The 922,746-nt window shown below is 37.8% G+C and carries 884 protein-coding genes, 13 tRNA genes, 12 rRNA genes, 31 pseudogenes, 6 riboswitches and 4 other annotated features (2 of these 950 cut by a window edge); of the genes and pseudogenes, 259 read left to right on the top strand and 681 right to left on the bottom strand.

From position 1 onward, the window contains the following. Positions 1-2,158, bottom strand: the 5' portion of a protein-coding gene (locus QF028_RS10635) for a glycoside hydrolase family 3 N-terminal domain-containing protein (protein WP_429465230.1). The gene continues 56 nt to the left of window position 1, outside the view; only the first 2,158 of its 2,214 coding nucleotides appear in the window; its start codon is at positions 2,156-2,158; its stop codon lies beyond the left edge, outside the window. Between the two features lie 450 nt (positions 2,159-2,608). On the opposite strand from QF028_RS10635, the gene QF028_RS10630 reads away from it, so the two are divergent. Beyond that, positions 2,609-3,241: an FMN-dependent NADH-azoreductase gene (locus QF028_RS10630; protein WP_429465228.1), complete on the top strand. Its 633-nt coding sequence runs from the start codon at positions 2,609-2,611 to the stop codon at positions 3,239-3,241. Between the two features lie 341 nt (positions 3,242-3,582). Further along, positions 3,583-3,999 carry a Gfo/Idh/MocA family oxidoreductase gene (locus QF028_RS10625; protein WP_429465226.1) on the top strand — a complete coding sequence of 139 codons (417 nt, stop codon included), beginning with the start codon at positions 3,583-3,585 and terminating at the stop codon, positions 3,997-3,999. A gap of 107 nt (positions 4,000-4,106) precedes the next feature. Here the strand turns inward: QF028_RS10625 and QF028_RS10620 are convergent, their stop codons facing one another. Further along, complete coding sequence (locus QF028_RS10620) at positions 4,107-4,418, bottom strand: winged helix-turn-helix transcriptional regulator (protein ID WP_215004298.1); 312 nt, start codon at positions 4,416-4,418, stop codon at positions 4,107-4,109. Positions 4,419-4,682: 264 nt separating this feature from the next. Here QF028_RS10620 and QF028_RS10615 point away from each other — a divergent pair, with 264 nt between their 5' ends. Both QF028_RS10615 and xerS read left to right on the top strand, forming a co-directional pair. Continuing rightward, positions 4,683-4,931, top strand: coding sequence for a hypothetical protein (locus QF028_RS10615; RefSeq protein WP_410886284.1), 249 nt, complete (start codon positions 4,683-4,685; stop codon positions 4,929-4,931). A 557-nt stretch (positions 4,932-5,488) separates the two neighbouring features. Beyond that, complete coding sequence (gene xerS / locus QF028_RS10610; protein ID WP_429465223.1) at positions 5,489-6,577, top strand: tyrosine recombinase XerS; 1,089 nt, start codon at positions 5,489-5,491, stop codon at positions 6,575-6,577. Positions 6,578-6,775: 198 nt separating this feature from the next. On the opposite strand, the gene QF028_RS10605 is transcribed toward xerS, so the two are convergent. The 6 genes from QF028_RS10605 to QF028_RS10580 all read right to left on the bottom strand — a co-directional run bounded on the left by QF028_RS10605 (position 6,776) and on the right by QF028_RS10580 (position 16,558). Then, complete coding sequence (locus tag QF028_RS10605) at positions 6,776-8,665, bottom strand: ABC transporter ATP-binding protein (RefSeq protein WP_429465221.1); 1,890 nt, start codon at positions 8,663-8,665, stop codon at positions 6,776-6,778. Further along, a complete protein-coding gene (locus QF028_RS10600) occupies positions 8,662-10,389 on the bottom strand; it encodes an ABC transporter ATP-binding protein (protein WP_429472273.1) in 1,728 nt (575 codons plus the stop codon). Before QF028_RS10600 ends, QF028_RS10605 begins: the two co-directional genes overlap by 4 nt. A 194-nt stretch (positions 10,390-10,583) precedes the next feature. Further along, on the bottom strand, positions 10,584-11,342 hold the full coding sequence (locus QF028_RS10595) for a hypothetical protein (protein ID WP_429465219.1): 759 nt from the start codon (positions 11,340-11,342) through the stop codon (positions 10,584-10,586). Positions 11,343-11,438: 96 nt separating this feature from the next. After that, the gene (gene parC, locus QF028_RS10590; protein WP_429465216.1) at positions 11,439-13,877 is read right to left on the bottom strand and encodes a DNA topoisomerase IV subunit A; all 2,439 of its coding nucleotides are present in this window, start codon (positions 13,875-13,877) and stop codon (positions 11,439-11,441) included. Then, positions 13,874-15,853 carry a DNA topoisomerase IV subunit B gene (gene parE / locus QF028_RS10585; RefSeq protein WP_429465214.1) on the bottom strand — a complete coding sequence of 660 codons (1,980 nt, stop codon included), beginning with the start codon at positions 15,851-15,853 and terminating at the stop codon, positions 13,874-13,876. The genes parC and parE overlap by 4 nt, the downstream gene beginning before the upstream one ends. Positions 15,854-16,141: 288 nt before the next feature. After that, positions 16,142-16,558 (bottom strand): CoA-binding protein, encoded by a 417-nt coding sequence (locus tag QF028_RS10580; RefSeq protein WP_215004287.1) that lies wholly within the window; start codon positions 16,556-16,558, stop codon positions 16,142-16,144. Between the two features lie 365 nt (positions 16,559-16,923). Between QF028_RS10580 and plsY the strand changes: the two genes are divergently transcribed. The 3 genes from plsY (at position 16,924) to QF028_RS10565 (ending at position 19,645) form a co-directional block, all read left to right on the top strand. Beyond that, positions 16,924-17,523, top strand: a complete 600-nt coding sequence (gene plsY, locus QF028_RS10575) for a glycerol-3-phosphate 1-O-acyltransferase PlsY (RefSeq protein WP_168244062.1) — start codon at positions 16,924-16,926, stop codon at positions 17,521-17,523. Positions 17,524-17,654: 131 nt separating this feature from the next. Next, positions 17,655-18,806: a CapA family protein gene (locus QF028_RS10570; protein ID WP_429465211.1), complete on the top strand. Its 1,152-nt coding sequence runs from the start codon at positions 17,655-17,657 to the stop codon at positions 18,804-18,806. A 47-nt stretch (positions 18,807-18,853) separates the two neighbouring features. Beyond that, on the top strand, positions 18,854-19,645 hold the full coding sequence (locus QF028_RS10565; protein WP_429465209.1) for a CPBP family intramembrane glutamic endopeptidase: 792 nt from the start codon (positions 18,854-18,856) through the stop codon (positions 19,643-19,645). A gap of 48 nt (positions 19,646-19,693) precedes the next feature. Here the strand turns inward: QF028_RS10565 and QF028_RS10560 are convergent, their stop codons facing one another. The 8 genes from QF028_RS10560 to mtnA all read right to left on the bottom strand — a co-directional run bounded on the left by QF028_RS10560 (position 19,694) and on the right by mtnA (position 25,598). After that, positions 19,694-20,011, bottom strand: coding sequence for a hypothetical protein (locus QF028_RS10560; RefSeq protein ID WP_429465207.1), 318 nt, complete (start codon positions 20,009-20,011; stop codon positions 19,694-19,696). 48 nt (positions 20,012-20,059) lie between these two features. Then, the gene (locus tag QF028_RS10555) at positions 20,060-20,491 is read right to left on the bottom strand and encodes an acyl-CoA thioesterase (protein ID WP_215013420.1); all 432 of its coding nucleotides are present in this window, start codon (positions 20,489-20,491) and stop codon (positions 20,060-20,062) included. 27 nt (positions 20,492-20,518) lie between these two features. Then, positions 20,519-22,840 carry an AAA family ATPase gene (locus QF028_RS10550; RefSeq protein ID WP_429465205.1) on the bottom strand — a complete coding sequence of 774 codons (2,322 nt, stop codon included), beginning with the start codon at positions 22,838-22,840 and terminating at the stop codon, positions 20,519-20,521. A gap of 102 nt (positions 22,841-22,942) precedes the next feature. Beyond that, the gene (gene tlp / locus QF028_RS10545; RefSeq protein ID WP_373408494.1) at positions 22,943-23,176 is read right to left on the bottom strand and encodes a small acid-soluble spore protein Tlp; all 234 of its coding nucleotides are present in this window, start codon (positions 23,174-23,176) and stop codon (positions 22,943-22,945) included. 126 nt (positions 23,177-23,302) lie between these two features. Beyond that, positions 23,303-23,446, bottom strand: coding sequence for an acid-soluble spore protein N (locus tag QF028_RS10540; protein WP_098260605.1), 144 nt, complete (start codon positions 23,444-23,446; stop codon positions 23,303-23,305). Between the two features lie 67 nt (positions 23,447-23,513). Beyond that, the gene (locus tag QF028_RS10535; RefSeq protein ID WP_088087694.1) at positions 23,514-23,645 is read right to left on the bottom strand and encodes an FbpB family small basic protein; all 132 of its coding nucleotides are present in this window, start codon (positions 23,643-23,645) and stop codon (positions 23,514-23,516) included. Positions 23,646-23,788: 143 nt separating this feature from the next. Next, the gene (locus tag QF028_RS10530) at positions 23,789-24,325 is read right to left on the bottom strand and encodes a redoxin domain-containing protein (RefSeq protein ID WP_215004269.1); all 537 of its coding nucleotides are present in this window, start codon (positions 24,323-24,325) and stop codon (positions 23,789-23,791) included. A gap of 223 nt (positions 24,326-24,548) precedes the next feature. Beyond that, entirely contained in the window at positions 24,549-25,598 is a 1,050-nt protein-coding gene (gene mtnA, locus QF028_RS10525; protein ID WP_429465202.1) for an S-methyl-5-thioribose-1-phosphate isomerase, read from the bottom strand. A 183-nt stretch (positions 25,599-25,781) separates the two neighbouring features. Between mtnA and QF028_RS10520 the strand changes: the two genes are divergently transcribed. Next, positions 25,782-26,819, top strand: coding sequence for an NAD-dependent epimerase/dehydratase family protein (locus QF028_RS10520; protein WP_429465200.1), 1,038 nt, complete (start codon positions 25,782-25,784; stop codon positions 26,817-26,819). A gap of 104 nt (positions 26,820-26,923) precedes the next feature. Here QF028_RS10520 and abc-f read toward each other — a convergent pair whose 3' ends face one another. Together abc-f and acnA are read right to left on the bottom strand one after the other, a co-directional pair. Next, the gene (abc-f, locus tag QF028_RS10515) at positions 26,924-28,654 is read right to left on the bottom strand and encodes a ribosomal protection-like ABC-F family protein (RefSeq protein WP_429465198.1); all 1,731 of its coding nucleotides are present in this window, start codon (positions 28,652-28,654) and stop codon (positions 26,924-26,926) included. 324 nt (positions 28,655-28,978) lie between these two features. Further along, entirely contained in the window at positions 28,979-31,684 is a 2,706-nt protein-coding gene (gene acnA / locus QF028_RS10510) for an aconitate hydratase AcnA (protein ID WP_429465196.1), read from the bottom strand. 330 nt (positions 31,685-32,014) lie between these two features. Here acnA and sspO point away from each other — a divergent pair, with 330 nt between their 5' ends. Then, on the top strand, positions 32,015-32,167 hold the full coding sequence (gene sspO, locus QF028_RS10505; protein WP_026567316.1) for a small acid-soluble spore protein O: 153 nt from the start codon (positions 32,015-32,017) through the stop codon (positions 32,165-32,167). 36 nt (positions 32,168-32,203) lie between these two features. On the opposite strand, the gene QF028_RS10500 is transcribed toward sspO, so the two are convergent. Next, positions 32,204-32,473, bottom strand: coding sequence for a hypothetical protein (locus QF028_RS10500; protein ID WP_088087700.1), 270 nt, complete (start codon positions 32,471-32,473; stop codon positions 32,204-32,206). Between the two features lie 113 nt (positions 32,474-32,586). Here QF028_RS10500 and QF028_RS10495 point away from each other — a divergent pair, with 113 nt between their 5' ends. Next, entirely contained in the window at positions 32,587-32,724 is a 138-nt protein-coding gene (locus tag QF028_RS10495) for a small acid-soluble spore protein P (protein ID WP_088087701.1), read from the top strand. A gap of 81 nt (positions 32,725-32,805) precedes the next feature. On the opposite strand, the gene selA is transcribed toward QF028_RS10495, so the two are convergent. Then, positions 32,806-34,212 carry an L-seryl-tRNA(Sec) selenium transferase gene (gene selA, locus QF028_RS10490; RefSeq protein ID WP_429472271.1) on the bottom strand — a complete coding sequence of 469 codons (1,407 nt, stop codon included), beginning with the start codon at positions 34,210-34,212 and terminating at the stop codon, positions 32,806-32,808. A 169-nt stretch (positions 34,213-34,381) separates the two neighbouring features. Here selA and QF028_RS10485 point away from each other — a divergent pair, with 169 nt between their 5' ends. Next, positions 34,382-34,780, top strand: a complete 399-nt coding sequence (locus tag QF028_RS10485; RefSeq protein WP_429465193.1) for an Hsp20/alpha crystallin family protein — start codon at positions 34,382-34,384, stop codon at positions 34,778-34,780. A 99-nt stretch (positions 34,781-34,879) separates the two neighbouring features. Here QF028_RS10485 and QF028_RS10480 read toward each other — a convergent pair whose 3' ends face one another. Further along, positions 34,880-35,119, bottom strand: coding sequence for an Rdx family protein (locus QF028_RS10480; RefSeq protein WP_429465191.1), 240 nt, complete (start codon positions 35,117-35,119; stop codon positions 34,880-34,882). A 138-nt stretch (positions 35,120-35,257) separates the two neighbouring features. Here QF028_RS10480 and selD point away from each other — a divergent pair, with 138 nt between their 5' ends. Continuing rightward, entirely contained in the window at positions 35,258-36,313 is a 1,056-nt protein-coding gene (gene selD, locus QF028_RS10475) for a selenide, water dikinase SelD (RefSeq protein WP_429465189.1), read from the top strand. An 84-nt stretch (positions 36,314-36,397) separates the two neighbouring features. On the opposite strand, the gene QF028_RS10470 is transcribed toward selD, so the two are convergent. Further along, positions 36,398-37,342 carry an L-threonine 3-dehydrogenase gene (locus QF028_RS10470; RefSeq protein ID WP_410886247.1) on the bottom strand — a complete coding sequence of 315 codons (945 nt, stop codon included), beginning with the start codon at positions 37,340-37,342 and terminating at the stop codon, positions 36,398-36,400. 82 nt (positions 37,343-37,424) lie between these two features. After that, complete coding sequence (locus tag QF028_RS10465; protein WP_429465187.1) at positions 37,425-38,615, bottom strand: glycine C-acetyltransferase; 1,191 nt, start codon at positions 38,613-38,615, stop codon at positions 37,425-37,427. Between the two features lie 341 nt (positions 38,616-38,956). On the opposite strand from QF028_RS10465, the gene QF028_RS10460 reads away from it, so the two are divergent. After that, entirely contained in the window at positions 38,957-39,244 is a 288-nt protein-coding gene (locus QF028_RS10460) for a hypothetical protein (protein ID WP_215004249.1), read from the top strand. A gap of 147 nt (positions 39,245-39,391) precedes the next feature. On the opposite strand, the gene QF028_RS10455 is transcribed toward QF028_RS10460, so the two are convergent. Continuing rightward, entirely contained in the window at positions 39,392-40,390 is a 999-nt protein-coding gene (locus QF028_RS10455; protein WP_429465185.1) for an NAD(P)H-dependent flavin oxidoreductase, read from the bottom strand. Positions 40,391-40,599: 209 nt separating this feature from the next. Continuing rightward, a riboswitch (purine riboswitch) is annotated at positions 40,600-40,701 on the top strand. A 131-nt stretch (positions 40,702-40,832) separates the two neighbouring features. Between QF028_RS10455 and QF028_RS10450 the strand changes: the two genes are divergently transcribed. Both QF028_RS10450 and QF028_RS10445 read left to right on the top strand, forming a co-directional pair. After that, positions 40,833-41,426, top strand: a complete 594-nt coding sequence (locus QF028_RS10450; protein ID WP_215004245.1) for a xanthine phosphoribosyltransferase — start codon at positions 40,833-40,835, stop codon at positions 41,424-41,426. Continuing rightward, positions 41,426-42,715: a nucleobase:cation symporter-2 family protein gene (locus QF028_RS10445; RefSeq protein ID WP_429465183.1), complete on the top strand. Its 1,290-nt coding sequence runs from the start codon at positions 41,426-41,428 to the stop codon at positions 42,713-42,715. The genes QF028_RS10450 and QF028_RS10445 overlap by 1 nt, the downstream gene beginning before the upstream one ends. A gap of 163 nt (positions 42,716-42,878) precedes the next feature. Here the strand turns inward: QF028_RS10445 and QF028_RS10440 are convergent, their stop codons facing one another. The 3 genes from QF028_RS10440 to QF028_RS10430 form a co-directional block, all read right to left on the bottom strand. After that, a complete protein-coding gene (locus QF028_RS10440; RefSeq protein WP_429465181.1) occupies positions 42,879-43,325 on the bottom strand; it encodes a hypothetical protein in 447 nt (148 codons plus the stop codon). A 359-nt stretch (positions 43,326-43,684) separates the two neighbouring features. Beyond that, on the bottom strand, positions 43,685-44,296 hold the full coding sequence (locus tag QF028_RS10435; protein ID WP_429465179.1) for a hypothetical protein: 612 nt from the start codon (positions 44,294-44,296) through the stop codon (positions 43,685-43,687). Further along, positions 44,280-44,492 carry a DUF5659 domain-containing protein gene (locus QF028_RS10430; RefSeq protein WP_429465177.1) on the bottom strand — a complete coding sequence of 71 codons (213 nt, stop codon included), beginning with the start codon at positions 44,490-44,492 and terminating at the stop codon, positions 44,280-44,282. The genes QF028_RS10435 and QF028_RS10430 overlap by 17 nt, the downstream gene beginning before the upstream one ends. Positions 44,493-44,667: 175 nt before the next feature. Here QF028_RS10430 and QF028_RS10425 point away from each other — a divergent pair, with 175 nt between their 5' ends. Continuing rightward, positions 44,668-44,973 (top strand): hypothetical protein, encoded by a 306-nt coding sequence (locus tag QF028_RS10425; RefSeq protein WP_215004237.1) that lies wholly within the window; start codon positions 44,668-44,670, stop codon positions 44,971-44,973. Between the two features lie 77 nt (positions 44,974-45,050). Next, positions 45,051-45,419, top strand: a pseudogene (locus QF028_RS10420) (solute carrier family 23 protein); the annotation flags it as partial. 347 nt (positions 45,420-45,766) lie between these two features. Here QF028_RS10420 and QF028_RS10415 read toward each other — a convergent pair. Continuing rightward, positions 45,767-45,985, bottom strand: coding sequence for a spore germination protein (locus tag QF028_RS10415; RefSeq protein ID WP_168244083.1), 219 nt, complete (start codon positions 45,983-45,985; stop codon positions 45,767-45,769). A gap of 130 nt (positions 45,986-46,115) precedes the next feature. Beyond that, complete coding sequence (locus QF028_RS10410; protein ID WP_429465174.1) at positions 46,116-46,601, bottom strand: hypothetical protein; 486 nt, start codon at positions 46,599-46,601, stop codon at positions 46,116-46,118. 162 nt (positions 46,602-46,763) lie between these two features. Here QF028_RS10410 and QF028_RS10405 point away from each other — a divergent pair, with 162 nt between their 5' ends. The 7 genes from QF028_RS10405 to QF028_RS10375 all read left to right on the top strand — a co-directional run bounded on the left by QF028_RS10405 (position 46,764) and on the right by QF028_RS10375 (position 54,407). After that, positions 46,764-48,317 (top strand): ABC-F family ATP-binding cassette domain-containing protein, encoded by a 1,554-nt coding sequence (locus QF028_RS10405; RefSeq protein ID WP_429465172.1) that lies wholly within the window; start codon positions 46,764-46,766, stop codon positions 48,315-48,317. Positions 48,318-48,520: 203 nt separating this feature from the next. After that, on the top strand, positions 48,521-49,420 hold the full coding sequence (locus QF028_RS10400; RefSeq protein ID WP_429465170.1) for a putative selenate ABC transporter substrate-binding protein: 900 nt from the start codon (positions 48,521-48,523) through the stop codon (positions 49,418-49,420). Between the two features lie 14 nt (positions 49,421-49,434). Then, positions 49,435-50,187, top strand: coding sequence for a phosphonate ABC transporter ATP-binding protein (locus QF028_RS10395; protein ID WP_429465168.1), 753 nt, complete (start codon positions 49,435-49,437; stop codon positions 50,185-50,187). Between the two features lies 1 nt (position 50,188). Next, complete coding sequence (locus QF028_RS10390; protein ID WP_429465166.1) at positions 50,189-51,826, top strand: PhnE/PtxC family ABC transporter permease; 1,638 nt, start codon at positions 50,189-50,191, stop codon at positions 51,824-51,826. Between the two features lie 315 nt (positions 51,827-52,141). Then, a complete protein-coding gene (locus QF028_RS10385; protein ID WP_429465164.1) occupies positions 52,142-53,314 on the top strand; it encodes an MFS transporter in 1,173 nt (390 codons plus the stop codon). Between the two features lie 71 nt (positions 53,315-53,385). Beyond that, positions 53,386-53,712: a hypothetical protein gene (locus QF028_RS10380; RefSeq protein WP_215004221.1), complete on the top strand. Its 327-nt coding sequence runs from the start codon at positions 53,386-53,388 to the stop codon at positions 53,710-53,712. Positions 53,713-53,843: 131 nt separating this feature from the next. Further along, complete coding sequence (locus QF028_RS10375; protein ID WP_429465162.1) at positions 53,844-54,407, top strand: YitT family protein; 564 nt, start codon at positions 53,844-53,846, stop codon at positions 54,405-54,407. 81 nt (positions 54,408-54,488) lie between these two features. Here the strand turns inward: QF028_RS10375 and QF028_RS10370 are convergent, their stop codons facing one another. After that, the gene (locus QF028_RS10370) at positions 54,489-54,818 is read right to left on the bottom strand and encodes a DnaJ family domain-containing protein (protein WP_429472269.1); all 330 of its coding nucleotides are present in this window, start codon (positions 54,816-54,818) and stop codon (positions 54,489-54,491) included. 278 nt (positions 54,819-55,096) lie between these two features. Between QF028_RS10370 and QF028_RS10365 the strand changes: the two genes are divergently transcribed. The 3 genes from QF028_RS10365 (at position 55,097) to QF028_RS10355 (ending at position 57,702) form a co-directional block, all read left to right on the top strand. After that, positions 55,097-55,723 carry a metal-dependent hydrolase gene (locus QF028_RS10365; protein WP_429465160.1) on the top strand — a complete coding sequence of 209 codons (627 nt, stop codon included), beginning with the start codon at positions 55,097-55,099 and terminating at the stop codon, positions 55,721-55,723. A gap of 230 nt (positions 55,724-55,953) precedes the next feature. Then, positions 55,954-56,841 (top strand): permease, encoded by an 888-nt coding sequence (locus QF028_RS10360; protein WP_429465158.1) that lies wholly within the window; start codon positions 55,954-55,956, stop codon positions 56,839-56,841. A gap of 12 nt (positions 56,842-56,853) precedes the next feature. Continuing rightward, positions 56,854-57,702, top strand: a complete 849-nt coding sequence (locus QF028_RS10355; protein WP_369446724.1) for a TIGR03943 family putative permease subunit — start codon at positions 56,854-56,856, stop codon at positions 57,700-57,702. Between the two features lie 58 nt (positions 57,703-57,760). Here QF028_RS10355 and QF028_RS10350 read toward each other — a convergent pair whose 3' ends face one another. Together QF028_RS10350 and QF028_RS10345 are read right to left on the bottom strand one after the other, a co-directional pair. Beyond that, on the bottom strand, positions 57,761-58,693 hold the full coding sequence (locus QF028_RS10350) for a metal ABC transporter substrate-binding protein (protein WP_429465155.1): 933 nt from the start codon (positions 58,691-58,693) through the stop codon (positions 57,761-57,763). A 306-nt stretch (positions 58,694-58,999) separates the two neighbouring features. Further along, positions 59,000-59,322: pseudogene (locus QF028_RS10345) on the bottom strand (YmaF family protein). A gap of 461 nt (positions 59,323-59,783) precedes the next feature. On the opposite strand from QF028_RS10345, the gene QF028_RS10340 reads away from it, so the two are divergent. After that, entirely contained in the window at positions 59,784-61,136 is a 1,353-nt protein-coding gene (locus QF028_RS10340) for an arsenic transporter (RefSeq protein WP_429465153.1), read from the top strand. 25 nt (positions 61,137-61,161) lie between these two features. Then, positions 61,162-61,833 (top strand): DUF2642 domain-containing protein, encoded by a 672-nt coding sequence (locus QF028_RS10335; RefSeq protein ID WP_429465151.1) that lies wholly within the window; start codon positions 61,162-61,164, stop codon positions 61,831-61,833. A gap of 681 nt (positions 61,834-62,514) precedes the next feature. Here QF028_RS10335 and tuaH read toward each other — a convergent pair. The 13 genes from tuaH to QF028_RS10270 form a co-directional block, all read right to left on the bottom strand. Beyond that, complete coding sequence (tuaH, locus tag QF028_RS10330) at positions 62,515-63,681, bottom strand: teichuronic acid biosynthesis protein TuaH (RefSeq protein ID WP_429465149.1); 1,167 nt, start codon at positions 63,679-63,681, stop codon at positions 62,515-62,517. A gap of 5 nt (positions 63,682-63,686) precedes the next feature. Continuing rightward, positions 63,687-64,445, bottom strand: coding sequence for a teichuronic acid biosynthesis protein TuaG (gene tuaG / locus QF028_RS10325; RefSeq protein WP_429465147.1), 759 nt, complete (start codon positions 64,443-64,445; stop codon positions 63,687-63,689). A 14-nt stretch (positions 64,446-64,459) separates the two neighbouring features. After that, positions 64,460-65,146, bottom strand: a complete 687-nt coding sequence (locus tag QF028_RS10320; RefSeq protein WP_429465145.1) for a hypothetical protein — start codon at positions 65,144-65,146, stop codon at positions 64,460-64,462. Between the two features lie 14 nt (positions 65,147-65,160). Beyond that, positions 65,161-66,603: a teichuronic acid biosynthesis protein TuaE gene (tuaE, locus tag QF028_RS10315; protein WP_429472267.1), complete on the bottom strand. Its 1,443-nt coding sequence runs from the start codon at positions 66,601-66,603 to the stop codon at positions 65,161-65,163. A gap of 32 nt (positions 66,604-66,635) precedes the next feature. After that, the gene (locus QF028_RS10310; protein WP_429465143.1) at positions 66,636-67,568 is read right to left on the bottom strand and encodes an NAD-dependent epimerase/dehydratase family protein; all 933 of its coding nucleotides are present in this window, start codon (positions 67,566-67,568) and stop codon (positions 66,636-66,638) included. Between the two features lie 11 nt (positions 67,569-67,579). Beyond that, positions 67,580-68,914, bottom strand: a complete 1,335-nt coding sequence (gene tuaD / locus QF028_RS10305; RefSeq protein WP_429465141.1) for a UDP-glucose 6-dehydrogenase TuaD — start codon at positions 68,912-68,914, stop codon at positions 67,580-67,582. A 41-nt stretch (positions 68,915-68,955) separates the two neighbouring features. Next, positions 68,956-70,149, bottom strand: coding sequence for a teichuronic acid biosynthesis protein TuaC (gene tuaC / locus QF028_RS10300; protein ID WP_429465139.1), 1,194 nt, complete (start codon positions 70,147-70,149; stop codon positions 68,956-68,958). Beyond that, positions 70,149-71,609 (bottom strand): teichuronic acid biosynthesis protein TuaB, encoded by a 1,461-nt coding sequence (gene tuaB, locus QF028_RS10295; protein ID WP_429465137.1) that lies wholly within the window; start codon positions 71,607-71,609, stop codon positions 70,149-70,151. The genes tuaC and tuaB overlap by 1 nt, the downstream gene beginning before the upstream one ends. Before the next feature lie 16 nt (positions 71,610-71,625). Beyond that, entirely contained in the window at positions 71,626-72,285 is a 660-nt protein-coding gene (locus QF028_RS10290; RefSeq protein ID WP_215001285.1) for a sugar transferase, read from the bottom strand. 295 nt (positions 72,286-72,580) lie between these two features. Then, entirely contained in the window at positions 72,581-73,891 is a 1,311-nt protein-coding gene (locus tag QF028_RS10285; RefSeq protein WP_429465135.1) for a hemolysin family protein, read from the bottom strand. 89 nt (positions 73,892-73,980) lie between these two features. Further along, the gene (locus QF028_RS10280) at positions 73,981-74,394 is read right to left on the bottom strand and encodes a MerR family transcriptional regulator (protein ID WP_429465133.1); all 414 of its coding nucleotides are present in this window, start codon (positions 74,392-74,394) and stop codon (positions 73,981-73,983) included. Between the two features lie 95 nt (positions 74,395-74,489). After that, positions 74,490-75,230 carry a type I methionyl aminopeptidase gene (map, locus tag QF028_RS10275; RefSeq protein ID WP_215013509.1) on the bottom strand — a complete coding sequence of 247 codons (741 nt, stop codon included), beginning with the start codon at positions 75,228-75,230 and terminating at the stop codon, positions 74,490-74,492. Between the two features lie 149 nt (positions 75,231-75,379). Next, positions 75,380-76,180 carry a hypothetical protein gene (locus QF028_RS10270; protein ID WP_429465130.1) on the bottom strand — a complete coding sequence of 267 codons (801 nt, stop codon included), beginning with the start codon at positions 76,178-76,180 and terminating at the stop codon, positions 75,380-75,382. A gap of 172 nt (positions 76,181-76,352) precedes the next feature. Between QF028_RS10270 and QF028_RS10265 the strand changes: the two genes are divergently transcribed. Further along, entirely contained in the window at positions 76,353-77,690 is a 1,338-nt protein-coding gene (locus QF028_RS10265; RefSeq protein WP_429472265.1) for a D-serine ammonia-lyase, read from the top strand. Further along, positions 77,691-78,296 carry a VanZ family protein gene (locus QF028_RS10260; protein ID WP_429465128.1) on the top strand — a complete coding sequence of 202 codons (606 nt, stop codon included), beginning with the start codon at positions 77,691-77,693 and terminating at the stop codon, positions 78,294-78,296. It begins immediately after the preceding gene. A gap of 21 nt (positions 78,297-78,317) precedes the next feature. Here the strand turns inward: QF028_RS10260 and QF028_RS10255 are convergent, their stop codons facing one another. The 3 genes from QF028_RS10255 to QF028_RS10245 all read right to left on the bottom strand — a co-directional run bounded on the left by QF028_RS10255 (position 78,318) and on the right by QF028_RS10245 (position 81,032). Further along, positions 78,318-79,676, bottom strand: coding sequence for an arsenic transporter (locus tag QF028_RS10255; protein ID WP_429465126.1), 1,359 nt, complete (start codon positions 79,674-79,676; stop codon positions 78,318-78,320). Between the two features lie 222 nt (positions 79,677-79,898). Beyond that, positions 79,899-80,093 carry a hypothetical protein gene (locus QF028_RS10250; protein WP_429465124.1) on the bottom strand — a complete coding sequence of 65 codons (195 nt, stop codon included), beginning with the start codon at positions 80,091-80,093 and terminating at the stop codon, positions 79,899-79,901. Between the two features lie 111 nt (positions 80,094-80,204). Further along, positions 80,205-81,032, bottom strand: coding sequence for a hypothetical protein (locus QF028_RS10245; protein ID WP_429465122.1), 828 nt, complete (start codon positions 81,030-81,032; stop codon positions 80,205-80,207). A gap of 309 nt (positions 81,033-81,341) precedes the next feature. Between QF028_RS10245 and QF028_RS10240 the strand changes: the two genes are divergently transcribed. From QF028_RS10240 to QF028_RS10225, 4 genes are all read left to right on the top strand, one after another. Continuing rightward, a complete protein-coding gene (locus tag QF028_RS10240; RefSeq protein ID WP_429465120.1) occupies positions 81,342-82,412 on the top strand; it encodes a CotH kinase family protein in 1,071 nt (356 codons plus the stop codon). 153 nt (positions 82,413-82,565) lie between these two features. After that, on the top strand, positions 82,566-83,105 hold the full coding sequence (locus QF028_RS10235; RefSeq protein ID WP_429465118.1) for a hypothetical protein: 540 nt from the start codon (positions 82,566-82,568) through the stop codon (positions 83,103-83,105). A 71-nt stretch (positions 83,106-83,176) separates the two neighbouring features. Then, a complete protein-coding gene (locus QF028_RS10230) occupies positions 83,177-84,592 on the top strand; it encodes a hypothetical protein (protein ID WP_429465116.1) in 1,416 nt (471 codons plus the stop codon). Positions 84,593-84,779: 187 nt separating this feature from the next. Next, a complete protein-coding gene (locus QF028_RS10225) occupies positions 84,780-85,457 on the top strand; it encodes a DUF2642 domain-containing protein (protein ID WP_429465114.1) in 678 nt (225 codons plus the stop codon). Positions 85,458-85,540: 83 nt separating this feature from the next. Here the strand turns inward: QF028_RS10225 and QF028_RS10220 are convergent, their stop codons facing one another. Then, a complete protein-coding gene (locus QF028_RS10220; protein ID WP_429465112.1) occupies positions 85,541-86,182 on the bottom strand; it encodes a phosphatase PAP2 family protein in 642 nt (213 codons plus the stop codon). 185 nt (positions 86,183-86,367) lie between these two features. Between QF028_RS10220 and QF028_RS10215 the strand changes: the two genes are divergently transcribed. Both QF028_RS10215 and QF028_RS10210 read left to right on the top strand, forming a co-directional pair. Beyond that, on the top strand, positions 86,368-86,760 hold the full coding sequence (locus QF028_RS10215; protein WP_429472263.1) for a thiol-disulfide oxidoreductase DCC family protein: 393 nt from the start codon (positions 86,368-86,370) through the stop codon (positions 86,758-86,760). Positions 86,761-86,882: 122 nt separating this feature from the next. Beyond that, positions 86,883-88,073, top strand: coding sequence for a M14 family zinc carboxypeptidase (locus QF028_RS10210; protein ID WP_429465110.1), 1,191 nt, complete (start codon positions 86,883-86,885; stop codon positions 88,071-88,073). Between the two features lie 45 nt (positions 88,074-88,118). Here QF028_RS10210 and QF028_RS10205 read toward each other — a convergent pair whose 3' ends face one another. Further along, positions 88,119-88,529: a VOC family protein gene (locus QF028_RS10205; protein WP_429465108.1), complete on the bottom strand. Its 411-nt coding sequence runs from the start codon at positions 88,527-88,529 to the stop codon at positions 88,119-88,121. A 75-nt stretch (positions 88,530-88,604) separates the two neighbouring features. Continuing rightward, the gene (locus QF028_RS10200) at positions 88,605-89,177 is read right to left on the bottom strand and encodes a GNAT family N-acetyltransferase (protein WP_429465106.1); all 573 of its coding nucleotides are present in this window, start codon (positions 89,175-89,177) and stop codon (positions 88,605-88,607) included. A gap of 419 nt (positions 89,178-89,596) precedes the next feature. Here QF028_RS10200 and treP point away from each other — a divergent pair, with 419 nt between their 5' ends. The 5 genes from treP to QF028_RS10175 all read left to right on the top strand — a co-directional run bounded on the left by treP (position 89,597) and on the right by QF028_RS10175 (position 95,168). Beyond that, a complete protein-coding gene (treP, locus tag QF028_RS10195) occupies positions 89,597-91,021 on the top strand; it encodes a PTS system trehalose-specific EIIBC component (protein ID WP_410888958.1) in 1,425 nt (474 codons plus the stop codon). Positions 91,022-91,106: 85 nt separating this feature from the next. After that, positions 91,107-92,774: an alpha,alpha-phosphotrehalase gene (gene treC, locus QF028_RS10190; protein WP_429465103.1), complete on the top strand. Its 1,668-nt coding sequence runs from the start codon at positions 91,107-91,109 to the stop codon at positions 92,772-92,774. Between the two features lie 14 nt (positions 92,775-92,788). Further along, positions 92,789-93,502 (top strand): trehalose operon repressor, encoded by a 714-nt coding sequence (treR, locus tag QF028_RS10185; RefSeq protein WP_429465101.1) that lies wholly within the window; start codon positions 92,789-92,791, stop codon positions 93,500-93,502. Positions 93,503-93,642: 140 nt separating this feature from the next. Next, complete coding sequence (locus tag QF028_RS10180) at positions 93,643-94,320, top strand: SOS response-associated peptidase (RefSeq protein WP_429465099.1); 678 nt, start codon at positions 93,643-93,645, stop codon at positions 94,318-94,320. Between the two features lie 230 nt (positions 94,321-94,550). Then, entirely contained in the window at positions 94,551-95,168 is a 618-nt protein-coding gene (locus QF028_RS10175) for an RraA family protein (protein ID WP_429465097.1), read from the top strand. 48 nt (positions 95,169-95,216) lie between these two features. Here the strand turns inward: QF028_RS10175 and QF028_RS10170 are convergent, their stop codons facing one another. Both QF028_RS10170 and QF028_RS10165 read right to left on the bottom strand, forming a co-directional pair. Beyond that, positions 95,217-95,441: a hypothetical protein gene (locus QF028_RS10170; protein WP_429465095.1), complete on the bottom strand. Its 225-nt coding sequence runs from the start codon at positions 95,439-95,441 to the stop codon at positions 95,217-95,219. 129 nt (positions 95,442-95,570) lie between these two features. After that, complete coding sequence (locus tag QF028_RS10165; protein WP_215001327.1) at positions 95,571-96,008, bottom strand: GNAT family N-acetyltransferase; 438 nt, start codon at positions 96,006-96,008, stop codon at positions 95,571-95,573. 176 nt (positions 96,009-96,184) lie between these two features. On the opposite strand from QF028_RS10165, the gene yyaC (QF028_RS10160) reads away from it, so the two are divergent. Next, positions 96,185-96,781, top strand: coding sequence for a spore protease YyaC (gene yyaC / locus QF028_RS10160; RefSeq protein ID WP_429465093.1), 597 nt, complete (start codon positions 96,185-96,187; stop codon positions 96,779-96,781). Between the two features lie 127 nt (positions 96,782-96,908). Here yyaC (QF028_RS10160) and QF028_RS10155 read toward each other — a convergent pair whose 3' ends face one another. Together QF028_RS10155 and QF028_RS10150 are read right to left on the bottom strand one after the other, a co-directional pair. Beyond that, positions 96,909-97,256 (bottom strand): c-type cytochrome, encoded by a 348-nt coding sequence (locus QF028_RS10155; protein ID WP_429465091.1) that lies wholly within the window; start codon positions 97,254-97,256, stop codon positions 96,909-96,911. Positions 97,257-97,519: 263 nt separating this feature from the next. Continuing rightward, on the bottom strand, positions 97,520-97,912 hold the full coding sequence (locus QF028_RS10150; RefSeq protein ID WP_142292176.1) for an SET domain-containing protein: 393 nt from the start codon (positions 97,910-97,912) through the stop codon (positions 97,520-97,522). 247 nt (positions 97,913-98,159) lie between these two features. Here QF028_RS10150 and QF028_RS10145 point away from each other — a divergent pair, with 247 nt between their 5' ends. Beyond that, entirely contained in the window at positions 98,160-98,552 is a 393-nt protein-coding gene (locus tag QF028_RS10145) for a hypothetical protein (protein WP_179195849.1), read from the top strand. Positions 98,553-98,779: 227 nt separating this feature from the next. Here the strand turns inward: QF028_RS10145 and QF028_RS10140 are convergent, their stop codons facing one another. Continuing rightward, positions 98,780-99,109: a hypothetical protein gene (locus QF028_RS10140; protein ID WP_429472261.1), complete on the bottom strand. Its 330-nt coding sequence runs from the start codon at positions 99,107-99,109 to the stop codon at positions 98,780-98,782. Positions 99,110-99,286: 177 nt separating this feature from the next. Between QF028_RS10140 and QF028_RS10135 the strand changes: the two genes are divergently transcribed. Next, positions 99,287-99,715: a VOC family protein gene (locus tag QF028_RS10135; protein ID WP_429465088.1), complete on the top strand. Its 429-nt coding sequence runs from the start codon at positions 99,287-99,289 to the stop codon at positions 99,713-99,715. Between the two features lie 96 nt (positions 99,716-99,811). Here QF028_RS10135 and QF028_RS10130 read toward each other — a convergent pair whose 3' ends face one another. Then, the gene (locus QF028_RS10130; protein ID WP_429465086.1) at positions 99,812-100,327 is read right to left on the bottom strand and encodes a YbaK/EbsC family protein; all 516 of its coding nucleotides are present in this window, start codon (positions 100,325-100,327) and stop codon (positions 99,812-99,814) included. Positions 100,328-100,430: 103 nt separating this feature from the next. Further along, complete coding sequence (locus tag QF028_RS10125) at positions 100,431-100,817, bottom strand: hypothetical protein (RefSeq protein ID WP_429465085.1); 387 nt, start codon at positions 100,815-100,817, stop codon at positions 100,431-100,433. A gap of 182 nt (positions 100,818-100,999) precedes the next feature. On the opposite strand from QF028_RS10125, the gene QF028_RS10120 reads away from it, so the two are divergent. Next, positions 101,000-101,911: a DMT family transporter gene (locus QF028_RS10120; RefSeq protein WP_168244135.1), complete on the top strand. Its 912-nt coding sequence runs from the start codon at positions 101,000-101,002 to the stop codon at positions 101,909-101,911. 75 nt (positions 101,912-101,986) lie between these two features. Here the strand turns inward: QF028_RS10120 and QF028_RS10115 are convergent, their stop codons facing one another. From QF028_RS10115 to pruA, 15 genes are all read right to left on the bottom strand, one after another. Next, positions 101,987-102,706, bottom strand: coding sequence for a YebC/PmpR family DNA-binding transcriptional regulator (locus QF028_RS10115; RefSeq protein ID WP_429465084.1), 720 nt, complete (start codon positions 102,704-102,706; stop codon positions 101,987-101,989). A gap of 266 nt (positions 102,707-102,972) precedes the next feature. After that, entirely contained in the window at positions 102,973-104,238 is a 1,266-nt protein-coding gene (ilvA, locus tag QF028_RS10110) for a threonine ammonia-lyase IlvA (protein WP_429465083.1), read from the bottom strand. 90 nt (positions 104,239-104,328) lie between these two features. Beyond that, positions 104,329-104,575, bottom strand: a binding site (T-box leader). A gap of 123 nt (positions 104,576-104,698) precedes the next feature. Then, entirely contained in the window at positions 104,699-106,297 is a 1,599-nt protein-coding gene (locus tag QF028_RS10105; protein WP_429465082.1) for an amidohydrolase, read from the bottom strand. 150 nt (positions 106,298-106,447) lie between these two features. Further along, positions 106,448-107,128: an amidohydrolase family protein gene (locus QF028_RS10100; RefSeq protein ID WP_429465081.1), complete on the bottom strand. Its 681-nt coding sequence runs from the start codon at positions 107,126-107,128 to the stop codon at positions 106,448-106,450. Next, the gene (locus QF028_RS10095; protein ID WP_429465080.1) at positions 107,125-108,069 is read right to left on the bottom strand and encodes an amidohydrolase; all 945 of its coding nucleotides are present in this window, start codon (positions 108,067-108,069) and stop codon (positions 107,125-107,127) included. The genes QF028_RS10100 and QF028_RS10095 overlap by 4 nt, the downstream gene beginning before the upstream one ends. Before the next feature lie 61 nt (positions 108,070-108,130). Continuing rightward, complete coding sequence (locus tag QF028_RS10090; RefSeq protein ID WP_429465079.1) at positions 108,131-108,685, bottom strand: branched-chain amino acid transport system II carrier protein; 555 nt, start codon at positions 108,683-108,685, stop codon at positions 108,131-108,133. Further along, positions 108,634-108,804: a branched-chain amino acid transport system II carrier protein gene (locus tag QF028_RS10085; protein ID WP_429465078.1), complete on the bottom strand. Its 171-nt coding sequence runs from the start codon at positions 108,802-108,804 to the stop codon at positions 108,634-108,636. Before QF028_RS10085 ends, QF028_RS10090 begins: the two co-directional genes overlap by 52 nt. A gap of 407 nt (positions 108,805-109,211) precedes the next feature. Further along, on the bottom strand, positions 109,212-109,916 hold the full coding sequence (locus QF028_RS10080) for an amino acid ABC transporter permease (protein WP_429465077.1): 705 nt from the start codon (positions 109,914-109,916) through the stop codon (positions 109,212-109,214). A gap of 53 nt (positions 109,917-109,969) precedes the next feature. Next, positions 109,970-110,761, bottom strand: a complete 792-nt coding sequence (locus QF028_RS10075; RefSeq protein WP_429465076.1) for a transporter substrate-binding domain-containing protein — start codon at positions 110,759-110,761, stop codon at positions 109,970-109,972. A gap of 24 nt (positions 110,762-110,785) precedes the next feature. After that, a complete protein-coding gene (locus QF028_RS10070; RefSeq protein WP_429465075.1) occupies positions 110,786-111,511 on the bottom strand; it encodes an amino acid ABC transporter ATP-binding protein in 726 nt (241 codons plus the stop codon). 456 nt (positions 111,512-111,967) lie between these two features. Continuing rightward, a complete protein-coding gene (locus tag QF028_RS10065) occupies positions 111,968-113,338 on the bottom strand; it encodes a sigma-54 interaction domain-containing protein (RefSeq protein WP_429465074.1) in 1,371 nt (456 codons plus the stop codon). Positions 113,339-113,460: 122 nt separating this feature from the next. Continuing rightward, the gene (locus tag QF028_RS10060) at positions 113,461-113,718 is read right to left on the bottom strand and encodes a hypothetical protein (RefSeq protein ID WP_429465073.1); all 258 of its coding nucleotides are present in this window, start codon (positions 113,716-113,718) and stop codon (positions 113,461-113,463) included. Between the two features lie 106 nt (positions 113,719-113,824). Next, on the bottom strand, positions 113,825-115,117 hold the full coding sequence (locus QF028_RS10055; protein WP_429465072.1) for a Glu/Leu/Phe/Val family dehydrogenase: 1,293 nt from the start codon (positions 115,115-115,117) through the stop codon (positions 113,825-113,827). 132 nt (positions 115,118-115,249) lie between these two features. Beyond that, a complete protein-coding gene (locus QF028_RS10050) occupies positions 115,250-116,455 on the bottom strand; it encodes an ornithine--oxo-acid transaminase (protein ID WP_429465071.1) in 1,206 nt (401 codons plus the stop codon). Between the two features lie 78 nt (positions 116,456-116,533). Next, positions 116,534-118,078, bottom strand: coding sequence for an L-glutamate gamma-semialdehyde dehydrogenase (gene pruA, locus QF028_RS10045; RefSeq protein WP_429465070.1), 1,545 nt, complete (start codon positions 118,076-118,078; stop codon positions 116,534-116,536). A 322-nt stretch (positions 118,079-118,400) separates the two neighbouring features. Between pruA and QF028_RS10040 the strand changes: the two genes are divergently transcribed. Beyond that, on the top strand, positions 118,401-118,913 hold the full coding sequence (locus QF028_RS10040; protein ID WP_429465069.1) for a gamma carbonic anhydrase family protein: 513 nt from the start codon (positions 118,401-118,403) through the stop codon (positions 118,911-118,913). A 69-nt stretch (positions 118,914-118,982) separates the two neighbouring features. Here QF028_RS10040 and QF028_RS10035 read toward each other — a convergent pair whose 3' ends face one another. The 7 genes from QF028_RS10035 to nirB (QF028_RS10005) form a co-directional block, all read right to left on the bottom strand. Continuing rightward, positions 118,983-120,311, bottom strand: a complete 1,329-nt coding sequence (locus QF028_RS10035) for an MDR family MFS transporter (protein WP_429465068.1) — start codon at positions 120,309-120,311, stop codon at positions 118,983-118,985. Between the two features lie 186 nt (positions 120,312-120,497). Further along, the gene (locus QF028_RS10030; protein ID WP_429465067.1) at positions 120,498-121,742 is read right to left on the bottom strand and encodes an ATP-binding protein; all 1,245 of its coding nucleotides are present in this window, start codon (positions 121,740-121,742) and stop codon (positions 120,498-120,500) included. A 238-nt stretch (positions 121,743-121,980) separates the two neighbouring features. After that, the gene (gene cobA, locus QF028_RS10025) at positions 121,981-122,757 is read right to left on the bottom strand and encodes a uroporphyrinogen-III C-methyltransferase (RefSeq protein ID WP_429465066.1); all 777 of its coding nucleotides are present in this window, start codon (positions 122,755-122,757) and stop codon (positions 121,981-121,983) included. A gap of 22 nt (positions 122,758-122,779) precedes the next feature. Then, on the bottom strand, positions 122,780-123,103 hold the full coding sequence (gene nirD / locus QF028_RS10020; protein WP_429465065.1) for a nitrite reductase small subunit NirD: 324 nt from the start codon (positions 123,101-123,103) through the stop codon (positions 122,780-122,782). Positions 123,104-123,133: 30 nt separating this feature from the next. Continuing rightward, a complete protein-coding gene (gene nirB / locus QF028_RS10015; protein ID WP_429465064.1) occupies positions 123,134-125,548 on the bottom strand; it encodes a nitrite reductase large subunit NirB in 2,415 nt (804 codons plus the stop codon). A gap of 91 nt (positions 125,549-125,639) precedes the next feature. Further along, complete coding sequence (gene nasC, locus QF028_RS10010) at positions 125,640-127,787, bottom strand: assimilatory nitrate reductase catalytic subunit NasC (RefSeq protein ID WP_429465063.1); 2,148 nt, start codon at positions 127,785-127,787, stop codon at positions 125,640-125,642. Between the two features lie 55 nt (positions 127,788-127,842). Further along, positions 127,843-130,218: a nitrite reductase large subunit NirB gene (gene nirB / locus QF028_RS10005; RefSeq protein ID WP_429465062.1), complete on the bottom strand. Its 2,376-nt coding sequence runs from the start codon at positions 130,216-130,218 to the stop codon at positions 127,843-127,845. 367 nt (positions 130,219-130,585) lie between these two features. Between nirB (QF028_RS10005) and QF028_RS10000 the strand changes: the two genes are divergently transcribed. Further along, entirely contained in the window at positions 130,586-131,791 is a 1,206-nt protein-coding gene (locus tag QF028_RS10000; RefSeq protein WP_429465061.1) for an MFS transporter, read from the top strand. Positions 131,792-131,932: 141 nt separating this feature from the next. On the opposite strand, the gene QF028_RS09995 is transcribed toward QF028_RS10000, so the two are convergent. Next, on the bottom strand, positions 131,933-132,784 hold the full coding sequence (locus QF028_RS09995) for a DUF2935 domain-containing protein (protein WP_410889009.1): 852 nt from the start codon (positions 132,782-132,784) through the stop codon (positions 131,933-131,935). A gap of 380 nt (positions 132,785-133,164) precedes the next feature. On the opposite strand from QF028_RS09995, the pseudogene QF028_RS09990 reads away from it, so the two are divergent. The 3 genes and pseudogenes from QF028_RS09990 to QF028_RS09980 form a co-directional block, all read left to right on the top strand. Further along, a pseudogene (locus QF028_RS09990) lies at positions 133,165-133,642 on the top strand (transposase); the annotation flags it as partial. Between the two features lie 37 nt (positions 133,643-133,679). Then, positions 133,680-133,811, top strand: coding sequence for a transposase (locus QF028_RS09985; RefSeq protein ID WP_429465060.1), 132 nt, complete (start codon positions 133,680-133,682; stop codon positions 133,809-133,811). A 145-nt stretch (positions 133,812-133,956) separates the two neighbouring features. Next, complete coding sequence (locus QF028_RS09980) at positions 133,957-135,069, top strand: IS110 family transposase (RefSeq protein ID WP_429465059.1); 1,113 nt, start codon at positions 133,957-133,959, stop codon at positions 135,067-135,069. A gap of 690 nt (positions 135,070-135,759) precedes the next feature. Here the strand turns inward: QF028_RS09980 and QF028_RS09975 are convergent. The 4 genes from QF028_RS09975 to QF028_RS09960 form a co-directional block, all read right to left on the bottom strand. Next, positions 135,760-135,900 carry a hypothetical protein gene (locus tag QF028_RS09975; RefSeq protein ID WP_410889010.1) on the bottom strand — a complete coding sequence of 47 codons (141 nt, stop codon included), beginning with the start codon at positions 135,898-135,900 and terminating at the stop codon, positions 135,760-135,762. Positions 135,901-136,125: 225 nt separating this feature from the next. Next, positions 136,126-136,242, bottom strand: a 5S ribosomal RNA gene (gene rrf / locus QF028_RS09970). Positions 136,243-136,441: 199 nt separating this feature from the next. Next, a 23S ribosomal RNA gene (locus tag QF028_RS09965) occupies positions 136,442-139,377 on the bottom strand. 204 nt (positions 139,378-139,581) lie between these two features. After that, a 16S ribosomal RNA gene (locus QF028_RS09960) occupies positions 139,582-141,131 on the bottom strand. Together the 16S, 23S and 5S rRNA genes form the textbook arrangement of a ribosomal RNA operon. Positions 141,132-141,581: 450 nt before the next feature. Here QF028_RS09960 and QF028_RS09955 point away from each other — a divergent pair. Continuing rightward, entirely contained in the window at positions 141,582-142,199 is a 618-nt protein-coding gene (locus QF028_RS09955; protein WP_429465058.1) for a YitT family protein, read from the top strand. An 8-nt stretch (positions 142,200-142,207) separates the two neighbouring features. Here QF028_RS09955 and cysC read toward each other — a convergent pair whose 3' ends face one another. From cysC to QF028_RS09930, 5 genes are read right to left on the bottom strand one after another with little or no spacing between them, the layout of a single operon-like run. Continuing rightward, the gene (cysC, locus tag QF028_RS09950; protein ID WP_410889794.1) at positions 142,208-142,807 is read right to left on the bottom strand and encodes an adenylyl-sulfate kinase; all 600 of its coding nucleotides are present in this window, start codon (positions 142,805-142,807) and stop codon (positions 142,208-142,210) included. A 35-nt stretch (positions 142,808-142,842) separates the two neighbouring features. Continuing rightward, positions 142,843-144,012: a sulfate adenylyltransferase gene (gene sat / locus QF028_RS09945; RefSeq protein ID WP_429465057.1), complete on the bottom strand. Its 1,170-nt coding sequence runs from the start codon at positions 144,010-144,012 to the stop codon at positions 142,843-142,845. 43 nt (positions 144,013-144,055) lie between these two features. Then, the gene (locus QF028_RS09940; protein ID WP_429472259.1) at positions 144,056-144,757 is read right to left on the bottom strand and encodes a phosphoadenylyl-sulfate reductase; all 702 of its coding nucleotides are present in this window, start codon (positions 144,755-144,757) and stop codon (positions 144,056-144,058) included. A 28-nt stretch (positions 144,758-144,785) separates the two neighbouring features. Continuing rightward, positions 144,786-145,331 carry a histidine phosphatase family protein gene (locus QF028_RS09935; RefSeq protein ID WP_410889798.1) on the bottom strand — a complete coding sequence of 182 codons (546 nt, stop codon included), beginning with the start codon at positions 145,329-145,331 and terminating at the stop codon, positions 144,786-144,788. Next, positions 145,322-146,083 carry a phosphosulfolactate synthase gene (locus QF028_RS09930; protein ID WP_429465056.1) on the bottom strand — a complete coding sequence of 254 codons (762 nt, stop codon included), beginning with the start codon at positions 146,081-146,083 and terminating at the stop codon, positions 145,322-145,324. The genes QF028_RS09935 and QF028_RS09930 overlap by 10 nt, the downstream gene beginning before the upstream one ends. A gap of 173 nt (positions 146,084-146,256) precedes the next feature. Between QF028_RS09930 and QF028_RS09925 the strand changes: the two genes are divergently transcribed. The 3 genes from QF028_RS09925 to QF028_RS09915 all read left to right on the top strand — a co-directional run bounded on the left by QF028_RS09925 (position 146,257) and on the right by QF028_RS09915 (position 148,743). After that, entirely contained in the window at positions 146,257-147,501 is a 1,245-nt protein-coding gene (locus QF028_RS09925; RefSeq protein ID WP_215005752.1) for an MFS transporter, read from the top strand. 61 nt (positions 147,502-147,562) lie between these two features. Next, complete coding sequence (locus tag QF028_RS09920; protein ID WP_429465055.1) at positions 147,563-147,850, top strand: hypothetical protein; 288 nt, start codon at positions 147,563-147,565, stop codon at positions 147,848-147,850. Between the two features lie 128 nt (positions 147,851-147,978). Then, positions 147,979-148,743, top strand: a complete 765-nt coding sequence (locus QF028_RS09915; RefSeq protein ID WP_429465054.1) for a sulfite exporter TauE/SafE family protein — start codon at positions 147,979-147,981, stop codon at positions 148,741-148,743. Positions 148,744-148,801: 58 nt separating this feature from the next. Here the strand turns inward: QF028_RS09915 and QF028_RS09910 are convergent, their stop codons facing one another. The 5 genes from QF028_RS09910 to QF028_RS09890 form a co-directional block, all read right to left on the bottom strand. After that, complete coding sequence (locus QF028_RS09910; protein ID WP_429465053.1) at positions 148,802-150,268, bottom strand: spore germination protein; 1,467 nt, start codon at positions 150,266-150,268, stop codon at positions 148,802-148,804. A gap of 180 nt (positions 150,269-150,448) precedes the next feature. Next, positions 150,449-150,565 (bottom strand): 5S ribosomal RNA (gene rrf / locus QF028_RS09905). A gap of 199 nt (positions 150,566-150,764) precedes the next feature. Beyond that, positions 150,765-153,699, bottom strand: a 23S ribosomal RNA gene (locus QF028_RS09900). A gap of 354 nt (positions 153,700-154,053) precedes the next feature. Further along, positions 154,054-155,603, bottom strand: a 16S ribosomal RNA gene (locus QF028_RS09895). Positions 155,604-156,099: 496 nt separating this feature from the next. Then, positions 156,100-156,225, bottom strand: coding sequence for a hypothetical protein (locus QF028_RS09890; protein WP_285289276.1), 126 nt, complete (start codon positions 156,223-156,225; stop codon positions 156,100-156,102). 203 nt (positions 156,226-156,428) lie between these two features. On the opposite strand from QF028_RS09890, the gene QF028_RS09885 reads away from it, so the two are divergent. Continuing rightward, the gene (locus tag QF028_RS09885) at positions 156,429-156,941 is read left to right on the top strand and encodes a DUF3231 family protein (RefSeq protein WP_168244167.1); all 513 of its coding nucleotides are present in this window, start codon (positions 156,429-156,431) and stop codon (positions 156,939-156,941) included. 134 nt (positions 156,942-157,075) lie between these two features. Here the strand turns inward: QF028_RS09885 and QF028_RS09880 are convergent, their stop codons facing one another. The 5 genes from QF028_RS09880 to QF028_RS09860 form a co-directional block, all read right to left on the bottom strand. Next, a complete protein-coding gene (locus QF028_RS09880; protein WP_429465052.1) occupies positions 157,076-157,915 on the bottom strand; it encodes a pentapeptide repeat-containing protein in 840 nt (279 codons plus the stop codon). 127 nt (positions 157,916-158,042) lie between these two features. Beyond that, positions 158,043-159,248 (bottom strand): MFS transporter, encoded by a 1,206-nt coding sequence (locus QF028_RS09875; protein ID WP_168244169.1) that lies wholly within the window; start codon positions 159,246-159,248, stop codon positions 158,043-158,045. Between the two features lie 211 nt (positions 159,249-159,459). Then, positions 159,460-160,191, bottom strand: a complete 732-nt coding sequence (locus QF028_RS09870) for a DUF475 domain-containing protein (RefSeq protein WP_429465051.1) — start codon at positions 160,189-160,191, stop codon at positions 159,460-159,462. A 361-nt stretch (positions 160,192-160,552) separates the two neighbouring features. Further along, a complete protein-coding gene (locus QF028_RS09865) occupies positions 160,553-161,041 on the bottom strand; it encodes a GNAT family N-acetyltransferase (protein ID WP_429465050.1) in 489 nt (162 codons plus the stop codon). 188 nt (positions 161,042-161,229) lie between these two features. Further along, entirely contained in the window at positions 161,230-161,691 is a 462-nt protein-coding gene (locus QF028_RS09860) for a GNAT family N-acetyltransferase (protein WP_429465049.1), read from the bottom strand. A 389-nt stretch (positions 161,692-162,080) separates the two neighbouring features. Here QF028_RS09860 and QF028_RS09855 point away from each other — a divergent pair. The 5 genes and pseudogenes from QF028_RS09855 to QF028_RS09835 all read left to right on the top strand — a co-directional run. After that, positions 162,081-162,403: pseudogene (locus QF028_RS09855) on the top strand (transposase); the annotation flags it as partial. Positions 162,404-162,542: 139 nt separating this feature from the next. Continuing rightward, positions 162,543-163,016, top strand: a complete 474-nt coding sequence (locus QF028_RS09850) for a hypothetical protein (protein WP_429465048.1) — start codon at positions 162,543-162,545, stop codon at positions 163,014-163,016. A gap of 344 nt (positions 163,017-163,360) precedes the next feature. After that, the gene (locus tag QF028_RS09845; RefSeq protein WP_429465047.1) at positions 163,361-164,446 is read left to right on the top strand and encodes a BMP family lipoprotein; all 1,086 of its coding nucleotides are present in this window, start codon (positions 163,361-163,363) and stop codon (positions 164,444-164,446) included. Positions 164,447-164,493: 47 nt separating this feature from the next. Beyond that, a complete protein-coding gene (locus QF028_RS09840; RefSeq protein ID WP_429472257.1) occupies positions 164,494-165,591 on the top strand; it encodes a carbohydrate kinase in 1,098 nt (365 codons plus the stop codon). Further along, a complete protein-coding gene (locus tag QF028_RS09835) occupies positions 165,588-166,502 on the top strand; it encodes a pseudouridine-5'-phosphate glycosidase (RefSeq protein ID WP_214711956.1) in 915 nt (304 codons plus the stop codon). The genes QF028_RS09840 and QF028_RS09835 overlap by 4 nt, the downstream gene beginning before the upstream one ends. Positions 166,503-166,798: 296 nt before the next feature. Here the strand turns inward: QF028_RS09835 and QF028_RS09830 are convergent, their stop codons facing one another. Both QF028_RS09830 and QF028_RS09825 read right to left on the bottom strand, forming a co-directional pair. After that, entirely contained in the window at positions 166,799-167,146 is a 348-nt protein-coding gene (locus QF028_RS09830; RefSeq protein WP_429472255.1) for a n-acetylglutamate synthase, read from the bottom strand. 182 nt (positions 167,147-167,328) lie between these two features. Next, positions 167,329-167,622: an antibiotic biosynthesis monooxygenase family protein gene (locus QF028_RS09825; RefSeq protein WP_410889633.1), complete on the bottom strand. Its 294-nt coding sequence runs from the start codon at positions 167,620-167,622 to the stop codon at positions 167,329-167,331. Positions 167,623-167,852: 230 nt separating this feature from the next. On the opposite strand from QF028_RS09825, the gene QF028_RS09820 reads away from it, so the two are divergent. Continuing rightward, complete coding sequence (locus QF028_RS09820) at positions 167,853-168,170, top strand: hypothetical protein (protein WP_429465046.1); 318 nt, start codon at positions 167,853-167,855, stop codon at positions 168,168-168,170. 116 nt (positions 168,171-168,286) lie between these two features. On the opposite strand, the gene QF028_RS09815 is transcribed toward QF028_RS09820, so the two are convergent. The 3 genes from QF028_RS09815 to fabG form a co-directional block, all read right to left on the bottom strand. Continuing rightward, entirely contained in the window at positions 168,287-168,493 is a 207-nt protein-coding gene (locus tag QF028_RS09815) for a hypothetical protein (protein WP_429465045.1), read from the bottom strand. A gap of 328 nt (positions 168,494-168,821) precedes the next feature. Beyond that, complete coding sequence (locus tag QF028_RS09810) at positions 168,822-170,012, bottom strand: acetyl-CoA C-acetyltransferase (RefSeq protein ID WP_215008012.1); 1,191 nt, start codon at positions 170,010-170,012, stop codon at positions 168,822-168,824. Between the two features lie 463 nt (positions 170,013-170,475). Beyond that, positions 170,476-171,210: a 3-oxoacyl-[acyl-carrier-protein] reductase gene (gene fabG / locus QF028_RS09805; RefSeq protein WP_215008014.1), complete on the bottom strand. Its 735-nt coding sequence runs from the start codon at positions 171,208-171,210 to the stop codon at positions 170,476-170,478. Between the two features lie 322 nt (positions 171,211-171,532). Between fabG and QF028_RS09800 the strand changes: the two genes are divergently transcribed. The 3 genes from QF028_RS09800 (at position 171,533) to phaC (ending at position 173,926) form a co-directional block, all read left to right on the top strand. Further along, positions 171,533-171,937 (top strand): polyhydroxyalkanoic acid synthase subunit PhaR, encoded by a 405-nt coding sequence (locus tag QF028_RS09800; protein WP_168244181.1) that lies wholly within the window; start codon positions 171,533-171,535, stop codon positions 171,935-171,937. 88 nt (positions 171,938-172,025) lie between these two features. Continuing rightward, positions 172,026-172,769 carry a 3-oxoacyl-ACP reductase gene (locus QF028_RS09795; protein ID WP_429465044.1) on the top strand — a complete coding sequence of 248 codons (744 nt, stop codon included), beginning with the start codon at positions 172,026-172,028 and terminating at the stop codon, positions 172,767-172,769. An 80-nt stretch (positions 172,770-172,849) separates the two neighbouring features. Beyond that, positions 172,850-173,926 (top strand): class III poly(R)-hydroxyalkanoic acid synthase subunit PhaC, encoded by a 1,077-nt coding sequence (gene phaC / locus QF028_RS09790; RefSeq protein ID WP_429465043.1) that lies wholly within the window; start codon positions 172,850-172,852, stop codon positions 173,924-173,926. Between the two features lie 345 nt (positions 173,927-174,271). Here phaC and QF028_RS09785 read toward each other — a convergent pair whose 3' ends face one another. The 3 genes from QF028_RS09785 to QF028_RS09775 form a co-directional block, all read right to left on the bottom strand. Continuing rightward, entirely contained in the window at positions 174,272-176,077 is a 1,806-nt protein-coding gene (locus QF028_RS09785) for a LysM peptidoglycan-binding domain-containing protein (protein WP_429465042.1), read from the bottom strand. A 300-nt stretch (positions 176,078-176,377) separates the two neighbouring features. Next, entirely contained in the window at positions 176,378-177,037 is a 660-nt protein-coding gene (locus QF028_RS09780) for a DUF429 domain-containing protein (protein WP_429465041.1), read from the bottom strand. A gap of 48 nt (positions 177,038-177,085) precedes the next feature. Beyond that, entirely contained in the window at positions 177,086-178,375 is a 1,290-nt protein-coding gene (locus tag QF028_RS09775; RefSeq protein WP_429465040.1) for an AAA family ATPase, read from the bottom strand. Positions 178,376-178,728: 353 nt separating this feature from the next. On the opposite strand from QF028_RS09775, the gene QF028_RS09770 reads away from it, so the two are divergent. After that, positions 178,729-180,171, top strand: coding sequence for a flavin monoamine oxidase family protein (locus tag QF028_RS09770; protein WP_429465039.1), 1,443 nt, complete (start codon positions 178,729-178,731; stop codon positions 180,169-180,171). A 398-nt stretch (positions 180,172-180,569) separates the two neighbouring features. Here the strand turns inward: QF028_RS09770 and QF028_RS09765 are convergent, their stop codons facing one another. The 5 genes from QF028_RS09765 to QF028_RS09745 all read right to left on the bottom strand — a co-directional run bounded on the left by QF028_RS09765 (position 180,570) and on the right by QF028_RS09745 (position 184,911). Beyond that, entirely contained in the window at positions 180,570-181,046 is a 477-nt protein-coding gene (locus tag QF028_RS09765; RefSeq protein ID WP_429465038.1) for a hypothetical protein, read from the bottom strand. A gap of 434 nt (positions 181,047-181,480) precedes the next feature. After that, a complete protein-coding gene (locus QF028_RS09760; protein WP_429465037.1) occupies positions 181,481-182,719 on the bottom strand; it encodes a glycosyltransferase family 2 protein in 1,239 nt (412 codons plus the stop codon). Between the two features lie 71 nt (positions 182,720-182,790). After that, entirely contained in the window at positions 182,791-182,874 is an 84-nt protein-coding gene (locus QF028_RS09755) for a YjcZ family sporulation protein (protein WP_429472253.1), read from the bottom strand. Positions 182,875-183,102: 228 nt separating this feature from the next. Next, a complete protein-coding gene (locus tag QF028_RS09750) occupies positions 183,103-183,291 on the bottom strand; it encodes an amino acid transporter (RefSeq protein ID WP_429465036.1) in 189 nt (62 codons plus the stop codon). 168 nt (positions 183,292-183,459) lie between these two features. Next, a complete protein-coding gene (locus QF028_RS09745) occupies positions 183,460-184,911 on the bottom strand; it encodes a PLP-dependent aminotransferase family protein (RefSeq protein WP_429465035.1) in 1,452 nt (483 codons plus the stop codon). Between the two features lie 127 nt (positions 184,912-185,038). Here QF028_RS09745 and QF028_RS09740 point away from each other — a divergent pair, with 127 nt between their 5' ends. Further along, positions 185,039-185,665, top strand: a complete 627-nt coding sequence (locus QF028_RS09740) for a LysE/ArgO family amino acid transporter (RefSeq protein WP_429465034.1) — start codon at positions 185,039-185,041, stop codon at positions 185,663-185,665. A 188-nt stretch (positions 185,666-185,853) separates the two neighbouring features. Beyond that, the gene (locus tag QF028_RS09735; RefSeq protein WP_429465033.1) at positions 185,854-186,822 is read left to right on the top strand and encodes an NAD(P)-dependent alcohol dehydrogenase; all 969 of its coding nucleotides are present in this window, start codon (positions 185,854-185,856) and stop codon (positions 186,820-186,822) included. A gap of 178 nt (positions 186,823-187,000) precedes the next feature. On the opposite strand, the gene QF028_RS09730 is transcribed toward QF028_RS09735, so the two are convergent. The 7 genes and pseudogenes from QF028_RS09730 to QF028_RS09700 all read right to left on the bottom strand — a co-directional run bounded on the left by QF028_RS09730 (position 187,001) and on the right by QF028_RS09700 (position 194,469). After that, the gene (locus tag QF028_RS09730; protein WP_429465032.1) at positions 187,001-188,161 is read right to left on the bottom strand and encodes a DUF4317 domain-containing protein; all 1,161 of its coding nucleotides are present in this window, start codon (positions 188,159-188,161) and stop codon (positions 187,001-187,003) included. A 252-nt stretch (positions 188,162-188,413) separates the two neighbouring features. Further along, positions 188,414-188,868: pseudogene (locus tag QF028_RS09725) on the bottom strand (universal stress protein). Positions 188,869-188,918: 50 nt separating this feature from the next. Continuing rightward, positions 188,919-190,346, bottom strand: a complete 1,428-nt coding sequence (locus tag QF028_RS09720) for a DHA2 family efflux MFS transporter permease subunit (protein WP_429472251.1) — start codon at positions 190,344-190,346, stop codon at positions 188,919-188,921. A gap of 306 nt (positions 190,347-190,652) precedes the next feature. Beyond that, positions 190,653-190,970 (bottom strand): annotated as a pseudogene (locus QF028_RS09715) (TetR/AcrR family transcriptional regulator); the annotation flags it as partial. 183 nt (positions 190,971-191,153) lie between these two features. After that, a complete protein-coding gene (locus QF028_RS09710; RefSeq protein ID WP_429465031.1) occupies positions 191,154-191,606 on the bottom strand; it encodes a MarR family winged helix-turn-helix transcriptional regulator in 453 nt (150 codons plus the stop codon). 64 nt (positions 191,607-191,670) lie between these two features. Further along, positions 191,671-192,840 (bottom strand): Ger(x)C family spore germination protein, encoded by a 1,170-nt coding sequence (locus QF028_RS09705; RefSeq protein ID WP_429465029.1) that lies wholly within the window; start codon positions 192,838-192,840, stop codon positions 191,671-191,673. Between the two features lie 27 nt (positions 192,841-192,867). Next, positions 192,868-194,469: a spore germination protein gene (locus QF028_RS09700; protein ID WP_429465028.1), complete on the bottom strand. Its 1,602-nt coding sequence runs from the start codon at positions 194,467-194,469 to the stop codon at positions 192,868-192,870. Positions 194,470-194,608: 139 nt separating this feature from the next. Between QF028_RS09700 and QF028_RS09695 the strand changes: the two genes are divergently transcribed. Then, on the top strand, positions 194,609-195,712 hold the full coding sequence (locus QF028_RS09695) for a GerAB/ArcD/ProY family transporter (protein WP_429465027.1): 1,104 nt from the start codon (positions 194,609-194,611) through the stop codon (positions 195,710-195,712). A gap of 452 nt (positions 195,713-196,164) precedes the next feature. Here QF028_RS09695 and QF028_RS09690 read toward each other — a convergent pair whose 3' ends face one another. Then, positions 196,165-197,157: a LysM peptidoglycan-binding domain-containing protein gene (locus QF028_RS09690; protein WP_429465026.1), complete on the bottom strand. Its 993-nt coding sequence runs from the start codon at positions 197,155-197,157 to the stop codon at positions 196,165-196,167. A 268-nt stretch (positions 197,158-197,425) separates the two neighbouring features. Here QF028_RS09690 and QF028_RS09685 point away from each other — a divergent pair, with 268 nt between their 5' ends. Further along, the gene (locus QF028_RS09685) at positions 197,426-198,469 is read left to right on the top strand and encodes a two-component system sensor histidine kinase NtrB (protein ID WP_429465025.1); all 1,044 of its coding nucleotides are present in this window, start codon (positions 197,426-197,428) and stop codon (positions 198,467-198,469) included. Between the two features lie 85 nt (positions 198,470-198,554). Here the strand turns inward: QF028_RS09685 and QF028_RS09680 are convergent, their stop codons facing one another. Together QF028_RS09680 and QF028_RS09675 are read right to left on the bottom strand one after the other, a co-directional pair. Next, complete coding sequence (locus QF028_RS09680; RefSeq protein WP_429465024.1) at positions 198,555-199,379, bottom strand: GNAT family N-acetyltransferase; 825 nt, start codon at positions 199,377-199,379, stop codon at positions 198,555-198,557. A gap of 168 nt (positions 199,380-199,547) precedes the next feature. Beyond that, positions 199,548-200,012: a Gmad2 immunoglobulin-like domain-containing protein gene (locus QF028_RS09675; protein WP_429465023.1), complete on the bottom strand. Its 465-nt coding sequence runs from the start codon at positions 200,010-200,012 to the stop codon at positions 199,548-199,550. A 363-nt stretch (positions 200,013-200,375) separates the two neighbouring features. On the opposite strand from QF028_RS09675, the gene QF028_RS09670 reads away from it, so the two are divergent. Continuing rightward, complete coding sequence (locus QF028_RS09670) at positions 200,376-200,846, top strand: DinB family protein (RefSeq protein WP_429465022.1); 471 nt, start codon at positions 200,376-200,378, stop codon at positions 200,844-200,846. Positions 200,847-200,953: 107 nt separating this feature from the next. On the opposite strand, the gene QF028_RS09665 is transcribed toward QF028_RS09670, so the two are convergent. Beyond that, positions 200,954-203,071, bottom strand: coding sequence for an ATP-dependent Clp protease ATP-binding subunit (locus tag QF028_RS09665; protein WP_429465021.1), 2,118 nt, complete (start codon positions 203,069-203,071; stop codon positions 200,954-200,956). A 204-nt stretch (positions 203,072-203,275) separates the two neighbouring features. On the opposite strand from QF028_RS09665, the pseudogene QF028_RS09660 reads away from it, so the two are divergent. Together QF028_RS09660 and QF028_RS09655 are read left to right on the top strand one after the other, a co-directional pair. After that, positions 203,276-203,515 (top strand): annotated as a pseudogene (locus QF028_RS09660) (transposase); the annotation flags it as partial. 420 nt (positions 203,516-203,935) lie between these two features. Next, on the top strand, positions 203,936-204,415 hold the full coding sequence (locus tag QF028_RS09655) for a DUF3920 family protein (RefSeq protein WP_429465020.1): 480 nt from the start codon (positions 203,936-203,938) through the stop codon (positions 204,413-204,415). A 121-nt stretch (positions 204,416-204,536) separates the two neighbouring features. Here the strand turns inward: QF028_RS09655 and QF028_RS09650 are convergent, their stop codons facing one another. Next, positions 204,537-205,652, bottom strand: a complete 1,116-nt coding sequence (locus QF028_RS09650; RefSeq protein WP_410889478.1) for a mechanosensitive ion channel family protein — start codon at positions 205,650-205,652, stop codon at positions 204,537-204,539. A gap of 360 nt (positions 205,653-206,012) precedes the next feature. On the opposite strand from QF028_RS09650, the gene QF028_RS09645 reads away from it, so the two are divergent. Continuing rightward, positions 206,013-206,798 carry a hypothetical protein gene (locus QF028_RS09645; protein ID WP_429465019.1) on the top strand — a complete coding sequence of 262 codons (786 nt, stop codon included), beginning with the start codon at positions 206,013-206,015 and terminating at the stop codon, positions 206,796-206,798. Positions 206,799-207,009: 211 nt separating this feature from the next. Here QF028_RS09645 and QF028_RS09640 read toward each other — a convergent pair whose 3' ends face one another. Both QF028_RS09640 and QF028_RS09635 read right to left on the bottom strand, forming a co-directional pair. Further along, positions 207,010-207,336: a YciI family protein gene (locus tag QF028_RS09640; protein WP_429465018.1), complete on the bottom strand. Its 327-nt coding sequence runs from the start codon at positions 207,334-207,336 to the stop codon at positions 207,010-207,012. A gap of 179 nt (positions 207,337-207,515) precedes the next feature. Then, positions 207,516-207,623 (bottom strand): annotated as a pseudogene (locus tag QF028_RS09635) (TetR/AcrR family transcriptional regulator); the annotation flags it as partial. On the opposite strand from QF028_RS09635, the pseudogene QF028_RS09630 reads away from it, so the two are divergent. Next, positions 207,615-209,012 (top strand): annotated as a pseudogene (locus QF028_RS09630) (DHA2 family efflux MFS transporter permease subunit); the annotation flags it as partial. The pseudogenes QF028_RS09635 and QF028_RS09630 sit on opposite strands and share 9 nt — an antisense overlap. Positions 209,013-209,459: 447 nt before the next feature. Here QF028_RS09630 and QF028_RS09625 read toward each other — a convergent pair. Further along, positions 209,460-209,900 carry a cell wall hydrolase gene (locus QF028_RS09625; RefSeq protein ID WP_429465017.1) on the bottom strand — a complete coding sequence of 147 codons (441 nt, stop codon included), beginning with the start codon at positions 209,898-209,900 and terminating at the stop codon, positions 209,460-209,462. Positions 209,901-210,412: 512 nt separating this feature from the next. On the opposite strand from QF028_RS09625, the gene QF028_RS09620 reads away from it, so the two are divergent. Next, a complete protein-coding gene (locus tag QF028_RS09620) occupies positions 210,413-211,594 on the top strand; it encodes a PIG-L family deacetylase (RefSeq protein ID WP_429465016.1) in 1,182 nt (393 codons plus the stop codon). Positions 211,595-211,673: 79 nt separating this feature from the next. Here the strand turns inward: QF028_RS09620 and QF028_RS09615 are convergent. The 8 genes and pseudogenes from QF028_RS09615 to QF028_RS09580 all read right to left on the bottom strand — a co-directional run. Continuing rightward, positions 211,674-211,784: pseudogene (locus QF028_RS09615) on the bottom strand (DNA alkylation repair protein); the annotation flags it as partial. A 756-nt stretch (positions 211,785-212,540) separates the two neighbouring features. Continuing rightward, on the bottom strand, positions 212,541-212,801 hold the full coding sequence (locus tag QF028_RS09610) for a CPCC family cysteine-rich protein (RefSeq protein ID WP_429472249.1): 261 nt from the start codon (positions 212,799-212,801) through the stop codon (positions 212,541-212,543). Positions 212,802-212,852: 51 nt separating this feature from the next. After that, the gene (locus tag QF028_RS09605; protein WP_429465015.1) at positions 212,853-213,044 is read right to left on the bottom strand and encodes a hypothetical protein; all 192 of its coding nucleotides are present in this window, start codon (positions 213,042-213,044) and stop codon (positions 212,853-212,855) included. Positions 213,045-213,245: 201 nt separating this feature from the next. Further along, complete coding sequence (locus QF028_RS09600; RefSeq protein ID WP_429465013.1) at positions 213,246-213,803, bottom strand: pyridoxamine 5'-phosphate oxidase family protein; 558 nt, start codon at positions 213,801-213,803, stop codon at positions 213,246-213,248. A 53-nt stretch (positions 213,804-213,856) separates the two neighbouring features. Then, positions 213,857-214,072: a binding site (T-box leader), on the bottom strand. Positions 214,073-214,335: 263 nt separating this feature from the next. Further along, a complete protein-coding gene (locus QF028_RS09595; RefSeq protein WP_429465012.1) occupies positions 214,336-214,758 on the bottom strand; it encodes a hypothetical protein in 423 nt (140 codons plus the stop codon). Positions 214,759-214,853: 95 nt separating this feature from the next. Next, positions 214,854-215,876: a DUF3231 family protein gene (locus QF028_RS09590; RefSeq protein WP_429465011.1), complete on the bottom strand. Its 1,023-nt coding sequence runs from the start codon at positions 215,874-215,876 to the stop codon at positions 214,854-214,856. Positions 215,877-216,172: 296 nt separating this feature from the next. Next, positions 216,173-216,616, bottom strand: coding sequence for an OsmC family protein (locus QF028_RS09585; protein ID WP_215006481.1), 444 nt, complete (start codon positions 216,614-216,616; stop codon positions 216,173-216,175). Positions 216,617-217,083: 467 nt separating this feature from the next. Beyond that, a complete protein-coding gene (locus QF028_RS09580; RefSeq protein ID WP_256942356.1) occupies positions 217,084-217,215 on the bottom strand; it encodes a hypothetical protein in 132 nt (43 codons plus the stop codon). 525 nt (positions 217,216-217,740) lie between these two features. Here QF028_RS09580 and QF028_RS09575 point away from each other — a divergent pair. Further along, positions 217,741-218,481, top strand: a complete 741-nt coding sequence (locus QF028_RS09575) for a metal-binding protein ZinT (protein WP_429465010.1) — start codon at positions 217,741-217,743, stop codon at positions 218,479-218,481. A 503-nt stretch (positions 218,482-218,984) separates the two neighbouring features. Here the strand turns inward: QF028_RS09575 and QF028_RS09570 are convergent. Continuing rightward, complete coding sequence (locus QF028_RS09570; protein ID WP_429465009.1) at positions 218,985-219,467, bottom strand: UPF0158 family protein; 483 nt, start codon at positions 219,465-219,467, stop codon at positions 218,985-218,987. On the opposite strand from QF028_RS09570, the gene QF028_RS09565 reads away from it, so the two are divergent. Beyond that, positions 219,461-219,631: a hypothetical protein gene (locus QF028_RS09565; RefSeq protein WP_429465008.1), complete on the top strand. Its 171-nt coding sequence runs from the start codon at positions 219,461-219,463 to the stop codon at positions 219,629-219,631. The genes QF028_RS09570 and QF028_RS09565 overlap by 7 nt on opposite strands. A 118-nt stretch (positions 219,632-219,749) precedes the next feature. Here the strand turns inward: QF028_RS09565 and QF028_RS09560 are convergent, their stop codons facing one another. Further along, a complete protein-coding gene (locus tag QF028_RS09560) occupies positions 219,750-219,917 on the bottom strand; it encodes a hypothetical protein (protein ID WP_429465007.1) in 168 nt (55 codons plus the stop codon). A 701-nt stretch (positions 219,918-220,618) separates the two neighbouring features. Between QF028_RS09560 and QF028_RS09555 the strand changes: the two genes are divergently transcribed. Genes QF028_RS09555 through QF028_RS09540 form a run of 4 tightly spaced genes read left to right on the top strand, consistent with a single transcriptional unit; the run spans position 220,619 to position 224,665 of the window. After that, entirely contained in the window at positions 220,619-222,202 is a 1,584-nt protein-coding gene (locus tag QF028_RS09555; protein ID WP_429465006.1) for a spore germination protein, read from the top strand. Beyond that, positions 222,199-223,305 (top strand): GerAB/ArcD/ProY family transporter, encoded by a 1,107-nt coding sequence (locus tag QF028_RS09550; RefSeq protein WP_429465005.1) that lies wholly within the window; start codon positions 222,199-222,201, stop codon positions 223,303-223,305. The genes QF028_RS09555 and QF028_RS09550 overlap by 4 nt, the downstream gene beginning before the upstream one ends. Continuing rightward, positions 223,298-224,500: a Ger(x)C family spore germination protein gene (locus QF028_RS09545; protein WP_429465004.1), complete on the top strand. Its 1,203-nt coding sequence runs from the start codon at positions 223,298-223,300 to the stop codon at positions 224,498-224,500. The genes QF028_RS09550 and QF028_RS09545 overlap by 8 nt, the downstream gene beginning before the upstream one ends. A gap of 15 nt (positions 224,501-224,515) precedes the next feature. Further along, positions 224,516-224,665: a hypothetical protein gene (locus QF028_RS09540; protein ID WP_214713910.1), complete on the top strand. Its 150-nt coding sequence runs from the start codon at positions 224,516-224,518 to the stop codon at positions 224,663-224,665. 286 nt (positions 224,666-224,951) lie between these two features. Here the strand turns inward: QF028_RS09540 and QF028_RS09535 are convergent, their stop codons facing one another. Then, the gene (locus QF028_RS09535) at positions 224,952-225,086 is read right to left on the bottom strand and encodes a hypothetical protein (RefSeq protein WP_282599519.1); all 135 of its coding nucleotides are present in this window, start codon (positions 225,084-225,086) and stop codon (positions 224,952-224,954) included. Positions 225,087-225,126: 40 nt separating this feature from the next. Beyond that, on the bottom strand, positions 225,127-225,315 hold the full coding sequence (locus QF028_RS09530) for a hypothetical protein (RefSeq protein ID WP_429465003.1): 189 nt from the start codon (positions 225,313-225,315) through the stop codon (positions 225,127-225,129). Positions 225,316-225,574: 259 nt separating this feature from the next. Between QF028_RS09530 and QF028_RS09525 the strand changes: the two genes are divergently transcribed. Further along, positions 225,575-225,754, top strand: coding sequence for a small acid-soluble spore protein H (locus QF028_RS09525; protein WP_215004593.1), 180 nt, complete (start codon positions 225,575-225,577; stop codon positions 225,752-225,754). Positions 225,755-225,983: 229 nt separating this feature from the next. Here the strand turns inward: QF028_RS09525 and QF028_RS09520 are convergent, their stop codons facing one another. The 3 genes from QF028_RS09520 to QF028_RS09510 form a co-directional block, all read right to left on the bottom strand. Beyond that, complete coding sequence (locus tag QF028_RS09520; protein WP_215004594.1) at positions 225,984-226,151, bottom strand: serine protease; 168 nt, start codon at positions 226,149-226,151, stop codon at positions 225,984-225,986. Between the two features lie 20 nt (positions 226,152-226,171). Then, positions 226,172-227,956 carry a phosphomethylpyrimidine synthase ThiC gene (thiC, locus tag QF028_RS09515; RefSeq protein ID WP_429465002.1) on the bottom strand — a complete coding sequence of 595 codons (1,785 nt, stop codon included), beginning with the start codon at positions 227,954-227,956 and terminating at the stop codon, positions 226,172-226,174. Positions 227,957-228,097: 141 nt separating this feature from the next. Continuing rightward, a riboswitch (TPP riboswitch) is annotated at positions 228,098-228,212 on the bottom strand. Between the two features lie 57 nt (positions 228,213-228,269). Continuing rightward, positions 228,270-228,569, bottom strand: a complete 300-nt coding sequence (locus QF028_RS09510) for a hypothetical protein (protein WP_429465001.1) — start codon at positions 228,567-228,569, stop codon at positions 228,270-228,272. A 439-nt stretch (positions 228,570-229,008) separates the two neighbouring features. Here QF028_RS09510 and QF028_RS09505 point away from each other — a divergent pair. Further along, positions 229,009-230,363, top strand: a pseudogene (locus tag QF028_RS09505) (IS1182 family transposase). A gap of 245 nt (positions 230,364-230,608) precedes the next feature. Here the strand turns inward: QF028_RS09505 and QF028_RS09500 are convergent. Next, positions 230,609-232,843 carry a SpoIID/LytB domain-containing protein gene (locus QF028_RS09500; protein WP_429465000.1) on the bottom strand — a complete coding sequence of 745 codons (2,235 nt, stop codon included), beginning with the start codon at positions 232,841-232,843 and terminating at the stop codon, positions 230,609-230,611. 368 nt (positions 232,844-233,211) lie between these two features. Between QF028_RS09500 and QF028_RS09495 the strand changes: the two genes are divergently transcribed. Beyond that, a complete protein-coding gene (locus QF028_RS09495; RefSeq protein ID WP_429464999.1) occupies positions 233,212-233,637 on the top strand; it encodes a hypothetical protein in 426 nt (141 codons plus the stop codon). A 230-nt stretch (positions 233,638-233,867) separates the two neighbouring features. Here QF028_RS09495 and QF028_RS09490 read toward each other — a convergent pair whose 3' ends face one another. From QF028_RS09490 to dapA, 7 genes are all read right to left on the bottom strand, one after another. After that, a complete protein-coding gene (locus tag QF028_RS09490; protein ID WP_429464998.1) occupies positions 233,868-234,851 on the bottom strand; it encodes a proline dehydrogenase family protein in 984 nt (327 codons plus the stop codon). Positions 234,852-234,963: 112 nt separating this feature from the next. Then, entirely contained in the window at positions 234,964-235,650 is a 687-nt protein-coding gene (locus QF028_RS09485) for a FadR/GntR family transcriptional regulator (RefSeq protein WP_429472247.1), read from the bottom strand. A 123-nt stretch (positions 235,651-235,773) separates the two neighbouring features. Next, positions 235,774-236,901, bottom strand: a complete 1,128-nt coding sequence (locus QF028_RS09480) for a glycerate kinase (RefSeq protein ID WP_429464997.1) — start codon at positions 236,899-236,901, stop codon at positions 235,774-235,776. A gap of 155 nt (positions 236,902-237,056) precedes the next feature. Continuing rightward, entirely contained in the window at positions 237,057-238,409 is a 1,353-nt protein-coding gene (gene gudD / locus QF028_RS09475; protein WP_429464996.1) for a glucarate dehydratase, read from the bottom strand. Between the two features lie 88 nt (positions 238,410-238,497). Then, on the bottom strand, positions 238,498-239,382 hold the full coding sequence (garR, locus tag QF028_RS09470; protein ID WP_429464995.1) for a 2-hydroxy-3-oxopropionate reductase: 885 nt from the start codon (positions 239,380-239,382) through the stop codon (positions 238,498-238,500). Between the two features lie 75 nt (positions 239,383-239,457). Then, on the bottom strand, positions 239,458-240,783 hold the full coding sequence (locus tag QF028_RS09465) for a gluconate:H+ symporter (protein WP_215003115.1): 1,326 nt from the start codon (positions 240,781-240,783) through the stop codon (positions 239,458-239,460). Between the two features lie 25 nt (positions 240,784-240,808). Beyond that, positions 240,809-241,705, bottom strand: coding sequence for a 4-hydroxy-tetrahydrodipicolinate synthase (gene dapA / locus QF028_RS09460; RefSeq protein ID WP_429464993.1), 897 nt, complete (start codon positions 241,703-241,705; stop codon positions 240,809-240,811). A gap of 212 nt (positions 241,706-241,917) precedes the next feature. On the opposite strand from dapA, the gene QF028_RS09455 reads away from it, so the two are divergent. Both QF028_RS09455 and QF028_RS09450 read left to right on the top strand, forming a co-directional pair. Further along, positions 241,918-242,967 (top strand): CdaR family transcriptional regulator, encoded by a 1,050-nt coding sequence (locus QF028_RS09455; RefSeq protein ID WP_429464992.1) that lies wholly within the window; start codon positions 241,918-241,920, stop codon positions 242,965-242,967. A 339-nt stretch (positions 242,968-243,306) separates the two neighbouring features. Beyond that, positions 243,307-243,762, top strand: a complete 456-nt coding sequence (locus QF028_RS09450) for a S1 domain-containing RNA-binding protein (RefSeq protein ID WP_429464991.1) — start codon at positions 243,307-243,309, stop codon at positions 243,760-243,762. A 149-nt stretch (positions 243,763-243,911) separates the two neighbouring features. Here the strand turns inward: QF028_RS09450 and cysI are convergent, their stop codons facing one another. From cysI to QF028_RS09385, 13 genes are all read right to left on the bottom strand, one after another. Further along, complete coding sequence (gene cysI / locus QF028_RS09445) at positions 243,912-245,630, bottom strand: assimilatory sulfite reductase (NADPH) hemoprotein subunit (RefSeq protein WP_429464990.1); 1,719 nt, start codon at positions 245,628-245,630, stop codon at positions 243,912-243,914. A 27-nt stretch (positions 245,631-245,657) separates the two neighbouring features. Next, positions 245,658-247,475, bottom strand: a complete 1,818-nt coding sequence (locus QF028_RS09440) for an assimilatory sulfite reductase (NADPH) flavoprotein subunit (RefSeq protein WP_429464989.1) — start codon at positions 247,473-247,475, stop codon at positions 245,658-245,660. Between the two features lie 313 nt (positions 247,476-247,788). Then, positions 247,789-248,934 carry a cell division protein FtsZ gene (ftsZ, locus tag QF028_RS09435; protein ID WP_429464988.1) on the bottom strand — a complete coding sequence of 382 codons (1,146 nt, stop codon included), beginning with the start codon at positions 248,932-248,934 and terminating at the stop codon, positions 247,789-247,791. Positions 248,935-249,383: 449 nt separating this feature from the next. Continuing rightward, a complete protein-coding gene (locus tag QF028_RS09430) occupies positions 249,384-249,887 on the bottom strand; it encodes a DinB family protein (protein WP_429464987.1) in 504 nt (167 codons plus the stop codon). A gap of 102 nt (positions 249,888-249,989) precedes the next feature. Then, entirely contained in the window at positions 249,990-250,517 is a 528-nt protein-coding gene (hpt, locus tag QF028_RS09425; RefSeq protein WP_429464986.1) for a hypoxanthine phosphoribosyltransferase, read from the bottom strand. Between the two features lie 270 nt (positions 250,518-250,787). After that, a complete protein-coding gene (gene adhE / locus QF028_RS09420) occupies positions 250,788-253,391 on the bottom strand; it encodes a bifunctional acetaldehyde-CoA/alcohol dehydrogenase (RefSeq protein WP_429464985.1) in 2,604 nt (867 codons plus the stop codon). Between the two features lie 159 nt (positions 253,392-253,550). Beyond that, positions 253,551-253,778 carry a hypothetical protein gene (locus QF028_RS09415; protein WP_215003096.1) on the bottom strand — a complete coding sequence of 76 codons (228 nt, stop codon included), beginning with the start codon at positions 253,776-253,778 and terminating at the stop codon, positions 253,551-253,553. 301 nt (positions 253,779-254,079) lie between these two features. After that, positions 254,080-254,736: a DUF2238 domain-containing protein gene (locus tag QF028_RS09410; RefSeq protein ID WP_429464984.1), complete on the bottom strand. Its 657-nt coding sequence runs from the start codon at positions 254,734-254,736 to the stop codon at positions 254,080-254,082. 412 nt (positions 254,737-255,148) lie between these two features. Continuing rightward, positions 255,149-255,877 carry an amino acid ABC transporter ATP-binding protein gene (locus QF028_RS09405; RefSeq protein WP_410886691.1) on the bottom strand — a complete coding sequence of 243 codons (729 nt, stop codon included), beginning with the start codon at positions 255,875-255,877 and terminating at the stop codon, positions 255,149-255,151. Next, positions 255,874-256,518, bottom strand: a complete 645-nt coding sequence (locus tag QF028_RS09400) for an amino acid ABC transporter permease (RefSeq protein WP_429464983.1) — start codon at positions 256,516-256,518, stop codon at positions 255,874-255,876. The genes QF028_RS09405 and QF028_RS09400 overlap by 4 nt, the downstream gene beginning before the upstream one ends. A gap of 61 nt (positions 256,519-256,579) precedes the next feature. Next, positions 256,580-257,350 (bottom strand): transporter substrate-binding domain-containing protein, encoded by a 771-nt coding sequence (locus QF028_RS09395; RefSeq protein WP_429464982.1) that lies wholly within the window; start codon positions 257,348-257,350, stop codon positions 256,580-256,582. A 385-nt stretch (positions 257,351-257,735) separates the two neighbouring features. Next, positions 257,736-258,926, bottom strand: a complete 1,191-nt coding sequence (locus QF028_RS09390; RefSeq protein ID WP_429464981.1) for a MalY/PatB family protein — start codon at positions 258,924-258,926, stop codon at positions 257,736-257,738. Between the two features lie 203 nt (positions 258,927-259,129). Beyond that, positions 259,130-259,441 (bottom strand): MerR family transcriptional regulator, encoded by a 312-nt coding sequence (locus tag QF028_RS09385; RefSeq protein ID WP_215003087.1) that lies wholly within the window; start codon positions 259,439-259,441, stop codon positions 259,130-259,132. Between the two features lie 465 nt (positions 259,442-259,906). On the opposite strand from QF028_RS09385, the gene QF028_RS09380 reads away from it, so the two are divergent. Both QF028_RS09380 and QF028_RS09375 read left to right on the top strand, forming a co-directional pair. Continuing rightward, positions 259,907-260,881, top strand: a complete 975-nt coding sequence (locus QF028_RS09380; protein ID WP_429464980.1) for a 2-hydroxyacid dehydrogenase — start codon at positions 259,907-259,909, stop codon at positions 260,879-260,881. A gap of 21 nt (positions 260,882-260,902) precedes the next feature. After that, entirely contained in the window at positions 260,903-261,580 is a 678-nt protein-coding gene (locus tag QF028_RS09375) for a YdeI/OmpD-associated family protein (RefSeq protein WP_429464979.1), read from the top strand. 384 nt (positions 261,581-261,964) lie between these two features. Here QF028_RS09375 and QF028_RS09370 read toward each other — a convergent pair whose 3' ends face one another. The 12 genes from QF028_RS09370 to QF028_RS09315 form a co-directional block, all read right to left on the bottom strand. Then, positions 261,965-262,639, bottom strand: coding sequence for a DUF1028 domain-containing protein (locus QF028_RS09370; protein ID WP_429464978.1), 675 nt, complete (start codon positions 262,637-262,639; stop codon positions 261,965-261,967). A gap of 84 nt (positions 262,640-262,723) precedes the next feature. Continuing rightward, a complete protein-coding gene (locus QF028_RS09365; protein ID WP_335712375.1) occupies positions 262,724-263,176 on the bottom strand; it encodes a RidA family protein in 453 nt (150 codons plus the stop codon). Between the two features lie 126 nt (positions 263,177-263,302). Continuing rightward, complete coding sequence (locus tag QF028_RS09360) at positions 263,303-264,001, bottom strand: ABC transporter ATP-binding protein (protein WP_429464977.1); 699 nt, start codon at positions 263,999-264,001, stop codon at positions 263,303-263,305. Continuing rightward, entirely contained in the window at positions 263,994-264,788 is a 795-nt protein-coding gene (locus QF028_RS09355) for an ABC transporter ATP-binding protein (RefSeq protein WP_429464976.1), read from the bottom strand. The genes QF028_RS09360 and QF028_RS09355 overlap by 8 nt, the downstream gene beginning before the upstream one ends. Beyond that, positions 264,778-265,803, bottom strand: coding sequence for a branched-chain amino acid ABC transporter permease (locus QF028_RS09350; protein ID WP_429464975.1), 1,026 nt, complete (start codon positions 265,801-265,803; stop codon positions 264,778-264,780). The genes QF028_RS09355 and QF028_RS09350 overlap by 11 nt, the downstream gene beginning before the upstream one ends. A gap of 14 nt (positions 265,804-265,817) precedes the next feature. Continuing rightward, complete coding sequence (locus tag QF028_RS09345) at positions 265,818-266,684, bottom strand: branched-chain amino acid ABC transporter permease (RefSeq protein ID WP_066255119.1); 867 nt, start codon at positions 266,682-266,684, stop codon at positions 265,818-265,820. 11 nt (positions 266,685-266,695) lie between these two features. Continuing rightward, the gene (locus QF028_RS09340) at positions 266,696-267,865 is read right to left on the bottom strand and encodes an ABC transporter substrate-binding protein (protein ID WP_429464973.1); all 1,170 of its coding nucleotides are present in this window, start codon (positions 267,863-267,865) and stop codon (positions 266,696-266,698) included. Between the two features lie 209 nt (positions 267,866-268,074). Further along, positions 268,075-268,203 (bottom strand): hypothetical protein, encoded by a 129-nt coding sequence (locus QF028_RS09335; RefSeq protein WP_429464972.1) that lies wholly within the window; start codon positions 268,201-268,203, stop codon positions 268,075-268,077. Between the two features lie 375 nt (positions 268,204-268,578). Further along, positions 268,579-269,853 (bottom strand): Zn-dependent hydrolase, encoded by a 1,275-nt coding sequence (locus QF028_RS09330; RefSeq protein ID WP_429464971.1) that lies wholly within the window; start codon positions 269,851-269,853, stop codon positions 268,579-268,581. A gap of 151 nt (positions 269,854-270,004) precedes the next feature. Next, positions 270,005-270,571 (bottom strand): FAD synthetase, encoded by a 567-nt coding sequence (locus QF028_RS09325; protein ID WP_410886717.1) that lies wholly within the window; start codon positions 270,569-270,571, stop codon positions 270,005-270,007. A 21-nt stretch (positions 270,572-270,592) separates the two neighbouring features. Then, on the bottom strand, positions 270,593-272,056 hold the full coding sequence (locus tag QF028_RS09320) for a 4-hydroxyphenylacetate 3-hydroxylase family protein (RefSeq protein WP_429464970.1): 1,464 nt from the start codon (positions 272,054-272,056) through the stop codon (positions 270,593-270,595). Positions 272,057-272,119: 63 nt separating this feature from the next. Further along, positions 272,120-272,626, bottom strand: a complete 507-nt coding sequence (locus QF028_RS09315; RefSeq protein WP_429464969.1) for a flavin reductase family protein — start codon at positions 272,624-272,626, stop codon at positions 272,120-272,122. Between the two features lie 232 nt (positions 272,627-272,858). Here QF028_RS09315 and QF028_RS09310 point away from each other — a divergent pair, with 232 nt between their 5' ends. Then, positions 272,859-274,178, top strand: coding sequence for a hypothetical protein (locus QF028_RS09310; RefSeq protein WP_429464968.1), 1,320 nt, complete (start codon positions 272,859-272,861; stop codon positions 274,176-274,178). 216 nt (positions 274,179-274,394) lie between these two features. Continuing rightward, positions 274,395-275,531, top strand: a complete 1,137-nt coding sequence (locus QF028_RS09305; protein ID WP_429464967.1) for a CAP domain-containing protein — start codon at positions 274,395-274,397, stop codon at positions 275,529-275,531. A gap of 116 nt (positions 275,532-275,647) precedes the next feature. On the opposite strand, the gene QF028_RS09300 is transcribed toward QF028_RS09305, so the two are convergent. The 10 genes from QF028_RS09300 to QF028_RS09255 all read right to left on the bottom strand — a co-directional run bounded on the left by QF028_RS09300 (position 275,648) and on the right by QF028_RS09255 (position 283,604). After that, complete coding sequence (locus QF028_RS09300) at positions 275,648-276,421, bottom strand: NAD-dependent protein deacylase (RefSeq protein ID WP_429464966.1); 774 nt, start codon at positions 276,419-276,421, stop codon at positions 275,648-275,650. Positions 276,422-276,863: 442 nt separating this feature from the next. After that, complete coding sequence (locus QF028_RS09295) at positions 276,864-277,211, bottom strand: 2Fe-2S iron-sulfur cluster-binding protein (protein ID WP_429464965.1); 348 nt, start codon at positions 277,209-277,211, stop codon at positions 276,864-276,866. A 184-nt stretch (positions 277,212-277,395) separates the two neighbouring features. Then, positions 277,396-278,097 carry a GntR family transcriptional regulator gene (locus QF028_RS09290; protein ID WP_429464964.1) on the bottom strand — a complete coding sequence of 234 codons (702 nt, stop codon included), beginning with the start codon at positions 278,095-278,097 and terminating at the stop codon, positions 277,396-277,398. Between the two features lie 43 nt (positions 278,098-278,140). After that, on the bottom strand, positions 278,141-278,671 hold the full coding sequence (locus tag QF028_RS09285) for a chromate transporter (protein WP_429464963.1): 531 nt from the start codon (positions 278,669-278,671) through the stop codon (positions 278,141-278,143). Next, entirely contained in the window at positions 278,668-279,297 is a 630-nt protein-coding gene (locus QF028_RS09280; RefSeq protein ID WP_429464962.1) for a chromate transporter, read from the bottom strand. Before QF028_RS09280 ends, QF028_RS09285 begins: the two co-directional genes overlap by 4 nt. Positions 279,298-279,381: 84 nt before the next feature. Continuing rightward, entirely contained in the window at positions 279,382-279,861 is a 480-nt protein-coding gene (locus QF028_RS09275; RefSeq protein WP_215003049.1) for a GlcG/HbpS family heme-binding protein, read from the bottom strand. A gap of 29 nt (positions 279,862-279,890) precedes the next feature. Then, positions 279,891-281,354: an aldehyde dehydrogenase family protein gene (locus QF028_RS09270; protein ID WP_429464961.1), complete on the bottom strand. Its 1,464-nt coding sequence runs from the start codon at positions 281,352-281,354 to the stop codon at positions 279,891-279,893. Positions 281,355-281,463: 109 nt separating this feature from the next. Continuing rightward, positions 281,464-282,195, bottom strand: coding sequence for a TenA family transcriptional regulator (locus QF028_RS09265; protein WP_088087939.1), 732 nt, complete (start codon positions 282,193-282,195; stop codon positions 281,464-281,466). Between the two features lie 242 nt (positions 282,196-282,437). Then, positions 282,438-283,208 (bottom strand): creatininase family protein, encoded by a 771-nt coding sequence (locus tag QF028_RS09260; protein WP_429464960.1) that lies wholly within the window; start codon positions 283,206-283,208, stop codon positions 282,438-282,440. 66 nt (positions 283,209-283,274) lie between these two features. Continuing rightward, positions 283,275-283,604, bottom strand: a complete 330-nt coding sequence (locus tag QF028_RS09255; RefSeq protein WP_166258927.1) for a 2Fe-2S iron-sulfur cluster-binding protein — start codon at positions 283,602-283,604, stop codon at positions 283,275-283,277. Positions 283,605-283,948: 344 nt separating this feature from the next. Between QF028_RS09255 and QF028_RS09250 the strand changes: the two genes are divergently transcribed. Together QF028_RS09250 and QF028_RS09245 are read left to right on the top strand one after the other, a co-directional pair. Continuing rightward, the gene (locus QF028_RS09250; RefSeq protein WP_215017368.1) at positions 283,949-284,284 is read left to right on the top strand and encodes a hypothetical protein; all 336 of its coding nucleotides are present in this window, start codon (positions 283,949-283,951) and stop codon (positions 284,282-284,284) included. A gap of 404 nt (positions 284,285-284,688) precedes the next feature. Then, positions 284,689-286,074, top strand: coding sequence for a hypothetical protein (locus QF028_RS09245; protein WP_429464959.1), 1,386 nt, complete (start codon positions 284,689-284,691; stop codon positions 286,072-286,074). A 53-nt stretch (positions 286,075-286,127) separates the two neighbouring features. On the opposite strand, the gene QF028_RS09240 is transcribed toward QF028_RS09245, so the two are convergent. Together QF028_RS09240 and QF028_RS09235 are read right to left on the bottom strand one after the other, a co-directional pair. Next, positions 286,128-286,835 carry an NAD(P)-binding domain-containing protein gene (locus QF028_RS09240; protein ID WP_429464958.1) on the bottom strand — a complete coding sequence of 236 codons (708 nt, stop codon included), beginning with the start codon at positions 286,833-286,835 and terminating at the stop codon, positions 286,128-286,130. Positions 286,836-287,026: 191 nt separating this feature from the next. Further along, positions 287,027-288,469 carry a hypothetical protein gene (locus tag QF028_RS09235; protein ID WP_429464957.1) on the bottom strand — a complete coding sequence of 481 codons (1,443 nt, stop codon included), beginning with the start codon at positions 288,467-288,469 and terminating at the stop codon, positions 287,027-287,029. 662 nt (positions 288,470-289,131) lie between these two features. On the opposite strand from QF028_RS09235, the gene QF028_RS09230 reads away from it, so the two are divergent. Further along, positions 289,132-289,938 (top strand): aspartate dehydrogenase, encoded by an 807-nt coding sequence (locus QF028_RS09230; RefSeq protein ID WP_429464956.1) that lies wholly within the window; start codon positions 289,132-289,134, stop codon positions 289,936-289,938. 390 nt (positions 289,939-290,328) lie between these two features. On the opposite strand, the gene QF028_RS09225 is transcribed toward QF028_RS09230, so the two are convergent. The 7 genes from QF028_RS09225 to QF028_RS09195 all read right to left on the bottom strand — a co-directional run bounded on the left by QF028_RS09225 (position 290,329) and on the right by QF028_RS09195 (position 296,998). Next, the gene (locus QF028_RS09225) at positions 290,329-291,006 is read right to left on the bottom strand and encodes a GntR family transcriptional regulator (protein WP_215006853.1); all 678 of its coding nucleotides are present in this window, start codon (positions 291,004-291,006) and stop codon (positions 290,329-290,331) included. A gap of 112 nt (positions 291,007-291,118) precedes the next feature. Then, positions 291,119-291,739, bottom strand: a complete 621-nt coding sequence (gene yyaC / locus QF028_RS09220; RefSeq protein ID WP_429464955.1) for a spore protease YyaC — start codon at positions 291,737-291,739, stop codon at positions 291,119-291,121. A 189-nt stretch (positions 291,740-291,928) separates the two neighbouring features. Beyond that, on the bottom strand, positions 291,929-292,843 hold the full coding sequence (locus QF028_RS09215; RefSeq protein WP_429472245.1) for a ketopantoate reductase family protein: 915 nt from the start codon (positions 292,841-292,843) through the stop codon (positions 291,929-291,931). Positions 292,844-293,029: 186 nt separating this feature from the next. Further along, the gene (locus tag QF028_RS09210) at positions 293,030-294,112 is read right to left on the bottom strand and encodes an inorganic phosphate transporter (RefSeq protein ID WP_410886750.1); all 1,083 of its coding nucleotides are present in this window, start codon (positions 294,110-294,112) and stop codon (positions 293,030-293,032) included. A gap of 263 nt (positions 294,113-294,375) precedes the next feature. Next, positions 294,376-295,260: a flavin-containing monooxygenase gene (locus QF028_RS09205; protein ID WP_429464954.1), complete on the bottom strand. Its 885-nt coding sequence runs from the start codon at positions 295,258-295,260 to the stop codon at positions 294,376-294,378. A gap of 55 nt (positions 295,261-295,315) precedes the next feature. Further along, positions 295,316-296,020: a flavin-containing monooxygenase gene (locus QF028_RS09200; RefSeq protein ID WP_429464953.1), complete on the bottom strand. Its 705-nt coding sequence runs from the start codon at positions 296,018-296,020 to the stop codon at positions 295,316-295,318. Positions 296,021-296,050: 30 nt separating this feature from the next. Continuing rightward, complete coding sequence (locus tag QF028_RS09195; protein ID WP_429464952.1) at positions 296,051-296,998, bottom strand: alpha/beta hydrolase; 948 nt, start codon at positions 296,996-296,998, stop codon at positions 296,051-296,053. Between the two features lie 145 nt (positions 296,999-297,143). Between QF028_RS09195 and QF028_RS09190 the strand changes: the two genes are divergently transcribed. Then, entirely contained in the window at positions 297,144-297,839 is a 696-nt protein-coding gene (locus QF028_RS09190) for a response regulator transcription factor (protein WP_429464951.1), read from the top strand. 91 nt (positions 297,840-297,930) lie between these two features. Here QF028_RS09190 and QF028_RS09185 read toward each other — a convergent pair whose 3' ends face one another. Next, positions 297,931-299,049: an NAD(P)/FAD-dependent oxidoreductase gene (locus QF028_RS09185; RefSeq protein ID WP_429464950.1), complete on the bottom strand. Its 1,119-nt coding sequence runs from the start codon at positions 299,047-299,049 to the stop codon at positions 297,931-297,933. A gap of 390 nt (positions 299,050-299,439) precedes the next feature. Between QF028_RS09185 and QF028_RS09180 the strand changes: the two genes are divergently transcribed. Together QF028_RS09180 and QF028_RS09175 are read left to right on the top strand one after the other, a co-directional pair. Further along, positions 299,440-299,634: an alpha/beta-type small acid-soluble spore protein gene (locus tag QF028_RS09180; protein WP_088087953.1), complete on the top strand. Its 195-nt coding sequence runs from the start codon at positions 299,440-299,442 to the stop codon at positions 299,632-299,634. A gap of 117 nt (positions 299,635-299,751) precedes the next feature. Beyond that, entirely contained in the window at positions 299,752-300,588 is an 837-nt protein-coding gene (locus QF028_RS09175; RefSeq protein ID WP_429464949.1) for an SDR family oxidoreductase, read from the top strand. Here the strand turns inward: QF028_RS09175 and QF028_RS09170 are convergent. Next, on the bottom strand, positions 300,585-301,157 hold the full coding sequence (locus QF028_RS09170) for a DUF2062 domain-containing protein (protein ID WP_429464948.1): 573 nt from the start codon (positions 301,155-301,157) through the stop codon (positions 300,585-300,587). The genes QF028_RS09175 and QF028_RS09170 overlap by 4 nt on opposite strands. Positions 301,158-301,405: 248 nt before the next feature. Beyond that, entirely contained in the window at positions 301,406-302,044 is a 639-nt protein-coding gene (locus tag QF028_RS09165; RefSeq protein ID WP_429464947.1) for a hypothetical protein, read from the bottom strand. 181 nt (positions 302,045-302,225) lie between these two features. Between QF028_RS09165 and QF028_RS09160 the strand changes: the two genes are divergently transcribed. Next, positions 302,226-303,821, top strand: coding sequence for an acetolactate synthase large subunit (locus QF028_RS09160; protein ID WP_429464946.1), 1,596 nt, complete (start codon positions 302,226-302,228; stop codon positions 303,819-303,821). 138 nt (positions 303,822-303,959) lie between these two features. Here QF028_RS09160 and QF028_RS09155 read toward each other — a convergent pair whose 3' ends face one another. The 5 genes from QF028_RS09155 to QF028_RS09135 all read right to left on the bottom strand — a co-directional run bounded on the left by QF028_RS09155 (position 303,960) and on the right by QF028_RS09135 (position 310,525). Continuing rightward, positions 303,960-304,520, bottom strand: a complete 561-nt coding sequence (locus tag QF028_RS09155; RefSeq protein WP_429464945.1) for a hypothetical protein — start codon at positions 304,518-304,520, stop codon at positions 303,960-303,962. A 103-nt stretch (positions 304,521-304,623) separates the two neighbouring features. Next, complete coding sequence (locus tag QF028_RS09150; RefSeq protein ID WP_429464944.1) at positions 304,624-305,682, bottom strand: tartrate dehydrogenase; 1,059 nt, start codon at positions 305,680-305,682, stop codon at positions 304,624-304,626. A gap of 204 nt (positions 305,683-305,886) precedes the next feature. Continuing rightward, a complete protein-coding gene (locus QF028_RS09145; protein WP_429464943.1) occupies positions 305,887-307,827 on the bottom strand; it encodes an FUSC family protein in 1,941 nt (646 codons plus the stop codon). A gap of 173 nt (positions 307,828-308,000) precedes the next feature. Further along, positions 308,001-310,184 (bottom strand): malate synthase G, encoded by a 2,184-nt coding sequence (locus QF028_RS09140; protein WP_429472243.1) that lies wholly within the window; start codon positions 310,182-310,184, stop codon positions 308,001-308,003. A 167-nt stretch (positions 310,185-310,351) separates the two neighbouring features. Further along, complete coding sequence (locus tag QF028_RS09135; RefSeq protein WP_429464942.1) at positions 310,352-310,525, bottom strand: hypothetical protein; 174 nt, start codon at positions 310,523-310,525, stop codon at positions 310,352-310,354. A 212-nt stretch (positions 310,526-310,737) separates the two neighbouring features. Here QF028_RS09135 and QF028_RS09130 point away from each other — a divergent pair, with 212 nt between their 5' ends. After that, positions 310,738-311,247, top strand: coding sequence for a DUF2243 domain-containing protein (locus QF028_RS09130; RefSeq protein ID WP_429464940.1), 510 nt, complete (start codon positions 310,738-310,740; stop codon positions 311,245-311,247). After that, entirely contained in the window at positions 311,234-312,049 is an 816-nt protein-coding gene (locus tag QF028_RS09125; protein ID WP_429464939.1) for a cytochrome c oxidase assembly protein, read from the top strand. Before QF028_RS09130 ends, QF028_RS09125 begins: the two co-directional genes overlap by 14 nt. A 49-nt stretch (positions 312,050-312,098) precedes the next feature. On the opposite strand, the gene QF028_RS09120 is transcribed toward QF028_RS09125, so the two are convergent. Then, positions 312,099-312,821: a DUF2161 domain-containing phosphodiesterase gene (locus tag QF028_RS09120; RefSeq protein ID WP_429464938.1), complete on the bottom strand. Its 723-nt coding sequence runs from the start codon at positions 312,819-312,821 to the stop codon at positions 312,099-312,101. Positions 312,822-313,038: 217 nt separating this feature from the next. Here QF028_RS09120 and QF028_RS09115 point away from each other — a divergent pair, with 217 nt between their 5' ends. Further along, positions 313,039-313,551 carry a CBO0543 family protein gene (locus tag QF028_RS09115; protein ID WP_410886781.1) on the top strand — a complete coding sequence of 171 codons (513 nt, stop codon included), beginning with the start codon at positions 313,039-313,041 and terminating at the stop codon, positions 313,549-313,551. A 69-nt stretch (positions 313,552-313,620) separates the two neighbouring features. Here the strand turns inward: QF028_RS09115 and QF028_RS09110 are convergent, their stop codons facing one another. Beyond that, positions 313,621-314,124 (bottom strand): hypothetical protein, encoded by a 504-nt coding sequence (locus tag QF028_RS09110; RefSeq protein WP_429464937.1) that lies wholly within the window; start codon positions 314,122-314,124, stop codon positions 313,621-313,623. Positions 314,125-314,331: 207 nt separating this feature from the next. On the opposite strand from QF028_RS09110, the gene QF028_RS09105 reads away from it, so the two are divergent. After that, positions 314,332-314,625, top strand: a complete 294-nt coding sequence (locus QF028_RS09105; protein ID WP_429464936.1) for a hypothetical protein — start codon at positions 314,332-314,334, stop codon at positions 314,623-314,625. 124 nt (positions 314,626-314,749) lie between these two features. Here QF028_RS09105 and QF028_RS09100 read toward each other — a convergent pair whose 3' ends face one another. From QF028_RS09100 to QF028_RS09065, 8 genes are all read right to left on the bottom strand, one after another. Beyond that, a complete protein-coding gene (locus tag QF028_RS09100; RefSeq protein ID WP_429464935.1) occupies positions 314,750-315,349 on the bottom strand; it encodes a class I SAM-dependent methyltransferase in 600 nt (199 codons plus the stop codon). A 248-nt stretch (positions 315,350-315,597) separates the two neighbouring features. After that, a complete protein-coding gene (locus tag QF028_RS09095) occupies positions 315,598-316,920 on the bottom strand; it encodes an aspartate aminotransferase family protein (protein ID WP_429464934.1) in 1,323 nt (440 codons plus the stop codon). A gap of 78 nt (positions 316,921-316,998) precedes the next feature. Next, a complete protein-coding gene (locus QF028_RS09090) occupies positions 316,999-317,856 on the bottom strand; it encodes an ABC transporter ATP-binding protein (RefSeq protein WP_215006799.1) in 858 nt (285 codons plus the stop codon). Next, positions 317,857-318,654, bottom strand: a complete 798-nt coding sequence (locus tag QF028_RS09085) for an ABC transporter permease (protein WP_429464933.1) — start codon at positions 318,652-318,654, stop codon at positions 317,857-317,859. A 124-nt stretch (positions 318,655-318,778) separates the two neighbouring features. Continuing rightward, on the bottom strand, positions 318,779-319,771 hold the full coding sequence (locus QF028_RS09080) for an ABC transporter substrate-binding protein (RefSeq protein WP_168244304.1): 993 nt from the start codon (positions 319,769-319,771) through the stop codon (positions 318,779-318,781). 122 nt (positions 319,772-319,893) lie between these two features. Continuing rightward, the gene (locus QF028_RS09075; RefSeq protein ID WP_429464932.1) at positions 319,894-320,208 is read right to left on the bottom strand and encodes a hypothetical protein; all 315 of its coding nucleotides are present in this window, start codon (positions 320,206-320,208) and stop codon (positions 319,894-319,896) included. A gap of 18 nt (positions 320,209-320,226) precedes the next feature. After that, positions 320,227-321,003: an iron-containing alcohol dehydrogenase gene (locus QF028_RS09070; RefSeq protein WP_429464931.1), complete on the bottom strand. Its 777-nt coding sequence runs from the start codon at positions 321,001-321,003 to the stop codon at positions 320,227-320,229. A 307-nt stretch (positions 321,004-321,310) separates the two neighbouring features. Beyond that, entirely contained in the window at positions 321,311-322,717 is a 1,407-nt protein-coding gene (locus QF028_RS09065) for a sigma-54 interaction domain-containing protein (protein ID WP_429464930.1), read from the bottom strand. Between the two features lie 243 nt (positions 322,718-322,960). Between QF028_RS09065 and QF028_RS09060 the strand changes: the two genes are divergently transcribed. Then, positions 322,961-323,653: a diphthine--ammonia ligase gene (locus QF028_RS09060; protein ID WP_410886799.1), complete on the top strand. Its 693-nt coding sequence runs from the start codon at positions 322,961-322,963 to the stop codon at positions 323,651-323,653. Positions 323,654-324,091: 438 nt separating this feature from the next. On the opposite strand, the gene QF028_RS09055 is transcribed toward QF028_RS09060, so the two are convergent. From QF028_RS09055 to purU (QF028_RS09045), 3 genes are all read right to left on the bottom strand, one after another. Next, positions 324,092-324,514: an SRPBCC family protein gene (locus QF028_RS09055; protein WP_429464929.1), complete on the bottom strand. Its 423-nt coding sequence runs from the start codon at positions 324,512-324,514 to the stop codon at positions 324,092-324,094. A 285-nt stretch (positions 324,515-324,799) separates the two neighbouring features. Beyond that, positions 324,800-325,006 carry a CDGSH iron-sulfur domain-containing protein gene (locus QF028_RS09050; RefSeq protein WP_429464928.1) on the bottom strand — a complete coding sequence of 69 codons (207 nt, stop codon included), beginning with the start codon at positions 325,004-325,006 and terminating at the stop codon, positions 324,800-324,802. Positions 325,007-325,164: 158 nt separating this feature from the next. Further along, the gene (purU, locus tag QF028_RS09045) at positions 325,165-326,064 is read right to left on the bottom strand and encodes a formyltetrahydrofolate deformylase (protein ID WP_429464927.1); all 900 of its coding nucleotides are present in this window, start codon (positions 326,062-326,064) and stop codon (positions 325,165-325,167) included. A 162-nt stretch (positions 326,065-326,226) separates the two neighbouring features. On the opposite strand from purU (QF028_RS09045), the gene QF028_RS09040 reads away from it, so the two are divergent. Further along, positions 326,227-326,313 (top strand) — tRNA-OTHER (locus tag QF028_RS09040). A 182-nt stretch (positions 326,314-326,495) separates the two neighbouring features. Here the strand turns inward: QF028_RS09040 and QF028_RS09035 are convergent. The 5 genes from QF028_RS09035 to QF028_RS09015 all read right to left on the bottom strand — a co-directional run bounded on the left by QF028_RS09035 (position 326,496) and on the right by QF028_RS09015 (position 333,046). Further along, entirely contained in the window at positions 326,496-327,416 is a 921-nt protein-coding gene (locus tag QF028_RS09035) for a carbohydrate kinase family protein (protein WP_429464926.1), read from the bottom strand. Between the two features lie 85 nt (positions 327,417-327,501). Beyond that, on the bottom strand, positions 327,502-328,896 hold the full coding sequence (locus QF028_RS09030; RefSeq protein ID WP_429464925.1) for an MATE family efflux transporter: 1,395 nt from the start codon (positions 328,894-328,896) through the stop codon (positions 327,502-327,504). Between the two features lie 149 nt (positions 328,897-329,045). After that, positions 329,046-330,608 carry an acyl-CoA synthetase gene (locus QF028_RS09025; protein WP_429464924.1) on the bottom strand — a complete coding sequence of 521 codons (1,563 nt, stop codon included), beginning with the start codon at positions 330,606-330,608 and terminating at the stop codon, positions 329,046-329,048. 270 nt (positions 330,609-330,878) lie between these two features. Beyond that, a complete protein-coding gene (locus QF028_RS09020; protein WP_215006749.1) occupies positions 330,879-331,829 on the bottom strand; it encodes a ribose-phosphate diphosphokinase in 951 nt (316 codons plus the stop codon). Between the two features lie 143 nt (positions 331,830-331,972). After that, positions 331,973-333,046 (bottom strand): NAD(P)H-dependent flavin oxidoreductase, encoded by a 1,074-nt coding sequence (locus QF028_RS09015; RefSeq protein ID WP_429464923.1) that lies wholly within the window; start codon positions 333,044-333,046, stop codon positions 331,973-331,975. 245 nt (positions 333,047-333,291) lie between these two features. Here QF028_RS09015 and QF028_RS09010 point away from each other — a divergent pair, with 245 nt between their 5' ends. Next, complete coding sequence (locus tag QF028_RS09010; protein ID WP_429464922.1) at positions 333,292-333,525, top strand: ABC transporter; 234 nt, start codon at positions 333,292-333,294, stop codon at positions 333,523-333,525. Between the two features lie 163 nt (positions 333,526-333,688). Here QF028_RS09010 and glnA read toward each other — a convergent pair whose 3' ends face one another. Continuing rightward, entirely contained in the window at positions 333,689-335,053 is a 1,365-nt protein-coding gene (glnA, locus tag QF028_RS09005; RefSeq protein ID WP_429464921.1) for a type I glutamate--ammonia ligase, read from the bottom strand. A gap of 300 nt (positions 335,054-335,353) precedes the next feature. Beyond that, entirely contained in the window at positions 335,354-336,580 is a 1,227-nt protein-coding gene (gene sstT / locus QF028_RS09000) for a serine/threonine transporter SstT (protein ID WP_429472241.1), read from the bottom strand. Between the two features lie 557 nt (positions 336,581-337,137). Between sstT and QF028_RS08995 the strand changes: the two genes are divergently transcribed. Further along, complete coding sequence (locus QF028_RS08995; RefSeq protein ID WP_429464920.1) at positions 337,138-337,380, top strand: glutaredoxin family protein; 243 nt, start codon at positions 337,138-337,140, stop codon at positions 337,378-337,380. 182 nt (positions 337,381-337,562) lie between these two features. On the opposite strand, the gene QF028_RS08990 is transcribed toward QF028_RS08995, so the two are convergent. The 7 genes from QF028_RS08990 to QF028_RS08960 form a co-directional block, all read right to left on the bottom strand. Then, on the bottom strand, positions 337,563-337,784 hold the full coding sequence (locus QF028_RS08990) for an ABC transporter substrate binding protein (protein ID WP_429472239.1): 222 nt from the start codon (positions 337,782-337,784) through the stop codon (positions 337,563-337,565). Between the two features lie 100 nt (positions 337,785-337,884). Then, entirely contained in the window at positions 337,885-338,880 is a 996-nt protein-coding gene (locus QF028_RS08985) for a hypothetical protein (protein WP_429464919.1), read from the bottom strand. A 231-nt stretch (positions 338,881-339,111) separates the two neighbouring features. Then, positions 339,112-339,432 carry a ribonuclease E inhibitor RraB gene (locus QF028_RS08980; RefSeq protein WP_215004486.1) on the bottom strand — a complete coding sequence of 107 codons (321 nt, stop codon included), beginning with the start codon at positions 339,430-339,432 and terminating at the stop codon, positions 339,112-339,114. Between the two features lie 144 nt (positions 339,433-339,576). After that, positions 339,577-340,701 (bottom strand): NADH-dependent flavin oxidoreductase, encoded by a 1,125-nt coding sequence (locus tag QF028_RS08975; RefSeq protein WP_429464918.1) that lies wholly within the window; start codon positions 340,699-340,701, stop codon positions 339,577-339,579. 107 nt (positions 340,702-340,808) lie between these two features. Continuing rightward, on the bottom strand, positions 340,809-341,123 hold the full coding sequence (trxA, locus tag QF028_RS08970) for a thioredoxin (protein WP_429464917.1): 315 nt from the start codon (positions 341,121-341,123) through the stop codon (positions 340,809-340,811). 71 nt (positions 341,124-341,194) lie between these two features. Next, complete coding sequence (locus QF028_RS08965) at positions 341,195-341,587, bottom strand: IDEAL domain-containing protein (RefSeq protein WP_429464916.1); 393 nt, start codon at positions 341,585-341,587, stop codon at positions 341,195-341,197. 118 nt (positions 341,588-341,705) lie between these two features. After that, positions 341,706-342,125, bottom strand: a complete 420-nt coding sequence (locus tag QF028_RS08960) for an RrF2 family transcriptional regulator (protein WP_215004494.1) — start codon at positions 342,123-342,125, stop codon at positions 341,706-341,708. Positions 342,126-342,375: 250 nt separating this feature from the next. Between QF028_RS08960 and QF028_RS08955 the strand changes: the two genes are divergently transcribed. Continuing rightward, a complete protein-coding gene (locus QF028_RS08955) occupies positions 342,376-343,380 on the top strand; it encodes a DUF3231 family protein (protein ID WP_429464914.1) in 1,005 nt (334 codons plus the stop codon). Positions 343,381-343,669: 289 nt separating this feature from the next. Here QF028_RS08955 and gltD read toward each other — a convergent pair whose 3' ends face one another. Then, positions 343,670-345,154 (bottom strand): glutamate synthase small subunit, encoded by a 1,485-nt coding sequence (gltD, locus tag QF028_RS08950; RefSeq protein WP_429464913.1) that lies wholly within the window; start codon positions 345,152-345,154, stop codon positions 343,670-343,672. A gap of 16 nt (positions 345,155-345,170) precedes the next feature. Further along, positions 345,171-349,721 (bottom strand): glutamate synthase large subunit, encoded by a 4,551-nt coding sequence (gene gltB / locus QF028_RS08945; RefSeq protein ID WP_429464912.1) that lies wholly within the window; start codon positions 349,719-349,721, stop codon positions 345,171-345,173. 128 nt (positions 349,722-349,849) lie between these two features. On the opposite strand from gltB, the gene QF028_RS08940 reads away from it, so the two are divergent. Further along, positions 349,850-350,752 carry a LysR family transcriptional regulator gene (locus QF028_RS08940; RefSeq protein WP_429464911.1) on the top strand — a complete coding sequence of 301 codons (903 nt, stop codon included), beginning with the start codon at positions 349,850-349,852 and terminating at the stop codon, positions 350,750-350,752. 338 nt (positions 350,753-351,090) lie between these two features. Here the strand turns inward: QF028_RS08940 and purD are convergent, their stop codons facing one another. The 8 genes from purD to purK all read right to left on the bottom strand — a co-directional run bounded on the left by purD (position 351,091) and on the right by purK (position 359,171). Further along, complete coding sequence (gene purD / locus QF028_RS08935; RefSeq protein WP_429464910.1) at positions 351,091-352,353, bottom strand: phosphoribosylamine--glycine ligase; 1,263 nt, start codon at positions 352,351-352,353, stop codon at positions 351,091-351,093. Between the two features lie 58 nt (positions 352,354-352,411). Continuing rightward, complete coding sequence (gene purN / locus QF028_RS08930; RefSeq protein WP_429464909.1) at positions 352,412-352,990, bottom strand: phosphoribosylglycinamide formyltransferase; 579 nt, start codon at positions 352,988-352,990, stop codon at positions 352,412-352,414. A 2-nt stretch (positions 352,991-352,992) separates the two neighbouring features. After that, positions 352,993-354,027 (bottom strand): phosphoribosylformylglycinamidine cyclo-ligase, encoded by a 1,035-nt coding sequence (purM, locus tag QF028_RS08925; protein ID WP_429464908.1) that lies wholly within the window; start codon positions 354,025-354,027, stop codon positions 352,993-352,995. Between the two features lie 13 nt (positions 354,028-354,040). After that, complete coding sequence (gene purL, locus QF028_RS08920) at positions 354,041-356,329, bottom strand: phosphoribosylformylglycinamidine synthase subunit PurL (protein WP_429464907.1); 2,289 nt, start codon at positions 356,327-356,329, stop codon at positions 354,041-354,043. Beyond that, positions 356,316-356,999: a phosphoribosylformylglycinamidine synthase subunit PurQ gene (gene purQ, locus QF028_RS08915; protein ID WP_215004513.1), complete on the bottom strand. Its 684-nt coding sequence runs from the start codon at positions 356,997-356,999 to the stop codon at positions 356,316-356,318. Before purQ ends, purL begins: the two co-directional genes overlap by 14 nt. Before the next feature lie 12 nt (positions 357,000-357,011). Beyond that, positions 357,012-357,266 carry a phosphoribosylformylglycinamidine synthase subunit PurS gene (purS, locus tag QF028_RS08910; RefSeq protein WP_168244331.1) on the bottom strand — a complete coding sequence of 85 codons (255 nt, stop codon included), beginning with the start codon at positions 357,264-357,266 and terminating at the stop codon, positions 357,012-357,014. After that, entirely contained in the window at positions 357,259-357,978 is a 720-nt protein-coding gene (gene purC, locus QF028_RS08905) for a phosphoribosylaminoimidazolesuccinocarboxamide synthase (protein ID WP_429464906.1), read from the bottom strand. Before purC ends, purS begins: the two co-directional genes overlap by 8 nt. A 65-nt stretch (positions 357,979-358,043) precedes the next feature. After that, positions 358,044-359,171, bottom strand: coding sequence for a 5-(carboxyamino)imidazole ribonucleotide synthase (purK, locus tag QF028_RS08900; protein WP_429464905.1), 1,128 nt, complete (start codon positions 359,169-359,171; stop codon positions 358,044-358,046). 197 nt (positions 359,172-359,368) lie between these two features. Between purK and purF the strand changes: the two genes are divergently transcribed. After that, positions 359,369-360,748 (top strand): amidophosphoribosyltransferase, encoded by a 1,380-nt coding sequence (gene purF, locus QF028_RS08895; RefSeq protein ID WP_429464904.1) that lies wholly within the window; start codon positions 359,369-359,371, stop codon positions 360,746-360,748. A 262-nt stretch (positions 360,749-361,010) separates the two neighbouring features. Here the strand turns inward: purF and QF028_RS08890 are convergent, their stop codons facing one another. Next, entirely contained in the window at positions 361,011-361,148 is a 138-nt protein-coding gene (locus QF028_RS08890) for a hypothetical protein (protein ID WP_215004520.1), read from the bottom strand. 204 nt (positions 361,149-361,352) lie between these two features. Here QF028_RS08890 and QF028_RS08885 point away from each other — a divergent pair. Then, a pseudogene (locus QF028_RS08885) lies at positions 361,353-361,511 on the top strand (AIM24 family protein); the annotation flags it as partial. Between the two features lie 73 nt (positions 361,512-361,584). Here the strand turns inward: QF028_RS08885 and QF028_RS08880 are convergent. Continuing rightward, on the bottom strand, positions 361,585-362,031 hold the full coding sequence (locus tag QF028_RS08880) for a DinB family protein (RefSeq protein ID WP_429464903.1): 447 nt from the start codon (positions 362,029-362,031) through the stop codon (positions 361,585-361,587). A gap of 196 nt (positions 362,032-362,227) precedes the next feature. On the opposite strand from QF028_RS08880, the gene QF028_RS08875 reads away from it, so the two are divergent. Next, the gene (locus tag QF028_RS08875; RefSeq protein WP_429464902.1) at positions 362,228-363,376 is read left to right on the top strand and encodes an SLC13 family permease; all 1,149 of its coding nucleotides are present in this window, start codon (positions 362,228-362,230) and stop codon (positions 363,374-363,376) included. Positions 363,377-363,486: 110 nt separating this feature from the next. Here the strand turns inward: QF028_RS08875 and QF028_RS08870 are convergent, their stop codons facing one another. The 4 genes from QF028_RS08870 to QF028_RS08855 form a co-directional block, all read right to left on the bottom strand. Continuing rightward, positions 363,487-364,125, bottom strand: a complete 639-nt coding sequence (locus QF028_RS08870; protein WP_429464901.1) for a hypothetical protein — start codon at positions 364,123-364,125, stop codon at positions 363,487-363,489. 178 nt (positions 364,126-364,303) lie between these two features. Beyond that, positions 364,304-365,053, bottom strand: a complete 750-nt coding sequence (locus QF028_RS08865) for a hypothetical protein (protein ID WP_429464900.1) — start codon at positions 365,051-365,053, stop codon at positions 364,304-364,306. Positions 365,054-365,550: 497 nt separating this feature from the next. Next, a complete protein-coding gene (locus QF028_RS08860) occupies positions 365,551-366,045 on the bottom strand; it encodes a DinB family protein (RefSeq protein WP_429464899.1) in 495 nt (164 codons plus the stop codon). A gap of 132 nt (positions 366,046-366,177) precedes the next feature. Next, entirely contained in the window at positions 366,178-367,371 is a 1,194-nt protein-coding gene (locus QF028_RS08855) for an FAD-dependent monooxygenase (protein WP_429464898.1), read from the bottom strand. 179 nt (positions 367,372-367,550) lie between these two features. On the opposite strand from QF028_RS08855, the gene QF028_RS08850 reads away from it, so the two are divergent. The 3 genes from QF028_RS08850 (at position 367,551) to QF028_RS08840 (ending at position 370,683) form a co-directional block, all read left to right on the top strand. Beyond that, positions 367,551-368,312 (top strand): IclR family transcriptional regulator, encoded by a 762-nt coding sequence (locus tag QF028_RS08850; RefSeq protein WP_429464897.1) that lies wholly within the window; start codon positions 367,551-367,553, stop codon positions 368,310-368,312. Between the two features lie 216 nt (positions 368,313-368,528). Further along, a complete protein-coding gene (locus QF028_RS08845) occupies positions 368,529-369,479 on the top strand; it encodes a fumarylacetoacetate hydrolase family protein (protein WP_429464896.1) in 951 nt (316 codons plus the stop codon). Positions 369,480-369,558: 79 nt separating this feature from the next. Continuing rightward, on the top strand, positions 369,559-370,683 hold the full coding sequence (locus tag QF028_RS08840; protein ID WP_429464895.1) for a cupin domain-containing protein: 1,125 nt from the start codon (positions 369,559-369,561) through the stop codon (positions 370,681-370,683). A 66-nt stretch (positions 370,684-370,749) separates the two neighbouring features. Here the strand turns inward: QF028_RS08840 and QF028_RS08835 are convergent, their stop codons facing one another. The 24 genes and pseudogenes from QF028_RS08835 to deoD (QF028_RS08720) form a co-directional block, all read right to left on the bottom strand. Further along, positions 370,750-370,917: a hypothetical protein gene (locus tag QF028_RS08835; RefSeq protein ID WP_429464894.1), complete on the bottom strand. Its 168-nt coding sequence runs from the start codon at positions 370,915-370,917 to the stop codon at positions 370,750-370,752. Between the two features lie 148 nt (positions 370,918-371,065). After that, the gene (gene purU, locus QF028_RS08830) at positions 371,066-371,935 is read right to left on the bottom strand and encodes a formyltetrahydrofolate deformylase (RefSeq protein WP_410885685.1); all 870 of its coding nucleotides are present in this window, start codon (positions 371,933-371,935) and stop codon (positions 371,066-371,068) included. Positions 371,936-371,974: 39 nt separating this feature from the next. Continuing rightward, a complete protein-coding gene (gene lpdA, locus QF028_RS08825; protein WP_429464893.1) occupies positions 371,975-373,375 on the bottom strand; it encodes a dihydrolipoyl dehydrogenase in 1,401 nt (466 codons plus the stop codon). Positions 373,376-373,488: 113 nt separating this feature from the next. Beyond that, positions 373,489-373,794: a HesB/IscA family protein gene (locus tag QF028_RS08820; RefSeq protein WP_215004545.1), complete on the bottom strand. Its 306-nt coding sequence runs from the start codon at positions 373,792-373,794 to the stop codon at positions 373,489-373,491. A 36-nt stretch (positions 373,795-373,830) separates the two neighbouring features. Continuing rightward, positions 373,831-374,709 carry a lipoyl synthase gene (gene lipA, locus QF028_RS08815; protein ID WP_215004547.1) on the bottom strand — a complete coding sequence of 293 codons (879 nt, stop codon included), beginning with the start codon at positions 374,707-374,709 and terminating at the stop codon, positions 373,831-373,833. Positions 374,710-374,832: 123 nt separating this feature from the next. Continuing rightward, positions 374,833-376,318: pseudogene (gene gcvPB / locus QF028_RS08810) on the bottom strand (aminomethyl-transferring glycine dehydrogenase subunit GcvPB). Next, positions 376,311-377,663, bottom strand: a complete 1,353-nt coding sequence (gene gcvPA / locus QF028_RS08805; protein ID WP_429464892.1) for an aminomethyl-transferring glycine dehydrogenase subunit GcvPA — start codon at positions 377,661-377,663, stop codon at positions 376,311-376,313. Before gcvPA ends, gcvPB begins: the two are co-directional and overlap by 8 nt. A gap of 1 nt (position 377,664) precedes the next feature. Beyond that, the gene (gene gcvH, locus QF028_RS08800) at positions 377,665-378,060 is read right to left on the bottom strand and encodes a glycine cleavage system protein GcvH (RefSeq protein ID WP_088088213.1); all 396 of its coding nucleotides are present in this window, start codon (positions 378,058-378,060) and stop codon (positions 377,665-377,667) included. Between the two features lie 125 nt (positions 378,061-378,185). Beyond that, entirely contained in the window at positions 378,186-379,298 is a 1,113-nt protein-coding gene (gcvT, locus tag QF028_RS08795) for a glycine cleavage system aminomethyltransferase GcvT (RefSeq protein ID WP_429464891.1), read from the bottom strand. Positions 379,299-379,313: 15 nt separating this feature from the next. Then, positions 379,314-380,195 carry an L-serine ammonia-lyase, iron-sulfur-dependent, subunit alpha gene (sdaAA, locus tag QF028_RS08790; protein WP_429464890.1) on the bottom strand — a complete coding sequence of 294 codons (882 nt, stop codon included), beginning with the start codon at positions 380,193-380,195 and terminating at the stop codon, positions 379,314-379,316. Next, positions 380,195-380,707: a serine dehydratase beta chain gene (locus tag QF028_RS08785; protein WP_429464889.1), complete on the bottom strand. Its 513-nt coding sequence runs from the start codon at positions 380,705-380,707 to the stop codon at positions 380,195-380,197. Before QF028_RS08785 ends, sdaAA begins: the two co-directional genes overlap by 1 nt. A gap of 15 nt (positions 380,708-380,722) precedes the next feature. Further along, entirely contained in the window at positions 380,723-381,973 is a 1,251-nt protein-coding gene (gene glyA, locus QF028_RS08780) for a serine hydroxymethyltransferase (RefSeq protein WP_215004559.1), read from the bottom strand. Between the two features lie 242 nt (positions 381,974-382,215). Further along, positions 382,216-382,318, bottom strand: a riboswitch (glycine riboswitch). A 112-nt stretch (positions 382,319-382,430) separates the two neighbouring features. Continuing rightward, entirely contained in the window at positions 382,431-383,819 is a 1,389-nt protein-coding gene (locus QF028_RS08775; protein ID WP_429464888.1) for an amino acid permease, read from the bottom strand. Positions 383,820-384,172: 353 nt separating this feature from the next. Then, positions 384,173-384,272: riboswitch (glycine riboswitch) on the bottom strand. Positions 384,273-384,420: 148 nt separating this feature from the next. Next, on the bottom strand, positions 384,421-384,753 hold the full coding sequence (locus QF028_RS08770) for a hypothetical protein (RefSeq protein ID WP_429464887.1): 333 nt from the start codon (positions 384,751-384,753) through the stop codon (positions 384,421-384,423). A gap of 448 nt (positions 384,754-385,201) precedes the next feature. Then, on the bottom strand, positions 385,202-385,945 hold the full coding sequence (locus QF028_RS08765) for a response regulator transcription factor (protein ID WP_429464886.1): 744 nt from the start codon (positions 385,943-385,945) through the stop codon (positions 385,202-385,204). Next, a complete protein-coding gene (locus QF028_RS08760) occupies positions 385,942-387,780 on the bottom strand; it encodes a sensor histidine kinase (protein ID WP_429464885.1) in 1,839 nt (612 codons plus the stop codon). The genes QF028_RS08765 and QF028_RS08760 overlap by 4 nt, the downstream gene beginning before the upstream one ends. A gap of 99 nt (positions 387,781-387,879) precedes the next feature. Continuing rightward, positions 387,880-388,905, bottom strand: a complete 1,026-nt coding sequence (locus tag QF028_RS08755) for a TRAP transporter substrate-binding protein (RefSeq protein WP_429464884.1) — start codon at positions 388,903-388,905, stop codon at positions 387,880-387,882. A gap of 54 nt (positions 388,906-388,959) precedes the next feature. Next, the gene (locus tag QF028_RS08750; RefSeq protein WP_168244361.1) at positions 388,960-390,255 is read right to left on the bottom strand and encodes a TRAP transporter large permease; all 1,296 of its coding nucleotides are present in this window, start codon (positions 390,253-390,255) and stop codon (positions 388,960-388,962) included. A 1-nt stretch (position 390,256) separates the two neighbouring features. Then, a complete protein-coding gene (locus QF028_RS08745; RefSeq protein ID WP_168244362.1) occupies positions 390,257-390,754 on the bottom strand; it encodes a TRAP transporter small permease in 498 nt (165 codons plus the stop codon). 515 nt (positions 390,755-391,269) lie between these two features. After that, complete coding sequence (locus QF028_RS08740) at positions 391,270-391,419, bottom strand: hypothetical protein (RefSeq protein ID WP_429464883.1); 150 nt, start codon at positions 391,417-391,419, stop codon at positions 391,270-391,272. 17 nt (positions 391,420-391,436) lie between these two features. Further along, positions 391,437-392,243, bottom strand: coding sequence for an RQC-minor-1 family DNA-binding protein (locus QF028_RS08735; RefSeq protein WP_429464882.1), 807 nt, complete (start codon positions 392,241-392,243; stop codon positions 391,437-391,439). A 176-nt stretch (positions 392,244-392,419) separates the two neighbouring features. Continuing rightward, positions 392,420-392,737, bottom strand: a complete 318-nt coding sequence (locus QF028_RS08730) for a hypothetical protein (protein WP_429472654.1) — start codon at positions 392,735-392,737, stop codon at positions 392,420-392,422. 123 nt (positions 392,738-392,860) lie between these two features. Then, on the bottom strand, positions 392,861-394,261 hold the full coding sequence (locus tag QF028_RS08725; protein ID WP_429464881.1) for an MFS transporter: 1,401 nt from the start codon (positions 394,259-394,261) through the stop codon (positions 392,861-392,863). 93 nt (positions 394,262-394,354) lie between these two features. Next, complete coding sequence (gene deoD, locus QF028_RS08720; RefSeq protein ID WP_214732086.1) at positions 394,355-395,074, bottom strand: purine-nucleoside phosphorylase; 720 nt, start codon at positions 395,072-395,074, stop codon at positions 394,355-394,357. A 547-nt stretch (positions 395,075-395,621) separates the two neighbouring features. Between deoD (QF028_RS08720) and QF028_RS08715 the strand changes: the two are divergent. Then, positions 395,622-395,927, top strand: a pseudogene (locus QF028_RS08715) (transposase); the annotation flags it as partial. 1 nt (position 395,928) lies between these two features. Then, a pseudogene (locus QF028_RS08710) lies at positions 395,929-396,213 on the top strand (transposase); the annotation flags it as partial. A 309-nt stretch (positions 396,214-396,522) separates the two neighbouring features. On the opposite strand, the gene QF028_RS08705 reads toward QF028_RS08710, so the two are convergent. From QF028_RS08705 to QF028_RS08665, 9 genes are all read right to left on the bottom strand, one after another. Beyond that, positions 396,523-397,263, bottom strand: coding sequence for a GntR family transcriptional regulator (locus tag QF028_RS08705; RefSeq protein WP_429464880.1), 741 nt, complete (start codon positions 397,261-397,263; stop codon positions 396,523-396,525). Between the two features lie 440 nt (positions 397,264-397,703). Beyond that, on the bottom strand, positions 397,704-398,153 hold the full coding sequence (locus tag QF028_RS08700; protein ID WP_251033117.1) for a Gp49 family protein: 450 nt from the start codon (positions 398,151-398,153) through the stop codon (positions 397,704-397,706). A 418-nt stretch (positions 398,154-398,571) separates the two neighbouring features. Beyond that, positions 398,572-399,186: a malonate decarboxylase holo-ACP synthase gene (locus QF028_RS08695; RefSeq protein ID WP_429464879.1), complete on the bottom strand. Its 615-nt coding sequence runs from the start codon at positions 399,184-399,186 to the stop codon at positions 398,572-398,574. After that, positions 399,177-400,874 (bottom strand): biotin-independent malonate decarboxylase subunit beta, encoded by a 1,698-nt coding sequence (gene mdcD / locus QF028_RS08690; protein WP_429464878.1) that lies wholly within the window; start codon positions 400,872-400,874, stop codon positions 399,177-399,179. Before mdcD ends, QF028_RS08695 begins: the two co-directional genes overlap by 10 nt. Further along, positions 400,849-401,160, bottom strand: a complete 312-nt coding sequence (locus QF028_RS08685; protein WP_429464877.1) for a malonate decarboxylase subunit delta — start codon at positions 401,158-401,160, stop codon at positions 400,849-400,851. Before QF028_RS08685 ends, mdcD begins: the two co-directional genes overlap by 26 nt. A gap of 213 nt (positions 401,161-401,373) precedes the next feature. Continuing rightward, entirely contained in the window at positions 401,374-402,243 is an 870-nt protein-coding gene (locus tag QF028_RS08680) for a triphosphoribosyl-dephospho-CoA synthase (protein WP_429464876.1), read from the bottom strand. A gap of 17 nt (positions 402,244-402,260) precedes the next feature. Further along, positions 402,261-403,907: a malonate decarboxylase subunit alpha gene (gene mdcA / locus QF028_RS08675; RefSeq protein ID WP_429464875.1), complete on the bottom strand. Its 1,647-nt coding sequence runs from the start codon at positions 403,905-403,907 to the stop codon at positions 402,261-402,263. A gap of 36 nt (positions 403,908-403,943) precedes the next feature. Further along, positions 403,944-404,879 carry an ACP S-malonyltransferase gene (locus QF028_RS08670; protein WP_429464874.1) on the bottom strand — a complete coding sequence of 312 codons (936 nt, stop codon included), beginning with the start codon at positions 404,877-404,879 and terminating at the stop codon, positions 403,944-403,946. A gap of 37 nt (positions 404,880-404,916) precedes the next feature. Continuing rightward, positions 404,917-405,567: a GntR family transcriptional regulator gene (locus QF028_RS08665; protein ID WP_429464873.1), complete on the bottom strand. Its 651-nt coding sequence runs from the start codon at positions 405,565-405,567 to the stop codon at positions 404,917-404,919. A gap of 297 nt (positions 405,568-405,864) precedes the next feature. Between QF028_RS08665 and madL the strand changes: the two genes are divergently transcribed. The 3 genes from madL (at position 405,865) to QF028_RS08650 (ending at position 407,507) form a co-directional block, all read left to right on the top strand. Continuing rightward, the gene (gene madL / locus QF028_RS08660; RefSeq protein WP_429464872.1) at positions 405,865-406,278 is read left to right on the top strand and encodes a malonate transporter subunit MadL; all 414 of its coding nucleotides are present in this window, start codon (positions 405,865-405,867) and stop codon (positions 406,276-406,278) included. Then, positions 406,259-407,023: a malonate transporter subunit MadM gene (madM, locus tag QF028_RS08655; protein ID WP_410885642.1), complete on the top strand. Its 765-nt coding sequence runs from the start codon at positions 406,259-406,261 to the stop codon at positions 407,021-407,023. The genes madL and madM overlap by 20 nt, the downstream gene beginning before the upstream one ends. Before the next feature lie 304 nt (positions 407,024-407,327). Next, positions 407,328-407,507: a small acid-soluble spore protein H gene (locus QF028_RS08650; protein ID WP_215004593.1), complete on the top strand. Its 180-nt coding sequence runs from the start codon at positions 407,328-407,330 to the stop codon at positions 407,505-407,507. A 229-nt stretch (positions 407,508-407,736) separates the two neighbouring features. On the opposite strand, the gene QF028_RS08645 is transcribed toward QF028_RS08650, so the two are convergent. The 9 genes and pseudogenes from QF028_RS08645 to QF028_RS08605 form a co-directional block, all read right to left on the bottom strand. Then, on the bottom strand, positions 407,737-407,904 hold the full coding sequence (locus QF028_RS08645; protein ID WP_215004594.1) for a serine protease: 168 nt from the start codon (positions 407,902-407,904) through the stop codon (positions 407,737-407,739). Positions 407,905-407,924: 20 nt separating this feature from the next. Next, complete coding sequence (thiC, locus tag QF028_RS08640; protein WP_429464871.1) at positions 407,925-409,709, bottom strand: phosphomethylpyrimidine synthase ThiC; 1,785 nt, start codon at positions 409,707-409,709, stop codon at positions 407,925-407,927. 141 nt (positions 409,710-409,850) lie between these two features. Continuing rightward, positions 409,851-409,965, bottom strand: a riboswitch (TPP riboswitch). Between the two features lie 173 nt (positions 409,966-410,138). After that, positions 410,139-411,347, bottom strand: a complete 1,209-nt coding sequence (locus QF028_RS08635; RefSeq protein WP_429464870.1) for a Ger(x)C family spore germination protein — start codon at positions 411,345-411,347, stop codon at positions 410,139-410,141. Further along, positions 411,344-412,435, bottom strand: a complete 1,092-nt coding sequence (locus QF028_RS08630; RefSeq protein ID WP_429464868.1) for a spore germination protein — start codon at positions 412,433-412,435, stop codon at positions 411,344-411,346. Before QF028_RS08630 ends, QF028_RS08635 begins: the two co-directional genes overlap by 4 nt. Positions 412,436-412,460: 25 nt before the next feature. After that, positions 412,461-414,033 (bottom strand): annotated as a pseudogene (locus QF028_RS08625) (spore germination protein). A gap of 346 nt (positions 414,034-414,379) precedes the next feature. Beyond that, on the bottom strand, positions 414,380-415,084 hold the full coding sequence (locus QF028_RS08620) for a polysaccharide deacetylase family protein (protein ID WP_429464867.1): 705 nt from the start codon (positions 415,082-415,084) through the stop codon (positions 414,380-414,382). Between the two features lie 281 nt (positions 415,085-415,365). Further along, positions 415,366-415,725, bottom strand: a complete 360-nt coding sequence (locus QF028_RS08615; protein WP_429464866.1) for a protoglobin domain-containing protein — start codon at positions 415,723-415,725, stop codon at positions 415,366-415,368. Positions 415,726-415,881: 156 nt separating this feature from the next. Continuing rightward, positions 415,882-416,535, bottom strand: a complete 654-nt coding sequence (locus QF028_RS08610; protein ID WP_429464865.1) for a vWA domain-containing protein — start codon at positions 416,533-416,535, stop codon at positions 415,882-415,884. Between the two features lie 77 nt (positions 416,536-416,612). After that, positions 416,613-417,622, bottom strand: a pseudogene (locus QF028_RS08605) (macro domain-containing protein). Positions 417,623-417,739: 117 nt separating this feature from the next. Here QF028_RS08605 and QF028_RS08600 point away from each other — a divergent pair. Both QF028_RS08600 and QF028_RS08595 read left to right on the top strand, forming a co-directional pair. Further along, the gene (locus tag QF028_RS08600; RefSeq protein WP_429464864.1) at positions 417,740-418,165 is read left to right on the top strand and encodes a winged helix-turn-helix transcriptional regulator; all 426 of its coding nucleotides are present in this window, start codon (positions 417,740-417,742) and stop codon (positions 418,163-418,165) included. A 22-nt stretch (positions 418,166-418,187) separates the two neighbouring features. Next, positions 418,188-419,111: a DsbA family protein gene (locus tag QF028_RS08595; RefSeq protein ID WP_429464863.1), complete on the top strand. Its 924-nt coding sequence runs from the start codon at positions 418,188-418,190 to the stop codon at positions 419,109-419,111. 522 nt (positions 419,112-419,633) lie between these two features. Here QF028_RS08595 and QF028_RS08590 read toward each other — a convergent pair. Further along, positions 419,634-421,379, bottom strand: a complete 1,746-nt coding sequence (locus QF028_RS08590) for an AAA family ATPase (protein WP_429464862.1) — start codon at positions 421,377-421,379, stop codon at positions 419,634-419,636. Positions 421,380-421,757: 378 nt separating this feature from the next. Further along, on the bottom strand, positions 421,758-422,051 hold the full coding sequence (locus tag QF028_RS08585) for a hypothetical protein (RefSeq protein WP_168244371.1): 294 nt from the start codon (positions 422,049-422,051) through the stop codon (positions 421,758-421,760). 363 nt (positions 422,052-422,414) lie between these two features. Between QF028_RS08585 and QF028_RS08580 the strand changes: the two genes are divergently transcribed. The 4 genes from QF028_RS08580 to QF028_RS08565 all read left to right on the top strand — a co-directional run bounded on the left by QF028_RS08580 (position 422,415) and on the right by QF028_RS08565 (position 426,145). Further along, entirely contained in the window at positions 422,415-423,287 is an 873-nt protein-coding gene (locus QF028_RS08580) for an SDR family oxidoreductase (protein WP_429464861.1), read from the top strand. Positions 423,288-423,522: 235 nt separating this feature from the next. Continuing rightward, entirely contained in the window at positions 423,523-423,909 is a 387-nt protein-coding gene (locus QF028_RS08575) for a hypothetical protein (protein WP_429464860.1), read from the top strand. A 302-nt stretch (positions 423,910-424,211) separates the two neighbouring features. Beyond that, positions 424,212-425,666, top strand: coding sequence for an amidohydrolase (locus QF028_RS08570; RefSeq protein WP_429472236.1), 1,455 nt, complete (start codon positions 424,212-424,214; stop codon positions 425,664-425,666). 101 nt (positions 425,667-425,767) lie between these two features. Continuing rightward, complete coding sequence (locus QF028_RS08565) at positions 425,768-426,145, top strand: DoxX family protein (RefSeq protein WP_429472234.1); 378 nt, start codon at positions 425,768-425,770, stop codon at positions 426,143-426,145. A 170-nt stretch (positions 426,146-426,315) separates the two neighbouring features. Here the strand turns inward: QF028_RS08565 and QF028_RS08560 are convergent, their stop codons facing one another. From QF028_RS08560 to QF028_RS08550, 3 genes are all read right to left on the bottom strand, one after another. Further along, complete coding sequence (locus QF028_RS08560; protein WP_429464859.1) at positions 426,316-427,698, bottom strand: purine-cytosine permease family protein; 1,383 nt, start codon at positions 427,696-427,698, stop codon at positions 426,316-426,318. 39 nt (positions 427,699-427,737) lie between these two features. Then, positions 427,738-428,730 carry an agmatinase gene (gene speB / locus QF028_RS08555; protein WP_429464858.1) on the bottom strand — a complete coding sequence of 331 codons (993 nt, stop codon included), beginning with the start codon at positions 428,728-428,730 and terminating at the stop codon, positions 427,738-427,740. A gap of 95 nt (positions 428,731-428,825) precedes the next feature. After that, complete coding sequence (locus QF028_RS08550; RefSeq protein ID WP_429464857.1) at positions 428,826-430,193, bottom strand: sigma-54 interaction domain-containing protein; 1,368 nt, start codon at positions 430,191-430,193, stop codon at positions 428,826-428,828. A gap of 385 nt (positions 430,194-430,578) precedes the next feature. Between QF028_RS08550 and QF028_RS08545 the strand changes: the two genes are divergently transcribed. Beyond that, positions 430,579-431,343, top strand: a complete 765-nt coding sequence (locus tag QF028_RS08545; protein WP_429464856.1) for a DUF3891 family protein — start codon at positions 430,579-430,581, stop codon at positions 431,341-431,343. Between the two features lie 58 nt (positions 431,344-431,401). Here the strand turns inward: QF028_RS08545 and QF028_RS08540 are convergent, their stop codons facing one another. Further along, positions 431,402-431,617, bottom strand: a complete 216-nt coding sequence (locus QF028_RS08540; RefSeq protein ID WP_429464855.1) for a DUF1540 domain-containing protein — start codon at positions 431,615-431,617, stop codon at positions 431,402-431,404. Between the two features lie 148 nt (positions 431,618-431,765). Next, complete coding sequence (locus QF028_RS08535; protein ID WP_429464854.1) at positions 431,766-432,233, bottom strand: DUF3291 domain-containing protein; 468 nt, start codon at positions 432,231-432,233, stop codon at positions 431,766-431,768. A gap of 358 nt (positions 432,234-432,591) precedes the next feature. Between QF028_RS08535 and QF028_RS08530 the strand changes: the two genes are divergently transcribed. Next, complete coding sequence (locus tag QF028_RS08530) at positions 432,592-432,780, top strand: YjcZ family sporulation protein (protein ID WP_251033084.1); 189 nt, start codon at positions 432,592-432,594, stop codon at positions 432,778-432,780. 283 nt (positions 432,781-433,063) lie between these two features. On the opposite strand, the gene QF028_RS08525 is transcribed toward QF028_RS08530, so the two are convergent. Both QF028_RS08525 and QF028_RS08520 read right to left on the bottom strand, forming a co-directional pair. Next, a complete protein-coding gene (locus tag QF028_RS08525; protein WP_429464853.1) occupies positions 433,064-433,189 on the bottom strand; it encodes a hypothetical protein in 126 nt (41 codons plus the stop codon). An 18-nt stretch (positions 433,190-433,207) separates the two neighbouring features. Then, positions 433,208-433,453, bottom strand: coding sequence for a hypothetical protein (locus tag QF028_RS08520; RefSeq protein ID WP_429464852.1), 246 nt, complete (start codon positions 433,451-433,453; stop codon positions 433,208-433,210). A 166-nt stretch (positions 433,454-433,619) separates the two neighbouring features. Here QF028_RS08520 and QF028_RS08515 point away from each other — a divergent pair, with 166 nt between their 5' ends. Then, entirely contained in the window at positions 433,620-434,636 is a 1,017-nt protein-coding gene (locus QF028_RS08515; RefSeq protein WP_429464851.1) for a hypothetical protein, read from the top strand. A 331-nt stretch (positions 434,637-434,967) separates the two neighbouring features. Here QF028_RS08515 and QF028_RS08510 read toward each other — a convergent pair whose 3' ends face one another. From QF028_RS08510 to QF028_RS08460, 11 genes and pseudogenes are all read right to left on the bottom strand, one after another. Beyond that, positions 434,968-435,147 (bottom strand): cation transporter, encoded by a 180-nt coding sequence (locus QF028_RS08510; protein WP_429464850.1) that lies wholly within the window; start codon positions 435,145-435,147, stop codon positions 434,968-434,970. Positions 435,148-435,163: 16 nt separating this feature from the next. Then, positions 435,164-435,283 (bottom strand): annotated as a pseudogene (locus QF028_RS08505) (CsoR family transcriptional regulator); the annotation flags it as partial. Positions 435,284-435,533: 250 nt separating this feature from the next. Beyond that, complete coding sequence (gene mnmA, locus QF028_RS08500) at positions 435,534-436,649, bottom strand: tRNA 2-thiouridine(34) synthase MnmA (protein ID WP_429464849.1); 1,116 nt, start codon at positions 436,647-436,649, stop codon at positions 435,534-435,536. Positions 436,650-436,758: 109 nt separating this feature from the next. Beyond that, entirely contained in the window at positions 436,759-437,640 is an 882-nt protein-coding gene (gene hslO / locus QF028_RS08495; protein ID WP_429464848.1) for an Hsp33 family molecular chaperone HslO, read from the bottom strand. Between the two features lie 27 nt (positions 437,641-437,667). Beyond that, positions 437,668-437,886 carry a DUF896 domain-containing protein gene (locus QF028_RS08490; protein ID WP_429464847.1) on the bottom strand — a complete coding sequence of 73 codons (219 nt, stop codon included), beginning with the start codon at positions 437,884-437,886 and terminating at the stop codon, positions 437,668-437,670. A 27-nt stretch (positions 437,887-437,913) separates the two neighbouring features. Continuing rightward, positions 437,914-438,456: a cysteine hydrolase family protein gene (locus QF028_RS08485; protein ID WP_429464846.1), complete on the bottom strand. Its 543-nt coding sequence runs from the start codon at positions 438,454-438,456 to the stop codon at positions 437,914-437,916. 101 nt (positions 438,457-438,557) lie between these two features. Then, the gene (locus QF028_RS08480) at positions 438,558-438,689 is read right to left on the bottom strand and encodes a Spo0E family sporulation regulatory protein-aspartic acid phosphatase (protein ID WP_429472232.1); all 132 of its coding nucleotides are present in this window, start codon (positions 438,687-438,689) and stop codon (positions 438,558-438,560) included. 184 nt (positions 438,690-438,873) lie between these two features. Next, positions 438,874-440,340, bottom strand: coding sequence for a nicotinate phosphoribosyltransferase (locus QF028_RS08475; protein WP_429464845.1), 1,467 nt, complete (start codon positions 440,338-440,340; stop codon positions 438,874-438,876). 60 nt (positions 440,341-440,400) lie between these two features. After that, the gene (locus tag QF028_RS08470) at positions 440,401-440,982 is read right to left on the bottom strand and encodes an HD domain-containing protein (protein WP_429464844.1); all 582 of its coding nucleotides are present in this window, start codon (positions 440,980-440,982) and stop codon (positions 440,401-440,403) included. Between the two features lie 31 nt (positions 440,983-441,013). After that, complete coding sequence (locus tag QF028_RS08465; protein WP_429464843.1) at positions 441,014-441,859, bottom strand: hypothetical protein; 846 nt, start codon at positions 441,857-441,859, stop codon at positions 441,014-441,016. 84 nt (positions 441,860-441,943) lie between these two features. Further along, positions 441,944-442,819, bottom strand: a complete 876-nt coding sequence (locus tag QF028_RS08460) for a hypothetical protein (protein ID WP_429464842.1) — start codon at positions 442,817-442,819, stop codon at positions 441,944-441,946. A 180-nt stretch (positions 442,820-442,999) separates the two neighbouring features. On the opposite strand from QF028_RS08460, the gene QF028_RS08455 reads away from it, so the two are divergent. Further along, the gene (locus QF028_RS08455) at positions 443,000-443,359 is read left to right on the top strand and encodes a winged helix-turn-helix transcriptional regulator (RefSeq protein WP_429464841.1); all 360 of its coding nucleotides are present in this window, start codon (positions 443,000-443,002) and stop codon (positions 443,357-443,359) included. Positions 443,360-443,704: 345 nt separating this feature from the next. On the opposite strand, the gene QF028_RS08450 is transcribed toward QF028_RS08455, so the two are convergent. Continuing rightward, the gene (locus tag QF028_RS08450) at positions 443,705-444,922 is read right to left on the bottom strand and encodes an MFS transporter (protein WP_429464840.1); all 1,218 of its coding nucleotides are present in this window, start codon (positions 444,920-444,922) and stop codon (positions 443,705-443,707) included. A gap of 316 nt (positions 444,923-445,238) precedes the next feature. On the opposite strand from QF028_RS08450, the gene QF028_RS08445 reads away from it, so the two are divergent. After that, positions 445,239-445,355 carry an AsnC family transcriptional regulator gene (locus tag QF028_RS08445; RefSeq protein ID WP_429464839.1) on the top strand — a complete coding sequence of 39 codons (117 nt, stop codon included), beginning with the start codon at positions 445,239-445,241 and terminating at the stop codon, positions 445,353-445,355. An 812-nt stretch (positions 445,356-446,167) separates the two neighbouring features. Here QF028_RS08445 and QF028_RS08440 read toward each other — a convergent pair. Beyond that, on the bottom strand, positions 446,168-446,578 hold the full coding sequence (locus QF028_RS08440; protein WP_429464838.1) for an Lrp/AsnC family transcriptional regulator: 411 nt from the start codon (positions 446,576-446,578) through the stop codon (positions 446,168-446,170). 131 nt (positions 446,579-446,709) lie between these two features. On the opposite strand from QF028_RS08440, the gene QF028_RS08435 reads away from it, so the two are divergent. Both QF028_RS08435 and QF028_RS08430 read left to right on the top strand, forming a co-directional pair. Next, positions 446,710-447,471 carry an MBL fold metallo-hydrolase gene (locus QF028_RS08435; RefSeq protein WP_429464837.1) on the top strand — a complete coding sequence of 254 codons (762 nt, stop codon included), beginning with the start codon at positions 446,710-446,712 and terminating at the stop codon, positions 447,469-447,471. 457 nt (positions 447,472-447,928) lie between these two features. Further along, the gene (locus QF028_RS08430; protein WP_429464835.1) at positions 447,929-449,305 is read left to right on the top strand and encodes an MFS transporter; all 1,377 of its coding nucleotides are present in this window, start codon (positions 447,929-447,931) and stop codon (positions 449,303-449,305) included. On the opposite strand, the pseudogene QF028_RS08425 reads toward QF028_RS08430, so the two are convergent. Further along, positions 449,272-449,778, bottom strand: a pseudogene (locus QF028_RS08425) (transposase); the annotation flags it as partial. The gene QF028_RS08430 and the pseudogene QF028_RS08425 sit on opposite strands and share 34 nt — an antisense overlap. Positions 449,779-450,491: 713 nt before the next feature. On the opposite strand from QF028_RS08425, the gene QF028_RS08420 reads away from it, so the two are divergent. The 3 genes from QF028_RS08420 to QF028_RS08410 all read left to right on the top strand — a co-directional run bounded on the left by QF028_RS08420 (position 450,492) and on the right by QF028_RS08410 (position 454,813). Further along, positions 450,492-451,745, top strand: coding sequence for an ATP-binding protein (locus QF028_RS08420; protein WP_429464834.1), 1,254 nt, complete (start codon positions 450,492-450,494; stop codon positions 451,743-451,745). Between the two features lie 904 nt (positions 451,746-452,649). Beyond that, positions 452,650-453,021: a hypothetical protein gene (locus QF028_RS08415; RefSeq protein ID WP_429464833.1), complete on the top strand. Its 372-nt coding sequence runs from the start codon at positions 452,650-452,652 to the stop codon at positions 453,019-453,021. Between the two features lie 166 nt (positions 453,022-453,187). After that, a complete protein-coding gene (locus QF028_RS08410; protein WP_429464832.1) occupies positions 453,188-454,813 on the top strand; it encodes a PTS sugar transporter in 1,626 nt (541 codons plus the stop codon). Between the two features lie 534 nt (positions 454,814-455,347). Here the strand turns inward: QF028_RS08410 and QF028_RS08405 are convergent. The 11 genes and pseudogenes from QF028_RS08405 to QF028_RS08355 form a co-directional block, all read right to left on the bottom strand. Then, positions 455,348-455,542, bottom strand: coding sequence for a hypothetical protein (locus QF028_RS08405; protein ID WP_142292187.1), 195 nt, complete (start codon positions 455,540-455,542; stop codon positions 455,348-455,350). 415 nt (positions 455,543-455,957) lie between these two features. Beyond that, the gene (locus QF028_RS08400) at positions 455,958-456,506 is read right to left on the bottom strand and encodes a DUF6155 family protein (protein ID WP_429464831.1); all 549 of its coding nucleotides are present in this window, start codon (positions 456,504-456,506) and stop codon (positions 455,958-455,960) included. A gap of 400 nt (positions 456,507-456,906) precedes the next feature. Next, positions 456,907-457,659 (bottom strand): NADPH-dependent oxidoreductase, encoded by a 753-nt coding sequence (locus tag QF028_RS08395; RefSeq protein WP_429464830.1) that lies wholly within the window; start codon positions 457,657-457,659, stop codon positions 456,907-456,909. Positions 457,660-457,764: 105 nt separating this feature from the next. After that, entirely contained in the window at positions 457,765-459,132 is a 1,368-nt protein-coding gene (locus QF028_RS08390; protein WP_215004017.1) for a dipeptidase, read from the bottom strand. 72 nt (positions 459,133-459,204) lie between these two features. Next, on the bottom strand, positions 459,205-461,136 hold the full coding sequence (locus QF028_RS08385; RefSeq protein WP_410885601.1) for a fructose-1,6-bisphosphatase: 1,932 nt from the start codon (positions 461,134-461,136) through the stop codon (positions 459,205-459,207). A gap of 47 nt (positions 461,137-461,183) precedes the next feature. Further along, positions 461,184-461,657: a hypothetical protein gene (locus QF028_RS08380; RefSeq protein WP_429464829.1), complete on the bottom strand. Its 474-nt coding sequence runs from the start codon at positions 461,655-461,657 to the stop codon at positions 461,184-461,186. Between the two features lie 103 nt (positions 461,658-461,760). Continuing rightward, on the bottom strand, positions 461,761-462,582 hold the full coding sequence (gene fdhD, locus QF028_RS08375; RefSeq protein WP_429464828.1) for a formate dehydrogenase accessory sulfurtransferase FdhD: 822 nt from the start codon (positions 462,580-462,582) through the stop codon (positions 461,761-461,763). 33 nt (positions 462,583-462,615) lie between these two features. Then, positions 462,616-464,973, bottom strand: coding sequence for an FdhF/YdeP family oxidoreductase (locus QF028_RS08370; RefSeq protein ID WP_429464827.1), 2,358 nt, complete (start codon positions 464,971-464,973; stop codon positions 462,616-462,618). 163 nt (positions 464,974-465,136) lie between these two features. Then, entirely contained in the window at positions 465,137-465,502 is a 366-nt protein-coding gene (locus QF028_RS08365; RefSeq protein ID WP_429464826.1) for a DUF2294 domain-containing protein, read from the bottom strand. Positions 465,503-465,876: 374 nt separating this feature from the next. Beyond that, positions 465,877-465,990: pseudogene (locus tag QF028_RS08360) on the bottom strand (DNA alkylation repair protein); the annotation flags it as partial. Positions 465,991-466,049: 59 nt separating this feature from the next. Continuing rightward, the gene (locus tag QF028_RS08355) at positions 466,050-467,081 is read right to left on the bottom strand and encodes a S66 family peptidase (RefSeq protein ID WP_429464825.1); all 1,032 of its coding nucleotides are present in this window, start codon (positions 467,079-467,081) and stop codon (positions 466,050-466,052) included. Between the two features lie 403 nt (positions 467,082-467,484). On the opposite strand from QF028_RS08355, the gene lspA reads away from it, so the two are divergent. Then, positions 467,485-467,922 carry a signal peptidase II gene (lspA, locus tag QF028_RS08350; protein ID WP_429464824.1) on the top strand — a complete coding sequence of 146 codons (438 nt, stop codon included), beginning with the start codon at positions 467,485-467,487 and terminating at the stop codon, positions 467,920-467,922. 238 nt (positions 467,923-468,160) lie between these two features. On the opposite strand, the gene QF028_RS08345 is transcribed toward lspA, so the two are convergent. The 8 genes from QF028_RS08345 to QF028_RS08310 form a co-directional block, all read right to left on the bottom strand. Further along, positions 468,161-468,937, bottom strand: a complete 777-nt coding sequence (locus QF028_RS08345) for an arylamine N-acetyltransferase family protein (RefSeq protein WP_429464823.1) — start codon at positions 468,935-468,937, stop codon at positions 468,161-468,163. A 244-nt stretch (positions 468,938-469,181) separates the two neighbouring features. Continuing rightward, a complete protein-coding gene (locus tag QF028_RS08340) occupies positions 469,182-469,418 on the bottom strand; it encodes a hypothetical protein (RefSeq protein ID WP_429464822.1) in 237 nt (78 codons plus the stop codon). Next, on the bottom strand, positions 469,418-469,738 hold the full coding sequence (locus tag QF028_RS08335; RefSeq protein WP_168244485.1) for a YbjQ family protein: 321 nt from the start codon (positions 469,736-469,738) through the stop codon (positions 469,418-469,420). The genes QF028_RS08340 and QF028_RS08335 overlap by 1 nt, the downstream gene beginning before the upstream one ends. Positions 469,739-469,943: 205 nt before the next feature. After that, positions 469,944-471,152 carry an acyl-CoA dehydrogenase family protein gene (locus tag QF028_RS08330; protein ID WP_429472230.1) on the bottom strand — a complete coding sequence of 403 codons (1,209 nt, stop codon included), beginning with the start codon at positions 471,150-471,152 and terminating at the stop codon, positions 469,944-469,946. A 16-nt stretch (positions 471,153-471,168) separates the two neighbouring features. Then, positions 471,169-472,356: a CaiB/BaiF CoA transferase family protein gene (locus QF028_RS08325; RefSeq protein WP_429464821.1), complete on the bottom strand. Its 1,188-nt coding sequence runs from the start codon at positions 472,354-472,356 to the stop codon at positions 471,169-471,171. Positions 472,357-472,600: 244 nt separating this feature from the next. Next, a complete protein-coding gene (locus QF028_RS08320; RefSeq protein ID WP_429464820.1) occupies positions 472,601-472,927 on the bottom strand; it encodes a DUF3870 domain-containing protein in 327 nt (108 codons plus the stop codon). 309 nt (positions 472,928-473,236) lie between these two features. Beyond that, positions 473,237-475,546 carry an RNA polymerase recycling motor HelD gene (gene helD, locus QF028_RS08315; protein ID WP_429464819.1) on the bottom strand — a complete coding sequence of 770 codons (2,310 nt, stop codon included), beginning with the start codon at positions 475,544-475,546 and terminating at the stop codon, positions 473,237-473,239. A gap of 201 nt (positions 475,547-475,747) precedes the next feature. Next, positions 475,748-476,620: an SDR family oxidoreductase gene (locus QF028_RS08310; RefSeq protein ID WP_429464818.1), complete on the bottom strand. Its 873-nt coding sequence runs from the start codon at positions 476,618-476,620 to the stop codon at positions 475,748-475,750. A 232-nt stretch (positions 476,621-476,852) separates the two neighbouring features. Here QF028_RS08310 and QF028_RS08305 point away from each other — a divergent pair, with 232 nt between their 5' ends. Continuing rightward, positions 476,853-477,293 (top strand): Rrf2 family transcriptional regulator, encoded by a 441-nt coding sequence (locus tag QF028_RS08305; RefSeq protein WP_215004040.1) that lies wholly within the window; start codon positions 476,853-476,855, stop codon positions 477,291-477,293. A 143-nt stretch (positions 477,294-477,436) separates the two neighbouring features. Here the strand turns inward: QF028_RS08305 and QF028_RS08300 are convergent, their stop codons facing one another. The 3 genes from QF028_RS08300 to QF028_RS08290 all read right to left on the bottom strand — a co-directional run bounded on the left by QF028_RS08300 (position 477,437) and on the right by QF028_RS08290 (position 481,760). Then, complete coding sequence (locus tag QF028_RS08300) at positions 477,437-479,461, bottom strand: glycoside hydrolase family 3 protein (protein WP_429464817.1); 2,025 nt, start codon at positions 479,459-479,461, stop codon at positions 477,437-477,439. Between the two features lie 677 nt (positions 479,462-480,138). Beyond that, the gene (locus tag QF028_RS08295; RefSeq protein WP_429464816.1) at positions 480,139-481,209 is read right to left on the bottom strand and encodes a pyruvate kinase; all 1,071 of its coding nucleotides are present in this window, start codon (positions 481,207-481,209) and stop codon (positions 480,139-480,141) included. 317 nt (positions 481,210-481,526) lie between these two features. Further along, on the bottom strand, positions 481,527-481,760 hold the full coding sequence (locus QF028_RS08290; RefSeq protein ID WP_429464815.1) for a hypothetical protein: 234 nt from the start codon (positions 481,758-481,760) through the stop codon (positions 481,527-481,529). Positions 481,761-482,000: 240 nt separating this feature from the next. On the opposite strand from QF028_RS08290, the gene QF028_RS08285 reads away from it, so the two are divergent. Next, the gene (locus QF028_RS08285) at positions 482,001-483,830 is read left to right on the top strand and encodes an APC family permease (protein WP_429464814.1); all 1,830 of its coding nucleotides are present in this window, start codon (positions 482,001-482,003) and stop codon (positions 483,828-483,830) included. A 234-nt stretch (positions 483,831-484,064) separates the two neighbouring features. On the opposite strand, the gene QF028_RS08280 is transcribed toward QF028_RS08285, so the two are convergent. Genes QF028_RS08280 through QF028_RS08265 form a run of 4 tightly spaced genes read right to left on the bottom strand, consistent with a single transcriptional unit; the run spans position 484,065 to position 490,667 of the window. Next, complete coding sequence (locus QF028_RS08280; protein WP_429464813.1) at positions 484,065-485,036, bottom strand: sugar ABC transporter substrate-binding protein; 972 nt, start codon at positions 485,034-485,036, stop codon at positions 484,065-484,067. A gap of 39 nt (positions 485,037-485,075) precedes the next feature. Continuing rightward, positions 485,076-487,139 (bottom strand): PAS domain S-box protein, encoded by a 2,064-nt coding sequence (locus QF028_RS08275; RefSeq protein WP_429464812.1) that lies wholly within the window; start codon positions 487,137-487,139, stop codon positions 485,076-485,078. Continuing rightward, entirely contained in the window at positions 487,081-487,926 is an 846-nt protein-coding gene (locus QF028_RS08270) for a CheR family methyltransferase (protein WP_429464811.1), read from the bottom strand. Before QF028_RS08270 ends, QF028_RS08275 begins: the two co-directional genes overlap by 59 nt. Continuing rightward, entirely contained in the window at positions 487,923-490,667 is a 2,745-nt protein-coding gene (locus QF028_RS08265) for a response regulator (RefSeq protein ID WP_429464810.1), read from the bottom strand. Before QF028_RS08265 ends, QF028_RS08270 begins: the two co-directional genes overlap by 4 nt. Positions 490,668-491,319: 652 nt before the next feature. On the opposite strand from QF028_RS08265, the pseudogene QF028_RS08260 reads away from it, so the two are divergent. After that, positions 491,320-491,805, top strand: a pseudogene (locus QF028_RS08260) (thiamine pyrophosphate-dependent enzyme). A gap of 246 nt (positions 491,806-492,051) precedes the next feature. Here the strand turns inward: QF028_RS08260 and menC are convergent. The 8 genes from menC to QF028_RS08220 all read right to left on the bottom strand — a co-directional run bounded on the left by menC (position 492,052) and on the right by QF028_RS08220 (position 498,926). Continuing rightward, entirely contained in the window at positions 492,052-493,161 is a 1,110-nt protein-coding gene (gene menC, locus QF028_RS08255; RefSeq protein WP_429464809.1) for an o-succinylbenzoate synthase, read from the bottom strand. A 20-nt stretch (positions 493,162-493,181) separates the two neighbouring features. After that, on the bottom strand, positions 493,182-494,009 hold the full coding sequence (locus QF028_RS08250) for a GNAT family N-acetyltransferase (protein ID WP_429464808.1): 828 nt from the start codon (positions 494,007-494,009) through the stop codon (positions 493,182-493,184). A 28-nt stretch (positions 494,010-494,037) separates the two neighbouring features. Then, on the bottom strand, positions 494,038-494,760 hold the full coding sequence (locus QF028_RS08245) for an amino acid ABC transporter ATP-binding protein (RefSeq protein WP_429472228.1): 723 nt from the start codon (positions 494,758-494,760) through the stop codon (positions 494,038-494,040). 49 nt (positions 494,761-494,809) lie between these two features. Next, positions 494,810-495,466: an amino acid ABC transporter permease gene (locus QF028_RS08240; RefSeq protein ID WP_429464807.1), complete on the bottom strand. Its 657-nt coding sequence runs from the start codon at positions 495,464-495,466 to the stop codon at positions 494,810-494,812. Between the two features lie 12 nt (positions 495,467-495,478). Continuing rightward, positions 495,479-496,267, bottom strand: a complete 789-nt coding sequence (locus QF028_RS08235; protein ID WP_429464806.1) for a transporter substrate-binding domain-containing protein — start codon at positions 496,265-496,267, stop codon at positions 495,479-495,481. A gap of 12 nt (positions 496,268-496,279) precedes the next feature. Continuing rightward, entirely contained in the window at positions 496,280-497,431 is a 1,152-nt protein-coding gene (locus QF028_RS08230; RefSeq protein WP_429464804.1) for an amidohydrolase, read from the bottom strand. A 23-nt stretch (positions 497,432-497,454) separates the two neighbouring features. Beyond that, positions 497,455-498,306, bottom strand: coding sequence for a MurR/RpiR family transcriptional regulator (locus QF028_RS08225; RefSeq protein ID WP_429464803.1), 852 nt, complete (start codon positions 498,304-498,306; stop codon positions 497,455-497,457). A 434-nt stretch (positions 498,307-498,740) separates the two neighbouring features. Further along, entirely contained in the window at positions 498,741-498,926 is a 186-nt protein-coding gene (locus QF028_RS08220) for a Fur-regulated basic protein FbpA (RefSeq protein ID WP_215004062.1), read from the bottom strand. Positions 498,927-499,217: 291 nt separating this feature from the next. Between QF028_RS08220 and QF028_RS08215 the strand changes: the two genes are divergently transcribed. Further along, a complete protein-coding gene (locus QF028_RS08215) occupies positions 499,218-499,733 on the top strand; it encodes a J domain-containing protein (RefSeq protein WP_429464802.1) in 516 nt (171 codons plus the stop codon). 213 nt (positions 499,734-499,946) lie between these two features. Next, positions 499,947-500,132: a hypothetical protein gene (locus tag QF028_RS08210; RefSeq protein WP_088088290.1), complete on the top strand. Its 186-nt coding sequence runs from the start codon at positions 499,947-499,949 to the stop codon at positions 500,130-500,132. 152 nt (positions 500,133-500,284) lie between these two features. Here the strand turns inward: QF028_RS08210 and QF028_RS08205 are convergent, their stop codons facing one another. The 6 genes from QF028_RS08205 to QF028_RS08180 form a co-directional block, all read right to left on the bottom strand. After that, positions 500,285-501,355: a pyruvate kinase gene (locus tag QF028_RS08205; RefSeq protein WP_429464801.1), complete on the bottom strand. Its 1,071-nt coding sequence runs from the start codon at positions 501,353-501,355 to the stop codon at positions 500,285-500,287. 529 nt (positions 501,356-501,884) lie between these two features. Next, the gene (locus QF028_RS08200) at positions 501,885-502,547 is read right to left on the bottom strand and encodes an amino acid ABC transporter permease (protein ID WP_215004066.1); all 663 of its coding nucleotides are present in this window, start codon (positions 502,545-502,547) and stop codon (positions 501,885-501,887) included. Between the two features lie 12 nt (positions 502,548-502,559). Continuing rightward, positions 502,560-503,198: an amino acid ABC transporter permease gene (locus QF028_RS08195; RefSeq protein ID WP_168244506.1), complete on the bottom strand. Its 639-nt coding sequence runs from the start codon at positions 503,196-503,198 to the stop codon at positions 502,560-502,562. A 90-nt stretch (positions 503,199-503,288) separates the two neighbouring features. Next, entirely contained in the window at positions 503,289-504,095 is an 807-nt protein-coding gene (locus QF028_RS08190; RefSeq protein WP_429464800.1) for a transporter substrate-binding domain-containing protein, read from the bottom strand. Positions 504,096-504,110: 15 nt separating this feature from the next. Further along, a complete protein-coding gene (locus QF028_RS08185; protein ID WP_088088296.1) occupies positions 504,111-504,839 on the bottom strand; it encodes an amino acid ABC transporter ATP-binding protein in 729 nt (242 codons plus the stop codon). A gap of 274 nt (positions 504,840-505,113) precedes the next feature. Further along, complete coding sequence (locus QF028_RS08180) at positions 505,114-506,472, bottom strand: amino acid permease (RefSeq protein ID WP_429464799.1); 1,359 nt, start codon at positions 506,470-506,472, stop codon at positions 505,114-505,116. Positions 506,473-506,784: 312 nt separating this feature from the next. Between QF028_RS08180 and QF028_RS08175 the strand changes: the two genes are divergently transcribed. Then, on the top strand, positions 506,785-507,462 hold the full coding sequence (locus tag QF028_RS08175) for a cell wall hydrolase (protein ID WP_429464798.1): 678 nt from the start codon (positions 506,785-506,787) through the stop codon (positions 507,460-507,462). A gap of 50 nt (positions 507,463-507,512) precedes the next feature. Here QF028_RS08175 and QF028_RS08170 read toward each other — a convergent pair. After that, a pseudogene (locus tag QF028_RS08170) lies at positions 507,513-507,605 on the bottom strand (KPN_02809 family neutral zinc metallopeptidase); the annotation flags it as partial. Positions 507,606-507,813: 208 nt separating this feature from the next. Between QF028_RS08170 and QF028_RS08165 the strand changes: the two are divergent. The 4 genes from QF028_RS08165 to QF028_RS08150 all read left to right on the top strand — a co-directional run bounded on the left by QF028_RS08165 (position 507,814) and on the right by QF028_RS08150 (position 511,992). Then, positions 507,814-508,854 (top strand): LacI family DNA-binding transcriptional regulator, encoded by a 1,041-nt coding sequence (locus tag QF028_RS08165; protein WP_429464797.1) that lies wholly within the window; start codon positions 507,814-507,816, stop codon positions 508,852-508,854. 62 nt (positions 508,855-508,916) lie between these two features. Continuing rightward, positions 508,917-510,077, top strand: coding sequence for a Gfo/Idh/MocA family protein (locus QF028_RS08160; protein ID WP_429464796.1), 1,161 nt, complete (start codon positions 508,917-508,919; stop codon positions 510,075-510,077). 30 nt (positions 510,078-510,107) lie between these two features. Then, a complete protein-coding gene (locus QF028_RS08155) occupies positions 510,108-510,845 on the top strand; it encodes a ThuA domain-containing protein (protein ID WP_429464795.1) in 738 nt (245 codons plus the stop codon). A 49-nt stretch (positions 510,846-510,894) separates the two neighbouring features. After that, a complete protein-coding gene (locus QF028_RS08150) occupies positions 510,895-511,992 on the top strand; it encodes a Gfo/Idh/MocA family protein (protein ID WP_429464794.1) in 1,098 nt (365 codons plus the stop codon). Between the two features lie 233 nt (positions 511,993-512,225). Here QF028_RS08150 and QF028_RS08145 read toward each other — a convergent pair whose 3' ends face one another. The 5 genes from QF028_RS08145 to QF028_RS08125 all read right to left on the bottom strand — a co-directional run bounded on the left by QF028_RS08145 (position 512,226) and on the right by QF028_RS08125 (position 520,351). Further along, positions 512,226-514,025 (bottom strand): alpha/beta fold hydrolase, encoded by a 1,800-nt coding sequence (locus QF028_RS08145; RefSeq protein ID WP_429464793.1) that lies wholly within the window; start codon positions 514,023-514,025, stop codon positions 512,226-512,228. A gap of 331 nt (positions 514,026-514,356) precedes the next feature. After that, positions 514,357-515,934, bottom strand: a complete 1,578-nt coding sequence (locus QF028_RS08140; protein ID WP_429464792.1) for a SagB family peptide dehydrogenase — start codon at positions 515,932-515,934, stop codon at positions 514,357-514,359. 24 nt (positions 515,935-515,958) lie between these two features. Further along, on the bottom strand, positions 515,959-517,905 hold the full coding sequence (locus QF028_RS08135) for a TOMM precursor leader peptide-binding protein (RefSeq protein WP_429464791.1): 1,947 nt from the start codon (positions 517,903-517,905) through the stop codon (positions 515,959-515,961). Then, on the bottom strand, positions 517,902-519,872 hold the full coding sequence (locus QF028_RS08130; protein WP_429464790.1) for a putative thiazole-containing bacteriocin maturation protein: 1,971 nt from the start codon (positions 519,870-519,872) through the stop codon (positions 517,902-517,904). Before QF028_RS08130 ends, QF028_RS08135 begins: the two co-directional genes overlap by 4 nt. Positions 519,873-520,048: 176 nt before the next feature. Beyond that, entirely contained in the window at positions 520,049-520,351 is a 303-nt protein-coding gene (locus QF028_RS08125) for a heterocycloanthracin/sonorensin family bacteriocin (RefSeq protein ID WP_429472226.1), read from the bottom strand. Positions 520,352-520,758: 407 nt separating this feature from the next. Between QF028_RS08125 and QF028_RS08120 the strand changes: the two genes are divergently transcribed. After that, on the top strand, positions 520,759-521,016 hold the full coding sequence (locus QF028_RS08120; protein ID WP_429464789.1) for an HPr family phosphocarrier protein: 258 nt from the start codon (positions 520,759-520,761) through the stop codon (positions 521,014-521,016). Positions 521,017-521,098: 82 nt separating this feature from the next. Here QF028_RS08120 and QF028_RS08115 read toward each other — a convergent pair whose 3' ends face one another. Both QF028_RS08115 and QF028_RS08110 read right to left on the bottom strand, forming a co-directional pair. Beyond that, positions 521,099-521,794, bottom strand: coding sequence for a YoaK family protein (locus QF028_RS08115; protein ID WP_410885523.1), 696 nt, complete (start codon positions 521,792-521,794; stop codon positions 521,099-521,101). A gap of 379 nt (positions 521,795-522,173) precedes the next feature. Further along, positions 522,174-522,479 (bottom strand): hypothetical protein, encoded by a 306-nt coding sequence (locus tag QF028_RS08110; RefSeq protein WP_429464788.1) that lies wholly within the window; start codon positions 522,477-522,479, stop codon positions 522,174-522,176. A gap of 91 nt (positions 522,480-522,570) precedes the next feature. Here QF028_RS08110 and QF028_RS08105 point away from each other — a divergent pair, with 91 nt between their 5' ends. Continuing rightward, positions 522,571-522,843, top strand: a complete 273-nt coding sequence (locus QF028_RS08105; protein ID WP_429464787.1) for a DUF2231 domain-containing protein — start codon at positions 522,571-522,573, stop codon at positions 522,841-522,843. Positions 522,844-523,193: 350 nt separating this feature from the next. Here QF028_RS08105 and QF028_RS08100 read toward each other — a convergent pair whose 3' ends face one another. Both QF028_RS08100 and QF028_RS08095 read right to left on the bottom strand, forming a co-directional pair. After that, positions 523,194-524,183 carry a Gfo/Idh/MocA family protein gene (locus QF028_RS08100; protein ID WP_429464785.1) on the bottom strand — a complete coding sequence of 330 codons (990 nt, stop codon included), beginning with the start codon at positions 524,181-524,183 and terminating at the stop codon, positions 523,194-523,196. Positions 524,184-524,196: 13 nt separating this feature from the next. Further along, positions 524,197-525,360 carry an SEC-C metal-binding domain-containing protein gene (locus QF028_RS08095; RefSeq protein WP_429464784.1) on the bottom strand — a complete coding sequence of 388 codons (1,164 nt, stop codon included), beginning with the start codon at positions 525,358-525,360 and terminating at the stop codon, positions 524,197-524,199. Between the two features lie 255 nt (positions 525,361-525,615). On the opposite strand from QF028_RS08095, the gene QF028_RS08090 reads away from it, so the two are divergent. Together QF028_RS08090 and QF028_RS08085 are read left to right on the top strand one after the other, a co-directional pair. Beyond that, positions 525,616-526,140, top strand: coding sequence for a YsnF/AvaK domain-containing protein (locus QF028_RS08090; RefSeq protein WP_215004094.1), 525 nt, complete (start codon positions 525,616-525,618; stop codon positions 526,138-526,140). A 74-nt stretch (positions 526,141-526,214) separates the two neighbouring features. Continuing rightward, positions 526,215-526,619: a YsnF/AvaK domain-containing protein gene (locus QF028_RS08085; protein WP_429464783.1), complete on the top strand. Its 405-nt coding sequence runs from the start codon at positions 526,215-526,217 to the stop codon at positions 526,617-526,619. A gap of 70 nt (positions 526,620-526,689) precedes the next feature. On the opposite strand, the gene QF028_RS08080 is transcribed toward QF028_RS08085, so the two are convergent. The 6 genes and pseudogenes from QF028_RS08080 to QF028_RS08055 all read right to left on the bottom strand — a co-directional run bounded on the left by QF028_RS08080 (position 526,690) and on the right by QF028_RS08055 (position 533,409). Beyond that, positions 526,690-528,813, bottom strand: a complete 2,124-nt coding sequence (locus QF028_RS08080) for a glycoside hydrolase family 3 protein (RefSeq protein ID WP_429464781.1) — start codon at positions 528,811-528,813, stop codon at positions 526,690-526,692. A gap of 221 nt (positions 528,814-529,034) precedes the next feature. After that, positions 529,035-530,258: an AraC family transcriptional regulator gene (locus QF028_RS08075; RefSeq protein WP_429464780.1), complete on the bottom strand. Its 1,224-nt coding sequence runs from the start codon at positions 530,256-530,258 to the stop codon at positions 529,035-529,037. A gap of 257 nt (positions 530,259-530,515) precedes the next feature. Next, on the bottom strand, positions 530,516-531,178 hold the full coding sequence (gene fsa, locus QF028_RS08070; RefSeq protein WP_410885505.1) for a fructose-6-phosphate aldolase: 663 nt from the start codon (positions 531,176-531,178) through the stop codon (positions 530,516-530,518). Between the two features lie 39 nt (positions 531,179-531,217). After that, positions 531,218-531,343, bottom strand: a pseudogene (locus QF028_RS08065) (phosphogluconate dehydrogenase (NAD(+)-dependent, decarboxylating)); the annotation flags it as partial. 227 nt (positions 531,344-531,570) lie between these two features. Continuing rightward, positions 531,571-532,734 (bottom strand): iron-containing alcohol dehydrogenase, encoded by a 1,164-nt coding sequence (locus QF028_RS08060; protein WP_429464779.1) that lies wholly within the window; start codon positions 532,732-532,734, stop codon positions 531,571-531,573. Positions 532,735-532,839: 105 nt separating this feature from the next. Then, positions 532,840-533,409 (bottom strand): class I SAM-dependent methyltransferase, encoded by a 570-nt coding sequence (locus QF028_RS08055; RefSeq protein ID WP_429464778.1) that lies wholly within the window; start codon positions 533,407-533,409, stop codon positions 532,840-532,842. Between the two features lie 231 nt (positions 533,410-533,640). Between QF028_RS08055 and QF028_RS08050 the strand changes: the two genes are divergently transcribed. From QF028_RS08050 to QF028_RS08035, 4 genes are all read left to right on the top strand, one after another. Then, entirely contained in the window at positions 533,641-533,832 is a 192-nt protein-coding gene (locus QF028_RS08050) for a hypothetical protein (protein WP_429464777.1), read from the top strand. Between the two features lie 127 nt (positions 533,833-533,959). Continuing rightward, positions 533,960-534,241, top strand: a complete 282-nt coding sequence (locus QF028_RS08045; protein ID WP_088088321.1) for a hypothetical protein — start codon at positions 533,960-533,962, stop codon at positions 534,239-534,241. 182 nt (positions 534,242-534,423) lie between these two features. After that, entirely contained in the window at positions 534,424-535,104 is a 681-nt protein-coding gene (locus QF028_RS08040; RefSeq protein ID WP_215004110.1) for a zinc metallopeptidase, read from the top strand. A 397-nt stretch (positions 535,105-535,501) separates the two neighbouring features. Then, complete coding sequence (locus QF028_RS08035; RefSeq protein ID WP_215004112.1) at positions 535,502-536,281, top strand: Cof-type HAD-IIB family hydrolase; 780 nt, start codon at positions 535,502-535,504, stop codon at positions 536,279-536,281. 172 nt (positions 536,282-536,453) lie between these two features. Here QF028_RS08035 and QF028_RS08030 read toward each other — a convergent pair whose 3' ends face one another. The 5 genes from QF028_RS08030 to QF028_RS08010 all read right to left on the bottom strand — a co-directional run bounded on the left by QF028_RS08030 (position 536,454) and on the right by QF028_RS08010 (position 541,368). Then, positions 536,454-537,269, bottom strand: coding sequence for a putative protein N(5)-glutamine methyltransferase (locus QF028_RS08030; protein ID WP_429464776.1), 816 nt, complete (start codon positions 537,267-537,269; stop codon positions 536,454-536,456). Positions 537,270-537,298: 29 nt separating this feature from the next. After that, the gene (locus QF028_RS08025; protein WP_429472224.1) at positions 537,299-537,409 is read right to left on the bottom strand and encodes a DinB family protein; all 111 of its coding nucleotides are present in this window, start codon (positions 537,407-537,409) and stop codon (positions 537,299-537,301) included. 250 nt (positions 537,410-537,659) lie between these two features. After that, on the bottom strand, positions 537,660-538,646 hold the full coding sequence (locus tag QF028_RS08020; protein WP_429464775.1) for an aldo/keto reductase: 987 nt from the start codon (positions 538,644-538,646) through the stop codon (positions 537,660-537,662). A gap of 342 nt (positions 538,647-538,988) precedes the next feature. After that, positions 538,989-539,186: a hypothetical protein gene (locus QF028_RS08015; protein ID WP_429464773.1), complete on the bottom strand. Its 198-nt coding sequence runs from the start codon at positions 539,184-539,186 to the stop codon at positions 538,989-538,991. Positions 539,187-539,703: 517 nt separating this feature from the next. Beyond that, positions 539,704-541,368: a DUF262 domain-containing protein gene (locus tag QF028_RS08010; RefSeq protein WP_429464772.1), complete on the bottom strand. Its 1,665-nt coding sequence runs from the start codon at positions 541,366-541,368 to the stop codon at positions 539,704-539,706. Between the two features lie 177 nt (positions 541,369-541,545). Between QF028_RS08010 and QF028_RS08005 the strand changes: the two genes are divergently transcribed. Together QF028_RS08005 and QF028_RS08000 are read left to right on the top strand one after the other, a co-directional pair. Continuing rightward, positions 541,546-541,848 (top strand): helix-turn-helix domain-containing protein, encoded by a 303-nt coding sequence (locus QF028_RS08005; protein ID WP_429464771.1) that lies wholly within the window; start codon positions 541,546-541,548, stop codon positions 541,846-541,848. A gap of 79 nt (positions 541,849-541,927) precedes the next feature. Next, a complete protein-coding gene (locus tag QF028_RS08000) occupies positions 541,928-542,242 on the top strand; it encodes a type II toxin-antitoxin system PemK/MazF family toxin (protein ID WP_429464770.1) in 315 nt (104 codons plus the stop codon). Between the two features lie 92 nt (positions 542,243-542,334). Here the strand turns inward: QF028_RS08000 and QF028_RS07995 are convergent, their stop codons facing one another. From QF028_RS07995 to QF028_RS07955, 9 genes are all read right to left on the bottom strand, one after another. Then, complete coding sequence (locus QF028_RS07995; protein WP_429464769.1) at positions 542,335-542,937, bottom strand: hypothetical protein; 603 nt, start codon at positions 542,935-542,937, stop codon at positions 542,335-542,337. 592 nt (positions 542,938-543,529) lie between these two features. Then, positions 543,530-544,231 (bottom strand): DNA-methyltransferase, encoded by a 702-nt coding sequence (locus QF028_RS07990; RefSeq protein ID WP_429464768.1) that lies wholly within the window; start codon positions 544,229-544,231, stop codon positions 543,530-543,532. A gap of 240 nt (positions 544,232-544,471) precedes the next feature. After that, positions 544,472-544,693, bottom strand: a complete 222-nt coding sequence (locus QF028_RS07985) for a hypothetical protein (RefSeq protein WP_429464767.1) — start codon at positions 544,691-544,693, stop codon at positions 544,472-544,474. Positions 544,694-545,168: 475 nt separating this feature from the next. After that, positions 545,169-545,441: a hypothetical protein gene (locus QF028_RS07980; RefSeq protein WP_429464766.1), complete on the bottom strand. Its 273-nt coding sequence runs from the start codon at positions 545,439-545,441 to the stop codon at positions 545,169-545,171. Positions 545,442-545,621: 180 nt separating this feature from the next. Next, entirely contained in the window at positions 545,622-546,086 is a 465-nt protein-coding gene (locus QF028_RS07975) for a GNAT family N-acetyltransferase (protein WP_429464765.1), read from the bottom strand. A 349-nt stretch (positions 546,087-546,435) separates the two neighbouring features. Then, complete coding sequence (locus QF028_RS07970; RefSeq protein ID WP_429464764.1) at positions 546,436-547,218, bottom strand: hypothetical protein; 783 nt, start codon at positions 547,216-547,218, stop codon at positions 546,436-546,438. Positions 547,219-547,582: 364 nt separating this feature from the next. Next, the gene (locus QF028_RS07965) at positions 547,583-547,795 is read right to left on the bottom strand and encodes a hypothetical protein (protein ID WP_429464763.1); all 213 of its coding nucleotides are present in this window, start codon (positions 547,793-547,795) and stop codon (positions 547,583-547,585) included. 499 nt (positions 547,796-548,294) lie between these two features. After that, the gene (locus QF028_RS07960; protein ID WP_429464762.1) at positions 548,295-548,753 is read right to left on the bottom strand and encodes a GNAT family N-acetyltransferase; all 459 of its coding nucleotides are present in this window, start codon (positions 548,751-548,753) and stop codon (positions 548,295-548,297) included. 140 nt (positions 548,754-548,893) lie between these two features. Further along, the gene (locus QF028_RS07955) at positions 548,894-549,394 is read right to left on the bottom strand and encodes a HEAT repeat domain-containing protein (protein ID WP_429464761.1); all 501 of its coding nucleotides are present in this window, start codon (positions 549,392-549,394) and stop codon (positions 548,894-548,896) included. 304 nt (positions 549,395-549,698) lie between these two features. Here QF028_RS07955 and QF028_RS07950 point away from each other — a divergent pair, with 304 nt between their 5' ends. Both QF028_RS07950 and QF028_RS07945 read left to right on the top strand, forming a co-directional pair. After that, entirely contained in the window at positions 549,699-550,196 is a 498-nt protein-coding gene (locus QF028_RS07950) for an RNA polymerase sigma factor (RefSeq protein ID WP_429464760.1), read from the top strand. After that, positions 550,189-551,178, top strand: a complete 990-nt coding sequence (locus QF028_RS07945; protein WP_429464759.1) for an anti sigma factor C-terminal domain-containing protein — start codon at positions 550,189-550,191, stop codon at positions 551,176-551,178. The genes QF028_RS07950 and QF028_RS07945 overlap by 8 nt, the downstream gene beginning before the upstream one ends. A gap of 157 nt (positions 551,179-551,335) precedes the next feature. Here the strand turns inward: QF028_RS07945 and QF028_RS07940 are convergent, their stop codons facing one another. The 19 genes and pseudogenes from QF028_RS07940 to QF028_RS07850 form a co-directional block, all read right to left on the bottom strand. Further along, entirely contained in the window at positions 551,336-551,716 is a 381-nt protein-coding gene (locus QF028_RS07940) for a hypothetical protein (RefSeq protein ID WP_429464758.1), read from the bottom strand. A gap of 155 nt (positions 551,717-551,871) precedes the next feature. Then, a complete protein-coding gene (locus QF028_RS07935) occupies positions 551,872-552,372 on the bottom strand; it encodes a HEAT repeat domain-containing protein (RefSeq protein WP_429464757.1) in 501 nt (166 codons plus the stop codon). 149 nt (positions 552,373-552,521) lie between these two features. Then, the gene (locus QF028_RS07930; RefSeq protein ID WP_429464756.1) at positions 552,522-553,484 is read right to left on the bottom strand and encodes a proline dehydrogenase family protein; all 963 of its coding nucleotides are present in this window, start codon (positions 553,482-553,484) and stop codon (positions 552,522-552,524) included. 183 nt (positions 553,485-553,667) lie between these two features. After that, positions 553,668-554,276 (bottom strand): transglutaminase-like domain-containing protein, encoded by a 609-nt coding sequence (locus QF028_RS07925; RefSeq protein ID WP_429464755.1) that lies wholly within the window; start codon positions 554,274-554,276, stop codon positions 553,668-553,670. 165 nt (positions 554,277-554,441) lie between these two features. After that, complete coding sequence (locus QF028_RS07920; protein ID WP_429464754.1) at positions 554,442-555,062, bottom strand: NUDIX hydrolase; 621 nt, start codon at positions 555,060-555,062, stop codon at positions 554,442-554,444. A 147-nt stretch (positions 555,063-555,209) separates the two neighbouring features. Next, entirely contained in the window at positions 555,210-555,680 is a 471-nt protein-coding gene (locus tag QF028_RS07915) for a GNAT family N-acetyltransferase (RefSeq protein ID WP_429464753.1), read from the bottom strand. 364 nt (positions 555,681-556,044) lie between these two features. Beyond that, positions 556,045-556,908 (bottom strand): hypothetical protein, encoded by an 864-nt coding sequence (locus tag QF028_RS07910; RefSeq protein WP_429464752.1) that lies wholly within the window; start codon positions 556,906-556,908, stop codon positions 556,045-556,047. Positions 556,909-557,558: 650 nt separating this feature from the next. Beyond that, positions 557,559-557,957, bottom strand: a complete 399-nt coding sequence (locus tag QF028_RS07905) for a hypothetical protein (RefSeq protein WP_429464751.1) — start codon at positions 557,955-557,957, stop codon at positions 557,559-557,561. Between the two features lie 1,272 nt (positions 557,958-559,229). Continuing rightward, on the bottom strand, positions 559,230-559,616 hold the full coding sequence (locus QF028_RS07900; RefSeq protein ID WP_429464750.1) for a DUF4181 domain-containing protein: 387 nt from the start codon (positions 559,614-559,616) through the stop codon (positions 559,230-559,232). Between the two features lie 464 nt (positions 559,617-560,080). Continuing rightward, complete coding sequence (locus tag QF028_RS07895; protein ID WP_429464749.1) at positions 560,081-560,770, bottom strand: hypothetical protein; 690 nt, start codon at positions 560,768-560,770, stop codon at positions 560,081-560,083. Between the two features lie 204 nt (positions 560,771-560,974). Beyond that, entirely contained in the window at positions 560,975-561,694 is a 720-nt protein-coding gene (locus QF028_RS07890; RefSeq protein WP_429464748.1) for a cytochrome c biogenesis CcdA family protein, read from the bottom strand. A gap of 145 nt (positions 561,695-561,839) precedes the next feature. Beyond that, a complete protein-coding gene (locus tag QF028_RS07885; RefSeq protein WP_429464747.1) occupies positions 561,840-562,193 on the bottom strand; it encodes an Imm32 family immunity protein in 354 nt (117 codons plus the stop codon). A 418-nt stretch (positions 562,194-562,611) separates the two neighbouring features. After that, a complete protein-coding gene (locus tag QF028_RS07880) occupies positions 562,612-562,962 on the bottom strand; it encodes a transposase (RefSeq protein WP_429464746.1) in 351 nt (116 codons plus the stop codon). A gap of 150 nt (positions 562,963-563,112) precedes the next feature. Then, the gene (locus QF028_RS07875) at positions 563,113-563,631 is read right to left on the bottom strand and encodes an ankyrin repeat domain-containing protein (RefSeq protein ID WP_429464745.1); all 519 of its coding nucleotides are present in this window, start codon (positions 563,629-563,631) and stop codon (positions 563,113-563,115) included. Between the two features lie 237 nt (positions 563,632-563,868). Continuing rightward, on the bottom strand, positions 563,869-564,486 hold the full coding sequence (locus QF028_RS07870; RefSeq protein ID WP_429464744.1) for a DedA family protein: 618 nt from the start codon (positions 564,484-564,486) through the stop codon (positions 563,869-563,871). A gap of 165 nt (positions 564,487-564,651) precedes the next feature. Further along, positions 564,652-565,374 carry an AAA family ATPase gene (locus QF028_RS07865; RefSeq protein ID WP_429464743.1) on the bottom strand — a complete coding sequence of 241 codons (723 nt, stop codon included), beginning with the start codon at positions 565,372-565,374 and terminating at the stop codon, positions 564,652-564,654. Between the two features lie 163 nt (positions 565,375-565,537). Next, positions 565,538-565,786, bottom strand: a pseudogene (locus tag QF028_RS07860) (CPCC family cysteine-rich protein). Between the two features lie 60 nt (positions 565,787-565,846). Further along, entirely contained in the window at positions 565,847-566,527 is a 681-nt protein-coding gene (locus QF028_RS07855; protein ID WP_429464742.1) for an HAD family hydrolase, read from the bottom strand. Between the two features lie 509 nt (positions 566,528-567,036). Beyond that, complete coding sequence (locus QF028_RS07850; RefSeq protein ID WP_429464740.1) at positions 567,037-569,235, bottom strand: MMPL family transporter; 2,199 nt, start codon at positions 569,233-569,235, stop codon at positions 567,037-567,039. A gap of 396 nt (positions 569,236-569,631) precedes the next feature. Between QF028_RS07850 and QF028_RS07845 the strand changes: the two genes are divergently transcribed. Continuing rightward, positions 569,632-570,513 carry a processed acidic surface protein gene (locus QF028_RS07845; protein WP_429464739.1) on the top strand — a complete coding sequence of 294 codons (882 nt, stop codon included), beginning with the start codon at positions 569,632-569,634 and terminating at the stop codon, positions 570,511-570,513. Positions 570,514-570,987: 474 nt separating this feature from the next. Here the strand turns inward: QF028_RS07845 and QF028_RS07840 are convergent, their stop codons facing one another. From QF028_RS07840 to QF028_RS07790, 11 genes are all read right to left on the bottom strand, one after another. Further along, entirely contained in the window at positions 570,988-571,542 is a 555-nt protein-coding gene (locus QF028_RS07840) for a DUF2750 domain-containing protein (RefSeq protein WP_429464738.1), read from the bottom strand. A 170-nt stretch (positions 571,543-571,712) separates the two neighbouring features. Continuing rightward, positions 571,713-572,066, bottom strand: a complete 354-nt coding sequence (locus QF028_RS07835) for a DUF6054 family protein (protein WP_429464737.1) — start codon at positions 572,064-572,066, stop codon at positions 571,713-571,715. Positions 572,067-572,256: 190 nt separating this feature from the next. Continuing rightward, the gene (locus QF028_RS07830) at positions 572,257-572,964 is read right to left on the bottom strand and encodes a hypothetical protein (RefSeq protein WP_429464736.1); all 708 of its coding nucleotides are present in this window, start codon (positions 572,962-572,964) and stop codon (positions 572,257-572,259) included. Positions 572,965-573,051: 87 nt separating this feature from the next. Next, positions 573,052-573,465, bottom strand: a complete 414-nt coding sequence (locus tag QF028_RS07825) for a hypothetical protein (RefSeq protein WP_429464735.1) — start codon at positions 573,463-573,465, stop codon at positions 573,052-573,054. A 165-nt stretch (positions 573,466-573,630) separates the two neighbouring features. Next, the gene (locus QF028_RS07820) at positions 573,631-573,891 is read right to left on the bottom strand and encodes a hypothetical protein (RefSeq protein WP_429464734.1); all 261 of its coding nucleotides are present in this window, start codon (positions 573,889-573,891) and stop codon (positions 573,631-573,633) included. 157 nt (positions 573,892-574,048) lie between these two features. Then, positions 574,049-574,555, bottom strand: coding sequence for a hypothetical protein (locus tag QF028_RS07815; protein WP_429464733.1), 507 nt, complete (start codon positions 574,553-574,555; stop codon positions 574,049-574,051). Between the two features lie 171 nt (positions 574,556-574,726). Next, on the bottom strand, positions 574,727-575,218 hold the full coding sequence (locus QF028_RS07810) for a hypothetical protein (RefSeq protein ID WP_429464732.1): 492 nt from the start codon (positions 575,216-575,218) through the stop codon (positions 574,727-574,729). Between the two features lie 338 nt (positions 575,219-575,556). Next, the gene (locus QF028_RS07805) at positions 575,557-575,898 is read right to left on the bottom strand and encodes a YxiJ family protein (protein ID WP_429464731.1); all 342 of its coding nucleotides are present in this window, start codon (positions 575,896-575,898) and stop codon (positions 575,557-575,559) included. 239 nt (positions 575,899-576,137) lie between these two features. After that, entirely contained in the window at positions 576,138-576,410 is a 273-nt protein-coding gene (locus QF028_RS07800; RefSeq protein ID WP_088088155.1) for a hypothetical protein, read from the bottom strand. A 174-nt stretch (positions 576,411-576,584) separates the two neighbouring features. Continuing rightward, a complete protein-coding gene (locus QF028_RS07795; protein WP_429464730.1) occupies positions 576,585-576,917 on the bottom strand; it encodes a hypothetical protein in 333 nt (110 codons plus the stop codon). 142 nt (positions 576,918-577,059) lie between these two features. Beyond that, complete coding sequence (locus tag QF028_RS07790; protein WP_429464729.1) at positions 577,060-577,395, bottom strand: hypothetical protein; 336 nt, start codon at positions 577,393-577,395, stop codon at positions 577,060-577,062. A 168-nt stretch (positions 577,396-577,563) separates the two neighbouring features. Between QF028_RS07790 and QF028_RS07785 the strand changes: the two genes are divergently transcribed. Further along, positions 577,564-577,803 carry a DUF6429 family protein gene (locus tag QF028_RS07785; RefSeq protein WP_429464728.1) on the top strand — a complete coding sequence of 80 codons (240 nt, stop codon included), beginning with the start codon at positions 577,564-577,566 and terminating at the stop codon, positions 577,801-577,803. Positions 577,804-577,902: 99 nt separating this feature from the next. On the opposite strand, the gene QF028_RS07780 is transcribed toward QF028_RS07785, so the two are convergent. From QF028_RS07780 to QF028_RS07770, 3 genes are all read right to left on the bottom strand, one after another. After that, positions 577,903-578,457, bottom strand: coding sequence for a DUF2750 domain-containing protein (locus tag QF028_RS07780; RefSeq protein WP_429464727.1), 555 nt, complete (start codon positions 578,455-578,457; stop codon positions 577,903-577,905). 76 nt (positions 578,458-578,533) lie between these two features. Beyond that, positions 578,534-579,043 (bottom strand): hypothetical protein, encoded by a 510-nt coding sequence (locus QF028_RS07775; RefSeq protein ID WP_429464726.1) that lies wholly within the window; start codon positions 579,041-579,043, stop codon positions 578,534-578,536. A 1,182-nt stretch (positions 579,044-580,225) separates the two neighbouring features. Next, entirely contained in the window at positions 580,226-580,660 is a 435-nt protein-coding gene (locus QF028_RS07770) for a hypothetical protein (protein ID WP_429464725.1), read from the bottom strand. Between the two features lie 257 nt (positions 580,661-580,917). Between QF028_RS07770 and QF028_RS07765 the strand changes: the two genes are divergently transcribed. Next, entirely contained in the window at positions 580,918-581,190 is a 273-nt protein-coding gene (locus tag QF028_RS07765; protein WP_429464724.1) for a hypothetical protein, read from the top strand. Positions 581,191-581,304: 114 nt separating this feature from the next. Here QF028_RS07765 and QF028_RS07760 read toward each other — a convergent pair whose 3' ends face one another. The 3 genes from QF028_RS07760 to QF028_RS07750 form a co-directional block, all read right to left on the bottom strand. Continuing rightward, on the bottom strand, positions 581,305-581,682 hold the full coding sequence (locus QF028_RS07760) for a DUF3888 domain-containing protein (RefSeq protein ID WP_429464723.1): 378 nt from the start codon (positions 581,680-581,682) through the stop codon (positions 581,305-581,307). A gap of 192 nt (positions 581,683-581,874) precedes the next feature. Then, positions 581,875-582,126 (bottom strand): hypothetical protein, encoded by a 252-nt coding sequence (locus QF028_RS07755; protein WP_429464722.1) that lies wholly within the window; start codon positions 582,124-582,126, stop codon positions 581,875-581,877. A 160-nt stretch (positions 582,127-582,286) separates the two neighbouring features. Beyond that, positions 582,287-582,685 carry a hypothetical protein gene (locus QF028_RS07750; protein WP_429464721.1) on the bottom strand — a complete coding sequence of 133 codons (399 nt, stop codon included), beginning with the start codon at positions 582,683-582,685 and terminating at the stop codon, positions 582,287-582,289. Positions 582,686-582,739: 54 nt separating this feature from the next. On the opposite strand from QF028_RS07750, the gene QF028_RS07745 reads away from it, so the two are divergent. Next, positions 582,740-583,822 carry an IS1595 family transposase gene (locus tag QF028_RS07745; protein ID WP_429464720.1) on the top strand — a complete coding sequence of 361 codons (1,083 nt, stop codon included), beginning with the start codon at positions 582,740-582,742 and terminating at the stop codon, positions 583,820-583,822. Positions 583,823-584,038: 216 nt separating this feature from the next. After that, positions 584,039-584,680 carry an SMI1/KNR4 family protein gene (locus tag QF028_RS07740; RefSeq protein WP_429464719.1) on the top strand — a complete coding sequence of 214 codons (642 nt, stop codon included), beginning with the start codon at positions 584,039-584,041 and terminating at the stop codon, positions 584,678-584,680. Positions 584,681-585,374: 694 nt separating this feature from the next. Here the strand turns inward: QF028_RS07740 and QF028_RS07735 are convergent. The 8 genes from QF028_RS07735 to QF028_RS07700 form a co-directional block, all read right to left on the bottom strand. Beyond that, positions 585,375-585,503: a hypothetical protein gene (locus tag QF028_RS07735; RefSeq protein ID WP_429464718.1), complete on the bottom strand. Its 129-nt coding sequence runs from the start codon at positions 585,501-585,503 to the stop codon at positions 585,375-585,377. A 517-nt stretch (positions 585,504-586,020) separates the two neighbouring features. Beyond that, the gene (locus QF028_RS07730) at positions 586,021-586,437 is read right to left on the bottom strand and encodes a DUF4275 family protein (RefSeq protein WP_429464717.1); all 417 of its coding nucleotides are present in this window, start codon (positions 586,435-586,437) and stop codon (positions 586,021-586,023) included. 171 nt (positions 586,438-586,608) lie between these two features. Continuing rightward, entirely contained in the window at positions 586,609-587,214 is a 606-nt protein-coding gene (locus tag QF028_RS07725; protein WP_429464716.1) for a hypothetical protein, read from the bottom strand. Between the two features lie 118 nt (positions 587,215-587,332). Beyond that, positions 587,333-587,638 (bottom strand): hypothetical protein, encoded by a 306-nt coding sequence (locus QF028_RS07720; protein ID WP_429464715.1) that lies wholly within the window; start codon positions 587,636-587,638, stop codon positions 587,333-587,335. Between the two features lie 239 nt (positions 587,639-587,877). Beyond that, positions 587,878-588,858 (bottom strand): DUF4179 domain-containing protein, encoded by a 981-nt coding sequence (locus QF028_RS07715; protein WP_429464714.1) that lies wholly within the window; start codon positions 588,856-588,858, stop codon positions 587,878-587,880. 1 nt (position 588,859) lies between these two features. Beyond that, positions 588,860-589,402, bottom strand: coding sequence for a sigma-70 family RNA polymerase sigma factor (locus QF028_RS07710; protein WP_429464713.1), 543 nt, complete (start codon positions 589,400-589,402; stop codon positions 588,860-588,862). Positions 589,403-589,712: 310 nt separating this feature from the next. Then, positions 589,713-590,249, bottom strand: coding sequence for a DUF3916 domain-containing protein (locus QF028_RS07705; protein WP_429464712.1), 537 nt, complete (start codon positions 590,247-590,249; stop codon positions 589,713-589,715). A 457-nt stretch (positions 590,250-590,706) separates the two neighbouring features. Continuing rightward, positions 590,707-590,955 (bottom strand): hypothetical protein, encoded by a 249-nt coding sequence (locus QF028_RS07700; RefSeq protein WP_429464711.1) that lies wholly within the window; start codon positions 590,953-590,955, stop codon positions 590,707-590,709. A gap of 319 nt (positions 590,956-591,274) precedes the next feature. On the opposite strand from QF028_RS07700, the gene QF028_RS07695 reads away from it, so the two are divergent. Beyond that, complete coding sequence (locus QF028_RS07695; protein WP_429464710.1) at positions 591,275-591,679, top strand: GNAT family N-acetyltransferase; 405 nt, start codon at positions 591,275-591,277, stop codon at positions 591,677-591,679. Between the two features lie 285 nt (positions 591,680-591,964). After that, the gene (locus QF028_RS07690; protein ID WP_429464709.1) at positions 591,965-592,399 is read left to right on the top strand and encodes a hypothetical protein; all 435 of its coding nucleotides are present in this window, start codon (positions 591,965-591,967) and stop codon (positions 592,397-592,399) included. A gap of 151 nt (positions 592,400-592,550) precedes the next feature. Here the strand turns inward: QF028_RS07690 and QF028_RS07685 are convergent, their stop codons facing one another. The 6 genes from QF028_RS07685 to QF028_RS07660 form a co-directional block, all read right to left on the bottom strand. After that, a complete protein-coding gene (locus QF028_RS07685; RefSeq protein WP_429464708.1) occupies positions 592,551-592,796 on the bottom strand; it encodes a hypothetical protein in 246 nt (81 codons plus the stop codon). A gap of 115 nt (positions 592,797-592,911) precedes the next feature. Next, on the bottom strand, positions 592,912-593,106 hold the full coding sequence (locus QF028_RS07680; RefSeq protein WP_429472222.1) for a YolD-like family protein: 195 nt from the start codon (positions 593,104-593,106) through the stop codon (positions 592,912-592,914). A 15-nt stretch (positions 593,107-593,121) separates the two neighbouring features. Then, positions 593,122-593,250: a hypothetical protein gene (locus QF028_RS07675; protein ID WP_429464707.1), complete on the bottom strand. Its 129-nt coding sequence runs from the start codon at positions 593,248-593,250 to the stop codon at positions 593,122-593,124. Positions 593,251-593,462: 212 nt separating this feature from the next. Beyond that, positions 593,463-593,843, bottom strand: a complete 381-nt coding sequence (locus tag QF028_RS07670; RefSeq protein WP_429464706.1) for a hypothetical protein — start codon at positions 593,841-593,843, stop codon at positions 593,463-593,465. Positions 593,844-594,591: 748 nt separating this feature from the next. Then, positions 594,592-595,059 (bottom strand): UPF0158 family protein, encoded by a 468-nt coding sequence (locus tag QF028_RS07665; RefSeq protein WP_429464705.1) that lies wholly within the window; start codon positions 595,057-595,059, stop codon positions 594,592-594,594. An 85-nt stretch (positions 595,060-595,144) separates the two neighbouring features. Then, a complete protein-coding gene (locus tag QF028_RS07660; RefSeq protein ID WP_429464704.1) occupies positions 595,145-595,642 on the bottom strand; it encodes a GrpB family protein in 498 nt (165 codons plus the stop codon). Positions 595,643-595,795: 153 nt separating this feature from the next. Here QF028_RS07660 and QF028_RS07655 point away from each other — a divergent pair, with 153 nt between their 5' ends. Beyond that, the gene (locus tag QF028_RS07655) at positions 595,796-596,635 is read left to right on the top strand and encodes a tyrosine-type recombinase/integrase (RefSeq protein ID WP_429464703.1); all 840 of its coding nucleotides are present in this window, start codon (positions 595,796-595,798) and stop codon (positions 596,633-596,635) included. Positions 596,636-596,728: 93 nt separating this feature from the next. On the opposite strand, the gene QF028_RS07650 is transcribed toward QF028_RS07655, so the two are convergent. The 7 genes and pseudogenes from QF028_RS07650 to QF028_RS07620 all read right to left on the bottom strand — a co-directional run bounded on the left by QF028_RS07650 (position 596,729) and on the right by QF028_RS07620 (position 601,614). Further along, a complete protein-coding gene (locus QF028_RS07650; RefSeq protein ID WP_429464702.1) occupies positions 596,729-597,223 on the bottom strand; it encodes a hypothetical protein in 495 nt (164 codons plus the stop codon). A gap of 348 nt (positions 597,224-597,571) precedes the next feature. Beyond that, on the bottom strand, positions 597,572-597,877 hold the full coding sequence (locus QF028_RS07645) for a hypothetical protein (RefSeq protein ID WP_429464701.1): 306 nt from the start codon (positions 597,875-597,877) through the stop codon (positions 597,572-597,574). Between the two features lie 139 nt (positions 597,878-598,016). After that, complete coding sequence (locus QF028_RS07640) at positions 598,017-598,541, bottom strand: N-acetyltransferase family protein (protein WP_429464700.1); 525 nt, start codon at positions 598,539-598,541, stop codon at positions 598,017-598,019. A gap of 144 nt (positions 598,542-598,685) precedes the next feature. Beyond that, positions 598,686-599,501 (bottom strand): annotated as a pseudogene (locus QF028_RS07635) (lipid II flippase Amj family protein). 211 nt (positions 599,502-599,712) lie between these two features. Continuing rightward, entirely contained in the window at positions 599,713-600,204 is a 492-nt protein-coding gene (locus QF028_RS07630) for a hypothetical protein (protein ID WP_429464699.1), read from the bottom strand. Positions 600,205-600,527: 323 nt separating this feature from the next. After that, positions 600,528-601,277 carry a permease prefix domain 1-containing protein gene (locus QF028_RS07625; protein ID WP_429464698.1) on the bottom strand — a complete coding sequence of 250 codons (750 nt, stop codon included), beginning with the start codon at positions 601,275-601,277 and terminating at the stop codon, positions 600,528-600,530. Then, complete coding sequence (locus QF028_RS07620; protein ID WP_429464697.1) at positions 601,264-601,614, bottom strand: PadR family transcriptional regulator; 351 nt, start codon at positions 601,612-601,614, stop codon at positions 601,264-601,266. Before QF028_RS07620 ends, QF028_RS07625 begins: the two co-directional genes overlap by 14 nt. A 194-nt stretch (positions 601,615-601,808) precedes the next feature. Between QF028_RS07620 and QF028_RS07615 the strand changes: the two genes are divergently transcribed. Both QF028_RS07615 and QF028_RS07610 read left to right on the top strand, forming a co-directional pair. Further along, positions 601,809-602,249 carry a histidine kinase dimerization/phospho-acceptor domain-containing protein gene (locus tag QF028_RS07615; protein ID WP_429464696.1) on the top strand — a complete coding sequence of 147 codons (441 nt, stop codon included), beginning with the start codon at positions 601,809-601,811 and terminating at the stop codon, positions 602,247-602,249. A 12-nt stretch (positions 602,250-602,261) separates the two neighbouring features. After that, the gene (locus tag QF028_RS07610; protein ID WP_429464695.1) at positions 602,262-602,750 is read left to right on the top strand and encodes a sensor histidine kinase; all 489 of its coding nucleotides are present in this window, start codon (positions 602,262-602,264) and stop codon (positions 602,748-602,750) included. Positions 602,751-602,865: 115 nt separating this feature from the next. Here QF028_RS07610 and QF028_RS07605 read toward each other — a convergent pair whose 3' ends face one another. The 3 genes from QF028_RS07605 to QF028_RS07595 all read right to left on the bottom strand — a co-directional run bounded on the left by QF028_RS07605 (position 602,866) and on the right by QF028_RS07595 (position 605,004). After that, the gene (locus QF028_RS07605; RefSeq protein ID WP_429464694.1) at positions 602,866-603,600 is read right to left on the bottom strand and encodes a sulfite exporter TauE/SafE family protein; all 735 of its coding nucleotides are present in this window, start codon (positions 603,598-603,600) and stop codon (positions 602,866-602,868) included. Between the two features lie 100 nt (positions 603,601-603,700). Then, positions 603,701-604,555: a cupredoxin domain-containing protein gene (locus tag QF028_RS07600; RefSeq protein ID WP_429464693.1), complete on the bottom strand. Its 855-nt coding sequence runs from the start codon at positions 604,553-604,555 to the stop codon at positions 603,701-603,703. Then, complete coding sequence (locus tag QF028_RS07595; RefSeq protein ID WP_429464692.1) at positions 604,549-605,004, bottom strand: nitrous oxide reductase accessory protein NosL; 456 nt, start codon at positions 605,002-605,004, stop codon at positions 604,549-604,551. The genes QF028_RS07600 and QF028_RS07595 overlap by 7 nt, the downstream gene beginning before the upstream one ends. A gap of 79 nt (positions 605,005-605,083) precedes the next feature. Between QF028_RS07595 and QF028_RS07590 the strand changes: the two genes are divergently transcribed. Then, positions 605,084-605,410: a hypothetical protein gene (locus QF028_RS07590; RefSeq protein ID WP_429464691.1), complete on the top strand. Its 327-nt coding sequence runs from the start codon at positions 605,084-605,086 to the stop codon at positions 605,408-605,410. Between the two features lie 201 nt (positions 605,411-605,611). Here the strand turns inward: QF028_RS07590 and QF028_RS07585 are convergent, their stop codons facing one another. The 6 genes from QF028_RS07585 to QF028_RS07560 form a co-directional block, all read right to left on the bottom strand. Further along, positions 605,612-606,577: a hypothetical protein gene (locus tag QF028_RS07585; RefSeq protein ID WP_429464690.1), complete on the bottom strand. Its 966-nt coding sequence runs from the start codon at positions 606,575-606,577 to the stop codon at positions 605,612-605,614. Next, entirely contained in the window at positions 606,570-608,381 is a 1,812-nt protein-coding gene (locus QF028_RS07580; protein WP_429464689.1) for a hypothetical protein, read from the bottom strand. Before QF028_RS07580 ends, QF028_RS07585 begins: the two co-directional genes overlap by 8 nt. Positions 608,382-608,400: 19 nt before the next feature. Beyond that, positions 608,401-611,241, bottom strand: a complete 2,841-nt coding sequence (locus tag QF028_RS07575; RefSeq protein WP_429464688.1) for a hypothetical protein — start codon at positions 611,239-611,241, stop codon at positions 608,401-608,403. Then, positions 611,235-612,608 carry a hypothetical protein gene (locus QF028_RS07570; protein ID WP_429464687.1) on the bottom strand — a complete coding sequence of 458 codons (1,374 nt, stop codon included), beginning with the start codon at positions 612,606-612,608 and terminating at the stop codon, positions 611,235-611,237. Before QF028_RS07570 ends, QF028_RS07575 begins: the two co-directional genes overlap by 7 nt. Before the next feature lie 1,745 nt (positions 612,609-614,353). Beyond that, complete coding sequence (locus tag QF028_RS07565) at positions 614,354-615,238, bottom strand: cysteine desulfurase family protein (protein WP_429464686.1); 885 nt, start codon at positions 615,236-615,238, stop codon at positions 614,354-614,356. 36 nt (positions 615,239-615,274) lie between these two features. Next, positions 615,275-616,009, bottom strand: coding sequence for a gamma-glutamyl-gamma-aminobutyrate hydrolase family protein (locus QF028_RS07560; RefSeq protein WP_429464685.1), 735 nt, complete (start codon positions 616,007-616,009; stop codon positions 615,275-615,277). Positions 616,010-616,170: 161 nt separating this feature from the next. Here QF028_RS07560 and QF028_RS07555 point away from each other — a divergent pair, with 161 nt between their 5' ends. The 3 genes from QF028_RS07555 (at position 616,171) to QF028_RS07545 (ending at position 617,778) form a co-directional block, all read left to right on the top strand. Then, positions 616,171-616,308, top strand: a complete 138-nt coding sequence (locus QF028_RS07555) for a hypothetical protein (protein ID WP_168244534.1) — start codon at positions 616,171-616,173, stop codon at positions 616,306-616,308. A gap of 173 nt (positions 616,309-616,481) precedes the next feature. Then, positions 616,482-617,402, top strand: a complete 921-nt coding sequence (locus QF028_RS07550) for a DMT family transporter (protein WP_429464684.1) — start codon at positions 616,482-616,484, stop codon at positions 617,400-617,402. A gap of 139 nt (positions 617,403-617,541) precedes the next feature. Next, entirely contained in the window at positions 617,542-617,778 is a 237-nt protein-coding gene (locus QF028_RS07545) for a hypothetical protein (RefSeq protein ID WP_088088439.1), read from the top strand. A 60-nt stretch (positions 617,779-617,838) separates the two neighbouring features. Here the strand turns inward: QF028_RS07545 and QF028_RS07540 are convergent, their stop codons facing one another. Beyond that, positions 617,839-618,093: a DUF1292 domain-containing protein gene (locus tag QF028_RS07540; RefSeq protein WP_429464683.1), complete on the bottom strand. Its 255-nt coding sequence runs from the start codon at positions 618,091-618,093 to the stop codon at positions 617,839-617,841. Positions 618,094-618,272: 179 nt separating this feature from the next. Here QF028_RS07540 and QF028_RS07535 point away from each other — a divergent pair, with 179 nt between their 5' ends. Further along, a complete protein-coding gene (locus QF028_RS07535) occupies positions 618,273-618,614 on the top strand; it encodes a hypothetical protein (RefSeq protein ID WP_374103881.1) in 342 nt (113 codons plus the stop codon). A 229-nt stretch (positions 618,615-618,843) separates the two neighbouring features. Here QF028_RS07535 and QF028_RS07530 read toward each other — a convergent pair whose 3' ends face one another. Then, positions 618,844-619,347, bottom strand: a complete 504-nt coding sequence (locus tag QF028_RS07530; protein ID WP_429464682.1) for a hypothetical protein — start codon at positions 619,345-619,347, stop codon at positions 618,844-618,846. A gap of 204 nt (positions 619,348-619,551) precedes the next feature. Here QF028_RS07530 and QF028_RS07525 point away from each other — a divergent pair, with 204 nt between their 5' ends. Next, positions 619,552-620,847, top strand: a complete 1,296-nt coding sequence (locus tag QF028_RS07525; protein ID WP_429464681.1) for an MFS transporter — start codon at positions 619,552-619,554, stop codon at positions 620,845-620,847. Positions 620,848-621,035: 188 nt separating this feature from the next. Continuing rightward, complete coding sequence (serC, locus tag QF028_RS07520; protein WP_429464680.1) at positions 621,036-622,133, top strand: 3-phosphoserine/phosphohydroxythreonine transaminase; 1,098 nt, start codon at positions 621,036-621,038, stop codon at positions 622,131-622,133. Positions 622,134-622,252: 119 nt separating this feature from the next. On the opposite strand, the gene QF028_RS07515 is transcribed toward serC, so the two are convergent. The 8 genes from QF028_RS07515 to QF028_RS07480 all read right to left on the bottom strand — a co-directional run bounded on the left by QF028_RS07515 (position 622,253) and on the right by QF028_RS07480 (position 629,868). Next, positions 622,253-623,419 (bottom strand): pyridoxal-phosphate-dependent aminotransferase family protein, encoded by a 1,167-nt coding sequence (locus tag QF028_RS07515; RefSeq protein ID WP_429464679.1) that lies wholly within the window; start codon positions 623,417-623,419, stop codon positions 622,253-622,255. A gap of 298 nt (positions 623,420-623,717) precedes the next feature. After that, entirely contained in the window at positions 623,718-624,719 is a 1,002-nt protein-coding gene (locus QF028_RS07510) for an LLM class flavin-dependent oxidoreductase (protein ID WP_429464678.1), read from the bottom strand. Positions 624,720-624,921: 202 nt separating this feature from the next. Further along, entirely contained in the window at positions 624,922-625,368 is a 447-nt protein-coding gene (locus tag QF028_RS07505) for an SgcJ/EcaC family oxidoreductase (RefSeq protein ID WP_429464677.1), read from the bottom strand. 140 nt (positions 625,369-625,508) lie between these two features. After that, complete coding sequence (locus QF028_RS07500; protein WP_429464676.1) at positions 625,509-626,609, bottom strand: FAD-dependent monooxygenase; 1,101 nt, start codon at positions 626,607-626,609, stop codon at positions 625,509-625,511. Positions 626,610-626,768: 159 nt separating this feature from the next. Continuing rightward, on the bottom strand, positions 626,769-627,941 hold the full coding sequence (locus QF028_RS07495; protein WP_429464675.1) for a DUF3800 domain-containing protein: 1,173 nt from the start codon (positions 627,939-627,941) through the stop codon (positions 626,769-626,771). Positions 627,942-628,042: 101 nt separating this feature from the next. Further along, entirely contained in the window at positions 628,043-628,708 is a 666-nt protein-coding gene (locus QF028_RS07490; protein WP_429464674.1) for a carbonate dehydratase, read from the bottom strand. Between the two features lie 130 nt (positions 628,709-628,838). Then, complete coding sequence (locus tag QF028_RS07485; protein WP_429464673.1) at positions 628,839-629,498, bottom strand: PspA/IM30 family protein; 660 nt, start codon at positions 629,496-629,498, stop codon at positions 628,839-628,841. Between the two features lie 22 nt (positions 629,499-629,520). Continuing rightward, positions 629,521-629,868, bottom strand: coding sequence for a flagellar basal body rod protein (locus QF028_RS07480; RefSeq protein WP_429464672.1), 348 nt, complete (start codon positions 629,866-629,868; stop codon positions 629,521-629,523). A gap of 375 nt (positions 629,869-630,243) precedes the next feature. Between QF028_RS07480 and QF028_RS07475 the strand changes: the two genes are divergently transcribed. After that, on the top strand, positions 630,244-630,834 hold the full coding sequence (locus QF028_RS07475) for a guanylate kinase (RefSeq protein WP_215004154.1): 591 nt from the start codon (positions 630,244-630,246) through the stop codon (positions 630,832-630,834). Positions 630,835-630,886: 52 nt separating this feature from the next. Here the strand turns inward: QF028_RS07475 and QF028_RS07470 are convergent, their stop codons facing one another. The 6 genes from QF028_RS07470 to QF028_RS07445 all read right to left on the bottom strand — a co-directional run bounded on the left by QF028_RS07470 (position 630,887) and on the right by QF028_RS07445 (position 634,390). After that, complete coding sequence (locus tag QF028_RS07470) at positions 630,887-631,333, bottom strand: redoxin domain-containing protein (RefSeq protein WP_410885689.1); 447 nt, start codon at positions 631,331-631,333, stop codon at positions 630,887-630,889. Positions 631,334-631,414: 81 nt separating this feature from the next. Next, positions 631,415-631,561 (bottom strand): hypothetical protein, encoded by a 147-nt coding sequence (locus QF028_RS07465; RefSeq protein ID WP_410885473.1) that lies wholly within the window; start codon positions 631,559-631,561, stop codon positions 631,415-631,417. A 44-nt stretch (positions 631,562-631,605) separates the two neighbouring features. Then, positions 631,606-631,740: a hypothetical protein gene (locus QF028_RS07460; RefSeq protein ID WP_282599543.1), complete on the bottom strand. Its 135-nt coding sequence runs from the start codon at positions 631,738-631,740 to the stop codon at positions 631,606-631,608. Between the two features lie 181 nt (positions 631,741-631,921). Continuing rightward, positions 631,922-633,514 carry a long-chain-fatty-acid--CoA ligase gene (locus QF028_RS07455; protein WP_429464671.1) on the bottom strand — a complete coding sequence of 531 codons (1,593 nt, stop codon included), beginning with the start codon at positions 633,512-633,514 and terminating at the stop codon, positions 631,922-631,924. Positions 633,515-633,804: 290 nt separating this feature from the next. Beyond that, complete coding sequence (locus QF028_RS07450; RefSeq protein ID WP_088088472.1) at positions 633,805-633,990, bottom strand: DUF2187 family protein; 186 nt, start codon at positions 633,988-633,990, stop codon at positions 633,805-633,807. A 118-nt stretch (positions 633,991-634,108) separates the two neighbouring features. Continuing rightward, positions 634,109-634,390, bottom strand: coding sequence for a hypothetical protein (locus tag QF028_RS07445; RefSeq protein ID WP_429464670.1), 282 nt, complete (start codon positions 634,388-634,390; stop codon positions 634,109-634,111). 251 nt (positions 634,391-634,641) lie between these two features. On the opposite strand from QF028_RS07445, the gene QF028_RS07440 reads away from it, so the two are divergent. Together QF028_RS07440 and QF028_RS07435 are read left to right on the top strand one after the other, a co-directional pair. Beyond that, entirely contained in the window at positions 634,642-635,484 is an 843-nt protein-coding gene (locus QF028_RS07440) for an HAD family hydrolase (RefSeq protein ID WP_429464669.1), read from the top strand. A gap of 224 nt (positions 635,485-635,708) precedes the next feature. Beyond that, positions 635,709-636,116, top strand: coding sequence for a hypothetical protein (locus QF028_RS07435; RefSeq protein WP_429464668.1), 408 nt, complete (start codon positions 635,709-635,711; stop codon positions 636,114-636,116). Between the two features lie 247 nt (positions 636,117-636,363). On the opposite strand, the gene QF028_RS07430 is transcribed toward QF028_RS07435, so the two are convergent. The 6 genes and pseudogenes from QF028_RS07430 to QF028_RS07405 all read right to left on the bottom strand — a co-directional run bounded on the left by QF028_RS07430 (position 636,364) and on the right by QF028_RS07405 (position 642,113). Then, the gene (locus tag QF028_RS07430) at positions 636,364-636,564 is read right to left on the bottom strand and encodes a cold-shock protein (RefSeq protein WP_007083691.1); all 201 of its coding nucleotides are present in this window, start codon (positions 636,562-636,564) and stop codon (positions 636,364-636,366) included. A 189-nt stretch (positions 636,565-636,753) separates the two neighbouring features. Further along, positions 636,754-638,133 carry a branched-chain amino acid transport system II carrier protein gene (gene brnQ, locus QF028_RS07425; protein ID WP_429464667.1) on the bottom strand — a complete coding sequence of 460 codons (1,380 nt, stop codon included), beginning with the start codon at positions 638,131-638,133 and terminating at the stop codon, positions 636,754-636,756. A gap of 322 nt (positions 638,134-638,455) precedes the next feature. Next, entirely contained in the window at positions 638,456-639,145 is a 690-nt protein-coding gene (locus QF028_RS07420; RefSeq protein ID WP_429464666.1) for a BsuPI-related putative proteinase inhibitor, read from the bottom strand. Between the two features lie 184 nt (positions 639,146-639,329). Continuing rightward, positions 639,330-640,121, bottom strand: coding sequence for an HAD family hydrolase (locus tag QF028_RS07415; RefSeq protein ID WP_410885460.1), 792 nt, complete (start codon positions 640,119-640,121; stop codon positions 639,330-639,332). A 269-nt stretch (positions 640,122-640,390) separates the two neighbouring features. Then, positions 640,391-640,645, bottom strand: coding sequence for a hypothetical protein (locus QF028_RS07410; RefSeq protein WP_429464665.1), 255 nt, complete (start codon positions 640,643-640,645; stop codon positions 640,391-640,393). 236 nt (positions 640,646-640,881) lie between these two features. Then, positions 640,882-642,113: pseudogene (locus QF028_RS07405) on the bottom strand (DUF438 domain-containing protein). A gap of 285 nt (positions 642,114-642,398) precedes the next feature. On the opposite strand from QF028_RS07405, the gene QF028_RS07400 reads away from it, so the two are divergent. Next, the gene (locus QF028_RS07400; RefSeq protein WP_429464664.1) at positions 642,399-643,376 is read left to right on the top strand and encodes a ring-cleaving dioxygenase; all 978 of its coding nucleotides are present in this window, start codon (positions 642,399-642,401) and stop codon (positions 643,374-643,376) included. An 83-nt stretch (positions 643,377-643,459) separates the two neighbouring features. Here the strand turns inward: QF028_RS07400 and QF028_RS07395 are convergent, their stop codons facing one another. Then, positions 643,460-644,425, bottom strand: coding sequence for a DUF1835 domain-containing protein (locus tag QF028_RS07395; RefSeq protein WP_429464663.1), 966 nt, complete (start codon positions 644,423-644,425; stop codon positions 643,460-643,462). Between the two features lie 458 nt (positions 644,426-644,883). Here QF028_RS07395 and QF028_RS07390 point away from each other — a divergent pair, with 458 nt between their 5' ends. Further along, the gene (locus QF028_RS07390) at positions 644,884-645,192 is read left to right on the top strand and encodes a hypothetical protein (RefSeq protein WP_098933185.1); all 309 of its coding nucleotides are present in this window, start codon (positions 644,884-644,886) and stop codon (positions 645,190-645,192) included. A 110-nt stretch (positions 645,193-645,302) separates the two neighbouring features. Here QF028_RS07390 and rrf (QF028_RS07385) read toward each other — a convergent pair. The 9 genes from rrf (QF028_RS07385) to QF028_RS07345 form a co-directional block, all read right to left on the bottom strand. Continuing rightward, a 5S ribosomal RNA gene (rrf, locus tag QF028_RS07385) occupies positions 645,303-645,419 on the bottom strand. A 75-nt stretch (positions 645,420-645,494) separates the two neighbouring features. Further along, positions 645,495-648,430: ribosomal RNA gene (locus QF028_RS07380) — 23S ribosomal RNA — on the bottom strand. A gap of 195 nt (positions 648,431-648,625) precedes the next feature. Further along, a 16S ribosomal RNA gene (locus QF028_RS07375) occupies positions 648,626-650,175 on the bottom strand. Between the two features lie 528 nt (positions 650,176-650,703). Further along, positions 650,704-651,276, bottom strand: coding sequence for an RIO1 family regulatory kinase/ATPase (locus QF028_RS07370; protein ID WP_429464662.1), 573 nt, complete (start codon positions 651,274-651,276; stop codon positions 650,704-650,706). Positions 651,277-651,338: 62 nt separating this feature from the next. After that, positions 651,339-652,412, bottom strand: coding sequence for a phosphotransferase (locus QF028_RS07365; RefSeq protein WP_429464661.1), 1,074 nt, complete (start codon positions 652,410-652,412; stop codon positions 651,339-651,341). A 31-nt stretch (positions 652,413-652,443) separates the two neighbouring features. After that, positions 652,444-653,622: a carbamoyl-phosphate synthase gene (locus QF028_RS07360; protein ID WP_429464660.1), complete on the bottom strand. Its 1,179-nt coding sequence runs from the start codon at positions 653,620-653,622 to the stop codon at positions 652,444-652,446. Between the two features lie 15 nt (positions 653,623-653,637). Continuing rightward, positions 653,638-654,963 (bottom strand): glycosyltransferase family 4 protein, encoded by a 1,326-nt coding sequence (locus tag QF028_RS07355; RefSeq protein ID WP_429464659.1) that lies wholly within the window; start codon positions 654,961-654,963, stop codon positions 653,638-653,640. Further along, positions 654,960-655,616 carry a PIG-L deacetylase family protein gene (locus QF028_RS07350; RefSeq protein ID WP_429464658.1) on the bottom strand — a complete coding sequence of 219 codons (657 nt, stop codon included), beginning with the start codon at positions 655,614-655,616 and terminating at the stop codon, positions 654,960-654,962. Before QF028_RS07350 ends, QF028_RS07355 begins: the two co-directional genes overlap by 4 nt. 270 nt (positions 655,617-655,886) lie before the next feature. After that, complete coding sequence (locus tag QF028_RS07345; RefSeq protein ID WP_168244660.1) at positions 655,887-656,054, bottom strand: hypothetical protein; 168 nt, start codon at positions 656,052-656,054, stop codon at positions 655,887-655,889. A gap of 41 nt (positions 656,055-656,095) precedes the next feature. Between QF028_RS07345 and sda (QF028_RS07340) the strand changes: the two are divergent. Continuing rightward, a pseudogene (gene sda, locus QF028_RS07340) lies at positions 656,096-656,179 on the top strand (sporulation histidine kinase inhibitor Sda); the annotation flags it as partial. A 55-nt stretch (positions 656,180-656,234) separates the two neighbouring features. On the opposite strand, the gene QF028_RS07335 reads toward sda (QF028_RS07340), so the two are convergent. Beyond that, positions 656,235-657,326 (bottom strand): CotH kinase family protein, encoded by a 1,092-nt coding sequence (locus tag QF028_RS07335; protein ID WP_429464657.1) that lies wholly within the window; start codon positions 657,324-657,326, stop codon positions 656,235-656,237. Between the two features lie 196 nt (positions 657,327-657,522). Between QF028_RS07335 and QF028_RS07330 the strand changes: the two genes are divergently transcribed. Beyond that, complete coding sequence (locus tag QF028_RS07330; RefSeq protein ID WP_429464656.1) at positions 657,523-657,909, top strand: CotG/ExsB N-terminal domain-containing protein; 387 nt, start codon at positions 657,523-657,525, stop codon at positions 657,907-657,909. 65 nt (positions 657,910-657,974) lie between these two features. Here QF028_RS07330 and QF028_RS07325 read toward each other — a convergent pair whose 3' ends face one another. From QF028_RS07325 to QF028_RS07315, 3 genes are all read right to left on the bottom strand, one after another. Further along, positions 657,975-658,697, bottom strand: coding sequence for a DsbA family oxidoreductase (locus tag QF028_RS07325; protein ID WP_429464655.1), 723 nt, complete (start codon positions 658,695-658,697; stop codon positions 657,975-657,977). A 140-nt stretch (positions 658,698-658,837) separates the two neighbouring features. Next, positions 658,838-662,047, bottom strand: a complete 3,210-nt coding sequence (locus tag QF028_RS07320; RefSeq protein WP_429464654.1) for a UvrD-helicase domain-containing protein — start codon at positions 662,045-662,047, stop codon at positions 658,838-658,840. Next, a complete protein-coding gene (locus tag QF028_RS07315; protein ID WP_429464653.1) occupies positions 662,040-665,048 on the bottom strand; it encodes a PD-(D/E)XK nuclease family protein in 3,009 nt (1,002 codons plus the stop codon). Before QF028_RS07315 ends, QF028_RS07320 begins: the two co-directional genes overlap by 8 nt. Before the next feature lie 158 nt (positions 665,049-665,206). Between QF028_RS07315 and QF028_RS07310 the strand changes: the two genes are divergently transcribed. Then, complete coding sequence (locus QF028_RS07310) at positions 665,207-665,932, top strand: hypothetical protein (RefSeq protein ID WP_429464652.1); 726 nt, start codon at positions 665,207-665,209, stop codon at positions 665,930-665,932. Between the two features lie 246 nt (positions 665,933-666,178). Here QF028_RS07310 and dacB read toward each other — a convergent pair whose 3' ends face one another. The 22 genes from dacB to QF028_RS07200 all read right to left on the bottom strand — a co-directional run bounded on the left by dacB (position 666,179) and on the right by QF028_RS07200 (position 686,576). Then, positions 666,179-667,639, bottom strand: coding sequence for a D-alanyl-D-alanine carboxypeptidase/D-alanyl-D-alanine endopeptidase (gene dacB / locus QF028_RS07305; RefSeq protein WP_429464651.1), 1,461 nt, complete (start codon positions 667,637-667,639; stop codon positions 666,179-666,181). Between the two features lie 254 nt (positions 667,640-667,893). Further along, positions 667,894-669,168, bottom strand: coding sequence for a LysM peptidoglycan-binding domain-containing protein (locus QF028_RS07300; RefSeq protein WP_429464650.1), 1,275 nt, complete (start codon positions 669,166-669,168; stop codon positions 667,894-667,896). A gap of 99 nt (positions 669,169-669,267) precedes the next feature. After that, positions 669,268-671,862, bottom strand: coding sequence for a polynucleotide kinase-phosphatase (locus tag QF028_RS07295; RefSeq protein WP_429464649.1), 2,595 nt, complete (start codon positions 671,860-671,862; stop codon positions 669,268-669,270). Continuing rightward, the gene (locus QF028_RS07290; RefSeq protein WP_429464648.1) at positions 671,862-673,205 is read right to left on the bottom strand and encodes a methyltransferase domain-containing protein; all 1,344 of its coding nucleotides are present in this window, start codon (positions 673,203-673,205) and stop codon (positions 671,862-671,864) included. Before QF028_RS07290 ends, QF028_RS07295 begins: the two co-directional genes overlap by 1 nt. Before the next feature lie 118 nt (positions 673,206-673,323). Next, positions 673,324-675,897 carry a DEAD/DEAH box helicase gene (locus QF028_RS07285; protein ID WP_429464647.1) on the bottom strand — a complete coding sequence of 858 codons (2,574 nt, stop codon included), beginning with the start codon at positions 675,895-675,897 and terminating at the stop codon, positions 673,324-673,326. 78 nt (positions 675,898-675,975) lie between these two features. Next, on the bottom strand, positions 675,976-676,167 hold the full coding sequence (locus QF028_RS07280) for a YbxH family protein (protein ID WP_168244672.1): 192 nt from the start codon (positions 676,165-676,167) through the stop codon (positions 675,976-675,978). Positions 676,168-676,280: 113 nt separating this feature from the next. Beyond that, the gene (gene ppdK / locus QF028_RS07275; RefSeq protein WP_429464646.1) at positions 676,281-678,950 is read right to left on the bottom strand and encodes a pyruvate, phosphate dikinase; all 2,670 of its coding nucleotides are present in this window, start codon (positions 678,948-678,950) and stop codon (positions 676,281-676,283) included. Between the two features lie 2 nt (positions 678,951-678,952). Continuing rightward, positions 678,953-679,768, bottom strand: coding sequence for a pyruvate, water dikinase regulatory protein (locus QF028_RS07270; protein WP_214999047.1), 816 nt, complete (start codon positions 679,766-679,768; stop codon positions 678,953-678,955). A 17-nt stretch (positions 679,769-679,785) separates the two neighbouring features. Further along, on the bottom strand, positions 679,786-680,427 hold the full coding sequence (locus QF028_RS07265; protein ID WP_214999222.1) for a helix-turn-helix transcriptional regulator: 642 nt from the start codon (positions 680,425-680,427) through the stop codon (positions 679,786-679,788). 255 nt (positions 680,428-680,682) lie between these two features. Continuing rightward, positions 680,683-680,753: transfer RNA gene (locus QF028_RS07260), tRNA-Trp, on the bottom strand. 5 nt (positions 680,754-680,758) lie between these two features. Then, a tRNA-Tyr gene (locus QF028_RS07255) sits at positions 680,759-680,843 on the bottom strand. Between the two features lie 21 nt (positions 680,844-680,864). Then, positions 680,865-680,957: transfer RNA gene (locus QF028_RS07250), tRNA-Ser, on the bottom strand. A 30-nt stretch (positions 680,958-680,987) separates the two neighbouring features. Continuing rightward, a tRNA-Met gene (locus QF028_RS07245) sits at positions 680,988-681,064 on the bottom strand. Between the two features lie 21 nt (positions 681,065-681,085). Continuing rightward, positions 681,086-681,158, bottom strand: a tRNA-Ala gene (locus QF028_RS07240). Between the two features lie 21 nt (positions 681,159-681,179). Continuing rightward, positions 681,180-681,256: transfer RNA gene (locus QF028_RS07235), tRNA-Pro, on the bottom strand. A gap of 56 nt (positions 681,257-681,312) precedes the next feature. Beyond that, positions 681,313-681,401 (bottom strand) — tRNA-Leu (locus tag QF028_RS07230). Positions 681,402-681,407: 6 nt separating this feature from the next. Then, positions 681,408-681,482: transfer RNA gene (locus tag QF028_RS07225), tRNA-Gly, on the bottom strand. Positions 681,483-681,516: 34 nt separating this feature from the next. Further along, positions 681,517-681,601: transfer RNA gene (locus QF028_RS07220), tRNA-Leu, on the bottom strand. Positions 681,602-681,616: 15 nt separating this feature from the next. Further along, positions 681,617-681,692, bottom strand: a tRNA-Val gene (locus tag QF028_RS07215). 10 nt (positions 681,693-681,702) lie between these two features. Next, a 5S ribosomal RNA gene (rrf, locus tag QF028_RS07210) occupies positions 681,703-681,819 on the bottom strand. A 76-nt stretch (positions 681,820-681,895) separates the two neighbouring features. Beyond that, positions 681,896-684,831: ribosomal RNA gene (locus tag QF028_RS07205) — 23S ribosomal RNA — on the bottom strand. 195 nt (positions 684,832-685,026) lie between these two features. Then, positions 685,027-686,576, bottom strand: a 16S ribosomal RNA gene (locus tag QF028_RS07200). Between the two features lie 511 nt (positions 686,577-687,087). Here QF028_RS07200 and QF028_RS07195 point away from each other — a divergent pair. Then, positions 687,088-687,213, top strand: coding sequence for a hypothetical protein (locus tag QF028_RS07195; RefSeq protein WP_285290741.1), 126 nt, complete (start codon positions 687,088-687,090; stop codon positions 687,211-687,213). A gap of 52 nt (positions 687,214-687,265) precedes the next feature. Here the strand turns inward: QF028_RS07195 and QF028_RS07190 are convergent, their stop codons facing one another. The 6 genes from QF028_RS07190 to QF028_RS07165 all read right to left on the bottom strand — a co-directional run bounded on the left by QF028_RS07190 (position 687,266) and on the right by QF028_RS07165 (position 692,063). Then, positions 687,266-688,036, bottom strand: coding sequence for a class I SAM-dependent methyltransferase (locus tag QF028_RS07190; protein WP_215006240.1), 771 nt, complete (start codon positions 688,034-688,036; stop codon positions 687,266-687,268). A gap of 107 nt (positions 688,037-688,143) precedes the next feature. Then, positions 688,144-688,896 (bottom strand): exodeoxyribonuclease III, encoded by a 753-nt coding sequence (locus tag QF028_RS07185; protein ID WP_429464645.1) that lies wholly within the window; start codon positions 688,894-688,896, stop codon positions 688,144-688,146. Between the two features lie 142 nt (positions 688,897-689,038). Beyond that, positions 689,039-689,839: a divergent polysaccharide deacetylase family protein gene (locus tag QF028_RS07180; RefSeq protein ID WP_429464644.1), complete on the bottom strand. Its 801-nt coding sequence runs from the start codon at positions 689,837-689,839 to the stop codon at positions 689,039-689,041. Positions 689,840-689,934: 95 nt separating this feature from the next. Beyond that, positions 689,935-690,375 (bottom strand): peptidylprolyl isomerase, encoded by a 441-nt coding sequence (locus QF028_RS07175; protein WP_088088526.1) that lies wholly within the window; start codon positions 690,373-690,375, stop codon positions 689,935-689,937. Positions 690,376-690,622: 247 nt separating this feature from the next. Continuing rightward, positions 690,623-691,075: a CBO0543 family protein gene (locus QF028_RS07170; RefSeq protein WP_429464643.1), complete on the bottom strand. Its 453-nt coding sequence runs from the start codon at positions 691,073-691,075 to the stop codon at positions 690,623-690,625. Then, the gene (locus tag QF028_RS07165; RefSeq protein ID WP_429464642.1) at positions 691,002-692,063 is read right to left on the bottom strand and encodes a DUF2515 domain-containing protein; all 1,062 of its coding nucleotides are present in this window, start codon (positions 692,061-692,063) and stop codon (positions 691,002-691,004) included. Before QF028_RS07165 ends, QF028_RS07170 begins: the two co-directional genes overlap by 74 nt. Before the next feature lie 150 nt (positions 692,064-692,213). Here QF028_RS07165 and shc point away from each other — a divergent pair, with 150 nt between their 5' ends. Beyond that, positions 692,214-694,079, top strand: coding sequence for a squalene--hopene cyclase (gene shc, locus QF028_RS07160; RefSeq protein WP_429464641.1), 1,866 nt, complete (start codon positions 692,214-692,216; stop codon positions 694,077-694,079). Between the two features lie 45 nt (positions 694,080-694,124). Here the strand turns inward: shc and QF028_RS07155 are convergent, their stop codons facing one another. The 18 genes from QF028_RS07155 to QF028_RS07070 form a co-directional block, all read right to left on the bottom strand. Continuing rightward, positions 694,125-694,631 carry a mismatch-specific DNA-glycosylase gene (locus QF028_RS07155; protein ID WP_429464640.1) on the bottom strand — a complete coding sequence of 169 codons (507 nt, stop codon included), beginning with the start codon at positions 694,629-694,631 and terminating at the stop codon, positions 694,125-694,127. A 72-nt stretch (positions 694,632-694,703) separates the two neighbouring features. Next, complete coding sequence (locus QF028_RS07150; RefSeq protein WP_429464639.1) at positions 694,704-695,279, bottom strand: YitT family protein; 576 nt, start codon at positions 695,277-695,279, stop codon at positions 694,704-694,706. Positions 695,280-695,402: 123 nt separating this feature from the next. Further along, positions 695,403-696,728, bottom strand: a complete 1,326-nt coding sequence (locus tag QF028_RS07145; RefSeq protein WP_429464638.1) for a Na+/H+ antiporter NhaC family protein — start codon at positions 696,726-696,728, stop codon at positions 695,403-695,405. Between the two features lie 114 nt (positions 696,729-696,842). After that, positions 696,843-697,274 carry a cell wall hydrolase gene (locus QF028_RS07140; protein WP_214732815.1) on the bottom strand — a complete coding sequence of 144 codons (432 nt, stop codon included), beginning with the start codon at positions 697,272-697,274 and terminating at the stop codon, positions 696,843-696,845. 167 nt (positions 697,275-697,441) lie between these two features. Further along, positions 697,442-697,855: a hypothetical protein gene (locus QF028_RS07135; protein WP_429464637.1), complete on the bottom strand. Its 414-nt coding sequence runs from the start codon at positions 697,853-697,855 to the stop codon at positions 697,442-697,444. 27 nt (positions 697,856-697,882) lie between these two features. After that, complete coding sequence (locus QF028_RS07130) at positions 697,883-698,776, bottom strand: peptidylprolyl isomerase (RefSeq protein WP_429464636.1); 894 nt, start codon at positions 698,774-698,776, stop codon at positions 697,883-697,885. Between the two features lie 21 nt (positions 698,777-698,797). Further along, a complete protein-coding gene (locus QF028_RS07125; protein ID WP_429464635.1) occupies positions 698,798-700,240 on the bottom strand; it encodes a S1C family serine protease in 1,443 nt (480 codons plus the stop codon). A gap of 166 nt (positions 700,241-700,406) precedes the next feature. Then, positions 700,407-701,813, bottom strand: coding sequence for an ATP-binding protein (locus QF028_RS07120; protein WP_429472219.1), 1,407 nt, complete (start codon positions 701,811-701,813; stop codon positions 700,407-700,409). Next, positions 701,803-702,504: a winged helix-turn-helix domain-containing protein gene (locus QF028_RS07115; RefSeq protein ID WP_429464634.1), complete on the bottom strand. Its 702-nt coding sequence runs from the start codon at positions 702,502-702,504 to the stop codon at positions 701,803-701,805. The genes QF028_RS07120 and QF028_RS07115 overlap by 11 nt, the downstream gene beginning before the upstream one ends. A 185-nt stretch (positions 702,505-702,689) precedes the next feature. Beyond that, on the bottom strand, positions 702,690-703,664 hold the full coding sequence (locus QF028_RS07110; protein ID WP_429464633.1) for a quinone oxidoreductase family protein: 975 nt from the start codon (positions 703,662-703,664) through the stop codon (positions 702,690-702,692). Positions 703,665-703,676: 12 nt separating this feature from the next. Next, positions 703,677-704,456 (bottom strand): enoyl-CoA hydratase/isomerase family protein, encoded by a 780-nt coding sequence (locus QF028_RS07105; protein ID WP_429464632.1) that lies wholly within the window; start codon positions 704,454-704,456, stop codon positions 703,677-703,679. Positions 704,457-704,474: 18 nt separating this feature from the next. Then, on the bottom strand, positions 704,475-705,236 hold the full coding sequence (locus QF028_RS07100; protein WP_429464631.1) for a 2-phosphosulfolactate phosphatase: 762 nt from the start codon (positions 705,234-705,236) through the stop codon (positions 704,475-704,477). A 17-nt stretch (positions 705,237-705,253) separates the two neighbouring features. After that, complete coding sequence (locus QF028_RS07095) at positions 705,254-706,330, bottom strand: phosphotransferase family protein (protein WP_429464630.1); 1,077 nt, start codon at positions 706,328-706,330, stop codon at positions 705,254-705,256. A 105-nt stretch (positions 706,331-706,435) separates the two neighbouring features. Beyond that, positions 706,436-707,002, bottom strand: a complete 567-nt coding sequence (locus QF028_RS07090) for a TetR/AcrR family transcriptional regulator (protein WP_410889558.1) — start codon at positions 707,000-707,002, stop codon at positions 706,436-706,438. Between the two features lie 131 nt (positions 707,003-707,133). Continuing rightward, a complete protein-coding gene (locus QF028_RS07085) occupies positions 707,134-708,747 on the bottom strand; it encodes a long-chain-fatty-acid--CoA ligase (protein WP_429464629.1) in 1,614 nt (537 codons plus the stop codon). A gap of 72 nt (positions 708,748-708,819) precedes the next feature. Beyond that, positions 708,820-708,951 (bottom strand): hypothetical protein, encoded by a 132-nt coding sequence (locus QF028_RS07080; protein ID WP_429464628.1) that lies wholly within the window; start codon positions 708,949-708,951, stop codon positions 708,820-708,822. Positions 708,952-708,980: 29 nt separating this feature from the next. Further along, positions 708,981-710,189: an acyl-CoA dehydrogenase family protein gene (locus tag QF028_RS07075; RefSeq protein ID WP_429464627.1), complete on the bottom strand. Its 1,209-nt coding sequence runs from the start codon at positions 710,187-710,189 to the stop codon at positions 708,981-708,983. A gap of 231 nt (positions 710,190-710,420) precedes the next feature. Beyond that, positions 710,421-710,618: a hypothetical protein gene (locus QF028_RS07070; protein ID WP_066256390.1), complete on the bottom strand. Its 198-nt coding sequence runs from the start codon at positions 710,616-710,618 to the stop codon at positions 710,421-710,423. A gap of 185 nt (positions 710,619-710,803) precedes the next feature. Between QF028_RS07070 and QF028_RS07065 the strand changes: the two genes are divergently transcribed. After that, entirely contained in the window at positions 710,804-711,685 is an 882-nt protein-coding gene (locus QF028_RS07065) for a VanW family protein (protein ID WP_429464626.1), read from the top strand. Positions 711,686-711,710: 25 nt separating this feature from the next. Here the strand turns inward: QF028_RS07065 and QF028_RS07060 are convergent, their stop codons facing one another. After that, positions 711,711-711,983: a hypothetical protein gene (locus QF028_RS07060; RefSeq protein ID WP_429464625.1), complete on the bottom strand. Its 273-nt coding sequence runs from the start codon at positions 711,981-711,983 to the stop codon at positions 711,711-711,713. A 268-nt stretch (positions 711,984-712,251) separates the two neighbouring features. Between QF028_RS07060 and QF028_RS07055 the strand changes: the two genes are divergently transcribed. Continuing rightward, positions 712,252-712,965 (top strand): class I SAM-dependent methyltransferase, encoded by a 714-nt coding sequence (locus QF028_RS07055; RefSeq protein ID WP_429464624.1) that lies wholly within the window; start codon positions 712,252-712,254, stop codon positions 712,963-712,965. A 132-nt stretch (positions 712,966-713,097) separates the two neighbouring features. After that, positions 713,098-713,349 (top strand): sigma-G-dependent sporulation-specific acid-soluble spore protein CsgA, encoded by a 252-nt coding sequence (locus tag QF028_RS07050; RefSeq protein ID WP_215007513.1) that lies wholly within the window; start codon positions 713,098-713,100, stop codon positions 713,347-713,349. Positions 713,350-713,637: 288 nt separating this feature from the next. On the opposite strand, the gene QF028_RS07045 is transcribed toward QF028_RS07050, so the two are convergent. Then, positions 713,638-714,507, bottom strand: a complete 870-nt coding sequence (locus QF028_RS07045; RefSeq protein WP_374103904.1) for a YitT family protein — start codon at positions 714,505-714,507, stop codon at positions 713,638-713,640. Positions 714,508-714,969: 462 nt separating this feature from the next. Between QF028_RS07045 and QF028_RS07040 the strand changes: the two genes are divergently transcribed. From QF028_RS07040 to QF028_RS07025, 4 genes are all read left to right on the top strand, one after another. Next, positions 714,970-716,223: an erythromycin esterase family protein gene (locus QF028_RS07040; RefSeq protein WP_429464623.1), complete on the top strand. Its 1,254-nt coding sequence runs from the start codon at positions 714,970-714,972 to the stop codon at positions 716,221-716,223. A gap of 128 nt (positions 716,224-716,351) precedes the next feature. Then, positions 716,352-716,555, top strand: coding sequence for a DUF1657 domain-containing protein (locus QF028_RS07035; protein ID WP_088088548.1), 204 nt, complete (start codon positions 716,352-716,354; stop codon positions 716,553-716,555). Positions 716,556-716,629: 74 nt separating this feature from the next. Beyond that, positions 716,630-716,836, top strand: coding sequence for a DUF1657 domain-containing protein (locus QF028_RS07030; protein ID WP_088088549.1), 207 nt, complete (start codon positions 716,630-716,632; stop codon positions 716,834-716,836). 20 nt (positions 716,837-716,856) lie between these two features. Beyond that, entirely contained in the window at positions 716,857-717,717 is an 861-nt protein-coding gene (locus QF028_RS07025) for a DUF421 domain-containing protein (protein WP_215007497.1), read from the top strand. Positions 717,718-717,769: 52 nt separating this feature from the next. On the opposite strand, the gene QF028_RS07020 is transcribed toward QF028_RS07025, so the two are convergent. Next, positions 717,770-718,762: a DMT family transporter gene (locus QF028_RS07020; protein ID WP_429464622.1), complete on the bottom strand. Its 993-nt coding sequence runs from the start codon at positions 718,760-718,762 to the stop codon at positions 717,770-717,772. A 443-nt stretch (positions 718,763-719,205) separates the two neighbouring features. Here QF028_RS07020 and QF028_RS07015 point away from each other — a divergent pair. Together QF028_RS07015 and QF028_RS07010 are read left to right on the top strand one after the other, a co-directional pair. Beyond that, positions 719,206-720,055, top strand: a pseudogene (locus tag QF028_RS07015) (transposase). 386 nt (positions 720,056-720,441) lie between these two features. Continuing rightward, positions 720,442-721,056 carry a PH domain-containing protein gene (locus QF028_RS07010; protein WP_088090510.1) on the top strand — a complete coding sequence of 205 codons (615 nt, stop codon included), beginning with the start codon at positions 720,442-720,444 and terminating at the stop codon, positions 721,054-721,056. Between the two features lie 41 nt (positions 721,057-721,097). Here QF028_RS07010 and QF028_RS07005 read toward each other — a convergent pair whose 3' ends face one another. Further along, on the bottom strand, positions 721,098-721,730 hold the full coding sequence (locus QF028_RS07005) for a nitroreductase family protein (RefSeq protein ID WP_429464621.1): 633 nt from the start codon (positions 721,728-721,730) through the stop codon (positions 721,098-721,100). A gap of 134 nt (positions 721,731-721,864) precedes the next feature. On the opposite strand from QF028_RS07005, the gene QF028_RS07000 reads away from it, so the two are divergent. Continuing rightward, on the top strand, positions 721,865-722,224 hold the full coding sequence (locus tag QF028_RS07000; protein ID WP_251032779.1) for a winged helix-turn-helix transcriptional regulator: 360 nt from the start codon (positions 721,865-721,867) through the stop codon (positions 722,222-722,224). A 65-nt stretch (positions 722,225-722,289) separates the two neighbouring features. Here the strand turns inward: QF028_RS07000 and QF028_RS06995 are convergent, their stop codons facing one another. Beyond that, positions 722,290-723,102 carry a YitT family protein gene (locus tag QF028_RS06995; RefSeq protein ID WP_429464620.1) on the bottom strand — a complete coding sequence of 271 codons (813 nt, stop codon included), beginning with the start codon at positions 723,100-723,102 and terminating at the stop codon, positions 722,290-722,292. 231 nt (positions 723,103-723,333) lie between these two features. Then, positions 723,334-723,524, top strand: a riboswitch (Lysine riboswitch). A 104-nt stretch (positions 723,525-723,628) separates the two neighbouring features. On the opposite strand from QF028_RS06995, the gene QF028_RS06990 reads away from it, so the two are divergent. Then, positions 723,629-725,110: an amino acid permease gene (locus tag QF028_RS06990; RefSeq protein ID WP_410885914.1), complete on the top strand. Its 1,482-nt coding sequence runs from the start codon at positions 723,629-723,631 to the stop codon at positions 725,108-725,110. Between the two features lie 90 nt (positions 725,111-725,200). On the opposite strand, the gene QF028_RS06985 is transcribed toward QF028_RS06990, so the two are convergent. Further along, complete coding sequence (locus QF028_RS06985) at positions 725,201-725,425, bottom strand: helix-turn-helix domain-containing protein (protein WP_088088554.1); 225 nt, start codon at positions 725,423-725,425, stop codon at positions 725,201-725,203. Between the two features lie 124 nt (positions 725,426-725,549). On the opposite strand from QF028_RS06985, the gene QF028_RS06980 reads away from it, so the two are divergent. Further along, on the top strand, positions 725,550-725,723 hold the full coding sequence (locus tag QF028_RS06980) for a hypothetical protein (RefSeq protein ID WP_168244701.1): 174 nt from the start codon (positions 725,550-725,552) through the stop codon (positions 725,721-725,723). A 61-nt stretch (positions 725,724-725,784) separates the two neighbouring features. Here QF028_RS06980 and asnS read toward each other — a convergent pair whose 3' ends face one another. Both asnS and QF028_RS06970 read right to left on the bottom strand, forming a co-directional pair. Beyond that, positions 725,785-727,176: an asparagine--tRNA ligase gene (gene asnS / locus QF028_RS06975; RefSeq protein WP_429464619.1), complete on the bottom strand. Its 1,392-nt coding sequence runs from the start codon at positions 727,174-727,176 to the stop codon at positions 725,785-725,787. Positions 727,177-727,351: 175 nt separating this feature from the next. Then, on the bottom strand, positions 727,352-728,233 hold the full coding sequence (locus tag QF028_RS06970) for an alpha/beta hydrolase (RefSeq protein WP_429464618.1): 882 nt from the start codon (positions 728,231-728,233) through the stop codon (positions 727,352-727,354). A gap of 200 nt (positions 728,234-728,433) precedes the next feature. Here QF028_RS06970 and QF028_RS06965 point away from each other — a divergent pair, with 200 nt between their 5' ends. Further along, positions 728,434-728,664, top strand: coding sequence for a hypothetical protein (locus tag QF028_RS06965; RefSeq protein ID WP_214998417.1), 231 nt, complete (start codon positions 728,434-728,436; stop codon positions 728,662-728,664). A gap of 18 nt (positions 728,665-728,682) precedes the next feature. Here the strand turns inward: QF028_RS06965 and QF028_RS06960 are convergent, their stop codons facing one another. Next, the gene (locus tag QF028_RS06960) at positions 728,683-729,144 is read right to left on the bottom strand and encodes a GNAT family N-acetyltransferase (RefSeq protein ID WP_429464617.1); all 462 of its coding nucleotides are present in this window, start codon (positions 729,142-729,144) and stop codon (positions 728,683-728,685) included. A 180-nt stretch (positions 729,145-729,324) separates the two neighbouring features. On the opposite strand from QF028_RS06960, the gene QF028_RS06955 reads away from it, so the two are divergent. Next, positions 729,325-729,459, top strand: a complete 135-nt coding sequence (locus QF028_RS06955) for a BA3454 family stress response protein (RefSeq protein ID WP_168244706.1) — start codon at positions 729,325-729,327, stop codon at positions 729,457-729,459. 151 nt (positions 729,460-729,610) lie between these two features. On the opposite strand, the gene helD (QF028_RS06950) is transcribed toward QF028_RS06955, so the two are convergent. After that, the gene (helD, locus tag QF028_RS06950) at positions 729,611-731,953 is read right to left on the bottom strand and encodes an RNA polymerase recycling motor HelD (RefSeq protein WP_429464616.1); all 2,343 of its coding nucleotides are present in this window, start codon (positions 731,951-731,953) and stop codon (positions 729,611-729,613) included. 454 nt (positions 731,954-732,407) lie between these two features. Here helD (QF028_RS06950) and QF028_RS06945 point away from each other — a divergent pair, with 454 nt between their 5' ends. Both QF028_RS06945 and QF028_RS06940 read left to right on the top strand, forming a co-directional pair. Further along, the gene (locus QF028_RS06945; protein ID WP_429464615.1) at positions 732,408-732,941 is read left to right on the top strand and encodes a YceI family protein; all 534 of its coding nucleotides are present in this window, start codon (positions 732,408-732,410) and stop codon (positions 732,939-732,941) included. An 89-nt stretch (positions 732,942-733,030) separates the two neighbouring features. Next, positions 733,031-733,300, top strand: coding sequence for an immune inhibitor A domain-containing protein (locus tag QF028_RS06940; protein ID WP_429472217.1), 270 nt, complete (start codon positions 733,031-733,033; stop codon positions 733,298-733,300). A gap of 335 nt (positions 733,301-733,635) precedes the next feature. On the opposite strand, the gene QF028_RS06935 is transcribed toward QF028_RS06940, so the two are convergent. The 4 genes from QF028_RS06935 to QF028_RS06920 form a co-directional block, all read right to left on the bottom strand. Next, positions 733,636-734,124, bottom strand: a complete 489-nt coding sequence (locus QF028_RS06935; protein WP_429464614.1) for a L,D-transpeptidase family protein — start codon at positions 734,122-734,124, stop codon at positions 733,636-733,638. A gap of 99 nt (positions 734,125-734,223) precedes the next feature. Next, entirely contained in the window at positions 734,224-735,726 is a 1,503-nt protein-coding gene (locus QF028_RS06930; RefSeq protein ID WP_429464613.1) for an aminotransferase class V-fold PLP-dependent enzyme, read from the bottom strand. A 262-nt stretch (positions 735,727-735,988) separates the two neighbouring features. Next, positions 735,989-736,336, bottom strand: a complete 348-nt coding sequence (locus tag QF028_RS06925) for a hypothetical protein (RefSeq protein WP_088088565.1) — start codon at positions 736,334-736,336, stop codon at positions 735,989-735,991. A gap of 264 nt (positions 736,337-736,600) precedes the next feature. Further along, the gene (locus QF028_RS06920; RefSeq protein ID WP_410885897.1) at positions 736,601-737,335 is read right to left on the bottom strand and encodes a polysaccharide deacetylase family protein; all 735 of its coding nucleotides are present in this window, start codon (positions 737,333-737,335) and stop codon (positions 736,601-736,603) included. Positions 737,336-737,588: 253 nt separating this feature from the next. Between QF028_RS06920 and QF028_RS06915 the strand changes: the two genes are divergently transcribed. Next, positions 737,589-738,377, top strand: coding sequence for an HAD family hydrolase (locus tag QF028_RS06915; RefSeq protein WP_429464612.1), 789 nt, complete (start codon positions 737,589-737,591; stop codon positions 738,375-738,377). An 81-nt stretch (positions 738,378-738,458) separates the two neighbouring features. On the opposite strand, the gene QF028_RS06910 is transcribed toward QF028_RS06915, so the two are convergent. Next, on the bottom strand, positions 738,459-739,295 hold the full coding sequence (locus QF028_RS06910; RefSeq protein WP_429464611.1) for a DMT family transporter: 837 nt from the start codon (positions 739,293-739,295) through the stop codon (positions 738,459-738,461). A 234-nt stretch (positions 739,296-739,529) separates the two neighbouring features. On the opposite strand from QF028_RS06910, the gene QF028_RS06905 reads away from it, so the two are divergent. Together QF028_RS06905 and QF028_RS06900 are read left to right on the top strand one after the other, a co-directional pair. Next, positions 739,530-740,636 carry a MerR family transcriptional regulator gene (locus QF028_RS06905; RefSeq protein WP_429464610.1) on the top strand — a complete coding sequence of 369 codons (1,107 nt, stop codon included), beginning with the start codon at positions 739,530-739,532 and terminating at the stop codon, positions 740,634-740,636. A 103-nt stretch (positions 740,637-740,739) separates the two neighbouring features. Beyond that, complete coding sequence (locus QF028_RS06900) at positions 740,740-741,261, top strand: MerR family transcriptional regulator (protein ID WP_429464609.1); 522 nt, start codon at positions 740,740-740,742, stop codon at positions 741,259-741,261. Positions 741,262-741,349: 88 nt separating this feature from the next. Here QF028_RS06900 and QF028_RS06895 read toward each other — a convergent pair whose 3' ends face one another. Both QF028_RS06895 and QF028_RS06890 read right to left on the bottom strand, forming a co-directional pair. Then, positions 741,350-742,339, bottom strand: a complete 990-nt coding sequence (locus QF028_RS06895) for an acyltransferase family protein (protein ID WP_429464608.1) — start codon at positions 742,337-742,339, stop codon at positions 741,350-741,352. A 293-nt stretch (positions 742,340-742,632) separates the two neighbouring features. Further along, positions 742,633-743,877: a DHH family phosphoesterase gene (locus QF028_RS06890; RefSeq protein ID WP_429464607.1), complete on the bottom strand. Its 1,245-nt coding sequence runs from the start codon at positions 743,875-743,877 to the stop codon at positions 742,633-742,635. 209 nt (positions 743,878-744,086) lie between these two features. Between QF028_RS06890 and QF028_RS06885 the strand changes: the two genes are divergently transcribed. Beyond that, positions 744,087-745,058: an NAD(P)H-dependent flavin oxidoreductase gene (locus tag QF028_RS06885; RefSeq protein WP_429464606.1), complete on the top strand. Its 972-nt coding sequence runs from the start codon at positions 744,087-744,089 to the stop codon at positions 745,056-745,058. 57 nt (positions 745,059-745,115) lie between these two features. Here QF028_RS06885 and QF028_RS06880 read toward each other — a convergent pair whose 3' ends face one another. Further along, on the bottom strand, positions 745,116-745,601 hold the full coding sequence (locus QF028_RS06880; RefSeq protein ID WP_429464605.1) for a nitroreductase family protein: 486 nt from the start codon (positions 745,599-745,601) through the stop codon (positions 745,116-745,118). Between the two features lie 80 nt (positions 745,602-745,681). Next, on the bottom strand, positions 745,682-745,936 hold the full coding sequence (locus tag QF028_RS06875) for a M50 family metallopeptidase (protein ID WP_429472215.1): 255 nt from the start codon (positions 745,934-745,936) through the stop codon (positions 745,682-745,684). Between the two features lie 193 nt (positions 745,937-746,129). Here QF028_RS06875 and QF028_RS06870 point away from each other — a divergent pair, with 193 nt between their 5' ends. Continuing rightward, positions 746,130-747,254 (top strand): ABC transporter ATP-binding protein, encoded by a 1,125-nt coding sequence (locus tag QF028_RS06870; protein ID WP_214712169.1) that lies wholly within the window; start codon positions 746,130-746,132, stop codon positions 747,252-747,254. Further along, on the top strand, positions 747,254-748,810 hold the full coding sequence (locus QF028_RS06865; RefSeq protein ID WP_429464604.1) for a glycine betaine ABC transporter substrate-binding protein: 1,557 nt from the start codon (positions 747,254-747,256) through the stop codon (positions 748,808-748,810). Before QF028_RS06870 ends, QF028_RS06865 begins: the two co-directional genes overlap by 1 nt. Before the next feature lie 62 nt (positions 748,811-748,872). Here QF028_RS06865 and QF028_RS06860 read toward each other — a convergent pair whose 3' ends face one another. Further along, positions 748,873-749,490: a TrkA C-terminal domain-containing protein gene (locus QF028_RS06860; RefSeq protein ID WP_429464603.1), complete on the bottom strand. Its 618-nt coding sequence runs from the start codon at positions 749,488-749,490 to the stop codon at positions 748,873-748,875. 191 nt (positions 749,491-749,681) lie between these two features. Between QF028_RS06860 and QF028_RS06855 the strand changes: the two genes are divergently transcribed. Both QF028_RS06855 and QF028_RS06850 read left to right on the top strand, forming a co-directional pair. After that, positions 749,682-750,248: a membrane-spanning protein gene (locus tag QF028_RS06855; protein WP_429464602.1), complete on the top strand. Its 567-nt coding sequence runs from the start codon at positions 749,682-749,684 to the stop codon at positions 750,246-750,248. A 13-nt stretch (positions 750,249-750,261) separates the two neighbouring features. Next, positions 750,262-750,846 (top strand): hypothetical protein, encoded by a 585-nt coding sequence (locus QF028_RS06850; protein WP_429464601.1) that lies wholly within the window; start codon positions 750,262-750,264, stop codon positions 750,844-750,846. Between the two features lie 23 nt (positions 750,847-750,869). Here the strand turns inward: QF028_RS06850 and QF028_RS06845 are convergent, their stop codons facing one another. The 13 genes and pseudogenes from QF028_RS06845 to QF028_RS06785 all read right to left on the bottom strand — a co-directional run bounded on the left by QF028_RS06845 (position 750,870) and on the right by QF028_RS06785 (position 766,327). Then, on the bottom strand, positions 750,870-752,231 hold the full coding sequence (locus QF028_RS06845; protein WP_429464600.1) for an aspartate kinase: 1,362 nt from the start codon (positions 752,229-752,231) through the stop codon (positions 750,870-750,872). A gap of 162 nt (positions 752,232-752,393) precedes the next feature. Then, positions 752,394-752,937 (bottom strand): annotated as a pseudogene (locus QF028_RS06840) (NADPH-dependent FMN reductase). A gap of 89 nt (positions 752,938-753,026) precedes the next feature. Next, positions 753,027-753,641 carry an NUDIX hydrolase gene (locus tag QF028_RS06835; protein ID WP_429464599.1) on the bottom strand — a complete coding sequence of 205 codons (615 nt, stop codon included), beginning with the start codon at positions 753,639-753,641 and terminating at the stop codon, positions 753,027-753,029. 112 nt (positions 753,642-753,753) lie between these two features. Continuing rightward, positions 753,754-754,917 (bottom strand): homogentisate 1,2-dioxygenase, encoded by a 1,164-nt coding sequence (locus QF028_RS06830; RefSeq protein WP_429464598.1) that lies wholly within the window; start codon positions 754,915-754,917, stop codon positions 753,754-753,756. 4 nt (positions 754,918-754,921) lie between these two features. Then, positions 754,922-755,851 carry a fumarylacetoacetate hydrolase family protein gene (locus QF028_RS06825; RefSeq protein ID WP_308162470.1) on the bottom strand — a complete coding sequence of 310 codons (930 nt, stop codon included), beginning with the start codon at positions 755,849-755,851 and terminating at the stop codon, positions 754,922-754,924. Between the two features lie 14 nt (positions 755,852-755,865). Beyond that, complete coding sequence (locus tag QF028_RS06820) at positions 755,866-756,477, bottom strand: flavin reductase family protein (RefSeq protein ID WP_429464597.1); 612 nt, start codon at positions 756,475-756,477, stop codon at positions 755,866-755,868. A 106-nt stretch (positions 756,478-756,583) separates the two neighbouring features. Beyond that, positions 756,584-757,699 carry a 4-hydroxyphenylpyruvate dioxygenase gene (gene hppD / locus QF028_RS06815; protein WP_429464596.1) on the bottom strand — a complete coding sequence of 372 codons (1,116 nt, stop codon included), beginning with the start codon at positions 757,697-757,699 and terminating at the stop codon, positions 756,584-756,586. Positions 757,700-757,950: 251 nt separating this feature from the next. Then, positions 757,951-758,745, bottom strand: coding sequence for an ABC transporter ATP-binding protein (locus QF028_RS06810; RefSeq protein ID WP_214998386.1), 795 nt, complete (start codon positions 758,743-758,745; stop codon positions 757,951-757,953). Next, on the bottom strand, positions 758,720-759,751 hold the full coding sequence (locus QF028_RS06805; protein WP_168244739.1) for an ABC transporter permease: 1,032 nt from the start codon (positions 759,749-759,751) through the stop codon (positions 758,720-758,722). Before QF028_RS06805 ends, QF028_RS06810 begins: the two co-directional genes overlap by 26 nt. Before the next feature lie 121 nt (positions 759,752-759,872). Beyond that, entirely contained in the window at positions 759,873-760,871 is a 999-nt protein-coding gene (locus tag QF028_RS06800; protein ID WP_214998384.1) for an ABC transporter substrate-binding protein, read from the bottom strand. Between the two features lie 245 nt (positions 760,872-761,116). After that, complete coding sequence (locus QF028_RS06795) at positions 761,117-761,245, bottom strand: hypothetical protein (RefSeq protein ID WP_429464595.1); 129 nt, start codon at positions 761,243-761,245, stop codon at positions 761,117-761,119. 278 nt (positions 761,246-761,523) lie between these two features. After that, positions 761,524-762,702, bottom strand: coding sequence for a cation:proton antiporter (locus QF028_RS06790; protein WP_429464594.1), 1,179 nt, complete (start codon positions 762,700-762,702; stop codon positions 761,524-761,526). A 217-nt stretch (positions 762,703-762,919) separates the two neighbouring features. Beyond that, the gene (locus QF028_RS06785; RefSeq protein WP_429464593.1) at positions 762,920-766,327 is read right to left on the bottom strand and encodes a hypothetical protein; all 3,408 of its coding nucleotides are present in this window, start codon (positions 766,325-766,327) and stop codon (positions 762,920-762,922) included. A 195-nt stretch (positions 766,328-766,522) separates the two neighbouring features. On the opposite strand from QF028_RS06785, the gene QF028_RS06780 reads away from it, so the two are divergent. Then, positions 766,523-766,999, top strand: coding sequence for a hypothetical protein (locus tag QF028_RS06780; protein ID WP_214998381.1), 477 nt, complete (start codon positions 766,523-766,525; stop codon positions 766,997-766,999). A gap of 350 nt (positions 767,000-767,349) precedes the next feature. Here QF028_RS06780 and QF028_RS06775 read toward each other — a convergent pair whose 3' ends face one another. The 3 genes from QF028_RS06775 to QF028_RS06765 form a co-directional block, all read right to left on the bottom strand. Beyond that, on the bottom strand, positions 767,350-767,862 hold the full coding sequence (locus QF028_RS06775) for an HD domain-containing protein (protein ID WP_429464592.1): 513 nt from the start codon (positions 767,860-767,862) through the stop codon (positions 767,350-767,352). A 131-nt stretch (positions 767,863-767,993) separates the two neighbouring features. Continuing rightward, positions 767,994-768,896 (bottom strand): thermonuclease family protein, encoded by a 903-nt coding sequence (locus tag QF028_RS06770; protein WP_429464591.1) that lies wholly within the window; start codon positions 768,894-768,896, stop codon positions 767,994-767,996. A gap of 85 nt (positions 768,897-768,981) precedes the next feature. After that, positions 768,982-770,931: an LTA synthase family protein gene (locus QF028_RS06765; protein ID WP_429464590.1), complete on the bottom strand. Its 1,950-nt coding sequence runs from the start codon at positions 770,929-770,931 to the stop codon at positions 768,982-768,984. A 516-nt stretch (positions 770,932-771,447) separates the two neighbouring features. Between QF028_RS06765 and QF028_RS06760 the strand changes: the two genes are divergently transcribed. Continuing rightward, positions 771,448-771,627: a hypothetical protein gene (locus QF028_RS06760; protein ID WP_429464589.1), complete on the top strand. Its 180-nt coding sequence runs from the start codon at positions 771,448-771,450 to the stop codon at positions 771,625-771,627. Positions 771,628-771,731: 104 nt separating this feature from the next. Continuing rightward, on the top strand, positions 771,732-771,911 hold the full coding sequence (locus QF028_RS06755; protein WP_214712142.1) for an H-type small acid-soluble spore protein: 180 nt from the start codon (positions 771,732-771,734) through the stop codon (positions 771,909-771,911). A 74-nt stretch (positions 771,912-771,985) separates the two neighbouring features. On the opposite strand, the gene QF028_RS06750 is transcribed toward QF028_RS06755, so the two are convergent. The 4 genes from QF028_RS06750 to QF028_RS06735 all read right to left on the bottom strand — a co-directional run bounded on the left by QF028_RS06750 (position 771,986) and on the right by QF028_RS06735 (position 775,463). Continuing rightward, the gene (locus QF028_RS06750) at positions 771,986-772,147 is read right to left on the bottom strand and encodes a hypothetical protein (RefSeq protein ID WP_429464588.1); all 162 of its coding nucleotides are present in this window, start codon (positions 772,145-772,147) and stop codon (positions 771,986-771,988) included. Positions 772,148-772,221: 74 nt separating this feature from the next. After that, complete coding sequence (locus QF028_RS06745) at positions 772,222-773,370, bottom strand: acyl-CoA dehydrogenase family protein (RefSeq protein ID WP_429464587.1); 1,149 nt, start codon at positions 773,368-773,370, stop codon at positions 772,222-772,224. A 71-nt stretch (positions 773,371-773,441) separates the two neighbouring features. Continuing rightward, positions 773,442-774,095 (bottom strand): potassium channel family protein, encoded by a 654-nt coding sequence (locus QF028_RS06740; RefSeq protein ID WP_088088601.1) that lies wholly within the window; start codon positions 774,093-774,095, stop codon positions 773,442-773,444. A gap of 30 nt (positions 774,096-774,125) precedes the next feature. Continuing rightward, positions 774,126-775,463: a TrkH family potassium uptake protein gene (locus tag QF028_RS06735; RefSeq protein ID WP_429464586.1), complete on the bottom strand. Its 1,338-nt coding sequence runs from the start codon at positions 775,461-775,463 to the stop codon at positions 774,126-774,128. A gap of 362 nt (positions 775,464-775,825) precedes the next feature. On the opposite strand from QF028_RS06735, the gene QF028_RS06730 reads away from it, so the two are divergent. Then, complete coding sequence (locus tag QF028_RS06730) at positions 775,826-777,322, top strand: MFS transporter (protein ID WP_429464585.1); 1,497 nt, start codon at positions 775,826-775,828, stop codon at positions 777,320-777,322. A 224-nt stretch (positions 777,323-777,546) separates the two neighbouring features. Then, entirely contained in the window at positions 777,547-778,848 is a 1,302-nt protein-coding gene (locus tag QF028_RS06725; RefSeq protein WP_429464584.1) for an MFS transporter, read from the top strand. 164 nt (positions 778,849-779,012) lie between these two features. Here QF028_RS06725 and fdhF read toward each other — a convergent pair whose 3' ends face one another. Next, entirely contained in the window at positions 779,013-781,073 is a 2,061-nt protein-coding gene (gene fdhF / locus QF028_RS06720; protein WP_429464583.1) for a formate dehydrogenase subunit alpha, read from the bottom strand. A 146-nt stretch (positions 781,074-781,219) separates the two neighbouring features. Continuing rightward, positions 781,220-783,373 (bottom strand): PAS domain S-box protein, encoded by a 2,154-nt coding sequence (locus tag QF028_RS06715; RefSeq protein WP_429464582.1) that lies wholly within the window; start codon positions 783,371-783,373, stop codon positions 781,220-781,222. A 298-nt stretch (positions 783,374-783,671) separates the two neighbouring features. On the opposite strand from QF028_RS06715, the gene yhfH reads away from it, so the two are divergent. The 3 genes from yhfH (at position 783,672) to QF028_RS06700 (ending at position 784,395) form a co-directional block, all read left to right on the top strand. Further along, positions 783,672-783,806 (top strand): protein YhfH, encoded by a 135-nt coding sequence (gene yhfH, locus QF028_RS06710; protein ID WP_088088609.1) that lies wholly within the window; start codon positions 783,672-783,674, stop codon positions 783,804-783,806. A gap of 149 nt (positions 783,807-783,955) precedes the next feature. Next, the gene (locus QF028_RS06705) at positions 783,956-784,129 is read left to right on the top strand and encodes a hypothetical protein (protein WP_214998369.1); all 174 of its coding nucleotides are present in this window, start codon (positions 783,956-783,958) and stop codon (positions 784,127-784,129) included. A 17-nt stretch (positions 784,130-784,146) separates the two neighbouring features. Further along, positions 784,147-784,395, top strand: a complete 249-nt coding sequence (locus QF028_RS06700; RefSeq protein ID WP_214998368.1) for a transcriptional regulator SplA domain-containing protein — start codon at positions 784,147-784,149, stop codon at positions 784,393-784,395. A 48-nt stretch (positions 784,396-784,443) separates the two neighbouring features. On the opposite strand, the gene QF028_RS06695 is transcribed toward QF028_RS06700, so the two are convergent. Then, positions 784,444-784,662, bottom strand: coding sequence for a cold-inducible protein YdjO-related protein (locus tag QF028_RS06695; RefSeq protein ID WP_251032777.1), 219 nt, complete (start codon positions 784,660-784,662; stop codon positions 784,444-784,446). A gap of 47 nt (positions 784,663-784,709) precedes the next feature. Between QF028_RS06695 and QF028_RS06690 the strand changes: the two genes are divergently transcribed. Then, entirely contained in the window at positions 784,710-784,853 is a 144-nt protein-coding gene (locus QF028_RS06690; RefSeq protein WP_214998367.1) for a hypothetical protein, read from the top strand. Positions 784,854-784,919: 66 nt separating this feature from the next. Here the strand turns inward: QF028_RS06690 and QF028_RS06685 are convergent, their stop codons facing one another. Both QF028_RS06685 and QF028_RS06680 read right to left on the bottom strand, forming a co-directional pair. Beyond that, entirely contained in the window at positions 784,920-785,597 is a 678-nt protein-coding gene (locus QF028_RS06685) for an LrgB family protein (protein WP_214998366.1), read from the bottom strand. After that, positions 785,581-785,973, bottom strand: a complete 393-nt coding sequence (locus QF028_RS06680) for a CidA/LrgA family protein (RefSeq protein WP_429464581.1) — start codon at positions 785,971-785,973, stop codon at positions 785,581-785,583. The genes QF028_RS06685 and QF028_RS06680 overlap by 17 nt, the downstream gene beginning before the upstream one ends. Before the next feature lie 184 nt (positions 785,974-786,157). Here QF028_RS06680 and QF028_RS06675 point away from each other — a divergent pair, with 184 nt between their 5' ends. Beyond that, complete coding sequence (locus tag QF028_RS06675; RefSeq protein ID WP_429464580.1) at positions 786,158-786,760, top strand: SCO family protein; 603 nt, start codon at positions 786,158-786,160, stop codon at positions 786,758-786,760. A gap of 378 nt (positions 786,761-787,138) precedes the next feature. Further along, positions 787,139-788,758, top strand: a complete 1,620-nt coding sequence (locus QF028_RS06670) for an ABC-F family ATP-binding cassette domain-containing protein (protein WP_214998363.1) — start codon at positions 787,139-787,141, stop codon at positions 788,756-788,758. Between the two features lie 45 nt (positions 788,759-788,803). On the opposite strand, the gene QF028_RS06665 is transcribed toward QF028_RS06670, so the two are convergent. Next, the gene (locus tag QF028_RS06665) at positions 788,804-788,935 is read right to left on the bottom strand and encodes a YuzL family protein (protein WP_168244763.1); all 132 of its coding nucleotides are present in this window, start codon (positions 788,933-788,935) and stop codon (positions 788,804-788,806) included. A 102-nt stretch (positions 788,936-789,037) separates the two neighbouring features. Here QF028_RS06665 and QF028_RS06660 point away from each other — a divergent pair, with 102 nt between their 5' ends. The 3 genes from QF028_RS06660 to modB all read left to right on the top strand — a co-directional run bounded on the left by QF028_RS06660 (position 789,038) and on the right by modB (position 790,861). Beyond that, entirely contained in the window at positions 789,038-789,280 is a 243-nt protein-coding gene (locus QF028_RS06660) for a YkuS family protein (protein WP_026563751.1), read from the top strand. A 121-nt stretch (positions 789,281-789,401) separates the two neighbouring features. Then, entirely contained in the window at positions 789,402-790,196 is a 795-nt protein-coding gene (gene modA / locus QF028_RS06655) for a molybdate ABC transporter substrate-binding protein (protein WP_429464579.1), read from the top strand. A gap of 8 nt (positions 790,197-790,204) precedes the next feature. Beyond that, positions 790,205-790,861, top strand: coding sequence for a molybdate ABC transporter permease subunit (gene modB / locus QF028_RS06650; RefSeq protein ID WP_429472213.1), 657 nt, complete (start codon positions 790,205-790,207; stop codon positions 790,859-790,861). 42 nt (positions 790,862-790,903) lie between these two features. On the opposite strand, the gene QF028_RS06645 is transcribed toward modB, so the two are convergent. Continuing rightward, positions 790,904-792,061 (bottom strand): D-alanyl-D-alanine carboxypeptidase family protein, encoded by a 1,158-nt coding sequence (locus QF028_RS06645; RefSeq protein WP_429464578.1) that lies wholly within the window; start codon positions 792,059-792,061, stop codon positions 790,904-790,906. A 145-nt stretch (positions 792,062-792,206) separates the two neighbouring features. After that, positions 792,207-794,735, bottom strand: coding sequence for a bifunctional lysylphosphatidylglycerol flippase/synthetase MprF (mprF, locus tag QF028_RS06640; RefSeq protein ID WP_429464577.1), 2,529 nt, complete (start codon positions 794,733-794,735; stop codon positions 792,207-792,209). Positions 794,736-795,025: 290 nt separating this feature from the next. On the opposite strand from mprF, the gene QF028_RS06635 reads away from it, so the two are divergent. The 5 genes from QF028_RS06635 to yidC all read left to right on the top strand — a co-directional run bounded on the left by QF028_RS06635 (position 795,026) and on the right by yidC (position 800,147). Then, positions 795,026-795,478, top strand: a complete 453-nt coding sequence (locus QF028_RS06635) for a cupredoxin domain-containing protein (RefSeq protein WP_214998357.1) — start codon at positions 795,026-795,028, stop codon at positions 795,476-795,478. Positions 795,479-795,813: 335 nt separating this feature from the next. Further along, positions 795,814-798,039 (top strand): formate C-acetyltransferase, encoded by a 2,226-nt coding sequence (gene pflB / locus QF028_RS06630; RefSeq protein WP_429472211.1) that lies wholly within the window; start codon positions 795,814-795,816, stop codon positions 798,037-798,039. 96 nt (positions 798,040-798,135) lie between these two features. Next, positions 798,136-798,885 carry a pyruvate formate-lyase-activating protein gene (gene pflA, locus QF028_RS06625; protein ID WP_429464576.1) on the top strand — a complete coding sequence of 250 codons (750 nt, stop codon included), beginning with the start codon at positions 798,136-798,138 and terminating at the stop codon, positions 798,883-798,885. Positions 798,886-799,031: 146 nt separating this feature from the next. After that, a complete protein-coding gene (locus tag QF028_RS06620) occupies positions 799,032-799,322 on the top strand; it encodes a hypothetical protein (protein ID WP_088088624.1) in 291 nt (96 codons plus the stop codon). Positions 799,323-799,352: 30 nt separating this feature from the next. Further along, positions 799,353-800,147: a membrane protein insertase YidC gene (gene yidC, locus QF028_RS06615; RefSeq protein ID WP_168244772.1), complete on the top strand. Its 795-nt coding sequence runs from the start codon at positions 799,353-799,355 to the stop codon at positions 800,145-800,147. 381 nt (positions 800,148-800,528) lie between these two features. On the opposite strand, the gene QF028_RS06610 is transcribed toward yidC, so the two are convergent. After that, positions 800,529-800,879, bottom strand: a complete 351-nt coding sequence (locus QF028_RS06610; RefSeq protein ID WP_429464575.1) for a fluoride efflux transporter FluC — start codon at positions 800,877-800,879, stop codon at positions 800,529-800,531. Continuing rightward, complete coding sequence (crcB, locus tag QF028_RS06605; RefSeq protein WP_168244774.1) at positions 800,876-801,268, bottom strand: fluoride efflux transporter CrcB; 393 nt, start codon at positions 801,266-801,268, stop codon at positions 800,876-800,878. Before crcB ends, QF028_RS06610 begins: the two co-directional genes overlap by 4 nt. A 117-nt stretch (positions 801,269-801,385) precedes the next feature. On the opposite strand from crcB, the gene QF028_RS06600 reads away from it, so the two are divergent. Then, positions 801,386-801,979: a YhcN/YlaJ family sporulation lipoprotein gene (locus QF028_RS06600; protein WP_429464574.1), complete on the top strand. Its 594-nt coding sequence runs from the start codon at positions 801,386-801,388 to the stop codon at positions 801,977-801,979. 55 nt (positions 801,980-802,034) lie between these two features. Here QF028_RS06600 and QF028_RS06595 read toward each other — a convergent pair whose 3' ends face one another. Both QF028_RS06595 and QF028_RS06590 read right to left on the bottom strand, forming a co-directional pair. Beyond that, on the bottom strand, positions 802,035-802,622 hold the full coding sequence (locus QF028_RS06595) for a GNAT family N-acetyltransferase (RefSeq protein WP_214998352.1): 588 nt from the start codon (positions 802,620-802,622) through the stop codon (positions 802,035-802,037). A gap of 88 nt (positions 802,623-802,710) precedes the next feature. Then, positions 802,711-802,914, bottom strand: a complete 204-nt coding sequence (locus QF028_RS06590) for a DUF6501 family protein (protein WP_214998351.1) — start codon at positions 802,912-802,914, stop codon at positions 802,711-802,713. Between the two features lie 244 nt (positions 802,915-803,158). Between QF028_RS06590 and sda (QF028_RS06585) the strand changes: the two genes are divergently transcribed. Beyond that, positions 803,159-803,293, top strand: coding sequence for a sporulation histidine kinase inhibitor Sda (gene sda / locus QF028_RS06585; RefSeq protein ID WP_066256632.1), 135 nt, complete (start codon positions 803,159-803,161; stop codon positions 803,291-803,293). A gap of 115 nt (positions 803,294-803,408) precedes the next feature. On the opposite strand, the gene mnmH is transcribed toward sda (QF028_RS06585), so the two are convergent. From mnmH to trpE, 8 genes are all read right to left on the bottom strand, one after another. Next, positions 803,409-804,488: a tRNA 2-selenouridine(34) synthase MnmH gene (mnmH, locus tag QF028_RS06580; RefSeq protein WP_429464573.1), complete on the bottom strand. Its 1,080-nt coding sequence runs from the start codon at positions 804,486-804,488 to the stop codon at positions 803,409-803,411. A 345-nt stretch (positions 804,489-804,833) separates the two neighbouring features. Further along, positions 804,834-805,619, bottom strand: a complete 786-nt coding sequence (trpA, locus tag QF028_RS06575) for a tryptophan synthase subunit alpha (RefSeq protein WP_429464572.1) — start codon at positions 805,617-805,619, stop codon at positions 804,834-804,836. 2 nt (positions 805,620-805,621) lie between these two features. Further along, positions 805,622-806,821 carry a tryptophan synthase subunit beta gene (gene trpB / locus QF028_RS06570; RefSeq protein WP_429464571.1) on the bottom strand — a complete coding sequence of 400 codons (1,200 nt, stop codon included), beginning with the start codon at positions 806,819-806,821 and terminating at the stop codon, positions 805,622-805,624. 5 nt (positions 806,822-806,826) lie between these two features. Continuing rightward, positions 806,827-807,444, bottom strand: a complete 618-nt coding sequence (locus QF028_RS06565) for a phosphoribosylanthranilate isomerase (RefSeq protein ID WP_429464570.1) — start codon at positions 807,442-807,444, stop codon at positions 806,827-806,829. Further along, positions 807,441-808,232 carry an indole-3-glycerol phosphate synthase TrpC gene (gene trpC / locus QF028_RS06560; RefSeq protein ID WP_214712579.1) on the bottom strand — a complete coding sequence of 264 codons (792 nt, stop codon included), beginning with the start codon at positions 808,230-808,232 and terminating at the stop codon, positions 807,441-807,443. Before trpC ends, QF028_RS06565 begins: the two co-directional genes overlap by 4 nt. Continuing rightward, positions 808,233-809,261: an anthranilate phosphoribosyltransferase gene (trpD, locus tag QF028_RS06555; protein ID WP_429464569.1), complete on the bottom strand. Its 1,029-nt coding sequence runs from the start codon at positions 809,259-809,261 to the stop codon at positions 808,233-808,235. Continuing rightward, complete coding sequence (locus QF028_RS06550; RefSeq protein ID WP_429464568.1) at positions 809,233-809,844, bottom strand: anthranilate synthase component II; 612 nt, start codon at positions 809,842-809,844, stop codon at positions 809,233-809,235. Before QF028_RS06550 ends, trpD begins: the two co-directional genes overlap by 29 nt. Then, complete coding sequence (trpE, locus tag QF028_RS06545) at positions 809,841-811,229, bottom strand: anthranilate synthase component I (RefSeq protein ID WP_429464567.1); 1,389 nt, start codon at positions 811,227-811,229, stop codon at positions 809,841-809,843. Before trpE ends, QF028_RS06550 begins: the two co-directional genes overlap by 4 nt. A gap of 61 nt (positions 811,230-811,290) precedes the next feature. Then, positions 811,291-811,539, bottom strand: a binding site (T-box leader). Between the two features lie 179 nt (positions 811,540-811,718). Here trpE and QF028_RS06540 point away from each other — a divergent pair. Further along, positions 811,719-813,005, top strand: a complete 1,287-nt coding sequence (locus QF028_RS06540; protein WP_429464566.1) for an MFS transporter — start codon at positions 811,719-811,721, stop codon at positions 813,003-813,005. Between the two features lie 28 nt (positions 813,006-813,033). Here QF028_RS06540 and QF028_RS06535 read toward each other — a convergent pair whose 3' ends face one another. From QF028_RS06535 to QF028_RS06525, 3 genes are read right to left on the bottom strand one after another with little or no spacing between them, the layout of a single operon-like run. After that, positions 813,034-814,896 (bottom strand): PTS fructose transporter subunit IIABC, encoded by a 1,863-nt coding sequence (locus QF028_RS06535; RefSeq protein WP_429464565.1) that lies wholly within the window; start codon positions 814,894-814,896, stop codon positions 813,034-813,036. Positions 814,897-814,909: 13 nt separating this feature from the next. After that, a complete protein-coding gene (gene pfkB, locus QF028_RS06530) occupies positions 814,910-815,824 on the bottom strand; it encodes a 1-phosphofructokinase (RefSeq protein ID WP_429464564.1) in 915 nt (304 codons plus the stop codon). Further along, positions 815,821-816,573, bottom strand: coding sequence for a DeoR/GlpR family DNA-binding transcription regulator (locus QF028_RS06525; RefSeq protein WP_410885772.1), 753 nt, complete (start codon positions 816,571-816,573; stop codon positions 815,821-815,823). Before QF028_RS06525 ends, pfkB begins: the two co-directional genes overlap by 4 nt. Before the next feature lie 218 nt (positions 816,574-816,791). On the opposite strand from QF028_RS06525, the gene QF028_RS06520 reads away from it, so the two are divergent. The 4 genes from QF028_RS06520 (at position 816,792) to QF028_RS06505 (ending at position 818,730) form a co-directional block, all read left to right on the top strand. Beyond that, a tRNA-Gly gene (locus tag QF028_RS06520) sits at positions 816,792-816,865 on the top strand. An 11-nt stretch (positions 816,866-816,876) separates the two neighbouring features. After that, a tRNA-Ser gene (locus QF028_RS06515) sits at positions 816,877-816,968 on the top strand. Between the two features lie 401 nt (positions 816,969-817,369). Then, positions 817,370-817,738 (top strand): hypothetical protein, encoded by a 369-nt coding sequence (locus tag QF028_RS06510; protein WP_429464563.1) that lies wholly within the window; start codon positions 817,370-817,372, stop codon positions 817,736-817,738. A 551-nt stretch (positions 817,739-818,289) separates the two neighbouring features. Then, positions 818,290-818,730: a cell wall hydrolase gene (locus QF028_RS06505; RefSeq protein ID WP_429464562.1), complete on the top strand. Its 441-nt coding sequence runs from the start codon at positions 818,290-818,292 to the stop codon at positions 818,728-818,730. A gap of 240 nt (positions 818,731-818,970) precedes the next feature. On the opposite strand, the gene QF028_RS06500 is transcribed toward QF028_RS06505, so the two are convergent. Then, on the bottom strand, positions 818,971-820,194 hold the full coding sequence (locus tag QF028_RS06500; protein ID WP_429464561.1) for an IS110 family transposase: 1,224 nt from the start codon (positions 820,192-820,194) through the stop codon (positions 818,971-818,973). 474 nt (positions 820,195-820,668) lie between these two features. Further along, positions 820,669-820,904 (top strand) — a binding site (T-box leader). A 60-nt stretch (positions 820,905-820,964) separates the two neighbouring features. On the opposite strand from QF028_RS06500, the gene QF028_RS06495 reads away from it, so the two are divergent. Together QF028_RS06495 and QF028_RS06490 are read left to right on the top strand one after the other, a co-directional pair. After that, positions 820,965-822,314 carry an amino acid permease gene (locus tag QF028_RS06495; protein WP_429464560.1) on the top strand — a complete coding sequence of 450 codons (1,350 nt, stop codon included), beginning with the start codon at positions 820,965-820,967 and terminating at the stop codon, positions 822,312-822,314. Between the two features lie 713 nt (positions 822,315-823,027). After that, positions 823,028-823,321, top strand: a complete 294-nt coding sequence (locus QF028_RS06490) for a DUF6509 family protein (RefSeq protein WP_429472209.1) — start codon at positions 823,028-823,030, stop codon at positions 823,319-823,321. A 43-nt stretch (positions 823,322-823,364) separates the two neighbouring features. Here QF028_RS06490 and QF028_RS06485 read toward each other — a convergent pair whose 3' ends face one another. From QF028_RS06485 to QF028_RS06470, 4 genes are all read right to left on the bottom strand, one after another. Continuing rightward, the gene (locus tag QF028_RS06485) at positions 823,365-823,568 is read right to left on the bottom strand and encodes a cold-shock protein (RefSeq protein WP_179195903.1); all 204 of its coding nucleotides are present in this window, start codon (positions 823,566-823,568) and stop codon (positions 823,365-823,367) included. Between the two features lie 188 nt (positions 823,569-823,756). Further along, a complete protein-coding gene (gene cspD / locus QF028_RS06480; RefSeq protein ID WP_088088644.1) occupies positions 823,757-823,957 on the bottom strand; it encodes a cold-shock protein CspD in 201 nt (66 codons plus the stop codon). A 323-nt stretch (positions 823,958-824,280) separates the two neighbouring features. Next, positions 824,281-825,246, bottom strand: a complete 966-nt coding sequence (locus tag QF028_RS06475) for a nucleoside hydrolase (RefSeq protein WP_214998338.1) — start codon at positions 825,244-825,246, stop codon at positions 824,281-824,283. 112 nt (positions 825,247-825,358) lie between these two features. Further along, complete coding sequence (locus QF028_RS06470) at positions 825,359-826,189, bottom strand: Ku protein (RefSeq protein WP_214998337.1); 831 nt, start codon at positions 826,187-826,189, stop codon at positions 825,359-825,361. A gap of 130 nt (positions 826,190-826,319) precedes the next feature. Between QF028_RS06470 and QF028_RS06465 the strand changes: the two genes are divergently transcribed. After that, the gene (locus QF028_RS06465; RefSeq protein WP_429464559.1) at positions 826,320-828,161 is read left to right on the top strand and encodes a DNA ligase D; all 1,842 of its coding nucleotides are present in this window, start codon (positions 826,320-826,322) and stop codon (positions 828,159-828,161) included. A 7-nt stretch (positions 828,162-828,168) separates the two neighbouring features. On the opposite strand, the gene dapF is transcribed toward QF028_RS06465, so the two are convergent. From dapF to QF028_RS06450, 3 genes are all read right to left on the bottom strand, one after another. After that, a complete protein-coding gene (gene dapF / locus QF028_RS06460; RefSeq protein ID WP_429464558.1) occupies positions 828,169-829,152 on the bottom strand; it encodes a diaminopimelate epimerase in 984 nt (327 codons plus the stop codon). Positions 829,153-829,231: 79 nt separating this feature from the next. After that, the gene (locus tag QF028_RS06455; protein WP_214998335.1) at positions 829,232-830,008 is read right to left on the bottom strand and encodes a hypothetical protein; all 777 of its coding nucleotides are present in this window, start codon (positions 830,006-830,008) and stop codon (positions 829,232-829,234) included. Between the two features lie 271 nt (positions 830,009-830,279). Beyond that, positions 830,280-830,603, bottom strand: a complete 324-nt coding sequence (locus QF028_RS06450; RefSeq protein WP_088088653.1) for a DUF4870 domain-containing protein — start codon at positions 830,601-830,603, stop codon at positions 830,280-830,282. A gap of 170 nt (positions 830,604-830,773) precedes the next feature. On the opposite strand from QF028_RS06450, the gene QF028_RS06445 reads away from it, so the two are divergent. Both QF028_RS06445 and QF028_RS06440 read left to right on the top strand, forming a co-directional pair. Then, a complete protein-coding gene (locus QF028_RS06445; protein WP_429464557.1) occupies positions 830,774-831,901 on the top strand; it encodes an amidohydrolase in 1,128 nt (375 codons plus the stop codon). 303 nt (positions 831,902-832,204) lie between these two features. After that, a complete protein-coding gene (locus QF028_RS06440) occupies positions 832,205-832,765 on the top strand; it encodes a GNAT family N-acetyltransferase (RefSeq protein WP_429464556.1) in 561 nt (186 codons plus the stop codon). A gap of 60 nt (positions 832,766-832,825) precedes the next feature. Here QF028_RS06440 and QF028_RS06435 read toward each other — a convergent pair whose 3' ends face one another. Further along, positions 832,826-832,984, bottom strand: a complete 159-nt coding sequence (locus tag QF028_RS06435; protein ID WP_179195904.1) for a hypothetical protein — start codon at positions 832,982-832,984, stop codon at positions 832,826-832,828. 89 nt (positions 832,985-833,073) lie between these two features. Beyond that, the gene (locus QF028_RS06430) at positions 833,074-833,844 is read right to left on the bottom strand and encodes an SDR family oxidoreductase (RefSeq protein ID WP_429464555.1); all 771 of its coding nucleotides are present in this window, start codon (positions 833,842-833,844) and stop codon (positions 833,074-833,076) included. Positions 833,845-834,027: 183 nt separating this feature from the next. Between QF028_RS06430 and QF028_RS06425 the strand changes: the two genes are divergently transcribed. Further along, entirely contained in the window at positions 834,028-834,513 is a 486-nt protein-coding gene (locus QF028_RS06425) for an Hsp20/alpha crystallin family protein (protein ID WP_429464554.1), read from the top strand. 43 nt (positions 834,514-834,556) lie between these two features. Here the strand turns inward: QF028_RS06425 and QF028_RS06420 are convergent, their stop codons facing one another. Together QF028_RS06420 and QF028_RS06415 are read right to left on the bottom strand one after the other, a co-directional pair. After that, the gene (locus QF028_RS06420; protein WP_429464553.1) at positions 834,557-835,015 is read right to left on the bottom strand and encodes a FixH family protein; all 459 of its coding nucleotides are present in this window, start codon (positions 835,013-835,015) and stop codon (positions 834,557-834,559) included. 12 nt (positions 835,016-835,027) lie between these two features. Continuing rightward, positions 835,028-835,306, bottom strand: coding sequence for a hypothetical protein (locus QF028_RS06415; RefSeq protein ID WP_429464552.1), 279 nt, complete (start codon positions 835,304-835,306; stop codon positions 835,028-835,030). A gap of 99 nt (positions 835,307-835,405) precedes the next feature. Here QF028_RS06415 and QF028_RS06410 point away from each other — a divergent pair, with 99 nt between their 5' ends. After that, positions 835,406-835,651, top strand: a complete 246-nt coding sequence (locus tag QF028_RS06410) for a DNA alkylation repair protein (RefSeq protein ID WP_168244799.1) — start codon at positions 835,406-835,408, stop codon at positions 835,649-835,651. Between the two features lie 64 nt (positions 835,652-835,715). Here the strand turns inward: QF028_RS06410 and QF028_RS06405 are convergent, their stop codons facing one another. From QF028_RS06405 to deoD (QF028_RS06380), 6 genes are all read right to left on the bottom strand, one after another. Continuing rightward, positions 835,716-836,537 carry a hypothetical protein gene (locus QF028_RS06405; RefSeq protein ID WP_088088660.1) on the bottom strand — a complete coding sequence of 274 codons (822 nt, stop codon included), beginning with the start codon at positions 836,535-836,537 and terminating at the stop codon, positions 835,716-835,718. 86 nt (positions 836,538-836,623) lie between these two features. Further along, entirely contained in the window at positions 836,624-837,538 is a 915-nt protein-coding gene (locus QF028_RS06400; RefSeq protein ID WP_429464551.1) for a CobW family GTP-binding protein, read from the bottom strand. A 75-nt stretch (positions 837,539-837,613) separates the two neighbouring features. Beyond that, positions 837,614-839,125, bottom strand: a complete 1,512-nt coding sequence (locus tag QF028_RS06395; protein ID WP_429464550.1) for a S41 family peptidase — start codon at positions 839,123-839,125, stop codon at positions 837,614-837,616. 228 nt (positions 839,126-839,353) lie between these two features. Then, positions 839,354-839,560 carry a copper chaperone CopZ gene (gene copZ / locus QF028_RS06390; protein ID WP_088088662.1) on the bottom strand — a complete coding sequence of 69 codons (207 nt, stop codon included), beginning with the start codon at positions 839,558-839,560 and terminating at the stop codon, positions 839,354-839,356. 21 nt (positions 839,561-839,581) lie between these two features. Continuing rightward, entirely contained in the window at positions 839,582-841,774 is a 2,193-nt protein-coding gene (locus QF028_RS06385; protein WP_429464549.1) for a heavy metal translocating P-type ATPase, read from the bottom strand. A gap of 217 nt (positions 841,775-841,991) precedes the next feature. Beyond that, on the bottom strand, positions 841,992-842,696 hold the full coding sequence (gene deoD, locus QF028_RS06380; RefSeq protein WP_168244803.1) for a purine-nucleoside phosphorylase: 705 nt from the start codon (positions 842,694-842,696) through the stop codon (positions 841,992-841,994). A 153-nt stretch (positions 842,697-842,849) separates the two neighbouring features. Between deoD (QF028_RS06380) and QF028_RS06375 the strand changes: the two genes are divergently transcribed. After that, positions 842,850-842,978, top strand: a complete 129-nt coding sequence (locus QF028_RS06375; protein WP_088088665.1) for a hypothetical protein — start codon at positions 842,850-842,852, stop codon at positions 842,976-842,978. 208 nt (positions 842,979-843,186) lie between these two features. Here QF028_RS06375 and QF028_RS06370 read toward each other — a convergent pair. The 6 genes and pseudogenes from QF028_RS06370 to QF028_RS06345 all read right to left on the bottom strand — a co-directional run. After that, positions 843,187-843,471: pseudogene (locus tag QF028_RS06370) on the bottom strand (transposase); the annotation flags it as partial. Between the two features lie 4 nt (positions 843,472-843,475). After that, positions 843,476-843,778: pseudogene (locus QF028_RS06365) on the bottom strand (transposase); the annotation flags it as partial. 337 nt (positions 843,779-844,115) lie between these two features. Beyond that, positions 844,116-844,424, bottom strand: coding sequence for a YodL domain-containing protein (locus QF028_RS06360; RefSeq protein WP_429472207.1), 309 nt, complete (start codon positions 844,422-844,424; stop codon positions 844,116-844,118). A 193-nt stretch (positions 844,425-844,617) separates the two neighbouring features. Then, positions 844,618-845,388: a sporulation protein gene (locus tag QF028_RS06355; RefSeq protein ID WP_429464548.1), complete on the bottom strand. Its 771-nt coding sequence runs from the start codon at positions 845,386-845,388 to the stop codon at positions 844,618-844,620. Positions 845,389-845,400: 12 nt separating this feature from the next. Next, complete coding sequence (locus QF028_RS06350) at positions 845,401-846,198, bottom strand: serine/threonine protein kinase (RefSeq protein ID WP_429464547.1); 798 nt, start codon at positions 846,196-846,198, stop codon at positions 845,401-845,403. 396 nt (positions 846,199-846,594) lie between these two features. Beyond that, on the bottom strand, positions 846,595-846,768 hold the full coding sequence (locus tag QF028_RS06345) for a YozD family protein (RefSeq protein ID WP_066256754.1): 174 nt from the start codon (positions 846,766-846,768) through the stop codon (positions 846,595-846,597). A gap of 191 nt (positions 846,769-846,959) precedes the next feature. Here QF028_RS06345 and QF028_RS06340 point away from each other — a divergent pair, with 191 nt between their 5' ends. After that, on the top strand, positions 846,960-847,130 hold the full coding sequence (locus QF028_RS06340) for a hypothetical protein (RefSeq protein ID WP_215010975.1): 171 nt from the start codon (positions 846,960-846,962) through the stop codon (positions 847,128-847,130). Between the two features lie 8 nt (positions 847,131-847,138). Here QF028_RS06340 and QF028_RS06335 read toward each other — a convergent pair whose 3' ends face one another. The 10 genes from QF028_RS06335 to QF028_RS06290 all read right to left on the bottom strand — a co-directional run bounded on the left by QF028_RS06335 (position 847,139) and on the right by QF028_RS06290 (position 856,635). Continuing rightward, the gene (locus QF028_RS06335) at positions 847,139-847,834 is read right to left on the bottom strand and encodes a hypothetical protein (RefSeq protein ID WP_215003217.1); all 696 of its coding nucleotides are present in this window, start codon (positions 847,832-847,834) and stop codon (positions 847,139-847,141) included. Between the two features lie 126 nt (positions 847,835-847,960). Continuing rightward, positions 847,961-848,185, bottom strand: coding sequence for a YozE family protein (locus QF028_RS06330; protein WP_210427180.1), 225 nt, complete (start codon positions 848,183-848,185; stop codon positions 847,961-847,963). A gap of 138 nt (positions 848,186-848,323) precedes the next feature. Further along, complete coding sequence (locus tag QF028_RS06325; protein ID WP_088088672.1) at positions 848,324-848,608, bottom strand: YokU family protein; 285 nt, start codon at positions 848,606-848,608, stop codon at positions 848,324-848,326. A 26-nt stretch (positions 848,609-848,634) separates the two neighbouring features. Further along, positions 848,635-850,059, bottom strand: a complete 1,425-nt coding sequence (gene ablA / locus QF028_RS06320) for a lysine 2,3-aminomutase (RefSeq protein ID WP_429464546.1) — start codon at positions 850,057-850,059, stop codon at positions 848,635-848,637. Between the two features lie 122 nt (positions 850,060-850,181). After that, positions 850,182-851,582, bottom strand: coding sequence for a sigma-54 interaction domain-containing protein (locus QF028_RS06315; protein ID WP_429472204.1), 1,401 nt, complete (start codon positions 851,580-851,582; stop codon positions 850,182-850,184). Positions 851,583-851,648: 66 nt separating this feature from the next. Further along, positions 851,649-852,503 carry a putative beta-lysine N-acetyltransferase gene (gene ablB, locus QF028_RS06310; RefSeq protein ID WP_429464545.1) on the bottom strand — a complete coding sequence of 285 codons (855 nt, stop codon included), beginning with the start codon at positions 852,501-852,503 and terminating at the stop codon, positions 851,649-851,651. Positions 852,504-852,640: 137 nt separating this feature from the next. Continuing rightward, positions 852,641-853,894: a peptidase gene (locus QF028_RS06305; RefSeq protein ID WP_429472202.1), complete on the bottom strand. Its 1,254-nt coding sequence runs from the start codon at positions 853,892-853,894 to the stop codon at positions 852,641-852,643. Positions 853,895-853,939: 45 nt separating this feature from the next. Beyond that, entirely contained in the window at positions 853,940-854,605 is a 666-nt protein-coding gene (locus tag QF028_RS06300) for a 3-oxoacid CoA-transferase subunit B (protein ID WP_429464544.1), read from the bottom strand. Further along, complete coding sequence (locus tag QF028_RS06295) at positions 854,590-855,282, bottom strand: CoA transferase subunit A (protein ID WP_088088678.1); 693 nt, start codon at positions 855,280-855,282, stop codon at positions 854,590-854,592. Before QF028_RS06295 ends, QF028_RS06300 begins: the two co-directional genes overlap by 16 nt. Further along, positions 855,283-856,635: an aspartate aminotransferase family protein gene (locus QF028_RS06290; protein WP_429464543.1), complete on the bottom strand. Its 1,353-nt coding sequence runs from the start codon at positions 856,633-856,635 to the stop codon at positions 855,283-855,285. It abuts the gene before it with no gap. 122 nt (positions 856,636-856,757) lie between these two features. On the opposite strand from QF028_RS06290, the gene QF028_RS06285 reads away from it, so the two are divergent. Continuing rightward, positions 856,758-858,110, top strand: coding sequence for a TrkH family potassium uptake protein (locus tag QF028_RS06285; RefSeq protein WP_429472200.1), 1,353 nt, complete (start codon positions 856,758-856,760; stop codon positions 858,108-858,110). Between the two features lie 166 nt (positions 858,111-858,276). Here the strand turns inward: QF028_RS06285 and QF028_RS06280 are convergent, their stop codons facing one another. Continuing rightward, entirely contained in the window at positions 858,277-859,743 is a 1,467-nt protein-coding gene (locus QF028_RS06280) for an NAD(P)/FAD-dependent oxidoreductase (protein ID WP_429464542.1), read from the bottom strand. Between the two features lie 188 nt (positions 859,744-859,931). Next, positions 859,932-860,084, bottom strand: coding sequence for a YjcZ family sporulation protein (locus tag QF028_RS06275; RefSeq protein ID WP_088088682.1), 153 nt, complete (start codon positions 860,082-860,084; stop codon positions 859,932-859,934). 118 nt (positions 860,085-860,202) lie between these two features. On the opposite strand from QF028_RS06275, the gene QF028_RS06270 reads away from it, so the two are divergent. Continuing rightward, a complete protein-coding gene (locus QF028_RS06270; RefSeq protein ID WP_429464541.1) occupies positions 860,203-860,793 on the top strand; it encodes a DUF502 domain-containing protein in 591 nt (196 codons plus the stop codon). 21 nt (positions 860,794-860,814) lie between these two features. Here QF028_RS06270 and msrB read toward each other — a convergent pair whose 3' ends face one another. From msrB to rsgA, 3 genes are all read right to left on the bottom strand, one after another. Then, on the bottom strand, positions 860,815-861,255 hold the full coding sequence (gene msrB / locus QF028_RS06265; RefSeq protein WP_429464540.1) for a peptide-methionine (R)-S-oxide reductase MsrB: 441 nt from the start codon (positions 861,253-861,255) through the stop codon (positions 860,815-860,817). Continuing rightward, positions 861,245-861,736: a peptide-methionine (S)-S-oxide reductase MsrA gene (gene msrA, locus QF028_RS06260; RefSeq protein WP_374103869.1), complete on the bottom strand. Its 492-nt coding sequence runs from the start codon at positions 861,734-861,736 to the stop codon at positions 861,245-861,247. The genes msrB and msrA overlap by 11 nt, the downstream gene beginning before the upstream one ends. Positions 861,737-861,972: 236 nt before the next feature. After that, positions 861,973-863,040, bottom strand: a complete 1,068-nt coding sequence (gene rsgA / locus QF028_RS06255) for a ribosome small subunit-dependent GTPase A (protein WP_429464539.1) — start codon at positions 863,038-863,040, stop codon at positions 861,973-861,975. Positions 863,041-863,382: 342 nt separating this feature from the next. Here rsgA and QF028_RS06250 point away from each other — a divergent pair, with 342 nt between their 5' ends. Continuing rightward, positions 863,383-864,135, top strand: coding sequence for a DUF4397 domain-containing protein (locus QF028_RS06250; protein WP_429464538.1), 753 nt, complete (start codon positions 863,383-863,385; stop codon positions 864,133-864,135). Between the two features lie 29 nt (positions 864,136-864,164). On the opposite strand, the gene QF028_RS06245 is transcribed toward QF028_RS06250, so the two are convergent. From QF028_RS06245 to QF028_RS06200, 10 genes are all read right to left on the bottom strand, one after another. Next, positions 864,165-864,743 (bottom strand): YpmS family protein, encoded by a 579-nt coding sequence (locus QF028_RS06245; RefSeq protein WP_429464537.1) that lies wholly within the window; start codon positions 864,741-864,743, stop codon positions 864,165-864,167. After that, a complete protein-coding gene (locus QF028_RS06240) occupies positions 864,744-865,568 on the bottom strand; it encodes an SGNH/GDSL hydrolase family protein (RefSeq protein ID WP_429464536.1) in 825 nt (274 codons plus the stop codon). A gap of 111 nt (positions 865,569-865,679) precedes the next feature. Beyond that, the gene (locus tag QF028_RS06235) at positions 865,680-866,258 is read right to left on the bottom strand and encodes an SCO family protein (RefSeq protein WP_429464535.1); all 579 of its coding nucleotides are present in this window, start codon (positions 866,256-866,258) and stop codon (positions 865,680-865,682) included. A gap of 81 nt (positions 866,259-866,339) precedes the next feature. Beyond that, positions 866,340-867,506 carry a Ger(x)C family spore germination protein gene (locus QF028_RS06230; protein WP_429464534.1) on the bottom strand — a complete coding sequence of 389 codons (1,167 nt, stop codon included), beginning with the start codon at positions 867,504-867,506 and terminating at the stop codon, positions 866,340-866,342. Further along, the gene (locus QF028_RS06225) at positions 867,490-868,611 is read right to left on the bottom strand and encodes a GerAB/ArcD/ProY family transporter (RefSeq protein ID WP_429464533.1); all 1,122 of its coding nucleotides are present in this window, start codon (positions 868,609-868,611) and stop codon (positions 867,490-867,492) included. The genes QF028_RS06230 and QF028_RS06225 overlap by 17 nt, the downstream gene beginning before the upstream one ends. An 11-nt stretch (positions 868,612-868,622) precedes the next feature. Continuing rightward, a complete protein-coding gene (locus QF028_RS06220; RefSeq protein ID WP_429464532.1) occupies positions 868,623-870,140 on the bottom strand; it encodes a spore germination protein in 1,518 nt (505 codons plus the stop codon). Positions 870,141-870,270: 130 nt separating this feature from the next. After that, positions 870,271-871,113 (bottom strand): DegV family protein, encoded by an 843-nt coding sequence (locus QF028_RS06215; RefSeq protein ID WP_168244827.1) that lies wholly within the window; start codon positions 871,111-871,113, stop codon positions 870,271-870,273. Between the two features lie 306 nt (positions 871,114-871,419). After that, complete coding sequence (locus QF028_RS06210; RefSeq protein ID WP_215003185.1) at positions 871,420-871,671, bottom strand: DUF2535 family protein; 252 nt, start codon at positions 871,669-871,671, stop codon at positions 871,420-871,422. A gap of 222 nt (positions 871,672-871,893) precedes the next feature. Continuing rightward, entirely contained in the window at positions 871,894-872,637 is a 744-nt protein-coding gene (tatC, locus tag QF028_RS06205) for a twin-arginine translocase subunit TatC (RefSeq protein ID WP_168244829.1), read from the bottom strand. 170 nt (positions 872,638-872,807) lie between these two features. After that, positions 872,808-873,002 (bottom strand): twin-arginine translocase TatA/TatE family subunit, encoded by a 195-nt coding sequence (locus QF028_RS06200; protein ID WP_098931751.1) that lies wholly within the window; start codon positions 873,000-873,002, stop codon positions 872,808-872,810. A gap of 323 nt (positions 873,003-873,325) precedes the next feature. Here QF028_RS06200 and QF028_RS06195 point away from each other — a divergent pair, with 323 nt between their 5' ends. Continuing rightward, positions 873,326-873,565 carry a hypothetical protein gene (locus QF028_RS06195; RefSeq protein ID WP_088088697.1) on the top strand — a complete coding sequence of 80 codons (240 nt, stop codon included), beginning with the start codon at positions 873,326-873,328 and terminating at the stop codon, positions 873,563-873,565. 71 nt (positions 873,566-873,636) lie between these two features. Here the strand turns inward: QF028_RS06195 and QF028_RS06190 are convergent, their stop codons facing one another. The 7 genes from QF028_RS06190 to QF028_RS06160 form a co-directional block, all read right to left on the bottom strand. Beyond that, positions 873,637-874,125: a dihydrofolate reductase gene (locus QF028_RS06190; RefSeq protein ID WP_215003182.1), complete on the bottom strand. Its 489-nt coding sequence runs from the start codon at positions 874,123-874,125 to the stop codon at positions 873,637-873,639. Further along, a complete protein-coding gene (locus QF028_RS06185; RefSeq protein WP_429464531.1) occupies positions 874,122-874,916 on the bottom strand; it encodes a thymidylate synthase in 795 nt (264 codons plus the stop codon). Before QF028_RS06185 ends, QF028_RS06190 begins: the two co-directional genes overlap by 4 nt. Positions 874,917-874,970: 54 nt before the next feature. Then, positions 874,971-875,678 (bottom strand): anthrax toxin lethal factor-related metalloendopeptidase, encoded by a 708-nt coding sequence (locus QF028_RS06180; RefSeq protein ID WP_429464530.1) that lies wholly within the window; start codon positions 875,676-875,678, stop codon positions 874,971-874,973. A 138-nt stretch (positions 875,679-875,816) separates the two neighbouring features. Continuing rightward, positions 875,817-876,395 carry a TerD family protein gene (locus QF028_RS06175; RefSeq protein WP_088088701.1) on the bottom strand — a complete coding sequence of 193 codons (579 nt, stop codon included), beginning with the start codon at positions 876,393-876,395 and terminating at the stop codon, positions 875,817-875,819. A gap of 34 nt (positions 876,396-876,429) precedes the next feature. Beyond that, a complete protein-coding gene (locus QF028_RS06170) occupies positions 876,430-877,041 on the bottom strand; it encodes a TerD family protein (RefSeq protein WP_215010947.1) in 612 nt (203 codons plus the stop codon). Positions 877,042-877,089: 48 nt separating this feature from the next. Next, entirely contained in the window at positions 877,090-878,193 is a 1,104-nt protein-coding gene (locus tag QF028_RS06165) for a toxic anion resistance protein (protein WP_410885959.1), read from the bottom strand. 3 nt (positions 878,194-878,196) lie between these two features. Continuing rightward, positions 878,197-879,834, bottom strand: coding sequence for a YceG family protein (locus QF028_RS06160; protein ID WP_429464529.1), 1,638 nt, complete (start codon positions 879,832-879,834; stop codon positions 878,197-878,199). Positions 879,835-880,049: 215 nt separating this feature from the next. On the opposite strand from QF028_RS06160, the gene QF028_RS06155 reads away from it, so the two are divergent. Continuing rightward, the gene (locus QF028_RS06155; protein ID WP_168244836.1) at positions 880,050-880,289 is read left to right on the top strand and encodes a hypothetical protein; all 240 of its coding nucleotides are present in this window, start codon (positions 880,050-880,052) and stop codon (positions 880,287-880,289) included. A 1-nt stretch (position 880,290) separates the two neighbouring features. Here QF028_RS06155 and QF028_RS06150 read toward each other — a convergent pair whose 3' ends face one another. The 15 genes from QF028_RS06150 to QF028_RS06080 form a co-directional block, all read right to left on the bottom strand. Further along, the gene (locus tag QF028_RS06150; RefSeq protein ID WP_429464528.1) at positions 880,291-881,091 is read right to left on the bottom strand and encodes an HAD family hydrolase; all 801 of its coding nucleotides are present in this window, start codon (positions 881,089-881,091) and stop codon (positions 880,291-880,293) included. Then, a complete protein-coding gene (locus QF028_RS06145) occupies positions 881,088-882,209 on the bottom strand; it encodes a cysteine protease StiP family protein (protein ID WP_429464527.1) in 1,122 nt (373 codons plus the stop codon). Before QF028_RS06145 ends, QF028_RS06150 begins: the two co-directional genes overlap by 4 nt. Beyond that, positions 882,190-883,569 (bottom strand): phosphoribosyltransferase family protein, encoded by a 1,380-nt coding sequence (locus QF028_RS06140; protein ID WP_429464526.1) that lies wholly within the window; start codon positions 883,567-883,569, stop codon positions 882,190-882,192. Before QF028_RS06140 ends, QF028_RS06145 begins: the two co-directional genes overlap by 20 nt. Beyond that, positions 883,520-884,707, bottom strand: a complete 1,188-nt coding sequence (locus tag QF028_RS06135; protein ID WP_429464525.1) for an HpcH/HpaI aldolase/citrate lyase family protein — start codon at positions 884,705-884,707, stop codon at positions 883,520-883,522. Before QF028_RS06135 ends, QF028_RS06140 begins: the two co-directional genes overlap by 50 nt. Positions 884,708-884,783: 76 nt before the next feature. Then, positions 884,784-885,563, bottom strand: a complete 780-nt coding sequence (locus tag QF028_RS06130) for a TerC family protein (protein ID WP_215003164.1) — start codon at positions 885,561-885,563, stop codon at positions 884,784-884,786. A gap of 201 nt (positions 885,564-885,764) precedes the next feature. Then, the gene (locus QF028_RS06125; protein ID WP_088088708.1) at positions 885,765-886,346 is read right to left on the bottom strand and encodes a TerD family protein; all 582 of its coding nucleotides are present in this window, start codon (positions 886,344-886,346) and stop codon (positions 885,765-885,767) included. A 102-nt stretch (positions 886,347-886,448) separates the two neighbouring features. Further along, a complete protein-coding gene (locus QF028_RS06120; RefSeq protein WP_429464524.1) occupies positions 886,449-887,042 on the bottom strand; it encodes a YpjP family protein in 594 nt (197 codons plus the stop codon). A gap of 161 nt (positions 887,043-887,203) precedes the next feature. Continuing rightward, positions 887,204-887,638 carry a BrxA/BrxB family bacilliredoxin gene (locus QF028_RS06115; protein ID WP_168244841.1) on the bottom strand — a complete coding sequence of 145 codons (435 nt, stop codon included), beginning with the start codon at positions 887,636-887,638 and terminating at the stop codon, positions 887,204-887,206. Between the two features lie 63 nt (positions 887,639-887,701). Beyond that, positions 887,702-888,835 (bottom strand): conserved virulence factor C family protein, encoded by a 1,134-nt coding sequence (locus tag QF028_RS06110; RefSeq protein ID WP_410885977.1) that lies wholly within the window; start codon positions 888,833-888,835, stop codon positions 887,702-887,704. Between the two features lie 105 nt (positions 888,836-888,940). After that, complete coding sequence (locus QF028_RS06105; RefSeq protein ID WP_429464523.1) at positions 888,941-890,830, bottom strand: ABC-F family ATP-binding cassette domain-containing protein; 1,890 nt, start codon at positions 890,828-890,830, stop codon at positions 888,941-888,943. Then, entirely contained in the window at positions 890,827-891,474 is a 648-nt protein-coding gene (locus QF028_RS06100; protein WP_429464522.1) for an HD domain-containing protein, read from the bottom strand. Before QF028_RS06100 ends, QF028_RS06105 begins: the two co-directional genes overlap by 4 nt. Before the next feature lie 293 nt (positions 891,475-891,767). After that, positions 891,768-892,148, bottom strand: coding sequence for a DegV family protein (locus QF028_RS06095; RefSeq protein ID WP_429464521.1), 381 nt, complete (start codon positions 892,146-892,148; stop codon positions 891,768-891,770). After that, entirely contained in the window at positions 892,066-892,617 is a 552-nt protein-coding gene (locus tag QF028_RS06090; RefSeq protein WP_429464520.1) for a DegV family protein, read from the bottom strand. The genes QF028_RS06095 and QF028_RS06090 overlap by 83 nt, the downstream gene beginning before the upstream one ends. Positions 892,618-892,751: 134 nt before the next feature. Beyond that, positions 892,752-893,270: a hypothetical protein gene (locus tag QF028_RS06085; protein WP_429464519.1), complete on the bottom strand. Its 519-nt coding sequence runs from the start codon at positions 893,268-893,270 to the stop codon at positions 892,752-892,754. Between the two features lie 96 nt (positions 893,271-893,366). Then, positions 893,367-895,070, bottom strand: a complete 1,704-nt coding sequence (locus QF028_RS06080) for a formate--tetrahydrofolate ligase (RefSeq protein ID WP_429464518.1) — start codon at positions 895,068-895,070, stop codon at positions 893,367-893,369. Between the two features lie 226 nt (positions 895,071-895,296). Between QF028_RS06080 and metA the strand changes: the two genes are divergently transcribed. Both metA and QF028_RS06070 read left to right on the top strand, forming a co-directional pair. Then, positions 895,297-896,205 (top strand): homoserine O-acetyltransferase MetA, encoded by a 909-nt coding sequence (gene metA, locus QF028_RS06075; protein WP_410885987.1) that lies wholly within the window; start codon positions 895,297-895,299, stop codon positions 896,203-896,205. A 126-nt stretch (positions 896,206-896,331) separates the two neighbouring features. Further along, the gene (locus tag QF028_RS06070) at positions 896,332-896,544 is read left to right on the top strand and encodes a DUF3892 domain-containing protein (RefSeq protein ID WP_410885989.1); all 213 of its coding nucleotides are present in this window, start codon (positions 896,332-896,334) and stop codon (positions 896,542-896,544) included. Positions 896,545-896,578: 34 nt separating this feature from the next. On the opposite strand, the gene mntR is transcribed toward QF028_RS06070, so the two are convergent. The 3 genes from mntR to QF028_RS06055 all read right to left on the bottom strand — a co-directional run bounded on the left by mntR (position 896,579) and on the right by QF028_RS06055 (position 900,219). Then, positions 896,579-897,001: a transcriptional regulator MntR gene (gene mntR, locus QF028_RS06065; RefSeq protein ID WP_215003144.1), complete on the bottom strand. Its 423-nt coding sequence runs from the start codon at positions 896,999-897,001 to the stop codon at positions 896,579-896,581. Between the two features lie 94 nt (positions 897,002-897,095). Continuing rightward, positions 897,096-899,264 carry a DNA topoisomerase III gene (locus tag QF028_RS06060; RefSeq protein WP_429464517.1) on the bottom strand — a complete coding sequence of 723 codons (2,169 nt, stop codon included), beginning with the start codon at positions 899,262-899,264 and terminating at the stop codon, positions 897,096-897,098. A gap of 670 nt (positions 899,265-899,934) precedes the next feature. After that, on the bottom strand, positions 899,935-900,219 hold the full coding sequence (locus tag QF028_RS06055) for a hypothetical protein (RefSeq protein ID WP_214997629.1): 285 nt from the start codon (positions 900,217-900,219) through the stop codon (positions 899,935-899,937). A gap of 274 nt (positions 900,220-900,493) precedes the next feature. On the opposite strand from QF028_RS06055, the gene cspD (QF028_RS06050) reads away from it, so the two are divergent. Beyond that, complete coding sequence (gene cspD, locus QF028_RS06050; protein WP_026563856.1) at positions 900,494-900,694, top strand: cold-shock protein CspD; 201 nt, start codon at positions 900,494-900,496, stop codon at positions 900,692-900,694. A 74-nt stretch (positions 900,695-900,768) separates the two neighbouring features. On the opposite strand, the gene QF028_RS06045 is transcribed toward cspD (QF028_RS06050), so the two are convergent. Both QF028_RS06045 and QF028_RS06040 read right to left on the bottom strand, forming a co-directional pair. Then, positions 900,769-900,954: a zinc-finger domain-containing protein gene (locus QF028_RS06045; RefSeq protein ID WP_168244852.1), complete on the bottom strand. Its 186-nt coding sequence runs from the start codon at positions 900,952-900,954 to the stop codon at positions 900,769-900,771. 20 nt (positions 900,955-900,974) lie between these two features. After that, positions 900,975-901,631: a reverse transcriptase-like protein gene (locus QF028_RS06040; RefSeq protein ID WP_429464516.1), complete on the bottom strand. Its 657-nt coding sequence runs from the start codon at positions 901,629-901,631 to the stop codon at positions 900,975-900,977. Between the two features lie 201 nt (positions 901,632-901,832). On the opposite strand from QF028_RS06040, the gene QF028_RS06035 reads away from it, so the two are divergent. Together QF028_RS06035 and QF028_RS06030 are read left to right on the top strand one after the other, a co-directional pair. Next, the gene (locus QF028_RS06035; RefSeq protein WP_088088724.1) at positions 901,833-902,240 is read left to right on the top strand and encodes a reverse transcriptase-like protein; all 408 of its coding nucleotides are present in this window, start codon (positions 901,833-901,835) and stop codon (positions 902,238-902,240) included. Between the two features lie 6 nt (positions 902,241-902,246). Then, the gene (locus QF028_RS06030) at positions 902,247-903,176 is read left to right on the top strand and encodes a DMT family transporter (RefSeq protein WP_215015201.1); all 930 of its coding nucleotides are present in this window, start codon (positions 902,247-902,249) and stop codon (positions 903,174-903,176) included. 35 nt (positions 903,177-903,211) lie between these two features. Here the strand turns inward: QF028_RS06030 and QF028_RS06025 are convergent, their stop codons facing one another. Further along, a complete protein-coding gene (locus tag QF028_RS06025; protein ID WP_214997624.1) occupies positions 903,212-903,493 on the bottom strand; it encodes a DUF6123 family protein in 282 nt (93 codons plus the stop codon). 28 nt (positions 903,494-903,521) lie between these two features. Further along, complete coding sequence (locus QF028_RS06020) at positions 903,522-904,013, bottom strand: divergent PAP2 family protein (protein ID WP_088088726.1); 492 nt, start codon at positions 904,011-904,013, stop codon at positions 903,522-903,524. Positions 904,014-904,097: 84 nt separating this feature from the next. On the opposite strand from QF028_RS06020, the gene sspL reads away from it, so the two are divergent. After that, positions 904,098-904,235, top strand: coding sequence for a small, acid-soluble spore protein L (sspL, locus tag QF028_RS06015; RefSeq protein WP_088088727.1), 138 nt, complete (start codon positions 904,098-904,100; stop codon positions 904,233-904,235). Positions 904,236-904,284: 49 nt separating this feature from the next. On the opposite strand, the gene QF028_RS06010 is transcribed toward sspL, so the two are convergent. From QF028_RS06010 to QF028_RS06000, 3 genes are read right to left on the bottom strand one after another with little or no spacing between them, the layout of a single operon-like run. Continuing rightward, positions 904,285-905,307, bottom strand: a complete 1,023-nt coding sequence (locus QF028_RS06010; RefSeq protein ID WP_429464515.1) for a YheC/YheD family protein — start codon at positions 905,305-905,307, stop codon at positions 904,285-904,287. A gap of 13 nt (positions 905,308-905,320) precedes the next feature. Further along, positions 905,321-906,544, bottom strand: coding sequence for an ATP-grasp domain-containing protein (locus QF028_RS06005; RefSeq protein ID WP_429464514.1), 1,224 nt, complete (start codon positions 906,542-906,544; stop codon positions 905,321-905,323). 24 nt (positions 906,545-906,568) lie between these two features. After that, on the bottom strand, positions 906,569-907,654 hold the full coding sequence (locus QF028_RS06000; RefSeq protein WP_429464513.1) for a YheC/YheD family protein: 1,086 nt from the start codon (positions 907,652-907,654) through the stop codon (positions 906,569-906,571). 176 nt (positions 907,655-907,830) lie between these two features. On the opposite strand from QF028_RS06000, the gene QF028_RS05995 reads away from it, so the two are divergent. Beyond that, on the top strand, positions 907,831-908,997 hold the full coding sequence (locus QF028_RS05995) for a glycosyltransferase family 4 protein (protein WP_429464512.1): 1,167 nt from the start codon (positions 907,831-907,833) through the stop codon (positions 908,995-908,997). Between the two features lie 12 nt (positions 908,998-909,009). Here the strand turns inward: QF028_RS05995 and QF028_RS05990 are convergent, their stop codons facing one another. The 8 genes from QF028_RS05990 to QF028_RS05955 all read right to left on the bottom strand — a co-directional run bounded on the left by QF028_RS05990 (position 909,010) and on the right by QF028_RS05955 (position 920,456). Further along, on the bottom strand, positions 909,010-911,367 hold the full coding sequence (locus QF028_RS05990) for a YheC/YheD family protein (RefSeq protein WP_429464511.1): 2,358 nt from the start codon (positions 911,365-911,367) through the stop codon (positions 909,010-909,012). Between the two features lie 94 nt (positions 911,368-911,461). Next, complete coding sequence (locus QF028_RS05985; protein WP_429464510.1) at positions 911,462-912,046, bottom strand: kinase; 585 nt, start codon at positions 912,044-912,046, stop codon at positions 911,462-911,464. Positions 912,047-912,119: 73 nt separating this feature from the next. Then, complete coding sequence (locus QF028_RS05980; RefSeq protein ID WP_429464509.1) at positions 912,120-912,941, bottom strand: serine/threonine-protein kinase; 822 nt, start codon at positions 912,939-912,941, stop codon at positions 912,120-912,122. Between the two features lie 39 nt (positions 912,942-912,980). Continuing rightward, positions 912,981-913,874 (bottom strand): 5'-3' exonuclease, encoded by an 894-nt coding sequence (locus QF028_RS05975; RefSeq protein ID WP_410886016.1) that lies wholly within the window; start codon positions 913,872-913,874, stop codon positions 912,981-912,983. Between the two features lie 70 nt (positions 913,875-913,944). After that, positions 913,945-914,772 (bottom strand): sulfurtransferase, encoded by an 828-nt coding sequence (locus QF028_RS05970; RefSeq protein ID WP_429464508.1) that lies wholly within the window; start codon positions 914,770-914,772, stop codon positions 913,945-913,947. 30 nt (positions 914,773-914,802) lie between these two features. Beyond that, positions 914,803-918,453: a dynamin family protein gene (locus QF028_RS05965; RefSeq protein ID WP_429464507.1), complete on the bottom strand. Its 3,651-nt coding sequence runs from the start codon at positions 918,451-918,453 to the stop codon at positions 914,803-914,805. Positions 918,454-918,796: 343 nt separating this feature from the next. Next, a complete protein-coding gene (locus QF028_RS05960) occupies positions 918,797-919,366 on the bottom strand; it encodes an isoprenylcysteine carboxyl methyltransferase family protein (protein WP_429464506.1) in 570 nt (189 codons plus the stop codon). A 1-nt stretch (position 919,367) separates the two neighbouring features. Further along, positions 919,368-920,456 carry a type III polyketide synthase gene (locus QF028_RS05955; protein WP_429464505.1) on the bottom strand — a complete coding sequence of 363 codons (1,089 nt, stop codon included), beginning with the start codon at positions 920,454-920,456 and terminating at the stop codon, positions 919,368-919,370. A 732-nt stretch (positions 920,457-921,188) separates the two neighbouring features. Here QF028_RS05955 and QF028_RS05950 point away from each other — a divergent pair. The 3 genes in view from QF028_RS05950 to QF028_RS05940 are tightly spaced (at most 21 nt apart) and all read left to right on the top strand, a layout consistent with a single transcriptional unit that may run on beyond the window. Further along, a complete protein-coding gene (locus QF028_RS05950; protein WP_168244867.1) occupies positions 921,189-921,338 on the top strand; it encodes a cytochrome c oxidase subunit 2A in 150 nt (49 codons plus the stop codon). Between the two features lie 21 nt (positions 921,339-921,359). After that, on the top strand, positions 921,360-921,836 hold the full coding sequence (locus tag QF028_RS05945) for a cytochrome c oxidase subunit II (protein ID WP_088088742.1): 477 nt from the start codon (positions 921,360-921,362) through the stop codon (positions 921,834-921,836). Continuing rightward, a protein-coding gene (locus QF028_RS05940; protein WP_429464504.1) for a b(o/a)3-type cytochrome-c oxidase subunit 1 crosses the window boundary here: on the top strand, positions 921,836-922,746 show its 5' portion. 754 nt of this gene lie beyond the right edge of the window; only the first 911 of its 1,665 coding nucleotides appear in the window; the start codon lies at positions 921,836-921,838; its stop codon lies off the right edge, out of view. Before QF028_RS05945 ends, QF028_RS05940 begins: the two co-directional genes overlap by 1 nt.

The following is a 922,746-nucleotide window of genomic DNA, read 5'->3' as shown; positions in this document are numbered from 1 at the left end:
CAGGTTTTCCTATCGCTTTACCTTGATTGTAGGAAAGACCAAACCCATACTTATATGCGTTACCAGATTTATTCACATAAGCATATGCAGGATCTTCTTCTGGTGCAAAACTAGGAACATCTCCGACTTCGTTGTCAACTGCTGTCATACTAGCAGGAAGCGCGAATGGAAGTTTTCCAATAGGATTAAATTCACCGCGAATAACATCAACGATAGCCTCAGCTTTTGTACCAAAAGTGCCGATTAATGCTGCTGCATTTGGTTCAATTTCATCAAGTACCCATGGATTGGTCATATTTACAGCAGTGATAGTCGGAACCGTTTTTTGAATATCGATAATTCTATCGACATTATTGATTCCTGTTTCAGGGCCTACAGTGATTCTTGGATTATTATCCCAGTTTGACTGAACTGGTTTAACATAAACATAAGCATGTGTAGCCTCTTCAAGATTATTCGTAATTGTAATAGAAGGATCGTGCTTTTTAATCGTCTCGATTAATCCCTTAGTGCTTGCTCCATCGGTTCCACCAGGGAACATCTCGACGTAAAGTTTTACGTCTTTAAGCTTTGCATCTTTTAAAGGCAATAGATTTTTATCATTACGTAAAAGAACAATTGACTTACGATGTGCTTCATCTGCTAGTTGCTGTACTTCTGGATTATCTACCACATCAAGAGCATTTTGTGGATCTACATATGGGTCTTCAAATAGGCCTAAATTCATCATTTCTGTTAGCAATAGAGTAACGGATTTGTTAACTTCATCCTCAGTAAGAATGCCTTGTTCAACGGCTTTGGTTATAAGAGTCGGATCAGATGATCCAGAAATAATATCTGTCCCTGCATTTATTGCTTTCGCCACTTTTTCTACAGCTGTTAAAGCTTCGGCACCCCAAGCATTATTTCCAACAGCACCCGTATCGGAGTTAACATATCCTTTGAAACCAAGTCTGTCACGTAAGAAATCTGTTAAGATTGCTTTGTTTAATGCAAAGCCAACTTCTTCAAATTGCTGATCTTCACTGTACCATGGTAATCCTTGGTCTGCACTATCATTGCTTGGATAGGCGTAATAAGGCATAATAGACGATACATCCGCTGCGATAGCTGACTCGAAAGGAGGAATGTGATACTTAAGCAGACTTCCTTCAGTCGGATATGGATTGAATTTACCTTCCACAAAATGAGGGTCCAAACCATTATCACGTGCTCCGCCACCAGGGAAATGCTTTACGGTTATTGCAACACTGTCTTTACCAAGTTTTTCACCTTGGAATCCTTTGATAACGTTATATATCATCTCAGAAGCAACTTTAGGATCCTCACCGAATGTATCTTCAATTCTTGCCCAAAGTGGGTCTGTAGCGATATCTGCCGTATACCCATAGACTTTGCGAATTCCGGCAGCTCTCCATTCCTTCGCAGCGATTTCAGAGAATTCATTTACAGCTTCCGTGTCACCAGCTGCTGCAAAACCTAATGGTCCCGGCCAAAAAGAATGTTGTCCCTCACTCGCAGCAATATTAGTGTAATCTGTGGAGGCATGGTTCCGTGGGTTCGAAGTAACAACAACCGGGATCCCTAATCTTGATGCCTCACCAAGTTCTTGCAGTTGATTCGTATATTTAGCTATCACATCTACAGTTGGTGTTTGACGGAAGATAACGTAGCGCATGTTTTTGCCGACAATCATCGAATCATCAGCTTTTACATATCTGCCATCTGCTGGATTTGTGATTGGAGTGTGTGTGTTAATCAACATTAATCCTGCTTTTTCGGCAAGTGTCATCTTTGATACTAGATCGGCTACCCGCTTATCAACAGGTAATCTCCAGTCCTCGTATGTATCTAAGCCCTTGTCCCCATCCAAATCTCTAAACTGCTTGCCATCGACTTTAAGGACACCTTTCTTTGCTGCTTCGATTTCCGGTTGCCCAGTAGCAGGGTCAGCTTGTACACGATAAGTCACTGTGTCTGCCCCTGAGTTTCCAGGATTAGTCGCAGTTGGGTCTACATACCCTAAGTCTTCATTTCCATTTGCGTTTACCTGTGGAACCATGACTGGAGCTAACAGCGATAAAGAAAGAGCACTTGTCAAGACTGTTTTTCTTAGTTTTGAAGATTTTTTTCTGATTTTTGAAGATATTGAAGCCATTTTTTTCTTCCCCCTTTTCATTTAAAGTGCTGCAAAAAAACGCATAAGAGAACGCTTTCATATAGTAATTGTACAATTCTTAATATTCTAGCGAACAGGGGAATTTTTCAGGTTTATTTGTGTTTTTTTTATACTTTTATAAAAAATAGGAAAATAATCTATTCTATTTATAAAAATTCGGGAGTTCCATCCTCTCACAGATGAACTCTCCTTGTTATACTACTCAATATTGATAGCTTTTTTATTTTTTTGACCTTTTACGCTCATGCAGATTCTGCTTATATTTAGACAAAGAAACGAGAAATTAACTCAAATTTAAAGTTAGAATCTAAATTCGGAAATTTCTACTATGAGTGTTTTATTGACAAGAATACTAGATTAATATATTATTGATTCGAGATATATGATTTAAAAATAATAAAATTAAGGATAAAAAGGAGAATTATATATATGAATGTTTTAGTAGTTAAAGCAAACAATCGTCCAGCTTCAGAGGCTGTATCAAGTAAAATGTATGAAACTTTTATGGAGAACTTAGAAGGTGTGAATGTCACAACTTTCGATGTTTTCGCTGAAGATATGCCTTATTTTGGCCAAGATTTATTTAACGCTTTCGGCAAAGTTGAATCAGGCGAAGAAATGACAGACATAGAAAAACGTCTTCTTGCTGCAAAACAAAAAGCAATGGACGCTCTTACGGCTGCTGACTTAGTTGTATTTGCATTCCCATTATGGAACTTAACAATCCCAGCACCATTACAAACGTTCATTGATTATGTATATCAAGCTGGTTTCACATTCAAGTACGATGAAAATGGTCAAGCTGTACAATTAATGACACACAAAAAAGCGATTATCCTAAGTGCACGCGGCGGCGTTTACTCAACACCGGAAGCAGCACCAATGGAAATGTCTGCTACTTATATTAAAAACGTGGTTGGCGGCGTATTCGGTATGGAAATCGTAGACGAAGTTATTATTGAAGGTCATGCTGCAATGCCAGCTCAAGCTGAAACGATTATTGCTGAAGGATTAGAGAAAGTAAAAGAAGCTGCAAAGAAGTTATCACCTGTAGCAGTATAATAGTGAAGTAAACAAAAAGAAAGGCGCTTGGATATCCCAGCGCCTTTCTTTTTATTTTCACTCAAAGTGTCGATTAATACTTTGACATGTTTTGAGGAAGGCAGTAACTAGCTTTTCCTTATTCCCATAAAAATGTGTAGATGGGAGCGGAATGGAGATTGCACCCCGATTTCCCAATCGATCTACTACAACAGCCCCTGCAGTACATATCCTTCAATATGCTCCAATCTTGAAAAAGCAAAGCCATCTTACGGACCGTTACTAAACTCCTTTAACAGTTCATCCCGATTCGTAATGGTTTTATCCGTGTAATATTTACATACATATATTTATAGGAGGATGTGGCTGTTGCCACGGTGAAATTTAAAAATGGTGGGTTAGGAACCATTGTTGGAACTACAGCTGCTTATCCAGGTCTGTCAGCCGGCTTGGAGATTATCGGAACAAATGGTACAGCTGTGATTGGGAATGATCAATTAATGAAGCATTATCTACGAAACCCAAATAATGAAACAGAAGCCATTAACTTAGCTGGTATTGAAAATCAAAATGGGGGGGATCGTGATCATGCGTCTGTTGACCCTGCAGCACTTGATGGTGCCTCCCATCGTTTACAATTTATCGATATGATAAATGCCATACAGGAAGATAGAGAACCGCTTGTGAATGGTGAAGAAGGATTAAAACCATTAAAAATTATTTTAGCTATTTATGAATCTGGACGGACAGGTCACCCTGTACAAATAGAAGGTCTCTAACAATCCGGGCACTATACTCAAACAACGATGGTGATTGTATTAAAATACGGTGAAATAGTAACAAGTTCATCGGCTATCCTCTCTGAAAATTAGAGAGGTCTTTTAATTTATAACCATTTATCCGCCCATTCCTCTAAAGCTTTGAGCGATCGTCCGAGTTCTGTTCCTTTTTTGGTTAAAGAATATTCGGTCCGTACCGGTCGGTCAGCAATAACATTTCTTAACACAATTCCATTTTCCTCGAGTTCTTTCATCCTTTCATTTAATACTCTTTTACTTAAGTCAGGAATGAAGGCATGAATTTCACTGAATCTTTTTGGCTCCTTTATTAATGTATGAATAATGAGACCCATCCATTTCTTCCCCATAATATGGTAGCACTCTTCAACTTTATTGCATAATTTATTTTCTGCATCCATCTATTAACACCTCATAATAGTATCTTGGTTATTATTAATAACTATATATTAATAATAACAAAATCAGTTGTTAAAATAAAGTATTTACTGGAACAAAATTACCAAAGAATAAAATCTGTTCTTTTTCGTTCACGAATTTGACACTTATAAATTGACAGCTAAATTTAAAAAAGTTATTACGGTTACATAAAGTTACCTAGTTATTAATTGAATAATCTGATGGAACTAGAAGAGAAGAGAAGAGAAGAGAAGAGAAATATTTTTTTGAAAAAATCTCGAAATGCTATTGCTGGTGGAATCGGCGGTTTTGCGATTACAGCCATAGGGTATGATTCAGCTCGTGAAGTACAAACTGTAGGTACCCTGGAAGGGATTTATGGACTGGCTACGATCGTACCTGGTGCCATCTATCTATTGATTTTCTTAATATTAGTCTTTCTATATCCATTAACGAAGCAACGGATGAAACAGCTTACCATTGATTTAACAGAACAAAGAAAGAATAGAAGATAAGGATTGGTAGATATTAATTTCGTATATGTAAATTTTGAGAGTGGTAGTGGTCCAAAGATTAAATCCATCACCCACGACTATGCTTATTTTAACTATATATCTTCCAAGGCGACACGGTTGTCGTTGAGGGTACAAGTTTCGGTGTTACTTTCAATGGAAGAGAGAGGCGTGCCTGAGTTACCCATGCAGGACGCTTTTGTAATGTATTTGAAATAAGGGATTTCAAGATACAGCGACTTTTCATTTATCTTGACCCAGACTATGAAAATTAGAGATTATTTACTATAGTACCACCGGAACAAACTATCAAGTAGCTCAGTGGGATGTTGATGCAGAGAAACAAGCAGATGCAGAGGAGAGAGCTGGAGATCCATGAGATCGCCAGCTTTTTTTGTAAGGAGGAGGGACATTTATCGTATCGAAAGGTAGGTTCTTATGGCTAGAAAACAATAGAATGAAACAATTGAAGTGCCTGAACATCATTTTACATTATTACGTAAAATATAAATTTGACGTAATTAACTCAAATATGTAAAATATAGAAGAGAGGTGATTTTATGGTAAATCAGGATAAACTAACAAATTATAAAAAATTGCAAACCATACTTAACGAATTACCGTGGTATGTTGATGAATACATAAACCACAAACTCAGAAAACTTTCGACGGCTTCCTTATATAATTACTGTCATGATTATAAAATCTTCTTCAACTGGATGATCAGCGAGCAATTAGTGTCTGGCAATGTCAAAGATATTCCTTTGGAACGTCTGGAGCAAATGACAGTTTTAGAGGTTGAAAGTTTTTTAAACTATCTCCATTATCAATTAAATAACAAAGAACTCACCGTAAATCGGAAATTATCTGCATTAAAATCACTATTTAATTACATGCAAAACATTGCTGAAACACCCGATTTAAAGCCATACATTAATCGAAATGTCATGGCCAAAATTGAATTTAATGAAGTAAAAGACAGCATGGAAACAAAAGCAAATAAAATGGAAGGTAAAATCCTTCTTGGCGATGAATATGAGAAGTTTCGCCTCTTTGTTGCTAATGATTATGGCGAAATCAACAAAGATAACAAAAAAATCTTTAACTTTTATCAATTAAATAAGGAACGTGATACGGCGATTGTGTCATTAATCTTAGGATCCGGTCTTCGCCTTTCGGAGTTAGTTGGAATTGAATTAGACGATATCGATTTTAGCAAGTATTGTGTACGAGTCATTCGAAAAGGTAATAAAGAACAATTTGTCTTCTTTAGTCAGGTTGCAATGGCTGATTTGGAAGAATATCTGTCGATTAGATCTGCTAAGTACCAGGTTGATAAGACCAATAAGGCGTTGTTTATTTCTGCACCCATTGGACCAAAAGGAAAATCACGAAGATTAACGGGAAGATCTATTGAAAAATTAATTGAAAAATATGCCACCGCATTTGGTAAACCATCATTATCCGTACATAAGCTGCGGCATTCCTTTGCGACCAGATACCATGCTGAAATCAATGATGTACCAAAATTAAGACGTCAATTAGGTCATTCATCGATCCAAACCACAATGATTTATACACATATTAAAAATGATGATTTAAAAATTGCTGTTGATAAAATGGATATGCCAAAAGAACAACTGGATTAATAATGACTGTCTTTAAAAAGGCAGTTGATTTTTTTATTTTATCAGTTTACATAATATTATTATGTAACAAAAAATTAAATAATCTCAATTCCAAAGTATACTTAAGAAAATGAGACGGAATAAATTTTTTTTATATTTTTCACTTTGCAAAATTAAAAATGCGTTTAGAAAGCTCATATGCTCTCCAAACGCATTTTTTTATCCTACATTTTTCATCGAATTGCTTCCAGTAAACTGACTATTATACAAATCTGCATAAAAGCCGCCTTTTTCAAGTAATTCGACGTGATTTCCTTTTTCAATCACACTGCCATTATTCATCACAAGGATTAAATCGGCATCACGAATCGTCGACAATCTGTGTGCTATAACAAAGCTTGTGCGTCCTTTCATTAAATGGTTCATCGCCTTTTGAATTTGTACCTCTGTCCGGGTATCTACACTACTTGTTGCTTCATCAAGTATTAGAATCGCAGGATTCGCAAGTATCGCTCTGGCAATGGTTAACAGTTGCTTTTGGCCCTGAGAAATATTGGATGCTTCCTCGTTCAATATCGTATCGTAACCGTCTGGAAGAGTTCGAATAAAATGGTCCGCATTAGCTGCTCGCGCCGCCGCCACCACTTCCTCTTTTGTTGCCCCTTCCCTTCCGTATGCAATATTATCAAAAATCGTACTGTTAAACAGCCAGGTATCCTGTAACACCATACCGAATAAACTCCTTAGGTGTTCCCTTTTTAAATCTCTTGTGTCAATGCCATCAATCAAAATTCGACCGGAATTAATCTCGTAGAAACGCATTAACAAATTAATAAGTGTTGTCTTCCCTGCCCCAGTTGGACCGACGATCGCAACCGTCTGGCCAGATTTCACATAAATTTGCATATCTTCGATTAAGATTTCATTTTCCTCGTAGCCAAAGGTAACATGTTCAAATGTTACTTTACCTTCTGGAGCAGAAATCACTTTCGCATGCACCGCTTCTGGGACCTCTTCGGTTTCATCTAATATTTCAAACACACGTTCGGCACTGGCAATTGTGGATTGAATCACGTTGGCAATCGATGCTGTTTGAGCAATTGGTTGAGAAAATTGCCGCGCATATTGGATAAAGGCCTGAATATCACCAATTTCAATCGCTTTTTTAGTGACTAAGATTCCACCAACGACGGATACAAGGACATAGCCAATATTATTGATAAATGACATCAGCGGCATAATCATTCCAGAAACAAACTGTGCCTTCCAGGCTGATTGGTAGAGTGTTTCATTAATTCCTTCAAATTTGTCAATCGATTTCTGCTCATGGCCAAATACTTTGACTATCTTATGGCCAGTATACATTTCTTCTACATGACCATTTAGCTCGCCTAGTGATTTTTGCTGGCCTTTAAAATACAGTTGTGATTTTTTGGCGATTTTTGCAATCGCTACACCGCTTAGCGGCAGTGTCACAATCACGATCAATGTCATCAAAGGACTGATTGATAGCATCATGATGATTACTCCAATAATTGTAACCACTGAGGTAATCAACTGGGTTAAGCTTTGCTGTAAGGTTGTGCTGATATTATCGACATCATTGACCGCACGGCTTAGAATTTCCCCATGAGTACGTGAATCAAAGTATTTTAACGGCAGCCTGTTAAGCTTTTCTTCCACTTCTTTACGGAGATTATAAACTGTCTTTTGTGCGACACCAGCCATGATATATTGTTGTAAATAGGCAAAAATCGCACTCAATATATAAAGACCTATTAGTAAAATAATAATTTGACCGATATACTCAAAATCTATTTTAGCCCCAGGAACTCCTCTAAGCTTCATCATCAAGCCTTCAAATAATTTTGTGGTTGACTTCCCCATGATTTTAGGGCTGACAATTGCAAAAATCGTACTGATAATAGCAGTAATTAATACGGAAAGTAGCTGTAATTTATAAGGCTTCAAATAACTGATTAATCTGTTTAGCGTTCCTTTAAAATTCTTTGCTTTTTGGACAGGCATGCCCATTCCCATCGGACCAAATCCACCACCAGGCCCAAATTTGCGCGCCCCAGATTCTTGATTTTTGGGTTCCTTGCTCATGCGATTTCCTCCTCTGACAGCTGTGACATCACAATCTCTCGATAAACCGCACTCGACACCATCAAATCTTTATGCGTGCCGATTCCGGTTATCTCTCCATTATCTAGTACAATAATCTGGTCTGCGTCGATAATTGTACTCACTCGTTGTGCTACGATTAATACCGTTGAATTGCCTGTTTCCCCTTTAAGTGCAGCGCGTAGCTTGGCATCTGTTTTAAAGTCCAATGCGGAAAAGCTGTCATCAAATATATAAATCTCGGGCTTCCGAACGAGGGCTCGGGCGATGGATAACCGCTGTTTCTGTCCTCCGGAAACATTTGTTCCCCCTTGGGCGATTACGGCATTAAAGCCTTCTGGCATGTTTGCAATAAATTCTTTTGCCTGAGCAATTTCAGCAGCATGTTCGACTTCTTCTGTCGATGCATTCTCTTTCCCATAACGAATGTTCTCTGCGATTGTCCCAGTAAATAGAACTGATTGCTGGGGGACAAACCCAATCTTTTCCCTAAGCTGTTCTTGGGTCATATCTCTTACATCCATTCCATCGACAAGAACTTTACCACTTTCAACATCATAAAAGCGCGGAATCAAGTTAATCAGTGTCGACTTTCCGGAGCCTGTTCCCCCAATAATAGCTGTTACTTCACCAGGTTTCATAGAAAAAGAAATATTTGAAATTGCAGGCATTTCTGCTCCAGGATAACTGAAGGTTACATCCTGAAATTCTACGTGCCCTTTTGTGCCTTCCCCTGATAACGACGAAGATGGATCCTTTATATCTGCTACCGTCTCCAGCACTTCGTTAATTCGGACAGCAGATACTGATGCCCTTGGTATCATCACAAACATCATGGACAACATGATGAATGAGAACATAATTTGCATGGCATATTGGATAAATGCCATCATATCACCGACCTGCATATGCCCATTGCTAATCCGAAGTCCGCCAAACCAGACGATGGCTACAGTTGAGAGGTTAAGAACAATCATCATAATTGGCATCATTGCAGCCATGATTTTATTTACCTTAATAGCTGTTTGGGTTAAATCCCAGTTGGCTTCATCAAAACGTTTCTTCTCATGCTCGACTCGATTAAATGAGCGAATAACACGAATACCAGTTAAGTTTTCTCGTAAAACACGATTGAGATTATCCAATTTTACCTGCATTGCTTTAAATAGTGGAATTCCTTTTCTGGCGATTATGACGATCGCCAGTACGAGAATTGGCAAAGCGACAGCAAGAACTAACGTAAGCTTGGCATCCTTTGAATAGGCCATAATGATACCGCCAATACACATCATCGGTGCCATCGCCATCATTCGTAACATCATTACCAAGACTTGCTGGATTTGAGTAATATCGTTGGTAGTTCTTGTAATCAATGAAGCAGTTCCAAGTCTATCAAACTCGTGCAGTGAAAAGTTTCCTACGTGGGAGAAAATTTTGCTCCGCAATAGCTTTCCAAACCCTGATGCTGCTTTTGCTGAGTAGAAACTCGCAGCAATGGAACAAATCATCCCTCCTGCCGCGACGAGCAGCATGAAACCACCGATTTTCCATATGTAGTTGGTATCACCAGTCACGACACCCTCGTCAACAATGTCAGCCATTAACGTTGGCAAATAAAGTTCTGACAATGACTGTAAAAGCACTAGGCCTAAAACCAAATAGATGGGTAATTGAAATGGTTTTAGAAATCTGGTTAATTTGATCAACATCTCTCAACTCCGTTTTTAATAATTGATACGAGTAACTTTATCCTATTTTTATGAACTAAATATGAACAAATATATTTATTAAGTTTATAAAAAAATCATTTGGCTTGTTAAGCAAACATTAGTATATTCCCGACTGGAAATTCCGTCAAATTTTTGCAAAAAAAAAACACAGGGAATCCTGTGTTTAGCGATCATTTATTGATTTCTTTATTAACAACCGTGCCGATGAGCTTCCAATGCCCTTTTTCAAACGACCATGTAGATTTAACCGATGCAATAAGGTCCGCATTTGCAATTCCGGTTACCTTCTGCTCCCCAAGTAATCCCACTTTATTGCCCTCTAATTGGATCGGTTGGAGACTGCTAAAAGGGTTTACGGTTAGTTCTGTAGGCTCATTTATGTTTCCATTATAATAAAGACCGAGCTTTTTGTAATACTTTTGACGGTCCTTTAAATCAAACCGATAGGATTTTCCTGTTTTAGCAAGTCTGATTTCAGCTTTATACCCATTTAAAAAATGGCTATCCATTTCAAGCGGCTCAGGCAGGGCTAAATTCGTATGGACAAAATCCTTCATAGAATAAGAGTAGTTATGAACAATTCGCTCATTTTCTCCGGTTAACACACTTGCAAATAAATCCTTCACCCCATCATGGTTTAGGTCCACTAGCAGGAGTGACGCCTTTGCACCACTTTCCAAAGGGAAGGAAAAGGTCTTTCCATTGGAGGCAGCAATTTCAATAAAGATTTTCTCTAAAAATGTATCTTCTTTCTGATAAGGAACACCTTTTAAAAGGATTTCTTCCTCCTTTTCGTCTCCTGTAATATCTTCTTGCTCTTTTGTTATGGTGACCGTTTTTGTAGTTTCTTCAATTGCATAAACCCCAGTAATCGCAGTAAGTGACATGAGAAAAAACGAAGCAATCACCAGAAGCATCTCTTTTTTCATCCATGAACCCTCCCAACTCTGTTGCTAGTTAGTATGTCCAGTTTTGGAAAAAAGATGAAAAAGGGACTCTCTTATTTTTAGAGAGTCCACAAAAATTTATTCATTTGGTTTTTCAGTTGCTGCTACTTTCCAAACAGTGGTTACCTTGCCGTTATCATCCTCATCAAGTATAAACGAGCCATTCGAATAACGGTCACTGAAGTGAATATCTACTGTATGAAGTGTTTCGATATGTCCTTTTTCCGTTTGGAGATAAATAATATCCTGCTCATTAGCAATAACAAATCCGGTGATTCGGTGTGGATTTGATTTAAGCTCTCTTAAAATGACAACCCCGCGTTTGGCTCGAGTTGCTTTTTCAAACTCTTTCATTTTCATCCTCTTCACAGCTCCACGCTGCGTCGCAATAACGATTGTTTCATTACTATCTGGATGAATGATTTTTCCGCCAATGACATAATCGTTTTCCTTTAAATTCATCCCTTTAACTCCGGCAGCACGTGCACCGACAATACTGATTTCTTCTTCATGAAACCATAAGGAGTAACCTAAGTGGGTGATTAAGAATAATTCTTTCGTTCCATCTGTTATATGAACATCAGTAACTTGATCATCATCCTTAAGGTTGATGCCAACAAGCGGTTTAGAATATCGCTGTGCTTTATATTGTTTAAGCTCTGTTTTCTTGACCATGCCATTTTTCGTGACAAAGACAAGGAATAGATTTGCCTCAAAGTCTTTCACCGGAATCGCTTGGATAATCTCTTCATCACGTTCAATTGGAATAATATTCGCGACATGCTGTCCAAGGTCTTTCCAACGGATATCCGGAAGCTCATGAACAGGGCAGAATAAATAATTTCCTTTATTCGTGAAGAGGAGAAGGACATCCTTTGTATTCATTTCTAGCTGAGCTAACAAACGGTCTGAATCTTTCATCGCTAAATCTTGGCCATTGGAAGCTGCATATGAACGTGGGCTCGTCCGTTTTACATACCCTTGTTTTGTGATCGTTACAATCACGTCTTCGCTAGGGACGGTAACTTCAAGATTGATTTTCAATTCTTCGATTTCAGCTTCAATCTTAGAACGACGCGCATCTGCAAAACGTTTCTTCACATCTTTTAATTCTTTTTTTATGACAGAGAAAAGAGTTTTCTCACTTGCTAAAATACTAGTAAGCTCGTCAATTTTCTTCGCTAATTCTTCCGCTTCCTGCCTCAGTGCAGTGATATCGGTGTTTGTTAAGCGATAAAGCTGTAAGGAAACGATTGCTTCAGCTTGCATCTCTGTGAAACCATACTTTGCCATCAAATTATCTTTCGCATCGCGTTTATCCTTGGATGCACGGATGGTGGCAATTACTTCATCAAGGATGGATAAAGCTTTCATTAATCCTTCAACGATATGCTGACGCTCTTTCGCTTTATTAAGGTCATATTGCGACCTTCTTGTAACAACTTCTTTTTGGTGTTCGATATAAGCGTCCAGCATTTCTCTTAGTCCCATTAATTTTGGACGTTTTTTATAGATGGCAACCATATTAAAATTGTAGGTTACTTGAAGATCACTATTTTTGTATAAATAGTTCAAGACACCTTCTGCGTCGGCATCTTTTTTTAAATCAATAACAATTCTTAAGCCAGTTCGGTCCGTTTCATCGCGGATCTCTGAAATTCCTTCTACTTTTCGATCGAGTCGGAATTCATCCATTTTTTTAACAAGATTGGCTTTATTGACTTCATATGGTATTTCGGTAATGACAATTTGCTGCTTACCGCCACGAACCTCTTCTATTTCTGCTTTGCTCCGGACGATAATTTTCCCTTTACCAGTTTCATAGGCTTTTCTAATCCCATCAATCCCTTGAATGATACCGCCTGTAGGGAAATCTGGCCCTTTGATGATGGTCATCAGTTCGTCTACAGATACATCCGGTTGATCCATTCTCTTGATTACCCCGTCAATGATTTCTCCAAGGTGATGCGGGGGAATATCGGTTGCATAACCTGCTGAAATTCCTGTCGATCCATTGACAAGAAGGTTCGGGAACATAGCTGGCAAGACGGTTGGTTCTTTCGATGTATCATCAAAGTTTGGAATAAATTCAACGGTATTTTTTTCGATATCACGCATTAATTCAGCAGCAATCGCTGAAAGCCTTGCTTCAGTATAACGCATAGCTGCCGGCGGATCACCATCAACGCTACCGTTGTTTCCGTGCATTTGAACGAGAACGTTTCTAACCTTCCAGTCCTGACTCATCCGCACCATTGCCTCATAAACAGAGGTATCACCGTGTGGGTGGTAGTTACCGATGACATTACCAACGGTTTTTGCTGATTTTCGAAAGCCTTTATCGTACGTATTTCCTTCCACATGCATCGCATAAAGAATTCTTCGCTGTACAGGCTTTAGGCCGTCACGTGCATCCGGAAGGGCACGTTCTTGAATGATGTACTTACTATATCTGCCAAAACGATCACCAATTACATCTTCTAGAGGCAAGTCACGGAATTTTTCATTTGTACTCATCCTTCAGAATCCTCCTCGGAGACCGTAATATTTTCATTTTCTAAAATAGTGTCATCTTCTTCTAAACCAAATGCTACATTACTTTCTATCCACTTACGGCGCGGCTCAACCTTGTCGCCCATAAGGGTTGTAACGCGGCGTTCTGCTCGTGCAACATCATCGATTTTTACACGAATCAATGTCCGTGTTTCTGGATCCATTGTTGTATCCCATAGCTGGTCGGCATTCATTTCGCCAAGTCCTTTATAACGCTGAATAATATAGCCTCTGCCCACTTTTTTCAGGGCACCCTGGAGCTCATCATCACTCCAAGCATATTCGATAATTTCCTTTTTGCCTGACCCTTTACTCACTTTATAAAGCGGCGGGAGGGCAATAAACACTTTGCCTGCTTCTAGCAGCGGCTTCATATATCGATAAAAGAAGGTAAGTAATAAGACCTGAATATGTGCTCCATCGGTATCAGCATCCGTCATAATGACAATTTTATCATAGTTGATATCTTCTACATTAAAATCCGTACCGACCCCACCGCCAATTGCATGGATGATCGTATTGATTTCTTCATTTTTAAAAATGTCAGAGAGTTTCGCTTTTTCCGTATTGATTACTTTACCTCTAAGTGGAAGTACGGCTTGAAAGCGGCGGTCACGCCCTTGTTTTGCGGAACCTCCCGCGGAATCACCCTCCACCAGGTATAGTTCATTTCTTTGCGGATTACGTGATTGGGCAGGTGTTAGTTTACCAGACAAAACGGCATCCGAACGTTTACGTTTTTTACCGCTCCTAGCATCCTCACGCGCTTTTCTAGCAGCCTCTCGAGCTTGATAGGCTTTAATCGATTTTTTGATAAGAAGGGAGCTAATATCAGGGTTCTCTTCAAGAAAGTAGGAGAGATGTTCAGAAACAACAGCATCGACTGCTGACCTAGCTTCACTAGTTCCTAATTTCCCCTTTGTTTGTCCTTCGAACTGAAGTAGTTCTTCCGGGATTCGAACGGAGATTATTGCCGATAAACCTTCGCGGATATCTGCACCATCAAGGTTTTTGTCTTTATCTTTTAAGAATGAAACCTTGCGGGCATAATCGTTAAATACCCTGGTCATTGCTGTTTTTGCCCCTGCTTCATGGGTACCGCCATCTCTTGTGCGGACATTATTGACAAAGGAGAGGACATTTTCGGAATAGCCATCATTAAATTGAAACGCAAAATCCACTTCTATTCCATGCTGAGATCCTTCTAAGCTGATAACCGGATGAAGGACATCCTTTTCTTCGTTTAAATAAGCAACGAAGGCTTCAATCCCATTCTCATAATGAAAGACTTCATGGAAATCATTACGATCATCGATAATATCGATTTTCAATCCTTTTAGCAAGAAGGCTGACTCTCGTAACCTCTCACATAATGTTTCGAAATTGTAAGTAGTCGTCGAAAAAATGGTCGGATCTGGCTTAAAATGAATCGTTGTTCCTGTTTGATTGGTTTTGCCGATTTTTTCGAGAGTGGTTGCTGGCTTTCCGCCATTTTCAAAGCGCTGTTCATATACGAAACCGTCCCTTTTAATCGTGACAGTTAACCATTCAGATAATGCATTAACTACCGATGCACCAACACCATGCAAACCGCCGCTTGTTTTATATCCGCCTTGGCCGAACTTTCCGCCGGCATGAAGCACTGTTAAAATAACCTCTGGTGTCGGTTTCCCCATTTTGTGCATACCCGTAGGCATGCCGCGCCCTCGGTCATTAACACTAATTGAATTATCTTTGTGTATTTTTACAATGATTTGATCACCAAATCCTCCAAGTGCTTCATCGACCGAATTGTCGACAATCTCATAAACGAGGTGATGAAGACCGCGTGAATCGGTGCTGCCAATGTACATTCCTGGACGCTTTCGAACCGCCTCTAGACCTTCAAGTACCTGTATGGCATCATCATTATAATCAAAAGCTTGCTGATTCCTTGCCACTAAAATACCCCTTTCATTCCCTACAAAAAGAAGTATCCTTCTAATTGCTTCATGAACTAATTGATTAGTCATCTTTTTATTATCTTTTTATATTTTAAAATAGAACCAATGTTTGCCGCTTCTTATTTTATCATAAATCTTGCGGCGTCTATGCTATATTGTAGCGATTTATTTTAATTTGGCAAATACGTAATTTGAAACAACATATTTTTGTAATAATACTATCTAGCGTTTTTTGGGGGATTGAAAGAAAAAAACTGCTAATAATTAGCAGTTTTATGGTAAACATTATGCTTTTGTTAACGCATGTTCGACTTTAATGCAGCGGTTCATAATAACCGTATAGCCCTTGTTTTTTAAAAACTCATACGCCTCATCATTTTCTAGTCCAAGCTGCGCCCAATATACATCGGCATCAATCTCATCAAATTCTTTGGCTACATCGAACAATTGTTCTGACCTGCGAAAAACATTAACAATGTCTACATGTCCTTCAATATCTTTCAGAGATGCAACTGCCTTGACACCAAGAACCTGATCGACAGTAGGATTCACTGGAATAATGTCATAACCCGCTTTTTGCATAGCAGCTGAAACTTGATAGGATGTTCGTTCAGGATTATCACTCAAACCAACAACTGCGATTCTTTTTGCCTTTTTTAAAATTGTCCCAATTTCATTACGACTTGGATTTTCAATGCTCATATGTCTCACTCCCTTTTCTCATTATTTTACCTATATTTTCAAAAAATACATAATAAAAAGTTCTTAACAGAAAAACCCCTGGTAGAAGAGGCTGCATAAAATATTATTTAACTGGTTAAAAGTTTCGGTTTAACTTGTATCGTCGGCCGGTTTTTACATGTTTTATATGATTTTATTTAAATTATATTGTCTCTATACTTTGCTTTCAATGGATTAACAAAGGGTTTGAAAATTCTCCTTTTTTTTGTAATAAAATTGACTCTATTTGTACTTACTTTGGACAGAAAAGGAAAAGCGTGGTGTTTTTTCTATATTACATGGTAAAATAGAAGGACTGGATCTTTTTGTTGAAGGAGAATTTGTTAATGGTTCAAATTATTTTAGTTTTGGTTCTTGCGTATTTACTAGGTTCAATCCCCTCTGGTTTAATTATCGGAAAAGTATTTTATAAAACAGATATTCGCCAGCATGGGAGCGGAAATTTAGGCGGAACAAATACGTTTCGGACACTCGGTGTTAAGGCGGGAATGGCGGTGACACTTGCTGATATATTGAAAGGGACACTTGCAGCATCCCTGCCCTATCTTTTTCATGTCGATGTGAATCCATTACTGGCTGGGGTATTGGCTGTTATCGGTCATACCTATCCGATTTTTGCTGGGTTTCGTGGCGGAAAAGCCGTTGCTACTTCAGGTGGTGTCGTATTGTTCTACGCACCGTATATGTTTATCACAGTCCTCGTTATCTTTTTTATCAGCTTATACCTATCAAAATATGTTTCTTTATCCTCGATGATCGCAGGAATTACAGCTGTTCTTTTTGCCATTGTTACTGGTATTATTCGTGAATGGGACATCCCATTGCTCATCGTAGTATTTCTACTAGCATCGTTTGTGATATACCGGCACCGAGCAAATATTAAAAGAATTATTAATAAAACGGAACCGAAAATTAAATGGTTATAATTAAAGGAACCTATAGCGGTTCCTTTTTAATTTATTAAATAGTTTTAAAATTATACAAGAATATAATATAGTATAACTAACAGTCTAAAAAAGGGATTACATAAAAAACAAGCGCCTTTAAGGAGTAATTTATGAAGCGGAATGCTATTATACCTTCAGTTTTAATTATTGTTGCATGTGTCGGATTAGCGTCTTATCTCTTAATTCAACAAAGTCAACATTCAGAGGAAGACGAAAAAGTTTATCCTTCAAAAGAGCATAAACCTCGTTCTTTACTAATGATCAATCGCGAGATGACAGAAAAAGTAACCCTTGGTGCCATAGGGGATGTACTGATTCACGACAAAATCTATAAAGATGCCTTTAATGGAACTTCCTATCATTTTGAACCTATGTTTGAAAATGTGAAACCTCTATTAGAAAAGCCAGACGTTTTAACGGCTAATCAAGAAAGTATGTTAGGAGGACAAGCACTGGGTCTTTCCGGTTATCCAAGGTTCAATAGCCCATACGAGCTAGCAGATGCACTCGTCCAGACAGGGGTCGATATCTTATCAACAGCGAATAATCACACGTTAGATAAAGGTGAAAAAGGGATTAAGTCGGAAGCCGCTTATTTAGAAAGTATTGGACTGCCACATGTGGGAAGCTTCCTTGATGAAAAGGACCGCCAAAATTTGAGGATACTAAATAAAAATGGGATTAAGCTTGCTTTTCTCTCCTATACCTACGGAACGAACGGAATCCCCGTACCAGACGGAAAAGATTTTCTCGTCAACCTGATTAATCGCGAATCGATGAAAGAAGAAATTCATCGCGCCAAAAAGCAATCAGATGTAGTGGTCATGAGCATTCATTGGGGTAATGAGTACAAGCGAATGCCGACAAAAGAACAAAAAGACCTTGCAAAATTTCTTGCTAATGAAGGAGTCGACATCATCTTTGGCTCTCATCCCCATGTCCTGCAGCCAATGGAATGGATAAAAACAGCAGAAGGCAAACGAACGTTTGTCATTTATTCATTAGGGAATTTTATTTCCGCCCAACATGGCGACTATAAAGATATTGGCGGTTTAACCACCATTGATATTACAAAACATGTATCAGAAAAAGGAACAACCATTGATTTTTCTAACCCGGCTTTTTACCCAACCTATGTCGCAAGTAAAAAGAATCATAATTTCCGTGTGGTTCCATTAGAGAAAGCAGGATCATTTGGTTTTCGAAATGCTAATGCGAAATTTAAAGAAATTCAAACACATATGCAACAATGGCTCCGCTAAAGCGGGGCCTTTTTACTCATAAAAGAAAGGTAGGTGGAACTAAGCGGATGGAAGGTATTAATCGACAAGGTATCTTGTTAAGTCTGTTATTTTTAACCATGACCTATTTTTTTGCAAGAGGTTACTACACTCCTTTTTTTGTTTTTCTGATTACTTTATTATTATTAGTTGCTTTTTTTAAGGAAGAGAAACGCTTATTTGCCTGGATAGTCGTATCATTTTTTTTAGGTAATCTATTGCTAGTGTATATGGATAACTTCATAGAAAGTTTTCGTTTATCACCTTATTCGCTTGTCATGTCTAGTCAATTGTTATTATTAATTCCAATCATTATTATTAGCTATGTTATTAAGAAATTTAAACTAGAAATTAGTCCATTTTTAAAAAAACCTATGCTATCAGGAGAAATTCAACTCCCTTTTAACATCACTTTTTCGTTAAGAAAATTTTTTCTTATCCTTTGCCTTCTTTCAATACTAGCTATTATTGGGATACTTTTGATAAAAAAAGATGAAGTGCAATGGCATCCTTTGCTATTCATTTTATTGTTTTCGATCATCAATGCATTGCTAGAAGAGGTTTTGTGGCGCGGAATACTTCTTTATAAACTGATTACGATCACCAATCAACGATTAGGTTTGATCGTCACCAGCATTGCTTTTGGCTTACATACGACCATGTTTGGATTTTCAATCTTAATATCAATTCTTTATATTTTTCTAGGATTAATATTTGGATTATTTACGTTATCATCTAAAAGTATCATTCCAGCTTTCATTGTTCATACCTTGATCACGATCCTATTAATAGTATCCGGATGGGGTAGGATTCCCGTTTAAATTTGCCGAAATTCCTAATCTAAAAAGAAATCCGCACTTTTAGAGTGGTTACTCTTCAAGTGGACGGATTTCTTTTTGCCATATATGTTCAAACAAACCTTCTTTATGTAAAATTTCTCTTTGTCGCTCACCTATTAAATCAAAATGCGAATAACCATCCTTCCGATGATGGATCCATTCTTTCCTTAACCCATGTTTTTGGCCCCAAACTGCTAATTTTACAAGGTCATTGCAGCCCACCTTAGTGACTGTATTTGAACCTGGAAAGCGATCATCAAGCCAATAATGGGTTAAAAACGCAATTTCTCCGTTGTCAATTTTTCTTTTCCATTCGCTTATTTGCTGTTTTTTAATTCCAAAGGCCAATCAAGACACCTCAATGAATAAATTATTTCGTCGATAAAAGTAACAATTTTAGTCCTTTTTCTTAATTTCCTCATATTTTAAATACCATTCAGGAAATGCCTTTTTGAATGAAGACGGTCTAAAATTATCCTTTTTAACAATAATATGGGTTGTTTTTCCTTCTGCACATATTTCATCATCGCCATTTACAATCGTATATCCATAAACAGTTTTGATGCCATTATTTAATTCTACCCATGTTTTTACAAACCCTTTATCACCATAGCGTAACGGTTTTTTGTAGGTCACTTGAACGTCATAAACAGGAGCAAAATAGCCTGACTCCTCCATGGCAAGATAATTGTATCCAATATCTTCAATTAATCCTGTTCTGCCAAGTTCAAAAAACTTTAGATAATTAGCATGGTAAATAACACCCATCATATCTGTATCAGCATAATAGAGCTGAATTTCTCTAGTCGAAATAAATAAATTTTCCACGGGTCACGACCCTTTCGTGATCATATTTTACATTTTATTGATTGCCTTTATTACATCTGCTACCTCAAGCAGCAGGGACTTTTCAAAAAGATCTTCATCATCTGCAACATCCATTAATCTTGAGGCTTGTGCTTGAATCATTTCATCCACCATGTTTGTTGCAAAACGGCCATTCCCTTTGAAGGATTCTTCATCCATCTTTTGTAGTAACAGCACTTTTGCTTCCCCTGTTAGGTGGTATTGAAAACTATTAGCATAGACCGCCATGATTTCAAGCAGTTCCTCTGGTGAATAATCAGGAAATAAAAAGAACTTTTTAAAGCGGGAGCGAAGACCAGGATTGCTTTCTAGGAGCAAGTCCATTTCATGTGGGTAACCTGCCAAGACAACGACTAGGTTTTCATTATGCTTGGTCATTTCATCAACAAGTGTATCTATGACCTCTTTACCAAAATCACCTGTTGTCGAACTGAAAAGGGAATAGGCCTCGTCAATAAATAAGACACCACCGAGCGCTTCCCTAATTTTTTTCTTTGTTTTCCCTGCCGTTTGACCTACATATCCGGCTACAAAATCTGCCCTGCTTGCTACGATAAGATGCCCACGTTTTAAAATGCCACATTCCTTTAAAAGCTCCGCATAAATCTTAGCTACGGTTGTTTTTCCTGTACCAGGATTTCCGGTGAAAACAGCATGAAGCTGAATAGGTACGGGCGGCAGCCCTTTTTTCATCCGGTACTGCTGCATTTTTACAAACTTGAAAAGGGACCGCATCTCAACCTTTAAGGCGTCTAACCCAATTAGTCGATCCAATTGTTCATAAGGAGACTCTACACTTTCCTCTTTGTCTAAAAGAAAGTCTTCTTTATTCAATAACATATAATCTAAGATGTTATCATCATTTACTTCCTTGTCAGAGCCCTTTTTAAAAATCGCATCTAAGACAATATTGCGGACTGTTCTAGCATTTCCAAAGGAATCATCCACCCGTTCACGATCGAGACGATGATTGATTTCGATTTTTGCATCTTCGCTAAGGAAGTAATCATTATCTGATGCCACATGTTCTGCAATGCTTATTAACTCTTCATTCGAATAATTTGGCAAATGAATGAGATTGGACTGAGGAAAACGACTGCGTAAACCTGGGTTTGCGTCTAAAAAGGAGCGCATTTCCTCGGGATAGCCTGCCATAATGACCGCGAATTTCCCGCCATATTCATTTCCTGTCATAAGCGAAACCAGTGTATCAATCGCCGCTTGACCATAATCGTTGCCTGTTTGCCCCTCACGTTTTAGACTATAGGCCTCATCAATAAATAACACCCCGCCAATAGAGCGCTCGACAACCGTTCGGACGTTTTCTTCTGTTTGGCCGACAAATGAACCGACAAGCTGCGAACGATCCGTCTCAATTACTTCCTCACGAGGCAAGACACCTAATTCGTGATAAATTTTCGCAAGTAACCTGGCAAGTGTTGTTTTTCCTGTACCCGGATTACCGGTTAAGATCATGTTCAAGCTCAATTCGTCCTTTATTTGAAAACCGAGCTCCTTCCGCTGCTTTTGGTACTTTAAAAATCGGTAAAAATCATTGATCCGATTTTTAACAAACTCCATCCCAATCATTTCATTCAGTTGATCCAAGGCATTGATTCGATCAGGAAGACTCTCAGTTTCTTCTTCAATAAATTCCCTTTGCCAACTAGCTTTAATTTCCTCTAAATTAGATAAGTGCAATTTCAAGTCATCATAATAGGTGGAAGTATGGAAAACACCTGTAATCGATTGATCGTACTCCTCAGCTGCCTTTAATAAGTTTCCTGTTTCGTCTATAGCAGAAGACAACAACCCGGAAAGAAGCTGATGTTTTTGGAATAAATCCTTATTTTCTAATGTTGAGGAAAGCTCTCTTTTCGTTTCTAAAACCTGGTGAATCTCATCGGCATCCGTTAAAAAGTTCTGACACACTTCTATGTATTGTTCCGCTGTTTTCTTTTTGGCTGTTCGATTATCTGTTTCTCTCATTGCAGGAAAGGTAAGCTGCGAAAGTAACCCCTCCATCTTTTTCCAATCCGATTGCAGCATATATTCTTTTGCGGCTTGATTATCAGGAAAGAGTTTAAGCGCTCTTTCAAGCCATACCGCTGCCATTTTATCCTTTTTATTTCGACCAATCCGTGACAAAGCAGCAAGTGTTAATAACTTTGATAGGATGACGGGATTGGATTCGTACGTAAGAGCGGAAAGTAATGCACTTTCATTTGAAATGGACCCGTTTTCGTTCAATTCAATTTCCCATTGCTTTAATTTATCATGTATTGTAATTTGATTTACTAGTTGTCTCAAGGTTATCACTTCTTTTTCAAAATTTCCTTTCTATTTTACCATAACAGTCGCTCCATACCTAAACAAAAAGACCTGTCCATAATGAACAGGTCTCCCACTTTTTTAGCTTTCTTGATTATGCGCCTCATCCTTAATTTCTGAACGGAAGGAGTCGATGCTTTCACGTCGGCGTTCATTCTTTGCTTCAATTTCCTGACGTTGTGTCTCACTGTCTGTTAATGCTAAAGATTCTTCAGCTGCTTCGATATTATTTTCCGTATTTTGAATCATGGCTTGAAGCTTTTCAACGTTATCGCTGCGATCATCTGGATTCGGTTTGTTATTATAGGCCATCATAATTCCTCCTATGGTGTAATTGGTACAAATATAGTTTGTTACTGACTCCAAAAATTAAACTAAAAAAATTTTTTAATGACAAAAAAGACCCATAGGCTTTCGCCCATTGAGTCTTATAATCTATACCTATTCACCTTTTGTTTGAATTACTTGGGCATGCTGCCCTGATGTATCATTCATTTTCTTCCCCTTATTCCCATTAAACCCTCGGGGTTGTGTGCCAGTATGGCTAGGTACAAAATGTTTGCTATCTTTTTTCGGATTACCCATGTCATGATCCCTCCTTACTTTCATTTTCTCCATAAGGTTGGAAAACATAATTGGTAATCTTTTTTAGTTATTCTGCTTTACCGAGACGTTTTTCTTCCAAGCGTTGTTCGATTTTTTCAATTGCAGCACGATCTTTTAAAAGTTGTGATTTATTTTCAGATACAAGCTCTGCAAACGAGCGTTTTCTAGGTTTTCTCATCGGTATCACCGTCCTTATTTCATATTGTAACAGTTATTATGCCCGGAAACGGTTGCAATTATTACAACTTTTTGAAAATTATATCGTTTTTTAAATATTTATTATAAAAGAAAAAAACGCTGGAGTAATCCAACGTCTTTTGTTTATTTTAGTTTATTTGTAAAATCTTTCATATCTTCAAGTTTCATTCCACCGACATATTTATTCTGGATCATCCCTTTACTATCAATAAAATACGTAGTTGGAATGGAAAGTACTTGATAATTTTCATTTACTTTATCATCGGCATCAAGAGGGATTGGAAAAGTAATTTTATTTTCATCAACAAATCCTTGGACATCTAATTGTGGATCAATGTTAACCGCTAAAATTACGATATCCTTTTCCATTTGCTTAGAAAATTGCTCCATAGCTGGCATTTCTGCTTTACAAGGCGGACACCATGTTGCCCAAAAGTTAAGCATAACTTTTTTTCCTTTTAAATTGGAGAGTTTCACGGTCTCACCTGTTAATGTTTTAAGTTCAAAATCAGGTGCCTTTGCTCCTATAGCGAGTCCTTCATTACCAGCTGTTGTTTGACTTGTAGTTTCGGGAGTTTCTGTTTTTTTATCCATTGCCTGAACAATCGCTACTGTAAGTAATGTAACTAATATTACAGCAGCAATTACTTTTTTAATCATCCCCGAATCCTCCTTTACTTCATACTCTGCTACTTCGATTTTACACTATAAACTTAGGTGAAACAAAACTTGGATATGCCGAAACTGTGACAATTCACAAAGATTACATGTTTTTATAGATGTTTCCCATTTCAGCTAAAATATTTTTCGTGACTATTTCAACAATTGGATTAAGATCACTCGATAATATTTCCGTAATCATGGGCATCCTGATTGCCGTTTTTTAGGATTGAACAAGTCTAATTAGCTCTTCCTGATAATTTCCTTTTATTATACCCTTTTCGGTTATTATTGCTGTGACTAAGTCATTAGGAGTGACATCAAATGCTGGGTTAAATACTTTTACACCTTCAGGGGCTGTCCTTTTTCCAAATCCTTCAGTTATTTCGGAGGCATCCCTCTCCTCGATTGGGATATAAGCACCTGTCTTAGTTTCTAAATCAATGGTAGAGAGCGGTGCCGCTACGTAAAACGGAATATTATGGGCCTTCGCTAATAATGCCACGCCGTATGTTCCAATCTTGTTGGCGACATCACCATTTGCCGCTACGCGATCACAACCGACGATAACAGCGTCAACCCAGCCTTTTTGCATGACCATTGCTGCCATATTGTCTGTGATTAGGGTGACATCAATGCCAGCTTGCATAAGTTCCCAAGCTGTCAAACGAGCACCTTGTAAAAGCGGCCTTGTTTCATCCGCAAACACCTTTATATCCCAGCCTTTTTCTTTTGCTAAATAAAGCGGAGAAAGGGCTGTTCCATATCTTGCTGTAGCGATGCCGCCCGCATTGCAGTGTGTGAGAACTCCCATCCCATCCTTTAAAAGGTTTAATGCATTCTCCCCGATCGTACGGCAAACTTCTTCATCTTCATTGCGAATAGTATGTGCTTCATTTTCTAGTGCTTCTTTGATTTGATGGATCGGTAATTCTTTTTCTTTTAAGGCTCTGTCATTCATTCGTTTTAGTGCCCAAAATAGGTTAACTGCGGTAGGTCGTGAAGTGGCCAAATAATCGGATTGCTTTTTAAAATGAGCATAAAAATCTTCAAAGGAATTTTCAGGTGCATCTTTTATACCAAGCACTAAACCATATGCTGCCGCGATTCCAATCGCTGGGGCACCACGGACTTTTAATTGTTTTATTGCATCCCAGGCATCTTCAATTTTAGTCGTTTCAAGAAATTCTGTTATATTTGGAATTTTGGTTTGATCAAGTATTTTAAGGACTCCGTTTTCATAAGAAACGGATTGTAAGTATGTGTTTTCCATGGAGAAACATCCCTTCTGCTTAAATAACCTCTATTATGTATTAAATTTCAACTTCTACCTATGTAATTTTAACAATATCCATGACATATGCAATACTTTCATTTTTATAAGATGGAATTCTTAAATATTAACTAAATTGCGCGAAAATTTGTTAAAATAAAAACAAGACTGGAGGGGATTCTTTTGAAGATTCTTGTTTTAGGTGGAAGTCGCTTTTTGGGGAGAACATTTGTGGAAGAGGCTTTGAGGCGAAATCATGAAGTGACGATTTTTAATCGCGGAATTCAAAATCCAGGAATAAAAGACGTTGAAGTCCTTACTGGGAATCGGTTTGGTAATTTGAAAGCGCTTCAAAACCGACACTGGGATGTTGTTTTGGATACAAGCGGATTTATTCCATATACGGTCCAAAATACAACCAATTTATTGAAGGATCGCGTAAAACATTATACATTCATCTCGAGTATATCCGTTTACCAAGACTGGGTTCCAGAAAATTTAGATGAAAGCTACTCTGTTTTAGAAATGTCACTTGAGGAAGCTAATAAACTTTCAATGGATTCAGACGAGCCGGTTTATGAATATTATGGACATTTTAAAGCGTTATGTGAGCAGATTGCTGAAAAAAATTTGCCTGGACGAGTGTTAAACGTTCGTGCGGGTCAGTTAATTGGGCCGAATGATTATACCGACCGTGTTCCCTATTGGATTAACAGAATAGCAAAAGGCGGCAAGGTTATGGTGCCCGGGAGCCCTCATCGACGTGTGCAGGTGATTGACAATAAAGACCTTTCGAATTGGATCCTCGATATGGAAGAGCAGGATTCCACAGGAACCTTTAATGCAACAGGGCCTGATTATTCTCTAACGATGAAAGAGTTTATCGACGCATGTATCAAAGTGACTGATTCAAATGCAGAAGTGGTTTGGGCAGATGAGAAATTCCTTTTGGATCAAAAAGTGGCCCCTTGGACAGAGATGCCTCTCTGGGTACCAGAGAATTATCCATTATCACCTGAGACTAAAGAGCCTTGGAAAGGTGCTTTCTCCATCAACGTGGATAAAGCGATTCAGAGTGGACTTTCTTTTAGAAAGCTTGAGGAAAGTATCGCTGATATTTATGAGTGGGAGAAAACTCGCCATTTGACGGAATATGAGTGGAAATCGGGGATACGAGCGGAAAAAGAGAAAGAACTGCTTACCATATTAGATAAAAAATAATCAACTTTTGGATTCGCAAATATATCCGATTTTTTCACAAATAAACCATCAATTATCGGGGGAAAACAACAAAAGAGAGCAGATATCCCTGCTCTCTTTCGTTGTTAATTGCTTAAATTCCGTTTTTGCTTAAGAAGTTCTTTAAATTCTTGGTCTAATACAAGATATTTAGGATCTTTTTGATCGATTAATGATAATTCTCCCAAAATCACCGCGATCTTGTTTTCAATGATTAATAATGCTTCTTCTTGATTATCCTCATTCTTTATTTTTTTATTAAAATATTCCTCTGGAGTCATTTCTACCCGTTTAATTTGCTGGTTTTCAAATACTAGCAGCCGGTCGCATAATTTATTTAAGAAATAATAATCATGGGAAACCGTTATGATCGTCCCTTTAAACTCTGCTAATGTCTTTTCCAGCTGCTCCCTGCTCGGCAAATCCAAATGATTCGTCGGTTCGTCTAGGATAAGAACATCGTATTCTTTCATTAACATATCGACTAGCTTTACTCTTGTTCGTTCGCCCAAACTCAAAGTCCTAATTGGTTTAGTAATGAACGCGTCTTGTAAGCCCAAATTGGCGAGTAGGGTCCGTGCTTTTAACACATCTTCCCGATTTGTGAAACCTAAAGCCTCCATCACCGATTTATCGTCTGGTAAATCATCAACATCCTGACTTAAATAAGCAACGTTTATCGATTCGCTCTTCCATAGATTCCCATCTGTATACGTCTCTTGATCTAGGATCATCTTAATTAATGTCGTTTTCCCGCAGCCATTTTCCCCTAAGAGTCCCATTCGCTCTCCGTGATTAATGTAGAAGTTAGAGCTATGAAAGAGTGTTCGATCCTCGTACGATTTATTTAGACGTTTGGCCTCGACAATCCGTTTGCCTCTCTTCCCTTGAGTGTCAAACTGGAACCTTACTTGAACTTCATCTAACGGCTTATCAATTTTATTTTTTTCAAGCTCATTTTGCAGACGTTTCATTTTTGATTTCACTTGATTGTCTGTTTTTTTAGCCTTAGCCCGATGATATTCCTTAATACCATTTTGTCTTTTACTGGGTCCTGATCCCTTTTTGGTTGAATCACGATGGGCTTTTTCCGACCATGACTTTAATTGTTCCATTTGTGATTCAACCATTTCTATTTGCCGTTGCTGGGCGCTAAATTGATGGCGCTGATTCTCCGCCCGATGTTGTTTTTCAACACGATAGTCACTATAGTTACCATTGTAAAAGTGGAGTTTGCCATGTTCAATTTCGAAAATACGATGCACTGTTTCATCTAAAAAATGACGGTCATGAGAGATAATTAAGACAGGTCCTTGAAATTTTTCTAGTTCGGTTACCAGCCACTCAATCCCATGAAAATCCAAGTGATTTGTCGGTTCATCCAAAATTAAGAAGTCAGGTTTTGATGCCCAAACCGTTGAGAGTGCCAGTTTTAATTTTTCCCCTCCGCTTAAATGATTTAATCGTTCTTCCTCCCAGTCATAGACCTTTTGAAGACCTAACTCACTAGCATGCTGGAATAATTCTTTCGTTGTGCTTCCTGATAATGACTGATGAAAATCACTTATCTCATAATCAATCGACTGCGATAGATAGCCTATTGTTAACTCGCTTGATTTTTCGATGATCCCTTTATCGGGTGTTATTTTTCCAAAAAGGATATTGGCTAATGTTGTCTTTCCTGTACCATTGTACCCGACAAGGCCAATCCTTTCCCCGTTCTTTATATCAAATTGGATATTTTCGAATACCTTTCTTAAATGAAAACTTTTTTCTAAGCCGATTACTTTAATGACTGTTTTTTGATTTGATTGCATAAAAAAACTCCCTTCAATTGAACCTGAAGAGAGATTATGTCTTAGAAATGATCACAATTTGCCGTTAATATGAATCAACAAATAAACCTTTTTAAGGTTTTATTGGCATATACGATCAGGACATAAAAAAGGACAGACGAATCCTATTCTTCAGGTTCAACATTTTTCGTTATTCGAATCATGTCTGAAAAACAAGATTATAATTTCATCGTACCTTAATCATTCCTTTTCGTTTGTTAGTTTTATTTTATTAGACGATCATAAAATTTGTCAAACATTTCTTCCGAAAAAACACCCTACCAGCTGGCATGGTGTTTTTCAATATTAAGCTTGTAATTTTTCACGTAGAACCATTGGAAGAATTCCGCCGTGACGGTAGTAATCAATTTCAACTTCAGAGTCAAAACGAACAAGAACTTCAAATTCTTTCTTGTTACCAGCTTCATCCGTTGCAGTTACTTTTAGAAGGTCACGTGGTTTTACATTTTCGTCTACTTGAACATCAATGGTTTCTTTACCTGTCAGGCCAAGTGTTTCAGCGCTTTCGCCATCTTTAAATTGAAGTGGAAGCACACCCATTAACACAAGGTTTGAACGGTGAATACGTTCAAAGCTTTCAGCAAGAACTGTTTTAATACCTAAAAGGTTTGTACCTTTAGCAGCCCAGTCACGTGAAGAACCCATTCCGTAATCTTTACCAGCAAGAACGATTAATCCAGTGCCGTTTTCTTTATACTTCATGCAAGCATCGTAAATAGATGTCACTTCGCCAGTTGGCCAGTAAGTAGTTACGCCACCTTCTGTTCCTGGTGCGATTTGGTTACGAATACGAATGTTTGCGAACGTTCCACGCATCATTACTTCGTGGTTACCACGACGGGATCCGTAAGAGTTAAAGTCGCGGATTGCAACGCCTTTTTCTAGCAGATATTTACCAGCTGGAGTATTTTTACCAATTGCTCCTGCAGGTGAAATGTGGTCAGTTGTAACTGAATCACCAAATTTACCAACAACACGTAGTCCTGCTAATGGCTCGACGATACCTGGTTCTGGTGATAAGCCTTCAAAGAACGGCGGATTTGCGATGTAAGTAGAATCCTCATCAAAAGTATATAAAGGCTCATTGCTTGTTTTGATATCATTCCAACGCTCGTTGTCACCGAACACGTTTGCATATTCCCGGCGGAATAGTTCAGGAGTTACTGTACGTTTAACAACATCATTAACTTCAGCAGTTGATGGCCAGATATCCTTGAAGAATACATCATTTCCATCTTTATCTTTACCAATTGCTTCGTTTGCAAAATCAATATTTACAGTACCAGCAAGAGCGTAAGCAACAACTAATGGTGGTGAAGCAAGGTAGTTTGCTTTAACAAGCGGGTGAATACGTCCTTCGAAGTTTCGGTTACCGGAAAGAACAGATGTAACTAAAAGATCGTTTTCAGCGATTGTTTTTTCGATTTCTTCCTTTAATGGGCCGGAGTTACCGATACATGTTGTACATCCGTAACCAACGAGGTTGAAGCCGATTTGCTCTAGGTAAGGAAGTAACCCCGAATCACGAAGATATCCAGTTACAACTTTAGATCCTGGTGCTAAGGAAGTTTTTACGAATTTAGGAACTTCCATTCCTAATTCAACTGCTTTCTTCGCAACAAGTCCAGCACCCACTAGAACGTATGGGTTAGATGTATTGGTACAGCTTGTGATTGAAGCAATTGCGACGGCACCAGTTTTAATAGTAGTTTCGTCACCGTTTAGGAAATTAACAGTTGCAGACTTGTCAAGCTCATCTGCTTGTAAGCCGAAGCCTTGGTTTCCTTGTGGAGCAGAAACAGCTTTCACGAATTCCTCTTTCATTTTAGAAAGTGGAATCAAATCTTGAGGACGCTTTGGACCAGATAGATTTGCTTCAATGACTGAAAGATCGATTTCAACTACATCTGTATAAACTGGCTCGATCGCTGGATCAAAGAACAAACCGTTTGCTTTGCAGTATTGTTCTACTACATTGATATGCTCTTCTTCACGGCCTGTTAAGCGCATGTATGCAAGTGATTCATCATCAATTGGGAAGAATCCGCAAGTAGCACCGTATTCAGGGGCCATGTTTGCAATTGTTGCACGGTCTGCAAGTGGCAGTACTGATACTCCTGGTCCGAAGAACTCAACGAATTTCCCTACAACCCCATGACTGCGAAGAACTTGAGTTACTTTTAAAGCAAGGTCAGTTGCTGTAGCACCATTTGGAAGCTCACCTGTTAATTTAACACCTACTACTTCTGGTACAGGGAAGTATGAAGGCTGACCTAGCATTCCTGCTTCAGCTTCAATACCGCCAACGCCCCATCCAAGAACACCAAGACCATTGATCATTGTTGTATGGGAGTCCGTACCAACCAAAGTATCTGGATAAGCTTCTAATTCACCATCTGTTTCTGCAACGTGGACAACATCAGCCAAGTATTCAAGGTTTACTTGGTGTACGATACCTGTTGCAGGTGGAACGGCGCGATAGTTATTAAATGATTTTTGCGCCCAACTTAAGAATTGGTAGCGCTCAGCATTACGTTCGAATTCATAATCCATGTTAATTTTTAAGGAATCAGCTGCTCCATATGCATCAACCTGTACGGAGTGGTCGATTACAAGATCAACCGTTTTTTCAGGGTTTATTTTGTCAGGATCTCCGCCTAAATCTGCCATTGCTTTTCTTAAAGAAGCAAGGTCAACGACTGCTGGAACACCTGTAAAGTCTTGAAGGATAACACGAGCAGGCTTAAATGGTACGTCCACTTCTTTTAGCTCATTTGTGCCCCATTTTGCTAAGTTTTCAACATGCTCTTTTGAAATTGCACGGCCATCTAATTGGCGTAATACAGATTCAAGTAGTACTTTTACAGAGTAAGGCAAATTAGAAACTTTTCCAATTCCTGCCTCTTCTAGTGCACTTAAACGGTAATAGTTGTAACGTTTACCATTCACTTCAAAGGAAGTGCGTGCGTTAAATACATCATTTTTTACCATGTAAAAAACCCCCTAATTCGTCATTAATAAATCGAAAATTAACGAAAAGTTGAAAAGTTTGAATTTTCCCATCCTGCTTAACTTTTCTCACAATTCTAATCTTAATACAAGCGATTACATAAGTAAATAACAAGAAAGTTATTGCGATTGATAAGTTTCACTTATGTTTTTTATGTATTTTGTTCTGAAAATTCAAAAAACACTATTTGTGCTTATGTGATTTAAGTCATGGGAAAACCACCTTTTTCATTATTTATTATCTCAAAAAACTTTTTCAATGTCATGTTTTTTGCTATGGAGGAAATAGTAAAAGTGTAGGAGGTGATTGGAATGGTGAAACGAAAGTCTAATCATGTAATTCCAGGGATGAATGCAGCCAAGGGGCAAGGTAAAGGTGCAGGTTTTAATGAGGAAATGGCGAGCGAACCAGAATTAACTGCAAAAGAAAGAATGAATAACAAAAAACGAAAGAAAAATCAATAATAGCAAAAAGCAGGCGGGCTCCCCCGCCTGCTTTTCCTATTCTGTCTGGTTTACTTCTGTCACCATGCTTTGCAGATCCTGCTGGAAACGCTCTAGCTGCGATCGTTGATGTTCCGATGCCACTTCTAGTGCATTTTCAATTTGTTGGTAGGCTTCATTGACTTCGTCTTTTAGATGCTTTAGTTGATGACCATAACTTGCACTATCACTTACAATTGTCTCGAATAGTCCTTGTGCATTCTCATACCCCTGCTGTGCTGCTTGAAACGCTTGTTGTTTATCTTTATTGTATGGGAATTTATCCATCTTTCTTCATTCACTCCTTCATTTTGTTTACCGTTAAATTGCACAGAACAACAAAAAATATACGGTATAAAAGGACTTTATCACTGCATCCTAACATATAGGAGGGATGCAATATGAACAAAAACGATGGCAAAGACATGCGAAAAAATGCACCAAAACAATCGGGGCAGCCTGAACCATTAAGCGGTTCCCACAAAGTCAAGAATCGCAACCATACTAGAGCCAAACATAATACACATCACGATATGTAGAAACTTATAAGATAGGCGCAAGTCAAAAAATGCCCAGCACTTTGTTTAAGTGCTGGGGCATCAGTCGATTACTAAGCTTTTCTATACTTTAATTAATGCCCGAAGCAGGTCCTCTTCTTCTTCTGGAGTCACGGTACGTAAATCAATGATAAATTCATCTTTTTGAATCCTTCCAACAATTGCTGGTTTCACTTCGGATCGAAGCTTTCTTCCCAACTGTTCTGCCGTCAATTTACGATGTTTTAAGGACACGACCATGGTTGGAAGCTCAACATCCGGCATCGTCCCCCCACCCACTTGACTTTTTCCTTCTGTAATTTTTGTAACATATTTTCCAGTATTTTGTAATAGATTTGTAACAAACGACTGCGATCGTACGTCTAATTCTTCAGAGGAAACTAATAAATCACGAACGGTTGGAATATTTACTACGCCATTTTCTCCAAGGGCATAATCGATTAACGTCCCCTCAAGCGCAGCCAAAGTCATCTTATCAACCCGGACAACGCGTGCCAACTGGTGTTTTTTTAAGCGACCAATGATTTCTTTTTTTCCAGCAATTATACCGGCCTGTGGACCGCCAAGAAGCTTGTCACCACTGAAGGTTACAACATCTGCCCCTAATTCAATGACCTCTTTTACTACCGGTTCTTCACCAATTCCGTGCTTTCTAAAGTCATATAGAGCACCACTTCCAAGATCTTCATAAAAAATGACACTATCTATTCGTTTGGTAAGCCCAACAAGATCATCGGTATCAACAGATTTGGTAAATCCGATGACCTTAAAGTTGCTCGTATGTACCTTCATGATGATCGAAGTTTCTGAACTGACAGCTTTTTCGTAATCATAAAGATGTGTTTTATTAGTGGTGCCAACTTCTACAAGCTTTGCCCCACTTTCTTCCATTATAGATGAGATTCGAAAAGAGCCACCGATTTCAACAAGCTGTCCCCTTGAAACAATGACTTCTTTGTTAGCAGCTAGAACTCTTAAAACCAGATAGACAGCAGAAGCATTATTATTAACCACCATAGCCGCCTCTGCACCGGTGATATCTTTAATTAATTCTTCAACATGACTATGTCTTGAACCTCTTTCACCTTCCGTTAGCTTATATTCAAGATTTGAATAGTTCCTTGCAGTGTCAATCACATGGTTGATTGCATTTTCACTTAATCTAGCCCTTCCTAGGTTTGTATGTAAAATAGTTCCTGTCGCATTTATGACCTTTTCTAAGGTATAAGAATACTGTTTCTGTATTTTTGTTTCGAGAATAAAAAATAGGTCTTCAATAAAATGGTTGGTCCCTGGCCTGCCACCTGGCCAATTATCGTTTAGGATTGCTTCCCTAATGTTGTCAATGACCACTTTAAGCTGTTTGGTCAGAAGCGTATGATCAAGCTGACTTTGTAGAAGGAGAGTTAAAAACCTCTCATGATTTTGAAGTTCATGGACCGGTGGAATTGAGCGTAGCCATTCTTTCAACATAAAAACTCCTTTATCACATGTTCTTTTTCTCTGACATTTGACTAGTCGCCGCCCGTTTGAATGAGTGGAATTTACAAACGGGCGCTCTAACTTTCCCAATTATATCACATCAGTTTCACGTTTTAAGTCACATTGAATAAAATGAAACGAGCAAGGGGGATTAGATATGTCAAAAAAGAAACAACTTAAAAATCAAACCTTGAATTTTGACTTAGTGGAGAAATGGCTGGAAAACTATTTTCTTGATCCACTTACTACTTATTATGATGAAACACAATTTCCAATCGATCTTTATGAAACAGAAAAGGAATGGATTGTTGAGGCCATTTTAAGGGAATTCGAGGCTTCGGAAATAAAGGTATATATAGAAGGAAATAAATTAATTATTTCTGCATCCAAATACCCCCCTTACATGAATAAACAAAAACGAGTCCGTTCCATTAATTTTCCGTTTCAAGTCATTAATCAGAACGTATTTGCTACATTTACAAATGGAATTCTAGAGGTATTTATTTCTAAAATAGAAAGAGGAGTAGGAAAAAATAGATTCATTACCCTGCCTTAAGAAAACTTGTGGCATCATTTTTTATGCTTAAGTTAACATAATAATTTTATCTGTAAAAAAAACACCCCTCATTTCCAAACGGATTTTGAGGGGTGTCTTTTATTTTTTAGAAATGGTCTCAATCATTTCATCGGTATCAGGGAAAACACCTGTTTCGAGTTTTGAATAGATCTTCTCTCCATTCACGGTCACTTCGAAAGCGCCGCCTGAACTTGGAATCAGTTCTAACTTTTGAATATCTCTAAAAAAATGATTAAATAGCTCTTCCGCGAAACTCGCGGCTTTTGGTGCGTAATTTCATTGCATGCAAAATTCAACAATAACATGATAGTTCTTCATAAAAATACCCTCCAAAAAAGTGTTTCCTACATCAGGATAGTGTTAATATTTTAACCTATTCCTTTTCCTTCAGCAATTTTTTTGTCTATTCGTGCGGTTTTTTTTTGAAAGAGTTATACTATATAAATGGAGGTGGACATGTTGAGTGAACAAGATAAAATTCGCCTAACTTCTTTGTCAACAAAAGCGGGTTGAGGCTGTAAAATTGGTCCTGAGGACCTGGCGCAAGTGTTGCGTCAATTACCGAAACAAGAACCTGTTCCTGAATTATTAGTGGGACTTGATACTTCTGATGATGCTGGAGTTTACCAAATAACCGACTCCATCGCTTTGATACAGACAGTTGACTACTTTACCCCAATCGTCGACGATCCATATATGTTTGGTCAGATCACGGCTGCAAATGCATTAAGCGATGTTTATGCCATGGGGGGTGAACCTAAAACAGTTATGAATATTGTCGGCTTTCCGATTAAAAAGTTGGGTGCCGAAATGCTAGCTGATATTCTTCGAGGTGCGGCAGATAAAGTAAAAGAAGCCGGTGCGATTACCGTTGGCGGCCATTCAATTGATGATCAGGAACCTAAATTTGGACTTTCCGTCACAGGTATAGTCCATCCCGATAAAGTTTGGAAAAATGTCGGCGCCAAGCCTGGTGATGTTCTCGTGTTAACTAAGCCGATTGGTGTGGGTATTATCACAACCGGTATAAAGAGAAGTGTGGTAACACCCGAGCAGGAACGAATAGTGACAGAAACAATGGCAACGCTAAATAAAGTGGCAGCTGAAGTGTTAACCGAATTTCATCCTCACGCTGTAACTGATGTAACTGGATTCGGATTACTTGGACATGGCAGTGAAATGGCACGTGGTAGTAATGTCAGTTTTGAATTCTTACTCTCACAAGTCCCTGTTTTAGAAGGTGCTCTTGAATTAGCGAAAAATGGTGTGGTGCCTGGTGGTTCTAAGTCGAATCATAAATGGATAGCTGATGATGTTGTTTATGAGGATATTCTTCCGGAGGAGCAGCTGGTCCTATGTGATGCGATTACATCTGGGGGTCTGTTTGTTTCACTTAGTGAACAGGAAGCGGCTCAATATGTCGACAAGCTACATTCTAATGGTCTAGCATATGCTGCGATTATTGGTAGAGTTACCGAGAAAAAAGACAAATATATCTATGTAAAAAGATAACAGCGAAGCCTTAGTTGCTTCGCTGTTTCTTTTATGCAAAAAAAAGACCTGAACCATTTTGGTCCAGGATTATTATAATTATTATTATATTTTCTGACGTAGCTTCTCCACCATATCCTTGGTCATTTTATCCAAATCAAACGCGTATTTAAAGCCCCATTCCTCTTTTGCCGCACTAGCATCAATTGAATTTGGCCAACTTTCCGCAATTTTTTGACGATCTGGATCAACATTATAAGAAATTTCAAAACCAGGTACATACTTAGCGATAGAAGCCGCAATTTCTTCAGGATCAAAGCTCATCGCTGTCACGTTGAAAGCATTACGGTGGATTAATTTTGATGAATCTGCCTCCATTAAGTCAACAATTGCATTTAGGGCATCGGGCATATACATCATATCCATATAGGTACCTTTATCAATGTATGAAGTATATTGGCCATTCTTGAGCGCTTCATAATAGATTTCAACGGCATAATCCGTAGTCCCTCCGCCAGGAAGTGCAACATAGGAAATTAACCCTGGAAAACGCAAGCCGCGGGTATCGACACCAAACTTTTGGAAATAGTAATCAGACAATAATTCCCCTGCCACTTTATTGACACCGTACATCGTCGTTGGACGCATTATCGTATCTTGGGGGGTTTTGTCCTTAGGTGTGGATGGACCAAAAGCACCAATCGAACTTGGTGTGAAAAATTGCGCCTTTAGCTCTTTTGCAGTTTCCAATCCATTCATTAGCCCGCCCATATTTAAATTCCAGGCAAACACGGGCTTGGCTTCTGCTGTAGCTGATAAAAGAGCGGCTAAATGCATAACAGTATCAACGTTGTATTTTTTAGCTACTTCCACCATTTGGTTTAAATTCGTTACATCGACGGTCTCAAAAGGACCACTTTGAGCGGCTTCGCTGTCATTCTTTTTAATATCTGTAGCAATGACATTATCCGCACCATAGATGTCTCTTAGCTTTAAAGTTAATTCTGATCCAATCTGCCCTAAAGCACCTGTGATTAAAATACGCTTCATCGTCGTTTCTCCGTCCTCTTCACTCTTACTAAAAATAGTGATTTACTTTATTTTTACGTTACTCAATCAGTTAGGGTGATACCTAAATAACGCCCATTTCCTTGCCGACTTTTTCATAAATAGCAATCGCTTGATCGAGCATTTCTTTTGTATGTGCAGCTGTTGGCATGTTACGCACTCGTCCAGTCCCTTGTGGAACGGTTGGGAACACAATCGCCTTGGCATAAACCCCTTCATCATTCAAACGTTTACTGAATTGTTGAGTAAGTGCTTCGTCCCCGATAATACAAGGAGTGATCGGAGTTTCGCTGTTGCCGATATTAAAACCTAACCCTTTCAAGCCTTTTTTTAGATAATTTCCATTTTCCCAGAGCTTTTTATTCAGTTCCGTGCTCTCCATTAAGATTTCAATTGACTTCTTACTTGCTGCCACATCGGCAGGAGTTAATGAGGTCGAAAATAGGAATGGACGGCTGCGAACTTTTAACCAGTCAATGAGATTTTTCTTACCCGCGACATAACCGCCAACCACGCCAATTGCTTTAGATAATGTACCGATTTGAAAATCAATTTTATCAGAAAGACCAAAATGCTTAACGGTCCCTGCCCCATCTCCAAGCACACCTGATCCATGAGCATCGTCTACATATGTAATCAGATCAAATTCCTCAGCAATCTTGACAATTTCAGGCAGTAAAGCAATATCACCGTCCATCGAGAACACGCCGTCTGTTATCACCATAATTTTATTGTAAAGGCCTGACTCCTTTGCTGCTTTTGCTTTTGCCCGTAAATCTTCCATATCGGAGTGGTTCACACGGATAATTTTTGCTTTGGAAAGCCGGCAACCGTCGATTATCGACGCATGGTTTAATTCATCCGAAAGAATCGCATCATTTTTATCCATTACTGCGGAAATAGCCGCCATGTTACAATTAAATCCAGATTGGTAAGCAATCGCTGCTTCTGTATGTTTGAATTCAGCTAATTTTTCTTCCAGTTCAACATGGAGTTTAAGCGTTCCGTTGATGGTTCGAACGGCCCCTGCGCCAACTCCGTATTGTTCTAGCGCCTCATTAGCGGCTTTTTTCAAACGTTCATCCGTGGCTAAGCCTAAATAGTTGTTGGAAGACAGATTGACTAGCTCTCTGCCGTTAATTGTTATAACTGGTCCATTTGGGCTTTCGAGCGGATCGATGATATTGTACAAACCTTTTCCCTTTAAATTATCAAGATTTTCATTTAAAAATTGCTCCAAAATAGTACTGGACATATTCAATTCCCCCTTTATTCATTTGAACGTGCTTTGTTGTTTACGGAAAAACAATCGTCCGTTTCAGGCGGACATCTATACCTTTGTTAAACACTGGTATTAAAGGATTACTATGCTATACTTTATCATAAATTTTTATGGTTGTGCATATCTAGCGGACAAATAAACAAAAATATTTTTATATTCTTTTAGTGTACCCAATCAAAAATAATGTTATTTCTTAAGATAACAAAACTGCTATCAATGAATTATTTTATAATGGCATGGTTTTAAGTTATAATGGTTTTTTAATCATACTGAGTCAATCTCCAACTCTATGCTACATAGAAAGGATGTCAATCTTGTCATTTTTGTATTCAACCTTATACACACTAGTTATTGGGGCGGTATTTATTTTTCTATTTATTATTGCCTACGATTTTCTTTACGGTGAAAAACCTGAAAAGCAAACGAAGAAAATACATAAATATTTTCAAAAAGAAACCATTAAAAAAATTGATAGACTGGAACATCAGCCTCGAAAATTTACCATGTACCAAGTCACAATGAATAGTGGTATTAAGAAGATTAAGATGAAACCAGGTTATAAAGTAGTCAATATGGTATCAAAGGAGAAAAACAAAAAGTAAGCAAAATTCGGGGATAAGTTCTTTTGCTCCAAAAGAAAAACCGGGCAATGCCCGGTTTTTTTAATCTATTTAATGTTCCTTGTCAAGGACATTTGTTTGCTTCAATGTGAGAGTCTCTTTTCGCAATCGTATGCTTGTATGCTTTTCTTATTTGACGGACACCGAACTCAATTTTCCGACATTTCGATTGATATTTTGTAATGCCTCTTTGTATTCTTTTTCTAAACTACTAATTATTTCAGAAGCCGATTCTATTTTATTTATTGCCCCGACGCCATGTCCTGCTGACCAAATATCCTTCCATGCTTTCGCATTCGTCTCCCTTTGCATATTATCAAAGTTTACCTTGTCTTTTTTAACAAGTTTTTCTGGGTCCAAACCTGCCTTTTTGATACTAGGTACCAGCATATTGCACATGATGCCGGAGAAAGCATCCGTTAAAATGATATCCTCTTGTGTGGCTTCAACCAGCATTTCCCTGTAATCATCATTGGCCATACTTTCTGTCGCAACAATAAAGCGGGTTCCCATATAGGCAAGGTCAGCGCCTGCTGCCTGTGCAGCTAAAATTCCCTTCCCTGTTGAAATGGAACCAGCAAGGACAATGATACCATCCCAGAAATTACGGACCATATCCACGAAGGCAAAGCTGTTGATTTGACCCGCGTGACCACCCGCCCCGCTTGCCACCAAAATAAGTCCATCGACACCAGATTCAGCTGCTTTTTGAGCAAACTTCAAATCACTCACATCAGAGAATACGAGCCCACCATATTCATGCACAATATCGACGACTTGTTTCGGACTTCCTAAGGAGGTAATTACCAATTGCGGCTGATGCTTTTTAATCAATGCAAGTTCTTCCTGCAGGCGGCTGTAAGAGCTATGTACGACCATATTCATCGCCCAAGGTGCAATTTTTCGGCTAGGATCGAGCGCACGAGCCTCTTCTAACTCTTCATTTAATTGCCCCATCCACTGATCAAGAACCTCAATTGGTCTTGCATTTGGAGCAGGGAAAGAACCAATCACGCCATTCAAACAACAGTTTTTCACGAGTTCGGTGCCTGACACCAAAAACATCGGGGCCGAAATAACCGGTAATTTTAATTGGTTCCACCATGATTCAGGAATTGATTTCTTCATTTTGCTCACCCTTTATTTTAGAATTTTCAGAATAAACGATACACTTTCATAGTACCTGAAAATGAATGGTTATTCAATCTTTGTATGAACCTTTTATTTCTGCCTCTTAAACGCTTACCATCCACGAACGATTATTAATTAAATTGATAAAATGTTCGTTCTTTGCTAAAAATGATTGATTTACTTTTCTCCTGTGCTTTATAATGGGAATAAATTCATATGGTTTCACTCATATAATCGCGGGGATATGGCCCGCAAGTTTCTACCGGATTGCCATTAATAATCCGACTATGAGTGAGTAATGGGAAAGTCGCTCTTCTATTTGAGTGCACTAATTCCATATTCTTTCGGACACGTAGCCCAAAGATCATTATCTCACTCAATTTTTTGATGTGAGGTAATGACCTTTGGGCTTTTTATTATTTTATAAGGAGAATCTAACATGAGATTACTAGAGGAGAAAATCAACACCGACGGAAAGGTTCTTTCGGAAAATGTTTTAAAGGTTGATTCATTTTTGAACCACCAAATAGACCCGCAATTAATGCTTGAAATAGGAAAAGAGTTTGCAAGGATTTTTGCAGGTGATGGTATTACAAAGATCGTAACTATTGAATCTTCAGGAATTGCCCCTGCAGTTATGGCTGGTTTATATATGAATGTTCCTGTAATCTTCGCAAGAAAAAGAAAATCTTTGACGCTTGTCGATGATTTATTAACAGCTTCAGTCCATTCATTTACTAAAAATGAAACAAACGAAATTTCCATTTCAAAGAAATATGTAAATGAAAATGATAGAGTCCTAATCATTGATGACTTCCTTGCAAATGGGGAAGCTGCACTTGGTTTAGTAGATATTGTTCAAAAAAGCCGTGCAACAGTTGTTGGAATTGGCATTGTCATCGAGAAGTCCTTTCAACATGGTCCACAAAAATTAAAGGACCTTGGTTTAAGGGTTGAATCCTTAGCACGGATTGCCTCGCTTTCAAATGGAAAAGTGTCATTTATAAATGAGAACGTGGAGGAATTAATCTAATGAAACAACATCCTTTTAAAATAGCCTCATTAGGAATTCAACATGTATTAGCCATGTACGCTGGAGCGGTAATCGTCCCACTTATCGTCGGAGGAGCACTTAAATTTACCGGAGAACAATTAACCTACTTGGTATCGATCGATATCTTAATGTGCGGAATTGCAACCATTTTACAAGTTTGGCAGAATCGCTTTTTCGGAATTGGTTTACCGATTGTACTTGGCTGTACGTTTACTGCAGTTGGACCAATGATTGCCATTGGTGGACAGTATGGTATTTCCGCTATTTATGGATCGATTCTTATCTCAGGACTTATCGTCATTATTATTTCTCAATTCTTTGGAAAATTAATTAAGTTCTTCCCACCTGTTGTGACTGGTTCAGTTGTAACCATAATCGGGATTACACTTATCCCGGTGGCAATGAATAACATCGCTGGAGGTCAAGGCAGCCCTGATTTTGGAAGCCTTTCAAATATCAGTTTAGCTTTCGGAACGTTGCTTTTTATCATCTTGCTATATCGTTTTACGAAAGGTTTTATTCGCTCCATTTCCATTCTATTAGGATTAATTGGTGGTACTCTTGCTGCTTCTATTATGGGGAAAGTCAATTTCTCAGCGGTAGCTGATGCATCATGGTTCCATATGGTGAAGCCATTTTATTTTGGTACACCTACTTTTGAATGGACCCCGATTCTTACTATGACTCTCGTAGCAATTGTGAGCATGGTAGAATCAACAGGTGTATATTTCGCTCTATGTGATATCACTGGAAAAAAATTAAATGAAAAGGATTTATCAAGAGGTTATCGTGCTGAAGGTCTCGCGAGTATAATCGGTGCTTTATTTAATGCTTTTCCATACACAACCTACTCTCAAAATGTGGGACTTGTTCAGCTTTCAGGCGTTAAAAGCAAAAACGTCATTTATACCATGGGCGGGATGCTAGTATTTTTAGGGTTTATTCCTAAAATCGGGGCATTCACGACCGTTATTCCAACACCTGTCCTTGGTGGCGCAATGGTGGCAATGTTCGGAATGGTCATTGCTTACGGAATAAAAATGCTAGGAAATGTAGATTTTGCATCACAAGAAAATCTTCTGATCATTGCATGTTCTGTCGGTATGGGGATGGGCGTCACTGCCGTACCAGATATGTTTTCCCACCTGCCAGAAGGCGTTAAAATCCTTACCAGCAGTGGAATTGTAACAGGAAGTTTAACTGCTATTTTTCTAAACATTGTTTTCAATGTTTCAAAGCCAACTAAACAAATTAAGGCAGTAAATTAGCAAATGGCCTCTTAACATTATAGACACAATAAAATCAAAAGACGATCCTTATTCTCGGTATCGTCTTTTTTTATTATTATTCATCGCCTTAATCAATTCGAAGATATTTGTTAAGTTTCTTTGTGTGTGCTTCCGGAAAAGATCTTATAAAAAATGGCTGATTTTATGGCCAATGTGTAATTACGCTAAAGCTGAATTCAGCCTTAACCATTTGGCCATTTGGTTCTCCACCCTCAAATGTAAGGATATGATTATCAGGTATAGAATTAAAGTTAAACGTCTTATCTGGATGACCTAATTCATCATTAGCTGAACTATCATCATATTCCGCTAATTGACCTCCAATTTGGAAATGATCACCTTCGGACATATCAAATTTAAAACTATTATCTCCCTCAATTTTTTGTGGATTGCCTGGAGAAATATTTACATAATTATCATCTTCTCTCTGCCACAAAAACTTACCTTGCCTAACTACGTAATTTAAATCATCATCATAATTTCCTACATTTGCTCCTAGCGAGCCGTAAACCTCTAATTCATTCCCTGGATCACCATCAACACGTTCGCATATAATTTGGATTACTTTAATCTCAACTGTTTTAAACATTAATGCAACTTATATATTCGTGAATTATGTACAAGGTAAATTATAACGACTATCACAACAAACAAAAAAGTTTATCCTCAATTCGCAAACTCGTTTTGTGAATTGTAATACTGTATATTATTTATATATTAATGTATGTTATTGTATCTTCTTGTTACTCTTACTAGTATGTAAATTATGTAGCAAAGTTTTCTTCGTTAATTGCATATTTTTTTGTTAATTGCATTATTTTCTACGTTAAATGCAATTCTTACATATAGGTGTTTTATTGGGATTTCAACCCACTGATGAGATACTTTTTTCTATAAATTTTTTAATGTTATCGTGCTTTATGTAATAGTAATTATTCCATCTATCAATTAATAAATTGTCATTCCCTTTTTATCAACCAGATTGTCTAGATTTATGTCATGCCTGACAACCTTAATAAATTTAGCAGCCTCAAGGATTCCTGTATATTTGATAAAGGTCTTTTCAGAAGCACCTATATCCTTCGCCATACGTTCTACAGAAGCGTAACAGTGGTCTTTTCCTACTTGCGTATAATTTATCCAGCTCATTATGTAATACAATATCCTGACTCCTGTATGTCCTACCATTTCAATTACCGACATGTTAATAACCCAAGATTCAAGTTGTGTAAACAGTTTCTCGTCATTCAAATCAGGGATTACAATTGGTGAGAGCATGATTGTTAATTTTCCATTCCTAGGCAACCTAACCATTTCATTTGTTATGTAATTTTTTTCATTCAAACCCTTTAGACAAGCCATAAAAGTCCTTTGGTCTGTCAGATTGATATAATTCATAAGTTTTTTGTACGAGATGATTGTAAATGTGAGACTTTTATCATCACCTGATTGAGATTTATAAAATTGGATCAACTTCGCTAATAAGACGAACTCCTTATCTGTTATTTTGTTACTACGCACAATAGATTGTGGTATTTGAATTTTAAATTCGTTGCTCAACTTTATCCCTCCGTTTATTTGATTTGTTTAAGTATTGCTCAACAAAATTTTTCACATAGTCCGTATTCGGAAAATAATAAACAAATTTAGTTGGTATGTTTATGTCGTTTTTAATTTTCTTTAATCCGCAACCATTCATCATTAGAAATCCTGCCATACGTTGACTGAATACAACAAAGTCCTTTTCCCTATTCAATTTTGATCCACCTCCCATCCACCTAATAAATTTGTGTTTTATTGGAAGTCATCACTCCTTTCAAGCATTGTTGAGTTATTATTAATTCCATGTAAAGAAACATGCCATTGTGTTCTATTTAACTTGCCAATCTGATACCTTTAAACTGTAAATATTCTTAGGGGGTATGGTTACTATGGCAAATTTAAAAGATAAATTTACGATTGATGACATGAAGGCATTAGACCAAAGACTTAATCATATTTACTATCAAGTAACCCATTATCAAACTAGATCAAATGCTGGGCTTACTGAACTTCAATTACTTGATACAATTGACCATTTATGCCGAATGTCAGGTATGCTGTGTGATGTGATTGAACAACAGTTAGAAGGGAATATAGAAACAGCAGAACCTCATAGATATATTGATAGAAAATTAGGCACTGTTGAAACTGGTATTAAAAACTTCTTAGAAGTTAAGAAAATTGATTTGGATTAACTACTAGGGGGCTCATAAAGGGCTTCTTTTTTTCATCTCTTTTCAATTTATCTAGCACACTGTCAGACTCGATTATGGGCGGGATGCTAGTATTTTTAGGGTTTATTCCTAAAATCGGGGCATTCACGACCGTTATTCCAACACCTGTCCTTGGTGGCGCAATGGTGGCAATGTTCGGAATGGTCATTGCTTACGGAATAAAAATGCTAGGAAATGTAGATTTTGCATCACAAGAAAATCTTCTGATCATTGCATGTTCTGTCGGTATGGGGATGGGCGTCACTGCCGTACCAGATATGTTTTCCCACCTGCCAGAAGGCGTTAAAATCCTTACCAGCAGTGGAATTGTAACAGGAAGTTTAACTGCTATTTTTCTAAACATTGTTTTCAATGTTTCAAAGCCAACTAAACAAATTAAGGCAGTAAATAATCAAATTTCCTCTTAATGAAAAAGAAATAGTAAAAAGACGATACTGATATGGTAACGTCTTTGTTTTTTCCCGTTCAGGAAATGTGTAATAACACTCTATTTATATGCGGCCGTTGCAGGAGCCGCATATATTTTCCAATTTAAAGAACAGAGAAAACTCAGTTTTCCAATAGGGATAATCGTTTTATTCGCATCAGTTACTGTTGCTGCTAATTATTCCGAACATATGAAAGAAGGCGAAATAGGTTATCCGTATTTACACTGGCCTTTTCAAATTATTATTCCAGTTATGCTAATGGGCATCGCTTACTTACGAAAGGCTAGAAATGGATCTAAATAATTTTCAAAAAAGGCGATGCCATTCTAAAGCATCGCCTTAATCATTTCTAAGAGTTCAGTTATGTTTCTTTTAGTTGTAGAACTTAAACCAGTGTTGGTCGTAATATCAGTCCCTGTATTATCACTCCCAGAACCTGAATTTGTTTTAGTTACCGTTATTGGAGAAATATTATTTGCTCCACCAAAGTTTACGATCCCCCCAGAAATGGTCCCAATAGTAATACAATCTTGATTGGTCGCCAACCAATCACCCCCTTCCACGCTTATATACTATTATATGGACAAGATTATTCGGTTGTTTAAGCATTTTCATTATTTATTTTTTAATGCTTCTTAATTTCAAAAAGAGCCACGTGTGAGGCCCATTAGTTTTTCATAATTTTGTTTTTGGAGATTTGCATGCATCCTTTTCTAACTTGCAAATCCACTTATAATATCCTAATAAGATAAGAAGCAAAAACGGATCAAGTATGGCTGCATGCCAAAGCTTCCACCATCCATAATGAAAGAAACCCCACGGAGGAGGCAGCAAGGTGATACCTTCGTAAATCAAAATGGCAATGACAAAAATGACAATAAAAAAAATTTGCTTAATGACCTTTGATTTATGTGGAAACCAATTTAAAAAAATCATATTTACAGCTGGTACTAGGAAGATATGTGGAAGTATTCCTGCCCAATCGATTTCCCTGTCAAAATACCAGTAACCGTGGTATTTGAATTCAATAAAAACATCGAAGAGGACCTGAAATGAAACTGTAAATGACCAAATATGGACTATTTGGTTAGCACTTAGCATTTTATTCTTTTTAAAAGCAAAATAATTAAATGTAATAATAGCAATTAGTAATCCAATCATATCTTTTTCCTTTTTATATTTAAAATACCCAAATTGTTAGGCATCCTATACTATTTCCAATAAAATCACAGTGTTTTTCTCATCAAAAATCTAGTCGAATCCTTAAAAATCTAGTATGATGTACTAATGTATTAATTCTTGACGAAGCGAGGATTACAAAAAATGAGCTTACTAAATGTAGAAAATTTAAGTCATACATTCGGAGACCGTACTTTATTTAAAGACGTTTCCTTTCGATTATTAGCTGAAGACCATGTGGGACTTGTCGGCGCTAATGGCGTCGGTAAATCAACATTAATGAATATTATTACTGGTCAATTGATTCACGATAGCGGTCGTGTAGAATGGACACCAGGTGTTCATTACGGTTATTTGGATCAGCATACGGTGCTGACAAAAGGAAGAACGATGCGTGACGTTCTTCGCGATGCTTTCCTCCCTCTTTTCGAAAAAGAAAAGGAACTAAATGATGTAATCGCTCAAATGGCAGATGCTTCACCTGAAGAGCTATTGGTTCTTTTAGAAAAAATGGGTGAAATCCAAGATGTCCTAGACGCTGGTGGATTCTATTCATTAGATATAAAAATTGAGGAAGCAGCACGCGGTTTGGGGCTTGATGCAATTGGTTTAGACCGTGACGTCGCAGCACTTAGCGGCGGACAGCGAACAAAGGTTCTTCTTGCCAAGCTTCTTTTGGAACAACCAAAGGTTCTTCTGCTCGATGAGCCGACCAACTATCTGGATGTTGAACATATTCGCTGGTTAACTTCTTACCTTAAAGAATACCCATATGCGTTTATCCTAATCTCTCATGATACAGAATTCATGAATCCAGTATCTAATGTTATTTTTCAATTAGAATTTTCAAAGCTGACTCGCTACACAGCAAGCTATGAGAAATTCTTAGAGTTAGCAGAAATTAATAAGAATCAGCATATTAATGCTTATGAGAAACAAATGGAATTCATTAAAAAACAAGAAGACTTTATTGCTAAAAATAAAGCTCGTTATTCAACTACTGGCCGGGCAAAAAGCCGTCAAAAGCAGTTGGACCGGATTGAACGGATTGACCGTCCAGAAACAGCGCTAAAGCCTACCTTCGGATTCAAAGAGTCTCGCAGCAGCAGCCGTTATGTTTTTGAGGCTAAGGATTTAGAAATCGGCTATTCAGAACCACTATTACCGAAAATGAGTATGACCATAGAACGTGGCGAAAAGGTCGCCATCATCGGTTGTAATGGGGTTGGTAAATCCACCCTACTAAAAACGATGCTTGGTAAAATCGATCCGATCAATGGCAAGGTTGAACGTGGCGACTTCCTCTTCCCTTCTTATTTTGAACAGGAAGTAAAAGCAGGCGGCATTACTCCGATTGACGAGGTTTGGAATGCCTTCCCATCTATGGATCAAAATCAAGTGCGTGCCGCTCTTGCCCGCTGTGGTTTGAAAAATGATCACATCTCTCGACCGATGAATCAGCTAAGCGGTGGAGAACAAGCCAAGGTCCGACTTTGTAAGTTGATGATGAATGAAAGTAACTGGATCCTATTCGACGAGCCGACTAATCACCTTGATATTGATGCAAAGGCAGAACTAAAACGTGCTTTAAAAGAATACAAAGGAACTGTCGTTCTTGTCTGCCACGAACCAGACTTTTATGAAGATTGGGTAACAAAAGTGTGGAATGCAGAAGAATGGTCACAACAGACAGTGTAAAGAAATATTGATTAAATTCCCCTGCTCTAATAGCAGGGGTTTTTCTATATTTTCATAACCTAAATTTCTAAATCTAAATAATCGATGGATTTTCATTGATCAAATAGATAATATGAATTTATTTTTACATATACTTCACTTATAATATATAAGGTTAAGCAATTCTAAGTTATTAAAAATATACTATCGAGGTGTAATTATTAATGAAAAAATGGATTTCTGTCATTATACTTGCTATTCTTGTATTTTCATTAGCAGCTTGTGGGCAAAGTGATGAAAAAACAAATGAAGGTAAGAAAGAAACGACAACGAATGAAGTATTTAAAATTGGGGCGATTCCTGACCAGAATGCAGCCGATTTAGATAAAGGTATGACGGCCGTAGCTAAATACCTAAGTGAAAAGACTGGTATGAAAGTTGAATTTGTACCGTCTGTTGATTATGCTGCACTAGTCACTAGTTTTCAACGCGGTGAAATTCATATGGCTTGGTTTGGCGGATTAACAAGTGTACAAGCTAGGAACCTTGTCCCTGAAGCAGAATCGATAGTACAACGACCACGTGACGCGGAATTCCATTCCGTATTTATCACCCAAACATCAGAAAATATCAAAAAGCTTGAAGATCTAAAAGGAAAGTCATTCACTTTTGGCAGTGAAAGCTCAACATCTGGTCATTTAATGCCACGTTACTATTTATCAGAGGCTGGAATTGATGCCAATACAGACTTTGACGGTAAACCTAATTTCTCCGGTTCCCATGATACAACCTACAAATTAATTGAATCCGGTGCCTTTAAAGCAGGTGCACTAAACGAAGCAGTTTGGGAAGCAGCTGTAAAAGAAGGCAAAGTTGATACGAAAAAAGTTAAAGTATTCTATACAACTCCTGCTTACTATGATTATAACTGGACAATCAATAGCAATGTGGAAGATGTTTTTGGTAAAGGTACTAAGCAAAAAGTAAAAGATGCCCTTCTATCGATTACTAGCGAGCAAAAGGAAATTGCTGACTTATTCCAAACAGATAGCTTCGTTGAAACGAATAATGCTAACTATAAAAAGATTGAACAAGTAGCAAAAGAATTACAGATTATTAAGTAGTAGGTGTTGTAGACATGTCTTCAAAAACAATGATTGAAGCTAAAAATATATCGAAACACTTTATGCGGAAGATAGCCCTATCTTCCCTTTCTTTTTCTATTAAGCAAGGGGAATTGGTAGCGTTAATTGGACCGAGCGGTGCAGGTAAAACAACGTTATTAAATTCAATTGCCGGCCTTGTTCCAATCCAAAGTGGCGAGCTATTGATTGATAGCAAACCGATATCACCCTATAAAAATGGGCATAAATTTGCAAAAAAGGTTGGTGTGATTCGTCAACAATTTGATTTGATTGGCTCAATCGCGGTTATCCATAATGTCCTGGCTGGCCGATTAGCTGACTGGGGCCTTTTCAAATCCCTCTTCTCTTTGCTTGTACCTCAAGAAAAAGAAATCGCCTTAAAAGCACTTGAAAGAGTGGGTCTTACTGATAAGATGTACGAAATTACCTCCACTTTATCTGGAGGCGAACAGCAGCGTGTCGCGATGGCGAGATTAATGGTCCAAAAACCTGAAGTAATTTTGGCTGATGAACCAGTAGCGTCTCTAGATCCTTCAAGAGCCGAGGATGTATTAGCCATGTTAATAAAAATCGTTTCTGAGGAAAAACAAACGTTAATTGCCAGTTTGCATTCCATCGAATATGCTCGTAAATATTTTACAAGAATTATCGCTCTTAAAAATGGTGAAATCCTTTTTGATTTGCCAACTGAAAAAGTGACGGATGATCTGTTAACCAACCTTTATCGACTAAAGGAGCAAGGTTAAGATGTTGAGACGGAAATCAGAATTGGGTAGGTATAATCGCCTAATACTTACATTACTATTGATGGCAGTTTTCGTATGGAGCTTATTTTCGATTCAATGGAATGACGACCTTTTCCATGCAGGCGGAATTCCGACGATACTGCAAATATTTGAAGGCCTAATTCAACCTGATTTATCACCAGAAGTATTGATCAAAGGTCTCGAATCTGCTTGGATTACACTAGCTTATGCTGTTGCTGGAATGTCTCTTGCTGTAGTTTATGCTCTGATTGTAGGGATTCTTGCATCTGGAACATTAACCTCAAGCAGGGTTGCTCGTTTAACATCTAAAGTAATTTTTAGGGGAGTTTTAGGGTTTACTCGTTCGATTCATGAGTTAATATGGGCATGGCTTTTTGTTGCTGCTGTAGGTCTTTCCCCTTATGCGGCTATATTTGCTCTTGCTATTCCATATGGAGGAATTCTTGGCCGTATTTTTGCTGATATGTTAAATGATGTACCGGAGGAGCCCATCACAGCATTAAAATCTACCGGTGCCTCAAGACTTCAAATCCTTATTTATGGCTATCTTCCATTGATTTGGGCAGATATGATCAGCTATACCATGTATCGATTTGAATGTGCAATTCGTTCTTCTGCCATTATGAGTTTTATCGGCCTCGGCGGCTTAGGCTATCAAATTCAATTATCGCTCGCTGATTTGAAATATGATCAAGTATGGGCATATGTTTTTTTCCTGATTGCTCTCGTGTTGTTCGTGGATATATGGAGTAATTATGTTAGAAAAGGATTGACAGAACGAAAACGTCGGAACGGATTCAGTACTGGATGGCGGTCCACCCTATTCACCATGCTATTAATCATCGGTTCTTGGGTATTTATTACCATAGGTGAGAATACTAAGTTATTTGAATTACTGTCGGATAAAAATATCGAATATGCGAAGAAGTTTTTTGGCAGCCTAATAGGTTTAAATGATAGGCATCCTGCTTTCCTAAACGGTGAAAGCTGGTCTGCCGCATTAAAGCTCACTCTTGAAACACTGGAAATGAGTATCATGGCCATTGGATTTTCGACGGTTGCTGCCTTTTTAACTGTTATTCCAGCAGCTAGAAATATAGCAAATGGAAGTTTAACTTCATCAAAGAGATGGTATAATTGGATTCTTTATGGATTCGTACGGATCACTTATATCTTTTCACGTGCCGTTCCTGAGTTGGTTTGGGCAATGTTGATTATTTTTATTTTTAAACCAGGGTTATTGCCAGGAGCAATCGCACTTGCACTCCATAACTTTGGGATACTCGGTAAGCTTTGGGCTGAGGTAATTGAGGATATGGACCCTCGACCAATCCGTAATTTAGCATCTGCAGGTGCCTCCAAAATCCAGATCTTCATCTACGGGATCTTGCCAAGTGTCTTACCTAGATTTCTTACCTATATTTTATATCGTTGGGAAGTCATTATGAGGACAACGATTGTTGTTGGTTTTGTCGGTGCAGGCGGCCTTGGTATGAAGTTTAAGCTCGCGATGAGTTATTTCCAATATACTGAAATCACCCTGTTACTTCTTTGTTATATGATTCTCGTCGTCATTGCTGATTTTGCATCAGAAAGCACGAGAAAGGCAGTTAAATAAGATGCTCGCGCAAAGAACTATTCAATGGTATCCATAATTAAAAGAACACTGTTCCTTCGAAAGGAACAGTGTTCTTTTAGTTTTAATCTATGTTATCCGTTTGATATCCACTGCTAGCTAATGGCTATCAAACTCCTAAGTATCTGATATAATCCATGTTAGCAGACATTATCAAGCATATCTGCATACTATTCCCATCAAAGGAAATAATTGATGAAGATACTTGTTTTCTTGCCACCGTTTCCATTATCCTATCAATAGGAAGAAAGTTAGTACTATCACCGACTTAAATAGTCATCAAGGAGTGAAAATTCTTTGCAATCTAAGTCCGCTTTACCGATTTTATTTATAGTTATGTTTTTGGTGATGGTGGGATTTGGAATTATCATTCCAGTTTTACCTTTCTATGCTGAAGAAATTGGGGCGAATCCAACTGAATTAGGATTATTAATGGCAGTTTATTCGCTCATGCAGCTCATTTTCGCTCCGATATGGGGGAAAGTTTCCGACCGAATTGGGCGGAAACCAGTCATGATGATTGGAATTGCAGGACTTGGTCTCTCTTTTCTAATTCAAGCATTGTCTACGGAGCTTTGGATGTTATTTGCAGCAAGAATTATTGGCGGCATTCTTTCCTCTGCAAATATGCCAACAGCCATGGCATATGTTGCAGATATTACCACGGAAGAAAATCGCGGCAAAGGAATGGGGATTGTTGGTGCAGCAACGGGCTTAGGCTTTGTTTTTGGTCCGGCAATAGGTGGGATATTTTCGAAATTCAGCCTTAATATGCCCTTTTATCTTGCTTGTGGATCTTCGTTCATCACCTTTATTCTTGTTTTTATTTTGCTAAAAGAATCAAAACAGAAAAAAGAATCGGTTAGCAAAGAAAAACCCTCTTTCGGGAAGGCGTTTAGTGGTACTGTTACCGTATTATATTTGGTGCAATTATTAATTTCCTTATCACTTTCTGGTTTGGAAGCAACGTTTGCCTACTTTGCTGCTAAAAAGGCAGATTTGGGCTCCACTCAACTTGGATACATTTTTATGATCATGGGGTTTGCAAGTGCGATCGTCCAAGGTGGTCTGGTCGGTAGATTGACCAAGAAATACGGTGAAAAGGTTGTAATTCAGTGCGGAATCATTGTTTCAGCGCTTGGATTTGGTTTGATTTTATTAGTAAATAGTTTTGCAACTGCAGCCATTTATTTAACTATTTTTGGACTAGGAAATGGCGTAATTCGTCCTAGTGTTTCTTCACTAATTACGAAGACGTCTACGGCAGGTTATGGAAGTTCAACTGGGCTTTTATCATCCTTTGATTCTCTTGGCAGGATTATTGGGCCGCCACTCGGTGGATGGCTGTTTTCGATGGCAATAGGCCTCCCTTATATCTCAGGTGCGATTATTTCAATTGCTGCATTTATCCTATTTCTCCTTTTTCGCCCACAGATCGCTACCGTGAAAATAACAAAGATTCAAAACTAATCAATTGGAATATGTTTTTAGGACATGCATAAAATGGGTTACGAGGATGTAAGTAAAAAGGAGCCTAGTTTATGAAATTAAAAACCTTTATAAGTATTTGTCTCCTATTGGTAACCTTAGGTTTTGCAGCTTATCTTGATTCACCCTACTCATTTATTAATAAAGATTATGCTTATTCAGCCGATCAACCTGTGATGGCACAGCCTGTAGAAGTTAAGCCTTCAAGCGATGTTCCCGTTTTGGAGGAAAAACTAGAGAAAATCGAAAAAGTGGATGGCTATATCGTAGAAACATACCAGGAGTATGAGGTTTATAAAGACAAAGATGGAAATGTACTAAAAAGTGAGCCTACTGGAAAAATTGATACGCTGCAATATTGGGATGATGCTCAACAATAAAGACCGCTAATGTCAGCGGTCTTTATTGTTGAGAAGATTTATCGCTTTTCCAAATCCGTGGATATAGGTTTAGTAAAAGTAAATACTCAAACAAATGGAATAAGGCAAGGTGAGGTATCCTGCAAAAGTTAATGGCTATTTTAATTGGGAGCCTATTAATAGGTATTGGGGTTAATGCATTTTTAATCCCTCATCATTTACTAGATGGCGGGATCATCGGCTTATCACTCATTCTCCATTATTACTTTGATTTTCAAACGGGCTTATGTGTAATATTATTTAGTTTGCCTCTGTGTATATATGCATGGTTCCGAGAACGGGACTACTTTTACAGTAGCTTTCATGGTCTAATGGTTTCCTCATTTTTTATTGATTTACTGGCTCCTTTACAAAAACATTTTCCACTTCCTATTATTATTAGTGCAATATTCGGTGGAACACTAGGCGGACTTGGTGTTGGATTAATGCTTCGCTATCAGACAAGCACAGGAGGTACTGAATTGTTAGCTCATTTCTTAGCGAAATCCTTTTCTTTTAATATCGGAATCATTATCTTGATTGTCGATGGTTTAGTCTTATTATCGGGGTTTAAAGTGCTCGGATCACAAAGTTTCTTCTATTCAATACTAACTATTCTTTCTTTTGGATTCATCACATCATTACTGGTAAAAAATTATAAAAGTGATGCAGATTAGGGTAAGTTCATTTTTCAGAAGTTAAGTTGGTATGTTATTTGAGATTGAAGTTATTTTTTTATCAACTTTGTCATAATCTTTTCATTTCATCTTTCCGTATATTTTTTCCGCGTAACTGCCAAATCGTACATTTGTATTTTTTCTTCTATGTTCCATTACTTTTTCAAACTGCAGCTGTTTGCGCGTTAATTTTTCTTGCAACCTAGCGATTTCTTCGTCATCGGTTGCAACAGAGATTAAATCATTTAAGGTGATCAATTCTTTTCTTAAATCAACTTGATCTGAAATGTACCCAGCATTCTTAAGCATGCGGTAGCTCATTTTTATTTCAGCGCTCATCCCTGGCAGTTCATCACTTAAATCCAATGGTTTTCCCATTCCAGGTAGATTTTCAAACTCCTTATTTTTTATTGCTTCTTTATTTTATCTTCTGCCATTCTTGAAAATAGGTCCATGACAAGTCCCCCTTTTTATTTTTATTTTACCCTATGTAAATGTTATACGGAATGACAAAACAAACTACAACATGATTCGATTTTTATCTGATTTATAAAAAAACTCTAATCAAAATATATTTTGCTTAAAACAAATTTAACTTCCCTCTAAACAGAACAAATGTTTTATAGTATATTAAATATGTTGTGGTGTTTTGTAAAATACCATAAATAACATATAGAGGTGAAATAAAAGTGAACGGAACGGCACATGCAGCAATAGGTGCAGCAACAGGTTTTATAGTTGCGAACACTTTCCATACCTCCCCTTCAACCACACTCTTTCTAATCGGATTAGGTGGTATTTCAGGCTTAATCCCCGATCTCGACATAGACGGGAAGCTTCGGGGTAAAATCACCTTATCTCATAAGGTGATTCGGATAGTGGCACTGTTAATTGGAATACTGATGGTCTTTTATAGTTTTTATGAAGGAACTACTAGAGAGAAGTGGATTGGTTTAGGGATCGGAATAGGGTTGATGATTGCAGCCTCATTGATCAAGCAAAAGCACATGTTAACGATCACAGGAATCGGTGTAATTGCAGGCGGATTCTCCTTAACAGAAATTTGGTTAATACTGCTTGGGATTTATATTTTAATCGCGTCTCTAGTTTCACACCGAAGCTATACCCATTCCATATTAGGGGTTGTTTTCTTCGGGATTATTGCTTCCAAATTAGAAAGATCCCTAGGAATTGACGGAGTTTTCTACACCTGCCTTGCTGGATACATAAGTCATTTGATTGCAGATTTTAAAATCTTACCCTTCAATAAACGAGGGATTAAGCTTTTTTTACCTGTTTCATCGAAAGAAATTTAATAAAGTAGCAATAAATTTTTTTTCGTACATCAGGTTATTTAGTAATGATTATATTTTGAAGTAAGTACCCTTGCCTTTCATGGTGTCAGCCAGATATTTATGGTTGACCTTTTTTAGTACTTAAATAACGCATGGGTAATAAATATAACTTATTCCAGATTTTTCGTTGGACTAATAAATAGGATGAGAGTATAGTAGTTTCCATGAGTCTTGACTATAGGAGGACTACGATGTTTGGTATATCCTTACCGCAATCTTTTTTACAGATGAATACCATTTTTATTTCGATCTTAATTGAAGCCCTGCCATTCGTAACTTTAGGCGTACTTATTTCAGGGATCATTCAAATATTTGTTACCGAAGAAATGATTGCAAAAATCATGCCAAAAAATAAAGTATTAGCTGTAATCTTTGCAAGTTTCTTAGGTATTTTATTTCCTTCTTGTGAATGTGGGATTGTTCCAATCGTCAGTAGGCTAGTCTCAAAAGGAGTGCCAATCTCTGCGGGAATCGCCTTTATGCTGACAGCACCGATCATCAATCCTGTTGTCTTGTTTGCAACTTTTATTGCATTCGGCAGTGACTGGAAGATGCCGTTATACCGTGCGTTAGGAGCAATCATTGTAGCTATTGTAGTAGGAATTTTGATCGCTTTTCGATATAAAGGGAGCCCTTTTAAAGAGCATTTCCATATTCACCATTCTGATGGAAAATCGACCCCATTTTTCAAAAAGATCTGGCAGACCTTGGAACATGCAGTTGAAGAATTTTTCTCAATGGGTAAATATTTAATTATCGGGTCACTAATTGCCGCAGCCGTTCAAACATATATTAAGACATCGACTCTTGTTTCAATTGGTCAGGGACAAGCATCATCTTCCATCGTGATGATGACTCTCTCTTTTATTCTTTCTCTTTGCTCCGAAGCAGATGCATTTATCGCTTCATCTTTTAGAACGACATTTTCAACTGGTTCATTATTAGCGTTTCTTGTGTTTGGGCCAATGGTGGATATAAAAAATTTAATGATGATGCTTGCAACGTTTAAAAAGCGGCTAGTTTTTATGATTGTTTCTACCGTTTTCGCTGTTGTATTTGTATACTCTTTGTTGTTTTAAGGAGTGGGAACTATGATAAGAAGCTTAATATTAATTGGTTTTACTTATTTAATCTTTCAAATGCATCTTACAGGGGATATTAATAAATATATCAACATGAAATATTCTTATCTTTCTGCAACTGCTGGTTATGCATTACTTGTATTAACGATTGTCCAAATCTTTATGCTCAGTAAAGGCGAGTCAAAAGATGCTGGCTGTGATCATGATCATTGTGGGCATAATCATTCAAAAGAGAATAAATGGTATAAAAAAGTTTTCATATATCCAATTTTCGCCTTTCCAATTATTTCAGGATTATTTTTTCCAATTGCCACACTTGATTCAAATATTGTAAAAGCAAAAGGATTTCATTTTCCCATTTACGATGAAGGAAAAGGCGATTCCTTTATGCAACAGCAATTTTTACGTCCAGATACGAGTGTGTATTATGGCAAAGATGATTATGATGTGTTAATGAAAAAGGAAAAGAAAAAGTATGTAAATAAAGAAACGATTGTTTTGAATGATAAGAATTATTTAAAAGGTATGGAAACTATTTATAACTTCCCTGGTGATTTTCTTGGAAAAGAAATCGAGTTTAAAGGTTTTGTTTTTAATGATTCAGAAACCATAAATAAGAACCAGATATTTGTGTTCCGCTTTGGTGTGATCCATTGTATTGCAGATTCAGGTGTCTTTGGAATGTTAGTTGAAATGCCTGATGGCAAGAAATTTAAAAACGATGAATGGGTAACTGTAAAAGGAAAAATATCAACAATCTATTATCAGCCCTTTAAAACCAACATTCCCTATTTAAAGGTAGAAGATTGGTCGACTACTTCTGCTCCTAAAGAAGAGTATGTTTTTAGGGGATATTAATTTATTAACGAAAAATGACCTATTCCACAGATGAATAGGTCATTTATTATTTATATTTTTAAAATGATAGTTTTAGTGCCTCAAGATTGTTTTTCATAACATCTATAAAGTCTAAACCTTTTTCTTGCTCTTCTTTAGTTAATCCTTCTAATGGATTTAAAACTTCAGTTTTAGCACCTATTTCATTAGCTAACGTCTGAGCCACTTTAGAAGAAGTAAGTCCCTCAAAATAAATAACCTTTACATTTTTCTTCTTCGTTACTTCTGCTAATTCTTTCAATTTTCCTAGGGTTGGTTCTACATCTGGGGATAATCCAGCTATCGGAATTTGAGTTAACCCGTATTGTTTTGCTAAATATCCAAATGCGGCATGTTGTGTTACAAATTCTTTTTTCTTCGCCTGATCAATTGTCTCCTTGTACAAGTGATCTAAATCAGCAAGTTGGGATTTAAAATTCTCTGCATTCTTTTCATACTGATTTTTATTATTTGGATCTAGCTTTTCTATAGCCTTAGCAATAGTGTCGACCTCCTGCTGGGCTAACACGGGAGAAAGCCAGACATGTGGGTCTTTTGAAGCTGCATGATCAGAATGATGTTCCTCCTCTGATTCTAATGCATTCATCAATTTAATCCCCTTTGAAGCTTCTACAACAGTTAAACTGGAATCATTAATACTCTTTAATACTTTTTCAGTCCAGCTTTCAAAGTATCGACTATTGTAGATAAACAGATCTGCATCTTGAATTTTAGCCATATCCTTTGCTGTTGGCTCCCAATCATGTGGTTCTGCACCGTTCGGTATTAATAGTTCAACATTCGCTGAACTGCCAGCCACTTTTTGGGTAAAATAATACATTGGATAAAACGTGGTGACAATTTGTAATTTTTTTGTTCGCTCACTACCTTTTTCTCCTTTTGTCTGAACGGCATTGGAACAGCCGCTTATCACCATAAGAAAAATAATTATAGGGCATATTAGTCTTTTCATGATTTTATTTCCCTCCATAATAGTCTTTAATTAGGAATTATTACGATTTAAAACGAATGATTATTCCATATAATATTAGTTTATTAGATTTAACAAATCGTAATTGTTACGAATTGTATCTTATACCGATTTTTTATTTATGTCAATGACATGTTAAAGTCAAAGATAATAAATATTAATGATCAGCTTTATGTTCCAATGATGAGTATCATTGTTGGAGTGAAGATTGATTAAACACAAAAAAAAGAGACTCACTGTCTCTTTTTTTGTTGTGAATAATTAATTATAAAAAATTTCCAGTGATTTTTATTTATTTCCAGGTGCAGGTTGGTCCACACCTCTTATATGGTGCTTATGCCCATCATTTTCTGAAGTATAAAAATCATAATGATGTACATGCATGCCATTACCTACGGGAATAGCTTGACCGGAATATGCCTTATAATAATGGGTATGGCTTATCCCTCTGTATAATGAATATGGTTTTGATCCTGAGTCTGGATTGGCGGCGAAGTAACATCTAAACACTGATGGACATGACCTGCATCCACAGAAGTATAATCAACCGAACCATGATTATGGTTCGGCACAAACCCCTGAACAAAATCATCTTTACTTACCTTACTCACTTCCTCACCTCAGTTCATTTTTTGGTCTAATTTCGTTGTTTTATAGATTTTGTACACGATAGACAAATAGTTGCTTGGTTCCGATTCAGATCTTGCTGCGAATGATTCTGGAGCAATTAACATCTGATTAAACTGGTCGATATTTACTTGACCAGGAAGTTGAGGCTGATATTTTTGATAAACCTCCTTTGCTGCTTTATTACTAATGATATTTACTTAATAGTAGGAATATGTTTTGGACAGCCAAAAACAAGGTTTTATTTTTTAGACTTCAGCGGAATTATGGAAAAACAGGTACAAACCTAAAGCCTGTCTTAGTTGTTATACATATACATACAGTACAAAAACACAAGAGGGATAGATGGAAGGGGGGGACATGTGCGGATTGCATAAGGAGGAGGTAAGGTCGTCTCATGATTACATCATGAAATACTAGCTTCCGAAAGGAGAAATATTATTCAATGGTTTGGTTAACTATAGTATCTTTTTTGCTTACCCTAGGATTTATTCTTTGGAGACCCAGGGGTATTAATGAAGCGATACCTGCTACGATTGGTGCGATTGTTGTCCTACTAAGCGGTAGTGTTACATTATCTGACCTCGGTATTATTGCGGAAACGATAAGCGGTGCTGCAATTACTATTATAGCAACGATTGTAATGGCCATCGTCTTAGAGAGTTTTGGATTCTTTAACTGGGTAGCAGAAAAGCTTGCAGAAAAAGCAAATGGGTCAGGCATTAGATTATTCTGGTATGTCAATCTCTTATGTTTTCTCATGACACTCTTTTTTAATAACGACGGGAGTATTTTAATCACCACTCCGATTTTAGTCATGTTATTAAACAATATGGGCTTGAAAAACCATCAAAAAATCCCGTATTTACTTTCTGGTGCTTTAATTGCAACAGCATCAAGTGCTCCAATTGGTGTAAGTAATATTGTCAATCTAATCGCTCTAAAAATCGTCCATATGAGTTTGTATTTGCATACGGCGATGATGTTTGTTCCTGCAACGCTTGGTTTACTACTGCTAACATGGCTCTTGTTCCTTCGCTTCAAAAAAGTCTTACCGAAAACTGTCCCTACTAAGGTAACGGGTTTGTCCCTCCCTTCTTACCACCCACTTAAGCCCAGTTCCATGAAACATGGTTCTGAGGAGGAACGTTCAAGGTTTATGCGCAACGTCCTACTATTTGTATTTGCTGTCCGTGTCATCCTCTTTGTCGCTTCGTTTTTGTCCATTCCAGTCTCGCTTATGGCTGTTATTGGTTCACTTGTCCTTTTAGGATGGAGATGGGCTTATTTAAAGATACCGCCAACCGATATGCTGAAAAAAACGCCGTGGTATATAATTGTTTTCGCTTTTAGTATGTATGTGATTATTTACGGCCTCAATAATATCGGTCTAACAGACTGGTTGATCCAATTTATGCGTCCAATGGTTTCTGGGAGCCTTCTCCATGCAAGTGTGTTAATGGGCGTCCTGCTCTCGGTACTTTCAAACATATTTAATAATCACCCTGCTTTAATGGTTGGAACACTCACGTTAACGAATATGAACCTAGATTTATTATCCTTAAAGATTGCCTATCTTGCCAACGTTATTGGCAGTGACATGGGATCATTACTACTTCCAATGGGAACGCTGGCTACGCTAATGTGGATGCATATCGTAAGGAAAGGAAAAGTAATGATCAGTTGGTGGCAATATATCAAAGTCACTATAGTTGTTATCCCGCCAGCGACATTGTTTACCCTAGTTGTTCTTTATTATTGGGTTTCATGGCTTTTTGGTGGAACACTTCAAGGATAATACAATTGAAAAAAGGAGAAATAAAATGAATATAGAACTATTAGATTTAAGAGATAAATATATTGAGGTTGAAATTTCCGGGGGAAGTTTTCACAGGGGAATTCTTATAGATGCCGGGTTAGATATAGTCGTAATATACGATGGCAGGAATAATACATTCCTATATATCCCATTTGTCCACATTCAACAATTGAAAGAAATATTAATTCAGGAAGAAACTTTTTACGATCCTCCTTCAGAAAAACCAATTACTTCCGATTCAATCTCCTATCGTAAAATATTAACTAGTGCGAAAGGTTTGTTCGTTGAGGTTTATGTAACAGGAAATAAATCCATTCATGGCTATTTAACTAGCATTATGAATGATTATTTTGTCTTCCACTCTCCTGCTTACAAAAAAATGTATATTTCAATGAACCATGTAAAATGGCTAATCCCGTATCCACCAAATACAACGCCTTATTCATTAGAAAATCAAAATCTACCTCTAAAACCCGTATATCCTACATTGGCTAGATCTTTTGAAGAGCAGTTAAAAAAATTGGAAAATCAATTAATTATCATTGATGGTGGATACAATGAGGAAAAAATCGGCTTACTCCAAAAGATTCAAAATAACAAAATGATACTGATAACAGCTAAAGGGGAAAAGCTTTTTCGGAACTTGGAGCATATCAAAACCATTCAATTACCGTAATTCCAATGGTAAAACTCTTTAACCAAATTAAAAGAAAGGTGCTTTTCACATGAGCAAAAAAAAACAAAAAGAATAATCCACCCTGTTTTGGCCGACGAGGTTGGATTACTCATTCACTGCTTGAGTTGTATTTTAGACCGTGTCCATCGGCCACGGTCTTCTTTTTGGTTTACCACCTATTAATAGCATATGGTTTTTCGATTATTTTTGTTCAAAGGAGAAAAAATTTTCATTTACCACATTAAACCCACTGTTAAACAAGATTCTCAATACTTTACAAAAGATTAACATGGAATCCATTATCTCTTCGTATTAACAGCATAAAATGTAACTATAGCAATACCTATTCAATAGTTCTTCTTATAAGTACATTTTCTGACTAGGAGGAAGTTGCATGTATAGTTTTCTAAATTTTCTGTTCCTATTATATATCTCGGTTGCCTTTATAAGAATTTTTTATTACTCTTTCTTCAAAACAAAATCGAATAAACATTGATTGCTACACCCAATCATTATCCATCTACTTATCCACAAAGTTATCTAAACATTTCATGTCCTTCCCCTAAAATTACGCACCTGTACCTATGTAGACTCTCTACATTTCCAACTGACTAATAAACACATAAAATAAGGAAACCCTTGTGGGTCTCCCATAATGAAAAAAACTAGGTTTGTTCTAATCTAAACTAATTGGAACATAACCTCAAATACTTCGTTCCAATTTTTTGTTTTAGCAAGTGTCTTACGTCTAAGGATATAGTTTTCGTGATTTTTGATGCTTTCTAAATGTTCACATGCACTGATAAATTGGCTAGAATCATTTGTATCTAAAAGAGAATATACAGACTGCTCAGCATATTTTTGAGTAGATGGCAAATGCATGCCAATTACAGACTTCCCCGCTGCTAGAAATTCAAATAACTTTAATGGAAAGACCGCTTGGTTATACTGAGATGACTTGTAGGGCATAATTCCAATATCAATTAAGTTCATATATTTTGGAACCTCGGAAGGAGCGACACTTCCAGTCCATAAAACATTCTTCTCAGTTAATAAATTTTTAAATTTAGGATGATCATTGGTACCATCTGGACCCACAAAAAGAAAAAGCCACTCACGCTTTTTTTGTGCTACTTCCTGGATCAAATCAAAATCCAGCTTAGGTTTAATTCCCCCGATAAAGCCTAAAACCGTTCCGTCAAAATGATCAGGTAGAATATGATCCATTTGTGTAGGATAGTTTGCAAACCTATCAAATTCCACCCCATTTTCAAAGGTAAACACCTTTTCTTCAGCACCTAACTTTTCTATGATTCTTGTACGTAAATATTCAGAGGTACAAAAAATCACATCTGCCCTTTTAATAATCCGCTCTTCTGCCCTTGATATGATATTTTTTCTAAAATTGGCTAGGATAGAGTTTTTCCCATTGATAGGAGAGGTCCATAAATCACTGCAATCATAAACCACTTTATTCCAAGAAAAGAGGTTAGAAAGTGTTGGGAATCCAGGAAAGGTATACCATAGATTAACAGTATACCTTTCCTTAGCTTTTTTTAAATATGTTAGTAATGGCTGCAATTTAATTTTATGAAATGCATCGATATAGCGGCCAAACCGAAACACTTTTTGTGGAAACAAATCTTGGATGGTCCATTGATCTATTCCATTTGACAATCTTTTATTGTGCTTTTCTTTTTGGTTTGGTGTTGGACATAACCAGATTACTTCCTTTGTTTCAGGATGATTTTGCAAATATTCTGCAAGCCGATGTCTACGATACCGAAGTTGATCTTGATCCCACTCACCTGTTGCCACAATGATATGTATGCTCTTCATTTGTCCCATCCCTTCTAGATCCTTTTAACAACCGCATGTAAGGCATAATGAGAGAAACACCAAAATGCTTTTATAAGGTTTAGCTTTTCTACCTTGCGATACACAAACCAATTCATTTTTGCAGCTTTCCACTTGTTTCTCGAAATGGAAGGATTTCCTATCCGGTACTCGGCCAAATTTTCATTTAACCCGTATGCATTTATGCCCTTTTTTAAAATGGCCAGCCAGGTGGCTAAATCCTGTCGTGTTCGTATATTAGGCATTTGTATTTGACCGACAATGCTTCGATCGATCATTACTGTCAAACATCCTATTATAGTATTCTTTAACATATCATTGTACGAAACCTGCTTGGGAGCTTCTATCCGTTTGTTTAATTGTACTCCTTCATTTGATACAATTTCGTAGCCAGTAAACGTAAAAGCATAATCGTTTGTTTGCATAAAATTAAGCTGTTTTTCCAATTTTTCTGGTTTCCAGCAATCATCACTATCAAGAAATGCCACAAATCTGCCCTTTGCATGCTGCAAAGCAATGTTTCTTGCAACAGCAGCCCCACCATTCTGATTTAAATAAATAACATGTATTCTTTCATCTATTTTTTCATAGAATTTTAATTTATTTGGTGTATCGTCAGTAGAACAATCATCTACAATAACCATTTCCCAGTTTTGATAGGTTTGCTTTCTTACAGAAGTGATTGTATGTTCGATAAACAAACTGGCATTGTATGAAGGTGTTATAATTGAGATCAGTGGCTGCGGTGGACTCATAAAAATACCTCCTATTAAAATGACTGTTCCCGGAAAATGACGGGGAAAACGATCCATAAAAAGCTTAATGTTACGCCCAATAAAATCCCTAATACTGCTCTTTCCTTTGAGTTGAAGGCTCTATTTTCAGTATTTATTGCATTAATATCAGCAGGTTTTAATAATGCAGCAGGTTTTATGTCATATTGAGCCGTCTTAAGTTCATATAAGAAACGGTGCTGGTCTACTTTTGCCTCAGGTCCTACTTTTTCATTCGTTATTCCATCAATAGATTCTTGAATGATTTTCTGTTTTTCTTGGAACATATCTTGATCGATGGCCATAAAGGCACTTGTAATCTCGTTAAGAACCTGGGCTGTGCTTTCCTCTGATTCATCTGAATACGAAAGATTAATCATGTTATTCGTTCCTGCCGTCACATGTAAATTCGTACTAATTTCCTCAAACTTTTCTTCCCATAGAGATTTCAGATGTTCTTCATAAAAAGGGGCGGTTGTTAATAAACTGATGACACGTTTAGGATCATTTAACTCTGGATTATTATAGTTTCCTAAGGTTAACGATGCTTCTAATGTATAATTTGATTTCTCATGTCCTACGGGAAGAAGCCATCCGATTACGCCCAGCAAAATCGTAGTTGCTAATAATATTAGGAAGTATTTGTTCATTCTTTCTTTTAAACTTTGAATCATATGTCCCATGTAAACCTTGCTCCTTAGTAGGAATTTTCTTCATGATGTTGATTTTTCTTGTCCTTAAGCACAGAAACCGTAGAAATCACTAAACCTAGAAATACCCAATGAAAAAATAGATTACTAACTGAGCTCGGACTGATACTTGAAACAGCGAATCCAATAAGCCCCATCATACATGCTTCAAGTAACTCCTTTTGGTTCCTGTTGCTTCCAACTTTATAAAATTTGTAGAGTCTTATGAAAAGATAGGCATACATAGTTATATAACCTAGCAAAATAAAAATCCCAAAGTTACCCATTATTTCAGCAAGCCAATTATGCACCTCTACAACATGATTTGTTGCATAGATTGACTCGTTTTTTAAATAGAATGGGATATTGCCAGCCCCAACCCCAAATCCGAAGGTATCTAATGAGAAGTGAAGGGTATTCCTCAGTAAATTTAATCTCGCTACATTAGATGAAAGCATTTCATTACTAGTACTAAAAGTCGAAGCGCTAAACAAGTCGTCTAACTTGGCGAAAAATACGATCGCACCCAATAGAAACACTGCTGAACCAATAATAGCTGCTATTCTCTTTAGATATCTCGGAAGAAGGATAAACATATAAACGATTAAGCCAATCATGACTCCAAGCAAGCTAGCCCGTGAATCCGTCAAATAAATGAGATATACACAAATAATTGCAAAAAGTAAGCTGGTTGTTTTCAAAAATACATGTTTACTATTTTTTGTAAAAGATAGATAAAAAAAGAATGATATTGTAAGAAATGTGGCAAAATCATTTTGATTAAAGAAAACAGATGTTGGATATGACAGCTTATACTCTGGGGCACCATACAATGTCGACGTAGGCAGCTGGATATGTGCTAAATGATTGATTAATCCAATCACCATTAAAATGACTGTCATAAACATCCAAATTCCATAAAACAGGTACAAGTTGATCATTTTCCTGAATGTAAAGACGGCCAAAAAGATAAACGATATTCCCATACCCAAAAGAATTAACGACTTAATTCCCTCTATAACCGATTTTGCCCAAAGCAGTGAAACCGCGCCATAAGCCATCCAAAACAGTAGAAAAAGCAGAACACCTTTTACATTTACTTGATTCCAAATTTGAGGAAGATTCCTTTCTTTCATAACATGAACCAAAAAGAGAGTAACTGCTGCAATCAGTACCAACCGATACAAAAATAAACTAAAAAATCCAACATGAATGTTTAAAACAGATTGATTCAAAAATGTTGTCATGACTAGTAAGTACATAACGCTAGGAAATTGCGGTTTACTAATAACGTTGATTTTTATTAAAAAAGTTAAGACGAGAATCGCCCATAACCCAAGAAAAATCATCATTTCAATCTGCATTTCAACAAGTGAATAGGTGATGGCAAATCCTACTAAGAGAAAAGCTGACACACCTGTTGCTTGTTTAACTAGAGGATTACTTTGCATCAAACTTCCTTCTCCTTTTTCAAACTAACCATTTAAGATAGCAATTGTTTATCCTTTGAGAACTGGAGTGTCTCCTGTAACCCTTCGTATAGGTTGATAGACGGCTCCCAATTTAGTAATGTTTTTGTTTCTTCATTGGAAAGAATACTATGCCGAATATCGCCTGGGCGGTCTTGTTTATAGATTGGTTGCAGATTCGAACCAGCAGTTTTTTTCATCGTTTCAAACAGTTTATTGATGGAAATGCGTGATCCAGATGCCACATGAACACAAATATTTTCCTTTGCATTAAGTGCTTTTACATTTGCAGCTGCCACATCTTTAACAAAAATAAAATCTCTTGTTTGCTCTCCATCCCCATATATAACGGGTGTTCTATTTTCGGTTAGTTGATTTGAAAAAATAGCTACAACTCCCCCTTCACCCTTTGCGTCTTGTCTTGGTCCGTATACATTGCTGTATCGCAAAATACTATATGGCAGTTGATACAGTTTACAAGCCAATTTTAAATACTTTTCAACAGATAACTTTGTAAGTCCATATGGTGATTCCGGCTGTGTTGGGTGAGAAATGGTGACAGGCAATGCAACAGGATTTCCATACACAGCCGCGGATGAAGCAAAAACAACTCTCTTCACCTTTGCTTTAATCGCAGCATTAATAATATGAAGAGATCCCCTAATGTTTACTTTTTCATCAAATAGAATGTCCCTGACAGACTCTGCCACACTTACTTGGGCTGCTTGATGGATAATATAATCTGGACAAAGGGAAACAATTAATTCAATTACACTTGGATCGGTAATGTCGTAATTAATGACTTCAATAGGTAAGTGCTCGATGTTTTCTCGTCGACCAGTTGAAAAATTATCAATAACCGAAACTTTGAAATCCTTTCGAAGCAATTCCTCTACTATATGGGAGCCAATAAACCCTGCGCCTCCTGTGACAATCACTTTACTCATCAAAAACCCTCCTATATTACCTTTGATATGACTGATTCCGATTGAATGGCTGGTCTCCCAATCGAAAGGTACGTAAATCCAAGACCTTTCATCATCTCTAAATCAAAAAGATTCCGGCCATCAACAATCAGAGGCTGCTTCATTAATTGTTTGACTAATGGTAAATCCAATTTTTTTACGTCCATCCAGTCTGTTAAGATCATACATGCATCTGAATCATTGATAGTTTCATATATATCCTCTGAATAGGTGCACTGATAACCGATCTGTTTTTTTGCTTCTACAATCGCGATCGGATCATATGCCTTAACGATTGCCCCCTGCTCTGTTAAGTAAGGAATAATATCCAGTGCCGGAGAAGACCGAATATCATCGGTATCTGGTTTAAATGCTAATCCTAAAACACTAATGGTTTTCCCTTTTAAAGAACCTAATGCACGTAACAATTTTTTCACCAGCTGTACCCTTTGCCCTTCGTTTGTATCAATTACAGCCTTGATTAATTTGAAATCGTACCCACAATCCTCGGCAATGTGCAGAAGGGCAGCCGTATCTTTTGGAAAGCAGGATCCACCAAATCCAACACCGGCTTGTAAAAATTTATTGCCAATCCGGCTATCTAAACCAATGCCTTGGGACACTTTTGTAACGTCAGCACCAACGCGTTCACAAATGTTGGCTATATCATTGATAAATGAAATCTTTGTCGCCAAAAATGCATTGGCAGCATATTTAATGATTTCAGCTGTTTCTAATGAGGCTTTCACTATATTTGCTGTAAAGGGCTGATGAATTTCCGCAATAATTTGATAAGCTTTTTCGCTTGTGGCTCCAATTACTGCGCGCTCCATATTCATCGTATCCTTAATAGCAGTACCTTCTCTTAAAAATTCAGGATTGGAGACAACGTCAAAAGGATGTTTTCCTTTGCCATATTTTCTAATCACAGATTCTATTAATTTTCCAGTGCCAACGGGCACGGTACTTTTTGTGACAATTACTTTGTAACCATTTAAATTTTCACCAATCGATTTAGCGACTTGTTTTATATAGGTTAAGTCAGCTTTACCTGATGATGTCATTGGGGTCCCAACCGCAATTAATATAACCTCAGCATCCTGTATCTCCTGACTAATATTAGCGCTAAATTTTAGTGTTCCTTTCCGAACATTTTTGTGGACCAACTCTTTTAATCCAGGCTCATAAATTGGCATGATCCCCTGTTTGAGATCATTTATTTTCAATTCATCAATATCACAACAAGTAACTTGGTTTCCTGAATCAGCAAAACATGTACCAGAAACGAGACCAACATATCCAGTTCCTATAACAGCTATTTTTTTCATCCTTATCAATCCTTCCAGTTCTTAATTACTTGCAGAAAAGACTATATAGTTGAATAAATGGATTCTATCGTCCGCTTATAGACAGCTTTAAGCAAAACCGCATTGTGATCAACATGATAGTTTTTTTTGATATTTTCATATAGTTCATGCTGAACCTGCGGGGTAAAAAGATTTCTATTTAAAATACCGTTTATTCGATTTACTAAGCTTGATACCGATTTACTTTCGATTAATAGCGAACGATGTTCACCAAATAATTCCGGAACACTTCCCACTTCAGTACAAATCACAGGCATCTTCAGGGCTAATGCTTCAATGACAACGGTTGGCATCCCTTCTGTATAAGATGGGAGAGCAAACACATCACTAGCAAACAAATAATCACTTACTCTTTCATTTTCAACTTGCCCTGTTAAGAACAGTCTTCTATTAAAATCGGAATGCTGCCTTAATTTATCTTTAGCTGGTCCATCTCCAACAAATACAATAGCTACATCATTAGGAAGCCATTGAAGTGAATAAGCCAGTTCAAAAACTCCTTTTTCTTGTGTTAACCTTCCGATAAAAGCTACAATCTTCTTTTCCTTAGGGAGTTGAAGGCGTCTTCTAATTTCCATTTTAGTTTCATCTGCAGGTTGAAATCGTGATAAATCAACACCTATGGGGAGTACCATGCTATCTCTGCCTGCTAGCTCCTTTGCTCTAATCCTTAGGCTCTCACCCACTGCCAATACCAGATTTGCAGCCTGTACAGTATGTTCAAATGCTTTTTTTGCACCTGCACTAAAATTTGGATAAATATTTACATCACTGCCATGTAACGTTAAAATCCACGGCAGCTTTTTTTGTTCGGCAACAATTCTCGCTGCCCCTCCAGACGGCATCGCAAAATGTGCGTGAATTAAATCTGGCTCTATGTCATAATCAGACATTGTTTTTAAGATGGTGGCAGCGATACGTTTATCCGGCTGGGCCCATCTAAGTTGGCCCGGAAGTGCTAAATATGGCGGACGGTAGACCGTCACTCCTTTTCGCACATACTTAACTGGAATCTCGTTATTAACACGGTATTGTTTTTTTACATATTTGATCAAAGTTGGATGACGCGGCACAGGACAAATCACTGTAACCTCTACACCTAACCGGATTAATGCTTGAACTTGAGTTTCATGAAAAACACCAAGACCAGGTTTCTTGTCACTAGGATATACACTTGTAATCCATAAAATCTTCATTATGTTTGCCCTCTTATTTGTTTTTTTATGATTCTTAAGAAAAAAGGGGGATACATCTTATACAGTAGAAAAATATAGACAACCCCACTTATGCCTACTGAAAAAATAAGTGGCCAAATGCTGGTCTGAGAAAAATAATAAATAGAAACCACTTTCAGACAAAAAGCGATTATAGTTATGAGCAAAGATAATAGAAATGGTATCGAAATAGTTTTCAGATATTGCCGAAAACGGAGTTGAATCAACCAGTTTAATAACCATCTTCCTATTAAGAAGTTCACCAGGCTTACTCCTGCATAGGTCCAGGCTACAACTTCCAATTTATTCGACATGACAGCTAGCCATAAAGAAGCACCATACAGAATGAGAACCCCAGCATCCCAATAAAAAGCTATATTTGCTTTCCCTTTTGCTAAAATAACTGATCCATTTGGATTCATTAAAACCCTAAGAATGCCTACGACTGCCATGATTTGCACAACTGGAACGGCGTCCAGCCATTTCTCTCCAAAAATAGTTAAAATAAACACATTAGACACCGCTGTGAGACCCATCAAGATGGGAAAGGAAACTAGACTCAATAGCTTGGTCATATGTAAGAATCCATCTGTTAATAAAACTGGATTTTGGTGACTTTTCGAAAAAACCGGAAAAGCAACTCTGGTAATAATCGGATTAATCTTTAAGACCGGAATCGTTACAATTTGATAGGCAAGATTATATATACCAAGTGCCTCTGCACCCATAAATCGTCCGATTAATATGACATCAAGGTTGGAGCCAATTCGATTGACTAACCGTGAGGCTAATTGGTATGCCCCAAACGACATGTATTCCTTGCATTCCGACAAATCAAATATTAATGAGGGCCGCCATTTCTTTTGATAACACATAAAATAAAGAATGCCTTTTAATGAATTCAGCACGACTTGTGAAATAACAAAGGCATAAATCGGACTAATGGTAAGTATAAGAATCACCAATGTTAAAAAGGAAAATAACGTAGTCCCTACTTCAATCTCCCCCAGTAAATTAAAACGTAAATCTTTTTGCAACAGATACTGGCATTGCTGCCCAACCGGAGAGATTAAAAACATCACGGCCAAAATTCGTATAAGTTCGACTAATTCACTTCGCTGAAAGTACAAAGCAATCAGAGGGCTAAAGAGGAATAAGATCAGAAACAACCCGATTCCTACTATTACATTTAGCCAAAACAGAGTTGACAAGACACGAGCCGTAACCTCTTCTTTTTGAATGACAGCTGAACCAAAACCAAGATCAAGCAATATCTGAGCAAACACTACAATCGTGGTAATCATTCCTACCAGCCCGAATTCGGATAGGCTCATTAATTTTCCAAGTAATGCAAACTGGATGACTTGGATGGCTGTAATTATAAGTGTAGAAATCCCAGTCCACTTTACTCCTTTATGTAGTTGGCTTCTTATGACTGTCATTTGCTTCCCGCCTTTATTAACGAGCTCCCTCTCCGGTGAAAATTACCTTGAACGTCTTCAAAATAATTTTAACTTCAAGCGAAAATGTTAAATTTTGTATGTATTCCAGGTCGAATTTAAGTTTTTCTTTTGGTGAAATATCATATCCTCCACTAACCTGAGCAAGACCTGTGAGTCCTGGTTTAACAAGCAGCCGATTTTCGAATCCCTTTATCTCTTTATTAAATTTCGCTGTAAAGAATGGTCTTTCGGGTCTCGGACCTACAATTGACATGTCTCCTTTTAAAACAGAGGCTAATTGTGGAAGCTCATCAATACGAGTCCTTCGGATAAATGCTCCCACTTTTGTAATACGAGGGTCATTTACCACTGCCCACTTGGCCCCCTCTTTTTCAGCATCATTCCTCATGGATCGTAACTTTACCATCTTGAAACGTTTTCCATTCTTCCCAATCCTCTCCTGAACATAAAATGGTGAACCTGGTGTTTCAAGGACGATGAGGGCAGCAAATATAACAACGATTGGCAGAGCGATAAGAAACCCAGTGGCTGCAAGAAAAATATCATACCCTCTTTTTAAATAGAGGTAATGTTCCACATTCTTTGATAATGTGAGATTAGAGGCTGGGACCGTCAAATAATCTTGGTAGATATTGTAGCTTTTTTCAGTACTCAAATGTACCACCCCATAAAATTTATTAATAAAGTGTTTTGCTAATCCATACGTAAAGTATAGGTACAAAACTTGAAGTTGCTGTTGAGTACTGGTGAAGAGTTTGTAAAATATTTAGAATATTTATTAAGTTTCTAAATACTTTGTAAAGATTTTTACAAGATATAGGCAGATATACCGATAAAATGAAAAAAACTGACACAATAAGGATTTGGACTTTTCCTTTTTGTGTCAGTTTCTTAGATTCTTATAGGGTTACAAAAAAAACTCCCTCTTATCTAGACAAGAGGGAGTTAGTTTAAGCTATCGATTCTTGCTTGGCAATTTTTAAAATTTCTAATGATTTAATATGGTAACCATCGATTTCAAGCACTTTAAATTCATAATCATCATATCTAACTTTATCGCCTTCGACGACATCCATTTTTTCTGATAAGATCCATCCACCGATTGTATCCATATCTGAATCGTCAAGGTCTAAACCGAATAAATCATTAATTTCATCAATTAGGACTTTACCCTCAACGATGGTTTTATTTTCACTAATTTTATTAATTTCAGGTACTTCATCCGCATCAAACTCATCACGGATTTCGCCAACAATTTCTTCTAAAATATCTTCGACAGTGACTAAACCTGCTGTACCGCCATATTCATCCATTAAAATGGCCATATGAACACGGTCTTTTTGCATTTTCAGGAGCAAATCATGGATTGGGATCGATTCAATAACCTGGATAACTGGGCGAATATACTCTTGAATCGATGTTTCAACATTCTTGCCTCTAATATATTCGGTAAAAACCTCTTTCATATTTACCATACCAACGATGTTATCCTTCTCACCATCGATGACCGGATACCTTGTATAATTTTCTTCTATCACGATTTGAAGACATTCATTTAAAGATTGTGAGATATCAAAAGCAATAATTTCAGTGCGCGGTACCATAATTTCATTGGCGTTTCGATCATCAAATTCGAAAATATTGTTCACATATTTATATTCAGATTGATTAATCTCCCCGCTCTTATAGCTTTCGGAAATGATTAATTGAAGTTCTTCCTCTGAGTGTGCTACTTCATGTTCTGATGCAGGTTTCAGTCCAAAAATTCCGACGATGAAACGAGCAGAACCATTTAGTGCTTTAATAAATGGATACATTATTTTATAAAAGAGAATCATCGGTCTTGCAAAAATCAAAGTGACCTCTTCCGCTTTTTGTATGGCAAAGGTCTTTGGTGCAAGCTCCCCAACAACTACGTGAATAAAAGTTACTGATGCAAACGCTAGGATAAATGAAGTAATACCTGATATAGATTCTGGCATGTTAAAGTAACTTAACAGCGGATGAAGGATAAGTTCCACCGTTGGTTCTCCTAACCACCCAAGTCCTAAAGCTGTAACGGTAATTCCTAATTGACATGCAGATAAATATTCATCAAGATTAGTAACAATCGTTTTTGCCGCGATCGCGTTCTTGTTCCCTTCGCTAACGAGCTGATCAATACGTGTACCGCGGATTTTAACAATAGCAAATTCATAAGCTACAAAAAATGCTGTAAAAGCAATTAAAATTGCTATTATTAGTAGATTACTAATTATCAATGGTCTCCTTACTTAAAAGATAAGTAAGGAATACACCTCCTGTTTTTTTACGAGTTTATTTATTTTCTATCAAAATAATAAATTAATACTTAGCTAAACAATAATAATAATGTTTGAGCCAATGTAACGCCTTCTGATGATAATTTATTAACAAGTGATTCTTTTTGCTGGTTGTTTAATTTTTGAAGAATAGGTTCCATAACATTTATTTCTTCTTTCAGATGCTGCATAATACTAGCAATCTGTTCCACATGTTTTTCTACTTTTTGTTTATCAATTGTATTGTCTGACTTAATCAATTCAATGGAAGACTTTATTTCCTCAAGGGGCATATTCAAATTTTTATAATGTTCAACCATATTTAAAATTTGAAGACACTCCTCACCGTACAATCGATAATTAGAATCCGTCCGAATAGGGTTAAGTAAGCCTATTTGGGTGTAATAATCAATTGTCCGTTTGGAAATATTCTTTAATTTTGCTATTTCACCAATTCGATACAACTCCCCAAATTACTCACCCCTTCCCAGTTAAATGTTAAATTAAATATACCATAGATCAAACCGTACAGTCAACGTTCTGGTTTGATCTATGGTTATCAGCGTGTTAATATGACTGGTCCGTTTTTAGTTACGATAAGTGTATGTTCGTACTGAGCGACAAAGCTTTTTTCTGTAACAAAGGTCCAGCCGTCCTCTAGTTGAAACACTTCTTCATCATGGGTTGAAATAAATGGTTCAAATGCAATAACCATTCCTTCTCTAAGCAATCCATTATCAGAAGTTTCATTATAATTATAAATATATTCAGGTTTTTCATGGATTGTTCGTCCAATACCGTGTCCTGTAAGATTTTTAATCACGGTTAATCCATGATTTCTAGCTGTTTGGAAAACGACTTTCCCCATCCCGTTTATTTTGGAACCTGGTTTTGCTTTTTTAAGACCAGCTTCAAATGCCTCTTTTGCAACAGCGCAAATTTTCGATAAGATTTCCTCACCTTTTCCGACGACAATCGAGACGCCTGTGTCAGCAAAATAACCGTTCTTGGAACCAGAAACATCTATATTAACAAGATCTCCTTCTTGAATCACTCGATCACTCGGAATTCCATGAGCCACTTCTTCGTTGACACTAATACACGTAAACCCGGGAAAATCGTACTCCCCCTTTGGAGCAGAAATGGCGCCCTCTTTCTCAAATAACTGACCAGCTATATCGTCGAGCTCTTTAGTAGTTACCCCAGGTACCGCTCGTTGCACTAATTCATCGCGAATCCCGGCAACGATTCTGCCAATTTCTTTCAATCCATTAAAATCCTCTTCCGTCTTTGCAATCATGCTTTTTCCCACCTATTTTATTTTATCTTAATAAACGTTCACCTATTAGATTGTACATTTATCCTCAGATAAAATCCAAGCATAATAATTTCATGAAGATTAAAACAACAAAAAAGAGAGTTACCCAATGTAACACTGTTTTTTATCCATCATAATAATTTTACTTTTTTAATAAAATTTATTTCATTTTGAAATTTTTCAAAAATTTCTTTGTAGGTGGAATTAATTAAAAGTGGAAAGAGGTTTTCTAGTGCTTCTTGGTAATCTTGACCTAACGCTTCCCGGAGAAAAACATATTCATGAAAGAGCAGTGCCTTTTCAAAATCAATACCTAATTCATATAAGCCTTTATACAAGTCCTTCTTAGGTATACGTAAGATCTTCTTAAATATTTTAATATTTTTTTGAATGAATTTCTCTTCTATATACCGTGTTACATAGTCTGTATACACCATCTGACCAATAGTATTTGTTTCATTTTTTGAGAAGTTGAATCCAATCACACGATCTTCCTTATTTTCACGAATAATAAAAGTTTTACTACCTCGTAAATGTGTAATAAAATTTTTGACGCTTTTATCAAAAATTTTATCAAATTGAATAATTTTTTGCAGTTTAACGGCAAAATCAGTATGTTCTTCACCCACAACAAATAACCGGTCAACAATCGGTAAAAGCTTTAAGACTCCTTCGGAAAGTTGACTTGATGCATCATAAATAATGATATCGTACTCGTTTTTCATCAACTTCACTTTTCGTTTTTGTTCGATTAAAGTTAATTTCGAAAATTCGTGTATGAGCTCATTTGAGGTCTCTTCTTTTTCTAAAGTCCCGTAAGAAATGAATGCTGCAGCTATATTTGTATTTAATTTAATCCAATTATAAATGGATAAAGACAATTCAGTTACACCTGATTTTGCTTTTGGAGAGTAAAAGCCAACTAAATACATGTCCCTCACATGCCTTTTATTTAAATCATATGCAAGAAGAAAACAAGTGTTAAAGACAAGCGACTACTTTACAATTTATAACGTAGCAAAAATATTCTTGTGATAAAATATATATATTCTAAAAATACGCTTGATTATATTCCCAAAAGGCAGAGGTATCCCAATGAAGAACATGAATGACAAAGAAATCCAAACATGGCTCGATAGCAAAAAACTCCCATTATTAGAAAAACTCAAATCATTAGATGAAGTATTTTGGGTGAATCCTAACTTTGAAAATTCTCAGCAAGGGATTGAAAATTCTCCGCTGACTGTAGAGGAGATTAAAGATGCGGAAGAAAGATTGAATCGTTTTGCTCCCTATCTCGCTAAGGTTTTCCCGGAAACAAAAGCAGCCAATGGGATCATTGAATCTCCATTAGTGAGCATACCATCTATGCACAAAAAATTAGCCCAGGATTTCGGACAGCCTATCTTAGGTGATTTATTACTAAAGTGTGATAGTCACCTGCCAATCTCAGGGTCAATTAAAGCACGAGGCGGTATTTATGAAATACTCAAACATGCAGAAGAATTGGCTCTTTCACATCAATTGCTTACCCTCCAAGATGATTATTCGATTCTAGCAAGTGAAAAATTCCGATCCTTCTTTTCCCTTTATTCTATTGCCGTCGGTTCTACTGGAAATTTAGGGCTAAGTATTGGTATCATAAGTGCTAAATTAGGGTTTAAGGTAACAGTTCATATGTCCGCTGACGCAAAACAATGGAAAAAGGACTTGCTTCGCAGCAAAAATGTGCAGGTAATTGAATATGAAGCCGATTACAGCAAAGCTGTCGAGCAAGGACGAATCCAAGCAAAAGCAGATCCTAGTTGTTATTTCGTGGATGATGAAAATTCCAGTGATTTATTCCTAGGATACGCCGTGGCCGCCTCCCGGTTGAAAAAGCAGTTGGAACAGTTAGAAATCACAGTTGATGAAAACCATCCTTTATTCGTTTACCTCCCATGTGGGGTTGGCGGTGGTCCAGGAGGCGTAGCTTTTGGTTTGAAGCAATTGTTCAAAGATAACGTCCACTGTTTCTTTGCTGAACCCACCCATTCTCCTTGTATGTTACTCGGATTAATGACGGGATTACATGATCAAATTTCTGTTCAGGATATCGGAATTGACAATGTCACCGATGCAGATGGACTTGCTGTCGGTAGACCCTCGGGATTTGTCGGCAAAATTATTGAACCCTTCTTAAGTGGAAGTTATACAATATGCGACGAACAATTATACAAATTGCTCAAGGATCTTGTCGATACTGAAGAAATTCATTTAGAGCCTTCTGCACTCGCAGGAATGATTGGACCGGTTTCCTTATGTAGAGAGGGAATTGATTACTTACGGAACCATCATTTATTGGATAAAATGAGCAATGCTGCACATATCGTTTGGGCAACTGGCGGAAGCATGGTTCCTGTAGAAATGATGGCAGAATATTATCAAAAAGGATCAAAATAATTGAGAAAAACATTATTTATTTCAATGATGATTTCTTTTCTTATATTTATTCTTTTTTCACCTGTTTTTATTCGACTAGTTTCATATTTACACCCAATCGTTTTAATAGTGGTCCTGTTCTGTATTGTTTGGTTGGTCTTATGGTTGGTTTTATTTATCCGGAAAGAAACGATCAATCTTCCCTACCCACTCTTTTTGGGAGGGTTAACTCTCTACACGGTTGCACTTGTGATTTTGTTATTTTTCCGCCCAAACGAGCAAAGCCATCACTCAATGAATCTTGTCCCCTTTTCCACCATTGCATTTTATTTGTCAGGAAAAGTGAACTGGTTAATTTCCTTTTATAATCTAGCTGCTAATATTGGTTTGTTTCTTCCCTATGGCCTTTTCCTTAGGTATAAACAGTTTTCTCAATGGAAGGCATTATTTATTGCTTCATTGATGATTGCATGCATTGAGGTTTTGCAATTTATTTCCCATCGCGGGAGCTTGGACATAGACGATTTGATTTTAAATTTACTTGGAATTTATTTAGGCTGCGTTCTCTTTCCTTTGGTTCAACAAGTGGTGAATATCCCGAATACTAAAGGACCCATCGATAGATGAGTCCTTTTTTATCATTTATTATCAAGCGGCAAATACGAGTAATAGCCATAAATACAAGCTAATTAGCGTGAAAATTAGGGTTATAGGTATGACAACAATGGTCACTTTTATATATTCCATCCAAGTTATTTTAATCTTATTAGTCTTTAAAATATGCATCCAAAGTAGTGTTGCAAGAGTTCCGATTGGGAGGATCAGAGACCCAATATCACTGCCAATGATGTTTGATAAGTAAACGGTTTTCGTTAATAGGGGTTCTAGTCCCATATCCGTCAAGGCTAAGGTTGAAATCATTAAGGCTGGATGGTTGTTAAAGATATTTGAAAGAAATGCTGTTATGACACCCATGGTTAAACTAGCATGAATCAGACTATCATTAACGATTGGTTTTAGATAGCTTATAAGAAGATTCGATAATCCAATATTGTGTAAACCATAGATGATGACATACATACAAAAGGCGAATATTAAAATATGCCACGGAATTTTACCGATCACATCTTTTGGATTTACCTTTAGGTGAATCCATCTCCATAAAAGCAAGATAACCGAACCAGACACAGCTACCAACGAGACTGAGATGCCAATAAAGGATGCGACGAAAAGGCTAATCCGTACAAGGAATACAAAGATGAGCATATTGATCATGAGTTGCTTTTGTTGATTGAATAAAGTTTCCGAGTCTTGTTGTAATGGATGATATGGACGGTTTTTATGCAGTGGAATGGAGTAGGAATGGAAGCGGATTTCTTTCGGAATATCTTTCTTAAAAACTAGGAATAATAGATAGGATAAAAATAGTAATCCCAGAACCCCAGGAACAAACATCATTTCCGTTTGGAGATACAAATCCATTCCTATTATTTTCAAGGCTATTAGATTAACGATGTTACTAACACCTATTGGAGCACTTGAAGCAGTCGCAATTAACGCACCACTTAAGAGAAACGGTATCTTTTGCCTGTTTTTTAACTTTAGATTATTTAAAATTAAGATCAGGATTGGTGTAGTAATTAAGATACTTCCATCGTTATTAAAAAATAGTGTCATTAAAAAGCAGAGTATTAAAGTATTCCAATATAATCGAATACCCGAACCCTTCGATATTTTCAACATTAACGCAGCTGTCCAGCTAAAGAAACCGAAACTTTCAAGTACGATGGCCATAACAATTGTGGCGATGATGGTAATTGCAGCCCCCGTGACTTTTGAACTTATATCTAATAAATCCCCAGTCGAAACGCTTCCACTTACAAAAACAATAATGGCGCCTATTGCCGCTGGGATTGCTTCATTCATATTTTTGGGACGGATAAAGATCAGGACCATTGTTAGAATAAAAGCAAAGATGGTAATGATTACCGTCGATTGATGATACATATAAATAAATTACTCCCTTCACAAAAATTTCGTTCATTATTTTCCGTTTATTTCCTTCTTATCCTTTGCTTTATAGTACGTCCCAATGTGAAGGCTTGTTCTAAACGAATGTCTCGTCTTTTCATAAATCAGCAGGTAACTAGAAGTATTTTCAAAAATTCTACTAGATTTTTACCTATATTTTTATATATAGACGAATGACACACATGCATTTTAATAGGTTTATGTAACAAGAAATGAACAAAAAAACCGATACTTTTGAAAGTATCGGTTGCTACTGTTAGTGTTTTTTGCCTTTTTTACCTTTTGGGCCCTTTTTACCGTGGCTGCCGCTACTACCGCTGCTTCCCTTGCTGCCACTGCTTCCGCTACCAGAGCTTCCGCTGCCTGAGCTTCCACTGCTACCGTGACTCCCACTGCTTCCGCTACCTGTACTACCGTGACTGCCTGAGCTACCTGAGCTGCCTGAGCTACCTGAGCTGCCTGAGCTGCCTGAGCTGCCTGAGCTGCTTGAGCTGCCTGAGCTGCCTAAGCTGCCTGAGCTGCCTGAGCTTCCACTGCCTTTGCTGCCACTGCTGCCGTGACTGCCACTGCTTCCGCTACCTGAGCTACCGTGACTGCCTGAGCTACCTGAGCTACCTGAGCTACCACTTCCGCTGCTACCCTTCTTACCTTTTGGACCTTTTTTACCTTTAGGACCTTTTGGTTTTTTGCCACTACCGTGACTACCGCTGCTTCCACTACCAGAGCTTCCACTGCCTGAGCTGCCTGAGCTGCCTGAGCTGCCTGAGCTGCCTGAACTACCTGAGCTGCCTGAGCTACCTGAACTACCTGAGCTGCCTGAGCTACCTGAACTACCTGAGCTACCTGAGCTGCCTGTGCTTCCGCTACCTGTGCTTCCGCATCCGCTACTACCACTGCCTGAGCTACCACTGCCTGAACTTCCGCTTCCACTTTTGCCAGAGCTTCCACTGCCTTTGCTGCCAGAGCTACCTGAGCTGCCTGAGCTGCCTGAGCTACCTGAGCTACCTGAGCTACCTGAGCTGCCAGAGCTACCGCTGCTTCCGCTTCCACTGCTACCTTTAGGACCTTTATGTCCTTTAGGGCCTTTATGTCCTTTAGGGCCTTTTGGTTTTTTACCGCTACCAGAGCTACCGCTGCTACCGCTGCCAGAGCTACCGCTGCCACTTTTGCCAGAGCTACCGCTGCCGCTTTTGCCAGAGCTACCGCTGCCACTTTTGCCAGAGCTACTGCTGCCACTTTTGCCAGAGCTACCGCTTCCGCTTTTGCCAGAGCTACCGCTTCCGCTTTTGCCAGAGCTTCCACTGCTGCTTTTGCTGCTACCGCTTTTACCACTGCCAGTAGATCCTGAACTGTCTGAACTTGACTTATTGTTACCTCCTTTTTTACCAACAGGATTATTATCTAGAAACCCAACTACACCATTTTCTTTAGCTTGTGAAAGTAATTGTTCAATATCAAGCTTTAGTACCATTATTCCACCACTTTCTTAACAAATTTTTCTTTTCTATTTCAATTTATGATGATTTTATCCATTTGACATAGACAATCATATATTTTTAAACCATATTTTTTAGTGTTTCTATACACAACCACCCAAGAGAATGCATATATCTAAAAAAAATGTTATTTAGGAGAATTCAAGTGTTAAAATATGAAATTTTAATTAATCCGAAGTGGTTGAAAAAATTGGATAAAGACATTTGGAATGATGAATTAGTCCCTGCAGTATTAAAGATAGGAGAAGATCGTTTTAATGTAAAAATTTCCTATCGTGGAAATGTAATAAGGGATAAGAAAAAAAAATCTTATCGAATTGTCTTTCAAAATCCGTACAAGGTCAACGGGGCACATGAAATTCATCTTAATGCGGAATTTTCAGATGTATCATTAAGTAGAAACAAATTATCGCTGGATTTTTTTGATCGAATCGGAGTCATATCTCCCCACTCCCGGCATGTTCTGCTGAATATCAATGGATACAGTAAGGGCATCTATTTAGAGATTGAATCTTTTGATCAATATCTTCTTGAAAAAAGAAAATTGCCGGATGGTCCGATTATTTATGCAACCAATAATCGAGCCAATTTCTCCTTATTAACTAAGAAAAAAGAAATAAAAAAACGATTAGACCAGGGATATACATTAAAATATGGTGATAAAGAAGATATCCTTGATTTAAAAAACTTTATTGCGATGATTAATGCCCTAAACAATCAAGATTTTGAAAAAAAAATCCCACATGTATTGGATGTCGAGAAATATTTCAGATGGGTCGCTGGAGCTGTTTGTGTCCAAAATTATGACGGGTTTATCCATAATTATGCATTATATAAAAATGGTAAAACCGGACTATATGAAATTACTCCTTGGGATTATGATGGGACATGGGGTAGAAACCTCCATGGCAGAAAACTTGTTTATGATTATGTACCATTAACAGGATTTAACACACTTTCAGCAAGACTTTTCCACTTTAAACACTTTAGAAAACAATATAAAGAAATAATTTCAAGTATTTTGGAAAACGACTTCACTCTGGATGTCCAAAAACCAATTATTAATGAATTATTTAATTATTTAAAACCACATATGAGTCTAGATCCCTTTATTAGTTCAAACCCAGCAACATTAGAACAAGAAAAAAAGGTTTATTTTAATTTTATTAAAAAAAGAAGCTCTTACCTTAAAGAAGAATTAGCTTTATTCGTATAGATAAGAGGTATATGAATCTAATCATATACCTTTTTTTTGCCTATTTTTACCGTAAACGGGAAAAAAAGGCTCCTTTATTAGTACAACATCATCCCGTGATACATATAGATGCAGTGTAAATGTTTATTTAATTTAAAGGAGGATAATTCTTTTATGGAGAGAGAAATGATGGAACAATTTATAGGGAAAACAATTAGGGTTGACCGCGGAGGTCCAGAATCAAGAAATGGTAAATTACTGGCAGTATTTGAAGACTTCTTTGCCATCTTAACTGAACACGATGGAGTCGTATATTATAAGACAAATCATGTCAGAAGTATCACAGAAAGTGCTAAAGATGATATGAAGTTTGGTTTGAAGGTCCCAAATAAACTTGATTTTAAAAAGGCCGAAAACTTTGTAAAGCTTTTAGGAAAAATAAGATTTCAATGGGTGAAAATTAATCGTGGCGGTCCTGAATCATTTGAAGGCGTACTAAGCGATGTAAACAAACATTTTGCTTCATTGATTGTTAAAGAAGAAGTTGTCCGTGTCTCGATGAAACACATTCGAAACATAAGCTACGGACTAAAAGTTGAGAAATCAAAAAAAGATCATTCCAATGAATCTAAAGGGAATGACAAAGAACGTAAGAACGACGATAAAAAAGACAGCAGTAGTAAGGGCAGCAGTAGTAAGGACAATGATAAATAAGATCACGAATAAAAATTTTGTCGCTTCTCCACTAGAGGAGCGACTCATTATCTCTTTAAGGAGGATTAAACATGGGGATAGATAAATTTTCAGCTGCATTGGATTTATTAAAAGGCTTTAGTGTAAATCTTTATGTAGGTGAAGACGTATTTAAAGGAAAACTAATTGGTGTTGAGGCAGACCATGTAGTGCTCGAAACCGAAAATAAATACATTTTTTATTATAACATTGATAAAATTCAAGCAATCACAAAAAATACAAGAGAGTTTCAACCTGAGAAAACAACGGCAAAATTTCTAAAAACACAGAGTTTAACAGATTTACTCCTTTCCTTTCAACATACTTGGGTAACGATATTGACTATCAACAAACAAAGATTTACTGGTGTTTTAAGCGAAATTGATACAGACTTTGTTACTTTAATTAACGGTGATGAACGGATCATAATAAAATTAACACATGTGTCCAACATCCTCAAAGGTATTATTAAAGAAGAGGCTGTGAAGACGTCTTCATCAAATAAAAACGAAAATAATAATAAAGATTCTGATAATAAAAAAGAATCAAAGGATCGTTCATCTTCCTCCGGTGATAAGAAGGACTCAAAGAATCATTCATCTTCCTCCGGTGATAAGAAGGACTCAAAGAATCATTCATCCTCTTCCGGTGATAAAAAGGACTCAAAGAATCATTCATCCTCTTCCGGTGATAAAAAGGATTCAAAGAAACACTCTTCTTCTTCCGGTGATAAAAAGGACTCAAAGAATCATTCTTCCTCTTCCGGTGATAAAAAGGATTCAAAGAATCACTCTTCTTCTTCCGGTGATAAAGAGGAATCGAAACAAAAAAATTCGAATAGTAAAGAAAAATCCGCTATGAAAAAAGAAGAGACCGTTAAAGAAGAAGTGGTTGAACCTAATAATACAATTGTTTGGTCACAACCAATAAAAATTGAAGCAACAATGATTAAAACCAGGGATGAGCTCGTTTCAAATAACTGTAAGATTAAGAAATCTCAAACAGACGAAAAGGAATCGTCCAAAAATTCCACTGAAATGAAAAAGTCAAATGATATGAGCACTAAAGATAAAAAGTGTGAAGAAGCTAAGTCGACCAAATCAATATCTAGCGAACAATCGAAGGAAATGAAACAAGTAAAAGAAGTAGTTTCTATACAAAAAACAGACAATCAGCCTGCTCCACCGTATAAATTACTACAGAATGAAACAAAATCAACAAAAACAAAAGAAGAAGCAGAGAAAGTAGTTAAATCAACAACTACACAAAACCAAGCAACTAAGAAAACAGAAGATTATAAACCAAATGATATGAACAATAATAGCAACAATCAGAATGTATGGAAACAAAAGGAGAAAGAGCGAAGAGTTCTTCGTTTTTCCGGTGAACCAGTTAATACTGACAGCAAAATACCATTCCCGTTTTCCGGATGGCCAAACAGAAACAATCGAACATCAAGATTGAATTAATGAAATCTCAGCGTAATAGTGAAAATATATATAAGACCATTCCTTCATATTACCCCTGTTAAAATCCCCAAAAACCATACAAATAGGAGTTGGGCAGTTCTAATCATGTATACATGTTATAAGTAGTTAGTGATATCAGCCCTCCTCTATTTGTAAAATGGGATTACCTAGGAAAGGATGTGAAAAAATGAAGTTGAAAGATAATATTGGAAAATATATCAGACTTGAGATTTCGGGAAAGAAATTCATTGGTGGATTACTGATTGATGTAGGAAGCGATTTATTGGTCGTTTTTAATGGATATGACTACCTGTACATCCCTGTTATTCATTGCCAAAATTGGCGGTATTTAAAACAAGATGAAATTAAAGAATTGGATGAAATTACCCTTAATGACGAACCCACACCTATTTATAATAATAACGAAGAAATTTCACTAAGAAAAACTCTGACAGCTGCTAAAGGTATTTTTACAGAAATATATGTAACAAGCAATCAAGCACTACATGGTTATATCATAAGTATTATGAATAATTATTTTGTTTTCTACTCGCCAATATACAAAACCATGTTTATATCTCTTAACCATTTAAAATGGCTAATTCCATACACAAATAATCAACGTCCATACGGTCTAAGCAACGCAAATCTGCCAGTAAATCCGAGCAATATCACCTTTGCCAGATCGTTTGAGGTTCAAATTGAAAAACTAACTGGAGAATTGATCGTCTTTAATATCGGAGAGAATGAAAATGTTATCGGAAAGGTAAAAGGGATTAAGGATAATTTTGTGGAATTAATCGGTGCAAAAGAAGATCCAGTCTTTATTAATCTTCAACATATTAAAACAATCCATTTGACTTAACTGGTTTATTTTTTCTATAGCTTATTTGTAAACAAGCTTTTAAAACAAAAAACAGAGTGTCTAGAGACACTCTTTTTATTAAACTATTTTTCTTTTACATAAGCAGTTTCCGTTTTTCGAGTAAATGACAATAATTCAAACGCAATTCCGTATAGGAAAGTAACAAGGAACATCGAACCAATCATATCAAATATGACATGCTGTTTAACAAATAGGGTTGAAATGATAATCAAAGTCCCGACAACATGGATACAAACATTGTTAATTAGATGTTTGTTTTTAATATGAAGTGAAGCAAGCATGATAACAAATGTGGTAAGTACATGGATACTCGGAAAACAATTAAACGGACGATCATTTGCATAAATCCACAAAACAAGATGATTAAAGATATTATTACCTTCAATAGTTGGTCTTGGGACGGTGGTTTGAAAAAAGAAATAAATAACAAAACAAATCAGTTCTGCTACAACAATTAAAATTAACGTTTTAAGGTATACTTTTGTGTCCTTAAAACAAAAGTAGATTAAATAACAAAAAATATAAGCATACCAAAGGATATATGGAATGATAAAGACCGACAAAAACGGGATTGCTTGGTCAATTGACGTACTAATATCGATTGCTCTATGTGAACGGGAATTTAATAATTCATAAATTTTGGCTAGAAGAGGAATTACAAGCAAAAATAGTAAATAGGGAGCTTTTTTTATTAAACTTTTCAATCATATTCCTCCCTTAATATATAAAAACCTAATTTTCTAGTTTACTATACAGAAATAGTCGAACACACTCCATGGTACCACAAATACTGTAAAAATAAACGAAATTTCCATACTTCTCTCAAATTTTTTTTAAATTATGCTAAACTAAATTACAACACAAACTTAGTTGTGAAGGTGGTGGAATGGTGGATCGGATTATCTTGTTTGATGGGGTTTGCAATCTGTGTAACAACAGTGTGAAATTTATAATAAAAAGGGACACCTTGGGCTATTTTAAATTTGCCTCACTTCAAGGAGAGACTGGCCAAAGATTATTAAAAAAGCATAGCTTAAACTATGACCTAAATAGTTTCGTCCTAATTGAAAAGGAAAAGGTCTATATAAAATCAAGTGCTGCTCTTCGTGTTTGCAGTCAATTAGGCGGGGCTTGGCGCATATTTTCGATCTTCCGCTTCCTCCCTCCACTTTTCAGGGATTTCCTTTACGACATAGTTGCAAAGAATCGTTATAAATGGTTTGGAAAAGAAGAAAGTTGTATCCTCCCTTTGCCAAAATGGAAGCAGAGATTTTTGGACTAAGGGTGAATTGTTTAATACATCGGTAACTGGTAAATGGTGGCAGACACTCTAATTCTAACTAATATTTTATTCCCTATAGCATAGATATTATTAATACTATTTTTTACTGTAGGAGGGTATTTATGGAGGTTGTCGTTAGAAAAGGAGATTCATTATGGCATTACAGCCAGATGTTTCATATAAATTTGCAGCTAATAATTGATTCAAACAGAAATGTCGATCATAATAATCTTTCTGAAGGCCAACGTGTACGATTACCAGGCTTTTCTGCCCAGGATTATCAGATTCGCCCTGGCGATACCTTATGGAGTATTGGTCAACGGAGATCGCTTCCCCTAGAGGCTATTACTTTGGTTAATCCTAACCTGGATGAAAAAAATCTAAATGTAGGTCAATCCATTAAGGTTCCAACTAGGATCACTTGGAGATTAGTGGATAGTGGCCAAAGTTATGATTACATCAAATTGATGAATGATATCAAGAGATTATTAGAGGTTTATCCGTTTATGCAGATACCTGTGATTGGTAAAACAGTTCTTGGGAAAAAAATTCCAGAGATCGTCATCGGAACTGGTGAAAAAAGAGTTCATTATAATGGATCATTTCATGCCAATGAATGGATAACCACATCAATCATCATGACCTTTTTAAATGATTATTTATTAGCTCTGACAAATCATAATCTGATCCGTGGGCTACCCATGTTTCCACTTTACCAACAAAGCATTTTATCTATTGTCCCAATGGTAAATCCAGATGGAGTAGACCTCGTTCTACATGGCCCCCCAGAAATCGAAAATTGGAATAAAAGAGTGGTTGATTTCAATAAGGGCAGTACAGATTTTACGGACTGGAAAGCTAATATTCGAGGGGTTGACCTAAATGACCAATTCCCGGCTAGATGGGAATTAGAAAAGGCAAGGAATCAGACTGAGCCTGGACCAAGAGATTTTGTCGGTGAAAAACCTTTATCAGAGCCTGAAGCAATGGCAATGGCGAAACTAATAAAAAAACGAAATTTTGTAAGAGTTCTAGCCTTTCATACACAAGGTGAGGTCATCTACTGGGGGTTTGAAAATCTTGAACCTCCTGAATCAGAGGACATTGTAAAAGAATTTAGCCGAGTAAGTGGTTACGAGCCCATCAAAACGATCGAGAGCTATGCCGGTTGCAAGGATTGGTTTATTCAAGATTGGAAACGACCAGGATTTACGATTGAACTCGGGCGAGGAATAAATCCACTTCCATTGTCACAATTTGATGAGATCTATCAAAAATCACTGGGAATTTTCTTGGCGGGACTTTATATGTAAAAAAGGAGGCCGAAAAACTCCTGCCTCCTTTTCCTCTGAATAAAATTAGGCTTTTGTATAATTAAGATCCCAAATCACACCAAAGGCATCTTTTACCTTCGCATATTTTGCTCCCCAAAAAGTATCTTGCAGCTCCATATAAACCGTTCCTTTTTGACTAAGAGTATCATATATCCCACGGATTTCATCTTCGCTTTCGAATTCCAGTGTTAATGAAATATTACTCCCTACTACGACAGAATTCCCCTGAATGGCGTCTGAGGCCATTAGGAAAAGATCATCCTTTTTAAATTGAGCATGGATTACACGATCATGCGCCTCTGGCGGTGTCGGATAGTCTGCCTCTCCATAGGTTTGAAGATTTGATATTTCACCGCCGAATACTTCACGGTAGTACTCTAATGCCTCTTTTGCATTTCCATCGAACATTAAGTATGGTGTCGCTTGACCCTTCATTTATAACACTCCCTTTTGATTAACATCAATATTATTTACTACACTTACCGCAACAAGACCTGCTTTTCCTAAAAATTAATTTTTATTTCCTCCGACTTCTGATCCCTGATAAGATGCCTTATGAAACTTCTCAATTAACTTAAACAGTTCCTCACCCTTTTCAGGCAAGTTGGTGTCAGGCACCATGTTCAAAAACATAGCTCGGTAAGATTCGGGCACCCATTTGTAATCATGTATGTAATCAGTTAAGGTAAAACCGCACTTTTTCCAAAAACGATTCCTTGAAAGTGTCTCAGGCGTTTCTTCGGATTCTACTTCAATCAACAGACTTTTCATATTTCCTTTGGTCATTGACCATTCTTGAATATACTTCATCATTTTCATGCCTATCCCACGATGCTGCCATTTGTGGTGGACAGCCAAATAATCAATTAGCAGGGCCTGCGTTCCTTCCAACTTCCCGGTCAATGCCATCGCCACTATTTGACCTTCTTCAACTCCTATATGTAGGAAACAAAGCTGTTTCTGAAACATATTCCGAATGATCTTCTCCGGCTTCGCTCCTTTCCCATCGAAAGCTTGATGGTAAATAGGACTTACCTGTTTCCAAAGTTTTTCATCCCATTGATTTATTGTTTGAAATTCCAAGGCAGTTTGCCTCCTACATTTTTCTTTTATTACCAAAATACCCAGTAAGGAAGATTTTTATAAAAAAAAGGACCTTTGAAATAAAATCAAAGGTCCAAATGAGAACTTGGTGGTCTAGGCCAAGTCCTTAATTAGGAGGTCTAAACTCAGAAGAATTTAAACATCTTTATATTACCATTTTCAAAATTTTCTTTCAATCATTATTCCTTTAAAGTGTAAAAGTTTCTGCAATTTTATAAAAATAAAATTTTTCCTTGTTGACATACCTGTATATACAAGTTAGAATGAAATCGTAATCATAACTTGTATATACAAGCAACGATCGTTTATGAAAACGTACACATTGACTGTATATAGAGTGATAAAAAAATAGAGGATAGAAAATGGGGACATGCCCATTCAAACAGGGGGAAAGACAAATGACGAAGTACACAGATCCTTCAAATGATCTATTAAAACACATTGGCGGTAAAGAAAACATTGCAGCCGTTACCCATTGTGTTACAAGAATGCGGTTCGTTTTAAACGATCCAAGCAAAGCGGATATTAAAGAAATCGAGTCCATTAAGCTTGTAAAAGGTACATTTACCCAAGCCGGACAATTCCAAGTCATCATTGGGAATGAAGTATCTAGCTTTTATAATGAATTTGTAAAAATTGCTGGTGTGGATGGAACTTCTAAAGAAGTAGCAAAAGAAGCAGCCAAACAGAATATGAACTGGCTGCAACGAATGATGGCCCACCTAGCCGAAATCTTTACCCCATTAATTCCTGCACTAGTTGTCGGAGGTTTAATCCTCGGCTTTAGAAACATCATTGGTGATATCAAATTACTTGATAATGGAACAAAGTCCATCATCGAGGTTTCACAGTTCTGGGCAGGTGTTCATTCCTTCCTATGGTTGATTGGTGAAGCGGTATTCCACTTCCTTCCAGTCGGAATTACCTGGTCGGTTACGAAAAAAATGGGAGGTTCACAAATCCTAGGTATCGTCCTTGGTATTACACTAGTATCTCCGCAATTGCTTAATGCCTATGCTGTAGCAGGTGCAAAGGATATTCCTGTCTGGGATTTCGGTTTTGCAAAAATCGAAATGATTGGTTACCAAGCACAAGTAATTCCTGCAATTTTAGCTGGATTAGTGCTTGCTTTCTTAGAAACTAGATTACGTAAAATTGTTCCAAATTCCATTTCCATGATTGTCGTTCCATTCTTAGCGTTAATTCCTACTGTTTTAATCGCTCATACTGTTTTAGGCCCTATCGGCTGGAGCATCGGTTCTGGAATTTCTCATGTAGTGTATTCAAGCTTAACCTCTTCATTTGGCTGGGTATTTGCGGCAATCTTCGGGTTCGCATATGCACCACTTGTTATTACTGGGTTGCACCACATGACGAATGCGATTGACTTACAATTAATGAGTGAACTTGGCGGAACAAACCTATGGCCAATGATTGCACTATCTAATATTGCCCAAGGTTCAGCTGTACTTGCGATGATCTTTATCAATCGTAAAAATGAAGAAGAAAAACAAGTATCGATTCCAGCAGCCATCTCTTGTTACCTTGGAGTAACAGAGCCAGCAATGTTCGGGATTAACTTAAAGTATGGCTTCCCATTCCTTGCTGCGATGATTGGTTCCATGATTGCAGGCGTTGTCTCCGTTGGTAGCCACGTTATGGCTAACTCAATCGGTGTCGGTGGTCTACCAGGATTCCTTTCCATCCAAGGTCAGCACATGACGATGTTTGCCATTTCAATGGTTGTAGCCATTGTCGTTCCATTCCTACTAACAATTGTTTTTGCTAAAACACGCATGAATAAATTTTCTTTTAAAAAATAAAAGCTAAATCACATATTTAGGAGGGAGACATGCTCCCTCCTTTTCTCCATTAAATTACTTAATCTAAAATAGGCAGGTGTTTGAAATGTCAAATGAATGGTGGAAAAAAGCAGTCGTCTATCAAATCTATCCAAAAAGCTTTCATGATACGACTGGAAATGGAACTGGAGATATTCAAGGCATTATTGAAAAATTAGACTATCTAAAAGAACTCGGTGTAGAAGTCCTTTGGCTTACTCCCATTTATAAATCTCCTCAAAGAGATAATGGTTATGATATCAGCGATTACTACGCAATTCATGAAGATTATGGAACGATGGATGACTTTGATAGGTTACTAGCAGAAGCACACAAACGCGGCTTAAAAATCATCATGGATATTGTTATTAATCACACATCAACAGAACATGAATGGTTTAAACAAGCACGCACCTCTCGAGATAATCCTTACCGTGACTTCTACATCTGGAAGGACGGCAAGCACGGTGAGACGCCGACAAACTGGGAATCTAAATTTGGTGGTTCGGCATGGGAATATGATGAGACAACCGAACAGTATTACTTACATTTATTCGATGTGACCCAAGCAGATTTAAACTGGGAAAATGAAAAGCTGCGTGCAGCCCTATACGAAATGATGCACTTTTGGTTAAAAAAAGGTGTGGATGGCTTCCGTCTCGATGTTATCAATTTAATTTCCAAAGACCAGAATTTCCCTCAGGATGACAGCGACGGCCGGAAATTTTATACCGATGGACCAAGAATCCATGAATTTTTACATGAAATGAACGAACAAGTTTTTTCAAAATACGATATTATGACGGTCGGTGAAATGTCATCTACATCGATTGATAACTGCATTAAATACACGAACCCAAACCAAGAAGAATTAAACATGACATTTAGCTTCCATCACTTAAAGGTCGACTATCCCAATGGTGATAAATGGACGAAAGCGGACTTTGATTTTCATACCTTAAAACAGATTTTATCTAATTGGCAGGTTGGAATGAATCAAGGCGGCGGCTGGAATGCCCTCTTCTGGTGTAATCATGACCAGCCACGGGTCGTGTCCCGTTTCGGCGATGATCAAAAATATCATAAAGAATCGGCTAAAATGCTGGCCACCACCCTTCATATGATGCAGGGAACCCCTTATATTTATCAGGGCGAAGAATTTGGGATGACCAATCCTAACTTCAACTCCATCGATGAATATCGAGATGTAGAGTCCTTAAATATTTTTAACATCAAGAAAAATGAGGGTATGGACCAACATGAGATTATTGACATTCTAAAACAAAAATCCCGTGACAATTCAAGAACACCAGTCCAATGGAATGCAAATGAAAACGCAGGCTTCACAAGCGGGACTCCTTGGATTCAAACGGCAAGTAATTTCCAGGAAATCAATGCGGAGCAGGCACTTAAAGATTCAGACTCTATCTTTTTCCACTATCAAAAACTTATACAATTACGAAAAAAGTATGATGTGATTACAGATGGAAAATATCTCCCTATTTCTAATGAAGATGATGCTATATTTGCATATGTTAGAACAAGTGGCTCTGAAAAATTACTAGTGATCAACAATTTTTACGATAAAGAGAAAGCATTCGTTCTCCCTACTGATTTACATCTTGATGAGTATGATAGTGAGATGTTACTCTCTAATTATGAGGATTCGACACCAATTGGCCCGGAAATCTCCTTGCGGCCATATGAGTCGGTTGTGTATTACCTGAAAAGATGAACGGAGATGTCATAATGACGAACAAGTACCTAACGATCTACAACATTATTGTCGAGCAAATAAAAAGTGGAGAAATTCCGCCACAGACGCTTCTTCCCTCTGAGAACGAATTAAAAGATCAATTCGATACATCGAGAGAAACGATTAGAAAGGCGTTAAATTTGCTTTCGCAAAATGGCTATATCCAAAAAGTTAGAGGAAAAGGTTCGATCGTGATCGACATCAGCAAATTTGATTTTCCTGTTTCGGGGCTGGTTAGTTTTAAAGAACTGGCAAATAAAATGGGCAGTAAACCAAAAACGATTGTGAACGAGCTCTCGTTAATCAAGCCCGATGGTTTTGTCAGGCAGCAGCTACAACTGGGAAGTAAGGACCTGGTATGGAAGGTAGTTCGTACAAGGGAAATGGGCGGAGAGAAAATCATTTTAGATAAAGATTTTTTATCTAAAAAGCATGTTCCTTCCCTAACAGAAGAAATTTGTGCGGATTCCATTTACCAATATATTGAAAATGAATTAAACCTTACCATTAGTTTTGCCAAAAAAGAAATTGTCGTGGAAGAACCTTCATTCGAGGATCGCTCCCTATTAGACCTTGAAGGCTTTCACAATGTAGTCGTCATAAAAAACTATGTTTATTTAGATGATGCCACCCTCTTTCAATTTACGGAATCAAGGCATCGGCCTGATAAATTTCGGTTTGTAGATTTTGCTCGCAGATCCCATTGATTTCAGTAAGGAGACCTCCAATCCAATTTCGGGGGTCTCCTTTTTTTTCTTCATGTCATATTTAGAGTTTCGTATTAAAAGGATTTTGTCCATGATGTTTGTTACAATAGACGTAACCAAAATCTTGAGGTGAAAATAGTATGTGCGGCCGATTCACGTTAACAGCTACGTTCGAGGAAATCATTGATCGTTTCGATATTATATCTTTTCTTGAAGAAGAAAATTATGCTCCTAGTTATAATATTGCTCCATCTCAGGCCGTACTTGCCGTGATTAATGACGGCAAGTCAAATCGGATGGGATTTTTAAAATGGGGCTTAGTCCCGCCATGGGCAAAGGATGCTTCCATTGGCCATAAGATGATTAATGCCCGAGCAGAAACATTATCGGAAAAGCCAAGCTTCCGAACAGCCTTCAAAAAGAAGCGTTGCCTAGTCATCGCCGATAGTTTTTATGAATGGAAACGACATGAAGATAAAAGTAAAACCCCGATGCGAATTAAACTAAAATCCGATGATCTGTTTGCCATGGCGGGCATTTGGGAGTCTTGGAAATCACCTGAAGGAAAAACGCTCTATACTTGTTCTGTGATAACAACCGAACCCAATGAACTAATGAAAGATATTCATGATCGGATGCCCGTTATTTTGAAGCCAGAAGATGAAAAAACATGGCTGGATCCATCCGTCTCTGATACCAATGATTTAAAAAAACTACTTATCCCCTTTGATGAAAACTTAATGGAGACTTACGAAGTATCTTCCTTAGTAAACTCACCGAGAAATAACAACGTTGAGCTTATTCAAAAGATTTGTTAGTACTTTTTAAAAAAATATGCTTAAATTTTTAAAAATATTTTTTCCATATGGACATGTTTACTACATGCACGTCCAAGGTTCTACATATCATGTATTAACCCATAAAAGTTTTCCTTCTTTAGAAAGTGGTAATCGGCCACTTTCTTTTTTTTGTGGAAAAAAATGGGCAAAGTGTAGCTACCCGAGCTATAATGGCGGTAAGGAGAGTAAAAAATGAGAGGAGATTTCCTATGGACCAACTGGTAAAAAAATTCTATGACCTGCCAACAACTTGTATATCCGATGCGATGGATGGCTTAAATAACCTCCACCCTGCGATTAAACCTCTAAAAGAAGAATATAAGCTTACTGGAAGAGCTTTAACGGTGAAGATTCCTGGCGGTGATAATCTTGCCGTCCTAAAGGCAATCCGTGCGTCAAAACCAGGGGATATTTTAGTTATTGATGCTAAAGGAGATCCATATCGTGCCATTGCTGGTGATTTTGTTGTTGGCATGGCTCAAACACTTGGAGTCGGTGGAATCGTAGTTGATGGTGTCATTCGTGATATTGTTGGAATCAAGGACTTGAACTTCCCCGTCTTCTCGAGGGGTACTACCGTTGCAGCAAGTGGTAAAGCAGGAGTTGGAGAGATTAATATTCCGATTTCATGCGGCGGAATGACAGTACATCCAGGCGATATCATTGTTGGGGACGCGGACGGCGTCGTGGTCATTCCACAAATGGTCGAACAAGCTGTATTGGAAAAGTCCCACGAAAAATTAAAAAACGATCAGATTAGAGAAGAGCGTATAGCTGGTAATCGTGAGGCTATTATGAAACATTTAGATGAACTCATTAATAGGTAAAAAACTAACAAACCCCTTTTCCATACGGAACTGGGGTTAGCTATTATCTTATTCGCTCCCTTTCGTGTCCCACCATTCCCGAACCTCAAAAATGCCGAGGACTTCATTTTTTGCTTTTTCAAAAACCTCTACCGTTTCGTTAGTGGAATAAGAGAAAATATAGTGGGTGGATGATTCGCCCATTAATCGAAAGGAACTGATTTCCCCATCTTTCATTTCAACCATATACACTTTTCCGGTCAAAACATCATTTGCTTCGGCTAAATTTTTCATGAATGATCATCTCCTTACATTACTTTACTCTCAGATTAGCAGATTACATGCTTCATAATATGAAAGAAATTCGAAAAAATAACGAATATTAGTAACACTTTTGGAGAGAACAAACACCTACCTTATTTTTCATATAGAGAAATAATAAAAATAATTCGATTCCCTTTCAAAACCAATTTTTTCATAGAGTCTTTGGGCAGTAATGTTTTCCTTGCCTGTCTCTAGCATAACTCCTTTTGCTCCTGTTTCCTCTGCAAACAAAATCGCCTTATGTATTAATTTTTCCCCAGCACCTTTTCCGCGGAATTGTTCCTTCACATATAAATCATTTAATACCCATGATCGGACCATGCTAACAGAAGAAAAGGATGGATATAACTGAACAAAACCAACGGGATGTTCCCCATCAACAGCCATAAACACAACGGATTCGTTGTTCAGTATTCTTGCTTTTAAAAACTCTCGTGCGCCCTCCAAGTCGGACGTTTGCTCATAAAATACCCGATATAAATCAAACAATACCGTCAACGAATCGAGATCACTAATAGTTGCTTTTTGGATAATCAATTTTTAATTCCTCCTAGTTAAGAATAATTTACTAATCTACGAGATTGAGTGAAATTCACAATATTACAGAAGGATAATCTTAAGTAAATGCAGAATATTAAATCATTATTATTGAACCACGATATTTGGTCGTTTGTTCAACTCTGTAGAATAATTTTGCTTGGGGGTAAATAGACATGAACGCTTCTATAGACGTAAGGCACGCTTTGTCTGAAAGAATTATACCTTTTAATGATAGGCTAGCACCACTATTCATTCGAGACAGATTACATTCTCTCATTCCGGAAGGCACAGAACATATTTACGTAATAGGGATTGGTTCAAATGTCATAAGTGGTGACAGTCTAGGTCCATTTGTGGGTACCTTACTACATAATCTATACCCCAAACACTTATCAGTAATCGGAAACCTTGAATCTCCCTTAGATGCACAAACGCTTATCCCACAGGTTTCTCGGACCCTGCCCCAAAATAGTTTTGTCATTGCCATTGATAGTGTTCTAGGGTCTGAAAGAATCGTTCACACTATTGTTGTTCGTGACGGTTCATTGTTGCCTGGGGCGGGATTAGGAAAAAAACTTCCTCCGATGGGAGATTGCAGCATTATGGGGGTTGTACAGGAAAATGATCCGCGATTGGAATGCTCTCTCCTTTCCACGAATCTGCATCTAATTTTCACTATGGCAACAAATATTGCCAAAGGGATATCACTAGCTGTTAGGCAATATTACAAATATCCTTCGCTCCATCCGATTTTGCATAATTGCTGGTAATGGATGGGGTCGATTTAGGGACACTTCTTATAATACCAGATATTTCAATTAATTGAAACGAACCACTTCAAGAGAGAATGAAAAAATGGCCCGGAGGTTCCTCCGGACTACTATCTTCCTTCATTTACTATTCCTTTTGATCCCATAAATAATTAACAACGGCATCATATTGTTCTTTTGATAATGAACCTGGAGCGGACTTAGGCATCTTCTTTTCTACAAAACTATAAAGATCCTCTTTCTTTTGAAAATCGGCATGAATTTTCGTTGAATCCAGTTTTACTTGACCACCAGTAATGTCACCCGAACTATGGCAGGTAATACAGCTTTTTTGAAAGATGTCATCCCCTGCAACGGTGCTAGCGGTTTCACTTGTTGGTTTACTAGACGGTTCTTTTGATGTGTCATCATCATTACAGGCACTCAATAAACAAATCATTAAAATAAATAATCCCAAACCAAAAATCTTTTTCAACCTGCCACCCCTTTTTTGGTTTCCTCGGGATTGCCTTCATATTGGAAATAGAGGCCTACTGGCAATCTCACAGGTAAAAATAAACATGCCCTATGACATATTATTTCTAAAGTCCTATGATTATTCCTTCATAAATACTATGGTAAAGATACTTAATTTTCTATTTGGATTCCACTGTAAGACTTTTTTAACTGAGTGAGTTTTTTTGTAAAGAAAAAGGATAGATAAAGCAGATAACCTGCCTTTATCTATCCTTTTTTCATTTATTCACTTTCGGATTCATCTTTATTAAACCAAAGTGGATCATTATTATCCTCTTCACCATTATAGTTAATAAGGATTTCTTCCCCTGCTTTGATATCTTTGTACGCGTAAAAATCAAACGTGTGATTCGGGAAGTTAATTTCATATGTAGCATTGGGCTCATATGAATGGTTAAACAACATCCCGTATCCTAAAAGAAGTGCGGTGTGGTTAATCCCATATTCAAATGCATAATCAGCAAGCAGTGTTTTCTCTATATGAACATGCTCCTCATTAGGATAAGGAATAACGGGTGCTTCATGGATCAGCTCACCTTTTGCAATATCACGAGTCGCAAATACCCCTCTATTTAATTCCCCATCACTAAGCTTCGAAGTCTTAATCTCAATCATCTTAATCACCTATTTGTACTTTCCATTAAAGTTTTTAATCATAATATAGCTTGCCATTATCTACAGAAGAAAGCAAATGTTTTTTCTTTCCACACATTTTTCGCTGGTGCCTGACACCAAGACAGATAAAACTACAATCATCAAAAAACTGTCAAAAGATATTCTTCACAGCTTTAGGTGAATAGGTCATTTTTTTGAAGAGGAAAACATAAAATAGGAATATACGTTCGCAACAGGAGGCGGGGACATGGGGAACTTGATTACAGGAGAAATGTTGGTTAAGTATTACGAACTGAATAAACAGAAAAAAGAAATAGAAATGGAAATGAATGAATTAAAGGATGCCTTTCAAAATTACTTTAATAATCTAGTAGGATCTAATCATAAAGGTGAAATTACCATAAGCGGCTATAAGCTTCAACGGCAAATACGAAAAACAGAAAAATATGACGAGGTTGAAACCATTAAAAGATTAGAAGAATTACAGATGAATGAACTTATCCAAGTCGTGAAAAAACCAGATGATGTAAAAATCAAAGCCGCTCTTAACCTAGGCTTATTAAATCCCGATCATTTAGAGGGCTGCATAATTTCGACTAGCTCCCCTGCTATTTCAGTGAAACCAATCACACCAAGATAAGGTATGATAAAGACCCCTCATCTACCCTTTTGATGCAGGGGTCTTTGTTCATAAAATCGTTGTAAATTAATGGAGGAATTTAGGAAGCAATAAAGATGTCGAAGTTACTTTTAAAGTATGGGATGAAATGTGGCATGTTTTTCAAACGTTTGCTATTCCAGAAGGTCAACAGGCGATTGACGAAATTAGGGAATTTGTTCAAAAGCATTTGGAGTATTAGGTTTCCTTTAATTCATTAACTTTTTAAGAATATAACAAGTTCCATCTTCGGCAAAAAATAAAGATTCCCCTTCGTTCACGTTGAAATTAACATTTTTTTTGTCATAAATCAGTTTTGCTATTTTTTCATATTTCTTAACGGCTTCTATTGGTGGGTTCACAATGATATCTTGTTTTCCATGTGTGGTAACAAATCCCTTTGGGTTATATTTCCTTTCGGGCTTTAATTCTGTACTCCAACTTCCAACTAAAAGAACGGAGCATGCGGTATACTTTGTTTTTCTGGTTTGAATAGACCAAAGCTTTCGACAATTACATCGATGTATTTTGAATTTCATCACCCAATACCCTCTTTCAAACTGAAAAATTCAAAATATGATTATTGTAAATTGTATTCCCGCAGTTACAAAATTATTTATAATAGCCTAATTGAAGATAAGTCCTCAAAGAATTTGATATTGTTCCAGTTAATGGTAAAATTACCATTGAAATTTATTACAAAGGGGTTATCGCAAATGTCTGTTGATGTTTATCTTAATTTTAATGGAAACTGTCGTGAGGCAGCAGAGTTTTACGCGGAGGTTTTTGGTACAGAAAAACCTCAAATTATGACTTTCGGGGAAGTACCTCCGAACCCAGAATATCAACTTCCAGAAGAAGCAAAAAACTTGGTTATGCACACACGACTGAACATTGATGGAAGCAACGTCATGTTCTCTGATGTTTTTCCTGGAATGCCTTTTGTAACAGGTACCAACATTAGCCTTGCTATTGTAAATAAGGACTTGGATAAAATTAAATCTTATTTTAACAAACTTCAAGAAGGCGGCACGGTAGTCATGGAGCTTCAAGAAACATTCTGGAGCAAATGCTACGGCTCCCTAAAAGATAAGTTTGGAATTGAATGGCTATTTAATTATGATAATGGCGAAAGCGTAATGTAATTGGGTTTAATAAGGAAGACCGGGCAAATTTGCCCGGTCCTTTTTTGGTTATTTTGAATTTTTTATAAGGGCATCATACGCTTCCTAAGATTACCGTTAAGCCTCGATTTGCTGACTTAATTTTGCTTGCTCTTCGTCTTGTCCCCACCCTTTGCAAACATCAATCCATTCTTTAGCAAATGAATACTGATATAATTCATCTTTCGTTAATTCGATTGCAGAGTTCGTGCTGCCACAAGCGGGGAAAACTGTCTCGAAGCGCTGCATTGATACATCCAAATAGACTTCAAGCTCATTATTCAGCCCAAACGGACAAACACCGCCAATGGCATGACCAGTTTGTTCGAGAACTTCATCTGGTGAGAGCATCCTTGCTTTGAAGCCGAATTGATGACGAAACTTCTTATTATCAATTTTTGCATCACCTGCAGCAACAATTAAAATAGCTTTTTCATCGCTCCCTCTAAAAGATAAAGTTTTCGCAATTCGAGCTGAAGCTACTCCAATGGTCTCGGCAGCCTGTTCCACTGTGGCACTCGAGGTATCAAATTCCATTACATCTCCATCACGATCCCATTGTTTAAAATGGGCCTTCACACTTTCCAATGACATCTTATACATCCTTTCCCTAACGTATTATTAGAATAATATCTTACTTTAAAGGGATAAAGCGAAAAGACGTCTTATACCAGTAAGTTTGGTAATGTTTATATTTTTATTCCCAAATTTTATATAGATTTTCAATATTGTCAAAATCAATTTTTCCTTTTTTCATCTTTGGAGGACAAATCGAGTTATATTTCAGGATTCTTTCATTAATGGCATCTATCAAGTTCATTATTTCAAATTCAGCGGATTCTAGTTCTTTTAATGTTATGGCTTTAGAAATCTCAAGTCTGATTTCCTTTTGTAAAATTACAAATGGCGGGAGATAACCAACATCGCTAGCTGTGTTGAGGAAATTGGAATAGACATCCCCAGAAAATAGAAGGGATGGAATGGGTTTGCCGAATCGTGGGTGCTTTTTGATTTCCTCAGCTAATTGGGAATCACTTACTATTTGATCCATCAAATCTGCATGACCAGCTTTCTTATAGACCATAAGTTCTCTTCTCCTCTCAACTTCTTACATATATTTTCTTTATTCGCTACTTCCCTCCCATAATCCTTCGATTAAAATTGATTTTTCCTTAAGTTTTTTAAACTGTTTCCTAAGAAGTGATATAATCATTGTTATATTTAAAAAATTAAGACATTAGTATTGTTTCATAATGGAGGGATCAAATGAATTCGCAAGTAGCAGTAATGTCCTCCCCAAGGATAAAAGGCATTTTTTTAGTGCTGATTGCGGCGACATTTTGGGGTGTTTCAGGAACTGTCGCTCAATACTTATTTCATCAACAAGGATTTAGTACCAACTGGCTAGTTGTTAACAGGCTGATTTTTTCAGGTTTTGGCTTGTTATTTTTTTCTCATACGGTGGGGAAACAGAATATCTGGGCCATTTGGAGAAATAAACAGGATATCTTCCGCCTAGTAATCTTTGGTGTAATTGGCATGTTTGGCGTACAATATACGTATTTCGCTGCTATCGAACAAGGAAATGCAGCAACGGCAACCGTTTTGCAGTACCTGGCACCAGTGATCATTGTCTGTTATTTAAGTTTTCGTGCAAAGGAATTACCTAAAATACATGAAGTAATTGCGATTGGATTAGCCATCTTCGGAACCTTTCTACTCGTGACGAAGGGTAATATCCATTCACTCTCCATTTCATCCTCTGCCTTTACATGGGGAATTCTATCTGCTTTTGCACTCGCTTTTTATACACTCTATCCTGGAAGTTTGTTGAATAAATGGGGGTCGCTTCTTACTGTTGGTTGGGGAATGATGATCGGTGGGATTGGCTTTAGCTTGATTCATCCTCCATGGAAGTTTCAAGGCCATTGGAGCTTAACGTCCTTTCTAGCTGTAGTTTTTGTAATTATTTTCGGTACATTAATCGCCTTTTTTTGTTTTATGGAAAGCCTGAAATACATTCGTGCTTCTGAAGCAAGTCTTCTCGCTTGTGTTGAGCCATTATCAGCGGCCTTTTTAGCCGTAGCCTGGCTCCAAGTATCATTCGGCCCCGCCGAATGGATTGGGTCCATTTCAATTATTTCTACTATTTTTATTTTATCTGCTGTTAAACGGTAATCACAGCTATAAAAATGGTGCCTGACACCACTAAATAAATAAAAGAAGCAGACCTACAAAGGTCTGCTTTCATATTTACTCACCTAAATCAACGTTATGGTAGACTTGTTGAACGTCTTCTAGGTCTTCTAATACATCAATCAGTTTCTCGAATTTAGCTTGTGCGTCTTCAGGAAGGGCGATTTCATTTTGTGCAAGCATCGTTAGTTCAGCCACAGTAAAATCAGTAATCCCCGCATTTTTGAATGCTTCCTGCACGGCATGGAATTGTTCTGGCTCAGCATAAACAATCACCGACTCATCTTCTTCAATAATGTCTCGTACGTCAACATCTGCTTCCATCAACAATTCAAGTACATCGTCCGCCGTTTTTCCTTCGACGCCGATAACAGCGGTTGCATCAAACATATAAGCAACTGATCCACTTACTCCCATGTTTCCGCCGTTTTTACCAAATGCAGCACGTACATCGGAAGCCGTGCGGTTCACGTTGTTTGTCAGGGCATCAACAATAACCATCGACCCGTTTGGACCGAAGCCTTCATATCGAAGTTCAGAATAGCTTTCCTCAGAACCGCCCTTAGCTTTTTCAATTGCTCGGTCAATAATGTGTTTGGGTACATTGTATGTTTTTGCACGCTCTAAAACAAATTTTAAAGCTTGATTCGATTCAGGATTTGGTTCACCCTGTCTAGCAGCTACATAGATTTCAACCCCAAATTTCGCATAAATACGGCTCGTATTTGCATCCTTTGAAGCTTTCTTTTCTTTAATATTGTTCCACTTACGTCCCATTATGAACACTCTCTTTCCGCTTTTGAATCTACACAAAATTATTAATATGAAACTAGATCTACTTCAAGACATGTTCCATATAATAATTAAGTGTTCATTTCTTATTTGATTGTTTCTATCATTGACAAATAATATTATACAGTAATTGCATCATTTGTTAAGAGTCTATTACTTAAATTCAGTTAAGAAATTGCTTTTAGTATAGATTAAATGACAAAAAGAGGTCGAAACCGATGAGTTTCGACCTTTTTAATAGCATTAGAAAATTAAACCAGCATTTGAAACAGAGTACTATCTTTATTGACTTCGCGATATAAAAAGCCCTTCGCTTTGATTCGTTCAATCAATGGTGTGTAGTCTTCCTTATCCTTTAGTTCAATTCCAACCAAGGCTGGACCTGTTTCTCGATTATTCTTTTTCGTATATTCAAAATGGCTAATATCATCGTTTGGTCCAAGGACATCATCCAAAAACTCACGTAACGCACCCGGGCGTTGCGGGAATTGGACAATAAAATAATGCTGCAGTCCTTCATAAATTTTTGAGCGCTCTTTGATTTCCTGCATCCGACCAATATCATTGTTCCCGCCACTTACGATACAGACAACAGTTTTGCCCTTAATTTCATCTGCATACATATCCAAGGCTGCTACAGAAAGGGCTCCAGTAGGCTCCACAACGATGGCATTTTCATTGTATAACGATAATAATGTTGTGCAAACCTTTCCTTCCGGAACAACAAGAATATCATCAACGATTTCTTTGCAAATGCTAAAGGTCATTGATCCCACCGTCTTCACAGCTGCGCCATCCACGAACGGGTCAATTTCTTTCAATGAGGTAACTTCCCCTTTTAAAAATGATTCCTTCATACCAGGTGCACCTTGTGGCTCGACACCAATTAATTGAGTTTCTGGAGAATAGTGCCTTAAATACGTGCCGACCCCAGACAAAAGCCCTCCTCCGCCAATTGCGGCAAACAGATAGTCAATTTTTTCAGAGCAATCATTGAGCAGTTCAACGGCAACCGTCCCTTGTCCAGCAATCACATCGGGATCATCAAAGGGATGAATAAATGTCCGATTTTCCTCTTGACTGCATTCCCTTGCTTTTTCATAAGCATCGTCAAAGGTATCCCCAACCAAAACAATCTCAACATCATCTTTTCCCCAAAATTTAACTTGTTTTACCTTTTGCTTTGGTGTTGTACTTGGCATAAAGATTTTCCCATGAATATTTAAGAGATGACAAGAATAAGCAACCCCCTGCGCATGGTTTCCTGCACTTGCACAGATAATTCCATTCTTTAACTCATCTTCATTAAGTTTCTTAATTCGATTATATGCCCCGCGGATTTTAAAGGAACGAACGCTTTGTAAATCCTCTCGTTTTAAGTAGACATGGCAGCCGTATCGTTCTGACAACAAGTGATTGTATTGCAGGGGAGTTGGCGAAATAACATCCTTAATAGTATGGCTGGCAATAATAATATCCTCCACATTAAACACTTTCTTATCAACTTGTTGATTCATCTTCCTTTTCCCTCCTAATTTTTTGCATCCATAAAGAAATTTTCATAAGAATAAATACATTTTTTAAACACAAAAAACTCGCCCCCATAGTATAGGGACGAGTTAACTCGCGATACCACCCTACTTCCGCAACAAACAATCACTGCGGCTCTCGATCAACGTACCATTCTAAGTACGTGTTCCATTGTAACGGCGGAATTTCCGGTCTAGCTTACTTAACAGTTTCAGCTACACATCTCCGAGATGATCTTCGAATACGTCCTGACATCGACTTTCAGCAACTGTCGACTCTCTGTAGAACAAGGGCTTAATCTACTCTTCTCATCATTGATTCATCTTCAATTTTTATAAGGGTACCATTGAAAAAATAACTTGTCAATATTTTTTGACTATTTTAATTATTTTGTTAATTATAAAGCGCTTACATTGTTTTTAGGGTTCTTTCGCCTATTTCATTCCCTTAATTTTTATATTTTATTTCGCCACCGATGATCGTCATATCAATCTCAGTTTTGAGTAGTTCTTCAGGATTCTCTATTGTAAATAAATTATTAGAATAAACCGTTAGATCCGCTAGCTTACCTCTTGAAATCGTCCCTTTAAGATTTTCTTCATTGGTAGCGAATGAACCCCCAACTGTAAAAAGCTTAACGGCTTCAAGCATTGAGAGTTTCTCTTTGGCATTCCAGCCTTCATGTAGATCCCCAGGAGTTCTACGGGTAACCGCAGCATGAATTCCAAGCAGAGGGGCTATAGGTTCAACGGGTGCATCGGAACCGCCAGCACACAAAACGCCCGATTCAAGTAACGTTTTCCATGCATATAAATAGGGCTCCCTCTTTTCGCCTACTCTTTCTTTCACCCATGGATAATCACCTACCACGAACCTTGGTTGAATATCAGCAATCCGGCTCATATCTACTAAACGCTGAACTAAATCATTCCGAACCAGGGATGTGTGAATAATCCGATCACGGTAGTCCACTTTTGGAAATTGATCCAGTATATCTAGAACATTTTCTAAAGCCTTGTCTCCAATCGTATGGACAGCTAGTGGCATGGGGTGTTCTCGTACCTCTTTAACCACTTGATAAAGGGTTTCTTGGTCATACATGGCATCTCCAAACTGACTCGGGTTATCGTGATAGGGCTCTGATAGGAGCGCCGTTCTTCTCCCAAATGCTCCATCAGCAAAAATTTTTATCGCTCCTATTTGTAGTTTGTCATTTCCATAGCCTGCATACATTCCTCTTTCTTTCAATAGATTAAGATAGGGGTAATCAATGAGCAGATTACAGCGTAAACCTTGGCCTTCCTGGTTAATTAATTCATCATACATTTTATACGTTGAATCCAGACCGCCTAAATAAGCAGGATCATTGGTATGTACACTTGTTAGTCCCTTCTTTACCGCAAATTGCATCGCTTGCTGTAAGCCATTCTTTAACTCTTGATAGGATCGCTCTGGTATGTTTTTTGTTATCAGCTGGGAAGCCGATTCGAGCAGCATTCCTGTCGGCTTTTTGGTAATCGGATCAAGTACAACTGTTCCTCCTATTGGAATATTAATTTCTGGATGATACTGACTCATTTCAAGTGCCTTGCTATTCACTAAAAATGCATGGTGACAAATCCGTTTTAGATAAACAGGACAGTGTGGTGCAACAACGTCTAACTCATCTATGGTAGGAATTGTTCCTTCTGTAAAGAGATTTTCATCCCAGCCCATTCCGACAAGCCACTTTCCAGGCGCAACGGTATTCGCCTTTTCCCTAATCTTTTCGAGCATTTCGCTTTTCGATTGAACTCCTGTGAGATCCAGGTCTAAAAAGTTGAAGGCTACACCTGAAAGATGCAAGTGGCTATCGATCAAACCCGGCGTAACCATTTTCCCCTGTAAATCAATAATGTTTGACCCATTTCTGCCCCATTGTAGGATCATTTCGTGGTGAGACCCTATATCTACGATTCTACCTTTCTCAACGACAACAGATTCCACTACTGGTTGATTCGGGTCCAAAGTATAGATTGTCCCATTTGTAAAAATTGACTTTGTCATAATATTCTCCCTTTCCTTTATTATATTTCTGTTTTACCATATTGAAAAAAATGTGTAAAACTACTAAGTTCTGGAATTAGAAATGGAGGAAAGCCAGATTCTACCTTCTTTAGAGATAGAATCTGGGAATTACGACCAAATCGAACTCTATTAATATAAAGATGCTGCCTCTTTTTGATAAACGGATTTTCCGCCCATAAATGTCTCCACTACCTGTATTTCGTCAATCTTCTCAGGGCTCACTTCAAAGATATCTTGGTCAAGTATTATAAAATCGGCATGATATCCTGGTGCCAGCTGTCCAACCTTCGGAATACGGGTAATTTCTTGAGCGGCCCTAGTATAAAGAATGATAGCTGTCTCTAAATCTACTTTTTGTTCTTGGCCCGTGTCCGTCCCGTCATAGGCCAAGCGTGTAACAGACGATTTTATACCTACAAATGGATTCACCGGATCGGCCCATGCCGTTGCAGGGGCATCTGATGAAAAGGCAACTTTAATTCCTGCTTCTAACATTGACTGTACAGGATAGGTCTTTTTTGTTCGATCGGCCCCTAGGTTATTATGGTAGCTTTCAATTTCTGCAAATAAGAAGATTGGCTGGGTAACAAAAGCAATTCCGGTTTCCGCTGCACGTTTTAATGCTTGTGGTGTTGGCATAGCCGCATGTTCAATTCTGATCGAAGGGGAATCTGTAAGCCAGCCCTTTTTTCCATAAAATGTGTCAACAATTAAATCAATTGCCTGCTCACCCATGGCATGGACAACCAGCTGAACATTATTTTGCTCTGCTGCCTCTGCTGCCGCCAATAATTCTTCCTCGGTTGTCATTTGGATCCCATATTCTCCCCCTCACCTAAGAAAGGCGGATTTACCCATGCGGTTTGGCCGGATACACTTCCATCTGAGAATAACTTAACCCCGCCAATATGGATTTGGTTTTCAAGGCTAGTTTTTTCGTTTTCCAAGATCGGTTTTTTCTTTAAATCTTCCCAAATATAGTAGAGTACTGTACGTTGCTTTAGTCCTTTTTTGACTGCATCATTATACATTTCCAAATAATCAGTTGGTTCCGTTCTGCCCATAGCATCGGTTATCGCTGTAATTCCATGTGAGAGCAGCACATTACTTAACTCGGCAAGTATTTCAGCGTTCTCTTCGAGTGTTTTCACAGGCATAATCCGAGTGACAAGGTCCTTGGCATTCTCACGTAAAATGCCAGTGGGTTCACCGTCTTCATCTCTGTCAATCTGACCGCCTGGCACTTCAGGTGTATCCCTTGTAATTCCTGCTAATTCCAAAACCTTGCTGTTTACAACCACAATATGTGCACACGTCCGTGTAATAATAACAGGAACGTCTGCAGCAGCTTGGTCTAAATCCCAGCGTGTGGGTGAACGTCTTTCCAGCAACTTTCCTTCATCATATCCCCAGCCTTCAACCCATTTATCCTCCCCTTGAGCACCGCGCAAACTTCTAATCTCTTTAATTAAATCTTCAATGGAATGAATAAGCGGAGGCGTACAAGCTATTTGCTTGGATGCATTAGCAAGGTACAATGGGTGTAGATGAGCATCGATTAAGCCTGGCAGCACACTAAGGCCCTGAAGATCGACACATTCACCTTCAATTTTTTCCAAATCAGCTTGACTGCCCATCCATGCTACCTTACCATCACGAACGATCATCGCGGTTGCATGCGGTTTATCAGAATTAGCTGTAAAAATCTTTCCATTAATATAGGTACACTCAGTCTTTTTATTGTTAGTCATCGATTTCTCTTACTCCCTTTCTGAAACTCTAGCAAGTTGTTTTGATTGTATAATTTTTCAGTTACGCACTTAAATCCATTTCTATTTCATCTTTTCGTGCAGCTGCCCTATGAAGCAATGCTCCTCCAATAAATCCGATGATTGCTGGTAGAAGCCATGCGAACCCCTTGCTGCTTAACGGAATCATTGATACCAAATCATTAGCAAGCTTTATATTTAATCCATTGGCTCCTAACATTTCAAACAAGCTAACTAAAACCGTTAACAAGACGGCCCCTTTGTATGCCCCTGTATTTGGGATATATTTACGGAAGACGCCAAGGAATACTATTACAATCGATACTGGATAGAGCCCCAAGAAGAGTGGAAGCGCGAAGTTAATAATTTTTTCGACCCCAAGCAGGCCTACTGAAACTCCACAAATACAAATGACTAGCACCCAAATACGATAGCTTACTTTATTTTTGGTCAATTGACTGAGAAAATCGGCAATCGACGCTGTAATCCCAATCGCCGTTGTAAGGCAGGCTAAGGCAACAGAAACAGCCAAGAAAATCGTTCCAGTTAGGGCAGGATAATTCCAGTAAGAACAAAACCTGCGAGAGCGGTTGGCCAATCTGTCCCCGAAACAAACCCGATCGATGGCGGAAAAATTAAATTCCCAGCCCCGAAAAATACGGCGAAAAAGGCAAAACCAAAAATGAGACTATCAAGGTAAATCTTGTTGGTTTTCATACGATGCACTCCTTAAATTATTGAAATCGTCTACAGTTGTTGAAATTTAACAGATATGGAACCATTTACAATATTTTGAATTTAAAAATAATTGCAACCTTATTCATAAACCTCGCAATAATTGTGCCAACTTTTTGAATGCCAAAATAAATTTTTGTAAATTTTTATAATCCTTGTAAAAATCTATTTCTAAGATTAAATTAGTGAAAAAGTATTTTAATTATTTGATTCTTTATATTAGTAAACATCTAGGAAGGATGAATAAGTGTAAAATATTTTTAACTTTGTAAAAATATTTTTACCATAAGTTTCACAAAATTAAAAATGCCCTCATAATTGAGGACATTCTTTTAAGAAAGGAATTGGGGATACATTCCAACTTCATCCAATTCTCTAACAATTAAACGCTATTGTTCAATTACACTTGTCGATTTGGAACCTACGGCACGAGTAGCTTTTACCTTTTTCTTAGTGTCTGGGCTGTATTTGGCCTCTAATTTGTGAAAGATATAAGTGAATATCCCAACAAGAATAAGATAATACAAGCCGGTCACCATGTAGGTTTCCAATGGCCGGTAATTGGCTCCAGCAATTGACATGGTTGCACCCCATAAATCTGTCATACCAATATAGGCCACTAATGCTGATTCTTTCAGCAAAAGGATAAATTGGTTTCCAAGTGAGGGTATAGCCCGCTTGAAGGCCTGCGGTAAAATAATTCTTCGCACCGCTAATTTGTACGTCATCCCAAGTGAGCGTGCTGCTTCCATCTGACCATTATCAATCGATTGAATGGCACCGCGGAAGATCTCCGATATATATGCCCCATTGTGAACGGATAAGGCGATGACCCCTGCCCAAAATTGCGGTAACGTTAAGATGGACGAAATTCCAAAATAGAGAATACAGATTTGGACTATCATAGGCGTTCCACGAACGAGGATTAAATAACCTTGCGCAATGAGGTTTAGGAATTTAATATTAGAGAGTGAAAAGAAGGCAAACACAAGGCCGATAATACTTCCTAATATAAGTGAACTAACGGTTACCTTCATTGTTACTAATAATGCATCAAATAATGAACTATAGTTTGATTGAAAAATTTCTAGCATGTCAAATCCCATCCAGTCAACAGATTAATTATTATTTTTTGATTCAACCTGCATTATTTCTCTGTTTCCATAAGATTGTAGCCAAACCACTTTTTACTAATCTTTTCATAAGTTCCATCTGCAATGATTTCGTCCAATGCTTTGTTGATTTTATTAGTTAGTTCTTTTTCTTCTTTGTTCGTTGCGATGGCTTGATTATCTACTTGTAGTAATTCATCTACTGCCTTAATTTTCAAGTCACCTTGAGTAATGCCCACTTTACCAAAAATATCATCACAGATAACTGCATCAACACGCCCTGTCGCTAAGTCCATTAAAGCAGTCATATCCCCTTGAGAATAAGCCATGACTTTTTCCTGATCAGTTAACTCTTTTGCTAGCTTTTCATAGATTGTTGCTGGTGTAACCCCAATTTTCTTACCCTTTAAGTCTGCTTTCGACTTAATTTCAGTATTGTTAGCACTTACAAAAATTCTTGAACCAGATTTGTAGTAGGGATTCGTAAAATCTACAGCTTTCTGACGTTCTTCCGTTACTGTCATACTTCCAAGGATTGCATCAAATTTTTTATCTCTAAGTCCTTGAATAATGGTCTCAAATGGAAAGGTGATTGCTTTTGGTTTCATAGCCATTTTTTTAGCCAAAGCTTCCCCAATTTCAACATCAAAACCTGTTAGTTTCCCATCTTCCTTATAATTAAAAGGCTTAAATAAACCGCTCATGGCATAAACAAATTCTTCTTGTTTCTCAGCAGTGTTTGTTTCCTTCGCTGAGCCACATCCCGCAAGAACGATGGAAATCATTAATATAGCAGACATTAAACTGACAATCGTCTTCTTTTTCATTTTATTGCCCCCTGTTTCTTTTATTTATTTTAAAATGCTATTTAGAAACTGTTTTGTTCGCTCATTTTGCGGATGATCAAAGAAGCTGTTCGGATGCTCTTGCTCCAAAATTTGTCCATCATGCATGAAAGCCACCCGATCTGCAACCTCACGTGCAAAACCCATCTCATGGGTAACGACCACCATCGTCATCCCATCATTTGCTAATTGCTTCATAACTTGCAGCACCTCGCCAACTAACTCAGGATCTAGCGCTGACGTTGGTTCATCAAAGAGCATGATTTTCGGCTTCATCGCAAGTGCTCTCGCAATTGCTACCCTTTGCTTTTGCCCGCCTGACAAGCTATCTGGATAGACATCTGCTTTATCTCTTAATCCTACTTTTTCTAGTAATTCGTAGGCGTGCTGCTTTGCCTCGTCCACTTTTCTCTTTTTCACAAAGATGGGTGCTTCAATAATATTTTCTAGAACTGTTTTATGAGGAAATAAGTTAAAGTGTTGAAAAGCCATGCCAACCTCTTCACGGACTTTATTCAGATTTGTTTTATTAGGAACGATTGGTTCTCCTTCAATCTGAATCTCCCCCTCGTCATATACTTCTAAAAAATTTAAACAGCGGAGTAAAGTGCTTTTTCCCGAGCCACTCGCCCCTATTAAGACAACAACTTCTTTCTCATTAACGGTTAAATCGACACCTTTTAATACGGTTAAGGAGCCAAAGGATTTTACCAAATTTTTCAATTGAATCATTTATTGCTCTCCCCCTTTCTACGAAACTATGGAAATTAGTTATATATGTAAATTCTTATCAACTGTGGTTTTGCAGTTGATTAACTTTTTAAACACCTCCTTATCAACATGAGATCTTTACCTATTTACTATTTATTAATGCAATTCCCGTGCCAATTTTTATAATTTTAAAATTATTTAGTCAATTAGGAATAGCTTATCTATGCTAAAATGCTAAAAATCATTTAGAACTCTCCTAAAATTTTAAAACATAAATTATTTTTAGCTTTAGAATTTTCTGATAATACCTTTTATCATTTTCAACTATCTTTCTTTTTAGTGTAAAAATTTTTACTTATTCGTAAAATATTTTTAGCGACAAGTAACTAGTTTTTCATTTGAATCAAAAAAACAGCCACAGATTTTATACAATCCATGGCCGTCCCATTTTGTTTTTCATTGATATCACATGACTGTTTATCCTAGTTGGTACTTTTCGATTTTATATTTTAATAGTTGTTTCGATAGACCCAATTGTTTGGCCGTTTCTGTTAATTTTCCATTCTTGCTGCTAAGTTCTTTCATTATCAGTTCTTTTTCAAATTGTTCTACCGCTTCTTTTAAGGATTCGACCTTATTATCCATTTGATCACTTGTAGGAGATTCGTGATATTCCCTCATTCTTTTTGGAATATCCTCTATCGTGATATGATTGGTAGAAACATTATTATATGCCGTTTCAACCGCATTTTTTAATTCCCTTATATTCCCCGGCCAAGGATACCGATGGAAACACTCAATAACCTCAGGCTGGCACCCTTCTATATAAATATTCATATTATTGTTATAAAAATCGATATAATATTCGAGCAGCTTCTCAATATCCTCTTTTCGCTCCGCTAAGGTTGGTAAATCAATCTGGACAACTCCCAATCGATAAAAAAGATCCTCTCTTAACCGTTTTTCTGCAACTAAAACATCTGGGTCCTCATTCGTTGCTGAAATCACTCGAATATCGACACTAATATTTTTATCTCCACCTATTCTTCTAACCACCTTTTCTTCAATAGCTTTAAGAAGTTTTACTTGAAGATAAAAATCTAAGGAATTAATCTCATCTAAAAACAATGTGCCGCCTTCAGCTTGTTCGAATAATCCTGTCATAGCGATCGCACCAGTAAAGCTCCCTTTTACCGTGCCAAACAAAGTACTTTCTAATAGGTTTGGCGGAACTGCACCACAGTTTAGTGAAATAAATGGTCCTCCATATCGATCGCTCAAATTATGAATCGACTGTGCAATCATTTCTTTTCCTGTGCCTGTTTTACCGTTGATCAAAACCGTTGAGTTGGTCATAGCAATTTTTTTAATTTTATTTTTAATTGCTTCCATCTTTGGATTGACACTAATGATATTGTCAATGGTGTAGATGGTATTGTTTCTTCGATAAACCTTATGACTTGCAAATTTGTCCAAGGATTGGATGTTTTCTTTTGTATAAAAGTGTTTTGAGAATTCAATTGCCCCAATTATTTTTTCATTATCTTTAATTGGATAGGTAGAATTTATCGTAACAAATAGATTTCCATTTTTCATGATTAGTTCTTGTTTTACATTGCATACCGCTTTTCCATTTTTTAAAACGTTCATAATGGTACTATTTTCATCAGAAAGGTTTTTATAAGAGGAGGTTACATGCTTTCCCATAAATTCTTCAGGTCTAAGTCCGATTTCTTTTAGTACATTTAAATCCGCTAAATCATTAAAGATAATAATCCCTTTTTCATCTACAACTAAAACATTGTCATAATCCGTTAATTGTTGAAAATCCTTCAAATTTATATTCAAAATTCAACCTCCTATCCCAAGGCTTAATCATTAGATAGACAATATTTTACCACTAGGCGGCACTAATGCAAAAACTCTTTCCAAATAAACGGAAAGAGTTTTTTAAAAGTATATCGAATTCCTTAATCAGATCCTGTAATTAACAAATCATCTTGGATGGTTGCTAGGACTGTTTGAGTAGTAACTTCTTGGCCCTTCTTTATAGGTAAAGATGTGATATACCCGCTGATCCCGATCGAAATCTCTTCAATTCTACCGTTCTGGGTTTTAATTAAAAACAGTTTTTCCCACTCATATACATGGTCGTTTTCCTCTGTAAAAACAGTTTCCACGATCCCAGAACATGGACTGAAAATAACTTCTTCCACCACTACTGACAATTATCGTCACTCCTTTTTTAATTTCGTACAGTCATAGAACAGATAGAGATTTTTCCGTCCATCCTTGTAGGGAGATTTCAATCATTTAAAGATTACTCTACTCCTTTTATACCCATCCTCTGAAACGAGAGGCCTCAGCAACCCTCTTTATTCCAACCATATAAGCTGCTAAACGCATGTCAACTTGATGTGTTTTAGAAGTTTGATAGATATTATCAAACGAGCTAACCATTACCTTCTTAAGCTTTTCTTCTACTTCTTCCTCGGTCCAATAATAACCTTGATTATTTTGCACCCATTCAAAATAAGATACAGTTACCCCGCCTGCGCTTGCAAGGATATCAGGAACAAGGATAATACCACGCTCGGTTAGAATCTTTGTTGCTTCGAGTGTTGTCGGACCATTCGCTGCTTCCACAACAATCGCTGCTTTAATATTGGCAGCATTTTTGGCTGTGATTTGGTTCGAGATAGCTGCCGGCACTAGAATATCACACTCTAATTCAAGTAGCTCTTGGTTTGTGATCGTATTTTTAAATAGTTGCGAGAATGTACCGAAGCTATCCCTTCGATCAAGCAAGTAATTAATATCAAGTCCGTTTGGATCGTATATTGCGCCATACACATCGGATACAGCCACAACCTTAGCCCCTGCATCATGCATAAATTTGGCCAAATAACTTCCCGCATTACCAAAGCCTTGAATAACTACACGGGCTCCTTGCAACTGTTTCCCTATTTTCTTAACTGCTTCTTCAATACAGATTGTTACACCACGGGCAGTCGCTGTTTCACGGCCTTGAGAACCTCCAAGGACGATTGGTTTCCCAGTAATAAATCCTGGTGAATCAAATTCCCGTAAACGGCTGTACTCATCCATCATCCATGCCATAATTTGTGAATTAGTATAAACATCTGGTGCTGGAATGTCTTTTGAAGGTCCCACGATTTGGCTGACTGCACGAACATAGCCGCGGCTTAAACCTTCAAGCTCTCTAAAGGACATATTTCGCGGATCACAAATGATACCGCCTTTACCGCCGCCATATGGAAGATTGGTGATTCCACACTTTAAGCTCATCCAAATGGACAACGCTTTTACTTCTTCTTCATCCACTTCAGGATGGAAACGGACGCCGCCTTTAGTTGGGCCGACCGCATCATTATGCTGGGAGCGATAGCCCGTAAATATTTTGACAGAACCATCATCCATTTTTACTGGAATACGGACTGTTAACAATCTGATTGGTTCTTTTAATAATTCATACATTTCGCTATTATAGCCCAATTTTGATAATGCTTGTTGAATAATCGTTTGGGTTGAATTGAATAAATTTAATGATTCTTGTTCTTTTTGTTGTTCCTTTTCCATTTCAGTTACTATCGCTTTAACAGACATGACTGACACCCCGTCGTATAATAGATTATTAGTTTTTTTATTTAGGCTCTGTAATAATTGGCTGTTGATTTCCGCTCCAATCAACATGTGCCAAAATCAACAATGAGCTTTAACATAGCCTTTATTTAAAAATTAATTTAAAACCGTATTGATTTTTTCAAAAGCCCAATCGATTTCTTCTTTCGTAATGGTGAGTGGTGGTGCAAAACGAATAACGGTATCATGTGTTTCTTTGCATAATAAACCTTTTTCTTTTAACTGCTCACAATAAGGTCTTGCCGCTTCAGTAAGTTCAACTCCGATAAATAAACCTCGGCCTCTTATTGTTTTAATTTTTGGATTATCGATAGATTGTAATTGTTCAAAGAAGTATTTACCTAATTCAAGCGAACGTTCGGCTAGTTTTTCTTCTTCAATAACATCCAATGCCGCAAGCGATACTGCGCAAGCAAGTGGATTACCCCCAAACGTTGAACCGTGGGAACCTGGATTGAACACACCTAATACATCAGAATTAGCAACTACACAGGAAATTGGGAACACACCGCCGCCTAGTGCTTTACCTAGGATCAACATGTCAGGGTTTACATCTTCCCAATCGCATGCAAACATTTTTCCAGTACGTGCTAAGCCTACTTGAATTTCATCAGCAATAAATAATACTTTGTTTTCTTTACATAAATCAGATGCCGCTTTCAAAAATCCTTCTGGTGGTAAAATAATTCCTGCTTCACCTTGAATTGGCTCGATTAAAAATGCTGCTGTGTTTGGTGTGATCGCTGCTTTCAATGCTTCGAGGTCACCGTAAGGAATTAAGTTAATTCCAGGCAGCATTGGGCCGAAGCCGCGCTTATATTCCGGGTCAGATGATAGGGAGACAGCACCCATTGTACGGCCGTGGAAATTCCCTACGCAGGCAATAATTTCTGCTTGATTTTCAGCAATTCCTTTTACATCATAACCCCAGCGGCGTGCTGCTTTGAGTGCCGTTTCAACAGCTTCTGCTCCAGTATTCATTGGAAGTGCCATATTTTTATTGGTTAATTTACAAATTTTCTCATACCATGGACCAAGTTGATCATTATGAAAAGCACGAGAAGTAAGCGTTACTTTATCGGCTTGGTCTTTCAACGCTTGGATGATTTTCGGATGGCGATGCCCTTGGTTAACCGCTGAATAGGCGCTTAGCATATCCATGTAACGTTTTCCTTCTGGACTTTCCACCCAAACTCCTTCTGCCTTTGCAATAACGATTGGCAGTGGATGATAGTTATTTGCACCAAATTTATCTGTTTGTTCTATAATTTGATTTGTTTTAGTTGTCTCAGTTATTGTCATTATAGTTCCTCCTTCAAATTTCCTCGACAGGTGGAGTAAATCCCACCTCCACCTATCGAAGCATCTAAGCTGTAGTTTTTATAGCGTTTCAGATGTTGTTTTAGCCTGCATGTGTAGCAATAAATATTCAGGACCGCCTGCTTTGGAATCTGTACCAGACATATTAAATCCGCCAAACGGTTGATAACCAACAATCGCACCCGTACAAGTTCTGTTAAAATAAAGATTCCCCACGTGGAATTCTTCACGTGCTCTTTCAATATGCTCACGATTATTCGAAATCAATGCACCTGTTAAACCGTAGTCGGTGTTATTCGCAATGGTCATCATATGATCAAAGTCACGTGCTTTACTAATACCTAAAACTGGTCCAAAGATTTCTTCCTGCATAAGGCGTGCATTTTCATCTAAATCAGCGAAAATCGTCGGCTGAATGAAATAACCCTTAGAATCATCGCCTTCTCCGCCAGTCATAAGCCGGCCTTCTTGCTTGCCAATTTCAATATAATTCATGATTTTTTTGAAGGATCTGCCATCAATAACAGGTCCCATATAGGAATTTGCATCTTCAGGGTTGCCAAGAGTTAGTGTTCTTGTTAAAGCAACCACCTTCTCAAGTACGACATCATAGACATCCTGATGAATAACTGCACGAGATCCTGCCGAACATTTTTGACCTGAAAATCCGAAAGCAGAATAGACAATACTTGCTGCTGCTAAATCTAAATCCGCATCATTATCTACTACTACGGTATCCTTACCGCCCATTTCAGCAATAACTCGTTTGATCCATTTTTGGCCTGGATGAACCTTGGCAGCACGTTCATTAATGCGGCAGCCAACTTCGCGAGAACCTGTAAAGGATACGAAACGAGTTTTTGGATGATCAACAAGGTAATCTCCAATTTGAGCGCCGCTTCCTGGCACAAAGTTTAAAACGCCTTTTGGAAGTCCAGCTTCCTCCATTAACTCAACGAATTTTGCAGCAACCACTGGTGTAGAGTTGGCTGGCTTTAGAAGAACTGTATTCCCAGAGACGATAGCTGCTATTGTTGTTCCTGCCATAATCGCTAATGGGAAGTTAAAAGGTGAAATGATAATCCCCACACCTAGTGGAATATAATTATATTGATTGTATTCTCCGTCACGGCTTTGTACTGGTGAGCCCTCTTTCAATCTCAGCATTTGACGGCCATAATACTCGATGAAGTCAATCGCTTCAGCTGTATCGGCATCTGCTTCTTTCCATGGCTTTCCGGCTTCTTTGACAAGATAGGCAGAAAATTCGTGTTTCCGGCGGCGCATAATTGCTGCTGCCTTGAACAAAATGTTGGCACGATGTTCAGGCTTCCATTTTTTCCACGTTTCAAATGTGGTTAATGCGGCATGCATAGCCTTTTCTGCTAACTCTTGATCAGCCATGGAAACTCTACCAATGATTTCTCCTGTATTTGCTGGATTAATAGAGATAATTTTTTCTTCTGTTGTAATTGATTCCCCTCCAATTACAACTGGATAATCCTTTCCTAACTGCGATTGAACGTAATCAAGAGCAGCTTGAAAAGCTAGTTTATTTTTTTCATCTGCAAAGTTTGTAAATGGTTCATGTGTATACGATTTCAATTGTTTGTTCCCCCTTGTCGTTTGTTACAGTTAAATATTATGCAAGTTCCGTGCCAACATTAATTTTGCATGAATAAAGGATTTTTTGTTCAATTAGCGCCAAAATATTTTGCGCAAAATATATAATTCATTGAAAAAAGCAAAAAAATTTTGCGTTTTAAAAAATCAATACTTAAATAGGTGCATACAAATTGTTTTAATCGAAGGAGCAAAAAGAGTTCATTGGAAATGAATAAATACATATTAGACATCTTGTCTTTGATTTCATGATATATTTAGATTAATAGAAAGATAATTCAGTTATTTCAAAGGAGAGATTTATATGATGATCCCTTACAAAGGAATTTCCCCATATGTTGATGAATCAGTTTTTGTGGCACCTGGCGCTTATTTAATTGGTGATGTGAGAATTGGAAAGGATTCATCTGTCTGGTTTAATGCGGTATTACGTGGTGATGACGGGCCAATTATCATAGGTGAACGCTGCAGTATTCAAGACAATTCCACGATTCATTTATTCGAAGGATTCCCAGTCGAAATTGCTGATGATGTGACAATTGGCCATAATGTTATTTTGCATGGCTGTAAGGTCGGCAATCGATGTATTATTGGAATGGGTTCAACGCTTTTAGACAATGTAGAAGTTGGCGAGGATTGTATTATAGGAGCCAATACGTTGCTATCTGGAGGCATAAAAATTCCCCCTCGCTCCCTTGTGTTGGGTTCTCCAGGAAGGGTGGTCCGCGAAATTACTCAGAAGGACCTGGACTTGTTACAAATGTCCAGCGAGCACTATGTCCAAAGGGGAAAAGAGTTTAGAGAAATACTTAAATAAACCTTAAGAATAAAAAAGTGGTGCCTGACACCAACAATTGCTGGGTGTCAGGCACCATGAAGTTTAAAACTATTTACTCTCACTTAAAGCAGTTGTTTTAGCAGGAATGACAAAGCTGAGTACAATCGTAATTAAGCTCAAACAAAGGGCATAAAGAAACACGTTTTTCATTCCAATAACGATGCTTGCTGCCTGATTGATGATAAGTCCCATGATGGTAACCCCGATCGATGTCCCAATGTTTTTTAGAAACATTTGCAGCGAAGTAGACATCCCTTTGATATGGGATTCAGCAAATTCTTGGGAAGCGATCGTTCCAACCGCAAATAATAAGCCAAAGGAAACGCCCTGGATAGTTAAGATTAGAAACAGACCAATATAAGATAAATCAGTGATGAATAGGTATAATGCTAAGCCTGAAGCAGTTGTGATCAAGCTTCCGATGATAAATAAGCTTTTATATCCATAGCGTATAATCCACTTCCCTGCCGGGGTACTGCCAAACATCCAGCCCACCGCAATACTGAGAAGAATTAGTCCACTTTTATAAATACTCATATCATTTCCTTCTTGGAGATACAATGGAATAAAGTTGGATGTTCCAAAAAAGGACAAACAGTAAAATAACATGAAAAGGTTAGTCATGAGGATCCCTTTGTTTTTAAACAATGATACTGGCAAGAACGGATGTGCTTCTTTCCTCTCCACCAATATGAAGACAATCAAACCGATAATCCCAAGGATAATGTACCAAATAGAATTTTTTACATTCGTAGATAACAATAATAGCGTAATCGAAATCCCAAATAAGAAGAAACCTTTGTAGTCGATATGGGTCTTTTTAAATTCGATTTTTTCCTTATAAGGAATCATACAAAGAACCGTTGCAATTCCAATGGGAATATTGATAAAGAAGATCCATCTCCATGTTAGTGCTTCGACAAAGAAGGAACCCAATACAGGTCCAACGATGGATGAAATTGCCCATATGCTGCTAAAGACCGCTTGAATTTTCCCGCGGTTTTCTATCGTAAACAAATCACCTACGATGATCATAGAGAGTGGGATCATCCCGCCTGCCCCTATTCCTTGGACACCTCTATAAATAATCAGCGTACTAATGGAATTGGCCATTCCACAGAGAATCGAACCTAGGGTAAATATTGAAACAGCGATAATTAACAGCTTTTTCCGACCATACATATCAGATAATTTCCCGTAAAGCGGGACCGTAACCGTACTTGCCAACATATAGACAACAAATATCCATGCAAACAGCTCCATTCCTCCGAGCTGTTTCACTATAGTTGGACTTGCCGTTTGCATAATATTTGCATCAAGTGCTGATATTAGGGTTGATATTACAAGGCCCCAAAACACATACCTATTCTTTTCCATATATTCCTCCGACACAGTTTAATTAAAATTCCTTATACTTTTGATGAACATAACAAAATAGTTAAAAAAAGAACTTCACTAAGCATTTGTTTAGATTGTAACGAACCCACAATTCCTCTCCTAATCTCTTTCATCTAACTCTATTATGATATTTTATCATTTTTTCAAATAAATAGAATAAGCCATTCATAACGAATGGCTCACTTCCATCTTCAATAATGGCTGAGTAATTGTTGGTAAAATTATTTCAATGGTGGTTCCTTCGTTAATTTTACTGTAAATGTTTAGTGCCCCATTATGGCCTTCGATAATTTTGTAGCAAGTCATTAAGCCGAGTCCGGTTCCTTTTTCCTTCGTAGTATAAAAAGGTTCCCCTAGAGTAGAGATCCGTTCCTCCGGAATCCCAACCCCCTGATCAATGATTTGTACCGATATTTTCCCATCTTCTTTTTTCATAACGTATACATTAATATTGCCGCCTTTAGGCATTGCTTCAATCGCATTCTTAAGTAGGTTTAGAAAAACTTGTTTTAGTTGATTTTCTTCGCAGCTAATCAACGGCAAATCATTGTCAAATTCCACTAAGATTTGAACATTATTTAAAAGAGACTGGTTGTTAATTAAGGTGACAACATCCTTTAATAACATCTTTATATCCCGTGTCATATAAACGGCAGCTGTCGGTTTAGCAAGCACGAGGAACTCCCCGACGATATCATTAATCCGGTCAAGCTCTGTTAATAGAATATCAAAGTATTCCTCTTTCCTAGTGCTGGTCCTTAAGAGTTGGATAAAACCTTTTATAGATGTGAGTGGATTTCGTATTTCATGGGCTATACCTGCCGCCATTTGGCCTAATAATGCCAATTTTTCAGACTTTTGAAGTAGACGTTCTGTTTCTTCCATTTTTACAGTAATATCCTTGCCAATGGACAACACCGCATCTTTTCCCCCAAAAACGATAAACAAGGAAGATACTTCAAAGAAAAATGGTGTTCCATCCAAACGCTTTGCTTTGTATTCGATTGTGTTTACGGGCAGCTTTTCTTTCTTTATTTGATTAAAACGTTCAAGCAAACGACTTTTATAGTCTGGAATAATAAATTCAAAAATGGATTTCCCCATTACATCTTCTAGTTTGGTAGCACCAATCATGTTCATGGCAGCCTTATTTACATATAAAAACCTATGATTACTTGTAATATAGACGGGTGCAGGCAATGAATCTATTAACTTCTTATAGCTCTCCTCACTAGCACGTGCCTTTTTTTCATAATAGCGTGCTTTATCATATTGCCAACCCACTACCCATGAAATCAGAGTAAAAAGAAAAAAGTCTATCGAAAAAAAAGGATGATGATCGTAAATCTTTTGGAAACTGCTATATAAAACCGAAATCAGCACCAGGATAATTTGACCCGATTTATTCATTATTCCGCCCTCTTAATTAGGTATATTTAGTTATGCAATTCTACATAATTATATTTAATCCTTCATAAAAATCAATTAATTATTATTATGGAGAGAAAAAGAAAAAAAGCCATCAAATTTCAATGGCAATATTCTTTAGTTCGACGATTTTTGAATTTTTTTCTGATTGTAAAATCATATTTTATCACAAAAAAAGAGTCTATAATATTTAATTATAAACTCTTACAATCTCATTTTTTTATATAAGTATCTCTTTGTTAACACTTTCCGGAAACCAGGATAGTTTCTCGGATAGTTTGACAACTTCTCCGATGACTATCATGGCTGGATTTGTGATTCGATTTTCATTTACAACTTCAACAATCGTCTCAAGTGTACCGACAACTGTCCGTTGATTTCCTGTTGTCCCTTGTTCAATTACAGCTATAGGTGTTTGAGATTCCTTTCCACATGAAATAAGTTGGCTGCATATAAAAGGAAGATGTTTGACACCCATATAAATGGCAAGAGTATCGACACCATGGGCTAGATGGTCCCAACGAATGTTTTTAGGTTTGCCACTCAAACAGTGACCTGTAATCATAGCAAACGATTGACTCCATTCACGGTGAGTGACAGGAATTCCCGCATAAGCCGGGGCGGCAATACCAGAAGTAATCCCAGGTACAATTTCAAATTCGAGCCCATTTTGAACCAGCACTTCCGCTTCTTCACCGCCTCGGCCAAAAATAAATGGGTCTCCTCCCTTTAATCGAACAACCGTTTTACCAGCCAAGGCCTTATCAACTAATATTTGATGGATGGAATCTTGGGAAATACAATGATTTCCCGGCTCTTTTCCGCAATAGATGAACTCAGCGTCGCTCTTACCGTATTTCAGCAACACCGGATTGACTAACCGATCATAAAGAATAACGTCTGCCTGTTCAAGACATTTCGCTGCTTTAACCGTAATTAAATCAGGATCACCAGGACCAGCTCCAACAATATAGACTTTCCCCTTTGTTTGAATCATAAAAGACCTCCATTTTACTGAACTAATCGATTAAGAGAAATACTTCTTCCCCTTCTATTCTGGTTCTATAGGTTTTCACACAGCCTGCATCCGGCTCTTGCACCTTCCCATTATCCAAACATATTTTCCAATCATGCATGGGACAGAAAACAAATTCACCGCTTACCATTCCTTCGCTCAAAACCCCGCCTTTATGTGGACAGCGATTTTCAACGGCACGCACGCTCCCATTTAATAATTTAAATACAGCCACTTCTTTGTCCCCGACACAAACAGTCTTTCCTAATCGTTCTGGAAGATCCCGTACAGAACCGATTGATATCATTTCTACGCTTTTCTTTGTCATTGGACGATGTCCTCCTTTAAATGTAAGTTCTTACGACATTACTACACTTTCAAACAATTCTTTTCTTACTTTTTCATCCTCTGTTATCGCCTTCCATGGATCCTTAATAACAGATAATGCATCATCCAAACGTTTATTTAATTCTTGACGTTTTCCCTTATCATCAAGAACTGTTCGAACATGGGTCAAACCAACACGTTCAATCCATGCAGAAGTACGTTCTAAATAGTTGGCTGTTTCTCGGTAATATTGAAGGTACGCACCGGTAATTTCCATCGCCTCTTCTGATGTTTTCACGGTGTATAGTAAATCTCCCCCGCGTACATGCGTTCCGCCGTTCCCGCCGACATAAAGTTCCCAGCCCCCGTCAATTCCAATAAACCCAATATCTTTAAACCCCGACTCCGCACAGCTTCTCGGACAAGCAGAAACAGCCATTTTCACCTTATGAGGTGTTTGCAGTCCTTCAAATTTCTTCTCAAGGTCGATTCCCAGACCCATGGAATCTTGGGTTCCAAAACGGCAGAACTGTTCACCGACACATGTTTTCACTGTACGTAGTGATTTTCCGTAGGCAGATCCTGACGGCATATCTAAATCAGTCCATACTTTTGGCAAGTCTTCCTTTTTTACACCGAGTAAGTCAATCCGTTGTCCACCTGTTAGTTTTACTAAAGGTATTTCATATTTATCTACCACGTCAGCAATCCGTCGTAGGTCTTGTGAATTCGTTACACCACCGTACATTCGAGGTACAACAGAATATGTTCCATCCTTTTGTATATTGGCATGCATCCGCTCATTGACAAACCGAGACTCTCTTTCGTCTGTATATTCAATCGGATTGACCATCCCTAAATAGTAATTCAAAGCAGGGCGGCATTTTGAACAACCTTCCTCAGTACTCCACCCAAGAACATTCATCACTTCTTTGATATGGGTCAAACCTTTGGATTTAATCTCTTCCACTATTTCATCTCTCGAAAAATGAGTGCAGCTGCAAATCGCTTCTTTCTGTAAAGTGCCGTCATACGCTGACCCAAGTGTATGTTGTAACACTTCTGCAACAAGCGGCTTACATCCCCCGCAAGACCGAGAAGCACTGGTACAAGCTTTGATTTCATCAACGGATGAACAACCCTGATTCTGTATCGCCTGGATAATCGTTCCTTTGGTTACACCATTACATCCGCAAATAATGTCCTCCTCACTCATGGAAGCTACTAAACTGCCCCCAAAGTCATCATTAAGAGGCTGTAAAAGTGATACCTTCGTGGTAAAGGAAACATCTGCTTGCTGTTGAATCATCGAAAATAGGCGATTTCCATCACTGCTATCCCCAAACAGTACGGCGCCAACAATTTTATTGTCTTGAATCACGATCTTCTTATAAATGCTGTCATTTCCATCAAAGACTTTAATGGCTTCCTTTCCTTCACCTTCCATAAAATCTCCGGCAGAGAATACCTCGACCCCAGAAACCTTCAATTGTGTAGACAAAACGGAGCCATGATAGCCATTGGTCTTCGCTCCGCAAATGTGATGAGCTAATACTTTTCCTTGTTCAAACAATGGTGCTACAAGACCGTATACCGATCCGTTGTGTTCGGCACACTCACCTACAGAGTAAATATTAGGAACACTCGTTTGCAGGAAATCATTCACGACAATACCGCGATTAATAGCAATACCACTTACTTTGGCCAATTCGATATTTGGCTTAATACCAACAGCCATCACGACTAAGTCTGCATCAAGGACCGTTCCATCGCCAAACCTTAAACCTTCTACGCGGTCATCTCCAACAATTTCTTGCGTTTGTTTTTCTAATAAAAACTTCATTCCTTGTTTTTCTAATTCCGACTGTAATAGTTTCCCTGCCTGTGGATCTAATTGTCTTTCCATCAAATAAGGGGCGAGATGGATAACAGAAACATCCATTCCTAGGTTTAAAAGTCCTCTGGCTGCTTCGAGCCCGAGTAATCCGCCCCCAATCACGGCCGCTTTTTTATACTTCCTCGAGGTCTCAAGCATCACTTCGGTATCCTTTATATCACGAAAAGCTGTTACACCTATCTTTTCAGCTCCTGGAATCGGAAGGATAAAGGGGAGTGACCCTGATGCAATGATCAACTCATCATACGGTTCGATTCTTCCTAAGTCGGTTACAACGACTTTCTTCATCGGATCAACTTTGATCACTGTTTCACTTGTAAACAACTGAATGTTGTTTTCTGAGTACCAATCCCAGTCATTAAGCGTAATGTCTTTTACCTCTGTATCACCTTGTAAAACCTTTGAAAGCAGTATTCTATTATAATTCGGATGTGGTTCGCTTCCGAATATGGTAATCTCAAATAACTCATTAGATAGTTTTAAAATCTCTTCAATGGCTTTAACTCCAGCCATTCCATTACCTACAAGAACCAACTTTTTCTTATTCACGTTAGGTTTCCTCCCTTAGAATGTTTCTTAAACTATAGCACAGTACACTCAATAACTAACTCAATGTGTAAGGTCTTCTAACATAGAAATTTTAATTTAAGAAATCCTTAACTGGACTTACCTTTACAACACTGACTTTAAATCCAGGCATTTTACAGACAGGATCCAATTCTTTTGAAACAAGGAGATTAATATTTTGTGAGTCGGCCCAGTGGAAGGGAACGAAAATGGTATCATGGCGAATTGTTTCCGACCATTTGCTTCTAACCACAACACTTCCTCTTCTTGATTCGATTTTCACTAATGATTGATCTTGGATTTGAAATTTTAATGCGGTTGCTGGGTGAATTTCCATAAATGGTTCTACATTCCTTGCCGCTAAGGCTGGACTTTTTCTTGTTTGCACTCCTGTTAAGTAATGTGACATGACTCTTCCTGTTGTTAAATAGAGTGGAAACTCTTCAGATAATTGTTCTTTTGGAACCTCAGGAATATTCGGAACAACCACCATCGCTGCCTTTCCATCTGAATGGGCAAAGGATGTCTCAAACACTCTTTTCGTCCCGCCATGGTCAGGAGCTGGGCAGGGCCATAATATTCCGCCTTCCTTCCTCAGACGTTCGTAGGTCATTCCAAAATAATCAGCATTCCCGCCACGGCTTGCCATTCTTAATTCGGAAAAAATTTCCTCTGCAGATGAAAAGGAAAAATACTTTTCTTTTCCAAGTACACGGGCAATTTCACAAATAATTTGCCAATCATGCTTCACTTCTCCTGGACAAGGATAGCTTGCTTCCCGTAATGTTACCCGTCCTTCTATATTCGTCATTGTTCCTTCATCTTCTAGATAAGAAGAAGCTGGCAATATTAAATCGGCTAATCTTGCTGTTTCTGAAACAAACAGATCCACAGCTACAAAGAATTTTAATTTTTTAATGGCCTCTTTGACAAAGTGTGCATTTGGATTGGAGACAATCGGATTGGAACACATCAGAAACAAGCCTTGAATTTCACCTTCATGGATTTTCTCGATCATTTCATAGGCAGAAACACCTTTATGTGGTAGGTCGTCCTTGTTAATTCCCCAAACACTGGCCACATATTCTCGGTGTTCTTCGTTCTCAATCGACCGATATCCAGGAAGCTGGTCTGCTTTTTGGCCATGCTCTCGCGCCCCTTGGCCATTTCCCTGTCCTGTAATCGCCCCATAACCGCAGCCCGGTTTGCCAATTTTTCCTGTAGAAAGCAAAATATTTAGTAAATTACGGACAGTCATCGAGCCATTTGTGTGCTGTTCTACCCCTCTCGCTGTAAATATCATTCCTGTTTCTTCTTTACCAAACCTTACTGCGGCTTTGCGAATGAGTTCAATTGGAACGCCAGTTATCTCTTCAATTTCTTCTAAATTAAGGGATAATACATACTCTCTAACTTCTTCAAATCCGTTCACACGTTCTTGAATAAAGTCCTTATCAACATAATTTTCTTCAATGATAACTTTCAATATCCCATTAGCTAACACAGCATCTGTTCCCGGTTTAGGTTTTAAATGCAAGTCTGCTATTTTCGTTGTTGCTGTTTCACGAGGGTCGATTGCGATAATATAGGCACCATTTTCTTTTGCTCTTTCAAAATAAGGCATAATCGTTGGCTGACATTCAGCAATATTCGTCCCGGCTAATATAATGCAACGAGCCGATGGAATTTCTGCCAAGCTGTTCGTGAATCCTCGGTCCAACCCAAAGGTTTGACTCGCCGCTGAAGCAGCCGCAGACATACAAAGACGTCCATTATAATCAATGTATTTTGTTTTTAATGCAACCCGGGCAAATTTACCCAATAAGTAAGCTTCTTCATTTGTGATCGACGCGCTCCCATAAACTGCTAAGGCATTCAGTCCAGATTCTGCTTGGATTTTAGTAAAGTTTTCTTTAATTTTATTCAAGGCCGTCTCCCAGGAAACACGAACAAATTCTCCATTTACTTTTAATAATGGATATTTCAAACGATCCTTATGAAAAGCATGTTGATGTGCGTTCATACCCTTTATACATAAACGCCCCTCTGAGGTTGGATTCTCTTTACCGATGGTTATATACTTTTTTCTCGTAACAATCGATTGTTCAATCAATTGCATTTTACATTGCATACTGCAGTATGGACATTGAGACTCGTATTTTTTTTCTGATTTCACTTCTTGTTCCTTTGTACGAAAATACTTTAAAAATGCTTCTGTCAAAATAGCTCACCCTTTTCTCACTTTTTTCATAATAGTTAACTTTAACGAACGTTCCTTACAGGACGGTTGATGACCTAGAACTTTTTACTAAAAGCTTTTTGCGTAAGAAACGATCTTTCTCTAACCGCAGCAATAATTGCTGGCGATGTTCTAAGTCAAACAGAATTTCGCGCACATGCACTAAACCAACTCTTTCGATCCATTGCCATGTACGTTCAAGGAAATTGGCCGTTTCACGGTAATATTGAATAAAGGCACAAATAATTTCGATCACATCATGATTCAATGATTCAAGGCATAATAACTCGCCTGCGCGTACATTACGTCCACTGCTGCCACCGACATAAATTTCCCAGCCAAGGCCAGTTCCAATCACTCCGATATCTTTCGTAGTCGAACCTGCACCATTATGCATACAAGCAGATATGCCCATTTTGACACGGTAGGGTGTGGTGAGAAATTCCAATTTTTTTTCAAGACTGACAGCCAGTTGAATCGATGATTGCTTGTCACATTGGCAAATATGCTCGCCGATACTTGTTTTAATATTTTGAACCATATTTCCATAAGTGGAACTAACATCCATGTTCAAATCAGCCCAAACATCTGCCAGGTCCTCTTTCTTTACCCCCATCAAATGAATTCTTTGTTCACTAGTTACCGCAACATTTGAGATGTTATATTTCTCCGCAACATCGGCAATTGTTCGCAATTGCTCTGCTGTCGTTTTTCCGCCGTACATCTGTGGGACAACGGTGTAAGTACCATCATGTTGAACAATTGCATTCATTTGTTCGGATACAAAAAGTGATTCCTGTCGGCTCTCATACTCAGGATAGATCATTCCTAAATAATAGGCTAAGGCAGGACGACAGGTAGAACACCCTTCCTTATTTTCCCAATCAAGCACATCCATTACTTCTTGTACCGTAGTGCAGCTTTGCAATTGCATCTCATAAACCACTTCATCCTCTGTTAATGATGTGCAAGGGCACATCGATTTTTGTTCAATGACCTCATCAAATTCATCGCTCTGGATATAGGAAAGAAGATCAGATACTAACGGTTTACAGCCGCCGCACGAGCTGGATGCCTTGGTGCACTTTTTTACTTGTTCCACGGTAGTTAAACCATTTTTTAGAACCGCTTCAATAATGGCCCCTTTCGGCACTCCGTTACAATTGCAGATCATTTCACTATGTGCCATAGAAGCGATGGAATCTCCGCCACCACTTGAAGATTGAAACAAAGTAACTTTCTCTACGTCCGCCACATCTTGTTTTTTCGTGATCATATCTAGCAATCTTGTACGATCCCTTGTATCACCAAATAAAACGGCGCCAACTATTTTAGAATCTTCAAAGACAAGCTTTTTATAAGTACCATCTAACTCATCATAAATTTCAATTAATTTAAGACTTTCATCAGAGGCAAACTGACCAACTGAAAACACATCCACACCCGATATTTTTAATTGAGTGGAAAGAATAGTTCCTTCGTATCCTTTAGATTCCAAGCCGCAAATACGTTTGGCTAAAATCTTCCCTTGGTCATAAAGAGGTTTCACCAATCCATAGACAATTCCTCGATGCTCCACACATTCACCAACAGCGTAAATATTCGGTATATTCGTTTCCATATAATCATTAACGAGGATGGCTCGGTTAGTTTCGATTCCGCTTTCCTTTGCTAACTGTATATTGGGTCTTACCCCTACTGCCATTACAACCAAATCAGCTTCTGCTTCGGTACCGTCCTTAAATGACACTCCTTCCACGCGTTTGCTTCCCAAGATCTCCTTTGTTTCTTTTTCAAAAAGAAAATGAAATCCTTGCTTTTCTAACTCTGTTTGCAACAGTTTCGCTGCGGTTTCATCCAGTTGTCTTTCCATTAAATTTAGGCAATTATGCACCACGGTTACTTCCATATCAAGATTGAGTAGACCTTTGGCAGCTTCTAAACCTAAGACTCCACCTCCAATCACTACAGCTTTTTTATAATGCTTCGCTGTTTCAATCATTTTCTGACAATCTTCCATGGTTCGAAATGTGATGACTCCTTCTTTATCAACACCTGGCAGCGGCAGCTGAAATGGAATAGAGCCTGTTGCGATTATTAGTCGGTCATAAGGAACCTCCTGATTTTTATCCGTCTTAACAAGTTGTTCTTCCGTATCAATTTTTATCACCGTTTCTCCAGTAAACAGTTTGATGTTCTGTTGGTTATACCAATCACGATCATTGATTGTAATATCTTTAAACGATGTACCACCCTGCAAGACGGCCGATAATTGGATCCGATTATAGTTAGGGTGTGGTTCGCTTCCGAAAATCGTAATCTCAAAGGAATGAGGTGAATGCTTTAAAATCTCCTCAATGCTCCGCACCCCTGCCATTCCATTACCTATCAGTACGAGTTTTTGCTTATCCATTCTAAAAGCCTCCGTATGTTCGATATTTGGGTAACTGAAACCATAAATATCCCCTATTATTCCATAAAACTCATCAAAAGAAATTCAGTGTGTAACATTTTCTAACACAATAAGTTTCGTGTTAGAGTTCCTTACACGCTATGAGACATCTCCTGTTTCAATACGTTATTGTTTAACAAAGCAAGGGAAACACAAATACCAACAATGTTAAGGAGGGAAAGTGATGAAAAACAATATCGGTTTATTTTCATTCTTGGTTTTACTAGTAAGGGTCATGTTTTCAAAAGATAGCTGTTTTGAATGGTAATAAAAGTAAAAATGTATTTTGGTAGTTAACTATGATACAAATAGAAGGGAGAACAACAATATGAGGTTATCAGATTTAAAAAAAAGCGGGCATGCGCCATCATTAGCAGCGTCATTTTTATATTTTGATGTTAGTTTCATGATTTGGGTGATTTTGGGGGCACTAGGGGTTTATATAACAAAGGATTTTGGACTATCTCCCGCTCAGAAGGGTTTCATCGTAGCTGTTCCAATCCTAAGCGGATCGTTTTTCCGGCTCATCCTTGGAGTTATGACGGATCGTATTGGTCCGCGAAAAACAGCAATAAGCGGAATGCTCGTAACCATCATCCCGCTTGCTTGGGGCTGGTTATTCGGACAGACGTTAACCGAACTTTACTTGATAGGAATTCTACTCGGAGTAGCAGGAGCAAGTTTTGCAGCAGCTATACCTATGGCAAGCAGATGGTACCCGCCGCATTTACAAGGACTTGCAATGGGAATTGCAGGAGCTGGAAACAGCGGAACACTTTTTGCTACATTATTTGGCCCGCGTCTTGCAGAAAATATTGGCTGGCATAATGTAATGGGATTAGCTATTATTCCTCTTATGATTGTATTTATCTTGTATATTCTTCTTGCAAAGGATGCACCTTCACAACCAGCTGCAAAACCGGTGGTTGAATATTTAAAAGTATTTAAACAAAAAGACACATGGTTTTTTTGTTTGCTTTATAGTGTCACCTTCGGAGGATTTGTCGGTTTGTCCAGTTTCTTAAGCATCTTTTTTGTGGATCAATACGATTTATCAAAAGTAAGAGCAGGCGATTTTGTCACTCTTTGCGTGGCTGCAGGAAGCTTTTTCCGTCCTGTTGGTGGTTTCATAGCCGATAAAATCGGCGGCGTACGCCTTCTGACCTTTTTATTTATCGGGGTCGCGCTCAGTATGTTCGGCGTAAGCCAGCTTCCATCTTTGGCAATTGTAACAACCTTATTGTTTTTCGGAATGCTCTGCCTGGGAATGGGTAATGGAGCGGTCTTTCAATTAGTTCCACAGCGCTTTCAAGAAGAAATTGGGATGATTACCGGGATTGTCGGAGCAGCAGGCGGGGTTGGCGGATTTTTTGTACCAAATATACTTGGATCACTTAAGGAAATTACCGGAACGTACGGATCTGGATTTATCGTTTATACAGGGGTTGGAATCACGGCCTTAATCGTGCTGCTTATTGCACAAATGTCATGGCGAAAAACCTGGTCGCCAAAAGAAGCCTCAATTAAAAATTAGAGATAATTTTTTATGGACAGCTACTAAATAGTAAGAAAAAGAAGCAGAACCTGAAGAAGGCTATTCTTGAACCTAACGGGGATCCTAGAATAGCCTTTTCAATTTATCTGCTTTTTTGCATAGGATGCCTTCTTCAATCTTCTAAAATCTAGGTTGTGGGGTACCGCTTGTAAGATGCGCATCAAACATATCAATAATTTCAAGAAATCTATCAGCCTCACGAAAAACATGGTCTGCTAATAGTGGATGGATGATACTCTTTATTTTACATTGCTCAATTAAATCACGTGCCGTTTTCTTGAAGTCACGTAGAGAGGAGACCGACACACGATTCTGATCCAGGAATTGATCTAAAAGAGGAACGGTTTGAGATTGTGGTTTCATAGATTCTAAGTCTCTTGCTTGATACATCAATTGATCAAAGTCATTGCTGAAATTTTGGGCAATATCAATTAACTTCCTTTCAGATGGATCCAGTAGATGACCTATAAATTTAGCATGGTCTGCCATAATTCTTAGGAAGAAGACATTTTCTTTTATGATGGCATCAGGAAGGGGTTTTAATTTACCTTCATTTAATTCTATTAATCGTTTTCTAAAATAATTAGCTTCTCTACTTATATGATCAACTAGCAGTGGAAAATTATTTGCCCCCGGCAATTTACAAGTAAGTATTAATCCAAGTACTTTTCGTTTATATACAAAAATATTGGTTGCAGCTTGTTGTACTTCCGAATTAAATCTTCTTATTTGTTCAGGATCAGCTTGATTGGAAGTGGAATGTGCAGTTTGTTCGATACGTTCAAACAATTGATAAAATTGATTAGCCTCTTGGATTAGTTGAGTATCCTCTGCTCTAAAACCTAATCGAAGAAATAAAGAATGCTCTTTCATGATCCTAGACCAAAAACGTATTTCATTTAACGATCGCTCAACAAACATTCCGGATGTAACACCTGTATCAGGATGTTGTAAGTTTTCATCCCCATTCATTCAAAAACCCCCCAGTAAATACTTCATTCGTTCTATTCTTATTAATAAATTCATATAAATATACCCAAATAAGAGTTTCAAAAGGTTCCCCTTTCTAAAATAAATAAGAAATAACAAAAGAAAAGACGTGTGAAATCACACGTCATCAGGCTGTCGAGAAACTTTCGACAGCCTCTTATTTTCTACAATAACTTTAACCATTCACCGCGTTAATTTATTATAATATTATTAATATATAGGCTTTGCAACATGTCTGTTGATTTGCGCTCCAGGCACTTCGCTTTCCGCGGGCGTGCCGGGGAGCCTCCTCGGCGCTGAAGCGCCTGCGGGGTCTCCCCTGCTCCGTACTCCCGCAGGAGTCTGCGTGCCTTCCACGCAAATTTAAAATGATGTTTATTGGTTATATTTATGGCATCCGATCCGAGCGACAATTACAAAGAGAAATTGAAATGAATGTTGCCTACCGCTGGTTTTTAGGCCTGAAATTTAAGGATCCTGTTCCACACCACTCGACGATTAGTTGGAATCGCCAACATCGTTTTAAAGGTACCGATATCTTTCAGGATATTTGATGAGATTGTTCTCCAGGCAATGAATCACAAAATGGTAGGTGGTCTTGTCTTATTTTCGGATTCTACTCATTTAAAGGCTAACGCTAATAAACATAAATTCACAAAACAAGAAATTGAAGTAGAGACTCGTGAATATTTTGATGAATTGAATAAAGCCGTAGAAGAGGACAGATTAGCTCACGGAAAAAAGCAGTTAAAGGAAATGAAGGAAACTAAAGAAATTCGGGTTAGTACCACTGATCCCGAATGTGGATTTATGTCTCGTGAAAATAAGCAGGAAATGTTTTGTAATAAGGGAAAATCGCTTATCTAAATCTGGAAAAATGCTTTATAAATTTAGAAAGGAAAAAATTGAGCGAAGCTTCGCAGACTCAAAAGAGCTGCACGAGCTTCGCTATTGCCGGTTACGGGGATTGAGAAAGCAAGCGAACAGGCTCTCCTTACCACGGGGCTAGGGAGACCCCGCAGGCGCTAGCGCCGAGTTATCATGAACGAAACTAGCTCCTTACTCGTAAATTCGTAGGTTAATTTGGTAAGAATGTTTAATGTTGAAAAACAAAAAACCAAATTAGAGCTACATTACGAAAGGAGCTAGTCATTATGCAGGATGCCATAAAATTTGTAGGTTTAGACGTATCAAAGGAAAAAATTGCTGTAGCTATTGCTGAAGAGGGCCGCGGAGAGCCTAGATACTTTGGAATGATTCCTCATACACCTGAAGCAATTAGGAAATTAATAAAAAAACTTGGAGAACCTAACACTCTTCGAGTGTGTTATGAAGCAGGTCCAACTGGGTACCCACTATTTAGACTATTACTTACTTTGGGAGTTCATTGCGATGTGATAGCTCCATCCTTAATACCTAAAAGACCAGGTGAGCGTATCAAGACAGATCGTAGGGATTCTATCCGACTTGCTCAGTTATATCGAGCAGGTGAATTAACACCTATTTATGTTCCTGATACGGAAGATGAAGCTCTCCGTGATTTAGTAAGAGCACGTGAAGACGCAAAAGAAGATGAACTAAGAGCTAAGCATCGTTTATCTAAATTTTTATTACGTAATAATCTTCACCCACCAGCTGGAGTTAATAAATGGACTAAAAAGTATCGTGAATGGCTAAATGTATTAAAATTTGAAAACTCATCTTTACGAGTGGTTTTTCAGGAATATTATCATCAATTAAAAGAGTTAGAACAACGAATTCTAAGACTCGAAGAGGAAATAAAATTACAAGCAGCCGAAGGTGTTCATGCTCCAATGATTCAAGCCTTACAAGCATTAAGAGGTGTTGCGCTTATAACTGCGACTAGTCTTGTCGCAGAAATTGGTTCTTTTAAACGTTTTCCAACCCCGAAACAATTTATGGCTTATGTTGGTTTAGTACCGAGCGAATCCTCTAGTGGTGAGAAAAGGAGACAAGGAGAAATTACTAAAACTGGAAATCGCCATGTTCGCCGTCTATTAATTGAGTCTGCTTGGAGTTATCGATATCAACCTTCAGTTAAAGGTGAATTAAAGAGACGGCAAGACGGCTTATCTCCAATAGTTCAAGGTATATCCTGGAAAGCTCAAAATAGGCTTCATAAAAGATATTTTCAACTACTATCCAGAGGAAAAACAGGTGGTAAAGCAATCACTGCAGTAGCAAGAGAGTTGGCAGGTTTTATTTGGGCTATTACGCAAGAGATAAATGATACTTCCAAAATTTGATTGTAAATATTGAAAATAAAATGCTTTTATATTGATTTAAAAATAGAAGATGAGAATAGGGCTCGAAGGCAAAGAGTAATACCGGAAAGGAAAATCCACGTGCCTCCTCTGTGCTATACCTTATAAGGGTTAACGCACGCGCCGAGTTAGTGGAAAAGTCCTTTAAACGGAAAGATAAAATGTGAAAACCCACGAATATCAGAATGCTAACCGCAGTAGAGATTTTTGCTTTCGTGCCGTGTTCTTAACATCTATTCAAATAAATAAGGAGCGGACATGTGATCATTTCTTCTTTAGCTTAAAATAGTGTCTCATCTCTTAGAATGGCAGTCAAGGAGAGCACTTGACAGCCATTCTAAGAGATGAGAATAGGTTGGTAAGCTAAAGAAAGAGATAATCTAGCCAGAAGGCTAATAAGACAACAATGAAAAGAAGCCAAAATTAGCTTCTCTTCTTAAAATTGCCCAAAAATAATACAAATACTAATTTAGAGTGGGGGCCTTGACAGTTTCGTTCATATCAGGAGGCTCCCCGGACCACCCGCGGAAAGCGAAGTGCCTAGAACGGAAATCAACAGGCCCATTAGCAGGTACAATGAATAATTAAATGCTGAGAATAAAAAATTGCCGAGAAAAATACTCTTTCTCGACAATCTGAACAGTTTAAACTGTCGTTTTTCTTTTGCTTTAATTATTGTCCTTGTGCTCCATTTGGGGTAACTCTCCGTACGTGATTATCCTCAAAGTTGTTTTTCCGAAGTGCATCCACTTTGTCGTTTAAGAGTTTCTTTTGATCAACTTCTGATGAAGGTGTCTGTTTATCTTTTGACATCTAAAAAACCTCCCTTTTTAATTTTAACCCTCTTTTATTTTGCTTATATTATTGAAAACTAATCAATCTTAATTGAAGTAATACTTACCAATACGCTTTTACTCTATTTACCGTTTATGGCTTTTTTCCTCCTCTTCGGGCACTAAAGACCTTCAACATCAAACCTGACTATCCTACAATTTTTTGAAACGCAAAAAGACAACCATTACTGGTTGTCTTCAATTTGCCTGGCAACGTCCTACTCTCACAGGGACGCGTGTCCCAACTACCATCGGCGCTGAGAAGCTTAACTTCCGTGTTCGGTATGGGAACGGGTGTGACCTTCTCGCCATTGCTGCCAGACTTGTTTTTTGAGGTATCATTCCCTCAAAACTAGATAATGCAGAAGAAGTTTGTAAAACTGAGTGTGCCTTAAAATTGTCCAGCTGCGGCTCCTAACTTCTCGGCCGTTTCAATCTGTCCCTCCAAATCCAAAACCAGGATTTGCAGTGCCAGCTCTCCAACGTCTGTCGAAGTTGAACAGTCGCCTCCGCTTTTCGTATTGGTTAAGTCCTCGAACGATTAGTATCAGTCAGCTCCACATGTTACCACGCTTCCACCTCTGACCTATCAACCTGATCATCTTTCAGGGTTCTTACTAGCTTGCGCTATGGGAAATCTCATCTTGAGGGGGGCTTCATGCTTAGATGCTTTCAGCACTTATCCCGTCCGCACGTAGCTACCCAGCGATGCCCTTGGCAGAACAACTGGTACACCAGCGGTGCGTCCATCCCGGTCCTCTCGTACTAAGGACAGCTCCTCTCAAATTTCCTGCGCCCACGACGGATAGGGACCGAACTGTCTCACGACGTTCTGAACCCAGCTCGCGTACCGCTTTAATGGGCGAACAGCCCAACCCTTGGGACCGACTACAGCCCCAGGATGCGATGAGCCGACATCGAGGTGCCAAACCTCCCCGTCGATGTGGACTCTTGGGGGAGATAAGCCTGTTATCCCCGGGGTAGCTTTTATCCGTTGAGCGATGGCCCTTCCATGCGGAACCACCGGATCACTAAGCCCGACTTTCGTCCCTGCTCGACTTGTAGGTCTCGCAGTCAAGCTCCCTTGTGCCTTTACACTCTGCGAATGATTTCCAACCATTCTGAGGGAACCTTTGGGCGCCTCCGTTACTCTTTAGGAGGCGACCGCCCCAGTCAAACTGCCCACCTGACACTGTCTCCCACCCCGATCAGGGGTGCGGGTTAGAATTTCAATACAGCCAGGGTAGTATCCCACCGACGCCTCCACGCAAGCTAGCGCTCACGTATCTCAGGCTCCTACCTATCCTGTACAAGCTGTACCAAAATTCAATATCAGGCTACAGTAAAGCTCCACGGGGTCTTTTCCGTCCTGTCGCGGGTAACCTGCATCTTCACAGGTACTATAATTTCACCGAGTCTCTCGTTGAGACAGTGCCCAGATCGTTACGCCTTTCGTGCGGGTCGGAACTTACCCGACAAGGAATTTCGCTACCTTAGGACCGTTATAGTTACGGCCGCCGTTTACTGGGGCTTCGATTCAGAGCTTCGCGTGAGCTAACCCCTCCTCTTAACCTTCCAGCACCGGGCAGGCGTCAGCCCCTATACTTCGCCTTGCGGCTTCGCAGAGACCTGTGTTTTTGCTAAACAGTCGCCTGGGCCTATTCACTGCGGCTCTTCGAGGCTATTCACCTCAAAAAGCACCCCTTCTCCCGAAGTTACGGGGTCATTTTGCCGAGTTCCTTAACGAGAGTTCTCTCGCTCACCTTAGGATTCTCTCCTCGCCTACCTGTGTCGGTTTGCGGTACGGGCACCTTTTATCTCGCTAGAGGCTTTTCTTGGCAGTGTGGAATCAGGAACTTCGGTACTAAATTTCCCTCGCTATCACAGCTCAGCCTTCGCGAGAAGCGGATTTGCCTACTTCTCAGCCTAACTGCTTAGACGCGCATATCCAACAGCGCGCTTACCCTATCCTCCTGCGTCCCCCCATTGCTCAAACGATAAAGAGGTGGTACAGGAATATCAACCTGTTGTCCATCGCCTACGCCTTTCGGCCTCGGCTTAGGTCCCGACTAACCCTGAGCGGACGAGCCTTCCTCAGGAAACCTTAGGCATTCGGTGGATGAGATTCTCACTCATCTTTCGCTACTCATACCGGCATTCTCACTTCTAAGCGCTCCACCAGTCCTTACGGTCTAGCTTCAACGCCCTTAGAACGCTCTCCTACCACTGACATCAGAGATGTCAATCCACAGCTTCGGTGATACGTTTAGCCCCGGTACATTTTCGGCGCAGAGTCATTCGACCAGTGAGCTATTACGCACTCTTTAAATGGTGGCTGCTTCTAAGCCAACATCCTGGTTGTCTAAACAACTCCACATCCTTTTCCACTTAACGTATACTTTGGGACCTTAGCTGGTGGTCTGGGCTGTTTCCCTTTAGACTACGGATCTTATCACTCGCAGTCTGACTCCCACGGATAAGTCTTTGGCATTCGGAGTTTGTCTGAATTCGGTAACCCGATGAGGGCCCCTAGTCCAAACAGTGCTCTACCTCCAAGACTCTTACTACGTGAGGCTAGCCCTAAAGCTATTTCGGAGAGAACCAGCTATCTCCAAGTTCGATTGGAATTTCTCCGCTACCCACACCTCATCCCCGCACTTTTCAACGTGCGTGGGTTCGGGCCTCCATCCAGTGTTACCTGGACTTCACCCTGGACATGGGTAGATCACCTGGTTTCGGGTCTACGACCACATACTCATACGCCCTATTCAGACTCGCTTTCGCTGCGGCTCCGTCTCTTCAACTTAACCTTGCATGGGATCGTAACTCGCCGGTTCATTCTACAAAAGGCACGCTATCACCCATTAACGGGCTCTAACTACTTGTAGGCACACGGTTTCAGGAACTATTTCACTCCCCTTCCGGGGTGCTTTTCACCTTTCCCTCACGGTACTGGTTCACTATCGGTCACTAGGGAGTATTTAGCCTTGGGAGATGGTCCTCCCTGCTTCCGACCGGATTTCTCGTGTCCGGCCGTACTCAGGATCCACTCAGGAGGGAACGAAGTTTCGACTACAGGGTTTTTACCTTCTATGACGGATCTTTCCAGATCGCTTCATCTACCCCGTTCCTTTGTAACTCCATGTTGAGTGTCCTACAACCCCAAGAGGCAAGCCTCTTGGTTTGGGCTATGTCCCGTTTCGCTCGCCGCTACTCAGGGAATCGCGTTTGCTTTCTCTTCCTCCGGGTACTTAGATGTTTCAGTTCCCCGGGTATGCCTTCTATACCCTATGTATTCAGGTAAAGATACTGTTCCATTACGAACAGTGGGTTCCCCCATTCGGAAATCTCCGGATCAAAGCTTACTTACAGCTCCCCGAAGCATATCGGTGTTAGTCCCGTCCTTCATCGGCTCCTAGTGCCAAGGCATTCACCGTGCGCCCTTTCTAACTTAACCTAAAAGGTTATTCTCTTACTTATATAAGAGAGAAAACTAAAATGGCATTGACTCGGTTCTTACATTGACTTCTTCATTACGATTATCTAGTTTTCAAAGAACGATTAAAAAAAGCTTTGAGAGAATTGTACTCTCAAAACTAAACAAACAAAGATCGTGTCACAAACTGTTTTGTCTGGCTCACAGGTCCAGCTTTATCCTTAGAAAGGAGGTGATCCAGCCGCACCTTCCGATACGGCTACCTTGTTACGACTTCACCCCAATCATCTGTCCCACCTTAGGCGGCTGGCTCCTTGCGGTTACCCCACCGACTTCGGGTGTTACAAACTCTCGTGGTGTGACGGGCGGTGTGTACAAGGCCCGGGAACGTATTCACCGCGGCATGCTGATCCGCGATTACTAGCGATTCCGGCTTCATGCAGGCGAGTTGCAGCCTGCAATCCGAACTGAGAATGGTTTTATGGGATTGGCTAAACCTCGCGGTCTTGCAGCCCTTTGTACCATCCATTGTAGCACGTGTGTAGCCCAGGTCATAAGGGGCATGATGATTTGACGTCATCCCCACCTTCCTCCGGTTTGTCACCGGCAGTCACCTTAGAGTGCCCAACTGAATGCTGGCAACTAAGATCAAGGGTTGCGCTCGTTGCGGGACTTAACCCAACATCTCACGACACGAGCTGACGACAACCATGCACCACCTGTCACTCTGTCCCCCGAAGGGGAAAAACCTATCTCTAGGAGTGTCAGAGGATGTCAAGACCTGGTAAGGTTCTTCGCGTTGCTTCGAATTAAACCACATGCTCCACCGCTTGTGCGGGCCCCCGTCAATTCCTTTGAGTTTCAGCCTTGCGGCCGTACTCCCCAGGCGGAGTGCTTAATGCGTTAGCTGCAGCACTAAGGGGCGGAAACCCCCTAACACTTAGCACTCATCGTTTACGGCGTGGACTACCAGGGTATCTAATCCTGTTTGCTCCCCACGCTTTCGCGCCTCAGCGTCAGTTACAGACCAGAAAGCCGCCTTCGCCACTGGTGTTCCTCCACATCTCTACGCATTTCACCGCTACACGTGGAATTCCGCTTTCCTCTTCTGCACTCAAGTCCCCCAGTTTCCAATGACCCTCCACGGTTGAGCCGTGGGCTTTCACATCAGACTTAAAGGACCGCCTGCGCGCGCTTTACGCCCAATAATTCCGGACAACGCTTGCCACCTACGTATTACCGCGGCTGCTGGCACGTAGTTAGCCGTGGCTTTCTGGTTAGGTACCGTCAAGGTACCGGCAGTTACTCCGGTACTTGTTCTTCCCTAACAACAGAGCTTTACGACCCGAAGGCCTTCATCGCTCACGCGGCGTTGCTCCATCAGACTTTCGTCCATTGTGGAAGATTCCCTACTGCTGCCTCCCGTAGGAGTCTGGGCCGTGTCTCAGTCCCAGTGTGGCCGATCACCCTCTCAGGTCGGCTACGCATCGTCGCCTTGGTGAGCCGTTACCTCACCAACTAGCTAATGCGCCGCGGGCCCATCTGTAAGTGTCAGCCGAAACCGACTTTCAGCTTTTCCTCATGAGAGGAAAAGGATTATCCGGTATTAGCACCGGTTTCCCGGTGTTATCCCAGTCTTACAGGCAGGTTGCCCACGTGTTACTCACCCGTCCGCCGCTAACCAACAGGAGCAAGCTCCTATTAATCCGCTCGACTTGCATGTATTAGGCACGCCGCCAGCGTTCGTCCTGAGCCAGGATCAAACTCTCCAAGAAAGTTGATTCGCTCATTTTGTTACGTTGGCTTAGCTTCAACAAATGAAGCTAATAGTTATTGTTTGTTTACACGTCTTTGTTTGTTTAGTTTTCAAAGAACAAAACTATTTCTCCTGCTACCATTATCACTACTAGATTACTAGTTTTTAAAAGTGACAGGAAATATACTATAACATGTCCTTGCAAACATCGTCAACAATTTATTTTTTATCAATAACGTTTTGACTCGCTCGTGAAGGAACTTTCTTATAATAACATCCGAGTGTGTAGCATTCAATAGATAATATTTTCCAATCTATTTAGCATCTTTTATCTTGATATTATCACGTTGAAAAAACATTCTACATATTCCTTTTTTTCTTCTCATAAAATGGACAAGGAGTGATAGTCCTGAGGAGGTATTTATGTGGAATTGAAAAAAACAATTGATATGGTTTATTTCTTTAAACTATGAAAATAACTTATTTAACCTATTTCTGCATTTTATTTGGGGCTACCCTTCAGGGCATGTCGATGTCCTTGTTTTTATTTCCTCACTCCATCCCTTCCGGCGGGGCAGCAGGACTTGCGATCTTGGTAAATCACTGGTTTCATTTATCTCTTGGTTTCTCATTATGGCTATCTAATATTGTTTTTCTACTTTTCGCTTTAAAGTATTTTGGATACACCTGGACCATTCGAACGATTCTTTCGGTTGCTATTACCTCCACGACAGTAACTTTTCTAACAGCCCTAGTTCCACATCTTCATATCCATATCATGGTGGATATACTATGTGGAAGTGTTTTCTTTGGTATTGGAGTAGGATTATTGATTCGAGCGGGGGCATCCAGCGGTGGAATGGTCATTCCTGCATTAATGATCGCTTCCTATAAGAAATGGAGTCCCGGAAAAGTAATGATGGGAATAAACTTTTTGATTTTTTTATTAACCGCCCTTGTGATTGATTATAAAATTGTTATTTTCGCAGTTATTTGCCAATTCTTTTCAACGAATATCATTGATTTTATTTTTGAATTAAAATTACAAAAAATAAGATTCCTAACGACGAATTGGAGAAAAAGATAAGAAGATCCCTAAAGAATCTTCTCTTCCTTTAAATAGGCTATAATTTTTTCAACTGATTGATCAAGTGTCATTGTATCAGTTTCAATCATGATTTCTGGATCATTTGGCACCTCATACGGAGAGGATATTCCCGTAAAGTCAGGGATTTCTCCTTTTCTTGCTTTTTTATATAGACCTTTTGGGTCCCGGTCTTCACAGATATTGATAGGACAATTCAAAAATATTTCAATAAATTCGCGGGGTTCAAACATATTTCGAACAAGCTGCCTATCATCAAGAAATGGAGAAATAAATGCAGAAGAAACAATCAGGCCGCTGTCAACAAACAGTTTTGCCACTTCCCCGATTCTCCGAATGTTTTCTCTCCTGTCCTCAATCCCAAAACTTAAATCACTATTTAGCCCGTGGCGAATATTATCACCGTCCAAAACATAGCTCCTAATATTTTGTTGATACAAAGCATGATCAACAGCATTAGCCAAGGTAGATTTTCCTGATCCAGATAAACCTGTAAACCACAATACACAGCTTTTATGCCCATTTAATAGGTAGCGATCTGTTTTTTTTACCGTTGACTGATGCCAAATAATATTCTTACTATTTCCCATTTCATCACCCCTTTATTTTCTACAAATGGTTCGCTTTAAGGGGTCTCCAAACGGCGGGTTTCATCTAAGTAGGCTTCTTTCATTCCTTGGATTAGAATTTCAACCACTTCTGGCCGGCTAAATTCCTTTGGCGGCTGTTCCCCGTTTTTTAACATACCTCTAACTTTTGTACCTGATAAAATTACATGTTGCTTTGAATCATGTGGGCATGTTTTTTCAGAGGCCATGTTTTCACATTTTTTACAATAAAAGCTATGTTCAAAAAAGAGCGGTTTAATGCCGAGTTCTTCGTCAGTGAAGTGACTAAATATTTTTTGGGCATCATATGTTCCATAATAGTTTCCGACTCCGGCATGATCTCTCCCTACTATAAAATGAGTACACCCAAAATTTTTCCGGACGATGGCATGAAAGATTGCTTCCCTAGGCCCAGCATATCTCATCGCGGCAGGAAAAACAGAAAGGAACACCCGATCTTTCGGGTAATAATTTTCTATTAAGACTTGATAGCTTTTCATACGGATTTCACCAGGAATATCATCCGATTTGGTCTCACCCATCAACGGATTTAAGAAAAGCCCATCGACAGTCTCTAATGCTGTTTTTTGTATATATTCATGGGCCCGGTGCACGGGATTTCGAGTTTGGAAACCAACTACCGTATTCCAACCGAATCTCCTAAACTGCTTCCTTGTTTGGATGGGGTCCAAATAATAGCTTTCAAACTTACTTTTCTCAGGTCTTTTTATCAGGGTAATGGGACCTCCGAGATAGATCTCCGGTCGTTCTAACAGCCTTTTAACCCCTGGGTGATGAATATCGGTTGTTCTGTATACCATCTCAGCTTCAAACTTTTTATCAGGGATAAATAATTCCTTCACCTCCATTACACCATACACAGTGCCATTATGGATTAGATTAATCATCTCACCGGTTTTAAGTTCCTTCGCTTTATCTTTGTTGATAGATAATGTAATCGGTAACGACCACGGCAGTCCATTGATCAGCCTCATATTACTAACTACTGAATTATAGTCAGATAGACCCATAAACCCAGTTAGCGGACTATAGGCTCCATTTGCAATTAACTCTAAATCACTTAATTCTAAATTACCTAATTCTATATAGTTACGAGTGTAATCAATTGGAGTATTTAGGTTAATCCTATTTACCAATTCACCCCCATGGGGGACACTTTCACTCATTTTACTCCCTCCCTAACCTCTTAAATTTGCCTTTTTGGCCTATTTATGCCTCATGGAGTCCGCATTCAGTTTTCGATTGACCAGCCCACCGTCCGGAACGAGAGTCTCTTGAATCTGCGACAGGCTTTGTACAGGGAGCACAGCCAATACTTGGGTACCCTTTATCGTGTAAGGGATTGTAGGGTAAATGATTTAGATGGATATAAGTCATAATGTCTTCCCATGACCAGTGAATAAGGGGACAAATCTTTATTTTCTTAAACTTTTCATCCTTATTTATATATTGAGTGTTACTCCTTATGGTGGATTGATCTCGCCTTAGACCTGAGATCCATGCTTCAACATCCTGTAATGCTTCCTTTAGAGGAACCACCTTTCTTAAATGACAGCACAGATTGGGGTTACTCTGCCACAATTCGTCTCCATACCATTTGGTTTGTTCATCCAACGATATCCTAGGTTTAATAAGCTCGATTTGCAGCGATGGGTACCTGTTCCTGACTTCCTCAATTAATTGATAAGTTTCTGGAAAGTGGAGGCCGGTATCGAGGGAAATAATTTTCGCATTTTTATTTACTTTATGAATTAAATCGATTAAGACAATTCCCTCTGCGCCAAAGCTGCACGAATAGACAATTCTCTCTCCATAATTTTGGTATGCCCATTTTAAAATATCTAGAAAATCGCGAGGATGGTCCAAAAGGGTACCTACCTTTTTTTCATCCCAATTTTCATACGTCAACAGATCAGACAATTAAGGTCACCTCGACTTTCTATCCTCGAAGATTGGAATTCATTGCTAGTGTAATACAGGCATTGTTTTCGACAATTATTTTATTCATGTGATTAACATCGCCAAACTGCGAATAAGAAATCATTGCCCTAATCCACGATCCATGGCCGAACACTAAAATATTGGACAACTTCTTATATTTTTCGATAAACAAAACAACCCTTTCTTCTAAATTCTTAATACTTTCTCCTAACACAAGATCTTTTGGGTTATTAATCCAAAGCTCACGATATTTCTCGAAAAGTTCTTCCTTTGGACGCCCTTCAAATGGACCAAAATCTAATTCATCTAATAAACCCTCTGTTTGGCATGCGTGGCCATATAGCTGAGCTGTTTGATGAGTTCGTTTTAGGGTGCTGGCCAAAACAAGTTCAAATGGTGCTAATTTTTTCAGCCGCTGCTTATTCTCTGCTATTCCTAAATATAATTCATCTGTTAATGGGGATAGTTCTATATCTCTCCTGCCTTGCAGCCAGGTTTTTTTATTCCATTCTGTGGGAAGATGTCTGATTAGCGTTATTTGCATTCATTTCCCTCCAAAAAAAATGTTTCACTTCTTAGACCACAGCGTTGCGCTTCTAATATTAGTACATCTCGTATTTTCACATTTCCTAAATTGACATTCGGTCCAATTTCTTTAATAAAATACATTTGATGTTTTGCCGATGGTGCTTCAAAGATGATTTTTTTGCTGTCAATACCTCTGACCAACTCTTGAATTAAATCAGATTTAATATCACCGCATTTTTCATAAATACCTGAAGTTCCAGAATCCCTGCCTTCTGTAATCACATATTCACAACCTGCTTCTAAGAAGAGCATTATCTCTTCTTTCCATCCACAGATAGACATTTCTTGATTAGGATCCTTGGAACCAACTTCTGCGATTACATGAAAGTCATTTTTTAATTGTGAAATTAAACGGAGGCGTTCATTTATTGGGATATCTAGTGTCCCATTAGATATTTCGAGCCATTCAATCCCTAAATCCTGTAAAAAGGATAAATATTCAGGAATTTTTTTTTGGTAAAAGCATTTTTCAAATAATGTACCCCCACAATAAGTCCTAATATGATATTCCTTGTAAAGCCGAACCTTTTCCTTTATGTTTGGCGTTACATAAGCTGAACCAATCCCGATCTTAGCTATATCAATAAAGCTGCCATAATCAGCTAAGATATTCTTTAATTCTCCCATGGGGGTTCCCGTATCGATCACAGATGTTAGACCGTATGATCTAATTCCTGAAGTCCTTTCGGGAATGGTTAAAAAACTCATAGGGAATGCGCCTCCTCTATTTTTCTAGGATAGATTATTCAAAAAATGGGTGAATGTGTATATAATGGGCTTTATCCCCTAGGAAATAGGCAATTGTCATTGTATAAACTCTTGTCTCATTCCAAACAATAATAGGGCTTAATTTCACAGTTACAGTTAGGGGTGTACATTCATTGCCAAAGCAAAAGCATAAAGGCTTGACGATTACTGCAATCGGTTCAATCCCACTTATTTTGGTGTTAGGAAACTCAATGTTAATCCCAATTCTTCCAAAAATGAAATCAGAACTAAATATTACTCAATTTCAGACTAGCTTAATTATCTCAGTATTTTCGATTGCAGCGGCAATATCTATACCTGTTTTAGGATATTTATCTGACCGTTTTTCACGAAAAGCAATTATTATCCCTGCTCTTATCGTGTATGGCAGCGGGGGTCTTTTAGCTGGTGCTGCAGCAGCCTGGTTCTCCAATCCGTATACATGGATACTTGCCGGGAGAGTTTTACAAGGGATTGGTGCTGCTGGTACGGCTCCAATTGCCATGGCATTGGCAGGCGATTTATTTAAGGGTGGCGAACAAAGTAAGGTTTTAGGCTTAGTGGAAGCATCGAATGGATTCGGAAAGGTTATAAGCCCAATTATCGGTTCGCTTCTAGCACTTCTGTTTTGGTATGCTGCATTTTTTGCCTTCCCGATTTTTTGTGCGATGTCTGTACTCTTCACCATCTTTTTTATCAAGGAAAAAAAGGCAGAAAAAGAACCTCCTCCTTTGGGAAAATATGTGAAGGGTCTTGTATCAGTTTTTAAAACAGAAGGACGCTGGTTATTTGCAGCATATTTCACAGGTGCCTCCTGCCTTTTTACACTATTTGGGATTTTGTTTTATATATCCGATATTCTCGAGAAAGATCATCAGATTGATGGTTTACTAAAAGGTGCAATTTTAGCGATCCCCCTTTTATTTATGACAACAACCTCCTATTTTACAGGCAGTAATATCGGAAAAAAAATGAAAGTAATGAAAAGATTAATTGTCATCGGCTGTTTATTAATGACTGCTTCCTTTGCATCATTGGTCTTCTTTACAAATTTACTTCCATTTTTTGCTGTCTTAGTCATAAGCAGTATTGGAACTGGTCTCGTTCTTCCTTGTATTAATAGCTTTATTACTGGTTCCGTACCGGCAGACCGGCGTGGATTCGTTACCTCCCTATATGGATCCGTTAGATTTTTAGGTGTTGCCATTGGTCCACCTATTTTTGGGGCATTAATGGAATGGTCCCGTTCAGGGATGTTCTTATCTACAGCAGGTTTAACATTGTTATGTGGATTGCTTTCCATGATTCTCATACATGTTGCTAAAAAGGAGCCTTCAGAAGAAAGTGATTCATTGTTTGAAAAATTATCCTTCACATAAAATTGAAAAAGGTCCGGTTAGGAGAGTTTACTTGACAATGGGGCTAGATAAAAAGGAGTAGATGTCATTGCAAATTTATTTTTCTCCTGAGGTAATCACACCGCAGTTTCAGGTATTAAATGTGGTGGATGGAAATAACAAAGCAATAGGAAACGTGGCTCTTCTATTTGATGAAAAAAAGCTTTATGTTTATGGAATTTTAGAAGAGATAGAAGTCGGAGCGGATTTTAAGGATTTAGTCACACCTTATATAAAAGGATTAGCTAAGGCTCGGCCTGGATTAGATATTTTCTCTTGTTTATATGTCGGATGTAAAAAAATAAATTTGAATGAAGAAGAAAAAGAATAATGATTCAGGTGGACTCCAAGCTGGGTCCACTTTTTTTTGGGCATACCATTCATGTCACAGGTATCTAACTCCTTCATATTTTAATGTTATAAATCAACATTAGATTAGATATTCGGGGTGTGCGTGTAATGAGCATGGGGATTATTGTAATGGGTCTTTTAATCGGCTTTATGGTCGGATTAACAGGTGTTGGAGGGGCCGCTTTGTTGACTCCAATTTTAATTTTATTAGGTATCAGCCCTTCAATTGCAGTAGGTACAGATCTTGTTTATAACTCCATAACCAAACTTTTTGGTTCAATTCAACATTGGAGGCAGAAGACGATAAATTTCAAGTTAGTAAAGTATCTAGCGATTGGGAGTATTCCAAGTGCGATCTGTGCAGTAGGAATTCTCCATTTATTTGATACTTTTTTTCATAACCAAGAAGTGGTGATTAAACATGCTTTGGGTTACGTTTTAATATTGGTAGCATTGACTACCTTGTTTAAAACATTTATGAAAAATAAATTAGAATGGAATCATTTTCAAAAGAAGCCGATCCATGAAAAAAGGGGCTTAACCATTCTTATTGGTGCTATATTAGGTTTTATTGTAGGCTTGACATCGATTGGATCTGGTTCATTGTTTGCTTTAGCTATGATTTACTTGTACAGATTGAGAACTCCAGAATTGGTCGGAACCGATATCGCACATGCCTTTTTATTAGTCTCCGCTGCAGGGATTATGCACGCAGGAATCGGCAATGTTGATTATCTATTAGTGTTTAACCTTTTAATGGGGTCGATCCCTGGTGTCATATTAGGAAGCACCTTATCCTCTAAATTACCAGCAAAACCTCTAAGAACTATTATGGCAGTGATGATTTTGATTAGTGGGTTTAAACTAATTTAATATCAGTAATTAATTCTGAAACAGCTCAAAAGTCTATCAAATTTGATAGACTTTATTTTTATTGCCTTGTTTTATCTTGTGGCCTTAGGATTGCAGCCCTTGTATTATTAAGCGGAATTGGCGTCCGAGAGAGCATTATCCGAAAATCTCGTGGATTAAATGGAATAAACGGATACAAAAATGGTGTATTCATGCTCTTTGTTACAACAAGGAGCATGATCCATAACGTGATTCCTATGATTAACCCTGGAACTTTAAATAAAGCAACCATGATTAAAAAGAAAACCCGAAAAAGCCGATTGGCAAGGCTTAACTCATAACTTGGTGTGGCAAACGTTCCAATGGCAGCAACTGCCACATATAGGACGACCTCATGAGTAAAAATCCCTACCTCTACAGCTACATCTCCAATGATTATTGCAGAAACGATACCTAACGCAGTTGCAAGGGCATTGGGAGTATGTATAGCTGCCATTCGCAAAATTTCAATTCCGACTTCAGCAATGATAAATTGCCAGATTAAACCAATCTCCCCTTGATCTTCTACACCGATAAACTTCCATCGATCTGAGAGTAATTGTTCATTGGTCGCATAAGTGTACCAAAGTGGTATGAGAAATAAGGAGGATAACACAGCGATAAATCGTGCCCATCGTAAAAAAATCCCAATTACCGGCTTTTGACGATATTCCTCAGCATGCTGCAAGTGATGCCAATAGGTTGCTGGACAAATCATTACACTTGGTGACCCATCCACCACTATTAATACATGGCCTTCCATTAAATGAACGGCACTTGTATCTGATCTTTCTGTGTATCGAACTAATGGATATGGATTATAATTTCGGCCAAATACAAATTCTTCAATCGTTTTTTCCGCCATTGGAATCCCATCTATGGATATTTTTTCAAGTTCATTTCTTAACATTTTTACATTATCCGGGTCAGCAATGCTATCTATGTATACTAATGCAATATCTGTTTTAGATCGCTTTCCTACTTGGACGTATTCCATTACAAGGGATCGATCCCGTACACGCCTGCGAATTAAAGCTAAGTTAAATACAATCGTTTCAACAAAGCCATCACGGGGTCCCCGTACAACACGTTCAATATCTGGTTCCTGAGGAGAACGGATTGGATATTCACGTGAATCAATCAGGATTACTTGTTTACCGCCTTCTACTACTACTGCAGTTTGTCCTGCAAGAATTTGGGCTATAACTTCCTCTAAATCATCTGATGTATTCACCTCTACATGAGGAATAAAGGTTTTAAAAAGCTTGTCAATTGGACTATTTCCAAAATCCTCTGGTTTCCGTTTCTCGATCTCCTTCATAATTAAAAGTAAGAGATTAGCTGAAGCGAACCCATCTATTAAAAACATCCCGAACCGGAGTCCTCCGTATTCCAACGGCCGGTGAATCACATCAAAGCTTTTTCCGATTCGTAATTCTTTTATTAAGTATTCTATATTATCCCCAAACTTTTCCTTAACCGGAATTTGAGTCCCCTTTTTTCCCAAACATGCCAACTCCTAAATTTTCATTATTGGTATTTTGCAACATGTTTGAGGTTAATATACTCTTTTCATATTATCAAATAATTCTGTCTCTATAGAGAGTTCGAGTGTATATTATGTGAACCCCCCCAGTTATTATCTCGAACACAAAAAAAGACAACCTTTTCAGGTTGTCTTCAATTTGCCTGGCAACGTCCTACTCTCACAGGGACGCGTGTCCCAACTACCATCGGCGCTGAGAAGCTTAACTTCCGTGTTCGGTATGGGAACGGGTGTGACCTTCTCGCCATTGCTGCCAGACTTGTTTTTTGAGGTATCATTCCCTCAAAACTAGATAATGCAGAAGAAGTTTGTAAAACTGAGTATGCCTTAAAATTGTCCAGCTGCGGCTCCTAACTTCTCGGCCGTTTCGATCTGTCCCTCCAAATCCAAAACCAGGATTTGCAGTGCCAGCTCTCCAACGTCTGTCGAAGTTGAACAGTCGCCTCCACTTTTCGTATTGGTTAAGTCCTCGAACGATTAGTATCAGTCAGCTCCACATGTTACCACGCTTCCACCTCTGACCTATCAACCTGATGATCTTTCAGGGTTCTTACTAGCTTGCGCTATGGGAAATCTCATCTTGAGGGGGGCTTCATGCTTAGATGCTTTCAGCACTTATCCCGTCCGCACATAGCTACCCAGCGATGCCCTTGGCAGAACAACTGGTACACCAGCGGTGCGTCCATCCCGGTCCTCTCGTACTAAGGACAGCTCCTCTCAAATTTCCTGCGCCCACGACGGATAGGGACCGAACTGTCTCACGACGTTCTGAACCCAGCTCGCGTACCGCTTTAATGGGCGAACAGCCCAACCCTTGGGACCGACTACAGCCCCAGGATGCGATGAGCCGACATCGAGGTGCCAAACCTCCCCGTCGATGTGGACTCTTGGGGGAGATAAGCCTGTTATCCCCGGGGTAGCTTTTATCCGTTGAGCGATGGCCCTTCCATGCGGAACCACCGGATCACTAAGCCCGACTTTCGTCCCTGCTCGACTTGTAGGTCTCGCAGTCAAGCTCCCTTGTGCCTTTACACTCTGCGAATGATTTCCAACCATTCTGAGGGAACCTTTGGGCGCCTCCGTTACTCTTTAGGAGGCGACCGCCCCAGTCAAACTGCCCACCTGACACTGTCTCCCACCCCGATCAGGGGTGCGGGTTAGAATTTCAATACAGCCAGGGTAGTATCCCACCGACGCCTCCACGCAAGCTAGCGCTCACGTATCTCAGGCTCCTACCTATCCTGTACAAGCTGTACCAAAATTCAATATCAGGCTACAGTAAAGCTCCACGGGGTCTTTCCGTCCTGTCGCGGGTAACCTGCATCTTCACAGGTACTATAATTTCACCGAGTCTCTCGTTGAGACAGTGCCCAGATCGTTACGCCTTTCGTGCGGGTCGGAACTTACCCGACAAGGAATTTCGCTACCTTAGGACCGTTATAGTTACGGCCGCCGTTTACTGGGGCTTCGATTCAGAGCTTCGCGTGAGCTAACCCCTCCTCTTAACCTTCCAGCACCGGGCAGGCGTCAGCCCCTATACTTCGCCTTGCGGCTTCGCAGAGACCTGTGTTTTTGCTAAACAGTCGCCTGGGCCTATTCACTGCGGCTCTTCGAGGCTATTCACCTCAAAAAGCACCCCTTCTCCCGAAGTTACGGGGTCATTTTGCCGAGTTCCTTAACGAGAGTTCTCTCGCTCACCTTAGGATTCTCTCCTCGCCTACCTGTGTCGGTTTGCGGTACGGGCACCTTTTATCTCGCTAGAGGCTTTTCTTGGCAGTGTGGAATCAGGAACTTCGGTACTAAATTTCCCTCGCTATCACAGCTCAGCCTTCGCGAGAAGCGGATTTGCCTACTTCTCAGCCTAACTGCTTAGACGCGCATATCCAACAGCGCGCTTACCCTATCCTCCTGCGTCCCCCCATTGCTCAAACGATAAAGAGGTGGTACAGGAATATCAACCTGTTGTCCATCGCCTACGCCTTTCGGCCTCGGCTTAGGTCCCGACTAACCCTGAGCGGACGAGCCTTCCTCAGGAAACCTTAGGCATTCGGTGGATGAGATTCTCACTCATCTTTCGCTACTCATACCGGCATTCTCACTTCTAAGCGCTCCACCAGTCCTTACGGTCTAGCTTCGACGCCCTTAGAACGCTCTCCTACCACTGACATCTAAGATGTCAATCCACAGCTTCGGTGATACGTTTAGCCCCGGTACATTTTCGGCGCAGAGTCATTCGACCAGTGAGCTATTACGCACTCTTTAAATGGTGGCTGCTTCTAAGCCAACATCCTGGTTGTCTAAACAACTCCACATCCTTTTCCACTTAACGTATACTTTGGGACCTTAGCTGGTGGTCTGGGCTGTTTCCCTTTTGACTACGGATCTTATCACTCGCAGTCTGACTCCCACGGATAAGTCTTTGGCATTCGGAGTTTGTCTGAATTCGGTAACCCGATGAGGGCCCCTAGTCCAAACAGTGCTCTACCTCCAAGACTCTTACTACGTGAGGCTAGCCCTAAAGCTATTTCGGAGAGAACCAGCTATCTCCAAGTTCGATTGGAATTTCTCCGCTACCCACACCTCATCCCCGCACTTTTCAACGTGCGTGGGTTCGGGCCTCCATCCAGTGTTACCTGGACTTCACCCTGGACATGGGTAGATCACCTGGTTTCGGGTCTACGACCACATACTCATACGCCCTATTCAGACTCGCTTTCGCTGCGGCTCCGTCTCTTCAACTTAACCTTGCATGGGATCGTAACTCGCCGGTTCATTCTACAAAAGGCACGCTATCACCCATTAACGGGCTCTAACTACTTGTAGGCACACGGTTTCAGGAACTATTTCACTCCCCTTCCGGGGTGCTTTTCACCTTTCCCTCACGGTACTGGTTCACTATCGGTCACTAGGGAGTATTTAGCCTTGGGAGATGGTCCTCCCTGCTTCCGACCGGATTTCTCGTGTCCGGCCGTACTCAGGATCCACTCAGGAGGGAACGAAGTTTCGACTACAGGGTTTTTACCTTCTATGACGGACCTTTCCAGATCGCTTCATCTACCCCGTTCCTTTGTAACTCCATGTTGAGTGTCCTACAACCCCAAGAGGCAAGCCTCTTGGTTTGGGCTATGTCCCGTTTCGCTCGCCGCTACTCAGGGAATCGCGTTTGCTTTCTCTTCCTCCGGGTACTTAGATGTTTCAGTTCCCCGGGTATGCCTTCTATACCCTATGTATTCAGGTAAAGATACTGTTCCATTACGAACAGTGGGTTCCCCCATTCGGAAATCTCCGGATCAAAGCTTACTTACAGCTCCCCGAAGCATATCGGTGTTAGTCCCGTCCTTCATCGGCTCCTAGTGCCAAGGCATTCACCGTGCGCCCTTTCTAACTTAACCTAAAAGGTTATTCTCTTACTTATATAAGAGAGAAAACTAAAATGGCATTGACTCGGTTCTTACATTGACTTCTTCATTACGATTATCTAGTTTTCAAAGAACGATTAAAAAAAAGCTTTGAGAGAATTGTACTCTCAAAACTAAACAAGGCTACATCCACGAATAAACATCATGGTTATGCTGCTTAGTTTTTCTTCAAGTTGCCTTGCGGATGCGCTCAACTAATACTTCATTGAATACGCTATGGCGCAGGAGCAAACTTTGCGAGTATTTGCACTCTCAAAACTAAACAAACAAAATACGTGTATCAAACAAACTGTTTTGTCTGGCTCACAGGTCCAGCTTTATCCTTAGAAAGGAGGTGATCCAGCCGCACCTTCCGATACGGCTACCTTGTTACGACTTCACCCCAATCATCTGTCCCACCTTAGGCGGCTGGCTCCTTGCGGTTACCCCACCGACTTCGGGTGTTACAAACTCTCGTGGTGTGACGGGCGGTGTGTACAAGGCCCGGGAACGTATTCACCGCGGCATGCTGATCCGCGATTACTAGCGATTCCGGCTTCATGCAGGCGAGTTGCAGCCTGCAATCCGAACTGAGAATGGTTTTATGGGATTGGCTAAACCTCGCGGTCTTGCAGCCCTTTGTACCATCCATTGTAGCACGTGTGTAGCCCAGGTCATAAGGGGCATGATGATTTGACGTCATCCCCACCTTCCTCCGGTTTGTCACCGGCAGTCACCTTAGAGTGCCCAACTGAATGCTGGCAACTAAGATCAAGGGTTGCGCTCGTTGCGGGACTTAACCCAACATCTCACGACACGAGCTGACGACAACCATGCACCACCTGTCACTCTGTCCCCCGAAGGGGAAAAACCTATCTCTAGGAGTGTCAGAGGATGTCAAGACCTGGTAAGGTTCTTCGCGTTGCTTCGAATTAAACCACATGCTCCACCGCTTGTGCGGGCCCCCGTCAATTCCTTTGAGTTTCAGCCTTGCGGCCGTACTCCCCAGGCGGAGTGCTTAATGCGTTAGCTGCAGCACTAAGGGGCGGAAACCCCCTAACACTTAGCACTCATCGTTTACGGCGTGGACTACCAGGGTATCTAATCCTGTTTGCTCCCCACGCTTTCGCGCCTCAGCGTCAGTTACAGACCAGAAAGCCGCCTTCGCCACTGGTGTTCCTCCACATCTCTACGCATTTCACCGCTACACGTGGAATTCCGCTTTCCTCTTCTGCACTCAAGTCCCCCAGTTTCCAATGACCCTCCACGGTTGAGCCGTGGGCTTTCACATCAGACTTAAAGGACCGCCTGCGCGCGCTTTACGCCCAATAATTCCGGACAACGCTTGCCACCTACGTATTACCGCGGCTGCTGGCACGTAGTTAGCCGTGGCTTTCTGGTTAGGTACCGTCAAGGTACCGGCAGTTACTCCGGTACTTGTTCTTCCCTAACAACAGAGCTTTACGACCCGAAGGCCTTCATCGCTCACGCGGCGTTGCTCCATCAGACTTTCGTCCATTGTGGAAGATTCCCTACTGCTGCCTCCCGTAGGAGTCTGGGCCGTGTCTCAGTCCCAGTGTGGCCGATCACCCTCTCAGGTCGGCTACGCATCGTCGCCTTGGTGAGCCGTTACCTCACCAACTAGCTAATGCGCCGCGGGCCCATCTGTAAGTGTCAGCCGAAACCGACTTTCAGCTTTTCCTCATGAAAGGAAAAGGATTATCCGGTATTAGCACCGGTTTCCCGGTGTTATCCCAGTCTTACAGGCAGGTTGCCCACGTGTTACTCACCCGTCCGCCGCTAACCAACAGGAGCAAGCTCCTGCAGATTCGCTCGACTTGCATGTATTAGGCACGCCGCCAGCGTTCGTCCTGAGCCAGGATCAAACTCTCCAAGAAAGTTGATTCGCTCATTTGTTACGTTGGCTTAGCTTCAATAATTGAAGCTATTAGTTATTGTTTGTTTTACACGTCTTTGTTTGTTTAGTTTTCAAAGAACAAATTCGCTTATTAAAGAAGCGACAAAATCTATCGTATCGCATTTCTATTAATTTATCAATTAAAAAATACTTCCATTTTTAAAAGATTAATACTAATAAAAAGCTTTTAAATAGTATTTTTCAAAAAGTGATAAAAAATAATATATCACTTTTTCCTTATCAGTGTCAATAAAAAATTAATATTTTTGACCGCCTCAAAAGGGAACTTTCATATAATAACATCCTCTTTACGATCACTTCAATAGAAATGTTTTCCAAATGAGGCCAATTAAGATCCTGTTTTTGCTAAAACCGAACCGTATATTCCATGTCCTAAAATTAAAATAATCCAAACAATTGTAAAGCGCTAGAGGAAATCTCTAGCGCTTACTCAACACTGAATCTTTATATAGAACCTATGTGGTTGGCCGTGTTTTTTCAGCTTTTTTGTTCTGAGGTTTCATTTCGGAAGCAAATTCAGAACTAGTTAGACTTTTGGCACTTTGTAGCCCTGATTTTGTTTTTATATTCCGTTTAGTCATGTTTTCACCACCACTCTTAAAGTTCCTTTTAATTTATCCAATCAACAGAAAAAGATGCGGTGATTCGAACGAGAATTTATTTCTTCCTTATAAGGAATTACATTAATTTTCGATGAATCGGACAATATATATATGTGCTGTGCTTAAACGAAAGGTGGCACTTGGATATGAATAAAATAACTTATACACTGAGGAGGGCAACAATGGGAATTTTAAGTGGAAATCCTAAAGAAGAGCCATTGCACTATGGTGAAGTTTTCGATATCTGGTCTTCACAATTAGTCGGAAATAGTATGATTGCTGGTTATCAAACGATGTTAAACCATACAGGGGACGATGATCTAAAAAAGTTATTAGTTGAAGCCATTGAGACCTGCCAGCAACAAAAGAAACAAGTGGAAGAACTTTTAAAAGAAAATGGTATTGGTTTACCACCAGCTGCTCCTGAGCCTCCTGAAGCATGCTTAGAAGAAATACCGGTTGGAGCAAGAATCCCGGATCCAGCCATTGCGGCGACACTTTCTGCTGATCTTGCTGCTGGCTTAGTAGCTTGCAGCCAGGTTATTGGTAAGTCCATTCGGGAAGATGTTGCCATGATGTATGGTCAATTCCATAACCAAAAGGCAGTGTTAGGAGCAAAAGTCCTTCGGTTGAACAAAGAAAAAGGCTGGCTTATCCCACCTCCACTGCATCTTAATAAACATCACGACTGCTAATAAACTTAAAAATCAATTCCCCCTATTGTAAATAGACACGGTTAGCATTAACCGTGTTTCCTTATTCCCTTGAAGCCTGCAGTATCCCTTTACATTTCAGGTGGTCTTTATATATGCGTACAAACTGCATGTTATTACCCAACTTTTATCCAATGATCTGGAATTCTTAAAGCAGATGGTAATTTGGTAGTACTATCTCCCAATGCCGAATTGACTTGTGCTTGTGTGAGAAAGATACTTCCGGTGAGATCAGCACCACGAATATCTGCATCTCTAAAGTCTGCACCAATCAGATCTGTTTCTCTCATATCAGATTTCCGGAGATCTGCCGCAATTAGCAACGCTCCTCTTAAATTAGCTCCCCTTAGATCAACGCCTTTTAATTTTGCACCAAAAAGGTCTTTCCCCCTTCTTATGTCATTCTTAGGTGAAACTTTAGCACGGACAAGTTCACTAGTACGGAGAAGTAAATCATTAACGACCACTCGATGCGCTTGTACATTAAGCTCTATGATAGATTTTGGATTCAGATGGGTAAGATGCTCTGTTTCTTCTAGTACTGACTGCAAATCTTTATGGATAGGCTGTGCATCTTCTAAGCTAAGCGCTTCATTTAAGTAACAAAGCATCTCGTGAAGTTGTTGCATAATTGGAAATATATAAAACATTTCTTTAGCTATGGCTGGGTCATCCCGCCAATCCCTTCCATTGTATGTCACTTGTGATACCTTTTGACCTGCACCAAAGCATTCATATCCAACACAGCCTCTAAATCCTTCTTTTCTGAGATTTTTATGGATACCACAACGATAATCTGCTTGTAAATTGGGACAAGGAGTACCTGCTTCTTTATCAAATGCAAAATCAGCCGATTTTGCATAGGGCAGCGCCACACAGCATAGTCCAAAACAATTTTCACAGTCCGCACTAATTTTTTTAAGATTAGGGTTGTTTTCTTCAATTTGACTAGACATTCCTACACATCCTTTTATGTAAATCAGCTATTGCGCCAAGTTATTTATAAATCTTCTATGCTTCTAATTTAACACAAAAAACCCTCTCATCCGCAATAGATAAGAGGGTTTATAATCTATGAATCATTCAGGAAAGTGCTTTTCTCTTTAGTGCCCTACTGTTTAAATTATTACCATTCCAAAAAGCCATACTTGTAGCAATTAATAATAAGATACCTGTTACGATAAAAACACTTTGAACCGGGAACATTCCACCGAGGAATCCTCCAATAATCGGCCCAATCATCCCGCCTAGTTGGTTAGCAGTTTGATTCAAACTAAATGCTCTGCCACGAAAATCCTCTGGGGTCGACTTTACAACCAGCCCATTTAACGCTGGGAAGACTGCACAGAAAAATATCCCAAATACAAAGCGAATGAACGAAAATCCCCAAATCTCACTAAATAAAACTTGAGCAATTGTTCCTAATCCGCCGCCCAATAACCCGATAAATAAAACACGTTGAAATCCAACTTTGTCCGCCCATTTCCCCCATAATGGAGCAAAAAGAGCACTAGCGATTCCAGGCAAAGAGAACACTACACCCGCTAATAATGAGGCATTTTCAGACGACCCACCTAGTTTCACGATATATAAAGGGAGCACTGGCTCGATCGTCATGACGGAACAACTAGTGAGAACAGTTAGAATAAGGACGAGTAAAAAAGGGCGATTGGACAATGCTACTTTAAAGTCAGTCTTGATAGAACCCCGAACCTTACTCGGTGTAAAATTTTCCTCAACTACCCAAAAGATAATGAGGAGTGTGGCAATAAAAACAATCATGCCTGCAGTAGCAAAGGCCAATCGATTGCCGACTAAATGAGAAATCCCCCCTCCTAACAAGGGACCAAGAATCGTTCCTGATGCTGATGCGGTAGAAATCAAGGAAAGGGCATACCCTACTTTATTATTAGGAGTATTGGTCCCTATCAAAGCAATTGAACCAGGAATGAATCCACTAAGTAATCCTTGCAAAATGCGCAGAACTAGTATTTCATAGGGATTCGTAACAAAAGCCATTAACGTATAGATGACAAAGAGGACAAATCCGGCACGGATAATCATCGGTTTTCTTCCATACTTATCTGCCATCCTCCCCCAAAACGGGGATGCAATCGCTCCTGCAAAAAAGGCGGAACTAAATAATAACCCTGACCACATTTCCGTATGTTCGTGCACACCAATTTGCAGAAGAAAAATTGGTAAAAAGGGAATGACCATGGAAAAGCTTGCGGCTGTAAAAAAGACCCCAATCCAAAGCACCCATAAATTCCGCTTCCAGTTTAGCATGCATTTCATCTCCAATGTTTGATCAAATTAGTACCATTTTCTTCCTTACCAATGATCATTTTATTTTGGTTAATAATAACATACTGTTCATTTATTTTCACTTCCGAAATATTTGTATACAGAAATACATGGATTCTATGAAAGAATAGCTTTTCTTTCTACCACTAAAAAAAGACCAGGATTCCTGATCTTTTGAGCTTGATATTTTAAATTAAAGGGTTTTTTCTTTTCCGGAATTTTTCCTGACTGCATGAACTAGGAATGTACCTGAGAATACCGCAATTAATATGGAAAAGAAAACAAATTCATCTAATTGGTATCCAAATGCAGAAATGATCATTTTTATCGCGATTATCGCAATTAAGATAAACGCGGTAGTTTCTACTTCAGGAACCTTTTCAATCAATGTAAGGAATAGTTGAGCTACCCCTCGCATCATTAAAATCCCGATCACACCACCTAGAAAGAGGACCCACTCTTGATTAGAAACTCCAAATGCCGCAATTACACTGTCCAAACTAAAGGCAATGTCCATTAACTCAACCGTTAATACCGTTCTCCAAAATCCCATTTTTTTATTCGGGACTTCATCTTCGCCTTCATTATTCTTGATATAGTTTTGAATGACAATCCAAAGTAAGTAATGACCACCGACTATTTTTATCCAACCAATATTAATTAAAGTAACTCCTACACCTATTGCTAAAATTCGGAAAAGATACGCACCAAAAATACCGTAGAATAGGGCTTTCTTTCGTTGATCTTTAGGTAATTTTTTCACTAAAATAGCTAAAACAAGGGCGTTATCGGCAGACAATAGCCCTTCAAGAACAACAAGAGTCCCAATGACTCCCCAATTAGCTGGATTAGAAAATACCTTTTCAAAAGCTTCTAGTGAAAAAAATGAACTATAGCTATTGATAATTTCATGCAGAAATTCCATTTTTTCTCCCTTTCCAACACTTTTTTTACTTCAAGCTTCTCCGTTCAAATTCTATACTTCCGGTGCTTGTCCCAATAAAAAATCATTCACCCCATTGATGTTGTCCCTTTTCTCACATCCTACTTTATATGTATGTATAGCCTAGATATTAATGAACCAAAAACATCCCAAACTTTGAATGCGATTATATATTTTTACTATTTGTTAGAAAAATGAGCAACAAAGGTACTGATCATGGAAAAGCTAAGGTTAATGTATAAATTTATCCTAATCAAAAAGACAATTCGGTCCCGAATCGTCTTTTTTCATGCCTTTTATCTGTAAGTTTTTTTCTATATGGTTAATTAAATCCCGCAATCATTCACACTAAATTTTTACTCATGTTGTACCAAATCACTCCGCCATGGTGGGAGCTTGAAACCCCATTGTTGAGGTATCCATGGTTTTCATAGAAGCGAATTAAGTCAGCTTTACAGGTGAGGGTCATCGTCTCACGTTTTTTTGCACTTGCTTCTGTTTCTATATGTGCAAGTAACGCAGATGCCACACCATGTTTTTGAAAATCTGGGGACACCGCTAATCCTAAAATACTTTGATGCCCGCCAGACACAGGATTCTCCTTTATATCACTAAAGAGATCATCTGTAATGTATGCATGATCAATGACAGGACCATTGACTAGACCAACAATCATGTCCTTGTCTTCAGCTACAAAAAAACTATCTGAAATAAAATGAATGCGCTTTTCAAATGCTTCCTTCGTCGCAGCCTCTTCTTTTGTAAAGCAAAGATGTTCAATTACTATTAGTTCAGGTAAATCTTCCATTTTTACGTTTCGAATTTTTAACATAATAATTTATCCCTCTTCCTAAATGCCAAATGGCTCTGTGACTGCAGCTCCTTAGTTATTTTCGTTAATATATCTGGCAGTATTATTTCTAGCATTACAAAAAGAGTGACAGTTTAAGGCACTCTCAACTAATGATTATTAGATTTTATCTTGAATTTATTTTTTTGTCATTCTGGATTGTAGAGCTTTTACATGAACAGTTTTAACTTAATATGATGTGTAGAATTTTGATAACAGGTGCTTTTCGAAAATCCAAGCGAAGTATAAAACTGATCTGCGTCTACAGTTTCTGTATGGAGAACTACTTCTTTAAAAGTTCTTCTTGCATCAAAAAGAATCTTGTTTATTAAGAACCTTCCAATCCCTTTTCTGCGATACTCTTTTAATACGTAAACTCTTCTTATGCGGCCTATTTGGGGATCATTTGCAAAAGGATCAATATTAATTCCTCCAATCGCAATTATTACACCCTTGTCATTGAAAACCCCATATAAACCCTCACCTCTTTGATTAAATGTATTTTTACCATTTCTAAAATCATTAACCAACCTTTCAGTAAAACGAAATCCATTCTCATTGCTTTCTTTCATTAAAAGAGTTAAATCAATAGAAGCCAGGTTTGTTATCTTCTCAATCCTAAATTCCAACATAATATCCTCCTGATTGTTAATTCCAAAAATGAACATTTCCTGGATAAATAGTGTTCTATATACTATGCTGCGAGTCCTTCCAAACTAACTGGATTCTTGCGTTGTGGAGCAAAATGACAATGAACAAAAAAAGACACTTGGTTGTACGAGGGCACTGAAAAAGTCTCTTAAAAGGTTGTGTGTCTAAATTGGCTGTTGATTTCCGCTCCAGGCGGCTTCGCTTTCCGCGGGCGTGCCGGGGAGCCTCCTCGGCGCTTTAGCGCCTGCGGGGTCTCCCTTGCCCCGTACTCCCGCAGGAGTCTTCGCCGCATTCCGCTCCAATCAACAGGTTCTTATATTAGGCTTAAAGCTTAAATTTAAAAAAGGTATATGCCTCATTATTAAGGGGATGCCCGTTTAAAGAGGGATGTTATAAGGAAGGGGCTAAAAGTAAAACTTATTCTGTAAGTATCAAATCAAATGAACATACAGGACAAGCAAAATTTCAAGAAAGCGAGTATTTTAAAGAAAAATCTAAAGAGCGCTATAAAATAGAGGTTAAATATATGGATTAAAACACAGACACGGGTACGATGTTGCAAAATCCTCGGGTCTAATTGGCATGGAATTGCAAGGTGCCATGGCTATATTTACGGTGAATTTAAAAAGAATATTGAAACTCAACATATTTTTACGGGTGGTCTTCAATTCATTCTTCCTTTACATAATATAGGTGTTACATTCCTATTTTATTACAAAATTATTCCAGTAAAATGTTTTCAGCCTGAGTAAATAAATTTACCTAAGTGTCCTTTACGGGCTCGTCTTAATTACATACACTAAAACAATTCAACAGTTTGGGAGTGAAATAAATGTATTCTAACTTAGTTACAAATGTTAGAACAGCCTTGGCTTACACGGTACAGGCCATTCGATTTGCCGATAGTGCCTTAATCCTTTTTTTAGAAATGTCCGCATTTCCTTTACCACCAAATCCAATTAAAATACAATTCTACCAAGATGTCGTCGATAATCTAACAGAGGCTTATCTTGCCATGAAAGCTTTACCTTTCGATACTCATTTTCCTAGTGATCCTGTTTTTCCAAATGCCCCTATTGTTCCCCAAAGCCAAGATAACCAACACCTTATTCATCTATCCGACAACCGTATCTCACTGGCATTAGATAAGACGGAAGATACCATTAACTATCTTGACCAAGCGATTCTGTTAAGCGGTGACAATGATCGACTTAACGGGCAGCTCTTTTTCATTAAACTAAGTTTAGTTGCCGCTCGAGACGCACTCGTTTCAGGTCTAAATGAACCGGATTTTGATAACCATTAATCTTTACCGACGACACTATTTTTATATGGTGACGGGCACGATTAACCCCTAATTGTTACCGTCGACCCCTTTTTTCTATGGTGGCGAGCACAATTATCCTTTATGAAGGACATAAGTCTCCGCTGAAGCTAGAGATTAGTCCTTCATAAGTGCCGTTTAATGATGCTTTTAATTTTCCATTAATAATTCCTCCTTATTTTCTTACCAATTGAATGAAATGCCTTTACATATAGGTTGACCTAACTTCTGGCAGGATGTATAATTCAAACATAAGTTTAGGCTTTAAACAAAAGTTTATAAGGCCGTTTTACTTAACCAACAAACATCATAAGGGGGTACATATTTTGAAAAAACAAAAAGTTGGAATGGCACTATCACTTGTTCTTGCTGCAGGTACACTGTTAGGCGCTTGTGGAAAAAGTAATGACAACAAAGGCGATGAAGCAGCCAAAGGCGGTGGGAATGATCAAACTTTCACTGCTGCAATGGTGACTGATATCGGGGGTGTTGATGACAAATCATTTAACCAATCATCTTGGGAAGGTCTCAAAAGTTTTGGCGAAGAAAACGGTTTGAAAAAAGGTATAGGCGGTTACGATTACCTTCAATCCAAATCGGATGCCGATTATACAACAAACTTAAATAAACTTGCTCGTGAAGGATTTGACTTAGTTTATGCGATCGGCTTCTTGATGCCAGCAGCAGTTGAGGAAATTGCAACCCAGCAAAAAGATTCCAAATTTGCAATCGTTGATGCTGAAGTAAAGCAGCCTAACGTTGCTAGTATTTTATTCAAAGAGCAAGAAGCTGGATTCCTTGCAGGAATAGCAGCGGCTAAAACCACAAAATCTAACCATATTGGATTTATTGGCGGCATGGAAATTCCAGTGGTTGAACGTTTCGAATCTGGTTTTTTAGCCGGGGTTAAAGCTGCTAAACCTGAGGTAAAAGTGGACGTGCAATATGCAGGTGCGTTTGACAAGGCAGAACTTGGTCAAACAATCGCTTCTAAAATGTATTCTTCTGGTGCGGACGTAATTTTCCACTCCGCAGGGGGAACTGGTGTTGGTTTATTCAAAGAAGCAAATGACCGAAAAGCAAAAGACCCTGGCAAAGATATTTGGGCTATCGGTGTAGACCGCGATCAAGCTGATATGGGTAAAGATGTGGTTCTTACATCTGCTTTAAAACGTGTTGATGTAGCTGTTAAAGACCTGGCAACAAAAACAAAAGAAGGTAATTTCCCGGGCGGCGAAGTTGCGCTATTTGGTTTAGCAGAAGATGGTGTTGGCTTAGCCCCTATCAATGCAAAAGCTACAAACAAAGCGGAAATTGAAGCTGCCATAAAAGAATGGGTTGAAAAGATTAAATCAGGTGATGTAAAAGTTCCTGAATCTCGTAAAGAATTAAAAACTTTTAGTCCAAAGTAATCGTACTGATTAGGAAGATTAAATGGGGTGAGTTTGTGCCTGAAAGAATGAATGATAAAGAACAATTGATTATCGATTTAATACGTAAGAACCCCTATGTTTCTCAGCAAGAACTGGCTGAAATATTAGGCTTATCCAGGCCTTCCATTGCAAATATTATTTCTGGCTTAATTAAAAAAGGTAATATTCTAGGCAGAGCTTATATTCTTAGTGAATCACAACATGTTATTTGTATAGGCGGGGCTAATATTGACCGTAAATTCCATATCAAGGACAAAGCCCAGTTAGGTACTTCCAATCCTATTTACGCCACTCAGAATGCCGGCGGGGTTGCCCGGAATATCGCTGAAAATCTAGGGCGACTTGGAATGGACGTATCACTTATTTCTACATGCGGAGCCGATAAGGACTGGTCGGTCATTGAAGATTCATCATCTCTTTACATGAACTTAGAAACCGTGACCCAATTTCCTGAAAAATCAACAGGTTCCTACACGGCTGTTTTAGACTCAAGCGGAGAATTAGTTATTGCGTTAGCGGATATGGAAGTGTATGAGGCCATCACACCTGATTTACTGCTTAAACATGACGTACAATTAAGTCACGCCAAATGTATTATGGTCGATTTAAACTGTCCGAAAGAAACGATTCAATTCTTATGTCATTTCGCAAATAGCCATGATTTACCGATTGTGTTAATACCCGTTTCATCGCCAAAGATGAATCGATTACCAGATAATTTAGAAGGTGTTGCATGGCTCATTACGAACCGAGATGAATCTGAAACTTACCTTCAAACTGAAATCAAGAATGAGGAAGATTGGAAGAATGCATTAGAAAAATGGCTGGCACTAGGGATAGCCAATGTGGTTATTACTAATGGAAAACAAGGCTCGATGATAGGTAATAAAAAAGAAGGAATTTTTCATGTACCTTCTATTGAAATTAATGAAGTCGTCGATGTAACGGGTGCGGGAGACGCTTTTTCCTCTGCTGTTATATACTCTTGGTTAGAAGGTAAATCGTTGGTCGAAATTGCTAAAGCTGGGAGTATGAATGCTTCTAAAACACTGCAATCATCTTATACAGTTAGACAGGATTTATCAGCAGAACAACTACAAAAAGACATGGAGGAATTATCATGAAACAATACATTACATTATCTGAAGAAGTACGTATCGCCAAGGAACAAGGAAAACCAATCGTTGCCTTAGAGTCTACAATTATCTCACATGGTATGCCATACCCACAAAATGTGAAAACCGCACGTGAAGTGGAACAAATTATCCGTGATAATGGCGCTGTTCCGGCAACAATTGCAATCGTTGATGGAAAAATTAAAATTGGATTATCCGATGAAGAGCTAGAAATGTTCGGAAAGAGTTCAGATGTAGCAAAAGCATCTAGACGTGATTTAGCTTATTTACTCGCTACAAAAAAACTGGGGGCAACAACAGTAGCCGCAACGATGATTTGTGCCGAGGCTGCAGGAATTAATATCTTCGTAACTGGTGGTATTGGCGGTGCTCACCGCGGTGCAGAGACTACCATGGATATCTCTGCAGACCTAGAAGAACTCGGACAAACAAACGTGGCCGTAATTTGTGCAGGTGCCAAATCGATTCTAGATTTAGGGTTAACAATGGAATATCTTGAAACAAAAGGCGTACCTGTTATTGGTTATCAAACCGATGTACTCCCTGCCTTCTATACGCGTAATAGTGAATTCTCAGTGAACTTCCGTGCAGACGATGCGGAAACAATCGCCTCGACGCTAAAAGTTAAATGGGATTTAAACCTAAAAGGCGGAGCTGTGATTGCCAACCCAATCCCTGAAGAATTCGCTATGGATGAAAAAACCATTACTAATGTAATTGAAGCCGCTTTAAAGGAAGCAGAAGAAAAACACATATCCGGTAAAAATGTAACGCCATTCTTACTAGGTAAGGTGAAAGAATTAACTGATGGTAAGAGCCTAGATGCAAACATTGCTTTAGTTAAAAACAATGCAGTGGTGGGAGCTCAAATAGCTGTAAGTTTTAATGGTATGAAATAAGGATTGAAAAACAACTTTTCCCGGCAGCAGCCTCATGCTTGCAGACACAATCTAGCTTCTAGATGAGTCTGCAAGCTTTTTTATTGATATAGGATTCTTTTGGAAGTTTAGCTGCAATTTTACACAAGAAAATATTAAAAAGAGCGGAATCCTCATCCTTCGTTTATACTCACTTTCATTCCTAAATTCCAGTTGCAATTCCTTCTTGGTAAATTTCTCGAACTTGAGCCCAATCTTCATTTTGCATATTATCTATGAGAATAGAATTTTTCATAAAACCACTTGCTTTATATTATTTATAATGATTTAACTTCTTCAATAATGGATTCTCCCTCACTTTGGTCAGTGTCTGTCCATTTCCATCTCTCATGTAATATAATTCTTCCATCTGGCAGAGTTTCTGGGGTAGATTGACATTGACCGCCTCTTATTTCGTTTCTTGAGTTAACATGGTTATACCTAAACTGTAAACTGCCCTTTTCCTCAACTATTCCAATAAGTGTTCCTTTTACAATGTCTCCTCCATAATATGTTGCTGAAAGTATGTTTCCTTCTTGTTGGTACTCAAAAAATGTTTCTAATGAAACCTCACCGTTAGCTGTATTTTTGACTGAAACAAATTTCCGTCCATTGTAATTTATCAACATTCAACCCCCCTAGTAGTTTTAATAATCAAACATTTTATCACATCTTTTATACATTTTGATTGTTAATATCTGAGTTAATAAAAAGAAATCTTTCTGTTATTGATGTCCCATATGCTGTAGTTGGAACAAGAGGAAATGTTTATATTGATATTATGAATGAATAAAAATAATAACATCTATCAAAGTCGAATATTCTCAAAATGTTCAACAGTTGGAAATGGGTCATAAAAACGATGTAACTGTTTTTTCCATTCTTGATACTCGTTTGATTGCCTAAACCCAACTGTATGGTCTTCTAATGTTTCCCACTTTACCAATAATAAATATTTCCCTTTAACTTCTATACAACGTTGTAATTCGTGAGATATGTAACCTTTCATAGATGCAATGATTTCTGATGCCTGACGAAATGCTTCCTCATATTCCTCTTCCATTCCTGGTCTAACCTTAAGCATAACTGCTTCCAATATCATCTAATTCCCCCTTAAATAGATTTGCCTTTGCCGTTTTGTAAAAATTCGACATAAATCTATTTTTTCCTTTATTACAGTCGAATAATTCTTAAGAAAGTCGCTTATATGTATTTTTCATCACATCTTCTTTTAACAATCGGATGTACAATCGTAGTGAATCTATAATAGAAAAGGGGCATAGTCTATTTATTTATCGAAATCTATACATAATAGTTTAGGAGGTTGTTCTTTTGTTCAAATTACTAATATTCGTTTTAATTACTATTACTCTAATCTTATTGAGTCTTTTTATTGATGGACTGATGAGGCTGCATAATCAAGAAAAGGAAGATAAAAAAAATATAGTCAGAGATGGCATGGAAGGTTATTTAGATCAAACATTTGGAATTGGACCGGTAAAAATATTTAAAACAATGTTTGATGCCGATGGCAATGTAAGATATTTGGTTTATTTGCCGCAGTACGAATGGTTCAAAACCCCAAATTACAAATGGTATGAAGTGTATGCCACCAAAAACGGATTTCAACATACTGAAATCGAAGGATGATTTCAGTCATATTGACAAAGAACGCCCCATTTCTATGGGGTGTTCTTTGATTTATCAGGTATCTAGCCTTGCATGGGACAACTTTTTACACAGTAATATTTGGAAAAACTATTTTATCATTCTGTCGATTGGGCTTTAGATGTGTTTTGTACTTGTGTTACGGCCGTTAAAGCAGACGAAATTTCGTTTGATGCCTGTTTCATCGCTTCCTGGGCGAGAGCAGGATCGGAATTTGCTTTTTCAATTGCTTTTGTTAACAATTCTTCTGTTAGTGCTACATTTGCTTTTGCTTGGTTTAGTTGATTTACATCAATTTGTGGCATGAGTTTCTCTCCTTTTGTTTCGGCTGTGTTAAACTAGTTTGTTGATTTCCGCTCCAGGCGCTTCGCTTTCCGCGGGCGGGTTCGGGGAGCCTCCTCGGCACTAAAGCGCCTGTGGGGTCTCCCCCTGTCCCGTTCTCCCGCAGGAGTCTCGCGCCCTCCGCTCCAATCAACAAGGTTACAATATCATCTTTACCTTTAACACAGCCGTTGTTTTAAATTACCTCTATATCATCACCATGCATTTTATTTTTATTTAAGGTAAAAATTACCTCGAAAAAAAATGCCTCGGAGTTATCTCCAAGACATTTTTTACAATTTTTATTCATTCTTACTTAACATTTTCGATAATGGTTGCTACACCTTGTCCTCCACCGACACATAACGTAGCTAAACCATAGCGGTTTTCTCTTTTCTTCATTTCATGAATTAAAGTTACCAAAATTCTTGCTCCACTTGCACCGATTGGGTGACCAAGTGCAATCGCACCACCATTAACATTTAACTTTTCTTTATTAAATTGAAGCTCGCGATCTACAGCAATCGATTGTGCCGCAAATGCTTCGTTTGCTTCAATTAATTCAATGTCTTCTAAAGATAAAGACGCTGTTTTTAAAGCTTTTTTCACTGCAGGGACAGGACCGATTCCCATAATACTCGGATCCACACCTACAGTAGCGTTTGCTTTAATTGTTACTAGAGGGGTTACGCCTAATTCCTCTGCCTTTTTACGGCTCATCACTACAAATGCTGCCGCTCCATCGTTAATTCCTGAAGAGTTAGCAGCAGTAACAGATCCATCCTTTTTGAATGCAGGACGAAGCTTACCCAATCCTTCTGCAGTCGTTCCAAACCGTGGGAACTCATCTTGGCTGAATAATGTCACTTGTCCTTTGCGGCCAGGTACCTCAACAGGGACAATTTCATCAGCAAATCGATTGGATTCAATCGCTGCTTGTGCCTTTTGCTGACTCCACGCTGCAAATTCATCTTGTTCAGCACGTGTGATTTCATATTTCTCAGCAAGATTTTCAGCTGTAATTCCCATATGATAGTCATTTTCTGCACACCATAATCCGTCTTTAATCATACTGTCTAAAATTTTCTGATCGCCCATTTTAAATCCATTTCGTCCGCCTTTTAACAGATGTGGAGCTTGACTCATATTCTCCATACCGCCTGCAACAACCACTTCTGCCTCTCCAGCAAGAATCGCTTGTGTTGCCAAGTGAACAGCCTTTAATCCTGATCCACAGACCTTATTAATTGTCAATGCTGGTGCCTCTTGAGGAATACCTGCAGCAAGAGAAGCTTGTCTTGCCGGATTTTGTCCAGCTCCTGCTTGTAAAACATTCCCCATAATCACTTCATCTACATCATTAGGATTAATTCCAGCTTTTTGAATAGCTGCTTTAATTACAGTAGAACCTAACTGTACAGCCGAAACATTTTCTAAACTCCCTAAAAAACTACCAATTGCTGTCCTTACTGCGCTTACAATTACAACTTCATTTACAGTCATTCTGATTTCCCCCAAAAAGTGATTTATGTATTCAAATAATAATTCCTCACAAATTTTACTACATTTCGCGGTATTTTTCGTGACAAACTATTCGACAAATTCAGAGTTTTTTTATTTATCGCTATAAAAGTATTAAGATCTTAACCTGACATATTCAACGTTTATCCCCTTTAAAAAAGGCCTAGAAAATCCACTATTGGTTAAGTAAAAGGTGTAATTACATCGATTGAAAATATTAATAAAACAGGCAAAAAAATTCTGTCGAACTTTAGTGTAAATTGACATGTTTTGTAGAATAATTTTCAAGTTTATCCTAACTTGGCATTTGAACAAATAAATGAACGATAAGAATATGACCGAACCTCCATATATTGTAATATAGCAATTTAGTAATAGTGGTTACCATAATAAACCAAAAAGAGAGAAAATAATTATTTTCTCCCTCAATTTGCAGCTATATTGTCTAAATAACTAATCCGCCATCCACACTTAAGATGGTTCCGTTAATATAATTCGCCTTATCCGAAGCCAAGAATACATATGCTGCGGCAATATCTTCTGGTTTGCCAAGCTTCCTAAGCGGAGTCTTTTCCTTCATAAATTGAAGCACCTTATCTGGCACCGCTGCAGTCATACCTGTTTCAATGAAACCTGGAGCAACTGCATTGACTCGGATCCCCTTAGGGCCAAATTCTTTTGCCCAGCTTTTCGTCAGCCCAATGACGCCCGCCTTTGTCGCGGCATAATTTGTTTGACCAATATTCCCATATAAACCAACGACGGAAGATGCGTTAAGAATAACGCCCGACCCCTGCTTTAACATATTAGGAGCTACAGCCTTCGTGCATTTAAAAACACCTGATAGATTGACAGAAATGACTCTTTCCCAATCCGATTCCTCCATCTTTGTTAAAAAACCATCAAGTGTAATTCCGGCATTGTTAATTAAGATATCGATTCGGCCATGCTTACCTATTGTGGATTGAACCATTTCTTCTATCTGGGTGCTGTCCGTTACATCGACTTTATAAAATTCTACTTTTTCATGATTCAATTCTTCTAATGCAGATTTACCAGCCGACTCATCATAATCACAGATGACGACGTTTGCACCCTCTTGGAGAAATTGTTTAGCCGTTTCTTTTCCAATCCCCTGTGCACCACCTGTGATTAACACAACCTTTTTACTAAACTCCATAATATATCACCTCGTTTTTTTCTTTTCAGAATAGACCTCTGCACAACATCAGCATCCCTAGGCAAATGAGAAAAGAAATCCAAAACAAAAAAGTGGCGATGAAACTAGGCTTTGGACGAAATTAAATCCATTTTTACCCATATTATGATGGATTATAGCTAATTATCACTCTTGTTAAAATACTTTACAATTCGCAAGAAAGTGAGAAATTTGTCAAAAAATGATGAAATGTATTTTAATAATTTTTAATCTTTCACCTTTTAAAATTTCGATGAAGTTAGTATGATGGATAGGTCAACAAAACAAATGTAGGAGGAAAAAAATGAGCACAGACTTTAATTTTTATGAAATGTGGAAGGATCTTTATTCACACTCCAGTAAGTTATTCGATGAGAAAGTAAGCAATGATTTCCCTTCTCAAGGCATGGGACAGGTATTGGAGATGAATCTTCAATTAAAAAAAATGATTGATGAGTCAACGGTAAAATATTTAGAATTTATGAATGTACCAACTCGAAATGACATTGCTAACATTTCTTCGCTGATTGTCAATGTTGATGCAAAAGTAGATGATTTAGAAGAAAGATTAGAAGAGAACTTGGATAACCAAGACCAAGAGTCATTTAAAACAGAATTGTCGAATTTAAAAAAGGATATGAAGAATTTAGATCAAAAATTGAACCAAATCCTTAATGTGTTAAAAACACCAGTAGAAACCAAGAAATAGAAACGCATTACATAAATGTAAATGTAAATGTAAAATTTTTGGCATAACAACAACAACAACAACTACTATATATTGGGAGTGGAAAAGAATGACAGAATTAAAAGATAAAGTAGCAATCGTAACAGGCGGCAGCAGAGGAATCGGTGCATCAATTGCATTGGAACTGGCTAAAAATGGTGCGAAAGTTGTCATTAACTATAATATTCGTAAAGAACTAGCAGATAAAGTAGTCGCAGAAATAAATGAAATTGGCGGAGAAGCTTACGCTGTTCAAGCAGATGTTTCTGAAAGTAATGAAGCAGCATACCTTGTACAAGAAACCATCAACCATTATGGTAAATTAGATATCCTGATTAATAATGCAGGAATTACAAGAGACAGCACGTTCAAAAAATTGAAAGAAGAAGATTGGAGAAAAGTAATTGATGTTAATTTAAACAGTGTTTACAACAATACATCTGCAGCATTACCTTATCTTCTTGAATCAGATGCTGGCCGCATCATCAACATTTCGTCCATTATCGGTCAAGCAGGCGGGTTTGGACAAACCAACTATGCTGCCGCAAAAGCAGGACTAATTGGATACACTAAATCTCTCGCTCTTGAACTTGCTAGAAGTAAAGTAACAGTTAATGCGATTTGCCCAGGATTTATTGGAACCGAGATGGTCCAAGCCATTCCTGAAAAAGTTCTTGCAGGAATCGTTGAAAAAGTACCACAAAAACGCCTAGGCAAACCAGAAGAAATCGCTCGTGGTGTTGTTTTCCTATGTAAAGATGGTGACTATATTACTGGTCAGCAATTAAATATTAACGGTGGACTTTACATGTAAGTGTCATGAATGTACAACCTTCTTTATATATTAAAAGAGTAAATAAATCATGTAAGGAGTGAACAGTTATTAACGCTCAAATGCTAAAAGAATGGAATGAGATGCTAGAGGCTACCCCTCAAAAGTATCAAGAGATGTACCAACGTGTAATTAGGGCATCTCAAGTGTTAACGACCGATGCCGAGCCCGAAGTAGCACCTACACCGAAGGAATTAGTTTGGACTAGAAATAAAGCAAAACTCTATCGGTATATATCTGATCAACCAAAAAAACATAGAACCCCACTTCTATTTGTTTATGCACTAATTAATAAGCCTTATATATTGGACCTTACCAAAGGTGGTAGTTTAATAGAATTTATGGTTGAACGTGGGTTTGATGTTTACCTTCTTGACTGGGGTACACCAGGTTACGAAGATAGACATATGAAACTGGATGATTATATTATGGACTATATACCACGTGCCGTTCGTAAAGTAATGAGAAGATCTAATGTTGAGGAAGTATCGATCCTTGGTTATTGCATGGGTGGAACGATCACGTCTGCATTTGCAGCATTACACCCTGAATTGCCAATCCGCAACCTCATCTTTATGACTAGTCCTTTTGATTTTGAAAATAGCGGCGCATATGGTGCGATGTTAGATGAGCGATATTTTAATATTGATAAAGTGGTAGAAACCCTTGGTGTGATTCCACCAGAAATGATTGACTTTGGAAACAAAATGATCAATCCAATTGGAACCAACTTTGGACCATTTATTAGTCTTGTTGAGCGTGCTGACAATGAAAATTTCATAAAGAGCTTTAAACTACTGCGAAAATGGTTAAACGACGGAATTTTATTCCCTGGTGAAGCCTACCGTCAGTGGATTAGAGACTTTTATCAAAAAAACAAACTGATAAAAGGTGAAATGGTTATTCGTGGTCAAAAGGTCAAACTGGAAAATATCAAGGCAAATGTGCTCAACTTAGCTGGGAAAAACGACCTCATTGCCCCACCGCATCAAGTTGAAGCATTGATGAGCAAGATTTCTAGTGAAGATAAACAATTTAAAGTTTTACCTGTCGGGCATACCTCCATTACTTATGGCAGTCAAGCAACAAAAATAACTTATCCAACCATTTCCGACTGGTTAGAAGAACGATCTAACTAATTATAGTGAAAGTCTAATCAATGAGGAATTTCTTTTACATTAGAAGAGTGTCCCGAAACACGTGGGGCACTCATTTTTTATTTTATCTAGTAGCAAACACTTCTGCGAGGAAAACAAGTTATTAGTAGTGGTAAAATTAATTATATGCAATTTTCAGAGAATTGACAAGAGATAAATAAATAAAATATTCTATTAATTCAGTGAATACTTTTATATGGCTTAATAGAGTGATTGGATCCATCCTATTAAAAATATTGCCGATTAAAGTTTTTTTAAAGAAATGGATAAATCATTTAAAGCCGGAAGATTTCTCCCGGCTTTTTTAGTCATTCAGGACAATTTTTTCTACACCAAAAATGTAATGGTTGAACTTATCTCATTTAAGTGGCTCTGATCTGCCCACAATATTAAGTAATTGTAAGTGGCTCCCGCGAGTTGAATTGGTTTTGGATATCGAATAATCAGTGCAGCCTGCCCTCTCATCTCTTGCGGTTGGTCCTCAGATGGAAAAATCAGGCATGACTCATGTGTTTGAATTATGCGAGGTTGAGATCCGTATGGTAGTAGTTGGTGGAAGGCTTCATTGTGGCATACAGTGTTAATCGGTTCTTCTGAGGAAATCGCTGAAATTTGGAAGAAGCCGTCTGGTCCTTCATATCTTTCATCCGTTACTTTTTGCCAATGAGCCGGATATCGAAATTGTACGTTATAGACTTTATTCGTATAGGTCCTTCTCAGCGGAGAAATGGGTCTCGGGGACCATTGCAAAGATCTAATTAATACCCCTTCAATTAACCTGATGGGAACAGGATGCAATACGTCGATTAACCACAATTCGTTCGCAGCTCCTTGGTTTTTACAACCTGAAAGATATGCCAATTTCCTGCCATCCGGGGACCATGTTATGGGAGTGGCAAAGCAATTCGAAATCGCTATTGTTCGATCGTTCTCTCCCCCCCTTCCTGTTAATCGAATCTGAGAAAAATAGCCCACGTTTTCAAAAGCTGTAGCACTGTAGGCGATGGATGATGAATCAGGCGGCCATACCGGAAAATAGTTTTTCGCAAGCGGACCTCCCCTCACTTCATTTACTCTTCCAGTTGAAAGTTCCAGGGTATAAATTATGGAAATACTTGCTCCGGGAGAAGTATACAATACATATGTCCCATTTGGGGAAAGACGAACATCATTCAATCGGCCACCGGTGTTCTGAGTAATTTGACGTTTTCCGGTTCCATCGGTTCGAATCCGAAAAAGCTGACTGATTCCTGCTCCATCGGGTGCTTGATACAGCAGCTCCGTCCCACTCGGAAACCATTGGACATCCGTTGTACCTGACTGGTTTATTCGCTGGAATTGATGTGTGAAGACATGATACATGATTATTTCATTCTGTTTCGAATAAGCTAATTTTTGACTGTCCGTGGACCAACTTAAATATTGACCTTCCGCTTCTGCAAACTGATCAATACGAGCAATGGAGCCATTAGCTACTTGGACAACGTAAAGAATTCCATTACGTCCTGTGAAAGCGATACTGCTGCTGTCGGGGGACCAAAAAGGAATCGAAGTGGATTCTCCTAAACCATTGGTAAGCTGTAAATTCTGTCCATTGCCGGGATTAGATAGCCATAAATCATAGCTTCCCCCTCGGTTGGATGTATACGCAATCATTCCTCGGTCCCCCGGAGGTGCATAAGGAATAATCAACTTCATTCCTGGACTTAAATTATTGGTTGAAAGCTGGTTAATCTGTCTGATTAGCTCATAATTGTTTTGCCCACCCGTTATGACGTTAAATCTTCGTGCAATTTGAAACAATGTGTCCCCGGGTTGAACGACATAGTAAGGGGTGCCAGGAGGAACCTTCAACAGTTGACCTAACTGAATTTGATAAGGAGGCTGCAACTGATTAGCTTCGATAATAATAGCAGGCTGGATCCCGAATAATTGAGCGATTTTATAAACACTATCACCTTGCTTTACACGAATGACATCAACACCAGGTGGAACAGAAAGTTGTTGGCCCACATAAATCGTATATGGCGGACCGATATTATTTGCGGCAATAAGTGTATCAAGGGGAAGCTCCCATCGCTTCGCAATCTGATACAGGTTATCACCGGGACGGACTGTGTAAAAAAGCTGCATCCTTTTCCCTCCCATTTATTACTAACTCAGAGAAAATATTTTTATCTCCTTTCGTATCCTGCCAATATAATATTCAGGTATGTAAGTAAAGATTCGGTCAGTGATTGATTTGAACCCCCCCACGGGCATTAGACTCTTCCAATAGTTCCCGTTTAATTGATTTTTCCCACTCAACAGGCATCATACATTATCTATGGTTACCACTCATCCGATTTCTCCCACTCAGCGGGCATCATACAACTCTTTTGCTGTAACTCATAGAAAAAAACCACAGTATCTAGTACTGTGGCAGAATAACCATTAACAACAATAATCATACGGATGCAGTGGAGGATTCGCAGGAATTGACCACTTTGGCTGCAAGGATGGATCCTTCCAATGCCAGGCCCCTAATGCTGCTGCACAGGCATCAATTAAATGACTTTCCTCATCAATAAAAACAGGTAGCATAGTTAACTTTTGCTCACCAAGCCAGTTCCGAATCCAACTTCTCGCTAATAGACTTTGTTTGTAACTCAAAACATACTTCAATTCCTCTTGAGAGAGTCTTGAACCAATCACTGCACCTGGGTGCACTTCCACAATGGAAATCGGATAACTATAAGTTAGTTTTCCTATTTCTCTACTAAGCTTTATTCCTCTTAGTGTAAGATAAACCATTCGATTTAAAGTTGGCGGCATGATTGATCCAGGCTTCATCCCAAGTGAAACAATAAACTGACGCAGCTGTTTATCACCAAGTCTATCTCCCCCGCCGTCCTGATAAGATAAAGGGGCATCAATACCAATAACTACTTCATCTATTTGACTTTGAGTCTCTATTTCTTTTAAAATGTCCAGATCCCCAATATTGCTCATTAACTTAATAAAATTTAATTGACCATTTTGTAATTCAAATACCGTCAAAACAGTATCTTTATGATTACTTGGACCGGACAAATCAATCCCTATTACTCTCATCAGCAATCTTCTCTTTCTATTGGGTTTACTAGAGTTAATACATCAAAGTTAATCATCCCCATACCCTGAAAATCCGATCGATGCAGAGGAGAGAGCTTGGTCCCATTCTTGTTTTTGTTGTTTTTGCTGCAGTGATTTTAAGTCCGCACAAAGTCTCTTCACATCAACCCGCTGTTCGTAATGCCATTCAAGGGCAATCGATGTATACAATTCATTGAGCTGTGCATAAGAGAAATCCTTGGTTGAATCAATAACTTGCTGAATCTCTTCCTCTGAAAGAATTCGAGCAATATTCTTGTTTACTAGATACTGATAGCGAAGCTCTTTCGTCGGTACATGGATCTCATATGCACGGTCAAACCGGCCAGAGCGGTTCATAAGGGCAGGATCTATTTTTTCAGGATAATTCGTTGTCCCGATAATGAAAATTCCTTCTTTCGAGGTGGCACCGTCTAAAATGTTCAGGAAGACGGACCGTACACTTGCTGGCATGGAATCGATATCTTCGATGACTAACACCAATGGCGTCAATTTTAATACAGACGTAAAGACCTCTTTAATCGTATAGCTGGATGTAAATTCAGTGATCTGCCAATAAGCTACCGGTGCATTTATGCTGCTGGCGATAGATTTCACAAGAGTGGTCTTTCCATTCCCAGGTTTTCCGTAGAGAAGAATCCCGCGTTTGTAAGGAATATCATACGTTTTGAAAAATTGACCGCTTTCCGAAAAGAATTCGTCAATCGAGCGATAAATTTCTATCTTTAAAGAATCCTCTAAAAATACATCTTCTCTTCTTACCAAAGTAGTAATACTATCAATCTCTGTTTCTACCCCATCTTCTGTATCTGTAAAAACAGTCACATAGTTTTTAATATAATCTCTTTTTCTTTTAAGAACATATTTCAAAAAGGTAACTAAGCAAGCATCATTTTTGGCAAAAATAAAATCCCGGGTCATTTCTCCGTCACTTTGAAAAATAACCAATCTGGCCAGCGCAACCTGATAATTCGAATAGTAAAAAAGACCGTTCGTGATTCGTGGTTTAACAATCAGCTCCATCGCTTTATCGGTATGGTTGGATGAGATCGTTTTGGTCTCGCCTTCTTTATAAATATGACAAATCAATTGTACTTCTGGAGACTCCTCTTTCAAGTCTTCCTCAAGAATGTCCCAAATCTCATTTGAGGTATCTTCATCCGAGTACATATGAAAATCAATTCCAACTTCGTCTATTAGTTTCTCCTGAAGTGTAGAAACAATTTTTGCATAGTCATAATAATACGGCAATGCCTTACGATCGATTGTATTAGTGTCAAACAGAACATTAGTTTTCATCTAGTTCTCCTTAGCATTAGTAATTTCCCATTTATATATTATGATAGCATTTTTATCACTATTAGGTTAACCTAGTTTGCTTTATAAGACTATATACAACTTTTTTCCTGTTTAACTTTTATCTACGTACTTTCCCCCCTTGTAATAAGAACATCTTTCTAATCTAAATTTGTTATAGCACATACTATTAGTATTAGAAAACAATAATGATTGATTATCGTTATGCCGTAGCCACTGGTGTTCTCGACAGAAAGAGTAATCACCAAACTGGAAAATAGCACATATGCATCCTTTTATTTGTATATAATGCAATAAGCCATTTTTTGGAAAAGTAAGGGAGGATGCCACATTACATGAATTCTCAACTATCTGATCATCAAATGCTCAAAATTATTAGAGATGGTCTAAAAACATCACAAGTTCCTAGACATATTCTTATAATCGGTGCAGGTATGTCTGGACTCGTCGCTGCCTCTTTATTAAAGGAAGCGGGACATCACGTCACTATTCTGGAAGCCAACGATAGAGTTGGAGGACGTGTTTACACCATAAGGGCCCCCTTTAGCAATAACTTATATTTCAATGTCGGACCCATGCGAATTCCCGAAAAACATCATTTAACCTTTGAATATATTAATAAATTCAAATTGCCTATAAATCTATTTATTAACCGGACCCCTAATGACCACATCTACGCAAATGGCATCAAAACACGTCTGAATGTATATGAAAATAATCCAAGCATTTTAAAATACCCAGTTACTCCAAATGAAAGCGGGAAATCGTCGGAAAAACTTTTGCTTTCAGTCATACAACCAATTATCAATTTTATTAACGAAGATCCTAAAAAGAATTGGCCTCTAATAGAAAAACAATATAGAAATCTAGCCTTTGGTTCTTTCTTAAACTATTATTTTTCAATCGGTGCCATTGATATGATAGGTGTGCTTATTGATTTGGAAGCATATATGGGGATGACCTTTGTTGAAGTAATCCGAGAACTCATCATCTTAACAGAAACAAAGAAATTTTATGAAATAACGGGTGGCATGGACCGATTGCCAAAAGCATTCCTACCGCAATTACACGAGAATATTCAGTTCAACCAAAAGTTGAAAAGAATATCTCAATCTCAAAACAGTGTAACGATTCATTGTAAGCACCAAAAAACCGATGAGAGCTTCAGTATAACTGGTGATCTTACGATTGTAACTATACCATTTTCAACCTTACGATTTGTGAAAGTCGAACCTTATGAGTCTTTTTCCTATTATAAAAGGACAGCGATTCGCGAACTCAATTATATGGCCTCTTCAAAGATTGCTATCGAGTTTAAAAGTAGGTTTTGGGAAAAAGTAGGTCAATTGGGTGGTAAATCGATAACGGATCTGCCGATTCGATTTTCATATTACCCAAGTTATGGTATTGGCACCACCGGACCTGCGGTAGTTATCGCGAGCTACACATGGGCAGATGAGGCTTTAACATTGGAAAGCTTATCTGAAAGAGAGCTGATCCAATATGCTCTAATGAACTTGGCAGAAATTTTTGGGTATCAGGTTTATTCAGAGTTCGTTACAGGAACATCCTTTAGCTGGAGTACGAATCCTTATTCTTGCGGAGCATTTACTGCTTTTGAACCTGGACAGGATTTGGAGCTATATCCTTATATTTCTACACCTGAGGGAAGAGTGCACTTTGCTGGAGAACATACCTCACTTACCCACGGTTGGATACAAGGTGCAATTGAATCAGGAATACGAGTGGCAAACGAAGTGAATGACTTACTAAAATAATTTTGTAAAAAAGGCAGCGATGCAGCCTCTTATTTTTGAAAAAATAAATGAACAATCTAGGCTTTATAAGATTGACTCACTTTTTCCTTCATTCATTTCGCTATATTTCAATTTTTTCATTGTCAATATCCGATATGTAAATCAGCGTCGAATAGAGTGCTGCTTTTCCTGCCATCTTCACTATCATCTGTTCCGTGATAGGCATTTCAACATTATGTAATATTCTTCATTCCCAAATTACATCAAAAACAGTCCATGACAGCTCACCATTTTTTTGATTCAAATCAGGTAATATGCTTTGGAAGTGATTAATGAGAGGACAGCCGATTTCTCTTCAATCCTGAAGTAAAATCGGGCTGTCCTTAAATTTCTTTTTTCAACTGAGTTTGAGGGTTGAATTACTTTTTACTTCTTAGAATTTCATTTACTGTAGTTTTCATTGAATAAATCACGGTTTTTTTGTACCGAACTGCTATAAGTAGCACTCTTATCTGTTCGGATCGGGAGAGATGTTTAAAACGGGGTTCTTGTTTCAAAAAGGAACGAACGATTGACCAACTGGTCGGCATTAATGGAAAGTCATCTAGGGGTTGTTTGTTCCGTAACCGCTGAAGCCATGATTTCATTCCGGTCGAACTGTTACTTTTATCGACTATACATGGCGCATATATATTTTTAGTGTGTTTTTTAAGGGATTCAAATCGATCTTGCCCGCTAACAATGATGTAACTGCCATCCTTCCGATTTTTTTTGACAACCAAAACAAACATGCAGTCCCACATTAATCTCTGCAGTTTCTTAATATGCTCAGTAATTTTCAACGATAAATCAGGTTTGATTTTATCCAGTGGTATATACTGTATCGTGAATTTCATACACTGCCCCTCCTGTTTTTTCATTTACCCGTCCTCAATTGCATAGGTTTTCTTACAGCAGGTGCGTCATACTGATGAATGGTAACTACTTCGGCCTTTTCTATGGTTAGTGTCAATTATCGTTATGAAAAACACAGATTAAACTGAAATCCCATTAGTTTATATGTATGAAATGGGCGCATGTCACATACGAAGTAAGCAAAAAACATTTAACAATTGTTTTACCTGCCTTTATATGTCTTATTCAATTTTCCAGATAAATTACCCACAATAAGAAAAAGCCTCCAAGAATGGAAGCTTGATATACGTGAAGAGGTTAGCAGACTGAAATAGAAAGACCAACATTTATCTGACATTCAACCTATCCTGGTCGGCTCCAGATTGCTCAGTAAAATTGCCTCTTCCCCTATATGGAAGACCTGCTCCACTCATCTTTAGATCGTACTCAGTTTATCGAACAACCATACAAGATGATTGTATTTACCACAGGATTGTATGTGATCTCTCTCGATCAGGATACGTTCCATTGCAATCGAGTCGTCGCCGAACCCGGTATTTTGAACTAGGTTAACAGGGGGAAGGTTTTCTGCAATATTTATACGAATTTGATGAAGTAATGTTATGATTGCTTGGTTAAATTCATGAAACTCATTGGGAAAGCTTGCAGTAAGGGAATGATGTTCTAATAGAATCTTTTCCATGAGTCCATAATCTGTCGGATGAATAGAGTGCAGAGCTCTAATGGATACATCAAGAACCGGGTGCTTTTGTTGAAACAACAGACGATTTAAGTTCATATCATCTTCCTTCGTTTTCGACGGCGGATGTTCTTGATGATACGTTTCTAAATCATCTTCGATAATAAAATTAGCATTTTCCTTATATAATCTAAAAGCAAACTCAGCATCCTCGGGTCCCCATCCTTTGAAATTCTCTTCATAGCCGCCGACTTGCTCCATAAAACTTCTTTTAATAGAAAGAAAACCTAAGCAAGCCATCCAACGCAATGGGCTGCTATAAAAATGTTCCCTAAGGTATTTTAATAAATGATGAGCATAACTTCTGTATTTTACCATCGAGTATAAATTTTTTATATCGTCAATATCCTCTCTCTTAACCACTTGTTGGGGCTCTTGTAAAAGCCTGATATGAGTCGTTAAGCTGATAAGTGTCTGTTCTTGCGATACCACCTCTTTAAGGCGTTGGTTGAATAGAGAATTTTTTTCGCTCCACTTATAAATCGCGTTGATTTGATTATTAGTAAAATCCGGGGATAAAAAAGTATAAATGCGCCCCCGCTTGCTTCCTGCAATAACAACGGATTTCTCGTGAGTTAGATGATGCTGGCGGTTAAGGGTAACATAGTTAGGGGAAACGATGGTTTCTGCATCCAAAATGATAATAATCTCTCCCCTCGCATGCCTAAGTCCAATATTTCTTGAAGCAGCAACACCAACATTGGTACTATTGCGAATATATTGAAAATGGTAGGGAGGACAGTATTCCTTAATTTTTGGGGTCTGGTCGGTAGAGGCGTCATCAATCAATATCACTTCCATTTTGGATAAATCAAAGCACTGTTTCTCCAATGCATAAAGGCTAAGCAGATTAAGGGGATAGCGGTTATATGAAGGCATGATGATTGTGACTTCAATTTCCATGTTTTTACTCATTCCTCCTTGAGAGCCTATAGCTCGAACAATTATAAAAGTTCGGCTTAATTTGTTTTATTTAAAACTATTATTTAACGAAAAGATATTCCGAAAATAATTAAAAGGATGAAAAGCACCACGAATAAAGCAAAATTAACGCCATAACCATCTGACATAATATATCACCACCTTAATTATTAGATAGAACATCGTATGTCAGAACATTAAATATCGAATTGGACAAGAACAAAAATTTACATATATTTACATAATCTTAATATTTAAAAATGCTATTAGCTTGCTCCACATTTCGAAGATATTTTGCTTATTCAAGTAACCTGCCACCTTCGAATAAGAAAAAGGATCGCAGCAGCAACCCATAATTTCTTGAATTCAAGATTAAATTAGTTTAATAAACTTAAAATAATTATTAATATAAAAGATACGGAAAAGAATACAATCATGAAGTATCCAATATATTTTAATGGTTTTGGCAACCTACTAAATTTAGAATTTGCAGGATTCGTTCCATTTCCTTCTATCTTATTAAAGTGGTCAATTACATCATTAAATGGTTTATTTTCCTCTTTCATACTCCCACCCCTTTACTAAATTTTAACATATTCATTCCTCTATCCTTGAAATTTTCTGTAAAATCTTATTGAACCTGAATATTACTCGAATAAGGAAAAAAGCGATCCTCCATTATTGAAGTATCGCCCCGCTGAAAAAGTAGCCATTTATCCCCATCATTGTACAACCTAATAGGAAATTTCTTCAATCAGTTCTGAAAGTCTTAATAGCCCCTTTTTTAATTCGTGAAGTGATGCATAGGCATAGGACAAACGAAGATGAAAGTGATTATTACTGTCGTAAATATTTCCTGGGTTTAGTAATATCCCCTCGTTTAGTGCTTTTTCAAATAATTTTTTAATTGAAATTTGTTTTTTGATTTGCAGCCAAATATAAAACCCACCCTGTGGGATATTCCATGTGGCTAATTGCTTAAAATGTGTATTTAGTATTTCAAGCGTAAAATCTCTACGGAATTTTAGTTCTGTCCTTATCTTCTTTATATGTTCATCATATAAACCACTTGATAGCCACTCTGCGACGATGAATTGAGATAAAGAACTTGAGCCATAATCAGTTTGCATTTTTATATCAGCCAACCGATCTATCACAGGTTCTGGGCCAACGATCCAACCAATTCGTAAACCAGGACTCAGAGTTTTAGACATACTCCCTATGTATAATATTAGTCCTTGACCATCAATGGATTTTAATGGATTCGGTGGCGGGTTCTCAAACCATAAATCTCCGTAGACATCATCCTCAATAATTGGCAGCTTTTCATTCTTACAAACATCCAACAATTCCTTTCTTCTATTAGCTGACATTAAAATACCCGTGGGATTATGGAAAGTTGGGATGGTGTAAAGTAATGCAACATTATGCTGCTTTTTTAACCTCCCAATCGACTCGGGTCTAATCCCGTCCTCATCCATGGGAATTCCAAGTAAGTTCATCCCTGCTGATTGAAATACATGCACTGAATTTAAATATGAAGGCGTTTCCAGAAAAATGGTTGAATCACGGTGCAATAATCCTAATGAAATCAATTGCAATGCTTGAAGTCCTCCTGAAACAATCATTATCGATGTTGGAGAAACTTCTATTTTCTTCGTTTTTAAATAATTGCTTATCATTTCTCTTAAATAGAGACTTCCTTTTGGTTCCGAGTATCCTAACGAAAAAGTATGTGGGGAATGCCTCTTGAACATTTGTTCCATTTCTTTGACAGGCAACAACTCTGGTGAAAGTTCTCCCGTCCCAAGGCGTATTACTGTTGGATTAATTTCTGCTCTATTAATTTCTTGAATTGTTTTATTGTTTGGTTGGTAAGATCCCGACTTAACGTAGCTGTTCCAATCAGGCGGCGGGATTGAAGCAAGTAAACTCCACGTATTATTGACCACAAATGTCCCTCTTCCAACTTTTGATTCGATTAACCCATCTGCAGATAACTCATCAAGTGCATAAACAATGGTACTCCGATTCACATTGAAATTCTTTGCTAAATCTCGTTGCGTAGGAATTTTAGTTCCAACCGTCCATTCACCGTTTATTATTTTTCTCTTCATAAATTCATAGATTTGTTGATGGAGTGGAATCAAGGAGGATTTGTTTAGGATCCAATCTTTTTCTATCAAAAGGAACTCCCCTATCATTTTTAGATTAATTATAAATGATTGGTTGGGTAATATTCCATCCAATTGGTTGGAGACGAATGTAATCAAATCTAATAAAATGCAGTTATTACATATCAGGGGGAGAAAAATGTTAGAAGCAATTTTACACGGCATGATCTTAGCATTCGGTTTAATCCTACCTTTAGGGGTACAAAATGTTTTTGTCTTTAATCAAGGTGCAAGTCAGCCCAAATTCGTGAGGGCACTGCCAGTCATTATTACCGCAGCTATTTGTGATACTTTGCTTATTTCAATAGCGGTCTTAGGAGTGTCAGTCGTTGTACTTGGTTCTTATTGGATAAAAACAGTTCTTTATATAATTGGTAGTTTATTTTTACTCTACATGGGTTTTGTTGTATGGAGGTCTAAGCCTCAAAATATACAGGAAGTAGGATTAGCTTTTTCATACAAAAAACAAATATCTTTTGCTATGTCAGTGTCATTACTAAACCCACATGCAATTTTAGATACCGTTGGTGTAATCGGAACAAGTTCCGTAAAATACATAGGCTTTGAGAAAGTAGCATTTGCTGTGGCATGTATATTCGTTTCGTGGGTATGGTTTGCAGGATTGGGCATTACAGGAAGAATGCTCGGAAAAATAGATAAATCAGGAAAATATCTAGCGGTCCTAAATAAAATTTCAGCTATCGTCATGTGGGGCACAGCCGTTTATATTAGTTCTTCACTTTTTAAAATAATTTCTGGCCATTAGACAGTTCTCCGACAAGCGACCCCCTCCTTTCAAGGACAAGTCCAAGAAAATCTTCGTTATTAATTTTTTTACTGTTTCCATTCTGAATATCTTTAACTGGAATATCTTTTAATTTGAGGGTCTATAGCGAGATTTATCAATTTAAAGAGTTTAATAAAAATATTCGAAGGCAATTAGGAGGATTAATTATGAAGGCTATCGTTTCTAACAAATATGGCCCAACTGATGTGCTTGAATTAACAGAGGTGGAAAAGCCTATACCAGAGGACAATCAAGTACTTGTTAAAATTCATGCAGCATCGGTGAATTATGGTAACCTAGTCCTTTTGAAGGGCAAACCGTTCTTAGCACGGTTTGCTTTCGGTCTTCTGAAACCAAAATACCCCATACCTGGAGGCGACATAGCAGGTATGGTTGAAGCAGTTGGCAAAGATGTTACGCAGTTTCAACCAGGCGATGAGGTATTCGGAGACCTATCTGGATGTGGTTGGGGTGGTTTTGCCGAATATGTTTCTGTTCCTGAAAATGTATTAGCCTTGAAACCAGCCAATCTTTCATTTGAGGAAGCTGCAGCTGTACCTATGGCGGGAATCACTGCGTTACAGGGCCTCCGTGATAAAGGCAAGATCCGGTCGGGACAGAAGGTATTGATTAATGGTGCCTCTGGTGGTGTCGGGACTTTCGCCGTACAGATTGCCAAATCCTTTGGGGCTGAGGTAACTGGGGTGTGCAGTACGAGAAATTTAGATATTTTGCAATCACTTGGAGCAGACCATGCCATTGATTATTCAAAGGAAGATTTTTCTCAAAAAATGCAGAGTTATGACCTTATACTTGGGGTGAACGGACATAAACCACTATCAGTCTATAAGCGTACATTAAGTCCCAATGGAATTTTTGTTCACGTCGGGGGTTCCGGAGCACAAATGTTTCAAGCAATGGTCCTTGGGCCTTGGATTTCAATGACCGGGAATAAGAAAATGGGTACTTTTTTACAAAGGACTAACCAAAAAGATCTGATTTATATAAAAGAACTTCTTGAAGCTGGTAAAGTAAAACCCGTTATTGATAGACGTTATAAGTTGAGTGAAGTCCCCGAAGCTTTCAGGTATTTTGAAGAAGGTCATGCTCAGGGAAAAGTTGTCATTACTATGTGAATCATCTTTAAAAGAATAATTAAGTAGAAAAAAGAGGCAATTTGTTAGATAATATAAGGCTTTGTGGTTCCTCTTTAATTATAAAGAGAACGCACATTTAGACCTAACTAAAATTTGCGTTCTCTCTATGTTTGTTATAACTATCAAAGGAAAGTTCGTTATCTGTCCCTGAAACGGATTAGAGCGTCTCCGATTCTAGTCGAAATCCTTCCACGACCACATCTTCATCAATCTCTAATAATAGACAGCGTTTTCCTTGGTACATAATATATTTTACATTTTTCAGCTCTTTCGGGCTGATGGATACATCTGCCACTTTCGTATTGATTTTTATGGATTTAGGAACTAAACTGCTTGCTTTGAATTCATGTTTTTCGTCATCAACGACAGCTTTGAAGGCATGTTCCACTTGGGCAGTCTCGACATTTTCAACCCCGCTTACTGTTAAGATGCGTTCGATGTCCCGATAATCCAACGTAGGCGCTTCACTTTCTTCACTTTCTTCATTTTCCTGGACCATTTTATCGATTTCCTCATAGACATTCGAAATGACCTTGGAATCCACTTGGTCTCCTATTACTTTTTTTAAAATCTGTTCGAAGCTGTCCTTATCTTCCTGGGCAGTAATGATCTCTTCGCAATTGAGGACCTCTTCAATAAATGTCCCATCTGGTTGATTCGCTTTTCCTGCACAGTAAAGAATATGGTTTACATCTGCAGAATTGTCATTAAAAGCAGGGAACAGAAAGCCAGACAACGGAGACGCTAGATTGATAATTGGATCAAAGACGTTATTCGATTTGAATTCTTTCTCAATATAATCAAACAGCAAGGCTTTTTTCGGCTGATCCGTTTTATTGAGACTGCAGAGGATAAACTCGTTGGAATAAACTTCATCATTCCCACCTTCTTCGGACTCTAGGTCTCGTTTCCTGGTAGCCTTTCGATATTCTCCTCGAATAAACGTCACCATCGTATCAAACTCATAAACCGTATGAGCAAACATTTTTCCGACAATTTGCAGCATGTTTTCTTTCCAATCTTCTGTTGAATCAGCTCGTAATCCATCGAAGAGGATATGTTGTGTACTGTCTTCTACATCCCGGATAAATTTCAGTTCAAACAGTTTGGCATCGAGATAACCAGTCAAAACCTTTTTAAAGTTGGCCAAAAACAATTCTTGTGCTTCTAGTTCTATCATTTGAAACGGTTGACTGACATGATGGTAAATCTCACCTGTTTCTTTCTGAACATAAACATTGAAGATTTCTCGAATTTTCATGAGATCATTGTCGAATTTAAATTGCTTACGGATATCAGCGATATCTTTTTTATTCATATGTATCAACTCCCCTTCATGATTATACTGTTCAGACAGGAAAATAGGAATACTCTTTACCATCTCCTATCTGTTCTATTTTTCAATTTTTGCTAAAAATAAATAAACCACCCGTAAAAGCTCGCTTTTACGAATGGCTAACTGACATTTTTGTAGCTATTAAATATTCTGATCAAAAGTATCCTAAAAAACATGGATAGATGCTAATTACGTGATAAAAATTATATTCACCCGTTGATGTTTGAAGTCCATTTAATCAATAACAGCATGTAAACTAGGTCTGCGGATTACTAAAACATCACATTTAGCTGATCGAACAATTGCTTCAGAAACAGAACCAGTCAAGAATCGTTCAACAGCATTTAACCCTGTAGCACCACACATAATTAAATCTGCCTTAACTACCTTTGCAATATCTCCAGTAATGTTCACTTTTGGAGAACCAAATTCGATGATTACCGTTACGTTTTCAATACCAGCGCCCTCAGCTTGTGCCTTATAGCTATTTAACAGTTCCTCTGATGACCTTGTGCACGCTCAACAACTGAACGGTCATATGCTTCGAATGAACGAGAATTGATTACGTTTACTATGGTTAAAATTGAATTTTTGTTACGTTTTGCAACATCGATTGATTTTTGAAATGCGTATTCCGCTTCTTTTGAACCGTCTACAGCTACTAAAATACTTTTATAATGACTTAGCATCCTTCCTAATTCCCTTCTAAAATTATTTGAAATCTGTTTTTTTCTTTAGATTAATTTGGCTTTTTGATAAATAATGACAGTACAACATTAATAACCGCTAACACTAAACTAATGGTAAACACTAGGGAAGTTCCCGCTGCTGCTGCATGTGGCAATTCATTGGCAGTGGATGCTAAGTAACTAGTTTCTTTGGATGAAAAAATCGATACCATTACCGCAATACCAATAGCGCCCGCTACCTGTTGAATCGTTTGAGTGATAGCGATTCCATCTGGATAATATTGTTTCGGAAGAGAATTTAATGTGTTTGTTTGAACAGAAGCAAGGACCGCCCCTATACCTAACATCATGAAAATATGAGTTACTACGACCATCCATAAAGCCGTTTCAGTGCCAAATTGTGCATAGAGTGCATAACCAATTGCTACTAAAATGGTTCCAGGTATAATAACCGCTTTCGGACCATATTTGTCGAATAGACTACCAATGCTTGGAGCTAATACACAGTTTAGTAAGCTGCCTGGCAGCAAGATAAGACCTGTTGTAAAAGCTGCAATTAATAAAGCCATTTGCATATACATTGGTAAAATGACAAGCATGGACAACATATTAAAGAACGTAATAAAACTCATAAAGACACCAAGTACGAACAGTGGGTACTTAAATGCTCTTAGATTCAGCATCGGATTCTCCATTTTCGTTTGACGAATCGCAAAAAGAATAAGTGCTATAAATCCAATGATGATGGATCCAAGAACAAGTGCATTCGTCCAACCGGCATCACCAGATACACTGAATCCGTAAACGACCCCACCGAATCCAATCGTCGAGAGAATAACAGATATTACATCAATCGAAACCTTACGAATCTCATTTACATTCGGTAAATAAAGGGACCCGAAAATAAGCGAGAACAGTAAAAAAGGTAATGTAACCCAGAAAATCCAATGCCAGGATAATGTATCTAAAATAAGTCCTGCAATGGTTGGACCTAAGGCTGGACCAGCTAACATTACTAAGCCCATAATCCCCATCGCGGCGCCTCGTTTATTAGGTGGGAAGATGGTAAAAATAACATTTTGCGTTAAAGGTAAAGCAATCGCTAATCCTGCTGCTTGGATAACACGTGCCACCAATATAAGACTAAATACAGGTGCTACTGCTGCTAAAATGGTCCCGATAAGGGAAAGTGATATAGCAGTCAAAAACATTTGTCTTGTTGTGAATTTTTGCATCAAAATACCCGTTACTGGTACTAAAATACCTAATGTTAAGAAATAGCCTGTTGCTAACCATCCGACCGTCGTTGCATTCACGTTAAATATTTGAGCTAAATCTCCTAAGGCAATATTTAATGCCGTTTCACTAAAAAGCCCGACAAATCCAGCTACAAAAAGAGCCGCCATAATCGGAGCAGTTTTGTATTGTTTTTTCACCATCGTGTCAGTCTTGATTTTTTGTTTCTGAACTGTATTCATTTGTTGATTCACTAATAAAAACTCCTTTAATTAAAATTTCATTTACCCCTTCGTCTTCCCTTCTTACTAAAAAAGAATTGTCGTAATTTCAATTTCAGCAAAGATCATTTCCGTAGTACACCCCCGAACACTAAACGGTTCGTTAACTATATCAAAAATTTTTTCTCTATGTCAACTCGGTTGACAATATTTTTTTGTTAAGTTATTATCAACTGAGTTGACTATTTTAGAAAAAGAAAAAACCCCCACTTCGTCAAATAGATTGACAAAGCAAGGGTTATTAGCAAACAATGATTTATTGATTCATTAGAACTTCTTTAATAGATTGGGTAATACATGCGAAATAATTTTGAGTGGACTGCTTTCTTTTTGTGTCAAACAAAGCATAATTCCACCTTCAATTGAAGCCGTAATCATGAGAGCAATTGAATGAGCAGTTTCTTTGGAAAACCCATCTGCTACTAACTTGATCGAATAAATCTCTTGCATTTTTGAGTAAAGGTCCGAACAGGAATCTCGGACTGGTTCACTTAAAGATCCCATTTCACTAACAATACTCGTAAACGTAGAACCAGCAATCGTACCTTCGCGTTCAAAGTCAACAACTAATTTATCAATCATCGCCTGTGTGGCTTCTTGAGTATTTGGAAACCGTTTGAAAGTGTGAAAAACTCCTTCATACGGACGGGTCTTTTATTACTATATCAATAAAGTTTTCCATATTTCAAGAATTTTACGGTAATTTCCAACAAAAAAAGGAGCCAATCTTTTAATTAGATTAACAAAGCGAGAGTTTTTTGCTATTTTTTATATCTTCCAATCTAACTTTAATATACCTTTAAGTATACTTACTTGTTCAGTCCCTATTTTTTCTGCAATTTTATTCTCAAGTTTGGCTTTAAGGGCCTCGTTTTTTTCGTAGCATTCTTCTCCTAAAGGTGTTAACTGGATACACTTTTCCTTCTTGTTGTTTTCTACATTGTTGATTTCAACTAATCCTCTTTCAGAAAGCTTTTGGATAAACTTATGTATCGCCTGACGTGAAATTTCTACATTTTTTGTAACATACGAAATGCTAGGCTGTTTTTTATAAATCCTAGCCATGATATACCATTCAGAATTTGAAATATAAATCTCACTTTGATCGTTCCAAGCTTTCTCCGAGATACTTCGGACCAAACTATGACGCTCACTTAATAAGTCGATAAGATCTAAATTTTGTAATTCAGCGTTTGAAATCAAATGATTCACTCCAATCATAATCCTCGCCACTTACTATACAAAATACGGTAATGGTTGTCAATTTGGTTTACTTTAAATTCATTCAATCTTTCATTTCTGGGGACTTGACGGAAAGCCCTGTTCTAAGGATGGAAACGTGTGGGTTTACGCTAACCTTGAGTTTGGGAAATTCCTCAGCCCACTTTTTTTTATATTGTTCTTTCCATGCTCTTGGATGGGTACGATATACAGCATTTCCAAACCCAAATATATCAGTATGGTACTGTTTTTGCGCCTTATAGAGTGCTAATCGACACCTTTCCTCGACATCTTTTTCCATTAATGTTTGAACATATTGCAAAACCTTAGGGTTGCCTATATCTAGTTTGGAACTATTTTCAAACAATTCAACATCCGAATGAATATTTACGTTCATTTTCACCTTGCTTTGCATAAGGATTGGTTTAACCTTTGTCCTTCCTCTTATTAACTGAACACTGATTTTCCCCCCTCCTTTTTCCTTCGGTATCGTCACCGTGATATTTCCTTTCTCCATCTCATTGCGGAGCCACAGTACTCCCCGTGTATCCTTATCATTGATCCATCCTGCCAATTTATCTTTACGAAATACAGCTGTTCCAATAATAGCGGGAGTCAGCTTAGACTTCCCACCATTTTCTTCTGGTTTTATTGCGACTTGAGCAGCGACAGGGGAGATGCCTTCAGTCGTAAGCGTATTGATAAAGTCCTTTGTCATGATCCTTACTCCAACCCCTTCTTTCTCCTCTTCCCGAATGGTTTCTGCAGTGTATCGCTCAATGGTGGGAGTTAGTTTCAAAAGTGGTGCGGCTTCACCCTTTGAAAATAAAATAAAACTGCGCATACGTGACTCTCTTACTCTCGAAATGAAGTCCAAAATTGGATAAACCCCATCCCTTGCTGCCTTTTCCCCAATTATCAGAATCCTGTTATGAGAAAAGAATATACGACGCGGTAATTTTTCTTGAAGTCTCCGGTAGGCGTCCATCACGCTTTGCCCCGCCTCTGAAATAAGAATAGTCGTTTCCTTTTCACTGCCAGTACCACCGGCTCCTACAGGACCAAGCTGCTTTGGGATTGCAACTTGAATCGATACACGGATTTTACCGTCACTCATCTTATCTATGGCTGTAGCCGTTACTACCGCAATATCATTGATCTCTACCCGGCTCCAGCAGCCAGTCAGCAAGAATATTATCATACCGTTTATGACTAAAATTCCTAGTTTTCTCATAATATTCCTCTCTGAACCACGAATCCGCTAGTTCCTACGTTGAGGCGGCCGTGGACGCATAAAATTATTCAATCGTTTACGATTCTTTTTCCCCGTCTGATCGGAACGATCTATCATTTTCCACCAAGGTGCACGTACATAAATATCCTTAAGACTGGAGAAATTCATAGGCGCCACTGGAGACAAATAAGGAACACCGAATGAGCGAAGCCGGGCCATATGAGTTAAAAGAATCAAACTTGCCACCAAGATACCGTACAACCCGAGTGTCCCAGCACACATCATCATGGGAAAACGGAGCAAACGAATGGCGACTCCCTGACTAAAGACTGGGAAAATAAACGAAGATATACCTGTTATGGAAACGATAATAACCATTGAAGCGGAAACTATTCCCGCCTGTACTGCTGCCTGTCCAATCACAAGTGCTCCAACAATACTAACCGCCTGTCCAACAGGCCGTGGCAATCGTACACCAGCTTCCCGCAAAGCCTCGAATGAGATTTCCATTATTAAAGCTTCCACTAAGGCTGGAAAAGGAACCGTTTCCCTGCTTGAAGTCACACTCAGTAATAAGGTAGTGGGAAGCATTTCTTGATGGAAGGATGTGATCGCAATATAAAGAGAAGGTAAAAGCAAGGCGCCCGCCAACATGAAGAAGCGAAGCCATCGGATTACCGTCGCAACCATAAAATGTTGATAGTAATCCTCACTCGATTGGAGCATTTCATAAAAACTAACCGGGACGAGCAGAGCAAAGGGAGTATTATCAATGAGAATCCCAATTTTCCCTTCCAATAAATAAGCAGCTACTTTATCCGGACGTTCTGTATTGTTTACTTGGGGGAAAACGGATATGGGATTGTCCTGAATAAGTTCTTCGATATAACCGCTATCTAAAATGGCATCGATATCGATTTGACTGATTCTTTCCTTGACCTCGGCTATGAGTGATGTCTCCGCAATATCCTCTAGATAGGTTATGACCATTTTTGTATTTGATAACCGCCCTACAGTCATGGATTCCATTTTGAGTTGAGGCGTTTTTAGCCTTCTACGAACAAGACTGGTGTTGGTTCTCAGGTTTTCTGTGAATCCTTCCCTTGGACCCCGAATCACCGCTTCCGTCGCTGGCTCTTCGACGGATCTCGTTTCCCAAGCTTGAGCGCTGATAAAAAGGGCTTGATATACTCCATCCAATAATAGAACGGTGTCCCCATTCAAAATATGATCCACGACTTCCTTTATCGTCGTCCCTATACTCACCTGCGAAACATAGATGACTGAATCCTGAAGAAAAGTGTCCATTTTTTTCAATGGTATTGTTGCGTAAAGAGATGTCCCTTTCCCAATATCCAATAATGGTTTCAACACGTCAGAATCAATCATCTGTATATCCACCAAGCCATCTAAATAAATAAGACCTCCTTTCTGTATCCCAGCTAGCTGAAATTCACGGAAAACAATATCGGAAGATCGTTCAAAAATCATTTTCAACTGTTTTAAATCATCTTGAAAATGACCTTTTAGTTGATAGCTGTTAGAATCATCCTCCTGGTTATATGACCATTGCTTTTGACATTGATTCGATTTTGAAATCTTCTTCCCTTGCCAGCTCATTGTTCCCATTTCTACTGACCACCTCCAATTTCTAGACTTTTTTATATTTTAACCAGATATAAAAATAATTTTGAGGATATAGTCAAAAGTTTTGTTTATGTTAATACTGAATGAGCTAACAAAAAATGGGTTAGGAGGTGGAAAAACCATGGAGAGAATCTCAATCATCCAATTATTTATGCTTACCTTAATATTTCAGATTGGTACGTCGGTGATATTTGGATTTGCTTCTGTAGCCGGGAGTGATGCTTGGCTATCTACCTTAATAAGTACTGGAATCGGGACATGCCTCATCATTATGTTTCTCATCTTAATGCGACTTCAGCCGGGATTGACTCTTGTTGAATGGTTTCCTGCCCAGTTTGGCCAATGGCTCGGCACTCCAATTGCTTGGTTTTATATGCTTCATTTTTTATATAACTCAGGTCGGACGCTGGGTGATATAAAGGATCTTATCCCAACCACCATTTTGCCCGGTACGCCTAGTTGGATTATACTCGGCATATTTATGATTGCTATCACTTATGCGTTATATAGTGGGATTGAGGTTATAGCTCGGCTTGCAGAATTAATTTTACCTGTCATCTTAGTTTTGTTTTTCCTTGAGATCATTTTAATATTTGCCTCGGATATAACCGATATCAAGAATTTGCAGCCGGTTTTAGGAGCAGGATGGGGGCGTATTTGGAAATCCGTATGGCCGAGCGGCATCCAACAATCATTTGGAGAAACCCTTGAATTCGCCATGATCTGGACATTAGTGATAAATCCGAAACGCATTATGAAATCGACTCTTTTAGCAACGGTTTCTTACGGAATTCTTCTTTCAATTTTTGATGCACTGGCTGTTCTTACCTTTGGTGAAGGCACCTTTTCAACCAGTGTCTATCCTTTATACAGGTTAGTCAAAGTTATTTCTGTTGCGGACTTTCTTGAAAACCTTGATGCGTTGGGAATATTGTATTTTATGGGAACCGCCTTTTTTAAAGTGACGATACAAATGTATGGAGCCATTCGAGGAATACAGCAATTGTTGTACCTTCGTGACAGCAGGGTACTCGTTCTTCCTACAGCAGCCATTGTCCTTTATTTAGGAATGAACATATCAAGAAGCACCTCGGAACATTGGTCTTCTAATAAATCCCTTGGGAATTTAGGATTATTACCTTTTATTGTATTCCCAATTCTTCTTTTAATTGTGGCATGCATTCGTAAGCAACTATCCATTACACAAATGAAAAAAAGTGGATGATCGATGAATAGGAGTTGAATCAAAAGTGGAAAAATTTCTCTGGCCATGGCAGTCAAGGGTAATCATTGATTATCCTTGGGTATTATATGCGTTCCTCTTTTTCCTATCTATTATTTTATCGATCATAACGTGGTTAAGAAAAAAAAGAAAAGATTTTAGCGATAAGTAAAAAGTCTTTGCCGCATAAAGAAAAACGCCACTGGCGAGCCTGTAAGGGCGAAGACAGCGGCGTAGTTGCACTTATGAGTTCAAAGTTATGATTATTAGTTCATAAAAAAAGCACAAATTTAGATGCTATTTCAAATCCAAATAAAAAAAGATAAACTAGTTCTCATTGAGTGTGCTCATGAGGACTGATTTCCTAAATAATAGATAAAACTTGTCCTCATGGAGTGTTCATGAGGACAGATTTCCTAAATTATAGATAAACTTTGTCCACATGAAATATTTGTTTAATGCCTATTCGCTAAAATTTCTTGCATCTTGCGTGACACGAGGGGATAAAAATTGTTAATCGCGCTAGTTGTGGAATTTCCCCCGAAAAATCCTGTCCCTGGGCACGTTTTTACATTATAATCTGGCCCTCTATCTAGCACTCTTTCCTTCGTTCTCAAATTCCACCAATGATGATAAGTAATACTATCAATGGAAGGAGTTAACCCGAATTTTATAGATAACATGGCGGTAATATAAACAATAGTTTCCTTCTGTTCCGCAGTCATGACATCATGACCTTTATCGAAGTTGCCAACATTTTCGATGGTAATCCCTGTTTTATTAGCCTTTGGCCCAATTGTGCCTTCTGGTGCTATGTTAAAAGGCCTTGAAACAGCTATTTTTCCATCCGGAAAGGTGGTAATATTTTGAGCGATATTACTCCAGCCCATTCTTCTCTTATGGAAATTTTCCATCCCTATCAACATTCTAAAATGATTGGATCCATTAAAATGCTTATATGACGGTAACCATGTGTGATGCTGTTGAATAATAGTTACCTTCCTATTAATTCTAGCGTTAAATAACCAGTCCCTAAATTCCTCCCTCGTCATCAGGATATGCTGACCTTGCATGGTCATTTTTTTAGGAGGAATCTTTAATACTTGCCCGATATAAAGGTGTTCAGATGAAAGTTGATTGTTTGCTTTTATACTGTCGACTGTAGAATGGAAAGCTGATGAAATTCCCCTCAGGGTATCTCCGGCAACCACTTCATACATAATTGGAACCCACAACTTCTGCCCCATTAATAATGAATTGGATTGCAATCCATTGGTTACCTTGAGATCATTAACAGAGGTGTCATATCTATTTGCTATTCCAGGTAAAGTATCCCCTGATTTTACCAAATAAATATTACTAGGTTTATTACCAGCAGCCTGAGCAGGAAATGGATGAATAAGCATGAATACAATCAAACCAATGACAATGACAAAATTATTTTTCATTTTACATATCCTTTCAAAGTAAATCCGTTTTATTTTACAAACTTAAAAGGAACGTGATATAAAATAGCATACTCGCATGGTATTCTCTTTAACTTTTCCTGACTTTTAACTATTATTTTGTACTACCCTTAAGTAATTATGTCGATTCTGTGAACATTTTGTTATTAAGAGGTTTCTACACGATTGAATACATAAATTGGTATTTAAGTTTGGCAATTTTATTGATAAACTAATTGCTGAGAAAAAGAGATAAAAAGTGGGGATTTAATTGAATCTAACAATAGATAATTTAGACTTTCACCAATTAGTTGAGAATTCCCTTAACTCAATATTGATTGTTTGTGAAGATCAAACGATCCGCTACTGTAATAAAGCTGGTTTACGCTTATTAAATCTTACATCACTAGATCAAATATTAAATAAAAAAATAAGCCAATTCCTCCCTCCTGATCTTCATGATATGTGCAATGAAGGATTAACCAGGGTTATCGAAAAACAAGAAATCATTAAAGAAATGGATATAAAAATTATTAAAAATCATGGGGAATTTGCAGATGTTGAAATAATGACCATACCGTTTTATTTTGAAAATAAAGTATTGGCTCAGGTTATTATTCAAGACATTACCAAAAGGAAAATAGCAGAGAAACGGTTGAAGGATCGAGAAAAATTAGCTTCACTTGGTCAATTAGCAGCTGGGATTGTTCATGAGGTTAAAAACCCCTTAACGGCAGTAAAGGGATTTTTACAATTAATTAAAGAATCTCAAAATCATCCTTATTTAGATACGATGGAAAGCGAATTAGAAAAAGCATTACAAACACTTCAAAATTTATTGCAGGTATCGAAACCCGACTTACAAGACGAACCTCTGATATTGATTGACTTATGTAAAGAGTTAAATTCTATATTGCTTTTATTCCAAGAAAAACTTTATTCCGTTGAGGTTGAAATGGACTTAAGAGATTCTGATAAGCGATTTTATGGAAAGAAAAATTTACTCTTAAAATCTTTTTTCAATCTGATCAAGAATGCCATTGAAGCAATAATGGCCGATGGAAAAATTAAAATTGAGCATTATTATCATGAAGGTTGGATTCATATTAAGGTGAGTGATACTGGTCAAGGTATTCCTGAAGAAAAGTTGGTCATTTTAGGAACACCTTTTTATTCCAGTAAACCTGATGGAACGGGACTTGGATTGACGCAAGTGTATACAACGGTACACGAGCACGGGGGAAATATTTCGGTACAAAGCGTGGTTGGTAAAGGCACAACGTTCCATATTCAACTTCCAATTAAAATAAACTAAGAGTTTTTATGATTTTTGCTCTATTTAATACCATAAAAAAAATAGCTTGGCAATCGCCAAGCTATTCCCTCTCCAGTACTTGAAATCAATCCAGATATTTAAAGTAATCCTGGGAATGGTAACTTCTAAATCCACATGATTCATAGAGCTTAAGGGCATGGGAATTTTTGGCCTCAACCTCTAGAAAAATAGGCAGCCCTTTTTGATGTTCCATTTTTACCACTCTTGATAAAGCGTTTCTCCCAATCCCCTTTCCCTGAAGCTCTGGAAAAACAGCAAAACCATAAATCCATGCTTCTCCATTGGATTCGGAAACGCGCATTTTTCCAGCAGTTTTTCCTTCTACTTCAATAAGTAAACGTTGATCCCTGCAGTTCTCCCGAATCAACTTATTAAATTCCCTTGCTGCATTTTCATTCAATCCAAATCCCAAGACTTCGAGTCGTATTTCTGCTTCCCAATCCTCATTTGTAAGGGACTTCCTTAAGGTTATCTTCGGATCTATGGACAATTCAGTTTCCTGCCATTTCATTTGAAATTCTGCAAACGAAAATACACAAGGAATATTCTTTAAAAACTGCTTGGCAGAATATGATTCTGTTGGAGCGTTTAACAAAACAGTAGTATAACGTTTTTTCGCCTCTCCAAGTCCCATTTCCAGCAACTTAGAAAATAACCCTTTCCTTCGATAATCCGGGTGCACCATCCCGCAAAGTTCCACTTTATCTCCAAAACCATAACATCCAAGAAAACCGACAAGCCGGCCATCTTCATAATGGAAGAAGTCTTCCTTTTTATGCCCAATTCGATTTTCAAGCATATCAAAATTCAACTTTAGCTGAAATCCTCCCTCTTTTTCACAAACCTCTTGAAGTGCTTTGATTTCAGTCAATTCTTCCTTTGTTAGCATTCAATTCACCTCTGTTCATATTCACCTATTCCTATTCTTGGCCATGCCCTGCCATTCCTTCTTTTCAAAAAAACAAAATACATTTTAGGTAATTTTTGCATGCCAAATAATTCAAGAAAAGAGCATTCAGTTATGATGAGGTCTTTGAAAATACATAAAGTTAGTTGGTTAAGGCTTTGAAATTGGAATTTCTAACGTATTTATTTTTGATCCATCTTTTGCTGAGTAAACAAATAATTCAAATTTAGCATTATTAGAAGATACTAACCCTTTTTCGAAAGTGATTTTAAATTCACCCCAGGCAGGTGCACCCGCTGTTTGGTAATTACTTTCTTTGACCACTTTCTCTCCATCGTAAAGAGCATATTGAAACACCCCTTCAAATACTTGGGCTTTTCCGGTTATTGTGAGTGTATCTGAAGTTTCCGTGACGACTACATCTTTAAACACTTCATTTTGATACACTTTTTTCTCTGGTTCAGGTGTAACAGGCTCTTCAGGTTTGGATGGATTTTCTCCCTTTGGTTCAGTTACAGGTGGTTTTTCTTTCACCACATCTTGTTGTTGGTTACAAGCGGCTAAACTGATTGCAGCTATTATCATCGCGAACAAATAAGCAATTTTCTTCATCATATTATCCCACCTATTTTTCTTTTAACTTATTATATTGTATTTCCTTTCATAAAAACCCTCTTTTTAAAAATCGAAACCAAAAGAAATATAATTCGTCTATATTTTTGAGGTGGTAAAGAATCTCCAAACTTTCAACCGAATCTGGAAAAAGGTGATCCTGATATGTATCAAATGGTACTTTATATTGGTGACCCCGTTGCTTTCATGTTTCCCTTCCAGTTCGATGGATATAACTACTATTGGCATCTTACAGAACCGTCCATTTTATCTAAAGAAATAATAAATTCTAAAAATTCTTTTCAATAAATTTCGCACCCGTTCATTCGTGTATAATTTATATATGCCTTACTAGGAGGAATTTTTATGAAGTCAATCGATTTAATTATTCTAAACTTTAATGAAGTAAGAAGGAGAAGCATAAAGGTCTGGACATCTATTCCTGAAGAAAAGCTTCACTGGAAGCCAGACGATGAAGCAATGAATTGCCTAGAAATGATTAGGCACGTACTAGAAAGCGAACATTATTATGACCTTGCCATTAGAAATAGAGGGAGTTTATCCGTTTTCGATTCCCCTTTCGAAAATCAGCCCTTCACTTCAGTAAATGCAGAATTGGAATTTGCAGAACCCTACCGAAAGCAATTCATAGATACTATTAAGTCATTTTCTGAAGGTGATTTAGAAAATATAAAAATTGACCGCTCTGAATCGGGGTACATAAGAGATTTAGGGGATATGCTTTTACGTGTTGCCTATCACGAATCCGTTCATACTGGGCAGTTATTGGATTATTTAAGGACCGCTGGGGTTCCAAGAATCCGTATCTGGGATTAAGCAAATCCATTGGTGCTATCAAATGATTTATTTATAAGAGAAACCCCACTCATTTGAAAAGTGGGGTTTCTTGATAAGCTTAAAGGATAGATGAAGATCATCTATCCTTATGCTACGTTAATTTTATTATTTTCTACTGATACTGTGATCGCAGTTACGTTTTCGCTATTAATAATTAAAGAAGTGATTTTATCTTCAATTTGCTCTTGGATGGCGCGTCGAAGTGGTCGAGCACCAAATACGTTGCTATAACCTAGTTCCGCAATCTTTTCTTTTGCTTCCTTATCGATTTCAATCGAAATCCCTTGTTCTTCTAATGTTTCTTTAAGCTCTACAATCATAATATCGATAATTTCCACAAGGTTCTCTGTTTGTAGGTGATTAAACTCAATAATCGAATCGATACGGTTTAAGAACTCAAGCTTAAAGTAATTTCCGATTTTGTCGATAATATTTGATTCTGCTCCTTCCTGTTCGTCGCTACCAAAACCAATTGACCCTAATTTTTTGCTGCCAACACCAGCATTTGAAGTCATGATAATAATCGTTTCACTGAAGCTCACGACTCTTCCTTGGCTATCAGTTAACCTGCCATCTTCCATAATTTGAAGAAACACATTCATGACATCTGGGTGTGCTTTTTCTAATTCATCTAGCAGAATAATTGAATAGGGGTTTCTACGAACTTGTTCCGTTAACTGACCTGCTTCCTCATGTCCGACATAGCCAGGAGGTGAACCAATGAGCTTAGAAACTGAATGCTTTTCCATATATTCACTCATATCTAAACGAATCATCGCATCTTTACTGCCGAATAATTCCGCTGCAAGAGTTTTCGTTAACTCGGTTTTACCTGTACCCGTTGGACCTAAGAATAAGAATGAAGCTGTTGGACGTGTTTTAGGTTTTAATCCTACACTTGCCCTTAAGATTGCATTGGCTACTTTTTCAATAGCTTTATCCTGACCAATAATTTTACTTGCTAGTCTCTCTTTCAAATCTTTCATTTTTTGTTGCTCTGCTTTTTGTAGCTTTTGTACAGGGATTCCAGTACTTTTTTCAATAATCTCTTGGACCATTTCTACGGTAATATCTTTCGTTATATTGTCTGAATATTCCGATAATATTAGTTTCATTTCTCTCTCTTCATCACGAAGAATCGCCGCTTTTTCGTAGTGCTCTAATTTCGTTACTTGTTGTTTTTCCTCAGCAATTTCTTTTAAACGCTGTTTTAAATAGTTAACATCTAGCTCTCCATGAGCAAGGTTTAGCTTTGCACCGGCCTCATCCATCAAATCGATGGCCTTATCTGGTAAGAAGCGATCTTGAATATAGCGTTTTGATAGTGTGACGCATGCTTTTAGGACATCATCTGAATAAATCACATCGTGATACTTTTCATATGCTGGCCGAATTCCTTTTAGAATATCAAACGCTTCATTAACAGACGGCTCTTTAACGATCACCGATTGGAAGCGACGCTCAAGTGCTGGATCTTTTTCAATCATGCGGTACTCTTTCATCGTTGTTGCTCCAACCACTTGGATATCACCACGCGCTAACGCTGGTTTTAATATATTCCCTGCGTCCATTGAACCATTAGACGTACCTCCAGCACCAACTATCATGTGCAATTCATCAATGAACAAAATGACGTTCTCACGTTGTTGTAATTCAGTAACAAGTTGTTTCATTTTTTCTTCAAATTGTCCTCTGTAAGATGTACCTGCTACAAGTGAACTAATGTCTAGCATATACACTTCTTTCGTTTTTAGTTTCGCAGGTACTTTGCCTTTGACGATTTTAAGGGCAAGGCCTTCAACAATCGCTGTTTTCCCTACACCTGCTTCTCCAATTAAGACCGGATTATTTTTTGTACGACGGTTTAGTATCTGAAGGACACGTTCAATTTCTTTATCCCTACCGATCACGCTATCAATTCGCCCTTCTTTTGCTTCATTCGTCAAGTTCCGTCCGTGTTGATCAAGAAAGCCGTTTGTTTCACGATTCTTCGGCTGGTTTACATTGACATTTTGCTCAGACTGGCTGCCATCTGTGTCCAATTGATTGAACAATTGGTCATCAAAATGAATGGTACCGTTTTCTATTTTTTGTTTTGCGATATCATAGCATTCTGTACACAAACTAATGTGGCTTTGACTCTGATTAAATGATATTTTTAGCTTATAACTCGCTTGGGTTGTTTGACAGTTTTCACAAATCATATTTCAATCCTCCTTTTGACTTTAACTATTTTTGACTATAAATATATGAAAAAGAGCCACTTCTACTAGTAGGCCCGGTGAATATTTTATTAAGTTTTCTCTATTATATTGTACTTCTTATACCATTTCTACAGGTAATGGTTGGGTATATACCCAACCTAGTAAACGTTTTTTTCCACTACATACTCTTGGAAACAAAATAATTCTGTTACGATCAAATCAACGCAACATAAAGAACATGAATTGTTCCAAAATAGCGAAGCCTTCAAAACGATTTCCAAAGAACGCTATAAGATTGAAGCGAAGAATAGTGAACTAAAGCATAGACATGGGTATGATGTAGCATCATCCTCGGGTCTGATTGGTATGCAAATGCAAGGTGCAATCACAATGTTCGGAGTGAATCTCAAGCGAATAATTACACTAATGAAGGAGTCTAAATAAAGGAAAAAAGCATCCAATCGTTTCATTAGGACGATTAGATGCTTTTTTTTATCCCTAGCTATACTTCAAACATAAAAAACTGAAGTTTTTCAGTGGCCTCACCGTATCTGAAGGGGTTTTGCTTATGTACCAGCACTCATTTTCAAGAATAAATAAATCCTCCCTTATTCAACGAACCTGCTCACTTTAAAAAAACTATATATCAGAGGTATAAAGTATTTTTAAAAATAGTATAAATATAGTAATTTCATTAAGCATTGCGTTTAAATTATATAAATTTTGTAAATGATGAGACTAAAGTTTACGAAAAATCTTAAAAACCACAATAGATTGAAGCCTATTGTGGTTTTTAGTCTACTCTCAGTAAAAATGTTTTTTGTATAAGAATAATTGATAAAAATGTATTGGAGGTTTTTATGCATGTCTTTATGTCAAGTTCTACAAAAACGCATTATTTTTCACCAATATAAAAATTGGTATGTGCTGGATGATGAATTTTATTGGGACATCAAAACATTATACAATACTATTTTTAAATACTTAGACTCAAATTTTAATATTCCAGTTATTTTTTGTTCTATTCGTCAAGCGAATAAAATCATTTGTGACTTAGGGGATGAAGAAGATGAATATTTACGATTCGCTTCAGGTATTTATTGGAGAGAATTAAAGATTATCTTTATTTTTCGCTTCAGTGAATATATCCCATTAATTGAGACTCTTTTTCATGAATTTCGTCATGTTATGCAAGACTTCAATCCTGATTTTAGACATCATTTTGAATGGGATAAAAAATTACCTTATCTAGAACGAACGACTGAAATTGATGCCTTTCAATTTGCTAAAGAAAAAACAAATGAATATCTAGCATCTGAATCATATAAAAAAGTTGACTTATAATCAGTTAAAAAAAAGGAATCATTCCACTCACGGGGGAATATTCCTTTTCTGGTTATATTTTTTTGTTTCGAGTTGGCAAAACGCAAAAACTTTGTTTTACTTTGGAACAACTAAACTAATTTCAATCATAAGAACCCATTGTTTGTAATAATTCATTTGATTGTGGAGTGACGTAAATGGTTCGGCTTGGAAAAGCAACTTCCACTCCCTCTTCCTCTAATATCCCCATGATTTCTAAATTGATTTCATGTTTAATTTTAACGTGTTCTGCCCAAACAGTAGAATTCGTGAAAAAATAGATAAGAATATCGAGACTACTCTCATTATAATGATCGAATGCGACCATAATCGTATCCGGATGGATCTCTTCATGAGTTCTCAACAACTGTTCAATCCGTTTAACGACTCTTTGAATTTGGTCTTTAGTGGTTTGATAGTTAAGTCCTAAGTGGAAAGAGATTCGTCTTTTCCCCATACGACTCCAATTGGTAATGGCTTCGTTTGCAAGTGTCGCATTTGGAACTGTAACCAGAGCTTGACTAAAAGTGCGAATTTTAGTACTTCTGAAATTAATATCTTCAACTATACCTTCCACGCTAGGTGTTAAAATCCAATCTCCAATGGAAAAAGGTTTTTCTGTTACAATCACGATTCCACCAATTAGATTTCCAACCGCTTCTTTTGCAGCTAAAGCAAATGCCAGTCCCCCTAACCCAAGGCCTGCCACCAATCCATTGACATCATAATCAAATTCCTGGCCAATAATGCTTATACTGATAGCAATAATGATGACACGAATCGTTCTTGATATAAACGGTAAAAGAATTAAATCAATCTTATTATTGATCTTTTGATTAACACTTATTAAGATCCCCGAAGTGGGAGATGACAAATTAAACAATCCCCAAGTAATTAAAACAATCACCATGGAACGTAAAAATTTTAAAAATAACGTATTATGTTGTTCTATAAAAGGGAAATAATCCATTGCTAAATACAAACCTACAATGATAAAGAACCATCCTAAAGGACGTTCAAACCCTAAACAAATTTTTGTGAAAAAATCAGTCGGTGTTTTTCTAGACAATTTTAAAATCAACTGAAACACATACTTTGTAAATAAGTTTCTAAAAAGTATAAATAAAACCAAAATACCAATAGAAATTCCTACATTTTTTAACATGTCATAGTCTATCCCCGCCATTGAAAAAGCCATGACAAATGAACCAAAAGACATTCTAATATACCTTCTCTCTTTTTACGATAATTTTTTAGCACCACAATTGATAGAAAACTTGATGTTACGTGGACAAATAAGACCCACGAACACCGGCTTTTGAAATTATTACATCCTCATATAATAACTTTTCAAACATGATATTTGAATACAACAAAAGTCTTAGATTATAGAAAATTCTTCTTCCCTGCATAAATCGTTACCACACTATCTTTTTGCTTGTCACCGCTTAATCAACTGAAAAGCAGATTCATATTTTCTTTGTTACCAATCGGGAAAATGATATAAAACATCTTGTTAAGAACAAATAAAACATACTCAAAACAGAATTGGGGACAGTAAAGATAGGAGATGAAAGATGTGAAATTAAAGATATTAACCTTAGCTTTACTTGTTGTATTTTCATTAGTTGCGCCGCAATTCATAATAGCTGAATCAATTAATAATAGCGGAGAATTTTTTCGTCATTTTGCCAGGGCATTGCATGACAGAGACGAATCAAAACTAAATTCTTTGATCGATCCTTCTGTTAAAATCCCTGAAATCAAAGAAAACACCCCAATCAGAGGTCTGGAAACCTTACCTTCCCCGCGTAAAAACACGTATGTCATAATTGGGAGTTTTAGAGATGATTCTTTTGATGATTGTATAGGGGGATGTCAAAGAATTGCCTTCATATGGGAAGTATCCATGAAAAGTGACAGGATCTCTAAAATTAAAGTCATATCAGATGAAGCCAATCCGTTTATGAACGAACTCATCCTGACAAAAGAATACAAAGAAAAATTTAATAAACAAATATATGGACCTGGCTATTTTCCCTTTAAGATTACACATGTGAGCGGAAAGATTTCTGGCAAGAAAATTACTTTATATTATAAGAATGTGAATACGCCCTGTGTAGTGAATATACACGCAGAGCCAACGGCAGGCGAATTGATTTTGCCGAAAGGGAACATGTATAAACCAATAACGCTTCACAAAGGCTACAAAGGTTTTATCGGGGAATTACCGGAGGGATATGAATTAATCTTGTTAAATGATAAAATCCAGTACAACGTAAAGTTGATCGGTGACAGTACCAATTATAAACCATCTAAACGTGATTTAATTAAGGTCGTAAATTCGATGTTTCCACCAAAATGACGACAGCACTATTTCTTGGAGGGATCCTACGATGAAAAGGGTTCTACTCTCGTATCGCCAGATAACTCACCTCGTAATCATTATATACGAACAAACGCTCTGTAAATACACAAAAATAAATAGGACCAATTTAGGTCCTAAATTTAACTCATTCAAGTAAAGTTCCCGTTAGTACAGCAAAACGAGGCTTACCCATTATAAAGGGATTATATTATTTCTTTATAATTGCTTTCATCGGATAAAATTCCGTTGTCATTATTCCTGCAACAACGGCTGGATCTTCTGAGATAAATTTTGGGACTTGTTCCTCATTCTCGACTTCAATAATTGCTAGTCCGTGTGGGGCTGAAGGATTAAGAACCGGTCCGAACACCAAAGCAATCCCCTGATTCTGCTTGTCCATCCAATATGAAATATGTTGTTGCATAATGCTCCGCTCATCTTCTGTCATATCCTGGTGAAACGTTGTTCTCGGCGGAGTGGATTTTAACATAAAGTGAATTTTTTCTGTATTATTGCTTGAGAAGTTATGCGACATTTAGATTCTCCTCCATCAATATAAAATTGTTTTTCATTATTAAGTAGACACTCAATGACATTATTCCATAAAGCCCTTTCGAATACAATGAACTACCTTTTGTGTTACTAAACTCCGTCTATATAGAAAGGAAAATGCATCTCTAGTTAATACTTGTTTATTAATGAATGATCTTAGAATCATTGCACTCTGTACATTAAATAAATTTGATCTGCGATATAATCTGAACTAAAATGAAGCCCCTTCTTTATCCACCACATGATGATGCCTACCAATGAGGCTGTTTTTTATCAACCTTAAATCAAACTTTGTTAAATGTTGCATTGAGTAGTTTCATGGATATATTTCATGTAACAGCTTCAACTGTACAATGGTTATCAACAGGTTTTATGCTCGTAAACGGTGTTTTAGTACCCATTACGGCGTTTTTAATGAAACGATTTACAACAAGGCAGCTATTTATTAGCTCGATGTTCTTTTTATTAATCGGGTCTGTACTTTGTGCATGTGCGATGAATTTTGGCATGCTGTTAACGGGAAGAATGATTCAAGCCATTGGTGCTGGAATTATTATACCTTTATTGATGACAGTTATTTTATATTTGTATCCTAGCGAAAAGCGTGGAAGTATTATGGGAACAATAGGCTTTGCAATGATTTTTGCACCAGCCATCGCTCCTACATTATCTGGTTTTATCATTGAATATGTATCATGGAGATGGCTATTTATTGGGTTAGCCCCATTTATATTAATCGTCATTGTTCTTGCGTTTAAATATTTAATGAATGTTGCAGAAACATCAAAAGCGAAATTAGACATCGCAAGTGTCATTTTATCATCGATTGGATTTGGATGTATTTTATTTGGATTTAGTAGTGCAGGAAGCAAGGGATGGGATTCTCCCATTGTTATTACAACAATTATCGTAGGAATAATCGTTACGACTCTATTCTGTTTACGTCAAATAAAATCCAACGATCCATTATTAAATTTATCCGTATTTAAGTATAGAATTTTCACTATTACATCGTTCATCAATATCCTAATTACGATGATTATGTATGCGGACTTAATCCTTTTACCCATTTACTTACAGGATGGAAGAGGTTTTTCAGCTTTTGAGGCAGGATTGCTTTTATTACCAGGAGCTGTGATAAATGCTTTCTTATCACCTGTCACAGGTAGAATGTATGATAAATACGGTGCTCGACCACTCTTTATTACAGGTTTATTATTTATTATTATTTCCATGTGGGGAGTAATTGATTTAACCGAATCCACAACCTTTATGTATTTAATGGTTCGGACCTGTATTTTACGAATAGGATTAAGCTTCATTACGATGCCTTTAAATACAGCAGGGTTGAATGCTTTACCAAGAGAATTGGGTTCACATGGTTCAGCGGTAAATAATACTGTTCGCCAATTAGCAGGTGCTATTGGAACAGCAGTTGTCATCACAGTGTATACAATTCAAGCAACTTCACATGCTTCACAGCTATCTATGGAAAATGAAAACATTTCAGCTAAGCAACTTGCGGAATTAACTTCTATCTTCGGCTCAAGTGATGCCTATGTATTCATGTTAGCTTTTTCTTTTGTGGCGTTAATAGTTTCATGCTTTATGCCTAAAAAAGCCGTAATACAAAAAAGCCAAAGTAAACCACATAACTGATTAAATTAACATTATTATTCATCGTATTTAAAATGAAAGCATATCTGAGACTTGTCGGATATGCTTTATTTTCAATACAGTTCTAAGCATTTCTTGTGAACCCAAACTGCACTTTTGTTGCTAGTTAAATAGAATGGCTTTTCTATAACTTTGTTAAAAATACACTTAAAGTAAACTGCTCTGTTAGTAAAAAAGCGTCTCCACTTAATGTAGAAAAAAAAGACCTTTGATCTATAAAATCAAAGGTCAAAGTTGAACTTAGTGGTCTATGCTAAGTCCATTTTAGGAGGTCTAAACTCAGAAGAATTTAAACTATTATTATTTTAACATAAAATGAATATTTATTCAATATTTTTAATAATTATACTTTAGCTATCTTACTAAAAGTTTTATTTTATTTTGTATAAATGTTCTAAATATGTAAAAAAGCTAACTCAAAGAGTAAGCTTAACCTCTATAAACACTATCACATGTTCCAGGTTTTGGTTCATAAAAACAATGTTCTTTAAATTGACCAGATTGAGGTTGACCGTACCATGTTGGAGGGCATGGAGCATGTGGATTAAAATACCAAAGAGCAAATTTCGCTGGGTGGTCTCTCCAATAATCCAAATTCTGTTTTGCTAATCTTCTTTCAGAAGTTCTTGATCTTTGATAAAATACATTCCCTTTTTGAACTGCTTCAAAGGAAAAATTTCCTCCTTGTACTTGAAAAATAACTTGGTTAATTGCTCTTAAACCTTTAAAGTCTAAACAATTTGCTACAAGACGATTCACAATTACATTTCCAACATATAACATTCTCTGATTTCCTTCACCTTCGGCTTCTGCTCTCATCATCCTTGCCATTTTGTCAACGTCTGAACTTCGGTAACTTACTCTTGGCATTTTTCCTCCAGTTAAATAATATTCAACTCATAGAAATATTAGTGTAATTTGCTCCTCGCCTTCTACTTTTTCCATCCCACTTAAAGCGGATCTCTGCTTTGCCATGAGACGCTGGACACACTTTAAACTCATTTAACCAAATTGAGCTTTACGCCTCGCTAAAGGTCATTAGCTATAAGTCAAGTTTTGGCGTTATCTTTTAACAAAACAACATTCGCCTACATAGGTTAATATTATCTTCGATTAATTTTATTGGTGTTCCGAATGTAGTAAAATTGGGATCGTTTTCAATTAACCATATCTATGTATCTACAAAGTACGTGGGTGCTAATTGATAGTTCAGGACTGACTTAAAGGTTCTCAACTTCCTCCTCATCAACTCTTTCGAACATTTGATTATTTCCAGGATATTTATCTACTCGGGAGTTTCCCAGTATTTCGAATTCAAAAACCCCTTGTCCCATCTTACTAGGCAATAATAGAGTCTATTATTAAGAAAGGAGGAACAAGCGTTGATAGAAAAAACATTCATGAATCTACCTGTTTACTGGCCTTATCTAAATCAGCCTTGTCCGTGCTATCTCTGTTACTATTATCTGTTTCCTAAACCATCAATGCACTTGTCTGGATCAATATTTCCAATACAAATAGCACCCTTCTTATCTGTTCAACCCGTACCTATACCATCTATTTGGAGTAACTTTTCCAAAACTATTTATGGTCTTCAACCAGGTAACTACGTGACTAACACCAAGCCTATTGATCTGCTGATTTTCGCCCCTCATCCCGACGACGAGACGCTAGGGACAGCGGGTGTGATCATGCGCTCAGTGGCGGCAGGAAAGCGGGTTCATGTTGTTATCTTTACGAATGGAGATGGTTACCCAAGGGCTGCCTCCCAGCTGCTCAAGAAGAACATTGACGAGCTCCGTCCCGAGGATTACTTCGAATTGGCGCGGGTGCGCCAGTTCGAAGTGTATGCTGCTACGGCGGAGTTGGGACTAAAGCCGTCGGATATTACCTTCCTGGGCTATCCCGATGCCGGACTGGATCGTGTCTATAAGTCCGAGGGCCCCGAGCCTTTCCAGCAACGCTTTACCCTGATGAGAAATACGTATAGCATGGTACACCCGGACTATCACTCGCTTGTTTATGGCATGCCTGCGCCTTATCTGAAGGAATTTGCCCTCTCCGATACAATCGACCTGATTAGGTGTCTGCAGCCAAAGGAAATCTACGTCACCGACGGTGCGGATGGGCACCCCGATCATCAGGCAGCTTACTTGTTTGTTCGTGACGCCGTGCAGGCGACTGGTTACAAAGGGCACGTGTATACCTATTTGATCCACAGCGGACCAGACTCCCAATGGCCATGGCCACGTGGGATTACCCCCAGATTGCCGTTTGAGTCACATGAGTATAAAGAAAAGCAAATTCCCAGCTTTGTAAAGTGGCCTCCGCCAGTGCGGGTGCCAATGACCGAAACTGAATCCATTCGAAAGTTGAAAGCGATTCGGGCTTATCGCTCGCAGCTTGCTACGGACAGGGAATATCTCGAATCGTTTATAAAGAATGAAGAAATTTTTTGGTGTATGGGTGGAGGTAATACTGAATTATATAAATCATATGTCTGGCGACAGTATGTTTCTAGTGACTCTGCTTATATGGATGAAGATGGTTATTTTGGATTTTAAGGCCGTATAGAAGATGTAATTATAACAGCAGGCAAGAGTGTTGGTCCAAACGAACCTTTAGGTAATCTAATAGGTGACCTGCGATCCATTTATCGGCAACAGCTTGCGCAATATCGATTTCAGCCAAAGTTACTGCAACCACAAAATCAGACAGCATATAAAAATACGCCGCATCCATCCAACGATCATGCTTTAACTTGATGTATAAGATCAAGAATAGCTTGCCATTCCAGAGATGTTTGATCAAATACATTTTCCCTGTGTACTCTTGGTACAATTAAACCTGAACCTAATAAGACTTCTTGAGGTTTTTGAACGAATAAACAATATTCATTACTGAGAACGACTCTTTGTTCTGTATCTGATCCAGGAAAGCACAAAGGTCATCCCATATTTTTTCTACCTCTTTTCAGCATTTCCATCTTCATAAATTCTCGAACCTAATGCCGTAATCCTGCCCGTTTATAAAAAAACCCGTTGCATAACAAGAAAAAGGATCGCCGCAGAAGTCCCCATCTTTAACTCTTGCACCCGTTAGCCATCAATGAAGCGCAAAATCGGCGCTTCACCACAAAGAATGAAAATATATTGAATCGGTCAATACTTGTTCTAAGGCTGGGAGAGGAAGGTCGATCAACTATGGTGCCTTAGAGCCCAACAGCTAGTCTGACTCCAACGACCACGGTGCACCACAACTGTCGCTCCCTTTCGGGAAGCACTCATGGTAGATTAATCCTAATTCTGATTGTTTGCACCAGCCTCCAATTTTCAAGCCTAGAAAGGAAGATTTCAGCGATAGCGAATGGTGAAGACGATCCTGAAAAACTAGCAAACTTCGCTCGTCGAACAATGAAACGAAAAAAGGAAGAACTTGAATTGGCACTTCAGGGCTATGTAAACCCGCACCAACGTTTAATGTTAAAAACGATTTTAACTCATAATCAACTTATAACGGTTTCCAATTAGGGTCCTTTATTTCGGACTTATTTGGAGGTCTTACATATTTCAAACTTCTTTCACCTTTAGCCCCAAATTTTATAAAATTTTGTTGTGCTACTCTAAAGGAAACATAATTGGCACCAGTTTCATCTGGGTATTTATATTGGTAGCCATCATTTTCCCAAAAAGAGATTTCACAAATGTCATAGGTATCAGGTGGTTCTTCATCTAAAGTTTTATAACCACACCAAGGACAAGTATATTTCACGCTTTCACCTCTATTCAAGAAAAGCACCCGTTGAAGAACTGTTCTTCTTTTTCATATATTATCGTATACAGAGCCAAAATCCTCTTTTGCTTGCTGTATAGCTTTTTTCCAATATTTTATGTCATTATGATGTTTTTTTAACTTTACTGTTTGTTTTGTGTACTTGGCTAACATCTTGTGGTAATTAAGTCTTTCTTCCATATTTCTAATAACTTTTTTACAATCTTCGTATGTCATTCCCATTGATAGTTTCTCCCTCCCTCGTAATAACTACATAAAGTGAGAGAGGTACATCTATCTCACTTCTTTAGCTATCCTGCCCCGATAGATTAAGTACAACATTTCACAATCATTCTTGTGGAAAAAGAAAAAAGGCGACCTCCTTCTTGAAGTATCGCCCCAGTTTGCTCAACAAGGAATATTACTATTTAAACGTTATTAAAGCTAGATAAACTTCTCCCCAATTGGTGTAACTATTCCATCCATACTAATAGAATTTTTCTTTTTACGATATTCTTTTAAGTCTTGTTCGCTTTTATTGGTAGCCCACTGTTGAAGAGTATCTCGTTCACCATTGTATGAATAAAATGGAACACTAAAACCACATGACGTTTTTACCATTTCAATCTTTGCATGAATTATTTGACGAGAACCAGGTAGGATGTCAAAGTGCTTAGCCATGTCATCCCATTCTGGTGAGTCTGGTAATACTACCTTACCTCTTCCGTATAGACGTAAAATCATCGGGGGACCTTCAAAAGCTAAGAACATAAATGTTATTCTACCGTTATCTATTAAATGGGCACTTGTTTCATTTCCACTACCAGTTAAATCTAAATAAGCGACCTCATTTGGTGAAAATATCCTTAGCACATCATGACCTTTAGGGGAAATGTTAACATGTCCGTCTGTTGATAGTGGTGCTGAACCAACGAAAAAAATCCGTTGTTTTCTTATAAATTCCTCATGTTTTGGAAGTATTGATGAATAAACTGTTCCCATAATATATTCCTCCTCGCCTCACTAATTATTTAAAATAAAAAGCCTACCATCTCATAAGAGACGATAGGCTTAACCTTCGTGGTACCACTCTTGTTGATTTGTTATTACAACAAATCCACTTTATAACTGATTACGGATGTCGACCGTTAAGACTTACATATCAGCCTAACCACTCGTGGGCGAGTTGGGGACTTTATTGACTGTCTTTCACCAGCCGACAGCTCTCTAAACAATAAACGTTCCTTAATACTCCCAGTCACTGTGTTTCAAGATTTTGTAATTTTCTTAATTTTATTATGTATTATTAAATTGGTCAACCATATTTTTCTATTTCTTGTTCAACTAAACTGCCCAGTTAGTAAAAAAAGAAAAGCTGCCAGAATGATATATCGCTCATAATCTTGAGGGTACATATCTGCTAATGTACGAAATACAAAATTACCATCACACTTACTTCCGTTCCAATATTCTTTATCATCTTTAAATTCAATCATATTTTACACATGCAAATAAGAGGGAGATCGCCCACCTTTTATTTAATCAATTTATTTATTATTAACCCGACAACTAATCCAGGTATCACAAATAGTATTGGAAGCCATACTAGTCCGAATAATACTCCAAATATCGTTAATTTTGATGAATATATACAACCAACAGTAACAAAATAAGCCGAAAAAACAAACGGAAGATAAGAATGCTTTTCTTTTCCACCACCTGCATCTTTAAACGCATCCCACATTGCAAAAAAATATAAACATGGATAAAACATTAACCATTGATAATCAGCTTGTTCAATCGCTTTTTTTATGTCTCCCTGAAAACTTGAAAGAATGATTGTGTTAAAATGACCTTGAACATTAATTAGAAATTCTAAAAACACAAATACAATACCTTTTATAGGTTTACCATTTAGAAATTGACCGAATCCGGGAAGTGCAATACTCCATAACAACGCTTCTTTACTGTTCCCAAATTGCTCTATTCCTTTTCTAAAATCTCTTTCGATCAGCTGTCATTTGGATGTTGTTCAAGCTTTCTAATTGTTTCTTAAGCCCTATCATACGCTTTTGGCGGTGATTCCAACCAACCTTTATGAATCAAGATATTCATACCATCATCGACAAATTCGCCAATGTTGATAAGAGTTCTTATATACAACATATCGATATCTCTTCTTGCAGTTACTGCCAGTGAGTTTCCAAATGCCCTTATCTTCATTGCAAACATATCCACTTTATGAAACAGCATTATTTTATCGGAAAATGGAGGATAGGTAGATGTTGTAACCAAATGGTCTAGGTACTCAGGTGATTGTATACGTTCAAGGTGAAGTTTTTCCTTATACTGTTTTACAGCTTTATCAGTCATGTCTATACCTCTTTTAAACAAAGCTCTTACCTTTTCATCTTGAATTATTTGATGAAAGCCCATTAATAATGCCATACTTGTTGTGTTATTCTCTACGTTATCCCAAAGATGAATGATTTCTAATGCCTGTAACGGTCGGACATCTCCAAAAAACCCATTTAAGTAACTTTGTTTTTCAATTTTATCAATTCCATCTGGTGTCGGAATGATAGGAGGTTTTGCAATAAATTTATTTTCCATTAAAACATTATTAATTTGCCCTAACAGGACAGTAGTACATTGATTACAATAAATAAAGAACTCTCTTACATCCTCCCTCATTAACAATGGAACTGCTACTGCGTAAAGGCTCAAACCTGCCTTTGCAGCATATTTTAAATAGTGAACATAAAATTCATCTGCGTATAAACGAGGGGCACCAAGATTGACATCATCTTTAGTAAATCCAATTGGATTAGGAAAATTTTCCCTTTTAAAAAATCCTTCTATCCTCTGCTTGAAATCCTTAGATAAGGATAAACCATTTTCTAATAGCATCCTAACATTTTCTTCTTCGCAATGTTGAAGAAAATAACTTAAAATTTGAATGGACATGCTGTTTCCCATATAGGTAGCCCAAAGTTTACCAATTTCAAAAGACGTAAAAGGTTGGGTCTCATCTGATAGTTTTGGATTTATATTTAGTGGTTTCATCACATTCATTGGATTTAATTCTTTATCCGTGGTCATAACTAATCTCCTTTTCCCTCATTTTCGCTTATGGTTTCCATTGGAAAATAATTTAATTCCAACTAATCTGACCTTTAACTTATAATTGTAATGAAAAAAGGACTGCCGAACAGCCCTTTTTCTTAAACAATTCTGCCCCGTTAGCTGCATAAGAAAAAGCCGCCAAGAATTTTTGGAGGCTGGATCTTCAACTCTTGCACCCGTTAGTGTAAGTACATTTATTCACAATCTCTTCCTCAGTTTTATTTTAAATTATTAAATATTTCACATTATATTATTTCAATTGTAGGTTTAACAATGACATCTACATTTCCGCGAAATGCGTTTGACACCATACAGCGGTCTTCTGCTAACTTGATAAATTTATGAACCTTATCCGCATTAACACCCGTTTCCTTTGAAAGTACGATATGAGGATGGTGAACAAGCCTTTCAAAGTGAACTCCATCTTTATCATCATAAAATGTTCCTGTTGAAGAAACCGTAAGCCTCTCAACTGGAATCCGTCCTTTATCTAAGATATAAGTAAGAGACATTAAAAAACAGGAACCTGCTGCTCCAATAAGCATTTCATCAGGATTCGTCCCTTCCCCAAGACCGTCCATAGATTTTGCTCTAGAAATTACCGTAGATAAATTCCCTACAGTAATTTGTCCTTTTCCTTTGTATCCACCATCCCAAGTTCCTTCAAAATGAAACGTATGCTCTCCCATTTATAGTCTTCCTTCTTTTACGAGTGTATAATTCATTTATAACATTATATAGATTTAATGGTAATTTAATACTGTAGGCCTAATAAACTTCAAGCGTTGTTGGTGATACGGTATTTTGAGGATGTAAAACTCGAAACCATTACTACTATCAAATTAAAAGAATACTTGGCAAAGTCAAGTGAAAATCTAAAGCCATCCAGCTTAGCTCACCGTATACGTTCCAGAAGAGTGAAACTACAAAAATTTATGCCCAATTAAGTGGTAGTCTTAGACAAGAATTGTATAGAAAATATTTTTAATCAGTGGCTCAAATATGTAAAAAAGCAACACCTTTAAAGAGTGTTGCTTCGTTTAACTCTTGCACCCGTTAGCTGAAGAAGAAAATCAACACATCTCTTATATCTATGTCATTTTTTCTGTCAACAACTACCCTTTCAAAACAACTTCTAAAGGAAGCTCTCTTTATATTAAAACCACAATCTTTTATGATAATCATATTCAGAGATATCGTAATTCTCTTCTCTTTCTTTTTTTGGGGTACACTCTTCACAAGGTTCTTCCGACTGGTTATGTTCACATTGTTCTAATAAAAGTTCCATTGTTTGTATCCCCTCTCCTATTTCTTACTATCTATATTAATGGAAGCGGTTACATTTGTCAGGTGCTTTTTATTGGAAAATAATAAATCGTGTTATTAGATTTGTGAGGAAATAAGAGTGAAACAATCATAAAATTTTTCTGTTTTTGAATCTGGTAATTTGGACAGTTCCGTCAATCTCTTTGATTCCCTCATAAGACTTCCATTCCAATCCCTTTAAATAGGCATTTCTAAACATAATATGAATTTACTTCAGTTATATTTAATTCTCCCTTTTTACTCTTCGATGACAAACTCCAGGAAACGACAACGAAAATAAGGTGCTCCCTTACTCGCTAACTTTGACGATAGGCAATTTGTTTAATTATATACTTTCCATTTTTATTAAATTACAAAATAGCACAAATCATAATCATTACGTTTTATATTGACGGAAAATTTAAAACATAGTATATTCATAAAGGTGTAAATAGTAATGGTTACGATTTTCGCTGAATTTTAAAAAGGAAAAGGAGAGATTTTATTTATGCAAAAGGAACTTATCAAATCAATACTTGTGTTTTTCTTATTAGGTTTAATCCTTACAGGCTGTCAAGAAAAAGTAGATACACCCGTCGAAAATGCTTCCTCTAATTCTGAACCTGCTTCTTCTGATTCCAATACTGAATCTGCAGACAGTACCAATCATAGCCATGATCATAACCATAGTGGCGATGATGAAAAACAAAAAGAAATATATTCAGGGATATTTGAAGATGACGAAGTTGAAGATAGAGAATTATCAGATTGGGAAGGAGATTGGCAATCAGTCTATCCATACTTATTAAATGGAACTTTAGATGAAGTCTTACAGAAAAAAGTAGAAACAAAGAAAGATAAAACCTTTGAAGAGTACAAAGAATATTATAAAGTTGGGTATGAAACAGACATTGAACGAATCGTGATAAAAGATAATACGATGACATTTTATAAAAATGGAGAAGGAAAAACAGGAGAATATAAGTATCATGGATACGAAATTTTGACTTATGAATCTGGAAATAGAGGCGTTCGTTATTTATTTGATTTAGTTGGAGAAGCAGATGGTGTCCCAAAACATGTTCAATTTAGTGATCATAGTATTTATCCAACAAAAGCGGAACATTACCATATTTATTTTGGAGATGAAGATCATGTCACTCTTTTAAGTGAATTAGACAATTGGCCAACTTATTATTTTTCTAATTTAAGTGGAAAAGAAATCGTAGAAGAAATGAATGCACATTAATTTTATAAAAATGGTTTTAAAGTGATAACCTTTTAGAATAGTTTTCAAAGAGTGAAAATTTTATTAAAAGACGAATAGCTATTATTTTTCACTTTTAGTTCGAGAGTATATATATATAGCTTTAGAAATAATCATATTTTATACTCTCGAATACTTATTTAACAGAAAATGATAACTTACAAATATCCCCGTTCCCCCGTTCTTAGAAGGATATACTTCATGAATATAGTTTCTTTTTTCCTTTGTTTAGCGGAAACTCAATTCTAGAAAAAGGTGCTCCCACGGAATAAAGCAGCTATACATTTCGCCACATATTTAATGCACTTCTACGTAGTTAGTTTGCTTAACCAGTAGGCAATGATAAATTTCTTGTTCCAATAACCTGCTTCGTTAGCTGAATAAGAAAAAAGATTTCCCGAAAAGACAACTCTGCTTTAACTCAAGCACCGTTAGTTGAACAACGAGCAACCCTTAAGAAATCGCTCTAGTTCTTAAACAGATTTTTATTCTATATATTTTACGTTATTTTCTTGACACCATTCTATGGCAATCTCTTTATATCGTTCATCACGAAATGAATACCATTGCTCTTCAATATCAAAATCGATGATTTTATCCTTAAATCTTCTAAAGGCACCCTTTCCCTTAATTGCCTTTAATAACGCATCTCGCTTGACTTGATCACTAATAGTTAGGCAATAATCTTCCATAATCTCATACTCATTAACTTCATCTTTTGTTGGTAGCTCTTTGTAATTCTCAAAGTTTTCAATTACATCAATAGCAACCTTTCTATCTTCCTGTTGCCAATCAGGTAAATGATCGAACGGTTCTTCCTCTTCAGCAGCTCTTAACTCTTCCGAAGTTACTAAAATAATTTCACCCGTTTCTATATTTAGAAATAGATCATTAAATTTTTCTGCATTTTCCACTGTAAAAAGGTTAAAGTAATATAAAATGAGGGAAAGAAGGAAAATCAATGACAAAAGTTAATAATCACAAGTTACAAAGAGGTTCAAACAAAACAGAAAATAATATGGATCACGTTCCCATTGTGGATAGTCTAAATAACGATAATGCATTTAGTGATAATGGTTTAGAAAACACCCTGCTATTAGAGAAATCTATTAAAAATGAGAAATCAAAATAGCTAAGTTAGAAAGTTTATTTCAAGTAGAAGGAAATTTCTTGTTCTTCATTGTCCTGATAATTCCCAAATCAGAAAGCAAATAAATACACACCAAGCACCCATAAAGGGTGCCTTTTTTCTATTGTTGTTCAATTACTGGTTCAATTTTTCTGGTTACTTTGTTATCTACACTAGCAAATTCCGTTCCGTATTTACCTGAAGATCCAGCTTGGTGCCGAGACGCTTCAGCTTGATTTGCACGTACTTCAGCATCTGTTGACCTACTATGCTTTTTGTTATCTACCATTAATATTCACCTCCAGAATATTAATGTAACCAAAAATTTCAAGTTTATATTAGTTATAAAAGCCACACATATTTTATGGAATTATTTCTCTAATGCAACTAAACTGCTCTTAAAAGCACTTCTTTCGTAAGCGTCAAATAATCCCCACTTTTAAGTATATGGGGATATAAATTATTATTTAGTTAACTTATTAAAGACTATGCAGGATCCAGCTCCTGTCACTAACGCCACTTTATCTTAAAGTCTCATTTTCATCACTCCTAAAATGTAGGTACGTTCCCACCCTTAATTAACTAGAAGTTAACGTAATTGTTAGTATATTCTTTCTTTCCTTCTTGACTCTTCAGTTACTGCTTTACAAGGGTATAAGTTTATGTTTTTTGGCAAAGATGTTTTTATAACAGATGGTATATAAATACGACCGTAAAAGTTAAACGTTAACTATTTATAGAAAGGTACTCTTCCTCGCTAACTTAAATTAAGAGAGTTCACCAAAGTTTATGAATATTTAAAGAAAACCCTTTTTGTTTTGTTAAAGAAAAGGGTCTACATTTCATAAAACATAAAGATTCTATTAAAGAATAATCTTTTTGAGTATTAAACCCTATCATTAATTTTTTAGAGAAAGGGCTTATTCATAAAATGAATGGAAGAAAAATTATAGCAGAAACATCCATTGAAGACGAAGGAAGGATAATAATTTGGATTCAAAACCCTTTTTTAAACTAAACAAGACCGGAAAACAATCTTTTCAGTCAATACAGGAAGAACAAGAAGATTTTTCTCTTCAATTGTTTTCCAATCTTGATGAAAATCTTTATAACATAAAAGCGATGTTAGATAAACCGAGTGATCTCATTACGAGGGAATTTACTATAGGGAATACCCATCATCGATGTGCCATCGTGTATCTGGATGGTTTAGCCGACAAAATGGTAATCAACGATCAAATCATAAAAAACATTCAAATTGAATCTGTAGTAAGTGAAAAAGAATTACCGGACAAGGCCGTTCATCTTGTCGATCAATTATATAACAAAGTCCTCTCCGTTGGTGAAGGAAAAAGAACCACATCATCAGATGAAATCTTATATTCTATACTTTCTGGGGACACCGTACTCTACGTAGATGGTACGGACCAAGCATTAACAATTGGTAGTAAAGGCTGGGAAAACCGAAGTATTGAAGAACCAATTACAGAGGCAGTGATTCGCGGGCCGAGAAACGGGTTCATTGAGAACCTGAGAACCAATACGATGCTGATTAGAAGATCTATTCGGGATCCGAATTTGCGTTTCAAATCGTACAAGATAGGAAGACGTTCAAAAAAAGACCTTGTTCTCGTCTATGTCGACGGAATCGTAAATCCGGATATTGTGAAAGAAGTCAATCAAAGATTGGCATCAATTGATATGGATGACGCCCTGGAAACAGGCTACATCGAGCAATGGATTGAAGATAACTTTCTATCACCGTTTCCACAAATAGACCATACAGAAAGACCGGATAAAGTTGTGGCGGCTGTTTTACAAGGGAAAGTGGCGATTTTGTTAGATGGAACACCTTTCGTTTTAATCGCACCCATGACTTTCGGAAATACGCTCCAGTCCCAGGAAGACTATTATGAACGATGGATTGTGGGGTCCTTAGTTCGTATATTGCGATATCTCGGAGCCTTTATTGCTGTTTTTTTACCCTCTTTATACATTGCGCTCGTTTCGTATCATCCTGGAATGATCCCGTCTAAATTAGCATTTTCCATTGCTGCGACCAGGGAGGGGGTTCCTTTTCCGGTTTTTATTGAAGCATTATTAATGGAAACGACCATGGAATTACTACGTGAAGCCGGGATCCGCTTGCCAAAACCGATTGGACAAACGATTGGAATTGTTGGGGGGCTGGTTATTGGTCAAGCTGCCGTCTCTGCAGGGATTGTGAGCCCGGTTATGGTCATAGTAGTCGCGGTTACAGCTGTTTCTTCTTTTTCTATGCCCGGTTATAGTACGGCACTTGCTTTTCGAATTATCCGTTTTGGTTTTATGGGGGCGGCGGCTCTTTTTGGATTGTATGGTATTATTCTGGCTTACATTGTAGTTAATATCCATTTGGTGAATTTAAAAAGTTTGGGTGTCCCCTATACAACTCCCTTTGCCCCAAGCTTTGGCCGCGACTGGAAAGACCTTGTTCTTCGTTTCCCGATCACTATGCTGACAAGACGCCCTAACTATCTGCAAACAGAAGATGAAAAACGAATGGGGATCAAGAAAGGAGGACACTCATCGTGAAGCCCTTTGAATATGGAGATGAGGAAATTGGAGAACTAGAAATTCTCTTCATGGTGGCTTCGTATACGATTGCGGTAGGGGTACTTTCCATTCCACGCACATTGGCAGGGACAACGAATTTCTTTGATGGCTGGATTTCTTTAGTGATAACGGGTATTTTAATCGTTTTCATTACATGGGTTAGCGTAAAACTCGCCTTACGTTTTCCGAACCAGACATTTTTTACGTATACCTCTGCGATTTGTTCAAAACCTGTAGCTGCACTGATCACCATATGCTTTGCTATTTATTATATGGTAAGTGCTGCCTATCAGACGAGATTTGTTGCAATTACTGCTAAACAATACTTATTGGCCCGGACACCAGTAGAAATCATTGCGTTACTGTTTCTACTTGTCATAGTTTATGCGGTTTCAGGTTCTCGGGTTGGTGTCATACGGTTAAATTTGTTGTTCTTTCCCATTATTCTTTTCATTGCTTTATTGGTATTGGTAATGAATATCCCCAATTTTGAACCTAAGAATCTATCTCCCTTGTTCACCACAAGCTGGGAGGGCTATTGGAAAGGCAGCAAAGAAAGTTTTTTTTCTCTTTTTGGTTCTGACATTCTTCTCTTTTATGTTGCATTTGTAAACAGACCGACAGGAGTGACAAAATATGCCATGATTGGTGCAGGTATTCCGTTAGTTCTATACCTACTTATATATATGATGGCCATTGGTGTTTTCACTGCAGAAACAACTGCCACGCTCATTTATCCCACGATTGAACTTGCTAAAGAAGCAGAGGTACCAGGAGGCTTTTTTGGGCGTATTGAATCGTTATTTTTTATGATTTGGATTATGACTATTTTTAATACGGCATCCTTATGCCTCGATGTAAGTTTAATGGCCTTCTGTTCCCTCTTTCAAAAAGTAAAAAAAAGAACATTTATTTTTCTGCTAACACCTTGTATTTACCTAATCGCCATGTTTCCCATAAATCTAATAGAGGTGACTGTATTAGGCAGGTACTTAAGTTACTCTATCTTCGGACTGGGAGTTTTGATTCCAACAGTTTTACTAATACTAGCGAAAGTCAGGGGAATCAAGGGAAATGAGTAGATTCAAGTTATGCATAACCCTAGGAGTATTTTCTGCTTTCCTTACCGGGTGTTGGGATCACGTGGAAATTGAAGATCGTGGCTTTATTATTGGAATAGCCATTGATTTAGCTGAGGAAACAGGTGAGAAGCTAGATGAATCAGAAGGAGAATATCGTTATAAAGGAACCTATCAATTCGTCGTTCCCTCTGGATTATCCCAGGGAGCCTCAGGCCAAGGCGGCCAAGGCGGCACTTCACAGAAGGCGTATAATAATTTGGTAATCGAGGATGAAACTATATCGGGGCAATCGCGCCATTTAGCAGAAGAAACGAGTCGAACACCATTCAATGAACATTTGCAATCCATTATCATATCAGAAAATGTCGCTAAAATACCAAAAGCATTAGGTAATGTCCTTGATTTTTTCCTGCGAGATAGTGAAACACGAAGAGGAATAAAAGTTATGATTGCAGAAGGGGAAGCAGGTCCTATATTGGGTATTCAACCAACACCTGAAAATCTTCCGGTCATGCATATTGATTCAATTGTTGAAAATTCATTTAAAAACGCAAGGATTCTTCCTGAAAAACGAATCGGTAGTATTCATGAACGTTTAATAGATAAAACAAGCTTTGTCGTTCCCAAAATAAAAAGGGATAATCAAAAGATTAACATAGCAGGGGCAGCCGTCTTTCATGGTCATAATAATCAAATGATCGGCTTTATTAACGGTGATATCACTGAAGGTTTAAATTTGATAACAGGTGACTATAAAGGGGGGATTTTGAAAACAAAAGTAGAGAATAAGCTAGTTGTTTATGAAATAAAAAGGGAAAAAAGCAGTGTGAAGGTCGAGGCAAAGAATAAGGAAAACATTCTGTTTCATATTAAAATTGAGGCAGAAGGACAAATTGGAGAGTCTTTTGGTTCTCTTGATTACATGAATCCTAAAATCCTATCTAAAGTGGAAACAGCCGTTGAAAAAGAAATTGAACGAAAAGTATCTAAAACAATTAAAACTTTTCAAGAAGATTTAAGAGTTGACGCTCTTGGGTTAGGTGGTTATCTTCAACGGGAAGATTATGACACATGGAAACGAATCAAACAAGACTGGGATGATGGGAAAAATTACTTTTCCACAAGCACCATTAAAGTTCAAGCAGACATCCTTGTCCAAACTCCTGGAGCAATAATTGAAAGTGAAAAACAATAGAAAGAGGCGAGCTAGATGTGGGAAAGAGTAATCGGCCGATTGCCCTCCAACCTTATCATCTTTTCTACTGTAGTATCCGTATTACTTCCTATGGCATTCTATAAGCTGAATCAAAAATTTCACGATTATGGTGATCCGTCATGGAAAAAGAAACAAGAACCCTAATTTGTAATTGAATTATAAATTTTTTAAAACATATTCATTAATAGTTAAGTCGGGTAAACAAGGGGCATCACTGCCCCTAACTCCCCAAAGAACTATTGAATTACCTCTTGGCTTATTTCGTATTTCCCTTTTGGAAAACGGGCCCGGTATTGAAAGAACTGTAAAAAAAGAAGCACTCAAAATTTTGAGCACTTCTTCTTTCGCATTTCTATAACATAAGATCCCGGCAGTTAAAGGCTGCCGAAATTTTTTATTCTACCCGCTTAGGGTATACCTCTTTTATTTTTCATTCACTGCTTTGTGTAGTATTAAAAAATTCAGACGGATCTTTTTTGTTAGCCTTTACCTTATTGTTGTTTTTACCCATTTTTCCATCTGATTCATAACTTAATTTCTGAGGTACCTTTTTATTCTCTTCCATAATATCCCCTTTCAAAACTATTATCAATTGACTTAAACCATTACGTTTCTTGGTTATTGATTGTATTGTTAACTAAGTTTTGAGTTGCATCTCGAGACGACTCCGCCGCATTTTCAATAGCTGGCTGCACGTAGTTTAGAGCTGACTGATTTATGTTTTTAAATTTTTTCATTTTATTTTCAGAATCGTTCTGATTTCGATTACTTTCCTTCATTGTCAATTCCTCCATTATTTTCTTTCATCTTTTTATTCTCTGATTTATTTTGAAAAATATACAAAACAACTCCTGTTTCCTTCCTGCCCGCTTATTCATTCAAAAAAGAGAGTAACACGAAAGGATCTTTATCCCTTTTTTCTCTGTTATGTCGCATTTAATCCAAAATGTACAAAAAAAGGTAATTAAATAACATCATTTCTAAAATAAACGAATAACAAGTAGTTCAAAGGAAATACTTAAAATGGCTTTTATACGGAAAGGAGGTCGTGACATGGACGTACAACGAGCACAGGAAATTTCTAATTCATCGACTATGGCTAATGTAACGTATAACGGAACACGTATTTATATTGAGCATGTAGACAAACAAAACGGAACAACTACAATCCACTCTCTCGATGAACCAAATAGTAAACAAAGTGTTTCCGTATCAAGTCTGATAGAACATTAATTAGTTAAATCTTCTTCAAGTGAAAGCATAGTTCCTAAGAAAACATCACTTCAAAGTGGTGTTTTCAAGTTCCGTTTCGCATTTGTAATAATAATAAGTGATTATAGTTTTTACTATGGGAATTTATAGAAAAAACTAAAAAACCTTACCCTGATTATTAATCAAGGTAAGGTTACATGGCTATCTTTTTAATACCCTCTTGTTAGATTATCTTTTTGTCGAGTTTTGTTTAATAATATAATACATTTACCTTATTACACTTCAAACATTTTTCATAATATTGATCGCCATCAAAATGATGATCACAATTTTGCTGAATTTCCTTTAAACGCTCCTCTAAAAAAGCAAGGCTAGTTTTCATTTGCGTAATTTCCTCGTTAATCTTTTGAACATTCATCGTATAACCTCCCAAGAAAGTTACTGATATATGCTGCCCCCAGATTGCTTAAACTCCTTAGCTTTTTCCTTCATACCTGTTTCAATAGCTTCCTTCGTATCAAGTTTGTTTTCTTTCGCATAATTACGAATATCTTGAGAGATTCTCATGCTACAAAATTTTGGTCCACACATTGAACAGAAATGTGCTGTTTTTGCACCTTCCGCAGGTAAAGTTTCATCATGATATTCTATCGCTCGTTCTGGATCTAAAGATAAATTAAACTGATCTCTCCAACGGAATTCAAAACGAGCTTTTGATAAGGCATCATCTCTTTTTTGGGCTCCTGGATGTCCTTTTGCCAAATCAGCAGCATGGGCGGCAATTTTATAAGTAATAACCCCTACACGAACATCCTCTCTATTCGGTAAACCTAAATGTTCTTTAGGCGTTACATAACAAAGCATAGCTGTGCCATACCAACCAATCATTGCAGCCCCAATAGCAGATGTAATGTGATCATAACCAGGTGCTATATCAGTCGTAAGAGGTCCAAGTGTGTAGAATGGTGCTTCCTGACACACTTCTAGTTGTTTATCCATATTTTCTTTAATTAGGTGCATAGGTACATGTCCAGGTCCTTCAACCATTACCTGTACATCATGTTCCCAAGCAATTTTTGTTAGCTCTCCAAGAGTCTCTAATTCTGCAAACTGCGCTTCATCATTCGCATCTGCAATTGACCCAGGACGTAATCCATCCCCTAAAGAGAATGCAACATCATAAGACTTCATTATTTCGCAGATTTCTTCAAAGTGAGTATATAAAAAGCTTTCTTTATGGTGGTGTAAACACCATTGTGCCATGATTGATCCACCGCGGGATACAATACCTGTTAACCGTTTTGCCGTTAATGGGACATATCGTAAAAGAACACCAGCATGAATGGTGAAGTAATCAACACCTTGCTCCGCTTGTTCGATCAAGGTATCACGGTAAACTTCCCATGTAAGATCTTCAGCAACACCATTTACTTTTTCAAGTGCTTGATAAATGGGGACCGTGCCGACAGGAACAGCTGAGTTTCGAATAATCCATTCTCGTGTTTTATGAATGTTTTTACCTGTTGATAGATCCATAATATTATCAGCACCCCAGCGAGTCGCCCATGTCATTTTTTCAACCTCTTGTTCGATGGATGATGAAACAGCAGAGTTACCGATATTCGCGTTAATTTTAACATGAAAATTACGTCCTATTATCATAGGTTCTGACTCTGGATGATTGATATTAGAAGGAATAATCGCTCGACCTTTTGCAACTTCATCACGAACAAATTCAGGTTTCATATTTTCCCTTATTGCGATAAATTCCATTTCAGGAGTAATAATTCCCTTTTTTGCATAATGAAGCTGTGTGACATTTTTCCCTTTTTTTGCACGTAATGGTTTGCGCTTTAAACCCGGAAACACGTGATGATTGGCACGAGGATCTTTTTCATCCTTATACCCATTATCTACAGGCTTAATTTCTCGACCTTCATATTCTTCAACATCTGATCGTTCATGAATCCATGTGCTTCGAATAGCAGGAAGACCTTTTGAAATGTCAACAGAATAATTTAGATCCGTATAAGGACCGCTTGTATCATACACGCGTACTGGAAGGTTTTCCTCTTCACCAAACGTACCTGTTGTCGGGCTTAACTCAATTTCACGCATTGGTACTTTAATGTCGGATCTCGAACCTGTTACATATACTTTTTTACTTCCTGGAAAACTAGACATGATGGAAATATTTTGTTCGTTTAATGAAGTCGTTGACATACTTAATCTCTCCTTTTTTTGAATATAAGGACGAGATACAGAACATAACAAGTGGAAAAGCGTATAAAAGTACATCAAAAAGCCGGGACCATAAATGGTTGGACCCGGCTAATATGTATGCAGAAGTAGAGGTGCATTGAAGATTGTCTATTCTAACTTCCCCACGCTGGTATGATCCAGATCAGGTCCCAAGAGTCAAGAAACTTCATCGTGTTTCTTTCTCAGCCCAACTTATTGGGCTCCCCTAGTTATTTATATTCAATTAAGTTACATTATATATGAGTATCGGGTAAAATGAAACACATAATATTATTTAAAGTGATATAGTCGCTTTTTTACGGCAATTCACTTCTTCCCAATAATATTGAATAGCCTCTTTCCTAACTACCTCTGGACAATCTATTTCATCATCCCAATGGTCGTAATTGTTTTCTCCATTTACATGTTGGATATCCACACTATAATATTTATCTTTGTATTTGAAAATAATTACTACCATCTCGGAATATCCAGCATCATCATTTCCAAGTTCCTGAATAAATTCTATTCCGTAACTTTCATGGTTTTTACGTTCGGCAACAGAATCTAGTATAATATTTTTAGGAAACTTCATCTTTCTCGCTCCTTCATTTTATAAGTTTACTTCATTATGAAATCACAATTATTTGGTTATTTCAAGTCTAAAAAATTGGCTCTTTTTCCATTCCACCCCGTTCGAATATAGAGTAACTATTTCTACGATCTCAGGCTGTCGAGAAACTTTCGACAGCCTCTTATTTTCTACAATAACTTTAACCATTCACCGCGTTAATTTATTATAATATTATTAATATATAGGCTTTGCAACATGTCTGTTGATTTGCGCTCCAGGCACTTCGCTTTCCGCGGGCGTGCCGGGGAGCCTCCTCGGCGCTGAAGCGCCTGCGGGGTCTCCCCTACCCCGTACTCCCGCAGGAGTCTGCGTGCCTTCCGCGCAAATCAACAGAGCTGTAAAATCAATAATACACTGCTCTTAACACAACCAAACAATAAAAAATTGAGTGGTGAAATCTATGTTTAAACCAAGAGTATCTACCCAAAGTGAATATGAATTTGTTTCTATTGATGAATTGGTTCCTGACAATCACCTTCTTCGTTTAATCGATAAATATATTGATCTTTCATTCCTTATTGAAAAGGTACGTCCTTATTATAGTGATGATAACGGACGCCCTTCCGATCCCACTATTCTATTTAAAATGATGTTTATTGGTTATATTTATGGCATCCGATCCGAGCGACAATTACAAAGAGAAATTGAAATGAATGTTGCCTACCGCTGGTTTTTAGGCCTGAAATTTAAGGATCCTGTTCCACACCACTCAACGATTAGTTGGATTCGCCAACATCGTTTTAAAGGTACCGATATCTTTCAGGAAATATTTGATGAGATTGTTCTCCAGGCAATGAATCACAAAATGGTAGGTGGTCGTGTCTTATTTTCGGATTCTACTCATTTAAAGGCTAACGCTAATAAATATAAATTCACAAAACAAGAAATTGAAGTAGAGACTCGTGAATATTTTGATGAATTGAATAAAGCCGTAGAAGAGGACAGATTAGCTCACGGAAAAAAGCCGTTAAAGGAAAGGGAAGAAGTGAAGGAAACTAAAGAAATTCGGGTTAGTACCACTGATCCTGAATACGGATTTATGTCTCGTGAAAACAAGCAGGAAATGTTTTGTTATCTCGATCACCGGACTACTGATATGATATTTAACATTATTACCGATGTATATGTTACTCCTGGAAATGTTCATGATTCTGTTCCTTACCTAAGCCGGTTGGACCGTCAGGTCCAACGATTTGGATTTAAGGTAGAAGCTGTGGCACTTAATTCCGGTTATCTCACGAACCCGATTTGTAAGGGATTATCTGACCGAAATATCTTTGGAGTAATTGCCCATAGAAGATTTCATCCTACTACTGGTTTAATCCCAAAATGGAAATTTACATATGATAAAGTCCTAATAATCAAGAATTACCCTACAGTACAACAAACCGTGAGGGTGATAAAGAATATAAATCTGATTCGAAGAAATGTGAAAACTGCCCACTTCTTTCTCAATGTACACGCTCCAAAAATAAGGTAAAAGTAGTGACACGTCATGTTTGGGAAGAGCACAAGGAAAAGATAAGGGAAAATCGATTATCTAAATCTTGAAAAATGCTTTATAAATTTAGAAAGGAAAAAATTGAGCGAAGATTCGCAGACTCAAAAGAGCTGCACGGGCTTCGCTATTGCCGGTTAAGGGGATCGAAGAAAGCAAACGAACAGGCTCTCCTTACGGCAGCCTGCCAAAATATGAAAAAGATTGCAACACAATTAGCAAGGCTAGAAAAAGTGTGTTGCAATTCTTTAGGTTGATTACCTCCCTGTTGATTTCCGTGGAAGGCACGCAGACTCCTGCGGGAGGACGGGGCTGGGGAGACCCCGCAGGCGCTAGCGCCGAGGAGGCTCCCCGGACCGCCCGCGGAAAGCGAAGTGCCTAGAGCGGAAATAAACAGGCCCATTAGCAGGTACAATGAATAATTAAATGCTGAGAATAAAAAATTGCCGAGAAAAATACCCTTTCTCGACAATCTGAAGGCAGAGAGAAGTCTCTGCCTTTTTTATTTTATATATTTACTTGAAACATAACCTGTTGCTTTACCAAATTTGATTTTTTTCCATGAACCTGTTGTTGAGACAATGGTTACTGATTGATTTTTCTTTAAAGTACCAATTACCTTGCTTTTGATTGATGTTGTTGCACGTACATTAAGACGCGATGCAGTTACTTTTCCCGTTTTTGGTTTGATTACTTTTTTTACAACGAAAGTAGTTGTCACGCTCGAACGGTTTTTACTTGTGTCTGTCGCTGCCATCACTACAGAGTATTTCCCATTTCCAAGGGAAGCAGTGCTGTATCCTAGGTTGATTGTACCTGCTTTTGTTAAAACGTCCTTTTTCAGGTAGCTAAGGGTCTTACCCGTACTACTTTTTATATAGACGGTTACATATGCAGTTTCGTTTGTTTTAAAAGAAATACCGGCTTTATTTTTTGTGTTATCTACACTTGCCTTAACGCTGCTAAATTTGGGAGCGGTCTTGTCTTTTATAGCCACAACTTTTTTTACTTCAAAGGATGGCAACGTCGAAGATCGGTTATTACTCAAATCTTCAGTAATGATCCCTGCATAGTATTTTCCGTTTGGTAAAGAATTAATGGTATATTCCTTCTTTAGGGTACCTGCATTTATTACAGCTTCTTTTGAAAGATAGGTTATAATATTACCTTTACTGTCTTTAATATAAACAGTTACCTTTGCTTTCTCATTGAAATGAAAAGAGATATAAGCTTTATTTTTCGTGTAATCAACACTGACTTTTACTTCACTTATGTTTGGAGCAATTTTGTCTGAAATCGGAGTTGCTGCCACAGTTGGTTCAATGGTTTCAGTAGGTGCTTGCACAGCTTTGTCTGCAGGTACCTGTTCATCAGGATCTTCAGATATTTGTCCAGCAGGGTTTGTAGGTGTTTGTACTGTCTGTTCTTCAGATGCTTGTCCTATTGGTTCGGAAGGTACTTGTACAACCGTTGTTGGTCGCTCATTATAGTCTTTTACAATTGCTGCTCCTTTATAATAGAAGGCAAGAATCTCATTATATTTTTGACCATCAAGCGCACGGTTCTGGGCACCCCATTGACTTAAACCAACGCCATGACCGTCACCCAGTCCTTCTACGGTGATTGTTTCGTCCGTCTCTGTTATGTTCGATACAAGATAGCTCTTCATGATTCGATTGCCAACCATAGCACGGATCTGTGATGCAGCAACATTTTTGTATTCTAACTTCTGCGGGATATAAGAGCCATTTGCGTTCACTTTATCTTTTGTAAAAAATTCAACCGTAATATTTCCTTTAGACACACGGCCTCCTGATGTTGGTGTGTTTAAAGATAATACAGGTACTGCCGTTATTTTAATTTCTTTTCCGGCATAGCCATGATTTGCCATCCATGCTTTAATCGTGTTTGTTATCGTTGTATCATTTTCCTTCATTTGACTCCATGACAAATTGACCGGGTTGAATTGTTGTTTTATAACAGAAAAATCCCAAGCAGTTTTTGCATCAAATTCATCTTCTTTAATAATCAAGTAAGAGACAGGTGTTGAGCCCCAAGCATTTGCATTCGATTCTGTTTTCCCGCCATTACTGGCAGAAAAAACCGCACTGATTAAGTGGCCATTTACCTTTAAAACTTCCCCTTTTGTTTCATCTACTGCAGCTGTACTATTTGGGTGCCAAACGTAACCCCCATACACTTGGTAATTGATCGTATCATCGATGGTGATCGCTTGATAGGATAATGCATATGTTCTAGCTGCAACCGCTTGTGTTTTTAAGGCTTCGCGGTTCCATTCAGTATACATTTCAGAAGGGACGACACCTTTTAAATAATCCTCTAAGAAGATTTCATTAATTGGCCGCACATACTTTGAATTTTCGAGGACAAATTGAAATGCACCTAAATAAATACGATTATTAATAGAAAGATAGTTTGTGTTGTTTAATGGTAAAAGACTTAATGTGTCTGCGGTAAAAAGTGGTGTTGTTCCATCCCAAATAGTTATTTTGTTATTATCGTATTTTACGAGATAAGTCTTTCCGGTAGTTAAGCGGACAGTTGATTGCTCCACGTTGTAATCGCCTGTAGGTCTTATTGTTATCTCCGTTTTATTTCCAAGATAATTGACCAGTTTTACTTTAATCTTTGGCTCTATTTTTTCGGCTGATACACTTGGTATGAACACGTTAATTAATAGTATAAAGGCAAGAAAACCTGCGCCTAATTTTTTCAAAATCATTCTCCGTTCCTATGAGGATAAAATACTTATATAACGATATTACTTTATTAAACTATTCGTTTACAACATGCTATTATTGGTAAGTCGTTCTACTAAATATAAAAAATTGTGGAAATAAAAAACTCACCAAATTAGGTGAGAAAATAAGTTTTCCGACAAATATCTACATATCTCGAGTTGAATCAGCAAACACATTCAAAATATGTTATAATAAAAATAACCTACTGATTTTTCAGTGAGTAACACTAAAGATAGTAGCTCCTAATCGACTCAAATTGCCATAAGTTTCTTAAAAACTGACTCATTGGAAAATCAACTTAATGACTCGGCAACAGAATTTAAAATATAGAAAGGGTGTTTATATGGAAAATTTTATTGAAACGGTTTATTTCTTAGAAAATCCTGAAAAGAATATTATTAAATTTGCAACTGGCACCCAGCTGCGCTATGAGGACGTAATAAAAGAAGTTTTTGGCGTAGCCTGTATCAATGATTTGCATATGATGATCCAGTATAACAAGAGTTTTCAGACAAGCATTTGTAACAGTCATGGCATTAGTGAAAAGAAGATAACTCTTGATAAAATCCTTCGTGTCGCTTCAAAACTGGACATGCTTCGTCTAAAAAAAGAATTGATGGACCAAAAGAATAACAGCCTATATGAAACACCTGCAGATGGTGATTTAGCCATTACTTGCCCTTTTGATGCCACCATAAAGCTTCAAGAAGGTATTTTCCAATGGGATGACAGTAATTTTTCATATAATGCAGTGAAAACTGGTGCCTAATACCTTTGTTGTTAATAAAATAACTAACAAAGGCTAGGTGCCTTTTTTTGTTTCAGGAGGTTTAGTCCTAAAAAAATCCGATGTTCTAAGGCGACTGCATATCAAAAATAAGTGGTTCCATTGTTTACGCACTTTTTTAGCAGAATTTAAACCCACACAAAACCCCCCCCATCTGCTTAAAATGGGAGGTTGAAGGATTGCAGTTAGTTATCGTTGGAATTTAGGGGTCATTAACGTCGTTTTTTCTTATCCGCCTTAGTCATTCTTCCTAATAGAAATGCCCCTGCTGCTACACCAATCACTGTGTTCGTTTTTTTATTAAAAACTTGTTTAGCGACAAGATTTAAGTTTTGTGGTCTTTCAGCTAGTCGTCTCATAAAATAACCATACCAGTCATTGCCGAAAGGAACATAGGTACAAAAATTGTAGCCTTCACTTGCTAATTGCAGCTGCATATCTTTCCTAAACCCAAAAAGCATTTGAAATTCGAATTTCTCATTCGGAATATCGTGCTTCTTAACAAATTCTTTCACATGATTAATAATTCGATGATCATGTGTGGCAATTGAAGTGAATTTACCATTTAATAGATGCCATTCGGTAATCTTGATAAAGTTTGCATCAATATCCTTCTTATCTTGATAGGCAATTTCTGCGGACTCTTTGTAGGCACCTTTAACTAGACGAATACGGAAGTTTTTATATCTTTCAAGGTATTCTTGTGCTTTGTGGAAATAAGATTGAATGACGGTTCCAACATTATTATATTCCAGCGACAGGTCGTCCAATAAATTAAATGTTGGCTCCAGATGTTTGAAGTCCTCCATATCAATATTGACAAAAATATCGTATCGATGTGCTTGATCGACGATTTCTCTTACATTATTTAGACAAAATTCATATTCAATATCTAATCCTACTTGAGTCGGTTTTAAGGAGATATGTGCATCCACTTTATTCTCCTGAATCGCGTCGATTACTTTGAGGATTTGTTCTTTCGCAGCTGTCGCCTCTTCTTCTTTAAAAACGAATTCTCCTAAGTTATCAACAGTACAAGAGATTCCCTGAGCATTAAGTTCCTTAATACTTTTAATCATTTCAGGTATATTTGTTCCAGCCACAACACTTTGTGCACCTAATTTTAGGCCGTATTTTTTAGCTGTATTATTTAAAAATTGATTTTGAGATAAGCCGATAAAAATATCTTTCAACATAGCGATTTCTCCTTGCTGTTGTTTTTACGACCATTATAGCATACGCTTTCAATAAAATTTATTTTGCGAATTTTCCAACATAATATGCGTAACACCGGTTTACAAGTTGGTATTATTTTAATAGTTTCTGTCGAACAGAATCAAGGTGTAGGAACATGTGATGAAATGCTTCAAACGGATCCCTTTTTACCAATGCCTCGTAAATAGCAATGTGTTCTTTGAGTGTTCGCTCACGCTCACGATATTTAATTTCGCTATCGATTTTTTTAAAAGTGATAATTAATGAATCGATCATTCCTTCGACAATTGGATTATCTGCACTTAAGGCAATGGTTTGATGAAATTCCTTATCCGCCTCGACATAGTTATTGTCTTTGCTGTTAGCGATAATATCAATCGTCTCTTTTAATTTTGAAAGCTGTTTCTCACTTATTTTCTCTGCTGCAAGTGTCACTAATCCTAGTTCTAATGCCATCCGTGCCTCGATGATGGCTGGCAAATTATCATGGGCCAAAGCTAACATGACTGAAAATGGATGACTGCCGATTTTATTGTTAAAAAAAGTTCCTTCACGGGTTTTACGTGTTATTACACCAAGTGTATCGAGTGAACTTAAAGCCTCACGTAACACTGGCCGGCTGACATCTAGAACTTCCATTAGTTCCATTTCAGTCGGCAATTTATCACCTGGTTTCAATTGTCCACTAATTAATAAGTTAATAATACTTTCAACAACCTGCTTTGATAAGGTATTTCGATTTACGGATTCTACAATTATTTTTTTCGGAGAACCAACCATCATTTCGCTCCTTGAATTTTTTGTCTTTATTTGTAAGACTAATAATATTATACCTATATTAGGCTACAATTTATATGAAAAATAGCTGTCGAATACTCGACAGCTACTTTTTTTGGATAAATATTATATTTTTAATACCCGGCAAATATTTTCTGCTGTGAAAGCAAGATTAGCTTCACCTGATTCTAGTGCTTCATTTAAAGATGTAACACCCGTTAAAATTCCAATAATTGCGGTGAATCCATGATCATATAATGGCTCGATACCAGTTCCAATTCTACCTGCAAATGCAATGACTGGAATAGAATATTTCTGTGCGATGGTAGCAACCCCAAACGGTGTCTTCCCAAATAAAGTTTGGCCATCAATACTGCCCTCGCCAGTAAAAACATAGTCTGCACCCTTAACTCTTTCCTCAAGTCCAGTATACTCGATTATAAGTTCGACGCCCTTTTTTAAATGAGCATTTAGAAATGCCATTAACCCTGCACCTAGACCACCAGCGGCTCCTGCACCTTCCGTATATGCGATATCCTTTCCGAGTTCTTGCTTGATTAAGTCAGCATAAAGAGCTAAATTTTGATCAAGAAGTTGGACTAATTCAGGTGTTGCACCCTTTTGCGGGCCAAAGATTGCGGATGCACCGTTTTCTCCAATTAGTGGATTCGTGACATCACAGGCTACATCAATTTTGACTTGGTTAATTCGGTCATCTAATCCACTTAAATCAATGGAATGTAATTGACCCAACGCACCTCCGCCAAAGACAAGTTCTTCTCCGTTCTTATCCTTAAATGAAACTCCTAGTGCTTGAAGCATTCCAACGCCGCCGTCATTGGTTGCACTTCCGCCAATTCCTATAAGGATACGGGTTACACCCTTATCTAGGGCAGATTTAATTAACTGACCGGTACCGTATGTTGTTGTGATTAATGGATTGCGATCCTCTGGTTGGATTAATTCTAATCCACTCGCTGTAGCCATTTCAATAACAGCTGTTTGCCCTTCCCCTAACAGACCAAATTCCGCAAATCTTTTCTCTCCTAAAGGTCCTAGAACTTCAGTTTTGATGATTTCTCCATTAGTCATACTAACAAGAGACTCAACGGTTCCTTCCCCACCGTCCGCCATTGGCACGATTACGCATTCCGCATCAGGGAAAACCTTTTGGATTCCTTTCTCCATAGCAAGGGCAGCATTTTTCGCTGTCATGCTTTCCTTAAATGAATCAGGCGCTAACACAAACTTCATAGTAATCTGTCCTTTACATTTAAAGTAGAAAAAATTAATAAATAATTACTCAACCGTTCTATGACAAAGTATGAGTTTAATGGTTTTTTAGTTATGTCCCAACCTTGTAGTAAGAGTAAAAAGTTTAGGGTGACCTTTCAGCCACCCTAATTTTTTTATCGGACCAAACAAGGACGTTTATTATCGAATTTCCAGTCTGAAATTAAGAATTGCATTCCGACTGCATCATCTCGAGAGCCTAGTCCCATGTTGTTATACATTTCATGAGCTTTCATGATTTGATCCATATCCACTTCAACGCCTAGACCTGGTTTGTTAGGAACTGTAATGTCACCGTCAACAATTTGGAATGGCTCCTTAGTTAACCGTTCTGTCCCTTCCTGCCAAATCCAGTGAGTATCTATTGCAGTAATCTCGCCAGGAGCTGCAGCGGCAACATGTGTAAACATAGCCAGTGAGATATCGAAATGATTGTTTGAGTGGGAGCCCCATGTAAGTCCCCATTCATTACACATTTGCGCTACACGTACTGAACCCTGCATTGTCCAGAAATGTGGATCGGCAAGTGGAATATCTACTGATTGCAAGGAAATGGTATGGCCCATTTGACGCCAATCGGTTGAAATCATATTCGTTGCTGTTGGAAGACCCGTTTGTCTTCTAAACTCAGCCATAATTTCACGTCCAGAATAACCATTTTCAGCACCGCAAGGATCTTCAGCATAAGCAAGAATTCCATGCATATCTTTACATAGCTCAACTGCTTCTTTTAATGACCATGCTCCATTTGGATCAAGAGTGATTCTTGCATCAGGAAAACGTTCTTTTAATGCTTTGATGGCTTTCATTTCTTCCTTGCCCTCTAATACGCCGCCTTTTAGCTTAAAGTCTTTGAAGCCATAAAGCGCTTGAGATGCTTCTGCAAGACGAACAATTGCTTCCGGTGTTAACGCTTCTTCATGACGAATTCGATACCAATCTACATCAGAATCTTGATTACTATAATAAGGTAAATCAGTCTTATTACGGTCTCCAATGTAGAACAGATAACCAAGTGTTTTTACTTTATCACGCTGCTGACCTTCTCCTAAAAGAGCTGCAACTGGTACATTTAAATGCTTTCCTAAAAGATCTAGTAAAGCTGCTTCGATAGCAGTTACTGCATGAATCGTGATTCTTAAATCAAAGGTTTGTAATCCACGTCCGCTAGCATCACGACCTGCAAACGTTTTTCTTACATTATTTAAGATATTATTATAGTTTCCAATCGATGATCCTAGTACAAGTGGTTTGGCATCTTCTAAAGTTTTGCGTATCCCCTCACCGCCAGGTACTTCTCCAACACCAACATTTCCATTGCTGTCCTTTAGAATGACAATATTACGTGTAAAATAAGCACCATGAGCACCACTTAAGTTTAAAAGCATACTATCTCGGCCTGCAACAGAGTAAACGGACATTTCTGTGACAACTGGAGTAACATTAACTTGGGTCTGAACTTTATTCATATGGAAGTCTCCAATCTAATTTTTTAGTAGATTTTATTGGTAAGGAAAGTGGTATATATTGAAACACTTCCCTTACACTAAATAAGAACTAGCGACTTACTTCTACGTTAGCTAACTTTTCATAGAACTTCACAAGACTGCTGTGATCCTCGAACTCATGTCCATCGACTTTAAGTGCATACATCATTTCTAGGACAGATGATGTTAATGGAAGTGGTACCCCAAACTCATGTGAAGTTTCAAGCGCATTTGTAAGGTCTTTAATATGAAGGTTAATTCTAAAACCAGGATCAAAATTACGATCTAGCATCATTGGACCCTTTGCTTCAAGAACAGTACTTCCAGCTAATCCGCCGCGGATTGCTTCAAATACTGCAGCTGGTTCCACACCTGCTTTTTGAGATAAAACAAACGCTTCGGAAACGGCTGCGATGTTTAGAGCAACAATAACTTGGTTGGCAAGCTTTGTGATATTTCCAGCACCAATCTCGCCCACTAGCACAACGGAACCAGCCATTGCATCTAAAACTTCTTTACATTTTTCAAACACTTCTACTTTCCCGCCAACCATGACAGACATTGTACCATCAATAGCTTTTGGTTCTCCTCCGCTAACTGGTGCATCTAGCATATCAACGCCCTTTTCAGCTAATCTCTGATACACTTCACGGGAAACACCTGGTGAAATAGAACTCATGTCAATATATACTAATCCTTCGTGCGCACCTTCTATTAATCCGTTTTCTCCCAAGGCTACTGCTTTTACATTCGGAGAGTTTGGCAGCATGGTAATAACGATATCAGATTTTTCTGCGATTTCTTTAGGAGTAGAACCGAGTTCAGCACCTAATAATTCTAATTCATTAACAGCCTCTTTATTAAAATCACTTACAATTAATTGATAACCTGCTTTGATTAAATTTTTACTCATCGGTTTACCCATAATTCCGAGTCCAATAAATCCAATTTTCATTTTTTATTCCTCCTGAAGTATGATCTAAGAAGAAGTAAAATGTCTTTTTTACTCCCAGCTTAGTCTTTATTTTTTTTAGCCTACAAACATATTTAGGATTAATACCCCTGCTAAACCAAGGATTGCGAGTGCTGTTGTATAGGTGGTTCTTGTTTTAATCGCTTCACCTACTGATAAGTTGAGATATTCTTTATACATCCAGAACCCAGGGTCAGTAACGTGTGAAAATGCGACACTACCACATGTAACGGCAAGAGTCATTAATTCCATACTAACACCAGAAGATTGTGCGATTGGCAGAACCACACCAGCTGCAGTCATTACAGCTACAGTTGCTGAACCAAGGGCAATACGTAACAATGCTGCAATTAACCAAGCAAGGATGATAGGTGAAATATCCCATCCGCCTGTTAAATCTTTGATATAATCAGCAATGCCGCTATCAACTAGTACTTGTTTAAACGCACCGCCTGCACCGATTACAAGAATGATCATTGCCATCGGTTTTACACTATTTGCACATGATTGCATGACATCTTTTAATGAACGGCCTACTCTAGTGCCAAGAAGATAGAATGAAAGTAAAAGTGAAATCATTAAGGCGATTGTAGCAGAACCAAAGAATTCCATGATATGCCTAAAGCTATTTCCTTCTGGAAGTGCTACTTCACATACTGCAGATATTCCCATTAAGACAACAGGGATAAGGGCAGAAGTAATACTTGCCATGAAGCTTGGCATTTCTTCATCTTTAAAAATTTTCGAACTTCCAAGTCCTTCTGGAATGCTTGGATTCATCTTATTAATGAATGGCAATCTTGGCCAAGTTAATGCGATAAAAGCACCAACAGGAATGGCAATGATGAGTCCGTATAATAATGTTAAGCCCATGCTTGATCCGAAAACCCCTACTACTGCAGCTGGTCCTGGATGCGGCGGTAAAAAACTATGTGTTGTGGATAATCCAACTGCTGTTGGAATTGCTACCCAAAGTAAATTTAATTTTGTTTGACGAGCAACGGTGAAAACTAGAGGAATCAATAATACAAATGCGACTTCAAAGAACATTGTAATTCCAAGGATATAAGCAGCAATCAACATGGCGATTTGTACTCTTTTAACACCCATCTTGTCAATTAAAGTGTTGGCAATACGTTGAGCAGCTCCGGCATCTGCCATTACTGTTCCTAACATGGCTCCAAAACCTAGAATTAACAGCAGGTCATCGAGTTGTCCACCAATTCCTCCATAAATGGATTCCATCAACTTTTCTATTGGCATACCTTGGAGAAAACCTACAAATAAAGCAGCAATGATTAAGGCAATAAATCCATTCATTTTAAGTGGAATCATCAAAATAAGTATGAGGGCAACTGCTAATGCAACATATACTAATGGCATAGTGGTTACTTCCTTCCGCTAGGAATTAATGTGTTTGATATAATTCTAGATCTTTCAGTACATTTACTAATAATCGCTTACTTTCAGGACTCATCTCTCCTGCTGGTGCTAATGCATAACCTACATCAATGCCGACCATTTTCAATCCTTCCTTTAAGACAACTGGGAAGGTCGCTTTATCGACACAGAGTCGTAATGGTGAGAGCTTTAATTGCAATTCTAGTGATTTTTGATGATCACCCGACACAAAAGTATTGTAAATCTCTGACACTAATTTTGGAGCAATGTTCCCTGTACTTGCAATGGCACCAGTTCCCCCGTGACAGAGACCTGAGTATATGAGGGTGTCACGACCTGCTAGAACAGAAAAGGTCTCACGATCAGTAACTCGAAGATACTCAGCCATTTTGGTCATGTCCCCGCTACTATCTTTAATTCCGATAATGTTGTCCACCTTGCTTAATTCCTCGCAAGTCTTGACATCGATTTTCACTTGGGTTCGTGCTTCATTTCCATACAGGATAATTGGTAGATTTGTCGATTTTGCAATCGCTTTAAAATGGTCCATTAATTCACCTTGGTTCGGCGTCAAGAAATAAGGAGTAAGGACAGATAATGCTGACACGCCCCCGATTTCTTGAACCATCTGTGCTGTTTGGATACAGTCTCGAGTGGTAATTTCACTTGCACCACAATAAATAGGGACTCTACCTGCTGTGTGTTCAACAGTAACTTCAACAACACGGCGTTTTTGCTCATTCGTTAATCCATAAATTTCACCGCTGCTTCCTAAAATAAACAGCCCATGGACACCACCTGAAATGGTGTAGTCAATTAATTTTCTGAGTGCATCCTCCATTAATTTCCCACTTTTGTCCAACGGTGTTACTAACGCAGGAATGACTCCTTTTGGTTTAAACATTTTTGTTCCTCCTAGTTCTTCCGATTTGGCATTGGAACTCCATCTAAAAGTTTCTTCTTGTTTATTTCTAGTAACCGTTTACATTTATATTGTATAATTGTCTTACAAATAAATCATCATTCAAATTAATAATAAATCTACTATTTATTTGTGCAAATAGACAAGTCTTATTTTATTATTTTACAAGGCTTTATAATTACGGGGGTAACACTATGAAAATTAATAAGGTATTAGCTCAAGAGATTGCTAACAAAGTAATGAAGGTCCTACCCTATAATGTAAATATTATGGATGAAATTGGATTAATTATTGGCAGCGGCGATCAGGACCGAATCGGCACCTATCATCAAGGGGCGATAGCAGCCATCGAACAAGGCACTATTGTTTCCATTTACAATTCAGATGCTGGAGCAAAGCCAGGAGTGAACATCCCCATCCATTTTAGAAATAAAATTATCGGTGTGATTGGTATTAGCGGCGATCCAAATATTGTTGAGCCTTTTGCTGAATTAGTTCGAGTAACAGCTGAACTATTAATCAACCAAGAGTTTTTATACAAAGAACGTAGAATTAAGGAACAAATGAAGGAAGAATTTTTGTATCACTGGATTTTTCGGAACGAAGAATATGATGAAGCATTTATAAATAGCGGTGAAGCGGTTGGGATAAATCTGGCGCTTATAAGAAAAGCGGTAATCGTTAAAGGCAATAACCTTAAAGAACCGTTTTTACTTGATCAAGAATACACCTTTCGTCTGAGCCAAAATACGATACTGTATATTGTTCCTGAAGACAGTGATATTTTAAAAAGATTTGAAGCTATTGTCTCGAAAAGTGAAACAAAAATCGGAATCAGTACAAGTCACATTCACATAGGCAAGTCGGTCAACGAAGCAAAACGAGCCCTTGATATTGCTGAAAAACTTAGGCTAACCGAATGGCACTGTTATTACAACAATTTAAAATTTATCGACTACTTAACAAATAAAAATATCGAGTTTGAAGAAATTAGTGGATTTTATCGAGACCTTGAAACAAGTCCTAAGGGTATGGAGCTGATTGAGACCTTAATTAGTTTTATTGAAAATAGTGGTGATATGAATTCCATTTCAAAGGAACTGCATATTCATCGGAACAGCTTAGCCTATCGATTACAAAAAATCGAAATCCTAACGAACAAAAACCCAAAAAAATTTACGGATTTATTTGAACTTTTCACTGGATACGTCCTTTATAAAATGAAGTATTGCCAAAAGGGTTAAAATCCGTAACTAGTTGCGAAAAGAAATAGAAAAACAAGAAATGCAGTCAATAAGATTAAAAGAGAAGGGTTAATAATCAGCAAAGGTGTTGACGAATGTGTATCCGGTTTTCTTAAACTTGGTCCTGACAAAGTCACTTCACTCCTTTATTGTCGAATGATATCTTTTAACTAAAAATGGAAATATTTATAATCTTTTCCATATAACATATCAATAAACTTTAGAAATTGAGGATTATATAAAAAAAGATGTCCGGCACTTGATGAAAGAATTGATATTATACCCATCTATTTGTTATAATGAGGTGGTTGTAACATTATTGAGGAGGAACATTTTTTTATGTCAATCGAGGTAGGTACTAAGGTACAAGGTAAAGTAACAGGCATCACTAGTTTTGGGGCATTCGTAGAATTGCCTGGTGGCACAACAGGGTTAGTCCATATCAGTGAGGTAGCGGACAGCTATGTTAAAGACGTAAATGACCATCTTAAAGTTGGCGACCTAATTGAAGTAAAAGTAATTAGTGAGAAGGACGGAAAGACTGCCTTGTCCATCAAAAAAGCTATAGATAAGCCCGAAGGACAAACCTCGTCTTATTCCCAACGTCCACCACGTCAGGGAAGAGTAGATAGCCGTTCTAAAGATTTCCGTGCAAAAGGCGGCAGCACTTTTAAACCTAAAGAAAATTTTGAAGACAAAATGGCTAAATTTTTAAAGGCTAGTGAAGAGAACTTATCCACCTTAAAACGCAGCACTGAAACAAAACGGGGCGGCAGAGGCGGAAGACGCGGATAACAGTATCGTTTTTAATACATCATTATATAGCGAAAGGCAAACGTGTTTTAGTCATGTTTGCCTTTTTTATATGCAGATTAAAAATTCCATATGGGTTAAATGACAAAAGAGACAGGGATTTTCATTCCCTGTCTCTTTTGGTTAATTGATTAATTGTGAAAATTGGTACCGTCAGTTGTAGCTTCGATCACACCGGCTCGAATCACATAATCACCGAAGTGCTCGCCTTCTTGTCTTTCTTTTGCATAGCGAGGAAGCAGCACTTGCAGTTCGTTTAAAATATCTTCTTCTCCTATGTTCTCACGGTACATTTTACTTAGACGGCTGCCGTCATGGGCGGCACCAAGATACATATTGTATTTGCCAGGTGCTTTCCCAATAAAGCCAATTTCCCCAAGAGCATGACGGGCACAGCCATTCGGACAACCGGTCATACGGATGGTAATCTCTTTTTCGCTCAGACCATTTTCTTCGACAATGGTTTCGATTTTACTGATTAAAGATGGTAAATACCGCTCTGCTTCCGCCATCGCCAAACCACAGGTTGGAAGTGCAACGCAAACCATTGAACTGCGGCGCAGCGCTGAAGCATGTTTGCCATCAGTTAAACCATATTGTTCAATCAAATCATTAATTTTTTTCTTATTCTGCGTGGATACATTGGTTATAATTACGTTTTGATTTCCTGTTAAGTGGAAATCACCGGTATGAATTTTGGCGATTTCACGCAAGCCTGTCTTCAACTTGTAATCATCAAAGTCTGCGACACGGCCGCCTTCAATAAACAGTGTTAAATGCCATTGACCTTTTACGCCCTTTACCCAGCCATAACGGTCACCGTTATGGTCAAAATGGTAAGGCTTTGCTTCATCTAATGTCCAGCCAAGACGATGTTCCAATTCAGCCTTAACGGTTTCAAGGCCAAGTCTGTCTACAGTGTACTTGAAACGAGCGTTTTTGCGGACAGAACGGTTACCGTAGTCCCGTTGAATCGTAATCGTTTTTTCAGCTATTTCATACAATTGATCTGGTTTACAGAAGCCAATGACTTTAGCAAGCTGCGGATAGGTTGCTTTGTCTCCGTGCGACATCCCCATCCCGCCGCCAATCGCTACGTTGAAACCGATAAGTTTTTCATCTTCTACAATCGCAATAAAGCCTAGATCCTGTGAAAAGATGTCAATATCATTTCCAGGCGGCACGGCAATTCCGATTTTGAACTTCCTCGGTAAGTAAAGAGGACCGTACATTGGTTCGACTTCGTCGATTTCCGGAGTCCCGGCTACTTTTTCTTCATCCAGCCATATTTCGTGGTACGCTCTTGTTCGCGGTAATAAATCATTGCTCAATTTTTTTGACCATTCATATACTTCTGCATGAAGCTCCGATTGGTATGGATTAGAAGTACACATGACATTTCTGTTCACGTCTCCGCAGGCTGCAATCGTATCCATCAGCGCGTTATGAATCCCCTGAATGGTACTCTTCATATTCCATTTTAAAATCCCATGCATTTGGAATGTTTCACGAGTAGTCAGTTTTAATGTGCCATTCCCATATTTATCTGCAAGCTCATCCATAACAAGCCATTGATCCGGTGAGGCAACCCCGCCAGGCAAGCGGACACGCAGCATGAATTGGTAGGCAGGTTCTAACTTCTGTTTTTGACGTTCATTTCGGAGATCCCGGTCATCCTGCAAATAACTACCGTGATGTTTCATCAGACGGTTATCATCATCCGGTATACCGGCGCTAATCCGATCGAGCATTACTTCTTTTAGAGTTCCGCGCAAATAATTACTTCTTTCTTTAATACCTTCTACATCACTTGGCGGGCCATCTGGCGCCTTTAATTTTTGATTTACCATGTTGTTAAAACTCCTTTCCATCCCAAATCAGTATACATCACGCTGATAACGTTTTTGCTGCTGCATCTCGGCTAAATAATCTTCGGCCTTTTCACGACCCAAGCCGCCTTCTTTTTCAATAATCTCAAGTAAAGTGTTATGAACATCATGTGCCATGTGTTTTTCGTCACCACAGATATAAAGATGTGCACCTTCTTGAAGCCACTTAAATACCTCTTGACTTTGTTCTAACATGCGATGCTGTACATATACTTTTTGATCCGTGTCTCGTGAAAATGCAACATCCATTTTTGTAAGTACGCCGTTTTCCAGCCACTTTTGCCATTCTGTTTGATAAAGAAAATCCGTCACGAAATGCTGGTCTCCAAAGAACATCCAAGATTTACCTGTTGCTCCGGTTTCTTCACGTTCTTGCATAAAGGAACGAAACGGTGCTGCACCTGTCCCCGGACCTACCATGATAATTGGGGCATCTGCGTTCTTTGGCAGCTTAAAGTTTTCGTTATGTTGAATATACACTGGCACTGTTTCGCCTGGCTGCAGACGCTCCGCAGCTAGAATGGAACATACACCCTTTCGCTCACGTCCATGTGCCTCATAGCGGACCGCACCGATCGTCAAATGGACTTCATCAGGATTTGCAGATAAACTGCTCGCGATTGAATAAAGACGGGACGGCATCTTTCGAAGGATTGAGACAAACTCTTGCGCTGAGCCAATCCATGGTGTAAAGTCCCGGACCAAATCAAGCAAATCACGTCCATCAATGTACGTTTTTAATTGATCTTCATTCCCCGCTGATAGAAGTTCCTGTATTTTCTCATTGGCAGAAAGTGATGCTGCCTTCTCAAGAAGCGGTTTGGTTAAGGTCGTTATTTCAAAGTTTGAGAGAAGTGCGTCTTTAAGGGAAAGCACATCTCCCTTTTTATTAACAGTCACCATTTGTTCCGGATCCCAGTTCATTTCTTCTATAAGTAAATGAACTAGCGCGGGATCATTTTCCGGATAAATACCAAGACTATCCCCTGGTTCAAATGTAAGTCCAGAACCTTCGAGTGACAACTCAAGGTGACGAGTTTCTTTATTAGATCCACGGCCGTTTAGATTTATATTTTCAAGTACTTCTGCTTTAAACGGATTGGTTCTTGAATACGTTGATTCAACTAGTTGTGATGCTAATTCCTGTTCAGGAATTGGAATGTCGCCCACGGCTTCATTTAGGCTGATAAGGACACCTGCCAGCCATTCAGCTGCTGGCTCATCATAATCAAGGTCACAGTCAAAGCGTGGATATAGCCTTGTTCCGCCTAATTCTCCCAACCGGGCATCGAAGTCTTTACCCGTTTGACAGAAAAACTCATATGAGCTGTCTCCTAGCGCCAAAACGGAGAAGCGAAGATTATCAAGCTTTGGAGCCCGCTTTCCGTTTAGAAACTCATGAAATGACAGCGCGTTATCAGGCGGCGTGCCTTCACCATGGGTACTTGTAACAATCAGCAGGTTTTGGACCTTTTTTAAATTATTAGGTTTAAAATCGCTCATCGACTGAATAGTTACTTGAAAGCCCTCTCCCTCAAGCTTTTTGCCTGCCTTCTTAGCAAGGCCCTGAGCATTACCCGTTTGTGATCCAAAAAGGATGGTCACATCTTTGGAAATCGTTGGGGTGTTCCCTGCAGAAAGTTCTGCCACCTGAATACTTCCTGAACCTGGAACCGAAGCAAATTGGGCTGCTGCCAAAAACCCGCTCAGCCAGACTTTTTGTGATTCTGTCAAGGTAGGCAGAATGCGGTTGAGGAGCTCTGCCTGCTCCTGATTAAAAGGACTGTTCAATACTTGAAGTTGCACCAAAATCCACCTCACAAAGAATTATTAACTTACAGTGATCATTTATTTATCATGACTAGTTTCAACAATCTTACAATACATACTTTTCAGTCAAAAAATGATTAATATAATAATAGTTTTACTATTCCTATAAGTCAAGTCGGTTTTAACGATTTAAACGATTAAAATCAGATTATTTCTTATTTTTATTAAAATCTTTTATTGAATATTGCCATATTTATAACAATGGCGCAAGGTAGCAGTCCACCGGGACATCTTCCAATTTAGGCTGTTGTCCTGTGTACACTACTCATTGCGCCGGATGCAGGAAATGCTATCGATTCCTTTTGTTTCGGTTACGCAAAAACGTCGGAATGTCGAGCGAATCCTCTGATTCCTGCCCATATTGATCGTTAACATGAATTGGTTCTTCATGTCTCACTTGCTCACGTCGGGTTGGGGCATTTATTTGTGATTTTGATTGACCTTCCATTTGTGAAGGGGTGGATGGTTTGGTTCGTGCCTGTTTATCAACAAAACCAGTAGCAATGACCGTGATCATAATTTCATTTTTAAAATTTTCATTAATAATTGAACCAAAAATCATATTTAATTCCTTATCTGCTGCAGAAGCCACAAGGTCGGCTGCCTCTTGCACCTCATAAAGACTTAAATCTTTACCACCTGTGATGTTCATGAGTATCCCTTGAGCTCCGTCAATCGATGTTTCTAATAATGGACTAGAAATAGCTTTTTTTGCTGCTTCAACCGCGCGTCCATCCCCTTTTGCAACCCCTATGCCCATTAAGGCTGTCCCTTGATTACTCATGATTGTCTTAACATCTGCAAAATCCAGATTAATTAAACCTGGGACAGCAATTAAATCCGAAATACCTTGAACCCCCTGGCGAAGGACATTATCCGCCTCCCGGAACGCTTCAATCATCGGTGTTCTTTTGTCAACAATTTGCAATAATCGATCGTTAGGAACAATAATTAAGGTGTCAACAGCTTCCCTCATTAATTCAATACCGTTTGCTGCATTTTGCGCACGTTTACGTCCCTCAAATCCAAACGGACGAGTAACGACACCGATAGTCAATGCACCAAGTTCGCGTGAAATTTCAGCAATCGCTGGCGCAGCACCGGTTCCCGTACCACCACCCATTCCAGCGGTAACGAACACCATGTCTGCTCCTTTTAATACATCTTCCAACTGCCTTCTGCTTTCTTCAACTGCTTTCCTGCCTACTTCTGGATTAGCACCTGCCCCTAATCCTCTTGTCAATTGTGCACCAATTTGCATTTTTATCTCAGCATTTGATAGGTTAAGAGCTTGTGCATCAGTATTCACTGCAATAAATTCGACCCCTTGAACTCCACCTTCAATCATACGATTGACAGCATTATTCCCTCCGCCGCCAACACCAATTACTTTAATTCTTGCAACTTGATCTATATTCATGTCAAAATCCCACATATTCTTCCTCCTCATCATGCGTTTATATAATTGCCTCACTATTCAAAAAAATAATCGTAGATTTATGATCTAATTGAAGATTTTAATGATCTAGTAGTAGAGATTGTTGAATGATTAACTTTACAACTAATCTTTTTGAGTATGTATAATTTTTGCTTATTGATATTTTACCAAAATAATGGAGGATTTAATATAGAAAGGTGACACTTGATTTAGATTATTTTGTAGAAAAATGTAGAAATATTTAACATAAATGCAAAATTAATAAAACATGCAGATAAAGTAGTTCTTTTGATATACAACCAACGATATATAAAGAGAAACCCGGTAATAGGATAGCAATATCAAATATATATAAGTTTGCTAGCACTCTGATACATCGCACTAGCACGTTAGGCATAAAAATAGCACACCTTTGTTAGGTGTGCTTGAGAGTCAAGTATGTACATTTATAGTGCTGGAGCTTCCATCCCCATTTGACTCCATTCGTTTCTTGATGGGCCATACACTCCAGGGACATTTAATCCAGCTTGGCGCATTAAGACTGTCATTTGTCCGCGGTGATGAATGATGTGTTTGATTAAAAGAGAAAGTGTTACTGCTTTTTGCATATCCATCCCGAAGACATTTTTCATTTCTTTTAAGGATGCATCTGTCCACTGCTTCTTGACAGCGTCCATAGTGTCTTCACTAACCTTGCGAAAGGTGTCCGCTATTCCTTTTGCTGATGACGGAACCGTACTTGAGTTTTCAACATTTTCAACCGTAACTCCGAACTCGTTAAGCATTTCAGGTGTACTCGTTACGACATGCCATGCGATTCTCCCTAACGTACGATCATCTGGGGACACCGCTTGTTGAAGTGAACCGTCTGTCAGAGCATCCAAAACCTTTTGCGTAGAAGCCGCTTCTTGATTCCAATCCTCAATAAATTCAGATATAGAAGTATACATTATTCATTCCTCCATCATGCAACAGTTTTACACTAAAAAGTATATCATTGTTTAATTAGATAGCAAAATTTCCCACACGAAAAAAGTTTTAGAACCCAATCCCTAACACTCTTCAACAGTGGAGATATGAGGTAAATTTCTATACTTTTGGGCATAGTCAATCCCATAGCCGACAATGAACTCATCTGGGATTACAAAGCCAACATAATCCACCGGTAAATCGACTTTTCTTCTTTCGGGCTTGTCTAACAATGTACAAATTTTAATTTCCTTTGGCTTGTGTGATTTTAAATGGTCCCGTAAGAAATGTAATGTCAGGCCGCTGTCGATAATATCTTCAACCACGAGGACATTCTGATTGGTAATATTCGAATCAAGATCCTTCAATAACCTTACTTTTCCTGTTGACTCGGTTTCATCTCCATAGCTGGAAACCGAGATGAAATCAATTTTTATTTCCCCCTTCATCTCACGAATCAGATCTGCAGCAAAAACAAACGACCCCTTCAGGACAACGATGAGGATAATTGCTTCGTTATTAAAATCACTTTCAATTTGCTCGGCTAATTCCTTCACTCTGTCTTTAATATCTGTCTCGGAAATCATCACATCTTTAATTCTGTACCCCACAAAATACACCTTCTTTCTAAAATATAAAGGCTATGTTAAATTAGCTTATTGATTTCCTCTCCAGGCGCTTCGCTTTCCGCGGGCGGGTTCGGGGAGCCTCCTCGGCGCTAAAGCGCCTGCGGGGTCTCCCCTGTCCCGTACTCCCGCAGGAGTCTCGCGCCTTCCGATCCAATCAACAAGGTTACCATATCAACTATGACCTTTAACACTGCCAAAAAAAAGCCAATACGAAAAACCAATTAGTTTGATTTTTCGTATTGGCAATGATTATTATACCCCTTTATAGGCTTGGCGGTAAATTTCAGCCAATTCTGTTACTAATGGAAGCTTAGGGTTTGCAGTGGTACATTGGTCTTCGAAGGCCCGGTCTGCTAAATAGTCAACCTTGCTTTCGAACTCGATTTTATTTATATTATTTGCTTCAAGGCTCATTGGAACTTCAAGTTCCTTTGCCAATTTAATAATGGCTTGAACGAGGCTCTCTACACCTTCCTCAGTAGAACCAGCAGGTAAATCTAGTATTCTAGCAATTTCAGCATACCGTTTGTCAGCTTTGAAATGATTGTACTTCGGAAAGGCTGTGAATTTCTTCGGTTTAGTCGCATTATAGCGAATCACATGTGGCATAAGTACAGCATTTGCCCGTCCGTGGGCGATATGGAATTCCGCTCCCAGCTTATGTGCAAGACTATGATTAATGCCTAAAAATGCATTTGCAAAGGCCATGCCGGCAATGGTTGAAGCATTATGGACCTTTTCGCGCGCTTCTTCATCCTGACCGTTTTTGTAGGCTCTAGGCAGGTATTCAAATACAAGCTGGATTGCTTTTATTGCAAGGCCATCCGTGAAATCATTGGCCATACAGGATACAAATGCTTCAATCGCATGTGTCAACACGTCCAATCCCGTATCAGCAGTAATATGTTTAGGCACCGTCATCACAAACTGCGGATCGATAATGGCTACGTCAGGAGTCAATTCATAATCAGCAAGCGGATATTTAATATTGGCCTCTTTATCCGTAATAACCGAGAATGACGTTACCTCCGAGCCTGTTCCAGAGGTGGTAGGAATGGCCACAAATTGTGCCCTTTGGCCGAGATTCGGATATTTAACAATTCGTTTTCGAATATCTAAGAACTTTTGTTTCAAGCCAAAGAATTCTGTATCTGGATGTTCATAGAACAGCCACATTCCTTTAGCCGCATCCATTGCAGAACCACCGCCAAGCGCAATGATAACATCTGGCTGGAAGTTAGCCATCATTTCTGCACCTTTCATCACTGTTTCAATCGATGGGTCTGGTTCAACCTCTGAGAAAATTTCGCAGTGAACATAATCTTGACGCTTTCTTAAATAGTAAAGGACTTTATCCACATATCCTAATTTTACCATTCCAGGGTCGGTAACAATAAATGCTTTCGAAATTTTCGGCATTTTGGCAAGATATTGAGTTGAATTTTTCTCGAAATAAATTTTAGATGGAACTTTAAACCATTGCATATTAATATTCCTTTTCGCCACTTTTTTAATATTAATTAAGTGAATAGTACCTACATTTGTAGAGACAGAATTTCCACCATACGTTCCACATCCGAGGGTTAAGGACGGCATATAGGCATTGTAGATATCACCGATCGCACCTTGTGAAGATGGGGCGTTGACAATAATACGTCCCGCTCTCATCCGCAGTCCAAACTTCTTAATCACTGTTTGATCAGTGGTATGAATAACAGCTGAATGACCTAGCCCGCCGAACTCCAGCATTTCTTCGGCCCGTTTTAATCCTTCCTCAAGACCACTTACCTTGTAACAAGCAAGCACTGGGCTCAATTTTTCCCTTGAAAGTGGGTATCCTGGTCCGACACCTTTTAATTCTGCAATAAGGATTTTTGTATCATCAGGAACCTTTACTCCTGCTAACTGTGCAATCTTTGAAGCAGCCATCCCAACAATTACTGGATTAACAGCACAGGATTGCTCATTAATAACTAATTTTTCAACCTTCGCTTTTTCTTCTTCATTTAAAAAATAACAATTATTTGCAATCATTTCTTGTTTTACAACGTCGTATATTTCTTTATCAATAATGACTGCTTGTTCGGAGGCGCAAATCATTCCATTATCAAACGTTTTTGATAAAATTAAGTCATTAACTGCCTGATGAAGATTGGCTGTTTTTTCAATATAACAAGGGACATTTCCTGGCCCAACTCCGAGTGCTGGCTTACCTGAACTGTAAGCAGATTTAACCATCCCCGCACCACCAGTGGCAAGAATTAATGATATTTTTGAGTGGTTCATTAAGGCTTGAGTTGCTTCAAGCGACGGTGTTTCAATCCATTGAATGCAATTTTCTGGCGCACCCGCCTTGATTGCTGCATCTCTAAGCACTCTGGCTGCTTCACTACTGCATTTCTGTGCTGATGGATGGAAGGCAAAAATGATTGGATTTCTTGTTTTTATCGAAATGAGTGCTTTAAACATGGTGGTCGATGTTGGATTGGTTACAGGTGTAACTCCTGCAATCACCCCAACCGGTTCCGCGATTTCAATCATTCCTTCATGTTCATTTTCGTTAATGATACCAACGGTTTTATCATATTTGATATTATGATAGACATATTCAGTAGCAAACATGTTCTTGATGATTTTATCTTCGTACACGCCTCTTCCTGTTTCTTCAACGGCTAGCTTTGCAAGTGGCATATGCTGATCAAGACCGGCCAAGGCCATTTCTTTAACAATATTATTAATCATTTCTTGGTCGAATCTTCGGAATTCTTTCAATGCTTTTAGACCGTTTTCCACCAAAACGTTAACCATTTGTGTTACCGTTTGATTTTCTTTAACTGCCTTTTCTACTACTGCCATCGTAATACCTCCATTTGATTAAGTATTTGTGAAGTTTTTCACAAGTATTTTTAAAAAATAATACACAATCAAGCTGGTATTTTCTCTGGATGCATGTATCGTAATGTTTGTAAAAAATTTCACATTTGTTACTAAAAATAATAACACTCTACTTGATTTTTATTCACAAACTGGATTGCGTGGAATCTTTTCAAATAAAATGTCAGTTAGAACCTTCGAATACTTTTTAACAATAACCACGTAATTTACGGTCCAAATATAGGCGGGGATTTCTTCATTTTCTTTAAGATACATTGCCTCAAATTCATCCCCAACTGCTTCTTCAAATACTTCTAGGGTATAAGTTTCAGAATCTGTAGAGAAGGTTTTCCATTCACATACCATCATGTCTTATCACTCCTTGTTTGTTTATGGATTTATCATAACATGTATTTTGAATAACAGTTTGTGAAGTGTTGAACAAATTGTGAATTGTGATTAATTTTACTAAAAATAGGACTATGTCCTTATATAACAATGGTTACCAATGATAATATTGGTATGTATTTGGTGTAATACTATATTACCTGAAAACGGTTACAACTATTTTATTATATCAGAATAACATTCAATAAATGAAGTTATCGATTGTATATGTACGGTTATTGAAAACGAACAGTTAGTGACTGTAACATTATTTGAAAGAGGGTTACGGTCTAATCCCTCTTTCTTTCTTATATTTCATTCCCTTAATTTTTTCTAATAGCCTGTTATGTACTTTTGATAAGATGAGTAACGCGAAGATTGAACCAATAAAGGTTAACAACATATCCCACTGTGCGTCCCAAATATCACCTTGTGCTCCTAAAAACTCAGTGGAAGTCTTTCTGTTCTTTGTTAATTTAGTCGATAACCATTCGATAATTTCATACATAGCTCCAATTGCGAGTGAAAAACTTAATATCACAGAAATTAACCAAGGACCTTTTTTAGTCACTCTTTTTCGAATTAATATTTCTCTTATTACAATGGCAAACAATCCTTTTAAGAAATGACCAAAGCGATCATAGTGGTTTCGGTTTAATTCAAAATAATCTTTTATCCAAGTAAAAAGTGGAACCTTTGCGTAAGTATAATGACCACCAATGAAGGTAAGAATCGAAAGAATGGCAATTATGATATAGGATAGCGTAGTAAGACGAAACTTATTATAGGTAATAACTACGATCATACATATCACAATGGCAGGAAGTACTTCCATCGCCCATATTAAATATCCTGCTGGCTTATAGATTGACCAACTAAAAACGGCAATTACAATCAAGATAAGTAGTAAATGAAAGTAAGCACTTTTATCTCTTTTCACTCAACTCACTCCTAATGATATTACAGTTGTAAAGTTAAAAACTAACTAAATTGCTCTCCTGTGAAAAAGTTAAAAATAACTTTTATAGGTTGTCCATCCTTTCATTTATTAAACAACATTGCTTTTTAAATTTCTGTTCAAAATGAATATCAAAAGCGGTGGGTTTTAAATCAATGGAGTTATCTAGGAGTAGAACGAAATAGGAATAATAAACCGCAGGTATTTTTCAAACATCACAGGTATCCTCTCCAACAAGGACTAATATAGAAAATAAAAATAAGCCATCAAATACTAAATTCATTCATCCTCTAGTATTTAATGGCTTATATATGCTACGCCTCAATTAAAAAAATGTATTACATGTGATTTGCAAACATGTTTTCCTAATTCAGTTGGAAAACCATATTGTAGTTTAAAGTACCTTGCTTAAAAACGCTTGGGTTCGTTCATGCTGAGGGTTACTGAATAACTCATTCGGTTCATTTTCTTCAACAATGTAGCCACCGTCCATGAAGATGACCCGATCGCCAACTTCCCTAGCAAAACCCATTTCATGGGTAACCACAACCATTGTCATACCTTCTATAGCAAGCTGTTTCATTACTTCTAAAACATCACCAACCATTTCAGGGTCAAGTGCAGATGTCGGTTCGTCAAAGAGCATTATTTTTGGATTCATGGCTAGTGCCCTTGCAATCGCAACGCGCTGTTTTTGCCCCCCAGATAGTTCCCCTGGAAAGCTATTGGCTTTTTCCCTTAGCCCCACTTTATCTAATAGATCAAATGCCAATTTTTCAGCAGCTGCTTTATCAATATTGTGAATTTTAATAGGTCCCATGGTGATGTTCTCTAATACACTTTTATGAGGGAACAGATTAAATTGCTGAAACACCATTCCTACTTCTTGTCTTACTTTGTTAATATTGATTTTTGGGTCTGTTATATCCTGTCCGTTTATGACTACCTCTCCGCCTGAAATGTCTTCAAGGCGATTTAAACATCGAAGGAACGTACTTTTACCTGAGCCAGATGGACCAATAACACAAACTACCTCTTTTTCTTTAACTTCTGCATTGATATCTTTTAATACCTCAACATTACCGAACGATTTTCGTAAGTTTTTAACTGTGATCATGCTCATCTAAGCTGAATCCTCCTTTCGATGAAATTAGCAAGCATGGTTAATAAATAAATAATAATAAAGTAAATGATACCTACAGCCAGCCAAATCTTAAATGCTTCGAAGGTGGCAGAAGCTTGAATTTGTCCTTGCTGTGTTAAATCTGCAATCCCAATTACAGATAAAAGTGACGTATCCTTTAAACTGATAATGGATTGGTTTGTAATCGTAGGAAGCATTCTTCTAAAGGCCTGTGGAAGCACCACATATCGCATGGTTTGTGCGCCTGTAAAACCGATCGATCTTGCTGCTTCTGTTTGTCCTTTATCAATTGATTGAATTCCCGCTCTGATAATCTCAGCAAAATATGCACCCGCATTAATGGCAACAGTGATGATCCCAGCAGTAGTGCTATTTAGGGACACCACTTGTAGAGAATTTACACCAAAATAGATAAAAAATAATTGAACAATAAATGGTGTTCCACGAATGGCATCAACATAAAACTTAGAAATCCAATTCAAGATCTTGATCGGAGCTAAACGAAACAAGGCTATTACTAAACCAATTAAAAAACCTAGAATAATGGCAATTACAAATATATATAGGGTCACTTGAAGACCTTTTAATAACATTGGCAGTGCTGCAGAAATAATATCCATCCTGTTCATCCCCTTTCAAAAAGAAAGCGCGCATTAAGCGCGCTTAATCATTTCGTATCCTCTATTCACCTAGATACGTTTTAATAATTTTATCATACGTACCATCTTTCTTTAACTCAGCAAGACCATTGTTAATTTTTTTCAAAAGATCCGCGTTTTGTCCTTTTAGAACAGCAATTCCATATTGATCTCCATTTAAGCGATCACCGACGATTTTTAATCCAAGGTCTTTTTGGGCAATTGCATACGAAATTACAGGATAATCTTCAATAAGTGCATCTGCATTTCCGTTAGATACCTCTTGGAACATAGCAGGGCTATCATTAAATTGAACAACAGTAATTCCTAATTTCGCAGCATTATCTTGTGCATATTTTGCACCAGTTGTACCTTTTTTAACAGCAATTTTTTTGCCTTTTAGGTTTTCGACTGATTTAATACTTGTATTATCTTTTTTAACAACGACTGTTAACCCTGCATCAAAATATGGTGTTGAGAAATCTACTACCTTTTTTCTTTCATCCGTAATACTCATTCCGGCAATAGCCACATCTAGCTGATTTGCTTGCATCGCTGGGATGATACCACCGAAATCCATTGGGGAAAGTTCGATTTTAAAGTCTTGGTTTTTAGCAATTGCATTGATTAACTCAATATCAATCCCCTTATAATCGTTACCTTCTTTAAATTCAAACGGCGGATAAGTTGTATCAACACCAACTTTATATACTTTTCCACCTTTTTCTTTCTCGTCTGTTGTGTCTTTGCTTCCACAAGCCGCGATAAAGATTGAAAGGATTAATAACAAACTTAATAGACCTAACTTTTTCATTTCATTCTCCCCTTAATTTTCAGATTGTTCTCACTTGCTGAATATAGCAAATTTACTTATTTAATATATCACAGATAGTTAATAGAAAAAAGAGATTAAACTATATGAATATACAAAAAAGTTTAATAATACGCATAATATAATAATTTTGATGTTTATGATTTATTGAAATAATAGAGATTTGGATTAAAAAAATCAATACTATTAATGCTTTTATTTTATCCATACTTTAGAAATGCATTCATTAAAGGAAAAATTTACTTTACTTTTTTTAATTAATTTATATTTCAATATTAAATATCCTATAACTTTTCCTCACCTTTATCCACAAGACAAAACCACTTGGAATATAGATACCAAGTGGTTTTGGTTATAATTTCACCTATTAATTGACATCCTCGAATTCTCTTGCAATCCTTTTAAATGCTTCCTGGATTAATGGACGAGGGGACGGGATACAAATTCTTTGCCATTGTAACCCTTCTTTACCAAACATCTTCCCATCTTCCAGTAGAACATTTGCTTTATTATAAATTCGATTGTGGACTTCTTCTGGGGTTAGTCCATACTCACTAAAATCCAGCCACATAATATAAGTTCCCTCTGGGATTCTTACCTTAACTTTCGGCATTTTCGCCGCTAAGAATTGGACTGCCCATTCCATTGTCCCATCGATATATTCCTTTAATTGTTCTAACCAATCTTCGCCCTCATTGTATACGGCGATCAGTGCAGAAACGGTAAAAGGTGAGGGTAAATGCATCCCCATAACAGTATTAAAGGTTTTTCTAAGTTCAGGATTTGAGATGATTACATTTGTACAATGAAGCCCAGCGACATTGAATGTTTTATTGATAGCAGTAAAAGTAATAATACGATCACTATGGTCGCTAGCTTTTGCAATCGGAATAAATGTTTGATTACGTCGTACTAAATCTCCATGAATTTCGTCAGCAACGATAAGGACATCATTTTTCGCACAAATATCGGCTAATTTCCTTAGTTCTTCCTGAGTAAACACTCTGCCGGTTGGATTATGGGGGTTACATAGGATGAACATTTTCGTCGTTTCTTCTTTTGCCTTCGCTTCAAAATCCTCGAAATCGATTTGATAATAGCCTTCGCTATTCGCTTTAAGTGCATTATTCCGAACTTTACGTCCGTTGGCTTCAATTGCCGAAGTAAACGGAGGATAAACCGGTCGTTGGATAATGATGCCATCTCCTGGATTGGATAATGATTTAACAGCAACATTCAAGGCATGGACAGTTCCTGGACTAAAGCTGATTTCTTCCTGCGGAATATCCCAATCATGTCTCTTTTTAAACCAATGCTGGATGGCTTCAAAATACTCTTTTGGAAAGATGGTATATCCGAAAATCCGGTGATCGACAGTCTTATGTAAGGCATCTACTAACGGCTGAGGCACTGGTAAATCCATATCAGCTGTAAACAACGGAATCGTCTCATCGTCATATCGTTCCGTCAGACCAATCTGTTTAATTAAATCCCCGCCATCCCATTTGATTGAATAGGTTCCTCTTCGGTTGACAATTTCATCAAAGTTATATTTCATTTACATCCACCTTTCATTTTTCATTCCTGCGAATGATTCACATGTAAAAATTTATTGATTACTCCAATTATAACGATTAATAGAAATGATTAAAAATTTGGAAAGCTAAATTTTTCAAAAATGTCGGCGATGACACTAAAAAAAAGAGCAGGCCCAGTATATGAACCTCGCTCTTTAATGCGCGTTAATCTTCCAAAACCTCGTTATTTTATTGGTCCGTTCCGATTAAAATGGGAATTGATTTGACCTATAATCATCTTATGTTTTTCCCGTTTCGCTAAATCCCTGCGAATTTCGAGTGTTTGTACCCCTTCTTCTATTTTTTCCGCTATTTCAATCAGTCTTTCAATATCCGCAAATGAATACTTACGGGTCCCATTTGGGGTCCTATCTGGAAAAATTAGCTTCCGCGTTTCATAATAATGAATTTGTCTGCTTGAAAGACCTGTTAATTCTGTCACAATTCCTATGGTGATAACCTTTTGATCACGATAGGATGGATTTTCGTTTTCCAAGATACCACCTCCTATTTTGTTTTAGTTTATTTGAAAAAATGTGAATTTTAAAACAATTACTATGTTATGTATTCTAACATAAGATGTCATACACTGAAACAAAAAATTCCTTTCTTACAAAAATATTTATTCCAAGCTAACGCTACTATTATCTTAAAAAAGATTTAGTCTAAAAATGTAAGCGAATTCAGTATTACACTTATTTGACACGGTAAAATCGTATAAATTTAGATTTGATAATTATGAGTAGATTATTAAAGATTTTGTTGAGCGCTTACACAAATAGATTCTTTTTGATATACTACTATAATCTTGATTCATCAAAAAAATTAACTGTCGTGATTCCCATGGTTTTTTTATCAATTTTCGATTCCAATATTTTCTGAATTGTTGACTCTTTAAAAATTCTATGTCACTTTAAAAATATATTCATACTTACAGCTACAAAAGGAGAACTCAATAACGATGAAAAGAAAAATACTTGCTTATAATTTTGAATTCTCTGAGACCCTAGATCGTTTAAGAGACAGTTTTGACGTTGAAATTTTTGAAAGAATAAATCCCAAAACAGACCCGGCTTTTTTACAGGCTCTTAAGCAAGCTGTGGGTATTGTCGGTCTTGCCCTTCCAGTCGACAAAGAATTACTGGATCATGCCCCAAATTTAAAAATTGTTTCTAATAACTCAACTGGATTTAATAACCTTTCCATTGATGAGATGACAAAACACGGTGTTATGGGAACAAATACACCCGGTGTACTTGAAGATACTACCGCTGATGCGATTTTCGGGCTACTTCTTGCGGCGGCTAGACGTATCCCTGAATTGGACCAGTTCGTGAAGGTCGGAAATTGGAAGCAGCATTTAACTAGAAATGAATATGCCATTGATGTTCATCATAAAACCTTAGGAATTATTGGGATGGGAAAAATCGGGTCATTAATTGCGAAACGCGGGCATTTAGGCTTTGATATGAATATCCTGTACCAAAATCGCACGCGCAATCTGGAGGCTGAGGAAAAATATCACGCTGTCTACACAGAGCTTGACCGCTTACTTATGGAAAGTGATTTTGTTTGTTTAATGACACCGCTCACACGTGAAACAGAAAATTTAATGGGTGCACGGGAATTTAAATTGATGAAAAAGTCTGCTATTTTCGTGAATGGTTCCCGCGGAAAAACAGTTGATGAAAAGGCACTAATTGAAGCATTAAGAACGAACGAGATTCACGGAGCGGCATTAGACGTTTTCCAAAGTGAGCCAGTCAAAGCGGACCATCCGCTTCTCCAATTTCCAAATGTGGTGACAACCCCGCATATTGGGTCATCCACTTTCGAAACGGAATTTAAAATGGCCAAGCTTGCAGTCGAGAATTTACTAGCAGGACTAACGGGGAAACGCCCAAGGAACCTGATTAATCCCGAATTACTGAATTAATATTACGAAGGAGTTAAACACATGAATTCACCGAAAAGTGTTGTTGAAAAGCTAAATTTGAATAAATATCGACGGAAGCTTGTTCTGCAGAAACCGGAAGATTTGGATGACTTTAATGAATTAGACTATGACTCATCTATTAATAACGATAAATATGATCTTATATTTATGTTCGTTTTTAGTTTAGAGGAATTTTCGCGGCAACTTCAATCGGTAATTGCAAACCAATTACTCGAGAAAAATGGTTATGTGTATTTTGCCTATCCAAAGAAGAATAATCCAAAATATAAAGAATACATTGAACGCGACAGCTTGTTAAACGTAGTTGCTATGGATGATGAGGGATATACGCTTGACAGTGATATAAAGTTTTCTAGAATGGTCAGTCTAAACGATGTTTTTACAGTGGTGGGCTTAAAGTCTGCCCCAAAAAAGACAAAAAAGGCTGACAGCAGTAAATCTAGCCAATGTGTGGATGACTATATTGTTCATGTGGATGATATTAAACAGTACTTAAACAAAAATGAGGATCTATTGGGAGCTTATAGTCAATTAACTTTTGGATATCAAAAGGATTGGGCCCGTTATGTCTATAGTGCGAAAAGAAAAGAAACTCAAGATAAGCGTTTGTTAGAAATGGAGACGGTTCTTGGAGAAGGCTATAAATCAATGGAATTATATCGAAGGAAGCAGAAATAATCAGAGGGGGCGTACTATAATTATTATCATACTTCGTTTCCTCAGCCTATGACAAAAAAGTTTCCTTGGTGTGTTCTTTTCTTTTTCTTAGGCTCTGTTATACTTGGTTGTTGATTTCCGCTCCAGGCGCTTCGCTTTCCGCGGGCGGTCCGGGGAGCCTCCTCGGCGCTAGCGCCTGCGGGGTCTCCCCTGCCCCGTCCTCCCGCAGGAGTCTTCGCGCCTTCCGCTCCAATCAACTTGTGCCAAAATCAACAATGAGCTTTAACATAGCTTTTTCTTAAAAAAATCCCGATCATATCGATATCAGGAGCATCTTGTATTTCAAAAAAAAATAACACATAGGGATCAAGAATAATGTTCCCCATGTGTTATTGTTAAATTAAGTTACTCGTCACCTTTTACCCCATAGGAAGGAGCCAACTCAGGGACTACGGCTCTTACCTTATAGTCGTTTGCCTGTGGTTCGTATAATTCCCATAGTTTCTTTAAATCTTCCAGCGGATTTTCACTATAATCGATTCGTAAATCTATATATGCAAACGGTTCATCAGTGAATACCAGAAGTCCAATCGAATGCTCCTGATCAAGCTCTCCACCCATCTGGAAGCCTTTTTCAATCGCCAAAATTAATCTTTCAGCCAAAGGGTGTCCTTCCGTCCGTAAAAATTCGCGCCCCATTGCTTCCGGGATTGTGGGATCGCTGAGCAGATTACCGATACTGGCAACATTTTTATCACAAAATTCTCCATGTACACCCAGCGCCCTGCTTCCTGTGAAGGCAGCTGAATTACCTTTCGCATCCACCACTGCTATTTGTCGATACTCTGGATAGGGTGAAGCCTCCTTCATCGACCGTATAGCTGATTGGGCATCAAACCCGTTCTCCAACACAGAAAATCCAATCGTTGCTAATCTAGGATCGGTAACATTTTGTGTTAAAATAGCACCTACTCCCGTCTTTGCCCATGGGCACCTTGCCCCAACCGATGGACTGCTGGACGTAACAATGACTCCGAACGCACCGGTGGATGAACAGCGGCCTGCTACCGAAAATGTCAAAATAATCCCCCCTTGCTGAAATAATTTTCATTTTATTTATTACTATTTTTATTATGAAAAGTAATAAATCACAATAAAAAAACTTTACTCGCTAATAACGGCCTCAACATCGATCTCCATTAGCATTTCAGGCATTGCAAAGCCGCTGACTAGTAATCCGGTACTGCATGGATAAACATCTTTAAAATGTTTTCCGATGACTGGATACACTTTACTGCGATCTTCACGATTCATTAAATAAACAGTAATTTTACAAATATCTTGAATCGTGCCTCCAGCCTCTTCGATTAGCTGCTTTACACAAGTACATGCCATTTCTGCCTGTGCTTCTACATCACCAATGCCATGAAAATTTCCATCTAAATCAAAGCCTGTTTGCCCTCTTAAAAAAATGCGATTCCCGGCTCTAACAGCCATACTAAATTCGTTAACAATGTGGTGTTCCGGTTTTCCTAAATTTTTTGGATAAAACTGATCTGTTTTAAACTTTCTGAATCTCTGAATCTCTACTTTTTTGGTCTCACCATGGACTGACATATTTAATTTTCCTCCCTAAAGTTAGATTATATTATTTAAGGAATTAATCCTTAATTGTTCCCTAAACAAAATATATAGTTTTTTCTGAAAATTGTCAATATTACCAGTAATAGTTAAAGGTATTTTTTATCCCAGATAAGAACGCTGGACAATTTCGCTTTCCTTTAGATCTTTTTTTGTCCCTTGACCTGCTAAACGCCCCGCCATCAGCACATACCCACGGCTGCAAAAGTCAATGGCCATTTCCGCATTTTGATCAACTAATAAAATAGTCGTACCCTGTCGATGTAATTCAGTAATTTTGTCATATACTTCAAAAACTAGTTTTGGGGACAAACCCATGGATGGCTCATATAGTAGTAATAGCTTCGGCTTTGTCATCATTGCACGGGCTATCGCCAGCATTTGCTGCTCTCCACCCGAAAGCAACCCTGCTAGTTGATCTCTTCTGTCGCGGAGGATAGAAAACGGCTCTGTAACCTCTTCCGCTCTTTGCTGACGTTCCTTCGCGGGAAGTGTATAACCTCCTAACAGCAAATTGTCCCACACAGAAAGTAAAGGAAATACATGGCGGCCTTCTGGCACAAGTGTCATGCCGCGGTTGACAAGCTTAAACGTTTTTTCTTTAATAATAGATTTACCTGAAAGCTTAATATTGCCGCTTTTCGGACGGAGCTCGCCGATAATTGTTTTCAAGAGAGTGCTTTTTCCTGCACCATTGGCACCGATTACCGAAACGGCTTCCTTTTCTTCTACGATCAAACTCACATTGTCTAAGGCACAAATCTGCCCATAATAGGTACTTACATTTTCAACATTAAGCATTTGCTTCAGCCCTCCCCATATAGGCTTCCAATACTGCTGGATGACTCTGAATCATTTCAGGAGGACCTTCGACCAACTTTTCTCCAAAATTAATCACGGTGATTTGGTTGGACAACGTATTTACGAGATGCATGTCGTGGGCAATAATTAAAATGGTGATGCCCTGATTATTTACCTGGGAAAATAGCTGCATAAGCTCTTTTGTCTCTTTCTGATTCATGCCTGCTGTCGGCTCATCCAGTAATAATAAATCAGGGTTTGTTGCCAAAGCACGAGCAATTTCCACCCGCCTTTGATTTCCATAAGATAACCGGGCTGCATACTCATGGCGCATATCCCACAGTCCAACGAATTTTATAATTTCTTCAATTCGTTGTTTTGCTTCCCGTTCCTTTTTTCTGAAGCTTTTAGTACGGAATACCGCAGGCAGCAGCTTTCCTCCTGTCAGAAGATAGGTTCCAATTAATACGGTTTCAAACACAGTCATATCCGGAAATAGTCTAATATTTTGGAAGGTTCGTGATACCCCACGCTCCGCAATTTTATCAGGTCTCAACGATGTAATATCTTGATTAAATAACTGAATCTTCCCTTCATCAGGGGTAATTACACCCGTAATCAAGTTGAATAGCGTACTCTTCCCAGCTCCATTGGGACCAATGATCGCATGGATGTTATTTTCTTTCACAGAAAATGATAGATTGTTGACCGCCTTAACGCCTCCAAAAGATTTTGAGAGATGCTTGACTGTTAAAATGGCTGAATCATCAACAAGATTACTGTTCATAACTCAACCCCTCTTTCTCGATAACGGTTTTTTCAACTTGAATACCTCTCTTTAAAAGACGCTGCTTGGAAATTTGGAACAAACCCATGATTCCCTTTGGAAAAAACATGATCATAATGACGATCAAGAAGCCATAAATTAACATTCTCAATTCTGGTGTTTCCCTTAATGCCTCGGAGGAAACTGTGAGTATCGCCGCTCCAATAATCGCTCCTGCAATTGATCCTTGTCCTCCGATCATGACCATCGTTAAAATAGTTACAGACATGCCAAAAGCAAAAGTTTCCGGACTGACGACATGAAGGAAATGGGCATATAAAGCACCCGCAGCACCACAGAATGCCGCCGAAATGGTAAACATAGTTACTTTTGTTTTAAATACCGGGATTCCCATCGCTTGGGCGGCCAGTTCATCATCACGGATTGCCGTACAGGCACGGCCAAATCCGGACTTGATAATTAATCTAGTAATTAAGATGCCTAGATATACGAAGATTAATAATAATGGGTAATAGTCATGGTATTGTATAAACGGAAATTCCAAGGTTCCCAATTTAATAGTTGGAGGAGCTGATATTCCTGCAATTCCCATTGGGCCTCCCGTTAAATCGGTCCAATTTAGAAAAACTAGCCAGATAATGGTTCCAAACGCGAGGGTGGCCATTACCAGGTATTCTTCGATTAATTTCAACCCAATAAATCCAATGATAAACCCGATAATCGCAGTGATGATAATCGAGAATGGCAGTGTTAACCATAATGAGAAACCTAAGTTTTTAGCCAGGATCGCAGCTACATAGGCCCCTATTCCAAAGAATGCCCCATGGCCAACAGAAACCTGGCCCGTATAACCAACAATGAGATCAAGACCTAAAGCTAGAATGGCATAAATTAAGATCAGATTAATAATATACATAAAGTACGGATTTACGATTCCAAACGGTAGGAGAAATAATGCAATCCCTCCAAATAGAAGCACGATTTTTCGGAAAGCCGGCTTTTTGATCAGTTCCATTTCCTCTCCCCCCTTTATACTTTTTGTTGGACAATTTTTCCGAATATTCCTTGAGGACGAACTAATAAAATAAATAACAAGATCACCATTGCGACCGCATCACGATAACCAGAGGAGATGAATCCGGCGGCAAAGCTTTCAATGACGCCAAGTAATAACCCCGCAATCATGGCGCCAGGTATATTTCCCATTCCGCCCATAACGGAAGCTGTAAATCCTTTTAATCCTGCAAATACCCCCATGGTTGGATAGACTAAGAATACGGGTCCCACTAAAATACCAGCGAGTGCGCCAACAGCAGACCCAATAGCAAACGTGATTGAAATGATCTTATTGGCATTAATCCCCATTAACTGCGTTGCTTTTATATTCTGAGAGGCTGCTTGAACCGCTTTCCCCATAAGTGTTCGATTAATAAATAACTCCAAAACGATCATGACAAGAATGGTCAGGATAATGATAAATATATAATGCTGATTAATCAGCATATCTCCCACCGCTATATTTTTGGATAGAAATGGAGAGGTTAGACGCTCTGGTGTTGCCCCCCAAATATATTGAGCTAAATTTTGCAGAACAATCGATATCCCTATTGCTGCAATCAGCAGATTTAATTTGGGCGCATTTCTCATCCTCATATAAACCATTTTTTCCATTAAATAACCGAGTAACGCTCCTGCACACACCCCGCCAAGATATGCCAGCCAGATTGGTGTATCTAATAAAAGAAGATAAAGGGACACGAATGCCCCTCCCATATAAACCTCGCCATGTGCAAAGTTAATAAAACGTAATACATTCCACACCATGGTGTAACCGATGGCCATTAATGCATAAATACTTCCGAGGACAATTCCATTTATGAGTTGATCAATAAACATTAGTAATCACCCTATTCCGATTCTTTGATAACCTTGAAGTTGCCTTTTTGCACTTGCATAATCATTGGGGTATTGGAACGGTCACCGTTTTCATCGAACTTTATCGGCCCTGTTATGCCTTGATGTTCAATATTTGCTAGTGCGTCACGGGACTTATCAGCGTCGCCATCGCCTTCGGTTAATGCTTTTGCAAGCGCCATGGCCGCATCATAAGCAATCGCCGTATTCGCTTGAGCAGGTGTATTATTTTCCTCGGCTAATTTTTTAAACTCTTTCATTTCTTCAGTTTCAGCATTTAAATCAATCATCGAAGCAAAAATATGATTCTCAACCGCATCGCCGCCTAAAGTGATGAGTTGCTTAGAATACATGGAATCATCTGGTGAGAAGAATTGAATGTTTAATCCTGCCTGCTTTGCTTGTTGCTCAATTAAGGCAACTTCATTGTAAAGACCAACAACCATTACTGCATCTGCATTTAATGTTTTAATCTTTGATAATTGTGATGAGAAGTTTTTATCACCTGGGTTATATTTTTCAGCAGCGATAAATTCTACGCCTTGTTCTTTCGTAGACGCTTTGGCTGCATCATACATGGTGATTCCGTAATCCGTATTTTCATAGAGTGCTGCGATTTTCTTTACCTTTTTCTCTACCGCCATATATTTCATAACTGCCGGAACGTAGACGGAACCTGTTAAGATTACGCGGAACAGGTATTTGTTGCCCGTTTTTGAAAGGTCTGGGCTAGCCCCCATGTTTAAATGAAGGACTTTTGCAGGTCCTGAAACATCCTGTGCAGCCAATGTCGGAGATGAATTATATCCTCCAATAATCGCCTTAACTCCATCATTCATAATCATTTTATTCACGACGGCAACGGCTTCAGACGGAGTCGCTTTATCGTCACCGACGATCAACTCAAGCTTCTTCCCATTGATTCCGCCATCACTATTAATCTTTTTAAACGCAAGTTCCACACCATTTTTCATATCCTGTCCATACTGGGCATTATCACCTGTCATTGGTGCTTGTAAACCTACCTTGATCGTGTCGCCGCTCTTGGAAGAAGAATTACTATTTCCCGATGAAGAATTCGTTGCCGAACACCCTACCAACATTACGGCTAGCACCAAAAACATAAACATTTTTTTGGCAATTAAGCTTTTAGAGAATACCAACTTCATTCCTCCTCTTTCTTCTTGCGTTTTTTAATTTTTATAAACTCAAATCTCCTATTTATTAAGCAACACCAATTAAATAATCAGCTCTGCGTAAGATTCTAAGGGTGTAATTAAAGGCAGAATAACGATGAAGTGTGGAACGGATATAGGCTGCAGATTCTAAGGAGCGGTGGAAAAGGACATTTTCCTACGGAATTAAGACGTTATCAAAAAATAAGTAAGGTATCAATTTCTTCGAATTTCGTGGCGATTGGATAATCTTGAGGATTTCGACCTGTTCCAAGGGAGGTCCGGCAAATATGCTTTAGTCCGGTGCCCCCATTTATTAATGCCACACGTTTTCCTCCCTCCAATATTTATTGACTATCATTCTTATTTCTATTTACGGATTTTTTCTTTAATTATTCTTTAATTATTCTTTAATTAAAAATAACAAATTCATAGTGTTAATGTCAATTTAATTTTCTAAAAATTCTAACTTTTATAACTTTTAATTTTTTTCATTCTATAACATATTTTGTTCTAAAACTTGTACTACCAAATCATCCAAAAATAGACCTTAATAGATTATAATTAGTTTAAGTTTTAGTAGTATAATAATGTCCTGCTAATCTATTTTCCATGACAAAAAATAGGCTGTCTCGTTTATTAACAACAGCCTTAATTGTTTTTTACTAAAAGAATGCAATGTAAACTACTTCATTCACAACTCATTTCGTCTTATTAATAGGCAGACTATACTCTGTTCTATAAAGAGTACGATCTAAATTAATAATTCCCTGCAAAATAAAATTACCCGCTTTTTCAATATCCTCGGGCAAACTATACTCCTCAGGGCAATGACTTTTCCCTTCTATGCTTTTGACAAATACCATGGCCGACTTGGTGACACTTGCCATATGGGCTGCATCGTGAACAGCCATACTTGGAAGAATCAAACAAGGTTCATTCATTTCCCTAGCTGTCTCGACAAGGCTACTCACTATATCCTGATCTAAGACCACTGGTTTTTGATCAAGAAACACTTCCTGTTGTATTTCCACTTCTCTTCTTGCGGCAATTTCCTGCAAAACCTCTTGGATCGCCTCTACCGCTCGTTGAATAGTCACCGACTTTTCGGCTCTAACCTCTAAGATGAAATCAACCTGACCTGGAATAATATTGGCGGCATTCGGACTAATCGTTAACTTTCCGACAGTACCAACAACATTCCCCTGACCTTGACAATATCTCTCCACAGCAAGAATCATTTCGGAGGAAGCCGTAAGTGCATCTTTTCGATGTTCCATCATCGTTGTACCCGAGTGGTTAGACTGTCCTATCACTTTAACAGTACTACGGTATGTCCCGACAACACTGTTAATCACCGCCATAGGAATATTAGCACTTTCTAACCGCTGTCCCTGCTCAATATGGAGTTCAATAAAAGCCTTTTTATCACTGTGCATATCCATCATCAAGGCAAATTTGTCGAGTCCGCCGTTAACCTTCTTCAATTCATCGCTAAGGCGTGCTCCTTTTGAATCACATGCGTCCTGTAGCATTTCCGCCGTTATTCGGCCAACAAATGACCGGCTCCCGAATGTGGATAAATTAAAATCATTGGATTCCTCAGCTGTGAAGGAGACAATTTCGATATCATGATCAAGGCGAATATTTAATTCTATTAATCTTTTCACAATTTCTTTAGCCATTAACACACCTAGCGGCCCATCATATTTACCACCATTAGGAACAGAATCCAAATGAGAGCCTATGACGATACTACCGGGGTTTTTCCCCGTTCCTTTATATTTACCCCAAATATTCGCAGCTCCATCAATGGTCACTTCTAATCCCAATTCCTTTATTTCTTCAATAAATAATTGACGAACCTCATGATCAGCTGGAGAAAAACTAGGCCTGGTTACACCCCCCTGTTCATTTTTCCCATACGCCGCATATTTCTCAATATCCATCAGTAATCGGTCTAGATTTATCCTCAAAACTGTACCTCGCTTTCCTATCCTGCCAATTTCGATTCCAGTATTTGTCGCAAAAATAAATTGAAGCAACAATATGGAATAAATCCAGCATTGCTGCTCCAGGTAATATTAATTATGTCTTATCTATCAAGCTGCTAACCCATTTATTCTATTAAACCGCATAGTTTTTTTCTGCTAAAAAGGAAATATATCGGATATCTCCAAGTAATTTTTTTGCTAAAGAATAGTTTCCTTGCTGTAAAAGGAGGCGAATCCTTGTAGAAGAGATTAATTCACCGTCTTCACATTGAAGCGGTTTTAAAACCCCGACATTGAAATTGGTCCGTAAATCCTCGATGGTTCCCCTCCGATCTTTACCAAATTGAAAGTTTGGACCTTCCCAAATTTCAAGAGGTCTAATCATCATCACCTCATCTATAAATGAAGCGACGCTTTGTTTTGTATACGCCTCATTAAATTGACCAACAATGACATGGTCAGCACCTAGCATGTTAAGCCTGCTTAGCTTTTCATCCAGCGAAGTTATCATTTGGCATTTTTTAAAGAAAACCTTCGGAGGCGGGTCAAAGGTATAGACGACAAAAGGGACACCACGCACCTGCGCACGTTCTTTTGTTTTTAAAAGTAAGGCCTGATGACCTCGATGAACACCATCAAGGGCCCCGATTGTTAGTACGGATTCAGGGAGCTTTAATGTACCAGATGTATGAACTTTCAATGACAAAACTCCTTTCTTACATTAGTTACTAGAAACAGGCGCAGTCAGATTCAGCCCTGCTGCCTTTCGGACTAACTCACGCTGCGGCTCCATATTAAAGTTATTAAACACGGCCATCTGTTGAGCAAATGGCGGACTTTGCGCAAATAATTCAAACGTGGTTCTGTGTCCAGCATAAGAGGAATTTAACAAATCCCTTGCAAAATAAAGTAATCTTCCTCGATCTTCAGGCGTCCACTCGCCAACGGAATAATATTGATCAAAATATTGCTTGATTTCTGGATCTGCCATCGTGGCAGAATCTGGAGTGACCGCTAATTGACCGCCAACGAGCTCTCTCGTTAAATGGGCCATAGCCGGGAAATTGGCTAATGCAAAGACACGACCTGTATACAAAAGCGATGGATTTGGCATCATTAACCCGCCGGGACTTCTTTTCGCATCCGCTACGGCAGCAGTTAAATGGGCATTGATTCCTTCGCGATAATTGATAAGTTCAGAGATTTTTTCTTTGACAGCTTGGAGATGGGTTAAACCAGTCTGTTCAACATTCAGTAGCGCTGCACCAATTAAATAATCAGCTCTGCGTAACATTCTAAGGGTGTAATTAAAGGCAGAATAACGATGAAGTGTGGAACGGATATAGGCGGCTGATTCTAAGGAGCGGTGAAATAGGACATTTTCCCACGGAATTAAGACGTTATCAAAAATAAGTAAGGTATCAATTTCCTCGAATTTCGTAGCGATTGGATAATCTTGAGGATTTCGATCCGTACCTAAGGATGTACGGCAAATATGCTTTAATCCTGGAGCACCCATATCGCAAATGAATCCACAGGCGAAAGGTGCCATTTTTTCGGATCCAGCATTCCAATCTAGGATTGTTGGTTTTACAAATGCTTGGTGCGCATAAGCAGCGGCTGTCTCAAACTTGGCCCCTTTTACCACGATTCCCTGGTCATTCTCCTCGACCACGTGAAGCAAGGTTCCGCCATCTTTTCCGCTGAACAATCTGCTTCGATCACCTTTTGGATCCGTGTTTGCCGAAACATGGAACAAGTCTTCTCGTGCGACTCGGTCAATATGGTACCTAATATTTTTTGCATAGGTCGGATCGATTTCATTTAATTTATCTTGAGCGTCATAAAGGGACCACATTTCACCGATTGTTTCATCGCCGACGCGATAAACAACCCCGCCAAGATCATCAAGAACGGTTTCAACATGTTTGCGAATCGCAGTCAAATCATCTTTTGTTTCAGGCATTTTATACGCCCGTGAAACAACTTCGCCGTCTGGCAGTCTGGTTGTTAATGTATCAGCAAACTTCGTTTCATGTGCCATATCATACATCCTGGCTTTTACATCCACAATGGGTTTAAAGGATGGGTGCTCGGCCACATTTCTAACCTTTTCCCCATCGATATAAACCTCGCGTCCATCATTCAGTGACTCCTGATATTGTTTACCTGTCATTAATGCCATTTTACAACCTCCTATTAATTTAATTATTCGCACAATTCTATTTAACACTTTAATTGAAGATAGTTAAGCTTCCTCAAATTTGCCAAATTTCCCGCGATAGTAAACTAAAGGATCTCCATCAGCTGCATCGGCCTTCTGGACCTCGCCCAAAAAGACGGAATGCGTGCCCCCTGTTATTTCTTCGACAACCCGGCATTCGAGCGTAGCAAGTGTTTGACCTAAAACAGGATTGCCTAACTCTCCATATGAAAAGTCAACTCCATCAAATTTATCCGTATTTGCTCTGGCAAATCTTAATGCTAATTCTTTTTGAGTTTCATTGACTATGTTTACCGTGAAGGATTCTGCAGCCGATATGGCATGACAAGTCCCGGTGCTTTTATTGACGCAAACTAGCAGCATGGGCGGATCGACTGAAACGGAACAAACGGCACTTGCAGTGATCCCAAAATCAACTCCATTATTACTGACGGTGATGATCGATACGCCGCTGGCAAAATGACCTATAACCTGTTTAAATTGTTGTTGGTCAACCAACGGGACTAAATCTTGGTCCTTCGGTTTATTCATAACTAACACTCCTAATCATTTAATTTACGGAATTATTCTCAATATGTTCCTTAAATAAAACTATACAGTTGAAAAATACTGATGTCAACAGAATTTTCTAAAAATTCACTATAATTAACTTAAAAATGTTAGTATAAAAATATGAAATATTTCAACTAGAGAAAATTAATGACAAAAGGATTTCCATTATTGTTATAATTAAATAACTTAATCTTTTTGGGAGGGAAGTTTTTTGAAACCAAGAGCCGGAATCATTGGACCAAATGACTCTGTCCATCTTATTTCTGAAATAGCAACTGAATATAGTGACCGGCTGCAATCAGTACCATTTATCTACCAGAACCCTGAAGAAGCCACTAGCATCGTGCAAAAAAATCAACATGCAGTTGATCTTTGGATTTTAGCCGGACCTGCCCTTTTTAACCCATTTCAAAAGAGCGCTGTCAAACAGCCATTTTTTTTACTTCAATTAGATGGTGCCAGCTTGACCAAAACCTTAGTTGACATCAGTTACAATGATAAAAGAAGTTTAGAACGGATTAGCATTGACACGCTGACTGAACGAGATGTTTATGAAACATACCGCGACCTTAGCATACCAAGCAACCAGGTTTATGTTCATGAGTATACAAATGAGACCCCTCTTGATAATCTTCTAGCATTTCATCAAAAACATATTCAAGATGGGAAGGTAGATATTTGTATAACAAGCCTTCGTTCCATTTATGATCAGCTTTGTTTACATAACATAACCGCCTATTGGGTTTCACCAACACGTAGCAACATACGCGAAACCTTGTCGACAGCCCTCCAGCAATGGGAAACGATGCATTTTAAACATTCACAAATTGCTGCCATACTCGTGAAAGTTCAAGGGATGGAGAAAAAAGAAGATCATAATATGGTATCATACGATCTTCATCGATTAAATTTAGAGATCCAGGCAGCTATATTAAACTTTGCAGAGTCGATATCTGGTTCTTTTGTTACGATAGGAACAGGAATATTTGTTATTTTTTCGACAAGGGGTTCGTTGGAAGAAACAGAGAATTCCATTGCCTCTCTTTTGGAAAAATTATCTTTACTTGCCGATTTACCATCCAATATTGGAATTGGTTACGGAGATACTGCATTGACGGCAGAAGAAAATGCTCGGCTTGCATTAAACCATGCCCAAAATTATGATTCTTTTTGCGCTTTCTTGGTGGATAATAATGGAACGATTGAAGGTCCATTAAAAGAGCAAGAGGCAATCTCCTATCAATACCGAACAGAAAATAAGGATTTAAGTGAAAAGCTTAAAAATAGCGGCATAACCATTACTACCTTTAATAAAATTTTATCCGTTCAAAAAAGAATGGGAAATGGTTCAATTACTGCAACCCATATAGCAGAATGGCTGAAAATGACACCAAGAAATGCTCGGCGTATTCTAACAGGTTTAGTGGAAGAAGGAATAGCTGAAATTATTGGTGATGAGGCACCTTCCTCCAAGGGACGGCCGCGGAAAATATATCGAGTAAGCGATACTTCTGAAATGATTAATAAGTAGGCTTGACCAAGCATGAGACATTTACCCTTATAACAATTACCAATATTCGAAAAGTTAAAGGCACTATCCAATTTGAGATAGTGCCTTTATAACCTTTGGAATACTGATTTTAGAATTTGTATTACAGCCATACCGTTCCCTTTATTCCCCCCAAGCATATTACTTATACATTTTATCTAGATTGGGTACAATTCTAATAGAAATGGAGGAAATATCATGGTTCGTTTACTTGCGATTATCTCATTTATACTTTTATTTTATTTTTCATTGCCAGTTATTGATAAACAGATGGGGAAAAACGATATAGAAAAAAAGATTGATTCTGTTCAATCTGAAATGAATATAAAAGATAGCTCTACAGTATTAGAAACACTTAATAGTTTTTATGTAAAGGTTCAACAATTAGTTGGGCAGCTTGGCTTTCAGGCGGGTGAACTTCCACTCACTAAACAACAGCCGCAACCACAAAAAGAAAAAGTAGAATTAAATATCCCTACTAACCAAGTATTTTCAGTTAATAATATAGAACTTGGTAATCTAAAAGAAGATATAGATCATAATTTAGGCAAAGCAAATCGGTCATCTCTTAATGAATATGGGACGAATTGGTACGCCTATCACGAAAATTACCATGATTTTTTTATGGTCATGTATGATGAAAACAACAAAGCAGCAGGATTATACACGAACCAAGATTTAATTGCATCCACTAAAGGAATCAAACTCGGAAGTTCCAAGATAGATGTTCGCGCAAAACTAGGTGAACCGATCACCAACATCCAAAAAGGAATGACAGTTTATCAATTACAGGAAAATAGTGACTATGATGTGTTCTTGCTTGAGGGAACTTACGTAACCATCTTTTATGATAAACATGAAAACAATACGGTAACAGCGATACAATTAATCAGTAAAGACTTTGAGCAGAAGAAAACAGGCTTTTACACCAAAGCCAATTCAGCGTTAAAAGAAGGCTTTGAATATCAATTATTCGATTTGACCAATGCAGCACGAGTCAATCATCAGCTTACAGTTCTAACATGGGATGAGCATGTTAGAGGAACAGCCCGTAAACATAGCACCGATATGGCGGTCCATCAGTATTTCGATCACACCAATCTGAAAGGACAATCACCGTTTGACCGGATGAAAGAGGATGATATCAGTTTTCATATGGCTGGGGAGAACCTTGCCTATGGGCAATTTAGCAGCATCTTCGCCCATGAAGGTTTAATGAACTCCCTCGGACATCGTGAAAATATTTTGCGGGAGGGTTACGAGTTTTTAGGAGTTGGCGTAGCTTTTAATGACGAATCGCAGCCCTATTATACAGAAAACTTTTTTGCGAAGTAGTAACGACTTGGATGATTTAATCAAAACTCAAAAAAATCCACAGAACCGTGTGTTTTGTGGATTTTACTTTTAACAATGGAAAAATGAGGAACATCTTGTAAGGCTGTTGTCCGGTCTCAGTTTCCTAGTTTTTGATCCAATAAGGACAAGGTTTTCCCGATAGACTCTTGAATAACATATGTATTACTGTCAGTATCATAAGGAGTTTCTCCTATATTAATAATAATTAGTGGAACGCCTTGCCTTCTGTATTGGGGGAAAGTGGAGAATGGCGTTACTTTTAGACTCGTCCCTAATACCAAAACACAATCCGCCTCATGAATCATATTTAAAATCGCATCAAATCCCTCCACAGTAAACCACTTGCCTGTATCACCGAACAAAACGACATCCGGTTTTATAAAACGTTCTCTTTTATCGCTGGTATCACAATGGTCACAGATATAGAATTCATCGATGGTATTGAGACGATTTTCCATCTCTTCTGTCGAATAGCTTTTACCGCAATGCAAGCAAGTTGCTGTTTTTATGGTTCCATGGAATTCTATGACTTTCTTACTGCCCGCCTTTTGATGAAGTCCATCAATATTTTGGGTAATGATATGAGAAACCTTCCCATCTTTTTCCCACTTCTCCAAAATCCTGTGCCCTACATTCGGCACAGCATCCGGATGGTAAAGATTTTCGAATGCAAATTGATATAACTCCCTTGGATTTCGATAAAAATAATCCAAGGAAAGGATATATTCCGGCGCAAGTTGATAAACCCCAGACCTTGAACGAAAGTCTTTTATGCCAGATTCTGTACTAATCCCCGCTCCAGTTAGCACAACGATGTTTTTTGTATTTTTAATGAGGCTTGTACAGGTTTCAATCAGTTTGTTTTCCATTGATTCCTTCTCCTTTAAATACGCTGTTAGGGCAACAATAATACTACTTAGTTTATAGGAAAAAACCAATTCCTAGTCACATGTCAAGTATAGTATTTACAAATCAGGATTTATTTCATAAAAAAACTGCCCCAAGTTAAACTATTGGGACAGCCTTTATAAATGGTGCCTGTCCCTCACTACTTTACAACTTAAAGCACTCGAGGTAGGCCATAATAGATGCTATGCAAATGCACGTAATTTTTTATTTTTTTTCAAATGCAAAGGTTTATGAGTGTAATAGATTTTTGCTAGTGCATGATTATCACAAAGTGAACATTTAATTTGATAAGAAGCTTTGCTAATATGGGGAGTTTCTAAGAAGGTTAATATTTCTTTCATATGTTTATCACAGGCCCACATGATCTCACCCCGAATTCATATTTTTCTTTAACTAAGCTTACTAAATGGTAGAGACTTCTTTCTGGAGTTTATCAGGCTTCCTTTTCTTCACGACTTCTGTAAATGCATCTTCCCAAGAAATCGAAATATCTCCATTTGTCACAAATGTTTGACAACCGAGGCGATATCCTTCTCTTAACCACTCTTCACCTAATTTTCTTCTTTCCTGTAACTTGACTTTATCGAGGAATTCAGCGCCTTCTTCCGCCTTAAAAACGCAGCTGCCGCAAATTCCCCCGCCACATCGGTTTGGGAGTTCTCCATCGTAACGAAGGGACATCCTCAAGATATTCGAATCCTCGGGTACCTCTAATTGTTTATTGCTGTTAATGAAATTTATTTTTGGCATGCCTCGTATCCTCCCTAAAATTAATCTTCTTGGTATACAATATACCATATTTATAATTTTCAGACAATACAAATATTTTAAATTTTTTCCTTTAAAAAAAAGATAAATATAAGACCACATCGTGAAGTCGGTGTGGTCATTAACAAAGATGATATCTCGCTACGAGAACTTTCATTGGTATTTTTCAAGTGAACATCAATTTTTCTTTTTTATACAGCTTTTCTTTAATATTTTCAATATAAGTGATATATGCTTTTTTCGAGTTTTCAATATGAATTCTCATTAAATATTCTGCCATTTCCGCTTCTTTATCGCGCAAGGCTTTCATGATATCAATATGTTCCCTTAAGGATTCTTTTCTTCTGCCTGGTGTCTCATATCCCATATTTGCAGCCATATGTATATAGTCAATCAGACCAGAGAGAATCTCAAACAATTTAGGGCTTTTCGATGCCTTATTAATCAGACGATTCATTTGTATATGTTCAAGATTAAAGTTTTCTTCGGCTTGATCTCTTAACAACATCAGTTCTTCGATCTTTTGATCCAATTCTAGTTGCGTTTCTCTATCCATCCGCCCCGCAGCTAATTTAACGGCCAAAACTTCTAAAGAGGCAAGAATTGTAAATACCTCGATGACTTCACTCTCGGAAATATTGGAGACGACGACACCTTTTCGGGGAACCGTTTTTACAAAGCCTTGGGATTCCAATCGGAACATAGCCTCCCGAATCGGTGTCCGGCTGATGCCTAATTTCCCGGCAAGTTCTCTTTCAATTAAACGATCGCCCGCTTTTAATTCACCCTCCAGAATCATTTCCTTTAAATAAATATATGCATGCTCCCGAATCGATAAAAGATTGTTTTCCTCCCATCTTACGTCCATAAATTCCACCCGCTTATTTTTTATTATTTTCTAACATTCATTTTTACGAAAGAAACACTCCACCATAGATCAAGCAGCAAACAATTAGCAGGGATGGATGTATTTTTACTCTAACCAAAGCAAAATAACTAACCACAGCCAAAAAGACTAAATGAAAAACACCACTATTCTCATAAGCTGTTAAAAAGAATTGATAGGCCATCACAGCAAGTAAAATCGCAATAATCGGTTGTACTGACTTTGTCATAAGTGCTACTTTTGGAGAACCTTTAAATAGATTTACAAACTTAAAAAGTAAAATAACGGCGAGAGCAGAAGGAAGGATCGTCGCGATTAGAGCAATTACTGCACCAAGAATCCCCCCCACTTCATAACCAATATAACCGCCCATTTTGGTGGCAATCGGTCCTGGCAAGGCATTCCCAATAGCCAATACATCCCCAAACTCGGATAAACTCATCCAATGGTAATTGTTGACCACTTCATTTTGTATTAATGGAATGGTTGCAGGGCCGCCGCCGTATCCCAATAAATTAGAAATAAAAAACGCCCAAAAGATATGCAAATAGATCATGAACTTTTTTCCTTTCTCTGAAGAAGCAACTTAGCGGAAGCTTTTGCCGCTTTTTCTTTTCGATCCGCAATGAAATAGGCAGTGATGAGAAACACCGCAATCAAGATGCCGGGATGCCAATCAAGAAACTGGACAAATATTAAAGAAACGACCGATAGTGAGAGCATAATCGGAAAACCTAACCCTTTCCGGCCATTTTGGAAAAAACGATAAGCCATCTCCAAGAGCATAAATCCGATCACAGGTGTAACCCCTTGAACCATCCCACTGACAATTGGTGATTCTTTAAACCTATAAAGCACACCCAATAAAGCGATCATGGCAATAATTGATGGTAAAATGTGAGTAAGAATAGCCACGGTCGCACCTAAATACCCCTTCACTTTATAACCAATATACGCCGCCATTTTGGTGGCAATCGGTCCTGGCAATGTATTAGCTAATGCCAGGATTTCGACAAATTCCTGTTCGTTCATCCATTTGTATTTTTTAACAGCTTCAAATTCAATCAGCGGTATCGTCGAGGGTCCGCCCCCATAACCGGTCACACCGGTGCGGGCAAATCCAATAGCTAACTCAACATATGCTTTCAGTTGACTCTCCCCCTTTTTATACCAATATAACATTCTGTCGCATATTTTAATAGAACCGAAGATTAAGATAGACCCCATTCTGCTAAAACAAATGCTTTGAATGAGGTCCTGTTATTATTATTTTTTTATGTCTGCTTCCGTAATTACTTCCAGCCCATCACTTTCAAGATAACTTTGCAATGCTTGCAGGGCGGCAGTACCCACAGCCGTGTCTTGCTCGCCGTTCCCGCCACTTACACCAATTCCACCTACCACTTCACCATTGACAACAATTGGGAATCCACCAACAAAAATAGCGAATTTCCCTGGAAGCATCTGTTGAATTCCAAAGGCTTCATTTCCAGGAAGTGCAGGTCCATTCGGCTCCTTGTTAAATAAATGGGTAGAGCGTTTATGGCCAGCAGCCGTATACGCTTTAGCAATCGAGATTTCAGGTCCCGTGATTCGCGCTCCATTCATACGTTCAAGCGCTAGCAGGTTGCCGCCATCATCTACAATAGCGATGGTTTCTAGAACATTGATCTCTTCTGATTTTTTCTTAGCTGCCTCGATCATTAACTTTGCTTCTTCTAGTTCTAATTTCAACACAGATTTCATGGCTGTTCTCCTTTACCTAATGTATTATTTTAATAGCCCATATATACAGTTTTTAATTGCGTAAAGAACTCTAAGCCCACTCTTCCGGATTCACGGAATGTAGATGTACTTGATTTTTTTAGGCCTCCAAATGGTGCATTCATTAAGTTTCCTGTCGTTGTGCGGTTAACCTTGACTGTTCCCGCTTGGATATCCTTTGTAAATTGGTTGGCGATTTTGAGATTATTGGTAACAATCGAAGCGGATAAACCATACTCGACGTCATTCGCAACGGCGATGGCTTCTTCATATGTATCTACTTCAATCACAGCCACAACTGGGCCAAAGATTTCTTCTTTCGCAATCCGAGAATTAGCGTTTACATTGGTAAAAATAGCAGGCTGGACATAGTATCCCTTTTCGAATTCTCCAGTCACTAATGGCTCACCGCCATATACTAATTCAGCACCATCTTCTTTTCCGAATTGGATGTATTTCAAGACATTCTTCAATTGTTTTTCATTGGCAAGCGGACCAATTTTCATGCCTGCTTCAAACCCATTACCTATTTTTAGTGCCCTCGTTTTTTCAACAAGTTTCTGAACAAATTCTTCTTTTACGTTTTTCATGACGATGACACGACTCGTTCCCGTACAAGCTTGCCCTGTTAAAGAAAAGGCCCCGTTTACGGTCAAAGTGGCGGCTTGATTGAGATCGGCGTCATCCATAACAATTAAAGGATTCTTCCCGCCCAGTTCCATTTGCGTCCGGGTTGTAAATCCTGCTTTTTTATGAATGTCTTCCCCTGCTGCGGTTGAACCTGTGAAAGTGACGGCTCTAACAGCAGGATGGGTTACCAATAAATCACCGACGTCTGATGCTTTTCCCGTAACAAAGTTAATCACGCCTTTAGGAATTCCTGCTTTATCTAGTGCTTCGACTAGACGGAAAGCGATCAGTGGAGTATCTGAGGACGGTTTAAAAACAACCGTATTCCCCGTGATTAGAGCTGGAGCGATTTTTCGGGCTGGTATAGAAAGCGGAAAGTTCCATGGAGTGATGACACTTACTACTCCGAGCGGTTCTCTTTCCGTTGAAACTTTCATATTCGGATCATCATTTGGAAAGGTTTCCCCCGTAAAGCTTTGTCCTTCTACTGCATAATAGCGGAGCGTTTGCGCAGAACGTAACACCTCATTCTTGGCATCATCAACATGCTTTCCTTCTTCTCTAGTTAACTCTTCAGCTAAAGCAGTTACATTTTGTTCTAGTATGCTGGCGGCTTGATTTAGGATGGCAGCACGCTTGGAAGGTGCCGTTTGGGACCAACTAGGAAAAGCATTCTTAGCCGCTTCAATCGCAATTTTAACATCCTGTTCGTTTGATGCCTGGAATTCCCCAACAAGATCTTCGGTATTTGCAGGGTTCACACTAAAAAATGTTTTCCGGCTCACGGATTCCTGCCATTCTCCATTTATATAGTTATTGAATGTCTCTACTTTTGTAGTTATCACAACTATCACCTTTTTTCATTTATTTGTTTCCATGTCTTTTATAAAAAAATGGCCGTCACTTAAACCTTTAAATTACAAGATTAATAGGACGGCCGGTAAAGTTTTCTTATTACTTTGTTTCTACTAGTGCTCCTAAATCCTGCTCACAATATTCTCTCCAAAGCCCATCCATGTACATACGACGCATTTTTGCACCTGTACGAACGACTTCTAAGCAACGTTGTTGCAACTCAGGAGTATCGGCGTGGTCAAGAACAATTTTATAACCGCGCTCACCATGGATTTCATCAGATACGATGTGTAAATCAAAAAATTCAATTTCTTCATCTGTAAACCCATATTGTTCACGTAAAGCAGGTGTTTGCTTACGGTAAATATCTGGTACTTGTGATTCCAAGCCTACAACTAGAGCTGCTGTTGCTACGACGAAATTCTCGCGTGCTGCAACTGCGAAACACCAGCTTTGAAGCCCTAAAGTGGTTGGAGCCATATTGTTTGGATCGATAATTCTTTCTGCAGTCGTACCACATGCTTCCGCAAAACGAATCAATAAATCAGTGTGACGGTCAGCTGCAATTTCTTCTTCATACATGTTCTGTAAAGTGAAATCTTTTGCAGCGGCAAATTTTGGGTCTGATGGAGTGTTGTGATAAATATACGCTAAGTAATCTGCGAATGGTCCTACATAATGGTAGTGATTTTCAGCCCATCTAGAAAAGTGCTTTCTTCCAAGTTTGCCCTCAGCCCAAGCAACTGTAAATGGAGCCTTCTGGCTATGGTTACCTTTAATTGCTTCTTCTAATTGTTTGCGAAATTCATCTTTAGATAATAATTCTGTCAACTGAAACTCCTCCTCTAATTTTATGTAGGTACCCAAGTTTAACTTGGCATTTGATATTTTGTATACCAAATTAGATTAAAAATAAAAAGATTGTGGATTCTTCCCTATTCCAGCACTCTTTTATTCGGTGAAAATATCGTTTTGGTATACCTTACGTTTATACTACCAATATATTGTTTATTTGTAAATATAATTTTTAGAATTTTTTAAAGATTAATAATCTTCCCTCTCTACTACTAAATTTATGGACGGACATCCACTTTCAGATCTAGTATTTTGAAGAGTTCTTTTGCAAGATTAGCTAAGGATTCCTCCACGATCTGCTGGCCCAATTCCCAGCTTGCTTTTGTGGCATCCCCGATACAGCCGTTATTCGTCATTTCTTCATAATAATAAAATCCTTGAATCGCTTTTCCAGGTCGAAGCTGCTTCCATCTTCCCTCTTCTTGGATATCACCTTTTTCAAGGTCTTCAAGACGGACAAGCTCGGGCGCTAAATATAGTGCTTCGGAAACTTCTCGTTCACAGCTATGTCCATATAATGGTGAAGAGATATTTTCCTTTATCGCCTTTTTAGCAGATGCAGTCGTCTTAGCATAGTAAATTTCAACATCCATTTCTTTGGTTAACATCATTGAGGCAACATTAAGCGTCGACTGGTTACCTCCGTGAGAATTTAAAAACAAAAACTTTTTAATGCCGTGATGCTTCAATGATGAGATAACATCCTTTAAAACCGCAATTAATGTCGTGGGCTGCAAGGAGATCGTTCCCGGAAAATTTAAATGGTGTTGGGAAACACCCATATTAATGGTTGGTGTGACCAATGCAAAAGGAAACATTCGTTGGCCTAACTTCTTGGCCATCTTTTCAGCTAAGACAGCATCGCAACTTTCTACCATATGGGGACCATGTTGTTCGTGAGCACCAATTGGAATGATCGCAAATTCAACAGTCTTAAGCGATTCTTCTACTTCTTTCCATGTCATGCTGGTTAAATCATAACAATCCATTTTAACTCACCTACTTAAGTTGATTGTATTTTGTATACCATAAATAAATATAAAATAAATTCCCTATCAAGATTGGATAGCAGATTGTTTCTTCGGGGCTTGGATCGAGATATTTTCTTGAGAAATTTCAATATCTTCTTTAATGGTTAATTGACATGTTAAGCGGTAGCCCTCATTGACCTTATCCCCAAGCATTTTTTCTTCTTTCCAATTCGGTGGAGATAAAGACTCAGCTCCGTTTACGACGATACAAGTGCATTTTGTACATCGCCCCATTCCGCAGCCATACTTTAATTTTGGTAATTGACGGGTCCCTGCTAATACTACTAAATTGGCATTGTCTTTCACTTCTTGTTCAATTGTTGTTCCATCAACATGAAGAATCACTTTTGGCATATTGTTACCCCTTTCTGTTTATTCTAAAAATTTTGATACTTTTCTGAAGTATACAATCTTTTTGTTAGATAAGCAAACTAGAATTTTTAGTTAGTACGAATTTTTTTCATGTAAATCAGTAGTCTATCTACAACTTTGGTAATTATTTAAATATTTAGAATATAAACTTGAACATTTTAACATCCTGATATAAAATACACATAAGTAGTTTGGTATACAATATTCCTTGGAGGTGAGTAAAGAAAAAAATTAACGTAGGAAGTTACTATACTTAGAGTAACAGAAATTAAATACTTATCTGACTTAAAATTTAAGGTTATAAAAAACTCAAAGGAGTGTTCTACATGGGGAAATATATTGTCTTAACTAATAAAGATACCTTCCAAACAATTCTCGAAAACGATGGGTTAAAACCGATTGAAACCTACCATTTCTATTTCTTTGACAATTTAAAAGCAAAATATACGATTGCTGAAGTCCTTGATGAAACGATTAAAATTCGATTATTTGAAAATTTTGAAGGAAAAGAATATGTTAATCAGATAGCTGTAAAGTTTTTTGAAAAGTTTGATACCATTGAAGCTGCTCGCGAGGAATTAAATGAGATTGTCAAGGCGTCCGGGAACAGCGAGGATTCTGTCAACTCCAAACTGGTAAAATCTGCTGAGGTAGCCGTTTAGAATATATATTGTGCAAAAAAAATAGCTTTTCTATATATAAAATCCGGAGAGGTAGCTTGGCTCTCCGTTTTTTTGTCTTGATATTGTTTTTAAAGAACAAAAAACCGCCGGCTTTTAGGCGGCGGTGGAATAGTAACGTTAGAACTTAAGAGTTTTTCTTAGTGAAGCTAGTTTTTTCTCAGCTTTTTCTGCAGCCCTTTTGGATCCAAATAGAAAGTTGAACATTTAAAATCCCCCTATTAATTGAGTTATTTGATAATGTAATTGTATAATGGAATTAACAATAAAACAAGATTTTTGTATACCAAATACCATGTTTATTCATAATTAATGGCAAATACGTGACAAATTTAGCCTAAATAATAATATATGGTATACAATACACAAAAGATAGGGTGGTTGATATGTTGAGGTATATGTTTTTTATCGTAATTTTATTGTATCTATTCTCTGTGCTGGTGCCTGTGCTAAATCTTGGTGTACTAATCTCCTGTCTATGTCTTGCGATTGTGATTATTACCTTATTTCAAGCCAAGCGATTTGTTCAAGTTTTAGGAGGTACATTTTTGCTGCTTGGAGTGGTCTTATTATGGACAAGCGGGGCTTCCTGGCATCAATATATTCTTTCTTTCGGCCCTATGCTGGACTTGCTTACCATGTTTACACTGATTCCGGTTTTAGGGATACCGATAAAACTAGGCGGTTATAGCGGGGGCATACAAAATATTATTCAAAAAAGAGTAAAAACCTCAGGTCAACTGTACATGATTACGTCTGGCATATCTTATTTTTTTAGTATTTTTATGAATCTGGCCACATTACCAATGACATACTACTCGATTAGGCCTGCATTAGATGTCATTCCCGTAGAGAATAAGGAACGGTTCATGAGCCGAGCGATTACGCGCGGGTTTGCCATGCCTTTACTATGGGCACCTGTTACACCAATTGTCGGGATAGTTATCACAATGACAGGAGTTAGCTGGGTCTCGATACTCCCGTATGTCATTCCCTTAAGCATCGTTGGTATGGGGGTGGATTGGTATATCGGCTCACGTAAGGCAAATTTCATGATCCAAAACAAAAAGGACCTATCCGTCCACGAAACCGCTGCTACGATAGAATCATCGGATCAGATGAATCGTTCGGGTAGAGTCTTTCAAATTCTCCTGGCAATCATCATTTTTAACGTGGTCATTTCTTTAGTAGAAACAAAGTTTCCTTATCCGTTTTTAATTTTAGTATCCCTACTTGTCATTCCATTTTCCTTTTCTTGGTCTCTATTCTTAAAACAGGGGAATGAGTTCGGAGCCCAGTTGGTCCAGCATTTTCAAACCTTCTCTGTAAGTATGAAGGATCAATTCTTCATTTATTTATCAGCAGGTTTTTTTATCTCAACCATTAATGTTTCCCATACTAATGTATGGCTGGATGCATGGGTAAATAAATTTATTAATTTTTCAGGTGTGGAAATCTTTTTGATATTACTGCCTTTAATACCGCTAGCTTTTGCTTTTCTAGGACTGCATCCCGCAGTTTCATTAGCCCTAATGACAGAGGGTTTGAACCCAGAGGTGATTGGGATATCACCGCATATCTTGACTGTGGCGATGTTAGCAGGAGCTGTTTCTGCTTTTCTAGTGGGCCCTTATAATGCGACATTAGGTCTTATGTCAAACATCGTTAAGGAAAGCTCCTATAAAGTGTCTAACTGGAACCTGCCATTCGCAAGCATTTATATTGGCTGTGTCATGTTGTATCTATTTATTTTACAAGTGTTTTTTTCCTAACGCAGCCGCTCATAACTAAAGGTGTCAATCATTTGATTGACACCTTTAGCAATTTAATGGCTTGTAGGACCATCACTAGATTTCTCTGCTTTAATTTCTTTGACTATTTCCTTAGCAAAGTGACCAAGACTCCCCTCACTATAGGAACGTATCACTTCAGGTGCTAGCGATGTTAGCGCTCTTTTAAGATATTCTGGGGATAATCCTCTATCCTCAAACTCAGTCTCGATATTAATGGCCGTTTTTAAGGCAAAATACGTGGCTAATTTATTTACCTCTGTTAAACAACTTTCACGATCAATCTTTACCCTTCCAATCTCCTCAAAAAGCTCTTTAATCTTTGGGGTTAATACCGATTCAGTAATAAATAAACCATTTGCGTGTTCCAATAAATCTCTCGAATGCCCCATATACTTTATACCATGGACCTCTAAGCTTGGAAACTTGGTCGTTAGCTCATTGGTAGCAAGGTTCGTGGCCATATTAATGATAGATGGTGTATGCTGAGCATTGCTCTGGAGCTTTAAGCTTGAGATAAACGGAATAATCTCCGTAGCAGGAAGTGCGAGAACTAAGATATCTACATTACCTATTTCACTTTCTGTTAAGTGATAGCCATTTTGAAATAAGTGGAGATAATTTCTGGCTTTTGTTTCAACTGGGTGGTAAACACCTATTGGGATTGATTTTTTATCCCAATGAGTCATCAACGCTGTTCCTAATTTTCCTATCCCTACTAAACCAATCCTTTGTTGTTTCATCCTTTATCCCCTCTCATCTTTTCATCCTATGTATTTTGTCTTCACAAGATAACAAATTGTCATCATTCAAATTAAAATAATAAAGCTATCCCAAAAATCAGTTTTGTGCTGACTTTTGGAATAGCTTCTTTATTTATTAGCGACCCCTAATTTCTGTATCTGGTATACTTAAATACATTAAAACTGTTAATTTACCAAATGATAACGGCCAGTATTGTAGCAATGGTAAGTCCGGTTATAACTGGGAAGAAGTTCTTTCTAGCCAGTTCTAACGGTGATATTTGTAGGAACCCGGCAACTGCAACAAGAGATGACCATGCAATCAGCGTACCTCCGCCGCTCCAAACTGCACCCATCTGCCCAATAGCTGCCAGAACGGAAGGATCGATATTACTTCCAGGTCCAATCGCTCCAGACAAAGCACCTGTTAACGGAAGCCCTGCAAACCCAGAACCATCTAACCCTGTAATGATTCCAACGATTAAGATACTAAATGCTGCTATAAATGGGCTATGTGGAATATAATTTTGACCTGCTTGGATCAAATCAAATAGAAAGCCTGGTTTTGCTGCATCTTCACCTAAAGAAAGGATAGACCCTGAAAAGTCTCCGCTTCCCATAAAGAAGTAGCCTGCAATCGGAATAACGGGTGCCATCGCCCTAAATGCGAATACAAAACCTTCGGTAATATGTTCACTAATTTTATCGAGTGCATGAATTCGGTTAAAAGCAATCGTCGCCAATACTAAGAGAATGGTTGCCACTCCTCCAATAAAAGCTGCGCCGTCGCCTCCCTCAAATCCAGCTCCACCGCCAATTTTTGTCTGGAACATAAAAATCATAACAGCAAGCATTGCTAAAGGCACAATAATCGCAAAGATTTTTCCCCATTTTTCTTTTACCTTAATAACTTCAGCAGTTTCTTCTACTGTAGCAGCAAGTTCTTCGGTAACTTGGAAGAATGCCTTTTCCTCTTTATTAATCTCATTAACAGATCTTTTTGTAATCGCTTTTCGATGTGTGGCATATACAATCGCTAGAGAAGTTATTCCAGTAATGAGAGAAAGAATGAAGGCCTTATCTGATACTAAGGATTTATCAATTCCTGCGGCTTTCGCACTTAGCATTGGGGCTACTTGCATAATATAGTCTGATGAAAGTGCCATACCTTGTCCTGCAATAACAATAACCATTGCTGAAGTCATGACTGGCAATCCTGCACTTACTGCAGCAGGCACTAACAAAGCACAAATTAACGGAACAGCTGGGGTTGGCCAGAAAAAGAGTGAAATCACAAACGTAGTGACCATTAACACTAAATATGAAACATGTCCGTTTACCATTATTTTTTGGATCGGCACGACCATCCTTTTATCTGACCCTAGATCCTTCAAGGAATTAAGGAGACCGATCATGATGGAAATGATTAGGAAAATACTAAAAAGTTCCTTAGCGGCAACCAGGTTTGCATTAAAGACGGCTTGAAAACCGCCGATCACGCTCCCTTTATACACGGCCGCTACTAAAAAGGTTCCAACAATAAGAGGTAAGACAACACCTTTTCTAAAAAGCATAATAATAATAACGGCTACAGTGACTACTAGATAAACCCAATGAGCTGCTGTTAATTCCATATTTCCCCTCCGTTGTTTTAAAAAATTTTTAAAACGATTGTAGCGAAAGATTTCCTTAATTATTGGAAAAGGACCGTAGGAGAGGAATATTAGTTATAAATGGATGGTTATCATGGTGTACATCCTCTACTTCTGATTTGCTTTTCTTATTCCTATAAAGATAAACAATTGCTATTCCATTAAAAGAATAAATCGAAGAGATAATATTTTGAATATTGTAGATTGTATACCAAATATTTATAAATTTTTTACGGAATTACATGACAACCAAAACACTAAGTTGAAAGCTCTTTTACATCAGAACATTTTCTAGTTCCTAAATCATTCAATCTACAAACAAAGAAAAACTAATGTAAACACTCTAAGTTGCGTTTTATGTAGTTTGATTCTTTAGGAATGATTATGATCAACCCCTTTCTTTTCACTATGTACACCTTGTTTACTATAAGGTTGAAAATAATATACCATTATTCTCTTATCTTTGCAAACAATTTTGAAAATTTAGAAGTTTATATAAATTTATATGATTACTATTGCTTTTGTGGATCGAATCGTCTAAAATGTAGAAAATTGATGGTATATGGTATACAAAACATTTTTAATACATAGATTGGTAACTTTATAGTTCATAGTATAAAAATTTTAATCCGAGGAGAATGAATATGTTTAGAGCTGGTATCATAGGATATGGAACGCTTGGAAAGAGTATTAGCGAGTTAATTGAGTCAGGACATGCGGGCGATGTTGCCCTTCAAGCCCTTTTGGTTAGAACCCCACTAGGTCCTTTAGGCAATCCACCTAGTCAATGTACAGTAACTACTAATGAAGATGTTTTTTTTAACCAAGATTTAGATATCATTATTGAAGCAGCCGGTCATCATGCCCTCCAACTATACGGTGAAAAAGCCCTTTCCTCAGGAAGTAATTTAGTCATCCTTTCAGTCGGTGCTTTAGCTAACATAGACTTTTATGAGTCATTACAGGCGGCCGCAACTAAATACAATCAACGAATAATTATTCCATCTGCTGCCATCGCAGGTTTGGATCGGATCGCTGCTGGGGTATTGGGTGAAATCGATGAAATAACCTTAATTACAAGGAAGCCAACAAAAAGTTGGTATGGGACGATTGCGGAGGAGAAAGTAGATTTGGAAACAATTACTGAACCTTTTTGTGTTTTTGATGGTAATGCCAGAAACGCTGCAAAATTATTCCCTGAAAACGTAAATGTTTCCGCGGCACTCAGTCTTGCCGGGATTGGATTCGAAGAAACGAAGGTTCAAGTTTATGTGGACCCAACAATTCAAATGAATACCCACACAATCATTGCGAAGGGCTTTTTTGGTCAAATGGAACTAACGATTCAAAACAAGCCTTTTAAGCAAAATCCTAAATCTAGTCCTATTGTGGCGATGAGTGTCGCAAAAGTATTACAGAATCTAACCACCTCAGTCGTAATCGGACTTTAATAACATGCAGACAGAAATAGAAAAACTCCACCAGTGGATGGAGTTAGGCTGTCGAGAAACTTTCGACAGCCTCTTATTTTCTACAATAACTTTAACCATTCACCGCGTTAATTTATTATAATATTATTAATATATAGGCTTTGCAACATGTCTGTTGATTTCCGCGGAAGGCACGCAGACTCCTGCGGGGGGACGGGGCTGGGGAGACCCCGCAGGCGCTAGCGCCGAGGAGGCTCCCCGGACCGCCCGCGGAAAGCGAAGTGCCTAGAGCGGAAATCAACAGGCCCATTAGCAGGTACAATGAATAATTAAATGCTGAGAATAAAAAATTGCCGAGAAAAATACCCTTTCTCGACAATCTAACTCCACCAGTGGATGGAGTTTTTTTATTTATTTATTCTTTTTCCCTTGATTAACAGCCTCAATATATGCTTTTCGAGAATTTTCAATATGAATCTTCGTCAAATACTCAGCCATTTCTATTTCTTGATTGATAATGGCTTCCATAATTCGTAAATGTTCTTCCATCGACTGCACCGGTCGGCCTGGATTTTTATAACCTGTCTTGGCAAATGCCCGAATATAATCTGACAACCCACTTAGTATTTCATATAGTTTCGAATTTTTTGCTGAACTGTATAATAGATGATTCAATTCACCATGTAAATTAGAGAAATCATTATCATTCTTATCCTTTAAGCAGACTTCTACTTTTTTACAGTACTCGACAAACTTACTTTTGGTTTCATCGTCTAATTTTTGAGCAGCTAATTTTGCTGCCAAAACCTCAAGTGAGGAAAGAATCGTAAATACTTCAATAATTTCCTTATCTGAAATATCTGCAACTATAACACCTTTTCTTGGAACGGTTTTTACAAACCCCTGCGATTCTAATCTAAACAACGCTTCACGGATAGGTGTTCGGCTGATATTCAATCGCTCTGCCAGTTCCCGTTCCACCAAACGATCACCCGTTTTAAATTCACCTTCTAAAATGAGATCTTTAATGTGAATAAAGACCCTTTCGCGTAAAGACAATAGATCTTCCTCTGCCCAATTATTCCCCACGGTTTCTCCTTCTTTCTAGGTATACATTGTACCAATTATAACTTACTCCTATTGTAAACATCAAATACTATGGTTGAATTTACCAAGGGATTGGGAAATAATTTTAAATTTTTCATCTTTGGATAGTTTCAATAGGTCTTTTGCGAGTTGAGGGTTCCCCTAAGACTGCTTGCGTAATAATCTTTGCCATAACTTCGGCCAACTTCACGACAGTGAATAATCTCGTATTATTTAAGGATTGCGCAGGTGCTAATGGATCCAGGTAATTAACCACAGCTTTCATATGGTATTCACCTACACTAGGTAAAGATTTATTAACCGCCATGCCTGGTACTAAAGAACCTTCTTTTAAAAAAATAAACCCAATTTGTCGTTCATCCCCCAAACAAGCATCAATACCCAAGATAAATGGTTGATTATATTTTTGATAAATGTCCTTGAGAATTTTCTTTATATTTAAGGCATGAACTGGTTTTTCTAAGGTTCCATAAACCGGAAAAGGAATGTCTGCTTCTGTTAACATCGTCCCGACAATCGGGCCTAGTGAGTCTCCTGTGGAACGGTCTGAACCCACACACAAAATTATGACTTCCCTCGAGGTGCTACTAAGGACTTCTTTGAGTTTAGTGACAATATCAATTAGCTCGTTTCCCTCTGTAGTCTCTTTAACGGAAACATAGCATGACCTTTCTGCCTTCTCAGTCGTCTTTTTCTTGCCGTCAAAAGGCCACATAAACATCAACCCTCTTCTCAAGTTGTAGTTTATACACGTTTTCTTTTATTTTATGATACCTAGTGTAAAACCTGCCATAATCCTGCAAATAAAAATCACATAAAAGAACTCTAGAGTTCACCATTTTGTAACAAAACAGTGCCTGACCCCCACTATTGTACAACTTTAATGCAGTGGGAGTCAGGCACTTTATATACTTTCAATTAAGTTAATTCGATGATAAAGTTCTTTATTTATTGGAGTTGAGATCCCATATTTATCTGCCATTTTTAGGACAGTTCCGGAGAACAGCTCCACCTCACTGGGACGTCTGGCTTCGACATCTTGAGCCATGGATGGTTTACCATCTGGACTTAAGGTTGCTAATACACGTAACCAATAGGCTAAATCTGCTTCGGTTAAGTGGATGCCTGCTCTTTCAGATAGCGTGATTACCTCTCTCATCGCCGCAATCATCATCTCTCTTGCTTCTCCTTCTCGTTGAATCTCACCATAGTTGCTCTGAAAGACAGCTACGGTTTGATTGACTCCCACATTTAACATAAACTTCCCCCATTGTCTCTTAACCATATTGGTATCGACCTCATAGGGAACTGCCATTTTTTCAAAAAAAGCCGCGACACTGTTAACATTTTCGGAAATGAATCCTGGTTCTTGTTCACCAAAGCAAAGCATTCCCATATGGTCGTATGTGAGTTGATTCCCCACTTTAACGGCATCCATTCCTTGGGCAACACAATATAAAATTTTCTCATGCCCATATGCCTGGCCTATTACAGCCTCACTGGAAATCCCATTTAAAGCCGATAAAATGATCGTCTGGTCACCAATGTGATTCTTTACTGCTTGAATCGCATCCTTTAAACCATTATATTTCACCGTGAAAATGAGCAAATCAGCTGGCTCGCATCTTTCATCAGGTGTCAGATAAGTGAAATCACAGCGTTCTCCGTTACAATAGACGTGTTCATTTTTATATTTGGTTATTCGGTCCCGGTCAGCAATAATTCGTAAATCTGCTTTTGGCATTTTCCTTGATAAATGATGTCCAAAAAGTATTCCTAATGCACCTAAACCAATGATCGATACCTTTTTTATCTCCATCACGCATTTCATTCCTTCCATATTGAAAAAGTGCTTTTTGCGAATTTTGTATTTTGATCTTGCAACTAAATAGTATGTAAACAGGCTTTCACAAATCTATTTTACTACTTGTATTTTATTAATGAAATTAAAAAACTCTGTTGAAATAGATTCCCAACAGAGTTTTTAACCAGCAAAATCTATTACTTATATTCCGCCCCCATCATCATGGATGGTACTGTTTTCCTTGCGAATGGTCGCTGAAAGGCTGATCACACCCACGGTTGCGATCAATGTACTTACAATGATAATAATATTATAAATATTAATCTTAACTAAGAGATTAATCAGGATATAAGAAATAACAAGCGAAGCTAAAGGTGAGATTAGCCAGACTTTTAGAATCCTTTGAATGACTGATTTTTGCCAAATACCAAACCCCTTTTGTGAGGCACCCACACCTAATATTCCACAAGTCGTTACTTGGGTGAGAGGAATTGGCAACCCAAACAGTGATGCGACAATAACGAGGGTTCCTCCTGTAAAGGAAACCGCACTCCCTTCTAGCAAGGAAAGTCTGGTGATTTTCTTCCCATTCGTTTCAAGCACCTTGCTCCCTAGTAAAATAGCTCCGATTGAAACGAATAAACCGCCGATCCAGATTCCTTTACTCGTTGAAATCATCCCAGCCCCTACTAGCGGGCCAACGGCATTTGCTACATTATTCATCCCAGCTGAAAAGGCCTCTAAACAGCCCCCTATGACTAAAAATATCGCCAGCCATTTTTTCCATTTTCCATTCTTAGTTAAACCGACCCAACGCTTTTCAGCAGCGGATATCAACTTTCCAAGTCCAAAGGTAATGAGAAATGAAACGATTGGAACTAACACCCAGAAGAAAACAATCACCAAAAGATTATTTATATATAAACTTTTAAAAGCGATCCCAGCACCTACAATCGATCCAACTGTAACCTCACTTGTCGATAAAGGGATCCCTAACAGATTTGCAATAAACAATGTCAACGTAGCTCCTGCAAGGATAAGGACGACTAATTTAATCGTTAGGAGATTGGAAGGAATAATTCCCTCGCCAATCGTTTTCACAACCTCCCCACCACCAAGTACAGCACCTAGAAAAGCTGCTAACCCAACCAAAATCATGGCCAAGCGCTTACTCTTAATGGCATCTGCACCATAGGCCGATCCCATTGATGCTGCCGTCCCACTTGCTCCAATATTCATCGCAAAGAAAAAAGCAATAATAAAAGCAATAGACGTCCAAACCATGTATAATCTCTCCTTATGTACCCTATCTATTAAACTGGTAGACTCGCAACCAATTTTAAAACTTCCAATTCACACTATTCAGGTAGGAATAATTTAGTATTTTGTTTATTATACATTTTCAAACCACATTAATCAATCAATATTTCAGATGTCTTCAAATTTTCAAAAAATAACTTTTTACTATTTTTAAAACCCATTTTTTGAAAATTAAAAAAAGAGTCCGAAGACTCTTTTTTTTGTAGTAATTTGGATTCATACATCTACTAATGTGATGCTGTCTTAGTTGAACTCTTTAATGAAAATCCCTCGTACCCTTTAGCAGCGATTTCGGTACACTTTTGGCGATAGGCGCCGACTCCGCCTACATAAATCAGGAAGCCACGCGGCTTGCCTGGGATATTCGCCCCTGTGTACCATGAGTCAGTTTTAGTATAAAGCGTGGATTCGGCTACTTCTCTGCAATGGGTACTCCAAGCTTCTTCCGCCTCAATAGTCGCCTCAATTGTTTCCACACCATTCTTATTCATATACTCAATACAATCCGCAATCCATTCCACATGCTGTTCAATGGAGACAGGCATATTACTCAGCACCGAAGGACTTTCAGGACCAGTAATCATAAACATGTTCGGAAAACCAACGTTTGTAATCCCTAGGTAGGTCCTCGTCTGTGCTCCCCCAGCCCATTTCTCTTTCAGTGACACCCCGTTTTTACCCCGAATATCAATCTTCAATAAAGGCCCAGTCATTCCGTCGTATCCTGTGGCAAAAATAATCGCGTCCAGTTCATATTCCGCTTCCGTGGTCCGGATCCCTTTTAGAGTAATCTCCTCAATCGGTGCTTTCTTCACGTCTACCAAGGTGACGTTTTCACGGTTATACGTTTCGTAATAATTCGTGTCAATGATTGGCCGTTTGGTACCATAAAAATAACTTGGTAAAAGCTTTTCGGCCACCTCAGGGTCATCGACAATCTTACGGATCTTGGAGCGGATAAATTCGGCAGCCGTTTCGTTGGCTGCATCATTAATAAGCAGGTCATAATAGGCAGTAAAAATGCCTAATCCACCCTTCTCCCATGCCTCCTCGTATACACGCTCTCGCTCTTCAGGTGTAACCTCCAGCGCTGACTTAGTAGGTGGTACCATTGGCTGGCCCCCCTGGGATTCACGCATTTGTCGTTTTATCTCGCTGAAATTTTCTTTAGCCTGCCGGATATACTCCGGGTCGTACGCATGATTTCTCGCTGGGGCACAATACTGTGGAGTTCGTTGGAAAACGGTAAGGTGTTCGGCCTCTTGAGCGATGACTGGGATGGCTTGGACGCCAGTTGAACCAGTTCCCAATAATGCCGACTCGCTTACCCTTGAAATCTACCTTTTCGTGCGGCCAATGTCCAGTATGATACCACTTGCCCTTGAAATTATCGATCCCGTTAAAGTTTGGTACATTGGCAGCAGAAAGGCAGCCAACTCCTGTGATGAAGTATTTCGCTGAAACACTACTTCCATCGTTTAAATGGATCATCCATCTATTACTCTCTTCGTTATAATGGGCAGCCAAAATACGAGTCTGAAACTGGATATCACGACGGAGATCAAACTTGGTTGCTACAAAATTTAGGTAACTTAGTATTTCCGGCTGCTCAGGATATCGAGAAGTCCAGGTCCATTCCTTATAGAGTTCTTCTGAAAAAGTGTAGTTATAATAGATGCTTTCCGAGTCACAGCGTGCTCCGGGATACCGGTTCCAATACCATGTACCTCCAACACCATCACCCGCCTCGAAAACACGGGTAGAGAAACCAGCCTCACGTAAGCGATGAAGCGTATACAATCCCGAAAACCCTGCCCCAATAACAACAGCGTCGTAGTTGGCAACTTGATTTGACTGTTTAGTAGATTTCAATATTCCTACCTCCCGCATCTAATATTATCGTTAAACCCTGCCGACTTTTTGGTCAATTTCACTTAAAAACTTGGCAAATCTAGAAATTGATTCTTTAATTCGCTCTGGAAACACCGCCATATTCGTAAAATAACCATGTACTAAACCTGATTCGATAATCGTTTCAACCTTGACCCCTGCTTCTTTAAGACGCTCAGCATATGCTAAACCTTCATCCCTTAGGACATCATTTTCTGCGGTAATAACGTAGGCTGGCGGGAGATTGCTTAAATCCTCTGCCAATAATGGAGCAATATATTTATTTTTTGTATCCTCATCATTGTTAATATAATAATTTCCAAACCAAATCATTAAGTCTCTATCAAGACCAAATCCAGTTTGGAACTCTTGATATGACTTGGTGTCGTACCCGAGGGCAGTTACAGGATAAATAAGAACCTGGGCAGCGATGTCTGGACCATTTTGTTCTTTGGCGATTAACGATACGACGGCTGAAAGATTTCCACCTGCACTGTCACCGCCAACAACTAAATTGGAAGCGTTTCCATTTATTGCCACAGCATGTTCACTAACCCATTTTAATGCCGCATAGGAATCCTCTACAGGGATTGGAAATTTATATTCAGGTGCAAGCCTATAATCGACAGAAACGACAACTCTGCCAGTTCGATTAGCAATCATTCGGCAACTTGGGTCTGCTGTCTCAAGATCCCCAATTACCCATCCACCGCCATGGTAATAGACAAATAGAGGAAATGGTCCTTGACCTTCCGGTGTATAAATTCTCACCTTAATCTCGGCGTCATCGGAGACAGGAATCATTCTGTCCTCTATCTTCGCAAGCGGGGCCAGCTCTACCTCTACGGGAGGGGCTAGTGCAAACATTTCTCTTACTGTCTGTGCATCTAATGACTGGATTAATGGCATCTGGCTGAACATTTCTAAATAAGCTTTTGCTTGCGGGTCTAAATTGGCCAAAAAACATCTTCCTTTCCTAATTGGGAATTTTTCAACTTTTAAAGAAAAGATTTTCCTAAAAGTGTATCTTAAGGATATAATTTTTTGTATAATTTGAATATTCCCAATTTTAGACGTGCTATATCCCTATAAAGGAGATGATAATATGACATCTCAGTATACCTTACAGCATCGAATTCACGATTTAGAGGAAGCCACATGCCACGAAGAAAGATTATATAAAATTCTCGAAGTATACATGGACCTTTATCCTGTCATGAATGCCTATTTATTTAGATTTTCTCCGTTAGGGTTTCTTGGTGAAGGAATCATCTCATTGTCATCTGCTGATATGGTCCATATAGGGGATATTCGGGATGATATCCGTTCCCTGCCAATCATTTACTCAGCCATTAATGAGAAGAAAGCAAAGTATTGTTCTGGTATTGAGTATCTAAAGCAAACAAGTAGTAAATACATAACTTCTTCGAATGTAAATTCGATCATTGTTGTACCTATATGTTTCAGGTCTGTCATTATTGGATATATTTGCACAACGGAGTTCGCGAAAGAATCTGTGATAGATGATAAACTTCTTTCTTTATTAACCCTTTATGGCAAAGAAGTCGGAAAGTTTCTCGAAAAATTCGATAGTGTGGAAGACCCGCAAGTATTAAGTAAGCGGGAACTAGAAGTTATGAGGAGAATTGCCTGGGGAGAAAGCACAAAGGAAATGGCCGATTCGATGGAAATCAGCGAATTAACGGTAAAACAATATGTGAAAACGGCAATTAAAAAGCTTGACGTTCAAAATCGTTCCCATGCAATTGGAGAGCTTTTCCGGAGAGGAATACTTTCGTAGTTTTTTGAAAGCGCTTTATTTCTCGAAGTAACTTACCTTAGATTAGATTAGATAAACTGGAGTATCAGCACCCAAGTGGGTGCTCTTTTTATTACTCATCAAGTGCCAGGGCTACTTCATAGCAACTCAGGTCAATCTCTGTTTGTTTTCCTAAAACAAGCTTTGCTAGTTCCACGCCGAGATACGGTCCACTCGTTAATCCTGAAGCCCCTAATCCATTAGCTAAATAGATTCCTTCATAATCAAGTAAAGCCCCAATCACAGGCAAAAAGCCAGGGGTGAACGGTCGAAAACCGACTCTCGTTTCAAGATACGTACCAGCAGCTAATCCAGGTGCTACTTCTAGGGCTTTGCCTAATATTTCATGGATTCCTCCTGCCGTTACACGATTGTCAAATCCAGCCTCATTTTCATGAGTCGAGCCGATGACGACCCGGCCATTATCAAAGGTAAGAATGTAATGGTTTTGGGGTGGAATAACAACCGGCCATTGGCTCGTATCTGTTTTAGGCAACTCAAGGTGGATGATTTGTGCCTTTTGTGGTTTGACTAAAAAATGAACTCCTAATGGCTGTAAAAGCTCCTTAGACCATGCACCTGCCGTAACAATGACCTGATCCGCTAAAAATGTTGAATCATCAAGTATAATGCCAACCACTTTGTTTCCCTGCATTGCTAGGGAGGCATTCCCGTTAATGAAAGTAACTCCATGCTTGATTGAGGCGCGGATTAATGACTCACGTAATGCTCTTCCATTTACCCGTGCTCCCCCACTAACATGAACAGACCCATACTCCTCAGATAACGGCGGGAAAAGCCGCTTTGTTTCAGCAGGTGAAAGAATGGTTATCTCCCCAATTTCGGGTGCATCGTCCCTTCGTTTCAGTGCTCGTTCAGCCATTTGTTCGAGTTTACTCATTTCTTTATGAAGACTAATTGCCCCTACCCGTTGATAGCCAGTTTCTTTCTCGCCATCTGCTTCCAATTGAGCAATTAATTCTGGATAGTAACGAGCTCCTCCCTTTGCTAACTGATACCATGCTTTGTTTCGCCGCTGTGAAAGCCAAGGACAAACAATCCCCGCTGCGGCATCAGTGGCCTGCCCGGGATCCATACGATCCACTAAAGTCACCTCTGCCCCTAATTGGGCAAGGTGATACGCAGTTGACGCCCCGAGAATTCCTGCTCCAATCACCACGATTTTCTGCATAATACACCTTTTCCGCACTTTTTAAAAAAAGGACTTAATGATTTCTTGTTCATTGTTACATTCTGTACAAATGTAATCTATTTCTAAAGCATCTTCGCGTATCATGTGCTCTGTTTCTTTACCGCACTTTTCACAATAAAGATTTTTGGGGAATTCTATCATAATTACATCACTCGCTTTATTAAATATAATGTTTAAACCATAAGTGTAATGTTCCCCATGATAGCGTATTTTAGCAAAAGGCGGAAGAATTTACTACTGATGGCATTAATAAATTTTAGCTTTCATTATTCAAAAGGACCAACTTATAATTAAATGGAACAAAATCGGTTAAATTATATACGAGCAATTTTTCATTGCTCAAAAAAACTTCGTCGGGAGTGATGTATCATGGCTAGAAACAAACTATTGGTTCCTGGAGCAGACAATGCTTTAGATCAAATGAAAGAAGAAATTGCCAACGAGTTTGGAGTTCAACTTGGTGCTGATACGACCGCAAGAGCAAATGGTTCAGTTGGAGGCGAAATGACGAAACGTCTTGTCGCTTATGCTGAACAAACCCTTCAAAATCATCAAAATCAATAACAGGTGATTTCAAAAAAAGGCTGTCCCAAGTATTTTGGGGCAGCCTTTTTCCATTTTGCTATACAAACTTCTCTATTTTAAGTTTAAATAGAAGAAAAGGAAGAAAGGGAGACCATCATGACACAAAAAACAGCCATCGTTACAGGATCTTCAAGCGGCTTCGGTTTGTTAACCGTGATTGAACTGGCATTAAAAGGATTTACAGTGATTGCAACGATGAGAGATGTAAACAAAGCACAGCCCCTACTAGAACTTGCAAAAGAAAACCAGGTAGAAAATTTCATTCATGTCCTCCCGCTTGATGTTACCTCCACGGAATCCATTCTTCTTTTTCAAGGCAAATTGGAGAAATATCCCTCTATAGATGTGTTAGTCAACAATGCGGGATTTGCACTTGGAGGTTTTAGTGAAGAGCTCTCAATCGAGGATTATCGGCTTCAATTTGAAACCAACTTTTTCGGATTGATCGCCGTAACACAGTCAGTCCTTCCATTAATGCGGGCAAAGAAACAAGGCAGGATTATTAACATGAGCAGTATCAGCGGGAGATTCGGTTTCCCAGGATTATCTGCATATGTCGCATCCAAGCACGCACTTGAGGGTTACAGCGAAAGCTTACGACTGGAACTTAAACCATTTGGGATTGATGTATCCTTAATTCAGCCTGGATCCTTTCAAACCAATATTTGGGCAAGCGTGGATGGGATGGAGGTCAATGCCGAGTCCCCGTACGCATCCTATATGGAGAGCCTATTATATGAAATTGAAGGTGGAAAAGCTGGCCATGGCAATCCAATCGAGGTAGCCAAACTGGCTGCACAAATTGCCTCGCAGCCGAAATCACCTGACCTCCGGTATCCAATCGGGGCTGGTGTAAAGAATATGCTTACCATTAAAAATTTCTTGCCGTGGAAGCTTTTAGAATCAATCATCTTAAAGAAACTAAAACCTTAATTATTAGCAGCATCGACGATAACAAGAGGATTTTTTCGAGATGCTTGTTTATCACGAATTCTCGTAAGTCTTTTCGTTTTTTCTTTTTCGTAAAAATAATGAACAAGGAAGTACGAGATGACACCAAGGACGATTCCAAAAATAGTCATTCCAATTAACACATGGACTCCGCCATGAAGAAGACTGATAACGCCTCGGAAATCCCCTTGCAATAATTGTTCAAACGAAAATGGTGTCTTATGACCGATTTGCCCGTTAAATGGATAGATGAGTTTACCAATTTTCTTGGCAAAAGGTAAAAGAAGAACAGGAAGAAAGGATAGTTTTCCAATGACATTTCCGATGATTGCTGCAGGCAATGAACCTTTAGCTATCCGGACCATCGGTAAAAACACAATATAAATAAGGGATGCAGACGATAGAACGACCATTTCTAAACCAAAGCCAATCGCAAATCCCAAGGAAACTTTTTTCGCTCCACCGGGAGAGCGTAACAGTTTGATAAAATTCAGCTTAAAAGCTCGTCCAATTCGTTGAAAGATATTATGTTTTTTAGGTTTTATGTTCATAGGAAAACTTCCTTTTTTCGACAGATTTTCATAAACAGCTTCCAAGTATTCGAGGTTTCAACACGATAGTACCATTACCATTATCATAACACTAAAAATAGAATAATTAAGGTCTAAATTGTGAATTGTAAGCGAATTCACAATTTACCAAGGATAAATTTTCCTCTCCTAATCGTTAGGACATTTAAAATGAATGTTCTTATTATTCCTTACTTGATAAAAATAAGCCGTGAAAAGGTAAGAAAAAATCACCCTTCACTGCCGTTTAACAGAAGAGTCAATTCATGATCAGTGAATTGATCTATAATGCCTGGTTTGCTTTGAAAATAAGCGAAGATATCTTCATTTGAATAATTTTTTGATAATCCCTTAATAATAGTTTTTAAATAGGCAGTGGAAGGCTTCTTCCACTCGATTTCATTAATATCCCATGGGGCTGTAAAGGTGTAAATGGGAAAACCATTTTCATCTCCCAAATACAGTATATTTCCATACCAGGAATGGTGGTGGAATACTTTTGAACCCTTCTGTTTGACCTCATGTAAATCAATTTCAAAATTTAGTCCATTATTTTCTTGTTTGACGACATCTAGAAACTGTTCGCCCGTAATTAGATATTTCTTACTATAGGTTTGGTTTCCTTTGTCTTGGTTCAATCCGATAAAAGCTACTCCTTGAGATTCCCATCTAGCCGCTTCTTTGGCGAAGTAAAGGGGCAGGTCTATGGTGAAGGTTGACTCGTCTACTGGTAGGGAAGGATCTTTACATCCTATCTCAATTTGGGCTGATCCCTCAGGTTGACCGCCTTTTATATAACATAAGAATCGGTCGGCATTAATATTAGAACCATAACTTGCATACCAGACATATTGTTGTTTTTCATTCATTATTTATCACCTATTTACATCCAAAATTTTCTTCTAATTGTAACACTACCATAACCTAACGTCTGCTGCTTCTTTCTTTAGGCAATTTTCCAATATCTACTTTTAGCGGGAGGTTAAAAAATCCTATCAGCGGTAACCATAGAAAACATAGGATAAAAATCAAGGTTTTTTGGAGGATCAGATGAAAGTAACAGATGTAATCGTCCATTGTTTAGAAAACGAAGGTGTGGAATATGTGTTTGGGATCTTCGGGACAGAGACACTCGATCTTGCTGATTCATTATCAAAATCAACACAAATTCAATACGTAAATGTCAGGCACGAGCAAGGGGCTGCTTTTATGGCCGATGTATATGGTAGATTATCAAAAAAAGTCGGCGTTTGTTTATCGACACTGGGTCCAGGAGCAACAAATTTATTGACTGGTATTGCCAGCGCTCAGCTCGATCATTCACCCGTGGTGGCATTAATTGGACAAGCTGGTGTGGAACGTCACCATAATGAATCACATCAATATATAGATATAGCTAAATTGTTTGAGCCAACAACAAAGTGGAGCACTCAAATCAAGGAATCCCAGACTGTCCCCGCAATTATTCGAAAAGCATTCAGAGTGGCAAAAATGGAGAAACCGGGTTCGGTCGCTATTACGATACCGGAGAACTTTTCCACTCAAATGATTCCTGGAAAGCCTTTGCCAGTAACATCTTTGCCTGAAAGTGTCCCAGTAAATGAGGCACTTGTAGCAGCAACCCAGCTTATTAAAAAACACCTAAAACCCTTTATTATCATTGGAAACGGAGTAATCAGGCAGGAGGCATACCCTGAGTTGCTGAACTTTATCAATACCATTCAATCTCCTGCTACCCACAGTTTTATGGCAAAAGGTGTGCTTCCGAAGGAACACCCGCTGAATTTCTTTACGTTTGGATTTAATGAAAACGATGAAGTTTTACCAGGCATGGAGGAAGCAGATTTACTGATTGTTATCGGCTTCGACTTTGTTGAAAAACTGCCGAAAGACTGGAATCAAAAGAAACTTCCGGTTCTACATATCGATACTTTACCTGCCGAAATAAATGAATATTACCCTGTCGGGGTTGAGCTGGTCGGGAACATTAAGATGACACTCCAAATGCTTAATCAATCAGAGCTCCCAACCAAATCCTGGGTACCTTCTGGGGAACTTAAAGAACAAATAAAGACTGCTTATCAAATCGACCAAGATCAGCCAGACTCCAGCACCCTGCCCTATACAATTGAGAATGTTCTCCATAGTATTGAAAGTCTTACTTCAGAGAACACAATTGTGATTTCTGATGTCGGTTCCCATAAGGTTTCAATCGCCCGTACCTATCAGCCCAAAATGCCAAACCAGTTAATCATCTCAAACGGTCTAGCTTCAATGGGAATTGCCATATCAGGTGCCATCGGAGCAAAACTAGCTTGTCCAGATGACGACGTTATTTGTATTACTGGTGATGGAGGCGCGCTCATGAATTTTGCAGAATTAGAGACGGCCAAACGTCTAGGACTCTCATTCCTCATTATTGTTTTAAATGACTCAATGTTAAAACTTGAGGTTCAGCAAATGAACAAAATGTTTGGAGAAAACTACGGAGTCACCTTCCAGAACCCGGATTTTGTTAATTTAGCTGCTAGCTTCGGTATTAAAGGAATAAGAGCCAGCACCCTCGGTGAATTTGAAAACATCCTCAAAGAGGAGCTGCAGCCCCTAGAGGAAATCGTTGTAATCGAAGTTGCCATGCAAAATTGACCCCGAACCTGGAATATGGACTACTCCCATCTGAATAAGTAGATAGGAATGAAATGTACATTGCCAACTTTGGAATCTTTAAACCACCAGGAACAAATATAGGGGCTGCTCCTAACACAGGTGTGATATGGAGGGTTACTAGTTTATAAACTTCTTAAACCTTTTTAAAAATGTTAACCCAATAACAACCCAAATCCAGTTATAAAAGCAAGAAAACAAAAAAATACTGCCTGTTGTTAGAATGGAAAAAGAACCAGAAACGGTTGGACCCAAGACTGGGAATTTGAAAACATATAAAAGGTTGATTATTCCAATCGTTAAAAAAGTAGCCCCAAAAGCAATGATGCTTAATCTTTTCTTGAGAAAATAGAAAGCAATTCCTGTCCCCAGCCCTAACAAGCCAGTGGTAAAGGGGAAGATAATTAATTCACTAGGTTGAAGGATTAAAAGCAATAGATTGGTAAGGAAATAGGACATTGCGCCAAGTGGAAGGGAGAGGATCGAACAGAATAGAATGGGAGCGGTCGCAAAAGGGCTGATAAAATAGCCCATTACAGGTAAAGAACCACCTGCTGCCTGGAGTACAGCTGCAATGCTAGCAAATAGTGCAGCTAGAACAAGGCGTTTTGTTTTAGAATTTTGTTTGAAGACTAATTGCGCTGAATGAATATCATCCGAAATTGATTTGAACAAATACATCGGTTCCACCTCGGTTTTTGCATTTCTTTTCATACAATATATTAATATTTATTGGTGATGGAACCGATGCGTAATTAAAATTAGAAATTGAAACGATAACATATTAGTTTATTATTAACTTCCTAATAATCTCTTCTGTTACTTCTTCTGTTGAATGACTTCCTCCAAGGTCTGGTGTTAAGATGCCCTCATTGGTGACGTTTTCAATAGTATCTAGTAATAAAATCCCAAGTTCCTCTTCTCCAAAATGGTCTAACATCATTTTGGCCGTCCAAATTTGACCTAGCGGATTTGCGATGCCTTTCCCAATAATATCAGGTGCAGACCCATGAACCGGTTCAAACATCGAAGGATATTTTCCATTTACATTAATGTTGGCGGCTGGCGCAACCCCGATACTTCCCATAATTGCCGCCCCTAAATCGGTTAATATATCGCCAAAAAGATTACTTGCCACAATCACATCGAATTTATCGGGATGGGTAACAAAAAAGGCAGCCAAGGCATCAATGTGCTGCGAATCTGTATCAACATTTGGATAATCCTTTGATACGTCTTTAAAAACTTCATCCCAGAAAGGCATCGAATAGACAATTCCATTAGACTTTGTCGCGCTCGTTACATGCTTATTACGTTTTAATGCTAGTTCAAAAGCAAAACGCATCGCACGTTCCGTTGCTTTTCTCGAAAAAATACTATTTTGAATGGTGATTTCATCTTCGCCTTGATAGATTCTTCCGCCAACTGAACTGTATTCTCCTTCACTATTTTCCCTGACGACCATTAAATCAAAGTCCTTGGGGTTAATCAACGGCGATTTCACACCTTTAAGTACTTTCGCAGGTCTAATATTAATGACCTGTTCGAATTCTCGTCTTATTTTAATGAGAAGTCCCCAAAGTGAAACATGATCTGGAACGAGTTTGGCGTTACCCACGGCCCCAAGTAAAATAGCATCAAACTCTTTTAATCTTTCAAGTCCATCCGTGGCCATCATTGCTCCATTTTTCAAATAATATTCACAACCGTACGGAAAATGGGTGAATTCAAACTTAATGCCTCCATGGATATTTGCTAATGTATCCAACACTTTAATTGCCGCAGGTACAACTTCATTTCCAATTCCATCCCCAGGTATAGATGCAATTTTTAAATTCTTCATCTTTCCACCACCTTTAATTAGTATCGATTCAGTCGACAGATCGTATGAATATTTTTACATTACATGAATATCATAACACTTTTTTAAAATATAAAAATACACAGAAATATGAAATAAATTTTTGTTATAGTCACCTATTGCACACATCGCTCTTGGCCCTTCTTTTACTTTTACTTTTACTTTTACTTTTACTTTTACAGAAACTCAACCTTCCATTTGAAGCGACTTTTGCAGGCTGATAATTTCACTTTGAATGCTAGGAAATGTTTGGATGTTAGGTACAGTTTTTAAAGAAGGCGAACGTTTTCGAGCGGTGGCATTGGCCATCGTTTCACAAATATAAAGCAATTGGGAAAGTGTTTCATCTGATAGAATAGGACGTTCTTCGGTTTTTGAACAATTTTCTAGTAAATATCCTAAATGCTCGATCGAAAAAATTACCGGCCAGTAGTATTCCACTGCTTTTTGATTAACCGGAATCTCGCCTGCAGCTGTAGTATATAGCGTAATTAAATTAATAATATTCGTACGCATTTTTCTTAATTCTCTACTCTCCGAAGCAATAAAACCTTCTCCTTGATCTGAAAAGAGGATGATCAAAAATTGAGCCTGACTTCGGATGGTTTTTGTAATTAAATGTGGCAATCCACTAGAGGCTGACCATCTCCCTACTAACCATACACCGATGAGACCAATACTAATTCCGATCAACACATCAATTAATCTGGCCGAGGCAAAATAGGAAAAGCTAAAACTTCCCTGACTCGTGCTTTCTGCCATTAATAATGCATTCGGTGTAAAAAATAGGGCTGCCAATCCATAATTCTTTACAATAAAAAGTTCCGTAATAAACGTCAATAGTAAAACGAAAAAAGCAATAATGTAACCATCTGGGTGCATAGCAAGAATGAAACTAGCAATTAAAATACCAAGGATGGTACCCAATCCTCTTTGTATGGCACGATGATAGGTCGCAACAATGGTAGAGCCTGACAAAACAGCTACACAGGATAAAGGGACCCAATAGGACCGTACAAATGCAAACTGAAAGGCAATAATCGCAGCAATGGTCGTAATAACGCCGAATCGTATCGCCGTAATAAAAACAATCGAGTGTTTATCAAAGGCACCCAAAAAAATAGTCTTAAAGGAAGGTTTGGAAATTCGAATCGTTTGATTTATTTTAGATGTTGGTTCATTCATAATGGCATCCGCATCATAAACGATTGTAAATAATTGAGCCACCCTTTCATCCATCACTGAAGGCTGAAGAATTTTTTTTGAAAAACTTTCTCCCTTTTTCTTATGGTCCAGTGAATGAGCCATTTCCCGGATAGTTTGACCCAATTCTGGTGGGAAGTTGGAATGACTATCTGAAAAATTTTCAAGGACATACAAAAATATTTGATTGGCATGATCGTTTAATACGTATAAACGATTAAAGAGATCCGTTGCTCGCCAAGGGATATACCCTGCTGCCAATGTTTCATCAGCTTCTTTCAAAACGGACATAACTCGGTGTCTCGAAACAGAAAATTTATTTGTACCAACGGAATCGAGAAACGCAGCCAATTCCAAATAAACTCTTTGGACGACCCCTGTTTCTGGGCCATGTGGATTGAAGAACCAGCCAAACATGGCAATCATCCACGATAGGGTTCCACCAAGAAAGACAAGAGCGGCGCGTAACGGGGCAAGCTCTGGTTGGATTGGCATCCCAGTAGTCATCGAAAAAACCAACACAAAAAAGATGGCAGAGGGTCCCGTTATTCGTAATGCACCAAAAATAAAAATAGCAGCTGCTCCAATGATCCCCATTAAAATGGCGATAGCAAGCGGATATGGAGCAGATAGTGTCCCTAATACTGAAACCAAACACATGCCAAGAATGACAAAAACTAGCTTTTTTGCCCGCTGAGCATAGGGGATATTAAATACATAAAGATAGGTAAAGCCCCCCATCCCAGCTAACAATCCATATTCTAAATTACCAAACAATAATCCAATAATAACAGGGAGTGCTGCAGCAATACCTGCACAAAATGCCTTTAGCCAGGGAAATGGCTTCTTATTCACTGCCATCGATTGCTTTATAATAGTTAGGAATTTAGATTTAGAGGCTCCTGCTTTGTGGCTTTCTTCCATCCTAATCGCTTCTTTCCAACATTAGTAAAGTTTCCTTGTGTTCCATATTACTCATTCCTTTCACTCCTTAAAAGGTAATGTATCAAAGGTATTTTTCCTTATGTTGACAGTTTCATTCATCAAAAAAAGCAACTACATCTGTAACCATGTAGTTGCTTGTGATTTTGGCACTATTAATTGTGGTGCTCGACTCTCCATTTGGCTTTGGCTTCAATACGGCGACGATGCAAAATCGGCTCAGTGTAGCCGTTTGGCTGATCATAGCCTTTAAATACTAAGTCGCACGCTGCTTGAAATGCAACAGATTGATCATAATCTATAGCCATTGGACGATAAGCCGGGTCACCTTCATTTTGACGGTCCACTACTTTCGCCATCCGCTTTAATGTTTCTAGAACCTGTTCCTTCGTACAAATTCCATGGTGCAGCCAGTTTGCGATATGCTGGCTAGAAATCCTTAGCGTGGCACGGTCCTCCATCAAGCCCACATGATTAATATCTGGTACTTTCGAACAGCCAACGCCCATTTCTACCCAACGAACGACATAGCCAAGAATGCCCTGGGCATTGTTATCAAGCTCCTGCTGAATTTCCTCAGCTGACCAGTTGGTATTTTCGGCAGCAGGGATCGTTAAAATCTGATCTCTTAAATCCTGAATATCCCTCGACAACTCATCCTGCACCTTAGAAACATCTAACTGATGATAATGAAGGGCATGCAGGGTTGCAGCTGTTGGTGAAGGAACCCATGCAGTCGTCCCGCCCGCTTGCAGGTGGCCGATTTTTTGCTTGATCATTTCAGCCATCAGGTCCGGCATCGCCCACATTCCTTTACCAATCTGGGCCCGGCCTTTGAGTCCAGCGGCGAGTCCGATAAAAACATTGGATTTTTCATAGCTTTGCAGCCAAGTCGAAAATTTCATTTCGTTTTTGCGTATAACCGCTCCGATTTCAATAGACGTATGAATTTCATCACCAGTTCGGTCCAAGAAACCAGTATTAATGAATACGATTCGTTCCTTGACTTCACGAATACAATTCTTCAAATTCAAAGACGTCCGGCGCTCTTCGTCCATCACACCAATCTTTAGCGTATTCCGTGCAAGTCCAAGCATGTCTTCCACGCGATTAAAAGTTTCGTTGGCAAACGCAGCTTCTTCGGATCCATGCATTTTCGGCTTTACGATATAGATTGATCCCTTAGACGAGTTTTGATATTTTCCATTCTCCAAAAGAGAATGCTTGGCAATTAAACTGGTAAGGACCGTATCCATTAACCCTTCTGGTACCTCGTTCCCATCCTTATCAAGAATCGCATGACTCTTCATTAAATGGCCGACAATACGGACAAACATAAGCGATCGCCCTTTTAAGGCAAATTCTTCACCTGATGGGGATGTATATTGTCGATCAGGCTGGAGAGATCGCGTGATCGTCTTTCCATTCTTAGATAAAGCAGCTGTCAAGTCCCCCTTCATCAATCCTAGCCAATTGGAGTAAACAGATACCTTATCGTCCGCATCAACGGCGGCAACTGAATCTTCACAGTCCATAATCGTGGTTAATGCCGACTCTATGAAAATATCTTTAACACCCGCCAGGTCTGTTTTACCAATTGGATGGCTGCGGTCGACTTGGATTTCAAAATAGAGACCATTATTTTTAAACAAAATGGAGAAAGGTTCTTCTGGATTCCCCTGATACCCTAATAGTTTGGATTCATCTGAAAGCCCTTTGGTTGAGCCGTTGCGGAATAAAACTGCTAATCTCCCATTCACAACCGAATATTTAACAGCTTCCTTATGGGAAAATTGTTTAAGTGGTATGGCTTGATCAAGAAACTCTCTTGCAAAAGCAATTACTTTTTCCCCTCTAACTGGATTGTAGCCAGCTATTCGCTGAGCCCCGCCGTCTTCACTTATTGCATCCGTCCCATATAATGCATCGTAAAGACTTCCCCACCGGGCGTTAGCTGCGTTTAAGGCATAGCGGGCATTATCAACAGGAACGACAAGCTGCGGTCCTGCTTTTAGGGCTACTTCCTCATCGACATTTTCAGTAGTAATTTGAAAGTCTGCTGCATCAGACTCTAAATAGCCAATTTCCTTTAAAAAAGATTTATAATTTTCAAAGTGGAAGGATTTATTTATTCGGTGCCAGGCATTGATTTGATGTTGAATGTCATCCCTTCGAGCTAATAGCTGATTATTTTTCGGTGTCAAATCAGCAAAGAGTGTCTCGAAATCAGCCCAGAACTTTTCGCGGTCCAAGCCAGTTCCAGGTAAAGCGTCCTCGTTAATAAACTGATAAAGTACATCTGCTACTTGAAGATTACCTATTTTTACATAGTTTGACATCATTCAATTTCCTCCTTATGTAGCTTAAACTTTTTTGAAACGCTTCCTTTATTATACAATACTTAAAACGAGAAAAAACCTTGCAATTTGCAAAGTTCATTTAATAATCTGATTCAAATAGGCATAATGGCAGCAACTGCTGCCACAAGTACATATTCTTTTAAAAATTACTTAGCCGAAAGGATTCTAATTTCATTTTCAGCCTCAACCATTCTGCCAAATCGATATCCTTCAATCAGTACATGCCTCTCATGATCACTTAGTCGACGCTTCCATTTCGTTTCTAAAAAATAGATGACTTCGTTATAGAAGATTTCCTGGTATTCAAAAGGTTTATTCATAAAAAAGTCTCCTTCCTATCTTTATCGCCCTATGCTTAACAGTCTTGACAAATTGAGGAGAAATTAAAAATAAGAATTTTTATCCACCCATTTTAGCTATCAACTCAATAAGATAACATTAAGGACCAGCACTCTTCTGGAAACCTGTTTATTGTTAATACATTTAGGGTAAATTGAAATGCAGAAGAATTAGTTGGATAAAGGAGAAGAAAATGGAACAGAAAAATAAGATTACTAATCACAAGAATTTCCCTTCATACACAAGTCGAAATCTCTGGTCTGGCATTCTGTTTGGCATTGGACTGGTCGCTTTTATAGACGAAACTATTTTTCATCAATTACTGCATTGGCATCATTTCTACGATAGATCTACGACTGCGATTGGACTAGTCTCCGATGGATTTTTTCATGCGTTTAGCTGGTTTGCTACAGTTGGATCATTATTTATGGTTGCCGACCTTCGCCGCCGTAGTGGATGGCTGCTACCGAGGTGGTTGGGCGGTGTATTGCTTGGGGCTGGAGGATTCCAATTATATGATGGAACCATCCAACATAAACTAATGAGACTTCACCAAATACGCTATCAAGTAAATATCCTACCCTACGACATGGTGTGGTACACAACCTCTGTTCTGATGATTATTCTAGGCATCGTCCTCCTCGTTCGCACGAATAAGAGATATAAACCATCGGGAGTCTCCAAAGAAAATGCACATACATAATCACATCCAACATGGTTCTAAAATGGAAATCCATGAATTGGTTCCTCAACTGATTTTAACTCTGCCGATTATTATGGCATTAGTGATCTATCTCTGCGCAGTCATTCTAACTAAGAGACGGAAAAAATCATGGCGGTTTTTCCGAATGGTCTTGTGGATCGGAGGATTGTCCTGTTCCTTAGCTGCTATTTCAGGACCTATAGCCGCTCGTTCCCATCAAGATTTCACGTCACATATGCTCGGCCATCTCCTGCTCGGGATGCTGGCACCGCTTCTTATGGTCCTGGCCGCCCCAATGACACTAATTCTGCGAACATTAAACGTAAAGCAAGCACGGCTCTTATCCCGTATTATAAAAAGCAACCCAATCAGATTCATCAGTAATCCTATTGTAGCCTCACTCCTAAATGTCAGCGGCCTTTGGGTCCTCTATACAACTAGCCTATATCAAACGATGCAACATAACGCACTACTTCACAGTGTAGTCCACCTGCATGTATTCCTTGCGGGCTATTTTTTCACAGCAGCCTTTATTTATACGGATCCCCACCCACACCGGACGAGTAATCTATTCCGTTCGAGCGTATTAATCATCGCCTTGGCATGCCACGGCATTCTTTCAAAATATATTTATGCTCATCCGCCAATGGGAGTTCCCGTTGCCCAAGCCAAAACGGGCGCTTTGCTTATGTATTATGGTGGAGATGCCATTGACTTGATTCTGATCACTATCTTTTGTTATCAATGGTTCAAAGAAACACGACCGCGAACGACCCAAGTATATTTTAAACATAAAGAGTAAAAAAGACTGTCCCAAGTAATTTTTGGGGCAGCCTTTTAGGTAGTAGCAGTTAAGTAACCTGGTCGTCGCCTAAACTAGTTAAATAATAATTTATCAACTCTGGATATTCCTTGATTTCTTCTTTCCCCTTCTCAGTTATTACATAGATACCTCGTTTGATCCTTTCAAACCAACCATAATAGTTTTTAGTAAGGACCGAGGAAGTATTTTTTCCAGATCCCAATTGATTTAACATTTTCGGGGACAATGGACCCAAATTTTCTAGGTAACACGCAATTTGGATGCAATTTTCTTTATAAGCTGTCATAATCTTGGTTCGATTACTGCCGCCCACATTATAGTCCGCACTACGGCCGTTAATTTCCTTCATAATAGAATCTCGCTTGCGTTTGTTTTTGCGGCGAATAAATGGAGTGGGCTCGAAAATAATTTCTGCCCTTCCCCGTTTTCCTGGGCTCGAAACAACAATCAATCCCAGCTCCAGCCTGCGAATTAAATGGCATTTTTCTGTCCACCGTTTAGAATTTAAACGATGCTTCGGTTTCGGTATCGCCACATAAACTTTATCCGTAATCCGCTGACGTTTGGCCGCCTGTATTAGTAAATCCACACTTAAGGTGAGTTTTAATTCAATGACAACTAACTCTTCATCTTTCACTGCAACAATATCGCAGTCCTTCACTTCCCCGTAAACCTCATACCCTTCACGTAAAAAATAAGTCTGAATGGGTTTATATAAATCTATCTCTTGCAGCTTTTTTGTTTCCGTCACGCGGTATCACCACCCAATGCAAACCTTTAGAATCGTACTTACAAATGTAACCCATTTTTTCTTTTTGGAAAAGGATGTTTCACCGATGAAAGAACTTAATTCTTTATATGATTTGTAGAATTTATAACTGAATTTAAAAATTTTATTATACTCACCTATGGATGGTCTATCTATTTTTGGGAAATATAGTATTTATTAACTTCTAGGAGTGTACCTCATGATTGCCATCATTTATTCGGTTATTTGGATAATTGTTGCCTTTAAGTTCGCAGATCGAAATTGGAAGGCCTATTATCCTACGATGCTTTTTGCTTCCCTTGGAGAGGCATTATATGAACTCCTTTGTTATAAATATCAACTTTGGCAAATGGAACCAAATGGGGTACAGTTTGCTATGATTCCGATTTTGTTATTAACTTTGATTGGAATGCCCCTCTCGACATGGGTTTACCTTTCCAAATATCCTTTTAGAAAAGGCGTCCTCTCTCAATCTCTTTACATCGCCTTTTTTACATGCGCCTATATTATTTTGGAATATGTAGCGGTGAAGGGGGGATCTATTACCTACCACCATCATTGGAATTTATTATGGTCCCTATTATTCGTAATTGTTATGTTCTTAATCATTCGAATCCATTTTAAAAGACCTATCCTCGCCCTTATCTTTTCAGCAATCTTTGCTATTTTTCTATGTTTAGTCTTTGATGTTTCCCTTGTCAAAATGAAGTAATTTTATAACGGCTTTCAGCACACTTCCGTCTGTCCTCTTTCAGACGGAAGTGTGCCGACTACACCAAATTCATTTCGATTCTTGTTTTTCCCAAAATTCATAGATCATTTCTTGAAAAATTTCATTTAAGCTTTTCTTTTTTTGTTTTTTTAACCACTCGACCTGGTCGATTGGCAAATTAAGTTTTAAACCAACATCCTCATTTGGCATTTCCACTTTTCTTATTTCTTCTATAGTAATGCTATCCTCTATATTCGGAAACCAAGAATCATTTTCGTTTACCCGATCAAAATCTTGATATTCTTGAATATCATCGAACTCGCAGAATAAATTAAGTTGCGGCAAGCCGCCACTCAGAATTTTTACATGCATAATGGAATTTATGATTCTACCATCTTCAAATTCTATCTCAACTATTAGGTTTTCCACGTTTTTGTATTTTTTAACAACAACCTCACTGACAATCAGATTTAATTCTAAGGTAATACCCGAACTCGATTCAAAGATGTAGACCGCGTTTCTAAATACATAAATACTCTCACCATCGATTGTGACTGATTTTACAACTACCATAAACCTTTCCTCCATACATTTGTTTCATCTATTAGTTAATAGAAACTATGCCTAATTTATAGCGGTAATATTGATTCTCACTCTTTAAATTTACCATATAAATGAAGTGACAGTTGAATTTTAATTTAAACATTTAATACACAATAATTTTTATGCCAAAGGGGAATATTAGAAGAGGCAATATATTGGAAAGAGGTGAACGAGTTAATGAATCAAGATCTTACAATTGATCCTAACCAAATGCCTAAATTCAATAGTCATGAGGAAGCAAGAGGTTGGTTTAAAGGGCAATTTGGCGACCGATTTTTACTAAGGATGACGGATATGAAAGATGAAAAAAGAGTGAATTTTTATCATCTCGTCAAAGACCCTGAGGTGTACAAGCCTTACATGGAGAGCTTTGCCAGCGTCGTTCAACATGAAATCACCAACATGGACGTCTTCAAAAGCTATACAACTATCGAAATTGATGACAATGGGAATGTTGAAATCAAGGATTAAATTTGGGGGTTGACCCAGGAGCGTTAAATCAATAAAAGATAAGAAAACGAGACTGGCTGACTCAACAATGTTGTTTTTAGACAACATTAGAGCCAGCCTTCCAATATGGAGACTCTTGAAAAAACTATGCTTTCTTATTATTTTTGGCTTCAGCAAAAACAAATAAATCACGATAATATTTTTGCACTTTTATTATTGAGATATCATGAGCCCTTAGTAAGTCTAAGGTATTCCTATTTAAACAGCATCCATCACAGATTTTTTTCCACGTTGGAGTTAGCCAGTCCTGGAGAGAAGCTAAAAAACGATTTTGCATCTTAACATGCTCAAATACAAGAATTTTCCCTTCAGGCTTACATACTCGTTTCAACTCTAAAATGGCTTTTTCCGGATTTGGTATCGTACAAAATACAAGTGTTGCCACTACAGTATCAAAAGTATCCGCAGCAAAAGGCAGCTTTTCTGCACTTGCCTGAACAATTTTGATTGGGACTAGTGATTGCTTATGTTTCGATAAGGACCGCTCAATCATATGTTGACTCGGTTCAATCGCAGTCACTTTTTCTGAGGATTCATATAAAGGAAAATTAATTCCTGTACCAGATCCTAATTCTAGGACACTTCCTGTTGCCCTAGAAAGAAGCTCTTTCCGAATCCTCTTAAATTTCTTTTTCTCCAACGGATTCATAAAAAAATCATACCAATTTGCAAATAAACGACTCAAAACTTTCAACTCCAAACAAGTAACCACAAAGGACTCAGAAATATTTATTTTAACAAACGATGCCCGGTAAGGTTGCTACTAAATAATTAACAGTATACCATTTTTCAGCTAATATCCTTGTATAATTTCTTTGTTAAAAACATATTAGTTTACATAATATATTTATAATAAACTATTTTGCCTACACAAGACAAAATAAAAAGCGATGAGAGAAAAATCTCAACGCTTATCATTCTGTTTGCTGATTATTATTTTACTGGCTGCATCAATGTCGCTTCATACTCCGATAATGCTTCATCAAGCATTTGAAGCCCTTCCTCAATTTGTTCCTTTGTAACGATTAACGGAGGAATCATTCGAATAACTTCTCCATGATTTCCGCATAAATAGAATAAAACACCTTTTTCAAGGGCTAGATCAAGAATTTTTAACAATCCTTCTCCATTCGGTCCACCTGTCACTGGGTCAATGATTTCAATCCCAATCATTAAGCCAACCGCACGGATGCTGCCAATAACAGGGTGACGTTCTTTAATTCGTTTAAGCTGCCCAACGGCATAGCCTCCCATGTTTCGAGTGTTTTCAAGTAGGTTTTCCTCTTTCATTACTTCCAAGGTAGCTAGTGCAACGGAACATGCAATTGGATTTCCGCCAAACGTTGTCCCATGACTTCCGAGTGGCCATTGTTTCATTAATTCACTGGAAGAGACCGTCGCGCTAAGCGGAAGACCATTTGCTATTCCTTTGGCGATTGCCATAATATCTGGGGTTACATCAAAGGTTTGCGCTGCGAACCATTGACCTGTGCGGCCAAATCCCGTTTGAACTTCATCAAAAATGAGTAAAATATTATGTCGATCACAAATTTCACGAACCTTTTTTAACCAGCCCTTCGGTGGAACAATATAACCGCCTTCACCAAGAACAGGCTCTAAGATCACACAAGCTACTTCTTCCGGTGTTACTTGATGACTAAATAAAGAGGCGAAATCTTTTTCTAATTTTTCGATAACATATACTTCAGGGTCTTGACCTTTTGGGCATTCTTTTACATTTGCATAAGGAACCTGATAGGTAAGACCGGATGGCTGCATGAATTTTCGATATTTGCTTTTAGATGTAGTCACACTTAATGCGCCTAACGAACGACCATGGAAACAACCTGTAAAGGAAATGACATAAGGTCGTTTCGTCACATATTTTGCTAGTTTAAGAGCGCCTTCGATTGCTTCCGTTCCACTATTGGCAAAGAAAAAGCAATCAAGGTCCCCAGGTAAAATTTCAGCAAGTTCATCGGCTAAACGTAAAATCGACTCATACATAATCACGCCAGAAGGACCATGCATCAATCCATCTGCTGCATCTTTAATGGCTTGCACCACCTTTGGATGACGGTGCCCAACATTTGTTACGGCTATCCCGGATGTAAAATCAAGATACTTCTTTCCATCCACTCCAAAGTAATAGCAGCCTTCCTCTTTAACAACTGGTAGATTTGGATGGTCCTTCGCCATGCTAGGTGCAAGTCGATTTGGCATATTTTTCACAAGGTGATCCCATTTGTTCTCCATACTTTGACCTCCATATTCGTAATCCTTTTCTCTCGAAATTACGGGTTTCTTCTATTATTATCAGTTTAGTGACGTGAGTTATTTAATCGCTTTTAAACTTTCATCTCGAATCAGCGACAATAATTCTTCTTTGTATTCGGCAAACTCGAGTGTAGCTTTTACACTAAAATCTCTAGGTCTCTCTAGTGTTATAGGGATCTTTTTCTTTAAACGACCTGGTCTTGCAGTCATCACATAAACGGAATCTGCTAAAAAGATCGATTCATCGACATCATGCGTAATAAATAAAATCGTCTTTTTGGACTCTTCCCATGCTTTCAAGAGCACTTCTTGCATAATATTTCTAGTTTGGGCATCCAATGCTCCAAATGGCTCATCCATTAATAATATTTTCGGGTCGTTTGCCAGCGCCCGTGCAATCGCAACACGTTGTTTCATCCCACCTGATAATTGAATCGGGAAATGCGATTCAAATCCTTCTAAGCCGATTAATTGCAAGTAGTGTCTTGCAATATCGTCTCTTTCTTTTTGAGAAACACCCTTTAGCTTTAGTCCAAAGGTAATATTCTCTTTGACAGATAACCATGGAAATAAAGTGTACGATTGAAACACCATTCCTCGATCAGGTCCAGGTCCATTGATTTCCTGCCCATCAAGAAGAACTTTTCCTGACGTTGCATCTTCTAAACCTGCGACAATCCGCAAAACAGTTGATTTACCACAACCTGAAGGTCCTAAAATCGTGACAAATTCCCCTTCTTCTATCGAAAATGTGGTTTTTTCTAATGCGGTCGTTTCCCCGCTTTTGGTTTTAAAGACTTTTCCTACCTCTTTGATTTCTAACTTTGGTGTCCCTGTTATCGAAACAATCGATTCTCTCCGTTTTGGTTCCGCTATTTTTTCGACCTCTTTAACTTTTAAACTAGGTGTAACCATCTAAAAACCATCCTTTCTCATCCAAGAAAACGAAGCCTTGTATATAGCTTTAAAGAGAATATCTGTAATCAGCCCCAGTAAACCAATAATTAGAATGCCCACGATGATTTTATCTGGCTGAAGAAAACGTGATGCCTGCATGATCATATATCCTAAACCACTAGATGCACCGACAATTTCTGCGACCACTAAATATGTCCACGCCCATCCGAATGTAATCCGAAGTGTATCAACAATACCTGGTAATGAAGCAGGCAGAATTACCTTTGTGAACACCTGTACCTTCTTTGCGCCTAATGTGTAGGAAACATCGACTAAATCATTTTGAACATTTTTGGTTACGTCCATTATCATTAGTGTCAGCTGGAAAAACGTTCCTAAGAAAATGACACTCATTTTTTCGGTCTCTCCAAGTCCAATCCAAAGAATAAGTAAGGGAATGAATGCCGATGCTGGCATATAGCGAATGAATCCGATGATCGGTTCAAATGCTCCTTCCATAATCCGCAGCGATCCCATTAAGATCCCTAGAGGTATACCAATAATGGCAGCAGCTAGAAATCCGAAAAGAACCCTTGTAAAACTGATTCCAATATCAGAGAGAATCTCACCATTTATAAACATATCGACGGCTGTTGCTAATACAGCAGAGGGAGTTGGTAAGAATAAAGGATTAACAAACTGTCCGTAACTAAGTACAGACCAAATCAATAGAAAAATAATAAATGTTAAGAAGCCAGCCCAAGTATAAAACATTTTTGGAATTTCCTTATTAGGAGTAAACAATTTTGCTATCATTTTTTCTCACCTATTTTCTTATGCGTTTTATTTTGAAAAAAAGCCTAACTGATGAGGGGTAAAAAACAACTCATGAGTCAGGCTGATCAAAGTAAATCCAAAAATAATTTAGCAAGTAAATTTCTTACTTTTGGAAAGTTGGATTGATGACATCTTCTGCTTTTGGCTCTGTTTTAAGTAGTTTTTGATCCTTGTAAAACGAAATCGCATTTTCTGTTGATTGATAAATGGAGCCTTTTGCACTTTCCGTGCCAAATAATTTTACGTTATCCTCTTTTGAAAAGAATTTCAAACCAGTTACCGTTCCTTCAAATTCTTTTAGGTCAATTTTTAAACCTTTCGCCATAATTTCGTTGGCTTCTTTCTCATGTTCTTTCCAGTAAGTCATTGCTTCGCCCATAGCTTTTACAAAAGCTTCCACATCTTTCGGTCGATTTTTGATGACATCTTCTTTAAAGCTGACGGTATCAACAATAATTCCTGATAGATCTTTGGTTGTTAATAATACCTTTCCGTTTGCTTGTGCTCCTTTTGATAACCAAGGCTCCCATGTTACGGCTGCATCCACTTTACCAGCTGCAAAAGCTGCACCAGCGTCGCCTGCAGACATTTGGACAACTTGCACATCTTTTTCAGTTAATCCGCCTTGTTTTAAGGCTTGTAGTGCTAGCATATGGCTTGTTGAACCAACTTCAAATGCTACTTGTTTCCCTTTTAAATCTTTCACACTATTAATTCCTTTTTTTACAAGGATGCCATCTCCGCCGTATGAATCATCCAATAACCAAACAACTTGAACTGGGATTTCAGAGGCTGCTAATGAAACTTGCACATCCAGTGCTGTTGCCATCCCGTCAATTTTCCCGCTTGCTAACGCTTGTTTACGTTCACCTAATCCTTCAACAATGGAAAGATCCACATCAATACCATTCTTTTTGAAAAAGCCCTTTTCCTTTGCTAAAAATAATGGGCCATATCCTGTCCATGTCGGCAATGTCACTCTCAAAGGTTCAGACGACTTCCCATTTTCTGCAGTACTTGCCGCGTCTTTTTTTCCACATGCCGCTAACGCGAATAACAACATCAACGAACAAACAACTAATAACCATTTTTTCATCCTAAATTCCCCCTTGATTGATTAAAAAAATTGTCTCTCTTTCGTGTAGCTAGCTTCATAGAATCAAGTTTTTTCAACCATGTTGCTCTTTTTTAAATGGACTGCCTACGAATAAAGAACCATTACTGTGCAGCAACACCAGTAGTTAGCATCCCATTTCCTATTTCATCTGCTCGGCGGACAGCTTCAATCACCATTTCTGGTGTGACTTCAAATGGCATATTCTCCATATCTTCAATAGTAACGGTAATGTCACCAAGCCTTCTCCACTGACTATCTGTTAAGTTAGTGATCCCCATTTGCTTTAAGGTAAAAGGAAGTCCTACTTGCTGGTAATAACTTATTAAAGTTTTCAACTCATCATCGCTGGTATTCTCCATACACAATTGTGCAAGAATACCAAAGGCAACAATTTCACCATGATAGGTGTGGTGCACTTCAGGGAAAATCGTTAATCAGGAATAGATGGCATGCGCTCCAGCTGTCCGGCAATCATCCCCGCCGTACCCACTTACACTGCCACTGACTAAAATAACGGTATCTATCACATTTTCGAATTCTTTTGTCACTGTTTGTGCTCTTACAGCATTGACAGACTCTTTCCCTATTTGAAGCAACGTTTGGTACACCTGACCTGCTATCGCAATGGCCGTCTGATTTAAGGCGGTTGGTGTTGCTTTTTTCACAGAGGATTTTGTTTCGAAATATTTAGCCAATGTATCGCCAATACCGGCTATTAAAAAATGAACGGGCGCCTCCATGATAATTTCCGAATCTACCAAGACTAAATCAGGAGCTTTTGACTTTCGTTCAATCCCGATAAATTCACCTTCATTGCTGTAAAGAATGGTAATAGGTGTGGCAGCGGCACAAGTTGCGGCGATTGTTGGGATGGCAACTAAAGGTTTGTTAAGCCGGTAAGCAACGGCTTTCACCGTATCAATTGCTTTACCTCCACCTGCCACGATGAGGACATCAATCTCTTCATCTCTTAAGTCGACTACTAATCTATCGATATTCGATTCGGAAGATTCTCCTCTATACCACAGGGAATTCTTCAATAAAATCCCATGCTCTGACAAACTTTTTCGTAATGAAACTTCTACAATTTCTTTACTTGTATGGCCTCCAATAAGGGCTGCAGAGTTTCCGAAGTTTTTTATGTATGGTCCTGCTTCTTCTAATAACCCCTTATTTCTAATATATTGAGCTGGTCCTACTGTTACGTTCATAATCCACCCCTTCTCCACTAAAGTTATTTAAAAATGAATAATATTCCTTAAATATAAATACTTGTTAATTTTATGTCAATATATTTTCCTAATATTCTATTATCAATTGAATATACACAAATTGGAATAAAAATACACCTACAATGTTATTTAAGAATATTTACGTTTATTATTTTTGTATAAATATAAGCAATAAGGAACCGCTTTCCCTTCGTATCGCCCTCCTTATAAGGAATAGCCTTGCTAAGAAATCTCCCTTGGTTGGTCCACTCAATACTAAAATATAGTGCAAGTTTCGTGCCACTCTTTATTCTATTTCGTATTTTCTGAGTTTTCTAAATACAGATGGTTGACTGATTCCTAATGCTTTAGCCATGTTAATCGTTGTTTTGTATTGTTTTCTAGCTTTTATTAGCACTTGCTTTTCAACGCTTTCAAGAATTTCATTCAAGGAGCGATTGGTTTCTTCAACTGACGTCACATCAGGAAAAGGCTTTCGAAATTGTTTAGGTAAATTTTCAATTTCAATCAGCTGTTTAGGTGAGGTGACTACCAGTCTTTCAATTAAATTGATTAATTCCCGCACATTTCCCTTCCACTCTTGTGTTAACAACAGATGGATAACACCCTCATCAAGGTTGCGCTCCCGGCCGTACTTTTTTGAAAAAAACGCTAAAAAGTGTTCAATCAACGGAATAATATCAGTTGACCGCTTCCTTAATGGCGGAATGGTGATGGGTACCACATTTAAGCGAAAATAGAGGTCATGTCTAAAGGTTTTTTCTTCAACTGCATTCTCTAAGTTTTTATTTGTCGCGGCTAGGATACGGAAATCAACGGTTCGAAGCCTCGTTCCACCGACACGATAAAATTGCTTTTCCTGAATAAATTTGAGGATTTTCACTTGATCTGCTAATGACAACTCACCAATTTCATCTAAAAATAATGTCCCACCTTCAGCAAGTTCCGCTAACCCTACCTTCCCTTTTGAATTTGCACCTGTGAATGCACCCGATTCATAACCAAAAAACTCTGCCTCAAAAAGGGATTCGGGTATGGCCCCACAGTTCACCTCGATAAAAGGTCCGTTCTTTCTCGAACTCTTCTTGTGAATAAATTTAGCAATATGTGATTTTCCCACTCCTGTTTCCCCCAGCAGTAACACATTGACATCGATTTCAGCTACCTGTAATGCGAGTTGGAGGACTTTTTTCATTTCTATACTGGTTGCTATCATCCCATCAGAATCAAACTGAAGATTTCTCAGCAATTCAAGCTCACTTTTTACTCGTTCCATTTCATCTTCGATGTCAATTAAGTATTTTTTCATGTTTAGTAACTCTGTTACATCATGTGAATAACTGACAATTCGGACAAGCGTTTTGTTAGCATCGAATACAGGAATCCCCGTAACAAGTAACTTATCGCCATTATTTGTTGTTTGGACAAGGGTAATTTTCTTTTTTTCTTTAATGACCAAAGGCGTCAAAATCGGTGTAAAAACCCCTTCTTTTTCAAGTTCATAAACGGATCGGCCGATCATTTCATTTGTCTTCATATTATAAATACCTTCGGTTGCTTCACTCACCTTCAAAATAATGCCATCTGTATCAGTCACTAAAATATCGTCTTGCAATGAATGAAGAATGGCTTCATTTTCATTCCAAACTTTTATTTCATCATTCACAAATAACCCTCCCTTCTCGAATTCCATTCAATTAAAAATTATTCATTTATGAATAATAAACCAGTAAAATTTCTTGATAGTTCAGTTATATCAGATGATTGACAATTTTTATACTTTTTTGAATAAATTATTTAAAATTGTATAATGCAAACAAGTGTCACACATTCTTTTACCTTTGATGTCCATTACCGAAAACAGTATGTTTATCTTTATGATAAAATATCATTATTACAAACAATGAAAATGTGATTAATGGGGAGATGGGGAATTTTGAAAAAACAAATCGCTTTATCTTGGAGTGGCGGAAAGGATTGTTGCATGGCCTTGGATACTCTAATTTCGCAGGGATTTGAGGTTGTTTGCTTAGTTACAACTGTTCCCAAAGAACTTGGGCGAACATTTGGCCATGGAGAGCGAACAGAAATGATAAAACTACAAGGTGAAGCTTTAAACCTACCTGTTCATTTTATCGAATGTACATACGAAAACTATACAAGTCAATTTGTCGAAGAAGTGCTTTCCTTAAAAAATCAATATAATGTAACGGGAATAGCTTACGGGGATCTATATTTAGATGAACACAGGGAATGGGGAGAAAAAGTCGCTATCGCTGCAGATGTCGATGCCCTGTATCCACTATGGATGAAAAAGGAAGCTTCTTTACAATCATTGGATAAGTTTGTCCATTCTGGTTATGAAGCAATCGTGATCCGCGTACGGGAAGATGTATTAGATGACACGTGGCTTGGTAGAATCATAGATGAATCGTTCCTACAGGATGTTCAACAGACTACTATTTGTCCGATGGGAGAATCCGGTGAATATCATACCTTTGTATATGATGGACCATTATTTTCAAAGAGGATTCAATTGGAACATGGAGAATTAATCCAGCTGGAAACCACAAAGAAACTAGAATTTAGGAGTTATCGACTTATTGAGAGTGGTGCCCGACATTGTTGAAAAAGCTGGTACCATAGAGAACAGAGAAAGAGCAAGGGAAATGTCCTTTATTAGTGGTATGAAGGACAAAACTCTCCTCAGGAGCAAGAGATTCGTCTTTCATAAGCCGTATGATGGACAAAAGGCGCCGCAGGAATCAGAGATTTGTCCTTCATAAGATTACTAATGAAGCTTTTAAGCGTCTGAACTCAACTAGAAGAAGGTCATGGACACGGTTTACCATTCGTATTAACCAAGTTTTAGATTTATTCGCAAAAAAATAGATTTTCCTTAGATAAAACTCCATAAGGATATCGTATGTCAATAAGAACAACAAGCCTAAAATAAAAAAGGAGAAAATCAGCCTTAAACTGATTCTCTCCCTTTATTCGACGTATGAATGCTGTGATCTTTTAGAACCCCTATCCGATTCACTTGAAAACAATCTTTTCGATTTGATTATTGCTCGCTATATTTTTTAAAATTATCTAAAATGGCCTGCCATCCTGCTTGTTGCATCTCAATTGAATTGGTGGTTTCTGCATCAAAAGTTTCGATTACCTGGGTTTCATTTCCATGACCTTTAAAAGTAATATCAACTTTTCTTCCATCCCCCATGGTATAAGAAATAGCCTCATTTAATTCCACTTCATCATAAATCCCACCAAAATCAAAGCCAAAACTGCCATCTTTTGCTTCCATTCTTGTGAGAAATTTACCGCCAACCGTTAAATCATTTTCAGCAATTGGCGTGTGCCAGTCATCTGAAGCATTGTTCCATTTCGTTATATGATTTGGCTCTGTCCAATATTCCCACACTTTTTCTACTGGTGCATGAACTGTTGCTTTTACCGTTATTTTCTCATTATTACCTGTTGTCATTTTATTTACCGCCTCTCATAATACACTTAGTTATTAAGTTGAATTCCTTTGGCGTACATACTTCATGGTGACACATACCTGATAATATATTATCAGCTATTCACCATGTCCGCAATAAACAGTCTTGGAATATAAATACAGCTTATATCTCCATATCTAAAGCTAGGGGTTTTACGCTGCTTTTTGATAAAATAAAAACAGTCAAGATGTGTTCGCCCATCCTGGCTGCACCCTACAAAATCCAAAAGTGCTACAAAACCCTGGAAAGAGTAGTGCCTGACACCATTACTTTCCGTCAGTCACTCTTGGACTGCTTTCAAATCCGCCTTTCTTATGTGATCCATCACAAAACGGCTTTTTGTTGGAAAGTCCACAACGGCAAAGATAAACTTTTGCCTTCTTCGGATATTCATTTCCTTCTGCATCCATGATTTGAAAATCCCCACTTACAGCTAGTGGACCATTATCGTTAATCTTAATTTGATTATCCATATTCCACATCCCCCTAGTTTTATAAATATATATTCACGATGCTTTCCAATAGTCCTAGTTTATAATTGAAAAAAATGGATTTAACCATTTTTAAAAATCTCACATAAATAGCCCAATCTAATGATTGGACAGAAAAAAATCCCTATTAAAGGGATTTACTAGAAAACAATGGTTTTATTTTGATGAACGATAATACGGTCTTCAATATGCCATTTTACCGCTCGAGCCAATACGCTTCTTTCAATTCTACGGCCAATTTTCTTAAGGCTGTCCACATTATCATGATGATCGACCCGACTGATATCCTGTTCGATAATTGGTCCCTCATCCAAGTCATTGGTCACATAATGAGAGGTAGCTCCGATTAATTTGACACCGCGGTCAAAAGCACGCTCATAGGGTCTTGCACCCACAAAGGCTGGTAAAAAGGAGTGGTGAATATTAATAATTTTGTTGGGATTTTCTTCGACAAATTTTGGTGACAAGATTTGCATATATCGGGCCAATACCACAAAATCAATGTCATACTCTTTTAGTAGCTTAAGTTGCGTTGCTTCGGCTTGTCCACGAATATCTTTATTGGCTGGAACGTAATAAAACGGGATGTTTAGACCTTCGACAACCTCTCTTGCTGTTTCATGATTACTAATAACAAGTGCGATATCAGCCATTAGGTCTCCACTTTGCCATTCCCACAAAAGCTCGAGCAAACAATGAAGTTCTTTTGATACAAAGATTGCCGCTTTTTTCACATGATAAACATGCGTAAAGCTCCATTCCATCGAAAACTCCTTAACGATTTCAGCAAACTGAGTCTCCATGTCCTTTGCTTTATGCTTTAGTCCCGGGCATTCAAATTCAATCCGAATGAAAAAGGTGCCACCCTCTGGATTGGTGGAATACTGACTGGATTCAATAATATTTGCATTATAGGAAAACAAAACCTTTGATATCGCCGCAACTATGCCAGGTTGATCTGGGCAGCTAACTAATAGGCATCCACGATTCTGATTTTTTTCTTGAAACACTTCAATTTGTTCTTTTATATATGAGTTCATGGTAATTCCTCTCTATCATTATTGAAAATATTATACATTAGATGGAGTTAATAGTTAATCATTATTTTGAAAATTGCTAACTGCGCAACATTAGCATAGTTTACTAAAAAATTTTGTTATAACTAAGGAATAATAACTTCTTTTTGGTACATATTATAGATAGGACTTGTAGCTCAATGAATAGAGCAACTTGCAGCCCTTACACAAAGGTTGCAATGTGTTTTGTGGGTTTAAATCCCACCAAGTCCTATATAAACTACCTCTCAAGTTTTTCTTACAGAGAAACCCTCAAAAACTCAGCACTTTACTTTTATCCACACCAACTACCAAATAAAGCTTATCAAAACTCACATTTGCCACAATCCAAATTTAAAAAAATCTGAATCCATTTGAATATTGGACTCAGACTTTTTGTGTTGCTAGGGTGCACATCAAATTTTCTTATCAAAATTAACAGTCAGGGAGCCGACTTCTGTTGTCGCTGCAGCTCCTATTCTATTTGCAAATTGAAGGTACTCTTTTATTTGAGATAGTTTAACCGGCAAACCTTTTTCGTGAAAACAATACAATAGCGCTGACATAAATGCATCACCTGCACCGGTTGTATCAATGGCATTTACCGCTGGAGCAGGAACGAAAACTTTGTTCCCATTTATCACAGCACAGGCGCCTTTGCTCCCCATCGTTATAAACAGATAGGGAATCTTCCATTTAGATATTTTTTCTAATCCATCCTCTATTGAATTTGTTTCTGTTAAAAAGTTCAACTCATCTTCCGCCAGCTTCACTAGATGTGCATATTTAAGGAAAGAAGAAACTGTTTGACGACAATGCTGCTCATTTACCCAGCGCTTTAGACGAAGATTAGCGTCAAAAGCAATCATATTGCTGAAATCTTTGGCATATTTTAGCGCAGCTTCTGTTGTCTTTTTTGCTTTTTCATGAAAGAGAGTTCCTGATCCAAAATAAAAGATCTTCGCCTGTTCAAAAACTCCCCTTCTTAATTCGTCTTCAGTTAATACTTCATCGGGAGTGTCGTTGACGTAAGTGTGGAAATACCGCTCACCGCTTGCATTAATATGAACATAGACACCGCAAATCTTTTTACTCGGTGAGTGGACAGAAAATGAAGTATTGATATTTTCTTTCCTAAATTCTTGTTCTACAAATTGACTAATTTCATCGGTTCCAAGTTTACATAAATAATAAGCTTGGATACCGAGTCGCCTTGTACCGACGGCCACGTTAACAGTAGCGCCGCCTAATAGTTGTATATATTCGGTATTGGTTCGGTCTATTGAAATAAAATCTACAAATGCTTCTCCAATTGAAATGACTCCTTGTTGATCCAAGATGATCCTCCTTCAAACATTATCTATGATGATTATATGAAAAAACCTCCTCAAATGCATGTTGAGGAGGTTCTATCTGAATTTATTATACAAGTTTATGCGCGTACCACTTTTTCCCTTTGAATCGCCATCCAAAGATGATTCCACGTGCACCCCATTCTACAATCATCGCTACCCATACACCGATAATCCCAAAACCTAAGGTAATACCTAAAATATAACCGAGGACTACCCGTAATAACCACATCGACAACAAAGAAGCAATCGAAGTAAAGTTCGAATCGCCAGCTGCTCGTAGGGCTGATGGCATAATAAAGCTTGGTGACCACAAGATTGGCTGGGCAATGGCAGATATCAATATAAGTGTAAATATAGTTGGAACAATTTCATCAGGTGGGTTGAACAATTTTATCAATAACGGAAACAAGGGCAATAATAATAGACCGGCAAACACAAAGGAGATCGAAGAGAGGCCAATCAACGAAAAAATGAATTTCCTTGCGTCCTCTATATTCCTTCGGCCAACGCACTGCCCAACAATAGTTACTATGGCAATCCCCAGGGAATTAGGTCCGATTTGATATAACATCATTATCGCATTACCGATGGCATATACAGTCATTGACAGGGTGCCTAATTGGACAATAAACGTTTGAGTGAGCAGTTTTCCACCGTTGAAAAAGATCTGTTCCGCAGCAAACGGAAGGCCAATAAACATAACTTTTTTTAGAATAGAAAGATCTAAATGCAATGCATTTTTGAACCTGAAACGGATAGACTCATTGTATTTTAAGACATAGATTAATGATGCAACCATTCCCAAAACTCGTGCTAGAATCGTAGAAATCACGAGTCCTTCCACACCCATTTTAAAAATCGTAATAAGTAAAACATTTAGAATTGTATTCGTTAAATTCATTAAAAGTGATAAATTCAAGCAAGGTTTTGTCTCTCCCACACCTCTCAATGATCCAATCACCGCTTGAAAAATCGCGATTAACGGATATGAAAGACAGCTGCCGATGAGATAAATTCTTGCGTTTTGAAACACGTCTGCATCCGCTTTACCAAATAACATGTTTAGGATCGGTGTATGAAAAATAATTACAAGAGCGCTGATTAGGACTGAAAATATGGTACAGGCAGATATCGCTTGGGTCGCTGTTTTAGACACCATCGCTGAGTTCCCGCTGCCTTTATATTGGGCCACCATAACAGTACCACCTGTGGCGACCGCAATAAATACATTGGCCAAGAAAATATTCAATGAATCTACCATACTTACAGCACTGACAGCTGCAACCCCGGCTGAACTAATCATCGCAGTATTTAATAAACTCATTAAGATTAAAAAAGCCTGGTCTACAAAAATCGGCAGGATGACAGCAAATATTTTCTTGTAATCTATCGATTCGCCAGTAAAATACTTATCTAATATAGATACCGTTCTATGCCTAATATTCAGTTCTAATTTATTCATTACACGACTCTTCTTTAATGGATTTTTGGAAATTCAAGACAATAATAGCTAAAATGAATATGGATTATTATACCACGATTTAGGAGAGAGTACAGTGTTTTAATTGACTCTCCCTACGGCTGTCAGAATCCCCAATTCCCATATTTTTGTTAACGTTGAGTTCGCAGTTCTACACGACGAATTTTTCCTGAATCTGTTTTAGGTAGGGCCTCAATATATTCAATCACCCGTGGATATTTATAAGGTGCTGTTAAATTTTTAACAAAGCCCTGCAATTCCTTGGTTAGCTCCACTGTACCGGAAATCCCTTCTTTTAAAACAACAAATGCTTTGACAATGTTTCCTCTGATCGGGTCCGGTAAAGCGACTACCGCGCACTCTTTCACCGATTTATGTTTCATTAAAGCATCTTCCACTTCAAAAGGACCAATCGTATAGCCAGAGCTGATGATTACATCATCTTTTCTTCCTTGGAACCAATAATAGTTATCCTCGTCTTTAAATGCCCGGTCACCCGTTAAAAAGTATTGATTATTATAGGAAGCCGCCGTTGTCTCGGGATTTTTATAATACTGTTTAAATAATGCTGGGAAATCGCTTCTAATCGCAATCGTCCCAACTTCCTTTACAGGAGCAGGTTGGCCATTTTCATCCACCACTTCAATAAATTCTGATAACAGCGGCTGCCCCATTGAGCCTAATTTTTTCTCATCTACATTTAAATTGGCAATCAGTAACGTACTTTCCGTCTGACCGTACCCATCCCGAATCAGGATGTTAAATTGATTTTTAAACACATCGATGACTTCACGATTAAGTGCCTCTCCTGCGGAAACAGCAGTATGTAAAGGCGATAGATCGAAGTTTGAAAGGTCATCTAATTTAGCCATCATCCGATATTCAGTAGGTGTGCAGCATAAAACATTTACTTTGTTATTTTGAAGAAGCCGTAAATATTTATGGGGATTGAACCTGCCATGATAGATAAAACCTGTTGCCCCTGAACCCAATATGGATAAAAATGGACTCCAGACCCATTTTTGCCACCCTGGGGAAGCTGTAGCCCAAACAAGATCCTCTTCACTAATATTCAGCCATTTTGAAGCGGCAATTCTTAAATGAGCATATCCCCAGCCATGGCTATGGACAACCCCTTTTGGCTGCCCGGTTGTCCCAGATGTATAAGCTAAAAAAGCATAATCCTCACTCAGTGTTTCTACATCGATAAAGGTTTCTGATTCCTCTTCGATTAACGCTTCTAACGAGAGCCAATTGGGTACTTCTTGACCGAACGCGATTTTAAATTGTAAAAACGGTGTTTCCTCGTTAATATTTTCAAATTCTTTTACCAAATCAAAATATGAAATGACGGCTTTAGCTTCAGAATGATTTAAGCGATAAACTAAATCCTTTGCCCGAAGCAATTCTGAAGTAGGACTAATGACAAGCCCTGCCTTTAAACATGCTAAGTAGATGACATAAGATTCAATGAGACGAGTGGTCATTACGACAACCCGATCACCTTTCTCTAATCCTAATTTAGTTAACCCATTGGCAAGTTTATTTGCATTCGTGATTAACTGTGCATAAGAGATCGTTTTTGTTTCCCCAAGTTCATTTTCCCATCGCAAGGCAATTTTATCTGAGGCATGCTTTGAGATTTCACTTGCTAAATTAAAGTGTTCTGGTGCGATCAATGATTTCAATTCCACTTTAATCAAACTCCAATCTTGATAGTATTAGTGGGTTCCCTATGGAACTCTGCCTGTAAGAAATACCCAAAGATATTAGTATCTGGTATTAAAACAAGCTATTAAAATAATATTCTCTCTTACAATAATATCACTTTAAAAATCATTGTAAATTATTTAGATTCATAATTCCTGACCAATACCAGGGTTTATTATCTGGTCATAATCTAACTACATTCTCTAACAAATAAAAAAGCCAACAAAATATATAGTTGGCTTGAAACAATAAACTTATTCAAATAACGGACTTACTGCTTTTTCATTATGAATCCGATCGATTGCCTCTACAAGCAATGGAGCAACAGATATCGTTTTGATTTTGCTAATGACTTTATCTTCAGGTAACTGAATTGTATTCGTCACCACTAATTCCTTAATTGGTGATGCTTCAATTTTTTCAATCGCCTTGTCTGTAAAAACAGGATGAGTACATCCTGCATAGATCGCTTTAGCCCCATTTTCTGCTAGTGCCTTAGCTGCTAACGCAATAGTTTCTCCTGTATCAATTAAATCGTCAATAATAATCACATTTTTTCCTTCTACATTACCAACTACATTAGTGGTTTCGACACTATTTTCTTCAAATCTTCTTTTATCGATCAGAGCAATTGGAGCATGTAATAGGTTGGCCACTTTCCTCGCTCTGCCGATACTGCCGTTATGAGGCGCAACAATAACAATATCTTCCAATCCCTTTTCCTGAAAATACTGTCCAAGGATTGGAACACCATATAGATGTTCAACAGGGATATCAAAGAAACCTTGAATTTGTGATGTGTGGAGGTCCATTGTAAGAATTCTAGTTGCTCCAGTAGTTTCTAAAAGGTTAGCGACTAGTTTTGCCGTAATTGGCTCCCGCGAACGTGCCTTTCTGTCTTGCCGTCCATACCCATAGTATGGAATGACAACATTGATTACTCCAACTGATGCTCTTTTTAAGGCATCAATCATAATGAGGAGTTCCAAAATATTATCATTAACAGGGTAGGAAGTAGATTGAACGATATATACTTCACTGCCTCGAACACTTTCTTCTATATGGATTTGAATCTCTCCATCACTAAAATGAGATACTGAACTTTTGCCTAACTCACAGCCCAATAGCTCTGCCATCTCTGCTGCTAGCTTTTGATTTGAATTCAATGAAAAAAGTTTAAATCTTTTGTTTTGTTGGTATGTCACCTTAGATCCTCCACACTATTTCAATTTCTGTAGTTAATTTTTTAATCCTCACTTATTTTACTATATTCAACGCTACAATGGTAGGAATTCGTAATATCCATACTCTTTTTTCAACGAGTTTTAGAAGCATGGTTTGTCCCAAACTATTTGAAAGATAGTAAACGTGTGGCACCTGCAACTAAATCATGGATAATTTTACTAGCGAATACTTCGTTTTGTAATAGTCTTGTTGCCTGACCTGCCCATAATGACATATATTCGGGATTATTTTGCAAAGCTGCTTCTCTACGAATATCATTTGTCAAGGTATTTTGGGTTGGGAAATCAGCTGGAGAGATATTGGCGTCATGGTACGTTTGAATAAAAGCATTGTTGATTCCCCTCGCTGGACGGCCGGAAAATACTTTCGTGATAACCGTACTTTCTTCTGTACTGTTGATTAGTGATTGTTTATATACAGGATGTGCTCCCGACTCAAGGGTCGTTAAGAAAGCGGTCCCCATTTGCACCCCCTGCGCACCTAAAGCTAAGGAGGCAACTAGGCCGCGACTATCCATAATTCCCCCTGCAGCAACAACCGGCACCGTAACAGCATCCACGATCTGAGGAACAAGTGAAAAGGTTCCGATTGCTGCACCATGGGTGTTTTTTTCAATTTCAAAAGTTCCTCGATGACCACCAGCGTCACTCCCTTGGGCAATAATGATATCTACCCCACTATCCTCAGCAAGTTTCGCTTCACGAACGGTGGTTACCATGGTAGTAATGATGATGTTATGTTGCTTTGCGACTGTCATTTTATCTTTGGGAAGGACACCGAATGCAGTTGAAATGACAGGTACGTTTTCATCGATTAATACTTCAAACTGTTCCTCAAAAAAGTTGTTCGTTACGACTTGTAGTTCAGTGAATTCGATCCCTAATTTCCCTCTAATGTCATTAAGTACCTTCTGTGACTCTTCGACTCCTTCATATTGATCTTTCAAATTTGTACAAAACAAGTTCACGGCAAATGGCTTTGTTGTCCGATCCTTAATTTCCCTGATAGCTTTTCTTATTTCCTCCGGTTTCATATAGGCCGCACCCAAAGTCCCTAACCCACCAGCGTTAGATACACTAGCAACAAGATCCACGGTTGTAGGACCTCCAGCCATTCCAGCTTGGATAATTGGATAGGCAATATCCAGTAGGTCACATAGTTTTGTGTTTAAATGCATAGAAATCTTCCTTTCTCCTAACAATCCATTTTATTGTTCGTTATGTATGAAGGGATAGTATTCTTTCGGCCCAATCCCAATAACGTTTTCCTCTACTACTATATAAACACAATTAGTGCAAAAGTGTCAGAAACTTTTTATTAGCGCCTTTTTTGAGCCCGCTTTTCGTGTTTGCATAAACAAGTTGTCAAGCAACTGCATACATTAATATCGAACAACCATAAATAGACAGGAGGTGAAATCAGATGGGTCATAACCATTGTTCCTGTGGCATTTTTGGGATTTTTCTTGGATTTTTAACAGGTGTTATTTGGTTATTGTTTGTAGTATTGGGCTGGGTGACTATCTTGCTTGGAGTAATCGGCCTAACCGGATTATTTGTTACCGTTCTAAACTTCCTTATCGCTTTAATTGGCTTCCTTGCATTCCTTATCTTCGGATTATGCCTATTTAAGAAGGCATGGCATCACTGTAAGTGAAATAGCATTCAGGATTAATCTAGCTTGGAATAATAAATTTTGTGCAAGAAACCAATACTGGATGACAGTCTCTTATTAGAGGCTGTTCTTTTCATTATTTTTATACAAATAAAAAAAGCGGGCAACTAGGGCTTTTATCAGTCCTGTTGTCCCGCTTCTTAAATTAGAATTTTGTATGATAGTTATCGATTTCCCATGAGTGAACTGCTGTACGGTAGCTATCCCATTCTGATTTCTTCAATGAGACATACTCGCTGTATACATGCTCTCCTAGTGTTTTAGCAGCAATCTCACCTGATTCTAATGCTTTGATTGACTCTGCTAAGCTACCAGGCAGGTTATCAATACCCAGGAAGGCTCTTTCCTCTTCCGTCATATGGAAGATATCCTCATTAATTGGAGCTGGCGCTTCTAATCCTTGTTCGATTCCATCTAAACCTGCTGCAGCAATAACAGCAAACGTTAAGTAAGGGTTTGCGGATGGATCTGGACAGCGTAATTCCACACGTGTCGCCAAACCTTTCTTGGCTGGAATACGAATTAGTGCTGAACGGTTAGAAGCAGACCAAGCGATATAACAAGGTGCTTCATAGCCTGGCACTAAACGCTTGTAAGAGTTTACTAGCGGGTTTGTTACAGCCGTAAAGCTCTTCACGTTTTCTAGCACACCAGCAATAAATTGGTAGGCTTTTTCCGACAATTGTAACTCATCTGAAGGATCGAAGAAGGCATTTTCGCTTCCTTCAAAGAAAGACATGTTGACATGCATTCCAGAACCGTTGATTCCAAATACTGGTTTCGGCATAAATGTAGCGTGCAAACCGAATTTTTTCGCAACCGTCTTGACGACCCATTTATACGTAGTTGATAGGTCAGCTGCCGTTAATACATCAGCATACTTAAAGTTAATTTCATGTTGTCCTTCTGCAACTTCGTGGTGAGATGCTTCAATCGTAAAGCCCATTGCTTTTAAGGCACGGTAAATTTCTAAACGAACGCGCTCGCCAAGATCATGTGGAGATGGCTCGAAATAGCCTGCTTTATCACTAAGTTCTTGCGTTGCATACCCATTTTCATCCGTTTTAAAAAGGAAAAACTCTAACTCAGGACCAACTGAAATGGTGTAACCATGATTAGCAGCACGATCCACCGTTTTCTTCAGCACATTTCTTGTATCTCCTTCAAACAGTGTTCCGTCTGGGTTCTTAACAGAACATAAGAAACGTGCTTCTGAATACCCCTCTTCAACTGTCCAAGGAAGAACCGCAAAAGTAGTTAAATCTGGTTGCAGATAAAGGTCCGATTTATTAATTGGTGAAAAACCTTTAATCGAAGAACCATCAAACATCATTTTACCCTCTACGACATCTTCTAGTTGTTCAACTGTTACCGTAACGTGCTTTAAGATCCCTTCTATATCGACAAATTGCAAGTGTAATAGTTCAACACTTTTTTCGTTAATCGTTTCTTTAATTTGTTCTAAAGTTGTTGCAACTGCAGGTGCGTTTGAAATGAATGTTTTTGTCATGTTATATTACCTCGCAATTTCATGTTATATTTTGTTACATCAATAAATAGATTATATTTGAAAAAACATAGTTTGACAATCCTTTTTAGTAAATTTTTTGAATATTTATGCTGTTTTTTTAGTAAGCGTTTTCATGTTTTAGGCATTAGAAGGAAGTTTTTTCAATTTATATGGGTTTTTCAATTTATAAATATACAAAAAAATGTATAATGATCAGTTTGACCATTTTTCTTAGATTAAGAAATAAGTCATATAATAAAGTAAAAACCCTCTATCCGCTGATAGAGGGTTTTCACTTTATTATGATGCTTTTTGGATATCTATGTTTTTTCCTTCTTTACGCATCTTATTAAATTCAGCAGTCGCTGTGAATAGGACGTCTGTGGATGAGTTCAGCGCCGTTTCAAAAGAGTCTTGTAAAACTCCGATGATAAAGCCTACCCCAACTACTTGCATAGCCACATCTGCTGGAATTCCGAATAAGCTGCATGCTAGAGGAATAAGTAATAAGGAACCACCAGCAACCCCAGAAGCACCGCAAGCACATACAGCTGAGAGTACGCTGAGGATGATTGCTGTAGGTATATCCACTTGAATTCCTAATGTATGGACTGCTGCAAGTGTCAAAACAGAAATCGTAACTGCTGCACCAGCCATATTGACAGTGGCGCCTAGTGGAATTGATACAGAATAGGTATCCTTATCTAATCCTAGTTTTTCACATAATCTCATATTGACTGGAATGTTTGCAGCCGAGCTGCGTGTAAAGAATGCTGTAATACCACTTTCCCTTATGCACTTAAAAACAAGCGGGTATGGGTTCTGACGAATGGCAGCAAACACAATGATTGGATTAACAACAAGTGCTACAAAGATCATGCAGCCAATCAAAACTAAAAGTAATTTCCCATAACTTAGTAAAGATTCAATTCCATTTGTCGTAATAGATTCTATTACTAAGCCCATGATTCCAAATGGTGCAAACTTTATGACCCATGTAACTACTTTGGATACTGCATCTGAAAAATTAGAAATCATTGTTTTAGTCGTATCCGGGGCATTTTTCAAAGCCACACCAAGGACTATAGCCCAAGCTAGAATACCGATATAGTTCCCATTAAAAATGGCTTTCACTGGGTTATCCACAACGTTCATCAGTAATGTTTTGAGTACCTCTACCACACCACCAGGAGCCGCCAACTCCTCAGCACCCTTTGCAAGTGTTAAGCCTACAGGAAAAATAAAGCTTATAATAACAGCAACTAATCCAGCTAAAAAGGTTCCTAGAAGGTACAAGAAAATGATGGACTTCATATTCGTTTGGTGACCACTCTTGTGTTGAGCGATGGCTGACATAACTAAGAAAAGTACCAGAACTGGTGCTATTGCTTTTAATGCCCCTACAAACAAAGAACCTAATATCACAACGGGTTTTGCTGCTTCTGGGATCGTTACAGCAAGTATAATACCAATAATTAAACCTACAATTATTTGTTTTACCAGACTAAACTGATTCCACTTCTTCATTAGATTTTTCAAGATATATTCCCCCACTTGTTTAAGATAATTTTGCCACATTTATTACAAATTAAGATGTACAAGTTCACTCTCCATCAACAGAACTATTTTCTAATAAATAGTTTTATAAGGAATATTTAGATATATTACAATAGTATTATTTTTTACTAAATGTAGTATAAAATAAAAATTAGCAACTGTTCTCAAATGTGGGTGACATCTGATGAACTGGTTTTCAATTGGTCTATCTAAAATAAATAGAGTAATAGTAATGAGTTTAATTGTACTGCTGTGATTTTTCACTAAATATCCTGCCGCACTTCTTTTCTTGAGATTAAGATTTTTTCACCTCATTCACATTGTTTGTTATTTGACTATATTAACTTATTAATTTCTATGAATCAAGTAATTTTTTAAGATAAAACACGAACGTTAATAAAAAAATGTTAAAAAATGTTCGAGTTTAATTAAATATATTTTCCGTTGAATATTGAACTAAAGAATATAAATTACACACGAAAAGAGAATTCAGTGTAGAATGACTATTATGAAGTGGAGGTCGTAAAATGAAAAAAGTGATTATTTATTCCCAAGAGACGTGCCCACCTTGTCATGCGGAAAAACTATGGTTAAAAGAAAATGGGATTGAGTTTGAAGAAAAAGATATTCGTAAAAACGAGCAATATCTGCAAGAACTTATTGAACTAGGTGCTTCTGCTACACCAGTAACTGTTATCAAAGACGAAGATAGTGAAGAGTTCATCCTAGGATTTGATCAAGCTAAATTCGCTGAATTATTTGGGGTTTAATGTCTGTAATAAGTTAAAGTTATATAACAAAAAAATGGCATGCGTCTATTCGCATGCCATTTCGTGAGTCAATTTGTATTCGTGCACCTCAAAACGGTAACCTTTAACTAACACAAGCAGTTGCTTTTTGAGAAATATATTTCCCTTCCAAGGAACCTCTCAGTTACAAAGAAATATAGATTTTATTCTCCTACTATCTTCGCGTTCTTCAGCATCTCCTCTGTTAAGGTGATTCCTTCCTCCCTAGCAGCTTTTTTGTTGATATACAGCTCAAGGTTTTCCGGGAAGCCAACTGGAATTTCGTTAGGTTTCTTTCCTTTGAGAATTTCCACAGCCATTTTACCGGTAGAGTAGCCTAGATCGTGATAGTCAAATCCATAAGATGAGAAGGTTCCACGTTTTATAGAATCGCCTTAACCGTGGCCAAGGGCTTTTTCATTTATTTATGTCCAATAAAATTTCCACTCGTTCCTCATTCAATATAGCTTACATCTACAAAGCCCTTTATGCGAAACGATAGTAAATCAATAGAAAGGTCGCAAGAACAAAAATGAAGTTTAAAAATACAAAGATAAACTGATCTGTTTTTGATTTATGCATTTTAATGGGAGGGTTATAGAATGAAACCCCCTCAATAATGAAGATGACTAAAACAACGTGAATCATGAAATGGCCAATGACTTCTGTCATTCCAAAGAGCATCGTGGTTGAGATAAAAATGCCTGTTACTACAAAACCAAGTACTCGATTTAAAATACCGACAACCAATAAATAACCAACGACAAACTCTATAAATGCGGCCATCACAACAAATAATCCTGGTTCAAAGCCAAATGTAGGTACATGATGGTTTGTGATTATATCTAATGCCATACCTGGGTAAACCCATTTTTCAACAGCTACCCAGCTCAGCGATAGTCCTGTTCCTAGATAGAGAAATGGAAACCCTGCCTGCTCCAGCTTTGTATTTCCTACTAATAAAACACCAATGATAGCTACATAAAATCCGTAGTCTAACATATAAAAAATGCCATGATGGATGGTAACATAAATAAATAATCCTAATAAAATCGAAGCACCAATTTTTGTCAAGATATGATGCGGAATCAATAATAATCCAATGGTAATCCATGTCAATACTATAATATAAGTGCTACTAACATGAAACTCAGGTGCAAAAAGCGTTCCATTTACCATTTGAATGATTAGTGCAATAGCGGTCCCGTATTTTAGTAGATATCGAGAATACTTTCTTAAACTGGAGAGTCTATCCTCCATTTTTTTCACTGGTCCCCATTCAGTCATTCTTGGAATAATTAATGTCAAAGCGGCTAATACAATAGCTGCAATTAGCGTTAAAAAAATAAACATCGGTGATAATATATGTTCAATCGACTCCTTATGTGGCACAACATTAGTGAACCACTTCACATGAGCATGTGCATAAAAAGGTGTCATAATAAGCCCCAGTGTTAATAGTATCTGAAATATCTTTTTCATCAGTAATCCCCCCTACATATATAAACTACATGAACATAGTGATAATATACATGATAAATCATTATCCTATCCGCCTTATTATTGAACATTTTGTGAAATATTTCACAAAAAAATAAATCCTAAAATTAAACTGACCGAACATGCAGCAACATGTCCGGTCAGTTTAAATAATATTTCCATCAAAATGGCGTCGCACCAGTCGCTAAACCCAAGTTGACTTCACTCAATCCTTTAATCTACAAAAACACCCCAACCGTCAGAATAACCACCATGTGGTTTGCTTAAGTTATTTAAATTATTCTGGATTTTAATTATTTCATTATAATTTAACAACATTCTTTTAGAGCAACAACATGCCCACTCGTCAGTTTCGTCGTCTTGATCTAAGAAACAATTGAATCCTTCTTCTTTTAGTACTTGTGTTAATTTTTCTCCTGTTGTTTGATCAGGTACAGCAACAAAAAATTCCACTGATTGTTGTTTTTTAAAATCTAATCCCTCTTTGTATAGACTTCGTAAAGCATCTCCATCAGCATCATTAGGAAATTTCATTCTTTTTCCTCCAAATTCTAGTACATTCACTGTTGCCATTATAATTCACTTATTTCTTTTCGACAAACCAGAAAGCTGACCGGAAACTTATTTTATCCAAATCAGATAAGCTACTCATATTCGTTTAGCAAGTAGTCAACTGATCTATTCTACTCCCGGAAACCATCCAGGCGAATGAATAATGGCCTGCCAAAGGGGATCTGGTACTTCCAGTTCGTGCTGATGATTCTTATTTATTTTGGTGACAATTTCAGATTCTCTACCTTGTTCCACTTTCTGCACCCACTCAGGATCAATAATCAGTTCGCGTGCCAATGCAATTAAAGGGACTCCCGTTTCCAATGCTTTTAAGGCATCATCAGCTGTATAAATCGAACCGACACCGATCACTGGAACTCGGTCACCTACACGCTCCTGAATGATTTCAAGACGTGAACGTGTATCCTCAACTCCCCGTTTAGGTGTTGACCTGAAATCCTGCAATGAAACATGAAGATAATCAAGGTCTTTTTCTGCAATTGTATCTATTAGTGCGAGTGTGTCAGCCATAGTGATCCCAGGTGTTTCAGGTTCCTCAGGGGAAAAACGATAGCCAACCAAGAAAGGCTCTTTCCCATAATCAGCAACAACTCTTTTTACTTCATCAATAACCGCTAACGGAAAAGTTAGACGTTTTTCAAGAGTCCCGCCCCATCGGTCTACACGACGATTAGAATGAGGGGAAAAGAATTGCTGAATCAGGTACCCATTGGCACCATGTAATTCAACACCATCATAACCTGCTTCAATGGCTCGTCGAGTGGTTTCTCCAAAATCGCGAATAATGGATTCGATCTCTGTTTCAGTCAATGCCCGGGGTACAGGTTTTCCTGCACCTTCTGAAGGAACTGCACTAGCACTTACCACATCACCATCTACTAATTCAGGTGGAACCTGGCGTCCGCCATGGAAGATTTGCAAAATCGCTTTTGCCCCCTTCTCTTTAATCGCTGATGCCACACGACGCAAACTTGGGATCATCTCATCTCGGTCTCCACCAAATTCACCATGAAATCCTTTACCATTCCTGGTCACATAGGTACATGCTGTAATGACCATTCCGACACCATTGGAACGTCGTTGATAATACTTGACTTCCGCATCTGAGACGGTCCCGTCAGGATTTGATGAGAAATTGGTCATGGGTGCCATGACAATTCGATTTTTTAAATGAATTCCCTTTCCTATCGTAAATGACTCAAATAATGGTGCATATTTTAAATTCATCATCTTTACTCCTCCACCTTGTTCATTAATGTTAAATTGGAAATTACTTTGACCAATCTACAACTTCATCCTATAGTTTACCGTTTCGTTCAAAGCAAATTCGTACCATATTAAGTGTGCTTTAAAATTAATTCTGTCAAAGCTTCTTTTGGTTGGAAGCCGATAACCTTATCTACTTCAACACCGTCTTTGAAAAGAATCAACGTTGGAATGCTCATGACGCCAAATGCTCGTGTTGTTTCTGGGTTCTCATCTACATTAAGTTTGATAATCCCAACTTTATCACCGATTTCAGCATCGATTTCCTCCAACACAGGTGCAATCATTTTACAAGGGCCGCACCACGGAGCCCAAAAATCTACTAACACCAATCCCTCTTTCATTTCTGAAGCAAAAGTTTGATCTGTTACGTGTGAAATAGCCATTATTTTTTCCTCCAATTTAATTTTTATATTTTTAAAAACTTATTGTGTTCTCTCAGACAAATAGATGAAAATTACCTTTTTGCATCAAAATTCCTAATTCTGTTTCCACTGATTAGATATTCAGTTTTCTTGATAGGCACTTCTTGAATTTTTTTAATAGATAATAATTTCGCCGATAATTCCTTAAACCACTGCTCATCTTTAAAAAGTAAAGCTAAATCTATTAAAGCTAAAAGCTCACTTTCATTTCTACCTGTTATCTCTGGCAGCTTTTCAGCCCGTTTATTTTGGATCCAAATCGATTTTCCAATCGCTTTTTCATTGTCACTGTCGACCACATTTACTTGTAGCATTTCTTTGTGAGAGTCTACGGTTTCAACATACCCTTGAATCAGTTCTCCATCTTTTGACCTTCCATGTACCCAATCCCCATTTTCAAATCGATTGTTATCGGCCATCGTCATCTACACCCCTTAAATGTTATAAGAAAAGTTACAGTTTGGTTTTTTAAAAAGTATATCATCTTTATCGCATCATACTGTAATAAAATAATATACAGTATAAAGAAAAGAAAAAACTAAATCATGTGCAATGTTTAATTTTTTCTAAAACAGTACTAAGGGTTATATTCTCTAAATATTTTTCAAAATACAATTCAGCATCATTGAAAATTTGATCCATAACCACCTGGGTATTAGACGATATCACACATTTTTGCTCCGGATCACCTGTGCACCAGTTTGGTTTTAGGCTTCCGCGTGAAACTATACGATAAATATCTGCCAATGATACCTCTTGAGAGTTACAGTCGAGAATATAGCCACCGCCGATACCTTCTTTTGTCTTAACAAATCCATGATTTCGCAAACAGCTCATGATCTTCCGAATCCGTGCGGCGTTTGTACAAACATTGGTAGCGATTGACTCACTGCTAGCCATATGATCTGGTAAATAAGCTAAATAGACTAAACTATGGACGGCTATCGTAAAATCACTATTCACTTTGATGCTTCCTCCTCAAGAAGATTAATGTAATTTTAATATTTACAGTTTATAAAGTCAACAAAAAATAACTCCATATTAATAATTTCCACTATAGCCCATTAAATTCGCGAAAATTGTTTTTGGCAATCAAAAAATTTAGTTTATGCAGGATAAATTTTATTCATTATTTAGAAGAAGCATACTGTAGCATTTCATAAAATAATTTCCTAATGGTTACATTATAATAATAAAACTAGGGGGGTTTAGCATGACGACTTCGAGCCAAGCACCTATTACCTCATCAGAATTAGCAAATCTGTGGATGGCTTATCAAGAAAAAACCATGATGCTTAGAGTATTGGAACATTTTATCGAGCACTCCGATCATGAAGGAAAACAACTGTTACAGTCGTATTATACTGGTACCGCCAAAAACATTGAGATGATTAAAAGTATTTTTCAACAAGAAGGCGCAGTAATTCCAATTGGTTTTACAGAAAACGATGTATATAAAAGCGTTCCAAAGTTATTTGATTTTATGTACGATATTATGTATTTACATTTGATGACTAAAGTGGAAATGAGCCTTTATGCACTTTTCACAGGCATGTCCTATCGAAAGGATATTGAAGATTTATTTATCGGAATGACAGCTGAATCACAATCAATGAACAGCCAAGCAACTCAATTCCTTTTAGAAAAAGGGGTACTGGTACGTCCACCTTTTGTATCAATGCCAAAACAGGTAAATTTTGTACAGGATAAAAATTATATGGATGGGTTTAATTGGTTAAGTGAAAATAGATCCCTGAATACTGTTGAAGTTTCTCTTATCCATCATGCAATTGAAACTAACCTTGTAGGGATGCAATTAATGATTGGATTCGCTCAAGTTGCTTCTGATAAAGAGGTTCGAAAATATCTTACCAAAGGAATGGAATTGTCCAAAAAAATCGAAATAGATTTAGGTGAATTTTTACGCCAAAGTTATATTGAGCCCCCAGCTACTCATGCTGGAAAAGCAACAACGTCAAAAACTGCGCCATTTTCTGACAAATTGATGATGTACAATACCAATTTGTTAGCTTCATTTGGGCTCGGAAGTAATGCATTAGGCACTGGATTTTGTTTACGGAGTGACTTGCCGGCTAAAATGTCTTTAAATGCAAAAAATATTTTCACTTTTGCTCAAGATGGAGGAAAGATTTTGATCAAAAATGGCTGGATGGAAGAACCACCACAGATTGAGGATAGAAATCAATTAACCAAATAATTATTTTTTTAGAACAGCAAAACTAACCTTAAAAAAGGCTAGTTTTTTTCTATTTGAGGTTCCAAACATTTTAGCCACTCCTTATTGTTTGCTTTTTCAATATAATAACGTATTAATCATAGATATCTCAATAGTGAAATAAATTTAAATACGAACATTAATTTATTTTAAAATAATAATCATTCATTAATTGTTTTGTATCTGTTCCGCAGGAACTTATACTTTAACTACTAAAAAAGAGACCTGACTCAATAATGATATGAATCAGGTCTACTATCGAACTCGACATTTATTTAGGTAATAAGGATTTTCCCATCAAATAACGGTCCACTTCATGTGCGACCTGACGGCCTTCGTTGATAGCCCAGACAATTAGGCTTTGCCCTCTTCTTGCATCTCCCGCAGCAAATACACTTTCTACGTTTGTTCTGTACTCACCGTATGCTGCTTCAATCTTTTGATTGGCAGCTTTTACACCAAATTGGCTTAAAAGCGGCTGCTCCGTTCCCTCAAATCCAATCGCAATAAACACAAATTGAGCGGGCCATACTTTTTCAGTACCTGGTATTTCTTTAAAATAGAACCGACCTTCATCGTCTCTCAATTTTTCCATTTGGATGGTATGAAGTTCTTTAAGGTTGCCGTTTTCATCCGCTACAATTTTCTTGGTTTGGATAGAATACTGACGTGGATCTTCACCAAACTTTGCTTCTGCCTCTTTATAGGCATAGTCCATAGTAAAAACATTAGGGTAGGCTGGCCACATATTTCCAGAATTACGAGTCTCAGGTAACTGAGGGTGTTTACCAAACTGAACCACACTTCGGCAGTTTTGGCGCAGGGCTGTTGCCACGCAGTCCGCTCCTGTGTCGCCACCGCCAATGACGATGACGTCCTTGCCTTCAGTAGTAATAAACTGGCCATCTTCAAAGTTAGAATCCAAAAGACTCTTTGTCGATTTGCTCAGGTACTCCATCGCAAAATGGATTCCCTTCGCAGATCGGCCTTCAATTACAAGATCACGCTGTTTCTGAGCGCCAGTGCAAAGAATTACAGTATCGAATTGTGCTTGCAAATCTTCGGCAGTAATATCCTTTCCAACCTCAGTATTAGTGACAAAATCAATACCTTCTTGACGTAACAAGCTAATTCTGCGCTCTACCACTTCTTTATCAAGCTTCATATTTGGAATGCCGTACATAAGTAATCCACCTGGACGGTCTGAACGTTCAAAAACCGTTACCGAGTGACCTGCTTGGTTAAGTTGATCTGCACTGGCCAATCCTGCAGGGCCGGAACCGATAATCGCTACTTTCTTCCCGGTCCGTGAAACTGGAATACGAGGCGTGATCCAGCCATTTTCAAAACCTTTATCGATAATTGCCTGCTCAATGTTTTTAATCGTTACCGCTGGATCAGTAATAGCCAACGTACATGAACCTTCACACGGAGCTGGACAAACTCGCCCTGTGAACTCAGGGAAATTATTCGTTTTTAGCAAACGATCGAGTGCTTCCTTCCAACGGCCGCGATAAACCAAATCATTCCACTCTGGAATAAGATTATGAATCGGACAGCCTGATGTTGCTCCTTGAATTTCCATTCCTATATGGCAGAAAGGAGTGGCACAATCCATGCACCGTGCTCCTTGTCTGCTTAATGTTTCATCTGAGAAAGGAACTGAATACTCTTTCCAGTCGCTTAAACGCGTAAGGGGATTTCGTTCTTTTCCTTTTTCTCGATTGTATTCCATAAATCCTGTTGCTTTTCCCATCTTCCTCTCCCCTTTCTTAGCGTAGTACAGCTTCTAGCTGTTTAGGTGTATTTTTCTGTTTGGAAGAATTGGCTAAAAACGCACTCATAATCGCTTCTTCTTCAGTTAGGCCTTTTTCCTTTTGCTGCTGAATTTGGTCCAACATGCGTTTATAGTCCTTTGGAATGACCTTGTTAAATTTTCTCACATGATTTTCCCAGTTCTCTAGAACACAGCCTGCTTTTACACTGTTCGTATAATTGAAATGATTTTGAATCATTTGCCTAAGTTCATTCGCATCGTTTTTCGTTAAAGATTCAATCTCAATCATCTCTTGGTTACATAACTTCTTAAAGGCATCTTGATCGTCTGCTAATACGTACGCAATTCCGCCAGACATCCCGGCCGCAAAGTTTTTGCCAACATCACCTAAAATAACAACGCGTCCGCCCGTCATATATTCGCAGCCATGGTCACCAATTCCTTCGACCACAACGTTCACACCACTATTACGGACTGCAAAACGTTCACCTGCACGTCCATTAATATACGCTTCGCCGCTTGTCGCACCATATAAGGCAACATTCCCAGCGATTACATTTTCGCCTGCCGATAGTTTAGAAGATTCGTCTGCTTTCACAATCAACTTTCCGCCCGATAAGCCTTTTCCAAGGAAATCGTTTACGTCACCCGAAATCTCTAATGTCACGCCTTTCGGAACAAAAGCACCGAAGCTTTGACCTGCAGATCCAGTAAATCTTAGAGTAATCGTATTTTCAGGAAGCCCCTCTTCACCGTATCGCTTCGATACTTCACTACCGACGATTGTTCCAACGACACGATTCACATTCGAAATCGGGAAGCTCGCATCCACTGGAATTTGATCTTTTAATGCTTGTTGAACCGCCGGCAAGATTTTTTGAATATCAAGTGAATCATCAATTTTATGATTTTGTGGAGTCTTGAACGTACGAACTCCTTCAGGTTGATGCAGCAATGGAGTTAAATCTAGATCCTTTGCTTTCCAGTGTGCTTTTGCACGGTCACTCATTTTCAGAACATCTGTACGACCCACCATTTCGTCAACGGTTCTAAAGCCAAGCTCAGCCATTAGTTCACGTACTTCTTGGGCAACAAAACGCATATAGTTAACGATGTAATCAGCTTCTCCTGTGAACTTTTTACGAAGCTCCGGATTTTGTGTAGCAATTCCAACCGGGCAAGTATCTAAGTGACATACACGCATCATGACACATCCAAGCACGACAAGCGGTGCAGTCGCAAAACCAAACTCTTCTGCCCCAAATAAGGCAGCCATTACGACATCTTTCCCAGTCATTAATTTACCATCTGTCTCAAGGACGACACGTTCACGCAAGCCATTAAGCATTAATGTTTGGTGTGCTTCGGCAAGTCCAAGCTCCCATGGTAATCCCGTATGTTGGATACTGGTTTTTGGTGATGCTCCTGTTCCGCCGTCATAACCACTGATTACAATAACATCAGCTGCACCTTTCGCAACTCCTGCCGCAATCGTTCCTACTCCGCCCTTGGATACGAGCTTAACGCTGATTCGGGCATCACGATTAGCATTTTTCAAATCGTGAATCAGCTGTGCCAAGTCTTCAATCGAGTAGATATCATGGTGCGGCGGCGGTGAAATCAGCCCGACTCCTGGTGTAGAACCACGAACATCTGCCACCCATGGGTAAACTTTATTCCCAGGCAGCTGTCCGCCTTCACCTGGCTTTGCCCCTTGTGCCATTTTAATTTGAAGCTCATCAGCATTGACAAGATAGTGACTTTTCACTCCGAAACGGCCTGAAGCAATTTGCTTCACAGCACTTCGGCGATTATCGCCATTTTCATCCAAGATAAAGCGGCTTGAATCTTCCCCGCCTTCACCCGAGTTGCTTTTTCCGCCTAAGCGATTCATCGCAATCGCCAAGGTTTCATGGGCTTCCTTACTAATGGATCCAAATGACATTGCTCCTGTTTTAAAACGACGAACAATGGAATCGACTGTTTCTACTTCCTCTATTGGTAAAGACTTTCTAGTTTCATCAAATAAGAACAAATTCCGTAAGAATCCAATTCTCTCTTCATTAGCTAGCTTGGAATACTTTTTAAATAATTCGTAATCGCCTTTACGGCAAGCCCATTGCAGGGTATGAATCGTTCCAGGGTTAAACGCGTGATGTTCCCCTGTTTTTCTCCACTGGAAATTACTTCCTGAATCTAAAGTTTGATCATTCGAATCTGCGTAAGCCACTGTATGAAGCATTTTTGCTTCTTCGGCAATCGTATCTAAACCGATACCGCCGAGCTGAGAAACTGTACCAGTAAAGTAACGTTCAATGACATCTCCGCTAATTCCAACTGCTTCAAAAATTTGCGCACCGCGATAGCTTTGAACGGTTGAAATTCCCATTTTAGACATGACTTTTACAACGCCCTCAGTCATTCCTTTTACATACTTGCTTACTGCTTCCTCATATGTGAACGGTAAGCTTCCATCTAAGATAGCCTGCTTATAGGTTGCGAACGCAAGATACGGATTGATGGCATCAACACCATAGCCAATTAAAGCGGCCAAATGATGAACTTCACGTACTTCCCCAGATTCAATAATGATGCTTGCTTTCGTTCTGCTGCCTTCACGAATCAGATGCTGATGAAGGGCGCTTGCAGCCAATAATGAAGGAATCGCTGCTTCCTTTTGATTCATGTTACGATCAGATAAGATTAATAGACTTACACCTTCAGAGATGGCAGCATCCGCCTCTTGGCAAATCCTATCAAGACTGCCCTCGATATCTTCAGTGAACAGGATGTCAATTACCTTACTCTTAAAATCAACTGAATCCAATGATTTTAGCTGTTCCAGTTGACTATTGGTAATTACCGGTGTATCCAGCTGAATTCGGCGGCAGTTTAATTCTGAAGGATTCAATATATTTCCTTCCGCCCCTAATAATGTCATCGTCGATGTGACAATCTCTTCACGAAGTGAATCAATTGGCGGATTGGTTACTTGAGCAAATAGTTGCTTGAAGTAGTTAAACAAGGATTGAGCACGGTCAGATAAAACCGCTAATGGCATATCATTTCCCATTGCTCCAATCGGATCTTTCCCTTCGCTCACAACAGGAACTAGATATTTTGAAATATCTTCGTATGTGTAGCCAAATGATTTCTGGCGAACTAGTAAATCCGATAGAACCTCTTCTTCGTTTTGTCCATCGTCATTTAATCGAACTAGTTGGTCATCTAACCATTGTTGATAAGGAAGAGCTTCAGCCATTTCGGATTTTACTTCTTCATCCGAAATAATTCGGCCTTCTTCTAAATCAATCAAAAGCATTTTGCCTGGGCTTAAACGTTCTTTATATATTACTTTCTCGGGTTCGACATCGATGACGCCAACCTCTGATGAAAAAATAAGATAATCATCATCAGTAACGTAATAACGAGCCGGACGAAGGCCGTTACGATCTAATATTGCCCCAATTTGTTTTCCATCCGTAAAGGAAATAGCTGTTGGACCATCCCAAGGTTCCATCAGGCAGCTATGATATTCGTAAAAAGCTCTCTTTTCTTTTGTCATATGCGGGTTTTCAGACCATGGTTCAGGTATCAGCATCATCGCAGCATGAGCAGGTTTCCGGCCAGCTAACACCAAGAATTCAAGTGCGTTATCCAAAATCGATGAGTCACTTCCATCTGTATCTAAGAGTGGAAGGACCTTTTGCAGGTCATCGCCAAATGCTTCCGACACAAATTGCTTTTCACGTGCCTTCATCCAATGGACATTACCGCGAAGTGTATTAATCTCCCCATTATGGATTAGGTACCGGTTTGGATGAGCCCTTTCCCAGCTAGGAAACGTATTTGTACTAAAGCGGGAATGCACTAAAGCAAAAGCCGATACAAAACTCTCATCCTGTAAATCTAGGTAAAACCTGTCTACCTGTTCCGGTGTCAATAACCCTTTGTATACAATTGTTCTGCTTGAGAGGCTGGCAAAATAAAAACGTAAATCCGATGCCTTAGCCCATAGTTCTGATTGTTTTCTAATGATGTATAATTTACGCTCAAAAGATAAATCATCCAATAGTCCCTCGTTTGCTCCGATAAAAACTTGGCGGATGAACGGGCGGCTTTTCTTGGCTGTTTCTCCGATTGTTTCTGTATTGACAGGCACAGTCCTCCATCCGAGAACCGTCTGACCTCCTTGTTCAACCAATTTATTGATATATGATTCTATTTTTTCTCTTTCAGAATCATTATTTGAGAAAAAAAGCATCCCTACCCCGTAGCGACCTTTTTCAGGTAATTGAACGTTCTGGAGGGCTTTACGAAAAAAGCTATCTGGAATCTGGACCATGAGCCCGGCGCCATCTCCTGTAAATGGATCACTTCCCTGTCCCCCGCGGTGGTCTAGTTTACAAAGCATGCTTAGTCCTTTTTTTACAATCTCATGAGATGCATGCCCTTTAATGTGGGCATATAATCCAATTCCACATGCATCATGTTCATATTCAGGGCGGTAGAGACCTTGTGCCTTTGGTAGTTGATGAAATGTCATTATTATCTCCCCCGTTCTTAATTTTCCGATAAATCAGTATGAAGTAATTTTATGTTTAAACATACATATAAACAATATATAATTAAGATTAAATCAATCTGATTTTAATATGAACGGAGGGAATTAGCGTGGAATTGCGTCAATTACGGTATTTTATGGAGGTTGCTGAACGCGAACATGTAACAGAAGCGGCTGAAAATCTGAATGTAGCACAATCGGCAGTAAGTTTTCAGATTGCCAAGCTTGAAGATGAACTCGGTGTTCGTCTATTTGAACGAACCGGAAGGAATATTAAGTTAACCCAGATTGGAATGATCTTTTTAATTCATATAAAAAAGGCGGTAAAATTTATTGATGAGGCAAAAGAAAAGATTGATGAGTATTTAGATCCTCAATCCGGCACCATTAAAATTGGATATCCAACAAGTTTAGCCAGCTATTGGCTTCCAACGGTTATCTCTGCTTTTAGAACAAAACAACCAAACGTTGTTTTCCATTTGCGTCAGGGCTCCTATCAATACTTAATTGATGCCGTTAAAAATGGAGAAATTGATCTAGCGTTTATTGGCCCCGTCCCAACCAAAGATCCTGATATTGAAGCAAAGATTTTATTTACCGAAAACATTTCTGCTTTGCTTCCTGCAAACCATACACTTGCCGACCGAAAGAGATTAGATCTAGGTGAGTTACGAAACGATTCCTTTGTTTCATTCCCAAAAGGGTATATTCTCCAAAAAATTGCAGTCGAGGCATGCAAAGAAGCAGGATTTGTACCAAATATCACCTCAGAGGGAGAGGATTTAGATGCATTAAAGGGACTAGTTTCAGCAGGCATCGGGGTATGCCTCTTACCAGAAAGCACCGTTCATGACTCCATTCCACGGTTTACAGTAAAAATACCGATTGATTCTCCTCAAGTCAAAAGAACAGTTGGCCTAATCACACCAAAATTTAGAGACCTAGCACCTTCCGAAAATCTCTTTTACCAATTCGCGATTGATTTTTTCCGCGTATTAGAGCAGTTCCAATAGATGGGATTATCGGTGTGGTGTCACGGTGCGGTCTCACGGTGCGGTGTCAGGCACCATTAAAAGACACTTTAGCTCATTTGTCCATATGGGGTGGACATTATAGCCATTTCCTTTTTTCTGTGGTCACAGGAACTAGAGATTTATCGTTCATAAACGGTATGAAAGACAAATGTAGCTGCAGAGGAATAAGAGATTTGTCCTTCATTAGCGGTATGAAGGACAAAAACCGCTGCAGGAACAAAAAATTTGTCCTTCATAAGTGGTATGAAAGACAAAAGCCGCTTAAGGAACAAGAGATTTGTCCTTCATAAGGGTCGCTTATGACACGTTATTAATAGTCAACGAACTCCTTTAGATCCTATATCGGTTCGGTAATGTGCACCTTTAAAAGATACTTTTTCTACGGATTGGTAAGCCAACTCTCTGGCTTCCTTCAAATGGTCGCCAATGGCAGTGATTCCCAGTACACGGCCTCCATTTGTTAGCATTTCGCCATCCTTTAAAGTGGTACCGGCATGGAATACAATAGCCGGTTCAGTTACATGATCCAATCCTTTTATTACCTGGCCCTTTTCGTATGGGCCAGGATAGCCAGCTGAAGACATAATGACACAAACTGCGGACTTGTCTTTCCATTTTACCTCTACATTTTCTAATTCTCCGGTAAGGCTTGCCAGCAAAATATCAAGTAAATCTGTTTCTAGCAGTGGAAGAACAACCTGTGTTTCCGGATCGCCAAAGCGTGCATTATATTCAATGACCTTTGGACCTGATTTTGTCAGCATCAAACCGGTATAGAGAATTCCCTCATACGGGCAGCCTTCCTCTGCCATAGCTTTTGCAGTTGGCCCGACTATTTCATCAATAATCCGCACAACTATAGATGGATCAATATGTGGTAACGGCGCATAAGTTCCCATTCCACCAGTGTTAGGTCCTTTGTCGCCGTCAAATACTGGCTTATGATCTTGAGCGGGAACCATGGGCTTTACAGTAGTTCCATTCACAAAAGCGAGCAGGGTCAATTCTTCTCCTTCCAAAAATTCCTCAATAACCACCCTCGCCCCCGCAGAGCCAAAGGAAACTTCTTTCATCATACTTTGAAGTGCTTCCTCAGCTTCTATCAGTGTTTTTGCCACAACCACACCTTTTCCTGCTGCTAAGCCATCTGCTTTTATTACGATTGGTGCCCCTTCGCTACGGACATACGCAAGTGCTTCCTCATAGTTAGTAAAAGAAGCGTAATTAGCTGTCGGAATCTCATACTTCATCATTAATTCTTTAGCGAACGCCTTACTTCCCTCGATCAATGCCGCTTCCTTCGAAGGGCCATATACCGCTAATCCCTGTTCTTTAAAATAATTAACTATCCCCAATGAGAGAGGCTCTTCTGGTCCTACAAAAGTAAGATTGATTTGTTCCTTTTTAGCAAAAGCTGCTAATTTCTCTATATCTGAAACCGCGATTGGAACACATGTTGATAACTCTGCAATCCCAGGATTGCCCGGAGCACAATAAATTTGAGTAACTTTAGGACTTTGAGACAGTTTCCAAACAATCGCATGCTCACGGCCTCCTCCCCCTATGACTAACACCTTCATTTCTTTGTACCTCCAGGTTTTTCTTTTCCTTCAATAAATTCAATGCATCTAGCCCTTCTCATCTTGCTGCCTCCCTGTTCGCCAGTCTTTGAATCACATCTGGTAATAATCTGTGCTCTTGTTCCTGAATTTTTATAATTAAGGTTTCTTTTGTCTCGTCTGAATCGATAGTCACTGCTTGTTGAGCAATTATGGGACCTGTATCCATTCCTTCGTCGACATAATGGACCGTGACCCCTGTCACCTTTACCCCATAATCGAGCGCTTGACCAATGGCATCCTTTCCTGCGAATGCTGGTAATAAAGACGGGTGGACGTTAATGATTTTCCGATCATAAGCCTGGAGTAATACATTCCCAAGCAGTCTCATATAGCCAGCCAATACGATAAAATCAACCTTCCTTTGTGTTAACTCGTCAAGAATCTCTACTTCATAAGCTTGTTTGTTTGGATAGTCCTTAGCCAAAAAAGTAAACACCGGGATCCGTTCATCCCTTGCTTTCTGGACTGCAAGGGCTTCAGGACGGTCACTGACGAGTAAAACCACTTCAATGTTATTGATTTTTTTTGAATGAATGAATTCTAGAATCGCTGAAAAATTAGAACCCGTACCAGAAGCAAAAACTGCAATCTTCATACTTACTCCTTCTTGAATACGACGTCTTCAGTACCTTTTTGCACTGTACCAATTACGTAGGCATCCTCACCCAACGTTTGCAGGTGCTCGATAATAGCCGTGGTATCTACAGAATCTACGACTAATATCATTCCGATTCCCATATTAAAGGTTCGGAACATATCATAATCTGAAATATCGCCTGATTTTTGGATAAAGGAAAAAATTCCTGGGACCTTCCAAGATCCCTCCTTAATTTCGGCTTGAAAGCCTTTTGGAAGAATTCGTGGAATATTATCATAAAAACCTCCTCCCGTTACATGAACAAGACCATAGACAGTATATTTTCTTACAGTTGAAAGGATGGATTTTACATAAATTTTGGTTGGTTCAAGCAATACGCTTCCCAGTTCAGCCCCCAATTCATCCACATAGTCACCTAATGAGAACTTAGCATCCTCCAATAGAACTTTTCGGACAAGTGAAAAACCATTGCTATGTACTCCACTTGAAGCTAAACCAATTAGAACTTGACCTTCTTTTACTTGCGAACCATCAATGACATGTTTTTGATCTACCATACCCACGGTAAAGCCTGCAATATCATATTCCTCGTCCTGATACATTCCCGGCATTTCGGCAGTTTCCCCGCCAATTAGTGAACACCCCGCCTGCACACAACCATCTGCAATCCCTTTAACTATGGCTTCAATTTTTTCCGGGATGATCTTACCACAGGCTAAATAATCTAGAAAAAAAAGCGGCTCGGCCCCTTGGACGATGACGTCATTCACACACATGGCAACCGCATCGATTCCAATCGTATCATGCTTGTTCATGTCAAAAGCAATTTTCAATTTGGTCCCTACTCCATCCGTACCAGAAACAAAAACAGGTTCTTCCATCTTCGTTAAATCTGGTTTAAATAGAGCCCCAAACCCTCCTAATCCCGTTAAAACCTCTGGACGGAAGGTTTTTTTTACATGTTTTTTCATTCGTTCAACGGCTTCATTTCCCGCATCGATATTGACTCCAGCTTGGCGGTACGCATCACTCATTCGTTTCTCTCCTTTACGGTAAACTTGCAGAGATTTCCTGCATATTGAGCTTTTTTAATAATCCCGAACGCATTATGTTAGGAATTGCATTCTTCCAGGCTTCTTCCAATGTAGTAATCGGTTGAGAAATAACGGTCTTTCCATTATGTGTAATTGATAGTTCCTGACCTATCACCCTACCGATTTCTTTAATAGGCACCTCCTGTTGTTGCGCCATTTCCTTAATCCTCTCCGTATGTTCCGGAGAAACGGAAAGAATGATTCGAGATTGAGTTTCACTAAAGAGGCTTAAGTCCGTTCGCAATTCATCGGTTAACTTAATTTCTGCTCCCAACTTCCCACCAATACAGCTTTCAGCTATTGCTACTGCTAAACCGCCTTCTGCCGCATCATGAGCCGATTGGACTAATCCTTCTTGAATGATCTTAAGGGTAAAAGCTTGTATCTTCTTTTCCAAATCAAGGTTTAACTGCGGCGGGCGCCCTTCGATCTTTCCTGTCATAATTTTTTGGTATTCCGAACCGCCTATTTCGGCTTTGGTTTCCCCAATTAAAAAAATTAAATCTCCGTCTTTTTTAAATTCTTGAGTTGTAATATGGTCAATATCTTTAATTAACCCAACCATGCCAATGGTTGGTGTTGGAAAAATAGCTTCTCCCTTTGTTTCGTTATATAGGCTGACGTTTCCGCCAATTACCGGAGTATTGAGTTGACGGCACGCTTCACTAATCCCATCCGCTGCCTTTTCAAACTGCCAGAAGATTTCCGGCTTTTCTGGACTTCCAAAGTTCAAGTTATCGGTAATAGCTAAAGGCGCCGCACCAGAACAAACTACATTACGCGCCGCTTCTGCTACCGCGATAGCTCCTCCAACAAACGGATCAAGATAAACATACCTTCCGTTGCAATCCGTTGTCATCGCCAGTGCTTTTCGTGTTCCACGGATAGCAACTACAGCCGCATCCGATCCTGGTATGACGGCCGTATTAGTTCTAACCATATAGTCATATTGTTGATATACCCACTCTTTGCAGGCAATCGTAGGTGATGCTAGCAGCTGTTGCAGAACTGAATGATAATCCTTTGGCTCTTCAATAGCTGCAGCTGTGTCTAAGGAAGAATATTGTTCGTAATAGGGCGCCTCTTTAGATGGCTTACAATACACGGGGGCATCTTCTGCCAGCTTGTCTGCGGGGATTTCCGCAACTATTTCTCCCTTGTGAAGTAAACGGAGTTGGTTATCATCAGTCACCCTGCCAATCACAGCGGAGTGGAGCCCCCATTTATCAAATATCTTTTTTACTTCCCCTTCCTTTCCTTTTTTCGCAACAACCAGCATTCTTTCTTGTGATTCGGAAAGCATCATTTCGTAGGCATTCATTCCTCTTTCTCGCTGTGGAACGAGATCAAGATCCAATTCAACGCCATTTCCCGCTTTACTGGCCATTTCAGAGCTTGAGCTGGTTAAACCTGCTGCCCCCATATCTTGTATCCCGACCACATGACCAGAGGCGATCAATTCAAGAGTGGCTTCCAGCAGTAATTTTTCCATAAAAGGATCGCCCACTTGGACGGCTGGACGTTTCGCTTCGGAATTTTCACTCAATTCTTCTGAAGCGAATGTCGCTCCATGAATTCCGTCTCTTCCGGTAGCGGCCCCAACATAAATGACAGGGTTACCAATCCCTTTAGCCACGCCTTTTTGAATTTCATCATGACTGATTAAACCTACACACATGGCATTAACAAGGGGATTCCCTTCATAGGAGGAATCAAAGTAGATCTCTCCGCCAACCGTCGGAATGCCCATACAGTTACCATATCCGGCAATACCCGCAACCACATTTTCAAAGATATATTTGGTTTTCGGATTATCAAGTTCGCCAAAACGAAGAGAGTTCAATAAAGCGATCGGGCGGGCACCCATGGAAAAAACATCCCGAATAATACCGCCAACCCCTGTTGCTGCACCTTGATAAGGCTCAATGGCCGAGGGATGATTGTGGCTTTCAATTTTAAACACGACTGCTTGATTATCACCGATATCAACAATACCTGCTCCTTCTCCAGGGCCTTGCAAGACATGCGGGCCGGAAGTCGGAAAACGTTTGAGCACTACCTTCGAATTTTTATAGCTGCAATGTTCGGACCACATGACACTAAATATGCCCGTTTCGGTATAATTTGGTTTACGTCCAAGAATTTCGATTACTTTATCAAATTCTTCATCGGTTAATCCCATTTCCTGATAAACCTTCTGCTGGGCGATTTGCTCAGGAGTTGGTTCTTTATGCTGTGCCATGTTGTTTCCTCCAGTAACTTAAAATAGATGAAAACATACGTTTTCCGTCATCTGTCCCCAGCCATTTATGAACCGCACGTTCCGGGTGGGGCATTAATCCTAAAACATTTCCTCTCTCATTGATCACTCCTGCAATCTCAGAAATCGACCCATTAGGATTCGTCCCTCTATACCTGAATACGATTTGATTGTTCTTTTCTAATTGATCCAACGTCTCTTGATCACAATAATAATTTCCGTCGCCATGGGCAATGGGAATACGTATCGTTTCACCTTCCTGATAGTCTAATGTGAACGGAGTTTGGTTATTTTCTACTTTTAAATCAATGGTGTCACAATGAAATTTTAACCGTTGATTTCTTCTTAAAGCACCTGGCAAAAGATTAGCTTCAGTTAGTATTTGAAATCCATTACAGACACCAAGGATTAATTTCCCTTCTTCAGCCGCAATTTTCACCTGCTCCATGACAGGAGACAAGCTCGCAACAGCCCCTGGTCGCAAATAATCTCCATAGGAAAAACCCCCTGGGACAAGAATCGCATCATATTTTGATAGGTCCGTTTCTAGATGCCATACATATTCGACCGACTGTCCAATCGTATCTAAAACAGCCTTATACATATCCACATCGCAGTTTGAGCCAGGAAAAACCAGTACCGCAAAGTTCAACTTATTCCCCTCCTATCCTTCCTGCTTAGTAAGATCAAACCGAAAGTCTTCAATCACCGTATTGGCTAACAGCTTCTCACACATATCCTTTACTCGTTCTGCTGCAGCCTTTTGATCATCGCTATTAATTTCAAGCTCCATGTATTTTCCTATTCGTACATCTCCAACCTCATCATATCCTAGTGAATGCAGCGACTCATGAACCGCATTCCCTTGAGGATCTAATACACTTTCTCTTAAGGTTACATATACCGTTGCTTTAAACATTGACACTACCCCCAATTCTCCTTAATATTTCTTGATAGGCTTCCTCAACGTTCCCTAAATCCCGCCTAAACCGATCTTTATCTAACTTTTCCTTTGTATGGGCATCCCAAAATCGACACGTATCCGGAGAGATTTCGTCTGCTAAGATAATAGTGCCTGCAGGGGTTTTTCCAAACTCTAATTTAAAATCCACTAAGATAATATCTTTGTTTAAGAGATATTCAATCAAGATATCATTAATTTTTAGTGCTTTTGATCGAATGGCTGCTATATCAGGCTCTCTAGCCAGCCCAAGAATGGCAATATGATCATTGTTAATCAAAGGGTCCCCCAGCTCATCATTCTTATAGTAGAATTCCACAATCGTTTCTGGGAGTTCCTTCCCTTCCTCCCATCCCAGCCTTTTAGCAAGTGAGCCCGCCGCTATATTTCGAACGACAACCTCAATCGGGATAATCTCTACTTGCTGAACAATCTGCTCTGTAGATGAAATCTTTTTAATAAAATGATTATCCACGCCTTTTTCTTTTAATAAACTTAGGAAAATGGAACTAATCTCATTATTTAGAGTTCCTTTTCCTGCTATTTGACCTTTTTTCTCGCCATTGAAGGCAGTGGCATCATCTTTATATTCAATCCAATACTTTCCTGGTTCTGATGTTTTAAACACTTTTTTCGCTTTACCTTCATAAAGCTGTTCCAATTTTTCCATTATTTTCCACTACTTTCACTGTTTGGTTATGTTTTTAGCCGGACAACTAAAATAGCCGCGTATCCTTATGACCAAATTCCAAGATCCTTAATTTGCTCGTCTATTCGCTTGAGAGTTGAACCTAAAAAATTAATGTGACCCATTTTCCGATTTTCTACGCTTTCCTTTTTGCCGTATAAATGTAGTTTGGCTGTTGGAGGAAGCTGTTCTATTTTATCTAGCACTTGCCTTAGATGCTGACCTAAAATATTAACCATTATAATCGGAGTTAAAAGAGTAGTATCTCCTAAGGGCAGTCCACATATTGCCCTAATATGTTGCTCAAATTGAGAAGTAATACATGCGTCCATTGAATAATGCCCGGAATTATGAGGTCTTGGTGCTAACTCGTTCACGATAATTTCACCATCATTCGTAAGGAACATCTCTATCGCAATTAATCCAACTACTTGTAGGGAGTCTGCTATTTTCAATGCTGTAGTTTCCGCTTGAATCCTTTGCTCATCGGTGATTCTAGCAGGAACGAAAGACTGATGCAGGATATTATTAATATGGACATTTTCAGCTACCGGGAAAGTTTTTGTTTGACCTTTAATATTTCGGGCAACAATCACTGATAATTCCTTACGAAACGGGATAAATTGTTCGATGATCATGTCCATCCCTGCCTTATTCCAAGCCTCCATTGCAATTGGAATTTCATCCCTTTTTTTTATTACCCATTGCCCTTTCCCGTCGTATCCCCCTGTAGCTGTTTTCATTATGAAAGGCAATCCAAAACGATCAATAGCCGTTTCAAAGTCATTTTCCGATTGTATGACCAAGAAAGGAGCTACTGGCACATTGAAGGACTTTAACATGGATTTTTCCAGAATCCGATTTTGGGTTATTTTGAGCAGTTTGCTTCCTTGTGGGACAAAGGATGTAGTTTCTAACATGGAGGTTATAGTAGAATCTACATTTTCAAATTCATAAGTAATAACATCTGAGGAATCTGCTAGTTCTTTAACTGCTTTAAGCTCAGAATAGGGAGCAGTGATTTGAAGATCTGCAACTTGTCCACAGGGTGAGTTAGGTGTCGGATCCAAAGTAATAAAGCGATATCCCATATTTCTACCAGCCATTGAAATCATTCTTCCTAGCTGGCCTCCCCCTAAGATACCAATCGTTGAGCCGGGTTTTATGACTGTCAAAGTATTTTTCCTCCCTCATCCTTTTTTAAACTCTTCATAATTTTAGGTTTTCCTGAAACACACTCCTTTACTTTTTTAATCAAAAAAATTTTTATAGTTAACCAAAACCAATACAATCAATTAGACTTTGAAAGAAAAGGATAAAAATTCTGCTTTCGCCAAAAATAATGAAATGAAATAAGGGGAGGAATATTAAAATGGATTCAGAAATGAAGGATAAATGCGGTGTATTTGGTGTTTTTAATCACCCCCAAGCGGCCCATTTAACATATTATGGACTTCATGCCCTTCAACACCGTGGCCAGGAGAGTGCAGGAATTGTAGCTAGTGATGGAAAATCATTCAGATATCACAGGGGCATGGGATTAGTTACCCAAGTATTTTCACGTGAGATTCTGGATGGACTAAGCGGAAATATGGCCATCGGTCATGTACGATATTCTACTTCTGGTGCAAGTTTACTACAAAACGCACAACCTCTTGTTTTTAAGTACAGTGAGGGAGATTTGGCCGTTGCCCATAACGGGAACCTAGTAAACGCCAATATTGAACGGAAGGTTCTTCAACAACAGGGTGCCATCTTTCAGACAACAACTGATACGGAAATTATTGCTCACCTAATAGCCCGATCCAGTAAAAAATATTTTGATGAAGCTGGCCCGGATGTCCTGAAGCGGATTGACGGTTCCTTTGCTTTGTGCATCATGACCGATAAAGAAATGCTGATTGCCCTGGATCGTCATGGGTTACGTCCCCTTAGCCTTGGAAAAATTGGTGAATCCATTATCGCGTCTTCAGAAACATGTGGGCTAAATGCGGTTGATGCTAAATTCTGGAGGGATGTTGAACCGGGCGAATGGCTTCTTGTTAACGAGAAGGGAATAAAAACAGGCAGATTTGCTGCAAAAGGTGACGTTTCCCTTTGCTCCTTTGAATTTGTTTATTTTGCTCGTCCAGATAGTGTGATTCATGGAAGAAGTGTCTTGGCCATACGGAAAGAATTAGGCCAAATTTTAGCAAAAGAACATCCGACACCAGCTGATGTTGTCGTTGCCGTTCCAGAATCGAGTGTCCCTGCAGCAATGGGGTATGCCCAACAAGCAGGAATTCCATATGAAATGGGAATCATCAAAAACCCCTATGCCGGTCGTTCATTTATTGAACCAACCCAAGAATTGCGGGACTTGGCCGTTCGTCTAAAATTAAGTGCTGTCCGTGAAATTCTCGAGGATAAGCGGGTCGTGCTTGTTGATGATTCGATTGTTCGTGGAACGACAAGCAAGCGAATTGTTGAATTGATCCGTCAGGCAGGTGCCAAGGAGGTCCATGTACGAATAAGTTCCCCTATGGTAAGAAATCCTTGTTTTTATGGAGTGGATATGCCGACAAAAGAAGAACTTTTTGCTAACAAACATGAACATGAACGAGCAATGGGAAAGGTGATTGGAGCAGATTCATTAGCCTTCTTAAGTACGGAAGGGTTATTAGAGGCGGTAGATGTAGATCTTGCAGAAACAAGCAGTCGCTGTATCGCCTGTTTTAGCGGAGCATATCCAACTAAATTGTATTTGAAGTGATCATCTTAATTAAACTAGGACCTCCTAAAATGGAAGTCCTAGTTAATTATTATATTTATTCCCGAATAAACCCAAACTTTTGAAATTAAATTATCTTTTCATTCATAAATTGCGATTATTATTATTAATGTTAGAGTTAGATGTTAAGATAAAGAAAAACCTTCAAATTTATGAAGGTTTTAGCTTATTAATACGAATATTTGATTCCAGCCTTGCAAAAAAAGAAATATGCGACCTATTTCCCCTGAAAATCACTAATTAATTAATTTTCATCATTTTCGTACGCGATTACCACTACTTTTTTATGTGCTTGCTCGCTTATTTTTTCTTCTAGTGATTGAATTTCATTGATTAAATTAGGTGAAAGCGCAGCTGCAACATACTGATTTTCTTTAACCATTTTCATTACTCCTTTACGATAATTGTCTTTGGTATTATTAAAAACCTAAATTAAAGATTTTTCTTCATCAGGAGAAAGATTTGGATCCCAGCCGGTAATAATAGAACTTTTTCTGCCTGAATATCATTATTATTAAGTTCACTTCAATGTCTTATTCATTTTCGTAATTGTCTACCCCTCAATTTGAAATTCCTGTGGAGAAAAATGAAGAAAATTGCCGGAATGATGGCAGGCGGGTTATTTAATGTTCGTTGTGAAGGATCCGGAATGATTGCTTTTACTGCGCATTAAAAACCACTCACCTTAAGGGTGTCGCCTGGCAACCCCATGATATCGGATCCAAACGCAACTGTAGCCTGGTCAAAAAAAAGTTCCTGGTACCATCCAAATTTGATGGTACCAAGAACTTTTTTGGCTTTCTGGCGTTCACCATTTATTATCTCCTAAATGTAACAAAGTCTACATTAACAGGTTCGCTTTCATTAGCTCTCAGAAGTAGATTGATCTGTCCTCGGTGATATTGACCATGTAATGCAACATGGGTCAATATCTCCCTTATCGAATTTTGAAACTCTCTGCCTTTACTATTTCTGTATACAACGATCTGTTCGAGATCAGAATTGGATAAACCAAAAAGAAATTCTTTAAAGTTTTGCAGATTTTGTTTAACAAGTTCTGCACAGGCTTCTAAACTGACCTCTGCCCAAATTAATTTGGAACTGTCCGATCCTTTTAACCTAGTAAACCACACATGTTCTGCCAAAAGCAGATGTGAGAATAGATTCTTAACTTGTTTGTTCTCTCCTTCCATATTTTTCAAGACTTCAAGAATTCGATGATTAGACCAATGTAAATGCTTAAACATATTTCGAATCGTTTCCACATGACCACCTCCATGTATTTAAACAATATGTATAATCAAATAGAATTTAGAACCCTTTACATTTTAGACAATACCAACATATTTTTGTTATAAATCATTACTAATTTTAGGTATTATCATCGATAGGTTTCCAACCATAACTGTACATGTTAGAATCATATAGTTGTTATATCCTTTCTACTATCGGTGGTGTACTGTGAAAGAATCTGTATTAATTCAAGAAAACAAAAGTCTCAAACTGAAATTTGGTTTTCTAAAAAAAGACATGGTCTTTACCATTTCACTTATTTTAGCAGTGACAAGCTCTTTAATTTATCCTCCAAAATTGGAATATATCAATTTTCAAGTGCTATTTATTTTATTTAGCCTGATGCTAACCATAAAGGCGTTGGAAGAACTTAGATTTCTTGATAAATTCGCAATAGCTATCATTAATAAATGTAATAATAGCCGGTCCGTTTCAGCCATATTAATTTTGTTATGTTTTTTTACTTCAATGTTTGTAACGAACGATGTGGCACTGCTTACTTTTGTACCTTTGACTCTTGTTATTAGTAGAAAAACCAAAATTCCCATGATGGAGACGATTATCCTGCAAACTATTGCAGCCAATATTGGAAGCAGTTTAACACCAATGGGAAATCCTCAAAATTTGTTCATTTATTCTCATTATGGAATCAAGCCATTGCCCTTTTTTTCGACCGTCCTATTCATGGCTGTCCTTGGGATATGTTCTATATATATCCTTATAAAAAGAATGCAATATAGAGACTTGAAAGTAGTTTTTACTCCCATTCTATTAGACGATTGGAAAAAACCAGCTGTCTGGGGATTAATCCTAGCAATAATCATCGCTTCAATTTTTGGAATGGTCAGTTACCAGGTTGCCTTCGTGGTTACATTCATATCCGTGATCATTTTGAATGTAAAATTATTGATAAAAATTGATTATCTGCTGCTGTTTACCTTTATCTGTTTTTTTATCTTTATCGGAAATATTTCCAATTCAAACACATTACAAGCATTTGCCAGTGCAAATTTGAAAGACACTACTTCCGTCTATTTTAGTTCGATATTTTTAAGCCAATTTATAAGTAATGTCCCTGCTTCTATCCTCCTGTCAGAATTCACAACAGATTGGAAACCTTTATTATTGGGGGTGAATATTGGCGGACTTGGGACCATTGTTGCTTCATTAGCCAGTGTAATTTCTTACAAACTATACATTCAGGCAAATCCAACCGAGAGTAAAAAATATTTAATTAAATTTAGTCTATATAATTTTTCCTTTTTAGCGTTTTTAAGTTTGATTCAGTACTTTATCATTAAACTATTTTTAAAATAAGCTTTTTCATATGCAGTGTATTTAAAAAATCAGGCACCATCCAGAGAAATGGATGATGCCTGATTTTTTATTAAAAGGGAATTCCTATGATTAAGTCTCTCCAACCTGAACTAATTTTCTTTTGACCGGTCAAAGAAAAAAATCTTACCTTCTTTAGTTGGAAAAAGATTTAACTCCTTAACCTTATCTGCGTGATTCGTTATGATTTCCTTAAAAACTTCATTCGCGGATTTATTTTTTGTTTCTATCCCCAATTTTTTTGCAGCTTGGAAAATTCGTTTTTCTCGAACTTCATGGGCTACTTTACGAAGATTTTTATTTTCAATAGAAATGCCTAGTTCTTTAGCGTCTTTTTTAATCTGAATCTCACGAATTTCATGGACTAAATCCTTTAATTCTTTGCCATTAGTCGAGATTCCTAAATCCTTGGCCACTTTTTTTATGTGGGTTTCACGAACTTCATTGGCTAAATCATATAGTTCTTTGCCTTCAATCGAAATACCCAACTCTTTCGCTTCATTTTTGATTACTGTATCTCGGACTTCTTTCTCCAATGAACCTATGTCAATCCCTAGAGATTCGGCCTGCTTTTTAATAAACTCAGGGTCGTGTTTAAAATGACCTCGACCATGGGCTTCTGTTGCCTTTACTTGTGCGTTATCCTCTGTAGTTGCAAAAACCTGCACTGAACCTAGAAATCCAAACAATAAAACCATTACACAAATACAGGTCCTCTTTATCTTTCTCATCAAATGATATCCTCCTAAAATGGTTTGGGTATTACAGATGATAGGATTTCCATAAGATATTACCAATTTATGAACAAGTTGTTAAATTTTGTATTCCTTTTCTTTTATTTTTCTTTGCTAAAATTAAGGATTCATAATCTGAGATGAGATGAGTAAGGGATTTTTCGAATTGAAGAATTTATTTTGAAGAGAATGTTTCCTGAGTTTTTATGAAGATCATTCTTTCTATTTGCAGCATAACGGATACTACGTGGAAAAATGCCTCTTTCATTGATGAAGTTTTTAAATGTTTTTCATAATGTTGATGCAGGCAACTGGCCATTGCTTCTCTTGCCTCATAATCGAAATGATAAAAATCAACAATTGGGAAATATAATCCGCCGCCTAACGGGATTAATGTCCCCATGGCGAATTCCCCTTCTGTAGGAGGGATAGCAGTTGGATCATACACAATGATTTCCAGAGATTCATGAGTTAGAATATCAATAGCCACAAAGGAACGATCATTATATTTATGGCCAATAAAATAGAATTTTGGTACTGCCTTATTACACTCCCTTAGCCAAGATTTAATGAAAGGCTTGTCTCTGAGTGTATAGTGTTTATCGGAAATATAATCATCAAAACAGCTATTCACTTGATGCGATCCGGAATCATACATTAACCGCCACCAAAACAAATTGTCGAGTAATCCTTGCTGTTTTTCCGTCTTAGGTTTATGTTCCGCCACAAATTCCTTAAGCAATGACAGATTTTCATTATCATAATATAGATCAAAAGCATAAATCATAAAATCCCTAAAAACGTCACTTACCATAACCCGCCTTAAGTCTTCAGACACAGGATAATCAAGCCGAAATTTTTTTGTTTTGGTAACAGACTGTTCAAACTCTACTATCTTTTCAACGGTTTCTGGTTTACCCATCATATCATCAATCCTTTCATTAACCCGGGTCCAAAGTTATGTTCATAATTCCAAAGAATTAACCTTCATTTTTATTCGGAAACTGATCCTAATACCTATTGGAATGTTCAAGTTTATTCACTTTTCGCTTCACGCTTGTAACTTCACTAAAAAGCAATTCAATATCTGCATTAACATCTGATTGGAAGTCTTTTTTAGATAACAAAATGTAGAAAGGATAAATTGGAAAAATCATTATAGAATCATAAAACTGTAGAATCAATTGTGATGAAAACGAGGAATTCAAAAAGGAATGGTAGTGGACATGAAAATTATATCATTCCTATTCATTTAAACTATGACTTAATAATAGTTTTCATAAAATTGTAATATTTCCGAGCTATTCAAAGGCATTTTTTTCCACTTCCTGTTGTTTAAGTCCAATCATTTTTTGGTAATCATACAAAAATAAAGCTCCTGCAAAGTTAGGAGCTTTAAAGGAAGTTATTATATAGGTTTGTTTATCGAACTTTTTCTAAATGACGTACCATTTGCCCGTAATGACCTGTTACGTGCTGAACGATTAAATGGTCGACTAAGAATGATAACGGTTTTCCGTCAAAGTTTGGGTTATAACTTGGAGCTGTTTTTACTAGATCCTCTTCTTTAACTCTAGCAAGTGCTGCCTCAACCTTCGGTACTAAGTTTAGTAGTTTACTTATGGCATACTCTTTCTTAATACGAGATACAACGTTTTCATCTACTGCAGCTAAACGACGTACATGTTCATGATTCCGTCCCCATTTTGCACCTGGAACAACTAACAATGCTTCCAAATCGGCTACCCAAAAATCTACCGCTTCTAAAATATGAGAAACAATTTGCATGGCGGACCATTCTTTTTCAGAAGGTTTAACATAAAGTGTCGCCTCTTCCGTATTTTTCACTACTGCTACAATATCATCTATACTCTTTTTAAAAGTTTCCAATTTTTCATTCAGTACTGCTGTCGACATCGTAATAAGCCCTCCTACAATTCACTTATTGTAAACTTTCAAAATTTTATTTTAATAATTTCATAGTACATAAATTTAAAAAAATGCGCTAGAGCTAGCTCTAACGCATTTTGATTTGCGTAAAGTTGTAAATTAGCAATCGACACGTTGGTAATTTTTATTGAAATAGCCATATAAGAAATCAACAATCTTGTAATCAGTTGGTTTGTGTTGTTCGAAAATAAAGTTGCGAAGTGAAATGGTCGTTGGGTCCTCCGCGTGAATGATTTCGCCCCATTTACGTGCTGTTGTTTGTACCATTGCAGAACGTGGAATTCGCATTTCTTGGTATGCTTTAAATGCTTCTTCGTAAGTATTATGTTCTTTTAATTTCGCACCTAAGACAAATGCATCTTCAAATGCTTGAACGCCGCCTTGAGCTAAATATTGAAGCATAGCATGACCAGAATCCCCTAATAGTGTAATGTTGCCTTTTGTCCAATTGTCGATTGGTTGACGGTCATACATTTGCCAACGGAATTGACGGTTAATATAAGTTAAAGCGTTTTGAACTTTTGGATGACTATTTTCAAAACGACGTGTTAGTTCTTCTGGATTTCCCCAGTCTTCTACAGTAGCATCATATGATTTAAATACCACTACTTGGTTGTAAAGCTCTCCACGACGAACTGGATATTGTACTAAGTGCAGGTTTGGCCCAATCCACATGATGACATCATCTAAGTCTAAGTTTGAGTTATTAGCCACTTCTTCAATTGGAATCGTTCCACGGTAAGCTACATACGCAGAGTTTACTGGTTCATCTTCAATCAATAGCTTACGCATGTTTGATTTTACCCCATCCGCACCAATCACTGCTTCTGCACTAAACGTTTCACCATTTTGGTTGACAACTGTTACAGTATCACCATTTTGTTCTGCGGTTTGAATGGTTTGGTTTGTAAAGAATTTGATATTGCTGCTTTTTTGACATGCTTCATAAAGAACTCTATGTAAGTCAGAGCGATGCAATACGATATATGGCTGACCGAATTCTTTTTGGAAATCTTCCTCTAAATCAAGAGTTGCTAACTCTTCTGCAGTATAAACATCTTTTAGAACAAGACGTTTTGGTACTACCGCATGCTTTAAAATTTCTTCCTTTACTCCTAGACGGTCTAACACTTCTAACGCGTTTGGTGCTAACTGAATACCTGCACCTACTTCTCCAAATTCAGGTGCTTGCTCAAAAATTGCTACTGATTTACCAGATTCCTGGATTGATAGGGCTACGGCTAAACCACCGATTCCTCCACCTACTACAATAATATCGCTTACATTAGTCATTGAAAATTCCTCCCAAATAGGTTATTATCTTCTACAAATAGTGAACATTGTTCTTGATAAGTAAACTTTAAATCATTTTTCACTATTTCGTCAATACAAAAATTTTTAAATTCTGAAATTTCTTTTAATCAATTTTTCTACAACACTATCCAATATCAATTGAAAAGAGGGGGATCATTATGACAATTGAAACGAAAGCTACCGGTATTCAGTCATTACAAATTGCGTTAAACATATTAGAAATCTTAGCAATGGATAAAGAGCCTCTAAAGTTTACTGATATTCAAAACCGAACTTCTATGACAAAAGGTAATTTATATAAATATTTAGCAACACTATGCCAATTTGGATTAATCAATCGTAATCCTCATACAAACACGTATACGCTTGGACATAAATTAGTACAGTTAGGAAATATTGCTTTAGGTCAAACTTCTTTAATTGAAGTGGTTATACCCTATTTCAAAAAGATCACCGAGCACACGAGCCTAACAGTACTACTGGCTGTTCCTTCGATAAAAGGCCCACTCATTTCATATATTTTAAGTGCAGATTATGGAATAAATATCGGAGCACAAATGGGGACACACTTGCCTCTCTCCTCCTCAACCGGTGTCGTTTTTTCTACTTTTGAAAAAGATGTCCTCATGAAAGAGTGGGAAGAAGAAGAATTAGCCAAGCTCAATGAAAGTGAATTACAGCAATATCTAGGTGAAAAGGAAAAAACAAGAGAGTTGTTTTTTGTATCAAAAACTGAACCGCTAATCAATCATGTCTCTTCTTTTAGTGTCCCTTTATTAAATTTCAACAATGAACTGCTCGGTGCCATTACCATCGTTGGTATTACTGAGACAGTACCAAAATCAGCGGACCATCCGATTGGACAATACGTTCTCAAAACCGCAAAGGAAATTTCAGAATATTATGGTTTTATAAAATAATCTCCTACTCTTCCATCTACGTTTTAGCATGGAGTTCTTCTATAGAAGTTTATGCTTTTTACTTTGTAATCCTGGATATTTGAGGAGATATGAAATGATAATAGAAATTTTATTTTTTCTGAAAACAAATAATATTGACAATCTTATCAAAACCTATTAATATTTTTTATAAATAGTGAACTAGTTTCACAATTAGTGAAAACAAGGAGGACAACAATGAAACTTATTAATTTTACTGTCGCTGGGCATACTCGTGCAGGGGCAATCGTGGACAACCAAGTAATCGACTTAAACTATGCGTACCAAGCACAGTTAAAAACAGAAGGAAAGTACCGTTTCGAAGCCATCGCAAAAGCATATGTGCCAGAAAATACAGACGAGTTATACCAAGGTGGTAAAGAGTCGCTGCAACTAGCGCAAAATGCAATCGATTTCATTTTAGCTAATCCTGAAAGCTTTGATAAAAAAGTGATTTACAATCGCGAGGAAGTTAAGGTAGAAGCACCTGTCGGGCGGCCAGGCAAAATTATTTGTGTGGGTCACAACTATCGCGAGCACATTTTAGAAATGGGTCGTGAACTCCCATCCCACCCAGTTATTTTTGCAAAATTTGCTAATACAATCTTAGGGCCTGAGGACGATATTCCACACTATCCAATTTCTGACAAACTTGACTATGAAGCAGAGTTTACATTTGTTGTTGGCAAACAAGCCCGCAATGTTTCCGAAGAAGATGCATTAGACTATGTAGCAGGTTATACAATTACAAATGACGTAACCTATCGTGATATTCAACGCCGCACTATTCAATGGTTACAAGGAAAAACAGTAGATGGCAGTGCACCAATGGGACCATATTTAGTAACTTCAGATGAATTACAAAATCCATCTGGCTTAGATATTGTCCTAAAAGTAAATGGGGAAGTACGTCAAAAAACGAATACTGCCAATCTAGTATTCTCCGTTCAAAAATTAGTCTCTTTCTTATCAAATTTAATGACATTAGAGCCAGGAGATGTTGTATTAACAGGAACCCCTGGAGGCGTTGGATTTGCAATGGATCCTCAGCAATTCTTAAAAGATGGAGACGTCGTTCGTATTGAAATCGACCAAATTGGTGCCCTTGAAAATAAAGTAAAGGCAACTGAAGTCTTAGCCACTGTATAATTAGGATTTGCAAGGGGTCTAGCAGCATACACTGCACCCCTTTTCGCTATAAGATTTGAATAATAAAGGAGAATGTGAAATGGCTGAAGTAAATCCAGAAGTTCAGGAGTTTATGAAAAGCTCGATTGTAACCAATTACACAAGAGATATTCAACAATACAACTTAGGACCTCTTTGGGAAGCAATTCCAGCAATTATGCACAAAACGCCAAAGCCTCAGGCACAAGCTTATCTTTGGAGCGATGAATTGCTCAAAAAGAAAATGGCTGAAGCCGCTCAAATCTTCACACCAGAACGCGGTGGGGAACGTCGTGCGATTTATTTCCAAAATCCTGGCTTAACTTATCGTGAACCTTGGGGATGGGGGTCTACTACTCAAACGATTTATGCAGCTATTCAAATGTTATTGCCTGGTGAGCAAGCTCCCTCGCACCGTCACTCACAAAGTGCCTTGCGCTTCATTTCTGAAGGATCAGGTGCATACACGATCGTACAAGGTCAGCGTATTTTCATGGAAGAAGGCGACTTTTTAATTACTCCAAAGGGCTTATGGCATGGGCATGCCCATTTAGGTACAGAGCCGATGTATTGGATGGATGCTTTAGATATCCCTACTCTTTACGCAATCGGTGGTACCTTCTTTGAACCTTATGAAGATGGTTTACAACAACCAGATATTCCAGATAACTTTTCAGAGATTCGTTATCGTGGCGGCATGGTTCGTCCTGTTGGTGATGAAAAATTCACAGTTGCTCCACTTGCTAATTATAAATGGGATCGAACGGTAGAAGGAATTAAAGGCTTGATGGAATTCGATCCAAATCCACACCATGGATATGCAGTAGATTACATTAACCCATCTACAGGTAAATCGGCGAACCCGACGCTTGGCACTCGAATGCAGCATTTACCACATGGGTTCCAAACAAAGGCATTACGCCATACACACTCAACTGTTTACCAAGTACACAAAGGCTCAGGTCACACAGTCATTAATGGCATTCGATTCGATTGGAAAAAAGGCGATTACTTCGTTGTTCCAAACTGGGCATGGTATGAACACTCTGCATCAGAAGACTCTTACCTCTTTTCAGTAAACGATTTACCAATTATGAACCGTTTCGACTTAGAACAAGAGCAATTGTTTGAAGAAAACAACGGCCACCAAAAAATGACTGGCGAATTTAAAGCGGACTTCCGTTAATAGAATGATTTAAAAAAACGCTCAATTTGAGCGTTTTTTTTCATTTGCAAATTTGATGGTTAGCCTTTATGACCACTTCACTAGTGAATTAAGTAATATACCCACGGCAAAAAGCAGCAGCATGATATGTGTGTAGGTTAACGTACGCTTTCGTTTATTTTGAAGAAAAATCAATATCCAAAGAATAGCTAAAACGATATGAATAAAGTTCAGTACATGTTCATCTCCTGCCATTAGCACCATCTCCTAGGATCTTCGTTTACATGTGTTTCCGAAAATCCCCCGATATCCCCTCATCCTTATTTTTTGAGCCATTTTTAGGCTCCTATCTTCCGATTCCAAATGACCATTTAAACAGGGGCAACCACCTTATGAAACCCACTCATGCAAATACAATCGTTTTATTTCCATGAACAAGTACTTTATCTTCAACATGCCAGGAAACGGCTTCGGCGAGAACTCTTTTTTCCACATGACGTCCCGCAGTCTTTAAATCCGCTACTGTATAGCGATGATTAATACGCTGTACATCTTGTTCAATAATTGGTCCTTCATCAAGATCATTTGTTACATAATGGGCAGTTGCTCCTATTAACTTCACCCCTCGGTTAAACGCTCTTACATAAGGATTTGCCCCAACAAAAGCCGGTAAGAATGAGTGATGGATGTTAATGATTTGTTTAGGATAATGCGAAATGAAATTAGGAGAAAGAATTTGCATATACCTGGCCAGAACAATAAAATCTACTTTCCCTTTCAATAGTTCAAGTGCTTTCTGTTCGGCATCTCCTTTCGTTTCTTGAGACAACGGGATATGATAAAAAGGGATGCCATAACCCTCAACCAATTCTTTTAAATCAGTATGATTACTGATCACCATAGGGATATCCACAGGAATTTCATTAGATTTCCACCGCCATAAAAGCTCACTTAGACAGTGGTCCGCTTTGGAAACAAAGATGGCCATTCGCTTTCTTCTTTCATTACTGCTCAATTGCCAATCCAAAGCATAATCTTGCGCCATCACATGTAGATCTTTTTCAAGTTTTTCAAATGTAGAATCAAATTCTTCCAAATCAAACTCGATCCGCATAAAGAAAATTCCTGCTTGGGGATCCGTTGTATGTTGGTCAAAATGTACAATATTCGCTTTGTGTTCTAATAAAAAATTCGTTACCGTCGAGATGATCCCCGGCTTTTCCGGACAAGAAATTAATAATTTTGCACGGTTCAGCTTTACCTTTGTGTTCATTTCTCTTCCACCATCCTTAGGATTATGATTGATGTTATTTTATGCATGAATTGCCTTTCCATCTACGGCAAGGGCAGCTTCACCAATTGCTTCAGCTAATGTCGGGTGGGGATGGATTGTATGAGCAATATCCATGGCTGTTGCGTTTAATACACGAGCGAGGCCAATTTCTGTAATCATATCCGTTACATGAGGACCTACCATATGGGCTCCTAACAGCTTATTCGTTCCTTCTTCAACAACCAGTTTGACAAAACCATCTGATTCACCAAAAACCAATGCCTTTCCGATGGCACGGAATGAAAATTTACCAGTTTTTACTTGATACCCTTTTCCCTTTGCTTCTCCTTCTGTGAGCCCAACACTTGCTACTTCTGGGCTGCTGTATACACATTTTGAAACAAGAGTCGAATCAAGTGGTGCAGGGTTTTCTCCTGCCATATGTTCAATCGCGATGATTCCTTCATGTGAGGCAACATGGGCAAGCTGAAGGCCGCCAATCACATCACCTATAGCGTATATGTTTGGTTCATTCGTTTGATAAAACTCATTTGTTTTAATAAAATCTCGATCCAGATCAATGGTAGTTTTTTCAAGCCCAATGCCTTCCGTATTTGGTAATCGCCCTACGGAAACTAAAAGCTTATCAGCAGAAAATGGCGTTTCTTTTCCTTTATGCTCTGCTTTAATCGAAACACCCTCACCTTTTTCAAGTGTCTCAGGCAGCACCTTTGCACTAGTGAAGATTTTCACACCTTTTTTCTTCATTAAACGCTGGATTTCCTTTGATACATCTTGATCTTCTGTTGGTAATATACGGTCGGCATATTCAAGTACGGTTACTTGTAATCCGAAGTCCACGAGCATCGATGCCCATTCGATTCCAATCACTCCGCCGCCAACAATGATAATCGATTTTGGAAGCGTCTCCATTTTCAAGGCTTCATCCGATGTCATCACATACCTTTTATCTACTTCAAGACCATGGAGTGTTCTTGGACGAGAGCCTGTTGCAATCAAAATATTCCGGGGGCTTAAAATGATTTCCTCTTCTTGGTTATTCAATTCCACTAGAACATCTTTTGACTGCAAAATACTACCTTTCCCATCATAAACATCGATCTTTCCTTTTTTCATTAAATGCTGGACACCTTTAAATAGCTGGGCCGTAATTTCTTCTTTCCGAGCCTGTACTTTTGAGAAATCAAATCCAACTTCTGAGGCAATAACACCATACTTATCTACGTTTTTTGTTTGAGCGTACACTTCTGCGCTTCTTAATAAGGCCTTACTCGGGATACAACCAGCATGAAGGCATGTTCCACCTAATTTTCCTTTTTCAATGACCGCCACTTTTAAACCTAATTGAGAGGCGCGAATGGCTGCAACGTACCCGCCTGTTCCACCGCCGATAATAACAACATCATATTCTTTTGTCATCTTCGTGACTCCTTTAATAAAAATATGTAATTATATCTATAGGAAAACTTGGTTTAATATTTTCATAAATAGCTATTAGCTCCATTCAGTAATAGACATCAACCATTTTCCAATTAATCGAATTCAATTGCACATGCACTAGAGGCAAAGCTTTCGCCAACTAGAAAACCTTGTTCGTCTCTATAATCAATTTGTGTTTCTTCATCTAAATAGCGTTTTGTAAAACGATCCAACCGAATCTGAATCCCATCCGTCTCAATGCATAAATCATTTCGCCGTGGTTCATCAAAAACAATTGAAAACTTAACAGTCATCCCGCATCCGCCAGCGACCTCGGCGTCAATCCGAGGAGTTTGCTCTCTATTGACCGACATTTCCTTAAGCTTGTTCATTGCTGCTTCTGTCATTTTTATCATCATAGGACTTCCCGCCCCTTATTCGCCTATTTTAATTGATTACGCATTCGCTTTTGCTGCATTAACCTGTTCGTCTGCATGATAAGAGGAGCGTACGAGCGGACCTGCTTCGCAATGACTAAAGCCTTTTGACATGGCAATGTTCTTTAGATCTTCAAATTCTTGTGGACTCCAGTATTTTTGGACTTTAAGATGATGTTTGGTTGGCTGCAAATATTGACCGATTGTCATAATATCTACATTGTTTGCACGAAGATCGTCCATTGTTTCTATAATTTCTTCTTTTGTTTCTCCTAGACCAATCATAATGCTTGATTTTGTTGGAATAGTAGCATTCATTTCTTTTGCTCGGCTCAAAAACTCAAGGGAACGTTCGTAAGTTGCCCGTGAACGAATTCTAGGTGATAAACGTTTCACTGTCTCAATATTGTGATTTAAAATGTCTGGCCTGGCATCCATTAATGTTTTTAAGTTGTCATATTCACCCTTCATATCGGACGGGAGAACTTCAATGCTGCAAAATGGATTGCGGCGTCTTACTGCCCGTACTGTTTCTGCAAAAACCCCAGCTCCACCATCTTTTAAATCATCACGAGCAACAGCGGTAATCACTACATGCTTTAGTCTCATTTTTTCCACTGACTCTGCAACACGCTCTGGCTCATCCCAATCCAGCTCTGTCGGAAGCCCTGTTTGAACCGCACAGAAACGGCATGCACGGGTGCATATACTTCCTAAAATCATAAAGGTTGCGGTTTTGCGTTCCGCCCAGCATTCATGAATGTTTGGACATTTCGCTTCTTCGCAGACCGTATGTAGCTTTTTTTCACGCATCATTTTTTTTAAGCCAGTATACTCTTCATTCGTATTTAATTTTATTTTTAGCCATTCTGGTTTGCGAACATGATCAATTGACATCTCTTCCACTCCTATGAACAGTCATGAAGTTTTCGGTTTATTTTAAACCACCAAGAATGACATAGTGAGAAAATTTATTTTCTCTTTATCTTCATTCTCAGTGGTTCATGTTTACCTATACGTTTAAGACATTACGGTTTCTCTTTTTACTGCTTCCACTTTTGTATAACGTAAGATTGGTGTTCTAGCTGCCTGTACTTCATCCAAGCGGCCAATAACCGTAGTATGTGGTGCGTCTAATACGACACCTGGATTTTCTTCCACTTCTTTTGCAATTTGAATCATGACATCCGCAAAAGCATCTAGTGTTTCTTTTGACTCTGTTTCTGTCGGTTCAATCATCAAACATTCCTCCACATTTAGCGGGAAGTAGATGGTAGGTGGATGGTAGCCAAAATCAAGCAGACGTTTGGCCATATCAAGTGTTCTTACACCAAGTTTTTTCTGTCTTGATCCAGATAACACAAATTCATGCTTACAAATTTGTGAATACGGTGCTTCAAAATACGGCTCGAGTTTTTTGCGCAGATAATTCGCATGTAGTACTGCACTTTCCGACACTTGACGTAACCCCCTCAGGTCCCATTGTGCGAATATAGGTGTACGCACGTAATAGAATACCGAAGTTTCCATAGTATCCTTTAACTCGACCGATAGATAACGGTTGGTTAGAATCTAGCACATATACCTCATTCACTTTCTCAACACGCGGTACTGGTAAAAACGGAATCAGTTTCTCTTTCACACCGACTGGACCTGCACCTGGGCCGCCGCCCCCATGAGGTGTAGTAAATGTTTTATGAAGATTTAAGTGCACGATGTCAAAGCCCATTTGACCCGGAGTAGATTTCCCTAAGATGGCATTCGCATTAGCTCCATCATAGTATAATAAGCCGCCTGCTTCGTGAACAACCTTGGCGATTTCTACGATTTCTTTTTCAAACAGGCCGAGAGTATTTGGATTTGTTAGCATCAGTGCTGCTGTATTATCATTTACATGCTTCTTTAATTCTTCTAAGTCGACTAACCCATGCTCATTGGATGGAATCGTTATGGTTTCAAAACCGGCAACCGATGCACTTGCAGGGTTTGTTCCGTGTGCAGAGTCTGGTACAAGGACTTTCGTTCTTACCTCTCCTTTTTGCTTATGGTAGGCTTTGACCATCATTAACCCTGTCCATTCACCTTGAGCTCCTGCTGAAGGCTGTAAAGTCACTGCATCCATTCCTGTGATGACAGCTAACTCTTCCTGTAATTCATATAAGACCTCTAGTGCGCCTTGTACTGTTTCTGTTGGCTGGTATGGATGAATGCGGCTAAACCCTTCCAAACGTGCTACATCTTCATTAATTTTCGGATTGTACTTCATCGTACAAGAACCAAGTGGATAGAAGCCATTATCGATCCCATGGTTTTTATTCGAAAGCGCTGTGTAATGGCGAACAAGCTGCAACTCTGATACTTCCGGGAGTTCTGCTGGCAGGTCACGAATCAAATGCTTGGGAAGTTTATCATTTAGATCAACAGTATCAACGTCACTTTCCGGAAGGCTTGATCCAACACGTCCTTGACGACTGATTTCAAAAATTAGGTCATTATATTCAACCATTTACAACTGCCTCCAATACCTCGATAAATTGGTCAATCTCTTCTTTTGTCCTCTGCTCTGTTACTGCTAGCAGCATTTGATTTTCTAAACCGTAATCCGTTCCTAAATCAAACCCACCGATGATACCTGCCTCAAGAAGTTTGGCATTGACTTCCTTTACCGGACAAGGAAGCTTAACAACAAATTCATTAAAGAATGGCGCTTTATTCATAATGGTAAAGCCTTTTCTATTTAGAGATTTTGCCATGTAATCTGCTTTTTCAAAGTTTAATTGGGCCATATGACGAATTCCTTGCTTTCCAAGTGCACTCATGCAAACCGCAGAAGCAAGTGCATTTAATGCTTGGTTTGAACAAATATTGGATGATGCTTTATCACGGCGAATATGTTGTTCGCGTGCTTGCAGGGTTAATACAAATCCGCGTTGTCCTTTTTCATCTTTCGTTTGCCCCACAATTCGTCCTGGGATTTTTCGCATAAATTTCTTACTTACCGTAAAATAACCACAATGTGGGCCGCCGAAGGACATCGGGATTCCTAATGGCTGCATATCCCCAATCACAATGTCTGCTCCAAGTTTACCAGGAGCCTGCAAGAGTGCCAGTGCCAATGGATTGGCGCTTACAATTAAAAGCGCTCCTTTTGTATCCGCGATATTCTTAATTTCTGCTAGATCCTCAATGGAACCGAAAAAGTTTGGGTATTGAACAATAACAGCAGCAGTGTTTTTATCAATTTGTCCTTGCAGCTTCACTAAGCTTGTCTCATCATCAGTAAGATTGACGTCTTCAACTATATAACCTTGGCCATCTGCTACCGTATTTAAGATGGCACGTGATTCAGGATGAACTGCCTTTGACACAAGTACTTTGGAACGTCGTGTTGATGCAACAGCAAGTGATGCAGCTTCCGCAAGAGATGTAAAGCCATCGTACATCGAAGAATTGGCCACATCCATTCCTGTCAGTTCACAAACCATGGTTTGGAATTCAAAAATTGCCTGTAATTCACCTTGGCTGATTTCCGGTTGGTATGGTGTATAGGCTGTGTAAAATTCGGACCGTGAAATCATATGATTGACCACACTTGGAATATAGTGATCATAGGTTCCTGCACCAAGAAAGGTTGGGTAATGATTAGCATTTTTATTTTTGGAAGCCAGTTGATTCATTTTTTTCAAAAGAAGCGGCTCAGGCACTGCCGCTGGAATAGGCAGATCACCATTTAATTGAATTTCAGCTGGAATATCTTCAAATAACTCATCTATCGAAGAAATATTTAAAAAACCGAGCATTTCCTCTTGATCTTGTTTCGTATCAGGGAGGTATCGATAAGTGGAAGTCATTTTATTCCTCTCCTTCATTAATAAATGCTTGGTACGCATCTTCATTTAAAAGTGATTCCAATTCTTCAGGATTGGACATTTCCACTTCTACTAACCAACCTGCTTCAAATGGATGTTCATTAATCGTCTCAGGAGCATCTCCTAACTCTTCGTTTACAGTAACAACCGTACCTGATACAGGAGAGTATAGGTCAGAAACTGCTTTTACTGATTCGATGGTCCCCATTGATTCATTCGCTTTTACTTCATCATCCACTTCTAAGGTTTCAACAAAGACAATATCTCCTAATTGCTTTTGTGCAAAATCAGAGATTCCAATACGTACTCGATTTCCGTCTAATTGTAATACCCACTCATGTTCTTTGCTATATAGTAAAGTTGCTGTCGCTTTAGTCATTGTTTCTCTTCCTTCCGATTGTAAATTCAAGTTTGATCATTCAGGTCTTGATTTCATGTAAGTTTACGTACAGTCGGCCTGCCTATCATCTTTATGCAAGTTAACCAGAGAACTCTATCACTCTATTAACCCTTTTTATAGAACGGTGTTTTAACAACAACCGCCTCAATCTGCTTATTACGGATGACCACTTTTAATGGTGTTCCCACTTCTGCATGTTCTGCGGATATTAGTGCAAGGCCTATGCTTTTCTTTAAAGATGGTGATTGGGTTCCTGATGTAACAACACCAATTGCCTCTCCACCTTCTGAAACTACTTGATAACCGTGGCGTGGAATCCCCCGGCCTGTTACCTCAATTCCTACTAATTTTCGTTTTAATCCGGCTTCTTTTTGTGCTGAAAGTGCGGATTTACCGATAAAATCACTTTCTTTTTTCGTTTTTACGGCAAAGCCGATTCCAGCTTCAAGGGGACTAATATCACTTAATAGCTCTTGACCATAGAGTGCAAGACGTGCTTCTAAACGAAGCGTGTCACGTGCACCGAGGCCACATGGTTTTAAGCCATCATCACTTCCTACTTCTAAAAGCTTTACCCAAAGTGCTTCGACTTGTGCAGCATCTAAATAAAGCTCAAAACCATCTTCTCCTGTATAACCTGTCCGAGATACGAGCACATCTGTAATCCCGTCCAGGTTGACATGTTGAGCAAATTTAAATGGGCCAATTTCTGATAGATCTGCTTCCGTTAACTTTTGTAAAATACCTTCAGCCTTTGGACCTTGGATGGCAAGCTGTGCAATGTCATTCGAAATATTTTGGAGCGTCACATCTCCTTTTACATGCTGCTTCATCCATTCATAATCTTTCTCAATGTTTGAGGCATTAATGACGAGTAAATATTTTTCATCTGCTAATTTGTACACTAATAAATCATCGACTGTTCCGCCGTCTGGATAGCACATTGCTGTATATTGTGCTTGATCGATACTAAGCTTTGTTACATCGTTAGTGACAAGGTAGTTAATGTAACTCTCTGCATCTTTGCCTTCAACAAGCACTTCACCCATATGGGAGACATCAAAAAGACCTGCTTTTGTTCGAACAACCTCATGCTCATCTAAAATGCTGGAAAATTGTACTGGCAATGCCCAGCCTCCAAAATCAATGACCTTCGCACCTGATTTTCCATAAATTTCAAAAAGTGGTGTTTGCTTTAATGCTATTTCTGTCCCCATTGATAGACCCCCTACTTATGATTTCCTACAAAATAGTCGTTCCTTCACCTGTTTACCTGTTTGTGTCGTTGCTAGACCTCCAAGCGCTGTTTCCCGAAGTGTCCGAGGCATATCTTTTCCAACCCTATACATCGCTTCAATTACTTCATCACACGGAATGCGACTTTCAATCCCAGCAAGAGACATATCAGCCGCTGAAAATGCGATAGAGGTTCCAATCACATTTCGCTTTATGCAAGGCACCTCAACAAGACCTGCGACTGGATCACAAACTAAACCCAAGAGTGACTTCATGGCAATGGCCGTCGCATTCACTGCTTGCTGTGGCGTGCCCCCTTTTAACTCAACGATTGTTCCTGCGGCCATGGCTGTTGCGGATCCTACCTCTGCTTGGCAGCCTCCAGCTGCCCCCGAAATGAATGAACGATTTGCAATGACAAACCCGAGCATACTTGCTGTGAACAACCCCATGACTAAATCTTTGTAGGGTGTGCCATCATTTTTATGAAGCGCAAACAATACACCAGGCAAAATACCGGCTGCCCCAGCAGTTGGAGTGGCTACAATAACCCCCATCCGTGCATTGCTTTCAGAAGTTGCCAATGAAAAGCTCATTGCATTGCTTACATAACTACCTGACAGAGATTTACCTTGATGTACGTAATCATACATTTTCACGGCATCCCCGCCAGAAATTCCACTCGGTGCGGTTGAGGCATCTTTTATACCGCTATCAACGGCTTCTTTCATTTTGATCAATCGCTCTTCCATCATGCTTATTATGGTTTCTTGGTCTCTTCCTGATTTTTCTGTTTCCATCATCAACATGATTTCACCAATGGTTTTTTGTTCTCTTTCACAAGCTTCAATCAGCTCTTTCATGGACTGTATCTTCATTAAATTGCCTCCATAAGTACTTTCCCTCTTGGTTGATAAGAACTAGCAAGGACTGTAAAGTCATCGCCTGCACTTAAACGAATATCTACCATCTTCTCGTTAATCATAAAGATTTTTGATAAGCCTCCACCAAGTGATGCACCGCCAACCTTTACAACACGATCTTCGAGTTTCACTGTCACGATTGTTGTATTTGGGTGGTCATAGTAGTCACAGATATCTTCAAATTCGAAATGGTACTGCACGCCAACCTCTTTTGCCCACTCCAATGAATGTTTAATGCGTGTATCATCGGTATCCATCCCAAGCAATCCGCCAAGAAGTGCTTTATCTGTTCCATGTCCTTGATAAGTTTCAGCAAAGGAATCATAAAATACAATATTGACCTCTTGTGGACAATCTCCTAACAGTTCATAAATAAATTTCCCGATAGATACGACACCTGCTGTATGAGAACTCGACGGTCCCACCATAATCGGGCCAATAATGTCAAAACAACTCTGAAATTCCATCCTCATACCCCTTTCTTATACTGTGACTGCCTGTTGAAATAACGGATAGACTCCACAAATTGCTTTGGTTGTTTCTTTTGCTTTCTCAAGTACGACTTTGTCCCCTTTGCTCTTCAAAACAGCTGCGATAACTTGCCCGATTTTCACCATATCATCCTGTTTCATACCCCGTGTCGTTAAAGCCGCTGTTCCCATGCGAATACCGCTCGTAACAAACGGCTTTTCTGGATCAAATGGAATCGTATTTTTATTTACAGTAATGCCCGCTTCTTCTAATAATTTTTCTGCTTCTTTTCCAGTTAAATTCCACGGACGTAAATCTAAAAGGACGATATGATTATCCGTTCCACCAGAAACAAGGGCTGCACCTTCATTTTTTAATGTTTTGCCTAGTGTGTCGGCATTTAGAATGATTTGTTTTGCATATTCCTTAAAGCTTGGCTGCAATGCTTCATTGAATGCAACCGCCTTAGCTGCAATAATATGCATTAGCGGGCCGCCTTGAATCCCTGGGAACACCGATTTATTAATGGCTTTTATCATATCTTCATCATTTGTTAAAATAATGCCGCCACGCGGTCCTCGGAGCGTCTTATGCGTAGTGCTCGTTACAACATCTGCGTATGGAACCGGCGATGGATGAAGACCAGCTGCAACAAGTCCCGCAATATGCGCCATATCTACCATGAATTTTGCGCCAACTTGATCAGCAATTTGTCTAAACCGTGCAAAATCAATCGTTCTAGTGTAAGCACTTGTACCTGCAATGATCAATTTCGGTTTTTCTTTATTCGCGATCGCTTCCAGTTCATCATAATCAATCAATTGAGTATCTTCTCTCACACCATAGGACACTACCTCAAACCATTTTCCTGAAACACTAACAGGACTTCCGTGCGTTAAGTGCCCGCCATGAGAGAGGTTCATCCCCATCACTTTATCACCAGGTTGAAGCAATGCGAAAAATACAGCAAAATTTGCTTGTGCACCTGAGTGAGGCTGAACATTGGCATATTTAGCACCAAACAGCTGTGTTAGGCGGTCAATCGCTATTTGTTCTGCCACATCGACAAATTCACATCCGCCATAGTAACGCTTCCCTGGATAGCCTTCTGCATATTTGTTCGTCATCACACTTCCCATTGCTTCTAAAACATCTTGGCTTACGAAGTTTTCAGATGCGATCAACTCCAATGTTTGATGCTGACGATGCTGCTCTTTCCTAATTGCTTCAAAAATAGTTGAATCATTTTGTTGTAAACTCAAACCGTTTCCCCCTTGATTCGTTGTATTAGCTACCTCTATCAGTGTTTAACCTCGGATTTTATCTGTTTATTCCCAAGATAGAATCTGAAGCGAAACCATACTTTTTTGCACGCAAAAAAGGACAGAAAAGGGTAGCACATGGCTTACTTCTACCCTTCTCTGTCCTTTTACCTGAGAGTTTAAGTTCGATTAAGAACCTTCCCCTTTGGTGGCAAATACTTTATCTGCGCTCTCCAGAGTTGCGTCCAATTGTGGTTCCATCTACCTGAGAGATTTGTTCCAAGGGTCTTTTTGGAACTTGCTCCTTCGGTGGCGTGTAAACTTGCACTCTCCCACAACCATCTTCCGCTTATTTATTTTTATTATTTTCAGAATAATAGTAAATGGAATCTAAGTCAAGCTTTTTTGAAAGCGGAAACATTATTTATTAATAAAAGTTATTTTTTTGGGTTGCCACTTAATTTTCTGCTACTTGTTGTTGATTCTCCTGATCCGCATAATCCGCCTTCTTTATCAACATCTTATAAATTGCAATCAGCATGATAAACCAGACAGGTGTTACGAACAAGGCAACACGAGTGTCTTCCGCAAGTGCAAGGACGACAAGCACGAACGCAAGGAAGGCAAGGATTAAGTAATTGGAAAATGGATAAAGCGGCAATTTAAATTTGTTCGCTTTCGCTAGATCTGGTCTGGTTTTGCGGTATTTCAAATGACTGACGACAGTAATACCCCAAATAAAGATGAAACATACTGTTGAAATACTTGTAATCAACGTAAATACTCCTTCTGGCATTACATAGTTCAAAACAACGGCAATTAAAATAACAACAGTGGAAAAGAACAATGCATTGGAAGGTACCTGACGTGACGTAAGTTTTGCAAATGGTACAGGTGCATTTTTATCTCTGGCAAGTGAGTATACCATACGGCTTGTACTGAAAATGGCGCTGTTACATGCCGAAGCTGCAGATGTTAGAACGACAAAATTGACGATACCAGCAGCTGCAGCGATACCAACCGCCACGAATACTTGAACGAATGGGCTTTTCGCTGGATTGATGGCGTTCCACGGATAAATACTCATAATGACAATAAGGGCGCCAATGTAGAAAATTAATACCCGAATAGGAATATTATTGATTGCTTTTGGGATAACTTTTTCCGGGTCTTCTGTTTCACCTGCAGTAAGTCCTACAAGTTCAATGCCAACAAACGCAAACACGACCATCTGGAATGAGAGGATAAAGCCATTTATGCCATTTGGGAACATGCCGCCGTGGCTCCATAGATTCGTGAAACTGGATGCGCCTGAATTTGTGGAAAATCCCTTAATAATCATGAAAATTCCGACAACAATTAATCCAAGAATCGCAATAACTTTAATTAATGCGAACCAGAATTCCATTTCGCCAAAAAGCTTTACGGTTGCAAGGTTCATAATTAGCAAAACGACTAGTGCAATTAATCCTGGCATCCATTGTGGTATACTTGGAAACCAAAACTGAGTATAGAGACCAACTGCTGTTAAATCGGCCATAGCGATTGAAATCCAGCAAAACCAGTAGGTCCAGCCAGTAATAAATGCTGCCATATTACCTAAATAATCTCTTACAAAGTCAACAAAAGAATGATATTTCAAATTGGATAAAAGCAGTTCTCCAAGTGCACGCATGATTAAAAAGCAAATGACACCTGTAATCAAGTAAGCAAATAAAATCGATGGACCTGCTAAATGAATAGATCTACCTGCTCCAAGAAATAATCCTGTTCCGATAGCCCCGCCAATAGCGATAAGTTGAACGTGCCTGTTTTTTAAACCTCTCGACAATGTTTGTTCCTGCATATGAATTCCCTCTTTCTACTTTTTGAGAATGTTTGCAAATTTTTGATGACTTTAAATAATCAAGTAATATGTAAAATCAATAATTGCAAATTGATCCCAATGAAAATTTAATATTTATTTAGTCAATTCGGCATAAATAAGCGCTTACATTTTTCTAAAAAATAAATATTCAACAGGTCAATCATGATGCGCCTCACCAATTATTAGTTTTGTCTTTACCTCCTCCTTTTTATGTTTATTACTATTTTTCTCCACAAAAAAAGGACAGAGAAAAATAGGCGTTCCCCATTTTCCTCTGTCCTTTTACCTGAGAGTATAACTCCTTTGGTGGCACATGGCGCTCTCCAGAGACGCGTCCTATTGTGGTCCTTTTACCTGAGAGATTGAACCCAATTTTTGGGACTTGCTCCTTCGGTGCTAAACAATACGTTTAGTCTCTCCCACAATACTCATCCGCAATTATGAATATAATTTAATCCTAATCTATCGAAAGCATGATGTCAAATGAATTTTCTGAATTTAATTATTATTATAATTTTTTAGAAATATAGAGGGCATTGTTAACAGACTACTATTTAAAGCATTCGTGTGCTTTTAACTCTTATTTATATGTTAATCCAAAGTCAAATCCAGTTTCTTTTAATTTCTTAGTGGCAGCTGCATCATTTCCACCTGGGAACATCTCAATATATAGGTTGACATCCTTTATTTCACTATCACCCAATGGTAATACATTTTTACCATGGATATTGTCATTGCGTAATATAACCAATGACTTCCGTTGTGCTTCATCCGCTTTTTTCTGTGATTCAGGATTATTGACCACATCAAGCGCATTTTGACCATCGACATTAGGGTTTTCGAAAAGGCCTAATTTCATCATCACTGTTAGTAAAAAAGTGACCGATTCATCTACTTTTTTCTCATCAAGCAAACCGTTTTAATATGATATTTAAGCAAGCTGCCTTCAGTTGGATATGGATTGAATTTCCCCTCCACAAAATGAGGATCTAAGCCATTATCACGTGCTCCATGCTTCACAGTGATAGCCACGCTTAAAATACATACAATAAAGAGTAAAACTAGGTAAATCTTAACCGTATCATGATATTCCTATCACTCCTTCAAAGGAAAACGCTTTCAATCGAAATAATTGTATAATTTAGAAGGTAAACAATAATAGAGAATATTTTTAGGTGAATTTGTGTTTTTTAAGATTTAAAATATTCAGATATATATACCCATAGCCAAAGTCCTATCTTTAGACCAAATACGACAGCAAAATTGATATAAATTAAACGCAAACTTAAATCTATCAAAAAAAAGAAGCCAAAAACTAGATTCTTGGCTCGTCGACCTTTATGGAGTTTTTTCCGGTACCTTTACAGCGCTGATTTTCGAAACTCTGATGGTGAAAAGCCTGTAATTCTCTTAAAGTTGTTACTAAAATAGGCTAAATCCGAGTATCCCACTCTCTCAGCAATCTCGGACAATCGTAAGGTTGTATTCAGTAACAAACGTTTGCTTTCCTCAATTCGCAGCTCGGTAATATAATCGACAAACTTTTTGTTTAGCTGTTGTTTGAATAATTGACTAAGATAGCTAGGATTCATATGGACAGACTCTGCCGCATCTTTCAGTGTAATTTGGTCTAATGCTGTTTTTTCTAAATACTGCAAAACCTTGTCAATCGTTGAGGAAGGAAGATTTTCATCCTCATTTTTTGGAGTATTCCTTTTTGTCTCTTCTTTTGATTTCATTTCTAGCCACTTTTCAAGACACCCTTTTAACTCGGCTTCCTCTACTGGTTTTAGAAGGTAATCGGTTACACCGGTTCGAATGGCTTGTTGAACAAATTGAAACTCGTCATGAACACTGATCACAATGACATCCTGTTTCTTCTTCAAATGACTCAATTCTTTTACTAACGAAAGCCCGTCCATTATCGGCATTCGAATATCCGTTAACACTAGATCTGCATCATTATGCTTAATCCAGTCGAGTGCTTCTAACCCGTTTTCACATTCGTGGACTACTTGCAAAGGAAGCTTCAACTTGTTTATCGTCCACTTTAGAGCTGTTCGAACCCATCTCTCATCATCAACCAACAAGATATTTTTCTTCATACTCTCTCCTCCTCCACATGATGATCTAGTATGGGTAAATGGATTAATACCTCAGTCCCTGAACACTGTTCACATTGAATGGTTATTCCATACTCAGGTCCAAACAAATAATGAATTCTTTGATGAACATTTACGATTCCTATATTTTTCCCATCACTAGTAGACGTTTTTAAGTCCATTCTTTTCTTGATTTCTTCTAAAATATGATCCTTTATTCCTTCACCAGTATCGGAAATGCGAATAACAATGGAAGACTCAGAATGACGGAAAGCTGATATCACAATTTTTAATTTTCTAGTATTAGGACCATAACCATGAACAAAACAATTCTCAACCAATGGCTGTAGGGAAAATTTTACCATTTCTAGTTCCATTACCCATTGAGGAATATCAAACATGTACTCAAAACGGTCCTCAAAGCGAAACTTTTGAATCTGCAGATACATTTCACAAAAATTCACTTCTTCTCTAAAACTCACGGTAGATGAATGATTATTAAGATTATACCGAAGTAGTTTTCCAAGTGAGAAAGACATGGTTGCAATATTTTCCTGACTTTCTTCCAATGCCATACCCCTTATAGTTTCAAGAGAATTGTATAAAAAGTGGGGATTCATTTGTGATTGCAGCATTTTTAATTCCACTTCTTTTTGTTTAAGTGACATTTCTGCTTCCTTTAACTTAGAGACGTATACTTCTTCAAGTAGGTTGGATAGTTTCTCAACTGTATTATTAAAACCAGCAGTCAATTGTCCGATTTCATCATTAGAATCCACTCGAACTCTGCCATCTAATTTTCCAATTTCAACTTCCTTCATAAAATGTTGCAGACGATGGATGGGCCGAATGATGCTTGTGGCGAATCCGAACCCGATCAAATAGGCAATGATCAAAGAGACAAGAATGGTTAAGGATATGGCTTTTTCAATTTGAACGATCCCCCCCGCCAAATCTCGGTATGGGACTGCCGATAGAAACCTCCAGCCGAGGTTTCGAGAGAAAGTATAGGTAACAAAATCTCTCCGTTCATTTTCTAAAATTTCCGTGCTGTTTCCTTCTGTTTTCAGGTTTGAAAGTTGTTTGAATTCAACCCTTTTCCCGAGCTTTGAGTAGTCAGGATGGTAAATATAATGCCCGTTCGCATCTAAAATGGAAAAATAGCCATTTTTACTGATGGTTACCTTGTTAGAGATTTCTTCAATTCTTCTGAAATTGATATCAATAATAAGCATGCCTACGGGTAAGAGAGTCTGGGGATTATATAGTCTCCTTACGAGTGAAATGACAGGCTGTTCCTTATTTTCTAATTTTAACTTTCTCATAACTAACATACTCATCCCATTAAGTGGGACAGACGAATACCAATATTCCTCTTTCATTTTCGTAGCAGGATAGAAATTTCTATTTCCAAGAGTATCAATTACCTGATTGTTATTAAGTAGTATAGTGATATTAGTTATATCTGCTCTTGAGTACTCTGCTTCTTTAAGGGTGTTACGAGTTGGTTCAATAAATTGATCTCTATTTTCTGACGTTTTCAATTTCAAAAGGCTCGATAATTCAGGAGAGTTGATAATTTTTAGACTGGTAATCTCAAAATCTTGTAAATAATATTCGATATGTGACTCTACTTGATCAATTACTTGGCTACTCGATTGTCTAAGTACATTTTCAAGTTCAACCGATGAACGATTGTATGAAATAACTCCAACTGAAATGACTGGAAAAATAACCAGAAAACTAGAGAAAACACAGAGCTTTATCATCAGTGATTGATTTTTTAAGAGGATGTATCGTTCAAGGAATTCTGCGATTTTTCTCCACCACTTCATCATTGTTGTTATTCATTCCTATCTATTAGTGATTTTTTAAACAGAAAAGACCTAGCTGGTAAATGGATATATTTACCAGCTAGGTTTACTGCCTGCTATCGATTATGGACGTGCTTTTTCAATGGCATCCATTACCTCTTTATAATCTGTTGAATATTTATCAACCATGGATTTAACAGCGTCTTTCCAAGGTGTAATATCATCAACCTCAGTGAAGGTAACTCCTGCCTCTTTCAGTTTCTTAGTAGAACGCTCTTCCCACTTATCCCATTCATCTCTTTGAGCTTGAACGGAATCAAGTGCTGCTTGTTTCACAATTTTTTGGTCTTTTTCTGAAAGCTTATCCCATGCTGCTTTACTAATAAGCAGGACTTCTGGGATCCGTTGATGATGGTCTAAAATAAAGTTTTTCGCTTCCTGATAATGGTTTGAAGAGTCTAAGCTTGGAATGTTATTTTCTGCGCCGTCAATGATTCCTGTTTGCAGTGCACTGAATACTTCGCCATATGGCATTGGTGTCGCACTTGCCCCAAGAGCTGCCATGAAATCAATATTGATTTTACTCTGCTGCACACGGATTTTTTGCCCTTTTAAGTCCTTTACACCTTTTAGTGGTTTAGTAGAATAAAAACTACGTGACCCAGAATCATAATAAGCAAGCCCTTTCATTTTTGACTGCTCTAAACCATCTAACAATTTTGTACCCATTTCACCGTTAAGAAAATTCCATAAGTGTTCTTCGCTTTCGAATACATATGGAAGTCCCAGTGCAGTGAACTGATCATTGAACTCGGCAAGCGGACTGGAATTGATTCTTGTGAACTCAATGGCCCCAAGCTGAACCTGTTCCAACACGGATTTTTCATCCCCTAATTGGGCAGATGGAAATACCTCAATTTTAATTCGGCCATTTGTTCTTTCATCAACCAATTCGGCAAACTTTTTGTCTCCAACAACAGTTGGATAATCTGGCGGCTGATTATCTGCCAACCGGAACGTATATTTAGGTCCCTCAGCTTTCGAACCCCCATCTTTTGTACCCGTCGTTGCTTCTTTCCCACAAGCAGCTAGGATGCTACCCATTAAAAGCGTTGCTGCAAGAATTCCTGTAATCTTTTTTTTCTTCATTCTTGTAACCCTCCCTTAAAAAATTTTATTATTTTATTTTCACCTTTCCTTCGGTTACTTGACTAACATATTAGGAAGCCACAGGACTACCTCAGGAATATAGGTAATAACCAACAGAACAACTAGTAAAGCGTAGAAAAATGGCATCATTGCTTTTGTCCCTTGTTGTATCGAGACCTTTCCTATCGCACATCCGACGAACAAAACGGTTCCTACCGGCGGCGTTAATAGGCCAATCCCAGCATTTAAAATCAGGACAATTCCGAAGTGCACCGGATCCATTCCAAAGCTGGTTACAACTGGAAGGAGAATAGGTGTCATAATTAAAATCATTGGCGCCATGTCCATTGGTGCTCCAAGGAGAAGCAACAAAATATTAATAATCAATAGAATAATAATAGGGTTATCAGAAATACTTAAAAATAAGTTCGTTACCATTGAAGGAATTTTCAGGTAAGCTAATATCCATCCAAACGAAGCTGATGCTGCTATTAAGAAAAATACCATCGAAACAGTTCTCATCGTCCGGGTTAATATTTTCCATACATTAGAAAATTTTGCTTCCCTATAGACAACAAACGCTAGAATAAAAGAATACAAACAAGCTAATGCCCCAGATTCCGTTGCAGTAAACCAGCCACTCATAATCCCCCCCAAAATAATGACTGCTGGGCTCAAGGATAAAAGTCCATGTAGAAGGATCCCGCCAATTTCTGACTTTGGAACAGGGTCCGCTTTTTGGTAGCCTCGTTTTCTAGCAATAATGTAACCCGTGATCATTAAGGAAATTAACATAATAAATCCAGGAACAATCCCAGCCATAAATAAACTGGCGATGGAAACACCACCTGCTGCTAAGGAGTACAAAACAAGATTATGACTCGGCGGAACAACTACACCTTGAATGGCCGATGCAATCGTTACTCCCACTGCATAGTCTGCTTCGTATCCCTTCTTTTTCATCATCGGAATCATAACAGACCCAACGGAAGAAACGTCGGCGACGGCAGAACCTGAGATATTTCCAAAGAACAATGCAGCTACACTGTTAACCATGGCGAGCCCACCGCGAATTCTACCAACCATTAAACTTGCCAGATTCACAATTCGAGTCGCTAGGCCGCCTTCACTCATAATTTGTCCGGTCAAAATAAAGAACGGAATCGCAAGTAAAGAAAAGGAATTCATCCCTTGAATCATTTGCTGGCCCACTACCGGAAGAGGTATACCTAGATAGATAACCGTCAGTAATGACGAGGCAATCAACGTAAGGGCAATGGGGAAACGAAGTAAGATTAAAATAACAAAGCTTGACAGTAAGATAATGATCCCAATTGTGTTGCTGTCCAAGTTACATGCCCTCCTCTATCTCTTTGTGGCGAGTGGTGTTAATGTTAAAGAATTGTAAAAGAGAATAAACACAAATCATCACACCAGTGACTGGCATCACCGCATAGGTGATACTACTTGGCCATTTTGTCGCCGGCAGGGTTGAATCCATCATCAATACCGTGAAGTCCCAGCCCTGGATTACCAAATATAATCCGAAAGCAAAAATAGAGGCACTGATAATTTTATCTAAAACTTTATTAAAACTTTTAGGAAATAGATTCGTGAAAGAATCAATGCCTAAATGGATATACTCTCGGAATCCCACTGCTATAGCCATAAAGGCAAACCAAGCGAGTAACAAAAGAGTAACTTCCTCTGACCAAAAGAAAACAAAATTAAATAATTTCCTGGTAAAAACTTGTAGGGTGACGACAAAAATTAAAGCAATTAACGATAGTAGAGTGAATTTTTCAAAAATGGTATCGATGACTAGACCTACTTTTTTGATTACATTCATTTGATTCCCCCCATTTGAAAACGTTTTCCTGTCTCTCATTTTATGAATCTTTTGAATGTTTTTGAATGTTCTTTTTTTAGGATAATTTGTGATTTTTTTAGGTGGAATTTGAAATTCTTTCAATTTGAAACTATTTAAGTATTTTTGTAAGTTTAATAAACAAATAAATTATATATTTAAACTTATCATGTTACCTGTATTCCATCAACTAGTAATAATAATTGGCTCTATCAATACTAGATAGTAGTTTCGAAACGGTGGAGAAAGATTATTAATAGCATCAATGCTATTGCATTATATAAATGGCATAGAACATGGGGACGTTTCTTATAGGGGACAATCGGAAGTTTTGCGCACAAAAAGCACAACTAGTGGATTTTCAGCTAGTTGTGCTTTTTTCTGCGTATGTGAGTCTTAAATCGTTGTGTAATCTTCCTTTGGTTACTGTCAGACTAGTTTTTCCCACTTAGCGGTCATCATTTTTATGATTTTTTTGCAAAAGAAAGTCCTTTTTCTCAAAGGGACTCATTTAGAATTCTCACCGCTTTCGGTCCAACACCATGTAACTTCAAAATGTCTGATTCCGTAACTTCTGTTAATTGAGCAAGGTCAATATACCCAGCATTGGTAATTAGTGTATAAATATTTTCAAATGTTATTTGCATTATTGATCATTTCTCCTTTAGTCAATAACTCTTGCCACGTTACCACCACACTTGTGACATTCCCCTTCCAATACAATTCCAGTAGGAAATTCTTTGACTGTATATCTTTCAATTTTAACCACATCACAACAAGAAACGCACCAAACATTTTGTTCTAATTTTCTACGGATTTCTGCAGGAATAGAAAGCCATTGTTTATTTGCGGAAAAAGAGATCACTTCTTGATTATGTATTTTTTCAGGTTCTTCTTCTACTTTCTCCAACAGTTCGATAACTTCTTGGATCCTGGTCCTGACTTTTTTATATTCAATCGATTTCCACGCATCCAGGATTGTGATTAACTCTTTATTGCCTGAATTTGCAATCTTATCTAATAAAAGAAGAATCAAGCTGCGGTTCCGGTCTTTTAATGTTTCAACAAATTCATAAGTTCTATTTTCAGCAGCATCAATAAGCTTTTCCAATAATTCATCAGCATAGGTCTCGCGTTCAATGTCCCAGCCATTATCCGTATAGACAAGCAATGGGAGTCTGCCATTATACTCGATGGCTAAATAATGATGAAGAATCAGCCAGTCTATTTTTGCGAGAATCTCTTTTTGTGGAACACCTTTGAATGCCCCGTATACAGGGCTGTGGTGCAATTCTAGTTCTAATAACTTTTTATCTTTTGATCCCGCAAGAATTTTGGCAAGCATTGCCCGGCCGCCACTCAGGATCAAATCATCTGCCCCACGTAAAATAGTTTTAATTTCATTGTCTGGCATCGACTTAATTCCGTTTGGATTAAGTTCATATCTCACTTGTTTTCCTTTTTTAACCATCGTCGTCATCCCTCATTTAAAAAAAACTCAACCTATTACAAATATAGCACCTCGAAAATGGGCTTTAAACCAATAAACAAGAGCGTATGTTTGTATTATTATATCACACCAGCGAACAGAGACTAATAACCATTGAAGAAAAATAATAGCCTCCCTAAAAACCAGAGAGACTTTTTTTACACACGGCCACATTCATTTTTCAATACTGGCACTTTATCATGAAATCGAAAGCCAAGAAACCATCTATAAGCTAGGTAAGTTTCGTTTTCTTCAATAGTTTTCCGCATTGTTGTGGTTGAAGACATAAGTCTAGGTTGCTTTATAAAAAATCGCTCAGTCAATTCAACTGAGCGATTTCCTAAATTAAATAAATTGATGATGAATAATTTAATCACTTTTTCAAAGAAAACCTGAGAGATCCTGACCTCACTTACTGACTCCAACAATCCCATTTCAAAGCAAGTATTAATCATATTTTCAAATGTGATTTGCATTATTGATTATTTCTCCTTTAATCAATAACTCTTGCCACTTCATTACCACACTTTTTACATTTCCCTTCCAATACAAATCCACTAGAACAAAACTCCATAAAAGCATGATCAGCACTGTGTCTTCTAGTTACTTACTGCCATTTTCATCTTTCTGCCCACTAAAACCCAGTATAGAAACAAACTGAAAACAGCCAAAAATGCCAGTACAAATAAGACATTACTATATAAGGATGCATTCGAATTGTTGATGTATCCCAGTAGTTTGACTTTCATAGCAGAATTGTCCATCATTGCTGCTGTATAAGCAATTCCAATGGAAGCAGCGACATTAAGGATCAAATTATAAAAACCGATTGCTGTTCCAGAATTTTCTTTTGAAATAGTCCTAATACAATTATCAAGCATCGGTGCATACATGAATGCAAACGAGCTAGAGAATACAACCATTGATAAAACAAATATTATTACCGAACTTTTTACAAAGAATCCGCCTAACAATAGACTAGCTGTGATTCCGATAATTGCAATCGTAATACACTGCTTGGTGCCCATAATTTTAGCTACTTTTCCAGATAGGGCCCCCACAATAGCTGCTAGGACATATGCTGGAATTAATAATAGCGAAATGGTATCTAGTTTCAAATGATAAATCGATTCTAATAAAAATGGAAACAAGAAAATATATGCTAATTGGACAGAATAGACAACAAAAGCAACTGCAAGCAGGGAAAGAAACTGCTTATTTTGAAAGAAAGAAATACCAATGAATGCTTTTGTATTTTTGCTAATATAAACTAGGAAGAGCGCAATGGCTCCAATTAATAAGAGAAGATAAATCCAATTGAAATCTGTAATATATAATAGAAGAAATGCAGCAATTGATCCAACTAAAAATAATCCTAGCACATCTACATGATTGCCTTTCCCCTCTTCCTTAGGAAGATATTTTAGAATAAAAGGAAGAATGAAAAGGGTGACTAATGGAACTAAAAAAAGCGTTGTCCAATGGAAATAAGTAGATATAAAGCCGCCTGTTAATGCACCAATTACTTGTGAAAGGGCAAAGCTGCTAGTACTTAATCCTAAAAACTTCTTTTGTTCACTTGCAGGAAGATGTTTGGTTACAAATATAACATATAATGTTTCAGCAGATGCCAAGCCAGCAGTTTGAACAATTCGTGATACTACGACCATTATGAACGATTGTTGAAAAATATATCCCATTACAGAACCAACACAAATTAAAATAATTCCGACGCTAAATAGTTTTCTGATACTAATGGAATCTGCCAAGGCTGCGTAAACAACAGCTCCAATTCCAATTACAAGTCCCGCTAATGTTGCTTGCCAGCTAACTGTTGTTGCAGAGATATTGAAATCCTTCGCCATATCTACAGAAATAATTTTAAAAGAATTATCTATAATCAAACATAGTAAAAATAATAGTAAGATAACAGGAACCGCTTTTTTAACATTATACTCTGATGCATCAGTCACGCTTATATCTGCACTTATTGTCGCCATCTTTCTCTCTCCTTTTGTGCTACAGGAAATCGTCACATGAATGAAGGAAAATATCCAGTAGATTTGTCATGTTATATATCAAGATTTCGTTTATTAAGCTAGTTCCAAGGCGATTTCCATCATATTGGTAAAAGCTTTTTGTCTTTCTTCTGGTGTCGTTTGTTCATCTCGAATAATATGATCACTTACTGTTAAAATTGTCAGTGCGTTTACCCCAGCATAGGCTGCATTCATATAAAGACCAGCTGTCTCCATTTCAGCACATAAAATTCCCATCTTCCGCCACTTTTCTATTGCGCTTTCATCGGCATTATAAAAGATATCGCTACTAAGGACATTTCCAACATGGACAGGTAGTCTTTTTTCATCGGCTGCTTTTTTGGCCTTCTCTAATAACGTAAACGAGGCAATATTAGAAAATTCTCCTGGCAGATTGTATTGATGAACATAACGAGAATCTGTAGAAGCACCCATCGCCATTACAATATCATACAAATTCATATTGTCCTGAATAGCACCGCATGTACCAATACGAATTAAATTTTTCACACCAAATACATTTATTAATTCCCATGAGTAGAGACTCATACTTGGCATGCCCATACCAGTTCCCATAGTAGAGACTTTCTTTCCTTTATAGGTTCCGGTAAAACCAAGCATATTGCGCACTGAATTAAACTGAACAACGTCATCCAAATAGGTTTCTGCAATAAACTTTGCTCTTAAGGGATCTCCTGGTAAAAGGATTGTTTCAGCAATTTCTACCCCATTAGGTTTTATATGTGGGGTTTCCTTATGTTCTATAGTACTCATCATATCTCTCCTCCATTTGAGTTTCCTTCTCGTATTGAAAACAAGAAAGTAGTATGTTTGTTTGCGTTTTCATTTAGATCCACCACTAATCTTACAACGTTGTATAGTTGTATAAAAACTTGTATGACCTTCAACAATAATAAGGATATCACACCAAACATTTGCCCACAACCTTGTTTTAATAAAAATATGTACAATCTGTAACAAAAAAAGCGGTGTCATTATAAAAATGACACCGCCAGGCTGTCGAGAAACTTTCGACAGCCTCTTATTTTCTACAATAACTTTAACCATTCACCGCGTTAATTTATTATAATATTATTAATATATAGGCTTTGCAACATGTCTGTTGATTTGCGCTCCAGGCACTTCGCTTTCCGCGGGCGTGCCGGGGAGCCTCCTCGGCGCTGAAGCGCCTGCGGGGTCTCCCCTGTCCCGTACTCCCGCAGGAGTCTGCGTGCCTTCCGCACAAATCAACAGAGCTGTAAAATCAATAATACACTGCTCTTAACACAACCAAAAAATAAAAAATTAAGTGGTGAAATCTATGTTTAAACCAAGAGTATCTACCCAAAGTGAATATGAATTTGTTTCTATTGATGAATTGGTTCCTAACAATCACCTTCTTCGTTTAATCGATAAATAGATTGATCTTTCATTCCTTCTTGAAAAGGTACGTCCTTATTATAGTGATGATAACGGACGCCCTTCCGATCCCACTATTCTATTTAAAATGATGTTTATTGGTTATATTTATGGCATCCGATCCGAGCGACAATTACAAAGAGAAATTGAAATGAATGTTGCCTACCGCTGGTTTTTAGGCCTGAAATTTAAGGATCCTGTTCCACACAAATAAGGTAAAAGAAGTGACACGTCATGTTTGGGAAGAGCACAAGGAAAAGGTAAGGGAAAATCGCTTATCTAAATCTGGAAAAATGCTTTATAAATTTAGAAAGGAAAAAATTGAGCGAAGCTTCGCAGACTCAAAAGAGCTGCACGGGCTTCGCTATTGCCGGTTACGGGGATTGAAGAAAGCAAGCGAACAGGCTCTCCTTACGGCAGCCTGCCAAAATATGAAAAAGATTGCAACACAATTAGCAAGGCTAGAAAAAGTGTGTTGCAATTCTTTAGGTTGATTACCTCCCTGTTGATTTCCGCGGAAGGCACGTAGACTCCTGCGGGAGGACGGGGCTGGGGAGACCCCGCAGGCGCAAGCGCCGAGGAGGCTCCCCGGACCGCCCGCGGAAAGCGAAGTGCCTAGAGCGGAAATCAACAGGCCCATTAGCAGGTACAATGAATAATTAAATGCTGAGAATAAAAAAATGCCGAGAAAAATACCCTTTCTCGACAATCTGGCGGTGTCATTATAAAAATGACACCGCCTTTTTTTGTTTACCAAGGAAATAGCTAGGTAGGATCTGTAAACCCGATATTTACTGCTGACACTATTTCTTAGTATTTATCCTTATTTGACTAAACTCTGTTGGGATATAATATTTATTATAGACAACTGGATATTTATCGCTGATATAGACGCTTTCTAAAATCAAATCACAATCCCCTCCATCAAAAATTTGATATTTTAACGATGGAGTATTTATGGAATGAGAACGTTTTATTTCGATTGTAGAGGAATTGGCTAGTTCATATACTTCTGTTTCTAACATTTCTAATAATTGTTTCTCATTCTGTAAGTCCAACTCTAACTCCGAAACTGCTTCAATAGACATTATGGTAAAAGCATAGGCTGCTACCTTATTGCCGCTCATATACCAGCGGTCCACTGCAACAACCGCAGTCAGCGGACGGTTCAATACCTGCACTGAATAGTCTGTGACTAATTCCATCCTTAAACTAAGCTCGACATCATCCACTTTTTCCGGAAAGCATTTATATAAGGGATTCCCCAATTTCTCCAATCCAATTTTGTTTTCATTTTGATGGACTTTCGTAATAAAATTACCTTTTCCATGGATGTTCTTCACCAGTCCATCTTCTTGCAAAAGGGACAAAGCTTGCCTTAATGTCATTCTACTAACCCCAAATACTTTTGCTAATTCTGGTTCTGTGGGCAGTCGGCTATCAGGCGGAAACGTTCCATCCATAATCTGTTTGTACAGTCGGTCATAGACTGTAACGAATAAGGGTTGTTTATTTTTAGTGGGCTCATTCAGTTTTTTGTTCATATTAATACACACCTATTAATTTCAATAATATTTGTAATCTTACTTTTAAGGTTGCTTATCTCACTATGCTTTTTGTTTTCTCTATTGTAGCGTACTTTGCTATTGAAATTAATACAATTCATAAAATAGTCCTAATTTAATAATGAAAAATAGGTGCGTTCCTTTTCTTTTCCTAATACGATCCTCCGTTTCATATAATTCACATTAGCTTTGTTTCACTTTTCCCGTTGCTTTCTTTATATTCTCAGCAACTCTAAATTTAACGGATCTCGCTGATTAATTGATATGGTATGGGCCTATCTAAGGGAAACTGAACGGAGCCTAGACCTCAGGTGGCCACAGTTTAGCTCTTTCTATTTAGAAAAACAGGGTCAACATAAAAAAAACCTGAACACAATGATTCTTGCATTCAGGGTTCGGACTTTTCGCAGCTCCACATTCTAAGACTGTATCGCTATACTTTGAGTTTTGTAAGCTTCAAGCTCACTAATTTTATGTTTAATCCGTTCCAAACAAATCTGGGTGTTTGTTTCTTTGTTATAGGATGCCGCATCTACACTGGTTATCGATTCGGTGATGATAAACCCATTGGGCAGCTGGACCGCAACCATAGTGCATCTTCCAAAAGCCTTAATAACTTTAACCTGAGATTTTTCGATCATTTCATTGATATCCGCTGGTACACTATGATTTATCATTAGTTTCTTTGCCTGTTGTTTCGCAATAAAGGAATAATCGGATGATGGTTCAAATGCCATTTCAAAGGCTCCCATTGTTGTTTCAATGACCTCATCATTGATGATATCCCTAACCTTCACTTTCCCATTCGCTGTGATTTCCAACAATTCCATTACAATATCTGGCGACCCTTTCACTTGGTATATCTTCAAGCTCTTTCCCTCCACCATGCCTTTTTAAAAAAACTTCCGTTAAACTAGTCTATTCAGCATGCAGAAAAGCTGTGAAACTTGAGAAAAAATTACAACCGTTCATACGAAAAAAGCCAGGCCACATCGCAAGAAGGCTAAATTGGTTTGCCTTCTTCTGGGGCTTAACTTACGTGGCAATGGGTTATTCAATCTTTACCAAAAAGGATTCAAGTCAATCAGTAAGCTCGAAGGAAATTTCAATTAAAAAACAAACAATTTTAGAGATTAAATGATTTCACCATAAATCCTTATATGGATAAGTAGTTCAGATAATGTTGTGCCTGGCACTCTATTTGGTTATTCAAATGAACTTGGTTTTTCCTTAAATAAAAAAAGCGGTACAATTCTATTTTAAAAGAATTGTACCGCTTTTTGTTTATTATTTTGGATCATTCCAAGGATTTTTACTCATCCTTGGACCGTATATTGTTTTTAATAATACAAGATCACTGCCCCTTACATACTCGCTTAAAGAAAACGAACCAGCTGGTGTTTCTACTTGTACATCTATTCTTACCGGGCTTTTCTTCAATTCATGAATGATCTGGACACCCACATCCATTGGGAGCTGTTCAGCGGCACGAATGATAATATCTAGATCACTTTCTAAAGTTACGGTTTCAACTTTGCTGGCAAGTTCAAAGCCAACACTGCCTCCTGGGCCCCAGGAAAGACTGTATTTGTTAAATAGGTCTGCAGAATTTGTCAGAGCTGAAAACACAGGTGACTGTTTAATTTCCCACAGATAACTTTTAGTAAGATGTTCTGGTTTAATTTGCCGAAACACTCGATTTTTCGGTAAAAATGCGGCAAATCTTTCATTTCTATTTCTGCCCCTAATCCCGACAGCTACCTGCCCATTAGGAGCAATTGCCCTGCGGACAACTACAAATGGAGCAATTTCAAGGGAAAGTAAAGCCCAATCAGGGATTGGAGAGTGGCTAATTAAATCCCTACGGTTAATCTCCAGTAGATCATGTGGTTCTAACACCATTGTTCTTTCAACTTTTCTCTGACCAAAATGGAAGCTGACCGTCCGCCATTTCTGGCAAAAGTAGAAGTTAGCCGGCTGCTTAAATCCCTTGGGCTGTTTTTTATGTCTGCGATTGCATACATTAATTTACTGCATACGATCAGTAGATCAGTTTCATTAGGATCATCTGCATTGACTCCGACAATAAGTTCATGAAGTGCGCCTAGTTTTTCAAAGGATTTGATATCATACGCCATCGCCGGGACTTTTTTCGTTGCTTCTTCGAGTTCATCAATTGTTCGAAGTGTAATTCTTGCAGCTGATTGTTTGGACATCACATGCACATTTACACCCTCATCATCCAAAGCGATTAGCCGATTGGCCTGCATCCCATGGGAAAGGAAAGCTCCTGAAATCGCCTTACCTGGAATAAATGCAATCACTGGATGGCCTGCCAATCTTGCTGATGCATAGGCATCCACAGCTGCTGCGCATGCCTGATGGATTCCCAAAAGTTCTTCACGGTATCCGTACGCCTGACTCGGTACATCGACAATTGCAACAATTGCTCGCTTCTCATTATTTCGGTCCTCCTCCATTGCTTCCCGGATATACTTGGCGATCATCCATCCCTGTTCTAGTCCGAATTCACCTGCCCTGGCTCTTGGAAAGCGGCTGGCTTTATCAGGGACAACTGCAAGGAAACGGGCAGCTTTATTGCCGATAAAGGAGTCTGCACAAAGCACCGAAGGGATTTCTCCGATATCCGGTGACCCCGATGTCAATAGATTAAACCATTTTTGTCCCCTGCTTTTAGCACCTTCGCCTAAGTCAATTTTACCGCGTTGAGCGCAATCCCCCTTAATGGTTAGGTCGGACTGAATCCATAAGGATCTAATCTTTTCCGGGGTCAGTTTCTCAGACGGATTAACGGATTCTAAAAAGGTTATATATCTATCAACCTCAGCACTTCTTGGTGTTTCCTCTTTACCCTGCGTGATGGAAGAAAGTATGGATTGCTTCAATCTGTCGCAATCATCTTCCACCAAGATTTCGGTGAAACCAGATGCTTTTCTTTGATTTCCTCCGATGGTGTTCCAAATCAGACGGCGGTCCATCGAATCGAATTCCTCGATGCCTGCTTCTTGCTCAATTACTTCTGGACCATTTAAGCCGAGGCGTCCTTCGCGTGTCATGATTAACGTACTGCATAAGCCTGCGGTAATGGACATACCTCCAAAGGCACCGATTTTTCCTGGGATAATACCAATGACAGGTACATATTCCCTAAGAGCAACAATCGCTGCCCCGATTTCTGCAATCGACAACAATCCATAATTTGCTTCTTGCAGCCTGACTCCTCCAGAATCAAATATTAAAACAGGATAAATGTATTTGCCGGATTGATTTTCCTTCAAAGCAAGTTCTAAAACCCCTGCAATTTTAGCACCTGAAACTTCACCAATTCCTCCCCCCTGAAAATTTCCTTCTATTGATATTACTAACAAAGAGTTTCCACTCAATTCTCCTCTGGCAATGATGACTCCATCATCGCTTTGCGGAACAATCCCCTGAGTTTCCAAGTGAGGTGATTCAACCCCAGAAAATGGATCAAGCAGTTCCCTAAAGCTGGAATCATCAAGTAACATATGTGCCCTTTCACGGCCACTACATTCTACAAAACTACTTTTTAATGTATTCAGCAACATTTGCCACCTCCAATGCTTGTGCGAGTCTTAATGTGACAACACCGGGAGTTGCTCCAAAATCATTAATCATAATCCTAGCGGATACAGCATTTTGTATAAAAAACCTCTCAAGGACAGTCTTCCATATTTCTTCATACCCTGTGGTTCCAGTCCGTATGGTAACCTCTGCATATTCCCCATCTGTCGGTTCCATTAAGATTTCAAGATCACCTGATCCAACTACTCCAATGTGTGCATGCGACTTAAGGATTTTAGTTGTAGGAAAACGATAGGTTAATCTTTCCATTTGGCAGTCCTCCTTTTTTTATTAATTAGCTGTGTTAAACTTGCCTATTGATTTGCGCTCCAGGCGCTTCGCTTTCCGCGGGCGGTCCGGGGAGCCTCCTCGGCGCTTAAGCGCCTGCGGGGTCTCCCCTGCCCCGTCCTCCCGCAGGAGTCTAGCGCCTTCCGCTCCAATCAACATAGTTACAAAATCAACAATAATCTTTAACACAGCCTATTAATTAGCTAATGTAGTTTGCGGATATGTCTGGTTCTTGGTATACAGATGAAGAGAATCCAGAAATAAAGTAGCCGCCAGCAGATCTGCGCTTCCACCTGGGGAAGCATTAGTCCAGCGCAAGGATTGATCCAGCTGTTTTAAAACCTTCCCGCCATTTGCAGTCCAAACTCCGCCTGATTTCAGGATTTCATTGGCAAATTCCTTCGTACTGACCAGTGCTTTTGAACCTCCACGGTGCAAAATACAGGTATCATCCAGACTAGCCATAAGCGCAATTAAGACGTTTAACCTGCAAAGATTTTCTGTTACACCTTTTCTTCTTGACGTATAAAGAACAGGTAAAGCTATCTTTCTTAAATGGGGGAATCCTTGCTGAGCTTCACCTTTGGCACCATTGACCCCGTACCTTTCTTTTACATATGCACCATTGGTCTTTTCTTCTGGTTGGTTCCGGTCTGGAAAAAGGGCAAGCTTTCCTGCGGACAAAGCAATATTGTCCATAGATGTTTCTCCAGGGTTCATGGCTGCGCTCGAGACAAGCAGCCCTAATGCCCAAATGGCTCCCTTATGTGTGTTAACGCCACATGTAGCCTCGAACATATCCTTTTCCCCTTGGCGCCCGATAGCGGCAATCTCTTCTCGCAGTTCCTGTGACGACTCGCTTTTATAACTTGCCTTAGCCATCTCTCTGAATGCAGGCTCCAATGCTTTTGCCGATCTGATCATTAAATCTATCGACATGTCTGTATGCGCTCCGGAATTTTCTTTATCAACGAGCCCTGGTTTTGGCGTTAGTTCTGCTTCCTCTATGAGCGATTGCACTGCAAGCCTCCCAAGATTCTGAATATCTGTTTGGATGTGATTCATTCTTCAAAGTCCCCCTGTTACCAGCTTCTAAACTTAGCAGGCGGCTCATATAACCCATCTGACCATTCCACTAGCTCTTCAATATTTTTGGCAGCCAGTAAAGAACGCTTTGCTTCTGTCCTTTTAATTCCGAGGTCTTCAGGAAGTGCAATCAACCCTTCTCTCCTCAATTTATCGGTCTTTTTCACATCATGTTCAAGTCCAATCGGAGTAACACCCGCAATCGCTGCTATCGCCTGTCTCCGCTCTTCCAAGCTGCTTGCTTTATACAAGTAGGCAATCCCTTCTTCTGTCACAATATGAGTAACATCCTGGCCGTAAATCATAACGGGTGCAACAGCAAGCCCGGCATCGTGTTTAACATTCACAGCGTCCAAATTTTCAACAAAAATTGGTTTGTTCCCCTTCTGAAATGTTTCGACGACCTGGACAACCAGTTTGCGGCCGCGTACAAGTGGGTCGTCATTTGTCATCATGTCGAGCCAGGCTTGGGAAGAATGGCGCCGTCCCCCTGGATCATGCCCCATATTTGGTGCACCTCCAAACCCGGCCAGCCTGCCACGGGTTACGGTTGAGGAATTACCTGCAGCGTCTATTTGTAAACTAGAACCGACAAACAAATCTACTGCATATTGTCCAGCAAGCTGACATAGTGTACGGTTTGATCGCATACTTCCATCCCGCCCTGTAAAAAATACATCACGCCTTGCTGCCACATATTTTTCCATGCCTACTTCACCGCCAAAGCAATGGATACTTTCTACCCAGCCGCTTTCAATCGCAGGGATAAGCGTCGGGTGCGGGTTCAAAGCCCAGTGTTTACATATTTTCCCCTTCAGTCCTAGCGACTCACCGTATGTGGGGAGCAGCAGTTCAACTGCAGCCGTATTATAACCAACCCCATGATTCAGCGATTTCACTTGATGTTTTTCATAGATACCTCTAATGATCATCATAGCCTGAAGTACCTGAATATCAGTAATATGCCGGGGATCCCGGGTGAAAAGAGGCTCCAGCTGATACGGTTTATCCGCAACAACAACAAAGTCGATCCAGGAACCTGGTATATCAACCCTCGGCAATTTATCTACCAATTCATTTACCTGGGCAATCACAATTCCGTCTCGAAAAGCTGCTGCTTCCACAAGGGTCGGAGTTTCTTCCGTGTTTGGTCCCGTGTATAAATTACCTTCGGCGTCGGCTTTGTCGGCCGCCACTAAAGCAACAGATGGAATCAAATCGATGAACAGCCTTCCATACAGCTCAACATATGTGTGAATTTCACCTATGGTTAGCTTGCCATCTTCAAGCATTTGCGCGATTCGAAGGCTTTGAGGCCCTGAATAGGAGAAATCCACTTTTTTGGCGATTCCTGATTCGAACAAATCCAAATGCTCAGGACGGGATATACTCGACATAATCATATGCAAATCGTACAATTTTCTTGGATCAGCCTGGGCAAGAGCTTCCGAAAGGAATGATGCCTGTTTCTGGTTGTTCCCCTCCAAAACGACACGGTCTCCTGGCATGATCAATGTTTCAAGTGACTCAACGATTTTGTTTGTGGGAATAATCCGATTATGGGCGATTCCTTTCATGTTCGCGATTCTTTTTTCTTTGGCTTCTAATCGAGTTTTCCAAGAACGTTGTTTTATTGTCTGCATTTTATGTATCCCCCTTCATTTTATAATTTTTAAAACTTATGAATGGTCCGAAGAAAAACGTTTTGCCAATAACAGACAATTTCTAAACCCATTTTCTTCAACAGATACAGCACGGCCACCAGGCAAAGCTTTTTTTGCTAAACTGGCCAGGACGTTCCCTGGAGGCATTTCAATAAAAAGCCTTGTTCCATGTTCACAAAGAACCGAAGAGATATCATGCCATTTGACTGGATGTGAAAGATTAAAAGCAAGATCCTCTCTGATTTTTTCCGGTGATTTTAAAAGCCTTGCAGTCCTGTTACAAGCATAGGGAATAATTGGTGAACGAAAATGAATTTTTGAAAGTTCTTCGTACAAAGAAACTGAAACCGGCCGGAGTAAGGGGCAATGTGAAGGTACACTAATGTTTAGGACATCCGCTTTTCTAGCCCCTCTATCCCTTGCATGATTGATAACCCTGTCGATTCCCGCAATGGAACCGGAAATCGTAACTTGATCTGGTGCATTGATATTTGCTACGTAAACAGGATCCTTTTCGATAAAATATGTTTCTACTATTCCTTTCATCGTACGTACGTCGATTCCTGTAATAACCCCCATCCCATAACCTGATGGAAAGGCCTGCTCCATCAATTGTCCTCTACGCTTCACCATTCTGACAGCATCAGTAAAATCAATCGCCTTGCATGCGACCGCTGCACTGAAAGCGCCGACAGAATGGCCTGCCGCAATGTCTGGGAGTACACCTTCGGATGCAAATGCTTTTAAAACAGCAACTGACGAAACAAACAATGAAACCTGAACCGAAGTCGTCGATTCTAATGCAGCCATCGAATCCAACTTGTATACGCTTTCTCCAAGAATATCACCAGCTTGATGCATAACCTCTGAAATTACAGGGTGATCGTGTAGATGATGAAGCATATTCGGCTTTTGGGATCCTTGGCCAGGAAATAAGAATGCTAGTTTCATCTTTCATACCCCTTTTTAGGCACCAGTCAATATAACTCTATTGAGCAAACTTTTTATTAATACTAGAAATAACATCCTGATTATGGCGAGTTAAGAGTTTGGCAGCCTCTGCTATGTTATCCTTTGTTAAAAGGTCAATTAACATTTCGTGTTCGTGTACTGATTTTTCAATGTTTCCGTTATTTGCGAATGAAAGACTCTGGATCCTAAGCAGCGGCCAGCCCAAACGGGAATACATCGTTTTAATTGTTTCACTTTTACTCATCTCCACAAGTTTCATATGAAAGGAGTGATTTAACTGGGTATACAGATGAACATCAGTAATATCCTTCATTTCTCTCAAAATAGCAGCCATTTTTTGCAGACATCCATGATCCGTTCCGTTTCTCTGAATCCGTTCGATGGCCATCTTTTCAAGCATATTACGTATTTCAAGGAGGTCATAGATTTCATTCTCTGTATAGTCCTTTACAACCGCTCCCTTCCGCGGTATTCTCTCCACAAGACCTTCAATCGACAGTAAATAAATGGCCTCCCGTACTGGCGCACGGCTTGTTCCATACTCCTCTGCATAAATATGTTCGATCAGTTTTTCCCCTGGTACTAACTCCCCCTTAATTATTTGCTCGGTAATATGTTCAGCTATATGGTTTGATAGAGCATTTTCATTAATTTTACGAGATTCCATGACTCTGTCTCCTCCTCAAAGAAAATTTGGTCGACTGTCGATTATTATTATAACCACCACCTTTAGAAAATTCAATATTTTTAGAAAATTTTAAAAATGAATTGACACTTTCTTTTCTTTCGTTTTATTATGGATTTTAGAATACAGTCGACTGTTGATTCTTAGTTTGGAAACGCTTACTCATCTCTTGATCTTTCAATCTCCCCTCTTTGTCTAGGCCAGCACTGTTTTGTTTTCTCCGCGTTATAGCTTTTGTCTCTTTAGTCTAAAGCAAAAAAATTGAAAAGGAGAAATTCTATGATCATTTTTGGTGTCGCTTTATTATCTATTTGCTTTTTAGGAGGGGTATTTTTTGGAGATCTCCTCGGAGACATACTGGGGATTGACGCAAATGTCGGCGGTGTCGGATTTGCCATGCTGATGCTGATTCTGATTGTGGAATACCTGAAAAAGAAAGAAAAGTTAAACAAACAGACGCAAGAAGGACTGGCTTTTTGGAGTGGAATGTACATCCCGATTGTTGTTGCCATGTCGGCACAGCAAAATGTTGTAGCAGCTCTTGACGGAGGAGTACTTGCGATTACTGCAGGTGTGACCGTAGTGCTAATAAGTTGGGCTGTTGTCCCCCTTCTTAGCAGGGGCGGTACGATTATTGAGACTCAAGAAAATGAAATGACAGGAGGCGAACAGCGTGTTAGAAACATTAGGTAGTATATTTCAAAATAATGGTTTAATTGTTTCTTTTGCCATTGTTGGCTTTACTATGTATCTTTCATATTTCATTTCTGACAAGTTAACAAAAGGGCGGATTCACGGATCAGCTATTGCCATAACCCTCGGTCTTTTGCTTGCTTATATCGGAGGAGTAATTACAGGGGGAGAGAAAGGAATTGCAGACATAAGCCTCTTTACAGGAATCGGCCTGATGGGAGGAGGTATGCTCCGGGACTTTGCGATTGTTGCCACTGCCTTTGGGGCCAACTTTAGTGAAATTAAAAAGGCTGGAGTAAATGGAGTCTTATCTCTGTTTATTGGTGTGATACTCTCCTTTATTGTCGGAGTATGTATTGCATTGGCGTTCGGATATAAAGACGCAGTTAGCTTAACCACGATAGGTGCTGGGACAGCGACCTACATAGTGGGTCCGGTTACAGGTGCAGCAATAGGGGCAAGCTCTGAAGTCATTACTATAAGTATTGCAGCCGGGCTTGTAAAATCAATCCTTACGATGATCGGCACCCCATTTGTAGCAAAATATATCGGATTAAACAACCCGCGCACGGCAATGGTATATGGAGGATTAATGGGAACAACAAGCGGCGTCGCCGGAGGATTAGCCGCAACAGACCCAAAACTGGTTCCCTACGGAGCAGTAACCGCCACTTTTTATACTGGCTTAGGCTGCCTGCTTGGCCCTTCAGTATTATTTTTGATAACAAAAGCAATTTTTGCTTGATTAATTAACTTTCTACTGGTAATCGTTTATACTTATTAACAATGTTTTTTTCCGGTGGAGAACTGTTCAAAAACCTTTACAATTCTTTTAGTAAAAAAAAGAGCCTTTCCTTATGGAGAGGCTCTCAGTTTGTCGACAAAAGGGGTTCGGAATGGTTTCATTCCGAACCCCTTTTCTCGCGAATCGATCGCTTTAATGCTCGTATTTTGGCACTCATGAAAATTTATAAACAGGCCCATATACGTATAACAAGTAGTTCAGAGGAAATACTTAAAATGTTTCAATAAGGAAAGGAGGTCGTGACATGGACGTACAACGAGCACAGGAAATTTCTAATTCATCGACTATGGCTAATGTAACGTATAACGGAACACGTATTTATATTGAGCATGTAGACAAACAAAACGGAACAACTACAATCCACTCTCTCGATGAACCAAATAGTAAACAAAGTGTTTCCGTATCAAGTCTGATAGAACATTAATTAGTTAAATCTTCTTCAAGTGAAAGCATAGTTCCTAAGAAAACATCACTTCAAAGTGGTGTTTTCAAGTTCCGTTTCGCATTTGTAATAATAATAAGTGATTATAGTTTTTACTATGGGAATTTATAGAAAAAACTAAAAAACCTTACCCTGATTATTAATCAAGGTAAGGTTACATGGCTATCTTTTTAATACCCTCTTGTTAGATTATCTTTTTGTCGAGTTTTGTTTAATAATATAATACATTTACCTTATTACACTTCAAACATTTTTCATAATATTGATCGCCATCAAAATGATGATCACAATTTTGCTGAATTTCCTTTAAACGCTCCTCTAAAAAAGCAAGGCTAGTTTTCATTTGCGTAATTTCCTCGTTAATCTTTTGAACATTCATCGTATAACCTCCCAAGAAAGTTACTGATATATGCTGCCCCCAGATTGCTTAAACTCCTTAGCTTTTTCCTTCATACCTGTTTCAATAGCTTCCTTCGTATCAAGTTTGTTTTCTTTCGCATAATTACGAATATCTTGAGAGATTCTCATGCTACAAAATTTTGGTCCACACATTGAACAGAAATGTGCTGTTTTTGCACCTTCCGCAGGTAAAGTTTCATCATGATATTCTATCGCTCGTTCTGGATCTAAAGATAAATTAAACTGATCTCTCCAACGGAATTCAAAACGAGCTTTTGATAAGGCATCATCTCTTTTTTGGGCTCCTGGATGTCCTTTTGCCAAATCAGCAGCATGGGCGGCAATTTTATAAGTAATAACCCCTACACGAACATCCTCTCTATTCGGTAAACCTAAATGTTCCTTAGGCGTTACATAACAAAGCATAGCTGTGCCATACCAACCAATCATTGCAGCCCCAATAGCAGATGTAATGTGATCATAACCAGGTGCTATATCAGTCGTAAGAGGTCCAAGTGTGTAGAATGGTGCTTCCTGACACACTTCTAGTTGTTTATCCATATTTTCTTTAATTAGGTGCATAGGTACATGTCCAGGTCCTTCAACCATTACCTGTACATCATGTTCCCAAGCAATTTTTGTTAGCTCTCCAAGAGTCTCTAATTCTGCAAACTGCGCTTCATCATTGGCATCTGCAATAGACCCAGGACGTAAACCATCCCCTAAAGAGAATGCAACATCATAAGACTTCATTATTTCGCAGATTTCTTCAAAGTGAGTATATAAAAAGCTTTCTTTATGGTGGTGTAAACACCATTGTGCCATGATTGATCCACCGCGGGATACAATACCTGTTAACCGTTTTGCCGTTAATGGGACATATCGTAAAAGAACACCAGCATGAATGGTGAAGTAATCAACACCTTGCTCCGCTTGTTCAATCAAGGTATCACGGTAAACCTCCCATGTAAGATCTTCAGCAACACCATTTACTTTTTCAAGTGCTTGATAAATGGGGACGGTGCCGACAGGAACTGCTGAGTTTCGAACAATCCATTCCCTTGTTGTATGAATGTTTTTACCTGTTGATAGATCCATAATATTATCGGCACCCCAGCGCGAGGCCCATGTCATTTTTTCAACCTCTTGTTCGATGGAGGATGAAACAGCCGAGTTGCCAATATTCGCGTTAATTTTAACATGAAAATTACGTCCTATTATCATAGGTTCTGACTCTGGATGATTGATATTAGAAGGAATAATCGCTCGACCTTTTGCCACTTCATCACGCACAAATTCAGGTTTCATATTTTCCCTTATGGCGATAAATTCCATTTCAGGAGTAATAATTCCCTTTTTAGCATAATGAAGCTGTGTGACATTTTTCCCTTTTTTTGCACGTAATGGTTTGCGCTTTAAACCAGGAAACACGTTATGATTGGCACGAGGATCATTTTGATCGTTATACCCATTATCTTCAGGTTTAATTTCTCTACCTTCATATTCCTCAACATCTGCTCGTTCATGAATCCATGTGCTGCGAATAGCAGGAAGACCTTTTGTAATATCAACAGAATAATTTGGATCCGTATAAGGACCGCTTGTATCATAGACGCGTACTGGAAGGTTTTCCTCTTCACCAAACGTACCTGTTGTCGGGCTTAACTCAATTTCACGCATTGGTACTTTAATGTCGGATCTCGAACCTGTTACATATACTTTTTTACTTCCTGGAAAACTAGACATGATGGAAATATTTTGTTCGTTTAATGAAGTCGTTGACATACTTAATCTCTCCTTTTTTTGAATATAAGGACGAGATACAGAACATAACAAGTGGAAAAGCGTATAAAAGTACATCAAAAAGCCGGGACCATAAATGGTTGGACCCGGCTAATATGTATGCAGAAGTAGAGGTGCATTGAAGATTGTCTATTCTAACTTCCCCACGCTGGTATGATCCAGATCAGGTCCCAAGAGTCAAGAAACTTCATCGTGTTTCTTTCTCAGCCCAACTTATTGGGCTCCCCTAGTTATTTATATTCAATTAACAATATTATATATGAGTATCGGTTAAAATGAAATACATAATATTATTTAAAGTGAAATAGTCGTTTTAGATAGTATGTTTAGGTGGAGAGAGAAAGGTTAGATATCTTCTTGCTTGGGTTTTAAGAAGTATAATTCTTTTTTCGTACCCTAAAAAAAGAAGGCTTACTTGTGACCTGACGCTCCATAATCTTTGATTGTTATTTTTACGTTGTAGTAAATTGGAACCTCACTGAATGTTTGATCCCAATCTTTTTTGACTTTTTCCCATACTTTCGGATGCTCAATTCTTAAACGGTTCCCAAAACCAGCAACGTCTACTCGATATTCCTTTTGCGTTTTTTTAATTGTATGATCAACCAATCGTTTTACTTCTTTTTCGGTGGATTCTTCTGCCCTTTTTAGAAATGTATTATCAAAAGAGTTACCTGAAACCACCCAATTCTCAGATAATCGCCCTTCTGATTCGATGTTTACAACAAAAGAGATATTGTTTCCCTTAACATGAGAGGTGATTTTACTTTTCATAGACGCTATCTCATATACGATTAGCCCACTAGTCTGTTTATCAAAACTTTTTACCAAACCGCCTTTCCCCTTGCCTGTTATCCATGTTATCCCCTCCAATTCCTCTTCATTTAAAAAACCACGCAGTTTTTTTGTCTTTCCTTTTATCACGGCAGCTCCTGCAAATTTCACTTCTCCATTTTCCGAGATCACATTTTGCAAAAGAAAACTGGATCCTGATTTTAGCTTACCGTCTAATTTAATAATCGAGATAGGAGGCAAAATTCTTGTCGATCGATAGGCATTATCTACCATTCCAAACAGACGAAATGCTGGAACTTCTCCTGCTTTCTTTGATACTAGGGTATTTCTAGCTCTCCCTTTACTAATAAACATAAGGCAGCTTGGTCTAAAATCATTATCCCGAAGATATTGATCAAGTAATCGATCTAAACTATACGATCGTGCAAGTTTATCACCGATTACAATGACTTTCATATGACTGGCATTAAAAGGAAGATCCGTTACTAATGATAATTCACGAACCTCTTGAAGGATGGAGTCTCCCGTTTCAGAAATATTAACATAAGATTGTTGTTGCGATCCCCCTTCTTTACTCATTGAACTTGCTAATTGTGAGGTAATAAGTTGATAAGTTGTAGTAATCTGATCTTTTTTGGAATAGCCTTCATCTTGTTCGTTTATCTTTTTCTCTATGGTTGACTTCTTCCCTATATCGAATGCCACCCCTACACCTAAGCTTAGCTCTTCAATTTCATGACTGCTCCAACAGCCTGTAAGAGAAAAGAGTAAAAGGACAGACAGCGAAACCAAGAGAAATCGTATATTGTTATGACTTAACTTCATTGTTTTCTTCCTTTCCATCTCGCGATAATAAGAAGGAGAAGTGGTAGTAAACCAAATAAAAACAATGCAAAATTGCTAATCATATCCCCAAGTTTAAATAGATCATTGATATTTTTTGGGGTGATGGAAATGACGTAAATAAGCGGAAGTAAACCATACATAAATGAACTAATGTTCTTTTTCGAAAGTTGAGCCAGCCCTAAAGCACCTACGTAGTAGCTGATGGTAAAGGTAGTAAACATTTGCATAATCCATACCACCAGCAACAAAGAATCAAACCGTTCAAAGATCAGACCGGTTACCTCAAAACTTCGTATCAAATCAAGTGTTGGCCATGTTCTCGTGACCACTTCATCGACGGATAACGCTCCGATCACCATCACAACGGTTATCCCATAAAAAATCAATGGAACGGAAATTCCAACTAGGACCATTTTTACTGCTTTGTTTGGCTGTTGCATAAACGCCATGATGACCAGCAGGACTTCAGGACCTGTAAATGCGAGAGTCGTCGCCTTTACTCCTTTTAGCACAGGGATGAATCCAGTCCCCAATACCGGGCGTAAATTATCGATCTCAAATATTTTTAGGCTCAAAAAGGCTACTAGCAAAAAAAGGAAAATCGTAATAGGTAATACAATTTCAAACAGACGGGCAATCGGGTTGATACCGCCTATGATCAGATAGAGACCTACCCACATAAATGGCATCATAATTGCCCAGATAGGGGTACCTTCCAGCAAAAAATACCTTATTACTTCCGCCATTGAACGGAGTTGAAACCCGGAAGTTAAAAGAAAATAACATACTATAAGTAAACTAAGTAACCCGCCCACCCATTTTCCTACAATTTCACGGCTGTATTGATAAATTGTTTTTTGGGGAAACTGTAGGCATAATTTGACCATGATCACCCCTGCGATTATCGCGATCAGCCCGCCTAAAATAACACTTATCCATACATCTGGTGTATTCACCTTCTCTGCAGCTGTTCTGGGCAGTGTGAGGATTCCTGAACCAAGTATAAAGTTGCTGATGATAACAGCTGCTTGTGGCGTGGTAATTCGATCTTTTGGACTGACAATCATCCTTTCATGTTCCTTTCACAATAGGTTATCCTTTACGTATAGGATTTTTCGTATGCATCATCTTTGGACGACGTTTCATCATCATTAGGGGCATGCGAACCATCAAATCTTTCCATTCACTTAAACGATAAGGAACGGCTGGACTCATATAAGACACGCCAAAACTTTTTAGTTTCACTAAATGGCTTGTCATGAAAAGGAAAAATAGAATGACTCCATATAATCCAAGTATGGCAGCACAAAGCATGGCTACGAAGCGAAGAATACGCAATGTAATCCCTACACTATATTGAGGATTGGCAAAAGATGAGATCGCAGTTAACGCCACTACTATCACCAAAATGGGGGCTAACAATCCCTGCCTGTACAGCTGCTTCACCAATGATTAACCCACCGACAATTCCCATTGCTGGACCAATTGGCTTCGGTAACCGGAGTCCAGCTTCCCTTAAAACTTCGATCGATATTTCCATAAATAACGCTTCGATAAGTGCAGGAAATGGAACACTAGACCTCGCCCCTATAATGGAAATGGCTAACTTAGTAGGAATCAATCCTGGATGAAATGAGATGAATGCAATATACAAAGCCGGTGTAAAAAGAGCCAGAATGGCTGCTAGATAACGAAGTAAACGGATGAACGTGCCAGGAATCCACCTTTCATAATAGTCTTCTGGTGATTGTAACATCATGCTAAAGGTAACCGGAACGATCAAAGCAAAAGGCGTCCCATTTAGTAAAATGGATACCCGACCTTCCATCAAGGCAGCAATCACACGATCAGGACGCTCTGTACTCTGTACCTGTGGAAAAGGACTAAGATAATTATCTTCGATAAGCTGCTCTACATAACCTGATTCTGGCACATTATCAAGATCAATTTTCTTAATTCGCTTTTCTACCTCTTGTACTAATTCCGGATCCACAATTTCATTTATGTAAGCGACGACTAAGTCTTTTTTTGAACGCTTTCCTACTTGAAATTTTACTAACGATAAATTTTCAATTTCACCATTCCCTCTCAAAAAAGATGTATTATCACTTAAGGATTCAGTGAAACCGACCCGTGGACCTCTGACTAATGCCTCTGATACTGGCTCTTCAATCGTCCTTGTTTTTAATTTTGTTGTACCAAGGATTAGCGCATCTAATGATCCATCAATTAAAAGCGCGGTAGAACCTGTTAATACTTTTGATACTAACTCTTTAATAGAACCAATCTCTTCTACTTCACTAATAGGTAGCACATGATTTTTTACAAATTTGTTTAAATTGCTTCCCTTCACAAAGGATAACTCCTGTTTATATTCTGTTGTGAAATCAACCATCAATGATGTCATAATATGTTTATTAATCAGATCTTTATCTGATAATCCATCCACAAAAATAATGGATGCTCGAATGCCAGTACGCCCAATATTAAACTCTCGAAAGTGCACATCCCAGTTATGACCGATTTCTTGTCTAACTAATTCTACGTTTAAAGTGAAATCATCTGTAAACAGATGATTTGAGCCTTGAGGCTTAGATTCTTGTTGATCTTCAATTTTGTTAGGTTGTTTTTCTTTTTTTCTAACCTTTAATTTCCGTTCTCGCATTTTCATCACTCTTCCTTGCGAATCCAATTAAAAAATCTGAAGATCATGTACGGAATGAAAAACACGATAAAAGCTTGTATAAAAACTTTCCAGTCTGGAAGATAGGAAACAATAGAATTCCACATATTAACCACCTCTATATGCCCAAATACTAGTAGCTGAAATCACGAACCAAAGTATGTAAAATAAAGTGATTTCCTTAATGTTCCTTGGATAGCATTATCTTTAGCTTATACGTGGAAATTTAAACATTATATATAACAACCCTTCATCACTCTGGGCTTCAACGTTTTATATTGCGTAATTGGGCTATTCCAAGGAATGTTTGAAAATAACATCCTGACTTTTACTTCTTCAATTTCAATAGTTCATTAACTGTAATGAATTTATATCCCTCGTTTGATAATGATTGCAATATTCCTTTAATAGTATTTAGTTCTTCGCCAGTACCATCATACATGGGGTGAGTCAAGATAATAGAACCAGGTTTTACATTCTTTTTCACATAATTCACTTTGTCAGTGGCAGAAGTGTAGTAAGTATCTGGTTCAAGACTCCAAGTGATCGTATCTCTATTATTCTTATATAAATAATAAGGCAAGCCTACGAGTTTTTTTCCATTCGGAGGTCGGAAATCAATTTTACCTTTATACCCGGATTCTCGAATTAGTTCGTCGGTTTTTTCAATTTCCTTCTTAATATATGAAGGTGATTTAAAAACCATCCGCTGATGGGAATATGTATGATTTCCAATTTGATGCCCTGCACTTACAATTTTTTTAGCTTCTTCAGGATTTTTTTCAATTTCATTACCGATTAAAAAAAATGTCGCTTTTACATTGTATTGTTTTAACAAGGGTAGAATTTTTTCTACATTTTTTGTTGGTCCATCATCAAAGGTCAATGCGACTACCTTTTGATTGGTCTCCACCTGGTCGGTTAATCGACCAAATAACTGGAAGGTTCTAGAATTCATTAACTTATAGGTTCCAAGTAATAAAAGGAACACTAACAAAATTCCAACTCCACTATAAATTAGTTTCTTTTTCATAAAAACAGCCTTTCTTTCGAATTTTATTAAGTTTATTTTTATAGTAACATAATCTACTAACTTCCCAAGATGAGGTATTTACTGTAAAACTTTAAAACTATCTAGAGTAAATTAAAAAGGTAATTCATCATCATCTGCCTTTTACTAAGTCGATAATGTAAAAAAGTGCCAGTTCTCAAAAGGAACTGACACTTTTCATATAATTATTTAACAACTCTCTCCCGAACCACTTAACTTCGAGAAGAATCTACAACCTCGGGAAGTGCCACATCCTATGGGACTCATTTAATAATCTTATTTAACAAAAAATCTACTTTCTCTTTAAGAAGTTCCTTTACACTAACATCAAGGTCCATTTCATCCATCGTCTCTTTTAATTTGCCGAACCATGCTGAGGCCCTTTCTGGGGCTATTTGAAATGGGTGTCTTTCTTTAACCTGTGATACTTGCTCACCTTGTTCCTGAGTAGATTCCTCTGAAACTAAGCGATTTATAAATACTCTTTGCCGATTTTTCAGCAGCTCTATATCCGTGTTTCTTTCATTAAACATGTTAATATAGTAAGAATCCTTTAGCAGCTTATCATAAAAGCGATCAACCAATTCATTCACTTTTTCCTGGTCTAGTGCAATGGACATCATCAATTCCCTCTTTTTCTTGATTGGAGTAGTTTCTACTATTATTATAGTGTAAATAATAAACCAGAATTGTGACTTACATCACAAAAAACCCTTTGTGGAAGAATAAAGACACCTTTGATAATCTAAATAGCAGGTGTCCCCAAAATATAAATTAAATTATTCATTCTTCGAACGGCAATTATAATCCTTTTCAATTCCTTTTTTCCAGCTTCGATCTATCTTTTTGCCACTTCGAAGGTTGACCACGGCTTCATTTACCGCTTCATAATTTAATTCCGTTCCTTTATTGTCCGCGTGGTAATCAACGGCGAAGTCCTCATCGATTCCAAATCGAGCAGCAGTCGAAATGGCATCGATATTGGCTCCAAGGAATAGGAATTCCCAGCCATATTTCTCCTTTTGGTGTTGAACCATTTTTTTGATTTTGTCGGCTGTGAATTCACGGCTGGCATTTTCCATCCCATCCGTGGTTATAACGAAGAGTACTTTTTCAGCACGTTCATCCTCACTGGTTCTCTTTTGTACATTCACGAATTTTTGTATGGTAAAACCAATGGTATCTAATAATGCAGTGGTGCCGCCTACTTGATAGTCTTCTTCAGTGATAGGAGAAATACCCCGTACATTGATTCGGTCGTGGAATAATTCGTACTCGTGATTAAATAATACAGTCGTAACAATGGCTTCCCCTTCAGCCTTTTGCTGTTTCTTCAGCATCGCATTATAACCACCGATTGTATCAGACTCAAGTCCTGCCATGGAGCCGCTTTTATCTAATATAAACACTAATTCTGTTACATTTCTTTTCATGAATATCATCCTCCGTTCTTTGATAAACAAAGGATAACACTAATCCATTTCGAAATGGTCGCTTGGGAAGCGACATTTCATGCACCGAGTATTGGCTGGTCAAAAGCAAATAACGCCTCATTGATTTCATGAATATTGTAATTAGCATGTTGAATAAAATACTCAATTATCACATCAAATTTATTGCTGCGTGACAAGGTATAACCGGCTGCAGCTAGCAGCTCCATCGTTTCCTCCACAGTTAATTGAGTAAATTTAACGCAACGGCAAAAGCAATCGTGGTTTTCTTTTTCGGGGTATAATCGTCTTCATTTCGGATTTTGGAGAATAATCGCCGGTCAATATTCGCCCTTTTATACGTCTCTACATCCGTCATTCCTTTTTCATCAATGAAACGAAGCAGCCGTTCGGAAAAAGATTCATCGAGTTGGTCCAACAGGTTGACTAAGGAATACTCTGCTTCTTTATACAGATCCGGCTGAACAAATTCGACTTCTTGCGGTTGTTCCAATATATATCGTTCTTCTCTATTACGATTAAATGTGATTTCTACTTCTTCTACATAATGCTCATCAATATATTGATGAATCGATGTAAATAATTTCTTGCTTAAGCCGAAAGAACCTTTGTCAAAAACAACCAGATAAACAAGCATATCATGATGTAATAAAAAAGAGCCGATGGTCGAAACCGCGATTTGTAATGCTTCCTCTTTTGGATAACCATATATGCCCGTCGAAATTAATGGAAATGCGATGGACTCACATTGATGATTTTTTGCCAGCTTCAAGGAGTTATAGTAACTTGCCTTTAGCAGTGCTGCTTCATGTTTGGAACCACCCTGCCAAATAGGTCCTGGTGTATGTATGATATATTTGGCCTCCATGTTAAAGCCATCAGTCACAACGGCTTCTCCAACCTTGCATTCCCCCATTTTATCGCATGCTTCTTGCAACTCATTGACACCTGCCGCATGAAATATAGCACCGCATACGCCACCACCCATTTTCAGCGATGTATTCGCAGCATTCACAACCGCATCCACCTTCATCTTTGTAAGATCATGGCGAACAATTTCTAATGGCATAAGTTTTCCCCTCCCCAAACCATTTTTTATAGTGTTCATTATATCAGAAAAAAGATTTGATATTCGTAACAGTTGGTGCCTGACACTCTTTTAATGGCCTTTTAATTAATAAAGCATGTGCGTTTGACAAAATTCGGGTTGTTACACAGGCACACCCTTGATATACTTTTTATATCTGCTATACTTTTTATATCAAGTTTTTTGATCTCTCTGGAGGTGGTTTTTATTAAGATTTGCCCATATTTAGAATACTCATTTCAAATACTAGGTAAAAAGTGGAACGGGTTAATCATTCACTATTTGTCCCTTTGTGAGAACAACTCAACCAGTTTTACAGAAATGGTTCAAGAAATTTCTAACATTACGCCCAGAGTCTTATCCATGAGGTTAACTGAACTCATAGAGTATGGTCTAGTGAAGAAAGAAGTGATAGATTCACCCACCGTAACGATTTCATATAAATTAACCGAAAAAGGGCAAGAACTTGTTTCTGCTTTACAGCCTATCCAGAAATGGGCAATAGAATATAAAGATAAGGTTTAATTAAAAAACAGGAGTGATCAAAATGAATAACAAAAGTAATATAATGTGCGATTTGGAAACAGGGGTTTGTGGAAGCGCAGGGGACGAGGGAATGGAAATGATTGACTTTAATCAACCCCAAAAATCGATTAATCTTTATTATGTCACCGACCCAATTTGCTCCCACTGTTGGGCACAAGAGCCAGTGCTCCGTCGTTTTGAAGAGCAGTATGGGGATAACTTTACCTTCCATACGGTTATGGGAGGATTATTAGAAAAATGGGGCGATGGACCTGTCGACCCAGCAAACGGAATCGCCAAACCGTCTGATGTTGCTGGACATTGGAGAGAAGTTGGTGATTATACGCGCATGCCAATTGATGGCACACTTTGGTATGACAACCTGATTCACTCATCCTATCCCCCATCTATTGTATTTAAAGTCATTCAAAAGCAAAATGAAGCGTTGGCTCGTGTGTTTTTACGCCGTGTGAGAGAAGCCGTTTTCGCTTTCAATCAAAATATTGCAGAGAAGTCGATTTTAGTGGAAATCGTGAATAATCTTGGACTTGATGGAGAAGCAATTGTAAAAGAAGCGGAGCTGCCAAGCGGACAGCAATTATTAAATGAAGATTTCGTTCTAGCTGCCAAATTAGGTGCCAGAGGGTTTCCAACAATTGTAATGATAAATGAGGAAAATAAAGGTGTGAAGATTGTTGGTGCTCGCCCATTAGAATACTATGTTGCAGGGCTAAAACAAGTACTAGATTCAGAGACTCTCCAAGTTAAACAACAACCAGCACTCTCTAGCTTGCTTGAAAAAGAAAAGCTTTTATTTTCGAAAGAGATTGAGGTAATGTACGATCTTGAAAAAACAGAAATTAACGCTTTTGCTGAAAAAGAACTTTCATCCACCAGTTATCAAGTGAAGGAAATTCTAGGTGAAACCTATTTTGTGACTAAATAATCACGAAAACAGTAACGGGTTCCGTTCCCTATCGTTAACATTAAAAATGGAACCAAAAATGACTATCAAATTGTAAACTAATTTGATAGTCATTTTTATTGGTATATCAAGCTTTTTACAGAATAAGTGCTTAAATTTGTACAAATGATAATGATTACTTATACATAAAAAACACAATAGGTACTTTTTGGATGTGCCTTTTGTCATTTTTATAGTCTATTGTATCTGCTCTGGTTTTCCAAAATAGCTAAACGAGTTAGCTTCACTTTTATTTCTTTACTTAATGAAAACCATTCAGGTTTAAGGATTTTCATTTTACATTCCCCCATTAGAGTATTGTTCAGTTTCAAGAAGTTTTAAAACAACTTATTTTGTAACAATATTCATCTGAGATGCAATTCTTTTTTCTACAATTTTTATCATTCCCGATCCCTCAAACTTTTTAACATTTTTCGTTTTCCATTTTATTTGAATTTTCTACATTTTTTTCATTTACTGTTTTGAATCGTAAGGTATCACCGTTTAATCGGACTCCTTTGATTCATCGGCGCTCTCCTCTGCTGGAATAACAGGAGCCTCCAGGGCAGGAGAATTAATATACTCCATAACTTTTACCTTTGGCGGCTCTGGCCGACTTTGACCATACAGACGTACGTAGATTTCTTCAATTTCCTCTCCCGTCAAATCGCCCCGCTTCAGCAATTCTTCTGCAATGGAATGGACAAAGTCGGCATTTTCATTTACTAGCTTCTTTACTTGAAGCATTTGGTCTTTTAACAACACGTTGATTTTTGGACGGAGCGCTCTAAGTCCATCGATTCGAGAGCCTATTGCCAGCCAGCTGAACAGCTCATCTCCCATACCTACCATTCCAAGGTAGGCGCCAGCTAACAGCGTAGCATGCTGCAGGTCGGAGGTGACACCGTTTAATTTCTTGAAGAGGAACTCTTCTTCAACAGCCCGTGCTGCCAGACACACCTGGATTTCTGCTAGGATTTCGCTATCGCTTCTATTATACCGCTCCTCTGTCGGCTTGGTGGCTGCAAGACCTAGCGCACTGCCCCTGCGGATAATTGTTACCTTCCAAACCCGTTCGTGCGGCTTCAATAGATACTGAGCGACTGCATGGCCGGCCTCATGGTAGGCGACATTACGCTTCTCATCTTCCATCATAGAGCTCAGAGGCTGCTTTAGTCCCCACTCATAAGTCTCCATGGCGGCCCGGAAGTCCTCGTAGCTTGCTAACTGTGCACCATGTTGGTGTGCAATTACAACAGACTCATTTACGATGTGTTTGATTTGTGCTGGGCTATAACCAATCGTATCAAGTGCAGCCTTCTCAGGTGTAAGAGTAGCGTCCCTTTTTACCTTCTCGAGGTAGTAGTTGAATACGTCCACCCTTCCATCATAATCCGGGGAATCGACCCAAAGCTTCCGATCAAATCTGCCGGGGCGGAGCAGCGCCTGATCGAGTACATCAGGCAGATTGGTTGCTCCGATTGTCAGCACTGCAGGTCGTTCTGCTTTTTTGCGCCGCAACCCTAGTGAACGTAGCAATTTGGCAATCTTGGAATTATCAATGTTTGGCGGGTCCATCTGCAGAAGCAGCTCATTTAGCAGGCCCGAACCCATGCCCGCCATGCCGAGCATCCCACCCATACCACCACCACCGCCTCCAGCCGAACGACTCATTCCGATTGCATCGATTTCATCGATAAAGATAATGCAGGCGCCGTATACTTTCGCAAGCTTCCTCGCCTTCCTATAGAGGCCCATCACCTTCAGGTTGCCGACGCCGAAGAACATATTTTGAAAACTAGGAGCCGATGCGTAAGCAAAGGGAACCTGCGCTTCGTTCGCAATTACCTGTGCCAAATAGGACTTTCCAGTGCCAGGGGGCCCACATAACATCAACCCTCGTATCGCCTCACCACCCATGTCCTTAAACTCCTTGACGCCCTTTAGCAAAACGACAATCCGCTTGGCATTATCAACGATTTCGGGATTTCCGCGGTAATCATCCCAAGTCGAACCAGTCTCGCCAGGCAGAATCCAGTAAGTTCGTCCCCGTGCCAGGAACCAGAAAAGTGCAACAAACTGGATAATCATAAACAACATTGCAAAGAGCAACTGCAGCAAATAACTAACAATAGTCAACGCTACCTGCCAATAGGCTGGCCCTCCCCTTAAGAGAATCATTCCTAAGAAGAAGATGGCCGCAAGCCAGAGAAGGGATTTACGCCACTTGACCCATTGATATTTCCTCATAGCTTCACTACCTTTCGGAATATTCAGAATATCATATGAGGAATTAGCCCTAAAAGTGCCTAGAAAGGTGTCAGGCACCTAAAAAAGACAATTGTCCATCATATACGGACACCTTTAATTATGTTTAAGGCGAATAACTTGAGAATCATACTGATATTTATTCGTTGTTTAATCATGTCATACCTTATTTATGTGAACGTCATTAAGATTTCTTTCTGTTGAAGTGTTGTTAATAATTTCCATATTCCTATTCGAAATGTTCTTTAAATCTAGGCACCTCTTCCCTTCAAAGGCATAGATAGATATATCTATTCCTATGAACAAAATATTACTTATAAACAATGAAAAAGCCCTCCATGTAGGAAGGCTTCACCTTGCTTATTTAATTAATTTATTTTTAATGTCCAATAAATATTTGAGTACAACTGCTATACCGCTTATGAAATAGAATGTTATCAGAATCCACCCTGTTGGATCTATTGAAAACATGGATATTAGAATGTTCAACGGCAAAACAATATATACAATATCCTTTAAATAATCTAAAACAAATGTGGGATCGAACTTGCCTGCCCAAAAAGATTGGAAGAATGCAATAAGAAAATTAAGAATCATTAGTCCATATACAGCCCACATTGTGTAGAGCATCCAGTCTGAAAGTGTAAAGCCCATTTATCATCACCACCTTACATTATACTATGCTAGTAATAATGTAAGGTGAAGACGACAAAGAGTTAAATTAACAAAATTTTCAGAAATAAAGAGTTAAATAAAAAAAGGGTTTTTGGATTCCTAACCTGTAGCTGCATAAATGTTAATCTACAGTCCTGCTACATTTCCTTTTAGTACAGCTGTTCATAATGATAGTTGGTAAAAACCATACTCTAAGCCAATTAACACCCGCTTTCTCCATCTTTCTTTTTGAATCTAGCAAATAGGTCATGAAAATCATTGTGAGATTAAGATTGTTATGGTTTATTCACTTTGTTAATGGGTACTGTATAGTCATCCCAAATTTATAGGAGGTAATATCAAATGAACAATGAACAGTACCCAAGCAAATTACCCGCACAAGAACAACACCAGCAACCAACCTGGAATAGAGAAGATATGAAGCCACTTCCAGATACGGAAAATCCGAAGTACAAAGGAAGTAACAAGCTCCAAGGAAAGAATGCCATAATTACCGGTGGAGACAGTGGAATAGGACGTTCTGTATCAATAGCTTTCGCAAAGGAGGGGGCAAATGTTGCGATTATTTATTTAAACGAAAGCAATGATGCCGAAGTAACCAAACAGCTGGTTGAGGAGGAAGGTGGAAGATGCCTATTAATTGCTGGAGACATCGGTGATGAATCCTTCTGTAAAAAAGCTGTACAGCAAACCGTAGATGAGCTGGGCGGACTTGATATCCTTGTAAATAATGCAGCTGAACAGCCTCCTCAAAAAAGCATTTTGGATATAGGGACAGAGCAGCTGGAAAAGACATTCCGGACAAATATTTTTTCTATGTTCCATTTAACAAGATCCGCGTTGTCTCACCTTAAGCAAGGAAGTGCGATTATTAATACAACGTCTATTACTGCCTATCAAGAACATAGAAAGCTGCTTGACTATTCTTCTACAAAAGGTGCCATTACAACCTTTACACGGTCTCTTGCCCATCAGCTGGCCGAAAAAGGAATCAGGGTAAATGGAGTCGCGCCAGTACCTATTTGGACACCACTTATCCCTACTACTTTTACCGCGGAAGAAGTAAGTAAATTTGGACAGGATACACCGATGAAACGCCCTGGACAACCGGAAGAGGTTGCTCCTTCGTATGTCTACCTTGCATCAAATTCAGATTTCTCCTATGTTTCTGGACAAATTCTGCATATAAATGGTGGAAAAGTCATTAATGGGTAGGTAGATACATTAAAAAGGTATTCGCAATTCATCCCCTCCCAGAATTAGGACTGAAACATAAAGATAGCCCATTTCCAAGCATATATTTTAAAAGTTTAGGACGGTTCTTTCCATATAAACAGTGGTTACCATCCGTAAGACATAAAGAGAGACAAATAATTTAAATTATTAATACAAGTTGTCCACACCTCCCAATTTACTCCTACATTTAATGTAGAAAGGGAGGTGAAATTTTATGAGTATAGAGGACGTTATTTCAATAGGAGCAAATTGTATTGTACAAATCAGAAATCGCTTTTTTCTTTTAGTAGAAATCGAAGTGGAAGCAGGTAATGTTGCATTCGAGGAATTCGTGTTTATTCGTATATCACGACAAGAGGCTAGGACATTGTTGGATGCAGGAGTCCATCGATGTGAAATTACAACTCGCATTCCAAGATCTGATGATGTAGAAGTAGAATTTATTTGTATCTTGATTGTAGATGGAGAGGCATTTGCAGTGTTTGATGTAGAAAACGACACGGACGAAGCAGTTCTTGTCGAAATCCCATTAGCAGCTGCACGTCGATTAATCCGCAGAGGTGCAAGGGAATGTACGGTCATTGACAGATTGCGAGGTTAAGATTTTTAAAAAGAATGAATAGATTACACAAGAGGGCTATTTACGCGAATAGTCCTTTTGTTTTTTATAATTAGGCTGTTTTAAACTAGATTGTTGATTTCCGCTCCAATCAACAGGGTTACAATAACAACAATTACCTTTAACAGAGCCTATAATAAAATAAAAGAATCATTATATTTTTCTAAATCGTATCCACGGATAAATATTTTGGATGGTGATGGGTAATTTATTATAATCTGAAGGTTATTAAGGTACATTTATAGGAGGAAATAAAGAGACTCAGAATACTTTATAAATTGTCGATGGTCGTTTTGGTTACAGCATCTATTTTAATAGGAGCCTTTTATCCTAATACGAAAGCGATGAGTGTGGAAGCAGCAAGAATCCCATGGAATAATCAAAAGGCAGATCTTGTGATTAAGAATGGGCACATCTTAACGATGAATGCGAAAAAGGATGCCTTTGTCAAAGGGACAGTTGTAATAAAGGATAAGAAAATCATTGCAATTGGCGATGAAAATTTGGAAAAACAATATAAAGCCTCTAAAGTCATTAATGCCAATGGTAATATTGTGATGCCGGGAATGATAAATACTCATAATCATGTTCCAATGGTTGCGTTTAGAAGTATTGGTGAAGAAGGAGTAGGCAATCGGTTATTTGATGTGTTTTTTCCACTAGAAGGAAAATTACTTTCAAGGGACCTTATTTATAAAGCATCCATTCATGGCGTCATAGAAATGGCAATGGGCAGAGTTACGACATATGCAGATATGTATTACCACGAAGATGAAGTAGCAAAAGCGACAGAAAAGATTGGCATTAGAGGAGTTCTTGGAGAAACGGTTATTAGCTTTCCAACAGTCGATGCTCCTGAACCATATGGCGGACTAAAATATGCAGAGGACTTTATTAAACAATATAAGAATCATGAACTAATTACGCCATCTGTGGTGGCCCATGCTCCCTACACAGTTAGCCCTGAGATGATTAAGGCATCGAAAGATTTAGCTAAAAAATATCAGGTACCATTTGCGATTCATGCGGCAGAGTTTGCTGATGAAGCACAAAGAGTAGAAACCAAGTTTGGTCAGAAGTATCCTTCCGTCATAAAATACTTGGATTCTTTAGGAATATTAGATGAAAATACAATGCTTGCACATGCCATCCATATTGATGATGAGGACATTAACATCATTAAACAAAGAGGAGCCACAATTGCCCATAATCCAATAGCGAATACAAAAGGGGCAACCGGTGTGGCACCAGCTATTAAGATTGATAAAGCAGGGATTAAAATGGGATTGGGTACAGATGGGCCAATGAGCTCGAACACCATGGATGTATTCGGAACAGCCGGATATGCGGCAAGAATTCACAAATTGGTCAACAAAGATCAAAGCGTAATGCCGCCAAGTAAGGTTGTCGAACTTGCCACAATTGGTGGAGCAAAAGCTCTAGGGCTGGATAAAAAAATCGGCTCACTAGAAGTTGGGAAATATGCAGATATTATTATTGTAGACACTCATGCGCCTAATACCTTTCCAACCTTTGATCCATATGCAACGTTAGCGTATGCAGCAGGACCGCAAAATGTAATCGATGTGATCGTTAATGGGAAATTGATTGTAGAAAACAAAAAGCTTAAAACCTATGATTACAAGAAAGATCTGAAGGATATGGAAGGAATCTATAAACAAGTAGCAGAAGTAGAGAAAACTCTTCCCTATCATCAACAAAAACCAACGAGTGAATGATGTATTCAACACAAAAAAGCGAAGCTTGAGGGATTATCCTCAAGCTTTTAATCAATTTTACTGTATGTTGGTTTTTTGTAATGGTCTGTCCCTCTTCTTGCATAAAGATATACAAAGGGGGGATTTTTATTTTATATCCAAATAAACCTATTAGAATTACTGTTGCTTATGTTTTTATTACCTCAGCACTTATGAAATTAATGGGTACCGAAGTAGCGAATCATTTTCTTGGATTAGGACTTCCCTATCCCCACATGATGTTAAAGCTTGTCATTTTAATAGAAATGGTTTGCGGAATTCTACTATTGGTTAATAAAGCTGTTAAAAATGCAGTGGTACCTTTAATTGGTATTATGATCGCAGCCATTCTATTAACAAAGGTTCCCTTACTGCACACTGGCTTCCTTCCATTCGCTTTTGGTGCTCGTTTAGACATTGTACTGTTAGTTTTGCTAGTTTATCTATACAAGGCCACATAAGATTTCCCTGTTTTTTGGGGTACAGTTCCAAACGTTTGTAAGGATTTATTTTAGCTAATCGGTACTTCTGAAGTCTAGTGAACAAAAAAAGGATAGAAAAGGAATCACATATTCCCGTTCCCTACCCCTTTATAAATAATTCCATTTTCTACTTCATTACTTAACTAATTTTAAGAAGTTTTACTCTCGTCATACGGGATTGGTACCTGGGACGGTTCCTTCAATTTTCTTTTCATCATTACATAATAGAGTACTGATGGAACCACCAATCCTAATATCCAGGCTATATCGGCTCCCCCCATTGCTTTCGCACCAGGTCCTACAAAGAACGATGTGTTCATAAATGGAACTTCGGCGATAATTGAAACGAGGAACGATAGAGCAGTAATTTTGTTTACTTTTCCATACTTTCCATTTAAATCAAAAATATCTTTAATACTATACTCCCCGTGACGCAGGACATAAAAATCAATCAGGTTAATAGCTGTCCATGGAATTAAAAAGTAACTAATAAATAAGATAAAGTTGATAAAATTGGACAAGAAATTTCCCTGACCCCAAATAGCCAGTAAAGTTCCAACTGTTCCTATTCCAAAGATAAAGAACATCCTTACTTTTGGGGTTACTTTTATTTTTGAAAAAGGCTCAACTGTAGATATGGTTGACATAAAGGCGCCATATAAATTAAAAACATTGATGGAGAACTGACCTAGGATGATCACAGCAATTAAAAGAAACGAAAAACTTCCAAACTGATTAGCGAGATTCGTGCCAGAGTTACTTAGGAAATTCGGAATGGCCGTAGTCAGTAAGACTCCTAAAACCATCATCCAAACAGTGCCCAAAACAGTCCCTGCATACGTATACCAAAACGTTTTTGAGTAATTGGTTTCAATTGGTAAATACCTTGAGTAGTCAGCGACATTGGGTGCAAATGAGATCTGCCAGGTTGCTACCACACTAACACTTAACATAAAGATTGGTAGATTGAACTCAGCTGGAGACCAGCTTCCAGACGGAACGGGTAATTGGAAGACAATAAACGTAGCAGCTATGAAAACAAGAAAGAACACCCAAGTCAAATACTTTTGCATCTTATGAATAAGATCATGGCCAATCATTGTCACGATAAAAGTGATGATATTAAGAACAATGATACTCAAAGTTAAATTAAGGTCTAAGGCACTGCTCAATACTTGTGCACCTAACAAACCACTGCTTGCAAAAAAACCCAAGTACATGAAAATAACTAGAATTAAGGGAATCACGGCTCCAATAACACCAAATTGTGCACGGCTTTGAATCATTTGGGGGATACCGAGTTTAGGTCCTTGAGCAGAATGTGAAGCCATAAAAATGGCCCCTATTAAATTACCAACAATAATAGCTACAACACTCCAAAAAAGATTTAAGCCAAAAGTGACACATAATGCTCCTGTCACAAGTGTGGTAATATGCATATTTGCAGCAAACCAAACTGCAAACAATCCTCTTGGTTTTCCATGACGTTCATTGGCCGGAATATACTCAATACTTCTTGTCTCAATTTTCATAGATCTGCCCCCTGAAAAATATTATTTTGGTGACTTATCTTAGGAGTGAACTTCTTCCTTATTCAACTTGCGTTCATCTATGTTTTCTTTTTCCTTTAAAACAAAGCTGAGTAAATCCAATGCAAGCCGTGCACCTACTTGACCGGTCATTCCAGCTGGGTCATATGGCGGTGCTACTTCGACCAAATCAAAGCCAATCACTTTTCCTCTTTTAGCTATTCCTTCAAGCAATTCATTTACTTCATCGTAAATAAATCCTCCTGGTGAAGGGGTACCTGTTCCGGGTGCTACTGAAGGATCCAAACCATCAATATCTAGGGTAATATAGTATTTTTCTCCTTCTGGAAGTAGTTCTAAAACACTTTCAATTCCCATTTTCCTAATTTGGCGTGGTGATAAAATAACACTTCCATATTCTCGTGCTGCATCCACATCTTCCTTCAAACTGCTAGAAATTCCTCGAATTCCAAATTGGAAAATTTTCTGAACATGGTCCATTTCAGATAAACGACGGATACAGCTTCCATGCCCATACCTTTGCCCGGAACGATGATCCGCCCAATCCAAATGTGCATCGATTTGAATAACATGAAAAGGCCCTAACTCTTCTAAACCTTTACCAACTGGAATGGTAATGGAGTGATCTCCGCCTAATACAACCGGCATCGCTCCTTTTGAAACAATCTTTCTAATGGCTTCTTCTGTGTTTTCATGGCATTGCATCATATCTCCATGAACCATGTCCACATCGCCGCAATCTACTACTTTCCATCTTGGCCCCAAATACGTAATATCTTTTTCAATATCGTAAGCACCATTTAATCCAAAACTGTAAAGTGTAGATCCTTCACGAATCCCCCTTGGACCCATTCTTGCTCCAGATTTCCATTGAGTACCCATATCATTTGGAACTCCAATAACGGCAACATCCGCATCTAGTTGATTAATATCTGAACAAACAGGATATTTTCCAAAAGTGCAGATACCAGTAAAAGGTAAATTCAAAAATTGCTTTTCATCTTGATTTGACATAAAATAGCCTCCTTTAAGTTTCTATTCTTAAAGATTGCAATTTTCATGCCAACTAATAAAGACAGCGTTTAAGAGAACGTTGTAGTCAAAAACGACTACCTTTGCTCAACATATTTTAGTATTTTCCGATTGGCAGTAGATTGGCTGATTCCCAATATTTCTGCAAGTTTAATGCTACTAGGATATTTATGATACATTCGCACAATATACTCCTTTTCAAGTGTTTCTAAATAATCGTTTAAGGGAATTTCTTTCGTTGACGGGGTGAAGGAATCCTTTTTTGTTTCCTCTTCTCCCAAATCAAGGTCTATTTCGTTCCCACTAGATGTGATCATTTTCTTTTCAATATAGTTTCGTAATTCCCTGACATTTCCCGGCCAATTTTGCTGGCTTAGCCAAGCAGCCATTGTTGGGGTAAAATATGTATTCAATTGATATTTACGATTCAATTGTTCAGTAATCTCGTAAATTAATGGAATGATTTCTTCCTTTCGTTCCCTTAGCGGTGGAATCTCTACTTTTACGACATTGATTCGGTAATAAAGATCTTCTCTAAATTTCCTTTCCATAATCATCTTTTCTAAGTTTTGATTTGTAGCACAAATAATTCTGCAATTTACCTCAATTTTTTTTGTTCCTCCAATTCTCATTAGGGTTTGGTTTTGCAAAACCGACAATAATTTTACCTGAAGATTCAATGGCAGTTCACCAATTTCATCTAGAAAAAGAGTTCCCTTTCCTGCTATTTCAAAGTACCCCTTCTTACCCCCTTTTTTAGACCCGGTAAAAGCTCCCTCCTCGTAACCGAAAAGCTCTGATTCAAATAAAGATTCAGGTATTGCACCACAGTTTACATCAATGAAGGGTTCAGCCTTTCTTGATGACATTTGATGAATTTTATAAGCAATATGGTTTTTACCAACCCCCGACTCACCCTCGAGTAATACAGTAACGTTTATATCTGCTACCTTTGACACAACTTCAAATACTTTTTCCATTTTTCCATTACTTATAAAGAATTGTTGAGTCGCCTGTTTTCGTAATTTTTCATTTTCTTCTTGAAATTTTAGTAATGCCTTTGCTACTTGCTCATTTTCTTTTCTTAAAGACTCAAATTCGGTTATATCTCTTGAAAAACTCGTAGCGCCTATTAATATTCCTGATTGATCATAAACCGGATATCCGGAAATGATTAGTTCTCTATTATGATTTGTTTCTTGAATTAGCGTTACTTCCTTGTTAGTTCTTAACACGCTTGCAATGACAGAGGGAGAAAAAAGTCCTTGTTTTTCAAGTTCGAAAATATTATGATTAACGATTTGCTCACACGGAATACCAAAGACTGTTTCAGTAGATTGACTTGCATATAAAACCATTCCCGTTGCATCCGCAATAAAGATTTCATCAAAAGAATGTTCTAAAATATGGTTTAAAAGTATCGAATCATCCCAGCTTTTATTCATTTTCATCACCTAGTCATTTTTGATTTAATCATAATCAAAAATGACTAATAATTCAAACTATTTTAAATTTTTTTTATTTCATTTAAGGCAATTTCCAAAATGATTAGAATTTTTAATTAGCAGGAATAACTGAGGTTGAAAAAATGGGGTTAGTGGACGGTGAATGGGGGGACGGTTCTTTCGAATTACCGTGAAAACCTTCCCTGTGGAGTTGTTATCAGTTTTTTCTGTATGTTAGTTTTTTTGTAATGGTCTGTCCCTCTGCATAAAGATATACAAAGGGGGATTTATATTTTACATTCAGATATTTTGCTGGATAAGTGGTAAATATAAAAACAAGAGAAATACAAACTGGTGTAGTTTTGCAAAGAAAGGATTAACGAAAATGATTATAATGGAAAGAGAACAAAGCTATTTTATGGTAACTCAGAATGATCACGCCAAAATTGCAGGGGAAATCGCCCGAAACTGTAAAGATGATTATTTTTTTGATCATACACGAACCCAAGAAGTGCAACTGGCGATCCAAGAACATGACAGAGGCTGGATAGAACTGGATACGTCTCCTGTATGGAATGATAAAACGGAGATGCCGTACTCTTTTATCGACTACCCGATAGTGCTTAAAATTTCTTTTTATAAAAAGGGATTGAATGAAGTTGAAAAAATGAGCAAGTATGCTGGACTTTTATGCAGTTTACACTATTCATCATTCATCCAGGATGCTACTGAGCCCGCAGTCAGGGAATTTTGGAATGAAGAAAAGCAAAGACAGGAGCAACTTTTAAAGGGATTGCAAATAGTGGGAAACGAGAATAAGAATGAAACTTTAATGTACCACTTAGATCTGTTAAAATTTTGTGATTATCTTTCCCTGTTTATTTGTTTAAATGAACCTGGAGATAATAAAAGGATACATCCCTTTTTTCGAAATGGATTTCCACAGTTATTTCCTTTTGTTACGGACAATCCCATCGATGCTCATTGGAAAATCCAAGAAACGGTTTCGCTCTCCTTCTCCCCTCTGAAAGGTGAATTAGAAGTAAAACTGCCTTATAGGGATGTAAGAAAAGACCAAATAGAGGAACATGGCATCTTACAGGCATACAAGGATACCCCTGTTACTATAAGGAAGATAGCGTTTAATTAGGTGAAAACCTGTGGATAGCATTTTCCGAAAAAATGCAATCCACAGGTAAATCGTTTATCTAAGATCTGCGTTTAGGTTTAAAGGTTTTACAACAGGTTTCGGCTGAATGACCTGCCGTATCGATATGATTCTTTTCACCTAATTCGGCAGACATTTCTGTATCATACCTTGCATGGTTATCTAGTTCAACCATAATTTTTTCCGCTGTACAAACATTTCCTTGTCCATAAAACGAACAGTTGGCAATCGCACAAGATACTTCAACTTTAGGCATTGTCTTACCTCCTAGTTAATGACCTGTTGCTTTATTATTTTTTGTAAAAACAATTTTTTCATACACTGGATACAAAAGATTAAAAAACAGATACTAGTAAATAATTAACACCCATTTGAAGGTGATCTGTTTTTATAATCAGTACATTCTATTTAACCAAGAACGTCTCTCCTACTTCATCAAATGCGTGCTTATAGTCAAACGCAAAAGGAGTGGGTCCTTGCTGAATATAATAGTTGTATCTCTTGAATGCCTCCTCCCAGGATACATCCTTCACCTTTTCCACCCACCACACCACATATGTAGGTTGTTTCTCTTGATGAGTTTCAATCCACTTGTTCCTGTCTCGTATGGCTTGCTTGTGTTGACCTGAATACGTAAAACGATATAAAGATTGAAGGCTTTTCCATACCGTTAGTGTAAGAATAGGAACACCCTCCCCTTGGATAACTTCCTCAGGGAATGGCACTCCATTAGGTGAAAACTCCTCTATAAGATGCCCTGATTTAGCAGCCTGGCGAATCACTTCGTATCCCACCTCAAAAAACTCACGAGAGGCATGATGCTCATACGGATGTTTTAGTCTACCGACAGTATAGATTGCAACAAAAGCCATAATTATCTCTCCATTTACACTTTTTACCTACATATATTCAAGAAACTCTGGACTAATTCCTATTGAACAAACTGATCATCATTTTTATGAAAAAACTTTCTTTTTATAGATAGGACTCAAATTCATAAATAACTAGGCACAATTAATTACCTTTGTAAAATTTTCAAGAAAAGTGTAGTCTCCATACACTCATTGAAGGGTGGCTGCACTTATTATTTCTACAAAAATCTACGAAACTCGGACAATGACTGGCTCTCCCTCTAAAATTTTATATATACGGGCTCCAATTTCATCTCTAAGTATATTATAAAGGGTGTTAGCCTAATTACCCTCCATACAATCGAAAGGTAGTGTTTCAATGTATAATAACGCAATCCCTTATCTTAGTGATTACTCTAATGCTATTCCCCAGGCTCCAATGTCTTACGGCTATGCGACTCCTTTTCAAGGACATTGTGCTAATGTTCGTGGGTGGGGAAGTTTTATCATTATCATCGTGTTGTTTATTTTATTAATCATTATCGGTGCAATTGCTTTCTGCTTTTAATTAGGGCAGACCTAATAGCAAGCTCTTCAAAAAAATATAAAGATCTTGTCGAGTTAGATGACAAAAGCCAGGGACATGGTACGATCCCATGTCCCATTCTTGTCAGCAAAGACCATGTGAATTCGGCGGGGCATTGAAGCAGCGAACGAAATTTTGGGAAGATGTAATATTCGTCTACTACCATCGAGTATTTTAGTTCCTTTTATACAAACTGAAGTAAAGTAAGTCTAGTTTTGCATTATAAAAAAATCGCTCAGTCAATTTAACTGAGCGATCTCCTAAATTACATAAATTCATAACCAAATTTCTGCAACCTAGTTAACGGTTCTGGATAATGGATATGTTTGTATTGATTATTTTCAAGTCCGTCATTATCAAGCGTAAAAATATTTTCAAATGTGATTTGCATTATTGATCATTTCTCCTTCTAGTCAATAACTCTTGCCACCTCATTACCACACTTATGACATATCCCTTCCAATACAATTACATTAGAAAATTCTTTGACTGTATAGCTTTCAATCTTAACAACATCACTACAAGAACCGCACCAAACATTTTGTTCTAATTTTCTACGAATTTCTACAGGCATCGAAAGCCATTTTTTATTTGCAGAAAAAGAGATTACTCCTTGATTATCTAATGTTTTGTGGTTTTTTTCTGCTTTCTCCAACCTATCGATTCAAAATCAATTCTGAACAAATGTGCAGACCTCCGGATATATTGATGGTATACTTGTTAAATACTTAAATTTGATTTATTTATTGATATTGATTTTCATTATGGTTTGTATTATTTTATTTTTCACTTTTAAAAAACTTTATATTAGAACTTCAACCATGGCCATGGTTATGGCATTTGGGATTGTGACGCAAGGTGTTCTATTAAACTATTTTGGAATCCAGTTTTTCCAACACATTTTTGGAAAAATTCTAAGCATTATTAACCTATCCCTTTGGTTTGCCTTTATTCTTTCTTTTATAATTGCTAGTCTAGATGGAAAATTTAAAGACATCCATTATTCCAATCTAATCAATCGTTTTGGGATTGGTACATGGATTGCTGGTACATCTATTAATGGCATTTTATTTTATAAACAATTTTTCCAATGGGGATTTATTTCGGTCATTATTGCTATTATTAATATTGTCCTGTGGATTATTTATATTGGGATAAGTGTAAAAACTTTTTTAGAAATTTCTCGGACAAAATCATATCGGAATGTCCATGGAATTCTTCTTCTTACTACTGTTAGCACACAATCGATAGTCCTTTTACTTAACACTGTTTTCAAAGAATTTCCGGACATCTTTAACCTATCCTTACTAATCATAGGGTTTTGTTTTTATCTTGTTTGTGTTTTCTTTATTTTATATAGATACATAAAAAATTCTTGGTCAATTGAAATGGATTGGAACAATACGAACTGCATTTTACATGGGGCTTTATCTATTTCCGGGATTGCCTGTTTAGTCACAGGCATCATTAGTATTGATACCATAAGATTGATATGGAGAGCAGCCCTTATTATCTTCATTACGGTTGAGTCTATTGAAATCTACAGGCTTTTTAAACGGATTAAACACTATGGCTTTAAAAAAGCTATCTTTATTTATGATGTTACGCAGTGGAGTAGAGTTTTTACTTTTGCAATGTTTTATACTTTAACATCCCTTATCCATACCCATTTATTTATTGGATCTTTTGTGATTGACACGATCTTAAACGAAGGCGTATGGGGAGTCATAATTCTTCTAATGTTTGAACTAATGCTTTGTTTTAGTGATCTCATAAAAGCTAATAAACATTCATCCAGACAAATTGGTAAAGAAAACGAAGTAAGCTCTCCATTTTAATTGGGGAGCTTTTTAATTTTTAATATTTATTTTTGGCTGCCAATAAAGCTTTACATGGCGTTTCATTTTTAGCTGAAGACGATTTCCATTGTTCAAACCAATAGTACTCTCCATTTTTGTTGTTTTTATCGATTACTTTTATTTTAAAATTATTAGAACTCACAAAACTGCAGGTTACATGGTGAATCTCGTAGGGTTTGCCGTATCGGTAATAATAAAATATCCTTTCACCTCTTTCATACAGGTAGGGGGTATAATTTATTGTTAAAGAAAACGTGCTTTTAAGCGCACGTTTTCTTTAACACCCTATTCAACATCATAGCCCTGGTCATCAATTGTTTCTTTTACTGCTTAAGGTAACTTCAGCAGGATCAAATTCTACATCAACATTTCCTGTTTCCAAATGAACTTTTACCAATTTAATACCTTGTAACTCTCCGACGCTTCCTTCAATAGGGTTTAGGCAACGACCACAAGACATTCTATTAACCTTTAAAGTAATCTTTTCCATTGATAATCACTTACCTTTATTTTTTCATTAATTTTTCTATTGCTAAAAGAACTTCATCTAAAACTTCTGTATCACCCTCGTTTATTCGTTCCAATACACAAGTTTTTAAATGTCCATCTAGAAGAATTTTTGCCACTCTTCCCTTTTTTAGTGATGGCCCAGGTTCACTTAATTTTACGTTTACTTTTATATTTTTAAATTTTTGTTTTACTAAAACCATCTTTAATTTGCACCTTACAGAGTTGTTTGTCAATCTAGTATCATTTGATAATGCTTTAAACAAATCTACTAATATTTCATCATTTATAGCGGATTATATTATTATCTTCCAACTTAAAAAAGGGGGACACTCCTAACAGGAGACAGTATTTAGTTTCCCTTCTTCATTACCCAACATAAGTTAATTTCTTGTCGTCACGATACACTTGGTTAATAATTCCTCCACCGAGGCATTCTTCTCCTTGATAGAAGACGACTGCTTGTCCAGGCGTTATGGCACGAATGGGTTCGTGGAAAGTGACTTTAACATTGGAATCATCCAACCGTTCTACCGTTACTTTATTGTCCTGTTGGCGATAGCGGAATTTTGCAGTACATACAAATGTATCAGGTATAGCGCCCTTTGAAATCCAGCTTACATCATCGGCAATGATGCTGTCTGAATATAGCATTTCATGGTGGAAACCCTGTCCAACATATAGTACATTCCTTTCAATATCCTTTCCTATTACAAACCAAGGATCACCATTGCCTCCAATCCCCAATCCATGCCTCTGTCCAATTGTATAGTACATTAATCCATCATGATGTCCGACAACTTTGCCGTCGAATGTTTCCATATTCCCCTTTTGTGCAGGCAAATAACCACTTAAGAACTCCTTAAAATTTCGTTCACCAATGAAGCAGATTCCTGTGCTGTCTTTTTTGGATGCTGTCGCCAAATTAGCTTCGGCAGCTATTTTTCTTACTTTTGGTTTTTCCATTTCGCCTATCGGGAATAACACCTTACTTAACTGCTCCTGCGTTAATTGATTTAGAAAATAAGTTTGATCCTTATTTTCATCTTTCCCTCTTAACATGTGAACTTTTCCGTTTTCTCTGACCACTCGTGCATAATGTCCTGTAGCCACATAATCGGCTCCAAGGCTCATGGCATAATCTAAAAATGCCTTGAATTTGATTTCCTTATTGCATATTACATCAGGATTCGGCGTTCTTCCTGATTTATATTCCTCTAAGAAGTAGGTGAATACCTTGTCCCAATACTGCTTTTCAAAATTCACGGAATAATAGGGAATATTCAGTTGATTGCAGACTCGGATAACGTCCTCGTAGTCTTCTGTAGCCGTACAAACACCAAATTCATCCGTATCGTCCCAGTTCTTCATGAATATTCCAATTACGTCATAGCCTTGCTCTTTTAAGAGCAGTGCAGCAACGGAAGAATCGACCCCGCCTGACATTCCTACAACTACACGTGTGTCTTTTGGTGCTTTCTCCATTTGTTTTCTCCTGTCTTTCTATAATAATTTCTATCATAAATAGTAATCCCTACTGTTAGGGGAAGGAGGAAGGAAAAGATTATAATGCACTTTACACTTCCTTTTTACTCTATGAAAAGCCAACTTTTAATAACGTTTCTAAATCCTCTTTACTATAATAGTAGTTTTCCTTACAAAAATGACATTGTGCTTCAGCCTGTCCATCCTTATCTATCATATCTTGAATTTCTTCGTTTCCTAGAATTAATATACCGTTCGAGATTCTATCTCTAGAGCATTCACATTGAAATTCAACTGGCATTGTTTCAAGAATGTTGACATTTTCTTCACCAAGTATTTGTTGAAGTATTTGTTCTGGTGTTTTACCTTGCCCAATCATCGAAGAAATGGAAGGCATCGTTTGTAAACGTTTTTTAATGAAATGAATGGTTTCTTCTCCTGTATTTGGCATCAGCTGAATAATAAAACCTCCAGCTGCTTGAATGGTAAAGTCCGGGTTCACAAGGACACCTACGCCAACAGAGGAAGTGACTTGTTCTGAATGCAGTAAATAAGAGGCAAAATCCTCACCGATTTCACCCGACGCAATGGGAACTTGGCCAATGAACGGGTGATACAAGCCAATGTCTTTGGTAACGGAAAGGATTCCATTTGTGCCGACCGCTGTCTTAATATCAAGTAAACCATGCTGATTCTCCACTAAGTAGGCATGTGGATTTGAAACATACCCTCTCACTTCACCCTTGGCATTTGCATCAACAAGGATGGTTCCAATTGGTCCGCCGCCATTCATTTTAATAGTTAGTTTTTCTTCACCTTTTAGCATGGCACCAAGAATGACTCCTGCTGTCATTGAACGTCCCAGAACCACAGAAGCGACCGCTAACATATCATGGCGGCGTCTTGCTTCCTCGATTGTTTCTGTTGTAATAGCGGCATATGCACGCACTTGTTTATTGTGAGAAATGGCTTTTACTAAATAATCTTTCACTTTAATCTCCATTCTTTATATATGCTTTTATTCTTTTGTATTTAAATTTTGGACTTTTTCGGGCGTTACATCATTTCCAAGTGGATCCAGCACCTTCATCTTTGAAAAAGTATTGAGCACTTGTCCACGTATTGCACGTAAATAATCTTCTCGTAGCACCTGTTGCTCAACTTTTTCAGCATTGGTTAAACCTTCTTCACGCTGCTTTTTCGCTAGTTCATTAATTCGTTGTAAAAAATCAATCATGTATTTCACCGACCTAATTGGTTTCGTTTATTCAATAATTTCAGTATGGAAGCAAAGTTTCATATGGTTTACCATTGTTTCTCCAAGGTCCGTAAATGTTGCTACACCTCGTTTATGAATGGCCGTTTTGAATCCTTCTGCGTCTGCTCCTGCAACTGTTAAAAAGTCACAAATATCCGTACATACCCCAACAGTATGAACCTTATCTACTCCGAAATTTCTTAAATTTTCAGCCAAATCTGTTTTAAAGAATGCATTATAGTTCGTTTTGGGTGTATAAATTACATTCTCATTATCTTTATTTTTTTGAAACCAATCATATAATACTCCATACAATTGTTGCCCTTCTGTTCCTACAATATTATGTGGTGTCCATAATTCAAAGTGTGGGTCATTTGGTTGGTGTGCATCCATTGTTACTACAACTACATTTCCCTCTGCTAAAAATCTTGTTGCCAAATCCTTAATATAAGGCACTATTTCTTGTGCTGGCTTACCAACAGTTAAGGTTCCATAATCAGCTACAAAATCATTACTCATATCCACAATTAATAAGGCTTCTTTTGACATTTTAATCCAACCCCAAAATTAATTATTTTAATATTTCAATCCTTCTATATCTTTATTTGTTCAGATACATTTGACAATTTGTAAATTATTTCGCCCTTTTTTTAATATTCATTGATTGATTGATTGATTAATTTATCTAAAGTTTGAGATACTGCTACAGTTTCTGGTGCAGAAAAACCAAACCTCATTCTATATCCATACATTAACTCCCGTAAAATTTGAATTTTATCCATTACATTCACGAACAGGTATACCTCCTAGTCATTGACTTTTTTCCTACTCTCCGTGGGGGTGGGCGAAAAACAAAAACGAAGAACCATTAATGCTAATCTTCATACTAATCAACCTTTTTCAAGTTGAAATGTTCACCCTCGCCCAAACGACCAAATCGAAAGATGAGAGTGAAATATCCTAATTTCAGCTGTTTTGTAGAGATAATCGGTTGTGTTTTTTTGCTTCCTCTATGTTTTTCATTTTGTTGTCCCAACAAGCCTGACTTAAAACCACAGGGTATTCCGCAGGATTTAATGAACGTTTGTACTCTTCCCATAAAAGGTTTAGTTGTTGCCCGGCATAGGATTGAATCTCTTGTACCTCCGGACATTCATACACAAGTGTCCCATGTTCGAAAATATCTTCATGCAAGTCTTTGGCCGTAAAATTGCTGACGAAATTTCCAATGTACGTATGCACAGGATGAAACATGTGAAGTTTGGCTTGTTTTTCTGGTTGTTCGTTGTCTAAGGCGATATAATCTCCTTCTGACTTTTTCGTATGGTTGTTGATAATGCGGTAAACCTTTTTTAATCCTGGTGTCGTGACTTTTTCAGGACTCGCAGAAATTTTGATTGTATCAGTCATCTTCCCGTTGTCATCTTCAATGGAAACCAGTTTGTACACAGCACCTAAAGCCGGTTGATCATAGGCGGTTATGGCTTTGGTTCCAACTCCCCATGCATCGATTTTTGCTCCTTGTGCGTTTAAGCTCATAATGGTATATTCATCGAGATCATTTGAAGCATAAATTTTGGTATCAACAAATCCTGCTTGATCTAATAATTTTCTTGCTTCTTTGGAAAGGTAGGCCAAATCTCCACTATCTAACCGAATACCTACAAAATTTATGTTATTGCCCAGTTCTTTGGCAACTTTGATTGCTGTAGGAACACCTGATTTTAGCGTGTCATAGGTATCAACTAAGAAAACACAATCATTGTGACGTTTTGCGTATTTATGGAAAGCGATGTATTCATCTCGATACGCTTGAACAAAGGAATGAGCATGTGTTCCTGAAACAGGAAGACCAAATCGTTTTCCTGCTCGAACATTACTTGTGCCAGAGAACCCACCGATATAAGCAGCTCTTGTACCCCATAACGCGGCATCGAATTCATGTGCGCGTCTTGTTCCAAACTCTAAGACGGTTTGATCACCTGCGGCTTGTTTGATTCGAGAAGCTTTGGTTGCGATGAGTGTTTGATAGTTTACGATATTTAACAAGGCCGTTTCGATGAGTTGCGCTTCGATTAACGGTGCATCGATACGAAGAATTGGTTCATTCCCAAATACAACTTCCCCTTCTTTCATGGCACGAACAGTTCCTGTAAAACGTACCGAGCGCAAAAAGTCAACATAGTCTTCTTGATAGCCAAGCTCTTTTAAATAATCCAAATCACTTTCAGAAAAATGAAATGTTTGAAGATATTCAATGATTCGTTCCAATCCAGCAAAGATCGCATACCCGTTTCCAAATGGCAACTTCCGAAAATACAATTCGAATACAGCTTTTTTGGTATGAATGTTATCTTCCCAATAGGATTCCGCCATATTGATTTGGTACAAGTCCGTGTGTAAGGCAAAGCTATCATCCATATATTTGTTCATACTACTTTCCTCCTAAACTAACAAAGTAAGGCCGGACTTGCTCACGATAAATAGATTTTTTTATGCATTCGTTTCACTACTTTTACGTAAGAGATCTTTAGCAAAATCAACAAGCCGATGTGCTTCTTCGGTCCGAAGAAAATTCACATCCAAAGCATCGGGGCCTAGACGGAATCGATCCAATGCGTCAGCATCCTTGAAAATCTGATACAGCAGCACGGCCCGTTCACTTAAACTAGACGACTTTTTAATCTCTGACAAACCAAGCGAATCATCCTGGTCATGGTAATAGGTGATGTAATAGGTTTGCTCATCATATGGCAAATCGTGCTCACGGCAATAATCTTTGTAATACTCTGCTGCACGACTACCATGTCCTTTATCAATCCCATCATCAAGGCGTCGGGAATCATGGAAAACAGCCGCCATCCCCAGTGCGTCCTTTTCCTCCTCACTCAGACCTTTTTGATGTCCGATGAGGAGTGCCAGTAACAGCACGCGAGCGCAATGGGTTTTAGTATGCCATACACTATCCGGAAGCCAAAACTCTATCGTTTCTTCCATGAATGTATACCATCGTTCATAAGGCTTTTTGATTGGTTGACAGACAGGATCATTCAGAACATTCGCTAGAAACATCATTCATTCCCTCCTCTGTTTTCTAATAAACAGCTTATTTCATCTGCACCAAATGCTGTAACACTTCCGCAATATTACCGTCGATCCCAATGGATTTAGAAGCAATTACATCTGGAATAAAAAGCTCGGATCCTCTATTAAAAGTAATATAGGTTGCATTTTCCTCTAAGCTAGTTAAATTCATAAATGGGGCTTTAATCAATTGGTTTCTTGCACCTACGCCTAATTCCAGCAGGACTAATTTTCTACCATGAGCATTATGGATAAAATCCTGATAAGCCTGATAGCTTGTTTGCCAAGACTGGCCTCTTAGAAAATTCCGATCGACTTCGACATGGACTTGCATTGGGCCGTCGCACTCTGGACACTTAGGAATAAGATCCAGAGGGACTTTTCCATTCTCTTGGTGTTGGGCCATTTTACTCAATATTTCGTCACCTGGATAAATTCGATTATGGCAACCATGAGAACATTGCAAATACCGACTATTGCCCTCTATTTCGAAAAGGCGTTCCTTTTGAAATCCTGCCAGTGTAAAATGAGAATCTGTATTAGAGGTAACCACAAAATAATTTTTATCCTTCACCAGTTCATAAAGGTTCTTCATAACAGGACTAGCTTCCTTGTTGTTTAAAAAGTAGGCGTACATACGGCTGAAAAATGCCCACTTTTCTTCCTGGGAAGGATATGGATAAAAAGATCCCTGTAGGATACTACGAAAACCATACTTTTTACGAAAATCACCAAAATGTTCCAGAAAGGACGAATCCTCTGCAAAGATATTATAACCTTCCGAAATGGCGAGGCCGTTACTTGCGCCGATTACAATGCTGTCAGCCTTCTTGATTTTGCTTAAAACTTCTTGATACTTCTCTTCCATATGAACCCCCATTTTTGTCCAAAATTTTGATGAATCTATTTTGCTTATTGAATTCGTGTAATGCGAAGCCGTATTGCTCAGTACTTATCCAATATCCACATCTCTTTTTTCTTTCTTGTTCAAAGCATCTTGTAATACCACGGCAATATCTTCATGAATGGCGAGTCCCTTATCCTTCAGTTCCCTTGGCAACAATGCATCCTTTGGATTGATGGTAATGTAGTATGCATCCGGCCAACTGTAAGTCATGTTCCAGAAGGGTTCTTTGATGAACATCGGTGTCATTGTGCCAACACCTAACTCCAGAAAGAGAACCTTTTTATCTTTGTTTTTTATAAGAAACTCATTGTATTTTCTTAATTCATTTCTGTAAGAGCTACCTTCCAGAAATACATAAGAGCGCACCCATGGTTCCATTTCCTGCCCGCACTTTGGACATAATGGAATTAATTCTGTTGGAATTCTGGTTCCATCTATGTTTGCATACATGTTCTCAACTTGCTCTTTATTAAAATAAACCTGATCATGGCAACGGGAGCCGCATTGAAAATAACGCAAATCACCTTGAATTGGGGATACTTTTTCTTCAGGGAAAGTCTTGGAAAACTGTGAGTCTTGATTCGTTGTAACAATGAAATAATTTTTGCCTTGAAGTAGTTGCAATAAATCAAGGTATGGGCGACCGGCTTCGGCGTCATATATAAATTTGATTTCAGTTGCAAGATAAGCCCACCGTTCTTCTCTTGTAGAAAAACGGTAATAAAAGCCCTCAAAAAGGTTTTTAATACCATATTTATCTGCAAATTTTCCAAAATGCTTCAGAAAATTTTCATCAGTATGATAAAAACTGTGTCCAATAGCCTCAGACATCCCAGCAGCGCCACCAACCACAATCGCCTCAGCTTCTTGGATTTTCTTTAGTAATGTGTCTATGTTGTCTTGATATTGTTGTGATAACATACTTAATTTGTCCTCCTAATGATTTTTTTCATAGTTGAAAAATATTGATTTATATAGCACTTTCTCAAAAACAAATATTTGAATCCTCCTTTACTTGGATTCAAATGTATTATATAGTCAATATACATTTGCAAACAAGTATGCACTTTTATGACGCATACTATCTAGGAGGATAGTGTAATGATAAAAAGATCCAATGTTAATATGTCTGATAGAAACGAGAAAATTTCTGAAAGCCAAGAGCCTTTTTTTGGCTATACACTCTCCATTTTCAACGGTAAATGGAAACTGCTAATTATTTACCATTTATCAAGGAACGGTACAGTCCGCTATAATGAACTTCAGCGTATGCTAGGGAAGATAACCTATAAAACACTCAGTTCTACATTAAAGGAAATGCAGAACGATGGTTTAGTTCATCGTAAGGAATATCCACAAATTCCTCCAAAGGTCGAATACAGCCTTACTGAAAAAGGGCAAAGTCTTTGGCCTATTATCCAAGAAATGTGCCAGTGGGGGGAGAATAATAAAGAAAAATAAAAGAGAAAAAAGCAGATATGCTGAATTGATGAGTTGATTATGAAGGATTATATACTTCGTCTTATACCAAATTCGCTTGGATGAATTTGCACCTAGGATTTTTATCGAACTCACTCGATAAAATACCGTTTAAAAATCCAAGGTATCCGAGGAGGCCAATATTTTGACTAATCAAAAACTAGTAAAAAACGTTGGTCAGTATAGAAATGTGTGGAATCATCAAAAGACATTCGAATTTTTATGCGATGAAAAAATAAGAGGAATTAAATAGGGCACTGAAAATGTCTACTTAAGCAAAAAAAGGTATAATATCTCAACATCTGAGAGAATTATACCCAAAGGTGCCTAGTACTTTTCTAATTTTTTCGCTAAGCTTTCTCCCAATTGGTTTTCTTTCCACATAATTGTAATCCCGAAGCCAATGACCATAATGACAGCAGCGAAAAGATAAGGATAGTGGATGTTTACGTCAAATAATATTCCACCCATCGCTGGCCCACCGATATTACCTAAGCTCGTATAGGTTGAGTTCATTCCAGCAACAAATCCTTGCTCTTTCTCGGCAGCTTTTGATAAAAAAGTCGTCAATGCCGGGCGAAGTAAGTCAAATGAGAGGAAGATGAAGCAAGTTACCGCCAGCACTGCCAAAAAGCTAGAGATTACTGTAGACACCACCGCCAATATTGCACCTATAATTAACAATAATTGGATTAGTTTCTTTTCACCAAGTATGTCTACCATTTTTCCAAACATAAATACTTGAATAACAACTCCGAAGATTGAGCTGATTGTAATAATAGTTGCAATCTCCTTTGGCGTGAAGTCAAATTTATGATCAGAAAATAGGCTGAAAACTGTTTCATATGCTGATAAACCGAAAGCAAGTACAAATACAATGATAAAGGCAGTAAAGTAACGTGGATTAAGTGATCTTTTGAAATCGCCTATATAGTTTGTTTGCTTTGTATTAGCAGAAATTTCTGCAAGCTGTTCCTTTGTTAGCGGCTCTTTTAAAATAAATATGGATGAAATGCATACTAAAAAGGCAATGCCTGCCGCAAAGAAGAAGGGCATACGTATACCGTATTCTGCAATAAAGCCACCGATGGCAGGTCCGATAATAAAGCCAGTACTAATGGCGGCAGAAATATAGCCTATCGCTTTTGACCGTTCCTTAACAGATGTAATATCTGCAACATATGCAGTAACACCCGGCATAATAAAGGCGGCACTCATTCCCCCTAGAATCCTTGATATATATAGCACTGATACATTCATGCCTAAACCAAAGATAAATTCTGAGACACCATAAAGAAACAAGCCGAATATGATGATTTTCTTTCTGCCATAATGGTCAACCCATCGTCCTGCGAGAGGTGATATAAGTAGTTGTGCCACAGCATGTACGGCGACAAGATAGCCCATCGTTTTTCCCGATAAATGCATGATATTCATAAAAGACGGCATAACGGGGACGATAAGACCAATACCTAGATATGCAATGAATAAATTACTTAGAAGAATAATTAATACCAATTTTTGTTCTTTAATTGTTTTCTTCATGTTTAAACACCTTTTTCTGTATAATCATTGATGTGAAATATCTCTCCGCAATACTGTCCAAGAGGCTTCTAATTTATCCTTCAGCCGTTTTTCATCATTACCGTAAGAATCGAGCATATCCATAAACATATCTACATTGAAAAGTCCCGAATTGCATGCATATAAATATATACTTTCTCAACCGATCAATACATAGGGAAAATAAAGTTATTCTACGTTTTCACTTTATTTTTAAAGTTTTTAAGCAAACATAAAAAAGTGTACAGTGAACAAACCATGTAAAATCATCTTATTTTTTCGGAAAGGATACAAGAAAATGATGGATGAAATAGATAAAAAAATACTTGACGAGCTGTCTAAAAATAGTCACCTGACAATGAAGAAATTAGGAAAAAAGTACATCTCACTGCACCAGCAACCGTGTCAAGATTAGGAAAGTTATTAGACAATGGCCTAATAAAAGGATGCAGTATCGAAGTGAATTAAGTGAAATTAGGCTTGTATTTATACGAAAATCTCCATCATTTGACCTCCCTTATTGAGAGCTTTGTGTATCAAGGTTTCGATCTTTCGTCGAGACTCTTGCATAACCGTAGAATGTCATCATTTGATCCCCTCTTCCCATAACCTAACAGTATTTATCTCATTTTACACATCTATTTAGGGAATGGAGCATAACAATTCCATAAGTAAAAAGTGTACCCTCTAACAGGATACACTTAGTAGAAAGTTTAATTTAAAATACAAATCACCTTCGAAAAGGTGGTTAGGGACTTTTAGCAAGCTGCCGCTAGCTTGTCTCGCCGTCTTGGTTACCTAATTTTATAACCTTAATTTATTTTATATTTTTGACTAGTCAATAAATTAGTTGTTTAGTTATTCAACAAAAGCATCCGTTTGTTTCTGTAGCCCTTTCCAAAGAAATATGGTTAAAATAAAGTTTTTCATGTATAAGAATTAAATTTACAGCCTAATAATTCGTCCTAGTAGAGACGTGCACTTTATTTGGAGAGGCGGGCGTGATAGCCTTTTTTGGCTGAGCCAGAATCTTTGATACACCTGGCTTCATGGCTCATATTCATGCCCGCAGAGGCTCCAAGTAAAGTGACAAATTGCCTGTACATACTTCCAGCAGATGGTTTTCGACAATATTTGAAAATAACTTCAAAATGACTTATTCACTTAATAAAGCACTACACTACATTTAAGTGTATTCCTTCACAATATCGCATGTTTATTGATGTATTATTTGTTAATAACAATGGATAATTTGTAGTTCACCAAATTGCTCAAACCTGTCAAGAATTCATTTAATTTTTCATTGCCTGGGAATTTGCATTCAAGAAGATAACAACTTTCTCCACTGACTTTGTAGTTGTTTATGACGAATTGATCTTGTTCTTTTATAAACGACAGATAAGGTTGATGATTCGTGCTTTTCGTAAAAATATGTATAATTGCGTGAACAAGATACCCCATTTTTACCTGATTCACTTTAATGGTGTACCCCTCAATAACCCCATTGTCCTCTAATTTCGCCACTCTAGCTGAAGTAGCCGGTCCAGTCAAATGGACTTTTTCTCCCAATTCTTTCATTGTAATCCGACTGTTCTTAGTTAGTTCCTTCAAGATATGCATATCTGTGTTATCTAACATTTATTTAACTCCTTTCAAAAATAAAGTCAAACCGCCAAAAGACTTTACTTAATCTATGTATCCGTCATGTGTCATAGTTTAGACTATACATTGTTCAGAGGAAATTTCAAAAGATAAAGGAGTTAATAAATATGAATATACATCAAATTCGTAATGCAACAATTGTCGTTGAATATGCGGGAAAGAAGTTTTTAATCGATCCAATGTTATCAGAAAAAGGGACTTACCCACCTTTCCCTTCATTAAGACAAAACAACTCAAATAATCCTTTAGTTAGTTTACCAATTTCCATTGACGATATCATTCATAATGTTGATGCTGTTATTGTCACTCATCTACATTATGACCACTGGGATGATGCTGCTAAAGAAGCGTTACCCAAAGAGATTAAAATATTTTCCCAAAATGAAGAAGATGCGACTGAAATTCGAAATGCAGGCTTCCAAAATGTAGAGGTTTTACAAGAGAATACAGTCTTTGAAGGAATACAATTAATTAAAACAAAAGGCGAGCATGGAAGAGGCGAAGTCCTAAAGGCCACTGGTCTAGTGTGCGGCGTTGTCTTCAAACACTCAAATGAGAAAACTTTATATGTAGCTGGAGATACTGTTTGGTATGAAGCTGTTCAGGAAGTGATTGAAACACACAAACCAGAAATCATTGTTGTCAACGGCGGGGATGTTCAACTCTCTGAAGGTGGTTCTCTAATTATGGGGAAAGATGACATTTATGAAGTTTATAAAGCTGCTTCAGATGCAAAAATCATTTCTGTCCATATGGAAGCTGTCAATCATTGGACATTATCAAAAGAAGAATTAAAAAGCTTTATTAATGAAAAAGGAATCTCTTCGAATGTTTTAGTACCAGATGACGGAGAATCATATTCATTATAAAGAATCAGAGCAGACTAGAAATTGTAGTTTTAATTTTATATGAGCGGAAAGACAATCATGTCAGTTGAAACCAATTAAGAGTTAGTTCGTCATTTTTATGAAGCACTTTTCTAAACAACCAATGTGTCTTCCTCTCTTAAAAAATCAAAAGCATCGTCTAGTCCGGTTCTTGGTGATTTGTATCCACTGGCATTGTCAGTGAAGATTTGTTGCATCAGATTTGTTGTAAAGCATGTTGGATAAAGTTCTTGATCTTGAATAGAAACTCAGGTTAATTGTGAATGTTAATTTTATTTTGTGCAGTTTCTAAGCTTTTATTTGTTCTGTAGTGATACAAGGAGCTCATGATTATGTAGTTGATAATCATGAGCTCCTTAATAATTTATTGAACGAAATCTTCTAAAAGAGGATAGATAAGAAAGTGCAAAAAAATTATTTTGTTAGGAAGTGTAGTTTTATGGTACCTAAAACATGGGATACAAATAGGTCAAAACAGCATCCTGTTTGGTTGCAAGGTTATATTGATTCAACAGACAAACAAAAACAGCTCTATAAAAAAACATTAAAAATTTTGATCCTTTCACAAATCTTTGGAGGGACAGGACTTGCAGCTGGTATAACGGTAGGCGCACTTCTCGCACAAGATATGCTAGGGACGGAAAGTGCAGCAGGGATTCCAGTTGCCTTACTCACTTTAGGTTCTGCAGGTGCCGCACTGCTTGTAGGCCGACTTTCACAGCGTTTTGGCCGCGGACCAGGACTTGCAGCCGGTTTTCTTGCTGGTGGAATGGGTGCGGTCGGCGTTATAATTGCAGCCTTAATCAACAGCGTCGTGCTTTTATTCACTTCCCTGCTTATTTACGGAGCTGGTACCGCCGCAAATATGCAAGCGCGATATGCCGGTACTGATCTGGCGACAGCTAAACAGCGGGCAACTGCTGTGAGCATGGCCATGGTTTCTACTACCTTTGGTGCTGTAGCGGGTCCTAACTTGGTCGATGTGATGGGAAAATTTGCGCATTCTATTGGTGTTCCAACTTTGGCTGGCCCCTTTATCTTAGCGGCTGCTGCTTTTATCCTTGCCGGATTGGTTCTCTTAATTTTTCTTCGTCCAGACCCTTTGATTGTATCTACAGCCATTGCGAATGCCCAGGTGGAAAACCGGACTGTGCAGGCAGAACAAAATTCCGAAAGCTCTACAATAAACAAGAGAGGAATTGTCGTGGGCGTTACAGTAATGGTTTTGACTCAATTTGTCATGGCGGCCATTATGACCATGACACCGGTCCATATGGGACATTATGGTCATCGTTTGGGAGAAGTGGGGTTGGTCATAGGTTTTCATATAGGCGCCATGTACTTGCCTTCGCCTCTTACAGGGATGCTTGTGGATAAAGTTGGTCGTACTTCAACGGCTGTTTCTTCTGGTGCCACGCTTCTGGCCTCTGGTATGCTGGCAGCTTTTGCCCCTGCAGATTCAATGGTACTACTTATCTGTGCGTTAGTACTACTTGGTGTTGGCTGGAACTTTGGCTTAATAAGTGGAACGGCTCTCATTGTAGATGCAACACATCCATCTATTCGTGCAAAAATACAGGGATCTGCTGATGTCTTGCTTGCATTATCAGGTGCCACCGGCGGTGCGTTATCCGGATTGGTAGTCGCTCATTATAGTTATGCGATACTATCACTTTCTGGAGCAATTCTGTCACTGTTGATTATTCCTGTAGTTGTTTGGTCTCGTAAGACGGTTAACTCTGATTCCGTTTTACGCTTCCCCCTCTTATCTTCTAGACCGTCCGCTCCTTCTTTCTCAAACTTCTTTACCCATTGATACACCTGTTGATAGGAAACATTAAAGTGATCAGATGTCTGTTGATAGTTTTTCCCGTTCTGTAAGCAATACATAACAATTTCAAATCGTTCTTCTAATGTCGTGGATCGGCCTTTAATCATAGAGTTCTTCTCCCTTTTCGTCTCTTCTAATTCTCTATGATCATTATAAATCCTAATCCATCTTTGTAACACTGAACGACTGGAGATTTCATACTTACGTACTATCTCAACTTGAGAGTATTGACCCGAAAGAAAGTCATTAACCGCAGCTGTTTTTACTTTCTTCGAATACCGCTTCCATTCCCCCGAACCCTGAAGCCCCTCCGTTCCATATGTCTGAAATTGATAAATCCAATCATTCAGAGTTCTAGGAGATATGTGGTGTTGTTTACAAAAGTCTGAAACTGAGATTTTTCTGTTTTCATAAGCCGTTATTATCTCAAACTTTTCTTGTGCTGAATATTTCCCCATAGAAAAAGCCCCCAATAAAGTAAACAGATTTTTATTATTTCATCTGTCTACTTTATCGGGAGCATATCAGGGCTCATTCGAATGCCTTTTGTCTTTTATTCTTCTTGATAAGTCTTGTCCTTGATAATCCAGTAGCCATTTAAAGTGTATCCCGTATTCCTCAAATTGTACGAGGTGCTAAATTCTCAGACTGTTTAAACCCCATAAACCGCTCAAACATCTCACACATTGTAAAGTTTTCAGTAACCGTTCTCGTTGTTACAACTCTTTTTGTGTGTTTTCGGTAGAGTGAGGGATACCGATGTCTGAGACGGTTAGTACGAGTACCGTAAGACCGCGCATCCACGTCAGATTTACAGATATTAGAGCGATAAAAGGTGAGTAAGTCTATGGCTGGATGGATTTTTTTCTACAAACAGCAATCAAATATGTGAAAACTACTGCAAATGTATTTTTTGTATAATTTGAAGGAGCATAATCTTTTTTCTCAATTATCTGTGTGTGGAACAATCGTATGAAACAAGACTTTTCAGGGCGTCACAGTGAACTTTGTTCTAGTAATATATTTTTTTTGGTCATAACATTGAAGCTTAACTAGTAGGTTAATATCCATATTTGGGAGTTTTTCACTTAAATAAAAAAAGCTCTCTTTTATTGGACTTATCCCTTATAATTAAATTTGTTAATAAATTTAATTATAAGGGATATTTACTATGGACTTTATTTATATTAATCAAAATGTTTTAGATAACTTGTTTTACATTTTAGTAAGTATTTTTGTTTTCTTCGTTTTAATTGATAATTTTAAAACGCTTAAAAATTATCAAAAAATCCTTATTACAGCATGCATGAGTTTACCAAGTATTTTATGTATGAAATTCCCTATTTATATTGATGAATATTGTGTACATGATTTAAGGCAAATTCCTTTTTTAATTGGTATACTTTATGGCGGATGGCCTGTCGGGGCTGCCTTGTTGATAATTTCGTTGGCGATTAGATTTTTTATTTATGGATTCAATTCTCTAACTCTTATTGTTTATATCGTGATCTTTATTATAACGGCACTTCTTTCAAAAAAGTTCAGCATGTTCAATAGAAAAAATAAGCTTATTTTCTCAGTTCTGTTATCTTTGTGTCTTGGAATACTAACAACTTCTATAGCTGTTATCATATCTGATTCATTTAGGGTGACTGAAGCTTATATGTTTTATTTTATTTTCCTTCCTCCAGTAGTCATGTTTTTCGTTGTATATTTAATAGAAATATTAAGTGACGCAATTAGTATAAAGTCAAAAATAGCAAAGCTAGAAAAGATGGAAGTTGTTAGCCAGTTAGCAGCGAGTATTTCCCACGAAGTTAGAAATCCATTAACAGTTGTAAAGGGGTTTATTGATCTCCTAAAAGCCCCCAACCTTTCTCAAGAAGTTAGAGAACAGTACTTTCAACATGTGGTTAGAGAGCTTAAATCTGCAGAGACAATTATTAGTGATTACTTAGCATATGCTAAACCTGCAACCGAAGATATAGGTATTATTTTAATAGATCGTGAAATAAGAAGTATTATTGAAATGACGAAACCATTGGCCAATATGAATTCGGTGAAGATATCAGAAGAGTTAGTGCCAGGAATTACACGCGGAAATATTCAACATTTCAAGCAATGTTTTTTAAACCTGATTAAAAATAGTATAGAGGCTATGCCAAACGGTGGGGAGCTTAGTTTAGTTACACTCGTAAGTAAACTCGATATCATTATCGAGATAAGCGATAACGGTGTTGGAATGAGCAAAGAACAAATAAACCGTTTTGGCGAACCTTATTATAGCACTAAAGAAAAGGGGACTGGATTAGGTTCAATGGTTGTTGTAAAAACAATAGAGACAATGAATGGGAAAATTAAGATAAATAGTGTTTTAAATAAAGGAACAACGGTAAGAATAACACTTCCTATTTATACTTCATGAACAAGGTGCCAGATGCAATCCAGATATTGGATGGCACCTGGCACCTTTATTATCAAATGGTTTGCCGAAAAGTCAAAAGGCTAATGGGGAGAAATTCAAATTGATGCTCTATACTTAAAGTAATTGTAAAAACTTGTATTATGGAAAACTTTAAAAATGAAGAGATTTTTTATAATGAAAAATAGGTGGATAGCAAGTGTGCCCGTCAAGGTATAAAGCGTAGGTGGGGCTAATACTCTTCCATGTTTTCTCACACTTTTACGCACACAAAAATTTGAAGGCTCTGAACACACCACATTTTTAGCTTCTCGGTCGCACACAGTGTCGTTCAAAATGAACAAAAGACAGTGTCGGTGAGAATTTGATAACTCATTAAGAATCTTATTTTGGCGGGACTGCGTGGGAATCGAACCCACCAGACCTGGCACGCAGGTCTCAAGCAGTTTTGAGTTACCAAAAATGACCACTTCACTTTTTCAGAAAGGGGTGGGCACCGAACTCTGAAAAAAACTGCTTATATTCAAGCAATCTCCCCTCAAAAAATTATCAAATTTTTCACTTTATTTAGGCGTCAAGTTAGGAGTATTTGTTCGTGATTCTTACCTCTTCTTCTCAACAACCATAAATTACTTTAGTCTTTGGTTGAGCATTACTCTCGTTAATTGATTTGCTTATTAAATAGCAATCACAAAAACCCTAGAAACTGCGTTATATCAACGCTTCTAGGGTTTTTTATTTTTACTCTGCTTAGTAGAATTTTGTATTCTCCTCCAAAGAAATGGGGGAGCTTTTGGGGGAAGTTTTAACAAAATAATTCAAGTGGACAGACGTATACTGCTTTGTAAAAAATTATAATAATCATTAGTCACCGCAGGTGTTTTTAGCGGAGGCGATGATAAAAAGAATGAAAATTGCTGTTTTGGTTGCTCTAACAGAATTCACCATTCAAATTTATAATATTCTAAGTGTCCCCTTCATTCGAAATGATATGAAAATGGGACCAGAGATATTAGGATTACTAGATTCCTTTTTTGCCTGGGGAGCTATTCTTGGAGGAATTACTTTAACCACTATAGTTACTTGGTTTGGTAGGAAACATTTTATGTCTATCAGCCTGCTACTGATGGGAGTTTTCTTTGGATTGATCCCTTTCATGCAAGGAATTTTTTCTGGAGGCACTATTTTCCTCTTGTTTGGAACGACACTCCTACATGTTTCCGATAAACTCTTACCCGTAAAAAAATCAGCCTCTTCTGCTGTTGAATTATTAAAATAGAAACGTTTTTTCCTTTCGACCGTACTCTACTGTACGGTCTTTTTTACCTCCACCTGATTGGACACTTTAATTAGTTAAAATTTTACTGTATTATTAAACTAAAACTATTAAACACTTATCAAACAAGTTAAGTTAGTTGAACTGTTTCAGAAAGGGGGAATGTGTTATGAATGAATTATCCGCGAAAAAGAAAGTTGCGATTCTCGGGAGCAGCGGTGGAAACCTGTTTTATTTGGGAGGAAAAGAACCTGAAAAACTATTAGAGGAGCTTCTTTTGCAAATTGAAGCTGCTGGAATGGTGTGTGGGGCGTTACAGTTCATTGCAGCAAAAGCCTCTATGGACACCGTAAAGGAAGATACTCCGGCTGAACTGTATAGTTGGGATGAAAGTACTCATAAGCCAACTGTTATTGCAAAAGGAACAATAGCTGAAGTAAACACAGCAGCTTCCCAACTTGATTCCGAAATTGCTGCACAGATTACTGACGGTGAAATTGATGCAGTTGTTTTTATGAGTGCGGATCCAAATGGCACGAATAAACGTGCGGTTGAAGCCATTACAGAAATGAACTTGCCTGCAACAGGAACGGGCGGCACCTCCATGGCGGCAATCGCTTCAAAGGGTGTAATTGTCATTTCTACTTCAGGAACGACGGGAACAACCAATCGAACACGGGCGGTTACCTTTCTTACATCCTTAAGTAAGCATTTTGGTGTTCCTTACCGGCCTATCATCGGTAAAGCAGTTAACAACAATCAACTAGAAGCTTCCTCTGTTCAGCCATTTCAACGAATCAATCTTCGGGGAATGATGCTGTCTTCTCTTCCAGGTTTTATTGCCATGGCCCTTGTTTTAGCTTTCAGCAAGATTCCGGGATTAACGATGCTAGGAGAAGTATTTGATCTTATGATTAACGCCCTCCCTGTTATACTTGCCGTCGTCGCAGCTAAACAAGTAGCGGACCTTGATGATGTATCGATTGTGGCAGGGATTGTCGCCGGAGTCTTATCAGTGAAAGGCGGAATTATTGGAGGTATTATCGGGGGTATTTTAGCAGGACTGTTGGTCCAATACATATTTAGAAAGTGTGTTGAGTGGAAGTTCCCCGCTACAACCGTCAATATTGCAGCAGGTGGAATTGCCGGGTTGATTTCTGGATTGGCAGTCTTTTTCCTCATCGCGCCAGTCGCCTTAAAGCTCGGTGAAGGAATCCGCTCTTTATTAGACCTGCTTGTTTCTACTAATGGGACACTTGCTGGACTCATTGCTGGGCTGTTAATTTGGCCAGCTATTATTGGCGGCGTCTATCACGCGGCTATCCTTCCGATTGTACTGTTAGAAATGGAAAAGACAGGAAACAGCTTCTTAGGTGCCGTTGATATGGTAGGATTGGTACTGGTATCAGCGGGGATTACCCTTGCCAATATTGTTTCACCTCGAGATAAAGGTGAAGCAGCAGTGGCTGCACCTGGTTTTGCTATTAATATGGGCTTTGGTACCTTTGTAGAAGCCGCTTATCCGTTTATGTTTTCCAACAAATATATCTTTGCTGGAGCAATCCTCTCATCCGGATTAGGCGGATTACTTGTTGGACTTTTTGATGTTCGTGGAACGGCCTATGTTCCATCATTTATGGCACCACTTTTATCCAATAATATGACAGGCTTTATCATCGCAATGGCTGGAAGTTTAATATGTTCATTTCTCATAACGCTTTCCATAAATAAAATCTCTGTGAAAAAGAGCAAGAATATGGTTAGAGAGCAGAAAGCGAATAAAGTAGCAGGTTAATCATTATATGCGTTCGTCCATTAAAAAAATGGCCGAAACAAATAAATAGTTTAATGCTTTCCTTTACCTAAAACAAGAAGCTGACCAAAAAAAAGGCGTCATTCAACGACCGTTTGGGACAGCTTCTTATTTTTTTTCATAGTAAATAATATAAATAATAAAACCAACATTAGTAAATTTGGGATACCTACAAACCAACCTTCCATATTAAAGGCGATAGAAGCTGAAAAAACTAACAACCACATCGTACCGTTCGGGAATTCCCTGAATATATACTCTACTTCAGAAACTAATTTACTTTTTCTTGGTCCTCCTGCTTATCAAGCTCCCCGACTTAATTTATAAAAATGTATAGGTATGGATCATTCATTTTCTCGTTGAACGAATGAGGCCTTTCAGAAGCTGCCGCACCAGGTTTTTGAGCCTGTCTTCACGAAAGTAATCGATGAAGTCATTTCGCATCGATTATCCTAAAAATAGATTCTGTAAAAGACATTTTTGGGGTATCCCCCAACATAAAAAATAAAAATCCCTTTACTCGATTTGTTTGAAGCCATCTAATATGATAGAAAGCAATCCCTTACTTGCTTCATAAACAAGTTGCTCCTTAGGGACCGGGCGTTTTTCCTCTTTTCTTGACTCAATACCGTTTCTATACACATACTTTCTTCGAAGGATTCCTTTTTTCTGATTATAATAAAGGACAAACCGCTTCAGATTCGATTTCATGTCAGAATTTTTCCAAATGATGTAAAAATTCTGCTGATCCTTCCATTCTTCAACTGAAATCATCGAGTACAGTAAACTTAACTGTAAAATGTTAAAATCATTATTAAAAACTTTAACATCCCTTTCTAAGGTTACTTTTGGTTGATCGATTGTTGGCAGATACTCGTCAACAACCCCAAACTGCTGAAGTTTTTCTATTAATTGTTCGTAGTTATTAATTTAAATTTCCTCCTCTGTTTAAACGATATTTCACTTTCCTTTTATTAATCCTAAAGATAATATCAATTTTATATTCTCCCTTAAATCGATACACCCATATTCCACTTTTATCCTTTTCATGAACAACGAACTTCTTTAAGTTCATATCTTTTTTAAGATTTTAATCTTTTTTTATTATGTAATCATAGATTATACCCTATTCATCTTCTTCATGAACCCATTCAATCGTATAGTAGCATTCCACTAACGCTTCATAAAACCCCCATCCAGTACCATCTGCCATTGATACAACTTTACTTAGTCTGGTAGAAAATTCTCGGTAAAATTCTTCATACTGATCACATTCCATTGCTACCTGGTCAAACATTTTTACCATACTAGAATAAAAATTTGCATCAATATCACCATAGGAACAGGTAAAATCAACACCTTGTTCCACATAGAAAAGCATCAGGTCAACGGTTCGTTTCTCATCATTTGTCGCCTTTTTAAAAGCAGTAATCTCTTTCTTAGCTTCTGCTAATCGAAGCTCCCCATGTCCTTTCTCAGGAAAAAATTCATTCTGTATTTTCTTTCTAGCCTGTTGAAATAGAACTTCAATCGCTTCGTTCCCTAGCAACTTGCTAGATAAGAAGTTTTGAACATCTTTGTTTGCCTTAAAAATTTTTACAACCAGCTCAATCAATTCTTTTTTTTCATATTCCTTTAACTGTTTTTTTAAATCAGTAATTTTGATTTTCACCATAATCCTCCAATTTTCAACGGCTTTTTTTGATTGTATTTATTCATTCATTTATCCCTAATTTCCCATTCGACTATATTTTATGGACAAATATAAAAATCTTTCATTTGGGAAATAATTTAATATCCAACAAGCTGCCTAATGAATAACCTGTCTAACTTTACGGGGTCACTTCAATTTAGATTTAAAGATACCCCTTTTTCTCTTAGGCAATTACACCATAGTTGTGATGGTTGACATCTGAACTAATTGCAGATCACAATATCATCGAAATTGATTCGACTGCCCGATGTACCTGTAACGACGCTGAGTTCCAAACACGTTTACTATTACATCCTAAAATTTATAAATAAAAAGAGCAACTTGTCCGTTGCTCTTATTTTGAGTCAGATATATGAATTTTTTACTTATATCGGAACCTCTGATTTTTTACCGTAGGACTGGAATTTTTTGCGTATTGGTCAAAACCCGTATCATAAAATTGAGCGATCTTACTTGACCAGTCGCTGGTATCTTGTCCGCTGGTCCGTTCAGACATATAGGATGATATTGTTTGATCATATTTATCAATGATTTCCTTTTGAATTTTCGTATCATACTGTTCTTTCTGAAGGGTTGCCTTAATTGGCAGCCTTGGTTTTTGACCAGGGACGGATCGTGGATATCCGACCACCAGACCTGAGATTGGGAAAACATATTCCGGAAGATTCAATAGATCAACAAAGGTTTGGGGCTTTCTCCGTAATCCTCCGATTGGAACGATCCCGAGTCCCATCGATTCAGCCGCTATCACCGCGCTACCCAGAGCAATCCCTACATCTGTTGAACCGATCAAAATGGCTTCTAAGTCCTCGATAATTTTAAACTCCGTACCATTTTTTTCAGCAGCCAGCTTCGCCCGATAAAAATCCATGCAAAACACTAGAAAAACTGGAGCTTCCTCAATCCACCTTTGGTTGCCTGCCGCTTTCGCCAATGCGGCTTTCCTTTCAGGCTCCCTAACTTCGATCACGCTCACTTGCTGTCCATTAATCCAATTGGGACCAGCCAAAGCCGCCTCAATAATCACTTCGATCTGTGTTTCGCTTACCTCTTTTTTTGCGTCGAAGTCCCTAACTGAGCGATGATTTCTTAATAATTGAATGGTTTCGTTCATACAATCACTCCTCGTGTATACGATACTACACACTCAGCTTTAAATTCAAACACCTGAATCTAATAAAAGTGCCTGACACCACTGAAGGTGGTGTCAGGCACCATTTTACTTATTTAGAAGTTCTAAAAAGGAACAAATCGTTAAGATTCCTTTATCAAAGTTTTCTAAGTTAAAGTGTTCGTTTGGAGCATGAAGATTTTCATCTGGTAGACCGAATCCCATTAAAACAACAGGTGCATGTAGGGATTGGTTGAAATCCGATACAATAGGAATGGAGCCACCTTCTCTTTTGTAAACAGGCGATTTCCCATAAACAATTTCATACGCTTCGGCCGCTTTTTGAATCATCGGACTGTCAATCGGCGTTAAAAATGGATTCCCCGTATCTTGTAGCGACACTTTCACCGTGCATCCTATTGGTGCATGTTCTTCCAGATGCTTTTTAATCAATCCTTGAATCTTTTCAGGGTTTTGATTGTGGACTAGTCGGCAGGTGATTTTGGCATGAGCCTCGTTCGGGATGACCGTTTTAGTTCCTTCCCCCTGAAATCCGCCCCATAATCCGTTGATTTCTAATGTTGGCCTGGAGCTGATTCTCTCAGGATAAGGATAATTGTTTTCCCCTCCTGTTAACTCAGTTAATGCTAACGATTTTTTTAACTTTTCTTCATCGAAGCCCAGTGCTTTAATTTGTTCCTTTTCAAATGCGGTTAATTCCACTACATCATCATAAAAATGATCAACATTTACTTTACCATTTGAATCATGAAGAGTAGTAAGCAGCTGTACCAATAGATGGTTGGCGTTTTGAACTCCCCCGCCGAACATACCCGAGTGCAAATCAGAATTAGCGGTTTTAAGGGAAACTTCTAATGCACACAGACCTCTTAATGAATAAGTAATGGCAGGGACGCCTCTGTCCCACATATCAGAATCGGAAATAACGACCACATCACAGGATAATTTTTCTTTATTTTCGGATAAGTATGGCGGAAGATGAGGACTTCCGATTTCTTCTTCTCCTTCGATGCAAAATTTTACGTTTACCGGTAATTTACCTTCTAATTTCAATAGTGTTTCCACTGCTTTGATATGTAAGAACGTCTGCCCTTTGTCGTCGGTTGCCCCTCTGGCAAAGATCTTTTCATCACGGATCGTTGGTTCAAAAGGGGGCGTTTCCCATAAATGAACAGGGTCAACGGGCTGTACGTCATAATGGCCGTACACTAAGACTGTTGGGGCGTTTTCCTGGTGAAGCCAGTCCGCATAAACAATCGGATGACCTTTCGTCTGGACGATTTCAACATGTTCCATTCCAATATTTTCTAATTTATTGGCAATCCATGAAGCCGCTTTTTGAATGTCCTCTTTATGCTCGGATAAGGAACTGATGCTTGGAATCCGGAGCAATTCTTTTAATTCCTCGACATTTTGATTATGTTGATTGGATAACAACTCGGATAATTGACTCATGTTCTCACCTTTTCAAGTTTATTTTCTATTCTTATTTTATACAAAAAGAATGGAGAAAACCCACAATCCGATCTAATTCATATACCGATATTCCCTCAAACTATTCAAAATTGAAATTTCCTGTAATAGTTCTTTACCAATATTCGTTTCTCTTACTTTTTTTCTCACAAGTTCTTTATCCACTACTCTTTTTACCGATAATACATCCGTACCGTCACTTAATACATCTTCTTTTGAATGAAAATGTTTATGAGCCACCAATTGCATACCGTAGGAATTATATAGTAAGGTGTATCCTGCTATACCTGTTACAGATTGATAGGGTTTTGAGAACCCACCATCGATAACAATCATTCTTCCATTCGCTTTGATGGGATTCTCTCCCTCAATTTCTTTCACTGGTGTATGGCCGTTGATAATATGACCCTGCTCAGGGTCGAGATCAAATTCAGCAAGGAGTTTTTTGCAAAGTTCTTCATTCTCTCGTAAGTAATAATAAGGGTTCTTTTTCTCCTTATGCGTTTCCTTATCCTTAATAAAGTACCTTTCAAAGGTGGTCATCGCTCGTTTTCCAAAGAGGGATGAGTATTCTCCGGTCCATAAATACCAAACCATATCTGTTGCAAGGTCATCAGTCATTTCCGGGTGTTCAAAAGAATATCGTAAATTATATTCAAACGTATCAAGTAATTCACGGCCTGCATACGTTTTATTCTCAATCGTCATTTTTTCCATATTTCCTTCTTCATCTAAAGGAATGCAGCCATGAATTAATAAGTTACCGTTATATTTCAAATAAAGGCTGCCTTTTTTCATTAGAAATTTCATATGCCTAGCCAGCTTCTCGGAATGCTGCACGGAAAATAACAATTTTTCTATCACCTGTTTTTCCTCTTCTAATAATTGATCGGGCTGCTCTGGATTAACCGTTGCAAAGCAACTATTTACTAGAGGGTAGGTTTTCCCATATATGGTTATTTCGTTCTTTTCATAATCAATTTTCTCAAGCAATCGCCTTTCTGACATATTAAAATACGGGCGTCTCTTGATGATCGGGATTTCCAGTTTGAATTGAATCATCGCGATTGCTTGATGAATTTTCGTAATTTGCAGTTGTTCATGATCAGATGGACTTTTATCGGAATGGACCTTAGGTCTAAAAGCTGGATTGTCTTCATAGTACTTTTCCGATAGATTAAGTAATGGTCTTAGATTAATTCCATATACGTCTTCAATAATATCCAAATTGTCGTATCTCGCACAAATACGAATAATATTTGCCAGACATACCTTTGATCCAGCAAAGGCACCCAGCCATAGGACATCGTGGTTTCCCCACTGAATATCTACTGAATGGTAACCGATCAGTGTTTCCATAATTTTATCTGGCTCGGGTCCACGGTCGTAAATATCCCCAACTACATGAAGATGGTCGACAACTAATCGCTGTGTCGTATAGGCAAGACCTATGATCAGCTTATCGGCCTGTCCTAAAGAGATAATCTGTTGGACAATTTTTGAATAATAATCATCCTTATTGGTGGAATCATTTTTTTTGTAAAGCAGTTCTTCAATGATATAGACAAACTGATTCGGCAAAGCTTTCCGTAACTTAGAGCGTGTGTATTTAGAGGAGGCAAAAGAGATGAGCATAATCATCCGCTCAATCATTTCTGTATACCATTGATTTAATTCTAATTCATTATAAAAATGATTTTTTATTAACTGAAGTTTTTCTTCTGGATAATAAATTAATGTTGCAAATTCATTCCTTTGGTTTTCCGTTAAGATATATTGAAACAAGTCATTGATTTTCTCTTTTACCTTCCCTGAACCATTTCTTAATACATGTTGAAAGGCTTGATATTCACCATGTAAATCACTAACAAAATGTTCAGTCCCCTTTGGTAGATTTAGGATGGATTCGAGATTAATAATTTCTGTTGCTACTTTTTCTGCACTATCATATTTTTGGGCGAGTAAATCTAGATATTTTGCATTCAAAAAATATGTATCCCCTTTCAGAATTGACTGCGTTTCTCTTATTAACATCATTCATTAATGCTATTATAAAGTATAAATAGTATATATTTGATATAATAATACAAATATTTTATTGTCTTTATTTGCAAAAGAAGGAAATTTGATGGCTGCAATCGCAGAACTTCGCGAAACACATCACTCTTCACCTGCCGTATCGCTTTTAAAATCATATCTTTCGGCTGTAAAAAGCTAGAATCATCTAACCAAACTAACAGCTGCTCTTTCGCATTCATGTTTAAAAAACCAAATCCATTGTCGTCCCAAAACTCAATAATTTCCTTTACATCTTCTACTTTTTGATTATTATCTGTGTCAGGATTTTTGTCTATTTTTGGATTAAAAGCTTCTTGTTGTTGTTTTTCTTTTTTATTTTGATTTTTATTTTCTTTTTCTTTTTGTCCCCCTTCCGTATAACGACTCGTGAACGCATCGTCATGCGCTCCACATTCAAAATCTAGATATGTATCATTTCCCTTCTCCAATAATCGGCCCTTTTATGAAAGCCTAATTTCTAACTTACAATACATAGAAATTAGGCTTTTCATATTTGTGAGTGTTTTATCTTTTTTAAAAATGATTGAATCCTTATAAAACAGATGACGATGATCGATTATATTCGATACCTTGAATGCGCTCCTGATGGGTGTAAACATTAAATCCGTTAGCTCGGATAAAGCCAACCGCCGTAATTCCGAGTTCTTCTGCTAAATCAAGGGCAAGATTGGTAGGTGCAGATTTTGATAGAATAATTCCTACTCCAATCTTGGCTGCTTTAAGTAACACCTCGGATGAAATTCGGCCACTGAAAGCAATGATTTTGTCCTTAAGTGGTATTCGGTTAATCATGCAATAGCCAAAAAGTTTATCCAGGGCATTATGTCGACCGATATCCGTTCGTGATGCCACAATTCCATCCTTCGTACATAGTGCGGCATTATGAACCCCGCCGGTTTGTTGAAAATGTGTAGAGTTTTCTTGCATTTGCTTCATTAACTCACGGCATTGTTCCGGTGTAACCGTCAATTTGGTCATAACCGTTTTCGCTGTCTTTACATCGTTATGAAAGTAAAATTGCCGCCCTTTTCCACAACAAGAACCAATGAATCTCTTCGAATGGAAATCTTTTTGAAGCGAATGTTTACACACAAGATCAACATAAGCAAATCCCGTTTCTTCATCAATATGGATCGATTGAATATCTTGGTAGACTCGAATCACACCCTCAGAAGCTAGGAAGCCGACCACCAATTCTTTCAGTTCAGAAGGGGTACATACCATGGTGGCAAACTCAGTTCCATCTAACATAATCGTTAAGGCAGATTCGACTGCAATGTCATCCTTTTCCTCTATGAAGTTATGTCCATTATACTTTACAATGTTTTGAGAAGTAGTGATTTCCTTTAACAAATGCGGTGCCCCTTTCCATATATATTCTTGCCCTTAACCAACTTCTGTTTCAAGCTCAGCAATCGGCTTTTCTAGATATTGGGTATCTTTACGCGCATGATATCGTTCTGCTTTTTCAACAGTAACCGTGATGTTGTAATCCGGAATGCCGGCAAATTTCTCATACCGACCGCGCGGCAGTAAGTAGTTACCCTCCGGGAAATGAACTTCTAAATTTCCTTTCGCAATATCAACAAATTTGGCCGTACCTTGGAAGACGCCAAATCCGTTATAAACAACAATCCCTTCGCCTTCAGCAATGCTTAATTTTTGCCCATCAACAGGACTCATTAATACATCATAACGACCAGCACCGTTTAACGGATCTACTTCTTTATACACCATCGAGTTAAACTGCTTACCACGGCGAGATGTAATAATAAATTGTTCTGGCTTTTTATTTAAATCCGGAATATCAACCGGAATTAAGGTACCTCTCCCATCTTGAGTTGGACAAATTCCATCTTCACATAACCAAGCACCGCCCCACTGGAAAACGTCTCCTTGCTTTTTCAAATACTGGATGCCGTCGTAATCAGGGTTTGCTATGGCAATTTCCTCACGAATTGTCTGCCCGTCAGCAAAATCGACCAAATGAAACGTTTCTGGTTTTACACGCTTGGCAAGGTCCAGATAAATCTTCCATTCTGCACGTGCTTCTTCAATCATGTTTTTGTTACCAGTAATTTCAGGAGAGAAGTAAACCATCCGTTCTGTTGATGTACTCGTGCCGCCTCCTTCTTGCTCATAACGCGTTTTTGCCGGTAACACGATGACTGCTTCTTTCGCATCAACTAAAGTCGATGTGTTTAAAATAATATCTTGATGAACGCGAATCTCCAGTTCAGATAAGGCTTGTTCAATAAAATCTGGGTCAGGCATCGTTTCTAAGAAATTACCACCAGATAGGTAATATAATTTCACTTTCCGCTCATGATCTTCTGGAAGAACAACGTTTTCTAGTGTGACACCAACTATATCACCCTGCCACTTTGGCAGGTCAAATCCCCAAAGTTTTTCAATTCGCTCTACATTTTTCTCATCCCAGCCTCCGCCAGGTAAAACAAACGGGTCTGCCCCCATTTCTCCGCTGCCTTGAACGCTAGAGTGTCCACGGAACGGCATGAGACCAGCGTGCTTTCGTCCTAAGTGTCCACGAAGCAGTGCCAGGTTTGCTACTTGAGAGATATTGTCAGTTGCAAAGGAGTGCATGGTCAGACCCAGCGCCCATGCATACACCGCATTTTTGCTGTTTGCTAAAAGCTCAGCTAATTCAATGATTCGTTCTTTAGAAACACCTGAAGACTCGATGATGTCTTCCCAAGGTTGTTCTTGGACTTTTTTCTTTAATCCCTCGTAACCGTTTACATGTTCCTCTACGAACTTATGGTTAATCGCTGACCCATATGCTTTTTCCTCCATATCAAACCAATGCTTCATGATTCCATGCATAAAGGCAATATCCCCGCCAATGTTGACTTGATAGAAGTCATCGGCAATTTTTGTACCGAATAATGCAGACTCAGGGTTTGAAGGAATCCAATACTTATCCATCGCTGGTTCACGGTATGGGTTAACAACAATGATTTTGGTTCCTTTTTTCTTTGCTTCAAGCATATATTTCGAAGATACAGGTGATGAGTTCGAAGCGACACTTCCCCAAAACAATAAAACATCTGTTCCAATCCAATCTAAATAATTGGATGTCGAAGCTCCCACTCCAATGGAACGTTTTAAAGCTGTTTTACTTGGAGCATGGCAAATACGGGAAGCGTTATCAATGTGATTGGTCCCAAGAAAACGAGCTACCTTTGCTGCAACATAATAGCTTTCGTTTGTAATCCCTCGAGCGGTTAAATAAAATGAATATTGTTTCGGATCCAACTTTTTCATTTTATCTGCAATTAAATCCATTGCGCCATCCCATGTAATCCGTGAAAATTTACGTTCCCCTTTCCGACGGATCATTGGATATGGAATCCGACCTAGCTTACGAAGTTCACTGCTATCATACTTCCTTAGTTCATCGATATCTGCATGTAGAATTTCAGGCGGAATCGCAGGCATAGTATTTAGCCGAAGCACATTCAAACGTGTGGTGCAAACATGTGGTCCCTCTAATGTTTGGTCATACAACCCTGATACACCGAGTGCACAACCGTCACAAACCCCTTTTGTAATAATACGTGTGGCATAGCCTATATTGTCTTTATTATCCCAAGCAATTTTCATCGTATCGCGGATATGCTGCGGCTTAATCTTTCCTAATCCAAAAGGAATTGGACTAACCCAGTATTTAGGGGCAGGTAACATTGCCTTTTTTTGTGGTCCTGGATGTTGAGTTTTTCCCATTTTCATTTCCTCCTCAATCATGTCAATTGCAATTTTTCCAATAAAAAACCACCTAAGATTATATTCATCCGATAAAACGGACAAATAGCTCTAGGTGGTTAGTCTTTAACAGGGTCGCTGTCAAGTGCCAACAATATGTAGTTGAATGATGTTTTCATTGGGGTTAACTTTTTAAGTTAAACTTTTCCTCAATATCTTGATCAAACACGAAGATTGACATCCCCATGTCGTCTTCAATATCAATATCCACAAAGACACGCATGAATCTTGCACCAAGTAGTTCTTCCATTTCCTGTGGATAGTTTTTTTTATAAATCTCCTTGACCATTTCAGTACGAGCAGATCGTAACATTTGTCTCCCATCTTCCGCTGAAGCAATAAATTTTTCAATAGGAGATAAATTACCTTCTAATTCACAAATTGCCCAGTTCTTACAAAACGTTGTTCGAACTTGACTAGGGCCTTTACCCATATGACGTTTTCGATACGCGCGAACAATGTTACTAAATTCTGCTTCATATTTATTCACATGATTCAACTCACTTGTTTTTACTCAATGTTATCACTATGTTAATGGTGTTTATTCTATAAGTATACTATATAACGGAATAAAAATAAAAACCATTGTAATAGATTCTTTTTAGATTCCTTAAACTAGGCGGAATCCCATTTGAATCATTACAACGGTTCGCCTCAAACAGGTTCGCTGTTACGCACCAACTGTTATAATATTTTACCCTTGTCATATGAGTTAAAAACCTCTTAACCGATCAACAGGTTCGCTGCTTCGTATTAAAAGGGACTCCTATTTTATAATAAAATCGTAAGTTTCACAAATTGTTCACATTTGACAACTTAATCATAACATGGCAGTGAAATCAACACAATAGATAAAATTTTAAATACCATTTGTTCTCGTTCCAACGCCTTATCATGGAGCGGTAAATATGAAATCACGACTGTGTAGATAAAATTATTCATCGCGGATTTCGTTCGATCAGGAGAATCATGAATCGTTTACCACTTCCTTCTTTGTGATCATTCCCACTGCATGCTAATTATTATCTAGCAATTAATTATTCCACGCCACTTTCTAAAATCGTGAAAGTCTTTTTATCACAATTAATTTCCGCCCTTGCTCCATAGGGCAATATAAATTTCGGTTCGGTATGACCAAAATTCAAGTTATATAGGATCGGCAAATCCTCCAAATTAAATTCCTTCATGACTTTTTGAATTTCAACTTTATATTCCTCGTAATATTTCTCGTCTTGCGGTTTACCAAAAATGATTCCATTGGCTTTATGTAGAATTCCTTGTATGGCATAATTTCGCAACCAATACTTAATATTATTTGGTTCCGGCTTTTCTTCAGATGTTTCAAAGAAAAGAATACTATCATTCCAATACTTCTTTTCAGGCCAAAGCACTGTTCCTTTCGCAAACTCTAGTACCTCAATACAACCTCCAATCAGATGTCCTTGTGCTACACCTGAGCCTTGAAGTATCTGATAACCTACATTTTGTCGCATTGCCCGTCGCCGGTTCTTATTCTCTTCTATCCATTCTAAACGTTCACTCGTCCATTCTTTGGCTGGTTGAATTTCGCCAATCATCTCATTTGAAACGAGCGTTCGATTCACCATGTTAATCGTATATGGATCCATCTCAACGTTTTCAGCAAAATCGGTTAATATCGCCGGACCATAAAAAGAAGAAATTCCTGCTTTATGACAAAATAAATGTGAAACAGTTACATCTGAGTAGCCCATAAAAATTTTCGGGTTTTCACGTATAACATCAAAATCAATATAAGGAAGTAAACGAATACTATCTTCTCCACCAATATTTGCAAATATTCCTTTAATGCTTTCATCTTTAAATGCTGTCATCAAATCTTCAGCACGAGCTTGTGGATTTTTATAAAGATAGTCGCTCCCTTTTAAACTATTCGGCATGGGGATCACTTTCAGTCCAAAAACTTCTTCTAATCTCTTCACACCTTGTTCATACCGCCATCTAAATTCTGGATCACCAGCTCCTCCCCAAGAAGGACTTACTGTAGCAACACGATCTCCCGGCAGCAATTTCTTTGGCTTTATTAACATATTTACTCCCATCCTTGTAGCATTTGATTAGCGAAGAATATACAATCCCTCGTAGGTGAAGATCAATTCACCTAGCTTTAATTTCTACAACATTTAATAAATTACCTGCTGTTATTTGACCTACATAGAAGATATAGGGTTTTATAAAGAAAACGGACATGTACTTTTTCAGAAGCATGTGAATATTTAATGAACAAACTAATACCGTGCTCAAATAAAAATGGTATGGAATCTATCTATCAATTAAATGATCCGTTCTCAATCCCGATTGTTGCTACTTCGCAATTATTCTACTTAACAATATTGAATAAACGTATTAGAGCTTCATAATAGAATAGAAATATGCTTTCAATTATACTGATGATTAGGATGCAAAAGATTCTGCCAGAAAGAAGGACTATATATGCTATTTTACGTAATTGCTATCCTCGTTATTGTGATGGACCAGCTTTCTAAATATCTAATTCGGGCCTACATTGACATCAATGAAACATTTACATTGTGGGGAATACAATTCACACATATCGAAAATAGCGGGATGGCAGGAGGTTTATTTCAAGGCTATGCGCGGCTCTTCGGTGTTGTGGCTGTGTTGTTCGTGATAGGTGTTTTATATTTTCGCAAAACCGGAGATATGAAAGGTGCTCTCATCGATAGTAGTTTTGGATTCCTAGTCGGCGGAGCAATTGGAAATGGCATTGATCGACTTTTGTTTGGGCAGGTGACAGATTTTATTATTCGCTCTGGTGGAATTCTTAACTTGGCCGATCATGCTATCGAGATCGGGGGGTTACTGCTTATTATTTATGGAGTCGTTAGCTGGTTGAAAAATAAGCACTAGATTCTCTAGAAATGCAAATGTGAAAATGCTCTTTTACTGTCTTTGCTAAAGTCAAAGGTGGATTATTTTTTTGGTTAAATGACAGTAAGGCTACGATCAAGCTTGCAAATGCAAACGTAATCATGAAGGTTTCATAGTGAATAAAAAAGTGAAAGGCACTTTTTTAATATATAAACATACTATTACTGTTCGCCAGAAATGTTTGTTAAGTTCGTCCCCCCAAAATGACATTATGTTTTTACAGCCCAAAATGTTGTTTTGCCAGCTCTTTGAATTTTACCTTATCAATATTCTCTTTCGTGAGAATCCCGTCAGCCCATTGGGTAAATGTGGTATCCGTTAAGGTTATATTGCCGTTATTTGTAAGTCGAGTTATTAATGGATGTTTGTTAAATGAAGATTTCGGGTGTTCGGTAATAATTGTTTGGATTTCATTTAACTTCGATAAATCTTCAATAGGTTTCTTGGTATCAAATGCATAGCCAATTTTCCAATCTGAATCTTTATGCTTTAATTTCATTTCTAAACAATAGTACCCATATTGTTGATTTACTTTTTTGATTCGAAACTCCCCATTATACGAAGAAATGGTCTCACCGGATATTGGAACGGGTTTTAAAGGTAAATTCCCACCAAAACCCGTGTCAACTAAATAGGTTTGTCCCTCGTGGTTTATAAGAACCGTGACATGCGTCCTTCCAAGTTGATGATACTCTTCGGCAGCATGATTATAAACAACACCGTCTGTTAAGACTGCATTAAACCCATTTTCTAATAGGTAGAAATAGAAAAGTGGATTCAATTCGAAACAAAGGCCGCCTTCGTTTCTTTCCACTATTTTGTTCATTAAGTTTCCCTTTGTAATCTTACGAGATTTGTTTTCAATGATAGTTAAATTTTCAAACGGAATGTTTTGTGCTGTTTTTTCAAGAACCTCGGCTAAATTTTCAAAGGTAATTGTTTCGTTATTCTTAATGCCTATTCTTTTATGAAATAAAGACGTCAGTTTTTGCATTTCTACCCTCCAAGCCCTTTTATTGCTTTATTTTCTAAAATTCCCTTTAAGCGAAAATATAATAATTAACGTCGAAACCTATGATAAATCCCTAGAAATTTATGGTATTGAAATGAATAAAAGCCAGGATAATGAATTTTATCATTAGTACATGATTCAGGACGGATTAGAGATTTCCATAAATTAAAAAGGTAAAAAAAATAACTACAGATTGTTTTACAATTTGAGTCATTTTTTTAGGCCATTATCTTTCCTTTTTATAAAAACGCTCCCCTGTTAGGGGGTTGTAGTACACTCTTGTTTTCTCATTGGTCACTGGGTCAATGTTTATTTCATCTGTTTTTTCAAATCCGGCGGGCACTTTTTCACCCTGCCGACCCTTGAAACGTTTGTCATAAATAAGCACACCTAATAAAATAAAAACAACAACAGCGATGATTTGCAAACCGTAATAGGTGATAATTATCCAAAGTCCGTTCATTACATTTTCTCGACTACGACTGCCGTTCCATATGCAAAGATTTCACTCATATTTTTTCCAGCTTCCCCTGAGTCGAAACGAGTCATAACTACTGCATTGGCACCCATCGCATTTGCATTCTTGATCATCCGGTCCATGGCTTCTTTTCTCGAATCCTCCAGCATCACGGTATATTGTTTAATTTCTCCGCCTACCAAACCTTTTAAGCTCGCCATAATATCCGCACCCAAGCCGCGGCTTCTAACAATTAAACCAAAAACAGGTCCTTTTACTTCGACCACCTTGTAGCCTTGGATATTTTCTGTTGTAACAACTAGCATACAAACACCCCCATCAAACATTCATAAAATATATGAATAGCCTTTACTTCGTAAATGCGCACCCATTATTCCTTATTATACCATTTAAAAAGTGTCAGGCACCATTCAATTATATTTTCCGATTACTTGATCCGGATTTACTAACTTGGAAAACGTCCAACCTGTCAAGAACCGTTCCCATGAGCTTCAATGCACTCATGGCCAACTATTTAGTAACGCTCACTTGTTCAAAAGGCCATGAAGGCAATTGTTTACGAAGAGTCTTATCTTCCCTGTAACCTAAAGCGTACTCACCTTGCATAATCGTATGGATTTCCCTTGTGCCTTCATAGATCACAGGAGCTTTGGAATTTCGCAAAAAGCGCTCAACTGGATATTCATCGGAATAACCATAAGCCCCATGGATTTGAACGGCATCATTTGCAGCATCAAAAGCAGCATTACATGAAATCCACTTAGCAAGAGACGTCTCCTTTGTATTTCGTTTACCCTCATTCTTTAACCACCCTGCTTTAAAAACCAGCAATCTGGAAATCTCAAGATTTGCGCTCATCTTTGCAATCATTTGCTGTACAAGCTGGTGCTTTCCAATCTCTTTCCCAAATGCTTTCCGTTCATGGCAATACTTAAGGCTTGCTTCAAGACTTGCTTCTATTAAACCTACTGCTCCTGCAGCCACTGTAAATCGGCCGTTATCTAGTGCAGACATGGCAATTTTAAACCCTTCCCCTTCTTCACCTAATCTGTTCACAACAGGAACTTTTACATCTGTTAAAAATACTTCTCCAGTATTTCCAGCACGAATACCCAACTTACCCTTGATCGCCTTCGTTTCTACCCCTTCAAAACTACGTTCGACTATAAATGCAGTAATTCCTTTATGCCCTAAATCATGATCTGTCTTGGCAAAAATCAAGAAATGATCAGCAACATCACAAAGAGAAATCCATGTTTTAGACCCATTCAAAATATAGTAATCTCCGTGCCTAGTAGCTGATGTATTCATCGCTGCAACGTCAGATCCCGCATTCGGTTCTGTCAATCCGAAAGCACCAATTTTACGACCTTGTGCTTGGGGGACTAAATACTTTTGTTTTTGTTCCTCTGTTCCCCATTGCATGATCGTCATGCAATTTAGTCCCGTATGAACAGAAACGGCTGTACGATAGGCAGTATCTCCTCGTTCCAATTCCTCACATACAATCGCCAGTGCATTATAATCCATGCCAGCTCCGCCATACTCTTCGGGGATACAGACACCCATTACTTGCAAATCCGCCAATTTTTTCAAAATAGCCGGTTCAAAATAACCTTGGCGATCCCACTCCTGAATATTTGGAATGATTTCCTTATCAACAAATTTTCTAACCATTTCCTTTACACTTTGCTGCTCATCTGTTAATTCAAAGTTCATCATATATATTTCCTCCCTAAATAATATTATTTTGTTTTAATCTCGAAATTTCTTCAGAATTGTATCCAATGCTCTCTAATAGTGATTCTGTGTGTTCGCCAAACAGTGGAGGATGGCGCCTCATAGTTACCGGTGTTGCCGATAACTTCAACGGTGAGCCAGTTAATTGAAGATGATCAATTAATGGATGTTCCATTTCGACAATCATCTCTCTAGCCTTTATCTGTGGATCTTCAAACATTTCAGCGATGGTGTTGATTGGGCCATTCGGAACCCCAGCAGCATCTAATCGTTTTTTCCACTCTTTTTTCGGCTTTTTTGAAAGCAGTTCTTCACAAATAGCCACTAGTTTATCGTTATTCTTTAAACGCTGTTCATTATGAATAAATTCTTCCTTTTCCGCTAATTCCGGTCTACCCAGGACAGCAGCAAATCGCTTAAACTGCTCATCGTTTCCTACGGCAATGACAAGTTCACCGTCCATGGTATTAAACACCTGATACGGGGAAATATTTGGGTGTCGATTGCCCAGTCGTTTTGGAATCACTCCGCTGCATAAATAATTACTTGCCACATTAATTAATGAAGAAATCTGGCAATCCATCAGTGAAATATCAATTTCCTGCCCTTCCCCGGTCTGGTTCCGATGCTGTAAAGCTCCCAATATGCCGATACAGGTATACAGTCCTGTTAACACATCTGCGATCGCCACACCAACTTTTACCGGATTCCCTTCAGGTTCGCCAGTGATGCTCATCAGCCCACTCATTGCTTGAATGATATAATCATAGCCTGGCAAATCCTTATAGGGACCCGTTGACCCAAAACCTGTGATGGAAGCCAAAATCAGTCCAGGGTTTATTGTTTTTAACTGCGAATAGCTTAATCCCATTTTTTCAAGTGTTCCAGATTTAAAGTTTTGAATCACGACATCGCTAGTAAAAGCCAGTTTGGAAAAGATCTTTTTCCCTTCTTCTGATTTAAGGTTAAGTGTCATACTTTGTTTATTCCGATTGGCACATAAATAGTACGCACTTTCTCCATTGACAAAAGGCGGCCCCCAGCCCCTCGTTTCGTCACCTGATGCATAGTGTTCAATCTTGATCACTTCTGCTCCAAGGTCACCGAGAATCATAGAACAAAATGGTCCTGCCAGTACCCGAGAAACATCCAAAATTCGGATTCCATCAAGTGCCCCTTTCACAAAATCACCTCTTTCCGACTACTTATAAAACAAAAAGGAGCCAGCAAAGCAAACAATGAAAAATTCCATTGATTGCTTTACTGACTCCTACTCATAGCTCGTCTTCCGGCGAAGGAAGATCAAGTGAATATAGTCAATTTAATATCATCATTTTTATTACGATCCATCTGGTCATGCAGCAAGGTTTTTGCTGTCACCCAGTTGTTATTCTAACTATATACCAATAATTTGAATTTTTCAACAATTACTTTTCTGTAGATTTTATTTGCTGGTAATGGAGATCTAGATCTTTTAACGCCGCCACCAATGCATTGGCAGCCTTACCTCGATAATACATTTGAAGTGCAGCAATTGCGTCATCGATTCCGTCGTTTAAACTCATCCCCCTTAACACCTGGCCAACAAACCCACGGGCATGTTCAGTAGCCAATGTACAGGAGGCCTCGAGAATGACTCCATATTTTCTATCGACTTCTGCTGTAATCGTCAATGTTTCAAATACACTTTTCGCTGCCATCCCTTGAGGTAACTTTGCATGCCCGGCAATAAACAGAGTTTTTCCATTCATCATCTGAATCCACCTCGCTTTTAAAAAAATGATTTACATTTATTACATGATCTACATTGACTCTATTAATTTGGTTTCTGAGGGAAAACGCCTGACTACCAATTTTCCAATGATGATTTACGGTGGAAAACTTTAAGTCTTGTTAATGTATTCTCCAATTAATTCAATAATCCTGTTGTGTTATTTCAAGAAAGATAAGAGAGTCAGAACAATTTGTATCTTTTTTCATGTAGAACCGTGTCAAGAAATAAATCCACCTTTTTAAATAAAGTGCCAGGCACCTCTTCAAATGGTATCTGGCACTTTATTATTTCATGTCGTATCAAAATGGACGGATGCAGCTCTATTTAATAATAATTCCGATGGCGCACTCGCATATAAATACAACCTATGCATCGGCCTGGTCATGGCTACATACAATAATTTGATGTCTAACTCTTCTTCTCTGTACGATTCTTCCATGGAAAGAATCAATACGGCATCAAATTCCAATCCTTTGGAAAGGTAGGAAGGTAGGATCACAACGCATCCCTTTTTCATATCTTCTTTTTCTTCTAATAGCTGTATTGGAAGACTGCTATTCTCCAGCATTTTATGTATTCGTAAGCACTCTTTGTCTGTTCTTCCAATAATCGCAATCGAGTTAAGTTCTTCCTCTTTGAGTAAATCAATATCATGTTCAAGTATCTTTTTTACCTGTTCCAAATTGCCAGGGTCTATTTTCGTAAAACATGGTTTGTCCCCATGTCGAATGACTGGTTCTACTTTTGGTAAGTCTTTATCCATGATAGAAAGAATGTCATTGGCTAAATGCATAATTTCGACTGTCGTTCGATAACTCTTTTGTAAAGCTTGATAATTAGCATTTGGGAAAATGTCGTTTACTAATGGTTCCCAGCTGTTTAACCCTCGATAGGAATGAATCCCTTGGGCTAAATCTCCCACAATCGTAAACAAATCTGTTTCAAAACCTTCTTTTAGTGCGGCAAATTGGAAATAGCTATAGTCCTGTGCCTCATCAATGAAAACACTTTTCATTTTATATGGTTCTTCAATACCTTCTAATTTTGACTTCATGTAAAATATTGGAGCTAAATCCTCAAGCTCTAGCGCCTTTTTAGCAAAAATCCTTTGACAATAGTTACTTAACCTCTTGCATTCTAACTCGGAAAGCGTTCGAGAATATTTTTGTAACAGTTCAGGGGACGTCATCAATTCCTTATATAAGGTAAAAATATCTTTTTTAACAAAAGGTGCCATATAATTTTTTATCGCTACCTTCGATTCTTGTTCCACCCTACTTATTCTTTTTTCTTTCGAATCCATGAAGCTGACTACTTTTTCCGTTCTTTTTTCTGAATCCAGCCTGCTGCTAAAAAGGAGCTTTTCTAATGCATCGTCATATTTGCTATTAATTTTTGAAAGAATCATCGATTTTTTTATTCTTAAATCATTTGCTAATAGATTTTTGATTTTATCCAATCTCTTATAGATAGGTAAGTAGTGAAATTCATTGATAAATAGTTTTTTGAGTTTCCCCCCTCTCATTAGTCGTGATTTTTCAATCATAAAATCCTCGGAAGGTGCCAAATTAAACTCAATTTCTTTTAAATAGTGGTCAATTAACTCCTTAAAATCCAGCGATCCTTTATAACTAGACACCCATTGAATCCTTTTTGATTTTTCGTTTCCGTTAATGAGCGCCATTAATTTTGAATTAGGAGATATTAATGTTAATTTCTTCCCTAAACAATTTCTCATAAATTCAATATAGGTGGTTTGTTTAATTTTGTTTACCCCTAGATCAGGCAGAACGGCGGAAATATAATCGATAAACAATTTATTAGGTGCAAGGATCATTAATTTTTCTGGAGGAAATCGATATCCAGAAGAGTAGAGAAAGTAGGAAATTCGATGGAGCGCAATGGTTGTTTTTCCACTTCCAGCCGCTCCTTGAACGATAATGGGGTGTTTAAGTGAAGCTCGAATAACTTCATTTTGCTCATTTTGGATGGTCGCGACAATTTCTGTTAAGCGATTATCTGCTTTTCCTGATAAGGATTTCTGTAATAGTTCATCATGTGTGGTTAAATCGATATCTCTAATCTCTTTTAATAGTCCATTTTCGATTTCATACTGCCGCTTTAAAGATAAATAGCCACTTTGCGTTTCTCCATAGGCGTCATAAGTAACATTTCCTAACCGGCCATCATAGTAAACATTTGCAATCGGTGATCGCCAATCGACAATAATTGGAATCTGATTCACACGGTCAAACAGTGAGGCTTTCCCAATATATAAAATCTCTTCTTTGGTGTCACCACTGCTTGTAAAATTGATTCTCGAAAAATATGGTTTCCCGATGACGCTTGCTAACCGTTCCAATTCACTTTCGGCCAATTCTAAATATTGAGCATTCGTTAAAAGGTTCATGTAGCTTAAACTACTGTCTGACGTATCCAGTTCAGCAAAGGCTTCTTTCAAATTCTCGACAAACTGTTCTTTATTTCCCTTCGATATTTCCAGAACGCTTTTAATATATTCCTTAGTAAACTCTAGGCGCTCCACTTCTGTTTGATAATCTTTATGTTCATGAACTGATATTTGTTTTTTCGAGCTCATTCTCTTATCCGTCACCTCTCAATATGAGTTTTACAACGGGAACTGGCACAAAAAGAAACATCTACAATTTTTTTGTAGATGCTTTTCTTTACAATGGAGCTATATTTTACCATTTAACGTGCTTTAATACAATAAACTTTTTGTTAAAAGTAAACCGACCTCTGATTTATTCAAAAAGGTCGGGTTTTAAAGGAATTTATTTTATTTTGTTTGAGAAATTTGGTTAACTATTTGGGTTAATGCCTCATTAATCGGCGTAATTGGACGACCGAGAACCTTTTCAAAATCATTACTTTCAACTGCTAATGAACCATTTCGAATACTCTCTTGAATTCCAACAACAATCGGAATGACAAAATCCGGTAAACCTAGACCTTTCATGATTTCTGCATAAGTCTCATCAGTGACTTGTTGTACAGGTATTTCTTTACCCAATACAACGCCAAGAGCAGATACTAATTCTTCTTGAGTTAATAGAGGAGCAGAAAGTTCATATACCTTATTTTCGTGACCGTTTCCGACAAGCACGGCTGCTGCTGCATCTGCATAATCTTGTTGTAGTGCCCAGCCTACTTTGCCTGTTCCAGCTGAAGTTACCCATGGAGCACCTGCCAACGCACCTTGAATGCTCCCAATTTCGTTCTCCAAATACCAATTGTTTCGCAAGAAAGTATATGGAATCCCTGTTTTAATGATTGCTGCTTCTGTCGCAACATGAGGCGGTGCCATTAAATTTGTGCTTTCTGTTGCATTAGCCAAACTTGTATAAGCGATATATTTCACTCCAGCCCGTTCAGCTGCAGCGACTGCATCTGTATGCTGACGAATTCTTGTTTCATTGTCACCATCCGCAGAAATAATTAATAAACGATCAATCCCTGCAAAAGCAGTATCTAATGTTTCCGGAAGGTCAAAATCTCCTTGGCGAACTTCTACTCCACGAGCTCGTAATCCTTCTGCTTTCTCAGGATTGCGTACACTGACAGCCAATTGATTCGCTGGTACAGTTTTTAATAAGGTATCCACTACTTTTGATCCTAATTTTCCTGTTGCACCTGTTACTAATATTTTCATTTGATATTCCTCCAATTGTTTTATTGTTAAAATTATTTTTATTATTGCCACTAACCTGTAATCAATTCAATTACCTGTAATCATTTTAATAACATGTTGGTCTTTTGTCAACGTAAAAACCATCTATATATATTGTTCGTAATTTTGGTATAATACACTTGTAATCAAATTGATTACATTATAATAATATGGAGATATTAAAGTGTAGAGACAATAGAGAAGGTGAGCAAAGATGTCGGTTAGCAGCCGTTTTTCAGTTGGAATTCATATATTAACACTTCTTGAGGTTAATAAAGGCGAGGTAAACTCATCAGAGTTTATTGCGGGAAGTGTCAATACAAATCCAGCCGTGATAAGAAAAATTATGGGCATGTTAAAAAAAGCAGGATTAGTAAATGTACGACCTGGTATTGCTGGGGCTGAACTAGCAAAGGATCTATCTACTATTACCTTGTTGGATGTTTATAAAGCAGTTAATGTTGTCCAGGAGAAAGAATTGTTTAGCATACATGAAAATCCCAATCCTAATTGTCCCGTAGGGAGAAATATTCAAAATACAATTGGTCCACTGTTTTCAATTGCCGAGGCGGCTTTGGAGAAAGCTCTCGGAAATGTAACCATTGAGGATGTAGTCAGGGATATTACTAAAAAAGAGAAATTTAATAGAATGTAAAAATAAAATAGAGAAAGCCGAGGATACCGTACTCCTCGGCTCTCAATTTGCATAAAACTGATTTTTAACTAAAGATAATAGTTTTCAGATATAACCTAGATGAAAACCCTTAGTGGTAAGGTAGTATGACCGGCAAGATGCTCTTACTTTTTATAGCTGAGACCAAAGCCAAAGGTGTAGTCGTCACCCGCTGCATTTGTGTAAGTATAGTCAAACTCTTCGGCATATCCTGGGACATCAGACGCGTTCTTTTCTACAGCCTCTTGATTGGCTGGGATGGTGATAGGCAGCTTACCTGTTGGGTTAAAGCGTCCGCGAAGGACATCGAGTAGTGCTTCAGCCTTGACGCTGTAGGTAGCTACGACTGACGAAGCGGCAGGCTCTACCTCATCGATAACCCATGGATTGGTCATGTTGATCACAAGGGTAGTTGGGACGGCTGCTTCGATTTCTTTTACTTTTTCAACGTTAATTCCGGTGTTTTTGCCTAATTTAATGTCTACAGTAGAGTTGTCAGGCAACTCGAATGGACTTGGACGCAGCCAAACAACTGCGGCAGTTGCATCATCAAGCTTGTCAACGATCGTTACAGTTGGGTCTTCCTTCGCAATCATCTTCTTCATTGCCTCTGTGCGACTGGCACTGTTGGAACCGCTAAACACTTCTACGTATAGCTTTGCATGTGCGATTTTTTCATCAGTCAGCGGCAGCATTCCTTGATTGTTGCGTAGAAGCGTTACGGACTTAAGATGTGCTTCGTCTGCTCTGGCCTGTGATTTTTCTGAGCTGGCAATGGCCTGAGCTTCTGTCGGATCCGTATATGGGTCCTCGAAAAGTCCGAGGTTGAATATTTCAGTAAGCAGCTGGGACACGGAAGGATCAAGGTCTTTCTCTTTAATTAAGCCTTTATTTACAGCAGAGATAAGGCCGCTTGGGTCGTTGTTGTCAGAGAAAATGTTAGTTCCTGCATCGATTGCCTTGGCAAACTTCTGTTCGATTGTTAGGTCATGCACACCCCAATCGCGGTTGGTCAGCACGCCGCTGTCGCTGTTGACGTATCCTTTAAAGCCCATCCGGTCACGGAGCAGGTCAATGAGGAGGGTCTTGTTGTAAGCACCGGCTACCTCTTCAAACTGCTGTGTCTCCGATTGCCAAAGCTCACGTGGAAGCTGTGCAGCGCTGCCCTCATTTTTAGGGACATTGTAGTAGGACATGACCGAGCTCACTCCAGCATCAATGGCAGCTTGAAACGGCGGCAGCTGGTATTTGTAAAGGCTGCCAGGCGTTGGATAGGTCGCAAACTGACCGGCCTCATTGTGCGGGTCGAGGCCTCGGACGACCGCTCCGTCACCTGGGAAATGCTTAACGGTCTGGGCGACAGACTTGCTGCTAAGCTCCTCACCTTGGAAACCAAGGACGAGTTCTTTGGCAATTTTTGCATTCAACGTTGGGTCTTCCCCGAACGTGCCGGAAATGCGGCGCCAGCGCGGTTCAGTCGCAGTTTCAATCTGGTAGCCGTAGTCCTTCTGGATGCCGGCTTCGCGCCATTCGTCGCGGGCAATCTCGGCAAAGTCGCGAATGAGGCTGAGGTCACGCGTTGCCGCTAGACCCAGGGTTCCAGGCCAGGTGGAGAATTGACCGGAAGCCTCGCTGATGCCGAACTCGTTCTGTTCATTAATGTTATTCCTCGGGTTGGAGGTGAAAACGATCGGGATACCTAGCGGTGAGGCCTCTGCAATCTCCTGATATTGGTTTGCTCGCTCCGCTAGAGCTTTAGCTGAAAGATTGTCTCGGATAATAAGGTAGCGAATATGGCGATTATTGATGTAATCGTTGATGGCGGTAGTGCTAAGTGATGTGATTTGCATGATGCCTGCCTTCTCCTCCATGCTCATTCGCGGCAGGAGATCGGCTACACGCTTTTCGGTGGACAAGCGCCAGTCCTCGTAAGGATCAATCTTGCCATTGGCATTGAGATCTTTGAATAGTCGTTGACCAATCTTAATAGTGGGCTTAACATGAGCTTCAACCGATGGCGCCTTTTTCCCACCAGCATTTGAGTGGTCCGGTGGTGAGGCAAATGCCCCGCCGGCAATCGTGGCAGCAGCCACACTTGTGATCAGAGAAGACATAACCATTTTTCTTAACCGTTTCGATTTTTTTGCCAATTTTTCTACCCCCTTGAAATTTTGTTGAGAGTGAATCATAAAAGCGTTTGCAGAAAAATATCTATATTTTCCCTCCTTTGTGCCCAAAAACTAGACGTTCAATATTTGTAACCGGATACAAAATGGGACAATTAAATTATACGAAAATTGAGACAATTAACCGTTGTATTAATTTTAGGTTTTTTTGTGATATTTTTATTTTTTATCTCTATAGTTAAATTCCGGTGACACACCCCGCATTTTCTTGTTTCACACACTTTGTTCCACATGACCACTTATTAATAAATTAGTAGGAGATTAAATTATTTAGGATAAGATAGGTATCCTTTCTTTTTATAAAGGTAAAATGAATAGAATTAATTAAAATTAGCACCATCCAATTTTTTGGATGGTGCTAATTTTTCATATAAAATCCCTAACTCTGAGGCTATAATGGAGAATAAAAGATACGTTTCTTGATAGGGAAATTTGATAGCTAAAGTTTACGATAATATCAAACTAGCTAAATGATAGAGATTTGGAAGGATTTCAAAAATTATCGAAGAAACAATAAATTTAATAGAAGGTCATAGAAACTTGCAAAAGATGGTTAAAAACTTCTCAACCTCTGCGATTCAGCGAACCTAATATTTATTAGAAAAAATATTAGGAAGGTGAAATTCACCTTCTTTTCTTTTTTAACAACTAATGGTATTATTCAACAGTTTTAGCATATCAGCAAAATCAAAAGGTGCTTCTTTCCTCACACAGTCTGCAAATTGGGACACAAGCTTTAGTGTTTCAATACTCTGTACAGGATAATTTCCTGCAGCACTTTCAGCAGACAACATCACTGCGTTTGTCCCATCCATTACGGACTGGAAGATATCTGTGACTTCCGCTCTTGTTGGCAGTGGATTTTCAATCATTGATTGAAGCATTTGGGTAGCTGTGATAACATACGTATCCAGCCGGTTGCATTCGCTAATCATCGCTTTTTGTAACAATGGAATCCATTGATATGCCAGCTCTACACCAAGGTCGCCCCGGGCAATCATCACTGCATCAGTCTCCGAACAAATTTCCTGGAAATTTTGAATGGCCTCAATCGTTTCAATTTTAGCCACTAGCTTAGGCGTATGTCCCCCCACACTTTCCATAAAGCTGTGCACTTCTTTAATATGCGATGCCCTGCGGACAAAGGAGCAAGCTATGAAATCAACTTCTTCTTGTAATAGGAATTGAATATCCTGTTTATCTTTTTCAGTAATGGCAGGTAAGCTGGTGACAACACCTGGAAGATTTACTCCTTTATGAGAAGATATTTCCCCACCTGATTTAACTGTAGTAACAACTTTAGTTTGCTCTACTCTAGTAACTACCAACTCAACCGCGCCATCATTAATTAAAATTCGATTTCCTGATTTTACATATTTTACCAAACCTTCATAATCGACACTTGCTTGTTCATTGTTACCTACTACTTGGTCAATGTGAAGGGAAAAGGACCGCCCTGTGTTAAGAATGAATTTTTCACCTTCCAATTCACCCAGACGTATTTTTGGACCTTGGAGATCACCCAATACTTTAATTGGATGTCCAGTCTCACTGCTAAGTGTTTGTAATAATTGAATCACATTTCTGTGGCTCTCGTGAGTCCCATGAGAAAAATTCAAGCGTGCAATCGTCATCCCATGATTGATCAACTCAGTAAGAACTTTACTATCATTACTTGCCGGTCCAATTGTACATATACGATCAACTGACATGGTATCACCTCATTTTATGGTCGGAGTTATTGTGCCCAAAGTAGCTTTTATTAGGTATTTAAATAGAAGTGCTGCCAGCACTTTTTCCCTCCTCCATTCCGGAGGGTCTCTTTAATTCATTGAACTTTAATCGAGTTACGAAATAAATCACTGGTGCGGTCGATAAGAACGGTTTATAACTCCCATCTCCTCTTATAAATCACTGGCGCGGTCAATAAGAATGGTTTATAACTCCCGTCTCCTCTTATTTGCAGGATTTTGTAACTCATGGTCAGGAGAAGGAAAATTGTTACTATTGTGTGAACATCAAAAAAGTGTCAGGCACCTTTCAATAATCTGGATGGTATCTGACACAAAACTCCATCCGTAATAGCTCTTCCAAATCCAACAATTTGATCATTTACTGTGACAAACAGAAAGACATTACTTGCTTCAAATACTTGCTTAATAATCTCCTTTGTATGCTTTGTCCAACCTACAGAAGAATATATTTCTTTCATTTCATCAAGATTTACCTTTGAAAAATCACTATGAATTTTTAAATCCATCATACCCCTCCCTACTAGTGAAAATGTAGATCCTAAGTTTTCTTAACAACATTATCAGCAATAATTCCACAAAAAATTAGAATTTTTCAGGAGGGATATAAACTCTTTTTTAGATAAATTTTATTTTTTCGGATGATATATGTGTTGGAAATATTATAGAGGGAATTATAATGTCAAAACAAAGTTCATGAACAAATAGAAAAGCTATTATGCAAGTTGTATTAAATTATAGGGGGGAAAGTAATGCGTTATTCAAATCTTAAAAGGACGTTAATTGGCAGACCACTCAAATCAACAGAGTTAGGAGAACAAAAACTAGGTATATTGAAGGCTCTGGCCATTTTATCTTCAGATGCACTTTCTTCAGTTGCTTACGGTACAGAACAAATTTTACTAGTATTGGCTACTGTTAGTACGGTGGCCTTTTGGTACTCGATTCCGATTGCAATCGGTGTTTTAGTTTTGCTGATTGCTTTAATTCTTTCATATCGTCAAATTATTTATGCTTATCCTCATGGCGGCGGGGCTTATATTGTTTCAAGAAGCAATTTAGGAGAAAATCCTGGATTAATAGCGGGGGGATCTCTGCTAGTTGACTATATATTAACTGTTGCCGTGAGTATTTCAGCTGGAACAGATGCCCTCACTTCTGCATTTCCGCAATTACACCAATATAAGGTACTAATTGCTTGTATATTGGTGGTTTTTATAACTATTTTAAATTTGAGAGGGGTGACCGAATCGGCGTCGGTTCTGGCTTATCCAGTGTATTTATTTGTATTGGCTTTAGTTATTCTCATAGGGGTTGGACTATGGCATATGGTAAGCGGGCAAGCACCAGCTGATTTACATACACCTATAGGGACTGTAGTTCCTGGGGGCATTACTTTGTTTTTATTACTGAGAGCTTTTTCATCTGGATGTTCCGCTCTTACTGGTGTGGAGGCAATATCTAACGCCATACCCCACTTTAAAGAACCAGCTGCGAAAAATGCAGCTAATACTTTGGTCTTGATGGGTTTCATCCTGGCAATATTGTTCTCAGGTGTTACGTTATTGGCGTATTGGTATGGAATTGCTCCTAAAGCGGAAGAAACAGTAGTTTCTCAAATTTCCACCGAAGTATTCGGAAGAAACTTTTTATACTATTTTATTCAGGGGACTACTGCTCTTATTTTAATATTAGCAGCAAATACTGGTTTTACTGCTTTCCCTTTACTGGCTGTAAATTTAGCAACAGACAAATATGTACCAAGGATGTTCTTGCTCCGTGGGGATCGACTAGGCTATTCAAACGGAATTATCATTCTCAGCATTGCATCCATTTTACTAATTATAGCTTTTAGGGGAGAAACCGAACAACTTATACCGCTCTATGCAGTTGGAGTATTTATTCCATTCACTCTTTCACAATCTGGAATGATCGTGAAATGGTTACGTGAGAAACCACAGGGATGGCTCTATAAGTTAATAATAAATTTAGTGGGTGCTCTTATTACTTTAACTGTATTAATCATTTTCTTCACCACGAAGTTTTTTCAAGTTTGGTCAGTTTTAATTTTCTTACCTATAATAGTCTTCTTGTTTCACCGAATTAAACGTCATTATAATGTCGTGGCAAATGAGTTAGAAATTAGTCTAGGTAATGAAGATATAAAATTTGATGGAAATGTAGTGATTGTTCCTGTTGGAAGTATTAATAAAGTTGTGGAACAATCCTTGAATTATGCTCAGGTCATTGGAGATACAATCATTGCAGTTTATGTTGCATTTGACAGAGAGAGCGAAAAACAAATGGAGGAGAAGTGGAAAGAATGGAAACCAAATGTTCGGCTTGTTACTCTATTTACTCCATATAGAAGTTTGATTAACCCCATCTCCCGTTTTATTGACTTAGCGGATGATAAAATTGAGGATAATAATCGAGCCATGACCGTATTAATTCCGCAATTTATCACGAAAAAAAGGTGGCATGATTTTTTACACAATCAGTCAAGTATAATGTTGAGATTGTATCTCCTTTATCAAAAGAATGTAATTGTCTCAACAGTCCCTTATCGCTTTAAAGAATAATGAAACTGAAGATGCCTACGGGCTTCTTTTTTATAATGATTAATAAGGACTAAAAAAACAACCTATATTTATACAGAAATCAGAATGTTATTAAATATTTCCAATTCAACTTAACTGCACCAATATTAACACCTCCTATAACATGAAAAGAGACATAAAAACCGGAAAAATTGAGTTTACTATATCTAAAAAAAGTGCCAGGCACTCTCCAATGATCTGGAAGGTGCCTGACACTCATTTATTCATTACCTGGTATTCATTTAACAATTTATTCAGGAAGTCTAGTCTCTGCTTCGCATTCTCTTTGATTATGATATCTACGCCTGTATCAACAACTTTTTCAACATTTTCTCCTCTTGTTACTTTCAATGCTGTTTCAACGCTTAAATATCCCATATCATAAGGATTTTGTGCTACTGTACTAGATATCGTTCCATCCTTGATTAACTTCAGCATATCAGGGATTCCGTCTGCTCCGATGACTGGTATCGTAACACCTTGTTCCTCCAATACCTTTATTACTTGTACAGCAGAAGTGTCATGTGTAGCAAAGACTCCCTTAATATCCGGATGATCATGTAATATCTTTGTCATTTCTTTTTTTACTGTCTTGGGATCATCCGATATCCCTACTGTTTCTGCCGCTAATGTGATCCCTGCATCTTTTAAAGCCATTTTAGCGCCGTTTATCCGTTCTCTAAATACTGAAAGGGACAAATCGCCACCGATAATGGCCACTTTATTTCCAGGTTGAAGCTGCGAGGCTAAAAGTGAACCTGCTTTTTTTCCTAAATCTACGTTATCGGTACCGATATAAGAAGTTTTATTTTCCAATGGAAAATCATTATCTACTAATAATACAGGGGTTTTTTTGGTTTCCGTAAACTTTTCCAGTATAGGAATAACCGTTGAATTCGTCGGTGCAACAATTAATACATCTGGATTTTCTTGATAGGTCTTCTCTAATAATCTACTTTGTGCTTCAGCAGATTCATTACGTGGTGCGATAACCTTCCCATCAATGCCAAAATCTCTGAACCCTTTTTCAGCGCCTGCTTTAATAATTTGCCAATATTGTATGTCTAAACTTTTTAAAACAATGACCACTTTCGGTCTTTCATCTACAAATGAATTAGAAATAAAACTTATAATGATGACAGAAATAACCGCTCCTACAAGATAAACTAGCTTTCTATTTTTTAACAATACATCCTCCCCTCTCCCTTATTTTAAGAATAGTAACGATCAGTTATTAAGAATAGGATTTAATTGAAAGCGAACCGAGAAAATGGTCCCCTCATCCCCCGTTGTTATATTAATTTCAGCGTGGTGTCGTTTTGCTACACTGTAGCAAATAGCCAAACCTAATCCTGTTCCCGTTTCCTTCGTTGTAAAGAAAGGTGTTCCTAATTTTTGTAGAACGTCCGGGCTGATGCCGTGACCCTGATCTTTTATTTCTAAAATGACGGCTTGGTTTTTTGTATATGTTTTTATCGTAAGTTTTCCATTCGACGACATGGCATCGAGTCCATTAAGGGCGATATTTAAGATTAGCTGACGGATTTCTTTTTGATCGATATAAATATCCGGACACTTATTTAAATCAAGCTTAACTTGTTTATTTGACCGAAAAGCCTCCGCTTGAATGAGTGGAGATAATGCTTCTAGTATCGTATTTAAGTTTTGCTTTTTCTTCACACTAACCTTGTTTTTGGCTAAATTAAGAAATTCAGTAATAATCGCGTTCGCCCTATGTAATTCATCTAACATCAAATCAATGATCTCTGCTGATAAATTAGCGCTGTTATTCCTTGATAATTGTAAAAATCCTTGAACTGTGGTCATCGGATTTCTAATTTCATGGGCAATTCCTGCTGCCATTTCACCGATTAAATTCAACCGATCTAATCGGGACATCTCTTTCTCTAAGTGAACGGTATCGGTAACATCTGTTAAAACAATTAACGTACATGGTTCAGTATGGATATCAATCATTTCAGTCGATAATAATCCATCGCGAATATCCCCGTTTTTTGTTTTATAGCTAATTTTCTTATTACGAATTTTCCGATCAAGATTAATCGGTTTACCCGTTGATTCATCCACAAAATTATTCACATTTATTTTGTGTTTTTCCAACTCAGCGTGGCTATAACCAGTAAATTTTATCCAACTAGTATTTACTTCAATAAAAGTTAAATTCTTCTGCGAAAAAATCGCCATTAAACAGGGGCTAGATTCAAAAATTTTCCGAAATCTTTCTTGGGAACGGTAAAGATGGTTGGCGATTCTTTCTCGTTCCTCTATCTCTATTTGTAGTTTTTCGTTAGCCCTTATCAGTTCTAGCGTTCGTTCTTCTACTTTTTGTTCCATTGTAGTGAATTGGAGTTTTTTAATTTCCTCTATCTGCTTTCTTTCTGTGACATCTCGAATCGAACAAACAAAAAGCAGTTGATTGTCAACGGTGGTTTCCCCGATAAGAATGTCCGCATAAAAGTGACTTTCATCTTTCCGAATAGCCACCGATTCGATCACCTTTCCAACAGATTGCTTGATTGAGGAAAAGAATGAAAACGAAGAATCCTGGACTTCGTTACCCATCCATTTTAGAAAAAGCATTACCACATGTTTACCGATTAATTCCTCAGCCTTGTAACCAAACATGCTTTTTATAGCTGGATTCACTGATAGAATGGAACATTGATCGTCAAACGTAAGGATCGTGTCGACGATGGTTTCACCAATAACTTTGGATAATGCCTCTGTCCGCCGTAAATTTAACGTTGCTCTATCTAACTTTTTATTCACTTCATTCAGTTGAACTTTACGTTCTCGATCGGTCTGAATGATATTTTCTTTGTGATTTTGATAAATTTTAACAAATTGTTCGATTTTCTGTTTCAATGTTTTGGGATTAAAGGGTTTAAAAATATAATCAATGGCCCCTACTGCATACCCTTGATGCACATGTTCTATATTTTGACTAATCGCAGTGATAAAAATGATCGGAATATGTCTTGTTTTTTCTCTAGCCTTAATGAGCTTCGCCGTTTCAAATCCATTTAGCCCCGGCATCTGTACGTCCAGTAAAATAACAGCAAAGTCTTGTTTTAGCATACATTTTAACGCTTCTTTTCCTGAATTTGCGCTTACCAAGTGGTAATTGGGAGAAGTAAGTACAGCTTTCAGTGCTAATAGATTTTCAGGATGATCATCCACCATTAAGATATTTACCTTTTTAAAATGGGGACTAATTAATTTTTCGATAGAGTTTTTCTGATGCGTCAAATTCTCCGTAACAGTTTTCATAACTAGTAAATTTTATCCCCTCTCTTTTACCCAATCCAAGAAAACCTGATGGACATAGGCTATTATATAATAACGTATGGACATGATTTTGAAGAACCTTATCAAAATAGATAAAGACATTTCGGCATATAATTATATCAAACTCGTTAAATGATTGATCCGTTACTAAATTATGCTGGGCAAACACCACATTTTTTTGCAAAAAGGTATGAAAAAAAACCTTATCATCCACTGCCTTATAGTATTCAGAAAAGGCCCTTTTCCCGCCTGCCTCGATATAGTTTTTTGTATAGAGCTGCATCCTATCTAATGGAAAAGTACCTTTCTTCGCCTTTTCTAGGACAATTTTGTTTAAATCGGTAGCAAACATTCTCGTTTTTTCGTAAATCCCTTCTTCATGTAAGAGAATAGCCATGGAATAGACCTCTTCCCCTGATGAGCAGCCAACATGCCAAATTCGAATTTCAGGATAATCTTTTACTAACGGAATGATTTTTGTTCGGAATGACTTAAAAAATGAAGGATCCCGGAACATCTCTGTCACATTAATCGAGAAATCAGAAAGCAATTCCCCCATGACTTCTGAATCGCGTAGTACCTTTTCCTGAAGAGCCGATATACTTGCAAGATTCTCCTTACAAACACGATGGCTAATTCTCCTTTGGATGAAAGGAAAGGCATAATTTCGAAAATCATAACCATAATAACGAAAAACGGCCTCTAGGAGTAATTCTATTTCAATTCTTTCTATCTCTTCTGACTTGAGAATATCAGGTGCTTTTATCAAATTTTCTGGCCCTCCTTACTATACAACCATACTTGAATTAAAGAAAATAACTGGTCTAAGTTAATTGGCTTACTTATATAATCCGTTGCTCCAGCATCTAAACATTCTTCTCTACTGCGTTTCATTGCCTTGGCTGTAAGGGCGATGATTGGTAATGCTTGAAATTCTGTTATTTGGCGAATTTGTCGCATGGCTTCAAACCCATCCATCTCAGGCATCATAATGTCCATTAATATTAAGTCTGTATCTGGGTTGTCCTTTAATACCTCAATCCCTTCACGACCATTCTCTGCTACAATAATATTCATTTCATATTTTTCAAGAGCAATTGTTAAGGCATAAACATTCCGAATATCATCATCTACAATGAGTATTTTCTTGTTTTTCAAAGAAGAAATCCCATTTTGATTTTCCCGATCTTCTATATCTTTAAGTGGGTCATCCTCATAAAGACTTATCGCAACTTCTTCCAAAGCGGTATTCCCAACTATTTTGTTGATCGTTTGATAGTATGGCAAATATAAAGTGAAGATGCTACCTTTCCCTTTCATACTCATTACCTCAATAAATCCACCTAATAACTGTGCCATTTCTCGACTAATGGAAAGTCCTAATCCAGTGCCCCCATATTGACGACTTGTCGTTCCATCTGCTTGTTTAAAGGCATCAAATATCGTATCTTGTTTGTCTTTATCAATGCCAATTCCCGTATCGATAACGGAGAAAGCAAGCATTGAATTCGCTTGAACTCCCTCAGATAGATTCCTGCTGACGTCTTTAACTTCCTTCCGGACAACTAATGATACACTGCCACGTTCAGTAAACTTAAAAGCATTGGAAAGTAGATTTTTTAAAATTTGCTGTAAACGTTGTTCATCCGTATTGAAGGTCCCTGATAAATTTGCATCCATTTTAATAGTAAACTGTACATTTTTTTGAATCGCAAGAGGAGAAAATTGCCGTTCAATAAAATCTTGCACATCCTGTAGGTCCACCTCTGTAGGGTTTACATCTAATTTACCTGACTCCACTTTCGCTAAGTCTAAAACATCGTTTATTAAATGAAGTAAATCATTCCCCGATGAGTAAATCGTCCGAACATACTCCTCCTGATCAGCCGTAAGATTTCCATCCCCGTTTTCAGCGAGTATTTGCGCTAATATTAGTAAACTATTTAGAGGTGTTCTTAACTCATGGGACATATTCGCTAGAAATTCCGATTTATATTGTGAGCTTAGTGCCAATTGTTGAGCTTTCTCTTCAAGCGCCTCCCTAACCTTTTCGATTTCCTCTTTCTTTTGTTCAGAAGCTATATACTGCTCCTCAAGTTTTTCATTCGTCGTCCTTAACTCCTCTTGTTGTAACTGCAGTTCTTCTGATTGAGCTTGGAGTTCTTCTGTCAAGGCTTGTGATTCTTGCAATAATCTTTCTGCTTTCATATGGCTGACAATACTGTTTATCTTGATACCAATATTATTAGTTACGGCTTCCAATAGCTTAACCTGAAGGGGACTTAAGGCCTCAAATGATGCAATTTCAATAACAGCTAGTACATCATTTTCAAATTGTATCGGTAAAATCATAATATTTTTCGGTGAACCTACTCCTAGTCCTGATCTAATTTTTACGTAGTGATCTGGGACATTGGTTAGTAAGATGGATCGTTTTTCAAGTGCACATTGGCCGATCAGACCTTCTCCAAAACGAAAACGCATATAATCTTTATTATCATTCAAAGAGGCATAGGCTGAAATCTTTTTTAGATACTTCTCTCGCTCTTCTACTTCCTTAACATAAAAAACTCCGTAACTTGCTCCTACCATCGGTACAAGTTTTGTAATTAACAATTCTGCTAACATAGAAACATTTTCAACCTCAGGATAAATGGTAGCAATTTCGGCAATTTTCCTATTCAGCCAACTTTGCTCTTCTGCTACTTCTTTTAATTGTTTTTCTAGCATACTTTGTTCCTCTAATGCATGTGCCATTTTATTAAAGGAAACTGCGATTTCACCCAACTCACCCTTAGTGGAAAGCTCAATTCGGGGCAATGAACTAAAATCACTAGTTGTAGCACTTTTCATAACAGCTGTTATTTTGTTCAGGTTATTTGTCATACCTCTAATAATCCAAAACGTGAAACCAATGCCAATACATAAGGCAATGGCAAGATAAATGTAAATAATGGTGACAGCCATATTGTAAGTATCTTTAGACCTTAAAAGTTCATTTTTCATCTTTTGTTCTTGCAATCCATAAAGAAGATCGGCAATTTGAATCATTCTTTGTCTTATAAGTTCAGAATCTGTCCAAAAGACTGCAGGAATTTCCATTTCCCCATTTAGCTTTTTTGCTGTCAAAGCTTGCTGCCCCATATTTTTATATGATTCTTGCAATATTTTAAACTTTGCAATTAGTTCTTTAGATTTCTCTTGCTTGTCCATTTTTTCTAGTGATTCAATCGCCGCTTGCAAATTGGTATGGGAATCTTCCCAAGAATTCGCCGCATTTAAATGGATATCATTTCCACGGTTAGTTAACATCGAAGTTAGCTCTAGACCTATTCTAGAAGTCTCATATTTAATATCGGAAGCCATTTCGATTCTCTCATTTAGATCATTAACAACAACGTTCATATTCACTGTCGATTGTTCGAGCATGTTCATTAAAATGATTGCGATAATAAAAAACAATAGCAGTAATGAACCGATGCTCGTATAGAGCTTTGTTTTAAATTTCATAAGACCTCCATATTTCCTATCGTTTATTAACAGGTTAATCTATTAAACTAAAATCGTAATTGTCACAAAAAATAGAATATTCAAAATAACAAAACATCCCGTTTATCAATTATCTTTCATATTTTTATATTTTACTTTAAGTCAATATTATCGTCTACATAATATTTTATATAAATAAAGGAAAGTGGCTAATAAAAAGGATGCACATACTTCCACCCATAATTAGTAGATATTACATCAAAAGCCTGTTAAAAATGTCCAATTCTAGAGGGTTTTGAAGAATTATAGTAAATGTGAAGGATTCACTCTTTATTGTTTTATTATTTCAATATAACAAACTAACGAGTTTACCGTACTAGACGATTAACCCCTGCTTCAAACAATCACCTTCATTATAATACTACTACAGTTCCCGTTTTTTTTCTCCTATTGGAATGGAGACAATCAAAAAAAATAGGAAACATGATTTATTTCACATACAAATGAATCCAAATATTTTATAATATTCTTTAAAAATAGAAATCTGGTGAAGGTATGACATTGTTAAAAGAATTTTCAAATGTAGAAATGTTTTTAAATTCATTAAGTTCGTTAGATGTGGACTGCTTCTTTGGATGTGACGAACAAGAGTTAATGCTTTTGATAGATACAAATGTTCGTTACCAGGCCGCGGACACTGATTACATCCGGGGGCTTGGGGACCATGGGCTACGGACAGCCTGCAGCAATTGGAGTATCTGCTGCTTGTCCGGGAAGGTCTGTCATTTGTGTCTCAGGTGATGGCAGCTTTCAGATGAATCTTCAGGAATTGATCACAGCTGTGAAGTATCAGCTTCCACTAAAAATCGCTATCTTGAATAATGGCTATCTTGGCATGGTGCGCCAATGGCAGGAACTGTTTTATTAGGGGCGGTATTCCCAGGTCAAAATGACTTCACCGAATTTCGCCCAATTGGCTCAGGCATATGGTGTAGCAGGATTTCGGGCCCAGACCGAAGAAGAAGCAAAGCAGATTATTACGGAAGCATTTCAGTGTACCGGGCCAGTTCTCATGGAGTTTAATATAATGGAAGAAGAAAACGTCTATCCGATGGTGCCCCCTAACCATAACAACCATCAAACCATACTATCTCGATAAAAAAACGCCAAACCATTGTGGAATTCAAAGGTTTGGCGTTTTTTTTAGGAAGGAATCGTCCAGAAGTGTAAAAATGAGTGAATTTTTACATTTTATGGGCGGATTTTCGATTCCAATAGGTGGGAATAGATTCTATCAGCGAATTATTAGCTTCTATCAGCGAATTTGCATGTTCTATCAGCGAATCTTTAAGTTCTATCAGCGAATCCAGGAAGGTTAGGTCTATATTTTATAAATATACATTAGTTAGGAATGAAAAGTACGGCTATACAGCATGTACTTGTCAATACGCTCCCGGTTCGGTTCATACCCGATACCGGGTTGTTTTGGAATCGTAATCATCCCGTCTTCCACTGTTACCTCGGGATCAATAATATCTTCCTTCCAATACCGGGCAGAAGCAGCTGTATCACCTGGGAGAGTAAAATTAGACAGGCTTGTTATTGCAATATTATGCGCCCTGCCAACTCCAGCCTCAAGCATGCCGCCACACCAGACGGGAATCCCATTTGCCTCACATAAATCATGGATTTTTTTAGATTCTGTTAAGCCTCCGACACGCCCAATTTTAATATTAATAATTTTACAACTGCCAAGTTGAATAGCCTTTCGCACGTCATCCACACTATGGATACTTTCATCCAGACAAATCGGTGTCTCGATTTGGGCTTGAAGCTGCGCATGATCGATGATATCATCAAAGCCCAACGGCTGCTCAATCATCATTAAATTAAATTGATCCATCGCCTTAAGCGTTTCGATATCCTCTAAAGTATAAGCGGTATTTGCATCCGCCATTAATGGAATATCTGGGTAGTGTTTTCGAATCTCTGCTAAAATGTTTACATCCCATCCCGGTTGAATTTTCACCTTGATACGTTTATATCCTTCTTCTAGATGACCCTCAATCAATGCTAATAATTCTTCGACCGTATCCTGGATCCCAATACTGACGCCGACCTCAATCTTTTCAAATGTTCCTCCAAGGGCACTCGATAGACTAACTCCTTGCTGTTTAGCATAAGCATCCCAAATGGCCCCTTCAAGGGCAGCCTTTGCCATGTAATTCCCTCGGATATGATGAAAGCGTTCGGAGACCTCATCTGGATGAGAAATTGGCTCCTTCAGAAGAAGTGGAATCAGAAAATCCTCCATCATATGCCAATTGGTTTTGACAGTTTCTTCTTTATATGTGGCATCAATCGCAGCAACGGATTCAGCCCAACCCGTAATGCCATCCTTCGTTTTGACTTCGACCAAAATAAAGTCTTTATCATATTCGGTCCCTACAGCGGTCGTGAAGGGGTGTAATAGATCCATTTTCATATGTCTTAACACAATTCGTTGTATTTCCATCCTATTTATACCTCTCTCCGTTAAGTATGTTTCTTGGTTAATACATAATGATGAAGGTAAGGCTGATCACTTTTCCGTAATGCCGTAACCGTCCACCCTTTGCTCATATAATGGGTAAAAATCTTGCGCGTTTTCATTCTCCATTCCAATGCAGCATTTAAATTATTCGATTTAATCATTTGGAATTGATTTGGAACCGGAACATAGAGGAGATTGGCCCAGGCATCCCTCTCGCTATCTAGAAAAATATCCTTCGGTACCGGCAAGCCCTCTGCATCCTCGTCCACTTGAATCAAGAGGGGCACTTCATGGTTATCAACGAAATCTTCCATCCTCTTAGACGTTTCCTCAGCTATGTTCCATTCCACTAAGAAGCGGTCAGAAGGCAACCCTGCATTAAGAATATCAGGCATTTCACCATAACAATTCTCAATATACTGCGTACACACTCCGCCTAGTTTGCTTAAATTAAGGTATCCATTGACCGTTTCCAGTGGGTCATACGTCCATGTGATGAGTTGATAGCCCATCTTTCGTGCTTCTTCACGCTGCTTTAATTTTAATTTTTCCCCAATTCCCATTTTCCGAAAATCTGGGTGAATCCCCATACTATGCGAACAAAGATAGACTTTTGTCCCATCAAATCCTGGAAAGCTATACTGAAAGCCAATTAATCGAGTTCCAGAAAAAGCGCCAATCACCATACCGCCATTTTTAACGACGGCAATGCTATGGTTAACGGGGACCGGATCCTCATCAGCCCAAACAAGACTTTCTAAATCTCTCACAGCAGTCAATTCTTCTGTCGTATGTAACATGCGTATTGTAATCAGTTTTTGTAAGTCCATATTGAGTAACTATCCTCCTGCCAATTGATTAGATGACATTTTTAAGAAAGCTTTTTAAACGATCACTAGTAGGATTGGTGAACAGTTGTGCTGGAGCTCCTTGTTCTTCAATGACCCCGTCACACATATAAATGACGCGATCGGCCACTTCTCTAGCAAACTTCATTTCGTGAGTCACAATCAGCATCGTCATTCCTTCTTCGGCCAATCCCTTCATAACATTAAGAACTTCACTAACAAGTTCTGGGTCTAAGGCGGAGGTCGGTTCATCAAACAGCATAATTTTTGGATTCATCGCCATCGCCCGTGCAATCGCGACCCGCTGCTGCTGACCTCCAGAAAGTTTCCTTGGGTATACATCTTTTTTATCTTTAAGCCCGACCCTTTCTAGTAAAACTAATGCCTTTTCGACGGCTTCTTCCTTCGACTTCTTTAACGCCTGAATCGGCGCTTCAATAATGTTTTGTAAAACGGTCAGGTGCGGAAATAAGTTGAATTGTTGAAACACCATCCCTACTTCCCGTCTAATTTGTTGAATGCTCCGCGGCGAATAGTTCAATACCGTGCTATCAATTGAAATTCGGCCAGATGAAAGAGTCTCGAGCCCGTTCAGACAGCGAAGGAGTGTACTTTTCCCCGATCCGCTGGAACCAATCAGGGCAACCACTTCGCCAGGGTACACTTGTAAATTAATCCCTTTTAAGACCTCCAGCTGATTAAAACTTTTATGGACATTTTCAATTTCAATAATAGGATAAAGATGATCTTTCACTTTATTTGACAAGTTAGGTCCTCCCTTACTAACGTTCGCTAACCGACAACTTAAATTCGACCTTTCTTAAGAAAAACGAGAAGATCGTTGTCATCACTAAATAAAGAACGGCTGCAGTAATATAGAACTCGATAAACGCATAGTTGGTTGATGCAAATCTTTGTGAAGTCATCATTAATTCTGAAACGGTAACAAGAGAAGCGAGCGATGAATCTTTTAGTAGTGTAATAGACTCATTGCCAATCGCAGGGATGCTTACTCTTAACGCCTGCGGGAGAATAATTCTCCGCATGACTGTTGGATAACTCAGACCTAGTGATTGTGCTGCTTCCATCTGTCCTTTAGGGATTGACAAGATCCCCCCTCTTAAAATTTCGGCAATATAGGCTCCAGCATTTATTCCTAAAGCTATAACAGAGGCGGTAAAGGGATTCAACTCAATCCCTATTTGCGGAAGACCAAAGTAGACAAGAAATAGTTGAACCAAAAGTGGGGTCCCTCTAAGGACCCAAATATAAAAGTCTGCGAACAAAGACAAAATCTTAAACTTTGAAATCTTCATGATCACGATAATGATTCCCATAATTAACCCTAGCACTAAGGAAACAATGGAGATTTCAATTGTCATTAGAGATGCCTCGAGTAGAAATGGAATGTACTGAGTAACAAGAGAAAAATCTAACATATCTTTAGCTCCTTATCGGATGTCTTTTCCAAACCATTTTTTACTAATTTCCTCATATTTTCCGTCTTTTTGCATTTCAGCTATAATCTTATTGATCTCTTTACGGAGATCATTATCTTCTTTTCGAATGGTCATTCCTGCTAGCTCTGTGTTCAATAGACCATCAATTGCTACTAAACTATAATTTTGATCGAGAATAATTTTTGCACCGACACCTTGGTCTGTTGATACACCTTCTAATCGGCCATTTACTAAATCCTCAAAGGCAAGAAAATCATTCTTATACAGTTTCACATCGGCCCCAAGCTTTGTTACCGCTTCTGCAGCAGTGGTTGAGATCGTTACACCAATTTTTTTCCCCTTCATGTCTTTTAGTGCTTTGATGGAAGAATCTTTTGGAACAAACAACTGATTGCCTGTTGTAAAATAAGGGTCACTAAAAGAGACTTTCTTCTTTCTTTCGTCTGTAATGGCCATATCGGAAATGATAATATCAAACTTTTTGCCTGTTAATGCAGGGATCATACTATCCCATGGGTTAGAGACTAGAACTGCTTTCACACCCAGTCTTTTGGCCACTTCTTGAGCAATGTCCACGTCAAATCCTTCTAATTCATTACTTTTATTGATGTAGTTATAGGGAGGATATGCCCCTTCCATTGCAATCTCAATTTTTCCCTTATCCTTAATGGATTTAAGCGTATCACTTTTTGCTAAACCGCTAGTTTCTTTGCTGCCACCGCAGGCTGCCATGATCAGGATTAGACATGCTAAACACAAACCAACCATATACTTTTTCATAATGATCCCCCATTAATGTTTATTTTCATTATTTTTTGAAGCGGCATTATAAAGTAGACTTGTTAATATTTTCGTTCCATATAGTAGTGCCTTCTGATTGAATTGCATGTCCGGGTGGTGAAGTCCAGGACGCAAGTCACAGCCTAATCCAATCATGGTCGCCTTTACATCCGGATTTTGCAGGGTATAAAAATGAAAATCTTCTCCTCCTTGTGAAATACAATTGTCTACTACATTTTCTTCTCCCAAGACAGAGGCAGCGGCAGCCTTTGCTAGTTTTATAGCTTCCGTATTTAATCTTGCAGCAGGAACAAATTCTTTCACGGTTCCGTTTATACTTGTCCCAGTCAAAGTACCGACCTTATCTAGCAAATCCACTGCTCTCGACTGCAGTTCATCCATTGCTCCATTTGTACTTGCACGTAAATCCAAAATAAAATTTGCAGTTTCCGGAATGACATTGGAGGAATCTCCTCCAGCATGTAAACCTGTCATTTTAATTGAAAAGGAGTCCGGGCTTTTTAAGCGAATGTTTTGCAATGCCTGAATTAAGTAGGAAGCGGCTTCGATTGGGTTATTTCCATCCTGAGGCCGCGATGCATGTGCTTGCTTGCCCTTGATGACCCCGTAAATGGTAGCACAGGAACTATGAACAATGGCAGGAGCCACTTTCCCCATTGGAACTTCCATCCATGGACGAAGATGAACACCAAATAAGTATTGAACGCCTTTCAAAGCACCCTCTTGCATCATTCGCAGCGCCCCCTCCCCCTTCTCCTCTGCTGGTTGAAAAATAAACCGGATCGGTTTAGTGTGATAAGATTTATTAGCAGCTATGGCTAAGGCAGTATGTAATACCATGGTGCTGTGGGCATCATGCCCGCAGGAATGATTGGGTTGAACCTTCCCTTTCACTTCTTGTAATAGGGCATCCATATCCGCACGTAAAGCAACGATCTCGTTGCCTTCTCCTGGAATATCCGCAACAATACCAAAATGCCCTTCGTATGTTTTAAATGAGATCCCTGCTTTCGCTAATTCTTCCTGAATATATTGTGAAGTTTTCTGTTCCTGCCAGCTTGGCTCCGCCAATTGGTGCAGATCAGCATAAGTCTTTAGAATCGCTTGTTCCTGCTCGTTCATAAAATTGATAAGCTGGCTCATAATGGAACTCCCATCCTAATTTGTCATTCAACAAACACACCATAGTTTGAGTAAAGTTCTTCTAATTTTTGCTGTCGAACTTGGATTGCATCCGAATTTTTCACCTTCATCCCAGCAATGATAAAATCCAACAAAATGATCGCGGGTGTGATGGAATGGGCGGCCGATTCGGAATCTTCTTCTGTTGTCAGCGTATAATCGGCGATTCGACCAATCGGAGACAATAAACGATCGGTAACGCAAATGATTGGAACCCCTTGTTTTTTGGCACATTCTGCAATATGCAGGGTTTCCTTCGAATAACGAGGAAACGAGATAATAAATAGAACAGAGCGATCACTTAAATCGGTTAACCGCTCATAGATTTCTCCTGTTGACGGACAAAGTGTGACTTGATCCCGCAGTGTATGAAGCTGAAAAGAAAACCAGTGAGCCGGTGCATAGGATGCACCCATTCCCAAAATGAAAATCCGATCTGCTTTGATTAAAACATCAACGACCTTCCAAAGCTCGGTTTCATTGAGCTGGTGATTGGTTTGTCGCTGGGAAAGAATTTCCTTTTCCAAGATTTCCGTAAAAAGAGAAGTGTGCTCTTCTTCTTTATTTTCGATTTTGGAATTTGTATTGAATGGATGCAAACTTTTGTTTACAATCTGCTGTTGAATGTAATGGAGCATTTCGCTAAATCCATTGAATCCCAACGCATAGGAGAGTCGGATGACGGTGGTTTCACTAACATCTACCTTTCGTCCAATCATAGTTGCCGTGTCAAAAGCTGATTCATCTAGTTTTTCAATCAGATGTTTGGCTACTTTTTTTTGTCCAGGAGACAACGTTTCATATTTTTCCTTAATAATCGTTTCAAAGCTTTTCATATGTCCTCCAATTCGTGCAGGAAATGCTTCATAATTTATAAATGTTGCAGTAACTTCTTTATTGTTTTTTATTATACCCTATTCGTTGAATATTTAGAAATCTTTTTTTATAAAAAATTTCTTGTTTCTTTAAAATCCACTTATAAACAAAAAAGTGTCAGGCACCATCCAGTAAATGGGTGGTTCCTGACACCTAGCTTTTATGATGCATCCTTTATTGGAAAAAACAAAAAAGCCGCCAAAGCAGCTAGATTTTCAACTGTTACTTCCCTTTAATTTAATAATTGGTACCTATGTAAACAATTTTAAAGAAATCAAATTCGTAAACCTACGATTATCACTTTCCTACTTCATACTTCATATTAAATGACAATATAGTTCTCCGCCCCGATTATCATTAAATTCTAAGATTATTTCAGTTGAAGAATGCTTTTTTATCTTATTGTTTTTGTACTTGAATCCAAACCATTTGTTTCAACATATTGGTACTCAGTTTCTAGTTCACCCAAAGTCCATTCATACAAATGTTTATTATTTTTTTTAAATATTCCGGATCTAATAAGTTCATTTATTAAAAATTGCCTTTTTAGGTGGACAGCTTTTCGTTGGTTATTTTTCATTAAGAAGGGTTCCACTCCTTTCATAAGGGCAATTATAAATGAGATTTTTTAAGAATTTGTCGATTGAACGGGTATTTAATGACTTTTAAAGGAATTGTTAACCTTCTTTAACAAAAGAAAATGTCTTTCTAAAAATTTAATCTAAAAGTTAATTTTGAAAATAATTCTTAATAAAACTTAATATTATCGTAAACCTGAAAAGTTTTTATGTATGATACATTGAATTTAACTTTAAAAACAAAAAGTACATAGAAATGTGAAAAAAATTAGAAACAAGAATGAGTGGATCACATGTTAAATGTAAAAGAGGTAACTGAACTGCTAAGGGATGAAGGGATAACAGCTAGTGAACAAATCGTCATACGTTGGATCCTCGAAGGGAAAATAAAAGCGAAAAGGACCAAACATCTTAATATTGACTTCTTGATCCAACCAAAAGATCTAGTTGCATTCATACTAGAAAAGAAAATTGAGGACAAGATTAAACAATTTGGTATGGATTATCTGCACTGGGAAAAGACGTTTCAAGAGAACCAGAAATTAAAAGAGGAAATCGAAGAGGTAAAAACTACTATTCGGATCGAACAAGCAAAAGTTAGTGGCTTAAAAAAAATGTTAAAAGCAGAATATGCTCTTTCCGATCATCCCCCACTTACCTTTAACTCATTATTTGGTTTAGATGCGGGGACTGACAAAGCAATGTTGAAGAAAGAGTTTAAGAAACTACTTAAAGCCCTTCATCCCGATCGAGCTGGTGACGAGAGACTTTTCAAAGTGTTTTATGAACATTACAAAAAGACCATTTAAATTTAATATTTTTCTACAAACAGTAGAGGTACCATATGATTTACCGTCTTAATTTGTCCGATTAAGAAGTAATTTAACTATTCCTTATAAAATATGGAGATTAATGTAGATAAGTTTTAAAACGTGATAGCAGGAAAAAATCATCTCGTTACAAAAATAGTAAAGAAGACGTAACAGATGTCTAACGAATAAGTTGAAAGGTGGTCATTTTCCTTGAGTATGGATTTATCCCTACAACAAATCGTCGAAGGTCTACCGAAGTCGTTATTAAATGCATCTGATAGAGATTTGGAAGGATTCCAAAAAATTATCGAAGAAACAATAAAATTAAGAGAAGGCCATAGAAACTTACAAAAGATGGTTAAAAACTTCTCAACCACTACGATTCAGCGAGCTTAAAATTTAATTAGAAAAAATATTAGGAAGGTGAAATTCACCTTCCTTCCTTTTTGCTGTTAGGGAATGGATGTTGTTTTTTTCCTAGGAATTACGTTTTAAGGATATTGGATGTCTATAAAAACAACAAATTTTACGAAAACGGCTATTCTTTTTTAACTACTAATTGTATTATTCAACAGTTTTAGCATATCTGCAAAATCAAAAGGTGCTTCTTTCCTCACGCAGTCTGCAAATTGGGACACAAGTTTCAATGTTTCAATGCTCTGTACAGGATAATTTCCTGCAGCACTTTCAGCAGACAACATCACAGCGTTTGTCCCATCCATTACGGATTGGAAAATATCTGTGACTTCCGCTCTTGTTGGCAGAGGATTCTCTACCATCGATTGCAGCATTTGGGTTGCTGTTATGACATACGTATCCAGCCGGTTGCATTCGCTAATCATCGCTTTTTGTAACAATGGAATCCATTGATAGGGCAGCTCTACACCAAGGTCGCCCCGGGCAATCATCACGGCATCAGTTTCCGAACAAATTTTCTGGAAATTTTGAATGGCCTCAACCGTTTCAATTTTGGCCACCAGCTTAGGCGTATGTCCCTCCACACTTTCCATAAAGCTGCGAACTTCTTTAATATGCGTTGCCCTGCGGACAAATGAGCAAGCTATGAAATCAACTTCTTCTTGTAAAAGGAATTGAATATCTTGTTTATCTTTTTCTGTAAGGGCAGGTAAACTGGTAACAACACCTGGAAGATTTACTCCTTTATGGGAAGATATTTCCCCTCCTGATTTAACTGTGGTAACAACTTTCGTTTGCTCTACCTTCGTAACTTCCAACTCCACGGCGCCATCATTAATTAAAATTCGATTTCCTGATTTTACATCTTTAATTAAACCTTCATAATCGACACTAGCTTGTTTATCGTTACCTACTACTTGATCGATGTGAAGGGAAAAGGACTGTCCTGTGTTAAGGGTGATTTTTTCACCTTCCACTTCGCCCAGTCGTATTTTTGGACCTTGGAGATCACCCAATACTTTAATTGGATGTCCTTTCTCTCCGCTAAGTGTTTTTAATAATCGAATGACATTCCTGTGGCTGTCGTGAGTCCCATGAGAAAAATTCAATCGTGCAATCGTCATCCCATGATTAATCAACTCAGTGAGAACTTTTTTATCATTACTTGCCGGTCCAATGGTACATATACGATCAACTGACATGGTATCACCTCAATTTTATGGTCGGAATTATTGTGCCCAAAGTGGCTTTTATTAGGAATGTTAAATAGGTGTGCCTGACACTCGCAGATTTTCTTCTTCAGGGTCTATGGGGACGGATCCCCATTCCGCTGTCTTTAGGTCAATTACTTTTATTATAAAAATATAGTGCAATGTGCTTCCACAGCAAAAAAGGGTGCCCCAAATTTTTGGAACACCAACTCTTTTTATATTGTTTATAAGAATTCTCTTATGCATCTGGAGTTTTGGCATTTGCACTATGCAAATGTGCAAAGCTTTTCTCCATTTTTAAATACTAATAAAGATGGGATGTTTCGTCATGTTCACTCATTTCAATCGTGACAAATAGGCCTTTTCGCTTTATTGTGTCTTAATCCAGACATATAACAGGACTCAATAAAAGTATTTTCCATTAAAACGGCTAATCGTGTAATGATCTTCAATTTTTTATCAAATAAAGCATTTGTATTTTTAAGTAAAAAAATCCGGGCCCTTTCATGAGCCGGATTTCTTAAGTCTGCTTTAATTCTAACTTTCGTGCAACTAGTGACAAAGCATAATTAACAATAAAGTACATCAACGCAACTATGACAAAAACAGGTATCACATACGATCCCTTTTGCGCATAAACAATTTGTCCGTTGTGCAATAAATCCGGTAAGGCGATGACGACAGCTAACGATGTATCTTTAAGCAGAGAAATAAATTGACTCACAATCGGAGGAACCATTCTTCTCAGCGCTTGGGGCATAATGATATAGCGTAATGTCTGGATGTAGGTCAGGCCAGATGCACGTCCTGCTTCCACCTGTCCTTTTTCGATGGAGTTTAAACCGCTTCGGATAATTTCCGATATCATCGCCGATTCAAAAACCGTCAATGCTGCAATAGCCGCTGAAGTTATTTCCATTTCAATTCCGATTTCGGGCAATGCAAAATAAGTGAAGAAAATGATCAGCAGCAAAGGAAGGTTTCGAATTGTCTCAACAATCACGGCAAGTAATTTAGAAACAACGGGAATCCTCGCATATCTGAGCGTTCCTGTGAGACCGCCAATAATGAAGCTAAGCACAATTGAAATGGCAGCGACCTTAAGAGTGACCCCAAACCCTTCCAGTAAAAATTTAATATTGTCCAGTGTATACACTTCAATGAACGGTGCTAGAAAATCCATCTACACAGCTCCTTAATTACTTCTAGCCATGCGTTTTTCTAAAAATCCTACGCCAAGACTTAAAGGTATTGTTAAAATTAAATAAAATAAGGCCACAAAAATATAGGTATCAAAAGTTATGTATGTCTTTGCCGAAATTAAATCCCCCTGATACATTAAATCCCCACCTGCGACTACGGCTAACAATGATGAATTTTTAACTAAATTGATAAATTGGTTGCCAAGAGGAGGGATGACGATCTTAATAGCCTGAGGGAGTATAACCATTCTCATTGCCTGGCCGTAACTCAATCCTGTCGAGCGGGCAGCTTCCATTTGCCCTTTTGGAACAGACATAATTCCTGCACGGATTGCTTCGGCAATGAAAGCGGCTGTATAGATGGTCAATCCGATGGTTCCTGCAGTCATCCCGCCAAAATTTCCAGCTAAGTAAGTGAAAAACACGATAACCAGTACAGGTATATTACGGATAAATTCAACATATGCCGAACCAAGCAAGTTAAGAGGTTTAAATGGGGCAATTCGCATGACTGCAATAAGTGTTCCCAAAATAAAACTGCATATTAATGCTATTAAACTAGCTATAATCGTTATTTTTAATCCTTCCAAAAATGAATCGATATTATTTGTTAGTATCGAGAAATCCAGCAAACGATCTCCTCCTAATTGATCAGAATGAGCAAGTCCGCAAACTTGCCTGCGGACTGCTGCCCAACCTGACGAGAAACCCGATATAAATAATTAATGTTTAATCCATTTATCCTTAATTTCATCGTACTTACCTGAATCCTTCAGGCTTTTTAATGCTTTATTTAACTCATCGACAAGCTCTTTATTGCCTTTTTTAACAGCTATCCCATAAGGCTCTTCTGTGAACGTACCTCCAACCAACTCAAAGGACGGATCTTCTTCTGCCATACCATAAAGGATTGCATCATCTGTGGTCAGGGCATCACCCTTACCTGACTTTAAGGCTGTAAATGCTTCAGCGTAGTTTTCAAATTCAAGTACGGTTGTTTCAGGAGCTTTCTCACGAATATTTACGGATGAGGTTGAGCCTTTAACAGCAAGCACCTTTGTTCCTTTTTTCAAGTCTTCAATGCCCTTAACCTTGCTTCCTTTTTTCACTAGCAATGATTGCCCGGCATCAAAATATACATCCGTAAAATCGACTTCTTTTTTACGTTCTTCATTGATGGTCATAGTGGCGACAACCGCATCAACCTTACCATTATTTAAAAGTCCTACCCTCGTTTTCGAAGTAACCTCTACATACTCAGGCTTAACCTCTTTGCCAAACATTTCTTCGGCCAGTGCTTTAGAAAGATCAATGTCAAATCCTTCCACCTCACCTGTCGAAGGATTTTTCAATCCAAACAAACGAGTATCATGTTTTACACCAAATACGATTTTTTTCTCTTCTTTAATCTGAGCAAGTACATCTTTGCTGCTTTCTTTTGAAGCCTTGTCCCCGCCGCAACCCGCAAGTAGTATAGCGGCCATAGTTGACACTACCACCATTTTTACGAAATTTTTTGTTTTAAACATTCCTTTTCCTCCCTATTAATGATTTAATATACGGCTGAGAAATAAGCGAGCCCGTTCTTCACGCGGATTCTCATAAAATTCAGCCGGAACTGCTTCTTCTAATATTCGCCCCTCATCCATAAAAACGATTCGGTCAGCAACCTCCTTGGCAAAGCCCATTTCGTGGGTTACGACCACCATCGTCATACCTTCTTTGGCCAAGGCTTTCATTACATCCAGTACCTCGCCGATCATTTCAGGATCAAGTGCTGAGGTTGGTTCATCGAAAAGCATGATCTCCGGGTTCATTGCAAGGCCACGGGCGATGGCTACACGCTGCTGCTGACCTCCGGAAAGCTGGGAAGGATAAGATTCAGCCTTATCTAATATGCCTACCTTGGTAAGATAATGACGGGCTGTTTCCTTAGCTTCTTTTTCGGATTGGCCCAAGACTTTCATCGGCGCAAGAGTGATATTTTCCAGCACTGTTTTGTGCGGATATAAATAGAAGTGCTGAAAAACCATACCAATATTGCGCCTCAGCTTATTGATATCTGTTTTTTTATCACCTACTGAGATCCCATTTACGGTGAGTGTCCCGTCAGAGATGGTTTCCAGATGATTGATACAGCGCAACAAGGTACTTTTCCCTGATCCAGATGGACCGATCACTACAACTACTTCACCTTGATTGATTGTAAGATTAATATCTTTTAAGACATGAAAATCCCCATAAAACTTATGTACCTGATTAAATACAATCATTCTTGACCTCCTGTTTTAAAACCTATTACATGTAAAAATTCCATTATTAGTAATATTCAGAATAACTTAAATTATATTTATATTTTGTCGAATTGTCAAATCATGACAAATTGCCTATAATTTCCCGATATTTAACACTTTCTTGGATTAAAGATGTCTATAGCAAAAAGGTGTCAGGCACCATCCATAAAATTGGATGGTGCCTGACACCTTTTAATGTAGGATTGTCGGCTTACATTTATCTTACTTTTTCTTTGTAAGTCAAGCTCTCTGATTATTCCTTCTTTTTCAATTTATATCCTATATAAAGGACCATAAACCATATAGGTGCTACAATTAATGCTCCTCGCATACCCTCAATAAAGGCCATTAAGACCACGACAAGTGCTAAAAAAGCAAGGGCTAAGTAGCTTGAAACTGGATATAGCGGCATTTTAAATGCTAGTTTTTTTACTTCTTCTGTCGTTTTTGATTGTCTGAACTTTATTTGTGTAATCAGTATTATGGTCCAGCTAGTAATAACCGCAACCGTTGCAACAGAAGAAATATAGATAAATACTTTTTCAGGAACAATATAATTTAAAAATACTGCCACTAATAAAAATGATGACGAAAATAGGATTCCACGTCGGGGTGTAGAATGCTTGTTGAGCTTTCCAAAATATTTCGGCCCATTATTTTGAAGAGATAAATTGTATAGCATTCTTCCAGTACTGAATAAACCACTATTAAAAGCAGACAAAGCTGCTGTTAACACGACAAAGTTAATTATATGGGCAGCCCCAGGAATTCCGATTTTATCAAAAATTAACACAAACGGGCTGCCATTCGTCCCTACTTCATTCCAAGGATATAAACTCATCATGATGCCTAGTGCAGCAATATAAAAAATTAAAATCCTCCAGACCACATTGTTGATTGCAGATGGAATTGATTTTCGAGGATTTTTAGCCTCCCCTGCGGTAATCCCGACCAGTTCTACCCCGCCAAATGAAAACATCACTAGAACCAATGACATGAAAATACCTTTTATCCCATTTGGCATAAATCCTCCATGAGTCCAAAGATTGTTAAAACCTATGGGCTGGCCTTCGTTGCCGATACCTAAGAGGATCATTCCTAATCCAACAACAATCATTCCAATAATCGCAACCACTTTAATCATCGCGAACCAGAATTCAAACTCTCCAAATGCTTTAACACTTGTAAGGTTTACCATTGTGATTACAACAAGTGTTGCAAGAGCTGTCAGCCATTGTGGTATTTCTGGAAACCAGTAGTTTACATAGACACCAACAACTGTAATTTCCGCCATCCCAACGACAACCCACATAAACCAATAGGTCCAACCGGTTAAGTAACCCGCAAACGGCCCTAAATAACGATTTGCGTATGAACTAAATGAGCCGGAAACCGGCTCATCTACAGCCATTTCCCCTAATGCTCTCATAATGGTAAAAATAACTAAGCCTCCGACTAAGTAAGAGAGCAAAATTGACGGACCAGCCATTTGAATCGTTGCACTTGAACCATAGAACAGACCTACTCCAATCGCACCTCCAAGTGCAATTAGCTGGATGTGCCTGTTGTTTAGACCTCGTTGTAGTTGCTCACTTTCGTGATTTTTGCCCACACTAATATTCCACCCTTCATAATTATTCTTTTACAATAACTAAGAATGATATTCCTTTCCACATGAAAGAAAATTCAATAAATTCACTCTTCACCGAATACTTCCATTACATTACAAGAAATTCCAAGTAAAATATTCCTCTATTTCGTTATATTGGATGGAATATGTCATTTATATAGGAAAATTGTCATAAATCCATTCTACCTGTAATGTTGTTCATCAAATTAAAAAGAAATGTAACAGTAGCGTTCTGTAAATCGTGTACTAGCACATGATAAAGTAGTACCATACGAATTTACAGGAGGTAGCCACATGAAAAACAATTACATGAAAAAATTAGTTGTAGCTTGTGTAGCTACATTTGCACTTATAGGTTTACAAATTAATACGGCCGAGGCTATTACCCAATCTCCAGTTGTAAAAGGAGATAGCCCTTGGGAACTAGGACAACAATATGGATTAGACACTAATAATATAGAACAAGTTAATAATCAACCGAACGATTGGGTTTATATTGAAGAAATGTTGCAAAATCCTGATCAACCGAAAGTAAAAGCAATAAAATCATCAAAACCTGAAATAGAAACGCCAGAAAAAAAACAAGAGGAACCAGCAGTGTCAATATCAAATAAAGAGAAAGATTTATTTGCCAGATTAGTAGAGGCTGAAGCAAAAGGTGAATCTTATGAAGGAAAAGTTGCAGTTGCGACTGTTGTATTGAATCGAGTTGATTCTCCTCATTTCCCAAATACAGTGACCGCTGTAATTAAACAAGTAGTAGGCAATAGCTATGCCTTTTCTCCGGTTCAAAATGGTGAAATTAAAAAGCCAGCATCAGATGAGTCGAAACGAGCAGTCGAAGAAGCATTAACGAGGGATGATCGTTTAAATAATTGCATTTATTTTTATAACCCGGAAATTGCAACGGATGATTGGATTCGTACGCGTGAAGTAGTAAAGACGATTGGTGATCATGTATTTGCAAAATAATGAATCAAGAGCCGTAGATGACGGCTCTTTTTACTTAAAAAAAACGTACTGCCTATACCGCCTCCAATCACTGTTTTGCCACCCATGCCCATTCCTCTTCGGTCTTCAACGTTTGCGCTTTGCCGTCTTCCCTTCCATTTCATTGTTATGCCTCCTCCAAAATATGGATAAAGAATAATTAACCAATTTACTATTACCATAATGGTATACCCACAATAGAGATGATTAATATTGTATATCTTCTGGAAATTATCAACTTTAAAAATAAATAATAACAAATTTTAATATTGACAATTATCAGAGAATACGCGAGAATGAACGCGTGTACATTATAAGTTTAGAGGTGATCTCATGGCTAACCGGAAAGATGTTGCAAAATTAGCCGGCGTTTCTGAAGCCACCGTTTCACGAGTATTTAATAATATCGGTCCCTTACGTGAAGAAACAAAACAAAAGGTTTTGCAAGCCGCCCAACAACTGAACTACCACCCTAATGCTATTGCCCAAAGCTTTGCACGAGGGAAAAGTAACAACATTGGGGTCATTGTTCCTTATTTTCAAAGAGTAAACTTGATGACTACCCATTATTTTTCGGAACTTTTAAGTGGAATTGGAGCAAAGCTTGGTGAGTTTGGATATGGTTTGCTACTTTTATTTCAATCCCCTGATGAGCCGAAAGATTATGTGAAGCTTTTTCATACTCAGAAGGTAGATGGATGCATCATCCTAGGTTCCAAGGATGTTCCTGGTGAAGTGGAAGCACTTGAAAATTTACACCAATTGCAACTCCCCTATTGTCTTGTGAATCAAACTTTTTCGGGCTATCCCTTTCATTCCATTGACGCAGAACATTTTGATGGTAGTTTACAAGCCGTATCCTCTCTGCTAATGAATGGGAATGAACAAATTATCTTTTTAAATGGACCAAATGAATTTTCAAATAGTATCGATCGGTTACACGGTTATGAAACTGCCCTTTTGAATGTGGGTATTCCCTATAATCCTCAGTTCGTTTTTCAAGGGAATTATAGCCGTAAAAGTGGTTTTCAAGCGGCTGCCGGTATAGCTTCTTTACTGCCAGAAATCCATGCTATTTTTGCCGGGAATGATCGAATGGCTATTGGTCTTATGCAGGGTTTATGTGAACAAGGCTACCAGGCAGGTCGTGATTATGCTCTCATTGGGTATGATAACTCTGAAATTTCAAGGATGACTTCCCCGCCACTTAGCACCGTTCATGTACCGCTTTTTGATATGGGGCAAATGGCAGCTGAAAAAGTTCTCCAATTGATCACTCAAGGTACCATGTCAGAAATTAATGAACGATTGCCAGTTACCTTTATAGAACGGGCATCTTCACAACTTAAGACAACTTACACGAAACAATCTTAATAAAAATCTATTAATATTTTATTCTTTTTTTTTAATTCTTAAATAAGAAAAGGAGATTCGTTATGGAAACCGTAAAAATTGGAATGATTGGCTACAAATTTATGGGCAAAGCTCACAGTCATGCCTATCGAGATCTCCCCCTATTTTTCCCTAAGATCATTCATCCTGAAATGAAGGTGATTTGTGGTCGTGACCATAACGCTGTCGCTGCTGCAGCTAAGCAATTCGGTTGGGAGGAACACACAACCGACTGGAAAACTCTTTTACAAAGAGAAGATATTGACCTTATCGATATCAATGCACCGAGTGATGTACATAAAGAAATAACAATTGCAGCAGCAAAAGCAGGCAAGCATGTTTTTTGCGAAAAACCGTTAGCGCTTACACTTGAGGATTCTAGAGAAATGCTTGAAGTCGTTGAATCTGCTGGGGTTAAACATATGGTCGGCTTTAACTATCGCTTTGCCCCTGCTGTGATGCTGGCTAAAAAGCTTCTCGACGAAGGTAAGCTAGGAGAAATCTATCATTTCCGCGCCTGGTTTTTACAGGATTGGCTCGTAGATCCGAACTTCCCTCTAGCCTGGAGACTGCAAAAAGAAATTGCTGGTTCAGGGTCTCATGGAGATCTGGGGGCCCATCTTGTCGATTTGGCTCATTATCTAATCGGTGATATTACTGAGGTTATTGGAATGAATGAAACCTTTATTAAAGAAAGACCAATTCCTTCTCAAATGTCTGGTTTATCTGCTAAAGGCAGCGATAGTGATGAAAAAGGCGAAGTAACGGTTGATGATGCTACCCTATTTTTAGCCCGTTTTGCTAACGGGGCTTTAGGAAGCTTTGAGGCTACACGATTTGCTACAGGGCATCGCTGTAAGAATTCTTTTGAAATCAACGGCAGTAAAGGAAGCGTCATCTTTGACTTTGAACGCATGAATGAACTTCAGGTTTATTTTGCTGATGATAGAAATGATGTCCAAGGCTTCCGCCGCGTCTTAGCGACTGACCCTTCCCACGCTTTTGCGGAAGCATGGTGGCCGCCAGGACATACGATTGGATATGAACATACGTTTATTCACGAAGTAGTTGAACTTATGGAGTCATTCCGTGAAGATCGCCAGCCCGTTCCAAACTTCCGTGATGGCGTAAAGTGCCAAGAAGTTTTGGAGGCGGTTGATTTATCGATAGAAAAACGTCAATGGATTCGTATATCTGAAGTATAAAAAAATAAAAATTAAAGGAGTGTTCTAATTATGAAAAAAAAGGCATTAATCGTCTGGGGCGGATGGGATGGCCATCAACCAGATCAGGTAGCAGAAATTTTTAGAGGGATACTTGAGGAAGAAAACTTTCAAGTTGAGGTTTCCAATACACTTGACGCTTATACAGACACGGAAAAGCTGAAATCCTTAGATCTAATTATTCCCCACTGGACAATGGGTAAGATTGAAAATAAATATGCCTTAAATATTTCCGAAGCGGTTATGGCTGGTGTTGGTTTAGCAGGATGCCACGGCGGAATGTGTGACTCCTTCCGCAATAATGTCGATTGGCAATTCATGACAGGCGGGAACTGGGTAGCACATCCTGGAAATGATGGTGTGGAATATATGGTAAACATCAAGCATTCTACAAGTCCGTTATTAGAGGGCATCTCCGATTTTAAAGTTGTCAGTGAGCAGTATTACCTTCATTTTGATCCAGCCGTTGAAGTGTTAGCGACCACTCGCTTCCCAGTTGTTCACGGTCCTCATGCTGCCAATAAAGCCGTTGATATGCCTGTTGTTTGGACAAAACGCTGGGGTCTTGGAAATGTTTTTTATAGTTCATTAGGACACCAAGCTAATGTCATTACAATGCCAGAAGTAACACTTATTATGCGCCGCGGATTTTTATGGGCTGCGGAAGGAAAGAAACGGGCCGAAGGTGTGGATGTAGCCGCTCTTTATGGAAATGGCCGTGATTATACAGGTATGGGAGACAGTCAATAATAATTAGATTTATACAATGACCAAGAATATTAAACCGGAGGAACCAATAATGAGAAGACTTAAAATCGGTATCATTGGATGCGGAAATATTAGTTCTATTTATATGGAAAATTGTCAGAAATTCTCCCACCTTGAGCTTGTTGCCTGTGCGGATTTAGATTTACCGCGTGCACAGGCTCAGGCTGAGAAATTTGGGATTCCAAAAGCTTGTTCTGTCGTGGAACTGCTTTCAGACCCTGAAATTGAACTAGTCATTAATTTAACGATTCCAAAAGCTCATGCCCTTGTTTGTATTCAAGCACTCGAATCAGGAAAACATGTTTATACGGAAAAACCGCTTGCTGTTACACGCAAGGAAGGTAAACAAATTCTAGAGACAGCCCAGAAGCATCATCTTTTAGTTGGGAGTGCACCTGACACCTTCTTGGGTGCTGGTATTCAAACAGCAATCCAATTAATTGAACAAGGAGAAATTGGTGTCCCTGTGGGTGCTTCGGCCTTCATGATTTGCCGTGGACATGAGCATTGGCACCCAGACCCTGCCTTTTATTATGAGACCGGCGGCGGACCAATGTTTGATATGGGTCCTTATTATTTAACAGCATTAATAGCACTGTTAGGACCTATTAACCGAATTACTGGATCCGCTCGTATTAGTTATCCAAAACGAACCAAACTTAGTAAACCTAAGGCAGGAACAGAGATTCAAGTCTCTACCCCTACCCATCTTTCCGGTGTGATTGATTTTAACTCAGGTGTCATCGGGACCATTACAACCAGCTTTGACGCCTTTGGCGGAACATCGCTGCCACCTATTGAAATCTATGGAAGTCAAGGTACAATACTCGTTCCAGATCCAAATACATTTGGCGGTCCTGTTCGGGTAAGAAAACGTGACGAAAAAGAATTTGTGGAGGTCCCGCTGACTTCTGGGTACGTTCAAAACTGCAGAGGACTGGGTGTCGCAGATATGGCCAAGGCGATCCTTGATGGCGGTAACTATCGAGCCAATGGTGAATTAGCATATCATGTTCTAGAAGCAATGCACGGACTCCATGAATCATCAGAAAATGGAAAACACTATATCATGGAAAGTACCTGTGACAAACCTGAATCTGTGTCTGAAGAACTACAGTTTTCTAAGTAATATAGATTACATTTTTCATAGATAAATAAGAGTCTCCTGTGTTTAGGAGACTCTTTCCTATTTTCTGTGATAAGGTAATTAAATCCTCTCAATTTCCTTAAGTAAATTAATCCCATTGCTGCGTGTTTAACTGGTTAATTCTCATCCATTCAATAAGTTCTGCGATGGCAACCTCAAAATCAACAACTGTCGTGCAGCTACTCTTGGGCTTATCTCCATATCCCCCACCCGAGTTAGGATCCATTACCGATATATCGATCGAAAAAATTTACCATTGCCTTATAGGCAGTAATTTTATTTTTTTGTTTGTCAATGGAATGGCCTTCATCTTCAAAGCGAATAAAGTCAACTGCGTGTTCCCGTTCTTTTAGTTTGTTGACCATTTGCTCAGATTCACTTATGTGGACACGCGGATCGCCCTTCCCGTGAATTACTAATAATGGGGTGGTTATTCGATCTGAATAATTCAATGGATCAATTCTATCAAAAAATTCTCCGTCTCTTTCTATTGTTCCATACTCACTCTCCCTGTGCTTCTTACGCCATGGACTTGTTGTTTGAAGGAATGTTCTAAGGCTGGACATTCCCACAATATCAATAGCAGCAGACCAAAGCTGTGGGTAGTGACTGATGGCAGCAAGAACCATAAACCCGCCATAACTCCCGCCCATGATCCCGATTTTTTTAGGATCTACGTTCCCATTTGCCTTTAGCCATTCCACTAAAAAAATGAGATCCTTTAAAGCGTCCATTCTTTTTCGGACATCATCCAAATGTGTAAATGTTTTTCCGTAACCTGTACTTCCTCGAATGTTTGGTGTACACACGGCATAACCCTGGTTTAGTAAATACTGCTGAATTGGGTTGTATACCACACGGGCTTGACTCTCAGGCCCGCCATGAATGTATATAACAACAGGATGTTTTTCAGTGGAATCTCTCGGCTTCGCATAAAAGGCAGGAATTTCGAGGGTATCAAAAGAGCGATAGGATATAAGCTCCGGCTCAACTAATTTATGTTCCAGGACTGGTGAACGGGAAACATAAGTAAGCCTTTCTGCCTGAATGGTGTTTAGGTCAAGTTCCCATATATCAGAGGGATATGTCGGTCCCTTAAACACATACGCTAATTTTTGGCTATCAGGGGAAAATTTCAGATTTGATATGACTCCGATTGGAGTTTTCCACGTATAAAGGTAACTTCGATTTATGTCTAAAAGTACTCCCTTGGAAATTCCCCCCTCATTTATCGAATAAGCTAACAAATTTTTATCGCTATTCATTGCCAAATCCTCAAAATCCCACTTACCCAGCTCTAGCCACTCGAGATGTTTGGTTTTTAAATTTATTAGAGCAAGCCCAAAGAATTCTTTGTCTTTATTCGATAATAAATATATATGGTCCGCATCCTTATTAAAATGGGCATCTTTAAAACTTGCTTCCCCTGTATGTTCTGTTAACCAGATCATAGCCCCTGTTGAAAGGTCGATTATGCCCAAATCATTATCTAGAGGGGAATTTATTTTCTGGACCAAAATGGATTTACCGTCAGGAGCCCATTTAACCGCTGAAAATATTCCATCACCAGTATTCAAAAGACGAATATCCAACGATTCCAGATTTTGAATATAGATATCAAAAAAGGCTGGATTACGGCGATTGCTCGACCAGGCTATCCATTTTCCATCTGGCGAGCTCCCGCCATAACGGTGTATATGGTCCGGTGAGTTTGTCAACTCAATTAGTTTTCCTTCTTGCTTAAGTAAGTACAATTGCTGATTTTCATTTCCGCCAACATCCATACCAATAATCAAATTAGATTTACCATTTAGATAGCTAATAAAGGTGATTCTTTCTTTTGTAAAGGAAGTTTGGATAGGCCATCCTTCACACCCTTCCCCTAGATTAAGTTCCCAAACCTGTGGCAAACCAGTATAATCTGCGATAAAGCTTAACTTGTGGCCAATTGGATCGTATACTGGATTTTTGGCAAAACGAACATGCAAATACGGTTCTATACCAATGGCAGCCATAAACATCCCCCCATCCAATTAAGGAATTTTTTGAATCATTCTGGAGAATATGAAAAGGTGTCATTAAGAAGGATTCATGAACATCTTTTATCAGAATCATAAAGATAAGACAGAGTTTTATCCTTCCTGATAGAAATGTTCAAATCCACTCGTAGCAATTGGGAAAGCCTTCACCCATTCATTGGAAGTGAAGGCATTTTATTATTAATCCTCATGAATACTTGCCTATTTCGCTTCTGGACTAAACTCGTTTTTTGAAACCATAGGATTAACTGGAACATCATGAAGTTCTTCCTGCAATAACCTTAGAACTAAAGTAAACCTATTAATCCTAACTATGCAAACTTCCCTTCAACCAAGGACGATGTCGATAGGGACCAATTGGAATTTGGATTAGACTAGTTTTTCCAAGTGGTTCCATCTTGTAAATCTGATCACTCAAGTTTGCATCAAAACCGAGGAGTGGGTGCCCCCCCATTCCGAGGACTGACGCCGCTAACAATAATCGTTGTACTAGCATGCCTGCTTCCATTTGTTGGATCCGGTATCCTCTGTAACCCAGTGCCGTTCTGAATGATTCCCTGTCTCCTGCCACATGTAAGCAGAGAGGTATTTGGAGCAAATTCACATTATCTAGAGACATTCCGGATTGCAATTGAAGTCGATAATCACCGAGATCCACCAATCGTAACGAATGAGCAGCACTGTCATAATGATAGGCACCATTTGAAATACCTTCAACATTATATAAACAGCCATACAGTGAAACACGAGGCACGTTCTTCCGATGTGGTCCATCCAAATCATTCCGATACGAGAAGGATGCGGTCGCCTCCTGCATTAGTGTTGCCAGTTGAGGTTGACTTACCTTTCCCAAAACAAAATCCATATCTGGCGAGAATCGCTTACGACAGACCGACGCTAGATCATATGACAACCGGTTCACGTGAGGCAGCTCTTCCGAATGACCGTTACCATTCAAACTCTCTTTCGTCTCGATCAGCCGAAACGCTTGTGTTGAATCAAGCATGGACGCTTCATTCAACATTGTTAACATTGGATACTCTTTAACCCTCCGTGACCGGATGTAATGATGGGGCTGAATCGCTGTTAACTCTCGGCACAATTCGGCGGCAGAGACAAAACCTTCTTTTTCACTCCCGTTAGTAGACCAAATGGTAGGTTCTACTGAAAGCGGGATAACCGCATAAACACTCTCGTCCTGTTCGGAAAGCCCAACAAGATGGTTCATGGCCCGATCTAGAAACTGAAAGTAAACCCCTGATGCAAAGCCAAAACGTTTTGCTACTTCCAGTAGCTGCCCAATTACCACTCCGGCATCCAACCCTTGCAGACGGTAAGAAAAGTTATTGTATTTAAAGAAATTTTTCCAAAACATGGTTGACACAAATACAGTTCCAAAGCAGGCAGATATATCACAGCGGTTACCAAGAGCACGGGCGATATATGAATCGAAATTTCCTTCTCGCAACAATACCAAGCGGTGATGGGCCACATCATAATGGTACATCCCAACAGGCGAATCCTCTACCTTAAGATAAATGTATAATTCGTTTGGATACAGTGCCCCGCCGGAAGGAGCAAACCGCCGAAACGACTGTACTAGATTCGCCGTTTTATCCTTGGAACCCATGGGAAAGACTGACTGGCTAACTTGAGTAAGGCCGTATACATACCAGAGGAAATGACCGACTTTACGAAGATCAGGCTTTGCGGGCTGTTCTTGTCCTTCAAGTGTCAGCGGTACTTCTAGAGAAAATGGTACCACAGGTAAGCCACTGTAGAGCTTATAAGAAAGTGGCGCATCTTCCCAATCCACTTCCCAGTTAGGCACACTTGCCTTATCAATGTCAAAATGCAGATTGTGTAAAAACTCCTCTAGTCTCATCCTCCTTGCCTCCTAGTTCGCCTCTTATGGAAACGGATGCGGATGTGGGTTTAATTGTTCAAGTGTCAGCGATTGTTTTGAATAACCGAGTTCCATCGGTACCCTGAGCACACGCTCCAGCCCAGTTACACGGGTAAGATGTTGTCCGAATGTCATCGGCAGCATCCCCGGAATCAGCACTTTCACGCAATATAATCCGTTTCGTTTCAATTCTGGTGCCGTCTGGTCCACCACAATCACATCAAGATTTAATGGGCGAAAAACTTGAAGTATGTCCAGCAGATCATCTGTAAGGTCCGTATGCCTCGGTTTCCACTTGAATTCCTCGGCAAATGTTCGCAACGGACGATTATCTTCAAGTAAAAAATCCAGGCGATCTTCCGCTTGCGGCAAACCGTACAGCATACCATGATCATCCATCTGTTGGACCAGTGATGAATCTTGTAGCATTCGGATATACTCTTCCTGGTTAGACTCTAATTTTTCGTCAAGCGTCAGCATCATGCCAGCCAACTCATGGACAGCGCTCTTAACCGCTCTTACCGGGTCCAGATGTGCTCCAGCCGCACAGATGAGATTTAACCCCTTTTTCTTCCTGTTTTTAGCAATCGCACAAATACTTGGTATTCCATGCTCCATCGTCGAATTATACAAATAAAGATCATATCCCGCGACCGACCGCATACGTTCGATCATTAACTGCAATTCTTGGTCATCAGCTGAGGAAGGGTCAAGATGCGGCAGGTTCAGTTGCGCGTACCAAGTCATTAGAAATGAATCACGCTCCACCACTTCCATAATTCCGTAAAAAATAGACTCCTCCAAACTTCCGCCTAATGCACATCCGTTGGAAGTTTCATAGACAAATCCACGCTGGCCGCAGCCCAAGCTGTAATAGGCAAGCAACTCTGGCACAAGAATCGGACGCTCTTCCAAAAACGAATAACCCCATACCCAATTCATTGGTCGTTCAGGATTAAACGGTTGAAAAGGAAAACCAGGCTGCTCATACTGTTCCTTTGCATGCACACCTACTTTCATAGGATTAAGTGCATTATTTTTCAAATTGCTGAAACTATCAAAGACGACTGTACGTTTCCCGCGTGGCTCCAGACCGCAGTACCGCTCGAGTCCTTCTAAAATGGCAGTCAACTCACTTACCTCATATGAATTTGTCCTTCCTGCTGTTCCCTCATCCCCCTCGAACAAAGGCAGATTCACACTGACATCGGCAAATGGCGGCACGAGGTCAACCATTTTACCATTCAAAAGGCCCGTTCGATGATCTAGGTAGTCTTTAACTAAAACTTTATTCAGATCATCCAACGAACGGCAGCGGTAACTGTCTAGGCTGATCTTTGGACTTGGCTGCAATGAGATTTGAGCAGCGTCCACCGAATCGTCTGGTAAATGGCTGCAAACCGGACACAGCGGGTCAGGGAGAAAGGAATGCCATGAACTCTTTAATGTTTTCAAATTAATTAAACATACCTGTTCTTCCGAAAGTGCTTGATCACCCTGCAAAATTCGCTGTACCTCTGCTCTGATCTGGTATGACAGCTGCAAGAGTCCTGTGAAGGATGCCCAGCCTTCAGGCTGCATACCACTGTATTCCTTCAGCCTCTGCTTCATCTCCCACATCTCTTTACGGTCGCGTCCAGCCATGAGACGTCTCATATCCGCACACTGAGAACACCCCGGCGTCCCTGGTCGAATTAGTGGCCCCACTACACCCTCTCCAAATGAAACGAAGCCTCGCAGCCAGGGTGTACCTGTTAGCCGAAATATCTCTTCTGCCTTTTGATGAACAGAAGGATTCCAGGCATCATGCAGCACCAGAGCCAAATCAGTCTTTTTCGGTACAACCGCCTCGAATTCGGTCTGGCGAACTACATGGTAATGAGCGAACAGTTCTTCGCATACACTGTCAGCCACCACCCCTTCTCCAACAACCAACACGACAGCGCTCACCTAGATTCCTCCTTTCGAAGCAACACACCAAACACCCCTGCCAATCCTTCTTTCAAAAATGGTTCTATTTCTTGTTCGAACACCGACAGCCGCTTATGATCTCGTTCCAAGACTTCTATAGCGGACTGCAAGTTCTCGGATTTTATCCTCTCTTCACATGCAGGGATTACTAGGCTTAGCGGCACCATTTCTTCCAGAAGCAAGGATGAAACATCAAACGCTTGCTCGGTGAGGCAAGTATTTGGGTTTTGAACTTTGATTAGAGCTTGTTGTAACGCCTTCCGTAACGCCAATGTTATATTCAAATCTACACTGCGATACCAGCCGTCACTCGTACCGACCCATACCACAGGGAAACCGGACACTTCCTCTCCTAAGCCGATAACAGGTGCTCCCTCCATCGTCGTCAGTGCCTGCAGATAAAACCGGCAACGTTCATCTTCTACAGTACTCAACTGCACCCGAGAGACAGATATCTTCTGATTACGCTGTTGAATGTTCAGCTCTTCGGCCAAACACTTTTGCAACCCGCGGCAAACTCCTTCCGCAAACGTTTCCCCAGTCCCAACCCCAACAAATTCCTGCAATTCTAGCATTCTACCCTCTACTTCCTGATGTGGAAGTAGCCTCGTAGCGAGCAAATCGACCATTCGTGACGCATAGGCTTCAATCCCAGCAAGACCGGCTTCCCTTCGAGCCTCCTCATGTGTCAGTCCTGAACAGACAATTTCTCCTAACAGCTTAGCCGGTCCGTCAGATAAAGGGTCGACTGCCTGCACACGACACTGAGCTAACGGAAGTTGCTTTAAATTTCCCTCCTCCCAAATATGGAAAATCCCTGACTCTTTTGATGTCAATTGGTGGAAAAAAAGTAGCAATTCACCCGGCTCACCACTGTTTAATCCCTGTCCAATCCGCCTATCGAAATCTTCTACCCATTTAGTCGATATTCGTCCGGTCACCAGTGGATGGGGAATAAACGAGTGCCAGTGTCCTTCCAACGTACCAAGATCAAGCAAAAAGAATTGATTCTTTTGTTCCAGTTCGGTTACTCCTGTAACCTCTTTAAACAATTCAAATACGATTACATTGGCCAACATTGCGCCGGCAGTGGAAGAGAAAGCAGTAATTTGCTGGTGCTGGTCTTTGAATAGCACAGATTGGTGCAAGCGGCGCCAAGCAGACTCCCAGCTCGCCTCAGATTCTGGATTCACTAACGGACCCGCTATTCCCACCTGCTGTAAGCAAATAGCAGGGAGTAATGCCTTTTTCTCTTCCCCACAAACCGTATGAAGAAGCCGCAACTCCTCTAAATTGCCTTCCTGTGACACATACAAAATCGAATCAAACGGCTGCACACACTCCCGCCAAAAACTTACCCCATCGTCCTTCAGGCTAACCTCCTCTACCTCCACCTCAGGGTCTGTCTTACGGGCATGTGCCACAAGTTCCGTTAACCGCCGTCTATTAGTCGGTACCGTGTCAGTGATTAACAATTTGAACTTGGGCAATCCGGATTCAATTAACGAAGAAACTAACGAAACAAAAAAAGGACCTGAGCCAACTGCCAACACTTTGGCCTGACGATAGGTTTGAAAACGGTACGCTCCCGAATCGACAAAACTGTCGACAAATTCAATTTGAAAAGCATGCCTTTTAAGAAACTGATCCTCCAATTGATGCGGATGATCTTGACTTACATCACGGACAAACCCATTTCGGTACAGCACTTCTGCAATTTCATACACTCGATCTCGGTATGGGCCCGGCAATCCCTCTGTTAAATTCCCCAAAGTATACTCCCCGTTGAACATCGGTATCAGCTTTTCAACCCACTGATCGATCGTACTGCCTTCCATACGGAACGAGCTAATGTTGTTCCGAAAATACACACCGTTGTTTGAATCTGGGAGAAAAAACGTGTCCCTTTTCACTTTCAGACGCATAGAAGGGTTCAAACTTGTCATTTCGCTCCTCCTTAGCCGTAGCTTTACTCCATTCTGTAACATCACTTCACTATAATTCTATGTACCGCAATTTGTCCCTTATGTCTAAGCAAAAAGAGAAGAGGCTCTGCAAAAACTCACACAGTGACGGCCTCTTCTCCTTAACCAACCAGTTTTACAATAGAAAAATAGAACGATTAACCTCCGCAGCGATGTCCTCCACCGCAACGATGGCCGCCGCCGCAATTAGAGCAATGTGAACACCTAAAGCAACTAGAGCAGCGGAAACAACTAAAGCAATTAAAGCAGTTAAAGCAATTAAAACAGCTAAAGCAGCTAAAGCAGCTAAAACAACGGCCAAAACCACTCATACCACCAAAACCACCCATACCACCAAAACCACCAGTAACACCGAATTGTCGAGACTGATCATCAATGTAGTATTGGTTTTGGTCAAAAGGAACTGCCTGACTCGCTTGGAAATCGCCAACATTCAACATTTGGAGTTCATTATGGAAAGGATTCATTTTCATACCTCCGTCTATTTTAAATCAACAATTTGTGCTAGCACATGAAAGGGGAAACAGAACAAACATAATCTGAAAAATAGGTGTATAACAGGTGAATTCACCGATGCATCAAGTACTCTCTCCATCAAAATATGAACTTTGGCTGGGTATTGCTACTGATTCAAAAGCCTATTTTTATTGGACATTCAAAATGAGTTCGACTAATAAGTTATCTAGAAAAATATTAGAATCCTCCTATTTTCTCCCTGTTGTTAGAAGGACTACCACACAAAATGGCCCATATTGAGTCAATGGTGCATTTTTAGTGACGTAGTTTCATACATAAGAAAAGTGCATTATTTACAGATGCTACAACATCGCAGCCTAGGAGGATAATCATGATACAACAAACAGTGACAATCAACAGGAATGCAGGTTTATATGCTCAGCCGGTCAATCAATTAGTTCAAAACGCTTCTCGATTTAATGCTGATATCTTTCTTACTTATAAAGGACGGAAGGTTAGCGTAAAATCGGTACTCGGTGTTTTATCGTTAGCGATCCCTAAACAGGCAGAAATTATATTAGAAGTTTCCGGGGACGATGAAATAGAAGCACTAAGAGAGGTAATTCATACGTTGGAAATGGTTGAGTAGGAAGATTTCAATAGGAAGACAGGAAGAGGCTGGTTCTCCTTTGTTCCAGCCTCTTCTACACAAGTACCAGGCACCTAACATACTATCTTAACGTTAATGACTTGCTTATATACCCTCGATCCCGGTGATACAAAATAATTGCAATCACTAAGATCCCAGAAGCAATCCAAATAGAGGTGTTCCCTAAGTAGGTGGTGGAAAATGTCCCGGTTAATGCTCCAAATAAAAAGGAAAGAATGATCACAAAAAATTCTTTGAATTGTTTTCTGGCTTCATCATTATCTTCTTTTAAGGCCAAATAGGCTGCTTGGGTTGCCGTCCGAAGATTTCCTGTTGTCATGGTTGAATTGTAAGCCCATTTGTCGATTTTATTAAAAGTAGAAATTTGTAAAGAGGATACAAATGCGATACATACAGTTACTACGATGTTCGGCACACTTCGTGGTAATAGACCTACAATAATTAATACAAGGCATTCTAAGATAAGAATTGACCTTCTATAGCTGTGTAGAACTTGTCTAACACGAGGAATTTTAGCCATTTCTGATACCAAAACACCTAAGATAAATGCTAAAATGGGTGGGATATAATGCAGCGAGCCATGCCAATCCCTGTTCGCTGCTTTTACAGCGAGCAGGACCATATTTCCTGTTTGGGCATTGGCAAATACGCCTTCTCTGCTGATAAAAGTATAGGCATCTAGAAAACCTCCAACGACCGCTAACAAAATACCCAAATAAAATGAGTTGGACGATAACGAGGGGATTTTATCTTTCACTATGTGATCTCCTTGTTTCAATTTACTAACCTCAATAGTATTTCCTAGATGGTATAAGAAAACTATATAATGAAAAGTTCCCACATTTTTGACAATAACAGAAAATAATTTGTTCAACCCGTCAATTTGCAGTGAAATTTTTATTATTTTCCTAATAAAATTCAGCCATTTTTGCAGTTTTAGATTTTATGAGCGAATTTTTATAGTTAATGGGCGAATTTTTCTACTTTATGAGCGGATTTTCGCATTCAATGGGCGAATCGCGAAATCTATCAAAGTTTGCCATTTCTATCAGCGAAATAGATTATAAGTACCAATGTAGAATCCCAAGAAAAAGGGGCTAACCCAATTAGTTAGTCCCCGGTTTTACAACCCATTATTATTGATTATTCCTCATCCAATCGATAAGTTCTGCGATCGCATCCTCAAAATCGACAGCCGCCGTCCCGTCTTCTGGAATTTGCTCCATGCTATTATCGTATTCATCCAGCCTGACTATTAGTTCCTCCATACTTTCATCTGTGCTTTGTTTCTTTGATTGATATTTTTTGGCTTTATTTAAAAGGTCAGTGAACTGATCATCCTCACCAATTTCGTCAACCAAACTCCATACCTCTTGTAACACCGACTCCAATCTTTGTACCGATTCGTGCAACTTTTGTAATTTCTCAATTGAGTTTTCCATTATAAGTACTTCCTTTCTTTCTAAAAATGCAGCTCGTCTGTTTTATCTGATCCTTAACTCAAACATATTATTTTCATATCCAATAACAACTATGAAAAAACATTCGATCATCCTTCCACAACATTTTTACCATACATTAATGTCACATATTCACCCCATTATGGTGCATTTTCCGATTGCTCTAATCATTATCGCTACATGTTATGATTTATTTTGGATGGTAACAAAGCGTAGATTTTCACCGAAGAAAGGTTTTTGGCTGTGGACCGTAGCGTTTATTAGTTCTTGGATAGCAATTGGCACTGGACCCGAGCACGATGCTAGAGGAAATACAAATGTAAAAAAAACGCCTAAAGGCGTTTAATAATTACACTTTGGACATGGTTGAAACCGATTTTTTCCATGTCCGCATTGTCTGCACTTGTCTGAGTATTGTTTCCCATTTTTAAATTTCCATTGTTCATACGTGATGCCATGTGAACCTTTATCGTTTAAGTACTTAATATAATCATTCCCATAAGGATAGATCAACAACATCACCTCCAGCGCTCCCTATAAATGTATGCGCTTACATGCACTAAAAACACTGAAAATAAATAAAAAAAAGTGTCAGGCACCAATCATTTTCTGAAAGGGCCAAACACTTTTGCTGGCATAAAATAACCGACCTAAAAAATTAGGACCAACCGTGTTAGGTTGATCCTAGTCCCATTACTACTGATAATAATTCTTCACCATTTCTCCCATGACCCAGTTCGTTCTGGCTCCTGTCACTCCACTGCTAGGGCAATGACCGCTGCCACTTGTTAAGTCAGCCACAATCGTTTCGACGAGTGGTTGATGGACGTGCTCTGGTCGCTCGAAACTCCATTGCTCCGTTCCGCTCGCTGTCGTTAAAACAATGGGCTCGTTTCCGAAAGTGGAAAAGGTGATTTTCCCAAGGCTCCCCACGATTTCATTCACATCGACATCTTCAAAAGCAGTAAAACACCAATTTCCGACACCATGGACGCCAGATTCAAACCGATATGTACCTGTTACGATATCTTCGGAACGATAATAGCCTGCTTGATTGGAAGCAAATCCTTGCACAGACGTAATCGGTCCAAGTAAAAAATCTAATAGATCAAGCGTATGGCTGGCTAGATCAAAAAATAGTCCCCCGCCTGCTAATTCCGGTTGAACTCGCCACGGAAGATGTTGTGGGTCCAACACATCTTCCGTAGCTTTTTGATATTGTGTTGATGATACAAACCGTACCTCACCAACTTCCCCATTCTCCAACAGCTCTTTTATTTTTAAAAATCGCTGTTGTGTCCTCCGGTAGTAAGCCACATATAATGGGACTCCTGCCTCTTCACATTCTACAATCATCTCTTGGCATTCATCGAAATTGCGTGCCATTGGCTTTTCTACATAAACAGGTTTCCCTGCCTTTGCTGCCTTGATTGTATATTCCTTATGCGAACCAGGCGGTGTTGCAATATAGATAGCATCTACATCTGGATCGTTTATGAGTTCATCCGCATTATCGTACCATTTTCTAACATTGTGCCGGTCTGCATAATCTTTGGCAAGTTCCCCCGTTCTTCTCATAACGGCAACCAACTCAGAATTATTAATTTTTTGGAAGGCTGGACCGCTTTTCACTTCTGTCACATCACCGCATCCAATGATCCCCCAACGAACTTTATCAAACTTCATCGCACTTATCTCCTTATTTGCCACAGCACTTTTTATATTTTTTGCCGCTTCCACACGGGCACGGATCATTTCGTCCTATTTTATTTTCCGTTAAAATTGGACCGTTTTGGGAAATTCCACCCTGCTTGCTTTTATTTCTAAATTCTATTTCTCTTCCAAGTGCTGCTAGCTTCCAATCCATTAGTTCCGGATGTGGCTCGCCTAAAATGGAATAATAACTATAAACAGTTTGTTCAACATCTACGAGGCCCGAGAAGTATTCCTTTTTCATATGGTCACTAATTTCGGGTAATGCTTCTCTAGAAAGCTGATGACAGAGTGCTTCGATCAGAATATCCTGATCTTCGAGTTCATCTGAATATTGATAGGCCTCTTTCAAAACCTGAACAGCGAGGTCTGATTTAATATTTTCAATAACGGAACTAGCAAAAATAATCGAATCCGATTGCTTTAAATAAGGACTAACCGCTTCGACTACCTCATCGGATTGAAACCGAATTAACGCCGATGCAACTTCTTCTAACAAGATATCTTCATCACGGTTTAACAAACTGGCTAGAAATGGGATCTGCTTGTCAAGTTTCAGTAATCCTATCATATACACCGTCAAGATTCCATTAAATGAAAACCATTGTTCCTTTAATTCCTCTTGAAGAATCACTTCTACTTCATCTTTAGTAATCCAGCCATTTTGAACGATGCATGCAGCCAGTTTTTTAGCTTGTATGTAAAGTGGATGTTGATAAGAATCGGCTTGGTCAAGAGTATCTATAGTTTTTGCATATTTATTCCAAACTTCTTCTTCCGTCCCGTTTACGATTAGCTCATATAATGACCAACGATCCTCACCAATGTATCTTTGCAGTTGCTCTCTATATTTTAAAGAGAGCTTTGGATCAATACGCTCTAACAAATTCACCGCTAAGTGGATCTTGGTCTTATCCATCTTAGGTATATTTTCTAGTAGAACTTTGATAGCGTCCTCATTGATTTTCATGTTTTCTATGTAGATTAAAATAGAGGACTGCTTGTCCTGGTTTTTAAAGGCTTCCGTCAATAATTCGATTGTCCATTCTTCTGGGACGTTTGGATAATCGTGTAATGCATGAAGCACCGTTTCTTGAATTAATATATCATGACTAATCAAGTGTGGTTTAATTTTTTCAAAAAATGTCAAAATGTAATCCCCTCCACAATACAATTGCTCAAACTCAATTTAATTATATTCTTTTTAGTCACCAGCTCCAAACATGATTGTTTCTTAATTAAACAAAAATTATGCCATGAAAATATTTCATACAAAGTGAATCTTACATCAGCTCGAATATCATCTTTTCATACCTTTTATTCTAATGATTTTTAAGTATAAAGAACCCACATGAGTACATTATAAAAAAGGCTTAACCATAAACAACATACAAGGGGGATTTTTATGAGCGACTTTTTAGGATTATTCGGTGATGATAAATCACAAAACACTGAAAGTGAAAATAGCCAAACCACTATGAGCAATCAAGGGAACGATCCCAGTACAAGTACCCAGGATACTAAAACTGACGGCTCTCTCCAGCTTCATAAAGAAGAGTTAGACATTGTAAAGAATAATGTCGATGCTGGACAAGTAGTTATTTCTAAAGATGTGGTGGAAGAACAAAGAACTGTCGACGTTCCTGTAATGCACGAGGAAGTTGTCATAAAAAGAACACCGTTAAATAACGAACGTAGCGATGGATCTACTATATCTCAGGAAACCATTACGATTCCTGTTACCCAGGAGCAAGTTGAGGTAAACAAGTATACGGTTGCGACCGAGGAGATTTCAGCTTCGAAACGTCAAATTGAGGATACTCAGAAAGTACAAGAGACACTCAGACACGAAGAGGCTCATGTTGATACAACCGGAAGTGTCGATATCGTTTCCGACGGGTCAAGCTTTAACGATATAAATAATAGCTAAAAACAAAAACACCTTTTCATTGCTGGGCAATGGAAAGGTGTTTGCACTACTTTCCAATGGAGGGAGAGATTAAGTTGCCTGAAAAGAAGAACGAGCATCAAGAAGATAAAACGCTCCAACTACATAAGGAAGAATTGCAGGTTAACAAGAAGTGGGTTGAGACGGCAGATGTTAGAGTATATAAGAAAACGTATACCCTGGAGAAACAAATTGTCGTCCCTATAATCCGTGAAGAGCTAATTATTGAGAAAAAGATATTAAATCCAGAAAGTGGAACAACTACACAAATTGAGACCACTCAAATTCCACTCTGCGAAGATCGTATTGAGGTCATATTAAACCCAACTATCCTTAATGATGTAGAAATTTTTAGGAATCAGTTTGAAGAGATTATTCAGATTAACGAAAATGTGAAAGAAGAAAAAGTCCAAATAGCTACAATTGGGGATGTAAAAGTAGTGGTTGATGATAAATTGTAGAAAGCTATAATAATGTAAAAACTCGCCACGATAATATTGGCGAGTTTTTACATTATGACTCTTAGCTAAATTAATAGGTTAATCCATGACCAAGTTTATAGATATTCCCATCGCTATCTTTATAAGCATAGTTAAGTCCTTCAGGCATATATTCGTCCTTGACATAACCCGGTACATCATTTCTCGACACGCACTCACCATTTTCATCAACCGCAATGACCGCTTCACTCGCTGGCAATGTCAACGGTAACACACCTACTGGTGAGCTATTGCCCGCCATAACCTCATACTGTGCCTTATAGTAGGTATCATATCCAGCGATCAATGCATCTGCCAATGGTTCAACATTTCCAAGGATCCATGGCAGAATGACATTAACACTCATGATTACTTTGCCGCCACGAATATGGATACTGTCGGCCACTTCTTTTAAATGGTTCATCCCACTCAAAGTCGTTTCTTGGTAGGAAGTACCATCCAAAGCAGCTACCGTTTTATCTTCGCATATTTCAAGTTCTAATAGTCCTGGTGTCGCATTGAAATAAGCTCCAGATTTTGGACTTAAAAATAATATAGCTACATCAGCTTCTTCATAATTATCGGTCAAAGTAAATTGACCAAGCTCTTGACATTCCTGTCTAGCTTTTTCAGTATATGAAGTTGCTCGTTCGGTCTCCTTGTGGAAAACTTCCACATAAACCTTCTTACCCTCAAGCTTTTCAGCTGTTAAAGGTAAGGTCTGCTTCTGGTTCTTAAGCACAGTTACCGATTTTTTATGCGCTTCATAAGCAGCTTCCCAGTTTGCTGGATTTTTCACCGCTTCAGCAGCATGGTCGGGTGAAACGTACGTACGGTCATCAAATAGTCCTAATGCAAACATTTCTGTAAGCAGTCGTACATTGGCCTCATTAATCCGCTTCTCACTGATCCATCCCTTTTCGATCGCTTTTTTTAGGTTTTCAATATCATTAGTGTCAGAAATAAGATCTGTCCCCGCATTAATCGCTTTAGCAAAACGTTCCGCCTCGCTTAAGGTTTCAACGCCCCAGCTCATTTTACTTGTAACGCCGCTGTCGCTATTTATATAACCCTTGAACCCTAGTTTTTCTCTAAGGATCGTATTTAAGAAATAATGATTAAATGTAAAACCAACCTCTTCGAAAGGAATGTCTTCCCCTTCGAATTCTTGAACCACACTTTTCTTGATACTAGGAATCGAATAATATGGCATCATGGATGAAGTCCCATGTTCTACCGCTGCCCGAAACGGAGGCAGGTGATACTTTTCTAGACTTCCTGGCGTTGGGTATAGGTTCCATTTCCCCTCTTCATAATGTGGATCAAATCCATTTTCCCTTGGTCCACCGCCAGGAAAATGCTTGGTCGTCATAGCAATACTATGATTTCCGAGGGTCTTCCCTTGAAAGCCGTCAATGATGCGGCCGATAACATCAGAAATAAATTCTGGGTCTTCACCGAATGTACCATATATCCGCTGCCATCTCGGGTCCGTAACAGTATCCGCCATATACATATATCCTTTTCTTAATCCAACCGCATCCCACTCATCATGTGCGATTTGGGCGAATTGGCTAATAAGAGAGGCATCACCGCCATTTTTCATATCTCCTTTTGCCGCTGCAGCAAGTCCTAACGTTCCAGGCCAAGTGGAAAAAATCCCAGCTGCATCATTCATACCAAAAATGAATTCAGTATTTTCGTTTCTTGAATTCGATGCGATTAAACAAGGAATACCAAGGCGTGTTCCCTCACATACTTCATTCATGGTATTCACCCATTCTGCCATTTCGGATGGACTCCAATTGTCTCTTAGAATAAAGTGGCGCAAATGCATGTTTTCAATCGTATGCGTGGTTCCATATACTTTTGCCAGTGCAAAAATAGTTTCGCCCTTTTCAACAATTCCTTCATCTAACACACCATCATGGCTTGTCTTACTCTTATCTTTTTGAGAAAGACCCATCTGACGAGAATTAATAAGCATCATTCCGACCTTTTCATCGGTATTCATCAATGAGACTAGGTTCTCCGCACGTTCTCTCGGACTTAAACGCCAATCCTTATATGGTTCTAATTTCCCACTGTTATTCAGATCTTTAAATTTTAATCCATCAACTTCAATAATGTTCTTGACTCTTACTTCTAAATTCGGTTGTTTATGGTTAACTTCCATTTGAATGCCTCCTTAACTTGTTCATCCCCATCTTTCGGGAAAAGTTGGGACAAGTGATAGATTCATGTTAGCAATTTGAGTTCGTTTTCACATCCATTATTGTTAACTTTTATATAAAATTGAACACTATTTTAAATTATTTTTTATAAATAAAATTTATTTAGAGTGAAATTGAATCAAATTTATAAAAATACAAAGTTAACGTTGAAGAGTCAATGATTTTAATCATACTCCTTTTTTTCTAATGGTTTACTCCCTTTATACTCTGTAGCTGTCATTCCTTTTATTTCTTTAAATACTTTACAAAAATAATTATAGCTGCTAAAACCCACTTGAATACCAATATCTGTAATAGATAAATGACCCTGTTCCATAAGAAAAATTGCCTCTTCAATCCGCTTTTTATGAATATAATCAATGACACTTATATTCAATTCTTTTTTAAATTTCTTCGCAAGATATGCTCGATTAAATCCAATTTCAGCTGCTACAGATTGCACATTTATAGTTTCCTTAAAGTGGATATTTATATACATTAATGCTTTCCTTACAACAGAACTATATCCATTAACAGCAAAATTCTTAACCGCATCACAATATTCTTCAATCATACTGAAATTTATCGCATCTAAATCGGACATCGCTACCGCTGCCTCAATCTTAAGTGCGAATTTTTCCGAAATAACATGTAAATATTGAGGTTCAACCCCTCCCTTAGCAGCAGCCATCCTATTCATAGTATTACTTGAAAAGCTAAGATTTTTTTTCGCTCGCAAAGGATTCCCTGGAACTCTATATGAAAAATCACCTGTGAATTCAATCAAAGCTTTCATTGCATTTTCCTTATCCCCAGTTTCGATAAAATGTAAAAATTTCTTTTCTGCCTCATACCTTAGCTTAACTTCCAAACCATCTTGGCCATAATCCTGCGGCTGTACATCCGGTTGATATTGCTCACTATGCTTTTTTGTCGTAATAAAATGGGAGTCAACTCGCGGATTCGCTAATAGATTCACTAACAAATCGCCAATTGCTATGTATGATTGTCCCAAATAGGGTAAGGTTTTATAAAAATTCTCCAATGGTTTTACCCAATTATTTTCAAGATGATTTTCCCTCATCGCATTCCAGATAAAATGGTCAGTGACCCGCTCATTCAAGAAAGGCCCAACCAAAACCATTCCTTGAAACAGTTCTTCCTCGTTTATAGGCATCGCCATATACGATAGTTGGAATGAATCTGTATGAATACAAAAACTGTTTTTATTTGCCTTTTCTAAAGCTTTTTTAAGATCCAAATAGATTTTTTTTCGAGCTTCTGCAAAAATTAGGGGTTCACTATCATCAGATATGTGCAGAATCGTTTGAAATTGATGATCGACCGCTTGTACATCAATATTAAAAGCATTTTTAATTAGCCAACATTTACTTATCAGTTCATCCACTAATATCACCCTTCAGAATCCTTTAAATCTATGTAATAAAATCAAAGAAAGAATGTAATCCACTGAAAATCCAGCAAAATTTTAATACTATAAATTCATTTCTTGGACTAACTATCTCTCCGGAAACCGCGAAAATATCTTGATTTCAGAGGATTTTCTTTTTGTTTTATTATAAAAAAAAAAAACACCTTTATCATTTGACTAAGATAAAGGTGCTTAAATAACTCTATATAGAAATACGTATTAAGAATCTGTTTTTAAACAGTCGTTTTCCAGTCTGCAGCAAATTTTTCAATCCCTTGATCTGTTAATGGATGTTTTGATAATTGCTCAATTACCTTGAATGGAATCGTTGCAATATGAGCTCCAGCCATCGCTACACGGGTTACATGATCTGGATGACGAACAGATGCAGCAATGATTTGTGAATCCAAGTTTTGAATCTGGAACATCTTAGCAATTTTTGCGACTAATTCTACACCATCTTCGTTAATATCATCCAACCGGCCTAAGAATGGTGAAACATAAGTTGCACCTGCTCGTGCAGCGAGCAATGCTTGGTTCACACTAAAAATCAAGGTAACGTTGGTTTTTACACCTTTTTTCGTTAGATAACGGCAAGCCTCTAATCCATCTAACGTCATTGGAAGTTTAATGGTGATGTTTTTATCGCCACCGTTAATTTTAATAAGTTCGTTTGCTTCTGCAATCATTTGATCAGCAGTCAAAGCATTAGGCGTTACCTCTGCAGATACAGACTCAACCTCAGGTACAGCATTAAGGATTTCAGCAATACGGTCTTCGAATTTTACTCCCTCTTTTGCCACTAAAGAAGGGTTGGTTGTTACTCCTGATAACACACCAATTTTATAGGCTTTTTTGATTTCCTCTAGGTTTGCAGTATCGATAAAAAATTTCATAATCTTTTTCCTCCAATTTTAATAAAATAAATGCTTTTTTTAATTCTTTTCGTCAGCATGTCCACCAAACACATTTCTTAATGCTGCTACAACTTTACCTGTAAAGGTGACCTTCTCAAAGGAACGATATCACATGAATAAAGACTTGGCAATAACTGGCGTAGCAATTAAATCAAAAGACCTTTATTATTTTCCCCTCAAATAGCCCCGATATTTTGTTAGATTTTGTTAAACTATACTTCTTAAGTATGTAACAAGAATATATCTATCCGACAAAAATCGTCAAGTAAAATATCTTGAATTAATGATATTTATTTCATCAGTTAAATTTTTCTACAAATAAAATTAACAAAACGAAACCTCGCTACAATGTTGTGAGCGAGGTTTTTTTCTTATTTAGCCATATGTAAAATCTGTACAACATCAGCTTCATGTAACTTTACAAAATTGCCTAGTGGTCCTCTTTCTGTTCCCTTTTTAGCCATTTCCTCCAAGTGCTCTTCACCAATACCAGCTTCTTTCAATGTTACTGGCATACCGATGGAGCTAAAGAATTGTTCTATTTTCTTGATTCCTGCTAAAGCGGTTTTTTCTAAATTGTTTAAGTCAATTTCTACATCCCAGACTCGATTAGCAAATTGAACAAATCTATTTACATCATGTTTATACACATGCTTCATCCAGGCTGGGAATATAATCGCCAAACCTGCTCCATGTGCAATATCATAAATGCCGCTGATCTCATGTTCAATATCGTGGCTTCCCCAATCACCAACTCTTCCTGTCCCTAACAAATCATTATGTGCAATTGTGCCTGACCACATAATCTCAGCTCTTGCATCGTAATTGGTTGGGTCCTCGATGACTGTATGTGCATTATTTATAATGGCTCGTAATGCCCCTTCACACAATCGATCTGTTAATTCTACATTCTTTTCATTAGTGAAATATCTTTCCAAGATATGCGCCATCATATCTGTAATCCCACATGCTGTTTGATAAGATGGTAAGGTGTATGTAAGAACAGGGTTTAGAATGGAAAACTTAGGACGCATGGTCGAATGACCCGTCGACCGCTTATACCATCCATCTTCGTTCGTTATAACCGTGCCCGAGCTAGATTCACTTCCCGCTGCAGGTATGGTTAACACTACTCCGATTGGCAGACAGTCTTGAACTGTAGATTTCCCTTCAAAGAAATCCCATACATCCCCATCATATTTCGCACCTGCAGCGATCGCTTTGGCCGAATCAATTACACTTCCTCCACCTACAGCAAGAATAAGGTCAATGTTATGTTCCTTACAAAGGGCAACTCCTTCTCTAACAAGGCTGACTCGAGGGTTCGGCTTTACTCCGCCCAATTCAATTATTTCGATGCCCTGTTCAAGCAATGACTGCAGAATCCTATCATATAGTCCGTTAGTCTTGATACTACCGCCGCCATAATGCAAGAGAAGTTTTTTTCCATAAACAACGGCCTCTTGACCTACTAATTGCTCCTGATCTTTACCAAATATTAACTTTGTACTGTTTTGAAAAACAAAATCTATCATGTTTATCCCTCCCACACAATATAGTAAACTTTTAAGAGATTAAAAACAACCGCTTTCATTCCTATTATCAATGGTGCCTGACACTTAAAGAATGCTCTTATGGTTTCAGACACTTTTTTGTTTCTGACAAAAAATCGTCTGTCTTCCCTCATGTTCATTTTCCTCATAAAAAAGAACTTTCCAATCACTAAACTCAGCCAATAATTCTCCAGGTAGCAGTTTATATTGGTCGGATACTCCCTGACTCTCTTTTTTTGGAGACTTATAAAAGGTTTCCATAAAGAAATATCCATTGTCTTTAACGATTGATTTAACCAGCGGAAATAGTGATCGATCAAGATAATACGTGATGACAATCAAACTAAAAGAACTATTATTCAAATTAAGGTGGGTCATATCCGTCAGATCGCACAAACGAGGAAAAATAGCGAGCTTTTGCTTTCCTGCTATTTCCTCGAGATAGTTGACAGCTACATCTGATATATCAATCGCTTGTACTTGAAAATTTAATCGTGCCAGAAACAGACTGTTTCCACCAAGCCCACATGCAAGATCGAGCGCAGACCCGCCGGTTAAATAAGGTGACAGGATTGCTAATCTCTCATTCGGCATTGGTGCTTCCATTTGATTTATACGTTCTTTATATTTGCTATTCCATTTATTTTTCGGATTCATTTGGAACTCCTTAACTGTGACTGTTAATAATTCGAGTTAGCAGTGATCAATAAGTCAAAAGTGGATGGTCAAATTTTTTGTTAATTGGATGGTTATTTTTTATATCATAAACCTTAATATAAGAATCATACATTGAAACTTTAATGAAAAGTCCATAATTTTGGCAAAAAATTATTTATTATTAAATAATTCAGTTTCTTTTGATTATTAATCTTAGTGAGGATGAAACATATGAAGTTTGGTATGGCTCTTATTATTATCATTTTAGTAGCTGCCCTGATTGGTACACTTGTGCTAACAGGAAAACCTGATGAGGACTATAAAGGTTCAACAAAACAAAACACAGTACGGTTGACGGCTATTTATGTGATTGTCATCTTAGGTGCAATCGGAGGATTGGCTTGGTATATTGCGATGAACTAAACATTTATGAGTATCCCCATAGCTGAAGCTAGGGTTTTTATGCTGCTTTTTGATAACTTTTCCTTTAATAATGATTAATAAATCTATGGCATTTGCACATATTAACCAAAAAAAGGTGTGATTGCCGATGGATTTTCCCACTATTAAAACGAATTTTTGGGATGCAATATTTGCAATTCCAATCATTATACTGTTAACTCAACTAATTAAGGTTTTTTTCAAAATACCGAAATGGTTTGTACCCACGATTGCACTTATTTTTGGCCTGGGAATCTCAATTTTTATTAGTCACAAGCACAACACCCTTGGCGGAATATTTATGGGTTGGTTTTATGGATATGCAGCGATTGGAACATATGCTTCATTAAAAACAAATATTATTGCTTTCAGAAATAAACAAAGGAAATAGTATAAATCGCTTATCTCACCATTAAAAAAGCACTTTAGGCTTCTCCCACTTCAATTATTATCTTTCTCCATATCTCATGACATCTTTAGGCCTTAATGAAACAAGCACATTAATACTAAAAAAGTGCACTATAAAGTATAATAATGTATGTAAATTAGACATCTAAAGAAGGAGCATCTTTCATGGGTTTTATTGTTTATTTTGTTCTAATTATGATCATTCCACTATTAGTGCAAATGTACTTGAGAAATACCTATTCTAAATTTTTAAAAGTAGGAGCTTCCTCGGGTTTAACTGGAGCCCAAGCGGCTAGAAGAATCTTGGATCAAAATGGTTTGTATGATGTGTCAGTCGAACAAGTGTCTGGTCATTTATCAGATCACTATGATCCAAAAAGTAGAAGTGTTAGACTTTCCTCCACTAATTACAATGGTACTTCGATTGCATCGATTTCAGTTGCGATTCACGAGGTGGGTCACTGTTTACAGCAAAGGGACCGATATGTACCTCTACGCGTGAGACATGCATTAGTGCCTGTGGCTAATATCGGCTCTAATTTTTCATTTATCTTAATTTTAATAGGGTTACTTCTTTCTTCAGCCAACCTTTTATTACTAGGAATCATCGCAATGGCTGCGGCCGTGCTATTTCAGGTTATTACATTACCGGTGGAATTCAATGCAAGTTCAAGAGCACTGAATGTAATGATTGGTTCTGGTTTGATTAGAAATGAAGAAGAGTATCGGGCGAGGAAAGTACTAAATGCTGCGGCATTAACATATGTGGCTGCGACTGTAGTAGCTGTAGCTGAATTACTTCGTTTTGTTCTAATGTTTACAGGTATGCGGAATGATGAGGACTAATAAGATAATTGATGTTGTGGATAGTCCTAGTAAATTTTAATCAAGCTTATAGTATCGCTTGTCCTATCTCTTGCATACTATATACTAAGACGAAAGGAAGCACCTTTCGTCACCTTAGATTGACTATTTTTAGTCAGTCTTTTTTTAGGTCTGCCACCCCAAAACAATAAATGATTTTTTTCTAAGCCTAAAAAGAGTTAGTTTACATAATATTATTACAGTAATCATAAATTGAATATTTTTAGCCAACACAATTTTCATATATACCCATCTGAAAATATTACCTATTGCATTTTAAAATGTATAAGTGTTGCTTTTATAGGTTTTTCATTCAATATGTTATACTGTGCAGTATACCTGCGTAACAAAGCAAGATTGCATTGTAGGAGTGTGTTATATGAATTACAAGGTTGTCATCTTAGATATTGACGGAACGATCGTCCCGCATGGAAAAACGCTAAGTCCTGCCACAAAGGATGCGATTCAGCGGTTACGAGAGAAAAAAATAAACGTGGTTATAGCAACGGGGAGAGCTCCCTATTTTTCAGAGTCCATCCTTTCGGAAACTGGGGTAGACTCGATGGTCTTTTTTAATGGATCGTATGCCTATCATGAAGGAAAAGAAATATACAAGAATGCGATTGAAAAACATGTTTTAGAGAGAGTACATCTTTTGTCCAATGATTATCAACATCCACTGACTTTTTTGGGAGTTACGAGCTTTAAAGCTACCGATCTAAGCCATCCATTCGTCGTGGAAGCGTACCAACATGATCCGTGGAAGCCCGAACTTGCCCCACCTCAATTTTGGACAGAACAGGATATTTATCAAATGTTCCTTCATTGTGACGTGGAGGAAGAGGCTTCTTATCAAACAAAGATTCCGGAATTAGATTTCAGAAGATGGAGTTCAGGAGCAAGAACCTGTGACGTGAATTTGTCCAATTCCAATAAAGCAGTTGGTTTGACTAAATTGTTGGAAAGATTCGGCATTGCACCTGATGAAGCTGTTGCCTTTGGCGATGGTTTAAATGATATGGAAATGCTGTCATTGGTCGGAATGGGAGTAGCCATGGGAAATGCTCGTGATGAATTGAAACAAGTAGCCGATATGGTCACACTCTCCGCCGAAGAAGACGGAGTTCGCTACGGATTAAAGCGCCTCGGTTTAATTTAATCGTCGTGTTTTTAAAAAATGGCTCAGTTCACTGTTCTGAGCCATTCCTTATTTTAATCTTTTAAAGCTTAATGAACTAAAGCTCTTGCACTCTTATGTTGAAGAAGGATTTTTCATTGTGTATCGTACCAAGTAATGATCATATTAGGTTAAGTCTAGTTGTCTATTTACTTTAGAGGCTAGGTTTAGTACCGATGATCACCGTGGCGTCCAATTCATCATTTCTGGCTACTTTAGGGATAAGCCCCATACTAGAAAAAATTTCAAAGGCTTGGTATGCCTGCTGTTCGCTCGTTTCTAACAAAAGGTGCCCTCCTGGAGCTAACCAGAGAGGTGCCTCTTTCGCTACAATACGCTGTAGGTCAAGTCCGTCCTTTCCTCCGTCAAGGGCCAGTTTTGGTTCATACAGGCGAGCCTCCCGGGGAAGCAGCTTGATCGCCTCGGTAGGTACGTAAGGAGCATTAGCAACTACGATGTTCACACGGCCTTGAAGGGAGTGGGGTAGGGCTGTAAACAAGTCCCCTTGAAAAACGTGGCCACCAAAAGCTGTTATGTTGCCGCCAGCACAGCTTACTGCAGCGGGGTCGAGGTCAACAGAGTACAAGGCTACCCGTCCTAAAGTTGCTGCAAGAGCTGCACCTACAGCTCCTGACCCGCAGCACATATCAACAACGATATCCCCTAAACAAGTTAGGGTTTCTGCCTGACGGACAAGAAACTCTGTTCGTTTGCGAGGCACGAAGACCTCAGAGTCTATCTTTATCCTCAGACCACAGAACTCTGTGTATCCAATGACGTGTTCAAGAGGTATCCCCTCGGTTCGCATTTCGACCATTTTCATAAGGTCATCCAATGTCGGTGCTTCAGATATAAGTAGCAGTGCCTCTTCTTCTGCAAAAACACTACCAGAAGTCCGAAGCTTATGGATGATAATTTCTTCAGTTTGGTCATCCATATAAAATTTAATTTGCTTTACTATTGATACCACCCAATTTTTCCTTATAAGTTGGCTTTTATTTATTCCTTTAAATTCGCAAGAATCTTGAAAATCTGTCCTCTATGATGTGATTCGTGTTCAATGAGATGGTAGATAATCCACTCAGGTGTTACATCGTATTGATTAAGAATCCTCGGTTTACATTTTTCTCCTCTCTTTTAATTCATATATTCTCTGTGAAAGTTAATGTTCCTTCTTAAACTAACGGAACAAGGCTTAAGTTTCACAATCTATTAATAAAAAATAACCATCAAATTAACTTACAATTTGATGGTCATTTTACATTACATTTTTAATGTTTTGCGAGAGTTAACTGAACCTGTTATGGATTTACACCTTTCTTTTCACCTATGCTGCTTCCAAATATCTACCTTTTTCTTATTACAAATTAACGCCTTTCATGCCAGCTTCATGGTAACGTTCTCCGGCTGCAACACCCCGAGGAGCAACTTCGTTTATACGTGCTAAGTCAGTTTCTGTTAATGATACATCAAGTGCACCAACATTTTCCTCTAAGTATTGGACTCTCTTCGTGCCTGGGATTGGAACAATGTCATTTCCTTGAGCTAGCAGCCAGGCAAGGGCAAGCTGGGAAGGCTGGCTGGCTTTTTCCCGTGCTATTTCGTTAATTTTATTGACCAGTTCCAAATTTTTCTGGAAGTTTTCTCCTTGGAATCGAGGAGAAAAGCGGCGATAATCATCGGCTGCTAAGTCTTCAAATTTCTGAATCTGCCCTGTTAGAAATCCTCTTCCTAATGGACTGTAAGGGACAAAACCGATTCCCTGTTCCCGGCAAGTGGGCAGAATATCATCTTCGACGTCACGGCTCCAAAGGGAATACTCGGTCTGAACAGCGGTAATCGGATGAATAGCAAATGCACGTCTAATAGTTTGGGCGGCTGCTTCTGACATACCTAGAAAGCGCACTTTCCCTTCCCTAACTAAATCCGCCATGGCACCGATTGTTTCTTCAATTGGTGTGTTTGGGTCGACTCGATGTTGGTAGAATAGATCGATATGATCCACACCTAAGCGGCGAAGGCTAGCTTCACAGGCTTCTTTGACATATTCAGGGCGGCCATTTATTCCCAGAAAAGCTCCATCTTCAGATCTTACATTTCCAAATTTAGTGGCAACAACCACTTGATTCCGACGACCTTTAATTGCCCGTCCGAGTAATTCTTCATTTTTACCTACGCCATACATATCAGCTGTGTCGAGAAGCGTAATCCCCATTTCAATGGCACAATGGATTGTTTTAATAGACTCGTCGTCATCTCTCCCACTGTAAAAATCCGACATCCCCATACAGCCTAGTCCAAGCGCCGATACTTCCAGCCCAGTTTTACCTAATATTCTTTTTTGCATTCCAACACACCTTCCTTCATGTCGTTCCGTATTAAGAACATTATAATACGCCAATTACATTGAGTAAATGAGTTAAAGATACTAGTGAATATAGAAAAGTGGCTCTATTTTACCTATACCCGATAAACTAACTGACTTCGGTAAGATAAACTGGCTCTTTCTTACTCTATCCCGATAAATTATCTAACTTCGGTAAGATAAAGCACCTCTTTCTTACCCTAACCCAATAAATTATCTGACATCAGTAGTATAGAGCGATTCTAAAAGCTTATGCAAAGATAGGAACCTTTAATCCCAGAGAAAAAAGACTAACTGCCAATAGTTAGTCCCTGACCGAAGAAATTAATAGATTCCTTTTAACGATTCCATCACTTGATCTATCTCATCTTTCGTTGTATATCGGCCTAAGCTAAAGCGGATCGCACCCATGCCCACCTCTTTAGGAACATCCATCTCTTTTAATACCGGAGATAATTCAATGCTGCCGGCATGACAGGCTGATCCAGTTGAAGCCGCTAAATATGGGATGGCTGACAACAAGTCTTGACCAATTTTTCTTACAAAACTTACATTTAAAGTATCCGGGGTCTTGAACGTACTATTTTTTCTGTTTTGTGTGATGATAATATTTTCTCTTTTATAAAAATTGTAGGTTTTTTATAAATAAGGATTTGGAGGAACTACCTCAGTTATTATGTAAGAAATATAAAATATATAGATATAATTTCTCATTAAGATCTTATTTTTGGTCGGCCTTTAAAAGGGCAGTATAGAATGCTCCTTTGAACCAGAAGTTTTTTTGCCATTTGTATATTTATGACCCAATCCTTTAACTAGTTGAACTGTGAAACGGAGCTCTTAGAAAGAGAATCATAATTCCCTCCCTAATATGGTACAATTTCAACTTATCTTAATTTAAACTATTAAGTAAAATTTTAAAGAGCATGTCTCTTTATAGTCATAGAAAAATCCCCTTACTTAAAGGGGATAATATTAGGACTGCCTACCTTTTTATTATCAAAACTCACTTCTTTAGCGAGTAAAGACAAATTCTATCTTAAATTAGGTTTTTGAAATTCCATATTTGTTTTGCAATTCCCGAAAGATATTTACTCCTGTTTTCAATTTCTTCAAAGGTCCACTTTTTATTCTTACATATCTCTTTGGTCAATAAAATATTGGACTGAGCATATCTCTGTTTTTTTTCCGCAAATGGGTTATTAGAAGCACCGATATTCAATTCACTTCCTAAAAGAGTAAGGTTTCCAATACGATTCACAAATAGTTGATGCTCAGAAACTCTTGATCCTAACTCTTTTTCCCAAATACTAAAACTTCCTTTTGATTTCTTTCTCAACTCGCGTGGCATTATATGTTCTATATGAACATCGGTTCTATTACTAATCATTTTCTCTTTTGTATTATTGGTCAAAGCATTTTCAATCATTTCGAATATATACTTTGTCTGTGGTGACCTGGTGAAGTCCCTACTTTGGAAACTTAAATAGAACTCAGTATCACTTGGGGTTCTCTTTTTTAAGTAATCAATTATATAAGTAACCGGATCTTCTTTATCAAATGATTCCAAGGCCAAGTGATTGTAAATCCGGTCGATATCCCTTGTGGAAATATTACAAATGCTTCTTCTTAAAGTGAACACTTCAATTGCTTTTAGAATCTTTATTAGTTGGACACTTTTAAGATCCATTGTTAAACATTTAATAAGCAAAGGATAGCAAGTTGTAGCTTCTATTCGAACTAAGGTATTTAACCTTTCATCAACTTCTTTTACCCCCAATATTCCATTATACAACTTTACATATAATTCCGATTTAAGCCATATATCCTCAACAAGATTTAAAATATTCTCAGTATTATCTATGAGTTTTTGAAATCTCGAATACAACTTTGGAATTGGGACTATACCGTATTCAATTGAAAATAAATAGTGCCTAAAAAATCGGACTTTATCATGACGGACAGATTCTATTTCTTCTACATTCTCAATAATTCTGTCCCATATCTCTATGCATTCTTCTAACATTGATTCATTAGAAGCGATTTTACTTAGAAGATAGTTTTTGATTAAATCAACTGAAGAAAGAGATAATCCTCTATTATTTAGTGTTTCAAAAAGTCTAAATGCATCGTAGTAGGTATCCGTTACCATTAAAACAAGATCAAATGACTCCAATAATCTCGTATACACATTCTGCCACTGTATACCTTTTTCCTGAAGTTTTTCTTTAAAAAAGTAATATCCCTGGATTATTTTTTCTGTTTTAGCCTCTTCCTTTGTTACCCTTTTCTCCACTAATCTTTTGAAAACTTTATTGTCTTTTCTACCCAGAATTAGTTTAGCGTCTTGTTCATCTATTGTAGAACTCTTTAAAAAATTGTTATTTATATATCCAGCTCGATCCTTATCAATTTCCTCTGCAAGATCTCTAATGGCCGTTAGTACAATTAAAGCAGTAGTAATTCGTTGCTGACCATCAACTACTTCAAAGTAACTAAATCCTTTTTTGCGTTCCGACCCAATTGTAATAACAGACCCTAGAAAATGTGTTTCTTCCCCTTCAAGCTTAATTAAATCCTCCCATAAATCATTCCATTGATCCTTTCCCCAATTATAGGTCCTTTGATAAAGGGGTATCCGGTAAACTTCATTAACACTTCCGAGCATTTTACCAATGCTTAGTCTCTTTGTATCAATAGACATAATTTTTCACCTCAATAGGATAAAACAGCTAATAACATTCACCATTATATTCGAATACGAATATTTTTAAACATATTTTAACTAAAAATATTCGAATACGAATAATACGCCATTTTTAAAAGTTTTTTTGCTATGATTATTCAAAATATACTAAATAAAATTGAGGGGTTTTGGTAAATGGTAAATATTGGGGAAAAATTAAATTCGTTTAGGATTTTAAAAGGAATTTCTAGTAGCGAACTAGAAAAGATCTGTGGTGTTAGTCAAGCAACTATTAGTAAAATAGAAAATAATATCCAGTCTCCATCTATTGAAACCTTAAATAAAATTTGTGATGCATTAGAGATACCAGTTAGCCTTTTATTTAAAGATTTTGCACCAGATATGATCAACTTAATTGAAACAGCTAAACAGTTATCACCTAATCAACGCCAAAAGATTACTGAGATGATAGGTTCTTTTTTAGAAAAAAGTAATTAAGATTACAACATATTGAAGAAATAAACTAGAAACTTGATAACTAAAGGAAAGTTAATTTGCAACCTAGAGGTGTACATAATTGAAGAAACAAGGTTATTTATATTGGGGAAATGTTTCGGATAATACTATTATAACAGGTAAAAGGCCATTTTTAGTTTTATCAGTAGATCAAATGAATCACTCTAGTGTTATTGTAGCTCCGCTATTTTCGGTAAATGGTTTATTGGCTACTCATATTCCAATTAGTAATGAGACCTATCCAATCAAAAATGGTGTTATTAAATTGGAGCGAATATCGACAATTAAGTCCGATTATTTATCAGAAGAAATCTGTAAGTTAAGAGAAGAAGAGATCATTAAAGTGAAAGAAGTGTTAAATTCAATATTATTATAAAAAGTACTAATACAAAGGGCCACTATCATTTTTAGTGGTCCTTTTACAATTGCTAAACATATTCAAGTAAATAAATCTACAGTTTATTAAAACTAGAAAGGCAAGTCGTCTTCATACGGGCTGAATATACTTTGAAGTGTTACTGAATTACTCGGTTCTTCCATATTATAATCTTCCTCTTCATCGTTATCTTCCTGCTCTATGAAATCACGTATTTCCCAGGGTAAACTTTTTATTTTTAAAGGATTGTCGTATGGAAGGGATTTAATGTATTCAACAACCTCCTTAAAGCTATTCATCTTATTCAAATCTGCCAGTTGCTTTATATCTAAAGGTAACACCGTAAAATATATCTCTGTGATAGGCATTCCCATCTTCCCATTATGTCTTTTTACAAATTTATCAAAATCTAACTCTTCAACGTCGATTTTACCATCATTTTTATTGCGAAAATAACTAATAGCGTTGTATTCTTCCCACTCAACAATAGTAACCTCTAAAACACTGCTACCATACCTAATTAGATCCAATGCAACCTTATATGGGTTCCGGATTGTATTGTCCCGATTATCGTTTCTTAGGTAGATCATAATAACATCAGATTTCTTATCCATTACCCAAACTAATTCTTTTTCAACTTTATAATCGCTAGAATCATTGTTATTAATTTTATTAATTAAATGTGAACTTTTCATTTTTTAGTCTCCTCTAAATGTTACATTATTTTATCTGAAAGGCGTAATATACCTTCAGTAAAAAATTATAATTCAAACTAAAACAAATGTGGAAAAAAATCATCTGTTCCATAACCGAGATAAATAGAATTAAAAATGTCTATAGTTGAACGAATTCTCATATTTTTTTAATTATTTAAGAACTATTGGTTTTCAAAGATTAAAAAGAATATAATTTTCCCACATGCTTCTACCTGACCAAAAGGAGAAGTTATATACGAAAGAATTTTGTCACGAATTATAACGGAGGAATTAGAGTGAGATATAAATATCAATTTTTTACCGACACTGGATGTATAGAACATATATCCAAATATGAACTAAATATTTTTCATCATTTTCAAATAGGATTTATATGGTTCGAGGAAGATAAGCTAACAACACACTATATTAATATGAACCAAGTAAGAAATGTTTTAATAACTAAATTGGAAGGAATAGAAAAGTAGATTTACCACGAAGGTTGCTCTTAACCTTCGTTTTTATTAGGAGAAGGTAATGGAGTTTTTCTATTTTATATCATATTATCACTCAGTTTGTTGTAAAGAGTTGCCTATTTATTAGAAGCTTTTTTTAAGACAATGGATGCTTTATCAAAATATGCATTATCTAATTCGAAACCAATAAAGTCCCGGTTTAGGTTTATAGCAGCCTGTCCAGTTGATCCTGAGCCCATAAAACAATCTAATACTATTTCACCTTCGTTCGAATGAGTTGCAATGATTTGTTCGAGAACAGTAACTGGCTTTTGACAAGGGTGTGATCTTATTTTGCCACTCACTATCGGTGCTTCGTAAGAAGCTCTATCATAATAGGAATTAAATGTTCTTTTTGTTCCTTTTGTATAGGATATAAAATACTCTCTTGAATTTGATAAATAATTTATTTTTGCATTAATTGGGACCGGATTAGTTTTTTCCCAAAAGCCAATTCTCGGCTGCTTCAAATTGATTTTCTCAGCAATAACAGATATATTACTCATTTTGAAAATATCATAAAAAATAACCATTGTTCCACCCGGAACCAGGACCCTTTTAAATTCATTTAATAAGGAAAGCCAATCTAAACTATTCTCCTGTAAATCCCAATCTCCAAATTCCATTGTAATTGAACCGTATTTTTTCTGGTCGCCGCCACCATTTTGAAAATTTGTCTTCCTAGATATGAAGTATGGTGGATCCGTACATATCAGATGAATTGAATTATTAGCAATCTTTTTAATCTCAGTAAAAACGTCACCATTAATAAGTCTCAATAAAAATACCCCCAATTTTGAATGTGTATTTCAATTGCAAAATTGGTGGTATAACCCTTTTGTTAAAATTTCCTATTTTCGTGTTTTTTTGACCAACGGTACAGTAAGTACCGGCATACCAATGGTTCTTTGATTGAGTAAGATAAATATAAAAAAAGGCACGAAGATATTAGACATATCTAGTGCCTTACTTTATTTTTTATTAAACTAACGCACCCGTTACTTGAATAAGACTTTTGTTTAGTCCTTATCTTCCTTTTCCCTTTTTAGCCTTACTAGTACATCTGGTTCAGGAATCTTATTGAACATCTTTATTAGTTCATCTACACACATATCACTTGTAAAGCCACCATTGCCATTCTTCACGATGTCTAAATAACTAACAGTCGTCATTAAAACTGTTTTAGCAGATGACTCATCCATAGCGATGATTTTTTCTCTTATTTTCATTAAATCTATCATAATTTTATCTCCCTATTTTGACTGATTGTATATTAAAATTCGCTTTTAAGAAAAAAATTTCTTTCTTCAAGTAACCTGCCCTTTAGTACAATAAGAAAAAGGCTGCCGAAACAGCCTTGCTTTCTTGAACATAAGCACCCGTTAGTTTTGCAAAATTTAATTGCGACTGAGCCTTTTAAGGGACTTCCTCTTTCTTTTTGAAAACTTAACAAAACAATCTATTATCAAAGACACAATCTGGATTATCAAACACCAGAAAAAAAGTATGCGAAAGTATTTTATTTCTATAATCCATAATAAAAATACAATGAGGACAATACCTAAAAAATTAATGTACCAAGGAATTTTCATTTTATAGTTTCTCCTTTAAATAGAAATTACAATTTAAAAAAATTTAATTTAAACTAACCTACCCGTCTTGAATAAGAAAAAAGGCTTTCCTCCTTATTGAAGAATCACCCGTTAGCTTAAAAAACTATGATTTTAATTGTTTATCCAGTAAAAGTAATAGTTTTCTTTGAGCTTCCTCACTACGAATAAATTTTTTTACACGAGTGGTATTTTGTAAATAAGCTCTAACGTGTCTATTTGTAATAAATAATCTGTGATATTTCTCGTCATCGTATATCTTTTTAAACCAACCTTGTTGTTTTAAAAGTTCAATATTATTGTCAATTTTTTTTGTATCCAAACTACCTGTGCTTACACCGATCATACTTGATAAGAAATCGGATAAAAAATCAAACATTAATAAATCCCATCCTATTTTATATATTTATTATTTATTATAGCTTAGTTTTTCTTCAACTAAGCTGTCCCGCTAGCTTAAAAGAAAAAAGATGCTGCCGCTGCAACACCTTGTTTAACTCAAGCACCCGTTAGCTTAAGTATAATTCTTCACAATCTTTAATAACTAAGGATGTAATCTTTAAATATTTCCTGCCATTCTAACAACTTTCCCATCCATCTCAGTTTTTATCTGCTTCATTCCATTTTTCTTATAGAATGCAATGGCTTGTTTATTCGTTGGAGAAACACGAAGATGGTATTCGCTAACATTATTGTTTTCAAAGAAGTTAATTGCATAGGCGTGTAAAAGGGAACCTAAACCCTCTCCTCGTTTTTCGGGGATAAGATAATAAAGATTGACATAACCAATTACTTTCCCTTCATATTCCTTTACAGTTAGTTCGAGTTGACCGATTGGAATATCGTTTTCTACAACTAATACAAAACCATTAGGGTTTTGAGAGGACTGTTGTTGCAACCAAATGAGATATTGGTTTTCATCCCCAAAATCTTTATCTGTTCCAAAACTAACAATGAAAGAATCTCTACGAAAAGGAATAACATAATCCTTGTGTTTGCTAATATCAATTGGCACAAACTCCATTATTCTCCCACCTCTTTGACTCCGAAATATTATTTCCCCATATGTGTGCTTTAGGTCTCATATTCTGCAACACTCATAATAAATCCTTCTTCAAGTAACCTGCCCCGTTAGTTAAAGAACAACCCTTCACAATCTTATCTACAAATGAACTTTATATTAAAAATACGAATGCATTTTAACAAATAAGTTCTCCTGATTTAAACCAATTACCTAAGATAAGAAATACTAAAAGGTTCTGATATATATATATACAATATCAGAACCCTGTTTTATCGGTTTTTCATTATTTGTTTTTAAAATATCCATTGACAGCCCACTGGTGAATTCAAATGTTTCAAACGAGAAGCATTTAATCCTCATTTTCCCCGAAAATAAAAATTGCTCTTACACTGTCATCAAACGTATTAACCACCAAAACAATTTTTTTCGCGAAAGAATAAAAAGAACGGATTGCGATGGAATCTTTTAAATTCTCATCTAATTTCCATCCATAGGGTGTTATTACAAAAGGTTTATTGTTTTGAAAATTATTATTCTTCATAAATTGATGAATACGCTCGGTCTCTTTAAAAAACAATGGAGTAACATCTTCCTTTTTGATTAAAAAATATTGAATACAACCGCCTATGGAGTCCTCCGATTGATTATTCCTATATAAATCTGTTACAACAGGATAAAATCTTTGAGAAATCAATCCCTTTGCCAGCTCTTTTGACTCGTCTTTCAGCTCTGACAAATGAATTTCCTTGAATTTTTCCTCAATATAAAGTTCTTTAACAACCTTATAGTGCGGTACCATTTCCTTCATTATTATTTCTAAAACCCACGGGGTTACATCTTGAAAAACAAGAGCAAAATGGTGATCCTCGAAAATAGCATCAGGTGCAGCGTAAAGGAAACATATTTCACTCATTTCATTTAGGCGATTTTCTGAATTTATAGTTTTATATGTAAGTCTGTTGATATGAAGCTCACCATCATCGTCACAGTCTTCAAAAAGACTGTCAAATTGTTCCTCATTAAGTTCTTCTATCCATTCAAAAGGGTATTCCTTTGGTTCGGTAACAAAGTCCGGTTCAATTGGAGCGTATAATGCCCAGCCATTTTGTCGTCTCCTTTTATACTTACGCAAAATATAAAAACCTCCCCCCCCTGTTAATACAATCAATAATGTTTTCAGTATATTCCTCATAAGATACCTCAATATTTTTATTATTTTCAATACTAGCAAAGTTCCCCAAATGTTTAATTTTTAATCGAAAGTAGGCACATTATTTTATAGCTTTAACAACTTTACATATGTAATTTCCTTCCTTCACAAACCTGTCCGATAGTTCAACAAAAGGATTGCCTCAGCAACCTCCAATTATCGAGCTCTTGCAAACATTACTTTATGTACAATCCTTCGCAATATCTCCAAACTGTCCCGTTAGAAAAAGGCATTCCTTCCTGTTAATGATTGAATAATAATCCAAAACATACCAGTTGGAAAATACTCAAAGTAAATTTGATAGCTTTAATAATCCATATAATATCAGGAGGAGACCTAAATAAAACAAAGATGTTAATCCAAAGGGGTCTATAAGAAATTCAAAAAATACTTCCCATTTTTCCTTAACAGATTTTGCTTTCTTTAAATTCGGTATAAAAAGCATTATTGAAATTACGATACATACAACACCTGCAACTAAGGATAGTGCCCCGATCATTAACACTCCTCAATAAATAATTCAATCCTCCTTTATACGTTTCCCTAACCAAAGATTTTTTTATTCATTTGTTACCAATTAACACGTTGCTTAGGTTCAACTTCTTCAACTAAATTCCCCTTATATTCAGTATGATTTTCCACCGTATTCAACGTAAGCAAAAATGCAAGTATTCTATCTTTGTAGAAGCATTATCTACAGTAAGTATTTATAGTTTTCAACGTTAACAAACATAGGACTTTACTTGTAGGGGTGGGTATGATGGGCTTGGTTGCCTGATGAAACAACTGCTTCAGCCTTTCAAGACGAATAGTACCCACAGAGGGTCCAAGTCAAGTCCTTAACCACTTATCTATGATTTTATATTAACAAAGAAAGGGTGCATTCTAGCAATCTATTTAGTTTGATACTGTATATAAGGTCAGGTTAATGGAATAAGAAAAGGCTCTACTCCTTAGTTGAAGTAAAGTGTTACCCGGTCGTTGAAGAAGAATTTTATTTAAACTAATAAATCTTGAGATAATCGAACCATATCCCTACAATGTATCCCGTTTTCAAAAATCTCTTCTGGATAGTGCCTAACAAAAAAGTCAATGTCTACACCAATAATCCTAAAACCACATTTTTGATAAAGAAAAAGCTGTCCTATACTTGAATTTCCAGTACCAATTTCAATCGTTTTGTAACCACTTAACTTAGCTGTTCGAATAGCATCTTTCAATAACTGCTTTCCTATCCCTTTACCCTGTTGAGTATCAGCAACTGCAATATTTATTAACTCTACCGTTTCAGGTCTTGTGGGAAGTAATACATAAACCCCAATAATTTGCTGTTGATTTTCAGCTACAAAACATTCACCCCTATTTACATATTCCTCAACAATCACTTTCGAAGGGTCAGCTAATAACAACAATTTCATTGGAGGTTTTTCATCTTTGTTGAGTTTCCTAATATTCATTTTACTCTCCTATTAATAGATCTGTATTTCTTTCATTTTACCATTCCTATTCAAGTATACTGCTCCGTTTGTGGAACAAGAAAAAAGCGTTACCGTTGTTCCAGTAATGCACCCGTTAGCTGAATAGGATATATAGCAAATTAATTCTTTTTGAATGAGTAGAGGCGTTCTAAAGTATCTGAAAGTACATTCTGTTTACGTTCTAATTCAGATAGTTCATCTTTAAGCGTTTCGATACTTTTTAATAACATTTTCTTTGGGAATCTACCATTCATTGCTTCGATAAGTTGAAATACCTCAGCTTGGACTTCAAAATTTCCCGTTATCAAATGATGAACCAAAGAATCAAGATGTTCGGAACAATCGAACGGTTTAAGAGAGTAAAGAAGTGTACCTCTATTGCCTAAAGTCTTAGGATTGTTAATCATATCTATTATTGGTTTTACTACTTGTTTGTTGCCAATATCACTAAGGCACAATGCAATTTGATTTCTTAGTTGATGGTTATTTGTCCTTTTAAAAAATTCTACAAGGAGTGGAATGGCTTCTTTGACCTGTTCAGTTCCAATTACATCTAACAAATGTTCCACTTCTTTTAAATCATCAGTTTCTAATAACTTTTTTAGTAATTTAAGGTCCATTCCTTTTAATCACTCCTTCTGAGTTTTTCATATTCAATTTTACCACTTGCTGTTAAACTAAACTGCTTCATTAGTTTAAGTACATTACTGCACAAACTCCTTGTTAATAAAAGCCCCTTGGATGAAAATGTATTTGCTTAAAAATAACCCATAACTTTAGGCTATGAAAACCCTTTGTACCGATAGCTTTTTTGCTATTCTTATTGTATGTAGCTAAGGACTTAAACCCATAAAATATAAATCTTGTGTTTATTTGTTAACATTTCAGTTTTTCAATCGTTATACAAGTGAAAGGAGGTTTAAGGTGCTTAATGAAATGATGTATCAACTAATTCAGGAAAAAATGAAACAACTAAACAGATATTTAATTCGCCTTGGAGCAGACCGAAATGACGCAGAAGATATAGTTCAAGAAACCATCTATAAAGGGATTTTATACATTGACTCAATTGATCCTGAGAAGTTTTCTGCTTGGCTTTTTAAAGTGGCTTTGAATCGATATTACGACCTATGCAGAAAGAAAAAGAGGATTGAGGTTCCAATTGAATCGGTAATTATTGAAGACTCTGGAATTCCGGAAGACTTATTAATCCAGAAAGAAATTCGAGAGGAAATTGAACACGTATTAGAACAATTAACCCCAATACATAAGCAACTTCTCATTTTGAAATATGAATTGGATTTATCTTATAAAGAAATATCTAGTTTGCTCGATGTCAAAGAGGGATTAGTAAAGACTTATTTATTCAGGGCGAGAAAACAGTTCCAAAAAATATATCGGAGGGAAAAAAAATATGAATGATGAAAAATTTAGTACCAACGAAGTTGGAGATCTAACAACACTAGTAAAAAAAGCTAGACGGAAAACAATCCTTAGAAACACCATAATCTCTTTAATTGTTTCATTACTAATTCTCATAGTTGGATATATAGGAAACTTACAGCTGCTCTACAAAAGTGGAAATGATGCCTTACGCGATATTTCATTGTTTAAGGAGATTACTGGTCCAAATATATATGAATCGGGATACCAACAAAACTTCGGATTATTCAATGGTTCACTTGTTTATCATACCTATAAGGTTATTGAAGGTAAACCAGTAATATGGAATAATAATACTTTTAAGTTTAATATTTTGGGTAATTTTTCACAATTCCCTGGGAATTACTCACCAATTCAAATTAATCATCCTTTAACACAGAAAGAAAAGTTAAGTTATTATATACCCTACAACTCTCAAACTGGTCAAAGAGAGATGCTATTTTATCATCCAGCAATTGATTATGGAAAATATATAAATGATCTACCACTGCTTGAGGGGATGGACAATCAAAGTCTAGTTGAAATGGGAATTTCTTTTGATCAAAAATACTCACTTGAAGAAATTAAGAAAATGTTGCCATCAAATGTTCAACCGGTTTGGTTTTGGGTAGACACTTATTCTGAGAAGGAATTGCATAAAACAGAAAATTTATTTGATGGAGATAAAATACCGGAATCAACTGATATGGTTTATGGTTTTGGACCTGGTATTGAAAACAGAAAAGTGAGTGAACAGGAATTTTTATCTTCAATTGAAACTGGCTTAAATGTTAAAGGCAAATACTATAACGAATATAAAAGAATCTACGATAATTTGAGAAAGGATAAAAAGAAACCAATGAAAAGAGATGTAAAGATCATTGGTGTTGTCGTAACTGGAACATCTGAAAACGTAAAATCTTTAAAAGGTCAGAAATTTATAAAAGCAACTACTCTTGGGGCTGTTACAGACAAAAACTAGTGTTAGGTACTAATAAGGAAATATAAACCCAATTTATACTCCTTTCTTTAGGAAGAAGCAAAAAAGCGAATCCTTTTTGTTCAAAAGGTGGTTTCGCTTTTTTGTTTTTTTACAATCTCTTATTCAACTATTGCACCCGTTAGTTGATGAACATCGTTCATTTACCAATCAAAAACAGTCTTTTCCCTTCATACAATTGATACTGTTCAAAAGATGTTGACTCAGCAAATAAGTCTAAATACAATTCTTTATTAAATTCAATTACCAAATCTTCCGTTGGTTCAAAGTGATAAATATTCGTAATTGGAATCTCTAATAAATGCTTTTTTAAAGTGGATAGAAAACCGATTCCTCGTTGTTCCGTAGAACCTACTAAAATGCCGTCCCTAGTTCTTAATCTCCAAGGACATTTCACATTTAAATTGCCATTCTCAAATTCAACGTTTATTAGCTCTGCCCCAACTAGAGTTACCTCAGTAACCTTTTGACCATAGAAAGTCGAAAAATCGACATCGCTAGAATTAATTAAAATATCCATTTTTTCACCTGATTTCACATAAACTTCAACTGTATTATTAGTTCCATTATAGCTGATTTCCTTGTTGAACTAACCTGCCCGTTAGCTGAACAAGAAAAAAGCGACCTCCGTTATTGAAGTATCGCACCCGTTAGCTGAATAGGATATATAGCAAATTAATTCTTTTTGAATGAGTAGAGGCGTTCTAAAGTATCTGAAAGTACATTCTGTTTACGTTCTAATTCAGATAGTTCATCTTTAAGCGTTTCGATACTTTTTAATAACATTTTCTTTGGGAATCTACCATTCATTGCTTCGATAAGTTGAAATACCTCAGCTTGGACTTCAAAAATTCCCGTTATCAAATGATGAACCAAAGAATCAAGATGTTCGGAACAATCGAACGGTTTAAGAGAGTAAAGAAGTGTACCTCTATTGCCTAAAGTCTTAGGATTGTTAATTATATCTATTATTGGTTTTACTACTTCATTGTTGCCAATATCACTAAGGCACAATGCAATTTGATTTCTTAGTTGATGGTTATTCGTACTTTTAAAAAATTCTACAAGGAGTGGAATAGCTTCTTTGACCTGTTCAGTTCCAACTACATCTAACAAATGTTCCACTTCTTTTAAATCATCAGTTTCTAATAACTTTTTTAGTAATTTAAGGTCCATTTCTTTTAATCACTCCTTCTGAGTTTTTCATATTCAATTTTACCACTTGCTGTTAAACTAAACTGCCCCGTTAGCTGAAGAAGAAAAACGATCCTTCTTTATTGAAGAATCGTACACTTTAGTTCAATTAGATTTTTTCACATTCTAATTTAGTAAAATTGAGAAGAGTTTCCTTCTCCACGAATCATATCCGTAATTGCTACATAAATGTTTGGTGGATATTCTGCTATTCTATGAGTAAGGTATAGATACCACTCCACACCATATGTTAAATAAACCCGAACAGGTAACCCCTTGTCTTTAAGTTGTTTACAGAGTTCAGGACGAATTCCGTATAACATTTCTGCTTCCACATACGTATTTTGTAAATAACCACACTCCACAATCTGTTTATATATAGCTTCATCGTGAGAAGCAACTGAAACCTGGTGGCCGGCTTTAACACATAAATCTACTAAATCTAAATAACGTTGGTCCAACTCATCTGAACGAGGGATACAAATATCTGATGGTTCTTGATATGCTCCTTTAACAATACGAATTGCCCCAGGATAATTAAGCAATTCATTAAGGTCATCAATTGTTCGATGCAGTTGAGCTTGAAGTGTAATCCCAACGTTAGGATATTCGACAACAACTCTTTTGTATAAATAAAGTATCTGATCCGTTTTAGCCGATTCCTCCATACTAATCATAAGAGAAAGATTATTAAATTGTGCTTCTTTTGCCATCTCTAGTAAGTTTTGATAGGCAAGTTCAGGATCAACAGATAAACCTATATGAGATAAATCAAAAGAAATACGAGAACTTATTCCACGATTTCCACATTCCTTCATCAACGCTATAAACTCATCTTTAGCTCGAACGCACTCCTCTTTGTTTGTAGTATTCTCACCGATAGATTCCAGCGAAATGCGGTAACCCTTATTGATAAGTAAATCACCATTAGATAATCCATCTTCTCTTGATTCACCTGTCACAAACCTTTTAGCAGCACTTTGAAATAATGGATAAAGTTCAGAAGATTGCTGAATATACTCCTTTATTTCTAAATTTCGAGCAACGGATTTTAAAGCATCTGCAAATTGTTTTTCAATTGATAGAAGTTCCAATCATATCCCTCGTTTCATTTGAATTTCCATAGTAATTATAATCCAAATAATGGTTGGTCAGGTGAATTTTATACTAAAAATTTCAATTCAATAATACTGCACCGTTGGTACAATAAAAAAAGCCGCCTTTAATGGCAACCGGATCATTAAGTAATGCAAGTAATGTACTCGTTAGCGAAATAACTACAAACTTTCTGGTAAGTGATGTTTATACATTTCTAATGCATTCGTATATTCTTCTAAAACAGCCACTGTTTTGGGATGAGGCTTAACATAGATAACTGGATAATCCTCTTCATCAAATTCTTCGTTAATTGGAAAAGCTAAATTTTCCTCTTCGATTGAAAACTGGGCATCAATTCCCTTTTTATTTCCACGAGAATCTACCCTAATCCATTTATTAAGTGATTTAAAGAAGATAGCATTTAAAGCGTGAATACAATACCCTTTTTCTGGAGTATCAAACAACATTAACCTTTGATAACAAAAACCTGTTGGTATTCCCTGCGAACGCAATAAAGACGCTAATAGGTGTGATTTTGCATAGCAAATTCCCTCTTTAGAGTCTAATACATCCGAAGCATTACAAGTAACTCGGTTCGATTGAATATCCCAAGAATGAGAAATTTCATCACGAACAAATTCAAAAGCCACTTTAGCTTTTTCAATTTCCGTTTGAAATGGATTGAAAAGTTCATCTGCTTTCTTTTTTATAATTGGATTAGTATAATTAACTTCATTTAATTCGAGTAAATAATCATCTAATTTTTCAGACTCACAAACCAAATTCACAGACCTTCCCCCTATCAAATGAATAAATATGTATATAATAGTATTATTATATGAAATATGTTAACTCATTAAAAGGATGTATTATTGAATTAACCTGCCCGTTAGCACAAGAAGCGAGTGTTCTTGTTGAACAATCGCACCCGTTAGCTGAAGAAGGTTTGGCAATTAAATTTTTTCTTTAATTCTTTGAATAACAGTCTTATAAAACTTTAATTGATGAGGTACAAATTTATCCCTTCCTACATTCTCATCAATTAAAGTTTTATTGCCATCTTGTTTTATTTTAAATCCTCTTATCCTGATTGTTTCTCGTTCACCGAACCAAAGTTCAACAAAATGGTTAAATTCAACTTTCACAATCCCTGCAACTTCTTCTTCTTGAAGAGTAAAGTCATCAAAAGATTTCTCACTTTTATACAAAAATACGTTTGCTAATTCCTTATCTATAAAATTTTCTTCTATTACACAGTAAGCTATTATTCCTAACGGTATTAATTCCTGAAAGGAAATATCAATCCCAACTTCTTCCTTAATCTCTCTTACACCTTCTTGAACAGTCTCATTATCCAGTAAATGCCCAGCAGCCGTAATATCCAAAAGATTTGGATAGTCCTTTTTTGTATCACTACGGAGTTGTAAATAAAGATAATCAGCCCCCTTTTCTTTACTAATAAACCAACAGTGAAAAGCTTCTTGCCAATATCCAAGTCTATGTACATCTGCACGAGTAGCAACACCTATTTGATTTCTGTATTCATCAAAAATTTTTAATTGTTCATTTTCCATACTGTCTTCCCCCTTTAGTATCAATTTCTATCTCTCACAATGCTTCTTCAACTAAACTGCTTCTTTAGTACAATAATAAAAAGCTGCCTGAATGACAGCCCTGATCTTCAACTCTTGCACCCGTTAGATGAATTAGGTAGTAAATTTTCAACAAATCTTTTTATAAAAAATTAGGGTTGCATTTTCATTTAATTTCTTACTAACACTCGTTTTTTCGTATCCCATTTTTTCGTATAAATAACAATTAAGTTCTTCCTCTAAAATTGTAGCTAATTCCCAACTAATTGCTTTTGGAAACATTTCTTCAATTAAAGCTATAGCCTTCTGAGCAATCCCTTTCCCTTGATATTCAGGAAGAATAAACATTGGACTTATCCAAAATTGTACTTCTTCTTTCCAAAATACACAGATTGCACCTACAAGGATGTTATCGACTAAAATTTTATAAAACCCACCGTTAGGGTTATTTATTCTCGTAATTACTCTTTCTATGGGTTCATTTGCTGGATTTGTATTGTAATCCTTATATTTGTCCAACAGTGGCACAAAAGCATTTACCTGAATATCATAAATAATTTTTGCATCAGTATTTGTTGCTTTGTCTAATCTAATGTCCATTAGAATCAACCACCAATTCATTTGATTATGGTAATATTCTACAAATTCACGAAATAACCTTCTTCCATTAACCTGCTTACGTTAGTGCAATAAACAAAAAAGATGCTCCCGTACCAATATTTCAGATATACACCCGTTAGTTGATATTTTATTCCTTATCTTTTATGTCTCTTTTCTGTTCTCTATAGATAAAAATACCAAGTACAGATATTGCTATTATCACATCAGTAACTACTACGTAAAAGCCTGTATCTACGTTACCAAGTAATAACGATACAGGCTTTTATTTTAATATATCATTCTTCTTGAACTATTCTGCCCGTTAAAAAGCGTTCCTGCTTATTACATAAACGCACCCTTTTAGTTAGCTATCCGCTTTTGCTCCAAAAATATAAATTCCTATGATACTGTCATCTACTGTATTTACCAGTAATACGATTTTTTCGGCAAAGTTGTAAAAAGAACGAATTGTAATGGAATCCCTTAAATCTTCTTGTAGCTTCCAGCCTACTGGCTTTAAAAAAAATGGTCTATTTTTTTGAAAACTTTCATTCAACAAAAACTGCTGAATACGCTTGTTCTCTTTCAGTTCTAATGGATTAACTGATTCCTTTTTGATTAAAAAATACTTAAGATTCCTTGGTCCTGTCGATTGCACTGATTGGGTACCCCTATATAAATCTGATACCACAGGATAATATCCTTTGGAAAGCAAACTCTTAACCAATTCTTTTGATTCTTTTTTTAGCTCTGATAACTGTATTTCCTTAAATTTCCCCTGAACAAAAAATTCCTTTACAACTTTATAGTGGGGAACCAACTCTTTCATAATAACTTCCTGCAACCACGGGTTCATATCCTGGAACACCAGAACAGATTGGTGATCTTCTAGTATCACTTCAGGAGCTGCATAAAAGAAACAAATCACACTAATTTCATTTAAACTTTTTTCGGATTTAATTAATCTGACACTTTGGTTTCTCATCCTATTATAAAAATCTTCTTCATCGTCTTCATCCTCAAATAGACTGTCAAAGTCCCCCTTAGCAATTTCCTCAATCCATTCAAAAGGATATTCCTTTTCTTCTCCTTGATAAACTTCCTCCACTGAGGCATACAATGTCCAACCAGTTTGCCGTCTTCCTTTAAAACTGTTTATTTTGTTTAATAAAGATATACCAACTTTACCTGTTATTGAAATGAACAGGCTAATTAACTTACCTGCCAAAATATATCACCATATTCCGATTTTTGTTTTTTCTTAATCAAAGGTAATGATTTAATATTACTAAAAATAGTCACAAATCCCAAATGGAATATTATTAATTTATTATTTGTTTAATATTGCACTAAAATGCCTCTTTAGTGCAATAAGAAAAGCCGTCTTTAATGTCAATCGGTTAAGGAAAAAGGACTGCCGAAACAGTAGATTTGTTGTTCAATTCAAGCACCCGTTAGTTTAAGTGTAATGCTTCACAATATGTATACTGCCTGTTTATCCTTTAAAATAAAGTAATACAATTAGAGAAATGATAAGAAAAATTAAAAAAATAGGACCGACACCCGAAGTATAAACTATGTAAATTCTAACGTGAAGAACAACATTTATTATGACTATTATTAGTAAGCAAAGGAGTAATAAAATTATTATATTTACATTTTTATTCCTATACAAAAAATCAACCCCAATCATTGTTTCAGGGTGTTAAACTCTGCAATTGCTAATAGAATAGTTCGGTAATTATAAATATGTTGTTAATAGTATATTTATATCAACAAAATACAGATGTTGTTCCAATCACTTGACTGTTATTTGAAAATAAAAAAGGCGATTCTTGGAAAATAAAGAATCGCACTAACATAAGAATTACCTTATTACTAATTTTCAAATTGCATACCTGATATAACTTGTCCTGCTTTATCATTAATCTCTACAAAATAAGAGAAACTAACCACATCTTGTTTATGTAATTGAATAAGTTTCTCCCATATCTGGTCAGCTAATTTTGCTGCATTATCCACATTTGAACTATCTATTGTTGTTGCTATCAAAACTTTATCCTTCTGGGATTTTATTTCTCTAATTTCCTTGTAATCCTTTAACTCATCCTTCATTACATTAATTAGTTGGGTTAAATTCTTGCTTTCCTTTGTACCATTGGATATTTCTCCTGCTTGAGGTATATCTTTTGTAATATTGACTACTATTAGACAAACCGTAATTAAACTAATAAAAACGACAATCCCTACTAAAAACTTTTTACTAATTTTGGACACCCCCTCATAATTGAAAGATATGCCAAATGATATTTATTATTCCATTAACATCGGAAAAGGTATAAATATCTTTCTTCAACTAACCTGCCCCGTTAGTGGAATAAGAAAAGGGATTGCCGCAGCAACCCAATCTTCAACTCTTGCACCCGTTAGTTAAAGAACAGCTTCTCGGATGCCATCACAAAAAAAAGTAAAGATAAGATTAGCCAGAGAAAATAACCACCTTTTTTGAGAATGTAAATCTCAATACCATTTAATAAAAAAATTACTCCTACTATTATGTTCAAAATCCCAGAATAGAAATAATCAATCCTATTAAAAGTGTGTAAATAAACAATGATTACACAGATTACTAATATTAACTGTAAAAACAGTATAGGTTTAATTCTATCTTCAAGAAACTGTTTTCTAAAAAATGAAATCAATTTTATCTCTCCTATATATAATAAATCTCATTTGTATTATATCCATTTTACGAATAATTTCTTCTTCAACTAGTCGAGTAGAAGGGAGCCTTTCTACCTTGCGGTAGATTGTACTCCACCCCCCTCACAGAACCGTGCTTGCACTATTAATGCACACGGCTCCTCCTAGTTACCATTCACAAAATGTAGCTAATCTCTTAGATTGAGATTTTGCTACTTCTGCTATCCTTAGTAGTTTTGATTCCATTTATCCCTACCTCTGAGTGTAGTAAATGTTTCCCTAGTAAGGGCGATAACTGGTAGCTAGCCTTTCCTCCATCGGCATTACCCAACTTCATTGGTACTACGCTGCTATCCGACTCCCTACACAGCATTTGGTCTCCTTGCTTTTTATCGCTTGTATACCATACTCTTCTAACAAGAAAAGACCGGTAGGGTCTCCCGAGTTGCCGTATCATATCGATGTGTAACGTGCCAAGGTCTCTGACTCCAGAGAGGTTTTATCCATCTTGCCCTAACGAAGGATAAAATGTAGCTTTCTGCTGCAGGTAAAGCATCAGCCCTCTCGATTTACTAACATTATGGAGCTCAATCCCTTCAACCATTTGGCTTTCGGCCCGCCACCTAACTGTCTACGCTTAAAGACTAAAGTTACCTTTAGCCCTCCAAGACTCGCTACGAGCGAATGGCTAGTTCTTACTCGACGGGAATCCCACCCGCTATATGATACGACCTAGGCTCGGCCGCACACCTGCCCCGTTAGCTCAATAATAAAAAGGAGCTGCCGCAGCAACTCCTTTTTGAACTTTGGCTACCAGTTACTTTAAGTACAATCCTTCACAATATCTTATCTGTTTAGCAAACTACTCCAACCAAATAATTGAAGAAAATACTCTATATTATACATAATAATTACACTTAACATTAGAAGAATAAGTGTAGTAACATATTGTTTTGAGTTCTTCAGGTACTTCCACTCAAGAATAGACTGAAAACCCAATAATAAAATTAAATAGAGAATCCAATCCCACTTCATAACATTTGTGTCCTTTGTAATAACAAACGGAAGAGTGCATAAAAAGATTACTAAAATAATGCCTCTTCCCCATCGGTCAACATTTTTACCAGACGTTTCCGAAATCTTTTTCATTTCTACACCAAGTAATTTATTTATTATTTTTTCTAATAAGAACCCCAAAATTATAAGAACAATTATTAAAACCAAAAATTCCACAACTAATCCCCCATTAATATCTATGTTATCTTTATTATGCCATAATATTTCCAGTTATCTTGTTGAATTAACCTGCATCGTTAGTGCAATAAGAAAAAGACTGTCGAAACAGCCTTAGCTTCTTGTACTCAAGCACCTGTTAGCTTAATAGTGTCTTGACCTAAATTGAAAATACTCCAAATCCATAAAATTCTACTCCTTTTTAGCAATTGTTTTAGTTATATTCTGTTACACCTTGCTAAAATCCTTCTTCAAGTCCTGCACCGTTAGTACAAGAAGGAGATCCATAAAAGAGCAACCGCTGCCGCTCATTGTTTAACTCTTGCACCCTTTAGTTTAAGTACATTTCTTCACAATAATCTTTTTAAGTATTTGGTTTAATTATTAAAAAACACCATCCAAATTAACTAAAAAAACAGTTTGGCAACCAATAGTCAAACTGTTTTTTGTTTATTTTTATCCATCTAATTTTTTATATGATTTAACCATTGGTCTGAAATTATTTCAACCCAGTCCCTAAAAGTATTGCAATTGTCGATTTTGTAAAGTGTATATTCTGGATAGTTTTCATATGGAGTAATGAAATCAAAAAAGTGGTCAGCAGCAAACATAAGAACTTCGCCTGTTTGTTTGTGGTACATTGTAATATTTCCATTCGCTTCGAAAGCGAATGATATAAATTCTTCAGGTTTTACTTTTACTTCTATCGCTTCTTCTTGACACATTTCATTAAAATAGTCTTCAAACCCAATAAATCCAATTTGTGTATCCTCAAAGGTTAATACGTTATTTAAATTAATTAGCCAAGTATCTTCAGGTTCATTCCATCTTTCAGTTATCCCACCGAAATTTTTTAGTAAGAGGATATGGTCAGGATGAAGTGTCTTATCAATCTCAACTTCTGTTCTGGGTTCTAAACAAAGCCAACCAAATGATTTGGAAGATTGGTTTGTCCAACCAAACAATTGATAATTTTGATTTTCATATTTGATTTTTGTAATTCTTGCTTTTTTAAGTAGTTTTGTTAAGGAAGGGAACTTTTCTGCAAATTCTTTAGAACAAATAAATGATTTTTCATCAATTACTTCTATTTTTTCGTTATCACTAAAAAACCAAGATATTTCATTTGAAAAATCCGCCAAATCTTGACTCATCCAATTCACCCACTATTATCAAAAATATAGTACATCATTCATTTATATTAAACTTTTTGGTTACAATTCCTAGTCGTTGTACAGATAAAGAATGTTTTCCATATTGTTATTCCACTAACCTGCCCCGTTAGTGGAACAAGAAAAGCTGTCAAAATGACAGCTCCATCTTCACCTCTTGCACCCGTTAGTTCAATATGAATACATCTAAAATCCTTGGAAACCTCCGAATATGGGTTGTAATAATGAATTGATAAGTGTCAATTTATCAAAGTACAAAATAATTCCCATAACTATCATTATTACCCCGCCAATTTTCATTACAGTGCTACTGTATTTCTTTAACCACGAAAATTTAGTAATGAAAAATGCCATTAAAAGAAACGGAATACTAAAACCTAAAACATAAGCTGTCATATACCATAGACCCTGTGATGGATTTGCACCTACAAGTGCTAATGTAGCTGCTAAAATTGGACCCATACAAGGTGTCCAACCTACTGCAAAAGCTAATCCAATTACCACTGATCCTAAATAGCCAGCTGGTTTATTTCGAATGTGTAGTTTATGCTCCTTCATCAAAAACTTTGGTTGGAGTAACCCAATAGTAATCAATCCAAAGGCCATCATTAAAATAGCACCAATTTGTCGAATTAAATCTCCATATTGAAAATACCAAGTCTCTAATAAACTCGCACTTCCTGTTGTTCCGAATCCAAGCACTAAATAAATTATTGAAAATCCAAACAAAAAGAAAAGTGTATGAAAAATTGCCTTACGTTGTCCTTTTAATTCACCACTTTGTATCTCTGTTACACTCATTCCCGTAATATACGATAAAAATGCAGGATAAAGAGGAAATACACAAGGCGATATAAAAGTTAATGCACCTCCACCGAATGCAAGTAAAATAGAAATGTCCGCCATTAATAATTATCCTCCAAAATTGAAATTGGTAAATTAAGTATAACATACCAACTTACATAAACCTGCCCCGTTAACTGAACAAGCAAAATGACCGCCGCAGCGATCTCAACTTTAACTATTGCTACCCGTTAGTTGAACAAGAACCTCATTCTTTAGGTTTATAAATAACAAAATCTACAATTTCCTTGCCGCTTGAATTACGAACATTATCAAAGTGGTCGTGATAATTTGGGTCTTCAGTTTCGTAGTCAGCTAAAGCAATTAAATATTTGCCTAATTCCTTTATTGCTTCACGATTTCCGCTTAAATGTATTTCATACTTGCCGTTACTAACAAATTCATTAGCTTCAAAATCAAATGATTCACCATTAGTTACATCTATGATTAAACCCTCTATATTTGGATCAACAACTCCACCCTCATAAATTCCACTGGTTTTATCTGCTTTATTTTGAAAGTATTCAAGTGTTAAAGTTACTTCCTTCTGAACCTTTTTCATTATCCATCACCTTTAGTAATGCTTTATTATTTGATTAAATTATAACATCTTTATTCAACTAAACTGCTACGTTAGTGCAGTAAAAAAGCCTTACTCCTTATTGAAGTAAAGTAGTTTTTAATCTGTGAACAATCTATAACTCCAATAAAAACAATAAAATGCAAGTGAAAGAAATAATATTCGGGTAACCCAATATGGAAGCTTATCCAATAGCCATCGTAAGCCTTCAAATATTATTTCTAATATTATTGAATCCCCTATAACTCCAGTACCGATGCCTTCTTCTTTGTGTATCATTTTATTATGCCTTATCCCTAACATAAGAGATAGTAGACCGACTAAACCAACCAGTGTTCCCCACAGCATTCATTTCACCTTATATATTATGTACACTAAAGCACCCCGTTAGTTCAACAAATTACCTATTTTCTTCATCATACTCCAAGAATAAATCTTGTAAATCTCCATTAATTTTTTCATTATTACCCTTAATCATTACCTCAATTTCAATATCCTCTTCTGATATTGATACTACCCCATCTAACACTCCTAAAATATTAGACACGGCATCCACTTCTACTTGTTCAATTATTTTGTATAGTATCTCTTTATTTTCGTATGTAAGTTCTGTATATAACTTCAATGCTTCTTTCCAATAAGAATCCGTAACTTCATTAATATCAGTATTGATAAATAAATCACGGTAGATATTTCGATTTTCCTTAATTATTGACTGATATAAAGTTTTGATAAATTCTTCTTTGTTCATATCTTATTTAGCCCCTTATAATGGATTTTTACATTTGATAATAATAATATATCTTTATTTAACTAACCTGCCCCGTTAGCTCAACAAGAAAAGGAGCCGCCGAAAAAACTCCAATGTTCAACTCTTGCCCCCGTTAGTTGAAGAACAGTTTTAAAATTTCTCAACATATTTCTGCATTCTTTCCAATACTTCTTTTCTATAAGGAACTTTTTGTGCCAAGTCTATTGGAGTTAATCCCCATGCGTTGGGAACTTTTAATTCAAGATATGGTTGTGAAAACCACAAATCGTAAAGGGTCCTTAATTGTTCGTCAGTATATTTCATATTTAAAATAGATTGAAATGCAACTCTTTTTTTGTTATCTAGGGCATTAATGTCAACACCTAAACTTAAAAATTTACTACACAATTCAATTGTTCTATCTAAATCATGTTTTGTTTGCCCTAATAACACATGCAAAACACTTTCGTTTTCATCGTTCAAGCATCGGACATCCACGCCTTTATCAACCAAGAAGTTACTAATGTCATACCTAGAATCTAAATCTGAATTACCCAGTGAAAAGAAAACTAGACTTCTTCCTTGATACCTTTTAAACTGGTCTCCTTCTATAAAAGAATTGAAAAATTCATCTATTTTCTTTAGCCTTGCAATAAGGTCTATATTCATTTTAACTTCTCCTTTACTCTAATTTTTGCCAACCACTTAAAAGGAAAGCAACTGCCATTTGTCTAAGTTTCAAAGATTTCAACCTTTCGTTCTCTACTAGGTACCTTTTCTACATTTTAACTTCAGAATCCTTCTTGAACTATCCTGCCCGTTAGTTTAACAAGTAAAAAAGCCGCCGAAGCAGCTGATGATCTTAAACTATTGCACCCCGTTAGTGAAATAAGAAAGAAAGAAATTTTACATATCTTTTCTCTCTCTTCTTTTCTTAATGTACCAACCTATTACTATCAAAATTAAAATAATAATAAGTATGTAAACTATGTTCGAAAACCTATCCATTAAGTTAGTGATATGTTCCCAATCAGCTCCTAATCGAGCTCCTAAATGAACCAAAATTGTATTCCAAACAAGAGTCCCTGTTGTTGAAAAAATTAAAAATAGCCAGAAATTCATATTTGACATACCAGCTGGAATAGAAATTAAACTTCGAATTAGAGGAATTAATCTACAAAATAAAACTGTCCATATACCATATTTATCAAACCAGGTGTCCGCACGATATATATCCTCTTTTGTTAACCGTAAAACCCTTCCATATTTCTCGATAATTGTTTCTAATCTCTTTACATCTAATAATAAACCGAGCCCATATAAAAAAATGGCTCCTGTTATTGAACCAAACGTTGATGAAAGAATAACACCTGTAATACTTAAGTTTGTTCCATATGTCATATATCCACCAAAAGTAAGAATGACTTCTGACGGAATAGGGGGGAATACATTTTCAAGTGCGATTAATAAAAATATTGCTCCGTACCCATATTGTTCTATTAACTCTTTAATTAAGGACTCCATTATACCCCCTGCTATATAAATATTAGCTCTTTAACTACTTTTTCTACATAAGACATTAAAACTCCTTCTTCAACTAAACTGCTACTTTAGTTTAATAAGAAAAAGCCACCGAAATGGCAGCCTGTTCTTATATGAAAGCACTAGTTAGTTCAAGAATTTATATTATTAATCTTCGCTGAATATTTCGGATAGAAACTTTTCTCTATGCTGTAAAAAGTATTTTGTTATCTGGTAATGGTCGGTCATTTCATATTCAATCTTTGAAATATGACCATTATCAAAACTTAGAATATTTGCATTTGGATACCCCAATAGGATTGGTGAATGTGTTGCAATGATAAATTGTGCATTACCTTTAGAAGCCAAGTCATGAATAACTTTTAAAAAGGTCAACTGTCTAGTTGGCGATAACGCCGCCTCTGGTTCATCTAAAAGGTATATAGCTTTCCCCTTAAAACGATGTAAAAATAATGATAAAAACGATTCTCCGTGAGATTGTCTGTGAAGAGATTTACCTCCGTAATCCCTAAACCCTGTATCATCCACTTTATCAATATGAGTTGCAAAGTTGTAAAAGGATTCTGCTCGTAGGAAAAATCCATTCGTTATTTTAGGTAACCATGAAAGCCTAATATATTTGCCAAGCATTGATTCTGATGCATAAACATTATATGTATTGTTACGTCCACCTCCCGCAGTATTGAAATCACATCTGTCTGCAATAGCTTCTAACAATGTAGATTTTCCAGAGCCATTTTCGCCAACAAAAAATGTTACATGGCTTTCTAAATCAACCTCTTGGAGGTTTCTTATAGAAGGAATTGAAAACGGATAACGGTCAAAAGAGGGAATATCTTCATGTAAAAGTGTAATTCTTTTCAGAAACATTCTAATCACCCTTGAAAAGTATATCAAATCATAGAAAACATGGCACTGATTCAAAAATTAAAGGCATCTAACCTGACAAATTAATTAGAAATGGAGCTCCTGCCGCAACTCCTTGTTCAACTATTGCACCTCGTTAGTGAAAGAACAACCATTCAATATCCACTTATAACGGTTTCCAATTAGGGTCCTTTATATCGGACTTATTTGGTTTTCTTACAAACTTAATACTGTCTTTATCGCGAGCCACAAATTTTATAAAATTTTGTTGTGCTTCTTTTAGGAAACATAATTGGCACCAGTTTCATCTGGATATTTATATTGGTAACCAAAAACAGATTTCACAAATTTCATAGGTGTCTGGTGGTTCTTCATTTAATGTTTTATAACCACAACAACGACAAGTATATTTCACGCTTCCACCTCATTCAAGAAGAAGAAAATTATTAAAATTCATCGAAAAAAAAGAATTGATTTATGCAATAACTTTTAATAATTCTTGGAGAGAACTTATTACAATAATTTCTGGATGACGTTGTTTATCTGTTCGATTTAACCATATTCCTCTCATTCCAGCCATTTTACTACCTAATGCATCAGTATCTAACCTATCCCCAACATAGTAACAGTTTTCAATAGGACTATTTGTATGTCTACAGGCTTCCATAAAGATAGTTTTGTCTGGTTTTGCTGCACCTACTTCACTTGAGGTAATAACACAGTCAAAGTATTGTTCTACACCCATACGTTGTAGCTTTTCCACTTGTTGTCGATAATCCCCGTTACTAATAACACCTAATGGATAACCCAGTTCCTTCAATTTGTCTAAAACCTCTATGACATCTGCATAAGCCTTCCAATTTTTCTTATAAAAAGACAAATAACTCTCAAACTTCTTATCAGCCTCTTCATTTGTTAGGTTAATTTCAACCTTTTTAAAAAGTTCAATCATTCGTGCCCTTTTTTGTTCTTGAAATGACAACTCATTATCTAAAAATTTCTCAAAGTATTCACTAGAAAGTTGCTTCCAAACTTCAATAGCCTGTTGTTCCGTAAAAGAAAAAAGATAAGGGTTAGTTCGGAAAAAATCTAAAATTCCTTCCCGTTCTGCATAATCATAGTCAAGTAAAGTACCGTCTATATCAAAAAAAATCATTTTACCCTCCACTTTTTAAACATTTTTCCCCAGTAGACTTCTACACTTTAATCGAAATTTCCTTTAAATTTAACAGCCCATTTTAATATCAATCCTTGTTCAACTAAACTGCCCCGTTAACTGAATAAGAAAAGGGGTAGCTGCGGTAATCCCCGTTCTCCGAACTCTTGCCACCGTTTGCTCAATTACAAGAATCCTTCTTCAATTTGACTGCTCGTTTAATGGAACAAAAAAGTCGCCGAAGCGACCTTTTATTAAATATAAGGACTAAAAAGCTACTAATATAAATACTCTACTATACTCTCAATTAAAAAAATTGGAAATAATTAAATGGACTAGATTTTTAGAAAAAAATACTTGTAAAGTGACTTAGAGATAAATAATTGATAATAAAAAAAAAGTAAGTTGCTTATTTATGTTAGGAGCAACCAGCGATACAGAGCCAAGCCATCGTATCGCTGGTTACCAATGCTCAGCCATATAATAATTCAACTTTTTAACCATTCCAATTATTTACCTACAATCCATCTGGGAGCCCACCAGTTTGCAGGACCGAGCAGTTTCATTAAAGCAGGAACCACGATAATTCGGATTAGGGTAGCATCAATGAAAATAGCACAAAATAAACCAACACCGAGTGCTTTTGTAATCTCAATATTGGTAAAAATGAATGAACCCACAACTACTAGTAAAATTAATGCAGCACTACTGATAAGACGACCCGTTTTCTGGAGTCCTGCGGCTGTGCTTTTTTCATTATCACCTGACCTATCGTATTCTTCCTTAATCCTTGATATTAAAAAGACTTCATAATCCATTGAAATACCAAACACAATACAAAAGATTGTTACAGGCATAATGATACTAACATAGCCAATAGATGTAATATTTAGTAAATCAGTGAGCCATCCATACTGAAAAATAATTACCACTATTCCTAGACTTGATCCAAGGCTTAAGACGTTCATCATGATCGCTTTAAGCGGAATTAGAACCGACTTAAAAGCATACAACAATATCAAGTAAGTCACAGATATAATAAATAATATCATCAACGGTAAACCTGAATTTATTCGATCCAACATATCCACAAGCAAAGCGGTTTGCCCAGTTACATGCGATTCCAAGTCATTCACTGATACCTTCCGTATCTTGTGAACAAGATTGGAGGCTTCGGTCGAATTTGGCTTTGACCGTGGTACAACTGTAAGCAAAGCATAATTACCTCTCAATAAACTTTCATTTTTCATTCGGTCACGTGTGCCTTTTAACTTAAGTAGTTGAAAGGTTTCTTCTGGTGTACGATTACCAAGAACATCGATAAAACTTTGAACCGATAGCACACCAGGCAATCGGTGAATCTTTTCCTCATATTTCTTAATTCTCCTAATGGATGATACTTCTGTTACATTTTCTTTTGCCTTAACAATTATAAAAATCGGGCTTGATTTCCGTACGTCATAATTTTCTTTTAACAATTCCGCCCCTTTCCTTGATTCATATGATGGGGGCAATACTTCTGCAGTAGGAACTCCTACTTTCATACGAACAATAGGGAGCATGAGTGATAATAACAGAGTACTTATTACGATGGCTAATACGGCTGGCCGTTTCATTACAGAAAGGGCGATTCGCTCCCACATGATGGTGTTTTCCATTCTCTTTTGAGTACGTGCGAATACTTTAAGAGAATTGATACGATGGCCCAAAATACCTAGTAACGAGGGTAGAAGCGTGCAAGATAGGATCATTGCTGAAAAGACCACTAGCACACCACCCAGGCATAAAGAGTAAATAATGGGGAGTTTTATAAAAAGCATACCAAACATACCTATTAGTACAGCAAATCCAGAAAAGAAAACAGATTGCCCTGCTGTTTGTGTAGCCATTGCTACAGCTTCTTCTACTGATTGCTGTCTTTTTAATTCCTCTCGAAAACGACTGACAAGAAAAAGAGCATAATCAACCCCGATCGCAAGACCTAACATCATAACGATATTTGGAAGAAAATTTGAAAGCGAGTAAAATTCAGTAAGATAATAAGTAATTGCGAGTGTCAGTGATACACTCATCATACCAACTAACAGAGGTATAATTGCTGCCCATACAGTTCCAAAAATAAATAATAGAACAAGTAAGGCAATCGGAAGGCCAATCTTTTCTGAATGTGCCATATCTTGTTTTGTCGCCTGCTGTACTTCATGAATTGTAGCAATTTCTCCATCAACATATGTATCCATACCCTTTGGCTTCCCCATCAGCCTTTTCATCTCTGAAAAATGGTTAAGAGCCTCTTGATTCTTTAGTTTAAGTTCCACAACAATAGACTGTATTCCCTTATCCTTTTTTAAACGAGGTGTAGAATTGATCTGAATCTTTTCAACATAGTTTTGTTTTTTTAATTTATCTAATGATTGAAGTATGTCCTTCTTCGCTTGTTCACTTGTTAAGTCTGTTTCATGACTTGTATAAACAATAGTGACTGTAGATGGTGACGTCCCAAGTTCCTTTTTCATTAATGAAAATCCGAGGTCCGATTCGCTTCCCTTCGAAATTAATCCACTTTCCTTAAGCCTATCAGGTAGTTTTTGGACAAAATATGCAGAAACTATAAATAACAATATCCAAAAAATTGTTACTGCCCAGCGTAATCTGTACATCCTTATTCCCCAATGCCAAAATAGACCTTTTTCTTGAATCTCTCTCATTTATAACTTCCTCCATTTTGTTCCAGTAAGAATAGGATTTCACATAACACACGTTTTTATGAAAATGAACTATCGGGAAGAATAGCGATTAAATCTTTCTTATCCTTTACATTTCAGAAACTTTTAAATGGTTTTAGAGTTTATTCTATAGGCGGGTATCCTTTTCTTGTATGACACCATGTTCCCTACGAAAGACCTTAACATCTTTTATAGGATAAAATTATTTTTGTTTACAAAAAAGCGAGGCCGTCCATACGGTAAGTATAACTGTCTATTCATCTGCCTCATTTTTGTGTAATCTTGGTGTGACTTCCAGAAGAATTAGGTATGTTTATATTTCTAAGTATCCCTCAACAGGGTAAATTAAAGATGCACCAAAATTAAAGGAGGGTCCCAATGGTCCGTATTAAGGTTATGATCGTGCTCATGCTCACGTTGCCACTCCTATTGAATGTTCCTTCAGCGAATGCAGCTCCACCAGAAAATGAATTGAATCAATATTTAGCTGAAATAGGATGGACTAAACAAGAGTTACTTGACTATCTTTCCTACTATGAAATTCCATTAGATGATTTTAGCACTGTGGAAGAACTTAAAGATGTCATGGGTACCCCAATTAACTCGCAAAATTTTCAGGAGTTATTAACTAAATATGGTTTGACCGAGAAAGAATTTAATGATTTAATGGACCATTTTGGTGATAACTTGAATGACTATAAATTTATAGAGGATTTGGATACATCAGTTGAATTTTATGTAAACAATGATGAGTATATGGCCGAAATCGAAAATGCACTAGGGGAATTTGGCATTACTGAAGAAGAATCAGAAAAATTCTTTAACTATTTAGCAGCAGTAGAAGAAAAAAATAAGGATCAACTTGACCAAATCGCAACAAATGATACCCTATGGGAAAAATTCGTGAATGTAGAAGATCCTAGTCAATTAAGCGACCAAGGCCTTGATGAAATGGTTCAAATATTGGAGCAAACAATTAATTTGTATGAAATTAAAATGAACTTTAAGGTTAACGGCCAACCTGTAACGTTAAAGGATTTGTTAAAAATGGAGGAACCTCCAAAAGGTAATTTATCTGGTAGTATCTACAGTACTTCAGGGGAACTTTTGATGGACTTTAATATACCTAAAGAATTTTTTGATTCGCTGGAGGTTGTGGACAACGGTGAAAACATGCTTCATTTAGGTGAAATTTCAGATGATTATGTAGATCATATGCATGAAGAGAAATATGAACAAGGACGAAAAAATTTAAAATAAAGAGTTAGCCCTTCCCTATGGGAAGGGCTTTGTCAAAGACAACCTCTATTATTTGGGCAGGTGTTTCGCACCGAGGATCACGTATGGAGGTCTAGAAAGACGATTTAGACCAAGCATGGTACCAAAAAAACCGGCCAAAGGAATCCCGCATGATTCAGCAGAACACAACCTTGTCAAGGACGATTCTTGTATTCTTTATAGTTATTTATTGTTACCGACAGTTTCTATAAATGCTTATTTATCAAGAGGTTTGCTACCTATTGTATTTTCTAATAATCAAAAATTATCGTTGGTTATTTTAAGTTGGATGCCAAAAGCATGCCTCTGGGATGTCAATTAATACACCTATATATAAGATATAAGGTTTTATGACTTGATAAGAAGTGTAATCAATTTATGGATCCCCCACTAAAGGAGTACTTTTACTGGTGTTCTTATTCAACAAAAGCACCCAGTTAGTGCAATAAGAATTTATTACTTTTTGAATTTTTTACTGTCTGGAAGTTTCGAATACATATCAAATAAATCCTTAACAGTTTGTTTGATGACTTCATCCCCACCCGTTCCATTTATTGCAGTATCAAGTCTTGTATAAATTATTAATAAAAGACTTTTAGCATATGATTCATCTAACTGTTTAATTTTTTCCCTTAATTCTTCAATTTCTAACAATACTACTTCTCCTAACTCTTTATATAAGTCAAAGGGGTCTACTTCTAACCCAATTAAATTCGTATTCCAATTAACACCAACTAATAAATCGTCTGCATTCATTTTGTAAAGCCAATTAATAAATTTATCTAACGGTATGGATGTCGGCATATAATGCATCCATTCTTCAACTGCAAATTGTCGTGCATATGCTTCATCCGACCAAAAAAGCATAACTCCTGTATCTTTATGATCGTTCGATTCGTAAACACACCATCCATCTTCACTCTTTAATCCCCAAACTGTCTTACTTTCCGAAACACTTTTTATAAAGTTTTCATATCGTCTTTTAGAATTTATAGTCAAATCGAACTCCATTATTAATCTCCTTTACTCGTTAATAAATCAAATAATTCTGTACGATGAACATTAATCCCTTCTTCAAATAACTTGCCCGTTACTTGAAGAAGAAAAAAGCATTACCGTTGTTCCAGTAATGCACCCGTTACTTTAAGTACATCTTTTCACATACTTTAAAATCAAAGCTATTATGTCTCCTCCGTTATTTCAATAATGTGTGATTCCAGTTTTTTTCTTACTGGTTTAAAAAAGTTTTTCCCTGCCCCCCAGTCAATATCCAAAATTCCGTCTCCATTTCCTGCTGAAATACACTTTACAATTGTCACTCCGTTAAAATTATCGACAGTGACAGTTAACGTAGCAGTATTACCAGTTCGGAGAAAAAATTTTTCGAATACTAATATTGAAATCTCTTTTTCGTCTTCACCAGCTACTTTATAATCCTCAAATATTAAAGCTGACTTTAAATCCTTGTCATCCATAATAAGTTGAACCGCTTGAAAAGGCTTTACATCTAAAGTAAATTCAATATATCTTCTCATTTATTTTCCACTCCCAAAAGAAACTTTTTTTCGGTTATAAGCTATCATCCCCCAAAAAATTCCCTCTTACTTTTCAATAATATTGCCACGTTTGTGGAAAAAGAAAAAAAGTACCGCAGCTTTTACGATCCTACTTAAACTCTTGCACCCGTTACTTTAAGTGCCATTTTTCACAAAGTTTAAAGTGAATTTAAATCGTTTTCCAATCCAATTGATTCATCAAATCAGACCAAGTAATACAGTTTAGTGTATGTGAAGGAGAACTTGGTTCAGCTTCAGAAACCCACTTTTTTGTAAGAAAATGTGTTGGATTCTTGTTCTCATCTTCTACAAACCTAAAGTCGAAAAAATTATCATCATTGTCGTAAGAACTTAATAGATAGGCAATCCGATTATTCATTAAATCTATAAATATCAATTCAGTTACCTCATCCTCTGTTCTGTACACAACTATGTCATCATTGGCAGTTTCAAAACTAAAGTGGTCAAATTTATCCTTACAATCGAAACAGAATTCAACAATATTATTGAATCGATTTACTCGCCAGATTTCCCCTCCATTTGAATAATCATCATCTAGATGACCATCCCCATCTTTGTCCGTTATTTTGATAAAATAAACATAATTTTGAGCAATATGGAAATCGTTAATATCATATTTGCCAAAAGGAACAATTTCCTTAGTCATTCCATTAATTAAATCTGCATACCAAAGAGACCTAGTTCTTATATAGTTATCCTCATCAGGTAATATGTTTCCGTTAAAATCGCTTTTCAAGTAGCGAGTTTTGTTATAGAAAACCAAGTTTTGAATATAGGTTCCAGCATAAAAATGTATGATTTCATCAACTTGGTCAGCATCTAATATAGTAGATGGCTGAATTTTATTAATTTCCATATGTTAACCTCCAATTTGAAATGCCTAATTAATTTAGTCTTCAACAAATACCTCATCTAACACAATAAGGAAATATTAATTTTTAAATTACAGGAATTTGAGCTGATGGGATAAGTGAGTTTTTCCATCCCACTCGATTAAAAATTGCTCCACACCTAAAACTGCTGTTTCTGGTTTCGAGGTTTGGTTATGAACCCATTCCTTAATCGATGGTAGCACCTCATTATGAAATTCATTGGTCGCACTTTGGTTATAGAGGTCTTGGGATATAGGGTAAAAATTAATGTTTATTTTCTTGTCTCTGTTAAAGGAAACTGAAGCAACAACAATACCGTTTAGTTGTGGAGGTCGTGGGCAACGACTATCAAATTCAAATTTTCTATTTAGACCGAAAGAAACATAAATCTCTTCTTCGCTGTAAAAATAAAGCTGCTTAATTTGCCGTCTATTTGTGGCGTAAGTCTCTAATTTATTGAGATTCCGAAAAAAGCCAATCTTCAATTTCCCACCCCCGAAAAATTGTCACAACAGTTAATATTCCACTTAATTTTATTTAATCCCTGCTTAACAGCTTATTGAAGTAACCTGCCCCGTTACTTCAATAAGCAAAAAGCGATCCTTCGTTATTGAAGCATCGCACCCGTTAGCTTAAGAAGGTTGCCCCTTTTACCCAAGATACATAATTTTCTTTTTCTCTTTTTTCGCTCTAATAACTATCTTGGCTGTTAAATGTTCTGGTTGGTCATACGTTGACTGAATCTCAGCAAAAAGTTCGTTAATAATCTCTTCGAGATTCCCCAATGTTACTGTCTTTGGCAGAACTTTTGTTCTTGCAATTTCATAATTTTTATATGAACTATCGTAACCATTTATTGTCTCTTCGCCGACAGCATTTATTTCAAATTCCACTTTTATTTGACCTTCCATACACTCCATACCTCCTAATATACTGTAACTGCCAATCCTTATCTTTTCCATCCTTCTTCTTTAACTATTCTGCACCGTTACTTGAATAAGCAAAAAACGATCCTTCTTTATTGAAGAATCGCACCCGTTGAAGAAGAAATAAAGATATAATAATTTGTTAATTTCCCTTACATTTATCCCAATTAAATGGCTTTAGTCGATACCTAACTGATTGCTTTTCATTTTCCGACATTACAACCCAAACTTTACCCATTTTATGTAATTCCTTTAATACATTGTTTCCATCTATTCTTTTATAAACGAAATATCCCTTTGTGCCTTCCAGACCACTTTCTAAGAATAATCTCCTTGAACCTATACTGGAGCCTACAAATAGATGCTGTAATGATATTTTGTCAGAATGCTCATCAAGGTTATCCCCTACTTTTAAATTTAAGTCATCGTGGGTAAATTCTTGATAATCTGATATATCTAGGTTATAGCTCTTAACAATATCCTTTAACACTTTTTTATCAAACTCTTTACTTTTCTTTTCAAATTCTTGTATACATACGCTTTTAAAAGGCTTTACTTCTCCATTTGAATTGGCAAATACAGTTACGTTGTTTATTCCAAAAATTATGATACTGAACATAAGTAATAAAAGAGAAAACCTTTGGTTCATTTTTACTTCTCCCTAATATAATATTTAGGGGTATTTTACCCGAAGCATTTACAATTATCCTTATTCAAGTAACCTGCTTCATTAGTTCAATAAGAAAAGCTGCCTAAAATGGCAGCTAGTTCTTGAAGTGACTAATTCGTTAGAATAAACGATGTGGGTTCAAAGAATTCCTTATAATGATTCCAATACCTCTTGCTCTAATTTTTGTATCATTGATTCTGCTAGTTCTATTACGTCCTTTAATACACCGAAGCTATTTTCTCTTACGAATGAGAATTGGATACTCAGTGATTCATCATTGTTTTCGTATTCCTCTAATGTTAAATAAGCCTTTTCGGAAACTATCTTAGCCTCTTTTGCCATATATTCTCTAATGTTTAATCCATAATCTTCATTCCATTTTTCAATACCATAAGATAAACAAAAACTTCTCTGATATTCTATACGAAGACCTGTCCTAACTTTTTGGTAGAGAATACAAGTATCAACTTTTAATGGTGAATCGATAACAGGATAACCATCATCTGTTATGTCATCATAAGTTTCAAAACTATCTCCCAAATGAAGGTCTTTTACTTTAATAGGATAAATATTTCGTTTAAGGATATAACATACAAAATCTGGCATATAGACTATGTTTTCTAACAATAACGGATGAGTCATTTTTATATCACCTTTTTTATGTATTGGTCACTTCCAAGTAAAAGTAACTTAAATATTATATTTTAAGAAACAATTAAAAACCAACCCTACATTATATTTTTTTATTTCGTTAATTAAGATGCGATACCTTATTTGAAATAACACCCCTGTTAATTATTGAACAACAAAAGGTTACCCTCTATATACGTAAAAAGAAATAGACCGCCTTAAGGCGATCCGAATTTATTGTATTAATGCACTCCGATAATTTAAGTACAATACTTCACAATCTGCTTTGTTGGTCGAACCAAAAAAGGCGATGCCTTGTTTAAGCATCGCACCCGTTAGCTGAATATGGATTAGTTAAATGATAAATAATTTAATAATAATTTTCGTGCTTTTTCATTATTCATATACTCTTCATAAAATGTTGGATAATCAGCCATTTTATCTTCTAAAAAGCGATATTGATGAAATATATCAAAGAAAGATAAATGAAGCCATTCTATTTGACCTTGGGGAATACTTTTTGAATTTCCTTTCAAGACATAACTTAGGCTTCCTGCAATATTCATCCAATATGTGTTTAAATCGCCTGTCAGACAATCCTCCTCGGAAAGTTCCTTATTGAAATCCTCTTGTATATTATCAGTATCTCTGTATGGAAAAGGGTTATATAGACTTTCCTTTAAAGTTTTCAATTCTTCATATATTTTGAATTTATCTATCCTAAACACCACCAAGTGAAAATAATTTTACATATTTTATTTTACCATTCTTTCTTCAACTAACCTTGCCCGATAGTGGAATAAACAAAAAAGGCTGCCGCAGCAGCCGCAGTTCTTTAACTCTTGCACCCGTTAGTTGAACAAAATCTATATAACCCAGGTAAGGAAGATGCACCTGGCATTTCCCTGCTTATTAAACTAAACTGCAACCATTAGTAATAAAAGAAGACCATTATGAAAATGCCAACCGAAGCAATATTGGAAAGGTAATTCCACTTATTATTTGATTTTATTAATATATCTTCAACAACACCAAGCAAACTCATAAGTGAACCTACAATACAAGCAGACCTTATATAAACAGATGAAAATCCCTCAATATATCCTTTTATGAACAGCATAATGCCTAAAACAAAGAGTAACAAATGCATAAAATATATTGGTTTATTACTTTTTGAATATCTTTCCTTAATCTTAATTAGCATTTTTCCCCCTCCAAATAATACTCTTCACTCATCTCTTTATTAACCTACTTAAGGCATTATATATTACCTTATTCTATGGTTTAGATTTATTTTCCTTCTTCCACTAAACTGCCACGTTAGTGGAACAAGCAAAAAGCTGCCGAAGCAGCTTTCAGACTTAATCTCTTGCACCCGTTAGCTGAACATAATACTATTCTTATCAAAATATTTCTTAATGTCCTCGGTAAATCCGTAATCCTCAATCCATTCAAAAATTTTATCCTCTAATTTTCCTATTTCCTCATTTTCAGTTTCATCTTCTGAATAAAGGTACATATTATCAAAACGTGCTATTGCTCGAAAAAGGTTGTTTTCCTTTTCCATTGCTTCCTTTATTTCATCATCATTATCTCTACGGCTAAATTCATCGTGTAAACGATTTAATTGATGTGAACCTTTTCGTAGAAAGTACATTGCAATAAGCAATTTACGTTTTTCTTCTTCTGTCATTTGTTTAAAATTCATCAAATTTCACCTCTATATAGTCATTTCCCTAATTCAATTGAGTCGTAATCTTCTTAAACTATTCTGCCCTTTTACTTCAATAAGAAAAGAGATTAACTCTTTAAAAAAGGGACCTTCACGGAACTACATAGGCTTCTTTTTTATTTTATTTTTTTGCATACTCAGCTTCAATGTCCTCGTTCAACTTAGGGATTTCTTTTTTTAAAGCTTTTACTATCTTTGTTATTTTACTGTTTGCATATTTTTCTACTTCTCCATAAGGAATCCATATTTCTCTATTCTGAATCTTTTCATATAGAGACGAAATAACGGTTTTTCGGTGATCTGGGGTTAATTTCTTTGTTGTACCTATTTCTTTCATCTGATTGTGATAGAGTTTACGAAGTTCTGTTGCAATCCATTCCTTTTGACTATTTTTTAATTGTGAAAAAGGTTTGTTTGTTTGAAGAAGCTTTCCATTTACTTTAATATGATTTTTCAATAACCAACACTCCTTTAACTCTTAAACTGGTCCTTCTGTAACCATAAAAGAAAATTTATCTAACAATTGATTTGCCGTTCGATTTTATCGAATTATTTATTTTTCAACTTTGAAATAATAACATTATTTTAGTTACAATATGAATAAAAAGGAAAGGACTTCACTCAAATGACAGATCAGATTGATGAATTAACTCTATTATTGTTGCATTTAACGTCTTTTAAAGAAGATTATGGTTTAGGTGAAGCTCAAAGAAGTTGGAAAGGTTATCCTTTTGAGTCACTAAATGACCTATCAGAAAATGATTTCATTCGTGACAGCAAGCGATCAAAATCAGTATATCTAACAGAGAAAGGAATCGAACAAGCTAAAGAGCTGATGAAGAAATATAATATAAAAGAACAGTAAGGGATTTCTCAAAACGAGATTTCCCTTTACCTTTCGTAAAAAAGTTTGTATTTTATGTAGACCTTGAACTCTTGCACCCGTTAGTGCAATAAGAATTTATTACTTTTTGAATTTTTTACTGTCTGGAAGTTTCGAATACATATCAAATAAATCCTTAACAGTTTGTTTGATGACTTCATCACCACCCGTACCATTTAATGCAGTATCAAGTCTTGCATAAATTATCATTAAAAGACTTTTAGCAGATGATTCATCTAACTGTTTAATTTTTTCCCTTACTTCGTAAATTTCTAACAATACTACTTCTCCTAACTCTTTATATAAGTCAAAGGGGTCTACTTCTAACCCAATTAAATTCGTATTCCAATTAACACCAACTAATAAATCATCTGCATTCATTTTGTAAAGCCAATTAATAAATTTATCTAACGGTATGGATGTCGGCTTATAATGCATCCATTCTTCAACTGCACATTGTCGTGCATATACTTCTTCCGACCAAAAAAGCATAACTCCTGTATCTTTATTATCGTTCGATTCGTAAACACACCATCCATCTTCACTCTTTAATCCCCAAACTGTCTTACTTTCCGAAACACTTTTTATAAAGTTTTCATATCGTCTTTTAGAATTTATAGTCAAGTCGAACTTCATTACTTAATCCCCTCTTTAATTAACCTGCTTCGTTTGTTGAAGAAGAAAAAAGGATCGCCGGAGCAACCACCATTCTTCAAGTCTTGCCCCCGTTAGCACCATAAGGAATGTTAATATTTAATCTTATTAAGATTTCAGCTTCATTCTTTATCCTTGATATTACATCCTCTTCATTTAACACAAAAGATTTATCATCATAATCAAGTCTATCAATCAATTCACTAATTTCAAACCAAGCATACAGACCATCTGAATTATCTAACTCAATAGCAACAACTTGAAAAATCATATTAGCTAAATTGAAAATTTCTTTATGGTCATTAGCTTTTATTATTCTATTTGCTAAAAAAACTATATAGGCTCTTGCACATATCTCAAAGGTTGGCTCCTTTATTGCCAATTCATCTAATGCTCTTTTAAAATACAATTCGACTTCAAATATATTATCATCGAATGAAAATGAAGAGAGAATATTTAAGGATGGTGACGATACATCTTTTTCTAATAAATTGTGAGACCAATTTACATAATCCTCAGTTGAAACTGTATCCTTTTGAATTTTATAAAATAAAATATTTGTTTCCACTTTATCACCACCATTAATATTTATCTCCCTTGAACCAGATTAATAACCTTATTGTACTAACCTGCTTCTTTAGTGCAACAAGGAAAGAATCATCTAATTTAATTTTCCCTAAGATGATTTAATAGTGCCGTAGCCAAAAAAATTATAGCTAAGCCAGTGTACCCACTATTGGGACCCACATCGAAGAAAATCGGAGAAATAAACTGATTTAAAACTGTTATAAATATGGCGAATATAACGAAAGAAATATTTGTTTTTTTCAAAGGAAAAACCTCCTAATAAATTCTGAAAGCAATAAAAATACTTCATTGTAATTATAACCCTTATTCAACTAGTCGAGTAGAAGGGAGCCTTTCTACCTTTCGGTAGATTGTACTCCCCCCCCTCACAGAACCGTGCTTGCACTATTAATGCACACGGCTCCTCCTAGTTACCATTCACAAAATGTAGCTAGTCTCATAGATTGAGATTTTGCTACTTCTGCTATCCTTAGTAGTTTTGTTTCCATTTATCTCTACCTATAAGTGTAGTAAATGTTTCCCTAGTAAGGGCGATAACTGGTAGCTAGCCTTTCCTCCATCGGCATTACCCAACTTCATTGGTACTACGCTGCTATCCGACTCCCTACACAGCATTTAGTCTCCTTGCTTTTTATCGCTTGTACACCATACTCTTCTAACGAGAAAAGACCGGTAGGGTATCCCGAGTTGCCGTATCATATCGATGTTTAACGTGCCAAGGTCTCTGACTCCAAAGAGGTTTTATCCATCTGGCCCCTAACGAAGGATAAAATGTAGCTTTCCGCTGCAGGTAAAGCATCAGCCCTCTCGATTTACTAACATTATGGAGCTCAATCCCTTCAACCATTTGGCTTTCGGCCCGCCACCTAACTGTCTACGCTTAAAGACTAAAGTTACCTTTAGCCCTCCAAGACTCGCTACGAGCGAATGGCTAGTTCTTACTCGACGGGAATCCCACCCGCTATATGATACGACCTAGGCTCGGCCGCACACCTGCCCGTTAGTGGAACAAGAAAAAAGGCTGCCGTAGCAGCAAAATCGTTCTTGAGCTAAAGCACCCATTAGTTTAAGTACAATACTTCACAATGAGTTAGGTAATTAAATAAAAACGGCGATGCCTTTTTAAAGCATCGCACCTTGTTAGTCAAATAATATTGACGTATTACTTCGAATTTTCAATATTAAAACCAATATTTCGGTTGTCTCTAGTTTTGATTTTTACAGTCATTAAAACAGCCGATATTACATAAAGAAACCAAACTATTTGAATAGTAGTAAATGAACCTAATCCTTTTGGCATTCCACCGATAAAATCTCCAATTGGTAAATGTAAAAATATTGCTAAATACATAAGATACTTTTTATTAAACAATACCGACGTAAGTGATAAACAAGCGGGTATAAACAAGAAAATATAATATATTAAGGTGTCCAATTGTGAATCTGGCTTATTAAAATCATCCAATTGTATAAGTCCCCATAAAATCCCTCCACCCCAATGATAACCACCCCAAACTATACCACCAAGAATTGCCCCAATTAGTCCCAAAACAAAGGCAATTTTTTCAATCGTACTTCTTTCGTTCCAAATAGACAATGTAACTCCTCCTCACGCTATATTTGATTTCTTATTCTATACATTATTGGTAAAATCCTCCTAAACAAACCTACACCGTTAGCGGAAAAACAAAAAAAGGCTACCATAGCAGCCAAATATTGTTGAACTCAAGCACCTTTTAGTTGAAGAAGAATAAGGAAATGGTTAATAGAATCAGTTACATCAGTCAATTAATTGGTATAAAAAGGTATTAAATACATACGTTTAATTAAGGACAAGATAGGAGGGAATTCATTTTGTTTAAAATTCTTTTTATTGCCTTCATAGTATTTATAACAATTATGATTCTCTTCATTATACAGATAGTGAATAGGAGACACACTATTCAGACCTTCTCAATACAAACTTTTTTAGGAAACAGTTCTTATAATCTATTTGATAAAGAACCAATAGAACAAAAGAAATCTCTAATAGAGACAATTAATGATTACTTCAATGATAAAGATGATGAGATTATAGATGATGGGGATGGAGATATAGGTGATGGTGGTGACGACGCTGGAGAATAGGAATACATTAATAAAAATAGAAATCCCTTATCGAGGTTAAACTGTGAACTAATCGATACAGGGATTTTTTATTGCTAACGCACCCGTTAGCTGAAGAAGAAATATTCTTAAAAATCACTCTCGAACATCAGTTACAGTAACCCCTTCTAACTTTACATCAAAAGTCAGTGTGACAGGACCTTCTGGTGGATTATGTGAACCTGTATAAGTATCATATTTAATCTTTATCGTAAAATCATATTGAGAAAATCCACCTGATTTTCGATTAACTTCTAATATTTCTGCATTCCATAACCCATAACTGCGAGTTGGATACTTATTGTTTATAGCTTTCCTCGCATAAGGGTCTAACAAAACTAATAAAGCATCATAAAAATCAGTATGTTTTTCTTCGACATTAGTATTAGTTTCTGCAAATACTCGGTTCTTTGAAAATGTAGGACAAGCAACAAAAATTGAGATAATAAAGATACCCAAAACAAATTGTTTCATATAACACCTCTTACAATTCTTTTGGTTTAATCTACCCTCATTTTGGTCTAAATATAGATAGTCCTTCTTTCACTAACCTGCCCTGTTACTTTAAAAAGAAAAAACCACCAAAATGGCAGCTGGCTCTTCAACTCTTGCACCCGTTAATTGAACAAGGCTCTATTATGAAGGTATCTTCGAAACAAATTCAAATTATTTTTTATTCTTTTTATACGCTCTAAACAATAAAACAATGGTTATTAATACAATAGGTCCTGCAAATATTAACGCATTAAGACTTTCGGGTAAATCAGGGATTTCTATATAAGAAAAAATTATTTTAAAAAGAACAATAAATAATAATGTAATAAGGAATTCCTTTAAAGCTGAAATAAAATTTTTATTCTTAAACCAATTTTTCAATCCAAAAAATACACTTAGAGCTACTATGTCTAACCAATCCATATCTAGTTGTCACCTCTAAAAATAATCTTAAAGAAATTATATCAAATCCTTCTTCAACTATCCTGCCCCGTTAGTGGAACAAGTAAAAAAAGCCGCCGAAACAGATGTTGATCTTAAACTATTGCACTCCGTTAGTTGAACAAAAAGGTAATAGGAACCATTATTTCTGATTCACTAATTTACGGTCATTTAAATCATAAATTTTTAATGATTTTCCTATTTCAGAATTACGATAATACTCCACTTCACAATAGTAATTTCCTTCCTGGTCTACATTATATCCTTGTCGAGAAAAAGAAATATTCTTTCCCCCAAAATAAACTTGTAAACCTCCCCCACCTCTAACATTATCGTAAATAAAAACTTCACAGACCCCTTTATATTCCTCAATTTGATTAAGTATTACAGTTGGTAAAAATCGTATAGAATATAAAAACATAATAGCTGATAACAGTGTAAAAGTTATAATTATAAATCTTTCTTTCATCGGCTTTTTATAAGAACTTCCTTGTTTCTTTTTCTTTTTAGCTATGTTAAATTTCATTGTTGATATTTGCATTTTCCGAACCAATGTTCTAAAATTCATTTAGAATAAATGTTCGGAGGTAATACGATGAATCTTGTTGATATAATACGTGAAGTTCAAAAATTAGATGATATGTCTCAACAAAGATTATTGTCTTACCTCCAAAATGCACTTGAACATACAATAAACGGTAAAGAACCGTTATTGACAGAAATAGCTGAAAGGAAAAGCGAGAGAGGTTTTTCCTGCCCTCATTGTCATAATGCGAACGCAGTGAGATTTGGTAAGTACCAAACAACAGTAGGAACGAAAACAGTTATTCGTCAAAGATATAAGTGCAAAGATTGCTCGAAGACCTTTACTGACCTAACGAACACTCCTTTAAACCGAACACGAAAATTAGATAAATGGTTAAAATTTATTGAATGTATGATAGAAGGATATTCGCTTAGAAAATCAGCAGAACTTATTGGAGAAATAACCTGGGTGACATTGTTTTATTGGAGGCACAAGATTTTATCTTCTCTGGAACAGATTCCTACAGAGGGATTTAGTGGGATTGTGGAGATGGATGAAACATATTTTTTATACTCCGAAAAAGGGAAACGAAACATTACGGACAGGGAACCAAGAGAACGTGGTGGCACCTCTGATAAAAGAGGAATTAGCTATGACCAAGTTTGTGTTTTAGTAGCTCGTGACCGCCAAAAAATCACCCTTTCATCTGTATTGGGGAAAGGTAGGATTGTTAAGAAAAGGTTAGATAAGAAGATTGGAACGCTCCTATCAAAAGATAATATCCTTTGTACGGACTCTTGGAGAGCTTTTAGCAGCTACGCAAAAGAAAAGAAAGTTGAACATTATCGGTTTAAATCTGATGGGAAAATTCGAGTAATAAAAGGCATTTACCACATCCAAAATGTAAACAACTATCACAGTCGTTTGAAGCGTTGGATGAATCGTTTCAATGGTGTAGCCTCAAAATATTTGGAGCATTATTTGGCGTGGTTCCGGTTTCTTGAAACATTAGGCTTTTCTCAGTCCGTCAAAAATATCAAAGGTATGCTAATTACATCGTGTTTATTTCCTGTTCAAGAGACCAATAAAGCCTTGCGTAAATCAACTTTTCATCCCATCAGCGTGACCGCTCTAGAGGACTTAATGAATTAATGGAGGCTGTGGGTAGCCACTTTACAAACGGTGAGATGGCCCAGATGTATTTTCAGGAGTTACGAAAAAGATATCCAAGATATCTCCGTGATCAGTTGAGTATCATAAAAAAGTGTATTGATGTAAGTTCTGTCGAAGTACTTGATGATTCACTTGCGTTATGTATGGAAAGACAACTTTTTAGCGCTAGCTTAATTCATAGGAGGTGACAAGATAATGGAAATCTTTCATATAGTAAACGCCGTTCGTCAAAAATTATCTCAATATGATGCTCTACAAGTATCTGAAATATTAAATGATAAACCAATAAGCCAGGATGAATTATCGGAAATTGAATCACACATCTCTTTTAAATTCCCTGATTCGTTGCGACATTTATTCATAAATCACTCATCATCTCTACGCTTTTCTTGGGATGATGATGGCAAGCGTTTTTTCGGTGAAGATTGTCGATACGGAGGATTGAATCTAATATCTCCGATTCAAATAAAGAACCTGTTTGAAGATATGAGAGAAATGGTTGAAGAAACTAAAGCAGAATTAAGCGAAGAATACGACGAAGGAAAACAAGCATTGGTAGATGACTGGAGTTTTTGGATACCTATTGTATTATTTCATAACGGTGACGCTTTTTGTATTGATACTAGAACGGGAAACATTGTTTTTCTTGAACACGATGTAATGGATGGAGGTCCTAATCTTCACGGTATTGTATTAGCTCAAAATATTGATGATTTAATAAGCAAATGGTCAATAGTCGGGTTCGTCGATATTTATGATTGGACTGAAGGTGTAAATGATGATGGAATAAATATTGAAAGCCCTGTATTTAGCAAGTTAGTACCTTTATTTGTGTAGAAAAGACTAGGAAAACCTACGTCTTTTCTATTTTGGCTAAAAATCAACATTAGAATTTAACATAGCTTTCTTTTTAAAAGAATACCGAATGTAAGCAATGGAACCCATTAGCATTACAACTGATATAAGTAACATATAGTAAAAATCAAACAATTCTTCAACACCCTTGTAATATGTATTTAACTTTAACCTTAATCAAACAATTGTTCCGTATTCATTCTTGAACTATTCTGCTTCATTAGTTTAATAACGGTAATAAAAAAGACTGCCTAAACAGTCCATAAGTTGTGAGTTAAAAATTAGATCATTAAAAAACGGAAAACTTCAATTATGATGAATGTTGCTATCAAAGTTAGCCAAGCCATTTTATTTGTAACTGACTTTTGAAGGAATTTGATTTTAGACAACATAAACGAAACTCCAAAAAATAATATAATAGCATACAACGAATTAAGCCAGAATGAATTACCAATTGTATCAAGATGACGAACAAAAATAGCTATAAACATAAACAAAATACCTCTAGCTACATTTTCCCATTTTTTCAATTCAAAAAACCGCCTTATTTGTAAAGAATACCTCTATAATAATCGATTTTTTCAACCATAAATATTGGAAATTAATCCCTCTAACAAAACTGTTGTTACTTAAAGAAGGAAAAAGCGATCTCCGTTATTGAAGAATCGCACCGTATTCACTTTTTCACTTTCTTGATAATTTTAATTAAAAACACAATCAATGAAATCAAGACTACAAATATAACAATTTGATAACCTACATCAAACCAGTTAATTTTGCTTCCAGTATTAATTACTTTATCCATACAAAATTCTCCTCCAGAAATACTTTAATAATACAACTAAAATTTAACCTAATTATGTCCCCTATTCAATTTGGAATTTTTCCCATTTATTCTCGTTTTCTTATCTAACTACTTGAGCACAGGAACAAAAAAGAACCACCTCATCGATCCCCACTTTAACTCTTGCCCCCTGTTAGTTTAAAAAGAAAAAAATCCTGCACAAGTAGCCGGACCTTCAGCTCAAGCACCCGTTAGTTGAACAAGGTCTATTTTTTCTGACTATCCTTTATTGTTTTTATCATTGCTAAAAAAATTATAATTACAAAAATAATAGAGAATATAATCACCATAAACACAGTAATCCACCCCCTGATTTTTTCCTAAATTATACCATAATTAGCAATTCGTTAGTTGGATTTTTTCTTAAACTAACCTGCTTCGTTAGTGGAACAAGAAAAATAAGACCGCCGCAGCGATCTTCATCTTTAACTCTTGCACCCGTTACTTTAAGTGAAGTATCTCACAAAAAGGATTGTTTTTAGGATTTCTGAATAAAATACGGTCCGAGTCCTAAGTCAGTTTCGTGAGTTATGATAAAGGTCCATTTATTATCCCAATCCATAATATAAATGTAGCTATAATCCATATAGTCTTCTTCATATGGTAAATCTTTAACTGTGATAGTTTTGGTATTTTGAACTAAGTAAGCTTCATCTGTGAATTGATAAAAAATTGTACATTTATTTTTTATTTGGTGTTCAAATGCTTTTATGGCTTTTTCTTTTTCAAGACATATTACCTTTTCCCAACTACAAAGGTGCCATAAAAATGAGTCCATATCTATCGTTTTTTGTTCCTCTTTTGATAGATGACTTGCAAAACTTTCACGCCATTTTTGACGTAAATAGTGTCCCCACTTTGGTATTTCCACTATCTTTAATTCTTTATTTTTCATCCCAATTAACCTTTCTATACAATATTAAGTATAAATAATATTCCACTTTGCACACTTAATATCCTTTGATACCCTTCTTAAACAATCCTGCTCGTTAGTACAACAAGCAAAAAGATCGCCGCAGCGAACTCCAGCTTTAACTCTAGCACCCGTTAGCTGACGAAGAGCAAGTTATTTAAGTGTTTGTAGTTCTGTTCGTGTCTCTGCTTTTGTTAGGATTTTATAATCGATAATAAACTTAGAATGAGGGAGATAATGTATTACAAACCATCGCTCGGAAGATTCATCCTTAATTTTTTCTGGCATAGAGAACTTAACGTCATCCACAACGACCTCCCACAGTCTTGGACCAGTTCGAGGCATATGAAACTCAAATTTAGTCGGAATTCCCTCAACAGTTTTATAATCATTTTTAAAATAGGAAGGCAAATCAACCCATTCTTGTGATAGTAACATCATAAAAATCGTTATAAACAGCTGGATAAAACGCTGTTTTCCAAACTCTTTACGAAACAAGATGATAATACAACACAATGCAAGCATTAGAATTGGAAGCGTAATGATAAGGTACATAGGTATACGTATTGATAACAAAGAGGTTCCAATTGAAATTATTAACAAAACGAACCAAGTAACAATTAGAATTTTATCGAATGGACTCAGTTTGGTATTTATGTTGAATAGTTCTGGAAGTGGGGAATCCCCCCACATAAAATTCCAAATGCGTTTTGGTAAAGCAATTTTTTGATTTTCATCTTTATTTCTTGAATCCGTCATAAACTATCCTTTCTATGATTAAGGATGGTGCTTGATTTTTTTATACGTTTCCCCACCGAATAGGTTTCAACCCTTATTAAACTAACCTGTCCCTTTAGTTGAAAAAATCCCCTTTATTTTAATCGCCTACGATATTTATTTTGTGAATGAATGGATGGGAGATTTCATTTATAAATTCTTGATACTCTTCTTGTTTATTTTCACTTATAAACATCTTGTATCTTTTCAAATCGTTGATTAATTCTATAAGTGTCTGCCCTTCATATTCTTCATCTGAGCGGTAATATTCGCTTATTTTCCTTAACTCCTGATAGCTCCGCCAAAGTTTCTTAGTGTTAAATATTTCGTTGTGCAAGGATTCCGTTATTTCGTACGTTCCTATTCGTTTATCGTTCTTGTCATAAAGCAACACATCGAGACCCAAATATTTCACTCCCTTTGGAATCGTTAATTAATATTAATCCTTATTAAAGTAAACTGTCCATTATTTAAACAAGAAATGCCGCAAAAAACGGCAGCGGTCTCTTCAAGTCTTGCACCCTATAGTTTAAGTGCATTTATTTACAATCTTAGCTTTTAATGTCAGTTTCTCTACAGAAATCTGCACAGTGAATAAACAAAAAGCTGCCTTTTATGGCAGCAGAATATAAATCTTCATTATAATTATTTTATTGGAATTGCTTCTTTAATTAGCTCGTTGTCATTAGAATCATAAACCATCAGGAAGTAATCCCCACTTTCCCCACTTTCTAAAGTAATTCCATTAAAACGTGAATAGGACAAATCCCCTGGCTTATTTGAATTATATGCCGAGCTAAACTCCCCCTTAATACCCTCTTGTGATTGGATCTTAAAGCGAATAAATTCACTACTGCTTTGGGATAAATCATAATATACGGTTGTTGACATTGGTGTTGTAACTACTTTTTGGATAGTAATGAATTCACCAGAATTAAGCGTAATTTGCTTATTCATTTCAAACACTCTTTTCTCTTTCATTAACTGCGATTGGTTTACTTCAACTTTAAAGACCCAAGGTTGGTTAATAACTTTACGATCCCATCTATCGTAACTAATTTCTATTTCTACTTTCTCGGATTTGATTTCCTGGCTTAACTCTATATCATTAAAAATGGTGAACATTCTATTATTTAATTCAATCGTTTCTCCCCCAGTTGTAACCGCAGTATCTTGCCCGTTTATTTTCACCTTGGGTGTAATAGCGGTTTGGTAATCAACATCTACATTTTTAGTTGGCTGGAAGGTAGAACTTACATAAATACGCTGATCGTCTACCATCACTTCATTTAATGTCAATTTGCCAAGCTCATTTTCTGCCGAGTGGCCTATTTCTGTTTTATATGAAGAATAATTAAGATTCTCATTAAGATTAATATGTTTTTCTATTTTTTCCGCTATAAATGGCATATCTGCACCAGTATCTTTATCAAGTGTCAACACCACACTAAGCATAATAGCAGCTACACCAACACTTATCGTCATCCATTTACTTCTTAGGCTCTTAGAAGAAATATCTTTTTCTACTCTCTTCATAATCCTTTTCTTTTCTAATTTTGAAAGTTCAATTTCTTCAAATTCATTTAAATCAATCTTTATATCATTTATCTCGTTATAGATAGTCATATTATTGCACCTCATTTCTCATTAATATTTTTCTCAACTTTTTCCTCCCCCTGGAGAGCTTATTATGAACCCAGGATTCCCTTGCATTAAATTCGGTTGCAATTTCCCTTGAAGTGATCCCGCTCAAATAGAATTTTTCTAATATTGCCCGTTCTACATCAGGCAGTTCATCTAACAAACACTCCAGATCAACCTTGTTTCTATTGGAAACGAATTGCCCCAAACTTTTCTCCGTGAATTCAGCTTTGCTTAAATAATTATCTTCCTTTTCTAATTTCCTTACATAATCAATAGCCTTGTACTTAGCAATAGCTGCAATCCAATTCTTAAATTCGTTTCTTAAAGGGTCAAATGAATCGATATGGTACCAAATCGAAACCAAAACGTCTGCCATACATTCCTCTCTGTCTTGATAATTTCCCTGAAGATATTTTTGTATTATTGCATTTAGCAATCCGCCATACTTATCAAGTATATTAGAAATGCCTTTTTCATCTTTTAACTTTATTTGCTCAACCAGATTATGTTCTCCAACACTCAACATAACCCCCCCTTGTTGTTCATTTTTTGGTATTCATATATAAATACGTAATGAGATTCAAAATCCTATCACCGATAAAAAAAATTAACGATAGAAATAATCTATCGATAAATCTAAAAAGAAAAACCACAATAATATAAGTTCAACTTCAGTCAAGGGAAGACCTTCTTATTCAACTAATCTGCCCCGTTAGTGGAACAAGAAAAAAGCATTACCGTTGTTCCAGTAATGCACCTGTTAGTTTAAGTACAAAGTTTCACAAACTTGTTAATAAGAAAAACGCTCTTACCGTATCCCATAAGTTTAATTCGGTTTACTTTAATTCTCCTATGAACCATACCTCTTCTTGAGTCCAATGGTCATCTTCATCCTCATTAATTTCAATTCTATATCCTTGGACATCTAATCCTTGTGGTATAATGAATCCCCATTCAGATTCGAAGTAATCTTGATGTATTGGGATAGCTTTCCTTCCATATTTCTCTGCACTAAAGAAACCATCAAAAAAGCGTTCATATGCACTTTGGGTAGGAGGTATAAGAATTAAAGTCTGCTCTAATTCGGGAAGCCTAAAAACACAAATGACACGATACTCTTTTTCTGCATCTGTCTTTAATGAAATTAAATGCTGAGCTCTGTTAATAATCGTCTGTACAAAGAATTTTCTTACCGAATTGGGTATCTTTGGAGTATCACCAAAAAATTTATAGAAGTTAAACCAAAGATGAGAACCACCTATGGTAGTGAAAGATTCTGTATGTTCAAGAATATATCTCGAAAAGTTACGGCATCTCCTTCTTAATCCTCTAGCTTTCTGTTTTGAATAGTTATAAACTTTCCATTGTTTCATCTAATAAATTCCTCCAGGGGATTCAGAAAATGGCTTGGTATAATATTTCTTTGCCTAAAGGACTAATTCCTTCTTTCACTATATTGCCCCCGTCACTCATAAATCTAAATCCAGCACCATATCATCCAATTGTTCTTGATCTATCAATAGCATATTCTTAACCGCAGAAGCACGTTAATTTACATCTTGTAATACTTCACCAATATTTGTTGATATTTCATATACCTTTCACTTCCCCACAAATCGGATATATGAAAAAAATTCGCCAAGATATAGTGAAATCCCTCTTCCACTAACCTGCCCAGTTAATGGGACAAGAAAAGCTGCCAAAATGACAGCTCTGTTCTTAAACTCTTGCACCCGTTAGTGTAAGTACAATATTTCACAAGTTTTCACTATAGAGGGAAAATCATCTCTTTGTTTTTTAAGCATCGTAGCTAAGTGAGATGAAATAATTTCAGACAAGCTTAATTCCTAAAAACACAAACGTTATACCAGTCATAATGACAAACCCTTTTACAAACCACCACGGTAAGAATCTTAACAAAAAAAAGAAAAGAATCTCCAACAGTAGTGAACCATATGAGCCGTCACCACCAGCTATAAAATACTTCTCTTTATAGTTTTCTTTTTTTAGTTTGAAAATTGAGTTAAATAAAATAAAAATCCCCCATAAAACGCATAAAATCCCAAAGAATAAGCTCAAACTTCTCCCCCTTACTTTTCTATAACTTTATAAATTAATAAAAATAATTCGACATCGTTATTGCATTAACCTGACCCGTTACTTGAAGAAGGAAAAAGCGATCCATCGCTATTGAAGAATCGCACCCGATACTTTAAGTACATTTTTTCACAAAGTTTTGTCTTCAATACAAATTAATCCAAATAGAAGGACTCTTATCTTTTACTATTGAATAACATATGTTAATCCCAAAATGTTTGGAGGTTCCTGTTTTGTTATTTTACTTTTGATATATCATCAACCTAATATGTTATTAAAACTGATTAGGAGTTGATATAAAATGATATATAAAAATTGTATTGATGACATCACTTCTGATATGTTAAACGGTTTTTTTGTTGGTTGGCTTAATCCTCCGAATCAACAAACTCATTTAAAACTATTGAAGAACAGCAGTAAAGTAGTCATTGCATTCGAAGAAAAAACCAACCAAGTGGTTGGATTCATTACTGCTATTAGCGATGGTGTTCTATCTGCCTACATTCCTTTCCTTGAAGTTTTACCTCAGTATCAAAATAAAGGTGTCGGCAAGGAATTAGTAAATCGGATGCTAAAACAACTTGAAGGTATTTATATGATAGATATATGCTGCGATGATAATTTAGTCCCTTTCTATGAAAAATATGGAATGCTGAAGTCGAACGGAATGCTTAAAAGAAATTATAAGATGCAATCAGGAATTTAAATCCACTATAAGTAGAAACGCTTGGTCATTTGTCCAAGCGTTTTGTGTTTTTACTGCTTATTCACTATAAATTATTCGAATGCTTTTTGGAACATCTAGTTTAACTAAACTGCCCCGTTAGCTCAACAAGAAAAGGAGCTGCCGAAACAACTCCACTGTTCAACTCTTGCACCCGTTAGTTGAAAAAAAACACTATTTACCAGAATTTCTTTTTATTTTCTGATGAATAATAAGGAGAAATAAATCTTGACTCAATAAGAAGATTTTTGTTTAGGAGATGGCGAAATGGCAAGTTATTTAACGTTAAGAAAATGGCTAATTTTATTCTTAATTACTGGCTTACTGTGCTCCTTTAATAATGCAATTGTCCAAGCTAAAGAAGAAAATCCAAAAGATAAAATTGTTAAGTTCAAAGAGGGTGAGACTCTCAATGTAGCTGATCCAGAACTACAAAAAAGACAGGATAAGGTATGGGAACAACTAGTTAAGACTGATTTCAATAATAAAGTTGATCAAAAACTAAAAGAAAATGGTTATAAGAGATACACTTATACAGGAGAATTTAATATTAATTATCAAATAGTGGACATAAAGGTTGATCGAAAACCTTACGAAAGTAAGGTTGAAACGATTGAAAATATTTCGAGAATTGTTAGTGAATTAGTGAAAGAAAATAAAGTAGTTCCAACTATCACAAGAGTAACATTCAACAAACAATAGTTTTTTGTTGTTTCAAAAGTATTACTAAATAAATCAAGAACAGTACCTGAAAGGGTACTGTTTTTTAATTAGGTTAGTTAGGTATTTATTGATAAATTCTTGTTTAACTATCCTGCTTCGTTAGTTAAACAAAAAAAGTTATATCGTATCTTTATTTTACAAAGATACCTGTTAGGACCATATAGGCTAATAAACTTACAACAAACAATACTCCAAAAATTAAACCTTTTATCTCTTTGTAATATTCTCTTATTAACATCATTAAAGCAACTCCAAAAATAGGTGGGATAACTTTACTTATCTTCCCGAAAATCTCAATAAAAAAATCGCTTACCATTGAACCCATTATTAATCCATTTAAAGCAAAAATGTATAAAAAACACCAGAAAATTCTCATAATGACGGCACCTTTTTTTATTATCTTATCCCTTGTACTCTTCAACTATCCAGCACCGTTAGTTTAATAAAAGAACGCCAACCCATATAAGGCTGACGCAATGCTTAATGTCATCTTAATCTACTACCTTGACTCCGACAACACTATCGAATGCCACCCGCTCAAATTCTCCAGGCTTCACCTCAATATGCAGCTTATGTGTAATAGGATCCACGTAATGAATTCGACCATTAATGTCGTGAATAAATCCGTCATCCCATACCGTCAGTTTTACCGAATGGTTATATTCCATCGAGTAAATTATACGCAGGTCGAATTCCTCCGCTTAATGCTCGTCAATAATAGGCTTCCTTATTCGTTCAGTGTCGAGCCAAAAATCTCGCTGCATCTTTGCTTGTTCGGGTTGGAGATAAGCCGCAGCCCATTTAATTTTACCTCGGTCACGTATCGCCATATTAATCACCTCAGTATTATTATACGCGAACAAACGTTCTTTATGTAAGTAAAAAGAGAAAGACCACTCTTCAGCAGTCTTTTAGTTTTCTTATTCAATTAAGCACCCGTCAGTTGAATTTCTAATCGGCATTTATACTCTCCTTTGTATCCCAACCTTTTGCTTCAATAACTTCTTCGGCTTTAATTAGGTCATCAAGTGGCCCGTGGATATCAAATTTTCTGGTTGTCTCCGAAGGAATTGGTATTAATCCCATTAAGATATTGCTTAATAAAATCCTGTGGGATTACATCCAAAGTTTTTTTTACACCTATGTTAAAGATAATTAATTTCAATGCATTTAGCAGTTCTTCATCGTCATAAAGAAGCTTACCTTCCCGAGGCATTTCCCATTTTTCAGGTAAGTAAAATTCAACTTGTTCACGATTTATTGCCTGCCCTTCTGGATTCAACTCTAGTGCTGGAGGATTCTTTTTGTATTCGTACTCTTGTCGATAAATTTCCCTTAATTGGTCGCTTGAGTAAGGCAATTGCCCAATCATCTCTTTATTCTCTTCTAGTTTCTTTTTTATGTATTCCTCAAAATCGGACATAATCAATCTCCTTTGGAATTGGTTCACAACTTTTGAAGAGGTAATATTTAACAATATATATAATCCTAAACTTTCACATTTCATAAGCCCTTACCAAAACATTTTCCACTATCCTGCTTATATACTTCAACAAAAAAGAGCACCTCTCCTTCTTTAAGGAAAGCACCCGTTAGTTTAAGTATAATTTTTCACAATCTGTTTTTGGAACAAGAAAAAAGGGGACTTTTTATATATTTAATAATTTAGTGCTGTCCTAAAGTGCCCTAACTTGTAGTATAATTACAATAACACTTAAGGGTAGGATTGATTTGAAATTGGGACTTTTAGATAAATTCTTCGAGAAAAAGCAGAAAAGGATAAAACCCATTTTTTATTTACAGCTTGTTTTAATTATTGGATATTTTTCACTGTTTTTCTTAGACATCAATCGTTCATTTGGTTATATATTTCTTTCGTTAAGCTTTTTGCTAATTGGAATTGAGAGTTATTTATTAAAGGAAAAAAAAGTAATTTTTATTTTAAATTTTATAGCCTTTTTTATGTTCGCTTTAATTTTCATTTTAGATTATTTTAATCTATAAGGGTACTGTTATTACAGTATCCTTTTTTGTCGCATTTATCATTTATAGAGTAGTTCTTATTGAACTATCCTGCTCCGTTAGTGGAATATGAAAAGTATTATTTCTTGATTCGAAGCAATACTTATTGTTAGGGAAAATCATCTAAACAAATTAGATTGTTTATTAATTCATTCAATATAGTTTACGTTATTATCTTGGCACCATTTAATCGCAATTTCTTTAAAACACTCGTCACGATAGGAATACCATTGATCCTCGATTTCAAAATCTATTATTTGGTCTTTAAATCTTCTAAAGGCACCTTTTCCCTTAATTGATCTTAATAATATATCCTGCTTTCTCTGGTCACTGATAGTTAGGCAAAAGTCTTCCATAATTTCATATTCATTGACTTCATATTTTGTTGGTAACTCTATGTAATTCTCAAAATTTTCAACAACATCATTTGCAACCTTTAAATTTTCTTGTTGCCACTCAGGTAAATGATTGAATGGTTCTTCATTTTCAGCAGATTTCAAGTCCTCCGATGTTACTAACACTATTTCACCAGTAGTAATATTTAGTAATGAACGTGACTCTTCAAACTGTATTTCCATTTCCTCAATTATATCTTTCAGTTTGACTTGTATACTCATTATGAGATCACCCTTTGATATTTTTTACTAATGCACCCATTAGCTGAATAAGAATCAACAATCTTTATTAAAAATATCATAGTAGTCACAGTTTATTAAATTCAGAAGTGTTCATTAATTTTTGGAAAAACTCATTTTTAGCTTCCCTATACTCATCCATTTCTTTCCCTTCAAACTCTCTTTTTAACTCATCATATTCCATCCTGTAAGTATCATTTAGTAATAAAACATCTCGAAATTTCCAAAAGAAATCATATTCAGAATCTTTGACAGTTAATTGAACTCCTAAAGGAGGAACTGTTGAATCGTCTTTAAAAGCCCTGAACCAGTCCGTTTTTACACTACCTTCATTAAGTTCATATAATGCTGAGAGTGTCTGAACTGCCTTTGGGAATTGTTCAGAATTAACACGCACTTGTATATCTAAATCACCCTTTGTAAGGCTATTAGGGACAGCCGTACTTCCAACGTGCTGCACATCAGCTTCGGGCATACGTTCTTTAATTAACTTTTTGTGTACTAAGAAAGTTTTCTCTGCCTTTTCATAAAAAAGACTGTTTTCAAAAAAATTAACTTGTTCCATATTACCCTCCCCATAAGAAATTCTTTACGGTTAATTTTTTTACCATCTTATTCAACTAAACTGCTTACGAAATTTGAATAAACCTCCCCGTTTCAATTTCGATAATCAAGTCAATAATTCCTCTAAAATAGAATTTTTAGGGAGAGATGTATTTTGCTATTGTCAAAAGCCTGGGAAACATACGAATCTGATAAACGAATTGAAGGGTTCTCACAACAAACATTGAAAGCTTATCGACTTCAAGCGTTGTTACTTATTCGATATTTTGAGGACGTAAAACTCGAAACAATAACCACAATTCAATTAAAAGAATATTTAGCAAAGTCAAGTGAAAACTTAAAACCTTCAAGTCTGGCTCATCGTATACGATTTATGAAATCACTTTTTCGTTGGTCACACGAAGAAGGGCATATTTTAAAAAATCCGGCAGCAAAAATAAAAGAACCTAAAGTAGGGAAACGAATCCCAAAGTTTTTAACTGAAAGTGAAATTGAACACTTAAGGGAAGCTTGCAACACCCAAATGGAAAAGGCTCTATTCGAATTTATGTTTTCTACTGGATGTCGGATAGGTGAGATTGTTTCGCTAGAAAAAAATAGGATAAATTGGTCAAACCGTTCAGCTATTGTTTGTGGAAAAGGTGATAAAGAAAGGGAAGTTTATTTTAATATTCGTTGTGAAATTTGGCTTAAAAGATACTTAGATAATCGCCAAGATAATGACCCAGCCATTTTTGTTACAGAACGGTATCGACATCGAATGAGCATTGCTCAGATGAGATACATTATTAAGCGAATTTCAAATCGTTCAGGGATCAACAAAGTCATTCATCCACATCAGCTTAGGCACAGCTATGCGACCCATTTGTTGAATAACGGAGCACCCCTTGATGTTATTCAAAGCCTACTTGGTCACGAAAAGAGTGAAACCACGAAGATTTATGCTCAATTAAGTGGAAGTCTTAGACAAGAATTATATAGAAAATATTTTTAGTTTATATATCAAGTACACGAACAAAGCAACGCATTGAATGCGTTGCTTTGTTAAATTCTTGTACCCTTTAGTATAAAGCCGATATACAATTCTTTATAATGTTTTCAATACTTCTTCCTCTATTGCTTGTATTAATGATTCTGCTTGTTCTATTATGTCCTTGATAATAACGAAGTGAGTTTCTCTTATTTCGAATGAATATTGGATATTTAGAGTTTCATCATTGTTTTCGTATTCTTCTAGTGTTAAATAATCCTTTTCGGAAACTATCTTAGCCTCTTTTTCCATATATTCTCTAATATTCAAACCAAACTCCTCATTTCCCTCTATATCGATCAATAAGGATGATAATTTTCTTCCGAATTCGATACGGATACCCTTTTTGACTCTTTGATAAATAATATAGGTATCAACTATTAATCGTGAATCGATAACAGGATAACCATCATCTGTTATGTCATCATAAGTTTCAAAACTATCTCCCAAATGAAGGTCTTTTACTTTAATAGGATAGATATCCCGTTTAAGGATATAACATACAGGATCTGGCATATAGACTATGTTTTTTAACAATAACGGATGTGTCATTTTAATATCACCTTTTTTATGTATTGGCCACTTCCAAGGAAAAGTAACTTAAATATTATATTTTAAGAAACAATTAAAAACCCACCCTACATTGTATTTTTTTATTTCGTCAATTAAAATGCGATACCTTATTTGAAGTAACACCCCTGTAAATTTTTGAACAACAAAAGGTTACTCTCGTTATATGTAAAAAGAAATAGACCGCCTTAAGGCGATCCAAATTTATTGTATTAATGCACTCCGATAATTTAAGTGCAATACTTTACAATCTGCTTTGTTGGTCGAACCAAAAAAGGCGATGCCTTGTTTAAGCATCGCACCCGTTAGTTCAATAAAAACTTTTTGTTTTCAATCACCTACGACTATTATTTTTTTAATAGCTGGATGGGAGATATCGTTAATAAGATTTTGATACTCTCCTTGCTTATTTTCGTTTATAAACATTTTGTATCTTTTCAAATCGGTGATTAACTCTAAAAGTGCCTGTCCTTCATACTCTTCATCTGAGAGATAATAATCGCTTATTTTCCTCAACTCTAGATAGCTTCGCCATAATTTCTTCGAGTTAAATATTTCATTGTGTAAGGCTTCAGTTATTTCGTATGTCCCTATTTCTTTATCGTTCTTGTCATAAAACAAAACATCAAGACCCAAAAACTTTCACTCCTTTTGGAAATCACCAATTTATTCGAATGCTTTATTCAACTAACCTGCTCGTTAGCACAATAAGAAAAAAGCCACCAAATGGCAGCTGGATCCTCAACTCTTGCACTCGTTAGCTGAAGAAGAGAAACTAAAATATATTCCTAATATCTTCCCACCCATAAACAAGTTCGGAAAGTTTCCTCCCTGTAATCTGAACTTCAACAGTATCTATTTTTTTACCACCAAGTGCTTCATAAAATAGACGAGAAATATTATCTTCCAAGACAAGAACAAGCATAGAATATAATCCCATTGCTTTAATTTCATCTATGATTGGTTTAACAAGTGCTGTACCGATACCTTGTCCCTGATAATTTTTTAAAATATATATTGCATATAACTCCCCATTAAACCCATTATATTTACCACTTCTTTCTATACCACCTGAAGAAAAGCCTACAATTTCCCCTTCATTGTTTTCTGATACATATACACCGCCATCGGAAATGTTATTTATCCATATTTGTTCCCGACTTTCATATGTTAAATTATTTAAGTATTCGTCAGGAACAATATTGGCATATGTTGTTTTCCAACTTTCGACGTGTACTTTAGCTATTCCTTTTGCATCGGTTAAAACTGCTTTTCTAATTTTCATAACCCTGTTATCCATTTCATTCCATCTCCCCTCTATACCAAATTATACGATAAACTCCACCTTGTTTTATTGAACTAAACTGCCCGTTAATAAGAAATAAGCCGCCAAAAATGGCAGCTGGATTTCAACTCTTGCACCCGTTAGTTGAACAAGAACTCATTAAATCCACTTCGCGAACCAAGCTACATAATATGCCGCAGGGATAAACAGAAGTTGAGCCACAATTGTACCCAAAAATTTAGAACTAATCATCGTCAAAGAGTAACTTTTTAAGTAAATATAATCACTTTGTTTTTTCATTACTATATCAGCTAATACGGAAGCTTTAGGGTCAATAAACAATGTCAATAAAATAGTTGCTATACCATTTATAATCCCAGATGACATTAATGCCGCCTGAGCATAATCTTTAGGAACTAACATTGATGCGTATATGGAGGATAGTACCCCAATTGTAAATACAGCAGAAATAATAACATTAATCACAAAGAGACGTTTTGGAATTGTCTTTAGTGTAATTCCTTTTAGGTATGTAAATCTTGGGAGTCTAAAACACATAAATACCTTTTTAATACCATTTCGATTAAATTGATTAATAAATAGTGCAATTATTGAACCACGTTAATTTGAAAGTTGAACAATAGCTCGTGAGAAGATATTGATAAATGTCGGAAAAAGAAGTATTCCAAACAACACTCCAAAAGATGTTACACCAATTAAAATTCTATATTGTTCTTCTATGTAGTGTAATTTGTTTAAATGAGGTGCTTCTGCAATAAGTTTTGCTGTTAGAGGTTGTTGAATCATTGTAGAAAACCTTGAAACAATCACCAGTGTACTAAACAAAGATAATGCAGTTGCAATTAATTTTACTCTTGCTCCTGAAATCCTTGTTGAATAAGCTAATGTCTCAATCATTGTAATTATCAATAAAAATAGAGATATACTTATGACCTTACTTGTAATTAGTTCCATAATAAGCCCCTTAAAAAGTATTTATAGCTGTATTATAAACTAATTTTTTTGTTTTAGAATTATTTAGAAGAGACGAATACTCTAATAATTTTACTATTCTCTCTTCAACTAACCTGCTCCATTAGTTCAATAAGAAAAGCTGCCTAAAATGGCAGCTAGTTCTTGAAGTGACTAATTCGTTAGAATAAACGATGTGGGTTCAAAGAATTCCTTATAATGATTCCAATACCTCTTGCTCTAATTTTTGTATCATTGATTCTGCTAGTTCTATTACGTCCTTTAATACACCGAAGCTATTTTCTCTTACGAATGAGAATTGGATACTCAGTGATTCATCATTGTTTTCGTATTCCTCTAATGTTAAATAAGCCTTTTCGGAAACTATCTTAGCCTCTTTTGCCATATATTCTCTAATGTTTAATCCATAATCTTCATTCCATTTTTCAATACCATAAGATAAACAAAAACTTCTCTGATATTCTATACGAAGACCTGTCCTAACTTTTTGGTAGAGAATACAAGTATCAACTTTTAATGGTGAATCGATAACAGGATAACCATCATCTGTTATGTCATCATAAGTTTCAAAACTATCTCCCAAATGAAGGTCTTTTACTTTAATAGGATAAATATTTCGTTTAAGGATATAACATACAGGATCTGGCATATAGACTATGTTTTCTAACAATAACGGATGAGTCATTTTTATATCACCTTTTTTATGTATTGGTCACTTCCAAGTAAAAGTAACTTAAATATTATATTTTAAGAAACAATTAAAAACCAACCCTACATTATATTTTTTTATTTCGTTAATTAAGATGCGATACCTTATTTGAAATAACACCCCTGTTAATTATTGAACAACAAAAGGTTACCCTCTATATACGTAAAAAGAAATAGACCGCCTTAAGGCGATCCGAATTTATTGTATTAATGCACTCCGATAATTTAAGTACAATACTTCACAATCTGCTTTGTTGGTCGAACCAAAAAAGGCGATGCCTTGTTTAAGCATCGCACCCGTTAGTTCAACAACGACTTCATAGATTTAAATATGACGCTCCTTCTGTGATAAGCATTTATAATTCCCCATATTAAAAATAAAGGAAGAGAGAAAGCAATACCCAATAGGGATAAAAAAGCTAAATCATCAATACTCCTATAAGTAATAAAGATAAACCATTTATCATCCCCATTACCTTCTCGATATAGGTCAATGAAACGGGTTTTTGGTGCCCATATTTTCCTTTCGTATTGAAACTCAGGTTTTGATGTATCCAGATAATTAAATACATCCGTTTTATTCTTTATATTATAAATTTCAACTTTCGAAACTTGGTCTGTTCCTTGAATCAAAGACTTAATTTTACCTTGCTTTTCCTTTGAAATGGTACTGTTAACATCGCTTAAAATAATAGAAATATCATTATTTATTTTATGCCGTTCATTCTGATTGTTATTTTCAATAAACATAATGATACCAAATATAAGGAGGCTCAAAACAAGAAAAAATGATGCACAATAGAGTAGCCACCTTGCAAATCGTTTTTGTACATCAAATAATTGACCAATAACTGTTCGAATTTCTTTTTCTCCACCGAAACGTTCAATTGCAATCCTCACTGCGTCTGTTTCTGTTTTACCTTCTAATTTTAATTCGTGTACAGCCTCTAATAAATGGTTCTTCATTTCTATTTTTAATTCTTTTATCTCCTTTTTATTTCCATCAAAGTTTTGATAAACTGTATCTATAAATACATCAATTTGTCTCAATTTCAGCTCCCCCTTCCAAAAATGAATCCATTATTTTTTTTACAAAACGCCATTCCGAACGTTTTTCTTCAAAACACGTTTCTCCAAGTGAGGTAAGTTTATAATATTTTCTTCTCCCCCCTGGTCCTTGTTCAGCCCCCCAATATGATTCGACCCATTCGTTTTTTTCCAATCTTTTCAAAGAAAGATAGAGTGTACCTTCCTTTATTTCAAACTGTTCTTCACTTTTATCCCTAACAAATTTAGCCAGCTCATATCCGTACATATCTTTTTTATGTAAGAGAGATAAAATCAGAGTATCTATATGCCCTTTTAAAACCTCTTTATTAATTTCCAAAATTTGCACCTCCCTATAAAAAATATAATACAGGTTACTCTATAATACAAGGTATATATTTATAAATTAGTATATTTCTTGTTTAATTAACCTGCCCCGTTAGCTGAAGAAGGGATCGCCGCTGCAATCCCTATAATAGTAAGGAGGAATTTACCTCTTTCAATAAAAATGGCAAAAAAGCTGGATATGTGTATATGTTCAAAAAAACGGATGAGGTTCAGAAATTAATCTCTCAATTGAATAAACATTTTATTTTGGCATCAATATTAATCCTTTTCTTTGTGCTAATAACGGTTTTCTTTTTATCTAAGGCATTAACAAAACCCCTTATCTCCATGAAAGAGGCAACTAAAAAATTAAGTAAAGGGGATTTTTCAGTCACACTTCCTTCTCCTTCTCGAGATGAACTAGGTGAATTATCACAATCCATTCAGACTCTTGCTAATGACTTAAATTATTTAAAACAGGAGAGAAATGAATTTTTAGCTAGTATTTCTCATGAACTACGAACGCCATTAACCTATATTAACGGATATGCTAATGTAGCTAAAAGAAAGGAACTTGACGAAACCGATAGGATTAAGTACCTCGATATTATCCAAGAAGAATCCCAGCGTGTTAGCGGATTACTTTAAGAATTGTTTGACTTGGCAAAATTAGATCAAAATACATTTTCAATTTTTAAAGAAAAAATTGATTTATATGTTTTTTTACAAACAATCTATGAAAAAGTTTTACCGGCTTTTCAAAATAAAAAGATGAAATTAATGATTGACTGTCCGAAAAATTTATGGATTAATCTAGATCCTGTTAGATTTGAGCAAGTTATTATAAACCTTTTAGATAACAGCCTTAAATATTCAAAAGAAATGACTACTACCTTAGTAAGGGTTAATAAAGAAAAAGATGAAATTGAAATAACCATAAAGGATCAAGGAATTGGAATTCCACAAGAAGACCTTCCGTATATTTTTGATCGCTTGTACAGAGTTGAAAAATCCCGTTCAAGGGCTACTGGTGGATTTGGATTAGGCCTTGCTATTGTAAAACAAATAGTTGAAGCCCATGGAGGAGAAATTTCTGTTGAGAGCCAAGTTGGACATGGAACATGCTTTATAATTAATCTAAAACAGTAAATGACCATAGGTAAACCAAATTTATATTATAAAAAAGAAGGATTTCAATATGAATCCTTCTTTTTCCTTTACTTCTTATATAGGTGATTATTCATTCAACCTCTTTTAAGATCATTTATAAGGACCAATAAGTAAACGTATCAAAAATTCCTAACAGTAACATCAGGACACCAGCTATTCGTTGAATGAACATACCAAATTTTCTTCCTTTTTTCATTACCATTCCACTACCACCAAGGTACCAGATGATGAAAATCACGATTAATAGCGGAATGGCAGTTCCAAGTGCAAAAGTAGGTGGCAAAATAAAACCGTATGGACTAGAAAGAACTATTGGCATTAAGGTCACAAAAAATAGGACAAACATAGTTGGACAGAATGCAAGTGAAAAACTAAGTCCTAACATAAAAGAAGCAAATGGACTTTCATGCTTGTATTCTTTTGACAGCTTTAATACTTTAAATGTTCCCTTTAATTTAATAAACCCCAACATATAAATCCCAACTAATATTAATAAAGGCCCCATAATCTTCCGAAGCCACGGAAAATATAAAGGTAGATTTTGTTCAAATCCCCTTCCTAGCAGCCAAACCAAAACACCTAATAAAGAAAAGGCTACTACTTTTCCTAGAGTGAAATAAGTAACATCCTTCCATGCAATCTTCTTTTGAATAGAACGGTTGCCGTAAAGTGTTACTGCACTGATATTTCCTGTCAACTGACAAGGTGCGAGTGCTCCTATTAATCCCAATATTAATGCGAAGACTATTGGCCAGGATTCTAAGTTATTTGCCAAATTAAAAAATGGTTTACTTATTACTGCACTTATTTCGCTTAATAAACTGTACATTACATCACCTTACATCACTATTTTAATAGAAATAGGTTAACATAAAACAGTGCAGAAATTATGGAGATTAAAAAGAAGAATACCAGCTTCTTTAATCCACTTAATTTACTGTTACGGTACCTTTATACATACCCATCCCACATGAATAATGATAAGTCCCAGGCTTTAAGGATTTAACATTAACATAGTTGTCCGTATTTTCCTTTAATGAAACGTTAAACCCAAGTTCATCTGACACAATTATTCCAGTGCAACCAACCTTTTCTGTTTTAAAGTTAAGAACCGCTGATGTCCCAGCTTTTAAAACAATATTATTTGGAGCATATTCAGTAGGCTTTACCTGAATCTCGTGTATTTCGTTACTTGCAGGGGTGATTTTTTTATCTTTCGTTTGCCCAGTAACTTCACTCTGACCGGGAATAAAGAGACCCTTTCCAAAAACCAATGTTCCCATGAAGGCTAAAATAACTACTAATAAAATGGGATTGGCTATCAGGGGTTTTCTATATTGAGCTTTCTCGCGGTCCGCTGCCTTTGATTCTTCATCAATTAATCGCAATAAAAAAACCATAACTAATGCAAAGATAATATCAATAAAGTAAATCATTAAATTGATAGAAGATGATTGTAACATCACTCCTAACATAGAACCCATCATTCCACCCATTATTCCTGCTGTCAATCCGTCTAATGCTGCCATAGGTGAAACTGGTCTTCCTGTTGCATATCCAGTAACCATTCCAATTAAAACGGAGGCGATAGTTGGGATGGTAAGATCCTTATTTTCTATGAATGTACCTAAAATAGCCCCTAAAGAAATACTCACCATCATGGAGTTGGTCATTGCAATCATCATACCTGTCATACAGGTGAGACGTTCCCTCCTTTGATAAGTGAAATAAATAACGTAGGTTGTTAAGAGAACGATTAAGATAATACTCGAATAAATTAACATCTTTTTTCCCTCACTTGTTTTATATGTATCGATTCCAATGTTTCCTGAAAGCTAAAAACCTTCCCACCAAAAGCTTGAACAAATTTATCAGCATGCTCTTTGTTTTCAAAGGAAAGGATTTGCGGCCTACAACATCCTACTCTAAGACTAGAATTCATCACAAACCATGCTAAACTAGCACTTACGGTTCTATCTGTGAGGAAGTCATTGCATAATGCCTGTATTACATTATCTCCGAGTTGGTACTGACGGATTATTCCACAATGGGCACAGCAAGCATTCTCAATTATGTTGTTTGGTAAAATTAGCTTATAAACAAAACGAGAAATAATTTGACAATTACAGAGGACACATTCGTTAACATTTTGAATAACTCCTGGTACTTCACGGACCAAGGTTATACCACCAAATGTCTTCATGATATAACCCTCTTCTACTAAATAAATCAAAAAATTCAGTCCTCCTAATAAATAAAAAGAATACTGGGCTCCTACTGAATCTTCCTATGAAAGGTTGTGTTACAAATTCATGATTAATAGACTTAACATGAAAATTATAGTTATTAATAGAACTGGCGAAGAAAATTTTTTTATAGGAAATCCAGAACAAGTAAGGGCTTATGTAGAAGATTTTTTCGAGGAAGTTTATGGATTTAGACTTTACCTTCAGGTAGAGGTTGATAATGGGGAATTCCATCTTTTATTAAACAGTGCAAACAAGTTAAATACTGAACAGAAAAAAGTGGTTGACAAAATATACTGTTATGGCAAATTACTAGAGAATCAATCAAGAATAAATAAAAGGCATACGGATAATCTCGAAAAGGCTTTATTTCTCCATTTCGATTATAAATGACTTGCATACGACATCATTCTGTTAAAGTAACAAAAAGAACCGTTAATGTTTTTAGCATTGACGGTTTAATACCGAAGCATTTAAGCGAGGATAGGCGGCAGCGTAATTATTTTCATAAACGGTCACGAACCCTGAATGTTTGCGAAATCGTATATTTGGTTCTTATATTTTTATTACAACAAAAACTTAACCTGATTTTATTCAGTCCTCCAATATTTTGGAAGGCAAACTTCGCATTCTATCTCTTAACTTTTTCCCTTTAGCATTACTATCTTCAATTTCTGGAATTTCATTTTGTTTAACAACATCAATAGCATCAAGGATACCATTCCATAGTCCTTGTTCATTTTCATTACCATCATTTTCATATACAACATCAGTTTCTTCAAAAATTGTTTCGTGATCGTCATCAGCATTAATGGTGGTAATAATCGAGTTATAAGCTTTTAATACACCCAACATATCGTATTTATTTTTCTTGTAAGACTCAATATCCATCATAGCAGCAGTGTTGTCGAATTCAATGTCGGATACAATTATGTTTTCTAAGTAAAGAGCCATTTCCTCTATTTTTTGAAAGTGGTGTTTACGCATAAACTGCTCATAAACCTGAGCTCTTGCACTGTGTTGTAGGCTTTTTTTCTTTGTCTTAATTAACTCCTTTTTAACGATTTTCAATTGTTCCTCAAAACTATCTTTAATTGTTTCTTTTTTTCTTTTTAATTCTATATTTTCCTGATTCAAAATTGCGTATTTTTCACCGACTTCAACAAGCTTGCCAACAATTTTTTGATAAGATTCGTGATCCTTTTCGCGAATTGAATCAAGAGTAATTAAAGCTTCTTCTAGCTTCTTTGGGGTATTATTCTTTTTCATAAACTGTTTTACATTTAATGGCGTGTAAAAAGGCATATCACTATCAACAGCATGTCTGTGCACTTGCTTTTTGGCTCTATTTAAGGCCTCCTTATTATAATCCTCAAGGTAAGCCTTTATATCTGCGTTTCTGGTAAAATGCTGATAATTGGCAGGCATTTTCATTTCAACTGTCATATATTTTGCTATTTTACTAGGGCTTAGAGTTGTAAATTGATTTTTGTACTTAGCTTTGTATGCTTCAATGCATCCCATTAATGTTGTTGTTTCATAAGCTAAAGGTCTACTCATTTATCTGCTCCAATATTAGCTTTTTTTCGATTGACAAATACTCATGGACCTTTTGTTGAATGTTAATATGTGTTCGTATTAATTCGGAATCCTCATTTAATGTGTTTTTGTAGCTTTTTAAAAGATTTCCAAAGTAGAATCCATCCTCTTGAAGGCCGGTTTCTAATTCTTCTTTCATTCTATCAAGTTTTTCTCTATATTTTGTTGGATCGCCCTCAAAAAAATCACAACTTTCACACTCTCCATTGTTAGCTTCTATACAATGAGTTATATCGTCTTTAAAAAATTTGTCTGAGTAACAGTGGCCCCCATCAACTTCTTTAAATCTTCCTTCCTTTTTCATTTTATATATTGTTCTAATTTTTTCATCTTCCCTACTAGGTGTATCAAACCAAAGTTGAGCCTCATCAACGTTAATGCTTCTTAGTTCTTGATACTTGTAGTATGTTATACACTTAACAAGTTGGTCTAAATGGCCAAAGTAATGGAACGTGGTATTCATGTCTTCATGACCCGTAAAGTCCCGAACCAAAATTGGACTGACATCGCTCATAACCATGTTAATTATTGCCATATGGCGAGTGTCTCCAAGGTTTATTTTCATTATTTCAGAAGGTTTTAAGAGGGCTTCCTTTTCCCCTAAAATCACCTTTTCTTTTGACAAATTAGGACGGTTATTATAAATAATTTGTAACCCCATTTTTTTTTGCAGGACTTTAGCATAAAAATTTATTAATATGGATGATAACGTAGTTCTAGTGAATATAATTGGTGTATCCCCATGATCCCCATGGTTTGCTTTAGCAGCACCCCGATTCGATACAGGAAGCGTAGAAAGAAACGCCTCGTAAGAAAGAAGGAATTTCGATTCCCCATACTTTTCCACCAATTGTTGATAATCTTTAATTAACAATGCAATTTCATTCGATACAGGATACTCAAATAAGCTGTAATCTCCATCTATTGTATGTGTTTTGATTTTTTTCTGACCCTTTTGCCCCTTCAAGTTGCTCCGCCGAATACTTAAAATATATTCGCCCCTGTCATCTTCATTTATACAGTCATATGGTATTAAGCAGAATTCTCTAGGTCTTTGTGGTAGGACGTTCGTTATTTTCCACCATAAATACAAAGGGTAGAAGTACAACTTTTCTTCGTTTGTTGCACTATGTTTCCAAAAATCTTTGAATAATCTATCGAAATAGAAATAAGATTGAAATTCTGCCAATGTCCTTCGTTGTAATTTTTTTTCTTTTGTCATTGAATGGTCTTCCAAATAGTGTTCATAATGGAATTCCCATTCCTCTTTAAAATCATCTATATCATTTATTGGAAGGAATTCAAATAATTCCAACAAGGGTACAAATGTAGATGCAGGTTTTTTAGCGTTAATCATCTCGGATATTTTATCAGTTTTTTTTGGATTGAAATATTCTGTGCTTACAATTACACTCTTCAATACGTTTAGTATTCTTTGCAAATGCATTATACTTGTGCTAATAAGTTTAAAGACAAAAAAAGCCTTTACACAATTGATTAATTGCTCAAAATCAACCATATCTCTTTTATATTTGCTTATTTGTTTTTGATACAAAACCTCTGAAAAATTAAAATTCAGAGTTGGGCTATCTACTTGATTTGTTAGTTCCCAAATCAAATCATCGAAAGAGTTATTTAAAATAACCCCTTTATCCTTGAAATCATTAAACTCCTTTTTTGCTTTATCTATCCAGTCGGAATCGTATTCTATAAACTCAGTTGTATAAATACCTTCCGTATTGGTTTTTCTTTGTACAAGTAGCATAATCCACCGCCTTAATTTGTCATCTTTTACAATGAGGGTTTTCTGGTTCGTCTGTGAAATCGAGATATTTATTAACCTCCCATGATTTAAATCCATAAACTTCTAATAGAGTTTGTTTAATATCATCCAAAATGGGTTCATACACTTGTTCATAAATCTTTTCGTGTTTCATTTGTTCTGCAAGAGTTTTGCTATCTTCTACTCTCTTTATACGTTCTCTCAATTTCTGACCTAACAAGTACATGGTATGTTTTAAGTAAATTTCTTGTCCACATCCAATACATGTCTTTCTTTGAAGGTGAATACATCCAATGCCTTTTGCTACTGCTATACAGTTAAGATTCTTTTCCTTTGCTGGAGCAGTACCACAAGCAATTCTATCAATAAAAAAATGAATGGCTCTTATATCCCGTTCACCGTTTACTGTGTAATAATTGATGATTCCCTCTACATCCTTTCTTGCTTTTGTAAATGTATCATCATACGTTTGAACCCAATTATCTAAATCATATGGAGAGTCTGAGTAAGGTATAATTTCTTCCATAAGGCTAGTTTGGTTTGTGGGAGGGAGATGTTTTACATTGTCTTCTCCAATTATTGTTTTCAAGAGAAGATAAGGCACAAAACTTAGAACCCCACGTTCAAATAACTCTCTAAACAAAATATCTGACTCTGTTAGTTTCCCAAAATATTGAAGATATACAGAAGTAATATTGGACACTTTGCCTCTAGCAAATTTGTGGCTTCTGGCAATACTTGCAATAATATAACCACTACCCATTTTTATTTGATCCCCTTTTTTAGCAATTAAACTTAAATAAGTAATATTAGCCGCTGAGGATGAAAATACGCCACTTTCACCTATTTGTGATAACACGCTACCAAAGAACTTTTCCTGTTCAAGTACGGTTCTTGCTGATGTTGTAATTAAGCGACTATTAGCTTTTTTATTTTTTCTTCTATGCGATTCGCATAGACCCAGCAGCATGCCTAGCCTGGGTACAATGCTAGTAGGTACCTCCCAAACCAATCCAGGCGGATTATGCTTTTCCGTTTTAGTCGGTTTCGGATAAAGAAAGTCAACCTTCATTTTCACATCTTTTACTATTTGTGAAGCCATGTTCTCAGTGATTTTTCCCTCCCTCGCCAATGATATATATATATCCGGGGCCATTTCTTTATTTGTTGATTCATCAATTGGCAATAACGGGAAAGGTACATTATTTAAAACATCTTTGCTTCTCCATCCACAAATAAAATGAATTAAACAGTATAGCCAAACAGAAGCAGAAGCTCTTCTAGTACAAGCCTTTTCTAAATAGTCCTCATACCACTCGTGTGTATCATTTAGTAATAATAATCCAAAGTTGAAAAATTGCTCTTCTGTGTAGTATTTCACAAATTTATCCTTATTGTTATGTTTATTGTTGTTTATATTGGCGTTGAATAAATAGTCCTTTTTATATGTTGTTTTATATTTTTTTTTAATATCATTAAGAAAACGGCAAAACTCCTCAATAGTCCTTTTGCTAGTCTTATTAGAGTAAAGAATATCAATAAGCACATTTATTTCTTCATCGTTATGTTTCATTAATTCTTTTTCAAGCGTTAAAAATAAGTCATAAATTGTTTTAACCACTTGGAATGAAGGTCGTCTCTTTATATTAAATCGTTTTAAAGTGTAATCATAAAAATTATTAATTGTATTTGGAACTACATGACCTTTATTTTTTTCCACATAGGAAATAAACTTGTATTTTGCACCACTACCTTGTTTACCTTGATGGAAATCTACTAAATAATTTAATTTTAGTTTTATATATTCTTTGGCTTCTTGTATTTTATGTAGTTTAACTAGCCAACCGTATGTCCTAAAAGGTGTTGTTTCAGTATCAATGGGCTCGAAATCTGTTTCTTCGATATCTACAAACCTTTTTATAGCTACGTAATTGGATGATACTTTTTCTTTTACAATGTCAAGACCTAGTTCCTCCATAACATTAGCAACAATCTCTATTAACGGTACTGTTTTTGCTCGAAATTCTTGCCATTTTTCAACATCTTCTTTTAAAATGTAAGTTGTGAATTTATTTATTTCTCCATATTTAATGTGTGTACCAGGAAATAGATTTTTTTCTTTTGCATATTTTCTCATTGTGTTTCCTTCAAAACCTAATAGTTTACCAGCATCCTCACAGTTTAGATATAATTCGGATTCATGTTTTTGTTTTTCAACAAGCTCCTCCACAATGTCCAAATGGTAATATAAAGTATTACCGATAAAGTCAATTACCTTTTTTCCTTTTATTTCGGGTATATGATTTTTCACCTTGCGAATTGTCCAATCAACATTATGTTTATCTAATAGTTCGCGTTGTATATCCTTATTGGTCAGATAGACATTCCCAAGACTATTCTTGAATTCTGCCACTTCTTCTTTAGAAAACCAAAAAACGGACTTCATATACACTTTAGGCCTTATCATCTTTATTAAATTCAACCAATTTTCCCTTGTCTTTTCGTTTCTTGTGTAATTTTGATTCGAAACATTGAAATTAGCCACTGAGACACCGAGCATTTGATACAATTCTCGAGAAGAAATCAACTCTATTTCGCCTTTTATATGCTTGGCTTGATTTATATGAAAGAACTCCATAATTTTATATGATTTAGCATCAAACAGGACATCCTCTCCTTTTGTTTCAAAAGGAAAATCAAGTGCCTTACACACACTTACAATATAATTCATAAACCTTTGATGTAAGGCTTTACCTCCCATAGTTGTCCTCTTTTTAGGAGGTATGTATTTATTGTACAAGTTTTTTACATCTTCTACTGTATAAGGAAGATTTGTCACCAAAAGTTACTCCCCTCTTCTAACTCATGTTCCTGTTTCATATGGACCCGATTTAATATATCATCAATCAGACACTTATTCGCTTCTGCATAAATCTTCTTTAACTCTGATTTATCACGTAAATAAGTCCAGGAGGACTCCTCAGAACTATCTCCACGCCATTCCATTAGTTCAAATAACCCTTCACCATTCAGAACTAATTGAACTGAAAAATAGTGCCTCAACGAGTGGGTTGATAGTTCGAATGTTTCAAGAAGTTGAGCATAACTTCTTAATTCACTATCAGGAGAATCTCGAAGCTCTTCCACTAAATGGACATGTACAAGTTTTTTGAACTTATCTCGAAAGTCTTTACTGGTCATGGCTTTTCCTTGTTCATTAACGAACATTGGGTAGAAACCTTTCTCAATCTTTTTTTTCTTTAAACGTTCTAAATGTCGATCATAATATTGTTTGAATGTTCGCATAAAATTAGGATAAACTTTTTGATTACGTAACTTCTTAATTCCACCTACGTAGACCCAGTCCGATCTCATGTTTTTTGGATTTTCAAGATCAATTGAAAAGTACCTAAATTCACCATAACCATTTTTACTATAGGAAACACCGCCATCTAAATGTTGTCTAACATTACATATTTCCGAAGCTCTTAAACCACAAAAAGCTCCAAAACAAATAGCCAAAGCGATGTCTTGATATTTTGGGTGTTCAGCACACATTCTTAGAAGTATTTGGAAGACTTTGTTTGGAATATCTCTAAGAAGAGGTTTCTTTTCAATATAAGAGCTTATACTGATAGGTTCAAATGCTGTATTAACCGTTACATAATATATCCCGTCAGGAGTTGTACGCTGTATTTGCTCAAGCATTTTCACTTTGTAGATATGATGTGCTTCCTTTTTACGGGTGTCTTGTATCCACTGATAGAATTTGGCTATTTCAATAACTGCTCTTTCTACAGAATCACCACCTTTTGTTTTCCCATTACCTATATCTCCATCTGCGTAAGCTTGTAAAAACCAATTCCCATAGTCTAATTTGATGTCCTTGATATCGGTAATACCAAATGTGGGATACATATCAATAAGCACATAATTTAAGAACATACATATAAGGGAACCTCTTTTTCTTAATGTAGACGCTTTTCTTGTATCGATATTTTTGCCTTTTAAGAAACGGAGGTACCTACTATAAGGTGTTGGTTCAACAAAGGCACCCGAACAATGTTTTAAATAAATAAATATATGTTCCTTTATAAATCCGCCTTCATACATTATTTTATGAGTTCTAAGACCAAACCTAAATTGCTTTAGCGTTCTAGCAGTTGCTTCTATGTTTTCTTTAGGGAAATCCACTACTTTTTTCGGCAAATCCAATTTCTCCTCCAGCATTCCTGTTATTAAGCAAGAAATATGTTGAATTTTTTTATGGTGATACCAGATAATCGAAAATTTGATCATCATCTAATGAGGATCGATAAATCAGTAAAATTATTAAAGAAATTTATAAATTGCGTTAACACTTTACTCCAATCCATAAATCTACCTCGTTATTTCCCTTCTATTCTCGAGATTGCATATTCATTTTCTATTCATACTTTCCAAGACTTTTTCGATACTTATATAAAAAATACAACAAAACTATCAAGTAAATCAAGGTTTTTTATTAAATTTATTATTTTTCTCCATTCACTATTATGCATTAAAATGCAATGCTTTGCATTGCAAAGCATTGCAACCTTTACTTTATTTGTATGTAAAATAAATAATCTTATCGGTTCTGAGAACAGCAAAAAAATGGGAGAAAGAAATTCAATCTATATTAGATTAAGTAACTATTAAAAAACCCTAGAGAAAAGATTTATGTCTCTCTAGATTGTTGCGATTGGAACCATACTGCCTTTATGATAAAAGCGTTTTCAAATAAGATATGCTTGTTTTGTAACTGATTATTGGGGGGGCATTGTGGCTAATAAGTTTATTACTTTTGAAAAAGCTAAAACCGAAATAAAGAGACTGTAATACTTTGTCAATTTAGTTGAAGGTACGAACCAATTAACTTAGAACAAGAAATCATCAAAGAATATGCCAAACCAATTAGTATTAGCGAAGTTTCGAGAAGGTTAAATGTAAATTATGAAAAAGTAGTGGATGTAATAACTAGCAGGGGTAAAGATGAACTTCATAAACTGGTTAGATCAGGATACATGAAGAAAACCAAACATAGTCGAACTTAAATAACGCCTTCAATTGATATTTCTGATTCCTCTTTATCCTCCAATATAGCAAGAAGGGTTTTATTAAATTGATATATGAATCCCTGGATCGTATAGTCTGCACTCCTTGTCACTAAATAACCTCCTTCATAATTACGCGTAATTTCAACATATTTTTCTACTTGTTCCATATTATAGTATAAAAGATTTATACTTATATAAACATATAAAAATATCATACATTTATTCGGCTTCAGTTTAGGAGTACAAATTTACAATTAACAGATGAAACCTAAACTAAAATAACATAAGAATTCTCACGTTAATTGAACTAAGTGTGTTGATCAGGAAAATGCCCAACTTTTTTGTCAACAACATCTATAACCTTAAAGAGAGAGGGCTGATAACCAACCCTCTCTCTTTTTTACAGCTTTATGAAACATTAAAGAACAAAAATCTGCATCGATGTTTGGTATCCTTCTTATTTGAACTCTTCAGAACACTCATTTTTCAATATTTAATTAAGATTTAAGACCTAAGATAGGTCCTTTTTTAAAACTTCTTATTTAGATGTTGGCATAATTTTGATATAACAAAACCCCTTAATATATGCTTTTTATTCTCCAACACTTTATTATTTTAAAAGAATATTCATCCTCAACTATATTTAAATAGTTAAATATTTCGAAAAAGACTTTATGATTGAAATTTAAAAATTTAATTTTCACGAAGGGATAAAAATAAATTTTACACACAAAACCGAATATACGTTTGGCAGAATATTCTTATTATCATATTTTTTTGTTTGTATAGAAATTAATAACACAATACTAATTTTTGCTTGATAGATTAATAGATTATCCCATTTAGAATGTAACCATTGAATTGTGTTTTATACGTTCATTCCTTGGGCAGACGTTCCTCTGGGTGCCCATTCAATACTACCTGGTCTCCAAATGCATCCTGTAATTGCTGCCAAAAATAGTCGGTCAATTCTTTTAAGCCAAGAGTTCCTACTTCTTGTTTAGCAATTTGACAAGCCATTCCTAATCCCACTGCAAGTAAAGTATTTTCCGTGCCGGCACGCAGTCCAAACTCATGCCCAGCCCCGTGTATAAGTGGTTCCAGTTGGATTCCCTCTCGCATAAAGAGCGCTCCAATTCCTTTCGGAGCATAGAGCTTATGGCCGGCAATCGTGAGCATATCTACCTTCAAATCATCCACATTTACCAGGACTTTTCCAACCGATTGAGAAGCATCCGTATGAAAAGCTATCCCATGCTCTTTAGCTATATCCCCGATCGCTTGGATTGGTTGTAAGGTACCTGTTTCATTATTGGAATGCATAATCGAAATCAGGATCGTCCCCTTGGTAATTGCCTTTTCTATTTCTTCTAGTGTAACTTTCCCAGTCCGATCCACGTCTACATATGTGACCTTTGCCCCAATTTGTTCGAGGAATTTGCATGGATTTATAATCGCAGGATGTTCAATTTTAGAAGTAATGATATGGTTTCCTTTATGCCGATTTTTAAAATAAAAACCTTTTAATGCAAGGTTATTGGCTTCGCTGCCCCCACTTGTGAAAATAATTTCTCTAGGGGAACATCCAATTAACTCAGCAACCTGTTTTCGGGCACTATGTAATAATTCTTTTACAGGTCTCCCCGCCCAATGTAAGGCGGATGGATTCCCATAAAAATCATCTAGCAACGGTTTCATGGCCTCTACTACTTCAGGAGCCATAGGTGTACTGGCATTGTAATCAAGATAAATTTTTTCCATCGATTGATTCCTTCCCTTCCACTTCTAAACCGATGATTAAACCATGACCTTTGCACTGTTTTTAATAAATTCTAAGAACAAATTATTCATCTCAGCGTTTGTACTTGCCATGGATTCAGGATGCCACTGAACCCCCACCGTAAATGTGGTTGGATGGCGATACTCTACTGCTTCCACGATTCCATCGGATGATTGTGCAACGATACGAAGATCCTTGGCTACCTCACCGATTGCTTGATGGTGAAGACTATTGACCCGGACTCGATCAGATCCAGATCCTACTATTTCAAACAATCTACTATTTTTGGAGATGGTCACCCAATGTGTATCTTGACTCCTATCAATCTTCTGAGAGTGTTGGATTGGTTCAATGACTTGACTCGGGATATCCTGAATTAAGGTTCCTCCCAGAGCGACATTCAAAATTTGCACACCTCTGCAAATCGCAAGAAGGGGAATATCGTTCTCGAGCGCATATTTCACAATCGCGATCTCTGCCAAGTCCCGCTCTGGTGTAGTTGGACCTAAGTGGTGATGTGGATCCTGATTGAAAAGTTTAGGATCGACGTCCTCTCCCCCGCTTAGGATAATTCCATCACATAAACCAAGCGTTTCTAAAGAAATTTCGGGATTAATATATGGAAGGATAATAGGAATCCCACCATTGGCGGCAACACTTTTATGGTAATCATGGTGCACATAAACACCTTCCATATAGTCGTTATGTTTAACATAGGCACCCGTTATGCCGATAATTGGTTTTCTGTTCATCTTTCTTCCCCCTATGACTTTGACACTAATATTGATATCTTAACACAATAATTTTTCAATACAGCACTGAAAAAATTTACATAATCTTAAAATGAACTTCATATATTAATCTGTATTGCAAATATACAATAATATTAACATGATCAAAGGATGGAGATACTATGGAGCATGTTCTTTACAATGGAAAGAAATATATTATCCTTTATACTTACGATTCTGGATACTGCGAGATTAAAGAAATAGAAAGTGTTCATAATGTACAATTGGTTCATTTATCAGAATTAAAAAATCTAACTTAAAAGATAAAGTTGGAAAAGGAAAAACTCCTTAACCAACTTTTTTCATGCTTAAAAAGTGTGTATGATTTTTTTAATTGATTAAATAATTAAAATATTTTATTAAAATTTATTTCGAAATCCGAAAAAGATGTTAAAATCTATTTATTAAATTGAAATAGATTGTAGGGGATTGGATGAACAAGAATAAGAAGCTATGGCTGATTTATGGGATGTTATTTTTTGCCACGGCTACATGGGGAAGTGCGTTTCTTGCTGGTAAAGTCGCCGTAAAAGACTTTGAACCAGCAACCGTTGCTTTTTTACGTTTTTTGGGGGCTGCTATTCTATTGTTTCCGCTTATGTGGTTGATGGAAAAAAATCGAAAGAGGCCAACTCTCAAAGATTATGGATTATTTGCCGTACTTGGATTAACAGGCATTGCAATTTATAATATTTGTTTTTTTATGGCTACCAAACATGCACCGGTTATTAAGAGTTCCTTATTTATTGCCTCAAACCCAGTACTGATTGTCCTTTTATCAGGATTATTTTTAAAAGAAACAATCACCAAAAACCATGTGATTGGAATGGTGATTGCCCTAACTGGGGTTACCTTCATTATTACCGATGGTCACCTACTCTCACTGTTCCAATACGGTTTTGAGACGATCGACTTTGTTTTACTAGGTGCGGTAATAAGCTGGGCATTGTACAGTGTGGTTGGTAAAGTCGTTTTAAAAAAATTCAGCGCAGTGGAATCCACTACTTATGCTGTTGCTTTTGGTACCATATTTTTATTTCCGTTCGCATATGCGGAAACATCCTGGCACGATGTACAAAACGCTAGTGTTTCAACCTGGATCGCCATTTCGCATATGAGCATATTTGTAACAGTTGTTTCATTTATCATGTACTATTACGGCATAAAAGAGGTTGGTGCTGCAAAGGCTTCTATCTTTATTAATGTGATGCCGTTATCAGCTGTCTTGATGGCTACCTTTTTTTTAGGTGAGACCTTTACATTGGCTCAAGGAATAGGTGCAGCCTTTGTTTTAACTGGAGTATATATTGGAACAAATACGAAACTATTTAAAAGAAAATTACAAGCGGCATAGCTTAAAGGTCAAAACGGCAGTGATTTAGCTAATCACCGCAGCTTTCTTTCCTGATGAAATTTAAACCTGCGCATCAAAAAGATAAATGCATATTTCTCTACTTTTTTTCAAATTATATGAAAAAAAGGTGGTTATATAAATGAGTAATTGGCATCTCATTTTGTCTGGTATTGCATTGTTAGTGTTGATTGGCGGTTTAATTTTTACGTTAGGGACTGGAAGAATGGTCAGTACTAGATCAAGTGAATTTGATACGCAAATCAATGAAAAAACTCAAAGACATCCTTATTTACTGAATCCAGTGTTTCTTGTTTGGATTATCGCAATTGCAGCTATCATTATTTATATCATCTATCTTGGCTTTAATTACTATTGATAAAAAAAACGCAGCGAAAGGACCCCCTATTATCTGGGGTACCTTTCGTTGCGTTATGTTTTATTCTGCCGGAGCATGTTCCACGGCGATTTGGTATGCAGCCAATATCGCTTCACTCTCGGAAGGGTTATTAATACCCACTAAGTCTTGGTTACCTTCCTCACCCTCAATTTTCATTACGATGGTTTCATCCTCTGCATTTAGTAGAGCATAGGATTCATCCTTCATATCAAACAAGGCTTCAACAGCAAATTCTTTAAGATTCCCCTGGTCATCTTCAATCGTTATATAATCACGTGGTTCATCATGATTCATCGTCCCTCACCTCAACAAAAGTAATCAGAAATATTGTTCCCTTACCCACAAAAAAGTTCAGTGGAAAAATATTGTTAATACCATTAAATACTCGATTGGAAATTGGGAAAAGTAATATAACAAGCTTTTATAAGGGGACTATTATGACAGACAAAATTATTGAGGCAGTCTCACCGCAGATGCAACAAGAAATCGATCGAATGGTTAATGGCATGACTTTTACGAAAAATTTTCGTTCGGCCACGGCTGAAGAGTGGTATCTTTTTTTGCCTGGATATCAAGATCCTCGAACAGGAGGAGCCGCTGGGAAAGCTATTGTCCATTATGATCTTTACGGTAATCGAGACATTTTTATTAATACCACGGTGATAATTGACGATCCTGCTCTATTTCAACCAGATGTCCACCCTCTTGTCTATGCGGTCGCAGACGAGGTGGTAAATAAACTCGTTGGGTACGCGGATACTCTGCTGTCGGTTCATGCCGGTGAAAATTCCTATGATGCAGAGTATAAACAGTAATACTTTGACTTTGATAAAAAAGGAAATAAGGACTAGGTAAAAAACATATTGGCGAACCCACTCTCTCTTTTTTCATGTGTTCGGTCGCTTAGACGCCCTATTGGCGATCCTTCTCTCTCTTTCTTCCTGTGTTCGGTCGCTTAGACTTCTTTCTCTTTTCACATAATCTTAATGGTTTGTTTGTATTATCATTGAATTTTTTTGAAAGGTGAAATGGGTGTAAGTGCGTTTACCAAGAACACTGGTACAACAAATAGTGGGTTTCAAAATTGAAGTGTTTAATGAGGGCGGCTAATAAGGCTTGGGTCTCTGCAATTTCCCTGTAATAATAAGAATCATAAGAGAGGTTACCAAAAAAACAACCAGGTCTTGTTGGTAAAATATTACAAGGAGAGTCCTTTTCCTTTAGAACTTGAAGACATAAGTTATTTAGGTCCAGCAAATTTTCCTTTGTGACTTCTTGTGTGAAAAGAGGGTCATCTTCCCCATTATGGAGTGTTTCGACAAACCAATTGTGGATTTGGTTGGCCTTTCGCCAATACGCAACTTCTTCATAAATACTCGACCATGAGGAATCATATTCCTTAAAATGCTTAATATGCGGCTTTAGCTTTTCATAGATTTCATCCTGATCTGCTTTATGCTTACTCATTTGTGCACTTGCTAAAACGATTTCATCATAGTCCATTCCAGTGATCTTAGGTAAAGAAACTAAATACATATCAAGTCCCATGTTCTAACTCCTTTTTCTAATTTATTAGCTGTAAACATATAGTTATACAACCACTATTATCCTATCATAAATAAACTCCATCACCGCCTACTTCATATGAACAAATATTGAAATTTTCGACATTTTTCAATATAAACTGCTATTTTTCTTTGATAAAATAAAAATCAAATGAAGAAGGGTTTGTCCTTCAGAAAGAGGTTTCGTGTGGCACATAACCCGGTCGATTCAAAACCAGATTGGTTGAAGAGTTACATAAATTCACCAGAAAAGCAGGAAAAGTTATATCGACGGACATTACTGATCGTTGTCATGTCACAGATTTTCGGTGGGGCTGGACTTGCTGCTGGAATTACGGTTGGCGCACTTCTTGCCCAAGATATGTTAGGGACGGATAGTTATGCAGGGATTCCAGCAGCGTTGTTAACGTTGGGTTCTGCTGGGGCAGCGTTGCTTATCGGTCGAGTCTCACAACGTTTCGGCCGCCGTATAGGACTTGCGGGAGGATTCTTGACTGGTGGGATCGGTGCGATTGGAGTGATCGTTTCCGCCCTCACAAGTAATATCTTTCTTCTTTTTGCCTCGCTTCTGGTCTATGGTGCAGGCTCAGCTTCAAACTTACAAGCCCGCTATGCCGGAACCGACTTAGCAAAACCTACACAGCGAGCAACATCCATCAGCATTGCCATGGTATCAACCACATTCGGCGCTGTTGCGGGACCGAATTTGGTCGATGTAATGGGCCGATTTGCCACGTCAATTGGTGTCCCTGCTCTAGCCGGTCCATTCATTCTTGGCGCGGTTGCCTTTATCCTTGCTGGTTTAGTCCTATTAGCTTTCCTGCGCCCAGATCCTCTGATGGTTGCAGAAGCGATTGCAGTTGATCAACAAATGCATAGAAGTAATCCCTTAGAGAAGCAATCTAGTAATCTAGCTATCAATAAACGAGGAATCGTAGTTGCTGCGACCATCATGGTTTTAACTCAAATTGTCATGACATCCATCATGACAATGACACCCGTATACATGAAACATCATGGACATGGTCTGGGAGAAGTCGGAATGGTAATCGGCTTCCATATAGGTGCCATGTACCTTCCCTCACTAGTAACAGGGATTCTCGTGGATAAGATAGGCCGAACTACAATGGCCATCGCTTCCGGTGCCACGCTCCTTGCAGCTGGTATTCTTGCTGGCAGTGCACCTGCTGATTCCATGCTGGTTCTTATTATTGCACTCGTTTTGCTTGGGCTTGGCTGGAACTTTGGGTTAATTAGCGGCACGGCACTGATTGTCGATTCAACATCCCCCTCTAACCGGGCCAAAACACAGGGAACGGTAGATGTTTTAATTGCTTTGGCTGGGGCATCCGGGGGAGCGCTTTCCGGGATGGTGGTTGCACAAACGAGTTATGCTGGACTCTCATTTGCTGGAGGGATCCTTTCCTTACTGCTGATCCCAGTCGTGATCTGGTCTCGTAGTAATCAGAGAATGACTGAATAAATCTAGAGTTTTTGACAAAAAGTATAGGGAAAAGGAAACCTGTCTCTTGGGTCGTCAGTGGCCATCCTTTTCCCTTTTTGATTTCTTTTAATAAAAAAAGCAAAATTTTTACGGTTTCGCAATTAAATTTATTTTCGGAATTTTATAAGTATGTTATAGTCATAGAAAAGAAAAATGGAGTGATAAAAATGAAACTGCAAGTCCAACGCGCTTATAATTTTAATGCAGGCCCTTCCGCGTTACCTATTTCCGTCTTAGAAAAAGCTCAAGCAGAACTGATTGATTTTCGAGGTACAGGTATGTCAGTCATGGAGCTTAGCCATCGAAGCAAAGCTTATGAAGAAGTACATAATCAAGCGATTGACAGCTTGAAGGAACTGCTGTCTATTCCTGATACTTATGAAGTACTCTTCTTGCAAGGCGGAGCAAGTCTTCAGTTTTCAATGATTCCGATGAGTTTTTTACAATCTGGAAAAAAAGCCGGATATGTAATGACAGGCTCTTGGTCAGAGAAAGCATTCACGGAGGCAAAACTATTTGGTGATGTTTATCATGCGGCTTCCACGAAAGAAGGCAACTACCGCAGCATCCCAACGCTTGATCAATTACAGTACGATCCAGCGGACGCTTATTTACATCTAACTTCCAACAATACCATTTATGGTACCCAATGGAAGAACTTCCCAGACACTGGCGATGTTCCTTTAATCGCAGACATGTCGAGTGATATTCTGTCTAAGCCGATTGATGTCAGCAAGTTTGCGTTAATTTATGCTGGTGCCCAGAAAAACCTTGGTCCTTCAGGCGTAACGGTTGTGATTATTCGCAAGGATTTGCTTGAACAAGCAAACACAAATATCCCAACAATGTTAAAGTACAGCACGCATTCTAAAAATAATTCATTGTATAACACACCGCCAACCTTCGGCATTTATATGCTGGGTGAGGTCTTAAACTGGGCTCGTGAGTTAGGTGGTTTATCTGCGATTGCTGAGCTTAATGATAAAAAAGCGAATCTGATTTACGAAACAATTGATACAAGTAATGGTTTTTACATTGGCCATGCTGAACCGGACAGTCGTTCTCTCATGAACCTTACTTTTAACTTAGCATCGAAAGACCTAGAAAAGAAATTCCTCGAGCAAGCGAAACAAGAAGGCTTTGTTGGCGTAAACGGTCATCGCTCGATCGGCGGATGTCGTGTATCAGCTTATAATGCTGTTCCAGTTGAGGCATGTAAGGCATTCAAAGAGTTTATGATTCAATTCCAAGCAGAAAATAGCTAATGAAAAAATCACCCTCTTTATTTATTAGAGGGTGATTTTTTTAGTTAATCGGGCTTTATAAACGCTCTTACTTACCTTGGTCGTGATTTTCCCAGTCAAACAGGCTTTATAAACGAACACTAAATGCGAATAGCCACTTGCTTTTTAAAGCAATCGACAGCTTTCTCTGAATCAACCGGATATCCCAGCTCATTCATCGTTTCTCCGATCAAAACGACCGCATCTTCGAGCATTTGTTCCGTCGTATTTCCCATATGTCCAATCCGGAACGCCTTTCCTGCCAAATGGGCTAGTGCTCCAGCTACAATCACTCCTTTTTTTGCAAGTGAAGAACGGAAAGCAGCATCCTCCATTCCATCAGGATAAAGAATACAACTAAGTGTGGCAGCAGCGACTTCTTCATTTGCTAACGCCTTCATCCCGTATACGGCAAGGGCCGATCTAACCGCTTTTCCGAATGCAGTATGGCGCTGGTATCTTCGTATCATCCCCTCTTCCAATACCAATCTCATCCCTTCGTCATAGGCATAGATAAGATTTACTGGAGGTGTGGCGAAGTACTTTCCTGGATCGTTCATAATCGGAATCCAATTATAGATATCACAATAATAAGCAGGAACACGTTCAATTTTGGCACGTGCAGCTAGAGCTGTTTGGTTAAAGGCAACGATGGCTAGACCAGGCGGCACTCCAATTGCTTTTTGTGAACCTGTTAAAATGACATCGATTTTTCCATCAGACCCATGATATTGCCTACTCATATCTTCTTCCATTGCGGCAGTCGCACAAACACCATCGAGAATGACGAGTGCTCCATGTTTTTTAATAATCGGCACAAGTGCGTCTAAATTGGCAGCTACTCCTGTCGACGTATCTGCGTGGGTAATTGTAACCGCCTTAAAATTGCCATTCACTAATTTCGCTTCGACAACACTTGGAGATACCTGAGTACCCCATTCTGCCTGGAGTACTTCTACTTCAATACCAAATGCTTTTCCTAATTTAATGAAACGATCACCGAAATAACCGTGACTGATCACTAAAAGTTTTTCCCCAGCGGCAACTGTATTGACAAGCGCCATTTCCATAGCTATGGTTCCAGAGCCGGAAATAACAAACACTTCACCATCTGCTTTCAGCATTTCCCTTGTTTTCTCGATCGCATTTTTGTAGATAGCGACAAATCTCGTGTCTGTGTGTCCCCTAGTGTCCTGTGCAATAGCATCATAAATTGAATCAACTACCGGCGTTGGCCCGGGTATAAGCAGCATCTCTTGATTACGCATTTTCCCATCCCCCTAATTAGCAAACTGTTTCTCCATAAATATATTTCTGTACTCATCTATTTAAACCTTTATCTCAATTTTGACTAATTGGTGAATTTTCTCAAAAAGGACAAAGCCATTAATCGAGGGCACTAACCTGTTCTGATTCATTTTGGAATTCTCCATCGCGTTATTTTTATTGATTATAGAAAGGGGAGCAAACGAATTCAATAAAGCTGTAACAAAAACTCCCACGAATTCGTGGCAACGAAAAAGACCAGAGAGAGATCCATTGTCTCTTCTGGTCCTTTTCGTTTGGTTAGTGGCCGTCGACTACTTCTTTTAATATTTCATACGAACGTTTTTGTTTCTCAGTGTCATAAATATACGATACGGCCATGAGTTCATCGACATTATAATAGTCCTGGAACTTAGTCAACTGTTGGCGGACTGTTTCCTTGCTGCCTATCAACGTCACACTTTGCTTCGATGCCGCCATTTCTTTTTCCATTGGGTTCCATAGCTCATCCAAGTTTTCAACAGGTGGTTGTAGTGGATTTTGTGTACCACGTACAACATTTAGGAAAAACTGCTGCATCGTTGTCGATAAAAATTGTGCCTCCTCATCCGTTTCGGCCGCAATAACATTTAAACAAACCATCATATAGGGTTTATCCAAATATTCAGAAGGCTGGAAACGACTCCGATAGATTGAGATTGCTTCTTCCATATATCTTGGTGCAAAGTGGGACGCAAATACATAAGGAAGACCCAAGCTTGCCGCTAAATACGCTGAATCAGTGGAAGAACCGAGTATATAAATCGGAATATTCGTGTCAACGCCAGGATAGGCTTTCACATAGCTTTGCTGCTCTGCTGGGCCAAAATAAGTAAGTAAGGCTTGGACATCATTTGGGAAAGTATAAACTGGATCATTTTTCGATCGTCTTAGCGCGCTTGCCGTCATCATATCTGTTCCAGGTGCACGGCCTAGACCGAGGTCCACACGATTTGGGTAAATCGTGGCCATAGTACCGAATTGTTCAGCCACTACTAGCGGGGAGTGATTCGGCAGCATGATCCCTCCAGACCCTACTTTAATCGTATTTGTATGTTCCAAAACATGTTTAATTAAAATTGATGTCGCTGAACTGACAAGGGTAGCTGTATTATGATGTTCTGCGATCCAATAGCGTTGATAGCCCATTTTCTCGACCGCTTGCGCAAGTTCGACCATTGCCTCAATCGCTTGGCTGGGACTCTGCCCCTTCCGGATCGGAGCTAAATTCAAAAGAGATACAGGTAAATTAATTGTTGCCATTTTTATAATTCCTTTCCCTATATAGATTACTACTATAGTAACAATAGGAAGGCAGAAATCAAAAATTAATGCTTAACAGGAAAAGGGTGTCAGGCACCATGTGAAAAATTCACATGGTGCCTGACACCCTTTTCTTTCCGAAACTTTATTTTAGTAATTATAAAAAATGACATTTATGAACTAAGTATCAGAACAAGCAGCTTTATTTTATTAACTCTCTCAGCTCTGCAGTCATTTTTTCCACTAACTCTGGTCTGCCATGAAACTGGGCCGGAGTATTTTGAAACAACTGAATACGCCAATCCCCGTTTCTTTTTACAACTACAAGCGTATGATGTGTGTTTACATTAGGGTTAAGATCTGATTGCTTTGGCGGAACCATTCCAGCTATTGCGCGCAAAATAGCGATCTCTGAACCTAGAAAACGTACATCCTTCACTTTACTTACAAATCGTGCCGTAGGATGGTGTTCAAAAATTGGCTGTAGGTGTGAAAATATTTCTTGTCTGCCAATGGATTGACTTCCATCAAATCCGATACTCTCGCCATCATCCGTAAATAATTTTGCCATCCCCTCTGCACTGCGTTCATTCCACGCATCCAAAAGCTTTTTATAAACTGCTTGTACTTCTTTAGAATCAGAATTCATGATAATTTAATAACTCCTCTCATGGCTTTGATATTATCGTAAAACAATCCATTCCTTCTTTTCAACTTTGAGGTCAGGCTCTCACAAATAAAAAAGGACCTTCTCCCACTCCATTAAAGATGTAGGTGAAGGTCTATTATTTAATTTAGAGCAAACTGAGCAAATTTTTCCGAAAATGACGCTTCTTGTTGTATTTGCATTTCTTGTTGTACTTTGATTTCAGTTTTTCTACTCACTTCAAATGTTTTTAATCTCTGTGCTGTAATGTTTTTATCCATAAGGGCTTCGGTTAAGATCGGCGCTAACACATGCGCGTCCTTCATTCCACAATTAATCCCGATTGCACCAGTTGGAGTCATCGTATGAGCGGCATCCCCAATAATAATTAATCCGTCCTTTACCCATGTTTCAGAACGAGAGCTTTGCACCTTTAAGGGAACAAAGTTATTCCATGTATGAAGATGCTCTAATACCAGCTCTTTCAATTCTGGAAAACTTTCGATCAATGGTTCAAGAAATGGCTGTAACGGTTGCTTTCTTAATGAAGGAAAAGATCCTTCTTCAATATTCCAGCCAATTTGAATGAATCCTCCCGTCTGTGTGAACAAGGCAAGCTGATGTCCATTGACATGCACCATTCTTGTTGTTGGCTCCCATCCTGCAGGAGCGGGAATTTTGGCCCACAATACGTCATATCCATGCGTCATCTCGATCGTTGGTATCTTTGCCAGCTTTCTGACTGTCGAATAGCGGCCATCTGCACCAACGACAACCGAGCTTGTGATCATTATTTCTTGACCGTCCCTTATCGCTTTTACACCAGTATAAACTCCATGCTCATCCTGCATTAACTCCGTTACTTTTGTGTTATAAAGAAGAAGGTAGTTTTTATATTGTTCTGATTCTTGGTTGATTGCACTCAGTAAATGAACTTGAGGAACATGAATTCCTACGTGATCCTCATCGGTTGAAGGGATAATTGTTTGAACGATATGTTTGCCAGCAAAGAATTCAACTTTTTTCATTTTAAGTATGCCTAGCTCTTCTATCTTTTCAAACAATTGATGTGCTTTCAAAATGGCTTCTGTTTCAGAATTTATATGTTCTCCTCTAAATTTCCTGTTAACTCCAGAAGCTCGTTCTAAGATAATAGTTGATACACCGGTTTTGGCTAAAAGAAACCCTAGTAATGTCCCTGCTGGTCCGCCACCCACAATACAAACATCTGCCTGTAGCTTCATTTTATCCACCTTCTGGTTATATTTATTATTGAAAAAAATTATTTTCAAAAGTTTTCTTATAAGAATAAAAGTTAATTATAGAATAACAAATTTGTCGTATTCAGTCAATCTAAAAAAGGTCAGTCCCGCCAACTATGGATGTTGTGGGGGACTGACCCTTTATTCAGTAACCGCTAATTTTTCCAAATCAATAATTTTTTTAAGATATTCATATTCGTTGTTTTCGAGAATATCAATTTCATTATTGGTGGCAAGTAGAACTTGATTTCGACACTTAGATATTCTTTGAATCATCGGGTGTATGGTTAGGCTCGATAAATTAACAAAATCATATAAGTCTGTTAAACAAACTGGCAGTTTGTATCCCTTATTGCTGCTGGCAATTAACAACCCGCTATCACGAAGCTTGGAAACGATGTTCGATCTAAAGTAATGGTGATTTATTTTGTTCACTCGGATGGCATTTAGATTATCTAAAATTTCTTGAGTATAGACATATTCATTAGGATTTTCTCTTAGATTAAATAACAGGAACTTGAGTAAATCTATCCTAATTTTTTCATCCGCATCTTCACTCTTTTTATTCTTCTCAAGATATTGAAGGGTTAAATTAACTGATTGTTTAAAAATAACCTCATCAAATTGAGAGTCCTGATTCCTTGATATGTAATCATGTAAATAGTTTTTATAGTTTTGCGGCCATAAATTAATGGCGATGATTTTCTTTTTGATGATTTTATGAAAAAGCGGATAATGTTCCGAGTACTGGGTTTGATCATAACCTTTTGCAATCGTCCCAGCGATAAAATTAGCCAGTTGAAGAAGTAATTCAGATTTACTGTGATTAAATCCGAAGATGGAATAATTAAATAAATCTGGAACACTTTTTTCTTTAATATAGGTTTTAAATTCAGACATGAATTCTTTCGTTCCTTGTTCCACCAACACAAGATCCAGTTGGTCAAACGTTCGATTTAGGTCATCATAGATTAACCGATTCATAAATTTAATAAACGTCTTTTCAAATGTGATACCGCTATCTTCTCTAATTTTTCTCTTATCGACGACATATGCATATATATTGAACGGTAAATCTTTCAGTTCATTTAATAGTTGAATTCTTAGATGAGGGTTATCCATTTTATCAGTATGCATTTCGTCGGTTTGAAAGTATTTTTGTCTCACCTTTTCAACTTCCTGTTCTAACAATTCTTTATTAGACTCTTTTGCTAGAATAGAAACGATAATAAAGTGGGTCGAGACATCTTTATTTTCAAAATCAAAACTATAATCACCAGATTCATCAATAAACGCAAATTGGATATCCTTCATTCTCCCACCTCACCCAAAAATTCTTTCTTTAGGTACTTATTTCAACAAAATATGATCTAAAACCTTCAAAAAGTTAATTTTCCCCTTATTAAATTCATTGATTAGCACGTTAAACCGCAAGTACAGCGATTTTTTCCAAAAACAAACGAATAAGCAGATGGAAATTCTTGATTCACCCGCTGGACCTCAAGGGCAAACTCCTGTTCATTTTTAGGAACATTTGATAAGGAATCGGCTTTTTTCTGATTATCAATATGAGCGCCTGGTGGAACAAAGCTTCCAGGCCTTAGCGTTACTCCACCAGTAACAACTGCCCCTGAGGCGATGAAACTTCCTTCTCCGACCTGGGCATGATAAACAATTGACTTAAAACCGATAAATACCTTTTTATCAATCTGACAGGGACCATGAATCAATGAACCATGTGCACAGGATACCTCATCGCCGATATAGACTGAATATTTCCTATTATTAACCTCTACATGTTTGTTTTTTAAACCATGAAGGATTACTCCGTCCTGCAAATTACTGTTGCTTCCGATAAAGAAAGGCGTTCCTTCATCTGCGCGAATACTGACGAAGGGACCGACATACGTATTATTCCGAATCGTAACGTCGCCGACAATATAGGTGAACGGGCTTAAAAATGCCGTTTTATTTATTTTTGGAAAAATTGGTGTGGGATTTACGGAAGTTACCGGATTCGAACCTACAAAGTAACTATAAATATTAAAAGGACCATTTAAATTATTGGGATTATGCCACAAAATAAATTCCCCTTTCAAATAACGGGATTTTTAATTATTCATACTACATATACGTAGGTTTCCTGAATAAATACCTTTTTTCATGGTCCAAATAAAAGACAGTGATTCCTAAATCACTGCCCTTTTAGCATTATTCTTTTGTTAGGTTTACAGGATTATCATCCTGTTCACTTTTTTCTTTTTCTAACTGCTCTATCCGTGCATCAATTGTACTTTGGAAGTAGGAATGGTTCACCTTGTGTTCTAATCGTTCCAGATAGTTTTCAATATCCTTAAACTTTGATGAAAATTGGTCCGAATATGAATTTGACTCTGATACCTGATTTATTTTAATATTAGCCCGTGTTACATTTTCCCGACCCATTAATTCCATCCGGCGAAGATGCATATCCTTTAACTTTTGCTTCATTTCTTCATGCTTTCTTTCTAATTCACGTAACTGCTCAATTACTTGTGCAAGAGATGCATTTAGACGTTGGGCCCGTTCTGAATACTGTTGATGCTCAGCTGAAGCAAATTGATATAGCTCTGTTTCTCCAGCTTTTAAAGCAATCTCGGCTTGGTACTTTCTTTTTTCTGCCCGCTCTGTAGCTTGATGATATTCTCTTGTAAATTCTGCCTTTAAGCTAGATTGACGTTCGATAAGCTTGCCAACCTTCTCCGTCTCCTGCTCACATTGGCGAAGGTATTGATTGAGCAAATCAATCGGATTTTGTTTTTCTTTGTGTTGACGAGTTTCATTCAAATCAGCAATAATGAGATCTTTAATTTTCGTTAATAAGTTTGCCATTGTTCACTTTTCCCCTTTTAAATTAATATTTTTTTAATTCATTCCATTGTTTATCAAAATTTACAAATGGATCGGATTCCTTGTTCACAGGCGGCTTATTGTTTTTATTCCACAGTTTATAAACAAGGAACAGTACATAAGCTGCTCCGACTCCGATGAGTGCTGGAATATGGTGGATGGTTGCTGAAAGGACAATTAAGCCGATGATGACTAACCCAATTTTCCAACCTGTGGATTCCGCCTTCAAAAATTGTTTATAGATGAAGTAAAGAATCGCTAGACTTACAAGTAACGCTACCATCGGACCAATTGTTTTGAGTAATATAAAAGCTGCAAGGCCACCTGCTAAAAGTAAACCAAATTTTTTCATGTTAATATCCTCCTTTGTTTCACTCATCTGAAATTTCCCAGTGATTCTCCCCTCTGTCGACACCTGTTGCTCGCCAGTTGGTAGGTTTCTTTATCTTGTTTTCATCTTACCTTTTTTCAAACTGTTTCATAATTGCGCTTGAGCTTGATTTTTCTCTCAGACTTAAGACGTAGATGCTATCGGACTGCTTAGTATTGAATATATTTAAGGAACAACGCTTTTCACTAATAAAAATCAGAAAGGTCAAACTTTCTATTTGCTATCTATCTGTTATAATTAAATTATCCCAATTCAACCATTTTATGGTGTAATACTAAAAAGCATTTGCCTTCAGGTAGATTCTTTTTTATATAATCCATTTTCAGGAGGTTATCTATGTATAAAATCAAAAATAAAGAAAAGCTATTCATTTACACAGGACCAGATGGTTCAGGGAGAAAAACGGTTGCCAAAATGGTTGCGACCGCGTTTGATATGGAAACTGTTCTCTCTTACACGACTCGTTCCCCTCGTCATTACGAACAAAATGGGGAAGACTACCATTTTATTACCGATGAAACATTCAAAAAAATGAAAGAGAAACAGGAATTTCTTGAATGTGTCGAAATCGATGGAATTCACTATGGCATTCGCGAAGAGGATATTGTTAAGGCATTCGAGTCCCATAACCTTGTCTACCTAACGTTAAATCCTGAAGGTACCGAAAAATTAAAACAGATGTATGGGGAACGTGTCATGCGCTTTTTCATCTATGCCGACCGTGATACGGTGATTGAGAGACAAAAGGAACGCAAAGATAATGATCAAGATATAGCCCGCCATATGGCCCATTATGATGAAACAATGAACTATAAAAACAACTGTGAACATGCCTTTGAAAATTATGATTTGCCTCAAGTTTCCTATCAAATCAGTGAAGTCATTGAAGGCTTCCTTGAAAGAGGTTTCATTGTTACCGATTATTAATTAGAAAAAAAAGTGTCAGGCACCGAATGGGTGCCTGACACTTTGTGTAAATTTACTGGTTTGTTAACTTTTCAAGTTCATTAAACACCGCTTCATAATCTTCTTTTTTATCAGCTTTAAATGAGGTGTTTATGTAGGTTATCATGCCAGTTTTATCCACCACAAAGACTGAACGAATCGCCGTTCCGCCTTTTTCGTTAAGTACATAGTAACTTTTTACCGTTTGTTTAAACCAATCTGATAATAAAGGATATGGCAGAGTTCCCATACTCGCTGCAAAAACTCTATGGGAGTGGATATGATCCACACTAATAGCTAGTACTTCAGCATCTAATTGCTCGAATCGTTTGTAATCCTCTTTCCAAGAGGATATTTCCTTAATTCAGCCGGGTGTAAAATCCATTCCATAAAAGGCAACAACTATGTTTTTCTTCCCTCGATAATCAGTTAAGGCAATCTTTTCTTTTGTCGTCGCCGTTAATGAAAAGTCTGGGGCCATCTCGCCAATATTCAATGACGCTTCCAAGATCTATTCCTCCTTTCTGTCTAACTAAGAAATTCCGTTCATTACCCTCATAAATTATTTACCTTTATTGCTAGCTGGGTCCTGAATTGGAACATGCTTTGGTCTTTTTGGATAGGAAGCCTTCCCTTCATCTGGACCTGTAAGGTCATTTCTCTGGTCAAGAACTTTCCCAGTATATTCAATTGGATTATTCTTTGGCATTGTCTCACCTCCAAGTTAAAGGAGCGATGCACTATGATCGTCCGTTAGCTCTTCTTGTTTTGAAATTTTAATTTCTGCTCTGCCTCACTCATGTTTGGATTACTTCTGGGTTGACTTTTGCTTAACGCCTTCTTTAATTCAATATTGGCATCATCATCCGTATTATACTTCTGGTCCATACTTCTCCCTCCTTTTTGTTACTTATTATGAACCTTATTAGTGGGTTCATTCGTTTGTTATTTTTTACATTACGGAAAAAGCTTCGTTTTAGATAATCCCTTCTAATCCGTTTGCATGCCGACAAACGAAAAAAGGAGTCCTTCCCCTCACTAAGGGAAAAGAACTCCAAATTCAATCTAATTAATTGACTCTCTTCGGACCGGTCCAGTACATTTCTCTTAAACGAAATTTTTGCAATTTACCGGTTGCTGTTTTTGGTAAAGCTTCTACGAATTCAACTGCCTTCGGTGCTTTAAAATGTGCTAACTCTGACCGGCAGAACTGGACGATTTCATCTTCAGTTACATTCGCCTCAGGTTTTAACACGATAATTGCCTTTGGAACCTCGCCCCACTTTTCATCCGGGATCGCAATCACTGCAGTTTCCAAGACAGCCGGGTGCTTATAGAGAACTCCTTCAACCTCTGTAGAAGAGATATTCTCTCCACCAGAAATAATCAAATCCTTGGCACGATCTCGTATTTCGATGAACCCATCTGGGTGAGTGACAGCCAAATCTCCCGTATGGAACCAGCCGCCCCTGATTGCCGCTGCAGTGGTGATTGGATCCTTGTAATAACCTGCCATGACGACGTTACCACGCGTGATGATTTCTCCTAATTCTTCTCCGTTCCAGGCCACTTCCTCCCCATCTTGATGTACAACCTTTGTTTCGCCATTGAAAGCAAGTTCAATCCCTTGTCTTGCCTTGATCGCTGCTTGTTCATCAGCTGTCATTGCATCAAATTCTTTTTTCCACTCACAGTAAAGGATGAAAGGAGAGGTTTCCGTTAGACCATAGACATGTATCATATTTAAACCCAGAATTTCTTGTGCTTTATGAATCAGTGCTGCTGCAGGAGGTGCACCGGCTGTCGCCATCCGTGGGGTGGTAGTAATCTTAATTTCCTTTGCCTTTGGCTCATTGACCAGCATATTCACGACCGTTGGCGCACCGCATAAAAGCGTGATTTTCTTCTTTTCAAATAATTCAAGTATAAGGGGCGGCTCAACTTTTCTGAGACATACATGGGTACCGCCTGTAGCCGTAATCGCCCAAACACCGCCCCAGCCATTTGCATGAAACATCGGAAGTGTATGGAGATAGACATCATCATGGTTGACACCTAAATGATACATGAAATTAGCAGCATTTAAATAATTCCCTCGATGTGTAAGCATGACTCCCTTGGGTCTTGAAGTCGTCCCGCTCGTATAATTTAAAGTTAGCAGTTGATTTTCATCAATATCCATCTCTGGAATTGTAACCGTTTCCAAAGTATGTTGCAAAAAATCCTCATAATCGATGCCCATTAAAGAAGTATCCTGTCCCTGTACAGATACAATAATAATTTGTTCGAGGGAAAGATTATCGATTATTTTCTCAATCGGGCCGCAAAATTCTTCATCGACAATTAACATTTTCGCATCACTGTGACGAATGATATACTCTAGGTCATCCGCAGTAAGCCTGTAATTTAGCGGTACCATGACCGCGCCAAGCTGGCAGATTCCATAAAAGCACTCCAGCATATAATGCGTGTTAGGCAACATGACCGCTACATGATCACCTTGGATGATTCCTGCTTGAAGGAGAGCAGCAGAAAGCTGATCGATTCGCTTGCCAAATTCTTGATATGTAAATTCCTTTTCTCCATCGATGACGGCTGTTTTATTCGGATAATACTTCACCGCCCGGCGTTTCCAATCTAATGGGGTTAACGGGGAAATCATATAACCAACTCCTCTTTTATTAAATGAGAGTGATGGGTAATTTTTTCGCGTATTGGTCCCTTTGATGTATACATCACAATTCTATTCTTGTCCCAAAAATAGGGATTTGTCAATTAATAATTTAATTTTTCTGAATTTAGCATTTAACTACCTTTATCACAAAAAAAATCGAGTAGAGACTTAGTCCCTCACTCGAATTTTGTACTTATTTTTTTTCTTTACACTTGAGTTTTTTCTGGCTTATTTTACATATAGGGGTTTATATCAAACTATTATGTAAAGCAAGAGGGTCAACTTTTCGACTTCTTAATTTTGTAATTTTTATGGTTTACAATGGTAGTAAGTGGTTCATCCTTATCTTTCGAATAACCATATTGGACCATAACAGAATTTTCCCTAATACCAGAAACGACACCTTCATGATTTTTTCCTTCACGACTAAAGGAAATAACATCGCCAATATTTGCCGTAGCCATTCCATCACCTCGACTTTATATTAACCAATAATTCCCGAAAAAATACTTTCCATCTATAAGGAAAATGATCAGAAAAAAAAGCCCTTGACGGGTCAAAGGCTTCGCTTTATCGGAACAATTAAAGTACGATTGTACTTTCTAAAATAAGTTCATTAATAGTTTTCCTAAATCCCCAAATAATGTCCGATAACATTTCTAATTCAATATCTATTTCTCTAATGTCCCAATAATGTTCGTTTTTTCGGTGGTAGGTAAACTTTCCATCAGGATACTTCATAATCGTAAGCGTTCCATTCGGACTGACTGTATTTAAAGTAAGAAAATATTTCGTCCCATCCCAATTAGCATACCTATCAAAATGATTTAGAAATCCAGTAATTTCGCTACTTCTCAAAATCATCACCAGTCACCCCTTAACTTTTAATCGGTAAAAACGATTCGTGAAAAAGGAACGTGAGGATTTTCAAAAAAATACATCCTCCATTAACTTATTGTTTTCATTATAGAAGAAAAAAAAGTTAATTCAACGATTATGGCAACTATCCAAACATCCTTTCGTGTAAAATGGTGTCAGGCACCAACATAAATTTGGAAACACATTTTCTGGTTAAAATCTGCTATAGTAGTTTTATGATGGAATGGAAAGGAAATATGACAAATATGAAATGTATTTCAATCGATTTAGATGGTACCTTATTAAACTCTCAGCATGAAATAAGCTTGGAGAATGTGAAGGCTTTAAACGAATTGAAGGACTCAGGCCACTGCCTTATTTTGAACACAGGTCGTGCTTATGCTGATGTCATTAAATTAAAAGCCGTTCAAAATATGGAGATTCCGATTTTTTGTATCAATGGTTCTGTTTTATATTCAGAAACGAGAGAAATGCTGTACGAGGCTACATTAACAGTTTCAACCTATAAAACTATTTTTACGATATTAAAAGAACTCGGCGTTGGTATTTTGGTTTACACCAATTATGGCGGTTTCCCTTCGACATTGCCTCCATTGCATGGGAAAAGTAATCAAGAGCTCGATACCCTTTTTCAAGAATTCAATTATGATGAAATTCTTGAAAAAGACAATCTAAAAATCTATAAACTTATTGCCTTAGTACACCCGGATCAAATAGAAATGATAGCAGAGGTTAAAGCGGCATTAGCAGGGAAATTTGATATTTCGATCGCTTCCTCCTTTCCAAATAATGTGGAAATCACTTCAAACGAAGCACATAAAGGAAAAGCTCTATTACGTTACCAAAAAATGTTGAATCTTTCTTTTGATGAAATAATCGCTTTTGGGGATGGAGGCAATGACCTTGCCCAGTTTGAAGTAGCTACCACTTCAGTTGCCATGGGAAATGCCCCTGTCCATGTTCAGCAAAAAGCCGATATCATCACAAAGACTAATGACGAAGATGGTTTTGCCTATGCTGTTCGAGAGCTTTTACAATTATTGAACACAGAAGAGCAACGACCTATAATTAAATACTAAATTTTCCTGCTTGAACAACTGCGTCACCTCAAAATGGGGGACGCAGTTTTTTGTCGTTTAATTTTTATATAGTCTGTAAGGCACGTCCAGTCATTTAATACCAAGGACTGCATACCCTTCTTACTAAAGGGGGGATTTTCATTAACAGAGAATTTTCGAATAAAACGTCTTCCAAATCTTCCGTTGTTTTTGGAATCATTTTTGGTGTTATCGGGATAGGATTCATGTTTCTCAATATTTGGATTGGTTCGTTTATCTTTGTGATTGGAGTTGTTATTTTTTTGTGGATGCGATATTTTGGCAACGACACCACCGTTTCCTGTCGTGAAAAAGGGTTCACTGTCACAATCATTAATAAGCGAAAAGGAATCTTTGTAAACGACTACGCCTGGGAGCAAGTTACCGAAACCCTCTATTACGAAAGAGAATCTGCAGGTGAAAATAACACAACAACACGTTATTTTCAGGTAAAAACCGAAAATGGTGTCGCCTTTAATGTATATGAAATGAAGAATTTTCATGAATTAATAGAAATATTCAATCAAAATACTGTCCACTTGCCTTACTTTTGGGAAAAGCCAACAGGAATCTTAAAAACACGTTATCAAAAACAAACCCGAGTTACTTCTTAACTTATTGAACCTTCACCTTAAATATTCATCCTATATGAGCTTATAAAGGAATTATAGTTAGTAATTTTCTATCAATTTAAAAAAATTAGGGATTGGAAGGAATGTATGCTATACTTTGTTTACCATTTACTTTACGTTTTCATAAGACCGCCCTACTCAACTGCAGAGTAGGGTTTTTTATTTGCTTCGATTTTTACCAACAAAAAAAGACTCCCATAAAGAGAGTCTTTTTATATTTTGGTTCTTATTATGCTTTACGAACGTTAGTAGCTTGGGGTCCACGTTGACCTTGTTCTACTTCAAATGTTACAGCTTGACCTTCGTCTAAAGATTTGAAGCCTTCGCTTTGGATAGCTGAGAAGTGTACGAATACATCGTCCCCTGCTTCGCGTTCGATGAATCCGAATCCTTTTTCTGCATTAAACCATTTCACTTTACCTTGTTCCATTTGTTGTTTCCTCCTCGTGTGCTGTGCACACATTGTGTTACTATCCTTGCTCAGATCTTCAAGACAGAAAGTTTAGCACTTATTATCCTACCGACTAACAAAAATAATTCTTCCTTACTATAACAGAGATTAGTAAGGAATGCAAATAGGTATTTAGGATTAATTTTATTTTTTGATGTTTTTACAATGCTATAAGGCACTTTCAGTCTTATTCTTTACGCGGTGTGCGGAGAAATTCTGCCCTCTGACAAAAATCCCTGTTATTAAGATTGTAACCAAAACAGGCAGCAGCCAGCCGAGCCCCTTGTTATAAAAAGGCAATACTCGATCATAAAACGCAACAATCTGCGCTAGCCACCCAAAATATTCGATTCCAACCAGATCACAGAATGTTTTAAGCCCATCGATAATACTAATCATAAAGGTGACTGAAATGGCTGTTACATAAACAATCCGTGAATGGTTAAACAGCTTGGACAAAAAAGTCAACAGCATTAAGGCAATCGACAATGGATATAAAAACATTAATACAGGTATGGAAAAATTAATGATATTCGCTAAACCGAAGTTTGCGATAACAAACGAAACGAGCGAAAAGAAAAGCACCCACATTTTGTAACTGATTTTCGGTACCAGTGTATGGAAGTATTCGCCGCAAGCTGTCATCAAGCCAATGCTCGTTGTTAGACAAGCGAGTAAGATAATAACCGACAACATAACCGTGCCAAATGTTCCAAAATAATAGGAAGCTGCCTTTCCCAGAACAGGACCTCCAGTATCAAAAAGTCCGAACGCACTTGTGCTTGACGCCCCTAAATAAGCAACGCCCACGTAGATGATTCCAAGAAAAATGGTCGCAATCAGTCCAGACTTAGCTGATGCTATAAGGATACCTCGTGTAGACGTTACACCCATCGAACGAATTGAATTGATAACGATGATCCCAAATACAAGCGATGCAAGTGCATCCATTGTGTTATAACCTTCCATAAATCCTTTCATGAACGCCCCGCTTGCATATGTTGCTTGTGGTGCCTCAATTGAACCGATTGGCTTGACAATAACCATTACTAATAAGATAAAAATTAGAATGATAATAGCAGGAGATAAGATTTTCCCCACACGGTCCACAAGCTTTGCTGGGTTTAATGAAAACCACAAGGTCACAATAAAAAACAAACCAGTGAATACAAATAATCCAATTTGACCAAAACTTTCACTTACAAACGGTGCAATCCCAATATCATAGGCTACTGCGCCCGTCCTAGGTGCAGCAAAAAATGGCCCAATCGTCAAATAAAGAAGCGATGTGAAAATAACCCCATAGAGCGGGTGGACCCTGCTTGCCAGCTCCTCTAAGTTCTTGCTCCCCGAGAACCCCATTGCAAGGATTCCAAGAAACGGAAGCCCTATTCCGGTAATTAAAAAGCCTGTCACCGCCATCCACACATTTGACCCTGCATTTTGACCAAGTGCTGCTGGAAAAATTAAATTCCCTGCCCCGAAAAACAAGGCAAATAACATTACTCCTATAACGAAATACCTTGAAAATGGTAATTTATTTTGCATATTAGCTACTCCCACCTAGATGTCCTCTTCCTAAATAATTGATTCTAAAAAATTTATATAATGATATATTCCGAGAATAATATTACTATCCTCTTGAGAAAAATTCAACCTATTTTTGAGATTAGTTAGATAATTTCGAAAGAAGAGATGTTTATTTTTCTACCTATTTTATAAGATTTTGGTAAATAGTTGTGAAAATTATATATTTTTCATTTTTCTCATCAATACTTTTCTAGAAAAATAATTACCATAAAATTCCCGTCAAATAAAAGGCCTTTGTCTGGTTTCAGTCAGCAAAGGCCTTTTAGCTTTTTTAATTAATTTATTCCTTTTCCAAGATAAACTTTTGGATCAGCTTTTGCCCAGTTTCATTTTCCTTGTAAAAAAATGAAACCTGTTCACCTTCCTTTAGAGATGATAATTGCTTTATGGCATCCTCTGTTAACTGGAAGGCTACCTTCTTGCCCTCTATATCGATTTCAATCGTATGGGGATCCATTTGGCCAACCAGCACACCGGTTCCTTTGCTAAACGAATTTTTTATGATTAGGTCTGTCACTACTTTAGCTTCCTCTTCTTTTGCTGTTAAGAACACTTCGATTCTATATTGGCCATTGGGAAGATCTGAAATGGTAAATTCTTTTGTGATTTCTTGATTATTTGCTAACTCTACTTCCTTTATGGCTTGCGTTGACATGACTTCCTTGGAGTATTGTTTGACTTTTTTCCCTTTTAAGTCGTAAACAATGTAATCAGCTTCTAAGCCACTAGTAAATGTAAGTTTCTGTGGTTTGCCTGATAGATTTTTAACCTTGTATTTGATAATCATCTTATCATTCACTGCTTTTGTTTCAATCGTTGCGTGAAATTTAGCTACAATCTCATTCTGTTTTGGAAGCTCTATCTTAGTACCTTCGGCGCTCCCCTTTGTAGTAGCACCTGTTCCACATCCTGCTAAAAGGACAATCATTAATGCTGAACTTATAATAAAAAACAATTTATTGTTTCTCAATTCTTTTCTCCCCTTTTCCAAAAAGGCAATTTATTGGTCTCAGCCATATAGTCGCCGAAAAGAGGAACAAAGTTACATGATTACTAAATAAATTGTTGCACACTATTTTCATCCATACAAAAAATTGCCGTATATATAGGAAACTCCCTATTTATACGGCAATCTTTCAACTAGCTTGTTTTTTCTATTTTTTCTTCAATTCCTCTAATAATGGAAAAAGTTCTTCCAAATGGGTAATCTCATAAGTAGGGATAACTTCATTTCTGGCTTTTTCATGACGGTTAATCCAAACCGTTTTGATTCCTGCCCTATTGGCTCCTAGAATATCTGTCATTAAATTATCCCCCACCATAAGGACCTCATCCTTTTGAACCGACATAAGCGAGAGTGCGTGTTCAAAAATGGTCGGATCAGGCTTCCCTCTGCCGAAATCCCCTGAAATAACAATTTGATCAAAATATGGAACCAGTTCAGGTGTTATCGTTAGTTTTGTTTTTTGAAGATCGGGTGAACCATTTGTTAACAGCAGCAACTGGTAATTCTCTTTTAACGTATCAAGAATTTTAAATGATTCCTCATAGACAAACGGCAGGTTTCTACGCTCTTGTGGGAACCGTTCCGCTAACTCGAATCCAAAATCCGTGTCATCCACGCCCAATGATTTCAAACCAGCTGTCCAAGCGTCCTTTCGATAGGTAGGAACCATTTCCTTCATCTTTTTAAAATCATCCTGATCATCTAAAAAATTACCCCATAACCCTTCAAACGGATTAATCCCAATCATTTGCGTAAAAGGGTAAAATTCATAGGAAGCATATATGTTTCTTGCTGCCTCTCGAACGGCTTCTTCTAGTTGGTCCGCATCGACCCCATACCGTTCCTCAGCTACTTTACACGTAGCAGCAAAAGCCTCCTTCACACTTTTTTGATCCCAAAGCAGTGTATCATCTAAATCAAAAAAAATCGCTTTAATCATCGTAACCTTCCCCTTGTATAAAAGATATTTTTACTAGTTTACCATTTTAATAATTGAAAATATATAATTGTTAATTTTTTATTCATTTATTAGGGAAGGGAACCGATAATCGAGTGTTACAAGCATCAAGATATTTTCTTAGGAAGATACGGTTAACACATTGTTTTTGGATCCAATATCATGAAGCGCCGGGTCGACTGTTACATTATTTCCCACAACCATTAAATGCGCATTGGGATCCTTCGAGACAATGATGACCCCATTCTTGACTACCTTTGGCTGCCGATGACCGCATTTTCAATCCAGGCGTTCTCTTCAATAATGGTATTTGGCAAGATGACTGTGTTTTTAATTCGCGCCCCCTTTCCGATCTTCACACCGCTATACACAACGGACTTTTCGATCGTACCGTAAATTTCACAGCCTTCACTCAGTAAACATTGCTGAACCTTAGCCGACTCATCCACAAATAACGGGGGCAGGTTTATGCTGCTCAATAAATTCGATATTTTGAAAGACAGCATGTGACGTCCCTTACTTCTTATACTTTTATTATCTCCGTTTTCTTCCACTTTTCCGTTTAACCTGTTACAGCTTTGTGAAAATGCCCTGCCTTTTTATCGACACTAAAAGTGACGCAAACTCTGTATTTGTCTCGAATTGTCGTAAATTCAAACAATGAAAATATGACCAATCTATAAAAAAAACTGCCATTTCTCGACGATTCATGATCTCATCGGGGGATGGCAGTTTTTATATATTATTCTAAAAATCGTTTTTCCCCTTCAATTGCTTTGATTGGGTCAATATTTTGCGTGAATTCAAGGGTGCCAATGTACTTCCCTTTCTCATCACGAACAGCAAAATAACGGATATAGACATACTTATCCTTAAACTTAATCCAAAAATCCTCAGACTCTTTTTTGCCGGACTTAAAATCAGCCAACAGTTCCTCTACGACATGGACACTTCTAGGCGGGTGGCAGTTTTGAACGGTACGACCAATAATTGCTTTCGTCCGCGCAAAAATTCTTTCTTTTCAGTGTGAAAAATACCGAACCACATCATCTTGGTCAATGAAGGTGATGTCAACGGGTAAATGGTTTAATAAGAGCTCCAGCTGTTTTAAGGAAAGAATACCGGTTTCCATCTTAATATAGCCTTCAGAGATTGCCTTTTCATCTAGTGCATTTCTTTCAGGCTTCCATTCTACTGCAGGAGCGATCAGACAAAAGCCAATTTCATCACTTTCATGGGCAATTTTGACCCATTCATCTTCTGTTAAATTCTTCAAAGCCATAGGAAAGAGAATGTTTTCCTCTTTATAAATCATTCCCGCTACTTCTTGAATGCATAATTTAAAACCCCGATAACAGCCTGCTTATCGCCGTGATAATGGGCAAGTTTTTGTCTGCTGTCCTTAATTGCGTCTCTGATGAAATCATCGATTCTCCACATATTTGTTGTGGGGCCGTAGATCCCGTACTTTTCTAAATAGGGAAAAATGAAATTCTCTTTACGGCTATAGTGCTTATCAATATCAAGCAATAGATTAATATCCTCGATTAGCTTATAGATATTTTCAGCTGAATCATCATTGACAAACTCCTCTAAATGTAATTGAAGCTTGGTGGTTAACAACTTATCAACCTCTTGATTTTCGAGTTTAAAGGTATGAACTGGATGACCTGCCTGGTCTTCAGTTCTTCCAATTTGATGGTTTTCTTCTTTGATCGTTCCTTGAAAAATGGCTGAATGCTGCTTGTAGATATGCTTAAGTTCAGCAGCAGAAATACTTCCCTCTTCGACAAAATCATGTTGTACCTGGGTTATTTCATCGACGGTTATTTTCCCGATAAACGCATCAAAATGAGCTTTAACCTCATCAAGATTTCGTCCATTATGAAGATCCATAAAAAGTTGCTTTAGTATATCTATGCGTTCTGTATTTTCACTAGTTAATTGTTCACGGTTATTAATGATTTCACTCATATCAGGATTCTCCTTTACTATTTCAAAATACTTTTGATATTTGTTCTCATTAATAACTTAACACTTCCTAAACTGATTGTTTGTGATTAACATCATTAGTAACAAGGTAATTGTGAAAACTTTAAGGACGAACTTTTTGACAGCCTATTAATTTCATGTTATATTTATCTCGAATTGAAGATAATCAGTTTAAAGATAATATTTCAAATTGGTTAAGAAGATACTTATTAAATAAGTCTATTGAATATAAATAATCAAAATAGAGGATAAATTGGAGGATTCAAAATGAATAATTTAAAAGGTATGCACCACGTAACAGCCATTACGAGCAGCGCAGAAAAAAACTATGAGTTTTTTACGAATGTATTAGGGATGCGCTTAGTTAAGAAAACCGTTAACCAAGATGATATTCAAACCTATCACTTATTCTTTGCCGATGATATTGGCAGTGCCGGAACCGATATGACCTTTTTCGACTTTCCTGGCATTCCTAAAGGGGTCCATGGTACCAACGAAATTTCAAAGACTTCCTTCCGTGTCCCAACTGATGCGGCGATCGAATTTTGGGTGAAACGCTTTGACCGTTTAGAGGTAAAACATACAGGAATTAAAGAGCAATTTGGTAAAAAAACACTGTCGTTTGTTGATTTTGATGACCAGCAATACCAATTGATTTCAGATGAAAATAATAATGGTGTTGCAGCTGGTACCCCATGGCAAAAAGGACCGATTCCTTTAGACTATGCGATTACTGGATTAGGCCCGATCTTTGTTCGTGTCGCTAATTTTGATTACTTTAAAGAAATGATGGAAAAAGTTCTTCGATTTAAAGAGATTGCACAAGAAGGAGCGTTTCATTTATTTGAAGTAGGTAAAGGCGGCAATGGCGCTCAGGTAGTAGTCGAATATAATGCGGTTCTTCCTCAAGCACGCCAAGGATTTGGGACGGTACACCATGCGGCATTCCGTGTCGATGATCGTTCCGTTCTAGAAGAATGGATTGGACATATGGAGAGCTTTGGATTCCAAACATCTGGATTCGTCGATCGCTACTTTTTCGGATCACTTTATACAAGAGTTGCACCGCAGATTCTATTTGAGTTTGCCACAGACGGCCCAGGATTTATGGGAGATGAGCCTTATGAAACACTAGGTGAAAAATTATCTTTACCACCATTCTTAGAACCAAAACGGGAACAAATCGAGAAATTGGTTCGTCCGATTGATACCATAAGAAGTACAAAAGAATTCGTCAAAGAATAATCCTTTTAAAAATAACACACAAAGAGCGTGGCCGTGGGCCCGCTCTTTGTTATTAACTTAAAAGGGTCAGTCCCCCACTACTTTTAATCACCCTTTTTAATAAGTTTGTTCCCTTCCCAAAACCATTTATTCTCTTTTTGGAATACCCCCCCAATCCACCAATCACGTTCCACAAATTCACAATGATCTTTTTGTCCAGTTAAAACATCTAAACCATTGGAAGTTAACCTTAGCTTTGAACTGGGTTCCGGATTTTGATAGTTGGGTAATGGGGAATCACATTCCAACAATGGATAGGGTCCCTGCATCAGCTCGTTTAGCATGGCCGTAAAATAAAGATCACTTATCCCATCATTAATTCTTTGCATACTTATCGATTGAAATAATTCTCCAAACGAGCATGTATTTTTATCAAGATAGTTTAAAACTAAGGTTTCTACTACATTTAGACCAGTATGCACTGAGGGAAAGTAGCTTAAGTGTGATTGAAATGCCTGTTTTAAAGAAGGTAATTTTTCATTTGATGAAGCCATCCATTTTTCAATATCTATCGGATTCTTAGATGTATAAGCTCTCCAGCCAGTAATAGCTTCTATTATTTGTTCATCTGTTATTAGTTGTTTCTTTTGATAATAAAGTCCTTCCAATTGCTGAGATGATAATTGACCAAGGCCATAAAAAGGTTCTACCCCCTCATACTCATCAATAGTCACCAACCATAGGTTTCTATACTCTTTTTTTGATAATTCGTTTAGCAAATACATTAACATCGTTTGATCATACCGATCGTGCTCAAACCATAGTACAATCTCTTTATCTCTAGGGATTTCATCAAGATATCGATTTTGGTCTTTACAATTCCGACTAAATAACTCAGCAGGAATAGCTAATTTTTCTTCAAAAAAACGTGCCCTGCGATGGATCCAATTTTCCTCCCTAATATCTTCGGATAATGGACCAAAATCATACATCTCCCGCCAAACTAGAACATCTCCGGGAAGATTTCCTAGCTTGTTCCCCACTACATCCCCATTTACGATGTGAATCATACCAATACCTCATTTCTTGTCACGCTTCAACAAAACGGTCGCTGGTGCCTGACACCCCACTTATTAGCTTAGTAACGTATTAGTAACTTTTCTAATCCATTTGTGCTGATGTTCCCAGCACCCCCACACATCAAGCATCCATCGTTGAAACCAATCCGCAACCGGGGCATTTAATTGTCATTAGGCTCATTTACCTTCACCTTAATCATTTATTTTCAAGTGATAAACCTATTTTATCATAGAAAGTTCCTATCGAATTTACGTCTCATTTTCCCCACCTATAAATAATTCATTACTTTAGAGTAAGTAGCCTATAAACCATTTTTATAAAAATAAATTCCATTTACACATTTATATTTTTGTTATATTTACATAGACTAATATGTTGCTTTTTTAGGTAAGCATATTAGTTTATTCATTTGCATATCGTTTTAAGACGGGAAAGGAGACGATTGAATATGTATAGTACCGAAGTAAACAAAAAAATTGAAAGTATTGCCCATCCAAAGGTGCAAAATATAATAAGAACATGTGTGGAACAAGGATGCGTGTTCAAACCTCATCCAAGCAACCCTAACTTAGTGAATTTATTTGATCCTGTACTCAGGAAAAATATTATTGGGGACATTAACCTTTTAAGTGAAAGAGGATATTTCACACTGGAAGTGGAAAATGGACGTTTCAAGACTTTTAGAAATGAAGTTATGGGATTGGATATAAATAAGGCAGATTTTGAAGATAAGGTATTAAGAAGATTGAAACGGTAGCCTTCGATATTTCAGACATGGAAAAGGGCAATGATTTTTGAGATCATTGCCCTTTTTTGTTTATTAAAAACCAATAAAAAAGGACAACCTTAAATGGTTATACTTCGTTTGCCTGGCAACGTCCTACTCTCACAGGGACGCGTGTCCCAACTACAATCAGCGCTGAGAAGCTTAACTTCCGTGTTCGGTATGGGAACGGGTGTGACCTTCTCGCCATTGCTGCCAGACTTGTTTTTTGAGATATCATTCCCTCAAAACTAGATAATGCAGAAGAAGTTTGTAAAACGAGTATGCCTTATAAATTGGTTAAGTCCTCGAACGATTAGTATCAGTCAGCTCCACATGTTACCACGCTTCCACCTCTGACCTATCAACCTGATCATCTTTCAGGGTTCTTACTAGCTTGCGCTATGGGAAATCTCATCTTGAGGGGGGCTTCATGCTTAGATGCTTTCAGCACTTATCCCGTCCGCACATAGCTACCCAGCGATGCCCTTGGCAGAACAACTGGTACACCAGCGGTGCGTCCATCCCGGTCCTCTCGTACTAAGGACAGCTCCTCTCAAATTTCCTGCGCCCACGACGGATAGGGACCGAACTGTCTCACGACGTTCTGAACCCAGCTCGCGTACCGCTTTAATGGGCGAACAGCCCAACCCTTGGGACCGACTACAGCCCCAGGATGCGATGAGCCGACATCGAGGTGCCAAACCTCCCCGTCGATGTGGACTCTTGGGGGAGATAAGCCTGTTATCCCCGGGGTAGCTTTTATCCGTTGAGCGATGGCCCTTCCATGCGGAACCACCGGATCACTAAGCCCGACTTTCGTCCCTGCTCGACTTGTAGGTCTCGCAGTCAAGCTCCCTTGTGCCTTTACACTCTGCGAATGATTTCCAACCATTCTGAGGGAACCTTTGGGCGCCTCCGTTACTCTTTAGGAGGCGACCGCCCCAGTCAAACTGCCCACCTGACACTGTCTCCCACCCCGATCAGGGGTGCGGGTTAGAATTTCAATACAGCCAGGGTAGTATCCCACCGACGCCTCCACGCAAGCTAGCGCTCACGTATCTCAGGCTCCTACCTATCCTGTACAAGCTGTACCAAAATTCAATATCAGGCTACAGTAAAGCTCCACGGGGTCTTTCCGTCCTGTCGCGGGTAACCTGCATCTTCACAGGTACTATAATTTCACCGAGTCTCTCGTTGAGACAGTGCCCAGATCGTTACGCCTTTCGTGCGGGTCGGAACTTACCCGACAAGGAATTTCGCTACCTTAGGACCGTTATAGTTACGGCCGCCGTTTACTGGGGCTTCGATTCAGAGCTTCGCTTGCGCTAACCCCTCCTCTTAACCTTCCAGCACCGGGCAGGCGTCAGCCCCTATACTTCGCCTTGCGGCTTCGCAGAGACCTGTGTTTTTGCTAAACAGTCGCCTGGGCCTATTCACTGCGGCTCTTCGAGGCTATTCACCTCAAAAAGCACCCCTTCTCCCGAAGTTACGGGGTCATTTTGCCGAGTTCCTTAACGAGAGTTCTCTCGCTCACCTTAGGATTCTCTCCTCGCCTACCTGTGTCGGTTTGCGGTACGGGCACCTTTTATCTCGCTAGAGGCTTTTCTTGGCAGTGTGGAATCAGGAACTTCGGTACTAAATTTCCCTCGCTATCACAGCTCAGCCTTATGCGAGAAGCGGATTTGCCTACTTCTCAGCCTAACTGCTTAGACGCGCATATCCAACAGCGCGCTTACCCTATCCTCCTGCGTCCCCCCATTGCTCAAACGATAAAGAGGTGGTACAGGAATATCAACCTGTTGTCCATCGCCTACGCCTTTCGGCCTCGGCTTAGGTCCCGACTAACCCTGAGCGGACGAGCCTTCCTCAGGAAACCTTAGGCATTCGGTGGATGAGATTCTCACTCATCTTTCGCTACTCATACCGGCATTCTCACTTCTAAGCGCTCCACCAGTCCTTACGGTCTAGCTTCAACGCCCTTAGAACGCTCTCCTACCACTGACATCAGAGATGTCAATCCACAGCTTCGGTGATACGTTTAGCCCCGGTACATTTTCGGCGCAGAGTCATTCGACCAGTGAGCTATTACGCACTCTTTAAATGGTGGCTGCTTCTAAGCCAACATCCTGGTTGTCTAAACAACTCCACATCCTTTTCCACTTAACGTATACTTTGGGACCTTAGCTGGTGGTCTGGGCTGTTTCCCTTTTGACTACGGATCTTATCACTCGCAGTCTGACTCCCACGGATAAGTCTTTGGCATTCGGAGTTTGTCTGAATTCGGTAACCCGATGAGGGCCCCTAGTCCAAACAGTGCTCTACCTCCAAGACTCTTACTACGTGAGGCTAGCCCTAAAGCTATTTCGGAGAGAACCAGCTATCTCCAAGTTCGATTGGAATTTCTCCGCTACCCACACCTCATCCCCGCACTTTTCAACGTGCGTGGGTTCGGGCCTCCATCCAGTGTTACCTGGACTTCACCCTGGACATGGGTAGATCACCTGGTTTCGGGTCTACGACCACATACTCATACGCCCTATTCAGACTCGCTTTCGCTGCGGCTCCGTCTCTTCAACTTAACCTTGCATGGGATCGTAACTCGCCGGTTCATTCTACAAAAGGCACGCTATCACCCATTAACGGGCTCTAACTACTTGTAGGCACACGGTTTCAGGAACTATTTCACTCCCCTTCCGGGGTGCTTTTCACCTTTCCCTCACGGTACTGGTTCACTATCGGTCACTAGGGAGTATTTAGCCTTGGGAGATGGTCCTCCCTGCTTCCGACCGGATTTCTCGTGTCCGGCCGTACTCAGGATCCACTCAGGAGGGAACGAAGTTTCGACTACAGGGTTTTTACCTTCTATGACGGACCTTTCCAGGTCGCTTCATCTACCCCGTTCCTTTGTAACTCCATGTTGAGTGTCCTACAACCCCAAGAGGCAAGCCTCTTGGTTTGGGCTATGTCCCGTTTCGCTCGCCGCTACTCAGGGAATCGCGTTTGCTTTCTCTTCCTCCGGGTACTTAGATGTTTCAGTTCCCCGGGTATGCCTTCCATACCCTATGTATTCAGGTAAAGATACTGTTCCATTACGAACAGTGGGTTCCCCCATTCGGAAATCTCCGGATCAAAGCTTACTTACAGCTCCCCGAAGCATATCGGTGTTAGTCCCGTCCTTCATCGGCTCCTAGTGCCAAGGCATTCACCGTGCGCCCTTTCTAACTTAACCTAAAAGGTTTGTTTCTTCTTATTAAATAAGAAATTGGCATTGACTCGGTTCTTACATTGACTTCTTCATTACGATTATCTAGTTTTCAAAGAACGATTAAAAAAAGCTTTGAGAGAATTGTACTCTCAAAACTAAACAAACAAAGATCGTGTCACAAACTGTTTGTCTGGCTCACAGGTCCAGCTTTATCCTTAGAAAGGAGGTGATCCAGCCGCACCTTCCGATACGGCTACCTTGTTACGACTTCACCCCAATCATCTGTCCCACCTTAGGCGGCTGGCTCCTTGCGGTTACCCCACCGACTTCGGGTGTTACAAACTCTCGTGGTGTGACGGGCGGTGTGTACAAGGCCCGGGAACGTATTCACCGCGGCATGCTGATCCGCGATTACTAGCGATTCCGGCTTCATGCAGGCGAGTTGCAGCCTGCAATCCGAACTGAGAATGGTTTTATGGGATTGGCTAAACCTCGCGGTCTTGCAGCCCTTTGTACCATCCATTGTAGCACGTGTGTAGCCCAGGTCATAAGGGGCATGATGATTTGACGTCATCCCCACCTTCCTCCGGTTTGTCACCGGCAGTCACCTTAGAGTGCCCAACTGAATGCTGGCAACTAAGATCAAGGGTTGCGCTCGTTGCGGGACTTAACCCAACATCTCACGACACGAGCTGACGACAACCATGCACCACCTGTCACTCTGTCCCCCGAAGGGGAAAATCCTATCTCTAGGAGTGTCAGAGGATGTCAAGACCTGGTAAGGTTCTTCGCGTTGCTTCGAATTAAACCACATGCTCCACCGCTTGTGCGGGCCCCCGTCAATTCCTTTGAGTTTCAGCCTTGCGGCCGTACTCCCCAGGCGGAGTGCTTAATGCGTTAGCTGCAGCACTAAGGGGCGGAAACCCCCTAACACTTAGCACTCATCGTTTACGGCGTGGACTACCAGGGTATCTAATCCTGTTTGCTCCCCACGCTTTCGCGCCTCAGCGTCAGTTACAGACCAGAAAGCCGCCTTCGCCACTGGTGTTCCTCCACATCTCTACGCATTTCACCGCTACACGTGGAATTCCGCTTTCCTCTTCTGCACTCAAGTCCCCCAGTTTCCAATGACCCTCCACGGTTGAGCCGTGGGCTTTCACATCAGACTTAAAGGACCGCCTGCGCGCGCTTTACGCCCAATAATTCCGGACAACGCTTGCCACCTACGTATTACCGCGGCTGCTGGCACGTAGTTAGCCGTGGCTTTCTGGTTAGGTACCGTCAAGGTACCGGCAGTTACTCCGGTACTTGTTCTTCCCTAACAACAGAGCTTTACGACCCGAAGGCCTTCATCGCTCACGCGGCGTTGCTCCATCAGACTTTCGTCCATTGTGGAAGATTCCCTACTGCTGCCTCCCGTAGGAGTCTGGGCCGTGTCTCAGTCCCAGTGTGGCCGATCACCCTCTCAGGTCGGCTACGCATCGTCGCCTTGGTGAGCCGTTACCTCACCAACTAGCTAATGCGCCGCGGGCCCATCTGTAAGTGTCAGCCGAAACCGACTTTCAGCTTTTCCTCATGAGAGGAAAAGGATTATCCGGTATTAGCACCGGTTTCCCGGTGTTATCCCAGTCTTACAGGCAGGTTGCCCACGTGTTACTCACCCGTCCGCCGCTAACCAACAGGAGCAAGCTCCAATTGATCCGCTCGACTTGCATGTATTAGGCACGCCGCCAGCGTTCGTCCTGAGCCAGGATCAAACTCTCCAAGAAAGTTGATTAGCTCATTTTGTTACGTTGGCTTAGTTTCTTAATTGAAACTAAAAGTTTTTATTTGTTTGCACGATTTTGTTTGTTTAGTTTTCAAAGAACAAATTCACTTTCCAATGAAGCGACAAAAACTATTATACTATTATTTCTCTATTTAAGTCAACACTAATTTTTAACACTCAATGTTTAACTCGTCCGAAGAGAGCTTTCCTATAATAACATGTAAGTTACTATAAGTTCAATGTAAAGTTTTTTCCAATTCAACTTCAATTAACAGCACCGCAAGTAGTATTTATTAACCACTCGTTTTTGCTGTCAACGACTACTATCTTATCATGGTAGACAATAGGGTTCAATGTGTAATGTTTTCCATTTTACCAAAAATAATTAAATATTATTCTAGCTGAAATAATAGAAGGAATTGATTTTAGTTCCTTAGTTGATCCATCAATAGATAATCAAAATAAAAAGGCAATGGATCATTTAACCACCGCCTTCTTGGGACCTCTCCAAACCTTTTCAAGTGCCACTTTATTCAATCCCTAGGTTTTTCCATTCCTTATATTTGGATGGGTTAAGCTTGTTCACATGTTGCAAAAACTCTTCTGAATAACCAAGTTTTTTTAATCCAGATAACAATTTGGTAGGAACAGCCCTGTCAGTATAAAATGCCCTCTTGAGGTCGATTACTTTTATTTCCCCTAGTTCATTGAAAAAAATGTGGCGAACTTCAATATCAAGTCTTGTAAAACCCACAGCTTTCATTTCATCCAGCATCGATAAAATTTTCCCCACGATTGCCTCTGAGAGTTTTTTCTCTTTTTTTAATAAATGCTTAAGATTGTATCCTTTTACAAACTCCATCACAATATAGTTAGAACCATATTCATATAATTTAGGAATAATAGGAGAGGATTGTCCAATTTGCAGGGCATTTAATTCCTTTTTTTGTGTGTCTTCATTAACAAAAACTTTGACGCACTTCTCAGGTGTCAATTGAAAGACGGATCCATCAGCCCCCTTCCCTATCATTGTGTAACCGCTCAGATCTTGAATGGTTACAGTGCCTTTATTCTTGGCTACTATTTTTTCAAAATCTTTCATTTCTAATCTCCTTCTATTTCGATTTCAAATCCCTTTGTTGTATTTAAATCTTGGGAACTGCTCTAATATAATCCGAGTTCTTTTCCCCATACTTCTATTTTCTCTAGATATCTTTTTAAAAGTGTGCTCTTTCCTCCATTCAACACCTTTTGCAAATGACTAGAAAGCTTTTTTTCTAGAGTTCTCTGTAAATATGCCTTTTTTAGAAGTTTCAATGGATCATCACTGAAGGTTATTCCATATTTCTGCATTTCTTCGCAATACAGCTGCACACATTGACTTCGAATCTCTTCTTCCCTCTGTTGCCAATCTGAGCGAAAATCAATTAATAATTCGACTAGGACGACCAAATCATACCAGCATGGATACTGTTTCGCAGACTCCCAATCAATCAAAGAGACTTTCCAATTCTCCTCCTCATCATTGGCATTTTCACAGCAAATATTGTGGACATGGAGGTCACCGTGGATGAGACATTGTCCAGATTCCGTAATTTCAGGAAAGTACACAGGCCCTTTTTTTAATATTTTTTTGATCATTTTATACCTTGGTGCCACCAATTCTCTTAAGTTAGGATCTTTCATTGCCAGATCCAGATTCTCTTTTGCTTTTTTGATACTCTTAGTTCTCTCCTTTACCTTCTCTTCAGAATCAAAATGAGGAAGAGAGGCGTCAAAAAGATCCGCATGCTGCAAAAATCGATGATCAAAGGTTATGGCATGAAATTTTGCCACAGTTGGGATAATTCGTTCCAAATGTTTTGGAGCTAATTTTAATTGTCCTCGTAACGGCTTCAAACATTCGGTGAACATCCATGTTTCATTACCATTTACATTCGGTTCAAGCCAATATAATCGCGGCATAAACTCATGATAAATGTTATAGGCTTTTTGATACATACTGATTTCTAATCTATGATTTTCTTTCAGTGGTTGCTTGTATATTTTAAGGACTATGGGAATGAACTCCCGACCATCAGTTAGAACCAACTTCCAAATACTTGTCTTTTCCCGTGTATTTTTGAGGCATTCTATTCTTTCTTCCACTAACTTTACTTTTTTACCAAGGACATTTTTTAGCTTTTCTTCCCAATCAAATTGCTTCCAACAGCTAATAATTTCTTCTATACTATTCAAAACCTAAGTTCCCTCCTTCCTCTGCCATCACTTATTTTCTCCCCCATAAGTTTCGTAAATGGGAAACAAAACTTCGAACAAACGGAAGAGGGTCACTCCAAGCAAAAAGAGCCTCCACCTTTTTTCCAGATAAACTTTTCACCCATTCCAAGAACTTCATTTCCCCACTTTTTTGTTTTTGGCGAAAGGAAAGAAAATCACGGACAAAGTAAACCCATTTGACCCCTTCTTTCTGCACTGTCACTGGTGCTGGATTTTGCCCGGTAAGGGATAAATAATACAAGTAGGCCAAATTTACCCCACAAGCCATTGATAACGCTTGAGTTAAACCTATTCTTGAATTGATTTCGATAAATTTCAGTTTCCCATCTCTTGGATCCCGTTTAAACTCAGCAATCGCCAAGCCTTTGAACTGAATATCTTTTAGAAAGGTAGTAGCGAGTTGAATGACTTCTTCGTCCCTAATACTTAGGGCAAGTGCAGTAGATCCAAAATGAGGGGGAAATTGATGTAATTTTTGGTTCATCCACAAGCCAATTAAATTCATCTGATCGTCAAAAAATGTCTTGACGGAATAAATACAATTCTCCTCACCAGGGATGACCTCCTGGATCATTAGTTCACCGAATGGCCGATAAAAAAGGTACTCTTCTCTCAATTGGGAAGCCTGTTCTACTACAATGGCTTTCTTATAAAGACGATGATCAATATTTGAGCGGAAATGAGAAGAATGAACTGGTTTTAAAATACAAGGAAAGGTAATTTGATGGATGATTTGCTCAAACTGCTCTTCGTTATTTATTGCGAAGGTTTTGGGGCATGGCACATTTGATTTAAGGGCCAATTCATACGTTAATCTTTTATCTAATACGGCTTCAACTAGTGTGTGTTTAGGTAATAGAAAGCGATAATAGTGTGAAAGAACAAATCTGTTTTTTGAAATAAACTGTACAAAGTCATCAGACCCCGCATACAGGACAGCCTTTTGTCCAAACTTTTGGGCCATTCTGGTAAGAAATAGAATTAATGCAGCTCCTTCACTAACTGGATTTGGGCAAATTCCACAGGTGGCAAACCGCGTTTTACCAATTTCATATTTTCCTTTAGTATCAAACGCATATACCTTTATCCCTTTTTTCGCTAAACTCCTCACAATACCTATTCCAGTTGCACTTAGATCAAGGACAACGGCAGGAACATCATGTTGCATACTTTTTTCCTCCTTTCATAATAATGATCTATAGATGCCTTCAATCTTTTGAACCATGGTACTAACGGTTAAATGTTGTTGCGCAAATGCCTGAGCATTGCCCGCTAATTCTTTCCTTAGAGATTTTTTTTGCAAAAGGAGCAATAACTTTTCGGCAAGTTGTTGTGGGTTAGCTGGTTCAACTATAAATCCTGAATAGTTATCCTTAATGATTTCCGGAATGCCGCCACAATTGGTCGTTAGAATTGCTTGATTGGTAAACATTGCCTCGATTATTGAGATGGGCAGCGTATCACTTGTAGTTGGAAGAACAAAAATGTCTGATTCGCTTAATAATTTAGGTACGTCTTCTCTGCTTCCTAAAAAGGATACGTTTTTTAATTTCAACTCACTAACCTTCTTTTCGAGCTTCTTTCTCATCTCACCATCGCCTACAATCCGTACTTCTACATTTTTCAACTTGTCTTTAATCAGGGCAAGAGCTTTAAATAAATACTTATGTCCTTTGCGGGGCCGAAGACGTGAGATACAGGTAATTACAGTTTTGCTTTGGCTATTCTTAACTTTCTTCTGAATATTCCATTCCTCTAAATCAATCCCAGTATATACAGTGGTCATTTTATCTTCTTCAGCGCCTATATTTATTAGGAACGGGCGAAAGACATCACAAAGGATGATTAATTGGTTGGCATTTTTAATTGCTTGTTTATCAATGGCTGAAAAATAGATTTCCTCAACCGAACCTTTTTCCATCAAGTTAAACTTTAATCTGTTTTGGGTCATAAATCCATGCGGTGTGAATAGAAGAGGTTTTTGATGGGATTGGTTAAGTAATCCTATTACATTAGCAGTATAGCGATCTTGTGCGTGAATAATATCGTATTGCGACAGATCAATATCTTCTAGCATCAAATAATAACTGTATAGTTTGCTGATATTGTGTAGTATTTTTGGATTACAGCTGCCATACCGATTGATAAAAAATTGTGAGAATTTCTCTGAACAACTATCGCGTAATGCCTTCATTTCATCGGCCGGAAAATGGTTTGGTGCAATAACATGGACACTATGTCCTAAATTTTCCAAGCCGGTTTTAAGTGCAGTGATATAGTTCTGTAGACCACCGATAAATGGATATTCCCAAAACGTTGTGATTAATATCTTCATTTTTTTGTTTTGAATTTCTGCTGATTCGAATTGCTCCCATTCGAATTGCTCCCATTCTAATACATTTTCAACTTCATAAGTCTCATTTACCCCATAATATTGGTCCATAGCAAAGATTAAGTAAGGAAAAAGGGTCGGCAGAAATGGTTGGTCATTTTGTAGTTCATCTTTCACTTCCACACCCTCCTTATGATTTCAAATGCTTCAGCATATTCTACCCCCACGGTCATTCCCCTTACCCTAGCTAAATATTTTACTCCATCATAGGAACGAGGATGTGGGAATGGTCTCATTTCTACATCATAATGGTGAAGAGATTTGAGCTTATCGTCGATGGTATCTGTAATATCCACAAAATAATTAGGTTTAAATTCTTTATCATTCGTGTGCTGGCTCCACTCACTGGAAGAAACAGTTTCGAAACAAATAATTTCAACCGGCTCTTTTCCAGGCAACGGCCGAGCTGCTGTTAACACTGCCTGAAACAAAATTTGATGGTCTCTGTTGGTGTCACCATAATGATGCGTGAAAATCTTTGTAGGCGCATACTTATCCAAAAGTCCTTCGATAGATTTGTTGATTTCATGAAGAGGTATGGTTTCCAATAATAAATTGGGGAATTCCAAAAATAACACCTCTTCCACTCCTAAGTGTCTGTTTGCCTCCAGCATTAATGGCCGAATGCGATCTTCCTCTTCCTTCCGTCCTTTTGCAGCAATAACTGAAATTACCTTATAGCCAAGATTAATTAACTTCTTTATCGTTCCGCCGCTCCCAAGAATTTCATCATCAGGGTGAGCGGCAATCACAAGCACATTTTTACTCACTTAAGCACCTCAATTCCAGATAAAAATAGTTTTCTTGTAATTATATGGAATTTAGTCAAAGTGGATATGGACAATCTGAATAAAATGAAAAAATGGGCTGATTTTAAGTGATATTCGTTTGTTTCGACTTGGACACCTGATTCTATCGCTTTCAAAAAAAGCAAAAAAACATATGCATTTCGCATATGTTCAAATTTGCTTGATTAATTTTTTTAAAAACTCTTCAACAGGTACCGGTTTACAATTTTATGTTTCTACTAAATTAGTTGATTAAAACCTCGTCAACCTTTTCATAATCGCTGTTTTTCGTTCCCTATCTTTAATTCTTGTTAAATCAAGCGCATATTCATGACCTTTATTTTTGGCTTTTAAGATTTCTCTTACCGCATTTTTCACACTTTCTTCATTATCTGTAACCATAATTACCTTCCGTAGCATTCCTTCCCACACTCCTTATCTTCCCATAGCGATTAGTTTTCATTGATGCCTACCACGAAGCCATCCGTCTAGAACTTTGCACTGACTTTATTCATTTATTACTAACTGAGATCAGTCATAGAAATTTAATTCATGAACTATTATCTAAGCCTTTAGACCATCCGAATTCGGGTGGTTTTTTTAATCTAGTATTGCTAACTTCCTATATAAGTACTTTCTTCTTTCCTCAATATACTTCGTTATTACCGATAATTCCTGGTCAAATATATTTATATCGTGTTTTTTATATGGATCCTGTTTGACAAATGGACGAATCGATTGTGTCATTTTTTCCACCTTCGGAATCATATTTTCTACTGTAAATTGCTGTTTCATCGTTTCTTCAAGTAGCATTCGATATTGTTTTCGAAAGGTATCTACATTTAATATACGGGCGGTTAATGTATTAAACCCATCAATCGGTACATAATCGGGCTCCATAATCTTTCCATTAACATCCCTGCCCCATGTCGCATCATAATCCCAAGGAATGATTTCAAAAAGGCGCGTTTCACCATTCCTGTAAAGCGCATAGTTATGAACGAAACCATCATAATTTGAAGTAAAAATAATTCCAGTCATCCAGCGGAGATATTTATCAATATCTACAAATTTTTGAATTTCCTTCTCGAATTCATTATTCGCAATCGTATTGATATTAAATATTAATTCCTTTAAGAAATAGTCATCTTCAGGTCTCCCTACCTTTCTTTCATACCCTAACTCCAGTGATTTTTTGGTCTCCTTATCTAAATCGCTCATCAGCGAAAAGTTTGCATCACCATCGACCGCATAAAAAATGCTTCCGTTTGAAAGGTTTCTTCTTTTCAAAAAATTCTCATCTACTGATTCGATTTCCAAATAGACCCCTTCTGCTTTTCCATTTTGGATTAAAAAGAGATGGCGCGATAGTGGTGATAAGACCCCAAGCTCCGCAAAGAAATCAAACGACAGCTTATTTCGGATCAATGAAGGATCCTTATATTCTGCGTTTAAATGAATATGATTTGAACCTCTGAATTTTTTGGGTTTATAGAAGGAAACCTGATATGATTTTTTCGGAAAATCGCGGATATGTGATCCTCGATAGGCCACATCAATCTCGAGTCTTTTCCCTTCAATCGTTAACTGAGCAGGAATCGGTTCATCAATCCAAATGTCTCTTCTGAGTTCCCGAAGGTCATTCGGCCTAATAAAAAGCTTGTATTCCGGTATTTTTGCAGCCTCGTCCATTTTTTAATTCCTCCTTCCTTTATTGGTATGAAGGAAAATGGATGCTGGTCACGTTTGATTAGCATTTTTTCTTATTTTAGGCTTTTGGCTCATTCCATTGTTTCTGACGATACGTATTTTGATAAGAGAAGAGTGAGTTTATTGGACAAATAGTTTCGTACTCCCTTTTCAAGCTTAAAGGAGGTGCAAAAATAATATGAGTGATTTTTCAGCTGAAGATATTCAAAGAGCTGCAGATGAAGTAAGACGCGGTGGTTTCGGAGACTTTATGTTCCGTGACCCAGGTCAAAATCGTGGTACCACACGCAGAAGAACATCCAGACGAGGAACATCCGGGCGTCGGATGACATCACGCCGGAACACCTCTAGACGTAATACATCCGGAAACCGCAATACATCCAGAAGAAATACTTCAAGAAGAAATACTTCAAGGAGAAATACATCCAGAAGAAATACTTCAAGGAGAAGAACTTCAAGATGCTGTAAATGGTCAGGGTGGCGGTACAACTCACGTAGCAATACTCGAATAAATAGATGTTGGAAAGACGGAAATATGTGGAATTTACGAGTCCGCAGACGCTAATAGGTTTAAAAACAAGAGGGGATGGAAACTTAGTTTCCTTCCCCATCTTTTGTTATGGTCAACATCTACTTTTTTTCAGGGATGGCACAGCTGCCATCTGCACAGCTAACATCGTCTTCGGTGGAAAGATCCTTCAGCACTGGTGTTGGAGACTCTTCCTCCCAAACTTTTTGTAGTGCCCCCATGAATGTTTCCGTCGGTTGTGCACCAGAAATGGCATATTTTTGATTAATGACAAAGTATGGAACACCGCGAACACCATACTGCTGTGCAAGGGATTCATCTTGACGAACATCAGTTGCATAGGCTTCCTTATCATTAAGGACTTGCAATACTTCCTGGCGATTTAATCCTGCCGCTTCAGCTAGGTCTGTCAATGTTTCAATATCTCCAATATGCTTCGACTCTGTAAAGTAGGCATGCAGAAGCATTTCTGAGACGGCGGCTTCCTTCCCTTGTGTTTTTGCAAATTTAACCAAGCGATGAGCATCAAACGTATTTGTTGGCTTCATCTCATCAAAATTAAATTTCAACCCAACAGTGGCTGCCTGCTGCCCCACCCCTTGATTTGCTTCCTTCGCTTTTTCAACACTCATTCCATATTTTTTTGCTAATACTTCATGGATGTTCTGACCAATATTTTTTGGAGAATTTGGGTCAAGTTCAAAGCTTTTGAATTCAACTTCTACCTGATCCCTATGTGGAAATTGATCTAACGCCACTTCTAATCGGCGTTTCCCAATATAACAAAACGGACATACATAATCTGACCAAACTTCAATTTTCATATAGACACCTCGTTTTCTTCGGTTAAATTTTATAGTAACACAAGGTCAGAGAAATCTATTCATAGTTGCTCATGATAAATTGGTTGATTTTACCTTTTTAAAGAAAATTCCACAAGCTTGGACCCTGTGGAATTTTCTTTTTATTTCTCTAGAGCCCTTAATTGGTTTGGTTCAAGGAAGTAAAGTAATTCTTTGTTCACGGATTCTTTGGTTAATTCCTCCCAAGCCTGTTTATAAAAAGATAATTGGCTGCTATAGAATGCTTGGAGCTTTTCGTAGTCTTCGACCTGTTTTGCTCGGTCTGTTTTATAATCAACGATGTTCCATGAGCCATTCTTTTTGTAGATAAGATCAATCGTTCCTTTGACGTAGAAGGGATGGATATCTTCAGGATTTTTAGTGATTAACGAATAAAGAGTATGGCCCTTTTCAACTTTTATCGTAAAGGGAACTTCTGTCAGCACTTCTTCCGCTGTCACTAACTCATCCCAAAGGAGTGATTTTCGCAAGTTTTGCAGATAAGACTTTACTTCTTCCTCTCTTTCGATAGGAAGCTTAAATTTGTTTAAGGCAACCTTTATATAATTAGAAAGTTCATGGCCCTGAACAGCTTTTTCAAAGACATCATGAATCAGCGTTCCCCAATCTTTTCCACCACCCGATTCTCGTTCAATCGTGATTAACTCTGAATAATCTTTGTCTTTTGTTGGCGACCAATGTTCAAAAGTTTTCATTTTACTTTGGTCAAGCCAGGCGTTTTTACTCACGGTTTTCGCCTTAAATTCGGATAAGGTAAGCTCCTTTGGCTCTAAGTTAATTTCAAACACTTCTATTTCAGGTACTTCCATTTCCTCGATGTTTTCCATTTCAAAAAGGATATTCCAAGGGTTTTTCTTATTACCAGTGTGAGAACTGATGATTAGTGCTTTTTCGGCACGAGTTGCCGCGACATAAATAATCCGCTGCTCTTCTTCGGTAAGGTACATTAACTCTTCTGTCTTATGTGTCTCCCATTCAAGTGGAATCGCAATTTCTTTTTCCGCAAAGCCATTCTTCACTGTAAACGTAAAGTACCCTTTAGAGGTATAGTCCTCACGTTTAATATGCTGTGATAAAAAGGATTGAGGACTGACTGACTTGACTGGATGTGCCAAAAAGACAATTGGTGCCTCTAGTCCTTTTGCTTTATGAATATTCATAATCCGAACCGCATCTGCGTCTTCTTCAAGGTTTGCAACCACTGTTTTTTCAAAAATCAGCTCGGTCAGTACTTCGATTACTTGTTTATATGTTGTATTACCAGTCGTCTCCTGTTTACGGAGAGCTTCTAGCATTTGGAGCAGACTCTTATACGTTCGTTTATTCCGGCCATTTTTCAAAAGTAATGGATAGAAACCGACCTCTTCGATGATTTTTTCAATTGCAGCTGTTGGCGACAGCGTCCGAATTAGCTTTTGACATCGCTGTAATTTATCCCATGTTATTTCAAATTTATCTTTTAGTACTATCGGAATTTCAGCCGGTATTTGGGCGTAAATGGAAAATCTTCCACCAGCTTGTTTCCATTTATATAGTTCTTGATCACTGATACCGAAGAAAATCCCCCGTAACACAGCAACGAAGCCAACTTCATCGGTTGGGTCCAAGAATGATTTTAACAGGATCCATAAATCTTGGAACTCTCTTGTTTCACCAAGGATAACTTCACCACTGATACTAACAGGAATCCCCATGTCCTCAATCGTTTTCGCATAGGAAGCAACGCCATCGGTATACCTGGTCAGTACCATGAAATCCTTGGCATTATGGCCTTGCTCGATGAGATTTTGAATGGTCAGTGCGATGTTCTCAGCATCGATTAATATGACTTCTTCCTTCTTTTTATAATCGGCAGGAACGGATAAACGCTTCACACCTGTAAAACCCTCGCCTTTGTCCTCATGAAAGGCTATTAACGGGTGGTAGGCAGCTTGGTAATCGGATTCCACTTCAGGTAAATGCTTTTCAAACACTTTATTTAATTTCTTAGTAACAGTGTCAAATGTCCGAAAATTTGTCGTCATCTGCAGCACTTCTCCTCCATGCTCCTCGATTAACTGTTTGACACGATTGTATGTATCAATATCGGCGCGTCGAAAACGGTAAATAGCTTGTTTGGGATCACCAACAACGAAGAGTGAGCCTGCTTTCGGTTTGCATTTTGTCCAGATTTTTTCATTAATGTCATCACTCGTTAAATAAAACATGATCTCCGCCTGAATCGGGTCGGTATCCTGAAACTCATCGACGAGTAAATAGCGATATTTCGCTTGGAAATAGGCGCGAACTTCTGGATTTCTTTTAAGCAATTTTGATGTATGGATCATTAAATCTTGAAAATTTAGTAGTGATCTCTCTTTCTTCATTTGCTCGTAGGTTCGGACAGCATCTTGTAAAAAATCGATAATAATGGGATGACAATATTCTTTCCAAGCTTGTATAAGCGGTTTGATGGATACTTCAAACACTGCTGTAATTTTCTCTTCATAAAATTTTGCATCTTCCTTGGCTGTCCAGCGATTATAGGTTGGCTTTAAGTTCTTATCAAATAATTCAAAAATACTAATGATGTCCTTTTCCTTCGAAGGATTGATGAATTTTTCCTTTTGGACAGCCGTTAAAATCGCTTTTTGTAAACTATCATACCCCTTCGGTGCTTCCTCCTCAGGAACGCATCGTTTTGCTTCTTTTATTAGGAGCATAAATGATTGGTATTCTGGCTGCAATACTGGTTTCGGGACACTTGCCGTCACCCATTCCACATCGGAATATTCCTTTAGCCTCTTTAACCAGGGAAACAGGTTGTCAACGGATATCCCTAATTCTCCAATGAGTTCAAAGTGATGCGGTTCTTCATTGATTAAATTTTGTAAATGAAGTTGCCACGCTTCTTCTAAAATATCTAAATCATCCGACTCTTCAAGCTCTTTAAAGGTTAAATCTAAATTTGCTTCAATCGGACGCTCTCGGAGCAGTTTGGCACAATAGGCATGGACCGTTCCTAAAAAGCAGCGCTCAATATTTTGCAATGCCTCACCTAAACGAAACTCGATATCAAGGTCCATTTCTTTTTTCCACGCTTCCTCTAATTTTGCTTGAAAACGGACCTTTAACTCATCAGCGGCCTTTCGTGTAAAAGTGATCGCAACAATTTCCTGAATTTCTGCTGTCCCTGTATAAATGAGGTTGACCATACGATCGACTAAGCTCGTCGTTTTACCAGAACCAGCACCTGCTTCAACTAAAAAATTCCTCTTAAGTTGTGATTTAATTTTATCCCGGGCCGCTTGATCGAGAATTTCCTTAGTCATATGCTCTAACCCCCTTTAACTTTTGATTCGACTGCTTCATTTCAAGGCTTTCTTTATTATAAAAATGGCGGCGGCAAACAAGCTTATAATCACAGAATTTGCAATCATTCACATCATCAGTCATTTCAAAATGACCATGCTTGACCGTATCAATCAGTTTTTCCAAAATATCTATACCATTTGTTCTGAGTGTACGGTCCTGCTTCCTCGTAAACCTTTGTGCCAATCCCTTTGGGGTCGGAAAATAATAGGAGCTCTCCTCGACTGCACCCTCACCAAGGTTTAAATGCTGTTCGATGGCCAAAGCATAAATCATGTGCTGAAGCTGTCGACCGCCTTTGAAGGCTGCATTTTTCGCATAACTGTACGTGCTCCCCGTTTTATAATCGATAATGTGATATTTACCGTCCTTGGATTGGTCCACACGGTCAATAATCCCTGAAATTTTTACTTCTCCTGATGGAAGAGTAATAATCGCTGGTTCCTTTTCACCAATCCCAAAGGAATATTCGAAATAAAGCGGTTCGTAATTTTCGCTATGAAGCACTTCCTCTTTTAGAAATATCTCACAGCAAGCTAAGATGTCACTCCTCTCACGTTGATAGACTCTTTCATTTGGAGGCGGGAGAACTTCCTTTTGCTGTTCCATTAAGTTTTGAGCAATTGATATAATCAGCTCCAAATGTTTCTCGTAAGAAGGCTTGGCATGATCTTGCTGTAATTTTTTATAAAAGTTTTCAAAAATACTATGCAGCAAGCTTCCACGGGTAGCCGCATCCATCCATTTGTTTGCATCAAAGGAAAAGTCCTCTACGGACCTAACTTTAAGCACTTCTCTTAAAAAATAAGAATACGGACATTTTGCAAGTGTTTCGAGCTTGCCCGCACTGAGCGTTTTATCCTGATTGTGACGTGGGTCATATTGCGCGTCATCAATTTGAACCAGTCCATCATATTCAGAGAAATTCCCGGTATTTCGTGCGGTTTCGGCAGCGATTCCCTGTTTAACATTATTAAAATGGGTTAGAATCCCTTCATTTAGCTGATGTGAACTATCATTTGTTAATTTTTCATTCCAGTAGTCTTTATCTTCAAAAATATCAGTAGCGATGATTGATGACGGCAGTGACTTTAACGATTTAAATTCGGCATCTATATTGCCTGTGATTAAGCGGTAGCATTGCAAGACAACAAATGCCGGGTTAACGACACGGTTTTCGTTCATATCGAAATGGCAGTAACTGACCGTGACATGACCATTTGAATTTGCCAAAACTTGTAGCAGCGTATACAAGTTCTCTTGACCCTTTTCACGAAGTAATCGCAGGCCGTTCCCTAACTGAATCCTCTCTGCATCGAGCAAGAGCGGATCTTCACTTACGTTACCAGGAAACTTCTTGTTATCAAGTCCAACGAAAAATACATTTGGTCGACTATTGTATATTCCACTCTTAAAAGTTGAAACATGGAGGTGACCTGGTTTTGGCCGCGATTGATTTATACGGCCAGAAAGCAGTAGGTCCTTTATCTTTTCAAAGACATCATAACTAGGTAACTTTTCATCCGCATAAGGGAGCAGTTTTTGGATTTCTTCCAATAAGGTGGATTTTGCGATCTCATCAAAAGCTGAATTTGTTTTACAATTATTTTTGAGTACATAGGCGATTCCGGTTAAACATTTTTTATAGTTCATAGTTGGCTCTAATGGTGGAAGCTTCTTAAAAATTGCTTCAAAACTCAACCAAATCCATAACATCTCTTTTGCAGGATTTTCATAATAAGGGTCATCTTCATGATCGACGCACTTCAAACTTAATCGACCAAATTCCCTAGAAAGAAGTTTTAAATACCGTTCTTGAGACCAGCCAATTTGAAGATCCCTGAGCACTCTGGAAATTTTTGATTTTGAAACCACCACTTCATCAAGTCCAACAAATCCACTCTCAATGAAAGGAACTTTTTTACCCAGTTCAAGCAAGCCCTCATTGAACATGTCCAGAAAAGCTGGGACACTATAATTCGACTGAATCCACCCTACAAGCCCTGAAACTAACCGTCCAGGGCGGCTGAAAGAAACCGGAAGTCCTTCGCCAAAGGTCATCGGGAGGTCCATCTTTTGTGACAAGTGATAAAATTGAGTTATGTATGCATCAGCATCTGTATAATAAACAACATTCTTATCTAGAGGAGATTTTGCGACCTTAATCTTCTCTAGGATTTGTTTCACTTCCATTTCTTCTGTTTTAGCAGTAAAGACTACTAAGTTTGGCTCACCCCTAGTTTCTTCCTGTTGATAGAGATAGCTAAGCGGAGTCGGGGGGCCCCCATGAATGGAACTAAGGCTTGACCGCTCAGGAGTATTGACCCCCAAAACGGGTGCAAGCGGCAGTTTATAGACTGTCTCAGGGATAATCTTTCTCAGGAATTGGTCTTCTAAAAGCGATAGGGTTAGACCTGATTGTAAAATAAATACTACCTTTTCATTTATTTGAGCCGTTTCAAGTGCCTTATTTAACAATCCGGCCTTGTCGGTAAATTGCTCAGAAATTAACTTATTTTCATATTCAACAAGGATCTCATAAAAATCCTCCGCTTTGTCTGGATTGATAAATGCATTCTTTTTCAACGTGTCCTTTGTATAGCCAGCTAAATGTAATGTTTGGATGGTTGTAAAAATGGCATGACTAAAGGCTGGCGTAATTTCCATTCCTGCAAAGTATTGGAGCTTATCTTGGTTCTTCAACTCTTTAAGGAGATTGTAGGTAAAATGAACACCAACTGTATGATCTAAGCTATTTTGCGGTTGCTCTGAATTCAAGTCAACAAGAGTTTGGGCAAGGTCGATAACTGTTTTATACTTAAGATTAATTGCTTGATGTCCTTCCTTAACAAATGCCTCATTGATTTGTTCCTCAATTGAATGAGAATCAACGATCACGACTTTTTCTTTATAACGAAATTTACTGCAGATTTGGTTAAGTTCGCTTATTAAGGCTTGCATGGGAACCTCCAACTTTCTAAAAGAAAAATAATAATTATCTACCTATACACTCTGTTCTAGTTTCATATTTGTTATTCCTTCAATATAATTGAAAAAACATATTTTTTTCAAAGTTGGTAATAATAACCTCGATTAACTTTGAAAGGATGGGATGTTTGATGTCGTTAGAATGGTTTGACAGAGTTTGTGGAGAACTGCAAGAACACCTGGAATCTATTTGTGAAGAATACGATCAGGTTGGCCAAATGACAGTTGAAAGAGCTGCCAAACATCCAAGGATTGAGTTTTATGTCGATACCGCAGATGTTGATACCGAAGAACTGGAGCGTGATTATTTTTGCTCACTTTTCTTTGATCCGCAAAACGAAGAATTTTACATCGATACATTCGATGTTGACAGCGGACATACGGCGAAGGTCATCCTTTCAGACATAGAAGACCTTATCGAGGAAGTTCACGCCAGTCTTCATGATTACATGAACGGCGATGATCACTATACAGATGATGGGGTCTATCTTCAGACCAGCGAGGTCTTTGATGATGATGATGAGGTCGAAACTGTTTATGTGGAAGATGATGAGGATGATGAGTATTACGAAGCCGAACAAGTCAACAGTGACGACATCTTTGAGGAAATTGATGTTGATTGGTCCACCCCTGAAGTAACGGCCTTCAAACATGAAGACGAAGTCGAAGTAACCTATCAATTTGGATTGGTGCAAGCTACTGGAGACGGTGTTCTCAAGCGCGTTAATCGGATTTGGACGACGGACGATGAATTAATCAAGGATGAGTCCCATTTCATTTTTAGTAAAGAAGAAGCAACCACCATAATTGCGATGATTGCCTCTCATATGGACCAATTAAGCGAGTTTGAATTTTAAGCAAAATTAGCCGAATACAACGAGCATGCCTGAGCGGTATGCTTGTTTTTTTCCCAAAAATAAAAGTTCTCCAAGGTAGGAGAACTTTATGATTACTCAACCGTGTAATCGATTTGAATCCCATGGTAAAGCTCTTTTTTATTATTTATTCATTATAATAATAGTAAAATCAGTACTTGAAATTTTCAAGAAATTAATTTCCCCATTTGTGTTTGAGCAGTACAATTTCCTCTTTGTGGGTTGTTCCTATTGATTGGCTAAAATAGTAATCAGCTTATCCTCCACCTTTTTTCCTTTTGAATCTTCCATTAAGTTATTTAGAAGGATTGAAAAAATTAAGGTTTGTCCACTTTTTGTTTTCACGTAGCCTGATATTGAACTCACCGTTGTAATGGTCCCTGTTTTTGCGTAAACTTTTCCTCGAACCAAAGAATCCTTCATCCGATTTCTTAAAGTTCCGCCGACCATCTTTTCACTTTCACCGGCGACAGGTAATGAGTGAAGATAACTAGGAAACCACTTTTCCTTTCGGACGGCAAATAACAGCTGCGTCAGCTGGTTGGCTGGTATCAGGTCGACATGGGAAACGCCCGAACCATCTCTTAGCACCAATGTGTTGGGGTTAACCCCGTATTTTGTAATCTCATTTTTTAAAACGCTTAGTCCCTTTTCCCAGCTTCCTTCCCCTTTTACGACCCGGCCCATTTCCTTAATTAATATTTCAGCATGGACGTTATTGCTCAGTTTCATAAACGGAACCAGCAGCTCAGATAACGGCATCGATTGATGTGTCGTTAAAATTCTTGCGGTGTCAGGCACCAATCCTGTTTTTAGTTTTCCTGTCACCTGTATCCCGTGTTCTGTTAAGGATTGGTGCAAAAGGGACACGGCATATCGAGTGGGTTCCCAGACACCAATCCATTCCTTTTCTGTTTTTGCCTTTGTTGGGATGGTTCCTTCGATTGTTATGATGTTCCTCGAATGTTCCCGTTCGATGGTGATATCCTTTTTACCATCCTCCGGAACGGTTACCGCGTGGTTGTTTATTTTTAGATAATTTGTCTTCGGAGTTATTTTCACGATCGGCTTGTCACCTTTTTTTATTCCGGGCTGCACGAGTACCTTGACCGATCCGGCATCAAAGTCTCTGGTCGGTGAGGCGGTGAGTGCGGAAATCTGTGCGCCGTAATGGGTTGTTTCGTCGCTCCAAGGCAGGTCGAGCGAATAGCGGACATTATCATACCAGGAATCGTCTCCAACAAGATTCCCTTTTATCTTTTTGATGCCTCGCTTTTGAATGTCCTCAGCCATTTTATCAAAATCAGATTTCAATAGGGTTGGGTCACCCTTCCCCTTTAAATACAGATTCCCATGGAGTGTTTTCTTTTTCACTAAGCCATCCGTATGGATCTCCGTCGTGAAGGTGTGGTCTTCTCCGAGGATAGTAAGGGCGGCTGCAGCTGTTAATAGTTTCATATTGGAAGCAGGTCTTAAGCGGACGTCGCCTTGGTGGGCATAGATGATTTTTCCATCCTCAGCGGTACGAATGCTTATGCCGGCAATTGCTCCTTTTAACTCAGGTTCGTTATTTATTAGGTGATTTATCTGCTGAGCCATATTTTCCATGGCGGATGCTTTTATAGAAGGAACGAATGCTGCGAGCACCGTAATGAAGATGAGGGTGTAATATTTAAGTCTGTTAATCAAGCTTTGGTTCCAGCCTTTCCTTTTTTCTAAGAGTTTGTCCGAAAATAACAAATAATATCATCGATGGTTTTTTTATTTGACAACCACAAATTTTACAATTTTTGTCTAAATGTACAAAACCCTATGAAAATCGTACAAAACATCTAAAAAATTGCACAAAAGCTATTAAAAATTACACAAAACTATCTTGAAATTGCACAAAACCTCCCTAAAATGGCACAAAAGCAAAAACCCCCTGCAACCACCGTGTAATTTTATACGATTCTCTTCACCACATGGATATTTTTACTAAGATAAGCCCAATTTTGGGGTGCCAGCAAGCTAATTTGCCAAAAAGTCGTCCCAGCTAATTGATACCTATCAATTAACCTATACTTTTCTATAAAACTCCTAATATCTTCAAACCATACCACATGCTCCTCACTACCCTGCCAGTAGCGAAACCAAGGTGCCCTAGCCGTGATATCAAACTCGATGTTCTCAGGCAGTGATATCGCTTTATTTTGAGCAGCAAGTACCGAAAAGGCTTGGGTTGCATTCGTACCAACAACCTTGTCATACCCATATAACGCCACGGCGATTTGCAGTTTACGAGAATTAATTTGTGTCACCGAGTATTGAGTCACTTGCTCCAGCCACGGAATCGGGGCAATCGGATCGGGTGGACCCCCCGGGTAGCCATAATCCATGGTCATCACCGCCACGATATCAGCCACATTGCCAATCGACGCATAATCATAAGCACCAATGATTCGATTCGTTGGAATATCAGCTGTTTTGGCGTGAACATTTACTTGTAAAATAAGCCCGTCTAAGCTGCGCTTTAATTCTGTTAAAAATAAATTGAAATCATTTCGTCTTGCCGGTGGAATAAATTCAAAATCGATACTGACGCCACCGAACCCTCTTTGCCTGGTTAAGTTGACCAAGCTCGCTACCAAATTTCTCCGATAGGTTGGATTTTCCAGGACACGCCCTGCCAACTCCGCGCTGAAATCATTTCCGGCAAGATTTCGGACCATCAATAATGGGATGATCTTCAATTGATTACTTCTCGCAACCAGGGCTGCATCCTCGCTCACATTAAACGCATAGCCTTCCTCTGTGAACGAATAAGCGACAATCGCTAAATAGGTTAATTGGTTAGCTAAACTATTAATTGTGGCAAGGTTTGCACTCTCAGATGATGGCACTAAAAACCCTAGTGTTACGAGAGATAATCTTATTGGAGTGGGAACATTTATGATTTGGCCAATTACGAGTAGGTTGGGATTAATCCCTGGATTTGCAGCGAGAATAACCGAAGGATTGACCCTAAATTGTTGAGCCAGCTGCCAGATGTGATCGCCTGCTTTAATTTGATAGTAGCGGAGTGGAGGCAAGATATCCGGAAGATAAAGTGCAAGACCCGGGACGATGGAACTTGCTGAAGGTAACCCATTTAGCTCTACAATCGTTTGAATTGAAACCCCATACCTCGTGGATATCGCCCACAAATTTTCACCTGCGATTACAACATGAACAGCCATTTTCTCACACTCCTTCATTACTATCATATGGGCGAATGATGATAAATTATTACACATAGAAAAACGAACTTGCCGGCTGACAAGTTCGTTTCCCTATTCCTATAGTCGCGGGTCAATCGGATCCGATTCAAGCGCCAGAACACCTAACACACATTCATGGTAGCGCTCCAGTGACTCTTTTCTAACAAAACGATTTACCGCTTCCACACCTAAAGCAAATTCTTTTAGGGCATTTCGTTGTTTCTTACCTGCATTTCGCCGCTTAAGACGGGAAAGATTTTCTGGTTGTAAATAGTCGATGCCGTAGATAATATGCAGATACTTTCGGCCTCTCACTTTAATGGCCGGCTGGAGAAGCTTACCTTTATGTCGTGCCACATAAGACTCCGGTTTCACAACAAAGCCTTCATGCCCATCCTCCGTCATTTCTTCCCACCATTCGATGGCCGATTTCATGGAGTCTTCATCGTTAACAATTCGATATTCCGTTTCCACGAACAAATTTGATAGGACGCTGAATTCTTTGTTTTTCTCCATATGCCACGTGTGCGGTTTATCGAAAAAGGTTTCATTACTGTGAGCAAGTGTATGAAAAGGGGCAATTTGAATGCCTGCTAAACCTTCCGTTTCCCAGCAATACTTTTGATACACTTCGTTAAACACTTGGGCATTGCGTATCTTTTCATCCGTTTCCTCGAGCCAATTTGAAACATCCTTACCGTTATCCAAAGCTTTTTTCAACTGTTCCTGTAATTTACTGCGATCAAGCAATGCCATCTCACCAACATGAGCATATTGATTCATAATTAATTCTTTTGCTTTTAGATTCCACGGAAGGATCTCAGCGTCCATCAGGACAAAATCAGTGTTGTATTTTTCAAAATAACCACTCAAGTTAGCATTTAATACTTGTAATATTTGTTCTTCCAGTTCTTTTTTGAAAAAGGCCCGGCCAGTCCGCGTGTATATCAATCCTAATGTTTCCCTGCCAATATACTCTTTAGCGGTTTCTTTATTTTTAAAAAGAAACAAAATGCCGCGGCTGCCCATATGCTTTTTCTCGACAACCATCGTGTCAACCCCATTCGCCTGATAGTATTCAAATGCTTCAATCGGATGCTCTAAGTATCCTGCTAAACTCGATGGTTTCGATGTCGGGCTCATCGTAGGCGGAAGATAGACAATCTCCTCAAGCGGCAATGTGTAATGGGAAAGGTCATCCAGTGCTGATTTCGTACTATCCGCATAAATTGCAATCTCCCCATATAGTTCCGTTAATACCGAAAATCCTTCTAAAAATTTTGCGATTTTGGGCGGAGCCAGCCTTTTACTTTCCAATACCTTTAATGGATTGTCCGACACATTTGCATAATCGGCTTTCGCTTTGACAGAAACAAATTTCCTTTCCGGAAAACAATATGCCGTTAGGTTGCCACCAAAAACGACTCCTTGGTCAATATTGAGGGTGTTATTAACCAATAATGGCTGCGTCCTAGGATCATGCCCCCAGAGAATAAGTTCGTTGGACTGATGAGCAATTGACCAATCTTTTCGGACGGGTTTGCCGTTTTCGTCAAGGCCATCCGAGTCTCCGTACCGACAGAAATCGGAAATGCGCGGCGATTGTTTGCCGATATAATGGTCTTTGATTCCTGCATGGACTGCAACAGCGACGTTGACTCCATTTTTCTGGATAATGTAATGTGATTTAGCCTCTAACAGCATGTCTCTTATTTGTTCCTTTAAACGATCGGTCTCATCTTTACCAAATTTACCTTCATACTCATCAAATTCAGCCTTTACATTTTCATCACCATGAGCAAGCTTAACATTCTTACCGTCAAGCCAGCGGGCGATTTTCCAACCATGATTACTGTCAATCATATAGGCAAGTCCTGCTGCTACATGCTTTTGAAAAAATTGCAGCGTCTCGATCGAACGAGGTCCCCTACTCATCACATCCCCAAGGGAAAGGATTTTCCGTCCTTCTGGATGGATAAAATAACCCTCTTCATTTTCTATATAACCAAGCTTTGACAGGATTTCGCTAAACTCTTCAAAGCAACCGTGAATATCCCCAATAAAATCAATGCCATTGCCAACATCCATTAGTAATGGATTACCAAGTCGGTTCACATTTAAGACTTGCAATTCTTCATCACCGAATATGTAGCATCGCCGAAAGCCCTCCTTTTTAATGGAGCGAAGCGTCTTCTTGAAATGTTGGTATTGCTGCTTGATACGGTTTTTACCTCTTGGGAAATCCCTCTCTAAGTCACGTCTGAGTAATTCAGTTTCTGCCAAATTCAGCACAATTGCAATGGCCGGAACATGATACCTCTTAGCCATATGCAGGTATTTTTCACGTTCGTAATCACGTAAATGAGTAGCATCGATAAATGTTAATTTATTGAGGCGGCAACGTTTGGCAATGATATAATCCATCGCTTCAAAAGCTTCTTTTGAAATTTTTTGGTATTCATTAAAAAGAGCATCTGCTTCATATTTAGGTCGCCGATTCCAATCAATAAATTCAACATCGCTAACTAAAACACGGAACTGATCGGAACTTACTACTTCCGATGCATAAATCTGTTGTTCTTGCATTAATTGATTTATTAAAGTCGTTTTACCCGAATTGGACGGTCCTACAAGTAAGACGATACCCGCATGAGGCAAATTAATTTTCGCCATCATCCCTCCTCCCTTCTGAAAATAACCATTTGAGTAGGATGCCCGTATAGTTGGTTTTCTTCACCAATGCCTTTATAACTTACTTGGTATGGATAGATTTTTGTCAAAGCTTCCATCTTTTGGTGAAGCTGTGCCCTTGTCCATTCAAAGCGATGATCGTGGTGTCTCATTTCCTCATTCATATCATAGACAACATTGTATTCTTGGTTAGGCGTGGTCACGATCAACACTTCTGGTCGATAGTCTTTAAAAATCGTCTCGAATACCCTTGTTAACCGGTATTCATCAATATGTTCAATCACTTCACATAAAACCATGACATCCTTGTTACTCAACCGTTCATCATAATAAAATAACGATCCTGCCAAGGACTTGGGTTCTACAAATCCACGTTTCGCCTTTGTATAGTCGAATCGTTCCAATGCCTTTAACCGAGCTTTATTCGATGGTTCAACAGAAAGTATCTCTTGCACCCCTTTAATAAATCCCAGCTGAACAGATAACTTCCCTTCACCAGCACCAAAGTCAACAATAGTGGCTTTTTTTTGCAGGGCCTCAATATATTTAATAATCGCTTCGTAACGAAGGTCATTTAAACGGATTCTCGGAGGTTCATGCTTCTCATTGATTTTCGTCTCTTTTTCATAGAATCTTGACTGAGAAATCACCTTTTGAAACCGTAACGAACGTCTTAAAATCAGCGCCTTTTGTGGATGTTCCTCTAACCATCCTTCCCCGTAGCGGTCCAACTTTTCCAATTCTCTTTCGTCAATAAAATAATGCTTATAGTTATCAATAACGGGAATTAAAATCGAAATATGTTTAAGTGCATTCTGGAGCGTTTGTTTCCCTAACAGGGTAATAAATCGGGCAGAGCTTTTTTCGCGAATAAAACTTTCCCCGTATTCCATCTTGATGGTGTAACCCATTGGAGCAAATAACGCTTCAAGTTCCCTAATGCTTAAATCAGTAGCAATCGGTCCAAAGGTTAATTCCATTTCAAAGGAATGCTCGACCCATGAAGCATATTCCTCTGCTGGTTTCCCATTCAGTGCAGTCCCCAGCGCTTTACGAATCGAGGAAACAAAAATACTGCTTGCCGCAAACTCGCGGTCATTTATGTAATGGGTAATATCAAAAGAATCAGGTGAGTTTTTCACTAGTTCAATTGGATCCGTTTTAACATAGATCAAAAACTGTACTTCCTCGCTTGAAAAAGTCGGGTAGACCAGACGGACAGTCAACCCTTTCTCTCCACGCTCATATAGATTATTCGGATTTTTAGCTATAAGGTAAGAAACCGCTTCAACACCAGGGCCTCTTACTGTTAATGATAGTTGCATCTTTTTCACTTCACTTTCATGGAACGAATTATCAGAGTTTTATTTTAACATATTTACATTAATTTGGTTTTAATTGAAGAATAACCCGGGTTCCTAAGGTTAGAACACCGGGTTATTCTTAATATTCATCATATCGATATCTTCTAGTCTTCGCTGCATAACAGGCCTCACAAGTAGGAAAAGAATGATCCCATGGCAGCTTCTTTCCACAGGTTTTGCATTTTTTAACGAATTTATTTATATCCGTCTTTAAGCGGTCCTGCACTTTATCGCTAACCTCTTCTCTTAGCCGCTCCCAATAGATTGCTGTCGTTCGCTCTCCTAGTCGATATAAAAATAACAAATGAAGTCCAATTGCTTTGTAACTGAGTTCTAATTCCTCCAAGCTTCGTTCCTTTACAATCGGTTCTGGGAGTTCTCTCCCATGGATAATGGCATACATTTTTTCTTCCCATTGCTTCGTTAATACTGGTTCATTTTTTGAAAAAGGCAGATGTAAAAATCCATAAAGGTCCATTAAGGATAAACGTGCTTCAATTTCAGTACCTGCTACCATTTGATACAACGACTTTTCCTCGGCAAGGGAAGCTTTTTTCGTTCCGTTTGGACTTTCAAATTTCCCCCATAATTCAAAAAATGTACCTAAGTCGTGATAATAGCGTTGAAAGCGTTCAAAAACTGAATTGGTTGGTGCAATTGCAAAGGTATGAACAGGCTCATCCTCCTGCAAAAGCAAGTTTCTCATTTTTCTGATATCACTAGTAAAGGCCACTTTGCCAATATTGTAAATACCTTTTCGACCCGCACGTCCAGCAATTTGCTTCACTTCTTGTGATGTCAGCAGTCGTCGTCTAGTTCCATCAAACTTATCATTTTCTAAAAAAACAATCCGTCGAATTGGTAGATTTAAGCCCATTCCAATCGCATCTGTAGCAACGATGACTTTTGTTTTTCCAGTGTTGAATTGCTGAATTTGCTTTTTTCTTGTTTCTGGCGGCATGCTGCCGTAGATCATGCTGACAGTATGTCCGTCATTTTGCAGTCGTGAGGCGGTTTCAAGAACTCGCCTTCGTGAAAAACAAATCAGCGCATCGCCTTTTTTAATGTGTTTAATATGAAACTCCTTCGTTTCAACCTCAAGAGGAGTATCACGACTGTATTCATGAACTTCGATAATGGAATTACCTAAAAGCTGGAGCAGCATGGTTTTTGAATTCCTGCTGCCTATGATATGGACTTCCTCTGCATTAGCTTTTGTGATTGCCTTATACCAGGAAAAACCACGGTCTTTATCGGTAATCATTTGTGCTTCATCAATGACGATTATTTCATAAAACTCTTTTTCGTGAAACATTTCCACGGTGCAGGAAGTATGATTTGCACCCGGGGTGATTTTTTCCTCCTCCCCAGTTTTTAAGGAACACGGCGTCCCCTCAGCGTTTAATTTATCAAATACCTCAAGTGCTAATAATCGAAGCGGCGCTAAATATAACCCGCTATAAGCATCTTTCATTCTTTCTAGCGCATGATGGGTTTTCCCTGTATTGGTTTCGCCAATGTGCAAGACATAACGGACCTGACGGTGTAACGAAGGGTCGTATTCCGTTGCAAAGATTTCCTTCATCATCCGCTCTTCTTCTGCTTTTTTTCGCTCGAGTTCTTCTTGCGCTTCTTTTTGTTTTTGCTCGCGCGCTTGGAAGTCTTTTTCAAAAATTTCTTTATGAACCTTTGCATCAAAAGGTATTTCTGCCAAACGTATTAAGTCTGATAGGTATTCAGCTTGGATATCCTCAATAAAATAACCCTCGACATCATAAAGAACCTGAGCAATGCTGCCCTTAACGAAGGATGCCGATAGTTTCTCAAGAAAGGTTTCATGAAAATCATCCTTAACTTTTTCAGAAAGCTGCTCTAATATTTTTTCCGGAATAAGCTCAGACAAATAGTCAGCAATTAAGCTTTCATAAACGAAAAAATAGGTTTGATATTCATAAAAACTCCTGCCCCAATTCAAAGTTTTATGGATATCCCCTGTCAGTTCTTCAAAAAAGGTGGCAACAGTTGTATAGACTGAGGGGTTAAAATGGCCTTCATCCACTAATTTTTCCTCTAATGCAAAGGTATCAACCGATTGAAACTTTACATTATTTTGTAGGTCAGCAACTAGTTGTATGGCAACGAAGTAACGAACATATAAATAAAACAGCTCATATTGTTCTTCCAGGATTCCAACAGCGGTATCTTCAATCTCACTTCTAATCAATTGCTTCTGTTCTTCGTGCTGTTTTTGTTCTTCTCGTTTTATAAAATTAACCTTCGCCTCCTGATACTGTTTCTCCCACTCTTGTTCTTTACCTAAAAATGTTTCATGAACCCACCCCATCGTATCAAAGACATGATAGGTTCGCATTTCATCCCTAAATAACTTGTTGATTAGTTTTTTGTCGATTCCCTGTACCTCGAAGCCTTTATCAGTTAAATATTGCTTTTTTTCATTCCTTGGAACATCATTGGTCGACTTATTCAGCCAAACATTGGTCCAAATTTGCTCAACATAATGGCTTCTGTCAGTTAGGTATTGTTCAATGGTTGGCAGTGTTTCCATCGTTTCGAAATAATGGTTAATATCTTCATACACTTTCAATTTTGTATGTTCTATCGCTTGAGGGTATATAGTGGTTAATTTATTCATGGATTTCCCTCCATTTCTATAAAATGGTTTATTATATCCATTCTATCACAAAATAAAAAACCGAACAAGCATTCGGTTTCAAAGTTGATGCTGGCTGCAATATTGATCAACCAGGTCTTCGATCTGATCCAGTTCAGGAAACTTCCCTGAGAAGTGGAATTTAATTTCCTCGATGAAGTTATCCTGATTATATACATGAATGGCCCCATTTTGTTGAATGACACTAAATTCTGGTACAAATCGATAACCGCTGCGTTCAATAGCCCCCATTGTAAGTCCCCTTTAAAATAATTTTTTATAGTATTTGCATAAAATGGGCGTCTATCCAATTACATCACAATAAAAAAGGGATGGTGCATACTGCAACATCCCTTGTTCTTCCTTTATGCTGTTGTAAAAACTTCTTGTTTATTTTGTTCATGTCGAATGGTTGCTTGTGCTGCAGCCAAACGTGCTAGTGGTACGCGGTATGGTGAACAACTAACATAATCTAGGCCGGTTTTGTAGCAGAATTCAATCGAGCTCTTTTCTCCGCCATGCTCGCCGCAAATACCTGTTTTTAAGGACGGTTTTGTTCCACGGCCAAGCTTCACCCCTGTTTCAACAAGCTTACCTACGCCTTCTTGATCAAGGACAGCAAACGGATTATCCGGAAGCACTTTATTTTCAATGTAAGCTTGCAGGAACTTGCCTTCCGCATCATCACGGCTGTAACCAAATGTTGTTTGTGTTAAATCATTGGTCCCAAACGAAAAGAAATCAGCTTCCTCGGCAATTTTATCTGCAGTTAAAGCAGCACGCGGAATTTCAATCATGGTTCCAATCGTGTACTTGAAGCTTTTTCCAGTTTCCTCCTGGACAAGTAATGCCGCATCGATCACCAATTTACGCATATCCTTTAATTCATTCACATGACCGACCAAAGGAATCATGATTTCTGGTTGTACTTCGATGCCTTTATCAGCGAGCTTAGCGGCTGCATAGAAAATGGCTTTTGCTTGCATTTCATAAATTTCCGGGTAAATCATCCCAAGGCGGCAGCCACGGTGGCCAAGCATAGGGTTAAACTCATCTAATTGGCGGACTTTTTTCAGCAATTGCTCTTTTTTCTTCAATTCTGGTGATTGTGGATCTAAAATCTGAAGCTTCGTTACTTCCACTAACAGTTCCTCTTTATCCGGTAAGAATTCATGTAAGGGTGGATCTAGTAAACGGATAGTGACAGGTAATCCTTGCATAGCTTCGAAGATTCCTTCAAAGTCCCCTTGCTGCATGGGCAATAACAGGTTCAAAGCTTCCATTCTCTCATTATAAGTTTCAGCAAGAATCATTTTTTGCACGATTGGAATCCGTTTTAAATCCATAAACATATGTTCAGTACGGCATAAGCCAATTCCGCCTGCACCAAATTCAAATGCCTTTTTTGCATCTTCTGGGTTATCTGCATTGGCACGGACCCCTAATTTACGCTCTTGGTCTGCCCATGCAAGCAACATTTGAAACTCATCCGAAAGTTCTGGGTCAATCATTGGAATCTCCCCAAGCATAATTTCACCCGTAGAGCCATCAATCGTTATGATATCTCCATAATTAATAACTGTCTCACCAATTGTAAATTGTTTAGCTTTCAGATCTATCTTTAATGCTTCACATCCGCAAATACACGCTTTCCCCATACCACGCGCGACAACTGCAGCGTGGCTTGTCATGCCGCCTCGGCTTGTCAGTATTGCTTGCGATGCAACGATACCATGGATATCATCTGGAGTGGTTTCAGGACGAACAAGAATTACTTTTTTTCCATCATTATTTAATTGCTCTGCTTCATCGGCATCAAAAACGACTTGACCTGTCGCTGCACCTGGTGATGCTGGCAAGCCTTTAGCTAAAACTCTCTTCTCAAATTTGTCGTCAATCCTGCGATGCAGCAGTTGATCTAATTGTTCCGGGTCAACACGTAGCAAGGCCGTCTTTTTATCAATGATTCCTTCTTCGACCATTTCCACGGCGATTCGAATCGCTGCCTGCGCTGTTCTTTTTCCATTACGGGTTTGCAGGATAAATAGCTTACCACCTTCAACCGTAAATTCGATATCTTGCATTTCTTCGTAATGCTGTTCCAAGCGCTTGCAAGTATCAGTGAATTGCTTATATACTCCTGGCATTTCATCTTTTAAAGTAGCGATTGGCTGTGGAGTACGAATCCCTGCCACTACATCTTCCCCTTGGGCATTGATTAAGTATTCACCGTAAAGGACATGCTCACCAGTCGATGGATTTCTTGTGAATGCTACGCCTGTGCCTGAATCATTCCCCATGTTGCCAAACACCATACTTTGAATATTTACAGCTGTTCCTAAATGGTCAGCAATTTTGTTAAGGCGACGGTAGACTATCGCACGCTGATTATTCCAAGAGTTAAAGACTGCATGAATCGCAAGGAATAGCTGCTCTTTTGGATCTTGCGGGAAATCCTTTCGTTTATGCTTTTTGACTATACCTTTATAGCCAATAATCACTTCTTTCCAGTCATCAGCACTCATTTCTGGGTCAGAGGAATAGCCTTTTTCCTCGCGTATTTCTTCTAATAATTGTTCAAAGTAGTAGGTATCGATATCTAGTACAACATTACTAAACATTTGTATGAAACGACGGTAGGAATCATAAGCAAACCGTGGATTATTGGTTAATTCTGCTACACCGATAACGGTTTCATCATTCATTCCAAGATTCAAGATGGTATCCATCATGCCAGGCATGGAGAAAACAGAACCAGAACGTACGGAAACGAGCAAAGGATTTTTTGGGTCGCCAAGCTTTTTGCCCATTTTTTCTTCAAGACGGGTTAGAGCCTCTAAAGTCTGGACTTCAACAAAGGTTGGAATGGTTTTGCTAGCTTCATAGAATGCATTGCAAGCCTGTGTAGTGATTGTAAAACCATACGGAACCGGAAGACCAATACGCGTCATTTCCGCTAGGTTTGCCCCTTTTCCCCCAAGTAACCCCTTCATATTGCCATTTCCTTCATGAAATAAATAAACGAATTTTTCCATTATTAGTAGCTCCTCTCTTTTTTTAACACGTCTAAAATTAAGCCAGCTGTTTCTTCAACAGCTTTATTTGATACATCAATAACAGGACAGCCTAATCGCTTCATTACTTTTTCAGCATGATCAAGTTCCTCAAGAATTCGCCCAAAGCTTGCATAGTTAGCCTGTGAGGCTAACCCTAAAGCCTTTAGACGTTCCTTGCGAATTTCGTTTAATTTATCTGGTGATATTATTAATCCAATACAATTCTTACGGGGTATTTCGAATAATTCATCTGGCGGTGGCACCTCTGGAACCAAAGGAACATTGGCCACTTTAAATCGTTTATGTGCTAAGTACATAGACAAAGGGGTCTTAGATGTACGTGAGATACCGACTAGAACAATATCCGCCTTTTTGATCCCTCTTGGGTCACGCCCATCATCATACTTAACTGCAAATTCAATTGCTTCAATTTTCCGGAAGTATTCTTCGTCCAATTTTCTCATCAATCCAGGTCGATGGTGCGGCTGTTTATTGAAGCTTATTTCAAACGCATTCATCAATGGACTTAGTAAATCTACAGCAAAAATGCTCTCTTCTTTTGCACGTCGATCTAAATACTCTTTTAATGATGGAATAACGATCGTATAGGCAATAATCGTCCGTCCCTTTTTTGCTAGTAAAATGATATCTTCAATATCTTCAAAATCATCCACATAGGAATTACGGCGAATTTCTACCTGCCCGCCATTAAATTGTGTTGCCACTGCCTTTACTACAAACTCAGCTGTTTCACCTACTGAGTCAGATACAACATAGACAACTTCTTTCTGTACCAAAATGGCAGCCACTCTCCTTAGTTTGAATTGTTTTCCATGATTTCTAAATATGCCCGCGTTATAGTGGTTTTGGTGATTCTTCCTACCAGCAAATATGTACTTCTTTGCTCCTCTATTTCCTTAACAACTGGTAAAGAGTCAATGCGATTATGGATCATCTTTTTGGCTGCTTCGAGCAAGGTCTCTTCAGGATTTATTGTAATAATATTTGGCATTCTAGTCATGATGACACTGACAGGCAATTCATTTAGATTTTGATTTCCTAGTGATGCTCTGAGCAAATCCTTACGGGAAACAACCCCTGCTAGATGTCCTTTTGTATCAACCGCATAAAGTGTGCCCACATCCTCTAAAAAGAGCTGCACGATCGCATCATACACGGAGGTTGATTTCTCAACGACAATTGGATGGGCTTTATAATCCGTTACCTTTTGGTGGATAAACCTTTTAGCCTGTTGCTTTGCTTCAAAGCTTTCATTAAAAAAATAACCTACTCGCGGCCTTGCATCTAAGTTACCTGACATCGTTAAAATGGCAAGATCGGGTCTTAGTGCAGCTCTTGTTAATGAAAGCTTCTCTGCGATGTCTTTTCCTGTAATGGGCCCGTTTTGTTTAACAATCTGGAGGATTTCATCCTGACGTTTAGATAATTTAATAATTACCCCCCCCTTATCTACATTAAATATGTTATATTCAATAGATTCATTATAAATGTGTTATACTTATTTGTATATAGTATATTACATTATGTTATAAACCGAAACAATAAGTTTTATTTTTTTACAAAATATTAAACTATTTTTTTAATAAGGAGCCCAAACAAGTTAATCCCGCCGCATGCGACGAAAGAGGCAAAATAAAAAAAGGCAAAAAAAATTCCAAGCATATACTTGGAATTTTTTTTGCCTTTTTGACAGGGGCAGTAGGAATTGAACCCACACTGAAGGTTTTGGAGACCTTAGTTCTACCTTTAAACTATGCCCCTAAACATGGTGGAGGGGGACGGATTCGAACCGCCGAACCCGGAGGGAGCGGATTTACAGTCCGCCGCGTTTAGCCACTTCGCTACCCCTCCACATATAAAAAATAATAAAACTGGAGGAGGAAGAGGGATTCGAACCCCCGCGCGGTGTTACCCGCCTGTCGGTTTTCAAGACCGATCCCTTCAGCCAAACTTGGGTATTCCTCCATGGAAAAAGAAAATCATATAATAGTATTTTGGTAGCGGCGAAGGGAGTCGAACCCCCGACCTTTCGGGTATGAACCGAGCGCTCTAGCCAGCTGAGCTACACCGCCAAAAAAATTATATTATTAAGGTGGAGTCTAGGGGGATCGAACCCCTGACCTCCTGCGTGCAAAGCAGGCGCTCTCCCAGCTGAGCTAAGACCCCAAAATATTCTGCAATAAAGAATGGTCGGGAAGACAGGATTCGAACCTGCGACCCCTTGGTCCCAAACCAAGTGCTCTACCAAGCTGAGCTACTTCCCGATAATATGACGCACTGGGCGCTATATTTGATGTTTTAAATTACCTTCGATAAAACATGGTGCCGAGGACCGGAATCGAACCGGTACGGTAGTCACCTACCGCAGGATTTTAAGTCCTGTGCGTCTGCCAGTTCCGCCACCCCGGCACTGTTTGGAGCGGAAGACGGGATTCGAACCCGCGACCCCCACCTTGGCAAGGTGATGTTCTACCACTGAACTACTTCCGCTTATATGGATGTTTTTTTCTAACGCAAAAAACTTTGGTGCGGGTGAAGGGAGTCGAACCCCCACGCCTTGCGGCGCCAGATCCTAAGTCTGGTGCGTCTGCCAATTCCGCCACACCCGCATAGTAAAAGAAAAATGGTGGAGGATGACGGGCTCGAACCGCCGACCCTCTGCTTGTAAGGCAGATGCTCTCCCAGCTGAGCTAATCCTCCATATAATACCGCCTGGCAACGTCCTACTCTCACAGGGACGCGTGTCCCAACTACCATCGGCGCTGAGAAGCTTAACTTCCGTGTTCGGTATGGGAACGGGTGTGACCTTCTCGCCATTGCTGCCAGACTTGTTTTTTGAGGTATCATTCCCTCAAAACTAGATAATGCAGAAGAAGTTTGTAAAACTGAGTGTGCCTTATAAATTGGTTAAGTCCTCGAACGATTAGTATCAGTCAGCTCCACATGTTACCACGCTTCCACCTCTGACCTATCAACCTGATCATCTTTCAGGGTTCTTACTAGCTTGCGCTATGGGAAATCTCATCTTGAGGGGGGCTTCATGCTTAGATGCTTTCAGCACTTATCCCGTCCGCACATAGCTACCCAGCGATGCCCTTGGCAGAACAACTGGTACACCAGCGGTGCGTCCATCCCGGTCCTCTCGTACTAAGGACAGCTCCTCTCAAATTTCCTGCGCCCACGACGGATAGGGACCGAACTGTCTCACGACGTTCTGAACCCAGCTCGCGTACCGCTTTAATGGGCGAACAGCCCAACCCTTGGGACCGACTACAGCCCCAGGATGCGATGAGCCGACATCGAGGTGCCAAACCTCCCCGTCGATGTGGACTCTTGGGGGAGATAAGCCTGTTATCCCCGGGGTAGCTTTTATCCGTTGAGCGATGGCCCTTCCATGCGGAACCACCGGATCACTAAGCCCGACTTTCGTCCCTGCTCGACTTGTAGGTCTCGCAGTCAAGCTCCCTTGTGCCTTTACACTCTGCGAATGATTTCCAACCATTCTGAGGGAACCTTTGGGCGCCTCCGTTACTCTTTAGGAGGCGACCGCCCCAGTCAAACTGCCCACCTGACACTGTCTCCCACCCCGATCAGGGGTGCGGGTTAGAATTTCAATACAGCCAGGGTAGTATCCCACCGACGCCTCCACGCAAGCTAGCGCTCACGTATCTCAGGCTCCTACCTATCCTGTACAAGCTGTACCAAAATTCAATATCAGGCTACAGTAAAGCTCCACGGGGTCTTTCCGTCCTGTCGCGGGTAACCTGCATCTTCACAGGTACTATAATTTCACCGAGTCTCTCGTTGAGACAGTGCCCAGATCGTTACGCCTTTCGTGCGGGTCGGAACTTACCCGACAAGGAATTTCGCTACCTTAGGACCGTTATAGTTACGGCCGCCGTTTACTGGGGCTTCGATTCAGAGCTTCGCGTGAGCTAACCCCTCCTCTTAACCTTCCAGCACCGGGCAGGCGTCAGCCCCTATACTTCGCCTTGCGGCTTCGCAGAGACCTGTGTTTTTGCTAAACAGTCGCCTGGGCCTATTCACTGCGGCTCTTCGAGGCTATTCACCTCAAAAAGCACCCCTTCTCCCGAAGTTACGGGGTCATTTTGCCGAGTTCCTTAACGAGAGTTCTCTCGCTCACCTTAGGATTCTCTCCTCGCCTACCTGTGTCGGTTTGCGGTACGGGCACCTTTTATCTCGCTAGAGGCTTTTCTTGGCAGTGTGGAATCAGGAACTTCGGTACTAAATTTCCCTCGCTATCACAGCTCAGCCTTATGCGAGAAGCGGATTTGCCTACTTCTCAGCCTAACTGCTTAGACGCGCATATCCAACAGCGCGCTTACCCTATCCTCCTGCGTCCCCCCATTGCTCAAACGATAAAGAGGTGGTACAGGAATATCAACCTGTTGTCCATCGCCTACGCCTTTCGGCCTCGGCTTAGGTCCCGACTAACCCTGAGCGGACGAGCCTTCCTCAGGAAACCTTAGGCATTCGGTGGATGAGATTCTCACTCATCTTTCGCTACTCATACCGGCATTCTCACTTCTAAGCGCTCCACCAGTCCTTACGGTCTAGCTTCGACGCCCTTAGAACGCTCTCCTACCACTGACATCTAAGATGTCAATCCACAGCTTCGGTGATACGTTTAGCCCCGGTACATTTTCGGCGCAGAGTCATTCGACCAGTGAGCTATTACGCACTCTTTAAATGGTGGCTGCTTCTAAGCCAACATCCTGGTTGTCTAAACAACTCCACATCCTTTTCCACTTAACGTATACTTTGGGACCTTAGCTGGTGGTCTGGGCTGTTTCCCTTTTGACTACGGATCTTATCACTCGCAGTCTGACTCCCACGGATAAGTCTTTGGCATTCGGAGTTTGTCTGAATTCGGTAACCCGATGAGGGCCCCTAGTCCAAACAGTGCTCTACCTCCAAGACTCTTACTACGTGAGGCTAGCCCTAAAGCTATTTCGGAGAGAACCAGCTATCTCCAAGTTCGATTGGAATTTCTCCGCTACCCACACCTCATCCCCGCACTTTTCAACGTGCGTGGGTTCGGGCCTCCATCCAGTGTTACCTGGACTTCACCCTGGACATGGGTAGATCACCTGGTTTCGGGTCTACGACCACATACTCATACGCCCTATTCAGACTCGCTTTCGCTGCGGCTCCGTCTCTTCAACTTAACCTTGCATGGGATCGTAACTCGCCGGTTCATTCTACAAAAGGCACGCTATCACCCATTAACGGGCTCTAACTACTTGTAGGCACACGGTTTCAGGAACTATTTCACTCCCCTTCCGGGGTGCTTTTCACCTTTCCCTCACGGTACTGGTTCACTATCGGTCACTAGGGAGTATTTAGCCTTGGGAGATGGTCCTCCCTGCTTCCGACCGGATTTCTCGTGTCCGGCCGTACTCAGGATCCACTCAGGAGGGAACGAAGTTTCGACTACAGGGTTTTTACCTTCTATGACGGATCTTTCCAGATCGCTTCATCTACCCCGTTCCTTTGTAACTCCATGTTGAGTGTCCTACAACCCCAAGAGGCAAGCCTCTTGGTTTGGGCTATGTCCCGTTTCGCTCGCCGCTACTCAGGGAATCGCGTTTGCTTTCTCTTCCTCCGGGTACTTAGATGTTTCAGTTCCCCGGGTATGCCTTCCATACCCTATGTATTCAGGTAAAGATACTGTTCCATTACGAACAGTGGGTTCCCCCATTCGGAAATCTCCGGATCAAAGCTTACTTACAGCTCCCCGAAGCATATCGGTGTTAGTCCCGTCCTTCATCGGCTCCTAGTGCCAAGGCATTCACCGTGCGCCCTTTCTAACTTAACCTAAAAGGTTTGTTTCTTCTTATTAAATAAGAAATTGGCATTGACTCGGTTCTTACATTGACTTCTTCATTACGATTATCTAGTTTTCAAAGAACGATTAAAAAAAGCTTTGAGAGAATTGTACTCTCAAAACTAAACAAACAAAGATCGTGTCACAAACTGTTTGTCTGGCTCACAGGTCCAGCTTTATCCTTAGAAAGGAGGTGATCCAGCCGCACCTTCCGATACGGCTACCTTGTTACGACTTCACCCCAATCATCTGTCCCACCTTAGGCGGCTGGCTCCTTGCGGTTACCCCACCGACTTCGGGTGTTACAAACTCTCGTGGTGTGACGGGCGGTGTGTACAAGGCCCGGGAACGTATTCACCGCGGCATGCTGATCCGCGATTACTAGCGATTCCGGCTTCATGCAGGCGAGTTGCAGCCTGCAATCCGAACTGAGAATGGTTTTATGGGATTGGCTAAACCTCGCGGTCTTGCAGCCCTTTGTACCATCCATTGTAGCACGTGTGTAGCCCAGGTCATAAGGGGCATGATGATTTGACGTCATCCCCACCTTCCTCCGGTTTGTCACCGGCAGTCACCTTAGAGTGCCCAACTGAATGCTGGCAACTAAGATCAAGGGTTGCGCTCGTTGCGGGACTTAACCCAACATCTCACGACACGAGCTGACGACAACCATGCACCACCTGTCACTCTGTCCCCCGAAGGGGAAAATCCTATCTCTAGGAGTGTCAGAGGATGTCAAGACCTGGTAAGGTTCTTCGCGTTGCTTCGAATTAAACCACATGCTCCACCGCTTGTGCGGGCCCCCGTCAATTCCTTTGAGTTTCAGCCTTGCGGCCGTACTCCCCAGGCGGAGTGCTTAATGCGTTAGCTGCAGCACTAAGGGGCGGAAACCCCCTAACACTTAGCACTCATCGTTTACGGCGTGGACTACCAGGGTATCTAATCCTGTTTGCTCCCCACGCTTTCGCGCCTCAGCGTCAGTTACAGACCAGAAAGCCGCCTTCGCCACTGGTGTTCCTCCACATCTCTACGCATTTCACCGCTACACGTGGAATTCCGCTTTCCTCTTCTGCACTCAAGTCCCCCAGTTTCCAATGACCCTCCACGGTTGAGCCGTGGGCTTTCACATCAGACTTAAAGGACCGCCTGCGCGCGCTTTACGCCCAATAATTCCGGACAACGCTTGCCACCTACGTATTACCGCGGCTGCTGGCACGTAGTTAGCCGTGGCTTTCTGGTTAGGTACCGTCAAGGTACCGGCAGTTACTCCGGTACTTGTTCTTCCCTAACAACAGAGCTTTACGACCCGAAGGCCTTCATCGCTCACGCGGCGTTGCTCCATCAGACTTTCGTCCATTGTGGAAGATTCCCTACTGCTGCCTCCCGTAGGAGTCTGGGCCGTGTCTCAGTCCCAGTGTGGCCGATCACCCTCTCAGGTCGGCTACGCATCGTCGCCTTGGTGAGCCGTTACCTCACCAACTAGCTAATGCGCCGCGGGCCCATCTGTAAGTGTCAGCCGAAACCGACTTTCAGCTTTTCCTCATGAGAGGAAAAGGATTATCCGGTATTAGCACCGGTTTCCCGGTGTTATCCCAGTCTTACAGGCAGGTTGCCCACGTGTTACTCACCCGTCCGCCGCTAACCAACAGGAGCAAGCTCCAATTGATCCGCTCGACTTGCATGTATTAGGCACGCCGCCAGCGTTCGTCCTGAGCCAGGATCAAACTCTCCAAGAAAGTTGATTAGCTCATTTTGTTACGTTGGCTTAGTTTCTTAATTGAAACTAAAAGTTTTTGTTTGTTTGCACGATTTTGTTTGTTTAGTTTTCAAAGAACAAATCTATTATTCTTGTTTGTCAACCAATCAAGCGATTAGCGACTCTTATTATTCTAGCATAACACTTTTTTAATGTCAACTTCATTCGAAATAATTTCTTACATCTCTTAAACTAGTTATTCCGTAGCAGCGACAATGAATATCATACTACCCCATCACTAATTCGTCAACCATTTCTTTTCGATTTTTTATAAATTGGCTGTGTTAAACTTGGCTGTTGATTTCCGCTTCAGGCGCTTCACTCCAATCAACATGTGCCAAAATCAACAATGAGCTTTAACATAGCCATAAATTATATAGCACTTTGTAATGGGAAAGCCAGAAAAGATTATTAAATAGGTTTAGATAAGAATTAATAGGAAAAAATATACTTTAGTATTCCGTTCTTATAATAAAGGAGATGACTATAAATTGAGTATGAAAAAAGACGATGAAAGTGGATTGATTACTCCTGTGGAACAAGAGCAAAATCAATCGGTTTTGGATGAGAAATTGCCTGAATTTGATGTGATTGGAACCGCACTTAACGATGTTTAATTCGAAAACCCTTTGCAAAAAGAGAAATCCTCTTTGAATGCAAAGGGTTTTTTCACCTTTTAATTGCCCTTAATATGACGGCTTCCCCGACGAAGGAGATAATTTGATTATCCCTTATGGTAATTTTAAATTTCTCTTTTACTTTCGGGGATGCACTAAGGATGAATTGAGTTAATTTATCTTTTTCATCTTCAGGTAAATTCATGCGATTACACCAAGGTTCGTAATGAAAGGTTTTTTCAAAGCGGTGCCATTCAAAAATTTCAAAACCGGAAATTTCAAGCATCCGGAGCCATTCACTTTTCTTCCAAGCCCGGAAATGACTGTAATCCCGCCATTTTTCGATGGTATTATAAAATAGATCATAGTCCTCTTCCTCTGGAACGACATTATCATCAAGTAAAAACTGACCTGATGGCTTGAGGACGCGGTGGACTTCTTCCACAAACTTATTTACATCCGGGAAATGATGTGGAGCAATCCGGCAAGTTACAATATCAAATACTCCATCTGGAAATGGAAGAATTTCTGCATCCCCAACTTTAAACTCGACATTTTGATGCCCATTACCTAAGATATATTTTTGAGCTGCAACTAACATTTCAGGTGTCAAATCTAAAGCCGTTACTTTTTTTACACAAGATGCAAATGCATTTGCAGTATGACCGCCGCCTGTGGCAACATCTAATAACTCTTCTTCTCCGGTTACTGTCGCCATTTCCAAAAGCTTTTGTAAATCATTGCCATCTTTGTGGATAGCACTACTAACATAGGAATCTGCACTTTTTCCAAACTGTTGTTGTACATCCTTTTTGATATCCATGTCATTTCTCCCTCCGTGACTTTTATTTAATAACTATAAAGCAGTTACTTCATAAAGAAAATGACAGGTTTTTTATGTTTTACAATAAGAAAAACTAATTGAATTTATCAAACCATTTCAAGAATTACCGGGCAGTGGTCACTCCCCATCACATTGCAATGAATATCCACATTCTTGAGTCGTTCCCTCAATCTTTCGGAAACAATAAAGTAATCAATCCGCCAGCCAATATTTTTTTCCCTGACTTTTGCCATGTAGGACCACCAGGTATAAGCACCTTCCTGCTCCGGATTAAAATGACGATAGCTGTCAACAAAGCCTTCAGCAAGTAAAGAGGTCATTTTCCCACGTTCTTCTTCCGTAAACCCGGAATTCCCATTATTGGATTTTGGATTTCGCAAGTCAATTTCCTGATGGGCGACATTCAAATCCCCGCATAAGACGACGGGTTTCAGTTTATCTAATTCCTTCAAATGCAGTAGGATCCGATCCTCCCAGTCCAAACGATAGTTGATTCTCGCTAAATCTCTTTGTGAATTAGGGGTATAGACATTAACTAAGAAAAAGTCGTCAAACTCTAATGTAAGAATTCGTCCTTCCCCTTCAGTCTCATCCGTTCCTACCCCATATCGAACAGAATGCGGTTTCTTCTTAGTAAACACTGCTGTACCGGAGTAGCCTTTCTTGATTGCATAATTCCAGTATTGGTGATATCCAGCCAACTCAAGACTAATTTGCCCTTCTTGCAGTTTGGTTTCCTGCACACAAAAAATGTCTGCATCCACTTCATCAAAATAATCCAAAAAACCTTTTTTAACGCACGCCCTAAGGCCATTAACATTCCAAGATACTAGTTTCATGTTAACTTTTCCTTCTCCCTTGCTAACTGGTTATTTATTAATGTTTGATAGGAGACATTTTATCAGTTAAGGAGGATTTGGGAAAGAAATATGACCCCCCATAAGATGGATTATTAGTCCAACTTATGAGGGGTCACTTCACTCAGCTGCCTTTTTTATATGGTATAAAATACTTTTCAGGTAATTTGCCGGAAAACAGCTTGGAAACAGGGACTATTTTTATATTTCGTTTATTAAATTCGTCCATCGCCTGAAAGACACCAATCGAACATACTTTTCCGGTTATACCTACATGCCCAATAGCAATACCTGTACCTTTTATTTCAGTAACCTTCGCTAGTCTAATCATTTGTTTTCGAACATGCGCTGAGGAGGATATGTCGTCTAGAAATACATCTCTTTTAAGGATGGGTACACCCAGCTCTTTGGCTATTTCGGGAAATTTCGTATTTGGACTAGTGGCACTATCGATAATAAATAATCTTCTTTCCTTAGCAACCTCAACAATTGCACGAACTATTTCTTTATTTTCAACCGCAAGTGAGCCCATATGGTTATTGATGCCTACAGCATATGGAACATCTTTTATCGCGTCCTCTACAATTTGTCTTACTTCGGCTGGTGAAAGGTCATTCGTAATTGGCCTTGGCCCAAGCCAAGATCTTTTTCCTCTTTTCGGTTCCATGGATAAATGAATCATTACTTCGATGCCATATTTATGGGCCCATTCCGCATGTTCTGTCGAGTGTTCTGCAAACGGCATGACTGCAGCAGTAATCGGAATTTCTCCTTCAAGGAAGTCACGCACTCCACCTGTTCCACCGCCGAAATCATCAATGATAATCGCAGCCCTTAGTTCTTTGGGTTCATTTTTTTCGGCCGATGTCGGTTGTTGAAATGTAAATACCATGAATGGAATAAGCATATAAATAAATTTTTTCATAAATGACCCCCAACTTTGATTTTAGAGGTTAATTTGCCCTAAGTGATTATAAATTAGACAAAAAAAAGAGAGCTGCAAGAGCCCTCCTAAGTTATCTATTCTTGATCATATACCTTTACTTCTACCATTTTATCACCATTGCGCATGGATTTTGCAGTTTCAAGCCCAGAAGTCACTTGTCCAAACACGGTATGAACACCGTTTAGATGCGGCTGTGATTCATGAACGATAAAGAATTGGCTTCCTCCAGTGTTTTTGCCTGCATGCGCCATGGATAATGCACCAGGTACATGTTTGTGAGGATTCCCTTCTGTTTCACATTTAATTGTGTAACCAGGTCCACCAGTTCCACGACCTTCAGGACAGCCTCCTTGACTTACAAATCCAGGAATAACTCGGTGGAATGTTAATCCATTGTAAAATCCTTTGTTAACCAATGATTCAAAATTCTCAACTGTCCCTGGTGCTGCTTCTGGATATAAATCAAATTCAATTTTTTCTCCGTTTTCCATCAAAAAATGACCTTTTTTCGCCATTGAAAACACTCCTTTATGTAAAAATCATTTTTATCATACACTTTTCAAAAAAGAAATGAAAGTTTGAAACACCAAATTTCTTCCTTTCAGTAATATTTTTCCTATGGTTGTGGTAATATAATAGTACCCCTTCCGAACATTCGCTTGTTGCGGGACACTTAACCACTGTACGGACGGAAGGGGCAAGGTGTAACAATTCAATTGTTGCATCACGAAAGCCGAGACGAAAGTCTCGGCTTTTTGTATGTTAGCCTTTTCGTATAGCCATCCAAGTGTAGAAAGAATAAAGAATCGTTAAAAATAACAGGTAACCAAAGAACGTGTAGAGATGTGACCAGTTCTCAGTGTGGTCAAACCAGCCGAACACTTCCGTTAATTTTTCTAGAATGGGCATCAAAAGACTAATAAATAAGATAAGGCCCACTTTCCCCCATTTGTTCACCTGGTTCATCATTCGCAGAAAGACGAATACAAACACTGGCAGCACCACGAGTGTAAATACAATATTGATGGAGAAAATAGTGGGCAACGGCCTCACGGGGAATCTATATATGTGTTTTCCAACGAAAAAAAGATCTAAATACGTAGCGAACAAGGAAGCCAAAAATACGGCTGCGAGGGATGGGTTAGTCCAAAATCGATATGGCTTTTTTGGCGATGGCAGCGAGCTCGAGTCGTTCAAGTGTTTTACAGTATTCATTTTTAATCTCCCCGTCAATTTTTTCATTGTCATCCATTAAATAATCCACAACACGATCATCTTCAAACCAGTCCCCTTTTTCAGCCTCCGTTTGACTTACATTCTTCCAAGCATATTCAAGGGCTGGACTATAAATTTTCCTTGCTCGCGGCCGGAGCTGACAGGCCTTTAAGCGGGTTTGATAGGCAAAGCCGGGTATTCCCTCGTTGATGTTATTAAAAATTTGCGGCCAGTAATCCTTTCTGGAGCCTGTATGAGGATGGGTTTTAGCCCATTCCAAGACTAGTTTTAAACGCTCCTGGTTTTTAAAAAGGACATCATATAATCTTTTTCCAAGTAAAATTCGTTCATTTAATGACTCAAACTGATGAAGTGTTTGCCCAGCAAGGTTTCTTTTTCCATAAGGAAAGAGGATATGGTTAAAAGAAAGCAAGTCCTGGAGAATAAATTCAAATTTATTTAACACTCCTTTTTGATAAAGTGGATTCTGAATCACTCTTTTTTCCAAATAACTCTGTTCATTTATTATCAATGCAATGGCAAGAATATAGGTTTCTTGATGAAGCCAAAAGCGATTCCAAATCGTTTCCATAAAAGTAGAAATATTTAGATAAGAACTTAAATGAAATAACGGTTTATGTCGCTTTAAGCTTTCCCTATATAACAAAAATTGTGGATAGACGTCTTGGAAAATGAGCCAATTCCCACGCTCTAAAAAAGCAAAAAAAGTTTCTCTTTCTTTTTTCGAGAGTAAACGGGTGAGAAATTCTCCTTTCAGGTCGGTCATATTCCAGCCACCGTTCCGGGAGACCATATGCCCGAGAAAAGCCCAATGGATTTCAGGGAAGTGAAGATAAAAGTCAAGGTATGCCTTCGTTCTAGTGACATTATTTAAGTTATGCTCCTTTGTCTCAGTCTTTATTTGTTCTAAAAGGCTCGCTTCCCCTCTCGTTATTTTTGGCGGCAAACTTGATTGTTTGCCCTTCATTTTTAATTCTTCCCTTATATATTCCAGTGGTGACTTCTCGCGATTCCTCTTAAAAAATATGGCACATTACCTCCTTTGCGTATTCTCCTTCCACCTATGGAATATGTATGAATGAGAATAATTTTCTGGGAGAGGAATGAGTACTTACTTATGAGTAATACAAAAAAAGGCATCGATTGGATTATTAAGAGGCTTCGGAAAGACCAATCTCCCGATGGATCTTGGAATTACCCCTTTGAAACAGGACAGTCAACAGATGCCTATATGATCATTTTATTGCGGACATTGGAATTAAATGATGAAGAATTAATTCAAGGCTTGGTTTCGAGGATCTTTAGTAAACAGGGTGAAAATGGAGCATGGAAGCTTTATTATGATGAAGGCGAAGGGAACCTCAGCGCGACCGTGGAAGCTTATTACGCCTTATTATATTCGGGGTATGTTAAGAAGGATGACAAACGATTGCGTGCTGCGAAAAGATTTATTATCTCCAAAGACGGCTTAGAGGAAGTTAGTATCTTTACTAAAGTGATGCTTTCTTTAACCGGTCAATATATATGGCCAGATTTTTCTCCTCTTCCGGTTGAATTCATACTCTTGCCACACTACTTTCCGATTAATTTCTATTCCTTTTCTGTCTTTGGCAGAGCCAATCTTACTCCGATTATTCTTCTCGCCGACAAAAAGTTTTTTATAAAGACAATGAAAAGCCCTAATCTTTCAGAACTACATCTACACCGCAATCAGGAAAAACCTTGGTTTCGATCCAAAGAATATCGTTCCTTGTTGTCATTTATCGAGGATGGAGTTAAAAGATTAATGGGTCTACCCGAGCAGCTCCATCAGCTAGCGATAGAACGGGCCAAAAAGTATATGTTGGACCACCTTGAACCAGATGGCACCTTTTACAGTTACTTCAGTAGTACCTTTTTAATGATTTTTGCCCTACTCTCCCTAGGATATAAGAAAACGGATCCGGTGATATCAAAGGCCGTGAAAGGATTGATTGCGATGAAATGTGAAATCAACGGAAGCCCCCATATGCAGTACACCACAGCGAATGTCTGGAATACCTCTTTGATTGGTTATGCCCTCCAGTCAGCTGGTGTTTTAGCAGACGATCCAATGGTCATGAAGGCCAATCGTTACCTGTTAGACCATCAGCATCATAAATTCGGGGATTGGGTGATTCATAATCCAAAGACAATGCCCGGCGGCTGGGGGTTTTCCGATGTAAATACGATGAATCCGGATGTCGATGATACAACTGCCTCGCTCCGTTCTATTTCAAGAATTGTTCCGCATGAAAGACATGCCTGGGACCGAGGTCTGGGTTGGCTTTTATCCATGCAAAATGACGATGGTGGCTGGGCAGCGTTTGAAAAGAACATCCATACAAAGTTATTCGAGTTCCTCCCAATTGAAAAAGGCGAATTTTTACTAACAGATCCTTCCTGTGCAGACATCACAGGGCGAACCTTAGAATTTTTGGGGAATTACACGAATTTATCAAGAGACCACAAAGCGATCAATAAAGGAGTTAACTGGCTTTTGAAAAATCAACTGAAGGATGGTTCTTGGTATGGAAGATGGGGGATTTGTTATTTATACGGAACTTGGGGAGCAGTAACTGGTTTGTTATCCGCAGGGGTCCCTACTAGTCATACAGCAATCCAAAAGGCTGTGAATTGGATTCAAGGGATTCAAAATGAGGATGGTGGCTGGGGAGAGTCATGCCATAGTGATAGCGAAAAAGCATATGTGCCATTACGAGCAAGTACCTTAACGCACACAGCTTGGGCACTCGATACCCTGCTAACCACTTCAGAAAAACCAACCACACAGATTCGAAAGGGGATTTCCTATTTATTAACGTCACTTGAAAAACAAGATTGGACCACTGATTATCCAAAAGGTCAAGGGATGGCCGGTGGTTTTTACATTCACTATCACAGTTATCGCTACATTTTCCCTCTCATGGCTATGTCACATTATCATAAAAAATTCGAGTCGTAAAAAGAACAAAACATCGACGGCATTAGTTTAATTTCCGTCGATGTTTTATTGTGTTAGAATCGGGCCAAGCCCTTTATAGATATCAACAATTTCCTCCATTTTCATTCGAACCAGACCACTTGAAGAAGGAGCAACGAAATCAACCACTCCAGGTACAAATCCGTTGGGTTGCTTCCCCCACTGAATCACTTTTAAACCACTGTATTGCTGGTAAACTCCCTTTCCAACAAAGCAAACTACCTGCGGCATTAACTGTTCGACCTTTTTCTTTAAGATTTCTCTTCCCTCCACGTACTCCTCTTTCGTAATTTCATCCGCTGCCTTTGTCGGCCTTTGAACGATATTTGTAAAGCCATATCCTAAATCTAAAAGTTTCGCATCTTCCGTTGCGTCATATTTCCTCGGCGTTAACCCCGCTTCATACAAGATCCTCCAAAAACGATTGTTGGGATTAGCATAATGATGCCCGAGTTCACTAGATCGAATGCTCGGATTAAAGCCAACAAATAAAACCTTTAAATTTTCCTTGAGATGATCACTGATGGGTTTCATAAAAAATCTCCTTATTTACCTAGCCTTTTTAGATTTACCAATTGTTCCATCGTTATGTAATATTTACTTTATTTAGTTCTGCTTAATGTAATTAGTGGTCATCAGACTTGCTAGTAGTCCAACAATCGCAACTATAATCAGTGAATAAAAAAGTTTCACATCCTGAAGGAGAAAGAGACCGGTAATAATAATTACGGCATCCATCGCAAACATAATGACGCCAACATTCACTTTTGACCATTTGGCAATGATTAGTGCTAGCAGGTCCATACCGCCTGGACTAATATGATTTCTAAGCATTACCCCAACCCCACTCCCAATAATCACAGCTCCTACAATAACACTGCTAAGGATGGGTAGATGAAATATTCCATTTAAAGGCATGAATAATTCAATCATAAGACCGGTACAGAGCGCTCCTATTACACCATTGATAAAATAAATGGTGTCAGATTTAAAGGCGAACATATAAACGGGGATATTTAGAAAGATAAACGTGATTCCGGTTTTAAAACCCCAAATATATTTTAACAACAGGCTAATACCTAAAAATCCTCCATTAATTAAATGCAAAGGAAGAATAAACCCGTTAATGCCAATCCCAATCATGGTGCTCCCAAATCCGATTATAGCCAATTTTTTCAGCATGTGATCATCCCTTGTCCAAGTTCTTTACTACCACTAATATGAAAGATAGTGGTACTTCATTCAAAGGGATTTTCTTTTAACCCCAAAAAACCGAAAAAACGGAGACGCAAAGGACTCCGTTTTTTAAGCAATCGCTGTTCGATTTGGTTTGGAGTTTCGGGCTTGTTTTACTAAGGAAACTAATATCGTTAAAATGGGTAAAATCCATAAAAATAGCGCAAATGGCAGATAATCCATGATCGGTATACCAACGATCGTGCTGCACATGATGGCGAGAACACTCCACGGGACTATCCCCGGAAACAGCATCGTCGAATCCCCCATCACTCTAGCTAGCTCTTCTTTTCCATAGTTACTAGACCAATGAGGAAGGAAGGATCTCCCTGTTAGAATAATGGGCAGGGTTTGATTTGCTGCTATTAAAGTGATCAAAAATGTCGCCAAAAGCGTTTTAAGGGTGTCACCAGTCAGAGATCGAGATGATTGTAACCATTTATCTAAATAAGGCTGAATGACATTCATTTCTTCTAAAAGGCCATTATATGCCCCTGCCAAGGCTAAAAACAGGAGCAATTCGTACATATGAAGGAATCCTCCCCCAAACCCATCAATGCCACCCCACAAAGAAAAAACGAGTTTTGTATATGAAATTCCACCGAATAATGCAATCACCGAAGCTGATAGAATACTAGTTAAGAAAGCATAAATGATACTAAACTGTAAAAGGACAAATACGATTAAGATGATTGGCGGGATTAATTTAATCACTGAAATTTCATGCAAACTTAGTGGTTGGGAATTTGAAGCAGTTGTTTCAGAGATCAGATAGTCAGCCATTCCATAAAAGCAAAAGCATAAAATAATAGCCAAAAGCGTGGTGACAAGCATCGCATTCCATTGTCTTTTCACCGGCAATTCAACCGTATGTGACAAAAGTTGATGGGCACTTGAAAACGGCGAGGTCCGATCGCCTACAAACGCTCCTGAAACCAATGCGCCAGCCACCATTTCAACAGGAAGGTGAAGAACGATTGCCGTCCCAATAATAGGTATGCCAATCGCACTCAATGTCCCAACAGTCGTTCCAAGTAGCATCGAGAATACCATGGCGCTTAGAAAGGATAAGACAAAGAAATGATTTGGTATGATAAAATGCAAGGCGATTTTCACCATTTGCTGAATGGTTCCAGATAAGTACCAAGATGGCAGCAAGAAACTAACCAAGAAAAGAATTAAGATGACAATTTTCGTTTTATTAACACCCAAAATACTAATATGTAGAATTTGTTTTATCGATATCTCTTTTTTCTTTGCTAACCAAACAAGCATGAGGTAGCCTGGAAAAAAACCTGCCACAAGTGGGTGATGAAAGATAACTGACCAAACCACCCCTGTCAAAGTAACGATTAGAAGGAGCAACACTTGCTTTAATGAAAAATTAATATCCATACGAACCCACCCTTTAATTAAGAAACATCTCTTATTATAAGGAAAAATGACCCTTCCGAAAAGCAATAGCTTGCCACCAATATAAAAATAAGCCGCAAATAGACGGCTCCATTGTTACGCAAAGGTATTATAAACACTTTCACACTCTGCCGCAGTCGGTTGATAAAAACAATGCAGTTTAAACCTAGCTACAAAAGGTTGATTATACCAAGTTTGCGGACAATCTCCGGGTGGCTTAAAATACCATAGGCTGAATTTTGCCGGCCAATACCTTTCACCATTAATGACTTTTTGTGCCAAACGCTTTTCTGCAGTCCTAGCTCGTTGATAAAAATATCCTTTTGTCGTTGCTTCAAATGCATGTGGTTGATAAACCATTTGTGGTATTGTTCGAAGTCCTTTAAAATCAGAACAGTTTGCACGAAGTCTATTAATTCCTACGTTTCCAACAAGGAGCATACCTTGAGTGCCTTCACCTTCAGCTTCGGCTCTAAGTAATCGCGCCATAAGATCAATATCCGATGAACTTGCCTTCACAACTGCCATCACGTCACCCCAAATTTTGTTGCTTAATATCATATTCCTAAAAGTGGGTTTGTGATATAGATTTTACGAATAACAAGAATTAGCGGAAACCACAGGGTTGTTTTATTACTTAGTCAAACAACCTGACGATCATTCCGCAAACTTGTCACTTTATCTCGCCAACCCGCTTAATGAAGGTACTTTTTACGTGAACCGAGCCTTTTTCGGTAGACAAACTTTCTAAAATCATCCTCCTTTAGATTCCCATCATAAACTAAAAAAAGTAACGATTGATATTCTGGATATCGCTCCATGACGAAAAGGGCGAACTCCTTCCGTTCGCCCTTTTGTTTCAATTTAAACTCTTCCTGGTTAATAATTTCTTCAATCTTCTTTTGGTAATATGCTTTAGTATCTTCCCACTTTTCCTTGCGATTCTCCAAAACATCTCGGGCATATTCAGGTAATTTCTCAATCACAAGATCAATATAGCCTTCAGACCACATAATCATTTTATCCTTTTCAGGGAGTTCAAAGACCATATTCATCAACTCAAGATCATCCACTGTATCGTTTGCTGCATATTTCCCGACTCGATTCATCTAGCTATTCACCTCTTGATCGTAGGGTTAAACTTCTTCTAGTGTATTTTCAATATCATAGCTCTTCTTCTTGTTCTCTAGCCAGGTTGTGTACTCAGAATCGATTTTCTGATCAACTAAAGTTTCTTTAATTTCTTCCTTACTATCATTATAATTTGCTTCTTTTGCCTTCTTTTTAGCCTCCACTTTAATAATATGATACCCATATTTAGTCTTTACTGGCTTACTTACTTGGTCCACTGCCAGTCCAAAAGCCACATCTTCAAATTCAGAGACCATTGTTCCTTTGGAAAAATATCCAAGGTCACCGCCTGAATCCTTCGTGCTCTCATCGGTGGAATAATCTTTGGCTAACTCCGCAAAATCCCCGCCATCGTTGAGCTTTTGTTTGACCTCATTAGCCGTTTTTTCATCGGCAACCAGAATATGACTTGCTTTAATTTGCTCTGCTTCGGCAAACGAATCCTTATTTTCATCAAAATAGGTTTTCATTTCCTCATCGGTAATTTCTATTTGCGGCTCCAACAATTGTTTGATGGTCAAATAATTTTTTAGATCTTGTTTTAGAAAAGCCAAGGTAGTATTGTTGCTTTTAAGCGCCTGTTTAAATGCTTCTTCGCCCCCATAAGAGGCTTTCAGTTTTTCTACCTCTTTATTCAGGATACTGTCAGTAATATTTACTTTTTGTTTTTTAGCCTCAGCAGCGACAATTTTATCGCCAATTATTTTATCAACTGTGGCAGCCCCATACTGTTCGACCATTTCACTATATAGCTCGTCTTTGCTAATTGCTTCACCATTAAACTTTGCGACCGTCTCATCCTTCCTTAGGGCGAAACTTAGCGAGATACCCATCGTAATTAATAACACTAGTATGATTAGAACAGTCACAGTTCTTTTATTTTGCCTTAATAAGGACATTTTTCTAGCTACTCCCTCCCCTTATTCCGACAGTTTTACAATTATCGTCATTTGTTTTCCGTCGCGGTAAACACCAAATTTTATTTCAGCGCCTTTGCTAACTTTTGTATATAAATATTTTCTTAAATCTGAAGAACTGGTAATCTCCGTTCCATTCATAGAGACAATAATATCCTTTACTTGCAGCCCAGCTTTTGCAGCTGCTGAATTAGGCTCAATGTTTGTCAGCATAACACCTTTTGTTGTGTTATTCGGCATGTTTTGCCAGTACATTTGTGGCACTTGATCAAGATCTGCAAGTCCTACCCCAAGATATGGACGGTCAATTTTACCGCTTTTAATTAATTGATTCACAATTGGAATGAGGTCATTACTAGGAATCGCAAAGCCTAATCCTTCGACACCACTCTCAGAAATTTTCAAACTATTGATCCCAATCACTTTCCCTTGTGGGTTAATTAACGCACCACCACTGTTCCCTGGATTGATCGCAGCATCTGTTTGAATGACATTGGTGTCCCAATTTCCTGCTGATGTTGTGATAGCAATGCTTCGGTTCGTTGCACTGACAATACCTTGCGTGACTGTCCTTGAGAGATCGAGTCCGAGCGGGTTTCCAATCGCATAAACCTGGTCGCCAGGGCGGAGTGTGGATGAATTACCAAAATCAGCAGTTGCCGTCACGTATTTAGCGTCAATTTTTAAGACCGCAAGATCCGTTAAGGCATCTGTGCCAACAACTTCAGCGGTCGCCTTTTCACCGTCAAACAAGGATACTTCAAGTTTCGAAGCCCCTTCAACCACGTGGTTATTGGTGACAATATACGCCATGTCACTATTTTTTTGAAAAATAACTCCCGAGCCAGATCCGCTTTCCACACTTTGTGATGAATTAGGGTTTCCATAAAAATTATTCTCTTGTTGCTGATAATTAACGATCCCTACAATGGCTTTTGATACATTTTCAACCGTATCCGCAATCGAATTAGAAGATGCGGCTGTTGGCTGAGCAACCACTGGTTTGACAGATGTTCCTTGTTGAGAACTTATTGCCCCTTGACTCTCCACCTTCGGAAAATGATTTTTTATGTAGTCTGTATGTGGCAGAATCGCTAATGTCAATACAGACCCAATTACCCCAGCGGCAAGTGTGGAGGCAAATCCTCTTACATTCCGTTTTTCCTTATACTTTTGATCCACATGGCTAGTCGTACGCGTTTGATCCATTTCTAGAGGTAATGTCGCTTCTGTGGTAGGGTCGACTTTGGTTGGTTCTCCTTGTTCCTCATGATCGACAAAATCCTTCGTCTCCACTGTTACGGTCGCATCGACAGCATGCGAATTTTCTTCGGTATGGCTGAAATTGATTGTATCCGTTGATTGTTCCTCAGCTTTTGTATTTTCAGTCATCTCAGATGAATTAGGTTGATTTTTTTCGAATTCATTTTCATTTATTAATTCCATCTCACTCAATCTCCTTTAAGGATTTTCTAACTTGTCTTTACTTTAACTGACAAATCTTAAGAAATTATTAACAAACTATAACGGCTTTTGGAAATATCCAAGAAATATAATCGCAACTGCGCAAAAAAGCTGCAGGCATCGGCCCGCAGCTTCTTAATACTCCCTCTTATTTTTGAAGTCGAATCACAAATTTTGTTCCTTGTCCTTCTTCACTGAAAACATTAATTTCTCCATTATGCAGTAGAACCAATTGCTTTACGATTGAAAGACCTAACCCAAATTCACCATAGGGGTTACTGGTTCTGGAAATATCAGCTTTATAGAAACGACGCCAGATGTTTTCGATATCATTGGGATCAATGCCAATTCCCGTGTCTTCCACTTCGATAATAGTTGAGTTCTCCTCAGTTCTTCCACGCAGCCAAATAGTCCCGTTCTTGGTAAATTGAATGCTATTTTTTGTAATATTAATTAATATTTGTATCAGACGGTCATAATCTGCATTAACCATGACTTCAGGTGCCGCGTCAATAACTATCCGATTATTTTTATCCTCTGCTTGGGGCATTAATTGTTCCTGAATAATTTCCAGTAACTCTACGAGCTGAATGTCTTCCCTAAATAACTGAATCTGGTTGGAGCGAATTTTGTCATAATCCAAGTTTTCATTGACAAGGCGAATGAGTCTTTTCGCTTCTTGGCTAACTAAGTTTATTCCACGCTCTTTATCTTCTTCCGGAATCATGTCATTTTTCAAACCTTCGATTACACCACTAATTGTCGTAAGAGGCGTCCGCATTTCATGGGAAACATCAGACAAAAATTGCCTTCGTCTATTTTCCAGACTTTCAATTTCCTCCATCGATGTATTAATTTTATCGACCATATGATTAAAATCGTTTGCTAATTCACCAATTTCATCAAAATTGGAGGAAGAAACGTGTACTTGATAATTCCCAGCAGAGACAAGGGAGGTTGCTTCACGTAGACGCTTAATCCGGTTAACATGAATCCTCGATAAAAACCAACTCAGTAGAAAGGACACAATAAGAGCAATAAGAATGGTATACAAAATAAACTGATTAACACGTTGAATCATCGCACTTGAGCCGCTAATCGGTGAGGTTAATAGAATGCCGCCAATAAAGTTCCCGTTATCAAGATACGGTAATACAACAAAGGTAACACCTTCTTGACCGAACCTTTTAAAATCGCTATTAACCACAAGGGTACGTCCTTTTGAAATCTTATCCCAATCCTTGTCAGATAACCCCCCAATGGCTGGACCCTGTTTTCCAACGGCGTATAATTTTCCATATTGATCGAACATACTAAAGCTCATTTTTCTGGTCGCTAATACGGAGCTATATCGATTAATGATGGACTCCGTCGCTTGTGGCCTTTGTTCAATCTCTGACATGATAGACTTTCCGTAAGAAATGAGCTCGTTTGCTTTATTCTCATAAACCAGATTTTCAACATAATGGGCAAATAAAAGACTTAACACCAAAAAAGCAACAATAATGATACTGATATGACTAAAAAACTGTTGGTAAATATATCTAAACTTCATCCGCTTTGATTGACTCATCAAACTTATACCCTACCCCCCATACCGTATGGAAGAATGGCTGCGAGCTTGTTTCGACTTTTTTCCTCAGCCGTTTGATATGGACATCGACTGTCCGTTCATCACCGTAGTACTGATAACCCCAAACCCGTTCAAGTAGCTGCTCTCTTGAAAACACTTGACGGGGATGTTCAACCAAATAGTAAAGTAAATCAAACTCCTTCGGTGTTAAGTTTGTCACCGGTGTTTCGTCCACAATCACTTCTCTCGTATTTTTACTTACCTTAAAGTGTTCGGTTTGTAGGAAATCGTCACTTTCTTTTGGCACCTGTGTTTGGAAGCGGCGTGTAACTGCCTTAATTCTCGCCATCAATGTCAGCGGACTGAATGGCTTGGTTACATAATCATCAGCTCCCATCTCAAGTCCGAGCACTTGATCTGACTCACTATCCTTTGCTGTTAACATAATGATTGGAACAGTAAAATTTTCTTGCCGGATTTTACGGCAGATCGTTACCCCATCCATTCCCGGCAGCATCCAATCAATAATGAGAGCATCCCATGTCCCTTCCTTAATGCGGTTATATCCCTCAAGGCCATCATTGACAAACTCTCCATCAATGCCTTCTTTGGCAAAAAACATTTCGATCATTGAGCAAACACTTTTATTATCTTCAATCACTAATATTCTCAAAATTAGATCAGCTCCTCATGCAACCTAAATTGTACTATTTATTTAGTTTATCTCAAATTTTAAGCATATCAACCATAAAAACAATTGTTCTCTACTAATTAATAGTTTGTTCATAGTTTATTAATATCCCCACAAAAAAAGAGGCTTGAATCACTTCAAGACCTCTTTCATACATTTATTTAACATTACGGCACTAAAATTAATTTCCCTTGTGTTTTTCGCGATTGCAGCAGAGTATGGACCTTTGCTGCATCCTCTAATGGGAATACCCCGCCAATGATCAGCTTTAATTTTCCTGCACCGAGGTATGTAAGTAACTCAACTAAGCTTGGCTGCAGTAATTCTGGTTTCCTCATAATCTGCGGTAAGAAAAAGCCGATAACTGATTGATTTCTAGCCATCAGTGATGACGGATAGAAGCGGCTTTGTTCACCGCTTGCAGCACCAAACACAACAAGGCGGCCAAATGTGGCGAGACATTTGACGGTTTTATTAAAAACATCCCCGCCCACCATTTCAAGTGCAACATTTACCCCTTTGCCGCCTGTGGCTTCAAGAACCTGCTGTTCCCAGTCCGGCTCTGTATAGTTAATTAGTACGTCTGCGCCCATTTCCTGTGCTAACGCCAATTTTTCAGCTGAGCTTGCTGTAGCAATTACCTTTCCTGCCCCAAACAATTTCGCTAGCTGAACAGCAATTGTTCCTACCCCGCCTGCAGCTGCATGCACAAGGACGCTTTCGCCCTTTTCTAAACGACCCATTGTTTTTAAAATATGATAAGCACTTAAGCCTTGCAACGGCAGGGCAACGGCATTTTGGAAATCTAATTGTTCAGGAATCGGAATCAGTGAACGCTCATCTGCTAGCGCATATTCAGCGTAGCCCCCTGATTCGATTAAGGTGACAATTCTTGTACCTGGCTTAACTTTTGTGACTTGATCTCCAACTGCAGCGACCACTCCCGCAATTTCAGCACCAGGAATGAAAGGCAGCGGCGTTTTTACGACATATTGTCCTTCCCTCCGTGCAGTATCCGCGTAATTAACACCTATCGCTTTTATTTCAATTAGAACTTCATGACCGGTTGGAACCGGTTTTTCAATATCCACTAGATTCAATACTTCTGGTTCACCAAATTCTGTTAATCGAACTGCTTTCATCACTTTCATCTCCTATTTCCCTTTAAATGCTGGTTTTCTTTTTTCCAAAAAAGCGGTAATTCCTTCTTTGTGGTCAGCTGTTTGCACCATTAACGTCTGTATCAAACGCTCCTGCTCGAGGATTTCCTCAAGTGTGGATGTAAACGATTGATCAATTAATTTCTTTTGTTTTCCAAACGCTTTGCCAGGACCATGCGCCAATTTTAAGGCGAATTTCGTAGTTTCTTCTTGAAGCTTCTCTAATGGAACTAAATAATTAATCACCCCTAGTTGAAAAAGACGCTCTGCAGGGATTGGTTCTGCTGTAAAAAAGAATTGTTTCGCTAAATGCGGACCTATTAATCTTGGAAGTAAATAGGAGCCGCCCCCGTCAGATATTAACCCAACCTGTGAAAAGCTTAGGGCGTACTTACTGTCTTCCGCTGCTACTATAAGATCACAGGCCAGAGCCAAATTAAACCCTGCCCCAGCGGCAAAACCGTGAACAGTGGCGATAATCGGCTTTTCGGTTTCTTTCATCAATAAAATGAGCTCATTGAGCTTGCCGATATGCTCGTAAACTTGATTAGAGTCTGCCTGCCCCATTGTTTTGACGTCGCCTCCTGCACTAAAGGAACGACCGGCTCCAGATATAACAATCACCTGTATATCTTCATCCATTTGGGCGTTAGTAAGCGCATCCTTTAGTCCTAAAATCATCTCGGGGCTAAACGCATTTAGGCTTTCAGGACGGTTTAATGTCAAAGACAACACCGGACCTAGTTTTTCAATTAATAAATGTCCTTGGCTCATATTCATCTTCCTTTCAGTTTAGGTCATCGATCTCTGCATCCCATTATATAGAGTAGATTGTTCGACTACGACTTTTCCATCTTTTAATATAGGTACAATCGAAGTTATCCCTTTTGCCGAAGCCACCATTAAGTCAGGATGCTGTTTATATTTATCTAGAATTTTTCCAACATAAGAATCTAGCAGAATCTCGTAGGCGTCCTCTTGACCCCGGTAGAAATATAAAGCCGTTTTCGCTGCATCTGTTAATTCATATTCACTATTTTTCAATAAACAATATAATAAGTGGCCGGCACCATAAAAATCTTCTAAACTCATTTCCCCAGAATTTCCGGAACAAATAATTAGAATGGTTTGATCCTCACTAACTTTCTGAAGAGAACTAGCAACAGCGGGATTATTGAGCATAGATGCAATGTATACTTTATTCGCCGAAGATGATTTTCTTAACGCCACAGTGCCGTTTGTGGTGGATAAAATTAACGTTTTTCCTTTAATGGATTCCCTGATTAACGTTGGACTAGGATAAACAAACCCGTCAATCGGTTTGGCATCTAGTTCTCCAGCCAGAATACATTCATCCTGTTGGTACTGATTTGCAAGTTCGATTGCTTCCTTGCTATGCAAAACTGGAATGACTTCCTTTGCGCCATCCTTTAAGGCTGAAACAATTGTGGTTGTTGCCAGTAGTATATCTAAGACGACCGCGATTTTATTTCCATCTGCAATTTTCTCTTCTCGGATCTCTTCTTTCTTCATAAGAAGATGAATCTTAGTCATTTCCACCCAGCTCCCTTTTAAACCCTTTCATCCGCAACATTCGCTGCATGCAGAATTAAATTTTTTACAAAATAATTAAAATTGGCAAATCGTGTATCAGTGGTTTGCCCTTTTTTATAGCGGTAGTAAATTTGTTGACCAATGACAGCAAGTTTAAAATAAGCAAACGTTAAATAAAAGTTAAAGTTAGAAACATCCCTGCCACTTTTTTTCGAATAAAGATCGATACATTCATTCCTTGTTAAAAATCCATCATGGACAGCCGTGATCGGCGCCTTACCTAACCCCTTAATCAAAAGTTCAGAGTCATCGCGTTGATTCCAATAACCCATGGCCACCCCAAGGTCTGCCAGCGGGTCGCCTACCGTGGTCATCTCCCAATCAAACAGGCCAACCATATCGGTTAGATCCTCAGTAAACATGGCATTATTGAATTTATAGTCATAATGTATGATCGTCGCTTCGTGTTTTTTGGGTGTCTGTTCTACAAGCCATCGTTTTAATTGTTCAACGACAGCAATTTCCTCCGTTTTCGCCCGTTCATATCGTCCAATCCAGCCATGTACCTGCCTTTCCATAAACCCGTCCGGCTTGCTGATTTCAGCAAGACCCGTCTGTCTGTAGTCGATTGCATGCAATTCTACAAGTTTATTGACCATTACCTCCGAAAGGTGCCGACAGTGATCTTCAGTTACTGGAACTCTATCAGGGAAAAACGTGTCAATTACAAGACCATTCTTTCTTTCCATTAGGAAAAAGGGACTGCCAACGATCGACTCATTATTAGAAAAAAGGATTGGCTTTGGAGCAACTGAAAATAATGGATGCAACTCTGAAAGAATTTTAAATTCCCTTTCCATATCATGAGCCTTCGGTGCTACAGGTCCTAGAGGAGGGCGTCTTAGTACAGCTTCCCAACTCCCCTTTTTTATTTGATAGGTTAAATTAGAATGCCCTGCTGAAAATTGTAAGATTTCAAGCGGACCACTTGGCAATTTTTCAATGTTTTCTTGTAAAAACTTTTCAAGGACAGGAAGGTTCAATTCCTCCCCTTTTCGGACAGGGATTGTATCTTTACTCATTTGGTGTGGCATCAGATTCCACCTTTCAATTTGGAAAATTCAAACGATACTGACCAGTTGGTATTCGCCTTGAAAAAAAGGGTAATTTCTACAAAAACCCTCTTCCCAATTTTTTCTTCAATTAACTTGGATTCCCTTTAAAATCATTTCGACAAAAATCTCTGCAACTTCCCGGTCAGAGACCCTTCCGTTTGGGTTAAACCATTGGTAGCTCCAATTGGTTATGCCAAGAATTCCCATTGTAATAATCTGCACATCTAACTCGGGCCGGAACTCACCTTTTTCTACTCCTGTCCGAATCAGGACTTCTATATTGAGACGGAATTGATCTCTTTTTTGAACAATTAATTCAATATGATCTGAACTTAAATTATTTATTTCTCTAAAGAAAATTTTTGCAGCCGCTCCTTGACTGGAAATACTTGTAATAAGCATATTAACAATCTCAAATAATTTTTCCTTACAAGACTTCGAAGCATCTTTTAATATCTGCTCCTGGTAAAAAAGTAATCCATCTATATATCCGAGGTGGATATCCATCAGCAATTCTTCCTTACTCGAAAAGTAATAGTAGAATGTACCCTTTGTCACACCAAGAGAATCCACAACGTCTTGAATTGACGTCTCGGTGAATCCTTTTTTTTCAAAAAGCCGGATGCTTTGAGCTGTAATTTTTTCCTTCACATTATGTCCTCGCATTCTGTAAAAATGTCTATTGAGAATTATATCATAATCTATAAGACCCCTATAAGCACAAACGAGGATTTCTACTATCTATACTATTTTCGGAAACATTTTCAACTATCTATAAGCTTTTATATATTTATCACTTCGTCCCTTAAAGCACGACGGAGAATTTTTCCAACATTTGTTTTTGGAAGTTGATTGCGGAATTCGACATTGCGCGGTACTTTATAGGCTGCCAAGTTTTGCTTACAATATTGGATTATTTCTTCTTCTGTTACGGTTTTGTCAGCCTTTATTACTATGACGGCTTTCACATCTTCTCCTCGGTACGGATCGGGAACTCCAATACAGACCGCCTCTTGTACAGCTGGATGTTCGTAAAGGACTTCTTCAATATCACGTGGATAGACATTGAAGCCACTGGCAATGATTAAATCTTTTTTGCGATCAACGATGTATAGATAACCATCCTCGTCTACCTTGGCAATATCACCCGTGTATAACCAGCCGTCACGGAGGGTATTTGCTGTTTCTTCCGGCATATTCCAATACCCCTTCATAATCTGTGGTCCCTTAATGATGACTTCCCCTAGTTCACCAACAGGCACTGCTTCAGTCCCTGTTGCTAAATCCACTATTTTGTATTCAGTGGATGGGACGCCAATCCCAACGCTGCCAGGTTTGCGTACTGAAAATGGCGGGTTGCAATGGGTGGTCGGTGAGGCTTCTGATAATCCATAACCTTCTAAGATTTTAGAACTTGTTTTCTTTTCAAAGCTGCGGAGCAGTTCAATTGGCATTGGCGCGCTTCCACTGTTACACGTTTTAATACTGTTAATCCCGTATTCTTCGGCACGAGGATGGCTTGTTATCGCTACATACATGGTTGGGACACCTGGAAAAACAGTAGGTTGTTCATTCTTGATCGTGTTTAATACTTCCTCTAATTCAAATCGAGGAAGCATGATCGATTCAGAGGCTGTAAAAATCGAAAAGTTCATACAAGAACTCATCCCGAAAACATGGGAGAGTGGAATGACCGTTAGAAAACGCTCGTTCCCGATTTCCATTTCTTCTTTAAAGAACTCGTAACACTGAATCACATTTGCTAGAACATTTCGGTGCGTCAGCATCGCACCTTTCGATCTTCCTGTTGTGCCACCAGTATATTGAAGGACGGCTACATCATGCAGAGGGTCCATTTCAATCGGGAGGATGCTTCCGTTACTTTCCGATAAGAAGCTTTCAAAGCTTCTGTCCGGGGCAAATTCATGTCCTGGAGGCTGGAGGCTGACAACAATGATATTCTTTAGGTTGGTAAGTGCTTGAACACTTTTCACCCTTGGATAGAGGGCATCGAGAACTACAATGGTTTCCGCTCCGGAGTCCCTCAGTATATATTTAAGCTCTCGTTCGACTGACATTGGATTCACTTGGGTAACAATCGCCCCAGCCGTAAGAATTCCGTAATAGGTTAGGACATATTGCGGACAGTTCGGGAGCATAATGGCAACTCGGTCGCCTTTTTGAACCTGATTTTGCTGCAAAGCAGATGTAAAGTTATGAACTAGCGAGTTTAATTGCTGATAAGAAAATTTCCTTCCATAAAAGGATAGAGCATTATTATCAGGATATTTTTCCGTTGTCTCCTGAAGAATTTGTCCTAAAGGCTTATTTGGAATCGTCACATTTGTTTCGATAGTTTCCGGATAATGGGCTAACCAGGCTTTCTTACCACTCATCGATTTTCCTCCCAAAATGTCTTATAAACTCACTAATGGTTTTTTACCATTTGCTATAGAGCATCTAAAATGCTAAGCCGCCACCGTCAACAGTCGGGTTGTACCTGTAATAAAAGACGCTTCATCTGAAGCTAATAACACCGTATTTGCGGAATCGAAATCTACGACGGCAACCCTTGATTGCTGTTTCCCTAGTAATCTCATAGTTCTCAGCCCTTCTTCAAGTCTAAATTCTATTGATATTTTCTCAATTCTAGCTTGGCAACCTGTGCACGATGGACTTCATCAGGTCCATCTGCTAATCTTAATGTTCTTGCGTTTGCCCATTGGGCAGCAAGTGTAAAATCGTTTGAAACTCCTGCAGCACCCAGTGCCTGAATGGCACGATCAAGGACACGTAATGCCATTGACGGGGCGACTACTTTAATCATAGCAATCTCTGCTTTTGCTTCTTTATTACCAACAGTATCCATCATAAAGGCAGCTTTTAAGGTAAGGAGTCTTGCCTGTTCAATTTCGATCCTAGAATCTGCAATCCATTCACCAATTACCCCTTGCTGTGCTAATAGTTTTCCAAAAGCAGTCCGTTCCTGAACACGCTTACATAATTCCTCAAGCGCTCGTTCAGCTGCACCAATTAATCTCATACAATGATGTATTCTTCCAGGCCCTAATCTCCCTTGCGCAATTGCGAACCCTCTCCCTTCTCCCCAAAGGATATTTTCGAGCGGTACGCGCACATTTTCATAGGTGATTTCTCCGTGTCCATGCGGGGCATGGTCATAGCCGAATACAGGGAGCATCCGTTCAATTTTCACACCTGGGGAATCAAGTGGAACGAGAATCATCGACTGTTGTTCATGACGGTTGGCAGACGGATCTGTTTTCCCCATAACAATCGCAATCTTGCAACGAGGATCACCTGCACCAGATGACCACCATTTCCGACCATTAATAACGTACTCATCGCGATCTCTTTCGATCCTAGCTTCGATGTTAGTCGCATCCGCTGAAGCCACAGCTGGCTCTGTCATCGAAAAGCAAGAACGAATTTCACCTGCTAACAACGGCCTTAACCATTGTTCCTTATGCTTCTCTGTCCCATAGCGTACGATAACTTCCATGTTTCCCGTGTCAGGCGCACTACAGTTAAATACCTCTGGACCTATAAGAGACCTTCCCATAATTTCACATAAAGGAGCATATTCCTGATTAGTTAATCCGGCACCCAATTCACTTTCTGGTAAAAATAAGTTCCAGAGCCCTTCCGCCTTTGCTTTTCCCTTCAGTTCCTCCATAATCGGCGGCACCGCACTCCAACGGCTTTCTTGTTCATTTAGTTGCTGCTCGTAAATACGCTCATTGGGATAAACATTCGCTTCCATAAAGGCCGTTAATTTTTCCTGTAACTCTTTCACTCGTTGAGAATATGAAAAATCCAATATTTCCACTCCCTCCCTCATACTAACCAGTTGGTATGTTGTACTTTTAATTATACCTGTAAATATTAAATATTCAAATTAATTTCTAAATATTCTATAACATTTAGTATACAGGGGAGTCTAATAGAACAAATTTTAAAAATTATCTGAGCTAGTAAAGTAAAAGAGTGGGCCAAGAAAAGTCAAACCAATACCATCATCCTGCAATAGACATTTCCTGACCTTGGTTTATTAAAACCTTTTAGTAAATGATCTTTTCTGTTTATTCATTACTTCATGCGATTTTTCGATAATATCTGTTAGTACATCTCCTTTATAAATTCTACCCAGCTTCAATCCTTGCTGGTAATACTCAACAATTTCGTCCAGCAGCAAGGAAGTTTCCTTCGTAATTCTTACGTTTAATTGAATTCTTTCGTTTTCAGCCAAGATAAACACTCCTATTTATTCGCTAACAATTTGCTAGCACTTTTCTATTCCATTGTTATCATCTACAAATATACTATATTTCTACATTCTTTTCAGTAGAAATAAAAAATTTGGATAACTCTTTCTTTGTGGGTACATGAATTTGCATAGTTCGACTAATATTATTATAAGGAGGGTTGCTGGTTATGTTTAAGACTTTGATTTTGGGGCTTTTCCTAATGGTCCAACAGGGAAATTCGTCCGATAGTTTAACTATTACAAAGAATGGTCAAATCGTGGCCAATATGAATCGAGAAGACTTTGCTCTATCTCATACTGGTTTGCCATTATTAAATTCTCAAAAATTAAATCAGTTTTTAGACCAACTGGATAAACAATTTTCTGCTGCACCTGAAAACGCCAGCTTAGATCAGTTTGGGGTAATTATACCCGAACGAACAGGTTCTCGAATCCATCGCCAGGCCTTTACTGAACAATTCTATGCCTATTTTTTTGGTTCTAAAAGGGAAAATTTAGAATTACCTATTCTTACTGTTTATCCAAAGGTGGATAGTGAATTACTTGGTGAAATTCGCAGCATGCGAATTGGGCGCTATGTCACTTCTTTTAATTCTCGCAACAAAAAAAGGTCTAACAATATTCAGTTAGCAACAAAGGCCATAAATAATTATGTTGTTTTTCCTGGTGAAAGATTTTCTTTTAATCAAGTGGTAGGTAAACGAACAGCTGCCAAAGGTTACCAACGGGCTCCTGTTATTGTGAAGGGGGAGTTCTCAGAAGACATTGGCGGAGGTATTTGCCAGGTCTCTTCTACTCTCTATAATGCGATTGACAATGCTGGGATCAAGATTCTGGAGCGTTTTTCTCATACCAGAAAAGTTCCCTATATTCCTCCTGGACGAGACGCAACAGTAAGTTGGTATGGTCCCGATTTTGAATTTAAGAATAACTATAACCAGCCCATATTAATCAGAGCACGGACATTAGGAAATTTATTAATCATAAAAATTTATTCTTCCGAGAATATTAGCTACTCACCAAAGAAAATTCCTAATCCCCAATATTAAAAAAGTCCGCAATGCGGACTTTTTTTTAACGTTTATTATCTTTATTTAATGCACTCATCAATAGTTCTTCCGAAAATTCTGTTATCGCTTGATTATCCATTAAATTAAGATTTGTTTTTGGCGTAAAGTTCTTTACCATATTCTGAAAAGGAAGTGCAAGGTCCTTTCGTTTTCCCTTTGTCACTCCAAAAACAGCAGCACTTATACCAATGCCTAATAGAGATGCCCACATAGCTCCTCTACTTTTTCGTTTTCTTCCAAACATATTGAAAAACGGCTGAACTTTTACTTTTTTCATCCAAAGCACTCCTTCATATTGAAATGGAAAGGAATCCACCCCTTCCATTTCATTAATTTGCGCGTAATCGCTTAAAATATTAGAAGGAAACTGAACATAATTTGTTATTTGCTGGTAAGTTTTTGAGTGATAAATGTTTTAATGGTCAATTATTTGTTTACATAATATTTCTATTGTTACTTGTTATTCCGGATCACTATTTAGAAAGAACCTCTCTCCACTAGTTATCATAAAATGCTAAAAGATCATTGAGGTGGTGTCTTTATTTATGGGAGGTTTAACCTATATTGACTTCTTGGCCAAATTTGGCGTGGGTGGGGCCCATCCAGGTGGTATCCCATTAACAAAAAACATACTGTCTGGTGAAAACATTACAAACAAATCCAGCATTTTAGATGCAGGCTGCGGCACTGGACAAACCGCGGCATATTTATATCAGCAATATAAGGCAATGGTAGTAGGACTTGAAATCAATCCAATCATGATAGATAAAGCAAGAAGGCGCTTTCAATCATTAAATTTACCCATTCAGTTAATCCCAGGGTCTGTTGAGAAAATTCCCTTTAAAGACAATAACTTTGACTTTATTTTATCTGAATCCGTTTTAGCTTTTGTTAATAAACCGACCGCACTAAGAGAATTTTATCGAGTCTTAAAAAAAGGTGGACGTTTTATTGCAAACGAAATGACGATAAACACAAAGCTAAGTCAGGATGAAGAAGCTGAAATCATGAAATTTTATGCTTTAGATTCATTATTAATGGAGGATGATTGGAGAAAGTTATTAGAGAAAACAGGCTTTCAAGATATTGTCCTAAAAATCGAAAACACCGCTATCAGTCATGGGAACAATACAGCAGAGTTCAATTTTTCCAAAAATTTTGAACCTGAACTTTTCCAAATATTAAATGAACATGGAAATATTGTCTTAAAATACCAGGATATTTTAAGCTATCGAATCATCACTTGTTCGAAATCTTAATTGTTTATTACAAGCCTCTCTCTTAAGTGTGTTTATCAGAGGCTTTTTTACTGGCCAGCTATTTCCTAACTTTCGCATGTATATTAAAGGAATCTCGTTAAAAAATATGTGGTGAAAGGATAGGTGAAAACCTTGGATAAAACTTTGGGCTACTTAAGAGAAACTTTGTCAAATTACACTGATGACCATTCCGAAGGCAGGCATATTTACCGCAAACTATCGGAAGGTCGCTATGCCTCCGAAGGATCCTTTGTTCGAGATTTGAACCAAAAAGAAATTGCATTTTTAAATAGAATGCTGCCGAAAGAAATTAACTATGCAAAAGAAGAGCAAGATGAAAAAAGGGCTCACGAGCTAAATGAAGTGTTTGAGCTTTTATTCTGAGATTTACTTTATAAAAAAGATGGCAGGAAAAGGGAAATATCCTGCCATCTTTTTTGGAAATAATTCATTTTTCGCAAAATTATTTCCGAGGTAAGCGCAAGGTACGACAAAAGTACCATTCATCAACTCGGGAATTTCAGCATTATCTGACATGAAAATACAAGAAACACACCAAACTAATCGTGATTTTACCGCATTTTAGCCCCATAACGACAAATTGCCAATTTACGTCTAATTTCTACTATAAAGTCAAAGTTCCGCAAAAAAGAAGCCGATGTTTCCCAGCTTCTAATGGATGTCTTTTTTCTTAAATCTGCCACCACGTACCTCAGCGATATCCGCAACAGCTAGAAAGGCACTGTCATCATTTTCAGTAACAATTTCCTTCAATTTTGCTTCTTCAAGACGATTGATAACGCAAAAGATGACTTTTTTATCATCACCTGAATATGCGCCCTCACCATTGATATATGTGACACCTCGACCCAGACGATTCATGATAGCATCACCAATTTGCTTAGCATTGTCACTAATGATCCAAACAGATTTAGATTCATCAAGGCCAGTAATGGTAATATCAATCGTTTTGTAAGCAACAAAATAGGCAATTAGTGAATACATTGCACGGTCCCACGTAAACACAAAACCGGCACACCCGAGGATAAAAAGATTAAAGAACATAATAATTTCTCCGACGGAAAAAGGAAGCTTTTTATTAAAAAGAATCGCTAAAATTTCGGTACCGTCCAATGACCCTCCATAGCGAATCACTATGCCTACGCCTATACCTAGCACAATTCCTCCAAAAACTGTCGCAAGGAGAATATCCTGTGTAAAAGCTGGGACTGGATGGAGTAGAGTAGTTCCAATAGAAAGGATGAGAATCCCATAAAGTGTTGATAATGCGAAGGTTTTTCCTATTTGTTTATAACCAATAAAGAAAAAAGGTATATTAAGAATAAAGAGGAATATCCCTAATTTCCAACCTGTAACATACGAAAGCATAATAGAAATCCCAGTGATTCCACCGTCAATTACATTGTTGGGAACGAGGAAAATTTCTAAGCCCACTGCCATCAGGGCGGCACCAAGAGTGATTAATAAAATGCGTTGCAGGATCTTTCTCTTTGTTAATCTCCGGTGCTGAATTTTCGCCATAATCTCTTCCTGTTGTTGAATTAAATTTAATTCTTGTATTCCTGACATTATCTGGCCCCTTTCAAAAATAATTTCCTACCTTTATTATAACGAATAATCAGTACTATTTATAATAAAATGCTTCTTTATTTCTATACTCCTCGAATGAAAAAAGAAGCTACCTCAACTAGTGAAGTAACTCCTTAATTTTATTAACACCTTAGGGAACCCAACCATGATATCAGCTGATAGATAATTAAATGAAATTCCCTTTTAGCAATCTTATCAATCTAAATGGAAACCTTTACCTATCCCCGATGTGTGTTTGTTCCGTAGAAGGAATTAATTCAAAATTATAACACGTAATTTTTTGAATTTACGGACTATTTGTGTCAAAAATGTTAATTATTGGGTATTTAGGTTAATGAGATAAAGGGGATATTATAGAAAATTGAGGCCTAATGGAAAGGAATGCTCTAACCTATGATTAAAGCCATTAATACCTACGCAAAACCTTTTGAAACAATTGATGATCTTGACCCATTAATAGCCGCTATTGGTGATAAAAGATTTGTCCTACTGGGTGAATCCTCTCATGGCACTTCAGAGTTTTATACACTTCGTGCAGAGTTAACAAAAAGACTAATCAAGGAAAAAGGGTTTTCATTTATTGCTGTTGAAGGCGATTGGCCGTCCTGCCAAAGCATCAATCGTTACATTAAAGGATTTAACCAATCATCACAAGACATTAGAGATGTGCTCGAGGATTTTAATAGATGGCCAACCTGGATGTGGGCAAACCATGAAATCATTGGGCTCATTGAATGGTTAAAAGAGTATAATCACCATAACAACAGAGCCCAAAAAGTCGGTTTTTATGGCTTGGATGTGTATAGTCTTTGGGAAAGTATGGATGAAATTATTCATTATTTAGAAAGGACCAATTCTCCCAGCCTTAAGGAGGCCAAAAAAGCATTTTCTTGCTTTGAGCCCTTTAATCGCAATCATGAATCCTATGCTGTTTCAGCCGGATACCTCTCTGAGAATTGTACAAAGGAAGCACTTGAACTTCTAGCATCCATCCGGAAAAACAAATGGAAATTCGATGACGACCAGGAAAACAGCTTGAATATGGAGGTAAATGCCATTGTTACTGCAAATGCAGAGGAATATTATCGGACAATGGTCACTAGTGATTCTAAGTCATGGAATGTTCGAGACAAGCATATGGTCGAAGCACTCAACTCAGTACGAAGATTTTATGGTGATGATGCAAAGGTAATCATATGGGAGCATAATACACATGTAGGTGATGCCCGAGCAACTGATATGAAGGATGAAGGAATGGTGAATGTCGGACAACTAATTAGAGAAGAAAACGGGGCCGAAAATGTTTTTATTGTAGGGTTTGGTACGTATAGCGGTACGGTAATTGCCTCCACCGAATGGGGAGTTGACTTTCAAAAAACGGAGGTACCTCCCGCCCAACCCGGAAGCTGGGAATCACTTATGCATAAGACAGGGGCTGTAAATAAATATTTGATATTTAATGAACAGAACCGTCATGAATTTACAACAACGATTGGGCATAGAGCAATTGGTGTGGTTTACCGGCCGGAATACGAACAATATGGTAATTACGTCCCATCGAAAATGGGGCTGCGATATGATGGATTTATTTTTATTGATAAAACAAATGCGTTGCACCCGCTAGTTCTAGAAAATATTCTTGTCTAATGGGATTTTCCAGATAATGTTTCAGGGAAATTTAGACTAGGCAAAAAAACATTAAATACATATCCACCCGAATAATCCACATACTATTTTTGTAATTTCATTTTATATCAGGAAAGAAGGATTATGTAATGACAGTAGGAACTCAGGTAAAACAAGCATTAGCTGGACTAAAAAGTGCACAGGCAAGTTTTGAAGGATTCGCATTAGCAACTGATAACCAAAATGCAAAGCAGCTTTATCAACAAGCAGCCCAACAAACTCAATCGGTTCTAGATAGCTTAGAACCACGTCTTCAAGAAATTTTGAACGAAGAACCACAATACAATCAATAAAAGCAGTTTTAGGTTGGCGATTCTGCCAACCCCTTTTTCATTTTTTAATTTTCTTATGAAAGGAAGTTAAATTTGTGACAATCGCTTCTAATGTCAAGCAATGTCTCTCTACCATTAAGGGGATCGAAGCACAATTGTCTTCCTTCGCCTTAAATTCACTCGATAAAGACGCTCAAGCTATTTTTCATGAAGCTACACTAACGATTGAAGAGGTAAAGAAGGATCTACAATACCGTGTTTTGGAACTTGAACGACATGAACCCCAATATATGGGTTCATAAAATTTTGAGGAGAGAAACTAATGCCAGATTGGATTTTTATCATAACTCGTTCATTAATTTTTTTGGGACTTTTATTTATTACAACAAAAGTACTTGGAAAGAAACAAATCTCTGAGCTCTCTTTCTTTGAATATGTTGCAGGAATTACCATTGGAAGTATTGCCGGTGAAGTAGTTACTGGACTAGAAGCAAATGTATGGCATGGAATGTTAGCCGTCCTCATTTTCTTCTTGGTAACTTTCCTCGTTGACTTTGTCTCTCTAAAGAGTAAAGCTTTTCGTGATTTTGCTGAAGGTAAAGGAACCGTGGTCATTAAAGATGGGAAGGTCCTAGAAAATAATCTAAAAAAAGAAAAATATTCGATTGACGAACTTTCTGCGTTACTTCGACAAAAGGATATTTTTAGGATTGCAGACGTAGAATTTGCTGTGTTGGAACCGCGTGGAAATTTAAGCACACTATTAAAAACAGAAAACCGTCCTTTGACACCTAAAGATTTACAAATGAAAATGGCGAAAGAAAAAGAACCACAAACAGTCATTATGGACGGGAATATCATCGATGAATCATTAAGATGTTCCGGAAAAGGCAGAGGCTGGCTTTATACAGAGTTAGAAAAACTAGATGTGACTCTTGATAATGTCTTCATAGGCCAAGTCGATTCCTATGGAGAGCTAACGGTCGATCTATATGATGATAAAATTCAAGTGCCAGCACCCGCACAACGTCCATTACTCCTGGCTACACTAAAAAAAGTTCAGGCTGATTTAGAGATCTTTTCTCTTGAGACAGATTGTGATAAATCAAAAGCAATGTACAAGAGAAATTCAGTAAAGGTACAAGAAACAATTGACAAGCTTAGTCCCTATTTAAACGGTTAAAAAAGGTCATGAACTACGAAAAAAAATCCTTATCAATCTAAATTGATAAGGATCAAACATTTCTAGGCACAGTTTTTTTATGACTCTCACTGCGATGATTTTTCGGGTTACTTTTATGCGAAAAAAAGCTGTGCAGGATCATTCCGACCATAACCAATACCATACCAAACCAGGATAATTCAGTCGGGAAAACAGTATTCAAAATTAACAATTCTCCTATTACTGCAAATAAGACCTCTATTGATTGCGTGGCCTCCACAGCAGCAAGCTTTTGCATATTTCCTCTAACAAGATCCGTTGCTTTAAAAAATAGAATGGTTGCAATTACTCCTGAGGTTACCGCAACAAGGCCAGATTGGACTATTTGTCCTTTACTTGGTGGACCAACAGTAAATAAACCATAAACAGATAAAACAACCCACAATGGCAGACTCGCTAATGTCATCCCTAATACCCGTTGAAAGACATCAAGACGCCCTCCGCAAATATCCATCATTTTTCTGTTTCCAAGCGGATAGGCAAATGAAGCGATTAGTACCGGAAGGACGCCTAAGGCGATTGCAGCAATCGATATGTGATTTGCCTGTTCCAATTGCATCAGAATAATTCCTAGGAGGATGATTAATGACATCCCTAAACCTTTAAAAGGAATTCTCCCCTTTTTCTGGATTGGTCCTTTTTCAGTCATAACCATTTCGTAAAAAAGTGGGGCCAGCAAGGAACCTGAGATGATTGTGACCTGCCATGTGGCTGCAATGAGCCAGCCTGGGGCATAGGCAGCCGAAAAACAAATCGGACCGTAAAATAAGCCAAATCCCACCGTGCTCCATATAAACCAACCGCCAGGTCGTTTTTTCATTTCCACAAGTAATGGTTTAAGATTTTTTCTTCCCATCACAATTGTGAAAAGAAATGGAACCATAAAGAAATACCTTAATGATGCACTCCAAATCCAACTACCCCCAGCCTGGTCCATCGATCGGTTAAGGATAAATGTAAATGCAAAAAAGAAAGCCGCAAGGATGCCTAAAATTAAGGGCCGCATGGTTCCTCTATCCCTTCTGTATCTATATTTAATATGTACATAGTGTATTTTCCATGAAAGGAGGGAAATCATCAAGTAGTTTCCCTCTCAGGCTGTCGAGAAACTTTCGACAGCCTCTTATTTTCTACAATAACTTTAACCATTCACCGCGTTAATTTATTATAATATTATTAATATATAGGCTTTGCAACATGTCTGTTGATTTGCGCTCCAGGCACTTCGCTTTCCGCGGGCGTGCCGGGGAGCCTCCTCGGCGCTGAAGCGCCTGCTTGGTCTCCCCTGCCCCGTACTCCCGCAGGAGTCTGCGTGCCTTCCGCGCAAATCAACAGAGCTGTAAAATCAATAATACACTGGTCTTAACACAACCAAACAATAAAAAATTAAGTGGTGAAATCTATGTTTAAACCAAGGTATCTACCCAAAGTGAATATGAATTTGTTTCTATTGATGAATTGGTTCCTGACAATCACCTTCTTCGTTTAATCGATAAATATATCGATCTTTCATTCCTTTTTGAAAAGGTACGTCCTTATTATAGTGATGATAACGGACGCCCTTCCAATCCCACTAGTCTATTTAAAATGATGTTTATTGGTTATATTTATGGCATCCGATCCGAGCGACAATTACAAAGAGAAATTGAAATGAATGTTGCCTACCGCTGGTTTTTAGGCCTGAAATTTAAGGATCCTGTTCCACACCACTCAACGATTTGGATTTAAGGTAGAAACTGTGGCACTTGATTCCGGTTATCTCACGAACCCGATTTGTAAGGGATTATCTGACCGAAATATCTTTGGAGTAATTGCCCAAAGAAGATTTCATCCTACTACTGGTTTATTCCCAAAATGGAAATTTACATATGATAAAGAACGAGATCTATACGTTTGTCCTAATAATTAAGAATTACCCTACAGAACAACAAACCGTGAGGGTTATAAAGAATATAAGTCTGATTCGAAGAAATGTGAAAACTGCCCACTTCTTTCCCAATGTACACGCTCCAAAAATAAGGTAAAAGTAGTGACACGTCATGTTTGGGAAGAGCACAAGGAAAAGGTAAGGGAAAATCGCTTATCTAAATCTGGAAAAATGCTTTATAAATTTAGAAAGGAAAAAATTGAGCGAAGCTTCGCAGACTCAAAAGAGCTGCACGGGCTTCGCTATTGCCGGTTACGGGGATTGAAGAAAGCAAGCGAACAGGCTCTCCTTACAGCAGCCTGCCAAAATATGAAAAAGATTGCAACACAATTAGCAAGGCTAGAAAAAGTGTGTTGCAATTCTTTAGGTTGATTACCTCCCTGTTGATTTCCGCGGAAGGCACGAAGACTCCTGCGGGAGGACGGGGCTGGGGAGACCCCGCAGGCGCTAGCGCCGAGGAGGCTCCCCGGACCGCCCGCGGAAAGCGAAGTGCCTAGAGCGGAAATCAACAGGCCCATTAGCAGGTACAATGAATAATTAAATGCTGAGAATAAAAAATTGCTGAGAAAAATACCCTTTCTCGACAATCTGAGAGGGAAACCATCAAGTAGTTTCCCTCTTTTCATTATTTGTTTTTAGAAATCAGGTGCATACTACCATTTTTTAAAGCATAAAGTTTTTGGGATAAGGATGAAACTTTATTGTCCCCCATTCGTAAAAATGGATGGAATGATTTTATAAAAGTGAGGTTGATACCAATGTTTGGAAAAGTAGCAGCGGATATTTTGGGATTAAGTGATGTGGGTTCTGTCATTAAGCCGGAAAATTACGATAAGGTGGACGCAGATGATTATGTCATGCATGAAGACAATGAGAAAATTTATTTTCTCATCAAATCAAAGTCTGATGAATACTGTTTTACAAACAACGCCCTTATCCATTTAGATGGGACAAGTGCAACCAGCAAAAAGCGAATGCTCCATCGCTATAGTTATGCAACGAATAGAATTTCAGAGGTAAAACTCGAAACGGCCGGAACCGTTGACCTTGATGTAGAAATAAAATTTAAAATCGGCTCAGTTCCTTTCTCCATCGACGTTCATAAGAAACATATTGAAGAAGTTAAGGATTTATATAAAGCCTTAATCAAAATTTCAGAAATCTCACATGAAAATGAAATTTCGCTTCAGTTTGCTAAACAAAGCCTTGATGTCGCTTCCACTACTCTCGGTCGTGTGACAAGTGCGGACAGCAACTTGGTTGTTCAATTCAAAATGCTTAATCAAGCAGCCTTTCAATGGTTAGAAGACAGCAAAAAACAATATATAGTAAAAGATTTCGGCTATGTGTTTGAAAAGTATATTAATAACTAAAAAATTAAGTGGGCGCATGAAAAATTATCATGCGCCTACTTTTATCTATAATCTATTAATACATCCTGCAATGGTAAACGTGTTGTATTGAAAGCAGGTGCTGCCGCCTTCCCTACTGAAATCAACACAATTGGGAAAAGACGATCGGAGACATTGAACATTTTTACGAATTTATCTTTATCAAAGCCACCCATTGGAACGGTGTCATACCCTCTGTCTTTTGCAATTAACATCAACTGCATCGACACTAAACCAGCATCAAATGAGGCAATATTTTTCAAGACTTCTTCTGGAGCAAATGGGTATGTTTTATTTGTACCTTCTATTAATCGATTCATATTAGCTTCGTCCATCAAACCAGCCTCGTATGCACTTCGATAGACTGTTTCCACACTTTTATACATTTCCTTATCGCCTAATACTGCAATAACGGCAGACGCTGTTTCTACTTGCTCTTGATTGTTGGCGATTGCTCTTAGTTCCTTTTTCGCCTCCTGATCTTGAATTACAATAAAACGCCATGGTTGAAGATTACTAGAGGATGGTGCTTGTGTCGCTTCTTTTAGCATATCTTTAATTTCTTCTTGAGAAATATTGTATGTTGAATCATATTTTCTGACAGAGTGACGTTCTTTTATCACTTCAGATAAACTTTTTATTAACGTGGTTTGCATGAGAGATTTCCCCCTGTGAATTTTTAACTTACTAAAAGTAAGTTCTGATTCATCTTACTATTAGTAAGTACATATCGTCAAGTAATTCAAATATGTTATTATACAGTTAGAATAGTAAAAAAGAGGGATTTTATATGAGTGAACCTAACCACCAAGATTGTATGACTCATTCTGCAGAGGAAATTAAACATATATGTACTAACTTTCATAAGGCAATCGAATTTATTGGCAAACGTTGGATGGGTTCTGTTATTTATACGCTTATGGAAGGACCGAAGCGGTACCATGAAATAATATCATCTATTCCAGGAATATCTGATCGTCTCTTAACCGAACGCTTACGTGATTTAGAAAATGAGGGATTGATTGTCAAAAACGTCATTACTACCTCACCAAAAAAAGTGGAATATGAATTGACTCCAACTGGTAAAGAACTAGATGAGGTTATTCATGTGCTAATGAAATGGGTAAAAAAACGCGGGAAATCCCTGTGATGCTCGATAACTATCTTACACAAAAAAGGCTTGCTCTATTGTATAGAAGCAAACCTTTTTTGTTTTTATGGACTTGGCCGATGAAACAGCCCCATGACTTCAATTGTTTCGGTAATATTGACAAATGCTGATGGATCAACTTCTGAAATTAAGTTTTTAACTTCATTAAGTTCGTACCTAGAAATTACCGTTATCATTACGTTTCTTTGATGATTTGAGTAGCCGCCAACACCATCCATAATCGTCAGGCCTCGGTACAAGTTTGTTAGCAAATGATCTCTCATTTCTTCGCCCTTATCTGTAATGATCATTAAAGTTAATTTAGCATGATCTGTATAAATTGCATCCACCACTTTACCTGTAACAAAAATGGAAACCAAGGTATAAAGAGCAGAATCCCAATCAAATAAAAATCCACTGATCAAGATGACGACTGCATTCATGCCTGAAAGTAAAACACCAATCGGAAAATCCCTTTTTCTCGCCACAATCATGCCAATAATATCAAATCCCCCGGTCGATCCAGAACAGCGAAAAACTATTCCGACACCTAACCCGGTTAAAGCACCTCCGAAAATAGAAGAGAGAATCCTATCATCGGCAATGGCATGAACGGGAATTAAATAAAGGCCGATTGAGATAATTATTACAGAAAAGATGGAATTCACGATAAATCTTTTACCTAACATTTTATAACCAATAATCAATAACGGAAAATTCAGCAGGAAATTTGCCACCCCTGTATTAACAGGCGAGATCATCCCTAAAATCATAGAAATTCCGCTCAATCCACTGCTTAACACTTCATGAGGGATTAAGAAAAGGTTAAAGGCAACCACAACAATTAGAGATCCCGAAATCATTCCAACAATCTGCATGGTAAAAATCCTCCTATGAAAAACAGGAAATTAATTCTATTTAAAAATAATACCTATTCTCTCTTTTAAAGTAAATTAAATAATTTATTAAAAAGAAACTCAATTATCTGTCTATTCTAATTGATTGAATAAAGACTTCTTATTTCTGGAATAATATATTATTGACAATTCTAAAATAATATTTATACTTTAGTAATATATTAACTATATATGATAAATCCTCATCAAAACCGATGAGGTAGAGGTCGCGGTTTTTATCAGTAAAGCGGACGAGATGAGAGAGACATCCCTGACTCCGTTTGAAAGGAAAAGCTGCCGAAGTGTGCTTTCATCTCTGAAAAAGCATGCTGGGGCTGTCTCCAAATAGGAACAGAACTGTCACGCTTAAACCTACCAGCTAAGCGTGTTGAGCTATCTTTCGGAAGGTATGATGCGGGGTATTTACAATGCCATCGATACTTCTTCGATGGCATTTTTTTATTCCAAACTCCTTCTCGAAAAAATTAGAAAAAGAGGAGTCAAGACAATGCAAACAGCAAGAGTATTAAAAGAGAGTGAATATACTAGTGACTTAACAATACAACAGGATCCAACGGAATTAAAACGAAGTTTAAAATCCCGTCACCTCACAATGATTTCCCTTGGCGGGACGATTGGCACTGGACTTTTTCTAGCTAGCGGCGCCGCTATCCATAGTGCGGGACCCGGCGGGGCAATTCTTTCCTACCTTGTAATTGGTATTATGGTTTACTTTTTGATGCAGGGCTTAGCAGAAATGGGTGCCTATATGCCAGTTGCCGGAAGCTTTAGTACGTATGCAACCAAATTTGTCGATCCTTCCCTTGGTTTTGCTCTAGGCTGGAACTATTGGTATAACTGGGCGATTACGATTGCTGCCGAATTAGCTGCTGTAACAATGATTATGAAATTCTGGTTTCCACATACGCCTTCATTCATTTGGAGCGGCATCTTTTTAGTCATCATGTTTCTATTAAACTATCTTTCTGTTAAAGGATTCGGAGAAGCAGAATATTGGTTTTCCTTAATTAAAGTGGTTACAGTTATTATTTTTGTCGTTACTGGTACTTTAATGATCTTCGGCATCATGGGTAATGAAGCAATCGGCTTCAAAAACTTCACTGTTGGTGATGCTCCATTCCACGGCGGCTTTATGTCCATGCTGGGAATCTTTATGGCTGCAGGCTTCTCCTTCCAAGGAACAGAGCTTTTAGGTGTTGCTGCTGGTGAAACGGAGGATCCAAAGAAAGCTATTCCTCGTGCAGTGAAACAAGTTTTCTGGCGTATTTTATTATTCTATGTATTGGCTATACTAGTAATCGGACTGCTTATTCCATATACAAACGGGAATTTAGCAAATGGGGATATAACCGTTAGTCCATTTACGCTGGTTTTTCAAAAGGCAGGCATCGCTTTCGCCGCTTCAATCATGAATGCTGTTATTCTTACTGCTGTATTATCGGCAGGAAATTCAGGAATGTATGCATCCACTCGGATGCTTTGGGATTTGGCCCGTCAAGGCAAAGCACCGAAATTCCTTGGTAAATTAAACAAAAAAGGTGTTCCAGTCAATGCCTTAATTGCAACAACCTTAGTGGGAACACTCGCATTTCTTGCTTCCTTCTTTGGGGATGGAACGGTTTATGTATGGTTGTTAAACGCTTCTGGTATGTCCGGCTTTATCGCATGGCTCGGGATTGCAGTATGTCATTATCGATTCCGTAAAGCATTTGTCGCCCAAGGTAAGGACCTTAGCTTGTTACCATATAAATCAAAATTCTTCCCTTTTGGTCCGCTCTTCGCGTTTGCCGTTTGTGGGTTTGTTGTCTTAGGACAAAATTATTCAGCATTCACGGGTGACCAAATCGATTGGAATGGTGTTTTTGTTTCATATATCGGACTGCCATTATTCCTTATTGTATGGCTAGGATATAAATTCACAAAGAAAACTAAGGTTATACCTTTAGAAAAGTGTGATTTAAGAAATTAGTTTGTTTAGAAAAAAGCACGCGAAAATTTCCGCGTGCTTTTTTTAATCCAATAAAAAAACAGACTCAATTGAAGAGCCTGTTTTTAAGTATTACGCTTTCTTTTCCTCAGATGACCAAATGTATAAGTCTTCAATAGAGCAATTTAATTCTCTTGAAATTGTCATCGCAGTATTTAGGTTCATCACTTTTTTGGACAAGTAGTCGTTGAGCTGAGTTTGAGGAATACTTGTATTCCGTTCCAAACTTTCCAGGTCCATGCCGTTTTTTGATAATAAATCTTTGAGGTTACTTTTTTTCGCTTTATAATTTGTCAAAATGACACCTCACTTTTTTAAAAGCATAACACATTAAGTTCGTAATTGAAAGGAAGAAGGGTTTCCCCCTTTCCATCTTGGCTTATGTTATACTTAATTAGGAATAGGTAAAGGAGTGTGAAACATGAAAAGCTCAAACAATCTGTACAAAAACGGACAGTCAGTTAACATTAAAGAAACTGGCGAGGTCGTCACAATTTTAAAATCACAATATGTTAAAAACATGAAAAGATATTCTTATATCGTTAAGGAACATCCAGAAACATTCTTTTTTGAAGAGGAATTAAAGGTTCTTTAATAAATAAAAAGGAGAAGGCCGATTCTGTGAATCAATCAGCTTTCTCCTTTTTAAATTTGTTTTAAAACTCAGCATTTCCAGTTGTTCTCGGAAATGGAATGACATCTCTAATATTAGTCATTCCAGTTAAGTACATAATTAAACGCTCAAAACCAATACCATAACCAGAATGTTTCGTACCGCCATATTTTCTTAATTCAAGGTACCACCAATAATCTCCTTCATTCATACCAAGCTCATTAATTTTCCCAGCCAAAATTTCTTCGCGTTCTTCACGCTGGCTGCCGCCAATCAATTCACCAATTCCTGGGACAAGTAAATCAGTTGCCGCTACTGTTTTGTTGTCTTCATTTAATCTCATATAGAAGGCTTTAATTTCTTTTGGATAGTCTGTTACAAATACTGGGCGTTTGAATACTGTTTCACTTAAATAACGTTCATGCTCCGTTTGCAGGTCAAGCCCCCACTCTACCGGATAGGCAAAAGTTTCTCCGGACTCCCTTAATATATCAATGGCTTCGGTATATGTCACACGGCCAAAGTCTGCTGTGTAGGCATTATTTAGACGATCCAATAACCCCTTTTCGATAAAGCTGTTAAAGAAATTCATTTCCTCAGGGGCTTGTTCAAGGACATAGTCTATCACAAATTTCACCATTTCTTCAGCCAAGTCCATGATATCTGGAAGCTCAGCAAAGGCAAGTTCCGGTTCTACCATCCAAAATTCCGCTGCATGTCGTGCAGTGTTAGAGTTCTCTGCTCTAAACGTTGGGCCGAAGGTATAGACATTGCGGAAAGCCAAGGCAAACGCCTCAGCCGAAAGCTGTCCGCTAACAGTCAAATTAGTTTCCTTGTTAAAGAAATCCTTGGTTAAATCTGTTTTGCCTTCTTCATTTTTTGGAGGATTGTCCATATCTAGTGTTGTCACTCGGAACATTTCTCCTGCACCTTCTGTATCACTGCCGGTAATAATTGGTGAGTGAACATAGACAAAACCTTTATCTTGGAAGAATTTATGCAATGCATAGGAAGCAAGCGATCTCACACGAAAAACAGCTGAAAACGTATTGGTTCTTGGTCTTAAATGGGAAATAGTTCTCAAATATTCAAACGAATGCTTTTTCTTTTGTAAGGGATAATCTACATTTGACGAACCTTCAATCACGATATTAGTTGCTTTAATTTCAAAGGGCTGCTTCGCTTGAGGAGTATAAATAAAGTCTCCTTCAATCCTAATGGATGAACTTATTGGTAACTTTGCAATATCCTTAAAGTTCTCTAATTGCTCATCAAATACAATCTGCACCCCTTTAAAAAAGCTGCCATCATTTAATTCAATGAACCCAAAAGTTTTAGAGTCGCGAATCGTGCGAATCCATCCAGATAACTGGACTTTTTGTTCAATATAGCTTTCCGTATTTCTGTACAAATCCTTGATTAAGGCCTGTTTCATTGGTTTTCCTCCTAAATCTTATGTAAAAAAGTAAAAAACCTTCCATCCCTTTTGGGACGAAAGGTAAAATTCCACCGTACGATCATCGTATTTCTTTTATCCCTTCAATATTATATAAAATACCATATCAAATAAGCAATTTTCAACAAAATTTCCGGTATGAAAGAGATTTATTTTAGTTTTTTGTAGATTCTTTTGAAAACGTGTTATTTTGAGCACAAATATGGTCAGAGAGCCATTCTTGACGGTCAAGTAAGGCTGCTTTGCAATTGGTAAATAAATGATCGGTATCATACCAGATGATTTTTTTGGGAGAGCTTGCAGCAGAATAAAAAGTGGCGGCATGGCCACGTTCGATAAATTCGTCATTTTTGGCGAATTGGAAGAGTATTGATGCCGGCGCAGCATTTTTTACATAGTGGATGGCATCTAATTTTCTAAGACTTGAAATAAAATATTCAAATCTTTCTGGCGGTAAAAAGCTGCGAATGATGGCTGCGATTGGATGTTCACTAGTCAGTTGCCACTCTGAAGCCTCCCCATACCCTGATATTAAGACAAACGTTTTAATGAGCGAATCAATTCCTGAAATTACCCCGCCACAAGCCGCTCCAAAACCGTGGCCAACAAAAGCAATCCGGGCTTCATCCACAATCGTAAGCTTACTAAGTAGTGTGACTCCCATCCTAATATCCATTACAGTATGAATGTATTCTTGAATATCCGCTAAGGCTTCAATTTTTTTTGTGAATTTTTTTTTATCAAGATCATCCGTTTGACTATTCCTACCGAAAAACGGCGCTTCAATTAGGAGGGAAATATAACCTTTTGTTGCAAGCAATTTTGCTTCATGATAAAATGTTTTTCTATTTCCTTGACTAGGGTGCATATAAATGACAGCAGGAAATGGTCCTCCCTTATTAGGAATAAAAAGAAGGGCAGGCATCCTTCTATTGAAAAGGCTTTCATAATTAACATCATAAATAGAATAACCTTCTTTTGAAATAGATGAAATCACCTCAAATCCTGCTCGTGTTTCTACATCGTAATCAAACATTCTTTACCGCCCCCGCGAAGATTCTTTTTTACTAACTTATTTGAATTTTCAGATTAATAGAACGAATAAATCCATAAATCTCTTATCCGTACAATGTCCCTTAAGTTTTTTAAAATTTTCAGAATAATAGCAGGAAAAACGTTGCTTATCGTCGAAATAGTAAAAAAATGTTTATACTTGATTTAAGAGGAGTGTTTGATGTGGACAAGATCACATGTATTGCCTACCTTTTATACAAGTCATCTAAGAATCAAGACATTAGAGAAAAAGCTATCCAATTATTGAATGGAGATGTATCCATTCGTGATTTAAAAAGAAATATATCTATTCAAGCCAATCTGGTCATCGCTGAATCGTTCCTGAAAAAGAATAAAATCGATAAAGATCAAGTTCAGCAATTTGCTGAGCAATTTATGTATCAAGAAATTTAAGGTATCCATTTTGGATTATTATCCAATTTGTTTTTCATAACAAAAAATACCAGTTCCATTTTGTGTTGTTGAAGTACTATAATAGATAAATCCTAATGATTCCCAAAAGCGTTGAGCCGTTTTATTTTCTTTTAAGACACCAATTCTAACACACTTCTTTCCTCGTTTAAGCATCTCATGTTCATATACTGCAAAAGCTTGTGCACCGAAACCATAACCTTGATAATCACTATGAAGCAGTAAAAGACCAAGCCAGGGGTAATGGTCCTTCGGATTTTCTAATAAGTAGTCAATTATTCCAATATAGGTGTCATCAAGCTTTATAAATGCACTGTTAGTATTAGGATTTAAGAATTCTTCTTCCATGTCAGCAAGTGTTCTTGCCTCTTTGCCATTTTCAAAAATATTATATTCTGGATTCGAGTTTATCATTTCGAGTGCAATAAACAATGTTGCTTTTGTTACCTCTTCAAAATGCATTGAATTTGTTTACCTCCCTATTGTTTTTATAAAACAATTATATCAAAACTGAAAGTTTTAGTAACATTTGTCGAAAAAATATCGTCATAATTATTTAAATAACTTAATACACTGAATCGTTGTGTAATTTATGACTACACTTTTTACTAATAATTTAAACATAGAAAAGGAGATTCAATTATGGTACAAGTAGAAGTAACAGTAACTTTCGAAGGAAAAAGCTATTTAACAAATGTCATTGCTAATCGGGAAACATCCGATGATGAAATATTCCAACTTGCTTTAGAACAAGTTCAAAAACAATGGAAAAAATAATATAGCAAAAAACAGCGGAAATAGATTCAGCTGTTTTTTTATTTTTTCTAGTTAGTTAATGAATTTCGCGCAAAAGCATAGTACTTCTAACATAGCCTAAACTTAAAGAAGCTGTGTGCTCAGGTCATCAAGACATACAGCTTCTTTTTCATTAGCATTTACTTGGTTTTACAAGTGTGTAGGTATCTTTAGGAGCAACCTCCATTAGCGGGCTAATCCCAGATGTTGCGATCATGTGAAGTTCATGCATGGCCCTTGTACAGACGGTATAAAATAATTTGCGTTCACTTTCTTTTTTATATTGAGAACAATCGTACAAAATAACGGCATCAAATTCAATTCCTTTCGCAAGATAGGAGGGAATAACGAGAATTCCTTTCTCATACGAAATCGTTCCTTTTTCTATTAGATGGAGCGATACCTCGTTCTTGAGCGCTTCAAAGGCCCTTTTGCTCTCATCGGCTGTCCTGCAGATTACAGCAATGGTTCGATGGCCATCATTTTGAAAATCTTTAATTGTTTTGATTATTGATCGCGTAATTTCATCGGGTTCTATTTCAGTAACTAACGGCTTCCTGCCCGTGCGGTTAAAGGGTTCAATATTTTCTCCACCCTCAATCAACGCACTGGTAAAGTTAACAATCTCTTTTGTCGATCGATAGGTTTTTGTAAGGACAAACGATTCGATTGTCTCACCCGAGATATTTAGGTCAGATAAAACCGTTTCCGCACCAGTGGCACCAGAAAATATCGCTTGATTAAAATCACCGAGTAAAGTCATTTTGCTAAAAGGAAATAGCTTTTGTATAAAAGCAAACTGGAAGGGTGAGTAATCCTGTGCTTCATCAATAAAAATATGACGAATAGTAGATTTGGACTTACGACCTTCAATTAAATCCTGGAGATAAACATATGGTGTGGCATCTTCATAAGGAATATCCATATCCTTTAATTTCTTCACTGTCTTCCTGCAAATTTGGTCCCAATCAACAGGTAAGCGTTCATCCATATTTTCAGCTTGCTTAAAAAGTTGCTGATAAATTTTTGGAGAATCAATAAACCGCAAACTTTTTACTCTCGCAAATAATGGCCTGAATTTTTCTTTTACGACCATTTCAGCAAGGAGTTTTTGCTCCTGCTCAAAATCATCAAATGTATTTTCCGAAAATTGATTTTTTTCCTGAAGTTTTTTGAAGGCCTCCATAAAGGCTTCTTTATCGAGAAATTGGACTTCTTCCTCCACCCAGCTTCTCGAACGCTCTTGTCTAACCTTCCGCTTTAAATCTCTTAAAAGCCATTCCTTTACAAGCTGCATGCGGTTGGGTATGCTAATGCTTTCTTCTAGTGAATAAAAATAATCATGGATCTCCTTTTTAGAAATCAATACATCTCCTCTAAATATTAAATCCCTAAAAATTAGACCCCTTTTCGTTAATCCATGCGCATATCGATCAATGATATTTTTATATTCAAGACTTGCTTTAAAACGAATTCCTTCAACTCTTAGTTTATATTCCTTTTCATCATCATTTTCACTTAACAAATATTCCATTTGCGTAAAGGCGTCTTCCACATTAAATTCTTTACCTAATCGAGAATGTAAATATTCCTGAAAGGTGGATTGCTGCATATTTTCTTCACCTAACTCTGGTAAAACCGTTGCTACATAGCTATTAAACAAAGGGTTAGGTGAAAAAAGCATAATATTTTCTGAATTCAATGTCCCTCGATAACGGTAGAGCAAGTAAGCAACCCGTTGCAGGGCAGCAGAAGTTTTTCCACTTCCTGCTACACCTTGGACGATCATAATTTTCGCCCGCTCATTGCGAATAATTTCATTTTGCTCTCGTTGAATAGTAGCAACAATGCTTTTCATTTGCGTACTCGCGTTGTTTCCAAGAACCTCCTGAAGCATTTCATCTCCGATGGTTACCCCTGTATCAAACATCCCTTTAATTTCTGAAGCCCTAATAATAAATTGACGCTTTAAGTTCATTTCCCCTTCAATCATCCCTTCAGGGGTACTATATCTGGCAGGACCAGGTGAATAGTCATAATAAAGGCTAGATATAGGGGCACGCCAGTCATAAATCAAAAAATTTTCATCCTGTTCATCCATTAACGATGCAATTCCTAGGTATACCCGGTCCTCTGCTTCTTCCCCGTTTTCTAAAAAATCAATCCGTCCAAAGTATGGGGAATACTTTAACCTTGATAGTGTATTGAGATGTTTATCCAAATGTCTATGGGTCCGCTCACGTTCTGAGAGCAGTTCGGCCTGTTGTTTGATACTCGCTGCTGTTTCTATCATATCATCAGGTTCATCCATATTGACGGTTACATCTTCCCAAAATTCTTTACGTATCTCGAGAACATCAGAACTTACCTTTCCAGCATTTAGCTTTAATTTATTTATCTTTTTTTCGATTTCATTTACAACCGTGGTCACTCTTCTTTGTTCCATTTTTAGGCCTTTGCTCTGTAAATCGCTCATCAAACCACTCCCCAGATAATTGTTTTGGTCATTTATTGACAATCGAATAAAATTGTGTTAATGTTATAATAGATAGTTTTTAAGTAATTACATCAATAAATATTTATGCCAAATATCATCATATCATTCTCCTCCTACATTTTCAAGGAGATTTTTCTATGCCATTAACAAACGCCTTCAGGGGCGTTTTTTTATTGACCTATCTAAGTTTATGTATTCCTCAATTTTCTTCCTATCCTTCTTCCTGTGATCCGTAAACTTAAATATATTCTCTTTGAATTATTTAATTCGTCCAATCCTAAATACTTATATAGATAGTATTGGAAAAAATTCAAAAAAAATTTATAAAATCTAATTGACAATATGTTTGCCCACAACATATAATTTGTCTTGAATTAAGTTATTTTTATTTCGAGATAAACCAATTAAACAAACATACTGGAGGAGAAATAAAATGACAAAAACTAAATGGGCTCTTGATGCATCACACAGCAGTGTAGATTTTTCTGTTCGTCACATGATGATCGCAAACGTGAAAGGTACTTTCAACAAGTTTGACGCAACGATTGATGCAGATCCAACCGATTTAACAACTGCAAGCATTGAATTTTCAGTTGATACTGCAAGTGTAGACACCCGAAATCAAGACCGTGATGGACACTTGGTTTCTGCAGATTTCTTTGATGCAGCTAATCACCCAACTATGACTTTCCGCTCTACTAAAATTGAAAAAACAGATAACGGCGAATACAATGTTACTGGTGATTTAACATTACGTGGTGTATCAAAACCTGAAACATTTGCAGTTACTTTCGAAGGTCAAGGAAAAGATCCATGGGGAAATGAAAAGGTTGGATTTAGTGCAGAAGGTACGATCAATCGTTCTGAGTATGGCCTAGTTTGGAATGCGGCACTTGAAACTGGCGGCGTTCTTGTTGCTGACAAAGTAAAAATCAACTTACAAATTCAAGCAGCCAAAGCTGAGTAATTAAGATAAATCAAACACATTAAGTCATTTCAGGCGTGAATTCACATCGAATTCACGCCTTTTTTTTTTATAGAATACACACATTTTAAATTAATAGATTAGTCCAATCGGCTATTTTCATATATGATATAACCAAACTATTAACGCTTGTAGTAGAATACTCCGATTTTGAACACAATCAAATTCAACCAAATCAAACAGATAACTATTACCAGGATTATACGATTAAGCACTTTGAAGAAATGATTTTTGGTGCTAACGGAGTAACTGGTCCAAATGGTGAAAACTTCATTTCTCAAAAGCAATACGATGAGCAACAATCAGGTGGTACTTATACAATTAACGGTAAAATAAACTAGTTACTGTTTTATAGAATATAGATGGCTGATTTGAAAATTGAGTTTTTTGCTTTATGAGGACAGGTTTTACATTTTCCCTCTTATTTCTGTCTTCACGAACACTTCATGAGGACAAATTTTATACTTTCCCTCTGATTTCTGTCTTCATGAACACCTCATGAGGACAAATTTTATACTTTCCCTCTGATTTCTGTCTTCATGGACACTTCATGAGGACAGATTTTGATCTTTCCCTCTGATTTCTGTCTTCATGAATGTCACATCAAGATAGATTTTTTGCATTTCTACTGGCTTCATTAGAAACAGGCTGATTCGAAAACCGGCCTTTTTTTCCTCTAGGGACGAATAATCACTCTAGTCCCATTTGGTACCATATCCGCCAGCTGCAAAACATCTCGATTATACATTCTCACACAGCCATGGGAAACGGCTTTTCCAATCGAACTTGGGTCGTTTGTGCCGTGAATCCCGTAACCTTGTTTGGAAAGTGAAAGCCACAACACTCCAAATGGTCCCCCTGGATTATACTGCCGATTTACAATCACAAAATCACCTGTTGGAGTATTCGTCAACATCCTCCCTACCGCGATTGGAAAAATTTTTACTAACCTTCCATTGTTATATAATGTAAGTCTTCGTTTTCCGACAGAGATATGAATGGAAAAGGGTATAGTAGTGGGTTCTGGCAGACCTGGAATTTGGATTTTTTGGCCTACATGTAATTGCCCGACCCCAGGATTTGCTGCGTGAAGTCTACGGAGACTTACGCGATAATTAGCAGAGATAATCCCCAGCGTTTCGCCAGGCTTAACTATATGAATCATACGATCCCACCTTTCTTCTGATAGCATATGCCCATACAAGTTTATGGTTGCCTTATTTAGAATAGGTACTGATATCCTGCATTTCTAGCTGGATCAGCATTATTCAAACCGAAATAGTGGGGCCATATCCTCTCTTACGTGGTTCACAAAAAAGTAATCATTACTTGCCTTATCATATCGATAATCGTTTCTCCATTCATTTATGTTTAAGGTGATATCTCTTATGGCATTTACAAACAATAGGATTTCTTCGTTAGTCATAATCGGATGTAATGAGAAACGAACCCACCCTGGTTTCTCCGACAGATCTCCCTGATTAATCTGTTCAGAAATATGCTTAGAGGAAGGTTTATCAATGTGAAGAAGATAATGCCCGTAGGTCCCAGCACAGGAGCATCCACCTCTTACTTGAATCCCATACCGGTCATTAAGCAGGCGGACGATTAAATTATAGTGGATATTCTCAATATAAAACGAAACAATACCCAAACGATCTTTTTTATGACCATCTAATAAATGAAGGCCGGGAATCTCTACTAATCTAGGTAATAAAATACTTAACTGTTCCTTCTCTCTTGTTAATATATTGTCCACACCCATTTGATTCTTCAAATTCAAACATAGGGCGGTCCGAATGGCTTGTAATATTCCTGGTGTCCCACCATCTTCACGCAGCTCGATGCTAGTATGATATTGATGCTCGCCCCATGGATTTGTCCAGGTCACAGTCCCTCCCCCGGGATGGTCTGGAACATGATTAGCATATAATCTAGTATCAAAGACCAAAACACCACTAGTTCCCGGTCCCCCTAAAAACTTATGAGGAGAGAAAAAGACGGCATCAATTTTTTCCAAAGGATCCATTGGATGCATATTAATGGTCACATACGGAGCCGAAGCCGCAAAATCGACTATACAAATGCCACCATGTTGATGCATAATTTTTGCTAATTGATGGTATGGGGTTTGAACCCCTGTTACATTGGAGCATGCTGTAAACGAACCAATCTTCATTTTTCTATTCTTATATTGATGCAGCAGGTGAACAAGCCGGTTTTTGTCCACACCTCCATCCTCGTCTGGACTTAATACAACCACATCCCCCAGTGTCTCGAGCCAGGATGTCTGGTTTGAGTGATGTTCCATATGCGTAATAAAAATTACTGGTCGCTCATTTTCGGAAATCTGCAGCCGCCCTTTCCACTGTTCATGAACTCTAATTCCTAATAATCTCTGAAACTTATTCATCACAGAGGTCATTCCAAATCCATCCAGGATTAGGGCATCATGCTCGTCGGCGTTAACATGTTCCTTAATAATTTTTCTGGATTGATTATATATCCCTGTCATCATTAAACTAGTTATATTCGATTCTGTATGTGTATTTGCCATAAAGGGTCCGAATACCTCAGAAATTTTCTGTTCGATGGGTCGATAAAGTCGTCCGCTTGCCGTCCAGTCCGCATAGATGATTTTCTTTTTCCCATAGGGGGAATCAAACACTTGGTTCGTCCCAATCACTTGTGAGCGAAACGGTTGAAAATATTCTTCAAAGTTATCCGGGATCCGATAGGTTTTACTTCCAATATTAGCGGTGATCATTTGTTTCACACCTCACAATATAAATCTGTTATTAATATATGCAGGAATCTATAGCACGGTTTCTTTAACGAAATCTAAAAAGAGCAGCCTCCTATAAGGGCTGCTCCTCTGGTATTTCTCCAACTTAATTAAATTGTTTCATGTTTACATCATCAGACAAAAATCTTACATAATTCTTACGAATATGCTTTTTTTCAAATAAAAAAGCAGCCTCATCAATTGATAAGGCTGCTTTTAAGTTATAGGGGGATGAAATTACTTACTAATATGTAGTAATTTTCGCAGATTCTTTCCTTGTTACTTCTTCAATTTTTTGAATAAACATTTGAAAAACTCGCCTTTTCTCCTCTAGGTCTTTTATGTATTCTTTCAGTTGGTTATAGCTTTCTTCAAATGGTTTATGGTACATGTCACGAATTTTATCAATAATTTCCTCATTTACTGTCGATTGAATTACTTGCTTGGTAATCCCATATTTGTAAGAATAAACCTTTAATTCCTGTGCCACTTCATCATATTCATTTGCAATTTCAGTTAAGACAAGTGAAATATCATCTTTCCACTCATCTAGTGATTTTTGCAAGTAGGATTTTACCATTGTCTCTTCCATATAAACACCCGCCCTAATACAGTCTCGAATTATGTTTACACTATTATAACGTGGTTTGATTACATAGAGGTTTCGGCTAGTTTACATTGTCTTTTCAATAGCTATTTTTTTGAGTCTTTCTCCTTAATCACCTGAGTAATTGGATCCACACTGGTAATACTTTCTAGGTTATTAATACGTGGCAGATTTATTGGGATAAAAACTCGTATAAAATCAATAAAAAACTGTGCAAACGTTTGCCTCTTAAAAGTAATAGTTTTTAAATTAGTCTATCTTCACTGCTTTTTCGAAATCATCGAGTGTAGTTGAATATTTTATATACGTTCGAGGTAAATAGTAAAGCTCGTTCTTAAAGCCTGTCATTGAAAATGGGCCTGGCGTTGTAGTCAGTCCATACCGATAATACTTTTTCGCTTCCGCCACCACATGTTCATTTGTATTACCATATGGATAAGCTAGTGCAATAACGGGTTTCCCAGTTATTTGCTGAATTTTTTCTTTAGAATCTTTTAGTTCATATTTTAAGTTTTCCTCTTTGGTTAAATCTGGATGTGTAGCTGTATGTGACTGAATAGATATTAATCCTGAATTCGCTAACAATTTTAGATCTGCTTTAGATAAGCGGTTTGCCCTTCCTACGAAATCAGAAATCACAAAAAAGGTACCGGCTGGATGAAAACTTTCTGTTGTGAGTTTTTGAAAAATCGAATAGGCATTAAGATTATTTTTGTAACCATCATCAAAGGTGATAAAGATTGGCTTTTGAACAGTTTTAATATCCTTCCAACGCTCGAAAGTTAATAAGGTATAACCATGTTCTCTTAAATATGCCATTTGTTTCTCAAAATTTTCTGGAGTTACATATAACTCCTTGGATCCAATACCGTTAAATTGAGCGATGGAATGATAAATTAATATAGGAATCTTTTGCTTAGCATAGACGCTTTTGGGAAGTCCTAAAATGAGAAGAGATAAGAATAGTAATAAAATCTTTTTCATAAAATTCCTCACTTTTTGCGTTTTATATTTATCACCACCTATTATTCCTCCAAAATATCATTTCATTAAAAAAACTGCGGACGCAGCATTTTCCGTTTGTTGAAAATCCAATCGAATTACAAAAACGCCATGAAACTAATATCCCCTAAAGGAATTACTGTCGCTATTAATTGATTGAACGATTCTATTTAATGTGACTTCCTTTAACAAAAAGTGGTAGACTAAAAACAACATTCTTCAAAAGGAGCTATTCATGACCAATTATAAAGTTTTATTTTTAGATATCGATGGAACATTACTGAGACCAGATGGTACGATTGAAGATTCAACAAAAAAGGCCATTTCAAAGGTTCAGGCTCAGGGCTTGGAAGTTTTCTTAGCTACAGGAAGGCCACTACATGAATTAGATGAACTCGCAAAAGAGTTAAATATTCACTCATTCATTGGTTATAACGGTGCATATGCCATTTATAAAGGTGAAGATATATTCCAGGAGCCTATGAAGAGCTCTACAGTTATGAATTTCTTAGAGATTGCTAAGGATAACCAGCATGAAGTGGTCCTGTATACGAATAATAAAAACGTTTTTACCAATGTAGATTCTGAGATCACAACGGAGTTTATGCACAAATTCCACTTACATAAAAATGAACCTTATTCTCCTTTAGTTAATAGTTCGATCTTAGGGATGACACTAATCAATCTAAAAAAAGATGCCCCTATCCTTTACAATAAAGAAGAGGGAATCCATTTATCCCAAGTCAATGTCGAGGGAATGCATCATTGCTATGATGTAATCAGGGACAAAGTGAACAAAGGCTATGGAGTTCACGTAGTTTTGAAGCGGCTAGGCATCAATAAGGAAAGTTCGATTGCATTTGGAGATGGAATGAATGATAAGGAAATGCTTCAAAACGCGGGCGAAAGCTTTGTCATGGGTAACGGCCATCCAGACCTTTTTAAATACGCAAAGCATAAAACTACCAAGGTTACTGATTCTGGAATTTATAATGGGTTGAAAAAGCTTGGGTTGATGAATTGAGATAGGTAATAAATCATGATGCCATATAAAAAGTGCAGAGAATTTCAATTTAACTTGAAACAATCTGCACTTTTTTGCGCTTTAGATCTTTGTGAAAATTATCCCAAGTAGAGCAGTACATACACCGATCACTTGATATCTTTTTAATTTTTCTTTAAAAAGTAAAAACCCAGCTAGAACCACTACTAGACAATTTAAACTTACAATTGGAAACACGATACTTGCCGTTCCAGTATTAAGGGCATAGAAATAACTGCTATATCCTAAAATGCTAATTAGTCCCACAATGGATCCCACATTAGCTTCTGACCTCTTCCACTTTTCTTTTTTCAAGATACTGCAAATAGCTAAATAGAAACTCCCCCCGCCATACATGGCAATGAGGATATCTAATGAATTTATTTGCAAATAGGATGTAGTTGTCATTAAAACCCCTAGTAAACCAAAAGAAAATATTGCAAGCCCAACGCGAATCATCCAAGGGAAATAATTTATTCCTCTATTATTACCAGATGAATACTGTATGGCCATGGCTGAGCCAAGCATAATTATGATTCCTACCCACTGAATCACTGTGATTTGTTCATGAAAAAGAACGCCAGCACATACGATTGGAAATATTGTATTTGTTCCTACTAATGGCGATGTCAAACTAGCAGGGCCCTTTTCAAAGGCCTTTGACATTTGGATATTTCCGTTTGCATTTAATATTCCAATAAAAGCTCCTAGTAATATGGTGATAAGATTCAAATGGACTGTCCCGTTTACAAAAGCAAATCCCAAAGTTAATAGGAATGCTACAAAATAGAAGAAGAACTGAATATGTACTTTCGACACTTTCTTCTCCGTGCTCCACTTGAAAATAGTATTATTTGTCCCAAAACAAACCATAGTTACAAAGGCCGCTGCAATCCACATGTTGAGTTCCTTCTTTCTACATCATTTCCACTCCATATAATAAACCTCATTTCTATTCTGCTCAATCGTTTTTTCGTAATAGATGCTCAATTTGCAAAATATTGTTGTTATTTCATGCTTTCCGTCTTGTTTTGATAGCTTTTGTCATCTAGCAGGAAAATGTGCTACCGAATGGTGAATTACTAACACAACGATGAATTATTTCCGAGATAAATAGAAAGGAATGATTTTTATATGAAGTCCTATACCTTAAAAGAAGTAGCCAAAAAAATAAATACAACACCAGGCACCATACGTCAATGGGAAAAAGATTTAGTTGATTTACTAGAAATTCCACGTTCAAAACAAGGGGCCAGAATATGTACAGAAAGGGAGATTGAACAGCTAATAGAAATTAAACAACTATATGAAAAAAAGTTAAGTAAGGAAACAATCAGGAAATGGATGCAAAAAAAACTTCACCCTGAAAGTGAGGATGTTCCCCAATTCCCCGAAGTTTCACAAGCGTTCATTGGTAATCAGAATGTCTCAGAATCATTCGCAGTTTCCCAAAAGGTCATTGAAAATCAGAATGTCTCAGAATCATTCGCAGTTTCCCAAAAGGTCATTGAAAATCAGAATGTCTCAGAATCATTCGCAGTTTCCCAAGAGGTCACTGAAAATCAGGATGTCTCAGAATCACTCGCGGTATCACTCAAGGCCATTGAAAATCTAGATATGAAAGCACCACCTATAGTCTCATTAGAGGTCATTTCGGACACAGCCAAACCGATAACCATCCAAGACGCTATAGATGCACATCAGTTTTTCGAGGCAATGGATACGTACAAGCAAAATTTCTTAAGCGACGTAAAAGATGAAATCCGGACGGTTGTTCGAAGAGAAGTACTAGATGAAGTAAAAAAGGAAATAAGGAATGGAACTTATACCACAGTTAAATCATTATCTGACTCGATATATAAATCATCTGCTAACACAAGAGCTGAGATTCAGGAGTTATCAGAGACTCTTGAAAAAGCCTCTGAACTATCAGCTGACTCATTACAGTACCTATCCAACAACATTGTTAACGCCTCTGTAGAGACTTCGCAAGAAATTTATACACTTTCCAAGCAGTTGTCAGAAACTTCCGAAGAACTATCCCACTATGTGGATGTTACCAATAACGAAATCTCAAGTCTAACTGAGGCAATGTCAAAAGAACGTGAATTTTTCCTTGAAGAGCGTAATCAGTACCGACATGAAATTTCGCAAAGAGAATTAGCCTTTCAACAAATGCTTAACAGTTATAGACATGTCGCAGCAACAAAAGAAAAGAAATGGTGGAAATTCTGGACTTAATACGAAAGTTTTCTTCGATTAGAACGACTCCCTTTTAAAGACAAAAAACAATAATTTCGTCACTCGTAGATTGCGGTTTATTTTATCAATGGAGGGATTCGAAATGAATACAAGTGAAGTAGCAAAATTATTAGGAGTATCTACAAGTACTATTCAGCGCTGGGTAAAACAGCTTGAACTTCCAATGGAAAGAAATGAGCGTGGTCATTACCATTTTAGCAGCGAGGATATAGAACTATTAAAAAAAATACACGAACAGCTCCAAAACGGAACACTAATCCAAGAAATAGTCCCATTAAAAGAGAAAAAAAATCCTCGAAAAGGTGCTGTTAAAGCGGTAAATGACAATCAAGCACTAGAAAAGTTATATTCAAAAGTCAGTGAATTGGAAAGTAATCTAAATTCAAAAGCAGATTCGGTTGCTTCCTATCAACTCCTTCAGCATCGCCGTGAACTAGAGGATTTGCAACATCTTGTAAAAGATTTATCGCAGCAGGTAGAACAACTTCAAAAACAAATGAACCAACTAAAAATGACCTCGCAAATGGAAGAACCACTTGTATTTGATCACAGTAAAGTAAAAAGAAAGAAAAAAAATATTGTCAGCTCATTATTTGGGTTTTAGTTCGTTACAATTTTCTAATTTAAATACACAAAAAATAGCCGAACTGGTCCATACTAGTTCGGCTTTCATTACTACTCACTGTATTCATTTAAACTTTAAATTCGACAAGCGGTTGAGTATATTTTTTAATTAAATAACTTCCTAGAACGATACAGATCATAAAGGAAAGAACGAAAAGTAAAAGATAATTCCCTGAAACGGAGATGATACTTTTATTTGGTAGAATCTCTTGGAGCGATTTAATAATAAATCCATGAAGCAAATAGACATATAAAGTTCTTTCACCAATTTTCGTTACTTTAAATTGATTGGAAGGTATTAATGCTAAAAACCCAAATACAACTATTAATGTCAGCCCATATTGAAGTCCTCGCAACAGCCCATCGGCCAACTCTTTTTCCCCCATATTTGCATATGATGTATCGCCCAGAAGCCATGGCACCGCATCTTGAGGGAAACTGAACCCAAAGAAAATATAAGTCCCGATAATGATTATTATACCAACTGGAAGTGAATATCTGGCCCGAATTACTTTCTTTAACTGATCACCATTTAGTAAAAACCCCAAGAGGAAATAGGGGAAAAATACAAATGTTCTTGATAGGCTTAAAAAACTACCCGCGTGATCAACAAAACCAATCGCGATTCCCAAGACAATGGCAATAAAAAAGCCCCTCCATCTTAACCTTGCAAAGAGATATAGCAGTAAATTCCAAAAAAACAAACTCATCAAAAACCAAAGCGACCAATGAGGATGTAAAAAATCAAATTCTATATTTTTTTCCTGCCCATTTAAATAATAATAAATGGAATAGATCATCTGAAAAATAAAATAAGGAAGTAATATCTTCTTGATAGACTTTATAAAGTAGCCTTTCTTTTTATACCCTTTCGCAAAGTATCCAGAGATTAGGATAAAAGCGGGCATATGGAATAGAAAAATAACTGTATATAAAGTGAAAAGGATCCCATCATGTTCCTTTAATGGACTTATGAGATGCCCAAAAACGACGAGAAAAATCAAAATGAATTTTGCATTATCAAAATATTTACTCCTTTTTGAAGCTGAAGCCATCATATCACCCCATAGGTTAATTCAATCAAAAAGGTATATTAATATTTTTTTCAAACCCTCACCATTTAATTCCCACGACCAATTCTCATAGTCGTTAACCAATCATAACAAAAGAACATTACAGGAATATGTATATAAATTAACTTTCTGTTGCATGGTTATTACGATTTTGAAATAATAATCTCATATACCTACGATTATATTACCACTTCACTCTTAATAAACCCTTAAAATTAAATGTTAAAAAAACAAAAAAAGGCCACTCCTTTTTTCGATAAGGAATGGCTTTTACTAATTCATAAAGTAATATCTACAAGATGGTTCCTGATGATTTCCTGATAATTCCCTCTTAATTCATCTTGTGAGATCCGAAGCGCTTTTGAAACGTGATAAAGATATTCATGGTCGCTTCGAAGCCAAGAAGAATAATTTCTTTTTAAATACCGTTCTGCATCCGCGAATTCAGAGAAAGACTGCTCCAATTTCTTCTTATTATGTATTATAGAAAAAGAGCCATCTCCACATGGAATGATATATGAACTTTCTCCTAACGGGTTCTGATAAGATGTTCCAACCTGTGAATCCTTAACATTAAATTCATTCCGATCTGCATCTGGTTTAAGTGGAATCGTTTCAAAAACATTTATTACAAACTTTTCAAACGCTTCCCTTGTCATTTCTGATCCAGAGGCTTTCGGATGCCCTCCTCCTCCGTACCTTTTTGCATATTCGGCTACATTTATTTCATCATGAATGGTTCGAAATCCCATCTTCTTTCCACCCATATTTAGAAGGACAATCATATCCAAATGCGGATATAAATTATTTAATTCATTACCTAGCTCTGATAAATATTGTTCGGCATGAACAATTCCAACACAGTAATCATCAATAAAAGTTTGAAGCAGTTGTCTACTTTTCGAATGGATGTAACGATGAATTTTTTGTTCCTCGATATCAAGCAGCATATGTTCCGTGTCGGTCAATGCAAATGATTCATTATTTTCAGTCAACCTCTTTAACATTTCCTCCTCAAACAGTTCACGACTCATAATATAGAACAAATCATTTAATCGTTTGGCTGTTAAATTATTATTTTCATCCCACTCCCATGTGTCATATTGACGTACTAATTCGATAAATTCTTCAAGTGCTTTATTTCGTTCCATCATTTTGTGTTCAATTACGTAATCATAAAATAAAGAAGTTGCACAAGTCTTTTTTCCCGTCTCATACTCAGGAATTACACTCCCCCATTTGTATTGATTAAAATGCAAAGCAGTCACATGATGATCGATCATTTGAACTGGTTTTCCCTTTTGGAACCGCTCCTCGAGTTTTTTCTCGACCTGCTCATTTACAGCTAAATCAGTAATGTAGATTTCCACATTATTATTCTCAGGGTTTTTAATAACTGCTTCCACTCTTTGATTTAAATTTCGATAAGAACAGTAAAATATATTGGCCTTGTCTGCAAATGCCAGTTTCGCAATAAGTCCACAACCAAGACCATCAAGATCAATATCCGTAAAAATAATCATCCTATCTACCACCATCCATTTTTTGCTTCATAACGTATCGTTTGGTTTCAGCAAATTTTTTATGCAGGTTAACCTAGTTATGATTTAACATTAATCTTTATTTTATCATATAGAAAATAATACCACCTACCACTATGACCTGGTGATAGTAATCACAGACATATTAAAAATGACATGGTATGATGCATGGGAAGTTTCTAATACAAATAATGAAACGGGGTTATAATTTGAACTTTCCACAACTTAAAATAGGCCATATGAGACCTCAAGTTCCAATCATTCAAGGCGGAATGGGTGTCGGTATTTCTCTAAGCAAATTGGCTTCAGCTGTCGCAAATGCAGGAGGGATTGGGATTATATCTGGAACAGGGATTTCAACTGACGAAATGAGAACACATATAAGGAAAGCTAAAAGTCTGATCAAAGATGCAGGATACATTGGTGTAAATGTTCTATTCGCGGTGAATGACTTTGCTGAAAAAATGAAAGCAGCTCTAGAAGAAAAAGTTGACTTTATTATTTCTGGCGCTGGAATCTCACGAGATATGTACGCATGGGGAAGAGAAGCAGGAATTCCTGTTATCTCTATAGTCTCATCTGCTAAATTAGCCAGGATTTCCGAACGACTGGGAGCAGCAGCAGTTGTCGTTGAAGGCTTTGAAGCAGGAGGACATCTTGGAACAGACCGCCCAATGTTTGATATCCTCCCAGAAATCGTTGAAGCGGTTTCCATCCCCGTTATTGCGGCAGGAGGAATCATGACTGGCGGCGATATTGCAAAAGCTCTTTCAATGGGTGCCTCTGGTGTACAAATGGGAACACGCTTTGTAGCCAGCGAGGAATGTGATGCCCCATTAGCTTTTAAACAAAAATATGTTGATTCAGGTAATGAAGATTTGGTTTTGGTAAAAACAACCGTTGGTCTTCAGGGAAGAGCCATTAATAATAATTTTGCAAAATTAATTAGTGGAACAGATAAGCTAAAAATCGCTAAATGCATTGATTGTTTAAAGAATTGTTCTTACCGCTTTTGCACCATGGATTCTCTTTTGGTATCCATGAATGGCGATGCGGAAAATGGCCTTGTTTTTGCAGGGGCTAGAGTTGGAGAAATCAAAGATATTCTTCCCGTTCAAACAATCATTGATAATCTTACATTAGAATACAATCAGGCTATCTAGTTTATTTAAAAGAGCCAACCGTAAATTAATCATACGGTTGGCTCTTTCCTGTTTCTGTTATGGTAAATTTCTGAATTTGTTCTTAATTGGTGTACGCGGTTTTGGCTCTGGGATTACATCAGGATAGCCTACTCCCAGAACGCCAATAATATCATAGCCATCCGGAACACCAAGAATTCCCCTGTTTTTGGGCGTAATGCCAATCGATGACCAAAAGGTCCCAACTCCTTCTGCCCATGCAGCTAAATTAAAATTTTGGATAAAGCATGCAGTTGCCAGCGCATTTTCCACTGTTTCTATGGATGTCGCCCCGTGCTTGGATAAAATCATCATTACTATCGGTGCGTTTCCAAAATTTGTTTTATGATTTAACTTTTCTCTTGTCTCTGCTCCAATAAAATAAATTTCCCATGGTTCTGTCATGCGGTGATTGGGTGCCATTGCAGCAGCCTCTAGCCATGAGTGAAGTAAATTTTTGTCAATTTCATCAGGTTTGAATTTTTTTAAGTTGCGCCGAGTTTTAATTAAATCAATAATTTTCAATCAATGACTCCCCTTTTATATTCATTTCGAAACCCATCGTAATATCTTATGTCTCTCCCTATATTTTGTACGTAAAAGTTTTAATTCGCCAGTTTATAATATCCCCGTTTTAAGCCATAATAGCAAAACCATAGTGATTGGACAAAGAAGAAAATCCCCCAAATAGGAGCTGGAATAAAACCTGTGATCCGCGCAAGATTTGCTGCATCCCCTGCTGATTGGGGCTGAAATATACTAATGAATAATATTTCATAAGCACTTTGTACTGAATCAACCAATAAAATTGATGCAATTAAAAGTAATAGGTTATCTCTAAAGTTTTGACTCCCTTTAATGCTTTGTCTCGAACAAAGCTCAAAATAGATTCTCCTCTTTAGTAACTAACACCATTTTAACATTTTTTGTTATTACTTTTGTAAATTTCAACTTAGCGTATAAAATCATCTTGATTAGACAAAGAAACAACTTATGTGTTACCATAAAGTTGTTGCATTAACGCAAGACATATTAATTTAGGGAGGAATGGAATTGATAGAATTTAAAAACATTGTTAAGAAGTATCGGACAAAAACAATTATTAATCCTTTTTCATTAGATATTGAGGCTGGACAGTTAGTTGTTTTTATTGGACCGAGTGGCTGTGGGAAAACCACTTTACTGAAAATGATTAATAAATTGATTCAGCCAACTTCTGGAAAAATTTATGTGAATGGGACGGATATCTCAACCATAAATCCGATTGAGCTCCGCAGAAACATTGGCTATGTCATTCAAAATACTGGTTTATTTCCACATATGTCCATTAAAGAAAATTTAGAATTGATTCCAAAGCTAAAGGGTGAAGATCCCGCTTCGATTACCCAAAAAACAGGTGAATTGCTAGAGTTGGTCGGCTTAGATCCTAAGGAGTTCTTACATCGTTTTCCGAAGGAATTGAGCGGGGGACAACAGCAAAGAATTGGCGTAGCAAGAGCCTTCTCAACCAACTCCGATATCATTTTAATGGATGAACCATTTAGCGCCTTAGATCCAGTCACAAGAAGCTCCCTTCAAGATGAACTCTTCCAAATGCAAAAGGAATTAAACAAGACGATTATTTTCGTCACCCACGATATGGACGAAGCTATTAAAATAGCAGATAAGATTTGCATTCTAAAAGACGGTGATATTCTCCAATATGATACGCCTGAAAACATTCTTAAAAATCCTGCTAATGACTTTGTTGAAGAATTTATTGGAAAAAGAAGAGTTTGGAATAATCCTGAATTATTAATGGCTGAGGATATTATGATACCTAATCCGGTAAAAATTACCGCAAGGCGGACCGTACTTCAGGCCATTGAGATTATGAAGGACCATAAGGTAGACAGCCTAATAGTTACTGACAAACATAATGTCCTTAAGGGTTTAGTGACATTAAAAAGCATCCAGTTGTTAAATCGAACGACGTCGATTGAAATGATTATGGAACAAAATGTTCTTTCCGTTTCACAGGATGCCAATTTAATTTCTGTGTTAGCTACAATGAATGAACATAAAATCGGTTATGTACCTGTTGTGAATGGTCATAACCAATTAATTGGTCTCATTACGAGAAGCAGTATTCTATCTGCATTAAGCAGCCAACTAATTGATTTGGAGGTGGCCTTTTAATGAGTGGATTTTGGAACTATTTAACCACAAACTATGAGCAGGTTTTAAGTTTACTTGGCCAGCATCTTTACTTAAGTGTGATTTCTGTTTTAGTAGCAATTATAATTGGGATCCCACTTGGTATATTAATTTCAAGAGAACCAAAGCTCGCAAAACCTATTATTGGAACTACGAATGTGATCCAAGCTGTACCGAGTTTGGCATTACTTGGATTTCTCATCCCATTCGTTGGAATCGGCAGTACCCCAGCGATAATCATGGTCGTTCTATATTCACTGCTTCCCATTGTTAAAAACACATACACAGGTTTAACGAATATTGATGGGGACATTCTGGAAGCCGCCAGAGGTATCGGTCTGACCAAGAGTCAAACGATGAGAAAGGTTCAGTTACCACTAGCCTTCCCGATGATTATGGCGGGTATCAGAATTTCAGCGGTTACCGCTGTTGGATTAATGACCATTTCAGCCTTCATCGGTGCAGGCGGACTTGGGTATCTCGTATTTTCTGGTGTGCAAACAGTTGACAATTATATGATTTTGGCCGGAGCTATTCCAGCCTGTATTCTTGCTCTTCTCATTGATTATATTGTCGGAAAACTCGAATCCTCACTTTCTTATACAAGCAAGCAAAGATCAGCAAAAAAGACTGGTAAAACCACTAAAAAAATAATGATTAGTTTGGCTTGTATTTTGTTAATCATTGCCGGGACTTTTACTGCTTATTCAAAGGTAAACGCAAAGGATAAAATTGTAATAGGTTCAAAAAATTTCAGCGAACAAATGATATTAGGTAATATGCTCGCTGATTTAATAGAAAATAAGACTGATATTCAAGTAGAAAGAAAACTAAATCTTGGTGGTAGTCAGGTTGCCTTCAGTGCCCTTAAAAATGGGGACATTGATATGTATGTTGAATATACGGGGACAGGATTAATTAATATCTTAAAGAAGAAGCCACAGAGTGATCCGGACATCGTCTACGATATTGTCCAGAAGGAATTCAAGCAAAAATATGGTTTTGAATTGTTAAAACCGCTTGGATTTAATAACACCTATGCCTTAGCAATTCGTCAAGACACCGCAAAAGAATATGGTTTAAAGACGATCTCTGATTTAGCAAAGGTAAGCTCGGAATTAACCATGGGTCCGACTATCGAATTTCCAAATCGCGAGGACGGATTAATCGGACTTTCCAAAAAGTATAATTTGAAATTTAAAGACGTAAAAGCCATTGATGGCGGGTTACGCTATACTGCATTAAACAACCATAAAAGTGATGTGATCGATGCCTTTTCGACGGACGGGTTACTTGAAGAGTTTAAATTGAAGGTATTAGAGGATGATAAAAACTTCTTCCCTCCTTACTATGCCGTACCAATGTTAAAAGAAGAAACATTAAAGGAACATCCAGAATTAAGAAAAGTTATTAATTCTTTATCTGGTAAGTTGACGGATGAAAAAATGCGCGAACTCAACTATAAGGTCGACAGTCTCAAACAGTCACCTGACAAAGTCGCAAAAGAATTTTTGGAAACAGAAGGATTATTAGAATAATAGTGGAAAAAGGAAAAAGCCGGACCTCAACATCCGGCTTTTTCGCATATTCCAACCCGTTTTTACTCTTCCATAAAGTGAAGCACCCGGTCATGAGTTTCTTCAGCACCTATGATAAGCAGGACATCCCTCTCAAGAATTACCGCATAAGGTCCCGGTGAGATAATTAATTCACCTTTCCGTTTCATGCCGATCACGGTTCCCCCGGTATTTTGCCAAAACTTCAATTCCGAAATAGTTTGTCCTATATGAATACAGCCTGGAATAACTTCTACCTCGATTGGCGCCAATGGGTTCGTGTGACGAAGCTTTCCAGAGTAGTCCATGATTTTTCTAAGCGTGTCAAACAGCTGCTCATCGAGCTTGTCTCTTTCAGAAATCAGTGAGTTCATTTGCTTTTCAAGATCTTTAATACTTGCGATGTTGGAAAACCGTTGAATATATTTATAGGCATTTTCCCGAGAAGATATAACGATTCCACTACCTTTAGTGGATTGGACAATCTCAACATCCTCTAGAATCTTAATCGCTCTTCTAACAGTTTCAGGAGAAACCTTGTACTCACTTGCTAACGTCGATCTGCCATGAATCTTTTCCCCTACCTTAAATTTCCCATCGTAGATCCTATTTGCTAAATCTATCGCAATTCGCTCGTAAGTTGGTATTTGTGCCTTTTGCATAGCTTCCTCCGCCATCTATATCTTTACCTGAGTCTGTACATAATTATAGTAATTGCTACTTATCAAATATACTCTTTTCCATTTGTATATGCGAGAACAAATATTTCATTTCCACTCAGTTTAACTTTCATGATTTCATTTGTATTTATTGGACATAATTGTAAGGAATCTTGTTTAATGGGGTGAAGTATTTGAAACGGAAAGTAATTATCCTTTTAAGTGTTGTTTTTATTCTATTAATGTCTGCCTTATTTGTTTATTACCTTATTAAAGGGGATTCCTCGAGATGGCAAGTAGCACTTGGTGGCATTCTTGTGAGTGGATTGCCACTCCTACTAATATTTAAGAAAAAGAATCCATTTAACCTCCCAATTATAATAGGTTATTATATGTTAATTTTCTGTACATTATTTTTAGGATCGATCGCGAGTTTTTACCTTCATTATAAATGGTGGGACTCTACCATTCATATTTTAAAGGGTATGTATGTAGCTTTTGTTGGTATAACTTTATTTAAATTATTCATTCCGAAAGATGTGAGGAATGATGCTTCAAGATGGATTTTATTTCTTTTTGTTCTTTCACTCTCAGTCCTAGCAAGTGCACTTTGGGAGATCTATGAGTTTGTGGGGGATCAAACGTTTACTCACACCATGCAAAGAGGAGGAAATAAAGATACAATGTATGACTTGCTCTGTGGATTTGCGGGGGGACTCCTAGTCTCCTTTTACGCCTTTGTGCGAAAGCCTAAAGTATGAGAGGAGGAAATTTATGCATCGAAAGCTTGTCATCATTTTCAGTTTAATCTATGTCATTTTTATGGCAGCATTAGCCGTCTACTACTTTTCAAACGATGTAACCTTTAAAGGAACAGTTGCCATTGGAGGAATTGTTTGTGGAGCAGTCCCGTTATTATTGGCCTTATTTACTAAGCTCCAATTCAATTTGCCCATTGTCATTTCTTATTTAATTTTCTTAGTCGGTTCACAATATCTCGGTTCCATATTAGGCTGGTATGGACTCGGTTGGTGGGACACCTTTATGCATGTGGTCAGTGGAGCCATTCTCGCTTTTTCTGGAATTGCTTTATATGAACGATTGATCCATAGAAATGCGGGGGATAAAATATCGCCATGGTTTGTGTTTTTATTTACGTTATCCTTCGCAGCACTCGGTGGAGTATTATGGGAAATTTATGAATTTAGCTCTGACCAAATTTTTGATATGACCTTACAAGGCGGCGGAAATAAAGATACGATGACGGATTTAATTGCTGATACAATTGGCGGACTGGTTATTGCAATGTGGGCTGGGATTCGAACAAGGATTAAGTTAAAAAAGGTACGTCGTTTTTGACGTACCTTATTCTACACTTAAAATTAAACCGTTACTGCCACAAAAAATTCCTCATAAAGAGCTTGAACCGCTCTTTTTTCATCTACTACTTTAACCCCAAACATCATGCTGACCTCAGACGAACCTTGGTTAATCATCTCGATATTAATACGAGCTTTCGCCAAAGCTTTGGAGGCTCTTGCCATTGTTCCTACATTGTGGCGCATGCCCTCGCCGACAACCATAATGAGAGCTAGGCTATGTTCAAATTTTACTTGATCAGCATGTAGTTCAGTTTCAATCCGTTCCTTAATCGCCTTTTCCGTTTCTGCATCCATTTGATTTTCACGGAGGATAACAGAAACATCATCAATTCCAGAAGGCGTATGTTCATAGGATAGTCCGAAGTCCTCTAAGATACTTAAAAGCTTGCGGCCAAAACCTATCTCTCTATTCATTAAGTATTTGCTTACATAAATACTACAAAAACCTTGATCACTTGCAATTCCAATAACAGGCCCATTCGTATTGTCGCGCTCATAAACAATCCTCGTTCCTGGTGCACTTGGATTGTTGGTATTTTTGATTTGAACAGGTATTCCCGCTCTGAATGCTGGAACAAGTGCTTCATCATGTAACACAGTAAATCCTGCATATGAAAGCTCGCGCATTTCCCGGTAGGTTAATTCCTTTATTTCCTTCGGCTCCTTTACAATAGAAGGGTTCACGGAATAAACAGCATCTACATCCGTAAAGTTCTCATATAAGTCGGCTTTCAGAGCATTTGCAAGGATTGATCCAGTAATATCGGATCCACTTCGCGAAAAGGTAAAAACCTCTCCTTGTTTGCTATATCCAAAGAATCCAGGGAAAATTAAAATCCCAGAACGCTCGTGCAGCGAATATAACTGACTATAGGCTTCTGGTAGTGCTTGAGCATTGCCAGGCTCATCACTGACGAGGAGACCGGCTTCTTTAGGGTCAACATAAGAGGCCTCAACCCCCTGCTCCTGGAAATAAGCTGCTACCAATTTGGCGTGATTATCCTCACCGCTCGCTTTTAATAAATCCAGAAAACGATCCGGTTTTGTTTTGTCGCTACTCAACCTCTTTGTTAAATCGTCATGAATTTCGTTAATAATTTCTAAAGGTAGGGATAATTCTTCGGCGATAGTGGAATATCTATCGATGACTGCATCAAACTTTTCCCTTGGATTTTTATTTTGCAAACATAACTCTCCACATTCAATTAATAAATCAGTTACCTTGTTATCTTCCGAAAACCTTTTTCCTGGCGCAGATACTACAACTACCTTCCGCTCGGAATCTGAAACAACTATCTTAAATACCTTCTCAATTTGTTTTCCGGATGCTAACGAGGACCCGCCAAACTTTACGACCTTCATCCCTACATCTCCCTAATATCTAAAAATATAATTTTAATTTTAACGATATTCAGAAAATAATCAAGTTTTTTCTTTTAGAGAAATACATTTGTCCTCTACATGTGGACAAAAAGATAAAAAACAGTGAATTTCGGCTTGAAATCCACTGTTTTAGATGTTCGTTTACAAATGTTTTGTTTTTTCTACCCAATCGATAAAGTTATTCATCACAGTATCTAGGAATCCAAGTGTAGGTTCATGTGTTAATTTCCCGGCTTCATCCACTTTTTCATGGACAGCATTGATAAATACTTCATTTCCAGGAAGCGTTAATGCTCCCATAGCAGCTAATATTTGTCTAAGATTAACCTGTGCTCTTACCGTTCCAAGAACACCTGGTGTGGCGCCAACAATCATTACTGGTTTTTTCAATCATTACTTTATCCACTCGCGAAAACCAATCAAGTGCATTTTTCAAAAATGCAGGAATGGCATGATTATATTCTGGAGTGGCAATTAATACACCATCACTTGCTGCCACTATTTTTTTGATTTGGATCACAACTTCTGCTGGTGTTAACTCATCATCCTGGTTGTACATTGGAAGGTCTTCGATCGGTAATATCTCAATTTCAACTTTTTCGAGATAACGTTCCTTCAGTAATACTACCAGCTTTCTATTAATTGATTGCTTTCTATTACTGCCAACGATTGCTACGATTTTCATAAAAAAAACTCCTTATCCTTGAATTTCAAGCTGCAATATAACTATAATCATTGTTTCTTAAAATAACCAAGGATATGCTCTTATAGATACTAACGAATAAGTTCAATAAAATGGGAAAGAATCTTAGCGGTTAATCCCCAAATTACTTTTCCTTGATACCGGTAGAAATATTCCTCGACCCCTCGAGTCCGCCAATTATAATTCTCCCCGCCGGCAATTAGGTCAAAGGGAAAATTCTCTTCAGGTTCTGGCCTAAATTCAATATAATATATCTCTGGCTCATTATTTATAAAAAAAGATAGTGGTACAGTAAAAATCTCCCCGACTTCCGATGGATTTGGAACGATCCTATTCGGATGTTTAATGTATCCAACAAAAGGATAGATAATCATTCCAAATGGTGAAATCATATAATCTAGTGGGTTAATGTCTGCAATTTGCTCTTTGTTAATTCCTAATTCCTCAACCGTTTCTCGGATAGCTGCATCTTTTTCATCGATATCCTGTGCGTCAATTCTCCCCCCTGGAAAACATATTTCTCCAGGCTGCCTCCTTAGTTCTAGGGAACGAACCTCTAACAACACGTGAATCCCATCCTCTTTTTCTATGAGTGGTACCATGACAGCATATTTTGAAAATTTCTCACTTCCAAGAATTTTAGGAGTATGACTTTTTAATTTAGTTACTATTGATTCCAGTTCCATGATTTCACCTCTATTCATTTACAGTTTTTTCTTATTACTACCATACCACTTTTTACCTTAGATTGAAAAAACAATCCAACTAGAAATACGTTGGATTGTTCTGGAAAAATCATTAATCCTTCTTTTCATACCAAGAATACATATAGTTAGCATCTTCTATTTTTTGTGCGGTTTTTACGATTTTTAGTGGATGAAAGGTGTCGATCATAACGGCCAGTTCAAGAGTTTCCTTTTTTCCAATACTCGCTTCCGTTTTCCCAGGATGAGGTCCATGTGGGATCCCGCCTGGATGAAGCGTGATAGAGCCCTCCTGTACTCCTTTACGACTCATAAAATTTCCTTCCACATAATAAAGGAGTTCGTCACTGTTAACGTTACTATGATAATAGGGAGCAGGAATCGATTCTGGATGATAATCATACAGCCTCGGGACGAATGAGCAAACGACAAAATTATTACCTTCAAAGGTTTGATGGACGGGAGGCGGCTGATGAACTCTTCCTGTGATTGGTTCAAAATCCTCGATGTTAAAGGCCCATGGATATAAATACCCATCCCAGCCAACTACATCAAGTGGATGATGTCCAATGATATGTGAGGATAACTTCCCTCTTGATTTAGTTAAAACCTCAAATTCACCCTTTTCATCAAATGTCGTCAATTCTTCCGGTCCACGAAGGTCTCTTTCACAAAATGGGCTATGCTCTAAAAGTTGACCATATTCATTTCGGTACCGTCTAGGAGTTGTTATTTGGCTGAAGGATTCAACAAAAAGCATTTTTGTCTCCTCATTTATATTCGGTATGACACGGTATATGGTACCAATCGGAATAATCACATAATCGCCTGGCCGATATGACAGAGTCCCGAACATCGTTTCTAATTTTCCTGAGCCGTAGTGGATAAAAAGCATTTCATCGCCATCACCATTCCGATAAAAACTTGGCATCGGCATTGTCACATTGGCTGTTCCAATTAGTAAATCCTGATTTCCCAAGATATATTCCCGCGATTTCAGGGCATCTCCTTTGGTTGGTACTTTACTTGTAAAAAAATGACGATGTTTGAGCTCCTGTTGGTCTTCATATACGGGCAAGTAATTTCCTACCACTTCTGCCTTCACCACTTCTGTCGGCATATATTGATGATATAAAATCGATTGTGTTCCTGAGAAACCACGAGTGCCCATAACTTGCTCCCTATAAAGACTCCCATCTTCCTTTTTAAACATCGTATGCCGTTTGTGCGGAATCTTACCCATTTGACGGTAATACATCTTCTCACCTCTCTTCAGCGATTATCCCATTCTGTAACACTCCAAGATAATCAATCTCTAGTTCGACTTGATCACCTGGTATTAGCCAGCGATGAACCTTCTCTCCAAGCTCAAGAATACATCCAGAACCAACTGTACCTGAACCAATCATCTCTCCAGGGTATAAAGTCACGCCAGCAGAAGCCCTCTCAATCATTTCAGCAAATGAATAATATAAGTCTTTCATATTCCCCTTGGAAAGGAGAGCCCCATTAACACGGGCTTTCATCGAAAGATTGAAGCCCTTCCCTAATTTAAATGGTTCTAACTCGTCTTTTGTGACAATCCACGGTCCAATCGATGTCGAGAAATCCTTCCCTTTTGCGGGCCCCAGTCCAACCTTCATTTCCTTCCTTTGTAGGTCTCTTGCGCTCCAATCATTTAAAATACAATAGCCAAAAATATACTCATCTGCCTCATCTGCGGAAATATTTCTGCCTTCTTTGCCAATAATGCATGCGATCTCCAGCTCATAATCAAGCCAGTTACAATTTACAGGCTGGATTATTTCCTCTCCTGGTCCCTTAATTGCAAGATGATTGGAAAAGTAAAAGACAGGGATATCGTACCATTCTGGAACCATCTCGAGGCCCCTATTCTCCCTCGCTGTTTTCACATGCTGCTCAAATGCATAAAAATCACGAAAACTCCTAGGAATAGGTAGTGGTGCCTTTAAACCAAGTTGACTCAATGGATAAACGCCTTTTTGTCCCTTTGTAAATGGGATTAAACTAGCCACTGTTTCCAGATGGGCGTCACTATTTTCAAGAAAAGCTAATAGATTACTTGGCAGCACCCCGCCTGATGCCTCATACATATCAACGGCATAGTGTTGGTCAAGTAACCAGCCTGCTCGGATTGTCCCATCCTTTTTTTCAAAAGTTACAAATTTCACGACACTCACCTTTTCTACTTTTTTCGATCCATTTCAAACATTTTAGCTAACGGGTCAGTAAAGATGTTCCCAGCCATCCGTCCAATTGGGTTCAGCTTGGCCGTATCAATTCTCCCTTTATCAAATAGTTCATCGGTCACATGGACATGAACTACTTTTCCTATTACAAGGCTCCCTGCACCGGGCTTATTACCAAAATGTAATACCTGCTCTAATTCACATTCTAAATGAACGAGTGATTCCTTAATACGCGGTACACCCACCTTTAAACTTGGTTCCTTCGTTAAACCCACCTCTGCTATTTCGTCGATATCCGGGTTGAATTCGATCGCACAGTCATTCATTTGCTCAGCCATGCTATTACTTACAATATTAATGACAAATTGACCTGTGCTTTCAATATTTACAAGTGTATCTTTCTTAGCCCCATCCGTTCCTCTTCTCATCGGTGAAAAACAGATAAGCATGGGGTCCGCACAAATCGCAGTAAAAAAACTAAATGGTGCTGCATTAGCTACCCCATTTCCATCTATGGTCGAAACAAAAGCAATTGGACGGGGAAGGATCGAACCAACTAATAGTTTATATGCCTCTCTCCATTCCAGTGTTTTCGGCGAGATCTCCATAACATATTCACCCCTTACAGGTTAATTTTTAAAAAAAGGGAGTAATTACCTCTCCCTTTTCCTACTCCGCTCTATACTTTTGTCCTTTAAACCCTTGCTCTTTATATTAGAGATTTCCTCGTCTTTCCTGCTCCCGTTCAATTGACTCAAATAAAGCTTTAAAGTTTCCTTCACCAAAACCACGTGCCCCTTTTCGTTGAATAATTTCAACAAATAAAGTCGGACGGTCTACGATTGGTTTTGTAAAAATTTGCAGTAAATACCCCTCATCATCACGATCTACTAAAATATTTAGTTCGCGAAGCTTTTCAATTTCTTCATCAATTTTACCGATGCGTTCACCTAAGGATTCATAATATGCTGGTGGAGTATTCAGGAATTCTACCCCATTCTCCTTTAAAATAGCGACAGTTGATACAATATCTTCCGTTAATATCGCCAAATGCTGGACACCCGGACCATTGTAGAATTCTAGATATTCCTGTATTTGTGATTTACGTTTTCCGACTGCCGGTTCATTGATTGGGAATTTAATCCGCCCTCCGTTATGCATAACCTTTGACATTAGAGCTGAGTATTCCGTCGTGATGTCCTTATCAGAGAAATGTTTCATTTCCTTAAAGCCCATTACCTTAGCGTAATATTCGACCCACTCCTCCATCCTCTCCACGTTACCCACTACATGATCGATCCCAATTAACCCGGCATCTTTAATAGGAAGTGGCGCCGAGTATGCGACATACCCGGGTAAAAATGCCCCTTGATAATTTTTCCGTTCAATTAACGTATGGATGGTATCCCCATATGTACCAAGAACGGCTTTTTTAATCACACCTGTTTCATCCTTGATTTCAGATGGGGCAGCAATCACAATGGCTCCTCTTTTCACTGCCTCATCAAAAGCTTTCTCGACATTATCGACTAACAGGGCTATGTCCTTCACACCGTCACCGTGTTTTTTTACAAATTGGGAAACTTCACTGTCTTCGGTATAGGAGCCTGTTAGGACGAGGCGAATATTCCGTTGCTTTAAACAATAGGAAGCGGTTTCACGATTACCAGTTTCAAGACCAGCGTAAGCTACTGGGTGAAAACCAAAGGCAGTGCAAAAAAAGTGACATGCTTGCTTGGCATTCCCTGTGTAAATTTCAATATAATCAACATCTCGAACGGGGAAAAAATCATCAACTAATTGGTCTGCCCTTACTCTATTTTCTTTCATTTAGAAACCCCCATTAGTTTAAAAGTAATAATATTCTGAATTAATTCTAAATGAAAGAATCTAGTCCTTTCAAGGATTGGAAGTAAAGCAATAACGCTTTTTTGTACTAAAGTAATTTAGATATCCTCGAATTATTTCCCAAAATACAAAAAGAAACTTACCCAAAACAGGCAGTTTCTCCTTTAATGATATTGGAAATACTTTTTATAAAAGCAAATCCAAAATAGACACTCAAAAAAAATTTTTTCCTATTAGGAAAGAATGGCACGGTCACTTGACATTTGTACCCCACGTATCCTTTTAAACTCCATCAGTAAACCTTCAATTGTTAATTGCTTCTTATTTTCCTCATTGACCTCTAAAATAATTTGGCCCTTATCCATCATGATTAATCGATTGCCTAAGTCAATGGCTTGCTGCATGTTATGAGTAACCATTAATGTGGTCAGTTTATATTTGTCTACAATTTCTCTCGTTAAGTTCGTAATTAATTCCGCTCTTGATGGATCAAGTGCTGCCGTATGTTCATCAAGAAGGAGGATGGAAGGCTCTGTGAAGGTAGCCATTAACAGGGATAGTGCTTGTCGTTCTCCCCCGGATAACAATCCTACCTTTGCACTTAGGCGGTTCTCGAGGCCTAGATGCAGGGATTCCAATACTTCACGAAAATAATCACGTCGCTTTTTTGTAACTCCTTGTCGAAGTGTTCTCATTTTATTCCGAGAATAAGCCATGGCAAGATTTTCCTCAATCGTCATACTTGGAGCCGTACCGGCCATTGGATCCTGAAAAACACGTCCGATCATTTTTGACCGTTTAAACTCTGACATATTTGTGACATTTTTTCCGCCTATCTGAACTTCCCCTATATCCGGGATTAACACACCTGAAATGATATTCATTAAGGTTGATTTCCCCGCCCCGTTACTGCCAATTACCGTTACGAAATCACCAGGCTGAAGGGTTAGGTTCACATGATCAATGGCGATTTTTTCATCAGGTGTCCCTTCATTAAATATTTTATGAATCTGATTTAATTGTAACATGATTGTCCCCCTTCGCATGGCCAGAAGTCTGCATGATGTTTGATCTTTCAGATCTTCTGCGGGCTTTCCGCTTTCTCTCTTTGGAACTTTCAATAATCTTTGGAGTAGTAAGAGCAAGAATAACAATGAGAGCAGTAATCAGCTTCATATCACCAGGGTCCAAGAAATCTACCCGTAATGCTAAAGTAACAACAATTCGATAAATAATCGATCCGCCAATAACAGCGAGAGTGGTCCTAGCAATCGTTTTTGTACCAAATAAGGCTTCACCAATAATAACGGAGGCTAGACCAATCACAATCATCCCGATCCCCATACCCACATCTGCAAATCCACCTTGCTGGGCAATCAGAGCACCTGAGAAAGCTACAAGAGCATTTGAAAGACCTAAGCCAAGCACAACAAGGAGGTTGGTATTAGCAGAAAGGCTGCGAATCATCCGTTTATTATCTCCCGTAGCCCTGACGGCAAGCCCAATTTCGGTTTTCAAAAACAGATCGGTAAAGAATTTAATCACAAATGTTACGATAATCATAAAAATAAGAATTCCCCATGTTTCCGGCAAGCTGTCGCCAAGCCCCACCATGGAGAGAATGTTATTGAAAAATGAATCAATTCCTGTCTTTTCAAAAAATCCACTAATTTTCGTAAAAGCTGTATCTGTATTTAATAATGGGATATTTGAGCGTCCCATGATTCGAAGATTTATTGAATAAAGTGCAATCATCATTAAAATTCCGGAAAGCAAGTTATTAATCTTTCCAAATGTATGGAGAAGACCTGTCATACATCCAGCTGCAAAACCGGCGAATAACGCCATGATTGTTGCTAAAAATGGATCGGTTCCATTCGCAATCATTACAGCAGAAATTGCTGCCCCCGTCACAAAACTCCCATCCACCGTTAAATCTGGAAAATCCAGAATACGAAAGGAAAGATAGACGCCCAGTGCCATAATCGCATAGATAATACCTGCTTCAAATGATCCAAATATGGCTGTAAACATTGAGATCATCCTTTCTTTAAATCATTAAGCCTGCTCTAAGATGCAATAACCTATTTCAAGCTAATGTTTGGTTCATGGATGGAGCCTTCAAATGAAGGCTCCATTCATGAAAAATATAATTTTATTTACCTTCGAAAAACTCGCCTAAACTTTTCCAAGCATCATTTACTGTTAAGCCTTGAGCTTCAGCAGCCTTCGTATTAATGACAAGCTTTAAGCTGTTTGGAAGTTCTACTGGAATTTCAGATACCTTCTTCTTCCCGCTTAAAATATCAGCAGCCATTAAACCAGATTGATAGCCAAGATCGAAATAGCTGAACCCGCTGGCAGCAACGGCTCCTTTTTTCATGGAATCAAGTTCACCAACGAAAAGTGGAATTTTTTTGCTGTTTGCAACGGCAATAACCGTATCAAGAGCAGTAACTACGGTATTGTCAGTTGGAACATAAATCGCGTCAACACGGCCAACTAATGATTCAGCTGCCTGCTTCACTTCTGCTGTAGTTGAAACAGATACTTCAACAAGTTTAGCACCCTTCTCTTCAGCAATTTTCTTAACTTCTTTCACCTGAACCACTGAATTTTGTTCACCAGAGTTATAGATCACACCAATATTTTTTGCTTTCACTTCGTCTGTAATAAAGCTAATTGTTTTTTTCGTTGCTTCTGGATGGTTATCGGTTGTACCAGTAATGTTTTTCCCTGGTTTATCAAAAGCCTCTACCAAACCTGCTCCCACAGGATCTGTCACCGATGTAAAGATAATCGGAATATCCTTTGTTGCATTCAATGCTGCCGTTGCACTTGGAGTGGCATTAGCAAAAATTAAATCCACTTTGTCACCGACAAAATTATTGGCAATTGTTTGAGTGTTGTTCATATCTGCCTGAGCATTTTGTTCATCATAGCTTACCTTAATCCCTTTATCCTTTAAGGCTTTTTTAAAGCCTTCTGTCGCAGCGTCTAGAGATGGGTGTGGGGCAAACTGGGTAATTCCAACTTTGAACTCCTTATCCGCTCCTTCTTTTTCAGACCCCCCTGCTTTGTCTTTACTTCCGCAGCCTGCAAGCAACATCATCCCTGCTAAGGCAATCGACAATACTTTAACTTTTTTTTTCATCTAGCTAAATCCCCCTTAAATAATAAAATACTAATTTTCATAAAATTTAATATATTAAAAATTATTCTAGTATTTTTTTGCATGAAAAGCAATAGAAATGCGTAAAATATTTTTTCGCTTTAAAGCAGCATAATTTAATAGGAAATCTTGACATTATTAAAAACCTTCATTTTCTTTTTAAACAACAAAAAATGCCTTCTTTTAAATGGAAGGCATTCTAGAAAACTATCTTGATAATATTATTTTTACCAATCACGGGTATTTTCAAGTAAGAGGTCAATTTCAACCTTTTTCATTTTATTGTTGATTTTCTCAGATGTTAGATTTGACGTTGCTTCTAGTAATTTGTCGATATCAATGATCACGGTTCCCATTTCTAACCTCCTGAATTTAGTAAGTTTTTTGTTTGAAAGATAATTCGACTATTCCACCAAAATAATGGGGGTACTTTCTCAATCAATCAAAAAAATATGAAAAGTACTAGTACTTATTTGTTGATAAATTGTGAAAGTATGATATATTTCACTAATATTTCATAAAAAGGAATCATTGGCTTAAAAAATGTTGGGAAGCAATCGAATGAAAAAACATTAAAATCAGTTTCATAATACCCCAAAAATCCAGCCAATATGATTTGGCTGGATTTTATTAACTAAATTTCCACTTTACTAAATACTGTTTTTTTGATTTCTGTTTGTTTATTACCTTCACTGAAAAAATATTTCATCATTGGGGGTGTAACGATGGTAGTAACTAGTACTACTACCACTAAAACAGCAAATAATTCCTGACTGATTAATTTTGTCTCCATACCAATCGAGGCAATAATTAAGGCAACCTCTCCACGTGAAACCATAGCAGCTCCAATTCCAAGTGAACTCTTCCAGGAAAAATGAGCTATTTTTGCTCCCATTGCAGCACCGATTAACTTGGTTAAAATGGCTAGGATGCTAAAACCGATAATTAGCCCGAAATTTTTCGATATTCCGTCAAAGCTAACTGCTACCCCTATCGAGGTAAAAAATATAGGTACAAAAATGGAATAGCTGATTGTTTCCACTTTCTCAAATATTTTAAATTTATATTCTGTTTGACTGATAGCTACCCCAGCGATGTACGCCCCTATAATCGCCGCAACACCTGTTATTTCGGCTACATAGGCAAACATGAAGCAAATGATTAATGCACCCGTGACGAGCGGCTCTGTGACTTTTAATGGGGCAAATTTCTTTAAAACCCATGGAACCACCTTCCAAGCTACTAAAATAGCACTCATGAAAAAGAGGACCTTTTTAATAATCATCATGCTTAAATTAACTTCTCCACCGGCCATACTCATTAAAAAGGCCAGGGCGATAATCACAAGAACATCATCAATGACGGCAGCCCCTAAAATCGCGGTCCCTTCTTTAGATTTCATCTTATTTAACTCTTTAAGTGCTTGAACGGAAATACTTACACTTGTTGCAGAAAGTAATAATCCTAAAAATAAGGCTTCAAATGTTGTCATATTCATCAAAATTCCTGCTAAGTAACCTGAAACTAAAGGAACAATGATTCCACTGATTCCAACAAAGGTTGATGCCTTCCACGTTCGTTTAAATTCATTTAAATCAGTCTCCATACCTGCTATAAACATTAACAAGATGACACCAATTTGGCTTAGGTCCGCCAATGTTTTCGTATCTGAAACGAGGCCTAACACAGCTGGACCTAAAATAACCCCTATTAACAACTTCCCTAGAACCGAGGGCTGACCCAATTTAACGCAAATATCCCCAGCAATTTTAGATGCAAATAAAATAATCGCTAATTCAAAAATTAATTCCATCCAATCACCTTTCCTTCGTAAAAAATTAAAGGGTCTGCTTTATAAAAATCAGACCCTTTTTGGTAGAAAACAAAAAAAGCCTGTCAACCACGGGACATAGATATCCCTTGGTGACAGGCTCCTCCAAAAACAATAAATGATTTATTTAATTATTACTATTATAACAAACTTTATGTTTTTATTCAATTAGAATTAATTGCAGGCGGTCTTTCCACGGTTAATCCCACTTTTTCATTTTATCAATTACTTTTTCCTTGAAACTGGTGATAAAGGTCGATTCACCTTTATTTACTTTTTGCTTATTCCATTCATTAAAGCTTGCTACGGTAATCAAGATAAGACCAGCAATTAATAAATAGAACCACCATGGCATATTCCCCCAGTATGGTCTAGTTTGCAGGAAGACATTTAATAATAATACACCTGCCCCAACAAAGAAATAGGATTTAATTTGCAGGAACATACCTGCCATCATCGCTAACAATGAGAGTGTTCCTAAAATAATTGCATCATAAATCGTGTTGCTTGCTAAGCCATCTTGGATTAATAATAGGGATACGATTATTAGGACTCCCCATTGAACAGCCTTCGTTATATCAGAATATCTTCCCTTTAAACAACGTCGAATGAAAATGATTAGAATTATAAACGGAAGGACAATCACTTCACGTTCCCATAATGACGGAATATGAAGCATAGCCATTATGGAATAGTATGGTTGTAACAAATAGGCTCCACCAAGTATTGTCAAAAGGACAGAGAACCTTGCAGGCACCCTTTTCCTTTGCAACAAAAAGGAAGCTGAAATAAGCAATCCTTGCAGTGCCTGACACCAGATGTATTGATTCTCGAAACTGTACATAAGAACGAAAAACATGAATGAAACTAGCGTAAATCCATCGAATTTTGTTTGCTGAATATTCGGTCCATATTCAACTAGCTTTTTATAAACTAATTGGCCAATAATCAACAGAACAATCCCTAAGCCACCAGACAGAAGCATTTTATCGAGGTCATCTAATTCACTAAGATAAGAGTATTCAATCGTTGCAATAAATGCTAAGAATAATGGGATGACCCCTAGAAGATCCAATTTGATTTTATGCATATAAAACAGTGTCCCAACAATATAGGCAAGCGTAACAAGATACGGCAGCAAATCAAACGGATAGGTAATTAATGTAAACACAATTCCGATTGTTGAAAATGGGACGAAATAAAAAGCTGTCCGTTTCTTAAATTCATCATTAGCGAAAAATGCAAATAGAAGAATGAAACCGCTAGTGATTGGGAATTCATAGTTTCCAAAATATCGATTGATTAATTGATCTAACCCAGTTGAAACAATAAAGTAGAAGGACGTAAAGCTCCCATAAAGAAAAACTTTTATCTTCCATTCTACCTTAGTAAACTTTGTACTAAAAGCATATACAAACACTGCCAAGATAAAGCTATAAATCGAGTCTGACTGATATGCAAACCATGTGAAGAATAGCTCTAGTGGATAAATGCTGTGTCCAACCCAGGCAAAGGCAATGGAAAGATTCAAGTCATTTTTCTGACTGAGATAAGCGATTAGAAGCATGACCACTGCACTTGTTGAAGCAATTAGTGAATTAATTGTATGACTTAATGAAAATTTAAGCGTAGTAGCTTGGATAACCGAAAAATACGTAAGCAGTACTGAGATACTTACAATAAAAGGGACCCACTTTGTACCAACTTTTTTATATAAATAAAAATACATACCGATTCCAACCAACAAAACAAGCGGCTGAACCCATAAATGGTTAATCGGACTTAGCAAAGCATGGAAAATGGCAAATGTATAGAGTACCTGTGAGGTATATAACGATATAATACCTGATTCCTTTTCCCCAACTTTTTTCCATACAAAACTAAATAATAAAACCATGATTGCCCCAGCCGCAAAATTTATTGCATAACCATATTCATTAAGATAAACAGAAAAATTTGTATTAATTTCTTCTCCAAAAGCTACGATGGAAAGACCAAGTAAACCAGGAATACTCCATAAAGCGGCCCCCTGAAGATAAATCCGTGTTTCCTTCTTATACAGTAGAAAGGCAGCAACCACCAATAGTAATAACATAACGCCTAGTTCCCACCATAATAACCAAGAAATTGCAGACAAAATTGCCAGCACCATTATCGATAAGCCGACATCTCTGGAGGCAGTCTGAATGACCTTTACGTACTTTGAAAGTAGCGCAATGCCTAACCCAAAATATAGGATAAAACCTGCTAAAGACAACTGAAGAGAAAAATTGACCATATCGAAAGGCTGGCTTACTAATGCAATCATTTCATAAATGCCAGAAGCTGCAAAAACTGCGCTTAAATACGGAAATAATCGTCTAGAACCCTGAGAGGATAAATAAATAAAGTTAACTGCAATGATAAAATAAGCAAGCATAAGCACAATCGATGGATTGCCTGCACGAAGGAGAATTCCCTCCAGGCTAATGTAAATAAACGCTAAACCTGAGATAACAGCACTTGTATATTGGAAGGCTTTATTTAATGTGAATTTATCATCCAAAGCCTTTGGAACGAATACAATCCCAAATCCGATTAAAGCATATACAATCTCCCCAAAACTATCGAGGAAGCTATGCTCAATTAACTGATAGGCACCATAAACGATCATGACGCTAAAAATGAAATGATATTCTTTTCTACCGCTCACATACATCATTGATAAATAAATAATCGCTGTTAACAGCAGGTTGAAGCTGTATAAGACCTCATTATCGTATAAAAAAAGCATAAATAAGGTACAAAGAACAAGATTTACTTGGACGTACGGAATAAATTCATTCGTAAATAATTTGAATGAATCCTTGTGTTTTAACTGATGATATACAAAAATTAAGATAGCATTAAAAACCATTAAACCTAGGTAAAAGAAATCATTTTTTAGATGGAAGCTAGCTAAGAGAAAGGCAGATCCTATGCTTATTGAGACATAGGTAAACCAAACAAATAATCTAGAAACTAAGTTCTTTGCAAATAAATAGTAAACAATAATTGGCAGCAAACTCCCGAGCGTTCCGAGTAGATAACGTCCCTCCCCTGATATTGATAAATATGGTCCTAATAACCCAAACCATCCAAGCGATAGAATAAAAATTGGCAAAAACAAACTTCCAAGAACAATGAAGGCAAAGGCCGTCTTTTCAATTTTTAATATTTTCTTCGTTAAAAAAGCAATACCGTAAAATAATAGGGCAACAATTGCTATTGATCCACTTTTCATGAAACTTGTCATTGATTCCCAATTACTCGTCGCAACAAACAATCCACCTATTAATAAAAAGATTACCCCAATGTTTAATAACCAGGTAATATTCCTTTCACGGATTTCTTCTGGTGTTAACGTTTTTTTCACTTTTTGCGGTTTTGGCGGTGCAGCTTTTTTAATTGGCGTATTATTTTCAGTGGATGGGGGTTTTGCCTCCATTTCTAATAAATCCATATGATATTGATAATGTGCCCTTGCTACGGTGTCGACAATTGCCTCAGAAAGGTACCCTTCTTCACGTAAAGTGAATAACTCTTTTCTAAAAATTTTCCTCTGTTCTTCTCTCATATTCGAATCCATGAAATCTCCCCACAATCATACCAAAATGGCAATCATACCAAATTTTCCTCTATAGTGTAATTTTACACCATTACACAATATTTTCAATATATTCTCAAAAAAACATGAACTCTGCAACACTTTTTTTAAAGATTTTACGTTTGGGTAAAATATCTGTATGATGTAAGAGGATTTACTAAATAGACGGAGGAAACTATGCTTACATATAATGAAAAATTAGCGATTATCGAATCATTTTCAGAGTTGGAACGAAAGAATGTTTCACTTGGACGAGTCAATTTTCAGTTCGAAGGCAGTATCTCTGATAAGAAAAACATTGTTTATCACTTACACCCAAATGGGAATGGATTTGTTTATGCTGGACAGCTGGACAATTATGATACGGATGAAAAAGGAATGGTCAATATCCGTGATTTCTCCGAAGACCAACTCCGTAAATTGTTAAAACAATCGATTCAATCCCTATCATCAGTCGAAAAAACGGCTGCTGAAGAAGCTATTATTGGAAATTCAAAAGAGGAGCGTTGGGTGGATAGTGAAAATAATGTCCTGATTCTAGTTGAAGAAAATGAATCCTGGAATATTTATTTTGGGTTAAATCTTGATGCTACCTTTGATACCTATGAGGAAGCAGAGGCGTTTTTGCAAGAAGAAGGCTTTACTAGGAAGTAATTTAATTAAACAAAGGCGGTGCATTTGCACCGCCAGATTGTCGAGAAAGGGTATTTTTCTCGGCAATTTTTTATTCTCAGCATTTAATTATTCATTGTACCTGCTAATGGGCCTGTTGATTTCCGCGGAAGGCACGCAGACTCCTGCGGGAGTACGGGGCCGAGGAGGCTCCCCGGCACGCCCGCGGAAAGCGAAGTGCCTGGAGCGCAAATCAACAGACATGTTGCAAAGCCTATATATTAATAATATTATAATAAATTAACGCGGTGAATGGTTAAAGTTATTGTAGAAAATAAGAGGCTGTCGAAGGTTTCTCGACAGCCTGGCGGTGCATTTGCACCGCCTTATCTTTATTCACCTTTTTTGTCGATCCATTCGTCTAGGCGGATTATGCTTTGTTTTGCACGTTCATATTCAATAGTTCGGTAATGGTGCATGCCGCCTTCTTCCTCATCCTTTTCATCGGCCCATTTAACAATTTGTTGTAATGGTGTCCGGTCAATATCGTTTGATGGTAGAAAGGAGTCAGTATGAAATAAAATGGCGAGTGCAATCGTCTTAGCTTTGATTGGATTTTCACCAAGACGAATCAGGAGCTTGTGAGCCCGCTCAGCCCCTTTAATTGGGTGAATGTCATTTTGCTTGTATAAGTCATAATCCCATTTTCCATTTTTATACCATGTATAATGCCCCATGTCATGGAGGAGCCCTGCTTTTGCAGCAATGTCAACATCCAGTTGATGCTCCTTCCCTAAATGAAAGGCATGGTAGGCTACAGCAATCGCATGGGCAAGACCAGAACGGTTCAAATATTTTTGGGCAATATGATGTTCAAATATATTCAATAAGGTAACGTCTCTCATGCGATCTCTCCTAACTTTTTCATAATAATATTTTTCATTTATTATATGATAACAAATGGTACATGGCTATTTTTTTATAAAAAAAAACAGAAGGCATTTGAAGGCCCGCCGCTTCTTTTAAACAAATGATATTAGCGTTTTGACTTTCTGTACCCTTCATCCTGCGCTTCTTTTTCTGAACAAAACCAAACAATGTTGTCGGTGGTGGAGTCGTAAAAACTACCGCCGGGTACATGATAGATATGAGAATTTGCATTCCCTTTGATCTTCCCTTTGCAATCTAAGTTTGTTTCTTGATCATCACTTGGGTTATTTTGATAGTTGTTCCCTGAAGATGCTTTTGAATTTGTACCTTTTTCTTCCGTTTCTTTGACATTTTCAGTATTATACCCATCCTCTTGAGCATAATTTTCAATCGACCAGATTCCTACACCTTTTTCTTGTGCTTTCTTTTGAATCGCATAAAATTCATCAACATATTGGGTGTTCGGAGCATAAATATAGGCCACACGAGCAAGGCCTTTTTCCAACAGCATTTCATTAAACATTTTTCCATTAACATAAATATAGGCAAGTAGGCGCCCATATTTATCACGTCCGTCTCCAATTCCAGGTTCAATTTCAACTTTAGTACCAACGGAGAGAATTTCCTTTGTATACTCGGAGGCTTCTGGTCCAAATGGCTGTACCCCTAAGCGGGGATGATGTGTCTCAGGTGTATCCACACAGAGCATTCTTACCTTTTCTATCTTCCCATTAAGGTTAACATTAATAGTATCACCATCGACATTCTTGACGATAGTTGCGGGAAGTAATTTCTTATTACCGGTTTTCGATTGAGGTACTTCTGTTTGAGAGAGTGAAGGTGTCTTTGAATCGCTCGTTTCATTCGTATGAACTTCATTGTTTTTTACAACAGAGGAAGTTTTAGAGTCACTTTTCTGCTTAGACGGTTCGCTACTAGAACACCCTGAGAGAATGAAAGGAATAATTACGATAAACGATATTATCAATTGGAGAATTCTGTTGTTCATAGATAGTGCCCCTTTAAATTATTTACTTTATCTATTGTAACAAAATAAAAAGAGAGAAGTTAATGCTCCTCTCTCTTTGACCTTGTTACTTTTCTTCTGTTACTTTGTCAACTTTTGGTCCTAGATATTCATAATCGTTAGGATTGATCGGTGTATATCCTTCTGGCTTATAGAACCGCAGCAGATCTTTGTAAACTATTTCGTCGGACATATTTAGCTCTGTATTAACTTTGCTATCTACATCCTTACATACAGTACTATCTTCTAATAACTCACCTGTTAAAGAGGAGTAACATTTTTCATTTATTTGGATAGCCTCAGATGTTACAAAGTCACCGTTTCTGAATAATGCCCAATTACGGTGTTGTTTAGAAAGTAGATCTGAACCAAATTCCATATAATCTTTCGTATCAATACCTAATAAATGGAGAACTGTTGGACGGACATCGACTTCCCCGCCAACTTGGTGTTGAATTCCACCCTTTACACCAGGTACGTGAATAAATAATGGTACACGCTGTAATTTTGCATTGATTGCAGGTGTAATTTCTTCCACACCCATAACCTTCGCCATTGCATCATTATGGTTTTCAGAAATTCCGTAATGGTCACCATACATTACAATTATTGTATTGTCATACATACCATTAGCTTTTAAATCATTAAAGAATTGCTCAAATGCCTGATCCATATAGTTTGCTGATTGGAAATATTGGTTTACAACTGTATCACCATAATCCCCAGCAGGAAAATCAGTATCTTCTGGATCCATTTCAAATGGGAAATGATTAGATAGTGAAATGAACTTTGTATAGAACGGCTGCTTTAAGCTTTCAAGTAATGGAATAGATTCTTTAAAGAAAGGTTTATCTTTCATTCCATAGTTTTTTGTATTTTCATCTGACATGCTGTAGTATTCTGCATCAAAGAATTGATCGTATCCAAAAGCTTTATAGATAACATTTCGATTCCAGAACGTCTTATAGTTCCCGTGTAACACAGCAGAACTATATCCCTGTCCTTTTAGAATAGAAGGCATAGCTTGATATGTGTTTTGGGCTTTGTTAACAAAAACAGCACCTTGTGCCATTGGATATAATGAATTTTCCATTAGAAATTCGGCATCCGATGTTTTCCCTTGTCCTGTTTGATGATAGAAATTATCAAAATAGAAGGTGTTATTGTCATGTGCTAATGAATTCAAAAATGGTGTTACTTCTTGTCCGTTAGGCATTTTATAATCAATCATAAAGCTTTGAAAGGATTCCATCGAAATATAAACTACGTTCATACCTTTTGCTTTACCAAAATATTTTGGATTTGGTGCAGCATAGTTTGCTTTACGATAGTTCTCAACATCTGTAATATCACTGCTATCCGCTAAAGCCCGCTGACTCGATGATTTTATATTTTGGATGACGTCATAAATGGTAAAGTTATACGCTCCAAGGTATTTTACTAAATAATTTCGGTCAAATGACCGTGAAAGTAACTGCGGACGATCCTTTTCTGCTAAACCTAAATTAAATAGAAAAGTAGTAATTGAAAATAATAGAACAATCTTAAAGGTCTTTCTATTCGTTACCGTAACTTTCTTGAACACGGTTAATGCTAACGCGATTAAAATAAACATATCTGTAAAATAAAAAATGTCAAACGGAGACATTAATGAAAGTGCACTGTCACCAAGTTGACCAGCGTTTGTTTTGGTTTGCATTAGAACCGGAACCGTAATGAAATCATTAAAAAAGCGATAATAGGCAATATTTGCATACAATAAGAATGATAATAAAAAATTGGTTAATATCATTATCAATTTTGAATGCTTTTTAAAAAGCATGGCAAATCCAAAGAAGAAAAGTGCTGAACTTAATGGATTTATTAAAAGCAAAAACTTCTGTAGGCTATTTTCAATACCTAAGTTAAATTCAATTTGATATGCAGCATAGGTTTTGATCCAAAATAATAAAACAGCTGCTATAAAGAATGTAATATGACTATTGGTTAATGTTTTTGGTAGTCTAATTTTATTCATCTTTAAATTCTCCTCTCACTTACCAATTAAGCTTCGGTAAACGAACCTCACTCACTATATCACATTTCTTTAAAAAATAAAAACATAAATCTTGCTATTATTATCTATACTTTTCTACAACTTTCTACACTTTTCCCCGCCATCTCGGGCAAGCAAAATCATTGCCTTCAACAGCTTGGTCAGTTCTTAAAAATTGAGATATACCTTTTATTTTTATGTCCGTTCTCTTTGGGACATGACTGTTTTCAATCTTCAATAATATAAGACGAAATAAGTTTTAATTAGTTTCAAATTTTTTTTTGTTAGATTTTCTATTCTTCCATAAATTATATCTTAGTCAGAACAATCCTCGAGACATCATTTCTACATATCATAAACCTGAACGTATGAAGGAGCAATATGAATATTGACTTATCTTTAACAGACGGTAAGGAGAAAGATTACTTGAATGAACTCCTTAAAGATTGGATAGCATATACACAGAGGAATGTAGAAAAAATTTAAAAGGAGAATACGATGCCCAGAATTAGGCCTGAATTTACAAAAAGCCCATATTTTGTTGATGAACCAGGAAATTGGCATTTAAAGCCTGGTGCTCCAAAAGATCTCCAAGTCGAGCTTAAAAATTATCTTAATAGCTTGGGTGATGATGACGAGCCAGGAACTACCAATGGTATACATATCAACTACCCTTAAGAATTTTTAATGCCAATTATATAATAGAAGAAAACGGTTGCGAATGTATTTTATTGGAATGAAATGAAGATCATTAAATGACTATTTTTATAGGAGTGAATATAATGAATATTAACCGTGTAAAACAAATTTTGTCATCATCTGCTGATATAGAAGTAAAATATAATGGTACATCGGTTTGGATTGACCAATTAAATGAAGATGGACATACAGCAACAGTACATTTACGAGGCCCTTTGGAAGAACGTTCAGTTGTTGAAATTGGAGAACTTATCGAGGAATAATTTTTTCAGACGATCTTTTCATTGAAAAGATCGTCTTTTTTTTACAACTTAAAAGGCAGGATTGAATTCCTGCCTTACACCATATCTTCATTCTCTTTTTCTATATCACTTGGTTCTGGCTGTTCTCCTTGGACAATACCCCCAAGACTTTCTCTATTGCTCAGACTTGCATCTTTTCCTGCACCTGGTGCGATATTCGACATTGGAAGTTGTTCTAATTCTTTACCTCTAGGCATTATTCCTCACTCCTTTATGTTAAGGTTTCCAATATGGCGGAAAAATAACATAAAAAAATAAGTTCTAAATTTTGTTAGTGATTTAAAATACTATCCCTGGCGAGTAATTGTATCGTCATGTCATCCATTGGTGGATTATGAAGGCCTGCCCTTACATCTCGATAATACCGCTGTAACGGATTTTTCAATGAAAGACTTTTTGCACCTACGATTCTCATTGCTAAATCAACAACTTCGATTGCGTTATTGGTAACTGTTAATTTTGCTGCACCTAAAGCAGCCCCCATTTTTTCCCTAGCTTGATCGTTTGAATGATCCCACTGTTTTGCAATCCCATATAAGAAATACTCGGACTGCATTAATTTCAACTCAATCTCTCCAAGTTTTTGCTGAACATTTGGTAAATCGATAATTGGTCCGACAATACTATTCGGAGAATATTCTTTAGCAAATTGAATAGCATATCTTTGGGCCGCTTTTGCTATGCCCAGATAACATGCTGGAATATGAAGTAGCCATCCATTCGCTCTTTTTCCGTTCGAACTAAACTTTTCCACAAGATATTCATCATCTACCAAACAATTATCCAAAATTAAGTCATGACTCCCTGTTCCTCTTAACGCGATACTGTCCCAAGTTTCCTCAATAACCAATCCTTTTGTGGATCGAGGAAGTAGAAAATTGGCCACATCATTGGTTTCTTTGATTGTTGCACTAACTATAAAGTAATCTAGGACGGGGGACATGGTAGTAAATGTTTTTCTCCCTTTAATAACCCAGCCATTCTGACTTTTTTCTGCTGTGGTTTCCGGTCTGCCGCCTCGTGTAGGACTTCCAGTCTTCGGTTCACTTTGAGCACTATTTATTAATGCTCCATTTTTCACTTGTTTACAAAGATACTTAAAGATCGACTCATCCCAAGAGCTTTTTTCATTTAGATTCATAATAATTCCCATATGCCATCCAATCGAAAGTGCTGTTGCCCCGTCACCTTGTGCAATCGTTTCTTGGAGTCGAATTAGTTCATAAAGCGAGATATCCTCTCCACCATGCCTTGAAGGAACAGTTAATGCCGTGTAACCTGTATTTTTCAGATCCTGAATATTTGCATACGGGAAACTACCTTCTATATCTACCTGATGTGCTCGTAATAGGAATTGTTTTGAAAGTATTCTCATAAACTCTATTCGTTCATCTAATGTATCTTTTTCTTGAAAGTTCATCTCTCATCTCTCCTATCCCATTAACAAAAAATCATTCAAACCCCTAGTCTTATTAACCAGGGGTTTGTTTCTTATTCTAAATTAGCGAATTTTTCCAAATCGCGGTTTTCACCGATTACTACTAGTACATCACCGTAATTAATTTTTTCATCAGGAGATGGTGAAATGTTAATTTCATCTTCATGCCGAATCGCGATGACGCTCAAATTAAACTTTGCCCTTAAATCTAGTTCCCTTAAGGTTTTCTCCATCATCCTATCGGGGATTTTTACTTCCTCTACACTATAATCCTTCGAAATCTCAATAAAATTTAAGACATTAGGTGATAACAGCTGATGGGCGACTCGAATTCCCATATCTCGCTCAGGAAAGACGACCCAGTCTGCCCCAACCTTTTTTAATACTTGACCATGTAGTTTATTTAATGCTTTGGCAATCACCTTTTTTACACCAAGTTCCTTCAATAATAAAACAGATAGGATACTTGCCTGAATATCGTTTCCGATTGCTACAATAACTGTATCAAAATTACGGATCCCAATCGATTTTAATGCCTCAGCTTCTGTTGAATCGGCAATCACGGAATGAGTAACGAATGGATGGGATTCTTCAACTCGTTCCTCATTCACATCGACTCCAAGCACTTCCTGCCCAGATTCATATAACTTATTGGCAATACTTAGTCCAAACCTACCTAATCCAATCACTGCATATTGATTAGCCATTGTCTCCTTGTACCTCCTTGGTGTAAAAAACTACCCAATCGTGATTTTTCCCTTCGGATACCGGAATGCATCAGGTTTTCTGCGTATTGTCACCGCATAAGCAATAGTTAATGGTCCTACCCTGCCAGCAAACATAGTAAAAATTATCAATGCCTTGCCAAGTGGTGATAATTCAGGTGTCAATCCCATCGATAGCCCGACTGTTGCAAAGGCAGAAGTTACCTCAAATACTATTGTTAAAAAATCTTGTCCGTGTTCAGAAATGGTTAGAATGAGCGTCATTAGCATGACGAGAAATAACCCGCTAAATGTGACGGTTAATGCTTTATAAATCGTTTCATATTCAATCCGCTGACGGTAAAAAATAACATCCTCTTTCCCGCGAATTTGTGACCAAACAGCTCCAATGAGCGTTGTAAAAGTGGTGGTTTTGATCCCCCCGCCTGTCGACCCAGGCGATGCACCAACAAACATGAGTAACACAATTAATAATAATGATGATTGCGTTAGATCACCAATACTTAATGTGTTAGCCCCTGCTGTTCTTGCCGTAACAGATTGGAATAATGACCCAAGGATTTTCCCTGAAAACGACAATGGTTTTAGCGTTAATCCATTGGAATATTCAAGCAGGAATATACCAGCTGTACCTACTACTATTAAAACGCTGCTCGTCATTAAGACAATCTTTGTATGTAATGATAGCCGTTTTGAAACACGATATTCAAATAGTTCGTTCATAACCATAAAGCCAATTCCACCTAAGATAATTAATACACTAACGGTCAACGTAACGGTTGGATCGTCAACATAACTCGTTAAACTATGAAACTCCCCCATTAAGTCAAATCCCGCATTGTTAAAGTTGGAAATCGAATGGAAAATCCCATAATAAATCGCTTTTCCTATCGGCATGTCAAAGGAAAAACGGATAGATAAAAGCACAGCACCAAGTATCTCAATCACCGCTGTAAAGATTAAAATTCGTCTTACTAGCCGTACAATCCCCTCCATTGATAAATTATTTAATGATTCTTGAAGTAGAAGCCTTTCTTTTAAAGATATTTTCTTCCCTAATAGGAAGGCAAAAAACGTTGCAAACGTCATAAATCCAAGTCCACCGACTTGAATCATACATAAAATAACCACTTGACCGAATATCGAAAATGTGGTCCCGGTATCTACGACAACTAAACCTGTTACGCATGTTGCAGAGGTTGCAGTGAACAGGGCGTTTAAAAATGACAAACCTTGCCCATTTGTAGTCGAAACAGGCATGGTTAGTAGAAATGTTCCTAGTAATATGATCAAACCAAAACCTAGAACAAGAATTTTTGGAGGATCTAGATATATTTTTTTGCGCAGCATAGTTTTCTCCCTTACTACTTTAATGTTATTTTTAACAAACAAATAATAATCATGTGTTATCTATGATCTTAATTTTTTTCTCCTTGTTCATGCCTCTATTTTTAAATATTGTAAATCTATAATACAGGAAAAATATACAATTACGAACAAAACATGTAAATTAAAGATGGGAATTGGTACACCTTAAAAAATTTTTTACCATGAGTGTGTCAAATGTGTGTCATAACTCACTGTTGATTGACTATATGTTGTTCTATAATACAAGAAGTAAAATTTTCCATGTTCATAAATACTCTTTCTAAATATATAACGACTTTTTGGAGGAAATAATAAAATAGCATGGGAATTGAAGGGGGATTGTTATGAAACAAGGGTCAAAACAACTAATTATACAAACTGGAAGTCTGGTAGCAGGTTTTATGGTTTGGGTACTGATATCATCACTAATGCCGTTTATTAAAGTAGATATCCAACTTACTTCATCTCAAATTGCTTGGACTACGGCGGTCCCTGTTATCTTCGGTTCACTTCTTCGAGTTCCGATTGGCTACTGGACCAATCGCTATGGCGCTCGAATTTTATTTACAATCAGCTTTATTATACTGCTCATTCCAATTGCGTTGCTAAGCTATGCTAATTCCTTATTAACATTAATCTTAGGAGGATTTTTACTAGGGATTGGCGGCGCTGTCTTTTCCATCGGTGTTACCTCTCTTCCCAAGTATTATGAAAAAACAAAGCATGGGTTTATTAACGGAATTTACGGGGCAGGAAATATTGGTACGGCAATCACTTCCTTTTCCGCACCCGTACTTGCTACCACCTATGGATGGAGAAACACCATTAAAATCTTCCTGATAGTTGTATTAATCTTTGCTATTTTAAACTTTATATTTGGGGACAAAAAGGAACGAAAAGTTAACATTTCCTTACTCGAACAAATCAAAGGGGTATATAAAAATCCAAAACTTTGGTTTCTAAGTTTATTTTATTTTATCACGTTTGGTTCCTTCGTTGCTTTCACCATTTATTTACCATCGTTTTTAGTTAATCACTTTGAATTAGATAAAGTCGATGCAGGACTCCGGACAGCAGGTTTTATTGCTTTGGCAACCTTTTTTAGACCCATAGGTGGATGGTTAGGCGATAAAGTTAATCCTTTTCTTATTTTAATGGCTGTTTTCTTTAGCCTAACTTTTGCAGGATTTCTTTTGTCATTTACTCCATCACTGCCGATATATTCCTTTGGTTGCTTATTAGTTGCTTTCTTTGCGGGAATTGGAAATGGCGCTATCTTTAAACTAGTCCCTTTATATTTTTCCAATCAAGCGGGTATTGTGAATGGAATTGTTTCTGCCATGGGAGGACTGGGTGGTTTTTTCCCGCCAATCATTCTCACGATTCTCTTTGATTGGACTGGTCATTATGCGATTGGGTTTATGTCCCTATCTGAATTTTCCTTAGCAAGTCTGGTTATCGTAGTATGGCTATATTATCAAGATAAGTTGGATATTTCTGCAAAGATTGTAAACCATGCCTTAGATGGTATTTGTGTAACCGATGTTAATGGCATTATTCAAAGCGTTAATCCCGCATTCACAAAAATCACTGGCTATAGTCAAGCAGAGGTAATCGGTAAAACCCCAAGTGTTCTTCAATCCGGTGAACATGACAACGAGTTTTACAAAAAAATGTGGTTTAGTTTAAAAACAGACGGGGTTTGGGAAGGTTATATTTGGAACAAACGCAAAAACAATGAAATTTACAGAGAATGGCTAACTATTACAGCCATTAAAGATGACGCAGGTGAAACAAAAAACTTTGTAGGTATGTTCTATGAAGATAACGAAAAATCCTAAAAAAGGCAGAACAAAAGGAGATCTTCCCCGTGGAAGGTCTCTTTTGTTTTATAATCTTGGGCAATTTATTACAACTTTTTGTCAACTTCCTTGAGTTCACAGTTCGTTCACTGTTTTTGTGACGTACGTCACAAAATTCATGTTACCATCTGTTTTATAGTAATTACACAAACAACTCTCACTTTATAAAAATTAAAATTTGATCACAATTAGGAGGAAATATTATGACCAGGATTAATTATTGGAATCCAGAGGACGAAAAATTCTGGAACGCAGAAGGAAAAAAACATGCACGACGAAATCTGTGGATATCAGTACCATCATTGATGATCGCTTTTATCGTTTGGCAGATATGGTCAGTCGTTGCCGTTAGACTTAACGACATCGGTTTCCATTTCACCGAAGAACAATTATTTACACTTGCAGCAGTTCCTGGCCTTGTTGGTGCGACACTTCGTTTTGTTTACACATTTGCTGTCGGCTCCATTGGCGGAAAAAACTGGACGGTAATTTCAACAGCAATCTTAGCAATTCCAGCGATTGGTATTGGCTTTGCGGTTCAAAATCCGGAAACACCATTTTCTATCATGTTATTGCTTGCAGCCCTTTGCGGACTTGGCGGCGGTAACTTCTCATCTTCGTCAGCAAATATTAGCTTCTTCTTTCCAAAAAAGGAAAAAGGGACAGCACTTGGTATTAATGGCGGTTTAGGAAACATGGGTGTATCTGTCGTTCAATTCGTTACACCATTAATAGTTACCTCAGGAACTTTTGCATTAGTAGGCGGTAAACAAGTTTTGGCAAATGGTCAGGAAGTTTGGTTACAAAACGCCGCATTTATTTGGGTGATTCCTATTGTCATCTTGACAGTTTTAGCAATGTTTAAAATGGATAATGTACCAGGTGCAAAGCAATCAGTTTCGGTACAATTTGTGATTGTAAAACGGAAACATACTTGGATTATGACAACCCTATATGTAGCGACTTTTGGTTCATTCATTGGTTATTCAGCGGCATTTCCGCTTTTATTAAGATCACAATTCCCTGAGCATATATCACTTGCCTTTCTTGGTGCATTAGTGGCCGCAGCTTCAAGACCTGTTGGTGGTTGGATGGGAGACAAACTTGGGGGTGCAAAGGTAACTTCCTATGTTTTAGTCATCATGGGAATTGGCGCTGCAGGGGTTATTTATTTCCTAAATGGAAAACAATTTGCTGGATTCTTATTATCCTTCTTAATTCTGTTCGTTGCATCTGGTATTGGTTCAGGCTCGACTTTCCAAATGATTCCGAACCTTTTTATTCCTAAAGAAGCAGCACCAGTAATTGGGTTTTCAGCGGCATTTGCAGCCTATGGTTCATTCTTTATTCCTAAACTTTTCGGGTGGTCAGTTAAGGCGACGGGCACTCCTGTTACAGCTTTTTACTTCTTTATTGCTTTTTATGTAGTGGCATTTGGACTCAACTGGTATTTCTATCAAAGAAAAGCTACAGCAGCTAAATCATTTACACAACAAGTCGGATAATTCCGACTTGTTTTTTTAATAAGGCGATATTAAACTTGGCTGTTGATTTGCGCTCCAGGCGCGCAGCTTTCCGCTCCAATCAACATGTGCCAAAATTAACAATGAGCTTTAACTTAGCCAATTAAAAAAACGCAGTCATTAAACTGCGTTGATTTAAAAATTCTCTATATCCTAGATATCGCAACCGCACAAGCCTTATATTCGGCTGTTCCTGAAATAGGATCAAATTCATTTAAGGTTAAGACATTGGTCGGTGTTTCACTCCAGTGGAAGCTCATAAAAACGAGCCCTGGGACTACTTGTTCGGTAATCTTCGCCTTTACTAGTAGTTCTCCTCTTCTCGAGCGAACCTGTACCACTTCACCATCTGTTATACCTAAAGCTGCAGCATCGTTTGGATGAATATCAACTGTCTCTTCTGTTTGTTTTAATTTAACTCCAGCAGCATAATGACGCGTCTGAGAATGTGTATTGTAAGATTCATAACGTCTTCCTGTTGTTAGTGTAAATGGATATTCAGCATCAGGGAGTTCCAATGGTGCAGTATAATCTACCGGTACAAATGCTGACTTTGTTGATGTCGACTCCATTTGGTGGAACCTCTCGTGTAAAATAAGTGTTCCTGGATGGTTTTCATCTGGGCAAGGATAATGAATACCATACTCTTTTTCAAGTCTTTCATACGATATGCCCCCGTACATCTCCCAAGCTAGTTTTCTAACTTCATCCCAGATTTCTTCGCTGTTGTTATAGTGAATAAGATAGCCCATAATCGTAGAAAGATCACATAGGATTTCCCAGTCTTCTTTCACATTAGGGTGTGGTTCTACCGCTTTGCGAACCCTTTGAACTCTCCGGTCGGTGTTGGTATATGTTCCATCCACCTCACCCCATGAACGTGCTGGTAATACAACATCAGCCATTTTTGCTGTTTCCGTTAAGAAAATATCTTGAACAATTAATAAATCAAGCTTTTCAAACAATGTTTGTGTATGATTCATATGAACATCAGCAAGGAGCGGGTTTTCACCAATGACATAAAGTGCCTTTAATTCACCCGTCTCGATCCGATCAAAAGTTCTCGTTTGTGTGTCACCCACTCTTGGGTTTAGGTCAACATTCCATTCCTTTTCAAACCGCGCCCGGGAATCACTATTTGCTATGCTCATTCCACCTGTTAATTGGTTTGGCAAACAGCCCATATCACCCGCACCTTGAACATTATTCTGACCTCGAAGCGGCATGACACCAGAGCCTGGTTTACCGATATTCCCAGTTAATAACGCAAGGTTTGCTATATCAAATACATTATTTACACCACAGTGATGCTCCGTAATCCCGAGCGTGTACGCAATCATTGAACCGTTTGAGGTGGCGTACTCTCTTGCAGTTGCAGCAATGTCTTCTGCATTTAAACCGGTAATCGATGCAGCGTATTCCAGCGTAAAAGGCTCGACTTGCTTTTCTAACTTCTCGAAATCAAGCGTAACCTGTTGGACAAACTCCGGACTGTATAAACCTTCTTTTAAGATGACTCTAATGAAAGCATTGATAAGAGCAATATCTGAGCCCACATTTAATTGCAAATGGCGATGGGAGGATTTTACCATTTCTATTTTCCTTGGATCTATGACAATTATTTTCAAACCAGATTTTGCAGCTTTTTTCATACGATTTGCAATAATGGGGTGTGCCTCTGTTGTATTTGAACCCATCAAAAGTAACACTTCTGCTCGATCAATATCATCTAGTGTATTAGTCGGTGAACCGCTTCCAAAAACAGTTGCCAGACCGGCAACGCTAGAGGCGTGTCAAGTACGGTTACAGCCATCAATATTGTTACTATTAATGACCGCCCTCATAAATTTTTGAGTTACAAAATTGGATTCGTTTGTATTTCTCGCGCAAGCGAACATGGATATCGAGTCTGGACCCCACATAGTTTTTATGTTGGATAATTGACTAGCAATGAATTGATATGCTTCATCCCAAGTGGTTTCAACTAGCTTTCCTGCTTTTCGGATTAGTGGAGATGTTAATCTATTTTTTGCATGTACGTATTCATAGGCAAATGCGCCTTTTACACATGTTTGCCCTTTGTTCACTGGAGCTTCCTTGTCACCGCGAATTTTCATGATTTTGTTGTCTTTTACTTCAAGGACTAAGCCACATCCAGTACCACAGTAACCGCAGATCGTTTTTACAAAATTTGCTTCTCCCACCATTTTCACTCCTCTATAAAAACATTAATACCTCTATTACCATATTAATCTATTTAATAAGAATGTGGATTTCTTTTTCAAAGAATATTTGTCTTTTTCTTGAATGAAAATTTTGGAAATAAAAAAACGAGAGATCAGATCCCCCGCTTTCAGGCAATTTTTGCCGGTAATAAGATATTAAAGGTTGTTCCTTTATTAAGTTCACTTTCCACAAACACCTTACCATTATGGCTTTCAATAATTTTGAAACTAACCATTAAGCCTAAGCCGTTACCATTCTTCTTGGTTGTGTAAAAAGGTTCTCCTAGTTTCTTTAATTTTTCTTTGGATATTCCTACTCCTGTGTCTTGAATAGATATTTGGACATTATTATCATGTATGATTGTTTTAACATGTAATTCGCCACCATTAGGCATAGCTTCAATTCCGTTTTTAATGAAATTCAGAAATACCTGCTTTAAGCGATTCTCATCACATTCAATTTGAATAATTTCATGATTACAATCAAAGGTCAAACGAACATTTTTCTTTCTCGCTTCGAATTCTAGCAAAGAGACGACATTCTTAATAACAGGAACAACATTTTTTTCTTCCAACTCCACTGCCTTTGGTTTTGCCAATACCATAAAGTCCTCAACAATCGTATTAACCCGTTCAATTTCATCTAGAATGATACTCAAAAACTCCATTCGCTCCGGATCTTTTTCGTCTAACTGCAAGAATTCCGCGTACCCTTTCATCGATGTTAGTGGATTACGGATTTCATGAGCAACACCTGCAGCCAATTGTCCTACAGCCGCGAGCTTATCCTGGCGATGGAGGACCTCTTCTGTTTTCTTCCGCTCTGTTATATCATTGCGAATTGCAAGGTATTGGTATGGCTTTCCTTGACCATTAATAAATGGAACAATGGTTGTGTCCACCCAATAATAAGTTCCATCCTTAGCTTTATTTCTAATTTCTCCCTTCCAGACATTTCCAGAGCCGATAGTTTTCCAAAGATTTTTGAAAAAGTCCTTTGAGTGGTAACCAGAATTTAGAATATTGTGGTCTTTCCCCAGGATTTCTTCTCGATTATATTTAGATATCTCACAGAACTTGTGATTTACACTGGTGATGATTCCTTTCGCATCTGTAAATGCGACAATTGAGGATTGATCAAGTGCAAATTTTATATCAATATTCTCTTTAATTGTATCCTTAAGATGCTCTTCCGCCTTTTTGCGGTCAGAAATATCTGATCGTATTGCAATATATTGGACAGGTTTACCTTTTTTATTCAAAAAAGGAACAATTGTAGTATCGACCCAATAAAACGTCCCATCCTTTGCTTTAATACGAATTTCCCCGCGCCATATTTGTCCAGCTTGTATCGTACGCCATAGGTCTTTGAAAAACTCTTTAGAATGATAGCCAGAATTTAATATTCTATGGTTCTGACCGATAATCTCTTCCTTTTTATATTTAGAAATTTCTTCAAATTTATCATTAACAAAAATGATTGTTCCTACTGGGTTTGTAATCGCAACAATGGTTGAAGCATCCAGTGCAGCTTTGATGTCTTTTAAGTTTGTATCCGTCGTCATTAATTGTTTACTAATTAATGTACTAGATAAAATAAGTCCCCCGATTATTAATACTGATACGAAAAGTACCAAATAAATAATAAATGGACTATCAGCGCTTGATCCCCCAAGAACTTTTGGTGTCGTAAATGAGGCTCTCCTTAAAAGAAAATGACCTTCGATAATTGCTAATGACATAATGATTGCACTAATTGGTTTTACCCAAACCTGATTACTTTGGGTATAACTTTTTGAAGAAAAAAGAATCCATAAAGAAAATAAAAAGGAACCAAAGATTAAAAGTCCTGAAAAAACAAGCAAGAGGAAATTAAATTTAATATTTACATTCATTGCATATAATCCGATTACCTGTATTGCAATTACTGCAAAGGTTAGAAATACACTGCCCACGATTAAATGATAATATTTAATTTGTTTTCCATAAAATGAAAGGAAAGCCATTCCTGTAAAAGCAATCCCAATAGCCATTGAAAGAATCGTAAGTGGAATTTGATAACTTGCGAACCGATTTGTATCTGCTGAAATGAGTCCGATAAAGTTCATGATCCAAATCCCGATTCCCATAGATAATGTTCCACCCAAAAACAGGAGCCTCTTATTTTTTTCAGACGACTTAATTAAGGTAAACATATCTAATGCTGTATATGATGCCATGATGGTTAAACCAATGGCAATAATAATGTAATAAGGTTGAAAAGTCCCGATCATTGCATTCATTTACCAGCATCTCCCCACTTTCTATATTGCTTTTCTACTATGATTGTAATGTAAATCGTAATGTTATGGAAGCACCAAATATCGAAGATTGTCAATTTCCCTTTACTTTAACCGAAAAATATCCGTCATATTAAAACAAGAAAAAAGGAATAAATTAATTCTTGTGATAAAAGACTTATTTTTTTAAAATGGCAGATTTTTTTTAAAAAAAGTCTACACATTTTTATTTATTTCGGCTATACTGTACTATAACAAGAGTGATTCAAATAAACTGTATTAATAAAGGGGGATTTTTATTATGTTAATGAGTCCAGTTGAGTTTTTTCGTACTTTGCAAAAAAAGGAATGTTCAGAGTGTGGTCAGCACATGGAGGAACAAGCAGAAAGTTACTTTATGGAATGTGACCGCTGTTTAGCTAAAAAAGAGGAATAGTTCAAAAAAACTCTCCATTTTTGGAGAGTTTTTTGATATTAACTCATTAATGATATCTACTGTATTCAATTTATTTCCGTTTTGGAGAGAATTAGGAAGGCATAAACCTTTTTAGAGAAGCAAACCCTTTAGATAAGGAGTTGAAATGAATGTTTAAAAAGGATGATTCTCGAACAGAACAAACCAGAGACCCTCTAAAAGAAACTTTTGCTGGTCGTACGAAAACTGTTTCAGGCGATTCAGTGGATAAACTTAGAAATCTTGAAGAAGCCAACACGTTAATTAGCGGAGATGAGATTCAACAGCAAAATGAAAATCTTTAGAAAGGCGGTTAAATTATATGGGAATGATTGATATAGCTAATGCTAAACTGGGTGATGAAGTTTATATTATTTATCGGAATCCTACTTTTCTAACTGCCGCAAAAATTAAAGCCGCCGAAATTGTCCAACATCCAAATAACCCTGATAACTTAGCGTTATATCTTAATGAGAAATTCCTTGACCTTGAAGATGATGATGCACTTTTTAGCAGCTCTGATGCAGCAAAAAAGGCATATGATACACATTTTTTTGATTTTGGTGAATAAGAAAAGACTGTCATTTATCTATGACAGTCTTTACAAATATATAAATTCTTAAATTTGCGGAAGTTCTCTCATTTCCTGTAACATTTCATTGCCACACATTGGGCAGAGTAAGTCATCTGCCACAAAATCTTTCCTCATCCAACCTATACACGCTTCATCTATACAAGAATAGATTTCAGTATCAACCAAGATTGTTTCAATTTCTTCTTCTTTAGCTCTTTTACCGTAAAAAATGGGAACCGCCTCCTTTTTTATTAGTATGCACAAAAAAGTGGCTTTTCATTTCCATAAATTCCATAGGAGTTGGAAAAATAATGTTTACAAATAAAAACCAATACACAATTGTTGGAACGGATATCGAAGAAGTTAAGAGGTTAAATAGCCAATCAGGCTTAAGTTATAATGAAGTTAAGAAGCTACTTGCAGAAATGTACCTTGATAATAAAAAAGAAAAGTAGAGATTTTTTGTATTTGAATTATGAAAAAACTAAGGCCTTCCTGATAAATGGAAGGCTTTAGTTTTTCTATATAAAATAAGGAATTAGATATGGTACGATAAACGAAATTAATAAGGCGGCAATTCCCATTGCTGCTCCAGCAACAGCTCCTTGGATTTCTCCCTCCTTGACTGCTTCAGCTGTGCCAATTCCATGTGCTATCGTCCCGATTGATAAGCCTCGAGCAAAAGGATGATGAATTTTAAACATAGTCAGAAGCTTTGGACCAAACATAGCTCCAATCATTCCAGTAAGAATAACAAAAGCAACGATGAGTGATACGTTAGCTTTTATTATTTTCCCTATTTCTGTTGCAACTGGGACCGTAACTGACTTTATCGTTAACGAAAGAAGTAGCATTTTAGAGAAATAGAAGCATTTAGCAATAACTAGGGCAGTGGTAATCGTTGTAAATGACCCAATTAAAAGTCCAACACAAGCAGCAACTCTATACTTTGCAATCAAATTCCGATTTTTATAGATTGGCACTGCTAAGGCTACTGTTGCTGGACCGAGCAGGTAAGTCATAATTTTTTTAGCAGGAATATATTCACGATAAGTAATATGTGATCCTACTAGCAGGATAATAATGATGAATGTACTTAAGAATACTGGGCTCGTTAAAGGGGAGGAATACTTTTGGCCAAACCCACGAGATAGTTTATAGACAACAATTGTTAGGAAAATACTATAAACTGTGATCATGATAATTCACTTTCACCTTTTCTTTTTTCATTATCACTGATTGGGTGGCCTTACCTGCCGATAAAAGTCCAATAAAAGTACTTGTTACAAGGACAAATAAGATAATGACGCCCTTATGTATGAAGATTGGCCCCAATGTCATTAATCCTACGGCAATAGGAATGAAAAAAAAGCTTAAATGTTTTAATAACCATGTGGACGCTACGTCTATTTGTTCGACTTTTATTACACCTGTCCAGAGTAAAACTAAAAGGAGTAGTATACCTATAACATTTCCTGGTATTTGCAAATGAAGAATTCGTACAATTTGATTTCCAATCTGATAAATCACAATTAATATCAATATTTGACTAGAAAATGCCAGTACTTTTTTCACTAAATCCCCCTCCTTTTCTCTGGAATAAAAAAGTACAATCGGCAATATTCTAAATTTTTTAAAAATATAATCAATAATACTACAGTATAAAGGAATCACTTTAAATTTGCACTAACTTTTGTTCACAAAATATCCATATCTTTTTTCGAATAACTTCTTTATCTTAATGGTAGGAGGGATACATATGAAAAAGATCTATTTAATATGCAGTCTTACTGTGTTTATTGGGATTGCAGCAGGAATTTCTTTCTTTCTCATTCGCGATGCAAATGCGAAAATACCTGCAGAAGTTACCTTGATAGACCAAAACGGGGATTCATATAATTTTGGTATGGATCATACCAAATTAAAACTTGTTGAATTCATCTACACTCATTGTCCTGATATTTGTCCAACAACCACCGAAAAAATGATTGACTTGAAAAAAGATTTTGAAAAGATTGGCGTTTTTGGTAAGGATATTGAATTTTTAACAATTACCATCGATCCATATCGAGATACTCCCGAGATATTAACTAGTTATATGCAGGGGTTTGAGATAGAGAATAACAAACAATGGTTATTCTTAACAGGAGACAAGCAAAACATAAAAAGGGACCGCCAAGAAATGAAAAAGGTTGCAGATGCGATGCAATTTCAATTTAAAGATCCTGGCAATGGTCAATTCATCCATTCAACCTTTACCTTCCTGGTTGATGAAAACAATAAATTCATCGACAAGTTTCCAATGGGAAAAGACTTTAATAAAAAAGAAGTTTATGACACAGTAATGGATAAATTAGACTAAACAAAAAAGCGATTAGTCCACTTGGGATTAATCGCTTTTTATTACTTTTTTTCTTTAATTCACGGATGAAGGGTATTTTTTTATTTGCTGTAAAGACAAAAGGTAATTAGACTTTGGTTTTGTTAAACTCGCTTTTATACCGGCCTTTTTTAACTTGTTAACGAGTTCAGACAGTTGATTCTTCGCCATATTTCTCACACCTTCTTTTACTTGCTTCATATCCCAATTCTACATCAAAAATATGAATAAAGTGTGAAATCGGAGAAATTTTTTTAGAAAATTTTTCTTTTAAAATGAACTTCGTCTGAAAGAATTCGCTCTTCTACTATTTTAATGGTATAATCAGTAGATATTTTGTTCTTGGAGGATGTTTTAAATATGATTACTGTAAGTAACGTAGGCTTAAGGTATGGAGACCGGAAGTTATTCGAGGATGTAAACATTAAATTTACACCTGGTAATTGCTACGGATTAATTGGTGCAAATGGTGCTGGAAAATCAACCTTTTTAAAAATTCTATCTGGTGAAATTGAAGCACAAACGGGAACTGTCCAGCTCGGACCAAATGAGCGGATGGCTGTGTTAAAACAAAACCATTTTGAATATGAAGAATACGAAGTATTAAAGACAGTTATTATGGGACATACAAGACTTTATCAAGTGATGCAGGAAAAAGATGCAATCTATATGAAGGAAAACTTCACAGATGAAGATGGTATGAAAGCTGCCGAGCTTGAGGGTGAATTTGCTGAATTGAATGGATGGGAAGCGGAACCAGAAGCTGCTATTCTTCTAAAAGGCCTAGGCATAGGTGAAGATCTTCATTATAAGAAAATGTCAGAGATCACGGGGTCAGAAAAAGTAAAAGTGCTGCTTGCACAAGCTTTATTCGGCAGACCAGACGTTTTACTTCTCGATGAGCCTACAAACCACTTAGATATCAAAGCAATTCAATGGCTCGAGGATTTCTTAATTAACTTTGAAAATACTGTCATTGTTGTATCCCATGACCGTCACTTCCTAAATAAGGTTTGTACACATATTGCCGATTTAGATTTCGGGAAAATTCAAGTTTATGTTGGTAACTATGATTTTTGGTATGAATCAAGCCAGTTAGCTTCAAGATTAACTTCGGATGCTAATAAAAAGAAGGAAGAAAAAATCAAGGAATTACAAGCCTTTATTGCACGCTTTAGTGCCAATGCCTCGAAATCAAAACAGGCTACTTCTCGTAAGAAGCTACTTGATAAGATTACGCTTGATGACATTAGACCTTCATCTCGCCGGTATCCTTTTGTTGGATTTACACCAGATCGTGAAATCGGGAATGATTTGTTACGAGTCGAAGGTTTAACAAAAACTATTGATGGTGTAAAAGTTCTTGATAACATTAGCTTTATCGTCAATAAAGGTGATAAAATCGCTCTTGTCGGAACAAATGAGGCAGCTAAGACAGTACTGTTTAAAATTCTAATGGGTGAAATGGAAGCTGATAGTGGTACCTTTAAATGGGGTATTACCACTTCACAGGCTTATTTCCCTAAGGATAACTCCGAGTATTTTGAGAACAGTGAATTAAACCTTGTCGATTGGCTTCGTCAGTTCTCACCTAAAGATGACAGCGAAAGCTTTTTAAGAGGATTTTTAGGTAGAATGCTTTTCTCTGGTGAAGAAGTACTGAAAAAAGCAAGTGTTCTTTCCGGGGGAGAAAAAGTTCGCTGTATGCTTTCTAAAATGATGTTAAATGGTGCGAATGTCCTCCTTCTTGATGAACCAACTAACCATCTAGACTTAGAATCGATTACTGCTCTTAATAATGGTCTAATTAACTTTAAGGGCTCGTTGCTTTTTGCGTCCCATGACCATCAATTTATCCAAACAATCGCCAATCGAATTTTCGAATTAACGCCAAAAGGCTTAGTAGATAAGCAAATGAGCTATGATGAATACCTTGAAAATGATGATATTCAGAAGCAAGTTGCACAGATGTACCAATAAATAATTAGACGGCACCCACGGTTTGTAACGTGGGTGCCTGTTTTATTAGCTTTTTTTCTGTTTTCTTCTTGATGATGGTTCAGTCCGTGAACCTGTTTCGGTTGTAGTTGTTCCCTGACCTTCTACTTGCGGGGAAGCCAACCCGATTGTCGATGGATCCTTTTTACGTTTTCCCATTTTTGTACACCTCCCCTATTAGTTTTTGAATGATTATAGCTACTTATTCCGAATAATTACGGTAAAGTTAGGCAAGATAATTTAGAGGAGGAGGTGTTTTGTATGGCAAAAATTGGTGTGGAACAATCTCTTGCACAAGTTCAACAGGCTTTACGTGAAAAAGGACATGATGTGATCGAATTAAAGCAAGAGTCGGATGCTCAGAATTGTGATTGCTGTGTGGTTACAGGACTAGATTCTAATGTAATGGGTATGCAGGATACCTTTACAAAAGGATCAGTTATAGACGCAAACGGCCTGTCTGCTGATGAAGTATGTCAACAAGTCGAAAGTAGACTACAATAATCAGGTTATTTTTCAAAGACTAAAGGATTTACTTTAGTCTTTTTTTTGTTTCTATTCTTTAATGATTAAATCAATTTGCTATAATGATTTATGAATGAAGATGTTTGAAAGGACGAATTACATGAAAAAAAAAGGTTTGATATGGTTTTTTATCGTAATTTTAGTGTTTCTGCCCGCATGTTCAACTAAACTTCCAGAAAAAGATATCAAGCAGGCTAAGAAAATTGAAATTACAATTTCTGCAGCGGTAAGCCTTGACAGTGCTTTAATGGAAATTAAGACGCAATTTGAAAAAACAAATAAACAAATTGCTATACTATATAACCTTGGAGGATCCGGTGCTTTAAAACAACAAATTATTCAAGGGGCCCCAGCAGATATTTTCATCTCTGCCTCTAAAGATCATTTTGAAGAACTAGCAATAAAGGGCTTAATTGATGAACAGAATCAAACGGATTTATTGAGCAACCAAATCGTATTAATTACAAATAAAAGCAAACCAGCACCGTTAACCAATTTTAAAGATTTGAATAAAAGCGGTATAAAGAAAGTGGCCATAGGGACTCCTGCAACTGTACCAGCAGGAATGTATGCAAAACAAACACTGCAGAAACTCGATATTTGGGACAGATTACAATCAAAAATAATTCAAACAAAAGATGTTCGCCAAGTACTTACCTATGTAGAGACAAATAGTGTTGATGCTGGTATCGTCTATATGACAGATCTAAAAGGTTCTGATAAAGTAAAGGTTGTTACTGTCGCTGATGAACAATCTCACGAACCAATTATTTATTCTGCAGGTATAATAAAGTCATCTGTTAAAAAGAAAGAGGTTTCCCTATTTTATGATTATTTACAAACTCCAACGGCACGAGCGATATTTAAAAAATATGGTTTTAAAGTATTGGATTGATCTTTTTGATGCAAAGTGAATTCTGGTCCCCCATTATTTTATCGCTAAAGGTTGCGTCTATTTCTGTTACCTTGGTGTTTGTGTTTGGAATCTTATTTGCTAGATTACTATCAAAAAGACTCTTTAGGGGAAAAATGCTCATTGAAATTTTTCTTTTGCTTCCTATCGTATTGCCCCCTACAGTGATCGGATTTTTACTGATATTCTTTTTTGGTGGGAATAGTCCGGTTGGATCAATAATATATAAACTATTTGATAGTTCCATTATGTTTACACCTTTTGCTGCAGTGATTGCTTCAACCATTGTTGCTTTTCCCTTAATGTACCAAACGGTAAAGATTGGTTTTCAATCTGTTGATAAGGGAATAGAAGAAGCAGCAAGAGTTGATGGTGCAAACGAACTGAATGTATTTTTACTTGTAACCCTGCCATTATCTACAAGATCAATTATTACGGGCCTTATTCTTAGTTTTGCAAGAGCACTAGGTGAATTCGGAGCAACCTTCATGTTCGCCGGAAATATTCCCGGAAAAACACAAACTGCTCCCACCGCCATTTATATAGCCATGGAATCTGGGAACATGAAATTAGCCTGGCTCCTTGTCATATCGATGATTATTATCTCATCCTTAATGTTACTTGCTACCAATGTAACACAAAAATAGCCATGAAAAGGTTTCATCCTTTTCATGGCTTTAATAGTAGAACTAGTACTTTTTAATAAATTTCTTCCTAACACCAATAAAAATTCCGGCAAATGCGATAATTACTATCCCATATATCGCATTAAAATGGGAAACCTGTTGTTTCTTCACACTAATTTTTTCACTTTTAGCGGAAACCTTCTCAGGAATTGGCTCCATATATTTTAGTGTTACTAACTGGACAACTTGTCCGTTATTATTTTTTATCGAAAGTTTTCCCTCACTATTTACCTCTTTAGTAGCTCCATTAATAGCCTCTGTTACTAAGGTATCCATTTCAGGACAAAATTCTTTATTATCCTTTTTAAAAATCTCACCTTGCTTTAATATTGAATGCTGAAAGTTCTTAAAACCATAATCAAACAAGCGAGCTGTATCATCATATTTCTCTCTTTGTAGTTCAGAATTTAAAACGACTGCTGTCAACCCTAATTTGGCATTTCTAGCTGTAGTAGCTAGAGTTTGTTTTGCCTCACTTGTATACCCTGTTTTGCCGCCAGTTATTCCTGGATAAGCTAACTCTCCTTTAAGCATGCGGTGGTGGGTTAGGATATTCGTTTTCCAAGATTGCCCCTCCCATTTGAGGACTTTTGTTCCAAAGATGTCAGCAAAAATAGGATTCTTAATTGCATAATTAGTTATTATTGCTAAATCCATTGCTGTCGTATAGTGGTTTTTATCAAACAAACCGTTGGGATTGATAAAATGGGTGTTCTTGACACCAATCGTTGATTTTAAATACCCATTCAAATGAACAGCAAACTGTTCGACACTTCCATCTAAATGTTCCGCAATTGCTACAGCTGCATCATTTCCGGAATTAATTAGCATGCCTTGGATCAATTTCTTTAAAGGGATCTTTTCCCCTTCATCTAAATATACCCTTGTTCCATCTTGTCTAACTGCATTACCACTAACAGTTACGATACTGTCCAAGTTTCCCTTTTCAATTGCATAGATTGCAGTTGCTATTTTCGTTAGACTTGCAGGGTACATTCTTTGATTGGCATTTTTCGCAAAGAGAATAGCACCTGTATCTGAATCTAACAGAACAGCCCCCTTACTTTTCAGTTCTATCGGACCATTTATTGCTGCAAAGGTGTTTAAATGGTTAGAACAAATAAGTAGTATAAAAATAATTACCGATATAAACTTTTTCAATAGATAACACCCAACTTTTACATTATTTCCTAATTAATATTACCAGATAGTTTTGCAAAATAATAGTTTCAAAATAGAAATTATAAATTAAAGTTCAATTATAGGAAAAAGAAAATCCGGCAGGTAACTCCCGCCGGTAATAGTTCTAATTTCTTTTTTTTGATATCAATAAAGTTATTTGAGCCATTATTAATGGTAATGATGATTTTCTGCGATAAGCCAAGTATTTAGGCTCCCAAATGTTTGTATATTTCTGCTTGAATTTTCTCAGACCTTGGAAATGATAAATAAAGTGTCCGTGCAGGAAAATTTGCGCAGCAATTTTCTCGCCTAGAAAAGAAAACCTTGATAATCCTACATTCGCAAGTGGGGCCATCCCCATATTAAAGCGGCCGTACCCTTGTTCCTTTGCCCAATCAAATAAACAGAGGAAGAGATAATCAACAGTACCGGATGATACTTTGGGTCTAAATCTCATTAAATCAACAGATATCGTCTGATAGTCATCGTAAACATACATAATGCTCATAAAGCCAAGTGTTTGCATATTTTCATCTTTTAAAATGGCAATCGGCGCCTTATTTAAATATTCTTCATCAAAGAACCCCAAAGAAAAACCCTTCTCAGTTCGCCCTAGAAGCCACTCATTAGAAATTTCTCTAAGTTCTTCCACCAGCCCTGGTGAAAATGGAGGGCCAACTACTTCAAAAGAATAGTTTGCTCGAGCAAATTTATTTCTTAATGTCCGTAAGCCCTTCATTTTGTTTCCTGAAAGGGAAAAATTCTTCAGATCAACAAACGCCTCTTCACCCAATTTAAAAAAAGCAAAGCCATGGCCGTGGAGATACGGAAGCATATCGTCACTTACCTGATAAAAAACAGGAGTAAAACCATGTAAATCGGCTATTTCTTGAAATTCCTCAATTGCATTTGATAATTCGTTTTTTTCCCCAATCGGGTCGCCGAGAATAACTAACTTGTCTGCATATTGTTGATAGGATAATAAAACATTCTTTTTACTGTTCCAAAAGATTAATTTGTCATGTAAAAAAATCAAATGGGAAAGTACCTTTCCATGATACCTGGTTAAATGTGCAATAATTTCTTTATCTCGACCATTGGACCTCTCCAATGACCACTTTTTAGGCAAGCTGATTAAATAGCCAAACATAAGTATTAATAAAGCAATGACAAGTCCTATAACAGCACTCGTAAATAAATCCCGATAATCGACAATAACATAAGGCAAAAGCTTGGAAGGGATTTCTATTTTTGAGATCGGCAGGTTTGCATACCCTATTAAGAGATACATTGCAGTAATCATTAGAATAATCGTAATATCAAAGATCGTTTTTCCCCAAGTCAGTACATAACTCTCACGATAAAATTGACCTTTTGACATCCTAAGTAAAAGGGCGACGATAATTAAAAATATCGCTTCCTCATAATCAATCCCTTTAAAAATAGAGAATAATGCCGCTAGAATTAGAGCGAACATTGTTAACTCATACGCTCTCTTCACACTATATTCAATTCCTCGAGATAATCCTAGTAACAAAAACCCTGCAGCCACCGATAATTGGTGTGATACGTTAATGATTGGAAACGATAAAAGCTCCTGGGCTACCTTTAGTCTGGACATAATTCCAGGGATACTTGCAGATAAAAGCAAGATTAAACCTGATAAAAAAACAAGCATCGTTAACAAGACATGACTAAATCCTTGGATAACAGCTTTAGGAAGATCATTCCAGGTTTGGTTCCATTTTTCCCAATAAAGCTTAACAAAGAATACAAGGCTTAAAAGGAATGGTAAAAAATAATACCCAATCCGGTAAAATAAAAGCAAAACAAGCACTTTTTCTTCGGGAATAAATAACTCTTGCATCCCCCAAATAAACACTAAATCAAAGGACCCTAGCCCACCTGGAATCATACTAATGATGCCTGCACAAGCTGCTACAATATAGACAGGAAATAGACTGTCTGCAGTAATTGAAATCCCTAAAATCCTGCATAAGATCAAAATTGCAAAAAATACCGCGAGCCATTCGATAATTGAAACCAAGATAAGCTTCAAAGTAATATTTTTACTTAATAGTGACTGACTGCCCTTATTTGACTTAATCATATGGATGATTATAAAAAGCGGTAAGTATAAACCGACCCCAAGAACTGCAAAATAGAGCCATCTTGTATCAACAAATAGTGGAAAATTTCGATGTTTTATAATAACGATCCATGATAAAACTGATACCCCAGTTAAATAAAATAAGGATACAGAAGCAATAACCCCCAAAAGCCTTCGCTTGTCCTGTTCAAGCTTATGAAAGAAGTACGTCCTTAACATTCCCCCTATTAATCCACCGAAGCCGATTAAATTTGAAAAGGAATTCGCAATGAATGATTGTTCCAAAAGATCCCGAATTGGGACTTTCAATTTTAATATCCTGACTAATATCACATCATATAGCAACATTGGTAAAACAGCGACAAAGGTGATTGCTATTATTAATAGAAGAAGTCCGATATTAAGATGATTTAGTTCATCCTTCAATAACTGCATATTTAAGTTTTGGGTGAATTTTTTTATTTCAATAATTGCAAAGATTAACAGTAACAACGGGAAAATAAATTTAGCGATTTTTAAAATCTTTTCTTTTCGAATCCCCAACAAGCTAACCACCTAATTTTTCAGCTAATTCAACCTAGTCTCCGCAAGTGTTCTTTAATTCCTGATTTTACTATAAACTTTTCTATAGGAAAAACAAAGAAATATTTCGTCACATTGCTGGATATTAATACTCATTGTAGACATTTTTTTAAATGTTCAACCATCGATAGAGGAAGAAGAGTAAAGAGATTTATTTATCAAAAGGAGTACAAAAATAATAAAAAAGAGACAAGTTTACTCACCTAATAGGCATATGAATAAAGTAGGACAAATATACGAGGGGGCAGCAAATGAAATTTGTAGTATTTAAAAAAGAAACACTACTATTTTTTGTAGCTATTGGTGTTGTACTTGTTTCGCTATCGGCATGGTTCATGTTAAAAGCTGGAGATACAACTGTCTTTAATCAGCAAGGAAAAGCAAATATCCGTGAAATTCACATGGTCACTGCGGAATTCAGTACAAAAATGAAAAACGGAAAAGAAATGGAGGCTTACCGCTGGGATCCTGGTACAGTTTTCTTAGAAAAAAATGAAAAAGTAAGGTTATTTATTAATGGAATTAACGGTGAAGAGCATCCTTTTTATATAGAAGGAACAAAAATAAAAGGGATAGTGAAAAAAGGAGAAGAAACCATTGTTCCGCTCCAGTTTGAAAAAGAGGGAACCTATCGTTTGATTTGTGAGGTTCATTCAGACCGTTCCCGAAATGGCCCAATGATTGCTTATATTGTGGTAGATTAACGCAGGAGATCTTTCTCCTGCTTTTTTTATTCCAATTGTAGTTCTGTTTTATTAATTAATACCATTAACAACTTGTTATTATTGGATTTTTTCTATATAACAGTTTGTCTGTTATCATTAATAATTATAGTACAGTTTATATTTTACAATCTAAATGTCAGAACTAATCAGCCTAGGATAATGAAAAATATCCCTTTAAATAAGACTTCACAAAACCTTAACAATTAGTTACTAATATGCGTACCTTTTTTCACAATATATCTGTTATACTCAATTCATAAAGTAAATACAAAAACTGTTATATAGATTTTATAAAAAATATGAGGTGAAATATGATGGAACAATGGAATGGATTTACCAAAGGTGCATGGTCAAATGAAGTTAACGTTCGCGATTTTATCCTAAAAAACTTTACTCCTTTTGAAGGAGATGACTCGTTCTTAGCTGGTCCAACTGAAGCAACCACTAAACTTTGGGATCAAGTAATGGAATTAACAAAGCAAGAGCGTGAAAATGGCGGAGTATTGGATATGGACACAGAAACCGTTTCTACTATTACTTCTCATGGTCCTGGATATCTTAATGAAGATCTTGAAAAAATAGTTGGTGTACAAACTGATAAACCTTTTAATCGTTCTATGCAGCCATTTGGCGGCATTCGCATGGCGAAAGCAGCTTGTGAGGCTTATGGTTACGAATTAAACCCTGAAATTGAAAAAATCTTTACTGAGTTCCGTAAAACTCACAACCAAGGTGTCTTCGATGCCTATACCGATGAAATGATGCTTGCACGTAAAGCTGCAATCATAACTGGACTTCCTGATGCATATGGCCGCGGTCGTATTATCGGTGATTACCGTAGGGTTGCCCTTTATGGTGTTGATTTCTTAATCCAAGAAAAGCAAAAGGATCAAAAGAACACAAGCAAAGTAATGACTGAAGATAACATGCGTCTTCGCGAGGAACTCGCTGAACAAATTCGTGCGTTAAAAGAACTGAAGGAAATGGCAAACAGCTATGGATTTGATATCAGCCTGCCTGCTAAAAATGCTGCTGAAGCATTCCAGTTTGTGTATTTTGGTTACTTAGCAGCGATCAAGGAACAAAATGGTGCTGCGATGAGCCTTGGTCGTGTATCAACGTTCTTAGATATTTACGTAGAAAGAGACTTACAAAACGGTACATTAACTGAAGAAGCCGCACAAGAAATTGTTGACCATTTTATTATGAAACTTCGTCTCGTTAAATTTGCACGGACACCAGATTATAATGAATTATTCAGCGGTGACCCTACATGGGTAACTGAGTCAATTGGCGGTATGGCAAATGATGGTCGTTCTCTTGTAACGAAAAACTCTTTCCGTTTCCTTCATACATTAGATAATTTAGGTGCTGCACCAGAACCAAACTTAACGGTTTTATGGTCACCGCAGTTACCTGAGAACTTTAAAAAGTATTGTGCAAAAATGTCAATCAAGACTAGCTCCATTCAATATGAAAACGATGATATTATGCGTCCAGAATATGGCGATGACTATGGAATTGCCTGCTGTGTATCCGCTATGGAAATTGGTAAGCAAATGCAATTCTTCGGAGCTCGTGCAAACCTAGCAAAAGCACTTCTTTACTCCATTAACGGCGGTGTTGATGAAAAATTAAAAATCCAAGTTGGACCACAATATCAGCCAATTACTTCTGAAGTATTAAATTATGAAGAAGTCATGCAAAAATTTGATCTTATGATGGAATGGCTTGCTGGTCTTTATATTAACACGTTAAATGTAATTCACTATATGCATGATAAGTACAGCTATGAAAGAATTGAAATGGCGTTGCATGACAGCAAGATCCTTCGTACGATGGCAACTGGTATTGCTGGTCTTTCCGTTGTTGCAGATTCACTTAGTGCCATTAAATATGGTGAAGTTAAGGTAATCCGTGATGAAAATGGTCTTGCGGTTGATTTTGAAACGAATGGAGACTTCCCTAAATATGGAAACAACGATGACCGTGTGGATGCGATTGCTGTTGAAGTTCTTAAAACCTTTATGAAAAAGCTTCGCAAGCACCAGACTTACCGTGACTCAGTTCATACACTTTCAATCTTAACGATTACATCAAATGTGGTATATGGTAAGAAAACTGGTAACACACCTGATGGCCGTCGTATGGGAGAACCATTTGCACCAGGTGCTAACCCAATGCATGGACGTGACACAAAAGGAACATTAGCTTCCCTTTCTTCTGTGGCAAAACTTCCTTACAACTATGCAATGGATGGAATTTCAAATACCTTCTCAATCGTGCCTAAAGCTTTAGGTAAAGAAGAAGAAAGCCAAGTGCGTAACCTAGTATCCATCCTAGATGGATATGCTATCAAATCAGGTCATCACTTAAATGTTAACGTCTTTAATAGAGAAACATTAATTGATGCAATGGAACACCCAGAACTTTATCCACAATTAACAATCCGTGTATCTGGTTATGCAGTTAACTTTATTAAATTAACAAAAGAACAGCAATTAGACGTTATTAATCGTACTTTCCACGAATCATTATAAAGCGGAATCGCCGATAGGCGCTGGAATCAGAGAACTAGTTCCATACCAGGAGCCCTTTTTATCGGGCTCCTATTAAATTAAAGGGGGATCATCATCATGAACGGAAATATTCATTCAATCGAAACATTAGGGACAGTCGACGGACCAGGGATCCGATATGTAATTTTCACACAAGGCTGTCTATTAAGGTGCCAGTTTTGCCATAATGCTGATACTTGGGAAATCGGCAGCGGCAAAGAAATGGCTGTTTCCGATATCATGGTTGATCTAATCTCATACCACCCTTTTATTCAATCGTCGGGTGGCGGTATTACAGTAAGCGGTGGAGAACCACTGTTGCAAATTCCTTTTTTAATAGAATTGTTTAAGGAATGCAAAAAGAAAGGGATTCATACTACCATCGATTCTTCTGGTGGCTGTTTCTCCCATTCCAAGCTTTTTATTGAACAGCTTGAAGAACTCTTACAGTATACTGACTTAATCCTTCTCGATTTGAAGCATATTAACCGAAAAAAACATATCCAGTTAACTGGTATGTCCAATGATCATATTCTTGAATTTGCAACATTTTTATCAGACCATCAAGTTCCGGTTTGGGTACGTCATGTGCTTGTCCCTACGGTTACGGATGATCCTGAAGATCTGGAAAAACTCGGTGAATTTATCGGAACGCTTAAAAATGTCCAAAAGATTGAAATCCTGCCGTATCACAAGCTCGGTGTATATAAGTGGGAAGCACTTGGACTTGAATATCAACTTAACTCTGTCGAACCACCTACAGAGGAAAAAGTCGAGTTTGCTTATAAATTGATTACAGCACACTGGAAGGCACCGATTGAACACTGATTCACTTCTGAATCAGTGTTTTTTAAGAACTTATTAGTCCAATTAGTAATGTCTTCAAAATATGGTATAATCGCAATTATAAAATTGATTCTTTACCATTTCTACTATATACTCATATCATTGACAATTAAGTGAGGTGATAATTTTTGTTTCAATTGCTTATAGATATTTCAGATATCAATGCCCTAAACGCCCTTTACGTCAGTATTTATTTAGGAATTACTTTAAAATTCTTATGGGCTTGGAGTGTGGAATATTCTTTTCTTGGCTCCTTATCTAATCAAGCAAGAACAGAAATTATTCACCCATTGGCTTTTTACCGTAAGAAAAGTTGTTTAAATGGAAGCTATATTCTGAAAAGAATTGTTATATATTTTCGTAGAAAAGAATATTCTCAGGATGATACTGAAGAGCCTATTTCCTTCCTCTATACTTAACAATTTATTTACAACATTCTAGGAGGAAATATGAAAACAAAACGATCTTCACTACTATTATTCTCACTGCTTGGCTTAATAACATTATTGCTATCGGCTTGTTCATCTCAAACACAAAAAGGAACTAACAATACTGGATTTTTTCAACATTATGTTGTCAATCCTTTTTCTGTATCTATCCATTCCGTTGCTGAATTCTTTAACGGAAACTATGGTTTGGCCATAATTATTGTTACAATAGTTATCAGACTAGCGTTAATGCCGTTAATGCTCAGACAGTATAAAAATCAAATGGGTATGAAGGAAAAGATGGATGTATTAAAACCCGAAATGGACGTTATTCAAGCAAAGATGAAAACTGAAAAGGATCCTAAGAAAAAGCAAGAACTACAAGCGGAAATGATGGGCCTTTATAAAAAGCACGGGGTAAATCCATTAAATATGGGCTGTTTGCCATTACTCATTCAAATGCCTATTCTAACTGGCTTCTATTATGCGATTCGCGGTTCAGAAGAAATTAAAACCCACGAGTTTTTATGGTTTAGTCTCGGAAATCCAGACATTATTATTACAATCATTGCTGGGGTTATTTACTACTTCCAGTTTAAAGTTTCCCAGTCCAATATGCCAACAACACAGCAAGACCAAATGAAATACATGGGATTGCTATCTCCATTAATGATTGTCATGTTTTCTTTTAATGCACCGGCAGCCCTGCCTCTTTATTGGGTGGTAGGCGGTACATTCCTTATTGTACAAACTATGATTAGCAAAAGTCTTTATCAGATAAATAAAACACCAAAAGTCCAAGTCAAACAAAAATAATCAAATTGAAAAAAGAAGCATCCTTTGATGCTTCTCAGGTTGTCGAGAAAGGGTATTTTTCTCGGCAATTTTTTATTCTCAGCATTTAATTATTCATTGTACCTGCTAATGGGCCTGTTGATTTCCGCGGAAGGCACGTAGACTCCTGCGGGAGTACGGGGCAGGGGAGACCCCGCAGGCGCTTCAGCGACGAGGAGGCTCCCCGGGCACGCCCGCGGAAAGCGAAGTGCCTGGAGCGCAAATCAACAGACATGTTGCAAAGCCTATTTATTAATAATATTATAATAAATTAACGCGGTGAATGATTAAAGTTATTGTAGAAAATAAGAGGCTGTCGAAAGTTTCTCGACAGCCTGAGAAGCATCCTTTGATGCTTCTTTTTTAGATCCTGCTTCCTAACAATAGCCCACAAAAGGCAAGAATGATTCCTATCGTGAAACTGCTTAGCAAATAGCTGTAATAAAGCTTTTTCTTTTTTTCCCTTTTAAGTTTTACCGATTCAAGCATTAATGTCGAAAAAGTCGTAAATGACCCCATAAATCCAATACCTATTAAGGAATATAATGACCCTTTTACATTCAGTCCGAGGAGTAACCCCAATAAAAAAGCACCAATGAAATTGACTGTTAGGGTAGCTGAAGGAAACCCTGTTTTAGTTTGGTTTCTGCTAATCGCAAAGCGGCAAATCGCTCCAAAAAAACCACCAATTGAAACAAATATAATCTCAATCATATTACTCTCCTCGATTTATTTGCTTGTTCACTAAGTAACATTCCTGCCTTAGCCAAAAATAGACCTCCAAATAAACTAACAATTAAATAAAGGAAGCCAAATATGTATTTTCCTGTTTCGAGTAAATGAACCGTTTCAAAGCAAAAAGTTGAAAAGGTTGTATACGAACCAATGACACCAGTGGTAAGTGCGGTAAACAAATACGGATGAAGCTTATTGGAACTAACAACATGATTTGTCATAAAACCCAATAGAAAGGAACCTGTTAAATTTATTAAAAGGGTTCCTATTGGAAATTCTTTCCCCCATACCACTACAGCAAAAACTGATAATAAATAGCGGAGCAAACTTCCAACGACTCCGCCCAATCCAACTAAGAAATAAATCAAAGCACACACTCCTAAACATTTTCCTTTTTATAATTATCAACTTAGACCGGTTAGGATAGTTTTTTACAAAAATGGCAACCTAATTGTAGTAGTTTGACAAAGGAGTGTTAATACAACATGAGAAACAGCTTATTCGTCATTGCCACCCTCATTTCGAGTCTTTATTTAACAGGTTGTGCAAAGAATAATATCGATGGTGATGTAACAACCCGGCAACGAAATACAAATGAAATAACAAGAGTGAATTTTAATAACCCTAATCAGGTCGGACCAGCTATTTCAAGTGCAGATACTAGTGATCCGGAATTAGATCGCAACAGAAATTATAACACTATTACCAATAGACGCAATAATAACAATGTTGGAAGCAATCAAACCAATACTAGAGTAGCGGACAAAGCTGCTGATAAAGTGATCAACTTAACTGAAGTAGACAACGCAACTGTCATTGTAAACGATAATAATGCTTATGTTGCGGCTAAATTGGACGTTTCAGCTCGTAATGAATTGACTTCAGCTATTAAAGAAAAGATTGCTCGAGCAGTTAAATCTGTTGATCGAGACATTGACAATGTTTATATTTCTGTTAATCCTGATTTTTATGATCGAATGAATACTTATTCAAGAGATATTCGGAATGGAAGACCGGTTTCAGGTTTTATCGATGAGTTTTCCGATACCATCCGCAGAGTGTTTCCTAATGCGAAGTAATATAAAGTGGGACGGGAAGTAAATTGCCTGGCAAATTGACCAGGCATCTTACTCTTCACTGCAGTTTCAATTTAAGCTCAGTTCTTACATTGTCCCATTCATGACAAAGAATACTAAAAAAGACCGTGTCCCTAGTGTATCCATCGGAAATAATCCGATCTTTTCGTAATATCCCTTCCTTTACAGCTCCAATTCTAGCAATAGCTTGCTGGGACCTTTCATTTCGAGAGTCTGTTTTTAGTTGAACACGCGTGAGGTTCCAATTTTCAAAGGCATGCCTTAATAACAGGAATTTACATTCTGTATTTACCTTTGTCCGCCATACATCTGGATGATACCATGTCGAACCAATTTCAGCACTTTTATGTCGCGGGGATATGTCTAAGAATCGGGTGCTGCCAATCACTTGATTTTCTTTATTTACAACGGTGAAAGTGTATTCTGATCCATTTTCTCTAGCTTTCAATGCTGCTTTAATCAATTGTTCCATTTCATTTTTCGATCGAACTTTGGTCGCCATATACGTCCATATTTCATCTGGTTTGGCCGCTTCCCATAAGCCCTCTAAATGGTCCATACTGATTGGAATCAAATTTACATTTTCCCCTTGTAACGAAAAAAGGTTGTTCCACAATTTATCCATTATTTAATATCTCCCCTTTAATTTGCCGTATCTTTACCACTTTTTCCATATAAAAAGACTGCGGGCTATGCTCCACAGTCCTGTTTATCTATACATTTTGGAAATATTCCTTGTAGAAGCCGCCTACTTTTCCAGTATTGTCAATAATGTAATAAAATTCTTCAGTCTCATTTTTCACATCATAGACTTTCCCAGCCGTTAAGGCGTTATTGACAAGGTATTTTTTTGCATCCGTGTGAACGCATTTTATTTTTTTTACTGTTTCACGATCACGCCATGATAGATGAATCATTGTTGCCACCGTTCCTTTCGATCAATGTCCAATTTCTAGTATAATCAATCGGGCCGGTTCTGTGCAACCATATCATGAGTCAATTACAAAAGTATTAGTTTTTTATTTAAAATATCTGTTATTAATTTAAGAAATTTGAACTTTTTTCAAATTTTATTAATTTTGGGTTCTCAAAAGGAATGTAAACCATTACAATTATAAAAACTGAATATTCAATCCATTACCAAGGAGGCATTCATAAAAAATGAAAATTATGAGTAATGAGCAATTGGTTTTTTCGTATCGGGATGCATTAAAGTCAGACAAGGAAAAAGAATGGATTAAGATCTTAAAGGATGAAATCAAACGGCGTGGTTTAAAACCATTTAAAAATCGTTAGCATAAACCCAATGAAAAAACCGCTGAAAGGATTCAGCGGTTTTTCAATAACTAAATGATCTTCATTTAGCTTTCAGCATGTATTTATTCAAGATCTCGATTGGAAATAATCTAAATTAAAGTTGGTTATTTAACTGTCTAATAGGCCGAAAGCCTAACCCATTAAGTTTTGAAGCAATTTTGTCTGCTGCATCAACAGGGTGTTCTGCAGATATTTCAAAGAATTCCCCTTCATACTCTTGTTTTGCATGGACGTAGCGTGGATCATAATAATGTTCAAGTAAAATTCGAATCATATCAGGATAATTACGATCTGTTAACGTTTGGATGAGCGATTTTTTAATGTCTGGATCTTTAACACGTCTTAACACCTTTTCAATACCATCAGAAATCTTTTCGAAATACCAGGGTTCTTCCTTGTATGGCTGCACATACTCGGCGACAAGATGCTTTACCCGTTGATTAATGGGGGTGTTGAGATTGATGTTAATACCTTGCATTCTTTTATCCATTAATTCTTCAGTTTGGACAGCTTTTCCAATTCTTTTGCTTTCCGCTTCAACCAGAAAATAATCAGCATCTTTTATTTCTTGAAGACCTTTAAATAGAAGGGAGTCAAATGTTTTTTGGTTATGACCGTCACCAAGACCAATCGTTCCAAATATCGAACCGCGATGGCCCGCCATCTCTTCAAGGTCTAAGATTGGATATCCCTTCTTTTTCAATATCTTTAAGACCTCTGTTTTACCAACACCGGTCAGTCCGTGGAGGACGACTGCTTTGTTAGGAAGCATTGTAGGCAATTGTTCAAGAATATAGTGGCGGTATGCTTTATAACCGCCTACGAGTCGCCAAGAATAAATTCCGGCAAACTCTAAAAATGTAACCACTGCCTTACTTCGCATTCCACCACGCCAGCAATGGATAATAAGTTCCATATCGTCTGAAACGCATTTTTTTATTGTTTGAAGGATTTCAGGAATTTTAGGCGAGACAATTTCCATTGCCTTCCATTTCGCAATCGCCGCCCCTTCTTGTTTGTAAATGGTTCCGATTATTTGTCGTTCCTCATTTGTAAATAAGGGAACATTAATTGCTCCCGGAATTGCGCCATCTTTAAACTCGATCGGTGAGCGTATATCAATGATTACTGGGTTCTTTGTCGTAAAAAGTTCTTCAACCGTCATTTCCTTCATATCATCTACGCTCCTTGTAAAAGTAATATTATCTGAAAAATAACATATCTAATGAAAACAAACAAAACTTCCACAACGGGAAGTTTCAGAAAAGTAAATATCATGGGAATTTATTTTCTAAATAAAGTATAAACACCATTATACAGGATATATCACTAGCTTTCAAGAAGCTGGGAATTACTGCTTTTATGCAAATTTAATTTGTATTAGCGGAATGGAGGACAGTTGTTTCAAAAAAACAATTCCGCAAATTAAATTATATTAATTATAGAGGACTCCTGTGCAGTAATAAATGACACTAAAATATAAAAAGTCTACTCACGCAGTCGAGAGTAGACCTTTTACCTATACGATCTTTGATTTTGGTTTGAAGACTGACATCAACTTTTCCATTTCGGACAAATTTTGACTGTTAAATAAATCGACAATTTTACTGCCGACAATAACTCCATCACAGTATTTTGTTAGGTCCGTTATTTGTTCTTTATTTGAAATGCCGAAGCCAGCCAAGACGGGAATCGGACTTACATCTTTTACAGATTTTAAAAATTGATTCAATTCCGAATCATATTCATTTCTTGCCCCTGTAATCCCCTTAATTGTAACCGTGTATAAAAATCCCTTGCCCTTGCTTGAAATCGTTTTGATTCGCTCCATTGGTGTTGTCAGCGTTACGAGTCGAATCAACTCAATTTCTGCTTTCTCAAGATGTGGCGTAATGATTTCCTCTTCTTCTATTGGCAAATCGGGAATAATACACCCATCCACACCAGCCATACGAATATCTCGGACAAATTCCTCTACCCCATAGGAATAAATGGGATTTAAGTAGGTCATGAGGAGGATTGGAACTGACACATCCTTTCGCGCTTTTCCTAGTTCTGCAATAATCCCCTTTAAGGTTGTTCCATTTTCAAGTGCCCTAATTCCAGCTCGTTGAATGGTTGGTCCATCTGCCACAGGGTCTGAAAACGGAACCCCAACTTCAATCGCAGTTGCACCAAATTTCTCCAACAGTGTTAGACGTTCAACCAAACATTCCAGCCCACCATCCCCGGCCATTATGTAGGGAACAAAAGCTTTTGTATTATTTTCTTTTAAAGCCGTAAAAGTTTTTTCAAAACGGTTCATTCTTATCTCTCCTCTCTCAGCCGTGTTTTCACGGTATCCACATCTTTATCTCCGCGTCCTGATAGGCAAACAACAATCTTTTTTGTTTCATCCATTTTTGCAGCTAGTTTTACTGCAAAGGCAATTGCATGGGCACTCTCTAATGCGGGGATGATTCCTTCAAGCTTCGATAAGAGCTGAAATGCGTCTAGCGCTTCTTTATCGGTAATCGATTGATATGATGCTCGACCAATGTCATGCAAATAGCTGTGTTCCGGTCCTACGCCTGGATAATCAAGACCTGCCGAGATGGAATGGGCTTCTTGAACTTGACCATCTTGATCTTGTAATAGATACATTAGTGCGCCATGTAGTACACCTGGACTTCCCTTTGTTAAGGAAGCCGCATGATACTCTGTATCAACACCCTGTCCAGCAGCTTCCACGCCATAAAGACTAACCATCTCATCCTCGATAAATGGATGGAATATCCCCATCGCATTGCTCCCGCCGCCAATACAGGCAACCACTGCATCCGGTAGCGCCCCTTCGCTAAGTTGGAATTGTTGTTTTGTTTCTTTGCCAATAACACTTTGAAAATCTCTAACCATTTGCGGAAATGGATGTGGTCCCATTACAGATCCTAATAGATAGTGGGTATCATCTACATTTTCAACCCAGTATCTTAAGGCTTCGTTTACGGCATCTTTTAATGTTGCACTACCAGATGTGACACTGACGACCTTTGCACCCAGCAATTCCATTCGAAAAACATTTAATGCCTGTCTTTTGATGTCCTCCTCACCCATAAACACGATACAATCAAGATTTAATAAGGCACAAACGGTTGCCGTTGCTACACCATGCTGACCTGCACCAGTTTCAGCTACAATTTTTTTCTTTCCCATACGTACCGCTAGTAGTGCCTGCCCAATCGCATTGTTAATTTTATGGGCGCCAGTATGGTTTAAATCTTCTCTTTTCAGAAAAATCTTAGCCCCGCCCGCGTGTTTCGTCAGGTTATCTGCATAATACAATGGGGTTTCTCTCCCCACATAGTCTTTTAACAATTTTCGAATTTCCGCTTGAAAGGAAGAATCCTTTTTGGCGCTTTCATAGGCTTCACCAAGTTCAATTACTGCTTTCATTAATGTTTCCGGGACAAATCTCCCCCCGAAAATGCCGAAGTGGCCTTTCTCATTTGGCAATGTATATGTGTTCATTCCCTTTACCTCCCTACAGGTGTGCTTTTGGCTTTTTCTATAAATGTTTGAATCTTTCTTAAATCCTTTTTCCCAGCGGTTTCTACCCCTGAGCTAACATCCACCATATATGGCCTAATAATTTTTATCGCTTCTTCAACATTGTCTGCATGCAACCCGCCAGCTAGGATGACTTTTTGGCTATTAATCAAGTGAGGATTGACCTCATTCCAATTAAACACCGTTCCATTTCCGCCTCTGTATTTTCCTTTGGGACTGTCGAGTAAAATAAAGTCACTTGGAAAATCACCCGATGCCTCTAAGCTTTCATTTCCTTGAAAACTGATTGACTTAATGACAGGCAAGGAAAGCGATTCACTGAATGATGCTGTTTCATCTCCGTGTAACTGGATATGTGTCAGGCCCACAGCGGAAGCGATTCTTTCGATATTTGCTTTTGTTTCATTAACAAAAACACCGATCTTAAACACCTCTTTAGGTATCTTAGCAATTATCTCACGTGCTTTCTCAATCGAGATCCTGCGCTTACTTTCTGCAAAGACAAACCCAATAGCATCAGCACCATATTGAGCCGCCGCAACCCCTGTTTCGACATCAGTAATTCCACAAATTTTTACTTTCATCTATTTACACCTTCATTAAGCGGCAAGCGAAAGTCTATAAAGGATTGTTTCACATTTGCACTTTTCATTAATGCTTCTCCCACTAAAATCCCATTCGCTCCTGCATTTCTAACACGTGCTACATCCTCTTGGTGATGGATCCCGCTTTCACTAATGAGATACGCACCAGTGCTTTTTACAATGGAAGCTAATGTCTCTGTCACCTCAAGCGAAACATGAAAGGTTTTTAAGTCGCGATTATTTACTCCAATCAGCTTTGCTCCTGTCTTAAGTGCACTCTCCAATTCCTTCTGATTATGAACCTCCACCAGTACCTCCAAGCCTAAGTTCTTAGCATATTGAAGGAGTTCAACCAATCTCTGATCGTCTAATGCAGCTACAATCAGTAAAATGATATCCGCCCCATTGGAAGAAGCAAGATTTATTTGCAATTCATCAATGATAAAGTCTTTACAGAGAATCGGCAGATTTACCTTGCTCCGAACAGCTCTTAAATCGGAGAAAGAGCCCTTAAAAAAGGTTTGATCTGTTAGTACAGAAATAGCAGAAGCGCCATATTCTTCATATAACCCCGCCTGATAGGAAGGCTCAATCATGTTATTAATGATTCCTTTTGAAGGAGATGCTCGCTTAAATTCAGATATGATCGATATTTGTTCTGCTGTCTTCAGTTTTTGAATTAAAGATCTTTTCGGCTGATTTGTACCTTCGAATAGTTGGTTTCCCTCTCGAAGGAAGAGAACTTCTTTTTTCTTTTGGTCAATGATTTTATCTAAGATTGTTGCCACTTATATCGCCTCTTTCTGACCCGCTGCTTGAGATTTTTCAATTAAAGTAGTTAATTTTTCATAAGCAGCACCAGAGTCAATGATTTCTTTCGCAACATTGATCCCATCCTGAATGGAGTTTGCTTTACCTGCTGTATAAATTCCTAGTCCAGAATTAAGTAAAACCGTATCACGGTAAGCACCCTTTTCCCCTTTTAACACATTGATTAATATCTCAGCATTTTCCTTAGAGTCTCCACCCTTAATACAGCTGTTATCATATTGTGGGAGATTGACTTCTTCTGGGAGAAATGATTGATTAGCAATTTTCCCAGCCTCTAAAATAGTTAAATAATTTTCCCCCTGAAGTGAAGCTTCATCCATGAAACCTGCACCATTAATAACAATAGCCCGCTTGCGTCCTAACTTCAAAAGAACTTCAGCAAACACATTCAATAAATCTCTCCGATACACACCCAACAATTGATAGTCCAACTCAATCGGATTGGTAAGTGGTCCGATAAAGTTAAAAATGGTTGGTATCTTCAATTGTTTTCGAACTGTCATGACTTTCTTTAACTTTGGATGAACGTTTGGGGCGAATAAGAAGGATAATCCTATTTCCTGAAGAATTTCTTCTGTTCTTTCTGCGGAAAGATTTAAATGGATTCCTAAGTATTCCAGCACATCCGCACTGCCCGTTTTGCTCGAAACACTTCGATTGCCATGCTTGGCAACAGGAATTCCAGCACCAGCAATAACAAAAGCAGACGTAGTACTCACATTAAAACTGGAGGATCCGTCCCCTCCTGTTCCACAATTATCAAGAACGCCTGAAATTTTCTCATTAAATTTCAGCGTATTTGCCTTCATCGCTTTTACAATTCCCGTAATTTCTTCAACTGTTTCTCCTTTAGATTTCAATCCCATTAAAAAGGCAGCAATTTCAGATTCAGAAACCTCCTCACCCAAAATGAAATGCACGGCTTCTTTCATTTGGTTTTCAGAAAATGATTCACGTTCAGCTAATTGGAGTAAATAATTCTTCACTTTTATTCATCCTCCCTATCTCATTTAAAAAGTTTTTTAGGATTTGTTTACCTGATGGAGTACCAATCGACTCCGGATGAAACTGAAGACCGAAAACGGGATATTCACGATGTTTTATGGCCATGATTTCCTGGTCATCATCAGAATGAGCAATACACTCAAGTTCCTCCGGAATACTACTCTTCTCAATAATTAATGAATGATAGCGCATCACTTCTAATGGGTTGGGAAGACCGTTAAATAATCCATCACTCCGATGTGAAATCAATGATGTTTTACCATGTTTGATAAGGGCTGCTCTTTGAATCTCCCCACCGAAAGCTGCACCAATGGCTTGATGGCCGAGACAGATTCCTAAAATAGGGATTTTATTATAAAATGTTTGAATCAATTCGATACAAATTCCTGCATCCTCTGGCTTCCCTGGCCCTGGGGAGAGAATAATGGCTTTAGGATTTAAATCTCTGATTTGGTCCATGCTTAATTGGTTATTTCGTAAAACCGTAATTTGTTCACCTAATTCCCCTAGATACTGATAAAGGTTGAATGTGAACGAGTCAAAATTATCAATCAGTAAAATCATTTCTCACCCTCCAAGAAAGAATTAAGTTTATTTATTGTCTCTTGATATTCGGACTCTGGATTTGAGTCATAAACGATACCAGCCCCTGCCTGAATATATGCTGAACCCTCTTTTAAAATCATCGTTCGGATCGCAAGGGCAAAATCCATATTTCCGTCTGCTGATAAATAACCAACAGCCCCTGAATATAACCCTCGTTTTGATTTTTCCAAGGAGTTAATAATCTCCATAGCCCGAACCTTCGGGGCTCCTGAAACAGTCCCAGCGGGCAGACAGGCCGCGAGGGCATCTATTGCTGTTTTATCAGCATTTAAATGCCCGCTTACTTCAGAGACAAGATGCATCACATGCCGGTATTTTTCTACCGCCATATACTTATCTACTTGAACGGAACCAAAATTGCAGATCTTGCCGAGATCATTTCTGCCAAGGTCAACAAGCATCTTATGCTCAGCAAGTTCTTTTTCATCATTTTTTAATTCTTTTTCAATCAACAAATCTTCATCGTTTGTTTTTCCCCGTCTTTTGGTCCCTGCAATTGGGTTTGAAATAACTGTGTTGGCTCTTGTTTTAATTAAACTTTCAGGGGATGAACCAATAACGGTATAAGCATCAAAATCAATATAAAACATATAAGGAGTAGGATTATTCGCACGATGTTTACGATAAAGCGATAATGGTTCTCCGTTAAATGTTGATTTCATTCGTCTCGAAAGGACTACTTGAAATATATCACCTGCTAAAATATGCTCCTTCGCCATTTCTACATTTTTGATAAAGGCTTCTTTGTTTGTTTCGGATTCAAACCCTGAGAAATAAAATGGCTCCTCTGCTGGGTAGAAGGTAGGCTGCTTTAGCTCTACTATCCTTTGATTGATTCTTTTTTCAATTAAAGCGGTATCGCTCTCCTTGACTAAAGGACACCCACAAATCAAGACCTTGTCTTCAAGATGATCAAAGACAATAACTTCTTCATAAAACATTAAGTGTACATCCGGCATTTCCATTCCGTTTGAATATTCATCTCCAATTACTTCATATTGCCTGATAATGTCATACCCCACGTACCCGACCGCGCCTCCAATAAACGGAAAGGGAAACTCTTCAAAACCCATGGGTGGTATAAGTTTTTTTAATACTTCGAGAGGGTTGCCTTTTAAAACTTTCTTGTCTCCATTCCGCTGAATAATCTCATTATTATCTCCCCTCGAAATAAGTTCGAAAGCTGGGTCTGCACCAATAAAGGAATATCGCCCAGAGTCATTGTACTTATGAGAACTTTCCAATAGGAACTTCTTTTTCCCGCTAATTTTTTGTAATATGGAGATTGGTGTAAGCGTGTCTCCTTCGATTTCGTTTATGAAATAACCACTTTTAATTTTCATGTTTCGACTCCTTTCTAAAATAAAAAAAAATCGTCCTCTATATGCGCAATTAATTACGCATATAGAGGACGATTCTATGGTCGTGGTGCCACCTCCATTTGAAGCAGTGGATAAAACCTGCTTCCTCTTCAGATACGGAACAATCGTTCGATATCCTATCCTTTTAACGGTGGAGTTCCGTGCATCCCTACTCAGGTTCAAGATGCCTCTCACAAGTCCATTCCACAAATCCTTTCTTATCGGGCTCCCACCTACCCCGACTCTCTTGGAAGAAATAAATTAGTGTACTCCTCTTGCTCAACGAGTTAATTATTTAACTTTGATGTTGTTGACTTTTATCCTACGCAAATTTCAAGTGAAAGTCAAGTGAAAGATTTAGAAAATTTCAAATTAATTCTTTTCCATTTAAAGGATGCCTTAACTGGGGTTTTTTGAGGTGATTAAGCGAATAGTAATAATAGCAAATCATGAAGGCGGGATTGAAGATTAATGGAACATATTGAACATTTAAGCCAAAATCCAAAAGCTGTGAAAAAGAAACAATCTGCAGCCGGACAAAAGCGGTCCAATGAGATATCTAATCAAAAGTGGGCAATCATCTCACTGTCATCCATTCCTTTAGTCATGACATTGGGAAATTCAATGTTAATACCAGTTCTACCTTCAATGGAAAAAAAATTATCAATTTCATCTTTTCAAACGAGTATGATAATTACTGTCTATTCGATTGTCGCCATTTTTTTAATACCTGTCGCAGGATACCTATCAGACCATATTGGTCGAAAAAAGGTCATTATCCCTAGTCTCATCATTGCCGGTATTGGCGGTCTAATTTCAGGATTTGCCTCATGGAAACTTGATGATGCCTATTGGATTATTTTAGCTGGTAGAGCACTGCAAGGGGTCGGAGCAGCAGGGGCGGCTCCTATTGTCATGCCATTGGTTGGTGATATGTTTAATAACGAAGATGATGTTAGTTGTTGTTTGGGTCTAATTGAAACATCCAATACGTTTGGGAAAGTATTAAGTCCTATTTTAGGGGCTTTTCTAGCAGGATTCATATGGTTTTTGCCGTTTTTTTCATTCCCTGTATTTTGTGCCATTTCCGTTGTGATGATCATATTTCTGGTCAAAAGTCCAAAAACAACCGAGAAACCAATTCCTTTCAAAGAGTTTTTCATCAACGTGAAAAAAACCTTTACTGAAAAGGGCCGTTGGCTATACGGTATCTTTTTTATTGGTGGAATACTCATGCTAGTCCTTTTTGGGATTTTATTTTATCTTTCGGAAATTTTTGAAAAAGAATACAACATTAAGGATATTAAAAAGGGATTTTTTCTTGCATTACCACTAGGAGCACTTTGCCTATCATCGTTTATAAGCGGTAAGGTGATTAAGAAAAATAAAATATTGATGAAATGGATCACGTTTGCCGGAATTGTCGCAACAGCCTTATCCATTGGTGCATTATGGTTTTCGATTAAGCTTTGGTACATGATTACCATGTTTCTTATTAGCGGAATTGGAATCGGTGCAGGCCTTCCATGTCTAGACGCTTTAATTACCGAAGGCGTTGAAAAAAAAGAAAGAGGAACCATTTCATCAATTTATAGTTCCATGAGGTTTATTGGAGTTGCTGCTGGACCTCCGATTATTGCATTGTTATTAAAGCATGCGATCCATTGGATTTTTATCCTCTTAGGCAGTCTAAGTATCATTGCGGCACTTGTCGCATTAATGGCCATAAAACCCAATGCCCAAGGAGAAAAGAGCTGAGGAATCCCTCAGCTCTTTCATTTTGTAATTATTTCACTGGTTTTTTTAAGAAACCGATTAATAGTGCTGATACAACTGATCCAACTAAAATAGCTAGTGCGTAAAGAAGGGCTCCATTTTCAACCAATGGGACTACAAATATTCCACCGTGTGGTGCGCGGAGACCAATTCCGAACGCCATTGAAAGTGCACCTGCGATAGCTGAACCAGCCATAACGGAAGGAATGACACGCAATGGGTCAGCTGCAGCAAAAGGGATCGCCCCTTCGGTAATGAAGGATAATCCCATTACATAACATGCTTTACCAGCATCTCTGTCTTGGTCATTAAATTTATTTTTGAAGAATGTCGTTGCAAGAGCAATTGCTAACGGCGGTACCATACCTGCAGCCATAATCGCTGCCATTGGTTCATAAACACCACTCGCTAATAAACCTGTTCCAAATACATAGGCAGCCTTGTTAACTGGCCCCCCCATATCAAACGACATCATAAGACCTAGCACAATACCTAATAAAACTGCATTACCTGTCCCAAGACCTGTCAACCAATCAGCAATTGTTCCATTTAACCATGCAACTGGTTTATTCACTACATAAAGCATGATGAATCCTGTGATGGCAATTCCAAAAAGAGGGTACAGTAAGATACTCTTAATACCTTCTAAAGATCTAGGCAGCCCGGCAAATACTTTTTTCAGAAGAAGGACAACATAACCTGCGAGAAAACCAGCAACTAAACCGCCAAGGAAGCCTGCTCCGCCACTTGCCGCCATCATACCGCCAACCATACCTGGAGCAAAACCTGGACGATCTGCAATACTTAGAGCAATAAACCCTGCTAAAACAGGAACAATGAGTCCAAATGCGTTACCGCCGCCAATCGTCATTAATGCTTCTGAGATCTGGTTGTAGGATGGATCGTCAGGCTTAAATGAGTTATAACCAAACATAAAGCAAATCGCAATAAGAATTCCACCGCCGACAACAAATGGAAGCATATTAGAAACACCATTCATTAGGTGCTTATAAAAGCCTGTACGTGACCCTTTTTGATCGGATCCCTTTTCACTTTGTCCGCCATTTCCTCGAAATATAGGTGCATCCTGCTTTAGCGCTTTATCAATTAATTGTTCTGGGCGACGAATTCCTTCTGCTACTGCTGCTTGAATGACATGCTTGCCGTTGAATCGTTCCATTTCCACATTGATATCTGCAGCAATAATGACTGCTGTTGCATTTTCAATTTCTTCCTTGGTCAGAATATTTTTTGCGCCGCCAGAACCATTGGTTTCAACCTTAATATCTACACCCATTTCAGATGCTTTTGCTTTTAAGGAGTCGGCGGCCATATAGGTATGTGCAATACCAGTTGGACATCCTGTAACAGCAACTATTAAATTCTTTTTACTTATTGTTACTGTTTCTTGTTTTTCTTCTTTATCATTTCGGTTAATGGTGTCAATGATTTCTTCAGGAGTGGTTGCCTTTAGAAGATCGTATCGGACTTCCGCTTTCATTAACAAACCAGAGAGTCGGGCTAACGCTTCTAAATGTGTATTATTCGCACCATCTGGAGCAGCAATCATAAAAAATAGATGTGCCGGTTTACCGTCCAATGATTCATAATTAACACCTGCAGCTGATTTACCAAAGACAATAGCGGCTTCTTTCACTACTTGTGTTTTAGCATGCGGGATAGCGATCCCATCCCCAATTCCAGTTGTACTTTGCTCTTCACGCTTTAGGATCGCTGCTTTAAATTCAGTGCGATCCGATATTTTCCCTGCATTAAAAAGAACATCAACCAGCTGATTAATCGTTGCTTCTTTTTGATTGCCTTCAATATTTAAAAGAATCGTATTTTTTGATAATAATTCAGTAATTTTCATGGTTTTCTCTCCCTTAACGGATCTCTTTAATATGAACTTGTGGAAGGAGTTCTTCTACTTTTTCCTTGGTACATAAACCTAGTGAAAAGGCTGTTGCACTTCCTGACGCTACACTATAACGAAAAGCTTCTTCAATATTTCTGGTCCGCTCGTAGGCAGCCAAGAAACCTGCGACCATAGAGTCCCCTGCCCCAACTGAATTTTTCACTTCCCCTTTTGGAACCTCCGCAAAAAGTGTCATTCCGCTATTTATCAGTGCCGCTCCTGCGCCTGCAAGAGAAACAATTACATTTTTCGCTCCCATATCCACGAGTCTTTTGCCATATGGGATGACTTCAGCTGGGTTTGCAATGGTGGTGTCAAATAATTCCCCCAGTTCATGATGATTCGGTTTGATTAAAAATGGCCGATAAGGAAGAACCTTTTTTAATAAATCACCTTCAGCATCAACAACAAAGTCTGCTCCACTTTCACTGCAAATTTTCACTAGTTCCTCATAGGTTGTTTTAGGTAAGCTAGCGGGGATACTTCCAGCTAGTACTAATAGATCATCTGCCCCTAAGTGGTGAATTTTTTGTTTTAGGCGTATGAAGTTTTGTTCTGAAATATTTGGACCAATGGCATTAATTTCTGACTCTTGACTGGTCTTAATCTTTACATTGATTCGAGTATCTTCATCAACCTCAACAAAGTCTGTATCAATTTTTTCATTATGAAGATATTGTTCAATATAAGCCCCAGTAAAACCACCAATAAATCCAAGTGCCTTACTTTTGGTACCAAATTGGTTTAATACCGTTGAGACATTTATCCCTTTTCCACCAGGAAACTTCGCCTCATTTATAGTTCGATTTAATTCTCCTAGCTGAAAGCTCTCTAATTTGACTATATAGTCGACTGAAGGGTTTAAAGTTAATGTATATATCATGATGTCACTACCTTTATAGTTGTTCTATTTACATATTGCTTCTGCGTTTCGTCATCTACATCATTAGTGATAATAGTTGCTTCATGGATATCAGCAATTTTGGCAAACGAGATTTCAGCAAACTTTGTATTATCTGCTAAAACATAGGTCTCTCTTGAAAGTGAAATTGCCTTTTGCTTCACCATTGCTTCCTCCTGGTCTGGAGTTGTAAATCCAAATTGTGGATGGATGCCATTAACACCTATGAAACATTTATCAAAACGGTAAAGGTCTAAACCAGCTAAGGCTCCCCTTCCGATGAAAGCATTTGTATTCGGCTTCGCCAAACCGCCAATTAAATAGGTCGATATGCCCTTATCTAATAATGGCTTTAAATGCATTAATCCATTCGTGACAACAACGATCTCCTTTAATGGCAGGAATTCAATCATTTCAATCACAGTGGACCCAGCATCAAGATAAATGCAATCTCCTTCCTCCACTAAATTCGCTGCATATTGAGCAATCAATCGTTTTTCTTGAAGGTTTTTGGAGGATTTCTCAATCATACTTAGCTCTTGAAGTTTCCCCTGTAATCTTGAGGCACCTCCATGGATCCTCTTTAGAAATTTTTGGTCTTCTAGCAAAGAGAGGTCTCTGCGAATTGTTGACTCCGAAGACTCGGTTAACTCCATAATTTCATTAATTTTAATAACATTCTTATCTTTTAACAATTGAAGTATGATTCGATGACGTTCTGGTGTTAACAAGTCATCACCACCTATTTTTTTATTCTTCTTAAGTACATAATACTGAAAACGATTGCAAAAATCAATCATTTTCTTTCAAAATCATTCATAAATTGAATGATTTTGAACGTTATTTGAATTTTTCTACAATACATAATATATCAACTTTTAAAAACAAAACTTTTCTGCTCCATGTCGAATGATTATGGTATAATATTTATGTATCATTTTGAAATATTGCGGGTGTGGTTTAATGGTAGAATTTCAGCTTCCCAAGCTGACGGCGGGGGTTCGATTCCCCTCACCCGCTCCATAGGACAAAATGGAGAAGTACCCAAGTGGTTATAAGGGGGCGCACTCGAAATGCGTTAGGACGGGTAACCGTTGCGTGAGTTCGAATCTCATCTTCTCCTCCATACATATTCTTTCAAAAAACACGATGTTTTATCGTGTTTATATTAATATAAAAACCGCCAGAAATAATTTCTGGCGGTTTTTGCATGTTCCTTATTGATAAGGACTTAACCATTCAGGGTCCCTATTAATACATAGAGGACATTTTTCCCTTGCAAACTGAAAGGTAGAAAAGGACTGCATACAATCTATGTGTTTTTTTACATTTTTATCTTACCTTAATCCTGCTGTGACCGCTTGAAAGAGATGACACAGTTTTTGCTTGATAAATTGGGACACTTTTTTCCAGTTTGAAACGTACATTATTACATGGAGAGGCATACATGATTGCCTTGGTTAATCAGGGAGACCCTTGTTTGGCTGTTTCTGGAAATTAATTAATGTATGTTTTGGCAGTAAATTTATGAATCGATACTCAAGAAAAAATGTATATAAGCTAATATTTATACATATTATATCAGTATGGGACTTAGACGGTTATGATGAAATAAAGGGTAAATTTTCCAACCCTTTTGTGTATCATCTTGATTGTTGTAACACTAGAAAAATAAATGAAAATCTTTCCGACGGGGAAAGTATAGAATTATATACTTGCTTGGATGGAGATGAACTGAAAGAAAAGAACGATATACTAAATGTTGTTGTTAACTTAAAAACAAAGCATTTCATTAATGATATAGGAAATTTTAGGTTAAACGAAAAACGCTTATTTGACGAATTAAGTGAACGGTTTTCATTTAGAGAGAGACAGTATGTAGTGGTAACTAAATAACAATACTTCTATTTCTCTTATTAAGCTCCCATGAAAATAAAAACTGAAAAAGGGCATAGAAAAATAGACCCAGAAAAACCAGTTTTTAAAAAAAGGCTGAGCCTCTTGAAAGATAATATTAGGGTGTGCTGTAAAGTGATTTAGTAACATCTTTCTACTTAACATTTGATCAGACAAAGCTGGCGCAACAACCAGAAAAAGGATTAATCTCCCATGAGTGCTACCCCTAAAGGGCGCGACAGTCGGTGGTACACCGTGGTAGTTGGAGTCAGACTAACGGATGGGCTCAAAGGCACCATAGTTCAAAGACCTTCTTCGCCAGCATTAAAACAGTATAGACTACAAGATTAATTTTCATTCTCTGTGGTGAAGCGCTGATTTTTCGCTTCATGGATGGCTAACGGGCAGTATAGTTGAATAAGGGGATAAAAAGAATGCAATAGTTTTCATTTTACTTAAAAACTGTAAGCTTTAAAAATTAAGCATTCTTATTAAATAAACAATAACATGAATGTAGACTTTTTTTCATACTATATTTTGGGGGTGGAAAAATGCCAAGAGTAAATTACCGAAGCTCAGACGTTGACGTAATGGCAAGGATGATGAGAGCAGAAGCCGAAGGTGAAGGAAAACAGGGAATGTTATATGTTGGAAATGTAATTGTGAATCGTCTTGCAGCAAATTGTTTAGATTTTAAAGGTTTAAGAACAGTTCCCCAAGTTGTTTTTCAAGTACAAGGAGGAAATTTTTCCTTTGAAGCCGTTCAAAAAGGGAATGTATTTTATCAAAGATCAAGAACTGCTGAAAGAAGATTAGCAAAACAGAATTTGAATTATTGGAGAGACCACCCAGCGAAATATGCCCTTTGGTATTTTAATCCACATGCTCCATGCCCTCCAACATGGTACGATCAACCTCAATCCGGTCAATTTAAACAACATTGTTTTTATGAACCAAAAGCTGGAACATGTGATAGTGTTTATAGCGGTTAAGCTTACTCTATGAGTAAGATTTTTATATATTTAGAATATTTACGCAAAATAAAATAAAACTTTTAGTAATAGTTTTTATCCAAGAAAGCAAGATTGTGAAATATTGTACTTAAGCTACCATGAAAATAAACTTCTGTAACACAGAGAAAAAGGCAATACTAAAGAGGTCGCAGCTCAATCATTTTTTAAAAAAGGGGAGAGCGCCAGATTCATTGATCCATGGTTTAGAAAGTAACTGGATTAAGAGGCTTTAGGTTCTTCTAACGTAACGGTGTATCCTAAACTTTCGAGTCGTCTCAGTGCATGCCGAACGATAGATTGTTGTCTCTGCTTATCAAAGTAGTCTTCGCCTAAGTCTACATACATTTCTTTTCGGGTTAAGAGATAATAAGAGATACGTAACATTGCGTGAGCGACTACAATACCAGCACGTTTCTTACCTTTTCGGGATGCTGTACGTCTATACAGTGCTCCGAGATAGTTTTTGGATCCTCTTACTGAATGAGCTGCTTCTGTTAACGCCGATCTTAAAAACTTATTTCCTTTTTTAGTTTTGGCTGATTTTCTTTTTCCAGTACTTTCATTTTGCCCAGGAACTAATCCTGCCCAAGAACACATATGAGCTGCAGTGGGGAATTGTTTTTTTACATCAGTCCCAATTTCGGATAGAATTTGCTCAGCCATTCTGGTCGCTATTCCAGGAATCGAATCCAATCGTGATACATCTTCCTGATGGGAACTGACTCTGTCCGCAACTTCCTTAACAAGCATCTCGATTTGCTCAGTAAGAAAATCAATATGACCTAAAATGGTTTTTAACATGAGGCGTTGATGTGAATTAATATAGCCTTTTAGGGCGAGTTCCAGTTCTTCTTTCTTTTTTTTCATGCTGCGTCGGGCGAAGTTTGCTAGTTTTTCAGGGTCCTCTTCACCATCGGCAATGGCATCAAGCATTTCTCGTGCTGAAACACCTAACACATCTGAGACCACAGATCCCAACTTAATGTTCGCGCCTTCTAACACTTTTTGGATTCGATTATGTTGTCTGGCACGCTCCTCGATAATACTTCGACGATATCGAACGAGTTCACGCAATTCACGTTGATTTCGGTCAGGGATATAACTGGCTTTAAGTAATCCATGGCGAAGAAGTTTGGCAATCCATTCTGCATCCTTCACATCTGTCTTTCGTCCTGGAACAGCCTTCATATGTTGGGCATTCACCACTAAAAACTCGATATCCTCAGCTTCCAGTAAATTCACAATAGGCTTCCAATAAACACTCGTGCTTTCCATGGCGACATGGGTACAATTATGTTGTTTAATCCGGTCAACCAACTGTAAAAGAAATACAGTTTTAGTAGAGAACGTTTGAATCTCCTTTCCTTTAGGTGTCAAAATACAGGCAGTAATATTGTCCTTATGGACATCCATACCGCATGCTCTTTCAATGACTACATCCATTGAAAACATCCTTTCTACGGCAATCATTATAATTAGAGGCTGGTGCAACAACCAGAATAGGATTAATCTACCATGTGTGCTTCCCGTAAGGGAGCGACAGTCAGTGGTGCACCGTGGTCGGTGGAGTCAGACTAACGGATGGGCTCTAACGCACCATAGTTCAGGACCTTCCTCTCCCAGCCGTAGAATCAGTATTGACGGTTCTAGCCCATTTTCATTCTCTGTGGTGAAGCGCTGATTTTTGCGCTTCATGGATGGCTAACGGGTAGCTTTACTTGTTGCCACTCGCAAGTTTTCCCGGGGATTAGGCATCATATTATATTTTAAATAGTATTTTACTGATTTATATAGCTATTTCACCACATATTCCTATGATTTGTTTCTTTAAAATTATTATCCTGAAAAAACTATCGACAAATTTACTTCTCATCCGTATAGTATTGGATATTATAAAAAATATTCAGATATAATTTTCAAAACGCAAAGATCAGGAGTAGTAAAAGCTCATTATTCGGTAAAGAGAGCTGCGGGTTGGAGCAACGCAGTCCAATGAAACTTTGAACTTGCCTGGGAGTGGTAAAGCGAAAGATTAGAGTTAATCTATTCTCTGGTTTTAACGATTGACCTTCGTTACAAGGTTTTTAAAGCAGGGTTCGAAAAGAGCCAATAAGAGTGGTACCGCGGTAAGCTTAAGGCATATCGTCTCTTTCTTCATTTGATTATGAAGAAAGAGACGATATGCCTTTTATGATTTTTTGGGAGGTTAGGATATGGAAACGGACAAACGGAATTTACAGAGGACAATGACTTCAAGGCATATTACGATGATGGCATTAGGCGGTGCCATTGGGGCAGGTTTATTTAAAGGAAGCAGTTCAGCAATTGATATGGCAGGCCCATCCATAATAATTGCTTACTTGATAGGGGGCATCATCCTATTATTCATCATGCAAGGTTTAGCTGAAATGGCGGTCCGTAATAGCGGTGCAAGAACATTCAGGGATCTTGTCCAATCTATTTTAGGAAAGTATCCTGCCTATTTCCTTGATTGGATCTATTGGAAAATGTGGGTATTGAACATCACGGCCGAATCAGTCGTTGCGGCTATTTTCATTCAATATTGGCTGCCTGAATATCCAATCTGGATACTGGCATTAGCTGTTTCGGTGTTAGTTACAGCAATCAACTTGCTATCAGTAAAGGTTTTTGCTGAAACGGAGTACTGGCTTGCTTTAATTAAAATTACCGTCATCATTGTGTTCATCATGGCTGGATTATTGTTGCTGCTCGTGACTTTTGGTGATCATACAGCAGTCGGTTTCTCTAACTTGACTGACCATGGCGGTTTCTTTCCGAATGGATCCACTGGTTTAATCACGGCGATGCTGGTGGTAATTTATTCATATGGCGGTACAGAAATTATCGGGGTCACATTGGCAGAAACGAAAAATCCCGAAAAAGTGGTTCCAAAAGCCGTTCGCAGTACATTGGTCAGGATCATTTCTTTCTATATCATTCCATTTTTCATCATCGTTAGTTTAATTCCTTGGAACGAAGTAAACGGGGTGCCTGAAAGTCCGTTTGTGATGGTCTTTCAAATGATAGGGATTCCAGGTGCTGACCATATTATGAACGCCGTTGTTCTAATAGCGATTATTTCATCGATGAACTCTGGATTGTATGGTTCATCCCGCGTTCTGTATACACAAGCCGTGGACGGTCGCATTCCGAAAATCTTTTCAAGTTTATCCAAGAAGAAAGTTCCTGTTTACGCAATATTAATTTGTACTTCCACTTTATTTGGCGGTGTACTGATTTCCTTATTTGCTGGAAGTAAGACCTTCGATTTTCTGATGGGATCGCTGGGATATACCGTATTATTCATCTGGTTGATCATTGCCTTCGCCCATTTGAAATCACGTAAACAACAGCCCGGAAAAACAAGTGCCTATTCAGTTAAATGGTTCCCGTATACGACTTGGGCTGCGATCATCGCTTTAATTACGATCCTGATCGGAATCATTTTCACGACATCCATCATGGTAACGATCATTACACTTTGCATCTACATCTTTATTACCTTAACGTATGTATGGAAAAGACGCCTTAACAAAATCTAGCAGAAGTGATAATTGAAATAGATGGTTATTATCATCAAGCCTTACTTAAGGCAGCTCATGCAGCCACTACACTCATGCTAGACCTGTTCTTCAACTACCATGAAAATAAGTTTCTTCAAGATTAGAAAAATGACAATACTTAAGAAGACCCTGCTCAATCGTTAAAAAAAAGAGGAGAGCGATAATTAATAAGTCTATGGATTAGGGTTGACTGGATTAAGGTCAGTATCAGTATAGACACTTCCTAACCATTTTCATTCTCCTGTGGTGAAGAGCCGATTTTTGCGCGCGCTTCATGGATGGCTAACGGGTGCTTTACTGAAACAAGGAATAAACTAAAAAGAGCCTAAATTATGCAAGTTTTTATTCACTACTTGTATATTTAGGCTCTTTTTATATTCATAAAACATAATACCTTTTTATTTACCAAAAACAGTTTGACTTCGTTTTATAAGAGAATCATATTCGTAGAGGCTCCGTGTCAAAGGACATTTATTTTAATCTAACTTCCATTTAAGTGTGTCACTTAAATGAGCAAAAACTGTGTCATTTAACTAGACGGTCACACCTGCAATAGAATAATCCCATTTTTATTTGAAATTATTATGTAAAATTAACACTATTCGAGAAAAATAATTATAACAATGCTACTTCTAGTTTTTCTTGTTGATTTAGATATGTGTATAATAATTAGGATGAATAATTTGAAGAGGATGATACACTTGAACATTACTGGACACTCAGTTGAAAAATTGGAAGATCCATTCGGTTTATTATCAGGTGACCGATATGAGTTTTTCTTAGATCTTGATGTAGATGAAGAGGATGAGCTTTATTCGGATAAAGGAATTGGCCTAAGGGCCATTTTCGTCAGCGACGAAAATGGTGACAAAATAACCAACTTTTATCTTTATGAACAAGGGAGCGAAAAGGTCCTTGACTTTGATCTGGAAGAGGATGAAGAAGAACTGGTCCTTGCCTATTGTAAAGAAAACGCAAAAGAATAATAAAAAGGCAGGGAGAAATGAAACCTCCCTGCTAACAATTTGATCACATAAAATTCTTACTATGATTGTGAATTACCTGCAATTCTTTAGTACTTTCTGTCATTTCACTTTTGCAGATCGGACATAGTGGCACATCAGTGCTTTTAAAATTGTCGCGAATCCAGCATTTACAAGTCTCTGAACTACATACCCAAATTTTAGTTTCTTCTAATTTGATTTCCTCATCATTTTTTCTACCAAACGCCAAAACGATCACCCCTTGTAATTAGTGCATGACTGTTTTTAAATACTTAGTTTGCTAGCTAAATAATATGGAAAATATCAAATACATCATTTAGCAGTATCCTATTGACTTTTAAACTATTCTATTTGTGTATAAATCATATATATAAAAGGTGATGCTTAATCATGGTGCATCACCTTTTTTTAAAAGAATTAAACTGTTTTAACGTTAGAAGCTTGTGGTCCGCGAGCGCCTTCAACGATTTCAAAAGAAACTGATTGGCCCTCTTCTAAAGTTTTGAAGCCTTCTGATTGGATAGCTGAGAAGTGTACGAATACGTCTTGACCGCCTTCAGCTTCAATAAATCCAAATCCTTTTTCTGCATTAAACCATTTAACTTTACCGTTGTTCATGGAAAAACCCCCAAAATATAGTTCACTTTTAATTTATCCTACATTTAAAAAAATAAAAAAGACGCACTAACACGTTTGGGCAATAGACATCACCCACATTTTCGTGCAGTTACGACTACTTAAAGCAATAAATATTTAACTAACTTAAAAGCGTACCTTTATTTTAACTCATTTCGGCTATTCAGTCAACAAAATTTCAAAAACTAGGAAATTCAGTGAATATATATCAGTTAAAAATATAATAGTTTCCTATCACTCACCAGCAATCAGATTTTTTACGTTGGGGTGAATTGTATTCCAAGTCAATGAATCCCAAATTGAGTTCATAACTCTTTATTGAAATTACCTTGTAAAAATATTTCCATGAAATTGACGACAAATTTCTGTAAATCCGCTTCCATGCCAATGTAATCAAGAGTATTAACCGGTTCTTTATCAGGTTTTGGTCGAAAATCAGCGATGCTTTTGCCTTTGGCATTACCAAATTCCTCTACTCTTACTCTTCTCGGGATATATTTTACGAAATCCGGTTCCGTTAATGCCATTAACGGGACCACATCATGTAGTGGTGCACCTTTAATTCCCGGCACATTCTTCTGATAGGCTTTATAGTAATAATCAAAGGCTGGTTTTAATAATGGTTTAAAGGGTGTCGGGCTGTTTTTGCTAAGGAAGTCAATAATATCAGGAGTTATAATTGCTTTGTTTGTTATGTTTAAAGGAAAAAGATGAATATTATGAGCTTTTTCCATAACGGTATCTGCCGCAATTGGATCCACATAAAAATTCGCCTCAGCTTCAGCAGAAATATTTCCAGGGACCAAAAAAGCCCCTCCCATAATATAAAATGAGTTTACTCCCTTTAATGCGTCATTCCCATATAAGATAAACATCAATGCTAACTCAGTCAATCTTCCGACAGAAACAATCACAAGGTTTCCTTTATATTGTGTAACAATTTCAAGAATTTTGTTAATATCATAAACTTTTACATTCTGGATCGTATCTGGAGGCTTAATTGGTCCTAATCCCTCTTTGCCATGTATTTCAGGGTAAAACACTATTGATTCACCTGATATTGGTCCTGCTGCACCTGCTATGATCGGAATATCTGCTCTCCCACCTAAAGTTAACAGGTAAGCTGTATTCTTAACCGATTTTTCTTTCGGTGTATTTCCATAACCACTGACAATACCAACTAGGTTTATTTTCGGATTAAGTAAGGCATACATGATGGCAAACGAATCATCGATACCAGGATCAGCAATCATAAGCACATTATAAGCCATAGCCTCTCCTCCAATTTTCTATATTTATTAAAATTATGCAAAGAAAATGGTTGAAAGAACATGAAAAACCGACCCGAGAGAATTCGAATCGGTCGTTAGCAAATTTCTTAGATTATGCTTCCTTTTTGACTCTTGTTGCTGCTTTCTTTCTAGGAGCTGCCGCTTTTTTGGGTTTTGTGCGATCAATGGATGCCTGTAATGCTGCCATTAAATCAGTGACATTTGACGCTACTTCCTTCGTTGCAGCTGATACGGTTTCTTGTCCACTTCTTTTAGACTCAATCAATTCCAACAATGCAGTCCGGTATTCATCAGTGTATTTTTCCGGCTCAAAATCTGTTGTTAATTGATCAATCAGTAAGATAGCAGTGTCTAATTCTCTTTTCGTCACTTTGTCTTCTGAAGGTACACTAGGTACATCACCGGCTTTACGAACTTCATCAGGATAATGAATTGTTTCCATGACTAAGACATTTTCATATACCCGTATAACGGCTAATTGCTCCTTTGATCGAATGATGATTTTGGCAAGTCCAACTTTTTGAGACTCCAACAAGGCCTTTCGAAGCAAGGAATAGGCTTTTCCGCCCCCCTCACTGGGAGACATATAGTAGCTTCTATCATAATAGATCGGATCAATTTGTTCCATTTTTACAAAATCAATAATTTCGACCGCTTTCTCTTCGTTTTCTTTTCTTAACTTTTCGAGTTCTTCATTATCAAGGACAACAAATTTCCCTTTTGTATATTCATATGCCTTAACGATATCCTCTGGCTTCACTTCTTCCTCACAAACAGAACAAACTTTTTCATATTTAATCGGGGCATGACATTTGTTATGCAGGGTCCGGAGCTTTATATCTTTATCTTCTGTCGCCGTATGGAGCTTGATGGGAATGTTTACAAGTCCAAAGCTAATACTGCCCTTCCACATCGTATGCATGGTTAATTCTCCAATCTTTTTGTTATTATTGTACGTCACCAAAACAATCACATTCCTAAAAACAATTGGAAAAGGATGAATTCGACGATAATTAAACAAAATAAACTAAAAAAGAAGGGACTTTTTTACGATGAAACCGATGCTGCCAAGTCTTACATTTGATCTACCAGTTCATCCTGATTGGTTCTATGAAGTTAAATATGATGGATTTCGCGCTATTTTGGAATGGGATTCACAAGGAATTAAACTGACCAGCAGGAACGGAAAGTCACTTCTCCCCCAATTTCCAGAAATAAAGGAATTTTTGTTAAAACATGAAAAACAATTCAAACCCTACATACCTCTTCAATTAGATGGGGAGCTCGTTTCATTAGAAAACATGCATAAAGCTAATTTCTCAATGATTCAAATACGAGGCCGATTAAAATCGGAACGAAAAATTAACGAACAAGCTAGCAAGTCTCCATGCCGCTTGATGGTATTTGATGTGCTTGTGATGACCGGAAAAGCATTACATTCCCTTGTTTTCCATAAACGGAAGAAGGAACTCATCAAACTGTTTCAAAAAATCGGATTGGAATTGGAGGCTGACCCCTATGATGAACAATTACTTCAGCTTGTCCAGGCTCATGATGATTTTGATTTGTTATGGGAAAAGGTTGTTTTAAATGATGGGGAAGGAATTATTGCTAAACACAAGAATAGTCTGTGGGAAGAAGGAAAACGTTCCTTACAATGGTTGAAATATAAAAATTGGAAATATGTAAGCTGTTTTATTAATGCTTATGATAAAACAAATGGTTACTTTTACGTAAGTGTCTATAAGGAAAATAAGATCCATCCTATCGGCCAGGTACTTTTCGGCTTTAAACCGGAGGAAAAACAAGCTTTGCAACAAACAATTAAACAAAATATGCTCCGTGAAGATGCACAAATGATTATTGTTGAACCTGCCATTTGTATAGAAGTAAAATATTTAGAACTCTATGAAAATCAGCTGCGTGAGCCCCATTTTGATCGATTTCGCTTTGATTTAGAACCATCCTTATGTACATACGATCGTTTTATTTTCGCACAAAAGAACCTGCCAGAAGACTTAGATATTACCCATCCTGATAAACCTCTTTGGGAAAAACTTTCCATACGCAAAGCCGATTATATCCTGTACTTACGAGAAATATCACCGTATATGCTGCCTTTATTAAAAGACCGCTTATTAACAGTCATCCGCTTTCCACACGGGATGTTCGGAGAGGCATTTTATCAAAAAAACTGTCCAGATTATGCTCCTGAATTTGTGCAGACACATTCAGCCGAGGGGATTGACTATATTCTTTGCAATAATCTTAAAACACTCGTTTGGCTTGGTAACCAATTAGCGATTGAGTTCCACGTGCCATTTCAAACCATTCATAGCAAGGGTCCCAGTGAAATTGTCTTTGATTTAGACCCGCCTTCCATCGATCACTTTCAATTGGCGATAAAAGCAGCACTTCTAATCAAAGAAGTCCTCGATCAATTGAATTTAATAGGTTTCATTAAAACCTCTGGGAACAAGGGGCTGCAAATCTACATCCCACTACCCGAAAATGAATATTCTTACGATGATACCAGGTTATTTACAAGCTTTGTCGCTGAGTATTTAATTTCCAAGGATCCTGACTCCTTCACGATTGAGAGGATGAAAAAAAAGCGGGGGAACAGGCTATACGTTGACTATGTGCAACATAGCGAAGGAAAAACGATTGTTGCACCCTATTCGATGCGAGGAAACGAATATGCAGGTGTTGCCACCCCCCTTTATTGGGAGGAAGTAAATGAAAAGCTCGAGCTAGTATCGTTTAACATGGAAAATGCGATCAAGCGAATACGCCAACAAGGTGATCCCTTTTCAAATTACTTTCAAACAAAATCAACCCAGGCGTTTGCACCTGTCTTAGAGATCCTAAAAAAAGGCACCAAAAAAGGATAGGAGAGCCCTATCCTTTTATTCCGTCTTCGAGATACCTTGTTGCTTCTGATTGTAACTTCTCATAAGAAGTCTGTTCCATCAATTCCGTTTTCGAAGTGACAGTAAACGCTCCTTGCTCGAGATCAACATTGACTGTCGCATTATAAAGATAGGTAGCATTTCCGATCAAGTCAATTGTGTATTTCCCCTCGCTTTCGTGAACTACACACTGGACTCTTCCACCATTATTATAAACATTAACAACTTTTTCGAACTCATTTAATTCTTGTAAACAAGTGACTAGCGTGGAGGCAGACATTGCAGTACCACAGGCATTCGTAAAACCAACACCACGTTCAAAGGTTCTTACATAAATTGAACCAGGTTGCAAGTGTTTAACAAAACTTACATTGACGCCGTCAGGAAACAAATCATTGGGACCATTCACCTTTTCACTAAGTTGTTTTTGGAGGTCACCTTTGAGCTGTTCCGCTTCAACAATGGCGATTAAATGCGGATTCGGTACTGCAAGAGCTGTGAACCTTAAATCCCCTGAAAGTTTTTCAATTCTTTCATTGTAAAGAGTTGGTTTATTTAAATTTAATGGGAGGGCTTTTAATTCAAACAGCACCGGCGAAATTTCCACTTGGTAGGTGTGGATATCTTGTAAAAGGTCGTTTTGTTTGCTTACCTTCAGATTGGCTTTCATCGTTTCAATCACAGCGCTATTTTGCCCTAGATGTTCGCAAACATATCTAGCCACAAGACGCAGTCCATTTCCACACATTGAAGCTTCCGACCCGTCAGAGTTAAATACACGCATTCTTCCATCTGCGTTTTCGCTTTGCATAACGAAAAGAATCCCGTCAGCGCCCAAATCGGATTGACGGTTACATAATAACTTGGCGAGGTCCGCTCGTTCACTTTCCGTAAAAGCATATCCATTCGATTTTTCGTCGATTATTAGAAAGTCATTTCCCGAACCATGGCCTTTAATTAAATTGATTTGCATCGTAAAACCCCCACAAAATTGATAAACATGTTTTATTTATCATATCATTCAATGTTCATGAGGGAAACTGTCGATACTTCTATCTTTCGATAAAATATTCGTTAACAATAAATGACATTCGGAGAAGCTTGTCCTCCTCTGATAAAGTCTCCCTAAGTGAGAGGACTGGTGTATTAGGTTCTGGAAACAGTGGACTCCATTCAACCGGCATCCATCCCCTTCGAAGCCGTCCGTCCGGAAGGTCATTTTTGTTTATTACTTGCTCATCCATAAAAGTAGATGACCCTTCTACAGCACCAATAAACCTGCCTTTCGAATCTAGTAATTCCTTCTTATTTGTTCTCCAATCTAGTTTCCTTTTTTCAAAGCAGCCTAAATAATGCCTTTTATGGTCAAATACCTCAATCTTTTTGCCAGTAACCTTAAAATATCCGATGGCATCGTTATCCAAATTATAGAGAGCATAAATTTTCGAAATCCTAAGCTTCTTTAAGCCCTGGTTATGAAACCTTTTAATCATCCCTGCTAGATGCCCGTCAGGAAAATAGAGTAGAAGGCGTGGAGAGTTTGTGTTCAGAAATAAGACAAGTAAATGTCGTGTTTCAAATAAAGACTCCCTAATGCGCTTTGAATTTGCCATATTTCTGTCAATGGATATCGACTGCCTTATTCTAAAAAGATAGATTTGAAAACAAATCAAGCTATAAATCAGGAAAGGTATAGTTAATATCATTATTTCTTTGTTTTTAATAATAGAAAGATTGCCAGCAACAATCATAACAGCTGGAATCAGAGCAGCAATACTACCATTTAAGTTCAAATGAGCCGTATCCCGGTAATATTCATTTATTTTCATCTAGAAAACTCCTTATCAATTCCTCTAGTTTTAGTTTATTTACTATTCGACTAAAAAATGATAGGAGATTTCGATTAAAGAACAAAAAAAAGGGATGATATGACTTTGTTAAGAGGCTAGCTCTTTTTTTCTAAAAATAAATACACTAAACCCAAGGAGGACTATGATGCATGTGAATGCAAAGAAAGAGCCGCAATATACTGTATTTAACATTTATTCCAACAAAATCCCTAAAACCCGTCAAATTTTTTGCCGGGTATATTTCTCAAGATTATTTAATTAGCCTAAAAATTAACGGAAATCGATATTCATTTCCTTCAAAGGCTTTGATTGCTGCAATAATGGTGAATACAAAGAGCATTACGCCTAATATCGCTAGTGCTACAAAACCAATTAAGATGAGTGTTAATAATCCGCTAACAAAAAAGTAAACTGTATAGGAAATCAAAAAGTTAAAGTATTCCCTGCCGTGATAATCAATGAATGATGACTCATCCTTTTTTATTAACCAGATAACTAGCGGTGCGATAACTGGGAAAAATATACTTAACACATAAATACCAGCAGCAAACAACCTTTCATCTTGATTAACCATTTTCTATTCCCCCATTGGAATATATTTTTTAAATTCATTAATATTTACGCCAATGGTTTTAAAAGGTTTCGTTATCCTTGAAAAAATTTATGGGATCAAACTTCTCCCTAGGCACGTAAATTGGTAAAATTAATAAAATAACTATTATCAACGTGTAGAAAGGTTTTATTATGACAAAAATACTTTTAAAAAACGCAACGGTATATCCAATTTCATCAGAACCAATCCATCACTGTGATGTCCTAATTGAAGCAGGGAAAATTAAAAAATTAGGCAAAAATTTAACGACAGACTTAAAAGTAAAAATAATCGATTGTGAGGATTTATTTCTTTTACCGGGCTTTATTGATGTTCATACTCACTTAGGTCTTTATGATGAAGGAACTGGCTGGGCTGGGAATGATGCAAATGAAACAGTCGAAGCCCTCACGCCCCATATTCGGGCAATTGATGGTGTTTATCCATTGGACCCAGCGTTCTCTGATGCCGTCAAAAGCGGCATTACAACTGTCCATGTCATGCCGGGAAGCGCCAACGTCATTGGCGGAACAACTTCAGTCATTAAAACTACTGGTAAAAATATAAAAAAAATGATTATCCAAGAAGTTTCAGGCTTAAAAATAGCCTTAGGGGAAAATCCAAAAAGAATTCATAGCCATGGGAATAATGATTCCATTACACGGATGGGGATTATGGGGATGCTAAGAGAAGCCTTCTACAAAGCCAGCCATGCGGATAATCCCGAGGAGCCTAGAATTACTCCTATCGTGAAGGCCTTAAAAAGAGAAATTCCCGTAAGAATTCATGCTCATCGTGCGGACGATATTATTTCAGCGCTTCGTTTTGCAGAAGAGTTTAATCTAGATTTACGTATTGAGCACTGTACTGAAGGGCATTTAATAGCCAGTGAATTATCTGGAATGGGTTTAAAGGTTTCTGTAGGACCTACATTGACACGAAGATCCAAGGTAGAATTAAAAAATAAAACATGGAAAACCTATCAAGAACTGACCAATCATGGTGTTGAAGTATCAATTGTTACCGACCACCCTTATACACCAATTCAATACTTAAATATTTGCGCGAGCCTTGCTGTTCGAGAAGGATTATCCGAGAAAAAAGCACTAGAAGGAATCACCATATTACCAGCCAAAAATTTAAAAATAGACAATACCGTCGGAAGTATCGAAGAGGGTAAGGACGCAGATTTAGTGCTTTGGAGCCATCACCCATTCCATTATTTAGCAAAGCCAAAGTGGACGATGATTGGCGGTGAAATGATCTATCAAGAAAGATAGATTAATGTTGAAAATTGGCAAAAAATATTATCGAAAAATACACAAAAAACCTATTTATTTTTTGGTTTTTTTCTTGTATTATACTCTAAGTAAAATGTTTTAGACCTGAATACTTTGGGGGTTTACGAACACAATTTGTTAACAAAAAAATGATATAGGGAAGGCAAATGGTGCGCCACCAGTTTTACTGGTTCTAGTGGGTTCGATTCCCACCCCGAAATTTTTTAGTAACTTTATAAAAAATTTCGAGGGTGGACCGCTTCTTTTGACATGGGATCGGAATGCCCTAATGGAGGGATTTTCATGCTTAAAAAACGTGATCTTCATGACAGCCACGCATTGTACGAATTAATGACGCACCCTGATGTCTTCCCTTTTGTACGCCAAAAAGCTGATTCTTATGAAGAATTTTTATTTATGACAAAACAAACCATAGAATCCGAAGAACGCGGTGAATTAATTTCACGGACCATTCTCGATGAATGGGGAGCTCCTATCGGAACAATTAATCTATTTGATATTGAGGACAATGCAGGTTTTTTAGGAACATGGCTTGGCAAGCCCTACCATGGCAAGGGTTATAATAGCCCGGCTAAGGATGCCTTTTTTCAAGAACTTTTTTATGAAACGGGAATTGAGACAGTTTTTATGCGCATCCGCAAGGTTAATATTCGCTCAATAAAAGCTGCTGAAAAACTACCTTATGTTATAAAAGCAAATGAAAGTAGAAAATCTATTTATGAGCAATTAAACGCAAATGGTGAAGTATATGATTTATATGAGATTCCAAAGGATCAATACACCTTTTACCTTATGCGAAACGGAGCAGTTCAATCAGACGATTCACAATTGCTGGAGGCATAAAAAAACAATCGGCCCTCGCCGATTGTTTTTATTTAGTTTTCAAGGAAAGAAATCTTCATATTATTCCGTTAAATTTTGCTCCATGCTTTCGTTTACGTCATTAAGACCCATTTGGAGCAAAAATTCATCTAATTCCTCATTCGTCAATGTTTCAAAGCGGCCATCATGAAAAAATACTTGGGTTTGATTAGGGTTAATTCTGTTCATGTTAAAACTCATTTTCTTTGCTCCTTTCATAGATGATTATTTTCTATTGTCCACAAAAGAAGCTGTTTTCATTCCTGAAAATCAAATAGTTCAAAATTATACTAATTCTTAAGTACTTTACCTAATACGTCAAGTCCACCTGTGACAGGTATTATACTTCCAGTAATTAAATCGGATTTTTCATCCGTAAGGAAGGCAATTACTCTGGCTATATCTTCTCCTGTTCCTTGCCTTCCAATGGGGCTATCACCCATTGCTGCTATAGCATCCCCGATATTACTATCTTTCCATTCATTTATTATATCACCCGGACAAACCATATTAGCGGTTATCCCATGTTCTGCTTCTTCAATTGCAATTGTCCTTGTAAGTGACGCTACTCCTGTCTTCGCTGCAGCAAACGCAGAACGAAATATCCAACCTGGTGCGGTTTCGACTCGGTCATATCCGATTGTAATAATTCTTCCCCATTTTTGGTTTCGCATCGAAGGAATAATAAGTTTTGACAAATAAAATACAGCACTTAAGTTCCCTTGTAATATATAATTCCATTCATCGAAGGAATAGTCTGTCAGCTTCTTTCTTTCATGTATGTATGGACCTGCATTATGAACTAAAACATCCACGGTGGAAAATACAGCAAGGGCTTCATCAACAATTCGGATACAATCCTCCATGTTCGAGACATCACCTTGAATCGTAATGTTATGCGTTCCATAATATTTAGTCAATTGGTTTGCTAAAGAAATAGCTTCTGCTTTACTATTACGATAGTTAATGACTAGCTGATACCCATTTTCCGCGAGATATAAAGCAGTTTTTTTGCCAATACCAGAAGCTCCCCCCGTAATCAAAGCCGTTTTCTTTTTCACAAATCATTACCTCTCAATGTTTAGAATTTCTCTCTTAACTATATGTTAAAAAGAAACAATTATTTATGCAAATTTTAGTTCCATCTCTATAGTGAAAACTTGTTCCTCTGCAAAGGATGTAAGTTTTAATAACGAATGGGCAAATATTGGCATAGGATAAGATAGCTACAAAAGGTGGAAAGGATGAGATCATTGTTCCCTTGGGATAAGTTTCCTTTTGATAACGATTTGAAGGATAAGATAACAAAAATGAAGCCTGAAGAAATCAATAACTATGTTCAGGATCTTATGGGGAAAATCATGCCCGCTAACATGAAAGGTGTGATGAACCCTCAAGAGATGTTTAAGGGTTTTCAATCGTCGGTATCCCCGCAGGAGCCAACGAGGAGTATATTGAATTCAACGGCCTTTGAGACCCATGATTTTGTGTATGTTAGAATTCCAATCAAAAAAGAGGAATGGATTAAACAGCTCCGTATTTTTCATACATCTAATCAACTAATTGTTGAGCATATTCCACAACATGAAGATAAACACACGATCATCCTTCCTGCAATTGTAAAAAAGAAGGGGGCAACTGCTACCTTCAAGGATTATATGCTTGAAGTGAAAATCCCCAAAAATGTTGATATGCAGTTTTCTCAAATCGATGTTACTGAAATTTCATGAACGTCATTAGTGTAAAGGACAGCCAATTTTTCTGTCCTTTAGTTTACTGATCTTCATCTTCCATCTTCATACCATCCATGGAGTTTTTGGTGTTGGGATCCTCAGGTGCACTTGGGGTCCCAATGGTAAATTCTTTTTTAGGCATATTATGCATATCTCTTGCTGTAACGTGAGAAATGATATAATAAGTACCTTCTTGTGAGAAGGATCTTTCTAAGCGATATATTCCTTTTTCAGCATGCTTAATTTCTACCTTTTCATGCTTGTCATCCTTTGCACGCCAGATCTCAAAAATAACCTCAGCATCCTTCACTTGATCATTCCCCTGAGTAACCTTCGCTTCAAATGTAATCGGTTGATTCATTTTGCCTGGGTCCGGGTTAATGGATAACTCTACTTCTACCATTTGCGGTAGATTATCGGCTTGTTCTTTTTTATTACTGCACGAAATAACCATACTTAAACATAGAACAGTCACCAAAAAAACGAAAAGCTTTTTCAAGGTTCCTCTCTCCTAACTTAATTCTTCCATTACTTCATTATGAATTTCAATTAACAATAGCTTGGCTTCTAGAGAAATCGTAGAATTAATCACTCTTTTGATTGCAGAATAGTATTTCTCATACTTGTTTTTCCGGATCCTCGGGTGTGAGTTTTCATCTTGAAGCTCCCTTTTTATCGCTTCGAATAGGGTCACTTCACTACCTTTTCCTTCTGTTTCTAGTATACGATTATTCCAAATCTGCCGATATTCCTCTAGTAATTCATCGAAGGACACTCTTTCTTTCGACAAACAATCCCTCCCCTTTTATGTCTTCACTTGCATTGTTACATATTTACTAACACTATTGCAAAAAATATAATTTAACAAGTCAAAGAAAGGAGAAACCTTATGTCTACCCCTTATAAATGTCCAAATTGCAAAACGAATCGGAGCCGCTTTAATGTTATTCAACAAGTTTCCCAATCTGTTAAACTTGACCCTCAATCGGGAGCAGTAATCCGAGAGTATGGTGAAAATGATTTAGAACCCTTCCACCTCCCTTATAATGGACCAGAATTTCGAGTCCAATGCGGTGCCTGTGGTTTAATTGAGGATGAACGTACGTTTATCAAATTTGGCGAACAGCCGATATAATCTTCTTCTTCACAAAAAAACATCCTAATTATTGGGTTGTCCAGTAACTAGGATGTTTTTTTGTTTAGTGAAGATTATTTTCTTTTAGAAAATCCTTTGAATCCACTTTCCAAGCATCAATTGGTGAAAATCTTACCAGATGAATATCCCCTCTAAAGGATTGCCCGCCTCTGTTTTTTATAAACCAATCAATTTCGATGGGGACATCTAAACTAATTTCCTCGGTTAAATCCTCTGCTGGCAAAAGCTCCATTCGAGAAATTCTAACACTTTCTACATTCCCTAAAATCGGCTTCCAGTTTATTTTTTGTAAAGAAGCTTGGGAAGTAATCTGGACATCCTGCTGCTTCAATCCTGCAACATAGGCATTTATGACCTCATAGGGATTCGCTTTTCCTAAATACTGATTTAATTTGCCAGAAGCCTTCAAAACCATGAGCATATGTGATAAGTCCATTGAGTTGGTGCGATGAGTGGTACTCCCATAAAAATGAATACAAAAGTGACCTGGAAAGCTATTCGCTAATGCTCCAGCACCATGCGGCATTCCATGCATCGAGCCCGCTATCCATTGATCCTTATGAATAACAATAATAGCTCGGCGTTTCCAACTCCATTTACCCCCGTATATTCTTTTCATTACCTTCGTGTCTTTTGTGGTTAATGGCTGTACATCCGCATGGTGGCTTCCCGCACGTCGTTGCACCTTGAACTTTCTTCCCGTTTCCACGTCCATTACCGTAAATTTTGTGTACTTTGGCAGGATTTGATTAACTTCTTTCCAATTTAACATCTCAATTTTATAGCTGATTGTTGATGCTGCTTTTACCCCTTGGCCATTTAGGAGGATATGAATTAACATTAAAAAAATGACTACCCTCTTCATCGTATCCTCCTTTTACAAAAATCTTTGCTACATTAAAAGAGTTACCTGAAGAGGAAATTATCATTCATTCAATCATGGTATTTTTCTTACTTTTCAAGATTTTCTAATTGTGTTTCAATCCCATTCCAATTTATACCTTCACCAATAAACACAAGGTTTAATCGCATATTCATGTCTTCTTTTAGATAAATCGGCATGCCATAAGAAAACTGAAATAAAAAAGGCAGGTCCGAATGATCAAACTTAACATAGCCCTTTATTCGGTAAATTGTATCTGGTAAACGTTTTAAGAAATTCTCAAATTCAGCATGGCTAATGGCAGTTTTAAATTGATAAACAAATGTCGTTAAATTTATAGTTACTCGTTGTGACTCTTTCTTTTCCTTTTCAAAGGATACAGAAAGTTTTCTCAGCTGTTCAATTGACACCTGTGAATAATTAGTAAGAAGGCATCTTGCATTAGAATTAATGGATTGAATCTCGAATATTATCTTTGCTTTCTCATTCTCTTTTAATTCATTCATTTTGTTGATAATAATGAAGTCAGCATGCCTTACTTGCTCAAGGATCAATTGCTGGAGCTGGGGACTTAAGGATTTTCTTTCCATCCATCTCTTGCCATCGACTGTTGTTAGGATGCCTTTAATCAATAATTTATCTGCAAACAATGGGGAAAGGATCGCATCCAAAACCTCCACAGGATGGGCAGCACCGGTTGTTTCGATATATATCACTTCTGGTTTTTCATCAAATAATAATCCTTGCAACTGAGCTTCAAGTTTGTCTTGGATGGAGCAGCAAATACATCCTCCTAACAATTCTTTTAAGGAAACATCATCCCCCTCAACTGCATCAGAGTCTATGGAAACCTTACCTAGTTCGTTCATCATGACAGCTGTTTTTCTTCCTAACCTTTGTTCATCTTCTAACAATCGTTTTAAAAGGGTGGTTTTCCCGCTTCCCAAAAATCCTGATAAAATATAAACCTCAGCTTTTTTCATCCTCAATTCCCTTCCAATGGTCATTAATTGTACTCTAAAAAAATGACCCAACTCCGGGGAGTCGGGTTACTTTTTTTATTTCATCGTTCCCTTTAATACTTTAATCGCTTCTTGCATTTGTGTATCACTTGTTTTTATTTTGTCCCTTAATAACTCCATTAGTTTCATGGTGGAATCACCTTTTAAAACACCATTGACTGGGAGTTTTTGAGCTTTTTGGAAGGCAGTAACGGCATCTTTTGTCTTTTGATCGAAAAATCCATCTGTCCGACCTGGATCATAACCAATCGCTTTGAGCATTTTTTGGGCAGTTTGAACTTCCGTAGATGATGCAGATAGTTTCAGTTCCTTATCGGGATTAATAATTGTTAGAGTTGCATATTCAGGCAGGGCTACTGCTACATCAGGATTTATCCCCTTTTTATGAATCCAATTCCCGTTCGGTGTCAACCATTTCGCCGTGGTGAATTTAAGATTTGAGCCATCCTTGAAGTCAGAAGCAGTCTGGACTGTTCCCTTACCAAAAGACTTCTCTCCGACTAGCTTAACACCAGCAGATTCTTTTACAGCTGCAGCAAGTATTTCTGATGCACTGGCACTCCCTTTATCAATTAAAACAACCAAAGGAAGATTTGGGTTCCCTTCATTTTGAGAAGGATATTCCTTAATCTTTCCATTTCGGTCTTCTACTTTTAAAATAAGTTTCCCTTTTGGAACGAACATGCTCGAAATCGAGATGGCTTGGTCCAATAAACCTCCTGGATTTTGACGCAAGTCTAAGACTAGACCCTTCATTCCTTTCCTATTCAAGTCATTCAAGGTCTCAACTAGTTCCTTCGACGTATTACTAGAAAAGCTCGTAATTTGAACTTTAGCAATTCCGTCTCCCACCATTTCACCATAAACAGTTTCAATTGGTATCTCATCACGGATAATTGGCACAGTCATTGGAGCTGCTGTACCAGGGCGTTGGACAGACAACTCTACCTTTGTACCCTTTTTCCCACGAATCAGTGTTACTGCTTGAGTAGAATTCATCCCTTGGAGGCTTTTTCCATTAACGGACATAATCATGTCATTTGGCTTTAAGCCAGCTTTTTCCGCAGGAGATCCTTTTATGGGAGACACAATCACGATGTGCCCATCCTTTTCCTGAATTTCAGCGCCAATCCCTTCAAAAGATGAAGAAATGCTGCCATGAAAGCTTTCTGCTTCTTCATTACTCATATAGTCTGAATAGGGATCATCCAGCGACTCCACCATCCCATTTATTGCACCATTAATGACCTTTTTTTGATCAATATCCTTAAAATAACCACTTTTCAATGTATCATATGCTTCATAGAGTTTATCAAATTCTGGTCTTTCTGTTCCAACTGTAACGACCTTTTCTTCTCCAAATGCTAGTGCAAACGTTGTAATTCCCGCAGATAGAAACACAACCATAAACAACAGCATGATAAAATGGAATTTTTTTAAACGTATGTGTCCTGATTTGTTTGCTGATCCTTGCTCTTGTTCAACGTTTGATTCTTGCGCTTTTATCTGTTCAATTTTCTCGTCTTCCAAATCCTTCACCACTTTCATTATCCATAAAAATAAGAAATGATCCAGCGAAAATTTTCTTATTAGGTGCTAGATGGATTTCCAAATTTTCAAAAGCTATTATCAGATACTTTTAAAAAATAACCCTTAGTGATTAGAATAACATCTTTCGTATAAAATTAACAAAGAAAAGTTAATGAAATTATAATAAGATCACAAATAAATTTTCACAATAAACGGCACCTACCAAATGGTAGGTGCCGTTTATTTTTATCCTACATCATAACCTTGATCTTCGACGGCTTCTTTAAGCTTCCCAACTGAGGCTTTGCTTAGATCATGACCAACCATAACCTTGCCATCTTTTAATGAAACATTAACTTCTGTTACACCTTCTAAATTGAGAAGTGCTGTTTTCACTGCCTTTTCACAATGTCCGCATGTCATTCCTGTAACCTGTAATGTTGTTTTCTCCATGAAAATTACCTCACTTTATATTTATATTTTCACTCGCTTCAAACGAAGGGCGTTGGACACTACTGATACTGAACTAAACGCCATGGCTGCACCAGCAACCCAAGGGGCTAACAAGCCAAGTGCCGCAATTGGAATCCCCCCTGAATTATAAACAAGCGCCCAAAAGAGGTTTTGGCGAATATTTTGCATCGTTAATTTACTTAAACCCATTGCCTTTGGAATCAAGGTTAATTCCCCGCCAAGAATTGTTATATCAGCAGCTTCAATCGCTACATCAGTACCCGTACCGATTGCAATTCCTATATCAGCTACGACAAGGGCTGGTGCATCATTTATTCCATCGCCAACCATGGCCACTTTTAGACCTTGCAGCTGTAGTTCTTTGACATGATTGGCCTTTTCCTCGGGAAGGACTTCTGCAATTACATTAGTAATGCCGACTTGATTCGCAATCGCTTTAGCCGTACGTTCATTATCACCAGTTAACATAAACACTTTAATTCCTAATTGGTTTAATTGCTGAACCGCCATTTTAGCTGTCTCTTTTACTGTATCGGCAACCGCAACTACACCCATAATAGTGGAATTTATGGCAATAAACATAGCTGTTTTCCCTTCGTTCTCCAATCGGGTTAGGTCTTGGTCTCCCGTAATGCTGGGAATATTTTTTAGAGCCATAAGTTTACTGGTGCCTACAAATATTTCATCATCGCCTATTTTTGCTTCAATTCCATAACCAGGTACTGCCTTAAACCGTTTGACAGGCAGGGTACTTGATCTTTTTTCAATCCCATATTTTACGATCGCTTCGGCAAGTGGATGTTCAGATGACTTTTCTGCTGAAACGAGGTATTGGAGTACTTTTTTCTCGTCCTGATAGGCTATAAAATCTGTTACTGTAGGATGTCCTTTTGTGATCGTGCCGGTTTTATCAAGGACGATTGCATTAATTTTATGGGCTGCTTCTAAATGCTCTCCACCTTTAAAAAGAATCCCCATTTCAGCTCCTTTACCTGTACCAACCATGATAGATGTTGGAGTGGCTAGTCCTAACGCGCATGGACAAGCTATAACAAGAACAGCAATCGCTGTTTCTAATGCGGAAGGGAAATCTCCAGGATTCACAAAGAAGTACCAAATTAAAAAAGTAAACATTGAGATTGCAAGCACAACAGGCACAAAATAACCTGAAATTGTATCTGCTACCCGTTGGATTGGGGCTTTGCTGCCTTGGGCTTCTTCGACAATTTTAATTATTCCAGCAAGTGCTGTATCTTTGCCAATCTTCAATGCTTTTATGGTCAGGGTGCCATTCTTATTGATCGTTGAACCAATGACTTTGTCCCCAACAGATTTTTCCACTGGGATTGACTCACCGGTTATCATTGCTTCATCAACAGAAGATTGCCCTAAAGTTACTATTCCATCGACAGGAATTTTTTCCCCTGGCTTAACTAATAAGTTGTCAGAAACTTTCACTTCCTCAATTGGAATTTGAAGCTCCTTACCTTCTCTTAGTACAGTGGCTTCTTTTGCTTGGAGACTTAACAACTTCGATATGGCAAGCGTTGTTTTCCCTTTGGCCATCGTTTCAAATAATTTCCCTAATAGAATTAATGTAATCAGTACAGCACTTGTTTCAAAATATAGATGTGGCATATAGTTAGTGTTACCAATTGTTTTCATTCCTTCAGCTAAGCTATAAAAATATGCTGCTGATGTTCCTAACGAGACAAGGACATCCATATTAGCACTTTTATTTTTCAGGGCCTTAAAAGCACCCATATAAAACTGACCACCTATATAAAATTGCACAGGAGTTGCCAAAAGTAATTGAAACCATGGATTCATCAAAAAATGTGGCATTGGTAAACCAAAATCAACAGGCAAATGGGAAAGCATCGTATATAGAAGCGGTATTGACAGAATTACCGACAGAAGAAATATACGTTTTTTCTGTTTAATTTCCGCATCTTTATGCTGCTGTTTGGTATCCCTGTGAACCTTTTCTGTTGCTTCATAACCAAGATTTTCTATTTTAGTAATAATATCATTACTTGAAACCAGTTCTGTATCGAAAGAAATAGCTGCACTTTCCATTGCCAAATTGACATTTGCCTCAACACTGTCCATTTTATTGAGGACTTTCTCGATTCTCGTTGAACAGGCTGCACAGGTCATTCCAGAAATGTCTAATTTGAGCTGCTCTTTCATTTGGATCACCTCTTTTATATACTATACCCCCGTATATTTGGTCATAGGATTTATACCGAAAATAATACTATAATTAATTTAAGCCTAATTTTGACGTCTTTCGATGATTTTTGTCACAGAGGAGTTTTGTTTTTTATTTATTCTCCATTTTGGTAGTGAGTTCCTGTTAATTACTAAAATAAAAAGCCTCATCCTATTTGGAAAAGGCTCATGTTGATTATTCTTTTATCGCTGCTTCTAAAGCTACTTCTATCATATCGTTAAAGGTTAATTGTCTTTCTTCGGCTGTTGTTTCTTCACCTGTTAAGATGTGATCACTAACTGTTAGAACGGAAAGTGCTTTCCGATCAAATTTAGCGGCTAATGTATAAAGGGCAGTGGTCTCCATTTCGATCGCCAGGATTTGATATTTAGCCCATTTTTCAAGTTCAGCGTTATCATTATAGAATGAATCTGCTGTAAAAATATTTCCTACTTTCAAGTTAAGTCCCTTTGCCACCCCTGCATCATATGCCTTACGAAGTAAATCAAAGTTTGCTGTAGGGGCAAAATCGACATGACCAAACGTTAAACGATTCATATTTGAGTCGGTTGAGCTTGTCATTGCCAAAATGACATCACGAACCTTTACATCTTTTTGAATGGCTCCACATGTTCCAACACGAATTAGATTTTGGACATTATAGCTTTGCATAAGTTCATTAATATAAATAGAAATGGAAGGAACACCCATTCCAGTTCCTTGTACAGAAATTCTTTTTCCTTTATACGTCCCAGTAAATCCGAACATATTACGAACTTCGTTGTAACATTTTGCATCATCTAGAAATGTTTCTGCAATATATTTAGCCCGAAGCGGGTCTCCTGGCAGTAATACTGTTTCAGCAATTTCGTTTTCCTTCGCACCAATATGTACACTCATCTATATTCCTCCAATCAATAACTACAGCCGTATTAAAACTGTTTTCATTGACAATATATCATAAACAATTTCTAATGAGAAACTCTGCAATGAAACAGACATGAATTTATTATTTTGTGGGAAGCTATTTTTAAGATTGGAGGGAGATCATTCATGGGTAAAAAACATCGAAGCCGCACTAATTCACCGAAGAAAAATAATCACATCCCTGCTGAGGCCATTGTGGCTGAACATGAAGCACATGCAAAAGAGCACAATGCAACTGGTGGAAGAAAGCACTAAGCTAAAAAACCTAAGGAATACTTTCCTTAGCAGATTGTCGAGAAAGGGTATTTTTCTCGGCAATTTTTTATTCTCAGCATTTAATTATTCATTGTACCTGCTAATGGGCCTGTTGATTTCCGCTCTAGGCACTTCGCTTTCCGCGGGCGGTCCGGGGGGCCTCCCGCAGGAGTCTGCGTGCCTTCCGCGGAAATCAACAGGGAGGTAATCAACCTAAAGAATTGCAACACACTTTTTCTAGCCTTGCTAATTGTGTTGCAATCTTTTTCATATTTTGGCAGGCTGCCGTAAGGAGAGCCTGTTCGCTTGCTTTCTTCAATCCCCGTAACCGGCAATAGCGAAGCCCGTGCAGCTCTTTTGAGTCTGCGAAGCTTCGCTCAATTTTTTCCTTTCTAAATTTATAAAGCATTTTTCCAGATTTAGATATGCGATTTTCCCTTACCTTTTCCTTGTGCTCTTCCCAAACATGACGTGTCACTACTTTTACCTTATTTGTGTGGAACAGGATCCTTAAATTTCAGGCCTAAAAACCAGCGGTAGGCAACATTCATTTCAATTTCTCTTTGTAATTGTCGCTCGGATCGGATGCCATAAATATAACCAATAAACATCATTTTAAATAGAATAGTGGGATCGGAAGGGCGTCCGTTATCATCACTATAATAAGGACGTACCTTTTCAAGAAGGAATGAAAGATCAATATATTTATCGATTAATCGAAGAAGGTGATTGTCAGGAACCAATTCATCAATAGAAACAAATTCATATTCACTTTGGGTAGATACTCTTGGTTTAAACATAGATTTCACCACTTAATTTTTTATTGTTTGGTTGTGTTAAGAGCAGTGTATTATTGATTTTACAGCTCTGCTGATTTGCGCGGAAGGCACACAGACTCCTGCGGGAGTACGGGGCAGGGGAGACCCCGCAGGCGCTTCAGCGCCGAGGAGGCTCCCCGGCACGCCCGCGGAAAGCGAAGTGCCTGGAGCGCAAATCAACAGACATGTTGCAAAGCCTATATATTAATAATATTATAATAAATTAACGCGGTGAATGGTTAAAGTTATTGTAGAAAATAAGAGGCTGTCGAAAGTTTCTCGACAGCCTGCTAAGGAATACTTTCCTTAGGTTTTTAACTTACAGAAGAACTATTCTGTTAATAGGAAACCAACCACCAGGTTTTAATTGATAATAATGCTGTCCTCCCCTGCCTTCGTCTATTAACACAATATCCCCGGTTGAGAGAAATCTGCCTTGATAATCTGCAGGGATTCTGTCAGTAACATTAAAGCGGCTGAAAGTTTCCTCTAAGCATTGCACTCGGCTATTTGCTGGAATAGTGGCTCGAAAAACCTCTTTATGCCCTTTATTTTCACGGTATTTTGGAGTTTGAAAGATCGTCACATCATATTGTATACTTGCTCTTTTTGTTAACACTTTGATCATCATATACCTCCAATTATTAGAATTAATTGCTTATTCTAATAATTAGCGATGGACATTGTCGATTCCTTCTTGAAAATCCCATTATTTTTGTCGAATTGCACTTTTTTTATCCAGCAAAGATGATTTTTGTCGAATCAAGTTGTTTCAATATACATAAAAACAATAGGACCAAAATGGCCCTATTGTCAGGATTTTATGAATATCGTTGAATTGCACTTTGAATTTTTTGTTGTAAATTCGGGATATCTGCATTTGAAACTGACAAGCGTACATTGGTCTCATCTGCACCCATTGCCTCTGAAAACAATCCTGATAGCCCTCTTGCCCGACGGTCCACTTGGAACATGATATCAAGCATGCCATTTCCAGACGGGAAGAAAACTACTTCTAGTTCATCTAATCTGCCACGAAATAATCCTGCAATAGGTACAAACTCAAATTCTTGAACAAACGGTAAACGTCCCCGTAATCGCCGCGGTGCTTCTTCACAATCGGCTTCTCGAATCCTAAATCCTAAATTATCAATAGCATTAAACACAGCAGACATAAGTGAGTTAGGGACAACTTTTAGATAATCTTTATCGCTTGGGTCCACACCGCCTTTAATATCTAGACCGGTAGTTACCCAAATCTTTGACCTGCCAATGGAAAGCGGCGTATCCAAAGGAAGTTGAAAGGAAAATGGAATGTCTTTTTTCTCATTTGCACGAATGACAAAAGGAGTAGTTAATCGAAACTTTTCGATCGCAGCAGTGACGGTATACTTTTTGTCATCTGACTCTCTTAAATAGGTGGTATTTAAGGTGAGATAAATCTCATCAACCTGCTGATCGATCTTGCCTCCTTTAATTTCAACTACTCCGTTAACAGTCTCCCCCGGCATATAAGTATCTTTTTCAAGCTTTGTGTCCACTGCTGCTGACCCAATTCCTACGCTGGCAAATACTTTGTTAAAAAAAGACATTTTTTTCTCCCCCTAGATTAAGTATAAATTTATTATTTCAGCTCTTATTTGGGCACAGTTTTCATATGCTGGTTCAATCTGTAAGAGCTTTCTAATTATGTGTTTGGCCTGGTTCGAAATTTCCAATTCCTCTTCCCAGCTTTTTTCCTGTTTGTGTTGTGGAAAAGTAAAATTTGAATACAGCAAAAACAATAGGAAATGTCCCAATCCATAAAAATCCGCTTGGCAGTTAACCTCTTTACGGATATTGTTTTCCTTTGTTGTCTGAACTGCTGTTATAAGATTAAGATGTCTTCCTAGCCCTAAATCAATTAGCCTAATCTTAGCACCATCCGAAATGACATTCGGGATTCGGATATCTCTGTGGATTATTTTATGATTGTGCAGATATTCAATCGGATTTAGTAATTCATAGACGATTTGAAAAGCTTCTTTTTCAGAGACTTTCTTTCCTTCAGCAAAAATAAGCTGTTCAAAGTTCATCCCCTCAATAAATTCCATTGTGTAAAAAGGAATGTTGTTAACGGTACCACCCTCAAAATACCTTGGAAAACCAGGATGTTCAATCGAACTTAACAGTTCTTTCTCATAATCAAAGTCAATTCGACCCGATTGCGTTAATCTTTTATGGAGTCGCAAGGCTTTTAGAACCTTTTTTTGCTTTGATTCCAGATCATAAACCAAGTAACTATGACCGTAACCACCTGCTCCGAGATGTCCAATGACCTTGTATCGATCAGCGATGAGCTTATCATTTGGGAACAGTTGTTCAAATAAATTGGAAAATAGGAATGCAATTCTTTTTATCATGAGAAGGGCACCTTGCTAGCTGCTAAAAAAACTTCTACTTTTATACTTCTTTTTATAATGATGATGTCCTAGGTTGTTGTGCTTATAATGATTTCTTCTCTTCCAGGCATCACTTGAAGAGCTATATTGATGGTGATGGTGAAGCTTACTTTTGAAAATTAATTTAAGGATTTTTTTTAACAATTCTTTCCCCTCCTTAGCTTCGTAAACATTCATACGTTTAGAAAAAATAAAGGTTTCATGATTAGCGAAATTTACTAAATATGATGACCAATGCTCTTTGGCTAAAGGTTTTTTTAACGAGCACAACAAAAAGCGAGCACCGAATGCTCGTCTTCTGTATTAATCTATATTAAAAGGAAAAGACTATTTCCTTCTATTTGATTAATTAATTTTTTATTCATCCTCTTCTTCTTCGTCGATAATACTCTTCTCAATTAAATATTCGAAAGTTATGTCTGCAATTTCCTCTAATTCTTCTTCACTAGGAACGTATCCCCTTTTTACAAGCTCATGAAAGAAAAATTCGGCAATCTCTTCAGTATCAATAAATACTTCAATTTCTCTCATAGCATCGCCCCCTTTTTAGAGAATGTATGATGTACATGGCTTTTTCATGCTATTTACTTTAAGGACTTAATTGAATATCCATTTCCAAAGTGAACGAGGATTTATTAACCCCTTAAATTTCAATAAGAGATGAAGTCTTTTTTGGATTGGACAAGCATAGGATGAATGAAAAGAACTTTCCCTGAGGTGATATGATGTTAAATTTACAATTAAAATTAGAGGCATGGATAAATGATGTTAATCGGGAGGATGGTCTCACCCTCCAAACATTTGAGAAGATTCTAGATGTGATGTTTTTTCTTATTAAATGGGCTGGTATCCCGTTTGTTGTTTATTTACTATTTGAAATTTCGAGGTGGTAGCTTCTTTCTTAGACGTGACTCTTGCCATCGTTACTGACAAGACTTTCCAATTTCCGAAGAATCACACGCATTACTTGATAATATTCCTGATCCTGAAACATTTCATATAAAATCCGGTAATCATTAAATATGTCCAATAAGTTGTCAATTAATTCCTTTTTTTCCTTTTTGCGTTCAATTTCTTCGAATTCTGCTTTTCTAATAATGTTCTGGACTTTTGGATTATCGACTGCCTTTTCCTGCTTATTCACTAAGTATAGGAGACCCAGTTTTTGAATAAATGTATCAGCATTTTCAGCATCTGCAACAAGTGTCAATTCTTCTTCACCAGCTTCAAGCCATTCACCATCACTTACCCTTGATAGCTCATAAATGACATCTTCCCAGGCATCTTCTTTATAGCGCCAAATTTCTGTACGGAAGCCTACAACTTTAAACAAGTCTGCACCATAACCGCTTACTTGAACTAAATCGCCGAAGAAAAAATTATATTCGATGTCAATTTGTTCTTGTTCCATTACAACGCCATCGAATTCTGATAGTAATTGTAAGGCGGATTCAATGAATAATCCGTCACTTTTGTTTACTTCATATACGTACTTCCCATCTAGCCACTTTACATCTGTTACCTTGCCAACTGTTCCATAGATTGTAATCACGACCGTATCACCGATCTTATACTTCGGTTTTTTTCTATTTCCCATTTCCTCCCATCCTCTCAATAATAAGTCGTGAATTTTGATTACAATAGTATATGCGCCGTTTAAATAAAAGCGCATGTGAATTGTAAAATGAAAAAATCGCCTCATTTCTGAGACGATCACATTGTTCTATATTTTGCTTTCAGTAATCAAATATTGCTGCCATGCCTCATCAAAAACGGACATTGATTCTAAGTATTGACCATTCAGTTCTAGATAAGAACTTAACTCATGATAGTCCTCGGAAGTTTTCGGAAAACTATGATCTAAATAGGCATGATTGGCAAAGTCACTAATAGCATCCTTTGGAGCAGGATGCCTATATTTCATTAAAAAATGATAAAATGATTTAATCATATATAAACGCCTTCCTCATCCAGATTCACTCTATATGTATTTCTTATGAAATACTATAACGGATACTATGGTAAGCGTCCAGCGTTTAGAAATACCATAAAGCATAAAAGCAGCCTACAATTGAGGCTGCTTTCATTATGATGAAAAGTCAAAGTAATTTTTCTTTAATAATCTTGGAACCGCCATTAACTCTTCGAAGCTGACCACTTTTCCAATCAGTTTACAATCAATTAAATACAACTGATTCTCTATTTCTTTTACAATTGGTTCGCTTTGATAAATCATTGCACAATCAGGGCAGGAAAAGGTGGGGGTTTCCGAGATTTCAATCGCTCGCGTCCCATCTGGCAGCTCCCAAAAAACTGAAGTGGTTACTCTTTCTACATTTGTGCTTGAACACCATTCACATACGGTTTCCAATTATACTCCTCCTATTCCTTCAACATCTAGGCTGATGTTCCATCCGTTTTTGTTTCCTGACTACCTGCTTCTTTTTGAGACAATGCTTTAAATTTCTTATCCTTTAATTCATTCCGTTTGCTGCGCTTATCCTTTAACGTCGTGTGTGCCGGGTCTTGGTAATAATCCTTACGGCGATTTAACCTTGTTAATCCCTCTGGAACAAGGTTAAAGTGTTGATCATTCATAATACCTGAGATTCCTGTAAGAGACCTTTTCGCTTCCATATCATGGTAAACCTCTTGAAAATAACCCTCTGCCCTTCCAGGCACATAATTTTCTGGCTCTGGGTATGAGGTGATTACGCCTTCAAAATTCCGAATGACCACTTTCTCTGGACTTTGCGAGATCAAGTAATTCGGCTGAAGGGCAATTTTACCCCCTCCACCTGGTGCATCTACGACAAAGGTCGGTACGGCATAGCCAGAGGTATGTCCGCGAAGCCCCTCGATAATTTCAAGTCCTTTTGATACAGGTGCCCTGAAATGACCGATCCCTTCAGATAAATCACATTGATAAATGTAATAAGGCCGGACGCGAATTTTGACAAGATCATGCATTAGTTTTTTCATGATTGGCACACTGTCATTGATTCCTGCAAGGATTACAGACTGGTTACCAACTGGAACCCCGGCATTGGCAAGCATTTCGCAAGCCCTTTTTGAGTCCTCGGTAATTTCGATCGAAGTATTAAAATGAGTGTTCAACCAAATTGGATGATATTTTTTCAAGATATTACAAAGGTTTTCGGTAATTCGCTGCGGGAACACAACAGGTGCTCTTGTCCCTATCCGGATAATTTCAACATGATCAATTTCCCTCAGGTTTTTAAGGATATATTCCAAAATATTATCATTAATCAGCAGGCCGTCCCCGCCAGAAATTAATACATCTCTTACCTGAGGGGTTTGCCTGATATATGAAATAGCTGCATCCAGCTGCTTCTTCGGAACACCCATGCCAATTTGCCCTGAGAAACGTCGCCTTGTACAGTAGCGGCAATACATCGAACACTGATTGGTAACAAGAAAGAGAACTCGGTCCGGATAGCGGTGCGTTAATCCAGGGACAGGTGAATCTTCATCCTCATATAATGGGTCCTCCAGATCATATTTAGTTTTATAAATCTCCTTCGAAATAGGCACAGACTGCATTCTGATCGGACAACGTGGATCATCAGGATTCATTAAGGAAGCATAATATGGAGTAATATTTAAGGGGATGGTTTTTGTAGAAATTCTTACACCCTCCTCTTCATCTGGAGTTAAATGGATCACCTTTTTTAAATCATCTAACGTACGGATCGTATTCGTTAGCTGCCAAAGCCAATCGTTCCACTGCACTGAAGTAACATCTTTCCAAAGTTCTATATCTTTCCAATACCTTAGTGGTTTATATAAAAATTGTTTCACTGTAAGTTCCTCCCATCTTCCTTCACTAAAATAATATGCAAGAAATGTGCCAATGTCATAAGAAGGCTTAGAACTTACCCTTTTAGTTTTTTGCAAAAAAAAAACGCCGAAAACTCGGCAGCTTAGTCTATTATTTTTTTCAGTTTATATTGTAAGGTTTGCCTAGGAATCTCTAAAAGCTTCGCTGCTTGGTTAATGTTCCCTTCAGATAATTCAAGGGCATTCAAAATTAGATCCTTCTCTAATGTTTCAATATTTTTCCTTAATGATAGACTTTCCATTCCGACATTATTAGTTGTGTTTGTGGTCGTGCTTGGAAGATGTCTTAACATGCTTGGTAAATCGTTATACTTCAACTGCTTTTCTTCACACACATTCATCATGTATTCAATCGTATGTTTCAGTTCCCTTACGTTACCAGGCCATGGATAATTCATAAAAAATAGCTCAAGTTTCTTCTCATATCCGCTAATATTTTTATAGAGTTTTTGATTAAATCCCTTGATAAAATGATCTGCTAAAAAAAGAATATCTTCTTTTCTTTCTCTTAAAGGGATGAGTGAAAAGGTAAATACATTTAATCGATAGTAAAGGTCCGCACGAAGCGTATGATCTTGAAGGGCCTTGCTTGGAATGACATTCATGGCTGCAATTACGCGCACATCCACAGAAACACTATGCGAACTTCCCACTCTTCTTACCATTCCATCCTCCAAAACCCGTAATAATTTCGCTTGAAGTTCTATCGGCATCGTATGTAATTCATCAAGGAATAGCGTTCCGCCATCTGCAAATTCAAATAACCCTTTACGGTCTACTGCCCCCGTATAGCTTCCTTTAGCCGTACCAAACAGGATACTTTCTAACAGTGTTTCAGGAATGGCGGCACAATTTTGAGCAATAAACGGTTCAGATGAGCGAAGGGATTCATGATGCACTCCTTGAACAAATAATTCTTTCCCTGTTCCAGACTCGCCGTAGACGAGAATAGGGGAATCCGATTTCGCCAGTTTCTTAGCCTCATTTTTGATGCTCTGAAAGGGTGGATTAACCGTCAATAGATCGTTTAATGTATAGTTTACTTGCCTGTTTACCTTCTTTTTACTGTTTTTCTTTAAACCCTTTTGTAAATCTAATAGTCGTTCCGCAAGTAGTTTCATTCGGGAATAATCTTTCGCTATTTCAACCGCGCCAATTATTTCTTCCCCGAGAAAGATTGGCAGGGTTGTATTGATGGTATCAATTCTTGTCCCATGCAAATTCATATAAACCTGTGTTTGGTTGTAGATCGGATGTCCAGTTTTTATTACTTTTAGCAAGGTACTGGACTCTTCCGTTAGGGAAGGAAATGAGTCAATTAAATGCTTTCCCTGCACTTCCTTTACTTCCATCCCATCGTGCTTTGCTGCCACTGCATTATAAAAAATTGTCTTTCCCTCAGTATTGACCACATGAATTCCTTCATCAATCCCTTTTAGAATGGCTGTCAGAACTTCTTGCGTTAAAGCGGTTAACTGAACCATTTGATTCACCTGCCCATCCTTCCAATTTAACAAGGTGCCGAAAAATTGGCACGGTAAGCCGAAATTTTAGCAGTTTGCCAGATTCTTTACCCACATATTCATATTTTCAAGCTTGTCATAGATAAAGCAATTATTCATCAGCCTGCCCCGATACGAAAATCCCAGCTGAAATAAAACTGCATTCATCCCAAAGGATAACGATCTAGCAATCGAATAGGCACAAAAGATTCCCTTCCTTTTCAACTCAGCTTCAAGTTCCTGAAGAATAATTTTCATAAGCCCATATTTCCGATGTTCAGATAATGTTGCACAATCCGTTAACTCTGCATTTTTATAAAAAGAATTCACTTCGGCTGAAGCTGCACTGACTATTTTTCCTTGAAGGAAAAAAGCGTAATAGATGGTCCCATCCTTGATGGTCTTTTTTATATATTCCGGTTTATGCAAAGGGGTTGGGTAAATTTGAAACACTTGCCCGTACAGTACCGCAAGTTCCACAGCACTGCTCTCGTCGACCTTTCGTAATTCATATTCCTTTGGTGGATATCCTTTCTGAATGGACGTGTCTAATTGATATATACTGTTGACCATCTCGTCTTCGGTCACCCAATGATCATTTTTCTTCCGGTCTGGCGTATAATACTTTGAAAAAAAATGGGCATCTGAGCCAAGAAAATAGCGATCAACAACAGCTTCTGGCTGAAGACCCTTTTCCAAGAAACTAAGAAAGTCTTCACTTCTGACTTTGACAATTAACTTTTCAGCCTTGTGCTTTGCTGCGAGCTCTTCCGCTCGCTCAATTAGCAATTTTGTATTTCCACGATAATCATCCACACGAATACGTTTATTAAATGGATCAAGATATATTTCAAGAAAATAGCTTTTTTCCTCTAGAAAAATAGTGGATGCCGTTTGATTCATCGAGTTCACCCCATCGGTAAATAATAATTTCACTAGCATTCTCGAAAAAATGTCTGGCCTAGATTAGCCAGACATTCCCACTAGGTCGGTATAAATCAATTATAGCAATCTTTTGATCAATAAATGGAAAAATCTGTTTACTCTGCCACCTCACACCATTTTAATAAAGTAAGAGCAATAATCTCACTTGCGATAAACATATCTTCGAGAACAATATGCTCATTGGCGTCATGTGCTGTTTCTGTTATCCCAGGTCCGAAAATGACCACGGGAGTATTACCAATATTAGAAAGGATACCGCCGTCTGTTCCCCAAGGGCTTGCCTCGATGATAGGACTACTACCCTTTACTTCTATAAAACTCTTTGTCAATTCATTCATTAATGGATGGTCATTTTCAAGACTTCCTGGCAGCCACCTGCCGCCAAACCATTCTATCTTAAGAGGATTTTCCCTGAGCCACTCATCATTTTCACTTATTTCTCTCAAGCAAGCTTCCATTTCAAGTTGTGCTGATTGAATCGTTTCTTCCGGAGAAACTCCCATTCTCCCCTCAATAATTGCGGTGTCAGGCACCGAAGAAGGCCATTCGCCGCTTGAAAGCTTTCCAATATTAATTGGAATAGGAATGGGGATTCTTTCAAAGAGAGGATCAGTAATCCTAGCATTTCTATCGTTCTCTAACTGTTGTAATCTTTGAATGACTACTAGTGCTTTTTCAATTGCGCTTACACCTTTATACCTGGTTCCTCCATGGGCTGCTCTGCCTTTCACGGTAATTCTGAACCACATTGAGCCCTGCTGCTTCGGGAATATCTTCAAATTGGTCGGTTCTGGAATAATGGCCCCATCCGCATGGTAACCTCTAAGAACGGCTGCTAGGGTACCAGCTCCGCCGCTTTCTTCTTCAATGACACTTTGAAAAATAACATCCCCTTTTAGTTTAATATCATTTGCAATTAAGGACTCAATCGCCATTATCAGGGCAGCATTCCCACCCTTCATATCCGTCGCGCCTCTTCCATAAAGCTTGCCACACTCAATAGTCCCGCTAAATGGGTCATGTTTCCAGCTTAATTCATCCCCGACTGGGACCACGTCAATATGACCATTTAAAATCATCGATTTGCCGCCGCCTGTACCTTTTAACACAGCTACTAGGTTAGGATTCCCGCCGAAGTTCTGACGGTCACAACAATAAGCAGGGTGGGAATTTAATTCATCACCACCGATTTCCCAAATATCGAGTGTTAATCCTAACTGTCGGCATTTTTCAATAATAATCGCCTGGGTACTACTTTCGTTCCCCCGAGTGCTGTTTTCTCGGACAAGGATTTGTAAAAGTCTTGCCCCTCGTGCTCGATTCTCTTTTATCCATTGTTTTATGCGCATTTCATTATTGTCCAAACGATTCACTCCTTTTAGAAATGATTCAGCTTAATACGGAATCATACGAACAGTTTCTTGTATCTTAAATTCGCACCCGGTTTTGTTGACAACAGTTTCTAAACTGTAGGGCGCAAACAATTCTGTTAATAGTAAACCCTCTTCAGATACTCTGAAAACAGCTAGATCAGTGATAATTAAATCGACACAGGCTGAGGATGTTAATGGTAACGTGCATGATGTGACAATTTTGGGTCTACCTTGTTTATCACAATGATTCATGACAACAATGACTTTCTTAGCTTTTTGAGCAAGTTCCATCGCTCCGCCCATCCCTGGAACCTTCTTTCCTGGGACAATCCAGTTAGCAAGGTCGCCCTTTTTACTGACCTCTAGCGATCCTAAAATCGTTATATCCACTCTGCCCCGGCGAATCATTCCAAAAGAAATTCCACTATCACAATAAGATCCGCCCTTGTTTAGCGTGACTGGGAAACCTCCTGCATTACATAAGTTTTCATCTTCTTCTCCCTTTACTGGGGTAGGTCCCATGCCGGTAATGCCGTTTTCAGCGTGAAACATCACATTTGTCTCGGTTGATAGATGGTTCGGAACGAGCGATGGAATCCCAATTCCAAGGTTGACAACCATTCCCGTTTGAATTTCCTCTGCAGCCCTTTTAGCCATTTGATTTCTCATATCTACTGCCATGCCCATTTCCAATTCACCCCCTTAGATGGAATGACATAATCTACAAACACTCCTGGTGTAATGATGGCATCGGGGTCAAGACTACCAAGCGGGACAATTTCCTCTACTTCTGCTATCGTGATATCCCCTGCCATAGCAACGAGCGGATTTGTATTGCGGGCACTTTTGTCATAAATTAAATTCCCATACTCATCTGCCTTTTTCGCATAAACAATCGACACCTCAGCCGTTAAAGCTGTTTCAACAAGAAACTTCTTATCTCCTAGAGTAAAAAATGGTTTGTTTTTCGTAACCATTTCATTGTCCGTACCGATATCTGACAATATCGCAGGCAGGCCAACACCGCCCGCGCGTATTCTTTCTGCTAATATTCCCTGCGGTGAAAACTCTACCTCCAGCTTTCCCTCATGCATGAACTGGCCAGCAAAGGGATTGGAGCCAATATGAGAAGCAATTACTTTCGCTGCCCTTTGTTGACTGACTAATTTCCCTATGCCAATTTGCGGGAATCCCGTGTCGTTCCCAATTAAAGTAATATTACGAACTCCTTTTTCAAGAATACCATCGATTAATGCCGGCGGAGAGCCGACCCCGCCAAACCCGCCAAACATCAATGTCATTCCGTCATGAAAATATTCCATAACAGCTGCTAAGGTTGTAATTTTTCTGAATGGATTTTCCATTTACATCACCCCTTCCCCTACATTCAGTTGGTTAGAAAAATCTTCAAATGTTTCTTTTAATAAGTGGACCAATTCCTCCATTTCTTTTTGAGTGATAGTAAGTGGAGGAGAAATAATAATAGAGTCTCCGTTTATCCCATCAATGCCAGCACCAGCTGGATATACAAGCAGTCCTTTTTCCTTTGCAAGAGCTACAATCCTTTGTGTGATCTGGGCGTTTCTAGGGTAGGGTGTTTTGGATTCCACTTGTTGGACAAACTCTATTCCCAGTAATAGCCCTTTGCCTCGGATATCACCAATAAACGTGAAAAGTGGTTTTAATCCTTCAAGTTGTGCTCTTAAATAGGCACCCTTACTTTCAACCTCTTGAATAATATTGTTTTGTTCTAAATATTCGAGAACAGCTAAGGCAGTTGCACAAGCCTGTGGATTGGCACTTAAGGTATGGCCGCTCATGACCACCTTTGTTCCTGCCATTATCGGCTCGATGACTTTTTCGGTTGCAACAGCAGCTGCAATCGGTGCGTAGCCTGCACCCATCCCTTTTCCTAATGCGACAATATCAGGATTGATTCCCCACTGTTCACTCGCAAGCATTGTGCCAGTCCTGCCACAGCCAGTCATAACTTCATCAGCGATAAAAAGAATGTCATAATCCTCACAGATTTTCTTTATGACCTTGTAGTAATCTTTTGGCGGGGCAATTGCTCCGCCTGCAGCTCCGATGACGGGTTCTGCGATAAAAGCGGCGATTTGTTCGGCGCCAATCCGCTTAACAGCTGTTTCTAACTCATGGGCACATAAATAGCCACAGTTAGGTGCCTCGAGGTTATAAGGGCAACGGTAGCAATACGGGGGATTAATGACAGGGAAATCCTCTAAAAGTGGAACAAATCTTGCTCTCCTCCCTGTATGACCTGACATCGAAAGAGCACCTAGGGTAATCCCGTGGTAGCTTACCCATCTTGATAAAACCTTGGTTTTCGTTTGAACACCCTTTTCCTGCCAATATTGAATCGCCATTTTCATGGCCGTTTCAGTTGCTTCAGAACCGCTGTTTACGAAAAAACACCAATTGAGATCTCCTGAAAGCATGTTTGCAATTTTTTTCGCTAAATTTTCAGCTGCTTCACTCGTAAATTGTGATCGATACACAAACGAAACTTTTTTTGCTTGTTCATTCATTGCTTCAATAATCTCTGTTACACCATGACCAATATTGGCAGTTACAGCGCCGGAAGCAGCATCTAAATACCTTTTTCCATCCATATCAAATAAATAAATTCCTATGCCGTAGTCAATCACAGGGTAAGTGTCATCGAGTATTGGTTTTATTAGAAACGAATGATCCATAGGGAAACACTTCCTTATTAAATTAGGCAGGCCTTATAGAAATTGTATGAACTTTTACTTTTCAAGATGATTAATATAAAATTACTTTTAGAATTATAGAAGGAAAGGATCCTATGAGCACAATAAAAAAAATAAAGTTAAAAACGAAAGATATTTCAACCATTCAATTAATCGTTATTTTTTATTTATCCGCATTAATCGTTTCTACTCTTTTATTAAAAATCCCAATGGCTCACCGTCCAAATGTTTCGCTAAGTTTTATTGATGCGATGTTTACCTCCGCTAGTGCGATCAGTGTAACCGGTTTAAGTGTCATTTCAATTAAGGATACCTTTAGTAACTTTGGAATCTTTCTCTTATGCTTAATTCTGCAATTGGGAGGCTTAGGCGTTATGTCCTTAAGTACATTCCTATGGATTATGCTGGGTAAAAAAGTAGGCTTAAAAGAAAGACAACTGATTATGATTGATCAAAATCAATCCAACCTAGCTGGTTTGGTCCAGCTGGCAAAACGGATCCTGATTATCTTTATTTCGTTTGAATTTGTGGGGGGAATTATCTTAGGGATCCGCTTTTTAAACTATTTCGAAAGCCCATTGTCTGCTTTTAAACATGGATTTTTTTCATCCATCAGCGCCACTACCAATGCGGGATTCGATCTGACGGATGCGTCACTCAGTCCCTATAGTGAGGATTATTTTGTTCAGACGATAATAATTTTGTTGATGATTGTTGGGGCAATTGGCTTTCCCGTGATGGTTGAGGTTTTTGAATTCTTTTTAAACCTAAATAGAAGGAAGAAATTTCATTTCACCTTATATACTAAGTTAACCACTATAACGTTTGTCCTCCTTACCATAGCAGGTGCATTTTTGATTTACTGTTTTGATAGTCAACACTTTTTTTCTGATAAAAATTGGCATGAATCCTTTTTCTACTCTTTATTTAATTCCGTAACAACTAAAAGTGCTGGATTAGCAACAATGGATATCAATGATTTTACTCCGAGTAACCAACTTTTCCTGTCGATATTAATGTTTATCGGCGGTTCACCGAGTAGTGCGAGCGGGGGCATACGAACCACCACGTTTGCCATTGTTATTTTAGCGATCATATTTTACGCACAAGGAAAAAGCTCAATCAAAATCTTTAGACGTGAACTGCTAAGTGAGGATGTCCTTAAATCATTTATCGTGATCGCGACCGGAGCATTTTTATGTTTGTTCTCCATTTTAATCCTATCGATTACAGAACATGGCACTGTGATAGAGGTTATTTTCGAAGTATCTTCTGCTTTTGGCACCAATGGATTATCGTTGGGTTTAACACCAAGACTTACTACCTTTGGACAAATACTCATCATTATCCTGATGTTTATTGGAAGAGTGGGCATTGTTACCTGTTTACTTATCTTAAGAGGCAAAGGCAGCAAGGAAAAGTTCAACTATCCGAAAGAAAAAGTAACGATTGGGTAAGGCATTAAGTGGAGGAGTAAAAATTCCCCTCATGATGCAGTTCATGCGGATGCTTTCTGAAGAATTGGGCCTTTCTTGTCCTCATGGGGCCTTCATGCGGACAAATTTAAAAAGTATTTGCAAATTTCGCCCACTCCCAAAAAAATAACCCGCAAAAATTTGCGGGTTAGACAAGAATGGTTTCCTGTGTTCGTTCAGTTTTTGCTTTTTTTATAATGTCCCGAGCAATCCAGACGCCGCATGCACTTGCTTGTGCAAGACCACGGGTAATCCCCGCTCCATCGCCACCGACATAAAGTCCGCTGATTTCCGATTCAAAACGGTCGTTTAAGCGTGGTCGCGCCGAATAGAACTTAGCCTCAACACCGTAGAACAAGGTATGCTCTGAAGCAAGTCCTGGTGTCACCTGATTCAACGCCTCGGTCATTTCTATTAAGCTTTTTAACGTATTATACGGAAGAACTAACCCAAGATCACCGGGGACAGCCTCTTTTAATGTCGGCTCAAGGAAACCTTCCTTAATCCTTTTTGCAGTAGATCTTCTGCCCTTTAAAATATCTCCGTATTTTTGGACGATTAGTCCGCCATTTGAAAGGCTGTTTGCTAAGCGGGAAATTTCATGTGCATATTCATTCGGCTTATCAAATGGATCTGAAAACGTATGGGAAACAAGTAAGGCAAAGTTTGTGTTTGAACTGCCAAGTTTCGGATCTTTGTAGGCATGTCCGTTGGCAAGCATAATCCCGGAATGATTTTCAACCACCACATGCCCAGATGGGTTACTGCAAAATGTTCGAACAGTTGTCCCAACAGATGTATTAAAAATAAATTTCCCTTCATACAAATGCTCATTGATTTCCTGCATGACAATATTGGATGTTTCAACACGAACACCAATATCTACTTGGTTACTTATCATGTGTAATCTGCGCGATTTTAAGATACCAGAAAGCCATTTAGAGCCATCTCGGCCTGGTGTAATGACCACCTTATCCGCATAAATATTTTGGTCCCCTTTTAGATTAATTCCTTTCACCACAAGCCCATCTGTTGTTTTTTCAGTTATTAAATCCACAACTTCTGTTTTATAAGACATTTCAATCTTTGTCTTTAAGTATTCGTAGATACTTTTCATGATTTCAAGATTTTGTTCAGTCCCTAGATGGCGTACCTGTGCACGTAACAACTTTAATCCAGCAGCATAACCGCGGCGTTCGATGTTTTTTACTTCATCTGTTAATGGGTCAGTAATGCTCGTGGTTGCACCATGCTGTAAGTTGATTTCATCAACATAACGAATTAACTCAACTACCTGAGAATCCGGAAGATAATCTGTCATCCAGCCGCCAAATTCACTTGTGATATTAAACTTTCCGTCCGAATAAGCACCTGCTCCACCAAAACCATTAGTAATCGAACATGCCGGAAGACACCCAGCAAATTCTTTTCTCCCAGATGCCGGAGGACATTTCTCAATTTTCTTTTGTAAAATCGGGCAATTTCTCCGATAAATATCATGTCCTTTATCCACTAATAGAACCTTTGCGTTCGGCATTTTTAGTGTCAGTTCATAGCAGGCAAATATCCCTGCAGGGCCAGCACCCACTACTATCACATCATATCTCGTATCCATTGTCCAATTACCTCCAAAGTCATTTTACTCAACATTTGTAAATATATCAGACTAATTTTGTTCCGTCAACAATAAATACGAACTATTTTCTAAAAAAATATTATATCGTTCGGATTTCGCTCGTTTGTCAGAAAATTATATAAAAAGGAAATGGCTGACTCGTTTTGAGTCAGCCTTTATTTCATAATTTAATAGCCCCAGCTTGCCCCGATAATGATTAATAAAATAAACAGGACGACAATTAACGCAAATCCACTGCCGATTCCGCAACCTCCTACAGGGTAACCGCAACCTCCTACAGGGTATGCAGGGTAACCACAACCACCATGTCCGTAATACATACACTTCACTCCTCACGAAATTGTTTCTTAACACTGTTACTTTATGTAGTAGGTACTTGACCCGTATGTGCATTCGCCTATATTATGAAATACAATGATAAAAATTGTAGGTGAAACGATGAAATCCATTTTGAAAAACTTTATTAACGGTATTTTAACAATTGTTCCAATCATCCTTGTGATCTATGTCATTTACAAAACGTTTCTATTCTTAGACGGTTTACTCGGAAACACACTGAAGCCTTATTTAAAGGAAGATTACATCCCTGGGATTGGCTTACTAACAACCATCATTTTAATTACTGTTTTAGGCTGGCTATCTACGAAATATATATCGGGGAAAATCATCCGCTTGATCGATATTCTTCTAGACAAGATTCCAGTTGTCAAAACCATCTATTCTGTTATTAAAGACACCGTCCAATCCTTTCTTGGCGAGAAAAAATCTTTCTCTAAGGTCGCCCTGGTTGTTATCCCAGGAACAAAAATGCGCAGCCTGGGGTTTATTACTTCTGAACAATTAGAGGAATTTTATTCTCCTCTAAAGGACCATGTGGCTGTCTATATCCCGCAAACATTCCAAGTGGCCGGGTTTACCTTTCTAATACCAAAGGAACAAGTAGAAATTATCGACGTCAAACCCGAGGAAGCAATGAAATTTGTCTTATCGGGCGGAATGACTTCAAGCTCAAAACAAAAGGTAAAATAAAAAAGCCGCAATCGCGGCTTTTTATTTTGCTCCGAAAAGTTTCGTGTATTCCCCATATCCATCTTCTTCAAGTTTATCTATAGGAATAAATCGTAACGCAGCAGAGTTGATACAATAACGCAATCCAGTTGGGTCTGGTCCGTCATTAAAGACATGACCTAAATGGGAATCGGCTGATTTACTTCTTACTTCTGTCCGATTCATAAAATGACTTAAATCAGCTTTTTCAATCACTTCTTCATCTTGAATCGGTTTGGTAAAGCTCGGCCAGCCGCAGCCGGCATCAAATTTATCCAACGAACTAAACAGCGGCTTCCCAGAAACAAGATCTACATAAATCCCCTCTCTCGTTTCATTCCAATATTCATTTCGAAACGGAGGTTCTGTGCCATTATTTTGTGTGACTTCATACTGGATCGGTGTTAATTCCTTTTTTAGCTGTTCTACATCCTTATTTTTCATTTTTCTCCCCCCAATGACTTTGAATAAAGCCGGCGCGGCCCGAGCCTACTTGATAGGATTCATAATGGGCCCGATTTTTCTTATAGTACTGTTGATGATATTCTTCAGCCGGATAAAAGGTCTGTGCTGGCAAGATTGGTGTGACAATCGGTTTGCTGAAGCGGCCGCTTTCTTGTAGTTCTTGCTTGGATTGTTCGGCAAGCCTTTTTTGTGTGTCATCATGATAGAAAATTGCCGTTTGATACGATTGCCCTCGATCATAGAATTGGCCGCCCGGGTCGGTTGGGTCAATTTGCTGCCAAAATAACTCCAAGAGTTTTTCATAGGGAAAAATCTCTGGATCATAGGTGATTTGGACGGCTTCAAAATGGCCGGTAGTATCCGTACAAACTTGTTGATATGTCGGGTTTTCTACGCTTCCCCCTGTATAGCCTGAAATAACACTTTTAATTCCGGGCTGTTCATCAAATGGTTTCACCATACACCAAAAACAGCCGCCGGCAAACGTTGCAACTTGATTTGTTTTTTCCAAGTTCCCACACCCCTTTAACTTTATTTCACTTTGAGTATGAGTATACAGAATGTTTTAGGAAAAATAAAATCTCCTGACTGAAAGAAGGGCGGAGTCCTCTAAACGCTGGGCCTGGAGCTAGACAATAATAAAAGGCTAATCAAGTCACGGTCGACATCGACCTACCTTGTTCAGCCTTTCCTATTTTAATAGCTCTTTCGCTGCTTCATCTGTTTGTTTATATTTTTCCATTGTTTTTTAACTTCTGCTTGTGCACGTTTATCAGCTTTCCTTTCGATAAACGCCAACTCCTTTTGCAACTTGTTGTAGCTTGTCAGCCGCTCAGCCGCAATCAATCCTTCTTCAATTGCCTTCACCACAGCACAGCCGGGCTCATTCTTATGCTGACAATCTCGGTAGCGACACTGGGTAGCTAAGTCTTCAATTTCTGAAAAGGTCTCTGTTAAACCGTCTGAGCTTTCCCAAAGTTGCAGTTCCCTCATTCCTGGGGTATCAATCAAAACACTGCCATTCGGGAGAAGGATTAGTTCACGGTGGGTAGTTGTATGACGCCCTTTATCATCTGCCATTCGAATATCCTGAACTAGCTGTTTCTCCTCTCCTAAGAGACGATTCGTTATAGTCGATTTCCCAACCCCTGAAGAACCAAGCAAGGCAATTGTTTTTCCTGGCTTCAAGAAAGGTTCTAGTTCCTCAAAGCCAGTCATCGTTTCGGCACTAACTGCAATAACTGGAACTCCACCAAGGCTAATCGCTTCAACCTCAGCCAGCATATTATCGAGATTTTGACAAAGGTCTGCCTTACTTAAAACTATAACTGGGTTTGCCCCACTTTCCCAAGCAAGCAAAAGGTAGCGTTCGATTCTTCTTAGATTCAAATCTTCATTCAGTGAATTTACGAGAAAGACAGTGTCGATATTGGTCGCAATGATTTGCTCTTGTGCGGTAAGACCAGCTGATTTTCTCGAGAACTTACTTTTTCGCGGCATGATGGCCAAAATGGTGCCTTTTCCTTCGTTACTCCTCGGCATTAGAGCAACCCAATCACCTACAGCTGGGAAGTCCTCTCTGTTAAGGGCATTGTAGCTAAACCTGCCCGATACCTCACATAATAATTCACCCTGTTCTGTCCACACCCTATACATTCGTTTGTGCTCGAGTGCCACACGGCCAAGAATCATCTCATCATTTGTATTTAATTTATGAAAATCACTTTTTACAGTTTCAGTTAAACCCATTGCTGCTAAATTCATCTTTATTCCCCCAGCGAATCATTATTTTTCATAATAAAAAACCATAGGCACACACAGCCCATGGTTTTATTCGCATTATGGAATAAAGGGTACAAAGGGTCCCTAACAGGAAAATCTTTGGGCTGTGCAAACAACAATATTCAAATTACGGTTTGGACTCATCGATTCAATTGCCATTGCACTTCACCCACTTTCAAACATATTTGTTATCATTATATGTGTAATATTCCCAATTGTAAATAAAAAATGAAAAATTTCCAAATTACTGCAATATAAGTTAGACACCTACCTATTTAAGCTTGAATAAATTATGGTGTAATCCATTAGATAGGAGTTGATAAAATGTCCGAGAAAAGAACTCATTCCGATTATCTTCAAAAAGCGGCGATGTATGAATTGTTAGCTCAATTTTATAAATACTCATTTCCAAACTTACACATGCAGTATTATTTAAAACACATAAAATACATGAATAAAGCGATGAACTTCATGCGTACCAATTCCCAACCAATACAATCAGAAGCGAAGGTGCGTTTCCTTCACACCTCCCCAGATTCCCCGAACATTGATATTTATATAGACGGGAAACGAGTGATAAGGGACTTACCATTTAAAAAGGTAAGTATGATTCTGTCATTACCTGCTGGAAAACATCATATAGACATTTACCCAACAGGAAACATGGTGGACAGCGTTTTAAATAAAACGATTACTGTTGAACCTGGAAAATCCTATTCACTTGCTGCAATTGACTCTGTTAAGAAATTGCGCCTGCTCGTGTTTCAGAATCAACCATCAGTACCAAGAAATGAATCGAAGGTTCGCTTTATCCACTTATCACCAGATACTTCTCCACTAGATATTGCAGTCAAAGACCGAGATGTGATTTTCCCAAATGTTTCTTATAAGCAAGCAACCCAATATTTAGGGTTAACACCGATGACAGTCGATTTGGAAGCAAGGGCAACTGGCAGTAAGACCGTACTTCTACCCCTGCCGAGGGTTCAATTTATGGCAAATGAAAGTTACACAATTGTTTTTATTGGCTTAGCCAATGGTCAACCAGAATTCCAATTCATCACTATCAAGGAATAAAAAACAGGTGCCTCCCAGTGATGAGGCGCCTATTTCACTGGTACTAAAATCGTAAAGGAAATATCATCCTTCTTTAAATCAAATTTATCTGCCTTTATTCTTATATCACTTTTTTGTTTTAACTGTTGCATATTAACATAAATAAGTTTATCTTTAGGTCTTATGTCGACTCCCTTTGGAATCTTATAATTTTTGCTAATAAAATTTAGGACGTACGAAATGGGGAGATGTAAACTGCCGATTGTCATTGATTTCTGACTTAAAACCAAATCACCATTTTCAAGTGCCTTAGGCTCGAAGGTTAACCTCATATTCAATTCCTCACTAAAGAAGGGCAAGGTACCATATAATTCAACCTCATCTCCCAATATGATTCGATAATCAATCGGTGAATCAGCGGCCTCTTCCTTTAAATAATGATTGATGAGTTTATTTAAATCCTTCTTATTTGAATTAACTTGGAAGGAAACATATTCACCCATTGGCACATTCCATTTGCTCGTTTGCCGGCCATCCGACGGGAACATGACCAGCGACAACATAACAATAGCGAACAAAAGGTTGATTCCTATTAACAGCAGGAATCCAATTTTCCATTTGTTTTTCATCTAATTCTCCTCTGTATTGACCATATATGGCGTTTTGTCCAATTCAGGTAATACTTGTTCTTCTAATGTCTTGTTCAACCTTTGCGCAATCAACTCATAGCCTTTGTCATTTGGATGAAAATTATCTGTAAATAATAAATTTTCGTTAGAATTTAAAAACATGTCTTCTATCGAGACAAAATAGGCATTGGGGTAATTAGCAACCACCCTTTGACCAGCCTTATTCCAATCAGCAACAATCTCATCCAACTCTTTAATTTCTGAAAACCATTTAGAAAATGGATTATATAACCCCACTAATACAACTTGGGTATGGGGATTTTCCTCAATGATAACCTCGATAATTTGCGTTAAATGAGTTCGATAGGATTCTTTTTCGGTGGTAAACGTGGAAAGTTGAAGGTTATCAATATTGTCCTTGACGACTTTCATTATGTCGTTTCCACCTATCGTTAGAATAACAAGATCTGCCTTTTGTATCACAGCTTTCATTTTTGTCGTTTTCAATCGTTTTAAAAGTTGAGTTGTCCGATTACCTTTTACGCCATAATTATAGAAATCAACTTCTTTTATACCTTTTTCTTTTTCAAGCATTGTTTCTAAATATGGCAAGTAGCCGCCTTTGTTTGTACTATCACCTACCCCTTGAGTAAGTGAATCGCCTGCTGATAAAACTGTTATTTTGCGGGGGACGAAGTCAGCGGGAACTTGTGCAAATGCCTGTGCTGCTGTTTTCTTTTCAGAATGTAACGCCCATTGGTCAACTTGATTACATGAACATAGGAATAATACCGTGAGAATTAGAAGGGGGAAGAGCTTTTTCATCTTAAATTCACCTGCCTTCTAAATTATAATTATTATAACACGGCTTGAATCATTCAAAACAATATGTACTATGTCCTATTCCTGCCAAAAAAAATAGACCTGTCCGAAGGTCTATTGCAATGCTTTCATATCATGAATTATTTCATCAAAGGGAACATCCTTGTAACCATCATAGGATTTTTTAATATGTCCTTCTTGGTCTACCAAATATAGAGAGGTCCCATGAATCACTTGATTACCCTCGACAGGTTTTTTGACAAGTGCTTTATAATTTTTCAGGGCGAAGTTTTCAATAAATTCCTGCGAGTATCCAGTCACAAAGGTCCAATTTTTAAAATCCACATGGAATTGTTCCCCATAACGGGTTAATACTTCAGGGGTATCGACAACTGGATCGACACTGAAGGAGACCAATTCAACATTCTTCAAGCCTTCATCCTTGACCATTTTTTGTAATTTTGTCAAGTTAGAAGTCATCGGCGGACAAACATCTGCACAGCTTGTAAAAATAAAATCTGAAATCCATACCTTACCCTTTAAATCCTTTAATCCAAAGGATTTATTGTCTTGATTTGTAGCCGTAAAGTCCTTAATTGGCCAGTCGACGGCATTTTCTATTTCTTTTTGTCCACACGCCGACATAATGAGTGTTGTAAGAACTAAGACCACTACTAAAAACCGAGCCTTCATACCATCACCTGCAACCTTTTTTCTATTCCATATCGTGAATAGTTTAACAAAGATTTGAAAAAGAAGAAAGGAATTGGTTTGTTAATCGATTACACCTGTTCGTTCAATCGTATTCTTTACATGGACATCGAAGGTAACGTCCTTATATTTCTTGTCCCACTCCTCCTTCGTAATCGTTTTTCCTCTTAAATGGGCTTCGTATTCATTTCCAAAACCGATTGGGTCTATTTCTAATTTCTTAAAATGAAAAAGTAAATCTTCTATTTTCTTTTCCATCGACTTATCAAACTTTTTTTCAAGAAACTTTACCGAAGCCGGTTTACCTAATTCTAAGGCTTGGGTCATTTCTAATAACCTTGAATCTAATTTTACATCCACTCTAAAACGGAGGTTTTTTTGATCCACTAATTTAATCTTAGTATTGCTCCGAATGTTTTCAATGGTGAGATATATCTTACTGAATATTGGTTTATTGGAATAATTTTCATTGTTCAAAATGATTTTTTTCAATTGACTGGTCTTAAATCCAATTTCTTTTGTACCTGCTTTATATTTATCAATTAAAATTTTTAAATAAAAAAGGTCCCCTTTGACTAATTCATCAACTAAGCGGTCATCCTTAAAAAGTCCAACCCCAGTAATAATAACATCTTGATCCTTTACTTTTAGAATAGGAAGAACAGGGTCTCTTCCAATATCATAATAATTATGATTAAACTCATGCAGGGTCGGGGAAATAATTTGCTCCCCCTCCACATTTTGTTTAATTAAATTATACATATATGTCCCAAGATTTAGATTTTCTTTACTATTTTCAATTTGCAATATTTCAGCTGCTGATTGGTCTGCAATGGTCAAATAAACCATATTACCGATTGCAGCATCTCGATTTAATGTATCTACGAGCTGAATAATCCCTTTTTTAGCAAGATCTCTACTGTAGACAACCGAACGAAGCTGACCAGAAACGAGTTTCTGATTGGATTGAAGATTTTCTTGTTGTCTTAATCCTTTGCTTGTTTTTGCCACAGAAGTAATTACTTTTGTAGCAGATTGGGTGGTCATTGGATCAAATTTTTGTACGACTACGGTTCCTCTTATTTGATTTTTCCCTTCCATATCGAATCCCGCTGTTGTAATAAGACCTAATTTTTCAAGAGGCTTTTGCTGAACACAACCTGCGCTGATGACCATCGTCATGGAACAAACCAAAAGAAGGATTGTTCTGCTTTTATGATGCTTCCGCACTTGTTTTCTTCCTCCTTAAGAACCATTTTTTCACCAAAACCAACAATGAAAGGAGTATTGGATAACAGAAGGCACATAAAAAGCCGAGATGAGCTACAAAATCAGTCAGTTCACTCATTTGATACCTTGCTTTAATAAAAAATGACCCCCCCCAAACAAGGATACCAATGATCCAAATCCCCTTCTTTTGTTTCCAATTTATGATCCGATTAAATCCCTTCGATGCAGCCCATAAATAACTGCACATGTTTGGCAATATGACTAACATCCAAAATGAAACGGCAATAAATTCAAACCGTTCTAAGTTTGGTAACCGAACGATTTTAAACATCGATAAAACAGGCCAAATGGTCCGAGCCAACCCATTTTCCGCAAAGAATGTAATACACACCATTGTAATCGAAGTAAACAGAATAGTAGTGTATATATTTCCTATTTGCGAATACAGAAAAACCTTTTTTTTATCCTTAACATATGGATATAAAAACATAAGCAGTTCAAAGCCCATTAGTGAAAAGGATGTTTTAAATACACCATTTATAATATGTTTCAAATCTGTATTTAAAAGAGGAAGCAGATTCTTAGGGTCTGAATACTGCATCGGCACGATAAGGATAAAGATCATCCAAACAGTCCCTAATACTGAAATAAAAGCCACTCCGACAATGATACGAATGCCGCCATTAACGGCATAAATTGTTAAAAGGATTAGCGCAAGAGAGAGTTGCCATGTAGGTAAGTCAGGAAAAATCCATACTTGAACAATTTCAATATAATTCATGTGGATGACAAAAAAACTTAAGCTCATGTAGATCATATAAAAAATGTTCATCGCATTCCCAAGCCACTTGCCAAAAATATCTACTTGGATTCCATATAAATCAGCGCTATCATATTTTTTTAGCATTAAAACCATCATTGCTAAGACAACGGCAGATAAGATTCCACCGAGAAATACAGATATCCATGCATCATGTTTGGCCGCTAAGTACACTATCCTCGGTAATCCAACAATTCCTACGCCCGTTTGCGTTGCATGTATAAAAAACACGACAAGAAATGCATTAACCAATAATCCATCCTTTGGCTGCAAATTCACTTTCATCCTGACCGCTCCTATTCATCTACATCCTTTTTTTCAACACCTTTTTGTTTTGGAAAAAGGTCATTGTCAACGGGACGGTTCGTTACTGGCCTGTGAGATAAGAATTGAGCAGGAAATTTAATAATACTGTATCCTAAGTCCCTCCACCTAAAGGGATAGACTGGCATGAGATAGGGTCTCCCAATTGTAGTTAATCTTAAAAGGTGAATGAGAACAAAACAAAATGATAGCATAATTCCAATTCCCCCCCATATACCTGCTAAAACGATAATTGGAAAACGAATCATCCGAACGGCGGTACCCATTATATAGCTTGGTGAAGTAAAGGAACCTAGCGCACTAAGTGCGATGATGATTATTAAAATATTACTTGTAAACCCTGCTTGTACCGCTGCCTGACCAATGACAATACCACCAACAATACCCATTGTTTGACCTACTTTGGTTGGCAGCCTTGCCCCGGCTTCTCTTAAAAGTTCGATAACAAATTCTAAAAGAAGGGCTTCTAGTACTGGTGGGAACGGAACATTTGCCCTAGATTGACCAAGCGAAATTAGCAGCGCTGATGGAATGACTTCATAATGATAAGTCAATACAGCCACATAGGCCGGGGTCAATAATATCGATAAAAAAATAGAAATAATTCGAAGCATTCTTAAGAAAAAACCCATATTCCAACGCATGTAAACATCTTCGGTTGATTCAAAGAAACTAAGGAAGGGTGTTGGTCCATAAATAGCAGACGGAGAACGATCCATCATTACCGCAACCCTCCCCCTCATTAAGGATAGGGTGACTCGATCTGGTAGTTCAGTTGACATGATTTGCGGGAATATCGTCCAACTATTATCCTCTATTAACTGGCCAAGTACCGTTGTATCCGGAATATAGTCGTACTCTAACTCCGATATTCTTTGCCTAAACGTATTTACATTATTTTCATCAGCGATATCTTTAATGTATACAAGCTTTCCAGGTGTTTTCACCCTTTTTCCGATCGTGATATCCTCCATGCACAATTGTGGGTCTTTCAAATTACTCCTGATAATATTTAAATTTCCTATTAGGGATTCTGTAAAGGAAATCTTTGGACCGTACACAAGCGACTCGGTTTCTGCCTTTTCAAGGGATCTTTCAACAGTTTTCCCGACATTTGCAAGGATCCCGTACGGTTCACCATCCACATAAATGTACGCTTTCCCTTCTATTAATGAAGACACGATTTCTTTTAATTGATTGGCTGCAGAGATTTCTGCAATCGGCAATATTTGGGCAAGACTCTCGGTGGTCCATTCAACTTGTGTATTTTGTTGAACGGGTATTAATGCAAATTCATCAAAGCTTGTTTTATCAATAAGGCTGCTTAAAAAGCAAAATACTATCTTTTTCCCGTTCTTTTTTAAGGTCCGAAAATTCAGGTCTGAACAATCACCTATCTCAGTTTGTAATTCTGATTTAAGATCGTCCACATTTAAACTATGCGGTTTCTTATCTTCAGACTGTTTATTTTCTGATTTTCGCTTAAACATTGGCAACACCTTAACCATTCAATTTTTTTTATCTTTACCAAAAACTCTAATATTAACCAAAAGAAAATAAAGGGTGTCAGGCACCATGTGAAAACTTCACATGGTGCCTGACACCCTTCGTCTGATAAATTTATTCAAAATAATACATGAGGGCAATTGTCCCCGGTCCAGTGTGAGTGCTTATCGTAGGACCCGTGTAATCAATCGAAATATCTTTATACCCGGTTAATTCAGTAATTGCCTTTTTTAGTTTAGAGGATAATTCGTATGCTTCCGCATGAACAATGCCAGCACCATATATCGTTTTTCCTTGGACATCCTCCGCAAATTGCTTGGCCATATATTTAACCACCTGTGTATGGCTGCGAACCTTGGCGACGGGATTGTATTCCGCGCCTTCAAGCGAGGCAATCGGCTTGATATTTAATAATGAACCTATAAAGGCTTTTCCCTTACCAATCCGTCCACCCTTCACCATGTTCTCAAGGGTATCTATCATAATATACAATTTTGTATGTTCGCGCACCCTATCAAGCCGGTTAAGGATTTCGTCCATACTCTTACCCTGCAAGGCCATTTCCGCTGCTTCCTTTACCTGGAACTGGAGGGCTATCGAGATAAACATCGAATCAATGACTGTAACTTTCGTTTTCGTCATTTGGGCTGCACTCTCAGCAGATCGAACTGTCCCGCTCATTTTGCCTGTCATATGGATTGATAATACCTCATAGCCTTCTTCTCCAAGCCGATCGTAAACTTCAAGAAAAGTACCCGCAGAAGGTTGGGAACTTTTCGGTAATTCCTCAGATTTTTTCATTACTGTTATGTATTCAGCTGCATCAATTTCTACTCTGTCTAAGTAAGATTCACCATTTATTGTTACGGACAAGGGCACAACCACAATACCAAGTTTTTCGGCCATTTCTAGCGGCATGTCCATTGTTGAATCGGTTACAATTTTAATTTTGCTCATAACTATCACTTCCCTAACAGTACTGCTATGTATTATACAGTTAACTACTATTGAAAGGAATAACATCCATCACTTTTCATGTTTTTAAAAAAAGGTCTGTTAAACTTGGCTGTTGATTTCCGCTCCAGGTGCGTGCGGTTCGCGGGTAACTAACCCGCCTCCTCGGCGCTTGCGCCAGCGGGGTCTCCCTCAGGAGTCTTCGCGCCTTACGTTCCAATCAACATAGTGCCAAAATCAACAATGACATAGCCAAAATAAAAGAGCACCGCTGGGGGATACCCTGCGGTGCTCGAATGGCATTAAGCATTATGCGTTATTCTTTAATTCTCCAACTTTAAACAATTGTTCATAATCTGGCCACTTCATGACCTTTTTCAAATAATCTTTAAAGGAGTAGCATTTTTTTAAGTTTATTTCGTCGTAAAGCGACGTAACAAACTTCTGTAAACGGACTTGGATCATAAATTTATAAGTGCTATCTTCCTCCAATACAGGAATGTCCATGACTTTAACCTTCTGTCCAACAACATTTTTGAACTCTAGGCTTTTGAATAACAAAATATCAATCCTCTTTTTCACCCGTTTGAGTATATTATACACTCTTTGGACGACGAATTGTGTCTAATTATGAATAGATTAAAAAATATTTATGAATTATTAATATGTCGGTACTTAAAAAACATAAAAAACAGGATCTTTCAGCTAGAAGTTAAAAACAATCGTATTTCAACAAAAAAGACCCTAAGGGAGTTTTATCTCTTAAGGTCTTTTGTATTCCATTTATGCTTCGACTACCTCATCTTCTTTGTCTTCTTCCTGCAGCTTTTTCAAGCGTTTGCGGTAGACAAACTTCGATAAATTAATACTGATTTCATAAAGGAGCAAGAGTGGCAAGGTTACCACAAAATCAGACATAAAGTCTGGTGGTGTAATAACGATTGCAATAATAATCAGAACGAAATACGCATATTTACGAATTTTTGCTAAAACAAACGGATTAATGATGCCAAGTGAAGTCAAAAACATAACTACGACTGGAAGCTCAAACAGTACCCCGAATGGCAAGGTCATATTCATGATAAAGCTAAAATATCTTTCGGCAGTGAAGTTTGTGACAAACATATCTTTTCCCATATTCACCAAAAAGTCTAGAACCATCGGAAAGATAATAAAATAACCGAAGGCAAGACCAATGATAAACAAGAAAAATAAAGCCGGAACATAAGAAATCGTTATTCTTCTTTCTATCGGTCTTAATGCTGGTCTAACAAATAGCCAAATTTGCAAAGCCAGAACTGGAATAGTACCCGCCACAGCTACAACAGTTGCCAGCATGAAATAAATCCACATTATATCACTTGGTCCGAGAACCATCAGTTTTGTATTTCCAACAAACCATTTATAGATATCGTCTACATAAATAAAACCGGCGATAAAAAAGACTACAAATGCAAGTGCAGATACAATAATTCTTTTGCGTAGTTCTTCTAAATGATCAACTAAATTTAATTCTTTATCATCCATGTACTTCCCCTGCCAATTTCAAAAGGTTAAAGATGTGCACGTATATATCGCTCATAGAGTTGACTCTAAACGAAATAGTGCCATTGTTTTAATAAGATGAACAAGTTTTCATGCATTTTTATAGGTTAAACCTAGAGAAGAAAAAGGTGTAAGACTTAAAATCTCACACCTTATTTAATCAAATTTTTCTTTTCTTCATCAATATCTTTCATAACATCGTCTGTTAGTTCACGGGTTGACTTTTTAAATTCTTTTAATGTTTGTCCGAAGGCGCGGCCAATTTCCGGAAGTTTCTTAGGTCCAAAAATAATCAATGCAAGTGTTAAAATCAAAATCAATCCTGGTATACCGATATTAGAAAACATGGATTTTCATCCCCTTTAATTGTTGTATTATATCTACTATGATTATAGTACCGAAAATTCGTTTTGAGTTAGTTATATGCAATAATTCATAGTAAATTCACAATATCTAGAAAAAGTAAAACAATAGTGATTTATAGCATTTTCGTATCATATTATTAATTACTAATGACAATTTAACAATTACAACTAACGAAGTCAATGATTAAATGCGTTTAAGGAATTATTAAAATATTTTGATAACTTTCTTTTATTTGAATATAATTGGATCATTAGGAACATATATTTTTCAGAATGACAAATAATAAGGATAGGATGTGATGAGGATGGAATTTTCACTTTGCAGTTATGATGGGGCTCTTCCTGTGGAGGTAACACTTGATGATGATAATGGAAGATACACCATTCGTAAAAGCGATCGTAGTGGGGAATATTTTAATAGCCCACTGGAACTAATAAGCTGGGTTAAAACACATTTCAACGAAAGAGAATTTTGCCATCCACATGAATTTAGGGGTATGCTTGCTAAATTAGCAGATTACGAATTAAATGGATCCTATTTCTAATATCAAACAAAAGAAAGCACCAGCGATGCGCTGATGCTTATTTTTATAAGTCCAAACCTGATCAATCCGCGCTACGATTTTCTTTCATATATTTTGAATTCATAATCGTACGGATTCTTCTCATCCATTAAGCCCTTTTCACTAGACACTAGTTCCCATTTGCTACGATCAAATTCAGGAAAAAACGTATCCCCTGCAAATTCTTCATGAATAAGCGTGATGTATAGACGATCCGCAAACTCAAATGTCTCGTTAAATATTTCCGCTCCACCAATGACGAAAATTTCTTCGCTTTGCTTTTTGCTGTTCTTTACAAAATCCTCAATGGAATAAAAAACCGTACAATCTTCACTCTGATAATTAACCTGGCGGGTGATCACAATATTTTCTCTGCCAGGAAGGACACGACCAATGGATTCATGCGTTTTTCTTCCCATCGCAATTGGGTGGCCCATCGTCACCCTTTTAAAAAATTTCAAATCCTCCGGCAATCGCCATGGTAATTGATTATCTTTCCCTATTACTCTGTTTTCGTCCATCGCAACAATAAAAGAAATCATACACTCACTACTCCTTTAATGTGAGGGTGTGGATCATATCCCTCTAGTGTAAAGTCTTCATACTCAAAAGAGTAGATATCCTTGACTTGTGGATTAATTTTTAGAGTTGGCAACGCTCTCAGCTCTCTCGCCATTTGCAACTTTACTTGTTCGAGATGGTTTTGATAAATATGAACATCACCAAAGGTATGGATAAATTCACCTGGCTCCAAGCCGCACACTTGGGCAATCATCATTGTTAGCAGTGCATAGGATGCGATATTAAATGGGACGCCAAGAAATACATCGGCTGAGCGTTGATAAAGCTGGCAAGACAGCTTCCCATCTGCCACATAAAATTGGAACATACAGTGGCACGGCGGTAACGCCATATTATCTACCTCAGCAACATTCCAGGCATTGACAAGTAGTCTTCTTGAGTTGGGATTCGTTTTAATCTGGTTGATAAGCTCCGTAATTTGGTCAACGGTTTTTCCATCCGCACCTGTCCAAGAACGCCATTGGTGACCATAGACAGGACCTAATTCCCCATTTTCATCTGCCCATTCATTCCAAATGCGGACCCCGTTTTCCTGTAGATACCGAACATTCGTATCCCCATTTAAAAACCAAAGCAGTTCATAGATAATCGATTTTAAATGTAATTTTTTGGTCGTCACGAGTGGAAATCCTTCTGCCAAATTAAATCTCATTTGATAACCGAAGGTGCTAATTGTACCCGTACCAGTTCGGTCGCCCTTTATGTTTCCATTTTCAAGTACATGCTTACATAATTCTAAATATTGCTTCACCGTGGACACTCCCTTATCTGCACATATTTATCTATTTTAACAATCAAGGGCAAATTAGTGAAGCGATAGCTGTTTCAAAAATTCAAATGTTTTTGGTGCTTTCTTCCGTAATAGTTCTTTTGTATCATCATTTAAATAGTACATTGCGAAGGTCTCTGCAAAATATTCTTCCGGATATAAAAAATAGCTGTTTCCCGGAAATAATTGTTCATGTTCCTTTTCCCATACGCTCATAAAGTCCTTGGAACCACTAATCTCCCCATACACATAGCGATCGATCGAATGGGCCAACTCATGTAATTCTAGATTTACAGAACTATGACCCTTTCCTGATTCACTGGAACCAATCTTAACAAGGACCACCTTCGATCCTCCAATCCCTGGGACATCATCCCAGGTTACGTTAGATGTATAACCCCGCGGAACCTGCCCAGTTAATTGTCTTGCAGTGGGATTATCCGTCAGCTTTCCATTAAAAAGTTTCAGGTTAATTCCCTGATTGTTTATTTTTTTCAAAAGGGAGAAAGGTAAAGAATTGATTCTGGAAATCATAGCAGCCGCTTCTTGTTGATCAAAGTGCTCCTTTGGTAATACAATTATTTGATCTAAAAGTGCTACTGACCGATCATCTTTAAGAGATTGGTAGATTAGCGAATTTCTAGGATAATCTCCAAGCAAAATACCATCATAAGAAGCTTGTGATGTAGTTATGGATGATAGAAACAAACCAGCGATTAGTAGAGTAATTACCGATTTACGCAAATTATCATCCCCTAATAATTCAATATATTAATTGAATTATAACATAGGACTTAGTCAGTTAATTTGAATTTACAAGCCAAAAATGGGGAATAAAGGCAAAAAGCTGCCGAATACGGCAGCTTCAAAATTTTAATAAATTTAAACTTCTAATCCATAATTTCGGCAAAGGGAGGCTAATCCACCTGCAAAACCACTGCCGATCGCGTTAAATTTCCAATCACCGTTATGGCGGTAAAGTTCACAAATAACAACCGCTGTTTCGACCGAAAAATCCTCGCCAAGGTCAAATCTTAAGACCTCATTATTAGTATCTTCGTCAACCAAGCGAACAAAGGCATTAGAAACTTGGCCGAAATTCTGGAATCTTGCGTCCGCATCATGAATGGTCACAGTAATCGCAATTCGATGCACATGCGTGGGAACTTTACTAAAGTCAATCTTGATTTGCTCGTCGTCGCCGTCGCCTTCTCCGGTTCGATTATCACCCGTATGTTCAACAGAGCCTGAAGAGTGAATCAAATTATTGTAAAAAATAAAGTCGGAATCCTGGATAACTCTGCCATTCGCATCTGTTAAAAACGCGGATGCATCCAAGTCAAAGTCATTTCCACCATGATAACGATTCGTATCCCAGCCGAGTCCAACAATTACCTTGGTTAGCCCAGGGTTCGTTTTTGTTAAATCAATTCTTTGTCCCTTTGCTAAGTTTATTCCCAAACGTATCACCTCTATTTGAACTTTATTTAATTACCTAACTAAAGGAACGAACAACTTCACTAAGGCTGGCAGCATTTGTACCACTGCCGATTGCCGCAAACTTCCAGTCATTGCCGTGACGATAAATTTCTCCTGTCACAAGGCATGTTAGCCCGCTATAATTATCTGATAAATTATAATGAATGAGCTCTTGATTGTTTCCAGGATTCACGACTCGGATAAAAGCATTTTTCATCATCCCAAAGTGCTGCTTTCTCTTTACACAGTCATAGATATTTACAACGAAAACAAGTTTCTGAATATTGGACGGTACTCTGCTTAAATCGATCATTACCTGCTCGTCATCACCGTCTCCGTCGCCTGTTAAATTATCTCCTGAGTGTTGTACACTGCCGTCATTGCTCTTTAAGTTTCCAAAATAAACAACGTCCTTATTGTTTTGCAGCTTGTCGTTTGCACCAAGCATAATAACGGAAGCATCACAGTCAATATTAGCAGAACCACCGCCACTGAATAAACCGCCGAATAAGCCGCCGCCACCGCTGCTTTGTACTGGATCCCAGCCCAAACCTACCATGATTTTAGATAATCCTGGATTACTCTTCGTTAAATCAACACGTTGCCCTTTTTGTAAATTAATAGCCAATTCAATCACCCCAATAAGAAATTTAGTAAATCAAAAACTATTTATTAACTAAGATTGTTTCAACTGTTTAAAGTTATTTTGCAGTTGTTCTAAACGTTTGGTGCCTTCAATCCGCATCCGTTTATTTTCATCTTCGATAGCCCTTGTTTCCTGCATGCCTTTGATGATAATATTCCAAGATTCTTCAATCGTCTCGATTTTTATACTTGGACCTCCGGCAAGCCTAGCAATATCCGTGCTTTGCTGGGAAATGTTTTGCGCATTTTTCAGAAGCATTTCATTTGTCCTGCGGTCAAGTTCACTCATTGAATCAGCAACCAGCTTTTGTCTTTTCGCCGCCATCGCTTGAATCAGACCATTTTTAAAAATCGGGATGGTCGTCACAAATGCCGAATTGATTTTTCCAATCAGTTTCGTATTTCCTCTTTGCAAAAGACGAATCTGCGGAGCAGTCTGCAGTGAGACCATTTTGGCCATTTCTAGATCATAGATGCGTTGTTCTAATAACTCAATGACATTTTTCAGCGAGTCCAATTGCATGGAGGCAAGTTGATCACCTGCTCCAGCTCGGGATTCAAGCTGGGGAAGTTGATTATTTTTTAGTTCCTCAACTTTTATCTCACCCGCAACAATATACTTTTCAAGCGTTAAATAGTATTGATAGTTTTGCTCATACATTTGCTCGAGCATATTTGTTGCATCAACCATTTCATGCTGATATTTCGATATTTCTATGTATACCTTGTCAATCTCGGAGCCCATGGTTTGGTATTTGCCGAACAGCTTTTCAACCACTTTTTCACCCTTTTTAAAGAGCTTACCAAAAAATCCACCTGAAGTTTTTTGAAAGTCCTTAGCATCAAACTTATCCATAATCCGGCCCAGTTGTTTAAGCAGTTCACCAGAATCCTCCACTTTTGAAGTCTTCATATTGTTTAATATCTGATCCGAAAAACGGGAAATTTGGACGGCTGGTTCCTTCCCAAACTCTAAAACTTGGATTTGGTCACGCTCATCAATCGTGCGGGCTAAATTTTGAATTTCTGGTTCTTTCCGAAGTGCAAGTTTAATGTCAGAGACTTTTGTTTCTGTTAGGATGTCATCCGTACCTGCTGGCTTTAAACCGCTTGATGGATTCGGCGTAAGAGTCACTTATTAATCTCCCCTTAAATTTTTTAAGATTCCTTGAAAAAGCCCTTTTTTAAAAATAGACGGTTCTTTAAATTCTAAATCAAAAACAACGTCTTCAAGCCAATGCTTATCAAATAAACGTTCGTCCAAGAAATTTTCAATATCATTATGACCAGGAGGATTATACAGGATGATATCAATACCAAATTGATTTAATAGCAAGATAAGTGCTGCATCTGACCTTGAGAGTATACCTGCTAATTCATTATTGTAAATGATTAATTTAGGTATATGTTGCGAGTAGTCAAATCTTTCGATTAACTGAATGATGGGTTTTGGCATAAACAAGGCCTGTGTAAATAAATACATTTTTACGTCTTCTATACTTTCCTTAGGGAAGGGCTTTAAACCTGGTTTTTCACAGATTCTCCTAACGGCATTAGCGATTCCTTTTTGTAATCCTGAAGATAAAAAGGAATATGGCCAGTAATGTGCTTGCATCATAGTAGCCGGATTAATTAAGCCATCCTTATCAAGGGCATTTCGATAATGAAAGCGAAAATCACTTGTGCTTGTCATCGTGATTGGCAATCGGCGAATCAGTAAACTATGCTCTAATTCACTGAGTGATTGCAGACGGTCCCAGTACTCTTTGCGATTTTTACTAACACCCTGTACTTTAGCAAAGATAGAAGGTATTTTGACTTGTCCGTTCCCCACCTCAAAATCTGGTCTGACCATCGCCATTTCTTTCCCAAGAATAAATAGTTCATCATAGGTCGTTTTTAATGTAATCGAGGACGGAGTATAATCTCTTAATTGCCATGGTTTATAAAGACCTGAACCCTCTTGGTTTAAAATCGTTTCAATTTCTTTTGAGGCTCTATATGCAACCGTTGCCTTACGACTGCGCTTTTCCTTCGGGAACGGTTCCGCAGGCAGCTTATTTTGAAATTGATGCGAGAAGATTGGGTCCTCCATCATACCTTCTAAAATATCCTTACCTTCTGGATGGAAAATAACAATATCACAGGCAAGCCTGCTTAAATAATATAAAAAATATTGGTGGCTTTTCTTAAAGTCGCCGTACCACAAAAATCTAGGCATTTCGATTTGTGGATCAGCCATCTCCAAAACGGGCTGTAAATGATTGATGGACCATTTAACAATGTCAACAAGCACCCGCCTAAGCTCGTGGTTCTTTAGCCCGTCCCCTTCAAGTTTTGCGTACAACTCCAGTGTTGCGATCATCGCTTCTCTTATCTTCCTATGGATTACCGGTACCTTTGATTTCAACAATAACTGTTCCCCATCTAGAAAAGCCGTAAATCGGTTGATGGACAGCTTTTGTTCACGATTAATATTTATGACTTTTTGAATGGATTGAAAGTGAGTGTTGTTAATTGTTTTATCTAGTGATTCCTCACTTAGCAAATGAAGTCTCCATTCCTCATTATTAACATAATCAAAAAGCTGGTTATAATAGGTATCCGTATCGATTGGTATCCCAAGGAACTTTCCAAGTACTTGCCCAATGTGAATTTTTCCATTTTCTAATGAATAATTTGGCCGTTCAGGTAGCGGTTTTTTCAGCAAGGCGTGCCAATTTTCATATGAAAGGGATACTGGATGGGCGATTAGCTGATTTAATGATGGATGCATTCATAATCCCTTCCTCAAAAAAGAAAGCTATTTTTCTAGCGCTAGAAAATTATGTAAGGTTTCCATAACATCATATCATAGTTATTTAATTGGTTCATTTGTTTATACGAATGTCATAAAAAAATGTTTCGTCTTTTTCACCATTTCCTCATTTTTCACCTTTTTCCTTGTCCTTACATACTATTTGAGTACTGACGTTAAAGTAGGTGACTCGAATGAGATTTTTATATAAGCGGCCTAGGATAGAACACATTCAGGAAGAATTAAATACCGTGATGGAAGTGATGGTTTCCGATGTTTTTATTTACCTAGATTTATTTGTGTTTAGCTTAATCTTTACGATGCTGCTTTCTTCAACATTGCATTCACTAGCCATGTCGATTCTATTCTTTATTGGGTGCTATAGTTTATTTTCTTGCGTATACTTATTTGTTTTTAACCGAAAAGTGAAATAGATTAAACTATAAGTTGTTGCAGCTGTAAAAATTGTTGGGTAATCTCCTCTCCTGCACAAACACCATAATTTTTTGTAAGTGTAAAATTACTAGTGCCTGACACCCTAGCAAGCTCACCATGGGCTGGGACAAATCGATATTGGCAGTTTTCCAGAAAGTCCCAATCTAGTACGGAGTCCCCCGCACCCGCAATGACTTCCATACCTTCTCGCTTAGAGATAAATTCAAGTGCATCCCCTTTGCTGATCGCAAGAGGGATAAAGTAGAGCTTTCTCCCCTGTATGGAGATCCTCCAACCATATGATACAGCCAAATCATTAATCGCTTTTCGATCTGAAGCAGGTGGAAGACTGTTTAAAATGAAATAGAAAAATAAATTCTCCGCCTGCTTTATTTGTCCATCAAAATGAAAGCCTTCTCTTTTTAAAATCGCAAGCAACTCATTTTGGTGAACCGATTCCGCGTTCATACGCTGAAAAATATAGGTCGACCAATCTTTCATTATTTCACCTTTATTAAGAATATTGGCCCCATTTGAAGTAATTGCATATTTTAGCTGTATCTCCTCCTTAAAAATGTAGAAACGGTTAAATTGCTCTGTTGTCCTCGTTGTAACCGGAACAAAAAGACTAGTTAGTGATAGCTCTTTTAAAGCAAAAAAGGATCGTTCTGTCATATAGGCAACCCAATTATTATCTTTTTTTTCAACGGGTTTTAAGACTGTTTTATCTAGTTCTCCTAGTTCTTCAATAGCCCGTTTCGAATAAACCAATGTACGATCAAGGTCAGATGCAAAGATCATTTTTTAATCCCCTTAACCGACTTAATTAAGCCGCAGCATAAATACTTTAAATTTGGATATGGTACAACCTCTACACCCTTTTCTTCGGCAAGCATGAGAATATGTTTGACAAATGGACTTGACGGATCGCGCATTAGTATCTTCCATGGAACCCTGCGAAGCAGAACTCTTGTTGTTTCTCCGACTCCTGGTTTGATATAATGGGTACTTTCCATTTCAAACTCAGATTGAATTCGCTTGACGTCCTCCATCCCCAAGAATCCAGTTTCTATTTTCTCATTTTCCTTATGTGTAGCCATCTCCGCCGCTTCGCTTGCAATGTTTACAAATTCATTGCTAATCAAATCAATATATTCATTGGAAACATCAACAGGAATCAATTCCTCGTAATACTTAGCTCCATGGAATTCATCCTTCCCGATATATTGATCATTTAAAACCGTCCTACTCACCAACCCAGATACAGTTGAGTTTAGACATGCACTAGGAATTAAAAAATCCTCACGGGTTCCGAACAAAGTGGTACAATAACCTGGATCTGCGATGACTGCTAATGTGTCGTCAAGGTTTATCCCATATTTTTGTTGATAATCATGACAGGCTTTAGTCAATTCAAGCGAAATTGCCCCTTTACCTGTCCACCCATCAACAAATTGAATATCAGCCTCCGGATGTTGGCTAAGTATATATTGAAGTGCATTTTCGTCAATCCCTCTGTCGCGGATAATTGAAACACTGTAATGCGGCAATAATACAAGGTAATGCATGTGTATATACCTTTTTATTAATATCCCCACAGGCGTTCCTGCACGAGCCAGAGAAACAAGTATGGCCCTATCACCCTTAGATTGATAGATTTGTTCAGCCACAACACCAATACATAGGGCAACTTTTTGTTTGTATTCCTGTAAGGTTTCCCAAAATAAATCCACATACGCCTTTGGCGGCTGGTACTCAATTGGCAGTGATTCGCTGTAGTGAACACCTGATTGAACCATCAATTCCCGATTTTCAGTCGAATCCTCTAGCTTTATATCACTTAAATCCTTTAATAGAAATTGAACATCCTCCGCATTATAGCTTCCGATCTTTGCCGGTTTATTGATTGTGGTTTTCAACTTGTTCACCTCGATATTCAGAAAAAAAGACAAGTCTTATCATCTTTATTTGTAATTTATTTAGTTCTCTCAGTAATGGTTGAAGATTCTCTAACTTTACTGTTCTTTCAAAAAAGATAAATATTTCATCGTAAAATCCTGGTGGAATATTGTAAAAAAAGTGAGTAATATCTTGGTCTTCAGGATTAGGAAAAGACGCACCATACCTCGCTCCGTATCCTACTTTGTCTTCGATAAAAATCGGGCTTCGAGTTGTTGATTGATAATAAACACCTTTACCCATTTCGGCAGCTAGTTTCATCGGAAGATACATAAACTCTCCAGTGCCTAGGCAAAGCGTCCTTTTTCCAATCCTTTTTTTGTTTAAAACGGCCGCAGCTGCAGAGGTTTTCTGTTGAAGACTCCTATTTTCCGTACTGCTTAGGCCGAATCGACCTGTCTCTTTAATAAATGCCGCCTTATTCATCGGGTTATTGGCTGAATAGAGGGTCATGGTAAAAAAAGGTGATAGGTCTATTTGTTCGAAAGAGGACTCCACACGCTTGTTCGATTCCTCTTTTATTGACCAATTATTATTCATTTCATTATGATGTTTAACCTGTACTGTACCAGCCAAAAGGCTTACCACATTGATTTTTATCCCCAGGTCCTGTTCAAGACGGATAAAACCATTTCGATTTTCTTCTGAACGCCAATCCAAAATGGAAACAACGGTATAAACATGTCTTGGGAATTTAGCATGGATCGATTGGATAATATTTAAAGCGGTTTTACCCGTTGTTAGTTCATCATCAACGAGGATGATCTCTCGTTCATTTTGTATCATTTCTAACGGAATAAAACAACGATGTGATGTCGCATGGGAATGCTCTTCTTCAAAGGTAATTTTTGGTTTCACCTGTTCGAGTTCTTCTCGAGTGGTATGAAAGTATTCAGCCGAGTTAAAGCAATCAAAAAAAGCATGCCCAAGTGATGTGGCGGTTTCAGCAAATCCTATCACTACAGGACGAATATTGTCAGGGATAAAGGCCTTACTCTGATATAATTCTCCATTTTTAAAGGAGGTTAATAGACTCTCAGTTTCTAAACATTTTATCTCCTTTACCGTTTCAAGGAATCTCGCACCAAGAAGTGCTCCAGTTTGGAGTCCTTTATTGGGATCAATTGGTAAGTGTTTACCAAGCACTTTACTTACAAACAAAAACGACCGTTTCTTATTTATTCTTGCTGCCATTGTAAATAATTCTTCTAGTGTCAAATCATACGGATTTTCAGAAACTTCTATCTCTGTTTCAATAGAGTCTAGGATATTATACATATACTTCTTTTTTGATAAGGTCAATGGTTGTGAATTCTTCATGTAACACCCCGTACAGCTGTGATTTTAAGATGGTTTTCTTTGCCCAATAATAATGAGGTTTTATTTCATTCATTTTATTAGCAAAATTACTTTTCAGAACGCCAATATCCCCATTTGCCGCATTTATGATATTGCTAGCATCAATGAATTCCTCGTAGGAAACAACATTTAGGGCTTGCACTACTTTGATATGTGAAGGATGAATAATCGTTTTTCCTGTTATTCCGTTTGCAATATCCATTAAGATTTCCTGGATTAAACCATCCATATGTTCATTGATTAATTTTGCTCTCCATTTCAACCCTTCATCCCCGTACCGTTCTCGGAACGGTGTTTGCCTAAGCTGTGGCTTTAACATTCTCTTTTTCGCAGAAAAATACTCCCAAACTGGACCCGATACAACGTAGGAACTATCAAAGCGTTGAAAGACATTGATAATATCTGAAATGCAATCTCTTAAGACAGCGATATCATAAACGGTAGTATCCGCACTACGGCGAATTCCATATAATCCACAAAAATCAGTAGCCCCAATCCGAACATTAAGAATAATGTCCTTGTAGCGATCAAGAAGATTCTTTATACTCATTAATTCTTCCATTCTCGTTTCTTTTTGAATGACCTTTGCTGTCTCCAAGATCGGCATAGCATAAAATGGGTGCTCCTTTGTATGTAATCGGTGTACTTCCATTAATAATTCTTCTCCAATTTCAGCACTGAATTTTGGAAGCACGACCCCAGTAAGCAGACTTATTGCATCCCCTAATTGTTCGGTAACCCGATTTAACTGCTCTAGGTTTCGGATTCGGATAAACATAAGCGGTAGATCTGTATAGCTCAAAAAGCCTTTATTTAATTCAAAAAATAACTTTAATAATTGACTGATAAGCATTGCTTCAGCATCAGTTACCTCGTTATCACCAACAGCATCTTCTAAGTCGATGACAAGGGAGGTTAAACCTTCATGCTTCTTAGAGAGGATTTCTTGATGAATATTAGGGCGTGTGGCAGGCATATAAAGCGTGGCGCCTAAACCATAGGACAGTAGTTCACGGTGAGAATATTTAGTAAAAGCCTGCGGTTTTTGAAAGAAGAATCCTTTAATTTCATTTTCGTAAAAGTATGTAAAAAATTCCATAACCACTTTCTCCTCTTTAAAGGTAAAAAATAGAGGAGACGGACTCTCGTCAGCTCCCCTTTTTAGTCAACAATTTTTAGTTTTCTTTGCTAGTTTCCTTTTTCTTATTCATGAAGTGAACAATAAAGGTAGCTCCAAATGTTACGGCTAGAATAATAAAGAAATGTAATGATTCAATATGGATGTTGAATAACGGTAAGGTTAGTGCCATCTTAATAGAAATGATTAGGATTAAGATATAAGCGGTGGTTTCAAGTTCAGGAATCCTGTCGATTAGTGTAAGAAAAACTCCGGCAACGCCACGCATCATTAACACACCAAGGATCCCACCTACAAATAAAATCCATACCTGATTGCTGACCCCAAATGCCGCAAGAACGCTGTCTACTGAGAATGCAATATCCATTAATTCAACGGCAGCTACCGTTCCCCAAAAGGTACCAAATAAGCGTATTAGCAAGCCGCCTTGGTTAATTCCTGCTGCTTCCTCATCATCGTGACCAGTATCACCTTTACGCTTATCGATGAAATACTTAATCGCTAACCAAGCAAGATACGCGGCACCAAGGGCTTTAATGACCCAAAACTTGATTAAGTATACTCCGATTCCAATCGCAATAAATCGGAATATATATGCTCCTAATAAACCATAGAACAAGGCTCTCTTACGCTTTTTAGGTTCCAAATGTTTAACCATAACGGCTAAAACAAGCGCATTATCAGCAGAAAGTAATCCTTCTAAAATAATAAGTGTCCCAATAAGTCCCCAGCTGACTGGATCGGCTAATATTTTACCCCACATATTCAAATCAAAAAATTGCGCATAGGTGTCCAAGATATGATTCAAAACTGACATTAAAGTAATTCCTCCTAGAATAGAAAAGCGGAAGCGCCTTGTTCAGGCCAAGCATAAGACTCCGTCATGAAGGTTGTACTTTAACCTTCATGACGGATTGACTGTAGACCATAGAGCCCCTAGGCGCAGCAGCTAGACATATTGTTAACAAAGCTTTTGTAAAAAGACCCATTATTGATTGGGTCTCTTCATTTTGAAATATTAACCTATAGATAGTCCAAAGTCAGTTGCAAGTGCAGCTAATCCGCCTTGATACCCACTGCCAATGGCACTAAATTTCCATTCACCATTGTGGCGATACAATTCACCAACAACAATTGCTGTTTCAATCGAGAAGTCCTCACCTAAATCATAGCGAATCAATTCTTCACCGTTTGCCTCATTGTAAATGCGGGCATAGGCATTTGAAACCTGTCCAAAGTTTTGATTTCTGCTTTCTGCATCATGAATTGTAATTGTAAACGCAATCCGCTGAATATTGGCTGGAATAGTTGTAAGGCTTACTTTAATGCCTTCATCATCACCATCACCAGCACCTGTGCGATTATCTCCAGTATGTACCACAGCTCCATTTGCTCCTTGTGGATTATTATAGAAAATAAAGTCACTTTCATTCGTGACTTTTCCATTTTCCCCCAATAGGAAAACTGATGAATCTAAATCAAAGTCATTTCCACCATCATATTTGTTTGTGTCCCATCCTAATCCAACCACAACATTTGTTAAACCAGGATTGGTTTTTGTTAAATCAACTTTTTGACCTTTTGATAAACTTACTGCCATTTTTCATTCCTCCAATTTAGGTAATAGTCTATTTACGAGTTTGTCATAAAAAGGTTTCATTTATTATAATAAATTTTTTTCCTGCCAATAAGCAAATTCACATTAACTCATCCATTTAGGTGGTGTATTTTTAGCCCAAAAAATAGACCCTAACTCATGATGGCTCTGGAAATTATCATGGTAGGTGTGGTAATGAAAATTAAACCAGTAACCTGCTTGCGGTGGATTATCTCGTCTTACATGAAAACGAAGTATATCTTTACCGATAGCGCGATTGTTAATATTAAAGATTTTTTCAGAAAGGCCGGCACCAGGATGTTCGGTTATGGTGAGATTTTTCAAATCTTCTTTAGGAAATTGGACAGCAATTTCTTCAAGTGCAGTTTCGATATTTGGTAAAATAATTTCCCGAAATTCATTTTCGATGACTGGTTTAATCCTTGGACCAAATTTTTGATATGACTGGAATTCTGCTTGTTTTATTAATTCTTCAATAAACTTTTCTTTGTCAAAATCTGATTCTTCAATAAACGTGTTTGTTTGTCCATAGTGACTTTCGGTCGATGGCGCTTCAAAGGCATCACGATCGGCAAGATTCTCTCCATTTACCGTATTGATTAATTGTGTGGGGGTAACAAGTCCAAAAGTTAAAACAGATACTAATACAAATAACGTTTTACGAAGCCAATTGTTCATTTTTCATTTCACCTTATTCTTAGCAAGATTATGTATAATCTATTTTTTTCTAAAATTAGTTATTATACAAAATATTATACTTCTTTTTTCTTATAAATGGAAAAAAACAGTTTAAAAATCACAATTTAATCATAGAAAAAGGATGTCGGTTGACATCCTAATTAGCAGTGGGCTTCAAATGCCCCAAGTAAATTATGCATAACTGTTTCCATCGGCATTCCTTCAATATCATGTCTAGGAATGAAATGAACGACTTTTTTATCTTTTAATAATGCCATAGATGGTGATGAGGGTTCAATACCTTCGAAATACTCACGCATTTTCGCTGTGGCTTCTTTATCCTGTCCAGCAAAAACTGTTACTAGGTGGTTTGGCTTTTTTTCGCTATTTAGCACCGCTTGCGTTGCAGCAGGACGAGCCAATCCAGCAGCACATCCGCACACAGAATTTACGACAACCAGCGTTGTTCCGCTGACATTTTCCAAAAATTGTTCTACATCTTGTGCAGTAGGTAGCTCTTCGAAGCCAGCTCTTGTTAATTCTTCGCGCATCGGTAAAACCATTTGTTTCATATATTCATCATAAGCATTTGACATTTTAAATCACTCCGTTTCGGTTCATCCACTTTAGAATACCTAATCTATTAGCTATTTGCAATTTTATTCGGTCGCTTTCCTTGATTCAGTCATTTGCTTCCAAACAGAACCTTTAGCTTCTTTACCGCCTTCGATTCTTTCAATCGCCATTTTTATTTGCAAACTGACTTCAAATTCCGAATCATTTTCGGCAGCTTTTAACGCTGGAAGGGCCTTTTCATCGCCTGCTTCATATAAAAACATAGCTGCCCGCCAGCGAACTAACTTGCTCTTATCCTGCAATGCTTCCATCATCTCGTCGGCTGCTTCTGGAAACCCTAAATCTGATAGACAATCTCCCGCGGTTCTTCGAACGGTCACAGTTTTATCTTTCAATGCCTGATATAAAAGCGGAAGTACCTCTTTCTCTTTGATCATGCCTAGGTACACTGTTGCAAGCCTTCGAATCGAAGCCTTTTCATCAGATAATGCTTTTTCAAGTACGGGTAAATCCTCTAGTTCCGGATCATCCATTTGCTCGAGGAGTTGATAGCGAATCTGCCAATCGGGATTCTGCAAATCCTCCAATGTTACCTTTTTGCGAGAAAGATTAATTTTTGGTTCTGAAGTAGATTCTGCTGATTGAGCATTTGTAACTAATTCTTCTAATCGTTCCAGTGGATACGCGGCAATGAGTTCATCGACTACCTCCTTGCCAATTTGGTCAAAATCTCCATAGCGAACGCCCTGATTTTGCCACTTTCGCAATAAGATATAGTTATCTTCAGGAAGCTGTGCCCTTTCTCTTGCCTTTAAAAAGTGTTCCGCCAATCCAAACCGTCTTTCAGTAGCGCCATCGGTAAGCTTTACTTGGAGTGGAATATCCTTAAACATTTGGATTTCAACCTTAATTTCACCAAAATGTTCATCTATTTTTGCTGTGTTTGCAGTTTCATTCGCTTTTTCTCCAAATGCCTGGCGAACTTGAGGTAATAATTCCTTCCAATCATATCTTGCATTCCGCTCGACAGCAAGAAAGTCTGCGACATGGTACACGCCTTTGATGCCTTCGATTTGAAGGATGGATTGGATAACGGCTGGCGCATCTGTTGCTGTTTCTTTTTTATAATTATGGCTTTTCCCCATAGGAAGTTCTTCATCTAAATTAATTTTCATTGTATTCGGACTTGGCGTTGGTTCAATCGCCTTAATTTTCAAAAAGATCACCTAATTCTTATGATTTCTTTATCCAGTTTATCATATTGGATAAGTTTCAATCACCGGATATGCTTGAAGAAAAAGAGTACGCCCATGGACGCACTCTTATTCCTTTTCAGCCAGCTCTGCCAGATATGACCAGCGTTCGATTAAATACTCAAGCTTTTCGTTTAATTCGGTTTCCTGCTTCATCAAATCCTGTGCTTTCGTAAAATCACTGCCTGTTTTCGCCATTTCAACACCTATTTCTTCAATGCGGGTCTCTGTTTTCGCAATATCCTCGTCAATTGATTCCCATTCTTTTTTCTCTAGATAAGTCATTTTTTTCTTTTTTTCTTTCTCAACCGGTTTAGTTGGCTTGGCCGAAACTGTGACTGTTTTTTGTGCTTCAAGCGCTGATTCCTTCTCAAGATACTCTGTATAATTCCCAAAGAATGAATCTATTGTACCTTCCCCTTGTAGGACGAGAAGCTGTTCAGCCACCTTATCTAAGAAATAGCGGTCATGAGAAACAGTGATTACCACTCCCGGGAAATCTTCCAAATAATCTTCAAGTACCGTCAGTGTCTGGGTATCGAGATCATTGGTTGGTTCGTCCAACAATAACACATTTGGTGCAGTCATCAATATTTTTAACAAATATAAACGTCGTTTTTCCCCGCCCGATAGCTTTCGAATTGGGGTACCGTGCGAAAATGGAGGAAATAGAAAGCGTTCAAGCATTTGAGCAGCAGAGATCGTTTTCCCATCCGATGTTTCGACAATCTCGGCCGTCTCTTTAATGTATTCAATCATCCGCTTATTTTCATCCATATCTTCACTTTCCTGTGTATAATAAGCGGTTTTTACCGTTTGCCCCATGATAAACTCACCCTCATCAAGGGGGATATGTTTTGCGAGGATATTTAATAAGGTTGATTTCCCGGTTCCGTTTTTCCCGATAATGCCAATCCGATCCCCCGGCTTCACAAGTAAATCAAAATGATATAAAATCGTTTTTGCTCCGTATCGCTTGGAAGCATCCTTCAGTTCAAATACCTGCTTGCCAAGCCGACTGCCATTTAACGAGATATCCATCTTTTCAGAAGATGACTTCCCACTCGAAACCTTTTCATCGAGCTCATCAAAACGTTGAATCCTCGCCTTTTGTTTTGTAGACCTGGCTTTTGCACCACGCCTAATCCATTCGAGCTCCCTGCGGAACAGATTCTTACTTTTTTCAAAGGTAGCTGCCTCATTTTCTTCACGAATCGCTTTTGCTTCTAAAAAGGCGGCATAGTTCCCTTTATAACTGTATAATTGACCACTATCGAGCTCAAACATCCGATTCGCAACCCGATCTAAAAAGTAGCGATCATGTGTGACAAGCAAGATCGAGCCATTGTATCTACTTAAATAATCCTCTAACCATTTTACCGAATCAAAATCAAGATGGTTCGTAGGTTCGTCTAAAATAAGTAAATCCGGCTCGGCGATTAATACTTGAGCTAATGCGACGCGCTTTTTCTGTCCGCCCGAAAGTTCACTGATTCTTTTTGTAAATTCCTCAATCCCTAATTTCATTAAAATCGACTTTGCATTGGTACTAGCATCCCAAGCATTTAAAGCATCCATTTGCTTTTGTAATTCAAAAAGGTCTTCTTGGACTTTCGTGTCATTTGGAGAAAGATTCAGTTCTAATAAAGTTTTTTCATAAGCACGCATTAGTTTTAGGATGGGAGCATCGCCATGGAAGACTTGTTCAAGGACCGTTTTGTCACCGTCTAACTCCGGCTGTTGGTCTAAAAATGTAATGGAATAGTCTTTACTTGTGATGATTTTTCCTTCGTCAGGAGTATCCAGTCCTGCAATAATTTTTAATAGTGATGATTTACCGGTCCCGTTGATCCCGATTAATCCCACACGCTCTTTTTCTTTAATCGTGAACGAGATATTGTTAAAGAGCTGTTTTTCCCCATACGTTTTCGAAACATTTTCTCCTGTGAGCATTTTCATTCTTGTCCATCCCATTCTTGGTAAAATTGTTCTAAAAAGGTTTCCATCATTTGTTGACGGCTTTCTGCCATTTGTCGGGCAGACTCTGTATTTAGTAAATCTTTTAATTTAAGCAACTTTTCATAAAAGTGGTGAATACTTGTTGATTTACCTTTTCGATACTCTTCTAAGCTCATTTCGTTTCGAACCTTAATGCCGGGGTTATAAATTGGTTGTCCTTTTTTACCGCCATAGGCAAACGCCCTCGCAATCCCGATGGCTCCAATCGCATCTAATCGGTCTGCATCCTGGACGATTTTGGCTTCAATCGTTGAGAGCTCACTGTTTATGCCGCCTTTATAGGAAATCGTTGCGATAATTTGTTTTATATGTTTTTTTTCATTATCTGTTAGCGGAATTGTTTGCAAAAAGGTTTCCAGTTTTTCTTCACCTTTTTCGATACTTTCATTCAACTTTTCATCAGGGATGTCATGGAGTAATGCAGCCATTTCAATAATGAACGCCTCTCCAGTCTTTTCTTCCCTGCAAATATGTAACGCATTCCGTCGAACGCGGTCGACATGGAACCAATCATGGCCTGTCGCATCTTCAGCAAATTCATTACGGACAAATTCTTCTGTTAGCACAATTTTCGGATTCTTCATTGCTTGAAAGCACCTACCTTTATCCTTGCTATTTTAACATGAAAAACAAACAAAAAATAACCCCGAATGTTCGGGATTATTTTTTGTTAGCTTGGCGTCCGCTTTTTTTCTGACTTTGCGACTTGCTATTACCAATTTGAAACTCGCTTCCAAGTTCAATATCATTTCGTTTGTCTTGCTTTTCAATTTGTTCTCTTGTTTGGTTCGGATTTTGTCTCCCTTGCTTACTAATGGCGCATCTCCCTCTCATCTAAGATTTAATGCAATTTTAGTATGCTCAGTTTGGGAGTAAGTTATTTCAACTCATTATGCCAGCTGATGCCAAGGGTATTTTCACCTGCATGCACGCCGATTACCGCGCCTAATGGACAACAGTTGATTTCTAGTTGAGGAAATTCCTTTCTTAATTCATCCTTCCAATTAGCTGCGTGACCCTCGTGCAATCCATATAAAATATATACCTCTTTAAAATGATGCTGCTCGTAGGATGACCTTAAGTAATCCAATATTTTTTCCTTTGCCTTTTTCTCACTTCTTGCTTTTTCTTTCACACTCAGCGCACCATCTTCGATCGAAATAATTGGTTTAACGTTAAGCATGCTGCCGAGAAAGAATTTCAAGCCTGACATTCTGCCGCTTCGGTGGAGCTGTTCTAAACTGCCAACAAGAAACATAGGTCTCGTTGGTTTTCTTAATTCTTTCGAGTTGACTGATTACTGATTCAAGACTAGCGCCTGCTTCAAGCAGCCTTATTCCTTCTTTAAGTAAAGCCGTCATTGGATAGGTTAGGATATTGGAATCAAAGGTGGTTACCGGAATCTCAACAAGCATTGCAGCTTGCTCACTCGAGGATACCGTGCCACTTAATTTTCCTGATAAAAGAACGGCGACAACTTGGTCGTAATCCTTAGACAGTTGTTCGTATAATGTTTGAAAAGCTCCAATGGAAGGTTGTGATGTTTTAGGTGGATTTTTAAGTTGCTTTAATCTCTCGAATAGCTGAGCAGGGGTTAAGTCAATCCCATCAGAAAATTCCTCACCATCAAGTAAAATCGTTAGTGGAATGGTATATAAATCTGGATGATTTTTTAATTCTTCGTCTAAATAGGCTGTACTATCTGTGACCCAAGCCGTTTTGACCAACGTCATCTCCCCTTTTTTATAAAAAAATGAACAGATATGTAAATTAATCGTACATAAAAATTCGAATATTGTAAATATTTTAAAGACCTAATTAAAACCAGCTTTGGATAAAAAGCTGGTTTCGCTTCATATTACTAAAATTCCCTGTTCAGTTGCTTAAGAGTTGTCATGATAAACTCAGTCATTTCAACCAAATCATCCACTTGGTCTTCCCGAATCAATCGATCAAAATCAACATTAATCACATGAGTCTGCTTTCGTACAATTTCAAGTGGTCGATACTGAACAATTTGAGTTATCTTTCTCGTGGACCCCCATACGTTTAGTAGGATGTTTTCAACCGCATGAAAGTCTATTTCCATGTCTTTATGTTCAATTAAAAATTGAAGCCTTAAATGACACCCTGCCTTCTGTTCTGATTGTAAGGCCGATAAAAGCTCTGCTGCTAGATTAACCAGGTTTGATGTCATTTCAATATTCGCTATTATACTGCTTTTAGGTAAACGGAAAGATACATCAAATTTCCGAGACATCTTAGCTATGTTGATTAGATCGTTTCGGTCCGTAATAACAATCTCACCGATAATATCTAAATCATAAAGTGCACCTTCAATCACCACTTTCATGTTATCAAAGGCTGTCGGATCAAACATATCCCATCTACTCTCCTCTTAAGAAAAGCGCAAGCGCCCGCTCGGCCGCTTGCGCTAGACAGTTATCTAGGTTCAAATTTTGCTACTCTTTTTGATTTAGAAAAGCCCAACGGCATTCCCGTTTTCATCCACATCCATATTTAAGGCAGCAGGTTTTTTCGGCAGCCCTGGCATGGTCATAACATCTCCAGTTAACGCAACGATAAATCCAGCCCCAATCGAAGGTTTAAACTCCCTGACCGTCACGCTGAAATCCGTTGGTCTACCTAACTTTACAGGATCATCAGACAAGGAATATTGAGATTTCGCCATACAAACAGCTAAATTAGACCAGCCGAATTTTTCAAAATCAATCAATTGTTTTTTAGCCTTTGAAGAAAATTCTACATCTTTTCCACCGTAAACCTTTTGGACAATTGTTCTAACTTTTTGTTCAATCGGATCAGATAGATCGTATAAAGGCTTAAAATTGGTTTCATTCTTGTCAATGACAGCCAAAAGTGTTTCAGCTAGCTCGATGCCTCCTGCTCCGCCTTTTTCCCACACTTCGGTTAAGGCAACAGGAACATTCTCTCTTTCACACCATCCAAGTAATGTTTTTACTTCAAGTTCTGTATCAGTGATGAATTTGTTAACAGCAACAACTACTGGTAATCCAAAGCTATTGATTGTCTCAATGTGTTTTTTTAGATTTGCAAAACCAAGTGTTAGTGATGGAATATTCTCTTTAGCTAACTCACTTTTTGCTACTCCCCCATGCATTTTTAAGGCACGAATAGTCGCAACAATAACAACTGCTTCTGGTTGAATCCTTGCACTTCTTGATTTAATATGTAAAAACTTTTCTGCACCTAAATCTGCTCCAAAGCCAGCTTCAGTGATAACATAATCCGCTAACTGAGCCGCAGCTTTAGTTGCTATGACGCTATTACACCCATGGGCAATATTTGCAAACGGACCGCCGTGAATAAGAGCAGGCGTATGTTCAATTGTCTGAACAAGATTTGGTTTGACCGCATCTTTTAACAATAACGTTAATGCGCCTTCCACACCTAAGTCACCGACCGTTACCGGCTCCTTATGATAATTATAGGCAACAACCATCCGTGATAATCGTAGTTTTAAATCCTTTAGATCTGTTGCTAAACATAAAACCGCCATAATTTCCGATGCGACCGTAATGTCAAAGCCATCTTCCCTTGGAACACCTTGAAGGGGTCCACCAAGACCGATAATAACTTTTCTTAGTGCACGGTCATTTAAATCAAGGGACCGTTTCCAGACTATTCTCCGTTGATCTATGCTAAGTTCATTTCCTTGTTGAAGATGATTATCGATTAATGCGGCGAGGGCATTATTTGCAGTCGTAATCGCATGTAAATCTCCAGTAAAATGTAAGTTGATGTCTTCCATTGGCAGGACTTGCGAGTATCCACCGCCAGTCGCCCCACCCTTAATACCCATAGTTGGGCCTAGTGAAGGCTCTCTAATTGCGATCATTGTCTTTTTACCTATCCGATTAAAAGCATCTGCCAGTCCAACTGTCACAGTCGATTTACCTTCTCCTGCTGGTGTTGGATTAATGGAAGTGACAAGGATAATTTTTCCGCTATTCTTCGTTTTGAGTTTAGCAAGAGCTTCATTTGAGATTTTAGCTTTGAATTTACCAAAAAGTTCTAGATCATCCTCTTCCAAACCAATTTTTTCGGCGATTTCAACAATTGGCTTCATCTTTGATTCTTGTGCAATATCAATGTCTGATTTCACTTCTGTCTTTAATACCACCTTTATCCCTCGCATTCAGCATTTAGAATTGGACTTACGGTTTCATTGTATCAAATAAGCGCTTTCAATCCGATTATTAATTATGACAAATTAATTAATACTTTTCTGAATTTACAATAATGTTTATAATATAAATATCAAATATTTCAAATATTCATTGACTCCTTATCGTAGGTAGTTATATAAATGGATGTAGTATTTAGAAATACGCCTAATTAACCTGAAGAAAGGGGCTGATCACTTGCCAATTAACATTCCAAAACTCCTTCCAGCGAGGGAAATTCTCGAACACGAAAATATTTTCATTATGGATAATGAACGTGCTATTGCTCAGGACATCAGACCATTAAATATCCTCATTCTGAATTTAATGCCTGAAAAAGAAAAAGCAGAAACACAGCTTTTAAGACTATTAGGAAACTCGCCTTTACAAGTAAATGTCAATTTTCTAAAAACCAACTCTTATGAATCCACCCATACGAGTAAACAGCATCTCGAACAGTTTTACACCACCTTTTCCCAAGTGAAAAACCTAAAATTTGATGGGATGATTATTACTGGTGCCCCTGTAGAGCTATTAGAATTTGATCAAGTTAAATATTGGTCGGAATTAACTGAGATTATGGACTGGGCCAATCAAAATGTCACTTCGACGTTACATATTTGCTGGGGTGCGCAGGCTGCTCTTAACTATCATTATCGGATTGGTAAATTTGAGTTACAGCGAAAATGCTCAGGTATTTATCCTCACCGGATTTTCGAACCAAATGACACTTTGCTGCGTGGGTTTGACGACCAGTTTTATGCTCCCCATTCTCGCTATACTGATGTATCGATTGAAGCAATTAAAAAGAATCCAGAATTAAAATTATTAGCCGCCTCTGAAGATGCAGGTGCCTTATTAATTGCCTCTCGGGATAGAAAGCATGTCATGATTACCGGACATTTGGAATATGAATCAGATTCACTGGCCCAAGAGTATGAAAGAGACTTGAACAAAGGCCTTGAAATCCATATACCGGAGAACTATTTTCCAAATAATGATCCAACCCAGCCGCCAATTAATCGCTGGCGTTCTCATGGTCATTTATTCTTTTCAAACTGGCTTAATTATTATGTATACCAGGAAACCCCTTTTTTTTGGGGTTAACACAAAGTATCGGGTAAATTCCGATGCTTTTTTTATATGATTGTTCGTTTATTATTTGAAAAAATAGAAAGAATATAGAAAAAAGCAAGGTATTGCTTTTAATAATAATTTTAGAGGAGACTTTTCATGGAATCAATTGTGGCACTTCACCGTAATTACTTTGGGGAAATTATCAATTTTGTCACTTCCGAGGGACGAATCATTTCTTACCGAAAGGCAATATTAGAGGCAGAAAATGGCCTAATTCAAGGGGTTCAGGCTATTGAGGAAGAGCATGGCAGAATGTCTTTAATCCCAGAGAGCGACCAATCTTTTGATCAATTCCCAGATTTGTATTAAAAGCACCTAGCAATTACTGCTAGGTGCTTCTTTATTAATCACTTTCATTCTGTTTTTGTATTTCATTTAATGCCTCTATACGCTTTTGGTCTTCTTCAAAAAACTGAACCAGGTCACCAATTCGATCAATTGAATCCCAGCTTAAATGGTGTTCAATCCCTTCGACATCGTTATATATATTTTCATTTTTTACACCGATGATTTTGAGGAACTGTTCAAGTAAATCATGTCTGAAGACCAGGCGCTTGCCAATCTTTTTCCCCTTGGCTGTTAACACAAGTCCTCTATATTTTTCGTAGACTAAATATTCATCTTTATCAAGTTTTTGCACCATTTTTGTTACTGAGGAGGGATGTACTGACAGCGCTTCGGCAATATCTGAGACACGAGCGTATCCTTTTTCTTCAATCAATATATATATTTGTTCAATATAGTCTTCCATACTTGGTGTTGGCATCCCATACCCTCCAAAAAAATTACTCAACTTAAAGTTTACTATAGAAAAAAAATAGTGACAAGTCACTTTATCATTTACCTAAAATATCATTTCTTTATTTTGATGCCGTTTCTTCGAATAAAAATTTTACTTTTTTTTCAGTTGGGTCTAAAAACAGCCGGGCATTAAAGGCCTTTTCTTTATTTGTGAAACCTTCAATCAGCTCGGTTTTCCCTTCTGACAAAAGCAGTTTAATGTTCTTCTGGGTAATATTTTTACCTAATATCTTCTTTGAAATGGTGAAATCACAATGATTTTTTTGGTAATTTGAACAACCGTAAAAGCTGCCCTTATCTACGACTGAACCATCACATTTTTTACAAGGACCCAGCTTGGCATAAGACTGCTTCCTTCCCTTTTGCTTTCCAGGTGCAAAATTTTCGCGAATCTCCTCCGAGAAAGACCAGTTAGTAGCTTGACCAATACTTGACGAAATTAAGTGAATGACCATCTTTTTTGTTTGCTCCATAAATTGCTTTGGTGCAGCAGACCCCTCTGATATTTCCTTTAGTTTCTGCTCCCACTTTGCGGTCATTTCTGGTGAAGCTAAAATTTCTTTGCCAATAGCCTCAATTAGGATTTTGGCTTTAGCTGTAGCATAAACTAAATTCTTAGTAACCTCAATATATAGACGGTCCTTTAGCATTGTAATGATGCCTGCTCTGGTTGCTTCTGTTCCAAGGCCCTCGGTCTTTGTCAGAATTTTTTCGAGTTCTTTATCATCTATATGCTTACCGGCCGTTTTCATTAACGTAATCAATTGACCTTCAGTATAGCGTTTTGGCGGCTGAGTTTTGCTTTCTTTGACTTCCACTTTATCCGTCCGACCCTGCTCACCTTCTGCTAACTTTGGTAGTGCTGGTTCATCATCGGTATCTTTTGGATTCAGTACTTTACGCCAGCCTTCTTCAATTTGAACCTTTCCTTTCGAGATAAACGCTGCTCTTCCATCCACCAATGTTGTCACAGTAGTATATTCAGCAATAGCCTTATTGTAGTGTGCGGCGATCAAACTTGTAACAACTAAATCGTAGATTTTTTTCTCATCTGGAGTGAGCCGCTCAACATTAGGGATTTGTTCCGTCGGAATAATCGCATAGTGGTCTGTGACCTTCTTTTCATTCACATAGCGTTTGTTTTCTGAAATCGAAGCAAAAGGTAACGGGAAGAAGCTTTCGTAATCTTTAATATGACTTAATTTATTTAAGACTTCCGGGAAAGTATTCGCTTCTTCATTTGTAACGTACCGTGAATCTGAACGAGGGTATGAGACATTTCCCTTTTGATAGAGCTTTTGCATAACATCGAGAGTTTTCTTCGGTGAGAATTTAAAGCGTTTATTTGCCTCGGCTTGGAGGGCGGAAAGATTATACAAGAGTGGAGGAAAGAACTCTTTCCTTTCTGAAAGAACCTCGCTGACTTCGGCAGGTTTATCCCTGCAAAAAGCCGCAACTTTTTCGGCTAACTCTTTTGTATTCACTCGGGTTTCCCCATTGTTCTGCCATTTTCCAGTATATTTTTTTCCATTCATTAAAAAATGTGCGAGAACTTCCCAAAAGGGTTCAGACTTAAAGTTCTCTATTTCTATTTCTCTTTTAACAATAAGTGCTAAGGTTGGTGTTTGTACTCTACCAACTGAAAAGACATCGGAAAATCCTTGTTTTTGTAAAAGTAAGCTATACAAACGTGAAGCATTCATTCCAACCACCCAGTCAGCACAAGCCCTTGTGTAGGCTTCAAAAAATAAGCTCCGTGTTTCTTGCTCGTCCAACAGCTTTTTAAAACCCTCTCTAATGCTATTAGCTGTTAACGACGAGATCCACAGCCTTTTCATGGGTTTGTGACATTTTGTTAACCTGAGGATATTGCGGATAATTAGTTCACCTTCGCGCCCCGCGTCACCCGCATGAATAATTTCAGTTACATTAGAATCAGACACTAACTTTTTTATGACTGCAAATTGTTTTGCCTTATCTTTCGTTACTTCGTATTCAAACTGTTCAGGGATAATTGGTAAATTATCTAACGACCATTTTTTCCAGCCTTGCTGATATTTTTCGGGAGAGACTAATTGGCATACATGACCAATTGCCCAAGTCACATAGGCTCCCTTAGGAAAAATATCATTTGGATAAATTTCGATAAAACCATTTTGTTTTTTATGTTTAAAGATTGATGCTAAGGTTGACCCTTGATCCGGCTTTTCGGCAATAATTAATTTCATTATGATTGCTCCCTTTTTACAAAGCATCCCGAAATCCATTTTACCCATTAAATCCATTGTTCGTAAAGAATAAATAATCACCACATCAACTAATTTCCTTTCCAATTTTATGATAGAGGATGATCAAGAATATATAATCGACTGTATCATTCTTCACTTTTCAGTAATTGTAGATTCATTCAATTTCTAAGTACAGTGGTAATAATGATAATAATTATTTTTAGAATTCCTCTCAAAGTTCTTACTATTAAAATAGCAGACTACGTCACGAAATCTCCTTAGTATTTTGTCTGTTATTTGACAAATAGACTAAATAATAAAAAAGAGTGATCAAATGATCACCCAGGCTGTCGAGAAACTTTCGACAGCCTCTTATTTTCTACAATAACTTTAACCATTCACCGCGTTAATTTATTATAATATTATTAATATATAGGCTTTGCAACATGTCTGTTGATTTGCGCTCCAGGCACTTCGCTTTCCGCGGGCGTGCCGGGGAGCCTCCTCGGCCCCGTACTCCCGCAGGAGTCTGCGTGCCTTCCGCGGAAATCAACAGGCTCATTAGCAGGTACAATGAATAATTAAATGCTGAGAATAAAAAATTGCCGAGAAAAATACCCTTTCTCGACAATCTGAGTGATCAAATGATCACCCATAATGCTTGCTATTGTTAACTCAACGGCTTTATTGAAGGAAGATCCTGACTAAACCAATTATCCTCGGGGATAATATTCGAAACTGTTAAAATTAAGGATGGAATTCTCTCCACATTGAACACAATTGCACCAATTTTCTTTGTAAATATGATAAAGGCATTTCCATGTGAATAATTATCTAGGTCTAATCCCATATGGAGCAGTGCAAATAAAATGGTCTGCTTTTCATCAGAATCAATATAAACTTGGGGTGAAAATCTTAATATCCATTCATCGCCTTCAATGGAAAATCGGTACATCCTATCCCCGCCTCTGTAAATAAATTGATTAATTTAAGATATGATGCAGAGGTATTTTTCATGTTAGGGGTACGGACAAAATCAGACACTTAAATATTTTCATAGAAACTACCATAATTTCAATAAAAGAGACAAGTCATTCCTTGACTGTAAATTTTCATTATTGTATATTTAAAGCATCATGTAACTATATATGCATAGCAAGTGGCTGCGTGATAATATTTATCTTTGGCACCAATAAGGGTGGCTTGAAAGGCTTAGGAGGAAGAAGTAAATGCAAAACGGTAAAGTAAAATGGTTCAACAATGAAAAAGGTTTTGGTTTTATTGAAGTAGAAGGCGGCGACGATGTATTCGTACACTTCAGCGCTATCACTGGCGAAGGCTTCAAATCTTTAGAAGAAGGCCAAGAAGTTTCTTTTGAAATCGTTGAAGGAAACCGCGGACCACAAGCAGCTAACGTTGTAAAACTATAATCTAAAATAATCGATCAAGGGCTGACGTTTTCGTCAGCCTTTTTTATAGGCGCTAACAGGACTTAGGTGAATTTTCAACTCAGTTTCTTCCCATACTCCTGAAGTTGTTCTCCCACTGTACACTTTGAAATGCAAAACCGGTGTGCTGCTCTCCGCCCACCTTCTTTTTTCAAATGCTGGTGTAAAAAGCAGCCTTCACAGTATTGAACCATTAAGGATTCTACATGAACCAATAATTGCCTTTTGTTTAAGTCCTTCACAAGAGTTTCACACCCATTTCCTAAAGAATCAATGTTTTTGCAAAAATTTCTTTTCCTTCTAATGCTTGTGTCGCCAATTTATCAGCTTCTTTGTTATCTTTTCTAGCAATGGACGTATATTTAGGGACTAAACCAAGCGTTCTAATTTTTTCCTCTATTCTGTCAAGCCAGCTATTAAGCGTATCCTCATAACAAGGCCAATCCCCTTCCAGCTGTTTTAAAACCACTTGGGAGTCACCTTTAAATTCACAAGATAAATGATGAACTCCTAAATCCTCTAAAATATTTAGTGCATAATAAAAAGCAGCATACTCTGCTTCATTATTTGTTTCCAATTCATCAATCCGTTCATTGGCTCGGATACGGTATTTCTTCTTCCCCTGCTTAAAAAAGATTACAGCCCCAAGACCTGCTTGATTTGTTTCCTTTTGAAACCCTCCATCAAAGTAAACAGTTATTTCATGAGGATCATCTTCAATTTCGGTCATCAACTTTTTCATTTCCTTTAAGATCCATGATGTTCCCTTTTCATCATAAAAAAACAAATCAGATACTTTCCCAGTCATTTCAAGCTCTTCACCAATTTGTATAGCCGTTTCACCTGATACCATTTCAGAGGAAAACTGTACCTTTTCATTATTTTTAATTTTATACATCCACTCTAACCTATAGTTCAATGTCCTCAACCTTTCTAAAAAGAATTCAAGGGCTTTTTAAATAACATATTCCATGACACTATATCGACTACATCATTCTAACCTATTCTGATATATATTCTTATCATACCCACTTCTTCATAGTAGTTATAAGAATAAATATTTTCTGACTTAAAAGAAATATGATAAACTTTCAATATTACGTTTATGGAGGAAACAGAATTGATTGAGGTTTATATTGACGGGGCTAGTGCCGGAAATCCTGGACCAAGTGGGGCCGGGATATTTATTAAAGGAAACGGTATTACAGAAAAATATTCGATTCCATTAGGAAAAATGACGAATCATGAAGCAGAATATCATGCATTTATTAAGGCATTGGAAATATGTTTAGAAAAGGGATTTGAAAATTCAGTCGTGTCATTTCGGACCGACTCTCAATTAGTTAACAATGCGATTGAAAAAGAATTTGTAAAAAACAAACTATACTTACCATTATTTGAACAGGCATTACACTTATCAAAGAAGTTTCAATTATTTTTTATGAAATGGATCCCAAGTGCTGAAAATAAAGCGGCGGATGAACTAGCAAGGCAGGCAATAAGAAAAAATATTCCCGAGGAGCAATGATACATCATGAAAAAACCTATATTTGCAGATTTAAGTTTGCTCCTTGTAACGATCATCTGGGGCAGCACTTTTGTGTTAGTCCAAAATGCGATTGATTTTCTTGAACCGTTTTCCTTTAATAGCATTCGCTTTCTTGCGGCAGCGATTTTATTGATTTTCTGCCTTGTAATATTTGAAAAAAAACAGTTAAAACAATTGAATTTAAAGCTGCTTTTATCAGGTGTATTTATCGGATTTTGGCTTTTCCTTGGGTATGCTACCCAAACAATCGGCCTTTTATATACAACTTCTTCCAAAGCTGGCTTTATTACAGGGTTAAATGTTGTCCTTGTTCCAATATTTTCAATGATGTTATTAAAGCAGTTTCCGAACAGGAATGCTGTCTTGGGCGTGTTAACTGCGACCATTGGCTTATTCCTACTGACGATGACGGATGTTACTTCATTAAATAGAGGTGATGGTTTCGTTTTCATTTGCGCCATCAGTTTCGCACTACAGATCATCTATACAGGTAAGTTTAGTAATAAATATCCAACCTTGCTGTTAACAGTCATTCAAATTTCAACAGTTGCCCTTTTATCGATTTTATCCTCTTTCTTTTTTGAAGATTGGAAAAAGTCATTTAATCTACATATATTACTCAAGCAAGATGTTCTAGTTGCCCTTGTAATCACAAGCATATTTGCAACAGCACTGGCATTTTTGATTCAAACAAATTTTCAAAAATACACTTCTGCAACACGAGTTGCGTTAATTTTTGCAATGGAGCCGGTATTTGCCGCGATTACAGGTTTTTATTGGGCAAATGAACGACTTTCCTATAGTGCCTTAGTTGGGTGCTGCCTCATTTTTGCAGGAATGATTTTTGCTGAGATGCCAACAAACAAAATCCCTTTACTTAGAAAAAACAAGCCCTTTGAGGATAGGGTCTCATAAAAAACTCCCTTTCAGAGAAGGGAGTTTTTTCCTAATTATATCGCTAACAGTTCCTTTTCTTTAACGAACCTAATGGCATCTTTCCTTGAGTTGATCCTGTTCGAAATTAATGTTTCCAGTAACGATACATAAAAACTGCCATCAAAACTTTTTTGCGCTTTTAATGTCAGTTCAATGGCTGTAATACTCATCTCATCAGAAGCATTTGTGTAGTGTTTCCCAAAAAATATAAAGCCAATTGCATCCTCTTGGAATTGAAATCCTTTTCCTTCCAAGTGGTGCAAATAATCTTCGACTGTTCCCAATAACTTTGCCATCCCTCTCCCAACAAACTGTGAACATCCCTTAGAATCTTAACTTAAATTTTGATAATTTTCTATTCTTTTTTGTACATAAGTGACCTATGACTCCCACCAAAACACCTAGAATTGCCCCTCCAACAACTTCTTCGGGCTCATGGCCTAACATTTCTTTTAGCTTTTTTGGAGAGTCCTGTTTAAATTCAACACTTTCCTCTTTATGAATTTTTTCAATTAATTCATTCATTGAGTTCACCTTTAATGTTAGCTCCCCTGTTTGCCTTCTTACCCCTTGCGCATCATACATGACAATTAATCCGTAGATGAGGGAAAGGGCAAAATCAAAGGTTGGCAGTCCACGCTGCATTGCAATGTATGTTGTTAATGTAGAAACCCCTGCTGAATGTGAGCTAGGCATCCCACCGGTACCAAAAAACAGCTCTGGGCGCCATTCTTTCTTTTTATAATAATGAATAGGAATTTTCATCCCTTGTGCTAGTCCCATGCTGAAAAGTGCTAAATAAACACCCTTGTTCATCATATCACCCCTGCTAATATTGTTCGAAAGCCCGTGTTTTATTATTCCACATGGAAATACTAAAAAAGTGGGAGGTGAACGTAGATGGGTAAAAATGGTCAAACTAATCGAGGTGTCAAAGCTCCAGGGGTTAATCCTCAAGGATATGGTCAAGATGCGGAGTTCGCTGAAGAACCAAAAAGTAAACTAGAAAATGCAGCAAAGAAAAAAAACACTAAATAGACGCAAACATAAAAACTGGCTGTCCCTTGTCGAGACAGCTAGTTTCTATTTAAAGCTTTTGCCTATTCGCAAGATAGATGCAATAAGGAATAAGCCGCCTGGCCACTTCAAATTCCCTATGCTTACAACCTGGCCTCCAATTGACTTCAAATAACCATAGCCTTTGGAGTTGATCCATTCCAACATCAATACCCAGTTCATCAAAGGAATGTGCGTATAATGTGTCGAAATGAGCAGAAAATGTTAATGCAAATTGCTCTAGAACTGTTTTTATTCGATCTGACTCTTCCCCAAATTCATCTAAAAGAAAAGTTTCTAAGTCACCGCGGTACCCTCCGCTGCTAATATTGCTAATCAATTGGGCGTTACCGCTGATCCGTGGATAAATTAAGGTAATTTCCCAAAAACCACGTCCATTTTTTTGAACATGCAAGCGATAATCATAGGTTAATCCGGCTTTTGTTTTACATTCAATAAAAGGCTGAAGCAAATATTTTTGCTCAAGGACCAGCCCTTCAATTAGAACCTCCAATTCTTTTTGGTTAAGTACGCTAACTTTCTGACCCTCGGTTAATTTGAACAGTTGCTTTTCATTAAGTTTTTCGATAAATAATATTTTTTTACCTTGATTACCGGTTACTGGTTTAATTACAACTCGAGAATGTTCCTGGAAAAAAGAGATAAATTTTTGTGAATGATTTAATTTTGTGGAAGGAATCAAATAACTGGAGAATTCTTTCGCATTAAAGATTTTTTTGTACACTTTGAACTTATTTCCAACAGGATAACTTGTAAAAATAGCATATTGCTTTAATTTTTTCAAAATGGCGGATTGTCTTTTCGTTTTAGGGTTGCAGCTGTTAATGATGACTGTTGGAAAGTCGATAACTTTTTGTGTCCATTCACCATGTTGATACACCCAGCCATTAATTTTCAAATGATTAAAATCAACATTGTTGTAAGAAAAATAAAAAAAGGGGATTCCCTCCATTTTTGCGACAGCAGCAAAGGGATAAGCTTTTTTAACTTCTAGCGGATTTTTTCGATAGTGAAGCATCCCAATCGACTTCAAAATCATCACATCCTTAAAATGGCTCTAAGTAAAACTTGATTTCTTTCGAAGCTATTAACGCAATCTCCTTGGCCTGTTCAGGTGTATCAGCGCTGGCAATCACATAGGCATAGCGATCACCGAGTGAATACGGCTTTGTTAAGATCGCCCCTTTTCTTGGTTTCACATAAACTTCCTTTACACCATCATAATTTAAGGCTTTAGTTTTTCCTGTTACTTTTATGAGTCGGCCCCGTGAATTAACAGTAAGAAATTTTGCATAAACATGCGTCTTTTTCGTTGCTTTTAAGACGGGATCTAGCCCTAAGAAGAGTTTAAGTGTTTCTTTAATTAAATTGATTCCAGTAGCCTCTTCAATAATTTTATTCATTGCTCCGCCCGACATTCTTGGATTTATTTCTATTAACTTCCACTTCCCTTCAATAAGCCTCATTTCTAAATGACAAGTTCCATTTTCTAATTCAAGTGCTTGAATAATACTTGCAACTGCAACTTCTAATTCCTCTAATGTCTCATTTTCTAGTACGGCCGGATAACAATACCCTGTAATAATAAAGCGATCACCATTTAAGACCTCTTGTTCAATTACTGCCACCATAGCAATCAGCCCCTCCTTAACGATGACTTCGATTAGATATTGCGTTCCAATCAAATATTCTTCAATTAGTACCGGAATAGAAGGGAATTTTTTATTTAAGTACTCCAATCCTTCTTTTAACTCTGAGCAGGTTTCAACCAATAATACATCCTTTGACCCATTTGATACAGGAGACTTTAATATTAGTGGTAAATGACATTGATTTTCCTCAACAAATTTTTGAATAGACTGTTCTCTTTGAAAAATTGTAAACCTTGGTGTAACAGGCAGTGTTTTAAGGTGTTCACGAAAACGAGTTTTCTCCTCCATGATTGCCAAAGCATCCGTGGACATTTGAAAAAGTCCTAATTTTTTCGAGATTCGCGCCGCAAAAGAGACAAATGGATCAATGAAACTAATAACAGCACAGATTTGTTTTCTATCTTCTTCAAGGTTATTAATTATTGAAAAAATCATCTCCTTATCCATTAAATTTTCGACATATACCATCTGATGAACTTCAGGGAATTCTTTCTCTTGCTTTATAAATTCTCTTCTGTTCGTTAACAAAACAGTATAATAACCCATAGTTGTTGAAATACTCAGAGCTTCTCGGCTCGTTCCTGATTTGTTACTTCCAATAAAGACAATTGTTTGCATACCAACCTACTTCCTCTTTGTTTTTTATTGGCCATTTCTTTTAGTCAACAAATATTTCCCATAGCATATTGGGGTGATGTAGGTTTTCCGCCATGTTTCGAACATTAAAGCATGACGAAACGTTAACCTTAGATCTCGGGCATTACATTCAATAAACATTGGAAAACCATCTGCTGTAATCCCGACATCAAGCCCAAGATCTGCTAGGTTATCAATTTGATTGCCCATCTGTTTGGCAACCATTAGTGATAACTTTTCCACGTCAGCTACGACCTGTTTTTCATCAAGGTATGGAAGGTTTCTAAGGATATCTTCAAGAGAAATGCAGATACCTCCTCTAGCCACATTTGTAACAATGCTGCCTGTTTTTGCTACTTTCCCCACCATCCCTGTCACTTGCCATTCTCCATCCCCATTTCGTTGGACGGATACCCGAAGGTCAAATGGATTATTATGATATTCTCCAAGTTGAATCCTCTCTTGGATTATATACACCCCTCTTGTTACCAAAGATTCTATTTTCAAAGGTAATTGTTCCGCAAGATACATTTCATCCAGCCATGTGTCTTTTTGGGGATAGGATAATAACCATTCTGTATCGTTAATGCGTGCAGCTCTCATGTTTCGTTTTCCAAATGTACCATTGCTTGGTTTTATGATTAACTCTCTATGTTTTCCCATCATTTCGACCATATTACCAAGATTGAAGCGAACGGTTTCTGGGAGATGTGGTGTAATATCTTCACTTTCCATTAATAACTTATGAGTTTTGTATTTCCCATATTGGTTCCATTCATTAAAAATGACTAAGCCTTCAGCTAGTAACATTTTAATCTGTTTCTTTGCATCCTTCGTCCAATGATACCCTCTGTTATGAATCATGAATGGTTTAGGTATAGTGTACTTCTGATACTCACCGTTGATATTCATCACAAAACCCGTTGTCTCTGGTTCACCAGGCTGTAAATCCTCCAAACGAAGATAAACAGGAATCAGATTATTTATTTTGCCCCCTTCCTCATAGAAAGCCAAGACTTCTGGTTGATTACCGCGGTCAAGTTCTCTATATAATTGCGAGCTGATTATAATTCCAATAAATTGCTGTTCCAAGCTATTTTCCCCGCCTTATTAATAGGGTTTACTTTCAGGTTAAATAAATAAACTTCTTTCGTACTATTAAATGCAAAAGTTGTATATTTGGAGAGATAAAAACCCGAATTATTTTGAAACATTCATTAAATACGTGAATACACTAACTTACATTAATCTAAGAGGTGTTTTGCTTTATGAGAACTAAACCAAAGGTAGCCATTATTACCCCTGGTTCCTTCCCTATTCCATCCTCTCGTGCAAGTTCAGTTGAAACAGTGGTAGAAATGCAAACAAACATTCTTCAAAACGATGTTGATTTCACGATATTTGGGAAAAAGGCTAAAGGAATGGCCTCTACTGAAAACCAAGGAAATATTTCTTTTATCCGGTTTCCTTATCAAAATTGGACAAGGTACCTCACAAAGGTCATTCCTAAGTTATCAAGAATCAATCCTGATATCATCCAAATTGAAAATCGCCCTAAATATATTCCCATCATTCGGAACAAGTTTCAAAAAGCTCAAATTTGGTTGTCACTGCACTCGACCATGTTTATTTCAAGTCCACATATTGAAAAGGAAGAGTTAATTAGTTGTCTTCATCAAGCTGATAAGATCATTGTTAACAGCCATTTTCTTAAAAACTATTTAATTGTTCAAACTGGTTGTGAGGAAAATAAAGTCATTGTTAATTATTTAGGTGTGGATATAACACAATTTCATTCGAAATGGTCCATCGATCAAAAAAGTAAAATAGAGAATTTTATTAAACAATTAAACCTCGAAGGAAGGAAAATCATCCTATTTGTCGGACGTTTAAGAAAAATAAAGGGCATTCATAAAATACTTCAAGCGATGCCTTCCATTATTCAAGCGGTGCCTGACACCATATTAATTATTGCTGGAAGCGCCTTTTATGGTTCAGAAAGAAGAACAAGCTATGTTGATAAATTGCATGCGTTAGCAAAGGATTTCCCAGAACATGTCAAGTTTATGTCGTTTATTCCACATGCGGAAATCCACATTTGGTTTGAGGCGGCAGAGATTGTATTAGTACCCTCAATTGGACATGAAGCATTTGGATTAGTGAATGTGGAGGCAATGGCATGTGGTGTCCCCGTGATCGCAACGAATATTGGGGGAATGCCAGAGGTTATTGAACATGGCAGGACGGGGTATTTGATCAATACTCAAAACATTGAAGTGGAACTATCCAATTGTGTTATTCAGCTCTTAAATAATCCCAAAAGAATTAAAAGGTTAGGTCTTAACAGTATAGATCGAGTGAAGGAAAGTTTCACATGGGAAAAAAGTGCTAACCGTATCCTCCAATTATATAACCAAAATGTAACTGAAAAATAAAAGAACGTCCCTTTATGAAAAGGGACGTGAATGACTATAAAAAATATACTCTTTTTGGAAGTGAAAAGTATTTTTAAATGCATCTTCATCAAGAATTTGAAACCCTTGAATTTGAACTGCATAAAACATTGGTTGATTACGAATTTTTAAATACGTATCATAATCCAATTTCTTAAAGCCTTTGAAGCTAGGATATATATTTGCTTCAAGAATCCACGGGAAGCCCACTTCATCTAAAGCAATATCTATACCAAATTCAGCGAAATGATCATTTCTTTGATCCATGATGCGGCAAAACCTTTGACAAAGGTTTAATATATTCCGATAAACAAGTGAATAGCTGAGGTCTTGAGAAGACTTCTTTATAACTGTTTCTAATGTCATCGCCTCTCCACCCCGAGCAATATTAGTTAGATCCTCATCTTCTCGAGCAACCCTGCATTCAATTCCAGTGCATTGCCACTTACCTTTGTTATATTTCTGCATCACAACCCTGACATCAAGGGCTCGATTATTTACCTTTAAAAGCGGAATGTAGATTTGATATAAATACTCCTGTTTAAAAATTCCAAACTCCTTTAATAATACTTGTAAACCTTCTTTATCCTTCAATCTGTGTTGTACCTTTGTCATACTCCGATAATCGTATAAACTAAAACCTTCTGTTTCGTCATTTAATTCTAGTATGAAAATTCCGCGTCCTCTTGATAAGCTAACAGGCTTTAAAATAATCTTCTTATTTTCTATTAAAAAGTCAATTAATTCTTCCATGTTATTTAAAAGGAAAGTTGCAGGTAAGTGTTGTTTAATTTCTGGGGTATTTTTTAATAAATAAAGATCTGATTTTTTAAAGTGGTAGGAGTTAAATAAATTATTATTGGTTATTTCCACTAGTTGTCTAATATTATCTTTCTTTTGATGGAAATTTCTACGGTATATAGTAGAGGGAATCGGAGTAGAACCATAGCGCCAATGTTTTTTTACTGGGTCATAGATCATCCCATATGCAATTCTCTTTTCCCAGTCGACTGACCTTGCTGAAAAGGCGATCGTTACTCCGCCATAGCGATGGTATTCACCAAAACGGTCATTGAATTTCTCCATGTAATCCAAACTATAAACGTGATTTTTTTCACCTAATAGTAAGCCAATTGTTGGACCGATAATTGCCTTTCCCTCTGAAAATTGGATTTGATAAACTAGGTCAACAGGAAGATGCATGGATTCTACTAGAGTGTCGGAAACAAACAGCTCTAAGGGATTTTGATAGGAATTTTGTCTTAGCGGAATTGCATCTTCGTAATTTACAAAGTGACATGGCTGCTCATTTACCCCAAATTTTACAATTTCAGGTTGTTCCCTCCAGCATTCTGTAATTCGGTTAGGTAATTTCATTATCATTTCATGGTCTTGAAAAACTTTAAATTTCACCCAAACATTCTCAAAAAGCTGACTTGATTTCCTGATAAACGGCGTAATATTATCGTCGTGTAATTCTCCATTGCTTACCTGAACGGTTGCCTCAGTTTCCCCACTATACGTATGCATTGTCTTATCATCGTTTTTCAATTCCCTGATTTCATTTGCTAGATCAATCGGCCACTTAATAATCATACCCGCTACTTTTTTGTTGCTATAACTTATATCTTTCACAATGGTAACGATAGGACAAGTGGAATGAATTCGAATTTCACCAGTTTCCATCCCCACAAATTGAAGACCAATTTCATAAATTCTTGGATAATAATAGTGAAGAGTTTCTAAAATACGGTGGCTTACTTCATAAAGGTATTCTTGTGTCTCTTCTTGCATTTGGTGATCACCGGTAAGTAGCAGATAGGCTTCCTTAAAGGTTAACACTTGGTCATTATTCTTGGCATAAATAATCGGAGTCGTCCATTGATGATGGCAATCTTTTTGTCCTAAAACGTAAAAACTAAATGAAGTCGGAATTTGATTTTCCGCTATTAAATTAAAATCCTTTAGTGCAGGGTGTGTTGCTATCAATTCTAGGAAATGCTTATTCTTAATATTATTCTTTTCATTTATGAGAGTTACACCTGTTTGCTGTGCGAGTTCAAAGATTGTCCGATTGTTTTTCTTACGATGATAATTTGTGGGATTATAGATAATTGACGGTATATCAACGAAACCTAGTAAAACGATCTCCTCATCCTTTATCATAATTGCATTTCCCTTACGCTCGTTTACCAGCAATCCTTCGATATTAATAAATAGTACGTCAAAATTTAACTCTTCGCCCGCTTTTGCATATTGTAAAACATAGGAATCATCATCGTTTAATTCCTCTTGGGCCAGCCTATTCCATTGCCGTTTTGATAAAATAATGCCAATAGACTTTTCATCCATTACTCATTCACCTTCAATCATTTCAGGTCATTTAAAATATTTCTATTCATGATTCTATGAAACTGTATAGGCATATGGGAGTAACCCGTTGATATTAGTCTTTTATTATCAACGATTTCTTCCATTGTTCATAGAGGTCAGGCTCTTGATTATTTACATGCTCTAAAAACGTTGCCAATAAACCCAATTGTTTTAAGTCTTTGAAAAGTCGTTTTGGAAACGACCTTTGAATTTTAAAAGAATTAACATGATCTATGATTTTCAACTTTCCATTCTTATCATAGATGGTGTGTCGTAAGGAGAAATCAATTCTCATAAACTGTAAACTTCTAAGTTCTTTTATTAAATTGATAATTTCAATTGTTAAATCCACGGAAATTGTCTTTGATTTTTCAAGATATTCTTGTAAGGAAGGTCCAGCAAGGTATTCCATTATAATAAAATTTTCTCCCGCTTCATAAACCTCTGGTAAAATGGCAGTTTTTTCACCGATTTGTTGCAGTACTTTCTTTTCTCGAAGGCAATATATTTGTTTTGAATAAATTTTCACACATCGGTCTTCGGATAGTTTAAACACTGCACCTTGTAATCCTTTTCCAATGAGTGGATAGTCGGTTGGATTGGTTTGAACCTGAACTGGTTTTCCCGGCGTAACAACAATTTGGGTAAAATCATTCAACTTGCATTATCTCCTTTAATGGAAATTATTATTGTTTTGTGCTTCCTGTTAAAGCATATCCAGAGACTACTTTTTATGAAAATGGTAGAAGTGCATCAATAAATTCTTGTGCCGATTGATACCGTTTGAGTTTATGCTTTCTTGTTGATTTCCTCAGAACCTTTTGTAATTTCTGATTGAGAATCTGTTTGCACGCCTGTTTTTTTCGATACGGTGCAAAACCAGTTAACAGGTACAAACATACACATGCAACACTATATAAATCTGAGCAGTAGTTTAAATTAGCAGTAAAAATATGATTTTGTTTCTTAAGCTCTGGTGGTCGATACCATCTCGTTGCCCCTAGATGATTTCCAATATATTCACCAGAGTCATTTGTGCGGACAGCAGAGCCGAAATCGATGATTTTTACTGTTTGGGGGTCATCATTACAAATTAAAATGTTATGTGGAGTAATATCGCAATGGAGAATGCCATGTTGGTGGATCTCCTTTAACCCTTTAAGGATGTTAATTGTTATTTGAACGGCTAATTTTTGATCATGGATAATCCCTTTTTTAAAATGCCCCAGCCTTCCCCCTTCGTGATATTCTAAAACAATATACCCTTTATGTTCATCCACAAAAAAATCTAGCCAGGTGATGATATGTTTATGGACCGGTAAGCTTTTTAGTATATCGCTCTCTTGTTCTGCTTCTCTTCTGCTATCAACCTTTTTTATTACTACCCTCTCATTTCGTTGATTCAGACCAAAAAAGACAAGGCTTGTCGCACCCTTACCTAAAGTTTGATGATCCAGTGTGTACTTTTCGAATGTAGCTCCCCCCCCCCTTTGTGACCCCTGTTTTTTATATCTTATTATTAGTAAGACAAGAATTCCTGTATGTTTATCCATAAAAAAATAAGGTTGTCTCTAATGGACAACCTTATTTTTTCAGGATACATACGCTTCGTCTATTGGCAAGAGCCGTTGCAATCCACGAAGTTCTAATTCCATTAACTTATTCAATGCTTTTTCTTTTTCAATACGAAGTCCTGCATCATCCAATGAACAGCTCACTGGAACATCGCATTTTATTTCAGCAAGCAGTCTCGACAAATGGAGCATGTCTAAATCCTGCTCAATTTTAGTCTTATTTGACTTTGATAATCGATCTAAATTAGAGATAATGCCCTCAATATGTTCAAACTCCTGTAAGAGCTTAAGGGCTGTCTTCTCTCCTATCCCTTTTACGCCAGGATAATTATCGCTAGGGTCCCCCATGAGGGCTTTTAAATCAATCATCTGCCGAGGAGTAATTCCTTTTTCTTCAAAGAAGGAATCTGGTGTATGAACCAGGTAATTTCCATAACCTTTTTTCAACAAAATAACAGAAATACTATCATCAAGCAGTTGCAGCATATCCTGGTCACCGGTTAGGATGGACACATCGGCAAAGTCCTTTGATTGCTTAGCGATTGTTCCAATGCAGTCATCTGCTTCATAGCCTGCTAATCCAATATTGGGGATATCAAAGGAAGCAACCACTTCTTTTACTAAATCAAATTGTGGGATAAGCTCTATCGGAGCATCACCGCGATTACCTTTATAATCTGAGAATAATTCAGTACGAAAGGTCTTACTGCCCATATCCCAACAAACTGCGAGATGGGAAGGTTTAAATGATGAAACTGCCGTGAATAAATGCTTAACAAAGCCATGAATTCCATTGGTCGGTGTTCCATTTGAATTTATCATAAATTGTCCTGTAACTGCCGTAGCGTAAAAAGCTCGGAATAGCAACGCCATTCCATCAACAAGCATAAGTGAAGGCTTTTGATTAGTCATATTGGACCTCCTTATTGGTGTCGTTTAAAAACAACACGCTTTCCATTATAACATAAGTTTGCCTGAAAGATTATTCTATTTTATGATCCGCATAAGAAATCCAATCACTAAAGCTTCCGACATAAAGCTTTACTTTATTAAATCCAGCCTCCTTTAATGCCAAGTAATTAGGTGTGGCCGTGACCCCAGATCCACAGTAAACAATAATATCCATATTAGGTTCGATATCTGAAAACCTTTGTCTCTGTTCCTCAGCTTGCTTATATCGCCCGTCACGAATCCCCTCCATCCACGGCTTATTTATGGCGCCAGGAATGTGACCGGCTTTTTTATCAATCGGTTCTTCTAGCCCTAGATATCTTTTTGATTCCCTTGAATCTATTAATATCTTGTTTTCCAGCTGTTTTTCGACTACTTCTTTTACTTCTTCTGTAGTTGCTAGTAATTCCGGCTTTAAGTTGCAATGGAATTTTACCTTTTCAAATGAAGGAATATCTTTTGTTACTGGATAATTTGCTGCTGCCCATCCATTAAATCCCTCATCAAGTACATAAACATTTTCATGACCAAGGTATTGAAGCAGCCACCAAAAGCGGGCTGCATACGCCCCTTCACCAGTATCATAGGCTACAACGACTGTGTTTTCATTAATTCCCTCTTTCTCAAGTTTCATGATAAATTCCTCAAGTCTAGGCAAAGGATGCCGTCCGCCATGGACTTGAACTGGACTTGATAAATCTTTTTCTAAATCAAAGAAAACTGCGCTAGGTAAATGACCTTTTAAATATTCCTGTCTCCCTTTTTCTGGTTCACCTAATGAAAACCGGCAATCGACAACCCTGACATTGCTCTCGGTTAAGCTTTTCAATAACCATTCTTTGTCTTTAACAAATTTCACGCAGCTTCCTCCTCGTCATTGATTAATACTTTATAAGTTTTTTTGTATTTCCCTTAAATATTCAATAGAAATTCCGCCATCTAAGGCTGAAAGATAACTCAAATAAAAATCATTTACTTGTTCGTTCATTTGTTCTATTAGCCGATTGAATTCCTTTGTTATGTCATCTGAATAATGTGTTTTTAAACGGTGAGCTCCATTCGATAGATATTCATCCGCAGGCAAATTCAGCACTTGATACAGTTCATCACTCATGAATTTTTTTTCATTTTTTTCAAAAAATGATTTTGGATTTTTAAAGTACGACAAGGCTTTAGCAAATAATTGTTTATTCATATCTTTAAAAGCGATAGGAAATTCGATTGCTTGTTGATGCTTCACTTCAAATGCTGAAAAGGAAAGGTCTTGATTGATTTCTTGTAAATTTCGGATGAGACCTGATTGGTAATCAGCCAATTGCTTTTCGGCAAATCTTTCCAGGCGAACTGTCGTTGCCCGCAATTCCTGAGCAAAATCAAAGCCTAGACTTTCGAGAAATTCATCCAGTGCAGCTAGTAATACTTTTTTCAAATGACGACCATCATCCTTTAGTATGGCGGGATTAAATGACTCCCTAAAGAAATCCCCAAAGCGGAGGAAGACTCTTTGTTTAATGTAATAAACTAACTCTTCTGCTTCCTGGTACAAACGATTTTGCAAGATTTCAATCGTTTGGTTTTTCAATGACACTAAGATAACTGCTTTTTGTTTTTCAATAGTCCCGCGTTTTCTCTCTTTTACAGTTTGGTCTTCCTGTGAACTTTTGATAAGTTTATCAATTAAATCATGAACCCGGGTTATTTCTTTTTCTGCAGAGGAAATAGCCATTTCCGTTAGTTCATTAGTAATAAAATGATAAAAGGCCTGCTCAAAGTTAGCCATTCCAGATTCCGAAATAGGATTTGGTGTCTCCTTTTCTTTTAACGCCAGCAAGCTTGATACAGGATAAAGATGAGGATTTCTTATTCCATATTTGCTAAGCTGCTCCTCGACATATTCAATAACGGTTTCTTTTTCTTCTTCATTCTCAGCAAGGTCAATGGCATTAATAATAAAGAACATTTTATCCATTTGAAAGGATTCCTTTACACGTCCAAGCTGGATTAAAAATTCACGATCTGCTTTCGAAAATGCATGATTGTAATAGGTAACAAAAAAACATGCATCCGAATTTTTAATGTAATCAAAAGCGACACCTGTATGGCGGGCATTGATAGAATCCGCTCCTGGTGTATCAACCAGAGTAATTCCTTTATTAGTTAACTCGCATTCGTAGTAGAGCTCAATCCATTCTACGAAGCAGGATTTTTCTTCATTAGCAACGAAATCGGTAAATTCACTTAAGTCTGTTTCAAAAACGATTCCCAAAGAATTACCAAATGTTTGATAACCTCTAGTAAATGCCTGTAAGAAAGCAATATGTGTCTTCTCCAAGACACCGCCTTCTTGCTGTTTTTGAAACATAACCTGGTCAATTTTTTTGACCGCACCATCAAAATCATCTGCTTGGAGTTCAAAAACCCTTAATGAGCGATTTACATCTTCAAGCATGGCTGACGCTTCCTTAAACTTAACAAGCACGGTGCCATGCGGATGTCTTTCCGTAACAGGTTTAATTTTGTTAATGGCTGCAGTCGTTGGATTGGGTGAAACAGGCAGGATCTTAGCACCCATAAGTGCATTGGCAAAAGAAGATTTGCCTGCACTGAATGCTCCAAATAATGCTACGGTAAATCCCTTGTTTTCAAGTCTTTCCGCTTTTTCGGATAATTCTTTAGAAAGCTTATAAAAACCAGGGAGGTCTCTAATTAAGGATGAAGTCTTTACTAGACGTTCGACGGTTCTCTCTAAATGATTGCCTGATGGAAGTACCTTTGGATCATTTTTCGCGCTCTCAATCACTTTGCCTTTCAAATCGTTTTTCATGTTGCTACTTCCGTTTTCAGACTTTAGCTGTGTTTTGACCACTTCATATTCTTCTTCGTCCTGACTAAAAAGATGATAAATATCTTCTTGTAAAATATCATCTTGTGTTAATAACTCTTCGATCTTTGTTTCCTTCAACTTAGCATTCTGCTTAACCTTTTCTAGTTCTGACAAGGCATTTAGGTATCGATCGTTTTTGCTCAGTTCCTGTTCATACTGTCCAATTAATTTAGCTGTTTGTTGCTTTAATGCTTTTAGGAACTCTTCCTTAAAAATAGCCAGTTTTTGTCGTGCGATTTTTTTAATTTCATTAGCCACGTCTTCTGTGTAATGTAAGACATATTCACCTGATACTCGTGCACCAGTTTTAACAGTATCGGATAAGAGGTTTGCCTGCACATCGATTGAATAAGACTGCGCCAAGCCCTGTAAATCTCCTCCGTCAAGACCCGTTTCCTTTAAGGTGCGCAGTAAATATTCGCGTACGTGCCACTCGAGCTGAGATTTTGTTTTATCATGAATATCATGATGAAAGCGTTCAAGCCTCACATTCTTCTCATCCAACGTCTTTTGCTTGGAAAATATGAATCCAACTTTGAATTCCGGTTGACATGACTCCAAATAACTCTCCGCTAACTCTCTGGTTTGAAATGGCATGAGGTATGCGTTTTTAAGTATTTGGGCAATTTGATGATCAAATTCCTTCTCTGTTCCGATTACCCCCTCTTTTAAAGTCTGGAGGTTTCCTTCCATTTCTCGAGAACTATTGGATAATTCACTTTTTTCTTCCTCAGTTAATTCATTCAATACCTCAACGATAGGTCTTAGCTCACGCTCATCTAATTTACTTAATTGAGCCATATGATCTTGGGTAATTTTTTTTAAGGAATGAAAAACCGATGGTATTAATAATTGGTCTTTTGAGGCCAATTTGTCTGTAATAAATTCCTGAAGATCATTGAATTCATTGAAGGCATGGTTTTTATTTTTCAAAGAAGTATAAAAAATTCTTGCTGGTTTCACTCCCCAAGATGCAAACGAATCAACCACACTGTTTTGAAACTCATCGAAGCTCAGTTCTTCATCATTGTGTTTATCAATTTGGTTAATTACTAAATAAACTTCTTTTCCAGCTTGGGTTAATTCCTTTGTAAATAAAAAATTCAACTCTGCTTGGACGTGGTTAAAATCCATGACATATAGAACGATATCGGCAAGATGAATTGCTGATTCGGTTGCAATCCGGTGGGCATCATCAGCAGAATCAATACCAGGTGTATCCATGATTACCGTATGATCGGGCAACCCTGTTTCACTGTGACTAATTTCAATTTCTTCAATTTGATCGCCGTCTTTGCAATAATTTTTGACTAATTCATAATCATATGGAGCTAAATAGATGCGAGGCTTTTCATTTTTGAAAAAGACCTTTGCATATTCTTCTCCAGCTTTTACTTTCACTAAGTTTGCACTTGTCGGAATTGGACTAGATGGAAGTAAATTCTCTCCAACGAGTTGATTGATCATTGTCGATTTCCCTGCAGAGAAATGGCCACAAAATGCAATCATAAACTCTTTGTTCTTCAGCTTCTTTGCTAGTTGTTTTATTTTTTCCGCATTTTCATAATCTTCTTGTTCGTTTATATATTCAAATACTGAAACGATTTTAGTTTTTAGTGTTTGAATGGTTTCTTCTTGATTGGCTATTTTCACCATTTACTTAATCCCCTTAGCAACTTTGTAATATTTTTTATTTTATACGATAATTCAAACTTTTCCTATCTTGACACTTCTTTTACTTAAAACAAATTTCTTCCAAAAACGACAAAAAGCCAAGGTGCAAGACCCTGGCTCTCAAAATACACTATTAATTTATTGTGTAACGTTTTTTAAGACGTGCTTCATGACAAATGCATAAATAATAACCGTTCCACCAACTAAAGCAAAAGTCAATTGTAACACCTTCCTTATCAGACTTCATTGAGAATGATTTTCATCGATAACCAAAGTTTAACATAGGTGATAATCATTTTCAATAGCCCATTTCTAACTGTCACAATTATTTAACAACTTTAGGTAGAAAACGATTACAATCCTGAAATGTCCCTTCATATTCCGTCAGCTCCCTAAGCGCCTGTTCCTCCTCAGGTATACGAATCCTAAGCACGATGATATTTAATATCGTAAATAAACTAGCTGTAAAATAAGCGTTGAACAACAATGGAACAACAGCCAGTTCAACCGCAACAACAAAATAATTGGGATGTCTGATAAAACGGTATGGTCCCTTTCTAATCACATTCGCATTTCTTAAGACAATAATTTTTGTATTCCAAAACCTTCCTAGTGATGCAATCGCCCATATTCTTAATAGCTGGGCTATAAGAAAAACAATTATTAGGATGCCCCATAAAGGAGATAGACCCAAATTCATGAAAATTTTTTCACAACTTAAGAAAATAAAAAACAGCGAATGCATCGTTACCATATATCGATAATGCTTTTCGCCAAATTCAATGGCCCCACGTTTCTTCATCCACTTTTCATTTCTGTTTGCTATTCTTAGCTCAACAATCCGCTGAAGGCCGATGAATCCAACTAATATCAGAAATGAGATAATGTCTTTCATTTTACTCCCACCTAAATAAAAGCAGTTCGGAACTGAAACCAGGTCCAAGCGCGGTACCAAGTCCTAAAGCATCCTGAGGAATATTCATCTCCATGTAACGTTTCAGCACATAAAATATCGTTGTTGAAGACATATTCCCAAATTGTTTTAACACTTCAAGTGAAACGTCAGTCATGGATGGAGGTAACTCTAATGATTTTACATAGGCATCTATCACTTTTTTCCCACCCGGATGAGCAATAAAATAGTCAATTTGTTCAAGATTGATTTGATGTTCACCTAAAAATCCACTTACATTCGGCTTTAACCAATCCTCTATGATCTGGGGGATATCTCGAGAAAATACAACAAACAGCCCCGTGCTCCTAATAGCCCAGCCCATCACATCTAAAGAGTTCGGCATAAGAGTGGACTGTGTAGCAATGATGGAGGGGGAAGTCGGCTTCTTCCTGAAATCTGAAGAGTATGAATCATCACCACAAACCAAGGCACAGGCTACACCATCGGCAAACAAAGAAGTTCCGATTAAATTACTTTTCGAAAGATCGTTGCGCTGAAACGTTAGGCTGCAAAGCTCAACTGAGAGTACTAGGGCCTTTGCTTTTGGAAAGGCAAGACAATATTCATAGGCTCTCGATAGACCAGCAGCACCGCCTGCACAGCCAAGTCCCCAAATAGGTACCCTCTTAGTGTGTGAATTAAACGGGAGGAGATTCATGATTCTAGCTTCGATACTAGGTGTGGCCATCCCCGTGGTTGAAATATAAAAAATGATGTCAATTTCTTGATAATTAATATTTCGCTTTAAGTAATCCTTATTATTTAAACACTTCTCGATTGCTTCTTTTCCAAGTGTCACCGCAGATTCAATATATGCAGAATTTTTTTCTTCAAAAGTATGGTCTTCTTTAAACCAATCGAGATTTTTAACAAAATGTCTTTTTTCAATTTGTCCATTTTGAAAAGCTCGTAAAAGTCTTTCAATATCCTTAAAGGAATCTGAGAAAAGCTCTCGTGCAAACTCCAAAGCTTGATTTTGGTTAACTTCAAAAGGGGGAATAACCTCTGAAACTGAAATAATTGTAGGCATGTTTTTTCTCCTTCAATCTATGTAAGGGTATTTTTTCCAGTTTAAAGGTTTTTATTCAAGAGTTTCAGAAAGCAAAAAAAGCTTCCCTATATGAAGAGGAAACCAAAAGTTTCCACTCTGGGAAGCAAACGTTTTGAAGGTTGTTGCTGTGCTCTTAAATTATATAATGGATACTGATTTCATTCATTAACTAATGATTTCCAGTTCAGAAGTTCTTAATAAACAGCAAGAAAAATGCTTATAAATGTTTTTTTAACTTATTTTTTATCGGGTTGTTTTTGAACTTCAATTTTAATTTTATTTTTTACTAATGTTCCGCAGATTTTACAGATTTCTACCTGGTCATACAAAAGGCGGCAATTATCACAATAATATTTTTCCACAAAAACACACTCTTTTCTGAAGGAAAATATGAATTTCTTAATATCATATTTATAGGATTCCAAAGTGTGACATTTATTTCAAAAAGGGTGGTTAATTTCGTGTGTGAATGATTATTCAATTACTTTTATCACAGGTAAAGTGTGATAGTTCACATTTTAGTCACAAATACCCCCTGGCAATTGTGATATAAATCACTGTTACATCAATTTTATAATATTAACATAGTAGATATCTTAGGAATGAACATTTTGTGAACTGCTAATTTTGATATTTTTTCTTCACAATTGTTTTGTATTATGAAAGAGAACTAATCATTTATTTTAACTACTCTGAAGGGAGTGCAGGGGGATGGCGAAGGCGGAACTTAAAACAAACCAAAAAACAGAAATCGAAGACAGCTCTTCTCTTAAAGGGACATTAGCGTCCGTTTTCTTTTTGGGAGCTTTTATTGTTGTCACTTGGGTAAGTGTCTATTACCTATTTGTTGAACGCTTTTAATAATTGAAGGGGGAAAGAATTATGCATATGCATAAGTTCGAGAAGATTTGGCTAACTTTCGGAATTAGTGCACTGGTAGTATTTTTGACAGTTGTGGGTGTAAGCGCATTCTATCTTGGTAACAAGCCGCCAAGTTGTTTAACTACAATTAATGTGGATAAGGTCGATCAAACAAAACCATTTGATAAACCAGGATTACATAAGGTTGAAGGTAAAGATTGGGACTATGAATTAGTATATGTAGCTGCAGCGTTCTCCTATAATCCAGTGAAAGTGGAAGTACCAGTTGGGGCAAAGGTAAAAGTTATTGCTACAACCAAAGATGTTGTCCACGGGTTTGAAGTAGCTGGAACAAATATTAACATGATGCTTGAACCTGGTTATGTCAGCGAATATACAACCACGTTTGATAAAGCTGGTGAATATTTAATTGTTTGTAATGAATATTGTGGTGCTGGGCACCATTTAATGAGTTCGATGATTGAGGTGGTAAAATAATGGCTAACTCGACAGCAGCAAAAGTAAAAGTTGATCCTCGTGATGCAAAGCTTTCAATGGCCCACTTTTTTGTTGCCTTCTCTGCACTTGCACTTGGTGGTTTAATGGGGCTATTACAAACCCTTGTCCGTTCTGGTAAATGGGAACTTCCATGGGGAATTGATTACTACCAAATCTTAACCGTCCATGGTGTTTTAATGGGATTGGTTTTAACGACATTTTTTATTATGGGATTTCAGTATGCTGCTGTAAGCAGAACAACTGGCGGGCATTCAAATGCTGCTCGCCGCACTGGCTGGATCGGTTTTTGGATCATGTTAGTCGGTACCTTAATGGCGGCTACCATGGTTTTACTTAAGGAAGCATCCGTACTTTACACTTTTTATGCACCACTTAAAGCCCATTGGATATTTTACTTAGGCTTAACCTTCGTCGTTATAGGAAGCTGGATTGATGGTGCCTCACAAATCATGACCTATGCAAAATGGAGGAAGAATAATCCTGGACAGCCAAGTCCGTTATTAAGCTTTATGGCTATTATAAATACAGTCATGTGGATTATCGCTACTCTTGGAGTTGCAGCAACCGTATTATTCCAATTACTTCCTTGGTCGCTTGGATTAGTTGATACTGTTGATGTGTTAGTAAGTCGGACTTTATTCTGGTATTTTGGGCATCCACTTGTTTATTTCTGGTTATTGCCTGCATATATGTGTTGGTATGCAATTATCCCGAAAATTATTGGTGGGAAAATTTTCTCTGATTCATTAGCACGTTTGTCATTTATTTTGTTCCTGCTATTCTCGATTCCGGTTGGTTTTCACCATCAATTAACAGAGCCAGGTATTGACCCTGCCTGGAAGTTCTTACAGGTTATCTTAACATTCATGGTTATTATTCCATCGTTAAT

The sequence above is a fragment of the Neobacillus sp. B4I6 genome (assembly GCF_050434045.1).
Taxonomy (GTDB): domain Bacteria; phylum Bacillota; class Bacilli; order Bacillales; family Cytobacillaceae; genus Neobacillus.
The sequence above is the reverse complement of the archived record's forward strand: the minus strand, read 5'-3'. Positions and strand labels throughout refer to the sequence as shown.

Excerpts from the sequence above, each read along its gene's own strand:
- QF028_RS10230 (WP_429465116.1), top strand. The coding sequence starts at position 83,177 with ATGGGGATAGATAAATTTTCAGCTGCATTGGATTTATTAAAAGGCTTT.
- QF028_RS07295 (WP_429464649.1), bottom strand. The coding sequence starts at position 671,862 with ATGGCGAAAATTAATTTGCCTCATGCGGGTATCGTCTTACTTGTAGGA.
- QF028_RS06845 (WP_429464600.1), bottom strand. The coding sequence starts at position 752,231 with ATGAAGGTCGTAAAGTTTGGCGGGTCCTCGTTAGCATCCGGAAAACAA.
- QF028_RS09775 (WP_429465040.1), bottom strand. The coding sequence starts at position 178,375 with ATGAAAACTAATGTTCTGTTTGACACTAATACAATCGATCGTAAGGCA.
- QF028_RS10355 (WP_369446724.1), top strand. The coding sequence starts at position 56,854 with ATGATAAGAAGCTTAATATTAATTGGTTTTACTTATTTAATCTTTCAA.
- QF028_RS06830 (WP_429464598.1), bottom strand. The coding sequence starts at position 754,917 with ATGTATTACCGTCAAATGGGTAAGATTCCGCACAAACGGCATACGATG.
- QF028_RS08865 (WP_429464900.1), bottom strand. The coding sequence starts at position 365,053 with ATGATGGGTAAACCAGAAACCGTTGAAAAGATAGTAGAGTTTGAACAG.
- QF028_RS07560 (WP_429464685.1), bottom strand. The coding sequence starts at position 616,009 with ATGAACAGAAAACCAATTATCGGCATAACGGGTGCCTATGTTAAACAT.
- QF028_RS09870 (WP_429465051.1), bottom strand. The coding sequence starts at position 160,191 with ATGGAATTTCTGCATGAAATTATCAATAGCTATAGTTCATTTTTTTCA.
- QF028_RS08975 (WP_429464918.1), bottom strand. The coding sequence starts at position 340,701 with ATGATGAATTTAAAATATGCACCATTATTTGAGTCATTTACGATAGGA.
- map (WP_215013509.1), bottom strand. The coding sequence starts at position 75,230 with ATGATTGCAAAGACGGAAGAGGATTTTAATGGATTGAAAGAAATTGGC.
- QF028_RS09135 (WP_429464942.1), bottom strand. The coding sequence starts at position 310,525 with ATGAATAAACCTTTTGAATACCAGGAAATCTTCTATAACGAAGTCATC.
- QF028_RS09215 (WP_429472245.1), bottom strand. The coding sequence starts at position 292,843 with ATGGAGATAAAAAAGGTATCGATCATTGGTTTAGGTGCATTAGGAATA.
- purU (WP_429464927.1), bottom strand. The coding sequence starts at position 326,064 with ATGAACTCATATATAAAAGAACAAATTGAAGTGTTTCAAGAAAAAAAT.
- QF028_RS09495 (WP_429464999.1), top strand. The coding sequence starts at position 233,212 with ATGGAAAATTTTATTGAAACGGTTTATTTCTTAGAAAATCCTGAAAAG.
- QF028_RS06395 (WP_429464550.1), bottom strand. The coding sequence starts at position 839,125 with ATGAAAGTGGTGAAGGATTTGGAAGACGAGAAAATTGAACAGATAAAA.
- QF028_RS09030 (WP_429464925.1), bottom strand. The coding sequence starts at position 328,896 with ATGAATAAATTAGAACTGAATATTAGGCATAGAACGGTATCTATATTA.
- QF028_RS10050 (WP_429465071.1), bottom strand. The coding sequence starts at position 116,455 with ATGACAATAACTGAGACAACTAAAACAAATCAAATTATAGAACAAACA.
- QF028_RS08685 (WP_429464877.1), bottom strand. The coding sequence starts at position 401,160 with ATGGAAAGATTAACCTATCGTTTTCCTACAACTAAAATCCTTAAGTCG.
- QF028_RS06735 (WP_429464586.1), bottom strand. The coding sequence starts at position 775,463 with ATGCTGCGCAAAAAAATATATCTAGATCCTCCAAAAATTCTTGTTCTA.
- QF028_RS09525 (WP_215004593.1), top strand. The coding sequence starts at position 225,575 with ATGGACGTACAACGAGCACAGGAAATTTCTAATTCATCGACTATGGCT.
- QF028_RS09090 (WP_215006799.1), bottom strand. The coding sequence starts at position 317,856 with ATGGTTACACCTAGTTTAAAAGTTAAAGAGGTCGAAAAAATAGCGGAA.
- gcvH (WP_088088213.1), bottom strand. The coding sequence starts at position 378,060 with ATGACTAAAGCGACAGCAACTTTACTATATAGCAAAGAACATGAGTGG.
- QF028_RS09235 (WP_429464957.1), bottom strand. The coding sequence starts at position 288,469 with ATGGAATTAACAGCAGCTCATTGGGTTTATCTAGTAGTCACTGTAGCC.
- QF028_RS08835 (WP_429464894.1), bottom strand. The coding sequence starts at position 370,917 with ATGGCAGGAGATGAACATGTACTGAACTTTATTCATATCGTTTTAGCT.
- QF028_RS07915 (WP_429464753.1), bottom strand. The coding sequence starts at position 555,680 with ATGGACATTAGATTAGACAAAGCAACAAATACTGATGCAAAAATTATT.
- sspO (WP_026567316.1), top strand. The coding sequence starts at position 32,015 with ATGGTGAAACGAAAGTCTAATCATGTAATTCCAGGGATGAATGCAGCC.
- QF028_RS09915 (WP_429465054.1), top strand. The coding sequence starts at position 147,979 with ATGAGCATGGGGATTATTGTAATGGGTCTTTTAATCGGCTTTATGGTC.
- parC (WP_429465216.1), bottom strand. The coding sequence starts at position 13,877 with ATGAGTACAAATGAAAAATTCCGTGACTTGCCTCTAGAAGATGTAATT.
- QF028_RS08020 (WP_429464775.1), bottom strand. The coding sequence starts at position 538,646 with ATGCAAAAAAGAATATTAGGTAAAACTGGGCTGGAAGTATCGGCGCTT.
- QF028_RS06960 (WP_429464617.1), bottom strand. The coding sequence starts at position 729,144 with ATGCATTTTGAAGAGGTAACAAAAGCAACATTGTTTATTGCACTCGAA.
- QF028_RS05950 (WP_168244867.1), top strand. The coding sequence starts at position 921,189 with ATGGCGAAGGCGGAACTTAAAACAAACCAAAAAACAGAAATCGAAGAC.
- QF028_RS06970 (WP_429464618.1), bottom strand. The coding sequence starts at position 728,233 with ATGTTTGATTACGATGTAGAAACACGAGCAGGATTTGAGGTGATTTCA.
- QF028_RS06425 (WP_429464554.1), top strand. The coding sequence starts at position 834,028 with ATGAGATCATTGTTCCCTTGGGATAAGTTTCCTTTTGATAACGATTTG.
- QF028_RS09580 (WP_256942356.1), bottom strand. The coding sequence starts at position 217,215 with ATGGAACTTTTATTAGAACAATGTGAACATAACCAGTCGGAAGAACCT.
- QF028_RS07545 (WP_088088439.1), top strand. The coding sequence starts at position 617,542 with ATGAGTAATTGGCATCTCATTTTGTCTGGTATTGCATTGTTAGTGTTG.
- QF028_RS06445 (WP_429464557.1), top strand. The coding sequence starts at position 830,774 with ATGACAAAAATACTTTTAAAAAACGCAACGGTATATCCAATTTCATCA.
- QF028_RS08560 (WP_429464859.1), bottom strand. The coding sequence starts at position 427,698 with ATGAAAATTGAGACAAGAAGTATTGAGTATATTCCGGCCAATGAACGT.
- QF028_RS07300 (WP_429464650.1), bottom strand. The coding sequence starts at position 669,168 with ATGGCTGTTCATGTTGTAATCGCAGGTGAAAATTTGTGGGCGATATCC.
- QF028_RS08055 (WP_429464778.1), bottom strand. The coding sequence starts at position 533,409 with ATGAATCCGAAAAATAAATGGAATAGCAAATATAAAGAACGTATAAAT.
- QF028_RS07110 (WP_429464633.1), bottom strand. The coding sequence starts at position 703,664 with ATGAAAGCAGTTCGATTAACAGAATTTGGTGAACCAGAAGTATTGAAT.
- QF028_RS07745 (WP_429464720.1), top strand. The coding sequence starts at position 582,740 with ATGAATCTTGTTGATATAATACGTGAAGTTCAAAAATTAGATGATATG.
- QF028_RS06770 (WP_429464591.1), bottom strand. The coding sequence starts at position 768,896 with ATGAACAACAGAATTCTCCAATTGATAATATCGTTTATCGTAATTATT.
- QF028_RS06935 (WP_429464614.1), bottom strand. The coding sequence starts at position 734,124 with ATGATTCATATAGTTAAGCCTGGCGAAACGCTGGGGATTATCTCTGCT.
- purU (WP_410885685.1), bottom strand. The coding sequence starts at position 371,935 with ATGAACACAAAGGTAAAGCTGAACCGTGCAAAATTATTAATTTCTTGT.
- QF028_RS09050 (WP_429464928.1), bottom strand. The coding sequence starts at position 325,006 with ATGGATAATCAAATTAAGATTAACGATAATGGTCCACTAGCTGTAAGT.
- QF028_RS07760 (WP_429464723.1), bottom strand. The coding sequence starts at position 581,682 with ATGAAACAATTTGTTTTGGGTATCTTTATTATCTCAATTTTTGTTGCT.
- QF028_RS07840 (WP_429464738.1), bottom strand. The coding sequence starts at position 571,542 with ATGGAGTTCGATTTGACTATAAATTCTAAAAGACGATATGAAAACTTT.
- nirB (WP_429465062.1), bottom strand. The coding sequence starts at position 130,218 with ATGGATAAGCAAAAACTCGTACTGATAGGTAATGGAATGGCAGGGGTG.
- QF028_RS09365 (WP_335712375.1), bottom strand. The coding sequence starts at position 263,176 with ATGTCAGTCCATGGTGAGACCAAAAAAGTAGAGATTCAGAGATTCAGA.
- QF028_RS07830 (WP_429464736.1), bottom strand. The coding sequence starts at position 572,964 with ATGGAAATTAATAAAATTCAGCCATCTACTATATTAGATGCTGACCAA.
- fsa (WP_410885505.1), bottom strand. The coding sequence starts at position 531,178 with ATGAAATTTTTTATCGATACTGCAAACCTAGAGGAAATCAAAAAAGCC.
- QF028_RS08305 (WP_215004040.1), top strand. The coding sequence starts at position 476,853 with ATGTCGGTTAGCAGCCGTTTTTCAGTTGGAATTCATATATTAACACTT.
- QF028_RS06635 (WP_214998357.1), top strand. The coding sequence starts at position 795,026 with ATGAAATTTGTAGTATTTAAAAAAGAAACACTACTATTTTTTGTAGCT.
- QF028_RS09155 (WP_429464945.1), bottom strand. The coding sequence starts at position 304,520 with ATGTATTTGTTCAAATCAATTTCGGATGATATTCATTCAGCGCAATTA.
- fabG (WP_215008014.1), bottom strand. The coding sequence starts at position 171,210 with ATGGAGTTTAGTAAAAAGGTTGTGTTAATCACAGGTGGTGCACAGGGG.
- QF028_RS06800 (WP_214998384.1), bottom strand. The coding sequence starts at position 760,871 with ATGAAAAAAAAAGTTAAAGTATTGTCGATTGCCTTAGCAGGGATGATG.
- QF028_RS10565 (WP_429465209.1), top strand. The coding sequence starts at position 18,854 with ATGGAAGGTATTAATCGACAAGGTATCTTGTTAAGTCTGTTATTTTTA.
- QF028_RS08225 (WP_429464803.1), bottom strand. The coding sequence starts at position 498,306 with ATGAAAAGCTTTGAAACGATTATTAAGGAAAAATATGAAACGTTGTCT.
- QF028_RS09260 (WP_429464960.1), bottom strand. The coding sequence starts at position 283,208 with ATGGATTGTTATGATTTAACCAGCATGACATGGAAAGAAGTAGAAGAA.
- QF028_RS09575 (WP_429465010.1), top strand. The coding sequence starts at position 217,741 with ATGCAAAAGGAACTTATCAAATCAATACTTGTGTTTTTCTTATTAGGT.
- deoD (WP_168244803.1), bottom strand. The coding sequence starts at position 842,696 with ATGAGTGTACATATTGGTGCGAAGGAAAACGAAATTGCTGAAACAGTA.
- QF028_RS06660 (WP_026563751.1), top strand. The coding sequence starts at position 789,038 with ATGGCAAAAATTGGTGTGGAACAATCTCTTGCACAAGTTCAACAGGCT.
- QF028_RS06595 (WP_214998352.1), bottom strand. The coding sequence starts at position 802,622 with ATGGATAAATTGTGGAACAACCTTTTTTCGTTACAAGGGGAAAATGTA.
- QF028_RS06385 (WP_429464549.1), bottom strand. The coding sequence starts at position 841,774 with ATGAAAGAGCAGCTCAAATTAGACATTTCTGGAATGACCTGTGCAGCC.
- QF028_RS06060 (WP_429464517.1), bottom strand. The coding sequence starts at position 899,264 with ATGAAATTAATTATTGCCGAAAAGCCGGATCAAGGGTCAACCTTAGCA.
- rsgA (WP_429464539.1), bottom strand. The coding sequence starts at position 863,040 with ATGAATTTAGCAGCAATGGGTTTAACTGAAACTGTAAAAAGTGATTTT.
- modB (WP_429472213.1), top strand. The coding sequence starts at position 790,205 with ATGCAAAGTGAATTCTGGTCCCCCATTATTTTATCGCTAAAGGTTGCG.
- QF028_RS08745 (WP_168244362.1), bottom strand. The coding sequence starts at position 390,754 with ATGAATGTAATCAAAAAAGTAGGTCTAGTCATCGATACCATTTTTGAA.
- QF028_RS09920 (WP_429465055.1), top strand. The coding sequence starts at position 147,563 with ATGTCATTGCAAATTTATTTTTCTCCTGAGGTAATCACACCGCAGTTT.
- QF028_RS10440 (WP_429465181.1), bottom strand. The coding sequence starts at position 43,325 with ATGTTTAAAACAGTTGAGATTAAAGTAATCCAAATTATATGCGAACGT.
- QF028_RS07885 (WP_429464747.1), bottom strand. The coding sequence starts at position 562,193 with ATGAAAAAGGTTCAGAAGGAAGTAACTTTAACACTTGAATACTTTCAA.
- QF028_RS06675 (WP_429464580.1), top strand. The coding sequence starts at position 786,158 with ATGAAAAAGATCTATTTAATATGCAGTCTTACTGTGTTTATTGGGATT.
- purC (WP_429464906.1), bottom strand. The coding sequence starts at position 357,978 with ATGGAAAAATTGGAACAGCTTTATGAAGGTAAAGCGAAAAAAGTGTTT.
- QF028_RS08060 (WP_429464779.1), bottom strand. The coding sequence starts at position 532,734 with ATGATAGATTTTGTTTTTCAAAACAGTACAAAGTTAATATTTGGTAAA.
- QF028_RS09190 (WP_429464951.1), top strand. The coding sequence starts at position 297,144 with ATGACATCTCAGTATACCTTACAGCATCGAATTCACGATTTAGAGGAA.
- helD (WP_429464819.1), bottom strand. The coding sequence starts at position 475,546 with ATGAGCTCGAAAAAACAAATATCAGTTCATGAACATAAAGATTATCAA.
- QF028_RS06435 (WP_179195904.1), bottom strand. The coding sequence starts at position 832,984 with ATGAGTTTTAACATGAACAGAATTAACCCTAATCAAACCCAAGTATTT.
- QF028_RS07945 (WP_429464759.1), top strand. The coding sequence starts at position 550,189 with ATGAATGATGAAAAATTTAGTACCAACGAAGTTGGAGATCTAACAACA.
- QF028_RS08105 (WP_429464787.1), top strand. The coding sequence starts at position 522,571 with ATGAAAAAACATTCGATCATCCTTCCACAACATTTTTACCATACATTA.
- QF028_RS09275 (WP_215003049.1), bottom strand. The coding sequence starts at position 279,861 with ATGAAATCTGTGTTGAAATTAGAACTAGAAGAAGCAAAGTTAATGATC.
- QF028_RS07715 (WP_429464714.1), bottom strand. The coding sequence starts at position 588,858 with ATGACTATCTATAACGAGATAAATGATATAAAGATTGATTTAAATGAA.
- QF028_RS08665 (WP_429464873.1), bottom strand. The coding sequence starts at position 405,567 with ATGGAATCTCGTAAAATTAATGAAAATGCTCTATCAAACCATATAGCT.
- QF028_RS08760 (WP_429464885.1), bottom strand. The coding sequence starts at position 387,780 with ATGATGAAGTGGTGGAGAAAAATCGCAGAATTCCTTGAACGATACATC.
- QF028_RS07980 (WP_429464766.1), bottom strand. The coding sequence starts at position 545,441 with ATGTTTGATTTTTTATCCGATTTCTTATCAAGTATGATCGGTGTAAGC.
- QF028_RS09675 (WP_429465023.1), bottom strand. The coding sequence starts at position 200,012 with ATGATGAAGAAAATTGCTTATTTGTTCGCGATGATAATAGCTGCAATC.
- nirD (WP_429465065.1), bottom strand. The coding sequence starts at position 123,103 with ATGACAAAGAAAAGCGTAGAAATGATATCAATCGGTTCTGTACGGGAT.
- QF028_RS06910 (WP_429464611.1), bottom strand. The coding sequence starts at position 739,295 with ATGTGGATTGCAGCGGCCTTTGTAACTATGGTTTGTTTTGGGACAAAT.
- QF028_RS09885 (WP_168244167.1), top strand. The coding sequence starts at position 156,429 with ATGGGAATTTTAAGTGGAAATCCTAAAGAAGAGCCATTGCACTATGGT.
- QF028_RS08680 (WP_429464876.1), bottom strand. The coding sequence starts at position 402,243 with ATGAATCACATCCAAACAGATATTCAGAATCTTGGGAGGCTTGCAGTG.
- QF028_RS07390 (WP_098933185.1), top strand. The coding sequence starts at position 644,884 with ATGTATAGTACCGAAGTAAACAAAAAAATTGAAAGTATTGCCCATCCA.
- QF028_RS08230 (WP_429464804.1), bottom strand. The coding sequence starts at position 497,431 with ATGAGCCAGCTTATCAATTTTATGAACGAGCAGGAACAAGCGATTCTA.
- QF028_RS07280 (WP_168244672.1), bottom strand. The coding sequence starts at position 676,167 with ATGGGGGCTATTGAACGCAGCGGTTATCGATTTGTACCAGAATTTAGT.
- msrA (WP_374103869.1), bottom strand. The coding sequence starts at position 861,736 with ATGGTGAAACCATTTGATGAACAGCCCGGAATTAAAAGTGTTATTTCA.
- mnmH (WP_429464573.1), bottom strand. The coding sequence starts at position 804,488 with ATGAAGGAAATGACGGTTGAAGAACTTTTTACGACAAAGAACCCAGTA.
- QF028_RS06930 (WP_429464613.1), bottom strand. The coding sequence starts at position 735,726 with ATGATCACCGCTAATATTGGAAGTAAAACCTATCGGATCCCGGATAAC.
- QF028_RS09670 (WP_429465022.1), top strand. The coding sequence starts at position 200,376 with ATGAAGTCAATCGATTTAATTATTCTAAACTTTAATGAAGTAAGAAGG.
- QF028_RS06270 (WP_429464541.1), top strand. The coding sequence starts at position 860,203 with ATGAAATCCATTTTGAAAAACTTTATTAACGGTATTTTAACAATTGTT.
- QF028_RS06360 (WP_429472207.1), bottom strand. The coding sequence starts at position 844,424 with ATGATCAAAGTGTTAACAAAAAGAGCAAGTATACAATATGATGTGACG.
- QF028_RS06715 (WP_429464582.1), bottom strand. The coding sequence starts at position 783,373 with ATGAATGCAATGATCGGGACTTTTCAACCTTATTACATTATTATTGCC.
- tuaC (WP_429465139.1), bottom strand. The coding sequence starts at position 70,149 with ATGAAGATTTTATGGATTACAAGTGTATATCCTAGTGACAAGAAACCT.
- QF028_RS08205 (WP_429464801.1), bottom strand. The coding sequence starts at position 501,355 with ATGTCAGTTGATCGTATATGTACCATTGGACCGGCAAGTAATGATAAA.
- mdcA (WP_429464875.1), bottom strand. The coding sequence starts at position 403,907 with ATGCAGACAATAAAACAACGTTCTTGGAAAACTCGATTAGAAGCCAAA.
- QF028_RS07485 (WP_429464673.1), bottom strand. The coding sequence starts at position 629,498 with ATGGCAAACTTATTAACGAAAATTAAAGATCTCATTATTGCTGATTTG.
- QF028_RS10145 (WP_179195849.1), top strand. The coding sequence starts at position 98,160 with ATGGGGAACTTGATTACAGGAGAAATGTTGGTTAAGTATTACGAACTG.
- QF028_RS06805 (WP_168244739.1), bottom strand. The coding sequence starts at position 759,751 with ATGTTTACAGCCATATTTGGATCATTTGAAGCAGGTATTATCTATGCG.
- purS (WP_168244331.1), bottom strand. The coding sequence starts at position 357,266 with ATGTTTAAAGCAACGGTATATGTAACCTTAAGAGAAAGTGTATTAGAT.
- QF028_RS07180 (WP_429464644.1), bottom strand. The coding sequence starts at position 689,839 with ATGAAAAAATTTATTTATATGCTTATTCCATTCATGGTATTTACATTT.
- QF028_RS06115 (WP_168244841.1), bottom strand. The coding sequence starts at position 887,638 with ATGTCAAATGCTTATGATGAATATATGAAACAAATGGTTTTACCGATG.
- garR (WP_429464995.1), bottom strand. The coding sequence starts at position 239,382 with ATGAAAATTGGATTTATTGGACTCGGAATTATGGGTAAACCGATGAGT.
- QF028_RS09125 (WP_429464939.1), top strand. The coding sequence starts at position 311,234 with ATGCACATACATAATCACATCCAACATGGTTCTAAAATGGAAATCCAT.
- thiC (WP_429464871.1), bottom strand. The coding sequence starts at position 409,709 with ATGTCAACGACTTCATTAAACGAACAAAATATTTCCATCATGTCTAGT.
- QF028_RS06190 (WP_215003182.1), bottom strand. The coding sequence starts at position 874,125 with ATGATTTCTTTTATTGTTGCGATGGACGAAAACAGAGTAATAGGGAAA.
- QF028_RS10210 (WP_429465110.1), top strand. The coding sequence starts at position 86,883 with ATGGAGGTTGTCGTTAGAAAAGGAGATTCATTATGGCATTACAGCCAG.
- QF028_RS08570 (WP_429472236.1), top strand. The coding sequence starts at position 424,212 with ATGGTCGTTTTGGTTACAGCATCTATTTTAATAGGAGCCTTTTATCCT.
- QF028_RS08575 (WP_429464860.1), top strand. The coding sequence starts at position 423,523 with ATGAGTATAGAGGACGTTATTTCAATAGGAGCAAATTGTATTGTACAA.
- treC (WP_429465103.1), top strand. The coding sequence starts at position 91,107 with ATGTCAAATGAATGGTGGAAAAAAGCAGTCGTCTATCAAATCTATCCA.
- QF028_RS09705 (WP_429465029.1), bottom strand. The coding sequence starts at position 192,840 with ATGAGAAAACTAGGAATTTTAGTCATAAACGGTATGATAATATTCTTG.
- QF028_RS10095 (WP_429465080.1), bottom strand. The coding sequence starts at position 108,069 with ATGACTAACAATAAAAAGACTGAGTGTACCTATATTAATGGAAAGATT.
- QF028_RS10540 (WP_098260605.1), bottom strand. The coding sequence starts at position 23,446 with ATGGGTAATCCGAAAAAAGATAGCAAACATTTTGTACCTAGCCATACT.
- QF028_RS06500 (WP_429464561.1), bottom strand. The coding sequence starts at position 820,194 with ATGGATGTAGTCATTGAAAGAGCATGCGGTATGGATGTCCATAAGGAC.
- QF028_RS09935 (WP_410889798.1), bottom strand. The coding sequence starts at position 145,331 with ATGCAAATAACGCTAATCAGACATCTTCCCACAGAATGGAATAAAAAA.
- QF028_RS08110 (WP_429464788.1), bottom strand. The coding sequence starts at position 522,479 with ATGGAAAACTCAATTGAGAAATTACAAAAGTTGCACGAATCGGTACAA.
- QF028_RS06565 (WP_429464570.1), bottom strand. The coding sequence starts at position 807,444 with ATGAAAGTAAAAATTTGTGGAATTACTGATGTCGAAACAGGGGTTGCG.
- QF028_RS08405 (WP_142292187.1), bottom strand. The coding sequence starts at position 455,542 with ATGAAATCGAATCTGAAGCGGTTTGTCCTTTATTATAATCAGAAAAAA.
- madL (WP_429464872.1), top strand. The coding sequence starts at position 405,865 with ATGATCATTTTTGGTGTCGCTTTATTATCTATTTGCTTTTTAGGAGGG.
- QF028_RS09180 (WP_088087953.1), top strand. The coding sequence starts at position 299,440 with ATGGCTAGAAACAAACTATTGGTTCCTGGAGCAGACAATGCTTTAGAT.
- QF028_RS06670 (WP_214998363.1), top strand. The coding sequence starts at position 787,139 with ATGATTACTGTAAGTAACGTAGGCTTAAGGTATGGAGACCGGAAGTTA.
- QF028_RS08125 (WP_429472226.1), bottom strand. The coding sequence starts at position 520,351 with ATGTTGAATGTTGGCGATTTCCAAGCGAGTCAGGCAGTTCCTTTTGAC.
- QF028_RS09065 (WP_429464930.1), bottom strand. The coding sequence starts at position 322,717 with ATGGAATTCGAGAAGGGAGGGTTATTTGTGAATGATGAAATAAAAGTT.
- QF028_RS06475 (WP_214998338.1), bottom strand. The coding sequence starts at position 825,246 with ATGGCTTATAATGTGCTTATGATTGCTGATCCTGGTATCGATGATTCG.
- QF028_RS08735 (WP_429464882.1), bottom strand. The coding sequence starts at position 392,243 with ATGGTTAAAAAAGGAAAACAAGTGAGATATGAACTTAATCCAAACGGA.
- QF028_RS09735 (WP_429465033.1), top strand. The coding sequence starts at position 185,854 with ATGAAGGCTATCGTTTCTAACAAATATGGCCCAACTGATGTGCTTGAA.
- QF028_RS10235 (WP_429465118.1), top strand. The coding sequence starts at position 82,566 with ATGGAGAGAGAAATGATGGAACAATTTATAGGGAAAACAATTAGGGTT.
- serC (WP_429464680.1), top strand. The coding sequence starts at position 621,036 with ATGAAACTGCAAGTCCAACGCGCTTATAATTTTAATGCAGGCCCTTCC.
- QF028_RS09245 (WP_429464959.1), top strand. The coding sequence starts at position 284,689 with ATGTTGAGGTATATGTTTTTTATCGTAATTTTATTGTATCTATTCTCT.
- QF028_RS06195 (WP_088088697.1), top strand. The coding sequence starts at position 873,326 with ATGGAATTTTCACTTTGCAGTTATGATGGGGCTCTTCCTGTGGAGGTA.
- QF028_RS08515 (WP_429464851.1), top strand. The coding sequence starts at position 433,620 with ATGGCCATGGTTATGGCATTTGGGATTGTGACGCAAGGTGTTCTATTA.
- QF028_RS08965 (WP_429464916.1), bottom strand. The coding sequence starts at position 341,587 with ATGACGATGGCCGATAACAATCGATTTGAAAATGGGGATTGGGTACAT.
- QF028_RS10380 (WP_215004221.1), top strand. The coding sequence starts at position 53,386 with ATGAAATTAAAAACCTTTATAAGTATTTGTCTCCTATTGGTAACCTTA.
- QF028_RS10530 (WP_215004269.1), bottom strand. The coding sequence starts at position 24,325 with ATGATTAAAAAAGTAATTGCTGCTGTAATATTAGTTACATTACTTACA.
- QF028_RS08330 (WP_429472230.1), bottom strand. The coding sequence starts at position 471,152 with ATGAACTTTGAATTAACAGATGAGCAGCAAAGTGTAAAGGAAATGGTT.
- QF028_RS07815 (WP_429464733.1), bottom strand. The coding sequence starts at position 574,555 with ATGAACCAAAGGTTTTCTCTTTTATTACTTATGTTCAGTATCATAATT.
- QF028_RS08510 (WP_429464850.1), bottom strand. The coding sequence starts at position 435,147 with ATGGAAAAGATTACTTTAAAGGTTAATAGAATGTCTTGTGGTCGTTGC.
- glnA (WP_429464921.1), bottom strand. The coding sequence starts at position 335,053 with ATGACAAAAACATTCATTTCAAACGCACCTGCAGTTGCAACAACTTTA.
- QF028_RS09770 (WP_429465039.1), top strand. The coding sequence starts at position 178,729 with ATGAATTCTCAACTATCTGATCATCAAATGCTCAAAATTATTAGAGAT.
- QF028_RS09865 (WP_429465050.1), bottom strand. The coding sequence starts at position 161,041 with ATGTTAAAAATTCGAAACGTAAAAATGGAAGATTTACCTGAACTAATA.
- dapF (WP_429464558.1), bottom strand. The coding sequence starts at position 829,152 with ATGCAAATCAATTTAATTAAAGGCCATGGTTCGGGAAATGACTTTCTA.
- QF028_RS07510 (WP_429464678.1), bottom strand. The coding sequence starts at position 624,719 with ATGGCAACAATTAATTTACCTGTATCTCTTTTGAATTTAGCTCCGATC.
- QF028_RS10580 (WP_215004287.1), bottom strand. The coding sequence starts at position 16,558 with ATGAGCATTGAAAATCCAAGTCGTAATGAAATTGGGACAATTTTAAAA.
- QF028_RS06120 (WP_429464524.1), bottom strand. The coding sequence starts at position 887,042 with ATGAACAATTGGCTTCGTAAAACGTTATTTGTATTAGTATCTGTTTTA.
- tuaE (WP_429472267.1), bottom strand. The coding sequence starts at position 66,603 with ATGCAAAGTAATCCTCTAGTTAAACAAGCAACAGGTGTGTCAGCTTTT.
- QF028_RS07535 (WP_374103881.1), top strand. The coding sequence starts at position 618,273 with ATGCAACAAGAAATCGATCGAATGGTTAATGGCATGACTTTTACGAAA.
- treP (WP_410888958.1), top strand. The coding sequence starts at position 89,597 with ATGACGAAGTACACAGATCCTTCAAATGATCTATTAAAACACATTGGC.
- trpA (WP_429464572.1), bottom strand. The coding sequence starts at position 805,619 with ATGAACCGTTTTGAAAAAACTTTTACGGCTTTAAAAGAAAATAATACA.
- QF028_RS07540 (WP_429464683.1), bottom strand. The coding sequence starts at position 618,093 with ATGAATCATGATGAACCACGTGATTATATAACGATTGAAGATGACCAG.
- QF028_RS09450 (WP_429464991.1), top strand. The coding sequence starts at position 243,307 with ATGTCAATCGAGGTAGGTACTAAGGTACAAGGTAAAGTAACAGGCATC.
- cspD (WP_088088644.1), bottom strand. The coding sequence starts at position 823,957 with ATGAACAACGGTAAAGTTAAATGGTTTAATGCAGAAAAAGGATTTGGA.
- phaC (WP_429465043.1), top strand. The coding sequence starts at position 172,850 with ATGCTAAAAGAATGGAATGAGATGCTAGAGGCTACCCCTCAAAAGTAT.
- QF028_RS06105 (WP_429464523.1), bottom strand. The coding sequence starts at position 890,830 with ATGAAAATGCTCACAGGAGAAAATGTTTCGAAAACGTATGGGGAAAAA.
- thiC (WP_429465002.1), bottom strand. The coding sequence starts at position 227,956 with ATGTCAACGACTTCATTAAACGAACAAAATATTTCCATCATGTCTAGT.
- QF028_RS06915 (WP_429464612.1), top strand. The coding sequence starts at position 737,589 with ATGACCAATTATAAAGTTTTATTTTTAGATATCGATGGAACATTACTG.
- QF028_RS06150 (WP_429464528.1), bottom strand. The coding sequence starts at position 881,091 with ATGATCTTTGCATCTGACCTTGATCGTACATTGGTTTATTCGAAACGG.
- QF028_RS08355 (WP_429464825.1), bottom strand. The coding sequence starts at position 467,081 with ATGTTAATAAAGCCAAAGAAATTGCTGCCGGGAGATCGTGTTGCTACA.
- cysC (WP_410889794.1), bottom strand. The coding sequence starts at position 142,807 with ATGGGAAATAGTAAGAATATTATTTGGCATCAGTCAACGGTAAAAAAA.
- QF028_RS06470 (WP_214998337.1), bottom strand. The coding sequence starts at position 826,189 with ATGCATACGATGTGGAAGGGCAGTATTAGCTTTGGACTTGTAAACATT.
- QF028_RS06315 (WP_429472204.1), bottom strand. The coding sequence starts at position 851,582 with ATGGTTCAGTTAACCGCTTTAACGCAAGAAGTTCTGACAGCCATTCTA.
- QF028_RS06665 (WP_168244763.1), bottom strand. The coding sequence starts at position 788,935 with ATGGGAAAACGTAAAAAGGATCCATCGACAATCGGGTTGGCTTCCCCG.
- QF028_RS07940 (WP_429464758.1), bottom strand. The coding sequence starts at position 551,716 with ATGGATATTTTAATTAATTCTAGCGATGTCGATTTTTCGACTTTCTAT.
- QF028_RS09140 (WP_429472243.1), bottom strand. The coding sequence starts at position 310,184 with ATGTCAAACTATGTAAAAATAGGTAATCTTCAAGTAGCAGATGTACTT.
- QF028_RS07085 (WP_429464629.1), bottom strand. The coding sequence starts at position 708,747 with ATGAGTGGTAAGAAAGCCTGGTTAGCCCATTATCCGGAAACTATCGAA.
- shc (WP_429464641.1), top strand. The coding sequence starts at position 692,214 with ATGAGTAATACAAAAAAAGGCATCGATTGGATTATTAAGAGGCTTCGG.
- lpdA (WP_429464893.1), bottom strand. The coding sequence starts at position 373,375 with ATGACAAAAGAATATGATGTTGTTATTATCGGCGGTGGAACAGGCGGG.
- QF028_RS09430 (WP_429464987.1), bottom strand. The coding sequence starts at position 249,887 with ATGTATACTTCTATATCTGAATTTATTGAGGATTGGAATCAAGAAGCG.
- QF028_RS10035 (WP_429465068.1), bottom strand. The coding sequence starts at position 120,311 with ATGGAAAAGAATAGGTATGTGTTTTGGGGCCTTGTAATATCAACCCTA.
- QF028_RS08615 (WP_429464866.1), bottom strand. The coding sequence starts at position 415,725 with ATGATGTCCATTGCACTAGACCAGGAAAAAGTGAATGAATTGGTTGAT.
- QF028_RS10115 (WP_429465084.1), bottom strand. The coding sequence starts at position 102,706 with ATGGGACGTAAGTGGAACAATATTAAAGAAAAGAAAGCTTCAAAGGAT.
- QF028_RS09860 (WP_429465049.1), bottom strand. The coding sequence starts at position 161,691 with ATGTTGGAATTTAGGATTGAGAAGATAACAAACCTGGCTTCTATTGAT.
- QF028_RS07685 (WP_429464708.1), bottom strand. The coding sequence starts at position 592,796 with ATGAGAATTTTCTGGTGTTTTTTATACATTTTTGCTTTAAATGGATTA.
- QF028_RS08955 (WP_429464914.1), top strand. The coding sequence starts at position 342,376 with ATGACGACTTCGAGCCAAGCACCTATTACCTCATCAGAATTAGCAAAT.
- QF028_RS06025 (WP_214997624.1), bottom strand. The coding sequence starts at position 903,493 with ATGGCAAAGTTATTGGGAACAGTCGAAGATTATTTGCACCACTTGGAA.
- QF028_RS08985 (WP_429464919.1), bottom strand. The coding sequence starts at position 338,880 with ATGAAAAAGATATTTCAGATACTATTAACACTGGGGCTTATTATGACA.
- QF028_RS09160 (WP_429464946.1), top strand. The coding sequence starts at position 302,226 with ATGAAAGTAACAGATGTAATCGTCCATTGTTTAGAAAACGAAGGTGTG.
- QF028_RS06375 (WP_088088665.1), top strand. The coding sequence starts at position 842,850 with ATGGGTAAAAAACATCGAAGCCGCACTAATTCACCGAAGAAAAATAAT.
- QF028_RS09015 (WP_429464923.1), bottom strand. The coding sequence starts at position 333,046 with ATGCATTTAAACACAAAACTATGTGACCTACTGGATATTGCCTATCCA.
- QF028_RS08445 (WP_429464839.1), top strand. The coding sequence starts at position 445,239 with ATGATGGATGAAATAGATAAAAAAATACTTGACGAGCTGTCTAAAAAT.
- QF028_RS09690 (WP_429465026.1), bottom strand. The coding sequence starts at position 197,157 with ATGAAAAATAATTTTGTCATTGTCATTGGTTTGATTGTATTCATGCTT.
- QF028_RS06455 (WP_214998335.1), bottom strand. The coding sequence starts at position 830,008 with ATGAAAATAAATGAATATTACCGGGATACGGCTCATTTGAACTTAAAT.
- QF028_RS07480 (WP_429464672.1), bottom strand. The coding sequence starts at position 629,868 with ATGAAAAAATTTGGTTTACTTTTAGCAGGTGGCCTTGCAGCTTTTATA.
- QF028_RS06085 (WP_429464519.1), bottom strand. The coding sequence starts at position 893,270 with ATGTTTGATCCGACAGCCTTTGATAACATGAAAGTGGTGATTGAAGGT.
- QF028_RS07285 (WP_429464647.1), bottom strand. The coding sequence starts at position 675,897 with ATGAATAAATTAACCACTATATACCCTCAAGCGATAGAACATACAAAA.
- QF028_RS10390 (WP_429465166.1), top strand. The coding sequence starts at position 50,189 with ATGTTGAGACGGAAATCAGAATTGGGTAGGTATAATCGCCTAATACTT.
- QF028_RS07820 (WP_429464734.1), bottom strand. The coding sequence starts at position 573,891 with ATGGAAGGTCAAATAAAAGTGGAATTTGAAATAAATGCTGTCGGCGAA.
- QF028_RS08415 (WP_429464833.1), top strand. The coding sequence starts at position 452,650 with ATGAAAATTGCTGTTTTGGTTGCTCTAACAGAATTCACCATTCAAATT.
- tuaH (WP_429465149.1), bottom strand. The coding sequence starts at position 63,681 with ATGGGACAAATGAAGAGCATACATATCATTGTGGCAACAGGTGAGTGG.
- QF028_RS08440 (WP_429464838.1), bottom strand. The coding sequence starts at position 446,578 with ATGTTAGATAACACAGATATGCATATCTTGAAGGAACTAACTAAGAAC.
- QF028_RS09465 (WP_215003115.1), bottom strand. The coding sequence starts at position 240,783 with ATGCCATTAGTATATGTTGCATTAGCAGTTGCCCTCATACTTATTTTG.
- QF028_RS10040 (WP_429465069.1), top strand. The coding sequence starts at position 118,401 with ATGATGATCCCTTACAAAGGAATTTCCCCATATGTTGATGAATCAGTT.
- QF028_RS07855 (WP_429464742.1), bottom strand. The coding sequence starts at position 566,527 with ATGATTTTTTTTGATATAGACGGTACTTTACTTGACTATGATTATGCA.
- ftsZ (WP_429464988.1), bottom strand. The coding sequence starts at position 248,934 with ATGTGGGATTTTGACATGAATATAGATCAAGTTGCAAGAATTAAAGTA.
- QF028_RS08455 (WP_429464841.1), top strand. The coding sequence starts at position 443,000 with ATGATAAAAAGATCCAATGTTAATATGTCTGATAGAAACGAGAAAATT.
- QF028_RS07995 (WP_429464769.1), bottom strand. The coding sequence starts at position 542,937 with ATGAAAAGTTCACATTTAATTAATAAAATTAATAACAATGATTCTAGC.
- QF028_RS07725 (WP_429464716.1), bottom strand. The coding sequence starts at position 587,214 with ATGACGGATTCAAGAAATAAAGATGAAAATCAAAAAATTGCTTTACCA.
- QF028_RS08185 (WP_088088296.1), bottom strand. The coding sequence starts at position 504,839 with ATGATTGTATTTAATCAGGTACATAAGTTTTATGGGGATTTTCATGTC.
- copZ (WP_088088662.1), bottom strand. The coding sequence starts at position 839,560 with ATGGAGAAAACAACATTACAGGTTACAGGAATGACATGCGGACATTGT.
- QF028_RS09055 (WP_429464929.1), bottom strand. The coding sequence starts at position 324,514 with ATGACAACAGGTAATAATGAGAAAATAACGGTAAAAGCAACAGTTCAT.
- QF028_RS07660 (WP_429464704.1), bottom strand. The coding sequence starts at position 595,642 with ATGGAACAAGTTAATTTTTTTGAAAACAGTCTTTTTTATGAAAAGGCA.
- QF028_RS10070 (WP_429465075.1), bottom strand. The coding sequence starts at position 111,511 with ATGATTCAATTGAAAAATTTGGTAAAATCCTTTGGCTCCTTAACCGTA.
- QF028_RS06030 (WP_215015201.1), top strand. The coding sequence starts at position 902,247 with ATGAAAAAACCTATATTTGCAGATTTAAGTTTGCTCCTTGTAACGATC.
- QF028_RS09600 (WP_429465013.1), bottom strand. The coding sequence starts at position 213,803 with ATGGGAACAGTTTATTCATCAATACTTCCAAAACATGAGGAATTTATA.
- QF028_RS08265 (WP_429464810.1), bottom strand. The coding sequence starts at position 490,667 with ATGAAATTTAAAACAAAGCTCTATACGAGCATCGGTTCATTACTGCTA.
- mtnA (WP_429465202.1), bottom strand. The coding sequence starts at position 25,598 with ATGGAAAACACATACTTACAATCCGTTTCTTATGAAAACGGAGTCCTT.
- QF028_RS06140 (WP_429464526.1), bottom strand. The coding sequence starts at position 883,569 with ATGAAGAATTCACAACCATTGACCTTATCAAAAAAGAAGTATATGTAT.
- QF028_RS08635 (WP_429464870.1), bottom strand. The coding sequence starts at position 411,347 with ATGAAGTTAAGTCATAACAATATACGATTTCTCTTGGTTTCGCTGTCT.
- QF028_RS07690 (WP_429464709.1), top strand. The coding sequence starts at position 591,965 with ATGGCAAGTTATTTAACGTTAAGAAAATGGCTAATTTTATTCTTAATT.
- QF028_RS10350 (WP_429465155.1), bottom strand. The coding sequence starts at position 58,693 with ATGAAAAGACTAATATGCCCTATAATTATTTTTCTTATGGTGATAAGC.
- QF028_RS06300 (WP_429464544.1), bottom strand. The coding sequence starts at position 854,605 with ATGGGCATGGCAGTAGATATGAGAAATCAAATGGCTAAAAGGGCTGCA.
- QF028_RS07710 (WP_429464713.1), bottom strand. The coding sequence starts at position 589,402 with ATGTTGAGTGTTGGAGAACATAATCTGGTTGAGCAAATAAAGTTAAAA.
- QF028_RS09250 (WP_215017368.1), top strand. The coding sequence starts at position 283,949 with ATGGGGAAATATATTGTCTTAACTAATAAAGATACCTTCCAAACAATT.
- QF028_RS09975 (WP_410889010.1), bottom strand. The coding sequence starts at position 135,900 with ATGTCAAAAGATAAACAGACACCTTCATCAGAAGTTGATCAAAAGAAA.
- QF028_RS07460 (WP_282599543.1), bottom strand. The coding sequence starts at position 631,740 with ATGGACCAGAAGTATAATACGGATGATGATGCCAATATTGAATTAAAG.
- QF028_RS08785 (WP_429464889.1), bottom strand. The coding sequence starts at position 380,707 with ATGGAATTTCAGAGTTGTTTTGACATTATTGGCCCGATTATGGTGGGA.
- QF028_RS08670 (WP_429464874.1), bottom strand. The coding sequence starts at position 404,879 with ATGAAACTAGCATTCTTATTTCCTGGCCAAGGATCCCAAAAGCCGAAT.
- QF028_RS05945 (WP_088088742.1), top strand. The coding sequence starts at position 921,360 with ATGCATATGCATAAGTTCGAGAAGATTTGGCTAACTTTCGGAATTAGT.
- QF028_RS07415 (WP_410885460.1), bottom strand. The coding sequence starts at position 640,121 with ATGATTAAAGCGATTTTTTTTGATTTAGATGATACACTGCTTTGGGAT.
- QF028_RS06510 (WP_429464563.1), top strand. The coding sequence starts at position 817,370 with ATGAATCGATACTCAAGAAAAAATGTATATAAGCTAATATTTATACAT.
- tuaB (WP_429465137.1), bottom strand. The coding sequence starts at position 71,609 with ATGACAGTCATAAGAAGCCAACTACATAAAGGAGTAAAGTGGACTGGG.
- QF028_RS07060 (WP_429464625.1), bottom strand. The coding sequence starts at position 711,983 with ATGAAAAAAGTAAAAGTTCAGCCGTTTTTCAATATGTTTGGAAGAAAA.
- QF028_RS06745 (WP_429464587.1), bottom strand. The coding sequence starts at position 773,370 with ATGAACTTTCAAGAAAAAGATACATTAGATGAACGAATAGAGTTTATG.
- QF028_RS07065 (WP_429464626.1), top strand. The coding sequence starts at position 710,804 with ATGTTTAAGACTTTGATTTTGGGGCTTTTCCTAATGGTCCAACAGGGA.
- lipA (WP_215004547.1), bottom strand. The coding sequence starts at position 374,709 with ATGTCAATTGATCATGTTCGCAAACCAGAATGGCTAAAAATAAAATTA.
- QF028_RS07740 (WP_429464719.1), top strand. The coding sequence starts at position 584,039 with ATGGAAATCTTTCATATAGTAAACGCCGTTCGTCAAAAATTATCTCAA.
- QF028_RS06755 (WP_214712142.1), top strand. The coding sequence starts at position 771,732 with ATGAATATTAACCGTGTAAAACAAATTTTGTCATCATCTGCTGATATA.
- QF028_RS09375 (WP_429464979.1), top strand. The coding sequence starts at position 260,903 with ATGAATTCACCGAAAAGTGTTGTTGAAAAGCTAAATTTGAATAAATAT.
- QF028_RS06980 (WP_168244701.1), top strand. The coding sequence starts at position 725,550 with ATGAAAAGCTCAAACAATCTGTACAAAAACGGACAGTCAGTTAACATT.
- QF028_RS07475 (WP_215004154.1), top strand. The coding sequence starts at position 630,244 with ATGTATAAAATCAAAAATAAAGAAAAGCTATTCATTTACACAGGACCA.
- QF028_RS06465 (WP_429464559.1), top strand. The coding sequence starts at position 826,320 with ATGAAACCGATGCTGCCAAGTCTTACATTTGATCTACCAGTTCATCCT.
- QF028_RS07170 (WP_429464643.1), bottom strand. The coding sequence starts at position 691,075 with ATGAATACTGTAAAACACTTGAACGACTCGAGCTCGCTGCCATCGCCA.
- mntR (WP_215003144.1), bottom strand. The coding sequence starts at position 897,001 with ATGCCAACACCAAGTATGGAAGACTATATTGAACAAATATATATATTG.
- hppD (WP_429464596.1), bottom strand. The coding sequence starts at position 757,699 with ATGAAAGAAAATAGAGTAAGGGCAGACCAATTAGTTGATGATTTTTTC.
- QF028_RS06125 (WP_088088708.1), bottom strand. The coding sequence starts at position 886,346 with ATGGCAGTAAGTTTATCAAAAGGTCAAAAAGTTGATTTAACAAAAACC.
- QF028_RS08610 (WP_429464865.1), bottom strand. The coding sequence starts at position 416,535 with ATGAAAAGAAATGTAACAGAATTAGTGTTTATATTAGATAAAAGCGGC.
- QF028_RS09665 (WP_429465021.1), bottom strand. The coding sequence starts at position 203,071 with ATGATTTGTGAAAACTGTCAAACAACCCAAGCGAGTTATAAGCTAAAA.
- QF028_RS08220 (WP_215004062.1), bottom strand. The coding sequence starts at position 498,926 with ATGAAAAATAACCAACGAAAAGCTGTCCACCTAAAAAGGCAATTTTTA.
- QF028_RS09930 (WP_429465056.1), bottom strand. The coding sequence starts at position 146,083 with ATGAGTTTTTTAACCATTCCCGAAAGGACTTCAGGAATTAGATCATAC.
- QF028_RS09800 (WP_168244181.1), top strand. The coding sequence starts at position 171,533 with ATGAGCACAGACTTTAATTTTTATGAAATGTGGAAGGATCTTTATTCA.
- QF028_RS08580 (WP_429464861.1), top strand. The coding sequence starts at position 422,415 with ATGAACAATGAACAGTACCCAAGCAAATTACCCGCACAAGAACAACAC.
- QF028_RS08530 (WP_251033084.1), top strand. The coding sequence starts at position 432,592 with ATGTATAATAACGCAATCCCTTATCTTAGTGATTACTCTAATGCTATT.
- QF028_RS08595 (WP_429464863.1), top strand. The coding sequence starts at position 418,188 with ATGAATAACAAAAGTAATATAATGTGCGATTTGGAAACAGGGGTTTGT.
- QF028_RS06785 (WP_429464593.1), bottom strand. The coding sequence starts at position 766,327 with ATGGATTCGAATATGAGAGAAGAACAGAGGAAAATTTTTAGAAAAGAG.
- adhE (WP_429464985.1), bottom strand. The coding sequence starts at position 253,391 with ATGGCAGTAGTAGAAAAGGCAGTTAAAGAAAATCAAACGGTAACACAA.
- QF028_RS06730 (WP_429464585.1), top strand. The coding sequence starts at position 775,826 with ATGAAACAAGGGTCAAAACAACTAATTATACAAACTGGAAGTCTGGTA.
- QF028_RS09010 (WP_429464922.1), top strand. The coding sequence starts at position 333,292 with ATGGGTCATAACCATTGTTCCTGTGGCATTTTTGGGATTTTTCTTGGA.
- QF028_RS07735 (WP_429464718.1), bottom strand. The coding sequence starts at position 585,503 with ATGGATAAAGTAATTAATACTGGAAGCAAAATTAACTGGTTTGATGTA.
- QF028_RS09980 (WP_429465059.1), top strand. The coding sequence starts at position 133,957 with ATGCAGGATGCCATAAAATTTGTAGGTTTAGACGTATCAAAGGAAAAA.
- QF028_RS08155 (WP_429464795.1), top strand. The coding sequence starts at position 510,108 with ATGAAAAAAAAGGCATTAATCGTCTGGGGCGGATGGGATGGCCATCAA.
- QF028_RS10075 (WP_429465076.1), bottom strand. The coding sequence starts at position 110,761 with ATGAAAAAGAAGACGATTGTCAGTTTAATGTCTGCTATATTAATGATT.
- QF028_RS10175 (WP_429465097.1), top strand. The coding sequence starts at position 94,551 with ATGGACCAACTGGTAAAAAAATTCTATGACCTGCCAACAACTTGTATA.
- QF028_RS07360 (WP_429464660.1), bottom strand. The coding sequence starts at position 653,622 with ATGCAACATGATGTTCCTGCCGTTGTCCTTGATCTAAGTGCAACTGGA.
- QF028_RS06160 (WP_429464529.1), bottom strand. The coding sequence starts at position 879,834 with ATGCATCCATCATTAAATCAGCTAATCGCCCATCCAGTATCCCTTTCA.
- QF028_RS07810 (WP_429464732.1), bottom strand. The coding sequence starts at position 575,218 with ATGACTCATCCGTTATTGTTAGAAAACATAGTCTATATGCCAGATTTT.
- QF028_RS06945 (WP_429464615.1), top strand. The coding sequence starts at position 732,408 with ATGACAAAAACTAAATGGGCTCTTGATGCATCACACAGCAGTGTAGAT.
- QF028_RS07165 (WP_429464642.1), bottom strand. The coding sequence starts at position 692,063 with ATGAAGGGCAAACAATCAAGTTTGCCGCCAAAAATAACGAGAGGGGAA.
- QF028_RS08080 (WP_429464781.1), bottom strand. The coding sequence starts at position 528,813 with ATGGAAGTTAACCATAAACAACCGAATTTAGAAGTAAGAGTCAAGAAC.
- QF028_RS05960 (WP_429464506.1), bottom strand. The coding sequence starts at position 919,366 with ATGAAAGACATTATCTCATTTCTGATATTAGTTGGATTCATCGGCCTT.
- purF (WP_429464904.1), top strand. The coding sequence starts at position 359,369 with ATGGATTCAGAAATGAAGGATAAATGCGGTGTATTTGGTGTTTTTAAT.
- QF028_RS09085 (WP_429464933.1), bottom strand. The coding sequence starts at position 318,654 with ATGATAGCAAAATTGTTTACTCCTAATAAGGAAATTCCAAAAATGTTT.
- QF028_RS07040 (WP_429464623.1), top strand. The coding sequence starts at position 714,970 with ATGATTAAAGCCATTAATACCTACGCAAAACCTTTTGAAACAATTGAT.
- QF028_RS08200 (WP_215004066.1), bottom strand. The coding sequence starts at position 502,547 with ATGGATTTTCTAGCACCGTTCATTGAAGTGTATACACTGGACAATATT.
- QF028_RS09280 (WP_429464962.1), bottom strand. The coding sequence starts at position 279,297 with ATGTTATATTGGTATAAAAAGGGGGAGAGTCAACTGAAAGCATATGTT.
- QF028_RS07335 (WP_429464657.1), bottom strand. The coding sequence starts at position 657,326 with ATGGACGAGGCTGCAAAAATACCGGAATACAAGCTTTTTATTAGGCCG.
- QF028_RS09825 (WP_410889633.1), bottom strand. The coding sequence starts at position 167,622 with ATGATATTGGAAGCAGTTATGCTTAAGGTTAGACCAGGAATGGAAGAG.
- QF028_RS07150 (WP_429464639.1), bottom strand. The coding sequence starts at position 695,279 with ATGCTGAAAAAATTGGCTATAATCGGATTTGGGAGCACCATGATTGGG.
- QF028_RS10620 (WP_215004298.1), bottom strand. The coding sequence starts at position 4,418 with ATGGATGCAGAAAATAAATTATGCAATAAAGTTGAAGAGTGCTACCAT.
- QF028_RS10310 (WP_429465143.1), bottom strand. The coding sequence starts at position 67,568 with ATGAGTAAAGTGATTGTCACAGGAGGCGCAGGGTTTATTGGCTCCCAT.
- QF028_RS09355 (WP_429464976.1), bottom strand. The coding sequence starts at position 264,788 with ATGAACAGTAATCTTGTTGATGATTCAGCCATTTTAACAGTCAAGCAT.
- QF028_RS08140 (WP_429464792.1), bottom strand. The coding sequence starts at position 515,934 with ATGAGACTAGAGGAGTTTTTACACAATCTGCATTTTGACATTGATAAG.
- QF028_RS07505 (WP_429464677.1), bottom strand. The coding sequence starts at position 625,368 with ATGAATTCTGATTCTAAAGAAGTACAAGCAGTTTATAAAAAGCTTTTG.
- gcvPA (WP_429464892.1), bottom strand. The coding sequence starts at position 377,663 with ATGACTTCCACTTATCGATACCTCCCTGATACGAAACAAGATCAAGAG.
- QF028_RS09810 (WP_215008012.1), bottom strand. The coding sequence starts at position 170,012 with ATGACTGTAAATGAAGTTGTAATTGTAAGCGCAGTAAGGACAGCAATT.
- QF028_RS07730 (WP_429464717.1), bottom strand. The coding sequence starts at position 586,437 with ATGAAAAATAAAGAATTAAAGATAGTGGAAATACCAAAGTGGGGACAC.
- QF028_RS09345 (WP_066255119.1), bottom strand. The coding sequence starts at position 266,684 with ATGTTTATTGATCAACTCATAAATGGAATTGTCCTCGGAAGTATTTAT.
- QF028_RS07290 (WP_429464648.1), bottom strand. The coding sequence starts at position 673,205 with ATGCAACTATCATTAACAGTAAGAGGCCCTGGTGTTGAAGCGGTTTCT.
- QF028_RS08475 (WP_429464845.1), bottom strand. The coding sequence starts at position 440,340 with ATGAACAAATATATGGATGATAGCTTTGCCTTACACACGGACTTGTAC.
- gltB (WP_429464912.1), bottom strand. The coding sequence starts at position 349,721 with ATGACATTTCATCAACTACCAAAGGCACAAGGTCTCTACCGCCCTGAA.
- QF028_RS07310 (WP_429464652.1), top strand. The coding sequence starts at position 665,207 with ATGTCGTTAGAATGGTTTGACAGAGTTTGTGGAGAACTGCAAGAACAC.
- QF028_RS08775 (WP_429464888.1), bottom strand. The coding sequence starts at position 383,819 with ATGCAGGAACAAACATTGTCGAGAGGTTTAAAAAACAGGCACGTTCAA.
- QF028_RS09985 (WP_429465060.1), top strand. The coding sequence starts at position 133,680 with ATGCTTTATAAATTTAGAAAGGAAAAAATTGAGCGAAGCTTCGCAGAC.
- QF028_RS08980 (WP_215004486.1), bottom strand. The coding sequence starts at position 339,432 with ATGAAATTTCCTAATGATGCTGATGGAGATGCTTTACGAAGTCTATAC.
- QF028_RS10400 (WP_429465170.1), top strand. The coding sequence starts at position 48,521 with ATGAAAAAATGGATTTCTGTCATTATACTTGCTATTCTTGTATTTTCA.
- QF028_RS07320 (WP_429464654.1), bottom strand. The coding sequence starts at position 662,047 with ATGACTAAGGAAATTCTCGATCAAGCGGCCCGGGATAAAATTAAATCA.
- QF028_RS07450 (WP_088088472.1), bottom strand. The coding sequence starts at position 633,990 with ATGGCTACGGCAAATATTGGCGATGTTATTTCCTTTAGTCGTGAAGGA.
- QF028_RS08310 (WP_429464818.1), bottom strand. The coding sequence starts at position 476,620 with ATGAAAATATTAGTAACAGGTGCAACAGGAAAATTAGGATCAAAAGTA.
- QF028_RS06220 (WP_429464532.1), bottom strand. The coding sequence starts at position 870,140 with ATGTTTAAGCGAAAATCAGAAAATAAACAGTCTGAAGATAAGAAACCG.
- QF028_RS10265 (WP_429472265.1), top strand. The coding sequence starts at position 76,353 with ATGAATGACAAAGAAATCCAAACATGGCTCGATAGCAAAAAACTCCCA.
- QF028_RS08645 (WP_215004594.1), bottom strand. The coding sequence starts at position 407,904 with ATGAATGTTCAAAAGATTAACGAGGAAATTACGCAAATGAAAACTAGC.
- QF028_RS09510 (WP_429465001.1), bottom strand. The coding sequence starts at position 228,569 with ATGAAGTTTCCTAAAAATATTATACTAGATTCTGTTGCCGAACGTAAA.
- QF028_RS09455 (WP_429464992.1), top strand. The coding sequence starts at position 241,918 with ATGAAAATTAATAAGGTATTAGCTCAAGAGATTGCTAACAAAGTAATG.
- QF028_RS06820 (WP_429464597.1), bottom strand. The coding sequence starts at position 756,477 with ATGGAGATCTCGCCGAAAACACTGGAATGGAGAGAGGCATATAAACTA.
- QF028_RS09285 (WP_429464963.1), bottom strand. The coding sequence starts at position 278,671 with ATGATCTATTTGCATATCTTTTGGGCGTTTTTTATTTCTAATTTATTG.
- QF028_RS07430 (WP_007083691.1), bottom strand. The coding sequence starts at position 636,564 with ATGGAACAAGGTAAAGTGAAATGGTTTAATGCAGAAAAAGGATTCGGA.
- QF028_RS07010 (WP_088090510.1), top strand. The coding sequence starts at position 720,442 with ATGTTTGGAAAAGTAGCAGCGGATATTTTGGGATTAAGTGATGTGGGT.
- yyaC (WP_429464955.1), bottom strand. The coding sequence starts at position 291,739 with ATGTGGCCTTTTGACGGCAAGAAAAAGACGACTGAGAAGGCAGAAAGG.
- QF028_RS07955 (WP_429464761.1), bottom strand. The coding sequence starts at position 549,394 with ATGGACCTTAAATTACTAAAAAAGTTATTAGAAACTGATGATTTAAAA.
- QF028_RS08845 (WP_429464896.1), top strand. The coding sequence starts at position 368,529 with ATGAAACTTATTAATTTTACTGTCGCTGGGCATACTCGTGCAGGGGCA.
- helD (WP_429464616.1), bottom strand. The coding sequence starts at position 731,953 with ATGAGCGATTTACAGAGCAAAGGCCTAAAAATGGAACAAAGAAGAGTG.
- QF028_RS09110 (WP_429464937.1), bottom strand. The coding sequence starts at position 314,124 with ATGGTAGTTGTAAAATCAGTCACAATCGATGGTGAGAGTATTTATGTA.
- QF028_RS07345 (WP_168244660.1), bottom strand. The coding sequence starts at position 656,054 with ATGCTACGGAAGGTAATTATGGTTACAGATAATGAAGAAAGTGTGAAA.
- QF028_RS07100 (WP_429464631.1), bottom strand. The coding sequence starts at position 705,236 with ATGACTAAGATTCATCTTCTTATGAAGAAAGAAGAGATCCGAGAAGAG.
- QF028_RS09490 (WP_429464998.1), bottom strand. The coding sequence starts at position 234,851 with ATGTTGAAAGATATTTTTATCGGCTTATCTCAAAATCAATTTTTAAAT.
- QF028_RS08215 (WP_429464802.1), top strand. The coding sequence starts at position 499,218 with ATGTTAAATGTAAAAGAGGTAACTGAACTGCTAAGGGATGAAGGGATA.
- sda (WP_066256632.1), top strand. The coding sequence starts at position 803,159 with ATGAAAATTATGAGTAATGAGCAATTGGTTTTTTCGTATCGGGATGCA.
- QF028_RS08765 (WP_429464886.1), bottom strand. The coding sequence starts at position 385,945 with ATGAAGAAAAATATCTTGTTGGTTGATGATGAGAGATGGGTTCGAACA.
- pfkB (WP_429464564.1), bottom strand. The coding sequence starts at position 815,824 with ATGATATATACATTAACTTTAAACCCTTCAGTCGACTATATAGTCAAA.
- QF028_RS06095 (WP_429464521.1), bottom strand. The coding sequence starts at position 892,148 with ATGTTTCTTGTTGGCAGTTTAGAACAGCTCCACCGAAGCGGCAGAATG.
- QF028_RS07005 (WP_429464621.1), bottom strand. The coding sequence starts at position 721,730 with ATGCAAACCACGTTAATAAAAAGTTTATCTGAAGTGATAAAAGAACGT.
- QF028_RS08585 (WP_168244371.1), bottom strand. The coding sequence starts at position 422,051 with ATGGGCTTTACACTTTCAGACTGGATGCTCTACACAATGTGGGCTGTA.
- QF028_RS08150 (WP_429464794.1), top strand. The coding sequence starts at position 510,895 with ATGAGAAGACTTAAAATCGGTATCATTGGATGCGGAAATATTAGTTCT.
- QF028_RS09080 (WP_168244304.1), bottom strand. The coding sequence starts at position 319,771 with ATGAAAAAATGGTTATTAGTTGTTTGTTCGTTGATGTTGTTATTCGCG.
- QF028_RS07435 (WP_429464668.1), top strand. The coding sequence starts at position 635,709 with ATGTTTCTCAATATTTGGATTGGTTCGTTTATCTTTGTGATTGGAGTT.
- QF028_RS07020 (WP_429464622.1), bottom strand. The coding sequence starts at position 718,762 with ATGCGGCCCTTAATTTTAGGCATCCTTGCGGCTTTCTTTTTTGCATTT.
- QF028_RS08490 (WP_429464847.1), bottom strand. The coding sequence starts at position 437,886 with ATGATTGATTTTTTACAACGAATTAATGAACTAGCGAAAAAGCAGCGT.
- QF028_RS07515 (WP_429464679.1), bottom strand. The coding sequence starts at position 623,419 with ATGCGTAATCAAGAGATGCTGCTTATACCCGGGCCAACGCCGGTAGTT.
- QF028_RS07185 (WP_429464645.1), bottom strand. The coding sequence starts at position 688,896 with ATGAAACTAGTATCTTGGAATGTTAATGGCCTTAGGGCGTGCGTTAAA.
- QF028_RS06610 (WP_429464575.1), bottom strand. The coding sequence starts at position 800,879 with ATGATTGAGATTATATTTGTTTCAATTGGTGGTTTTTTTGGAGCGATT.
- gcvT (WP_429464891.1), bottom strand. The coding sequence starts at position 379,298 with ATGGGGACAGAAATAGCATTAAAGCAAACACCACTTTTTGAAATTTAT.
- QF028_RS06725 (WP_429464584.1), top strand. The coding sequence starts at position 777,547 with ATGACCAGGATTAATTATTGGAATCCAGAGGACGAAAAATTCTGGAAC.
- QF028_RS08630 (WP_429464868.1), bottom strand. The coding sequence starts at position 412,435 with ATGATTGTCAGTCCAAAAGATCGAATTACCACGCCACAAGCAGCTGTT.
- QF028_RS07400 (WP_429464664.1), top strand. The coding sequence starts at position 642,399 with ATGAATAATTTAAAAGGTATGCACCACGTAACAGCCATTACGAGCAGC.
- QF028_RS09835 (WP_214711956.1), top strand. The coding sequence starts at position 165,588 with ATGAAACAATACATTACATTATCTGAAGAAGTACGTATCGCCAAGGAA.
- cobA (WP_429465066.1), bottom strand. The coding sequence starts at position 122,757 with ATGATTCAAACAAAGGGGAAAGTCTATATTGTTGGAGCTGGTCCTGGT.
- QF028_RS06955 (WP_168244706.1), top strand. The coding sequence starts at position 729,325 with ATGGTACAAGTAGAAGTAACAGTAACTTTCGAAGGAAAAAGCTATTTA.
- QF028_RS10255 (WP_429465126.1), bottom strand. The coding sequence starts at position 79,676 with ATGTATCATCAATCGACGGTAATCATTACCATCTTTGCTTTTATTCTA.
- QF028_RS08370 (WP_429464827.1), bottom strand. The coding sequence starts at position 464,973 with ATGGGAAAAACTCAACATCCAGGACCACAAAAAAAGGCAATGTTACCT.
- QF028_RS08620 (WP_429464867.1), bottom strand. The coding sequence starts at position 415,084 with ATGAAAAAGAAACTAATTTATAGTGGAGTTGGAATTTTGTTAGTGTTC.
- QF028_RS09305 (WP_429464967.1), top strand. The coding sequence starts at position 274,395 with ATGGTTCGTTTACTTGCGATTATCTCATTTATACTTTTATTTTATTTT.
- QF028_RS08470 (WP_429464844.1), bottom strand. The coding sequence starts at position 440,982 with ATGATGTTTCTAGCGAATGTTCTGAATGATCCTGTCTGTCAACCAATC.
- QF028_RS06780 (WP_214998381.1), top strand. The coding sequence starts at position 766,523 with ATGCTTACATATAATGAAAAATTAGCGATTATCGAATCATTTTCAGAG.
- QF028_RS09295 (WP_429464965.1), bottom strand. The coding sequence starts at position 277,211 with ATGCCAAAAATAAATTTCATTAACAGCAATAAACAATTAGAGGTACCC.
- QF028_RS08410 (WP_429464832.1), top strand. The coding sequence starts at position 453,188 with ATGAATGAATTATCCGCGAAAAAGAAAGTTGCGATTCTCGGGAGCAGC.
- QF028_RS07145 (WP_429464638.1), bottom strand. The coding sequence starts at position 696,728 with ATGGATATTAATTTTTCATTAAAGCAAGTGTTGCTCCTTCTAATCGTT.
- purN (WP_429464909.1), bottom strand. The coding sequence starts at position 352,990 with ATGAAGATTGCAGTTTTTGCTTCTGGTACGGGTTCTAATTTTTCAGCG.
- QF028_RS06795 (WP_429464595.1), bottom strand. The coding sequence starts at position 761,245 with ATGGGAACCGTGATCATTGATATCGACAAATTACTAGAAGCAACGTCA.
- QF028_RS08340 (WP_429464822.1), bottom strand. The coding sequence starts at position 469,418 with ATGAACGGACTTTGGATAATTATCACCTATTACGGTTTGCAAATCATC.
- QF028_RS08175 (WP_429464798.1), top strand. The coding sequence starts at position 506,785 with ATGAAAAACAATTACATGAAAAAATTAGTTGTAGCTTGTGTAGCTACA.
- QF028_RS10375 (WP_429465162.1), top strand. The coding sequence starts at position 53,844 with ATGGCTATTTTAATTGGGAGCCTATTAATAGGTATTGGGGTTAATGCA.
- QF028_RS07080 (WP_429464628.1), bottom strand. The coding sequence starts at position 708,951 with ATGAGATTACTAGGGAAACAGCAATCAAGGGTTGCCGTCGTAGATTTC.
- QF028_RS10405 (WP_429465172.1), top strand. The coding sequence starts at position 46,764 with ATGAGCTTACTAAATGTAGAAAATTTAAGTCATACATTCGGAGACCGT.
- QF028_RS10630 (WP_429465228.1), top strand. The coding sequence starts at position 2,609 with ATGAATGTTTTAGTAGTTAAAGCAAACAATCGTCCAGCTTCAGAGGCT.
- pflA (WP_429464576.1), top strand. The coding sequence starts at position 798,136 with ATGAACGGAAATATTCATTCAATCGAAACATTAGGGACAGTCGACGGA.
- QF028_RS09625 (WP_429465017.1), bottom strand. The coding sequence starts at position 209,900 with ATGCCAAGAGTAAGTTACCGAAGTTCAGACGTTGACAAAATGGCAAGG.
- QF028_RS07395 (WP_429464663.1), bottom strand. The coding sequence starts at position 644,425 with ATGATTCACATCGTAAATGGGGATGTAGTGGGGAACAAGCTAGGAAAT.
- QF028_RS09290 (WP_429464964.1), bottom strand. The coding sequence starts at position 278,097 with ATGGACGTAAGATGGGAGGAAAACAATCTTTTATCGATTCGGGAGCAT.
- QF028_RS09720 (WP_429472251.1), bottom strand. The coding sequence starts at position 190,346 with ATGAATACAGTTCAGAAACAAAAAATCAAGACTGACACGATGGTGAAA.
- purL (WP_429464907.1), bottom strand. The coding sequence starts at position 356,329 with ATGGCACAGCATAAAGAACCAACTCCTGAGCAAATCGCCCAGCAGAAG.
- QF028_RS08890 (WP_215004520.1), bottom strand. The coding sequence starts at position 361,148 with ATGGTTAAAGAAAATCAGTATGTTGCAGCTGCGCTTTCACCTAATTTA.
- QF028_RS08725 (WP_429464881.1), bottom strand. The coding sequence starts at position 394,261 with ATGGCGACAATAAGTGCAGATATAAGCGTGACTGATGCATCAGAGTAT.
- QF028_RS07640 (WP_429464700.1), bottom strand. The coding sequence starts at position 598,541 with ATGGATAACAGGGTTATGAAAATTAGAAAAGCAGTTTTAACCGATGCA.
- QF028_RS07750 (WP_429464721.1), bottom strand. The coding sequence starts at position 582,685 with ATGCAAATATCAACAATGAAATTTAACATAGCTAAAAAGAAAAAGAAA.
- QF028_RS08035 (WP_215004112.1), top strand. The coding sequence starts at position 535,502 with ATGAATTACAAGGTTGTCATCTTAGATATTGACGGAACGATCGTCCCG.
- QF028_RS10135 (WP_429465088.1), top strand. The coding sequence starts at position 99,287 with ATGTCTGTTGATGTTTATCTTAATTTTAATGGAAACTGTCGTGAGGCA.
- yyaC (WP_429465093.1), top strand. The coding sequence starts at position 96,185 with ATGAACGCTTCTATAGACGTAAGGCACGCTTTGTCTGAAAGAATTATA.
- QF028_RS07495 (WP_429464675.1), bottom strand. The coding sequence starts at position 627,941 with ATGAAGGATATCCAATTTGCGTTTATTGATGAATCTGGTGATTATAGT.
- QF028_RS08320 (WP_429464820.1), bottom strand. The coding sequence starts at position 472,927 with ATGATGAATGGAAAAACTCTGTTTATTGCCGGGCATGCAAAGTTACCT.
- QF028_RS09540 (WP_214713910.1), top strand. The coding sequence starts at position 224,516 with ATGTGGGAAAGAGTAATCGGCCGATTGCCCTCCAACCTTATCATCTTT.
- QF028_RS07800 (WP_088088155.1), bottom strand. The coding sequence starts at position 576,410 with ATGCTAATTAAGATTAAGGAAAGATATTCAAAAAGTAATAAACCAATA.
- QF028_RS07630 (WP_429464699.1), bottom strand. The coding sequence starts at position 600,204 with ATGACTCATCCGTTATTGTTAGAAAACATAGTCTATATGCCAGATCCT.
- QF028_RS09650 (WP_410889478.1), bottom strand. The coding sequence starts at position 205,652 with ATGTCTTTTGGTTCATTTGTCATGGCTTTTTCAATGGCGGGGATAGAC.
- QF028_RS06990 (WP_410885914.1), top strand. The coding sequence starts at position 723,629 with ATGCAAACAGCAAGAGTATTAAAAGAGAGTGAATATACTAGTGACTTA.
- QF028_RS07155 (WP_429464640.1), bottom strand. The coding sequence starts at position 694,631 with ATGAAACCCATCAGTGATCATCTCAAGGAAAATTTAAAGGTTTTATTT.
- QF028_RS07105 (WP_429464632.1), bottom strand. The coding sequence starts at position 704,456 with ATGAGCCAAGGACATTTATTAATTGAAAAACTAGGTCCGGTGTTGTCT.
- QF028_RS07665 (WP_429464705.1), bottom strand. The coding sequence starts at position 595,059 with ATGAGTATACAAGTCAAACTGAAAGATATAATTGAGGAAATGGAAATA.
- QF028_RS09360 (WP_429464977.1), bottom strand. The coding sequence starts at position 264,001 with ATGCTTAATGTTGAAAATGTAAGTACCTATTATGGGCAGATTTGTGCC.
- QF028_RS06685 (WP_214998366.1), bottom strand. The coding sequence starts at position 785,597 with ATGATCACAGTTTATAGTATTTTCCTAACAATTGTTGTCTATAAACTA.
- QF028_RS06335 (WP_215003217.1), bottom strand. The coding sequence starts at position 847,834 with ATGGGAAATAGAAAAAAACCGAAGTATAAGATCGGTGATACGGTCGTG.
- QF028_RS10080 (WP_429465077.1), bottom strand. The coding sequence starts at position 109,916 with ATGCTAGAAATTTTTCAATCAAACTATAGTTCATTATTTGATGCATTA.
- QF028_RS10270 (WP_429465130.1), bottom strand. The coding sequence starts at position 76,180 with ATGTATTTAGTTGGCTTTTACTCTCCAAAAGCAAAATCAGGTGTAACT.
- QF028_RS05990 (WP_429464511.1), bottom strand. The coding sequence starts at position 911,367 with ATGGATGAAAAGTCTATTGGCATTATTTTATCAAAACGGCAATGGAAT.
- QF028_RS08040 (WP_215004110.1), top strand. The coding sequence starts at position 534,424 with ATGGGTTTTATTGTTTATTTTGTTCTAATTATGATCATTCCACTATTA.
- QF028_RS08705 (WP_429464880.1), bottom strand. The coding sequence starts at position 397,263 with ATGAACAAAAAACTGAATGAGCCCACTAAAAATAAACAACCCTTATTC.
- QF028_RS07960 (WP_429464762.1), bottom strand. The coding sequence starts at position 548,753 with ATGAATATTAGGAAACTCAACAAAGATGAAAAACCTCCAATGAAATTG.
- QF028_RS07580 (WP_429464689.1), bottom strand. The coding sequence starts at position 608,381 with ATGCTACTTGTACAAAGAAAAACCAATACGGAAGGTATTTATACAACT.
- QF028_RS09185 (WP_429464950.1), bottom strand. The coding sequence starts at position 299,049 with ATGCAGAAAATCGTGGTGATTGGAGCAGGAATTCTCGGGGCGTCAACT.
- QF028_RS08395 (WP_429464830.1), bottom strand. The coding sequence starts at position 457,659 with ATGAACGAAACCATTCAATTATTAAGAAATCATCGCTCAGTTAGGGAC.
- sspL (WP_088088727.1), top strand. The coding sequence starts at position 904,098 with ATGGGTAAAAATGGTCAAACTAATCGAGGTGTCAAAGCTCCAGGGGTT.
- QF028_RS07605 (WP_429464694.1), bottom strand. The coding sequence starts at position 603,600 with ATGTACAGTTTATTAAGCGAAATAAGTGCAGTAATAAGTAAACCATTT.
- QF028_RS06700 (WP_214998368.1), top strand. The coding sequence starts at position 784,147 with ATGGGAATGATTGATATAGCTAATGCTAAACTGGGTGATGAAGTTTAT.
- QF028_RS06995 (WP_429464620.1), bottom strand. The coding sequence starts at position 723,102 with ATGCAGATTGTTGGAATGATTTCGGGATCTCTAATTGTTGTGGTTGCC.
- acnA (WP_429465196.1), bottom strand. The coding sequence starts at position 31,684 with ATGGTAAAAAATGATGTATTTAACGCACGCACTTCCTTTGAAGTGAAT.
- QF028_RS09210 (WP_410886750.1), bottom strand. The coding sequence starts at position 294,112 with ATGGTTTGGACGTCTATTGCTTTTATTATTGCTTTTTTCTTTGCGATG.
- QF028_RS09840 (WP_429472257.1), top strand. The coding sequence starts at position 164,494 with ATGAATGATAAAGAACAATTGATTATCGATTTAATACGTAAGAACCCC.
- QF028_RS05980 (WP_429464509.1), bottom strand. The coding sequence starts at position 912,941 with ATGGATAAACATACAGGAATTCTTGTCTTACTAATAATAAGATATAAA.
- QF028_RS09785 (WP_429465042.1), bottom strand. The coding sequence starts at position 176,077 with ATGCAGCTTTTTTACACAGTCCGTCCCGGTGATAACCTGTATCAGATT.
- modA (WP_429464579.1), top strand. The coding sequence starts at position 789,402 with ATGAAAAAAAAAGGTTTGATATGGTTTTTTATCGTAATTTTAGTGTTT.
- QF028_RS07590 (WP_429464691.1), top strand. The coding sequence starts at position 605,084 with ATGATTAATAGACTTAACATGAAAATTATAGTTATTAATAGAACTGGC.
- QF028_RS06885 (WP_429464606.1), top strand. The coding sequence starts at position 744,087 with ATGAAACGGGGTTATAATTTGAACTTTCCACAACTTAAAATAGGCCAT.
- QF028_RS10335 (WP_429465151.1), top strand. The coding sequence starts at position 61,162 with ATGAATATAGAACTATTAGATTTAAGAGATAAATATATTGAGGTTGAA.
- QF028_RS06130 (WP_215003164.1), bottom strand. The coding sequence starts at position 885,563 with ATGTCAGTTTTGAATCATATCTTGGACACCTATGCGCAATTTTTTGAT.
- QF028_RS10180 (WP_429465099.1), top strand. The coding sequence starts at position 93,643 with ATGTGCGGCCGATTCACGTTAACAGCTACGTTCGAGGAAATCATTGAT.
- QF028_RS09710 (WP_429465031.1), bottom strand. The coding sequence starts at position 191,606 with ATGATTGGAGTGAATCATTTGATTTCAAACGCTGAATTACAAAATTTA.
- QF028_RS05995 (WP_429464512.1), top strand. The coding sequence starts at position 907,831 with ATGAGAACTAAACCAAAGGTAGCCATTATTACCCCTGGTTCCTTCCCT.
- QF028_RS09565 (WP_429465008.1), top strand. The coding sequence starts at position 219,461 with ATGACAAAAGTTAATAATCACAAGTTACAAAGAGGTTCAAACAAAACA.
- dapA (WP_429464993.1), bottom strand. The coding sequence starts at position 241,705 with ATGTTTAAACCAAAAGGAGTCATTCCTGCGTTAGTAACACCGTTGGAC.
- QF028_RS10170 (WP_429465095.1), bottom strand. The coding sequence starts at position 95,441 with ATGAAAAATTTAGCCGAAGCAAATGATGTTTTGACCGGAAAAGTGTAT.
- QF028_RS06450 (WP_088088653.1), bottom strand. The coding sequence starts at position 830,603 with ATGGTTAATCAAGATGAAAGGTTGTTTGCTGCTGGTATTTATGTGTTA.
- QF028_RS07035 (WP_088088548.1), top strand. The coding sequence starts at position 716,352 with ATGACAGTAGGAACTCAGGTAAAACAAGCATTAGCTGGACTAAAAAGT.
- QF028_RS06020 (WP_088088726.1), bottom strand. The coding sequence starts at position 904,013 with ATGAACAAGGGTGTTTATTTAGCACTTTTCAGCATGGGACTAGCACAA.
- msrB (WP_429464540.1), bottom strand. The coding sequence starts at position 861,255 with ATGAAAAATAAGGATGTAGAACAGCTAAAAAAGGAATTAACACCGATC.
- QF028_RS10150 (WP_142292176.1), bottom strand. The coding sequence starts at position 97,912 with ATGATTGAGATTAAGACTTCGAAGCTTAGTGATGGGGAATTAAATAGA.
- QF028_RS06350 (WP_429464547.1), bottom strand. The coding sequence starts at position 846,198 with ATGATAAAAAGAATTGCATTCCTATTTTCCAATTTATTTGAACAACTG.
- QF028_RS06275 (WP_088088682.1), bottom strand. The coding sequence starts at position 860,084 with ATGTATTACGGACATGGTGGTTGTGGTTACCCTGCATACCCTGTAGGA.
- QF028_RS09655 (WP_429465020.1), top strand. The coding sequence starts at position 203,936 with ATGTCTTTATGTCAAGTTCTACAAAAACGCATTATTTTTCACCAATAT.
- QF028_RS08860 (WP_429464899.1), bottom strand. The coding sequence starts at position 366,045 with ATGTCGACAGCAGTACTGAATGAAAAATTGGAAACTTTTAAAAAGAGT.
- QF028_RS08480 (WP_429472232.1), bottom strand. The coding sequence starts at position 438,689 with ATGGATAAAATTCAAATTTTACGGGAGTTAATGTATGGATATAGAATG.
- QF028_RS10410 (WP_429465174.1), bottom strand. The coding sequence starts at position 46,601 with ATGATTGGATTACTAATTGCTATTATTACATTTAATTATTTTGCTTTT.
- QF028_RS09115 (WP_410886781.1), top strand. The coding sequence starts at position 313,039 with ATGATTGCCATCATTTATTCGGTTATTTGGATAATTGTTGCCTTTAAG.
- tlp (WP_373408494.1), bottom strand. The coding sequence starts at position 23,176 with ATGATGGCCTATAATAACAAACCGAATCCAGATGATCGCAGCGATAAC.
- QF028_RS06905 (WP_429464610.1), top strand. The coding sequence starts at position 739,530 with ATGAAGTCCTATACCTTAAAAGAAGTAGCCAAAAAAATAAATACAACA.
- QF028_RS08050 (WP_429464777.1), top strand. The coding sequence starts at position 533,641 with ATGAAGTTTGGTATGGCTCTTATTATTATCATTTTAGTAGCTGCCCTG.
- QF028_RS07705 (WP_429464712.1), bottom strand. The coding sequence starts at position 590,249 with ATGAAACAATGGAAAGTTTATAACTATTCAAAACAGAAAGCTAGAGGA.
- QF028_RS06540 (WP_429464566.1), top strand. The coding sequence starts at position 811,719 with ATGGAACATATTGAACATTTAAGCCAAAATCCAAAAGCTGTGAAAAAG.
- QF028_RS07370 (WP_429464662.1), bottom strand. The coding sequence starts at position 651,276 with ATGAAAGATTTTGAAAAAATAGTAGCCAAGAATAAAGGCACTGTAACC.
- QF028_RS09350 (WP_429464975.1), bottom strand. The coding sequence starts at position 265,803 with ATGGAACTGATCAAAAAGCCGGCTTTCCGAAAAATCGTGCTTCTATTT.
- QF028_RS10595 (WP_429465219.1), bottom strand. The coding sequence starts at position 11,342 with ATGAAAAAAGAGATGCTTCTGGTGATTGCTTCGTTTTTTCTCATGTCA.
- QF028_RS06850 (WP_429464601.1), top strand. The coding sequence starts at position 750,262 with ATGCATCGAAAGCTTGTCATCATTTTCAGTTTAATCTATGTCATTTTT.
- QF028_RS10450 (WP_215004245.1), top strand. The coding sequence starts at position 40,833 with ATGAGATTACTAGAGGAGAAAATCAACACCGACGGAAAGGTTCTTTCG.
- QF028_RS10425 (WP_215004237.1), top strand. The coding sequence starts at position 44,668 with ATGGCAAATTTAAAAGATAAATTTACGATTGATGACATGAAGGCATTA.
- trpB (WP_429464571.1), bottom strand. The coding sequence starts at position 806,821 with ATGAACACATATACATTGCCAAATGAGAAAGGCCACTTCGGCATTTTC.
- QF028_RS10085 (WP_429465078.1), bottom strand. The coding sequence starts at position 108,804 with ATGAAAACCAACAAGATTTACCTTGATAGTCTCATTTTTGGTTTTGCC.
- QF028_RS07615 (WP_429464696.1), top strand. The coding sequence starts at position 601,809 with ATGTTCAAAAAAACGGATGAGGTTCAGAAATTAATCTCTCAATTGAAT.
- QF028_RS10360 (WP_429465158.1), top strand. The coding sequence starts at position 55,954 with ATGTTTGGTATATCCTTACCGCAATCTTTTTTACAGATGAATACCATT.
- QF028_RS06925 (WP_088088565.1), bottom strand. The coding sequence starts at position 736,336 with ATGGAAGAGACAATGGTAAAATCCTACTTGCAAAAATCACTAGATGAG.
- QF028_RS10105 (WP_429465082.1), bottom strand. The coding sequence starts at position 106,297 with ATGACAAAGTCAATTTTTACAAATGGGACAATCTATACTTTGGACCCG.
- purM (WP_429464908.1), bottom strand. The coding sequence starts at position 354,027 with ATGAGTGATGCGTACCGCCAAGCTGGAGTCAATATCGATGCGGGAAAT.
- QF028_RS06765 (WP_429464590.1), bottom strand. The coding sequence starts at position 770,931 with ATGAATAAAATTAGACTACCAAAAACATTAACCAATAGTCATATTACA.
- QF028_RS08430 (WP_429464835.1), top strand. The coding sequence starts at position 447,929 with ATGGTACCTAAAACATGGGATACAAATAGGTCAAAACAGCATCCTGTT.
- QF028_RS08160 (WP_429464796.1), top strand. The coding sequence starts at position 508,917 with ATGGAAACCGTAAAAATTGGAATGATTGGCTACAAATTTATGGGCAAA.
- QF028_RS06775 (WP_429464592.1), bottom strand. The coding sequence starts at position 767,862 with ATGAGAGACGTTACCTTATTGAATATATTTGAACATCATATTGCCCAA.
- QF028_RS09130 (WP_429464940.1), top strand. The coding sequence starts at position 310,738 with ATGGAACAGAAAAATAAGATTACTAATCACAAGAATTTCCCTTCATAC.
- tuaD (WP_429465141.1), bottom strand. The coding sequence starts at position 68,914 with ATGAAAAAAATAGCTGTTATAGGAACTGGATATGTTGGTCTCGTTTCT.
- QF028_RS06590 (WP_214998351.1), bottom strand. The coding sequence starts at position 802,914 with ATGATTCATCTATCATGGCGTGATCGTGAAACAGTAAAAAAAATAAAA.
- QF028_RS08590 (WP_429464862.1), bottom strand. The coding sequence starts at position 421,379 with ATGAGGAAATATCAATGGGTCAAGTGGCGTAAATCCCTTCTCTGGCTT.
- QF028_RS08145 (WP_429464793.1), bottom strand. The coding sequence starts at position 514,025 with ATGGCTGCCATTGGTATAGAACCGTATTTGCATGTTCGTTTTGCCAAA.
- QF028_RS10535 (WP_088087694.1), bottom strand. The coding sequence starts at position 23,645 with ATGAGAAAACCTAGAAAACGCTCGTTTGCAGAGCTTGTATCTGAAAAT.
- QF028_RS08420 (WP_429464834.1), top strand. The coding sequence starts at position 450,492 with ATGGACTTTATTTATATTAATCAAAATGTTTTAGATAACTTGTTTTAC.
- QF028_RS07975 (WP_429464765.1), bottom strand. The coding sequence starts at position 546,086 with ATGGAGTTTGTGCCAATTGATATTAGCAAACACAAGGATTATGTTATT.
- QF028_RS10100 (WP_429465081.1), bottom strand. The coding sequence starts at position 107,128 with ATGACAACCGAGGAAGAATTATTGGCGGCAGCAGAGGCAGCAGAGCAA.
- QF028_RS06835 (WP_429464599.1), bottom strand. The coding sequence starts at position 753,641 with ATGGAACTGGAATCAATAGTAACTAAATTAAAAAGTCATACTCCTAAA.
- QF028_RS05975 (WP_410886016.1), bottom strand. The coding sequence starts at position 913,874 with ATGACTAATCAAAAGCCTTCACTTATGCTTGTTGATGGAATGGCGTTG.
- QF028_RS07190 (WP_215006240.1), bottom strand. The coding sequence starts at position 688,036 with ATGGATATCAAAAAGGATGTACAACAACAGTTTGGAAAAAGTGCAGAT.
- QF028_RS10030 (WP_429465067.1), bottom strand. The coding sequence starts at position 121,742 with ATGAATAAATCGGGTCAAATTATCCTGGTGCTGATTTCGGTTTTATAT.
- sstT (WP_429472241.1), bottom strand. The coding sequence starts at position 336,580 with ATGAAGAAGTGGAATCAGTTTAGTCTGGTAAAACAAATAATTGTAGGT.
- QF028_RS08525 (WP_429464853.1), bottom strand. The coding sequence starts at position 433,189 with ATGCAAATCACATTTGAAAATATTTTTACGCTTGATAATGACGGACTT.
- QF028_RS07785 (WP_429464728.1), top strand. The coding sequence starts at position 577,564 with ATGACAGATCAGATTGATGAATTAACTCTATTATTGTTGCATTTAACG.
- QF028_RS06055 (WP_214997629.1), bottom strand. The coding sequence starts at position 900,219 with ATGTACCGATTTTCCATTGAAGGCGATGAATGGATATTAAGATTTTCA.
- QF028_RS08100 (WP_429464785.1), bottom strand. The coding sequence starts at position 524,183 with ATGAAGTTTGATAAAGTTCGTTGGGGGATCATTGGATGCGGTGATGTG.
- QF028_RS09955 (WP_429465058.1), top strand. The coding sequence starts at position 141,582 with ATGAAAATAACTTATTTAACCTATTTCTGCATTTTATTTGGGGCTACC.
- QF028_RS10125 (WP_429465085.1), bottom strand. The coding sequence starts at position 100,817 with ATGGTCTATAAGAAAGCTGGTCATGCAGATTTGATGGATCAAATAGTA.
- QF028_RS08335 (WP_168244485.1), bottom strand. The coding sequence starts at position 469,738 with ATGCTAGTTGTTACAACAGAAAATATCCAAGGCTACAAGGTGGTCGAA.
- QF028_RS07550 (WP_429464684.1), top strand. The coding sequence starts at position 616,482 with ATGAACAAGAATAAGAAGCTATGGCTGATTTATGGGATGTTATTTTTT.
- QF028_RS10570 (WP_429465211.1), top strand. The coding sequence starts at position 17,655 with ATGAAGCGGAATGCTATTATACCTTCAGTTTTAATTATTGTTGCATGT.
- QF028_RS07135 (WP_429464637.1), bottom strand. The coding sequence starts at position 697,855 with ATGAATCGAGTCGGGAAATATGCAGCAAACGATACAGTGGATGATCTT.
- QF028_RS07695 (WP_429464710.1), top strand. The coding sequence starts at position 591,275 with ATGATATATAAAAATTGTATTGATGACATCACTTCTGATATGTTAAAC.
- menC (WP_429464809.1), bottom strand. The coding sequence starts at position 493,161 with ATGGAAATACAACGAATTGTGTTAAGACATATGAAAATGGATCTATTA.
- QF028_RS09740 (WP_429465034.1), top strand. The coding sequence starts at position 185,039 with ATGTTAGAAGCAATTTTACACGGCATGATCTTAGCATTCGGTTTAATC.
- QF028_RS09730 (WP_429465032.1), bottom strand. The coding sequence starts at position 188,161 with ATGAATAAAAAAGATATCGCTGATATCCGTAAGCAATTTAAATTCGAC.
- QF028_RS10445 (WP_429465183.1), top strand. The coding sequence starts at position 41,426 with ATGAAACAACATCCTTTTAAAATAGCCTCATTAGGAATTCAACATGTA.
- QF028_RS09255 (WP_166258927.1), bottom strand. The coding sequence starts at position 283,604 with ATGCCAAAAGTGATTCTTCATGTTGATGGAACAACAATTGAACAAGAA.
- QF028_RS07410 (WP_429464665.1), bottom strand. The coding sequence starts at position 640,645 with ATGCTGTCTTTCAAAATATCGAATTTATTGAGCAGCATAAACCTGCCC.
- QF028_RS06890 (WP_429464607.1), bottom strand. The coding sequence starts at position 743,877 with ATGATTATTTTTACGGATATTGATCTTGATGGTCTTGGTTGTGGACTT.
- QF028_RS09695 (WP_429465027.1), top strand. The coding sequence starts at position 194,609 with ATGGAGAGAATCTCAATCATCCAATTATTTATGCTTACCTTAATATTT.
- QF028_RS10470 (WP_410886247.1), bottom strand. The coding sequence starts at position 37,342 with ATGAAGCGTATTTTAATCACAGGTGCTTTAGGGCAGATTGGATCAGAA.
- QF028_RS08165 (WP_429464797.1), top strand. The coding sequence starts at position 507,814 with ATGGCTAACCGGAAAGATGTTGCAAAATTAGCCGGCGTTTCTGAAGCC.
- QF028_RS06355 (WP_429464548.1), bottom strand. The coding sequence starts at position 845,388 with ATGTCTTTTTTTAACAAAGTATTTGCCAGCGTAGGAATTGGGTCAGCA.
- QF028_RS07500 (WP_429464676.1), bottom strand. The coding sequence starts at position 626,609 with ATGAAGCTACAGGCAGATGTTTGTATTGTGGGTGGCGGACCAGCAGGG.
- QF028_RS09765 (WP_429465038.1), bottom strand. The coding sequence starts at position 181,046 with ATGAAATTCACGATACAGTATATACCACTGGATAAAATCAAACCTGAT.
- QF028_RS07870 (WP_429464744.1), bottom strand. The coding sequence starts at position 564,486 with ATGGAGTCCTTAATTAAAGAGTTAATAGAACAATATGGGTACGGAGCA.
- yhfH (WP_088088609.1), top strand. The coding sequence starts at position 783,672 with ATGTTAATGAGTCCAGTTGAGTTTTTTCGTACTTTGCAAAAAAAGGAA.
- QF028_RS06895 (WP_429464608.1), bottom strand. The coding sequence starts at position 742,339 with ATGATGGCTTCAGCTTCAAAAAGGAGTAAATATTTTGATAATGCAAAA.
- xerS (WP_429465223.1), top strand. The coding sequence starts at position 5,489 with ATGGTAAATCAGGATAAACTAACAAATTATAAAAAATTGCAAACCATA.
- QF028_RS06790 (WP_429464594.1), bottom strand. The coding sequence starts at position 762,702 with ATGGAATTAATTTTTGAATTAGCGATTATTTTATTTGCATCTAAAATT.
- QF028_RS06290 (WP_429464543.1), bottom strand. The coding sequence starts at position 856,635 with ATGGATCATTCGTTTCTAATAAAACCAATACTCGATGACACTTACCCT.
- pflB (WP_429472211.1), top strand. The coding sequence starts at position 795,814 with ATGGAACAATGGAATGGATTTACCAAAGGTGCATGGTCAAATGAAGTT.
- QF028_RS07125 (WP_429464635.1), bottom strand. The coding sequence starts at position 700,240 with ATGGAATTAATAAATGAAAATGAATTCGAAAAAAATCAACCTAATTCA.
- QF028_RS08120 (WP_429464789.1), top strand. The coding sequence starts at position 520,759 with ATGATACAACAAACAGTGACAATCAACAGGAATGCAGGTTTATATGCT.
- trxA (WP_429464917.1), bottom strand. The coding sequence starts at position 341,123 with ATGGCTATTTCACACGTAACAGATCAAACTTTTGCTTCAGAAATGAAA.
- QF028_RS10205 (WP_429465108.1), bottom strand. The coding sequence starts at position 88,529 with ATGAAGGGTCAAGCGACACCATACTTAATGTTCGATGGAAATGCAAAA.
- QF028_RS06405 (WP_088088660.1), bottom strand. The coding sequence starts at position 836,537 with ATGAAGAGGGTAGTCATTTTTTTAATGTTAATTCATATCCTCCTAAAT.
- deoD (WP_214732086.1), bottom strand. The coding sequence starts at position 395,074 with ATGAGTACTATAGAACATAAGGAAACCCCACATATAAAACCTAATGGG.
- QF028_RS07600 (WP_429464693.1), bottom strand. The coding sequence starts at position 604,555 with ATGTTAATTTATTCGAGTATTATCTTAATCGTTCTCTTAACAACCTAC.
- QF028_RS08870 (WP_429464901.1), bottom strand. The coding sequence starts at position 364,125 with ATGAGAAAGATAAAGAGGACCTGTATTTGTGTAATGGTTTTATTGTTT.
- QF028_RS09205 (WP_429464954.1), bottom strand. The coding sequence starts at position 295,260 with ATGGTACCACCTACTAAGTCAGCGCTGGAGGTTACACCTGAAGAGCGA.
- QF028_RS10225 (WP_429465114.1), top strand. The coding sequence starts at position 84,780 with ATGAAGTTGAAAGATAATATTGGAAAATATATCAGACTTGAGATTTCG.
- QF028_RS08250 (WP_429464808.1), bottom strand. The coding sequence starts at position 494,009 with ATGGACTTACAAAAACTGATTACAATACGCATGTTACATACGACAGAA.
- QF028_RS06920 (WP_410885897.1), bottom strand. The coding sequence starts at position 737,335 with ATGAAAAAGATTTTATTACTATTCTTATCTCTTCTCATTTTAGGACTT.
- QF028_RS09880 (WP_429465052.1), bottom strand. The coding sequence starts at position 157,915 with ATGTCTAGTCAAATTGAAGAAAACAACCCTAATCTTAAAAAAATTAGT.
- QF028_RS08005 (WP_429464771.1), top strand. The coding sequence starts at position 541,546 with ATGGTAAATATTGGGGAAAAATTAAATTCGTTTAGGATTTTAAAAGGA.
- QF028_RS08545 (WP_429464856.1), top strand. The coding sequence starts at position 430,579 with ATGATTATAATGGAAAGAGAACAAAGCTATTTTATGGTAACTCAGAAT.
- QF028_RS09150 (WP_429464944.1), bottom strand. The coding sequence starts at position 305,682 with ATGAAGAATTTAAAAATTGCATCTATACCTGGGGATGGAATTGGAAAT.
- QF028_RS09395 (WP_429464982.1), bottom strand. The coding sequence starts at position 257,350 with ATGAAAAAGTTAGGTCTATTAAGTTTGTTATTAATCCTTTCAATCTTT.
- yidC (WP_168244772.1), top strand. The coding sequence starts at position 799,353 with ATGAAAACAAAACGATCTTCACTACTATTATTCTCACTGCTTGGCTTA.
- QF028_RS07880 (WP_429464746.1), bottom strand. The coding sequence starts at position 562,962 with ATGAACAAAGAAGAATTTATCAAAACTTTATATCAGTCAATAATTAAG.
- QF028_RS09680 (WP_429465024.1), bottom strand. The coding sequence starts at position 199,379 with ATGCTAACAAAGGAAGAATTGACTGAAATCAAAGCACTTCAAGAGGTT.
- QF028_RS06200 (WP_098931751.1), bottom strand. The coding sequence starts at position 873,002 with ATGTTTTCTAATATCGGTATACCAGGATTGATTTTGATTTTAACACTT.
- QF028_RS08550 (WP_429464857.1), bottom strand. The coding sequence starts at position 430,193 with ATGAATAAAAGCTGGGATGATTCGATACTTTTAAACCATATTTTAGAA.
- QF028_RS08090 (WP_215004094.1), top strand. The coding sequence starts at position 525,616 with ATGAGCGACTTTTTAGGATTATTCGGTGATGATAAATCACAAAACACT.
- QF028_RS09485 (WP_429472247.1), bottom strand. The coding sequence starts at position 235,650 with ATGGTTGGTTCTCCGAAAAAAATAATTGTAGAATCCGTAAATCGAAAT.
- mnmA (WP_429464849.1), bottom strand. The coding sequence starts at position 436,649 with ATGGAGAAAGCACCAAAAGACACACGTGTAGTTGTAGGAATGTCAGGC.
- speB (WP_429464858.1), bottom strand. The coding sequence starts at position 428,730 with ATGTCAAATCAAGATGAAAAGCAATTTTTGAATTTACCTTTTACTGGT.
- QF028_RS09700 (WP_429465028.1), bottom strand. The coding sequence starts at position 194,469 with ATGGGAACAATGAGCTGGCAAGGGAAGAAGATTTCAAAATCGAATCAA.
- QF028_RS08995 (WP_429464920.1), top strand. The coding sequence starts at position 337,138 with ATGAAAAAAGTGATTATTTATTCCCAAGAGACGTGCCCACCTTGTCAT.
- QF028_RS07095 (WP_429464630.1), bottom strand. The coding sequence starts at position 706,330 with ATGCCACACCAAATGAGTAAAGATACAATCCCTGTCCGAAAAGGGGAG.
- QF028_RS08435 (WP_429464837.1), top strand. The coding sequence starts at position 446,710 with ATGAATATACATCAAATTCGTAATGCAACAATTGTCGTTGAATATGCG.
- QF028_RS06070 (WP_410885989.1), top strand. The coding sequence starts at position 896,332 with ATGGAATCAATTGTGGCACTTCACCGTAATTACTTTGGGGAAATTATC.
- QF028_RS06860 (WP_429464603.1), bottom strand. The coding sequence starts at position 749,490 with ATGCAAAAGGCACAAATACCAACTTACGAGCGAATTGCGATAGATTTA.
- QF028_RS09095 (WP_429464934.1), bottom strand. The coding sequence starts at position 316,920 with ATGGAGAACAAATGGGATCACCTTGTGAAAAATATGCCAAATCGACTT.
- QF028_RS07140 (WP_214732815.1), bottom strand. The coding sequence starts at position 697,274 with ATGGCAGTTGTGAAGGCAAGTTCATCGGATATTGATCTTATGGCGCGA.
- lspA (WP_429464824.1), top strand. The coding sequence starts at position 467,485 with ATGCTATTTTACGTAATTGCTATCCTCGTTATTGTGATGGACCAGCTT.
- QF028_RS07330 (WP_429464656.1), top strand. The coding sequence starts at position 657,523 with ATGAGTGATTTTTCAGCTGAAGATATTCAAAGAGCTGCAGATGAAGTA.
- QF028_RS09640 (WP_429465018.1), bottom strand. The coding sequence starts at position 207,336 with ATGTCGCATAACTTCTCAAGCAATAATACAGAAAAAATTCACTTTATG.
- QF028_RS10495 (WP_088087701.1), top strand. The coding sequence starts at position 32,587 with ATGAACAAAAACGATGGCAAAGACATGCGAAAAAATGCACCAAAACAA.
- QF028_RS07565 (WP_429464686.1), bottom strand. The coding sequence starts at position 615,238 with ATGGAAAAAATTTATCTTGATTACAATGCCAGTACACCTATGGCTCCT.
- QF028_RS06080 (WP_429464518.1), bottom strand. The coding sequence starts at position 895,070 with ATGCGAGGGATAAAGGTGGTATTAAAGACAGAAGTGAAATCAGACATT.
- brnQ (WP_429464667.1), bottom strand. The coding sequence starts at position 638,133 with ATGCAAAATAAATTACCATTTTCAAGGTATTTCGTTATAGGAGTAATG.
- QF028_RS09875 (WP_168244169.1), bottom strand. The coding sequence starts at position 159,248 with ATGCTAAACTGGAAGCGGAATTTATGGGTGCTTTGGATTGGGGTCTTT.
- QF028_RS06305 (WP_429472202.1), bottom strand. The coding sequence starts at position 853,894 with ATGCGCATAAAACAATGGATAAAAGAGAATCGAGCACGAGGGGCAAGA.
- QF028_RS06705 (WP_214998369.1), top strand. The coding sequence starts at position 783,956 with ATGTTTAAAAAGGATGATTCTCGAACAGAACAAACCAGAGACCCTCTA.
- QF028_RS06245 (WP_429464537.1), bottom strand. The coding sequence starts at position 864,743 with ATGAAAAACAAATGGAAAATTGGATTCCTGCTGTTAATAGGAATCAAC.
- cysI (WP_429464990.1), bottom strand. The coding sequence starts at position 245,630 with ATGGTAAATCAAAAATTAAAGGCGCCAGATGGCCCGCCAAGTGATGTA.
- QF028_RS07315 (WP_429464653.1), bottom strand. The coding sequence starts at position 665,048 with ATGCAAGCCTTAATAAGCGAACTTAACCAAATCTGCAGTAAATTTCGT.
- QF028_RS07985 (WP_429464767.1), bottom strand. The coding sequence starts at position 544,693 with ATGATAGATTTAATGAAAATAAGAGAAAAAATCATCGCTATGGATGAG.
- QF028_RS09795 (WP_429465044.1), top strand. The coding sequence starts at position 172,026 with ATGACAGAATTAAAAGATAAAGTAGCAATCGTAACAGGCGGCAGCAGA.
- QF028_RS07890 (WP_429464748.1), bottom strand. The coding sequence starts at position 561,694 with ATGGCGGACATTTCTATTTTACTTGCATTCGGTGGAGGTGCATTAACT.
- tuaG (WP_429465147.1), bottom strand. The coding sequence starts at position 64,445 with ATGAGTCCACCGCAGCCACTGATCTCAATTATAACACCTTCATACAAT.
- QF028_RS08295 (WP_429464816.1), bottom strand. The coding sequence starts at position 481,209 with ATGTCAGTTGATCGTATATGTACAATTGGACCGGCAAGTAATGATAGT.
- QF028_RS09320 (WP_429464970.1), bottom strand. The coding sequence starts at position 272,056 with ATGGCATTAATGACAGGTAAACAATATCAGGAGTCACTGAATGATGGA.
- QF028_RS06225 (WP_429464533.1), bottom strand. The coding sequence starts at position 868,611 with ATGAAAGTGAATTTGCAGCCAAAGGATGGATTATTGGTTAATGCATTT.
- QF028_RS06490 (WP_429472209.1), top strand. The coding sequence starts at position 823,028 with ATGATACACTTGAACATTACTGGACACTCAGTTGAAAAATTGGAAGAT.
- mdcD (WP_429464878.1), bottom strand. The coding sequence starts at position 400,874 with ATGTTGCTGAATACATTAAAAAGTAGTTTTGTAGAATGTAGTGGCCGT.
- QF028_RS08740 (WP_429464883.1), bottom strand. The coding sequence starts at position 391,419 with ATGCAAATAACATTTGAAAATATTTATACACTAATTACCAATGCTGGG.
- QF028_RS09170 (WP_429464948.1), bottom strand. The coding sequence starts at position 301,157 with ATGAACATAAAACCTAAAAAACATAATATCTTTCAACGAATTGGACGA.
- QF028_RS08290 (WP_429464815.1), bottom strand. The coding sequence starts at position 481,760 with ATGATGGATTTAAAAATTCATAGTGATTTTTCAAAGGTAAATCTTGAT.
- sdaAA (WP_429464890.1), bottom strand. The coding sequence starts at position 380,195 with ATGAAGATACAGTCCATGAAAGAGCTGATTGAAGCTTGTGAAAGAGAA.
- ablB (WP_429464545.1), bottom strand. The coding sequence starts at position 852,503 with ATGAATCAAACGGCATCCACTATTTTTCTAGAGGAAAAAAGCTATTTT.
- QF028_RS10500 (WP_088087700.1), bottom strand. The coding sequence starts at position 32,473 with ATGGATAAATTCCCATACAATAAAGATAAACAACAAGCGTTTCAAGCA.
- QF028_RS08855 (WP_429464898.1), bottom strand. The coding sequence starts at position 367,371 with ATGACTAATGTAAGCGATATTATTGTAGTAGGTGGAGGAATCGGTGGT.
- QF028_RS07130 (WP_429464636.1), bottom strand. The coding sequence starts at position 698,776 with ATGTCCTTATTAAGGCAAAATAAAAGAACTGTGACTGTTCTAATCATA.
- QF028_RS08540 (WP_429464855.1), bottom strand. The coding sequence starts at position 431,617 with ATGCCTAAAGTTGAAGTATCTTGTGCGATTGCCAACTGTTCGTTTTAT.
- QF028_RS10320 (WP_429465145.1), bottom strand. The coding sequence starts at position 65,146 with ATGGGACATATGATTCAAAGTTTAAAAGAAAGAATGAACAAATACTTC.
- QF028_RS06550 (WP_429464568.1), bottom strand. The coding sequence starts at position 809,844 with ATGATTTTACTGATTGATAATTTTGACTCGTTCACATTCAACCTTTAT.
- gudD (WP_429464996.1), bottom strand. The coding sequence starts at position 238,409 with ATGAATAAAGTTCAGACCCAAGTTAATGTTACTCCAGTTGTCACAGAA.
- QF028_RS08695 (WP_429464879.1), bottom strand. The coding sequence starts at position 399,186 with ATGGTGTTAGAACCACATGATCTACTGGAGATTAACCGTAGGGATTTA.
- QF028_RS10395 (WP_429465168.1), top strand. The coding sequence starts at position 49,435 with ATGTCTTCAAAAACAATGATTGAAGCTAAAAATATATCGAAACACTTT.
- QF028_RS07920 (WP_429464754.1), bottom strand. The coding sequence starts at position 555,062 with ATGGAAAATGAACAATTAAAAATTTTTGATGAATACAGAAATCAAATA.
- QF028_RS07835 (WP_429464737.1), bottom strand. The coding sequence starts at position 572,066 with ATGAGAAGATATATTGAATTTACTTTAGATGTAAAGCCTTTTCAAGCG.
- ppdK (WP_429464646.1), bottom strand. The coding sequence starts at position 678,950 with ATGGAAAAATTCGTTTATTTATTTCATGAAGGAAATGGCAATATGAAG.
- QF028_RS07325 (WP_429464655.1), bottom strand. The coding sequence starts at position 658,697 with ATGAAAATTGAAGTTTGGTCAGATTATGTATGTCCGTTTTGTTATATT.
- QF028_RS06135 (WP_429464525.1), bottom strand. The coding sequence starts at position 884,707 with ATGGAATTTTTTACATACTTTTACGAAAATGAAATTAAAGGATTCTTC.
- QF028_RS09545 (WP_429465004.1), top strand. The coding sequence starts at position 223,298 with ATGAGTAGATTCAAGTTATGCATAACCCTAGGAGTATTTTCTGCTTTC.
- QF028_RS07025 (WP_215007497.1), top strand. The coding sequence starts at position 716,857 with ATGCCAGATTGGATTTTTATCATAACTCGTTCATTAATTTTTTTGGGA.
- QF028_RS09405 (WP_410886691.1), bottom strand. The coding sequence starts at position 255,877 with ATGAGCATGATCACAGTTAAAAACTTACGAAAATCGTTCGGTAATGTT.
- QF028_RS07650 (WP_429464702.1), bottom strand. The coding sequence starts at position 597,223 with ATGACACATCCGTTATTGTTAAAAAACATAGTCTATATGCCAGATCCT.
- QF028_RS09850 (WP_429465048.1), top strand. The coding sequence starts at position 162,543 with ATGTATTCTAACTTAGTTACAAATGTTAGAACAGCCTTGGCTTACACG.
- QF028_RS06505 (WP_429464562.1), top strand. The coding sequence starts at position 818,290 with ATGCCAAGAGTAAATTACCGAAGCTCAGACGTTGACGTAATGGCAAGG.
- QF028_RS07865 (WP_429464743.1), bottom strand. The coding sequence starts at position 565,374 with ATGTTTCTGAAAAGAATTACACTTTTACATGAAGATATTCCCTCTTTT.
- QF028_RS06400 (WP_429464551.1), bottom strand. The coding sequence starts at position 837,538 with ATGAAAAAAGCTGAGGTTTATATTTTATCAGGATTTTTGGGAAGCGGG.
- QF028_RS10130 (WP_429465086.1), bottom strand. The coding sequence starts at position 100,327 with ATGTCATTGGAAAGTGTGAAGGCCCATTTTAAACAATGGGATCGTGAT.
- QF028_RS09815 (WP_429465045.1), bottom strand. The coding sequence starts at position 168,493 with ATGCCACAAATTGATGTAAATCAACTAAACCAAGCAAAAGCAAATGTA.
- QF028_RS07045 (WP_374103904.1), bottom strand. The coding sequence starts at position 714,507 with ATGGCGAAAATTCAGCACCGGAGATTAACAAAGAGAAAGATCCTGCAA.
- QF028_RS09995 (WP_410889009.1), bottom strand. The coding sequence starts at position 132,784 with ATGAATGGGGATGAAAACTTACAACATCCTGATACAGGTGTTACATCC.
- QF028_RS07000 (WP_251032779.1), top strand. The coding sequence starts at position 721,865 with ATGAGTGAACCTAACCACCAAGATTGTATGACTCATTCTGCAGAGGAA.
- QF028_RS08345 (WP_429464823.1), bottom strand. The coding sequence starts at position 468,937 with ATGCAAAAACTGACGTCTTTATTTCATAAAAGAATAGGCATTAAGAAT.
- QF028_RS06760 (WP_429464589.1), top strand. The coding sequence starts at position 771,448 with ATGCCCAGAATTAGGCCTGAATTTACAAAAAGCCCATATTTTGTTGAT.
- QF028_RS10605 (WP_429465221.1), bottom strand. The coding sequence starts at position 8,665 with ATGAGCAAGGAACCCAAAAATCAAGAATCTGGGGCGCGCAAATTTGGG.
- QF028_RS08275 (WP_429464812.1), bottom strand. The coding sequence starts at position 487,139 with ATGAAAACTGTTACGGAGAATTTGACGCATCAGAAAAACTCTATCGAA.
- QF028_RS09520 (WP_215004594.1), bottom strand. The coding sequence starts at position 226,151 with ATGAATGTTCAAAAGATTAACGAGGAAATTACGCAAATGAAAACTAGC.
- QF028_RS08820 (WP_215004545.1), bottom strand. The coding sequence starts at position 373,794 with ATGATGATAAAAATGACAGAAGCAGCAATGAACAAGCTTAAGGAAATG.
- QF028_RS09530 (WP_429465003.1), bottom strand. The coding sequence starts at position 225,315 with ATGGAGGAATTGACAATGAAGGAAAGTAATCGAAATCAGAACGATTCT.
- QF028_RS07455 (WP_429464671.1), bottom strand. The coding sequence starts at position 633,514 with ATGATTTCCCCGTTAACCCCATTAGATTGGAAACGCCGGGCGGTGAAG.
- QF028_RS09105 (WP_429464936.1), top strand. The coding sequence starts at position 314,332 with ATGAATCAAGATCTTACAATTGATCCTAACCAAATGCCTAAATTCAAT.
- QF028_RS08400 (WP_429464831.1), bottom strand. The coding sequence starts at position 456,506 with ATGGTGAAAATCAAAATTACTGATTTAAAAAAACAGTTAAAGGAATAT.
- QF028_RS05955 (WP_429464505.1), bottom strand. The coding sequence starts at position 920,456 with ATGCCTACAATTATTTCAGTTTCAGAGGTTATTCCCCCTTTTGAAGTT.
- gltD (WP_429464913.1), bottom strand. The coding sequence starts at position 345,154 with ATGGGAAAAGCAACAGGATTTATGGAATACAATCGAGAAAAAGGAAAA.
- QF028_RS08240 (WP_429464807.1), bottom strand. The coding sequence starts at position 495,466 with ATGTTAGATTTTTCTCTTGTTACTCAGTACATTCCATTTCTACTCGAG.
- trpE (WP_429464567.1), bottom strand. The coding sequence starts at position 811,229 with ATGAAAATTAAAAGTGGTTATTTCATAAACGAAATCGAAGGAGACACG.
- QF028_RS10055 (WP_429465072.1), bottom strand. The coding sequence starts at position 115,117 with ATGTCTGTTAAAGCGATAGTAACTGAAATGGAAAAGGAACAACAAAAA.
- QF028_RS07670 (WP_429464706.1), bottom strand. The coding sequence starts at position 593,843 with ATGTCCGATTTTGAGGAATACATAAAAAAGAAACTAGAAGAGAATAAA.
- QF028_RS08840 (WP_429464895.1), top strand. The coding sequence starts at position 369,559 with ATGGCTGAAGTAAATCCAGAAGTTCAGGAGTTTATGAAAAGCTCGATT.
- QF028_RS06600 (WP_429464574.1), top strand. The coding sequence starts at position 801,386 with ATGAGAAACAGCTTATTCGTCATTGCCACCCTCATTTCGAGTCTTTAT.
- QF028_RS10485 (WP_429465193.1), top strand. The coding sequence starts at position 34,382 with ATGTCAAAAAAGAAACAACTTAAAAATCAAACCTTGAATTTTGACTTA.
- QF028_RS08285 (WP_429464814.1), top strand. The coding sequence starts at position 482,001 with ATGCGTTATTCAAATCTTAAAAGGACGTTAATTGGCAGACCACTCAAA.
- QF028_RS08730 (WP_429472654.1), bottom strand. The coding sequence starts at position 392,737 with ATGCAAATCACATTTGAAAATATGATTAATACTTGCTTTGAAATGGGA.
- QF028_RS10120 (WP_168244135.1), top strand. The coding sequence starts at position 101,000 with ATGAATTCGCAAGTAGCAGTAATGTCCTCCCCAAGGATAAAAGGCATT.
- QF028_RS07935 (WP_429464757.1), bottom strand. The coding sequence starts at position 552,372 with ATGGACCTTAAATTACTAAAAAAGTTATTAGAAACTGATGATTTAAAA.
- QF028_RS07780 (WP_429464727.1), bottom strand. The coding sequence starts at position 578,457 with ATGAAGTTCGACTTGACTATAAATTCTAAAAGACGATATGAAAACTTT.
- QF028_RS08460 (WP_429464842.1), bottom strand. The coding sequence starts at position 442,819 with ATGTTATCACAACAATATCAAGACAACATAGACACATTACTAAAGAAA.
- QF028_RS08235 (WP_429464806.1), bottom strand. The coding sequence starts at position 496,267 with ATGAAAAAGTATATGGTTGGTTTGTGTTTAGCATGTCTAATCCTGATC.
- QF028_RS06215 (WP_168244827.1), bottom strand. The coding sequence starts at position 871,113 with ATGAGCAAAATTAAAATTGTAACCGATTCAACAATGGACATGCCGCTA.
- QF028_RS06900 (WP_429464609.1), top strand. The coding sequence starts at position 740,740 with ATGAATACAAGTGAAGTAGCAAAATTATTAGGAGTATCTACAAGTACT.
- QF028_RS07465 (WP_410885473.1), bottom strand. The coding sequence starts at position 631,561 with ATGCCAAAGAATAATCCAATTGAATATACTGGGAAAGTTCTTGACCAG.
- QF028_RS06295 (WP_088088678.1), bottom strand. The coding sequence starts at position 855,282 with ATGGAAAATCCATTCAGAAAAATTACAACCTTAGCAGCTGTTATGGAA.
- QF028_RS07845 (WP_429464739.1), top strand. The coding sequence starts at position 569,632 with ATGGTCCGTATTAAGGTTATGATCGTGCTCATGCTCACGTTGCCACTC.
- purD (WP_429464910.1), bottom strand. The coding sequence starts at position 352,353 with ATGAAGGTGTTAGTCATAGGGGGAGGAGGCCGTGAGCATGCGATTGTT.
- QF028_RS09535 (WP_282599519.1), bottom strand. The coding sequence starts at position 225,086 with ATGGAAGAGAATAAAAAGGTACCTCAGAAATTAAGTTATGAATCAGAT.
- QF028_RS06100 (WP_429464522.1), bottom strand. The coding sequence starts at position 891,474 with ATGAAGAATCCGAAAATTGTGCTAACAGAAGAATTTGTCCGTAATGAA.
- QF028_RS06235 (WP_429464535.1), bottom strand. The coding sequence starts at position 866,258 with ATGAAGGCTCGGTTTTTAGTAGTGGTCTTAGTTCTTACAACACTCATT.
- QF028_RS10340 (WP_429465153.1), top strand. The coding sequence starts at position 59,784 with ATGGTTTGGTTAACTATAGTATCTTTTTTGCTTACCCTAGGATTTATT.
- QF028_RS06240 (WP_429464536.1), bottom strand. The coding sequence starts at position 865,568 with ATGAAAAAGCTCTTCCCCCTTCTAATTCTCACGGTATTATTCCTATGT.
- QF028_RS08010 (WP_429464772.1), bottom strand. The coding sequence starts at position 541,368 with ATGTCTATTGATACAAAGAGACTAAGCATTGGTAAAATGCTCGGAAGT.
- QF028_RS07675 (WP_429464707.1), bottom strand. The coding sequence starts at position 593,250 with ATGGCGATACGTGACCGAGGTAAAATTAAATGGGCTGCGGCTTATCTC.
- plsY (WP_168244062.1), top strand. The coding sequence starts at position 16,924 with ATGGTTCAAATTATTTTAGTTTTGGTTCTTGCGTATTTACTAGGTTCA.
- QF028_RS09415 (WP_215003096.1), bottom strand. The coding sequence starts at position 253,778 with ATGATGGTATGTGAATGGAAAACCTTCTCTACAGATTCTGAAACTTAT.
- QF028_RS07755 (WP_429464722.1), bottom strand. The coding sequence starts at position 582,126 with ATGGATTGGTTAGACATAGTAGCTCTAAGTGTATTTTTTGGATTGAAA.
- QF028_RS10465 (WP_429465187.1), bottom strand. The coding sequence starts at position 38,615 with ATGTCCAGTACTATTTTGGAGCAATTTTTAAATGAAAATCTTGATAAT.
- QF028_RS09380 (WP_429464980.1), top strand. The coding sequence starts at position 259,907 with ATGAAAAGAAAAATACTTGCTTATAATTTTGAATTCTCTGAGACCCTA.
- QF028_RS06740 (WP_088088601.1), bottom strand. The coding sequence starts at position 774,095 with ATGGCTAATCAATATGCAGTGATTGGATTAGGTAGGTTTGGACTAAGT.
- QF028_RS09480 (WP_429464997.1), bottom strand. The coding sequence starts at position 236,901 with ATGAAGTTTGTGTTAGCGCCTGATTCATTTAAGGAAAGCATGACAGCG.
- QF028_RS06280 (WP_429464542.1), bottom strand. The coding sequence starts at position 859,743 with ATGGATACGAGATATGATGTGATAGTAGTGGGTGCTGGCCCTGCAGGG.
- QF028_RS07445 (WP_429464670.1), bottom strand. The coding sequence starts at position 634,390 with ATGATTTTGAGAAGTAGCGAAATTACTGGATTTCTAAATCATTTTGAT.
- QF028_RS06535 (WP_429464565.1), bottom strand. The coding sequence starts at position 814,896 with ATGAAAATTACTGAATTATTATCAAAAAATACGATTCTTTTAAATATT.
- QF028_RS10455 (WP_429465185.1), bottom strand. The coding sequence starts at position 40,390 with ATGAAGAAATCAATTCCTGAATCATGGTGGAACCAATTAAAATTACCG.
- QF028_RS09070 (WP_429464931.1), bottom strand. The coding sequence starts at position 321,003 with ATGAACGTAACAGTAGGACCAGCTCAATATATTAGAAATAAGGGGTTA.
- QF028_RS06690 (WP_214998367.1), top strand. The coding sequence starts at position 784,710 with ATGTTTACAAATAAAAACCAATACACAATTGTTGGAACGGATATCGAA.
- QF028_RS07555 (WP_168244534.1), top strand. The coding sequence starts at position 616,171 with ATGGAGCATGTTCTTTACAATGGAAAGAAATATATTATCCTTTATACT.
- QF028_RS08535 (WP_429464854.1), bottom strand. The coding sequence starts at position 432,233 with ATGGCTTTTGTTGCAATCTATACTGTCGGTAGACTAAAACATCCGTAT.
- QF028_RS06440 (WP_429464556.1), top strand. The coding sequence starts at position 832,205 with ATGCTTAAAAAACGTGATCTTCATGACAGCCACGCATTGTACGAATTA.
- QF028_RS10140 (WP_429472261.1), bottom strand. The coding sequence starts at position 99,109 with ATGAAATTCAAAATACATCGATGTAATTGTCGAAAGCTTTGGTCTATT.
- QF028_RS09890 (WP_285289276.1), bottom strand. The coding sequence starts at position 156,225 with ATGACTAAACGGAATATAAAAACAAAATCAGGGCTACAAAGTGCCAAA.
- QF028_RS09165 (WP_429464947.1), bottom strand. The coding sequence starts at position 302,044 with ATGAATGAAAAACAACAATATGTCTGGTATGCAAGTTATGGTTCTAAT.
- QF028_RS08850 (WP_429464897.1), top strand. The coding sequence starts at position 367,551 with ATGACAATTGAAACGAAAGCTACCGGTATTCAGTCATTACAAATTGCG.
- asnS (WP_429464619.1), bottom strand. The coding sequence starts at position 727,176 with ATGAAACAGGCCTTAATCAAGGATTTGTACAGAAATACGGAAAGCTAT.
- QF028_RS09175 (WP_429464949.1), top strand. The coding sequence starts at position 299,752 with ATGACACAAAAAACAGCCATCGTTACAGGATCTTCAAGCGGCTTCGGT.
- QF028_RS09590 (WP_429465011.1), bottom strand. The coding sequence starts at position 215,876 with ATGAATGTGATGAAACCACTAAATATAAATCCAAAACTATCAGATGAG.
- QF028_RS07850 (WP_429464740.1), bottom strand. The coding sequence starts at position 569,235 with ATGAGAGAGATTCAAGAAAAAGGTCTATTTTGGCATTGGGGAATAAGG.
- QF028_RS06750 (WP_429464588.1), bottom strand. The coding sequence starts at position 772,147 with ATGCCTAGAGGTAAAGAATTAGAACAACTTCCAATGTCGAATATCGCA.
- QF028_RS08465 (WP_429464843.1), bottom strand. The coding sequence starts at position 441,859 with ATGGAAGAGAAGTATCAAGAAGTTTTAAGCAAAATCAAGAAGGCTGAC.
- QF028_RS09605 (WP_429465015.1), bottom strand. The coding sequence starts at position 213,044 with ATGGGAATGACATACGAAGATTGTAAAAAAGTTATTAGAAATATGGAA.
- QF028_RS06345 (WP_066256754.1), bottom strand. The coding sequence starts at position 846,768 with ATGAGAGAAATTGAAGTATTTATTGATACTGAAGAGATTGCCGAATTT.
- QF028_RS07530 (WP_429464682.1), bottom strand. The coding sequence starts at position 619,347 with ATGGGACTTGATATGTATTTAGTTTCTTTACCTAAGATCACTGGAATG.
- QF028_RS07895 (WP_429464749.1), bottom strand. The coding sequence starts at position 560,770 with ATGAGTCAAGATTTGGCGGATTTTTCAAATGAAATATCTTGGTTTTTT.
- sat (WP_429465057.1), bottom strand. The coding sequence starts at position 144,012 with ATGAGTGAAAGTGTCCCCCATGGGGGTGAATTGGTAAATAGGATTAAC.
- QF028_RS07875 (WP_429464745.1), bottom strand. The coding sequence starts at position 563,631 with ATGAATATAGACCTTATTGCAAGGCTAAAGAAAATAGATGAATTTTTC.
- cspD (WP_026563856.1), top strand. The coding sequence starts at position 900,494 with ATGCAAAACGGTAAAGTAAAATGGTTCAACAATGAAAAAGGTTTTGGT.
- QF028_RS09760 (WP_429465037.1), bottom strand. The coding sequence starts at position 182,719 with ATGAGTAAAAACATGGAAATTGAAGTCACAATCATCATGCCTTCATAT.
- QF028_RS06810 (WP_214998386.1), bottom strand. The coding sequence starts at position 758,745 with ATGTTACAATTAAATCAGATTCATAAAATATTTAATGAAGGGACACCT.
- QF028_RS06250 (WP_429464538.1), top strand. The coding sequence starts at position 863,383 with ATGTCCGAGAAAAGAACTCATTCCGATTATCTTCAAAAAGCGGCGATG.
- QF028_RS08485 (WP_429464846.1), bottom strand. The coding sequence starts at position 438,456 with ATGTCAAAAGAAGCCTTATTAATTGTGGATATGAGTAATGATTTTGTA.
- QF028_RS06495 (WP_429464560.1), top strand. The coding sequence starts at position 820,965 with ATGGAAACGGACAAACGGAATTTACAGAGGACAATGACTTCAAGGCAT.
- QF028_RS09400 (WP_429464983.1), bottom strand. The coding sequence starts at position 256,518 with ATGGATATTATTTCTGCAGCACTGCCAATGTTATTAAAAGGTCTTCAA.
- QF028_RS07055 (WP_429464624.1), top strand. The coding sequence starts at position 712,252 with ATGGGAGGTTTAACCTATATTGACTTCTTGGCCAAATTTGGCGTGGGT.
- QF028_RS08190 (WP_429464800.1), bottom strand. The coding sequence starts at position 504,095 with ATGTTTAAAACAAAAAATTTCGTAAAAATGGTGGTAGTGTCAACTATG.
- QF028_RS07175 (WP_088088526.1), bottom strand. The coding sequence starts at position 690,375 with ATGGCGAAAAAAGGTCATTTTTTGATGGAAAACGGAGAAAAAATTGAA.
- QF028_RS09240 (WP_429464958.1), bottom strand. The coding sequence starts at position 286,835 with ATGAAACAACAAAGGATTGGTTTAGTAGGGATAGGAAAATTAGGAACA.
- QF028_RS06155 (WP_168244836.1), top strand. The coding sequence starts at position 880,050 with ATGAGATTTTTATATAAGCGGCCTAGGATAGAACACATTCAGGAAGAA.
- QF028_RS08045 (WP_088088321.1), top strand. The coding sequence starts at position 533,960 with ATGGATTTTCCCACTATTAAAACGAATTTTTGGGATGCAATATTTGCA.
- tatC (WP_168244829.1), bottom strand. The coding sequence starts at position 872,637 with ATGGATGATAAAGAATTAAATTTAGTTGATCATTTAGAAGAACTACGC.
- QF028_RS09390 (WP_429464981.1), bottom strand. The coding sequence starts at position 258,926 with ATGAAATATAACTTTGATGAAATTGTCAACCGAAGAGGAACCTATTCA.
- QF028_RS06005 (WP_429464514.1), bottom strand. The coding sequence starts at position 906,544 with ATGCAAACAATTGTCTTTATTGGAAGTAACAAATCAGGAACGAGCCGA.
- QF028_RS10000 (WP_429465061.1), top strand. The coding sequence starts at position 130,586 with ATGAGGTTATCAGATTTAAAAAAAAGCGGGCATGCGCCATCATTAGCA.
- QF028_RS08450 (WP_429464840.1), bottom strand. The coding sequence starts at position 444,922 with ATGAAGAAAACAATTAAAGAACAAAAATTGGTATTAATTATTCTTCTA.
- QF028_RS08390 (WP_215004017.1), bottom strand. The coding sequence starts at position 459,132 with ATGAGTCAATTATCCGAGTTGTTATCCAATCAACATAATCAAAATGTC.
- QF028_RS09230 (WP_429464956.1), top strand. The coding sequence starts at position 289,132 with ATGTTTAGAGCTGGTATCATAGGATATGGAACGCTTGGAAAGAGTATT.
- abc-f (WP_429465198.1), bottom strand. The coding sequence starts at position 28,654 with ATGCAATCAAATCAAAAAACAGTCATTAAAGTAATCGGCTTAGAAAAA.
- QF028_RS07440 (WP_429464669.1), top strand. The coding sequence starts at position 634,642 with ATGACAAATATGAAATGTATTTCAATCGATTTAGATGGTACCTTATTA.
- QF028_RS06410 (WP_168244799.1), top strand. The coding sequence starts at position 835,406 with ATGTCTACCCCTTATAAATGTCCAAATTGCAAAACGAATCGGAGCCGC.
- QF028_RS07585 (WP_429464690.1), bottom strand. The coding sequence starts at position 606,577 with ATGAGTAGACCTTTAGCTTATGAAACAACAACATTAATGGGATGCATT.
- QF028_RS07965 (WP_429464763.1), bottom strand. The coding sequence starts at position 547,795 with ATGATCGGGGCACTATCCTTAGTTGCAGGTGTTGTATGTATCGTAATT.
- QF028_RS07120 (WP_429472219.1), bottom strand. The coding sequence starts at position 701,813 with ATGAAGTTTAGATATATTTACCAACAGTTTTTTAGTCATATCAGTATC.
- QF028_RS08650 (WP_215004593.1), top strand. The coding sequence starts at position 407,328 with ATGGACGTACAACGAGCACAGGAAATTTCTAATTCATCGACTATGGCT.
- QF028_RS09755 (WP_429472253.1), bottom strand. The coding sequence starts at position 182,874 with ATGTCAGATGGTTATGGCGTTAATTTTGCTTTATTCGTGGTGCTTTTC.
- QF028_RS06865 (WP_429464604.1), top strand. The coding sequence starts at position 747,254 with ATGAGTGGATTTTGGAACTATTTAACCACAAACTATGAGCAGGTTTTA.
- treR (WP_429465101.1), top strand. The coding sequence starts at position 92,789 with ATGACGAACAAGTACCTAACGATCTACAACATTATTGTCGAGCAAATA.
- QF028_RS05965 (WP_429464507.1), bottom strand. The coding sequence starts at position 918,453 with ATGGTGAAAATAGCCAATCAAGAAGAAACCATTCAAACACTAAAAACT.
- QF028_RS09560 (WP_429465007.1), bottom strand. The coding sequence starts at position 219,917 with ATGGTAGATAACAAAAAGCATAGTAGGTCAACAGATGCTGAAGTACGT.
- QF028_RS09300 (WP_429464966.1), bottom strand. The coding sequence starts at position 276,421 with ATGGAAAACAAACTGATTGAAACCTGTACAAGCCTCATTAAAAATACA.
- QF028_RS09315 (WP_429464969.1), bottom strand. The coding sequence starts at position 272,626 with ATGAATAAACCGAAGGACCAAGATTTAGTCCCGTTGGTTGACCAACAA.
- QF028_RS09780 (WP_429465041.1), bottom strand. The coding sequence starts at position 177,037 with ATGAGAGTAATAGGGATTGATTTGTCCGGTCCAAGTAATCATAAAGAT.
- QF028_RS08755 (WP_429464884.1), bottom strand. The coding sequence starts at position 388,905 with ATGAAGAAAAAAAAGATTACAGGAATTCTTGCAGCAACGCTTTTAATG.
- QF028_RS06340 (WP_215010975.1), top strand. The coding sequence starts at position 846,960 with ATGATGTTAAATTTACAATTAAAATTAGAGGCATGGATAAATGATGTT.
- QF028_RS08130 (WP_429464790.1), bottom strand. The coding sequence starts at position 519,872 with ATGACAAGTTTGAACCCTTCTATGCGTCTGAAAGTGAAAAGGGACACG.
- ilvA (WP_429465083.1), bottom strand. The coding sequence starts at position 104,238 with ATGAATCAACAAGTTGATAAGAAAGTGTTTAATGTGGAGGATATTATT.
- QF028_RS09145 (WP_429464943.1), bottom strand. The coding sequence starts at position 307,827 with ATGGAAGAAAGCCACAAAGCAGGAGCCTCTAAATCTAAATTCCTAACT.
- QF028_RS09585 (WP_215006481.1), bottom strand. The coding sequence starts at position 216,616 with ATGGGAGAGCATACGTTTCATTTTGAAGGAACTTGGGATGGTGGATAC.
- QF028_RS09750 (WP_429465036.1), bottom strand. The coding sequence starts at position 183,291 with ATGAAAGAGGAAAATAAACCATTTAATGATGTAATTGACCACTTTAAT.